The 903,333-nt window shown below is 65.9% G+C and carries 815 protein-coding genes, 20 tRNA genes, 3 pseudogenes and 5 riboswitches (2 of these 843 running past the window's edge); of the genes and pseudogenes, 373 read left to right on the top strand and 465 right to left on the bottom strand.

Annotation, left to right across the window (positions count from 1 at the left end; all coding sequences use genetic code 11):
* The 11 genes from hisS to AZSP09_RS01090 form a co-directional block, all read left to right on the top strand.
* On the top strand, positions 1 to 1,230 hold the 3' portion of the coding sequence (hisS, locus tag AZSP09_RS01040) for a histidine--tRNA ligase (RefSeq protein ID WP_014238153.1). It extends 69 nt beyond the left edge of the window; only the last 1,230 of its 1,299 coding nucleotides appear in the window; its start codon lies off the left edge, out of view; it ends in the stop codon at positions 1,228 to 1,230.
* Positions 1,230 to 1,904, top strand: a complete 675-nt coding sequence (locus AZSP09_RS01045; protein WP_172974669.1) for a YfgM family protein — start codon at positions 1,230 to 1,232, stop codon at positions 1,902 to 1,904. The genes hisS and AZSP09_RS01045 overlap by 1 nt, the downstream gene beginning before the upstream one ends.
* On the top strand, positions 1,901 to 3,049 hold the full coding sequence (gene bamB / locus AZSP09_RS01050) for an outer membrane protein assembly factor BamB (RefSeq protein WP_014238151.1): 1,149 nt from the start codon (positions 1,901 to 1,903) through the stop codon (positions 3,047 to 3,049). Before AZSP09_RS01045 ends, bamB begins: the two co-directional genes overlap by 4 nt.
* Before the next feature lie 21 nt (positions 3,050 to 3,070).
* Positions 3,071 to 4,456: a ribosome biogenesis GTPase Der gene (der, locus tag AZSP09_RS01055; RefSeq protein ID WP_014238150.1), complete on the top strand. Its 1,386-nt coding sequence runs from the start codon at positions 3,071 to 3,073 to the stop codon at positions 4,454 to 4,456.
* 83 nt (positions 4,457 to 4,539) lie between these two features.
* Complete coding sequence (hfq, locus tag AZSP09_RS01060; RefSeq protein WP_014238149.1) at positions 4,540 to 4,779, top strand: RNA chaperone Hfq; 240 nt, start codon at positions 4,540 to 4,542, stop codon at positions 4,777 to 4,779.
* 89 nt (positions 4,780 to 4,868) lie between these two features.
* On the top strand, positions 4,869 to 6,056 hold the full coding sequence (gene hflX / locus AZSP09_RS01065) for a GTPase HflX (RefSeq protein ID WP_130458810.1): 1,188 nt from the start codon (positions 4,869 to 4,871) through the stop codon (positions 6,054 to 6,056).
* Between the two features lie 71 nt (positions 6,057 to 6,127).
* On the top strand, positions 6,128 to 7,378 hold the full coding sequence (gene hflK / locus AZSP09_RS01070; protein WP_043798355.1) for an FtsH protease activity modulator HflK: 1,251 nt from the start codon (positions 6,128 to 6,130) through the stop codon (positions 7,376 to 7,378).
* Positions 7,379 to 7,390: 12 nt separating this feature from the next.
* A complete protein-coding gene (gene hflC, locus AZSP09_RS01075) occupies positions 7,391 to 8,269 on the top strand; it encodes a protease modulator HflC (protein WP_014238146.1) in 879 nt (292 codons plus the stop codon).
* A 20-nt stretch (positions 8,270 to 8,289) separates the two neighbouring features.
* A complete protein-coding gene (locus AZSP09_RS01080; RefSeq protein ID WP_014238145.1) occupies positions 8,290 to 8,475 on the top strand; it encodes a DUF2065 domain-containing protein in 186 nt (61 codons plus the stop codon).
* Positions 8,472 to 9,626 (top strand): ATP phosphoribosyltransferase regulatory subunit, encoded by a 1,155-nt coding sequence (locus AZSP09_RS01085; RefSeq protein ID WP_152088911.1) that lies wholly within the window; start codon positions 8,472 to 8,474, stop codon positions 9,624 to 9,626. Before AZSP09_RS01080 ends, AZSP09_RS01085 begins: the two co-directional genes overlap by 4 nt.
* A gap of 5 nt (positions 9,627 to 9,631) precedes the next feature.
* Complete coding sequence (locus tag AZSP09_RS01090) at positions 9,632 to 10,942, top strand: adenylosuccinate synthase (protein ID WP_152088912.1); 1,311 nt, start codon at positions 9,632 to 9,634, stop codon at positions 10,940 to 10,942.
* Positions 10,943 to 11,211: 269 nt separating this feature from the next.
* Here the strand turns inward: AZSP09_RS01090 and AZSP09_RS01095 are convergent.
* Together AZSP09_RS01095 and AZSP09_RS01100 are read right to left on the bottom strand one after the other, a co-directional pair.
* A tRNA-Leu gene (locus AZSP09_RS01095) sits at positions 11,212 to 11,298 on the bottom strand.
* 244 nt (positions 11,299 to 11,542) lie between these two features.
* Positions 11,543 to 11,629, bottom strand: a tRNA-Leu gene (locus AZSP09_RS01100).
* A 139-nt stretch (positions 11,630 to 11,768) separates the two neighbouring features.
* On the opposite strand from AZSP09_RS01100, the gene rnr reads away from it, so the two are divergent.
* A complete protein-coding gene (gene rnr, locus AZSP09_RS01105; RefSeq protein WP_442858679.1) occupies positions 11,769 to 14,156 on the top strand; it encodes a ribonuclease R in 2,388 nt (795 codons plus the stop codon).
* Positions 14,157 to 14,172: 16 nt separating this feature from the next.
* Here rnr and AZSP09_RS01110 read toward each other — a convergent pair whose 3' ends face one another.
* Entirely contained in the window at positions 14,173 to 14,919 is a 747-nt protein-coding gene (locus tag AZSP09_RS01110) for a tRNA pseudouridine(65) synthase TruC (protein ID WP_152088914.1), read from the bottom strand.
* Positions 14,920 to 15,131: 212 nt separating this feature from the next.
* Between AZSP09_RS01110 and nirJ the strand changes: the two genes are divergently transcribed.
* Complete coding sequence (gene nirJ, locus AZSP09_RS01115) at positions 15,132 to 16,295, top strand: heme d1 biosynthesis radical SAM protein NirJ (RefSeq protein WP_152088915.1); 1,164 nt, start codon at positions 15,132 to 15,134, stop codon at positions 16,293 to 16,295.
* Complete coding sequence (locus AZSP09_RS01120) at positions 16,292 to 17,890, top strand: cytochrome D1 domain-containing protein (protein WP_152088916.1); 1,599 nt, start codon at positions 16,292 to 16,294, stop codon at positions 17,888 to 17,890. The genes nirJ and AZSP09_RS01120 overlap by 4 nt, the downstream gene beginning before the upstream one ends.
* 177 nt (positions 17,891 to 18,067) lie before the next feature.
* Here the strand turns inward: AZSP09_RS01120 and AZSP09_RS01125 are convergent, their stop codons facing one another.
* Genes AZSP09_RS01125 through AZSP09_RS01135 form a run of 3 tightly spaced genes read right to left on the bottom strand, consistent with a single transcriptional unit; the run spans position 18,068 to position 20,246 of the window.
* Positions 18,068 to 18,436 (bottom strand): response regulator, encoded by a 369-nt coding sequence (locus AZSP09_RS01125; RefSeq protein WP_014238138.1) that lies wholly within the window; start codon positions 18,434 to 18,436, stop codon positions 18,068 to 18,070.
* Between the two features lie 18 nt (positions 18,437 to 18,454).
* Positions 18,455 to 19,750 (bottom strand): methyl-accepting chemotaxis protein, encoded by a 1,296-nt coding sequence (locus tag AZSP09_RS01130; protein WP_152088917.1) that lies wholly within the window; start codon positions 19,748 to 19,750, stop codon positions 18,455 to 18,457.
* The gene (locus tag AZSP09_RS01135; protein ID WP_152088918.1) at positions 19,725 to 20,246 is read right to left on the bottom strand and encodes a PAS domain-containing protein; all 522 of its coding nucleotides are present in this window, start codon (positions 20,244 to 20,246) and stop codon (positions 19,725 to 19,727) included. Before AZSP09_RS01135 ends, AZSP09_RS01130 begins: the two co-directional genes overlap by 26 nt.
* A 227-nt stretch (positions 20,247 to 20,473) precedes the next feature.
* Here AZSP09_RS01135 and AZSP09_RS01140 point away from each other — a divergent pair, with 227 nt between their 5' ends.
* The gene (locus AZSP09_RS01140) at positions 20,474 to 21,208 is read left to right on the top strand and encodes a S1 family peptidase (RefSeq protein ID WP_152088919.1); all 735 of its coding nucleotides are present in this window, start codon (positions 20,474 to 20,476) and stop codon (positions 21,206 to 21,208) included.
* Between the two features lie 12 nt (positions 21,209 to 21,220).
* Here AZSP09_RS01140 and AZSP09_RS01145 read toward each other — a convergent pair whose 3' ends face one another.
* The 13 genes from AZSP09_RS01145 to AZSP09_RS01205 all read right to left on the bottom strand — a co-directional run bounded on the left by AZSP09_RS01145 (position 21,221) and on the right by AZSP09_RS01205 (position 33,423).
* Positions 21,221 to 21,961, bottom strand: coding sequence for a Crp/Fnr family transcriptional regulator (locus AZSP09_RS01145; RefSeq protein WP_014238134.1), 741 nt, complete (start codon positions 21,959 to 21,961; stop codon positions 21,221 to 21,223).
* 32 nt (positions 21,962 to 21,993) lie between these two features.
* Complete coding sequence (locus AZSP09_RS01150) at positions 21,994 to 23,841, bottom strand: nitric oxide reductase activation protein NorD (RefSeq protein ID WP_152088920.1); 1,848 nt, start codon at positions 23,839 to 23,841, stop codon at positions 21,994 to 21,996.
* 92 nt (positions 23,842 to 23,933) lie between these two features.
* Positions 23,934 to 24,926 (bottom strand): 4Fe-4S binding protein, encoded by a 993-nt coding sequence (locus tag AZSP09_RS01155; protein ID WP_152088921.1) that lies wholly within the window; start codon positions 24,924 to 24,926, stop codon positions 23,934 to 23,936.
* Positions 24,927 to 24,948: 22 nt separating this feature from the next.
* Positions 24,949 to 25,353, bottom strand: coding sequence for a hypothetical protein (locus AZSP09_RS01160; RefSeq protein WP_014238131.1), 405 nt, complete (start codon positions 25,351 to 25,353; stop codon positions 24,949 to 24,951).
* Positions 25,354 to 25,362: 9 nt separating this feature from the next.
* Complete coding sequence (locus tag AZSP09_RS01165; RefSeq protein ID WP_130458797.1) at positions 25,363 to 26,154, bottom strand: CbbQ/NirQ/NorQ/GpvN family protein; 792 nt, start codon at positions 26,152 to 26,154, stop codon at positions 25,363 to 25,365.
* Complete coding sequence (locus AZSP09_RS01170) at positions 26,154 to 26,444, bottom strand: cytochrome C oxidase subunit IV family protein (RefSeq protein WP_043799579.1); 291 nt, start codon at positions 26,442 to 26,444, stop codon at positions 26,154 to 26,156. Before AZSP09_RS01170 ends, AZSP09_RS01165 begins: the two co-directional genes overlap by 1 nt.
* Before the next feature lie 10 nt (positions 26,445 to 26,454).
* Positions 26,455 to 27,057, bottom strand: coding sequence for a cytochrome c oxidase subunit 3 family protein (locus tag AZSP09_RS01175; protein ID WP_152088922.1), 603 nt, complete (start codon positions 27,055 to 27,057; stop codon positions 26,455 to 26,457).
* A 96-nt stretch (positions 27,058 to 27,153) separates the two neighbouring features.
* On the bottom strand, positions 27,154 to 29,535 hold the full coding sequence (locus AZSP09_RS01180; RefSeq protein WP_152088923.1) for a putative bifunctional diguanylate cyclase/phosphodiesterase: 2,382 nt from the start codon (positions 29,533 to 29,535) through the stop codon (positions 27,154 to 27,156).
* On the bottom strand, positions 29,532 to 29,978 hold the full coding sequence (locus AZSP09_RS01185; RefSeq protein ID WP_152088924.1) for a hypothetical protein: 447 nt from the start codon (positions 29,976 to 29,978) through the stop codon (positions 29,532 to 29,534). The genes AZSP09_RS01180 and AZSP09_RS01185 overlap by 4 nt, the downstream gene beginning before the upstream one ends.
* A gap of 10 nt (positions 29,979 to 29,988) precedes the next feature.
* Positions 29,989 to 30,597, bottom strand: a complete 609-nt coding sequence (locus AZSP09_RS01190) for a porin (protein ID WP_172974671.1) — start codon at positions 30,595 to 30,597, stop codon at positions 29,989 to 29,991.
* Positions 30,494 to 31,282 carry a hypothetical protein gene (locus AZSP09_RS01195; RefSeq protein WP_152088926.1) on the bottom strand — a complete coding sequence of 263 codons (789 nt, stop codon included), beginning with the start codon at positions 31,280 to 31,282 and terminating at the stop codon, positions 30,494 to 30,496. Before AZSP09_RS01195 ends, AZSP09_RS01190 begins: the two co-directional genes overlap by 104 nt.
* Positions 31,283 to 31,567: 285 nt before the next feature.
* Positions 31,568 to 32,944 carry a cbb3-type cytochrome c oxidase subunit I gene (locus AZSP09_RS01200; protein ID WP_014238124.1) on the bottom strand — a complete coding sequence of 459 codons (1,377 nt, stop codon included), beginning with the start codon at positions 32,942 to 32,944 and terminating at the stop codon, positions 31,568 to 31,570.
* Positions 32,945 to 32,997: 53 nt separating this feature from the next.
* On the bottom strand, positions 32,998 to 33,423 hold the full coding sequence (locus AZSP09_RS01205) for a c-type cytochrome (protein WP_014238123.1): 426 nt from the start codon (positions 33,421 to 33,423) through the stop codon (positions 32,998 to 33,000).
* Between the two features lie 198 nt (positions 33,424 to 33,621).
* Between AZSP09_RS01205 and AZSP09_RS01210 the strand changes: the two genes are divergently transcribed.
* The 4 genes from AZSP09_RS01210 (at position 33,622) to AZSP09_RS01225 (ending at position 39,598) form a co-directional block, all read left to right on the top strand.
* Positions 33,622 to 36,936 (top strand): EAL domain-containing protein, encoded by a 3,315-nt coding sequence (locus AZSP09_RS01210; protein ID WP_152088927.1) that lies wholly within the window; start codon positions 33,622 to 33,624, stop codon positions 36,934 to 36,936.
* A 38-nt stretch (positions 36,937 to 36,974) separates the two neighbouring features.
* The gene (locus AZSP09_RS01215) at positions 36,975 to 37,613 is read left to right on the top strand and encodes an MBL fold metallo-hydrolase (RefSeq protein WP_152088928.1); all 639 of its coding nucleotides are present in this window, start codon (positions 36,975 to 36,977) and stop codon (positions 37,611 to 37,613) included.
* Complete coding sequence (locus AZSP09_RS01220) at positions 37,606 to 37,986, top strand: GIY-YIG nuclease family protein (protein ID WP_014238120.1); 381 nt, start codon at positions 37,606 to 37,608, stop codon at positions 37,984 to 37,986. The genes AZSP09_RS01215 and AZSP09_RS01220 overlap by 8 nt, the downstream gene beginning before the upstream one ends.
* 295 nt (positions 37,987 to 38,281) lie before the next feature.
* Positions 38,282 to 39,598: a hemolysin family protein gene (locus AZSP09_RS01225; protein ID WP_152088929.1), complete on the top strand. Its 1,317-nt coding sequence runs from the start codon at positions 38,282 to 38,284 to the stop codon at positions 39,596 to 39,598.
* 54 nt (positions 39,599 to 39,652) lie between these two features.
* Here the strand turns inward: AZSP09_RS01225 and AZSP09_RS01230 are convergent, their stop codons facing one another.
* The 4 genes from AZSP09_RS01230 to AZSP09_RS01245 form a co-directional block, all read right to left on the bottom strand.
* On the bottom strand, positions 39,653 to 42,154 hold the full coding sequence (locus AZSP09_RS01230) for a putative bifunctional diguanylate cyclase/phosphodiesterase (protein ID WP_130458789.1): 2,502 nt from the start codon (positions 42,152 to 42,154) through the stop codon (positions 39,653 to 39,655).
* 16 nt (positions 42,155 to 42,170) lie between these two features.
* On the bottom strand, positions 42,171 to 43,370 hold the full coding sequence (locus AZSP09_RS01235) for an EAL and HDOD domain-containing protein (RefSeq protein WP_014238117.1): 1,200 nt from the start codon (positions 43,368 to 43,370) through the stop codon (positions 42,171 to 42,173).
* A gap of 165 nt (positions 43,371 to 43,535) precedes the next feature.
* Entirely contained in the window at positions 43,536 to 44,171 is a 636-nt protein-coding gene (gene mobA / locus AZSP09_RS01240; RefSeq protein WP_232058829.1) for a molybdenum cofactor guanylyltransferase MobA, read from the bottom strand.
* Between the two features lie 23 nt (positions 44,172 to 44,194).
* Positions 44,195 to 45,133 carry a LysR substrate-binding domain-containing protein gene (locus AZSP09_RS01245; RefSeq protein ID WP_232058830.1) on the bottom strand — a complete coding sequence of 313 codons (939 nt, stop codon included), beginning with the start codon at positions 45,131 to 45,133 and terminating at the stop codon, positions 44,195 to 44,197.
* 69 nt (positions 45,134 to 45,202) lie between these two features.
* Here AZSP09_RS01245 and AZSP09_RS01250 point away from each other — a divergent pair, with 69 nt between their 5' ends.
* Positions 45,203 to 46,132 carry an AEC family transporter gene (locus tag AZSP09_RS01250; protein ID WP_014238114.1) on the top strand — a complete coding sequence of 310 codons (930 nt, stop codon included), beginning with the start codon at positions 45,203 to 45,205 and terminating at the stop codon, positions 46,130 to 46,132.
* Between the two features lie 7 nt (positions 46,133 to 46,139).
* Here AZSP09_RS01250 and AZSP09_RS01255 read toward each other — a convergent pair whose 3' ends face one another.
* From AZSP09_RS01255 to ada, 3 genes are read right to left on the bottom strand one after another with little or no spacing between them, the layout of a single operon-like run.
* Complete coding sequence (locus AZSP09_RS01255; protein WP_152088930.1) at positions 46,140 to 47,120, bottom strand: DNA-3-methyladenine glycosylase 2; 981 nt, start codon at positions 47,118 to 47,120, stop codon at positions 46,140 to 46,142.
* Entirely contained in the window at positions 47,117 to 47,779 is a 663-nt protein-coding gene (gene alkB / locus AZSP09_RS01260) for a DNA oxidative demethylase AlkB (RefSeq protein ID WP_152088931.1), read from the bottom strand. Before alkB ends, AZSP09_RS01255 begins: the two co-directional genes overlap by 4 nt.
* Complete coding sequence (gene ada / locus AZSP09_RS01265) at positions 47,776 to 49,011, bottom strand: bifunctional DNA-binding transcriptional regulator/O6-methylguanine-DNA methyltransferase Ada (RefSeq protein ID WP_197739038.1); 1,236 nt, start codon at positions 49,009 to 49,011, stop codon at positions 47,776 to 47,778. The genes alkB and ada overlap by 4 nt, the downstream gene beginning before the upstream one ends.
* Positions 49,012 to 49,207: 196 nt before the next feature.
* Here ada and AZSP09_RS01270 point away from each other — a divergent pair, with 196 nt between their 5' ends.
* The 3 genes from AZSP09_RS01270 to AZSP09_RS01280 all read left to right on the top strand — a co-directional run bounded on the left by AZSP09_RS01270 (position 49,208) and on the right by AZSP09_RS01280 (position 52,077).
* On the top strand, positions 49,208 to 50,521 hold the full coding sequence (locus AZSP09_RS01270) for an FAD-dependent oxidoreductase (protein ID WP_152088932.1): 1,314 nt from the start codon (positions 49,208 to 49,210) through the stop codon (positions 50,519 to 50,521).
* Positions 50,522 to 50,727: 206 nt separating this feature from the next.
* Entirely contained in the window at positions 50,728 to 51,417 is a 690-nt protein-coding gene (locus AZSP09_RS01275) for a hypothetical protein (protein WP_152088933.1), read from the top strand.
* Between the two features lie 18 nt (positions 51,418 to 51,435).
* Complete coding sequence (locus AZSP09_RS01280; RefSeq protein ID WP_152088934.1) at positions 51,436 to 52,077, top strand: HD domain-containing protein; 642 nt, start codon at positions 51,436 to 51,438, stop codon at positions 52,075 to 52,077.
* Positions 52,078 to 52,197: 120 nt separating this feature from the next.
* On the opposite strand, the gene recQ is transcribed toward AZSP09_RS01280, so the two are convergent.
* The 8 genes from recQ to AZSP09_RS01320 form a co-directional block, all read right to left on the bottom strand.
* Positions 52,198 to 54,030: a DNA helicase RecQ gene (recQ, locus tag AZSP09_RS01285; RefSeq protein ID WP_152088935.1), complete on the bottom strand. Its 1,833-nt coding sequence runs from the start codon at positions 54,028 to 54,030 to the stop codon at positions 52,198 to 52,200.
* A 122-nt stretch (positions 54,031 to 54,152) separates the two neighbouring features.
* Positions 54,153 to 55,118, bottom strand: a complete 966-nt coding sequence (locus tag AZSP09_RS01290) for a TerC family protein (protein ID WP_014238105.1) — start codon at positions 55,116 to 55,118, stop codon at positions 54,153 to 54,155.
* A 9-nt stretch (positions 55,119 to 55,127) separates the two neighbouring features.
* Entirely contained in the window at positions 55,128 to 55,406 is a 279-nt protein-coding gene (locus AZSP09_RS01295; RefSeq protein WP_152088936.1) for a hypothetical protein, read from the bottom strand.
* Between the two features lie 286 nt (positions 55,407 to 55,692).
* Positions 55,693 to 56,451, bottom strand: coding sequence for a UDP-2,3-diacylglucosamine diphosphatase (locus AZSP09_RS01300; protein ID WP_152088937.1), 759 nt, complete (start codon positions 56,449 to 56,451; stop codon positions 55,693 to 55,695).
* A gap of 48 nt (positions 56,452 to 56,499) precedes the next feature.
* The gene (locus tag AZSP09_RS01305; protein WP_014238102.1) at positions 56,500 to 56,991 is read right to left on the bottom strand and encodes a peptidylprolyl isomerase; all 492 of its coding nucleotides are present in this window, start codon (positions 56,989 to 56,991) and stop codon (positions 56,500 to 56,502) included.
* A gap of 110 nt (positions 56,992 to 57,101) precedes the next feature.
* On the bottom strand, positions 57,102 to 57,677 hold the full coding sequence (locus tag AZSP09_RS01310) for a peptidylprolyl isomerase (protein WP_152090809.1): 576 nt from the start codon (positions 57,675 to 57,677) through the stop codon (positions 57,102 to 57,104).
* A complete protein-coding gene (locus AZSP09_RS01315) occupies positions 57,677 to 58,978 on the bottom strand; it encodes a L,D-transpeptidase family protein (protein WP_130458777.1) in 1,302 nt (433 codons plus the stop codon). The genes AZSP09_RS01310 and AZSP09_RS01315 overlap by 1 nt, the downstream gene beginning before the upstream one ends.
* The gene (locus tag AZSP09_RS01320; RefSeq protein WP_014238099.1) at positions 58,978 to 60,141 is read right to left on the bottom strand and encodes a nuclear transport factor 2 family protein; all 1,164 of its coding nucleotides are present in this window, start codon (positions 60,139 to 60,141) and stop codon (positions 58,978 to 58,980) included. The genes AZSP09_RS01315 and AZSP09_RS01320 overlap by 1 nt, the downstream gene beginning before the upstream one ends.
* Before the next feature lie 274 nt (positions 60,142 to 60,415).
* On the opposite strand from AZSP09_RS01320, the gene cysS reads away from it, so the two are divergent.
* A complete protein-coding gene (gene cysS, locus AZSP09_RS01325; protein WP_152088938.1) occupies positions 60,416 to 61,792 on the top strand; it encodes a cysteine--tRNA ligase in 1,377 nt (458 codons plus the stop codon).
* Positions 61,793 to 61,890: 98 nt separating this feature from the next.
* Here the strand turns inward: cysS and AZSP09_RS01330 are convergent, their stop codons facing one another.
* From AZSP09_RS01330 to grpE, 4 genes are all read right to left on the bottom strand, one after another.
* A complete protein-coding gene (locus AZSP09_RS01330; RefSeq protein WP_152088939.1) occupies positions 61,891 to 63,036 on the bottom strand; it encodes an ABC transporter substrate-binding protein in 1,146 nt (381 codons plus the stop codon).
* A gap of 139 nt (positions 63,037 to 63,175) precedes the next feature.
* Entirely contained in the window at positions 63,176 to 64,315 is a 1,140-nt protein-coding gene (gene dnaJ, locus AZSP09_RS01335) for a molecular chaperone DnaJ (RefSeq protein ID WP_014238096.1), read from the bottom strand.
* A 98-nt stretch (positions 64,316 to 64,413) separates the two neighbouring features.
* Positions 64,414 to 66,345, bottom strand: coding sequence for a molecular chaperone DnaK (gene dnaK, locus AZSP09_RS01340; protein ID WP_152088940.1), 1,932 nt, complete (start codon positions 66,343 to 66,345; stop codon positions 64,414 to 64,416).
* A 141-nt stretch (positions 66,346 to 66,486) separates the two neighbouring features.
* Positions 66,487 to 67,044 (bottom strand): nucleotide exchange factor GrpE, encoded by a 558-nt coding sequence (grpE, locus tag AZSP09_RS01345; RefSeq protein ID WP_014238094.1) that lies wholly within the window; start codon positions 67,042 to 67,044, stop codon positions 66,487 to 66,489.
* A 145-nt stretch (positions 67,045 to 67,189) separates the two neighbouring features.
* Here grpE and AZSP09_RS01350 point away from each other — a divergent pair, with 145 nt between their 5' ends.
* Positions 67,190 to 68,587 (top strand): protein kinase domain-containing protein, encoded by a 1,398-nt coding sequence (locus AZSP09_RS01350; protein WP_152088941.1) that lies wholly within the window; start codon positions 67,190 to 67,192, stop codon positions 68,585 to 68,587.
* Between the two features lie 88 nt (positions 68,588 to 68,675).
* Here AZSP09_RS01350 and AZSP09_RS01355 read toward each other — a convergent pair whose 3' ends face one another.
* The 5 genes from AZSP09_RS01355 to hrcA form a co-directional block, all read right to left on the bottom strand.
* Complete coding sequence (locus AZSP09_RS01355; RefSeq protein WP_014238092.1) at positions 68,676 to 70,295, bottom strand: methyl-accepting chemotaxis protein; 1,620 nt, start codon at positions 70,293 to 70,295, stop codon at positions 68,676 to 68,678.
* Positions 70,296 to 70,336: 41 nt separating this feature from the next.
* Positions 70,337 to 71,404, bottom strand: a complete 1,068-nt coding sequence (locus AZSP09_RS01360) for an FG-GAP repeat domain-containing protein (RefSeq protein ID WP_130458773.1) — start codon at positions 71,402 to 71,404, stop codon at positions 70,337 to 70,339.
* A 65-nt stretch (positions 71,405 to 71,469) separates the two neighbouring features.
* On the bottom strand, positions 71,470 to 71,913 hold the full coding sequence (gene trxC / locus AZSP09_RS01365; RefSeq protein WP_130458772.1) for a thioredoxin TrxC: 444 nt from the start codon (positions 71,911 to 71,913) through the stop codon (positions 71,470 to 71,472).
* A gap of 61 nt (positions 71,914 to 71,974) precedes the next feature.
* On the bottom strand, positions 71,975 to 73,078 hold the full coding sequence (gene hemH / locus AZSP09_RS01370) for a ferrochelatase (protein ID WP_152088942.1): 1,104 nt from the start codon (positions 73,076 to 73,078) through the stop codon (positions 71,975 to 71,977).
* Entirely contained in the window at positions 73,078 to 74,106 is a 1,029-nt protein-coding gene (hrcA, locus tag AZSP09_RS01375) for a heat-inducible transcriptional repressor HrcA (RefSeq protein WP_152088943.1), read from the bottom strand. Before hrcA ends, hemH begins: the two co-directional genes overlap by 1 nt.
* A gap of 128 nt (positions 74,107 to 74,234) precedes the next feature.
* Between hrcA and AZSP09_RS01380 the strand changes: the two genes are divergently transcribed.
* The 3 genes from AZSP09_RS01380 (at position 74,235) to AZSP09_RS01390 (ending at position 77,658) form a co-directional block, all read left to right on the top strand.
* Complete coding sequence (locus tag AZSP09_RS01380) at positions 74,235 to 75,113, top strand: NAD kinase (protein ID WP_014238087.1); 879 nt, start codon at positions 74,235 to 74,237, stop codon at positions 75,111 to 75,113.
* A 3-nt stretch (positions 75,114 to 75,116) separates the two neighbouring features.
* On the top strand, positions 75,117 to 76,772 hold the full coding sequence (gene recN / locus AZSP09_RS01385; protein ID WP_152088944.1) for a DNA repair protein RecN: 1,656 nt from the start codon (positions 75,117 to 75,119) through the stop codon (positions 76,770 to 76,772).
* Positions 76,773 to 76,869: 97 nt separating this feature from the next.
* On the top strand, positions 76,870 to 77,658 hold the full coding sequence (locus AZSP09_RS01390) for a putative metalloprotease CJM1_0395 family protein (RefSeq protein ID WP_152088945.1): 789 nt from the start codon (positions 76,870 to 76,872) through the stop codon (positions 77,656 to 77,658).
* Here the strand turns inward: AZSP09_RS01390 and AZSP09_RS01395 are convergent.
* From AZSP09_RS01395 to fur, 3 genes are read right to left on the bottom strand one after another with little or no spacing between them, the layout of a single operon-like run.
* The gene (locus AZSP09_RS01395) at positions 77,589 to 78,440 is read right to left on the bottom strand and encodes a substrate-binding periplasmic protein (protein ID WP_152088946.1); all 852 of its coding nucleotides are present in this window, start codon (positions 78,438 to 78,440) and stop codon (positions 77,589 to 77,591) included. The genes AZSP09_RS01390 and AZSP09_RS01395 overlap by 70 nt on opposite strands.
* Positions 78,441 to 78,498: 58 nt before the next feature.
* Complete coding sequence (locus AZSP09_RS01400) at positions 78,499 to 79,065, bottom strand: TMEM165/GDT1 family protein (RefSeq protein ID WP_152088947.1); 567 nt, start codon at positions 79,063 to 79,065, stop codon at positions 78,499 to 78,501.
* Positions 79,066 to 79,117: 52 nt separating this feature from the next.
* On the bottom strand, positions 79,118 to 79,588 hold the full coding sequence (gene fur, locus AZSP09_RS01405; RefSeq protein ID WP_130458766.1) for a ferric iron uptake transcriptional regulator: 471 nt from the start codon (positions 79,586 to 79,588) through the stop codon (positions 79,118 to 79,120).
* Positions 79,589 to 79,682: 94 nt separating this feature from the next.
* Here fur and AZSP09_RS01410 point away from each other — a divergent pair, with 94 nt between their 5' ends.
* From AZSP09_RS01410 to AZSP09_RS01435, 6 genes are all read left to right on the top strand, one after another.
* Positions 79,683 to 80,213, top strand: coding sequence for an outer membrane protein assembly factor BamE (locus AZSP09_RS01410; protein WP_130459285.1), 531 nt, complete (start codon positions 79,683 to 79,685; stop codon positions 80,211 to 80,213).
* Positions 80,214 to 80,216: 3 nt separating this feature from the next.
* Complete coding sequence (gene dapB / locus AZSP09_RS01415; protein ID WP_130458765.1) at positions 80,217 to 81,023, top strand: 4-hydroxy-tetrahydrodipicolinate reductase; 807 nt, start codon at positions 80,217 to 80,219, stop codon at positions 81,021 to 81,023.
* Between the two features lie 247 nt (positions 81,024 to 81,270).
* Positions 81,271 to 82,419 carry a glutamine-hydrolyzing carbamoyl-phosphate synthase small subunit gene (gene carA, locus AZSP09_RS01420; protein ID WP_014238079.1) on the top strand — a complete coding sequence of 383 codons (1,149 nt, stop codon included), beginning with the start codon at positions 81,271 to 81,273 and terminating at the stop codon, positions 82,417 to 82,419.
* Between the two features lie 3 nt (positions 82,420 to 82,422).
* Entirely contained in the window at positions 82,423 to 85,629 is a 3,207-nt protein-coding gene (gene carB, locus AZSP09_RS01425; protein WP_014238078.1) for a carbamoyl-phosphate synthase large subunit, read from the top strand.
* A gap of 69 nt (positions 85,630 to 85,698) precedes the next feature.
* Positions 85,699 to 86,175: a transcription elongation factor GreA gene (gene greA, locus AZSP09_RS01430; protein ID WP_014238077.1), complete on the top strand. Its 477-nt coding sequence runs from the start codon at positions 85,699 to 85,701 to the stop codon at positions 86,173 to 86,175.
* A 96-nt stretch (positions 86,176 to 86,271) separates the two neighbouring features.
* Positions 86,272 to 86,763 carry a DUF4149 domain-containing protein gene (locus tag AZSP09_RS01435; RefSeq protein ID WP_014238076.1) on the top strand — a complete coding sequence of 164 codons (492 nt, stop codon included), beginning with the start codon at positions 86,272 to 86,274 and terminating at the stop codon, positions 86,761 to 86,763.
* 16 nt (positions 86,764 to 86,779) lie between these two features.
* Here the strand turns inward: AZSP09_RS01435 and yhbY are convergent, their stop codons facing one another.
* Positions 86,780 to 87,136 (bottom strand): ribosome assembly RNA-binding protein YhbY, encoded by a 357-nt coding sequence (gene yhbY, locus AZSP09_RS01440; protein WP_152088948.1) that lies wholly within the window; start codon positions 87,134 to 87,136, stop codon positions 86,780 to 86,782.
* 35 nt (positions 87,137 to 87,171) lie between these two features.
* Between yhbY and rlmE the strand changes: the two genes are divergently transcribed.
* The 26 genes from rlmE to AZSP09_RS01570 all read left to right on the top strand — a co-directional run bounded on the left by rlmE (position 87,172) and on the right by AZSP09_RS01570 (position 112,768).
* Positions 87,172 to 87,804: a 23S rRNA (uridine(2552)-2'-O)-methyltransferase RlmE gene (rlmE, locus tag AZSP09_RS01445; RefSeq protein ID WP_014238074.1), complete on the top strand. Its 633-nt coding sequence runs from the start codon at positions 87,172 to 87,174 to the stop codon at positions 87,802 to 87,804.
* 91 nt (positions 87,805 to 87,895) lie between these two features.
* The gene (ftsH, locus tag AZSP09_RS01450) at positions 87,896 to 89,779 is read left to right on the top strand and encodes an ATP-dependent zinc metalloprotease FtsH (RefSeq protein WP_014238073.1); all 1,884 of its coding nucleotides are present in this window, start codon (positions 87,896 to 87,898) and stop codon (positions 89,777 to 89,779) included.
* A 79-nt stretch (positions 89,780 to 89,858) separates the two neighbouring features.
* Positions 89,859 to 90,683 (top strand): dihydropteroate synthase, encoded by an 825-nt coding sequence (folP, locus tag AZSP09_RS01455; protein WP_152088949.1) that lies wholly within the window; start codon positions 89,859 to 89,861, stop codon positions 90,681 to 90,683.
* 24 nt (positions 90,684 to 90,707) lie between these two features.
* Positions 90,708 to 92,063: a phosphoglucosamine mutase gene (gene glmM / locus AZSP09_RS01460; RefSeq protein ID WP_152088950.1), complete on the top strand. Its 1,356-nt coding sequence runs from the start codon at positions 90,708 to 90,710 to the stop codon at positions 92,061 to 92,063.
* Positions 92,064 to 92,301: 238 nt separating this feature from the next.
* Positions 92,302 to 93,294 (top strand): PstS family phosphate ABC transporter substrate-binding protein, encoded by a 993-nt coding sequence (locus AZSP09_RS01465; protein ID WP_014238070.1) that lies wholly within the window; start codon positions 92,302 to 92,304, stop codon positions 93,292 to 93,294.
* A 123-nt stretch (positions 93,295 to 93,417) separates the two neighbouring features.
* Positions 93,418 to 94,341 (top strand): phosphate ABC transporter permease subunit PstC, encoded by a 924-nt coding sequence (gene pstC, locus AZSP09_RS01470; RefSeq protein WP_050804318.1) that lies wholly within the window; start codon positions 93,418 to 93,420, stop codon positions 94,339 to 94,341.
* Between the two features lie 2 nt (positions 94,342 to 94,343).
* Positions 94,344 to 95,282, top strand: a complete 939-nt coding sequence (gene pstA, locus AZSP09_RS01475; RefSeq protein ID WP_130458759.1) for a phosphate ABC transporter permease PstA — start codon at positions 94,344 to 94,346, stop codon at positions 95,280 to 95,282.
* Positions 95,283 to 95,351: 69 nt separating this feature from the next.
* Positions 95,352 to 96,128, top strand: coding sequence for a phosphate ABC transporter ATP-binding protein PstB (gene pstB / locus AZSP09_RS01480; RefSeq protein ID WP_014238067.1), 777 nt, complete (start codon positions 95,352 to 95,354; stop codon positions 96,126 to 96,128).
* Between the two features lie 195 nt (positions 96,129 to 96,323).
* Positions 96,324 to 97,082, top strand: coding sequence for a triose-phosphate isomerase (gene tpiA / locus AZSP09_RS01485; protein ID WP_152088951.1), 759 nt, complete (start codon positions 96,324 to 96,326; stop codon positions 97,080 to 97,082).
* A gap of 12 nt (positions 97,083 to 97,094) precedes the next feature.
* Complete coding sequence (secG, locus tag AZSP09_RS01490) at positions 97,095 to 97,484, top strand: preprotein translocase subunit SecG (protein ID WP_130458757.1); 390 nt, start codon at positions 97,095 to 97,097, stop codon at positions 97,482 to 97,484.
* A 65-nt stretch (positions 97,485 to 97,549) separates the two neighbouring features.
* A tRNA-Leu gene (locus tag AZSP09_RS01495) sits at positions 97,550 to 97,634 on the top strand.
* A gap of 70 nt (positions 97,635 to 97,704) precedes the next feature.
* The gene (locus AZSP09_RS01500; RefSeq protein ID WP_014238065.1) at positions 97,705 to 98,079 is read left to right on the top strand and encodes an NADH-quinone oxidoreductase subunit A; all 375 of its coding nucleotides are present in this window, start codon (positions 97,705 to 97,707) and stop codon (positions 98,077 to 98,079) included.
* A gap of 4 nt (positions 98,080 to 98,083) precedes the next feature.
* Entirely contained in the window at positions 98,084 to 98,560 is a 477-nt protein-coding gene (locus AZSP09_RS01505; protein ID WP_014238064.1) for a NuoB/complex I 20 kDa subunit family protein, read from the top strand.
* A 15-nt stretch (positions 98,561 to 98,575) separates the two neighbouring features.
* A complete protein-coding gene (locus AZSP09_RS01510) occupies positions 98,576 to 99,169 on the top strand; it encodes an NADH-quinone oxidoreductase subunit C (RefSeq protein ID WP_130458756.1) in 594 nt (197 codons plus the stop codon).
* A 1-nt stretch (position 99,170) separates the two neighbouring features.
* On the top strand, positions 99,171 to 100,424 hold the full coding sequence (locus AZSP09_RS01515; RefSeq protein WP_014238062.1) for an NADH-quinone oxidoreductase subunit D: 1,254 nt from the start codon (positions 99,171 to 99,173) through the stop codon (positions 100,422 to 100,424).
* Positions 100,424 to 100,897 (top strand): NADH-quinone oxidoreductase subunit NuoE, encoded by a 474-nt coding sequence (gene nuoE / locus AZSP09_RS01520; RefSeq protein ID WP_152088952.1) that lies wholly within the window; start codon positions 100,424 to 100,426, stop codon positions 100,895 to 100,897. The genes AZSP09_RS01515 and nuoE overlap by 1 nt, the downstream gene beginning before the upstream one ends.
* Entirely contained in the window at positions 100,897 to 102,225 is a 1,329-nt protein-coding gene (gene nuoF / locus AZSP09_RS01525; protein ID WP_014238060.1) for an NADH-quinone oxidoreductase subunit NuoF, read from the top strand. Before nuoE ends, nuoF begins: the two co-directional genes overlap by 1 nt.
* Positions 102,226 to 102,237: 12 nt before the next feature.
* Entirely contained in the window at positions 102,238 to 104,568 is a 2,331-nt protein-coding gene (nuoG, locus tag AZSP09_RS01530) for an NADH-quinone oxidoreductase subunit NuoG (RefSeq protein ID WP_152088953.1), read from the top strand.
* Positions 104,568 to 105,617 (top strand): NADH-quinone oxidoreductase subunit NuoH, encoded by a 1,050-nt coding sequence (nuoH, locus tag AZSP09_RS01535; RefSeq protein WP_043799532.1) that lies wholly within the window; start codon positions 104,568 to 104,570, stop codon positions 105,615 to 105,617. The genes nuoG and nuoH overlap by 1 nt, the downstream gene beginning before the upstream one ends.
* Positions 105,618 to 105,627: 10 nt before the next feature.
* Positions 105,628 to 106,116, top strand: a complete 489-nt coding sequence (gene nuoI, locus AZSP09_RS01540) for an NADH-quinone oxidoreductase subunit NuoI (RefSeq protein WP_014238057.1) — start codon at positions 105,628 to 105,630, stop codon at positions 106,114 to 106,116.
* A gap of 11 nt (positions 106,117 to 106,127) precedes the next feature.
* Entirely contained in the window at positions 106,128 to 106,730 is a 603-nt protein-coding gene (locus tag AZSP09_RS01545; protein WP_014238056.1) for an NADH-quinone oxidoreductase subunit J, read from the top strand.
* A 54-nt stretch (positions 106,731 to 106,784) separates the two neighbouring features.
* Positions 106,785 to 107,090, top strand: a complete 306-nt coding sequence (gene nuoK, locus AZSP09_RS01550) for an NADH-quinone oxidoreductase subunit NuoK (protein WP_014238055.1) — start codon at positions 106,785 to 106,787, stop codon at positions 107,088 to 107,090.
* Between the two features lie 6 nt (positions 107,091 to 107,096).
* Positions 107,097 to 109,121, top strand: coding sequence for an NADH-quinone oxidoreductase subunit L (gene nuoL / locus AZSP09_RS01555; protein ID WP_152088954.1), 2,025 nt, complete (start codon positions 107,097 to 107,099; stop codon positions 109,119 to 109,121).
* Between the two features lie 20 nt (positions 109,122 to 109,141).
* Entirely contained in the window at positions 109,142 to 110,623 is a 1,482-nt protein-coding gene (locus tag AZSP09_RS01560; RefSeq protein WP_014238053.1) for an NADH-quinone oxidoreductase subunit M, read from the top strand.
* Positions 110,624 to 110,634: 11 nt separating this feature from the next.
* The gene (gene nuoN / locus AZSP09_RS01565; RefSeq protein ID WP_014238052.1) at positions 110,635 to 112,113 is read left to right on the top strand and encodes an NADH-quinone oxidoreductase subunit NuoN; all 1,479 of its coding nucleotides are present in this window, start codon (positions 110,635 to 110,637) and stop codon (positions 112,111 to 112,113) included.
* 85 nt (positions 112,114 to 112,198) lie between these two features.
* Positions 112,199 to 112,768: an NUDIX domain-containing protein gene (locus tag AZSP09_RS01570; protein WP_152088955.1), complete on the top strand. Its 570-nt coding sequence runs from the start codon at positions 112,199 to 112,201 to the stop codon at positions 112,766 to 112,768.
* Between the two features lie 61 nt (positions 112,769 to 112,829).
* On the opposite strand, the gene AZSP09_RS01575 is transcribed toward AZSP09_RS01570, so the two are convergent.
* From AZSP09_RS01575 to fabI (AZSP09_RS01595), 5 genes are all read right to left on the bottom strand, one after another.
* Entirely contained in the window at positions 112,830 to 113,993 is a 1,164-nt protein-coding gene (locus AZSP09_RS01575) for a GGDEF domain-containing protein (protein WP_152088956.1), read from the bottom strand.
* Between the two features lie 116 nt (positions 113,994 to 114,109).
* Positions 114,110 to 117,019: an adenosylcobalamin-dependent ribonucleoside-diphosphate reductase gene (locus tag AZSP09_RS01580; protein WP_014238049.1), complete on the bottom strand. Its 2,910-nt coding sequence runs from the start codon at positions 117,017 to 117,019 to the stop codon at positions 114,110 to 114,112.
* Between the two features lie 372 nt (positions 117,020 to 117,391).
* The gene (locus AZSP09_RS01585; protein ID WP_014238048.1) at positions 117,392 to 118,585 is read right to left on the bottom strand and encodes an acetate/propionate family kinase; all 1,194 of its coding nucleotides are present in this window, start codon (positions 118,583 to 118,585) and stop codon (positions 117,392 to 117,394) included.
* Positions 118,582 to 119,994: a bifunctional enoyl-CoA hydratase/phosphate acetyltransferase gene (locus tag AZSP09_RS01590; protein WP_014238047.1), complete on the bottom strand. Its 1,413-nt coding sequence runs from the start codon at positions 119,992 to 119,994 to the stop codon at positions 118,582 to 118,584. Before AZSP09_RS01590 ends, AZSP09_RS01585 begins: the two co-directional genes overlap by 4 nt.
* A 33-nt stretch (positions 119,995 to 120,027) precedes the next feature.
* Complete coding sequence (gene fabI, locus AZSP09_RS01595; RefSeq protein ID WP_014238046.1) at positions 120,028 to 120,792, bottom strand: enoyl-ACP reductase FabI; 765 nt, start codon at positions 120,790 to 120,792, stop codon at positions 120,028 to 120,030.
* A 265-nt stretch (positions 120,793 to 121,057) separates the two neighbouring features.
* On the opposite strand from fabI (AZSP09_RS01595), the gene AZSP09_RS01600 reads away from it, so the two are divergent.
* The 10 genes from AZSP09_RS01600 to AZSP09_RS01640 all read left to right on the top strand — a co-directional run bounded on the left by AZSP09_RS01600 (position 121,058) and on the right by AZSP09_RS01640 (position 129,817).
* Positions 121,058 to 122,890, top strand: a complete 1,833-nt coding sequence (locus AZSP09_RS01600) for an NAD(P)H-dependent oxidoreductase subunit E (protein WP_232058831.1) — start codon at positions 121,058 to 121,060, stop codon at positions 122,888 to 122,890.
* Positions 122,887 to 123,600, top strand: a complete 714-nt coding sequence (locus tag AZSP09_RS01605) for a 2Fe-2S iron-sulfur cluster-binding protein (protein WP_014238044.1) — start codon at positions 122,887 to 122,889, stop codon at positions 123,598 to 123,600. Before AZSP09_RS01600 ends, AZSP09_RS01605 begins: the two co-directional genes overlap by 4 nt.
* A complete protein-coding gene (locus AZSP09_RS01610; protein ID WP_014238043.1) occupies positions 123,597 to 124,154 on the top strand; it encodes an NADP oxidoreductase in 558 nt (185 codons plus the stop codon). Before AZSP09_RS01605 ends, AZSP09_RS01610 begins: the two co-directional genes overlap by 4 nt.
* A 12-nt stretch (positions 124,155 to 124,166) precedes the next feature.
* On the top strand, positions 124,167 to 125,627 hold the full coding sequence (locus AZSP09_RS01615) for a Ni/Fe hydrogenase subunit alpha (RefSeq protein WP_152088957.1): 1,461 nt from the start codon (positions 124,167 to 124,169) through the stop codon (positions 125,625 to 125,627).
* Positions 125,624 to 126,121, top strand: a complete 498-nt coding sequence (locus AZSP09_RS01620; protein WP_014238041.1) for a hydrogenase maturation protease — start codon at positions 125,624 to 125,626, stop codon at positions 126,119 to 126,121. The genes AZSP09_RS01615 and AZSP09_RS01620 overlap by 4 nt, the downstream gene beginning before the upstream one ends.
* Before the next feature lie 111 nt (positions 126,122 to 126,232).
* Positions 126,233 to 126,979, top strand: coding sequence for a hypothetical protein (locus AZSP09_RS01625; RefSeq protein ID WP_152088958.1), 747 nt, complete (start codon positions 126,233 to 126,235; stop codon positions 126,977 to 126,979).
* Between the two features lie 67 nt (positions 126,980 to 127,046).
* Positions 127,047 to 127,685 carry a DUF47 domain-containing protein gene (locus AZSP09_RS01630; RefSeq protein ID WP_043798343.1) on the top strand — a complete coding sequence of 213 codons (639 nt, stop codon included), beginning with the start codon at positions 127,047 to 127,049 and terminating at the stop codon, positions 127,683 to 127,685.
* A 9-nt stretch (positions 127,686 to 127,694) separates the two neighbouring features.
* Positions 127,695 to 128,702, top strand: coding sequence for an inorganic phosphate transporter (locus AZSP09_RS01635; protein WP_130458749.1), 1,008 nt, complete (start codon positions 127,695 to 127,697; stop codon positions 128,700 to 128,702).
* A 66-nt stretch (positions 128,703 to 128,768) separates the two neighbouring features.
* Complete coding sequence (locus AZSP09_RS19870; protein WP_014238037.1) at positions 128,769 to 128,933, top strand: hypothetical protein; 165 nt, start codon at positions 128,769 to 128,771, stop codon at positions 128,931 to 128,933.
* The gene (locus AZSP09_RS01640) at positions 128,930 to 129,817 is read left to right on the top strand and encodes a DMT family transporter (RefSeq protein WP_152088959.1); all 888 of its coding nucleotides are present in this window, start codon (positions 128,930 to 128,932) and stop codon (positions 129,815 to 129,817) included. The genes AZSP09_RS19870 and AZSP09_RS01640 overlap by 4 nt, the downstream gene beginning before the upstream one ends.
* A 57-nt stretch (positions 129,818 to 129,874) precedes the next feature.
* Here the strand turns inward: AZSP09_RS01640 and AZSP09_RS01645 are convergent, their stop codons facing one another.
* The 4 genes from AZSP09_RS01645 to AZSP09_RS01660 are packed head-to-tail and all read right to left on the bottom strand — an operon-like array spanning position 129,875 to position 132,756.
* Positions 129,875 to 130,387 (bottom strand): DUF3124 domain-containing protein, encoded by a 513-nt coding sequence (locus AZSP09_RS01645; RefSeq protein ID WP_152088960.1) that lies wholly within the window; start codon positions 130,385 to 130,387, stop codon positions 129,875 to 129,877.
* A gap of 22 nt (positions 130,388 to 130,409) precedes the next feature.
* Positions 130,410 to 131,195, bottom strand: coding sequence for an alpha/beta fold hydrolase (locus tag AZSP09_RS01650; protein ID WP_152088961.1), 786 nt, complete (start codon positions 131,193 to 131,195; stop codon positions 130,410 to 130,412).
* A 10-nt stretch (positions 131,196 to 131,205) separates the two neighbouring features.
* Positions 131,206 to 132,507, bottom strand: coding sequence for an O-acetylhomoserine aminocarboxypropyltransferase (locus AZSP09_RS01655; RefSeq protein WP_152088962.1), 1,302 nt, complete (start codon positions 132,505 to 132,507; stop codon positions 131,206 to 131,208).
* A 36-nt stretch (positions 132,508 to 132,543) separates the two neighbouring features.
* The gene (locus tag AZSP09_RS01660) at positions 132,544 to 132,756 is read right to left on the bottom strand and encodes a YdcH family protein (RefSeq protein ID WP_014238032.1); all 213 of its coding nucleotides are present in this window, start codon (positions 132,754 to 132,756) and stop codon (positions 132,544 to 132,546) included.
* 159 nt (positions 132,757 to 132,915) lie between these two features.
* Between AZSP09_RS01660 and AZSP09_RS01665 the strand changes: the two genes are divergently transcribed.
* Positions 132,916 to 133,236 (top strand): hypothetical protein, encoded by a 321-nt coding sequence (locus tag AZSP09_RS01665; RefSeq protein WP_130458744.1) that lies wholly within the window; start codon positions 132,916 to 132,918, stop codon positions 133,234 to 133,236.
* Positions 133,237 to 133,295: 59 nt separating this feature from the next.
* Here the strand turns inward: AZSP09_RS01665 and AZSP09_RS01670 are convergent, their stop codons facing one another.
* From AZSP09_RS01670 to AZSP09_RS01680, 3 genes are read right to left on the bottom strand one after another with little or no spacing between them, the layout of a single operon-like run.
* The gene (locus AZSP09_RS01670) at positions 133,296 to 133,823 is read right to left on the bottom strand and encodes a hypothetical protein (RefSeq protein ID WP_152088963.1); all 528 of its coding nucleotides are present in this window, start codon (positions 133,821 to 133,823) and stop codon (positions 133,296 to 133,298) included.
* The gene (locus AZSP09_RS01675; protein WP_152088964.1) at positions 133,820 to 134,539 is read right to left on the bottom strand and encodes an OmpA family protein; all 720 of its coding nucleotides are present in this window, start codon (positions 134,537 to 134,539) and stop codon (positions 133,820 to 133,822) included. Before AZSP09_RS01675 ends, AZSP09_RS01670 begins: the two co-directional genes overlap by 4 nt.
* A gap of 9 nt (positions 134,540 to 134,548) precedes the next feature.
* Entirely contained in the window at positions 134,549 to 136,390 is a 1,842-nt protein-coding gene (locus tag AZSP09_RS01680; RefSeq protein ID WP_152088965.1) for a hypothetical protein, read from the bottom strand.
* 500 nt (positions 136,391 to 136,890) lie between these two features.
* Between AZSP09_RS01680 and AZSP09_RS01685 the strand changes: the two genes are divergently transcribed.
* From AZSP09_RS01685 to AZSP09_RS01740, 12 genes are all read left to right on the top strand, one after another.
* Entirely contained in the window at positions 136,891 to 138,072 is a 1,182-nt protein-coding gene (locus AZSP09_RS01685) for a hydrogenase small subunit (RefSeq protein ID WP_014238027.1), read from the top strand.
* Between the two features lie 2 nt (positions 138,073 to 138,074).
* The gene (gene hybA / locus AZSP09_RS01690; RefSeq protein ID WP_014238026.1) at positions 138,075 to 139,049 is read left to right on the top strand and encodes a hydrogenase 2 operon protein HybA; all 975 of its coding nucleotides are present in this window, start codon (positions 138,075 to 138,077) and stop codon (positions 139,047 to 139,049) included.
* Between the two features lie 13 nt (positions 139,050 to 139,062).
* Positions 139,063 to 140,220: a Ni/Fe-hydrogenase cytochrome b subunit gene (gene hybB / locus AZSP09_RS01695; protein ID WP_130458740.1), complete on the top strand. Its 1,158-nt coding sequence runs from the start codon at positions 139,063 to 139,065 to the stop codon at positions 140,218 to 140,220.
* 21 nt (positions 140,221 to 140,241) lie between these two features.
* Positions 140,242 to 141,954 carry a nickel-dependent hydrogenase large subunit gene (locus AZSP09_RS01700; protein WP_014238024.1) on the top strand — a complete coding sequence of 571 codons (1,713 nt, stop codon included), beginning with the start codon at positions 140,242 to 140,244 and terminating at the stop codon, positions 141,952 to 141,954.
* A gap of 128 nt (positions 141,955 to 142,082) precedes the next feature.
* Positions 142,083 to 142,583 carry a HyaD/HybD family hydrogenase maturation endopeptidase gene (locus AZSP09_RS01705; RefSeq protein WP_130458739.1) on the top strand — a complete coding sequence of 167 codons (501 nt, stop codon included), beginning with the start codon at positions 142,083 to 142,085 and terminating at the stop codon, positions 142,581 to 142,583.
* Positions 142,583 to 142,870 carry a HypC/HybG/HupF family hydrogenase formation chaperone gene (gene hypC, locus AZSP09_RS01710; RefSeq protein WP_014238022.1) on the top strand — a complete coding sequence of 96 codons (288 nt, stop codon included), beginning with the start codon at positions 142,583 to 142,585 and terminating at the stop codon, positions 142,868 to 142,870. The genes AZSP09_RS01705 and hypC overlap by 1 nt, the downstream gene beginning before the upstream one ends.
* Before the next feature lie 4 nt (positions 142,871 to 142,874).
* Positions 142,875 to 143,492 (top strand): [NiFe]-hydrogenase assembly chaperone HybE, encoded by a 618-nt coding sequence (hybE, locus tag AZSP09_RS01715; protein ID WP_172974672.1) that lies wholly within the window; start codon positions 142,875 to 142,877, stop codon positions 143,490 to 143,492.
* Positions 143,493 to 143,628: 136 nt separating this feature from the next.
* Positions 143,629 to 144,186 (top strand): transcription elongation factor GreB, encoded by a 558-nt coding sequence (greB, locus tag AZSP09_RS01720; protein ID WP_014238020.1) that lies wholly within the window; start codon positions 143,629 to 143,631, stop codon positions 144,184 to 144,186.
* An 11-nt stretch (positions 144,187 to 144,197) separates the two neighbouring features.
* Positions 144,198 to 146,804: a diguanylate cyclase gene (locus AZSP09_RS01725; RefSeq protein WP_152088967.1), complete on the top strand. Its 2,607-nt coding sequence runs from the start codon at positions 144,198 to 144,200 to the stop codon at positions 146,802 to 146,804.
* Between the two features lie 103 nt (positions 146,805 to 146,907).
* Positions 146,908 to 148,824 carry a molecular chaperone HtpG gene (htpG, locus tag AZSP09_RS01730; protein ID WP_152088968.1) on the top strand — a complete coding sequence of 639 codons (1,917 nt, stop codon included), beginning with the start codon at positions 146,908 to 146,910 and terminating at the stop codon, positions 148,822 to 148,824.
* 139 nt (positions 148,825 to 148,963) lie between these two features.
* Positions 148,964 to 151,465 (top strand): PAS domain S-box protein, encoded by a 2,502-nt coding sequence (locus AZSP09_RS01735; protein WP_172974673.1) that lies wholly within the window; start codon positions 148,964 to 148,966, stop codon positions 151,463 to 151,465.
* The gene (locus AZSP09_RS01740; protein ID WP_130458734.1) at positions 151,462 to 152,493 is read left to right on the top strand and encodes a response regulator; all 1,032 of its coding nucleotides are present in this window, start codon (positions 151,462 to 151,464) and stop codon (positions 152,491 to 152,493) included. Before AZSP09_RS01735 ends, AZSP09_RS01740 begins: the two co-directional genes overlap by 4 nt.
* 66 nt (positions 152,494 to 152,559) lie before the next feature.
* Here the strand turns inward: AZSP09_RS01740 and AZSP09_RS01745 are convergent, their stop codons facing one another.
* From AZSP09_RS01745 to AZSP09_RS01760, 4 genes are all read right to left on the bottom strand, one after another.
* On the bottom strand, positions 152,560 to 153,591 hold the full coding sequence (locus AZSP09_RS01745; RefSeq protein WP_152088970.1) for an HD-GYP domain-containing protein: 1,032 nt from the start codon (positions 153,589 to 153,591) through the stop codon (positions 152,560 to 152,562).
* A 9-nt stretch (positions 153,592 to 153,600) separates the two neighbouring features.
* Positions 153,601 to 155,031: a sensor histidine kinase gene (locus AZSP09_RS01750; protein WP_014238014.1), complete on the bottom strand. Its 1,431-nt coding sequence runs from the start codon at positions 155,029 to 155,031 to the stop codon at positions 153,601 to 153,603.
* Between the two features lie 4 nt (positions 155,032 to 155,035).
* On the bottom strand, positions 155,036 to 155,902 hold the full coding sequence (locus AZSP09_RS01755) for a phosphate/phosphite/phosphonate ABC transporter substrate-binding protein (RefSeq protein ID WP_152088971.1): 867 nt from the start codon (positions 155,900 to 155,902) through the stop codon (positions 155,036 to 155,038).
* Between the two features lie 224 nt (positions 155,903 to 156,126).
* A complete protein-coding gene (locus AZSP09_RS01760; RefSeq protein WP_152088972.1) occupies positions 156,127 to 156,423 on the bottom strand; it encodes a hypothetical protein in 297 nt (98 codons plus the stop codon).
* Between the two features lie 100 nt (positions 156,424 to 156,523).
* Here AZSP09_RS01760 and AZSP09_RS01765 point away from each other — a divergent pair, with 100 nt between their 5' ends.
* Both AZSP09_RS01765 and AZSP09_RS01770 read left to right on the top strand, forming a co-directional pair.
* A complete protein-coding gene (locus AZSP09_RS01765) occupies positions 156,524 to 158,362 on the top strand; it encodes a GspE/PulE family protein (protein ID WP_232058832.1) in 1,839 nt (612 codons plus the stop codon).
* A 145-nt stretch (positions 158,363 to 158,507) separates the two neighbouring features.
* Entirely contained in the window at positions 158,508 to 159,098 is a 591-nt protein-coding gene (locus AZSP09_RS01770; protein WP_152088973.1) for a DUF1415 domain-containing protein, read from the top strand.
* 126 nt (positions 159,099 to 159,224) lie between these two features.
* Here the strand turns inward: AZSP09_RS01770 and AZSP09_RS01775 are convergent, their stop codons facing one another.
* The 6 genes and pseudogenes from AZSP09_RS01775 to AZSP09_RS01800 form a co-directional block, all read right to left on the bottom strand.
* A complete protein-coding gene (locus AZSP09_RS01775; RefSeq protein ID WP_152088974.1) occupies positions 159,225 to 159,926 on the bottom strand; it encodes a histidine phosphatase family protein in 702 nt (233 codons plus the stop codon).
* Between the two features lie 11 nt (positions 159,927 to 159,937).
* Positions 159,938 to 161,305 (bottom strand): esterase-like activity of phytase family protein, encoded by a 1,368-nt coding sequence (locus tag AZSP09_RS01780; protein ID WP_152088975.1) that lies wholly within the window; start codon positions 161,303 to 161,305, stop codon positions 159,938 to 159,940.
* Positions 161,306 to 161,399: 94 nt separating this feature from the next.
* The gene (locus AZSP09_RS01785) at positions 161,400 to 162,581 is read right to left on the bottom strand and encodes a vWA domain-containing protein (RefSeq protein ID WP_152088976.1); all 1,182 of its coding nucleotides are present in this window, start codon (positions 162,579 to 162,581) and stop codon (positions 161,400 to 161,402) included.
* A 3-nt stretch (positions 162,582 to 162,584) separates the two neighbouring features.
* The gene (locus AZSP09_RS01790; RefSeq protein ID WP_269473829.1) at positions 162,585 to 163,532 is read right to left on the bottom strand and encodes a sensor domain-containing diguanylate cyclase; all 948 of its coding nucleotides are present in this window, start codon (positions 163,530 to 163,532) and stop codon (positions 162,585 to 162,587) included.
* Positions 163,533 to 163,541: 9 nt separating this feature from the next.
* Positions 163,542 to 165,008 (bottom strand): annotated as a pseudogene (locus AZSP09_RS01795) (ABC transporter substrate-binding protein); the annotation flags it as partial.
* A 2-nt stretch (positions 165,009 to 165,010) separates the two neighbouring features.
* Complete coding sequence (locus tag AZSP09_RS01800) at positions 165,011 to 165,859, bottom strand: AAA family ATPase (protein WP_130458724.1); 849 nt, start codon at positions 165,857 to 165,859, stop codon at positions 165,011 to 165,013.
* Between the two features lie 226 nt (positions 165,860 to 166,085).
* Here AZSP09_RS01800 and AZSP09_RS01805 point away from each other — a divergent pair, with 226 nt between their 5' ends.
* On the top strand, positions 166,086 to 168,182 hold the full coding sequence (locus AZSP09_RS01805; RefSeq protein ID WP_152088979.1) for a methyl-accepting chemotaxis protein: 2,097 nt from the start codon (positions 166,086 to 166,088) through the stop codon (positions 168,180 to 168,182).
* Positions 168,183 to 168,256: 74 nt separating this feature from the next.
* On the opposite strand, the gene AZSP09_RS20515 is transcribed toward AZSP09_RS01805, so the two are convergent.
* The 13 genes and pseudogenes from AZSP09_RS20515 to AZSP09_RS01860 form a co-directional block, all read right to left on the bottom strand.
* The gene (locus AZSP09_RS20515; protein ID WP_332066817.1) at positions 168,257 to 169,354 is read right to left on the bottom strand and encodes a methyl-accepting chemotaxis protein; all 1,098 of its coding nucleotides are present in this window, start codon (positions 169,352 to 169,354) and stop codon (positions 168,257 to 168,259) included.
* Positions 169,328 to 169,681: pseudogene (locus AZSP09_RS20520) on the bottom strand (cache domain-containing protein); the annotation flags it as partial. The pseudogene AZSP09_RS20520 and the gene AZSP09_RS20515, both read right to left, overlap by 27 nt.
* Positions 169,682 to 169,693: 12 nt before the next feature.
* Positions 169,694 to 169,906, bottom strand: coding sequence for a hypothetical protein (locus AZSP09_RS20190; RefSeq protein WP_232058834.1), 213 nt, complete (start codon positions 169,904 to 169,906; stop codon positions 169,694 to 169,696).
* Positions 169,907 to 170,064: 158 nt separating this feature from the next.
* Positions 170,065 to 170,496, bottom strand: coding sequence for a DUF1841 family protein (locus AZSP09_RS01815; protein ID WP_152088980.1), 432 nt, complete (start codon positions 170,494 to 170,496; stop codon positions 170,065 to 170,067).
* A gap of 3 nt (positions 170,497 to 170,499) precedes the next feature.
* Positions 170,500 to 171,579 carry an FIST C-terminal domain-containing protein gene (locus tag AZSP09_RS01820; RefSeq protein WP_152088981.1) on the bottom strand — a complete coding sequence of 360 codons (1,080 nt, stop codon included), beginning with the start codon at positions 171,577 to 171,579 and terminating at the stop codon, positions 170,500 to 170,502.
* 19 nt (positions 171,580 to 171,598) lie between these two features.
* Entirely contained in the window at positions 171,599 to 172,249 is a 651-nt protein-coding gene (gene nth, locus AZSP09_RS01825; RefSeq protein ID WP_152088982.1) for an endonuclease III, read from the bottom strand.
* Between the two features lie 224 nt (positions 172,250 to 172,473).
* On the bottom strand, positions 172,474 to 173,163 hold the full coding sequence (gene rsxE / locus AZSP09_RS01830; RefSeq protein ID WP_014238000.1) for an electron transport complex subunit RsxE: 690 nt from the start codon (positions 173,161 to 173,163) through the stop codon (positions 172,474 to 172,476).
* A 12-nt stretch (positions 173,164 to 173,175) separates the two neighbouring features.
* Positions 173,176 to 173,853 (bottom strand): electron transport complex subunit RsxG, encoded by a 678-nt coding sequence (gene rsxG, locus AZSP09_RS01835; RefSeq protein WP_014237999.1) that lies wholly within the window; start codon positions 173,851 to 173,853, stop codon positions 173,176 to 173,178.
* Between the two features lies 1 nt (position 173,854).
* Positions 173,855 to 174,844, bottom strand: a complete 990-nt coding sequence (locus AZSP09_RS01840) for an RnfABCDGE type electron transport complex subunit D (protein WP_152088983.1) — start codon at positions 174,842 to 174,844, stop codon at positions 173,855 to 173,857.
* A 10-nt stretch (positions 174,845 to 174,854) separates the two neighbouring features.
* On the bottom strand, positions 174,855 to 176,636 hold the full coding sequence (rsxC, locus tag AZSP09_RS01845; protein WP_152088984.1) for an electron transport complex subunit RsxC: 1,782 nt from the start codon (positions 176,634 to 176,636) through the stop codon (positions 174,855 to 174,857).
* Between the two features lie 3 nt (positions 176,637 to 176,639).
* Positions 176,640 to 177,182 (bottom strand): electron transport complex subunit RsxB, encoded by a 543-nt coding sequence (gene rsxB, locus AZSP09_RS01850; RefSeq protein WP_014237996.1) that lies wholly within the window; start codon positions 177,180 to 177,182, stop codon positions 176,640 to 176,642.
* On the bottom strand, positions 177,182 to 177,766 hold the full coding sequence (gene rsxA / locus AZSP09_RS01855; protein ID WP_130459282.1) for an electron transport complex subunit RsxA: 585 nt from the start codon (positions 177,764 to 177,766) through the stop codon (positions 177,182 to 177,184). The genes rsxB and rsxA overlap by 1 nt, the downstream gene beginning before the upstream one ends.
* A 101-nt stretch (positions 177,767 to 177,867) precedes the next feature.
* Positions 177,868 to 178,902, bottom strand: coding sequence for a quinone-dependent dihydroorotate dehydrogenase (locus tag AZSP09_RS01860; RefSeq protein ID WP_152088985.1), 1,035 nt, complete (start codon positions 178,900 to 178,902; stop codon positions 177,868 to 177,870).
* A gap of 317 nt (positions 178,903 to 179,219) precedes the next feature.
* Between AZSP09_RS01860 and AZSP09_RS01865 the strand changes: the two genes are divergently transcribed.
* From AZSP09_RS01865 to AZSP09_RS01880, 4 genes are all read left to right on the top strand, one after another.
* The gene (locus AZSP09_RS01865) at positions 179,220 to 179,732 is read left to right on the top strand and encodes a sigma-70 family RNA polymerase sigma factor (RefSeq protein WP_152088986.1); all 513 of its coding nucleotides are present in this window, start codon (positions 179,220 to 179,222) and stop codon (positions 179,730 to 179,732) included.
* Positions 179,729 to 180,748 (top strand): FecR domain-containing protein, encoded by a 1,020-nt coding sequence (locus tag AZSP09_RS20525; protein ID WP_269473824.1) that lies wholly within the window; start codon positions 179,729 to 179,731, stop codon positions 180,746 to 180,748. The genes AZSP09_RS01865 and AZSP09_RS20525 overlap by 4 nt, the downstream gene beginning before the upstream one ends.
* Positions 180,749 to 180,915: 167 nt before the next feature.
* Positions 180,916 to 183,342, top strand: a complete 2,427-nt coding sequence (locus AZSP09_RS01875) for a TonB-dependent receptor (protein ID WP_152088988.1) — start codon at positions 180,916 to 180,918, stop codon at positions 183,340 to 183,342.
* Between the two features lie 9 nt (positions 183,343 to 183,351).
* Positions 183,352 to 184,623, top strand: a complete 1,272-nt coding sequence (locus AZSP09_RS01880) for a PepSY-associated TM helix domain-containing protein (protein WP_152088989.1) — start codon at positions 183,352 to 183,354, stop codon at positions 184,621 to 184,623.
* 4 nt (positions 184,624 to 184,627) lie between these two features.
* On the opposite strand, the gene AZSP09_RS01885 is transcribed toward AZSP09_RS01880, so the two are convergent.
* Both AZSP09_RS01885 and aat read right to left on the bottom strand, forming a co-directional pair.
* Entirely contained in the window at positions 184,628 to 185,401 is a 774-nt protein-coding gene (locus AZSP09_RS01885) for an arginyltransferase (protein ID WP_152088990.1), read from the bottom strand.
* Positions 185,402 to 185,406: 5 nt separating this feature from the next.
* Positions 185,407 to 186,123 carry a leucyl/phenylalanyl-tRNA--protein transferase gene (gene aat / locus AZSP09_RS01890; RefSeq protein WP_152088991.1) on the bottom strand — a complete coding sequence of 239 codons (717 nt, stop codon included), beginning with the start codon at positions 186,121 to 186,123 and terminating at the stop codon, positions 185,407 to 185,409.
* 106 nt (positions 186,124 to 186,229) lie between these two features.
* On the opposite strand from aat, the gene AZSP09_RS01895 reads away from it, so the two are divergent.
* Positions 186,230 to 187,123 carry a patatin-like phospholipase family protein gene (locus tag AZSP09_RS01895; protein ID WP_152088992.1) on the top strand — a complete coding sequence of 298 codons (894 nt, stop codon included), beginning with the start codon at positions 186,230 to 186,232 and terminating at the stop codon, positions 187,121 to 187,123.
* A complete protein-coding gene (locus AZSP09_RS01900) occupies positions 187,120 to 187,410 on the top strand; it encodes a YkgJ family cysteine cluster protein (protein ID WP_152088993.1) in 291 nt (96 codons plus the stop codon). The genes AZSP09_RS01895 and AZSP09_RS01900 overlap by 4 nt, the downstream gene beginning before the upstream one ends.
* A 13-nt stretch (positions 187,411 to 187,423) precedes the next feature.
* Here the strand turns inward: AZSP09_RS01900 and cobA are convergent, their stop codons facing one another.
* From cobA to AZSP09_RS01975, 15 genes are read right to left on the bottom strand one after another with little or no spacing between them, the layout of a single operon-like run.
* The gene (gene cobA, locus AZSP09_RS01905) at positions 187,424 to 188,191 is read right to left on the bottom strand and encodes a uroporphyrinogen-III C-methyltransferase (RefSeq protein ID WP_152088994.1); all 768 of its coding nucleotides are present in this window, start codon (positions 188,189 to 188,191) and stop codon (positions 187,424 to 187,426) included.
* A complete protein-coding gene (locus AZSP09_RS01910) occupies positions 188,188 to 188,526 on the bottom strand; it encodes a (2Fe-2S) ferredoxin domain-containing protein (protein ID WP_014237984.1) in 339 nt (112 codons plus the stop codon). Before AZSP09_RS01910 ends, cobA begins: the two co-directional genes overlap by 4 nt.
* Positions 188,523 to 189,518, bottom strand: coding sequence for a precorrin-3B C(17)-methyltransferase (gene cobJ, locus AZSP09_RS01915; protein ID WP_152088995.1), 996 nt, complete (start codon positions 189,516 to 189,518; stop codon positions 188,523 to 188,525). Before cobJ ends, AZSP09_RS01910 begins: the two co-directional genes overlap by 4 nt.
* Before the next feature lie 41 nt (positions 189,519 to 189,559).
* Positions 189,560 to 189,967 carry a cobalamin biosynthesis protein gene (locus AZSP09_RS01920; protein WP_152088996.1) on the bottom strand — a complete coding sequence of 136 codons (408 nt, stop codon included), beginning with the start codon at positions 189,965 to 189,967 and terminating at the stop codon, positions 189,560 to 189,562.
* A complete protein-coding gene (locus AZSP09_RS01925; protein WP_152088997.1) occupies positions 189,964 to 190,749 on the bottom strand; it encodes a cobalamin biosynthesis central domain-containing protein in 786 nt (261 codons plus the stop codon). The genes AZSP09_RS01920 and AZSP09_RS01925 overlap by 4 nt, the downstream gene beginning before the upstream one ends.
* A gap of 28 nt (positions 190,750 to 190,777) precedes the next feature.
* A complete protein-coding gene (cobI, locus tag AZSP09_RS01930; RefSeq protein ID WP_152088998.1) occupies positions 190,778 to 191,578 on the bottom strand; it encodes a precorrin-2 C(20)-methyltransferase in 801 nt (266 codons plus the stop codon).
* 3 nt (positions 191,579 to 191,581) lie between these two features.
* The gene (gene cbiE / locus AZSP09_RS01935) at positions 191,582 to 192,874 is read right to left on the bottom strand and encodes a precorrin-6y C5,15-methyltransferase (decarboxylating) subunit CbiE (protein WP_152088999.1); all 1,293 of its coding nucleotides are present in this window, start codon (positions 192,872 to 192,874) and stop codon (positions 191,582 to 191,584) included.
* The gene (locus AZSP09_RS01940) at positions 192,867 to 194,063 is read right to left on the bottom strand and encodes a cobalt-precorrin-5B (C(1))-methyltransferase (RefSeq protein ID WP_152089000.1); all 1,197 of its coding nucleotides are present in this window, start codon (positions 194,061 to 194,063) and stop codon (positions 192,867 to 192,869) included. Before AZSP09_RS01940 ends, cbiE begins: the two co-directional genes overlap by 8 nt.
* The gene (locus tag AZSP09_RS01945) at positions 194,053 to 194,733 is read right to left on the bottom strand and encodes a precorrin-8X methylmutase (RefSeq protein ID WP_152089001.1); all 681 of its coding nucleotides are present in this window, start codon (positions 194,731 to 194,733) and stop codon (positions 194,053 to 194,055) included. Before AZSP09_RS01945 ends, AZSP09_RS01940 begins: the two co-directional genes overlap by 11 nt.
* Before the next feature lie 3 nt (positions 194,734 to 194,736).
* Positions 194,737 to 195,723, bottom strand: a complete 987-nt coding sequence (locus tag AZSP09_RS01950) for a sirohydrochlorin chelatase (protein WP_152089002.1) — start codon at positions 195,721 to 195,723, stop codon at positions 194,737 to 194,739.
* A gap of 9 nt (positions 195,724 to 195,732) precedes the next feature.
* Positions 195,733 to 196,536: a precorrin-4 C(11)-methyltransferase gene (gene cobM / locus AZSP09_RS01955; RefSeq protein ID WP_014237975.1), complete on the bottom strand. Its 804-nt coding sequence runs from the start codon at positions 196,534 to 196,536 to the stop codon at positions 195,733 to 195,735.
* 13 nt (positions 196,537 to 196,549) lie between these two features.
* Complete coding sequence (locus tag AZSP09_RS01960) at positions 196,550 to 197,389, bottom strand: energy-coupling factor ABC transporter ATP-binding protein (protein WP_152089003.1); 840 nt, start codon at positions 197,387 to 197,389, stop codon at positions 196,550 to 196,552.
* Positions 197,386 to 198,117 (bottom strand): cobalt ECF transporter T component CbiQ, encoded by a 732-nt coding sequence (cbiQ, locus tag AZSP09_RS01965; RefSeq protein ID WP_152089004.1) that lies wholly within the window; start codon positions 198,115 to 198,117, stop codon positions 197,386 to 197,388. The genes AZSP09_RS01960 and cbiQ overlap by 4 nt, the downstream gene beginning before the upstream one ends.
* Complete coding sequence (locus AZSP09_RS01970) at positions 198,111 to 198,482, bottom strand: energy-coupling factor ABC transporter substrate-binding protein (RefSeq protein ID WP_152089005.1); 372 nt, start codon at positions 198,480 to 198,482, stop codon at positions 198,111 to 198,113. The genes cbiQ and AZSP09_RS01970 overlap by 7 nt, the downstream gene beginning before the upstream one ends.
* On the bottom strand, positions 198,479 to 199,156 hold the full coding sequence (locus AZSP09_RS01975; protein WP_014237971.1) for an energy-coupling factor ABC transporter permease: 678 nt from the start codon (positions 199,154 to 199,156) through the stop codon (positions 198,479 to 198,481). The genes AZSP09_RS01970 and AZSP09_RS01975 overlap by 4 nt, the downstream gene beginning before the upstream one ends.
* A 136-nt stretch (positions 199,157 to 199,292) precedes the next feature.
* Positions 199,293 to 199,506, bottom strand: a riboswitch (cobalamin riboswitch).
* A gap of 69 nt (positions 199,507 to 199,575) precedes the next feature.
* Positions 199,576 to 199,792, top strand: a riboswitch (cobalamin riboswitch).
* A 167-nt stretch (positions 199,793 to 199,959) separates the two neighbouring features.
* Here AZSP09_RS01975 and AZSP09_RS20205 point away from each other — a divergent pair.
* The 4 genes from AZSP09_RS20205 to AZSP09_RS01995 all read left to right on the top strand — a co-directional run bounded on the left by AZSP09_RS20205 (position 199,960) and on the right by AZSP09_RS01995 (position 204,387).
* Complete coding sequence (locus AZSP09_RS20205; protein ID WP_232058835.1) at positions 199,960 to 200,829, top strand: acyl-CoA thioesterase; 870 nt, start codon at positions 199,960 to 199,962, stop codon at positions 200,827 to 200,829.
* Between the two features lie 256 nt (positions 200,830 to 201,085).
* The gene (locus AZSP09_RS01985) at positions 201,086 to 202,480 is read left to right on the top strand and encodes a diguanylate cyclase (protein WP_152089006.1); all 1,395 of its coding nucleotides are present in this window, start codon (positions 201,086 to 201,088) and stop codon (positions 202,478 to 202,480) included.
* Entirely contained in the window at positions 202,471 to 203,811 is a 1,341-nt protein-coding gene (locus AZSP09_RS01990; RefSeq protein WP_152089007.1) for an OprD family outer membrane porin, read from the top strand. Before AZSP09_RS01985 ends, AZSP09_RS01990 begins: the two co-directional genes overlap by 10 nt.
* Before the next feature lie 18 nt (positions 203,812 to 203,829).
* The gene (locus AZSP09_RS01995) at positions 203,830 to 204,387 is read left to right on the top strand and encodes a YgjP-like metallopeptidase domain-containing protein (RefSeq protein WP_152089008.1); all 558 of its coding nucleotides are present in this window, start codon (positions 203,830 to 203,832) and stop codon (positions 204,385 to 204,387) included.
* On the opposite strand, the gene dbpA is transcribed toward AZSP09_RS01995, so the two are convergent.
* The 3 genes from dbpA to AZSP09_RS02010 all read right to left on the bottom strand — a co-directional run bounded on the left by dbpA (position 204,384) and on the right by AZSP09_RS02010 (position 207,560).
* Positions 204,384 to 205,805, bottom strand: coding sequence for an ATP-dependent RNA helicase DbpA (gene dbpA / locus AZSP09_RS02000; RefSeq protein ID WP_172974675.1), 1,422 nt, complete (start codon positions 205,803 to 205,805; stop codon positions 204,384 to 204,386). The genes AZSP09_RS01995 and dbpA overlap by 4 nt on opposite strands.
* Before the next feature lie 8 nt (positions 205,806 to 205,813).
* Positions 205,814 to 206,302, bottom strand: coding sequence for a hypothetical protein (locus tag AZSP09_RS02005; protein ID WP_152089010.1), 489 nt, complete (start codon positions 206,300 to 206,302; stop codon positions 205,814 to 205,816).
* 187 nt (positions 206,303 to 206,489) lie between these two features.
* The gene (locus AZSP09_RS02010) at positions 206,490 to 207,560 is read right to left on the bottom strand and encodes an ABC transporter ATP-binding protein (RefSeq protein ID WP_152089011.1); all 1,071 of its coding nucleotides are present in this window, start codon (positions 207,558 to 207,560) and stop codon (positions 206,490 to 206,492) included.
* 99 nt (positions 207,561 to 207,659) lie between these two features.
* Between AZSP09_RS02010 and AZSP09_RS02015 the strand changes: the two genes are divergently transcribed.
* The 6 genes from AZSP09_RS02015 (at position 207,660) to AZSP09_RS02035 (ending at position 211,958) form a co-directional block, all read left to right on the top strand.
* Entirely contained in the window at positions 207,660 to 209,312 is a 1,653-nt protein-coding gene (locus tag AZSP09_RS02015) for an ABC transporter permease (RefSeq protein WP_152089012.1), read from the top strand.
* Between the two features lie 81 nt (positions 209,313 to 209,393).
* Complete coding sequence (locus AZSP09_RS02020) at positions 209,394 to 209,870, top strand: hypothetical protein (protein ID WP_014237957.1); 477 nt, start codon at positions 209,394 to 209,396, stop codon at positions 209,868 to 209,870.
* Between the two features lie 71 nt (positions 209,871 to 209,941).
* A complete protein-coding gene (locus AZSP09_RS19875) occupies positions 209,942 to 210,094 on the top strand; it encodes a hypothetical protein (protein ID WP_172974676.1) in 153 nt (50 codons plus the stop codon).
* On the top strand, positions 210,073 to 210,528 hold the full coding sequence (locus AZSP09_RS02025) for a four-helix bundle copper-binding protein (protein WP_130458691.1): 456 nt from the start codon (positions 210,073 to 210,075) through the stop codon (positions 210,526 to 210,528). Before AZSP09_RS19875 ends, AZSP09_RS02025 begins: the two co-directional genes overlap by 22 nt.
* Before the next feature lie 462 nt (positions 210,529 to 210,990).
* Positions 210,991 to 211,368 carry a hypothetical protein gene (locus AZSP09_RS02030; RefSeq protein ID WP_152089013.1) on the top strand — a complete coding sequence of 126 codons (378 nt, stop codon included), beginning with the start codon at positions 210,991 to 210,993 and terminating at the stop codon, positions 211,366 to 211,368.
* A 92-nt stretch (positions 211,369 to 211,460) separates the two neighbouring features.
* A complete protein-coding gene (locus AZSP09_RS02035) occupies positions 211,461 to 211,958 on the top strand; it encodes a hypothetical protein (RefSeq protein ID WP_152089014.1) in 498 nt (165 codons plus the stop codon).
* Between the two features lie 155 nt (positions 211,959 to 212,113).
* Here the strand turns inward: AZSP09_RS02035 and AZSP09_RS02040 are convergent, their stop codons facing one another.
* The 3 genes from AZSP09_RS02040 to AZSP09_RS02050 are packed head-to-tail and all read right to left on the bottom strand — an operon-like array spanning position 212,114 to position 214,914.
* Positions 212,114 to 213,484, bottom strand: a complete 1,371-nt coding sequence (locus AZSP09_RS02040; RefSeq protein ID WP_152089015.1) for an NAD(P)(+) transhydrogenase (Re/Si-specific) subunit beta — start codon at positions 213,482 to 213,484, stop codon at positions 212,114 to 212,116.
* Positions 213,485 to 213,787, bottom strand: a complete 303-nt coding sequence (locus AZSP09_RS02045; RefSeq protein WP_014237952.1) for an NAD(P) transhydrogenase subunit alpha — start codon at positions 213,785 to 213,787, stop codon at positions 213,485 to 213,487.
* Positions 213,787 to 214,914 carry an NAD(P) transhydrogenase subunit alpha gene (locus AZSP09_RS02050; protein WP_152089016.1) on the bottom strand — a complete coding sequence of 376 codons (1,128 nt, stop codon included), beginning with the start codon at positions 214,912 to 214,914 and terminating at the stop codon, positions 213,787 to 213,789. Before AZSP09_RS02050 ends, AZSP09_RS02045 begins: the two co-directional genes overlap by 1 nt.
* Between AZSP09_RS02050 and AZSP09_RS02055 the strand changes: the two genes are divergently transcribed.
* The 4 genes from AZSP09_RS02055 (at position 214,913) to AZSP09_RS02070 (ending at position 218,598) form a co-directional block, all read left to right on the top strand.
* Positions 214,913 to 215,302: a hypothetical protein gene (locus tag AZSP09_RS02055; RefSeq protein WP_152089017.1), complete on the top strand. Its 390-nt coding sequence runs from the start codon at positions 214,913 to 214,915 to the stop codon at positions 215,300 to 215,302. The genes AZSP09_RS02050 and AZSP09_RS02055 overlap by 2 nt on opposite strands.
* Before the next feature lie 27 nt (positions 215,303 to 215,329).
* Entirely contained in the window at positions 215,330 to 216,736 is a 1,407-nt protein-coding gene (locus AZSP09_RS02060; protein ID WP_152089018.1) for a saccharopine dehydrogenase NADP-binding domain-containing protein, read from the top strand.
* 352 nt (positions 216,737 to 217,088) lie between these two features.
* Positions 217,089 to 218,207, top strand: a complete 1,119-nt coding sequence (locus AZSP09_RS02065) for a glutathionylspermidine synthase family protein (protein ID WP_152089019.1) — start codon at positions 217,089 to 217,091, stop codon at positions 218,205 to 218,207.
* A gap of 10 nt (positions 218,208 to 218,217) precedes the next feature.
* Positions 218,218 to 218,598 (top strand): DUF350 domain-containing protein, encoded by a 381-nt coding sequence (locus AZSP09_RS02070; protein ID WP_152089020.1) that lies wholly within the window; start codon positions 218,218 to 218,220, stop codon positions 218,596 to 218,598.
* A 125-nt stretch (positions 218,599 to 218,723) separates the two neighbouring features.
* On the opposite strand, the gene AZSP09_RS02075 is transcribed toward AZSP09_RS02070, so the two are convergent.
* From AZSP09_RS02075 to AZSP09_RS02110, 8 genes are all read right to left on the bottom strand, one after another.
* Positions 218,724 to 219,107 carry a hypothetical protein gene (locus tag AZSP09_RS02075; protein WP_152089021.1) on the bottom strand — a complete coding sequence of 128 codons (384 nt, stop codon included), beginning with the start codon at positions 219,105 to 219,107 and terminating at the stop codon, positions 218,724 to 218,726.
* 74 nt (positions 219,108 to 219,181) lie between these two features.
* Positions 219,182 to 222,295, bottom strand: coding sequence for an efflux RND transporter permease subunit (locus AZSP09_RS02080; RefSeq protein WP_152089022.1), 3,114 nt, complete (start codon positions 222,293 to 222,295; stop codon positions 219,182 to 219,184).
* A gap of 10 nt (positions 222,296 to 222,305) precedes the next feature.
* A complete protein-coding gene (locus AZSP09_RS02085; RefSeq protein WP_130458684.1) occupies positions 222,306 to 223,475 on the bottom strand; it encodes an efflux RND transporter periplasmic adaptor subunit in 1,170 nt (389 codons plus the stop codon).
* Positions 223,472 to 224,014 (bottom strand): hypothetical protein, encoded by a 543-nt coding sequence (locus AZSP09_RS02090; protein ID WP_152089023.1) that lies wholly within the window; start codon positions 224,012 to 224,014, stop codon positions 223,472 to 223,474. The genes AZSP09_RS02085 and AZSP09_RS02090 overlap by 4 nt, the downstream gene beginning before the upstream one ends.
* 4 nt (positions 224,015 to 224,018) lie before the next feature.
* Complete coding sequence (locus AZSP09_RS02095) at positions 224,019 to 225,395, bottom strand: TolC family protein (RefSeq protein WP_152089024.1); 1,377 nt, start codon at positions 225,393 to 225,395, stop codon at positions 224,019 to 224,021.
* Positions 225,396 to 225,497: 102 nt separating this feature from the next.
* Positions 225,498 to 225,926: a hypothetical protein gene (locus tag AZSP09_RS02100; protein ID WP_152089025.1), complete on the bottom strand. Its 429-nt coding sequence runs from the start codon at positions 225,924 to 225,926 to the stop codon at positions 225,498 to 225,500.
* A 108-nt stretch (positions 225,927 to 226,034) separates the two neighbouring features.
* Complete coding sequence (locus tag AZSP09_RS02105; protein WP_014237944.1) at positions 226,035 to 227,057, bottom strand: Fe(3+) ABC transporter substrate-binding protein; 1,023 nt, start codon at positions 227,055 to 227,057, stop codon at positions 226,035 to 226,037.
* A gap of 186 nt (positions 227,058 to 227,243) precedes the next feature.
* A complete protein-coding gene (locus AZSP09_RS02110; protein WP_152089026.1) occupies positions 227,244 to 227,765 on the bottom strand; it encodes a C40 family peptidase in 522 nt (173 codons plus the stop codon).
* Between the two features lie 243 nt (positions 227,766 to 228,008).
* Between AZSP09_RS02110 and AZSP09_RS02115 the strand changes: the two genes are divergently transcribed.
* The 3 genes from AZSP09_RS02115 (at position 228,009) to AZSP09_RS02125 (ending at position 232,175) form a co-directional block, all read left to right on the top strand.
* The gene (locus AZSP09_RS02115) at positions 228,009 to 229,175 is read left to right on the top strand and encodes a response regulator (protein ID WP_130458679.1); all 1,167 of its coding nucleotides are present in this window, start codon (positions 228,009 to 228,011) and stop codon (positions 229,173 to 229,175) included.
* Positions 229,176 to 229,216: 41 nt separating this feature from the next.
* Positions 229,217 to 231,166 carry a propionate--CoA ligase gene (locus AZSP09_RS02120; RefSeq protein WP_083833987.1) on the top strand — a complete coding sequence of 650 codons (1,950 nt, stop codon included), beginning with the start codon at positions 229,217 to 229,219 and terminating at the stop codon, positions 231,164 to 231,166.
* Positions 231,167 to 231,413: 247 nt separating this feature from the next.
* Entirely contained in the window at positions 231,414 to 232,175 is a 762-nt protein-coding gene (locus AZSP09_RS02125) for a YdcF family protein (RefSeq protein ID WP_152089027.1), read from the top strand.
* Between the two features lie 12 nt (positions 232,176 to 232,187).
* Here AZSP09_RS02125 and AZSP09_RS02130 read toward each other — a convergent pair whose 3' ends face one another.
* The 9 genes from AZSP09_RS02130 to menC form a co-directional block, all read right to left on the bottom strand.
* Positions 232,188 to 233,030 (bottom strand): alpha/beta hydrolase, encoded by an 843-nt coding sequence (locus AZSP09_RS02130; protein WP_197739040.1) that lies wholly within the window; start codon positions 233,028 to 233,030, stop codon positions 232,188 to 232,190.
* Positions 233,031 to 233,229: 199 nt separating this feature from the next.
* Positions 233,230 to 235,005, bottom strand: coding sequence for a 2-succinyl-5-enolpyruvyl-6-hydroxy-3-cyclohexene-1-carboxylic-acid synthase (menD, locus tag AZSP09_RS02135; RefSeq protein WP_152089028.1), 1,776 nt, complete (start codon positions 235,003 to 235,005; stop codon positions 233,230 to 233,232).
* Between the two features lie 18 nt (positions 235,006 to 235,023).
* Positions 235,024 to 236,463 (bottom strand): isochorismate synthase, encoded by a 1,440-nt coding sequence (locus AZSP09_RS02140; protein ID WP_152089029.1) that lies wholly within the window; start codon positions 236,461 to 236,463, stop codon positions 235,024 to 235,026.
* Positions 236,460 to 237,890, bottom strand: coding sequence for a class I adenylate-forming enzyme family protein (locus AZSP09_RS02145; RefSeq protein ID WP_152089030.1), 1,431 nt, complete (start codon positions 237,888 to 237,890; stop codon positions 236,460 to 236,462). Before AZSP09_RS02145 ends, AZSP09_RS02140 begins: the two co-directional genes overlap by 4 nt.
* 47 nt (positions 237,891 to 237,937) lie before the next feature.
* Entirely contained in the window at positions 237,938 to 238,252 is a 315-nt protein-coding gene (locus AZSP09_RS02150) for a HigA family addiction module antitoxin (RefSeq protein WP_152089031.1), read from the bottom strand.
* Positions 238,253 to 238,413: 161 nt separating this feature from the next.
* Positions 238,414 to 239,094 carry a tetratricopeptide repeat protein gene (locus tag AZSP09_RS02155; RefSeq protein ID WP_152089032.1) on the bottom strand — a complete coding sequence of 227 codons (681 nt, stop codon included), beginning with the start codon at positions 239,092 to 239,094 and terminating at the stop codon, positions 238,414 to 238,416.
* A 33-nt stretch (positions 239,095 to 239,127) separates the two neighbouring features.
* Complete coding sequence (locus AZSP09_RS02160) at positions 239,128 to 239,508, bottom strand: hypothetical protein (RefSeq protein WP_152089033.1); 381 nt, start codon at positions 239,506 to 239,508, stop codon at positions 239,128 to 239,130.
* 11 nt (positions 239,509 to 239,519) lie between these two features.
* Positions 239,520 to 239,897, bottom strand: a complete 378-nt coding sequence (locus AZSP09_RS02165) for a hypothetical protein (protein ID WP_152089034.1) — start codon at positions 239,895 to 239,897, stop codon at positions 239,520 to 239,522.
* Positions 239,898 to 240,068: 171 nt separating this feature from the next.
* Entirely contained in the window at positions 240,069 to 241,133 is a 1,065-nt protein-coding gene (gene menC, locus AZSP09_RS02170; protein WP_152089035.1) for an o-succinylbenzoate synthase, read from the bottom strand.
* 133 nt (positions 241,134 to 241,266) lie between these two features.
* On the opposite strand from menC, the gene AZSP09_RS02175 reads away from it, so the two are divergent.
* Positions 241,267 to 241,866: a cytochrome b/b6 domain-containing protein gene (locus tag AZSP09_RS02175; protein WP_152089036.1), complete on the top strand. Its 600-nt coding sequence runs from the start codon at positions 241,267 to 241,269 to the stop codon at positions 241,864 to 241,866.
* 45 nt (positions 241,867 to 241,911) lie between these two features.
* On the opposite strand, the gene menB is transcribed toward AZSP09_RS02175, so the two are convergent.
* The 4 genes from menB to AZSP09_RS02195 all read right to left on the bottom strand — a co-directional run bounded on the left by menB (position 241,912) and on the right by AZSP09_RS02195 (position 244,771).
* Positions 241,912 to 242,742, bottom strand: coding sequence for a 1,4-dihydroxy-2-naphthoyl-CoA synthase (menB, locus tag AZSP09_RS02180; protein WP_152089037.1), 831 nt, complete (start codon positions 242,740 to 242,742; stop codon positions 241,912 to 241,914).
* A gap of 92 nt (positions 242,743 to 242,834) precedes the next feature.
* A complete protein-coding gene (locus AZSP09_RS02185) occupies positions 242,835 to 243,743 on the bottom strand; it encodes a polysaccharide deacetylase family protein (protein WP_152089038.1) in 909 nt (302 codons plus the stop codon).
* A gap of 276 nt (positions 243,744 to 244,019) precedes the next feature.
* The gene (locus AZSP09_RS02190; RefSeq protein WP_152089039.1) at positions 244,020 to 244,394 is read right to left on the bottom strand and encodes an SMR family transporter; all 375 of its coding nucleotides are present in this window, start codon (positions 244,392 to 244,394) and stop codon (positions 244,020 to 244,022) included.
* A 5-nt stretch (positions 244,395 to 244,399) separates the two neighbouring features.
* A complete protein-coding gene (locus AZSP09_RS02195; protein ID WP_130458666.1) occupies positions 244,400 to 244,771 on the bottom strand; it encodes an Mth938-like domain-containing protein in 372 nt (123 codons plus the stop codon).
* A gap of 111 nt (positions 244,772 to 244,882) precedes the next feature.
* Here AZSP09_RS02195 and alaC point away from each other — a divergent pair, with 111 nt between their 5' ends.
* The 6 genes from alaC (at position 244,883) to AZSP09_RS02225 (ending at position 251,551) form a co-directional block, all read left to right on the top strand.
* The gene (alaC, locus tag AZSP09_RS02200) at positions 244,883 to 246,070 is read left to right on the top strand and encodes an alanine transaminase (RefSeq protein WP_014237925.1); all 1,188 of its coding nucleotides are present in this window, start codon (positions 244,883 to 244,885) and stop codon (positions 246,068 to 246,070) included.
* Between the two features lie 67 nt (positions 246,071 to 246,137).
* Entirely contained in the window at positions 246,138 to 247,364 is a 1,227-nt protein-coding gene (locus AZSP09_RS02205; RefSeq protein WP_152089040.1) for a pyridoxal phosphate-dependent aminotransferase, read from the top strand.
* Positions 247,365 to 247,419: 55 nt separating this feature from the next.
* A complete protein-coding gene (locus AZSP09_RS02210; protein ID WP_014237923.1) occupies positions 247,420 to 248,730 on the top strand; it encodes a homoserine dehydrogenase in 1,311 nt (436 codons plus the stop codon).
* 252 nt (positions 248,731 to 248,982) lie between these two features.
* Complete coding sequence (locus tag AZSP09_RS02215) at positions 248,983 to 249,240, top strand: DUF2249 domain-containing protein (RefSeq protein ID WP_014237922.1); 258 nt, start codon at positions 248,983 to 248,985, stop codon at positions 249,238 to 249,240.
* Between the two features lie 167 nt (positions 249,241 to 249,407).
* On the top strand, positions 249,408 to 250,847 hold the full coding sequence (gene thrC / locus AZSP09_RS02220) for a threonine synthase (protein WP_152089041.1): 1,440 nt from the start codon (positions 249,408 to 249,410) through the stop codon (positions 250,845 to 250,847).
* Positions 250,848 to 250,930: 83 nt separating this feature from the next.
* Positions 250,931 to 251,551: a class I SAM-dependent methyltransferase gene (locus AZSP09_RS02225; protein WP_152089042.1), complete on the top strand. Its 621-nt coding sequence runs from the start codon at positions 250,931 to 250,933 to the stop codon at positions 251,549 to 251,551.
* 31 nt (positions 251,552 to 251,582) lie between these two features.
* On the opposite strand, the gene AZSP09_RS19880 is transcribed toward AZSP09_RS02225, so the two are convergent.
* A complete protein-coding gene (locus AZSP09_RS19880) occupies positions 251,583 to 251,720 on the bottom strand; it encodes a hypothetical protein (protein ID WP_014237918.1) in 138 nt (45 codons plus the stop codon).
* A gap of 224 nt (positions 251,721 to 251,944) precedes the next feature.
* Complete coding sequence (gene nadC / locus AZSP09_RS02230; protein ID WP_197739041.1) at positions 251,945 to 252,829, bottom strand: carboxylating nicotinate-nucleotide diphosphorylase; 885 nt, start codon at positions 252,827 to 252,829, stop codon at positions 251,945 to 251,947.
* Between the two features lie 62 nt (positions 252,830 to 252,891).
* On the opposite strand from nadC, the gene AZSP09_RS02235 reads away from it, so the two are divergent.
* Positions 252,892 to 254,376, top strand: coding sequence for an FMN-binding glutamate synthase family protein (locus tag AZSP09_RS02235; RefSeq protein ID WP_152089043.1), 1,485 nt, complete (start codon positions 252,892 to 252,894; stop codon positions 254,374 to 254,376).
* Here AZSP09_RS02235 and AZSP09_RS02240 read toward each other — a convergent pair.
* From AZSP09_RS02240 to AZSP09_RS02250, 3 genes are read right to left on the bottom strand one after another with little or no spacing between them, the layout of a single operon-like run.
* On the bottom strand, positions 254,373 to 255,251 hold the full coding sequence (locus AZSP09_RS02240) for a DMT family transporter (protein ID WP_014237915.1): 879 nt from the start codon (positions 255,249 to 255,251) through the stop codon (positions 254,373 to 254,375). The two genes, AZSP09_RS02235 and AZSP09_RS02240, sit on opposite strands and share 4 nt — an antisense overlap.
* A 42-nt stretch (positions 255,252 to 255,293) precedes the next feature.
* Positions 255,294 to 256,802: an NAD(P)H-hydrate dehydratase gene (locus AZSP09_RS02245; protein WP_152089044.1), complete on the bottom strand. Its 1,509-nt coding sequence runs from the start codon at positions 256,800 to 256,802 to the stop codon at positions 255,294 to 255,296.
* Positions 256,803 to 256,811: 9 nt separating this feature from the next.
* Positions 256,812 to 257,714: a histone deacetylase family protein gene (locus AZSP09_RS02250; protein WP_152089045.1), complete on the bottom strand. Its 903-nt coding sequence runs from the start codon at positions 257,712 to 257,714 to the stop codon at positions 256,812 to 256,814.
* A 159-nt stretch (positions 257,715 to 257,873) separates the two neighbouring features.
* On the opposite strand from AZSP09_RS02250, the gene AZSP09_RS02255 reads away from it, so the two are divergent.
* The 7 genes from AZSP09_RS02255 to AZSP09_RS02285 all read left to right on the top strand — a co-directional run bounded on the left by AZSP09_RS02255 (position 257,874) and on the right by AZSP09_RS02285 (position 269,282).
* A complete protein-coding gene (locus AZSP09_RS02255; RefSeq protein WP_152089046.1) occupies positions 257,874 to 258,134 on the top strand; it encodes a hypothetical protein in 261 nt (86 codons plus the stop codon).
* Positions 258,135 to 258,176: 42 nt separating this feature from the next.
* Positions 258,177 to 259,970, top strand: a complete 1,794-nt coding sequence (locus AZSP09_RS02260; protein ID WP_152089047.1) for a TonB-dependent receptor plug domain-containing protein — start codon at positions 258,177 to 258,179, stop codon at positions 259,968 to 259,970.
* Between the two features lie 6 nt (positions 259,971 to 259,976).
* Positions 259,977 to 260,966 (top strand): ABC transporter substrate-binding protein, encoded by a 990-nt coding sequence (locus tag AZSP09_RS02265; RefSeq protein WP_014237911.1) that lies wholly within the window; start codon positions 259,977 to 259,979, stop codon positions 260,964 to 260,966.
* Positions 260,963 to 263,131, top strand: a complete 2,169-nt coding sequence (locus AZSP09_RS02270; protein WP_152089048.1) for an EAL domain-containing protein — start codon at positions 260,963 to 260,965, stop codon at positions 263,129 to 263,131. Before AZSP09_RS02265 ends, AZSP09_RS02270 begins: the two co-directional genes overlap by 4 nt.
* Positions 263,132 to 263,234: 103 nt before the next feature.
* Positions 263,235 to 264,743: a sensor domain-containing diguanylate cyclase gene (locus AZSP09_RS02275; RefSeq protein WP_165397447.1), complete on the top strand. Its 1,509-nt coding sequence runs from the start codon at positions 263,235 to 263,237 to the stop codon at positions 264,741 to 264,743.
* Between the two features lie 67 nt (positions 264,744 to 264,810).
* Positions 264,811 to 268,788 carry a phosphoribosylformylglycinamidine synthase gene (gene purL / locus AZSP09_RS02280; RefSeq protein WP_152089050.1) on the top strand — a complete coding sequence of 1,326 codons (3,978 nt, stop codon included), beginning with the start codon at positions 264,811 to 264,813 and terminating at the stop codon, positions 268,786 to 268,788.
* A gap of 86 nt (positions 268,789 to 268,874) precedes the next feature.
* Complete coding sequence (locus AZSP09_RS02285; RefSeq protein WP_130458653.1) at positions 268,875 to 269,282, top strand: bacteriohemerythrin; 408 nt, start codon at positions 268,875 to 268,877, stop codon at positions 269,280 to 269,282.
* A gap of 21 nt (positions 269,283 to 269,303) precedes the next feature.
* Here AZSP09_RS02285 and AZSP09_RS02290 read toward each other — a convergent pair whose 3' ends face one another.
* Genes AZSP09_RS02290 through AZSP09_RS02310 form a run of 5 tightly spaced genes read right to left on the bottom strand, consistent with a single transcriptional unit; the run spans position 269,304 to position 273,239 of the window.
* Positions 269,304 to 271,232: a GGDEF domain-containing protein gene (locus AZSP09_RS02290; RefSeq protein WP_014237906.1), complete on the bottom strand. Its 1,929-nt coding sequence runs from the start codon at positions 271,230 to 271,232 to the stop codon at positions 269,304 to 269,306.
* A gap of 53 nt (positions 271,233 to 271,285) precedes the next feature.
* Positions 271,286 to 272,086: a peptidylprolyl isomerase gene (locus AZSP09_RS02295; RefSeq protein ID WP_152089051.1), complete on the bottom strand. Its 801-nt coding sequence runs from the start codon at positions 272,084 to 272,086 to the stop codon at positions 271,286 to 271,288.
* A gap of 42 nt (positions 272,087 to 272,128) precedes the next feature.
* Positions 272,129 to 272,380 (bottom strand): BolA family protein, encoded by a 252-nt coding sequence (locus AZSP09_RS02300; protein WP_043799444.1) that lies wholly within the window; start codon positions 272,378 to 272,380, stop codon positions 272,129 to 272,131.
* Between the two features lie 17 nt (positions 272,381 to 272,397).
* The gene (locus AZSP09_RS02305) at positions 272,398 to 272,700 is read right to left on the bottom strand and encodes a YciI family protein (RefSeq protein ID WP_014237903.1); all 303 of its coding nucleotides are present in this window, start codon (positions 272,698 to 272,700) and stop codon (positions 272,398 to 272,400) included.
* The gene (locus AZSP09_RS02310) at positions 272,700 to 273,239 is read right to left on the bottom strand and encodes a septation protein A (protein WP_152089052.1); all 540 of its coding nucleotides are present in this window, start codon (positions 273,237 to 273,239) and stop codon (positions 272,700 to 272,702) included. Before AZSP09_RS02310 ends, AZSP09_RS02305 begins: the two co-directional genes overlap by 1 nt.
* Positions 273,240 to 273,465: 226 nt before the next feature.
* Between AZSP09_RS02310 and AZSP09_RS02315 the strand changes: the two genes are divergently transcribed.
* Complete coding sequence (locus tag AZSP09_RS02315; RefSeq protein ID WP_172974677.1) at positions 273,466 to 276,609, top strand: PAS domain-containing hybrid sensor histidine kinase/response regulator; 3,144 nt, start codon at positions 273,466 to 273,468, stop codon at positions 276,607 to 276,609.
* A gap of 189 nt (positions 276,610 to 276,798) precedes the next feature.
* Here AZSP09_RS02315 and bioD read toward each other — a convergent pair whose 3' ends face one another.
* The 5 genes from bioD to AZSP09_RS02340 form a co-directional block, all read right to left on the bottom strand.
* Positions 276,799 to 277,452 carry a dethiobiotin synthase gene (gene bioD, locus AZSP09_RS02320; RefSeq protein WP_152089054.1) on the bottom strand — a complete coding sequence of 218 codons (654 nt, stop codon included), beginning with the start codon at positions 277,450 to 277,452 and terminating at the stop codon, positions 276,799 to 276,801.
* A 163-nt stretch (positions 277,453 to 277,615) separates the two neighbouring features.
* Positions 277,616 to 278,389 (bottom strand): malonyl-ACP O-methyltransferase BioC, encoded by a 774-nt coding sequence (bioC, locus tag AZSP09_RS02325; RefSeq protein ID WP_152089055.1) that lies wholly within the window; start codon positions 278,387 to 278,389, stop codon positions 277,616 to 277,618.
* Positions 278,389 to 279,141 carry an alpha/beta fold hydrolase gene (locus AZSP09_RS02330; RefSeq protein WP_152089056.1) on the bottom strand — a complete coding sequence of 251 codons (753 nt, stop codon included), beginning with the start codon at positions 279,139 to 279,141 and terminating at the stop codon, positions 278,389 to 278,391. The genes bioC and AZSP09_RS02330 overlap by 1 nt, the downstream gene beginning before the upstream one ends.
* A 10-nt stretch (positions 279,142 to 279,151) precedes the next feature.
* Complete coding sequence (bioF, locus tag AZSP09_RS02335) at positions 279,152 to 280,327, bottom strand: 8-amino-7-oxononanoate synthase (RefSeq protein ID WP_014237897.1); 1,176 nt, start codon at positions 280,325 to 280,327, stop codon at positions 279,152 to 279,154.
* Positions 280,324 to 281,652, bottom strand: coding sequence for an adenosylmethionine--8-amino-7-oxononanoate transaminase (locus tag AZSP09_RS02340; RefSeq protein WP_152089057.1), 1,329 nt, complete (start codon positions 281,650 to 281,652; stop codon positions 280,324 to 280,326). Before AZSP09_RS02340 ends, bioF begins: the two co-directional genes overlap by 4 nt.
* Before the next feature lie 231 nt (positions 281,653 to 281,883).
* On the opposite strand from AZSP09_RS02340, the gene AZSP09_RS02345 reads away from it, so the two are divergent.
* Positions 281,884 to 283,380 (top strand): methyl-accepting chemotaxis protein, encoded by a 1,497-nt coding sequence (locus tag AZSP09_RS02345; protein ID WP_130458645.1) that lies wholly within the window; start codon positions 281,884 to 281,886, stop codon positions 283,378 to 283,380.
* A 240-nt stretch (positions 283,381 to 283,620) separates the two neighbouring features.
* Here the strand turns inward: AZSP09_RS02345 and AZSP09_RS02350 are convergent, their stop codons facing one another.
* The 5 genes from AZSP09_RS02350 to AZSP09_RS02370 all read right to left on the bottom strand — a co-directional run bounded on the left by AZSP09_RS02350 (position 283,621) and on the right by AZSP09_RS02370 (position 289,137).
* The gene (locus tag AZSP09_RS02350) at positions 283,621 to 284,841 is read right to left on the bottom strand and encodes an ABC transporter permease (protein WP_014237894.1); all 1,221 of its coding nucleotides are present in this window, start codon (positions 284,839 to 284,841) and stop codon (positions 283,621 to 283,623) included.
* Positions 284,835 to 285,581, bottom strand: coding sequence for an ABC transporter ATP-binding protein (locus tag AZSP09_RS02355; RefSeq protein WP_152089058.1), 747 nt, complete (start codon positions 285,579 to 285,581; stop codon positions 284,835 to 284,837). The genes AZSP09_RS02350 and AZSP09_RS02355 overlap by 7 nt, the downstream gene beginning before the upstream one ends.
* On the bottom strand, positions 285,581 to 286,825 hold the full coding sequence (locus AZSP09_RS02360; RefSeq protein WP_152089059.1) for an efflux RND transporter periplasmic adaptor subunit: 1,245 nt from the start codon (positions 286,823 to 286,825) through the stop codon (positions 285,581 to 285,583). The genes AZSP09_RS02355 and AZSP09_RS02360 overlap by 1 nt, the downstream gene beginning before the upstream one ends.
* 2 nt (positions 286,826 to 286,827) lie before the next feature.
* A complete protein-coding gene (locus AZSP09_RS02365; protein WP_232058836.1) occupies positions 286,828 to 288,318 on the bottom strand; it encodes a TolC family protein in 1,491 nt (496 codons plus the stop codon).
* Between the two features lie 135 nt (positions 288,319 to 288,453).
* Entirely contained in the window at positions 288,454 to 289,137 is a 684-nt protein-coding gene (locus AZSP09_RS02370) for an SIMPL domain-containing protein (protein WP_152089060.1), read from the bottom strand.
* A 222-nt stretch (positions 289,138 to 289,359) separates the two neighbouring features.
* Here AZSP09_RS02370 and AZSP09_RS02375 point away from each other — a divergent pair, with 222 nt between their 5' ends.
* From AZSP09_RS02375 to AZSP09_RS02385, 3 genes are all read left to right on the top strand, one after another.
* Positions 289,360 to 289,824: a peroxiredoxin gene (locus AZSP09_RS02375; RefSeq protein ID WP_014237889.1), complete on the top strand. Its 465-nt coding sequence runs from the start codon at positions 289,360 to 289,362 to the stop codon at positions 289,822 to 289,824.
* Between the two features lie 10 nt (positions 289,825 to 289,834).
* Positions 289,835 to 290,323 (top strand): FKBP-type peptidyl-prolyl cis-trans isomerase, encoded by a 489-nt coding sequence (locus tag AZSP09_RS02380; protein WP_014237888.1) that lies wholly within the window; start codon positions 289,835 to 289,837, stop codon positions 290,321 to 290,323.
* A 176-nt stretch (positions 290,324 to 290,499) separates the two neighbouring features.
* Positions 290,500 to 291,390, top strand: a complete 891-nt coding sequence (locus AZSP09_RS02385) for an FHA domain-containing protein (protein WP_152089061.1) — start codon at positions 290,500 to 290,502, stop codon at positions 291,388 to 291,390.
* Positions 291,391 to 291,461: 71 nt separating this feature from the next.
* Here the strand turns inward: AZSP09_RS02385 and AZSP09_RS02390 are convergent, their stop codons facing one another.
* A complete protein-coding gene (locus AZSP09_RS02390) occupies positions 291,462 to 292,388 on the bottom strand; it encodes a sodium-dependent bicarbonate transport family permease (protein WP_130458640.1) in 927 nt (308 codons plus the stop codon).
* A gap of 120 nt (positions 292,389 to 292,508) precedes the next feature.
* Here AZSP09_RS02390 and AZSP09_RS02395 point away from each other — a divergent pair, with 120 nt between their 5' ends.
* On the top strand, positions 292,509 to 293,459 hold the full coding sequence (locus AZSP09_RS02395; protein WP_152090816.1) for a LysR family transcriptional regulator: 951 nt from the start codon (positions 292,509 to 292,511) through the stop codon (positions 293,457 to 293,459).
* Here the strand turns inward: AZSP09_RS02395 and mnmC are convergent.
* Both mnmC and AZSP09_RS19885 read right to left on the bottom strand, forming a co-directional pair.
* Positions 293,443 to 295,410: a bifunctional tRNA (5-methylaminomethyl-2-thiouridine)(34)-methyltransferase MnmD/FAD-dependent 5-carboxymethylaminomethyl-2-thiouridine(34) oxidoreductase MnmC gene (gene mnmC, locus AZSP09_RS02400; protein WP_152089062.1), complete on the bottom strand. Its 1,968-nt coding sequence runs from the start codon at positions 295,408 to 295,410 to the stop codon at positions 293,443 to 293,445. The genes AZSP09_RS02395 and mnmC overlap by 17 nt on opposite strands.
* Before the next feature lie 46 nt (positions 295,411 to 295,456).
* Positions 295,457 to 296,155: a glycine zipper 2TM domain-containing protein gene (locus AZSP09_RS19885; RefSeq protein ID WP_172974678.1), complete on the bottom strand. Its 699-nt coding sequence runs from the start codon at positions 296,153 to 296,155 to the stop codon at positions 295,457 to 295,459.
* A gap of 271 nt (positions 296,156 to 296,426) precedes the next feature.
* On the opposite strand from AZSP09_RS19885, the gene AZSP09_RS02410 reads away from it, so the two are divergent.
* Genes AZSP09_RS02410 through AZSP09_RS02420 form a run of 3 tightly spaced genes read left to right on the top strand, consistent with a single transcriptional unit; the run spans position 296,427 to position 301,703 of the window.
* Positions 296,427 to 298,379 (top strand): TonB-dependent receptor plug domain-containing protein, encoded by a 1,953-nt coding sequence (locus AZSP09_RS02410; protein ID WP_172974679.1) that lies wholly within the window; start codon positions 296,427 to 296,429, stop codon positions 298,377 to 298,379.
* 1 nt (position 298,380) lies between these two features.
* Positions 298,381 to 298,911, top strand: a complete 531-nt coding sequence (locus AZSP09_RS02415; protein WP_014237881.1) for a YfiR family protein — start codon at positions 298,381 to 298,383, stop codon at positions 298,909 to 298,911.
* Entirely contained in the window at positions 298,908 to 301,703 is a 2,796-nt protein-coding gene (locus AZSP09_RS02420) for a response regulator (protein WP_152089065.1), read from the top strand. Before AZSP09_RS02415 ends, AZSP09_RS02420 begins: the two co-directional genes overlap by 4 nt.
* 135 nt (positions 301,704 to 301,838) lie before the next feature.
* Here the strand turns inward: AZSP09_RS02420 and lysS are convergent, their stop codons facing one another.
* On the bottom strand, positions 301,839 to 303,341 hold the full coding sequence (gene lysS / locus AZSP09_RS02425) for a lysine--tRNA ligase (RefSeq protein WP_152089066.1): 1,503 nt from the start codon (positions 303,339 to 303,341) through the stop codon (positions 301,839 to 301,841).
* 26 nt (positions 303,342 to 303,367) lie between these two features.
* Positions 303,368 to 304,472, bottom strand: a protein-coding gene (gene prfB, locus AZSP09_RS02430) for a peptide chain release factor 2 (protein WP_014237878.1) whose coding sequence is annotated in 2 segments (ribosomal slippage) — positions 303,368 to 304,390 and positions 304,392 to 304,472 — 1,104 coding nt in all. Because the reading frame shifts where the segments join, the coding sequence is not laid out codon by codon here.
* A gap of 130 nt (positions 304,473 to 304,602) precedes the next feature.
* On the opposite strand from prfB, the gene AZSP09_RS02435 reads away from it, so the two are divergent.
* Positions 304,603 to 305,499, top strand: a complete 897-nt coding sequence (locus AZSP09_RS02435; protein ID WP_014237877.1) for a DMT family transporter — start codon at positions 304,603 to 304,605, stop codon at positions 305,497 to 305,499.
* A gap of 125 nt (positions 305,500 to 305,624) precedes the next feature.
* On the opposite strand, the gene recJ is transcribed toward AZSP09_RS02435, so the two are convergent.
* Positions 305,625 to 307,322, bottom strand: coding sequence for a single-stranded-DNA-specific exonuclease RecJ (recJ, locus tag AZSP09_RS02440; protein ID WP_152089068.1), 1,698 nt, complete (start codon positions 307,320 to 307,322; stop codon positions 305,625 to 305,627).
* 36 nt (positions 307,323 to 307,358) lie between these two features.
* Positions 307,359 to 308,444, bottom strand: a complete 1,086-nt coding sequence (locus tag AZSP09_RS02445) for a hypothetical protein (protein WP_152089069.1) — start codon at positions 308,442 to 308,444, stop codon at positions 307,359 to 307,361.
* Positions 308,445 to 308,678: 234 nt separating this feature from the next.
* Here AZSP09_RS02445 and AZSP09_RS02450 point away from each other — a divergent pair, with 234 nt between their 5' ends.
* The 4 genes from AZSP09_RS02450 (at position 308,679) to AZSP09_RS02465 (ending at position 312,784) form a co-directional block, all read left to right on the top strand.
* On the top strand, positions 308,679 to 309,920 hold the full coding sequence (locus AZSP09_RS02450; protein WP_197739076.1) for a lipoprotein-releasing ABC transporter permease subunit: 1,242 nt from the start codon (positions 308,679 to 308,681) through the stop codon (positions 309,918 to 309,920).
* A gap of 40 nt (positions 309,921 to 309,960) precedes the next feature.
* Positions 309,961 to 310,662, top strand: a complete 702-nt coding sequence (lolD, locus tag AZSP09_RS02455) for a lipoprotein-releasing ABC transporter ATP-binding protein LolD (RefSeq protein WP_232058838.1) — start codon at positions 309,961 to 309,963, stop codon at positions 310,660 to 310,662.
* A gap of 101 nt (positions 310,663 to 310,763) precedes the next feature.
* Positions 310,764 to 311,459, top strand: a complete 696-nt coding sequence (locus tag AZSP09_RS02460) for a nitrate- and nitrite sensing domain-containing protein (protein WP_152089072.1) — start codon at positions 310,764 to 310,766, stop codon at positions 311,457 to 311,459.
* On the top strand, positions 311,420 to 312,784 hold the full coding sequence (locus tag AZSP09_RS02465) for a methyl-accepting chemotaxis protein (RefSeq protein WP_152089073.1): 1,365 nt from the start codon (positions 311,420 to 311,422) through the stop codon (positions 312,782 to 312,784). The genes AZSP09_RS02460 and AZSP09_RS02465 overlap by 40 nt, the downstream gene beginning before the upstream one ends.
* 24 nt (positions 312,785 to 312,808) lie before the next feature.
* On the opposite strand, the gene AZSP09_RS02470 is transcribed toward AZSP09_RS02465, so the two are convergent.
* Entirely contained in the window at positions 312,809 to 315,364 is a 2,556-nt protein-coding gene (locus AZSP09_RS02470; RefSeq protein ID WP_232058839.1) for a DNA internalization-related competence protein ComEC/Rec2, read from the bottom strand.
* Between the two features lies 1 nt (position 315,365).
* On the opposite strand from AZSP09_RS02470, the gene AZSP09_RS02475 reads away from it, so the two are divergent.
* From AZSP09_RS02475 to AZSP09_RS02490, 4 genes are all read left to right on the top strand, one after another.
* Entirely contained in the window at positions 315,366 to 315,929 is a 564-nt protein-coding gene (locus AZSP09_RS02475; RefSeq protein ID WP_152090818.1) for a DUF2062 domain-containing protein, read from the top strand.
* A complete protein-coding gene (locus AZSP09_RS02480) occupies positions 315,926 to 316,963 on the top strand; it encodes a potassium channel family protein (RefSeq protein WP_152089074.1) in 1,038 nt (345 codons plus the stop codon). Before AZSP09_RS02475 ends, AZSP09_RS02480 begins: the two co-directional genes overlap by 4 nt.
* Before the next feature lie 67 nt (positions 316,964 to 317,030).
* On the top strand, positions 317,031 to 317,936 hold the full coding sequence (locus AZSP09_RS02485; RefSeq protein ID WP_152089075.1) for an alpha/beta fold hydrolase: 906 nt from the start codon (positions 317,031 to 317,033) through the stop codon (positions 317,934 to 317,936).
* 1 nt (position 317,937) lies between these two features.
* Complete coding sequence (locus AZSP09_RS02490; protein ID WP_152089076.1) at positions 317,938 to 318,711, top strand: alpha/beta fold hydrolase; 774 nt, start codon at positions 317,938 to 317,940, stop codon at positions 318,709 to 318,711.
* Here the strand turns inward: AZSP09_RS02490 and AZSP09_RS02495 are convergent.
* Positions 318,681 to 319,481, bottom strand: coding sequence for a zinc-dependent peptidase (locus AZSP09_RS02495; protein ID WP_152089077.1), 801 nt, complete (start codon positions 319,479 to 319,481; stop codon positions 318,681 to 318,683). The two genes, AZSP09_RS02490 and AZSP09_RS02495, sit on opposite strands and share 31 nt — an antisense overlap.
* A complete protein-coding gene (locus AZSP09_RS02500; RefSeq protein ID WP_152089078.1) occupies positions 319,481 to 320,407 on the bottom strand; it encodes a DMT family transporter in 927 nt (308 codons plus the stop codon). The genes AZSP09_RS02495 and AZSP09_RS02500 overlap by 1 nt, the downstream gene beginning before the upstream one ends.
* Before the next feature lie 184 nt (positions 320,408 to 320,591).
* On the opposite strand from AZSP09_RS02500, the gene AZSP09_RS02505 reads away from it, so the two are divergent.
* Entirely contained in the window at positions 320,592 to 322,814 is a 2,223-nt protein-coding gene (locus tag AZSP09_RS02505) for a RelA/SpoT family protein (protein WP_130458625.1), read from the top strand.
* An 89-nt stretch (positions 322,815 to 322,903) separates the two neighbouring features.
* Here the strand turns inward: AZSP09_RS02505 and AZSP09_RS02510 are convergent, their stop codons facing one another.
* Entirely contained in the window at positions 322,904 to 323,470 is a 567-nt protein-coding gene (locus tag AZSP09_RS02510) for an NADPH-dependent FMN reductase (RefSeq protein ID WP_152089079.1), read from the bottom strand.
* 234 nt (positions 323,471 to 323,704) lie between these two features.
* Complete coding sequence (gene ppk1 / locus AZSP09_RS02515) at positions 323,705 to 325,813, bottom strand: polyphosphate kinase 1 (protein WP_152089080.1); 2,109 nt, start codon at positions 325,811 to 325,813, stop codon at positions 323,705 to 323,707.
* A gap of 231 nt (positions 325,814 to 326,044) precedes the next feature.
* Between ppk1 and ppx the strand changes: the two genes are divergently transcribed.
* The 10 genes from ppx (at position 326,045) to AZSP09_RS02565 (ending at position 339,327) form a co-directional block, all read left to right on the top strand.
* Positions 326,045 to 327,580 (top strand): exopolyphosphatase, encoded by a 1,536-nt coding sequence (ppx, locus tag AZSP09_RS02520; protein WP_152089081.1) that lies wholly within the window; start codon positions 326,045 to 326,047, stop codon positions 327,578 to 327,580.
* A gap of 4 nt (positions 327,581 to 327,584) precedes the next feature.
* Positions 327,585 to 328,700: an MlaE family ABC transporter permease gene (locus AZSP09_RS02525; protein WP_014237832.1), complete on the top strand. Its 1,116-nt coding sequence runs from the start codon at positions 327,585 to 327,587 to the stop codon at positions 328,698 to 328,700.
* A complete protein-coding gene (locus tag AZSP09_RS02530) occupies positions 328,697 to 329,470 on the top strand; it encodes an ABC transporter ATP-binding protein (RefSeq protein WP_014237831.1) in 774 nt (257 codons plus the stop codon). Before AZSP09_RS02525 ends, AZSP09_RS02530 begins: the two co-directional genes overlap by 4 nt.
* A 19-nt stretch (positions 329,471 to 329,489) precedes the next feature.
* Entirely contained in the window at positions 329,490 to 330,413 is a 924-nt protein-coding gene (locus tag AZSP09_RS02535; RefSeq protein WP_014237830.1) for an MlaD family protein, read from the top strand.
* On the top strand, positions 330,410 to 330,997 hold the full coding sequence (locus tag AZSP09_RS02540; RefSeq protein ID WP_152089082.1) for an ABC-type transport auxiliary lipoprotein family protein: 588 nt from the start codon (positions 330,410 to 330,412) through the stop codon (positions 330,995 to 330,997). The genes AZSP09_RS02535 and AZSP09_RS02540 overlap by 4 nt, the downstream gene beginning before the upstream one ends.
* Positions 330,998 to 331,056: 59 nt before the next feature.
* Complete coding sequence (locus AZSP09_RS02545) at positions 331,057 to 332,715, top strand: acyl-CoA synthetase (protein WP_130458617.1); 1,659 nt, start codon at positions 331,057 to 331,059, stop codon at positions 332,713 to 332,715.
* A 71-nt stretch (positions 332,716 to 332,786) separates the two neighbouring features.
* Positions 332,787 to 333,575: an enoyl-CoA hydratase gene (locus AZSP09_RS02550; RefSeq protein ID WP_014237827.1), complete on the top strand. Its 789-nt coding sequence runs from the start codon at positions 332,787 to 332,789 to the stop codon at positions 333,573 to 333,575.
* A 130-nt stretch (positions 333,576 to 333,705) separates the two neighbouring features.
* Positions 333,706 to 336,747, top strand: coding sequence for a PAS domain S-box protein (locus AZSP09_RS02555; RefSeq protein ID WP_152089083.1), 3,042 nt, complete (start codon positions 333,706 to 333,708; stop codon positions 336,745 to 336,747).
* A 53-nt stretch (positions 336,748 to 336,800) separates the two neighbouring features.
* Positions 336,801 to 337,670, top strand: a complete 870-nt coding sequence (locus AZSP09_RS02560) for an EamA family transporter (RefSeq protein ID WP_152089084.1) — start codon at positions 336,801 to 336,803, stop codon at positions 337,668 to 337,670.
* Positions 337,671 to 337,722: 52 nt separating this feature from the next.
* Entirely contained in the window at positions 337,723 to 339,327 is a 1,605-nt protein-coding gene (locus AZSP09_RS02565) for a sensor domain-containing diguanylate cyclase (protein ID WP_232058840.1), read from the top strand.
* Between the two features lie 42 nt (positions 339,328 to 339,369).
* Here the strand turns inward: AZSP09_RS02565 and AZSP09_RS02570 are convergent, their stop codons facing one another.
* A complete protein-coding gene (locus tag AZSP09_RS02570; protein ID WP_014237823.1) occupies positions 339,370 to 339,855 on the bottom strand; it encodes a diguanylate cyclase in 486 nt (161 codons plus the stop codon).
* 82 nt (positions 339,856 to 339,937) lie between these two features.
* On the bottom strand, positions 339,938 to 341,206 hold the full coding sequence (locus AZSP09_RS02575; protein WP_152089086.1) for a TIGR03862 family flavoprotein: 1,269 nt from the start codon (positions 341,204 to 341,206) through the stop codon (positions 339,938 to 339,940).
* Positions 341,207 to 341,338: 132 nt separating this feature from the next.
* Between AZSP09_RS02575 and AZSP09_RS02580 the strand changes: the two genes are divergently transcribed.
* Genes AZSP09_RS02580 through AZSP09_RS02590 form a run of 3 tightly spaced genes read left to right on the top strand, consistent with a single transcriptional unit; the run spans position 341,339 to position 345,778 of the window.
* Positions 341,339 to 342,316 (top strand): ABC transporter permease, encoded by a 978-nt coding sequence (locus tag AZSP09_RS02580; RefSeq protein WP_152089087.1) that lies wholly within the window; start codon positions 341,339 to 341,341, stop codon positions 342,314 to 342,316.
* 1 nt (position 342,317) lies between these two features.
* Positions 342,318 to 343,766 (top strand): ABC transporter permease, encoded by a 1,449-nt coding sequence (locus AZSP09_RS02585; protein ID WP_152089088.1) that lies wholly within the window; start codon positions 342,318 to 342,320, stop codon positions 343,764 to 343,766.
* Positions 343,766 to 345,778, top strand: a complete 2,013-nt coding sequence (locus AZSP09_RS02590) for an ABC transporter ATP-binding protein (protein ID WP_152089089.1) — start codon at positions 343,766 to 343,768, stop codon at positions 345,776 to 345,778. Before AZSP09_RS02585 ends, AZSP09_RS02590 begins: the two co-directional genes overlap by 1 nt.
* 108 nt (positions 345,779 to 345,886) lie before the next feature.
* On the opposite strand, the gene AZSP09_RS02595 is transcribed toward AZSP09_RS02590, so the two are convergent.
* The 10 genes from AZSP09_RS02595 to gltX form a co-directional block, all read right to left on the bottom strand.
* Positions 345,887 to 347,107 carry an MFS transporter gene (locus AZSP09_RS02595; protein WP_172974680.1) on the bottom strand — a complete coding sequence of 407 codons (1,221 nt, stop codon included), beginning with the start codon at positions 347,105 to 347,107 and terminating at the stop codon, positions 345,887 to 345,889.
* A 292-nt stretch (positions 347,108 to 347,399) separates the two neighbouring features.
* Complete coding sequence (locus tag AZSP09_RS02600; protein WP_152089090.1) at positions 347,400 to 349,190, bottom strand: lytic transglycosylase; 1,791 nt, start codon at positions 349,188 to 349,190, stop codon at positions 347,400 to 347,402.
* 184 nt (positions 349,191 to 349,374) lie between these two features.
* The gene (locus AZSP09_RS02605) at positions 349,375 to 350,136 is read right to left on the bottom strand and encodes an SIR2 family NAD-dependent protein deacylase (RefSeq protein ID WP_152089091.1); all 762 of its coding nucleotides are present in this window, start codon (positions 350,134 to 350,136) and stop codon (positions 349,375 to 349,377) included.
* A gap of 77 nt (positions 350,137 to 350,213) precedes the next feature.
* Positions 350,214 to 350,290, bottom strand: a tRNA-Asp gene (locus tag AZSP09_RS02610).
* 55 nt (positions 350,291 to 350,345) lie between these two features.
* A tRNA-Glu gene (locus tag AZSP09_RS02615) sits at positions 350,346 to 350,421 on the bottom strand.
* A gap of 23 nt (positions 350,422 to 350,444) precedes the next feature.
* Positions 350,445 to 350,520 (bottom strand) — tRNA-Ala (locus AZSP09_RS02620).
* A gap of 232 nt (positions 350,521 to 350,752) precedes the next feature.
* Positions 350,753 to 350,829: transfer RNA gene (locus AZSP09_RS02625), tRNA-Asp, on the bottom strand.
* Between the two features lie 89 nt (positions 350,830 to 350,918).
* Positions 350,919 to 350,994, bottom strand: a tRNA-Glu gene (locus tag AZSP09_RS02630).
* A gap of 23 nt (positions 350,995 to 351,017) precedes the next feature.
* Positions 351,018 to 351,093, bottom strand: a tRNA-Ala gene (locus tag AZSP09_RS02635).
* Positions 351,094 to 351,159: 66 nt separating this feature from the next.
* On the bottom strand, positions 351,160 to 352,551 hold the full coding sequence (gene gltX / locus AZSP09_RS02640; protein ID WP_152089092.1) for a glutamate--tRNA ligase: 1,392 nt from the start codon (positions 352,549 to 352,551) through the stop codon (positions 351,160 to 351,162).
* A 156-nt stretch (positions 352,552 to 352,707) separates the two neighbouring features.
* Here gltX and AZSP09_RS02645 point away from each other — a divergent pair.
* A tRNA-Val gene (locus tag AZSP09_RS02645) sits at positions 352,708 to 352,782 on the top strand.
* 275 nt (positions 352,783 to 353,057) lie between these two features.
* Here the strand turns inward: AZSP09_RS02645 and AZSP09_RS02650 are convergent.
* A complete protein-coding gene (locus AZSP09_RS02650; protein WP_152089093.1) occupies positions 353,058 to 355,418 on the bottom strand; it encodes a penicillin-binding protein 1A in 2,361 nt (786 codons plus the stop codon).
* 347 nt (positions 355,419 to 355,765) lie between these two features.
* Between AZSP09_RS02650 and AZSP09_RS02655 the strand changes: the two genes are divergently transcribed.
* Together AZSP09_RS02655 and parC are read left to right on the top strand one after the other, a co-directional pair.
* Positions 355,766 to 357,739 carry a DNA topoisomerase IV subunit B gene (locus AZSP09_RS02655; RefSeq protein WP_152089094.1) on the top strand — a complete coding sequence of 658 codons (1,974 nt, stop codon included), beginning with the start codon at positions 355,766 to 355,768 and terminating at the stop codon, positions 357,737 to 357,739.
* Between the two features lie 2 nt (positions 357,740 to 357,741).
* Positions 357,742 to 360,276, top strand: coding sequence for a DNA topoisomerase IV subunit A (parC, locus tag AZSP09_RS02660; protein ID WP_152089095.1), 2,535 nt, complete (start codon positions 357,742 to 357,744; stop codon positions 360,274 to 360,276).
* Positions 360,277 to 360,434: 158 nt separating this feature from the next.
* Here the strand turns inward: parC and AZSP09_RS02665 are convergent, their stop codons facing one another.
* The 9 genes from AZSP09_RS02665 to AZSP09_RS02705 all read right to left on the bottom strand — a co-directional run bounded on the left by AZSP09_RS02665 (position 360,435) and on the right by AZSP09_RS02705 (position 373,631).
* A complete protein-coding gene (locus AZSP09_RS02665) occupies positions 360,435 to 361,265 on the bottom strand; it encodes a hypothetical protein (protein ID WP_152089096.1) in 831 nt (276 codons plus the stop codon).
* Positions 361,266 to 361,502: 237 nt separating this feature from the next.
* A complete protein-coding gene (locus AZSP09_RS02670; RefSeq protein ID WP_014237810.1) occupies positions 361,503 to 362,633 on the bottom strand; it encodes a response regulator in 1,131 nt (376 codons plus the stop codon).
* Positions 362,634 to 362,673: 40 nt separating this feature from the next.
* On the bottom strand, positions 362,674 to 363,798 hold the full coding sequence (locus AZSP09_RS02675; RefSeq protein WP_130458601.1) for an HD domain-containing phosphohydrolase: 1,125 nt from the start codon (positions 363,796 to 363,798) through the stop codon (positions 362,674 to 362,676).
* Positions 363,795 to 367,661 carry a PAS domain-containing protein gene (locus AZSP09_RS02680; protein ID WP_152089097.1) on the bottom strand — a complete coding sequence of 1,289 codons (3,867 nt, stop codon included), beginning with the start codon at positions 367,659 to 367,661 and terminating at the stop codon, positions 363,795 to 363,797. Before AZSP09_RS02680 ends, AZSP09_RS02675 begins: the two co-directional genes overlap by 4 nt.
* A 14-nt stretch (positions 367,662 to 367,675) precedes the next feature.
* The gene (locus AZSP09_RS02685; RefSeq protein ID WP_014237807.1) at positions 367,676 to 368,110 is read right to left on the bottom strand and encodes a response regulator; all 435 of its coding nucleotides are present in this window, start codon (positions 368,108 to 368,110) and stop codon (positions 367,676 to 367,678) included.
* Positions 368,111 to 368,123: 13 nt separating this feature from the next.
* A complete protein-coding gene (locus AZSP09_RS02690; protein ID WP_152089098.1) occupies positions 368,124 to 369,899 on the bottom strand; it encodes a PAS domain-containing protein in 1,776 nt (591 codons plus the stop codon).
* Between the two features lie 45 nt (positions 369,900 to 369,944).
* A complete protein-coding gene (locus AZSP09_RS02695) occupies positions 369,945 to 371,213 on the bottom strand; it encodes a CHASE domain-containing protein (RefSeq protein ID WP_152089099.1) in 1,269 nt (422 codons plus the stop codon).
* Between the two features lie 183 nt (positions 371,214 to 371,396).
* A complete protein-coding gene (locus AZSP09_RS02700) occupies positions 371,397 to 371,918 on the bottom strand; it encodes a gamma carbonic anhydrase family protein (RefSeq protein ID WP_152089100.1) in 522 nt (173 codons plus the stop codon).
* A 144-nt stretch (positions 371,919 to 372,062) separates the two neighbouring features.
* Entirely contained in the window at positions 372,063 to 373,631 is a 1,569-nt protein-coding gene (locus AZSP09_RS02705; protein WP_172974681.1) for an aminoacyl-histidine dipeptidase, read from the bottom strand.
* Between the two features lie 55 nt (positions 373,632 to 373,686).
* On the opposite strand from AZSP09_RS02705, the gene AZSP09_RS02710 reads away from it, so the two are divergent.
* Together AZSP09_RS02710 and AZSP09_RS02715 are read left to right on the top strand one after the other, a co-directional pair.
* Positions 373,687 to 374,091 (top strand): nucleotide pyrophosphohydrolase, encoded by a 405-nt coding sequence (locus tag AZSP09_RS02710; RefSeq protein ID WP_197739042.1) that lies wholly within the window; start codon positions 373,687 to 373,689, stop codon positions 374,089 to 374,091.
* Positions 374,092 to 374,128: 37 nt separating this feature from the next.
* A complete protein-coding gene (locus AZSP09_RS02715; RefSeq protein WP_152089101.1) occupies positions 374,129 to 374,776 on the top strand; it encodes an acyl carrier protein phosphodiesterase in 648 nt (215 codons plus the stop codon).
* A 139-nt stretch (positions 374,777 to 374,915) separates the two neighbouring features.
* Here the strand turns inward: AZSP09_RS02715 and AZSP09_RS02720 are convergent.
* Together AZSP09_RS02720 and AZSP09_RS02725 are read right to left on the bottom strand one after the other, a co-directional pair.
* Positions 374,916 to 375,728: pseudogene (locus tag AZSP09_RS02720) on the bottom strand (23S rRNA (adenine(2030)-N(6))-methyltransferase RlmJ); the annotation flags it as partial.
* Complete coding sequence (locus AZSP09_RS02725; RefSeq protein WP_152089102.1) at positions 375,728 to 376,045, bottom strand: antibiotic biosynthesis monooxygenase family protein; 318 nt, start codon at positions 376,043 to 376,045, stop codon at positions 375,728 to 375,730. The pseudogene AZSP09_RS02720 and the gene AZSP09_RS02725, both read right to left, overlap by 1 nt.
* A gap of 338 nt (positions 376,046 to 376,383) precedes the next feature.
* Between AZSP09_RS02725 and AZSP09_RS02730 the strand changes: the two genes are divergently transcribed.
* Positions 376,384 to 376,845, top strand: a complete 462-nt coding sequence (locus AZSP09_RS02730) for a DUF4442 domain-containing protein (protein ID WP_014237800.1) — start codon at positions 376,384 to 376,386, stop codon at positions 376,843 to 376,845.
* A 209-nt stretch (positions 376,846 to 377,054) separates the two neighbouring features.
* A complete protein-coding gene (locus AZSP09_RS02735; protein ID WP_014237799.1) occupies positions 377,055 to 377,600 on the top strand; it encodes a YaeQ family protein in 546 nt (181 codons plus the stop codon).
* A 92-nt stretch (positions 377,601 to 377,692) separates the two neighbouring features.
* Here the strand turns inward: AZSP09_RS02735 and pbpC are convergent, their stop codons facing one another.
* The 5 genes from pbpC to AZSP09_RS02760 all read right to left on the bottom strand — a co-directional run bounded on the left by pbpC (position 377,693) and on the right by AZSP09_RS02760 (position 388,629).
* Positions 377,693 to 379,963, bottom strand: a complete 2,271-nt coding sequence (gene pbpC, locus AZSP09_RS02740; protein ID WP_152089103.1) for a penicillin-binding protein 1C — start codon at positions 379,961 to 379,963, stop codon at positions 377,693 to 377,695.
* Between the two features lie 7 nt (positions 379,964 to 379,970).
* Positions 379,971 to 385,652: an alpha-2-macroglobulin family protein gene (locus AZSP09_RS02745; RefSeq protein ID WP_172974683.1), complete on the bottom strand. Its 5,682-nt coding sequence runs from the start codon at positions 385,650 to 385,652 to the stop codon at positions 379,971 to 379,973.
* A 289-nt stretch (positions 385,653 to 385,941) separates the two neighbouring features.
* Positions 385,942 to 387,051 carry a DUF748 domain-containing protein gene (locus AZSP09_RS02750; protein WP_152089105.1) on the bottom strand — a complete coding sequence of 370 codons (1,110 nt, stop codon included), beginning with the start codon at positions 387,049 to 387,051 and terminating at the stop codon, positions 385,942 to 385,944.
* A 116-nt stretch (positions 387,052 to 387,167) separates the two neighbouring features.
* The gene (locus AZSP09_RS02755) at positions 387,168 to 387,554 is read right to left on the bottom strand and encodes a glutaredoxin family protein (RefSeq protein ID WP_152089106.1); all 387 of its coding nucleotides are present in this window, start codon (positions 387,552 to 387,554) and stop codon (positions 387,168 to 387,170) included.
* Between the two features lie 67 nt (positions 387,555 to 387,621).
* Positions 387,622 to 388,629, bottom strand: coding sequence for a serine/threonine protein kinase (locus AZSP09_RS02760; RefSeq protein ID WP_152089107.1), 1,008 nt, complete (start codon positions 388,627 to 388,629; stop codon positions 387,622 to 387,624).
* Between the two features lie 79 nt (positions 388,630 to 388,708).
* On the opposite strand from AZSP09_RS02760, the gene AZSP09_RS02765 reads away from it, so the two are divergent.
* Complete coding sequence (locus AZSP09_RS02765; RefSeq protein WP_152089108.1) at positions 388,709 to 389,458, top strand: MgtC/SapB family protein; 750 nt, start codon at positions 388,709 to 388,711, stop codon at positions 389,456 to 389,458.
* A 4-nt stretch (positions 389,459 to 389,462) separates the two neighbouring features.
* Here the strand turns inward: AZSP09_RS02765 and AZSP09_RS02770 are convergent, their stop codons facing one another.
* Positions 389,463 to 389,714, bottom strand: a complete 252-nt coding sequence (locus AZSP09_RS02770; RefSeq protein WP_152089109.1) for a hypothetical protein — start codon at positions 389,712 to 389,714, stop codon at positions 389,463 to 389,465.
* 142 nt (positions 389,715 to 389,856) lie between these two features.
* Between AZSP09_RS02770 and ylqF the strand changes: the two genes are divergently transcribed.
* Positions 389,857 to 390,771 carry a ribosome biogenesis GTPase YlqF gene (gene ylqF, locus AZSP09_RS02775; RefSeq protein WP_130458592.1) on the top strand — a complete coding sequence of 305 codons (915 nt, stop codon included), beginning with the start codon at positions 389,857 to 389,859 and terminating at the stop codon, positions 390,769 to 390,771.
* A gap of 65 nt (positions 390,772 to 390,836) precedes the next feature.
* Here ylqF and AZSP09_RS02780 read toward each other — a convergent pair whose 3' ends face one another.
* The 7 genes from AZSP09_RS02780 to AZSP09_RS02810 all read right to left on the bottom strand — a co-directional run bounded on the left by AZSP09_RS02780 (position 390,837) and on the right by AZSP09_RS02810 (position 396,953).
* Positions 390,837 to 391,382: a DUF3617 domain-containing protein gene (locus tag AZSP09_RS02780; RefSeq protein WP_152089110.1), complete on the bottom strand. Its 546-nt coding sequence runs from the start codon at positions 391,380 to 391,382 to the stop codon at positions 390,837 to 390,839.
* Positions 391,383 to 391,544: 162 nt separating this feature from the next.
* Positions 391,545 to 391,727 (bottom strand): hypothetical protein, encoded by a 183-nt coding sequence (locus tag AZSP09_RS02785; RefSeq protein WP_043798298.1) that lies wholly within the window; start codon positions 391,725 to 391,727, stop codon positions 391,545 to 391,547.
* A 79-nt stretch (positions 391,728 to 391,806) separates the two neighbouring features.
* The gene (gene infA / locus AZSP09_RS02790; RefSeq protein WP_014237788.1) at positions 391,807 to 392,067 is read right to left on the bottom strand and encodes a translation initiation factor IF-1; all 261 of its coding nucleotides are present in this window, start codon (positions 392,065 to 392,067) and stop codon (positions 391,807 to 391,809) included.
* Between the two features lie 350 nt (positions 392,068 to 392,417).
* A complete protein-coding gene (locus AZSP09_RS20210) occupies positions 392,418 to 394,016 on the bottom strand; it encodes a pseudouridine synthase (protein WP_152089111.1) in 1,599 nt (532 codons plus the stop codon).
* Positions 394,017 to 394,300: 284 nt separating this feature from the next.
* Positions 394,301 to 395,317, bottom strand: a complete 1,017-nt coding sequence (locus AZSP09_RS02800; protein ID WP_130458589.1) for a class I SAM-dependent rRNA methyltransferase — start codon at positions 395,315 to 395,317, stop codon at positions 394,301 to 394,303.
* A gap of 211 nt (positions 395,318 to 395,528) precedes the next feature.
* Entirely contained in the window at positions 395,529 to 396,335 is an 807-nt protein-coding gene (locus AZSP09_RS02805) for a fused MFS/spermidine synthase (RefSeq protein ID WP_152089112.1), read from the bottom strand.
* 3 nt (positions 396,336 to 396,338) lie between these two features.
* Positions 396,339 to 396,953, bottom strand: a complete 615-nt coding sequence (locus AZSP09_RS02810) for a YitT family protein (protein ID WP_014237784.1) — start codon at positions 396,951 to 396,953, stop codon at positions 396,339 to 396,341.
* Between the two features lie 89 nt (positions 396,954 to 397,042).
* Here AZSP09_RS02810 and AZSP09_RS02815 point away from each other — a divergent pair, with 89 nt between their 5' ends.
* Positions 397,043 to 397,243: a SlyX family protein gene (locus AZSP09_RS02815; RefSeq protein WP_014237783.1), complete on the top strand. Its 201-nt coding sequence runs from the start codon at positions 397,043 to 397,045 to the stop codon at positions 397,241 to 397,243.
* Positions 397,244 to 397,353: 110 nt separating this feature from the next.
* Here AZSP09_RS02815 and AZSP09_RS02820 read toward each other — a convergent pair whose 3' ends face one another.
* The 3 genes from AZSP09_RS02820 to AZSP09_RS02830 all read right to left on the bottom strand — a co-directional run bounded on the left by AZSP09_RS02820 (position 397,354) and on the right by AZSP09_RS02830 (position 402,303).
* Positions 397,354 to 399,240, bottom strand: coding sequence for a peptidase U32 family protein (locus AZSP09_RS02820; protein WP_152089113.1), 1,887 nt, complete (start codon positions 399,238 to 399,240; stop codon positions 397,354 to 397,356).
* 271 nt (positions 399,241 to 399,511) lie between these two features.
* A complete protein-coding gene (locus tag AZSP09_RS02825) occupies positions 399,512 to 399,982 on the bottom strand; it encodes a cyanophycin metabolism-associated DUF1854 family protein (protein WP_014237781.1) in 471 nt (156 codons plus the stop codon).
* A gap of 5 nt (positions 399,983 to 399,987) precedes the next feature.
* Entirely contained in the window at positions 399,988 to 402,303 is a 2,316-nt protein-coding gene (locus AZSP09_RS02830; protein ID WP_442858684.1) for a cyanophycin metabolism-associated ABC transporter, read from the bottom strand.
* A 192-nt stretch (positions 402,304 to 402,495) separates the two neighbouring features.
* On the opposite strand from AZSP09_RS02830, the gene AZSP09_RS02835 reads away from it, so the two are divergent.
* The 4 genes from AZSP09_RS02835 (at position 402,496) to AZSP09_RS02850 (ending at position 408,977) form a co-directional block, all read left to right on the top strand.
* Positions 402,496 to 404,664 (top strand): cyanophycin synthetase, encoded by a 2,169-nt coding sequence (locus AZSP09_RS02835; RefSeq protein WP_152089114.1) that lies wholly within the window; start codon positions 402,496 to 402,498, stop codon positions 404,662 to 404,664.
* 76 nt (positions 404,665 to 404,740) lie between these two features.
* Positions 404,741 to 407,326: a cyanophycin synthetase gene (gene cphA, locus AZSP09_RS02840; protein WP_014237778.1), complete on the top strand. Its 2,586-nt coding sequence runs from the start codon at positions 404,741 to 404,743 to the stop codon at positions 407,324 to 407,326.
* A 136-nt stretch (positions 407,327 to 407,462) separates the two neighbouring features.
* Positions 407,463 to 408,581, top strand: a complete 1,119-nt coding sequence (locus AZSP09_RS02845; protein WP_152089115.1) for an acyltransferase family protein — start codon at positions 407,463 to 407,465, stop codon at positions 408,579 to 408,581.
* Positions 408,582 to 408,692: 111 nt separating this feature from the next.
* On the top strand, positions 408,693 to 408,977 hold the full coding sequence (locus tag AZSP09_RS02850) for a hypothetical protein (RefSeq protein WP_014237776.1): 285 nt from the start codon (positions 408,693 to 408,695) through the stop codon (positions 408,975 to 408,977).
* A gap of 92 nt (positions 408,978 to 409,069) precedes the next feature.
* On the opposite strand, the gene AZSP09_RS02855 is transcribed toward AZSP09_RS02850, so the two are convergent.
* Positions 409,070 to 409,927, bottom strand: coding sequence for a DUF817 domain-containing protein (locus tag AZSP09_RS02855; RefSeq protein WP_197739043.1), 858 nt, complete (start codon positions 409,925 to 409,927; stop codon positions 409,070 to 409,072).
* A 103-nt stretch (positions 409,928 to 410,030) separates the two neighbouring features.
* Positions 410,031 to 411,695 (bottom strand): energy-dependent translational throttle protein EttA, encoded by a 1,665-nt coding sequence (gene ettA / locus AZSP09_RS02860; RefSeq protein WP_014237774.1) that lies wholly within the window; start codon positions 411,693 to 411,695, stop codon positions 410,031 to 410,033.
* Positions 411,696 to 411,904: 209 nt separating this feature from the next.
* Here ettA and AZSP09_RS02865 point away from each other — a divergent pair, with 209 nt between their 5' ends.
* Positions 411,905 to 413,533: a methyl-accepting chemotaxis protein gene (locus tag AZSP09_RS02865; protein ID WP_152089116.1), complete on the top strand. Its 1,629-nt coding sequence runs from the start codon at positions 411,905 to 411,907 to the stop codon at positions 413,531 to 413,533.
* Between the two features lie 97 nt (positions 413,534 to 413,630).
* On the opposite strand, the gene AZSP09_RS02870 is transcribed toward AZSP09_RS02865, so the two are convergent.
* Both AZSP09_RS02870 and AZSP09_RS02875 read right to left on the bottom strand, forming a co-directional pair.
* Positions 413,631 to 414,176 carry a hypothetical protein gene (locus tag AZSP09_RS02870; protein ID WP_014237772.1) on the bottom strand — a complete coding sequence of 182 codons (546 nt, stop codon included), beginning with the start codon at positions 414,174 to 414,176 and terminating at the stop codon, positions 413,631 to 413,633.
* 135 nt (positions 414,177 to 414,311) lie between these two features.
* The gene (locus tag AZSP09_RS02875) at positions 414,312 to 414,911 is read right to left on the bottom strand and encodes a bactofilin family protein (RefSeq protein ID WP_152089117.1); all 600 of its coding nucleotides are present in this window, start codon (positions 414,909 to 414,911) and stop codon (positions 414,312 to 414,314) included.
* Between the two features lie 443 nt (positions 414,912 to 415,354).
* On the opposite strand from AZSP09_RS02875, the gene AZSP09_RS02880 reads away from it, so the two are divergent.
* Positions 415,355 to 416,620 carry an Hsp70 family protein gene (locus tag AZSP09_RS02880; protein WP_152089118.1) on the top strand — a complete coding sequence of 422 codons (1,266 nt, stop codon included), beginning with the start codon at positions 415,355 to 415,357 and terminating at the stop codon, positions 416,618 to 416,620.
* Between the two features lie 29 nt (positions 416,621 to 416,649).
* Here AZSP09_RS02880 and AZSP09_RS02885 read toward each other — a convergent pair whose 3' ends face one another.
* From AZSP09_RS02885 to gcvT, 7 genes are all read right to left on the bottom strand, one after another.
* A complete protein-coding gene (locus AZSP09_RS02885) occupies positions 416,650 to 417,234 on the bottom strand; it encodes a PAS domain-containing protein (protein WP_232058841.1) in 585 nt (194 codons plus the stop codon).
* Between the two features lie 11 nt (positions 417,235 to 417,245).
* Complete coding sequence (locus AZSP09_RS02890; RefSeq protein WP_172974684.1) at positions 417,246 to 417,983, bottom strand: DUF2189 domain-containing protein; 738 nt, start codon at positions 417,981 to 417,983, stop codon at positions 417,246 to 417,248.
* A 24-nt stretch (positions 417,984 to 418,007) separates the two neighbouring features.
* Positions 418,008 to 418,253: a biotin/lipoyl-containing protein gene (locus AZSP09_RS02895; protein ID WP_232058842.1), complete on the bottom strand. Its 246-nt coding sequence runs from the start codon at positions 418,251 to 418,253 to the stop codon at positions 418,008 to 418,010.
* A gap of 153 nt (positions 418,254 to 418,406) precedes the next feature.
* Positions 418,407 to 418,934, bottom strand: a complete 528-nt coding sequence (locus AZSP09_RS02900; RefSeq protein WP_152089121.1) for a glycine cleavage system protein R — start codon at positions 418,932 to 418,934, stop codon at positions 418,407 to 418,409.
* Positions 418,927 to 421,827: an aminomethyl-transferring glycine dehydrogenase gene (gene gcvP / locus AZSP09_RS02905; protein WP_152089122.1), complete on the bottom strand. Its 2,901-nt coding sequence runs from the start codon at positions 421,825 to 421,827 to the stop codon at positions 418,927 to 418,929. The genes AZSP09_RS02900 and gcvP overlap by 8 nt, the downstream gene beginning before the upstream one ends.
* 63 nt (positions 421,828 to 421,890) lie before the next feature.
* The gene (gene gcvH / locus AZSP09_RS02910) at positions 421,891 to 422,277 is read right to left on the bottom strand and encodes a glycine cleavage system protein GcvH (RefSeq protein WP_130458573.1); all 387 of its coding nucleotides are present in this window, start codon (positions 422,275 to 422,277) and stop codon (positions 421,891 to 421,893) included.
* 51 nt (positions 422,278 to 422,328) lie between these two features.
* The gene (gene gcvT / locus AZSP09_RS02915) at positions 422,329 to 423,420 is read right to left on the bottom strand and encodes a glycine cleavage system aminomethyltransferase GcvT (protein WP_152089123.1); all 1,092 of its coding nucleotides are present in this window, start codon (positions 423,418 to 423,420) and stop codon (positions 422,329 to 422,331) included.
* A gap of 215 nt (positions 423,421 to 423,635) precedes the next feature.
* A riboswitch (glycine riboswitch) is annotated at positions 423,636 to 423,745 on the bottom strand.
* A 250-nt stretch (positions 423,746 to 423,995) separates the two neighbouring features.
* On the opposite strand from gcvT, the gene AZSP09_RS02920 reads away from it, so the two are divergent.
* The 17 genes from AZSP09_RS02920 (at position 423,996) to pnp (ending at position 440,877) form a co-directional block, all read left to right on the top strand.
* Positions 423,996 to 424,202 carry a (2Fe-2S)-binding protein gene (locus tag AZSP09_RS02920; protein ID WP_014237762.1) on the top strand — a complete coding sequence of 69 codons (207 nt, stop codon included), beginning with the start codon at positions 423,996 to 423,998 and terminating at the stop codon, positions 424,200 to 424,202.
* A gap of 137 nt (positions 424,203 to 424,339) precedes the next feature.
* Complete coding sequence (gene bfr, locus AZSP09_RS02925; RefSeq protein ID WP_014237761.1) at positions 424,340 to 424,813, top strand: bacterioferritin; 474 nt, start codon at positions 424,340 to 424,342, stop codon at positions 424,811 to 424,813.
* Positions 424,814 to 424,869: 56 nt separating this feature from the next.
* On the top strand, positions 424,870 to 425,736 hold the full coding sequence (locus AZSP09_RS02930) for an alpha/beta fold hydrolase (protein WP_152089124.1): 867 nt from the start codon (positions 424,870 to 424,872) through the stop codon (positions 425,734 to 425,736).
* 79 nt (positions 425,737 to 425,815) lie between these two features.
* Positions 425,816 to 426,655 (top strand): 3',5'-nucleoside bisphosphate phosphatase, encoded by an 840-nt coding sequence (locus AZSP09_RS02935; protein ID WP_152089125.1) that lies wholly within the window; start codon positions 425,816 to 425,818, stop codon positions 426,653 to 426,655.
* An 11-nt stretch (positions 426,656 to 426,666) separates the two neighbouring features.
* Entirely contained in the window at positions 426,667 to 427,290 is a 624-nt protein-coding gene (locus AZSP09_RS02940) for an L-threonylcarbamoyladenylate synthase (protein WP_014237758.1), read from the top strand.
* A gap of 68 nt (positions 427,291 to 427,358) precedes the next feature.
* The gene (locus AZSP09_RS02945) at positions 427,359 to 428,012 is read left to right on the top strand and encodes a site-2 protease family protein (protein ID WP_152089126.1); all 654 of its coding nucleotides are present in this window, start codon (positions 427,359 to 427,361) and stop codon (positions 428,010 to 428,012) included.
* A 13-nt stretch (positions 428,013 to 428,025) separates the two neighbouring features.
* Complete coding sequence (locus tag AZSP09_RS02950; RefSeq protein WP_152089127.1) at positions 428,026 to 429,228, top strand: tryptophan--tRNA ligase; 1,203 nt, start codon at positions 428,026 to 428,028, stop codon at positions 429,226 to 429,228.
* Between the two features lies 1 nt (position 429,229).
* Positions 429,230 to 430,153, top strand: coding sequence for a segregation and condensation protein A (locus tag AZSP09_RS02955; RefSeq protein WP_014237755.1), 924 nt, complete (start codon positions 429,230 to 429,232; stop codon positions 430,151 to 430,153).
* The gene (scpB, locus tag AZSP09_RS02960) at positions 430,134 to 430,691 is read left to right on the top strand and encodes an SMC-Scp complex subunit ScpB (protein WP_014237754.1); all 558 of its coding nucleotides are present in this window, start codon (positions 430,134 to 430,136) and stop codon (positions 430,689 to 430,691) included. Before AZSP09_RS02955 ends, scpB begins: the two co-directional genes overlap by 20 nt.
* A gap of 268 nt (positions 430,692 to 430,959) precedes the next feature.
* The gene (rluB, locus tag AZSP09_RS02965) at positions 430,960 to 431,826 is read left to right on the top strand and encodes a 23S rRNA pseudouridine(2605) synthase RluB (protein WP_442858680.1); all 867 of its coding nucleotides are present in this window, start codon (positions 430,960 to 430,962) and stop codon (positions 431,824 to 431,826) included.
* 191 nt (positions 431,827 to 432,017) lie between these two features.
* Complete coding sequence (gene rimP, locus AZSP09_RS02970) at positions 432,018 to 432,479, top strand: ribosome maturation factor RimP (RefSeq protein ID WP_014237752.1); 462 nt, start codon at positions 432,018 to 432,020, stop codon at positions 432,477 to 432,479.
* 36 nt (positions 432,480 to 432,515) lie between these two features.
* Complete coding sequence (nusA, locus tag AZSP09_RS02975; RefSeq protein WP_014237751.1) at positions 432,516 to 433,988, top strand: transcription termination factor NusA; 1,473 nt, start codon at positions 432,516 to 432,518, stop codon at positions 433,986 to 433,988.
* A 22-nt stretch (positions 433,989 to 434,010) separates the two neighbouring features.
* Positions 434,011 to 436,803: a translation initiation factor IF-2 gene (gene infB / locus AZSP09_RS02980; protein ID WP_152089129.1), complete on the top strand. Its 2,793-nt coding sequence runs from the start codon at positions 434,011 to 434,013 to the stop codon at positions 436,801 to 436,803.
* Between the two features lie 6 nt (positions 436,804 to 436,809).
* Entirely contained in the window at positions 436,810 to 437,223 is a 414-nt protein-coding gene (gene rbfA / locus AZSP09_RS02985) for a 30S ribosome-binding factor RbfA (RefSeq protein ID WP_130458568.1), read from the top strand.
* A 7-nt stretch (positions 437,224 to 437,230) separates the two neighbouring features.
* Positions 437,231 to 438,133: a tRNA pseudouridine(55) synthase TruB gene (gene truB / locus AZSP09_RS02990; protein ID WP_152089130.1), complete on the top strand. Its 903-nt coding sequence runs from the start codon at positions 437,231 to 437,233 to the stop codon at positions 438,131 to 438,133.
* Positions 438,134 to 438,297: 164 nt separating this feature from the next.
* Positions 438,298 to 438,567 carry a 30S ribosomal protein S15 gene (rpsO, locus tag AZSP09_RS02995; protein WP_014237747.1) on the top strand — a complete coding sequence of 90 codons (270 nt, stop codon included), beginning with the start codon at positions 438,298 to 438,300 and terminating at the stop codon, positions 438,565 to 438,567.
* A gap of 186 nt (positions 438,568 to 438,753) precedes the next feature.
* Positions 438,754 to 440,877, top strand: coding sequence for a polyribonucleotide nucleotidyltransferase (gene pnp, locus AZSP09_RS03000; RefSeq protein ID WP_152089131.1), 2,124 nt, complete (start codon positions 438,754 to 438,756; stop codon positions 440,875 to 440,877).
* A gap of 114 nt (positions 440,878 to 440,991) precedes the next feature.
* Here the strand turns inward: pnp and dksA are convergent, their stop codons facing one another.
* Complete coding sequence (dksA, locus tag AZSP09_RS03005) at positions 440,992 to 441,417, bottom strand: RNA polymerase-binding protein DksA (protein WP_014237745.1); 426 nt, start codon at positions 441,415 to 441,417, stop codon at positions 440,992 to 440,994.
* Positions 441,418 to 441,560: 143 nt separating this feature from the next.
* On the opposite strand from dksA, the gene AZSP09_RS03010 reads away from it, so the two are divergent.
* The 3 genes from AZSP09_RS03010 to AZSP09_RS03020 all read left to right on the top strand — a co-directional run bounded on the left by AZSP09_RS03010 (position 441,561) and on the right by AZSP09_RS03020 (position 441,840).
* A tRNA-Pro gene (locus tag AZSP09_RS03010) sits at positions 441,561 to 441,637 on the top strand.
* Positions 441,638 to 441,673: 36 nt separating this feature from the next.
* Positions 441,674 to 441,750 (top strand) — tRNA-Arg (locus AZSP09_RS03015).
* Positions 441,751 to 441,764: 14 nt separating this feature from the next.
* Positions 441,765 to 441,840 (top strand) — tRNA-His (locus AZSP09_RS03020).
* A gap of 60 nt (positions 441,841 to 441,900) precedes the next feature.
* On the opposite strand, the gene AZSP09_RS03025 is transcribed toward AZSP09_RS03020, so the two are convergent.
* The 6 genes from AZSP09_RS03025 to dapC form a co-directional block, all read right to left on the bottom strand.
* On the bottom strand, positions 441,901 to 442,794 hold the full coding sequence (locus tag AZSP09_RS03025) for an SPFH domain-containing protein (RefSeq protein ID WP_152089132.1): 894 nt from the start codon (positions 442,792 to 442,794) through the stop codon (positions 441,901 to 441,903).
* Positions 442,795 to 443,054: 260 nt separating this feature from the next.
* Entirely contained in the window at positions 443,055 to 443,951 is an 897-nt protein-coding gene (gene prmB, locus AZSP09_RS03030; protein ID WP_152089133.1) for a 50S ribosomal protein L3 N(5)-glutamine methyltransferase, read from the bottom strand.
* 2 nt (positions 443,952 to 443,953) lie between these two features.
* Entirely contained in the window at positions 443,954 to 445,105 is a 1,152-nt protein-coding gene (gene dapE / locus AZSP09_RS03035; RefSeq protein ID WP_152089134.1) for a succinyl-diaminopimelate desuccinylase, read from the bottom strand.
* Between the two features lie 22 nt (positions 445,106 to 445,127).
* The gene (locus tag AZSP09_RS03040) at positions 445,128 to 446,309 is read right to left on the bottom strand and encodes a PilT/PilU family type 4a pilus ATPase (protein ID WP_152089135.1); all 1,182 of its coding nucleotides are present in this window, start codon (positions 446,307 to 446,309) and stop codon (positions 445,128 to 445,130) included.
* Positions 446,310 to 446,368: 59 nt separating this feature from the next.
* Positions 446,369 to 447,187: a 2,3,4,5-tetrahydropyridine-2,6-dicarboxylate N-succinyltransferase gene (gene dapD, locus AZSP09_RS03045; protein WP_014237740.1), complete on the bottom strand. Its 819-nt coding sequence runs from the start codon at positions 447,185 to 447,187 to the stop codon at positions 446,369 to 446,371.
* A 22-nt stretch (positions 447,188 to 447,209) separates the two neighbouring features.
* Positions 447,210 to 448,415, bottom strand: a complete 1,206-nt coding sequence (gene dapC, locus AZSP09_RS03050) for a succinyldiaminopimelate transaminase (RefSeq protein WP_152089136.1) — start codon at positions 448,413 to 448,415, stop codon at positions 447,210 to 447,212.
* A 56-nt stretch (positions 448,416 to 448,471) separates the two neighbouring features.
* Here dapC and AZSP09_RS03055 point away from each other — a divergent pair, with 56 nt between their 5' ends.
* Positions 448,472 to 449,377, top strand: a complete 906-nt coding sequence (locus AZSP09_RS03055) for a DMT family transporter (protein ID WP_152089137.1) — start codon at positions 448,472 to 448,474, stop codon at positions 449,375 to 449,377.
* Positions 449,378 to 449,398: 21 nt separating this feature from the next.
* On the opposite strand, the gene AZSP09_RS03060 is transcribed toward AZSP09_RS03055, so the two are convergent.
* From AZSP09_RS03060 to AZSP09_RS03070, 3 genes are all read right to left on the bottom strand, one after another.
* Entirely contained in the window at positions 449,399 to 449,926 is a 528-nt protein-coding gene (locus AZSP09_RS03060; RefSeq protein ID WP_152089138.1) for an adenine phosphoribosyltransferase, read from the bottom strand.
* 7 nt (positions 449,927 to 449,933) lie between these two features.
* The gene (locus AZSP09_RS03065; protein ID WP_014237736.1) at positions 449,934 to 451,223 is read right to left on the bottom strand and encodes an NCS2 family permease; all 1,290 of its coding nucleotides are present in this window, start codon (positions 451,221 to 451,223) and stop codon (positions 449,934 to 449,936) included.
* 106 nt (positions 451,224 to 451,329) lie between these two features.
* The gene (locus AZSP09_RS03070; protein ID WP_014237735.1) at positions 451,330 to 452,028 is read right to left on the bottom strand and encodes a YecA/YgfB family protein; all 699 of its coding nucleotides are present in this window, start codon (positions 452,026 to 452,028) and stop codon (positions 451,330 to 451,332) included.
* A gap of 449 nt (positions 452,029 to 452,477) precedes the next feature.
* On the opposite strand from AZSP09_RS03070, the gene smc reads away from it, so the two are divergent.
* The 7 genes from smc to def are packed head-to-tail and all read left to right on the top strand — an operon-like array spanning position 452,478 to position 462,600.
* Positions 452,478 to 455,987: a chromosome segregation protein SMC gene (smc, locus tag AZSP09_RS03075; RefSeq protein ID WP_152089139.1), complete on the top strand. Its 3,510-nt coding sequence runs from the start codon at positions 452,478 to 452,480 to the stop codon at positions 455,985 to 455,987.
* Positions 455,988 to 456,009: 22 nt separating this feature from the next.
* Entirely contained in the window at positions 456,010 to 457,443 is a 1,434-nt protein-coding gene (locus AZSP09_RS03080) for a cell division protein ZipA C-terminal FtsZ-binding domain-containing protein (protein WP_152089140.1), read from the top strand.
* Entirely contained in the window at positions 457,443 to 459,833 is a 2,391-nt protein-coding gene (ligA, locus tag AZSP09_RS03085; protein ID WP_152089141.1) for an NAD-dependent DNA ligase LigA, read from the top strand. The genes AZSP09_RS03080 and ligA overlap by 1 nt, the downstream gene beginning before the upstream one ends.
* On the top strand, positions 459,817 to 460,683 hold the full coding sequence (gene galU, locus AZSP09_RS03090; protein ID WP_014237731.1) for a UTP--glucose-1-phosphate uridylyltransferase GalU: 867 nt from the start codon (positions 459,817 to 459,819) through the stop codon (positions 460,681 to 460,683). Before ligA ends, galU begins: the two co-directional genes overlap by 17 nt.
* 13 nt (positions 460,684 to 460,696) lie before the next feature.
* Positions 460,697 to 461,245: a hypoxanthine-guanine phosphoribosyltransferase gene (locus AZSP09_RS03095; protein WP_014237730.1), complete on the top strand. Its 549-nt coding sequence runs from the start codon at positions 460,697 to 460,699 to the stop codon at positions 461,243 to 461,245.
* Between the two features lie 51 nt (positions 461,246 to 461,296).
* Positions 461,297 to 462,049: an S-methyl-5'-thioinosine phosphorylase gene (locus tag AZSP09_RS03100; RefSeq protein ID WP_014237729.1), complete on the top strand. Its 753-nt coding sequence runs from the start codon at positions 461,297 to 461,299 to the stop codon at positions 462,047 to 462,049.
* A 2-nt stretch (positions 462,050 to 462,051) separates the two neighbouring features.
* Complete coding sequence (gene def, locus AZSP09_RS03105) at positions 462,052 to 462,600, top strand: peptide deformylase (protein ID WP_152089142.1); 549 nt, start codon at positions 462,052 to 462,054, stop codon at positions 462,598 to 462,600.
* A gap of 57 nt (positions 462,601 to 462,657) precedes the next feature.
* On the opposite strand, the gene AZSP09_RS03110 is transcribed toward def, so the two are convergent.
* A complete protein-coding gene (locus AZSP09_RS03110) occupies positions 462,658 to 465,249 on the bottom strand; it encodes a [protein-PII] uridylyltransferase (RefSeq protein WP_152089143.1) in 2,592 nt (863 codons plus the stop codon).
* Positions 465,250 to 465,254: 5 nt separating this feature from the next.
* On the bottom strand, positions 465,255 to 466,052 hold the full coding sequence (map, locus tag AZSP09_RS03115; RefSeq protein WP_014237726.1) for a type I methionyl aminopeptidase: 798 nt from the start codon (positions 466,050 to 466,052) through the stop codon (positions 465,255 to 465,257).
* Positions 466,053 to 466,378: 326 nt separating this feature from the next.
* On the opposite strand from map, the gene rpsB reads away from it, so the two are divergent.
* The 16 genes from rpsB (at position 466,379) to AZSP09_RS03195 (ending at position 481,301) form a co-directional block, all read left to right on the top strand.
* Entirely contained in the window at positions 466,379 to 467,128 is a 750-nt protein-coding gene (rpsB, locus tag AZSP09_RS03120) for a 30S ribosomal protein S2 (RefSeq protein WP_014237725.1), read from the top strand.
* A 104-nt stretch (positions 467,129 to 467,232) separates the two neighbouring features.
* Positions 467,233 to 468,129 (top strand): translation elongation factor Ts, encoded by an 897-nt coding sequence (gene tsf, locus AZSP09_RS03125; protein WP_152089144.1) that lies wholly within the window; start codon positions 467,233 to 467,235, stop codon positions 468,127 to 468,129.
* Between the two features lie 21 nt (positions 468,130 to 468,150).
* A complete protein-coding gene (gene pyrH, locus AZSP09_RS03130) occupies positions 468,151 to 468,879 on the top strand; it encodes a UMP kinase (RefSeq protein WP_130458553.1) in 729 nt (242 codons plus the stop codon).
* A 12-nt stretch (positions 468,880 to 468,891) separates the two neighbouring features.
* On the top strand, positions 468,892 to 469,449 hold the full coding sequence (gene frr / locus AZSP09_RS03135; RefSeq protein ID WP_152089145.1) for a ribosome recycling factor: 558 nt from the start codon (positions 468,892 to 468,894) through the stop codon (positions 469,447 to 469,449).
* A 33-nt stretch (positions 469,450 to 469,482) separates the two neighbouring features.
* Positions 469,483 to 470,256, top strand: coding sequence for a polyprenyl diphosphate synthase (uppS, locus tag AZSP09_RS03140; RefSeq protein WP_152089146.1), 774 nt, complete (start codon positions 469,483 to 469,485; stop codon positions 470,254 to 470,256).
* Positions 470,249 to 471,082: a phosphatidate cytidylyltransferase gene (locus AZSP09_RS03145; protein WP_152089147.1), complete on the top strand. Its 834-nt coding sequence runs from the start codon at positions 470,249 to 470,251 to the stop codon at positions 471,080 to 471,082. Before uppS ends, AZSP09_RS03145 begins: the two co-directional genes overlap by 8 nt.
* A gap of 28 nt (positions 471,083 to 471,110) precedes the next feature.
* Positions 471,111 to 472,295, top strand: a complete 1,185-nt coding sequence (gene ispC, locus AZSP09_RS03150; RefSeq protein ID WP_152089148.1) for a 1-deoxy-D-xylulose-5-phosphate reductoisomerase — start codon at positions 471,111 to 471,113, stop codon at positions 472,293 to 472,295.
* Positions 472,292 to 473,692: an RIP metalloprotease RseP gene (gene rseP, locus AZSP09_RS03155; RefSeq protein ID WP_152089149.1), complete on the top strand. Its 1,401-nt coding sequence runs from the start codon at positions 472,292 to 472,294 to the stop codon at positions 473,690 to 473,692. The genes ispC and rseP overlap by 4 nt, the downstream gene beginning before the upstream one ends.
* Before the next feature lie 2 nt (positions 473,693 to 473,694).
* Entirely contained in the window at positions 473,695 to 475,989 is a 2,295-nt protein-coding gene (gene bamA, locus AZSP09_RS03160; RefSeq protein ID WP_152089150.1) for an outer membrane protein assembly factor BamA, read from the top strand.
* Positions 475,990 to 476,004: 15 nt separating this feature from the next.
* Positions 476,005 to 476,526: an OmpH family outer membrane protein gene (locus AZSP09_RS03165; RefSeq protein WP_014237716.1), complete on the top strand. Its 522-nt coding sequence runs from the start codon at positions 476,005 to 476,007 to the stop codon at positions 476,524 to 476,526.
* A 21-nt stretch (positions 476,527 to 476,547) separates the two neighbouring features.
* Positions 476,548 to 477,534: a UDP-3-O-(3-hydroxymyristoyl)glucosamine N-acyltransferase gene (gene lpxD / locus AZSP09_RS03170; RefSeq protein WP_152089151.1), complete on the top strand. Its 987-nt coding sequence runs from the start codon at positions 476,548 to 476,550 to the stop codon at positions 477,532 to 477,534.
* 5 nt (positions 477,535 to 477,539) lie between these two features.
* Positions 477,540 to 477,977: a 3-hydroxyacyl-ACP dehydratase FabZ gene (gene fabZ, locus AZSP09_RS03175; protein WP_014237714.1), complete on the top strand. Its 438-nt coding sequence runs from the start codon at positions 477,540 to 477,542 to the stop codon at positions 477,975 to 477,977.
* A gap of 4 nt (positions 477,978 to 477,981) precedes the next feature.
* Positions 477,982 to 478,752 (top strand): acyl-ACP--UDP-N-acetylglucosamine O-acyltransferase, encoded by a 771-nt coding sequence (lpxA, locus tag AZSP09_RS03180; RefSeq protein ID WP_152089152.1) that lies wholly within the window; start codon positions 477,982 to 477,984, stop codon positions 478,750 to 478,752.
* 4 nt (positions 478,753 to 478,756) lie between these two features.
* A complete protein-coding gene (gene lpxB / locus AZSP09_RS03185; RefSeq protein ID WP_152089153.1) occupies positions 478,757 to 479,944 on the top strand; it encodes a lipid-A-disaccharide synthase in 1,188 nt (395 codons plus the stop codon).
* A complete protein-coding gene (rnhB, locus tag AZSP09_RS03190) occupies positions 479,925 to 480,521 on the top strand; it encodes a ribonuclease HII (protein ID WP_152089154.1) in 597 nt (198 codons plus the stop codon). Before lpxB ends, rnhB begins: the two co-directional genes overlap by 20 nt.
* A gap of 3 nt (positions 480,522 to 480,524) precedes the next feature.
* The gene (locus AZSP09_RS03195; RefSeq protein ID WP_152089155.1) at positions 480,525 to 481,301 is read left to right on the top strand and encodes a TrmH family RNA methyltransferase; all 777 of its coding nucleotides are present in this window, start codon (positions 480,525 to 480,527) and stop codon (positions 481,299 to 481,301) included.
* A gap of 117 nt (positions 481,302 to 481,418) precedes the next feature.
* Here AZSP09_RS03195 and ppsR read toward each other — a convergent pair whose 3' ends face one another.
* Positions 481,419 to 482,261: a posphoenolpyruvate synthetase regulatory kinase/phosphorylase PpsR gene (gene ppsR / locus AZSP09_RS03200; protein WP_152089156.1), complete on the bottom strand. Its 843-nt coding sequence runs from the start codon at positions 482,259 to 482,261 to the stop codon at positions 481,419 to 481,421.
* 85 nt (positions 482,262 to 482,346) lie between these two features.
* Here ppsR and ppsA point away from each other — a divergent pair, with 85 nt between their 5' ends.
* Positions 482,347 to 484,722 (top strand): phosphoenolpyruvate synthase, encoded by a 2,376-nt coding sequence (gene ppsA / locus AZSP09_RS03205; RefSeq protein WP_130458545.1) that lies wholly within the window; start codon positions 482,347 to 482,349, stop codon positions 484,720 to 484,722.
* 197 nt (positions 484,723 to 484,919) lie between these two features.
* Here ppsA and AZSP09_RS03210 read toward each other — a convergent pair whose 3' ends face one another.
* Both AZSP09_RS03210 and smpB read right to left on the bottom strand, forming a co-directional pair.
* Positions 484,920 to 485,540, bottom strand: coding sequence for a trimeric intracellular cation channel family protein (locus AZSP09_RS03210; RefSeq protein ID WP_152089157.1), 621 nt, complete (start codon positions 485,538 to 485,540; stop codon positions 484,920 to 484,922).
* Positions 485,540 to 485,986 (bottom strand): SsrA-binding protein SmpB, encoded by a 447-nt coding sequence (gene smpB / locus AZSP09_RS03215; RefSeq protein ID WP_014237706.1) that lies wholly within the window; start codon positions 485,984 to 485,986, stop codon positions 485,540 to 485,542. The genes AZSP09_RS03210 and smpB overlap by 1 nt, the downstream gene beginning before the upstream one ends.
* 60 nt (positions 485,987 to 486,046) lie before the next feature.
* Between smpB and AZSP09_RS03220 the strand changes: the two genes are divergently transcribed.
* Positions 486,047 to 486,478: a type II toxin-antitoxin system RatA family toxin gene (locus tag AZSP09_RS03220; protein WP_130458543.1), complete on the top strand. Its 432-nt coding sequence runs from the start codon at positions 486,047 to 486,049 to the stop codon at positions 486,476 to 486,478.
* On the top strand, positions 486,471 to 486,794 hold the full coding sequence (locus AZSP09_RS03225; RefSeq protein ID WP_014237704.1) for an RnfH family protein: 324 nt from the start codon (positions 486,471 to 486,473) through the stop codon (positions 486,792 to 486,794). The genes AZSP09_RS03220 and AZSP09_RS03225 overlap by 8 nt, the downstream gene beginning before the upstream one ends.
* A gap of 51 nt (positions 486,795 to 486,845) precedes the next feature.
* Here the strand turns inward: AZSP09_RS03225 and AZSP09_RS03230 are convergent, their stop codons facing one another.
* Positions 486,846 to 487,409 (bottom strand): DUF4124 domain-containing protein, encoded by a 564-nt coding sequence (locus AZSP09_RS03230; protein ID WP_172974685.1) that lies wholly within the window; start codon positions 487,407 to 487,409, stop codon positions 486,846 to 486,848.
* Between AZSP09_RS03230 and guaB the strand changes: the two genes are divergently transcribed.
* Positions 487,408 to 488,868 (top strand): IMP dehydrogenase, encoded by a 1,461-nt coding sequence (gene guaB, locus AZSP09_RS03235; protein ID WP_014237702.1) that lies wholly within the window; start codon positions 487,408 to 487,410, stop codon positions 488,866 to 488,868. The two genes, AZSP09_RS03230 and guaB, sit on opposite strands and share 2 nt — an antisense overlap.
* 97 nt (positions 488,869 to 488,965) lie before the next feature.
* Positions 488,966 to 490,600 carry a glutamine-hydrolyzing GMP synthase gene (gene guaA / locus AZSP09_RS03240; protein WP_014237701.1) on the top strand — a complete coding sequence of 545 codons (1,635 nt, stop codon included), beginning with the start codon at positions 488,966 to 488,968 and terminating at the stop codon, positions 490,598 to 490,600.
* Positions 490,601 to 490,690: 90 nt separating this feature from the next.
* On the opposite strand, the gene AZSP09_RS03245 is transcribed toward guaA, so the two are convergent.
* Positions 490,691 to 491,395 (bottom strand): ankyrin repeat domain-containing protein, encoded by a 705-nt coding sequence (locus AZSP09_RS03245; RefSeq protein WP_172974686.1) that lies wholly within the window; start codon positions 491,393 to 491,395, stop codon positions 490,691 to 490,693.
* 157 nt (positions 491,396 to 491,552) lie between these two features.
* Between AZSP09_RS03245 and AZSP09_RS03250 the strand changes: the two genes are divergently transcribed.
* The gene (locus tag AZSP09_RS03250; protein ID WP_152089160.1) at positions 491,553 to 493,499 is read left to right on the top strand and encodes a PhoX family protein; all 1,947 of its coding nucleotides are present in this window, start codon (positions 491,553 to 491,555) and stop codon (positions 493,497 to 493,499) included.
* Here AZSP09_RS03250 and AZSP09_RS03255 read toward each other — a convergent pair.
* Positions 493,496 to 494,029, bottom strand: coding sequence for a GNAT family N-acetyltransferase (locus tag AZSP09_RS03255; RefSeq protein ID WP_152089161.1), 534 nt, complete (start codon positions 494,027 to 494,029; stop codon positions 493,496 to 493,498). The two genes, AZSP09_RS03250 and AZSP09_RS03255, sit on opposite strands and share 4 nt — an antisense overlap.
* A 12-nt stretch (positions 494,030 to 494,041) precedes the next feature.
* Positions 494,042 to 494,485 (bottom strand): winged helix-turn-helix transcriptional regulator, encoded by a 444-nt coding sequence (locus AZSP09_RS03260; protein WP_130458538.1) that lies wholly within the window; start codon positions 494,483 to 494,485, stop codon positions 494,042 to 494,044.
* 144 nt (positions 494,486 to 494,629) lie between these two features.
* Between AZSP09_RS03260 and AZSP09_RS03265 the strand changes: the two genes are divergently transcribed.
* Together AZSP09_RS03265 and AZSP09_RS03270 are read left to right on the top strand one after the other, a co-directional pair.
* On the top strand, positions 494,630 to 495,484 hold the full coding sequence (locus AZSP09_RS03265; protein ID WP_152089162.1) for an SDR family oxidoreductase: 855 nt from the start codon (positions 494,630 to 494,632) through the stop codon (positions 495,482 to 495,484).
* Positions 495,485 to 495,589: 105 nt separating this feature from the next.
* A complete protein-coding gene (locus AZSP09_RS03270; RefSeq protein ID WP_152089163.1) occupies positions 495,590 to 495,910 on the top strand; it encodes a hypothetical protein in 321 nt (106 codons plus the stop codon).
* 7 nt (positions 495,911 to 495,917) lie between these two features.
* Here AZSP09_RS03270 and AZSP09_RS03275 read toward each other — a convergent pair whose 3' ends face one another.
* Both AZSP09_RS03275 and AZSP09_RS03280 read right to left on the bottom strand, forming a co-directional pair.
* On the bottom strand, positions 495,918 to 496,103 hold the full coding sequence (locus AZSP09_RS03275) for a hypothetical protein (RefSeq protein WP_014237694.1): 186 nt from the start codon (positions 496,101 to 496,103) through the stop codon (positions 495,918 to 495,920).
* A 21-nt stretch (positions 496,104 to 496,124) separates the two neighbouring features.
* On the bottom strand, positions 496,125 to 497,024 hold the full coding sequence (locus tag AZSP09_RS03280) for a class I SAM-dependent methyltransferase (protein ID WP_152089164.1): 900 nt from the start codon (positions 497,022 to 497,024) through the stop codon (positions 496,125 to 496,127).
* A 139-nt stretch (positions 497,025 to 497,163) separates the two neighbouring features.
* On the opposite strand from AZSP09_RS03280, the gene tadA reads away from it, so the two are divergent.
* Positions 497,164 to 497,625, top strand: a complete 462-nt coding sequence (gene tadA / locus AZSP09_RS03285; RefSeq protein WP_014237692.1) for a tRNA adenosine(34) deaminase TadA — start codon at positions 497,164 to 497,166, stop codon at positions 497,623 to 497,625.
* Positions 497,622 to 498,104: a L,D-transpeptidase gene (locus tag AZSP09_RS03290; protein ID WP_152089165.1), complete on the top strand. Its 483-nt coding sequence runs from the start codon at positions 497,622 to 497,624 to the stop codon at positions 498,102 to 498,104. Before tadA ends, AZSP09_RS03290 begins: the two co-directional genes overlap by 4 nt.
* Positions 498,105 to 498,218: 114 nt before the next feature.
* Here the strand turns inward: AZSP09_RS03290 and AZSP09_RS03295 are convergent, their stop codons facing one another.
* The 3 genes from AZSP09_RS03295 to ygfZ all read right to left on the bottom strand — a co-directional run bounded on the left by AZSP09_RS03295 (position 498,219) and on the right by ygfZ (position 500,657).
* Positions 498,219 to 498,422, bottom strand: coding sequence for a cold-shock protein (locus AZSP09_RS03295; protein ID WP_014237690.1), 204 nt, complete (start codon positions 498,420 to 498,422; stop codon positions 498,219 to 498,221).
* 329 nt (positions 498,423 to 498,751) lie between these two features.
* Positions 498,752 to 499,501: an NRDE family protein gene (locus AZSP09_RS03300; protein ID WP_152089166.1), complete on the bottom strand. Its 750-nt coding sequence runs from the start codon at positions 499,499 to 499,501 to the stop codon at positions 498,752 to 498,754.
* Between the two features lie 136 nt (positions 499,502 to 499,637).
* Positions 499,638 to 500,657, bottom strand: coding sequence for a CAF17-like 4Fe-4S cluster assembly/insertion protein YgfZ (gene ygfZ, locus AZSP09_RS03305; protein ID WP_152089167.1), 1,020 nt, complete (start codon positions 500,655 to 500,657; stop codon positions 499,638 to 499,640).
* Positions 500,658 to 500,891: 234 nt separating this feature from the next.
* Between ygfZ and mltG the strand changes: the two genes are divergently transcribed.
* The 9 genes from mltG (at position 500,892) to AZSP09_RS03350 (ending at position 507,806) form a co-directional block, all read left to right on the top strand.
* Positions 500,892 to 501,887, top strand: a complete 996-nt coding sequence (gene mltG, locus AZSP09_RS03310) for an endolytic transglycosylase MltG (protein ID WP_152089168.1) — start codon at positions 500,892 to 500,894, stop codon at positions 501,885 to 501,887.
* Between the two features lie 13 nt (positions 501,888 to 501,900).
* Positions 501,901 to 502,512, top strand: a complete 612-nt coding sequence (gene tmk / locus AZSP09_RS03315) for a dTMP kinase (RefSeq protein ID WP_152089169.1) — start codon at positions 501,901 to 501,903, stop codon at positions 502,510 to 502,512.
* Positions 502,509 to 503,534 (top strand): DNA polymerase III subunit delta', encoded by a 1,026-nt coding sequence (gene holB, locus AZSP09_RS03320; protein ID WP_014237685.1) that lies wholly within the window; start codon positions 502,509 to 502,511, stop codon positions 503,532 to 503,534. The genes tmk and holB overlap by 4 nt, the downstream gene beginning before the upstream one ends.
* A gap of 16 nt (positions 503,535 to 503,550) precedes the next feature.
* Entirely contained in the window at positions 503,551 to 503,937 is a 387-nt protein-coding gene (locus tag AZSP09_RS03325) for a PilZ domain-containing protein (protein WP_014237684.1), read from the top strand.
* Between the two features lie 29 nt (positions 503,938 to 503,966).
* Positions 503,967 to 504,749: a TatD family hydrolase gene (locus AZSP09_RS03330; RefSeq protein ID WP_130458527.1), complete on the top strand. Its 783-nt coding sequence runs from the start codon at positions 503,967 to 503,969 to the stop codon at positions 504,747 to 504,749.
* Between the two features lie 16 nt (positions 504,750 to 504,765).
* Positions 504,766 to 505,410 (top strand): ankyrin repeat domain-containing protein, encoded by a 645-nt coding sequence (locus AZSP09_RS03335; protein ID WP_152089170.1) that lies wholly within the window; start codon positions 504,766 to 504,768, stop codon positions 505,408 to 505,410.
* 68 nt (positions 505,411 to 505,478) lie between these two features.
* Entirely contained in the window at positions 505,479 to 506,564 is a 1,086-nt protein-coding gene (locus AZSP09_RS03340; RefSeq protein ID WP_152089171.1) for a TRAP transporter substrate-binding protein, read from the top strand.
* 8 nt (positions 506,565 to 506,572) lie between these two features.
* On the top strand, positions 506,573 to 507,355 hold the full coding sequence (locus AZSP09_RS03345) for a hypothetical protein (RefSeq protein WP_130458524.1): 783 nt from the start codon (positions 506,573 to 506,575) through the stop codon (positions 507,353 to 507,355).
* A 1-nt stretch (position 507,356) separates the two neighbouring features.
* Complete coding sequence (locus AZSP09_RS03350; RefSeq protein WP_197739044.1) at positions 507,357 to 507,806, top strand: ribonuclease HI family protein; 450 nt, start codon at positions 507,357 to 507,359, stop codon at positions 507,804 to 507,806.
* 128 nt (positions 507,807 to 507,934) lie between these two features.
* Here the strand turns inward: AZSP09_RS03350 and AZSP09_RS03355 are convergent, their stop codons facing one another.
* From AZSP09_RS03355 to AZSP09_RS03375, 5 genes are all read right to left on the bottom strand, one after another.
* Entirely contained in the window at positions 507,935 to 508,267 is a 333-nt protein-coding gene (locus tag AZSP09_RS03355; RefSeq protein WP_152089173.1) for a hypothetical protein, read from the bottom strand.
* A 75-nt stretch (positions 508,268 to 508,342) separates the two neighbouring features.
* Positions 508,343 to 511,345: a Tn3 family transposase gene (locus tag AZSP09_RS03360; RefSeq protein ID WP_109041812.1), complete on the bottom strand. Its 3,003-nt coding sequence runs from the start codon at positions 511,343 to 511,345 to the stop codon at positions 508,343 to 508,345.
* 6 nt (positions 511,346 to 511,351) lie between these two features.
* Entirely contained in the window at positions 511,352 to 512,635 is a 1,284-nt protein-coding gene (locus AZSP09_RS03365) for a site-specific integrase (RefSeq protein WP_152089174.1), read from the bottom strand.
* Between the two features lie 4 nt (positions 512,636 to 512,639).
* The gene (cadR, locus tag AZSP09_RS03370; protein ID WP_109041810.1) at positions 512,640 to 513,104 is read right to left on the bottom strand and encodes a Cd(II)/Pb(II)-responsive transcriptional regulator; all 465 of its coding nucleotides are present in this window, start codon (positions 513,102 to 513,104) and stop codon (positions 512,640 to 512,642) included.
* Positions 513,105 to 513,126: 22 nt separating this feature from the next.
* Entirely contained in the window at positions 513,127 to 513,462 is a 336-nt protein-coding gene (locus tag AZSP09_RS03375; RefSeq protein WP_109041809.1) for a YnfA family protein, read from the bottom strand.
* 88 nt (positions 513,463 to 513,550) lie between these two features.
* Between AZSP09_RS03375 and AZSP09_RS03380 the strand changes: the two genes are divergently transcribed.
* On the top strand, positions 513,551 to 515,791 hold the full coding sequence (locus AZSP09_RS03380) for a heavy metal translocating P-type ATPase (RefSeq protein ID WP_172974687.1): 2,241 nt from the start codon (positions 513,551 to 513,553) through the stop codon (positions 515,789 to 515,791).
* 31 nt (positions 515,792 to 515,822) lie between these two features.
* Here the strand turns inward: AZSP09_RS03380 and AZSP09_RS03385 are convergent, their stop codons facing one another.
* Together AZSP09_RS03385 and AZSP09_RS03390 are read right to left on the bottom strand one after the other, a co-directional pair.
* Positions 515,823 to 517,139, bottom strand: coding sequence for a heavy metal sensor histidine kinase (locus tag AZSP09_RS03385; protein WP_152089175.1), 1,317 nt, complete (start codon positions 517,137 to 517,139; stop codon positions 515,823 to 515,825).
* A 10-nt stretch (positions 517,140 to 517,149) separates the two neighbouring features.
* The gene (locus AZSP09_RS03390; RefSeq protein ID WP_152089176.1) at positions 517,150 to 517,833 is read right to left on the bottom strand and encodes a heavy metal response regulator transcription factor; all 684 of its coding nucleotides are present in this window, start codon (positions 517,831 to 517,833) and stop codon (positions 517,150 to 517,152) included.
* A gap of 145 nt (positions 517,834 to 517,978) precedes the next feature.
* On the opposite strand from AZSP09_RS03390, the gene AZSP09_RS03395 reads away from it, so the two are divergent.
* From AZSP09_RS03395 to AZSP09_RS03415, 5 genes are all read left to right on the top strand, one after another.
* Positions 517,979 to 518,353, top strand: a complete 375-nt coding sequence (locus AZSP09_RS03395; RefSeq protein ID WP_152089177.1) for a hypothetical protein — start codon at positions 517,979 to 517,981, stop codon at positions 518,351 to 518,353.
* Between the two features lie 150 nt (positions 518,354 to 518,503).
* On the top strand, positions 518,504 to 518,851 hold the full coding sequence (gene czcI / locus AZSP09_RS03400; RefSeq protein WP_152089178.1) for a cation efflux protein, CzcI family: 348 nt from the start codon (positions 518,504 to 518,506) through the stop codon (positions 518,849 to 518,851).
* Between the two features lie 123 nt (positions 518,852 to 518,974).
* Positions 518,975 to 520,297, top strand: coding sequence for a TolC family protein (locus AZSP09_RS03405; RefSeq protein ID WP_197739045.1), 1,323 nt, complete (start codon positions 518,975 to 518,977; stop codon positions 520,295 to 520,297).
* A 9-nt stretch (positions 520,298 to 520,306) separates the two neighbouring features.
* Entirely contained in the window at positions 520,307 to 521,911 is a 1,605-nt protein-coding gene (locus AZSP09_RS03410; protein WP_152089179.1) for an efflux RND transporter periplasmic adaptor subunit, read from the top strand.
* Between the two features lie 16 nt (positions 521,912 to 521,927).
* On the top strand, positions 521,928 to 525,110 hold the full coding sequence (locus tag AZSP09_RS03415; RefSeq protein WP_152089180.1) for a CusA/CzcA family heavy metal efflux RND transporter: 3,183 nt from the start codon (positions 521,928 to 521,930) through the stop codon (positions 525,108 to 525,110).
* Positions 525,111 to 525,772: 662 nt separating this feature from the next.
* On the opposite strand, the gene AZSP09_RS03420 is transcribed toward AZSP09_RS03415, so the two are convergent.
* The gene (locus AZSP09_RS03420; RefSeq protein WP_152090826.1) at positions 525,773 to 526,750 is read right to left on the bottom strand and encodes an IS5 family transposase; all 978 of its coding nucleotides are present in this window, start codon (positions 526,748 to 526,750) and stop codon (positions 525,773 to 525,775) included.
* A gap of 102 nt (positions 526,751 to 526,852) precedes the next feature.
* On the opposite strand from AZSP09_RS03420, the gene flgB reads away from it, so the two are divergent.
* Positions 526,853 to 527,293: a flagellar basal body rod protein FlgB gene (flgB, locus tag AZSP09_RS03425; protein ID WP_232058843.1), complete on the top strand. Its 441-nt coding sequence runs from the start codon at positions 526,853 to 526,855 to the stop codon at positions 527,291 to 527,293.
* A 373-nt stretch (positions 527,294 to 527,666) separates the two neighbouring features.
* Entirely contained in the window at positions 527,667 to 528,716 is a 1,050-nt protein-coding gene (locus AZSP09_RS03430) for a DMT family transporter (RefSeq protein ID WP_152089181.1), read from the top strand.
* A 305-nt stretch (positions 528,717 to 529,021) separates the two neighbouring features.
* Here AZSP09_RS03430 and AZSP09_RS03435 read toward each other — a convergent pair whose 3' ends face one another.
* The gene (locus tag AZSP09_RS03435) at positions 529,022 to 529,597 is read right to left on the bottom strand and encodes a TMEM165/GDT1 family protein (RefSeq protein WP_152089182.1); all 576 of its coding nucleotides are present in this window, start codon (positions 529,595 to 529,597) and stop codon (positions 529,022 to 529,024) included.
* 3 nt (positions 529,598 to 529,600) lie between these two features.
* Positions 529,601 to 529,773, bottom strand: a riboswitch (yybP-ykoY riboswitch).
* Between the two features lie 392 nt (positions 529,774 to 530,165).
* On the opposite strand from AZSP09_RS03435, the gene AZSP09_RS03440 reads away from it, so the two are divergent.
* Both AZSP09_RS03440 and AZSP09_RS03445 read left to right on the top strand, forming a co-directional pair.
* On the top strand, positions 530,166 to 531,242 hold the full coding sequence (locus tag AZSP09_RS03440; RefSeq protein WP_152089183.1) for a DNA-binding protein: 1,077 nt from the start codon (positions 530,166 to 530,168) through the stop codon (positions 531,240 to 531,242).
* A gap of 93 nt (positions 531,243 to 531,335) precedes the next feature.
* Positions 531,336 to 532,106 carry a hypothetical protein gene (locus AZSP09_RS03445; RefSeq protein ID WP_152089184.1) on the top strand — a complete coding sequence of 257 codons (771 nt, stop codon included), beginning with the start codon at positions 531,336 to 531,338 and terminating at the stop codon, positions 532,104 to 532,106.
* 133 nt (positions 532,107 to 532,239) lie between these two features.
* On the opposite strand, the gene ccoG is transcribed toward AZSP09_RS03445, so the two are convergent.
* Positions 532,240 to 533,646: a cytochrome c oxidase accessory protein CcoG gene (ccoG, locus tag AZSP09_RS03450; protein WP_130458522.1), complete on the bottom strand. Its 1,407-nt coding sequence runs from the start codon at positions 533,644 to 533,646 to the stop codon at positions 532,240 to 532,242.
* A 136-nt stretch (positions 533,647 to 533,782) separates the two neighbouring features.
* Between ccoG and AZSP09_RS03455 the strand changes: the two genes are divergently transcribed.
* On the top strand, positions 533,783 to 534,229 hold the full coding sequence (locus tag AZSP09_RS03455) for an RrF2 family transcriptional regulator (RefSeq protein ID WP_152089185.1): 447 nt from the start codon (positions 533,783 to 533,785) through the stop codon (positions 534,227 to 534,229).
* 176 nt (positions 534,230 to 534,405) lie between these two features.
* On the opposite strand, the gene fliW is transcribed toward AZSP09_RS03455, so the two are convergent.
* A complete protein-coding gene (fliW, locus tag AZSP09_RS03460; protein ID WP_152089186.1) occupies positions 534,406 to 534,852 on the bottom strand; it encodes a flagellar assembly protein FliW in 447 nt (148 codons plus the stop codon).
* Positions 534,853 to 534,908: 56 nt separating this feature from the next.
* A complete protein-coding gene (locus AZSP09_RS03465) occupies positions 534,909 to 537,578 on the bottom strand; it encodes a bifunctional diguanylate cyclase/phosphodiesterase (RefSeq protein WP_152089187.1) in 2,670 nt (889 codons plus the stop codon).
* Positions 537,579 to 537,828: 250 nt separating this feature from the next.
* On the opposite strand from AZSP09_RS03465, the gene AZSP09_RS03470 reads away from it, so the two are divergent.
* The 4 genes from AZSP09_RS03470 (at position 537,829) to AZSP09_RS03485 (ending at position 541,748) form a co-directional block, all read left to right on the top strand.
* On the top strand, positions 537,829 to 540,144 hold the full coding sequence (locus tag AZSP09_RS03470; protein WP_152089188.1) for a Tex family protein: 2,316 nt from the start codon (positions 537,829 to 537,831) through the stop codon (positions 540,142 to 540,144).
* Positions 540,145 to 540,171: 27 nt separating this feature from the next.
* Positions 540,172 to 540,519 (top strand): arsenate reductase, encoded by a 348-nt coding sequence (locus AZSP09_RS03475; protein WP_014237579.1) that lies wholly within the window; start codon positions 540,172 to 540,174, stop codon positions 540,517 to 540,519.
* Positions 540,520 to 540,533: 14 nt separating this feature from the next.
* Positions 540,534 to 541,391 carry an Hsp33 family molecular chaperone HslO gene (hslO, locus tag AZSP09_RS03480; RefSeq protein ID WP_152089189.1) on the top strand — a complete coding sequence of 286 codons (858 nt, stop codon included), beginning with the start codon at positions 540,534 to 540,536 and terminating at the stop codon, positions 541,389 to 541,391.
* A gap of 153 nt (positions 541,392 to 541,544) precedes the next feature.
* Entirely contained in the window at positions 541,545 to 541,748 is a 204-nt protein-coding gene (locus tag AZSP09_RS03485; protein ID WP_152089190.1) for a hypothetical protein, read from the top strand.
* A gap of 1 nt (position 541,749) precedes the next feature.
* Here the strand turns inward: AZSP09_RS03485 and AZSP09_RS03490 are convergent, their stop codons facing one another.
* The 6 genes from AZSP09_RS03490 to phaC all read right to left on the bottom strand — a co-directional run bounded on the left by AZSP09_RS03490 (position 541,750) and on the right by phaC (position 548,692).
* Entirely contained in the window at positions 541,750 to 543,156 is a 1,407-nt protein-coding gene (locus tag AZSP09_RS03490; RefSeq protein WP_152089191.1) for an FAD-binding oxidoreductase, read from the bottom strand.
* Positions 543,153 to 544,022, bottom strand: coding sequence for a patatin-like phospholipase RssA (gene rssA / locus AZSP09_RS03495; protein ID WP_130458513.1), 870 nt, complete (start codon positions 544,020 to 544,022; stop codon positions 543,153 to 543,155). Before rssA ends, AZSP09_RS03490 begins: the two co-directional genes overlap by 4 nt.
* A complete protein-coding gene (rimO, locus tag AZSP09_RS03500; protein WP_172974688.1) occupies positions 544,019 to 545,362 on the bottom strand; it encodes a 30S ribosomal protein S12 methylthiotransferase RimO in 1,344 nt (447 codons plus the stop codon). Before rimO ends, rssA begins: the two co-directional genes overlap by 4 nt.
* Positions 545,363 to 545,386: 24 nt before the next feature.
* Positions 545,387 to 545,950 carry a polyhydroxyalkanoate synthesis repressor PhaR gene (phaR, locus tag AZSP09_RS03505; RefSeq protein ID WP_014237573.1) on the bottom strand — a complete coding sequence of 188 codons (564 nt, stop codon included), beginning with the start codon at positions 545,948 to 545,950 and terminating at the stop codon, positions 545,387 to 545,389.
* Positions 545,951 to 546,103: 153 nt separating this feature from the next.
* On the bottom strand, positions 546,104 to 546,844 hold the full coding sequence (locus AZSP09_RS03510) for a beta-ketoacyl-ACP reductase (protein ID WP_014237572.1): 741 nt from the start codon (positions 546,842 to 546,844) through the stop codon (positions 546,104 to 546,106).
* A gap of 108 nt (positions 546,845 to 546,952) precedes the next feature.
* On the bottom strand, positions 546,953 to 548,692 hold the full coding sequence (gene phaC / locus AZSP09_RS03515) for a class I poly(R)-hydroxyalkanoic acid synthase (RefSeq protein ID WP_130458512.1): 1,740 nt from the start codon (positions 548,690 to 548,692) through the stop codon (positions 546,953 to 546,955).
* A 232-nt stretch (positions 548,693 to 548,924) separates the two neighbouring features.
* On the opposite strand from phaC, the gene AZSP09_RS20110 reads away from it, so the two are divergent.
* Positions 548,925 to 549,209 (top strand): hypothetical protein, encoded by a 285-nt coding sequence (locus tag AZSP09_RS20110; RefSeq protein ID WP_197739101.1) that lies wholly within the window; start codon positions 548,925 to 548,927, stop codon positions 549,207 to 549,209.
* On the opposite strand, the gene AZSP09_RS03525 is transcribed toward AZSP09_RS20110, so the two are convergent.
* The 6 genes from AZSP09_RS03525 to rluD all read right to left on the bottom strand — a co-directional run bounded on the left by AZSP09_RS03525 (position 549,144) and on the right by rluD (position 554,781).
* Positions 549,144 to 549,917, bottom strand: a complete 774-nt coding sequence (locus tag AZSP09_RS03525; protein WP_014237569.1) for a ZIP family metal transporter — start codon at positions 549,915 to 549,917, stop codon at positions 549,144 to 549,146. The two genes, AZSP09_RS20110 and AZSP09_RS03525, sit on opposite strands and share 66 nt — an antisense overlap.
* A 75-nt stretch (positions 549,918 to 549,992) precedes the next feature.
* Positions 549,993 to 551,282 carry a TRAP transporter large permease gene (locus AZSP09_RS03530; protein WP_152089192.1) on the bottom strand — a complete coding sequence of 430 codons (1,290 nt, stop codon included), beginning with the start codon at positions 551,280 to 551,282 and terminating at the stop codon, positions 549,993 to 549,995.
* A complete protein-coding gene (locus AZSP09_RS03535) occupies positions 551,279 to 551,764 on the bottom strand; it encodes a TRAP transporter small permease (RefSeq protein ID WP_130458510.1) in 486 nt (161 codons plus the stop codon). Before AZSP09_RS03535 ends, AZSP09_RS03530 begins: the two co-directional genes overlap by 4 nt.
* Positions 551,765 to 551,834: 70 nt before the next feature.
* Positions 551,835 to 552,860 carry a DctP family TRAP transporter solute-binding subunit gene (locus AZSP09_RS03540; protein ID WP_014237566.1) on the bottom strand — a complete coding sequence of 342 codons (1,026 nt, stop codon included), beginning with the start codon at positions 552,858 to 552,860 and terminating at the stop codon, positions 551,835 to 551,837.
* 93 nt (positions 552,861 to 552,953) lie between these two features.
* Positions 552,954 to 553,703: a peptidoglycan editing factor PgeF gene (gene pgeF, locus AZSP09_RS03545; protein WP_152089193.1), complete on the bottom strand. Its 750-nt coding sequence runs from the start codon at positions 553,701 to 553,703 to the stop codon at positions 552,954 to 552,956.
* On the bottom strand, positions 553,684 to 554,781 hold the full coding sequence (gene rluD / locus AZSP09_RS03550) for a 23S rRNA pseudouridine(1911/1915/1917) synthase RluD (RefSeq protein ID WP_172974689.1): 1,098 nt from the start codon (positions 554,779 to 554,781) through the stop codon (positions 553,684 to 553,686). The genes pgeF and rluD overlap by 20 nt, the downstream gene beginning before the upstream one ends.
* An 85-nt stretch (positions 554,782 to 554,866) precedes the next feature.
* Between rluD and AZSP09_RS03555 the strand changes: the two genes are divergently transcribed.
* Positions 554,867 to 555,664 carry an outer membrane protein assembly factor BamD gene (locus AZSP09_RS03555; protein WP_014237563.1) on the top strand — a complete coding sequence of 266 codons (798 nt, stop codon included), beginning with the start codon at positions 554,867 to 554,869 and terminating at the stop codon, positions 555,662 to 555,664.
* Between the two features lie 67 nt (positions 555,665 to 555,731).
* Here the strand turns inward: AZSP09_RS03555 and AZSP09_RS03560 are convergent, their stop codons facing one another.
* Positions 555,732 to 558,122 (bottom strand): serine/threonine protein kinase, encoded by a 2,391-nt coding sequence (locus AZSP09_RS03560; protein ID WP_152089195.1) that lies wholly within the window; start codon positions 558,120 to 558,122, stop codon positions 555,732 to 555,734.
* Positions 558,123 to 558,290: 168 nt separating this feature from the next.
* Between AZSP09_RS03560 and AZSP09_RS03565 the strand changes: the two genes are divergently transcribed.
* Complete coding sequence (locus AZSP09_RS03565; RefSeq protein WP_152089196.1) at positions 558,291 to 559,511, top strand: polyhydroxyalkanoate depolymerase; 1,221 nt, start codon at positions 558,291 to 558,293, stop codon at positions 559,509 to 559,511.
* Positions 559,512 to 559,517: 6 nt separating this feature from the next.
* Here AZSP09_RS03565 and AZSP09_RS03570 read toward each other — a convergent pair whose 3' ends face one another.
* Both AZSP09_RS03570 and rmuC read right to left on the bottom strand, forming a co-directional pair.
* A complete protein-coding gene (locus tag AZSP09_RS03570) occupies positions 559,518 to 560,000 on the bottom strand; it encodes a DUF3293 domain-containing protein (protein ID WP_152089197.1) in 483 nt (160 codons plus the stop codon).
* A gap of 7 nt (positions 560,001 to 560,007) precedes the next feature.
* Entirely contained in the window at positions 560,008 to 561,516 is a 1,509-nt protein-coding gene (rmuC, locus tag AZSP09_RS03575) for a DNA recombination protein RmuC (RefSeq protein ID WP_130458504.1), read from the bottom strand.
* 159 nt (positions 561,517 to 561,675) lie between these two features.
* Here rmuC and AZSP09_RS03580 point away from each other — a divergent pair, with 159 nt between their 5' ends.
* Together AZSP09_RS03580 and AZSP09_RS03585 are read left to right on the top strand one after the other, a co-directional pair.
* A complete protein-coding gene (locus AZSP09_RS03580; protein ID WP_014237533.1) occupies positions 561,676 to 562,638 on the top strand; it encodes a diguanylate cyclase domain-containing protein in 963 nt (320 codons plus the stop codon).
* The gene (locus AZSP09_RS03585) at positions 562,635 to 563,000 is read left to right on the top strand and encodes a response regulator transcription factor (protein WP_014237532.1); all 366 of its coding nucleotides are present in this window, start codon (positions 562,635 to 562,637) and stop codon (positions 562,998 to 563,000) included. Before AZSP09_RS03580 ends, AZSP09_RS03585 begins: the two co-directional genes overlap by 4 nt.
* Positions 563,001 to 563,033: 33 nt before the next feature.
* Here AZSP09_RS03585 and gloB read toward each other — a convergent pair whose 3' ends face one another.
* Positions 563,034 to 563,837: a hydroxyacylglutathione hydrolase gene (gene gloB / locus AZSP09_RS03590; protein ID WP_152089198.1), complete on the bottom strand. Its 804-nt coding sequence runs from the start codon at positions 563,835 to 563,837 to the stop codon at positions 563,034 to 563,036.
* A 28-nt stretch (positions 563,838 to 563,865) separates the two neighbouring features.
* Between gloB and AZSP09_RS03595 the strand changes: the two genes are divergently transcribed.
* From AZSP09_RS03595 to nosD, 4 genes are all read left to right on the top strand, one after another.
* Positions 563,866 to 564,594 carry a class I SAM-dependent methyltransferase gene (locus AZSP09_RS03595; protein ID WP_152089199.1) on the top strand — a complete coding sequence of 243 codons (729 nt, stop codon included), beginning with the start codon at positions 563,866 to 563,868 and terminating at the stop codon, positions 564,592 to 564,594.
* Positions 564,584 to 565,036, top strand: coding sequence for a ribonuclease HI (rnhA, locus tag AZSP09_RS03600; RefSeq protein ID WP_152089200.1), 453 nt, complete (start codon positions 564,584 to 564,586; stop codon positions 565,034 to 565,036). Before AZSP09_RS03595 ends, rnhA begins: the two co-directional genes overlap by 11 nt.
* A gap of 71 nt (positions 565,037 to 565,107) precedes the next feature.
* Positions 565,108 to 565,827 carry a DNA polymerase III subunit epsilon gene (gene dnaQ, locus AZSP09_RS03605; protein ID WP_130458502.1) on the top strand — a complete coding sequence of 240 codons (720 nt, stop codon included), beginning with the start codon at positions 565,108 to 565,110 and terminating at the stop codon, positions 565,825 to 565,827.
* Positions 565,824 to 567,059, top strand: a complete 1,236-nt coding sequence (nosD, locus tag AZSP09_RS03610) for a nitrous oxide reductase family maturation protein NosD (RefSeq protein ID WP_130458501.1) — start codon at positions 565,824 to 565,826, stop codon at positions 567,057 to 567,059. The genes dnaQ and nosD overlap by 4 nt, the downstream gene beginning before the upstream one ends.
* Before the next feature lie 6 nt (positions 567,060 to 567,065).
* On the opposite strand, the gene AZSP09_RS03615 is transcribed toward nosD, so the two are convergent.
* The 11 genes from AZSP09_RS03615 to AZSP09_RS03665 form a co-directional block, all read right to left on the bottom strand.
* Positions 567,066 to 567,341: a DUF2795 domain-containing protein gene (locus AZSP09_RS03615; protein ID WP_014237526.1), complete on the bottom strand. Its 276-nt coding sequence runs from the start codon at positions 567,339 to 567,341 to the stop codon at positions 567,066 to 567,068.
* Positions 567,338 to 567,778: a DUF1178 family protein gene (locus AZSP09_RS03620; RefSeq protein ID WP_152089201.1), complete on the bottom strand. Its 441-nt coding sequence runs from the start codon at positions 567,776 to 567,778 to the stop codon at positions 567,338 to 567,340. Before AZSP09_RS03620 ends, AZSP09_RS03615 begins: the two co-directional genes overlap by 4 nt.
* 17 nt (positions 567,779 to 567,795) lie before the next feature.
* Positions 567,796 to 567,880, bottom strand: a tRNA-Leu gene (locus AZSP09_RS03625).
* Positions 567,881 to 567,950: 70 nt separating this feature from the next.
* Positions 567,951 to 568,154: a hypothetical protein gene (locus AZSP09_RS03630; RefSeq protein WP_014237524.1), complete on the bottom strand. Its 204-nt coding sequence runs from the start codon at positions 568,152 to 568,154 to the stop codon at positions 567,951 to 567,953.
* A 138-nt stretch (positions 568,155 to 568,292) separates the two neighbouring features.
* A tRNA-Gly gene (locus AZSP09_RS03635) sits at positions 568,293 to 568,368 on the bottom strand.
* A 48-nt stretch (positions 568,369 to 568,416) separates the two neighbouring features.
* Positions 568,417 to 568,492: transfer RNA gene (locus tag AZSP09_RS03640), tRNA-Gly, on the bottom strand.
* Between the two features lie 16 nt (positions 568,493 to 568,508).
* Positions 568,509 to 568,582 (bottom strand) — tRNA-Cys (locus tag AZSP09_RS03645).
* Positions 568,583 to 568,634: 52 nt separating this feature from the next.
* A tRNA-Gly gene (locus tag AZSP09_RS03650) sits at positions 568,635 to 568,710 on the bottom strand.
* An 81-nt stretch (positions 568,711 to 568,791) separates the two neighbouring features.
* Complete coding sequence (gene pgsA, locus AZSP09_RS03655; RefSeq protein ID WP_014237523.1) at positions 568,792 to 569,367, bottom strand: CDP-diacylglycerol--glycerol-3-phosphate 3-phosphatidyltransferase; 576 nt, start codon at positions 569,365 to 569,367, stop codon at positions 568,792 to 568,794.
* Positions 569,368 to 571,218, bottom strand: coding sequence for an excinuclease ABC subunit UvrC (uvrC, locus tag AZSP09_RS03660; protein WP_152089202.1), 1,851 nt, complete (start codon positions 571,216 to 571,218; stop codon positions 569,368 to 569,370).
* 7 nt (positions 571,219 to 571,225) lie between these two features.
* A complete protein-coding gene (locus AZSP09_RS03665; RefSeq protein WP_152089203.1) occupies positions 571,226 to 571,888 on the bottom strand; it encodes a uracil-DNA glycosylase in 663 nt (220 codons plus the stop codon).
* A gap of 57 nt (positions 571,889 to 571,945) precedes the next feature.
* Here AZSP09_RS03665 and earP point away from each other — a divergent pair, with 57 nt between their 5' ends.
* Complete coding sequence (earP, locus tag AZSP09_RS03670; RefSeq protein ID WP_197739047.1) at positions 571,946 to 573,127, top strand: elongation factor P maturation arginine rhamnosyltransferase EarP; 1,182 nt, start codon at positions 571,946 to 571,948, stop codon at positions 573,125 to 573,127.
* Between the two features lie 104 nt (positions 573,128 to 573,231).
* Entirely contained in the window at positions 573,232 to 573,789 is a 558-nt protein-coding gene (efp, locus tag AZSP09_RS03675) for an elongation factor P (RefSeq protein ID WP_014237519.1), read from the top strand.
* A 164-nt stretch (positions 573,790 to 573,953) separates the two neighbouring features.
* On the opposite strand, the gene AZSP09_RS03680 is transcribed toward efp, so the two are convergent.
* The 14 genes from AZSP09_RS03680 to rpoE all read right to left on the bottom strand — a co-directional run bounded on the left by AZSP09_RS03680 (position 573,954) and on the right by rpoE (position 585,477).
* Positions 573,954 to 574,799 (bottom strand): DNA ligase, encoded by an 846-nt coding sequence (locus AZSP09_RS03680; RefSeq protein ID WP_152089205.1) that lies wholly within the window; start codon positions 574,797 to 574,799, stop codon positions 573,954 to 573,956.
* A gap of 29 nt (positions 574,800 to 574,828) precedes the next feature.
* Positions 574,829 to 575,854 (bottom strand): beta-N-acetylhexosaminidase, encoded by a 1,026-nt coding sequence (gene nagZ, locus AZSP09_RS03685; protein WP_152089206.1) that lies wholly within the window; start codon positions 575,852 to 575,854, stop codon positions 574,829 to 574,831.
* Positions 575,851 to 576,240, bottom strand: coding sequence for a holo-ACP synthase (acpS, locus tag AZSP09_RS03690; RefSeq protein ID WP_152089207.1), 390 nt, complete (start codon positions 576,238 to 576,240; stop codon positions 575,851 to 575,853). Before acpS ends, nagZ begins: the two co-directional genes overlap by 4 nt.
* Before the next feature lie 181 nt (positions 576,241 to 576,421).
* Positions 576,422 to 577,174, bottom strand: a complete 753-nt coding sequence (locus AZSP09_RS03695) for a pyridoxine 5'-phosphate synthase (RefSeq protein ID WP_152089208.1) — start codon at positions 577,172 to 577,174, stop codon at positions 576,422 to 576,424.
* Positions 577,175 to 577,241: 67 nt separating this feature from the next.
* Entirely contained in the window at positions 577,242 to 577,955 is a 714-nt protein-coding gene (gene recO / locus AZSP09_RS03700) for a DNA repair protein RecO (protein WP_130458491.1), read from the bottom strand.
* Between the two features lie 30 nt (positions 577,956 to 577,985).
* Positions 577,986 to 578,879 (bottom strand): GTPase Era, encoded by an 894-nt coding sequence (gene era, locus AZSP09_RS03705; protein WP_014237513.1) that lies wholly within the window; start codon positions 578,877 to 578,879, stop codon positions 577,986 to 577,988.
* Positions 578,876 to 579,568, bottom strand: coding sequence for a ribonuclease III (rnc, locus tag AZSP09_RS03710; RefSeq protein ID WP_152089209.1), 693 nt, complete (start codon positions 579,566 to 579,568; stop codon positions 578,876 to 578,878). Before rnc ends, era begins: the two co-directional genes overlap by 4 nt.
* A complete protein-coding gene (locus AZSP09_RS03715) occupies positions 579,561 to 579,932 on the bottom strand; it encodes a DUF4845 domain-containing protein (protein WP_014237511.1) in 372 nt (123 codons plus the stop codon). Before AZSP09_RS03715 ends, rnc begins: the two co-directional genes overlap by 8 nt.
* 16 nt (positions 579,933 to 579,948) lie before the next feature.
* On the bottom strand, positions 579,949 to 580,737 hold the full coding sequence (gene lepB / locus AZSP09_RS03720) for a signal peptidase I (protein ID WP_014237510.1): 789 nt from the start codon (positions 580,735 to 580,737) through the stop codon (positions 579,949 to 579,951).
* A gap of 11 nt (positions 580,738 to 580,748) precedes the next feature.
* The gene (gene lepA / locus AZSP09_RS03725; protein ID WP_014237509.1) at positions 580,749 to 582,542 is read right to left on the bottom strand and encodes a translation elongation factor 4; all 1,794 of its coding nucleotides are present in this window, start codon (positions 582,540 to 582,542) and stop codon (positions 580,749 to 580,751) included.
* A gap of 56 nt (positions 582,543 to 582,598) precedes the next feature.
* Positions 582,599 to 582,871, bottom strand: coding sequence for a glutaredoxin family protein (locus tag AZSP09_RS03730; protein ID WP_152089210.1), 273 nt, complete (start codon positions 582,869 to 582,871; stop codon positions 582,599 to 582,601).
* Positions 582,858 to 584,303 carry a DegQ family serine endoprotease gene (locus tag AZSP09_RS03735; protein ID WP_152089211.1) on the bottom strand — a complete coding sequence of 482 codons (1,446 nt, stop codon included), beginning with the start codon at positions 584,301 to 584,303 and terminating at the stop codon, positions 582,858 to 582,860. The genes AZSP09_RS03730 and AZSP09_RS03735 overlap by 14 nt, the downstream gene beginning before the upstream one ends.
* A gap of 30 nt (positions 584,304 to 584,333) precedes the next feature.
* Positions 584,334 to 584,765 (bottom strand): SoxR reducing system RseC family protein, encoded by a 432-nt coding sequence (locus AZSP09_RS03740; protein ID WP_152089212.1) that lies wholly within the window; start codon positions 584,763 to 584,765, stop codon positions 584,334 to 584,336.
* Positions 584,766 to 584,877: 112 nt separating this feature from the next.
* The gene (gene rpoE / locus AZSP09_RS03745) at positions 584,878 to 585,477 is read right to left on the bottom strand and encodes an RNA polymerase sigma factor RpoE (protein WP_014237505.1); all 600 of its coding nucleotides are present in this window, start codon (positions 585,475 to 585,477) and stop codon (positions 584,878 to 584,880) included.
* Positions 585,478 to 585,759: 282 nt separating this feature from the next.
* On the opposite strand from rpoE, the gene nadB reads away from it, so the two are divergent.
* On the top strand, positions 585,760 to 587,337 hold the full coding sequence (nadB, locus tag AZSP09_RS03750; protein WP_152089213.1) for an L-aspartate oxidase: 1,578 nt from the start codon (positions 585,760 to 585,762) through the stop codon (positions 587,335 to 587,337).
* Here the strand turns inward: nadB and AZSP09_RS03755 are convergent.
* From AZSP09_RS03755 to AZSP09_RS03795, 9 genes are all read right to left on the bottom strand, one after another.
* Entirely contained in the window at positions 587,315 to 587,764 is a 450-nt protein-coding gene (locus tag AZSP09_RS03755) for a protein YgfX (protein WP_152089214.1), read from the bottom strand. The genes nadB and AZSP09_RS03755 overlap by 23 nt on opposite strands.
* 14 nt (positions 587,765 to 587,778) lie before the next feature.
* The gene (gene fabF / locus AZSP09_RS03760) at positions 587,779 to 589,011 is read right to left on the bottom strand and encodes a beta-ketoacyl-ACP synthase II (protein WP_014237502.1); all 1,233 of its coding nucleotides are present in this window, start codon (positions 589,009 to 589,011) and stop codon (positions 587,779 to 587,781) included.
* Positions 589,012 to 589,137: 126 nt separating this feature from the next.
* A complete protein-coding gene (acpP, locus tag AZSP09_RS03765) occupies positions 589,138 to 589,374 on the bottom strand; it encodes an acyl carrier protein (protein ID WP_014237501.1) in 237 nt (78 codons plus the stop codon).
* Between the two features lie 101 nt (positions 589,375 to 589,475).
* Positions 589,476 to 590,216: a 3-oxoacyl-ACP reductase FabG gene (gene fabG, locus AZSP09_RS03770; RefSeq protein WP_152089215.1), complete on the bottom strand. Its 741-nt coding sequence runs from the start codon at positions 590,214 to 590,216 to the stop codon at positions 589,476 to 589,478.
* A 4-nt stretch (positions 590,217 to 590,220) separates the two neighbouring features.
* On the bottom strand, positions 590,221 to 591,147 hold the full coding sequence (gene fabD, locus AZSP09_RS03775; RefSeq protein WP_152089216.1) for an ACP S-malonyltransferase: 927 nt from the start codon (positions 591,145 to 591,147) through the stop codon (positions 590,221 to 590,223).
* Positions 591,148 to 591,177: 30 nt separating this feature from the next.
* Positions 591,178 to 592,137, bottom strand: coding sequence for a beta-ketoacyl-ACP synthase III (locus AZSP09_RS03780; RefSeq protein WP_152089217.1), 960 nt, complete (start codon positions 592,135 to 592,137; stop codon positions 591,178 to 591,180).
* 1 nt (position 592,138) lies between these two features.
* The gene (gene plsX, locus AZSP09_RS03785) at positions 592,139 to 593,179 is read right to left on the bottom strand and encodes a phosphate acyltransferase PlsX (RefSeq protein WP_152089218.1); all 1,041 of its coding nucleotides are present in this window, start codon (positions 593,177 to 593,179) and stop codon (positions 592,139 to 592,141) included.
* A gap of 77 nt (positions 593,180 to 593,256) precedes the next feature.
* Positions 593,257 to 593,436 carry a 50S ribosomal protein L32 gene (rpmF, locus tag AZSP09_RS03790; protein WP_014237496.1) on the bottom strand — a complete coding sequence of 60 codons (180 nt, stop codon included), beginning with the start codon at positions 593,434 to 593,436 and terminating at the stop codon, positions 593,257 to 593,259.
* 20 nt (positions 593,437 to 593,456) lie between these two features.
* A complete protein-coding gene (locus AZSP09_RS03795; RefSeq protein ID WP_197739048.1) occupies positions 593,457 to 593,933 on the bottom strand; it encodes a YceD family protein in 477 nt (158 codons plus the stop codon).
* Positions 593,934 to 594,113: 180 nt separating this feature from the next.
* Here AZSP09_RS03795 and AZSP09_RS03800 point away from each other — a divergent pair, with 180 nt between their 5' ends.
* Complete coding sequence (locus tag AZSP09_RS03800) at positions 594,114 to 594,707, top strand: Maf family nucleotide pyrophosphatase (protein WP_152089219.1); 594 nt, start codon at positions 594,114 to 594,116, stop codon at positions 594,705 to 594,707.
* Between the two features lie 12 nt (positions 594,708 to 594,719).
* On the top strand, positions 594,720 to 595,448 hold the full coding sequence (locus tag AZSP09_RS03805; protein WP_152089220.1) for an SAM-dependent methyltransferase: 729 nt from the start codon (positions 594,720 to 594,722) through the stop codon (positions 595,446 to 595,448).
* Positions 595,449 to 595,457: 9 nt separating this feature from the next.
* Here the strand turns inward: AZSP09_RS03805 and AZSP09_RS03810 are convergent, their stop codons facing one another.
* From AZSP09_RS03810 to AZSP09_RS03825, 4 genes are read right to left on the bottom strand one after another with little or no spacing between them, the layout of a single operon-like run.
* Positions 595,458 to 596,444: a S49 family peptidase gene (locus AZSP09_RS03810; RefSeq protein WP_172974690.1), complete on the bottom strand. Its 987-nt coding sequence runs from the start codon at positions 596,442 to 596,444 to the stop codon at positions 595,458 to 595,460.
* Positions 596,445 to 596,450: 6 nt separating this feature from the next.
* Complete coding sequence (locus AZSP09_RS03815) at positions 596,451 to 596,801, bottom strand: Rieske (2Fe-2S) protein (protein WP_152089221.1); 351 nt, start codon at positions 596,799 to 596,801, stop codon at positions 596,451 to 596,453.
* Positions 596,780 to 597,436, bottom strand: a complete 657-nt coding sequence (locus AZSP09_RS03820; protein ID WP_152089222.1) for an HAD-IA family hydrolase — start codon at positions 597,434 to 597,436, stop codon at positions 596,780 to 596,782. The genes AZSP09_RS03815 and AZSP09_RS03820 overlap by 22 nt, the downstream gene beginning before the upstream one ends.
* Positions 597,420 to 598,415, bottom strand: coding sequence for an RluA family pseudouridine synthase (locus AZSP09_RS03825; RefSeq protein WP_152089223.1), 996 nt, complete (start codon positions 598,413 to 598,415; stop codon positions 597,420 to 597,422). Before AZSP09_RS03825 ends, AZSP09_RS03820 begins: the two co-directional genes overlap by 17 nt.
* Positions 598,416 to 598,859: 444 nt before the next feature.
* Here AZSP09_RS03825 and AZSP09_RS03830 point away from each other — a divergent pair, with 444 nt between their 5' ends.
* On the top strand, positions 598,860 to 601,640 hold the full coding sequence (locus tag AZSP09_RS03830) for an Rne/Rng family ribonuclease (protein ID WP_152089224.1): 2,781 nt from the start codon (positions 598,860 to 598,862) through the stop codon (positions 601,638 to 601,640).
* Between the two features lie 88 nt (positions 601,641 to 601,728).
* Here AZSP09_RS03830 and AZSP09_RS03835 read toward each other — a convergent pair whose 3' ends face one another.
* Positions 601,729 to 602,256 (bottom strand): low molecular weight protein-tyrosine-phosphatase, encoded by a 528-nt coding sequence (locus AZSP09_RS03835; protein WP_130458474.1) that lies wholly within the window; start codon positions 602,254 to 602,256, stop codon positions 601,729 to 601,731.
* A complete protein-coding gene (gene uvrB, locus AZSP09_RS03840; RefSeq protein WP_152089225.1) occupies positions 602,253 to 604,325 on the bottom strand; it encodes an excinuclease ABC subunit UvrB in 2,073 nt (690 codons plus the stop codon). Before uvrB ends, AZSP09_RS03835 begins: the two co-directional genes overlap by 4 nt.
* Positions 604,326 to 604,468: 143 nt before the next feature.
* Here uvrB and AZSP09_RS03845 point away from each other — a divergent pair, with 143 nt between their 5' ends.
* The gene (locus tag AZSP09_RS03845) at positions 604,469 to 605,677 is read left to right on the top strand and encodes an amino acid aminotransferase (protein WP_014237485.1); all 1,209 of its coding nucleotides are present in this window, start codon (positions 604,469 to 604,471) and stop codon (positions 605,675 to 605,677) included.
* Positions 605,678 to 605,747: 70 nt separating this feature from the next.
* On the opposite strand, the gene AZSP09_RS03850 is transcribed toward AZSP09_RS03845, so the two are convergent.
* Entirely contained in the window at positions 605,748 to 607,496 is a 1,749-nt protein-coding gene (locus AZSP09_RS03850) for a hypothetical protein (RefSeq protein WP_152089226.1), read from the bottom strand.
* Between the two features lie 62 nt (positions 607,497 to 607,558).
* Here AZSP09_RS03850 and AZSP09_RS03855 point away from each other — a divergent pair.
* Both AZSP09_RS03855 and AZSP09_RS03860 read left to right on the top strand, forming a co-directional pair.
* Positions 607,559 to 607,634, top strand: a tRNA-Asn gene (locus AZSP09_RS03855).
* 54 nt (positions 607,635 to 607,688) lie between these two features.
* Positions 607,689 to 607,764: transfer RNA gene (locus AZSP09_RS03860), tRNA-Asn, on the top strand.
* Positions 607,765 to 607,891: 127 nt separating this feature from the next.
* Here the strand turns inward: AZSP09_RS03860 and AZSP09_RS03865 are convergent.
* Complete coding sequence (locus tag AZSP09_RS03865; RefSeq protein WP_130458472.1) at positions 607,892 to 609,031, bottom strand: AI-2E family transporter; 1,140 nt, start codon at positions 609,029 to 609,031, stop codon at positions 607,892 to 607,894.
* Positions 609,028 to 609,504, bottom strand: a complete 477-nt coding sequence (locus AZSP09_RS03870) for a cyclic nucleotide-binding domain-containing protein (RefSeq protein ID WP_130458471.1) — start codon at positions 609,502 to 609,504, stop codon at positions 609,028 to 609,030. The genes AZSP09_RS03865 and AZSP09_RS03870 overlap by 4 nt, the downstream gene beginning before the upstream one ends.
* Positions 609,505 to 609,689: 185 nt before the next feature.
* Between AZSP09_RS03870 and moaA the strand changes: the two genes are divergently transcribed.
* The gene (moaA, locus tag AZSP09_RS03875; protein ID WP_197739049.1) at positions 609,690 to 610,763 is read left to right on the top strand and encodes a GTP 3',8-cyclase MoaA; all 1,074 of its coding nucleotides are present in this window, start codon (positions 609,690 to 609,692) and stop codon (positions 610,761 to 610,763) included.
* Between the two features lie 15 nt (positions 610,764 to 610,778).
* On the opposite strand, the gene AZSP09_RS03880 is transcribed toward moaA, so the two are convergent.
* Positions 610,779 to 611,561: a CZB domain-containing protein gene (locus AZSP09_RS03880; RefSeq protein ID WP_152089227.1), complete on the bottom strand. Its 783-nt coding sequence runs from the start codon at positions 611,559 to 611,561 to the stop codon at positions 610,779 to 610,781.
* 184 nt (positions 611,562 to 611,745) lie between these two features.
* On the opposite strand from AZSP09_RS03880, the gene AZSP09_RS03885 reads away from it, so the two are divergent.
* Positions 611,746 to 613,665 carry a putative bifunctional diguanylate cyclase/phosphodiesterase gene (locus AZSP09_RS03885; protein WP_130458469.1) on the top strand — a complete coding sequence of 640 codons (1,920 nt, stop codon included), beginning with the start codon at positions 611,746 to 611,748 and terminating at the stop codon, positions 613,663 to 613,665.
* Between the two features lie 41 nt (positions 613,666 to 613,706).
* Here the strand turns inward: AZSP09_RS03885 and AZSP09_RS19890 are convergent, their stop codons facing one another.
* The 3 genes from AZSP09_RS19890 to AZSP09_RS03895 form a co-directional block, all read right to left on the bottom strand.
* Entirely contained in the window at positions 613,707 to 613,865 is a 159-nt protein-coding gene (locus tag AZSP09_RS19890) for a hypothetical protein (protein WP_014237478.1), read from the bottom strand.
* A gap of 5 nt (positions 613,866 to 613,870) precedes the next feature.
* On the bottom strand, positions 613,871 to 615,685 hold the full coding sequence (typA, locus tag AZSP09_RS03890) for a translational GTPase TypA (protein ID WP_014237477.1): 1,815 nt from the start codon (positions 615,683 to 615,685) through the stop codon (positions 613,871 to 613,873).
* 269 nt (positions 615,686 to 615,954) lie between these two features.
* Entirely contained in the window at positions 615,955 to 616,341 is a 387-nt protein-coding gene (locus tag AZSP09_RS03895) for a group II truncated hemoglobin (protein WP_014237476.1), read from the bottom strand.
* Positions 616,342 to 616,388: 47 nt separating this feature from the next.
* Here AZSP09_RS03895 and AZSP09_RS03900 point away from each other — a divergent pair, with 47 nt between their 5' ends.
* Positions 616,389 to 617,690, top strand: a complete 1,302-nt coding sequence (locus AZSP09_RS03900) for a sensor domain-containing phosphodiesterase (protein WP_014237475.1) — start codon at positions 616,389 to 616,391, stop codon at positions 617,688 to 617,690.
* Here the strand turns inward: AZSP09_RS03900 and AZSP09_RS03905 are convergent.
* The 6 genes from AZSP09_RS03905 to AZSP09_RS03930 form a co-directional block, all read right to left on the bottom strand.
* Positions 617,656 to 619,899 (bottom strand): YgiQ family radical SAM protein, encoded by a 2,244-nt coding sequence (locus tag AZSP09_RS03905; protein WP_232058876.1) that lies wholly within the window; start codon positions 619,897 to 619,899, stop codon positions 617,656 to 617,658. The two genes, AZSP09_RS03900 and AZSP09_RS03905, sit on opposite strands and share 35 nt — an antisense overlap.
* 174 nt (positions 619,900 to 620,073) lie before the next feature.
* Complete coding sequence (locus tag AZSP09_RS03910) at positions 620,074 to 623,073, bottom strand: bifunctional diguanylate cyclase/phosphodiesterase (RefSeq protein ID WP_152089229.1); 3,000 nt, start codon at positions 623,071 to 623,073, stop codon at positions 620,074 to 620,076.
* Positions 623,074 to 623,202: 129 nt separating this feature from the next.
* The gene (locus tag AZSP09_RS03915; protein WP_152089230.1) at positions 623,203 to 624,804 is read right to left on the bottom strand and encodes a peptide chain release factor 3; all 1,602 of its coding nucleotides are present in this window, start codon (positions 624,802 to 624,804) and stop codon (positions 623,203 to 623,205) included.
* A gap of 240 nt (positions 624,805 to 625,044) precedes the next feature.
* Positions 625,045 to 625,425, bottom strand: a complete 381-nt coding sequence (locus AZSP09_RS03920) for a TFIIB-type zinc ribbon-containing protein (RefSeq protein WP_172974691.1) — start codon at positions 625,423 to 625,425, stop codon at positions 625,045 to 625,047.
* 381 nt (positions 625,426 to 625,806) lie between these two features.
* Positions 625,807 to 626,820: an IS110 family transposase gene (locus AZSP09_RS03925; protein WP_152089232.1), complete on the bottom strand. Its 1,014-nt coding sequence runs from the start codon at positions 626,818 to 626,820 to the stop codon at positions 625,807 to 625,809.
* A 273-nt stretch (positions 626,821 to 627,093) separates the two neighbouring features.
* A complete protein-coding gene (locus tag AZSP09_RS03930; RefSeq protein ID WP_152089233.1) occupies positions 627,094 to 629,595 on the bottom strand; it encodes an ABC transporter permease in 2,502 nt (833 codons plus the stop codon).
* Between the two features lie 168 nt (positions 629,596 to 629,763).
* Here AZSP09_RS03930 and AZSP09_RS03935 point away from each other — a divergent pair, with 168 nt between their 5' ends.
* The gene (locus tag AZSP09_RS03935; RefSeq protein WP_152089234.1) at positions 629,764 to 630,369 is read left to right on the top strand and encodes a DUF5610 domain-containing protein; all 606 of its coding nucleotides are present in this window, start codon (positions 629,764 to 629,766) and stop codon (positions 630,367 to 630,369) included.
* Positions 630,370 to 630,471: 102 nt separating this feature from the next.
* On the opposite strand, the gene radA is transcribed toward AZSP09_RS03935, so the two are convergent.
* The 4 genes from radA to AZSP09_RS03955 all read right to left on the bottom strand — a co-directional run bounded on the left by radA (position 630,472) and on the right by AZSP09_RS03955 (position 636,860).
* Complete coding sequence (gene radA, locus AZSP09_RS03940) at positions 630,472 to 631,845, bottom strand: DNA repair protein RadA (protein ID WP_130458463.1); 1,374 nt, start codon at positions 631,843 to 631,845, stop codon at positions 630,472 to 630,474.
* 33 nt (positions 631,846 to 631,878) lie between these two features.
* Complete coding sequence (locus AZSP09_RS03945; protein ID WP_152089235.1) at positions 631,879 to 634,503, bottom strand: PAS domain S-box protein; 2,625 nt, start codon at positions 634,501 to 634,503, stop codon at positions 631,879 to 631,881.
* A gap of 239 nt (positions 634,504 to 634,742) precedes the next feature.
* Complete coding sequence (gene alr / locus AZSP09_RS03950; RefSeq protein ID WP_152089236.1) at positions 634,743 to 635,834, bottom strand: alanine racemase; 1,092 nt, start codon at positions 635,832 to 635,834, stop codon at positions 634,743 to 634,745.
* 123 nt (positions 635,835 to 635,957) lie between these two features.
* Positions 635,958 to 636,860 (bottom strand): LysR family transcriptional regulator, encoded by a 903-nt coding sequence (locus AZSP09_RS03955; RefSeq protein WP_130458460.1) that lies wholly within the window; start codon positions 636,858 to 636,860, stop codon positions 635,958 to 635,960.
* A gap of 198 nt (positions 636,861 to 637,058) precedes the next feature.
* On the opposite strand from AZSP09_RS03955, the gene lplT reads away from it, so the two are divergent.
* Positions 637,059 to 638,324 (top strand): lysophospholipid transporter LplT, encoded by a 1,266-nt coding sequence (lplT, locus tag AZSP09_RS03960; protein WP_130458459.1) that lies wholly within the window; start codon positions 637,059 to 637,061, stop codon positions 638,322 to 638,324.
* Positions 638,325 to 638,339: 15 nt separating this feature from the next.
* Here the strand turns inward: lplT and AZSP09_RS03965 are convergent, their stop codons facing one another.
* From AZSP09_RS03965 to AZSP09_RS03995, 7 genes are all read right to left on the bottom strand, one after another.
* A complete protein-coding gene (locus AZSP09_RS03965; protein WP_152089237.1) occupies positions 638,340 to 638,846 on the bottom strand; it encodes a TPM domain-containing protein in 507 nt (168 codons plus the stop codon).
* Entirely contained in the window at positions 638,846 to 639,676 is an 831-nt protein-coding gene (locus tag AZSP09_RS03970; protein WP_172974692.1) for a TPM domain-containing protein, read from the bottom strand. The genes AZSP09_RS03965 and AZSP09_RS03970 overlap by 1 nt, the downstream gene beginning before the upstream one ends.
* A 12-nt stretch (positions 639,677 to 639,688) precedes the next feature.
* Positions 639,689 to 640,291: a LemA family protein gene (locus AZSP09_RS03975; RefSeq protein ID WP_152089238.1), complete on the bottom strand. Its 603-nt coding sequence runs from the start codon at positions 640,289 to 640,291 to the stop codon at positions 639,689 to 639,691.
* Positions 640,292 to 640,491: 200 nt separating this feature from the next.
* Complete coding sequence (locus AZSP09_RS03980) at positions 640,492 to 641,349, bottom strand: uracil-DNA glycosylase (RefSeq protein ID WP_152089239.1); 858 nt, start codon at positions 641,347 to 641,349, stop codon at positions 640,492 to 640,494.
* The gene (gene rimI / locus AZSP09_RS03985) at positions 641,346 to 641,837 is read right to left on the bottom strand and encodes a ribosomal protein S18-alanine N-acetyltransferase (RefSeq protein ID WP_152089240.1); all 492 of its coding nucleotides are present in this window, start codon (positions 641,835 to 641,837) and stop codon (positions 641,346 to 641,348) included. The genes AZSP09_RS03980 and rimI overlap by 4 nt, the downstream gene beginning before the upstream one ends.
* A 3-nt stretch (positions 641,838 to 641,840) precedes the next feature.
* Positions 641,841 to 642,524, bottom strand: a complete 684-nt coding sequence (gene tsaB, locus AZSP09_RS03990) for a tRNA (adenosine(37)-N6)-threonylcarbamoyltransferase complex dimerization subunit type 1 TsaB (protein ID WP_152089241.1) — start codon at positions 642,522 to 642,524, stop codon at positions 641,841 to 641,843.
* A 380-nt stretch (positions 642,525 to 642,904) separates the two neighbouring features.
* Positions 642,905 to 643,282 (bottom strand): hypothetical protein, encoded by a 378-nt coding sequence (locus AZSP09_RS03995; RefSeq protein WP_043798145.1) that lies wholly within the window; start codon positions 643,280 to 643,282, stop codon positions 642,905 to 642,907.
* Between the two features lie 308 nt (positions 643,283 to 643,590).
* On the opposite strand from AZSP09_RS03995, the gene ompR reads away from it, so the two are divergent.
* The 4 genes from ompR to AZSP09_RS04015 all read left to right on the top strand — a co-directional run bounded on the left by ompR (position 643,591) and on the right by AZSP09_RS04015 (position 647,380).
* A complete protein-coding gene (gene ompR / locus AZSP09_RS04000; protein ID WP_152089242.1) occupies positions 643,591 to 644,325 on the top strand; it encodes an osmolarity response regulator transcription factor OmpR in 735 nt (244 codons plus the stop codon).
* 13 nt (positions 644,326 to 644,338) lie between these two features.
* The gene (locus AZSP09_RS04005) at positions 644,339 to 645,667 is read left to right on the top strand and encodes an ATP-binding protein (RefSeq protein WP_152089243.1); all 1,329 of its coding nucleotides are present in this window, start codon (positions 644,339 to 644,341) and stop codon (positions 645,665 to 645,667) included.
* Between the two features lie 4 nt (positions 645,668 to 645,671).
* Entirely contained in the window at positions 645,672 to 646,322 is a 651-nt protein-coding gene (locus AZSP09_RS04010) for a phosphatase PAP2 family protein (RefSeq protein WP_152089244.1), read from the top strand.
* A gap of 62 nt (positions 646,323 to 646,384) precedes the next feature.
* Entirely contained in the window at positions 646,385 to 647,380 is a 996-nt protein-coding gene (locus AZSP09_RS04015; protein ID WP_152089245.1) for a hypothetical protein, read from the top strand.
* A gap of 25 nt (positions 647,381 to 647,405) precedes the next feature.
* Here AZSP09_RS04015 and AZSP09_RS04020 read toward each other — a convergent pair whose 3' ends face one another.
* The 8 genes from AZSP09_RS04020 to ispD form a co-directional block, all read right to left on the bottom strand.
* Positions 647,406 to 648,122: a Crp/Fnr family transcriptional regulator gene (locus tag AZSP09_RS04020; protein WP_152089246.1), complete on the bottom strand. Its 717-nt coding sequence runs from the start codon at positions 648,120 to 648,122 to the stop codon at positions 647,406 to 647,408.
* Positions 648,123 to 648,234: 112 nt separating this feature from the next.
* Positions 648,235 to 649,077: an HDOD domain-containing protein gene (locus tag AZSP09_RS04025; RefSeq protein WP_130458448.1), complete on the bottom strand. Its 843-nt coding sequence runs from the start codon at positions 649,075 to 649,077 to the stop codon at positions 648,235 to 648,237.
* Positions 649,074 to 649,391: a hypothetical protein gene (locus tag AZSP09_RS04030; RefSeq protein WP_152089247.1), complete on the bottom strand. Its 318-nt coding sequence runs from the start codon at positions 649,389 to 649,391 to the stop codon at positions 649,074 to 649,076. The genes AZSP09_RS04025 and AZSP09_RS04030 overlap by 4 nt, the downstream gene beginning before the upstream one ends.
* Positions 649,392 to 649,410: 19 nt before the next feature.
* Positions 649,411 to 652,371, bottom strand: coding sequence for an EAL domain-containing protein (locus AZSP09_RS04035; protein WP_152089248.1), 2,961 nt, complete (start codon positions 652,369 to 652,371; stop codon positions 649,411 to 649,413).
* A 3-nt stretch (positions 652,372 to 652,374) separates the two neighbouring features.
* Entirely contained in the window at positions 652,375 to 653,598 is a 1,224-nt protein-coding gene (locus AZSP09_RS04040) for an HD-GYP domain-containing protein (protein ID WP_014237447.1), read from the bottom strand.
* The gene (thpR, locus tag AZSP09_RS04045) at positions 653,595 to 654,134 is read right to left on the bottom strand and encodes an RNA 2',3'-cyclic phosphodiesterase (protein WP_232058846.1); all 540 of its coding nucleotides are present in this window, start codon (positions 654,132 to 654,134) and stop codon (positions 653,595 to 653,597) included. Before thpR ends, AZSP09_RS04040 begins: the two co-directional genes overlap by 4 nt.
* Before the next feature lie 38 nt (positions 654,135 to 654,172).
* A complete protein-coding gene (gene ispF / locus AZSP09_RS04050; RefSeq protein WP_152089250.1) occupies positions 654,173 to 654,661 on the bottom strand; it encodes a 2-C-methyl-D-erythritol 2,4-cyclodiphosphate synthase in 489 nt (162 codons plus the stop codon).
* A complete protein-coding gene (ispD, locus tag AZSP09_RS04055; protein WP_152089251.1) occupies positions 654,658 to 655,374 on the bottom strand; it encodes a 2-C-methyl-D-erythritol 4-phosphate cytidylyltransferase in 717 nt (238 codons plus the stop codon). Before ispD ends, ispF begins: the two co-directional genes overlap by 4 nt.
* Positions 655,375 to 655,475: 101 nt before the next feature.
* On the opposite strand from ispD, the gene AZSP09_RS04060 reads away from it, so the two are divergent.
* From AZSP09_RS04060 to AZSP09_RS04085, 6 genes are all read left to right on the top strand, one after another.
* Positions 655,476 to 656,747 (top strand): MgtC/SapB family protein, encoded by a 1,272-nt coding sequence (locus AZSP09_RS04060; RefSeq protein ID WP_014237443.1) that lies wholly within the window; start codon positions 655,476 to 655,478, stop codon positions 656,745 to 656,747.
* Positions 656,748 to 656,770: 23 nt separating this feature from the next.
* Positions 656,771 to 657,577 carry an AmmeMemoRadiSam system protein B gene (gene amrB, locus AZSP09_RS04065; RefSeq protein ID WP_152089252.1) on the top strand — a complete coding sequence of 269 codons (807 nt, stop codon included), beginning with the start codon at positions 656,771 to 656,773 and terminating at the stop codon, positions 657,575 to 657,577.
* A complete protein-coding gene (amrA, locus tag AZSP09_RS04070) occupies positions 657,564 to 658,169 on the top strand; it encodes an AmmeMemoRadiSam system protein A (RefSeq protein ID WP_152089253.1) in 606 nt (201 codons plus the stop codon). Before amrB ends, amrA begins: the two co-directional genes overlap by 14 nt.
* Positions 658,166 to 659,266 (top strand): AmmeMemoRadiSam system radical SAM enzyme, encoded by a 1,101-nt coding sequence (gene amrS / locus AZSP09_RS04075; RefSeq protein ID WP_152089254.1) that lies wholly within the window; start codon positions 658,166 to 658,168, stop codon positions 659,264 to 659,266. The genes amrA and amrS overlap by 4 nt, the downstream gene beginning before the upstream one ends.
* Positions 659,267 to 659,503: 237 nt before the next feature.
* Positions 659,504 to 662,974: a transcription-repair coupling factor gene (mfd, locus tag AZSP09_RS04080; protein WP_442858681.1), complete on the top strand. Its 3,471-nt coding sequence runs from the start codon at positions 659,504 to 659,506 to the stop codon at positions 662,972 to 662,974.
* Between the two features lie 49 nt (positions 662,975 to 663,023).
* A complete protein-coding gene (locus AZSP09_RS04085) occupies positions 663,024 to 664,112 on the top strand; it encodes a patatin-like phospholipase family protein (protein ID WP_014237438.1) in 1,089 nt (362 codons plus the stop codon).
* Here the strand turns inward: AZSP09_RS04085 and AZSP09_RS04090 are convergent.
* Positions 664,069 to 665,259 carry an ABC transporter substrate-binding protein gene (locus tag AZSP09_RS04090; RefSeq protein ID WP_043798137.1) on the bottom strand — a complete coding sequence of 397 codons (1,191 nt, stop codon included), beginning with the start codon at positions 665,257 to 665,259 and terminating at the stop codon, positions 664,069 to 664,071. The two genes, AZSP09_RS04085 and AZSP09_RS04090, sit on opposite strands and share 44 nt — an antisense overlap.
* Positions 665,260 to 665,430: 171 nt before the next feature.
* Here AZSP09_RS04090 and AZSP09_RS04095 point away from each other — a divergent pair, with 171 nt between their 5' ends.
* The 4 genes from AZSP09_RS04095 to serB all read left to right on the top strand — a co-directional run bounded on the left by AZSP09_RS04095 (position 665,431) and on the right by serB (position 670,653).
* Positions 665,431 to 668,007, top strand: a complete 2,577-nt coding sequence (locus AZSP09_RS04095; RefSeq protein WP_152089256.1) for a PAS domain-containing hybrid sensor histidine kinase/response regulator — start codon at positions 665,431 to 665,433, stop codon at positions 668,005 to 668,007.
* 137 nt (positions 668,008 to 668,144) lie between these two features.
* On the top strand, positions 668,145 to 669,221 hold the full coding sequence (locus AZSP09_RS04100) for a 3-deoxy-7-phosphoheptulonate synthase (RefSeq protein ID WP_152089257.1): 1,077 nt from the start codon (positions 668,145 to 668,147) through the stop codon (positions 669,219 to 669,221).
* Between the two features lie 19 nt (positions 669,222 to 669,240).
* Positions 669,241 to 669,783 carry a gamma carbonic anhydrase family protein gene (locus tag AZSP09_RS04105; RefSeq protein ID WP_014237434.1) on the top strand — a complete coding sequence of 181 codons (543 nt, stop codon included), beginning with the start codon at positions 669,241 to 669,243 and terminating at the stop codon, positions 669,781 to 669,783.
* A gap of 27 nt (positions 669,784 to 669,810) precedes the next feature.
* Positions 669,811 to 670,653, top strand: coding sequence for a phosphoserine phosphatase SerB (serB, locus tag AZSP09_RS04110; protein WP_152089258.1), 843 nt, complete (start codon positions 669,811 to 669,813; stop codon positions 670,651 to 670,653).
* A gap of 77 nt (positions 670,654 to 670,730) precedes the next feature.
* On the opposite strand, the gene AZSP09_RS04115 is transcribed toward serB, so the two are convergent.
* From AZSP09_RS04115 to AZSP09_RS04170, 12 genes are all read right to left on the bottom strand, one after another.
* A complete protein-coding gene (locus AZSP09_RS04115; protein ID WP_014237432.1) occupies positions 670,731 to 671,048 on the bottom strand; it encodes a hypothetical protein in 318 nt (105 codons plus the stop codon).
* Positions 671,049 to 671,124: 76 nt separating this feature from the next.
* Complete coding sequence (gene iscX, locus AZSP09_RS04120) at positions 671,125 to 671,319, bottom strand: Fe-S cluster assembly protein IscX (protein ID WP_152089259.1); 195 nt, start codon at positions 671,317 to 671,319, stop codon at positions 671,125 to 671,127.
* A gap of 10 nt (positions 671,320 to 671,329) precedes the next feature.
* Complete coding sequence (gene fdx, locus AZSP09_RS04125; protein WP_014237430.1) at positions 671,330 to 671,671, bottom strand: ISC system 2Fe-2S type ferredoxin; 342 nt, start codon at positions 671,669 to 671,671, stop codon at positions 671,330 to 671,332.
* A complete protein-coding gene (gene hscA / locus AZSP09_RS04130; RefSeq protein WP_014237429.1) occupies positions 671,668 to 673,548 on the bottom strand; it encodes a Fe-S protein assembly chaperone HscA in 1,881 nt (626 codons plus the stop codon). Before hscA ends, fdx begins: the two co-directional genes overlap by 4 nt.
* A complete protein-coding gene (gene hscB, locus AZSP09_RS04135; RefSeq protein WP_014237428.1) occupies positions 673,548 to 674,078 on the bottom strand; it encodes a Fe-S protein assembly co-chaperone HscB in 531 nt (176 codons plus the stop codon). The genes hscA and hscB overlap by 1 nt, the downstream gene beginning before the upstream one ends.
* 160 nt (positions 674,079 to 674,238) lie before the next feature.
* Complete coding sequence (iscA, locus tag AZSP09_RS04140) at positions 674,239 to 674,562, bottom strand: iron-sulfur cluster assembly protein IscA (protein ID WP_014237427.1); 324 nt, start codon at positions 674,560 to 674,562, stop codon at positions 674,239 to 674,241.
* A 34-nt stretch (positions 674,563 to 674,596) separates the two neighbouring features.
* Positions 674,597 to 674,986, bottom strand: a complete 390-nt coding sequence (gene iscU / locus AZSP09_RS04145) for a Fe-S cluster assembly scaffold IscU (protein ID WP_014237426.1) — start codon at positions 674,984 to 674,986, stop codon at positions 674,597 to 674,599.
* Between the two features lie 23 nt (positions 674,987 to 675,009).
* Positions 675,010 to 676,218, bottom strand: coding sequence for an IscS subfamily cysteine desulfurase (locus AZSP09_RS04150; RefSeq protein WP_130458434.1), 1,209 nt, complete (start codon positions 676,216 to 676,218; stop codon positions 675,010 to 675,012).
* 43 nt (positions 676,219 to 676,261) lie between these two features.
* Positions 676,262 to 677,419 carry a cysteine desulfurase family protein gene (locus AZSP09_RS04155; RefSeq protein ID WP_152089260.1) on the bottom strand — a complete coding sequence of 386 codons (1,158 nt, stop codon included), beginning with the start codon at positions 677,417 to 677,419 and terminating at the stop codon, positions 676,262 to 676,264.
* A gap of 16 nt (positions 677,420 to 677,435) precedes the next feature.
* Positions 677,436 to 677,912, bottom strand: coding sequence for a Fe-S cluster assembly transcriptional regulator IscR (gene iscR / locus AZSP09_RS04160; protein ID WP_014237423.1), 477 nt, complete (start codon positions 677,910 to 677,912; stop codon positions 677,436 to 677,438).
* Positions 677,913 to 677,972: 60 nt separating this feature from the next.
* Positions 677,973 to 678,728 (bottom strand): serine O-acetyltransferase, encoded by a 756-nt coding sequence (cysE, locus tag AZSP09_RS04165; RefSeq protein ID WP_130458432.1) that lies wholly within the window; start codon positions 678,726 to 678,728, stop codon positions 677,973 to 677,975.
* Positions 678,729 to 678,782: 54 nt separating this feature from the next.
* Positions 678,783 to 679,562 (bottom strand): RNA methyltransferase, encoded by a 780-nt coding sequence (locus AZSP09_RS04170; protein ID WP_130458431.1) that lies wholly within the window; start codon positions 679,560 to 679,562, stop codon positions 678,783 to 678,785.
* 101 nt (positions 679,563 to 679,663) lie between these two features.
* Here AZSP09_RS04170 and AZSP09_RS04175 point away from each other — a divergent pair, with 101 nt between their 5' ends.
* Positions 679,664 to 680,467, top strand: coding sequence for an inositol monophosphatase family protein (locus AZSP09_RS04175; protein ID WP_152089261.1), 804 nt, complete (start codon positions 679,664 to 679,666; stop codon positions 680,465 to 680,467).
* Positions 680,468 to 680,551: 84 nt separating this feature from the next.
* Here the strand turns inward: AZSP09_RS04175 and AZSP09_RS04180 are convergent, their stop codons facing one another.
* The 5 genes from AZSP09_RS04180 to AZSP09_RS04200 form a co-directional block, all read right to left on the bottom strand.
* Positions 680,552 to 683,476 carry a putative bifunctional diguanylate cyclase/phosphodiesterase gene (locus AZSP09_RS04180; RefSeq protein WP_152089262.1) on the bottom strand — a complete coding sequence of 975 codons (2,925 nt, stop codon included), beginning with the start codon at positions 683,474 to 683,476 and terminating at the stop codon, positions 680,552 to 680,554.
* Entirely contained in the window at positions 683,477 to 684,418 is a 942-nt protein-coding gene (locus tag AZSP09_RS04185; RefSeq protein WP_152089263.1) for a substrate-binding domain-containing protein, read from the bottom strand.
* Between the two features lie 184 nt (positions 684,419 to 684,602).
* The gene (locus AZSP09_RS04190; RefSeq protein WP_130458429.1) at positions 684,603 to 684,824 is read right to left on the bottom strand and encodes a glycine zipper 2TM domain-containing protein; all 222 of its coding nucleotides are present in this window, start codon (positions 684,822 to 684,824) and stop codon (positions 684,603 to 684,605) included.
* Between the two features lie 27 nt (positions 684,825 to 684,851).
* Positions 684,852 to 685,436 (bottom strand): glycine zipper 2TM domain-containing protein, encoded by a 585-nt coding sequence (locus tag AZSP09_RS04195; RefSeq protein WP_152089264.1) that lies wholly within the window; start codon positions 685,434 to 685,436, stop codon positions 684,852 to 684,854.
* Positions 685,437 to 685,463: 27 nt separating this feature from the next.
* Positions 685,464 to 685,778 (bottom strand): hypothetical protein, encoded by a 315-nt coding sequence (locus AZSP09_RS04200; protein ID WP_050804300.1) that lies wholly within the window; start codon positions 685,776 to 685,778, stop codon positions 685,464 to 685,466.
* Between AZSP09_RS04200 and AZSP09_RS04205 the strand changes: the two genes are divergently transcribed.
* A complete protein-coding gene (locus AZSP09_RS04205) occupies positions 685,777 to 685,989 on the top strand; it encodes a hypothetical protein (RefSeq protein WP_152089265.1) in 213 nt (70 codons plus the stop codon). The genes AZSP09_RS04200 and AZSP09_RS04205 overlap by 2 nt on opposite strands.
* A 35-nt stretch (positions 685,990 to 686,024) precedes the next feature.
* Here the strand turns inward: AZSP09_RS04205 and AZSP09_RS04210 are convergent, their stop codons facing one another.
* The 7 genes from AZSP09_RS04210 to AZSP09_RS04240 form a co-directional block, all read right to left on the bottom strand.
* Positions 686,025 to 687,386, bottom strand: a complete 1,362-nt coding sequence (locus tag AZSP09_RS04210; protein ID WP_014237414.1) for a sigma 54-interacting transcriptional regulator — start codon at positions 687,384 to 687,386, stop codon at positions 686,025 to 686,027.
* A gap of 2 nt (positions 687,387 to 687,388) precedes the next feature.
* Positions 687,389 to 687,841 carry a hypothetical protein gene (locus AZSP09_RS04215; RefSeq protein ID WP_152089266.1) on the bottom strand — a complete coding sequence of 151 codons (453 nt, stop codon included), beginning with the start codon at positions 687,839 to 687,841 and terminating at the stop codon, positions 687,389 to 687,391.
* 39 nt (positions 687,842 to 687,880) lie between these two features.
* Positions 687,881 to 689,317 (bottom strand): HAMP domain-containing sensor histidine kinase, encoded by a 1,437-nt coding sequence (locus tag AZSP09_RS04220; RefSeq protein WP_130458427.1) that lies wholly within the window; start codon positions 689,315 to 689,317, stop codon positions 687,881 to 687,883.
* Between the two features lie 98 nt (positions 689,318 to 689,415).
* On the bottom strand, positions 689,416 to 689,982 hold the full coding sequence (locus AZSP09_RS04225; RefSeq protein ID WP_130458426.1) for a YceI family protein: 567 nt from the start codon (positions 689,980 to 689,982) through the stop codon (positions 689,416 to 689,418).
* A 75-nt stretch (positions 689,983 to 690,057) separates the two neighbouring features.
* The gene (locus AZSP09_RS04230) at positions 690,058 to 690,624 is read right to left on the bottom strand and encodes a YceI family protein (RefSeq protein ID WP_152089267.1); all 567 of its coding nucleotides are present in this window, start codon (positions 690,622 to 690,624) and stop codon (positions 690,058 to 690,060) included.
* A gap of 50 nt (positions 690,625 to 690,674) precedes the next feature.
* Positions 690,675 to 691,214 carry a cytochrome b gene (locus tag AZSP09_RS04235; protein WP_152089268.1) on the bottom strand — a complete coding sequence of 180 codons (540 nt, stop codon included), beginning with the start codon at positions 691,212 to 691,214 and terminating at the stop codon, positions 690,675 to 690,677.
* A 14-nt stretch (positions 691,215 to 691,228) separates the two neighbouring features.
* Positions 691,229 to 692,074 (bottom strand): DODA-type extradiol aromatic ring-opening family dioxygenase, encoded by an 846-nt coding sequence (locus tag AZSP09_RS04240; RefSeq protein WP_152089269.1) that lies wholly within the window; start codon positions 692,072 to 692,074, stop codon positions 691,229 to 691,231.
* Between the two features lie 121 nt (positions 692,075 to 692,195).
* Here AZSP09_RS04240 and AZSP09_RS04245 point away from each other — a divergent pair, with 121 nt between their 5' ends.
* Positions 692,196 to 693,095, top strand: coding sequence for a LysR family transcriptional regulator (locus AZSP09_RS04245; RefSeq protein ID WP_152089270.1), 900 nt, complete (start codon positions 692,196 to 692,198; stop codon positions 693,093 to 693,095).
* A 6-nt stretch (positions 693,096 to 693,101) separates the two neighbouring features.
* On the opposite strand, the gene AZSP09_RS04250 is transcribed toward AZSP09_RS04245, so the two are convergent.
* From AZSP09_RS04250 to AZSP09_RS04260, 3 genes are all read right to left on the bottom strand, one after another.
* Positions 693,102 to 693,794, bottom strand: coding sequence for a hypothetical protein (locus AZSP09_RS04250; protein WP_152089271.1), 693 nt, complete (start codon positions 693,792 to 693,794; stop codon positions 693,102 to 693,104).
* A gap of 121 nt (positions 693,795 to 693,915) precedes the next feature.
* Entirely contained in the window at positions 693,916 to 694,308 is a 393-nt protein-coding gene (locus AZSP09_RS04255; protein ID WP_232058847.1) for a carboxymuconolactone decarboxylase family protein, read from the bottom strand.
* Positions 694,241 to 694,705, bottom strand: coding sequence for a MerR family transcriptional regulator (locus tag AZSP09_RS04260; RefSeq protein ID WP_152089272.1), 465 nt, complete (start codon positions 694,703 to 694,705; stop codon positions 694,241 to 694,243). Before AZSP09_RS04260 ends, AZSP09_RS04255 begins: the two co-directional genes overlap by 68 nt.
* 141 nt (positions 694,706 to 694,846) lie before the next feature.
* On the opposite strand from AZSP09_RS04260, the gene AZSP09_RS04265 reads away from it, so the two are divergent.
* From AZSP09_RS04265 to AZSP09_RS04280, 4 genes are all read left to right on the top strand, one after another.
* Positions 694,847 to 695,815 (top strand): MBL fold metallo-hydrolase, encoded by a 969-nt coding sequence (locus AZSP09_RS04265; protein ID WP_152089273.1) that lies wholly within the window; start codon positions 694,847 to 694,849, stop codon positions 695,813 to 695,815.
* Between the two features lie 294 nt (positions 695,816 to 696,109).
* The gene (locus AZSP09_RS04270; protein ID WP_014237402.1) at positions 696,110 to 696,478 is read left to right on the top strand and encodes a hypothetical protein; all 369 of its coding nucleotides are present in this window, start codon (positions 696,110 to 696,112) and stop codon (positions 696,476 to 696,478) included.
* A 216-nt stretch (positions 696,479 to 696,694) separates the two neighbouring features.
* Complete coding sequence (gene acnA, locus AZSP09_RS04275) at positions 696,695 to 699,391, top strand: aconitate hydratase AcnA (RefSeq protein WP_152089274.1); 2,697 nt, start codon at positions 696,695 to 696,697, stop codon at positions 699,389 to 699,391.
* A 396-nt stretch (positions 699,392 to 699,787) separates the two neighbouring features.
* Entirely contained in the window at positions 699,788 to 701,155 is a 1,368-nt protein-coding gene (locus tag AZSP09_RS04280) for an EAL and HDOD domain-containing protein (protein WP_152089275.1), read from the top strand.
* Between the two features lie 145 nt (positions 701,156 to 701,300).
* Here AZSP09_RS04280 and AZSP09_RS04285 read toward each other — a convergent pair whose 3' ends face one another.
* On the bottom strand, positions 701,301 to 701,522 hold the full coding sequence (locus tag AZSP09_RS04285; RefSeq protein WP_014237398.1) for an RNA-binding S4 domain-containing protein: 222 nt from the start codon (positions 701,520 to 701,522) through the stop codon (positions 701,301 to 701,303).
* Between the two features lie 157 nt (positions 701,523 to 701,679).
* On the opposite strand from AZSP09_RS04285, the gene AZSP09_RS04290 reads away from it, so the two are divergent.
* Genes AZSP09_RS04290 through AZSP09_RS04305 form a run of 4 tightly spaced genes read left to right on the top strand, consistent with a single transcriptional unit; the run spans position 701,680 to position 705,298 of the window.
* Entirely contained in the window at positions 701,680 to 702,228 is a 549-nt protein-coding gene (locus tag AZSP09_RS04290) for a TetR/AcrR family transcriptional regulator (RefSeq protein ID WP_130458415.1), read from the top strand.
* Positions 702,225 to 703,190, top strand: a complete 966-nt coding sequence (locus tag AZSP09_RS04295) for an HlyD family secretion protein (RefSeq protein ID WP_152089276.1) — start codon at positions 702,225 to 702,227, stop codon at positions 703,188 to 703,190. Before AZSP09_RS04290 ends, AZSP09_RS04295 begins: the two co-directional genes overlap by 4 nt.
* A 13-nt stretch (positions 703,191 to 703,203) precedes the next feature.
* Positions 703,204 to 704,136: an ABC transporter ATP-binding protein gene (locus tag AZSP09_RS04300; RefSeq protein WP_232058848.1), complete on the top strand. Its 933-nt coding sequence runs from the start codon at positions 703,204 to 703,206 to the stop codon at positions 704,134 to 704,136.
* A 4-nt stretch (positions 704,137 to 704,140) separates the two neighbouring features.
* Positions 704,141 to 705,298: an ABC transporter permease gene (locus AZSP09_RS04305; RefSeq protein WP_152089278.1), complete on the top strand. Its 1,158-nt coding sequence runs from the start codon at positions 704,141 to 704,143 to the stop codon at positions 705,296 to 705,298.
* A 4-nt stretch (positions 705,299 to 705,302) separates the two neighbouring features.
* On the opposite strand, the gene AZSP09_RS04310 is transcribed toward AZSP09_RS04305, so the two are convergent.
* Together AZSP09_RS04310 and AZSP09_RS04315 are read right to left on the bottom strand one after the other, a co-directional pair.
* The gene (locus tag AZSP09_RS04310) at positions 705,303 to 706,214 is read right to left on the bottom strand and encodes an HDOD domain-containing protein (protein WP_014237393.1); all 912 of its coding nucleotides are present in this window, start codon (positions 706,212 to 706,214) and stop codon (positions 705,303 to 705,305) included.
* Between the two features lie 89 nt (positions 706,215 to 706,303).
* Positions 706,304 to 706,399, bottom strand: a riboswitch (cyclic di-GMP riboswitch).
* A gap of 70 nt (positions 706,400 to 706,469) precedes the next feature.
* The gene (locus tag AZSP09_RS04315) at positions 706,470 to 706,811 is read right to left on the bottom strand and encodes a YkgJ family cysteine cluster protein (protein ID WP_152089279.1); all 342 of its coding nucleotides are present in this window, start codon (positions 706,809 to 706,811) and stop codon (positions 706,470 to 706,472) included.
* A gap of 383 nt (positions 706,812 to 707,194) precedes the next feature.
* Here AZSP09_RS04315 and AZSP09_RS04320 point away from each other — a divergent pair, with 383 nt between their 5' ends.
* A complete protein-coding gene (locus AZSP09_RS04320) occupies positions 707,195 to 707,788 on the top strand; it encodes a DUF6776 family protein (protein WP_152089280.1) in 594 nt (197 codons plus the stop codon).
* The gene (locus tag AZSP09_RS04325) at positions 707,785 to 708,234 is read left to right on the top strand and encodes a bactofilin family protein (protein WP_130458409.1); all 450 of its coding nucleotides are present in this window, start codon (positions 707,785 to 707,787) and stop codon (positions 708,232 to 708,234) included. Before AZSP09_RS04320 ends, AZSP09_RS04325 begins: the two co-directional genes overlap by 4 nt.
* Before the next feature lie 29 nt (positions 708,235 to 708,263).
* Here AZSP09_RS04325 and AZSP09_RS04330 read toward each other — a convergent pair whose 3' ends face one another.
* On the bottom strand, positions 708,264 to 709,226 hold the full coding sequence (locus tag AZSP09_RS04330; RefSeq protein ID WP_152089281.1) for a tRNA dihydrouridine synthase: 963 nt from the start codon (positions 709,224 to 709,226) through the stop codon (positions 708,264 to 708,266).
* A gap of 151 nt (positions 709,227 to 709,377) precedes the next feature.
* Here AZSP09_RS04330 and upp point away from each other — a divergent pair, with 151 nt between their 5' ends.
* From upp to AZSP09_RS04345, 3 genes are read left to right on the top strand one after another with little or no spacing between them, the layout of a single operon-like run.
* Positions 709,378 to 710,004, top strand: a complete 627-nt coding sequence (gene upp, locus AZSP09_RS04335; RefSeq protein WP_152089282.1) for a uracil phosphoribosyltransferase — start codon at positions 709,378 to 709,380, stop codon at positions 710,002 to 710,004.
* Positions 710,005 to 710,014: 10 nt separating this feature from the next.
* The gene (locus AZSP09_RS04340) at positions 710,015 to 711,256 is read left to right on the top strand and encodes a uracil-xanthine permease family protein (RefSeq protein WP_130458407.1); all 1,242 of its coding nucleotides are present in this window, start codon (positions 710,015 to 710,017) and stop codon (positions 711,254 to 711,256) included.
* Between the two features lie 38 nt (positions 711,257 to 711,294).
* The gene (locus AZSP09_RS04345) at positions 711,295 to 712,446 is read left to right on the top strand and encodes an META domain-containing protein (RefSeq protein WP_152089283.1); all 1,152 of its coding nucleotides are present in this window, start codon (positions 711,295 to 711,297) and stop codon (positions 712,444 to 712,446) included.
* A gap of 97 nt (positions 712,447 to 712,543) precedes the next feature.
* On the opposite strand, the gene AZSP09_RS04350 is transcribed toward AZSP09_RS04345, so the two are convergent.
* Positions 712,544 to 713,392: a 3-hydroxybutyryl-CoA dehydrogenase gene (locus AZSP09_RS04350; protein ID WP_152089284.1), complete on the bottom strand. Its 849-nt coding sequence runs from the start codon at positions 713,390 to 713,392 to the stop codon at positions 712,544 to 712,546.
* A 131-nt stretch (positions 713,393 to 713,523) separates the two neighbouring features.
* Here AZSP09_RS04350 and AZSP09_RS04355 point away from each other — a divergent pair, with 131 nt between their 5' ends.
* Positions 713,524 to 714,651 carry an NAD(P)/FAD-dependent oxidoreductase gene (locus AZSP09_RS04355; RefSeq protein WP_152089285.1) on the top strand — a complete coding sequence of 376 codons (1,128 nt, stop codon included), beginning with the start codon at positions 713,524 to 713,526 and terminating at the stop codon, positions 714,649 to 714,651.
* Between the two features lie 57 nt (positions 714,652 to 714,708).
* Complete coding sequence (locus AZSP09_RS04360) at positions 714,709 to 715,545, top strand: UDP-2,3-diacylglucosamine diphosphatase (RefSeq protein WP_152089286.1); 837 nt, start codon at positions 714,709 to 714,711, stop codon at positions 715,543 to 715,545.
* A 26-nt stretch (positions 715,546 to 715,571) separates the two neighbouring features.
* Here AZSP09_RS04360 and AZSP09_RS04365 read toward each other — a convergent pair whose 3' ends face one another.
* The 7 genes from AZSP09_RS04365 to AZSP09_RS04395 all read right to left on the bottom strand — a co-directional run bounded on the left by AZSP09_RS04365 (position 715,572) and on the right by AZSP09_RS04395 (position 727,964).
* Positions 715,572 to 716,162 (bottom strand): hypothetical protein, encoded by a 591-nt coding sequence (locus tag AZSP09_RS04365; protein ID WP_152089287.1) that lies wholly within the window; start codon positions 716,160 to 716,162, stop codon positions 715,572 to 715,574.
* Positions 716,153 to 716,413, bottom strand: a complete 261-nt coding sequence (locus tag AZSP09_RS04370; RefSeq protein WP_152089288.1) for a hypothetical protein — start codon at positions 716,411 to 716,413, stop codon at positions 716,153 to 716,155. The genes AZSP09_RS04365 and AZSP09_RS04370 overlap by 10 nt, the downstream gene beginning before the upstream one ends.
* 193 nt (positions 716,414 to 716,606) lie before the next feature.
* On the bottom strand, positions 716,607 to 717,434 hold the full coding sequence (locus AZSP09_RS04375; RefSeq protein ID WP_152089289.1) for a hypothetical protein: 828 nt from the start codon (positions 717,432 to 717,434) through the stop codon (positions 716,607 to 716,609).
* Positions 717,435 to 717,450: 16 nt separating this feature from the next.
* A complete protein-coding gene (locus AZSP09_RS04380; protein WP_152089290.1) occupies positions 717,451 to 718,296 on the bottom strand; it encodes a hypothetical protein in 846 nt (281 codons plus the stop codon).
* 27 nt (positions 718,297 to 718,323) lie between these two features.
* Positions 718,324 to 719,142, bottom strand: coding sequence for a hypothetical protein (locus AZSP09_RS04385; protein ID WP_152089291.1), 819 nt, complete (start codon positions 719,140 to 719,142; stop codon positions 718,324 to 718,326).
* Positions 719,143 to 719,163: 21 nt separating this feature from the next.
* Positions 719,164 to 726,219, bottom strand: coding sequence for a two-partner secretion domain-containing protein (locus tag AZSP09_RS04390; RefSeq protein ID WP_152089292.1), 7,056 nt, complete (start codon positions 726,217 to 726,219; stop codon positions 719,164 to 719,166).
* 26 nt (positions 726,220 to 726,245) lie between these two features.
* Positions 726,246 to 727,964 (bottom strand): ShlB/FhaC/HecB family hemolysin secretion/activation protein, encoded by a 1,719-nt coding sequence (locus AZSP09_RS04395; RefSeq protein ID WP_197739050.1) that lies wholly within the window; start codon positions 727,962 to 727,964, stop codon positions 726,246 to 726,248.
* Positions 727,965 to 728,147: 183 nt separating this feature from the next.
* Here AZSP09_RS04395 and AZSP09_RS04400 point away from each other — a divergent pair, with 183 nt between their 5' ends.
* The 3 genes from AZSP09_RS04400 (at position 728,148) to AZSP09_RS04410 (ending at position 729,492) form a co-directional block, all read left to right on the top strand.
* Complete coding sequence (locus AZSP09_RS04400; protein ID WP_152089293.1) at positions 728,148 to 728,606, top strand: putative toxin-antitoxin system toxin component, PIN family; 459 nt, start codon at positions 728,148 to 728,150, stop codon at positions 728,604 to 728,606.
* Positions 728,607 to 728,696: 90 nt separating this feature from the next.
* Positions 728,697 to 728,936, top strand: a complete 240-nt coding sequence (locus AZSP09_RS04405) for a hypothetical protein (protein WP_014237381.1) — start codon at positions 728,697 to 728,699, stop codon at positions 728,934 to 728,936.
* Between the two features lie 151 nt (positions 728,937 to 729,087).
* Entirely contained in the window at positions 729,088 to 729,492 is a 405-nt protein-coding gene (locus tag AZSP09_RS04410; RefSeq protein WP_152089294.1) for a YchJ family protein, read from the top strand.
* A 70-nt stretch (positions 729,493 to 729,562) separates the two neighbouring features.
* On the opposite strand, the gene AZSP09_RS04415 is transcribed toward AZSP09_RS04410, so the two are convergent.
* The 3 genes from AZSP09_RS04415 to yaaA are packed head-to-tail and all read right to left on the bottom strand — an operon-like array spanning position 729,563 to position 731,239.
* On the bottom strand, positions 729,563 to 729,931 hold the full coding sequence (locus AZSP09_RS04415) for a hypothetical protein (RefSeq protein WP_014237379.1): 369 nt from the start codon (positions 729,929 to 729,931) through the stop codon (positions 729,563 to 729,565).
* A gap of 54 nt (positions 729,932 to 729,985) precedes the next feature.
* Positions 729,986 to 730,459: an AtaL-like protein gene (locus AZSP09_RS04420; RefSeq protein WP_152089295.1), complete on the bottom strand. Its 474-nt coding sequence runs from the start codon at positions 730,457 to 730,459 to the stop codon at positions 729,986 to 729,988.
* Between the two features lie 3 nt (positions 730,460 to 730,462).
* On the bottom strand, positions 730,463 to 731,239 hold the full coding sequence (gene yaaA / locus AZSP09_RS04425; protein WP_152089296.1) for a peroxide stress protein YaaA: 777 nt from the start codon (positions 731,237 to 731,239) through the stop codon (positions 730,463 to 730,465).
* A gap of 45 nt (positions 731,240 to 731,284) precedes the next feature.
* On the opposite strand from yaaA, the gene AZSP09_RS04430 reads away from it, so the two are divergent.
* Both AZSP09_RS04430 and AZSP09_RS04435 read left to right on the top strand, forming a co-directional pair.
* Positions 731,285 to 733,360 (top strand): site-specific recombinase, encoded by a 2,076-nt coding sequence (locus tag AZSP09_RS04430; RefSeq protein WP_152089297.1) that lies wholly within the window; start codon positions 731,285 to 731,287, stop codon positions 733,358 to 733,360.
* Positions 733,361 to 733,412: 52 nt separating this feature from the next.
* Positions 733,413 to 734,591, top strand: a complete 1,179-nt coding sequence (locus AZSP09_RS04435; RefSeq protein ID WP_152089298.1) for a DUF2863 family protein — start codon at positions 733,413 to 733,415, stop codon at positions 734,589 to 734,591.
* Positions 734,592 to 734,732: 141 nt separating this feature from the next.
* Here AZSP09_RS04435 and AZSP09_RS04440 read toward each other — a convergent pair whose 3' ends face one another.
* The 10 genes from AZSP09_RS04440 to mnmH form a co-directional block, all read right to left on the bottom strand.
* On the bottom strand, positions 734,733 to 735,692 hold the full coding sequence (locus tag AZSP09_RS04440; RefSeq protein ID WP_152089299.1) for a bifunctional helix-turn-helix transcriptional regulator/GNAT family N-acetyltransferase: 960 nt from the start codon (positions 735,690 to 735,692) through the stop codon (positions 734,733 to 734,735).
* Between the two features lie 174 nt (positions 735,693 to 735,866).
* A complete protein-coding gene (gene ftsB, locus AZSP09_RS04445) occupies positions 735,867 to 736,205 on the bottom strand; it encodes a cell division protein FtsB (RefSeq protein WP_014237373.1) in 339 nt (112 codons plus the stop codon).
* Between the two features lie 79 nt (positions 736,206 to 736,284).
* A complete protein-coding gene (gene eno, locus AZSP09_RS04450) occupies positions 736,285 to 737,568 on the bottom strand; it encodes a phosphopyruvate hydratase (RefSeq protein ID WP_014237372.1) in 1,284 nt (427 codons plus the stop codon).
* Between the two features lie 39 nt (positions 737,569 to 737,607).
* The gene (locus AZSP09_RS04455; protein ID WP_014237371.1) at positions 737,608 to 737,898 is read right to left on the bottom strand and encodes a DUF1330 domain-containing protein; all 291 of its coding nucleotides are present in this window, start codon (positions 737,896 to 737,898) and stop codon (positions 737,608 to 737,610) included.
* 10 nt (positions 737,899 to 737,908) lie between these two features.
* The gene (locus tag AZSP09_RS04460; RefSeq protein WP_014237370.1) at positions 737,909 to 738,202 is read right to left on the bottom strand and encodes a Dabb family protein; all 294 of its coding nucleotides are present in this window, start codon (positions 738,200 to 738,202) and stop codon (positions 737,909 to 737,911) included.
* Positions 738,202 to 739,041: a 3-deoxy-8-phosphooctulonate synthase gene (gene kdsA / locus AZSP09_RS04465; protein ID WP_152089300.1), complete on the bottom strand. Its 840-nt coding sequence runs from the start codon at positions 739,039 to 739,041 to the stop codon at positions 738,202 to 738,204. The genes AZSP09_RS04460 and kdsA overlap by 1 nt, the downstream gene beginning before the upstream one ends.
* Positions 739,038 to 740,678 (bottom strand): CTP synthase, encoded by a 1,641-nt coding sequence (locus AZSP09_RS04470; protein ID WP_014237368.1) that lies wholly within the window; start codon positions 740,676 to 740,678, stop codon positions 739,038 to 739,040. Before AZSP09_RS04470 ends, kdsA begins: the two co-directional genes overlap by 4 nt.
* Positions 740,679 to 740,822: 144 nt before the next feature.
* The gene (locus AZSP09_RS04475) at positions 740,823 to 741,605 is read right to left on the bottom strand and encodes a 3-hydroxybutyrate dehydrogenase (protein ID WP_152089301.1); all 783 of its coding nucleotides are present in this window, start codon (positions 741,603 to 741,605) and stop codon (positions 740,823 to 740,825) included.
* Positions 741,606 to 741,812: 207 nt separating this feature from the next.
* A complete protein-coding gene (locus tag AZSP09_RS04480) occupies positions 741,813 to 742,355 on the bottom strand; it encodes a hydrolase (protein WP_152089302.1) in 543 nt (180 codons plus the stop codon).
* Positions 742,356 to 742,395: 40 nt separating this feature from the next.
* Positions 742,396 to 743,451, bottom strand: a complete 1,056-nt coding sequence (gene mnmH / locus AZSP09_RS04485) for a tRNA 2-selenouridine(34) synthase MnmH (protein WP_232058849.1) — start codon at positions 743,449 to 743,451, stop codon at positions 742,396 to 742,398.
* 70 nt (positions 743,452 to 743,521) lie between these two features.
* Between mnmH and selD the strand changes: the two genes are divergently transcribed.
* A complete protein-coding gene (gene selD, locus AZSP09_RS04490) occupies positions 743,522 to 744,568 on the top strand; it encodes a selenide, water dikinase SelD (RefSeq protein WP_152089304.1) in 1,047 nt (348 codons plus the stop codon).
* Here selD and AZSP09_RS04495 read toward each other — a convergent pair.
* Positions 744,555 to 745,178 carry an arylesterase gene (locus tag AZSP09_RS04495; RefSeq protein ID WP_152089305.1) on the bottom strand — a complete coding sequence of 208 codons (624 nt, stop codon included), beginning with the start codon at positions 745,176 to 745,178 and terminating at the stop codon, positions 744,555 to 744,557. The two genes, selD and AZSP09_RS04495, sit on opposite strands and share 14 nt — an antisense overlap.
* On the opposite strand from AZSP09_RS04495, the gene AZSP09_RS04500 reads away from it, so the two are divergent.
* Entirely contained in the window at positions 745,177 to 745,854 is a 678-nt protein-coding gene (locus tag AZSP09_RS04500) for an ABC transporter ATP-binding protein (RefSeq protein ID WP_152089306.1), read from the top strand. The two genes, AZSP09_RS04495 and AZSP09_RS04500, sit on opposite strands and share 2 nt — an antisense overlap.
* Positions 745,855 to 745,885: 31 nt before the next feature.
* Here the strand turns inward: AZSP09_RS04500 and AZSP09_RS04505 are convergent, their stop codons facing one another.
* Entirely contained in the window at positions 745,886 to 746,470 is a 585-nt protein-coding gene (locus AZSP09_RS04505; RefSeq protein WP_014237361.1) for a TetR/AcrR family transcriptional regulator, read from the bottom strand.
* 200 nt (positions 746,471 to 746,670) lie between these two features.
* Between AZSP09_RS04505 and AZSP09_RS04510 the strand changes: the two genes are divergently transcribed.
* From AZSP09_RS04510 to AZSP09_RS04525, 4 genes are read left to right on the top strand one after another with little or no spacing between them, the layout of a single operon-like run.
* The gene (locus AZSP09_RS04510) at positions 746,671 to 747,420 is read left to right on the top strand and encodes an electron transfer flavoprotein subunit beta/FixA family protein (RefSeq protein WP_014237360.1); all 750 of its coding nucleotides are present in this window, start codon (positions 746,671 to 746,673) and stop codon (positions 747,418 to 747,420) included.
* The gene (locus AZSP09_RS04515) at positions 747,420 to 748,349 is read left to right on the top strand and encodes an electron transfer flavoprotein subunit alpha/FixB family protein (protein WP_152089307.1); all 930 of its coding nucleotides are present in this window, start codon (positions 747,420 to 747,422) and stop codon (positions 748,347 to 748,349) included. Before AZSP09_RS04510 ends, AZSP09_RS04515 begins: the two co-directional genes overlap by 1 nt.
* A 29-nt stretch (positions 748,350 to 748,378) precedes the next feature.
* Positions 748,379 to 749,044: an energy-coupling factor ABC transporter permease gene (locus AZSP09_RS04520; RefSeq protein WP_152089308.1), complete on the top strand. Its 666-nt coding sequence runs from the start codon at positions 748,379 to 748,381 to the stop codon at positions 749,042 to 749,044.
* 39 nt (positions 749,045 to 749,083) lie between these two features.
* Positions 749,084 to 750,877, top strand: a complete 1,794-nt coding sequence (locus AZSP09_RS04525; protein WP_152089309.1) for an acyl-CoA dehydrogenase — start codon at positions 749,084 to 749,086, stop codon at positions 750,875 to 750,877.
* A gap of 73 nt (positions 750,878 to 750,950) precedes the next feature.
* Here AZSP09_RS04525 and AZSP09_RS04530 read toward each other — a convergent pair whose 3' ends face one another.
* From AZSP09_RS04530 to AZSP09_RS04540, 3 genes are all read right to left on the bottom strand, one after another.
* Positions 750,951 to 753,365 carry an EAL domain-containing protein gene (locus AZSP09_RS04530; RefSeq protein WP_152089310.1) on the bottom strand — a complete coding sequence of 805 codons (2,415 nt, stop codon included), beginning with the start codon at positions 753,363 to 753,365 and terminating at the stop codon, positions 750,951 to 750,953.
* 180 nt (positions 753,366 to 753,545) lie between these two features.
* Complete coding sequence (locus AZSP09_RS04535; RefSeq protein ID WP_152089311.1) at positions 753,546 to 754,238, bottom strand: hypothetical protein; 693 nt, start codon at positions 754,236 to 754,238, stop codon at positions 753,546 to 753,548.
* Between the two features lie 57 nt (positions 754,239 to 754,295).
* On the bottom strand, positions 754,296 to 755,942 hold the full coding sequence (locus tag AZSP09_RS04540) for an electron transfer flavoprotein-ubiquinone oxidoreductase (RefSeq protein ID WP_130458383.1): 1,647 nt from the start codon (positions 755,940 to 755,942) through the stop codon (positions 754,296 to 754,298).
* A gap of 114 nt (positions 755,943 to 756,056) precedes the next feature.
* Here AZSP09_RS04540 and AZSP09_RS04545 point away from each other — a divergent pair, with 114 nt between their 5' ends.
* Positions 756,057 to 756,467, top strand: coding sequence for an acyl-CoA thioesterase (locus AZSP09_RS04545; RefSeq protein WP_130458382.1), 411 nt, complete (start codon positions 756,057 to 756,059; stop codon positions 756,465 to 756,467).
* A gap of 65 nt (positions 756,468 to 756,532) precedes the next feature.
* Positions 756,533 to 758,503, top strand: a complete 1,971-nt coding sequence (locus AZSP09_RS04550) for an acetoacetate--CoA ligase (RefSeq protein ID WP_152089312.1) — start codon at positions 756,533 to 756,535, stop codon at positions 758,501 to 758,503.
* 159 nt (positions 758,504 to 758,662) lie between these two features.
* Here the strand turns inward: AZSP09_RS04550 and AZSP09_RS04555 are convergent, their stop codons facing one another.
* Positions 758,663 to 759,262: a chemotaxis protein CheD gene (locus tag AZSP09_RS04555; RefSeq protein WP_232058850.1), complete on the bottom strand. Its 600-nt coding sequence runs from the start codon at positions 759,260 to 759,262 to the stop codon at positions 758,663 to 758,665.
* Between the two features lie 304 nt (positions 759,263 to 759,566).
* Complete coding sequence (locus AZSP09_RS04560) at positions 759,567 to 760,154, bottom strand: TetR/AcrR family transcriptional regulator (RefSeq protein ID WP_172974693.1); 588 nt, start codon at positions 760,152 to 760,154, stop codon at positions 759,567 to 759,569.
* A 223-nt stretch (positions 760,155 to 760,377) separates the two neighbouring features.
* On the opposite strand from AZSP09_RS04560, the gene AZSP09_RS19895 reads away from it, so the two are divergent.
* The 7 genes from AZSP09_RS19895 to AZSP09_RS04595 all read left to right on the top strand — a co-directional run bounded on the left by AZSP09_RS19895 (position 760,378) and on the right by AZSP09_RS04595 (position 766,695).
* A complete protein-coding gene (locus AZSP09_RS19895) occupies positions 760,378 to 760,875 on the top strand; it encodes a phasin family protein (RefSeq protein WP_172974694.1) in 498 nt (165 codons plus the stop codon).
* Positions 760,876 to 760,926: 51 nt separating this feature from the next.
* Positions 760,927 to 762,711 (top strand): PHA/PHB synthase family protein, encoded by a 1,785-nt coding sequence (locus AZSP09_RS04570; RefSeq protein WP_197739051.1) that lies wholly within the window; start codon positions 760,927 to 760,929, stop codon positions 762,709 to 762,711.
* Between the two features lie 156 nt (positions 762,712 to 762,867).
* Positions 762,868 to 763,107: an RNA recognition motif domain-containing protein gene (locus AZSP09_RS04575; protein WP_014237347.1), complete on the top strand. Its 240-nt coding sequence runs from the start codon at positions 762,868 to 762,870 to the stop codon at positions 763,105 to 763,107.
* Positions 763,108 to 763,117: 10 nt separating this feature from the next.
* Positions 763,118 to 763,780, top strand: a complete 663-nt coding sequence (locus AZSP09_RS04580; RefSeq protein WP_197739052.1) for a paraquat-inducible protein A — start codon at positions 763,118 to 763,120, stop codon at positions 763,778 to 763,780.
* Positions 763,777 to 764,442, top strand: coding sequence for a paraquat-inducible protein A (locus AZSP09_RS04585; protein WP_152089315.1), 666 nt, complete (start codon positions 763,777 to 763,779; stop codon positions 764,440 to 764,442). The genes AZSP09_RS04580 and AZSP09_RS04585 overlap by 4 nt, the downstream gene beginning before the upstream one ends.
* On the top strand, positions 764,435 to 766,006 hold the full coding sequence (locus AZSP09_RS04590) for a PqiB family protein (protein ID WP_152089316.1): 1,572 nt from the start codon (positions 764,435 to 764,437) through the stop codon (positions 766,004 to 766,006). Before AZSP09_RS04585 ends, AZSP09_RS04590 begins: the two co-directional genes overlap by 8 nt.
* A 14-nt stretch (positions 766,007 to 766,020) precedes the next feature.
* Complete coding sequence (locus AZSP09_RS04595; RefSeq protein ID WP_152089317.1) at positions 766,021 to 766,695, top strand: PqiC family protein; 675 nt, start codon at positions 766,021 to 766,023, stop codon at positions 766,693 to 766,695.
* Between the two features lie 112 nt (positions 766,696 to 766,807).
* On the opposite strand, the gene pepN is transcribed toward AZSP09_RS04595, so the two are convergent.
* Entirely contained in the window at positions 766,808 to 769,417 is a 2,610-nt protein-coding gene (gene pepN / locus AZSP09_RS04600; protein WP_152089318.1) for an aminopeptidase N, read from the bottom strand.
* Between the two features lie 156 nt (positions 769,418 to 769,573).
* On the opposite strand from pepN, the gene AZSP09_RS04605 reads away from it, so the two are divergent.
* Entirely contained in the window at positions 769,574 to 770,368 is a 795-nt protein-coding gene (locus tag AZSP09_RS04605) for an alpha/beta fold hydrolase (protein ID WP_152089319.1), read from the top strand.
* Between the two features lie 26 nt (positions 770,369 to 770,394).
* On the opposite strand, the gene AZSP09_RS04610 is transcribed toward AZSP09_RS04605, so the two are convergent.
* The 6 genes from AZSP09_RS04610 to AZSP09_RS04635 all read right to left on the bottom strand — a co-directional run bounded on the left by AZSP09_RS04610 (position 770,395) and on the right by AZSP09_RS04635 (position 778,616).
* Positions 770,395 to 771,282, bottom strand: a complete 888-nt coding sequence (locus AZSP09_RS04610) for a DUF4123 domain-containing protein (protein ID WP_172974695.1) — start codon at positions 771,280 to 771,282, stop codon at positions 770,395 to 770,397.
* Positions 771,283 to 771,552: 270 nt separating this feature from the next.
* On the bottom strand, positions 771,553 to 772,632 hold the full coding sequence (locus tag AZSP09_RS04615; RefSeq protein WP_152089321.1) for a T6SS immunity protein Tli4 family protein: 1,080 nt from the start codon (positions 772,630 to 772,632) through the stop codon (positions 771,553 to 771,555).
* Positions 772,629 to 772,970 carry a hypothetical protein gene (locus tag AZSP09_RS04620; protein ID WP_152089322.1) on the bottom strand — a complete coding sequence of 114 codons (342 nt, stop codon included), beginning with the start codon at positions 772,968 to 772,970 and terminating at the stop codon, positions 772,629 to 772,631. Before AZSP09_RS04620 ends, AZSP09_RS04615 begins: the two co-directional genes overlap by 4 nt.
* A 76-nt stretch (positions 772,971 to 773,046) precedes the next feature.
* Entirely contained in the window at positions 773,047 to 774,081 is a 1,035-nt protein-coding gene (locus AZSP09_RS04625; RefSeq protein WP_232058851.1) for a T6SS immunity protein Tli4 family protein, read from the bottom strand.
* Positions 774,082 to 774,146: 65 nt separating this feature from the next.
* The gene (locus AZSP09_RS04630; protein ID WP_152089323.1) at positions 774,147 to 775,790 is read right to left on the bottom strand and encodes an esterase/lipase family protein; all 1,644 of its coding nucleotides are present in this window, start codon (positions 775,788 to 775,790) and stop codon (positions 774,147 to 774,149) included.
* 3 nt (positions 775,791 to 775,793) lie between these two features.
* On the bottom strand, positions 775,794 to 778,616 hold the full coding sequence (locus tag AZSP09_RS04635) for a type VI secretion system Vgr family protein (protein ID WP_152089324.1): 2,823 nt from the start codon (positions 778,614 to 778,616) through the stop codon (positions 775,794 to 775,796).
* A 210-nt stretch (positions 778,617 to 778,826) separates the two neighbouring features.
* On the opposite strand from AZSP09_RS04635, the gene AZSP09_RS04640 reads away from it, so the two are divergent.
* The 6 genes from AZSP09_RS04640 to AZSP09_RS04665 all read left to right on the top strand — a co-directional run bounded on the left by AZSP09_RS04640 (position 778,827) and on the right by AZSP09_RS04665 (position 785,070).
* Positions 778,827 to 779,378, top strand: coding sequence for a DUF2975 domain-containing protein (locus AZSP09_RS04640; protein ID WP_152089325.1), 552 nt, complete (start codon positions 778,827 to 778,829; stop codon positions 779,376 to 779,378).
* Positions 779,379 to 779,384: 6 nt separating this feature from the next.
* Entirely contained in the window at positions 779,385 to 779,612 is a 228-nt protein-coding gene (locus AZSP09_RS04645) for a helix-turn-helix domain-containing protein (RefSeq protein WP_014237332.1), read from the top strand.
* Positions 779,596 to 779,925 (top strand): hypothetical protein, encoded by a 330-nt coding sequence (locus tag AZSP09_RS04650; RefSeq protein WP_014237331.1) that lies wholly within the window; start codon positions 779,596 to 779,598, stop codon positions 779,923 to 779,925. The genes AZSP09_RS04645 and AZSP09_RS04650 overlap by 17 nt, the downstream gene beginning before the upstream one ends.
* Positions 779,926 to 780,126: 201 nt before the next feature.
* Positions 780,127 to 782,331 (top strand): TonB-dependent receptor, encoded by a 2,205-nt coding sequence (locus AZSP09_RS04655; RefSeq protein ID WP_152089326.1) that lies wholly within the window; start codon positions 780,127 to 780,129, stop codon positions 782,329 to 782,331.
* A 55-nt stretch (positions 782,332 to 782,386) separates the two neighbouring features.
* On the top strand, positions 782,387 to 783,871 hold the full coding sequence (locus AZSP09_RS04660) for a PepSY-associated TM helix domain-containing protein (protein WP_152089327.1): 1,485 nt from the start codon (positions 782,387 to 782,389) through the stop codon (positions 783,869 to 783,871).
* Positions 783,872 to 784,086: 215 nt separating this feature from the next.
* A complete protein-coding gene (locus tag AZSP09_RS04665) occupies positions 784,087 to 785,070 on the top strand; it encodes a hypothetical protein (protein WP_130458369.1) in 984 nt (327 codons plus the stop codon).
* Between the two features lie 74 nt (positions 785,071 to 785,144).
* On the opposite strand, the gene AZSP09_RS04670 is transcribed toward AZSP09_RS04665, so the two are convergent.
* The gene (locus tag AZSP09_RS04670) at positions 785,145 to 785,348 is read right to left on the bottom strand and encodes a hypothetical protein (RefSeq protein ID WP_014237327.1); all 204 of its coding nucleotides are present in this window, start codon (positions 785,346 to 785,348) and stop codon (positions 785,145 to 785,147) included.
* A gap of 280 nt (positions 785,349 to 785,628) precedes the next feature.
* On the opposite strand from AZSP09_RS04670, the gene lexA reads away from it, so the two are divergent.
* From lexA to AZSP09_RS04695, 5 genes are all read left to right on the top strand, one after another.
* Entirely contained in the window at positions 785,629 to 786,240 is a 612-nt protein-coding gene (lexA, locus tag AZSP09_RS04675; protein WP_014237326.1) for a transcriptional repressor LexA, read from the top strand.
* Positions 786,241 to 786,285: 45 nt separating this feature from the next.
* On the top strand, positions 786,286 to 786,723 hold the full coding sequence (locus tag AZSP09_RS04680) for a VOC family protein (protein WP_152089328.1): 438 nt from the start codon (positions 786,286 to 786,288) through the stop codon (positions 786,721 to 786,723).
* 481 nt (positions 786,724 to 787,204) lie between these two features.
* Positions 787,205 to 787,939: a translesion DNA synthesis-associated protein ImuA gene (gene imuA / locus AZSP09_RS04685; RefSeq protein ID WP_152089329.1), complete on the top strand. Its 735-nt coding sequence runs from the start codon at positions 787,205 to 787,207 to the stop codon at positions 787,937 to 787,939.
* Entirely contained in the window at positions 787,860 to 789,458 is a 1,599-nt protein-coding gene (locus AZSP09_RS04690) for a Y-family DNA polymerase (RefSeq protein WP_152089330.1), read from the top strand. The genes imuA and AZSP09_RS04690 overlap by 80 nt, the downstream gene beginning before the upstream one ends.
* Positions 789,459 to 789,706: 248 nt before the next feature.
* Positions 789,707 to 793,045 (top strand): error-prone DNA polymerase, encoded by a 3,339-nt coding sequence (locus AZSP09_RS04695; RefSeq protein ID WP_152089331.1) that lies wholly within the window; start codon positions 789,707 to 789,709, stop codon positions 793,043 to 793,045.
* A 13-nt stretch (positions 793,046 to 793,058) separates the two neighbouring features.
* Here AZSP09_RS04695 and yjjJ read toward each other — a convergent pair whose 3' ends face one another.
* On the bottom strand, positions 793,059 to 794,372 hold the full coding sequence (gene yjjJ / locus AZSP09_RS04700; RefSeq protein ID WP_152089332.1) for a type II toxin-antitoxin system HipA family toxin YjjJ: 1,314 nt from the start codon (positions 794,370 to 794,372) through the stop codon (positions 793,059 to 793,061).
* 28 nt (positions 794,373 to 794,400) lie between these two features.
* On the opposite strand from yjjJ, the gene AZSP09_RS04705 reads away from it, so the two are divergent.
* From AZSP09_RS04705 to AZSP09_RS04720, 4 genes are all read left to right on the top strand, one after another.
* Positions 794,401 to 794,826, top strand: a complete 426-nt coding sequence (locus AZSP09_RS04705) for a hypothetical protein (protein ID WP_197739053.1) — start codon at positions 794,401 to 794,403, stop codon at positions 794,824 to 794,826.
* 313 nt (positions 794,827 to 795,139) lie between these two features.
* Complete coding sequence (locus AZSP09_RS04710) at positions 795,140 to 795,946, top strand: response regulator (protein ID WP_152089333.1); 807 nt, start codon at positions 795,140 to 795,142, stop codon at positions 795,944 to 795,946.
* Positions 795,947 to 796,675, top strand: a complete 729-nt coding sequence (locus AZSP09_RS04715) for a sensor histidine kinase (RefSeq protein WP_152089334.1) — start codon at positions 795,947 to 795,949, stop codon at positions 796,673 to 796,675.
* A gap of 92 nt (positions 796,676 to 796,767) precedes the next feature.
* The gene (locus tag AZSP09_RS04720) at positions 796,768 to 797,373 is read left to right on the top strand and encodes an HD domain-containing protein (RefSeq protein WP_152089335.1); all 606 of its coding nucleotides are present in this window, start codon (positions 796,768 to 796,770) and stop codon (positions 797,371 to 797,373) included.
* A gap of 69 nt (positions 797,374 to 797,442) precedes the next feature.
* Here AZSP09_RS04720 and AZSP09_RS04725 read toward each other — a convergent pair whose 3' ends face one another.
* Complete coding sequence (locus AZSP09_RS04725) at positions 797,443 to 798,156, bottom strand: pyridoxamine 5'-phosphate oxidase family protein (RefSeq protein ID WP_152089336.1); 714 nt, start codon at positions 798,154 to 798,156, stop codon at positions 797,443 to 797,445.
* Between the two features lie 93 nt (positions 798,157 to 798,249).
* Here AZSP09_RS04725 and pdxR (AZSP09_RS04730) point away from each other — a divergent pair, with 93 nt between their 5' ends.
* The 3 genes from pdxR (AZSP09_RS04730) to AZSP09_RS04740 all read left to right on the top strand — a co-directional run bounded on the left by pdxR (AZSP09_RS04730) (position 798,250) and on the right by AZSP09_RS04740 (position 800,665).
* On the top strand, positions 798,250 to 799,716 hold the full coding sequence (gene pdxR / locus AZSP09_RS04730; RefSeq protein WP_152089337.1) for a MocR-like pyridoxine biosynthesis transcription factor PdxR: 1,467 nt from the start codon (positions 798,250 to 798,252) through the stop codon (positions 799,714 to 799,716).
* Positions 799,717 to 800,052: 336 nt separating this feature from the next.
* Positions 800,053 to 800,244 (top strand): hypothetical protein, encoded by a 192-nt coding sequence (locus AZSP09_RS04735; protein WP_014237316.1) that lies wholly within the window; start codon positions 800,053 to 800,055, stop codon positions 800,242 to 800,244.
* Positions 800,245 to 800,329: 85 nt separating this feature from the next.
* Positions 800,330 to 800,665, top strand: a complete 336-nt coding sequence (locus AZSP09_RS04740) for a cupin domain-containing protein (protein WP_014237315.1) — start codon at positions 800,330 to 800,332, stop codon at positions 800,663 to 800,665.
* Positions 800,666 to 800,800: 135 nt separating this feature from the next.
* On the opposite strand, the gene AZSP09_RS04745 is transcribed toward AZSP09_RS04740, so the two are convergent.
* Positions 800,801 to 801,757, bottom strand: coding sequence for a LysR family transcriptional regulator (locus tag AZSP09_RS04745; protein WP_152089338.1), 957 nt, complete (start codon positions 801,755 to 801,757; stop codon positions 800,801 to 800,803).
* A 134-nt stretch (positions 801,758 to 801,891) separates the two neighbouring features.
* On the opposite strand from AZSP09_RS04745, the gene AZSP09_RS04750 reads away from it, so the two are divergent.
* Both AZSP09_RS04750 and AZSP09_RS04755 read left to right on the top strand, forming a co-directional pair.
* The gene (locus tag AZSP09_RS04750; protein ID WP_014237313.1) at positions 801,892 to 802,668 is read left to right on the top strand and encodes a ferredoxin--NADP reductase; all 777 of its coding nucleotides are present in this window, start codon (positions 801,892 to 801,894) and stop codon (positions 802,666 to 802,668) included.
* A 279-nt stretch (positions 802,669 to 802,947) separates the two neighbouring features.
* On the top strand, positions 802,948 to 803,664 hold the full coding sequence (locus AZSP09_RS04755) for a Crp/Fnr family transcriptional regulator (RefSeq protein ID WP_152089339.1): 717 nt from the start codon (positions 802,948 to 802,950) through the stop codon (positions 803,662 to 803,664).
* A 53-nt stretch (positions 803,665 to 803,717) separates the two neighbouring features.
* On the opposite strand, the gene glyA is transcribed toward AZSP09_RS04755, so the two are convergent.
* Positions 803,718 to 805,019 (bottom strand): serine hydroxymethyltransferase, encoded by a 1,302-nt coding sequence (gene glyA, locus AZSP09_RS04760; RefSeq protein ID WP_152089340.1) that lies wholly within the window; start codon positions 805,017 to 805,019, stop codon positions 803,718 to 803,720.
* 82 nt (positions 805,020 to 805,101) lie between these two features.
* Positions 805,102 to 806,328: a benzoate/H(+) symporter BenE family transporter gene (locus AZSP09_RS04765; RefSeq protein ID WP_152089341.1), complete on the bottom strand. Its 1,227-nt coding sequence runs from the start codon at positions 806,326 to 806,328 to the stop codon at positions 805,102 to 805,104.
* Positions 806,329 to 806,562: 234 nt separating this feature from the next.
* On the opposite strand from AZSP09_RS04765, the gene pdxR (AZSP09_RS04770) reads away from it, so the two are divergent.
* Positions 806,563 to 808,104 (top strand): MocR-like pyridoxine biosynthesis transcription factor PdxR, encoded by a 1,542-nt coding sequence (pdxR, locus tag AZSP09_RS04770; protein ID WP_152089342.1) that lies wholly within the window; start codon positions 806,563 to 806,565, stop codon positions 808,102 to 808,104.
* A gap of 18 nt (positions 808,105 to 808,122) precedes the next feature.
* Here the strand turns inward: pdxR (AZSP09_RS04770) and AZSP09_RS04775 are convergent, their stop codons facing one another.
* The 7 genes from AZSP09_RS04775 to AZSP09_RS04805 form a co-directional block, all read right to left on the bottom strand.
* A complete protein-coding gene (locus AZSP09_RS04775; RefSeq protein ID WP_152089343.1) occupies positions 808,123 to 809,601 on the bottom strand; it encodes a hybrid sensor histidine kinase/response regulator in 1,479 nt (492 codons plus the stop codon).
* A gap of 86 nt (positions 809,602 to 809,687) precedes the next feature.
* On the bottom strand, positions 809,688 to 810,950 hold the full coding sequence (locus tag AZSP09_RS04780) for an HD-GYP domain-containing protein (protein ID WP_014237307.1): 1,263 nt from the start codon (positions 810,948 to 810,950) through the stop codon (positions 809,688 to 809,690).
* 60 nt (positions 810,951 to 811,010) lie between these two features.
* Positions 811,011 to 812,378 carry an ATP-binding protein gene (locus AZSP09_RS20530; RefSeq protein ID WP_152089344.1) on the bottom strand — a complete coding sequence of 456 codons (1,368 nt, stop codon included), beginning with the start codon at positions 812,376 to 812,378 and terminating at the stop codon, positions 811,011 to 811,013.
* Positions 812,375 to 813,052 (bottom strand): response regulator transcription factor, encoded by a 678-nt coding sequence (locus AZSP09_RS04790; RefSeq protein WP_152089345.1) that lies wholly within the window; start codon positions 813,050 to 813,052, stop codon positions 812,375 to 812,377. Before AZSP09_RS04790 ends, AZSP09_RS20530 begins: the two co-directional genes overlap by 4 nt.
* A gap of 40 nt (positions 813,053 to 813,092) precedes the next feature.
* On the bottom strand, positions 813,093 to 813,752 hold the full coding sequence (locus AZSP09_RS04795) for a cytochrome b/b6 domain-containing protein (protein WP_152089346.1): 660 nt from the start codon (positions 813,750 to 813,752) through the stop codon (positions 813,093 to 813,095).
* Between the two features lie 9 nt (positions 813,753 to 813,761).
* Entirely contained in the window at positions 813,762 to 814,241 is a 480-nt protein-coding gene (locus AZSP09_RS04800) for a Diheme cytochrome c (RefSeq protein WP_014237303.1), read from the bottom strand.
* On the bottom strand, positions 814,238 to 814,675 hold the full coding sequence (locus AZSP09_RS04805; RefSeq protein WP_152089348.1) for a DUF1924 domain-containing protein: 438 nt from the start codon (positions 814,673 to 814,675) through the stop codon (positions 814,238 to 814,240). The genes AZSP09_RS04800 and AZSP09_RS04805 overlap by 4 nt, the downstream gene beginning before the upstream one ends.
* 187 nt (positions 814,676 to 814,862) lie before the next feature.
* On the opposite strand from AZSP09_RS04805, the gene mutS reads away from it, so the two are divergent.
* Positions 814,863 to 817,466 (top strand): DNA mismatch repair protein MutS, encoded by a 2,604-nt coding sequence (gene mutS, locus AZSP09_RS04810; RefSeq protein WP_152089349.1) that lies wholly within the window; start codon positions 814,863 to 814,865, stop codon positions 817,464 to 817,466.
* Positions 817,467 to 817,475: 9 nt separating this feature from the next.
* The gene (locus tag AZSP09_RS04815) at positions 817,476 to 817,754 is read left to right on the top strand and encodes a hypothetical protein (protein WP_043798088.1); all 279 of its coding nucleotides are present in this window, start codon (positions 817,476 to 817,478) and stop codon (positions 817,752 to 817,754) included.
* On the opposite strand, the gene AZSP09_RS04820 is transcribed toward AZSP09_RS04815, so the two are convergent.
* The gene (locus AZSP09_RS04820) at positions 817,724 to 818,218 is read right to left on the bottom strand and encodes a CZB domain-containing protein (protein ID WP_014237299.1); all 495 of its coding nucleotides are present in this window, start codon (positions 818,216 to 818,218) and stop codon (positions 817,724 to 817,726) included. The two genes, AZSP09_RS04815 and AZSP09_RS04820, sit on opposite strands and share 31 nt — an antisense overlap.
* Before the next feature lie 250 nt (positions 818,219 to 818,468).
* On the opposite strand from AZSP09_RS04820, the gene AZSP09_RS04825 reads away from it, so the two are divergent.
* The 14 genes from AZSP09_RS04825 to AZSP09_RS04890 all read left to right on the top strand — a co-directional run bounded on the left by AZSP09_RS04825 (position 818,469) and on the right by AZSP09_RS04890 (position 838,413).
* Positions 818,469 to 819,743 carry an O-acetylhomoserine aminocarboxypropyltransferase/cysteine synthase family protein gene (locus tag AZSP09_RS04825; protein ID WP_014237298.1) on the top strand — a complete coding sequence of 425 codons (1,275 nt, stop codon included), beginning with the start codon at positions 818,469 to 818,471 and terminating at the stop codon, positions 819,741 to 819,743.
* Between the two features lie 260 nt (positions 819,744 to 820,003).
* Positions 820,004 to 823,822, top strand: a complete 3,819-nt coding sequence (locus AZSP09_RS04830; protein ID WP_152089350.1) for a response regulator — start codon at positions 820,004 to 820,006, stop codon at positions 823,820 to 823,822.
* A gap of 172 nt (positions 823,823 to 823,994) precedes the next feature.
* A complete protein-coding gene (gene trmA, locus AZSP09_RS04835) occupies positions 823,995 to 825,083 on the top strand; it encodes a tRNA (uridine(54)-C5)-methyltransferase TrmA (RefSeq protein ID WP_152089351.1) in 1,089 nt (362 codons plus the stop codon).
* A gap of 250 nt (positions 825,084 to 825,333) precedes the next feature.
* A complete protein-coding gene (locus AZSP09_RS04840; protein ID WP_152089352.1) occupies positions 825,334 to 826,896 on the top strand; it encodes an ABC transporter substrate-binding protein in 1,563 nt (520 codons plus the stop codon).
* Between the two features lie 47 nt (positions 826,897 to 826,943).
* Entirely contained in the window at positions 826,944 to 827,912 is a 969-nt protein-coding gene (locus AZSP09_RS04845; protein ID WP_152089353.1) for an ABC transporter permease, read from the top strand.
* Positions 827,909 to 828,853, top strand: a complete 945-nt coding sequence (locus AZSP09_RS04850; RefSeq protein ID WP_232058853.1) for an ABC transporter permease — start codon at positions 827,909 to 827,911, stop codon at positions 828,851 to 828,853. Before AZSP09_RS04845 ends, AZSP09_RS04850 begins: the two co-directional genes overlap by 4 nt.
* A gap of 56 nt (positions 828,854 to 828,909) precedes the next feature.
* Entirely contained in the window at positions 828,910 to 829,794 is an 885-nt protein-coding gene (locus tag AZSP09_RS04855) for a hypothetical protein (RefSeq protein ID WP_152089354.1), read from the top strand.
* A gap of 96 nt (positions 829,795 to 829,890) precedes the next feature.
* Positions 829,891 to 830,274, top strand: coding sequence for a hypothetical protein (locus AZSP09_RS04860; RefSeq protein ID WP_014237291.1), 384 nt, complete (start codon positions 829,891 to 829,893; stop codon positions 830,272 to 830,274).
* A 261-nt stretch (positions 830,275 to 830,535) separates the two neighbouring features.
* Positions 830,536 to 832,716, top strand: coding sequence for a catalase/peroxidase HPI (gene katG, locus AZSP09_RS04865; protein ID WP_152089355.1), 2,181 nt, complete (start codon positions 830,536 to 830,538; stop codon positions 832,714 to 832,716).
* A 384-nt stretch (positions 832,717 to 833,100) separates the two neighbouring features.
* A complete protein-coding gene (locus AZSP09_RS04870) occupies positions 833,101 to 834,114 on the top strand; it encodes an IS110 family transposase (RefSeq protein ID WP_152089232.1) in 1,014 nt (337 codons plus the stop codon).
* Between the two features lie 290 nt (positions 834,115 to 834,404).
* Positions 834,405 to 834,923 carry a hypothetical protein gene (locus AZSP09_RS04875; protein ID WP_130458340.1) on the top strand — a complete coding sequence of 173 codons (519 nt, stop codon included), beginning with the start codon at positions 834,405 to 834,407 and terminating at the stop codon, positions 834,921 to 834,923.
* 142 nt (positions 834,924 to 835,065) lie between these two features.
* A complete protein-coding gene (locus AZSP09_RS04880) occupies positions 835,066 to 835,545 on the top strand; it encodes a hypothetical protein (protein ID WP_130458339.1) in 480 nt (159 codons plus the stop codon).
* Positions 835,546 to 835,811: 266 nt separating this feature from the next.
* Positions 835,812 to 836,825, top strand: coding sequence for an IS110 family transposase (locus tag AZSP09_RS04885; protein WP_152089232.1), 1,014 nt, complete (start codon positions 835,812 to 835,814; stop codon positions 836,823 to 836,825).
* Between the two features lie 313 nt (positions 836,826 to 837,138).
* Positions 837,139 to 838,413 carry an MFS transporter gene (locus tag AZSP09_RS04890; protein WP_152089356.1) on the top strand — a complete coding sequence of 425 codons (1,275 nt, stop codon included), beginning with the start codon at positions 837,139 to 837,141 and terminating at the stop codon, positions 838,411 to 838,413.
* Here AZSP09_RS04890 and AZSP09_RS04895 read toward each other — a convergent pair.
* Complete coding sequence (locus AZSP09_RS04895; protein WP_152089357.1) at positions 838,333 to 839,367, bottom strand: YeiH family protein; 1,035 nt, start codon at positions 839,365 to 839,367, stop codon at positions 838,333 to 838,335. The genes AZSP09_RS04890 and AZSP09_RS04895 overlap by 81 nt on opposite strands.
* 95 nt (positions 839,368 to 839,462) lie before the next feature.
* On the opposite strand from AZSP09_RS04895, the gene AZSP09_RS04900 reads away from it, so the two are divergent.
* Together AZSP09_RS04900 and adhP are read left to right on the top strand one after the other, a co-directional pair.
* Positions 839,463 to 840,338 (top strand): LysR substrate-binding domain-containing protein, encoded by an 876-nt coding sequence (locus tag AZSP09_RS04900; RefSeq protein ID WP_152089358.1) that lies wholly within the window; start codon positions 839,463 to 839,465, stop codon positions 840,336 to 840,338.
* 70 nt (positions 840,339 to 840,408) lie between these two features.
* Complete coding sequence (gene adhP, locus AZSP09_RS04905) at positions 840,409 to 841,431, top strand: alcohol dehydrogenase AdhP (protein ID WP_152089359.1); 1,023 nt, start codon at positions 840,409 to 840,411, stop codon at positions 841,429 to 841,431.
* Positions 841,432 to 841,506: 75 nt separating this feature from the next.
* Here adhP and AZSP09_RS04910 read toward each other — a convergent pair whose 3' ends face one another.
* The 7 genes from AZSP09_RS04910 to zapE form a co-directional block, all read right to left on the bottom strand.
* A complete protein-coding gene (locus AZSP09_RS04910) occupies positions 841,507 to 842,010 on the bottom strand; it encodes a NuoB/complex I 20 kDa subunit family protein (RefSeq protein ID WP_232058880.1) in 504 nt (167 codons plus the stop codon).
* 51 nt (positions 842,011 to 842,061) lie between these two features.
* The gene (locus tag AZSP09_RS04915; protein WP_152089361.1) at positions 842,062 to 842,946 is read right to left on the bottom strand and encodes a helix-turn-helix domain-containing protein; all 885 of its coding nucleotides are present in this window, start codon (positions 842,944 to 842,946) and stop codon (positions 842,062 to 842,064) included.
* 228 nt (positions 842,947 to 843,174) lie between these two features.
* The gene (locus AZSP09_RS19900; protein WP_172974696.1) at positions 843,175 to 843,324 is read right to left on the bottom strand and encodes a hypothetical protein; all 150 of its coding nucleotides are present in this window, start codon (positions 843,322 to 843,324) and stop codon (positions 843,175 to 843,177) included.
* A gap of 180 nt (positions 843,325 to 843,504) precedes the next feature.
* The gene (locus AZSP09_RS04920) at positions 843,505 to 843,981 is read right to left on the bottom strand and encodes a YbaN family protein (protein WP_014237281.1); all 477 of its coding nucleotides are present in this window, start codon (positions 843,979 to 843,981) and stop codon (positions 843,505 to 843,507) included.
* A gap of 4 nt (positions 843,982 to 843,985) precedes the next feature.
* Entirely contained in the window at positions 843,986 to 846,511 is a 2,526-nt protein-coding gene (locus AZSP09_RS04925; protein WP_152089362.1) for a Lon protease family protein, read from the bottom strand.
* Between the two features lie 57 nt (positions 846,512 to 846,568).
* On the bottom strand, positions 846,569 to 847,471 hold the full coding sequence (locus AZSP09_RS04930; protein WP_152089363.1) for a secretin N-terminal domain-containing protein: 903 nt from the start codon (positions 847,469 to 847,471) through the stop codon (positions 846,569 to 846,571).
* A gap of 68 nt (positions 847,472 to 847,539) precedes the next feature.
* A complete protein-coding gene (gene zapE, locus AZSP09_RS04935; RefSeq protein WP_014237278.1) occupies positions 847,540 to 848,655 on the bottom strand; it encodes a cell division protein ZapE in 1,116 nt (371 codons plus the stop codon).
* Between the two features lie 326 nt (positions 848,656 to 848,981).
* On the opposite strand from zapE, the gene AZSP09_RS04940 reads away from it, so the two are divergent.
* The gene (locus AZSP09_RS04940; RefSeq protein WP_172974697.1) at positions 848,982 to 849,803 is read left to right on the top strand and encodes an RES domain-containing protein; all 822 of its coding nucleotides are present in this window, start codon (positions 848,982 to 848,984) and stop codon (positions 849,801 to 849,803) included.
* A gap of 195 nt (positions 849,804 to 849,998) precedes the next feature.
* Here AZSP09_RS04940 and lpdA read toward each other — a convergent pair whose 3' ends face one another.
* From lpdA to AZSP09_RS04990, 10 genes are all read right to left on the bottom strand, one after another.
* On the bottom strand, positions 849,999 to 851,423 hold the full coding sequence (gene lpdA, locus AZSP09_RS04945; RefSeq protein ID WP_152089365.1) for a dihydrolipoyl dehydrogenase: 1,425 nt from the start codon (positions 851,421 to 851,423) through the stop codon (positions 849,999 to 850,001).
* A 92-nt stretch (positions 851,424 to 851,515) separates the two neighbouring features.
* Entirely contained in the window at positions 851,516 to 852,724 is a 1,209-nt protein-coding gene (odhB, locus tag AZSP09_RS04950) for a 2-oxoglutarate dehydrogenase complex dihydrolipoyllysine-residue succinyltransferase (RefSeq protein WP_014237275.1), read from the bottom strand.
* Positions 852,725 to 852,751: 27 nt separating this feature from the next.
* The gene (locus AZSP09_RS04955) at positions 852,752 to 855,574 is read right to left on the bottom strand and encodes a 2-oxoglutarate dehydrogenase E1 component (protein ID WP_014237274.1); all 2,823 of its coding nucleotides are present in this window, start codon (positions 855,572 to 855,574) and stop codon (positions 852,752 to 852,754) included.
* Between the two features lie 113 nt (positions 855,575 to 855,687).
* Positions 855,688 to 856,983: a citrate synthase gene (gene gltA, locus AZSP09_RS04960; protein ID WP_014237273.1), complete on the bottom strand. Its 1,296-nt coding sequence runs from the start codon at positions 856,981 to 856,983 to the stop codon at positions 855,688 to 855,690.
* 80 nt (positions 856,984 to 857,063) lie between these two features.
* Complete coding sequence (locus AZSP09_RS04965; protein WP_014237272.1) at positions 857,064 to 857,306, bottom strand: FAD assembly factor SdhE; 243 nt, start codon at positions 857,304 to 857,306, stop codon at positions 857,064 to 857,066.
* Positions 857,306 to 858,025, bottom strand: coding sequence for a succinate dehydrogenase iron-sulfur subunit (locus tag AZSP09_RS04970; protein ID WP_014237271.1), 720 nt, complete (start codon positions 858,023 to 858,025; stop codon positions 857,306 to 857,308). Before AZSP09_RS04970 ends, AZSP09_RS04965 begins: the two co-directional genes overlap by 1 nt.
* Positions 858,026 to 858,046: 21 nt before the next feature.
* Positions 858,047 to 859,840, bottom strand: coding sequence for a succinate dehydrogenase flavoprotein subunit (sdhA, locus tag AZSP09_RS04975; protein ID WP_014237270.1), 1,794 nt, complete (start codon positions 859,838 to 859,840; stop codon positions 858,047 to 858,049).
* A gap of 3 nt (positions 859,841 to 859,843) precedes the next feature.
* A complete protein-coding gene (gene sdhD / locus AZSP09_RS04980; RefSeq protein WP_014237269.1) occupies positions 859,844 to 860,191 on the bottom strand; it encodes a succinate dehydrogenase, hydrophobic membrane anchor protein in 348 nt (115 codons plus the stop codon).
* Positions 860,185 to 860,577: a succinate dehydrogenase, cytochrome b556 subunit gene (sdhC, locus tag AZSP09_RS04985; RefSeq protein ID WP_014237268.1), complete on the bottom strand. Its 393-nt coding sequence runs from the start codon at positions 860,575 to 860,577 to the stop codon at positions 860,185 to 860,187. Before sdhC ends, sdhD begins: the two co-directional genes overlap by 7 nt.
* A 130-nt stretch (positions 860,578 to 860,707) precedes the next feature.
* Positions 860,708 to 861,448, bottom strand: coding sequence for a GntR family transcriptional regulator (locus tag AZSP09_RS04990; protein ID WP_014237267.1), 741 nt, complete (start codon positions 861,446 to 861,448; stop codon positions 860,708 to 860,710).
* Positions 861,449 to 861,636: 188 nt separating this feature from the next.
* Between AZSP09_RS04990 and AZSP09_RS04995 the strand changes: the two genes are divergently transcribed.
* The 3 genes from AZSP09_RS04995 (at position 861,637) to AZSP09_RS05005 (ending at position 864,962) form a co-directional block, all read left to right on the top strand.
* On the top strand, positions 861,637 to 862,623 hold the full coding sequence (locus AZSP09_RS04995) for a malate dehydrogenase (protein WP_130458329.1): 987 nt from the start codon (positions 861,637 to 861,639) through the stop codon (positions 862,621 to 862,623).
* Between the two features lie 69 nt (positions 862,624 to 862,692).
* Positions 862,693 to 863,700: an HpcH/HpaI aldolase/citrate lyase family protein gene (locus AZSP09_RS05000; RefSeq protein WP_152089366.1), complete on the top strand. Its 1,008-nt coding sequence runs from the start codon at positions 862,693 to 862,695 to the stop codon at positions 863,698 to 863,700.
* Between the two features lie 101 nt (positions 863,701 to 863,801).
* Complete coding sequence (locus tag AZSP09_RS05005) at positions 863,802 to 864,962, top strand: NnrS family protein (RefSeq protein ID WP_152089367.1); 1,161 nt, start codon at positions 863,802 to 863,804, stop codon at positions 864,960 to 864,962.
* Between the two features lie 43 nt (positions 864,963 to 865,005).
* Here the strand turns inward: AZSP09_RS05005 and AZSP09_RS05010 are convergent, their stop codons facing one another.
* From AZSP09_RS05010 to AZSP09_RS05020, 3 genes are all read right to left on the bottom strand, one after another.
* Positions 865,006 to 865,491, bottom strand: a complete 486-nt coding sequence (locus AZSP09_RS05010) for an RNA methyltransferase (RefSeq protein ID WP_050804298.1) — start codon at positions 865,489 to 865,491, stop codon at positions 865,006 to 865,008.
* A 230-nt stretch (positions 865,492 to 865,721) separates the two neighbouring features.
* On the bottom strand, positions 865,722 to 868,319 hold the full coding sequence (gene acnB, locus AZSP09_RS05015) for a bifunctional aconitate hydratase 2/2-methylisocitrate dehydratase (protein ID WP_130458326.1): 2,598 nt from the start codon (positions 868,317 to 868,319) through the stop codon (positions 865,722 to 865,724).
* A 190-nt stretch (positions 868,320 to 868,509) separates the two neighbouring features.
* The gene (locus AZSP09_RS05020; RefSeq protein WP_152089368.1) at positions 868,510 to 870,681 is read right to left on the bottom strand and encodes an ABC transporter substrate-binding protein; all 2,172 of its coding nucleotides are present in this window, start codon (positions 870,679 to 870,681) and stop codon (positions 868,510 to 868,512) included.
* Between the two features lie 132 nt (positions 870,682 to 870,813).
* On the opposite strand from AZSP09_RS05020, the gene fabI (AZSP09_RS05025) reads away from it, so the two are divergent.
* The gene (gene fabI / locus AZSP09_RS05025) at positions 870,814 to 871,611 is read left to right on the top strand and encodes an enoyl-ACP reductase FabI (RefSeq protein ID WP_014237260.1); all 798 of its coding nucleotides are present in this window, start codon (positions 870,814 to 870,816) and stop codon (positions 871,609 to 871,611) included.
* 638 nt (positions 871,612 to 872,249) lie between these two features.
* Here the strand turns inward: fabI (AZSP09_RS05025) and AZSP09_RS05035 are convergent.
* The 29 genes from AZSP09_RS05035 to AZSP09_RS05185 all read right to left on the bottom strand — a co-directional run bounded on the left by AZSP09_RS05035 (position 872,250) and on the right by AZSP09_RS05185 (position 897,550).
* Positions 872,250 to 872,501 (bottom strand): DUF2274 domain-containing protein, encoded by a 252-nt coding sequence (locus AZSP09_RS05035; protein ID WP_148580962.1) that lies wholly within the window; start codon positions 872,499 to 872,501, stop codon positions 872,250 to 872,252.
* On the bottom strand, positions 872,498 to 873,787 hold the full coding sequence (locus AZSP09_RS05040; protein WP_148580963.1) for a TrbI/VirB10 family protein: 1,290 nt from the start codon (positions 873,785 to 873,787) through the stop codon (positions 872,498 to 872,500). Before AZSP09_RS05040 ends, AZSP09_RS05035 begins: the two co-directional genes overlap by 4 nt.
* Positions 873,788 to 873,789: 2 nt before the next feature.
* Positions 873,790 to 874,806 carry a P-type conjugative transfer protein TrbG gene (trbG, locus tag AZSP09_RS05045; protein WP_148580964.1) on the bottom strand — a complete coding sequence of 339 codons (1,017 nt, stop codon included), beginning with the start codon at positions 874,804 to 874,806 and terminating at the stop codon, positions 873,790 to 873,792.
* A complete protein-coding gene (gene trbF, locus AZSP09_RS05050; protein WP_148580965.1) occupies positions 874,803 to 875,507 on the bottom strand; it encodes a conjugal transfer protein TrbF in 705 nt (234 codons plus the stop codon). Before trbF ends, trbG begins: the two co-directional genes overlap by 4 nt.
* A gap of 24 nt (positions 875,508 to 875,531) precedes the next feature.
* Positions 875,532 to 876,908, bottom strand: a complete 1,377-nt coding sequence (trbL, locus tag AZSP09_RS05055) for a P-type conjugative transfer protein TrbL (protein ID WP_152089369.1) — start codon at positions 876,906 to 876,908, stop codon at positions 875,532 to 875,534.
* A gap of 11 nt (positions 876,909 to 876,919) precedes the next feature.
* Complete coding sequence (gene trbJ, locus AZSP09_RS05060; RefSeq protein WP_148580966.1) at positions 876,920 to 877,648, bottom strand: P-type conjugative transfer protein TrbJ; 729 nt, start codon at positions 877,646 to 877,648, stop codon at positions 876,920 to 876,922.
* Positions 877,645 to 880,095: a conjugal transfer protein TrbE gene (gene trbE / locus AZSP09_RS05065; RefSeq protein ID WP_152089370.1), complete on the bottom strand. Its 2,451-nt coding sequence runs from the start codon at positions 880,093 to 880,095 to the stop codon at positions 877,645 to 877,647. The genes trbJ and trbE overlap by 4 nt, the downstream gene beginning before the upstream one ends.
* Positions 880,096 to 880,105: 10 nt before the next feature.
* Complete coding sequence (locus AZSP09_RS05070; protein ID WP_148580968.1) at positions 880,106 to 880,375, bottom strand: VirB3 family type IV secretion system protein; 270 nt, start codon at positions 880,373 to 880,375, stop codon at positions 880,106 to 880,108.
* Positions 880,372 to 880,749 (bottom strand): TrbC/VirB2 family protein, encoded by a 378-nt coding sequence (locus tag AZSP09_RS05075; protein WP_148580969.1) that lies wholly within the window; start codon positions 880,747 to 880,749, stop codon positions 880,372 to 880,374. Before AZSP09_RS05075 ends, AZSP09_RS05070 begins: the two co-directional genes overlap by 4 nt.
* Complete coding sequence (gene trbB / locus AZSP09_RS05080) at positions 880,746 to 881,798, bottom strand: P-type conjugative transfer ATPase TrbB (RefSeq protein WP_148580970.1); 1,053 nt, start codon at positions 881,796 to 881,798, stop codon at positions 880,746 to 880,748. Before trbB ends, AZSP09_RS05075 begins: the two co-directional genes overlap by 4 nt.
* On the bottom strand, positions 881,795 to 882,259 hold the full coding sequence (locus AZSP09_RS05085; RefSeq protein WP_148580971.1) for a ribbon-helix-helix protein, CopG family: 465 nt from the start codon (positions 882,257 to 882,259) through the stop codon (positions 881,795 to 881,797). Before AZSP09_RS05085 ends, trbB begins: the two co-directional genes overlap by 4 nt.
* Entirely contained in the window at positions 882,256 to 884,268 is a 2,013-nt protein-coding gene (locus AZSP09_RS05090; RefSeq protein WP_148580972.1) for a conjugal transfer protein TraG, read from the bottom strand. Before AZSP09_RS05090 ends, AZSP09_RS05085 begins: the two co-directional genes overlap by 4 nt.
* Positions 884,269 to 884,493: 225 nt before the next feature.
* Positions 884,494 to 884,757: an entry exclusion lipoprotein TrbK gene (locus AZSP09_RS05095; protein WP_104729099.1), complete on the bottom strand. Its 264-nt coding sequence runs from the start codon at positions 884,755 to 884,757 to the stop codon at positions 884,494 to 884,496.
* A complete protein-coding gene (locus AZSP09_RS05100; protein WP_148580973.1) occupies positions 884,754 to 885,698 on the bottom strand; it encodes a LysR family transcriptional regulator in 945 nt (314 codons plus the stop codon). Before AZSP09_RS05100 ends, AZSP09_RS05095 begins: the two co-directional genes overlap by 4 nt.
* A 188-nt stretch (positions 885,699 to 885,886) precedes the next feature.
* Positions 885,887 to 886,408 (bottom strand): MarR family winged helix-turn-helix transcriptional regulator, encoded by a 522-nt coding sequence (locus tag AZSP09_RS05105; protein WP_148580974.1) that lies wholly within the window; start codon positions 886,406 to 886,408, stop codon positions 885,887 to 885,889.
* A gap of 411 nt (positions 886,409 to 886,819) precedes the next feature.
* Positions 886,820 to 887,632, bottom strand: a complete 813-nt coding sequence (locus AZSP09_RS05110; protein WP_172974698.1) for an AraC family transcriptional regulator — start codon at positions 887,630 to 887,632, stop codon at positions 886,820 to 886,822.
* A gap of 70 nt (positions 887,633 to 887,702) precedes the next feature.
* Entirely contained in the window at positions 887,703 to 887,990 is a 288-nt protein-coding gene (locus tag AZSP09_RS05115) for a hypothetical protein (RefSeq protein WP_152089371.1), read from the bottom strand.
* A 313-nt stretch (positions 887,991 to 888,303) separates the two neighbouring features.
* Positions 888,304 to 888,561, bottom strand: a complete 258-nt coding sequence (locus tag AZSP09_RS05120) for a hypothetical protein (protein ID WP_152089372.1) — start codon at positions 888,559 to 888,561, stop codon at positions 888,304 to 888,306.
* Between the two features lie 229 nt (positions 888,562 to 888,790).
* A complete protein-coding gene (locus AZSP09_RS05125) occupies positions 888,791 to 889,414 on the bottom strand; it encodes a hypothetical protein (protein ID WP_197739054.1) in 624 nt (207 codons plus the stop codon).
* 154 nt (positions 889,415 to 889,568) lie between these two features.
* A complete protein-coding gene (locus AZSP09_RS05130) occupies positions 889,569 to 889,994 on the bottom strand; it encodes an organic hydroperoxide resistance protein (protein WP_104727266.1) in 426 nt (141 codons plus the stop codon).
* A gap of 95 nt (positions 889,995 to 890,089) precedes the next feature.
* Positions 890,090 to 892,045, bottom strand: coding sequence for a relaxase/mobilization nuclease and DUF3363 domain-containing protein (locus AZSP09_RS05135; RefSeq protein WP_152089373.1), 1,956 nt, complete (start codon positions 892,043 to 892,045; stop codon positions 890,090 to 890,092).
* A gap of 448 nt (positions 892,046 to 892,493) precedes the next feature.
* A complete protein-coding gene (locus tag AZSP09_RS05145) occupies positions 892,494 to 893,081 on the bottom strand; it encodes a S26 family signal peptidase (protein ID WP_152089375.1) in 588 nt (195 codons plus the stop codon).
* Positions 893,078 to 893,608: a DUF2840 domain-containing protein gene (locus AZSP09_RS05150; protein WP_148580981.1), complete on the bottom strand. Its 531-nt coding sequence runs from the start codon at positions 893,606 to 893,608 to the stop codon at positions 893,078 to 893,080. The genes AZSP09_RS05145 and AZSP09_RS05150 overlap by 4 nt, the downstream gene beginning before the upstream one ends.
* Positions 893,605 to 893,856 (bottom strand): chromosome partitioning protein ParB, encoded by a 252-nt coding sequence (locus AZSP09_RS05155; protein WP_148580982.1) that lies wholly within the window; start codon positions 893,854 to 893,856, stop codon positions 893,605 to 893,607. The genes AZSP09_RS05150 and AZSP09_RS05155 overlap by 4 nt, the downstream gene beginning before the upstream one ends.
* Positions 893,853 to 894,491 (bottom strand): ParA family partition ATPase, encoded by a 639-nt coding sequence (gene parA / locus AZSP09_RS05160; RefSeq protein WP_148580983.1) that lies wholly within the window; start codon positions 894,489 to 894,491, stop codon positions 893,853 to 893,855. The genes AZSP09_RS05155 and parA overlap by 4 nt, the downstream gene beginning before the upstream one ends.
* A gap of 265 nt (positions 894,492 to 894,756) precedes the next feature.
* Positions 894,757 to 895,623 (bottom strand): replication initiator protein A, encoded by an 867-nt coding sequence (locus AZSP09_RS05170; RefSeq protein ID WP_148580985.1) that lies wholly within the window; start codon positions 895,621 to 895,623, stop codon positions 894,757 to 894,759.
* A gap of 26 nt (positions 895,624 to 895,649) precedes the next feature.
* Entirely contained in the window at positions 895,650 to 895,946 is a 297-nt protein-coding gene (locus tag AZSP09_RS05175) for a helix-turn-helix domain-containing protein (RefSeq protein WP_148580986.1), read from the bottom strand.
* 125 nt (positions 895,947 to 896,071) lie between these two features.
* The gene (locus AZSP09_RS05180; protein WP_152089376.1) at positions 896,072 to 896,827 is read right to left on the bottom strand and encodes a DUF2285 domain-containing protein; all 756 of its coding nucleotides are present in this window, start codon (positions 896,825 to 896,827) and stop codon (positions 896,072 to 896,074) included.
* A gap of 372 nt (positions 896,828 to 897,199) precedes the next feature.
* The gene (locus AZSP09_RS05185; protein WP_148580988.1) at positions 897,200 to 897,550 is read right to left on the bottom strand and encodes a DUF2958 domain-containing protein; all 351 of its coding nucleotides are present in this window, start codon (positions 897,548 to 897,550) and stop codon (positions 897,200 to 897,202) included.
* A gap of 316 nt (positions 897,551 to 897,866) precedes the next feature.
* Here AZSP09_RS05185 and AZSP09_RS05195 point away from each other — a divergent pair, with 316 nt between their 5' ends.
* Together AZSP09_RS05195 and AZSP09_RS05200 are read left to right on the top strand one after the other, a co-directional pair.
* The gene (locus AZSP09_RS05195) at positions 897,867 to 898,157 is read left to right on the top strand and encodes a helix-turn-helix domain-containing protein (RefSeq protein ID WP_148580990.1); all 291 of its coding nucleotides are present in this window, start codon (positions 897,867 to 897,869) and stop codon (positions 898,155 to 898,157) included.
* Positions 898,154 to 899,935 carry an SIR2 family protein gene (locus AZSP09_RS05200; protein WP_148580991.1) on the top strand — a complete coding sequence of 594 codons (1,782 nt, stop codon included), beginning with the start codon at positions 898,154 to 898,156 and terminating at the stop codon, positions 899,933 to 899,935. The genes AZSP09_RS05195 and AZSP09_RS05200 overlap by 4 nt, the downstream gene beginning before the upstream one ends.
* 37 nt (positions 899,936 to 899,972) lie before the next feature.
* Here the strand turns inward: AZSP09_RS05200 and AZSP09_RS05205 are convergent, their stop codons facing one another.
* Entirely contained in the window at positions 899,973 to 900,287 is a 315-nt protein-coding gene (locus AZSP09_RS05205; RefSeq protein ID WP_148580992.1) for a DUF736 domain-containing protein, read from the bottom strand.
* 697 nt (positions 900,288 to 900,984) lie between these two features.
* On the opposite strand from AZSP09_RS05205, the gene AZSP09_RS05220 reads away from it, so the two are divergent.
* Positions 900,985 to 903,333: the 5' portion of a DEAD/DEAH box helicase gene (locus AZSP09_RS05220; RefSeq protein WP_197739055.1), read on the top strand. Its footprint extends 1,197 nt past the window's final position; 2,349 of the gene's 3,546 nt are visible here — the first part of the coding sequence; it begins with the start codon at positions 900,985 to 900,987; its stop codon lies off the right edge, out of view.

The raw sequence follows: 903,333 nt of genomic DNA on the forward strand, positions 1-903,333 counted from the left end.
GAGCGCTTCGAGGAGGTCGTCCGTTCCTGGCTGCACAGCTACGGCTACCGCCCCATCCGCATGCCCGTCGTGGAGCCCACCGGCCTCTTCAAGCGGGCCATCGGCGAGGTCACGGACATCGTCGAGAAGGAAATGTATTCCTTCGAGGATGCCCTCAACGGTGAAAACCTCACCCTGCGCCCCGAAGGTACCGCCGGTTGCGTCCGTGCCGTGATCCAGCACAGCCTGGCGGCCCAGCATCCGCGCCGCCTCTACTACATGGGCCAGATGTTCCGCCACGAGCGGCCCCAGCGCGGCCGCTACCGCCAGTTCCACCAGGTGGGTGTGGAGTCCTTCGGCTTCGCCGGTCCCGATGTGGACGCGGAGCAGATTCTCATGGGCGCCCGCCTGTGGGACGACCTGGGTCTGGAAGGCATCACCCTGCAGATCAACAGCCTGGGCCAGCCCGAAGAGCGGGCCCGGCACCGGGCCGAACTGATCGCCTATTTCCAGGCCAATGCCGACCGGCTGGACGAGGATTCCCAGCGCCGCCTGCACACCAATCCCCTGCGCATCCTGGATACCAAGAATCCGGACATGCAGGAGCTGTGCGCCAACGCCCCCAAGCTGATCGACTTCCTCGGCGCCGAATCCCTGGCCCACTTTGAAGGCGTGCAGCAGGTGCTGCGGGATGCCGGCCAGCCCTATACGGTGAATCCGCGCCTGGTGCGGGGGCTGGACTACTACAACCTGACCGTGTTCGAATGGGTCACCGACCGCCTTGGCGCCCAGGGTACGGTCTGCGCCGGCGGCCGCTACGACGGCCTGGTGGAGCAGCTGGGCGGCAAGCCCACGCCCGCCTGCGGCTTCGCCATGGGGGTGGAACGCCTCATCGCCCTGATCCAGGACCAGGATCTGGCGGGCAATCCGGAGCCGGTGGATGTGTACGTGGTGCACCAGGGCGAGGCCGCCAGCCGGCTCGCCTTCCGCGTCGCCGAAGGGCTGCGGGACAACGGCCTGGCCGTGCTCCTCAATTGCGGCGGCGGCAGTTTCAAGAGCCAGATGAAAAAGGCCGACGGCAGCGGTGCTGCCTTCGCCGTGATCATCGGTGACGACGAGGCGGCGGCAGGGGAGGTGAGCCTCAAGTCCCTGCGCAGCGCCGACGGCGAGAAGGGCGAACAACAGCGGGTGAAGGTGGATGATCTGCCTGCCACCCTGATGGATTCAATCATTGATTGGGAAGAGGAATAATGGCCGTCTACGACTTGCAGGAGCAGGAACAGCTCGACGAAATCAAGACCTGGTGGAAGCAGCACGGCAACCTGGTGACCAGCATCCTGCTCGCCGCCGCCATCGGTGTTGCCGGCTGGCAGGGCTGGAACTGGTACCAGGGCCGCCAGTCGGCCCAGGCCGCCGTGGTTTTCGGTGTGCTGCAGAAGGCCGCCCTGGAGGGTGATGCCCAGCGCCTCAAGGTGGCTGCCGGCGAACTGCTGGAAAACTACAAGGGCTCCACCTATGCCTCCCTCGGCGCCCTGACCGCGGCCAAGGTGGCCTTCGACGGCGGCGACCTGAAGACCGCCAAGGTGCAGCTGGCCTGGGTGGCCGAGAACGGCAAGGACGAGCTGCGCGACCTGGGGCGTCTGCGCCTGGCCGCCGTGCTGCTCGACGAGAAGTCCTACGACGAGGCCCTGAAGCAGCTGGAAGCCAAGCCGGCACCCGCCTTCGCGGCCCGCTATGCCGAAGTGCGTGGCGATATTTTCCTGGCCCAGGACAAGAAGGACGAAGCCCGCAAGGCCTTCGCCGACGCCCTGGCCGCCATCGATGCCGCCGCCAAGGCTGGCAGCGGCGCCCAGGATGCCCAGGCGGCCGCCGCCTACCGTCAGGTGCTGCAACAGAAGGCCGACGCCCTGGGAGAGGCCAAGTGAAATTCCGTCCCGCCCTCCTGAGCCTGCTGCTGGCAGCCGCCCTGGGCGGCTGTTCTTCCCTGGACAAGATCAATCCCTTCGCCAGTTCCTCCAAGGTCAAGATGGCCGAGCTGGACACCATCAAGCCCAGCGTCAATGTGGTGAGCCTGTGGCAGGGCCGGGCCGGCAAGGCCGAGGACTACGTCTTCACCCCGGCGGTGGTGGATTCCAGCGTCTATGTGGCCGCCAACAACGGCAGCGTCACCCGTTTCGACGACGGCAAGCAGGCCTGGCAGGTTTCCGCCGGCCAGCCCCTCTCCGGCGGTGTCGGCAGCGACGGCCGTCTGGTGGTGGTGGGCACGCCCAAGGGCGAAATCATTGCCTTCGACGCCAAGGACGGCAAGCAGCTGTGGAAGGCCCGGGCCAGTTCCGACATCCTGGCGGCGGCAGCCGTGAGCGCCGACATCGTCGTCGTGCGCACCGGCGACAACCGCCTCTACGGCTTCGATCCGGCCGACGGCAAGCGCAAGTGGGTCTATCAGCGCAACAACCCGGCCCTCTCCCTGCGCAATGCGGCGCCGCCGGTGATTTCCGAACGCTACGTCTTTGCCGGGTTCCCCGGCGGCAAGCTGGTGGCGGTGTCCCTGCAGAACGGCGCCGCCGTCTGGGAAGGCACCGTGGCCCTGCCCAAGGGCACCACCGAGCTGGACCGGGTGGCCGACATCACCAGCCCCCCCGTGTTCGACGGTCCCCAGGTGTGCGCCGTGGCCTACCAGGGCCGCGTCGCCTGCTTCGACCTGACCAACGGCAACCTGATCTGGGCCCGGGACATGTCCTCCGCCTCCGGTCTGGCCATGGACAGCCGCAATATCTACGTCGCCGACGACAAGGGCGCCGTGCATGCCCTGGACCGTTTCCGCGGCACCTCCCTGTGGAAGCAGGACAAGCTCTTCCTGCGCCAGCTCTCCATGCCCCGGGTGGCCCACGGCCTGGTGGCGGTGGGTGACGTCAAGGGCGTGATCCACTTCCTCAACCGGGACGACGGCTCCTTCAGCGCCCGCTTCACCACCGACGGCACTGCCGTGGTGGCGGCGCCCCAGAGCTACGGCAGCGGCTGGCTGTTCCAGACCCAGGGCGGCGGCGTGTTCGCCCTCGACGTTCAATAATCCAAGCAGAAAGCATTACTCGTGAAACCCACCCTGGTACTGGTCGGCCGGCCCAATGTAGGCAAGTCCACCCTGTTCAATCGCCTGACCAAGACCCGTGACGCCATCGTCGCCGACCTGCCCGGGCTGACCCGGGACCGCCACTACGGCCACGGCAAGGTGGGCAGCAAGCCCTATCTGGTGGTGGACACCGGCGGCTTCGAGCCCCTGGCCAAGGACGGCATTTTCCACGAGATGGCACGCCAGACCGAGCAGGCCATCGCCGAGGCGGACGCCGTGGTCTTCGTGGTGGACGGCCGCGTCGGCATCACCGCCCAGGACAAGGAAATCGCCAACAAGCTGCGCAAGCTGGAGCGCCCGGTGCTGGTGGCGGTGAACAAGGCCGAGGGCATGAAGCACACGGTGGTGGCGGCCGACTTCTACGAACTGGGCCTGGGCGAGCCGTTTCCCGTTTCCGCCACCCACGGCGACGGCGTGCGGGATCTGGTGGAAATGGCCCTGGCCGATTTTCCCGAGCCGGACGAGGATGACGCCAAGGACGAAACGCCCCGGGTGGCCATTGTCGGCCGTCCCAACGTGGGCAAGAGCACCCTCATCAACGCCCTCATGGGCGAAGAGCGGGTCATCGCCTTCGACATGCCCGGCACCACCCGGGATGCCATTTTCGTGGACTTCGAGCGCAACGGCCGCAAGTACACCCTGATCGACACCGCCGGCCTGCGCCGCCGCGGCAAGGTCTTCGAAGCCGTGGAGAAGTTCTCCGTGGTGAAGACCCTGCAGTCCATCGAGGACGCCAACGTGGTGGTGCTGGTGCTGGATGCGGACCAGGACATCTCGGACCAGGACGCCCACATCGCCGGTTTCGTTGTCGAATCCGGCCGCTCCCTGGTGGTGGCGGTGAACAAGTGGGACAGCCTGGACGCCTACCGGCGCGAGCGCATCAAGGTGGATCTGGAACACAAGCTGAAATTCCTCAGCTTCGCCACCTTCCACTACATTTCCGCCCTCAAGGGCCTGGGCCTGGAAAAGCTGTTCACCTCCGTGGACCGGGCCTACGCCGCCGCCATGGCCAAGCTGCCCACGCCCAAGCTGACCCGGGTGCTGCTGGACGCCGTGGCCCGCCAGGCGCCGCCCCGTCACGGCGGCATCTTCCGCCCCAAGCTGCGCTATGCCCACCAGGGCGGCTCCAACCCGCCCCTGATCGTCATCCACGGCAACGCCCTGGATTCCCTGCCGGAAAGCTATCGCCGCTACCTGGAACATACCTTCCGCGAAGTGTTCAAACTGCAGGGCACGCCCCTGCGGGTCCAGTTCAACACCAGCCACAATCCTTTCGCCACCAAGGAAGTGCGCAAGATCGGCAATCCGCGGGACACCTTTTACAAAAACCGCGAGAAAAAGTCCTGAATCTACGGGTTTGCCCGGTGGCTTTCCCCCGGAAAATCCATTAAAGTGCTTTTTCCATAACAACGAACCATGGAGTTTCAGCCATGAGCAATAAAGGGCAACTTTTACAAGACCCGTTTCTCAACACGCTCCGCCGCGAACATGTGCCGGTTTCCATTTACCTGGTGAACGGCATCAAGCTCCAGGGCCAGATCGAGTCCTTCGACCAGTACGTCGTGCTGCTCAAGAATACGGTGACCCAGATGGTCTACAAGCATGCCATTTCCACCGTGGTGCCGGCCCGCCCCGTCAATATCCAGCAGGATAACGGCGCCGAGTCGTGATCATTCCCCGTATACGCATTTCCGGCCCGCTGGCGTCACCGGCGGGCCGCGTCGTTTTCGGCCGGTTGCGGCCAGTCTGCTCCTAATCCATGTTTGATCGTCCCTCCGCCGGTGACCCCAGGGTCCCCGGTTCCGAGCGCGCCCTCCTGATCCAGGTGGATTTCGGCCAGCCCGACATCGAGGATTCCCAGGAAGAACTGCGCCTGCTGGCCAGCTCGGCTGGCGCCGAAGTGGTGGATGTGCTGGTGGCCAAGCGGGGCGCGCCCGATGCGGCCACCTATGTGGGCAAGGGCAAGGTGCAGGAAATCGGCGCCGTCGCCGCCGCCCACGATGCCACCCTGGTGATTTTCAACCACGAGCTGTCGCCGGCCCAGGAACGCAACCTGGAGCGGGCCCTGCAATGCCGGGTGATCGACCGCACCAGCCTGATCCTGGACATCTTCGCCCTGCGCGCCAGCAGTTCCGAAGGCAAGCTGCAGGTGGAACTGGCCCAGCTGGAGCATCTGGCCACCCGCCTGGTGCGGGGCTGGACCCACCTGGAGCGGCAGCGGGGCGGCATCGGTATGCGCGGTCCCGGCGAAAAGCAGCTGGAAACGGACCGCCGTCTGCTTGGCGTCCGGGTTAAGAGCCTCAAGGAGCGCCTGGCCAAGCTGTCGCGCCAGCGCAATGTGCAGCGGCGGGCCCGTTCCCGGCGCGATGTGCTCAACGTGTCCCTGGTCGGCTATACCAACGCCGGCAAGTCCACCCTGTTCAACGCCATGACCAAGGCCGGCGTCTATGCGGCGGACCAGCTTTTCGCCACCCTGGACACCACCTCCCGCAAGCTGTGGCTGCCGGAAGTGGGCTCCGTGGTGATGTCGGACACGGTGGGTTTCATCCGCGACCTGCCCCACGCCCTGGTAGAGGCCTTCAAGGCCACCCTGGAAGCCACGGCCCAGGCCGATCTGCTGCTGCATGTGGTGGATTCCGCCTCCCATGCCCGGGAGGAGCAGATTGCCGAAGTCAACAAGGTGCTGCACGAGATTGGTGCCGACCAGGTGCCCCAGATTCTGGTGTGGAACAAGGCCGACCTTACGGGCTTGCCCGCCGCTGTGGAGCGGGACGAGTATGGTAAACTTCACCGCGTCCGATTGAGTGCCAGGACCGGCGAAGGCCTGGATTTGTTGCGCCAGGCACTGACGGAGTTTGCCCGGGATAATTCACTCAGCATGACGACAGCGGCCTCTGCGGACGATGCCGCGGCAGCCAGTGCGAATGACGCAGTGCAAGACGTTTAGACCGGATCACCGGCCCCTCATACCGCCCTCAATAAGAGTTCCCCGACATGATCTCTAGCATTGGACTTCTGATGTCGCTCAACGACCCCCAGTGGGGCAATCGTGGCAATGGCGACGGCCGCCGTCCCAACCAGGGACCTCCCGATCTGGAAGACCTGTGGCGCGATTTCAACCGCCGCCTGTCCGGCATGTTCGGCAAGAAGGGCGACGGCAAATTTGGCGGCGGCGATTCCGGCGGCCCCTCCGATTTCAATCCCAAGCTCTTCGGCGGCGGCATCGGCCTCCTGGCGGCCCTGGTGGCCGTGGTCTGGCTGGCCTCCGGCTTCTACATTGTCGATGCCTCCCAGCGCGGCGTGGTGCTGCAGTTCGGCAAGTTCAAGGAAACCACGGAACCGGGCCTGCGCTGGCGCCTGCCGTTCCCCATCGAATCCCACGAACTGGTGAATCTCACCGGCGTGCGCACCATCGAGGTGGGCTACCGGGGCAGCGAGAAGAACAAGGTGCTGAAAGAGGCGCTGATGCTGACCGATGATGAAAACATCATCAACATCCAGTTCGCCGTGCAGTACTACCTGAAGGACCCGGTCGAATACCTGTTCAACAACCGTCACGCCGACGAGGCCGTGATGCAGGCTTCGGAAACGGCCATCCGGGAAATCGTCGGCAAGAGCAAGATGGACTTCGTCCTCTACGAAGGCCGGGAGCAGGTGGCGGCCCAGGCGGCCAAGCTGATGCAGGACATCCTGGATCGCTACAACACCGGCATCCTCATTTCCAAGGTCACCATGCAGAATGCCCAGCCGCCGGAGCAGGTCCAGGCAGCCTTCGATGATGCGGTGAAGGCGGGCCAGGACCGGGAGCGGCAGAAGAACGAAGGCCAGGCCTACGCCAACGACGTCATCCCCCGGGCCAAGGGCACCTCTGCCCGCCTGTTGCAGGAAGCCGACGGCTACAAGCAGCGCATGATCGCCACCGCCGAGGGCGATGCCAGCCGCTTCAAGCAAATCCTCGTGGAATACGCCAAGGCACCCGAGGTGACGCGCCAGCGCCTCTATCTGGAAACCATGCAGCAGATCTACGCCAACACCTCCAAGATCATGGTGGATGCCAAGGGTGGCAACAACCTGCTCTACCTGCCCCTGGACAAGCTGATGGAAACCGTGGCGGCGCCCGGCCATGCCGGCGTCCCGGCCGCCCAGGCCGTTGAAAGCACCGTGAACCGGGGTGTGTCGATTTCCAATGACGTTCCGCCCCAGCTGGAAAAGAACGATGTACGTTCCCGTGACGCTTCCCTGCGTTCCCGGGATCGGGACGGCCGTTAAGGAGCCCCAGAGATGAAACAGAGCTTCGGTCTTATCGGCGGCCTGGTGGCCGCCATCGTGGTGGTGCTGGCCCTCAGCCTGTTCACCGTGGATCAGCGCCAGTACGCCGTGGTGCAGCAGCTGGGCGAGGTAAAGTCGGTCATCACCGAACCCGGCCTCAACTTCAAGTGGCCCCTGATCCAGAACGTCCGCTTCTTCGATCGCCGCATCCTGACCATGGATTCCCCGGAACCCGAGCGTTTCATCACCTCGGAAAAGAAGAACGTGCTGGTGGATTCCTACGTCAAGTGGCGCATCGTCGATCCCAAGCTGTACTACATCTCCGTCGGCGGCGACGAATCCCGGGCCCGTACCCGTCTCTCCCAGACCGTCAATGCGGGCCTGCGGGAAGAGTTCGGCAAGCGCACGGTGCATGACGTGGTCTCCGGCGAGCGGGACAAGATCATGGACGACATGCGGGAAAAGGCCGACCAGGATGCCCGCAAGATCGGTGTGCAGATCGTGGACGTGCGTCTGAAGCGCGTCGAGCTGCCCCAGGAAGTGAGCGAGTCCGTCTATCGCCGCATGGAGGCCGAGCGCAAGCGGGTGGCCAACGAACTGCGTTCCCAGGGCGCTGCCGAGGCCGAAAAGATCCGCGCCGACGCCGACCGCCAGCGCGAAGTGCTGGTGGCCGAAGCCTACCGGGATGCCCAGAAGATCAAGGGTGAGGGCGATGCCAAGGCTGCCGCCATCTACGGCCAGGCCTTCGGCCAGAATCCCGAGTTCTTCGCCTTCTACCGCAGCATGGAAGCCTATCGCTCCACCTTCAAGAGCAAGAGCGATGTCATGGTGCTGGAACCCAATTCCGATTTCTTCAAGTACATGAAGAACGTCGGCCGCAGCGGCAAGTAAAGTCGGCCGTCGTTCTGCCTATGGGCGATAATCTCCTCCTCGCCTTCGCGCTCATGCTGGTGCTCGAAGGCGTCGTTCCCTTTCTCGCGCCCCAGGCCTGGCGCGAGACGTTTCGCCGCCTCATCGCCATGAGCGACGGCCAGATCCGCTTCATCGGCCTCACCGCCATGATCGCGGGCCTCATACTGTTGATGATTTTCAAATGAACTGGTTGCTACCCGAATACCTGGCCGATGCCCTGCCGGCAGAGGCCGCCAAGATCGAGCGCCTGCGGCGCCAGACCCTGGACCTGTTCCGCTGCCATGGCTACGAACTGGTCATGCCGCCCCTGCTCGAGTACCTGGAATCCCTGCTCACCGGGTCCGGCCAGGACCTGCGCCTGAAGACCTTCAAGCTGGTGGACCAGCTGTCCGGCCGCACCATGGGCGTGCGTGCCGACATCACGCCCCAGGTGGCCCGCATCGACGCCCACCTGCTCAACCGCCAGGGCGTGGTCCGTCTCTGCTATTGCGACAGCGTGCTGCATACCCTGCCGGCGGCCACCGCCGGCACCCGGGAGCCGATCCAGATCGGCGCCGAGATTTACGGCCATGCCGGCGTCGAGGCCGACCTGGAGATCATCCGCCTGATGGCTGCCGCCCTGGAAGGGGCCGGCCTCTCCGCCGCCCGCCTCGATCTGAGCCATGTCGGCATCTTCCGCGCCATCGCCCAGGCCGCCGGCCTGCCGGCTGCGGCTGACGAGGAAGTGTTCGCCCTGCTGCAGGTCAAGGACATCCCCGGCCTGCAGGCCGCCTGTGCCGGCCTGCCCGAGCCCTACCGTTCCGCCCTGCTGCGCCTGCCCGACCTCTATGGCGACGCCGCCGTGCTGGCCAAGGCCCGGCAGCAGCTGCCCGACCTGCCGGCGGTGCACGCCGGCCTGGACCTGCTCTCGGCCCTGGCCGCCAAGGCCGGCGACCTGCCCATCGGTTTCGATCTGTCGGACCTGCGCGGCTATCATTACCACAACGGCGTCGTCTTCGCCGCCTACAGCCCCGGCTACGCCACCGCCCTGGCCCTGGGCGGCCGCTACGACGGCGCCGGCGAAGCCTTCGGCCGGGCCCGTCCCGCCACGGGGTTCTCCATGGATTTGCGCGAGGTGGCCCGCCTGGCCCCCGCCACCCAGGTTTCAAAAGCCATCCTGGCGCCCTACGGCGGCGAGGATGCCCAGCTGGCTGCCGCCATCGCCCGTCTGCGGGCCGAAGGCGAGGCCGTGGTGGAACTCCTGCCCGGCCAGGCCGGCAGCGAAGGTCTGCCCTGCGACCGCCGGCTGGTGCAGCAGGACGGCAAATGGATTATTGCAGCAATCAATAAGGACTAAGCAGTATGGCTAAGAACGTCGTGGTCGTCGGCACCCAGTGGGGCGACGAGGGGAAGGGAAAGATCGTCGATTGGCTGACGGACAACGCCCAGGGCGTGGTGCGTTTCCAGGGCGGGCACAATGCCGGCCACACCCTGGTGGTGGGCGAGCGCGAATACAAGCTGAACCTGGTGCCCTCCGGCATCGTGCGTGACGGCGTGCAGTGCTACATCGGCAACGGCGTGGTGCTGGACATCCAGCATCTGCTGGCCGAAATCAAGATTCTGGAAGAGGGCGGCCTGGACGTGCGTTCCCGCCTCAAGGTCAGCCCCGGCTGTCCCCTGATCCTGCCCTACCACTCCGCCATCGACAAGGCGCGGGAAGCCGCCAAGTGCGCCGACCAGAAGATCGGCACCACCGGCAAGGGCATCGGTCCGGCCTATGAAGACAAGGTGGCTCGCCGCGGCCTGCGGGTGTACGACCTGTTCAACCCGGAGCGCTTCGCTGCCAAGCTGAAGGAAGTGATGGAGTACCACAACTTCATCCTGACCAAGATGCTGGGTGCCGAGCCCGTTTCCTACGAAGCCGTGCTGGAACAGGCCCTGGCCAATGCGGAACAGATCAAGCCCCTGGTGGCCGACGTCTCCGCTGCCATCTACGAATCCAACAAGGCCGGCCAGAACCTGCTGTTCGAAGGAGCCCAGGGTACCCTGCTGGACATCGACCACGGCACCTATCCCTTCGTCACCTCCAGCAACTGCGTTGCCGGTCAGGCGGCAGCGGGCGCCGGCGTCGGCCCCGGCATGCTGCATTACGTGCTGGGCATCACCAAGGCCTACTGCACCCGCGTCGGCGGCGGTCCATTCCCCTCCGAGCTGGATATCGACACCGCCGGCTGTCCCGGCCATCAGATGTCTACCAAGGGCAAGGAATTCGGCACCGTCACCGGTCGCAAGCGCCGCTGTGGCTGGTTCGATGCCGCCGCCCTGCGCCGCTCCGCCCGCATCAACGGCGTCACCGGCCTGTGCATCACCAAGCTGGACGTGCTCGATGGCCTGGAAGAGCTGCACATCTGCACCGGCTACAAGCTGGACGGCAAGGTGCTGGACCTGCTGCCCATCGGTGCCGACGAAGTGGCCCGCTGCGAGCCCATCTACGAAACCATGCCCGGCTGGAAGGAAACCACCTTCGGCGCCAAGCGCTGGGAAGACCTGCCGGCCACGGCCCAGGCCTACCTGGACCGCATCCAGACCCTGTGCGAGATTCCCATCGACATCGTCTCCACCGGTCCGGAGCGGGACGAAACCATCCTCAAGCGGCATCCCTTTGCCGCCTGATCAAAAAAGCCGGCGTCAGAGCGCCGGCTTTTTTCTTTAACCTGAGTGTCGTCCTGATTGTCATCAACCCCCCTTAAGTTTGCCTGTAGCCAGTATCGACAGGATCATCCGTGCCTTGTCGCTGCAGGATGTGTGGCGTCCGGTATTGTCGGAAATGGGGAAGGTGGAGCGGGTGGGGAGCAGCGCTGGACCGGGAGCCGTTGCGGAAGCGGGGCCGGAAAAGCAAAAAGCCGAAAATCCTTGAAGAATTTTCGGCTTTGCCTGAACCTTGGTGCCCAGGAGAGGACTCGAACCTCCACAGTGTTGCCACCGCCAGGACCTGAACCTGGTGCGTCTACCAATTCCGCCACCTGGGCAGGTGTCGAAAAGAGCCCGCATTATAATGAAGCCTGCGGTACTACCGCAAGAGGAAAAATGATTAATTTTTTACCGTCGCTGCAGAACCCGATTTTTGCCATGGCTGTCGCCCCCATGCCGTCCTTGCGGATGGCAGGGCAGGGTGCGTCCCGGCTGGCGGGAATTGCGGTGGCTGGGGAAACCCGTGCAAACGGGAAGCAGAAAAACAAAAAGCCGGCAAAAGCCGGCTTGATGTCTGAAACCTGGTGCCCAGGAGAGGACTCGAACCTCCACAGTGTTGCCACCGCCAGGACCTGAACCTGGTGCGTCTACCAATTCCGCCACCTGGGCAGGTGTCGAAGAAGGCGCGATTATAAGGTAAATAAAGACCATGTCAACTAGAAAACTATCCAAAACCAGAAAAAACGATCCCTTCTTTGAAAGGGAGTGCCAAAAGTACGAGATTCCCCTGCCGTCCCGGGAATACACCATGCAGCTGCTGCAGGACCAGGGACGCCCCGTTTCCTTCGACCAGCTGGTGGCCCTGCTGGACATCAGCCGGGATGAGGAGGACCTCTTCCAGCGCCGTCTCAACGCCATGGAGCGGGACGGCCAGCTGCTGCGCAACCGCAAGAACTCCTACATCCTGCCGGAGAAGGCGGACCTGATTCCGGGCAAGGTGGAAGGCCATCCGGACGGCTTCGGCTTCGTCAAGCCGGACGACGGCAGCGACGACCTGTTCCTCGAGCCCAAGCAGATGGACAAGGTGCTGCACGGCGACCGGGTGCTGGTGCGCTGCATCGGCCTGGACCGCCGCGGCCGCCGCGAGGCCACCATCGTCGAGGTGCTGGAACGGGCCAACACCCGCCTGGTGGGCCGGCTCATGGAAGAGCACGGCATCCAGTTCGTGGTGGCCGAGAACAAGCGCATCAGCCAGGACATCCTGATTCCCCCCACCGCCATGACCGACAAGCGGGCCAAGCTCAAGGCCCGGCCCGGCAATGTGGTGATGGTGGAAATCCTGGAGCAGCCCTCCCGCTATTCCCAGCCCATCGGCCGCATTGTCGAGATTCTCGGCAACTATGCCGACCCGGGCATGGAAATCGAAATCGCCCTGCGCAAGCACGACCTGCCCTTCGAGTTTTCCAAGGAGGCCCAGGCCGAAAACAAGGCGGTGCCGGACAAGGTCAAGAAGAGCGACTTCAAGGGCCGCGAAGACCTGCGTCAGCTGCCCCTGGTGACCATCGACGGCGAGACCGCCCGGGACTTCGACGATGCGGTCTTCTGCGAGAAGGTGGGCCGGGGCTGGCGCCTGGTGGTGGCCATCGCCGACGTCTCCCATTACGTGCGTCCGGGCATGGCCCTGGACCAGGAGGCCTACGACCGGGGCAACTCGGTGTATTTCCCGCGGCGCGTCATTCCCATGCTGCCGGAGAAACTCTCCAACGGCATCTGCTCCCTCAACCCGGACGTGGAACGGCTGGCCATGGTGTGCGACATGAACATCAGCGCCACCGGCAGCATCGGCAAGTACCGCTTCTACCCGGCCGTGTTCCGCTCCCATGCCCGCCTCACCTACAACCAGGTGTGGGGCTGGCTGTCCGGCGAAAGCCAGCCGGAGAACGAGGTGCATCAGGCCCTGCAGCCCCACCTGCAGAACCTCTACAAGCTCTTCCAGGTGCTGCTCAAGGCGCGCAAGAAGCGGGGTGCCATCGACTTCGAGACGGTGGAAACCCAGATGCTGTTCAACGCCCAGGGCAAGATCGAGAACATCGTGCCGGTGGTGCGCAACGACGCCCACCGCCTGATCGAGGAATGCATGCTGGCGGCCAACGTCTGCGCCTCCGGCTTCCTGCATGAGCACAAGCAGGCCTGCCTGTACCGGGTGCACCAGGGTCCGACGCCGGAAAAGCTGGAGAACCTGCGGGCCTTCCTCGGCGAATTCGGCTTCTCCCTGGCCGGCGGCGACGAGCCCAAGGCCAAGGATTACGCCGAGCTGCTGGAGAAGATCCAGGGCCGTCCCGACACCCAGCTGCTGCAGACGGTGATGCTGCGCTCCCTGCGCCAGGCCCAGTACGCCCCGGAAAACCTGGGCCACTTCGGCCTGGCCTACGAGGCCTACACCCACTTCACCTCGCCCATCCGCCGCTATCCCGACCTGCTGGTGCATCGTGCCATCAAGGCCGTGCTGGCCGGCGAGACCTACAACCCGGGCAAGTGGGAAGACATCGGCCTGCATTGCTCCGGCACCGAGCGCCGGGCCGACGAGGCCACCCGGGACGTGGACAACTGGCTGAAGTGCTTCTACATGAAGGAGCGCATCGGTGAGGAATTCGAGGGCACCATCGCCGGCGTCGCCGCCTTCGGCATCTTCGTCGCCCTGGACGAGGTCTTCGTCGAAGGCATGGTGCACGTTTCCGAACTGGGCGAGGACTACTTCCACTTCGAGCCGGCCAAGCACCAGATGCTGGGCGAACGCAGCGGCAAGCGCTTCCGCCTCGGCGACCGCCTGCGGGTGAAGCTGGTGCGGGCCGACCTGGAGTCCGGCCGCATCGACTTCATCCTGGCCCAGGAAAAGAAGGATGGTCCGACCGGCGACGACGAGGTGGTGACCTGGCGCAAGAACACCACGGGCAAGCCAGCCCTGGGGGCTGCTGCTCCGCAAGGCAAGCCCCGTGCGGGTTCTGGCGGCGGCAAGCCCGGCAAGTCCGTCCCTGGCGGCAAAGCGGGCGGTCCGGGTCAGGGCGGTCATCGCGGCAAGAGTCCGGCCGCTGCCAAGACGGGCGCTCCCAAGCGGAGCGGCAAGGGCGGGGCGAAGGGCGGCAGCAAGTCCGCCAGCAGGGGCGGCGCCAACAACGGCGGCCGCAAGGGGCGCTAGGCCCCGTTGCCGTGTCTCAGGTCTGGCCGGCGAGTCCCGCCGGCAGGGCCTGGGCCCAGCCCAGCTCGGCCACCAGCCGGGCGAAATCGCCCTCCAGGGGCGCTTCCAGCAGCAGGGGGGCGCCGCTGGCCGGGTGTCTCACTTCCAGACGCAGGCAGGCCAGCAGCAGGCGCGGGCAGGCGAAGTGCTGGGCGAAGAAGCGGTTGTGCTTGCCCTTGCCGTAGGTGGCGTCGCCGATGATGGGATGGGCGATGTGCTTGAGATGGCGCCGCAGCTGGTGCTGCCGGCCGGTGGCCGGCTCCAGTTCAAGCAGGGCGTAGCGGCTGCTGGGATAGCGGTCCACCGCCAGCGGCAGTTCCACCGTGGCCAGGCGCCGGTAGCGGGTGAGGGCGGCCTGGGGCTCCCGGTTCATGCGCTCCCCCTGCCATTCCCCGTCGTCGAACTGGCGGCTGAGGGCATGGTCGATGACGCCGGCTTCCTCCGGATGGCCGCGCACCACCGCCACATAGGTCTTGTGCACCGTCTGGGCCTCGAACTGGCGCCCCAGTTCCCGGGCCATGTCGCTGCTGAGGGCGAACAGCAGCACGCCGGAAGTGCCCCGGTCCAGGCGATGGGCCGGGTAGACCCACTGGCCGATCTGGTCCCGCAGCAGCTGCACGGCGAAGCGGGTCTCGTGCCGGTCCACCAGGGAGCGGTGCACCAGCAGGCCCGGAGGCTTGTGGATGGCGATCAGGTGCTCGTCGCGGTAGATAATCGGCAGCATCCGCTCGGTTTTCCTCGGTAACGGTGGTGGCAAAGGGGAGGGGCATCCTAGCAGGAATTGCTGCCCGAGGGCTTCCCGCCGGCCTCCCGCCGGCCTCCCCGCATCCGCCGAAGGCCGCCCTGGCGCCCATCCCGCAGCTGTCTTGATGCGTATCAACGACGCCCCATTTCTTCCCGCGTTCAATGGCAGCCACGATCTCCAGGGAAGAAAAAATGTTCCGCATCTCCCAATTCATGGACGAGCTGGTGACCCCCAGCACCGTCGGCCCCCGCCGCAATCCTCCCGGGCCGGTGGTGATCTGGAACCTGGTGCGCCGCTGCAACCTCACCTGCAAGCACTGCTACTCCATCTCCGCCGACAAGGATTTTCCCGGCGAACTGAACACCGAGCAGGTGTTCTCCGTGATGGACGACCTCAAGTCCTTCCGCGTGCCGGTGCTGATCCTTTCCGGCGGCGAGCCTCTGCTGCGGCCGGACATCTTCGGCATCGCCCGCCGCGCCAAGGACATGGGCTTCTACGTCGGCCTTTCCTCCAACGGCACCCTCATCAGCGAAGCCAATATCGACGCCATCGCCGACATCGGCTTCGACTACGTGGGCGTCAGCCTGGACGGCATCAAGGAGACCCACGACAGGTTCCGCCGCCTGGAAGGGGCCTTCGACGCCTCCCTGGCCGGCATCCGCCTGTGCAAGGAGCGGGGCATCAAGGTGGGCGTGCGCTACACCATGACCCAGGACAACGCCCACGACCTGCCCGGCCTGCTCAAGCTGATCGAGGCCGAGGGCATCGACAAGTTCTACTTCTCCCACCTCAACTACGCCGGCCGGGGCAACAAGAACCGGGCCACCGACACCCATCACCTGGCCACCCGCCAGGCCATGGACCTGCTTCTGGACACCTGCTGGGACTACCGGCAGAAGGGTCTGCACAAGGAATTCGTCACCGGCAACAACGATGCCGACGGCGTGTACCTGCTGCGCTGGGTGGCCCGCCGCTTCCCGGACAAGGTTTCCCACATCCGCGCCAAGCTGGAGCAGTGGGGCGGCAACGCCAGCGGCGTCAATGTGGCCAACATCGACAACTTGGGCAATGTGCATCCGGACACCATGTGGTGGCACCACACCCTGGGCAACGTCAAGGAGCGGCCCTTCTCCACCTTGTGGAACGACCTCTCCGACCCCCTCATGGCCGGCCTCAAGCAGCACCCGCGGCCCGTGGAGGGGCGCTGCGGCGCCTGCGCCTACCTCAACATCTGCAACGGCAACACCCGGGTGCGGGCCCAGCAGCTGACCGGCAATCCCTGGGCCGAAGATCCGGCCTGCTATCTCAGCGACGAAGAAATCGGCGTCAAAAAGGTAACCGAGGTATCCCTATGAAAACCCGCGTCCAGGCCGCCAGGCGGCCGTCCTCCCTGGCCTTCTGGCTGCTTTCCGTACCTCTCGGTCTGGGGGCGTTGTGGCTGGCCAGCCGGCCGGCCCACGCCGCCGATGCCAACGCCCCGGCCCTGTTCCAGCAGCACTGCGCCGCCTGCCACGGTGCCGACCGCCTGGGAGGCATGGGCCCGGCCCTGCTGCCGGAAAACCTGGAACGGCTGAGAAAGACCGAAGCCCTCAAGACCATCAGGGAAGGGCGGGCCGCCACCCAGATGCCGGCCTTCAAGGACCAGCTGAGCGAGGCCGACATCGCCGCCCTGGCCGACTACGCCTACGCCCCGGTGAACCCCAAGCCCACCTGGACGGAGAAGGACATCCGGGCCTCCCGCATCCAGCACGTGGACGAGAAGACCCTCTCGCCCAAGCCCGTCTTCAAGGCCGACCCCATGAACCTCTTCGTGGTGGTGGAAGGGGGCGACCATCACGTCTCCATCCTCGACGGCGACAAGCTGGAGCCCATCCACCGCTTCCAGTCCCGCTACGCCCTCCACGGCGGGCCCAAGTTCTCCCCCGACGGCCGCTTCGTGTATTTCGCCTCCCGGGACGGCTGGCTGACCAAGTTCGACCTGTGGAACCTGAAGGTGGTGGCCGAGGTGCGGGCCGGCATCAACACCCGCAACGCCGCCGTTTCCGGCGACGGCAAGTACGTCATGGCCGCCAACTACCTGCCCCAGGATCTGGTGCTGTTCGACGCCGACCTCAACCTGATCAAGGTGATGGAGGCGAAGAGCGCCGACGGCAAGGAAAGCTCCCGGGTTTCCGCGGTGTACGACGCCGCCCCGCGCAAGAGCTTCGTCGCCGCCATGAAGGACATGCCCGAGGTCTGGGAAATCAGCTACGACCCGGAAGCCCATCCCATCTACGACGGCCTGGTGCACGACTACCAGTACAAGGAAGGGGTCTCGGTGCCCGGCTTCCTCAACCCCCGCCGCACCCGCCTCACCGATCCCCTGGACGATTTCTTCTTCGACCAGAGCTATTCCGAGGTGATGGGCACCAGCCGGGAAGGCAAGGGCCAGGTGGTGAACCTGGATGCCCGGCGCAAGGTCTCCGAACTGCAGCTCTCCGGCATGCCCCACCTGGGCTCCGGCATCACCTGGAACTGGCAGGGGCGCACCGTGATGGCCTCCACCAACCTCAAGGAAGGCAAGGTGACGGTGATCGACATGAAGGACTGGAAACCGGTGAAGGACATCGTCACCCGGGGAGCCGGCTTCTTCCTGCGCAGCCACGAGAACAGCCGCTACGCCTTCGTCGATTCCATGATGAGCCCGGCCAAGGACACCCTGCAGGTGATCGACAAGGACAAGCTGGAGATCGTCAAGGAACTCAAGCCCGTCCCCGGCAAGACCCTGGCCCACATCGAGTTCACCAAGGACGGCCGTTACGCCCTGGCCAGCCTGTGGGAAATGGACGGCGCCCTGATCATCTACGACGCCAGGACCCTGGAAGAGGTGAAGCGCCTGCCCATGAAGAAGCCGGTGGGCAAGTACAACGTGTGGAACAAGATCACCCGTTCCGAAGGCACCAGCCACTAGGCTGGGCTCGGTAGCCCGGGCCCCGTCGCTCGGGGTCCCGGCGGGCTTTCCTGCTGCCGCGATGGCGGTGGGGGTGGCCTGGGTAAGGAGTGATGGGAAGGGAACTGCCCGGCCGGGCAGCAGCGCCCTGGATGTGACCAGGGGAGGCAGGGGCCCGGTAACCCGGGCGCTGTTCCGTCAGAGCCGCTGCAACAGCTTTTCCAGGGCCCGGTGCACCGTTTCCGCCTTGAAGGGCTTGACGATGTAGCCCTGGATGCCGGTCTGGATCAGTTCCCGCACCCGGTTCTGGTCCGCTTCCACGGTGACCATGATCACCGGCATCTGGTGGCCCGCCGCCCGCAGGGCGCGGACGAACTGGCCGCCATCCATGACCGGCATGTTCCAGTCGCTGACGATGGCATCGATGCCGCCGGCCTGCACCATCTCCAGACCAGCCTGGCCGTGGGAGGCCTGCTTGACGGCAAAGCCCACCTCCTGGGCGATGGCGGTGAGGATGCCGCGCATGGACTCCACGTCGTCCACCACCAGGAGGGTCTTGGCTGCCATGGCCGGAGCAGACGCCGCCTAGAGGGCGGCGTTCTGGCTTTCGATGTAGGCGAACAGCTCGTCGTACATTTCCACCAGGGCATCCCGCTCGGCGCTGCCTTCGGTCCACTTGCGGGTGGCGGCCAGTTCCAGGGCCGCCCGTTCGGTGGCGGAGCGGCTGGCGATTTCCACCTGTTCGCCGTTGATGATGGCATTGACGTCGGCCCGGGCCTTCTGGGCCAGGGACACCATGCGCATGGAGGTTTCCATCCTGCCGGCACCCTGGCCGATGGTGCCCGCCAGTTCCTCCACCACGGAGGCGGAGCTGGCGGAGCCGGCCAGTTCCTGGCTGAAGGTGTCGGCGGTGCCGCGGGCGTCGGAGACGGCGCCTCCCAGTTCTTCCATGCGCCGGGAGACGTCTTCCATGGCGCCGGAAACGTCGCCGATGGCCTGGGTGATCTCCACCGCGGCCTTCTGGGACTGGTCGGCCAGCTTGCGCACCTCGTCGGCCACCACGGCAAAGCCGCGGCCCGTCTCGCCGGCCCGGGCCGCCTCGATGGCGGCGTTGAGGGCCAGCAGGTTGGTCTGCTTGGCGATGGCGTCGATGTGGCCGGTCAGCTGGCGGATGGCGTTGGTCTTGCCGTCCAGCTCGTGCAGGGCTTCGGCGCTGTGCTGGGCCGAGGTCTGGGCCTGACCGAGGGCGGCGGACATGGATTCGGCGGCGCCGGACATGGCGCCGGCGGATTCGGCGAAGGCCCGGGCCAGGGATTCGGCCTGGGCCGATTCCTGGGCCACGGTTTCCAGGGCCTCGCTGACCCGGCCGATGGCGGTGGACAGGCCCCGTTCCGAACGCAGGAATATCTTCGACAGCAGGGCCTCCCGGGCCACGGATTCCCGGGCCTCGTCGAGGCGGTCGAGCATGCCCTGCATCTGCTCCAGCACGTCGCGGAAGGTGCCGTGCAGGCCCGCGGTATGCAGGCGGCGCCAGGGGCGGCCCTGGGTCGAGGCAGCCATGGCGCCGAGCATCTCGCGGAAGGCGGTTTCGGTCTGGTCCAGGGCCGAGTTGATGCTGATGCGGATGGCGTCGAGCTGGGGATCGTCGATGCTGCGGGGCATGCGCTCCACCAGCAGGCCGTTCTGCACCTTGTCCATCAGGGCGTTCAGCTCTTTCAGGCGCTCCTGGCGGGAGGCGGCGGGCAGGACCAGCAGCAGGGCCGCCAGCAGCAGGGCCGGCAGGGCGTAGAGCGGGTCGAGGAAGGCCAGGCTGGCACCGGCCAGCACCAGGATCAGGAGCGGCCAGCGCCGCTTGTCAAAGTGAGAGAACCAGCTGTTCATAGCTCATTCCGGAAGATTGCAGGAGGTCGGTCAGCACCTTGGTGCCGGCGGCGATGGCGTCTTTGCTGCCGGCGGCCTTTTCGGCCGCCAGCATCTGCTGGTACACCGGCACGATCTTGTCGATGGCGCTGCGCCTGGGGCAGCGCCGCACCGAGTAGTAGCCGACGATGTCGCCCTTGGGGCCGAAGTCCGGGGTGATGTGGGCGAAGACCCAGTAGAAGCTGCCGTCCTTGGACATGTTCTTCACATAGGCGAAGATTTCCCGGCCCGACTTGAGGGTGTCCCACACCAGGTTGAAGGCAGCCCGGGGCATGTCCGGGTGGCGGATGATGTTGTGCTGGGTGCCCAGCAGCTCGGCTTCGCTGTAGCCGGAAAACTCGATGAAAATCTCGTTGCCGTAGGTGATGCGGCCGCTCAGGTCGGTCTTGCTGACGATGAAATCGTTGTCTCGCATGACCCGTTCCCGATTGGTGGGAACGATGGATTTATCCTTCATTTTTGTCTCGCTCCTCGTCTGGAAGAAGCTATACCTCCCGGGGCCGTAATCTACCTTGTGGCACGGGGATTGGAAAGCTTGCGGGGCCGATATTTGCCTTTTGCCGGGGCCCTGTCGGCAAATGTCCGGGGCAGGCTCTCCGGTTTGCCCCACAATGGCTTTCCAGGCGGTGCCCGCCCCCTTCGGCGGGAGCCTTTTTTGGCCTGGGGACGAAAGGTGCCAGGATCATGATCGAATCCATTTTGTTGACGGCAGTACGGGTATGCACTTTCGGCGCCGGCCGGGCCCTGACTAATGCCAGCGGCTTTTTCTTCGCCCCGGACGAGAGCCGCCTGTTTCTCGTCACCAGCCGCCATGTGCTGTGCGATGCCGCCAGCGGCCACCATCCGGAGCGCATCGAGATCGAGCTGCATACCGATCCGGCCAACCTGGCCGCCGCCACCGGCTTTTCCATTCCCCTCTACCGGGACGGCCGCAGCCTGTGGCGCCAGGGCGAGGACGGGGCCGGGGAGATCGACGTGGCGGCGATCGAGATCGAGCGGGCGGCCTTGCCGCCGACCACGCTCCATGCCGCCTTTACGCCGGCCCACCTGGCCGGCCGCCGGGACCGGGTGGAGGTGGGCAGTTCCCTGCTCATCGTCGGCTTCCCCCTGGGCTTCCACGACCAGCTGCACCACATGCCGGTGGCGCGCCAGGCGGTGGTGGCTTCGTCCTTCGGCCTGCGCTTCCAGGGCCAGGGCTATTTCCTCACCGACGCCCGCACCCACCGCGGCACCAGCGGCGCGCCGGTGGTGATGCGCCTGCCCGGCGACGACGGGAGCCGGGGCGAACTGCCCTGGCTGCTGCTGGGCGTGCATTCGGCCCGCCTCGATGCGGGCGGACGGGATGCGGAGGTGGACGAGGCCCTGGGCCTCAACTGCGCCTGGTATGCGGACATCCTCCTGACCCTGACCCGGGACTGAGTCGGGCGCGGCCTAGGGCGAAGCCAGACGCAGGGCTTCCACGTCGGGAATGTGGATGGTGCGGCCGTCCACCACCACCAGGCCGCGGCCTGCCAGGTCGTGCAGGATGCGGGAAAAGTGTTCCTGGGTCAGGTTGAGGCGGGAGGCGATGTTGCCCTTGCTGCTGGGCAGGCGCACCACGGCCTGGCGCGGACAGTTGCCGCTGCCGGCCTCCGGCGCCTCGGCGCCGCGCAGCAGGAAGCCGACGATGCGCTCCCAGCCGGACTGCAGGGAATAGGCTTCCACATCCACCACCCGGTGGTGCAGGCGGCGGGAGAGGCTGCTGATCATCTTGCGGCATAGCAGGGGGTCCTGGTCCATCTCGTGGAACAGCACCAGCTTGGAAATGTGCAGCAGGCGGGAGCGGGTCAGGGCCTGGGCGAAGAGGGCGTAGGGCTTTTCCATGAACATCACCGCCTCGCCGAAGGTCTGGCCCGGGTGGATCAGTTCCACCACCTTTTCGTTGCCCTGGTTGGAATTGAAGGCCAGCTTCACCTGTCCCGCCAGCAGCAGGTGGAAGCCGCGGCAGGGGTCGCCCTTGTGGAAAAGGATGTCGCCGCGGCCGGCCTCGACCTCGCGCACGCCCCGGGCCAGGCGCTCCAGGTCGGGCTCCTCCAGTTCGGCGAAGAGGCTGGTTTCCCGCAGCAGGGCGATGATGCGGGGATCGGGCGGGGTGCCCGAATCCGGGGGCAGGAGGCAGGTGCTGTTGTTCATGGGCTTACCTTCGTTTCCTGGGAGGCGGTGGGTCAGCGCGTCAGTTGGGCGTAAAGCAGGGGCAGGCGGCGGGGCAGTTCCTCCGGCTTGCGGATCACCGCGTAGCCGGCGGGGCCGAACAGGTGGGGCAGGTAGGAGGCCCCTTCCCGGTCGATGGTGACGCAGAAGGGCTGCAGGCCCAGCTTGCGCGCCTCGATGATGGCCATGCGGGTGTCCTCGATGCCGTAGCGGCCGTCATAGATATCCAGGTCGTTGGGCTTGCCGTCGGAGAGGATCAGCAGCACCCGGCGGCTGGCCGGCTGCCGCGCCAGCTGGCTGGAGGCATGGCGGATGGCGGCGCCGAGGCGGGTGTAGTAGCCGGGTTTGAGGGCCAGGATGCGGCCCCGGGCGGCGGCGTCGAACTTCTGGCCGAAATCCTTGAGGCGGGAGAAGCGCACCTGGCTGCGCTTCAAGGAGGAGAAGCCGCACAGGGCGAAGGCGTCGCCGGTGGCGCCCATGGCGGTGCCGAACAGCAGCAGGGCGTCCTTGACCACGTCGATGACCCGGGCCTCGTCGCTGACCCAGGTGTCGGTGGACAGGGAGAGGTCGGCCAGCACCAGGCAGGCCAGGTCCCGCTCCCGCTTTTCCAGGGAGAGGTAGAGGTTATCCGTGGGGTGGCCGCCGGTGGCCCGGTCGGCGTGGGCGCGCACTGCCGCATCCACGTCCAGTTCCTGGCCGTCGGGCTGGCCCTTGAGCCAGCGCCGGGCCGGCAGCAGGGCGGCGAACTGCTGGTGCAGGCGGCGGGCGGTGCGGGCGAGGCGCAAGGGCAGGGCGCTGTCGCTGGCGGCCTGGGGCGTCACTTCCAGCAGGCGCACATGCTCTTCCAGCAGCTGGCCCTTGCGGTAGTCCCATTCGGGCAGGGGAATGCCGTCGCCCAGGATCACGTCGTCCTCGGCGGCGGAGGGCAGGTCCAGGTCGAAGCGCACCTTGGAGGCCACCTTCTCGCTGTCGTCGGCCAGGGCCAGCTGGTCCAGGTCGTTGGCGGCGGCCACCGCGTCCTCGTTGGGGTCGTCGTCGGTGGGGCGGTTCACCTTCACGTATTCGCCCCAGCTGAAAATGCTCTCGGCCCGGAACATCATCAGCATGCCGTTCTTCTCCGTCGGCATTTCCACCCGCTCGGTCTGGTGGGCGCGCCGCTCCTCCTCTTCCTTCAGCTGCTGGCTGCCGGCCTGGTCCTCGGTGGGCGCCTCGCGGCTGGGCTGGGTGGCGCCGTGCGGCTCGGTGCCGAAGTCGCCCAGCCACAGCATCACCGGGCGGGAGGGCACGGGGGAGCGGGGCAGGGCATCGACGCTGCCCGGCTCCAGCAGGGCGCGGCGGATGGCCTCTTCCCGCGGCCGTTCGGCGGCGGGCAGGCTGTCGGGGTTGAGGCGCTGGGCCAGGTGGGCCTGCACCAGGCGCCGGTAGCGGGGCGCCAGGCCGGGCCAGCAGGCCAGGGCGCGTTGGGTGGCGGCCTGGTTGCGCCGGCAGGGATCGGCCTCGGCGGCGGCCCCGGGCTGCTGGCCGGCGGCGGCCAGGGCGGCCAGCCACAGGTAGAGGTCCCGGTTGAGGGCGGCGTCGGGGAAGGCGGCGATTTCCGGCGGCAGGCGCAGGGTGGCCAGATCCAGGGTGGCGGGAGTGGCCTTTTCGTCGCTGCCGGCAACCCGGGACAGCCAGCGGCGGCGGGCGCCGTGGCGCACTTCGACGGCGGCGGCGACGCGCAGGCCGGGGTCGCCGCCGAAGGCGCGGAAGAGGATGCCGGCGGTGCGTTCCACTTCCTTCAGCTTGACCGCCGCCTTGGGGTAGTGGTCGCCCGCGGCCTGGGTGATCCAGCGGTGCCAGAGTTTGCCGACGAATTCTTCCATGGCCGTTCCTTAATGGGCCGCCAGGGGCGCCGCGAGGGCCTGAGCGCCGGCCTGGGGCCCTTTATCCATGCGGTTCTTGGGGCGGTGCCTGGTCATGGCCGGTCCACCGCGGAAAATCCGGCCTCGTTCTGCCGCGCCGCCTCCGCCTCCACCCACTGCAGCAGGGGCGGCTGGCCCTGGCGGCCCTGGCTCTGGGCGCAGGCGTCCAGGCACTGGCCGCACTGGGTGCAGGCGAACATCATGCGTTTCAGGGTGCGGGGCTTGAGGCGCATGGGGCAGACGGCGTCGCAGGCCGATTGCCGGTCCGGCAGGCAGTCGGCGCATTCGGCCGTGCGCTGCCGGTTGAAGCCCACCACCAGGGCGTCCTTGTTGCCCATCCAGGCCAGGCTCTGGAACAGGCCGACGGCGCAGGCATAGCGGCAGAAGAGGTGGCGGGCGAAGAGGAATTCCAGGGAAATGACCGTGGTGGCGGCCGCGATGAAAATGAGCTGGTTGCGCGTCAGTTCCCCGTTGAAGATGTTGGCGTAAACCTCCATGGGCGGCAGCAGGTAGGTGAGGAAGACCACCGCCCAGACGAAGGCGAAGGCCACCGCCAGGGGCAGCACCGCCAGCCACCAGATCGGGCCCCGGGGCGCCGGGGTGCCGTCGGGGCGCCAGGGGGAGATGGGCTTCTTGTCCCACAGGCTGTGCTTGCCCGAGGCCCGGATCATCACCCGGTTGATGGTCTCCACCACGGAGAAGTGGGGGCACAGCCAGCCGCAGTAGAGGCGGCCCCATTTCCAGGCGGCCCAGAGGAAGACGGCGGCGCCGGCGAGAATGGGCAGGAACAGCCGGGTGAGGACGTTGAAGGCCGCTTCGCCGGCACCGATGCGGCCGGCCAGGAACTGGTCCAGGCCCAGGCGCCATTCGAAGGTGAGGAAGAGGGCGTGGCCGCGGGCCAGGTCGTAGCGGAACAGGTCGAACACCGGCGCCAGGGCAAAGAGGACGAAGAAGCCCATCTGGGCCGCCAGCCGTTGCCGCTGCACGCGCTGGTTGCCGGCCACGGCCTGGGCCGCCGGAATGATGGGAATGACGCGCTGGTTCATGGAAATGGGAAAGGCAGGGCCGTCAGGCCCGGGGCAGGCGCGGGCCGATCAGGGGGAAGCGCCAGGGCTGCCCGGCCATGGCGCTGGCCAGGCCGACGATGCCGCCCACCACCAGGGCCGAATGGACGCAGGTGAAATAGAGGATGACGGCGACCCAGGTCCATTCCCAGTTGAGGCCGCCCAGGGCGATGAAGCCGGCGGACAGGGTGACGATGAGCAGGCCGCCCCAGGCGCTGACCCAGAAGGTCTGCTGCAGGTGCTGGCGGGCCAGCAGGGGCGCCGTGCCGCCGTGGCGCCACCACAGCCAGGCCAGGGCGGCGAAGGCCAGGCCCGGCAGGGCCAGGAGATTGACCAGGAACAGGGCCTCGGCGGCGATGGCCAGGCCGGTGCCTTCCGGGTTGTCTGCAGGGGCGCTGGGGCTGGCCATGGCGGTAGGTCAGCGGCCGAAGGTGGCGTTGACGATTTCCATCAGGGCGCCGGCGGTTTCCACGTCGTCGGTGAGGCTTTCCACCATGGCGGCGCGGCAGGCGGTGACCGGGTCCATGCCGGCCTTCACCAGGGTGGCGGCGTAGACCAGCAGGCGGGTGCTGGCGGCTTCCTCCAGGTCCTGGTCCTTGAGGGTGCGCAGGGCCTGGGCGATGGCCACCAGGCGCTTGGCCAGGTCCTCGTCGCAGCCGGTTTCGCCGCGCAGGATGGCGATCTCCCGGGCGCTGCCGGGGAAGTCGAAGCGCAGGGAGACGAAGCGCTGCCGGGTGGAAGGCTTCATGCCCTTCATCAGGTTCTGGTAGCCCGGGTTGTAGGACACCACCAGCATGAAGGAATCCGGCGCCTCCAGCACCTCGCCGGTACGGTCGATGGGCAGGATGCGGCGGTCGTCGGCCAGGGGGTGCAGCACCACGGTGGTGTCCTTGCGCGCTTCCACCACCTCGTCCAGGTAGCAGATGCCGCCTTCGCGCACGGCCCGGGTGAGGGGGCCGTCGCACCACAGGGTCTTGCCTTCGCCGATGAGGTGGCGGCCCACCAGGTCGGCGGCGGTGAGGTCGTCGTGGCAGGCCACGGTGAACAGGGGCAGGCCCAGCTTGGCCGCCATGTGGGCGACGAAGCGGGTCTTGCCGCAGCCCGTGGGGCCCTTGATCAGGAGGGGCAGCCGGTTCTTCCAGGCGTGCTCGAAAATTTCCACTTCATCGGCGGCAGCGTCGTAGAAGGGCAGGGTGGCGGCCATGTCCATCAGGGCATTCCTTTCCAGTAGGCGATAGCAATGAGGCCGCAGACCAGGACCACCCAGCCGAGGGTGATGCCCTTCCACAGCAGGGGGGCGTGGCGCAGGCCCATGAAGTCGAGGATCACCGCCCGGCTCTTCAAGGCGGCGATGAGCAGCAGGCTGGCGACGGCGGCGGGGCCGCTGATGCCTTCCTCGCCGACGGTCCAGGTGGCCAGGGTGGCGGCGATCAGCAGCAGCCAGACGATGGTGCTGCGGCGGGTGCTGTAGGGGGCGGCGACGTGGGTCAGGTTGTCCATGGTTCCGTTCTCAGCGCAGTACATAGACCAGGGGGAAGAGGATGATCCACACCAGGTCCACCATGTGCCAGTAGGAGGCGCCGCTATGCAGGTTGTTCATGGCGGTGCCGTTGTCCGGGCCGTAGTTGCCGCGGCGGGCCTGGAACCAGAGGACGGCGAGGATCACCAGCCCCAGCAGCACGTGCATGAAGTGGAAGAAGGTGAGGGAGAGGTAGAACATGTAGAAGGGGCTGGTGGACAGGGTGATGCCGGCCCCCAGCTTGTCGGCGTACTCCACCAGCTTGACGGCGACGAAGCCGCTGCCGCAGAGGAAGCCGGCGGCCAGCCAGGGCGCCACCTTGTCCCTGAGGCCCGCTTCGGCGGCCTGCACGGCGCGCACCACGAAGTAGCTGGCGGTGAGCAGGAGGATGGTGTTGAGGGCGCCGGCGTTGCGGTCCAGGGCCAGCTGTTCGGCGTTGAACAGTTCCACGTGCTTGGCCCGGGTGAAGGCGTAGGCGGCGAAGAAGACGCAGAAGGCCAGCAGTTCGGCGCAGATGAAGAACCAGATGGCCAGGTCGCCTGGCAGGCGGCGCTCGCTGGCGGGGGACGGAATGGCAAGGGCTTGGGTATCCATGGGCCCCAGTATAGGAAGGGGGTCCGGGGGCGACTTTGATACCTGCTAAGAACGTCGGCAAAAGGTGGCCGGGGCCGCCGCGGGCCGCGGCAGGCCCTAGCCGGGGGCGCCCGGGGTGGCCTGCAGCAGGGTTTCGAGACGCTCGGCGACGGCGGAAAAGTCGCCGGCGGGTACCGGGCGGGAGAAGTGGTAGCCCTGGCCGTAGCGGGTGCCCATGCCGCGCAGCAGGGCCAGCTGGGCCTCGTTCTCGACCCCTTCGGCCACCACCTCCAGGCCCAGGCTGCGGGTCATGGCGACGATGGCCTCCACCAGGGCCCGGTCGCTGCTGTCCTGGCCCATGTCGCGGACGAAGGACTTGTCCACCTTGACCGTGGTCACCGGGAAACGCTTCAGGTAGGAGAGGGAGGAATAGCCGGTGCCGAAATCGTCCAGGTAGATGCGGATGCCCACCTGGCGCAGGGCCTGCAGCCACTCCAGGGCCTGCTTCATGTCGGACATGAGCACGCCCTCGGTGATTTCTAGGACCAGGGCGCCGGGGGGCAGGCTGCGCCGGCTGAGGGCCTCCATCACCGCCGAGGGCGGCAGGCCGTGGGGAATCTGGCTGCCGGAGACGTTGATGGAGAGGTACAGGTCCTCCCGGCCTTCCCGGCGCCACTGCTGCAGCTGGTCGCAGGCCGTTTCCAGCACCCACAGGCCGATCTCCTGGATCAGGCCGGTTTCCTCCGCCACCGGGATGAAGTCGTCCGGCGGCACCATGCCCTGCTGGGGATGGACCCAGCGGATCAGGGCTTCGGCGCCGGCCAGGCGGTTCTGCTGGATGTCCACGATGGGCTGGTAGAACAGGCGCAGCTCCTGGCGCTCCGCCGCCAGACGCAGTTCGTTCTCCAGGCGGCGCCGATTCTCGGCGGCGGCGGCCATGGAGGGGTGGAAGAACTGGTAGTCCCGGCCGCCGCTGCGCTTGACCCGGTCCAGAGCCAGTTCGGCGTTGCGCAGCAGGGTCAGCAGTTCCCGCCCGTCCTCCGGGTAGAGGGCGATGCCGACGCTGCTGCCGACGAAGGCCGGAATCTCTCCCAGCTCGTAGGCCAGGCCCAGGGTCTCGACGATGCGGTGGGCCACCTTGGACGGCACCTCCTGGCCTTCCACATTGGGCAGCAGCAGGGCGAATTCGTCGCCGCTGGTGCGGCCCAGCCAGTCGCTGCCCTTGATGCAGTTGCGCAGCCGGTTGGCGGCCATCAGCAGCAGCTCGTTGCCCACGTCGAAGCCCTGGCCGTCGTTGATGCGCTTGAAGCCGTCCAGGTTGATGAGCAGCAGGGCGAAGGGCTGCTTGGGATTGAGGATGATCATTTCCCGGATCTGCTGCTCCAGGCCCATGCGGTTGCCCAGGCTGGTCAGCAGGTCGGTGACGGTCATGCGCTGGGCGAAGGTCTCCACCAGCTTGCGCTGGGTGATGTCACTGGCGATGCCCTGGACCAGGGCGTCGCCGATGGGGGTCAGGCTCAGGTGCAGCCAGCGCGGATTGTCCGGCAGGGCCAGTTCCAGGTCGTCCTCCTGGGCACTGTTGCTTTCCAGGCAGCTGCGCAGCAGGGCCGCCGTCTGCTCCGGCTGGCCCCAGGGCAGGGCCAGCAGGTTGGGCGGCATGCCGCCTGGCCGCTCTTCCTGGCCGCTGAGGCGGGCCAGGGAACGGTTGTGGGAGAGCAGGGTGCCCTGGCCGTCGGCCACGAAAATGCCCGATTCCGCATTTTCGAAAATGTCCCGGTACTTGCGCTCGTCCATGGCCTGGCGCAGGCGCAGGCTGTGCTCCTCCTCCAGGGCGGCCACCAGGTCCTCGGTGAGACCGTTGATGTCGTCCACCAGGCGGCCGATTTCGTTGCCGCCGTGGCCGGGGGGCGCCGGCAGCCGCTCGCCCAGGGTCGGCTTGAGCAGGTGCAGGCGGTCGGAGATGGCCTTGATGGGGGCGACGATGAGGCGCAGGACGATGAAGATCACCGCCAGGGTCAGCAGGGCCAGCTGGGCGGCCAGTACCAGGCCGACGAACAGGCTCTCGCGGAAGGTGCGTTGTTCCAGGGCTTCCCGGTTGGGTTGCAGCTCGATTTCACCGACCCGGCGGGTGGGGTCGAAGGGGGAGTAGATGTCCCGCCGCAGGGCGGCGGCGCTGTTCTGGGACAACTGGCCGCTGCGCTCCTCCCGCCCCAGCTCCTGGTTCAGGCTGCGGATGCTGACGGCGGCCACCTCGCTGTTGCGGATCAGGCCCCGGGCCACTTCCGTCGCCAGCTGGGCGTCTTCGATGAAACAGGCGATGCGCACCGTCTCCTCGATGGTGTCGAGCAGTTCCCCCAGGCGGTTGTTGGCTTCCTGCTGGGCCAGGTGGTTGGTGACGACCCAGGTGATGCCGATCACCAGGGTGCCCACCAGCAGGGTGACCCCGGCCATGGCCCAGACGGCCCGGCTGAGGATGTTGCGTTTGGGCGGGCATCTCATGGGGTCCGGTTCTCCAGTTCCAGCACCACCTTGACCCGGCCATCCACCCGGCTGCGGTCCAGGTAGCCGATGGCGCCCCGGTTGCTGGCCACGGTGTTGAGCAGCATGTCCGGCGACTGCTGCTGCAGGGGCGGCGAGGTGCGCCCGGAGAAGATCACCCGGGCCCAGTAGGCATTGATCTCCGCCGGGCTCTTGCCCACCAGGCGCCAGTAGAACTGGGTCCGCTCCAGGGATTCCTGGGGCAGTTCCAGGGGCACGGCGGTGAGGCCGGAGGGGAACTGGCGGTAGCGGCCGAGGAAAATGTTGGTGACGTCTTCCCGGCTCAGTTTTTCCACACCGCTGCGGGGATTGACCACCACCACCAGGTCGCCGGCGGCCTGCCCGGCTGCGGGGAGCAGCAGGGCCAGGGCGAGGCGGAGGCTGGGCAGGAGGCGGGGTTTCACGGGCGTCGTCTCAGAAAATGAAGTCGGTGACGATGCTGATGACGTCGGTGCGGCCGTTCCAGCCCGGCGTGTCGCGGCGGGTGGGGAAGATGGAATCGCTGCTGCCGCGCACGGCGTCGTACTGCAGCTTCAGGTCCATGTTGGTGCGGAAGTCCCAGCGTAGGCCCAGGGTCACGGTGTGCTGGTGGCTGCGGGAATCGGCCAGGATGCTGCTGACGGCCGCATTCAGCAGGCCGGCGGGCAGTCCCGTGGCCAGGCTCTTGGGCGTGGATTTCTGCCAGGAATAGCCGGCGTAGGGCGTGAACTGGCCGATGCGGTAGCCCGCCAGCAGGGTGCCGGCCCGGGAGTCCTGGAAGGCGGCGCTCTGCTGGCGGATGCGGTTGAGCATCAGCTGGGCCTGCAGGGGGCCGGATTCGTAGAGGGCACCGAGGGAGTAGAACTCGCTGTCCTTGTCCTGGGTGTCGAGGGCGTCGGCCGCGGCGGCGGCGCTGGGCACGCCGCTGGCCCGCAGGCCGTTAACCACCGGGTCGATGGGCAGGTTCTGGCCGAAGCGCAGGTGGGCGTAGCCGGCCCGCAGGGTCCACGGGCCCAGCAGGTAGTCCAGGTGGCCGCCGTGCATGCTGGAGCCGCCCATCTGCCATTGCTGCTCGCCCAGGGCCAGGCATGCCGTGCATGCGGCCGCTGAAGGCCTGCACCTTGCCCAGGCCCGGCCCCAGGGGGAAGGTGAAACTGCCGTCCACCCCGTCCACGTGGGAGAAGGGCAGGGAGGTGAAGTAATCCACCGAAGGCCGTACCGCCAGGTAGGAATAGCCCACCAGGCGGGAATCGGCGAGCATGAAGAAATTGGTGCCGAGGCGGCCGGCCCGCAGGCTGAGGGAGGGGGTGGGGTCGTACTTGAGGTAGGCCCAGGTCAGTTCGGGCTGGTAGGTCTGGTCGTAACGGTAGCGGGTGACCCCCTGGACCACCGCCTCGAGCTGGTCGGTGGCCTGCCAGTTGGCCTGCAGGCCGAGCACGCTGTCCACCCGGGACGACCAGTTGCCGCCGGAGGTGCCCCGGGGCTGGGAAAGGTCCCGCACGAAGTCGGCGCCGTCGGCGGAGGAGCGGGTCAGGCCCAGGGTGCCGAAGCCCCGCAGATGCAGGCGCGCGGGCTCGTTCTCCAGGCTGTCGGCAGCGTCCGCGGCGGCCGGGAGCGGCAGGCAGAGCAGGGCGCCGAGCAGGGCTGCGAGGCAGGCTGCAGACGGCCCCGGCGCCAGCATCGGGCCGGGGTCGGGACGGTTCTGGGCAAGACTGTTTTCTTTATGCATTGGTCAATTCCACCCCCCCTGGTGCGGCTCGAGGGAATTGCGTCTGTTGGCTGTCAGTCTGTTCTTGACGCAGCTTAACCAATTGCTGCACTGCGTAAAAGCAATTAATACACGCCGGCGGGCCCGCCGGCTGCGGTCCCGGCCGTTCGGCGGGGCAAAAAAAATCCGGCGGACCCTTGCGAGTGCGCCGGTTTGTCAACGGAGGTTGGGAGGTGACAAAAAAGGTGTTGCTGGTTCCGCTCCCGCCGCGGTTGGGGCGGCGGGGGCGGAGGTGTTGCCGGGACCTCAGGCGGCTGCCTTGTCCTCGCCCTTCACGAAGAAGCTGGCGATGTACAGGATCAGGCCGATGAGGAAGACCACGCCGGTCCACTCACGCATCCAGTAGAACAGGGAGATCTTGTCCTGGGTTGCCATGAAGGACAGGGGAGTCTCGGAGACGCGCTGCAGCCAGACTTGCAGGATGCCGGCGGCGGTGAGGAACAGGGTGATGAAGACGATGGAGATCGTCATCAGCCAGAAGCTCCACATTTCCAGGACCTGGGACTTGTTGCTGTTGGCAGCACGGCCGCGCAGGATGGGCATGGCGTAGGAGATCATGGTCAGGTTCACCATCACGTAGGCACCGTAGAAGGCCATGTGGCCGTGGGCTGCCGTGATCTGGGTACCGTGGGTGTAGTAGTTCACCGGAGCCAGGGTGTGCAGGAAGCCCCACACGCCGGCGCCCAGGAAAGCCATCACACCGGTCCCCAGGGCCCACAGGGTGGCGGCCTTGTTGGGGTGTTCGCGACGACGGCGGTTCACCATGTTGAAGGCGAACACGGTCATGGCGAAGAAGGGGATGGGCTCCAGGGCGGAGAACACGGAACCCCACCACTGCCAGTATTCGGGCGTGCCGATCCAGAAGTAGTGGTGACCGGTACCGATGATGCCGGTAACCAGGGTCAGGGTGATGATGACGTAGAGCCACTTTTCGATGACTTCACGGTCCACGCCCGTCACCTTGATCAGCACGAAGGCCAGCATGGCGCCGAGGATCAGTTCCCACACGCCTTCCACCCAGAGGTGCACCGTCCACCACCAGAAGAACTTGTCCAGGACCAGGTTGGTGGGGTTGTAGAAGGAGAACAGGAAGAACACGGCCAGACCCCACAGACCCAGCAGCATCACCAGGGAGATGGAGGTCTTGCGCCCCTTCAGCACGGTCATGCTGATGTTGAAGAGGAAGGCCAGGGCGACGATGACGATACCCACCTTGGTGATCAGCGGCTGTTCCAGGAACTCGCGGCCCATGGTTTCGAGCAGGTCGTTACCGGTCAGCTCGGCCAGGGTGGCGTAGGGAACCGCCAGGTAGCCGACGATGGTCAGGGCCCCTGCCACCAGGAAGATCCAGAACATGGCGAGCGCCAGCTTGGGGCTGAACAGCTCGGTTTCCGATTCTTCCGGGATCATGTAGTAGGCCGCACCCATGAAGCCGAACAGCAGCCACACGATGAGCAGGTTGGTGTGGACCATGCGGGCCACGTTGAAGGGGATCATCGGGAACAGGAAGTCCCCGATCACATACTGCAGGCCCATGATCAGCCCGAATATGATCTGCCCGACGAAAAGACCGATTGCCGCGATGAAATACGGCGTGGCAACGGCCTGGGATTTATATTGCATAGCGATGACTCCTTAAGCGTAAGCTCTGTTTTTCTGGGGTCCGCGTCGAGGCATCAGCCCTCGATGTTGGGCGGCCAGTTGGCGGTATTGATCTCAGAGGTGTACTTGAGGAAAGCCACCAGATCGTCCAGTTGCTGCTCAGTCAGGTTGAACTGAGGCATCTGGCGACGGCCGGGGGCACCGCTGGGTTGGCCCTTGATCCAGGCTTTGATGAAGTCACCACCGCGGCGGGGATACACATTGCCCAGCTCGGGCGCAAAGTAAGCGCCTTCGCCCAGCAGCGTGTGGCAGCCGATGCAGTTACGGGTTTCCCAGATTTTTTTACCGTTGGCGACGGCCGGGGTCAGATTGGCCCGGTTATCGCGCTTCGGCAGTGTTGCGGTTGAGTCGAACGACAATGCCAAGAACAGCAGAAAGAAAAAGACCGTTCCGCCGAAAAAGATATTGCGCGCCATCGACTTAGTGAAAGCGCCGCTCATGCTGCCCTCCTTTCATGAGAGGAAAAAATAAAGATGGAACACGGCAGTGCGGAGAGTAGCGACGGGGCTCCTTATGCAGCCATGATGTGAATCAAAAAGGCCGGAAGGGCCTCCGTCGCTCTCCGGACAAGGCCGGCTTTGGGATTCCGCCCTCCAGCCCTTAGAATTGAGGCTTCACCCCTAGTCCGGCCTCACGCCATGCCCGAACGCACCCTCGCAGACCTGATGACCTGGAATATCGTCGAGGTGGAGCGTCGGACCACCCTGCTGGCGGCGGCGGAAGTCATGGAAACGGCCCGCATCAGCTCCCTGCTGGTGCGCGAGGGCGCCCTGATGGTGGGCATCGTCACCGAACGGGACATCCTGCGGGCCCTCTCCGCCAACGTGGACGGCCTGCTGGCGGTGGATCAGGTGATGAGCTCCCCGGTGTATACCGCCGATTCCCGCATGTCCGTGCATCACGCCTACCACCTGCTGGCGGAAAAGGGCATCCGCCACCTGCTGGTGACCGGCGAGGCGGGCCAGCCCGTGGGGGTGGTCAGCGAGAGCGATTTCCGCTTCCACCTGGGGGCCGCCTTCTTCCGCCGCCTGCGGGACGTCAATGCGGTGATGCAGAGCGGCGTCCAACTGCTGCAGCCAACCGATACGGTGCGCCAGGCCCTGGCCCTGATGTCCGCCAGCAGCCTGCGCTGCGTTGTCGTCGCCGAGGCCGGCCGGCCCCTGGGCATCCTCACCGAGCGGGACGCCCTGCGCTTCTTCCGCCGCGGTGCCGAGAGTCTGGAGCAGCCCCTGGGCACGGTGATGAGCGCGCCGGTGGCCAGCATCCCGGATGGCTACCCCCTCAGCCAGGCAGTGGACCGCATGCAGGCCGAGCATGTGCGCCATCTGGTGGTGGTGGGGGCGGGCGGGGAGATGGTGGGGGTGGTGTCGGAGCACGACATCGTCAGCCAGCTGGAAGGCGAGTACCTGGACTACGTGCTGCAGGAAGGGCAGTCCATCCGGGCCCAGCTCAAGGAAAGCCGCCTGCGCCTGAGCGCCGTCTTCAACCAGACCAGCGAGTTCATCGGCATCCTGGACCTCAAGGGGCGCCTGCTGGAGGCCAACCAGTCGGCCCTGGACCTGATCGGCCGCCAGCCCGCCGAGGTGCTGGGCCAGCTGTTCTGGGAAACGCCCTGGTGGGTGCATGAGCCCCTGGTGCAGCAGCGCCTGCGCCAGGCCGTCGAGCGGGTGGCGGCGGGCGGCGAGGCCCAGCGTTTCGAGGTCACCCACATGCGCCGGGACGGCCGCCTGCGCTACGTGGATTTCATCCTCAAGTCGGTGGAGGACGAGCCGGGCCAGCCCCTGCAGCTGCTGGCCGAGGGGCGGGACATCACCGACCGCAAGGAAGGGGAGGAGCAGCACCGGCTGGCCCTGAGCGTATTCGAGAACAGCCACGACGGCATCCTCATCACCAACCCGGAGGGCCTGATCATCGAGGTGAACCGGGCCTTCTGCGAACTCACCGGCTACGCCCGGGAGGAGGCCATCGGCCAGCCGGCCCGCATGCTCAATTCCGGCCACCACGACCGTACCTATTTCCGCCAGCTGTTCCAGGTGGTCTCCGAGCGGGGCTTCTGGAAGGGCGAGATGTGGAACCGCACCAAGTCCGGGGCGGTGACGGCGGTACTGATGACGGTCAGCGCCGTGCATGACGATGGCGGGCGCATCAGCCACTTCGTCGGCGTCTTTTCCGACATCACCCAGCAGAAGGAAAACCAGCGCCGCCTGGAGCGCCTGGCCCATTACGACGCCCTCACCGGCCTGCCCAACCGCACCCTGATGAGCGACCGCCTGCACCTGGCCATGGCCCAGGCCCAGCGCCGCAACAAGCTGCTGGCGGTGTGCTACCTGGACCTGGACGGCTTCAAGGCCATCAACGACAGCCACGGCCACCAGGCCGGCGACCGCCTGCTGATGGACGTGGCCGAGCGCCTGCGCCGTTCCCTGCGCGGTGGCGACACGGCGGCCCGCCTGGGGGGCGACGAATTCGTCCTGCTTCTCAACGACCTCACCGCCCTCTCCGAACTGGAGCAGATCCTGGAGCGACTGCTGCTCTCCCTGGCCGCGCCCTTTGCCCTGCAGGGACAGACGGCCAGCGTTTCCGGCAGCATCGGCGTCACCATCTATCCGACGGATGATGCCGATGCCGACACCCTGGTGCGCCACGCCGACCAGGCCATGTACGCCGCCAAGCAGTCCGGCCGCAACCGCTACCAGCTCTTCGACACCGAGCAGGACAGCCGGGCCCGCAGCCTGCGGGAAGCCATCGTCAATGCCCGCGCCGCCCTGGAGCAGGAGCAGTTCCGCCTCTACTACCAGCCCAAGGTGAATCTCTGTTCCGGCCTCATCGTCGGCTTCGAGGCCCTCATCCGCTGGCAGCATCCGGAGCAGGGCATCCTGGCGCCGGCGGCCTTCCTGGTGGACCTGGAGGAGACCGATCTCATCGTCGATATCGGCGACTGGGTCATGGAAACCGCCCTGGCCCAGCTGGAAGCCTGGCAGGCCCTGGGCTGGGACTATCCGGTGAGCATCAACATCGCCGCACGCCACCTGCAGCAGCCCGACTTCCTGCCCCGCCTGCAGCGGGCCCTGGAGCGCCATCCGGCGGTGCCGCCGCGGCTGCTGGAACTGGAAATCCTGGAAACCGCGGCCCTGGAAGACGTGGGCCAGGTGAGCCTGGTCATCGCCGCCTGCCAGCGCCTGGGGGTGGGCTTCGCCCTGGACGACTTCGGCACCGGCTATTCCTCCCTCTCCTATTTCAAGAGCCTGCCGGCCCGCACCCTGAAGATCGACCAGTCCTTCGTGCGCGACATGCTGCACGACCCGGAAGCCCTGGCCATCGTCGAGGGCGTGGTGGGGCTGACCTCCGCCTTCCAGCGCAGCGTGGTCGCCGAAGGCATGGAAACCGTCGAGCACGGGGTCATGCTGCTGCGCCTGGGCTGCATCCATGCCCAGGGCTATGCCATCGCCCGCCCCATGCCGGCGGCGGAGGTGCCCGCCTGGGCCGCCTCCTTCGAGCCCGATCCGCGCTGGGTCGAGGTGGCGTCCCAGCAGTGGCTGCGGGAGGATTTTCCCCTGGTGGCGGCCCAGGTCGAGCACCGGCGCTGGATCGACACCGTCATCCAGGCCCTGGAGGAGGGCGACGCGGAGTGCTTGCCCGCCGACCTGGCCGATCCCACCCGCTGCCGTTTCGGCATCTGGTACCTGGGCAGCGGCCAGCAGAACTACGGCGACCTGGCCGCCTATGGGGCGCTGGACGCTCCCCACCGGGAGGTCCATGCCCTGGCCAGGGCCGCCGCGGCCCAGCTGCAGGCCGGCGACGCCCGGGCCGCCAAGGCCGTCATCCCCCAGCTGCGCCGCCATGGGCGGGCCCTGCTGGCGGCCCTGGAACAGTTGCAGGCCGCCATCATCGCCCAGCGGGAACCCCGCTGCGTCGCCGCCCCCTGTGCCGACGACCTGCCCGTCGCCCCTTGATGTCCCCTGACGCCCCTTCAATGAACCAGGCTTGCGCCATGAACTACGCCATCGTCCCCGTCACTCCCTTCGAACAGAATTGCACCCTGCTGTGGTGCCCCGAGACCATGCGGGGAGCCGCGGTGGACCCGGGGGGCGACCTGCCCCGCATCCTGGCCGCGGCTGAGAAGCACGGCGTCACCCTGGAAAAGATCCTGGTGACCCACGGCCACATCGACCATGCCGGCGGCGTCGCCGAACTGGCGGCCCAGCTGGCCATTCCGGTGGAAGGGCCCCACGTGGACGACCAGTTCTGGATCGACGGCATGCCCCAGCAATCCAAAATGTTCGGCTTCCCCGACGTGCGCAGCTTCACCCCGGACCGCTGGCTCCAGGGCGGCGACAGCGTGCAGGTGGGGCGCCAGACCCTGGAGGTGCTGCACTGCCCGGGCCACACCCCGGGCCACGTGGTCTTCTTCGACCGCCCGGGCAAGCTGGCCCTGGTGGGCGACGTGCTCTTCGCCGGCTCCATCGGCCGCACCGATTTCCCCAAGGGCGACTACGACACCCTGATCCGCTCCATCCGGGAAGTGCTGTTCCCCCTGGGAGACGAGGTGGAGTTCATTCCCGGCCACGGCCCCATGTCCACCTTCGGCCAGGAACGGCGCTTCAACCCCTTCGTCGGCGCCCATGGCTGAAATGGTCGAGACCGTCGATCAGGCGGAGCCCCCTACCTACCAGCTGCTGATCCAGGTGGCGCAGCCCGTCACCGTGACGGTGGGACGCCTCGGTCCCTGTTCCTTCCCGGCCGGCCGCTACGTCTACACGGGCTCGGCCCGGCGCAACATGGCGGCCCGCCTGGCCCGCCATCTCTCGCCCCACAAGCTGCTGCACTGGCACATCGACTACCTGCTCACCGCCCCCGGCGTGCAGGTGGTGGGCACCCGCCTCTTCGACGAGCCCGAATGCCAGATCAACCGCAACATGCCGGGAGAAGTGCTGATCCCGGGCTTCGGCAGCACCGATTGCCAGGCAGGCTGCGGCAGCCATCTCAAGTATCTGGGGGTTTGAGGCGGGAAGGGCTTGGCCACAGAGGGCACAGAGGGCACAGAGGGCACAGAGAAAGGTGGTAACCCGGGTTGTTGTCGAGGGGAGTCGGAGGCCTGACCGGGCGCCGGCAACGAAGAAGGAAACCCTCTGTGCCCTCTGTGTCCTCTGTGGCAAAGCTGTCGCTCCCCCGGAACCCCTTTATCCACGGGCTTCGGCGTCGATCGGGTGGGCAAGATAGCGGGAAAGGCGGGAAAAATGCTATCTTCACGCCTTCTTCACCCCCGAGCCGCTCCGGAAACGGTGGTCGCGGCCCTGTATGGATCTAGGCATCATCCTGTTGTTGATTGTTTTGAACGGCATTTTCGCCATGTCCGAAATTGCCGTGGTGTCCTCGCGCAAGGCCCGTCTGCAGCGGCTGGCGGAGGACGGCAGCCAGGGCGCCGCCGCGGCGCTGAAACTGCATAGCGAACCTTCCCGTTTCCTCTCCACCATCCAGGTCGGCATCACCTCCATCGGCATCCTCAGCGGCGCCGTCGGCGAGGCGGCCCTGGCCGATCCCCTGACCCAATGGCTGTCCCAGTTTCCCCTGCTGGGCGAATCGGCCCGGGTCATCGCTCTCTCCCTGACCGTGGTCCTGCTCACCTACATGTCGGTGGTGGTGGGCGAACTGGTGCCCAAGCAACTGGCCCTGCTCGGCCCCGAGGGCATCGCCTCCCTGGTGGCCCGGCCCATGGGCTGGCTGTCGCGCCTGACGGCGCCCCTGGTGTGGCTTTTCTCCGCTTCCAGCGGCGCCATCCTGCGCCTCTTCGGCGCCCGCCGCAGCGACGAGCCGCCGGTGACCGACGACGAGATCAAGGTGCTCATGGGCCAGGGTGCCGAGGCCGGCGTCTTCCATGAGAGCGAACAGGAGATCGTCTCCAACGTGCTGCGCCTGGACGAGCAGCGGGTGGCGGCCATCATGACGCCGCGCAAGGACATGTACCTGGTGGACCTGGCCGAATCCGAGGCCGAGGTGCGGCGCCAGGTGGCCGAGTGCCCCTACGCCCGGGTGGTGGTCTGCCAGGACGGCCTGGACCGGGTGCTGGGCATCCTGCAGCGGGGCGACCTGCTCAAGCCGGTGCTGGAGAACGCCCCCTTCAACGTGCGCAAGGCCCTGCGGCCGCCGGTCTATGTGCCGGAGAGCGTCACCACCACCCACCTGCTGGAATCCCTGCGCCGCAACCGGGCCCAGTTCGCCCTGGTCATCGACGAATACGGCGAGGTGCAGGGCCTGGTCACTCTCAACGACGTGCTGGCCGCCATCGTCGGCGACATGCCGAGCCAGGACGACGACGGCGAGCAGGACGTGGTGGAGCGGGAGGACGGTTCCTACCTGATGGACGGCGGCCTTTCCATCGAGCGCCTGAAGTCGGTGCTGGAGGTCAAGGAAGAGCTGCCGGGGGAAGAGGAAAACGCCTTCCACACCCTGGGTGGCCTGGTCATGCACCAGCTGGGCCGGGTGCCGGTGGAAGCCGACCATTTCCACCTGGCCGGCTGGCGCTTCGAGGTGGTGGACATGGACAAGAACCGGGTGGACAAGGTGCTGCTGTCCCTGGGCGACCCGGAGACGGACGACCAGGCCGACGCCGCCTGAGGCAACAGTCTCAGCCGCAAAGAAAAACGCCGGGCAGTGCCCGGCGTTTTTGCGTCAACCGTTGTTGCGTTCCAGCAGCAGCTGGAAATCCTCCACCGGCACCGGCGGGCTGAACAGGTAGCCCTGGATTTCGTCGCAGCCGGCGGCCCGCAGGAAGTCGAGCTGCTCCTCCGTCTCCACCCCTTCGGCGATGACCAGCAGGCGCAGGTTCTTGGCCATGCTGATGATGGCCTTGGCGATGGCCGAGTCGTCGCCGTCGTGGGGAATGCCGCTGACGAAGGACCGGTCGATCTTCAGGTTGTCGATGGGGAATTTCTTCAGGTAGGCCAGGCTGGAATAACCGGTGCCGAAGTCGTCCAGGGCCAGGCGTACGCCGGCCTGATGGAAGTCCTCCAGCATCTGGATCACCGCCTCCGAGTTGTGCATCAGCATGCCCTCGGTGATTTCCAGCTCCAGGTTCTCGCCGGGGAAGGCGTGCCGTTCCAGGGTTTCGTTCACCAGCTGGGAAAGGCCGGGGCGGAACTGGCGCGGCGACAGGTTCACGGCGATGGTCAGGTCCTCGTAGCCGGCCTCGCGCCACAGGCGGCCCTGGCGGCAGGCCGCATCCAGGACCCAGGCGCCGATGCTGACGATGAGGCCCGTCTCCTCCGCCAGGGGAATGAAGGCGGTGGGCGGGATCATGCCCTGTTCCGGATGGTGCCAGCGGATCAGGGCCTCGGCGCCGACGATGCGGCCCGTGGCCAGCTCCACCTGGGGCTGGTAGTAGAGGCGGAATTCCTGGCGCTCCACCGCCTTGCGCAGGGCCCCTTCCAGCTTCAGGCGTTCCAGGGAGCGCAGGTTCATTTCCTGGGAATAGAAGAGGGGGCCGCCGCTGGTCTGCTTGACCCGATACATGGCGGTGTCGGCGTTGCGCAGCAGGGTTTCCGCGTCGCGGCCATCGTCGGGGAAGACGGCGATGCCGATGCTGGCGGTGAGCAGCACCTCGTGGTGTTCGATCTGGAAGGGCTCGGCCAGGGCGTCGAGGATCTTCTGCCCCACCAGGGCGGCGTGTTCCCGCTTGGTGATGTCGAACAGGGCGACGATGAACTCGTCGCCGCCCAGGCGCGCCACCACGTCCTCGGCCCGCAGGGTCTCCTGCAGGCGCCGCGCCACTTCCTTGAGCAGGGCGTCGGCGGGGGCGTGGCCGAAGGAATCGTTGATGGTCTTGAAGCGGTCCAGGTCCACGAACAGCACGGCGCCGTGGGTCTGGTTGCGCTGGGCTTCGATGAGGGCCTGTTCCAGCAGGGAAAACAGCAGGGAGCGGTTGGGCAGGCCGGTGAGGGCGTCGTAGTAGGCCAGGCGGTAGATCTGCCGTTCCGCCTCCTTGCGCTCGGAAATGTCGGAGAAGACCAGGAAGTAGTGGCTGAGGATGCCCCGGGTGTTTTTCACCGAGCTGATGGAAACCCATACCGGATAGGTGTCGCCGTTCTTGCGTCGGTCCCACAGCTCGCCCTGCCAGGCGCCGGAGGAGGCCAGGGCCACCTGGATTTCCGCCGCCAGGTTGGGGTCGTCCCGGGTCGGCTGCAGCAGGGCCGGCAGGCTCATGCGCACCTCGGCCTCGCTGAAGCCGGTGATGTCGCAGAAGGCCTTGTTCACCGACAGCACCCGCTGCATGGCGTCGGTGACGATCACCGCCTCGCTGTTGTGCTCGAAAATCTTGGCGTGCAGGCGCAGCTTTTCTTCTCGCTCCAGCTGGTTGGTGATGTCCACCAGGTAGCCGATGAGGCCCGCCGGTTCGCCGGCCTCGTTGCGCGACAGGGAAAGGGAGACGCTGGCCCAGAACACCTCGCCCGACTTCTTGCGCCGGCGCACCTCGAATTCCCGGCGGCCGTGGTCGAGGAAGGCGTTGTAGAAGAGGTCGTCCTCCTCTTCCAGGGTCTCGCTGCCGTCGTCGGCATAGAGGAAGAGGATGTGCCGGCCCACGGCCTCGGCGGCGGTGTAGCCGAACAGGCGCTCGGCCCCCTTGTTCCAGCCCATGATGTAGCCGGACAGGTCCATGGTGATGACCGAGTCGTGGATGTGGTCGAGGATCTGGCTCTGCTCCTCCACCTTGGCTTCCATGCGGGCCAGGTCTTCCTGGCGCAGATTGAAGGCCTGGCGGGCATGCAGGGCACCGGCCAGGAGGGCGGCCAGGTCGCCGAAACGGCGGTGTTCCAGGGCGCTGTAGCCCTCGGCCTTGCCGCCCACGGCGAGGAGCCCCAGCAGCATGTCGCGGAAGGTGAGGGGACAGGCCAGGGCGTCGGGCCGGGTGGCTACGGTGCCCGAGCGGCGCGCTTCTTCAAGCAGGGCCTGCCAGGGGCCGGCACTGGCGGGCAGTTCCAGGGTGCCATCCCCGTTGGCCAGGTACAGCGTGCCTTCCGGGCTGGCCATGGCGCTGCGGCACATCGCCTCCAGCTGGGCCACGGGAATCTCGCCTTCCCGCAGCAGCAGGGCGTAGCACAGCTGGCCGGCCAGCTCGAAATCGGTAGCGCCGCCACCCAGATGGGGAAGGAAGGAGTTGCCCTGGTCGGGAGCCATGGTTCTGCCGCCTGCCTCAGGCCACGTCGATGTGGCTGACCCAGGCCAGGGCGTCCACCTGCAGCTGACCCAGGGCATCGCCGCGCAGGCGCAGCTTTTCCAGCAGGGCCGTATCCGGCGCCGGCAGGCCCCGTTCCAGGCTTTCCACCAGGGACAGGGCGTCGCCCAGGGGGCCCTGGTGGCGGCCCACGGCCTCGGCCACCTCGTCGGCCAGGGGCAGGGCCGCCAGCACGCTGTCCATGGGCAGGTGCAGCAGCACGTCGAGCAGGGAGAAGGCTCCGGCCATGTAGGCGCAGTCGTGGAAGTCCGTGTCCTCCGCCGCCTCCGGATGGGCGGCCAGGGCGATCAGTTCCACCAGGCGGCCGCGCAGGGCGGCCTGGGGCATCAGGGGATTGGGCTGGCTGCCGGCGTTGAACTGGTTGGCGTAGATCAGCAGTTGCAGCCAGCGCTGCAGCTGGCGCCTGCCGAGCAGGGTGATGGCCTGGGCGAAGCTGGTGATCTTGGTGGTGGCGCCGACGGAAACGGAATTGACCAGGCGCAGCAGGTTGTAGGAGAGCTTGGGCTCCTGCTTGATCATTTCCTCGATCTCCCGGGTGTCCGCGTCCTGGACGATGAGGGAGAGCAGCTTGAGCAGGCGCAGCTTGGTCGGGTCCGCCGGGGAGGTGGGGCATTCCTCCGGCTGGGGCACGAATTCGCCGCTCATCAGGGTAAAGCCCCGGGCGCCGCACCAGACGAAGAGGTCGTGGCTGCTGACGCCGTCGGCCACCAGGGTCAGGCCCTTTTCCTTGAGCCGGTTGAGCAGCACCGGGGAGACCTGCTCCCGGGCCGTGGCCGCATCCAGGCGCAGCAGCTGGGCGCCGGCCTCGGCGCATTGTTCCAGGGCCGGGGCCGAATCCACGTCGGCCCCCAGGCGGTAACCCTGCTTGGCCAGTTCCTGGCAGCGGGCGGCGCCGGCCGCATCGAGCCAGACCTCCGCCGGCAGCAGCAGGGAGACCTGTTGCGGCGGCAGCTGGCGGGTCAGGCCGCTGTGGTTGAGGTCCGTACCGCTCAAGGGCACCAGCCAGGGCAGGGGCGAGGGCTGGGGCTGGTTCTGGCCGTGGGCGAAAAGCTGGCTGCTGGCGGCCAGGCCGATGCCCCGGGGCCCCAGTTCCAGGGCCGACCAGGCTTGATTGACGTCCAGCAGGGGGCGCAGGCAGGAGAGGGTGGCCGAGGTCATTAGGGATTTACTCAAAACGAAGCGGTGTTCTTGGGTCGATTCTTGTTTTTTCGGGCCCGAGGGCCGTTTTTCCGACCTCGTGGGGGCATCCCCCGACGGGGGGCGCTGCAACGGGATGGTAACGGGAGACCAGGAAAATTCAACCCTTTTTGTCAATAAAGCGTCTTAACCCAATAAATCTTCTCGGATATTGCAATTGCGGAAATCCTCGGGATGGGGAAAGTCCACCAGCACCAGGCGGCGGCTGTCCTGCCATTCCCCCACCTTGTGGCGGCCTTGGGCCACCCAGGCCGCCAGGTCCGCCGCCAGCTCCCGGCGGCAGAGGCAGAAGACGGAGTGGCGCCGCTCCCCGGCCCGGGCCACGGCCACCTCGGCGTCGGCCTCGAGCAGGGCGTGGCGGAGGCGCGCCACCAGGTCTGCAGGGAAGTCCGGGGAATCGCAGGGCACCAGCATCACCAGGGGCTGGGGACTGGCGCTGAGGGCGGCGTGGAAGCCGCCCAGGGGGCCGGGGTAGTCCGGCAGCAGGTCGGGCAGCAGGGGGTGGCCGAAGGCGGCGTAGGCCTCGGCATTGCGGTTGGCGTTGATGGCCACGGCCGCCACCTGGGGCGCCAGGCGGGCGGCGATGCCCTGGGCCAGGGGCCGGCCGCGCCAGGGCAGCAGGCCCTTGTCGGCCCCGCCCATGCGGCGGCCCAGGCCCCCGGCCAGGACGACGCCGAATACCGGGGGCGGGGAGGCGGGGGAAGGGGTGGAAGGGGAGGGCATGGCGGCAGCGGCAGGCGGGGAGTGGGCAGGGGCGGCCATTGTACTCCGCCGGTGACGGCGCCTCAGTCGAGGCCGGCCTGGCGGCGCACCTGGCGGGCGCAGGCGAGGAAGTGGGGCAGGCAGGGGTTGGGATTGGCGGCGGCCCAGATGATGCCCTGTTCCACCAGGGGTGGCGCGGCGATGGGGCGGAAGGCGGCGCCCTGCAGTTGCATCTTGCCCATGGAGCGGGGCACCAGGGAGACCCCCAGTCCTTCGGCCACCAGATTGACGATGGTCTGCTGCAGGTGGGTTTCCAGGCAGACCTTGGGTTCGAAGCCGTGCTCCCGGCAGCAGCCGGCCACCAGGGCGTGCAGGGCCGGGGCGGTGGCGGCGGGAAAGGTGATGAAGGGCTCCCCCGCCAGGTCCGCCACGGCCACGGTCTCCTCCTGCGCCAGGGGATGGTCCGCCGGCAGCACGGCGCAGAGGGGCTCCCGGTGCACGCACAGGTATTCCAGGCCCGCCGGACGCTGCCAGGGAAAGGCCAGGCCCACGTCGCAACGGCCGGCCAGGAGGGAATCGTCCAGCTCCCGGGGCAGCAGTTCCCCCAGCTGCACCTCCACCTGGGGGAAGTCCCGGCGGTAGGCCTTGATCAGGGGCGGCAGGGCGCTCCAGGCGGCAGCCATGGTGAAGTCCAGGCGCAGGCTGCCCTGTTCGCCCCGGTGCACCGCCCGGGTGCCCTGCACCGCCTGCTCCAGGTCGGCCAGCAGGCGCCGGGCCTGGGCGAGGAAATGCCGCCCGGCCACGGTCAGTTCCACCTGGCGGGAGCTGCGCTGGAACAGCATCACCCCCAGGGATTCCTCCAGGGCGGCGATCTGCCGGCTCAGGGGCGGCTGGGAGATGTGCAGCAGGGCGGCGGCCCGGCCGAAGTGCAGGGTCTCGCCCAGGGTGACGAAGTAACGCAGTTGGCGCAGGTCCGGCAGCATCGTTGCGTCCAGGGTATTGATGTGCGACTTATATAGCATTGGACGGTATGAATGGGGAAGTCCTAAGCTGGTGCCTCCGTTCCCGCTCCCCGGTTCCCCGGCTCCGCCATGATCGCCATCCTGCAAGTCGTCCTGCCCATTTTCGGCCTCATCCTGGCCGGCTACGTGGGCCGCCGCAGCCATTGCCTGGGGGAGGCGGCCTCCTTCGAGCTGAACCGCTTCGTCGTCTGGCTGGCCCTGCCCTCCCTGCTCTTCAAGGCCACCGCCACGGCCACCTGGGCCGAGCTGTGGCAGCCGGGCTTTGTCATTTCCGTCTGCGTCGGCTGCGTCGCGGTATTTGCCGTGACGGTGCTGCTGCGCCTGCGCCAGCTGCGCCACCTGGCCGACGCCAGCATCGACGGCCTGTCCGCCGCCTACGCCAACACCGGCTTCCTCGGCATTCCCCTGTGCGCCCTGGTGCTGGGGGACGAGGGCCTGGTGCCGGCCATCATCGCCACCCTGATTGTGGCCTGCGCCCTTTTCGCGGTGGGCATCGTGCTGGTGGAAATCAGCCTGCAGCAGGCTCCCTCGCCCTGGCGCATCGCCGCCCGGGTCGGCCTGGCCCTGGCCCGCAATCCCCTGGTAGTGGCGCCCCTGCTCGGCGCCGCCTGGGCCGGGGCCGGCCTGGCGCTGCCCCTGGCCCTGGACCGCTTCCTCACCCTGCTCGGCGGCGCCGCCACGCCCTGCGCCCTGGTTTCCCTCGGCGCCTTCCTGGCCCAGCCCCAGGCGGGGCAGCGTTCGGGCACCGCCGGCCTGGTCCTGGCCAAGCTGGTGCTGCAGCCCGCCATCACCGGGCTCCTGGCCTACCGGGTGTTCCAGCTGCCGCCCCTGTGGGCCCACGCCGCCCTGCTCCTCAGCGCCCTGCCCACGGGCACCGGCCCCTTCATGCTGGCCAGCTTCTATGGGCGGGAAGGGGGCATGGTGGCCCGGGTCATCCTGCTCACCACGGTGGGTTCCCTCGCCACCATTTCACTCTGCCTCTACCTGATCGCCCGTTAGGGCCGTCTCAGGCCTGCAGGCGCAGGCTGGCCCACAGGTGGGCCGCGGCCAGGGCCCGCCAGGGGCGGAAGGATTCGAGCCAGGCTTCCGTTTCCCGGGCCTCCACCGTCCGGCCCAGCAGCAGGCCCAGGGCCCGGCGCACGGCCACGTCGCCGTGGAGGGAGCCGTCGAGCCAGGCGAAGCCCCGCAGCAGGGTGTAATTGACGGTCCACGGACCGATGCCGCGGCGGGCCAGGAGGGCGGCCTGCAGGCCCGGCAGGTCCGCCGCCGGGCAGCTCAGGTCCAGTTCTCCCGCCGCCACGGCCCGGGCCAGGTCCAGCAGGGTCGCCGCCTTGCTGCGGGAGAAGCCGGCCTGGCGCAGGTCCGTTTCGTCGAGCCGGGCCAGGGCTGCCGCATCGGGGTAGCAGTAGAGGCCGGAGGAGTGGCGCAGGTCCGCCGCCAGGATCAGCTGGCGACGCAGGGAAACGGCGGCGGCGACGCTGATCTGCTGGCCGGTGACGGCCCAGGTGAGGGCCTCGAAAGGAGTCGCCGTCTGGGGCACCCGCAGGCCGGGCAGTTGGGCGATGACCGGCCCCAGCTGGGGATGGCGCCCATGGGCGGTGGCGAACTCGGCCACCGGCTGGGCCAGGCCCAGCAGATGGCTGACCAGGGCCTGCACGGCGGCAGCGGCGGGGCGGGGGCCGCCGTCCACCGCCAGGGTTGCCGTTACCCGGGCGCCGGGGCCTGCGGTTTCCGCTGCGGCTTTGCCTGCCCCTTCGCTTGTGGCGGCTGCCTTGGGTTGTCTCTTGCCGGTCATGCCAAGTGCCGCTTCCCCTGGGCTTTGCAGCACCAGGCTGAGGTAGGCGGGACGGCCCTGCCACAGCAGGCCCTTGTCGATGCACTGCGCCGTCACCCGCTCGGCCAGGGCCTGGCTGTCGCGGCGGTGGAAGGCCAGCAGGTCGTCGCCGCGGAAATCCGGCGGCAGTGCCAGGGTCAGGCTGGTCTTCATCGGCGGGCCCGGCGCAGGGTCAGGTTGAGGCGGCAGGGGCCAGTGAGGGCGTGGTTGCCGTCCTGCACCGGCTGCACGCCGTGGAAGCGCAGCCGGTCCGGCCCGCCCCACACCAGCACGTCGCCGTGCAGCAGGGGAATCTTCACCGTCTTGTCGTTGCGGCTGGCACCGCCGAGGAGGAATACCGCCGGCAGGCCCAGGGAAAGGGAGACGATGGGCTGGGAGAAGTCCTCCTCGTCCCGGTCCTGGTGCAGGGAGAGGCGGGTGCCGGGGGCGTAGCGGTTGATCAGGCAGGCATCGGGGACGAATCCGGGAAAGCCGGCGGCCGTGGCGGCCTCGTCGGCCAGTTGCAGCAGCAGGGGCGGCAGGGGCGGCCAGGGCTGGCCGCGCAAGGGGTCGAGGGGGACGTAACGGTAACCCCTGCGGTCCGAGATCCAGCCCAGGGGGCCGCAGTTGCTCATGCTCACGGCCATGGTCTGGCCGCCGGGGGTGACCATCTGGCGCCAGGGGGAGGCGGCGATGATGCCTTCCACCGCCGCGATCAGTGCCGGCGCCTGCTCCAGGGCGTAGCCGTGCAGCAGCACCGTGCCCGGTCCCAGCCGTTCGGCGTGGGGCGGCGGGGGCGGCAGGTCGGCAAAGAGGTCCAAAGTGTCGCTCATGGTGCTGCCTTGGTACCGGGTCTGGGCCGGGGTGGAGCCGCGCTGGCGGCGGGATTTTCCGCCTGCTGCCGCTCCCGCTGCTGCAGGGCGGCCTTGCGTTCCAGGCCCCAGCGGTAGCCGGCCAGGCTGCCGTCGCTGCGCACCACCCGGTGGCAGGGCACGGCCACGGCCAGGGGATTGGCGGCACAGGCGGCGGCCACGGCGCGCACGGCCTTGGGCAGGCCCAGGTCCCGGGCGATTTCGGTGTAGCTGCGGGTCTCCCCGGGGGGGATGGCCTGCAAGGCTTGCCAGACGCGGCGCTGAAAGGCGGTGCCCTGGAGATCGAGGGGCAGGGCCAGTCCCAGCCGGGGGGCCTCCACCAGGCCCACCACCTGGGCGACCCAGGCGGCGAAGTCAGCGCTGCCCGCTGCACCTGCCGTTTGCCCTTCCTCTTCCGGCCCGCTGCCGATCAGCCGGGCCTTGGGAAAACGGGCTTGCAGGTCCGCCACCAGGGCCAGGGGATCGTCCCCCAGCAGGATGGCGCACAGGCCCCGGGCGCTGCGGGCCGCCAGCAGGGCGCCGAGGGAGGTCTGGGCCACGGCGAAGCGGATTTCCTCGGCAGCGCCGCCCTGGCGGAAGCGCCCCGGCGTCATGCCCAGCACCCGTCTGGCCTCGCTGTAGAGGCGGCTGCTGGCGTTGTAGCCGGCGCCGTAGGCGGCCTCGGTCACTCCCTGGCCGGCGGCCAGGTTCTGGCGCAGGCGCTCGGCCCGCCGGGCCTTGGCATAGGCGCCGGGAGTGAGGCCGGTATGGGCCTGGAACAGGCGGTGCAGATGGTGGGGGCTGAGGCCGGCCCGGGCCGCCAGTTGGGCCAGGGTAGGGGGCGTCTCGGCGGCCTCGATGAAGCGGCACAGATCAGCCACCACGGCGGCCTGGCGCTGGGCCAGGGGCGCCTCCTCCGGCCGGCAGCGGCGGCAGGGACGGAAGCCGGCGGCGGCCGCGGCCTCCCCGTCGGCGAAGAACTGCACGTTCTCCGGCTTGGGGCGGCGGGAGGGGCAGCCGGGGCGACAGTAGATGCCGGTGCTGCGCACGGCGTAGACGAACCGGCCTTCCGCCGCCGGGTCCCGGGCGCAGAGGGCCGCCCAGCGCGGGTCGGCGGTTATTGCCGCGGCGCTGGCGACGGCGTCGGTGGCTGCATCGCCGGCCTGGGCGGCGGGCTGGCTGGGGGCGGATTGGGCGTGGGTAGCGTTTTTCATGGGGATGCTCCGGCAAGGCGACGGGGCCAGCTTAGGCGGCGGCCGGCCCGGGCGCACTCCGGTGCTTGCTTTCAAATTCCATGGTCCGGTTTTACCGCCGCCGTCGCCCGGGAGCAAGGGCCGTGAATTGATGCGCGTCAGGTCGCCCGGCGGCGTCCTTGGCTAGACTGGCGCTTTCCCGTTGCGATCACGAGCCATGAAGCCGAGCCGCCGTCACTTCCTCACTGCCACCGCCGCCCTGGGCGCCCTCGGCGCCATGCCCCTGGCGCGGGCCGCCGCCCCCGCAACCGTCCCGGGCAAGGGTGGCCGGGTGCTCATCGTCGGCGGCGGCTGGGGCGGCCTCGCCGCCGCCCGCCATCTGCGCCAGGAGGCGCCCCAGCTGGAAGTGGAACTGCTGGAACGGCTGCCCGCCTTCTGGTCCTGCCCCCGCAGCAACCACTGGCTGGTGGGTCAGGCGGATGGCGCCGCCCTGAGCTTCGACTACCGCCAGGTGGCCGGCCGCCTCGGCTACACCTTCCTCCAGGCCGAAGTCAGCGGCGTGGACCGGGACCGGCGCCAGGTGCTCACCAACCAGGGGCACCTGGAGTACGACTGGCTGATCCTCTCCCCCGGCATCCGCCACGACTATAGCGCCTGGTTCGGCGACGATGCCGCCGGCCGGGAGGCCGCGGCCCTGGCCCGCAGCCGCCATGCCCCGGCCTACACCGCCGGGCCCGAATTCGCCGCCCTCAAGACCCGGCTGGCCGCCTTCAAGGGCGGCGACCTGCTGATGACCGTGCCGCCCTATCCCTACCGCTGCCCGCCGGCCCCCTTCGAGCGGGCCGTGCTGCTGGCCCGGCTCTTCCAGCGGAACCAGATTCCCGCCCGCATCACCCTGCTCGATGCCAACCCGCCCAACCCGGGCTACGCCAAGGTCTTCAACGAATACTTCAAGGACCACATCCACTACGTGCCCCACGCCCTGGTGCGCCGGGTGGACCTGGGCGCCCGCCGCATCGTCACCGCCGCCGGCGAATTCGGCTGGGACGAGGCCATCCTCATGCCGCCCCAGCAGGCCGGCGACATCGCCTGGCAGGCCGGGCTGGTGGGACCGGACGACGACGGCAAGAGTGGTGACAAAACCAACGGCTGGGCCCAGGTGCGCGGCCCCAGCCTGCAGAGCCGGGCCGACGAGCGCATCTTCGTCATCGGCGACGCCGTGGGCGCCGTCTCGCCCCTCTTCGGCCACTACCCCAAGAGCGGCCACGTGGCCAACCGCATGGGCCGCATCGTCGCCAAAGAGATCGCCGCCCGGGCCGCCGGCAAAACGGCAGAACCGACCCTGCCGGACAACCTCTGCTACGTCACGGTGAACCCGGATCCCCTGGATGTGCTGCTAATGGACACCCAGTACAAGTTCCGCAGCGACGGTGTCATCGTCCAGACCCTGCGCCAGTACCGGGACCCGGACCTGGCGGCGGACGAACTGGCCTGGCATGGGGCGCTGATGGGGGAGATGCAGGGGGAATAACTTAAGGTTTCTAAAGCCCAATTTACCTTCTATGCTACTTGTGTATATTATGACAATGATCTGTAGGTGTTCGATAAGGTGAATTTTTCTACGAACCTTTTTAAGGTATTTAACTTTATTTCTTATTGTCGTGAGTGTTTTCTATGGTAAAAATTGGAGTTTTCATAGTAATAATTGGTGTGTTACTCGGTATCTATGGGTATGGAATGGAAACGACTGTAACCACGGATGAGTCGGTTATTGGAGTCGGCCCAGACGCAATTAGAATTCCAAGTAAAAAAATTCATAATATTGGCTTGTTAGAGAAGCGTAAAGAGTGTTTGATGTTCTCTGGTGGGCTAGTTTTGATAGGAATAATTCTTTATGTGGCAGGGGTTTCTCAGCAATCTAAGTTAGAAGAGAACCGGTCACGGCGAGCCTGCCCAAAATGTGGTGAGTTGATTAAAAACGAGGCCGTTAAATGCCGCTTCTGTAGCTATGATATAGAGCCAGTTGATGTTGTATTGAAACAAGAAAAAGAAGCTGTTTTTGTGGAAAAAAAAGGTGGTTATCTAAATCAATTAATTTTACCGATGGTTGTAATTGGTATTGTGGGGATTGCTATTTTCTATAATATTTACTCAAAGAAAAAAGATGAGGATGAATCTAAAGCTCGGTTTCAGGCTTCTTTAGCTTCATTGGATGCAACTGCCGCTGTTCGTCGTGCTGAAATTCTGATGGGAAGGTCTCAGCCAGTTAAAGACTGTTCAGATTTTCTAAATCTTCCAGAAATTTCAAATCCTGATGGTATTCGAATTATTTCTCAGCCAGTTTCTAAAGCTGGAGAGACTAAATGTTTAGTAATCGGTATCAATGGTGAGCGTGGGTTCTTTACGGCACGAGAGTACGGTTTGTAAACATTATCTGTATATAAAATGCTCCCGCTAGAATTATTAAGTGGATTTATTAGCGATCAAGATGATTCAGACGGCGCCCACGACCTCAACCACCTGCACCGGGTCTGGCAGACCGCCCAGACCCTGTTGCGGGATCATCCCGACGCCGATGCCTTGGTGGTGATGGCGGCCTGCTACCTGCACGATCTGGTGAATCTGCCGAAGAATCACCCGGACCGGGCCCGGGCTTCGACCCTGGCGGCGGAGTTGGCGGTGGCAAAACTTAGGGAGGCGGATTTTCCGGATGAGAAGCTAGCGGCCGTGGCTCACGCCATCGAGGCCCACAGTTTTTCGGCAGGCATTGCGCCGACCACTATCGAAGCGAAGATCGTCCAGGATGCGGACCGGCTGGATGCCCTGGGGGCGGTGGGGCTGGCCCGGCTGTTCTATACGGCGGGGCGCCTGGGGTCGGCCCTGGCCCATGCGGGCGACCCGCTGGGTACGGCGCGGGCACTGGATGACAGGGCCTACGCCCTGGACCATATCGAGGTGAAGCTGGCGACCCTGCCGGCCACCATGCAGACGGCGGCGGGGCACCGTCTGGGGGAGGAACGGTTGCAATGGCTGCGGCAGTTCCAGGCGACTTTCGTCGCCGAGTGGGGTGCTGGTTCAGATTCCTGAAAGCAGCATGGCCTGGGAGGCAGGAAGGGCGCCATTCCCAGGCATGGTCATGGCGGAAAGTGGCGTCCTGCCTGCCTGAGCTGGCAGGGGCCTAAATACCGTTACTGCAACCCGAGGGGCTTAGACCGCCCGGATGATCCCCAGCAAATCGTCGCCGTAGCGTTCCAGCTTGGCTGTGCCCATGCCGGAGATGTTCATCAGCTGGTCCCGGGTGGTGGGCCGTTCTTCCGCCAGTTCCTTGAGGGTCTTGTCGTGCAGGATGACGTAGGCCGGCACGCCCTGTTCCTTGGCGGCGGCGGCGCGCCACTGGCGCAGGTCCTCGAAGAGGGACTGGTCTTCCAGGGTCATGTCGTCCAGCTTGGTCGGCGCCCGCTCGCTGCGGCTCTTGCCGCCGCCACTGCTCTTGCGTGCGACATGACGGCGCATCTGCAGGGTCTGTTCGCCCTTCAAGACCGGGCGGGCTTCGTCGGTGAGCTTCATGGCGCCGTGTTCGGCCAGGTCTGCGGTGAGCATGCCGCCGGCCACCAGCTGGCGGAAGACGGCGCGCCAGGCCCCGTCGTCCAGGTCGCTGCCGACGCCGAAGGTGGGCAGGGCATCGTGGCCCCATTGCCTGACCTTGTCGCTGACCTTGCCCCGCAGCACGTCGATGAGGTGCACCACGCCGAAGCGCTGGCCGGTGCGATAGACCACGGAGAGGGCCTTCTGGGCGGCCACGGTGCCGTCCCACAGTTCCGGCGGGGTGATGCAGACGTCGCAGTTGTTGCAGGGCTGGCTTGCCTCGCCGAAGTAATCGAGCAGCACCACCCGGCGGCAGCGGGGGGATTCGGCGTAGGCCAGCAGGGCGTTGAGCTTCTGGGCCTCCAGGCGCTTCTGTTCTTCCGGGGCGGTGGAGTCGTCGATGCGGGATCGCTGCAGCACCACGTCCTGCAGGCCGTAGGCCATCCAGGCTTCGGCGGGTTCGCCGTCCCGGCCGGCCCGGCCCGTTTCCTGGTAGTAGGCTTCCAGGCTCTTGGGCAAATCCAGGTGGGCGACGAACCGCACGTCGGGCTTGTCGATACCCATGCCGAAGGCGATGGTGGCCACCATGGTGATGCCTTCTTCCCGCAGGAAGGTGCGCTGGTTGTCGGCCCGCACCTCGGCCGGCAGGCCGGCGTGGTAGGGCAGGGCGGGGATGCCCTGGCTGGTGAGCCAGGCGGCGGTCTCTTCCACCTTCTTGCGCGACAGGCAGTAGACGATGCCGGCCTCGCCCTTGTGGCCGGCGAGGAAGCCGAGCAGCTGCTTCCTGGGATTGTCCTTCTCGACGATGAGGTAGCGGATGTTGGGGCGGTCGAAGCTGGCGACGAACACTCTGGCTTCGGTCAGCCCCAGGCGTACCCGCATTTCCTCCCGGGTGGCGGTGTCGGCCGTGGCGGTGAGGGCGATGCGGGGCACGTCCGGGTAGCGGTTGTGCAGGGCCGAGAGCTGCAGGTATTCGGGGCGGAAGTCGTGGCCCCATTGGGAGACGCAGTGGGCCTCGTCGATGGCGAAGAGGGCCAGGCGCTGGTCCTCCTCCAGCTTGTCCAGCAGGGACAGGCAGCGGTCGGTGAGCAGGCGTTCCGGGGCGACGTAGAGCAGGTCCAGGTCGCCGCTGAGGACGCGCCGTTCGACTTCCTGCACCTGTTGCCAGTCCAGGGTGGAATTGAGGTAGGCGGCCTTGACGCCCAACTGGGTGAGGGCGTCCACCTGGTCCTGCATCAGGGCGATCAGCGGCGAGATGACCAGGCCGCAGCCGTGGCGCAGCAGGGCGGGAATCTGGTAGCAGAGGGACTTGCCGCCGCCGGTGGGCATCAGCACCAGGGCGTCGCCGCCGTCGGCCACGTGGCCGACGATGTCGCCCTGGCTGCCGCGGAAGGCGGTGTAGCCGAACACCCGGTGCAGGATTTCCAGGGCGGCGGTTTGGGTGTTGGTTTCCATGGGCCGCGATTATCTCACGGCCCATGGGGGGAACCGGCATCAGCAGGTGCCTGGCGTCGTTGTGTCGCCTTGCCGTACTCCGTGTACTGCCTGCGGCGGCACGCCTAGCCAGGCCCCTCCTGCTACCGGTTCCCGGCCGTGGCTTGCTCCGGCCGCAGCAGGGAGGCGACGATGGAGACCGCCAGGATGCCGGCCACGGCGCCCAGGGAGACGAACACCGGGATGTGGAACCACTTGACGATCAGCATCTTCACGCCGATGAAGCAGAGCACCGCGGCCAGACCGTACTTGAGCAGGTGGAAGCGGGAGGCCATGTCCGCCAGCAGGAAGTACAGGGCCCGCAGGCCGAGGATGGCGAAGATGTTGGAGGTCATGACGATGAAGGGGTCCGTGGTCACGGCGAAGATGGCCGGAATGGAATCCACGGCGAAGATCACGTCGGTGACCCCGATCAGCACCACCACCACGAACAGGGGCGTGAACCAGCGCACCCCGTCCTTCCACACCGACAGCCGGTCGCCATCGTACTGGGGCAGGATCTTCAGGTGGCCGCGCATCCACTTGAGCACCGGATTCTGTTCGATGTCCGGCTCATGCTCGCCGGGCAGGGCCATCTTGATGCCGGTGACGAGCAGGAAGGCGCCGAAGACGTAGAGGATCCAGCTGAACTGGGAAATCAGCCAGGCGCCGATGAGGATCATGACGGCCCGCAGCACCACGGCCAGGATGACGCCGACGATGAGGGCCTTCTTCTGCTGCTCCGCCGGTACCACGAAGGCGGTGAAGATCATCAGGAAGACGAAGATGTTGTCCACCGACAGGGATTTCTCGATCAGGTAGCCGGTGAGGAACTCGGTGGCCTTCAGGTTGGCCACTTCCCGGCCCACGCTGTGGTCCAGCCAGCCCCACAGGATGGCGCAGAAAATGAGGGCCAGGCTTACCCACAGGGCCGACCAGGCCAGGGCCTGGCGGGCGGTAACGGCCCGGCCTCCCTTCTTTTCCAGGGCCACCAGGTCCACCACGATGGCGACGACGACGAAGACGGCAAAGCCGACCCACCACCACAGGTTGCCGATGCTTTCAGCCATGGCGCCTCCTTACCAGTTCTGCCGGCGGTCGCCGGCCGGGTCGATGCGGCGCCATTCCCCGTTCAGGGTGACGGGCTGGCGGGGAGCGCTGGAGGCCCGGGCGTAGGCCGGCGCGAAGGCCGGTTCCGCTTCTGCCTGGGCGCGGCGCACGGCGTCGGCCTGGCGCGCCAGGCGGCGGACAATGGCTGAGAAGAGGGCCTTGAAAATGGGGAGGATGACGAAGCGGCCGATGCCGGCCAGGAGAGCCAGACGGAGCTTGAAGAAGAGGAGCGAGAGCAGCTTTTTCATGACGGTTCCTTTTGCATAAGATCGAGATTAACCGATCCTCGCCGCCCGTAAACGCAAAAAACCTTTGCCGTTGGCGGCAAAGGTCTCGCTTGGGTTGCGTCGGCGCTCTGGATGTTGCGCCTCTGGAACCACCCACCGGGCCGGGGAACTTTCATTCCCGTACTGACGACTTCCGGCGGTTCAGCTACTCCCCTTCGTGGGATCGCGGAGTTGAATTTACGGGGGATGGGCGCTTTGGTCAACCCCGAGGGGCTTGTGGTTATTACGCAGGCCGCCCCGTGGCGGATCAGGCCAGGGGACGTTGCAGGCTTTCCCGCTGCAGGGTCTCGCCGTCCCACACCAGGCAGTCGCCCCAGGCCCGGCTGGCGTCCTGGCGCCAGTCGGCGAGGACCCAGCGCTCGCAATGGATGCCGTCCACGATGTGGTCGTGGCGGTCCGGGCGGTGGGTGTGGCCGTGGATCAGGGTGGCGTAGCCGTTGTCGCGCAGGAAGTCTTCCACCGTGGCGGCGTTGACGTCCATCAGGTAGTCGGCGCCGTCCCGCTTTTCCGCCTTGATGGCTTCGGAGCGCTGGCGCAGGGCGGCGGCGATGGCCTTGCGTTCCGCCAGGGGCTTGGCCAGGAATTCGCCCTGCCAGGCCGCGCCGCGCACCTGGGCGCGGAAGTCCTGGTAGTCCCTGTCGTCGGTGCACAGGATGTCGCCGTGGCTGAGGACGAACTGCCAGGTGACCACGGACAGCACATAGGGGTCGGGCAGCAGGCGCAGGCCGGCGGCGGTGGCGAAGTCCTGACCCAGGAGGAAGTCCCGGTTGCCGTGCAGCAGATTGAGTTCGATGCCCTGGTCGGCGGCCTGGCGCAGGGCGGCGATGATGCGGGCGTTGTAGGGATCGGTGCAGTCGTCGTCGCCGACCCAGTGGTCGAAGAAGTCGCCGAGGATGTAGAGGCTGCTGGCCTGGCGGCCGGGCAGGGAGGCCAGGAAGTCGAGGAAGAGGGCGGTGATGCCCGGGACTGCCGGCGAGAGGTGAAGGTCGGAGATGAAGTAGAGCATGGGGCGCGAGGGTGTGATGATGGCTCGCGCCCCGGTATGGCGGGCTGCTTAGACGACTTCAGCGCGTTCGATGATCACGTCTTCCACCGGCACGTCCTGGTGGAAGCCGCTGCGGCCGGTCTTGACGCCCTTGATCTGATCCACAACCTCGGTGCCTTCGACCACCTTGCCGAAGACGCAGTAGCCCCAGCCGCTGGCGGAGGGGGAGGTGTGGTTGAGGAAGTCGTTGTTCTTGACGTTGATGAAGAACTGGGCCGTGGCGGAATGGGGATCGTTGGTGCGGGCCATGGCGATGGTGTAGACGTCGTTCTTCAGGCCGTTGTCGGCCTCATTCTTGATCGGGGCCTGGGTGTCCTTCTGCTTCATGCCGGGCTCGAAGCCGCCGCCCTGGATCATGAAGCCGTTGATGACCCGGTGGAAGATGGTGTTGTCGTAGTGGCCGGCTTCCACGTAGGAAATGAAGTTCTTCACGGTTTCCGGGGCCTTTTCGGCATCCAGTTCCAGGCCGATGACGCCGAAGTTGGTGTGCAGTTTGATCATGAGCTTGCCTTTCGATGCTGGGTGGGCGCCGCCGCTGGCGACGCCCGAATTGCCCCTCGCCCTCGCAACGAGGGGCCGGGGGTGAGGGCGGCGGGACGGGCCCGCCGGGTTTATTTCTTTTCCGGGAGCAGCTTGACGGACTGGATCACCACCGGGGAGGCGGGGACGTTCTGGTGTCCGCCCTGGTTGCCGGTGCGCACCTGGCCGATTTTCTTCACCACGTCGATGCCTTCGCGCACCTTGCCGAAGACGGTGTAGCCCCAGCCGTCGAAGGAGGGGTAGTCCAGGTTGCGGTTGTCCACCAGGTTGATGAAGAACTGGGCCGTGGCGGAGTGGGGATTGTTGGTGCGGGCCATGGCGATGGTGCCGATGTCGTTCTTCAGGCCGTTCTTGGCCTCGTTCTCGATGGGCGGCCGGGTGGCCTTCTGGGTCATGTCCGGGGTGAAGCCGCCACCCTGGATCATGAAGCCGTCGATGACCCGGTGGAAGATGGTGCCGTCGTAGAAGCCGTCCTTGGTGTATTGCAGGAAGTTGTCCACGGTCTTGGGCGCCTTGTCCGCATACAGCTCGAGGACGATGCGCCCCTGGTTGGTCTGGATTTCCACCTGGGGATTGGCGGCCAGGGCCAGGGGGGCGACCAGGGCCAGCAGCAGGCCGGCGGCGGCGCGGTGCAAGGATTTGAACATCATGCGGCTCCTTCGTAGATGATTTTCCAGGTGCCGTTTTCCCGCACCCAGTATTGGCGTTTCTTCATCTGGTTGTTGAGGTTGTTGCTGCGGTAGTCCTGTTCGAAGGTGACCACCACGTAGTCTTCCTTGTCCGGGGCGCGGAACATGGACATGCCGGTCAGCTTGACCTTGATCCATTCCTTGCTGGCGTTGACCTGGCGCTTCTGCTGGGCGAAATCCGCCAGGTTCTGCTGGCCGTTCTTGAAGCTGGCGGAGTAGTGGGAGAGGAACTTGTCCACATCCTTGCTCTCCCAGTCGGTCCGCCAGGCGTCGATCTTCTTGTTCAGTTCGTTCCGTTCCTTGTTCCAGTCGTCCAGGGACAGCCATTCCACGGAATTGCTGATGATCACCGGGGTCAGGCCCACCTGCAGGTTCTTGGCCAGGGCATCCAGGTCCGGATTGGCCAGCACGACGCAGCCGTCGGAGGCCCGGGGCGGGCGGGAGAAGGTGTCCGAGGGGGTGCCGTGCAGCCAGATGCCGTGGCCGTTGCGGCCCTGCTGCTTGTCCCACTCGTTGGGGTAGTTGATGGGGAAGGCGCCGCTGCCGTAGAGGTCGGCCAGCTTCTCCCGGGGCAGGCTGGAGGTGACGTGGTAGACGCCGATGGGGGTCTTCTTGTCGCCTTCGCGGAATTTCTCGGCGCCCAGCTTGCCCTGGGTGATGTAGTAGTCGGCGACGAAGCGGGGGCGGCCGGCCTTCAGGTCGTTCTCGTAGAGGTAGAGCCGGGACTTCTGGGTGTCCACCACCACCGCGTATTTCTGCTCCGGCACCATCTGCATCAGGTAGCGGGGCACCGCGTCGGCCTGGGGCTTGTCCTTGTAGCCGCGCAGACGCACCATGGCCTCGGCCCGCAGGTCCGCCAGCTTGTCCTGGGGGGCGCCGGGGGCGTTGCCGAAGGTTTCCAGGGGCCGGGTACGGGCCAGCAGCAGGTCGCCCTTGATCAGGTGGCCCAGGCGGAACTTGGGAAAGCGCTCCAGCAGGGTGTCGGTGAGGACCAGGGCCTTGTCCAGCCGGTTGCGTTCGATCTCGTCGAAAATGCGCGCCAGCATGGGCTCCGGGCCTTGCAGGCCGGCGCCGGAATCGGAATAGGTGGCGCCGTCGGCCGGCAGGGAAAGGTCGGCCTCGCTGCTGCCGTTGCCGTGCTTGTAGCGCCACAGGGCATTGGCCTTCCAGGCGGCGCCGGCGGCAACCAAAACGATCAGGGCAACTACGGTGCGGCGGAAGCGCCGGCCGGAGTTGCCCCGGGTGTACATCAAGGACATCAGCTACCTACTTTTTCCTGCTGGATCAGCCATTTGCCACCGCTACGCTGCAGCACGAGGGTCTTGGCGGCGGAGGATTTGAGCGTGGCGGAGGTGTAATTCTGCTTGAAGCGCACCGTGGCCTTGTCGCCGTTCTGGCTGACCTTGATGTCCTCGACCGATACCTGCAGCTTGCCGGGCTTGTCGATACGGCTGGCCCGTTCCTTCTCCCAGGCCTTGCGGTTGCCGCCGGGGGCCTGGAAATCGGGGGCGTAGAAGGAGAGATAGCCCTTCACGTCCTTGCGCGACCAAGCAGCTGCCCAGTTCTGCACGGCCTTGGTAACGGCGCCTTCGTCGGCGGCTTCGGCCTTGGCGGCTGCAGGAGCGGGCTTTTCGGCCTTGGCCGGTTCGGCGGCGGGCTTTTCCTTCTCCGGCTTGTCCAGCACGGTGACCTTGGCCGGCGTGCCCTTGGCCGCTTCCGGTGCCTTGGCCGCAGCAGCGGCCGGGACGGGGGCGGGAGCCGGGGTCGGCGCCGGGGCGGCAGCAGGCGCCGGGGCAGGGGCTGGCGTCGGAGCGGCAGCAGGCGCGGCGGCAGCGGGTACCTTGCCGCCGGGAGCCCGGGAAGAGCCGATCATTTCGCGGATCAGGGACAGCTTGGACTGGGCGTGGGCATTGGAGGAGTCCAGTTGCAGCGCCTTGTCGTAGGCCTGGCTGGCCAGCTTGGCATAGACGTCGCCCAGGTTCTCGTGGGCCACGGCGTAGGAAGGATGGGTGCGGATGGCCATTTCCAGGGCGGTGCGGGCCTTGTCGTACTGCTTCTGCTGGGCGTAGAGCACGGCCAGGTTGTTGTAGGGCTCCGGCAGTTCCGGGAAATCCTCGGTGAGCTTGGTGAAGACCGCGATGGCCTCATTGTTGCGATTCAGCTCGGTGAGGATGATGCCGCGCAGGAAGCGTCCCTGGGCGTCCTTGGGACGGGTGGCGATGTAGGCATCCACTTTTTCCAGGGCCTGGGCGTTCTGTCCCTGTCTGACCATCTTCTGGATATCGGTGATGGCAACGTCGGCCGCCAGGGAAATGTTGGCGGAACCGAGCCCGATCAGGGCGCCGATCAGCAGGGCCGGAAGCAGCCGGGAACGGCTGGAATGGCGCGGCAGGCGGGCAGCTGGCGAAAAGTGGGAACCCATCGTTGTGTTATACTCTCTCGGACGATTTGACGGTGTTTTGCATATGCCGAAGCGAACGCCGAACGGCTTTTTTCAGGCTTTTCGCAAAACTGCCCGATTCTAACAAAGAAGGGCGCCGGAGCGAAGTTGCCGGGCCATCGACCTGGTGAATTTCGGCGCCGTCCGCCCCCCGGGTTCCACGGCAGTTGCCGCTTGTATCCAGGCCTGCCGTCGGGCGGGTAAGCTCCCGCCCTTTCTTTTGCCCATCCGATAATCCCCATTTTTCTTTCTGCCCATGCTGAAAATCTATAACACCATCGCCCGGGAAAAGCAGGAATTCGTCCCCATTGAAGCCGGCAAGGTGAAAATGTATGTCTGCGGCATGACGGTTTACGATTTCTGCCACCTGGGCCACGCCCGGGTGCTGGTGGTATTCGATGCCGTCTATCGCTGGCTGCGGGCCAGCGGTCTGGACGTGACCTACGTCCGCAACATCACCGACATCGACGACAAGATCATCCGCCGGGCCGTGGAAAACGGCGAGACCATCGGCCAGCTGACCGACCGTTTCATCGCGGCCATGGATGAGGATGCCGCCGCCCTGGGCGTGCAGAAGCCCACCCACGAACCCCGGGCCACCGAGTACGTGCCCCAGATGCTGGGTCTCATCGGCCAGCTGGAAGCCAACGGCCTGGCCTACAAGGCCGCCGACGGCGACGTGAATTTCTCGGTGCGCAAGTTCCCCGGTTACGGCCGCCTCTCCGGCAAGTCCCTGGACGACCTGCGGGCCGGCGAACGGGTCGAGGTGGATTCGGCCAAGCAGGACCCCCTGGACTTCGTGTTGTGGAAGCACGCCAAGGCAGGCGAGCCCGCCTGGGAATCCCCCTGGGGTGCCGGCCGTCCCGGCTGGCACATCGAGTGCTCGGCCATGAGCTCCGATTTGCTGGGCAAGCATTTCGACATCCACGGCGGCGGCCAGGACCTGCAGTTCCCCCATCACGAGAACGAGATTGCCCAGTCCGAAGGGGCCCACGGTTGCACCTTCGTCAATTACTGGATGCACAACGGCTTCGTGCGAGTGGACGACGAGAAGATGTCCAAGTCCCTGGGCAACTTCTTCACCATCCGCGACGTGCTGAAGAAGTACGACGCCGAAGTGGTGCGCTTCTTCATCCTGCGCGCCCACTACCGCAGCCCCCTCAACTATTCCGACGCCCATCTGGACGACGCCCGGCAGGCCCTGACCCGGTTGTACACCGCCCTCAAGGCGGCGCCGGCGGAAGCGGTGGCGGTGGACTGGAACGAGGCCCATGCCCAGCGCTTCCAGGCGGCCATGGACGACGACTTCAACACGCCGGAAGCCCTGGCGGTGCTGTTCGACCTGGCTAACGAGGCCAATCGCAGCAAGGACTCAGCCGTGGCGGCCCAGCTGAAGGCCCTGGCCGGGGTGCTGGGGCTGCTGCAGCGCGATCCCCAGGCCTTCCTGCAGGGCGCCACGCCGGATGCGGCCGATGGCCTCAGCCCGGCGGAGATCGAGGCCCGCATCCAGGCCCGCATCGATGCCAAGAAGGCGAAGAACTTTGCCGAGGCCGACCGTCTGCGGGCCGAACTGCTGGCTGCCGGCATCGTGCTCGAGGACTCCGCCCAGGGCACCACCTGGCGCCGGGCCTGAAGCCGGGCCGTCTTCCGCTCTTTCGTATCCGCCTCCCGTCGGGAACGGGGGAAACAAAAAAGCCCGCCATCGGCGGGCTTTTTCTATGCTTGGTCGGTCTAGCGCAGGACCTTGCCGCCGTTGCCGATCACCGTCAGGTCCACGAAGCGGGAACCGTTGTGGTCGCTGGTGGAGTAGCTGACCCGGTAGCCGCCCAGGTCATAGCTGCCCATGCTTTCCAGGGCCGTGGTCAGCTTGTCCCGGGTGAGGTCCTTGCCGGCTCGCTTGATGCCTTCCACCATGACCTTGGCCATGGCATAGCCCTCGACGCCGTAGTAGGGAGACTGGCTCTGCTTGCCCATGGTGGTCATCAGCTTGCGGTATTCCCGCACCAGGGGGTTGGAGTCGTTCCAGGGATAGGGCATGACCTGGGAGATGCCGATGCCCCGGGCGTCGTTGCCCAGTTCCTTCACCAGCAGGTCGGCGCCCACCGGGGAGAGGGTCATGAACTGGGGGGTCTGGCCGTGCTTGCGCATCTGGCGCACGAACTCGGCGGTGGGCTTGTACAGGGTGACCATGATCACGGCCTGGGGCGTGACCTTGGAAATGGCTTCCACCGCCTTGGCCACGTCCAGGGAATTGCGTTCCACGGTGCCGACGGCGGAGGGGGCCAGGCCGTGCTTCTTCAGGGCGGCGGTGACGCCGTCCAGGCCGGACTTGCCGAAGCCGTCGTTCTGGTAGAAGACGGCGATGTTCTTCAGGCCGAGGGAGGCCAGCTGGCTGACGATGGCATCGGTTTCGTTGGCATAGCTGGCGCGCACGTTGAACATGTAGCGGTTCACCGGGTTGCGCAGGGTTTCGGCGCCGGAGATGGTGCCCACCAGGGGTACCTTGGCGCCGGAGAACACTTCCATGGCGGCAGTGGTGGGGGAGGAGCCGTAGAAGGCCAGCAGGGCGAAGGCCTTTTCGTCGTGGATCAGCTTCTTGGTATTGGCCACGGCCCGGTCGGTCTCGTAGCCGTCGTCCAGGGAAACCAGTTCCAGCTTGCGGCCGTTGATGCCGCCGCCCTTGTTGATCTGCTCGAAGTAGGCGGTGATGCTTTCCCGCATTTCCGTGCCGTAGATGCCGTTGGGGCCGGAGAAGGGGGCGGACATGCCGAGGGTGATGGTGCTGTCGGTGACCCCGTTCTCTGCCATGGCGGCGCCGGACAGCAGGGCGCAGGAGGCCATTAACAGGGATGCCAGACGGTGACGAAAGCGCTTCATTTTTCCCTCCTTGAGCGTCATTTTGTGGTGTGTTGTGGGGGAGGACTATGGCATTGGTCGGGCCGGATTGCAAGACGCCGCCTGGCTTTGCGGCCCGAAAAAAAGGCGGCCCGGAGGCCGCCCTGGTTTGTCTCCGGGACTACTGCCCGAAGAAATCCTTCACCTTGTCCATCCAGCTCTGGGCTTTCGGATTGTGGTTGGCGGAATCGCCCTGGCTGATCTCCTCCAGTTCCCGCAGCAGTTCCTTCTGGCGCTCGGTGAGATTGACCGGGGTTTCCACCACCACGTGGCACAGCAGGTCGCCGTGCACATGGCTGCGCACGCCCTTGATGCCCTTGCCGCGCAGGCGGAAGACCTTGCCCGACTGGGTTTCCGCCGGGATCTTGATCTTGGCGGCACCGTCCAGGGTGGGGATTTCGATTTCCCCGCCCAGGGCGGCGGTGGTGAAGCTGATGGGCATCTCGCAATGCAGGTCGTTGTGGTCCCGCTGGAAGACGGAGTGGGCCTTGAGGTGGATCTGCACGTAAAGGTCGCCCGGGGGGCCGCCATTGACGCCGTGTTCCCCTTCGCCGGCAAGCCGGATGCGATCGCCTTCGTCCACCCCGGCCGGAATCTTCACCGACAGGGTCTTGTGCTGCTTGACCCGGCCGGCGCCGTGGCAGGTGCCGCAGGGGTCGGGAATGATGCGGCCGGTGCCGTGGCACTTGGGACAGGTCTGCTGGATGGAGAAGAAGCCCTGCTGCAGCCGTACCTGGCCGCTGCCCTGGCAGGTGGGGCAGGTCTTGGGCTGGGTGCCGCTCTTGGCGCCGGAGCCGCTGCAGGTGTCGCAGACTTCCATGGTGGGGATGCGGATCTTGGTTTCCGTCCCCTTGGCCGCCTGCTCCAGGCTGATTTCCAGGTTGTAGCGCAGATCGGCGCCGCGGTAGATGTTGGAACGGCCGCCGCCGCCACCGCCGGCACGGCCGCCGAAGATGTCGCCGAAGATGTCGGCGAAGGCATCGCCGAAACCGCCGCCGCCAAAGCCACCGCCCCCGCCGAAGCCGCCGGCCTGGGGATCAACCCCGGCGTGGCCGTACTGGTCGTAGGCGGCCCGCTTCTGGCCGTCGGAGAGGATCTCGTAGGCTTCCTTGGCTTCCTTGAACTGCTCTTCGGCCTTGGGGTTATCCGGATTGCGGTCCGGATGGAATTTCATGGCCAGCTTGCGGTAGGCCTTCTTGATCTCGTCGTCGCTGGCATCCCGATTGACGCCGAGGACTTCGTAAAAATCTTTTTTTGCCATTTCAGCTCTCTAAAAGGCATGGCCGCAAAGCGTGCAAAGGGGCCTTCCGGCCTGGCTTTGCACGTCCTTGCGACCCATGGTCGGACCGGAAGAGGAGATTACTTCTTGTCCTTCACCTCGGTGAACTCGGCATCCACCACGTCGCCTTCCACGGTCTTCTCGCCGCCGGAAGCTGCACCGGCTTCGGCACCGGGGGCGCCGCCGGCAGCCTGCTGCTGGGCGTACATCTTCTCGCCCAGCTTCTGGGCGGCGGCGGCCAGGGCCTGGGTCTTGGCTTCGATCTCGGCCTTGTCGGTGCCGCGCACGGCGTCTTCCACTTCCTTGATGGCGGCTTCGATGGCGGCCTTTTCCTCGTCGGACAGCTCCTTGCCGTACTCGGTCAGGGACTTCTTGGTCATGTGCACCATGCCGTCGGCCTGGTTGCGGGCATCGGCCAGCTCATGGACCTTCTTGTCCTCTTCGGCGTGCAGCTCGGCATCGCGCACCATGCGTTGCACTTCTTCCTCGGAGAGGCCGGAGGAGGCCTGGATCTTGATCTTGTTTTCCTTGCCGGTGGCCTTGTCCTTGGCGGAGACGTGCAGGATGCCGTTGGCGTCGATGTCGAAGGTGACTTCGATCTGGGGCATGCCGCGGGGGGCCGGCGGGATGTCGGACAGGTTGAACTGGCCCAGGCTCTTGTTGCCGGAAGCCACTTCCCGCTCACCCTGCAGCACGTGGATGGTCACGGCGTTCTGGTTGTCGTCGGCGGTGGAGAAGACCTGGCTGGCCTTGGTCGGGATGGTGGTGTTCTTCTGGATCAGCTTGGTCATGATGCCGCCCAGGGTTTCGATACCCAGGGACAGGGGAGTCACGTCCAGCAGCAGCACGTCCTTCACTTCACCCTGCAGCACGCCGCCCTGGATGGCAGCGCCGACGGCCACGGCTTCGTCCGGGTTCACGTCCTTGCGGGGATCCTTGCCGAAGAACTCCTTCACCTTGTCCTGCACCTTGGGCATGCGGGACTGGCCGCCCACCAGGATCACGTCGTCGATGTCGCTGACCTTGATGCCGGCATCCTTCAGCGCGGTGGCGCAGGGAGCGATGGTGCGTTCCACCAGGTCGTCCACCAGGGATTCGAACTTGGCCCGGGTGATCTTCTGGGTCAGGTGCTTGGGACCGGAAGCGTCAGCGGTGATGTAGGGCAGGTTGATTTCGGTCTGCTGGGAGGAGGACAGCTCGATCTTGGCCTTTTCGGCGGCTTCCTTCAGGCGCTGCAGGGCCAGCACGTCCTTGGACAGGTCGGCGCCCTGTTCCTTCTTGAATTCGGTGACGATGTAGTCGATCAGGCGCTGGTCGAAGTCTTCGCCGCCGAGGAAGGTGTCGCCGTTGGTGGACAGCACTTCGAACTGGTGCTCGCCGTCGATTTCGGCGATTTCGATGATGGAGATGTCGAAAGTGCCGCCACCCAGGTCATACACGGCGATTTTCTTGTCGCCCTGCTTCTTGTCCATGCCGAAGGCCAGGGCCGCGGCAGTGGGTTCGTTGATGATGCGCTTCACTTCCAGACCGGCGATGCGGCCGGCGTCCTTGGTGGCCTGGCGCTGGCTGTCGTTGAAGTAGGCGGGCACGGTGATGACGGCCTCGGTCACTTCCTCGCCCAGGTAGTCCTCGGCGGTCTTCTTCATCTTGCGCAGCACTTCGGCGGAAACCTGGGGCGGGGCGATCTTCTTGTCGCGCACCTCCACCCAGGCATCACCGTTGTCGGCCTTGACGATCTTGTAGGGCATCAGGGCGATGTCCTTCTGCACTTCCTTCTCTTCGAAGCGGCGACCGATCAGGCGCTTCACCGCGAACAGGGTGTTGCGCGGGTTGGTCACGGCCTGGCGCTTGGCGGGGGCGCCGCACAGCACTTCACCGTCTTCGGCATAGGCGACGATGGAGGGGGTGGTGCGGGTGCCTTCGGAGTTTTCGATGACCTTGGGCTGGCCGCCTTCCATGATGGCGACGCAGGAGTTGGTGGTGCCCAGGTCGATACCGATGATCTTGCCCATGTTTCGTGTCCTTTCAGAGTGGCGGCGGTGGGGGCCTTCGGCCCGGCGCACCCGCCGGAATCAATACGAATTGCTTTCTGCACCCCAAATGGGGGTGGGGTCGGCTATTTCAAGGCTGTTTCCAGCCTTTTTTGCCGAAAATCAGGCGTCCTTGCCCTTGGCGACCATGACCATGGCCGGGCGCAGCACCCGGTCGGCGATGAGGTAGCCCTTTTGCAGCACATTCACCACGGTGTTGGGTTCCTGCTCGGACTCCACCATGCCGATGGCCTGGTGCTTGTTGGGGTCGAACTTCTGGCCCACCGGGTTCTCTTCCTTGACGCCGGATTTCTCGAAGGCGGAGAGGAGGTTCTTCAGGGTCATGTCCACGCCGACCCGCAGGGAGTCGGGGTTGGTGTCGGCCAGGGCCATTTCCAGGGTGTCCTTCACCGGCAGCAGGCTCTCGGCGAATTTCTCGATGGCGAACTTGGAGGCCTTGGCAATGTCTTCCTGGGCCCGGCGACGCATGTTCTCGGTCTCGGCCTTGGCCCGCAGCCAGGCGTCGTGGTGTTCCTGGGCGTTCAGTTCGGCCTGGCGCAGCAGCTCTTCCAGGCTCGGGGTGGTGTCGGTCTGGCCTGCAGCGGGCTGGGCCACGGATTCGGGGGCATTGGCATCGCCGCCCAGTTCCAGGGGTTCCTGAGGCTTGTTTTGATCTTGCATGGGGATTCTCCGGAAAAACTTTTCTCCACGTGGGGGCGCTCTCGGGGATTTCAAGCCCCGGGGCGTGATTAATTTCCGCCGGCCTCCGTCGGGGCTTTGCTAGCATCTGCCGATGCAGACCAAAACGCCTTGCGGGGACTGAACCATGCCGGAACGCATCGGCCGCTATGAAGTCGTCCGGGAACTGGGACGGGGAGCCACCTCCATCGTCTATCTGGCCCGGGACCCGCAGGCCGTGGACGAGTCGCGCCGTCAGGTGGCGCTCAAGCTGATGCGCCTGGGGGGGGAGAATGCGGCCCTCTCGCGGCGCCTGCTGAAGCTGTTCCAGACTGAGGGCAGCATTGCCCGGCGCCTGGACCATCCCCACATCACCCGGGTTTTCGACGCGGTGATGGAAGAGGTCAATGGGGAGCAGCGCACCTACATGGTCATGGAGTACGTGAATGGCACGCCCCTGGACCAGTTCTGCGCCATCGACCGCCTGTTGCCCATGCACCGGGTGGTGGGCATCATCTTCAAGTGCTGCCTGGCCCTGGACTACGCCTTCCGCCAGGGGGTGGTGCACCGGGACATCAAGCCGGCCAACATCCTCATCGATGCCGACGACGATCCCAAGATCACCGATTTCGGCCTGGCCCTGAATCTGCAGAAGGACGTGGGCAAGGATTCCACCTTCGTCATGGGAGTGGGTTCGCCGGCCTACATGTCGCCGGAGCAGGTCAAGGGTTATCCCCTCAACCACAAGACCGACCTCTATTCCCTCGGGGTGGTGCTGTTCCAGTTGCTTACCGGCCGCACGCCTTTCCGGGCCCCCACGTCGGCAGCCCTCATGTACAAGATCGTGAACATGGATACGCCCTCGGTCTGCGCCCTCAATCCGGCCATTCCGGAGGCCATGGACGGCATCATCCGCCGGGCCCTGGAGAAGGACCTTTACAGCCGCTACCGCAACGGGGCCGACTTCGCCAAGGACCTGTCCACCGTCCGCTACCAGATTCTGGACGAGGACGACACGGCCCGGGACATGGTCCGCTTCGACCGGCTGCGGCAGCTGCCCTTCTTCGCCAGCTTCGAGGATGTGGAACTGTGGGAGGTGCTGCGCATCAGCATCTGGCGCGAGATTGCGCCCAAGGTGAAGTTGATGCGGGAAGGGGACGAGGACCGGCGCTTCGGCATCATCGTCAGCGGCTATGCCGAAGTCTCCCGGGACGGACGCGCCATCTGTCGCCTGGGGGCCGGCGAGGTGCTGGGGGAAATGGCCTACCTGCATCCGGAAAGCCCGGAGCGCAGTGCCAGCGTGGTCACCCTGGAGTCCACCGTCTTCCTCGAGGTCAGCGGCCCGGCCCTGGAACTGGCCTCGGAAGAGCTGATCGAGCGCATGCGCCGTGCCCTCATGGCCCGGGTGGTGGAGCGGCTGCGGGAGGCGGACAAGATCCTGGCCCGCTTCGGCGACAAGGCGGTGGAGGGGGGCGGTGCCCGCAGCGGCGGCGTTGATTACGCCGAGCTCGACTGCGACCTGGAATTGCTGCCGCCCATCGAATAGCGGATTGACCGCCGCCGGCAGCGCCGCAACAAAAGAAAACGCCCGGAGGCTTGGTGCCTGCCGGGCGTTTTTTGTGGGCGGTCCGGGATCAGACCTTGAAGCGACCCACCGTGTTCTGCAGGGAATCGGCCAGGGCTTCCAAGGACTGGGCGGCGGCAGCCGTCTGCTCCACGGATTCGTTGTTTTCCCGGGCCATGGCGGCGATGGCCTCGATGCTGTCCGCCACTTCGCCGCTGACCCGACGCTGCTCGTCGGTGGCGCCGGCGATGGCATCCAGGCCGTGGCCCACTTCGGTGACGGAGCCGTTGGCGGCCTGCAGGATGTCGGCCACGTTGGTGACCGAAGCCTGGCTGGAGGACAGGTGGCCCAGGCCCTCTTCGATGGCCCGCCGCACATTGACCGACTGGGCCGAGAGGGTTTCGGTGATGGCATCGATCTCGCTGGCGGAGCGGGAGGACTTCTCGGCCAGTTTGCGCACCTCGTCGGCCACCACGGCGAAGCCCCGGCCCTGCTCGCCGGCCCGGGCCGCCTCGATGGCAGCATTGAGGGCCAGCAGGTTGGTCTGCTCGGCGATGTCCTTCACTTCCTGGGTCATCTTGTTGATGGCGTCGGTGTTGCGCACGAACTCATTCACCGACTCGGCCATTTCCTTGACCGTCTGTTCCACGTTGTTCATTTCCTCGAGCAGGTGGCCCAGGCTCTTGTTGCCTTCCTCGGAGCGCTTCAGGCTTTCCTGGGACTGCTGTTGCACGTGCTCGGCGCTCTGGGAAATGGCGGCGATGGACGACACCATCTGTTCCACGGCGGAGGCGGCAGTGACGGATTTCTCGTTCTGCTGGTGGGAGCCGTCGGCCACCTGGGAGGCGCTCTGGGCCAGGGCATGGGCCTTGGCGGAAACCTCGGTGGCGGACTGGCTGACCTGGCGCACCAGGGTGGAGAAGTTCTCCATCACCTGATTGAAGACGGTGGCGGCCAGGCCCACTTCATCCCGGCCCTTCACTTCCAGGCGGCGGGTGAGATCCCCTTCGCCGGTGGCGATGTCCTGCAGGCCGTGGGTCAGATGCTCGATGGGAATGGTGACGAAGTGACGGATGAACAGGTAGATCACCGCCAGCAGCAGCAGGCTGGCACCGAAGGCGGCGGCAGCGATCTTCAGGCGGAAGGCGTTGACCTCGGCGTCCACCTTGTCGAGGGAAACCTTCATGCTGACCAGTCCGAGGACGGACCCTTCCGGCACCTGGTGGCACATGATGCAGTTCTTGCCCAGGTAGTTGGTGGAAGCCAGGGTGGGGGTGACCACCCGCAGATAGGTGGCGCCGTTTTCTTCATGCACGGCGGTATAGGCCTTGCCGCTCTGCATCGCCTGTTGCTCGATGCTGTCCATGGGACGTTTGTCCTTGGTGTCGGGGCCGAAAATCTTGCTCACGGCTTCGCCGCGGACCACGTGCAGGTCCTTGATGACGGAGAGCTGTTTGATCTGGTCGAGGAAGACTTCGCGCTGGCCGACGGTGCCGGTGATCATCATGCCGGTGAGGCCGGCCATGGTCATTTCGTGGATGCTGCCGGCAAAATCCTTGGCTTGGCCGATGGCTGTTTCCCGATTGACTTCGGATTCCCAGACGATCATGCCTGTCCATACGGCAATGAGCATGAACCAGATGGCTGCGGTGAGGCGCACCCAGATTTTCAAATCGGCGATACGAGCCATAATCTCCCTTGGTCCTCGGCTTTAATTTGTCGGTCCTGCCGCTATACAGTCAAGTCCAGTTGTTGGATCGAGCCAACGCCTCCATTCTGCTGTAAAAACACGCCGGAAGCCAGCACTGAAGCCTGTAGCCGGTTCTGCGCCGTCTTCACCTCGAAGGGGGTGGCCAGATGTTGCAGGCCGATGGCGCCCACGCCCTTGTCTGCCAGGGAAAGTAGCTGGTCCCGGCCAGCCCCGTCTTTGATCCAGATTCTTAACTGTTCGAAAATGGGGTCGTTCTCGTCGATCCAGCCGTTGCGGTCGGCGTCGTAGGCGGCCAGTTCGGCAAAGCCGTCGCCGCTGCGGGTGCCGAACAGCTCGCCGCCGTCCGTGGCGCTGCCGTTGCCGTCCTTGTCGAAAACCAGGAAACCGCTGCCGCCGCTGGTGAAGTTGATCATGTCGTCCTTGCCGTCGCTGTCGATGTCGAAGGCGAAGCGCTGGTCGGTCAGCTGGGCGGCGGTGCCGGCGAAATTGAGCACCAGGGGGTCCTTCTTCACCGCATCGCCGGCGCGGAGGCTGACGCTGCTTTCCTCGTGGTAGAGCCGGCTCATGGCCAGGTTGAGGTCGAAGCTGATTTCCTTGCCGTCGCTGGTGCGCACCACCCCCTGGGCGGAGAAGGTGGTCTGCTCCATTTCCGTGTAGGACTCGTGGTGGTCGTATTCCACCCCGTAGCCGGCCTTGGCCGGTGCTGCGTCGGCCGGTACGCCGCCCGCTGCCTGGCCGGCCGCAAGCGTGCCCGTTTCGGCGCTGAGATCGGTCTGGCTGAGGAGCTCGATCTTGCGGCCGGTGAAGTACTCGATCAGGGTCTTGAGCAGGGCCAGCTTGGGGTCCAGCGTCTCTTCGGCCTTGGCGCCGGCAGCCTCCACCCCGTCCTGGGCCTGGGCCGCCAGGGCTTCCGGGGACAGGCTGACGCTGGTGGCCGGCGATGTCGGGGAGGCTGTCGCCAAGTCGCCGTTGCCTTCGAAGTCGGGTCGCCGGTCGCCGACCCAGACGCGCAGGCTTTCGCTGACTTCATGGTGTTGCAGGCTGGCGTGGCTGGCGGCCATCTGGACGTCGGCAGAGGCGATTTTCATGGGAGGCTCCGGGTGGCGGGTGGCTACCTCGTCTACGGCCTCCCGAAGCAAAGGTTGAGGCGTTTCTACACATCCACGCTGCGCAGCCAGCGGATCAGGTTGGCTGCATCCATGGCGCCGGCCTGGCGGGCCACTTCCCGGCCGCCGCGGAAGAGGGCCAGGGTGGGAATGCTGCGGATGCCGAAGCGGGCGGCCATGGCCGGTTCGGCTTCCGTATCCAGCTTGAGCAGGCGGTAATGGGGTTCCAGTTGCCGGGCCGCCTGGGCGAAGGCGGGAGCCATCATGCGGCAGGGGCCGCACCAGGGGGCCCAGAAATCCACCAGCAGGGGCAGGTCGGAGCGGCCCAGGTGGGCCTCCAGGGCGGCGCTGGTCACTGCCAGGGGCTCGCCGGTGAACAGCGCTGCCTTGCAGCGGCCGCAGGTGGGCTGTTCGGTCAGGCGCTGGGTGGGCAGGCGATTGACGGCCTGGCAGTGGGGGCAGACCAGGTGCAGGGATTCGGGGGCGGCCATGGCGAGCTCCTTGATTAGACTTGTCTAATATGGAGACGCGGCCCCGGTCTTCAAGAGGGGGTCAGCGGGAGGCGCCCCGGGCCTGGGCCCGCAGGGCGCTTTGCTCCAGGGCCGCCTGGTCCGGGGCTTCCCGGGTGGGCCAGCCTGAAAGGTGCGTCGTGACGATGTCGGCGAGGGCCTCGATCCAGTCCGGCCGCTCGTTGAGGCAGGGGATGTAGCCGTAGGTCTTGCCGCCGGCAGCGAGGAAATCGGCCTTGCCTTCCATGGCGATCTCCTCCAGGGTTTCCAGGCAGTCGGAGGTGAAGCCGGGGCAGATGACGTCCACCCGTTCCACCCCTTCCTTGGCCAGCCGGTGCAGGGTGGGGGCGGTGTAGGGCTGCAGCCATTCGGCCTTGCCGAAGCGGGACTGGAAGCAGATTTCCACCTGCTCCTTGGGCAGGCCCAGGGCTTCGCTGAGCAGGCGGCCGGTCTTCAGGCATTCGCAGTGGTAGGGGTCCCCCAGTTCCAGGGTGCGTTTGGGGACGCCGTGGAAGCTCAGCATGAGACGGTAGGAAGGGCCGGGCTGGCCGTTCTCCGCCCAGTACTGGCGCACGCTGGCGGCCAAGGCGGCGATGTAGCCGGGATGGTCGTGGAAATTGCGCACGGCGCGGATTTCCGGCTGGTTGCGGCTCTGCTGCAGCCAGGCGTAGGCCGCATCCAGGGCGGTGGCCGAGGTGCTGCCGGCGTACTGGGGATAGAGGGGCAGCAGCAGGATGCGGGTGCAGTTCTGCTGCTTCAGCCGCTCCAGGGCATCGGCCACGGAAGGCTGGCCGTAGCGCATGGCGTAATCCACCACCAGACGGTGGTCGGCCTGGCCCAGGACGCCCTTGAGCAGCTTGGCCTGGCGTTCCGTGTGCACCCGCAGGGGCGAGCCTTCAGGCAGCCAGACCGAGGCGTACTTGGCGGCCGACTTGGCGGGGCGGGTGTTGAGGATGATGCCGTTGAGGATGGGCCACCAGATGAGGCGGGGAATCTCCACCACCCGGGGGTCGGAGAGGAATTCTTTGAGATAACGGCGCAGGGCCGGCGCCGTGGGGGCGTCGGGGGTGCCCAGGTTGATCAGCAGAACCCCGGTCTGGGGGGCTGTGCCGTGCTTGAATTCGGGTTCCGGACGGAAAAAGGGCATCAGGTATTGGCCTGGTAGGTAAGGGCGGAGGAGAGCAGCTTGGCGGTGATGTCCACGATGGGGATGACCCGCTCGTAGGCCATGCGGGTGGGGCCGATGACGCCGACGGAGCCCACCACCTGGCCATTCACCTCGTAGGGGGCGGTGACGACGCTGCATTCGTCCAGGGGCGCCAGGCCCGATTCGCCGCCGATGTAGATCTGCACACCGTCGGCGTTGTTGGAGATGTCGAGCAGGCGCACCAGGCCGGTCTTCTGTTCGAAGAGGTCGAACAGTTCCCGCAGCCGCTTCATGTTGGAGGACAGTTCCTCCACTTCCAGCAGGTTCTTCTCGCCGGAGATGATGTACTGGCTGGCGCTGTCGTTCAAGGCCTGGTTGCCGGCCTCCAGGGCCGAGGCCATGAGGATCTTCAGGTCGTCCTGCAACTGCTGGATTTCGCCGGTGAGGCGCTGGCGGATCTGGTCGAAGTCCAGGCCGGCGTAATTGTGGTTCAGGTAATTGGCCGCCGTCGTCAGCTCCGACGGCGAGTAGGGCCGTTCGGTGAGCAGGATGCGGTTCTGTACGTCGCCGTCGGTGGTGACGATGATGAGCAGGATGCGTTTTTCCGAGAGGCCGAGGAATTCGATCTGGCGGATGGTCGGCGTCTTGCGCCGCGGCGTCACGACGATGCCGGCAAACTGGGTCAGTTCCGAGAGCAGGTGGGAGGCGTTGCCGATCAGCTGCTGGGGCTGGGTCTGGATCAGCTGCCCTTCCATCTCGTGGATCTGGTTTTCCTGCAGGGGCTGCACCGCCAGCAGGCTGTCCACGAACAGGCGGTAGCCCCGGGGCGTGGGAATGCGGCCGGCGGAGGTGTGGGGGCTGGCGATGAAACCCTGCTCCTCCAGATCCGCCATGACGTTGCGGATGGTGGCCGGCGACAGGTCCAGCCCGGAGAAGCGGGAGAGGGCGCGGGAGCCCACCGGTTGGCCTTCGGCGATGTACCGTTCGACCAGGGTCTTGAGCAGGATGCGGGCGCGGTTGTCGAGCATGAATCGATTTTACCGAAAATCGCCGGGGCCGCCAGGAGTTGCATCCGTGCCGTGCCGCCGGGGGCGGGGGGTTTTGTGGTTTAATGCGGGCCATGAAAGGCTCCGGTCACCATTCCCCTTCGCGTCCCATGGCACTTCCCCGCACCATTGCCCTGATTGGCAAATACCACAGCCCGGAAATTGCCGAATCCCTGCGTTCCCTCGGCCAGTATCTGAGCGAGCGGGGCGTCTCGGTGCTGGTGGAGGCCGATACGGCCGCCAATGTGGGGGAAAGCCGCTGGATGACCGGCGATTTCCAGTTCATCGGCGCCCATGCCGACCTGGCCATCGTCCTCGGCGGCGACGGCACCATGCTCAACGCCGCCCGCCACCTGGCCCGCTACAAGGTGCCCCTGGTGGGCGTGAACCAGGGTCGCCTGGGCTTCATGACCGACATTGCCCGCTGCGACATGCTGTCCTGCATGGAAGACCTGCTGGACGGCCGCTTCGTGCCGGAGGAGCGCCTGATCCTGGACGCCGAGGTGATCCGGGACGGCAAGGAAGTCTGCGCCAACCAGGCCCTCAACGACGTGGTGATGGACAAGGGCGCCATCGGCCGCATGATCGAATTCGAGCTGTTCATCGACGGCGAGTTCATCTACAACCTGCGGGCCGACGGCCTCATCATCTCCACTCCCACCGGCTCCACCGCCTACGCCCTCTCGGCCAACGGCCCCATCCTGCACCCGACCCTGGGCGGCATCGCCCTGGTGCCCCTCTGTCCCCATTCCCTGACCAACCGGCCGATCACGGTGTCGGACCGCTGCGAGATCGAGTTGCGGGTGATCCAGTCCGCCGATGCCCGGGTGCACTTCGACGGCCAGGTGGCCTTCGACATCCGTCCCGACGACTGCGTGCGCATGCGCCGCTCCGCCTACAACGTCTGTTTCCTGCACCCGCCCGGCTACAGCTACTTCGCCATGCTGCGTCAGAAGCTCCACTGGAGCAAACGTCCCAAGGGGCCCTGAACCATGCTGCAACGTCTGAACATTCGTGATTTCGTCCTGGTGGACCGGCTGGAGCTGGATTTCCAGGGCGGCTTCGGCGCCCTCACCGGCGAGACCGGCGCCGGCAAGTCCATCCTGGTGGACGCCCTGGCCTTCGTCCTCGGCGAGCGCGCCGACAGCGGCCTGCTGCGGGCCGGGGCCGAGAAGACCGAAGTGGGGGCCGAGTTCGACATCCGTGCCCTGGCCGAACTGAAGTCCTGGCTGGCGGAGAACGACTTCGCCGCTGACGATGACCTGCTGCTGCGTCGCATCCTGGATGCGGGCGGCCGTTCCCGGGCCTACATCAACGGCTCTGCCGCCACCCTGCAGCAACTGCGGCAGGCCGCCGAATGGCTGGTGGACATCCACGGCCAGCACGCCCACCAGTCCCTGCTGCGGGGCGAGGCCCAGCGCCAGCTGCTGGACGCCCATGCCGGCCATGCTGACCTGGCCCGCAGTGTCGGCGAAGCCTGGCGCACCTGGCGCGACGCCCGGGATTCCCTGGACGCGGCGGCCGAAGGCGGCGAAGCCCTGGCCCGGGAGCGGGAACAGCTGGAATGGCAGGTGCGGGAACTGGAGACCCTGGCCTTCTCCGCCGACGAGTGGGAAAGCCTCAACCAGGAACACAAGCGCCTGGCCCATGCCGCCTCCCTGCTGGAAGGGGCCCAGTTTTCCCTGGGCCTGCTGGCCGAAGGCGAGGGGGCCTGCGAAGCCCAGGTGCGTGCCGTGGCCTCCCGTCTCGACGGCCTGGCCGAATACGATCCGGCCCTGAGCGAAGTGGCCCAGCTGGTGCAGTCGGCCGAAGCCGAACTGGCCGAAGCCGTCAGCGCCCTGCGCCGCTACGCCGACCGGGTGGATCTGGACCCGGCCCGCCTGGCTGAGGTGGAACGTCGCCTGGAGGCCGTCATGGGTTGTGCGCGCAAGTTCCGCGCCCTGCCGGAGGAACTGCCGGAACTGTTGTCCCGCTGGCAGCAGCGTCTCGCCGAACTGGGCGAGGCGGGCGACCTGGCAGCCCTGCAGGCCAGGGTGGATGCGGCTCGCCAGCAATACGACAAGGATGCGGCCAAGCTCTCCAAGGCCCGGGCCAAGGCGGCCAAGGCCCTGGGCGACGAGGTCAGCCAGGGCATGCAGGAACTGGCCCTGGGCGGCGGCCGTTTCGAAATCGCTCTGGTGCCCGTGGCCGGTGGCAATGCCCACGGCTTGGAAAACATCGAATTCCGCATCGGGGGCCTGGCCGGCAGCGAGGCCCGCTCCCTGGCCAAGGTGGCCTCCGGCGGCGAACTGTCCCGCATCAGCCTGGCCATCCAGGTGGTCACCAGCCGCCAGGCCAGCGTCCCCACCCTGATTTTCGACGAGGTGGACGTGGGCATCGGCGGCGGCGTCGCCGAGGTGGTGGGGCGCCTGCTGCACCGCCTGGGCCGGGAGCGCCAGGTGCTGTGCGTCACCCACCTGCCCCAGGTGGCGGCCCGGGCCGACTGGCAGTGGCAGGTGGCCAAGTCCAAGGAGGGCGCCGCCATCAAGAGCCGGGTTACGCCTCTGGACGCAGCGGGTCGGGTGGAGGAAATCGCCCGCATGCTGGGCGGCGTGGAAATCACCGCCACCACCCGGCAGCACGCCAAGGAACTGCTCGGTCAGGGCTGAGCCCGACTTGGCCCCGGCCCTGGGCCTGGGCTATGGTGAGGTAATCTACTTTCCCGCAAACAGGGCTGTCGCCCCGCTGCAGCCTTGAGTGTCTGCCATGATCGGCTCCCTCTCAGCTTCCGGCATTGCCAGTGTCTATCCTGTCGCCACGGGAGGCGTTGCTGCACCCGTGCAGCGGCCGGCGGCCGGCGGCGCCAAGGCGGCCGAGAGCGGCAGCGGAGCATCTTCGTCGGGCAGTGGTAGTGCGGCGGCTTCAGGTGCCGAGTGGAACGGGGGCTACGGCCAGTCCCTGGGCAAGAACCCCTTCGCCGCTGCTGCCGGGAAGAGCGAGCTGTCGGAGGACGAGCAGCGGCAGGTGGAAAAGCTGAAGGAGACGGACCGCAAGGTGCGCGCCCACGAGCAGGCCCACATCGCTGCCGGCGGCGCCCTGGTCCAGGGCGGTGCCAGCTATACCTACGACAAGGGGCCGGACGGCCGCATGTATGCGGTGGCGGGAGAGGTTTCCATCGATGTGTCGCCGGGCCGCACGCCGGAGGAAAGTCTGGCCAAGGCCCAGCAGATCCGTGCCGCCGCCATGGCGCCGGCCGATCCTTCGCCCCAGGACCGGCGCGTGGCGGCAGGTGCCGCCAGGCTGGAGAGCAGCGCCCGGGCCGAGCAGGCGAAGCAAGAGTCAAGCGAGGCGACTGCGGCCCAGGAGGGAAGCGGTTCCACCGGAGGTGTGTCTGGAGAGCAAGCGTCGACGCCGGTTGCGGCCGAGGCTGCCGCGGCAGTTCCGTCTGGTGCGGCTTCTGGCGGTGGGGCCAGGGGAGAGGCGGCCTATCGGCTGGAGAGCGTGGGCGTCAGGGAAACGGCTATTTTCCGCTCCCGCGTCGATCTCTTCGCCTGAGGCGCGGATTCCGCCGCGGGGCGGTAGCGCTGCACGGCATTCTCGAAGAAGCCTTCGCTGCGCAGTTTTTCCACCGCGCTGCGGATGCGGGGCAGGTGGCCGAGCTGGGGGGATTTCTTCGACATCTGGGCCCACACCTCGGTCTTCTGCAGCATCAGGCGCGGCCAGGGCTGGCTCGGGTAGCCCCGCTTCTGCAGCAGGTGGTGCAGGGAGATGCTGTTGCCGGCGATGGCGTCCAGGCGGCCGCTGAGGAACATGTCCACCAGGGTTTCGTAGTCCCGCACTTCCACCTTGTTCAAACCGGCGTCGCCGTCGAAACGGGGGTTGAGGCGGATGTCCTTGACCAGGCCGATGCGCAGGCCCTGCAGGTCGTCATAGCTGCGCAGGGTGCTGCCGGGGCGGGCCAGCACCAGGGTGTGGAAGCTGAAGAGATAGCCCGCGTACTCGACGTAGGCATCCCGGTCGTCGGAGCGGATCAGATAGGTCAGGTCGCAGTCGCCGCTCTGCAGCTCCTTGCCGACCCGGCCATAGGGCAGGGTGTTCAGTTCCAGGCTGAGGCCGGTTTCCCTGGCCAGTTCCCGGCTGATGTCCACGAACACGCCGCTGAGCTGGCTCTTGCGTTCGCCGCCGCCGTCCCGGCTGTAGTAGGCCCAGGGTTCGCTGTGCATGAGGCCCACCCGCAGGCCGGCCGTGGCCGTGTCGCCGCTATGGGCGAGAGCCGACAGGCCCAGGCAGAACAGGGCCAGCGCATGGCGGGACAGGGATCGACGGGAAAACCCCATGGAGGCGCATAGGCGTAACGATGTAGAACAAAAGTTATACCCCGCCCCTCCCAGGGGGTCAAGCGCCGGTGCTCAGCAGGGTGGCGCCGCCGGTCAGGACGAAGACCAGGGCGGCGAGGCGGCGGATCCAGTCCAGAGGCAGGCGATGGGCCAGCTTTTCGCCGATCAGCACGGCCGGCACGTTGGCGATCATCATGCCCAGGGTGGTGCCCAGGACCACGGCGGCCAGGGAATCGAAGCGGGCGGCCAGGGCCACCGTGGCGAACTGGGTCTTGTCCCCCATCTCCGCCAGGAAGAAGGCGATCAGGGCCGTGATGAAGGCGCCGCGGGCCAGGGTCTTGGGGGTCTCGTCGTCGTCCAGGGTGTCCGGCTTCAGGGTCCACAGGCCGAAGGCGATGAACAGGATGCCCACCGACCAGCGCAGGATTTCCGGGCTCAGCAGGGAGGCGGCCCAGGCTCCGACGGAACCGGCCAGGGCATGGTTGGCCACGGTGGCGACGAAGATCCCGGCGATGATAGCCCAGGGCCGGCGCAGGCGTGCCGCCAGGACGAAGGAGAGAAGTTGGGTCTTGTCGCCGATTTCAGCCAGGGCGACCAGCAGGGTGGAGGTGAGGAGGGCGTCCATACAAAATAAAAGCCGGGGCAAGCCCCGGCGTCATGGCAAAGGAATGGGAGGGTCAGGCGTCGTGGGGCAGGTGGTGCTTGTCCACGTGGGCGTCCGGGGAGTTGCGGTGGGGACAGTTTTCCTTGAGGCACTCGGCGTAGAGGTAGAGGGCGTGCTCCTGGATGGCGAAGCCCCGTTCCTTGGCGATCTTGTTCTGGCGCCGCTCGATCTCGGGGTCGTAGAACTCTTCCACCCGGCCGCAATTGACGCAGACCAGGTGGTCGTGATGCTTGCCCTCGTTCATTTCGAAGACGGCACGGCCGGATTCGAAAAAGTGGCGTTCCAGGATGCCGGCCTGCTCGAACTGGGTCAGGACCCGGTAAACCGTGGCCAGGCCGATGTCCATGCCTTCGGCGATGAGGAGCTTATAGACGTCTTCGGCGGAGAGGTGGCGGACGTTGCTCTTTTCGAACAGGTCCAGAATCTTGAGTCGGGGAAAGGTGGCCTTGAGACCGATGCTCTTCAGGCTCTGGGAATTGCTCATGTCGCACCCTATTTGATAGGTTGGTCTGATTTTTTGGGCTATGATATACCGATTCACTTTGCTTGGACACCGCTGGAATCCAGCGTTTTGCCGCATGAGTCGCTTCCATATCCCTGCCTTTGATGGCCATTTCCGCCATAGTTCCCGGATTTTCCTTTCGGCCCTGGTCGTTTCCTCGACCTTGCTCGCCGGATGCTCCGTTCCCCGTATCGTCACCGAATACAAAATCGATGTGCAGCAGGGCAATGTCCTGACCCAGGATATGGTGGCCCAACTGCGCCCCGGGCTGAGCAAGGACCAGGTGCGCTACATCCTGGGGACGCCCATGTTGATGGACATTTTCCACGGTGAACGCTGGGATTACGTCTATCGGCTGGAAAAGGGCAAGACAGGGGAAACCGAGACCCGCAAGTTCTCCGTTTTCTTTGCTGACGGCAAGTTGGCCCGCGTCGGCGGCGACGTGGTGGCGGCCCAGGCCGGCGAGGCCGGCGGTGACGTGGTGCCGCCGACCCGGCAGCAGGTGATCGACCTTGGGTCCATTCCCGAGGACGGAAGTGTGCAGGCGCCGCCGCCCGACAGCGAGCGGGGCTTCTTTGGACGAATGCTGGATAAGGTTGGACTGTAATTCATGAGCAAGTTGCGTATTGCCGTGGCCGGGGCTTCCGGCCGTATGGGCCGGATGTTGATCGAAGCTACCCTGAAGGATGGCGAAGTGGTGCTGGGCGCCGCCTTTGACCGCCCGGGCAGCCCCGCTGTGGGCAAGGACGCGGGCGACCTGGTGGGCCAGCCCTGTGGCGTCCAGGTGCTGGATAGCGCCGAGACCGCCCTGAAACAGGCCGACTGCCTGATCGACTTCACCCGCCCCGAAGGCACCCTGGAGCACTTGGCCCTGTGCCGCAAGCTGGGCGTGGCCATGATCATCGGCACCACCGGCTTCGACGAGGCCGGCAAGGCCGCCATCCGCGACGCCGCCCAGGATATCCCGGTCGTCTTCGCCCCCAACATGGCGGTGGGCGTGAATCTGGTGTTCAAGCTGCTGGATGTGGCGGCCCGTATCCTCAATCAGGGCTACGACATCGAGATCGTCGAGGCCCACCACAAGCACAAGATCGACGCCCCTTCCGGCACCGCCCTGCGCATGGGCGAAGTGGTGGCCCATGCCCTGGGCCGGGACCTGAAGGAATGCGCCATCTACGGCCGCGAAGGCGTCACCGGCGAACGGGACCCCTCCACCATCGGCTTTGCCACCGTGCGCGGCGGCGACATCGTCGGCGACCACAACGTGATGTTCTGCGGCACCGGCGAACGGGTGGAGATCGCCCACAAGGCCGGCAGCCGCATGCCTTACGCCCTGGGCAGCCTGCGGGCGGCCCGCTTCCTGGCGGGCAAGAAGAACGGCCTGTTCGACATGCAGGACGTGCTGGGCCTGCGCTGAGCCTCCTCCGGGGGTGGCCGCGAAGCCGCTCCGGGCCGTGACGTGCTGCGCCGCGATTGCCCCAAAAGGGGGCAGTCGGCTATAATAGTGCGGTTAAAAAATCAATTCGTGAAAGCGGGAGGGCGCTGAGCCCATCCCGCTTTGCGTATGTACCCCGGTGAAACCGGTCCTGCCTGTGTGGCGGCAGGGCTGTCCGGGGTCCGACAGCGCGTCACGAGTACCACGAATTCGCCGCCCGGAGTCTTTTGTGTCCCTGCTTCCTGCCTTTTCGCCCGCCCTGCTTGCCCTGGCCGACGGCACCGTGTTCCGCGGTTACGCCATCGGTGCCGAGGGCACCACCAGCGGTGAAGTGGTGTTCAACACGGCCATGACCGGTTACCAGGAAATCCTGACCGACCCGTCCTACTGCCGTCAGATTGTCACCCTCACCTATCCCCACATCGGCAACACCGGCTGCAATGCGGAGGACTTCGAGTCCCGCGCCAACTTCGCCGCCGGCCTGGTCATCCGCGACCTGCCGATCCGCGCTTCCAACTGGCGTATCGAGCAGACCCTGCCCGACTATCTGAAGCAGCATGGCGTCGTTGCCATCGCCGGCATCGACACCCGCAAGCTGACCCGCATCCTGCGCGAAAAGGGCGCCCAGGCCGGCTGCATCATCGCCGGCGTGGCCGACGAAGCCAAGGCCTTGGCCGAAGCCCGCGCTTTCCCGGGTCTGGCCGGCATGGACTTGGCCAAGGTGGTCAGCGTCGATTCCCCCTACCAGTTCAGCGAAGGCGAGTGGACCCTGAAGGGTTACGCCGCCGCCCCCGCCGCCAAGTTCAAGGTGGTGGCATACGATTACGGCGTCAAGACCAACATCCTGCGCATGCTGGCTGCCCGCGGCTGCGACGTCACCGTGGTGCCGGCCCAGACTCCTGCGGCCGAGGTGCTGAAGTACAAGCCGGATGGCGTCTTCCTCTCCAACGGCCCCGGCGATCCCGAGCCCTGTGACTACGCCATCACCGCCATCCGTGAAATCCTGGCGGCCGGCGTGCCCACCTACGGCATCTGCCTGGGCCACCAGCTGCTGGCCCTGGCTTCCGGCGCCAAGACCCTGAAGATGAAGTTCGGCCACCACGGTGCCAACCATCCGGTCAAGGATCTGGACACCAACCAGGTGCTGATCACCAGCCAGAACCACGGCTTTGCCGTGGATGCGGACACCCTGCCGGCCAATGTGCGGGCGACCCACGTGTCCCTGTTCGACGGCTCCCTGCAAGGCATCGCCCGCACCGACGTGCCGGCCTTCTCCTTCCAGGGCCACCCCGAGGCGAGCCCGGGCCCCCACGATGTGGCCTATCTGTTCGACCGTTTCATCAAGCTGATGCAAGACAAAAAGGCCGAGGGAAAGTAACTCATGCCCAAGCGCACAGACATTAAGAGCATTCTCATCATCGGCGCCGGCCCGATCATCATCGGTCAGGCCTGCGAGTTCGACTATTCCGGCGCCCAGGCCTGCAAGGCCCTGAAGGCCGAGGGTTACCGGGTCATCCTGGTGAACTCCAACCCCGCCACCATCATGACCGACCCGGAAACGGCCGATGTGACCTACATCGAGCCCATCTCCTGGAAGGTGGTGGAAAAGATCATCGAAAAGGAGCGTCCCGACGCCCTGCTGCCCACCATGGGCGGCCAGACTGCGCTGAACTGCGCTCTGGATCTGGCCAAGCACGGCGTGCTGGAGAAGTTCGGCGTCGAGCTGATCGGCGCTTCCGAGGAAGCCATCGACAAGGCCGAGGACCGGGAAAAGTTCAAGGCCGCCATGACCAAGATCGGTCTGGGCTCCGCCCGTTCCGCCGTGGCCCACTCCATGGAAGAGGCCCTGCAGGTGCAGGCCATGATCGGCTTCCCGGCCATCATCCGTCCCTCCTTCACCCTGGGCGGTTCCGGCGGCGGCATCGCCTACAACAAGGAAGAGTTCGTCACCATCTGCGAACGGGGCCTGGAAGCCTCGCCGACCAAGGAACTGCTCATCGAAGAGTCCCTCATCGGCTGGAAAGAGTATGAGATGGAAGTGGTCCGCGACAGCAAGGACAACTGCATCATCATCTGTTCCATCGAGAACCTGGACCCCATGGGTGTGCATACCGGTGACTCCATCACCGTGGCCCCGGCCCAGACCCTGACGGACAAGGAATACCAGATCATGCGCAACGCCTCCATCGCGGTGCTGCGCGAGATCGGCGTTGATACGGGCGGCTCCAACGTGCAGTTCGCCATCAGCCCGAAGGACGGTCGCATGATCGTCATCGAGATGAACCCCCGGGTGTCCCGCTCCTCCGCCCTGGCCTCCAAGGCCACCGGCTTCCCCATCGCCAAGGTGGCGGCCAAACTGGCTGTCGGCTACACCCTGGACGAGCTGGCCAACGAGATCACCGGCGGCAAGACCCCGGCCTCCTTCGAGCCCTCCATCGACTACGTGGTCACCAAGGTGCCCCGTTTCGCCTTCGAGAAGTTCCCCACCGCCGATTTCCACCTGACCACCCAGATGAAGTCCGTGGGCGAGGTCATGGCCATCGGCCGCACCCTGCAGGAATCCCTGCAGAAGGCCCTGCGCGGCCTGGAAGTGGGTGTGGACGGCTTCGACGAGAAGACCACCGACCGGGAAGTGATCGAGACCGAACTGGCCGAACCCGGCCCCGAGCGCATCTGGTACGTAGGCGATGCCTTCCGCATCGGCATGACCCTGGACGAGATCCACCGCCTGACCCACATCGACCCCTGGTTCCTGGCCCAGATCGAGGACCTGCACCTGAAGGCCAAGTCCCTGGCCGGCCGCAGCGTCGATTCCCTGTCCCGGGAAGAACTGCTGGTGCTGAAGAAGTGCGGCTTCTCCGACAAGCGCCTGGCCAAGCTGCTGGCCACCACCCAGACCGCCGTGCGGGAGCGTCGCCACGCCCTCAACGTGCGTCCGGTGTTCAAGCGCGTCGATACCTGCGCCGCCGAATTCGCCACCAACACGGCCTACATGTACTCCACCTACGAGGACGAGTGCGAGGCCCAGCCCAGCGACAAGAAAAAGATCATGGTCCTGGGCGGCGGTCCGAACCGCATCGGCCAGGGCATCGAGTTCGACTACTGCTGCGTGCATGCCGCCATGGCCATGCGCGAAGACGGCTACGAGACCATCATGGTCAACTGCAACCCGGAGACCGTGTCCACCGACTACGACACCTCCGACCGTCTGTACTTCGAGCCCCTGACCCTGGAAGACGTGCTGGAAGTGGTCAATGTGGAGAAGCCCGTCGGCGTCATCGTCCAGTACGGCGGCCAGACCCCGCTGAAGCTGGCGCGGGACCTGGAGGCCAACGGCGTGCCCATCATCGGCACCAGCCCCGACATGATCGACGCGGCCGAAGACCGGGAACGCTTCCAGAAGCTGCTGCACGAGCTGGGCCTGAAGCAGCCGCCCAACCGCACCGCCCGCAACGAAGCCGACGCCCTGGCCCTGGCCCAGGAAATCGGTTATCCCCTGGTGGTCCGCCCCTCCTACGTGCTGGGCGGCCGGGCCATGGAAATCGTGCATCAGCAGTCCGACCTGGAGCGCTACATGCGCGAGGCGGTGAAGGTCTCCAACGACTCTCCGGTGCTGCTGGACCGCTTCTTGAACGACGCCTGCGAAGTGGACGTGGATGCCCTGTCCGACGGTGACGAAGTCATCATCGGCGGCGTCATGGAACATATCGAACAGGCCGGCGTGCACTCCGGCGACTCCGCCTGTTCCCTGCCGCCTTACTCCCTGACCAAGGAAGTGACCGACGAGCTGCGTCGCCAGACCAAGCTGATGGCCAAGGCCCTCAACGTCTGCGGCCTGATGAACGTGCAGTTCGCCATCCAGAACGACACCGTGTATGTGCTGGAAGTGAATCCCCGCGCCTCCCGCACCGTGCCCTTCGTTTCCAAGGCCACGGGCCTGCAGCTGGCCAAGATCGCCGCCCGCTGCATGGCCGGCCAGAGCCTGAAGAGCCAGGGCATCACCAAGGAAGTGATTCCGCCTTACTTCTCCGTCAAGGAAGCGGTGTTCCCCTTCGTCAAGTTCCCCGGCGTCGATACCATTCTGGGACCGGAAATGAAGTCCACCGGCGAAGTCATGGGCGTGGGCACCACCTTCGCCGAAGCCTTCGTCAAGAGCCAGCTGGCGGCCGGCGTGAAGCTGCCCACCGGCGGCAAGGTGTTCCTCTCCGTCAAGGATTCGGACAAGACCAAGGCCGTGGATGTGGCCCGTGACCTGCACGCTGCCGGCTTCACCATCCTGGCGACCCGGGGTACCGGTGCCGCCATGGAAGCGGCCGGCATTCCGGTGACCGTGGTGAACAAGGTGACCGAAGGCCGTCCCCACATCGTGGACATGATCAAGAACAACGAGATTGCCCTGATCATCAACACGGTGGACGAGAAGCGCCAGGCCATCAACGATTCCCGCTCCATCCGGACTTCCGGACTGGCCGCCCGGGTCACCATGTACACCACCATCTGGGGTGCCGAGGCTGCTGCCGCCGGTATCCGCCAGGGTGGCGAACTGGTGGTTTATCCCATCCAGGCGCTGCACGCCCAGATTTCCTGATCAATCCTAACCCTCGCCGCCGGGAACGCCCCATCGGGGCGCCGGCGGTTTTGCTTTGATAGACGCGCTATGAGCAAGATTCCTCTGACCGTTAAGGGCGCCGAGAAACTTCGCGCCGAACTGCACCGCCTGAAGACGGTGGATCGGCCCAATGTCATTGCCGCCATTGCCGAAGCCCGTTCCCACGGCGACCTCTCGGAAAATGCCGAGTACGATGCCGCCAAGGAGCGCCAGGGCTTCATCGAGGGCCGGATCCAGGAAGTGGAAGGCAAGCTTTCCCATTCCCAGATCATCGATCCCCAGGCCCTGGATGCGGACGGACGCTGCGTTTTCGGCGCCACCGTCGATCTGGAGGACCAGGATTCCGGTGCCCAGGTGACCTACCAGATCGTGGGCGAGGATGAGGCGGACATCAAGGAAAGCAAGATTTCCTTCAACTCCCCCCTGGCCCGCGCCCTGATCGGCAAGTATGCCGGCGATATCGCCCAGGTGCAGGCTCCGGGCGGCCTGCGGGAGTATGAAATCCTCGACGTGCGTTACGAATAAGTCCGGCGTAACCCATCATGTCCCGGGCCCTGTTCAACCGATCTGCCGCTGTCCTGGCAGGGGTGGCAGGGCCTTGGTTTTTGTCTTGAACCAAAGATGACCAAGCCTGCCGTCCTGTCCCGCCTGGCCACGGCGCTCTGCCGCGGACTGCTGGTCCTCTGGGTCGGTGCCCTGTGGGCGGTGGGTTACCTGGCCGCGCCGGCGCTGTTTGCCAGCCTGCCCAGGCTGGTGGCCGGGGAAGTGGCGGGCAAGCTGTTCTTCATCGTCGGCTGGATCGGCATGGTGGCCGGCATCCTGCTCCTGGCTTATGTGCGTCGCACCCAGGTGGCCGGCCGCGAGCGGCGGCTGCGTCTGCTGTTGCTGTCGGTGTTGTGGCTGCTGGCGGCGGCCCAGCTGTTCTGGCTGCAACCGGTGATTGCCGGCATCAAGGCCCAATTGCCTCCTTTGCCGCCGGACGTGGCGTCCCTGGGGCCGGAGTTCGCCTTCTGGCATGCCTTGTCCAGCGCCCTCTACCTGCTGCAGAGCCTAGCGGGGCTGATTCTGGTGATGCTGGGGGGGGTGGAGAGCCGGCGGCCTGCTGTGGCCTGACCACCGGCGTGCCTGTTCAGGCCTGGAAGCTGCGCTTGGTGCGGCGGGGGGCGGAGCGGGGACGGCGCTGGGGGGTGGCCTTGACCGGCTTGCCGGCGGCGTCCAGAGTGGGGCGCCACAGTACCAGCAGTTTGCCGATGTGCTGCACCGGGGCAGCGTCGAGTTGCTGGCAGATTTCCTGGAGGAACTGTTCCCGTTCTTCCCGGTTGTCGTTGTACACCCGGACCTTGATGAGCTCATGGCTCTTCAGGGAGGCGTCGATCTCCTTCATCACCCCTTCAGAGAGGCCGTTCTGGCTGATGCTGACGACGGGGTCGAGGGAATGGGCACGAGCTCGCAGAGCGCGGCGCTGGTCGGCATTGAGGGAAAGCATAGGAAGCACCTGATTCAAAACGCGGATTCTACTGGATGGCACGTTCCAAGACCAGCAAGGCGTGGCTGCAAGAACACGTCAATGATCATTTTGTCCATCGGGCCAAGGCCGAGGGCTGGCGTTCCCGCGCCTCCTTCAAGCTGCTCGAGATCGACGACAAGGACAAACTCCTCAAGCCCGGCGAGGTGGTGGTGGACCTGGGGGCGGCCCCCGGCGGCTGGTGCCAGGTGGCCGTGCAGCGGGTGGGGGAGGGCGGCAAGGTGTTCGCTATCGACCTTCTGGAAATGCAGGGTATCGCCGGGGTGGACTTCATGCAGGGGGATTTCCGCGAGGAATCGGTGCTGCGGGAGTTCGAGTCGCGCCTGGCGGGGCGCCAGGTGGGGCTTGTACTTTCGGATATGGCCCCCAATATATCGGGAGTGAACGTTTCCGATCAGGCGCGCTCCATCTATCTGTGCGAACTGGCCCTGGAATTCGCCCGGGAGCACCTCAAGCCGGATGGCGCATTCCTCGTCAAGGTCTTCCAGGGCAGCGGTTTCAACGAGTTCCTGGCGGCCATGCGGGAGACCTTCGAGGTGGTGGCGACACGCAAGCCCAAGTCGTCCCGGGATCGCAGTCCGGAACTCTATCTGCTCGGCCGGCGTCTCAAACATGGTGGGTCCGTATAGCCCCGCCTGCTGTCAGACCGGCTTTCGGTTTAGAATGGACCATTCGTGGCATTCGAGGTTTAGCCGCCGTTGAGCGGCGAGAGGAGCACACTTGAACAACATGTTTAAAAACCTGGCCATCTGGCTGGTGATTGGCCTGGTCCTGATGACGGTGTTCAATCAGTTCAACAACCGTCAGGTTGCCCAGAACTCCATGGAATACTCCCAGTTCATCGACGAGGTGAAAGCTGGTCGTATCAACAAGGTGGTGATGGAAGGCCGCACCCTCAAGGCCACCACGACGGAAGGCAAGCGCGTCACTTCCTATTCGCCGGGCGACATCTGGCTGGTTTCCGACCTGCTCAAGTACGGCGTCAAGATCGAGGCCAAGCCGGATGAAGAACCCTCCATGCTGATGAGCATCTTCGTCAGCTGGTTCCCCATGCTGCTCCTCATCGGCGTCTGGGTCTTCTTCATGCGCCAGATGCAGGGCGGCGGCAAGGGCGGTGCCTTTTCCTTCGGCAAGTCCAAGGCCCGCATGCTGGACGAATCCAACAACACCGTCACCTTTGCCGACGTGGCTGGCTGCGACGAGGCCAAGGAAGAAGTGTCCGAGCTGGTGGATTTCCTGCGGGACCCCTCCAAGTTCCAGAAGCTGGGCGGCCGCATTCCCAAGGGCGTGCTGATGGTGGGCAACCCGGGGACGGGTAAGACCCTGCTGGCCAAGGCCATCGCCGGCGAGGCCAAGGTGCCGTTCTTCTCCATCTCCGGCTCTGATTTCGTGGAAATGTTCGTCGGCGTGGGCGCGGCCCGGGTCCGCGACATGTTCGAGAACGCCAAGAAGCACGCCCCCTGCATCATCTTCATCGACGAAATCGACGCCGTCGGCCGCCAGCGCGGCGCCGGCCTGGGCGGTGGCAACGACGAGCGGGAACAGACCCTGAACCAGCTGCTGGTGGAAATGGACGGTTTCGAGGGCCATACCGGCATCATCGTCATCGCCGCCACCAACCGTCCCGACGTGCTCGACCCCGCCCTGCTGCGTCCGGGCCGTTTCGACCGCCAGGTGGTGGTGCCCCTGCCCGACATCCGCGGCCGGGAGGAAATCCTCAAGGTGCACATGCGCAAGGTGCCGGTGGCCGGTGACGTGCGTGCCGACATCGTGGCCCGCGGCACCCCTGGTTTCTCCGGTGCCGACCTGGCCAACCTGGTGAACGAAGCCGCCCTCTTTGCCGCCCGCAGCAACAAGCGCCTGGTGGACATGGAGGACTTCGAGAAGGCCAAGGACAAGATCATGATGGGCGCCGAGCGCCGCAGCATGGTCATGAGCGAGGAAGAAAAGCGCAACACGGCCTACCACGAGTCCGGCCATGCCGTTGTCGCCAAGCTGCTGCCCAAGGCCGACCCGGTGCACAAGGTCACCATCATTCCCCGGGGCCGGGCCCTCGGTGTCACCATGCAGCTGCCGGTGGAAGACCGTTACGCCTACGACCGGGAATATCTGATGAACCGCATCGCCATTCTCTTCGGCGGCCGCATCGCCGAAGAGGTGTTCATGAACCAGATGACCACCGGCGCTTCCAACGACTTCGAGCGGGCCACCCAGATGGCCCGGGACATGGTCACCCGCTACGGCATGACCGACGCCCTGGGCCCCATGGTCTATGGCGAGAATGAAGGCGAAGTGTTCCTCGGCCGTTCCGTCACCACCCACAAGAACGTTTCCGAAGCCACCATGCAGCTGGTGGACAAGGAAATCCGCCGCATCATCGACCAGCAGTACGGCCTTGCCCGCAAGCTGCTGGAAGACAACCGGGACAAGGTGGAGGCCATGACCGCCGCCCTGCTGGAGTGGGAAACCATCGACGCGGACCAGATCAACGACATCATGGAAGGCAAGGAACCGCGCCCGCCCAAGGCGCCCCAGACGCCGCCCAAGTCGTCCGCCGACAGCAATTCCCCGGGCGCTGCGCCCAGCGCTGCCGCCACGGCCTGATCACGGCCTGGTTGCCAGGCGTTACAATACGGGGCCGGGAGGATCATCCTTCCGGCCTTTTCTTTTGTCTGCTGTTCACATGTCCCTTTTGCGCTGCGGGAAATTCACCCTTTCCCTGGAACGGCCCCTGATCATGGGGATCGTCAATCTCACCCCCGACTCCTTTTCCGGCGACGGCCTGGCCACCGATGCAGAACGGGCCGTGGCCCACGCCCGGGCCCAGATTGCGGCCGGTGCCGACATGCTGGACCTGGGGGCCGAATCGACCCGTCCCGGCGCCATCCCGGCCACCGCGGAGGAAGAACTGGAGCGGCTGCTGCCGGTGCTGGCGGCCCTCAAGGATTGCGGCGTGCCCCTCTCGGTGGATACCTACAAGCCGGAAGTGATGCGGGCCGTGCTGGCGGCCGGCGCCGACATGATCAACGACATCGCCGCCCTGAGCTATCCCGGTGCCCTGGAGGCCGTGGCCGACAGCGATTGCGGCCTCTGCCTCATGCACATGCAGGGCGAACCCCGCACCATGCAGCAGCAGCCCAGCTACGGCGATGTGGTGGCGGAGGTGCGGGATTTCCTGGCCCGGCGGGTTGTCGCTGCCCGGGCCGCCGGCATCGCCGACGAGCGCCTGGTGCTGGACCCGGGCTTCGGCTTTGGCAAGACCCTGGAACACAACCTGGCCCTGTTGCGCCACCTGCCGGAAACCACGGTGGACGGCCTGCCCGTCCTCGCCGGCATGTCGCGCAAGACCATGCTGGGCGCCCTCACCGGCAAGCCCGTGGCAGACCGGGTGGCGGCCAGCGTGACGGCCCATCTCCTGGCTGCCCAGCGCGGTGCCCGCATCCTGCGGGTGCATGACGTGGCCGCCACCCGGGACGCCCTGACCGTCTGGCAGGCCGTGGCCGCCTGAACACTGAAAGTTACGAGGACAACCATGAGCAGAAAATATTTCGGTACCGATGGTGTGCGGGGCCGCGTCGGCGAAGCGCCGATCACGCCGGATTTCGCCATGCGCCTGGGTTACAGCGCCGGCCAGGTGCTGGTGGCCCAGGACGGGCTGCCCGCCGGCGAGCGTCCGGCGGTGCTGATCGGCAAGGACACCAGGATTTCCGGCTACATGCTGGAAGCAGCCCTGGAGGCCGGTTTTTCCGCCGCCGGCGTCGATGTCTGCCTGGTGGGGCCCATGCCGACCCCGGCGGTGGCCTACCTGACCCGGGCCCTGCGGCTGCAGGCCGGCATCGTCATCTCCGCCTCCCACAACCCCTTCTACGATAACGGCATCAAGTTCTTCTCGGCCCAGGGCACCAAGCTGCCGGATGCGGTAGAACATGCCATCGAGGCCGGCGTGGAAGCGCCCATGGGCTGCGTGTCCTCGGACCGCCTGGGCAAGGCCCGGCGCATCGACGACGCCCGGGGCCGCTACATCGAATTCTGCAAGAGCACCTTCCCCAACGATCTGGACCTGCGCGGCCTGAAGATCGTGGTGGACTGCGCCCATGGTGCCGCCTACCACATCGCGCCGGACGTCTTCCACGAGCTGGGGGCGGACGTGGTGGCCATCGGCAACCGTCCGGACGGCCTCAACATCAACGCCGCCGTCGGCGCCACGGCGCCCAAGGCCCTCAAGGAAGCGGTGCTGGGCCAACGGGCCGATCTGGGCATCGCCCTGGACGGCGACGGCGACCGGCTGGTGATGGTGGACGGGGGGGGCAACGTCTACGACGGCGACCAGCTGCTCTACGCCATCGTCCGCGGCCGCCAGGCCCTGGGCCCGGTGGCCGGCGTCGCCGGCACCCTGATGACCAACCTGGCCCTGGAAGATGCCCTCAAGGCCCTGGACATTCCCTTCGCCCGGGCTGCCGTGGGCGACCGCTACGTGCTGGAAAAGCTGGTGCAGAACGGCTGGCTCTACGGCGGCGAGAATTCCGGCCACATCCTCTGCCTCGACCGGCACACCACCGGCGACGGCATCATCGCGGCGCTGCAGGTGCTGGCGGCCCTGCGCCAGCAGGGCGGTAGCCTCAAGGCCCTGCTCGGCGACCTGGTGCTGTATCCGCAGAAACTGATCAACGTGCCCATGCCCAAGGGCTTCCCCTGGCAGGACAGCCCGGCCATTGCCGCGGCCCAGCGGGCGGTGGAGGCGGAGCTGGACGGGCGGGGCAGGGTGCTGCTGCGCGCTTCCGGCACCGAACCCCTGTTGCGGGTGATGGTGGAGGGCCGGGACGGCGAGCTGATCGCCCGTCTGGCGGAGAACCTGGCCGGTGCCGTGCGCCAGGCCGTCGGCGAATAAGGCAGGGCGGTATTCTTCCCGGGGCTATCCCGGGGAGGCAGGAAGGGCGGGCATCCTGGCAATGGCATGGCGAAGATGCCCGTCTTTACTTGATCTTGGCTGGCCTTTCCGGTGGAAGAGGGGGCCGGTCCGGATTTATTACAGCGATGTAACGGAAGTGTAATAGTGGCTAGGTAGACTCCGCAGGGTAGTGAAATGCACCGTCTTATGCGTGTAACCCCTCCAAGGAGAAAACCTGATGAAATTTGCCAAAATCGCCGCTGCCCTGGGTCTTGCCGGCCTGGCCGTTTCCGGTATCGCCCACGCCCAGTCCGCACTGGTGAAGGTGGATGGCTCTTCCACCGTGTATCCCATTACCGAGGCGGTGGCCGAGGATTTCCAGAAGGAAAAGAAGAACGCCATCAAGGTGACCGTGGGTATTTCCGGCACCGGCGGCGGTTTCAAGAAGTTCTGCCGCGGCGAGACCGACGTTTCCAATGCCTCCCGTCCCATCCTGAAGAAGGAAATGGACGCCTGCAAGGAACTGGGCATTGCCTACTACGAACTGCCCATTGCCTATGACGCCCTGACCGTCATCGTCAATCCCCAGAACAACTTCATCAAGAACATGACCGTGGCCGAACTGAAGGCCATCTGGGAACCCGCCGCCCAGGGCAAGATCACCAACTGGAACCAGGTGAACCCGGCCTATCCGGACGTGCCCCTGAAGCTCTACGGTCCCGGCGCCGATTCCGGTACCTTCGACTACTTCACCGAAGCCGTGGTCGGCAAGGCCAAGTCTTCCCGCGGCGACTACACTGCCTCCGAAGACGACAACGTGCTGGTGCAGGGCGTTTCCCGCGACAAGGGCGGCCTGGGCTACTTCGGCTACGCCTACTACATCGAAAACCAGAAGAAGCTGAAGGCCGTGTCCATCGACAACGGCAAGGGCGGCGTCCTGCCTTCCCCCGAGACCGTGGAGAACGGTTCCTACGCTCCCCTGTCCCGTCCCATCTTCATCTACGTGAACGCCAAGTCCCTGGAAAAACCCGAGGTCAAGGAGTTCGTCGAGTTCTACCTGAAGAACGCCCCCAAGCTGGTCAAGGAAGTGAAGTACGTGGCCCTGCCCGGCAAGGTGTATGAAGCCAACCGGGAACGCCTGGCCAAGAAGAAGGCCGGCACCGTCTTCGGTGGCACTGAAGCTGTCGGCATGAAGATCGAAGAACTGATCAAGCGCGAAGCTCAACTCTAAGCTGTTGCAGCAGGGCGGCCCGTTGTGGCGGGCCGCCTTTTTTGAGCCCCGGCCCTGCCGGACTCCATTAGAATGAGCCCCGAAAATCCCGTTATGTCTTCCACCCTTGTATCGGATGCGCCTGTGGCCGTACCCCTTGACCATGTGAGCGAGCGTTTCGTGCGGCGGCGTACCCGCCACCTGCGCGAAACCATCATTGAATTCATCCTGCTGGCGGCAGCCCTGGTTTCCGTGGCGACCACGGCCGGGATCGTCTTTATCCTGGTGAAGGAGTCCCTGGTCTTCTTCGACCACGTGCCCCTCATCGACTTCCTCACCGATACCCAGTGGACGCCTCTGTTTGACGATGCCCATTTCGGCATCCTGCCCCTGGTTTCCGGCACCCTGGTGAGCTCCGGTGTGGCCCTGTTGGTGGCCATTCCCCTGGGGACCATCATCGCTATCTACCTTTCCGAATTCGCCCCCTTCAAGGTGCGCGAAATCGCCAAGCCCTTCCTTGAATTGCTGGGCGGCGTGCCGACCATCGTCTACGGCTACTTCGCCCTGATGTTCATCACCCCGCTGCTGCAGCAGATTTACCCGGATCTGCCCGGCTTCAACCTGCTGTCCGCCGGCATCGTCATGGGCATCATGATCGTGCCCTACGTCAGCTCGGTGGCCGAGGACGCCATGCGCGCCGTGCCCATGAGCCTGCGTGAGGGCTCCTACGCCATGGGCGCCACCCGCTTCCAGACGGCGGTCAAGGTGGTAGCGCCCGCCGCCACTTCCGGCCTGGCCGCCGCTTACATCCTGGGCATCTCCCGGGCGGTGGGCGAGACCATGATCCTGGCCGTGTCCGCCGGCATGCAGCCCAACCTGACCTGGAATCCCCTGGAGCCGGCGGCCACCATCACCGCCTACATCGTCCAGGTGGCCCTGGGCGACCTGCCCCACGGTTCCGTGGGCTACCAGACCATTTTCGCCGCGGGTCTGACCCTGATGCTGATTACCCTGTTCTTCAACGTCATCGGTCACATCATGCGCAAGAAGTTCCGCGAGGCTTACTGATCATGAGCGATACCGCTGTCGTTGCTGCCCGTCTGCAGGAAATCCGCCGCATCATCGCGCGCCACAAGCGCTGGGATCTCCTGTTCGCCCTGCTCGGCTTGTGCGCCCTGATGCTGGGCGTGCTGACCTTCGTTTCCCTCTTCGCCCAGATGGTGGTGGAAGGCGGTCCCCGCCTGTCGGTGGATTTCTTCACCAACTTCCCCTCCCGTCGTCCGGAGCAGGCGGGCATCCTCTCCGCCTGGGTGGGCTCCACCCTGGTGATGATCGTCACCGCCCTGGCCGCCGTGCCCCTGGGCGTGGCCGCCGGGGTCTACCTGGAGGAATACGCGCCGAAGAACCTGATGACCGACATCATCGAGATCAACGTCACCAACCTGGCCGGCGTGCCCTCCATCGTCTATGGCCTGCTGGCCCTGGGCATCTTCGTCTATCAGTTCGGCTTCGGCCAGAGCATCCTCTCCGCCGGCCTGACCCTGGCCCTCTTGATCCTGCCGGTGGTCATTGTCGCCACCCGGGAGGCCATCCGCGCCATTCCCATCTATGTGCGGGAAGGTGCCTACGGTTGCGGTGCCACCCAGTGGCAGGTGGTGCGGGATCACATCCTGCCCTATTCCTCCGCCGGCATCCTCACCGGGGTCATCATCGGCATGGCCCGGGCCATCGGCGAGACGGCGCCCATCATCACCATCGGCGCCCTGACCTTCATTGCCTTCCTGCCGCCGGCACCCTTCACCGGCGAGCCCATGGCCGGTCCCTTCGACTGGGTCTTCGCCCCCTTCACGGTGATGCCGATCCAGATGTTCAACTGGACCTCCCGTCCCGAAGAGGCCTTCCACCAGAATGCGGCCGCTGCCGGCTTCGTCCTGGTGCTGATGACCCTGACCATGAATGCCCTGGCGATCTGGATCCGCTATCGCCTGCGCAAGAACATCAAGTGGTAAGGCCGGACCTCGCCCTCTATCGAATTGATCGTGCCTGCCTTTAACAGGCGCTCCAACAGGAATTAATCCATGACCACTGCAACCCCGATCGTCAAGGCCGAAGCGAAGGACCTGAATTTCTTCTACGGCGGTTTCCATGCCCTCAAGGGTCTCAACATGCCGGTCTACGAGAAGAAGGTGACGGCCCTGATCGGTCCTTCCGGCTGCGGCAAATCCACCTTCCTGCGCTGCTTCAACCGCATGCACGATCTCTACCCGGGTAACCGCTATCAGGGCGCCATCAACTTCTTTCCCGACCAGACCAACCTGCTGGCCGAGAAGGTGGATCCCATCGAAGTGCGCATGCGCATCAGCATGGTGTTCCAGAAACCCAATCCTTTCCCCAAGTCCATCTACGAGAACGTTGCCTATGGCCTGCGCGTGCGCGGCGAGAAAAAGCGCACCGTGCTCGACGAGAAGGTGGAGGAGGCCCTGCGCGGCGCGGCCCTGTGGGACGAGGTGAAGGACCGCCTGGACGATCTGGCCTTCAATCTTTCCGGCGGCCAGCAGCAGCGCCTGTGCATCGCCCGGGCCCTGGCTACCGATCCCGAACTGCTGCTCTTCGACGAGCCCACTTCCGCCCTGGACCCCATCGCCACCGCCAGCATCGAAGAGCTGGTGTCCGAGCTGAAGGAAAAGGTCACCATCCTCATCGTTACCCACAACATGCAGCAGGCGGCACGGGTTTCCGACTTCACGGCCTACATGTACCTGGGGGAACTGATCGAGTTCGGCATCACCGACCAGATTTTCATCAAGCCCCAGAAGAAGCAGACCGAGGACTACATCACCGGCCGCTTCGGTTGATTGTCCTTTTTTGCGAGTGGCGGAATTTGCCATAAATCATAGAAACGGCCGGCCTTCCCGGCCGTTTTTCTTGGTTTGCGGCGCATGCGGTATCTCCGGTTTTGCATTGACCCGGGAGTCTTCTAAAAGATATAATTAAAAAGTTTTATGCACTCCCGTTTTGGGGGCGCTTCACCTGATCCGAGTCTTTAAGTCATGCGCCAAAAACTGGTTGTTGGAAACTGGAAGATGCATGGCGGCTTGGCAGCCAACCGTTCCCTGCTTCAGGGTGTGGTTGCCGGGGTGAAGGGGCTTGCCGCTGCGGTCGAGTGTGCCGTTTGTGTTCCCTATCCGTACCTGGCTCAGGCCCAGCAGGAGCTGGCTAAGACTGAAGTGAGTTGGGGGGCGCAAAACCTGAGCGAGCAAGTCTCGGGGGCATTTACCGGTGAGGTAAGTGCGGCAATGCTCAAGGATTTTGGCTGTCGCTATGTCATCGTCGGCCACTCGGAGCGCCGGGCGCTCTATGCCGAGGATGACGGGCTGGTGGCAAAGAAGTTCAAGCAGGCTCTGGCGGGTGGGTTGGTGCCGATTCTGTGTGTCGGTGAAACCCTGGTTCAGCGGGAGTCCGGTCAGACGGCTGAGGTGGTTGCTGCCCAGTTGGATGCAGTCCTGGATGCGGCGGGTGTTGAGGTTTTCGCCGGAGCAGTGGTTGCCTATGAGCCCGTGTGGGCCATCGGTACCGGCCTCACGGCTTCTCCCGTCCAGGCTCAGGCGGTGCATGAAGGGATTCGTGCCCGACTGGCGGTAAGAAATGCAGAAGTGGCTGCCGGAGTGCGTGTGCTCTACGGTGGCAGCGTCAAGGCGGGGAATGCGGCGGAGTTGTTTGCCAAGCCCGATATCGACGGGGCTTTGGTCGGCGGCGCATCCCTGGTGGCGGAAGAATTCGTGGCCATTTGTCGTGCGGCTGCCTTTTGAGAAAAGAGTGACATGAATTACCTGTTTTCTGTGGTGTTGGTGGTGCATATCCTGGCGGCCCTGGGGATCATTGGTTTGGTCCTGATCCAGCATGGCAAGGGTGCCGATATGGGGGCTGCGTTTGGTAGCGGTGCGTCCGGCAGTTTGTTCGGCGCTACTGGTTCTGCCAACTTCCTGTCCCGTACCACCGCCATCCTCGCGATCGTTTTCTTTTCGACCAGCCTGGCGCTCGCCTATCTTGCTTCGGCCAAGCCGAAAAATAGTGGCAGTGTGATGCAGGAAGCTGTACAATCCGCGCCTGCTTCTGCGCCGAATGGCGCGCCGGCTGTGGTTGGCGGCGATGCCGCCGCTGCAGCGGCAGATGCTGGAGTTGGTTCGAAAGCGAAAGACATTCCCAAGTAATTTTTGGGTTTGGTTCTCTGGTACGGAAAGCAGAAGTCCTCGAATTGCCGTGCCAGAGTGGCAGTGCCGACGTGGTGAAATTGGTAGACACGCTATCTTGAGGGGGTAGTGACGTAAGTCGTGCGAGTTCGAGTCTCGCCGTCGGCACCAATTGCAACGAAGTCCAGTGGTTCCGCCAGGGGTCGTTGGGCTTCAGAACGAAGCGATAGCGCGGCGGATCATGCTGGAAAACTACTTCCCGATCTTATTATTCATTCTGGTCGGCATCGCCATCGGTGTTCTGCCGATTGTCCTTGGTTGGCTGATTGCTCCCAACCGTCCCGACGCTGAAAAGCTCTCCCCCTACGAATGCGGCTTCGAAGCCTTCGAAGACGCCCGTATGAAGTTCGATGTGCGGTATTACCTGATCGCCATCCTCTTCATCCTGTTCGACCTGGAAATTGCCTTCCTCTTCCCCTGGGCCACGATTTTCAAGGAAATCGTCAATACCGAGGCCGTGAAGTGGTTTGGTTTCGCCGAAATGATGGTTTTTATCGCCATTCTGGTGGTCGGATACATCTACGCCTGGGTCAAGGGCGCGCTGGAGTGGGAGTAAGCGTATGGCTATCGAAGGTATTCTGCAGGAAGGTTTTGTCACGACTACCGCTGACAAGCTGATCAACTACATGCGTACGGGCTCCCTGTGGCCCATGACGTTCGGTCTGGCCTGCTGCGCCGTGGAAATGATCCACGCCGGCTGTTCCCGCTACGACCTGGACCGCTTCGGTATCGTTTTCCGTCCCAGCCCCCGTCAGTCCGACGTGATGATCGTGGCCGGCACCCTGACCAATAAGATGGCTCCCGCCCTGCGCAAGGTCTACGACCAGATGCCGGAGCCCCGCTGGGTCATCTCCATGGGTTCCTGTGCCAACGGCGGTGGCTACTACCATTATTCCTATTCCGTGGTGCGCGGTTGTGACCGCATTGTGCCGGTGGATATCTACGTTCCGGGCTGCCCCCCGACCGCTGAAGCCCTGCTTTACGGTCTGGTGCAGCTGCAGAACAAGATCCGCCGTACCAATACCATCGCCCGCTGATCCTGGAGAGTTCCCATGTCCAAACTGGAAACCCTTGGCCAGAGCCTGCAGGCGCAGTTCGGTGAGCGCCTCAAGAGTCTCAAGCTGGCCCTCGGTGAAGCGACCATCGAAGTCGATGCCGCCGATTATCTGCAGGTGATGCAGGAGTTGCGCGATTCCGAAGCCCTGTGTTTCGACGAGTTGATCGACCTGTGCGGCGTCGATTACTCCACCTACGGCAACGACGGCTGGAGCGGCAAGCGCTACGCGGTGGTGGTCCACCTGTTGTCGGTGGCCAAGAACTGGCGTCTGCGGGTGCGTGTCTTCGCGCCGGATGATGCCTTCCCCGCGGTGGATTCCGTCGTCAATGTCTGGAGTTCCGCCAACTGGTTCGAGCGCGAAGCCTTCGACCTGTTCGGCATCGTTTTCCCGGGTCACGAAGATCTGCGCCGCATCCTGACGGATTACGGCTTCATCGGCCATCCTTTCCGCAAGGACTTCCCCATTTCCGGTTATGTCGAAATGCGCTACGACCCGGACCAGGGTCGGGTGATCTACCAGCCGGTGACCATCGAACCGCGCGAAAACACGCCGCGCATCGTGCGCGAAGAGAATTACGGGGACGTCTGATATGGCCGAAATTCGTAACTACACCATGAACTTCGGGCCCCAGCACCCTGCGGCCCACGGTGTGCTGCGCCTGGTGCTGGAGCTCGACGGCGAAGTCGTGCAGCGCGCCGATCCGCACATCGGCTTGCTGCACCGGGCTACCGAGAAGCTGGCGGAAACCCGCACCTGGATTCAGTCCGTGCCCTATATGGACCGTCTGGACTATGTGTCCATGATGTCCAACGAGCATGCCTACTGCCTGGCCGTTGAAAAGCTGCTGGGCATCGAGGTGCCGGTCCGTGCCCAGTACATCCGCGTGATGTTCGACGAGATCACCCGTCTGCTCAACCACCTGCTGTGGATCGGCTGTCACGGCCTGGACGTGGGTGCCATGGCCATGGTGCTGTACACCTTCCGCGAGCGGGAAGACCTGGTCGATGCCTACGAGGCCGTTTCCGGTGCCCGCATGCACGCAGCCTACTACCGTCCGGGCGGCGTCTATCGCGACCTACCGGACCGCATGCCCCAATACACCGAGAACCGCTTCAAAAGCGCGTCCACGGTCAAAACCCTGAACGAGAACCGCACCGGTTCCCTGCTGGATTTCCTGGAAGACTTCACCAATCGCTTCCCGACCTATCTGGACGAGTACCACACCCTCCTGACCGACAACCGGATCTGGAAGCAGCGTCTGGTGAACGTCGGCGTGGTCAGCCCCGAGCGCGCCCTGCAGCTCGGCTTCACCGGCGCCATGCTGCGCGGCTCCGGCATTGCCTGGGACCTGCGCAAGAAGCAGCCGTACGAAGTCTATGCTGATCTGGATTTCGACATTCCCGTCGGCGTGAACGGCGACTCCTACGACCGCTATCTGGTGCGTATGGAAGAAATGCGCCAGTCCAACCGCATCATCAAGCAGTGCATCGACTGGCTGCGCAAGAACCCGGGTCCGGTCATCACCGACAACCACAAGGTTGCACCGCCGGCCCGCGAAGGCATGAAGTCCAACATGGAAGAGCTGATCCACCACTTCAAGCTCTTCACTGAAGGCATCCACGTGCCCGAAGGCGAGGCCTATGCCGCCGTCGAGCATCCCAAGGGCGAGTTCGGCATCTATTTCGTCTCCGACGGTGCCAACAAGCCGTATCGCATGAAAATCCGTGCTCCTGGCTACGCCCACCTGGCGGCCATGGACGAGATGGCACGGGGCCACATGATCGCCGACGTGGTGACGATCATCGGCTCCCAGGACATCGTTTTTGGCGAGATTGACCGCTGATGCTGACTCCCGAATCCCTCAAGAAGATCGACCGCGAGGTCGCCAAGTATCCGGCTGATCAAAAGCAGTCGGCGGTGATGGCATCTCTGGCGATCGCCCAGGAAGAAAAAGGCTGGCTGGCCGACGAAACCATCGAGTTCGTCGCCAACTATCTCGGCATGCCGCCCATGGCGGCCCTGGAAGTGGCCTCCTTCTACAACATGTACGATCGCAAGCCGGTGGGCAAGTACAAGCTCACCGTCTGCACCAATCTGCCCTGCGCCCTGACCGGCGGCGAACACGCCGGTGAGTATCTGCAGCAGAAGCTGGGCATCCGCTACGGCGAGACCACTCCCGATGGCAAGTTCACCCTGGTCATGGGTGAGTGCATGGGAGCCTGCGGCGACGCCCCGGTGATGATCGTCAATAACCGGTCCATGTGCAGCCACATGAATCCGGAACAGATCGACCAACTGCTGGCGGAGTTGAAATAATGGCCATTCTGGGAGCGATCAACCCCACCCTGACCGCCGGCTGGAACGGTGACGCGGGCTGGAGCCTGAAGGATTACGTGGCCCGCGGCGGCTACGAGGCCCTGAAGAAAATCCTGGCGGAAAAGATTCCCCAGGAACAGGTCATTGCCGAAGTGAAGACCTCCGTCCTGCGCGGACGGGGCGGCGCCGGTTTCCCCACCGGTCTGAAGTGGAGCTTCATGCCCCGCTCCTTCCCCGGCGACAAGTACGTGGTCTGCAACTCCGACGAGGGCGAGCCTGGCACCTTCAAGGACCGGGACATCCTGCGCTACAACCCCCATTCCGTGATCGAAGGCATGGCCATTGCCGCCTACGCCATGGGGGCCACCCGCGGCTACAACTACATCCACGGCGAAATCTGGGAAGTGTACAAGCGCTTCGAGGATGCCCTGGACGAAGCCCGTGCCGCCGGTTTCATCGGCCAGAACATCCTGGGCTCCGGCTTCAACTTCGAACTGTTCGCCCACCACGGCTACGGCGCCTACATCTGCGGTGAAGAAACCGCCCTGCTGGAGTCCATCGAAGGCAAGAAGGGCCAGCCCCGCTTTAAGCCGCCGTTCCCCGCCTCCTTCGGCCTTTACGGCAAGCCCACCACCATCAACAACACCGAGACCTTCGGCTCCATCCCCTTCATCATCCGGGACGGTGGCGAGAAGTTCCTCAACCTGGGCAAGCCCAACAACGGCGGTACCAAGCTGTTCTCCATTTCCGGCCACGTCAATCGTCCCGGCAACTACGAGATTCCGCTGGGCACCCCCTTCAGCACCCTGCTGGAGATGGCCGGCGGCGTGCGCGGCGGTCGCAAGCTCAAGGCGGTGATTCCCGGTGGCTCTTCCGCTCCGGTGCTGCCCGGCGACGTGATGATGGAATGCACCATGGACTATGACTCCATCAGCAAGGCCGGCTCCATGCTGGGCTCCGGTGCGGTCATCGTCATGGACGAGACCACCTGCATGGTCAAGGCCCTGGAGCGCCTCTCCTTCTTCTATCACGAAGAGTCCTGCGGCCAATGCACTCCCTGCCGTGAAGGCACCCCCTGGCTGTACAAGGTGGTGAGCCGCATCGAGCACGGCCTGGGCCGTCCCGACGACCTGGATCTGCTGGATTCCGTCTGCGAAGGCATCATGGGCCGCACCATCTGCGCCCTGGGCGACGCCGCCGCCTTCCCCGTGAAGAGCTTCATCAAGCACTTCCGCGACGAATTCGTGCACCACATCGAACACAAGACCTGTCTCGTGCCCAAGGATGTCCAGCGGGCGGGTAGCGGGTTCTTCAAGGCTCAGAACTGAGGCTTAAGCGACATGCTTGAAATCGAAATCGACGGCAAGAAGGCCGAGGTACCCGACGGCAGCACGGTGATGGATGCCGCGCAGCAGGTGGGTGTCTACATTCCGCACTTCTGCTACCACAAGAAGCTTTCCATCGCCGCCAACTGCCGCATGTGTCTGGTGCAAGTGGAGAAGGCGCCCAAGCCGCTGCCGGCCTGTGCCACTCCCGTGACCAACGGCATGAAGGTGTTCACCCACTCCGAGCTGGCCGTCAAGGCCCAGAAGGGTGTGATGGAATTCCTCCTCATCAACCACCCCCTGGACTGCCCCATCTGCGACCAGGGCGGCGAATGCCAGCTGCAGGATCTTTCCGTGGGCTACGGCGGCGTCAAGAGCCGCTACCAGGAAGAGAAGCGGGTGGTGTTCCACAAGGACATCGGCCCCCTCATCTCCATGGAGGAGATGAGCCGTTGCATCCACTGTACCCGTTGCGTGCGCTTCGGCCAGGAGATTGCCGGCATCATGGAACTGGGCATGGCGAACCGGAATTTCCATTCCGAGATCACCACTTTCATGGCCCGCACCGTGGATTCCGAGCTGTCCGGCAATGCCATCGACCTGTGCCCGGTGGGTGCCCTGACCTCCAAGCCTTTCCGCTACAGCGCCCGCACTTGGGAACTGCAGCGTCGCAAGTCCGTCAGCCCCCACGATTCCCTCGGCGCCAACCTGGTGGTCCAGGTCAAGGGCAACAAGGTCATGCGCGTTCTGCCCCGTGAAAACGAGGAAGTGAACGAGTGCTGGATTTCCGACAAGGACCGTTTCTCCTACGAAGCCCTGAACAGCGAAGAGCGCCTGACCAAGCCCATGGTCAAGCAGGGCGGCGAATGGAAGGAAGTGGAGTGGAACGTGGCCCTGGATTACGTGGCCCACGGTCTGAAGGACGTCTCCCGTGAATTCGGCGGCGATGCCCTGGGCTTCCTGCTGTCTCCCCACGCCACCCTGGAAGAACTGGCTCTGGCCAAGAAACTGGCGGCCGGCCTGGGTTGCGACAACGTGGACTTCCGCCTGCGTCAGCGCGACTTCTCCGCCGACGGCAAGCGTGCCGGCACTCCCTGGCTGGGCCTGAAGCTGGCCGAGATCAAGGATCTGGACGGTGCCCTGGTGGTCGGTTCCTTCCTGCGCAAGGATGCCGCCCTCTTTGCCCAGCGCCTGCGCCAGGCCGCCAAGAAGTTCACCAAGGTGAGCTTCATCGATGTGGCCGGCGACGATCAGCTGATCAACACCCATGCCCGTCTGACCCTGGCCCCGGCCGACCTGATCCGCGGTCTCGGTGCCGTGGTCAAGGCCGCTGCCCAGATCAAGGGCGTGGCAGTGCCCGCCGGTCTGGACAGCCTCAATCCCTGTGAAACCGCCCAGAAGATCGCCCAGTCCCTGGTGGATGGCGAGAAGAAGGCCGTGTTCCTCGGCAGCGTGGCCCAGCAGTCCGGCGACGCCGCCCAGCTGCAGGTGCTGGCCAACGAACTGGGCAAGATCACCGGCGCCACCGTCGGCTTCATCGGCGAGGCTGCCAACAGCGTCGGCGGTTATGTGGCCGGCGCTCTGCCGGGCAAGCTCAATGCCCGCACCATGCTGGAACAGCCCCGCCAGGGCTATCTGCTGCTGAATGCCGAGCCCGAGTTCGACTTTGCCAATGCCCAGCAGACCCTGGCCGCCCTCAAGCAGGCCAAGCTGGTGGTGTTCATGTCCGCCTTCAAGCACGCGCCGGCCCTGGAGTACGCCGATGTGATGCTGCCCGTTGCCCCCTTCACCGAAACTGCCGGTACCTTCGTCAATGCCGAAGGCCGCGTGCAGAGCTTCAACGGTGTGGTGCGGCCCCTGGGCGAAGCCCGTCCGGCCTGGAAGATCTTCCGCGTCCTGGGTAATGTGCTCAACCTTTCCGGCTTCGATTACGAAAGCGCCGAAGCAGTGCGCGACGAGTTGCTGGGGCAGGGCACCGAATTCGCCGCCGGTCTCGACAACGGCATCAGCGGTGTGAATGTGGCACTGGCCCCGGCCCCTGCCGGTCTGCAGCGGGTGGGCGATGTGCCCATCCACTTCGCCGACACCCTGGTGCGTCGCGCGCCTTCCCTGTTGCGCACCCGTGACGGGCAGGCCCCCGTGGCCCGCATCGACGGCGCCACGGCAGCCCAGTTGGGTCTGGAAGAGGGCGCCCAGGTTCGTGTGCGCCAGGGCGACGGTGCTGCCACCCTGACCCTGAAGCTGGACGAAGGGACTCCTGCCGGTTGCGTGCGGGTTCCCGCCGCCCATGCCGCCACTGCGGCCTTGGGTGACCTGTTCGGCACCATCACCGTGGAGCGTGCATGATGGATATGCTGCAGCAATTCATTCAGGGCGTTTTCGGCCCCGCCTGGCCGGTGGTCTGGAACCTGCTCAAGATCGTCGCCGTGGTTGCCCCCCTGTTGCTGGGTGTGGCCTACCTGACCTACTTCGAGCGCAAGGTCATCGCCTACATGCACGTGCGGATCGGTCCCAACCGGGTCGGTCCCCTGGGCCTGATCCAGCCGATCGCCGACGGCCTCAAGCTGTTGCTGAAGGAAATCATCGTTCCGTCCGGTGCCGACAAGTGGGTCTATCTGATTGCTCCCGGCTTGGCCATCGCTCCGGCGCTGGCTGCCTGGGCGGTGGTGCCCTTTGCCGACGGCCTGGGTGTGGCCAATATCGATGCCAGCCTGCTCTACATCATGGCCATCGCCTCCATGGGCGTGTACGGCATCATCCTGGCCGGTTGGGCTTCCAACTCCAAGTACGCCTTCCTCGGTGCCATGCGTTCCGCGGCCCAGATGGTGTCCTACGAAATCTCCATGGGCTTTGCCCTGGTGACCGTACTGATGGTGTCCAACAGCCTGAACCTCACCGAAATCGTGCGGGCCCAGGATCACGGCATCTTCGCCGGCATGGGCCTGACCTTCCTTTCCTGGAACTGGCTGCCCCTGCTGCCCATGTTCATTGTCTATCTGGTCTCCGGCGTGGCTGAAACCAACCGGGCCCCGTTCGACGTGGTGGAAGGTGAATCCGAAATCGTGGCCGGCCACATGGTGGAATACTCCGGCATGGCGTTCGCCCTGTTCTTCCTGGCCGAATACGCCAACATGATCCTGATTGCAGCCCTGACCTCCCTTTTGTTCCTGGGCGGCTGGCTGTCTCCGGTGGGATTCCTGCCCGACGGCTTCTTCTGGCTGGCCGCGAAGATGTCCTTCGTGCTGTTCCTGTTCCTCTGGTTCCGTGCCACCTTCCCGCGCTACCGTTTCGACCAGATCATGCGTCTGGGCTGGAAGGTGTTCATTCCGGTTAGCCTGGTGTGGTTCACCGTGGTCGGCGTCTGGATGATGTCGCCCCTGAACATCTGGAAGTGAGGATTACACCATGGGTGCCATGAAAGATATTGTTAAGAGCCTGTTCCTCAAGGAACTGTTCCAGGGTATGAGCGTTACCGGGCGCTATTTCTTCGCCCGCAAGATCACCGTTCAGTATCCGGAAGAAAAAACTCCGCAAAGTGCGCGCTTCCGTGGCCTGCATGCCCTGCGTCGCTACCCCAACGGGGAAGAGCGCTGCATCGCCTGCAAGCTGTGTGAAGCGGTCTGTCCGGCGATGGCCATCACCATTGAAGCGGCTCAGCGGGATGACGGTTCCCGTCGCACCACGCGCTACGACATCGACCTGACCAAGTGCATCTTCTGCGGTTTCTGCGAAGAAGCCTGCCCGGTCGATGCCATCGTCGAAACCCGCATTTTCGAGTATCACGGCGAAAAGCGCGGCGATCTCTACTACACCAAGCAGATGCTCCTGGCCAACGGCGACCGCTACGAAGCGCAGATCGCCGCTGACCGTGAAGCCGATGCCAAATTCCGCTGACGGGACCTGAAATGGAATTCAAGACTGTCGTTTTCTACTTCCTGTCGGCGATTCTGGTTTACGCCGCCCTGCGGGTGATCACTGCCCGTAACCCGGTCCATGCCGCCCTGCATCTGGTGCTGTCCTTCTTCAGCGCCGGTGGCGTATGGGCGCTGCTGCAGGCCGAGTTCCTCGCCATCTCCATCGTTCTGGTCTATGTCGGCGCGGTGATGGTGCTGTTCCTCTTCGTCGTCATGATGCTGGACATCAACATCGACCGCATTCGCGAGGGCTTCTGGAACTACCTGCCCCTGGGGGCCGTGGTCGGCCTGCTGATGGTCGTGGAAATGGGCGCCATCCTGGGTAGCCAGTACCTCGGCGCTGCCGAAGCCCAGGTGCCCCAGACTGCCGCCGGTGTTTCCAACGTCAAGGAACTGGGGCGTCTGCTCTTCACCGAGTACGTCTATCCCTTCGAACTGGCGTCGGTGATTCTGCTGGTGGCCCTGATCGCCGCCATCGTCCTGACCCATCGGGGCGCCAAGAAGACCAAGTACACCGATCCTGCCAAGCAGGTGTTCGTGAAGGCAGCCGACCGCATCCGCGTTTTGCAGATGCCGGCCGAAAAACAGGACTAAACAACGTGGCTGCGGCCTGGCCGCAGTCTGCTGAAGAAGGATAAGGGAGGCCCCTTGCTTACTCTGTCGCATTTCCTCGTGCTTGGCGCGATTCTCTTCGCCATCAGCGTGCTCGGTATCTTCCTTAACCGGAAGAACCTGATCGTGCTGCTCATGGCGATCGAACTGATGCTGCTGGCGGTGAACATGAATTTCATCGCGTTCTCCCACTACATGCAGGATCTGGCCGGGCAACTTGCCGTTTTCTTCATCCTCGTCGTCGCCGCGGCCGAATCTGCAATCGGCCTCGCCATTTTGGTGGTGCTGTTCCGCAATCTGCGCACCATCCATGTGGATGATCTGGACAGCCTGAAGGGTTAAGCATCTATGGATATGAAGAGCCTCTATCTGCTGGTTCCCCTGGCCCCCCTGGCGGGTGCCATCGTCGCCGGCCTGTTCTGCCGCGTCATTCCCCGCTGGCTGGCCCATACGGCCACCATCCTGGGGGTGGCCGTGGCGTTCATCACCTCCATCGTCATCTTCCAGGATGTGCTGGCGGGTGGCCGTTTCGACGGCACCGTCTATCAGTGGCTGGCCAGTGGCAAATACAAGTTCGAAGTCGGTTTCCTGATCGACAAGCTGACCGTGACCATGATGCTGGTGGTGACTTCCGTCTCCCTGATGGTGCACCTCTACACCATCGGTTACATGAAGGAAGACCCCGGCTACAACCGCTTCTTCAGCTACATCTCGTTGTTCACCTTCTCCATGCTGATGCTGGTGATGAGCAACAACTTCATGCAGCTCTTCTTCGGCTGGGAAGCCGTGGGCCTGGTTTCCTACCTGCTGATCGGCTTCTGGTACACCCGTCCCACCGCCATCTTCGCCAACATGAAGGCCTTCCTGGTGAACCGGGTCGGTGACTTCGGCTTCATCCTCGGCATCGGCTTGGTGCTGGCCCATTTCGGCAGCCTGCAGTACAAGGAAGTCTTTGAAATGGCGCCCCAGTTGGCTGGCAAGACCATCAACATCTGGGGTTCTGCCGATTGGTCCCTCATGACCGTGACTTGCATCTGCCTGTTCATCGGCGCCATGGGCAAGTCCGCCCAGGTGCCGCTGCACGTGTGGCTGCCCGATTCCATGGAAGGCCCGACCCCCATCTCCGCCCTGATCCACGCGGCGACCATGGTGACTGCCGGCATCTTCATGGTGGCGCGCATGTCCCCGCTGTTTGAGCTGTCCGACACGGCCCTGTCCTTCGTCCTGGTGATCGGTGCCACCACCGCCCTGTTCATGGGCTTCCTCGGCATCATCCAGAACGACATCAAGCGCGTGGTGGCCTATTCCACCCTGTCCCAGCTGGGTTACATGACCGTGGCCCTGGGCGCTTCCGCCTATTCCGTGGCCATCTTCCACCTGATGACCCACGCCTTCTTCAAGGCCCTGCTGTTCCTCGGTGCCGGTTCCGTCATCATCGGCATGCACCACGATCAGGACATGCGCAACATGGGCGGCCTGCGCAAGTACATGCCCATCACCTGGATCACGTCCCTGATCGGTTCCCTGGCCCTCATCGGCACGCCGTTCTTCGCCGGTTTCTACTCCAAGGACTCCATCATCGAAGCGGTGGCCCTGTCCAACATCGCCGGCGCCAAGTATGCCTACTTTGCGGTCATGGCCGGTGTCTTCATCACCGCCTTCTATTCCTTCCGCATGTATTTCCTGGTCTTCCATGGCGAGGAACGCTTCGGCAAGGCTCACCACGATCATCATGGCGACCATGAGGACGAAGAACCGGCCGACGACCACCACCATGGCCTGGCTCCCGGTCAGAAGCCCCACGAGTCTCCCTGGGTGGTGACCGTGCCCCTGATCGCCCTGGCCATTCCGTCCGTGATCATCGGTTACATCGCCATCGAGCCCATGCTCTTCGGCGACTACTTCAAGGGCGTCATCCACGTCAATGAAGAGGCCCACCCGGTGATGGAAGCCCTGCATCACCACTTCCACGGTGCCGTCGCCATGGCGCTGCACGCCGTGACCACCCCGGTGTTCTGGCTGGCCTTCTCCGGCGTTGCCTTGTCCTGGTTCTTCTACATGAAGCGCCCCGACATCCCGGCTGCCATCAAGGCCCGTTTCTCCGGTATCTACACCCTGCTGGACAACAAGTACTACTTCGACAAGTTCAACGAAGTGGTCTTTGCCGGCGGTGCCCGCCTCCTGGGCCGCGGCCTGTGGAAGGGCGGTGACGTGGCGCTGATCGACGGTCTGCTGGTGAATGGTTCCGCCCGTCTGGTGGGAGCGATCGCTTCCGTGGTCCGCTTCTTCCAGTCCGGCTACATCTACCACTATGCCTTCACCATGATCATCGGCGTGTTCGTGCTGCTGACCCTCTGGTTTAACCGCGCCTAAGCTAGAAGACTGGGATCAATATGTCTGGTTACTTGCTCTCTCTCGCCATCTGGACCCCGATTGTGGCCGGTCTGGTGGTGTTGTTCACCGGCTCCGACCGCAACGCGCCCCTGGCCCGCGGCCTGGCCCTGCTCGGAGCCGTCCTGGGTCTGCTGGTGACCCTGCCGCTCTATACCGGTTTCGACAAGGCCACCAGTGCCATGCAGTTCGTCGAACAGGCCTCCTGGATCGCCCCCTTCAACATCAACTACCACCTGGGGGTGGACGGCATTTCCATGCCCTTCGTCATCCTCAACGCCTTCATCACCATTCTGGTGGTGCTGGCCGGCTGGAAGGTGATCGAGCAGCGGGTGGCTCAGTACAACGCCGCGTTCCTGATCATGTCCGGTCTGCTCAACGGCATCTTCTGTGCTCTGGACGGCGTGCTGTTCTACGTCTTCTTCGAGGCCAGCCTGATTCCCCTGTACCTGATCATCGGCATGTGGGGCGGCCCCAACCGGGTTTACGCCGCCATCAAGTTCTTCCTCTACACCCTGATGGGCTCCCTGCTGTTCCTGATCGCCCTGATCTATCTCTTCTTCCAGTCCGGCGGTTCCTTCTCCATCCAGGACTGGCATCAGCTGCCCCTGGATCTGACCACCCAGATCTGGCTGTTCCTGGCTTTCCTGGTGGCCTTCGCCGTCAAGGTGCCGATGTGGCCGGTGCACACCTGGCTGCCCGATGCCCACGTGGAAGCGCCCACCGGCGGTTCCGTGGTGCTGGCCGCCATCGCCTTGAAGCTCGGTGCCTACGGTTTCCTGCGCTTCTCCCTGCCCATCGCCCCCGATGCATCCCATGAGCTGTCCGGCCTGATGATCGGCCTGTCTCTCATTGCCGTCATCTACATCGGTTTCGTTGCCCTGGTGCAGGCCGACATGAAGAAGCTGGTGGCCTACTCCTCCATCGCCCACATGGGCTTCGTCACCCTGGGCTTCTTCATGCTCAACCCCCTGGGCGTCGAGGGTGCGCTGGTGCAGATGATTTCCCACGGCTTCGTTTCCGGCGCCATGTTCCTTTGCATCGGCGTGCTGTATGACCGCATGCACAGCCGCCAGATCGCCGATTACGGCGGCGTGGTGAACACCATGCCCAAGTTTGCCGCCTTCTTCATGCTCTTCTCCATGGCCAATGCCGGCCTGCCTGCCACCTCCGGCTTCGTCGGCGAGTTCATGGTGATCCTGGGGGCCGTCGAGTACAACTTCTGGGTTGCTTTCGCTGCCGCCACCACCATGATCGTCGGTGCTGCCTACACCCTCTGGATGTACAAGCGGGTGGTTTTCGGCGCCGTCGCCAACAGCCACGTGGCCGAACTGGAAGACATCAATGCACGGGAATTCTTCTTCCTCGCCATCCTGGCCCTGTGCGTCCTGGGCATGGGTCTGTATCCCCTGCCTTTCACCGAAGTGATGCATGCGTCGGTCAATGACCTGCTGCAGCACGTGGCCCAGAGCAAACTCCAATAATGGAAGCCGCCATGCTGACGAATTTCGTTATTCCCGACCTGCTGCCGGCAGCGCCGGAACTCTTCATCCTGGCCATGGCCTGCGTGATCCTCATTGTGGACCTGTTCGTCAAGAGCAAGGCCCGCACCCTGACCTTCGCGCTGACCCAGCTGACCCTGGTCGGTTGCGCCGCCATCACCTACATGACCAGCACGGGGGAGATCACCTATACCTTCTCCAACATGTTCGTCGATGACCTGATGGCGGACCTGCTGAAGCTGTTCCTCGATCTCACGGTCATCGTGGTGCTCTTCTATGCCCGCGGCTACATCGCCGAGCGGGTCTCCATGGCCAAGGGCGAGTTCTACGTCCTGGTGCTGCTGGCGACTCTGGGCATGATGGTGATGATTTCCGCCAACCATCTGCTGACCCTGTACCTGGGCCTGGAAATGATGTCCCTGTCGGTCTACGCCATGGTCGCCCTGAACCGGGATTCGACCCAGGCCACCGAAGCCGCCATGAAGTACTTCGTGCTCGGCGCCCTGGCCTCCGGCCTGCTGCTATACGGCATCTCCATGGTCTACGGCGCCACCGGCACCCTGGAAATCACCCAGGTGGCCCAGGCCCTGGCCCAGGGCGCGGTCAACAAGACCATCCTGGTCTTCGGCCTGGTGTTCCTGGTGGCCGGCATCGCCTTCAAGCTGGGCGTGGTTCCCTTCCACATGTGGATTCCGGACGTCTATCACGGCGCTCCCACCCCGGTGACCCTGTTCATTGCCTCCGCTCCCAAGCTGGCCGCCTTCGCCATGGTCATCCGGCTGCTGGTCAACGGCCTGTTCTTCCTGGCGCCCGATTGGCAGCAGATGCTGATGATCCTGGCCGTGCTGTCCATGGCCATCGGTAACCTGGCTGCCATCGCCCAGACCAACATCAAGCGCATGCTGGCCTATTCCGCCATCTCCCACATGGGCTTCATGCTGCTCGGCATGGTTTCCGGCGTGGTCGGCGGCGATGCCCGTTTCGCCCTGAATGCCTACAGCTCCTCCATGTTCTACATGGTGGCCTACGTCATCACCAGCGTGGCCGGCTTCGGCATGATCCTGCTGCTGGCCCGGGCCGGTTTCGAGGCCGACTCCCTGGACGATTTCAAGGGCCTGAACAAGCGCAGCCCCTGGTTCGCCAGCATGATGATGGTGGTGATGCTGTCCATGGCCGGCATCCCGTTCTTCGTTGGCTTCTTCGCCAAGTTCGCCGTGCTGCAGGCGGTCGTTGCCGCCGGCTACATGTGGCTGGCCATCGCCGCCGTGCTGTTCTCCCTGATCGGCGCCTTCTACTACCTGCGGGTGGTGAAGCTGATGTACTTCGATGCTCCCCTGGACGAAACCCCCATCGCCGCCGGCTTCGACACCAAGCTGCTGCTGTCCGCCAACGGCCTGGCCGTGGCCCTGCTGGGTCTGTTCCCCCAGACCCTGATGTACCTCTGCGCCGTGGCCCTGGTGCGCTCTCTCTGAGGCGCCCTCCAGCCCCGCTCAGCAACGCCCCGGCAGCCCCGGGGCGTTTTCTTTTTCCTTGTTGCAAGCCTTGCCGGAGCCATGCGTGGAAAGTCAAACCAAGCCCGATGCCCATCTCGTCGAAGAAACCCTGAGTACCGAGCAGGTCTGGCGGGGCCGCCTGCTCGATGTTCGCCGTGACCAGGTGCGTCTGCCGGACGCCCATGAGGGGGTGCGGGAGTACATTGTCCATCCCGGTGCCGTGGTGATCATTGCCGTGCTCGATAATGGCAAGCTGCTTTTCGAACGCCAGTACCGCCACCCGGTGGGGCAGGTGTTCCTCGAACTGCCTGCCGGCAAGATCGATCCGGGGGAGGAAATACTGAAGACCGCCATCCGCGAACTGCGTGAGGAAACCGGCCATGCCGCGGGTCAATGGCGCTATCTGGGGGTCATGCATCCCTGCATCGGCTACTCCAACGAGCGCATCGAAATATTCCTGGCCCGGGAACTGATCCGGGAGTCGGCTCCCCAGTTGGATCACGGCGAGCACCTGGAGGTGATCGAAATGTCCCTGGAGGAGGCTGCCGCCGCCATCCGCGACGGGCGCCTGACCGATGCCAAGACCATCACCGCCCTCTATTGGGCGGAAAAGGTGCTGCAGGAAGGCTGGTGATCCAGGTCACCAAAGCAAAAGGCCCGCAATAGCGGGCCTTTTGCTTGATATCAGCCGTTGCTCAGACGGTGTCGTCGCAGACCACCCGGTCGCGGCCGCTCTGCTTGGCGCGGTACATGCGCTGGTCAGCCTTTTCCACCAGGGTTTTCCAGTCCAGGGTCTGGTCTTCCAGGCGCTCGGCGATGCCGATGCTGGCGGTCACCGGCGAGCCGTCCGGACGCAGGCCGAAGCCGGCCTGGCGCATCCGCCGCATGGCCTGCTGGGCCTGTTCCAGGTCCGTGTTGGGCATGCTCAGGATGAATTCCTCGCCGCCCCAGCGGGCCAGCATGTCGCCCCGGCGCAGATTGTTCGAAATGGAGTCGGTGGCGCCCACCAGGACGCTGTCGCCGGCTTCGTGGCCATAGCGGTCATTGACGGCCTTGAAGTTGTCCAGGTCGAGGAAGGCGATGGCCAGGGGAGCGTTGCTGCGGGTGGAGATGATGAACTGGAGTTCCAGCACTTCCTCGCCGCTACGGCGGGAGAAAATACCGGTGAGGGGATCCCGCACGGCCTGGCGCACCAGGGCGATCATGAAGGCGAGCTGGGATAGTCCGGCCAGGGTGGACACACCGGTGATCAGGGTCAGCAGCCAGAAGGCGCGGGCAAAGGATGGCCAGTCCAGTGTGGCCCAGCTGATGATGCCGGAGACGGCCTGGGCCAGCAGCATGGGCAGGGCGAAGAGGATGTTCTCCAGCAGGGTCAGGGGGAAGATGGAGAGTCCCGCCAGCAGGACGAAGGGCAGGAAGGCGTAGCCGGCACCGATGGCGGCCTGCATGCCGGTCAGCTGGTAATTGACCAGCAACTGGTGGGTGGCGACGTAGAAGACGGTGGGGATGGCAAACAATATGGCCATGGCCCGGTAGGCGTCCGTGAGGCTGCCGGAGGGGCGGTAGTAGAGCACCAGCAGGGCAAAGGCGACACTGGCCAGGATGCGCATGGAGGCCAGGGCGAACCACAATGGGAAGGGGAAGACCAGGTAGTCGATGATGCTCCACAGGGGCGTCAGGACGGCGAAGAGGAAGGCGAACAGGCGCACCCGGTTCACGATCATGGTCGCACGCCGCCGGGAGAGCAGAGTGAGGTGGAAATGGGGTGACACCAGCCAGGCCAGTTCGGCCTGGTTCAGCTCGCCGGGCATGAGGCCGGTGAGGCGGTGCCAGACGATATGTGCAAGTCGACTGGTCATGAAAAAGGGTCTTTTGTCTCGATGTAGCCTGTCGTGTTGTTGGTTGTACGGTGCCCCAAAAACAAGGGCAGCCCGCAGGCTGCCCGAGAGGATAGCATCAAATTGTTGCGCTGCGCTTAGCCGCAGGAGCCCACGGCGCCGCAGGCGGTGCAGAATTCGCAGCCATCCTTTTTGATGACCGTGGTATTGCCGCATTCGCTGCACAGCTTGCCCTGGGTGGGGCGGACGCTGTTGGAGGCTTCTTCCGGCGCTTCCAGGATGCCCATCTGCTGCAGGGGCACGCCCTGCTCATCGAGGATGCCGAGCATGGCGTAGCGGTGGATGATGAGCTGGGCCAGGTAAGCCACCGTGGAGGGGTAGTTGGTCTGGCGGCGGGTGCCGGGCACGAAGGCCATGAAGTCGCCCAGGGGTTCCGGGTAGTCCAGCAGCTTGCGCAGCTTCATGCCGATCCAGGCCGGGTCCACCACCCGCATGTCGAGGGACAGCAGCTTGCACAGGCCGTCCAGGGCGCGCGGATAGTTGCCGGAGAGCCACATGGAGTAGGGGCGGGTGACGCCGTCGGGCAGGGTGATTTCCTTCAGGCCCAGGACGAAGTCTTCGCCGGTGGTCGGGTTGAAGACATCCACCGTCCAGGACAGGGTGCCGTCGGTGCCGGTCTTCGGTTCCTTGGCGCTGAACATGGCGTCCACCACCGGAGTCGGGCCTTCGTGCTTCATGGCACCCAGCTGCTCCACACGCCAGTGGATCACCTGGGCCATGGCGGAAACGATGGAGGGCATGCGCTTGTGCTCGCCGTGGGGCGGGAAGGGCAGGTCGAAGGCGTCGCCCGGGGTCTTGGCCAGGGCATCCAGCTTCATCTCCAGCAGGCCCCGGTCATTGGCCCGCATGTCCATGGACAGGGTCTTGGCCACGGCACCCAGGCCGCGGGGTACGTCGGGACCGTTCACCCAGATCTCGAAGGGCCAGGAGCGGCGCGGGGCGCCTTCCTCTTCCTGCTCCACATGGCCGACGAAGAGGGCGAACTTGCCCTGGGGGTAATCGAGCATGTAGGTCCAGGCCATGTTGCCTTCCGGCAGGGTGGGGCGGCCGGGCCAGCGCAGGGAGGCCAGCACGGGGGCCGGCAGGTTCTTGATGGAGAGGCGGCGGTTGGCGTCGGAGACGAAATCCTGGGGGTGATTCTTTTCCTCTTCAGCCTGGGCCTGGGCCTTGGTCGGCTCGACGGAGAGCACGGAGCCCAGGATGCTGTTGGGCCGGTAGGTGGCCAGGCCCTTGAGGCCGGACTTCCAGGCTTCCACGTAGAGGTCCTGGAAATCCTCGTAGGGGTAGTCGCCGGGCACGTTCACCGTCTTGGAGATAGCGGTATCGATGTAGGGGGCGACGGCTGCCACCATGTCCTTGTGGGCGGCGGCGGAAATTTCCAGGGCGGTGACGAAGTAGTCGGGCAGCTTTTCCACATTGCCGCCCTGGTGCTTGTAAAGGCGCCAGGCGTAGTCTTCCACCGCGTATTCCTTCAGGGTGCCGTCGGGCATGCGCTTCTTCCGGTTGTAGGTCCAGGAGAAGGGCGGCTCGATGCCGTTGGAGGCATTGTCGGCGAAGGCCAGGGAAATGGTGCCGGTGGGGGCGATGGACAGCAGGTGGGAATTGCGCAGGCCGTGCTTGCGGATTTCGGCCTTGACCTCGTTGGGCAGGCGGGAGGCAAAGTTGCCGCCGGAAAGGTACAGCTCGGCGTTGAAGAGGGGGAAGGCGCCCCGTTCCTTGGCCATTTCCACGGAGGTCAGGTAGGCGGTGTCGCGCATGAATTCGGAAATGCGGGAGGCCATGGCCCGGGCTTCGGCCCGGTCGTAGCGCAGGCGCAGCATGGCCAGGGCATCGCCCAGGCCGGTGAAGCCGAGGCCGATGCGGCGCTTGTTGGCGGCTTCTTCCTTCTGCCGTTCCAGGGGCCAGTGGGTGGCGTCCAGCACGTTGTCCAGCATGCGGGTGGACACCTTGATCACTTCGCCGAAAGCGTCGAAGTCGAACTCGGCCTGTTCGGAGAAGGCGTTCTTGACGAACAGGGTCAGGTTGATGGAACCCAGGCAGCAGCAGCCGTAGGGCGGCAGGGGCTGTTCGGCGCAGGGGTTGGTGGCCTCGATCTGCTCGCAGTAATTAAGGTTGTTGTCCTTGTTGATGCGGTCCAGGAAGAGGATGCCGGGTTCGGCGTGGTCGTAGGTGGACTTCATCACCTGGTCCCACAGGTCCCGGGCCCGTACCTTGCGATAGACCCACATGCCGTCCTCGCGCTGGAAGGCTCCTTGGGACTTCATGTCGGCGTTGGGCTCGGCCTTGTGCACCAGTTCCACCTCGCCGTCGGCTTCCACCGCCTGCATGAAGGCATCGGTGACGCCCAGGGAGATGTTGAAGTTGGTCAGGTCGCCCTTGTCCTTGGCGTGGATGAAGTCCTCGATGTCCGGATGGTCGCAGCGCAGCACGCCCATCTGGGCGCCGCGGCGGGCGCCGGCGGATTCCACGGTCTCGCAGGAGCGGTCGAAGACGCGCATGTAGGAGACGGGGCCGGAGGCACGGGACTGGGTGCCCTTGACCTGGGCGCCTACGGGGCGGATGGAGGAGAAGTCGTAGCCGACGCCGCCACCGCGACGCATGGTCTCGGCGGCCTGGGCCAGGGCGGTGTAGATGCCGGGACGGCCGTCCACCACTTCAACGATGGAGTCGCCGACCGGCTGCACGAAGCAGTTGATCAGGGTGGCGGCGAGATCGGTGCCGGCGGCGGAGTTGATGCGGCCGGCGGGGACGAAACCGTTTTCCTGGGCCCAGAGGAATTTTTCTTCCCACTTGGCCCGGTCCTTCTCGTGTTCGACGGCGGCCAGGGCGCGGGCAACGCGGCGGCGCACGTCATGCACGTTCATTTCCTTGCCCTTGGCGTACTTTTCCACCAGCACTTCGGTGGAGATTTCCTGCTCGGGCAGCGGGGCAAATTCGGGTGCTTCGGGAATGGCGGACAGGGAGAGCTGTTCGGCGACCTGATTCATGGGTTTCCTCTCCAAAAATGTGGGTATGCGGTTGGTAATATGCCCCGGTAGTCCGGAGTCGAATGGGAGGTAAAGCTACTACATGTAGTGGTGCTAGGCAAATGCTTGACTAGATGTAGTTGTTGCGCTGTTCCCGGGGTGGTTCGCGGAAAGGCTGGAAAAATCAGGATTGGCACATTTTTTGACAATAAAACTGTGGTTCCGTTTGCAGCCGGTGGAACAAAAAATACCTAGGGGGCGGGCGGGGGAGGAGGGGGTGGTCCGGGGTAGTCCGGTCGCAAAATCCGGTGGGGAGATTGGCCGATGGCCGGGGCCGTCCAAGGGCGGCGGTGGCGGTCCGGGAGTCCGGACCGCCGAGGGGTGTTGCGGCTATTACAGGTTGAGCAGGGTGGCGGTGTGGCGGGCGATCATCCATTCCTCGTTGGTGGGGATGACCAGCACGTCCACGGTGCTGCGGGGTTCGCTGATGCGGTTGGCGTGCAGAGCGTTGGCCGATTCGTCGATGCTGATGCCCAGCCAGGAGGCCTGCAGACAGACGCGACGGCGCACTTCGGCTGCGTGCTCGCCGATGCCGCCGGTGAACACCAGGGCGTCGATGCCGCCGATGGCGGCCGCCAGGGAACCCAGCTCCCGCACCACGCGGTAGCAGAAGAGATCCACCGCCTCCTTGGCTTCCGGCTTGTCGCTGGCCAGCAGGGTGCGCATGTCCGGGGAAATGCCGGAAACGCCGAGCAGGCCCGACTCCTTGTACAGCAGCTTGGTCAGGGCCTTCACGTCCATGCCCTTGTTTTCCATCAGGTACAGCATCACGCCCGGGTCCAGGGCGCCGGTACGGGTGCCCATCATCAGGCCCTCGACCGCGGTGAAGCCCATGGTGGACACTTGGCTCTTGCGATCCACCATGCCGCACATGGAGGCGCCGTTGCCCAGGTGGGCCACCACCACCCGGCCATTGGCCCGGGGCGAGTAGTCCGGCAGCACCCGGGCGATGTACTCGTAGGAGAGGCCGTGGAAGCCGTAGCGTTTGACCCCTTCGCCGGTGATCCAGCGGGGCAGGGCAAAGGCCTGGGCCACGGGGGCCTGGGTACGGTGGAAGGCGGTGTCGAAACAGGCCACCTGGGGCACTTCCGGCATCATGGTGCGCAGGGCATCGACGCCGTCCAGGTTGTGGGGCTGGTGCAGGGGCGCCAGGGGAATGAGCCGGGTCAGGTGCTCGATGATGTTGTCGTCGAGCTTCATGGGGCGCGAATAGCGCTCGCCGCCATGGACCACCCGGTGGCCCACGGCCACGATCTTCCAGCCCTTTTCATGGTCGTGCAGCCAGGAGATGAGGAACTCCAGGGCCTCGTGGTGCTGGCTTTCCGCATCGCCCTGGAGCGGGATGTCCACGTCGTCCAGCTTCTTGCCCTTGTCGTCCTTGGCCTTGATGTGGGCCTTGACGCCGATGCCGTCGATCTGGCCGGAGAGCACGGGTTCCGCAGCGATGCCGCCGCCGTTCTCCAGCTCGTAGAGGGAGAACTTGATGGAGGAGGAGCCGGCGTTGAGGGTGAGGACGGCGCGGGTCATTGGTTCTGCTTCCGGTAGGCGTGGGCCATCAGGGCGGCAATGGCGCAGGACGCGGTGCGGGTCTCGGCGGTGTCGGCGCGGGAGGTCAGCACGATGGGGCACTTGGCGCCCAGCACGACGCCGGCGGAAAGGGCGTTGGCCAGGTATTCCAGCTGCTTGGCCACCATATTGCCGGACTCCAGGTCAGGCACCACCAGGATGTCGGCCTGACCGGCGACGGCGGACTTGATGCCCTTGGTCTTGGCAGCCACCAGGGAAACGGCGTTGTCGAAGGCCAGGGGGCCGTCCAGCAGGCCGCCCTTGATCTGGCCCCGGTCGGCCATCTTGCACAGGGCGGCGGCATCCAGGGTGGACTGGATCTTGGGATTGACCGTTTCCACGGCGGAAAGGATGGCCACCTTGGGTTCCGGGTTGCCCAGGATGTGGAAGAGATCGATGGCATTCTGGATGATGTCCACCTTGTCTTCCAGGGTCGGCGCGATGTTGATGGCCGCATCGGTGATCATGATGGGCTTGGGATAGGTGGGTACGTCCATGTAGAAGACGTGGGAGATGCGGCGGGAGGTGCGCAGGCCGTTGGCCCGGGACACCACCTCGCCCATCAGTTCGTCGGTATGCAGGCTACCCTTCATCAGGGCTTCGCAGTCGCCGTTGCGCACCAGGGTCACGGCCATGGCGGCGGATTCGTGGCTGTGGCGGGTGTTGACGATGCGGATGCCGGTCAGGTCCAGGCCGTTCTCTTCGGCGACGGAGCGGATCTTGGCCTCCGGGCCCACCAGGAAGGGTTCGATGAGGCCGGCCCGGGCGGCGAAGATGGGGCCCTTCAGGGATTCGGCATCGCAGGGATGGGCCACGGCCACGGGAATGGGTTCCAGGCCAGCGGCGGTGGCCAGCAGGGCCTGGTAGCGGGCTTCCTTGTCGCTGATGGTGAATTCGGGCAGATGCACCCGCTCGCGGCGGATCTTCTCCGTCGGCGCCAGCACCTCGGCGGTACCGCTGACCACCTGCAGGCCTTCCTGGTTGGTGCATTGGCAGTCGAAGAGAATGTGCTTGTTGTGGTCGAACTTCTGCTTGGCGGTGATGGTGATGGTCACCGTGTCGCCGATGGTGACCGGTCGGGAGAAATGCAGGGACTGGTCGATGTAGATGGTGCCCGGCCCCGGGAACTGGGTGCCGAGCACGGTGGAAATGAGGGCGCCGCTCCACATGCCGTGGGCCACCACCTCCCGGAAAATGCCGCTCTGGGCGAATTCCGGGTCCACCACGGAGGGATTCACATCCCCCGACATGATGGCGAACAGCTTGATGTCTTCCGGACGCAGGGTCCGGATCAGGGTGGAAGAATCTCCCACCTGGATTTCGTCGAAAGTCTTGTTTTCGATGTACTGCTCGGTGTGCTCAGCGTGCATGGCGCCTCCCGTTTTTTCGATTGTGTGGAGCTCTTAGCCGACGATGTTGTAGCCGCCGTCGATGTAGATGGTACCGCCGGTCAGGGTCTTCGCCACATCGCTGCACAGGTAGGCGGCCAGGGCGCCGACGTCGTCGATGGAGACCAGGCGGTGCAGGGGGGCCCGTTCCACGGCGTCCTTCATCAGATCGTCGAAGTGGGCGATGCCGGAGGCGGCGCGGGTGGCCAGGGGGCCCGGGGAGATGGCGTGCACCCGGATGCCCTTGGGGCCCAGCTCGGTGGCCAGATAGCGGGTGGAAGCCTGCAGGGCGGCCTTCACCGGGCCCATCATGCCGTAGTTGTCCACCACTTCATCGGCACCCAGGTAGCTCATGGTCAGCAGGGAGCCGCCGTCCTTCATCAGGGGCTCGGCCAGCTTGGCCATGCGGATGAAGGAGTGGCAGGAAATGTCGATGGCCCGCAGGAAGCCCTGGCGGGAGCAGTCCACCACCCGGCCGTGCAGGTCTTCCTTGGGGGCGAAGGCGATGGAGTGCAGGAGGAAGTCCAGCTTGCCCCACTTCTGTTCGATGGCGGCGAAAACAGCTGCCAGCTGATCGTCCTGTTCCACGTCCAGGGGCAGCACCAGGGGGGCGGCCAGCAGCTCGGCCAGGGGGCGCACGTGGGGTTCGGCCTTTTCATTCAGGTAGGTGACCGCCAGTTCGGCGCCGCAGATGTTGAAAGCCTTGGCGCAGCCGTAGGCAATGCTCTTGTTGTTGGCGATACCGACGACCAGGCCTTTTTTGCCGTTGAGGTTGAACATTTGCAGAACTCCAGGTTAGTTGAATGAAGGTGAACCATCCGGCGTCCAGTCTGGACCGGGGCCGTTATTGCAATCCTGTATTCGTTATCATGCCGCATTTTGTGTTGCGGTGCAGCATATCGATTTTGACCTAGATCAAGGCCTAGTGGCAGTAGGACCTTAGCGGACGAGGGATAAGCCGGTATTTCGTTCCGATGACGTCCCCGTTACAGCGGCTTGCGCTGTGTCAACGTTTTTGCATTGACCATACCTATAATCCTCCGGCATGACCTTACAAGGGGGAGGGATTTTGGAACCGATTGCCAATTCTCTGGATGCAGTCCTCGAGGCGGTTTTGAGCAAACGCCGCCGGGACCCCACCCAACTGCTGCAAATTCTCCGGGAAGTGCAGGAACAGGTGGGCTACATCCCCCCTCCCGCCCTCACCGCCATCGCCGCCGCCCTGAAGCTGCCCCGGGCCCGGGTCGAGGGCGTGGCCGGCTTCTACTCCTTTCTCCATTTGCAGCCGGTGGGCAAATACCGGGTGCTCTTCTCCGACAACGCCACCGACCGCCTCCTGGGCAACCTGGACCTGCTCGGCACCATGTGCCAGAAGCTGTGGGTCGAACAGGGCAAGGTGTCGGAAGACGGCCTGGTCTCGGTGGATGTCACCTCCTGTACCGGCATGTGCGACCAGGGCCCGGCCCTGCTGGTCAATGGCCGCCCCATCACCCGTCTCACCCACCAGCGCGTCAATGAAATCTGCGAGCTGATCCGTTCCCGCCGGCCCCTGTCCCTGTGGCCCCAGGAATACTTCCGGGTGGAGGACAACATCCGCCGCAAGGACGATCTGCTCAATACCGTGCTGGAGCCAGGGGCTGCCCTGGCGGCGGCCATGGCCCTGGGGCCCGAGGCCTGGCTGGGCGAGGTGCAGAAGTCCAGCCTGCGCGGCCGTGGCGGCGCCGGCTTCACCACCGGGGTCAAGTGGGAGGCCTGCCGCAACGCACCCGGCGAGGAGCGGGTCATCGTCTGCAACGCGGACGAAGGCGAGCCCGGCACCTTCAAGGACCGGGTGCTGCTGACCTCCTACCCGGACCACGTGTTCGAGGGCATGACCCTGGCGGCCTACGCCACCGGCGCCCGCCAGGGCTTCCTCTATCTCCGGGGCGAGTACCGCTACCTGCTGGAGCCCCTGGAGGCAGCCCTGCAGCGCCGTCGCGAGGCCGGGCTGCTGGGGCAGGGTATTCGGGGCCAGGCCGGTTTCGATTTCGACATTGAGATCCATCTGGGGGCCGGCGCCTATGTCTGCGGCGAGGAAACAGCCCTGATCGAGTCCCTCGAGGGCAAGCGGGGCACGCCCCGCATCCGTCCGCCCTTCCCGGTGATCAAGGGCTATCTGGGGCGGCCCACGGTGGTCAATAACGTGGAAACCCTGGCCAAGACGGTGCTGATCGCCCTGGAAGGAGCCGAGCGCTTCGCCGCCGTCGGCACCGCCCAGTCCACCGGCACCAAGCTCCTCTCCATATCCGGCGACTGCGCTTTTCCCGGCATCTACGAGTATCCCTTCGGCGTTTCCATCGAGCAGATCCTGGAGGATTGCGGCGCCACCGACGTGCAGGCGGTCCAGGTGGGCGGCGCTTCGGGCACCTGCCTGGCGTCCTACGAGTTCCACCGGGGCATTGCCTACGAGGACGTGCCGACGGCCGGTTCCTTCATGATCTTCGATACCAGCCGGGACCTCTTCGAGGTGGCGCGCAATTTCGTCCACTTCTTCGCCCACGAGAGCTGCGGCTTCTGCACCCCCTGTCGGGTCGGCACCTCCCTGCTGCAGAACTTCATGGACAAGCTGGCCACCGGCCACGGCGCCAAGTACGACCTGGCCGACATCGAGTGGATCAACCGCCTGCTCAAGGCCGCCAGCCACTGCGGCCTGGGCCTGGCCGCCGCCAACCCGGTGGTGGAGACCCTGATCAAGTTCCGCCCCGCCTACGAGCGCCGGCTCCAGTCCCTGGATTTCGCCCCCGCCTTCGACCTGGACCAGTCCCTGGCCGAGGCCCGGCGCATGACCGGGCGCGACGATGCCGACGCCCACCTGAGTTCCGTGGAGGCCCACCGATGAGCGATACCAAGAAATTCCTGCTGGACGGCAAACCGGTGGTCTTCCAGGACGGCCAGACCATCCTGGAGGCCGCCCGCCAGGCCGGCCACTACATTCCCCACCTGTGCTGGCATCCGGATTTTCCGGCCCACGGTTCCTGCAAGCTGTGCATCGTCAAGGTGGGCGGACGCCACGTCTCCTCCTGCGCCATGCCGGCCAAGGAAGGCATGGAGGTGGAGAGCAACACCCCGGAGATGAACGGCGAGCGGCGGGCCCTGCTGCAAATGCTGTTCGTCGAGGGCAACCATTTCTGTCCCTCGTGCGAGAAGAGCGGCAACTGCCAGTTGCAGGCCCTGGCCTACGACCTGGAAATGCTCTCCGCCCATTTCAACCATTTCTATCCCAACCGGCCGGTGGATGCCTCCCATCCGGACGTCCTGCTGGACTTCAACCGCTGCATCTTCTGCGAGCTGTGCGTGCGGGCCAGCCGGGACATCGACGGCAAGAACATCTTCGCCCTCACCGACCGGGGCATCCACAAGCACCTGGTGGTCAATGCGGAAAGCGGCCGCCTGGCCGACACGGATTTTGCCGCCAGCGACCGGGCGGCCAACATCTGTCCCGTGGGCGTCATCCTGCACAAGCGCCAGGGCTTTGCCAGGCCCATCGGCGAGCGGGACTACGACGCCAAGCCGATCAGCGTGGTGGCCATGGAAGAGGTGGAAAAATGATCGTATCCGGACGCAAGCTGCGGGTCGCCACCACCTCCCTGGCCGGGTGCTTCGGCTGCCACATGTCCTTCCTCGACATCGACGAGCACCTGCTGGAACTGGTGGAACTGGTGGAATTCGACCGTTCGCCCCTGACCGACATCAAGCACTGCGGCCCCTGCGACATCGGCATCATCGAAGGCGGCGTCTGCAATGCGGAGAATGTCCATGTGCTGCGGGAATTCCGCAAGCACTGCAAGATCCTCATCGCCCTCGGCGCCTGCGCCGTCACCGGCGGCCTGCCGGCCCAGCGCAACCACCTGGACGTGGGCCAGTGCCTGCAGGAGGTCTACCACACCTGCATCGGCGTCGAATCCCTGCCCGGCGGCCAGGTACCCAACGACCCGGAACTGCCCCTGCTGCTGGACAAGGTCCATCCCATCCACGAAGTGGTGCGGGTGGATTACTTCATTCCCGGCTGCCCGCCCTCGGGGGAGGCCATCTGGAAGTTCCTGACGGACCTCATCGCCGGCCATACGCCCCGGCTTTCCCATCCCATCCTGCGTTTCGACTGAGGCTTGCCCACCATGTTCGAACTTGAAACCGCGTCCCAGACCGACAACCTGCGCCGCGTTGCCATCGATCCTGTTTCCCGGGTCGAAGGCCACGGCAAGGTGACCCTGCTGCTGGACGATCACAACCAGGTGCAGCAGGTGCGCCTGCACATCGTCGAATTCCGGGGCTTCGAGAAATTCATCCAGGGCCGCCCCTACTGGGAAGTGCCGGTGATGGTGCAGCGCCTCTGCGGCATCTGCCCCGTCTCCCACCATCTGGCGGCCTCCAAGGCCCTGGACCTGGTGGTGGGCGCCGCCAGCATCACGCCGACGGCGGAAAAGATGCGCCGCCTCATGCACTACGGCCAGATGCTGCAGTCCCACGCCCTGCATTTCTTCCACCTGTCCTCGCCCGACCTGCTGTTCGGCTTCGATTCCGACGTGGGGCAGCGCAACATCGTCGGCGTCGCCGCCGCCCATCCGGAGGTGGCCAAGCAGGGCATCCTGCTGCGCAAGTTCGGCCAGGAGGTGATCCGCGTCACCTCCGGCAAGCGCATCCACGGCACCGGCGCCGTTCCCGGCGGGGTGAACAAGGCCCTGGACCCGGCCGACCGGGCCATGCTGCTGCAGGACGTGGAGCAGATGATCGCCTGGAGCCGGGATGCGGTACATCTGACCAAGCGCCTGCATACCAGCAACCCGGCCCTCTACGACCAGTTCGGGCTGTTCCGCTCCAACCTCTTCAGCCTGGTGCGGGCCGATGGTGCCCTGGATTTCTACCACGGCCACCTGCGCCTGCGGGACGGGGACGGCAAGGTGCTGCTGGACGGCGTGGACTACCAGAACTACCACCACCTGCTGACCGAGGAGGTGAAGTCCTGGAGCTACATGAAATTCCCCTATGTGACCGCCATGGGTCGGGAACAGGGCTGGTACAAGGTGGGCCCCCTGGCCCGGGTGCAGAACTGCGACTTCATTCCCAGCCCCCTGGCCGAGATCGAGCGGCGCGAATTCATGGACCACGGCCAGGGCGGCCTGGTGCATGCGCCCCTGGCCTACCACTGGGCCCGCATGATCGAAATGCTGCACGCCGCCGAAGTCATCAAGGAACTGCTGGCCGACGACGACCTGCTGGGGGATGACCTGATGTCCTGCGGCGACCGCCGCCGCGAAGGCGTGGGCGTGATTGAGGCGCCCCGGGGCACCCTGATCCACCATTACCAGGTGGATGAGGACGACCTCGTCACCATGGCCAACCTGATCGTCTCCACCACCCACAACAACCAGGCCATGAACGAGGCGGTGCGCCAGGTGGCGCGCCAGTACCTGAACGGCCGGGAAATCACGGAAGGGCTGCTCAACCATATCGAGGTGGCCATCCGCGCCTTCGATCCCTGCCTTTCCTGCGCCACCCACGCCCTGGGCCAGATGCCCCTGACCGTGGAACTGCTGGACGGCAGCGGCCGCCTGCTGGACCGCCGGGTCAAGGGATGACGCGCCGGCTGGTGGTCTTCGGCATCGGTAACCCCAGCCGCGGCGACGATGCCCTGGGGCCCCTGCTGCTGCAGCGCCTGGAGCAGGCCCGTCTGCCCGGGGTGGTGACGGTGGAGGATTTCCAGCTGCAGATCGAGCACGCCATCGACCTCCAGGGTCGGGACCTGGCCCTCTTCATCGATGCCGGGGAGGGCACGCCGGCGCCTTTCAGCTTCGCCCCGGTGACGCCCCTCTTCAATCCGGCCCACAGCACCCATTCCCTGGCTCCCGGCGCCGTGCTTGCCGTCTATGGCCAGGCCCTGGAACAGGCGCCGCCGCCGGCCTACGTCCTCTGCGTGCGGGGCCAGCGCTTCGAGTTGGGGGAGGGGCTCAGTCCCGCCGGGCGCCAGCACCTGGAGGCGGCCTGGGACTTTCTCCGCCAGCTGTGCACCGAGCCGGACCCGGAACGCTGGAGCCAGCTCCGGCCCCTGCCCGGATTGCCGCCCCTGCTCTAGGATTCCGGGCCGCCGGTGAATTGACCTGCATCATGGTTTGTTCCCGGCCGGCCGACAGATCATGGCGCATGCTGCCCCGGGGGAGGGTGGCTCCTTTTTGGCAGAACGACCATGACCCATCCGACGTCCATCCAGCCCGGCCTGCTCCTGCGCGGCTTCCTACTGTTGTTCCTTGCCGGTTCACTCCAGGCGGCGCCCTGGCCCAGCCCGGTGGCCTCCTACCAGGCCGTGGCGGCCGGGGAAGGGCGGGGCGAGGACATCCTCCTGGCGGCGGCCCCCGATTCGGGGCTGGAAGTCTCCTACGATGCGGCCAGCCGGCGCCTGCACCTGCACTACCCCATGGCCTTCAACCAGCTGACCGAAGGCTGGAGCTGGCGGCCCCTGGCCGATCCGGCCAGCGAGGATTACTACCGCTTCAAGTATCTGCCCCTGGGCAGCGTGAACGAGGAGCGGGACAGCTATGTGGGGGAGGACAAGATCGGCGAGCCGGAAACCATGCGGGTGCTCTGGCGTTACGACTATTTCCTGGCCTTCGACAATCTCTACGACTTCATGCCCCGGGGTACCGACGACGAAGCCGGCTTCGACGCCGAGCTGACCCTGGAGCCGGAGCAGGCGGCGCCCCTGCTGGAACCGGGGGCGGTGAGCCTGATCGCCCGGGTGCACCTGCAGGAGCCCTACGTTTCCGAGAGCACCACCTTCTGGAAGGCCATCCATGCCCGGCCCACGGATTTCACCCTGAAGAAGCGCTACCTCATCGGCGAGGTGGAGGAAATCCGCTTCGTCACCGGGCAGAATCGAGTGCTGGCGCAGCTTCCGCGGCATCCGCAACAAAAACAGCAGAGCGGCAAGCCGTAAGGGCACAGCTTGCCGGGGGCTGCCGTGCTAAAATCTCGTTCTGTCACAAAACCTAAACTCAAAATTCATGTTCGGACGTCTGATGCCCCAAGAGGGCAAGTTTTTCGACCTGTTCAACGCTCACGCAGAACAGATCGTGCAGGGTGGTCAAGCCTTGGCCACCTTCATCAACCATCTGGGACGTAACCCCGAAGAGGCCACCCAGGCCGCCGACGCAGTGGATACCGCCGAAAGCCGGGCCGACAAGATCACCCACGAGACGGTCGCCCTGCTGCACAAGACCTTCATCACCCCCCTGGATCGGGACGAGATCCACTCCCTCATCACCGGCATGGACGACATCCTGGACCTGATCCAGGACGTGACCCAGACCGTCTCCCTCTACGACATCCGCAAGGGCACCCCGGAAGCCATCCAGCTGGCCGAGATCTGCGTCTCCTGCTGCGACCGGGTGCGCTGGGCCGTGTCCCTGCTGCCCAACGCCGACCAGGGTCCGGCCATCCTCAAGACCTGCGAGGAAATCGACCGCCTGGAGTCCGACGCCGACCGCGTCATGCGTTCCGCCATGTCCCGCCTGTTCCGCGACGAGCCGGACGTGCGCCAGCTGATCAAGCTCAAGGCCATCTACGAACTGCTGGAAACCGTGACCGACCGCTGTGAGGATGTGGCCAACATCCTCGAAGGCATCGTCCTCGAAAACTCCTAAGCGATAACCATGACTGGTCTCGAAATCAGCCTGGGAGTCGTGGTGCTCCTGGTGGTGCTGGCGTTGGCGTTCGATTTCATGAACGGCTTTCACGATGCCGCCAACTCCATCGCCACCGTGGTTTCCACCGGGGTCCTGAAGCCCCACCAGGCGGTGGCTTTCGCCGCCTTCTTCAACATCGTCGCCATCTTCATCTTCCAGTTGAAGGTGGCCACCACCATTGGCAAGGGCACCATCGATCCGGCCATCGTGGACCACATCGTCATCTTCGGCGCCCTCATGGGGGCCGTGGTGTGGAACCTGGTGACCTGGTTCTACGGTATCCCGTCCTCCTCCTCCCACGCCCTCATCGGTGGCCTGGTGGGGGCGGCCCTGGCCAAGTCCGGTCCCGATGCCCTGATCGCCGCCGGCATCCTGAAGACCGTGGCCTTCATCTTCGTCTCCCCCCTGCTCGGCTTCATCCTCGGCACCCTGCTCATGGTGGCGGTGTCCTGGCTGTTCTTCCGCACCACGCCGCGCAAGGTGGACAAGTGGTTCCGCCGCCTGCAGCTGGTTTCCGCCGGTCTCTACAGCCTGGGCCACGGCGGCAACGACGCCCAGAAGACCATCGGTATCATCTGGATGCTGCTCATCGCCGCCGGCCTGTCCCAGTCCAGCGACCCCATCCCCGTCTGGGTGGTGGTCTGCTGCTACGTGGCCATCGGCCTGGGCACCATGTTCGGCGGCTGGCGCATCGTCAAGACCATGGGCCAGAAGATCACCAAGTTGAAACCCGTGGGCGGCTTCTGCGCCGAGACGGGCGGGGCCATCACCCTGTTCCTGGCCACGGCCCTGGGCATTCCCGTGTCCACCACCCACACCATCACCGGCGCCATCGTCGGCGTCGGCTCTGCGCGCAAGTTCAACGCCGTGCGCTGGGGCATCGCCGGCGGCATCGTCTGGGCCTGGATCCTCACCATCCCCTGCAGTGCCCTCATTGCAGCCGGTGCCTGGTATCTGGGCAGCTTCCTGCTTTGATTCCCCGCCGCCCGCCCCGTCCGGGGCGGGCATAATGGAGCCTGACTCCATTTCCGCTCCACACCCATGGTCTGGCTCAAGCTCCTGGCGGTGATCGCCGCCTCCGTCCTGCTCGTCTGGTCTTTCCCCTTCCTTTGGGAAATCGGCATTGCCGCCATTTTCGGCGCCTGTTTCTGGCTCTTCGCCCGGCCGCCGCAAAACCGTCCCCCCGCCGACGACGGCCAGCCATGAGGGCATTGCCCCAGCGTCTCCGCGGAGGGCTGTGGATTGCCGCTTCCGCCGCCGGTTTCGGCGCCATGGCCATTTTCGCCAAGCTGGCCTATGCCGAGGGCGTCGGCCTGGAAACCCTGCTCTTCCTGCGCTTTGCCCTGGGCGGCGCCTGCCTCGCCCTGATCCTGCGCTGGCGGCGCCAGGCCTGGCCGGCCCCGGCCCTCTGGCCCGGGCTGGCGGCCATGGGCGGGATCGGCTACGTGGGCCAGTCCTACTGCTACTTTGCCGCCCTGCGCCATGCCTCGGCCGGACTCACGGCGGTGCTGCTCTATCTCTATCCGGTGCTGGTGACCTTGCTCGCGGCCCTGCTGGGGCACCAGCGGCTCAGCGGGCGCAAGCTGCTGGCGGTGGGGGCCGCCTTCGTCGGCACCCTGCTGACCATCGGCGGCAGCCTGGCGGGCACGCCCCTGGGCATCGGCCTGGGCCTGGCGGCAGCCCTCATCTACTCGGTCTATATCCTGGCCGGAGAGCGCCTGACGGCCCGGGCCGGGGCCCTGGCCTCGGCTGCCGTGATCATGCTGGCGGCGGCGGTGGTGTTCGGCGTGCTGGCTTTCCATGCCGCCTCGCCGTGGCCGGCTTCCCTGGCGGGATGGGCGGCGGTGCTGGGGATCGTGGTGTTTTCCACCATCGTCGGCATGGTGGGGTTCTTCGCCGGCATGGCCAAGCTGGGGGCGGCGGATGCGGCCACCCTGTCCACCCTGGAGCCGGTGGTGACCCTGGTGCTGGCGGTCCTGTTTCTCGGGGAGGCGGTGGGGGGCTGGCAGTTGGCCGGCGGCGCCCTCATCCTGGGCGCGGTGGTGGTCCTGGTGCGCAGCCCGGTTATGCCGGAGAGGCGCGCCGGATAAGGCGCTCCGGCCATGCCCCGGTGTTGTGCCCGGGGCATGGGCCTGGTGGCAGCGGGCTTACTCGGCGATGGGCCGGGCGGAGGTGATGAAGGAGAGGGCCTTGGTGCTGTAGAGGTCCACATGCACCGCTTCCACCTGGGGCGTGTTCACGGTGGCCTCGGCCTGCCAGCGGATGAGGAAGTTGGCGCCGGAACCTCCTTCGTCCTCCCGCCGCTCGATGAACAGCTCCAGGGTGCCCAGGGGCGGAATGGTGCGCACCTTGGGCACGAAATCCTTGAGCAGCTTGCCGTCCGTGTCGTAGTAGCGGGCCGAGAGCACCTTGATGGGGTTCTTCGTATCCGTGTTGCGCACGCTGACCAGGGCCGACAGGTAGGACTTGTCCGGATTGCCGCCCTTGTCCAGGTTGCCGTGCCAGAGGTGGGAATAGATGGGCAGGTAGAGGGTCTGGCTCTTGGCCTGGTAGATCTCCTGGGCCTGGACCGGGGCCGCCAGCAATGCCCCGGCCAGCATCAGGCCGGCGAGGGTCTGCAGCGGGCGGAGCAGGCGATGGGGCAGGGCGTTGGCGTTCATGGCAGTGGTCCCTTGGCAATGGTCAGAGGAGGAAGGCCCGCAGGGCATCGAGCACCCGGTCCGGCTGTTCCGCCATCATGGCATGGCCGGCGCCGTCGATCTCGGCCTTGCGCACGTCCTTGAGGGCTTTCGCCAGGTCGCCGGCGGCTCGGGGCGGGGTCATCAGGTCCCGCTTGGCGATGACCAGCAGGGCAGGGCAGGCCACCTTGGCGGCGGCTTCCAGACCGGTCTGGTAGTCGTTGCAGTTGGACAGGTCGACGAACAGGGAGCCGGCCCGGGCGCGGCGCATCAGGGCCAGGCTGGCCCCGGGCTGCCAGGCGCCGGGCACGGTGTTGCCGCCCAGGCCCTGGGCGTTGGACCATTGGTTGATCATGCGGTAGGCCTTTTCCGGCTTGTCCTTGGCGGCAGCCAGAAGCTGCTCGGAGACGGCCATGGGCACGGCACTGCCGAGCAGGGCGATCTTGCCGATGCGGCCGGGGTGGCGGGCGGCGGCTTCCAGGGCAGTCAGGGAGCCCATGGAGTGGCCGGCCAGCAAGGCTTTTTCCACGCCGGCGGCGTCCAGCAGATCGGCCACCCAGTCGGCCAGGGCGCCGATGGAAGCCAGGGGCTCGCCGCCGGAGCGGCCGTGGCCGGGCAGGTCCACCGCCAGCACGCTGTAGCCGTGGTTGGCGAAATAGCGGCTCTGCAGGCCCCACACCGTGTGGTCGTTGGCGGCGCCGTGGAGGAAGACCAGGGCGGGCTTCTTCGGGTCGAAGGTCTTGCCGCCGGTGTAGGCGTAAATCTTGGTGTCGCGGACGATCAGTTCCATGGCCCCCTCCTTACGCCGCAGCCTTGGCCGCAGCGGCCAGGCCCCGGGACAGGTCTTCGATGAGGTCGTCCGCATCTTCCAGGCCCACCGAGAGGCGGATGGTGCCGGCGCCGATGCCGGCCGCCAGCAGGGCCTCGTCGGACATGCGGAAGTGGGTGGTGGAGGCCGGGTGGATCACCAGGGACTTGGCATCGCCCACGTTGGCCAGGTGGGAGAAGAGCTTCAGGGTCTCGATGAATTTCTTGCCCGCCGGGCGGCCGCCCTTGACGCTGAAACTGAAGACGGAGCCACAGCCGCGGGGCAGCAGCTTCTGGGCCAGGGCATGGTCCGGATGGCTTTCCAGGCCCGGGTAGGCGACGCTTTCCACCGCCTCGTGGGCAACGAGGAAATCCACCAGCTTGCGGGCGTTTTCCACATGGCGCTGCATGCGCAGGGGCAGGGTTTCCACGCCCTGCAGGATCTGGAAGGCGTTCATGGGGCTCATGCAGGCGCCGAAGTCCCGCAGGCCTTCGCGTCGGGCCCGCAGCAGGAAGGCGGCGACGGTGGATTCCTCGGCGAAGTCCATGCCGTGGAAACCGTCGTAGGGCTCGGTCAGGGTGGGGAATTTACCGGAGGCTTCCCAATCGAAATTGCCCGAATCCACCAGCACGCCGCCGACGGCGGTGCCGTGGCCGCAGAGGAACTTGGTGGCGGAGTGGAAGACCAGATCGGCGCCGTGCTCGAAGGGCTTCAACAGGTAGGGGCTGGTGAAGGTGGAGTCGACAAGAAGCGGCAGGCCGTGTTCGTGGGCCAGGGCGGAAATGCGGGGAATGTCCAGCACGTCCAGGCCCGGGTTGCCCAGGGTTTCGCCGAAGAGCAGGCGGGTGTTGGGGCGGATGGCGGCGCGCCAGGCGTCCACGTCCCGGGTGGGAACGAAGGTGGTCTCGATGCCGAAGCGGCGCAGGGTGTAGTCCAGCAGGTTGTGGCTGCCGCCGTAGAGGGCGCCGGAGGCAACGATATGGCTGCCGGCCCCCATCAGGGTGGCCACGGCCAGGTGCATGGCGGCCTGGCCGCTGGCGGTGGCGATGGCGCCGACGCCGCCTTCCAGGGCGGCAACGCGCTCCTCCAGCACCGATACGGTGGGGTTGGAGATGCGGGAATAGACGTGGCCGGCCCGTTCCATGTTGAAGAGGGCGGCGGCCTGGTCGGAATCCTTGAAGACGAAGGAGGTGGATAGGTAGATCGGGGTGGCACGGGCGCCGTATTGCGGGTCGGGCACCTGGCCGGCGTGCAGGGCCAGGGTGTCGAGGGTGTAGCCGTCCTTACCGGCCATGGGCGTTCTCCTGAGGGTCTCGTTGTTCTTGGGCTGTCAGGCCGGCATGTCCGGCAGCAGCATGTCTTCCAGCAACCTGATGCGGTCCTTGAGCTGCAGCTTGCGCTTTTTCAGGCGCCGCACCAGGAGCTGGTCCGGCGGCGGGTTGGCGGTGAGGTGTTCGATCACCAGGTCCAGGTCCCGGTGTTCCACTTCCAGCTCGTGCAGCCGGCCGCGGATGATGCCGGCCTCGTCGTCGCTCAGGGTCATGGGCTGTTTACATTCGTAAAATGATCTTTGCCGGCGGCTTTCTTCCCGCGAGGGAAGCGGCCGCCAAGGCAGGATCGAGGACGCATTGTGGACCATTCCACAGCGTACGGAAAAGGGCATAGAATAGACCGTACAATTCTAACCTTATGGAGGAGATCCATGTCCCACACCGTCATTGTCGTTTTCGGCAAAGGCAAGGAGTACGAATTCAAGTTCACCCAGGCAGACCTCGGCGGCCAGACCGCGGAAGAGGCCCGTCGCTGGTTCGACAAGGAATTCGTCACCCTGGAATGCGAACCCTCCAATCCGGTGGGCAAGGTCCTGATCATCGACAAGGTGCTCAACGTCGCCAAGTACGGCGGCGAAGCCCGCTTCGCCGAGGCCGGCGGCTGGGCCAAGGACTTCACCCGTAACGCCGCCCTGGCCCTGGGCCGCGATACGGTGCGGGTGGATGTGGCCGATTTCATCATCGGTTACTGAAACCGCAGCGGCGGGAAAAAAGAACGGCGCACCTCGGTGCGCCGTTCTGCTTTTGTGCCTCAGTCTTTGCCATCGGCCAGGGCCGGATGCCGGGCCAACTCCCGGGTCCATTCCAGGGGCGGCTGGGATGCGGCGACGTACTGCCGGTACCGCCGCAGATAATCGCCCAGCAGGGTCCGGCCGGGGCCGGCCGCCGCTCCGCTGTAGGCCTGCAGCAGGCCCCGGTAGCACTGGCGGAAGCGGCGGGGCTCGCCTTGCCAGGCGTCCACCTGCTGCAGCAGCCGTTGCAGGAGCTGGGCGTCCTGCAGCAGGCGCCGGCCGTCCCAGGGATTGGGCCGGTCCACGGCGTGGCACAGGTATTTGAGATCGATGAAGCGCAGTCTGTCGCCGCTGCGGAAGGCCAGCAGGGCCCGGGCGGAGCGGGGCGAGGCGGCCAGGGCGCCGCTGTCGCCGAAGGCCAGGCGGATGCGCTGCAGGGCCCGGGTCATGGGCGCCGGATTGGCGGGGTCGGCTGCCGGGTCCAGCCTGGGGCAGGGCTCCCCCAGGGCCAGGGCGAGGGCCTGCAGGTCGCTGCCGGCCTGGCTCACGGGGTGTCCAGGGGGCAGCGGCTGTCCCCTTCCTGGAGCCGCGGCCGCAGGGCCGGAGCCCGTTCGCCGAGATCGCGGAATTCCAGGCGCAGTTCGATGCGGCGGCTTTCCTCGGCGCTGGCCTTCTGGAAATTGAAGGAGGAGCCGCCCACCAGGAACAGTTCCCGCACCGTCTGCTGGTCCGTCTCCGAGAGGGCGTCGGCGCTGCCGGCCGGGCTGGCGAGGAGGGCGCAGAGGACCCGCTCCGAGCGCTGCAGGCTGAGATTGAGGTTGTACAGGTAGCTGCCCCGGGCGTCGGCGAAGCCCTCGACCACGATCTGCTTCAGCCATTTGCCGGCCACCGGGTCCCGGGCCAGGGCCAGTATCTTCGGCACCAGTTGCCGCAGCAGGCGGGCCTGCTCGGCGGAGAGCTTGTGGCTGTTGGTGTCGAAGCGGGCCCGTTCGCCGAAGTCCACGGACTGGCCGCGCAGGGTGACGCCGGGGAAGTCCCGGGTCATGTCCCGCACCCGCTGCAGCACCTCCCGGATGTCTTCCTCGCGCCGGGTCTTTTCCCGCTCGCTTTCGGAAATCTCGTGGGTGACCGCCAGCAGGGCCACGGTCATGGCCACCAGGAACAGCACCATGAGGCCTGACATGAGGTCGGAAAAGGAAATCCAGAAGGGCTTTTCCCCTTCCTCGCGGCGGGCGCGGCGCTTGCCGGGCAGGAGTCCGATCATGGCGGCGGTTTAGCCCTTGCCGTCGGCGAGGACGTCGCCCAGGTGTTCGATGGCGTCCTTCAGGTAGCCCACGGCCTCGGCCAGCTCCCGCTGGAACTGGGCGTTGCCGGCCTTGAGTGAACGCTCCACGTTGTCGGCGAAGGCGCCGTGGGCCTTGGCCAGGACCTCGCTGACGCCCTGCAGATAGACGTCGGCACGCTGCTCGGCCCGGGCGAGGGACTGGGCGGCGCTTTCCAGGCGGCCCACCACCTCGCTGTTGAGGGCGGCCTCCCGCTGGGCCAGGGCCACCGTGCCCTGCACTTCCTGCAGCAGTTCCCGCAGGCTGGCGCCGACCTTGTGCTGCTGTTCCAGCAGCTCACCGTTGCCGGCGCTGGCGGCGGCCAGGCTGCCGGCGGCGCTCTGGATGGCACGCCCGGCCTCGGCCACGGTCTGGGCGGTGTGGTCGAAGCTGCGCCCGGCGGCGGCGAAATCGCCGCAGGCCAGTTGCACGGCTTCGGCGCCGGCGCTGAGCTGGCCCATGGCCTGGCTGCCGGCCCGGTTGAAGCTGGCGACGCAGCCTTCCAGGGTGGCGGCGGCATTTTTCAGTTCCGTGGTGACGCCCTGCAGATGGCCTGCCACCTTGCCCATGAGCTTGTCGGTCTGCTCCGTCAGGCGCTCCTGCTGGGCCTGCTGGCCGCCGCCGATGGCCTCGGAGACGCCGGCCACCTGCTGGGCGAGCTGGCCGGCCAGCTGGGCCATGGATTCCTGGATGGCTTTTTCCAGACGCTGGCTGCTGGCCTCGAAACGCTGGCCGGTGGCTTCCAGGCTTTGCAGCAGGCGCTCCTGGCGCTGCTCCGCCTCCCGCTCCTGGCGTCCCAGCTGTTCGCCGATCTGCTGACCCACATTGCCCAGCAGGCCGTCCAGGGCCTGGCTGATGCCGCCGGCCACCGCCTTGCCCTGCTGGGCCTCCATCCGTTCCAGGGTCTGGGTCAGGCGCTCCAGGGGCGCGCGGATGCTGTCGCCGACGGCGCCGGCCAGGCCCGCCGTCATGTTCTCCAGCTGGCGCTGGCCGGCCTGTTGCTGCTGCTCCAGCAGGCTGGCCATGGCCTGGCGCATTTCCGCCACCAGGGCCTGGCGCAGCTGGGCGGCCTGTTGTGCCGCCTGCTGGGCGGCGCCCTCGCTGGCGCCCACCAGGCGGGCCAGGTATTCCTCGCCGATGCCGGTGTCGAAGAGACTGTCGATGAGCTGGTTGAGGCGTTCCACCTGGCGGTAGCGGGCCACCACCAGGGATTTTTCGACCCAGGTGAGGAGCATGGCCAGGCCGATGGCGATGGCGGAAATCTTGAAGGCGTGGCCGACGCCCTGGATCAGCTCCCTGAGGCTGCCCCGCACCACGTCGGCGCTGGCGGAAACCTCGAAGTGGGTGAGGCCGACGATGAGGCCGGAAAAGGTGCCGAGGATGCCGATGCCGGTGAGGATGCCCGGCAGGTGCTTGTAGAACTCGGCCCGCAGGGGCGTATCCACCAGGGCCTGTTCGGTGAGGAAGCTTTCCGCCAGGGCCGTGGCGCGCCAGCGGGGGCCGGCCTCGGTGCGGGTCGGGTGCAGGGTCTGGGCGTATTCGCGCCACAGGTGGGCCAGGGGCGGGGCGCCCATGATGTCGCGGCCGATCTGCTGGGGATCTGGGTTGCCGCCGCTCTCCCGCAGCTGCTCCAGCTGCCCGATGGTGCGGCGGAAGAGGCGGCCCAGGCCCAGGGCGGGCAGGACGAAGCGGAAGATGAAACCGGTGCAGATGGCCGCCAGGAGCAGGGCGATGACCAGCATGTGGCCCGGAATGTCGGTGGCGGCGAGGAGGGAAGTGAGGGAGGAAGGCATCGGGCCCGGCGGGTCAGGGTGGTCGGCAAAGGCGGCAACGAGCCCGGATTCTAGCACCCCGGCCCGGCGCTGCTGCCGGTGGCCTCCGCTGCCGCAGCGGGGGAGTGGTGCGGGTCCGGGATTGGTGCGGGTTTGGGGTGGCTGGAGGCCGGCGCCGTTCCTGGCCTCCAGCCATGGCATGGCCGGGAGGCGCTTGCCGCCTGCCCCGGCGGCAGGGGGTGTCCGAGGTGGTCGTCGCCAGGGCCTGGGTGGGAACTATTTGCATCTGTCATCTTTGCAGAGTGGAAAGAAAGTTTCCAGGTGTCGGCTTTGTGACGTCGCAAGGTTTACAACTTTATGAAACGCCATTTCACGCGAGTTCCGTAGCTGCTTGATTGTTATGGTTTTGCCCTGTCTGGCACGGTTCTTGTAATCGTCCCACCCCAATAAGGGCGCGGCGATCCCCGCGCAACCATGCAAATAGCCCCGTGGGAACGGGGCAACAGACCGAGGGTGAGGCCATGCAAGAGCAAAAACTCCAGTCCCTGGAAATCCACGAGCACGTCATCGAGGCGGCCAAGCGCCTGGAAATGGGCCGCCGGGAATTCCTCCAGTTCTGTACGGCCATGGCCGCCACCCTGGGCCTGCCGGCCGGGGCCGAGGCCGCGGTGGCCGAGGCGGTGGCGGTGAAGAAGCGCCCCTCCGTCATCTGGCTGCACTTCCAGGAATGCACCGGCTGTACCGAATCCATGCTGCGGGCCGAGCATCCCACCATCGAGAAGCTGATTCTCGACGTCATCTCCCTCGACTACCACGAGACCCTCTTCGCCGCCGCCGGCCACCAGATCGAGGCCGCCAAGCAGGCCGCCATGAAGGCCAACAAGGGCCAGTACCTGCTGGTGGTGGAAGGTGCCATCCCGACCAAGGATGGCGGCATCTACTGCAAGGTGGGCGGCAAGACCGCCATCGACATCGTCAAGGAATGCGCCACCGACGCCGCCGCCATCATCGCCATCGGCTCCTGTGCCTCCTGGGGCGGCATGCCTTCCACCGACCCCAACCCCACCGGGGCCGTGGGGGTGAACAAGATCATCGACAAGCCGGTGGTGACCATTCCCGGCTGTCCGCCCAACCCCTACAACTTCCTTTCCACCGTGGTGCACTTCCTCACCTTCGGCCAGCTGCCGCCGGTGGATGAGCTGGGCCGTCCCAAGTTCGCCTATTCCCGCCTGGTGCACGAGAACTGCGAGCGCCGCGCCCACTTCGACGCCGGCCGCTTCGCCATGGAGTTCGGCGACGAGGGCCACCGCAAGGGCTACTGCCTGTACAAGCTGGGCTGCAAGGGTCCCGAGACCTACGCCAACTGTCCCACCATCCTCTTCGGCGACGCCGGCGCCGGCACCTGGCCCGTGGCCTGCGGCCACCCCTGCATCGGCTGTACGGAGCAGGGCGTGGGCTTCCAGAAACCCATCCACCAGACCGCCAAGGTCATGACCTACGCCCCGCCCGCCTCCTTCCCGCGCATCGTCGAGGAACAGGGCAAGGGCGCCTCCCTCGGGGCCGCCGCCGTGCTGGCTGCCGTGGCCGGGGCCGCCGCCGGGGCCGGGGCCATGGTGGCGAAGAACCTGGGTCTCTCCCACGCCGCCGAGGAGGCCGAGAAGGCCAAGCAGTCTTCCGAACAGAAACCCGCCGAGAAGGTGTGACCATGACTTCCCGTCGCAATTTCCTGAAAGGGACGCTGGCGGGGGGCGCAGCCGCGGCTGCGGTCTCCGTTTCGGTGAGTGGCCCGGCCTGCGCCCGGGACAACAATCCCCAGCCCGAGGGCGCCCTGGGCCTGCTCTACGACGCCACCCTGTGCGTCGGCTGCAAGGCCTGCGTCGCCGCCTGCAAGGAGGTCAATGGCAACCCGGCGGAGTTCTCCACGCCTGAACAGCTGTGGGATACGCCCCTGGATACCACTGCCAAGACCTTCAACGTCATCAAGATGTTCCGCAGCGGCACCATGGAGACGAAGGACGATCCGGACAACGGCTACGCCTTCATGAAGACCTCCTGCCTGCACTGCAACGATCCCTCCTGCGTCTCGGCCTGCCCGGTGTCGGCCATGACCAAGGACCCGGTCACCGGCATCGTCGGCTACGACGCCGACGCCTGCATCGGCTGCCGCTACTGCGTTGCCGCCTGTCCCTTCGGCATTCCCAAGTACGACTACTCCTCCGCCACCGGCAAGATCGGCAAGTGCGAGCTGTGCCGCCACCGCCTGCCGGAAGGCAAGTACGCCGCCTGTGCCGAGGTCTGCCCCACCGGCGCCACCCTCTACGGCAAGGTGTCGGACCTCAAGGCCGAGGCCGAACGCCGCCTCTCCCTCAAACCCGGCACCAAGACCGTGTTCCAGCGCGGCCAGCTGGGGGGCAAGGACCAGAGCTACGAAAACGTGGTGGGCCATTACGTGCAGCACGTCTATGGCGAGAAGGAAGTGGGCGGCACCCAGGTGATCAAGCTGTCCGCCGTGCCCTTCGAGAAGGTGGGCCACAAGCCCCTGCCCGAGCGTTCCGCCTCCTCCAAGTCGGAAACCCTGCAACACACGCTCTACGGCGGGCTGGTGATGCCCCTGGCGGTGCTCGGCGTGATGACCTATTTCGCCAAGCGCAACGTCAAGCCTGACGACGACGAGCTGTAAGGGAGAGATCGCAATGTCTGCACAACAACACGCTGCACCCACCCCCGTCGGCGGCAAGCTGCTGACCCCGGTGACCCTCACCGCGGCGACCCTGATCGTGGTGGCCCTGGCCATCATCCTGGTCCGTTTCGTCTTCGGCCTGGGAGCCGTCACCAACCTCAACGACGGCTACCCCTGGGGCCTGTGGGTGGTGGGCGACGTGGTCATCGGTTCCGCCTTCGCCTGTGGCGGCTTCTCCGTGGCCATGCTGGTCTACATCTTCAACAGGGGCGAATACCATCCCCTGGTGCGCCCGGCCCTGCTGGCCTCCCTCTTCGGCTACACCCTGGCCGGTGTCGGCGTCATCTTCGACCTGGGCCGCTGGTGGAACTTCTGGCACATCCTGACCCCGGGCTACGCCTCGGCCAACTCGGTGATGTTCGAAGTGGCCCTGTGCATCTCCCTCTACATCGTGGTGATGTGGATCGAGTTCTCCCCCACCTTCATGGAAAAGTGGGGCATGCACGAGAAGCGCAAGAAGCTGAACAAGGTGATGTTCTTCTTCATCGCCCTGGGCACCGTGCTGCCCATGATGCACCAGTCCTCCCTCGGCTCCCTGCTGGTGGTGATGGGCACCCAGGTGCATCCCCTGTGGCAGTCCATGGCCCTGCCGCTGATCTACCTGCTTTCCGCCATCACCATCGGCTACGCCGTGATTCTCTTTGAATCCTGCATGGCCGCCGCCGGCTTCCGCCGCCAGATGGAGACCCACATCCTGACGCCTCTGTCCAAGGTCATGCTGGGCATGCTGGCGGTGTTCCTGGTGGTGCGGGTGGGCGACCTGGTAGTCCGCGGCGCCTTGCCCCGGGCCTTCGAGGGCAGCCTGCAGGCCCTCATGTTCTGGCTCGAGATGGCCTGCTTCATCGCCCCCCTGGCGCTGCTGGGCAAGGAGACTTCCCGCCGCAACCCGGCCCGCCTCTTCGTCGGCGCCGTGCTGTTGATGCTGGGCGGCGTCCTGCTGCGCATCAATTCCTACCTGGTGGGTTACGAGACCGGCGACGGCTGGCACTACTTCCCCTCCGTCCCCGAAATGCTGGTCACCTTCGGCATGTTTGCCATCGAGGTCTTCGGCTACATCGTCATCACCCGCCGCTTCCCGGTCTTGGCCGCGGAAGACGCTGCTGCACACTAAGAATTCAAGGAGAAACCCAAAATGACCAAGCGCGTAACGATCGATCCGGTGACCCGCATCGAAGGCCACCTGCGGGTGGACGTGGAAGTGAATGGCGGCAAGGTGACCAAGGCCTGGTCTTCCGGCCAGATGTGGCGCGGTGTGGAGAACATCCTCATCGGCCGCGACCCCCGCGACGCCTGGGCCATCACCCAGCGCATCTGCGGCGTGTGCACCACCGTCCACGCCATCTGTTCGGTGCGGGCCGTGGAGGATGCGCTGAAGCTGGAAATTCCGGTGAATGCCCAGTACATCCGCAACATGATCATCACCGCCCACAACCTGCACGACTCCATCGTGCATTTCTATCATCTCTCCGCCCTCGACTGGGTGGACGTGGTCTCCGCCCTGCAGGCCGACCCGGACAAGGCTTCCGCCCTGGCCGAGAGCCTCTCGCCGTGGAACCGCAACGGTAAGCACGAGTTCCGCAAGGTCAAGGAAAAGATCGCCGGCTTCGTCAAGACCGGACAGCTGGGCATTTTCACCAACGGCTACTGGGGCCACCCTGCCATGAAACTGCCGCCGGAAGTGAACCTGATCGCCGTGGCCCACTACCTGCAGGCCCTGGAAATCCAGCGCTTTGCCTCCAAGATCGTTTCCGTCCTCGGTTCCAAGTCCCCCCACATCCAGAACGTGGCCGTGGGCGGCGTGGCCAACCCCCTGGCGGTGGATTCCCAGTCCGTGCTGACGGTGGAACGCCTGCTGGCGGTGAAGGAATGGATCGAAAAGCTGGACGAGTTCGTCAAGCAGGTGTACCTGCCCGACGTGGCCGTGGTCGGCGCCCATTACCCCGAGTGGACCAAGATCGGCCGCGGCATCGTGGACTACCTGTCCGTGCCCGACCTGCCCCTGGACGGCAAGGGCACCCAGTTCGCCCTGCCCGGCGGCTACATCCAGAACGCCGACCTCGGCACCTTCAAGCCCATCACCCAGTTCGGCGACAAGTACTTCGAAGCCGGCGTTTCCGAAGCCGTCAAGCACGCCTGGTACTCCTACAAGGACGGCGACAACGCCACCCTGCACCCCTACAAGGGCGAGACCACGCCGAACTACACGGACTTCCAGGACGAGGGCAAGTATTCCTGGCTGAAGTCCCCCACCTTCTACGGCAAGCCCGCCCAGGTCGGCCCCCTGTCCCGCATGCTGGCCATGCTGGCCGCCGGCCACGAGCCCACCAAGAAGTACGCCACCCTGGCCCTGGACACGGTCTCTTCCCTGGCCAAGACCAAGATCGGCCTGGATGCCATGCACTCCACCATCGGCCGCCATGCCTCCCGGGCCGTGGTGGCCTGCGTCCAGGTGGACGAACTGGCCCACCAGTGGGACCTGCTCCTGGCCAACATGGGCAAGGGTGACCTCAAGACCTACAACAAGCCCACCTTCCCCAAGGGCGAGATCGCCGGCGTCGGCTTCCACGAAGCGCCCCGCGGCGTGCTCTCCCACTGGGTGGTGATCGACGACGGCAAGATCAAGAACTACCAGTGTGTCGTGCCCACCACCTGGAACGCCGGCCCGCGTAACGAAAAGGGCGTTTCCGGCGCCTACGAGGCCTGCCTGCTGGACAACCCGGTGGCCGATCCCGAGAAGCCCCTGGAAGTGCTGCGCACCGTGCACTCCTTCGACCCCTGCCTGGCCTGCGCCGTGCATGTGGTGGACAAGGAAAACGACCAGGTGGTGAAGGTCAAGGCGGCCTGAGCTGCCGGCTTGAAGGGAAACGGCGGCGCCGGTGGTGCCGCCGTTTTATTTGGTGCCCCGGCTCTTCCCGCAGCATTTCTTGCGTTGCCTCAAACCGGCCCGGGGCCGGATTGTTTAAAGTGCCGCCCATGACTACTACCCCCACCATCGCCGTCCTTGGCGTCGGCAACATCCTCCTCACCGACGAGGGCATCGGTGTGCGCATCGTCGACGAGCTGCAGCGCCGCTACTCCCTGCCCGAGCACGTGCTGGCGCTGGACGGCGGCACCGCCGGCATGGAACTGCTGGAGCCCCTGGAAGGCCTGGACAAGCTCATCATCGCCGACGCCGTGCGGGTCGGCCAGCCGCCCGGTTCCGTCGTGCTGCTGCAGGGCGACGAGGTGCCCAAGTTCTTCCGCACCAAGATCTCGCCCCATCAGATCGGTCTCTCCGACCTGCTGGCGGCCCTGGAACTGACCGAGAAGGCGCCCAAGGCGGTGGCCCTCATCGGCCTGCAGCCCGTCTCCCTGGATACGGGCATGGCCCTGACGCCGGAGGCGGAAGCCAAGGTGCCGGAAATGCTGGAACTGGTGCTGGCCGAGCTGGCCAAGGCCGGCGTCGTGCCCCAAGCCATTGAAGGGATCGCCTGATGTGCCTCTCCATTCCCATGCAGATCGTCGAGCTGGAAGGCGAGGAGGGCGAGTTCGCCTGGGTCGAGCGGGGCGAGGGCGAGCACTTCCGCCGGGAGCGGGTGAACATGATGCTGCTCGGGCCCCAACCCGTCGGCACCTGGATCCTGGCCTCCCTCGGCCTGGGCAAGGAAGTGGTGGAGGAAGAGGAGCGCCTGCTGATCGAGGATGCCCTGGCGGCCCTGGCCGAATCCCTGGAAGGGGACTACGACCCGGCCCGCCACTTCGCCGACCTCAACCGGCAGTAGGGGCATGAGTTCCTTCCGCCCCCGCGTACCGGCCTGGACGCCGCCCCCTGCCCGGGAAGGCAAGCCCTGGGCCGATGACCCGGCACCCCGGCTGGAGGAGCACTTCCGGCGCGTGCGCCAGGGCACCATGGCCGGCATGCCTTTCCTCAACGAGGCCCTGGCGGTGGCGGCGCTGCCCTTCGCCCGCGTTCAGGGCGACTGGGTCGGCATCGTGCTGACGCCCTGGTTCCTCCACGTCTATCTGCTGCCCGGCGGCGGCGAACTGTGGCAGGACCTGGCCCAGGGCCTGCGCCGCCAGGTGCAGCTGCCGGCCGGGACCATGGATTTCATCGGCGACGAGGACGAGGCCCTGGGCCCGCTGCAGTATTGCGTGCTGCTGGCGCCGGTGCCCCAGTTCGCTACCCAGGACGAAGCCCTGGCGGCGGCCCGGGAAGCCCTGGGCGCCCTGCTGACGCCGCCTCCGGCTGAGGCCGCCTCCACCCCCGCTGCCACCGTCGGCAACGAGGCAGGTGCGCCGGCCGCCACCGCTGCCGGCACTGCCGCTGCGGCCGCCACGGCCGAGAGCGCGGCCGTCAATGACGGGCGGCGGGGCTTCCTGCGGGGCATCCTGGGGCGCCCCTGAAATCCCTTCCCGGCGCCGGCCGGGACTGCCGCAAATGCCACGTCAGGCCTGACGCTGAGGGACGGCGGCAGGCTTTTGCACTATCATGTGCGTGAATTATTTCGCATCCTGCAGCACTCACCGAGCATTTCCCTTCATGAGCAAGGCTTTCACCAAAGAGTCGGACGACGCGGACGAGGACGAACTCGAGCCCGCCCAGCGCCTGCCGATCGGCACCAAGAACTACATGACGCCGGTCGGCCACGCCCGTCTCAAGGCCGAACTGGAGCATCTGCTCAAGGTGGAACGGCCGAAGGTGGTGGAGGTGGTGCACTGGGCCGCCTCCAACGGCGACCGCTCGGAAAACGGCGACTACATCTACGGCAAGAAGCGCCTGCGGGAGATCGACCGCCGCATCCGCTTTCTCACCAAGCGCCTGGACAACTCCCTGGTGGTGGATCCCCTGTTGCGGGAAGCCACGGACCAGGTGTTCTTCGGCGCCACCGTCACCATCGCCGACGAACAGGGCCAGGAACAGACCTACACCATCGTCGGGGTGGATGAAACCGATATCTCCCGGGGCCACATCAGCTGGATCTCGCCCCTGGCCCGGGCCCTGATCAAGGCCAGGGAAGGGGATACGGTGCGCTTCCAGAGCCCCATGGGCCAGCGGGAGATCGAGATCGTCGAAGTCCGCTACCTGGCCATCGAGTAAAGACAGAAATCATGCATTACGACCTGCCCATCTCCCAGATCCTGCGGCACGAGCTGCTGGAATGCGCTCCCCAGACCACGGTGGCGGAGGCGGCAGGGCGCATGCACCAGGCCCGTTGCGGCTCCATCCTGGTGGTGGAGCTGGGGGAGGTGCGGGGCATCTGGACCGAGCGGGACGCCCTGGCCCTGAATTTCTCCGACCCCGAGTCCATCCATCTGCCGGTGTCCCGGGTCATGAGCACGCCGGTGAAGACCGTGCGGGAAACGGACACCGTGGCCGACGCCGCCATCCGCTTCAAGCAGGAGCGCCTGCGCCACCTGCTGGTGGTGGACCGGGACGGGCGGCGCCTGGGCATCGTTTCCCAGACCGACATCGTGAACCACCAGGGGGTGGAGTTCTACGTGCACATGCGCGACGTGGGCTCGGTGCTGAAGAGCGCCCCCCTGCAGGTGCCCGGCAGCATGCCGGTGGCCGAGGCGGTGCAGTGCCTGCGGGAGGCCCGCAGCGACGCCGCCATCGTGGAGCACAACGGCCATCTGGGCATCCTCACCGGCCGCGACGTGCTGCGCCTGATCGGCCAGGAATCCCTCAACTGCAGCGCCGGCGAGGTGGCCACCTTCCCCCTCATCACCGTGCCGCGCAGTTCCACCCTGTACCACACGCGCAAGATATTCAACGACCGGCGCATCCGCCACCTGGGGGTGATGGACGAGCACGGCCGCATCACCGGCCTGCTCTCCTACGCCGACATCCTGGACAGCGTCGAGCAGGAATACGTGGCCGAGCTGCGGGCCGCCCTGCAGGAGCAGAGCCAGCGGCTGCAGCAGTCCCGCCACGCCCTGCTGCTGGCCTCCAAGGTGGCCGAGTCGAGCCAGCAGGCGATCATGATCGTCAATGCGGAACGGATCATCCAGTCCATCAACCCGGCCTTTTCCGCCATCACCGGCTATTCCGCCGAGGAGGCGGTGGGCCACGATACCCGCCTGCTCAAGTCCGGCCTCCACGACGCCGACTTCTACCGTCAGCTCTACGCCGACCTGGCGGCCTTCGGCGTGTGGAGCGGGGAAATCTGGAACCGGCGCAAGAACGGCGAGCTGTACCCGGAGAACCTCACCATCACCTCGGTCAAGGGGGAGGGCGGCCAGGTCATCAACTATGTCTGCGTGTTCACCGACATGACCGAGCAGAAGCGGGCCCGGGACGACCTCAAGGAAAGCCACCAGCGCCTAGAGCAGCAGTCCAGCCTGACCGAGATGATCCTGGACACCCTGCCGGTGATGGTCTTCGTCAAGGACGAGGACGGCCGCTACCTGGTCATGAACGAGGCCGCCGCCGCCTTCGTCGGCCACGACAAGCACGAGGTGGTGGGGCGCAGCGATTTCGAGCTGTACCCGGCCGACGTGGCTTCCCGCCTGCGCCAGGACGACATCAAGGCCCTGGCGGCGAAGAAGGTCACGGGCCGGGAAGAGAAGCACCTGACGCCCAAGGGCGAGCGCTACCTGCTCTCCTACAAGCGGGGCGTGGACCTGGGCGGGCGGCGCCTGCTCATCGGCAGCTCCACCGACATTTCCGAGCGCAAGCAGGCCGAGCAGCTGCTGGCCGCCGAGCGCCAGGTGCTGGAGCTGATCGCCAGCGACGCCTCCCTGCAGGTGGTGCTGGACGCCCTGTGCAACCGGGTCGAGTCCCTCATTTCCGACTGCTTCGCCGCCGTCCTCCTGCTGCAGCCGGACAACGGCCACCTGGTGCTGGGCTCCGCCCCCAGCCTGCGCCGCACCTGCCGCGACGTGGGCCAGAACTGCCCGGAAAACCCTGCGGTGTGCGCCTGCGCCGCCGCCATCCGCACCGGCAAGCAGATCATCGCCGAGCACATCGACGATTCGGAACAGTGGCAGGACTGCCGCGACTTTGCCTCGGCCCTGGGGCTGAAGACCGCCTGGTCCACCCCCATCGTCTCCCCGGGCAAGGAAGTGCTGGGCACCCTGTCCCTCTATTTCCGCCAGGGCCGGCGTCCCAACCGCTTCGACAAGGACGTCATCGAGCACGCCTGCCGCCAGGCCGCCATCGCCATCGACCGCAACCGGGCCATGGATTCCCTGCACCGGCTGGCCACCGTGGACACCCTGACCGGTCTCAACAACCGCTCCCGCTTCCTCGACCAGGGGGAGGCGGAGATCACCCGCGCCCGCCGCCTCGGACGCAGCGTGGCCGTGCTGATGCTGGACGTGGACCACTTCAAGCGCATCAACGACACCCACGGCCACGGAGCCGGGGACGTGGCCCTCAAGATCGTCGCCGCCATTATCGCCCGGGAGCTGCGGGCCATCGACATCTGCGGCCGTCTGGGGGGCGAGGAATTCGCCGTCATGCTGCCGGAAACCGACGGCCAGGGCGCCATGCAGGCCGCCGAGCGGCTGCGCCAGGCCGTGGCCCAGGAAAAGGTGCGGGTGGCCGAAGGCGTCGAGCTGGGCATCACCGTGAGCATCGGCGCCACCATCCTGGCGCCCCAGGATACCAACATCGACCATCTGCTGGCCCGGGCCGACGGCGCCCTCTACGAAGCCAAGCGCAGCGGCCGCAACCTGGCGCTCTACGCCGCCCCCGGCAACATCCCCTCTTGAAATCCTGATTGCCGTCCCCATTTTCCGGGGCAACGACCGCGCCGGCCCCCGGGCCGGCACGGCGGCAACCGTTCGTTCCCACTTTTTACCCACGGAGTCTTGCATGGGCGCACCCAAGGAAACCCTCGGCTTTCAGGCAGAGGTCAAGCAGCTGCTGCAGCTGATGATCCATTCCCTCTACAGCAACAAGGAAATCTTCCTCCGCGAACTCGTCTCCAACGCTTCCGACGCCTGCGACAAGCTGCGCTTCGAGGCCCTCAACAACAACGGCCTCTACGGCGACGATTCCGAGCTGAAAATCCGCCTCTCCTTCGACAAGGCGGCCCGCACCCTGACCATTTCCGACAACGGCATCGGCCTCTCCCGGGAGGAAGCCGTGGCCCACCTGGGCACCATCGCCAAGTCCGGCACCAAGGAATTCTTCGCCTCCCTCTCCGGCGACGCCCAGAAGGATGCCCACCTCATCGGCCAGTTCGGCGTCGGCTTCTACTCCGCCTTCATCGTCGCCGACAAGGTCACCGTCATTTCCCGTCGCGCCGGCCTGGAGCACAACCAGGCGGTGAAATGGGAATCCGAAGGCGCCGGTGACTACTCCGTGGAAATGGTGGAGAAGGCCGGCCGCGGCACCGACGTGATCCTGCACCTGAAGGACGGCGAGGACGACTTCCTTAACGCCTGGAAGCTGAAGTCCATCATCCGCAAGTACTCCGACCACATCACCCTGCCCATCGTCATGAAGGCGGAGAAGTGGGACGAGGAGAAGAAGGAACAGGTCGCCACCGACGAAGACGAGACGGTGAACCAGGCCAACGCCCTGTGGGCCCGCCCCAAGAGCGAGATCACGGAAGAGCAGTACCAGGAGTTCTACAAGCACGTCGCCCACGACTTCGAAAATCCCCTGGGCTGGATCCACGCCAAGGTGGAAGGCAAGCAGGAATACACCCAGCTGCTCTACATCCCTGCCCGGGCCCCCTTCGACCTGTGGGACCGCAACGCCCGTCACGGCGTCAAGCTCTACGTAAAGCGCGTCTTCATCATGGACGATGCCGAGCAGCTGATGCCGCTCTACATGCGCTTCGTGCGCGGGGTGGTGGATTCCGCCGACCTGCCGCTCAACGTCTCCCGGGAAATCCTGCAGCAGAGCAAGGACATCGAGACCATTCGCGGCGGCTGCGTGAAGAAGGTGCTGTCCCTGCTGGAAGGCATGGCCGACAGCGACGACGCCGCGGAGAAGGAAAAGTACGCCGGCTTCTGGAAGGAATTCGGCAATGTGCTGAAGGAAGGCGTGGGCGAGGACTTCGCCAACAAGGAACGCATCGCCAAGCTGCTGCGCTTCGCTTCCACCCACCACGACACCACCGAGCAGAACGTCTCCCTGGCCGACTACGTCTCCCGCATGAAGGAAGGCCAGGAGAAGATCTACTACGTCACCGCCGAGACCTTCCTCGCCGCCAAGAACAGCCCCCACCTGGAAATCTTCCGCAAGAAGGGCATCGAGGTGCTGCTGCTCTCCGACCGCGTCGATGAATGGGTGGTGGGCCACCTCACCGAATTCGACGGCAAGCCGCTGCAGTCCGTGGCCAAGGGCGGCCTGGATCTGGGCAAGCTGGAGGACGAGGCCGAGAAGAAGGAGCAGGAAAAGGAAGCCGGCGAGTACAAGGAACTCACCGACAAGGTGAAGCAGGCCCTGGAGGCCCGGGTCAAGGATGTGCGCATCACCCACCGCCTGACCGATTCCCCCTCCTGCCTGGTCTCCGACGAGCATGACCTTTCCGGCAACCTGGCGCGCATGCTCAAGGCCGCCGGCCAGAAGGCACCGGAGGTCAAACCCATCCTGGAGATCAACCCCCACCATCCCGCGGTGCAGCGCCTGAAGTATGAGGAAGCCCGCTTCGACGACTGGGCCAACCTGCTCTTCGAACAGGCCCAGCTGGCCGAAGGCGGTCAGCTGGAAGACCCGGCCGGCTTCGTCAAGCGCATCAACGACCTGATGCTGGCCCTGTCCCTGGGCGGCAAGTAAGTCCGCAGCCAGGGCAGGCGAGGGCGGGGAGGCGGCATGGCCGCTTTCCCGCCCTTCGTATTTCTGGCGTTTCCGCCGGCGAGGGCTTAGCATGGCGGAAAGAAACCACGCGCCGTACGTGGATATAACAAAGACCGCCATGAAATTCCGCCATTCCCGCCTCCCCCTGATGGCCGGCCTGTCCGGTCTCCTGGGTTTTTTCATCCTGGTCGGCGTCAGCCTGAAGAGCGACTACGACGGTCTGGAGGAGCGGGCCCGGGTCGAGGTGGGCAACCTGGGCCACCTCATGGAGCTGCACACCGCAGCCCGCATCCGCAACATCGACCAGATCCTGCAGGACGTGCAGGGCCACGTCACCCCCGAGGACATGGCCCGTTCCCAGACCCAGCGTGGCGCCCGGGGCGAGGAGCTGGAGCGGCTGCTGCGGACCAAGCGGGAGATCGTGCCCGAGGTCCATGGCCTGCACCTGGTCAATGTGAAGGGGGATTTCCTCTACAGCTCCCTCAGTCCCCTGCCGCCCTACAACATGGCGGACCGCAGCCATTTCACCGCCCACGTGCAGAACCCGGAGGCGGGCCTGGTGATCGCCGAGCCGGTGCTGGGCCGCACCACGGGCAAGTGGACCCTGGCGGTAAGCCGCCGCCTCAACAATGCGGACGGCAGTTTCGCCGGGGTGGTGGTGGCCACCTTCCTGCCTGAATCCTTTGCCCCCTTCTACCAGAGCCTGGATCTGGGGCCCCACGGCAATGTCTCCATCCGCGACACCCGTGCCCGCATGCTGATGCGCTTCCCGGCCCGGGACGACCGTATCGGCCAGCCGGTGGAATCCCATCCGGCCCAGCCCTACATGGCCCGGGGCGACCGGGAAATCCTGATGAAGATCCGCAGCGGCACGGACCAGGTGGAACGGCTGGTGAGCATCCGCAAGGTGGGCGAGTATCCGCTCTACGTCTTTGCCGGCATGGCGCCGGAGGACTACCTCAGCAACTGGCGCAGCAAGCTCTACTACTACAGTGCCGGCAGCCTGCTATTGGCGGCGGTGGTGCTGGGCCTGCTGGTGATCAACCGGCGTGGCGAACGGCAGGAGGAGTCGGCCCTGCGGGCCCTGGCCGAGACGGAGGGACGTTACCGCCTGCTGCTGGAAAACCTGCCGGTGGGCGTCATCCACTTCGATTCCCGTCTCTGTCTGACCTTCTGCAACGAGCGTTTTGCCACCATGGTGGGCAGCACGGTGCAGGCCTTGCAGGGCCTGGATCTGCAGCGCCTGCGGGACCAGTCGGTGCTGCCGGCCATGCGCCAGGCCCTGGCCGGGGAGGGCGGCACCTACGACGGCAGCTACCGCACCACCCTCAGCCATATCGACGTGTGGATATCCTTCCGCGCCAATCCCCTGCGCGATGCCAGCGGCACCATCATCGGCGGCATCGGCATCGTCGAGGACGTGGGCGAGAAGCGGCGGGCGGAAGACAGCCTGCGGCAAAGCGAGCGGAACTTCCGCACCATGGCCGACTTCACCTACGACTGGGAATACTGGCAGGGGGCCGACGGCCGCATCGTCTATATGACCCCCTCGGTGGAACGCATCACCGGTTACGGGGTCCAGGCCTTTGCCGACGATCCTTCCCTGCTGCAGCAGATCGTCCACCCCGACGACCGGCAGGAGTTCCAGGAACACCTCAACCAGGCAGTCTTCCATCACGAGCACATGGTGGACTTCCGCATCGTGCGCCGGGACGGGCAGGTGCGCTGGATCGCCCACGGCTGCCAGGCGGTGGTGGGAGAGGAGGGCGAGGCCCTGGGGCGGCGGGTGAGCAACCGGGACGTGACCGAGCGCAAGACCCTGGAAGCGGAACTGCAGGCCCTCAACAGCCGCCTGGAGGCCCGGGTGCAGGAGGAGCTGGCGAGCAACCGGGAAAAGGACCAGCTGCTGATCCAGCAGTCCCGCCTGGCGGCCATGGGCGAGATGGTGCACAACATCGCCCACCAGTGGCGCCAGCCCCTCAACGCCCTGGGCCTGGTGATCGCCAACATCCGCGACGACTTTGCGTTTGGCCAGCTGGATGCGGCGGCCCTGGACGAAAGCGTGGGCCGGGCCCTGAAGCTGCTGCAGCGCATGTCCACCACCATCGACGATTTCCGCAATTTCTTCCGTCCCGACCGGGACCCGGCGGACTTCGACCTGGGGGCGGCAGTGGAGGATGCGGCCTTCATCATGGAGGCCTCCCTGAAGAACAACGATATCGCCCTGGAACGGGCCATCGAGCCGGACCTGCGGGCCTGGGGCTTCCACGGCCAGTTCTCCCAGGCCGTGCTCAACGTCCTGGCCAACGCCAAGGAGGTGCTGCAGGAGCGCCATGTGCGCCCGGCCCGCATCCGCCTGCAGGTCAGCCGTTGCGACGGCCAGGTGGAAGTGACGGTGGAGGACAACGCCGGCGGTATCCCCGGCAACGTCCTGGGGCACATTTTCGAGCCCTATTTCACCACCAAGGAGCAGGGCAGCGGCATCGGCCTGTATATGACCAAAATGATACTGGAGCGCAGCATGCACGGTAAAATAAGGGCTGAAAACACCGCCGAAGGCGCCCGCTTCGTCCTCACCGTGCCTTTGTACACCCTTCCGCCCACGGCCCCAATGCAATGAACGCCCTCGAAAAAGACCAAGACGCGGAATTCCTGCGCACCCTCAGCCTGCTTTACGTCGAAGACGAGGAAGAGGTGCGCCGGGAACTGACCCGCTTCCTCTCCCGCCGTTTTGCCAAGGTGGACGTGGCGGCCAACGGCCAGGAAGGGCTGGAACTGTTCCGCCAGCACGGCGGCTACGACATCGTGGTCACCGACGTGCGCATGCCGGTCATGGACGGCCTCTCCATGGCCGCCGCCATCAAGGACATCCAGCGGGAAGTGCCGGTGATCGTCATCACCGCCTACAACGAGATGGACTATTTCGTGCGGGCCATCGAGATCGGCATCGACCGCTACATCACCAAGCCGGTGGACCCTTTCCTGCTCATGGAGGCGGTCAGCCGCAGCGCCAAGATGCATTTCCACCAGCGGGAAATCGAGCGGGCCCGGGAGGAAACCACCGAGGCCCTGAACCAGGTGGTGGCGGTGCTGGCGCGGGCCATCGAAGTGCGGGACCCGTATACCGACGGCCACCAGAAGCGGGTCTCCCAGCTGGCCGGGGCCATCGCCGAACGCATGGGCCTGCCGGCCGCCCAGGTGGCGGGCATCCGGGTGGGGGCGTCGATCCACGACATCGGCAAGATCCAGGTGCCGGCCGAGTTCCTCAGCATGCCGCGGCGACCCTCGCCGGACGAGTTTGCCCTGATCAAGGCCCATGTGGAAGCGGGCTACGAGATCCTTGGCGACGCCACCTTCCCCTGGCCCATCGCCCAGATGGTGCGCCAGCACCACGAGCGCCTGGACGGCTCCGGCTATCCCCAGGGCCTGAAAGGGGACGAGATTTCCCTGGAGGCCCGCATCATCGCCGTGGCTGACGTGGTGGAAGCCATGAGTTCGGACCGTCCCTACCGGGCGGCCCTGGGTCTGGAAGCTGCGAAGGAGGAAATCCGCCAGCACCGGGGCACCCTCTACGACGGGGCCGCGGTGGATGCCTGTCTGGCGGTGCTGGAGAGCAATCCGGAACGCTACGTGGGGACGGCCGCCTGAGAGCGGCCGCATAACACCGGCAACAATGGGAAAGGACGGGGAGGGCTCGGCCCCCGGCAGGCTGGCTTACAGCCCCTGCTCCGGCAGCAGATCGGGCCGCCGCCGCATGAGGCGCACGCAGGCGTTCACCACTTCGGCATCGTAAAGCTGGCCGGCGCCGCTTTCCAGTTCGGCCAGGGCCTGCTCCAGCCCCAGGGCGGGGCGGTAGGGACGGTCCGAACTCATGGCTTCCACCACGTCGGCCACGGCCAGGATGCGGGCTTCCAGCAGGATGGCCTCACCCTTGAGGCCCTGGGGATAGCCGGAGCCGTTCAGGCGCTCGTGGTGCTGGCGCACCATCTCGGCGATGGGCCAGGGGAAGTCCACATCCTTGAGCAGCTCGTAGCCGGCCTGGGAGTGGTTCTTGATGATCTCGAATTCGATGGGCTTGAGTTTGCCCGGCTTGCACAGGATTTCGCTGGGGATGCGGATGGAGCCGATGTCGTGGATCAGGGCGCCGAAACGCACCCCTTCCACCACCTCCCGCGCCAGCCCCATTTCCTTGGCGATGGCTGCCGCCAGGGCCGAAACCCGCTTCTGGTGGCCGTCGGTGTAGGGGTCCCGCATCTCGATGGCACGGGCCAGGGCCATCACTGTCTGCTGCAGGATGTCGGCAATGCGGGTTTCCGCCGCCAGCAGGGCCTTCTGCTGGGTACGCACCATGACTGCGTCGTGGATGGCGGTGAGCAGGGCATCCGGGTCGATGGGCTTGGTGACGTAGCGGTCCACCCCCAGGTCGATGGAGCGCAGCAGGTAATCCCGGTCGCTGTAGGCGGTGACCACGATGATGGGCACCGCATGGCCCGTGGCGCGAATCCTGGAGGCCATTTCCAGGCCGTCCATTTCCGGCATCTTGATGTCGGTCACCACCACGTCGTACTCGCCCTTGAGGAAGGCTTCCAGGCCTTCCCTGCCATTGACGGCCACCTCCAGGGTGCCGACGCGGCGGCCGAGGAAGCGGGAGAGCAGTTCCCGCACCTCGTCTTCATCTTCCACGTAGAGCAGGCGCAGGCCTTGCAGGAAGTTCAGATCGAGTCCGGGCGGGGTATGGGAGTCCATGAGCGTATTCTAATTCTTTTTCGGCTGGCGCACCGGCACGGTCAGGGTGAAACAGGCGCCGTCACCCAGGTTGGCGGCGCTGATGCTGCCGTTCATATTGTGTTCGATGATGGTCTTGGCCATGTACAGACCGATGCCGCTGCCCTTGTCCTTGGTGGTGAAGTAGGGGTCGAATATCTTCGGCAGGATCTCCGGGGCGATGCCGCCGGCGTTGTCGCTGACCCGCAGGAGGATGGTTTCGCCCTGGCGCTGCAGTTCGATCTCGATGCGGCCGGCGGCGACCTTGCGCGCCAGGATTTCTTCCTTGGCATTGGCCAGGATGTTGAGCACCGCCTGGGCGAACTGGGAGGGGAAGCCTTCGGCTTCGACGCCGGGGTCCAGTTTTTCCACCAGTTCGATGCCGTGACTCTTCAGGGTGCCCTGCATGATGAACACCGCCTCTTCCACGGCATGGCTGACGTCGAACTGGGTCATCTCCTTTTCCGGACGGAAGAAGTCGCGGAAATCGTCGATGGTGGTGGACATGCGCCCCAGCAGGCGCTGGGCGTCGGCTACCGAGCGGTCCATGACTTCCGGGGTGAGGGCCTGGAAGTCGTAGTCGTCCTTGATGTTGCGCACCAGCAGGGAGAGGGCGTTGAGGGGCTGGCGCCACTGGTGGGCAATGTTGTGCACCATCTCGCCCATGGCCGCCAGGCGGGATTGCTGGATCAGCATGTGGTCCTTCTCCCGGTTCTTCGCCAGTTCCTCCTGCACCCGCTGTTCCAGGTGCTCGTTGAGCTGGCGCAGGCTCTGCTGGGTGGCCTGGACCTGGTCGCGCATGGCGGCGAAGGTATTGACCAGGGTGCCGATCTCGTCCTTGCCGCCGGGGGGCAGGTGGGCGTCGAAGCGGCCTTCGGCCAGTTCCCGGGCGGCAGTCATGAGGCGGTTGACCGGGCGCCGCACCGTGGCGTCGAGCACCACGCCCAGGGCCAGGAAGGCCCCCAGCAGCACCGAGGCGAGCAGGGCGAAGAGGGTCTTCTGGGACTGGGCCACGCTTTCCAGCAGGGCCCGGTGGCTGATCCGGATGCGCAGGCTGCCGACGCTGTCGTTGGCCAGGTTCAGCTGCTGGGTGTGCAGTTGCTCGTCGGGGCCGGCCGGCGGGACGGGAGTGCCGGCCAGGGGGTAGAGCTGGCGCCCTTCGTGGTCCTGCAGCACCACCTCGACCCATTCCGGATTTTCCTGGCGCAGGGAATCCAGGGTGTCGTGGATGTCCCCCAGCTGTCGGGCCACCACCAGGGGCAGCAGGCTTTCCGTCAGGTTGTGCATTTCCCGCTCCTGCTGCCGCTCGAAGACGGCGATCTGGTAGCGCACCGAGTCGGGCAGCCAGATGCCGTAGAGATAGGCGATGAAGGCGGTCCACACCAGGGCCAGGGGCAGCAGCAGCTTGAGGCGCAGGGTCATGGGTTCAGCGTTCCGGGACGAAGAAGTCTTCCAGGCCCAGGTCCTTCAGGGGCTGGTAGTCCTTCATGGCGGTGGGCACCATGCGGGCCAGGGGAATTTCCTGCAGCAGGGCCTTGCCCGCCGGGGTGGCGGCGAAGTCCAGGAGGGCGCTGCGCACCTGCTCGCGCACGGCCCCATCGACCCGGGGATGGGCGGCGATGGGGTGAGCGGCGAAGGCGGCGGTGCGGTACAGCACCCGCAGGCGTTCCTGCACTTCCGGCTTCTGTTCGTTGAGGGTCTTCTGCACGCCGCCGCCGGCGCTGGCCAGGCCCTGGGTCACCGAGAGATAGACGGCGGTGTGGGAATTGACGTAGCGGGGCGTGAAATTGACCTTGTACTTGCGCACCAGCTCGGCCCGGATGAGCAGGCTGGCGCCGATGGCGTTGGGGGCGGGGAAAGCGATTTCCTTGCCTTCCAGGTCGGCCGGGGTGCGGAAGGGACTGTCCCTGGCCACCACCAGGATGCCGGTGACCGGCGTCTCGTCCCGCACCAGGGGAATGTAGCCGGCCGGGTTGGCCACCATCAGGTAGGGATTCATGTAGGCGAAATCGAAGGCGCCGGCGTTGTACTGGCGCTCGAAGCTGGGGATGTCGGGCATGATGGCCAGGTCGAAGCGCAGCCCGGTGCGCTTTTCCAGCTCGATGAGGATGGGCTTCCAGATGGCGAAGAGCTGGCGCCGCTCGAACTGGGGCGTCACCCCCAGGGTGTAGACCCGCTCCGCCGGCTTGCCGGCGGTGGTCTTTGCGGTGGCGGGGGCGGCAGGGGCCGCGAGGGGGAGCATCAGCAGGCCTGCCCACAGCAGGCCGGACAGGCGCCGGAGCAGCGGTCCCATGGTGGTTCCTCCTCGGGTGATGAGTGCCGGACGTCCCGTTGTCCGCTGCGCATGCCCTACCCGGAAGCTGCGGGGGCGGAGTGGCGCTGCCGTCCCCGGGGGCGGCGGAGGGGCAAACGGGGGAGCGCCAGTATCCCCTATTAAGAGTAGGGTTTCAATGGCGAAGGGCGGCGGGCCAGGCTGGAGAAGGGCTCCGGGCCGTGGCCCGGGGCCGGCTGGCAGCCTTATTTGGCGGGCTGTTTGGCGGCCTTCTTGGCGCCGGGGTGGCTGTTGGGATGACTGCTGGTATGGCGGTTGATGCAGTCCCGCAGCTCGGGGCCGAACTTGTCCTGGCAGGCCGCCTGGGCCTTCTGCATGGCTTCGCAGCGCTGGGGCTGGCGGCTCTTGCTGCAGTCGGCCTGGAGCGGGGCAGGGGCTGCCGCCGGGGTCTTGCCGGCCGGACTCCGCTCGGCCGGGGCCGACACGGCTGCCTGGGCGCAGAGGAGGGTCAGCAGGAGCAGGGCAGTGGCCGGGGCTTTCATGGTCGGTCCAATGTAAAAATGCGTATGGCCTGAGTATAGCGCCCTTGCCGCGCCCCCGGGCGGCGCGGGATTCGTTTATAGTGCGGATCAGTTCCGCCCCATGTTTCCGACATTTTCCGCCGCCATGCCAGCCTCCACTTCCGCCAGCGCCACTTCCGCCAAAGCCACCGTCGCCGAGCATCGCCTGACCCTGGGGGAACTGGTCAAGCTGCTGGTGGAGGACGGCATGGTGGATGCGGTGGTGGCCGACGGCCTGGTCAAGGAGCGGCGCTATCACCGGGGCGACGTCCATCCCCTGGTGGTGATCGCCGACCAGAACTGGAAGTCCCTGGTCCCGCCCCACAAGCCCCTGATCCTGGAAACCCTGACCGAGTGGCTGGCGGCCAAGGTGGGCCTCGACTACCTGCACATCGACCCCCTCAAGATCGACTTCTCCGCCGTCACCGAGGTGGTCTCCAACACCTATGCCGGCCGCTTCAAGATCCTGCCCATCCAGGTGACCACGCGGGAGGTGATCATCGCCACCGCCGAGCCCTTCCTGCGGGAGTGGGAGAAGGAGCTCAAGCCCATCCTGCGCAAGGACATCCGCCGGGTGGTGGCCAATCCCCAGGACATCGCCCGCTATCTGGTCGAGTTCTACAACCTGGCCCGCTCGGTGAAGAAGGCGGCGGCCGGGGGCGGCGAGGTCAGCGGCCTCTCCTCCTTCGAACAGCTGGTGGAGCTGGGCAAGACCAACCGCCAGTTCGACGCCAACGACCAGCACATCGTCCATATCGTGGACTGGCTGTGGCAGTACGCCTTCGAGCAGCGGGCCTCTGACATCCACATCGAGCCCCGGCGCGAGCTGGGCATCGTGCGCTTCCGCATCGACGGGGTGCTGCACCAGGTGTACCAGATCCCGATGGCAGTGATGGCCGCCATGACCAGCCGCATCAAGCTCCTCGGCCGCATGGACGTGATCGAGAAGCGGCGCCCCCAGGACGGCCGCATCAAGACCCGCACCGCCGGCGGCCAGGAGGTGGAGCTGCGCCTGTCCACCCTGCCCACCGCCTTCGGCGAGAAGCTGGTGATGCGCATCTTCGACCCGGAGGTGCTGGTGCGGGACTTCGCCGAACTGGGCTTCGGCGAGGAGGACAAGGTCCGCTGGCAGTCCATGACCAGCCAGCCCAACGGCATCATCCTGGTGACCGGCCCCACCGGCTCGGGCAAGACCACCACCCTGTATTCCACCCTGAAGCAGCTGGCGACGCCGGAAGTGAACGTGTGCACCATCGAGGACCCCATCGAAATGGTGGAGCAGTCCTTCAACCAGATGCAGGTCTCCCAGAACATCGACCTGGGCTTTGCCGACGGGGTGCGCGCCCTCATGCGCCAGGACCCGGACATCATCATGATCGGCGAAATCCGCGACGGGGAAACCGCCGACATGGCCATCCAGGCCGCCCTCACCGGCCACCTGGTGCTGTCTACCCTGCACACCAACGACGCGCCTTCCGCCATTTCCCGCCTGCTGGACCTGGGCATGGCGCCCTATCTGATCAACGCCACCATGCTCGGGGTCATGGCCCAGCGCCTGGTGCGCACCCTCTGCCCCCACTGCAAGAAGCCGGTGGACCTGCGGCGGGAGGACGAGGAAATCTGGGACAGCCTGGTGGCGCCGTGGAAATCCAAGCGTCCGGCCCAGATCTATCAGCCCGTGGGTTGCCTGGAGTGCCGCATGACCGGCTACATGGGCCGCATGGGCCTGTACGAGCTGCTGCTGATGTCCCCCGAAGTGAAAAAGCTGGTGACCACCACCACCGACGTGGCCAAGGTGCGGGAGCAGGCCTACCGGGAAGGCATGAAGCCCCTGCGCATTTCCGGCGCCATGAAGGTGGCCGCCGGCCTCACCACCCTGGAAGAGGTGATCAAGGTGGCGCCCCCGGCCAGCCAGGGCTGAGGCTCCGCGCGGTTCTCCGGCCCAGCTGCGGTCGGCGGCATCCATTCATCTCCGTGGCCGGGGCGTCCAGCTTCCGCCGCCTGCCCCATCCCGTCCCATTCCCGTGCCATTTCCGGCGCCCCCCCCTTTTCCGCGAAAGACGCCCATGCTGCCTGAGGTTCTCCACCCCTATCCCGACGCCGAGGCGGCCGGGAAAATTCTCGCCGACACCCGGCGCTGGCTGGAGCGGGCCGTCATCGGCCTCAACCTGTGCCCCTTCGCCAAGTCGGTGCATGTGAAAAAGCAGATCCGCTACGCCCTCAGCGCCGCCGCCACGCCGGACGAGCTGCTGGCAGAACTGGAGCGGGAGTTCACCCTGCTGAGCGAGACCGACCCGGCCCTGCTCGACACCACCCTGCTGATCCATCCGGACGTGCTCACCGACTTCCTCGACTACCACTTCTTCCTGCAGGAGGTGGAGGCCCTCATCCGCAACCTGGGCTACGAGGGCGTGTACCAGGTGGCCAGCCTGCATCCGGATTACGAGTTCGCCGGCAGCGAGGCGGACGACATCGACAACGTCACCAACCGTTCCCCCTATCCGACCCTGCACCTGCTGCGGGAGGCCAGCATCGACCGGGCCGTGGCCGCTTTCCCCGATCCGGAGAGCATCTACGAACGCAACATCGCCACCGTGCGCCGTCTCGGTCACGAGGGCTGGCGCAAGCTGTTGCAGGAGGAGCCGGGCCAGGAGTAAGCAAGGGCGGCCATGCTGGCCGTGCCATGGCCGAACGCCGCGCCCCCTGGGCGTGAGCGGCATGGCCCCATGAAAAAAGGCCCGGGAGCTGCCTCCCGGGCCTTTGTCTTTGCCGGTGCCGGCCGCCTACAGCTGCTCCAGGCTGTCCCGGCCCAGCAGCTTCCACAGGGAGGGGGCCTGGCCGGGGCGCAGGCGCACCAGATAGACCTCGTCGTTGCCCTGGCGGATGCGGGCCACCGCCTCGGCCACCGGCAGCTGCAGCAGGTGGGCCAGGATCAGGGGCGTGACGCCGCCGTGGCTGACCACCAGCACCTGGCCCCGGGGCTGCTCGCGGCGGATGCGTTCCACCGCCTGGGCCACGCGCCGGGCCTGGCTGGCGAGGGATTCGCCGCCGTCCAGGCTGTCCTCCAGCTTGCCGCTGCGGGCCTTGAACTCGGCCAGCAGGGCGGCTTCCTGCCCTTCCCGGCCGTCCTCGGCCATGCCCTCGAACTTGCCGAAGCTGCGTTCGGCCAGCTCCGGCAGGGCCTGCACGGTCATTCCGGGACGGGCCAGGGCGGCGCTTTCCCGGGCCCGGGCCAGGCTGCTGCTATAGACCGCGGCGAAGTTTTCGCCGGCCAGTTTTTCCCCCAGCTGCCGGGCCTGGCTGCGGCCCGTGTCGTTGAGGGGATTGTCGGTGCTGCCCTGCAGGCGCTTCTCCAGGTTCCAGGCGGTCTGGCCGTGGCGGGCCAGGTACAGATCCAGCACCGCCTCCTCGGCCCGGGCCGGCAGGCTGGCGGCCAGGCCCAGGCAGAGGGCGAAGAGGGCGGCGAAGCGTTGGCGTTTGCCCATGGCGTCTCTCCTTAGCGGGCCTGCAGCAGTTCGGGCACCCGCAGCAGGATGAACTCGTTGTCGTCCTGCAGGTTGGGCTGGCGGGCGGCGGAATAGGGCAGGTTGTTGTCGTTGGCGACAACGATGTGCTCCCCGTCCACCACGTCCACATCCTCGATGGTGACAAAGGGGAAGGTGAATTTGCCGTCCTTGCCGCCGCGCCGGGCCAGGTGCTTCGGATCGTCGATGTCCAGCAGGTCGATGTGGCCGATCTTGCGCACGAAGCCGTCGCCGTCGGCGTCCTTCAGGCTGATCTTGTAGATGCGCTTGAATCTGGCCGGCACGTTCTGGCAGTCCGGGCGGGCCGGGCCGTTGCAGGCGTGCTCCGGCAGGCCCTCGCCGTTGTCCCGCTCGATGATGAGGCCGGTGTCGGCGTCGATCATGTTGAAGTCGCCGATGTTGTTGCCGTTCTGCTCCAGGCGGTACTTCCAGGAGCGGCCCGTCCATTCGCCCCGGGCCACGCTGAACTCCAGGATGCGCAGGTATTCCCGGCCGTCCTGCTGTTCCCATTTTTTCTCTTCGGCATTCCACAGGGGCCCTTCCAGCAGGGGGTAGAGGAACTGGCCGTCCCTGGAGGCGGCCATGCCCTCGTAGCCCCGGGAGCGGCGGGCCACGGTGGTGAAGCTGCCGCTGGTGGCCGGGGTGGTGACGCTGAAATGGTCCGGGGACTTGAGCACCTTGCCGTCCACCTTGGTCTCGAACACGGCCAGCACCTTGCCCTGGCGGTCGGTCTTGAGCAGGTAGGGGCCCAGCTCGTCGCCGAACCACACTGCATCGCCCAGGGGCTGGATGGATTCGATGTCGAAGTCGGCCCCGGTCAGGTAGCGTTGGCGGGTGCCTTCGTTGACGATGAGGAAGGGCACCTTCTGGTCCGGGTCGTGCAGGGCGGCGCTCTTCACCAGTTTGACGCCGCCCTGGTCCCAGTCCGGCTGCAGCAGGTGGAACATCAGGAGGGCGTCGGCGCTGTTGTTGCGGGCGCCGTAGCCGTTGTCCTGCAGCACCCAGTAGCGGCCCTGGTCGGCGTGCTTGATGCCGGAGAAGCCCTGCACCGGCTGGCCCTTGAAGGGCAGGGAGACGCCGGTGGGACGGGGCGCGTTCTTGTCCGAGAGATAGGAGGTGCCGGGCAGGGATGCGGGCGTGTCCACGCGCCGGGATTCGGGCCCGGTGTACTTGCCGGAGACGGCCAGGCTGGCCGGGGCATCCTTGGGCGGGGCGATGAAGGTGCGGGCCGGCAGCACGGCATGGCCCGCCAGGGTGGAGGGGAAAGCCTGGTCGGCCAGGGCGGGAACCTGGGCCAGGGCGGCGGCAAAGGCCAGGGCGAGGGGCGTCTTGGGGCTCATGCTTCTTCCATGGGTGGGGATGAAGCAGCCAAGCCTAGGAGAAGCCTGTTGCAGGATGGTGACAGAAGCCGGCGTCCCGGCCGGGGCGATGCTCTCAGCCGCTGCGGGAGAGCTGCTTCATGGCCTCGCCCAGGCCGGCCAGGGTCAGGGGATACATGCGCCGGCCCAGCAGGTCCTGCAGCAGCTGGATGGACTGGGTGTGCTCCCAGCGCCGCTGGGGTTCCGGGTTGAGCCAGACGGCGTGGGGAAAGGCCTCGGTGAGGCGGCGGATCCAGGCGGCCCCCGGCTCCGGGTTGGAGTGCTCGACGCTGCCCTGGGGGTAGAGGATTTCGTAGGGGCTCATGGTGGCGTCGCCGACGAAGATCAGCTTGTAGTCGCTGCCGTACTTGTGCAGCACGTCGCTGGTGGCGATGCGCTGGTCGAAGCGGCGCCGGTTGTCCTGCCACAGGTTTTCATAGACGCAGTTGTGGAAGTAGAAGTGCTCCAGGTGCTTGAACTCGCTGCGGCAGGCGGAGAACAGCTCCTCGCAGACCTGGATGTGGTCGTCCATGGAGCCGCCCACGTCGAGGAAGAGCAGCACCTTGACCGCGTTGTGCCGCTCCGGGCGCAGCTGCAGGTCCAGGGTGCCGGCGTTGCGGGCGGTGCCGGCGATGGTGCCTTCCAGGTCCAGTTCCTCGGCGGCGCCGCTGCGGGCGAAGCGGCGCAGACGCTTCAGGGCCACCTTGATGTTGCGGGTGCCCAGTTCCACCGAGTCGTCCAGGTTGCGGAATTCCCGCTTCTCCCACACCTTCACTGCGGTGCGGTTGCCGCCGCTCTCGCCGCCGATGCGGATGCCTTCCGGATGGTAGCCGCCGTGGCCGAAGGGGGAACTGCCGCCGGTGCCGATCCACTTGCTGCCGCCGGCGTGGCGCTCCTTCTGCTCCGCCAGCCGTTCCCGGAACTGCTGCATCAGCCGCTCCCAGCCCAGGGCCTCCAGCTTCTGCCGGTCGGCTGCGCTGAGGTGGCGCCGGGCGGCCAGTTGCAGCCATTCCTCGGGCACGGCGCCGGCGTCGAAGCCGGGCAGGCTTTCCACTTCCCGGAAGTAGGTGGCGAAGGCCTGGTCGAAGCGGTCGTAGAGGCTTTCGTCCTTGATCAGGCAGGCCCGGGCCAGGATGTAGAAGTCGTCCAGGCTGGGGCCCACCACCCGGGCCTGCAGGGCCCCCAGGAGGGTGAGGAATTCGGTGGTGGAGACGGGCAGGCGGGCGTCCCGCAGGTGCAGGAGGAATCCGGCGAGCATGGCCTATTCCTCCACCGCGCCGGCCACTTCGACCCGGTTGCGGCCGCCGGCCTTGGCCCGGTAGAGGGCGGCATCGGCCGCATCCACCAGGGCGTCGGCGTTCTTGCCGTGGCCCGGGTAGCAGGCGACGCCGACGGAGAGGGTGGCCTGCAGGGCCAGACTGCCGAAGTTCACCGTCAGCCCGGCGAAGCCGGCACGCCATTCCTCGGCACGCTGGCGGGCCGTCTCCAGGTCCACCCCGGGCAGCACCAGCAGGAACTCCTCGCCGCCGTAGCGGCAGGGTACGTCGCCGCTGCGGGCCCGGGCCTGGAGGAAGTGGCCGAGCTGGCGCAGCATCTCGTCGCCGGCCCGATGGCCGTAGGTGTCGTTGAGCTGCTTGAAGTGGTCGATGTCGAGCAGGGCCACGGCCAGGGGATAGCCTTCCCGCTGGGCCCGGGCCACTTCCCGCTCCAGGGTCTCATCCAAATAGCGGCGGTTGTAGAGGCCGGTGAGGGCGTCCCGGGTGGCCTGCTCCTGCAGCCGTGCCTGCAGCAGGTTGATTTCCTGGAGGCGGTAGGCCAGCTCGCCGTTGAGGGCCTGCAGGGCCTCTTCCGCCGCCTTGCGTTCGTTGATGTTGTTGAAGGAGACGAAGGCCAGGGGTTCCTGTTCCTCCAGCAGGATGCGGGCCGAGAGGAGGGCCCAGAAGGGCTGGCCGGCCGCATCCCGCAGGCGCACTTCCATGTCGGTCACCACCTGCTTCTGCCGCAGTTCCTCGATCAGCCGCTGGCGCTGGCCCATATCCACCCAGTAGTCCGGGGCATGGCGCCCCACGGCATCCTCCTGGGGTACCTGGAAGCAGGTGGCGGCCCGCTGGTTGATGTAGGTCACCAGGCTGTCCCGGAGGCGGGTGATGACCACCGGGAAAGGGGCAGTTTCCAGCAGGGTGCGGTAGCGCTGCTCGCTGTCCTGCAGGGCGGCGCGGACCCGCTCCCGCTCGGTGACGTCGGCGGCCAGGGCGATGACGCTGGGCGGCCCGCCGGCCTCGTCGCGGAGGATGGCGTTGCTCCATTCGCAGAGGATGGCGCGGCCGTCCCGGGTCAGGTTGCGGTTGAGGGAATACTGGATTTCCGGCCCGCGGAAAATGCTGTCCACGATGCCCTGCACCTGCTACCGGGCCTCTTCGGGCACCATGTGCTCGAAGAAGCTGCGGCCCAGCATTTCCTCCCGGCGCCAGCCGAAGATTTCCTCGGCCCGGTGGTTCCATTCCAGGACCCTCGCTTCCTGGTCGTAGACGATGGCCGCCAGGGGCGCCGTCTCGAAGATGCGGGCCAGGTGTTCCCGGCTCGCCCGCAGGTTGCGTTCGCTGCTGTCCCGCTGGTGCATCTGTCCCTGCAGACGCCCGTAGAGCCGATGGATGTAGAGGGCGATGAGCAGGGCCAGGGCGGCTAGCGCCAGGACAACCCAGACCCACGGCGGCAGGGGCTGGGGGCCGGCCGGGCGGTACAGCAGGGTTTCCACCGCATAGTCCCGGGGCATCATGCCCAGTTCCGCATAGGTGTCGCCGATGCGGCGCCAGCGGGCCGGGCTCATGTGACCCAGTTCCACCAGGGCCGGCTCGATCAGGGGGCGCATGCGTTCCGCCTCGAAGAGGAGGTGTTCCAGGCTGTGGCGGGTGGAGTAGTGCTGCAGAATCTCCCGGGCGGCGGCGTCCGGATCGGCCAGGGCGGCGGCCCAGCCCTGCAGGCTGGCGCGGCGGAAGGCCTCCACCTGCTGCGGATGGGCGACGGCATGGGCTTCGGCGGTGAACAGGGTGTCGCCGTAGAAGTCGATGTTGGCGGCCCGGGGCGAGAAGGAAAGGTAGGGGAAACCGGCCTTTTCCAGTTCGTAGGTTTCGTCCGTGAGATAGCCGGAAACGGCATCCACCTTGCCCGCCATGAGGTCGGCGGCGGAGAAGGAGTGGGGGACGCGCTGCAGGCGTTCCTCCTTGACCTGTTCCCGGCGCAGGAAGGCGAACAGCTCGGCCTCCGTCGGCAGCAGCATGAGGCGCCGCGCTTCCAGGTCGGCCGGGCGGTGGATGGGGCCGCCGGCCCGGGCCAGCAGCACCAGGGGCGAGTGCTGGAAGATGGCGGCCAGTGCCACCACCGGCTTGCCCCGGCTGCGTTCCAGCAGCAGTTCGGAGGCGCCGATGCCGTACTGGGCCCGGCCGGCCAGCACTTCGGCCACCGGGTCGGTGTCGGCCCGGCCTTCGACGATGCGCACCTCCAGGCCCGCCTCCCGGTAATAGCCCCTGGCCTGGGCCATGTAATAGCCGGCGAACTGGAACTGGTGCTGCCATTTGAGCTGCAGGGTGACGCTTTCCAGGGCGCCGGCCGCACCTGCCGCCAGCAGCAGGCACAGGGCCGGCAGCAGATGGCGCAGCAGGCGGCGGTGGGCGGCTCCGGGGGGCATGGTCAGCGTCCCTGTCGGGCGAGGAAAACGAGCTTTTCGAAGAGATGCACGTCCTGCTCGTTCTTCAGCAGGGCGCCGTGCAGGGGCGGAATGCTGGTGCGGGCATCCTTGCTGCGCAGGGCCTCGGCCGGAATGTCCTCGGCCAGCAGCAGCTTGAGCCAGTCCAGCAGTTCCGAGGTGGAGGGCTTCTTCTTCAGCCCGGCCATCTCGCGCAGGCCGAAGAACACTTCCAGGGCCTCCTGCAGCAGTTCCCGCTTCAGTTCCGGGTAGTGCACGGCAACGATCTTCTCCATGGTCTCCCGGTCGGGGAAGCGGATGTAGTGGAAGAAGCAGCGGCGCAGGAAGGCGTCGGGCAGTTCCTTCTCGTTGTTGGAGGTGATGAAAATGAGGGGCCGGTGCCGGGCCCGCACGGTCTGCCGCGTCTCATAGACGTGGAACTCCATGCGGTCCAGCTCCCGCAGCAGGTCGTTGGGGAATTCAATGTCGGCCTTGTCGATCTCGTCGATCAGCACCACCGCCGGGGTCTCGCTCTCGAAGGCCTGCCACAGCACGCCCTTGACGATGTAGTTGGCGATGTCGGAAACCTTGGGGTCCCCCAGCTGGCCGTCCCGCAGGCGGGACACCGCATCGTATTCGTAGAGGCCCTGCTGGGCCTTGGTGGTGGATTTGATGTGCCACTGGAACAGGGGCAGGCCCAGGGCCCGGGCCACTTCCTCCGCCAGCAGGGTCTTGCCGGTACCCGGTTCGCCCTTGATCAGGAGGGGGCGTTGCAGGGTCACGGCGGCGTTCACCGCCAGGGTCAGTTCCCGGGGGGCGACGTAACGCTCGGAACCGTCGAAACGTGGGGTCATGGGGATGCTCCGGTGGGGTTGGGGGCGTGACGTCGGCAAGGCGGCGTCCTGCTATTTTTTTCATCATTGTAACGACAGCGCTAAATGACCTTTTGTTGATTTGTACCGCTTGCCATTTCTGCCGTTTTGCTATGATCAAAAATGATTATTACCAAAGTCATGCCATTCCCGGGAATGGCGTCTTTCCTTAGTCTCCTGGCATAGCCCCTTTTTCGCGACAGCAACGATGAAAATCAATCTTCCGGTTACAAATCAAGAGATTCCCTTTCCCCCGAATCAGTATCTGGTCTCCAAAACCGATCTCAAGGGCATCATCACCCATGCCAACGACGCCTTTGTCGAGATCAGCGGTTTCTCCCGCGACGAGCTGATCGGGGCCAGCCACAATCTGGTGCGCCATCCGGACATGCCGCCCCAGGCCTTTGCCGACCTGTGGCGCACGGTGAAGTCGGGCAATCCCTGGCGCGGCCTGGTGAAGAATCGCAGCAAGGACGGCGGCTTCTACTGGGTCGAGGCCTTCGTCGTGCCGGTGGTGAAAAACGGCCATACCGAAGGCTACATGTCGGTGCGTACGCCGCCGGCCCGGGACAAGGTGCAGGCGGCCGAGGCCCTCTACCAGCGCCTGCGGGAGAACAAGAACGCCTCCCTGCCCCAGTCCGCTGCCGGCTTCTGGTCCCGCCTCTCGGTGAAGGGGCGCCTTGGGGCCATGATGGCGGCCTTCGTCGCCATCACTGCGGTGGTGACCGGCATCGGCCTCTCCGGCCTGCAGGAAGGCAACGCCAGCCTGCAGGAGCAGTACCAGCGCAAGCTGGAGCCGACTACGGTGGTGAACGAGGTGCTGGCCCTGCTGGGGGAAAACCGCTCCCAGATCATGCTGGCCCTGCAGCACGATCCCAAGAGCGAACTGGCAAAGCTGCACGACCACGGCCTGGAAGTGCATCTGGAAAAGACCCTGGCCAACCGGCAGCAGATCAACGCCCAGCTCGAAGCCCTGCAGAAGCTGCCCCTGTCGGAGAAGGAGCGGCAGCTGGTGGAGCAGCTGGGGGAGGCACGCAAGCAGTTTTCTGCCGAAGGCGTCAATGCGGCCCGGGATGCCCTCAAGGCCGGGGATTTCCATCAGGCCTCGGTGCTGCTGCTGACCAAGATCAACCCCATCTACGGCCAGGTGCAGCAGGCCGGCAAGGCCCTGGTGGATGAGCTGAAGGCCTCGGCCCGGGCCGATTTCGAGCGGGCCCAGGCACGTTACGAGAACATCCTGTGGGCCATGGCCCTGGCCACCCTGGCGGCCCTGGCCCTGGCGGTGGTGGGTGGCTGGCTGCTGGTGCGGGCCATCGTCAATCCCATGCGCCAGGCCATCGACACCTTCAAGCTCATCGCCGAGGGCGACCTCACCAGCGATATCGACATCAGCCGGCGCGACGAGGCCGGCCAGCTGCTGTGCCAGCTGGCCACCATGCAGGCCACCCTGAAGGCCATGCTGGACCAGATCCAGGAAGCCTCCCGCCAGATGGACCAGCGCTGTAGCCAGCTGGAATCCGAGGTGGCCCTGGTGGCGGCCAAGTCCCAGCAGCAGCTGGACGACGTGCAGAGCGTTGCCGCCGCCACGGAGGAATTCTCCCAGTCGGTGCAGGAAGTGGCCGGCCACGCCGGGGAGACTGCCAGCGCGGCCCAGAACTCGGAACGGCTGGTGGAGGAAAGCAACACCCAGATCGGCCGCAGCATGGCCGTCACCAACCGGGTGGTGGAAGCGGTGACCGGTTCTTCGGCCACCCTGCACGAGCTGAACACGGCCATCGACCAGATCGGCCAGATCACCCAGGTGATCAAGGAGATCGCCGACCAGACCAACCTGCTGGCCCTCAACGCCGCCATCGAGGCGGCCCGGGCCGGCGAGGCGGGTCGGGGCTTTGCCGTGGTGGCCGACGAGGTGCGCAAGCTGGCCGAGCGCACCACCACCAGCACCGCCGACATCACCGGCAACATCGGCGCCATCCAGGGCGCCACCCACGAGGCGGTGAGCCGCATGGAGCAGGCGGTGCGGGAGGTGGAGGAGGGCATCGGCATGATGCGCGAGAGCGTGGCCGGGCTGGAGGGCATTACCGCCGCTTCCCAGCAGGTCAGCGCCATGGCCCGGCAGATTTCCGAAGCCTCCCAGCAGCAGAGCATCGCCAGCCAGGAGGTGAACGGCAGCATGGAGCACATTTCCGTGCTCATCGAGCAGAACACCGCTACCGCCCAGGAGGCCCAGCGGGCCACCGAGGCCCTGGTGTCCACGGCCGAGGGCCTGCGCGCCATCCTGGCCGCCTTCCGCCTGTATCGCTGATCCGGCCTGGCGCCGGCAGCGGCAAACAAAAGGGGCGCCCGCGGGCGCCCCTTGTCATTGGTGCCGGGCCGGTATCAGGTGGTGAAGCGGCCCACCATGGTGTTCAGCTCCCGGGCGATGTTGTCCAGGGCCTCGGCGGTCTCGGCCGTGTTGCGCATGGCGGCGGAGGTCTCTTCCACCATCTGGGCGATCTGCTCCACCCGCTGGGCGATGCTGGTGCTGGCGGTGCTCTGCTCCCGGGTGGCTTCGGCCACTTCCTGGATGCGGTGCAGGGTGGTCTCCGAACCTTCGCGGATCTGCCGCAGGGCGTCGGCGGCGGATTCGGCCAGGGTGACGCCTTCTTCCACCTGGGGCAGGGCCGCATCCATGACCTGCACCGTCTCGTCGGTTTCGGTCTGGATGCTGACGATCATGTCCTCGATTTCCACCGTGGCGGAGGCGGTGCGTTCGGCCAGCTTGCGCACCTCGTCGGCCACCACGGCGAAGCCCCGGCCTTGCTCGCCGGCCCGGGCCGCCTCGATGGCAGCGTTGAGGGCCAGCAGGTTGGTCTGGGCGGCGATCTCCTTGATGACGCCGGCGATGCCGGAGATTTCCTTGATGCGGCCTTCCAGGTGGCGGATCTTCTCCGAGGCGCCGGTGACCGAGCCGGCCAGGTTCTTGATGGCGCTGGAGGCGGTGGTGACCCGGGTTTCGCCGTCGGCCGCCAGACTGGCGGAATTGTGGGAGTCGGCCTCCGTATCCCGGGAACTGTCGGAAATGTGGTTGATGCTCACCGTCAGTTCCTCGATGGCGGCGGCCATGGATGAGGTGGCGTCGGCCTGGTGCTGGGAGGCGGTGGACACTTCCTGGGAGGCGGTGTTGATGCGCTCGGCGTTGTTGGAGAGGGCGGTGGCGCTGTTGCCGATTTCCCGGATCACCTGGCGCAGTTCGCTCACCATCTGGCCGAAGGAGGCGAGCATGGAGCCCTTGGGCGCATTGCCCACCTCCACCGCCAGGTTGCCGGCGGCGGCCTGGCTCATCAGTTTGATGACGTCGGCGGGTTCGCCCCCCACCTGCTGGCGGATGCTGCCGCCCACCAGGAAGGTGGCCACCGCCACGGCGATGAGGATGATGGCGGCGATGAAGGTGTCGGAAAGGGCCCGCTCCCGCACTTCCGTGGCCACATCGTCCATGTAGATGCCGCTGCCGATGACCCATTCCCAGGGGGCGAACAGCTTCAGGTACTGTAGCTTCTCCACCGCCTTGTCCGCCGGCTGGCCCGGGCGCGGGAACAGGGTTTCGACGAAGGCGCCCTCGGGCGCGGCCTTGGAGGCGGCCAGGATGTTTTTCAGGGTATAGCGGCCGAGCACGTCCTTCACCTCTTCCACCTTGCTGATGCCTTCCCATTCCGGCTTGGTGGTGTGCATGACGGTGACGCCGTCGCTCCTGTAGACGTAGAAGTATTCGGACTTGCCGTCGGCGCCGCCGTAGCGGCCGTGGCGCATGGCTTCCCGGGCCGCCTTCTGGGCCTCTTACCGGCTCATCTTGCCGGCGGCTTCGAGAGCCTGGTAGTTGGCGGCGATGCTGTAGGCCGATTCGACAGCGGCCTTGACCACCGCCTTGCGGCCGTCGGTCAGGTCCCGTTTCACCCCCCAGGCGCTGAGGCCGGTGAGCAGGACCATGCCGATGACGGACATGACCAGCAGCAAGACGAGCTTGGTCTTGAGCGAGAGTTTCGCAAACATGGATTTCCCCCAGGGTGTAGGTTTTTTGTCTATTACTTTTGGCTAATGTGGCTAAATACTGCACCTGTCCGTAGGGGAATGACAAGTGCCCGCCAAAGTCCGCGACAGGCGCGGAATTCCAGGGGGTGGGGGTGGCTGCTGTCAGCCAGGTGTCAGATTCAGCCGCGGCCGGCGCGCTTGACGGCTTCCAGATAGGCTTCCGGGTCCAGCTGGTTGCCCGCCTGCTGGGCATGCCAGACGGCTTCGCCCAGGCATTCGAGCAGCCGGTGCTTGGCGGCGTGGGGATCGTCCAGGCGCCGGGCCAGGGCGTGGAAGGCTTCCCGGATGCCCCGGGGATGGTCGATGGAAATCTGCTCCTCCACCGCCAGATGCAGGGAGAGGTGCAGGAAGGGATTCATCTGCCCTTCCTCCGGCGTCCATTCCTGGCTCAGGGCCCGCTCCACGTCGGCCAGCAGGGCGTGGTATTCGGGATGCAGGCGGATCAGGTCCACGGCGATGGTTTCGGCGCCCACCAGGGGCAGGCCTTGCCGGTCTTTTTGCCAGGCGTCGCAGAAGAAGCGGCGCACCTGGTCGCGGCTGGGATTGAACATGGCTTAAATCTCGGAAAAGAGGGCGGTGACGACGCTGTTGTGCAGCAGCCGTCCGCCGTTGCTGGGGGCGATCTGGCCGCTGCCGTAGAGGCCCAGCAGGGGCACGCCGGGGAAGCGTTCGGTGAAGACCAGCAGGTCCCGGTCCTCGCCGCCGTAGAAATAGGGGCCGCGGCCGATGCAGGAGAACATCAGGCCCAGGCTGGGCCGGGGCAGCTCATCGCCCAGGGCCACCAGGGTGTCGCGCATTTCCTGTTCCGCCGCCAGGGGCTGGCGCACCGCCCAGGCCAGGGACTGGCCCGGCACCAGCTTGTCGGCCAGGGTGACGACACCTTCCGGGCCGGTGTCGATCACCGGCAGCAGGCGGCAGTAAGTGCCCTCGGGACGGTCCAGGGCATGGCCCGGTTCCGCCACCACGGCGGTGACGTGGTGCAGCAGGCGCCGCTCCCGTTGTTCCAGGGGCAGGGCCCGCAGCAGGGAATCCAGGGCGGTCTGCTGGCCCAGGGTATGCAGGTCGTGTCCCCGCACCTCCACCACCGGCGCCGGTTCGGTGAGCAGGCGCAGGCCGCAGGAGAGGGCGACGCTGGCCTGGCTGCCGGCGATGGCCAGGGACAGGCGGTGGTCGGCGCAGGGGCGGCCCTGCTGCCACAGCGGCCCGGGTTCGCTGGCCAGGGCGTCCAGGTGCAGGGCGCCGAAGCGCTGGCTGCCCGGGGTCGCCCATTCCGGCGGCAGGCTGGAGGCGGAGGCGAGGGAGAGCAGGGGCGCGGCGCCGGGACGGCCCGGCACCAGGGACAGGGGGCCGGCGAAAACCATGGCCGCAGCGGCGGGCCGGTCCAGCACCCAGCCTTCCTCGGTGAACAGGCCGGCGGCCACGCTGCCGGCCACCTGGGTGCAGGCGGCGGCACGGCTGGCGGCGAGCAGGGCCGGTTGCACCTGGCGGGAGAAGTCCTGGGTCAGGTAGAGCAGCACGCTGTTGGCGTGGCTGGCGCCGGCGGCAAGGAGTTTGTCCAGGGCCTGGCGCACCGCGTCCTCCGCCAGGCGGGGCAGGGGATCGTTGCCGGAAACCAGGGCGGTGGCGACAGTCATGGCAGTGCCTCGGGAGGGGCTACAGGTGGGCGGGTTCGGAACAGGTCTTGCCCGGATATTCGCACAGATCGGCGATGACGCAGCGTTCGCATTCGGGCTTGCGCGCCTTGCACACGTAGCGGCCGTGCAGGATCAGCCAGTGGTGGGCATCCAGCCGGTATTCCGGCGGCGTGGTCTTGAGCAGCTTTTCCTCCACCGCCAGCACCGTCTTGCCCGGGGCCAGGCGGGTGCGGTTGCAGATGCGGAAGATGTGGGTGTCCACGGCGATGGTGGGTTCGCCGAAGGCGGTGTTGAGCACCACGTTGGCGGTCTTGCGGCCGACGCCGGGCAGGGCCTCCAGGGCCTCCCGGTCCCGCGGCACCTGGCCGCCGTGCTGTTCCAGCAGGATGCGGCAGGTGGCGATGGTGTTCTTGGCCTTGGTGCGGAAGAGGCCGATGGTCTTGATGTAGTCCATCAGCCCTTCCTCCCCCAGGGCCAGCATGGCGGCCGGCGTCGGGGCGGCGGGGAAGAGCTTGCGGGTGGCCTTGTTCACGCCCACGTCGGTGGCCTGGGCCGAGAGCAGCACGGCGATCAGCAGCTGGAACGGGGTCTCGTATTCCAGCTCGGTGCGGGGCGCCGGGTTGGCGGCTTGGAGCCGGGCGAAAATCTGGGCCCGCTTGGCGGCATTCATGGTCTTGGGCTTGGCTGGAGGTTTGTTTTAGCCACAGAGATCACAGAGAGTGACTTGCCTCGTGATTGAGGCCGGTGGCTGGATTCAATTTTTATCTGACCGGAAAAGCAAGCCGGACGCCATTTTCAGCCGCACCTGGGTGGAGAGTGGCGTCCCTATTGCCTCCCAGGCCAAGCGTCCACATCTTTCTCGGTGTCCTCTGTGCCCTCTGTGGCAAGGGGTTTTCAATGGCAGCCGGCTTCCGCCACCGGCGCCGGCGGAGCCTTCTGCTGGCGGGCGGCGGCCCGGGCTTCGATCCAGTTCTTCCAGGCGATCAGGCAGCCCAGCAGGATGAAGGCGCCGGGGGGCAGGATGGCCAGCAGCAGGCCCGGGTAGTCCTTGGGCAGCAGCTGCAGGGGCTGCAGGCCGGGGAAGACCATGTCGATGCCGGAGAACAGGGTGCCGGCGCCGATCAGCTCCCGCAGGCCGCCGAGGAGGCCCAGGGTCCACAGCATGCCGACGCCCATGAAGACGCCGTCGGCGGTGGCCTGCAGGGGCGGGTTCTTGGCGGCGTAGGCTTCCACCCGGGCCAGCACGATGCAGTTGGTGACGATGAGGGGAATGAAAATGCCCAGTACCAGGTACAGCTCGTGCAGGTTGGCGTTGAAGAGCAGGTCCACCACTGTCACCAGGGCGGCGACGACCAGGATGAAGACCGGGATGCGGATTTCGTGGGGGATGAAATTGCGCAGGCTGGCGATGGCCACGCCGGAGAGGGCCATGACGATGATGGTGGCCAGGGACAGCATGACGCCGTTCACCAGGTTGGTGGTCACGGCCAGCAGGGGGCACAGGCCCAGGATCTGCACCAGGCTGGTGTTCTGCTTCCAGATGCCGTTGCCGGCGATCTGCTTGAATTCCTCGCGGGTGATCATGGTCGGCCTCGCTTATTTCCGGTCCGCTGCGTTCTTGTCGGCCGCGGCGAACAGTTCGTCCCGGTGGGCGTCCACGTAGGCGACGGCTTTCTTCACCGCCTTGACCACGGCCCGGGGCGTTACGGTGGCGCCGGCGTTGGAATCGAAATGGCCGCCGTCCTTCTTCACCTTCCACTCCTTCTCCGCCAGGGTGGCGAGGGAGAGGCCGTTGAACTGGGTGATCCAGGGCCGTTCCTTGTTCCTGTCCTTCTTCGGCTCCACGTAGTCGCCCAGGCCCGGGGTTTCCTTGTGCTGGGTGACGCGCACGCCGGCCACCCGGCCGTCGGCCTGCACCGCCAGGATCAGGCGGATCTTGCCGGCATAGCCGTCCGGCGCCACGGCTTCCAGCACCAGGGCCGCCGGAGCGCCGCCCATGCGGGCGCGGAAGACGGTGGAAGGTTCTTCCAGCCCCAGTTCCGGGGTGGGGGCCAGGGCCAGGGTGTCGTGCAGCAGGTCGTTGTCGTAGCTGGCGGTGGGCAGCACTTCGTTCACCAGCTTCATCTTCTCTTCCGTGGCCGAGGCCTGGATGGCCGGCAGGGTCCACTGGTAGGCGCCCGCCAGGAGGCCGGTGAAGACGATGACGAAGACGAACAGGATGACGGCGGTGCGCGCCGCCATGGTGCCGGCCGTGGGTTCCTTTACCGTCACCATGTCATTGGTCCTTCATGCCGAAGACCTTCGGCTGGGTGTACATGTCGATCAGGGGCACGCAGATGTTCATGATCAGCACGGCGAAGGCGATGCCGTCCGGATAGCCGCCGAAGACGCGGATGATGTAGGCCAGCAGGCCGACGCCGGCGGCGAAGATGAGCTTGCCCCGGGGCGTGGTGGCGCCGGATACCGGGTCGGTGGCGATGAAGAAGGCCCCCAGCATGGCGCCGCCCCCCAGCAGGTGGAAGACAGGATTGGCGAAGCCGGCGGGCTGCCACAGCCACAGCAGGCCGGCGAGGAGGCCCATGGCGCCGAGGAAGGCGGTGGGGATGTGCCAGGTGATGACCTTGCGCCAGATGAGGAAGAGGCCGCCGGCCAGATAGCAGAGGGCGATCACCGCCTGGGCGTTGCCTGCCAGGAAGGGCAGGGGCCCGCTGTGGCCTTCGTCGGCGCGCAGGGCGGTCTTCAACGCATCCAGCGGGGTGGCGCTGGTCATGCCGTCCAGGCGCGGTGCCAGGCCGAAGATCCAGTCCAGCTGCTGGGCCGGCGCCAGGTGGGAGCCGGGGCCGGGCCACTGGGACATGAGGGCCGGGAAGGAGACGATGCACACGGCGAAGGCGATCATGGCCGGGTTGAAGGGGTTCTGCCCGAGGCCGCCGTAGAGGTGCTTGGCGACGACGATGGCGAACAGCACGCCGACCACGGTGAGCCACCAGGGCGCCACCGGCGGGAAGGTGAGGGCCACCAGCCAGGCCGTGACCACGGCCGAGCCGTCGCCGAGGAAGAGGGCCAGGGGCTTGTCCCGCAGGCGCAGCATGGCGGCCTCGGCGGCCAGGGCGGTGAGGGTGGCGATGGCGATCTGGGCCAGGATGCCCGCGCCGATGAGCAGGGCGTAGGCGACAATGCCCGGCACCAGGGCCAGCAGCACCTGGGTCATGACCCGGCGCACCGAGGTGTCCTTGAGCAGGTAGGGGGAGGTGGAGAATTCCATGACCGGGGCGTCAGTTCTTGGGGGTTTGGCCGTCGTCCGCCGGAGCGGCCGGGGCGGCCTCGGCGGGATGGGCTTCGGGGTGGGCCAGTTCGGTCTTGGCGATGTCCCGCAGGCGGGCGCGGCGGGCCTCGATGTCGGCCACTTCCTGCTGCTGGGCGGGGGCCAGGTCGTCCGTATTCTGGGGCTGGGCCTGGGCGCGCTGGGCCTTGGCCCGCTCCATGGCGGCGGCGATGGCAGCTTTCTTGGCAGCTGCGGCGGCCTCTTCCGGACTCTGGGCGGCCGGCGTTGCAGTGGCTTCGGCCGGGGTGCCGCCTTCGGCAGCAGCGGCAGCGGCGGCTTCGGCGGCCTTCTTGGCGGCCTGGGCAGCGGCGGCCTTGGCCAGCTTCTCGGCCTTTTCCTGCTTTTCCCGCTCGTCCCGGAGCTGCTTGAATTCGAAACGGGTCTTGGCGCCGTCGGCCGCCTTCTTGTCCCGTTCCCGGGCCCAGATCTCGCTCTTGGCGAAACGGAAGTACTGCACCAGGGGAATGCGGGAAGGGCAGACGAAGGAGCAGCAGCCGCACTCGATGCAGTCGAAGATGTTGTATTCCTGGGTCTTGCCGAAATTCTTGGCGCGGGCGAACCAGTACATCTCGAAGGGCTGCAGTTCGTGGGGGCAGACCTGGGCGCAGGAGCCGCAGCGGATGCAGGGCATCTCCGGCGCCTTGGGCGGGAACAGGGCCGGCGAATGGGCGATCAGGCAGTTGGTGGCCTTGACCACCGGCGCCTTGGCCTCGGGCACCAGGAAGCCCATCATGGGGCCGCCCATGATGATGCCGTCGGTGTCCGCCTTGGGGCCGGCGATGGCCAGCAGTTCGTCCATGGGGGTGCCGATCAGCACCTCGTAGTTGCGCGGCTCGGCCACGTTGCCGGTGAGGGTCACCAGGCGGGAGATGACCGGCTCGCCGTGGCCCAGGGCGCGCCAGGCGGTGTAGGCGGTGGCCACGTTGAAGCACTGCACGCCCATGTCGGTGGAGCGCTTGTTGGCGGGCACTTCCTTGCCGGTGAGGACGCGGATCAGCTGCTTGGCGCCGCCGGCCGGGTACAGGGTGGGCACGCTGACGACCTGGAAGTCCTCGCCCGCGGCCTGCACGGCCTGGGCCATGGCGGCGGCGGCTTCCGGCTTGTTGTCCTCGATGCCGATGAGGACCCTCTTCGGCTGCAGCAGGTCGCGGAAGATGGCGATGCCCTTGACCACCTCGGTCGCCCGTTCCCGCATCAGCAGGTCGTCGCAGGTGATGTAGGGCTCGCATTCGGCGCCGTTGATCACCAGCTCTTCCATGGGCACGCTGCGGGACGCCTGGGTTTTGGCGTGGGAGGGGAACACGGCCCCGCCCAGACCCACCACGCCCATGTCACGCAGCAGTTCGCGCACCTGTTCCGGGGTCAGGGTTTTGTAGTCGACGCTCTGCCGCTCGATCCAGCGGTCCTCGCCGTCCGGCTCGATGACGACGCAGTCGGTGAGCAGGCCGGAGGGGTGGGCGGCGGCGTACATGCCCACTTCCCGCACGGTGCCGGAGGTGGGGGCGTGCACGGCGGCGGAGATCCAGCCGTCGGCCTCGCCGATCATCTGGCCCTTCAGCACCCTGTCGCCCACCTGCACCAGGGGCCGGGGCGTGCCGCCGATGCTCTGGTGCAGGGGCACGGCCACCACGGAGGGCAGGGGCGCCTTGGCGATGGGCAGGGTGACGGACTGGGCCTTGTTGGTGGCCGGCTTGACGCCTCCCTTGAACTTGAACAGCTGCATCAGGCCCATGGCTTAGGCGACCCTCTTCAATTCGACGACCGGGTATTTCCACTTCCACGTATCCACCGTTTCCTGGATCGGCTCCATGGTGATGCATTCCACCGGGCAGGGCGGCAGGCACAGCTCGCAGCCGGTGCACAGGGATTCGACGATGGTGTGCATCTGCTTGGCGGCGCCGACGATGGCATCCACCGGGCAGGCCTGGATGCACAGGGTGCAGCCGATGCAGGTGTTCTCGTCGATGAGGGCCACCTGGGGCGGCTTCTCCACCCCGTCCAGGGGCTTGGCTTCCCGGCCCAGCAGGTCGGCCAGCTTGCCCACCCCCTCGGCACCGCCGGGGGGGCACAGGTTGATGTCGGCCTCGCCCTTGGCGATGGCTTCGGCGTAGGGCTTGCAGCCCGGGTAGCCGCACTGGCCGCACTGGGTCTGGGGCAGGATGGCCTCGATCTTGTCCACCAGGGGATCGCCGTCCACCTTGAACTTGACCGAGGCAAAGCCCAGGGCGGCGCCCAGGACGACGGCCCCCAGGGCCATGATGGCGATGGCGATGAGCATTATTGGTACTTGTCCAGGCCGGAGAAGCCCATGAAGGCCAGGCTCATGAGGCCGGCGGTGACCATGGCGATGGCGACGCCGCGGAAGTGAACCGGCACGTCAGCCCCCTCGATGCGCTCCCGGATGCCGGCGAAGAGCACCAGCACCAGGGAGAAGCCGACGGCGGAGCCCATGCCGAAGAGCAGGGACTCGACGAAATCGTAGTGGTTGGCCACGTTGAGCAGGGGCACGCCGAGCACGGCGCAGTTGGTGGTGATCAGGGGCAGGTAGATGCCCAGCACCTGGTGCAGCACCGGGCTGGTCTTCTGGATCACCATTTCGGTCAGCTGCACGATGGCGGCGATGGTGACGATGAAGGAGAGGGTGCGCAGATACTCCAGGCCGAAAGGCATCAGGAGGTAATGGTCGATGATGTAGCTGGCCCCGGTGGCCACGGTCAGCACGAAAGTGGTGGCGGCCCCCATGCCGAAGGCGGTTTCCAGTTTCTTGGAAACGCCCATGAAGGGGCAGAGGCCGAGGATTTTCACCAGCACCACGTTGTTCACCAACACGGCGCCGATGACGATGAAGAGATAGTGGCTGATCATGGTCGGATTTTCAGGGGCGGTGCATTATCCCGCCGAACAACGTAAGGGGCAACCTTGGCGGCCCTGGGGGCATTGCCCGCCGGGCCGCCCCGGAGGGCTCAGCGGCCCATCCGGCAGAGGGTTTCCGCTGCCTCCCGGACCAGGTCCGGCCCCCGGTAGATGAAGCCGGAATAGATCTGCACCAGCTTGGCGCCGGCCTCGATCTTTTCCGCCGCATCGGCACCGGAGAGGATGCCGCCGACGCCGATGATGGGCACCTCGCCCTGCAGGGCGCTGGCCAGCTTGCGGATCACCTGGGTGGACAGGTCCCTCACCGGGGCACCGGAGAGGCCGCCAGCCTCGTTGCCGTAGCGGCAGCCTTCGACGCCGTTGCGGGAAAGGGTTGTGTTGGTGGCGATGACCCCGTCCATGCGGTGCTGGCGCAGCAGGTCGGCGATGGCCTGGATCTGGGCGTCGTCCAGATCCGGGGCGATCTTCAGGGCCAGGGGGGTGTGCTTGCCGTGCTTTTCCGCCAGGCGGGCCTGGGCCGCCTTCAGCTGGCGCAGCAGGTCGTCCAGGGCGTCATCCCGCTGCAGGTCGCGCAGGTTCTTGGTGTTGGGGCTGGAGATATTGACCGTGACGTAGCTGGCGGCGGCATACACCTTCTCCAGGCAGATCAGGTAGTCGTCGGCGGCTTTTTCGATGGGGGTGTCGAAGTTCTTGCCGATGTTGATGCCGAGGATGCCGCCGCACTTGGGGAACTGGGCCAGGGCCACGTTCTGCAGCAGGTGGTCCACCCCCTCGTTGTTGAAGCCCATGCGGTTGATGATGGCCTGCTTCTCCTCGATACGGAACAGGCGGGGCTTGGGGTTGCCCGGCTGGGGCCGGGGCGTGACGGTGCCCACTTCGAGGAAGCCGAAACCCATGGCGGCCATGCCGTCGATGCATTCGCCGTTCTTGTCCAGGCCGGCGGCCAGGCCCACCGGGTTGGGGAAACGGAGGCCCATGACCTCCACTGGGCATTCCGGCGCCTTCTTGCCCATGAGGCAGGACAGACCGGCAGCGTGGAGGGCGGCCAGGCCATTGAGGCCGATGCCGTGGGCCTTCTCCGCATCCAGGGAGAAGAAGATTTTGCGGGCGAGTGAATAGAGCATGGGCGCGATTTTACCGCAATGCACCATGGACCGGTCTTGCGGCATATGACTAAAGGTAAGGGCGCAGTTTTACCACACCCCGAGAAGCATTCCTATCTGCGAGATTGAATTGCGTATCGTAAAACGCTATCCGTACGGCATTGAGGGGGCTGCGTCAGCCCAATTGGCGCGGTGTTCAGGGCGAAAGGGCGGAGACGGCGTCCATGCTGCCTGAATAAAGCGCCTGCGGCTCGGCTGGGATGGGGTGGATACGGCTTTTCGTGCAGGTTTTTCCGTTCTACAATAAGAATAATTCTTATTCGTTTCTTTCCTTTGCCATGAGCGCCGTCATTTCCCAATCCGATCTGGCCGTGGCCGCCCTCTACCGGGAGCACGGCGGGTGGCTGCGTTCCTGGCTGCGGCACAAGCTGGGTTGCGCCGAGAGCGCCGCCGATCTGGCCCAGGACACCTTCTGCCGCATCCTGCGGCGGGAAAACCTGGAGGGGCTGCGGGAACCCCGGGCCTACCTGACCACGGTGGCCCACGGTCTGGTGGTGGACCACTGGCGGCGCCTGGAGATCGAACGGGCCTACCTGGAAGCCCTGGCCTGGCAGCCCGAGGCCCTGGCTCCGTCGCCGGAGGAGCGGGCCCTGGTGCTGGAGGCCCTGCTGGAAATCGAGGCCCTGCTCGCGGCCCTGCCGGAAAAGGTGCGCCAGGCCTTCCTCCTGGCCCAGCTCGATGGCATGGGCTACCGGGAGATCGGCGAGCGCCTGGGCGTTTCCGAGCGCATGGTGAAGAAGTACATGGCCCGGGCCATGCTCCACTGCCTGTTGGCCGGATGCGCCGCTTGAGCGCCCGGGCCGGCATCCAGGCCACCGACTACCAGGTGCTGCAGGCGGCGGCTGAATGGTTTGCCGTGCTCCACGACCCGGGCGTCAGCGCCGCCGAACGGCAGCGCTGGCAGGCCTGGCTCGAAGCCCGGGAGGATCATCGCCGGGCCTGGCAGCAGGTGGAGGCGGTAAGCCGCAGTTTTGCCAGCCTGCCCCGTGCCGGCCAGTCCGGCGAAGCGGCCCGGCTGGCGGTGGAGGCGGGCAGCCGCCAGCGCCGCATGCAGCGGCGCCAGGCTATGAAGGCCCTTGTGCTGTTCGCCGCCGTCGGCGGCATGGCCTGGGGCGGTCGCCGCCTGGGGCTGTGGCCCGGCGAAACGGCAGATTTCGAGACGGCCCGGGGCGAAACCCGGGAAGTGCAATTGGCCGACGGTACCCGGGTCTGGCTCAACACCGACAGCGCCATCAGCGTGCGCTTCCAGGCTGGCGAGCGCCGCCTGGGCCTGCTGCGCGGCGAAGTGCTGGTGGAAACGGGAAAGGGCGAGCCGGGCGTGGACGACGGAGCGGCGCTCCGGCCCCTGCGTCTGGCTACGCCGGAAGGCCTGTTGCGGCCCCTGGGTACCCGCTTTTTGGTGCGCCGGGACGAAGGCGCCGGGTCCGGCGAATCCCTGGCGGTGTTCGCCGGGGCGGTGGAAATCACGCCCCATGACCAGCCCGGGGCCCGGCAGGTAATCGCCGCCGGCCAGGAAGTGCGCTACGACCGGAATGGCGTCGCCACCCCGGTACCGGCCCAGGCGGCGCGCCAGGCCTGGAGCCGGGGCATGCTGGTGGCCGATGACACGCGCCTGGGCGACTTCCTCGCCGAACTGTCCCGCTACCGCAGCGGCCACCTGGGCTGGGACCCGGCGGTGGCCGAGCTGCGCCTGGTGGGCGCCTTCCCCCTGGGAGATACGGACCGCATCCTGGCCAGCCTGGAGGAAAGCCTGCCCCTGCGGGTGCGCCGCACCCTGCCCTGGTGGGTCAGCGTGGAGCCCCGCTGAGGTTCCTCCGGCGCCGTTCACTCCGGCCTCCTGGCGCAGATAAGGAGCAGTTTTGGGCAGGCGCCTGAAATTTTTTTCCTCCCCGGTTCCCTTTTTCGTTTCCCCCTCGGCAATGCAGATGAGCCCCCTGCGGCGCACATCTTTCACGCATTGATAGAGGTTTCCCCATGTCCTTCGCCCTGCCTTCCCGCCGGCCCCTGGTGCTGGCCCTGCAACTGGCCTTCGTCGCCGCCCCCCTGCTGACGCCCGCCCTGATGCCGGCGGCCCAGGCCCAGGCGGCGGCGCGCAGCTACAGCATCCCGGCCGGCACCCTGAGCCGGGTCCTCAGCCAGTTCGCCGCCGAGGCCGGGGTGCTTCTATCCGTTGATGCCGCCCTCACCGAAGGCAAGCAGAGCAGCGGTCTTCAGGGCAGCTACGGTGTCGCCCAGGGGCTGGAGCGCATCCTGGCCGGCAGCGGCCTGGAAGCGGTGCCCCAGAACAGCGGCGGCTATACCCTGCGCCGCCTGCCCGCCGGCAGCGGCAAGGAGGCGGCCCTGGCCACGGTGGCCGTCACCGCCAACAGCGCCGGCCAGCCCGGCCAGCAGCCCAAACCTTATGCCGGCGGCCAGATGGCCCGGGGCAGCCGGGTCGGCCTGCTGGGGGATCTGGACATGATGGACACCCCCTTCGCCACCGCCGCCTACACCTCCCAGCTGATGCAGGACCAGGCCGCCAAGAGCGTGGCCGACGTGGTGGCCAACGATCCTGCGGTGCGGGTCTATCGCGGCTACGGCAACTATGCCGAGGCCTATACCGTGCGCGGCCTGCCCCTCTACGCCGACGACCTGGGCTTCAATGGCCTCTACGGCCTGCTGCCGCGGCAGTACGTGGCGGTGGAAATGCTGGAACGGGTGGAGGTGTTCCGCGGCGCCAACGCCTTCCTCAATGGCATGGCCTCCGGCAACTCCGGCATGGGTGGCAGCATCAACCTGGTGCCCAAGCGGGCCGGCGAGCTGCCGGTGACCCAGGTGACCGGCACCCTGCACGGCGATTCCCTCTTCGGCGGCCATGTGGATATCGGCCGCCGCTTCGGTCCGGACCAGTCCGTGGGCGTGCGGGTCAATGCCCTGAGCCGGGACGGCGAGGGCTCCATCGACCGGGAAAAGCGCAGCCTGGACATGCTGGCCGTGGGCCTGGATTTTCGCGGCGACAAGCTGCGCCTCTCCGCCGATTTCGGCTACCAGAAGAGCAAGATCCGCCAGGGCCGGCCCAATGTGCAGGTAGCTGCCGGTGTGGCCGTGCCCACGGCCCCGGATGCCAGCCGCAACTTCGCGCCGTCCTGGAGCTATTCCGACACCGAGGACACCTTCGCCGCCGTGCGCGGTGAGTACGACCTGAACCAGGACTGGACCGCCTACGCCGCCTACGGCGTGCGCTACAACAAGGAACTGGGTATCTACGCCACGCCGACGGTGAACAGCAGCAACGGCAACGCCACCATTTCCCGCTTCGAAGTGCCCCACGAGGAAGACGTGTCCACCGGGGAGGCCGGCCTGCGCGGCAAGTTCTCCACCGGCGGCGTCAGCCACCGGGTCAGCCTTTCCGCCAGCCGCACCAACCTGGTGGGGCGCAATGCCTGGGCCATGTCCTGGCCGGCCCAGAACACCAACATCTACAACCCGGTGGACCTGGCCAAGCCCGGCCTGGCCTTCTTCGGTGGCGATCTCAACAACCCCCAGCGCACCGCCGACACCCGCCTCTCCAGCATCGCCGTGGCCGACACCCTGGGCTTCCTGCAGGACAAGGTGCTGCTGACCCTGGGCGCCCGCCAGCAGAAGGCCCTGGTGGGCAACTATGCCTACGGCAGCGGGGTGCAGAGTTCGGTGTACGACGTTTCCGTCACCACCCCCTCCGCCGGCCTGGTGGTGAAGGCGGCCGACAATCTCTCCCTCTACGCCAACTACATCGAAGGCCTGCTGCAGGGTGGCGTCGCTCCCACCGGCACCGCCAACCAGGGCCAGGCCCTGGCGCCTTTCCGCTCGAAGCAGAAGGAAGTGGGGGCCAAGGCCGACTTCGGCCGCATCGCCGCCAGCGCCGCCCTGTTCGAGGTGAACCAGCTGAGCGCCGCCACCAATCCGGGCACCAACGTCTATGAAGTCAGCGGCGAGCAGGTGAACCGGGGCCTGGAACTGAGCCTCTTCGGCGAAGCCAGCCGCAACCTGCGCCTCATCGGCGGCATCACGGTCATGGATGCCAAGCTGGAACAGGCCGCCAGCGCCGCCAACGTGGGCAAGCAGGCCATCGGGGTGGCCAGATTCCTGGCCAACCTGAGCGGCGAGTACGACGTGCCCGGCGTGCCCGGCCTGGCGGTGGTGGGGCGCATGGTGCATACCGGCAAGCAGTACCTGGATACGGCCAACACCCAGGAAGTGCCGGCCTGGACCCGCTTCGACGCCGGTGTGCGCTACGGCTTCCAGGCCGGCAGCCAGGCCGTGGTGCTGCGGGCCAACATCGAGAACCTGGCGGACAAGAACTACTGGGCTTCCGCCACCGGCGGCTACCTGACCCTGGGCGCCCCCCGCACCCTGACCCTCTCCGCCACGGTGGATTTCTAAGGGCTTTCCATGCGGCGTTTCTGTTCCCTGCTGCACCGCTGGGTCGGCCTGGCCATGGCCCTGTTCCTGGTCGTGGCCGGCCTCACCGGGGCCGTCATCTCCTGGGACCACGAACTGGATGAATGGCTCAACGACCACCTGTTCGAGGCCGTCACCCCGGGGCAGCCCCTGCCGCCCCTGGAAGTGGTGCGGCGGGTGGAGGCGGCGGACCCGCGCATCCAGGTCACCTTCCTGCCTCTGCAGTTGGAGCCGGGGCACAACCTGCAACTGGGCGTGCGGCCCCGGCTCGATCCGGCCACCGGCAAGCTTTTCGCGCCGGGCTACAACCAGGTCTTTGCCGACCCGGTGAGCGGCGAAATCCGGGGGCGGCGGGAGTGGGGCGGCCTTTCCCTGTCCCGGGAAAACCTGCTGCCCTTTCTCTACAAGCTGCACTACAGCCTGCACATCCCCGACTTCGGCGGCAAAAACCGCTGGGGCTACTGGTTCATGGGAGGCGTCGCCCTGCTCTGGCTGCTGGACTGTTTCGTCGCCGTGGTGCTGACCCTGCCGGCAGGTCGCCGCAAAGGCAGGCTGGATGCGCCTGTCGGGGCAGGACAGGCCGAACGCCGCTCCTGGTGGGCACGCTGGAGCACCTCCTGGAAAATCCGCCGCGGCGCCGGCGCCTACAAGTTCAACTTCGACCTGCACCGGGCCGGCAGCCTGTGGACCTGGAGCCTGCTGTTCCTCCTGGCCCTGTCCTCCGTCTCCCTCAACCTCTACCAGGAAGTGTTCCGCCCGGTGCTGGCCGCCGTCTCCACCCTGACGCCGGACCCCTTCACCCAGCGTCCCATGCGTCCCCTGGAGCAGCCCATCGCCCCCCGCCTCAGCTACACCGAAGCGATCGCCGCGGCCGAGACGGCGGCCCGGGCCCGGGGCTGGACGGAGCCTGCCGGCAGCCTCTTCTACACCCTGCAATACGGCATCTACGGCGTCCAGTTCAACGCACCCGGGGACGACTTCGGCAACATGAAGGTCAAATCTCTCTACCTGGACGGCCAGGACGGCCGCATCCTGGGCGAGCGGGTGCCCTGGCAGGGCACGGCGGCGGATGTCTTCGTGCAACTCCAGTTCCCCGTCCACTCAGGCCGCATCCTGGGCCTGCCCGGGCGCATCCTCATTTCCCTGATGGGCCTGGCGGTGGCCGCGCTGTCGGCGACTGGGGTCTATGTGTGGTGGAGAAAGCGGCAGGGCCGGCGGCGCCGGGAATTGCAGCAGGAGGTGCCAGTGCTGGGGTCTGCCTGAAGGATCAGGGCTGGGGGCCTGGCTCCGTCTGGGCGGCGGCGAGCGCCTCCAGCTCCTGCCATTCCCCGTCCACCAGCCCTTCCAGGGGCTTGAAGCGGATCTTGTAGGCCATCTTGCGGCTGGCGCCGATCCAGTAGCCCAGGTACAGATGGGGCAGGCCCAGTTCCCGGCACTGCTGGATCTGCCACAGGATGTTGTAGGTGCCGTAGCTGGCGCCGGGCACGTCCGGGTCGTAGAAGGTGTAGACGGAGGAGAGGCCGTCGGTGAGCACGTCGATGACGCTGACCATGCGCACGGCGCCGCTGCCGGGTTCGAGGAACTCCACCAGCCGGGTGTCCACCCGGCTTTGCAGCAGGAAGTGGGCGTACTGCTCGTGGCTGTCCTGGTCCATGCCGCCGCCGGCGTGGCGGTTGGCCTGGTAGCGCTGGTACAGCTCGTAGTGGCTGGCGGCAAATTCCAGGGGCACTTCCCGGGCCACCAGGTTTTCGTGCTGGCGGGCCACCCGCCGCTGGGTCCGGTCCGGGGCGAAGCGCTGCACCGGGATGCGCGCCGGCACGCAGGCACGGCAGGCATCGCACCAGGGACGGTAGGTGAACACGCCGCTGCGGCGGAAGCCGGCCCGCACCAGCTCGCTGTAGATTTCCGTGTTGATCAGGTGGGTGGGCGTGGCCACCTGGGAGCGGGCCTGCTGCTCCGGCAGGTAGCTGCAGCCGTAGGGCGAGGTGGCGTAGAACTGCAGCAGGGAAAAGGGCAGGGACGAGTCGTTGAGTTGGGACATGTCGGTCAGGCTGCGCTATGCCACAGGTGGCTTGCATCTGCCGCCGGCCAGGGGCCGGGGGCGGGCCCCGCGGCCACCAGGGCGTCGAGGCGGGCGATGAAATCGTCCCGGGGGATTTCCCGGGCGCCGAGGGAGGCCAGGTGGGCGGTGTGCATCTGGCAATCTACCATGCCGAATCCGAGCCTTTCCAGGTAACGGGCGAGATGGGCGACGGCGATCTTGGAGGCGTCGCTGCGCCAGGAGAACATGGATTCGCCGTAGAACATGCGTCCCAGGGCGATGCCGTAGAGGCCGCCGACCAGTTCGCCATCCACCCAGGTTTCGACCGAATGGGCCAGCCCGAGTTCATGCAGGCGGCGGTAGGCGGCCTGCATCTCCGGCACGATCCAGGTGCCGTGCTGGCCCCGCCGCGGCGTCTGGGCGCAGGCGGCGATGACCCGGGCGAAGGCCGTGTCCAGGCGCACCTCGTAGCCGCCCCGGCGCAGGGTCCGGCCGAGGGAACGGGAAACCTTGAATTCGGCGGGGAACAGCACCATGCGCGGGTCCGGGCTCCACCACAGGATCGGCTCCCCGGGCGAATACCAGGGGAAGATGCCGCGCCGGTAGGCCGCCAGCAGGCGTTCCGGCGCCAGGTCGCCGCCCACGGCCAGCAGGCCGTTGGGCTCGCTGAGGGCGGTGGCGAGGGGCGGGAACTCGTGGGCGGCGGTGAGCCAGGGCAGCATGGGTGCTTTCAGCCGGAGGCAAGGTGGAAGGGCGGGCCGGGGTGGGGCTCATTATAATGTGGCCCTTGCCCCGGGCCAGCGCCCGGGAAAATTCTGCGAGACCTCCATGTATTCTGCCCGTCGTACCTGCCTTGGCGCCCTCCTGGGGGCCGCTTCCCTGCTGCTTTGCGGCTGCGTCACCCTGGACCGGACGGAGGCGCCGGCAGCGGCTGCGACGGCGGTGGGCCATCCGCCGCCCAAGGTGGTGCTGGCCCTGGGGGGCGGCGCCGCCCGGGGCTTTGCCCATGTGGGGGTGATCAAGACCCTGGAATCCCACGGCATCGTGCCGGACATGGTGATCGGCACCAGCGCCGGCTCCGTCGTCGGCGCCCTCTATGCCGCCGGCTATTCCGGCTACGAATTGCAGAAGCTGGCCATGAAGCTGGACGAATCGGCCATCACCGACTGGTCCCTGGCGGATCGGGGTGTGCTCAAGGGCGAGGCCCTGCAGAAGTTCATCAACGAGGCGGTGAAGCAGCAGCCCATGGAAAAGCTGAAGAAGCCCTTCGCCGCCGTCGCCACCGATCTCAAGAGCGGCGAGGCGGTGACCTTCCGCAGCGGCAACACGGGCATGGCGGTGCGGGCCTCCAGCAGCGTGCCCGGCGTTTTCCAGCCGGTCACCATCAACGGCCGCGAGTACGTGGACGGCGGCCTGGTCAGCCCGGTGCCGGTGCGGGCCGCCCGGGCCATGGGCGGCGAGGTGGTGATCGCCGTGGATATTTCCAGCAAGCCGAAGAACGGCAAGGTTTCCGGCCTCATGGAGGTGCTGCTGCAGACCTTCGCCATCATGGGCAGCCACCTGGGCCAGGCGGAGATGAAGGAGGCCGACGTCGTCATCCGCCCCGATATTCCGGGTATCGGCTCCACCGACTTCAAGTCCCGCAACGACGCCATCCTGGAAGGGGAACGGGCGGCCCAGGCGGCCCTGCCCCTGATCCGCGCCAAGCTGGGCATCCGGTGAGCACCGTGGCCGCCGAGGAGAACGTCACCTGCGCCACCTGCCGGGCCTGCTGCTGCAAGCTGGAGGTGATGCTGCTGGGGGGCGACGACGAGGTGCCCGAAGCCCTGACCCGGCAGGACCCCTGGGGCGGCTGGATCATGCACCGCCTGGAGGACGGCTGGTGCGCTGCCCTGGATCGCCGCACCATGCTGTGCACCATCTACGAGCAGCGTCCCTTCATCTGCCGCGACTACCAGGCGGGGGATTACGACTGCCTGGAGCAGCGGGCCGCCGGCCTGCCGGCCTGATCCAAGGCCGGCCTCAGACCAGGGCGGAGGGCCGTTCCGGGGCGGCCAGGGCCACCACGCTGCCGATGACCAGCAGGGTCGGCGGCTTGATGCCGTGGCGCTGGGCCGTCGCCGCCAGGGTGGCCAGGGTGCAGGTGTGGAGCCGCTGTTCCGGCCAGGTGGCGCGATAGACCAGGGCCGCCGGCATTTCCGGGGCCAGGCCGGCGCCCTGCAGGCCGGCGGCGATGCGTTCCAGGCCGTGGATGCCCATGTAGATCACCAGGGTCTGGTTGGGCTGGGCCAGGGCCTGCCAGTTCAGTTCCAGGGCCTGGTCCTTGAGGTGGCCGGTGACGAAGACGCAGCTCTGGGCATGGTCCCGGTGGGTCAGGGGAAAGCCGAAACTGGCGCCGGCCCCCAGGGCGGCGGTGATGCCGGGCACGATTTCCACCGGCACCGCCTGTTGCAGTAGCACGTCCATCTCCTCGCCGCCGCGGCCGAAAACGAAGGGATCGCCGCCCTTGAGGCGCACCACCCGCTTGCCGGCCCGGGCCTTCTCCAGCAGCAGCTGGCAGATGTTCTCCTGGGGCAGGGTGTGGTTGCCGGCGGATTTGCCGACGTAGATGCGCTCCGCCGTCGCCGGGGCGAAATCGACGATGCCCGGGCCCACCAGATTGTCGTAGACCAGCACTTCCGCCGTCTGCAGGCGCCGCCAGGCGCGCAGGGTCAGCAGTTCCGCATCGCCAGGGCCGGCCCCCACCAGGGAGACGCTGCCCGGCGCCTGTTCCGACCAGACCCGGCTCACAGGCCGGGCCCCTGGTGGAAAACCAGATCGTCCACGGGGCGGCCATGCTTCAGGTGCTCCTCGACGATGCGCTCCAGGTTGTCGGCGGTGACGTTGTAGTACCAGGTGCCGTCGGGCTGCACGCACATCACCGGGCCGCCCTTGCAGGCGGCGAAGCAATTGACGCGGGAACGCTTGACCCGCAGCTCGCCCTCGGTGAGGCCGGCCGCCTTGAGCTTGTCGCCCAGGGAGTCGAAGAGGGCCTGGCCCTCGCCGTTCTGGGTGCAGCGGGGACCGGTGCACACCAGCAGGTGGCGGCGGTAGTCGCCGATGCGGGGCTTGCTGACTTCGCTCATGCTTCCGCCTCGGCTTCGGTTTCGTCCGCCGCTTCCGGGCCTGCGGCCAGGGCGGCGGCGATGTAGTCCTCCGGCAGGCGGTATTCCACGGCCAGTTCGGCGGCGCTCTTGCCGCTGTCGCGGATGGCTTCCAGCCAGCCGTTGAGGCCGGTGGAAAGGGAGCGGCCAGCCTGTTCGCCGCCCTTGGTGGAGCGTTCACCCTCGGCCACGTCGTACTTGTTGGCATAGCCCCGGGGGGTGACCATCAGGCCATCCCGGATGAAGGTGTTGGAGTTGCCGATGAGCACGGTGGACAGCATGCCGATGTCGGCCTCGGCCATTTTCTCCAGGGTGGTGAATTCCAGCCGCTGCTTGGGGCGGAAGGCGCTCTTGACGATGGCCACCGGGGTCTCGGGATCGCGGTGGCGCAGGAAAATGCGCTGGGCTTCCTGGATCTGGCGGGTGCGGCGGCCGCTCTTGGGGTTGTACAGGGCCACCACGAAATCGGCGTAGGCCACCGCATCCAGGCGGCGGGCGATGGTGGGCCAGGGCGTGAGCAGGTCGGAGAGGGAGATGGCGCAGAAGTCGTGGGTCAGGGGCGCGCCCACCAGGGCGGCGCAGGTGTTGAGGGCGGAAGCGCCCGGCACGATTTCCACCTCGATCTCGGAATCGGGTGTCCAGCCGGCCTGGAACAGCACCTCGAAAGTCGGGCCGGCCATGCCGTACACGCCGGCGTCGCCGGAGGAAATCAACGCCACCTTCTTGCCCTGTTTGGCCCGGTCCAGGGCTTCGATGGCCCGGTCCAGCTCTTCGGTCATGGACTTCTTGATCACTTCCTTGCCGTCGATCAGGTCGGCCACCAGGCGCACATAGGTGACGTAGCCGATGATGGTGTCGGCTTCGGCGATGGCGGCCCGGGCGCGGCCGGTCATGTGTTCCACGGCGCCGGGGCCCAGGCCCACCAGCATGATCTTGCCGGTCTTGGCCGGGGCGTTGGTTTGAATGTCGGTCATGAAATCGTTCCTCGGAAATTCAGTGAATGCAGTTGTCGGGCTCAGGGCAGCAGGGCGATGGAAACGGTGGCATTGCGCCCGTCCGGACCCCGCAGCTTGTGTTTTTCGATCAGCAGCCGGCTCATGTCGGTGCCGGCGGCCAGCAGGGCGGCGGCTTCCGACACCGACGGGGTGCCGGTGTACTTGCGCACCGTCTCCGACGGGTTGGGCACGGGCACGGTGGCCAGCACTTCCGGCGGGTAGAAGGTGAGGGTGAGGCCAAAGCGTTCGGCAAAGCCCAGCAGGCCCACCTCGTCCGCCTTCAGGGTGATGCTGGCACCGGCCGCCACCTGTTCCGGGGCGAGGCCGGCGGCGGCCAGGGCTTCCTGCACGGCTTGCGCAATGGTCGCCTCCGGGGTGCCCCGGTCGCAGCCCAGGCCCAGCGCCACTCTGCGGCTGGCCAGGCTCAAGCGCCTTGCTCCACGGGCGGCCGGTAGGTGACCAGTCGGCCTGCCAGGCGGGGCGCCAGTTCTGGCGGTAGTGGGCGGTGGCTGATCCACAGCACGGCGGCGACGCTGTCCAGGTCCACCTCCTCCAGGCGGCTGAACTGCTTGATGTTGGCGGGCACCGGGCCGCTGCGGCCGTTGGCGTGGCGCGGCCACCAGTCGGGGCTGCCGGCTTCCTGCACCAGGGCCACCGGCTCGTCGTTCACCACGGCGGCGCTGGCCTTGACCACCTCGTCGTGGGTTGCCTCGAAGGTCCAGCCCAGCTCCCGGCCCAGCAGGTCCACGCCCAGGGTCTGGCGGGAGTCGGAGGCGGTGGTGAGCACCGGGGTGGCGCCCAGGCTGGCCGCCAGGATGCCGGCCAGGGCGTTGGCGCCGCCCAGGTGGCCTGAGAGCATGGGAATGGCAAAGCGCCCGGCCTCGTCCACCACCACCACCCCCGGGTCCTGTTCCTTGTCCTTGAGGTGGGGGGCGATGAGGCGCACCAGGGCACCGAGGGAGACGATGGCGACGATGCCGTCGAAGTTGGCGAAGAGGGCGGGAATCTGGTCGCCGGTTTTGCCGCTGTAGGTGGTTGCCGCGCCAGGAGTGTTGGCAACTGCAGCTTCCGCCTCGGCCCGGAATTTCTCCGGGGCGAACAGGCGGGCGCCGGGCAGGGCCGCCACCACCTTGCCCGCCAGGGCGATGCCGTGGCGGGTGATGGAGATGACGGCGATTCTCTCGTTGGGGAAGGGGAGGTGTTGGATCATTTTATATTTTAGGTTGGGGTAATGCTTTTCAGGCCGCGACGGTATCGGTCGTACCTTCGCTGGCTACCTTGCGCTTGCGGCAGCCCCGGCGCAGTTCGCCGCGCTGGCGCTTGGGGTTCTGCACCAGCATGAGGGAGAGGTAGTTCACCTTCTCGCCCTTGAGGGAGGCCACGTCGCGCACGATGCGCTCGTCGGGGGAGCCCACCTTCTCGATGAAGCAGCTGGTGGACAGCAGCTCGCGCCGTTCCAGCAGCTCCAGCACCTCATCCACCAGGGGCTTCACCTTGAGCAGCACCAGGGTGTCGAACTCGTCCAGCAGGTGGTCGATGACTTCCACGCCGTAGGCGGCGGGAATCACCGCCAGGGTTTCGTCTTCCTCGGCCAGGGTGGTGCCGGTGGTGGCGGCCGCGGCGGCAAAGGAGGAGACGCCGGGGATGGTCTCCACCTCAACTTCCGGCACCAGTTCCCGCACCACCCGGGCCAGGTGGCCGAAGGTGGCGAAGGTGGAGGCGTCGCCTTCCACCAGGAACACCAGGTCCCGCCCCTCGCCCAGCAGTTCCACGGTACGGGCGGCAGCCCGGGCCCAGGCCTTGGTCAGGATCTCGGCGTCCCGGGTCATGGGGAACACCAGTTCCTCGGCGTCGGCGGGTACTTCCAGGCCGCCCCGGGTGACGATGGAGAGGGCGTAGGAGCTTTCCTCCGCCTTCTTCACCGGATAGAGCCAGCGGGCGTCGCCGTTGAGCACGGCCCAGGCGCGGCGGGTGATGAGGTCGGGGTCGCCGGGACCCAGGGAGGCGCCGATGAGGCGCCCGTATTTCTTGTCGGTCATGGTTTAGCTCTTCTTTGCTGACACTATCCAGATGGGGTTTTGTGCGGCCATGCGGTGCATGTCCAGGATGGGCTGGCTGCGGCTGGCCTGGAGCTGGGTCACGTCCCAGTTCGCTCCGAATTTCTCCACCGCAGCGGCCAGAGCGGTGGTGGCGGTGGCCAGGTTTTCCAGGGTGACGAAGTTCATCACCAGGCGGCCGTTGGGCTTCAAGCGGGTGAGGATCAGCTCGATGAGGGCCGCCAGTTCGCCGCCGGAACCGCCGACAAACACTGCATCCGGGTCGGGCCAGGTCTCCAGCCCTTCCGGGGCCTTGCCGTGGCGCAGGGTGTAGTTGGTGGCCTGGAAACGCCGGGCGTTTTCCCGGGCGTTGGCGGCGTCGCCCTCGTTTTTCTCGATGGCATAGACGTGGCCGTGGCGGCACAGGCGGCTGGCCTCCAGGCCGACGGAGCCGGAACCGGCGCCGATGTCCCACACCACGCTGTCGGGCTTGAGACCCAGCTTGGCCAGGGATAAAGCCCGGGCTTCCAGCTTGGTGATGAGACCCTTCTCGGGCTGGCGCTGCACGAAGTCCAGGTCGTCGAAGCCGAAGATGGCGCGCGGGTCGGCCACCTGGCGCTCCACCAGCACCACATTGGGGTCGGGGAAGCTCATGGCCGCAGCCTGTTCCAGGGACAGGTCGGGGAACAGCTGTTCCTCCGGCAGGGCCAGCTTGGCCGCCACCGACAGGCGCACTTCATCGCCATAGCCCGCGGCCAGCAGGGCCCGGGCCAGGCGGGCCGGGTTGTTGTCCGGGCCGGTGAAGGCGGCCACCTTGGGGTATTCGGCGATGGCCCGGATCAGCCTGTAGAGGCCGTTGTCCGGGGTGGTGCCGAACTGCCACTCGCCCGCATCGGCGGTGTGGCAGGTGGAAATGCGGTAGTCCTGCCAGGGCCGCTGGAAGCGGGCGAAGGCCAGTTGCAGGGTGGAGGGGGCGGGCAGGACGGTGACCGATTCGGCCCCCAGCTTGCCCACCAGATAGCTGGCCATGCCGTGGCAGAGGGGATCGCCGGTGGCCAGCACGACGGTGTGCAGGCCGTCAGCGGCAGCTTGTTGAATCCAGCCGGGCACCTGGCCCAGCTTGCCGTCCATGTCCTTCAGGCTCACACCGGCGGCCAGATGGGGCTGCACCAGGGCCAGGGTGCGGCCGGCGCCGACGATGAGGCCGGCGGATTGCAGGCAGTGGCGGGAGGAATCCGGCAGGCCGGCCCAGCCGTCGTCCAGGATGCCGAGGACGGTGCAGTAGGGTTGTTTAGACACTTTCGCCCTCTTCGACGCGACAGATGAACTGGCCTTCGAAATCGCAGACCAGCACGGTGAGTTGGTAGGGTCCCGGGTGGCAGGCCCGCAGGCTCTGCATGGCGTGGATGGCCAGGGCCCGGTGGAAGGGCACGGTGAGGCCCAGCAGGGCCAGGCGCTCGGCGGCGAAGCGGGCCGTCTCGGCGTTGCGGATTTCCTCCACCAGGTCGGCGGGGGCGCCCACTTCGGTGGCGCAGGCGGCCAGCAGGTCCCGGTCGATCTCCTGCTTCCAGGCGTGGGTCACGGCCAGGCCCTGGCCCATCTTGGTCAGCTTGCCCACCATGGCGCCGATGTAGACGTGCTGCATCTTGCGCTTGATGGCGCTCTGGAAGGCGGCCTTGACGAAGTCCCCCATCTGCACGAAGCAGGCTTCCTGCAGTTGCGGCAACTGCTTCATGGCGAATTTTTCGGTGCGGCCGCCGGTGGTGAACACCACGCTGGTCTGGCCCTGGCGCGCCGCCACGTCCACTGCCTGGACCACGCTGGCGCGGAAGGCGGCGGTGGAATAGGGGCGCACGATGCCGGTGGTGCCGAGGATGGAAATGCCGCCCAGGATGCCGAGGCGGGCATTGAGGGTCTTCTTCGCCATCTCCTCGCCGCCGGGCACGGAAATGGTCACCTCCAGGCTGTCGCCGGCGGCCAGGATGGACGCGCCGGCCCGGGCCACGTTGTCGCTGATGTTGCGCCGGGGCACCGGGTTGATGGCCGGGCCGCCCACTTCCAGGCCCAGGCCTTCCTTGGTGACGACGCCGACGCCCGGGCCGCCCTTGAGGATGACCTGGCCGCCGCCACCGGGAATGCGCACCACGTCGGCGGTCATGTGGGCGCCGTGGGTGGCGTCCGGATCGTCGCCCGCATCCTTGATGCTGACGGCGTGGGCCCGCAGGGGCATGCCTTCGCCCTCGACGCGGCCGTCGGTGATCTGGAAGGGCACTTCCTGGCCGTTGGGCAGGCGGCAGAAAATCTGGCCCGGCACCTGGCCCTGGACCAGGCCCTGGGTGGCGGCCACGGCCGCCGCCGCCGAGTTGGCGCCGGTGGTGAAACCGGTGCGATTGCCCCGTTCCCGCTTGGCCGTGCCCTTGCGGACCTTCTCGGCCGGCGGCGGCGCTTCGCTGTTCACGGGAGCGCTGTTGGCGGCTTCAGGCGGCATTGCGCTGGCGGGCTTCGGCGACGCCGAGGAGGGCGTGGATGGCCGCCACCACCAGGGTGGAGCCGCCCTTGCGGCCGCGGATGACGATCCAGGGCACGTCCTGCACCTCGGCCATCAGGTCCTTGGATTCGGCGGCGGAGACGAAGCCCACGGGCATGCCGATGACCAGGGCCGGACGGGCCCCTTCTTCCTTGATCAGGCGCACCACTTCGATGAGGGCCGTGGGGGCGTTGCCGATGCCGACGATGGCCCCGTCCAGCAGGCCCTGGCGATGGGCCTTGCGCATGGCCTGCACGGCCCGGGTGGTGTCCTCGGTCTGGGCCTGGGCGATGACGTCGGCGTCGGAAATGAAGTGGTGGGTGGTGACGCCGAAGTGCTTGAGGCGGCTGGCGGAGAGGCCGACGCAGATCATTTCCACGTCCGCCACGATGGGGGTGCCGCCCTTGAGGATGGCGGCCAGGCCCGCTTCCACCGCTGCCGGATGGAAGTCGGTGAGGCCGTTGAATTCGAAGTCGGCGTTGGCGTGGATCATGCGCCGCACCACCGGCCACTGGTCGGCGCTGTAGGCGTGGGGGCCGGCTTCGGCGTCGATGATGGCGAAGGAATCGTGCTCGATGGCGCGGCCGGCGGCGGTGAGCTGTTCGGTGACGACGTTGGCGTTGTGGTTCATGGCTTACCCGTGGGAGTGATGATCGTGGGAGTGATTGTGCCCATGGCAATGGCCGTGACCATGATCGTGATCATGTTTGCCCCCATGTTGGTGGCCGCAGCCGCCGTGGGCGTGGCCATGCTCATGTCCGTGGTCGTGGGTGGCGGTGTGGCTGTGGTCGTGCAGGTGCTCGTCCTCGGCGGCCAGGCGGTACTTGCAGCCGTCGCATTCGAGCAGGCTGCCTTCGGGCAGTTCATCGCCGCCCACCTTGGCGTCCAGCAGGTCGAAGATGCCCTTGTCGAAGCCGAAGTGGGTGCCCAGGGCGAAGGCCACCTGGGGATACTGGCGCTGCAGGCGCTCGGCCTGAGCCTTGATGCGCTCCATGAGTACGCCGGTGAAGAGATAGACCGGAACGATGGCCACCTGGGTCATGCCCAGCTTGACCTGGCGCTGCACCGCCGTTTCCAGCCGGGGCCAGGTGACGCCGGTGAAGGCGATGTCCACCAGCTCGTGGTCGTTGTCCTCGAAGATCCAGCGGGCCATCTTGGCCAGCTCGCCGTTGGCGCCGGCGTCCGACGAACCGCGACCCAGCAGGATGACGCCGGTGGTGCAGGGGTCGGGCATGTCCAGCTGCTTCATCAGCCGGTCCAGCTGGCCCTGCAGCACCTCGAAAATCTCCCGGCCCATGCCCAGGTGGCGCACCACCTGGAAGTCCACGCCCGGGTGGCGGGCTCGTGCCTCTTCCACGGCGTGGGGCAGCTCCATTTTCACGTGGCCGGCGGCGTTGAGGATGAAGGGGATCACCACCACCTTCTTCGCATTGCCGGCGGCCCGGTTCAGGCCCTCATCCAGCAACACCTCGGCGTGCTCGATGAAGCACACCTCGATGCGCCAGCCGGGGTGGCGTTCCCGCCACTGGGCGGCGAAATGGAGGATTTCCTTGTTGCCGTCCCGGTTGCGGGAACCGTGGCCGACCAGGAGCAGGGTGGTGTCTTGGGCACTGAAGGTCATGGGCATTTCTCAGGAGGCCTCGCCCACGCTGGCCTTGCGGAAGCGGTGGGTGAAGCTGGGGTCGTAGAGCTTGGAGCGGGCGATGTCCTCCCAGTCCCGGGCGCCGAGGGCCGGGCTGGCGATGATCATGGCCTGGGCGGCGATCTTTTCCGCCTGGCACTTTTTCTTGATGTCCGCGATGGTGCCGCGCACGATCTTCTCCTCCCCGGGCCAGGAGGCCTTCTGCACCACCAGGATGGGTGCATCCTCGGGCCAGCCGGCGGCCAGCAGGGCGCGCTGCACCTCGTGCAGCAGGGTGATGGAAAGGAAGATGCAGAGGGTGGAACGGTGGGCCGCCAGGGCCTCCAGTTCCTCCCCCGGGGGCATGGGGGTGCGGCCGGCGACCCGGGTGAGGATCACCGTCTGGGTCACTTCCGGCAGGGTCAGGGTCTCGCCCGCCGCGGCGGCTGAGGCCAGGGCCGAGGAGACGCCTGGCACCACGGCCCAGGGCACGCCCACCTCGTCCAGGGGCCGGGTCATTTCCACCAGGGCGCCGTAGAGGCCCGGGTCGCCGGTCTGCAGTCGCACCACGGTCTGGTGGCGGCGGCTGGCCTGGAGCAGCCAGTAGGTCATTTCCTCCAGGGTCATGTCCTTGGAGTCCCGGATCTCGCAGCCCGGCGGGGCGTAGAGGGTGGCAGCCTGGTCCACCAGGGAGCCGGCGAAGAGGATGGCGCCGGCCTGTTCCAGCAGGCGGCGGCCTTTGACGGTGATGAGGTCCGGGTCGCCGGGGCCGGCGCCGACGAACCAGATCTTGCCGAGGGTGGCTGGGGTCATGGCATGTTCCTTCTCAGCAGTCTTCTTGTTGCAGCTGGGCCAGGAGGGCGCTGCAGCTGTGGATGGGGGTGTCGCCGCGGAGCAGGCCGCGCTGCCGCAGCTGCCGTTCCAGGCCGATCACCGAGGGCAGGCGCAGGCCGATGGCGGCCAGCTCGGCCTCGTGCCCGGCCAGGGCCGGGGCGTCGAAGCTGGCGCAGCAGCGGCCGGCGGCCATGAGGTGGATGCGGTCGGCCCAGCGGTAGGCGAAGTGGATGTCGTGGGTGGCCAGGAGGATGGTCATGCCCCGGCGGTGCAGGCCGTCCAGCACCGCCAGCAGTTCCTCCTGCATGGCCTGGTCGAGGCCGGCCATGGGTTCGTCCAGCACCAGGAGCTCCGGCTCCATGGCCAGGACGCCGGCGATGCAGACCCGCTTCTTCTGGCCGAAGCTCAGGTTCTGCACCGGCTTGTGGGCCAGGTCGTCCATGCCCACGGCCTGCAGGGCGGCTTCCACCCGGGCGGCGACGGTGGCATCACTCAGGCCCAGGTTGAGGGGGCCGAAGGAGACGTCCTCCCGCACGCTGGCGGAGAAAAGCTGCCGGTCCGGATTCTGGAAGACCAGGCCCACCTTGCTGCGCAGGGCGCGCAGGCCGGTCCGGCCGTAGTCCACCGGCGCGCCGGCGTAGTGCACCCGGCCGGCGGCGGGGCGCAGCAGGCCGTTGCAGTGCTGGAAGAGGGTGGTCTTGCCCGAGCCGTTGGCGCCGATGAGGGCGTTGCGGCTGCCCCGGGAAACGCCCAGGGAACAGCCGGCCAGGCCCGCGCTGCCGTCCGGGTAGCGGTAGTGCACGTCCTCCAGCTGCAGCAGGGGCACGCTCACCGGCCGCTCCAGGCGAGCAGCACCAGGGCCAGGGCGGCCACGCCGGCCAGGCCGGCATCGCGCCGGGCGTGGGGGTGGCGGCTGCCGAGGAAGCGCAGGGGACCGTCGTTGTTGCGGGCCAGGGCCGCCAGGTGCAGGGCGTGGGAACGCTGCCACACCTGCAGGGTGAGGTGGGCGGCCATCTGCCCCAGGCTGCGCAGCAGGCGGCTGCGGTCCAGGTGGCCGAGGCGGGCGGCCTGGGCGGCGCGCATGTCCTGCAGGGCGGCGGCGAAGACGAACAGGGTGCGGTAGCACAGCACCATGATGTCCAGCAGCACCTCGGGGGTGCGCAGGCGGCACAGCAGGGCGATGAGGTCGCTCAGGGGCGTGGTCAGCACCAGGAACAGCAGGGCCGCCAGGGCGCCCAGGGAGCGGGTCGCCACCACGGCGGCCTGGTGGGTGCCGGCGGCGGTGGCCTGCAGGCCGCCCCCATCCACGGAGATGGCCAGGGAGAGGGCGCTGATGGCGAGGAAGAAGAGGGCCGGGGCCGCCACCCGCAGATAGAGCAGGGGCGATACCCGGGCGCCGCCGATGGTCACGGCCGCCAGCAGGGCGGCCACGCCGAGCCCGGCGGCCGGGGTGGCGGCGGCGACGAAGGCGGCCGTCACCCCGCCCAGGGCGAAGAGGCCCTTGGCCTGGGGCGCCACGCCGCGCCAGCGGTTGGCGTAGGCCGACTGCTCGATCAGCACGCCGGCCCTTCCTGGTCCTTGTCTTCGCACCGGGCTGCCGCTTCACCGCGTCGTTGTTCCCGGCGCAGCTTTTCCCGGGTGCGGGCGCAGCCCAGGTAATAGCCGATGAAGCCGGCGCCGAGGGCCGCCTGCAGGGCGAAGAGAAGGGAGGCGATCTCGCCGCTGGCCGGCTCCAGCAGGGGCTGGAACCAGGGCTGGTAGTCCGGGGCGATGCGGGTGATGAGGGCCTGGGCCTCGCCGTCGGCGCCGCCGAAGATTTCCGCCGGCTGGCCGTCCGGCCCCAGGGGCCGTTCCACCAGCCACAGGGGCAGGGCCGCCAGCAGCACCACGGCGATGAGCAGCAGCAGGTTCTGGTGGCGCTTCATGCCCGCACCTCCGGCGCCGGGGCCACGCCCAGGTCCTGCAGTTCCTGCGGGTTGAAGCGGGCCAGGGCGTTGCAGATGACCACGGTGAGCAGGCCCTCGCTGATGGCCAGGGGAATCTGGGTGAGGGCGAAGATGCCGGCGAACTTGAGGAAGGAGGCGCCAAAGCCGCCCACCGGATCGGGGAAGGCCCAGGCCAGTTGCACCGAGGTGGTGACGTAGGTGAGCAGGTCCGCCAGGCTGGCGGCGAGGAACACGCTCACCGCCAGGGATGCCTTGAGGCGGCGGGCCAGGGCGAAGATGCCGTAGGCGGCGAAGGGTCCCACCACGGCCATGGAGAAGATGTTTGCGCCCAGGGTGGTGAGGCCGCCGTGGGCCAGCAGCAGGGCCTGGAACAGCAGCACCACGGCGCCGATGGGGGCCATGGCGGCAGGACCGAAGAGCACGGCGCCCAGGCCGGTGCCGGTGGGGTGGGAACAGCTGCCGGTGACCGAGGGCAGCTTCAGGGCCGAGAGGACGAAGGTGAAGGCGGCGGCCACTCCCAGCAGCATGCGCTGCTCGGGATTTTCGCGGATGCGGCGGTTCACGGAACGGATGCCCCAGGCGACGAAGGGGGCGGCGGCGACGCTCCAGCCCACGGCGTGTTCGATGGGCAGGAAGCCTTCCATGATGTGCATGAGTCTCTCCCTCGGCGAGCATGACGGTGGCGCACCAGGCGGGGGAGTTGTGGCAGGTCGGATAAAGGGCCGCGGCGGATGGAACAGCGAGGAGGCGGCAAATCACCAGAACCGTTCCCGTCACCCCGGGGAATGGTGCAACTTGTGATGTCAGGCCGGTCTTCTGGCTTGCCTTCATCCTTCCCTGCCGGCCTTCCCGTGATGAACCACAGTGGCGTGAGGCAGCGTCGTCTGGCTTACAGCAGCGGGGGCTGCGCCGGACTGTCCTGGGTGGTCCCTGGAGTCACCGGCTTCCCGTTTCACCGTCCCCGCAGAGCGCGAGGCACGGCACCTGAATCGGGGCGGATGATAGCCCACTCCCCCCGGGCTGGGCAATCCGCCGCGCCAGGCGCGGCGTTTGGCGAATCGGTCGGGGCGGGTTAGACTGGCCCCGCTTCGGTTCCCCCCTCCAGGGGATGAAAAGGGAATCCGGTGCGAGACAGGGCGGCGACGCCCCGACTCCAGTCCGGAACTGCCCCCGCAACTGTAGGCGGCGAGCGTTGCGCTCCACTCTTTGCCACTGGCGATACTGCCGGGAAGGCTGGCGCAACGTGACGACCCGCAAGTCAGGAGACCTGCCGCGGCATTACTTCATATCAATCCTAGTTGGGGCGGGGTGTCCCCTGAGGAAGGTAAATGCGCGCATTCCCTGACTGTCATCGTTGTCCGCTCTCGGCTGCCTGCCGCTCCGAGCCGCTTTGCCGCGGCCCGGGGTGTTCGCCCTTCTCCGATGCTCCCGCTCCGCTTCATCCAAGGAGTTGCGCATGCGCATGGAAGCAATGGAAATCGGCGCCGTCGTGGGGACGGCCGCCCAGCCCGTAGAAGCCAATCCCGCCCCCACTTCGTCCACTTCGCCGCGGCAGCAGCAGGCCACCCTCATGGTGGACGTGGTCTTCCCCGAACAGGTGAACCATCACGGCACCCTCTTCGGCGGTTCCGCCATGGCCATGATGGACAAGCTGGCCTTCCTGGTGGCCACCCGGGAGACCCGCCGGCCCATGGTCACCGCCAGCAGCGGCCGCATCGACTTCCGCAAGCCCATTCCCCAGGGGCGCCTGGTGGAACTGTCCGGCCGGGTGGTGCAGCGGGGCCGGCGCTCGGTGCAGGTGGAGGTGGCCCTGGCGGCGGAGGACCTGGCCACCGGGCTGCGGGAGACCAGCGCCACCGCCCACTTCACCCTGGTGGCGGTGGACGGTCCAGGGGCGCCGCTGCAGGAGGACGACGAGAGCTTCGCCCAGCTGCCCGGCATCGGCCCGGTGACGGCCATGGTGGAGATGGTCTTTCCCGGCCACACCAACCACCACGGCAGCCTCTTCGGCGGCCAGGCCCTGGCCTGGCTGGGTAAGGCGGCCATGGTGGCGGCCAGCCGCCAGGCCCGCATGCCTGTGGTGATGGCCGCTTCCGAGCGCATCGACTTCCACGCGCCGGTGCTGGAAGGGGAGATCGCCGACCTGGCGGCCCGGGTGGTGGCCATCGGCAACAGTTCCATGACGGTGGAAGTGCTGCTGCACGCAGAGGCCCTGCTCACCGGCCAGCGCCGCCTGTGCACCCGGGGCCGCTTCATCATGGTGGCGGTGGGCTACGACGGCCGCCCGGTGCCCGTGCCCCAGCCCCTGGGGCGGCGTCTGGCTTAGGCTCCGGCCTTCGCCCGCCCCGGCCGGGGCGGGCGTTCCCGGTTTCCGGCGCGGAACGGCAGGCGGCAGGCTGCCCGGCCGGGCAGCGGCCCCCACCGCGGTGTGACATAGTCGAGCCAATTCAGCGGTGGCGGGCCGTTATACTGCCGACAGAAAAAGATGGGCCGGAGCCCGTGCCGTGATCGGCATGGCGCCTTCCGCAACCCAGGCTGCCCGGGCATCGGCAGCGACGATCCCTCCAACCTGCCTAGTCCCCATGTCCCTCAAGACAGCCTTGGCCCTGTGCGCCGCCTGCCTTTCCCTGAGTCCGCTGCCCGGCGTCGCCTCCGAGCCGGCGCCCATTGTCTTCACCGCTGCCGAGCAGGCCTACCTGGACAGGGTGCGGTCGGTGAAGATGTGCGTCGATCCGGACTGGGAGCCCTTCGAGCGCATCAACGAGCAGGGGCGGCACGAGGGCATCGGCGCCGACCTGGTGCAGCTGGTGGCCCAGCGGGTAGGTCTGCGCATCGAGCTGCTGCCGGTGCGGACCTGGGACGAAAGCCTGGCCGCCGCCAAGGCCGGGCGCTGCCAGCTCATGAGCTTCCTCAACCAGAGTCCGGAACGGGACCGCTGGCTGAATTTCACCTCACCCATCTTCACCGACCCCAACATCATCGTCACCCGGGAGGAGCACGCCTTCGTCGGCGACCTCCTCGGCCTCAGCGGCGAGAGCGTGGCCCTGCCCCGGGGCACCATGGTGGAGGAGCGCATCCGCAAGGACTTCCCCAACCTGCGGGTGATCCTCACCGGCAGCGAGCCGGAGGCCGTCTCCCTGGTTTCCGAGCGCAAGGCCGACCTGACGGTGCGCTCCCTCATCGTCGCCGCCTACGCCATCCGCAAGGAAGGCCTGTTCAACCTCAAGATCGCCGGCCAGATTCCCGCCTACACCAACCAGCTGCGCATCGGCGTGGTCAAGGACGAACCCCTGCTGCGGGACATCCTGGACAAGGGCGTGCGTACCGTGACGCCCCAGGAGCGGGAGGCCATCGCCAACCGGCACGTGGCCATCAAGGTGGAGCAGCACACCGACTACAGCCTGCTGTGGAAGAGCCTGGCCGTGGCCGCCTTTGTCCTGGCCGTGGTCATCTACTCCAACCGCAAGCTGAGCGCCCTCAACCGGGAGCTGGAGCGACTTTCCGTCACCGACAAGCTGACCGGCCTGTTCAACCGCATGAAGCTGGACGAGGTGCTGGAAAGCGAAATCCAGCGCTCCCAGCGTTTCGGCCAGCCCTTCAGCCTGATCCTGCTGGACCTGGACCACTTCAAGCTGGTGAACGACTGCCACGGCCACCAGGCGGGGGACCAGGTGCTGCTGGAAGTGGCCCGGCTGCTGCAGCGCCACACCCGGGAGACGGATCTGGCAGGCCGCTGGGGCGGCGAGGAATTCATGGTGGTCTGCCCCCACACGGACGAGGCGGGGGCCCGGGTGCTGGCCGAGGACCTGCGCCGGGTGTTCGAGCTCAACGAGTTTCCGGTGGTGCGGCAGAAGACCGCCAGCTTCGGGGTCGCCACCTACCGCCCCGACGACCAGGCCAAGGACATCGTGGCCCGGGCCGATGCCGCCCTTTACCGGGCCAAGGACCTGGGCCGCAACCGGGTGGAATGGCAATAGGCGCGGGCGTCGGGCGCTGCCTTCGCCTGCTGGGCCTGGCCTGCCTCCTGGGCACCTCGGTCCAGAGCCGGGCCGGGGACGATGGGGCGGAGGCCCTGGCGGGCACCACCTTCTTCGGCTACGGCAAGGCCATGTACGTCTTCGACGACAAGAAGGGCGGCCGGCCGAACCAGAACACCGCCGGCTTCGGCGGCAAGCTGGGCCTGGAGAGCGGCGACTACCGGGGCTGGCGCCTGCGGGCCGCCTGGTACACCACCCAGGACCTGGGTCTGGCCCGGGACAATCCGCGCCAGACCGACGCCTACATGTTCGGCCTGGACAAGCGCCCCTATTCCCTGTGGGGCGAGGCCCAGCTCATCTACAGCCGGGGCCGCAGCCGCCTGACCCTGGGGCGCCAGGAAATCCAGTCGCCCCTCATCAACAGCTACGAATACCGCATCATCCCCAACCTGTTCGACGCCTACGTGCTGAGCAGCCGGGAGCTGCCCGGCACCACCCTGACCCTGGGCTACGTCGGCCAGATGTCGGGTCTGGACGGCCTGGTGAGCTTTTCCGATTTCCGCAGCATGTCCCAGCAGACCTACACCTCCCTGCTGGTGGACGGCCAGGGCCGGCCGGATGCGCGCAACGGCGAGACCCTGGACCCCTCCACCGTGGTCGGCCACCGGGGCGTGTGGATGACGGGGGTGGCCTACGAGGCGGAGCACAAGCTGCAGCTGTGGCACTACTACGGCCGCGACACCCTGCAGACCGTCTATGCCGACGGCCGCTTCAAGCAGCCCCTGGGCCGGAGCTTTACCGCCCTCATCGACGGCCAGGCCTACCGGGTGTCGGAGGTGGGGGCCTTCCGCGACTATCTGGCCCGTCACGGCCTCAACGCCAGCTACGGCCTGGCGGGCCTCAAGGGCACCCTGGCCCATGCCCCCAGCGGCCTCAGCCTGGCCCTGATGGCCAACCGCTTCGGCGGCGACCAGCGCACCGTGACGGCCTACGGCAACTGGGGCGGCTATCCGGAATTCGTGCTGATGCCCTATCTCTACGCCGAGAACGACGCCATGTCGGCCATCGCCCGCAGCCGCCTGCGCAAGGCCACCCTGCTGCTGGACCTGGGCCCCTACGGCCTGCCGGAGCACAGCCTGCTGCTGGGCCACGCCCGCATGGACATCGACGAGGCCATCCTGCCCGGCGCCGACATCATCGCCAACAGCCTCATCTACCGGGCCCGGCTGACGCCCCGGGTCTCGGCCCGGCTGCACCTGGAAGCGCGCAGCTCGGCCCATTCCCGCTACGACAACCACTTCCTCACCCTGGGCTTGCGCTACGACTTCTAGCGGCCCTCAATTTTCACCATGACCAACAAGCGACCCTTGGATTACCTGGCCGGCTATCCGGCCGAGCTGACGGCCCGGGTGCAGCACCTGATCGGCCAGGGCCGGCTGGCGCCCTGGCTGCTGGAACGCTATCCCCGGGCCCATGAGGTGCGCACCGACCGGGCGTTGTACGACTACGTGCTGGATTTGAAGGGGCGCCATCTGCGCAATGCGGACACGCCGAGCAAGGTGGCCTTCGACAGCAAGCTGCACGACCTGCGCAACGCCCTCGGCACCCACACCACGGTGGCCCGGGTCCAGGGCGGCAAGTTGAAGACCAAGCGGGAGATCCGGGTCTCGGCCCTGTTCCGGGAGATGCCGGAGGCCTTCCTGCGCATGATCGTGGTCCACGAACTGGCCCACCTCAAGGAGCGGCAGCACGACAAGGCCTTCTACCAGCTGTGCCGGCACATGGAAGCGGACTACCACCAGCTGGAATTCGACCTGCGCACCTACCTCTGCTACCTGGAGCAGGGCGGTGCGCCCCTGTGGGCCGCCGCCTCGCCTTCCTCGCCGGGGGAAGCCCCGCCGGCCTAGTCTTCCAGCAGGCGGGTCTTGACGCTCTTGCCCTTGACCTTGGCCAGCTTGCGCACCGCCTCCCGGGCGATGTTGCGGGCCACGGCCACATAGGTGACCTGCTCGGTGACGGTGATCTTGCCCACCTGTTCCTTGGCGAAGCCGGCCTCGCCGGTGAGGGCGCCGAGGACGTCGCCGGGACGCAGCTTGTCCTTGCGCCCGCCGAGCAGCAGCAGGGTGGCCATGGGCGGCACCAGGGGCGCCTCGTTGCCGCTCTGCAGGCTGCCCAGGGTGTGCCATTCCGGCTCCATGCCCATCATCTGGGCGATGGTCTCCACCCGGCGCCGGTCCCGCGGGCTGCACAGGCTCAGGGCCCAGCCGTCCTCGTCACCGCGGCCGGTGCGGCCGATGCGGTGGATGTAGATTTCCGGGTCCGGCGTCACGTCCACGTTGATCACCGCTTCCAGCTGGGCGATGTCCAGGCCCCGAGCGGCCACGTCGGTGGCCACCAGCACGGAACAGCTGCGGTTGGCGAACTGGATCAGCACCTGGTCCCGCTGCCGCTGCTCCAGGTCCCCGTTCAGGGTCAGGGCGGAAAAGCCCTGGCTGTGCAGCACTTGCACCAGGTCCCGGCACTGCTGCTTGGTGTTGCAGAAGGCCAGGGTGCTGGCCGGGCGGTAGTGCTTGAGCAGGGTGCACACGGCCTGTAGCCGTTCCTCGTGCTTCACCTCGTAGAAGCGCTGGCGGATCTTGCTGCCTTCGTGCTGTTCCGCCAGCTTCACTTCCTTCGGCTGGCGCAGGAAGCGCTGGGCCAGTTCGGCGATGCCGGGCGGGTAGGTGGCGGAGAAGAGCAGGGTCTGGCGTTCCGCCGGGCAGCGCCGGGCGACCCAGGCGATGGCGTCGTGGAAGCCCATGTCCAGCATGCGGTCGGCCTCGTCCAGCACCAGGGTGTTGAGGGCGGCCAGGGTGAGGCTGCCCCGTTCCAGGTGGTCCATGAGGCGGCCCGGAGTGCCGACCACGATGTGGGCGCCGTTCTCCAGGCTGGTGATCTGGGGCTTCATGGGGCTGCCGCCGCAGAGGGTGAGGATGCGCACGTTCTCCTCGCCCCGGGCCAGGCGGCGCAGTTCCTGGGTCACCTGCTCCGACAGTTCCCGCGTGGGGCACAGCACCAGGGCCTGGATTTCCAGGCGGCGCGGGTCGAGGCGGCTGAGCAGGGTGAGGCCGAAGGCGGCGGTCTTGCCGCTGCCGGTCTTGCCCTGGGCGATGAGGTCGTGGCCGGCCAGGGCCAGGGGCAGGCTGGCGGCCTGGATGGCCGTCATGCTGCGGTATTCCAGCTGTTCCAGGGTGGCCAGCAGGCCGGCGGAAAGGGGCAGGCTGGCGAAGGACAGGTCGGCCGGGGCGTTCAGCTCGGCATCAGGGGAAGTGGGGGCGTCGCTCATGGGGTGCATCAGCTCCGGCGCCGGGCCTTGGGGGCCGGCTTGCGCTGGCGCTGGCCGGGGCGGGGCTTGTCTTCCACGGGCTTGGGCTTGGGCATCAGCAGGTTCTTGGCGCCGCCCTTGCCGGCCTCGCGGTGGGCCTGGATGGCGGCCTTGATGTCGTCGGCGGCCACGGTCACCACGGCGTGTTCGCCTTCGGGCTTGAAGGTGGACAGGTTGTCCTTGACGCGGAAGAGGCGCTCTTCGGCTTCGCCCTTCTTCGGCAGGTTGCTGACCATCTCCTCGGCCGCCGGGCTCAGGCGGAAACCGCCGTCTTCGGCCAGGACCAGGCCCAGGCCGGAAAGGCGGGCGAAGGCCTCGCTCAGCTTGGCCTCGCTGGGAATGTTGCCCTGCAGGAAATCGATGGCGGCCATGATCTCCAGCAGTTCGGCCGGGCGGCGTTTGGAGGAGAGGCCGGTGGCCAGGATCAGGAGGGCGTCGACATCGTGGATTTTGTACATCGGGAAACCTTTGCGTAGCAGCGGGGAGACGCCGGCCGGGGCCGGGAATGATCCGGAACGGCGGCAGAAAAAAGCGGAAAGGCGCCGTCGCGGCGCCTCGTCAAGGTGAGAGTGTAAAGGCTGGCGGGGTCAAAGCACGAATTTGCCTGGGGCCACCCCGCCAGGGTACGCCTGGCGCGGACCTGTTTCAGGCCGCCGGAGTCCGCTTGAAGGCCACCACGTGGTCCACGTCGAGGCGGATGCCGATTTTTTCGCCGAGGGCGTGGTTGTGGTGGGAGGGCACCAGGGACAGCACCCGGGCGCCGCTTTCCAGGCGCAGGGTGTACAGGATGTCGGCGCCGCGGAAGGCCTTGTGTTCCACCGCGGCCTGCAGGGGGCTCTTGTCGTCGTGCACCACGTCGTCGGGGCGCAGCAGGATGTCCACGCCGCAGCCCTTGCCGCAGATGCCGCAGCCGGCGCTGCATTCGACGGGCACGCCGGATTCCAGGATGCCCAGTTCCATCTGCACCCGGTTGCCGGCCAGCACCGTGCCGGGGACGAACACGCCCTGGCCGACGAAGTCGGCGACGAAGCGGTTGGCCGGCTGGTGGTACAGGTTGTAGGGCGTATCCCATTGCTGGATGCGGCCCTCGTGCATGACGCCGATTTCGTCGGCCATGGCGAAGGCTTCGTGCTGGTCGTGGGTGACCAGGATGGCGGTGGTGCCGGCCTTCTTCAGGATATCCCGCACCTCCAGGGAGAGGCGCTCCCGCAGGTCCACGTCCAGGTTGGAGAAAGGCTCGTCCAGCAGCACCAGGCGGGGTGCCGGGGCCAGGGCCCGGGCCAGGGCCACGCGCTGCTGCTGGCCGCCGGAAAGCTCGTGGGGATACTTCTCGCCCTGGCCGGAGAGGCCCACCAGATCGAGCATGGCTGCCACCCGCTGCTGCCGTTCGCCGCCCTTGGTCTTCAAGCCGAAGGCGATATTGTCGGCCACCGTGAGGTGGGGAAAGAGGGCGTAGTCCTGGAAGACCATGCCGATGCGCCGCTGCTCCGGCGCCAGCTTGAAGCCGGGGCGGCTCACCAGTTCGCCGTCGAGGGCGATGCTGCCGGCGGCGATGTCCTCGAAACCGGCGATGCAGCGCAGCAGGGTGGTCTTGCCGCAGCCCGAGGGGCCCAGCAGGCAGGCGATGACGCCGGCCTCGATGTGGAAACCGATGCCGTCCACCACCGTGTGGGCGCCGTAGCGCTGCTGTACCTCGCTCAGTTCCAGATGGGCCATCGTTGCCGTCGCTTTGTCGTCGATTGGAAGGAGATTTGGAAAGAGCGCAATTATAATGGCCGCGCCGGGCCTTGGCCCCCGCCCCGACGCCTTTCCCCCATGAAAATGATCCGCTCCCCCCTGCTGCCCGTCGCCGTTGCCATCGCCGCCCTGGTGGGCCTGCCCGTGGCCAGCGTGCTGACCCACCTCTTCGCCGGCGGCACCGGGGAAACCTGGCAGCACCTGGCAGCCACGGTGCTGCCCGAATACGTGGGCAACACCCTCTGGCTGTGCCTGGGGGTCGGCCTGGGCACGGCCCTGGTGGGGGTGGGCACGGCCTGGCTGACGGCCATGCACCGCTTTCCCGGCCAGGCCGTGTTCGAGTGGGCCCTGGTGCTGCCCCTGGCGGTGCCGGCCTATGTGCTGGCCTACGTCTATACGGACCTGCTGCAGTTCGTCGGCCCGGTGCAGACCTGGCTGCGGGAGACCTTCGGCTGGAGCAAGGCCGACTACTGGTTCCCCGAGGTGCGCAGCCTCCCCGGCGCCGTCGCCATGTTCGTGTGCACCCTCTACGCCTACGTCTATCTGCTGGCCCGGGCGGCTTTCCTGGAGCGGGCCTCGGGCATGCTGGAAGCGGCGCGGATGCTCGGTGTGGGGCCCTGGGCCAGCTTCTTCCGCGTCTCCCTGCCCCTGGCCCGGCCGGCCATCGTGGTCGGCGTTTCCCTGGCCCTGATGGAAACCCTGGCCGACTACGGCACCGTCGCCTACTTCGCCGTGCAGACCTTCACCACCGGCATCTACCGGGCCTGGTTCTCCTTGGGCGACCGCATCGCCGCCGCCCAGCTGGCCGCCAGCCTGCTCGGCTGCGTCATCCTGCTGGTGCTGCTGGAAAAGCTCTCCCGGGGCCGCGCCCGCTTCCACAACACTACCGGCCGCAGCCGGCCCCTGGCGGGCCACACCCTCACCGGCTGGAAAGGCGCCCTGGCCACCCTGGCCTGCCTGCTGCCCCTCACCGCCGGCTTTCTCCTGCCCGCCGCCCTGCTGCTGAAAATGGCCCTGGCCGAGGGCGACGCCCAGTTTGGCCAACGCTTCCTCATCCTGGCCCGCAACAGCTTCACCGTGGCCGGCGTCACCGCCGCCGTGGCCGTGCTGCTGGCCCTGGTGTTGGCCTACAGCGTGCGCCTGGCCCGCCGCAGCCAGCCCGGCTGGCCCAGCCTGCTGGCCCGGGGCCTGAACCGGCTGGTGGGCCTGGGCTACGCCGTGCCGGGCTCGGTCATTGCCGTCGGCGTGCTCATTCCCGTGGCCCGGCTCGACAACTGGCTGGCCGCCCAGTGGCAGGTCTGGTTCGGCGCCAATCCGGGGCTGCTGCTCACCGGCGGCATCGCCGCCCTGGTCTATGCCTACCTGGTGCGCTTTCTCGCCGTGGCCCTGCAGACGGTGGATGCCAGCCTGGGCAAGATCACCCCTTCCATGGACGACGCCGCCCGCAGCCTGGGCCTCTCCCAGGGCCAGACCCTGGCTCGGGTGCATGCGCCATTGCTGAAAGGCAGCCTGCTCACCGCCGGCCTGCTGGTGTTTGTGGACGTGATGAAGGAACTGCCGGCAACCCTGGTGATGCGCCCCTTCAACTTCGACACCCTGGCCACCCAGACCTACACCCTGGCCGCCGACGAACGTCTGGCTGAAGCCTCCACCGCCGCCCTGGCCATCGTCGCCGTTGGCATCCTGCCCCTCATCGCCATCTCCCGCCAGATCGCCCGTTCCCGGCGCTGAGGCGCCGTCTTCGCCGCTGCGCGACGCCCCGGGGCGGCGGGTGCTACCATCGACGCTGCCGTATTCACTCAGGATGACGTCATGGCCCCCGCCAAACTGCTTGCCTTCGCCGCCGGCCTCGCCGCGCTGGCCGCCTCCACCGCCCCGGCCCAGGCCGGCATCTACAGCGACGACATGGCCAAGTGCCTGGTCCGCTCCACCACGCCGGCCGACCGGGCCTCCCTGGTCAAATGGATGTTCAGCGCCATGGCCCTGCACCCCGACGTCAAGTCCATGGCCCGGGTGGAACCGGCCCAGCGGGAAGGGCTGGACCGCAACACCGCCAACCTCATCGTCCGCCTCATGACCGAAACCTGCCGCAGCGAAACCCAGCAGGCCTTGACCCTGGAAGGCCCCCAGACCGTGCAGCAGAGCTTCCAGGTGCTGGGCCAGGTGGCCGCCCGGGAACTCTTCTCCAACCCGGAAGTGATGGCCGGCGTCGGCAACCTGGGCAAGTACGTGGACCCGGCCCGCTTCAAGGGCATGGCCATGCCCGCCGCACCCCAGAACCCCCGCTAGGCCCAGCCAGGGGCGATGGCACAGGCCCCAGGCAGGACGGACCTGTCCGGGCAGGCATGCCGGAGATGCCCATGGCTATTGGCTTGCAGGCCATCCAGGTTATGCTGGCCGCCTCACCGCTTTTTGGGCGCAACCGCACCCGTTCAAACAGCGGGGCAAACCCGCCGAACCGCCTCACCGACCCCACGCAAAGGAGCGATCAATGCAACGACGTGAAGTACTGAAAACCGTCGCCGGCGCCGTAGCCGCCGCCATGGCCACCTCCGCGGCCGCCGCCGCCCAGGACCACCAGCATCACCACCACGACCACGGCGCCATGGGCGGCAAAAGCTACGCCGCCCTGATCGACAGCAGCAGCGACTGCCAGAAGACCGGCGAAGCCTGCCTCGCCCACTGTCTGGTGCTGCTGGGCCAGGGCGACAAGGAAATGGCCGCCTGCGCCCAATCCGTCAGCGAACTGCTGGCCACCTGCAACGCCCTGATGAAGCTGGCCCTGCAAGGCTCCAAGTTCACCCCGGCCATGGCCAAGGTCGCCGCCGACGTCTGCGCCGCCTGCGAAAAGGAATGCCGCAAGCACGAAAAGAAACACGCCGAGTGCAAAGCCTGTGCCGACTCCTGCGCCGCCTGCCTCAAGGAATGCAAGGCAGTGGCTGCCTGAGTCGTCTGTGATCGTAAAAACCCCGGACCGCGTTGCGGCGGTCCGGGGTTTTTTTATGGGCGGGAGGGAGTAGGGGGTTTCGGATTGAATGGAGGGCGGCTATCGGCCAGGAGCGGTCATTGAGGATTTGTCCCGATAGCGGACATCCGAGCAGCCTTCTTGGCATCCGTATTATTGGAGTTGTTATACGGACCCATCGGAGGCCAATTCCTTGCCTCACATGCAATTCCGAAAGCATAATTGCTGCATGTGCATCAATTCATATACGGACCCAGCTGGTCCGTTTAATAACTGTTAAGCGGCTTGATGTCCTCTCCCGTCGACTCCATCAGAGACAAGCTAATCGACGCTCTCAAGGTAAGCGATGAGCGTCATAGAGAACAACGAGCAGACCGGATAATCTGGATGTCCACTTACCGGTCCCGGCCCGGGGTCATCGTGGGCAGGCCCGAAACGCTAGCCATGCTTGACGAAGCCGAGGACGCATTTCGCGAAGGCCACTTCATCAGTGTCCAACTGCTCGCCTTGGCATTCGTAGAACACACCATAGTTGAAGAGTTGGTCGGGCGCTCCTTGTCCAAAGAGCGCGTCAATTTTGAGCGAGCTATTGAGCTGGCCCAGAGTAATCAAGTCCTCGACACCAAACTCCTCAGCCGGATAGACCGGCTGCGCGAAATTCGAAACCCATTTGCGCACCGAAGGCCGCACGATGATCCAGATACTTACGGTAACCGGTACATTTCCCGTCAGATCCATCCACGCGCGATGCTGGAGCAAGATGCGCGCGAGGCATTCCAGGTGATGTACCTGGTTTTCTCCGCTCTCCTGAAAGCCGCCTAACATGGCGCTCAACCCCGTTCGCTTCGCTCACTGGACGCTGCGCGATAAAGCCACGCAGCGCCGATTAACTCTACGTTAGCCCCCTTATCGCCATGAACAAATTTCTCAAGATCCTCGGTGGAGTATTCCTTGTTCTTATTATCGTTATCGCTGTCCTTGCAGCGATCTTCGTTCCAAAAGGGTTGGCTCTCGATAAAGATGCCGTCGCCTACATCGAAACGAACGTCCCGATAGTGGTCGAAAGATGGAACGCCGAGGACCTAAAAAGCCGAGCGGCGCCAGAGTTACTCGCGCTTCCCAACATGGATCAACTTCCTCAACTGTTCTCTTGGCTTTCCGCGTTGGGGAAGTTGAAGAAGCTTGAAAAGCCAATTGGACAAGTTGGTACCGGCATATATCCGGGTACTCAATTCAACGGAACTTGGGGCAGCTATGTGGCCAATGGAGAGTTTGAAGCAGGGGCAGCTCAAATCAAGATACTTCTTCGTAGAACTGGGGAAACTTGGCAAATCATGGGGTTCCATATCAACTCACCAGCCTTGCTTCCCAGGGGGGCTAACCCTACGGTCAACACGGATGCTACGCGGTAAAGCCGCGCAGCGCCGGTCACCTCCACGTTTCTGAGCGTCCGCTTTCCCAACGGGTCTATGTCCGCATTGGGTCGATATCGCACCACCAAAATTTCCATCTCCCAACAAAAACGCCGGCCCCAAGGCCGGCGTTTTCTTTTGCTGCGTCCCCCAACTCACATGCTCTTCAAATGCTGGATGATCTCCCCGGCCATGGGCTGGGCGTCGCCGTAGAGCATGCGGCAGTTGTCGGTGTAGAAGAGGGCGTTTTCCACTCCGGAGTAGCCGGTGCCCTTGCCGCGCTTGATGACGATGACGTTCTGGGCCTGGTCGGCGTTGAGGATGGGCATGCCGTAGATGGGGCTCGATTTGTCGGTGCGGGCCGTGGGATTGACCACGTCGTTGGCGCCGATGATCAGGGCCACGTCGGCCTGGCCGAATTCGGCGTTGATTTCCTCCAGGTCGAAGATCTTGTCGTAGGGCACCCCGGCCTCTGCCAGCAGCACGTTCATGTGGCCCGGCATGCGGCCCGCCACCGGGTGGATGGCGAACTTCACTTCCACCCCGGCTTCTTCCAGCAACTCGGTCATTTCCCACACCTTGTGCTGGGCGTGGGCCACGGCCATGCCGTAGCCGGGCACGATGATGACCTTCTGGGCGTAGCGCATCATGGCGGCGGCGTCGATGGCGCCCAGTTCCTTCATGCTGCCGGCGATGGCCTCGCCACCCTGGGCGGCGCCACTGATGGGCGTGAACAGGATGTTGCTGATGGGCCGGTTCATGGCCTTGGCCATGAGCTGGGTGAGCAGGGTGCCGGCGGCGCCGACGACGATGCCGGCGATGATGAGGGCCGGGCTGCCCAGGACGTAACCCTCGAACCCCACGGCCAGGCCGGTGAAGGCGTTGAAGAGGGAGATCACCACCGGCATGTCGGCGCCGCCGATGGGCAGGGTCACCACCAGGCCCAGCAGCAGGGCCAGGGCGAAGAAGGCCAGGATCAGCCCGGGGCCTGCATTTTCGGCCAGCACCAGGGCGGCGCCCAGACCCACCACCAGCAAGGCCAGCAGCACGTTGACGACGTTCTGGGCGGGCAGCCGGTAGGCTTTTTTCAGCAGGCCCTGGAGCTTGGCGAAGGCGACGCAGGAGCCGGTGAAGGAGACGGCGCCGATGAGGGCGCCGATCACCGCCAGGGTCACGGTCACCAGGCCGTGGGCCTCGCCCCGGGCCAGTTCCACGGCGGCGATGGCGGCCGCGGCGCCGCCGCCCATGCCGTTGTAGATGGCCACCATCTGGGGCATGTCGGTCATCTTCACCTTCTTCGCCGACAGCCAGGCGCCGACGGTACCGAGGGCCAGGGCCAGGGCCATCAGGCCCAGGTTGTGCAGGTCCGGCACGAGGAAGGTGGCGGCCACCGCCACCACCATGCCGACGCCGGCCCGCAGGATGCCCTGGCGGGCGCTGGCCGGGGAACTCATGCCCTTGAGGCCGACGATGAAGAGCAGGGCGCCGAGGAACCAGGGCAGCTGGACGTAGAGGGGCAGGTTCATTTACGCACCCTCCTTGCCGCCGGCCCGCTTGCCGGGCTGGAACATGGCCAGCATGCGCTCGGTGACGACGTAGCCGCCGGCGGCGTTGGCCGCCCCCAGGGCCACGGCGAAGAAGCCGATGGCCTGCTCCAGGGGCGTTTCGGCCCGGCCCAGGGCCAGCATGGCGCCCACCACGACGACGCCGTGGATGAAGTTGGAGCCCGACATGAGGGGGGTGTGCAGGATCACCGGCACCCGGGCAATGATCTCGTAGCCGGTGAAGGCGGCGAGCATGAAGATGTAGATCGCGATAAAGCCGTCCATTACGCCTCTCCCATGGCTTGTCTGACGCCGTTGTGCGTCGTCTTTCCGTCGCGGCACAGCAGGGTGCCGGCCACCACCTTGTCTTCCCAGTCAAAGGCCAGGCGGCCTTCCTTGATCCAGGGCGAGAGGAAGTTGTAGAGGTTCTTGGCGTACAGCTCCGAAGCGTGGGTCGGCATGCGGGAAGCCAGGTTGAGGGGGCCGTGGATGTTCACGTCGTTGGCCACCACGTGTTCCCCCGGCTGGGTCAGGGCGCAGTTGCCGCCGGATTCGGCGGCCATGTCCACGATCACGGCGCCGTACTTCATGCCCTTGATCATGTCGGTGGTGACGATCACCGGCGCCTTCTTGCCGGGGATGGCGGCGGTGGTGATGACCACGTCGGCCTGGGCCACAGCCTTGGCCAGACGCTCGGCCTGGCGTGCCTTCTCTTCGGCCGACAGCTCCCGGGCGTAGCCGCCGGCGCCGTCGGCGGAGACGCCGGTGTCCACGAACTTGGCGCCCAGGGATTCGATCTGCTCCTTGGCGGCGGCGCGCACGTCGTAGGCTTCCACCATGGCGCCAAGGCGCTTGCAGGTGGCGATGGCCTGGAGGCCGGCGACGCCGGCACCGATGACCAGCACCCGGGCCGGGCGGATGGTGCCGGCGGCGGTGGTCAGCATGGGGAAGAACTTGGTGCAGCGGGCGGCGGCGATGAGACCGCACTGGTAACCGGCACAGGAGGCCTGGGAGGACAGGGCGTCCATGCTCTGGGCCCGGGAAATGCGGGGCAGCAGCTCCAGGGCGAAGGCGGTGATGCGGCGTGCGTTGAGGGCCGCCAGGCGGGCCGGGTCCTCGAAGGGCTTGAGCAGGCCGATGAGGGTCGATCCTTCCGGCATAGCGGCGATTTCCTCGGCGCTGGGGGGCGTTACCCGCAGCACCAGGTCGGCGCCGCCGTAGGCCTCGGCGATGCCGGGCACGGCCTGGACTTCCGGATAGTCGCTGTCGAGAAAGTGGCTTTCGCTGCCCGCACTCTGCTCCATGCGGATGGCGGCCCCGAGGGCCATGAATTTCCTGGCGGTTTCAGGCACCAGCGCCACCCGGCGTTCGCCGGACGCTCGTTCCCGAACCACCGCGATGTTCAGCGGCATGGTGATGTTCTCCCAAAGACAAAGTGATGAAACTGTTTTATTTGCCCGGGATTATGGTGTTCGGGTAGCGGGTGCTGTATTAGGGGATACCCTACGCCGGAGTATGGGAAATGGCTTGAACGATGCAGGCTCGATTCGATATCTGGAGAAAAGTTGCGACCACAAGAATCTTGGTCAGATAGGTGTGCCAAAAATTCATGTGATCGCGCAGTGCCCTTGTGATCATGACCGATTACGAAAATACACCTGCGGCTCTATGGTGATAAATGCTGTATGGGTACAATGCGATGGCCGCGGCGCATTCTGTGGTTCTGCCTGTTTTTCCGCATGCCGACCCGCATCTCCTGGCGGTAGCCTGCTTTTTGATAGTTTTGACCGAAGCATTTGAAAATGGCCGCAAGAGGCCTGATTTTTCATGGATATGAAACCCGACGACGCGTCTTTCAGAACCAATCCCCGCACCGTTGTCGTCCTGGGATACGGTGCCATTGGGCAGGCCCTGGTTCCCCTTCTGTTTCGCTACTTCGCGGCCTCGCGGCCCAGGCTCGTGGTGGTGGCACCGGATATACCGGATTCCCTGGGAGACCGGCCTGAAGAGGTCGAATTTATCCGTCTGAGCCTTACTCAGGACAATCTGGCCGCTTCCCTGGGCATGGTGCTGGGATCGGGAGATGTCCTGATCAATGTCTCCGTTGAAGTGGCTTCCCATGATTTAGTGGTCTGGTGCCGTGCTCATCGGGTGTTTTATCTGGATACCTGTGTTGAACCCTGGGCCGGCGGTTATGGCGCAATGGGGGTTTCTTCGGCACAGACAAACTATTTTTTACGCCATCAAGTTTTGAGTCTCCATGAACCGGGGGCGACAACTGCCGTGATTGCTCATGGCGCCAATCCTGGACTGGTGACTCATTTCACCAAAGCCGCCTTGTTGGAACTGGCGGCAATCAAGGGAGTTTCCCAATGGGCCTCCTGGGCAGAGCTTGCCTCTCTCCTGGAGGTGCGGGTCGTCCAGATTGCGGAGCGGGACACCCAGTGTTGCCGGATACCTGTCCGGCCCCAGGATTTTTTCAATACATGGTCCGTGGACGGCCTCATGGCCGAAGCTTGGCAGTATGGCGAACTGGGGTGGGGGAGCCATGAGCGGGTTTTCCCCAGTTCCGGAGTTCGCCATGCATACGGCGATGGTGCCGCTATTTACCTGAAAGAGAACAGCGCCAGCATTCGCGTGCGCTCCTGGGTGCCGTCGGTAGGTCCCCAGTGGGGCTATCTGATCACTCACCATGAGGCGATCTCCATTGCCAGTTTGCTGACGCTGCCTGGGGAGACAGCCTCTCGCCCCAGGTACCGGCCGACGGTCTATTACGCCTACCACCCTACGGAAATGACCTGCCATTCCCTGGATCACTGGGTGGAATCTGGATTTGGGGCTCCCCGGGTCAAACGGGTTTTGAAAGATGAACTGACCTCTGGCTTCGATCAATTGGGAGTGCTGTTGATCTTTCCTGGAGGAGCTTATTGGTATGGTTCCACGCTTGAACTGCCCCAGGCCCGATCCTTGGCCCTCCATAACAATGCAACCACCCTGCAGGTTGTAGCCGGAATCCTGGGGGGGGTGGAGTGGATGATCCGACATCCACAAGCCGGGGTGGTTGAAGCCGAGTCAATGGATTTTAGGGAAGTGCTGGAGGTGGCCCGGCCTTATCTGGGCCATGTTTCCGGGATTTTCACCGAATGGCAGCCGAGCGTTTCCGGTGGTTTGCAGTTTTCTGATTTTCGGCTGTCTTGTACCCCATTATCGATGCATAGGGAGAAGGTTGCATGAAGCGATCAAAGCGTGTCCCGTTGGTTGTTCTCGGATCATTGCTCAGCGTTGCTGGGTGCGGGGATGGCCAGGACCTGACGCAGCAGCGATATGCCGCCAAGGAAAACTGCGTCAAGGATTGGGGGGAGGAGTATCGCTGTACGTCCTCGGGCGGTGGTTACTATGGCCCACGATATTATTGGGATAGGGATTCCGGGCGTCCCATGATTGTTCATGGCGACGGTTCAATATCCCCTGCTACCAACGCAAGAATCGGTTCGGCCGGGAGTTCGTTCGGCTCCAACTTGCAGGCCGGGACAATTGCGCGGGGGGGCTTTGGCGGCTTTTCCCGGGGTTTCTCGGCGGGTGGTTGATGGAACGTTTAGCTAGCCGTCCGCGCGAGGACTATAAGTCGCGACTGGAAAGCCAGGGCCTTTCATTCCATAGCTGGGACAACTATTGGAAAGAGGACGTTTGCTATCGCTTCTCCCTGCGGCAGATCGAAGAAATCGAAGCCGCGACGGAAGAGTTGCATCAGATGTGCCTGCAAGCCCTGAAGATAGTCATTAATTCTGAGCGGCTCGGAATGCTCGGGATTCCTGAGCTGTTTTGGCCTGCCATTGCCCAATCCTTCGCAAGCGATGATTTTTCGTTGTATGGTCGTTTTGATTTCGCCTACGACGGCAAATCGCCGCCGAAAATGCTTGAATACAATGCCGATACGCCGACATCACTGCTTGAATCGGCGGTATGTCAGTGGTATTGGCTGGAAGACTGTTTCCCGGATTTCGACCAGTTCAATTCCCTTCACGAGCGGCTGGTAAGGCGCTGGAAAGCCTTGCCTCAGAGGGGGACTGTGCACTTTGCCTCCCTTGCCGGGAATGAGGAGGACTGGGTTTGCCTCACCTACCTGATGGATACCTTGACGCAGTCCGGTCGTACAGCGGCCCGTATCGATATTGAGCAGATCGGTTGGCATTCCGGCAAGAGGGTTTTTGTCGATCAGGACGGCTGCCCGATAACGCAATTGTTCAAACTCTACCCGTGGGAATGGATGATGCGGGAAGCGTTTGGCAAAGAGATTCTGCAGGGAGACACACAGTTCATTGAGCCCCTCTGGAAGTCCGTTCTTTCCTGCAAGGGGCTGCTTCCCATCCTGTGGGAAATCTATCCCGGCCACCCCAATTTGCTGGAGGCCTATTTTGAGCCCGGACGTTTGCAGAGTTATGCCCGGAAACCCTTGTATTCCCGCGAGGGAGCCAATGTCGAGTTGGTTCTCGACGGAGTTGCAATCGCCAGCGATGCAGGTCCCTATGGTGGTGAGGGATGCATCTATCAGCAGTTGAATCCTTTACCCCAGTTCGGCGGGAAGTATCCGGTGATCGGTTCCTGGGTTGTCGGCGGAGAGGCTGCGGGCATGTGCGTGCGTGAAGATTGTTCACCGATCACGACCAATATGAGCAATTTCATACCGCACTACTTTTTCCAGTAAGGAGATATCTATGATTGATGGAATTCTGGCATTTCTGAGCTATTTGGGAACCGCGGTTGCGCTGCTGTTTGCCTTTGTCCTGATCTACATTCGGGTTACCCCTTATCGTGAATTCGAGCTCATCGCCCATAACAACAAGGCGGTTGCAGTTACCCTGGCGGGTGCAGTCCTGGGCTTTACCTTCCCGCTGATGTCATCGATCTTTTATACCCAATCCTTGGTCGAGATGGTCGTCTGGGCAGGTATTACCTGTCTTGTGCAACTGGCGGTATTTTGGGTGCTGCGCCGGTACGCGAAACGTATTGAAAATGGGGACTTGTCCTCGGCGCTGATGGTGGCCACCTTTTCGGTTGCGGTCGGCTTGCTGAACGCTGTGAGCATCAGCCACTGAATTCAGACCGGGCTTTCCCCTCATCCAGGCCTGGGTAACTAATCAGGGTCCGGATCGGCGGCGTCGCCGTCGGCAGAACAAAAGCCCCGCCGGATCGCTCCGGCGGGGCTTTTTGCTTTGCTCCCTTACTTCACTTCAAAGCGGGCCTGCAGGGGCTTGCGGCCGGGCAGTTCCACCGCGGCCACCACCTTGGCGCCGGGCGTGAGGCTGGCGGCGGCTTCCAGGCGGTTTTCTGCCGCCGGGGCCAGTTGCAGTTCGCGCTTGGCGCCGCCTTCCAGCACCGTCAGGCGGGCCTTGCCGCCCTGTACCGGCACCGGGGCGCCGTGCTGGGTGACGTAGAGGGCCACCTTGCCGGCCTGGTTCACCAGTTCCAGCTGGGCTTCGCCCGCTTCGGCGAAGATGCCGCCGTATTGGGGCTGGCCGTGTTCGGCATGGGCCATCACGGCGGCGGGGGCGGCCAGGGCGGCGGCCAGCAGCAGGGAGGAAGCGAGGGTGTGCAGTTTTTTCATGACAGTGCTCCTTGGCAAATGGGAAATGATGGGTATGGGATGGAGGTTGGAAAATGGGCGCAGCATGGGCCGGCTCACAGGGCTTCGCCGCCGGCTTCCGCCAGCAGCCGTTCCGCCGCCGGCCGGGCATGGCGCCAGAACAGCAGGGGGGTGAGGAAGGTGTCGAGCAGGGTGGAGCTGATGAGGCCGGAGAAGATCACCACCGCCACCGGGTGCAGGATTTCCGTGCCCGGCTCGCCGGCTTCGAAGAGCAGGGGCGCCAGGGCGAAGGCTGCCACCAGGGCGGTCATCAGCACCGGCGTCAGGCGTTCCAGGGAGCCGCGGATGATCATCTCCTTGGTGAAGCCCTCGCCCTCGAAGCGCATCAGGTTGAGAAAGTGGCTGACCTTGAGGATGCCGTTGCGGGTGGCGATGCCGGCCAGGGTGATGAAGCCGATGAGGGCAGCGATGGAGAGGGGCTGGCCCGAGAGCCACAGGCCGATGACGCTGCCCACCAGGGCCAGGGGCACGTTGGCCATGATCAGCCCGGCCAGCAGGCCGGAGCGGTAGCGGCTGTAGAGCACCAGGAAGATCATCAGGGCCGAGACCAGGGAGAGCAGGCCGATGCGCCGGGCCGCCTCCTCCTGGGCCTGGAACTGGCCGCCCAGGGTGACGAAATAACCCTGGGGCAGGGGATGGGCCGCCACCACGGCGCGGATGTCCGCCACCACGTCGGAGAGGGCCCGGCCCTGGGCGTTGGCGGAAATCACCAGGCGGCGCCGGCCGTCGTCCCTAGAAATCTGGTTGGGGCCGTCCGACTCCTCGATCTGGGCCACCTTGGCCAGGGGCACCCGGCCCGCCGGGGTCTCGATCAGCAGCTGCTCCAGCCCGGTGGTGCCCCGGGCGCTTTCGGGCAGGCGCAGCACCAGGGCGAAGCGGCGGTTGCCTTCCACCACCTGGGTGATGCGCTCCCCGTCCACCAGGGACTGCAGGCTGGCCAGCAGCTGGGCCGTGGACAGCCCGTACTGGGCCGCCGCCCCCGCGTCGATGCGCACCTGGATCTGGGGCGAGAGCACCTGCTTTTCGATCTCCAGGTCGGCCAGGCCGGGGATGGCCTTGAGCCGTTCCTGCAGGGGGCCGGCCTGGGCCCGCAGCACGTCGAGGTCGTCGCCGAAGATCTTGATGGCGATCTGGGCCCGCACCCCGGAGAGCATGTGGTCGATGCGGTGGGAGATGGGCTGGCCCAGGTTGAGGGAGGCCGGCAGCACCGAGAGGCGCTGGCGCAGGTCGGCGAAGACTTCCTCCTTGCTGCGTTTGGAGGGCGTCAGGCGGATGTCCAGCTCGGTCACATGGACCCCTTCGGCATGCTCGTCCAGCTCGGCCCGGCCGGAGCGGCGGCCCACGTGTTCCACCTCGGGCACCTGGCGCACCAGCTTTTCCGCCTGGCTGGCCATGCGCACCGACTCGGCCAGGGTGGCGCCGGGGTTGAGGCGCAGGGAGAGGATCAGGGCGCCCTCGTTGAAAGGCGGCAGGAAGGTGGTGGGAAAGAAGGGAATGGCCGCCAGGGCCAGCAGCACCGCCGCCGCCGTGCCCGCCAGCACCGGCCGGGGCCTGGCCAGGACCCGCTCTAGCAGGGTCCGGTAGCGTTCCTTGAGCCAGCGCACCAGGCGGGTGTCGCCGTCGTGCAGGTGCTTCATCTTCGGCAGTAGGTACCAGGCCAGCACCGGGGTCAGGGTCACCGCCACCGCCAGGGAGGCGAGGATGGAGACGATGTAGGCGGTGCCCAGGGGGGCGAAGAGGCGGCCCTCGATGCCCGGCAGGGCAAACAGGGGCACGAACACCAGGGCGATGATGACCGTGGCGATGACCACCGCCGAGCGCACCTCGACGCTGGCGTCCCGCACCAGGGTCAGCAGGCGGGCCGGGCTCAGGGCTTCGTGGCGGGCCCGGGCCAGCTTGAGGCGGCGCAGGATGTTCTCCACGTCCACCACCGCGTCGTCCACCAGTTCGCCGATGGCGATGGCGATGCCGCCCAGGGTCATGGTGTTGATGGAGAGGCCGAAGTACTTGAAGACCAGGGCCGTGGTCAGCACCGAGACGGGGATGGCGGTGAGGGAGATGAAGGTGGTGCGGAAGTTGCCGAGGAAGAGGAACAGCACCGCGGCGACGAAGACCGAGGCGGCCAGCAGCTTCACCTCCAGGTTGTTGATGGAGGCCTCGATGAAGTTGGCCTGGCGGAAGGTCACCCGGGGCGCCGCCAGGCCCGGCGGCAAGGCCTTCTCCATGTCGGCCAGGGCCGCTTCCACGGTGCGTGTCAGGGCCACGGTGTCCGCCGCCGGCTGCTTCTGCACCGACAGGATCACCGCCGGACCGCCGTCGTAGCCCGCGTCGCCGCGCTTGATGGCCGGGGCGAAGGTGACGTTGGCGATCTGCCGCAGCAGGATGGGCTGGCCGTTTCTGGCGGTGACGGCTAGGTTCTGCAGGTCCTCCAGACGGGAGGTGCGGCCCAGGTGGCGGATCAGATATTCCCGGCCGTTGAGTTCCAGGAAACCGCCGGAGGTGTTGGCGGCGTAGCCCTGCAGGGCCGCCTTCAGCTGCTCCAGGGAAATGTCCAGGCTGCCCATGAGACGGGTGTCCGGCTGCACCTGGAACTGGCGTACCTCGCCGCCGATGGGGATCACCTGGGCCACCCCGGGGATGGACAGCAGCCGGGGCCGCAGCACCCAGTCGGCGTATTCCCGCACCGCCATGGGCGTGGTCTTGGCCGGGTCAATGGGAATGGCGATGAGCAGGATCTCGCCCATGATGGAGGAGACCGGCGCCATGCGCGGCGTCACCGCCGGCGGCAGGGCTCCCTCCAGGGTGGTGAGGCGCTCGGCCACCATCTGCCGGGCCCGGTAGATGTCCGTCTCCCAGTCGAAGCTGAGGTAGAGGATGGACAGGCCGGCGGAAGAGACGGAGCGGATGCCCGCCACCCCGGGCAGGCCGTTCATGGCCGTTTCCAGGGGGAAGGTGACCAGCTGCTCCACCTCCTCCGGGGCCATGCCGCCGGCCTCGCTCATGAGGGTGACGGTGGGGCGGTTGAGGTCGGGAAAGACGTCCACCGGCGTGCGCGACAATTGCAGGCCGCCGAAGACCATCAGGGCGAAGGCCGCGGCCAGCACCAGGAGGCGGTTGGCCAGGCTGTTTTCCAGGAGCCACTTGAACATGCCGGTTCTCCTAGCGCACCTGGTTGAGCAGGGGGGCGCCCTGCACCACCACCCGGTCGCCCGGGGCCAGGCCCTGGGTCACCGCCACCCGGGCCCCGTCCAGGGGCTGGTAGCGGATGGCCCGGGGCTCGAACAGCTCGGGGCTGCGTTTGACCCAGAGGATGGTCTCGTTGCTGGGATTCTTCACCAGGGCCGTGGCCGGCACGGCGGCCGCCTCCAGGGTGCCCTTGAGGCGCACCTGGACCTTCACCGGCTGGCCCAGGGCCAGCCACTGGCCGACGCCGGCGCTGTGGTTGTCGAAGATCACCGGCAGGGCCTGCTCCTTGAGGCGCCGCCCGGCGCCTAGGAACTCCAGGGGAATGACCCGGGGCGCGGCCGGCCCGGCCCCGGCGCCGCCTTCGCTGACGGCGACGCTGGCCGCCTCGATGGCTTCGGCGGCCAGGGGCGTGTAGGCCATGGCCTCGATGTGCAGGCTGTCCGGGTCCACCACCTCGAAGATGATGTCCCGGGCCTCCACGATCTGGCCCGCCATGCCGTTGGCGGCGGCGATGACTCCGGTCACCGGCGCCACCAGGGTGTCCCGGTTCGAGAGGCCGCCGCCCACCGCCGCGATGCGGCCCTTGAGGCTCTTCACCTCGCTCTCGGCCGCCTCGATGTCCTTGCGCGGCACCGTGTCGGCCAGCTCCTGCAGCCGGGCCAGGCGCTTTTCCGCCAGGCTGCGGGCGGCCTGCAGCTCGGCCAGCAGGGCGCTCTGGTTGGAGCGCTCGATCTGGCCGGCGCTGGGCACCACGTAGGCCAGTACCTGGCCTTTCTGCACCTTCTGGCCGACGCTGGGCAGGCCCGCCGGACCCGGCTCCAGGCGCCCGGCCAGCATGGACTGGACGCGGCCGCCCTTGTGGGGGTCCATGATCACCGTGGCGTTCAGCTCCAGGGTGCGGGGCAGGGGGCCGGGAGTGACCGGCAGGGTGCGGATTTCGATCTGGCGCTGGCTGGCCTTGGGCAGGAAGACGCTGCCGTCGGCCTGGCGCCGGGGTGCATCGCCGGAGACCGGGGCGGCGGCTTCGTCGCCGTGGCCTTCGTGGGCCTGCAGGGGCATGGCCGGCAGGGCCAGGGCGGCGCCCAGGCAGGCGGCGAGGGATGCCCGCAGCAGCAGGCGGGACGGGATTCTACGGGCGCTCATACGGCACCTCCTTGTCGTTGCTGGCGGCGGTGCCAGGCCAGGCCAAGGCCCAGCAGCAGGGCGGCTGCCAGGGCAAGGCCGGCCAGCAGGGCCGTGAATATTGGGCCGGAAGCCAGGGCGTGATCCTCATGCACGTCCAGGTCCCCCAGCAGCAGGTCGCTTTCTTCCGCCTGTCCCTCGGTGGCGGGCAGGCTCAGGGTGAAGGTCAGGCTGTGCTCGCCGGCCTGTTGCAGGGCGGTTAGCAGGGCGGCGTCGCCGAGCAGGTAGTCGCCGTGCTCGGGGCGGAAGGCGGCGACGGCGCTTTGGCCACCGCTTTCCACTTCCAGCCGGGCGTTGAGCACCGGGGCGTTGTCGGCGCTGCGGTCCAGCCACAGCACCAGCCCTTCGGGACGCAGCCGGCCCACCAGTTCGAACTGGTCGGAGACGGCCTCCACCCGGGGGCTGGGGGCGGGGCTGCCGGCAGGGGCGGCGGGGCCGTCGGCCCGGGCCGGGGCGGCCAGGGCGAGGCAGAGAAGCAGGGGGGATATCAGTCGCAACATGGCTTTACTCCGGCAGCAGGCCCAGGGCCTGGCGCAGTTGGGAAAGGGCGGCGGCCGCCTGGATGCGGGAGCGCACCGCCTGGCGCTCGGCCTCGAAGGCTTCCAGCTCGATGCGCAGGCGGGTGGGTAGGTCGGCTTCGCCGAGGCGGAAGGCCTTGTCGTAGAAGCCCCGGTTTTCCGCCGCCAGCCGGGCCCGGGTTTCTGCCGCCGCCAGTTGCAGGCGGGCCGCATCGAGCTGGGCCCGGGCGGTTTCGCCTTCCTGGGCCAGGCGCTGCCGTTCCAGGCGCAGCTGGGTTTCGGCCTCGATCAGGTCGGCGTTGGCTTCGGCGATGCGGGCCTGGTTGCGCGGGGTCGAAGAGAAGGGCAGGCGCAGGGCCAGGGCCCAGGTCTGGTCCGTCATCTCGCCGGCGGCGCTGCGGTCGCGGCGGGTGGAAATGGCGATTTCCGGATTGGCCCGGGTCTGGCGGGAGGCCAGTTCCAGGGCCCGCCGGGAAACGGCGCTGCGCTGGGCCAGATCCTGCAGCAAGGGGTGGCCGATAGCTGTAGCGGCGCCTTCGACGTCGGCGCCATCCTCATCCGCGAGGGCCGCGGGCTGGGCGTTGGCGGCCGGTTCCGGTTCGGTCTGGGGTGGGCCGTCGGCCGGCTTGGGGGGCTGGCCGGTGAGGCTTTGCAGGCGGCGGGCGGCGGCCAGGGCGGCCACCCGGCTCTCGGCCAGGGCCGCCTGGGCCGCCGCCTGGGCACCCTGGGCCTGGTTGAGGTCGGCCCGGGAAAGGTCGCCGGCCTTCATCCGCCGTTCCACATCAGAAGCGAGACGGGCGGCGTTGTCGGCCCGGGCCTGGGCCACCTGCTGGTCCTGGCCGGCCTGCTGCCAGGCCCACCAGGCGCTGCGCAGTTCGGCAGCCAGCTGCAGGCGGGCGGCCAGGGTGCGGGCGTCCAGGGCTTCCTTGCGGGCATCGGCCAGGGCCCGGGTGCCGTCCTTCTCGCCGGGCAGCCAGAGGGGCAGGGCAATGCCCGTTTCCACTTCCCGGGCGCCCCGGTCCCGGTTGTAGCGGTCGGTGCGGGTGGACAGGTCCAGGCTCGGCGGCTGGGCCAAAAGGGAGTCGGCGGCTTCCTGCTGGGCCCGGGCGGCGTCCTGCCGTTGGGGCAGGGCGGCAGCCAGAGGCTGGCGTTCCCAGGCGGCGGCAAAGGCCCGGGCCAGGGGCGAGGCGGACAGGGGGGGCGTGGCCGGGGCGGCGGCAGGCTCCGCGGCCCGGGCAGGGGACAGGAATCCCACGCCGAGGCCCAGGCTCAGGGCGAGCAGGGTCGGCAGCAGGCGGGCGCGATGGTGAACGCGAAGGCGGACGGGGTGCCCCGGATGGGGGGCGGTTGCGGTCTTCCGCATGGTTTTCTCCGGTGAGACAGGGAAAAACCGGCGGTACTCCGCGGTGAGGTCACGGGCACAGGCGGCGCGGCGCCTTTCAGGGCGTCGGCAGCACGGGCTGGCTCAACGGGAATTTCCGCCGGACTTCAGGCGGAGAAGGGGCGGGGGGGACGTTCCAGGCCCAGGGGAATGGGCGAGAGATAGCGGGCGGCGCACGTCCTTGCCGGCAGCGGCCGGTAGGGTGGCGTCGGCGGTGAGGCCGATGAGGTGGCCGAAAACGTGGCCGGCGCAGCAGTGGTGATGGCCCGGCTGGCCCTGGCCGTCGTCGCCGGCGGTGTGGTGCTGGGGGGCGCAGTCCTGGTCGTGCTGGGTGTGCTGCAGACTGTCGTGGGCGCCCTGGTCGCCGTGGTGGTGCTCGGCCACGGCGGCATGGTCGTGGGGTGCGGCCGCACTCACCATTTCCCAGCCGAAGGTCGGCGTCAGGAAACCGGCCAGCATCACGGCCAGGAGGCCGCGGGCGATGGCAGTGGTGAGGAGGGCGGTGAGTCGCATGGGTCGCATTCTAGGCGCCGGAAGCGGTTTTGACCATGGAGATGGATCAAAAACGGGATCAAAAACGGCGGATGTCCCCCGGGGGCATCCGCCTGGCGCCGCTTCGGATCAGCGGTAGTTGGCCCGGTCGAAGAGGATCTGGGCCTTGGCCCGGTACATGGCCAGGGAACCCACGGGCAGGGCGTCGGCCTTGAACTTGCCGAGACTTTCCAGAGCCGGGTTGCCGACCTTGACGCTGGCCACCACCGGCCATTCGTTGTTGCCGTCGGCGAAGTAGCGCTGGGCTTCGTCGGAGGCCAGGTACTCGAGGAACTTCACGGCGGCGGCCTTGTGCGGTGCGTTCTTCAGCATGCCGGCGCCGGAGACGTTGATGTGGGTGCCGCTGGTCTTCTGGTTGGGCCAGACGACGCCGACCTTTTCCATGACCTTCTTGTCCTCGGCCTTGTCGGAGCGCAGCAGGCGGGCCACGTAGTAGGTGTTGGAGACGGTGACGCCGCATTCGCCGGCGGCCACGGCCTTGATCTGGTCGGTGTCGCCGCCCTTGGGGGCGCGGGCGAAGTTGGCCACCACGCCCTTGGCCCAGGCTTCGGCCTTGGCCTCGCCCTGGTTGGCGATGATGGAGGCCATCAGGGACAGGTTGTAGGGGTGGGAGCCGGAGCGGGTGCAAACCTGGCCCTTGAGCTTGGGGTTGGCCAGGTCGTCGTAGTTCTGCACGTCCTCGGCCTTCACGGCGCTCTTGTTATAGACGATGACCCGGGCCCGGGTAGAGAAGGAGAACCAGTCGTCGGTGCGCAGATTGGCCGGGATGCGGGATTCCAGGACCTTGGACTTGACCGGGGCGAACAGGCCCAGTTCGTGGGCCAGGGCCAGGCGGGAGGCGTCCACCGTCAGCAGCACGTCGGCGGGGCTGTTGGCGCCTTCGTTCTTGATGCGCTCCAGCAGTTCCTCTTCCTTGCCTTCGATGCGGTTGATCTTGATGCCGGTCTGCTTGCTGAAATTCTCGTAGAGCTTTTCGTCGGTCTGGTAATGGCGGGCGGAATAGAGGTTCAGCACGTTTTCCTCGGCGGCCTGCAGATTGAGGGACAGGGCTGCGGCCAGGGCGCCGGCGAGAAGGGGGAGACGCAGGGTCATGGAGAACTCCAGCACGGGTTGGTCAGGTAAGTGTCAGATTCTAGTCAGGCTTGAGTCTTGTGTAAATGAGAATGTTTCTTGTGCCGTGGCCGGTGGTCGCGATGCCGGCGGCCGGGGAGCAGGCAAAACGCGGGCAACAAAAAAGCCGGCATCGGCCGGCTTTGTCGGGGGTGTGGTGGTGCTGCGTTACTGCTGTTCAGTGACGCGGCGGGCGCCGTTGTAGCGGGCCACCCAGTAGCTCTGGCGCATGTCCTCGACCCGCACTTCGCCGCCGGGGCGGGGGGAATGGACGAACTGGTTGTTGCCGAGGTAGATGCCGACGTGGGAGAAGGCGCGGCGCATGGTGTTGAAGAACACCAGGTCGCCCGGCTTGAGGTCGTTGCTGGCGACCTGCTCGCCCACCTGGCTCATTTCCTTGGCGGTGCGGGGCAGGTTGAGGCCCAGGGAGTCCTGGAAGACGTAACGCACGAAGCCGCTGCAGTCCAGGCCGGAATCCGGCGTGTTGCCGCCGCGAACGTAACGCACGCCAACGAACTCCAGGCCCTTGATGATCAGGTCCTGGACGCCGCTGGTGTAGCGTTTGAAAAAGGTCGGTTCCTCCCCGCGGGGCTCCATCCTGAATTCATCCGCCGTGGCGGTGCCGATGTTGGCCAGAACCCCGATGAACAGGGCCAGGAGGGAAGCTGCGAGCTGTTTTTTATTCAGCATGGGGCCGGACTTTATTGGAAAATCAGCCAGTTGTAAACCTAAGGTCATATACGTACAAAGCTTCTGTCACATTCGGTGGCCGGGGGTAAAGCCGCTTTTATACCGGGCCCGCCGCCGGGGCGCAGCGCCGTGGTTATAATCCCGGGACCCCGGTGGGCTGCGCAGGCCTTGCCTGGCGGTGCCGCCCCTGCGCCCGCGCCGTCCCCTGCTTGCCCCGGACCCCAAGAGCCAACAGGAAAGACCATGACCGAAGCACCCCATCCCAGAATCTTGATCGTGGACGATTCCCGCATGGTGCGGGCTTCCATCATCAAGCACCTGAAAGGGCACTACGAGATCCGGGAAGAGGGCGACGGAGAGGCCGCCTGGCAGACCCTGGTGCTGGACCACGACATCCAGGCCGTCATTTCCGACCTGTCCATGCCGGTGATGGACGGCTTCGACCTGCTGGCCCGCATCCGGGATTCCAAGGTCAGCCGCCTGCGCCAGCTGCCGGTGATCATGATCTCCGGCGAGGAGGACGAGGAGTCCCGGGACAAGGCCCTGGCCCTGGGGGCCAACGATTTCATCACCAAGGGCATCGGCACCGCCGAGCTGCTGGCCCGGGTCGATTCCCTGGTGCGCCTGGGCCAGGCCGAGCAGGCCCTGCACAGCCACCAGGACCAGCAGCTGCGCCATCCCCACAGCGGCCTGTTCACCCGGGCCTATCTGGAAGCCCAGGCCGAACAGGCCCTCTCCCTGGCCGGGCGGCAGCAGGCCCCCGCCAGCGTGCTGGTGCTGGGCTTCGATTCCCTGGAACGCTATACCGCCCAGTACGGCGGCGCCCTGGTGGACAAGCTGCAGGAACGCTTCGCCAAGCTCCTGGCCGGCAACATCCGCAAGGAAGACAGCCTGGGCCACTATTCCGACACCACCTTCGCCATCGTCTCCCCCGGCACCCCGGGGGCGGCCAGCGAGGCCTTCGCCAACCGCCTGCGCCATGCGGTGGAAACTTCCAATATCGCCGTGCACGGCCAGCGCCTGCCCCTCACCATCAGCATCGGCATCGCCAGCTTCCCCCTGGACGGGGCGCCCAGCGCCACCAGCCTGCTGGCCATGGCCGAGGCGCGGCGGGCGGCGGCGGCCGCCGCCGGCGGCAACCGGGCCGTGGCGCCGGCGCCTGCCGTTGAGCCGGCGGCGGTGCGCGGCGGCGCCGCGGTCAGCGTCGACCAGGCCCTGGCCATGCTGGCCGCCGGGCAGGACGAGGAATTGCGGCCCCAGGCGGCGGCTTTGGCCAAGGCCTTGATGCCCCTCCTTAGCTTTCTTAATTATGAATTACAATACGGGCCTTCCGCAGACGTACCGGAGTCCAAATTCCAGGCGTCGGGGGAACCCCAGGGCAACCGCAATCCGGGTGGGGATGCGCCCTAGGTGAAAATAGAACAGGACGAGATCAGCCTCGAATCCACCCCATAAAAAATAATCAGCAAACCAAAGTAGTGCAGGACGCAAACGCTAGAGGGAGTTTTATGACCAGCTACAAAGAGTTTCATCGTCGTTCCATCGAACAACCGGATGCCTTCTGGAGCGAGCAGGCCCAACTGATCGACTGGCACAAGCCTTTCGACCAGGTCTGCGATTACTCCCGTCCTCCGTTTGCCAAGTGGTTCGTCGGCGGCCAGACCAACCTGTGCTACAACGCCGTTGATCGCCACGCCAAGACCCGCCCCAACGACAACGCCCTGATTTTCATCTCCACCGAAACCGACGTGGAGAAGGTCTACTCCTTCGCCGAGCTGCAGCGCGAAGTCGAGCGCATGGCCGCCATCTACCAGAGCCTGGGCGTCAAGAAGGGCGACCGCGTCCTGATCTACATGCCCATGATTGCCGAAGCCTGCTTCGCCATCCTGGCCTGTGCCCGTATCGGCGCCATCCACTCCGTGGTCTTCGGCGGCTTCGCCTCCGGCTCCCTGGCTACCCGCATCGACGATGCCAAGCCGGTGCTGATCGTCTCCTCCGACGCGGGCATGCGCGGCGGCAAGGCCGTGCCCTACAAGCACCTGCTGGACGACGCCATCAACCAGGCCGAGCACAAGCCCGGCAAGGTGCTGATGGTGGACCGGGGCCTGGACAAGGCCTTCAACAAGGTCGAAGGCCGGGACGTGGATTACGCCGCCCTGCGCGCCCAGTTCATGGACGCCCAGGTGCCCGTGACCTGGGTGGAGTCTTCCGACCCCTCCTACATCCTGTACACCTCCGGCACCACCGGCAAGCCCAAGGGCGTGCAGCGTGACACCGGCGGCTACGCCGTGGCCCTGGCTTCCTCCATCAAGCACATCTACTGCGGCAAGCCCGGCGAGACCTTTTTCTCCACCTCCGACATCGGCTGGGTGGTGGGTCACTCCTACATCATCTACGGCCCCCTGATCGGCGGCATGGCCACCATCATGTACGAAGGCACCCCGATCCGTCCGGACGCCGGCATCTGGTGGCAGATCGTCGAGAAGTACAAGGTCAATGTGATGTTCTCCGCCCCCACCGCTGCCCGGGTGCTGAAGAAGCACGACCCCGCCTTCCTGCACAAGTACGACCTCTCCAGCCTGAAGCACCTGTTCCTGGCCGGCGAGCCCCTGGACCAGCCGACCCACGAATGGATCATGGGCGAGCTTAAGCTGCCGGTGATCGACAACTACTGGCAGACCGAAACCGGCTGGCCCATGCTGTCCACCGTGCGCGGCGTCGAAGACACCAAGATCAAGTACGGCACCCCGTCCTTCCCGGTCTATGGCTACGACGTGCGCATCTTCCGCGAAGACGGTTCCGAGTGCGACGCCAACGAGAAGGGCATCCTGGGCGTGGTGCCGCCCCTGCCGCCCGGCTGCCTGACCACCGTGTGGGGCGACGACGAGCGTTTCGTGAACACCTACTTCAGCCTGTTCAAGGAACCGCTGGTTTACTCCTCCTACGACTGGGCCATCAAGGATGACGAGGGTTACCACTTCATCCTGGGCCGTACCGACGACGTCATCAACGTCGCCGGCCACCGCCTCGGCACCCGGGAAATCGAGGAAGCCGTGCAGGGTCACCCCGCCGTGGCCGAAGTGGCCGTGGTCGGTGTGAACGACGCCCTCAAGGGCCAGCTGCCGGTGGCCTTCGCCGTGGTCAAGGACGCCTCCAAGATCGCCACCCCCGAACTGGTGGCGGCCCTGGAGAAGGAAGTGATGAAGCGGGTGGACGAGACCCTGGGCGCCATCGCCCGTCCCGGCCGCGTGTACTTCATCTCCGGCCTGCCCAAGACCCGTTCCGGCAAGCTGCTGCGCCGTTCCATCCAGGCCCTGGCCGAAGGCCGGGATCCGGGCGACCTCACCACCATCGAGGACCCCACCGCCCTGGAGCAGATCAAGGCCGCCCTCAGCGCCTGATCCCGCCAGGCTCCGGCAAAAAGCCCGCTGCATCGCTGCAGCGGGCTTTTTTTTTGGACATTCGCCGCCGGCATCAGGCCGGCATCAGGCAGGAAGGGCCCAGATGGCCGCGCTCCGCAGCGGCCTGCCGGCCGGTTGCGGCAGGGGCTCCCCCTCGGGACGGCAAACGGCTACACTGTCTGCCAAACGTCATAGGCGGCAGGCCGGCGCGGTGCCGGCGGCCCCTTCCTGGGGAGGAAAACAAGCGATGTCCACGTCCTGGCTCGCCACCAATCTGGTGGCTACCTTTCTGTTGCCGCCGGGCAACGGTCTGGGGCTCCTGCTGCTGGCCTTCCTCTTCCGACAGCGACGCCCCCAGCTGGCCATGAGCCTGGGACTGACGGGGGGATTGCTGCTGCTGGTGCTGTCCCTGCCGGTGGTGGGCCGTGCTCTGGTGCAGCGCCTGGAGGCGCCGCCGGTGGTGCCGGAGCAGGTGCTGGAAAAGGCCAAGGGGGCCGGCGCCATCGTCGTCCTCGGCGGCGGCCGCTACCGGGAAGCGCCGGAATACGGCAGCGACACGGTGGGCAACGAGACCCTGGTCCGCCTGCGCTACGCCGGGCAGCTGCAGCGCCAGACCGGCCTGCCGCTGCTGGTCACCGGCGGCACGCCGGACGGCGGCGAGGTGAGCGAGGCCGAGGCCATGGCCCGGGTGCTGCGGGACGAATTCAAGGTGCCGGTGCGCTGGGTCGAAGGCGAGTCGGACAACACCCGGGAGAATGCCCTGAAGACGGCGGCCCTGCTCAAGGAGGCCGGCGTGTCCCGGGTCCTGCTGGTCAGCCACGCCTGGCACCTGCCCCGGGCGGCCCTGGCCTTCAGCCGGGCGGGCCTGGAAGTGGTGCCCATGCCGACCCTGTTCCAGCGCGGCGTGCCCACGGCCCTGGACTACCTGCCCCAGGCCGACGGCCTGCGCGCCTCGCGCACCGCCCTGCACGAATGGCTGGGGCGTTTCTGGTACTGGCTGCGGGGCTGAGCCGGCCGCTTTTCAGGCGGCCCGGGGCAGCCGGGCCGCAGCCGGCGCGCCCAGCACCTGGGCGAGAAAATCCAGCGCTTCGCCGCTGACCCGGTGCCGCTCGTTGTCCAGGGTGATGATGTGGTAGCTGTCGTCCAGCACCACCTTGCGCCGACGCTCGGCGCTGATGCGGCGGTATACCTGCTCCGGGCTGCGCAGGCTGGCCACGTCGTCTTCCCGGGAGTGGATCACCAGGGTGGGGCTGACCACCTGGGGCAACTCCTTCTTGATGCTGCCGATCAGGCGCTGGGCCTGGTAGATGCCGTTGAGGGGCAGTTCCGAGGCGCCGGCGGCAGAGACTTCCCTTTCCCGCATGTCCCGTTCCACCCGGGCCCGCACCCGGGGATTCTTCAGGCCGAAGGGGGCCCGTTCCCGGTAGGTGTAGATGTGGCGCAGGGGCGTGTAGTAGCCCAGGGGCAGGAGGAAGCTGTACCAGGGGATGCCCCAGCCGTCGTAGTAGAGGGTGGTGGCCAGGGCCAGCACCGCCGCCACCTGCAGGCCCCGCTGGGCCGCCAGGTGCAGGGCCAGGTCGGCGCCGATGCACAGGCCGCCGACGACGACGCGACGATGCTGCTGCCGCAATTCGTCGAAGACCGTTTCCACCTGGGCGTACCAGTCCTCCCAGGGGCTGCGGGCGAAGCGGCGGTCCAGCACGTCTTCGGCGCACACCGTATAGCCCTGCAAATGGGGAATGGCGACGCGGTAGCCGGCTTTTTCCAGCTCCTTGCCGAGGGGTGACATTTCGTTGGGGTTGCTGTAGAGGCCGTGCAGCAGCAGGACGGCGGTGTCGTCGCCGGGGGGAAGCGGGTGGGGCAAGTCACTCTCCTAGCCGTTGATCGGCTTATGGCGCGCCATGCTAGCCCTCGGGACTGACCCACCTCTGACCCTCCGCTGACCGGGGGCTGACCCTGCCGCCGGCGCCATCCCCGGCGTCAGCCGCGTTGCCGCTACGGCGCCTTGCGGCGCCGATCCCTGGCGCTGCGACCGTCACGCGCCCACCGGCCCGTCCCTCGCTTCAGCTTTCGCTGCCGCTCACCGCCTGCCAGTAGGCCCGGTGCCGGGCGACGCTCTCCGACCGTTCGACCACCGCCTCGACCAGCCAGGGGCCGCCCGTGGCAACGGCCTCGGCGATGGCTGCCTGGAACTCGGCGCGGGATGCGGCTCGGCGGTAAGGCACCCCGTAGGCCGCCGCCCCATGGGCCAGGACGAGGGGCACCGGGGTCAGCCAGCCCGTCTCGTATTCGGGCAGGGCCCGGGCCGGCAGATACTCGAAAATGCCGCCGCCGCCGTTGTTCACCACCACCAGCAGGCAATCCAGCTCCCGGGCCGCGGCCAGGGCATTGAGGTCGTGGTGGGCGGCCAGGTCGCCGAGGAGGGCGGCGCTGTAGCGGCCTTCGGCGCTGCCCGCCGCCGCCAGGCCCAGGGCCGTGGACAGCTGGCCGTCGATGCCGCTGCAGCCCCGGTTGCCATGCTCCTCCAGGGGCTTGGCCGAGAGGCCGGAAAAGGAATCGCCGTCCCGCACCGCCATGGAATTGCCCCAGAAGAGGCGGCTCTCCGCCGGCAGGGCCGCCAGCAGGTCGGCCACCACGGCCCCTTCCCACAGGTCGTCGCCGACCGCATCGAGGGCGGCCCGGGCCAGCTCCCCGGCCCGCTGCTCGGCGGCGCGCCAGGCCTGCATCCAGGCCGGCGGCGCCTTGGCCGCCACGGCTTCGGCCAGGGCCGCCAGGGTGGCGGCGGTGTCGCCCCGCAACAGCAGGGTGGTGCCCCGTTCCGGGTCGGGCCAGCGGCCTTCGCCCTCCAGCAACAGCAGTTCGGTGCCCTGGTCCAGGCACTGGCTGAGCCAGGTCTGCAGGGAGCGGCTCACCTGGGCGTCGCCGCAGCGCAGGATCCAGGCCGGGGCCTGGGCGGCGACAAAGGCGGCATCCCGCACCAGGGCTTCGCCGTGGGCGAGGAAAAGATGGCTGTCGGGGCGGCTGTCGGCCTCAAGCTCGGCGGCGCCGTGGCGCAGGCCGGAAAGGGGCTCGGCCAGCACCGGGCAATCCAGGGCCCGGGCCAGGGCGGCCACGGCCCGTGCGTAGTCGGGGCCGGCGCTGCCCGGCGGCAGGGCGCCAGCCAGGATCAGCCCGGGGCGCCCGGAGAGATGGGCCGCGGCCTGGGCCACGGCGTGGGGCGCCGGCAGCACCAGGGGCGGCGGCGCCTCCGGCGGATGGACCGGGCCCAGGTCCGGGCTGGCCGCCAGCTTGGCGGCGGGCGGCAGCAGAGGCTCGCGGAAGGGCAGATTGACATGCACCGGCCCCGGGCAGGGCCAGCGGCATTCGGCCAGGAGCCGGGCCGCCAGGGTGTGCACCTGGCGCGGCAGGAAACCTTCTTCCGGCGTCGCCAGGGCGTGGGCGGCGCGCACGAAGCCGGTGAACAGGCCGGCCTGTGCCACCGTCTGGTTGGCGCCCCAGCCGTGCAGTTCCGCCGGCCGGTCGGTGGAGAGCAGCAGCAGCGGCACCCGGCCGGCGTCGGCCTCGATCACGGCGGGCAGCCAGTGGGCCGGGGCGGAGCCGGAGGTGCACACCAGGGCCACCGGCAGTTCCGTGGCCTTGGCCAGGCCCAGGGCGAAGAAGGCGGCGGAGCGCTCGTCCACCAGCACGTGGCAGCGCACGCCCGCCTGCCGCAGGAAGGCCAGGGTCAGGGGCGTGGAGCGGGCGCCCGGGGAAATGACGACATGGGCCAGCCCGGCGCCGGCCAGGGCGGCGGCGAAGTGGCGGGACCAGAGATAGTTGGTGGTGCCGGTGGCGTTCATGGGCGAAGGACCGTGAGGTTAGGCGCCGCGGCGGCAGGCGGCGGCAGGGGCTGGGGCCGAGGGTGCCAGGGCCTCCAGCATGGTGGCGAGCTTGGCCTCGGTTTCGGCCAGTTCCTGTTCCGCGGCGGAGCCGGCGACGATGCCGGCGCCGGCCTGGAGTTCGGCCCGGCTGCCGCGCAGGTCAGCGCAGCGTAGGGGCACGGCCAGGGTGCCGTTGCCGGCGGCGTCGATCCAGCCCAGGCCGCCGCTGTACCACAGGGGCCGTTCCTCGCCGTGGGCCTGCAGCCATTCCCGGGCCGGGGCCGCCGGCCAGCCGCCGACGGCGGGGGTGGGATGGAGCCTGGCGGCCAGGTCGAAAAGGCCGACTCCGAGCGCCGGACGGCCGTGGAAGGGGGTGCGCAGATGGCTGAGGCCGGCGTGGCGTCTGCCGCCGGGCAGCTGCAGCACTTCCGCCGGGGCGGCCTGCAGTTCGGCGCAGAGGGGGGCCAGGGTGTGGCGGATGGCCTCGGCCACCCAGCCGTGTTCCCGCTGGTTCTTGTCCGAGGTCAGGGGGGCGTCGGCCCGGCCCCAGCCGGTGCCGGCCAGGGCTTCGGTGTGCAGCTGGCCGTCCTGTAGGCTGAGGAGCCGTTCCGGCGTGGCGCCGAGGAAGGTGCCGGCCCGGTGGCCGACGGCGAAGACGCTGCTGTCGGCCTGCTGGGTTGCCAGGGCGGCGAAGACGGCGGCCGCTTCCAGGGCGCTGTCGGCCTCGAAGGTGACGCGGCGGGAGAGCACCACCTTGTCCAGCTCGCCCCGGGCGATGGCGGCCAGGGCGGCCCGGGTGCGGGCGACGAAGGCCTGCTCGGGCAGGGGCGCCGGCGGCCGTTGCAGGTGGAGCGCGGCCAGCGGCGCGGGTTGGGACAGCAGGGTCCGTTCCAGCGTTTGCCACAGGGCCTCCCAGCCGGCCATGGCCTGGGCGGCGCCATGGGCGGGGCAGGTGAGGACCAGGGTCTGGCGACCGGCCCGGCGCCTCAGCAGAAGGGCGGGCACCCGCAGGCGGGCGTTCGGCAGGGGGCTGTCGCCGCTGGCGTCGTAAAAGGCAAAGCCCAGGTGGGCCAGGGGCGCCTGGAGGTCGCCGCTGCCATCACTGTCCTGCGACATGGCGGCAATCTGCCAGCGGGCCGCCAGGCCCTGCCAGGCGCCGTTGAGGGCGGTGAAGCGGCCCGGCCCGGCGCTTTCCACGGTGCAGGCGGCGCCCAGGGCCAGCCAAGCGTCGTCCGGCCGCTGCCAGGCCAGGCTGTCGGGGGCGGCGAGGTAGGGCAGGGGGCCGGCCATGGGCAACGGGGGCGCCGGCAGGCACAGGCTGAGGAGGTCCGTGGGGCGGGCCCGGGCGGCCAGGGCCGCCAGTGCCCCGGCCAGGCCGGGATAGCGCTGGCTGAGACTGACGGTGCCGGCGGCGGGGCGGGCCTGGGGGCGGCTCATGGCGCTTCCCCTGGGGCCAGCAGCCCGTCCTGGGCCAGTTGTTGGGCCAGCTGCCGCAGGGCCGGACGTTGCAGCTTGCCCATGGGATTGCGCGGCAGGGTGGCGACCCGCTGGATCAGCCGGGGCCGGCGCGGCGAGGGCAGGCGTTCGGCGCACCAGCGGTGCAGGCCGGCGTCGTCCATGGCGGCGGAGTCGCCCACCACCAGGGCCAGCAGCCGGTCGCCCCACACCGGGTCGGGTAGGGCCGTCACCGCCGCGTCGCGCACGCCGGGGCAGGCCAGCAACACCGCTTCCACCTCGGCCGGATGCACATTGACGCCGCCGCTGACCAGCATGTCGTCGGCCCGGCCCAGCAGGGTCAGGCTGCCGTCCGCCTCCAGGCGGGCCAGGTCGCCGCTGAGCAGGGCGCCATCCGTCAGGCCCCGGCCCGGCTCCAGGTCCGGATTGAGATAGCCCCACATCACCTGGGGCCCGGCCAGGCGCAGCCGTCCTTGCGGATCCAGCTCGACGCGGCAGCCGGCCAGGGGGGCGCCGACCCGGCCCTCCTGCCATTCGTCCAGGGGTGGCCGCACCCAGGTGGCGACCTGGGCAGAGCATTCGGAAAGACCGTAGCTGACGCAGAGGGGCCAGCCGGCAGCCATGGCGCGGCGGAAGAGGGGGGCGGACAGGGCGGCACCGCCCACCAGCACGTAGCGCAGCGGGCCCGGCGGGACGCCGGCCTCCAGCAGCCGGTCGAGCATGGCCGGCACCAGGGACAGGTGGGTGATGCCGCCTGCGGCCAGGGCCGCGGCCACCGCCTCCACCGTGAAGTGGTCCAGCACCCGGGCCGTGGCGCCACTGCGGGCGCAGCGGGCGAGGATGGAGACGCCGCCGATGTGATGCAGGGGCAGGCAGGCCAGCCAGGTGTCGCCCGGGCCCAGGGGCAGGCGCTCGGCCGAGGCATCCGCCGCCGCCGCCAGGTTGGCGTGGGTCAGCACCACGCCCTTGGGTTCGCCCTCGCTGCCGCTGGTGGCGATGACCAGGGCCGGCTGGGCTGCCGTGGGCAGCGGTGGCAAGGGATCGGCAGCCGCCGCAATCGCTGCGGCCGACGGCAATGCCTCCAGCAGACGGCCCCGGGGGCCGGCCAGGGCCAGCAGGGCGGCCCGGCGTTCCGGCGAAGTGGCCGGGTCCAGGGGAAAGAGGGCGATGCGGGCCCGGGCGCAGGCGAAAAACAGCCGGGCCAGGTCCGGGGCGGGCAGGGGGGCGAGGAGGATGGTGCCGGGAGCAGCGCCCCAGGCAAGGAGCGCAGCGGCCAATGCCCCGCCATCCGCCACCAGCGCCCCACGCCGCCAGGCACCGTCGGAGGTGACCAGCTGGAGCGGATCTTCGGACAGGGGACCGAGCCAGTCCAGGGGCTCGTGGGGATCAATGAAAGGCGCGGGGTTCATCAGCGCCTGATTATACGCAGGGCCGGCGGGGGGCTACACGATGTGGGTCAAATCTGGGAACGGGCCAGGCGCTTCCTGTATTCCTGCTGCAAGTTCAGCCACATAGCAGGGGAGGTTGAAAAATAGCCAGCCAGCTTGGCGGCACTGTTGCTGGTAATGGAGCTGTTGCCACTGACGATTTTGCTGACGAGGGATGCCGAGAGCCCTGTTCTTCTTGCCAATTCAGCGCGTGAAAGACCTGAGGGCTTCATGAACTCTTCGAGGAGTATTTCGCCCGGAGAGATTTCGTCAAGCAAATGCCCATTGCCTGCAGGCCGGGATGGTGCTTGATTGCGTTGCGTAGGTTGTCCTGATTTTTCCATTGGCTGTTCACTCCCCAATAGCCGGTATTCGTTCAGGGGGGAATTTATCAGTCTGTACTGCAGGATGCACAGTTCAGAATGGACAAAGAGAACGTCGGAAGCAACTGAGGTGGATAGGGGGAGCCGCAATCGGTGGAGCGCGGGGGCGGTAGTGATTGGGCCTAGCGGCTCCTGACCTCGATGCGGCCGTTGCGGATGGCGTCGATGAACCGGTCCGCATTGGCGTCGCCCGGGCGGCGGCGCTTGTAGTCTTCCAGGTACTTGAGGGCGCCGTCCTGGTCCTTGAGGCTGAGATGAGCCATGCCCAGGGTGAAGGCGGCATCCGCGATGCCGGCGGCCAGGGCCTTTTCCAGGTAGGGGAGGGCTTCCCGGGGTTTGCCGGCGCCGGCCAGGAAAGTCCCGTACAGGTAGTTGCCCCGGGGATGGGCCGGCTCCAGCTGCAGCAGGCGCTGGAACAGGGTGTTGGCCTTGTCGGCGGCGCCGGGAATCTCCAGGTTGTGGCCCATGCCGTTCAGGTGGGCAGCGCGGAGCAGCAGGTCGGGATTGGGGTTGGGCACATTGACCAGGGTGTCGAGCATGCCGGAAATGACCTTGACGTCCTGGGTGGCCCGTTGCCGGTCCTGGGGCGTGTCGAACTGGGGCGGGTAGTTTTTGGCGTGGGCGGCCAGGTCGTTCAGCATCTGGTCCAGATAGGCGCCGTCGAAGCCGTATTGCTTGCCCGAGGGGGTTTCCGTCACCGTCAGCAGGCGTTTGGGATCGTGGGTTCCGTATTCCCGGGCATGGGCGCCGGTGCCCAGGAGCAGGACGAGGGCGACAAGGGCGATCAGGTGCAGATGGCGCATGGATGGTGGTTCCTGGGGGGGGCGGGAGGTTTACTAGGGGGCTTCTGGAACGGCTGCTGCGGCGCCTTCCCGCAGCTTGTGCACGATGAAATCCTTCAGTTCCGGCGGCAGTTCCGCCGCCAGGGCGAGGAAGGTGTCGATGATGGCGCCGTGGTCCGCGGGGCCGTTGGCGTAGAGCAGGGGCGTGCGGTTGGCTCTCGCCAGGGGTTCGCCGTCATCCACCAGGTAGTGACGGAATCCACCCTGCCGCTGCCAGCTCAGGGAGCGTTCGCGGCGGGGCTTGTCGTAGGCCAGCTGGAATGCGCAGATACCCTGCTCGTCCTCGAACAGCACCAGATCGATTTCGTGGCAGAAGAACCAGCGGCGCCGGGGTTCTCCGGCGATCTGCCTGACGTTGGCGAGTTCACGCAACATGGGGGCGGCCGTCATTGGGCGAACCGGAAACGGACCAGGGCCAGGGCCAAGGCGAAGAGGAAGCCGTAGGCGAAGCGGTCGATGCGCAGCAGGGTCTGGCCCCGTCCGGCGCGCCAGGCGCCCAGCAGGGACATGAGCAGGCCGGCGGCCAGTGGCGTGACCAGCAGGTTGGCCCAGCGCCAGCCGGCCTCTACCAGATGGTGCGGCAGCAACAGCAGGCTCAGGCCGCCGGCCAGGAGGCCGAAGATGGCGTAGCCCCAGGCTGCCACGTAGGGATTGGGCGGCTTGCTGAAGGGTTCCGCCACGGTGCGCAGGCCCAGTTCGCCGAGCACTTCGAGGATGGCTTGCAGGAGAAATTCGCCGACGATCTGGATGATGATTTCAAGCATGGGGCGGAAGGTGGGTTTTGTTGGCTGCCGTTCGTGGCGCCATTGGCCGCTATTTCTCCGGACGGCTGCGGGTCGATCCCGGGGGGCGACAGGAATGCAGCATATTTGCCATTGGCATGAATGTCGAGGCCGGGACACAACTGCCGGCGCTCGCCGCGGCGGGCGGGCGCCTCAGGCCGGCGTGGCGAAGGGCTGGAAACCGAGGCCGGGGCCGGCGGGCAGGGTGAGGTAGCCGGCGGCGACGGGGGGCGGGGCGCCCAGGTCCGTCGCCAGCCATTCGGCGGTGGCCAGGCCGTGGGCCAGATCGCCGCCGAGGGCGGCGGCCAGGTGGGCGGCGGCGAGGAGGCCGCAGGCGGATTCCAGGCTGCTGGTGACAACGCAGTCGCCGCCGGCGGCGGCGAAGCGCTGGGCCAGGGCCACGGCGGGGAGGAAGCCGCCGAGACGGGGCAGCTTGAGGATGAGGCGGCGCACGGTGCCGTCGAAGAGGGCGGCCTGGGGCAGGTCGGCCAGGGATTCGTCCAGGGCCAGGGGGAAGGCGGCCCGGACTTGCAGGGCGGCCCAGGCCGGGGCGCTGGGCTGGGCCAGGGGTTCTTCCAGGGCGTCGATGGGCAGGCCGGCCAGGGCGTCGAGCCAGGATCGGGCATCGCCTTCCTGCCAGGCCCGGTTGGCGTCCAGGCGCAGGGTGCTGCCGGCGGGCAGGTGCTGGCACAGGGCCTGGACCAGGGGTATCTCCTGGGAGGCAGGCGCCAGGCCGGTCTTCAGCTTGAGTACCTGGAAACCGGCTTCCAGCGCGGATTCCAGGGTATCTGCCGTATGCGGGCCGAGGCTGCCCAGGCTGGCGTTGACCCGCACCCGCTGGCGGCAGTCGCAGCCCCGGATGCTGGCGTTGAGGGAGCGGCCGTTGCGCCGGGCCAGCAGGTCGAGCAGGGCGCTTTCGACCCCGGCCCGGGCGGCGGGGGTGTCGAAGCTGGCGGGGTCGTTGAGGGCTTCCAGGGCGGTGGCTGCCTCCAGCCCCGTGAAGCGTTGCTGCCATTGGGCCAGGGCGGCGGCTGCGGCGGCGGGGGTTTCCGTACCGATGCCGGGCAGGGGGGCGCAGTCGCCGTAGCCATAGCCGCCGTCTTCGTCTTCCAGGCGCACCAGCCAGCCTTCCCGCTGGTCGAGGCCGCCGGCGGCGCTGCGCCATTGCTGGCGGAAGGGCAGGCGGTAGGGCTCGAAGGTGAAGGCGCGCAGGGTCATGAGCGGAGTGTAGCGGGTTGCTCCGGCTGCCGGGAGGGGCTGGCGGGGCGAATAAGCGCGGATGCAGTGCGCTTAAGGCGGGCTTAAGGATCGGGCCTTAGGCTGCAGGCATCATCCTGTTTTGGAGTGTTCCATGGAAACCGTGACCTACCGCCGCCAGCGGGTGTTCGACCCCCTGCTGCGCCTCTTGCACTGGTTCAACGCCCTGGCCATCGTGCTGCTGTTCGCCACCGAACTGGGGGCCGAGGCCCTGGAGAAGGGGCCGGTGCGGGAAGCGGCGTGGCACGGCCACGTGCTGCTCGGCTACGGCCTCATCGCCGGCCTGGGGCTGCGTCTGCTGTGGGGCCTGGTGGGGCCGCAACGGGCCCGCTGGAGCGACTTTTTCCACGTCTCCGTGTGGTTGCGCCGCCAGAAGGCCGATGCCGGCGCCTTCGGCCATGACGCCTGGGCCAGTCTGGCCTACCTGGGGCTTTACGCGGTATTGATCGGCATGGGGGCCACCGGGCTGGTGGCTGCTGCCGGCTCCTTCCAGCTGGGGCCCCTGGCCGATGGCGGTATCACCAGGGAACTGGCCCACAGTTTCAAGGAGGTGCATGAGCTGGGCGCCAATCTGGTGTGGGCCTTCATCGCCGTGCATATCGGCGCCCTGATCTGGCACGAGCGTCGCGGCGCGCCCATGGCCCAGTCCATGGTCAGCGGCTACCAGTACCGGGTGGCGGACGAGTCGCAGTAGGCGCAATCCGCGGCATGAAAAAAGGGACCCGCCGGGTCCCTTTTTTTACGGCCGCTTGCGGTATTTGCCGAAGTCCGGCGGGCGGCGTTCGAGCCAGGCGTCGCGCCCTTCCTGGCCTTCTTCGGTCATGTAGAAGAGGCCGGTGGCGTTGCCCGCCAGTTCCTGGATGCCGGCCAGGCCGTCGGTGTCGGCGTTGAAACCGGCTTTCAGCATGCGCAGGGCCATGGGCGAGAGGCGCAGCATTTCCTGGCACCAAGCCACGGTTTCCTCCTCCAGCTTTTCCACCGGCACCACCGTGTTCACCAGGCCCCAGTCCAGGGCCTGGGCGGCGTCGTACTGGCGACAGAGGAACCAGATTTCCTTGGCCCGCTTCATGCCGATGGTGCGGGCCATGAGGCCGGCGCCGAGACCCGCGTCGAAGCTGCCGACCCGGGGGCCGGTCTGGCCGAAGCGGGCATTCTCGGCGGCGATGGAAAGATCGCACACCAGGTGCAGCACGTGGCCGCCGCCGATGGCATAGCCGGCCACCATGGCCACCACGGGCTTGGGCAGGCGGCGGATCTGCATCTGCAGGTCGAGCACGTTGAGGTGGGGGGTGCCGCTTTCGTCGTGGTAGCCGCCGTCGTCGCCCCGCACCTTCTGGTCGCCGCCGGCGCAGAAGGCGTCGGGGCCTTCGCCGGTGAGGATGATGGCGCCCACGGCGTTGTCCCGGTGGGCCCGGTGGAAGGCGTCGATGAGCTGCATCACCGTTTCCGGGCGGAAGGCGTTGCGCCGCTCGGGCCGGTTGATGGTGATCTTGGCGATGCCGTCACAGGTTTCGTAACGGATGTCGGAGTAGTCGGCCTGGGCAACCCAGGGCAGGGCGGGTCGGATCATGGCGTCTGGCGCGGGGATGGGGAAAGAAGGCGCCAGTATAACGGCCCGGGCGGCGCAGCGATTTGATCTGGCATCGCCCGGGTGGCAGGCCTTCAGTCCATGAGGAATTCCGGCCCCTGCTGCATGAGCTGGCCGGCCCGGCCCGGCACTTCGCCCCGGGTCACCTGGCAACGGGGCAGCATGTCCAGGTCCAGGGCGTCCACCATCTGGCGGCAGGCCACCAGTTCGTAGCCCTGTTCCTTCCAGCCGGCCAGGAGGCGCTCGAACTCGGGCAGCAGCTTCATGCCTTCCAGTTCGGCGTGCAGGGTGAATACGTGGCCGTTGTCGGGCGCATCGTGGGTCAGGGCCAGCAGGCGGTCGGCATAGGTTTCGGCGGTGATGCCGTCCCGGCCCACCATTTCTTCCGCCGCCGGCAGGGTGGTGGGCAGCTGGGGGCAATTGACCAGCTCGCCCTCGATCACCGGCAGGTAGGGGCCGGTGCCCCGGGTGTCGCTGGCGTAGGCCAGGCCCAGGCGCTGGGTCAGGCGCAGGGCGTGGCGGGTGGTCTGCCAGCCGCTGGCGGCGCCGGCGGCGGGGCGCTGGCCGAGAATGTCCTCGTAGCGCTTGGCAGCCTTGGCCATTTCCACTTCCACCCATTCGTTGTCGGCCTGGGCCAGCTTCTTCTGCCACATCACCCGATCCCAACTCTGGATGCCGGTCTCGAAGCCGGCCTCATGTACGGCCCGCAGGATATGGGGGATGCGGCGGCCGATCTCGGGGGCGGGAATCCAGGCGCCGTAGAGCAGGCTGGTGAAGCCGTAGCGCTCCAGGCGGGAGAAGGTCTTCTGCCCGGCCGGCGTGGTGCGGGGCGGCACGTAGCCCGTGTTGTCCTTGCCCAGGGAGAAGAAGAAGGTGGCCTGGGCGCCGTGCTTCTGCAGGGCTTCCACCAGGCGGGGCACGCCGACGCGGGCGCCGCGCAGGGTGTCGACATTGATCTTGAGGGCGAGTTTGGGCTGGGACATGGGGCGATTTCGGGTCTGACTGGAGAGGCCGTCGCGGCCGGAATGGGATCGGCGCCGTCTTGCGCAGCGGCCGGGGGGAGATTGTAGTTTCATTCCGGCCGTTTGCGGTGGCCGTGTAGATGGAAAAGCGCAGGAAAACCTTGGGCAATGGCATCCGCCAATGAAAAAACGCGCTCCGGCGTTGGGTCCGGAGCGCGTTGAAAGTACTGCTGTCCGTCTTGGAGGAGAGGACAGCCTCAATTGTAAGGGTATCTACTGACGCCTTTCTGACGGGCTTCAGGCGGAGCGGGTGATGACGTACACGCCAAGGACGATGCAGCCGATGCCGAGGAGTTTCTGGGCGCCGAGTGGTTCGCCGAACCAGTGCCAGGCGATGAAGGCGTTGATGACGTAGCCGATGGAGAGCATGGGGTAGGCGATGGAGACCGGCACCCGGGAGAGGGCCATGATCCACACCACCAGGCTGACGCCGTAGGCCACCATGCCGGAGAGGATGAAGGGGTTGAAGGCCAGCTTGAGGCCGATGGGCAGGACGTTGTCCAGGTGGAAATCGAAGTGGCCGACGGCGTTGGTGCCGGCCTTGAGCAGCAGCTGCCCGGCGGCGTTGAGGATGACGCCGGCCAGGATCAGGGAAAAGCTGATGGCGTTCATGCCCCTCAGCCCTGCAGCAGGGCGCAACCGACGCTGCGGCCTTCCGCCACCAGGATGTTGTAGGTGCGGCAGGCGGCCTGGGTGTTCATCACCTCCAAGCCGACGCCGGCCCGCATCAGGCCCTGCAGCAACTGGGGATGGGGGAAGCGTTGCTTGGCGCCGGTGCCGAGGATCATGATTTCCATCTTCAGCTCGGCGAGGAAGTCGAAATCGGCCTGGGTCAGGCTGTCGAAAGTGGCGTCGGTCCAGTCCTGGATCAGGCGCCGGGGCAGCAGCACCAGATTGCCCTGGTGGTTCTTACCGTTGATGGCCACGTAGTCGTCACCGTAGCCGGTGAAGGAATAATGGCCGTCTGTACTGTCTCTGTGGAGCTTCATGGTCGGCTGCGGTGCACAAACGGGGTAAGAAAGGGTAGGATTATAGCCTTTTTACGCGCCCGTCCGGACCGTCCGGCCGCTGGTGCCGACTGCCGGAATTCCCCTGCGCCCATGAAAGACTTTCCCCGCATCAAGCGTCTGCCGCCCTATGTGTTCAACATCACCGGCGAGCTGAAGATGGCTGCCCGCCGTCGGGGCGAGGACATCATCGACATGTCCATGGGCAACCCGGACGGCGCCACGCCGAAACACATCGTGGACAAGATGGTGGACGCCACCCAGCGCGGCGACACCCACGGCTATTCCGTCTCCAAGGGCATTCCCCGGCTGCGCAAGGCCATCTGCGACTGGTATCTGCGCCGCTACAACGTGGAATTCGACCCGGACAGCGAGGCGGTGGTCACCATCGGCTCCAAGGAAGGCCTGGCCCACCTCATGCTGGCCACCCTGGACCGGGGCGACACGGTGCTGGTGCCCAATCCCAGCTACCCCATCCACATCTACGGCGCCATCATCGCCGGGGCCAACACCCGCTCCGTGCGCATGACCGACGATGTGGATTTCTTCGAAGAACTGCAGCGGGCCATCCGGGAATGCACGCCCAAGCCCAAGATGATGATCCTGGGCTTCCCCAGCAATCCCACGGCGCGCTGCGTCGAGCTCGACTTCTTCGAGCGGGTGGTGGCCCTGGCCAAGGAGCACGACATCCTGGTGGTGCATGACCTGGCCTACGCCGACATCGTCTTCGACGGCTACCGGGCCCCCTCCATCATGGAAGTGCCCGGCGCCCGGGACGTGGCGGTGGAATTCTTCACCATGTCCAAGAGCTACAACATGGCCGGCTGGCGCGTCGGCTACATGGTGGGCAACAAGGAGCTGTGCGCCGCCCTGGCCCGCATCAAGAGCTACCACGACTACGGCACCTTCACGCCGATCCAGGTGGCCTCGGTGATCGCCCTGGACGGCCCCCAGGACTGCGTGGAAGAAGTGCGCCAGACCTACGAACTGCGCCGCAACGTGCTGGCCAAGGGGCTGCACGAGGCGGGCTGGATGGTGGAGGTGCCCAAGGCCTCCATGTACATCTGGGCCAAAATCCCCGAGCCCTATGCCCACCTGGGCTCCCTGGAATTCGCCAAGAAGCTGCTGGCGGAGGCCAAGGTGGCGGTCTCCCCGGGCATCGGCTTCGGCGATTACGGCGACGACCACGTGCGTTTCGCCCTGATCGAGAACGAGGCCCGTACCCGCCAGGCGATCCGCGGCATCAAGGACATGTTCCGCAAGGACGGCCTGCTCAAGTAAGCCGGCCGCCAGACAAAACCGAATTGATCTTCGTCCGGCCCCGCCGGCAACCCCGCAGGAAAACAAAGTGCGACCCATCAAGAAATCCGCCAAGCTCGACAACGTCTGCTACGACATCCGCGGCCCCGTGCTGGAAAAGGCCAAGCAGATGGAAGAGGACGGCCACAAGATCATCAAGCTCAACATCGGCAACCTGGCCTCCTTCGGTTTCGATGCGCCGGAAGAGATTCAGCAGGACATGATCCGCAACCTGCCCAATTCGGCGGGCTATTCCGACTCCAAGGGCATCTTCGCGGCGCGCAAGGCTATCATGCACTACGCCCAGCAGAAGAAGGTCAAGGGGGTGGGCCTGGAAGACATCTACGTGGGCAACGGCGTTTCCGAACTGATCGTCATGTCCATGAACGCCCTGCTCAACCCGGGCGACGAAGTGCTGGTGCCTGCCCCCGACTATCCCCTGTGGACCGCTGCCGTCAGCCTTTCCAGCGGCACGCCGCGGCACTACATCTGCGACGAGGGCGCCGGCTGGCTGCCCGACCTGGACGACATCCGGGCCAAGATCACCGAGAACACCCGGGCCATCGTCATCATCAACCCCAACAACCCCACCGGCGCCCTCTATCCCGATGACCTGCTCAAGGAAATCGTCGAGATCGCCCGCCGGCACCACCTGATCATCTACGCCGACGAGGTGTACGACAAGGTGCTCTACGACGGCGTCGAACACACCGCCATCGGCTCCCTTTCGGAAGACGTGCTGACCATCAGCTTCAACGGCCTTTCCAAGAACTACCGTTCCTGCGGCTACCGGGCCGGCTGGATGATGGTCTCCGGCGACAAGCGTCCCGCCGCCGACTACATCGAAGGCCTCAACATGCTGGCCTCCATGCGCCTGTGCGCCAACGTGCCCGGCCAGTGGGCCATCCAGACCGCCCTGGGCGGCTACCAGAGTATCAACGACCTGGTGGCCGAGGGCGGCCGCATGCGCCGCCAGCGGGACGTGGCCCACGAGCTGATCACCGCCATTCCCGGGGTCACCTGCGTCAAGCCCAAGGCCACCCTGTACATGTTCCCCCGCCTGGACCCCAAGGTCTATCCGATCCAGGACGACCAGCAGTTCATCGCCGAACTGCTGCAGGAAGAAAAAGTGCTGCTGGTCCAGGGCACCGGTTTCAACTGGCCCGAGCCGGACCACTTCCGCCTGGTCTTCCTGCCCCATGTGGACGACCTCAAGGAAGCCGTCGGCCGCATCGACCGCTTCCTGGCCGGCTACCGCAAACGTCACGGCACCTGACCGCACCTGATTTTTCCAACCACGATAATTAACTCAGCAACTAGGGATCTTGCATATGAAAGCGATCAACGTCGGCCTGCTCGGCATCGGTACCGTCGGTGGCGGCACCTTCACCGTCCTCAAACGTAATGCGGAAGAAATTACCCGCCGGGCCGGCCGTCCCATCGAGATTTCCATCGTGGCCGATCGCAATCTGGACCTGGCCCGCCAGGTTACCGGCGGCGCCTGCAAGGTCACCGACGATGCCTTCGCCGTGGTCAGCGACCCCAATGTGGACATCGTCGTCGAGCTGATCGGCGGCTACGGCGTGGCCAAGGATCTGGTCATGAAGGCCATCGAAAACGGCAAGCACGTGGTCACCGCCAACAAGGCCCTGCTGGCCACCCACGGCAACGAAATCTTCGCCGCCGCCCAGAAGAAGGGCGTCATCGTCGCCTTCGAAGCCGCCGTGGCCGGTGGCATCCCCATCATCAAGGCCCTGCGCGAAGGTCTCTCCGCCAACCGCATCGAGTGGGTGGCCGGCATCATCAACGGCACCACCAACTTCATCCTCTCCGAAATGCGCGACAAGGGCCTGTCCTTTGCCGACGTGCTGAAGGAAGCCCAGCGCCTGGGCTACGCCGAAGCCGACCCCACCTTCGACGTTGAAGGCGTGGACGCGGCCCACAAGCTGACCATCATGTCCGCCATCGCCTTCGGCATCCCCATGAGCTTCGACAAGGCCCACGTGGAAGGCATCACTAAGCTGGACGCCATCGACATCAAGTACGCCGAGCAGCTGGGCTATCGCATCAAGCTGCTGGGCGTGACCAAGCGCACCCCGGAAGGAGTGGAACTGCGCGTGCATCCCACCCTGATCCCGGAAAAGCGCCTCATCGCCAATGTGGAAGGCGCCATGAACGCCGTCCTGGTGAAGGGCGACGCCGTCGGCGCCACCCTCTACTATGGCAAGGGCGCTGGTGCCGAGCCCACCGCTTCCGCCGTCATCGCCGACCTGGTGGATGTCACCCGCCTGCATACCTCCGATCCGGAACACCGGGTGCCCCACCTGGCCTTCCAGCCCGACGCCGTGGTGGACCTGCCGATTCTGCCCCTGGCCGAAGTGCAGACCGCCTACTACCTGCGCCTGCGGGTGGAAGACAAGCCCGGCGTGCTGGCCGACATCACCCGCATCCTGGCCGACCAGTCCATCTCCATCGATGCCATGATCCAGAAGGAGCCGGGCGAGGGCGAAGTGCAGACCGACATCATCCTGCTCACCCACCAGACCCGGGAAAAGAACGTGGACGCGGCCATCGCCAAGATCGAAGCCCTGGCCGCCGTGCAGGGCCAGGTCACCCGCCTGCGCCTGGAAGAACTGCAGTAAGCCGCACCGCGTAGCCCTGACGGGCTGCGATGCAGCTAGGACGGGCATCTTCAGCCTGCCATCCCGGAAATGTCCGCCCTGTGCGGGTCTCCAGGATGGTGCGGTGAAGGTGCCCGTCCTTTTTCTTTGGCAGGATGGGGCAAAAGGCCTTGGCCGCCTCAGGGGTTTTGCCGGTCTGGATCAAAGACGGAGCGGTGCCACCTGGACACAATGGGCGCTCCTGTTTTTACTCCGATCCCTGCGAGGACATCCATGCACGCCTGCGACCAACCCACTCCCCTGGCCCTCTATCCCTTCGACGCCCGGGGCGTTGCCAAGCGCTTCCGCCACGCCGCCATCTTCGGCGCCTTCGACGCCCTGTTCCCCGGCGAGACCATGCGCTTCTGCAACGACCACGACCCCCTGCCGCTGCTGGACCAGCTGCTCACCCGCTACGGCGACGGCATTTCCATTGCCTACGTGCAGCGCGAGCCGGGCGCCATCGTCATCGACTTCACCAAGCAGGGCTGAGGCAGCGCGCCGGCCAGCCCGGTGCCGCCCGATCCCACCAGGCCGGCCTTGCGCCGGCCTTTTTCTTGGTTACAAGTTCAGGATGATCAAGGCTCCGCCTTCGGCAAGGGGAGCGGCCGTGGTATCCTTCGGCCCTTCCTTAAGTCCTTGAACGTCCCGGATTTTCCATGCGCTATCTGTCTACCCGCGGTGATGCAGCCTCCTCCCCGACCCAGTCCTTCTGCGACATCCTCCTCGGCGGCCTGGCCCCCGATGGCGGCCTCTACCTGCCGGAAACCTATCCCCAGGTGAGCCGGGCCGAGCTGGATGCCTGGCGCCAGCTGTCCTACGCCGAGCTGGCCTTTGCCGTGCTGTCCAAGTTCATCGACGACATTCCCCCGGCCGACCTCAAGGCCATCTGCGACAAGACCTATACCGCCCAGGTCTATTGCCATGCCCGTCCCGGCGACAACGCCGCCGACGTGACCCCCATCCACTGGCTGGAGCTGGGCAAGCTGGCCCTGCAGGAACTGTCCAACGGCCCCACCCTGGCCTTCAAGGACATGGCCATGCAGCTCCTGGGCAACCTTTTCGAGTACGTGCTGGCCAAGCGCGGCGAAGAGATCAACATTCTCGGCGCCACCTCCGGCGACACCGGTTCCGCCGCCGAGTACGCCATGCGCGGCAAGAAGGGCGTGCGCGTCTTCATGCTCTCCCCGGACGGCAAGATGAGCGCCTTCCAGCGGGCCCAGATGTATTCCCTGCAGGATGAGAACATCCACAACATCGCCGTGCGCGGCATGTTCGACGACGCCCAGGACATCGTGAAGGCCGTCTCCAACGACGCCGCCTTCAAGGCCAAGTACAAGATCGGCGCCGTCAATTCCATCAACTGGGCCCGGGTGGCCGCCCAGATCGTCTATTACTTCAAGGGCTACTTCGGCGCCACCGAGAATAACGACCAGCAGGTGGCCTTCTGCGTGCCTTCCGGCAACTTCGGCAACATCTGCGCCGGCCACATCGCCCGCATGATGGGCCTGCCCATCGGCAAGCTGATCCTGGCCACCAACGAAAACAATGTGCTGGACGAGTTCTTCAAGACCGGCGTCTATCGGCCGCGCAAGACCGCCGAGACCTTCGTCACCTCCAGCCCCTCCATGGACATTTCCAAGGCCTCCAACTTCGAGCGTTTCGTTTTCGATCTGGTGGGCCGGGACCCGGCCAAGGTGCGGGAATTGTGGGCCCAGGTGGACGCCGGCCAGGCCTTCGACCTGCGCGGCACCCCCTACATGGACAAGCTGGCCGGCTTCGCCTTCGTCTCCGGCGCCAGCAGCCACGCCGACCGCCTGGCCACCATCCGTTCCTGCTGGGAAACCTACGGCGTCATGATCGACACCCACACCGCCGACGGCCTCAAGGTGGCCAAGGAAAACCCCATCGCCGGCATGCCCACGGTGGTGCTGGAAACGGCCCTGCCGGCCAAGTTCGCCGAGACCATCCGCGAGGCCCTGGGCCGGGAACCGGAAGTGCCCGCCGATCTCCAGGGTCTGGAAAAGCTGGCCCAGCGCGTCGAGGTCATGGACCCGGATGTGAATGCGGTGAAGGCCTTCATCCAGGCCCGGGTCTGACAGGTCTGGCGGGCCAGGAAACGGCCGGCCATTGCCGAACGGGGCACCTGCGGGTGCCCTTTTTCTTTGATGGAGCGATCAAGATGAGCCAACACGAAAAATTCTGGAGCGAGCGCTTCAGCGCCGCCGGTGAGGATTACCTTTTCGGCACCGCTCCCACCCGTTTTCTCGCCCTCCACGAATTCCTCCTGGGGGCGGGCAGCACCGCCCTGTCCGTGGCCGACGGCGAGGGACGCAACAGCGTCTGGCTGGCGGAGCAGGGCCTGCAGGTGACGGCGGTGGAAGTGTCGCCGGTGGCGGTGGACAAGGCGCGCCGTCTGGCCGCCGGCCGGGGTGTCCTGGTGGATTTCCAGGTAGCGGACCTGCTGGCCTGGGCGTGGCCCGAGGCCGCCTACGATCTGGTGCTGGCCGTGTTCATCCAGTTCGCCAATCCGGCGGAACAGGAACGGATTTTTGCCGGGATGGCCCAGGCCCTGAAGCCGGGTGGTCGCCTGCTGCTGCACGGCTATACCCCGAAGCAGCTGGAATACCGCACCGGCGGCCCCAGTGCGGTAGAGAACCTGTACACGCCGGAACTGCTGCGCCAGGCCTTCGCCGGCCTGGAGATCGAGGAACTGCGGGAGTATGAGGCGGAACTGCATGAAGGCCTGGCCCATCGGGGCCGTTCGGCCCTGATTGACCTGGTGGCGAGAAAGCCGGGCTGAGGTTCAGCCCGGCGGGAATGGCGAGGCGCGGCTAGAGGTAGATGACGGCCGGGAACACGGCGGCAGCCAGGACCAGGACCAGCCATTCCAGATTGTGACGGGCGAGGAAGCCGGTGAAGTGCAGCACCAGCACGGCGATGGCGATGACGTAGAAAAGCGCGAACAGCATGTCGTTCCCCCGGTGACGACCCCGGCGGATGGCCCGCCGTGGCGGCGGAACCGGGGTTCTTCGGCCGATTATAGCCACCTGCTCCGGCGCTGCCGTGACATATTTGGCTCCCGGCCGGCCCGGGAACAAAGAGATGCAGGCCTGCCGGAGGGCAGGCCCCAGGCGGATGGGTAAGGCGCTGGGGAAGCCGGGGAGAGGCGGTGGGAAGCCGCTGCGGCGGCCCCTCAGCCCGCCTTGAAGCGCATGGAGAGATCCAGTGCCTGCACGTCCTTGGTCAGGCCGCCGATGGAGATGCGGTCCACCCCGGTTTCGGCGATGGCCCGCACCGTTTCCAGGCTGACGCCGCCGGAGGCTTCCAGCACGGCCTGGCCGGCGGCCAGGCGGGAGGCTTCCGCCATGTCGGCCAGGCTCATGTTGTCCAGCAGGACCATGGTGGCGCCGGCGGCCAGGGCCTGGCGCAGCTCCTCCAGGTTTTCCACCTCCACCTGGATGAACTTGCAGGGCACGGTTGCCGCGGCGGCCACGGCCTTGGCCGCCGCCACGGCCTGGGCGATGCCGCCGGCGGCCATGATGTGGTTTTCCTTGATTAGGATGGCGTCGTAGAGGCCGATGCGGTGGTTGTCGCCGCCACCGCAGGTGACCGCGTATTTCTGGGCCAGGCGCAGGCCAGGCAGGGTCTTGCGGGTGTCCACGATGCGGGCCCTGGTGCCGGCCACCGTATCGACGAAGCGGCGGGTGCGGGTGGCGACGCCGGAGAGCAGCTGCAGGAAATTGAGGCCGGTGCGCTCGGCAGTGAGCAGGGCCCGGGCCGGGCCGGCGATGTCGCACAGCAGCTGGTTGGGCTGGACCCGGTCGCCGTCCTGGGCGTGCCAGGTGATGCGGCAGGCCGGATCCACCTTGCGGAAGGCGGCTTCGAACCAGGCGGTGCCGCACAGGGTGGCCGCTTCACGGGAAATCACCGTGGCCGTGCCGGGCTGGCCGGCCGGGATCAGCTGGGCCGTCAGGTCGCCGCCGGCCACGTCCTCGGCCAGGGCGCCATCCACATTGCGCTCGATTTCGGCGGCGGGGGGCAGTTGCAGGGTGAGTTGGGAATCCACGGGCTTGGGCACGGCAGGCTTTCGTTCATGTTAGATTGACCGGACGCAATTCTAACATCCGCAAAGGAGGCGCCATGGGCAGCGAAGCAATGGGTATCCTGCATGTCAGTCTGGGCGTCCTGCTCGCCCTGGGCCTGGCGGCGTGGCTGGTGTACTGGTATGTGCAGGACATCACCCAGAAGCGCCACACGGTGCTGCGCAACTATCCCATCGTCGGCCACCTGCGCTATTTCTTCGAGAAGCTGGGGGAGTACTTCCGCCAGTACTTCTTCCTCAACGACCGGGAGGAGCGCCCCTTCGACCGGGCCACCCGGGGCTGGATCTACCGCTTGGCCAAGAACGAGGGCGGCATCCTGGGCTTCGGCTCCACCTACGACCTGCACCAGACCGGCGCCATCCTCTTCGTCAATGCGCCATTCCCCGTGCTCGACGAGGAACGCCTGCCGACGCCGCCCCTGGTCATCGGTGAGGGCTGGTGCGACAAGCCTTTCACCGGCCGTTCCCTGATCAACATCAGCGGCATGAGCTTCGGCGCCATTTCCAAGCCCGCCGTCCAGGCCCTGGCCCGGGGCGCCCAGATGGCCGGCTGCTGGATGGATACGGGGGAGGGCGGCCTTTCGCCCTACCATCTGGAAGGGGGCTGCGACGTCATTTTCCAGATCGGCACCGCCAAGTACGGCTGCCGCGACGAGCTGGGGCGCCTGTCGGAGCAGAAACTGCGGGAGCTGGCGGCCCACGACAACGTGCGGGCCTTCGAGATCAAGCTGTCCCAGGGAGCCAAGCCGGGCAAGGGCGGGGTGCTGCTGGCGGCCAAGGTGACACCGGAGATCGCCGCCATCCGCGGCATTCCCCTGGGCCAGGATTCCCTCTCGCCCAACCGGCACCGGGACATCGCCGACATGGAGCAGCTGCTGGACATGGTGCAGCGGGTGCGGGACGTCACCGGCAAGCCGGTGGGCATCAAGACCGCCATCGGCGGCTGGCAGTTTATGCACCTGCTCAACGAGGCGGTGCTGCGCCGGGGGCTGCACTGCGCTCCCGATTTCCTCGCCATCGACGGCGGCGAGGGCGGTTCCGGGGCGGCGCCCCAGGCCCTGGCGGACCATATGGCCCTGTCCATCATGGAGGCCCTGCCCCGGGTGGTGGATTCCCTGCTGGAGGCCGATCTCAAGGGTCGGGTGCGGGTCATCGCCGCCGGCAAGCTGGTGACCCCGGCCAAGGCCGCCTGGGCCCTGGCCTGCGGCGCCGATTTCGTCAATTCGGCGCGGGGCTTCATGTTCTCCCTGGGCTGCATCCAGGCCCTGCGCTGCCAGAGCAACACCTGTCCCACCGGCATCACCACCCACAACCCGCGTCTGCAGCGGGGCCTGGACGTGGAGGACAAGGCCGAGCGGGTGGCCGCCTACTGCCGCAACATGGGCAAGGAGATGGACATGATTGCCCACTCCTGCGGCCTGCGCCACGCCCGGGAATTCCAGCGGGAGCACGTGCGCATGGTGCAGCCCAACGGTGAGAGCGTGGCCCTCAACATGCTCTATCCCTATCCCCGCCCAGCCTAGCCGCGGCGGCTTTCCCGCCGCTGGGCCAGGGCCAGCCACAGGCCGCTGCCGGCGATGACGGCCATGCCGGCGGTGGTGAGGCCGTCCGGCAGGTGGCCGAAGACGATCCAGCCGAGCAGGGTGGCCCACAGCAGCTGCACGTAGAGGAAGGGCGACAGGGTGGAAGCCGGGGCGTGGCGGAAGGCGGCGATGAGCAGGAAATGGCCGCTGCCGCCGAACAGCCCCATGGCGCACAGCAGGGCCCAGTCCCAGCCCTGGATGGCCGGGACGGCGCCGAACCAGGGTGCCGCCAGGGTCATGGTGAGGGTGCCCACCAGGGCGGTGTAGAAAAGCATGGTCAGGGTGTTCTCGGTGGGCGAGAGCTGGCGCGTCAGCAGTTGATAAACGGTGTAGCAGCCGGCGCAGGCCAGGGCCCAGGCAATGCCTTCCAGGTTGAGGTCGCCGCCGGGGCGGGCGATGAAGAGCACGCCGATGAAGCCGATGCCCACCGCCAGCCAGCGGTTGAGGCCGATCTTCTCGCCCAGCCAGGGGCCGGCCAGGATGGCCACCAGCAGGGGCGTGATGAAGACCACGGCAGTGGTCTCGGCCAGGGGCATGTTGCGCAGGGCCGCCATCATGCAGGCGGTGACGCCCACCAGCAGCAGGGCCCGCAGGATCTGCAGCCCGGGCCGCCGGGTGCTGACCAGGCCCCGGCCCAGGCGGGGACCGAGAAAGACCAGCATCAGCAGGCAATGCACCAGGTAGCGGGCCCAGGCCAGAAAGGGAATGGGATAGGTGGCGGCCAGGGTCTTGGAGGTGGCATCCAGCAGGGCGAAGAAGAAGACGGCGGCGAGCATGAGCAGCACGCCCCGCAGGGGATGGCTGGGATGGGACATCGTTTTTCTTTTGCTGGGCGGAGCGGCGCTCCGCGATAAGGGTCAGACGGCCGGCCGGCACCAGGCGTTGAACAGGGCCCTGGCCGCCACTGCCGTCTCCGAGGCAGTCAGACCGATGGGGCCGACGCCGGTTCCCGGCAAAGTGTCGGCGGCGGCGCCGTGCAGATGCACCGCCCCCAGCAGGGCTGCACCCGGCTCCCAGCCCTGGGCCAGGAGCGCCACCGTCATGCCGGTGAGCACGTCGCCCTGGCCGGCGGCGGCCTGGCCCGGGTTGCCGCTGGTATTGATCCACCAGCGCCCGTCCGGTGCGGCGACCACGGTGCCGGCGCCCTTGAGGGCGACCCAGGCGCCAAACTGCTCGGCCAGTTGCGTGGCGGCGCCGATGCGGTCAGCCTGCACTGGGGCCACTTCCGTGCCCAGCAGGCGCGCCGCTTCCGCCGGGTGGGGCGTGAGCAGCCGCGGCGCCTGGCGGGTGGCCAGGGCCTGGGCCAGGGTGGGGTCGGCCGCCAGCAGGTTGAGGGCATCCGCATCCAGGACCAGGGGCAGTGGGCCGGTAATGGCCCGGGACAGGAACTCCCTGACCTCCGGCGCCTGGCCCAGACCCGGGCCCACGGCCAGGGCGGTGAGGGGGGCGGCTTCCAGGGCCGCGGCCGGACGCAGCATCAGTTCCGCCTGCTGGGGATCGAAGGCGGGGCCGTGGCGGTCCGCCAGGCCGACGAAGACCCGGCCGCAGCCCAGGAGCAGGGCGGCGCGGCCGGCGAGGAGGGCGGCACCGACCATGCCGGCGGCGCCGCCGAGAATGCCGGCGCTGCCGTAGCTGCCCTTGTGGCTGTTGCGGCGGCGGGGCTGCAAGTGGGCGGCGAAGTGTTCCCGGCCGATGCTCCAGCCGTCCGCCGGCACCAGGGCGGGGGCGTCCAGCTCCAGGGCGGCCAGATGCAGGGCGCCGCAGTGGTCCGGCCCGTCCAGGGTGAGCAGGCCCGGCTTGTGGGCGATGAAGGTGAGGGTGTGGCTGGCGCGGATGGCCGGCCCCAGGGCGCGGCCGCTGTCCGCATCGAGTCCGGAGGGGCAGTCCAGGGCCAGCAGGGGGCAGTGGTCCCGCTCTGCCAGGTGGTTGGCGGCGGCCACGGCATCGGCGTAGGCGCCGCTCAGGGGGCGTTGCAGGCCGATGCCGAAGAGGCCGTCCAGTACCAGGCCCCAGCGGGGGCAGGGGGGGATGGCGTCGAGGATGGCGCCGCCGGCCTCGAGGAAGGCTTGGCGGGCGGCCCGGGCGTCGGCCGGGGCCCGCTGGCCGTCGTCCCAGGCCACCACCTGTACGGCGAAGAAGCGGGCCTGCAGGTGGCGGGCGGCCACGTAGGCGTCGCCGCCGTTGTTGCCGGGGCCGGCCAGCACCAGCAGCGGGCCGGGGCGGCACAGGCTGGCGGCCAGGTCGGCGGCGGCCAGGCCGGCCCGTTCCATCAGGGGCTGCTTGCCGGTGGCGGCTTCGAGGGCGCGCAGGCCCTGGCTGCGGTAGAGGGGCTGGGCGGGGGGCGGGGGCGTCAGGGTGGCGGTCATGGCTGGATTCTAGCGCTGCTCGAAGTGCCGGCGGGCACAACGTATCGTGTTGGCATGGATGGCTACGGTGTCGCCGATGTCCCGGGCGTAGCCGCCGGCCATGGCGATGGCCACGGGGATGCCCCGCTCCCGGCAGGCCGCCAGGACCCGCTCGTCGCGGGCCTCCAGGCCGGCCATGGTCAGGGAAAGGCGCCCCAGGCGGTCCCCGGCGTAGGGGTCGGCGCCGGCCAGGTAGATCGCCAGCTGGGGCCGGCAGCGGTTGAAGAGGTCCGCCAGCCCTTGTTCCAGGGCCGCCAGATAGGCGGCATCGTCGCAGCCGTCGGGCAGTTCGATGTCCAGGTCGCTGCGGGCCTTGGCGAAGGGATAGTTGCGGGCGCCGTGGATGGAGAAGGTGAACACGCTGGCATCCCCTTCCAGGATGCGGGCGGTGCCGTCGCCCTGGTGCACATCGCAGTCGATCACCGCCACCTGGCCCACCCCGTCCTGCGCCTGCAGGGCCCGGGCGGCCACGGCGGCATCGTTGAAAACGCAGAAGCCGGCACCGGCGGCATGGGCGGCGTGGTGGGTGCCGCCCGCCAGATTGACGCCCCAGCCCTGTGCCAGGGCTGCCCGGCAGGCGCCCAGGGTGGCGCCGGCGGAGCGGCGGGAGCGCTCCACCATGGCGGCCGACCAGGGAAAGCCGATCTGGCGCATTTCCTCCGGCGTCAGCTGGCCGCTGCAGACCCGTTCCACGTAGGCCGGATCGTGGGCCCGGCAGAGGTCCTCGCGGCTGGCGGCCTCGGGCAGGATGAAGTCCGCCGGCGGGTAGCCTTCGTCGAGCAGGGTCTGGCGCAGGCGGGCGTACTTTTCCATGGGAAAACGGTGGCCCGGGGGCAGGGGCAGGACGAAGGTGTCGGAGTAGAAGAGCTGCATGCCTAGTAGTGATTTCTGCGCTTGTTCGATACGGGGATTCCCGTTAAGGTGGCAACTACAAAAATTTACAATATGCTGCTGTCAGTTTTTGCCGCCAATCAGCTGTACCGGAAGCGGGTCTGGCAACCGGCATTGGTCACCTGTCACCGCGCCCCAATAATGATGAAATACCTGTCCCGGGCCAGCATTCTGCCCATGCTCCTGATGATTTCTGCTCTGCCCGGCCAGGGGGCTGAGTCGGTTGCCGACCTTTCCGAACAGGATTTCCTCGCCGACGTGCCGGTGGTGCTGACCGCTTCCCGCCTGCGCCAGAATGTAGCAGATGCGCCGGCGGCGGTGACGGTGATCGACCGCCAGATGATCCGGGATTCCGGCGCCTGGAGCATTCCCGACCTGTTCCGCCTGGTGCCCGGCATGTAAGTGGGGGAGGGAGCGGACAAGGGAGCATTGGTGCCAAACACCATGGTCAGCTACCATGGTCTCTCCGATTCCTTTTCGCGCCGCATGCAGGTGCTGGTGGACGGCCGTTCCATTTATACCCCCCTCTTCGGCGGCGCCGTCTGGAGCACCTTGCCTCTGGCGCTGGAGGACATCGAGCGCATCGAGGTGATCCGTGGCCCCAACTCGGCCACCTACGGCGCCAATGCCTTCCTCGGCATCATCAACATCATCAGCCGCCAGGCTGCCGATGTTTCCGGCACTATGGTCTCCCTGACCCAGAGTAGTCGTGGCAACGATTCCACCTTTCGCTATGGTGGTCAGTCCGGGAGCCTGGACTACCGGATTACTGGCAGCCTCCGCGCAGACCAAGGCATCGAATTGCAGGCGCCCACGGCGCCAGGTCATTCCTTTTCCGCCCGGCGCCATGATGACAAGCGTCTGGCCAACCTCAGTTTCCGTGGCGATCTGCAACTGGGAAACCGGGATTCTCTGGAAATCCAAGCCGGTCTTTCCTCCGGAGATCACCAGTCTGGCCGCCGGGAATCACCCGGGGCCTATGAGGGCTCCCCACCCCACACCAGGCAGTTGAACAGCTACTACGGCTCTCTGCGCTGGCAGCGTACTCTCAGTGCTGACGAGCAGCTTTCCCTTAAAGCCTACGCCAGCCGGGACGAGCAGAACCTGGACCTGTCCGCCCTACTCAGGGACCCCAAGGTCACCATTGCCGGTTTGCCGTTCTACCTCGAGGTTCCCTATCCCCTGAACAGTCCCCAGCGTTTGGTGGCGGAGCGCTACGACGTGGAACTGCAGCACGCCTTCGCCCCTACTTCCTCGACACGTCTGGTATGGGGTGGTGGCGCCCGCCTGGACCGCTTTTCCAGTACCTACTATCTCAACTCAACGGAGCCGGTGGAGTTCCGCCAGCAGAACCTGTTTGCGAATCTGGAATGGCGGCCGACTGCCAAGTGGGTGCTCAACGCGGGAGGGATGCTGGAACGCAACAGCTTCACGGGTACCTACTGGTCGCCCCGGGTGGCGGCCAACTATCACTGGCAGCCCGGCCATACTTTGCGCCTGATTGCCAGTCGTGCCACCCATACCCCGACCATTTTCGAGGCGAAATCGGACATCCGCCTCAGTACTTCCTGGACACCTGCCTCCTGCGCCACGCTGAAGGCGTTTGGCCTAATTACTTCCTGCGCCTTTCCCTCCGTGCGCAGTGCCTATCACCAGGATGACCTGCGCTCTGAAACCATCGACTCCCGGGAACTAGGCTACTTGTGGGAGTTGCCGGGTGGCCATCTGGATTTCAAGTATTCCTACGACCGACTTGGAGATTTGCTGGAGACTTATCGGCCTGCCGGAAAGAGTTGGCAGGAGTACCGGAACGAAGGTAATGCCCAGATCCGGGCGGTGGAAATGCAGTGGCAACAGAGAGTGGCTAGCAATACCCGTATTCATCTGGCCTTGGCGGCCTCCCGTATTTCCGGCTTCAATTCGGAGCGCTCAGGTGCCTATGCAGAATCGGCGGCCTCCCACAGCCGTAGCATGTTGCTGGCCCACGATTTCGACCACCGCTGGACCGGCAGTCTGGCTTACTACGCAGTGGGGCGGCTGACGGTACAAGGCGATGGCGATCTGCAGACGCCCTACGAGCGGGTCGATGCCCGTCTGGCCTACCGCTTCCGCGACGGCGCTTACCAGGGCGAGGTCGCCTTCATCGTGCAGAACCTGTTCGACAAGCCCTATCAGGAGGTTTATTACGAAAACCTCATCGGCCGTCGTTCCTACGTCAATCTGCGGCTGGAATTCTGATTTCCCATGTCGCGCCTGTTCCCTTCCCCGGCCCTGCCTCGCCTGCGAATGCTTTGTCATATCGCATTGGCATTGCTGTGGCTGGGGCTGACGGCAGGTGCTGCACCGGCCGCGGCGGCGGATACGGTCGCCGTGGTCCTGAGCGAGCGGGGCGGTGTCTACGCCGAATTCCTTGACGCCCTGAATGCCGGCATGGCCCAGTCCCCGGGCCGGCGGGTGGTGCGGCTGACCGGGGTGGCGGCAGCCGGGGAAAAGATCGACGAGGCGGAACTGGGCGATGCCTCCCTGGTCCTGGCCGTAGGGGCCGGCGCCGCCCGGGCCCTGGCGCGGATGGAAGGGACGCCGCCGGTGTTGAGCGTCCTGGTGCCCCGCCTGACCTTCGAGCGGATCGCTGCCGAATCCGGGCGCCGTGCCCGGCCCGGCAGCTTTTCCGCCCTCTACCTGGACCAGCCCCTGTCGCGCCAGCTCAACCTGTTGCGCTTCGCCCTGCCCGGACGCAAGCGGGTGGCGGCGCTGCTGGGGCCCGAATCCGCCGCTCTGGCGCCGCGCCTGCGCAGTGCCGTGTCCCGGGCCGGCTTTGAGCTGCAGATGGAGCAGGTGGCCGAGGAGGGGGACATCGTGCCCGCCCTCAACCGCCTGCTGCCGGCCACCGACGTGCTGCTGGCCCTGCCCGACGGCCTGGTGTTCAACCGCAACACGGCCCGGCCGGTGCTGCTCACCACCTATCGTCACCAGCGTCCGGTGGTGGGCTTTTCCCAGGCCTACGTGACCGCCGGAGCCCTGGCGGCGGTGTTCTCCACCCCGGCCCAGATGGGGCGCCAGACGGCCGAGTTCCTGCGCGGCCTGCCGGCGGGACGGGTGACCCTGGGGGCGCCCCTGTACCCGAGCTACTTCAGCGTCGCCGTCAATCGCAACGTGGCCCGTTCCCTGGGACTGGACCTGCCGGACGAGGGTGTGCTGCGGGAAGCCCTGGAAAAGGCGGGGGAGGGCGAATGATGCAGCACCTCTATCTGCGCCTGGTCGGCAGCATCCGCCAGCGGGCCCTGTGGCTGGCCCTGTTGCCGGCCGTGCTGGTGGCCACGGCCCTGGCCTCCTATTTCTCCATCACCGGCATGGGCGAACTGGACGAGGAACTGCGCCGGCGTGGCCACACCATCGTCCAGTACCTGGCGCCGGCCAGCGAGTACGGCCTCATCTCGGGCAACCGGCCCAGTCTGCAGGCCCTGGTCCAGGCCGCCATGCAGCAGCCCGACGTGCGCGCCGCCGTGGTGACGGACTTCCAGGGCCGGGTCCTGGCCATCAGCGGCCGCACCCAGCTGCCGGTGCGCCTGGCGGAGCAGGCCGGCGACCTGGTGGGGCTGCTGGCCAGCAGTCACGACACCCTGGGCTTCGTCGCCCCGGTGCGCCGCAGCCAGCTGGATATCGACGATTTCCTCAGCCTCGAGCCGATGCCGCCCCAGCCCCCCGGCAGCGACCGCCTGGGCTGGGTCTATGTGGAACTGTCCAGCGAAGACCTGCAGGCGCGCAAGTCGGCCCTGCTGCTGCATACCCTGCTGATCCTGACGGCCGGCCTGGGGGCCGGCGCCTACGTGGCCCTGCGCATGGCCCGTTCCCTCTCCCGTCCCGTGGGGCGCCTGTTGAAGGCCGTCGGACGCATGGCTGCCGGCGAGCTGGAGGCCCGGGTGGAGCAGGCCTCCGCCGGCGAACTGGGGGCCCTGGAACGGGGCTTCAACCACATGGCCAGCCGTCTCCAGGACATGCACGAATCCATGCAGGAGCGCATTGCCACCGCCACTGCCCAGCTGGCCCACCAGGCCAGCCACGATCCCCTCACCGGCCTGGCCAACCGGCGCGAATTCGAACTGCATCTGCAGGCCACCCTGGACGGGCGCGGTGGCGAAGAACTGCACCACGTGCTGTGCTACATCGACCTGGACCGCTTCAAGGTCGTCAACGACACCTGCGGCCACGCCGCCGGCGACGAACTGCTGCGCCAGATCACCCAGCTGCTGCGGCAGCGGGTGCGGGGGCAGGATCTGCTGGCCCGCCTGGGCGGCGACGAGTTCGGCCTGCTGCTGGAACGCTGCAGCCTGGAAGACGGCCTGCGGGTGGTGGAATCCCTGCGCCAGCTGGTGGAAGACTTCCGCTTCGTCTGGAACAACCGGGCCTTCGGCATTGGCGCCAGCATCGGCCTGGTGGAACTGGATTCCCGCATCCAGACCCTGGAGGAGGCCCTGGCCGCCGCCGACCAGGCCTGCTTCGCCGCCAAGGATCTGGGCCGCAACCGCATCCACGTCTACCAGGCCGACGATCGGGAGGTGGTGCGGCACCAGGGGGAAATGGACTGGGCCTCCCGCCTGACCCAGGCGGTGGAGGAAAACCGCCTGCTGCTCTACGCCCAGCCGGTGGTGCCCCTGGTTTCCGGCATTTCCTCCTGCCTGCGCTTCGAGGTCTTCCTGCGCCTGCTCAACGAACGGGGCGAGGTGGTGCTGCCGGAGGTGTTCCTGCCGGCGGCGGAGCGTTTCAACCTGATGCCCCGGCTGGATCGCTGGGCCATCGATGCGGCCTGCTCCGGCCTGCGCCGGCTGCTGGATCAGGAAAGCCACCCCAGCCTGCAGTGCGGCATCAACCTCTCGGTGCAGACAGTGGGCCGGCCCGAGACCCTGGAATACATCGGCGAGCGCCTGCAGCACTACGACATTGCCCCGGCCTATCTCTGCTTCGAAGTGGCCGAGGCCGCCGCCAGCCGCCAGTTTGCCGAGGTGCAGATCTTCGCCCAGGGCCTGCGCCAGCTGGGCTGCGGCTTTGCCTTCGACGCTTTCGGCAGCGGCCTCTCCTCCTTCGCCTACCTGCGGGCCCTGCCACCGGACTATGTGAAGATCGACGGCGACCTGATCCACCGCATGACCGACGACCGGGTCAGCCAGACCCTGGTGCGGGCCATTCACGACATCAGCCGCCAGCTGGGCGTGGCCGCCGTGGCCGAGATGGTGGACGATGCTGCGGTTTTCGCCATGGTGCGGGAGATCGGCATCGAGCTGGGGCAGGGCACCTGGTTCGATCCGCCCCAGCTGTTCGAGGACTGGCTGGCGGTGTGCGAGGCCCGTCACGTCAATGGCGAGGCCGGCGTCTATTCGATCCTGCCGTCGCCGGCGGCCTGAGGCCGGCGAACTTTTCGCGTTTTTTGCGTTCTCTCCAGCAGAAGAGCCCGGGGTCGTGGATACAATGCGGTATCCAGGGCGCAGACGGGCAGGGACGGGGAGCATGGGGAAGGATACGGAGCGTATCTCGATCAGGCTGGTGGTGGGACTCACCGCCGTCTTCCTGCTTTGCCTGTGGGCCTTCGTCGCCTACTGGAGCCTGCGCAGCCGCGATCTGGAAATCGACAGCACCCGGGTCACCCTGGTGCGCCTGTCCACCGCCGCGGAAGAGCAGGTGCGGCGCATGTTCAAGCTGGTGGAAGTCTTTCTCGACACCTCCGACCTGTGGCTGGCCAACCATCCCCAGGCCGATCCCCTCACCGATCCCCAGTTCTCCGCCCTGGTGCAAGGCTTCTACCGGGCTTCCGGCAATGCCATCCAGCTGCGCCTGGTGAAGCGCGACGGCGCCCTCTACCGCATTCCCGCCGAAGGCCCCAAGCCCAACGCCCGGGTCGGCGACCGGGACTATTTCCTCGCCCAGGGCGACGCCGGACGGCGCGGCTTCTACATCGGCACCCCGGTGCAGAGCCGGGAGAACGGCCACTGGCTGATCCCCATCTCCGTGCCCCTGCAGCGGAGCAGCCACGACGTGACGGTGCTGCTCGCCTCCATCCGGGTGGACTATTTCGCCGGCGTCTTCGAGCAGGAGCGCATCCGCCCCAACGGCGCCATCACCCTGCTCCGCCGGGACGGCACCCTGCTGGCCCGGGCTCCCCACCTGCCCCAGTTGCTGGGCAAGTCGGCGGCCCAGACCGACGTCTTTGCCGACTTCCTGCCCCGGGCGCCCCGGGGGGTGGAGTTCTCTTCCTCCAGCGCCACCGACGGCGTCAGCAAGCTCACCTCCTATGCCGCCATGGACGATTTTCCCCTGGTGGTGGTGGTGGCTGCCGCCACCGACGACATCCTGGCCCGCTGGGAGCTGGACGCCACGGTCATCACCCTGGTGGGGCTGATCCTCACCGTCTTCGCCCTGGCCGCTTCCGGCCGCCTCATCTGGCTGCTGCGGGACCAGGAACGGGCCCGCTGCGAACTGTTCCGCATGGCCAGCACCGACGACCTGACGGGCTGCCTCAACCGGCGTCATTTCATGGCCTCCCTGACCCGGGAGTTTTCCCGCAGCCAGCGCCACGGCGACGACCTCAGCCTGATGGTGCTGGACCTGGATTTCTTCAAGCGCATCAACGACGGCTACGGCCATGCCGTCGGCGACAAGGCCCTCGGCGCCTTTGTTGCCGCCGCCCAGTCCTGCCTGCGCCAGTCCGACCAGTTTGCCCGCCTGGGGGGCGAGGAATTCGGCATCCTGCTGCCGGTGACCACGGTGGAACAGGCCCAGCCCGTGGCCGAGCGCCTGCGCCAGAAGGTGGCCGAGATCCGCATCCCGACGCCCCAGGGCGTGGTGCAGTTCACCGTCAGCATCGGCATTGCCGCTTACAGCAGCGATCTGGCCTCGGCGGAAGAACTGCTGCTGCAGGCCGACCGGGCGCTCTACGCCGCCAAGGGGGCCGGGCGCAACCGGGTGGTGGCGGCGCCGCCTGCCGGGCTCCCCGCAGACACCGTCGTTACCCCGGGCTAGGGGGGCGCCAAGCGGGTATAATCCCGCCTTTCGCCTTACCCCTTCAGCCACTCCCTCTCGAAATCCCATGGCCGACATCATCTTCCTGCGTGGCGCTCCCGCCTTTTCCGCTTTCCGTCTGCAACGTCTCCAGGCTCGATTGAGCGCCGCCGTGCCCGCCGTGGCCGGGGTGGAAGCGGACTACTGGCACTTCGTGCAGCTCGACCAGCCCCTGGCCGACGATGCCCGCGGCCAGCTGGCCAGACTGCTCGAAGAGCGTCACGGCGAGGAACGCGGCGACGACCTGGAACTGTTCCTGGTGACGCCCCGCATCGGCACCATTTCCCCCTGGTCCTCCAAGGCCACCGACATTGCCATCAATGCGGGCCTTGCCGCCGTCGAACGCATCGAGCGGGGCATCGCCTACTGGGTGCGCACCCCGGGCGGCCGCAGCCTTTCCGCCGAGGAACGGGCTGCCGTGGCGGCCCAGCTGCACGACCGCATGACCGAATCCGTCATGGCCGACTTCGACGAGACCGCCGGCCTGTTCCGCCATTTCGAAGCCCAGCGCCTGTCCCGCGTGGACCTGCTGGCCGGCGGCCGGCCCGCCCTGGTGGCGGCCAACACCGACCTGGGCCTGGCCCTGTCGGAGGACGAAATTGACTACCTGCTGGACATCTACCAGAAGGCGGGGCGCAACCCCACCGACGTAGAACTGATGATGTTCGCCCAGGCCAATTCCGAACACTGCCGCCACAAAATCTTCAACGCCGCCTGGGTGGTGGATGGGGAAGCCCGTGACGAGACCCTGTTCGGCATGATCAAGGCCACCCACAAAGCCAATCCCCAGGGCACGGTGATGGCCTATGCGGACAACGCCTCCATCATCGAGGGTGCCAAGGTGCCCCGTTTCTACCCCCAGGCCGACGGCTCCTACGCCTACAGGGAAGAGCTGACCCACATCCTGACCAAGGTGGAAACCCACAACCACCCCACCGCCATCTCTCCCTTCCCCGGCGCCTCCACCGGTTCCGGCGGCGAGATCCGCGACGAGGGCGCCACCGGCCGCGGCTCCAAGCCCAAGGCCGGCCTCTGCGGCTTTTCCGTTTCCAACCTGTTCGTGCCTGGCGCCGAGCGGCCCTGGGAAACCAGCATCGGCAAGCCTTCCCGCATCGCCTCGGCCCTCTCCATCATGCTGGAAGGCCCCATCGGCGCCGCCGCCTTCAACAACGAATTCGGCCGCCCCAACCTGACCGGCTACTTCCGCACCTATGAAGAGAACGTGGGTCCGGAAGTGCGCGGTTACCACAAGCCCATCATGATCGCCGGCGGCCTCGGCAACATCGAGGACGGCCAGTCCTTCAAGGCTGAAGTCTTCCCCGCCGGCACCCTGCTGGTGCAGCTGGGCGGCCCCGGCATGCTCATTGGCCTGGGTGGCGGTGCCGCTTCCTCCATGGCCACCGGCGCCAACAACGAGGACCTGGACTTCGCCTCCGTGCAGCGGGGTAATCCGGAAATCCAGCGCCGTGCCCAGGAAGTGATCGACCGCTGCTGGCAGATGGGTGTGCCCAAGAACGACATCGCCGCTCCCGGCGACGGCAACCCCATCCTCTCCATCCACGACGTGGGTGCCGGCGGCCTGTCCAATGCCTTCCCCGAGCTGGCCCACTCCGGCCAGTGCGGCGCCACCTTCGACCTGCGCGCCGTGCCCATCGAGGAACCGGGCATGAGCCCGGCGGAAATCTGGAGCAACGAATCCCAGGAACGCTACGTCCTGGCCCTGCCGCCTTCCCGCCTGGAGGAATTCAAGGCCCTGTGCGAGCGGGAGCGCTGTCCCTTCGCCGTGGTCGGCGTCACCACCGCCGATGGCCGCCTCAAGGTGACCGACGCCAAGCTGGGCGAGGACCCGGTGGACATGGACATGGAAGCCCTGCTCGGCAAGCCGCCGCGCATGACCCGGGAGGCCGTGCACCAGGCGCCCGCCGCCGTGCCCTTCGCCGCCGACAGCATCAATCTCAAGGATGCGGGCTACCGGGTGCTGCAGCTGCCCTCCGTGGCCGACAAGACCTTCCTCATCACCATCGGCGACCGTTCCGTCGGCGGCATGACCGCCCGGGACCAGATGGTCGGCCCCTGGCAGGTGCCCGTGGCCGATGTGGCCGTGACCCTGATGGGCTACCAGGGCTACCAGGGCGAAGCCTTCGCCATGGGCGAGCGCACCCCCCTGGCCGTGCTCGACGCCCCCGCTTCCGGCCGCATGGCCGTGGGCGAGGCGGTGACCAACCTGGCCGCTGCCCCCATCAACAAGCTCTCCGACGTCAAGCTCTCCGCCAACTGGATGGCCGCTGCCGGCTACCCGGGCGAGGACGCCCGCCTCTTCGATACGGTCAAGGCCACCTCCGAGGTGTGCCAGGCCTTGGGGCTTTCCATCCCCGTGGGCAAGGATTCCCTCTCCATGCGCACCGCCTGGGAAGAGGGCGGTGAAAAGAAGCAGGTGGTCTCCCCCCTGTCCCTCATCGTCACCGGCTTTGCCCACAGCCCGGATGTGCGCCGCACCCTGACCCCGGTGCTGCAACTGGACCAGGGCGAAACCGAACTGCTGCTGCTGGACCTCTCCGCCGGCAAGAACCGCCTGGGCGGCTCCGCCCTGGCCCAGGTCTACAACGCCACCGGCGAACAGGTGCCCGATCTGGATGAGCCCAAGCTGCTGGCAGCCTTCTTCGCCGTGGTGCAGCAGCTCAACCAGGACGGCCTGCTGCTGGCCTACCACGACCGTTCCGACGGCGGCCTCTTCGCCGCTGCCTGCGAGATGGCCTTTGCCTCCCGTTGCGGTATCACCATCAACGCCGACATCCTGGCCTACGACCCCCTGCAGAACGATGTGGATGGCGCCGAGAAGCGCCCCGACCTGCTCGAGGGCCGCTCCATGGAGCTGCTGGTGAAGGCCCTGTTCAACGAGGAACTGGGCGCCCTGGTGCAGATCCGCCGGGCCGACCGGGAGAAGATCACCGCCATCCTGCGCGAGGCCGGCCTGGGCCAGTGCTACGCCCTGGTGGGTTACCCCAACGACCGGGACCAGGTGCGCGTCTTCCGCAACGCCAAGCCCCTCTTCTCCGAGAGCCGGGTGGACCTGCAACGGGCCTGGTCCGAGACCTCCTACAAGCTGCAGTCCCTGCGCGACAACCCGGACTGCGCCCAGCAGGAATTCGACCGCATCCTGGACACCCAGGACCCGGGCCTCTCCGCCAGCCTCACCTTTGACATCGCCGAAGACGTGGCCGCCCCCTTCATCAACAGCGGCGCCAAGCCGAAGATGGCCATCCTGCGCGAGCAGGGCGTGAACAGCCATTACGAGATGGCCGCCGCCTTCGACCGGGCCGGCTTCCATTCCGTCGATGTGCACATGAGCGACATCCTGGCCGGCCGGGTCTCCCTGCAGGACTTCAAGGGTGCCGTGGCCTGCGGCGGCTTCTCCTACGGCGACGTGCTCGGCGCCGGCCAGGGCTGGGCCAAGACCATCCTGTTCAATGGCAAGGCCCGGGACGAGTTCTCCGCCTTCTTCCAGCGCCCCGACACCTTCGCCCTGGGCGTCTGCAACGGCTGCCAGATGATGAGCGCCCTCAAGGAACTGGTGCCCGGTGCCGAGCACTGGCCCGCCCTGCAGCGCAACATCGTGGAGCAGTTCGAAGCCCGCTTCGTCATGGCTGAAGTGACCGAGTCGCCTTCCCTGTTCTTCGCCGGCATGGCCGGTTCCCGCATGCCCATCGTCGTCTCCCACGGCGAGGGCCGGGCCGAGTTCGCCAACGCCCAGGACCAGGCCAAGGCCCTGGTGGCCCTGCGCTATGTGGACAACAAGGGTGCGCCCACCGAGGTCTATCCCTACAACCCCAACGGCTCACCTGCCGGCGTCACCGGCTTCACCACCGCCGACGGTCGCTTCACCATCATGATGCCGCATCCGGAACGGGTCTTCCGCTCCGTGCAAATGTCATGGCATCCTAGCGCCTGGGGCGAAGACAGCCCCTGGATGCGCATGTTCCGCAACGCCCGCCGCTGGGTGGGCTAGGAACACCCAGGGCCGGGAGCGGCAGCCGGACAGAAGATCCGGCGCCGCGCCACAGGAACGGCCCTCAACTTTCAGGGAGGTATGCGATGGCATTCATGCCATGGACCAAGGAGCTGGAACTGGGGCTGGCCGAGATTGACCGGCAGCACCACTGGCTCGTGGATCAGACCAACGCGCTGCACGACGAGCTGTCCGCCCCGGCCCCCAGCCGGGACAAGGTGGGACAGATTCTGGAGGGGCTGGTGGATTACACCCACAACCACTTCATCGTCGAGGAGGTGTTGTTCCAGCAGTTCGGTTACCCGGAAACCCCGGCCCACAAGGCCGAACACGACGGTTTCACGGGCAAGGCCATGGATCTGCTGATGCGTTTCGAGGATGGGGAAGAGGTGACCATGGAAGCCCTCGATTTCCTCAAGGAATGGCTGGTGCACCACATCTGCCAGGTGGACCGGGCCTACGTGCCTTTCCTCAAGTCCAAGGGCGCCCTCTAGCCGCCCCCAACGATACGGTAATCAGATGGCGGCTGCGGCCGTCAGGCCAGGCCGGCGGCGCTCGATGAAAAGGGTGCTCCCGGCCTGTCTTTTTGCCTGCTTCTTGGCCATGCTGGCTGCCGCCGCCACCTCGTGGTGGGAGCTGAAGAGGCCCGGCTCCACCCGCAGGGCGCCGATGGAAAGGGAGGGCAGGGGATTGAAAACGGTGCGGCCCTTGCGGTCCTCGCCGACGAAGCCGCCCCGGGCCAGGTCTTCCGGCGCCACCAGGGCCGGCATGCGCTGGTCGAACAGGCGCAGGGCGCGGGCGCAGCGCTCCTCCCAGTCCGGGCTCTGGAACAGGATGATGAAATCGTCGCCGCCGATGTGGCCGATGAAGTCCAGGCGCGGGTCCGCCACTTCCGCCATGAGCAGCCCCAGCATCTGGATCACGTCGTCGCCCTTGCGGTAGCCGTAGGCGTCGTTGAAGGGCTTGAAGTTGTCGATGTCGTAGTAGCAGGCGGCAAAGGCCGTCTGGCTCTCCAGCAGGCGCTCGGCATGCTCGTTGATGGGCACGTTGCCCGGCAGCTGGGTCAGGGGATTGGCGTAGCGGGCGGCGGAAATCTGCATTTCCGTGATCATGGCCATCAGGTCCTGGCCGCTGCCGACCCCGACGTAGGAACCCTGGTCGGTGATGACGAAGCCGTCGTAGAGATAGTGCTTGGCGGCCCGGGCGATCATCAGCCCCACCTCCTGTACCGACAGGTTCTGGTCCACCACCAGGGGCGCCGGGTCCATGAACAGGGTGCACGGCTTCTTGCCGTACAGCTCCCGGCGGAAGGGGCGGGCGAAGCGGTCGATCAGGTTGTGGCGGTTGATCAGGCCCAGGGGCTGGCCCTGGTGCACCACCGGCAGCACGTGCAGTTCCGGGTTGTCCTCGAAGCGCTGGTACACCATGTCGTTGCAGGCGTCCGGGGCGATGGGCTCGATGAAGTGGCTGAGGGCCCGGGCGGTGCTGCCGCCGGCGCCGCCGGCATTGGGGAAGATGGCGATCTGGCGATTTTTCAGGGCGGCCAGGGTGTCGCTTTCCGGCAGGGTTCGCGGCGTTGGCGCCGGGCGGGCGATGAAGAAGCCCTGGCCGCAGGCGATGCCCAGGTCGCGCACGGTGGTGAAGTCGGCCTCGGTCTCGATGCCCTCGGCGATGATGTAGGCGCCGCAGGTTTCGGCGATCTCGTGCATGGAACTGACCAGCTTGAACTTGAGGGCGTCGTCGGCGATGCCCTGGATGAAGTGCCGGTCAATCTTCACGTATTCGGGGCGCAACTCCGACCACAGGCGCAGGTTGGAGAAACCCTCCCCCAGGTCGTCGATGGCGATGCGGTAGCCCTGGCCCCGGTAGTGCATGAGGGCGTCGTGGAGGTCGGCGAAGTCCTCGATCTGCTGGTTTTCCGTCAGTTCGATGATGATGCGGCTGGGGGACAGGCCCAGTTCCCGCAGCAGGCCCTGGGTTTCCCCGTTGCGGAATTCCGGGTCCTTGAGGCAGCCGGGGCTGACATTGACGAAGAGGTTGCCGGGCAGGTTCAGCTGGGCGAAGGCGCGGAAGATGGCGATGCGGCAGGCCCGCTCCAGCTCCATGGTCAGGTCCAGGCGGCGGGCCAGTTCGAAGAGGGCGGCCGGGGTGTGCAGGGGGGAGTCGATGGGGCCCCGGATGAGGCCCTCGAAGCCCATGTAGGACTGGCCCCGGTAGTCCAGGATGGGCTGGAAGACGGGAGTGAGCCGGCCTTCCCGGATCAGTTCGAGCAGGATGTCGGCTTCTTCGGCGCCGGGCAGGGAGTGGGCGCGGAAATTGAGGGCAAGGCGTTCGAGCAGGGAGGCGGCGGTCATCGTCTTCTCCACCAGGGAGGCAGGATCGCCACTGTAGGCGGGGGAGGTTACATGGCGATGACGCAGGACGAAAAAAAGGGGGAGGGCCATGGGCCGCTCCCCCTTGATCGGCGGGCCTCTCCGGGGAGAGGCCGCCAGCAGGCTTATTCCACCTTGGCTTTGGCGCGCAGGTCCTTGACCATGTTTTCCACGATCTGCTGCTGGGCGCGCTGCTGCAACTGGCCCTTGACCTGGTCGAAGGGAGGCGGGTTCAGGGGACGGGTGTCTTCCAGCTGAATGATGTGCCAGCCGAAGTCGGACTTCACCGGGGCATCGGTCAGCTTGCCCTTTTCCAGGCGCACCAGGGCGTCGGCGAAAGGCTTGACGTAGTTGCTGGGGTTGGCCCAGCCCAGGTCGCCGCCGTTGTCCTTGGAGCCGGGGTCCTTGGACTGCTTGGCCAGCTCCTCGAACTTCTCGCCCTTCTTCAGCTTGTCCAGGATCACCTTGGCTTCGGTTTCGTTGTCCACCAGGATGTGGCGGGCCTTGTATTCCTTGCCGCCGAGCTTGGACTTGATCTCTTCGTAGTCCTTCTTCAGCTGGGCATCGGTGACCGGGTGCTTGGCCAGGTAGTCCTGGATGAAGGCGCGGATCAGCACGGCCTGGGAGGCCAGACCCATCTGGGCGGCGACGTCGGCCTTCTTGTCCAGGCCCTTCTTCTTGGCTTCCTGGCTGAGGATTTCGCGGCGGACCAGTTCCTCGCGCACGGCGGCGCGCAGTTCCGGACCTTCGGGGGCGCCCTGGGCCTTCTGTTCGGCGATGAAGGCATCAGCCAGGCTCTGGGGCACGGCGGTGCCGTTCACCACCACGGCGGCGGGAGCCTTTTGGGCCATGGCATTGGCCGAGAGAAGGGCGCCGCAAACCAGGGCGGCGGCCAGCTTGGAAGCGGACTTGGAAATAGTCTGCATGAACTTGTCCTTGTGCTGTGTGATGGGTGGGGTAAAACGCGATTATACGGAGTCTTGGTCCGGCGTCAGGGCATTTATGGCGAGGGCATGGATGGGCCCCCGCATCATGTCGCCCAGGGCGTCGTAGACCAGGCGGTGGCGGGCCACCGTGTTCTTGCCGGCAAAGGCGGCGCTGACCAGGGTCAGGCGGTAATGGCCGCCGCCGCCGGCAGCGCCGGCATGGCCCCGGTGGGCCGCCGACTCGTCGTCGATGTGCAGGCGCAGGGGGGCCAGCACGGCCAGCCGCCGCTGCATTTCGGCCAGGGTGTCGCTCACGCCGGCAGTACCTTCTTGAAGGGCTTGACCGTGACCTGGGCGTAGACGCCGGCGGCCACATAGGGGTCCGCATCGGCCCAGGCACGGGCGGCTTCCAGGGAGGCGAACTCGGCGACGATGAGGCTGCCGGAGAAGCCGGCCGGGCCAGGATCGGGGGAGTCGATGGCGGGGCAGGGGCCGGCCAGGATCAGGCGGGCTTCCTGCTGCAGCTGGGTGAGCCGCTCCAGGTGGGCGGGACGGGCGGCCAGACGGGCCTCCAGGCTGCCGGGGCGGTCTTCGCCGATGATGATGTAGAGCATCAGTTTTTCTCCTCGTCGCTCACGTACTTGGACAGCATGGCCCCCTGGATGAGGACGAACACCAGCATCAGGCCCATGCCGCCGAACAGTTTGAAATTGACCCAGGTTTCCGTGGGGTAGTGGAAGGCCACATAGAGGTTGAGGGCCCCCATGAGGCTGAAAAAGGCGATCCAGGACAGGTTCATGCGCTGCCAGGCGGCATCGGGCAGTTCCATCTTTTCCTGCATCAGGCTGCGGATCAGGTTGCGGCGGAAGAACAGGGTGGCGCCGCCCAGGATCAGGGCGAACATCCAGTACAGCACCGTCGGCTTCCACTTGATGAAGGTCTCGTCGTGCAGCACCAGGGTGGCGCCGCCGAAAATGACGATGATGGCCAGGCTGACCCAGAGCATGGTGTCCACCGGCTGGCGGCGCAGCTTGAGCCAGCCGATCTGGCCGAAGGTGGCGGCGATGGCCACGGCGGTGGCGACGTAGATGCCGGCGAACTTGAAGGCGATGAAAAAGAGGAGGACGGGGAACAGGTCGAAGAGAAACTTCATGGGTATCCGGAAAGGGGCATGCAGCCGTGCTGGGGTCGCTGGATTATGGCGGCTTTCCCCCGGGCTGTCCATGGCGCCTCTGCTATACTTTGCGGTTACAAATCGTCACGAAAAACACCGTGGGGCGGGGCTTTGCAGCCCGCCGCCGGCAGGCGCTTCCCCGGCCCCGCCGGACCCTTTCGTGGCGGCCCTTTTGGCGCCCTTTCCGTTCTTCCGGCCCTTGCCCATGAACCAGACTCCTGACGTCCGCCGCCGCTTCAGCCTGCTGCCCTACCGCATCAGTTCCCAGGTGGCGCTGCTGGTGTCCCTGCTGTTCATGCTCACCGTGTTCGCCTTCACCGCCTACACGGTGCAGGAACAGGCCGACCTGTCCCAGGAAACCATCACCCGCCACAGCCAGGCCCTGGCCGAGAACATCGCCCTCACCGCGGCGCCCCAGATGGTGCTGGGGGACGAGAGCGCCCTCGAGTATTTCCTGCTGCGCTCCGCCGAGTATCCGGACATCCAGGCCCTGACCCTGATCGACGCCAGGGGCAAGGTCCTGGCTTCGGTGCGCAAGGATGCCCAGGGCGGCTCCAGCGCCGAGTACGGCGTTTCCCGCCTGTTGCCGCCCCATGGCGAGGAGCCCCGCTCCAACCTGCTGGAAACCCCGGCCGGGCGCCGCCTGCTGCTGTGGCAGCCGGTGGTCAGCGGCCAGGTGCTGGGCTGGCTGCGCCTGGAGATCGGCCTCGACCTGCTGGCCGATGCCCAGCGCCACATCTGGCAGGACAGCATCGTCACCGCCCTGGCCGCCATCATCGGCAGCACCACCCTGTTGCTGCTGTTCCTCCTGCGGCCCCTGCGGGCCCTGCGCCAGGCCACGGATTTCGCCTCCCGTCTCGACGTGCTGCGGGGTCAGAGCCTGCCGGCCTACCACGGCAGCCTGGAGATCGGCGAGCTGGTGCAGGCCCTCAACCGGGCCTCGCGCCGCCTCAAGCAGCAGGAAGAGACCATCGAGGAAAACAGCCGCTTCCTGCAGAGCCTGACCGACGCCCTGGGGGAAGGGGTCATCGCCACCGATGCCGAGGGGCGTTGCACCTTCATCAACGCCGAGGGCGAGCGCATGCTCGGCTGGCGCCGCCAGGAGCTGCTGGGCAAGGATGTGCACCACACCATCCACTTCCAGACCGCCACCGGCTTCCACGTCAGCCAGGACGAATGCCCCCTGCACTCGCCGGCGGTGGCCAGCCGGCCCTTCCGTTCCGAGCTGGATGCCTTCACCCGCAGCGACGGCAGCGTCTTCCCCATCTCCGTCGTTTCCGTGCCCCTCTTCGAGGGCGAGCGTTTCACCGGCACCGTGGCCGCCTTCCAGGACATCACCGAGCGCAAGCGGGACGAGGACTTCCTCATGGCCACCACCTCCCGCCTCTCGGCCCTGATCGAGAGCATGCAGGCGGGCATCCTGGTGGAGGACGAGAACCGCCAGATCGTGCTGGCCAACCAGGCCCTGGGCCAGCTGTTCGAACTGGATGTGGACCCCCAGGAGCTGGTGGGGGTGGATTGCCGCCTGGTGCTGCAGCACCTGCAGGGCCTGTGCGCCGACGGGGCCCGGTTCGTGCCCCGGGTGGAGGCGGTGGTGGAGGACCGGCGCGCCGTCCTCGGCGAGGAAATCCGCCTGGCCGACGGGCGCGTCCTGGAGCGGGACTACATTCCCATCTACCTCTTCCCCCAGGTGGCCCAGCCGGAGGACTACCGGGGTCACCTGTGGCTGTTCCGCGACATCACCGAGCGCAAGCATGCGGAGCTGGAGCTGCAGCAGGCCAAGGAGGCGGCGGAATCGGCGAACCGGGCCAAGGGCGAATTCCTGGCCAACATGAGCCACGAAATCCGCACCCCCATGAACGGCATTCTGGGCATGACCGACCTGGCCCTGGATTCGGCCCTGACGCCGGAGCAGCGGGACTACCTGGAGATGGTCAAGTCCTCCGCCGACGCCCTGCTGGTGATCATCAACGACATCCTGGACTTCTCCAAGATCGAGGCCGGCAAGCTGGAGCTGGAGCACATCCACTTCCACCTGCGCCAGCTGCTGCGGGAAACCCTCAAGCCCCTGGAACTGCGCGCCCGCCAGCGCAGCCTGACGCTGCGCTGCGAGGTGCCGGAGGAGGTGGCCGACGGCTATCTGGGGGATCCGGGGCGGCTGCGCCAGGTGCTCATCAACCTGGTGGGCAACGCCATCAAATTCACCGAGGAAGGCCAGGTGGCGGTGCGCATCGAAGCCCGGGACGGGCTCCTGCACTTCGCCGTCAGCGATACCGGCATCGGCATTCCGGCGGACAAGCAGCAGCTCATCTTCGAGGCCTTCTCCCAGGCCGACAGCTCGGTCACCCGCCGCTTCGGCGGCACCGGCCTGGGCCTCACCATCTGTACCCGGCTGGTGCGCCTGATGGGCGGCCACATGTGGGTGGAGAGCGACCCGGGCCAGGGCAGCACCTTCCATTTCACTGCCCGCCTGGAGGCCGTGGCCGGTCCGGCCGAGAGTGGCGAGGCCGACGCCGGCCGGGGTGAGGTGGTGCTGCCGCCCCTGCGCCTGCTGGTGGCCGAGGACAACCCGGTGAACCAGAAGCTGGTGCTGACCCTGCTGCAGAAGCGGGGCCACCGCGTGACCCTGGCGGACAACGGCCAGCAGGCCCTGGCGGCCCTGGCGACGGACCATTTCGACCTGGTGCTGATGGACATGCAGATGCCGGTCATGGGCGGCCTCGAAGCCACCCGCCGCATCCGGGCGGCGGAAGCGGCCCGGGGCGACGGCCAGCACCTGCCCATCGTCGCCATGACCGCCAACGCCATGGCCGGGGACCGGGAACTGTGCCTGGAGGCGGGCATGGACGGCTACGTTTCCAAGCCCCTGCGCCGGGACGAATTCTTCTCTGCCATGGCCGATGTGCTGCCGTCCGAGCTGTTGCGCCAGGCCGGCGCCGCTGCGGCGATACCCGCAGACGGCCAGGCGGCGGCTGCCGCGGCCCCTTTCGAGTCGGCGCCGGCGGCGCTGCGCCGCTGCGACCGGGCCGAAGCCGTGGCCCGCCTGGAAGGGGACGAGGAACTGTTCGCCATGCTGGTGAAAATGTTCAGCGACGACCTGCCCAACTACCTGCAGCGCCTCAACGCCGCCCTGGCGGGGCAGGACATGGAGGCCCTGTCGCGGGAGGCCCACACCCTGAAAGGGCTGCTGGCCACCTTCAGCGCCGGCCGCGGCACGGCCCTGGCCCTGGAACTGGAAACCCGGGCCAAGGGCGGCCACGTGGAAACCCTGGGCGTGCTGGTGCGGCAACTGCAGGAAGAACTGGAACTGGTGCGCCAGGAACTCTTGGCGGGCGCGCCCGCCGCCTGAAACGGCAGGCCGGGAGCCTGCCGTGGGGGAGCTGGGTCCGGACGGCCCGCTGCGGATCGGAAGTCGTGGGTTGCGTGCGGCGGCAGGCCGGAGACGCCCGTTCGGCGCCGCTTTCCGTCATGCCATGCCGGACATCGGCCAGGGATGCGCCTCCTGGCCGGGTGCCCGCAGGGATTTGTTGCCGGGTGCCTAGGGCAGGCGCAGCAGGTCGCCGGCCGCGGCAGCGTCCACGCCGTGGGGAATGACGCCCAGCAGGGGCGCCGGCAGGGCCCGCTCCAGGCAGGCCAGGTTTTCCTCGAAGCGGCTCATGGCCGGATCGATGCGGTTGGCCACCCAGCCCGCCAGGGGCAGGCCCTGGGCGGCGATGGATTCGGCCGTGAGCAGGGCGTGGCTGATGCAGCCCAGGCGCATGCCCACCACCAGGATCACCGGCAGGCCCAGTTCCCGGGCCAGGTCGGCGGCGTCGAAATCGTCCCCCAGGGGCACGCGCCAGCCGCCCACTCCTTCCACGATCAGCACCTCGGCCAGGGGCTTGAGCTCCTGAAAGGCATGGCGGATCACCGCTGCCTTGATGGGGCGGCCGGCTTCGGCGGCGGCGATGTGGGGAGCGATGGGCGGGGCGAACAGATAGGGATTGACCAGGTCCCGGGGCGCCGCCACGGAGGCGGCGGCCATCAGGCGGCGCACGTCGTCGTTTTCCCCGTCGGCCTCGGTGCCGGCCGCCACCGGCTTCATGGCCAGGGCCGACAGCCCCTGGCGCCGGGCGGCGTGCAGCAGGGCGCAGGCGGAGAAGGTCTTGCCGATTTCCGTATCGGTGCCGGCGATGAAATAACCCTGTTTCATGGTGCGGTCCTCACTGAAAGGCGTTGGCCACAGAGGGCACAGAGATCACAGAGAAAGGCATGAAACATTGAGGGGATGGAATGCCGCCACCAACCGTGGCATCCGGACGGTTTTTCCCCTCCGCGTTCTCTGTGCCCTCTGTGGCAAAGGTTTTTGTACCCGCTCACTTCACCGCCGTGCACAGCACCACATCGTAGGTGGCGGGCAGGCCGGCGGCGCTGCGGTGGCGTTCGTAGCGCGCTTCCACGGTTTTCCAGGCGGCCTTGCCGAGGAAGCCGGTGCGGCGGGCGCCGCCCACCTGGTTGGCGCCGATGTCCTTGATGGCCCGCAGCAGGCTGCGCAGGTCCGGGTAGAAGATCTGCAGCTTGCGCCGCTCCACCCGCAGTTCCTGGAAACCGGCGCCGAGCATGGCTTCGCCGCAGGTGGCCGGAGGCGCGAAGGGCAGCACGTGGCGATGGCTGTCGATGCCGGCGAAAGCCTCCCCCAGTTCGGCGAAGGTGCCGGGCCCCAGGGTGCTGAAGGCGAGGACGCCGCCGGGCGCCAGCACCCGGGCCGCTTCCTTGAGACTGTGGCCCAGGTCGCACCACTGCACGGCCAGGCTGGACCAGTAGAGGGCGGCGCTGCCGGCGGCCAGGGGCAGATGTTCCAGGTCGGCGCACAGCGGCAGGCCGCCGTTGTCCCCTTCCCGGGCCCGGGCCAGCATGGCCGGGGCGAAGTCGGCCAGGAGCAGGGGGTGGCCCGGATAGCGGTGGGCCAGCAGGCCGGCGCCGTAGCCGGTGCCGCAGCCGGCGTCGAGGAGAAAGCCGGCGGGCAGCTGGCCGTCCCCGGGCGGCAGGGAGGATTCCAGGGCGTCGCACACCTGGCGTTGCAGGGCCGCGGCCTGGTCGTAGGAGTCGGCGGCCCGGTCGAAGGCGCGGCGGATGTGGCGTTTTTCCATCAGGCGGGCAGTCCTTCCGCCCAGGCCTGCAGATGGCCGGCGAAGGCGGCCGGATCGTGCAGGAAGGGGGTGTGGGCGGCCTCCGCCATGAGCTGCAGTTGGCCGTGGGGCAGCTGGGCGGCCAGCCAGCGGGCGGCCTCCACCGGCATCAGGGGATCGGCCTCGCCGTGGATGACCAGGGCCGGATGGGGCAGCTTGGGCGCCAGGGGGCGCAGGTCCAGGTCCCGCAGCCAGTCCAGGCCCCGCAGCAGGGCGGCCTTTTCCGCCAGGGGGGCCTTGGTCAGGGGCGCCAGCTGGCGGTTGATGTCCTTGGCCAGGCTGTCGCCCTGGTTCATCAGGGTGGCGAAGCGCGGCAGCACCGGGCCCGGGGCCAGGCCCACGGCGGCGGAGAAACCGCCGAGCAGGCTGGCCGGCTGGCCGGCGTTCCAGCCGTTGCCGGCGAGGAAGCGGGGCGAGGTGGCCACCAGCACCAGGCCGGCGATGCGCTTGGGGGCCCGGGCCACCATCAGCTGGGCCAGCTGGCCGCCGAGGGACCAGCCGAGCAGCAGGGCGCCCTCGGGCACGTCGGCCAGCAGGGCGTCCACGGTGGCGGCCACCGAGTCGGCGCCGTCGGGTCGGCCCGGATAACCGGGCAACTGCAGCCGGGTGACGGAGAAATGGGGCGTCAGGTGGGGCAGCAGGGCCTCCCACACCCGGGAATCCAGGCCCCAGCCGTGGAGCAGGGCCAGGGGGCGCTTGGTGGGGGAATTCATGGCGTCGGACTCAATTTTTCAGCGGCCCGCATTCGGCCAGGGCCGCCACCAGGGCGTCCACCTGGCCCACGGTGTGGGCGGCGGAAAGGGTGATGCGCAGCCGGGCCTGGCCCTTGGCCACGGTGGGCGGGCGGATGGCGGGCACCCAGATGCCCCGCTCCAGCAGGGCCCGGCTCAGGGCCAGGGTGGGTTCGTTGTCGCCGATGACCAGGGGCTGGATGGGAGTGGGGGAATCCAGCAGCTGCCAGCCCCGCTCGGCGCAGAGGGGTTCCAGGCCCAGGCGCAGGCGGGCGATGAGGGTCACCAGATGGGCCCGGCGCTCGCTGCCGGCGGCGATCAGTTCCAGGCTCTTCTGCAGGGCGCAGGCCACGGCCGGGCTGGCGGCGGTGGTGAAAATGTAGGTGCGGGCCTTCTGCAGCAGCCATTCCAGGACCTTAGCGCTGCCGGCGACGAAGGCGCCGGAGACGCCGGCGGCCTTGCCCAGGGTGCCCATGTAGAGGACCCGGGGCGAGGGAATGAGCTTCACCGCGGCGGCGCTGCCCCGGCCCTGGCCCACCACGCCGAAGCCGTGGGCGTCGTCGATGACCAGCCAGGTGTCGTATTTCTCGGCCAGTTCGTAGAGTTCTTCCAGGGGGGCGATGTCGCCGTCCATGCTGAAGATGGCGTCGGTGACGATCATCTTGCGCGGCGCCTGGCTGGCGGCCAGCTGGCTTTCCAGATGGGCCAGGTCCAGGTGCCGGTAGCGGTGGCTGTCGGCCCGGGAGAGCTGCACCGCATCGATGAGGGAGGCGTGGTTGAGCTTGTCGGCGAAGACCGCGTCGCCCCGGCCCACCAGGGCCGGAATCATGGCCAGGTTGGCCATGTAGCCGGTGGAGAAGTACAGGGCCCGCTGGCGCATGACGAAGGCGGCCAGGGCTTCTTCCAGCTGGTGGTGGGGGCGCAGGTGGCCGCTCACCAGATGGGAGGCGCCGGAGCCGGCGCCCCACTGCCGGGCGCCCTCGGCCATGGCCTCGGCGATTTCCGGGTGGTTGGCCAGGCCCAGGTAGTCGTTGCTGCAGAAGGCCAGCACCGGCTTGCCGTCCGCCACCATTTCCGGCCCGCAGGGGGAATCGACGATGCGGCGGCGGCGGGTCAGGCCTTCGGCTTCGATGGCTTTGAGTTCGGCGTCCAGGCTTTCCCAGATCATGCGAGTGTGGCCTCCAGGGTGGCCAGGGTGCCCTGGCAGAGATGGCGGGCCTCGTCCTCGGAGAGCACGTAGGGCGGCATCAGATAGACCGTGTTGCCGATGGGGCGCAGCATCAGTTCCCGCTCCAGGCCGGCCTTGTAGAAGCGGCGGGAGAAGGAGGCGTCGGCCCCTTCCACGTCGAACGCCAGGATCATGCCGCGGCGCCGGTAGTGGCGCACCCGGGGATGCTGGCGCAGGGGTTCCAGCAGCTGGTGCAGGCGCTCCGAGAGCAGCCGGTTGGCGGCGATCACGTCGTCCTGCTCGAAGATGTCCAGGGTGGCCAGGGCGGCCCGGCAGGCCAGGGCGTTGCCGGTGTAGGAATGGGAGTGGAGGAAGCCCCGGGTCACGGCATCGTCGAGGAAGGCTTCATACACGGTGTCGGTGGTCAGCACCACGGAGAGGGGCAGGTAGCCGCCGGTGATGCCCTTGGAGAGGCAGAGGAAGTCCGGCCGGATGTTGGCCTGCTCATGGGCGAAGAAGGTGCCGCTGCGGCCAAAGCCCACGGCGATCTCGTCGCAGATGAGGTGCACGCCGTAGCGGTCGCAGGCCTGCCGCGCCAGACTCAGGTAGAGCGGATCGTGCATGGCCATGCCGGTGGCGCACTGGATCAGGGGCTCCACGATGAGGGCGGCGATGTGGCCGTGGTGGGCTTGCAGATGGGCTTCCAGGGCCGCGGCGGCGCGCCGGGCCACGTCGGCGGCGGTCTCGCCGTCCCGCGCCAGGCGGGCGTCGGGGGAGGGCAGGACGGCGGCGGGGCGGATCAGGGGAGCGTAGGCATCCTTGAACAGGGCTACGTCGGTGACCGCCAGGGCGCCCACGGTCTCGCCGTGGTAGCTGCCTTCCAGGCAAAGGAAATCGGTCTTCTCCGGCTGGCCCGTGTTGCGCCAGTAGTGGTGCGACATCTTCAGGGCGATCTCGGTGGCCGAGGCGCCGTCGGAGGCGTAGAAGGCGTGGCCCAGGGCGCCGCCGGTGAGAGCGGAGAGGCGTTCGGAGAGCTGCACCACCGGCTCGTGGGTGAAGCCGGCCAGGATCACGTGCTCCAGGGTTTCCAGCTGGTCCCTGAGGGCAGCGTTGATGCGCGGGTTGCGGTGGCCGAAGAGATTGACCCACCAGGAGCTGACCCCGTCCAGGTAACGGCGGCCGTCGAAGTCTGTCAGCCATACCCCTGCGCCGCTCTGGATGGGGATCAGGGGCAGTCCGTCGGCCGCCAGGTGGTGCTGCATCTGGGTGCACGGATGCCAGACAGCGGCAAGGCTGCGGTCCAGGAGGCGGCGGTTTGCGGACATGGGGCGTGGGCGGGATGGTGGGCAGGGATGGTGGACAGGTCGCGGCGCCGGGGCCACCACCTCAAGCCCGCCATTTTACCCGCCCCGGCAGGCCAGTGCCAAAAGCGATGCGCAAAGACGGCGACAAAATGGCTAGAATAGCCTGCGGCAGCCCCGCCGACCGAGGCGGGGAGGGGCCGACCAAAACAATATCGCTGGCACAACTAAGGGTTGAGAGGCGGGAGACAATCGATGAAAAACATGAAGCTGGGTTGGAAGCTTTTCCTGCTGGTGGCCCTGGCGGTCGCCGGCTTCCTCGTCAATTCCGGCCAGGGGCTGTTCCTGCTCAAGGAAAACCTGCTGGAAGACCGCAAGCTGAAGACCAAGAACGTGGTGGAAACGGCCCACGGCATCCTGGCCTACTACTACCGGGAGCAGCAGGCCGGCCGCCTCTCCGAGGAGGACGCGCGGCAGACCGCCGCCGCCGCCATCAAGGGCCTGCGCTACGAGGGCGAGGAATATTTCTTCCTCATGGACTTCAACGCCAACATCGTCATGCATCCCATCAAGCCGGAGATGGATGGCAAGAATTTCGCCGAGACCAAGGACCCCAAGGGCAACCGCCTGTTCTCGGAAATGTCCCGCATCGGCCGGGACGTGGGCCAGGGCTACTACGCCTATTTCTGGCCCAAGCCGGGCAAGAGCGAGCCGGTGGAGAAGATCTCCTACGTCAAGGCCTTCAAGGAATGGGGCTGGCTGGTGGGCTCGGGCATCTACATCGACGACGTGGATGCGGTCTTCTTCAAGGCTGCCACCACCCAGGGCAGCCTGGCCATCGGCGGCCTGATCCTGCTCATCGGTTTCTCCGTCTATCTGATGAAGACCATCGTCGGGCCGGTGCAGCGCATGCAGAAGGTGATGGAGGCCCTGGCCGAGGGCGACATGACGGTCCATGCCTCCTCCGACGCCAAGGATGAAATCGGCCTCATGCTGCAGGCGGCCGAACGCATGATCGACCGCACCCGCAAGGTCATCCAGGAGGTGCGGGTCAGCGCCGATGCCCTGGTCAATGCCTCGGACCAGGTCAGCGTCACCTCCCACAGCCTCTCCCAGTCCGCCTCCGAGCAGGCCGCCAGCGTCGAGGAGACCTCCGCCTCCATCGAGCAGATGTCGGCCAATATCGAGCACAACAAGGACAATGCCCACCTGACCCAGGACATGTCGGCCCGGGCCGCCAGCGATGCCCAGGTCGGCGGCAAGACCGTGGGCGCCACGGTGGAGGCCATGAAGCAGATCGCCGACAAGATCGGCATCGTGGACGAGATCGCCTACCAGACCAATCTGCTGGCCCTCAACGCCGCCATTGAGGCGGCCCGGGCCGGCGAGCACGGCAAGGGCTTCGCCGTGGTGGCCGGCGAGGTGCGCAAGCTGGCCGAGCGTTCCCAGGCCGCCGCCCACGAGATCGGTGAACTGGCCGGCAAGAGCGTGGAGCAGGCGGAAAACGCCGGGCGCCTGTTCCAGGACATGATGCCCAACATCGAAAAGACCGCCCAGCTGGTCAAGGAAATCGCCGCCTCCTCCGAGGAACAGGCCATCGGCGCCGGCCAGATCAGCCAGGCCATCAGCCAGGTGAACCAGACCACCCAGCACAACGCCAGTGCCTCCGAGGAACTGGCGGCCACGGCCCAGGAACTCCATTCCCAGGCCGAGCGGCTGAAGCAGAACATCGCTTTCTTCCGCATCGACTGAGGCGGGAAAGCTTAGCCACAGAGGGCACAGAGAACACAGAGATTAAAAACGGCGGCCACGGGCCGCCGTTTTTTTTCGCCCCCAGCTTTGCCACGGCGACGCTTCAACTCTGTGTTCTCTGTGCCCTCTGTGGCCCGCTTTTATTGCCTGTCCTGAAACGTATAAGGGACGCCATTCTCCACGGTGATGCGGTGAAGAGTGGCGTCCCTTCTGCCTGGTGGGGCAGGGCTTTGCGAAGTCCTACTGGTAGCGCAGGGCCTCGATGGGGTCCAGGCGGGCGGCCTTGCGGGCCGGGTAGTAGCCGAAGAAGATGCCGACCCCGGCGGCGACGCTGAAGGCGACGATGACCGAACTGCCGGAGATGATCACCGCGGTGCCGGTGAGCAGGTTGGTCAGCACGGCGCCGCCGATGCCCAGCAGCAGGCCGATGAGGCAGCCGGCGATGGAGATGACGATGGCCTCCAGCAGGAACTGGGTCAGGATGTCCTTCTCCCGGGCGCCGATGGCCATGCGGATGCCGATCTCCCGGGTCCGTTCGGTGACCGAGACCAGCATGATGTTCATGATGCCGATGCCGCCCACCAGCAGGGAGACGGAGGCGATGGCGCCCAGCAGCAGGGACATGATGCGGGTGGTCTCCGCCGCCGAGTCGGCCACGGCGGTGAGGTTGCGCACGTTGAAGTCGTCGTCCTGGCCGGGGCGGATGCGGTGCCGTTGGCGCAGCAGGGCGTTCATGGAATTTTCCACCGCCGGCATCACCTCGGGCGCCGCGGCCTTGACCATGATGGCCCGCACCGAGCCCTGGAAGGGCGTGCCGAAGAGCTTGCGCTGGGCCGTGGTGAGGGGAACGATGAGTACGTCGTCCTGGTCCCGCCCGTCCAGGCTCTGGCCCTTGGGTGCCAGCACGCCGAGGATGAGGAAGGGGGCCTGGCCGATGCGCAGGGTCTTGCCCGTCGGGTTCTCGGCACCGAACAGGTTCTGGGCCGCGGTCTTGCCGATCAGGGCCACCCGGGTCGAGGCCCGCAGGTCCGAATCGGTGAAGGGCGAGCCGTCCACCAGGGCCCAGGAGCGCACGTCCAGATAGGCCGGCGTGGTACCGATGACGTAGGAGTTCCAGTTGCTCGAGCCATACACCAGCTGGGCCGAACCCTGGTGCACCGGCGCCGCCGTTTCCACCCCGTCCAGCTCGGTGATGGCTTCCGCATCGGTGACGGTCAGGGTGGGGGCGTTGCCGCTGCCGCTGCGCACGCCGCCGGCGTTGGTGAAGCCGGAGAGGACGATGAACAGGTTGCTGCCCATGGAGTTGATGGACTGGGCCACGGCGTACTGGGCGCCCTGGCCGATGGCCAGCATCAGCACCACGGCGCCGACGCCGATGACCATGCCGAGCATGGTGAGGAAGGTGCGCAGCCGGTTGGCGCCCATGGCGCGCCAGGCTTCGCCGAGCATGGCGGTCAGCATGGCTGGGTCTCCCCGGCGGGCAGGTCGTGGTGGGTCGGCGCATCGTGCACGATGCGGCCGTCGAGGAAGCGCACCTGGCGCTTGGCGTGCTGGGCGATATCCGGCTCGTGGGTGACCAGGACGATGGTGATGCCCTCCCGGTTCAGTTCCTCGAACAGGGCCATGATCTCCTCGCTGGTGTGGCTGTCCAGGTTGCCCGTGGGCTCGTCGGCCAGGATCAGGCGGGGCCGGTTCACCAGAGCCCGGGCGATGGCCACCCGCTGCTGCTGGCCGCCGGAGATGCGGTTGGGCAGGGATTTGGCGTACTGGCCCAGGCCCACCTTGGCCAGCAGTTCCCGGGCCCGCTGGCGCCGCTCTTCCTTGTCCACGCCGCAATAGACCAGGGGCAGGGCCACGTTGTCCTCCAGGCTCATGCGCGGCAGCAGGTTGAAGCCCTGGAAGACGAAGCCGATGGTGCGGTTGCGCAGCAGGGCGGTCTGGTCCTTGTCCAGGGCCGAGACGTGCTTGCCGTCGAGGATGTAGTCGCCGCCGCTGGGCCGGTCCAGGCAGCCCAGGATGTTCATGAAGGTGGACTTGCCGGAGCCGGAGGGGCCCATGATGGCGACGAACTCGCCGGCATGGATGGCAAGGCTGACGCCCTTGAGCACCGGGAAGGGGCCCATGGGCGTGTCGTAGGCCTTGTCCAGGCCGGCCACCTCGATCACCGCCGCCGCGTCGGCGGAGGCCGTCGCAGCGCTCATCAGAACATCCTCATGCGCATGGTGCCGCCGCTGCTGCCGCCCGCATTGGCGCCGTCCGGCAGGTTCTCGCCGACGATCACCTGGTCCCCCGCATTGAGTTCGCCGCCGACGATTTCCGTGTTGCGGTTGTCGGTGATGCCCAGGCTGACGCTGACCGGCACCACTTCGCCGCCGCGCAGCACATGGACGGTGCCGCTGGCGCTGTCCCGCTTGCGCTGGCGCTCGCCGGCACCCTTGCCGTTGCCGGGGCCGGCTGCTCCCGGCGGGCCGCCGGCCGGGGCGCCATTGCTGGCGGCATTCGGGGCCGGCTTCTGGCCGCCGTTGGGCTTGTAGCGCAGGGCGGCGTTGGGCACCAGCAGTACCTCGTTGCGTTTGGCCACGGCGATGTTCACATAGGCGGTCATGCCCGGCAGGAGGATCTGCTCCGGGTTGTCCACCACCACCACCACGTTGTAGGTGACCACGTTCTGCTGGGTGGTGGGGTTGAGCCGCACCTGCTTCACCTCGCCCTTGAACTGGCGGTTGGGAAAGGCATCCACATTGAACTTCACCGGCTGGCCCACCTTGATGTTGCCGATGTCGGCCTCGGCGAAGCTGGTGTAGATCTGCATGGCCGTCAGATCCTGGGCGATCTTGAACAGGGTGGGGGTCTGGAAGCTGGCGGCCACGGTCTGGCCCACGTCGATCTGCCGGTCCACCACCACGCCGGAAACCGGGGAGCGGATCACCGAGTAGCCCAGGTTGGCCCGGTCCTTGTCGTTGGCCGCCTTGTACTGGTTGAGCTGGGCCTGGGCGCTGCGGCGGGCCTGCACCGCCTGGTCCAGCTCCTGGCGGCTGACGTATTCCTGGGCGAAGAGGGACTTCATGCGTTCCTCGCTGGCGATGGCCAGGTCCAGGGAGGCCCTGGCGCTGGCGATGTTGGCATCGCTCTGGTGCACCTGGGCGGAATAGAGGGAGTCGTCCAGCTCGGCCAGGATCTGGCCCTGCTTCACCTGGTCGTTGAAATCCACGTAGAGCTTTTTCACCGTGCCGGAAACCTGGGTACCCACATTGACCAGGGTCACCGGGTTGAGGGTGCCGTTGGCCGAGACGCTCTGGGTCAGTTCCCCCTTTTCCAGGGTCTGCAGCTTGTAGCGCTGCTCCAGGCCCGGGGCGGTGAGCTTCTGGTAGGCGACGTAGCCGCCGCCGGCGAGGAGCAGGGCGGCCAGAATCAGGACGACGGTTTTCTTCTGGGGGCGTTTCATGATCAGTTGGAGCCTTGGATGGGGCCGCTGGCGGCGGACTGGCCGGCATTGGCGGTGGCTGCGTCGGGGAGGCTTTGCAGCAGGGAAATGTCCAGGTTGCCCATGGACTGGGCCAGGGTGGCGCGGGAGACGTTCCACTCAAAGGTGGCCTGGACCCGCTGCTGGCGGGCCGCCGCCAGGGCGCTCTGGGCGTTGAGGACGTCCAGGATGCTGCCCAGGCCGGCCTTGTAGCGGCCCAGGGCGACCTTTTCCGCCGCCTCGGCGGAGACCAGGAGGTCGGCGGTGGTCTGCAGGGACTGGCCGGCGGTGATGAGGCCCTGATAGGCCTTCCACACGTCCAGGGCCACCTGCTGGCGGATGCGCTCCCGCTGGGCTTCCCGGGCTTCCTTCAGTGATTCGGCGTTGCGCACCTTGTAGGTGGTGGAAAAACCGGTGAACAGGGGCACGTTGAGGGTGACGCCGATGCTCGAGGTATTGCTGACGTTGCCGCCCAGATCCTGGTAGGCCGGGCCGGCGGTGAGGGACAGGGTGGGCAGGCCGGCGGCGCGCACCGCTTCCACATTGGCCTGGGCCGCCTGGTACTGGGCTTCCGCCGCCACCAGGTCGGGCCGGCGGCGCCGGGCTTCCGCCACCAGGGCGTCCACATCCGCCGTGAATTCCCGGGTCGGGGCGACCACCGGCGTGGCCGGCACCAGGGCCGGCGGACGGTGGGCCTCGCCGCCGATGACGTTGGCCAGGGTGCCCTGGGCATTCTTGAAATCCCGGTCGGCCTGGATGCGCTTGAGGGAGGCCTGGGAGTAGGCGGTCTGGGCCTGCAGCCGGTCCGCCGGGGTGGCGGTGCCCACCTTGTAGCGGGCATCGGCGGCGTTGAAGCTTTCCAGGCTGGCCCGTTCCGATTCCCGGGCGGCCACCAGGGCCGCCTCGGTGGCCTGGACCTGGTAGTAGGCCTGCAGGGCGGCGAGGAACACGGCCTGCACCGTGCTGTCCTGGGTGGCGGCCGCGGCGGCCAGCAACTGCCGCGCATTCTCCAGGGTGGCGGCCCGGGCGCCGAAGTCGAACAGCAGGTAGGAAAGTGTCAGGCCGGCATTTTTCTGGGTGTAGCTCTCCGGCTTGCGGCTGTCGTTGCGGTTGCGGCTCTGGCCGGCGCTGAGGCTGAGGCCGGGCAGGTAGGCCGCCTGGGCCACGCCCACCAGGGCCGCCTGGGCCCGGGCGTTGGCCCACACTTCCCGGGTCTGGGGATTGTGGCAGAGGGCCCGCTCCACCACCTCGGTGAGGGACAGGGGGCCGCTCACCGGCTGCTCGGGGCAGGGATTGGCGCCCTGGCCCTCGCTGCCGCCGAGGGTCGGCCGGGGTGGCGCCAGGGCATCGCTGCCCAGGGGGTCCAGGGCCAGGGCCGGGGCGGCGGCCAGGACCGCGGCGAACGCCAGGGTCAGGGGAAGGGGGGCGAAAGCGGAGCGGGCAGGTGCCGTCACGGGCATGGTTGCGGGTTTCATCGGGGCGCGGCCGGAGCCTTAGGAATTTTGAGCCGAAGTATAGCGGGCCCCTGGGCCGTACCGGGACGGCAAGTTGTTACCGGATGTTGCATCGGCCCCCGTCCGGCCATCCTGCCGGGCGGGGGCGTGGCGGTCTCAATCGGCCAGTTCGATCTGGCCGGAAATGTTCACCGTGACGGCCGAGTCGCCGCCTTCCAGGGGCATGGGAACGGCCTCGGCGGCCATCATGGCGCTCTTCATGCGCGGATAGACGGGGGGGCGGCCGCCGCTGCTGCCGACGCTGAGCTGCTTGATGCGCCAGGACTTGCCCAGGGTGTCGCCCACCAGCTTGGCCCGGGCCTTGAAGGCGGCGATAGCCTCCACGGTGGCTTCATCCTCGGCCTTCTTCTGGGTTTCCGGGGTCGGCATGAACTGCACGCCGCCCACGCCCATGGTGGCCTGCAGCTTGCCCAGCAGCTCGGAGAGGGCGCCTGCGTCCCGGGCTTCCAGGGCGATGTCGGAGCGCATGCGCCAGGACTCGATGCGCCCGCTCTTGCCGTAGACCGGATAGGTGTGGGTGCCGCCGCTGCGCACCTTGACGTCCTTGTAGGCCTTGGCGGTACGCAGGCCTTCGGCGATCTGGGTGTTCACCTTCTGCGCCAGGTCGGCGGTGGTGGGGCCGCTGGCTTCGGCGAAGACGCTGGCCAGGACCAGGTCGTTGGGGGCGCTGCGGCTGGCGCTGGCGGAAAGGTCCACCGTGGTGCCGGCCTGGGCGGCAGCGGCGAGGCCGAGGGCGAGCAGGGCGAATCTGAGGCGGGAGGTCGGGCGGGAGGGATGCATGGCTTTCCTTTCGACGGCAAAGAGAGGCTGACCCGGGCAGGCGAATGAAGGTTCCGTCAATGCCGGATGAATAGTGACGCCGCCGGCCCGGTGCAATTGGTCATTCTAACGCCGCCGCCGGCCCTCCCGGACATTTGTTCGGTCGCTGGCACGGCCCTTCAAGCTCGGCTAGAATCGGCTCACCTCGGGCAAGGTCCTTGAGGCGTCTTTGAGGAGACAGCAATGCTGAAACCTGGTCAGGCTGCGCCGGAGTTCGCGCTTCCGGATGCAGACATGGAGCTGGTGGAGCTTGCGGCATACAAGGGCAAGCGCCACATCATTCTCTTCTTCTACCCCAGAGACGACACCCCGGGCTGCACCCTGGAGGCCACGGACTTTTCCGATCACGAGGACGAGTTCGAGCGCCGGGACTGCACCCTGCTCGGCATCAGCCGGGACGACTGTCTGCGTCACGCCGCGTTCCGCGACAAGCACGGTATTTCCGTGCGCTTGTTGTCGGACGAGGAGGGCCAGGTCTGCCGTCGTTACGGGGTGTGGCAGGCGAAGGAAGTGGACGGCGTGAAGAAGCACGGCATCCTCCGCTCCACCTTCGTCATCGACAAACAGGGCCTTGTTCGCCACGCCTTCTACGGCGTCAACGCCAAGGGCCATGCGCTGGAAATGCTGCGCCTGGCCAAGGAACTTTAGGAAATTCCCCATGCAAGTAGCTAAGAATACCGTCGTCACCCTGGACTACAACGTCACCGATCCGGACGGCGTCCTGGTGGATGCGGGCAAGGATCCGCTGGTCTACATCCACGGCGGTTACGACGATATCTTCCCCAAGATCGAAGAGGCCCTGCAGGGCAAGAGCGTGGGCGAAACTGTCAAGGTCAAGCTGCAGCCGGACGACGCTTTCGGCGAATACGATTCCGAACTGGTGCAGATGGAGCCCCGGGAGAATTTTCCCGAGACCCTGGAAGTGGGCATGCAGTTCGAAGGTGCCCCGGAAGGCAGCGACGACGATGACTTCATCCTCTACCGCGTCACCGACATCGCCGACGGCAAGGTGGTCCTGGACGGCAACCATCCCCTGGCCGGTACCGCCCTGGTGTTCACCTGCACCGTCACCGCCGTGCGCCCCGCCAGCGCCACCGAGCTGGAACACGGTCACGTGCACGACGACGGCGAGTGCGACGACGAGTAATCCCGTCCCGCTTCCGTGCCGTGAAAGGGCCCTGCTGCTGCAGGGCCTTTTTTCATGGGGCGCCGGTCATGCCGTTTGCTTAGCTCCGGGGGCTGGTCTATAGTCCCGAGCCAGTTGCCGCGTTGCACTCAAATCATTGACAGGCCCGGGCCACGGGCCGTTTCAGGGAGAACTCCATGCATGATTCCGCAGCCAATGCCATGGTGGGATTGGGCTTCATCGTTGTCGGTCTGGTCCTGCTGTTCGCCATCGGCGTCATCGTCGCCATGGTCTTCTATCTGCTCAACCTGCAGCGCTGCCTGGATGCCACCCGTCCCGAATTCCGCCCGGCCATTCCCTCGGCCCTGGTGTGGCTGACCCTGATTCCTGCCATCGGCTTCATCGTCTGGCTGGCTGCGGTGGTGATCCTCTCCAGCGCCCTCAAGCGGGAGGGCGAGGCGCGCCAGACCGAGGCCTTCGGCGACGGCGGCCTGACCGTGGGCCTCATCAGCTGCATCTTCGGCCTGCTCTCGCCCATTCCCTTCCTTGGCCTGCTGTTCGGCCTGGTCAGTCTGGTGTGCTGGATCATCCACTGGAACAAGGTGTCCACCTACCGCCGCCTGCTGGCCGGCGAGGCGCCTCTGCCGGCAGCCGGCCGTGTCGAGCCCGTAGCGCCGTCGCCGGTGGCGACCCTGCCGCCAGTGGCACCGGCACCTGCTGCTCCTGCTGCCGTTGCCGAGGCAATGCCGGGCAGCGATGCCACCCTGGTTTCCCGGCCGGAGCCGGTGGCCTGCCTGCGCTGCATTGCCGGCCCCCTGCAGGGCCAGGAATTTCCCGTGGGCCAGGGCCTCATGCTGGGACGCTCGGTGGAGGCCAGCGTGGTCATCGGCGATCCCCACGTTTCCAACCGCCACGCCTGGGTCGGCCCCATCGGCGGCAAGCTGCTGCTGCGGGACAACCAGTCCACCAACGGCACCTTCCACAACGGCAACATGGCCCAGCGCGTGGGCGAGGTGACCCTGCAGGACGGGGATGTGGTGATCCTGGGCGACCAGGGCAAGGTGCGCTTCCAGGTCTTCTACCGCTGATCCCGGCTTCATGAAAAAAAAAACGGCAGCCCCAGGGCTGCCGTTTTTTTTTTCGGGCGGAAGGCCGGATTTCAGGCCAGCTGCTGGGCCACCCACAGGTAAAGGGGAATGCCGAAGAGCACGTTGAAGGGGAAGGTGAGGGCCAGGGCCGCCGCGATACCCAGGGCCGGGTTGGCTTCCGGCACCGCCAGGCGCATGGCCGTCGGTGCGGCGATGTAGGAGGCGGAGGCCGCCAGGGTCATGAGCAGCACGGTCCCGCCCACGGACAGCCCCATCCAGCTGGCGGCCAGCCAGCCCAGGGCGGCGTTGCCCAGGGGCAGGGCGATGCCGCAGGCCACCAGGAAGAACCCGGCCTTGCGCAGGTCCCCCAGGCGGGAAGCCGCCACCAGCCCCATTTCCAGGAGGAACAGGCACAGGGCGCCCTTGAAGAGGTCGGTGAAGAGGGGCTTCAGGGGCTCGGTGCCGTGGGGGCCGGCCGCCCAGCCGATGAGGATGCCGCCCAGGAGCAGCAGCACGCTCTTGTTGGCAAAGACTTCATGGATCAGCTTGCGCCAGTCCGGGCGCTCTTCGCCGCCAAGCCGGGCCAGCACGGTGGCCACCAGGATGGCGGGCGCCTCCATGAGGGCGGCCAGCAGGGCCAGATGGCCTTCGTAGGCCACCCCGCGGCTGGCCAGTACGGTGGTGCCGACGGCAAAGGTGACGACGCTGATGGAGCCGTAATGGGCGGCCAGGGAGGCCGCATCGAAGCGGTTGAAGCGCAGGCGGAAGAGGGGGAAGGCGAAGAGGGGGATGAGGGCTCCCAGGCCGATGGCCAGGGCAGCATGGGTCAGCAGGGCCGGGTCGCTGCTATGGGCGATTTCGCTGCCGCCCTTGAGGCCGATGGCCAGCAGCAGGTAGATGGAGAGGGCCTCGAAAACCGCAGTCGGCAGCTTCAGCTCGCTGCGGGCCAGGCTGGCGACAGCGCCGAGGGCGAAGAAAAAGGGGACGGCATCAAGCACGAACAGACTCCGTTTGTTTTGGTGTGGCGCATTCTGAGTCTTTTCATGTATTTGTAAAAATCATATATTTCTAAATATTGCATAGATAAATATCAATATATGTATCGGCTTGGCGGCTCCCTGCACCTGACCCTCCATCAACTGCGCCTGCTGCTGGCCACTGCCCAGGAAGGGAGCGTTTCCCGGGCGGCGGAGCGCCTGCACCTGACCCAGCCCACCCTTTCGGCCCAGCTCAAGCAGCTGGCCGAGCAGGTCGGCCTGCCCCTGCACGAGCGGGTGGGACGCCGCCTGCACCTGACGGAAGCGGGGCGCCTGGTGGCGGCCGCCGCCGCCCGGGTGGCGGAGGAGCTGGGGCAGCTGGAAAACGAGCTGGCCGTGCTGCGGGGCGACCAGGGGGGGCGGCTGCGGCTGGCAGTGGTCAGTACCGCCGAAGCCTTCATTCCCCGCCTGCTGGGGGAGTTCCGCAAGGTCCGGCCGGCGGTGGAAGTGTCCCTGGTGGTCCTGAACCGGCAGGCGGTGGTCGGCCGGCTGCTGGAGAACCAGGACGACCTGTACATCATGACCAAGCCGCCGGCGGAGACGCCGGTGAGCGCCGTTCCCTTCCTGACCAATCCGCTGGTGGTGGTGGCGGCGGCCGACCATCCCCTGGCCAAGCGCAAGCAGGTGGCGGCAGGGGCCCTGGTCGATGCGGAGTTCGTGCTGCGGGAACCGGGCAGCGGTACCCGGCTGGCGGCTGAGGAGTTCTTTGCCGCCCGGGGCGTGCAACTGCGGCCCCGGCTGGAGCTGGGCAGCAACGAGGCGGTGCGTCAGGCGGTGGCGGGGGGGCTGGGCCTGTCCGTGCTGTCGGCCCACGCCCTGGGGCCCCATCCGGAAGAACTGGGGATCGCCGTGCTGCCGGTGCGGGGCACGCCCATTCCGGCCCGCTGGCAGGTGGTGGCGCCGGCAGGCAAGCGCCTGACGCCCCTGGCCCAGGCCTTCCTGGACTATCTGCAGGAACGGGCTCCCCGGCTCGAGGCCGAGGCGGGCCAGCGTCTGGCCCTGGCGGTGGCAGGGGCTATTCCCGGTCGTTGAAGCGTGCGGCCTTCACCGGCTTGAGCAGGAAGCGGGCCGGGTCCAGGGCGTCCGCCAGATCCCCTTCCAGGGGCAGGGGATCGCCAGCCATCTGGCTGGCCAGGAATTCGCCGGCCCAGGCGGACCAGACGAAGCCCCGGGCGCCGAAGCCGCTGGCCAGCCACAGGCCGGGGCGGCGCGGCAGGGTCTGCAGGCGGGCGCCGGTTGCCGGAGCGGTGTTTTCCGGCAGGGGGCCCAGCATGGGCAGGCGGTCCGGGGAAATGGGGCGGAAGCCCACCCGGCTGCCCAGGTCTGCCGCTGCCAGGTCCTTGGCGAAGCCGGGCAGGATGAAATTGAGCTTGGCCAGGTTGTCCTGCTGCTCTTCCAGGCGCGGCTGGGGGTCTTCATCCCCGGCCAGGAAGGAGGCGCCGCAGACCCGCAGGCCGTCCAGGGCCGGCGTCACGTAGCCAAGGCGGCACACCACCATGTCGAGGGGCGGCGTGGCCGTCTCCGGCACCAGGGTGGCCTGGCCCCGGGCGCTGCGCAGGGGCAGCCAGTCGCAGCCCCCCAGGCGCCTGGCGTCGGCGGCATTGGCCAGCACCACCTGGTCGGCCTCAGCCAGCAAGGTGCCGTCGGCGGCGTAGGCGGCCCAGCCGTCGGCGCCGGCCTGCAGTTTTTCCACCCGCTGGCCGTAGCGTTGCTCGATGGCCGGATGGGCCTGCAGGTTGGCCTGGCACAGGCTGGGGGGCATGCCCCAGCCACCGCCGGGGAAATGCCAGCCGCCCACCGATACCGGCCAGCCGATGAGGCGGGAGGCCTCGGCCGCGTCCACGTAACGGAACAGCTCGGGGGCGGCGAAGGTTTCGGCCACCTGGCGCTGGGTGGCTTCGTGGGTCTTGTCCCGGGCCAGGTGCAGGACGCCGCTGGCGCCCCAGCGCACCGGCAGGCCGGCGGCGGAGAGGGCCAGCAGGTGGCGGCGGGTGTACAGGAAGGCGCTGCGGGTAAGGCGGGAGAGGCGGTTGTCGTCCAGGCTGGGCAGGGGGCGCAGGACCCCGACCCGGTTGCCGGAGGCGCCGCAGCCGGGGCCCTCGGCCTGATCCAGCAGGGTCACCTGGTAGCCCCGCTCCGCCAGGCGGTGGGCCGTGGAGGTGCCGGCGAAACCGGCGCCGATGACCAGGATGCGCTTGCCCGGCATCACCGTCCGGCGCACGCCTGGGCCCCGGTACTGGCCCTGCAGCATGTCCCGCTTGCCGCCGAAACCGGGGGCCTTGTCGCTGACGAAACCGACGGCCTGCAAGCCTTCGCGCACTCCGGCGGCCACCGACCAGGTGGCCAGGGTGGCGCCGGCGGCGGCGCAGCGGGCCAGGCCGCGGAAGACGAAGGGGGACCACAGGTCCGGATTCTTGGCCGGGGCGAAACCGTCCAGGTAGAAGGCGTCGGCGGCCAGCCGCAACTGGGGCAGCAGGCTCTGGGCGTCGCCGAAGAAAAGGGTCAGGCTGACCCGGCCGCCGGCAAAATGCAGGCGGTGCACGCCGGGGGTGAGCAGGGGCCACTGGGCCCGCAGCTCGGCCGCCAGGTCTGCCAGCTCGGGATGGGCGGCGTGCAGTTCGCCCAGGTCGGCGGCGCTGAAGGGATGCTTTTCCAGGGAGACGAAATGCAGGCGCCGGCAGGCGGCCGGATCGTCCCGCCAGGCGGCCCAGGTGGCGAGGAAATTGAGACCGATGCCGAAGCCGGTCTCGACGATGGTGAAGCTTTCCCGCTGCTGCCAGCGCCGGGGCAGGCCGTTGCCGGCGAGGAAGACGTGGCGGGCCTGGCCCAGGGCCCCGGCGGCGGTGTGGTAGATGTCGTCGTAGTCCGGCGAGTAGGGCACGCCGGCGTCGTTGCGGCAGAGGCGGGCGGGAACGAGGGGCCGGTAGGCGTCGGGATTGGCGTCGGCGACTAAATGGGGGGCAGGGGAGGCGGGCGTGCTCATGGGGGCGGATTGTCGCACGCCCCCATGGGGCCGTTAAGCCCGGGCTTCAGTCGGCGCTGCGCAGGATGCCGTCGCTGACCTTGACCCGGTCGCCCTGGCGCCAGGCCGGGGGATTGGCCTCGGTGAAGCGCTGGGTGGTACCGTCGTCGAAGCGCACCGTGATCTGGTATTCCATGTTGCTGCGGGCGTTCTTTTCCACCTGGTGCCCGGCGTAGGCGCCACCGGCGGCACCGAGGACGGCCATGGCGGTGCGGCCCTTGCCGCCTCCCACCTGGTTGCCCAGGAGACCGCCGAGGACGCCGCCGGCGACGGCGCCCAGGCCCGTGCCTTCACCGGGCTTCTTCACTTCCATGATGCTTTCGATGACGCCGCAGTCCTTGCATACCGGTGCCGCAGCCTTGGCCGGCACGGCTTCGCCTTGGGCCACGGTGGCAGCTGCCGGCTGTTCCTTGGTCACGGGCTTGGCCCGCTTGACGCTTTCCTTGGGCTTGCTGGCGGCCACCGGCGTCGCCGTCCTGGCGGCGGCCGGGGGGGCGGCTTCAGCCGGGGGCGTGGTGGCGGCCGGGGCTGCGATCGTTGCCGGGGCAGGTTCTGCGGCGGCCATGGTGGCACTGGGCGTTTCCGCCGGCTTGTTTTGGCCTGGGGCCGGCAGGATGCCGGTGAGGACGCCGACACCGGCCAGGCTGAGGGCGGTGACGGAAACGGCGGCGATCTTGATCAGGGGATGGAGGGCTTTGACTTCCATGGCGTTGCTCCGGGGGCGAATGAGGGATTCCATGGCTATTAGAACGCCTTGCCCGGCCTTTGGCCGACCGGGGAAACAGATTGTTACCTTTGTTAATGCTTCTTGCCGCAAGGGGGGGCGATGTGCCCCAAGGCCGGTTTTTCGGCGTAGATACAATCGATTCGCTTTCCCTGGGGGCTTCAAGCCGATAAAATCCACCCTTCATAAAAAGGGGCCGGGGGCTCCTTGCCATAGAGCATCGAACAACAAGAAACGTTCAGGGGTGGTGTGCATGCCTTTCAAGGCGCGTCTTTCTGCGCTGCTGGCGCTGGCTTCGTGCAGCGCCGCCTGTTTGCTCCAGGAACCGGCCCGTGCGGCCGGGGATGAGCCCGTGGCGGCCGAGCTGGCCAGCCTGTCCACCCTTTCCATCGAAGAGCTGCTGCGCACGGAAGTCAGTTCCGTGCTCAAGCACCCTTCCGAACTGGCCCAGGCGCCGGCTGCCACCACCGTGCTGCGGCGGGAGGACATCCAGCGCCTCGGCGCCACCACCCTGCCGGACCTGCTGCGCACCGTGCCAGGCCTGCACGTGGCCCAGATCGACGGCAACAAGTGGGGCGTCTCCGCCCGGGGCTTCAACGGCTTTTTCGGCGGCAAGCTGCTGGTGCTGATCGACGGCCGCAGCATCTACAACTCCATCTATTCCGGCGTTTTCTGGGACGCCTACGACATCGCCCTCGACGACATCGCCCGCATCGAGGTGGTGCGGGGGCCGGGGGCCGCCCTGTGGGGCGCCAACGCGGTCAATGGGGTGATCAACATCGTCACCCGCTCCGCCCACGAGACCCAGGGCGGCCAGGCGACCCTGGCGGTGGGTAACGTGGAAAAGGGCATGGCCAACGTGCGCTGGGGCAGCACCACGGAGGAGGGCGGTGCCTGGCGCCTCTACGCCCGCAGCCGCAGCCGGGACGACCACCAGTCCCTCACCGGCAGCGGTGCCGGCGACACCTGGCGCGCCGACCGCATCGGCTTCCGCGCCGACAGCGCCGCCGGCAGCGACACCTGGATGGTCAACGGCGAGGCCTACCAGGGACATAGCGGCGGTGCTCCCTATCCCCTGTCCACGGCCAACGACATTTCCGGCCAGCACCTGCTGGGCCGTCTCAGCCGCCGCCTGGGCGATGGCTCCCAGTTGCAGGTGCAGTCCTATGTGGACCACTCCTGGCGCCGGGAGCCCTCTTCCGGCGCGGTGCTGGAAGAGACCGTGGCGGACGTGGATCTGCAGCACACGGTCAACCTGAACCCGGCCCACCGGCTGGTGTGGGGCGGCGGCTGGCGCCAGTACCGTTTCGACTCGGTGAGTTCGGCCAAGCTCTCCTTCAGCCCGGTCAGTTCCCAGCGCACCGTCACCAACCTGTTTGTCCAGGACGAGTGGAGCGTCATCCCGGAAACCCTGCAGATCATCGCCGGGGCCAAGCTGGAGCGGGTTCCCGACCACGGCAGCGAATGGCAGCCCAACCTGCGGGTGGTGTGGAACGCCGCCGCCGGCCACACCCTGTGGGCCGGCACGGCCCGGGCGGTGCGTTCCCCCAACCAGGTGGATACGGCCATCCGCTTCAACGGCCCCGGAGTCGGGCCTTTGCCGGCCGTCGGCAATCCGGCCTTCCGCCCGGAGCGGCTGCGCAGCCTGGAGGCCGGCTGGCGGGTTCAGCTGACGCCGAACCTGAGCAGCGATGTGTCGGTCTATCAGAACCATTACAAGGACCTGCAGACCATCGAGTTCGATGGCGCCAGTTCCATGATGTACTTCAACAACGCCCAGGGCCGCACCCGGGGCCTGGAATGGGCGCTGGACTGGCAGGCGGCGGCCCACTGGCAGCTGCGCGGCGGCTTCACCCTGTACCGGGAGGCCCTGGACTACAGCAGCCGGCCCGCCGGCCCGGCCCTGATCTCCTTCCAGGGCGGCTTTCCCCGGGAGCAGCTGTTCATCCGCTCCCTCTGGGACCTGTCCCGCAACCAGCGCCTGGACCTGACCTGGCGCGGCGTCGGCCCCATGGACCAGCGCGGCGTCGCCGGCTACGGCACCTTCGACCTGCGCTGGACCCGGCGCCTGGACCGGCGCAGCGAAATCTCCCTGATCGGACGCAATCTCCTGGGGCCCAAGCACCGGGAATTCGGCGACCAGCCTTTCTTCCAGGAAACCGTGTTGCGCCGGGAACTCAGCGTCGTGCTGAGCTGGGGCTTCTGACGTGAGGCGTTGCCTGCTGCTGCTCTGCTGCTGGCCCCTGTGGGCGCTGGCCAACCCGCCCTCGGAGGCGGCGGTGAAGGCGGCCCTGGTGGCCAATCTGGCCAACTACGCGGAGTGGGGCGAGGGCAACTGGTCGGTCAGGCACACCCTGATCTGCGTCGCCGGCCGAGGGCCGGTGGTCGATTCCCTGCTCGCCCTGGACAGCCAGACCCTGCTCGGGCGGCGCATCGGCGTCTCTCCCCGCAGCCGCCCGGCCGAGGCCCGGGACTGCCAGGTGCTGTTCCTCGGCGACGCCCCCGGGCGCAGCCAGGGGGACTGGGACCTGGAGTGGACCCAGGCCCTGGCGACGGCGCCGGTGCTGACGGTGTGCGAAGGCGAGGACCTGGTCAGCCAGGGCTGCATGGTGGGCCTGGCCCGGGAAGGCACCCAGGTTGCCTTCGACGTCAATCTTGCGGCCCTGCGCCGCGCCAACATCCGGCTCAGCGCCCATCTCCTGCGCCTGGCCCGCACCATTTACGGAAGGCCACGATGATGCGCCGTAGATTCCGCTCCCTGCCCATCGGCGAAAAGCTGCGCCTGGTCCTCATGCTGGTGGCCGCCTCGGCCCTGCTGGTCTATGCCAGCCTGACCCTGATCCACGGCCTGCGCGAGGTGGAGCAGTTCAACCGGGAAAACCTGCAGGCCCTGCTCGACGTCACCGCCCGCAACCTGGAGGCGCCCCTGGTCTTCAACGACGGCAAGGCGGCCCAGGATACCCTGCGGGCCCTCTCCGCCGACCCGGCGGTAATCGAGGTGCTGGTCAGCGATGCCCAGGGCCAGCTCTTCGCCCGCTACCTGCGCGGCAACCCCCTGCAGCAGGAGCGCCTGGCCTGGCTGCCGGCCTCCTGGAACCGCATCCGGGAGAGCCGGGAAATCGTCTTCCGCAGCGGCGTGGTCGGCCACATCGAGCTGCTGGCCAGCCGCGACGGCTATTGGGATGCGGTGGGCCGGGGCGCCCTCATCTGGCTGCTGGTGACGGTGCTTTCCATGCTCGCTGCGGTGCTGGCGGCACGCCGCCTGCAGCACATCATCGCCGCCCCGGTGGTGCGCCTGGAGCAGGCCACCCGGGATATCACCCGGCACAAGCGCTTTTCCCTGCGGGTGGAGCGGGAGGAGAGCGGCAGCGAGGACGAGGTGGGCCGCCTCATCGACAGTTTCAATGCCATGCTGGCGGAGATCGAGCAGCGGGACGAACGCCTGGCCCGCTACCGGGAATCCCTGGAGGAAATGGTGGCCTCCCGCACCGAGGAACTGACCCATTCCCGGGATGCGGCGGAGGAGGCGAGCCGGGTCAAGAGCCGCTTCCTCGCCACCATGAGCCACGAGATCCGCACCCCCCTCAACGGCGTGCTGGGCATGATCCGCCTGTTGCAGACCACGGCCCTCTCCGGCGACCAGCGGCGCATGACCGAGGCCGCCCTGCGTTCCGGCGAAACCTTGCTCAACGTGCTCAACGACGTGCTCGATTTTTCCAAGATCGAGGCCGGCAAGCTGACCGTGGATGCGGTGCCCTTCGACCTGGCCGACACCGTGGAGAGCGCCGCCCTGCTGCTGGCGCCCAATGCCCGGGAAAAGGGCCTGGAGCTGGCGGTGCATCTCAAGGGCGAACTGCCCGTGACCCTGGCGGGGGACCCTAACCGGCTCAAGCAGGTGCTCTTCAACCTGCTCGGCAATGCGGTCAAATTCACCGAGCAGGGCGAAGTCTGCCTGCGGGTGGAGCGCAGTCCGGGGGCCGCCGGCGACAGCCGGGAGCGGGGCGATGTGATCCTGCTGCGCTTCACCGTGCGCGACACCGGGCCCGGCATTCCCGAATCGGAGCAGGGCAAGCTGTTCCAGGCCTACTCCCAGACCAGCGCCGCCTCCCAGACGCCGGCCGAGATCGAGGAAGCCGCCAGCCGGCGGGCCGAAGGCACGGGCCTGGGCCTGGCCATCAGCCGGGAGCTGGTGCGTCTGATGGGGGCCAGGGACCTGACCGTCTCCAGTCGTCCCGGCGAGGGCTGCGAATTCAGTTTCGAACTGCCTTTCCATGTGGTGCGGGACAACCCCACCGGCATCCACTATCCGGGCTTCCGCCTGGTGCTGCTGGAACCCCAGCCCACCCTGGCCCTGATCCTGCAGGACTACGCCCAGAGCCTGGGCCTGGACTGCCGCCTGGCCCGCAATGCCGCCGAGGCGGAGCGGCTCCTGGGCGAGGGCGCGGCCCAGGCGGTGCTGGCCGACCTGTGCTACCTGCAACTGCCCGAGGCCACCTGGCAGGACTGGCACCGCCGCTGCGGCGGCGTGTGGATCGCCCTCTCCGACTTCGGCGCCAGCACCCTGGAAGGGGAACTGGCCCAGGTCTTTGCCCAGCGCCTGTCGAAGCCGGTGTCGCGCAAGGAATTCGTGCGCAGCATCGGCCAGGCCTTCATGGTGGCGCCCCGGGGTGCCGAGCTGCCGCCGGCTGCCGGCTGGCAGGGGGCCGCCTGGCGCCCGGCCGCCGCTGCGGTGCCGAACCGGCCCCGCTTCCACGGCAAGGTGCTGCTGGTGGAGGACAACCTGACCAACCAGGAGGTGACCCGGGGCCTGCTGCAGGTCTTCGGCTGCCAGGTGGAGGTGGCCAACCACGGCCGGGAGGCCCTGGAAAAATGGGCCGAGCGGGATTTCGACCTGATCCTCATGGATTGCCAGATGCCGGTCATGGACGGCCTCACCGCCTCGCGGGAGCTGCGTCAGCGGGAGATCCAGGCGGGCCGGCTGCCCACCGCCATCATCGCCCTCACCGCCAATTCCTTCGCCGAGGACCGGCAGCGCTGCCTGGCCGCCGGCATGAACGGCTTCCTGCCCAAACCCTTCGACGAGCTGGCCCTGGTGGCCCTGCTCACCGACTGGCTGGGACCGCCGGAAGGCGGCGCCCAGGTGCGGGTCCAGGCCCGGCCGGAGCGGGAGGCGGGAGCCCTGCTGGACGCGGCGGTGCTGGACGCCATTGCCGCGCGCCAGGAAGAGGCGGGGGAGGTGCGCAGCATCTTCCTGGCCCGCTTCGTTTCCACCTTCCTTGCCCAGGCCAGCCAGGCCCTGCAGAACATGGCCCAGGACGACCTGGCGGCGGCCCGGGAGGCGGCCCACAGCCTCAAGTCCGCTGCTGCCAGCATCGGTGCCCGGCCCCTGTCCGAACTGGCGGCCCGGGTCGAGGCGGCCGCCCGGGAAGGGCAGGCGGCCGAAGTGCGGCGCCTGGGCGAGAGCCTGCCCCAACTCCTGGCCGATACCCGCAGCGCCCTGGAACGCTACATGGAGCAGGGCGGCCACTAGGGCGGCCACTAGGGCGGCGGAGCGCCTGCCGGGCCGGAGTCCGGGCCGCGGCCGCAGGCAAGAAAAAAGGCGCGGGGCCTTGCGGCCACCGCGCCTTTTTTATCGACTCCGGGCGGAGTCGATAGGGTTCGGCGTTCAGTCTTCCTTGCGCATCTGGGGGAAGAGGATGACGTCCCGGATGTTGGCGGTGTCGGTGAGCAGCATGACCAGGCGGTCGATGCCGATGCCGCAGCCGCCGGTGGGGGGCAGGCCGAATTCCAGGGCTTTGATGTAGTCGGCGTCGTAGAACATGGCTTCCTCGTCGCCGGCATCCTTGGCCTTGGCCTGCTCCAGGAAGCGGGCGGCCTGGTCCTCCGGATCGTTCAGCTCGGAGAAGCCGTTGGCGATTTCCCGGCCGACGATGAACAGCTCGAAGCGCTCGGTGATTTCCGGATTGCTGTCGGAGGCCCGGGCCAGGGGGGAGACTTCCACCGGGTAGTCGATGATGAAGGTGGGGTCCCACAACTGGCTTTCCGCCACTTCCTCGAACATCAGCAGCTGCAGGGCGCCCAGGCCCATGCCGGGCTTCACCGCGACCTTCATCTCGCCCAGCTTCTTCTTCAGCCACTCGGCGTCGTTCAGCTCGGCCTCGGAGTAGCCGGGGCACTGGGCACGTACGGCCTGGACCATGGTCAGGCGGGCGAAGGGCTTGGACAGGTCCAGCTCCCGGCCCTGGTACTGGAACACCTCGGTGCCCAGGGCGTCGCGGGCGGCGTGGCGCAGCAGGCCTTCGGTGAAGTCCATGAGGAGCTTGTAGTCGGCATAGGCCTCGTAGAACTCCATCATGGTGAATTCGGGGTTGTGGCGGGTGGAGAGGCCTTCGTTGCGGAAGTTGCGGTTAACTTCAAAGACCTTCTCGAAGCCGCCCACCACCAGGCGCTTCAGGTACAGCTCCGGCGCGATGCGCAGGAACAGTTCCATGTCCAGGGCGTTGTGGTGGGTGATGAAGGGCTTGGCCGAGGCACCGCCGGGGATGGGGTGCATCATGGGCGTTTCCACTTCCAGGAAGTGGTGGCTGATCATGTAGTTGCGGATGGACTGGATCATCCGGCTGCGGGCCACGAAGGTGAACCGGGAGGACTCGTTCATGATCAGGTCGAGATAGCGCTGGCGGTGGCGCTGTTCCATGTCGGTCAGACCGTGGAACTTCTCCGGCAGGGGGCGCAGGGCCTTGGACAGCAGGCGGATCTCGGAGACCTGGATGGTCAGTTCGCCGGTGCGGGTCTTGAACAGGGTGCCTTCGGCACCGACGATGTCGCCGATGTCCCAGTGCTTGAAGTCGTCATAGGCTTCGGCGCCCACCAGGTCCACCTTGACGTAGAGCTGGATGCGGCCGGAAACGTCCTGGATGGTGGCGAAGCTGGCCTTGCCCATGAGGCGGCGCAGCATGATGCGGCCGGCGACCTTGACGCTGATGGGGGCCGCTTCCAGTTCCTCGGCGGTTTTCTCGCTGTACAGCTCGTCGAGGCGGCCGGCGGTGTTCTCGCGGCGGAAGTCGTTGGGGTAGGCCTTGCCGCTCTCGCGCCACTTGGCCAGCTTGGCCCGGCGCTCGGCGATGAGCTGATTCTCGTCCTGGGGTTGTGCGGTCTGTTCGGTCATGGTCGTCTGCCTGATGTTTTATTCGCTTACACGCCTTGCTTGAGGCTGGCCTGGATGAAGTCGTCGAGGTCGCCGTCGAGTACGGCCTGGGTGTTACCCGTTTCGAAGTTGGTGCGCAGGTCCTTGATGCGGGACTGGTCCAGCACGTAGGAGCGGATCTGGTGGCCCCAGCCGATGTCGGACTTGGCGTCTTCCAGCTTCTGCTGCTCGGCCTGCTGCTTGCGCAGTTCGAATTCGTAGAGGCGGGCCCGCAGCATCTGCCAGGCTTCGTCCCGGTTGCGATGCTGGGAACGGTCGTTCTGGCACTGCACCACGATGCCGGTGGGCACGTGGGTCAGACGCACGGCGGAGTCGGTCTTGTTGATGTGCTGACCGCCGGCGCCGGAGGCGCGGTAGGTATCGGTGCGCACGTCCGCCGGGTTGATGTCGATCTCGATGGAGTCGTCCACTTCCGGATAGACGAACACGGAAGTGAAGGAGGTGTGGCGGCGGGCGTTGGAGTCGAAGGGGCTCTTGCGCACCAGGCGGTGGATGCCGGTCTCGGTGCGCAGCATGCCGTAGGCGTAGTCGCCGGCGATGCGCAGGGTGGCGCTCTTGATGCCGGCCACGTCGCCTTCGGATTCTTCCAGCACCTGCACGTCGAAACCCTTGCGCTCGGTGTAGCGCAGGTACATGCGCAGCAGCATGGAAGCCCAGTCCTGGGCCTCGGTACCGCCGGCGCCGGCCTGGATTTCCAGGAAGCAGGGATTCGGGTCCTGGGGATTGTTGAACATGCGGCGGAATTCCAGGGCCGCCACCTTGGCCTCGATGGCCTCGTTGTCGGCCGCCACGGCGGCCACGGTGTCGAAGTCGCCTTCTTCACGGGCGATCTCGAACAGCTCCTTGCCGTCGGCCAGACCCTGGGCCACTTCCTGCAGGGTCACCACCACGCCTTCCAGGGCCTTCTTTTCCCGGCCCAGGTCCTGGGCGCGCTTGGCGTCGTCCCAGACGTCGGGACTTTCCAGTTCCCGGGAGACTTCGACTAGACGGACTTCCTTGGTGTCGTAGTCAAAGATACCTCCGAAGTTCCGCCGACCGGGATTCCAGGTCGGCAAGCTTGTTGGCGATGGCGTTGAGCTGTTCCGCTTCCATGTTCTTGGCTGTTCTGCTGGGAAAACCGGCAATTATACACTTTGCACCGGGCTCCCGGTGGCCGCGACGATGCAAGGAAGGCGGGCAAAGGAGTAAACTCCGTAGCCCCTTTTCTTCCGGGTTGCCGCCGGTGTCCCTCCCCACCTCCAGTTTCGAACGTCTGCCCCGCCAGGGGCTCCTGCTGCTGGCCGCCCTGGCCCTGGGCTGGGGCTTCAACTGGCCGGTGATGAAAGTGGTGCTGTCCGAAGTGCCGCCCCTCTATTTCCGCGGCAGCTGCCTGCTGCTGGGCGGCCTCGGCATCCTGGCCATCGCCCGGGCCGGCGGCGGCAGCATCCGGGTACCCCGCAGCCGCTGGGGCCGCCTGGCCCTGGTGACCCTGACCAACATCGTCGGCTGGAATGTCCTCGCCATCTACGGCGTCGGCCTGCTGCCCTCGGGACGGGCTGCCCTCTTGGGCTACACCATGCCCCTGTGGAGCGTGCTGCTGTCGGTGTGGCTTCTCGGCGAGCGGCTGACGGCGGGCCGCATCGTGGCCCTGCTGCTGGGCCTGGCCGGGGTCGGGGTGCTCATGGGCGACAGCCTGGAAGGCATGCTGCGGGCGCCGGTGGGGGTGGCCTGCATGGTCGGCGCGGCGTGGAGCTGGGCCCTCGGGGTGGTGCTGCTGAAGCGTCTGCCGGTGGGGCTGTCCACCACCGCCCTGACGGGCTGGATGATGGTCCTGGGCGGCCTGCCCATGCTGGCGGTGGCGCTTCCCCTGGAAACCTCGCGCCTGGCCTGGCCCTCGTTCTGGCCGGCCTTCGGCGTCTCCTACAACGTCTTCGTCGCCTTCATGTTCTGCTACTGGGCCTGGAACCGCATCGTGCTGATGGTGCCGGTGGCGGTGTCCTCCCTGTCCTCCCTGGTGACGCCCCTCATCGGCGTCCTCGGCGGAGCCCTGATCCTGGGGGAGCAGCCCGGCTGGCGGGAAGGGGTGGCGGCCCTGCTGATCCTGGCGGCGGTGGGCGCGGTGTCCGTGAAGCGCAGCTAGACCGCGTTTGGCGCCCGGGCGGGCGTCGCGGCCCGGGGCGAAGGCTGGAAATCACCTGCCCTGGGAGCCAGCATTCACGCGACTTTCCCGGCAGGTTGCCTGGGAAGGCCCGTCCCTTCTGCTCCTCAGGCCGGGGCGCAGTGCTCCACCACCAGCTGGGGCGTCTGCACCCCGTTGTAGTCGTTGATGGTCAGGCGGTAGGCCAGGCGGGCCCGGGGGCCGGGATTTTCCGTGGCGTTGAACTGGATCGCCTCCAGCACCGACCGCTCCTTCTTCAGGCGCAGCTTGAGGTGCTTGTCCTTCAGCACCCGTTGGCTTTCCACCTCGAACACATCCTCGAACAACGGTGCCGGGAAGCCCTGGCCCCACACTTCGCCGGCCAGCATTTCCGCCACCTGCAGGGAGATGTAGCCGGCCTCCAGGGCGCCGTCCGTCTCCAGGGTGCGGGTCAGGTCCGCCGGGTTGAGCAGTTCGTCGGCCACCTGGGCGAAGAGGCTTTTGAATTCCTCAAAGCGTTCCTCCATCAGGGTGGCGCCGGCGGCCATGGCGTGGCCGCCGAAGCGCAGCAGGATGCCGGGGGCCCGCTTGGAGACGAGATCCAGGGCATCCCGCAGGTGCAGGCCGGGGATGGAGCGGCCGGAACCCTTGATCTGGCCGTCGTCGCCCCGGGCGAAGGCGAACACCGGGCGGTGTAGCTTTTCCTTGATGCGGGAGGCCAGGATGCCGACCACGCCCTGGTGCCAGTCCGGGTCGAAAAGGGCGACGCCGGCGCCGCTGGCCTCCAGGTCGAAGTTTTCCAGGTGGATGAGGGCCTGTTCCTGCATGCCGGCCTCGATCTCGCGCCGCTCCCGGTTGAGCTGGTCCAGCTGCTGGGCGATGTTGGCGGCCCGGGCCTCGTCGTCGGTGATGAGGCATTCGATGCCTAAGCTCATGTCCGAGAGGCGGCCGGCGGCGTTGAGGCGGGGGCCGACGGTGAAGCCCAGGTCGAAGGCGGAGGCGGTCTGCAGATTGCGTCCGGCGGCACGGAAGAGGGCGCGGATGCCCGGCGTCAGCTTGCCTTCGCGCATGCGCTTCAGACCCTGGGCCACCAGGATGCGGTTGTTGTGGTCCAGCTTGACCACGTCGGCCACCGTGCCCAGGGCCACCAGGTCCAGCAGGCAGGAGAAGTTGGGCTCGGGGCGCTCCGGGCCGAAGGCGCCGCGGCGGCGCATCTCGGCGCGCAGGGCCAGGGCCACGTAGAACATGACGCCGACTCCCGCCAGGGCCTTGCTGGGGAAGGTGCAGCCGGGCTGGTTGGGATTGACGATGCAGTCGGCCTCCGGCAGGGTCTCGGCCGGCAGGTGGTGGTCGGTGATGAGAGTGGCGATGCCCAGCTGGCGCGCCGCTTCCACCCCTTCGATACTGGCGATGCCGTTGTCCACGGTGACCAGCAGGTCCGGCTGGCGCTCTGCCGCCAGTTCGACGATCTGGGGCGAGAGGCCGTAGCCGTGAATGAAGCGGTCGGGTACCAGGTAGTCCACCGTGCCGCCCAGGAGGCGCAGGGCGCGCACGGCCACGGCGGTGGCGGTGGCGCCGTCGCAGTCGTAGTCGCCGACGACGAGGATGCGGGCCTCGGCCTCGATGGCATCGGCCAGGAGGATGGCGGCCTCTTCGGTGCCGGTGAGCTGGCTCGGGGGAATCAGGCTTTTCAGGTCGTAATCCAGCTCGGCCTTGTGCTTGATGCCCCGGGCGGCGTAGATGCGGGCCAGGAGCGGGTGCAGGCCTTCCTGCTCCAGTTGCCACTGGGGGCGGGGCGGGACGGGGCGGGCGATGAGCTGGGTCATGACGGTGACTTTGGGGAAATTGGGGGCGGTCGGGGCCTAGGCGGCGGCCAGGCGGCGGGCCAGCTGCTGCAGGGCTTCGGGCTTGCCGGCGAGGAAGGAGAAAAAGGAGGAAAAGAGGCCGCCCTTGATCTGGCGCGGGCTCGCCTGCCAGGTCAGGTCACCGTAGCTGGTGCCAGCCACCACTTCCAGCTGGCTGAGGCGCCCCTTGGCCAGGGCCGTCTTGAGGGGGGCGAACCAGCGGCTTTCCAGGTCCGCCAGGGCGTCGCGCCAGGCCTGGGCATCCTGGTCCTGGGCCGCCTGCAGCAGGTCGTCGAGGCACACCAGATGGCGTTCTGCAGCCGGCCCGGCCTGCAACAGGGCGTGGGCTGAGGCGGGCAGGGGATGGTGCTGCAGACCGGCGGCCCGGGCCAGTCCCCGGGGCAGGGGCTGGTTGCTCCAGATGGCGCCTGCCTGCGGGGCCGCTGCCGCTGCTGCCAGACTGCCGGCGCCCCACAGCCAGAGGCCGTTCACGGCAGGCAGGCCCCGCTCGCCCCGGGCTTCGTTCACCGGGTGGCTGTGCAGCAGCATCTGTATTTCGTTCATCAGGGCCAGCAGGCGGCGCGACGGCAGGTCCGCCGGGGTCGGCAGGTTGAGGCGGCGGCCGGCGGCGGCGGAAAGGGGCGGCAGGGCGTCCCCGGGCAGTTCGGCCGCCCAGGGCGTCTCCAGGCTCACATACCAGCGGCTGGCCGTCACCGGGTGGAAGCTGGCCTCGCCCGCATAGTGGGCGTTGAGGCTGGCGGCCAAGGTTTCGACTTCGGCGGCTTGCAGGTCCAGTTCCCGGCTGTCGGCGACGATGATCTCTTCCTGGTGCAGGCGCAGGTGGATGGGGTCGGCACAGAGCCAGATGCCGGTGTCCGGCGCCAGGGCGGCACCGTCCTCTCCCAGCAGGCGCAGGGCGCCCAGGGGTTGCGGCGTCGGGCCCAGCCAGCGGGCCGCCTGGGCCTCGGCGGCCAGGGCCGGGCGGCGTTGCAGTTCGCTCCGTTGCAGCAGGGTGGCCAGGGCCGGGCAATCCAGGGCCTGCCAGGCCAGGTCGTCTTCCGGTTCGGGCCACAGCAGTTCGGGAACGAGGAGGGTGAGGCGCATGGGCAAAGCCTGGCTGGAAAAGAAGAATATGGGGGAAAACAAGGAGAATGCGGCGGGGCCGATCGAGGCGACATTTGGTGCTGGTCCGGGAGCTGCGGCCAGCCTTTGAGCCGGGTCCGGGGCCGCCGGCACCTGCCCGCTGCGTATTGCCGCAAGTGGCCAAAAGCGGGCAAAAGTGTAGCATAGCGCCTTTGCTTTTCAGCCCGTTCCCGCGGGCCTCCCCTCGGCATGAAACTGCCCTACGAACTCCTGGTCGGCCTGCGTTATACCCGGGCCAAGCGCCGCAACCATTTCATCTCCTTCATTTCCCTCATTTCCATGGCCGGCATCGCCCTCGGCGTCGCGGCCCTGATCGTGGTGCTGTCGGTGATGAACGGCTTCCAGAAGGAGCTGCGTACCCGCATCCTGGGGGTGGCTTCCCACATCCAGGTCACCGCCATCAACGGCGAGCTGCACAACTGGCTGGAGGTGGGGCGGCAGACCCTGCAGCATCCGGAAGTGAAGGCGGCGGCGCCCTTCGTCCAGGCCCAGGCCATGCTCTCCCGGGACGAAACGGTGCGCGGCACCCTGGTGCGGGGCATCATCCCCGAGCTGGAGGACAAGGTGGCGGACTTTGGCCGCTTCATGAAGGCGGGCAAGCTGGAGAACCTGCAGCCCGGCAGTTTCGGCATCGTCCTCGGCAGCGACCTGGCCAATGCCATGGGCGTCACCCTGGAGGACAAGGTGACCCTGATCGCGCCCCAGGGCACCGTGACCCCGGCCGGGGTGGTGCCCCGGCTGCGCTCCTTCACCGTGGTCGGCATCTTCGAGGCCGGCATGTATGAATACGATTCGGGCCTGGCCCTCATCGACATGAGCGATGCCCAGCTGCTGTACCGCCTGGGCGACGGCGTCTCCGGCGTGCGCCTGAAGCTGGACGACCTGTTCCGCGCCCCCCGGGTGGCCCGGGAACTGGTGCCCCTGATCCAGGAGGATGCCTACATCTCCGACTGGACCCGCAGCCACGCCAACTTCTTCCGCGCCGTGCAAATCGAGAAAAACATGATGTTCATCATTCTTTCCCTGATTGTGGCCGTGGCAGCATTCAACATCGTTTCCACCCTGGTCATGGCGGTCACCGACAAGCAGGCGGACATCGCCATCCTGCGCACCCTGGGGGCCAGCCCGGGCAGCATCATGGCGGTCTTCGTGGTCCAGGGCGCCCTCATCGGCGTCATCGGCCTGGGCCTGGGGGTGGTCGGCGGCGTCGCCCTGGCCCTCAACATCGACGTGGTGGTGCCCTTCATCGAGCGGGTGCTGGGCACCCAGTTCCTGGCCAAGGACGTGTATTACATCTCCCAGCTGCCATCGGAACTGCAGTGGGGCGACGTCACCGGTATCACCGCCATCGCCTTCGTGCTGGCCCTGGCGGCAACCCTCTACCCGAGCTGGCGCGCTTCCCGCGTCAATCCGGCGGAGGCCCTGCGTTATGAATGAGGCAGCGATGGCAAGTGCGGCAGCAGTAGCGGAAAGTGCGATGGAGAATAGGGCCAGCGATACGGCCGTGCTGGCCTGCCAGGGCCTGTCCAAGGTCTATCGCCAGGGCGACCTGGAAGTGCCGGTGCTGACCCGCATCGACCTTTCCCTGCAGCCCGGTGAGCGCCTGGCGGTGGTGGGTTCCTCCGGCTCGGGCAAGAGCACCCTGCTGCACCTCCTGGGCGGGCTGGACCGGCCCACCGCCGGCACGGTGCGGCTCAAGGGCGCCGATCCCTTCAGCCTGTCCGAGGCGGCCCGGGGCGAGTGGCGCAACCGCTACCTGGGCTTCGTGTACCAGTTCCACCACCTGCTGGCGGAATTCACGGCCCTGGAGAACGTGGCCATGCCCCTGCTCATCCGCCGCCTGCCCCGGGCCGAGGCGGAAAGCCAGGCCGAGGCCATGCTGCAGAAAGTCGGGCTGGGCCATCGCCTGCACCACCTGCCGTCGGAACTGTCCGGCGGCGAGCGGCAGCGGGCGGCCATCGCCCGGGCCCTGGTGACCCGCCCGGCCTGCGTGCTGGCCGATGAACCGACGGGCAACCTGGACCGTCATACGGCGGAGCAGGTGTTCGACCTGATGCTGGAAGTGAGCCGGGAGCAGGGCACCGCCTTCGTCATCGTCACCCACGATCCGGCCCTGGCGGCCCGGGCCGACCGCACGGTGCACCTGGCCGACGGCATGTTCCTGGAGGAGCCCCGGTAAGCGACCTGTTTTGGCATTGCCCGTAGCAAATACTAAAAAAAGACCCGAGGGAGAAAGGCGGCGCAGACCGCAAGACGCTGTTCAACCTGGAGCCTAAAAAAATGATGCAAATCCTGTTTGCACCGGCCATTGCCTTGATGCATCGGCTGACCTATCCGAAGAAATTCGCCCTCATCGGCCTGGTGGCCCTGATCGCCATCGCCGTGCTCTTCGTCAATCTGTCGCGCCAGTTGCAGAGTCAGATCCACCTGGCCAACGACGAACTGGCGGCCCTGGAGGTGATCGTGCCTATGGACCGCCTGGTGCAGGCGGCCCAGCAACATCGCGGCCTCTCCTCCGGCGTCATCAATGGTGACGCCAGCCTGCTGCCCAAGAGGGAGGCCAAGACCGGCGAAGTGAAGACCGCCCTGCAGGGCCTGGGTCCGATCCTGCCGGCCTCAGTTGCCGCCTCCGAAGAGTGGAAGAAGATCAACGAGGAGTGGAACCTGATTGCCGCCGACGGCCTTTCCTGGACCGCCACGGAGAGCTTTGCGGCCCACACCCGGCTGATCGCCGCCATCCTGCAGCTGAAGGTGGACGTGGCCGACGAGAGCGGCCTCACCATCGACCCCAACATGGATTCCTACTATCTGCTGGAAACCGCCGTGGTCAAGCTGCCCTCCATGCTGGAGCGTCTCGGCCAGACCCGGGCCAAGGGCACCGGCATCCTGGCCAAGAAGAGCATCAACGACCACCAGCGGTCGATATCGGCATCCTCATGGCCCAGGTTTCCGACACCCTGGCTGCCCTCAATGTGAACCTGCAGAAGACGGCCCGCCACAACCCGGCCATCCGCGACACCCTGGGCACTTCCTCCAAGGATCTCAACGAGGCGGTGAGCGGACTGGTGAATATCGTGAACCAGGACATCATCGCCGGCATGTTCGTCACCGATTCCGGCGACTTCTTCAAGCAGTCCACCGCCGTCATCGACAAGGGCTACGCCCAGCTCTACGACACCCTGCTGCCCACCGCCAAGCAGCTCATCGGCGAGCGCAAGGCCAAGGCCGAACGGGGCCTGCTGCTCAACCTGGGCCTGTCCCTGGTGATGGTGCTGGTCTTCATCTACCTTTCCGCCGGCGCTTACCTGGCCATCGTTTCCTGCATCACCGGCTTTTCCGCCAGCGCCCACCGCATTGCCCAGGGCGACCTGACGGCCCGCATCCAGCTCCAGTCCAAGGATGAACTGCAGCAGGTGGCCGGCAGCTTCAACGAGGTGGCCGGCGCTTTCGCCAGCCTCACCACCAGCGTGCAGCAGAGCGTGAACCAGCTCTCCGCCTCGGCCCGCAGCATGGCCGACGCCAGCGAGCAGATCACCCTGTCCACCCAGCAGCAGAGCGAGGCTGCCTCCTCCATGGCCGCCGCCATCGAGCAGATGACCGTGGGCGTGGATCACATCAGCAAGAACGCCCAGGACGCCCACGCCCTTTCGTCCCAGTCCGGCGACCTGTCGGCCCGGGGTGCCCAGATCGTCGGCAACGTGGTGCAGGAGATCGAGCAGATCGCCAGCGCCGTGAACCAGTCCGCCGGCATCGTCGAGGACCTGGGCCAGCATTCGGAGAAGATTTCCACCATCGTCGGCGTCATCAAGGAGATCGCCGACCAGACCAACCTGCTGGCCCTCAACGCCGCCATCGAGGCGGCCCGGGCCGGCGAGGCTGGGCGGGGCTTCGCCGTGGTGGCCGACGAGGTGCGCAAGCTGGCCGAACGCACCGCCCATTCCACCCAGGAGATCACCGACATGGTGGCCGCCATCCAGGGCGGCACCCAGGAGGCCGTGGTCAGCATGAAGCACGGTGTCGAGCGGGTTTCCCAGGGCGTCGAACTGGCCCGGGAGGCCGGCGACGCCATGGGCCAGATCCAGGCCGGGGCCCAGCAGGTGGTGGACATGGTGAGCGACATTTCCTCCTCCCTGCGGGAACAGAGCGCCGCCAGCACCGAGATCGCCAAGAACGTGGAGCGTATCGCCCAGATGGCGGAGGAGAACAGCGCCGCAGTCAGCGAAAACGCCAACACCGCCGGCCAGCTGGAGCAACTGGCCGAGGCCCTGCAGACCGAGGCGGCCCGCTTCCAGGCCGGCTGAGCCCGCTCTGCCGGCCCGCCTTCTTCAACGGCCCTGCGGGGCCGTTGTCGTTGGTGCCGGGGCCTTGCCGTCGTTGCCGTTCTCTTCTTCGTCCGGCCCACCCTGGCCGCTCTCCTTCCAGGCGTAACGGTCGTACCAGTAGCGGGGCCGGCGCTGCCGTTCGGCCCAGAGTTCCGGCTTGCCGCTGGCCGTGGCTGCGCCCAGGACCAGGCCGATGGCTCCGTCCCGGTCCGTGCGCCAGGCCCGGGCGCCACTGGCAGCATAGCGTTGCACGACCTCCGGCCGGGGATGGCCGAAGCGGTTGCGGTAGCCCACCGGGTACAGCACATCCCGGGCGCCGACGGCGGCGACGAAGGGTGCCGTGGATGAACTGCGGCTGCCGTGGTGGGGCACCAGCAGCACCTGGCTGGCCAGCTCCGTCCGGTGACGGGCCAGCAGCCAGGCTTCGTCGGCGGCCTCGATGTCGGCAGTGAGCAGCAGCCGTTGCCCCGCCGCTTGCACCAGCAGGACGCAGCTCTGGTGGTTGCTCCTGCCCTGGGGCGCATCCACCCTGCCTGCCGGCGGATGCAGCATGGAGAAGCGCACCCCGTCCCATTCCCAGCCTTGCCCCTCGGCGCAGGCCCGCCGTTCCTGGGCCAGGGGCTGCAGGTCCCGGGCCTCGGGGGATGCCGGGGGCAGGGAATCGAGCAGCAGCGCCACCGGCAGGCTTTCCAGCACCGAGCGGGCGCCGCCCGAGTGGTCCCAGTCCCGGTGGGTCACCACCAGGGTGTCGAGGCGATCCACGCCGACGGACCGCAGCCAGGGCAGCACCAGCCGCTCCCCCGCATCCGATTCCGGGCTGTAGTAAGGCCCGGCATCGTAAAGAAGGGTGTGCTTTTGCGTGCGTACCGCCACTGCCAGCCCCTGGCCCACGTCGAGCAGGGTCACCCAGGCCTGGCCCGGCGGCGGCCGGGGCTGGGGCGTGGCCAGCAGGGGCAGCAGCATCAGCAGCCCCAGCCAGCGGCCGGGAAAGCCCCGGGGCAGGAGCACACAGACGCAGCCGAGGGCGGCCAGGAACAGGGCCGGCAGGGTGGGCGCCGGCGGCGTCCACAGGGCCCCGGGCAGGGCCGCCAGCCACTGCAGGCAGAGCATCAGTCCGTGCAGCAGGGCGTGGGCAGCGGCAGCCAGCCCGGGCAGGGGCAGCAGGGCCGCCGCCAGGGCCAGGGGCGTCACCGCCAGGCTGACCAGGGGAATGGCGAGGGCGTTGGCCAGGGGCGAGACCAGGGAGAACTGCTGGAAGAAGAGCAGCAGCAGGGGCAGGGTGCCCAGGGTGGCGACCCACTGGGTCAGGCTCCAGTGTTCCAGGTGCCGCCCCAGGCGGCGGCGCCAGGACTGGCGTGGCGGCTCCTCCGCCAGGGGGCGGGCGGCCAGCAGCAGGGCACCGACGGCGACGAAGGACAGCCAGAAGCCCGGCGCCAGGACGGCCCAGGGGTCCGGCAGCAGCACCGCCAGCAGGGCGAAGGCGAGGACGTTGCCGGGCGCCACCCGGCGGCCGCTGGCCAGGGCCAGGGCGGCGGCGCCGAGCATGGCCAGGGTGCGCAGGGCCGGCACCCCGGCACCGGCCAGCAGCGTGTAACCGGCCGCCGCCAGCCAGCCGGCCAGGAGCGCTGCCCGCTGGGCCGGCCAGCGCGCCATGAGGGCTGGCGAGCGGCGCCACAGGCCGCCGGCCAGGGCGGCGGCAAGGGCCGCCATCATGGTCACGTGGAGCCCGGAAATGCTCATCAGGTGGGTGGTGCCGGTGCCGGCGAAGACCTTCCACTGGTCGCCGGGAATGGCCTTCTGGTCCCCCACCGCCAGGGCGGTGAGGATGCCGGCGTAGGGATAGTCGGCCTCCGGCAGGCGGGCCTGGAAGTCCTCCCGCACCGCTTGGCGCAGCCGTTCGATGCGGCTGAAGAAGCCGTCGCTGCGGCCCAGCAGGCGGTTGTCCCCAGCTTCGCGCACATAGCCGGTGGCGCCGATGCCCCGTTCCAGGAGCCAGGCCTCGTAGTCGAAACCGGCGCCGTTGGCGTGGCCGTGGGGGCGCTTCAGGCGCACCGTCAGCTGCCATTTCTGGCCCGGCTCCAGGCGCGGTCGGGGCGTTTCCGGCCGGTCGTACCAGGAGAGCAGGAGGGTCGGCGGCAGGCTCACTCCGGCCCCGGGCGCCACGGCGAACTCGAAGCGCTGGCCCCGGCCAAAGTCCTGGGGCAGGGCGGCGATGCGGCCCTGCAGCTGCAGATCCTGCCCTTCCAGGGCCGGCGCCAGCCGTTCGGCAAGGCGGATCTCGGCCCGCCAGCCGGCCCACAGGAAACCCAGGGCCGCGGCCAGCAGGATTGTTCCCAGGCGGGGCAGGGCGCCCGGCCGCCGCCCCAGTGCCAGCAGCCCGAGGACCGCCGCCGCCCCCAGGGGCAGCCAGGGCCAGGGCGGCAGGGCCGGCTGCTGTTGCAGCAGGAGGATGCCCAGGGCGAAGGAGTAGAGGGGCCAGTTCATGGCGATAGCATAGCTACTTTCGCCCCCGGGCTGGCTCTGGGCCGCCCGGGGGCCGGCGCAGTAGAATGAATCCATGGTGCGCAAACATCTGAAGCGTTTTCTGCCCGACCACCAGGCCCTGATCGGCAACCGCTGGCTGGCGCCCTTTGCCGACACCCTGCTGCATCCCCGCCTGTGGCACCTGAACCGCCATTCCGCCGCTGGCGGGGTGGCCGTGGGCCTCTTCTGCGGCCTCATTCCCGGCCCCTTCCAGATGCTGGGGGCGGCCATCCTGGCCACCCTGTTCCGGGTCAATCTGCCCCTGGCCTTGGTGACCACCCTGTACACCAATCCCCTGACCATCGTGCCGCTCTACTTCGTCGCCTACCATCTGGGCCGGCTGGTGCTGCTGCAGGAGGGAGGCGCCTTCGTGGCGCCGCCGGAGCCGGGGGATGCCGGCATGCTGGCCTGGGTCGGCGCCCTGGGCGACTGGCTGCTGGCCCTGGGCGAACCCCTGGCCCTGGGCCTGGTGTGCCTGGGCCTGCTGCTGGCCCTGGCGGGATATGGTATTGTCCGTACGGCATGGCGCGTATACCTGCTCTACGCATGGCGCCGCCGCCGCTCTCGCCAACCACCGCCGCCCCCGAATCCATCCCCATGAGTGCCAGCACCAGCAATCAGCCGCTCCAGGTCCAGCGTTACCTCTATGGAGCCCTGATCATGCTGGTGGCCGTGCATGTCATCGGCACCTTCGGTTACCACCTGCTGACCGGGGGGCGCTACACCTGGTTCGACTGCTTCTACATGACCTTCATCACCGTGGCCACCATCGGCTACGGCGAAATCATCGAGATGACCCAGAATCCGGCGGCCCGGATGTTCACGGTGTTCATCGGCATTCTCGGGGCAGGCACCCTGTCCTTTCTCTTCTCCACGGTCACGGTGACCCTGGTGGAATCGGATCTCAACGGCACGCTGCGGAGACGGCGCATGGAAAAGATGATCAAGAAGCTCACCGGCCATTACATCGTCTGCGGTTTCGGGCGGGTGGGCCGCAACGTGGCGCGGGAGCTGGAAGCCACCAACCGCCACTTCGTCGCCATCGACGAAAACCTGGAAGGTCTGGAGGCCCAGCGGGAAAAGAGCCCGGGCCTGCTCTACCTCCACGGCGACGCCTCCGACGACGACGTGCTGCTGGGCGCCGGGCTGGAATCGGCCCGGGGCGTCTTCGCCGTCACCGGCGACGATTCGCGCAACCTGATGATCACCATCACGGTGAAGCAGCTCAATCCGGCCATCCGGGTGGTGGCCCGCTGCCAGGAGTCGCGCAACGTGGAGAAGATGAAGAAGGCCGGCGCCGACGCCATCTTCTCCCCGGACCTGACCGGCGGCATGCGCCTGGCCTCCCTCATGGTGCGGCCCCACGTGGTGTCCTTCCTCGACGAAATGCTGAAGTCGGAAAAGCGCCTGCGGGTGGAAGAGGTGGCGGTGCCCGGCCATTTCCCGCCGACGCCCCTGGGCAACCTGAAGCTGCGCAGCAATGAGTACGTGCTGCTGGCGGTGCGGGAAAAGCTGGACTGGGTCTTCAACCCGCCCAAGGACTACGAGCTGAAGCCCGGCTACGTCATCGTCGCCATGGCCTCGGCCCTGGGGCGCCAGGAGCTGGAAGCCTCCCTGCTGGAAATGATCGGCTAGGCGGCGGGGCGCTCCCCCGCGGGAGTGCTAGACTTTGGGCCATACCCTCTGCCAGGAGACGAGGCCCATGAATATCTGCAACAGTCTGCGCCGCCTGTTTTCCCCCGCGCCGGCCATGGTCGAGAAGCGGGTGCTCTGCGCCGCCCTGGACGGTTCCGGCCTGCACCGCATGGCCTATACCCAGTGGGGCGATCCCGCCAATCCCCGGGTTCTGGTGTGCGTGCACGGCCTCACCCGCAATGGCCGCGACTTCGATTTCCTCGCCCGCCAGCTGAGCCGGCACTACCGGGTGGTGTGTCCGGACGTGGTTGGCCGGGGCCGTAGCGACTGGCTGAAAAAGGCGTCCGGCTACGGTTTTCCCCAGTACGTGGCGGACATGGTGAGCCTCATCGCCCGCCTCGACGTGGCCGAAGTGCACTGGCTCGGCACCTCCATGGGCGGCCTCATCGGCATGTGCATCGCCGCCATGGAGCGCAGTCCCATCACCCGCCTCATCCTCAACGACGTGGGGCCGGTGATCACCAACGAATCCCTGCGCCGCATCGGCGAATACGTGGGCAAGGCGCCCCGCTTCCCCAGCCTGGAGGCGGCGGAGCAGTTCATCCGCCAGGTCTCGGCGCCCTTCGGCTCGCTGACGGACGCCCAATGGCGCCACTTCACCGAGACCAGCGTGCGCCAGGCCGACGACGGCCAGTGGGAGATGCGTTACGACCCGGCCATCGCCGAGGCCTTCCAGCTCGGCTTCGTCATGCACCAGGACGTCATCCTGTGGCCCTACTACGACGCCATCCGCTGTCCGACCCTGGTCATCCGCGGCGCCGAGTCGGACCTGCTGCCCCGGGAGGCCCTGGCCGAGATGGCCCGGCGCGGCCCCCAGGCGTGGACCCGGGAAATCCCTGGCGTCGGCCACGCCCCCATGTTCCAGGACCAGGCCCAGGTGGCGGTGGTCCGGGAATTTCTGCTGGGAGCCTGACGTGGCCAAAGTGAATGTGCTCGGGCGCGAACTGGAATACGAGCTGATCAGCGCCCACCAGATCTATCGCCCAACCCTGGTGTTCCTGCACGAGGGCCTGGGCTGCGTCGGCTTCTGGCGCGATTTTCCGCACAAGGTGGCCCAGGCTACGGGCTGCCGCACCCTGGTCTTTTCCCGCCAGGGCTATGGCGACTCGGACCCGGCGCCGACACCGCGCACGGCCCGTTACCTGCACGACGAGGCCCTGGAGATGCTGCCCGCCACCCTGGCCGCCCTGGACATCGAACGGCCCGTGCTGGTGGGCCATTCCGACGGCGGTTCCATCGCCCTGATCCACGCCGGCACCTATCCCGAGGCCGTCTCCGGCCTGGCGGTGCTGGCGCCCCACGCCTGGGTGGAGGAGGAGGCCTTGGCCGGCATCCGCCAGGCCGGCGAGGCCTGGCGCCAGACCGACTGGCCCTCCCGCCTGGGCCGCTATCACCGGGATGCTTTCCGGGTCTTCCACGACTGGCACGATACCTGGCTCTCGCCCCAGTTCCGCGACTGGAACATCGAGTCCTACCTGTCGGGCATCCGGGTGCCGGTGCTCGCCATCCAGGGCAAGGACGACGAGTACGCCACCCTGCGCCAGATCGAGGTCATTGCCGAACAGGTGCCGACGGAAGTGGAACTGCTGGAACTGGCGGACTGCCGCCACTCGCCCCACCGGGACCAGCCGGAGGCGGTGCTGGAGGCCCTGATGCGCTACCTGGAGCGGCTGGAACCGGCGGCCTGAGCCCGGGCCAGGGGGTCCTGGCGGTAGAAGAGGGCCAGCTGGGCGTAGAGGGTCGGATACTCGGCGGCCACCACCTGGGGCTGCTCGAAAAAGCTCTCCGAAACCACGGCGAAAAATTCCCCCGGATGCTCGGCGCCGTAGGGGTCGATGGGCAACTGCTCGAGGGCCTCGTCGCCCCTGGCTTCAGCCCGTTCCACCCGGGCCAGGAAATCGTCGTAGGCCCCGTCCAGGGCGGCCACCCAGGCCTCCCTGTCCATGCCCGAATGCAGGGGCGGCAGGCCGTCAGGGGCGCCGTTGATCATGTCCAGCTTGTGGGCGAATTCGTGGATCACCACGTTGTAGCCGTCCCCCGCCATCTGGCTGTCCTGCCAGGAGAGGATCAGGGGGCCGCCGTCCCAGGCCTGGCCCGCCGCCACCTCGTCGTATTCGTGCACCACCCCGTCCGGGTCCATCTCCTGGCGCGGTACCACGAACTCGTCCGGATAGACGATGATCTCGACCCAGTCGTCGTACCACTCCAGGCCCAGGTTGAGGATGGGCAGGCAGCCCTGGGCGGCGATGTGCACGCCCATGGCGTCGTCCACCTCCAGGCCGGCGGCGCCGGAAAACTGCTTGGCCGCCAGGAAGGCTTCGCTGAGGCTTTGCAGGCGCGCCAGGTCCGCCGCCGGAAGCCATTGCAGGAAGGGCAGGCGGGCCACGGTCTGCTGCCACAGGGTAGTTGGAATGGGGCGGGGCCGGCGGCGTCCCAGCAGTCGGTCGAGCCAGCCCATCAGGCGCCCTTGAGACGGGGCAGGCGGGCCATGGTCAGGTAGATGCCGCTGAAGATGAGGCCGATGCCGACGAAGTGGTAGAGGTGGGGCAGTTCGCCCAGGAAGAGGGCGGAGAGCAGGGTGCCGAAGACCGGCATGAGGTGGATGAAGAGGCTGGCCTTGTTGGCCCCCACCTCGGCCACACCCCGATTGTAGAAGATGTAGCCGACGAAGCTGGGCAGGACGCCGACGTAGGCGATGCCGGCCAGGGAGCCCCAGTGCAGGTTGATGTGCCGGGCCGGGCCGCCGAAGGCTCCCAGCTCATGGGCGTAGATGGGGGCCAGGGTCAACACCCCCACCAGGGTCAGGGCGCCCAGCATTAGCATGGGATGGACCCCGGCCGGGCGCCATTGCAGACCCACGGTGTAGATGGCCCAGGTCAGCACCGCCCCCAGCATCCACACGTCCCCCAGGTTGAGGGAAAGGCCCAGCAGCACCGCCAGGTCGCCCCGGGCGATGATGGTGGTGGCGCCGAGGAAGGAAATGGCCACGCCCACCGCTTCGATGGGTTTGAGGCGCTTGCCCAGGAACAGCCAGGAGAGGGCGATGGTGACGATGGGAATGAAGGAGTTGAGCAGCACCGCATTGGTGGCGGCGGTGTACTGCAGGGCCACGTAGGCGAAGGTGTTGTAGCAGCCGACGCCGAGGATGCCCAGCAGCAGCACCGGCTTCCAGCCCTTTTTCAGCAGGGGCCACTGTTCCTTCAGGTGGGGCAGGGCCAGGGGCGCGATCAGGGCCAGGGCGATGACCCAGCGCCAGAAGGCCAGGGCGATGGGCGGCACGTCGGCGCGGATGCCGCGACCCAGGACCATGTTGCCGGACCAGAAGAGGGCGGTCAGGGTCAGCAGCAGGTAGGGATGCCGGTAAAGGGGCGTGTTGGGGTTCATGTCTCTCTGTCCGGCCGCTACCTGGGGGCGCGGCCTTTGTCGTTGGCTGGAGCGTGGATTATGCCCCAACGGCGGGCCAGTGCCCGGGGCCGCGGCGGACCTGCCTTGGCGGCACTGCCGGCCCCGGGAGGCGGCCCGGCGCGGGTCCCGGCGTATTTGCCGCCAGGGGCGTATAATCCGCGCCATGGTTTCCGTCGTCCATTCCGTCGCCGCCCAGAGCGACTTCGAACAGTCCCTCCTGACCCTCACCGATGGCCTCTCCGAAAACGAGACGGCCTTTATCCGGGAGGCGGCCCTCTTCGCCCGTGACGCCTATGGCGACAACACCCTGGGCAGCGGCGAGGGCATTCTCTCCCACGCCCTGGGGATGGCCCTCATCATTGCCGGCCTGAAGCTGGACGCGGACTCCCGCGCTGCGGCCCTGCTCTTCGCCGTGGCCACCTACGACGAGAAGGGCCTGGAAACCCTCAACGAACGCTTCGGCGGCGGCGTCGCCCACCTGGTGGGAGGCATCTCCCGCCTCAACCGGCTGCGCCCCATCTCCCGCGGCTTCGTCGCCGACACCACCCAGAATCCCCAGGAAATGAAGGCCCAGGTGGAAGTCCTGCGCAAGATGTTCCTGGCCATGGTGGAAGACATCCGGGTGGTGCTGCTGCGCCTCGCCTCCCGCACCCAGACCCTGCGCTACTACGCCGCCGAGCCGGACGACCTGCGGGTGCACGTGGCCCGGGAAACCCTGGAATTGTATTCGCCCCTGGCCAACCGCCTGGGGGTGTGGGAACTGAAGTGGGAGCTGGAGGACCTCTCCTTCCGCTTCATCCACCCGGACACCTACAAGAAAATCGCCAAGATGCTCGACGAGAAGCGTCTGGAGCGGGAGCAGTTCATCATCGACGCGGTGGACCGGGTCAAGTCCGAACTGGCGGCGGTGGGCATCCACAAGGCGGAAATCTACGGCCGGCCCAAGCACATCTATTCCATCTGGAACAAGATGCGCAAGAAGGGAGTGGATTTCTCCGAGGTGTACGACATCCGGGCCCTGCGCGTCATCGTGGACGAGGTCAAGGACTGCTACACGGTGCTGGGCATCGTGCACAACATCTGGACGCCGATCCCCAAGGAATTCGACGACTACATCTCCAATCCCAAGGGCAACAACTACCGCTCCCTGCACACCGCCGTGCGCTGCCCCGACGGGCGCAGCCTGGAAGTGCAGATCCGCACCTGGGAAATGCACCGCCACGCCGAGCTGGGCGTGGCCGCCCACTGGCGCTACAAGGAAGGCACCAAGCACAGCTCCGAGGACAACTACGACGACAAGATCGCCTGGCTGCGCCAGCTGCTGACCTGGAAGGACGAAGTCTCCGACTCCTCCGACTGGGTGAACCACTACAAGCAGGCCGCCCTGGACGAGACCATCTACGTCATGACGCCCCAGGGCAAGGTGGTGGACCTGCCCCAAGGCGCCACCCCGGTGGACTTCGCCTACCGCCTGCACACCGACCTGGGCCACCGCTGCCGCGGCGCCAAGGTGGACGGGGCCCTGGTGCCCCTGGATACGGCCCTGAAGACCGGCCAGCGGGTGGAGATCGTCGCCGCCAAGCAGGGCGGCCCCTCCCGGGACTGGCTCAATCCCTCCCTCGGCTACATCGCCACCAAGACGGCCCGCACCAAGGCCCGGGCCTGGTTCTCCAACCTGGCCCTGGAAGAATCCCTGGCCGAAGGCCGGGGCATCGTGGCCAAGGAAATCCAGCGGGTCGGCGGCGGCGGCACCAACCTGGAAGAACTGGCGGGCAAGCTGGGCTACGCCAAGGCGGACGATCTCTACATCGCCGCCGCCCGCAACGAACTCAATCTGCGCCTGTTCCAGGCCGCCGTGCGCGGCACCGAGCCGCCGGTGGACGAGCGGGGTGCCGAGCCCATGCCGGTGCGCCGGCCCAAGCCGGCCGAAGGGGAGGGTGCCGGCGACCGGGGCATTCTCATCGTCGGCGTGGACAAGCTTTTGACCCAGCTCGCCCGCTGCTGCAAGCCGGCGCCGCCGGACCCCATCCAGGGCTTTGTCACCCGGGGCAAGGGCGTCTCCATCCACCGGGCCGACTGCCCGGACTTCGCCAACCTCCAGGCCCTGCACCCGGAGCGGGTGATCGAGACCGAGTGGGGCGGCCATCCCCACGGCATCTTCCCGGTGGACATCACGGTGGACGCCCACGACCGCCAGGGCCTGTTGCGGGACATCTCCGACGTCTTCGCCCGGGAGAAGATCAACGTCATCGGCGTGCAGACCCTCTCCAAGCAGGGCCAGGCCCACATGGGCTTCACCGTGGAAATCCTCAACCTGCCCCAGCTGACCCGCACCCTGAAGCTGATCCACGAGGTGCAGGGCGTGGTGGGGGCGCGGCGCGGCTGACGTCCGCCAATCCCCCGGCCGCTCGTCCCGGCGGCAAGAAAAAACGCCCTCCTCGGAGGGCGTTTTCGTTGGTGCCGCCGACTGCCTGCTCAGGCGCCGGCGCGGATGAAGTCGGTGAACTTGGCCAGCTGGCCGGCGATATGGTCCCGGGTGCTGGCGTCGTTGAGCTTGCCGCTGGCGGCGTCCACCTTGTTCTGCACGCCGCCCACCATCACCTCGGGCACGTTGAAGACCCGCGGGTTGAGATAGATCAGCACCTGGCGCAGGTGGTACTGGGCCCGGGCGCCGCCGAAGGGGCCCATGGAGGCGGACTGCAGCAGCACGGGCTTGCCGGCGAAGGGCTGGTTGGGCACCCGGGAGAGCCAGTCGATGGCGTTCTTCAGCATCCCGGGCACGGAGTAGTTGTATTCGGGGGTGACGATGATGAGGCCGTCGGCGGCCCGGATGGCTTCGGCCAGGGCGGTTACGGCCGGGGGAATGCCCTTGGCCTCCACGTCGCCGTCGTAGAGGGGAATGTCATGCAGGGCGGGCAGGGTGCTGATGCCGACGCCAGCCGGGGCCAGTTCCGGCAGGGTGTTGGCGACCATGCGGTTATAGGAAGCCTGGCGCAGGCTGCCGACCAGGGTGACGAGGCGCAGCGGGGTGGCGGTGCTCATTTGCTCTTCTCCTTGAATTCGGTGCAACGGTGGATGGGACGTTTGCTGAGGGTGAGGCAAGGAAAGTCACAGCTTCGTTCCCCCGGCGCGGAAGTGCAAGGCCGGGTGGGCCGATCATGCGGCGCGGCATCGCCACAAGGGATGGCCTGGAAGGTAGAAGGGACGCCGCTTCCAGCCGGTCGTGACTGGAGAGTGGCGTCCCTTCTGCCTCCTGGCAGGGGTGATTGCAGCGGCTCAGACCCCGCTGGAGAGTCCGTGCAGCAGTTCGCTCTGGGCGCAGCGGGGCTTGGCCCGGGCGTTCTTCTTGCGCGTGTAGGTGCCGCTGGAACCGTCCATCTCCCAGGCCTGCTGGTTGTCCACCAGATAGGGGCGCAGGCCTTCGCTGATGACCCGCTTTTTCAGCTTCGGGTCCAGCACCGGGAAGCACAGCTCGATGCGGCGGAAGAAGTTGCGCTCCATCCAGTCGGCGGAGGAGAGATAGACATTCTCGGCGCCGCCGGCGTGGAAGTAGAAGATGCGGTGGTGCTCCAGGAAGCGGCCGATGATGGAGCGCACCCGGATGTTCTCCGACAGCCCCGGCACCCCGGGGCGCAGGGCGCAGACGCCGCGCACCACGAGGTCGATCTTGACCCCGGCCTGGGAGGCTTCGTAGAGGGCCATGATGGTTTCCGGCTCCAGCAGGGAGTTCATCTTGGCGATGATGGCGGCGGGCAGGCCGGCCTTGGCGTTCTCCGTCTCCTGGCGGATGGCGGCGATGATGTTGGAGTGCAGGGTGAAGGGCGCCTGCCACAGGTGGTGCAGGGCCTGGGCCCGGCCCAGGCCGGTGAGCTGCTTGAAGACCTCGTTCACGTCGGCGCCCATTTCCTCGTCGGCGGTGAGCAGGCCGAAGTCGGTGTACAGGCGGGCGGTGCGCGGATGGTAGTTGCCGGTGCCCAGGTGCACGTAGCGGCGCAGGCGGCTCTGGCCGGACTTATCCTCCTCCCGGCGCACGATCATGATCATCTTGGCGTGGGTCTTGTGGCCGACCACGCCGTACACCACGTGGGCCCCCACCTCTTCCAGCTTGGTGGCCCAGTTGATGTTGGCCTCCTCGTCGAAGCGGGCCATCAGTTCCACCACGGCAGTCACTTCCTTGCCGTTCTCGGCGGCCCGGATGAGGGATTCCATCAGCACCGAGTCGGTGCCGGTGCGGTACACCGTCATCTTGATGGCCACCACCGCCGGGTCCGTGGCCGCCTGGTTGAGCAGGTCGATCACCGGGGTGAAGCTCTGGTAGGGGTGGTGCAGCAGGATGTCGTTCTTGCGGATGCTGGCGAAGATGCTGGTGCGCTTTTCCAGGGTCTTGGGCATGCCCGGGGGGAAGGGGGCGAACTTCAGGTCGGGCCGGTCCACCTGGTCGGGAATCTGCATCAGGCGCACCAGGTTCACCGGGCCGTTGACCCGGTACAGGTCGCTTTCCGAGAGGTTGAACTGGCCGAGGAGGAATTCGCTCATGGTGGGCGAGCAGTTGTCCGCCACCTCCAGGCGCACCGCGTCGCCGAAGTGGCGTTGCGGCAGTTCGCCCTGGATCTTGGTGCGCAGGTTCTTCACCTCCTCCTCATCGACGAAGAGGTCGGAATTGCGGGTGACGCGGAACTGGTAGCAGCCGAGCACGTTCATGCCGGCGAACAGCTCGCCGACGAAGGCATGGAGGATGGAGGAGAGGAAGACGAAGCTGTATTCGCCCTCGCTCAGTTCCTGGGGCAGGCGGATGACCCGGGGCAGCACCCGGGGCGCCTGGACGATGGCGGCACCGGAGTTGCGGCCGAAGGCGTCGCGCCCCTCCAGTTCCACGGCGAAGTTGAGGCTCTTGTTGAGCACCCGGGGGAAGGGGTGGGAAGGGTCCAGGCCGATGGGGGTCAGCACCGGCATCACTTCGCGGAAGAAGTAGTCCCGCACCCATTCGCGCTGGGCGTCGGTCCAGCGGGTGCGGCGCAGGAACTGGATACCCTCCTTTTCCAGGGCCGGCAGCACGTCGGCGTTGAGCAGCTCGTACTGCTCGTGCATCAGGCGGTGGGCTTCGGCGGATACCTGGCGGTACACCTCCTGGGGCGTCTTGCCGTCGGTGGTGCGGGTATTGGAGCCGAGCTTGAGCTGCTCCTTGAGGCCGGCGACCCGGATCTCGAAGAACTCGTCCAGGTTGGAGGAGACGATGCACAGGTAGCGCAGGCGCTCCAGCAGCGGCATGGAGACGTCCTGGGCCTGGGCGAAGACGCGGCGGTTGAAGGCCAGCAGGCCCAGTTCCCGGTTGATGAAATTTTCCGGGGGGAAGCGGCGGTAGATGTGGGATCGGTTCAGGTTCATGGCGGCGGTGGCGCGGGGCAGGGGAGTGGCGTGATTGCCGGATTACGGACAAACGCCATTTTGTTACGTTAATGTTAAGGGAATATGACCGCAAACGACCAGTATGCGCCCTTTCCCACGGTTGGTGCCGTGCGGGGCGCTCCGGGTCGCTGTCACGAGACGCCCACATTGCGGGTGCTAGAATGACGGCTCTCCGACAGAACAAGAGCCACTGAAAAGGCTGCCCGCTGCATGCGCTATGAATTGATTGCCGCCGTCGATCTGGGCTCCAACAGCTTCCGCCTGCAGGTCGGGCGGGTGGTGGACGACCAGATCTATCCCCTGGATTCCCTCAAGGAGCCGGTCCGGCTCGCTTCCGGCCTGTCCCCCGACAAATACCTCAACGAAGCCGCCCAGGAACGGGCCATCGCCGCCCTGCGCCTGTTCGGCGAGCGCCTGCGGGGTTTCGCCCCCGACGCCGTGCGGGTGGTGGCCACCAACACCCTGCGGGTGGCGAAGAACGCTCCCGAACTGCTGCCCCGGTTGGAGGAGGCCCTGGGCTTCCCCATCGAAATCATCGCCGGCCGCGAAGAGGCGCGCCTGATCTACATCGGTGCCGCCCATTCCCTGCCGCCGGCGGAGCACAAACGCCTGGTCTTTGACATCGGCGGCGGCTCCACCGAATTCATCATCGGCCGCGGCGCCGAGCCCCTGCTGCTGGAATCCCTGTACATGGGCTGCGTCAGCTACACGGTGCGCTTCTTCCCCGACGGCAAGGTGGACAAGAAGCGCCTGCGGGAAGCCGAGGTGGCGGCGGGTAAGGAAATCCAGACCATCGCCCACGACTACCAGCGCCTGGGCTGGAACGAGGCCGTCGGCTCCTCCGGCACGGCCCGGGCCATCGCCGACGTGCTGGAGCTGAACAACCTCAATCCGGGCGGCGTTGCCGGCATCACCCGGGAGGGCCTGCAGAAGCTGCGCGCCATCCTGCTCAAGGCCGGCTCCGCCGAGGCCATGCCCCTGGAAGGCCTGCGCAACGACCGCACGCCGGTGCTTTCCGGCGGCATCGCCATCATGGGTGCCATCTTCGAGACCCTGCAGCTGGAGCACATGACCTACGGCGACGGCGCCCTGCGCCTGGGGGTGCTCTACGACCTGCTGGGCCGTTTCCACCACCACGACATGCGCGATGCCACCGTGGCCAGCTTCATGCGCCGCTACCAGGTGGATCTGTGGCAGGCCCAGCGGGTGGAGCAGACCGCCGGGGAAATCTTCAGCCACCTGGATGCGGGCGGCTGCGGCGGCGACAGCACGGACCGGGACAATGCGGAGCATTTCCTGCGCTGGGCCGCCAAGCTGCACGAGATCGGCATTTCCATCGCCCACAACGGCTACCACAAGCACGGCGCCTACATCCTCACCTTCGCCGACATGCCCGGTTTCTCCAAGAAGGACCAGGCCCGCCTGGCCATGCTGGTGCTGGGCCACCGGGGCAAGCTGGACAAGGTGGCGGTGCTGCCCAAGGGCGACGTGAACTGGCTGCTGATCCTCTCCCTGCGCTTGGCCGTGCTTTTCCACCGCTCCCGCAGCGACCAGGGGCGGCCGCCCTACAGCATCGCCATGGGCGACAAGGGCGCCACCCTGGAACTGCCGGCGGACTGGCTGGCCGCCAATCCCCTGACGGCGGCAGCCTTCGCCGAAGAAATTCAGGCCTGGCAGCGGGCCGGCCTGGAATTCCGCCTGAAGCGCCTCAACGCCGCCAAGGGTGGCGGCAGGCAGGCGGCCTGAAGCCATGAACGCGGGCGGCCTGGAAACGGTACAGGGCGACGCGGGCCCCATCGCCCGCATCAGCGGGGACTGGACCCTGGCCTCCCTGCCCCGTTCCCTGGCCGAGCTCGAAGATCGCCTGGCCGCCCTGGCCGCCGCCGGTGCCGGCTGGGACCTGACCACCCTGGGGCGTCTCGACAGCCTGGGGGCGCTCCTCCTGTGGCGCGCCTGGGGCCGCCAGTGGCCGCCCGGCGTGGCCCTGGCAGCCGATCACCGGCGCGCCCTGGAACGGGTGGCGGCCCTGCCGCCGGCGGCTGCGGCCCTGCCACCGGCCCGCCCCTTCGAAGCAGTGGAAGCCCTCGGCGTCTTCGTCCTCAAGTTCAGCCACAACCTGCTCGGCCTGGTGGCCCTGCTGGGCCAGCTGGTGCTGGACCTGGCCTACCTGCTGCGCCATCCCCGGGAACTGCCCTGGGTCGAGTACTCGGCCACCCTCTACAAGAGCGGCGCCAAGGCCCTGCCGGTGACGGCCCTGGTGGGCTTTCTCATCGGCGTGGTGATGAGCTACCTGTCGGCCCTGCAACTGAAAATGTTCGGCGCCGACATCTTCATCGTGAACATCCTGGGCATCAGCATCATCCGGGAACTGGGGCCGGTGCTGGTGGCGGTGCTGGTGGCCGGCCGTTCCGGCTCGGCCATGACGGCCCAGATCGGCGTCATGCGGGTCACCGAGGAAATCGACGCCCTGGCCACCATGGGCATTTCCCGCACCCAGCGCCTGGTGCTGCCGAAAATCGCCGCCCTCACCACCGCCTTGCCCCTGCTGGTGCTGTGGACCTCCGCCGCCGGCATCCTGGGCGGCATGGTCTCGGCCAACCTGCAGCTGGGGTTGTCCTACGGCTTCTTCCTCGACCAGCTGCCCAAGGCCGTGCCCCTGGCCAACCTGTGGATCGGCCTGGCCAAGGGCTGGGTCTTCGGCCTGCTCATTTCCCTGGTGGCCTGCCACTTCGGCCTCCACGTCAAACCCAACACCGAGAGCCTCTCGGCCCGCACCACCGCCGCCGTGGTCACCGCCATCACCATCGTCATCCTGGTGGATGCCCTGTTCGCCATCGCCACCCGCGAGATCGGGCTGCCCAAATGAGCCGGCCGGTCATCGAAGTCCATGGCCTGTGGAGCCGCTACGGCGACACGGTGATCCATCGGGAGCTGGACCTGGTGGTGGAACAGGGCCAGATGGTGGGCCTGGTGGGCGGCTCCGGCAGCGGCAAGACCACCCTGCTGCGGGAGGTGGTGGGGCTGCTGCGGCCGTGGAAGGGGCGGGTCCATCTCTTTGACTGCCCCCTCTATTCGGGGGACCCGGGCGTGGACCGGGCCCTGCGCCAGCGCTTCGGCATGCTGTTCCAGCAGGGCGCCCTGTATTCGGCCCTCTCCGTCTTCGACAACGTGGCCTTCCCGTTGCGGGAATTCGGCCTGGAGGACGAGAGCCTGATCCGGGACCTGGTGCACCTGAAGCTGGCCATGGTGGAACTGGACCCGCGCCACGGCCTGCTCAAACCGGCGGAACTCTCCGGCGGCATGGTCAAGCGGGTGGCCCTGGCCCGGGCCCTGGCCCTGGAGCCGGAACTGCTGATCCTGGACGAGCCCACCGCCGGCCTGGACCCGGACCGCAGCGAAGGCTTCGTGCGCCTGATCCGGGAACTGCAGGCCGAGCTGGGCTTCACCGTGATCATGGTGACCCACGACCTGGCCACCCTGACCGGCCTGTCCACCCATATCGCCGTACTGGCCGACCAGCGCATCGTCGCCTTCGGCACGCCGGAGGAGGTGCGCCGGGTGGAGCATCCCTTCATTTCGAGTTTTTTCGGCGGCGCCGCCGCGGCCCCAGGCCCGGCCGCCCCCGCGCCCCTCTAGGCGTCAGCAGGAGTCGTTTATGGAAAACCGCGCCCATGCCCTCGTTGCCGGACTGTTCACCCTGCTCCTGGCAGCGGCCGTCCTGTTCTCCGTGTGGTGGTTCGGCGGCAAGCACGACGTCACCCGGGACTACCTGGTGGTGACCCAGGGCAACGTCACCGGCCTCAACCTGCAGGCCCAGGTGCGCTACCGGGGCATCCGCGTCGGCCGGGTGGAGGATATCCGCCTGGACAAGAACCAGCCCGACGACATCCTCATCCGCATCAGCATCCTCGACGAGGTGCCGGTGACCCGCAGCACCGTGGCCCTGCTCAACTATCAGGGCGTCACCGGCCTGGCCCAGGTGCAGCTGGAGGAGCGGGGCGACGACGACCGTCCCCTGGCGGCCGGCGACGGCCTGCCGCGCATTCCCATGCAGCCTTCCCTGATCCAGGAGCTTTCCGACGCCGGCGCCGAGACCCTGCGCCAGGCGCGGGAACTGCTGACTTCCGCCAACCAGCTGGTGGGGGAGGAGAACCAGCGCCGGGTCGGCAACACCCTGGCCAACCTGGAAAGCATCTCCGCCGGCTTGAAACCCGCCGCCCAGGAGCTGGGGCCGACCCTGGTGCAGCTGCGCAAGGCCCTGGCCGACGACAACCTGAAACACCTCAGCAGCGCCCTCGAAGGCAGCGCCGGTACCGCCAGGGAAGCCAAGGAACTGGTGGCCGGCCTGCGCCGCCTGTCGGAGCGGCTGGAACAGTCCGGCGGCGGCGAATCCGGCGCCGGGCTGCTGTCGCCGCGCTGGGGCGACCTGGCCGGCGACATCGCCGCCAGCACGCGCCAGCTCAACCGGGTCCTGAACCAGGTGGAACGGGACCCCCAAAGCCTCATCTTCGGCGCCCCGGCCCCCGTGCCCGGCCCCGGGGAGCCCGGCTTCCTGCCCCATCCCGGGAGAAATCCATGACCTTCGCCACCACCGGGCGCCTCGCCGCCTGTTCCCTGCTGCTGACCCTGGCCGCCTGCGCCGGCGGCCGCGGCGCCCCGCCGGCCGCCACCTACGATTTCGGGCCGCGCCTGGCCGAGGCCAGCGCCGCGGCCAGGCCCGTCAGCCTGGAGCTGCGCCTGGCCCCCTGGCTCGATACGCCGGCAGTGAATTACCGTCTGGCCTACGACGACGCCAGCCGCCTCATGGCCTACAGCCAGAGCCGCTGGGCGGCGCCGGCGGGGCAGTTGCTCAACCTGCGCCTGCGCCAGCAGCTGGGCGGCGGCAACGGCGGTTGCGCCCTGCGCCTGGAGGTGGATGAATTCACCCAGGTCTTCGACAGCCCGACCCAGAGCCGCGGCGTGTTGCAGGGCCGCATGACATTGTTCGACAAACAGCGCAAACTCATATTCGAGCGTCCGTTCAGCGTGGAGAAGCCCGCTCCTAGCCCCGATGCGCGGGGTGGGGTGGTTGCGCTGAGCCTGGCTGCCGATGCCTTCGGCCAGGAAATCGGACGTCGGCTGGCCGACCTGGAGCGGGAGGCCAGACTGGCTCCCTGCCGTTAGCAGTCCGGGGGCAGGGAGTTCATGAAAAATACCAACGCAAACACATAAGAGGGATATTCATGGCAGGTCATAACGACAACAGCAGCAACATCTACAAGCAGGGTCTGGAAAAGAATGCGGCCAACTATGTGCCGCTGTCGCCGCTAACCTTCATTGCCCGTTCCGCCTACATCTACCCGGACCGGGTGTCCGTGATCCACGGCCAGCGCCGCTATACTTGGCTGGAAACCTTCAACCGCGCCAGGCGCCTGGCCTCCGCCCTGGAAGCCCGGGGCATCAAGGAAGGCGATACCGTCGCCGTGATGCTCAACAACACGCCGGAAATGTACGAATGCCACTTCGGCGTGCCCGTCACCGGCGCCGTGCTCAACACCCTCAACACCCGTCTCGATCCCGAAGCCGTGGCCTTCATGCTGAACCACGGCGAGGCCAAGATCCTCATCACCGACAAGGAGTATTCCCACATCGTCGGACCGGCCCTGGAAAAACTGGGCCGCAGCATCGTCGTCATCGACGTGAACGACAGCGAATACACCGGCCCCGGCGACCTGCTGGGGGAGAAGGACTACGAGGCTCTGCTGGCCGAAGGCACCCCGGACTACGAGTGGAAAGGCCCCCAGGACGAATGGGACGCCATCTCCCTCAACTACACCTCCGGCACCACCGGCAACCCCAAGGGCGTGGTCTATCACCACCGGGGCGCCTACCTCAACGCCATGTCCAACATCGTCTCCTGGGGCATGCCGCCCCACTCGGTGTACCTGTGGACCCTGCCCATGTTCCACTGCAACGGCTGGTGCTTCCCCTGGACCATGGCGGCCAATGCCGGCACCAACGTCTGTCTGCGTCGGGTCGATCCCAAGCTGATCCTGCAGTCCATCCGGGAAAACAAGGTCACCCACTACTGCGGCGCGCCCATCGTCCATTCCATGCTGGCCAATGCGCCGGCCGAATGGCGTGAAGGCATCAACCACGGCGTGTCCGGCCTCATCGCCGCCGCACCGCCCCCCGCCGCCGTCATCGAAGGCATGGCCAAGATCGGCTTCAAGATCACCCACGTCTATGGCCTGACCGAGACCTACGGTCCCGCTTCCGTCTGCGCCCAGCAGCCCGAGTGGTTCGACCTGCCGGTGGGCGAGCAGGTGAACTTGAACGGCCGCCAGGGCGTGCGCTACCACGCCCAGGAAGCCATCACCGTGCTCGATCCGGCTACCATGGAGGCGGTGCCCTGGGACAACGAGACCATGGGCGAGATCATGTTCCGCGGCAACCTGGTGATGAAGGGCTACCTGAAGAACCCCAAGGCCACGGAAGAGTCCTTCGCCGGCGGTTACTACCACACCGGTGACTTGGCGGTGATGCAGGCCGACGGCTATGTGAAGATCAAGGACCGTTCCAAGGACGTGATCATCTCCGGCGGCGAGAACATCTCCTCCATCGAGGTGGAAGACACCCTCTACCGCCACCCGGCGGTGATGGCCGCGGCCGTGGTGGCCACCCCCGATCCCAAGTGGGGCGAGGTGCCGGCCGCCTTCATCGAACTGAAGGATGGCGTCAGCATCACCGAGGTGGAAATCATCGAGTTCTGCCGCGAGCACATGGCTCGCTTCAAGGTGCCGAAGAAGGTCATCTTCGGACCCCTGCCCAAGACTTCCACGGGCAAGATCCAGAAGTACGTGCTGCGGGAAATGGCCAAGTCCACCGCCGCCATCGAGTAATCCAGCCGCATCCATAACCAAGCCGGGGGCAGACAGCACAGCCTCCGGCTTTTTTCTGTAGGAGACAAAAAATGACAAACCAGGAACCCATCCTGCTGCGCGAAGACCGCCCCGACGGCCGTACCACCCTGGTGCTGAACCGTCCGGCCCAGTTCAATTCCCTCTCCAACGCCATGCTGGAAACCCTGCTGGCGGAACTGCAGAGCATCGCCGCCGACAAGACGGTCCGCGTCGTGGTGCTGCAGGGCGCCGGCAAGGCCTTCTGTGCCGGCCATGACCTCAAGGAAATGCGCAGCAACCACGACAAGGCCTTCATGCAGGCCCTGTTCAAGCTGTGCGCCAAGGTCATGCTGACCATCCAGGAAATGCCCCAGCCGGTCATTGCCCGCATCCACGGCATCGCCACCGCTGCCGGCTGCCAGCTGGTGTCCATGTGCGACCTGGCGGTGGCCGCCGACGTGGCCAAGTTCGCCGTTTCCGGCATCAACGTGGGCCTCTTCTGCTCCACCCCCGCCGTCGGCCTGGCGCGCAACATGGGGCGCAAGGAAGCCCTGGAAATGCTGCTCACCGGCGAGTTCATCGATGCCGGGGAAGCCCAGCGCCGGGGCCTGGTGAACCGGGTGGTGGCCCTGGGCGATCTGGACGAGGCGGTGGAGCACCTGGTGCAGTCCATCCTAGCCAAGAGCCCGGTGGCCGTGGCCACGGGCAAGCAGATGTTCTACAAGCAGCTGGAAATGGGCATCGAAGCCGCCTACCAGTATGCCGGCGAGGTCATGGCCTGCAACATGATGGCCGGCGATGCCGCCGAGGGCATCGACGCCTTCATCGAAAAGCGCAAGCCGGTCTGGCAGGCCGCCTGAACGGGCCCGACAGGGCCGGAAATGTCCTGCAGCCGGGACTTTCCCGGCCCTGCCGCGGTAGGATGCCCCATGGCCGGAGATCCGCCGGCCGGGGCCTGGCGCCGCACAGGCCGGGGAGAGAGTGAACGCCATGTCCGCAGGTGATAGGGTTGAGACGGCCTTCGTGCCGACCGCAAGGCACTGGCTGGTGGCCATCATCGGCTTCGTCCTGCTCCTGGCGGGCGGGCTCTACCGCAGCCACCAGGTGCTGTTCGGCGCCGCCCGGGAGACGGCGGAACAGCAGCTGCAGGCGGTGGCGGCCCTCAAGTCCCAGGAAATCCAGCGCTGGATCGAGGATCGCCTGATCTTTCTCAGCCAGCCGCCGGGCAGCGTCATGTCCCAGCATTTCGCCCGCCTCCTGCAGCAACCGGGCGACGCCCGGGCCGCGGCCGGGCTGCGTCAGCGTTTCCGCTACCTGCAGCAGACCATTCCCGAAATCTCCGCCATCGGCCTGCATGACCTGGCCGGCCGCAGCTATCTGGCCGACCCGGCGGACGATCATCTGCGGGACGACACCCTGCACCAGGAAGCGGTGCAGGCCATGCTGGAGAGCCGCAGGCCGCGCCTGGTGGACTTCCATCGCAAGGCCGGACGCGAGGGCGAGGTGGTCCTCGACCTGCTGGTGCCCCTCTTCGCCGAGGGGGAGACGGGGCGCCTCATCGGCTACGCCCTGTTCGAGATCGACCCGGCCAGGGTGCTCTATCCCATGGTCAGCCAGTGGCCCGTCCCCAGCGCCACCGGGGAAAGCCTGCTGGTGCGGCGGGACGGGGACGAGGTGCTGTTTCTTTCTCCCCTGGGGCGGCAGGCCGGGGCTCCCCTCAAGCTGCGCCTGCCCCTGGACACGCCGGGGCTGATCTCGGGCATGGCCCTGCATGGCGTCGGCGAGGTGCTGGCGGGGCGGGATTACCGGGGCCTGGCGGTGCTGGGCGTGGTGCTGCCGGTGGGTCAGACCGACTGGCTGCTGGTGGCGAAGATGGACGACAGCGAAATCTATCGCGAGGCCCGGCGCAACTTCGCCTGGCTGACGGCGGCGGGCGTCGTGCTGATGGCCGTGCTGCTGCTGCTGGGGCGGGTCTTCAGCGCTGCCCTGCAGGCCCGGGAGCAGGAAGCCCGTTTCCGCCTGCTGGCCGAGAGCGGCAGCGACGTGGTGTGGCTGTACGAACTGGCTTCCCGCCGCTTCGCCTATGTCAGCCCCTCGGTGCAGGCCATGCGCGGCATCACCGTGGCCGAGGCCCTGCAGCAGACCATGGCGGATCTGCTGACACCGGAGTGCCACCAGCACCTGGACAGGGAGCTGGAGCGCTGGATCGCCGCCGTGGATACGGGCCAGGAGGCTGCCGCCTCACGCCACTACGAACTGGTGCAGCCACGCAAGGACGGTTCCCTGATCCAGACCGAGGCGGTGATGACCCTGATCACCGATGCCCAGGGACGGGTCACCCACATCCAGGGCATTTCCCGGGACATCACGGAACGCAAGCGGGCCGAGGCCGAGCTGCGCAAGTTCCTGCTGTCGGCGGAGCAGAGCCCGGTGAGCATCGTCATCACCAACCTGGCGGCAGAAATCGAATACGTGAACGAGGCCTTCGTGCGCACCGCCGGCTACAGCCGGGAGGAGGTGCTGGGGCAGAATCCGCGCATCCTGCAGTCCGGGCGCACGCCCCGCTCCAGCTACGAGGAGATGTGGCGCTGCCTGTCCCGGGGTGAGGGCTGGCGCGGCGAACTGTTCAATCGGCGCAAGGATGGCAGCGAATACCTGGAAGACGCCAGCATCAACCCCATCCGCCAGCCCGACGGCAGCATCACCCATTACTTGGCGGTGAAGGAGGACATCACCGAGCGCCGGGCCACCGAGGCGGCCCTGGCCGAGAGCGAGGACAAGTTCCGCACCATCTACGACACCATCGGCGATGCCATTTTCGTGCACGACGTCGCCAGCGGCAGCATCCTGGACGTCAATGGCGGCGCCTGCCGCATGTACGGCTACAGCCGGGAGGAGCTGCTGTCCCTGGATGTGCAGGGCATCACCGCCGACGACCCGGCTTTCCCGCCCCAGGCGGCCCGGGACTACATGCGGCGGGTGCAGGAGGAGGGGCCCCAGTCCTTCGAGTGGATGGCCCGGGGCAGTTCGGGGCGGCAGTTCTGGGTCCTGGTGAACCTGCAGATATTCCGTCTTTCCGGCGGCCAGCGGGTACTGGCCGTGGTGCGTGACATCGACGGGCGCAAGCGGGCGGAGCAGGAACTGCAGCATGCCCTGGCCGAGGCCAAGGCCCTCAACCAGCGGCTGGCCGAGGCCCAGAGCCAGCTGCTGCAGTCGGAGAAGATGGCCTCCATCGGCCAGCTGGCGGCCGGGGTGGCCCACGAGATGAACAACCCCATCGGCTTCGTCTATTCCAACCTGGGCACCCTGGACCACTACCTGCGGGAAATCTTCGCCATCATCGCCGCCTATGAGGCGGCGGACAGCGGTCCCTGCCGCGATTGCCGGCAGCTGGAAAGCGCCCGCCAGCTGAAGCTGGAGAAGGACTTCGATTTCCTCCGCAGCGACATCGTCCAGCTTCTGGCCGAGTCCCGGGACGGGCTGGAGCGGGTGGCCAAGATCGCCCGGGATCTGAAGGACTTCTCCCGGGCCGGCGAGGCCGAGAGCCAGTGGGCCGACCTGCACCAGGGCCTGGATTCCACCCTCAACATCGTCTGGAACGAGCTCAAGTACAAGTGCACCGTGCACAAGGAATACGGCGAACTGCCCCTGGTGTGGTGCGAGCCGTCCCAGATCAACCAGGTCTTCATGAACCTGCTGGTCAATGCGGCCCAGGCCATTCCCAAGAAGGGCGACATCTGGCTGCGCACCGGCCGCCGCGGCGACGAGGTGTTCGTCGCCGTGAGCGACAGCGGCTGCGGCATTGCCCCGGAGTACCTGCACCGCCTGTTCGAGCCCTTTTTCACCACCAAGCCCGTGGGCAAGGGTACCGGCCTGGGCCTCTCCCTGGCCTACAGCATCGTGCAGAAGCATCAGGGCCGCCTGGAGGTGGAGAGCGAGCCGGGCCGGGGCAGCACCTTCACCGTCTGGCTGCCCATCGAGGCCAGGCCCAGGCCGGAGGAGGGGGCCGAGGCTGCCAGCGCGCCCCGGTGATGGCATACTCCCGCCTCCATTAGCCGGATGGCCCCGGGCCGTCGTTTTCTCTCATGCCTTACCTGATCACCGTCAACCTGCTCTGGGCCTTTTCCTTCAGCCTTATCGGCGAATACCTGGCGGGGCGGGTGGACAGCGATTTCGCCGTGCTGGTGCGGGTGGCCATTGCCGCCCTGGTGTTCATTCCCTTCACCCGCTGGCGCGGCCTGCCCGGGCGCCTGGTGGCCGGGCTGTGGCTGGCCGGGGCCCTGCAGTTCGGCGTCACCTACCTCTGCCTCTACCGCAGCTTCACCGTGCTGACGGTGCCCGAGGTGCTGCTGTTCACCGTGCTCACCCCCATCTACGTCACCATGCTCGACGACGCCCTGGCCCGGCGCTTCAATCCCTGGGCCCTGGTGGCCGCCCTGGTGGCGGTGGGGGGCGGGGTGGTGATCCGCTTCCAGCCGGTGGCGGGCGAATACCTGGCGGGCTTCCTGCTGCTGCAGCTGGCCAACGCCACCTTTGCCGCCGGGCAGGTGCTGTGCCGCCACCTGCTGGCCCGCTATCCGCTGCAGTTCCCCCTGTCCCGCTGTTTCGGCCATTTCTTCCTCGGCGCCCTGGTGCTGGCCCTGCCGTCCTTCCTCATCTTCGGCAATCCGGCCCGGCTGCCCGCGACCGCCGTACAGTGGGGCGTGCTGCTGTGGATGGGCCTGTTCGCCACGGCCCTGGGCATGTTCTGGTGGGTCAAGGGCAGCACCCGGGTGGACGGCGGCACCCTGGCGGTGATGAACGAGCTGCACGTGCCCCTGGGGCTGGTGGTCAATCTGCTGATCTGGAACCGGGATGCGGACCTGCAACGCATCGCTCTGGGCGGCAGCGTCATCCTCGTCTCCCTCTGGCTGAACCGCTGGGGACGCCGCCGTTTTGTGGCGGCGGCAGCCTGATGGGGACTTCAAGTCAGATTGCGGTCCGCCGCCTTCCGCTATGATGGACACCATGAGACTGCGCCAGCTTTCCCACAGCATCATCCTGCGCATCCTGCTCCTGGGGCTGGGGATCGTGGTCGTCGGCACGACGGCCCGCTATTTCATCCTCAGCCAGTTCCTGCGCGAGGATCTGGACAAGGTGGTGGCGTCCCAGCAGCAGGCCCTGGCCAGCTATGTGGCCCGGGACGTGGACAGCAAGCTGGTTGAGCGGCGCGACCTGCTGCAGCGCCTGGCGGCCAGCCTGCCCCGGCAGTTGCTGGGCCAGCCCCGGCAGTTGCGGGCCTGGCTGCAGGAGCGGCATGAACTGCATCCCCTGTTCAACCAGGGGCTGCTGCTGGTGGATTCCCGGGGTGCCATCCTGGCCGATTTCCCCGAGCGGCCCTTGCAGGCCAGGATCAACCTGGCGGATCGGGAATATGTGCAGGCCGCCCTGGCCGGCGAAGCCAGCCTGGGCCGGCCGGCGCCGGACTGGCTGGACCGGGAGCCGGTGCTGCCCATGGCGGCTCCGGTGCGGGACGAGCAGGGCCGGGTGCAGGCCGCCCTGGTGGGCCTGACGCCCCTGGCCACCCCGGGCTTCCTCAACCTGCTGCTGCAGAGCCGGATCGGCCGCAGCGGCGGCTTCCTCCTCATTTCTCCGCGGGACCGGGTCTTCGTCGCCGCCACCGAGCCGGAACTGGTGCTCAAGCCGACGCCGCCGGCCGGCGTCAATCCCCTGCACGACCGGGCCATGGCCGGTTACCGGGGCACCGGCATCACCGTCAACGCCAAGGGCGTGGAAGAGGCGGTGGCCATCGTCTCCGTGCCCAGCGCCGAGTGGTTCGTGGTGGCCCGCCTGCCCACCGCGGAAGCCTTCGAGCCGGTGACCCGGGTGCAGCAGTACATCCTGCGCAACAGCGTGGTGGTGTCCCTGGTCTTCCTGGTGCTGGCTTCCCTGGGCCTGGCCCACGTCTTCCGCCCCCTGCGGCGCACGGCGGAGCACGCCGACCGCATGACCCGCGGCGAGTGCCCCCTGGAACCCCTGCCGGTGCTGCGCAACGACGAGGTGGGCCATCTCACCGCCGCCTTCAACCGGCTCCTGCGCAAGCTCAGCGAGAGCCAGGCGGCCCTGGCCCAGGCGGCGCACCACGACGCCCTCACCGGCCTGCCCAACCGCATGCTGCTGGCCGACCGCCTGAGCCAGGCCCGGGTCCTGGCCCAGCGCAAGGGCAGCCGCATCGCCCTGCTGTTCCTCGACCTGGACGGCTTCAAGCCGATCAACGACAGCCTGGGTCACGAGGCCGGGGACGAGGTGCTGCGCCTGGTGGCCGGCCGCCTCAGCGGCTGCGTGCGGGCCAGCGACACCCTGGCCCGGGTCGGCGGTGACGAATTCGTCATCCTCATGGGCGATCTGGATAGCCAGGCGGAGCAGGCCGCGGCCCGGGTCGCCGCCAAGTGCATCGAAGCTCTGGCGGAGCCGTTCCCGGTCCAGGATCAGAGCTGCCGTCTCGGGGTTTCCATCGGTATCGCCCTGGGTGACGGCGAGAGCGCCGCCAATACCCTGTTGCTGCAGGCGGACCAGGCCATGTACCGGGCCAAGGAAAGCGGCCGCGGCCGCTACGTGATCGCCGCCACCTGAAGCGGTGGGGCGGAAGGAAAAGGGCGCCGGCGGCGCCCTTTTTCAGTTCTGGGCCGGCAATTCCAGCTCGTGCAGGGCCAGGCGGCTGTGGTTGTGCTTGAGGTAGGCGAGAAAATCCATGCCGGAACAGTTGAGGCCCAGTTCCGGATGGCCCTGCTTCAGGGAGAAGAAGGAAATGTCCCGGCCCACGATCTCCAGGCCGCACTGGGAGGCGACCTCGATGATCTCCCGCAGGCGGGTGGAGAGGGGGTCGATGCTGGGGTCGCTGGGCATGATGATCCAGAAATCGACGCCGTGCCGGGCCACCAGGTCGGTCTTGCGCAGGGTCTGGCCGAGGGCGTCCTGGACTTCGTGCAGCTTGAGGCTGGCCGCCTGGGCGCCGTAGGTCTCGCCCAGGATGTGGGGGGAGCCGAAGTCGACATGCACCAGGTGGAAGTGGATATTGCTGTCGTAGCGGGCGGAGACTTCCAGCAGCCATTCCAGGGTGAACAGGAAATTCCCGAACTGTTCGACATCTTCGTGCAGCATAAGTCCCTCCTTGATGGCGACGGGAGGCTCCCGGAAATGGCGCAGGGGCGGCCGGGAGCGGCGTCTGGCGTTGGGGCGGCCCTTATGTTGTTGTGCTGGCCGCCCGTTGCCTCAACTTTAACCATTGCCCGGCTCCCATGCCAGCTTTTCGGCCGGTGCAGAAGCAGGCGGTGAGCAGATAGCCGCCGGTGGGTGCCTCCCAGTCCAGCATTTCGCCGGCGCAGAAGAGGCCGGGCCGCTGCCGCAGCATGAGCTGCTCGTCCAGCTCCTCCAGGCGCACGCCGCCGGCGCTGCTGATGGCTTCGTCCAGGGGACGGGGCGCCAGCAGCCGCAGGGGCAGGGCCTTGATGGCGGCGGCCAGGGCGGCCTCGTCCTGGAAGCGCTCCTTGTCCAGGCATTCCCGCAGCAGGCCCATCTTCACCCCCTTCAGGCCCAGGCGGCTTTGCAGGTGGCTGGAGAGGGAGCGGGAGCCCCGGGGGCGGCGCACCTCGGCCAGCACCCGCTCGGCGCTGTGGCCGGGCAGCAGGTCCAGGCTCAGGGTGGCGCTGCCGTCCCGCTCGATGAGGTCCCGCAGGGGGGCGGAGAGGGCGTAGATGAGGCCGCCCTCGACACCGTCGGCACTGACCACGAATTCCCCCTGGCGGCGCCAGGCCCGGCCGTCGGGACCGCTGCAGGCGGCCACCACCGGTTTCACCGGCTGGCCGGCGAAGTGCTCCCGGAAATGGGGGCTCCAGGCGGCGTCGAAGCCGCAGTTGGCCGGCCGCAGGGGCGCCACGGCAATGCCGGCCCGGGTCAGGGTGGGCACCCAGGCGCCGTCCGAGCCCAGCTTGGCCCAGCTGCCGCCGCCCAGGGCCAGCACCGTGGCGGCGGGCTTTACTTCAATTTCCCCTGCCGGCGTGGCAAAGCGCAGGGCGCCGTCGGCGCTCCAGCCGAGCCAGCGGTGCCGCACCTGGAAGGCGACGCCGTCCTGGCGCAGCCGGTGCAGCCAGGCCCGCAGCAGGGGTGCCGCCTTCATCTCGGTGGGGAAGACCCGGCCCGAGGTACCGACGAAGGTGTCGATGCCCAGGCCGTGGATCCAGGCCCGCAGGGCCTCCGGGCCGAATTCCTGCAGCAGGGGCGCCAGCCGTTCCCGGGCGCTGCCGTAGCGTTCCTGGAAGGTGGCGAAGTCCTCGCTGTGGGTGATGTTCATGCCGCCCTTGCCGGCCATGAGGAACTTGCGTCCCACCGAGGGCATGGCCTCGTAGACGGTGACCTGGGCGCCGTCCCGGGCCAGCACTTCCGCCGCCATGAGCCCGGCCGGGCCGCCGCCGATGACGGCGACGTGGGGAGGAGGGGAGGGCATGGGGGTCATGGGCTGGACTCGGGCAGGACTCGGGCAGGAGCAAAAGAAGGCAAACCGGCCGCCATTCTAGGGCCGGCGCCGGGTCCGGGCAAAGCCCTTTGGTGGTCAGGGGCGGGGCGGCCTTGGTATAGTCGCGGGGTCATGCTTGCCTACCTCCTGCGTCGCCTCCTCTACGCCATCCCCATTCTCATCGGGGTGAACCTGCTCACCTTCGCCCTCTTCTTCGTCGTCAATACGCCGGACGACATGGCACGCATGCAGCTGGGCGTGAAACGGGTGACCCCTGAAGCCATCGCCAAGTGGAAGGCGGAACGGGGCTACGATGCGCCCCTGTTCTGGAACGGCGAGGCCGCCGGCCTGGAAAAGGCGACCCGCACCATTTTCTTCACCAAGTCGGCCCGGCTCTTCGTCGGCGACTTCGGCGCGGCGGAGGACGGCCGCGACATCGCCACCGAAATCCGCACCCGCATGGGGCCCTCCCTGGCCATCGCCATCCCCACCTTCATCCTGGGCCTGCTGGTGACCGTTTCCCTGGCCCTGCTGCTGGCCTTTTTCCGCGCCACGGCCCTGGATTTCTGGGGCGTCGTCGCCTGCGTCGCCATGATGTCCATCTCCGGCCTGTTCTACATCATCGGCGGCCAGTGGCTCATCTCCAAGGTGTGGCGGCTGGTGCCCATCTCCGGTTACGTGGAGGGCCTGGACACCTGGAAATTCCTGCTCCTGCCGGTGGCCATCGGCGTCGTCGCCGGCATCGGCAGCAGCGCCCGCTGGTACCGCACCATCTTCCTCGAGGAAATGGGCAAGGACTACGTGCGCACTGCCCGGGCCAAGGGCCTCTCGGAGAGTGCCGTGATGTTCCGCCACGTGCTGCGCAACGCCATGATCCCCATCCTCACCGGGGTGGTGGTGGTGATTCCCCTGCTCTTCATGGGCTCCCTGCTCACCGAATCCTTCTTCGGCATTCCCGGTCTGGGCAGCTACACCATCGACGCCATCAACGCCCAGGACTTCGCCGTGGTCCGCTCCATGGTCTTCATCGGCTCCGTGCTGTACATCGCCGGCCTGATCCTGACTGACATTTCCTACACCCTGGTGGACCCGCGGATTCGCTTCGACTGACATGGCCTTCCTTCCCGTCTTCCTCTGGTCCGACCTGGTCATCTGGCTGCTGGTGGCGGCCCTGGGCCTGCTGGCCTGGGGCGTGGCCCGCACGCCGCCCCTGGGCGCCGCCTGGGGCCGGGTGCTGCACAGCCGTACCGGCATGGCCTCTCTGGCAGTACTGGCGCTGTTCGTGGCGGTGGGTCTGCTGGACTCCGCCCATTACCGGCCCCGCCTGGCCGATGCCCCGCAGAACGGCCAGGGTGGCGGCGCCGGGGCGGCACCGGCCTACGGGGTCGAAGTCCTCTCGCTCCTGGACGCCCTCCTGACGCCCCTGCGCACCCAGGTGGAAAAGACCTATTCGGCGCCCCTGGCCACCCGGGCCTACGCCAAGGAAATGCAGGAAGTCCGCCAGCCCGACGGCAGCCTGGTGCAGCAGCGGGACTTTCCCCGCCTCAAGTTCGGCGGCGCCCACCTGGGGTCGGAGGAATCCGCCTGGGCCGGCGACGTGGCCCGGCGCCTGCTGCAGGGGTACGGCCTGGCGGCCCTGCTGTGGGCGGCCCTGGCGATTTTTCTCGCCGGCCGTCTGGCCCGACGCCGGCAGTGTTCCTTCCGCCAGTCCTGGCGGGAACTGTGGCGGCGGCCGCCCACCAGCACGGCGCCGGCCTGGGATGCCCTGCTGCTGACCCTGGCCGGCCTCTTCCTGCTGCTCACGCCCCTGCTGGCCCTGGCGCCGGAATACCATGTGCTGGGCACCGACAAGGTGGGCCAGGACGTGCTCTACCAGATACTCAAGAGCATCCGCACCGCCCTGGTCATCGGCCTCGTCACCACCCTGGTGACCCTGCCGGTGGGGGTGCTGCTGGGCATCGCCGCCGGCTATTTCCGCGGCTGGGTGGACGACCTGATCCAGTATCTCTACACCACCTTGAGTTCCATTCCCGGGGTGCTGCTCATCGCCGCCGCCGTGCTGATGATGCAGGTGGTGATCGACACCCATCCGGAGTGGTTCGCCACCGCCGCCGAGCGGGCCGACCTGCGCCTGCTGGCCCTCTGCTTCATCCTCGGCATGACCAGCTGGACCGGCCTGGCCCGCCTGCTGCGGGGCGAGACCCTGAAGCTGTCCCAGCTCGAATACATCCAGGCGGCCCAGGCCTTCGGCGTTTCCTCCTGGCGCATCCTGCTGCGTCACATCCTGCCCAACGTCATACACATCGTGCTGATCGCCCTGGTCATGGATTTCTCCGGACTGGTGCTGGCCGAGGCCGTGCTCTCCTACGTCGGCATCGGCGTGGACCCAACCATGATCAGCTTCGGCACCATGATCAACAACGCCCGCATGGAACTGGCCCGGGAGCCCATGGTGTGGTGGTCCCTGGCCGCCGCCTTCGTTTTCATGTTCATCCTGGTCCTGGCCGCCAACCTCTTCGCCGACGTGGTGCGGGACGCTTTCGATCCGAGGGCCGCCTGATGTCCGACCTGCTTTCCGTCCGCAACCTCAAGGCCGGCTTCCTCGCCGGCGGCCGGGTGCTCACCGCCGTGGACGGCGTCTCCTTCGCCGTGGCCCCCGGCGAGACCTTCGCCCTGCTCGGCGAATCCGGTTGCGGCAAGTCCGCCACCGCCCTGGCCCTGTTGCGCCTGCTGCCCAACGCCGGGCGCATCCAGGGCGGCGAGGTGTGGCTGGAAGGGGAGGAGATTCTCGCCCTGCCCGAAGCGGCCATGCGCGACCGCCGCGGCAGCGCCGCCGCCATGATCTTCCAGGAGCCGGCCACCAGCCTCAATCCGGTGCTGACCATCGGCCGCCAGATCGGCGAATCCCTGGAACGGCACCGGGGCATGAAGGGCGAGGCGGCCCGCCGGGAAGCCCTGGCCCTGCTCACCGCCGTCGGCATCGCCGACCCGGAGCGGCGGCTGCAGGAATATCCCTTCCAGCTCTCCGGCGGCATGAAGCAGCGGGCCATGATCGCCATCGCCCTGGCCGGGGAGCCGCGCCTGCTCATTGCCGACGAGCCGACCACGGCCCTGGACGTGACCATCCAGGCCCAGATTCTCGACCTGTTGGCCAGGCTGCAGGCGGAACGGGCCATGGGCATGCTGCTCATCACCCACGACCTGGGCGTGGTGGCCCGCAGCGCCCACCGGGTCGGCGTCATGTACGCCGGCGAAATCGTCGAGACGGCCCCCCGCCAGGAGTTTTTCGCCAGCCCGCGCCACCCCTATACGCAAAAGCTCTTCGCTGCCCTGCCGGACCTGGGCCAGCGGGGCGCCCAACTGGCCACCATTCCCGGCCAGGTGCCGGGACTGGCCGCCATGCCCGCCGGCTGCCGCTTCGCCCCCCGCTGCCCGGTGGCCATGGACCGCTGTCGCCTGGAAAGCCCGGGCTGGACCGAGCTGGAGGCGGGGCACCAAGTGCGCTGCCATTGGGTGGCCCAACAGCTGCCGGGCGGCGAGCAGCGCCTGCCGGACCTGCCCGCCGCGCCACCGACTGCTGCCGCTGCCGCCGACGCCGCCCGGGAAAACCTGCTGGCCGTGGGCGAACTGAAGGTCCATTTCCCCATCCGCAAGGGCCTCTTCAAGCGCACCGTGGGCCACGTCAAGGCGGTGGACGGGGTGTCCCTGGAATTGCAGCGGGGCCGTACCCTGGCCCTGGTGGGTGAGTCGGGCTGCGGCAAGACCACCGCCGGCAAGGCCGTGCTGCGCCTGCTGCCGGCCAGCGGCTCGGTGCGGCTCGATGGCCGGGAGCTGCTGGGCCTGCCGGAGCGGGAACTGAAGCCCCTGCGGCGGCGCATGCAGATGGTGTTCCAGGACCCCTTCGCCTCCCTCAACCCCCGCCTTACCGTGGGGGAGATCATCGAGGAAGGCATGACCGCCCTGCGGGTGGCCGCCAGCCGGGACGAACGGCGGGCGGCCCTGGCCGCCCTGCTGGAATCGGTGGGCCTGCCGGCGGAGGCTCTGGGCCGCTATCCCCACGAATTTTCCGGCGGCCAGCGCCAGCGCATCGCCATCGCCCGGGCCCTGGCGGTACAGCCGGAGCTTCTGGTGTGCGACGAGCCCACCTCGGCCCTGGACGTTTCCGTGCAGGCCCAGATTCTCAACCTGCTGCGCCGCCTGCAGGAGGAATTGGGGCTGGCCTATCTTTTCATCACCCACAACTTCGCCGTGGTGGAATATCTCGCCCACGACGTGGCGGTGATGTACCTGGGCCGCATCGTCGAGCAGGGGCCGGTGCAGCAGGTGCTGGCGGCTCCCTGCCATCCCTATACCCGGGCCCTGCTCTCGGCCGTGCCCGAGCCCCGCCTGGCGGGTCAGCGGGAAATGGTGCGCCTGCCCGGCGAGACGCCGTCCCCGGCCCGGCCGCCCCAGGGCTGCCATTTCCATCCCCGCTGCGCCCAGGCCAGCGAGCGCTGCCGCCAGGAATACCCGGCCCCCAGCACCCAGGCCGGCGGCGTGGTGGTGCGCTGCCATCTCTATCCGGCGGACTAGCCGCAAAACAAGCACCCCTGCAAGGCAGAAGGGACGCCATTCTCCACCGTGCCATGGTGGAAAGTGGCGTCCCTTCTGCCTTTGCGGCCAGGCTGTTTTCCGGGTTCCTCAGCCGTCTCCCAGGCGCCGCAGGGAGAGGGCGATGCCCAGCACCACCGCCACGCAGGCCAGCAGGGTGGCCACCACTCCCGGCCAGCCGCCGTGGATCCAGGGCCAGCCCGTGGCGCTGCCGATGACGCTGCCGCCCAGGTAATAGCTGGACAGGTACAGGGCGGAGACCAGCCCCCGCCGTGGCCCGGCCCGGCGTCCCACCCAGCCGCTGGCCACCGCATGCACGGCGAAATAGCCGAAGGTGAACACGGCCAGGCCGAGGATGATCAGGGGCAGGGCCGCGGCCAGGGTGAGGCCGATGCCGGCGGCCATGGTCAGGCTCATCAGCAGCACGATGCGGCTGCGTCCGATGCGGTCCGCCAGGTGGCCGGCCAGGGCCGAGGAGGCGCTGCCCACGGCGTAGAGCAGGAAGATGGCGCCGATGGCCGCCGGGCCCAGGCCGTAGGGCGGCAGGCTGAGGCGGAAGCCCAGGTAGTTGTAGATGCCGACGAAGCTGCCCATGATGAGGAAGGCGGTGACGAACAGCCAGGGCAGGCCCGGGTCGGCGTAGATGCGGCCCACGTCCGCCAGCAGCAGGCGGGGCTCCAGGGAGCGGGGCCTGAAGTGTTGGGCCGGCGGCAGCAGGCGCCAGAAGGTGAAGGCCGCCAGCAGCCCCAGCAGGCCCAGGGCTCCCAGGCCGTGGCGCCAGTCCCACCAGCCCGTCACCAGGGCCGAGAGAAAGCGCCCGGACATGCCGCCCAGGGCGTTGGCGGCGATGTAGAGGCCCATGGCCCGGCCCCGGGCGTTGGGGGCGATCTCTTCCCCCAGGTAGGCCATGGCGGCGGCGGGCACCCCGGCAATGCAGGCGCCCAGCAGGGCCCGGCACAGCACCAGCAGGTGGAAGTCCGGCATGAAGGCGGAGGCGCAGGCGAACAAGGCGGCCCCCAGCAGCCCCAGGCGCATCAGCCGTTCCCGGCCATAGCGGTCGGCGATGAGGCTCAAGGGAATGAGCAGCAGGGCCATGGAAAGGGTGCCGGCGGCGACGCTGAAACTGGCGCTGGCCGGGGAGATGCCAAACTCGTGGGTGAGCTGGGGCAGCACCGGCTGGGTGCCGTAAAGCAGGGCGAAGCAGGTGAAGCCGCCGGTGGCCAGGGCCAGGTTGGCGCGACGGAAGGCGGGGGTGCCGGCTTGCAGCCCTCCGCTATCGGCGGCTGCAGCGGTGGAATACGTGGGGGTCATGGTCAGCGAGTGGAAGCCGGGTTCCGGGGCGGCCAGGCGCGGCCCGGCGCCGGCAGGGACGGCGGCGAAGGCTTGAATTCTACGCCCCGCCGCAATCCTGCCGGAGCGGGGATATCCGTACTTGAAGCGCTGGAGATGACGGTGTAGGGCTGCACCTGCAGGTGGCGGCAGCTTAGGCGCGCCACAACGGAGCCGTCGGGGGGCGGAAGGCGGAAGGCGGAAAATCCTTGCCGCGCCCCGCCGGCCAAAAGAAAAGGCGCCCGCAGGCGCCTTTATCCGTCGTCCTTCGGCCTCAGTCGTTCTGGGCCAGCTGGATGGTGATGGTCTGGCCCGGTTTCAGGTTGCCCGGAGCCACCTTGTTCCAGCGCTTGATGTCGTCCGCTTCCACCTTGAACTTCTTGGCGATGCCGGCCAGGGTGTCGCCCTTGCGGATGGTGTAGCGGGCCACCTTGGCCTTGGCGGCAGCGGCCTTGGCATTGGCCGGGGCCTTGTCGTTCTTGCTCAGCTTGAGGTTCTTGCCTTCCAGGGTGGCGCTGACGCGGCCGTTGGCCGGGGCGCTGGCCACCGTGGTCTTGGCGGCAGCGGCGGGAGCGGCGACGGCGGGGGCCACGGTGAGCTTGGTGCCGGCGGCCATGTTGCGGCCCAGCTTGTTCCAGCGCTTCAGCTCGTCCACGGAAACGTCGTAGCGGCGGGCGATGGAGAAGAGGGTGTCGCCTTTCTTGACCACGTGGAACTTGGCCGGCTGGGCCCGGGAATCAGTGCGGGCGTCGCTGCGGGCGGGTGCGGTTTCGGCTGCCGGCGGGGTGAAGGAGGCGACGGCGAGGTCGCCTTCGATGCCGTCCCGGGCCGGGACCAGCAGGGTGGTGCCGGCGCCTACCTTGGCCTTGGGCGGCAGGCCGTTCACCGTCTTCAGGTGAGCCACGGAGACACCCAGGCGGGCCGCCACCTTGTCCAGCTTTTCCCCGGCCTTGAGGGTGTAGGAGGTCCAGGAGGAGAGGGGGGCTTCGTTGTTTTCCAGGTTGGCGCGGAAGCGCTCCACCTTTTCCGCCGGCAGCACCAGGGGACGGTCGGCCTTGATCACCGGGCGGTTATGGGCCGGGTTGAGGGCGACGAATTCATCCACCGGCATTTCCGCCAGCTTGGCCGCCACCTTCACGTCCATGTCGGCCGGCTTGGCCACGGCGGCGAAGTAGGGCTGGTTGGGAATCTGGGGCAGGTCCAACTGGGCCAGCAGGCGGGGGTTGGAGAGGATGTTCTTGAGGGCCTGCAGCTTGGGCACGTAGTTGCGGGTTTCCGCCGGCATGGTCAGGTTTTCGTAATCCGTCGGCAGACCCTTGGCCCGGTTCTTGGCGATGGCCCGGCCGACGGCGCCTTCGCCCCAGTTGTAGGAAGCCAGGGCCAGCTGCCAGTCGCCGTGCATCTCGTAGATGGTCTGCAGATAGTCCAGGGCGGCGGAGGTGGAGGCGATGATGTCGCGCCGGTCGTCCACCCACCAGTTCTGTTCCAGCTTGAAGTTCTTGCCGGTGGAGGGAATGAACTGCCACAGGCCGGAAGCGTGGCTGCGGGAATAGGCCATGGGGTTGTAGGCGCTTTCCACCATGGGCAGCAGGGCCAGTTCCATGGGCATGCCGCGCTTCTCGATGGCCTCGACGATGTGGAACATGTAGCGGCGGCTGCGTTCGACCATGCGTCGCACGTAATCGGGCCGGTTCATGTACCACTGCTGGTGGGTCAGCACCAGGTCGTTGTTCAGGTTCGGCATGCCGAAGCCGTTGCGGATGCGTTCCCACAGGTTGTCGGGGGAGGTGGTGAGGTCGATGGTGCGGGGTAACTGGGGGATCGGCGCGATCTCCTCCACCGGCAGGCTGCCATCGTTCTGGACCGGGCTGGCTTCGGGAGCGGACAGTTCGGTGCGGGACGGCACCATGGACTGCAGGCTGGGGGCGAAGGAAAGCGTCAGGGGCTGGTCGTTGGCCTGGGCGGGAGTGGCGGCGAAGAGGGCGCCGCAGGCCAGGGCCGGGAGGGAACGATGGAGTTGCCGGATGAAGCGGAGGGTGCAGCCTAGCGTGTCGTCGAGCGTCATAGATTCTCTTTGTCTGCTGTTCCCCGCCAGGCGGGGGGATTCCCGAGGGCCGGCACGGCAGGCGGGCCGGGCGTCGGGCACGACGTTTCAGGATGACCTAATCGCGGAATTATACCCTATGAAAAGAAGGGGATATCCGCTGCCAAAGGTAAAAAATTCAGGCCGTTGAAATGACGTACGGTCTTTACCGGAGGCGTTGCCACAGGGCCTCCAGGGTGGCGGCAGCCCCCTGGGTGATGCGGTGGTCGGCGAAGGGGCTGACGGGCGTGGTGCCCGGATTGATCTCCACCGTGGTGATGCCCTGCTCGCTGGCCCACAGCACCGGTTCGGCCACATAGGGAAAGAGGCTGGAAGTGCCGATGGAAAAGACCATGTCGGGGCCGGCATCCAGGGTGCGGAGCAGCTGTTCCATTTCCATCTGCGGCAGGGATTCGCCGAAAAGCACCACCCGGGGCCGTACCAGGGCGTTACAGCGGGGGCAGGCCGGCGGCAGTTCCAGGTCGGAGAAGCTGTCCACTTCCGTCTCGTAACTGCAGCGGGTGCAGTGCAGATGATGCAGGCGACCGTGGATCTCGATGACATCGGAAGAGCCGGCCTGGCGGTGCAGGCCGTCGATGTTCTGGGTGAAGACGGTGACCGCGGTGCCGCGCCGTTCCAGATCGGCGATGACCTGGTGGGCCCGGTTGGGGCGGGCGTCACGGCAGGTGCGCTCGATCTGGGCCAGGTATTTCCAGGTGATCTGGGGATGCTGGCGCAGCATGGGGCCGGACAGCGCCTCTTCGATGGAAAAGCCTTCCGCCGTCAGGTCCTCCTCGTAGAGTCCGCCGACGCCCCGGTAGGTGGGCAGTCCCGAGTCGGCGGAGATGCCGGCGCCGGTGATGAAAAGGACGCGGCGGGCCTCTGCCAGTTCTTCGGCAACGGCATCCAGGGTGGCGGCTGTGTCCATGGCGGACTCCCGGAGATGTGAGGAAATGGAGGCTGAAAACGAAAAAACCGGCACAGGGCCGGTTTTCTCTATTTTGTTGGCGGAGTGGACGGGACTCGAACCCGCGACCCCCGGCGTGACAGGCCGGTATTCTAACCAACTGAACTACCACTCCAAACTGCTTTAACTCTGTACTGCGCTACCGATGCTGCCGGTACCACTTGAATCTGTGGCGTCCCCACGGGGATTCGAACCCCGGTTATCGCCGTGAAAGGGCGGTGTCCTAGGCCTCTAGACGATGGGGACCCTAGGTATCTTTCGCATTTGTATGGTGGAGGTACGCGGGATCGAACCGCGGACCTCTTGCATGCCATGCAAGCGCTCTCCCAGCTGAGCTATACCCCCGCCGCGAAAGAAGACCGAATTATAGGGAGCGTTTTTGGGGTTGTAAAGCCCTTTTGTGATTTTTTTTAAGAAAATCGCCATTCACCTGGATAAGTCCCTGTTTTGTCTCTTGCTGGGTACTCTTTGACGGGCTGTGGGCCTGATGGGGAAAGGCTCGTAGGGCAGTCGGGGGTGACAGGGGGAGGGCTGAAAAGCAAAAAGCCAGCATTTCTGCTGGCTTTTTGCTTTTAGCTGGCGGAGTGGACGGGACTCGAACCCGCGACCCCCGGCGTGACAGGCCGGTATTCTAACCAACTGAACTACCACTCCGAACTTCTGAAGCTTGCAACGGTAAAACTGGTGCCGCTTACAAAACTTAGGGCTTGCTGATTTTGTCGATCAGCAAGCCCTGCTGTAGGTGGCGTCCCCACGGGGATTCGAACCCCGGTTATCGCCGTGAAAGGGCGGTGTCCTAGGCCTCTAGACGATGGGGACCCTAGGTATCTTTCGCATTTGTATGGTGGAGGTACGCGGGATCGAACCGCGGACCTCTTGCATGCCATGCAAGCGCTCTCCCAGCTGAGCTATACCCCCGCCGCGAAAGAAGGCCGAATTATAGGGAGCGTTTTTTAGCTTGTAAACCCTCTTCGCCAACTTTTTTTAAATTTTTGCTGCGGCCAGTCGTGCCAGCACCTTTTCCCGGGGGAACAGGGCCACCACCGCATCCACGGACGGGGTCTGGGCCTGACCGGTGAGCAGCACCCGTAGGGGCATGGCCAGCTTGGGCATCTTCAGGCCGTGCTTGGCCACGGTCTCCTTGATCAGGGCGCCGATGGCCGGCGCTTCCCAATTGACGCCCTGGACGCCGGCAATGAAGTCGGCCAGGGCCGGCTTGGCTTCCTCGCTGAGGTGCTGGGCCAGCAGTTCGGCGTTGGGGTGGATGTCGATGTAGAAGACCTCGGCCGCATCCGCCAGCTCATTCAGGGTATGCACCCGTTCCTTGTAGAGGGCGATGATGGATTCCAGGGCCGGCACCGGCGCCGGCGTGATGCCCCGGGCCGCCAGGCGCGGGCGCACCAGGTCGGCCAGGCGGCCGTTGTCGGCCTGCTTGATGTAGTGGGCGTTGAGCCAGTTCAGCTTTTCCGTATTGAACTGGGCGGCCGACGGGGTGATGTGGTCCAGGTCGAACCACTGGCAGAACTGTTCCATGGAGAACACTTCGTCGTCGCCATGGGACCAGCCCAGGCGGCCCAGGTAGTTGAGCACTGCTTCCGGCAGATAGCCGTCCTCGTCGTATTGCATGACGGAAACGGCGCCATGGCGCTTGGATAGCTTCTGGCCGTCGTCGCCCAGGATCATGGAAAGGTGGGCGTACTGGGGCACGCTGGCGCCCAGGGCCTGCAGCACATTGATCTGGCGCGGGGTGTTGTTCACGTGGTCGTCGCCGCGGATGACCTGGGTGATGCCCATGTCCCAGTCGTCCACCACCACGCAGAAGTTATAGGTGGGGGTGCCGTCGGCCCGGGCGATGATGAAGTCGTCCAGCTCACTGTTGCTGATCTCGATGCGGCCCTTGACCAGGTCGTCCCAGGCCACCACGCCGTCCACCGGGTTCTTGAAGCGCACCACCGGCTGGATGCCGGAAGGCGGGGTGGGCAGGGTCTTGCCCGGCTCCGGGCGCCAGCGGCCGTCGTAGCGGGGCTTTTCGCCCTTGGCCCGCTGGGCTTCGCGGATATGTTCCAGTTCTTCGGGGGAGGTGTAGCAGTGGTAGGCGGTGCCGGCTTCCAGCATCTGCTGGATCACTTCCTTGTACCGGTAGATGCGCTGCATCTGGTAGAAGGGGCCTTCGTCGTGCTCCAGGCCGAGCCAGTTCATGCCGTCGATGATGGCCTGCACGGCTTCCGGGGTGGAACGGGCCACGTCCGTATCCTCGATGCGCAGCACGAACTTGCCCCCGTGGCGGCGGGCGTAGGCCCAGGAGAAGAGGGCGGTGCGGGCGCCGCCGATGTGCAGGTAACCGGTGGGGCTGGGGGCGAAACGGGTACGGATCATGGTGGGTGTCTGGCGTTGAACAAAAGAAGGCATTGTAATGGATGCCATGGACGCCGGTCCCGGCAGCGGGTGCTCCGGGGGAGAAAAGATGTTTTTTTCAAAAACGTTTGACCACCCGAAATTGTTGTGGTCTAATGCGCACCTCTTCGACGCACCGGGTGGTTAGCTCAGCGGTAGAGCACTGCCTTCACACGGCAGGGGTCACAGGTTCAATCCCTGTACCACCCACCAGAAACCTCTGGAAAACGACGGTGTGACGAATAACGAAAAGCTGCCTTTTGGCGGCTTTTTTGCTTTTTGCCTTCCGCTCGGGCAAAAAGCCCCATCTCCGCTAGTCCTGTCAATTCCGTTTGCGGCCTCAGACTCGTCCCCCGGTTTTCCCCTTTCGTCATCATCCCCCTGCCTGCTCCGTGCCGGCTGTCGGTGTTTCCTACTACTGTTCCTGCGATCGGCCCCCGCCCCTGTTTCTCGCGAGCACGGGCAACAGAGGGGCAGATGGACTGCGGCTACTGGCCTTCCACCGGAGTGCTGGGTGTCGGGGCACTGGGCGGCGGCGGGGCCAGGGGATTGAAGCCCGGTTCGCCGTAGCGGTTGGCCTCTTCCGGCGGGGGGGCCGGGGGCGGTTCGACGGGCAGGGGCTCGGGTTGCGGCGGCGGGCTGGTCGGGGCGGGGGCGCGGCGGGAGCTGTGGGGCGGGGGCGCTTCCGGCGCGGGGGCCAGCAGTTGGGTTAACCAGTCCCGGCCCCAGGCCAGGACGCGGGTGAACAGGCTGCTGTCCTCGGGTTCGGCGAAGCGGGCCTTGGCGTCGATCTGGCGCGAGCGCAGGGCCTGCTGGAAGAAATCGCCCACCATGGGCAGGGCGCTGTGGGCGCCCTGGCCCCAGTAGTCGCTGCGCAGGGTGATGCGGGCATCGTTGAAACCGACCCAGGCGCCGGCCACCAGTTGGGGGTGCATGAGGATGAACCAGCCGTCCGTGTTGTCCTGGGTGGTGCCGGTCTTGCCGGCCACGTCGGCGCGGATGCCGAAGCGGCTGCGGATGGCGCTGCCGGTGCCCCGGTCGATGACGCCGCGCATGGTGTCCACCAGGGTGTAGGCCACCTTGGGCGGCAGGGCCGGTTCCGGGTCTGCCGGGGCGAATTCGGCCAGGATCTTGCCCTTGCCGTTTTCGATGCGGCTCACCAGCACCGGCTCCAGGTAGCCGCCGCCGTTGGCGATGGTGCCGTAGGCGGCGACCATCTCCCTGAGGCTCACCGGGCTGGTGCCCAGGGCCAGGGAAGGCACCGTTTCCAGCCGGCTCTGGCGGATGCCCATGGCCTGGGCCAGGCGGGCGACCCGCACCGCGCCCACTTCCTGCATCAGCTGGGCGGTGACGGTGTTTTTCGACAGGGCCAGGGCGGTGGCCAGAGTAATGGGCTGGTTGCTGGGGGGATCGTGGTCCGCGGGGCGCCAGATTTCGCCGCCGGCCAGGGGGATTTCCACGGCCTGGTCCATGCGGCTGTCGCCGGGCTGGGCGCCCCGCAGGAAGGCGGCGCCATAGACGAAGGGCTTGAAGGTGGAGCCGGGCTGGCGCTTGGCCTGCTGCACGTGGTCGAAGGCGTCCTGGCTGAAGTCCCGGCTGCCGACCCAGGCCCGGACCTGGCCGTTGCGCGGGTCCAGGGCGAGGAAACCGGCCTGGATGCGGGTCTTCTGCTGGCGCAGGGCGGCCATGAAGGCCTTGTCGGCTAGGAGCTTCTTCAGTGCCTCCTCCTGGCCCAGGCCGGCGGCGACGGCGCTGCGGTATTCCGGCGTTTCGCCCACCAGGGTGCGCACCAGGGGATTGGCGGCGTTCCAGCCGCCGCGGCGGTTCCAGGCCGCGTCGGCCTGGTTCTGCAGCACGTAGCCCTGGCGCGCCACGGCCTGGTTGGCCCAGGCCTGCAGGCGGGAATCCAGGGTGGTGTACACCACCAGGCCGTCGGCGTAGGCGTTGTAGCCGTGGTCGTCGGCCCAGGCGATGAGCCATTTGCGCAGCTGTTGGGCGAAGTGGGGGGCCGGGCCTTCCGGCTCGCTCTGGCGCTCGAAGTCCAGGCGCAGGGGCTTTTTCTTCAGGCTGTCGAACTGGGGCGGGGAGAGCCGCTCCCGCTTCACCATCTGGGCCAGGACGATATTGCGCCGCTGCACCGCCCGTTCCGGATTGAGCACCGGGTTGTAATAGCTGTTGCCCTTGAGCATGCCCACCAGGGTGGCGCTCTGCAGCACGTCCAGGTTGCCGGCGGAGGTGTCGAAATAGGTACGGGCCGCCATTTCGATGCCGTAGGCGTTGTAGAGGAAGGGCACCGTGTTGAGGTAGGTCTCGAGGATTTCCTCCTTGGTATACAGGGCCTCGATCTTGAGGGCGGTGATGGCCTCTTTCAGCTTGCGCGTCAGGGTGGGGGCCCGGCCGATCTCGTCCGGGTAGAGATTGCGGGCCAGCTGCTGGGTCAGGGTGGAGCCGCCCTGGCGGTCGCCGGAAAAGGTGTTGAGGGCGGCGCCGGCGGTGCGGCGCCAGTCGATGCCGTGGTGCTGGTAGAAGCGGTGGTCCTCGGTGGCGATGAGGGCCTCCACCACCCGGGGCGACACCTGGGCCAGCTTCACCCATTCCCGGTTGGCCCGCTTGAACACGGCCAGTTCCTTGCCGTCGGCGCTGAGGATGCGGGCCGGCTGCTCCTGCTTGGCCTTGCGCAGGTCGCTGATGCCCGGGGTGAAGGGGATCAGCAGCAGGGCGTAGGCCAGCAGCAGGGCCGGCGGCAGGGCCAGGAGCAGCAGCACGCCGCGCCAGCCGAGGCGGCGCAGGCGTTGCCAGTAGTCGAGGAGAAGGGTCTGGAGGCGAACGGGGAAGGTGTGGGGATTCAAGGGCTGGATCGCTTTCCGCTGTCTGGCCGCTGCCCTTGCCGCAGGCGGGGCGGGACCGGACTTCTTGGCTGGCGCTGGAACGGCTGCCTGGCGCCAATTTTATCGCTGCACCGCAATAGTCGGGGAATTATCGGACGCAAGCTCCCGTTTTCGGCAATGGCCCTTGTTTTTCAACGATTAAATGTGATCCGGCAAGGCCGGGACGCCGCGCCGGGGCCGGTGGACGGCCCGCCTGTCATACAAGCAGGATGGGCGTTGCCGGCCCGAATTTGGTAATCTGACGCCCGTTTTGTTTAGCCTGTCGCGGCGTTTTTGCCGCTTTGCCCGAAACGGGGAAAAAAAGCACCATGAGCAATCCTTCCGATTACAACGCTTCGTCGATCACGGTCCTCAAGGGCCTGGAACCGGTGAAGCAGCGTCCGGGCATGTACACCCGGACCGAAAATCCCCTGCACATCATCCAGGAAGTCATCGACAACGCGGCGGACGAAGCCATTGCCGGTTTCGCCAAGAGCATCCTGGTCACTGTCCATGTGGATGGCTCCATTTCCGTGGCCGACAACGGCCGCGGCATTCCGGTGGAATTGCACCCGGTGGAAAATGCGCCGACGGTGGAAGTGGTGTTCACCCGCCTGCACGCGGGCGGCAAGTTCAACAAGGGCGCCGGTGGCGCCTACAGCTTCTCCGGCGGCCTGCACGGGGTCGGCGTTTCCGTCACCAACGCCCTGTCCACCCGCCTCGAGGTGGAAGTGGCCCGGGAAGGCGGCATGCACCGCCTGGTCTTCGCCGCCGGCGACGTGGTGGAACCCCTGGCCCGCATCGGCGATGCGCCGAAGAAGGCCAGCGGCACCCGGGTGCGCGCCTGGCCCGACGCCAAGTATTTCGATTCCCCCACCATCCCCATGGGCGAGCTGGAGCACATCCTGCGCTCCAAGGCCGTGCTGCTGCCCGGCGTTGCTGTCACCCTGCACATCGAGCGCAGCGGCGAGACCAAAGAATGGGCCTACAAGGACGGCATGCGCGGCTACCTGGCCGAGCTGCTGGACGGCACCGACCTGGTGATTCCCATGATCGTCGGCGAGAAATACGCCGGCAAGCCGACCAACGGCGACGGTTTCGCCGAGGGCGAGGGCGCCGCCTGGGCCATCGCCTGGACGGAAGAGGGCGCCCTGGCCCGGGAATCCTATGTGAACCTGATTCCCACCCCCGGCGGCGGCACCCACGAATCGGGCCTGCGGGACGGCATCTTCCAGGCCGTGAAGAGCTTCGTGGACATGCACAGCCTGCTGCCCAAGGGCGTCAAGCTGCTGCCGGAAGACGTTTTCGGCCGCGCCAGCTTCCTCCTTTCCGCCCGCATCCTGGACCCCAGCTTCCAGGGCCAGACCAAGGACCGCCTCAATTCCCGGGACGCGGTGAAGCTGGTCAGCGCCATGTTCCGCGACACCTTCGAGCTGTGGCTCAACGAGCACGTGGAATACGGCAAGAAGCTGGCCGAGCTTTCCATCAAGCAGGCCCAGAGCCGCCAGCGTTCCGCCCAGAAGGTGGAAAAGAAAAAGGGCAGCGGCGTCGCCGTGCTGCCGGGCAAGCTCACCGACTGCGAATCCGACGATATCGAGCGCAACGAACTGTTCCTGGTGGAAGGCGATTCCGCCGGCGGTTCCGCCAAGCAGGGCCGGGACAAGGAATTCCAGGCCCTCCTGCCCCTGCGCGGCAAGGTGCAGAACAGCTGGGAAGTGGAGCCGGACCGGCTCTACGCCAACGTGGAAATCCACAACATCGCCGTGGCCATCGGCGTGGACCACCACACCCTGGAGAGCGACACCAGCATCGACGGCCTGCGCTACGGCAAGGTCATCATCATGTCCGACGCGGACGTGGACGGCAGCCACATCCAGTGCCTGCTCCTGACCCTGTTCTTCCGCCATTTCCCCAAGCTCATCGCCAACGGCAACATCTACGTGGCCAAGCCGCCCCTGTTCCGGGTGGACGTGCCGGGCCAGGGCAAGAACCGGCCGCCGCGCAAGATCTACGCCCTGGACGAGAACGAGCTGGAAGCGGTGAAGGACAAGCTGGTCAAGGAAGGCATCAAGCTCGAAGCCCTCTCCATCTCCCGCTTCAAGGGCCTGGGCGAAATGTCCAGCGAACAGCTGTGGGACACCACCCTCAACCCGGACACCCGCCGTCTGGTGCGGGTGGAATTCGGCGACTACCCCATGGAAGAGACCATCACCAAGATGAACATGCTCATGGGCAAGGGCGAAGCCAGCTCCCGCCGCGAATGGCTGGAAGTGCACGGTAACGAAGTCGAGGCGGATATCTGACCATGACCCACAAGAACGACGACACCCTGAGCGGCGATCTCTTCGCCGCCGACGACAACAAGGCGACTGCCGCCGAAGTGGCCCAGGCCGAAGCCGTGGCCGAACACCTGATCGAACAGGCAGCGCAAATGGACGGTGCCCTGGAAGCCGCATCCGGCGGCGATGCTGGCGATGCCGAGGCGGAGATGCCCGTGGCTGCTGCCTCCGGGGGCAGCGGTGGCGGCAACAACCTGGCCCCCCTGCCGCCCCTGCCGACGGACGCCGATTCCGCCCCCCTGGCCCTCTTTGCCGAGCGGGCCTATCTGGAATACGCCGTCAGCGTGGTCAAGGGCCGGGCCCTGCCCGATGTCTGCGACGGCCAGAAGCCGGTGCAGCGCCGCATCCTCTACGCCATGAACGAGCTGGGCCTGACCAGCGGCGCCAAGCCGGTGAAGTCCGCCCGGGTGGTGGGCGACGTCATCGGTAAGTACCACCCCCATGGCGATTCCTCCGTCTATGAAGCCATCGTCCGCGTCGCCCAGGATTTCTCCCTGCGCTATCCCCTGGTGGACGGCATCGGCAACTTCGGTTCCCGGGACGGCGATACCGCCGCCGCCATGCGTTACACGGAATGCCGCCTCACCCCCATCGCCCAGCTGCTGCTGGGCGAGCTGGACATGGGCACCGTGGATTTCCAGCCCAACTACGACGGCGCCTTCCAGGAACCGGCCCTGCTGCCGGCCCGCCTGCCCATGCTGCTGCTCAACGGCGCCTCCGGCATCGCCGTCGGCATGGCCACGGAAATGCCCAGCCACAACCTGCGGGAAGTCTCCGAAGCGGCCATCGCCCTGATCAGGAAGCCCGAGCTGTCGGTGGCCGACCTCATGGAGTACATCCCGGCGCCGGACTTCCCCGGCGGCGGCCAGATCATTTCCACCCCCGCCGACATCCGCAATGCCTACGAGACCGGCCGCGGCTCCCTCAAGGTGCGCGCCCGCTGGAAGGTGGAAGAACTGGCCCGGGGCCAGTGGCAGCTGGTGGTCTATGAACTGCCGCCCTCCGCCTCCAACCAGAAGATCCTGGAAGAGATCGAGGACCTGACCAATCCCAAGGTCAAGACCGGCAAGAAGACCCTGACCCAGGAACAGACCCAGACCAAGCAGCTGATTCTCTCGGTGCTGGAAAAGGCCCGGGACGAATCCGACAAGCAGCACCCGGTGCGCCTGGTGTTCGAACCCCGTTCCAGCCGCCAGGATGCGAACGAGTTCATGAACATCCTGCTGGCCCACACCTCCATGGAATCCTCGGCCCCCATCAACATGGTGGCCATCGGCCTGGACGGCCGGCCGCGGCAGAAGACCCTGAAGGACCTGCTGGCCGAGTGGATCGCCTTCCGCTTCGACACCGTGCGCCGCCGCACCGAGCACCGCCTGGGCAAGGTGAACGACCGCATCCACATCCTGGAAGGCCGGCACATCGTCTTCCTCAACATCGACGAAGTGATCCACCTCATCCGCGAGTCGGACGAGCCCAAGGCCGCCCTGATCGCCCGTTTCAACCTCTCCGACCGCCAGGCCGAAGACATCCTGGAAATCCGCCTGCGCCAGCTGGCCCGCCTCGAAGGCATCAAGATCGAGCAGGAACTGGCCGAGCTGCGGGAAGAGAAGGCCGGCCTGGAAAACCTCCTGGCCGACGACAAGGCCATGAAGAGCCTGATCATCAGCGAGATCAAAGCCGACACCAAGAAATACGGCGACGAGCGCCGCACCGTGGTGGAAGCCGCCGAGCGGGCCGCCGTGGCCCAGGTGGTGGTCAACGAACCCGTCACCGTGCTGCTCTCCGAAAAGGGCTGGATGCGCACCCGCCAGGGCCACGGCCTCGACCTTTCCACCGTCGGCTTCAAGGAAGGGGACCGCCTCTTCGCCGCCCAGGAATGCCGCACCGTGGACAACGTGGTGGTGCTGCTCACCGACGGCCGGGCCTGCACCGTGCCCGTCTCCAGCCTGCCCGGCGGGCGCGGCGACGGCGTGCCGGTGGCCACCCTCATCACCATCCCCAGCGGCGCCAAGGTGGCCCAGATGGTCTGCGGCAACGCCGAACAGCGGGTGCTGCTGGCCGTTTCCAGCGGCTACGGCTTCACCTGCCGCATCGGCGACATGCTCGGCCGCAACAAGGCCGGCAAGCAGTTCATCAGCGTCGAGCCGGGCGACACCATCCTCTCGCCATGGACCTTCGACAGCCACGAAACCCTGCTCGCCATCAGCAGCGGCGGCCGCCTGCTGGTGTTCCCCATCGCCGATGTGAACGAGCTGCCCCGGGGCGGCCGTGGCGTCATCCTGATGAAACTCAACGAAGGCGACACCCTGGCCGCCGTGGCCGTCGCCGCCTCCGACGAGACCCTGCAGATCCGCTGCATCTCCAAGACCGGCAAGGAAACCCAGATGTCCGTGACGCCCAAGGACGTGCAAATCTTCCTCAGCGCCCGGGCCCGCAAGGGCGAAGCCTTCATCGGCAGAACCCAGCCGGTGGGCTTTGTACGGGAGACGCCGCTGAAGTAGGGCGGTTGATGGGAAAAGAAAAAGGGGCGCTTAGGCGCCCCTTTTTTGACTGCTTCCGACCCATTACTGCCGGTCAGCCCCTGAGAAAGCGGACGCTCAGCCTTTGACACGATTAGATCGCGTTGGTGAATTTGCTCGATAAAAAAGGGCGCATCGAGTCAATATTTAAATATCGACGTTGTTATTGTCGGTATTTTTCTCTGAACGTACTTCAATCCCCCATGGAGGTAGCCGTCTCCAGATACAAACTCATCGACATATGGAAGTACGGCAACCGACATCGTGAGATCCTTTGAGTCAGATGACCGAGTCCTCCTTGTAGGGTCACTTGCACGATAGTCAGAAAGATGCCGTTCTGTGTTCATTGAGGGGCATGACTCATACATTACCTCCCAGTTGTTCAAGCAGTGCTCGACAACATCCTTGAAAGAGAATCCTATCCGTTCGGCCTGAAGCATAACCTCCTGCGGGATACGGGAACGAATCAAAGAAAACAAAGCTTGCTCGTTCCTATCTGAAGTAAAGAGCCCTTGTTTTGTCGCTATTTGTAGCTTATTAAGGATGTTGGCGTGCTCTCTGTGGCTAGCTGCCATTCCGTCTCGATGCCTTTGTGCCATACAAGCCCGTAAGAAATCTATAGGCTGGACGTTTGGATGACTATCTGGAAGCAGATGATATCTCTCAGCGAAAGGCTTAATCGGTTGCACCTCCAGATTCAGCAAGGATGAGCGCACGTAGTTGCCAACTTCTTTCCGCTGTATTTGCTCGAAAGACTCTATCCAAACGCATTTATTCTGCAGTGCGGAGTTGAGCAAATGCTCTGCGATCTCTGCATTATCTGTTTGTGCGAACTCATCCAGTAGTTCTTCGGAGAGAACCAGTTCTACGTCTGATTGCAAGAGAATTTCGGAGACCCTAGAACATGTCGGCTCCCTCTTCTTTTCAAACGCGTTGATGTAGGTGTTGTTGTCTAGAAATACTCTCTTCATAGCATGCAGCTAAAAAATAAGTGAGCAAGTGTGCATCCACAATGAACAATGCTCAAGGGCTATTCAGAGAACCAATGTCGGCAATTTGGCGCGAGAGATGATTGGCCGCTTATGGCCGAAAGTGAATATAGCTAGGTAGTGATTCGGCTCAAAGCACTAAAGGCCGGTCCATCATTGCATCGTCAATTTTGGCGAAGAGCCGTCACCATTGTTCGGCCGACAAACACTCATTCCCCATCACTGCCTCACCGCCTTCCCCTGAATCGCCCGATTCAGGGCTCGCACCACTTCCCTCAACCTGATTTCCAATGTCTCCTGGCCGGCCTGGGAGGCGCTTTGGTCTTCCATGGCGGCGCGGGCCATGCGGATCAGGGAGTGTTCCTGTTCGCTGCTGAGGCCCAGGCGGACGAAGGCGTCTTCCATTTCGTGCAGGTGGGCGATCAGGGCGGCCTGGGCTTGCAGGCGCTGTTCCTGCTGCCGCTTTTCGATTTCTTCCAGGGTGACGCTGAGCTGGGTGACGGCCTGGACGATGGCTTCGGCCTGGGCCAGGCGCAGGTTTTCCGTGCCCAGGGCTTGCAGCCGGGCTTCGGCGGCTTCGGCGACGATGGCCAGGTGGTCCCGCAGGCGGCCGACCCGGTCCGGGTCGTCCTGGGGCAGTTGGGGAATGAGCAGGGTCACCAGGGGGTAGTTGATGACCATGCGTTCTGCGGACTGGACGATGCGCGGCAGGTTGCGGGCGTATTCGAGGATGGCGCTTTCCAGGGGGGCTACCGAGCCCTGGCTGCTGAAGTGCAGGGGGGCGTGGTCGGGGCTGCGGATTTCCACGGCGCCCTGAAGGCCGTAGCCGCCCAGGGTGTTGAAGATTTCCTGGGCCAGTTCCCGGGGGCTGAGGGCAAGGAAGGACTTGCGCATGAATTCGAGCACGGCGCCCATCTCGCCCATGGAGGACATGGCGGAGAAGGCCACGGTCTGGGCCATGTCGGCCCGGGAGGCGAGGGAGTCGCGCAGTTCCAGCTGGCCGATGGCCTGGCGGATCTTGCGCGTCAGCTCGTCGGGCATGAAGGGCTTGACCAGGAAGTCGTTGCCGCCCGCGTCGTAGGCCGCCAGCCGGGTTTCCATGTCGTCGTGGCTGGAGATGAAGAGCACGTGGGGCCGCTCGTGGCCGTCCTGGCGCAGGGCGCGGCAGGTGGCGATACCGTCGAGGCCGTCCATTTCCACGTCGAGGATGATGATGTCGGGCTGCTCCTCCACCCGGCCCAGGCAGGCCTGGCCATCCTCCAGCTCGATCATGGTGAAGCCCTGTTCTTCCAGGCTGTTGGTGGTGACCAGCCGGGCCAGGGGGTCGTCGTCGACGATGAAAATCTTCATGGTTCCTCCCGCAGATTACTGATTGCTGATGTGAATTGGTTCAGTCGCTAAATTCGGTGGCGGTGCGCACGAAGGCCCGCTCCTGGGCCTGCATGGCGGCCACCACGGTGGGGTCGAAATGCCTGCCGGCCTGGCCGACGATGTAGGCCAGGGCTTCGTCGTGGGGCATGGGCGGCTTGTAGACGCGCCGGGAAATGAGGGCGTCGTAGACGTCGGCCACGGCCATCAGGCGGGCCGAGACGGGAATGTCCTCGCCCTTGATGGCCTGGGGGTAGCCGCCGCCGTCCCAGTGCTCGTGGTGGCCGTAGGCGATCTCCATGCCGTAGCGCAGGAAGTCGTTGTCTTCCCCCACTTCCTTGGCCACCTGGGAAATGGCATCGCGGCCGATGCGGCAGTGCTCGCGCATGATTTCCCACTCGGCGGCGTCCAGCTTGCCCGGCTTGAGCAGGATGCGGTCGGGGATGCCCACCTTGCCGATGTCGTGCAGGGGGGCGGACTTGTAGAGCAGGGTCACCACCTGGTCGTCCAGGTGGCGGCGGAAGTCCGGGTGGTCCTGCAGTTCCAGGCCCAGGATGCGCACGTAGTTCTGGGTGCGGCGGATGTGGTTGCCGGTCTCGTTGTCCCGGGCCTCGGCCAGGGAGCAGAAGGCGCGGATGGTGGCCTCCTGGCCGGAAATGACCTGCTGCTTGCGCTGCAGCAGCTCCCGGGTCTGCTCCATGTATTCCCGGGTGCGCTGGGCCACCAGGGCTTCCAGGTTTTCGTTCTGCTCCCGCAGCTGGCGGCTGGTGGCGGCCAGCTGCAGGTGGGTGCGCAGGCGGGCCTTGATGCCGGGCATGGAGAAGGGCTTGTGGATGAAGTCCACCGCGCCCAGGGCCAGGCCCCGGGCTTCTACGTCCGGGCTGTCGAGGGCGGTGATGAAGATCACCGGCAGTTCCCGGGTGGTCGCATTGGCCTTGATCTGGCGGCAGAGGGAAAAACCGTCCAGGTGGGGCATGACGATGTCGAGCAGGAAAATGTCGGCCCGGCCGCCCTGCTTCAGGTAGAGCTGCACGTCGGTGCCGTCGGGGAAGGTGCGCACCTCGTAGTCTTCCTGGAGCATGGCCTCCAGCAGCAGGAGGTTTTCCGCCTGGTCGTCGGCGATGACGAGGATGGGCCGGGAGGTCATGGCGCGTTCTCCTGCAACTGGTCCAGATACTGGTGGATGGTGGCGAACAGCCGCTCCAACTGGTCCGCCAGTTCGCCGGCCAGGACCGCGCTTTCCGGCTCGCCGGCGGCGGCGGCGTATTCCAGGCGGCGGGCCAGGGTGGCGGTGGGTACGGCGGCCAGGTTGGCGGCGGAGCCGTAGAGAGCATGGCCGAGGCGGCGCAGCCGCTCCAGGTCCGGGTTGCAGGCCAGGTCCCGCAGTTCGTCGGGCAGGCGGCCGTTGCTTTCCAGGAACAGGCGCAGGAAGCGCTCCATCAGCCCGGGCTTGACCCCCAGGCGGCTGCGCAGCTGGGGCCAATCTATCGCGTCGGAATCGAGGTCGCTAGCAGGGGGAGGCGGTGGGGTTGTCGGGGTCGGCAGCGGGTTGGGCGGGGCCTGCCACAGGGGCGAGGGCCGGGCGTCGCTGCGCACCACCCGCAGGATGGCCTCCACCAGGGCATCGAGCTGGTAGGGCTTGCCCACGTGGTCCACCATGCCAGCGTTGAGGCAGTTCTGCCGGTCTTCCAGGGTGACGTTGGCGGTGACGCCGATGATGGGCAGTTCCGGGTACTGGCGGCTCACTTCCCGGGCCGCGGTGTAGCCGTCCATGACCGGCATCTGGACGTCGGTGAGGAACAGCTGGAAGTCCTGGGGGCCGCGTCGTTGCAGGGTTTCCACCGCCTCCAGGCCGTTCTCGACGCAGACGATGCTGGCCCCTTCCGATTCCAGCAGTTCCCGCAGCACCAGCCGGTTGGCCTGGTTGTCCTCGGCGATGAGGATGGAGATGCCGCCCAGGCGGCGCTGGGGGTCCGCCGCCGTGGTGCCGGTGGCGCACTGGCCCAGGGCCAGGGATTCCACATGGCAGGCGCGCAGGGGCCGCTCCAGGTATTGCAGCTCCGGCGCCAGGGGGCTGGGCGGGGGCAGGCAGCCGGGCTGGTGCAGCACGGCCACCCGTTCGCCCCGTTGCAGCAGACGGCCGAGGAGGGCGGGTTCCACCTTGACGTCGGCGACGACCAGGGCCAGGCCTCTGGGGGTGGTGGCCGCGTCGCCGCCGATGATGGCGGTGGAAATGCCGTAGGCCGCCAGGGTGGCGGCCAGCTGGCGCCGGTCCTCCTGCTCGAAGCCGAGCAGGCCGACCTGCAGGGGCGGGGAGGGCTGGGCCTCGACCACGTTGTGCATGGGGATGCGGATGGAGAAGCAGGTGCCCTGGCCCGGGGTGGATTCCACCTCGATGCTGCCGCCCATCATCTCCACCAGGCGCTTGGTGATGGTGAGCCCCAGGCCGGTGCCGCCGAAGCGCCGGGAGGCGCCGCCGTGGCCCTGCTCGAAGGCGTGGAAGAGGCGCCCCAGCTGCTCCCGGTTCATGCCGATGCCGGTGTCGCGGATGCTGTAGATGAGGTCCTGGCCGTCCCGCTCCTCGCGCAGGGTGATGCTGCCCTGATCTGTAAACTTGAGGGCATTGCCCAGCAGGTTGAGCAGCACCTGGGCCAGGCGCAGGGAGTCGCCGTCGAAGGCGGCGGGCAGGTTGTCGCTTTCCTCCACCCGCAGTTCCAGGCCCTTCTGGAAGACCGAGGCGGCCATCAGCTTGACCACGTGGTCCACCACCTCGCAGGGATTGGTGGGCTGCATCTCCAGCTTCATCTTGCCGGCTTCGATCTTGGAGAAGTCCAGGATGTCGTTGATGATGCCCAGAAGGTGCTGACCGGCGTCATGGATGCGCTGGAAGCCAATCCTGGCGCGGGATTCCGGCGTCTCCCGCTGGCCCAGTTGGGCGAAGCCGAGGATGGCATTGAGCGGGGTGCGGATCTCGTGGCTCATGTTGGCGAGGAACTCGCTCTTGATGCGGGCCAGCTGCTCCGCCGCCTCCCGCGCCGCTTCCCGGGTGGCGTCGGCCTGGCGTCGCTCGGTGATGTCCTGCAGGGTGCCCACCACCTGCAGGCGGCCCTGGCGGCGCTGCACGTCGAAGGTGTCCGCCACCCAGCGGCAGGTGCCCTGCTGCAGCACCCGGTATTCGAAGAGATGGCGCCCTTCGGTGTGGAGGGCCTGGCCCATGGCCTGGGCCATGGCTTCCCGGTCCTCCGGGTGGATGGCCTGGAGGAATTCGGCGAAGCTGCCTTGGTGCAGGTCGAACAGGGTGTTGCCGCTGAGGGCCGGCAGGTGGCATTCCAGTTCCGGGTCGTATTCCCAGGCCCCCAGGCCGGCGGCGGCGATGGCCAGGCGCAGGCGGGCCTCGCTGGCCCGCAGTTCGGCGGAGCGGGATTCCACCAGCTGTTCCAGCTTGTCCCGGTGCTGCTCCAGTTCCACCTGGGTCTGGCGCAGGGCCTGCTCGGCCTGCTTCAGCTCGCTGACGTCGGTGAGGCTGGCGACGATGCCGTCGATCTGGCCGTTCTGCATCAGGGGCTGGTAGCGCAGGCTGATGTGGTAGGTGCCCCGGCCGGGCCTGTCCACCGACAGCTGGAAGCGCACCGACTGGCCTTGCAGCGCCGCCTGCAGGTGGGGCAGGGCTTTTTCGAAGCGGTCCGCCGGCAGCAGCTCCTGCAGGGCCAGGCCGCGGATGCTCTCCGGCGTGTGGCCGAGGAATTCGGCGAATTCCCGGTTGCACAGGCACACCCGCAGGTCCCGGTCGTAGATGGCCAGGCCGTCGCCGGCGTTGAGCACCAGCTGCTCGTAGCGCTGCTGGTTGAGTTCGGCCAGCTTCTTGTCGTGGATGTCGATGTTCATCCCCACCCAGGCGCCGATGCGGCCGTTGGCCAGGCGCAGGGGCACGGCGCGGCAGTGGGTCCAGCGCCACTGGCCGGAATGGTGGCGCAGGCGGTGGTCCATCTCCAGGATGGAGTTCTGGCTCAGGGCCTGGCGCCAGCGCCGGGCCAGTTCCTCCTTGTCTTCCGGGTGGATGGAGGCCAGGCGCAGATCGCCGTCGGCCATGCTGCTGCCGGTGTAGGCCTGCCAGGAGGGCGAGTCCTCGAAGATTTCGCCCCGGGCGTTGCAGCTCCACACGATCTGGGCCGAGGCTTCCACCAGGGCCTTGTAGCGGGCTTCCGTCTGCAGGGACTGGTGCTGGGCCTGGCTGATGGCGGTGACGTCGGTGTTGGTGCCGATGATGCGGCGTACCTGGCCGTCGTTGCGGATGGCCATGGCGCGGCAGAGCACGTCGTGCCAGGTGCCGTCCTTGCTGCGCATGCGCAGGACCTGCTCGATGCGTTCCCGGCCGGTGGCGCCGGTGGCGTCGCTGAGGATGGCCATGGCCCGGGTCAGGTCGTCCGGGTGGATGAACTGGCGCCAGGTCTCCAGGCTGCAGGGATATTCGTTTTCGCCGTAGCCGAGCATGGTGAACCAGCGGGGCGAGAGGTAGAGGGCGTTGCTGCTCAGGTCCCAGTCCCAGAGGCCGTCGTTGGTGGCGGTGAGGGCCAGGTCGAGCCGTTCCCAGACGATCTCCAGCTCCCGCTCGATGCGCTGGCGCCGCTGCTTTTCCTCGCTTTCCTCGATGCTGCGGCAGATGGCGGGCATGAGTCGGGCCAGCCGGTCCTTGAGGACGAAGTCGGAGGCGCCCAGCCTGAGCAGGTCCACCGCGTCCTCGTCCATGAGGGAGCCGGAGACGACGATCACCGGCACCTCCGGCTGGCGCCGGCGGATCAGATGGAAGGCGTCCTCGAAGGAGAGGCCGGGAATGGAGTAGTCGCACAGCACCACATCCCAGTGGCGATCCTCCAGGGCCTCGTTGAGCTCGTCCACGTTGCCGACGTGCCGGGTTTCCACCGGGATATCCCCGTGGCTGAGGCTGCGGGCCAGGAGCAGGTAATCGCTGGCCATGTCCTCGATGACCAGGATGTGCAGCGGCGAGAGCATGGGGCGGCCTCCTCTCAGTTCTTCGGCGGTATGTTGGTGGCTAGCCAGTACACCCCCATGCGGGCCACGGTTTCGGCGAATTCGCCGAAATCCAGGGGCTTGCGCACGAAGCTGTTGGCGCCGTCCTCGTAGGAGGCGAGGCGGTCCTGCTCCTCGTCGGAGGAGGTCAGCATCACCACCGGCAGCAGGTGGGTGCGGGAATCGGCGCGCAGGCGCTTGAGCACGTCCAGGCCGCTGATGCGGGGCAGGTTGATGTCCAGCAGCACCACGGTGGGCAGGGGCTGGCCGGCCCGTCCGGAAAACTCGCCTTCGGCGAAGAGGTAGTCCAGGGCCTGCTGGCCGTCCCGGGCCACGTCCACCTGGTTGGCCAGGTTCACCTTGCGCAGGGCCCGCAGGATCAGCTTTTCGTCCTGGTCGTTGTCTTCCACCAGCAGAATGTTCTTGTCCATGGTTCGGGTCCTTTCAAGTGGGCAGGGTGATGCGGAAGACGGCGCCCTGGTTCACCGCCGAGGAGGCCGTGATGTCGCCGCCGTGGCGGTGGATGATGCGTTGCACCGTGGCCAGGCCGATGCCGGTGCCGGCAAATTCGCTCTGCCGGTGCAGGCGCTGGAAGGGCTTGAACAGCTTGTTGGCGTAGTTCATGTCGAAGCCGGCGCCGTTGTCGGCGACGCACCAGGCGACGGTGTCTGCGGTGATGCTGTCGGCGTAGACGCGGATGTGGGGCGCCTTCTGGTGGGCCGAATACTTCCAGGCGTTTTCCATGAGGTTGCGCATCACTACTTCCAGCATGGCGGGATCGCCCTGGACCTGGATGCCGGGTTCAACCTCCAGGGTGAAATGGGCGCCCCGCTGGTGGCTGCGGATTTCCCGGGCCATGGCCTCGGCCAGGGCGGAGATGTCCACCGGCTCCCGGCGCAGTTCGCCCCGGGTGCAGCGGGAGAGGGTGAGCAGGCCGTCGATCAGTTCTCCCAGGTGGCGGCCGCCGCGGATGATCTCGTCGAGGAATTCCCTGGCCTCGCCTTCCAGCTTGTCGCCGTAGTCCTCCAGCAGGGCCTGGCTGAAGCCGGTGATGGCCCGCAGGGGCGCCCGCAGGTCGTGGGAAACGGCGTAGGCGAAGCCTTCCAGCTCGTGGTTGGCCGCCGCCAGCTCGGCGGTGCGCTCCTTCACCCGCCGTTCCAGGCTGTCGTTGAACTGGCGGATCTGCTCTTCCGCCGCCACTTCCCGGGTGATGTCCCGGGCCACGCCGGCGGCGCGCTCGGCCTTGCCCTCCGGGGTGCGTTCGAATTCCGCCGTGAGATGGACCCAGCGCAGTTCGCCCCGGTGCCGGATGCGGCACTTGATGTCGAAGGGGGCCGTACCGGCCTCGGCCTCGCGCCAGGCCTGCTGCAGGTTCGCCACGTCTTCGGCGTGGGCCAGCTGCAGCAGCTGGGCGCAGTTGTACTCGCCCGGCGGCCAGTCCACGATGGGGGTGAAGTCGGGGATGAACCAGCGGCCCTGCTTGAGGTCCGCCGCCCAGCTGGCGAAGTGGCCCAGGCGCTGGCCCTGGGAAATGATGCGGCGGGCTTCGCTGAGGGCCGCCATCATTTCCCGCTCCACCTGCACGTCCGTGTTGCTGCCGATCCAGCGGATGAGCTTGCCTTCCCGGTCCTTGAGGGCCGAGGCCCGGGTGTCGAACCAGCGGTACTGGCCGTCGTGGCGGCGGATGCGCAGGTCGATGCGCAGGTTCTCGCCCCGGGCGATGCAGCTTTCCCAGGCGGCGTTGAGGCGGCCCTGGTCCTCCGGGTGGATCTGGGCCATCCAGGCCCGGCCCAGCTGCTCGCTTGCCGGCCTGCCGGTGTATTCCTCCCACTGGCGGCTGAGAAAGTCGCAACGGGTGTCCGGCGTCGCCGTCCAGATCAGCTGCTGCAGGGAATTGCACAGCTGGCGCAGCTGGTTCTCGCTTTCCTGCAGGGCCTGCTGGTCCTTGAGGGCGTCGATCAGCTGGGAGCAGCTGTCCACCACCGGCTGCAGGTAGTCGGCCAGGGCCTGGTCGTAGCCGCCGGGCCGGTTGGCCAGGCCGACGCTGCCGACGATGCGGCCGTCGCGGAAGATGGGCAGGCCGAGGAAGGCCTGCATGGGCGGATGTCCGGCCGGGATGCGGTCGTTGTGCCGGGGATGGTGTGCCGGATCGTTGGCGATGACCGCCGCGCCGCTGTCGATGGCGGCGGCGTAGAGACCGTTGAGGCCGACGAACTGCATGCGCCCCGCCGCCGCCCCGGCGTATTGCTGGCGGCTGGCCTCGTCTCAGGCAATGTCGGAGAGGGCGAGGAAGCGCTGCACCGGCTCGCCGTCGGGGCGGTAGCTCAGTTCGGTGATGTAGCCGAACTGGCTGTTGGAGAGATCGAGGATTTCCGTCAGCACCAGGGTAAAGATGGTGTGGCCGTCGTGGCCCCGGATGTAGGCATCGCGCAGGCGGGCGATGCTGGCCAGGCGCCGGTGCTCCTGGGCCAGGGCGGCCTGGTTGCCCTGCTGTTGCCGCACTTCCCGGGCCAGGCTGCGCAGCAGCTGCAGCAGCAGCAGGCTGATGGTGCAGCCGGTGGCCAGGATGATGAGAGGGTAGGGCTGCTCCAGTTCCGCCTCGAAGGCCGGGGTGCTCTGGAAGCGCAGGGTCCACTCGCGCATGGGCAGGGCCAGGGTCACCTGGGTGCGGCGGATGCCGCTGCTGTCGGTGATGCCGCTACGGGTGGCGTAGAGGCGGTTGGCTTCGCTGAAGGGGGCGCCGTCGTAGATCTCGAAGTCCAGTTCCCGGCCCCAGTGGCCCAGGATGTCGGTCATCAGGTCGCCCATGCGGAAAGGGCTGTAGACGAAGCCGAGCAGGGCCTGGCGGCGCTGGGCGGTGGTTTCCAGGGGCTGGCCGGGGCGATACACCGGCATGTAGAGCACGGTGCCGGCCTGGATGTCGTGGCCGTCCTCCTGCACCAGGGTGACCCGGCTGGTGAGGGCGGCACTGTTGCGGTCCCGGGCCAGTTCCATGGCGGCGCGGCGGGTCGGGTCGGAATACATGTCGTAGCCGAAGGCCCGCTGGTTGCGCTCGGAGAAGGGCTCGATCAGGTGGATGCTGCTGTAGACGGGACGGTCGCCCCGGGGGCTGATGGCAAAGTCGGGAAAGCCTTCCTGGCGCACCTGTTTTTCGTAGGCCGCCCGCTCTTCCGCCTTGAGCATGACGGTATAGCCCAGGGCCAGGATGCCCGGGTAGTGTTCCTTCAGGTTGAGGGCCTGGAAGAAGTCCCGCCATTCCTGCCGGGTGACGTCGTCCGAGGACAGGATCAGGCCGACGGCGCCGCGCAGAATCTGCTCGTGCTCCTGCATGCGCAGGGTGATGCGCTGGCTGGCCTCGGCCACGTAGCGCTGGAAGCGTTCCTCAGTGATGCGGTCGTTGGTGGCGACGGACGTGCGCCAGAACCACAGGCTCAGGGCCAGGGCAATGGTCAGGACCGCCCAGGGGCTGGCCGGGTGCAACAGCAGGGCTTGCCCCCGGGAGAGCCGGGGCGGCGGCTGGGGATGTGCCGTCATGGTCTTGTCTCCAGGCTGTGGCAGCCTTGGTTCTGGTTATTTTCCAGGCCATTATGGGGAAAAGACTATGGTGGCGACATACGAAAAAAGTTGTAGGAATAAAGACTTAAGTAGTTCTACGGACATAAAAAAGGCCGGGGTCGCTCCCGGCCTTCTGCCGCTGCCTGGCGCAGCCCGCCAGGCCTACAGCTCCACCAGCCGGCTGGCGTAGCGGCGGGCGTTGTCCACGTAATGGTCGGCGCTCTTTTGCAGCCGGGCCTTTTCCTCCTCGCTCAGCTCCCGCACCACCTTGCCCGGGGAGCCGACGATCAGCACCCCGTCGGGGAAGACCTTGCCTTCCGGGATCAGGGTATTGGCGCCGACGATGCTGTGCTTGCCGATCACCGCCCGGTTGAGGATGACGCTGCCGATGCCGATCAGGGAATTGTCGCCCAAGGTGCAGCCGTGCAGCATGACCATGTGGCCCACGGTGACGTTGGCGCCGATGTGCATGGGCACGCCTTCGTCCGTATGCAGCACGGAGCCGTCCTGGATGTTGCTGTTGGCGCCGATGTGGATGGGGTCGTTGTCGCCCCGCAGCACGGCGTTCCACCAGATGGAGACGTTGTCACCCAGGCGGGCGTCGCCGATCACCGTGGCGTTGGGGGCGACCCAGGCGCTCGCGGCGATCTGGGGCGTCTTCTGGTCGATCTTGTAGATGGGCATGGGGGGCTCCTGGGGTTTGTTTTTTTGCCACAGAGGGCACAGAGAACACAGAGAGGGGCAGTCGTAGCTGCCCGCCTTCCGGCTGAGACGGTTTGGCTTTTGCCTGCCTCTGTGTTCTCTGTGCCCTCTGTGGCAAAGGGTTTGTCAGACCCGGGGCAGGGCGGCCAGCAGGGCCACCAGGAACTGCCAGCTCCTGGCCACCGTTTCCACCTCGACCCGCTCGCCGGGAGCGTGGGCGCCGTGGATGGTGGGGCCAAAGGAGAGCATGTCCAGGCCCGGGTACTTGGCACCGATGATGCCGCACTCCAGGCCGGCGTGGATCACCTCCACCTGGGCGCTGCCGCCGAACTGTGCGGCATAGACCTGCTGGGCCAGGGCCAGCAGGGGCGAATCCGGGTTGGGCTTCCAGCCGGAGTAGCCGTCGGTGAGCTGGCAGTCGGCGCCGATCAGGCCGAAGAGGTCGGCGATGCGCCGGGCGTGGGCCTGGGCGGCGGAATCCACCAGGGAGCGCACCATGAAGTTGGCCCGGGCCTGGCCGTTGGCGACGCTGAGCACGCCCAGGTTGTTGGAGGTTTCGACGATGCCGGGCACGCTCATGCTCATGCGGGCGACGCCGTGGGGCGCCGCGTTGAGGGCGGCCAGCAGCTGGCGCTGGGCGGCGGGGGCCATGGCCGGACCGGCCAGGGAGGGCAGCTCGGAGAGGCGCACGGATAGGCCGTTTTCAACCCCCTTCAGCTCCCGGGCAAGGGCCTGGGCGCCCGTAGCCAGGGTCGCCTCGATCTCGGCCAGGCAGGCCGGGTCCAGGATCACGGTGGCGAAGGCCTCCCGCGGCAGGGCGTTGCGGGCGGTGCCCCCTTCCAGCTGCAGCAGGCGCCAGGCCTCGGCGCCGAGTTGCTGGCCCAGTTCCCCCAGCAGGCGCACCAGCAGCTTGATGGCGTTGCCCCGCTCCTTGTGGATGTCGATGCCCGAGTGGCCGCCGCTGAGGCCGGTGAGGGAGATCTTGGCCACCGTCCAGCCCGCCGGCGCCGGTTCGCTGCTGTAGGGATAGGTCACATTGACGTCCATGCCGCCGGCGCAGCCCAGGTACAGGTGGCCCCATTCCTCGGTGTCGATGTTGATCAGGTAGCGGCCCCGCAGCAGGCCCGGGGCCAGGCCCAGGGCGCCGCCCATGCCCGCTTCCTCGTCCACCGTGAGCAGCACTTCCAGGGGCGGATGGGAAAGGCCGTCGGCTTCCAGGGCGGCCAGGGCCAGGGCCACGCCGATGCCGTTGTCGGCGCCCAGGGTGGTGTTCTCCGCCAGCAGCCAGCCGTCCTTCAGTACGGGGCGGATGGGGTCCTGCTGGAAATCGTGGCCGGTGCCGCTGTTCTGCTGGCAGACCATGTCCAGGTGGCCCTGCAGGATGACGCCGGCCTCGTGTTCCCGGCCCGGGCTGCCGGGCTTGCGGATCACCAGGTTGCCGACGCCGTCCTGTTCGCTGGCCAGGCCCCGGCCCTCAGCCCAGGCTGCCAGGTGGTCGCGCAGGGCGGCTTCGTGCTTGGACTGGCGCGGAATGGCGCAGAGGGCGGCGAAATGGCGCCACACGGCCACGGGCTGCAGGTCGGCGAAGGGGAAGTCGGGCGTGGGCTGGTAGGCGGCGACGCGGGGGGAGAGGGCGGGTGCGGCAGAGACAGAGGAGGCGGCAGTGGGGGCAGAAGAGGAGGCAGAGTCGGTCATGGTCCGGTGCGTCGGGGCATAATCACTGTCCGCCCCGTCCAACATTGAAAAGCCCATGACCTTAGCAGAAATGCCCGTCCCTGCCGACCCTGAAGCCCGCTCCCCGTCCGATCTGCAGCGGCTGACCGAGGCCATCCTGGCCTTCCGCGACGAGCGGGACTGGAAGCAGTTCCACAGCCTGCGCCACCTCATCGTCTCCCTCAACCTGGAGGCGGCCGAACTGCTGGAGCTGACCCAGTGGAAGAGCGACGCCGACATGGTCGCCTTGGTGGCGGACCCGGCGGGGCGGGAGGCCCTGGCCGACGAATGCGCCGACGTGCTGCTGTATCTGCTGCTGCTGACGGCGGAGGCGGGCATCGACCTGCCGGCGGCGGCCCTGGCCAAGATCGGCAAGAACGCGGCCAAGTATCCGGTGGAGAAGGCCCGGGGCTCTTCGCGCAAATACACGGAGCTGGAGTGAGCCGGGCGGGCGTCCGGGGGCGGCGACAGGAGCGGCCATGAACTTCCTGGCCCACGCCTATCTGGGCGGCGAGGTGGCGGAGCACCGCCTGGGCGGCTTCCTCGGCGACTTCGTCAAGGGGCCTCTGGACAATGCTCCGGGCGGCCTGCCGGCGGAGGTGCTGGCCGGGGTGGAACTGCACCGGCGCCTGGACAGCTTTGCCGAAACCCATCCCGCCTTCTGTCGCAGCCGGGAGCGCATCAGCCCGGCACGGCGCCGGGTGGCGGGGATCATGGTGGATCTGTTCTACGACCACTTCCTGGCCCGGGACTGGGCCGAGTGGTCAGCCCTGGCGGCGGGCGATCTGCCCCGGGGGCTGGCGCAGTTTTCCGCCGGCCTTTACGCCCAGGCAGAAGAGCTGGGGCCGGCCCTGCCGCAGCGGCTGGCGGCCATCCTGCCGCGCATGCGGGGCGACGACTGGCTGGCTTCCTACCGGGAGCCGGAGATCATCGCCCTGGCCCTGGACCGCATGGCCCAGCGCTTTACGCGCCCGAGCGCCCGGACGGCCCTTTACGGGGCGGGCGCGGAGTTGCTGCAGGATTACGCGGGCTTTGCGGCGGATTGCCGGGCTTTCCTGCCGGACGCCCAGGCTTTTGCCCGGCGCTGGCGGCAGGCGCGCGGGGTGCCTTCCGGCCCGCCGTATTAGAGGGAAAACCGGCGCTGCCCCGGGGATTGAACACCGTCGGCCGGGCCCGCTCCGGGCGTAGCGGCGTATCGCCCAGGGTGCCGCCGGCGCCGCTCTCCAGGACGAAGTGGGCGCCCTTGCCGGCATCCCCTTCTTCCGCCAGCAGTTCCACCAGCCGGGGCAGCACTTCCTTCAGGGTGGCGGCCAGGGTCCATGGCGGGTTGAGGATGAACATGCCGCTGCCGGCCATGCCGAAGCCGTCCGCGTCCGGCGAACGCACGTGCAGGGAGACGTGGAGCCAGTCCTTGGCCGGCAGGCGCTTCAGGCGGTCGGGGAACTGGCGGGATTCGGGGCGGTTGAGACAGGGATACCAGACGGCGTAGGTGCCGGTGGCGAAGCGCTGCAGGGCGTCCTGCAGGGACTTGTAGATGGTGGCGTAGTCGGTCTTGACCTCGTAGGAGGGGTCGATCAGCACCAGGGCCCGGCGCGACGGAGGCGGCAGCAGGGCCTTCATGCCGGCCAGGCCGTCGCCGGAGGTGACCTGGACCTGGCGGCCGGCATCCTTGAAGTTGGCGGCCAGCAGGCGGGCGTCGGTGCTGTGCAGCTCGTACAGGCGCAGCCGGTCGATGTCCCGCAGGCCCTGCTGGGCCAGCCAGGGGGAGCCGGGGTAGAGGCGCAGGGGGCCGTTGGCCTCGTTGCCGTTGAACTGGCGGATGCGGGCCACGTAGTCGGCCAGGGCCGGCGGCAGGTCGGCAGGGGGCACTTCCCACAGGCGGCCGATGCCGCCCTGGAATTCGGCCAGCTTCTTGGCGTAGTCCGACTTCAGGTCGTAGGCGCCGGCGCCGGCGTGGGTGTCGATGACGTAGAGGGCCTTGTCCTTCTGGGTCAGGTAGTCGAGCAGCTGGAGCAGAACCAGATGCTTGAGGACGTCGGCGTGGTTGCCGGCGTGGAAGGCGTGGCGGTAGCTGAGCATTAGATTACAGCCTTGAAAAGTTCGAGTTGGGGCGGGCCGACGTAGAGTTCCCGGGGGGTCAGGGCCGCGTTGGCGTGGGCCTTGCGGAAGGCCTCCGACTGGGTCCAGTCCTCGAAAGCCTGTTGCGAAGCCCACATGGTGTGGGAGGCGAAGAGGATGAATTCGCCCGGGGCGTCGCCCAGGGGTTCCAGTTGCAGCAGGTGGAAGCCGAGAAAGCCCGGGACTTCGGCCAGATAGCTTTCCCGCTTCTGCCAGTGTTCGATGAAGGCGGCTTCGCTGCCCGGCTTGATGCGAAAGCGGTTCATGGCGAGGAACATGGGCGGGCTCCGGGAAATGGCGGTCGAGGGGGCGGATATTAGCGGACTTTCGCCCGCCCCGGCAGTCGCCAGGCGGGGCGCGGCTCCCGGCCCGGCGCAAGAATGGGTCGGGGGCAAAAAAGGGCTTGCCGGGGCAGGCAACTCTTGGGGAAAATAGCAGTCAAACGATCGTTTGAATTAACGCAATGGCCGGCGATGGCCGACCGTGAGCGGTGCCGGAGGCTCCGGCTGCGGCCCATCGCTCCGTGGTCACGGGTTAGAGCTGACCGCCGCGGATGCCGCCAGGCGCGCCGTGGCCCGGTCGGCCATTGCCCATCCCCTTTCCCGACGAGAGATTCATGAAAGCCAGCACCTTCCGCCGCCTCATCAACCTGTGGCCGCCCTTCCTGTTCACCGGCATCCGCAGCCCCCGCATCGCCCCCGACTACCGGGAGGCGGAAGTGGAACTGCGCCTGCGCTGGTACAACCGCAATTACGTCGGCACCCATTTCGGCGGCAGCCTTTTCGCCATGACCGATCCCTGGTACATGCTGCTGCTCATGCAGCGCCTGGGCAAGGACTACCTGGTGTGGGACCAGCGGGCCGTGATCGACTTCGTGGCTCCGGGCAAGGGCGTGGTCAAGGCCCTGTTCAAGGTGGACGACGCCACCCTGGAGGAGATCGTGGCCCGCACCGCCGGCGGCGACAAATACCTGCCCGAGTTCCACATCGACGTGGTGGACGAGGCCGGGCAGGTGGTGGCCCGGGTGCACAAGACCGTCTACGTGCGGCGCAAGCGGCGGGCCCGGGGCGAGGGCTGAAAGGCGGCTGAACGGTAGCCGGCCCGGGAGGCAGGAAGGACGCCATTCTCCGGGTAGGCATGCCGCTCATGCCCGTCCCTGTTGCCTTCCGGGGCAGTGCCCTGCAAGGCAGCAGGCCCCGGCATTACCCGGCCGCCGCGGCCCTGAGGCGCCATGAGCGGCGCCACGGCCCCCGCCGTTGTCCCAAGTGCGGGTAAAATGCCCGCCCTATGGCTCTCAAATCCACCGTATTCAAGGCCGACCTCAGCGTCGCCGACATGGACCGGCACCACTACGCCGATTATTCCCTGACCCTGGCCCGGCACCCGTCGGAAACCGACGAGCGCATGATGGTGCGCCTGCTGGCCTTCGCCCTCAACGCCGACGAGCGTCTGGCCTTCTGCAAGGGCCTCTCCGACGACGACGAGCCGGACCTGTGGCGCAAGGACTACACCGAAGCCATCGAGCAGTGGATCGAAGTGGGCCTGCCGGACGAAAAGCGCATCAAGAAGGGCCTCTCCCGTTCTGCCCAGGTGCTGGTCATGGCCTACGGCGGTCGGGCGGCGGAAATCTGGTGGTCCCAGCTGGCCAGCAAGGTGGAGCGCCAGGAAAAGCTCACCGTGCTGTTCATCCCCGAAGCCCAGAGCCGCGCCCTGGCCGAACTGGCCGACCGCACCATGCGCCTCTCCTGCACCATCCAGGACGGCCATGTCCTGGTCGGCTGCGACAAGGGCACGGTGAATATCGAGCCGGTGAAGTGGCTGTACAAGGAATGAACGGGATTTGCAGGAAATGAAAAAAGGCCGGGACCACCGGCCTTTTTTTCGCCCCTTTTCATGGGGGCCAGGGCTTCCTCTGCCCGGCAGCGTCAGCGCCGGCTTTTCCCTTTCAGGGCCCGGACTTCGAAAGCGGCCTCGTCGATCACCCGCTGCCGGGCATCCACCAGCTGCAGGCGGTGGCGGCCAGGCTGGGGCAGCCAGCGGGGCGCCGGCTGGGCCGCAGCCAGCCGCTTGCCGTCGAGTTGCCAGTGCCAGCCCGGGGCGGCGGGGCCGCTCAGGCGCAGTTCGATGCGTTGCCGGCTGGGCGGAATGTCCGGGTCCAGGGCCAGGATGGTGCCGTCGGCCGGGTAGGCGATGCGGCCCAGGGCCTGGCCGCCGGCCTGGCGGATGAGCGTCTGTTCCGTGCCGGCGAGGAACCACTCCTGGCGGGCCGGTTCCCGGGCCGGCTCGAAGCGGATGCTCTGGCGCACCACGCCGGCGGGGGCCGGCGGCGGCCGGCTGGATTGGGGTGGCCGGGCCCGGGCCGGATCGCCCCGGTGCAGCCAGTCCATGACCTCCCGCCACACCGGCGCCGCGCCGCTGATGCCGGAAACGTCGTGCATGGGGCTGCCGCCGGCATTGCCCACCCACACCGCCACGGTGTAGCGGCGGGAATAACCGGCGCACCAGTTGTCCCGCATGTCCTTGCTGGTGCCGGTCTTGACCGCGCTCCAGTAGGGCGTGGCGAGCCAGGATTCCAGGCCGAAGGTGGAGGCCCGGGCATTGCGGTCGGCCAGGATGTCTCCCACCAGGAAGGCCGCTGCCGCGGTGAAGGCCGGGCGGGGCACGTCGCTGAAAACCCCGGCACAGCCTTCGCGGCGGCAGGGAATGGGCTGGGCCTTGCCATTGCTGCCGACAGCGGTGGCAGGCACGGCCCGCAGGGGGCTCCAGCGGCCGCCGTTGGCCAGGCTGCGGTAGCCGTTGGCCAGCATCAGCAGGGAAATATCCGCCGAGCCCAGGGCCAGGCTGTAGCCGTACCAGTCGCCATCCTGGTTGAGGCTGGCCAGGCCGGCCTGCAACAGCTTGCGGCGGAAGGGCTCGGGCCCCAGGCGCACCAGGGTGCGCACCGCCGGCACGTTGAGGGAGCCGGCCAGGGCGCGCCGCACCGAGACCCAGCCCTGGTAATGGGGCTCGTAGTTCTGGGGAGCGTAGAGGCCGTTGCCCGTATCCAGGGCCAAAGGCGCATCTTCGATGAGGGAGGCGGGCGTCAGGGCCCGCTGTTCGAAGGCCAGGGCGTAGAGAAAGGGCTTGAGGGTGGAGCCGGCCTGGCGCAGGGCGGTGACCCCATCCACTTCCGCCGCCTCCGAGAGGTCGCCGCTGGAGCCGACCCAAGCCAGGATTTCGCCGCTGGCGTTGTCCAGCACCAGCACCGCGCCGTCTTCCACGTTCTGCTGCCGCAGGGCATGGAGGTGGCGCCGCAGGGCGTGGCTGGCGAACTGCTGCAGGTCAGCATCCAGGCTGGAACGCAGGGCCTGGCCGGGGTGCTCCAGCAGCTTGCGGGCCAGGTGGGGCGCCAGTTGGGGGGCGGGGGCCTGGCGCGTGCGCTGGGCGCCGCTGAGGGCGTAGTCCACATAGGCGGCGAAGGCCTGGGCGTCGCTGCATTCCTGTTCCTGGCCCATTTCCGCCAGCAGACGGCAGGCCCGGCGGGCCACCACGGCGGGGGAGGCATTGGGGGAGCGCAGCAGGGCTGCAGCCAGGGCGGATTCCCGCTCGTCCAGGCCGTGGGGCCACTTGCCGAACAGCTCCTGGCTCATGGCGCCGACGCCCTGCAGTTCGCCCCGGAAGGGCACCAGGTTGAGATAGGCCTCGATGATCTGGCGCTTGTTCCAGGTGCGCTCCAGGCGTCCCGCCGCCATGGACTGGCCGAGCTTGTCGAGGAAGGAGCGGCGGCCCCGGCGCTGCCCGTCCTCCTCCAGCAGGCCGGCCAGCTGCATGGTCAGGGTGCTGGCGCCCCGGGTGCGGCTGCCCCAGAAGTTGCTCCAGGCGGCCTTGCCGGCGGCGCGCCAGTCTACGCCGTCATGCTCCATGAAGCGCCGGTCTTCGGAGACGATGACGGCCCGCACCAGGGCCGGGGAGATTTCCGCCAGGGGTGTCCAGGCCCGGCGCCGGACGTTGCGGTCCAGGCGCAGGCTCTGCAGCACCTGTCCGTCCCGGGCCAGCAGGGTGGCGTCGGAGGCCCGGTATTCCCGGCGCACCTGGGCGTAGTCCGGCAGGGCCTGGGCGGCAGGCGCGGCCAGCCCCAGAAGCAGGGCCAGGGTGGGGAGCAGCGCCCGTCGCCGCAGCGGCGGGCGGGGCTCCCCAAAGCCTGAAGAGCGCGGCACGGCCGGTCTAGTCGCCAACCTTGATCCGGCTGTTGGGCACTTCGCCGAACACGTCGGGGGCGTAGAGGGCTTCCACCCGGGTCGGCGGCAGGGCGAAGTCGCCGCTGTTGTTGAGGCGCAGGGTGTATTCCAGGACGAAGCGGCCCTTGGGCAGCCACTGGTAATAGGCCCGGAAGGCGCTGAAGCTGCGCTCCACGTAGCTGGGCCGCAGGCCGTGCGAGTCCCGGTTCTCATCCAGGGTGCCGATGGCGCTGTCCCGTCCGTCGCCGTCGCCAAGGATGCGGGCACCGGCGGGAATGGGGTCGCTCAGGGCCACCCAGGTCATGTCCTGTTCCGCATCCACCGTCAGGGTCACGCGCCACAGGTCGCCGCGGCTGACCTTGCCCGGGGTCTTCTCCTGTAGCGGCGCCACCTTGCGGCTGATGCGGTAGCCCATGGCCCGGGCCGGGCCGTCGGCCACGGCCGCCAGCACCTGTACGGTGGCCCAGGGCTTGCCGCTGCCCTGGTGGCTCAGTTGCAGCTTGTCCTCCTTGCCTGCCGGATTGGGCCAGGGCAGGGCCAGGGGGGCGGGCTGGGCGGCACCGGCCTGGCGCCAGTCCACCTCGGCGCCGGCCTTGGCCAGGGTGGCCACGGTCTTGCCGGCCACCGGCTCCCGCTCGAACTTGCGGGCGAAGCGGTCCAGGGTGACCCGGGCCCAGGCATTGGCCGTGGTGGTCAGCCAGCGGCCCCGCACCTGGCGCTCCATGGCGCCCTGCACCAGGCGCGGCAGGTCCTCCTGCCAGGCCGGGTTGTCGAGCATGGCCTCGATGAGGCGGAAGGCGTTGGCGTCGGCGTTGAGCATCATCCACCACCAGTAGTCTTCCCGTTCCGTGGTGAAGGTCAGGCGGCCGCCGGTGTAGGAGAGGCGGTTGCGCAGTTCCTGCTGGGCCTCGGCCAGGCGCTTGCTGCGCTGGGGCAGGTCGGCGGTGCGCTGCAGCACCAGATACCAGTCGATGAGGGCCGCCGTGGGCAGGCGCAGGGGATCCACCTCCAGGGCCGCCACCGTGCGCGGCAGTTGCACGCCTTGCCGGCCCAGGGCCTGCAGGGCGTTGAGGCGGCGCAGCAGCAGCGGGTCGCCGTAGCTGGCAGGTGCCCATTCTCCGGTGCGCAGGCGGCCTTCGGCGTAGGCGGTGAGGCCCTGCACCATGCGCCGCTTGCTCTCCTCTGGCACGGCGAAGCCGGCCAGGGTGGTGAGGTCGAGCAGATAGGCCGTCAGGGTGGCGCTGCCCGGGGTGCCGGGGAAATAGCCGGCCAGGCCGTTGCTGTCCAGCATGCCGGGCAGGCTGTCGGCCACGGCCTGCCAGCGCCGGGCGTCGTTGAGGCCGACGGCGATGGAGGTCTTCTGTTCTAGGCAGGAGAAGGGGTACTCCTCGAAGAAGCGGCGCAGGCCCGGCGGCGGCACCGCCAGCTTGGGCGACAGGCTGATCTCCAGCCCGCCCTTGCCGGGCAGGGCGCCGGCCGGCGGACTGACGCCGACCTCGTACTTGCCGTCGACCCGGGTGAAGGTGGCCTGCTGCACCGTCACCGGCACGGCGGGGGCGACCTGCTGGGTAATCTTCAGGGCGTCCTGGGCCTTGCCGCCTTCTTCTTTGGCGGTGAATTCCCAGTCCTGGTGGCTGGCACCATCGGGGGCGTCCGTCTCCCAGCTGAGTTCGGCGGCCCCTTCGGCGGCCAGGACGACCTGGCGTTCGGGCAGGTTCTGGCTGCCATGGCGGGCCTGGAGGCGCACCGTCATCTGGCGGGCGGTGCCGTTGCGCAGGGTGACCAGGGCCTTGAAATGGTCGCCTTCCCGCACCAGAGGCGGCAGGCCGGAGATGATCTGTAGGTCCTGCCGGGTGCGCACGCTGCTGCTGCCGCTGCCGAACAGGCCGGCCCCGGCCGTGGCCACACCCACCAGGCGGAATTCGCTGAGGGAATCGTTCATCGCCACCTTGAGGGTGGCGCTGCCGTTGGCGTCCAGATTGACCCGGGGCTGCCAGCTGAGCAGGGTGTCGAACAGTTCCCGGGCCGGGGCGCGGCCGCCGCCGCCGCCGGGGGGCAGGGCCTTCTTGCCGAAATGGCGCTTGCCGATGACCTGGGATTGGGCGGTGGCGGTTTCCACCTGATAGGCCCGCTTTTGCAGGAAGGCCTGCAGCAGGTCCCAGCTGTCGTTGGGGCGCAGTTCCAGCAGGGCCTGGTCCACCGCGGCAAAAGCCACCTCGCTGCCGGCGGGGGCCGGCTTGCCGTCCGGCGTGGTGACGCGGATTTTCACCGTGGCCTCTTCCCGGGGCCGGTAGTCGCTCTTGTCGCTGCTCACCTCCACCTTGAGGCGGAAGCCGTCGTTGTCCACGGCGATTTCCCCCAGGCCCAGGCGGTAGGCCGGCTTGGCCAGGTCCACCATGGCGGTGGGCTGCTCCGGGTGCCACCATTCCTTGAACCAGGCCAGGGGCTCGCGCCAGCCCCACTGGAAGAAGCTGGTCCATTTCAGGGGCTCCACCCGGCCCCGCACGGCGAGCACGGAGACATAGACATTCGGCCCCCATTCGGGTTTGACCGGGATTTCCACGGTGGGCTTGAAGCGGGAAAGGGGCTGCACGAAGGTGTCGATGATGCCGCCCGCCTCCACGGAAACCAGGGCGGTGGCTTCCCGGAAGGGCGTACGCACCTGGAAGCGGGCCGTCTCCCCGGGCTGGTAGCTGCGCTTTTCGGGAATGACGTCGATGCGGTCCTGGTTGCCGGCGGTGAACCACAGGTCGCCGCCGCCGCTGACCCAGTAGCTGGTGCTGGCCCGGGCCACGTTGCCCTGGCTGTCCCGGGTTTCGGCCAGCAGGTGGATGGCCCCCGGCTCGCCGGCCTTGGGCTCGCACAGCAGCAGGCCCCGGCTGTCCGTGGTACCGGCGCAGACTTCGCCCATGTCCTGGTATTCCTGCTGGTTCTCGTAGGCGTAGAAACCGCCGACGATGCGCCGGCGGTGGCTGTAATCCACCCGCCGCTTGGCCTTGACGCTCACCGCCTGGCCCGCCACGGGCTTGCCCTGGATATCCAGCACCGCCACTTCGATGCGGTTCTTGCCGTTGCCGGAGGCCCAGTCCGCCACCTTGATGCCCACCGCCACATTGGCCGGCCACAGTTCCACCTGGCCCCGCAGGGTCTGGATTTCCCCGTTGGGGTCGGCGAAGGTCATTTCCGCATAGACCTCGCTGGGGCCCTTGGGCTTGGCAGGCAGCACCACCTCCAGCTTGCCGGCGCCGGCCTGGTCCAGGGTCACGGCCTGGCGATCGAGAATGAGGGTTTCCTGTTCCCGGTTGGCCTCCACCTTGAAGGCGGCCAGGGCAGCGGCATCGAAATCGATGTGGAAGTTGTAGGCCTCGAAGTTCTTGTACACCGGCCAGCGCGGGCGCAGGGTGGCCGAGACCTGGACTTCCGCCCGCTTGGCTGCGCCGCCGTTGAGGAAGGACAGGCCGAGGGCCAGGGGCACCTTGCCCGGCGCCACCTGGCGGGCCGGCACGCCCTGCACGCTGCCGGTGAACACCGGCAGGCGGAAGTCGGCGACCCGGAATTCCCCGGTGTACTGCTCGCCCCGCTTGCCGCCGGAGAGCACGATTTCGTAGTTGCCCAGCTTGGCCGAGTCCGGCACCTTCCAGCTGCTGGTGGCGGCGCCCTGGGCATCCCAGCTCAGGGGCTGGGGATACTCGGTGCCGCTCTCGCCGTGGCGGATGACCAGGCGGGTGGGCAGCTCCTCCGCTGCCGGAATGGCAAAGCCCCGGCTGTTGCGGCTGCGGGCCAGGTGCTTCATGGAGAGGGTCTGGCCGGGGCGGAAGAGGGTGCGGTCGAGCACGGAGTGGATCTTGAAGTCGCCCCTCTCGCCCCAGGTTTCCACGCCGAAGCGCCAGGGTTCGATGCCTTCGTTCCAGTCGGAGCGGACGAAGCTGTAGTCGCCGTTGAGGCGGGCGCTGGCAAAGAGGAACTGGGTATCCCGGCAGTAGGGCGCTTGCAGGGCCTGATCCACCCGGGCCCGACCCTGGGCATCGGTGCTGCCTTGCCAGAGAGACCGGCCGTTGCAGCCGGAAATGCGCACCTCGGCGCCGGCCACCGGCTTGCCGCTGTCCAGGGCGGTGACCCAGACCAGGCCGTTGTCCCGTCCCGTCTTCAGATGCACCGCCAGGTTGGTGACCAGGGCCGCGGCCCGCACGTACATGGGCTTGGGCGTTGCCAGCAGGGCCTGGCCCAGCAGCTGGCTTTCGATTTCGACGATGTGGTAGCCGGGTTTCTGCAGGGGTACGCCGATCACCTCGAACTCGCTGCTGCCGCCGGGCTTGGGCAACTCCTGGCGGGCGACGCCGGCCCGGCCCTGGAGGAAGGAAAGCTCCCGGGCGTAGTAGGGGTCGATCAGTTCCCGCCATTCCCCATCCACCTTCAGGCGGACCTTGCGGCTCTGCTGCTCGAACTTCTCCAGGGCCAGCATGGCGGCAATCACGTCCGCATCTTCCGTCAGGCGCTGCTGGCTGAAGCGGTGCCGGCCCGGCAGGGTCAGCCCGGCGGTCTTCAGGCTGGCCTCCACGTTGCGCAGGGTGACCGGGAGCAGCCCGCCTTCCTGCAGCTCGACGATGCCGAAGGCGCCGGGAAACTTGGCCAGGGGCGGCAGCCCGCCGGTACGCAGTTTGAGGGGGAAGCTGGCGGCGTTGGCCAGGGGGCGGCCCGCGTCATCTTTCAGCCCGGCGGGGATTTCCAGGGTCAGCTCGGCATTCTGGGGCAGGGGGCCGGGGAAGCTGAGGGGTTGCAGGGTGTCGCTCTTGCTGCTGCTGTTCTGGTTGGGGTCCTGGGGCTTGCGCTTGCCCTCCGGGGTGACCAGGGCGAACTGGCCGATCTGCTTGGCATCGAAAGGGGCATTGAACTGGAGGCTGAGGCCCGAGAGGGGGGAGCAGGGTGCGCCGGCCTTTTCCCGCTCGCAGGAGAAGGTGGCCTTGAAGGGCTCCCGCACCTTGTAGACGAAGCTTTCCTCCTTTTCCGTCGGCGTGCCGTTGGCGGCACGGATGCCGGCCCCCCAGACCAGGCGGGCCCGGCTGCCGGCGGGCAGGCGTTCGCTGCAGGTCACCACCAGGGGCGCGGCGCCCGTATTGCCCACCCGTTGCAGCACCTCCTGGCGCACCTTGGCCGCCACCGGCCGGGCCGGCAGGCGCTGGCCGACACCGTCGGCTTCGCACCAAAGATTGTTTTCCAGGGAGCGGGCATCCAGCTCGCCGCCGCCGTTGATGACGAAAGCCTGTTCCTCGTCGATGGCGCTGCCGGGGGAAGGGACGATGCGCCAGGGCCGGGGAGGGGCGCCGAACAGCTCGAAACGGGTTTTGCCGCCGATGCTCTCCCCGCTCAGGGCAATCTGTTGGGATTTGACCGTGAAGACGCAGCGTTCGCCGGGTTGCAGGGCGCGTGCCAGTTGCCAGGCCCAGGTGCGGGCATCCACCCAGCGGCCTTCGCCGGAGATGCGGGCGCAATCCACTTCGAAGGGCGCGGCCGCCGTGGCCTCTCCCAGCTTCACCATGTCGGCGCTGAAGCGGGCCGTGATGCGGGTCTGGTCTGCGACCTTGCCCTGGGGCTGGAACTGCTGCACGGTGGCGGCGGAGACCAGACCGGTCAGGGACAGGCTACAGACAAGCAGGGCCAGTTTTTTCATGGGCGAGCCTTTGGGGCAGGTGGCTGGGGAATGTCGCATTTTATGACGATCGCTTCGATCGTGAGTCGCGAATTGGCATGCCAAGCGAGGCAGAGGGAAAGTATCGGTCTCTGTCGTGGGCGTAGCCGGGTCGAGAGCAGCGGCGACCCGCCGGGCGTCGTCGCCCCCAGGTCGGTTGTGGCAAAGCGGAGGAAAGGGCGGCGTGAGGGCGCTCCATTCCATGCCGGATCCTGCCGGCGCCACCGGCGCTGCGGTCGCCGTCTGTTCGCAGAGCGCCTGTTCCCCGCTGCTACTTGCCGAACAGCCCCTTGATGGCTTTGCCGACGCCTTCGGCGGCTTCCACGGTTTTCTGGCCCACGGTACCGACGCCCTTGGCCAGGCCTTCGAAGCTGATGCCGAAGGTGTCGGCGATGGAGGCGCCGACCTTGGTGGCGAAGCTTTCGTTGAGATGGAACTGGGGGTCCTTCAGGTTGCCCTCGAGGACGAACTTGATGTCGATGCGGCCGTTCTTGTCCTTCAATAGGCCGAGCACCGCCTGGCGCGGCATGCCCATGAAGGTGCTGCCGTTGCTATCCAGTTCCAGCTGGTTCAGCACCAGATTGCCCGGGGCCCTGAGGCGCTGCTCCTTGACCACGGAGTGCAGGTCCAGGTCCAGGCTGCCCTTCTTGACGCCGGTTTCGGCAGCCTTCACCAGATAGGGCTGGAGGGCCACCAGGTCCACCTGGCGGAAGGTGCTGGTGATGTCCGAATCCCGGGTGGCCAGGTCCATCCAGCCCTTGATGCTGATGCGGCCGTCCTGGCGCACGCCCTTCAGCACGCCGTCCAGGGCCAGCCGGGTGCGGCCGGCAAGGTCGGGCAGCTGGATGTCCTGCACCGTGGCGTCGAGCTGTTCCAGGCGGATTTTCAGGGCAGGCTTGCGCACCGTGGCGTCGAAAAATTCCAGCACGGCGCCGGTCAGTTCGATGCGGCCCAGGTGCACCCGGGGCGGCGGCGTCTTCTCGGCCTGCTCCGCCGGCGCCGGATGTTCCAGCAGGTTAGGCACCACCCGCATCTTGCCGTCGGCGCTGCGCAGGGCCGAGACATAGGCGCCTTCGATGCGGATGGAGGACACCCGGATGGGCTGGCCCAGCAGGCTGCGCAGGTCGGGACTGACGACGATGCGCTCGGCCCGCAGGGTGTCGGCTGCCGGCCAGCCTGCGGGGGCCTTGAGGCGCAGCTTGAGGATTTCCACCTCGCTCCAGCCGAGGCGGATTTCCCCCACTTCGCTGTCGGGCCCCAGGGCCTGCTGCACCTGGTCCTTGAGCAGCCGGGTGCCAACCTGGAGGCCGGCGACGGCGAGCACGATCAGGGTGACGGCGAGGATGAGGAGGGCGGAGAGCCAGCGCTTGAGTCGGGTCATGGCAGCAGTCGGTACGAGGAGGGCGAGGGAGATGGTAGATGGTCGATGGCGAGGATAGCACCGCCACCCTGGCGGCATAAAGCCGGGATGGGGCGGCCTGGTGCGGGGTCGCGGCTTCAGCGCCTGAGGGCGGCGATGAATTCGTCGCTGTCGAAGCCGTCCTTCATGTGGTGGCCGCGCACGATCAGGTAGGGCACGCCGTTGCCGCCATAGCTCTGCATTTCCTGCTCGCAGTGGCGGTCGATGCTCATGTTGCAGTCGGTGTAGGCAAATCCGTACTGGCTCAGCCAGGAGCGGGCCTGGGCGCTGTAGGGGCATTCGCTGGTGGTGTACATCACCACTTCGCCGGGGCCGACGCTGCGGGCCAGGGCCTGCAGTTCGTCGAGACTGGGTGAGGTGCCGGACGCAACTGTGGCGGCCCCCGCGACATCGGTGCCGGCATAGTGACGCCAGCCCAGGTGGACGGCGCCGGCCAGGATCAGGATGAGGAACAGCTTGGGCATGGGGAAGGCTTTGGGTGACGAGGCTGTCAGTCTAACGTCATGGCGGCGGTGGGTGTGCGCAAGCCCCTTAGCCGAACAGTTCCAGGGGCCCCTCGTCCATCAGGGCGATCTGTTCTTTCAGTTCCAGGATGCGTTCTTCCCAGTAGCGCTGGCTGCCGAACCAGGGGAAGGCGGCGGGAAAGGCCGGGTCGTTCCAGCGGCGGGCCAGCCAGGCGCTGTAATGGACCAGGCGCAGGGTGCGCAGGGCCTCCACCAGATGCAGTTCCCGGGGATCGAAGTCCATGAAGTCCCGGTAGCCGGCCAGCACGTCATCCAGCTGCCGCTGCTGTTCCCGGCGGTCGCCGGAGAGAAGCATCCACAGGTCCTGGATGGCCGGGCCCGTGCGGCTGTCGTCGAAGTCCACGAAATGGGGGCCGGCATCGGTCCACAGCACGTTGCCCATGTGGCAGTCGCCGTGCAGGCGCAGGCTGGCGACGTCGCCGGCCCGTTCGAAGCAGCGGCGGGCGCCGTCCAGGGCCACGTTCACCGTGCCTTCCCAGGCGTTTTTCAGTTCCGGCGGAACGAAGCCGCCGGCCAGGAGGAAGTCCCGGGGCTCCTCGCCGAAGCTGTGCAAGGTCAGGGCCGGCCGCTCCCGGTAGGGGGCGAGGGCGCCGACGGCGTGGATGCGGGCGATGAAGCGGCCCAGCCATTCCAGGGTGTCCGGGTCCGACAATTCCGGTGCCCGGCCGCCGCGGCGGGGGAACAGGGCCAGCCGGTGTTCGCCGCAGTGGTGCAGGGTGCGGCCGCCGATCTCCAGGGGGGCGACCACGGGAATTTCCCGCTCCGCCAGTTCCCGGGTGAAGGCGTGTTCTTCCAGGATGGCGCCATCACTCCAGCGGCCCGGGCGGTAGAACTTGGCGACGACAATGTTGTGGCCGGCCAGGGGCTCGTCCAGCCACAGCTGGTACACCCGGTTTTCGTAGCTGTTGAGGGCCAGCTGGCGGCCGTCCGGCAGCAGGCCCAGGCTTTCCAGGGCGTCGAGCACCGCGTCCGGGGTCAGGCTGGCGTAGGGCGGCGGGGCTTGGGTTTCGGGCATGGTGGGGTCCGGCTTTGCGCGTAGAATGGGCCCATTGTAACCGGCCGCCCCGAGAGCCGCGCCCCATAAGGAGTCCGCCATGTCTCCCCTGAGTCCCGATGCGCTGAAAATCTACTGGTCCGCCGACGAGGTGGCCACCAACCTGCTGGTCTTCGTCAACCTGTTGGGGGCTTTGCTGCTGGGTTTCATCGTCGGCTACGAGCGCTCCTACCACGGTCGGGCCGCCGGCATGCGCACCTACGGCCTGGTCTGCATGGCCTCGGCGGCCCTGGTGGTGATCATCGGCTATCCCGGCTACTGGTATGGCGGCCAGGGATTGCAGCCCGCGGCCACCGATCCCACCCGGGTGATCCAGGGCATCGTCACCGGCATCGGCTTTCTCGGTGCCGGGGTCATCATGCGCGAGGGCTTCACCATCAGCGGCCTGACCACGGCGGCCTCCATCTGGGCCTCGTCGGCCATCGGCATCCTGGTGGGAGTTGGGTTCTACGCGGCGGCCATCCTGCTGGCCCTGTTGTCGGCCACCTGCATGATGCTGGTGTCCCGGCTGGAGGGCTGGCTGCCGTCGCGGCAGGCGGTGGCCATCACCATGCGTTTCCGGGCCGGCTTCACGCCGCGCCAGGATGTGCTGGCCCGGGCCGCCCTGACGCGGGGTTACGAACTGGCGCCGGGCAGTTTTGCCATCGGCTACGATGCCGGCCAGGCCGAATGGCGCTTCGTCGCCGTATCCCTGGGCAAGGCCAACGGCACGCCCATCACCCAGCTGGCGGAGGAACTGGCCAGCTTCGAGGGCGTGGACAGCTTCAAGCTCTCCCACGCCCGCAACTGAGTCCCTACTTGCCGGTGTCGCTCCCGGCCTTTTCCGCCTTGCCCTGTTCCACCAGCTTGCCCAGCTTCTGGGTGAAATAGCCGGCGTAGGCCAGGGCCGCCAGGGTGAGGCCGGCCAGCAGCAGCTGGGTGCCGCTCATCTGGCCCGGGGTCAGGTTGTTCATGGTGGAGTAGCCCAGCACCAGGGCGGCGATGAAGCCGCCGATGACCTGCATCAGGGCGAAGACTTTTTGCGCTTTGAGGGGGGGAGTGGCCATGGCGGAACGGATATTTGGCTGAAAGTGGGCGATTGTAACGGATGGGGCGCCCAACTCCTGCGATAATGGCGGCCTTTCGCGGGATTTTCCCGGCGTCCGACGCCCCTTCCCGTCGCATCCTATTTGAGATTTCAGGCAAGACATGACAATACAGTGGTTCCCCGGCCATATGACCTCGGCCCGCAAGAAGGCCGCCGAAACCATGGAGTTCGCCGACGTGGTGATCGAAGTGCTCGACGCCCGTCTGCCCGAAGCCAGCCGCAACCCCATGATCGAGGAACTGCGCAAGCACCGCCAGCGGCCCTGCCTCAAGCTGTTGAACAAGTCCGACCTGGCCGACCCGGCCGTGACCCAGGCCTGGCTCGACTACTACAAGCAGCAGCCCGACGTGAAGGCCGTGGCCATCTCCTGCAAGAAGCCCGGCGAGGTGGCCCGCATCCCGGCCCTGGCCCAGACCCTGGCGCCCCACCGCAACAGCAACGTCAAGCCCCTGCGGCTGATGATCATGGGCATCCCCAACGTGGGCAAGTCCACCCTGCTCAACGCCCTGGTCAAGCGCAAGGTGGCGGCGGTCGGCGACCAGCCGGCGGTGACCAAGCAGCAGCAGCGCATGGATCTGGGCCCGCGCCTGTCCATCGTCGATACCCCGGGCCTGATGTGGCCCAAGATCGAGCTGGCCAGCGACGGTCTGATGCTGGCCGCCAGTCATGCCGTCGGCCCCAATGCCTACATTGACGAGGAGGTGGGGGTGTATCTGGCGGAACTGCTGTTGCAGCGCTATCCCCAATGCCTGGAGGCCCGCTACGGCCTCAAGGCGGCCGAGACCGATGCGGTGGGCGTGGTGGAAACCGTGGCCCGCAAGCGGGGCTGCATCATCAAGGGCCGGGCCGGCGAGCTGGACCTGGAGAAGGCCTCCCTGATCCTGCTCAACGACTACCGCAACGGCACCCTGGGCCGCATCAGCCTGGAGACGCCGGAGAGCCGGGCCGCCCTGCTGCAGGCTGCTGCCGCGGGCCAACTGGCGCCGCCGGAAGAGGCGCCGGGCGCGGACGAATAACAGCCGCCACCAGAAAAAAAGGCCTGTCAGCGACAGGCCTTTTTTTTTGCGCCCGCTTCGCCGGGCTAGTGCTGATGCTGCTGCATCATTTCCTTGAAGCGGGGATCCTTCATCATCTCCGCCGGGTTGAAGGTGCCCATGTTGGGCATGATGATGTCGCCCGGTTTCTGGCCCTTGGCGCAGGGGCCCAGCCAACGGGTCTCCTGGGTCATCCTGGTTTCCTTCATGCCCTGCAGCGGCGGGCTGTAACGCATGGTCATGTCGCTCTTGTAGCCGCTGGAGAAATCCCCGGTGAGGACGCCATCGGTGGTCACCGTGGTCTTGTCCATGCGGCAGACGGTATGGATGGTGACCTTGTTGCCGCTCTGCTTGACGTCCATGGCGCTACAGTCCGGCTTCTGGCCGGGCTGCTCCTGCATCAGGTTGTCCGTGTTGGCGTCCACGCACATCTTCATGGGGCCGGGGCTGGGGGCGCCGACGATCTGGGTGTGGATTTCCCACAGACCCGACTTGCGCTTGGGCAGCTCGGCGGACCAGGCGGAAAGGGACAGGCTGCCGGCGAGGACGGAGCAGACGGCCAGGACCAGGGGATGACGGAAGGGAGAGGGCATGGCGGCTCCTTTGCCTGAAAGGGGACTCTGCAACGCCGGAACGGTTATCCGGTGGCGTCGAGTGTAGCAAAACTGCCCGTTGCTACGGGGCAGGTTTTCAGGCAGGTATTACAGGAAAGGAGCGCCGCAGCGGGTGGCGCTGGGAGGACGGCGGCGCCGGCCTCAGCGGAAGGCGGAGATGTAGGCGTTGCCGTTGTAGTGGGCAGAGGCCTCGCCCCGGTGGGAGCGGAAGGTGACTTCAAAACGGTGGCCCAGGGGGCGTACTGCGATGACTTCGTAATGCTCGTCGTCTCCCTTGCAGAAGTCGACAATCCGGTCGCCCGGCATGAGTTCTTTTACTTTCACTAAGCTTTGTTTCCTTGAGTTGATCAGCACCCTGCGAAGTTCCGCGTCGGCGGGGATGGCGCAGGGTGCCGTGGCGCGCCTAGCGGCGGCGGCGTGCGGGGGCGGGGCCCCGGGCACCTTCGCCGAGGTGGCGGAAGGTGATGCGACCCTTGGTCAGGTCGTAGGGGGACATTTCCACGGTGACCTTGTCACCCATGAGCACCTTGATGCGGTGCATTTTCATTTTGCCTGAACCGTAGGCGAGGATTTCCACGCCGTTGGCCAGGGTGACGCGATAGCGGGATTCGGGCAGCACTTCCATGACGGTGCCTTCAAATTCGAGGGCTTCTTCCTTGGACATTCAGTTCTCCGTTTGGTCTGCCCCATTCCTGTCGGACAGGCGGAACAGCGCGAGGTGGATCAGAGCCGGGCGCACAAACACATGGCGCAAGCCGGCCGGGGGCTGATGCGATCTCTTCTGGACGTAGTTCCGGGGCAGCGCCTGGGGCGTGGCCGGCAACAAGCACGAATGCATCTGGGGATGACTCGGGGCGCAGGGCGCCGAGGGTACCGCAAGGGCGGAGGGCTTGAGGGCAGAGGGGGCATCACGTTGGCCGAGGTGATGCTATTCGGCCAAGGTGCAGCAGTGTACTGCATTTCCCCCGGGGACGTCGGAATATCTTTACATCCCCGGGGAAAAGGGGGAGGGGGCTAGAACTTCTCGTCGCTGCGCAGGTAGCGCCACTGGCCCGGCGGCAGCTTGCCGAGGACCACGCTGCCGATGCGGATGCGCTTCAGGCCCACCACCTTCAGACCCACCAGCTCGCACATGCGGCGGATCTGGCGCTTGCGGCCCTCGCGCAGGACGAAGCGCAGCTGCTCCTCGTTCTGCCAGGAGACGTGGGCCGGCTTGAGCTTGACGCCATCCAGGCTGAGGCCGTGGTTGAGCAGGGCCAGGCCGTTTTCGATCAGTTCGCCCTCGACCCGCACCAGGTATTCCTTTTCCACGGTGGAGTCTTCGCCGATCAGGCGCTTGGCCACGCGGCCGTCCTGGGTCAGCACCAGCATGCCGGTGGAGTCGATGTCGAGCCGGCCGGCAGGGGCCAGGCGGCGCAGGTGGGCGCTCTTGAAGCGGGTGCCGCCCTTGTCCTCTTCCCAGCGGTTTTCCGGCTGGACCAGGACCACGGCGGGCTCGTAGCCGTCCTCGGCCTGGCCGGAGACGTAGCCGATGGGCTTGTGCAGGATGATGGTGACGCTTTCCGCCTGGTGCTTGCGGGCTTCCGGATCGACCTCGATGCGGGCCGTGGGCACGATGCGGGAACCCAGTTCGCTCACCACCTTGCCGTCCACCTTGACCCAGCCGGCCTCGATCCATTCGTCCGCTTCGCGGCGGGAACACAGGCCCTGCTCCGACATCACCTTGGACAGGCGCGGCAGTTCGCTGGGATTGCCGCGGTCGCCCCGGGGCGGCCGGGTAGCGGCGGAGCGCTCGCCCGTGGCGGCATCGTCGCGCCGCGGCGCGGGACGGCGGGGGGCGTCGTCGAAACGGCGGGCCGGTTTGGCGAAATCGCCCGCCGGCTTGCCGCGGAAGGGCCGTTCCCGGTCGCCGTAGGTCCGTTCGCCGCCTTCGCGGCGGGGGCGCTCCGCCCGTTCACCGTCCCGGGCGTAGGCCGGACGGGCGGGGGCGTCGCCACGCCGGGGCGGGCGACCGTCCTCACTGCGGGGCTTGCCGAAAGGGGCGGCGGGCTTGCGTTCGCCGTAGCTGCGCTCGCCGTCCTCGCGGCGGGGGGTGCGGGGCCCACGGGGGGCATCCCCATCCCGGCCGTCGCGGGCGTAGGCGGGCTTGGCGGGCCCATCGCTGCGCCGGGGTGGGCGGCCATCGGCCTGGCGCGGCGGCCGCTCATCGCGGCCGGCGGGCTTGCCCCGGGCCGGGCGGTCCCGGTCGCCATAGGGGCGTTCGCCGTCTTCCCGGCGGGGGCGGCGCGGTGCTTCACCATTCCGGTCATTGCGGCTATCACGACCATCGCGGCCGTAGGCCGGCTTGCCGGGGGCGTCGCTGCGCCGCGGCGGACGGGCATGGTCGCTGCCTTCCCGGCGCGGCTGTTCGCCTTCGCTGCGGCGGCGGGGTGACTCTTCACTGCGCGGTGCGGAGCGGCGGGGGGCCTCGTCCCGGGCCGGGGTTTCCGCCCGGGGCTGGTTGCGGGTGGCGCGGTTGCCGCCGCGGATGGGCTTGCGTGCCGGATCGCGGGAGGGTTCGCTGCTGGCGTCGCCGGCTTTTTTACTCGGCAGTTTGAGGGTGGAGCGGGTCATGGTGGGGCCGTGGAAATCTTCAGGCCTCGCAGTGTACGCCAAGTGGGGCATCCCAAGCGGGAAAACGTCGCCGCCTGCCGCCGTGCGGCGCGGGGGGAGTCGTGGCAGCGGCAATGCCGGTGGTGCGTCGCCAAGTGGGGCGGCCAGCGTGGCCGCAGGTTTTGCCGCATGGTGCCCTGGCGCCGTTGGACGAGTGCCGGCAGCGCCGTGTCGGCCCCATCCATATAAAAAGCGGCACTCCCGGAGGAGCGCCGCTTTTTTCCGGCTTGGCCGGCGGACGGAGGTCAGACCCGCAGCAGCACCGTCTTCAGGGGCGGCTGGCCGTCCGGGCTGGGGAAGTCGGCCTCGGGGAGAATCCATTCGGCCGCCCGCACTTCCCGGCCGGCCTTGCGGGCGCTGCGCTGCAGCTGGTCGAGCCAGGCGTCGCGCTGCACTTCGGCCACGTTGTTGCAGCAGACCAGGGTGCCGCCTTCGGCGGTGGCCAGCAGGGCCGGCTTGAACAGGGCCGGGTAGTCGTTCACCAGGTCCACCACGCCAAAGGGGCTCTTGGCGTAGCGGGGGGGGTCGAGGAACACCAGGTCGAACTGGCGGGGCTCCAGTTCGATGAAGGGGGGCATGCGCTTGCCTCGCACCATCTTGGGCTGGCCGATGCCGGCCAGCTGGCGGATGGCGGGGAAGACGTCGCTCTTGATGAAGCGGGGCCGGTGATTGAGTTCGTTGAGGGCGGCGTTGCTCTTGCCCACGGCCAGGCTGCTTTCGGCGAAATCCACATTGACGACGAAGGCGGCACCGGCCTTGGCGGCGGCGATGCCGACGCCGCAGGTGTAGGCGAAGAGATTGAGCACGGACTTGCCGACGGCTTCCTGCATGATGCGGCGGCGGCCGGCCCGCAGGTCCAGGAACAGCCAGGGGTCCTGGCCGGCGTGGCGGGCCTGGATCAGGTAATTGACGCCCAGTTCGCTGAACTGCCGCGGGCGGTGGGCCGGTTCCACCTTTTCCGGCGGCAGATCGTTGGCGATGCGGGAATTGGCGCGGCTGCGGTCGTTGTAGATGCAGTCCAGGCCGGGCAGGACGCCGGCGTAGAAGGCTTCCAGTTCGGCCAGTTCGCCGGCTTCCAGGGGCGTGTGGAAGCTCTGCACCAGCAGCAGGTCGCCGTAGCGGTCCACGGTGAGGCCGGAGCGGCCTTCGACGCTGCCGTGGAAGAGGCGGTAGGCATTGGTGCCTTCGGCGTGCAGCTGGGGCAGCAGTTCGCTGCGGGCGGAATAGGCGGCGGCCAGGCGGTCGCTGAGCAGGTCTGACATGGGGACTCCGGTGCTGCTGAGGGGGAGGCCGGCGCCCGGGCGGCGGTCGGCAGGGGTGCGGCGGAGCGGCGGCGGGCTGGTGCCCGGCGGCCGGCCCCGACGACGGGCAGGCCGGCATTGTAGCGGAAGGCCTGCCGCGGTGCTGGCCTATCGCTGCAAACAGTGCCGTGGAAACAGCAGCTTGGCCACCGCTGCGGCCTCTTGCCGAGGTTCAGGCGGGGCGGCCGCGGCCCCGCTGCTTGCGCCGGCCTTCCAGGGCCCGGCGCAGGCGGGCGGCGGTGTCCGGCAGGTCGATGGGGTGGGCGGGGGCCAGCTCGTTGCTGCGACTGCGCAGCTGCTCCAGGGACGGGGGAAAGTCCTCCTGCTTGCAGGCGAAGGCGATCTGGTTGCCTTCCTCCTGGGCGTCGATCAGCAGCACCCGGCCGTCGAAGCACTGGCGCAGGCGGCCCAGGTAGAGCTGCAGCAGGTCGTCGCCGGCCCACAGGTTCACCACCATGACGCCGCCGGGCTTGAGGCGGGCGTAGCAGTAGTCGTAGAAGGCGGTGGTGCAGAGCTGGCGCGGCAGACCGTCGAGGCAGAAGCCGTCGATGAGCAGCACGTCCACGCTGTCCTCCATGGCCCGGATGTAGTCGGCCCCGTCGGCGCAGACGACGCGAAAATTGTCGCCGTCCGGCGGCAGGCGGAACTCGTCACGCAGGGCGATCACCGCCGGGTCGATTTCCACCGCAGTGAAGTCCACCCCGGGCAGGCGCTGCAGGCAGTACTTGGCCAGGGAGCCGCCCCCCAGGCCGATCATGGCGATGCGGGCCGGCTCCGGATGGAGCAGGAGGAAGCCCATCATGGAGCGGGTGTAGCCCAGGGTGAGGGCCGTGGGGTCGGCCTTGGACATGGTGCTCTGCACCGTGCGGAAGTCGAAGTGGAGGGCCAGTTCGTCCGCCTCGTCCTTGAGGTAGGGGCGGCCGCTGAGGCGCTCGGGCGGCACGCTCTGGCGCAGTTCGTAGTCGTCGTCCCGGGCCATGGGTCAGGTGCCGGCGTAGCGGCCGGGGCGGTGATTGACGGCGATGACGAAGTTGAGGGCGACGGCGCCGAGGATGGAGAGCAGCACGTGGTAGGGGTCCCGCACCAGCAGGGCAGCCGAAAGGATGGCCACGTCGGCGGCCATCTGCACGTGGCCGGCGCGCCAGCCGCGCCGCTCCTGCAGATACACGGCCATGACGCCGAGGCCGCCGAGGCTGGCCCGGTGGCGCACCAGCATGAGCAGGCCGATGCCGGTGAGAAAGCCCCCCATGAGGGCGGCAAAGACCGGCTCCAGGCTGGCGAAGGCGACGTGGGCCGGCAGCAGCTCCGTATAGAGGGAGAGCAGGGCCACGGCGATGAAGGTCTTGAGGGTGAAGTTCCAGCCCAGGGCCCGCACCGAGAAGAAGTAGAAGGGCAGGTTGATGAGGAAGAAGGCGGGGCCGAACGGCAGATCGAGGCCGTAATGGGCGAGGAAGGCGAGGCCGGTGGTGCCGCCGGTGAGGAGACCGGCATGGCGGAACAGCAGCACGGCGAAAGCGACCACCAGGGGCGCCACCAGGAGGGCCTGGAGGTCTTCGAAGAGGCTGTGGCGGGGCGGGGCGGGGGGCTGGGTAGTCAAGGCAGGGTGGGAGCAGGCGTGAGGGGCGTAGTGTAAGCCATGGGGCGGCAGGCGTAGAATCCGCCCTCACTCAACGACCGGGAACCGCCATGGAAGAGCGTCTGAACGAACTGGAAATCAAGCTCAGCTTTGCCGACGATGCCATCGACGAACTGAACCGCACCGTCTTCCGCCAGCAGCAGCTGATCGAACAACTGCAGCACGACCTGCGGGCCCTGCGGCAGCAGATGCTGGCCAGCCTGCCGGAAGAAAAGCGCACCCTGCAGGACGAGATTCCGCCTCATTATTGAGCTACTTTTTTGCCACAGAGGGCACAGGGAACACAGAGAAGAGTAATGCCAAGTCGTTGGTTTACCTCTGTGTTCTCTGTGCCCTCTGTGGCTAAAGGTTTTTCCCCCACTCAGTGGGGCATGAGCTGGATGCTGCGGTTCTTGCGCATCTTGCCCACCACGTGCATTTCGCACTTCACGCAGTCGAACTTCAGGGTCAGGCGCTCGCCGTTGTTCACCAGGGTCAGGGGATCGGGCTTTAAGCCCTTCACTTCCTTGGGGCACAGGTTGAAGCTGTGGCGCAGGCAGTGCTTGGTGATCATCAGGGAAACGGCGCCCTTTTCCTCGTCCGCCTCGTAGGCCGCGGCGATCAGTTCCACCCCGTGCTTGAGGTAGAACTCCCGGGCCTTGCGGTTGTACACATTGCCCAGGTAGGTCAGTTCCACTTCCGGGTAGAGGGCCGGCGGTTCCACCGGTTTGGCCCGGGGCGGGCGCTGGTAGGCGGCGGCCCGGGCCGCATCCAGAGCGGCCACCGCTTCCCGGCGCAGGGCGTTGATGGCGCCGGCGGGCAGGAACCAGGGCTGGGACAGCTGCAGCTCCACCCCGTCGGCCACGTACAGGGTGTTGCCCAGCTTGGCCAGGTTTTCCCGGAGGCCGGCCAGGGCCCGTTCGCCGTTCTGGGCGGCTTCCCGGGCGTGGGCCAGGGGCACGCTGACGGCTACGCCGGTTTCGTCGGTCAGGGTCAGGGCGAAGCCGTCGCCGCTTTCGGCGAAGACCATGCTGATGCCCACCCGGCGTTCCGCCGACTTCTTTTCCAGGATGCGTTCGAATTCCTGGTCCCGGTTGCGGTGGATGGCGGTGCCCACGGCCAGGTCCGCCGGCACTTCGTTGGGCGTGCAGCGCCAGGCCGCGCCCACCTTATCCGCCGTATTGAGGCGCAGGCCCACCAGTTCGCCGTGACCGTCGAAATAGGAGAGGCCGTCGCCGTTGTGCAGGGCTTCCGCCGTCTCGACCTCGAACCAGCCCTTGCCCAGGCGGCTCACCTTGCCGATGGCCGGGCCGGAGAAGGCGGGGGTGTCGAAGGCGCCCACTTCGCTGTGGCCCCGGCCGTGCACAAAGTAGTCGGTGGCGCCCCGGTTGAAGGTCTTTTCCGGCTGGGGGGTGAAGAAGAAGGTGCTGCGGCCGGCGGAGGAACGGGTGAATTGGGGATGCTGCGCCAGGATGCCGTCCAGCAGGGTGCGGTAGTGGGCGGTGATGTTCTTGACGTAGGAGAGGTCCTTCAGCCGGCCTTCGATCTTGAAGGAGCTGATGCCGGCCTGGGCCAGGGCCAGCAGGTTGGCGCTCTGGTCGTTGTCCTTCATGGAGAGCAGGTGCTTGTCGCTGGCGATGATCTGGCCCTGCTCGTTTTCCAGGTCGTAGGGCAGGCGGCAGGCCTGGGAGCATTCGCCCCGGTTGGCGCTGCGGCCGGTGTGGGCGTGGCTGATGTTGCACAGGCCGCTGTAGCTGACGCAGAGGGCGCCGTGCACGAAAAACTCCAGGGCGATGTCGGTCTGGGCGGCAATCTGGCGGACCTGTTCCAGGTCCAGCTCCCGGGCCAGGACGATCTGGGAGAAGCCCACGTCCTGCAGGAAGCGGGCCTTGTCCACGGAACGGATGTCGGTCTGGGTGCTGGCGTGGAGCTGGATCGGCGGCAGGTCGAGCTGCAGCAGGCCCATGTCCTGGATGATGAGGGCGTCGGCGCCGGCGTCGTGGCATTCCCAGGCGATGCGGCGGGCCGTCTCCAGTTCCTCGTCCTTGAGGATGGTGTTGAGGGCTACCAGTACCCGGGCGTTGTAGCGGTGGGCGAATTCGCTGAGGCGGGCGATGTCGGCCACGCTGTTGCCCGCATTGGCCCGGGCGCCGAAGGCCGGGCCGCCGATATAGACGGCGTCGGCGCCGTGGACGATGGCTTCCATGCCGAAGTCGGCATTCTTGGCGGGGGCGAGGAGTTCAAGCGGGTGGGCGAGGGGATGGGGCATGGGGGAATCTTTTTTGCCACAGAGGGCACAGAGAACACAGAGTAAAAGCGGGAAAGCCGTAACGCCATGGGTACGGGCAGGCGTTACTTGGTGCGCCGCAGGCGACAGGAGTTCAGATTATTTCAGCTGGCCGCTGGAAATGACACTGCCAGAAGAGGCAGGAGGGACGCCATTCTTCGCGGTGCAGTGGTGAAGAATGGCGCCAATATTACCTCTCCAGCCAGCAGGTTTTCGCTCTCTGTGTTCTCTGTGCCCTCTGTGGCAAAGGTTCTTACAGGAAACGTTCGAGAAACTTGCGGCTGGGCTTGTCCAGGGCCTGGCGGTTGCGGATCAGGTACTGCACGCCGTGGCTGTCGGAAATGAGCAGGGCCTGCTGGTTGAGGCGGCGGATGTCGTCCTCGCCCTTGAGCACCAGGCGGGCGTTGCCCCGGTCCGTTTCCACGTCCCAGGTGCTGGGGGTGGCGAAGCTGGAGACGTGCACGATGCGGGAGATGACCGGCATGAACTCCCGGTTGGCCAGTTCTTCGACCACCAGTTGCCGCGGGCCTTCCGGCAGGTCGGCCAGGCGCTCGATCCACAGCAGTTCCTTGCCGTGGGCGTTGACCAGGGCCAGGCCCTCGTCCGGGGCGGTGATGCCGAAGGCGCGCACCGGCACCACGCCTTCGTGGACGTCGCCCTCGGCACCGGTGAACACCAGCTGGCCGAAGGGATTGCGAATCAGGGTGAAATTGCAGGGCGTCATGGCGTTCATTCCTCGCTCTCACGCTCGGCCAGCTGCTCGTCGAGCTGCTTGGTCTGGGCGGTGTACAGGCGGTAGTAGGCGCCTTCCTTGGCGATCAGTTCGTCGTGCTGGCCTTCTTCCACCACCACGCCGCGATCCATGACCACCAGCCGGTCGGCCTTGCGCAGGGTGGACAGGCGGTGGGCGATGGCGATGGTGGTGCGGCCCTTGATCAGGTTGTCCAGGGCGCCCTGGATTTCCAGTTCGGTTTCCGTATCCACGGCGGAAGTGGCTTCGTCCAGGATCAGGATCTTGGGGTCGATGAGCAGGGCCCGGGCGATGGAGATGCGCTGGCGCTCGCCGCCGGAGAGGGCCTGGCCCCGTTCACCCACCAGGGAGTCGTAGCCGTGGGGCAGGCGCAGGATGAACTCGTGGGCATGGGCGGCCCGGGCGGCGGCGACGATTTCCTCCCGGCTGGCGTCCGGCTTGCCGTAGGCGATGTTCTCGGCAATGGTGCCGAAGAAGAGGAAGGGCTCCTGCAGCACCAGGCCGATGTGCTTGCGGTATTCGGACACGGGAATGTTGCGCACGTCCACGCCGTCGATGCAGATGGCCCCTTCGCCCACATCGTAGAAGCGGCAGATGAGGTTCACCAGGGTGCTCTTGCCGGAGCCGGAGTGGCCCACCAGGCCGATCATCTCGCCCGGGTTGATCTTCAGGTCCACGCCCCGCAGCACGGTGCGGTTGCCGTAGCGGAAGCCCACCCGCTCCACGGTGATGCCGCCTTCCACCTTGGTCAGGTGCTGGGGCTTGACCGGTTCCGGCACGCTGGAAACGTGGTCCAGGATGTCGAAGATGCGCTTGGCGCCGGAAGCTGCCTTCTGGGTGTGGGAGACGATGCGGCTCATGGAATCGAGGCGGGTGTAGAAGCGCCCGATGTAGGCCAGGAAGGCAGCCAGGGTGCCCACGGTCACCTGGTTCTTGGTCACCAGCCAGATACCCAGGCCCCAGACGATGAGCAGGCCCACTTCCGTGAGCAGGGTGATGGTGGGGGAGAAGAGGGACCACAGCCGGTTCACCCGGTCATTGGCCTCCAGGTTGCGCTGGTTGGCGTCCTTGAAACGGCTGGTTTCCCGCTTTTCCTGGGCGAAGGCCTTGACCACCCGGATGCCCGGGATGGTGTCGGCCAGCACGCTGGTGACGCCGGACCAGACCCGGTCGATCTGCTCGAAGCCGTGGCGCAGCTTGTCCCGCACCACATGGATGAGCCAGACGATGAAGGGCAGGGGAATGAGGGTCACCGCCGCCAGCCAGGGATTGATGGAGACCAGGATCACCGCCGTCATGGTGATCATCAGCACGTCGGTGAAGAAGTCCAGCAGGTACAGGGAGAGGAAGACGCAGATGCGGTCCGACTCACTGCCGATGCGGGCCATCAGGTCGCCGGTGCGCTTGCCGCCGAAGTATTCCAGGGACAGCTTGAGCAGGTGCTCGTAGGTCTGGCTGCGCAGGTCAGCGCCGAGGCGCTCCGACACCAGGGCCAGGATGTAGGTCTTGGCCCAGCCCAGGCCCCAGGCCAGCAGGGCCGAACCCAGCAGGCCGCCCAGATAGAAGTAGACCTTGCCGGTGTCCAGGGGCTGGCCGTTCTGATAGGGGATCAGCACCTCGTCCATGAGGGGCATGGTCATGTAGGGCGCCACCAGGGTGGCGGCGGTGGAGATCAGGGTCAGGATGAAGCCGGCCAGCAGCTGGCCCCGGTAGGGCCGGGCAAAGCGCCACAGGCGGAACAGGGTCCAGGTGGAGGGTGGGGTGTACAGCTCCTTGGCGCAGCTCGGGCAGTCGTCCTGGCCCGGCACCAGGGGGGCGCCGCAGCGGGCGCAGATGGCGGCGGGCGGGGCTTCCACGGGCTGGCCGCTGACGGCGGCATCCCGCTGCTGCTCGAAGTGGTCCAGCACCTGGCGGGCGTTGGTGTCCTTGCCCAGGGTGTGGCGCCAGCGGGCCAGCTGTCGCTGCTCGTCCACCAACTCCAGGCTGGCCACGCCGGCATGATCCCGACGCTGCAGGTGGAGGCCGGCCCGGTAGGGAAAGGCCTGCCAGGCAGGCTCTTCGCCGCTGCGGGCGATGAGCTGGCGGTCGGTGACCAGGACCAGGCCCCGGGCAAAGCGCAGGGTCTTGTCCAGGTCCAGTTCCAGGTGGGCCAGGATGGTTTCGTCCGGCCCCAGGAGGGCGGACAACTCCGTCAGCCAGGCACCGGGAAGCTCTTCCAGAGTGGTGGTGAGGGATGCGGATTGGGAGGACAGCTTGGAAATTTCCCGTAAGGGTTCTACGTTTTGTGAAATAATTTTTGCACCCGCCGGTGAACCAAAAGAAAAGTTGCGCGTTGATTTTACCTTACAAAGGAGAGTCCCCCGGAAAAACGGGCCAGGTTGATCCCTTCTTGGGCTACATCGGAAATTGCGCGGAAGCTAAGCTAAACGCAGTTTTCCCCAAGGAGTTGACCTGAGCCTGCAGGTTCCCCGGTTCCGGCACAAGGTATGAGCCACAAGACAATCAAATTTCTGAGCATTACCCATCTCAAGGGTCCCAACGTCTGGACCTACACCCCCGTCCTCGAAGCCCTGATCGACATCGGCGATCTGGAGGACTGTCCGTCCAACACCATCCCCGGTTTCTACGAGCGCCTCTCATCCTGGCTGCCCGGCCTGGTGGAACACCGCTGCAGCTATGACGAGCGCGGCGGCTTCCTGCGCCGGGTGGAAGAGGGGACCTGGCCCGGCCACATCATGGAGCACGTCTCCCTGGAGCTGCAGGCCCTGGCCGGCATGCCCGGCGGCTTCGGCCGCGCCCGGGAGGTGCCGATCCGCGGTGTCTACAAGGTGGTGGTGACGGCCTGGCACGAGATGGTCACCCGCTACGCCCTGGAAGCGGCCCGGGACCTGGTCATGGCCGGGATCGAGGACAAGCCCTTCGATGTGGCGGCGGCGGTGAGCCACCTGCGGGAGCTGGTGGACGACTACTGTCTCGGCCCCTCCACCGGCTGCATCGTGGAAGCCGCCGAGAGCCGGCATCTGCCCTTCATCCGCCTGTCCACCGGCAACCTGGTGCAGCTGGGCTACGGTTCCCGCCAGCGCCGCATCTGGACGGCCGAGACGGACCGCACCAGCGCCATTGCCGAAAGCATCTCCCGGGACAAGGACCTGACCAAGAGCCTGCTGGCCTCCTGTGGCGTGCCGGTCCCCGAGGGCGTCACCGTCAAGTCGCCGGAAGATGCCTGGGAAGCGGCCGAGGACATCGGCCTGCCGGTGGTGGTCAAGCCCAGCGACGGCAACCATGGCCGCGGCGTGTTCACCAACCTGACCACCCGGGAAGAGATCGAGACCGCCTTCAGCGTGGCCCAGGACGAAGGCAGCGAAGTCATCGTCGAACGTTTCATTCCCGGCAACGAACATCGCCTGCTGGTGGTGGGCGGCCGCATGGTGGCCGCCTCCCGGGGCGAGACCGCCCAGGTGGTGGGGGACGGCAAATCCACCGTGCTGGAACTGATCGAACTGCAACTGAATTCCGATCCTCGCCGCGGCAACAGCGAAGATCATCCGCTCAACCGGGTCCGCCTGGATTCCGCCGCCCGCCTGGAGGTCCGGCGCCAGGGCTTCGAGCCCGACGGCGTGCCGCCGGAAGGCAAGGTGGTGGTGATCCAGCGCAACGGCAACGTCTCCATCGACTGTACCGCCGAAGTGCATCCGGATACGGCCGAGACCGTGGCCCTGGCGGCCCGCATCGTCGGTCTGGACATCGCCGGGGTGGACCTGGTGGTGGAGGACGTGTCCAAACCCCTGGCCGACCAGGGCGGCGCCATCGTCGAGGTCAATGCCGGTCCCGGCCTGCTGATGCACATCAAGCCCGCTGCCGGCGAGCCCCAGCCTGTGGGCAAGGCCATCGTCGAACACCTGTTCCCCAACGGCGACAGCGGTCGCATCCCCGTGGTGGGCATCAGCGGCGGCAAGGGCAAGACCACCGTGGCCCGCGTCGTCACCCGCCTGCTCGAATTGTCCGGCCACTACACCGGCTTGGCCTGCAGCACCGGTCTGTACCTGGATCGCCGCCTGGTGGAAGCCGGGGACCGGGCCCAGTGGGATACGGCCCGCCGCGTCCTGATGAACCGTTCGGTGCAGGCTGCCGTGATCGAGAACAGCGCCACTTCCATCGTCACCGAAGGCCTGGCCTACGACCGTTGCCAGGTGGGGGTGCTGACCAATTTCGAGCCCATCGAGGACCTCAGCAAGTACTACATGGACTCCCCGGAGAAGCGCTTCACCACCCTGCGTACCCAGGTGGACGTGGTGCTGCCCACCGGCGTCGCCGTGCTCAATGCCCGGGAACCCCAGCTGGTGGAGATGGCCGAGCTGTGCGATGGCGAGGTGATCTATTTTGCCGCCGATCCGGGCCTGCCGGTGCTGGCCGAGCACCGCTCCAAGGGCGGTCGTGCCGTGTTGCTGCGGGAAGGTGGCGTGGTCCTGGCCAAGGGCTGGGAGGAAACCAAGCTGCTGGACCTGGCCCAGGTGCCCATGGCTGCCGGCGGCGAAGCCTTCCAGGCCGAGAACGTGCTGGCCGCCGTGGCCACGGCCCGGGCCCTGGACATTGCCCCCGAGGTGATCCGCGCTGGCCTGGAAACCTTCGTGCTGGACGCCGCACCCGCCATTTGATGATTGCCGACTGACGAGACGCCTGTCCCGGGCTTTCCCGGGCAGGCCCGACTAAACGGTCACAACAGGATTTTTTATGGAAGTCTCCCGCATCCGAGCCCTGCGCGGCCCCAACCTGTGGAGCCGCCACACCTCCATCGAAGCCATCGTTACCTGTAGCGAGGCCGAGCGCTTTTCCCCCGCCTCTTCCGCCCTGCTGGAAAGTTTCCTCGACCGGCTGCTGGAGCGCTTCCCGGAAATCGGCCTGGTCATGCCGGCCGGTGCCGCCGCCCTGCCGTCCGTGGCCCACGCCCTGCAATTTGCGGCCCTGGGCCTGCAGGCTTCCGCCGGCTGCCCGGTGACCTTCAGCCGCACTTCCGAAACCCTGGACCCCGGGGTTTACCAGGTGGTGGTGGAATACACCGAGGAGCCCGTCGGGCGCCTGGCCTTCGACCTGGCCGTGTCCCTGTGCCAGGCGGCCCTGGAGAACACGCCCTTCGACCTGGACAATGTGCTGGCCCGCCTGCGGGAACTGGACGAGGACGTGCGCCTCGGTCCTTCCACCGGTTCCATCGTCGATGCGGCCATTGCCCGCAACATCCCCTTCCGCCGTCTGACCGAGGGCAGCCTGGTGCAGTTCGGCTGGGGCAGCAAGCAGCGCCGCATCCAGGCGGCCGAAATGGATTGCACCAGCGCCATTGCCGAATCCATCGCCCAGGACAAGGAGCTGACCAAGGAACTGCTGCGCGCCGCCGGCGTGCCGGTGCCCTGGGGCCGGACCGTGGCCGATGCCGACGATGCCTGGGCGGCCGCCCAGGAAATCGGTCTGCCGGTGGTGGTCAAGCCCCGGGACGGCAACCAGGGCAAGGGCGTGGCGGTCAACCTGAAGAGCGAGGCCGAAGTGCGCCAGGCCTTCGATGTGGCTTCCGAATTCCGCGATGATGTGATGGTGGAGCGCTATCTGCCCGGCCAGGACTTCCGCGTCCTGGTGGTGGGCAAGCAGCTGGTGGCGGCCGCCCGCCGCGATCCGCCCCAGGTCATCGGCGACGGCGTGCATACCATCCGCCAGCTGGTGGACCAGGTGAATGCGGACCCGCGCCGGGGTGAGGGCCATGCCACCTCCCTGACCAAGATCCGCTTCGATGAAATCGCCCTGGCCACCCTGGCCCGGCAGAACTACAACGCCGACTCGGTGCCGCCCCGGGGCGCCCGGGTGCCCCTGCGCAACAACGCCAACCTTTCCACCGGCGGCTCGGCCACCGACGTCACCGACGACGTCCATCCCGAACTGGCGGCCAAGGCCGTGGCCGCGGCCCAGATGGTGGGCCTGGACATCTGCGGCGTGGACGTGGTGTGCGAGACCGTGCAGCGTCCCCTGGAAGAGCAGGGCGGCGGCATCGTTGAGGTCAATGCGGCCCCCGGCCTGCGCATGCACCTGCAGCCTTCCTTCGGCAAGGGCCGGGCGGTGGGCGAGGCGGTCATCTCCACCATGTATCCGGACGGCGACGACGGCCGCATCCCGGTGGTGGCCGTGGCCGGCACCAACGGCAAGACCACCACGGTGCGCCTGATTTCCCACCTGTTCACCTGCAATGGCCAGCGCACCGGCATGACCGGCACCGACGGCGTCTATATCCAGGGCAAGCGCATCGACACCGGCGACTGCTCCGGTCCGAAGAGCGCCCGCAACGTCCTGCTGCACCCGGACGTGGATGCAGCCGTGCTGGAAACCGCCCGGGGCGGCGTGTTGCGCGAGGGCCTGGGGTTCGACCGCTGCAACGTGGCCGTGGTCACCAACATCGGCATGGGCGACCACCTGGGCCTGGCCTACATCAACACCGTGGAAGACTTGGCGGTGGTGAAGCGGGTCATCGTCGAGAACGTGGCCAACAACGGCACCGCCGTGCTCAATGCCACCGACCCCATCGTCGCCCGCATGGCCGAGTCCTGCCCGGGCAGCGTCACCTTCTTCGCCGCCGATCCGCACCATCCGGTGATGGCCACCCAGTTCGCCCAGGGCCGTCGCGGCCTCTATGTGGAAGGCGGCGACATCGTGGCCGCCGAAGGTTCCACCGTGGTCCATCGCATCCCCCTCTCCGGCGTGCCCCTGACCCGCAACGGCAGCATCGGCTTCCAGGTGGAAAACGTCATGGCGGCCACCGGTGCCGCCTGGGCCATCGGCATCTCCTGGGAGGTGATCCGCCAGGGCCTGGCCACCTTCGTCAGCGACGCCTCCACCGCTCCCGGCCGTTTCAACCTGTTCGACTACAAGGGCGCCACCCTGATCGCCGACTACGGCCACAATCCGGATGCCATCCAGGCCCTGACCAACGCCATCGCCACCATGACGGCCAAGCGCCGTTCCGTGGTCATCAGCGGTGCCGGCGACCGCCGCGACGAGGATATCCGCCAGCAGACCCGCATCCTCGGCGGTGCCTTCGACGAGGTCATCCTGTACCAGGATGCCTGCCAACGCGGCCGCGCCGACGGTGAAGTGCTGGGCCTGTTGCGGGAAGGCCTGCAGGGCGCCAGCCGCACCCGGAACGTGGAGGAGGTGCGGGGCGAGTTCCTGGCCATCGACACGGCCCTGGCCCGGCTGAGCCCGGGCGACCTGTGCCTGATCCTGGTGGATCAGGTGGATGAAGCCCTGGAGCATATTGCCAAGCGCGTCAAAGAGGCTTGATTTTGCTACAATTCCGGGGTTTGCCTGACGGCGGGCCCCGGACGTTGTCCCCGGGCCGTTCTCTCAACCGCAATTTACAACCTGGAATCCGTGCCACCATCGCCCGCGGCGATGGCGACCCCCTGCTCAAGCTGCCATGTCCTCCGGACCATCCCGCCTGGTATTCATCGACGTCCTCAAGGCGTTTGCTTCCCAACTGATCGTTCTGCACCACCTGGCTTTCTACGGCCCCATGTCCGATGCCGCCCAGGAGCTGGTTCCCGGCCTCATCGGCTGGCTCAGCGAATATGCCCGCATCGCCGTCCAGGTGTTCCTGGTGGTGGGCGGCTTTCTCGCCATTCGCGCCCTGGCGCCCCAGGGCCAACTGCTGACGCGGCAGCCGGTCAATATGCTGGTGCGGCGTTACCTGCGCCTGGTGCCGCCGTTCCTGGCCGCCATGGCCATCGCCGTGGTCTGCGCCCATGTGGCCCGCCTGTGGATGGATCACGACTCCATCCCGGACAAGCCCGTGGCCCTGCAGGTGCTGGCCCACGCCTTCCTGCTGCACAACATCCTGGATTTCGATGCTCTCTCCGCCGGGGTCTGGTATATCGCCATCGACTTCCAGCTCTTCGCCCTGCTGGTCGGCCTGCTCTGGCTGGGGCGCTGGGGCCGGGAACGCATTCCCGCCATGGCCGGCGGTCGCAGCCGCGGCGTGCACAGCCTGGGCATGATTCTGGTGTTTTCCCTGGTGCTGGCTTCCCTGTTCCATTTTAACCGGGACGCCAGCTGGGATATCTGGGCCGTCTATTTCTTCGGCGCCTACGGCATGGGTGTGATGGCCTACTGGGCTTCCGAGCGGGGGCAGTCCCCCGTCTGGCTGGCCATCATCGCCTCGGTGGCCCTGGTGGCCCTGTTTCTGGATTTCCGCCTGCGCATCGCCGTGGCCCTGTGCGCTGCCCTGGCCCTGGGCCTGGCCCGGCGCAGCGGCTGGATGGAACGCTGGCCCCTGGGTTTGCCGGGCCAGACTGCCATCACCTTCCTCTCCCGGGTTTCCTATTCCGTTTTCCTGGTGCATTTCCCGGTCTGCCTGCTGGTCAATGGCGCTTTTGACCGCTTCGTCCCGGCGGAGCCTGCCCTGCAGCTGACGGGCATGGTCCTGGCCTGGCTGGGCAGCATCGTGGCGGGCACGGCCTTCCATTTCTATGTGGAAAGCCGCCAATGGAACCTCTCCGGAATGCTGCAAACCCTGTGGCGGCGCACTGCCAAGGCCTGATTCCGGGCCTGGCAATTAAAGTGAAACTTTAAGTCAACCGATTAAATCTCTCCTGCGTTATTGGCCTCATGGGGCAAGAAATTGTCCCGGTCATTCAAAGGAGAGTATCAAATGGGCAGTCTGAGCAACGAATCCTTCGAAGAATTCCTGGATTCCCTGAAACGGGCCGGAATCACCATCACCCGCGAAGATGAACTGCGCGAGCGCCTGGCCGAAGCCCAAAGCTGGCGTTACGCTTTCATGACCCTGGCCAACAATGGCCGTTCCATCGGTATCCGCTTTGAAGATCAGGGCGCCAGCCAGAATCTGGATGTGGTGCGCAACGCCTTCAGCGCCTACCAGTTTCCCGAGCAGTACGAAGCCGCCTTCGAAGCCAGCCTGCGCCCCCGCCACTAAGCGGGCCGCCCAGGTAAAGGGCCATCAAAGATTCCCAAAAATACCCGTCCTTGAGGCGGGTATTTTTTTGCTGGCCATCCCGACAGGGATGGCTAGGGCGAAATCTGAATTCGGGCTTTGACCTGCTTGAGGCCGCTGATCAGGGAAAAACTCATCAGGGCCAGCATGGTCCAGGATGACCATTTGCCCAGATGCACGGTGGCCCAGGCACCCAACTGGTTGGGATAGCGCCAGACGCCGAGAAAGGTGCCCATGTTCTCTGCCAGCCAGATGAAAAAGCCCACCAGGATGAAGCCGAGCAGGAAGGGCATGGAACGTTCCCGGTCCAGGGGGGTGAAAACGATGCTGCTGCGGGCGTAAAGCCCCAGGGCGAGGGCGGCCAGATACCAGCGGTAGTCGCCGATGAAGTGGTGGGTAAACAGGTTGAGATAGAGCAGCAGGGCCAGGCCGCCGCTCATCCAGTAAGGCGGGTGGCGTTCGATTCGCAGATGGAGGATGCGCCACGCCTGCATGACATAGCTGCCGACAGCTGCGTACATGAAGCCGGAGAACAGTGGTACGCCCAACACCTTGGTCAAGGCGGGGTCCGGGTAGCTCCAGGAGGCGATGGGAGCGGATACCTTGAAGACCTCTAGGGCGAATCCTGCCAGGTGGAAGAGCAGGATGGTCCGGGCTTCATCCCAGGTTTCAATGCGCCGCCACAGCAGCCATGCCTGCAAGGCCAGGGCGATCAGCAGGAGCAGGTCGTAGCGGGCGATGCCCAGCCAGCCCCCCCGCGGCACGACGAAGAGGGCGAGAAAGAACAGTCCGGCGAAGATGCAGGCCCGGGCTTCCTTGATGCCGAACCACCAGAATTCCGCCACGAAGCGCCGCCAGCCGCTCAGGGCTGGGCGTTCCTGCCGGTTTTCCAGATACAGGTCGAGGCGGCGCAAGGTGGCGTAAAGGGGCATGACGGCGGTCACTGGATGGAAAAAGCCCGCCAGGAGGCGGGCTTCGGGTTGTGGGGGCGGGCAGCCATGCCGGACGCTAGCGTTGGGAGGGCTGCCTGAGCCCTCAACGGCTGATGGGCTTGTAGCGGATGCGCTTGGGCTTGGCGCCTTCTTCGCCCAGGCGTTTCTTCTTGTCGGCTTCGTATTCCTGGTAGTTGCCGTCGAAGAAGGTCCATTGGGAATCGCCTTCGGCCGCCAGGATGTGGGTACAGATCCGGTCCAGGAACCAGCGGTCGTGGGAGATGATGAGGGCCGAGCCGGGGAATTCCAGCAGGGCGTCTTCCAGGGCCCGCAGGGTTTCCACGTCCAGGTCGTTGGAGGGTTCGTCCAGCAGCAGGACGTTGCCGCCCTCCAGCAGGGTCTTGGCCAGGTGCAGGCGGCCACGCTCGCCGCCGGAGAGGGTGCCGACCTGCTTCTGCTGGTCGCCGCCCTTGAAGTTGAAGCGGCCGATGTAGGCCCGGCTGGGCATTTCGAACTTGCCCACGGTGAGGATGTCGGCGCCGTTGGCGATTTCCTCGAAGACGGTCTTGTTGGCGGAAAGGTTTTCCCGACTCTGGTCCACGAAGGCCATCTTCACCGTGCTGCCGATCTTCACTTCGCCGCTGTCCGGGGCTTCCTTGCCGGTGATCATGCGGAACAGGGTGGATTTACCGGCACCGTTGGGACCGATGATGCCGACGATGGCACCGGCGGGGATCTTGAAGGACAGGTTGTCGATCAGCAGCCGGTCGCCGAAGGCCTTGGAGACGCCGTTGAACTCGATGACCTCGTTGCCCAGGCGCTCACCCACGGGGATGAAGATTTCCTGGGTTTCGTTGCGCTTCTGGTATTCGTAGCTGGAGAGTTCCTCGAAGCGGGCGATACGGGCCTTGGACTTGGCCTGGCGGCCCTTGGGGTTCTGCCGCACCCATTCCAGTTCCTGCTTCATGGCCTTCATGCGGGCGGCTTCCTGGCGGCCTTCCTGCTCCAGTCGTTCTTCCTTCTGTTCCAGCCAGGAGGAGTAGTTGCCCTTCCAGGGAATGCCCTGGCCCCGGTCCAGTTCCAGAATCCATTCAGCGGCGTTGTCGAGGAAGTAGCGGTCGTGGGTGACGGCCACCACGGTGCCGGGGAAGCGGCAGAGGAACTGTTCCAGCCATTCCACGGACTCGGCATCCAGGTGGTTGGTGGGTTCGTCCAGCAGCAGCATGTCGGGCTTGGAGAGCAGCAGCTTGCACAGGGCGACGCGGCGCTTCTCACCGCCGGACAGGTTCTTGATCAGCGCATCCCAGGCCGGCAGGCGCAGGGCGTCGGCGGCGATCTCCATCTGGGCTTCGGTGTCGCTGCCGGCGGCGGCCAGGATGGCCTCGCAGCGGGCCTGTTCCTCGGCCAGCTTGTCGAAGTCCGCATCGGGTTCGGCGTAGGCGGCGTACACCTCCTCCAGGCGCTGCTTGGCGCCCATGATCTCGCCCAGGGCCGATTCCACTTCCTGGCGCACGGTCTTTTCCGGATCCAACTGGGGTTCCTGGGGCAAGTAGCCGATGTTCAGGTTCGGTTGCCACTGCACCTCGCCGTCGTATTCCTTGTCGGCGCCGGCCATGATCTTCAGCACGGTGGACTTGCCGGAGCCGTTCAGGCCCAGCAGGCCGATCTTGGCGCCGGGGAAGAAGGAGAGGGAAATATCCTTGATGATCTGCCGCTTGGGCGGGACGATCTTGCTCACGCGGAGCATCGACATTACGTATTGGGCCATGGAGCACTCTTGATGGGTGGAATTCGGCTGAGCCGCGGGCGGGGCCGGCGGCAAAGGCGCTATTGTACCGAGCCTTGCCGCGGGCGCCACCAGGCTTTGTCGACGGAGGCTTTTAGGCAATGATGGCGGTATAGTTTTGGACTATAGTGGTGGAACGTACGAGCAAGCGCCATAAGGCGTACCAATAACAGTCCCTGGGGGTAGCGAAGATGACCTGGTTTGACAACCTGAGCCTGCGGGCCAAGCTGTACTTCAATTTCGCCATTACCGGCGGGGTCCTGATCCTGGCCCTGCTGTTCTGTCTCTATCAATTGCAGAAAGTCGGCGGGGAAACCCGGGACATCATCGGCAACTGGCTGCCTTCCCTGCAGATGGTGGGCAAGATCAGTCAGGAGCGCCTGCGTTACCGGGTGCGCAGCCTGGAGTACATGCTGCCCGGCAGCGCCGAGGACAAGGCCAAAATCGAAAAAAGCCTGGCCAAGCTGGATGAAGACGTGCGTACCGTGCTCAAGGAATACGCGCCTCTGGTAACCGGCCCGGAAGAGCAGAAAATCCTCGACGAGGTGGGCAAGGCGGTCAATGCCTACAAGGCCGTGGTCGAGGAGGCGATTGTGCTGGAAAAGGCCGGCAAGGAAGAGGAGGCCCAGCAGCTGCGACGCAAGGGCTGGGTAGAAAAGGCCAACCAGCTGCGCGACTCCACTGATGCCCTGGCCAAGTTCAATCGGGAAGGGGCCGACCGTTCCGCCGCCCAGGCCATGAGCGATGTTTCCAGCGCCATCAGCAGCGGCCTGACGGCCCTGGTGCTGGGGCTGCTGGTGGCCCTGGTGGCCTCCTTCCTGCTGGCCCGGCGGATTTCACGGCGTCTGGATGAAGCCCTGGCCGGGGCCCGGCGCATCGCCGCCGGCGATCTCACCGGCGACCTGCCGGCACCGACGGCGGATGAAGTGGGCCGCCTGGTGGGCGCCATGGGCGACATGCAGACAGCCCTGCGCAGCACCATCGGCCAGACCAAGACGGGGGCTGAGGAAATCTCCAGCGCCGCCCAGCAGCTGAACCAGACGGTGAAGCAGATGGAGCAGAGCGTCACCGTGCAGAGTTCCGCCTCTTCGGCCATCGCTGCCAACATTGAGGAACTGACCGTTTCCATCAACCACGTTTCCGACAGTACCGGCGATGCCGCCCGGCTGGCCGGTGAATCCGACGAGCAGGCCCGGGAAGGGCGGGAGACGGTGGAACGGCTGGTGGGGGAAATCGACCAGGTGTCCCATGTGGTGAAGGCGGCGGCCGAGCAGATCGGTGAGCTGGAAGTGGAATCGGCGAAGATTTCCAGCATCGTCAGCGTCATCAAGGACATCGCCGACCAGACCAACCTGCTGGCCCTCAACGCCGCCATCGAGGCGGCCCGGGCCGGCGAGCACGGCCGCGGCTTTGCCGTGGTGGCCGACGAAGTGCGCAAGCTGTCCGAGCGGACGGCCCATTCCACCGGGGAGATCACCCAGATGGTGGATTCCATCCAGGAATCCACCCGTCAGGTGGTGGCCGGCATCAGCGGCGGCGTCGGGGCGGTGGAGAGCAGCGTCAGCCACGCCCAGCAGGCCGGCGAGACCATCGCCAAGCTGCAGGAGATGGCGCGCCGGGTGGCTGAGATCATCGGCGACGTGGATATCGCCCTGCGGGAGCAGTCTACCGCCTCCACGGAAGTGGCGCGCAAGGTGGAGGAAATCGCCACCCACGCGGAGGAAACCAATGCGGCGGCCAACGAGACTTCCCGGGCTTCCGATACCCTGGACCGGGTGGCCGGCGAAATGCAGCGGGCGGTCAGCGGCTTCCGGGTTTGATCCTGGGGGGCCCATGCTCCGCAGCCAGCAAAAACGGCACCCCGCGGGGTGCCGTTGTCGTTGATGGCGTCCTGCCTGGGCGCCAGGGCAGGGGGGCTCAAAGTCCGCCCAGGTCCTCGATGGCGTCCACCACCATGCTGGTGCCCACGGCAATGAGCAGGATGTCGGAGGCAACCCGCACGTAACGGTAGCCGGCCGGCGGCGTGCCGAGGCGGATGGAAAGGTCCCGCGGCAGGTCGTAGATGACCACGCCGCTGGGCAGGCGGGCGCCCCGCTGCCACTGCTTGGCCTGTCCCGGCGGCAGGCAGCCGTTGTGTTTCTTCGCCAGCCCGGGCGGGCAGCCCTTGCTGCGGATGCTGTTGCCGTAGTAATCCCGGATCAGGTCCCGGTCACCGCCGCCGAAGCGGATTTCCACCGAGGCGCCGTCACGGCGCCCGTCCCGGCCATCCCGGCGGCCATCATCGCCCCGGCCCCGGTCATCCCGGTCGTTACGGCCCTTGCCCGGACGTTCGTCCTGGCCATGTTTGTCGTTGCCGCCGCCGGCCCAGGAAGGTTTGTCGGCGAAGGCCGGGGCGGTGCCGAGCATCAGGCCTAGGCCGATGGCGGTCCACAGGGGGGCATGTTTGTGTTTTGGCTGGGACATGGATCAGTCTCCTGGCTGGTGTTGTGGTGGCCCGCAGGAAGCGGGCGGATCGAGCTTAACCCTCCGCCCGCAGGCGTTCAAGGCCCGGCGGCGGATGGGCCGCAAAGCCCGCCCGCCGCCGGGCCTGCCGGTGGCCTAGAGCAGTGCGTTTTCCTTCTTGCCCTCCTTCAGGGTGACGTTGCCGTGCAGGGTCGGAATGCCGGGTTCGGCCGGGCTGGCCTTGGCCGAGCCTGCCTGGTGTTCATCCCCCAGGGAGCGCACGTCGCCGGAAACCTGGCCGCCTTCGTCGATGAGGATGCTGCCGTAGCGGATGGTGCCGCTGACCCGGCCGCTGGCGTGGATGAACAGCTGCTTGCGGGCCACCAGTTCGCCTTCGAAGGTGCCCCGGATTTCCGCCACGTCGATGCTGACCTTGCCGGAAAAGGCGCCCTGTTCGGCAATCTGGATCAGGCGGCTGTCCAGGGTGGCCTCCACCCGTCCTTCCACCACCAGGGTGTCGCAATCCTGGATTTCCGCCCCCTTCAGCTTGACGTCGGGGCCGACGATGAGACGGCTGCCGGAGGGCTGTTCCTTGTCGGCAGCCACCGGCGCCGGCGGCGGCGCACTGGCCGTGCTGGATTTCGGTGCGCTGCTGACGTTGCTGCTGTTGGTCTGGGGCGCGCTGCCGGGCCAGGGATTGCGGGGCAGGACGGTTTCCTCGCGCTTGGCGGAAAACAGGGATTGCTTGTTCAGCATGGAAGCTCCTTTTCGCAGGTTGGAGCCTTTACTTCGCAAGGCCCGTGCCTGGGGCCGGGAAAGGATGCCGCTGCCAGCCAGGGCTAGCTGGAATCCCGCGCCAGTTGGCGACTTTGGGGTGGGTGCGACGATTCCGGCAATGCTCCCGGCCTGCTTCCGGCGACCCGGATTTGTCGTGGGCTCCCGACGGCTTGGGCGGCCAATGTCCCTAAGTGCCTGTTTTTTAGGCGATGGCTGCCTGTTGGGGGCGGGCGACGTCGGGGCCGGCCCGGGTCGGGGGCGCCGGCCATGGGGCCGGGCGCCCCTTTTCCCCGTTGCCTCAATGGCTTGGCCGACCGCCCGGGTAGACATCCGCCGGAGCCTGGCGTAGCATCCGCCGCCCCCTGCCGACCTCGCCGCGTTGGCCGGAAACCTTCGTCTTCGCCACCAACCGCCGTCATTCCATGCCTGCCACCGCTCCCCGCCGCGCCTGCGGCCTCGACTTCGGCACCTCCAACTCCACCGTGGGCTGCCTGCGCCCCGGCCAGCCCACGCTGCTGGCCCTGGAGGAGGGCAAGGTGACCCTGCCGTCCGTGGTCTTCTTCAATGCGGAAGACAACAGCACCAGCTTCGGCCGGGCCGGCCTGGGCGAGTATCTGGCCGGCTACGAGGGCCGCCTGATGCGTTCCCTGAAGAGCCTCCTGGGCAGCAGCCTGCTGGACGGCAAGACCGAAGTGCAAGGCCGGGCCCTGCATTTCCGCGACCTGCTGGCCCAGTTCATCGGCGAACTGAAGCGGCGGGCCGACCGCCAGGCCGGCGGGGAATTCGAGCAGGCGGTGCTGGGCCGGCCGGTGTTCTTCGTGGACGACGACAGCGACGCCGACCGCCTGGCCGAGAACACCCTGGGCGACATCGCCCGGGCCGTGGGCTTCAAGGAGGTCAGCTTCCAGTACGAGCCCATCGCCGCCGCCTACCACTACGAGACCACTCTGGCGCGGGAGGAATTGGTGCTGGTGGCCGACATCGGCGGCGGCACCTCGGACTTTTCCCTGATCCGCCTTTCCCCCGAGCGGGCGCGCCAGGCGGAGCGCCGGGACGACCTGCTGGCCAATGGCGGCGTGCATATCGGCGGCACCGATTTCGACCGCCTGCTGAGCCTGGCCGGGGTCATGCCTCTGCTGGGCTACCGCAGCCTGCTGCGCAGCGGCCGGGAAATGCCGGCCAGCATCTTCTTCAACCTGGCCACCTGGCACACCATCAACTTCGCCTACACCCGCCAGGTGCTGGCCGAACAGCAGCGCCTGGCCATGGATGCGGCGGCGCCGGAAAAGATGCAGCGCCTGCTGGGGCTGATCGGGGAGCGGGCCGGTCACTGGCTGGCCAACGAGGTGGAGCAGGCCAAGATCGCCCTCTCGGATGCGGACACCTGCGTCCTGTCCCTGGAACGCCTGGAAGCCGGCCTCAGCCATGAGCTGAGTCGCAGCGAGTTCGATCAGGCCACGACAAGCCTGGTGGAACGGGTCGAAGGCACCGTCGGCGACTTGCTGCGGCAGGCGGGTGTCGGCGCCGGGCGGATCGACACGGTGTTCTTCACCGGCGGTTCCAGCGGCATTCCCCGTCTGCGCCAGCGCATCGCCGCCGTCCTGCCCCAGGCCCGGGCGGTGGAAGGGGATCTCTTCGGCAGCATCGGCGCCGGCCTGGCAGTGGAAGCGGCGCGGCGCTACGGCTGAAGCGGTAGTTGGTGGGGCGCTGAACCGGCTCAGGCCCCTGCCGGCTTGTCGGCAGCCCAGGCCAGGGCCAGGGAGCCGATGGTCTGGCCCGCATCGTCCCGGATCACGGAAAAACTCATGCTGACGTAGCGCTTCTGCCCGTCCCCTTGCAGGGCCCGGGTCAGGCGGGGCTTGCCCGGATGCTGCACGGCGCCCCGGGCCATGGCCTGGTGGAAGCCGCGCCAGTGGGCGGCGCGCAGGTGCTCCGGAATGATCAGGTCCAGACTGGCGCCGATGGCGGTGGCGGCAGGAAAGCCGAAGAGGGCGGTGGCCGCCGCATTCCACAGGCGGATCACTCCTTCCTTGTCGGCCAGGATCAGGGCCGCATCCATCTGCTCGGCCAGGAGCCGGTGGATCGACGCCGGCAGGTCGTCCGGGGCCGGGCCGAGCGGCTCGGCAGGGCCCAGCACCTGCCAGGCATACATGAGGGAAGCCTCGCTGAATTCCTGGCCGCTCTCCTCATCCCGCCACCACCGGTTGCCCTGGGCATCCTCGCCCCGGTAGCGCCAGCAGCGCTGCTCGCCGCTGCACAGTTCGATGCGGTAGAGGCTGTGCGGCAGCAGGGGCGCAGACATGGGAACTCCCTTTATTCCAGGGGAAAGACCTGTTGGTAGAGGGCGTGGCTGGCATAGGCCAGCAGGGGGAAAACCAGGGGGAAGGGAAACAGCAGCAGGATGCTGCCGATGACGCCGGCGGCCAGCAGGACGCCCCACAGCAGCGCCAGGAGAAAGTTGCCGAAGACGGCGCGGACGCTGAGAACCACGGCCTGGATCAGGTTGGCCCGGCCATAATGCAGCAGGGGCACGGCGAAGGCGGTGACGGCGTAGATCATGAAGGCCAGCACCGCCCCCATGAGGGAGCTCCAGCGCAGGAAGGCCTGCACGTCGGTGCCGGGGCTGAGCAGGGTGGCCAGGCCCCGGGGTTCGCCGCCCACCATGAAGCCGTAGAGGGTGGCCGCGTCGGTGATCCAGATCAGGTAGAAAAAGGTGCACACGGCACCGATGGCCCACAGGCCGGTGGGGGCGTGCCGGTAGGCGGTGAGGGCCAGGGCCGCAGGGGCCGCTTCACCGCGGGCGCTGCGGTCCGCCAGTTCGAAATAGCCCACCAGCAGCAGGGGGGCGACCAGCATGAAGCCGCCGCTGGCGGCCAGGGCCAGGGGGGCGACGGCGGCCTGGCCCAGGATCAGCCAGATCAGTACGCCGACGACGGCCAGGGGCAGGGCCAGGAGCGCGCTGGGGCCCGGGTTGCGGGCGAAGGTGCGCCCGCCGCTGGCCAGGGCGGCCCCCAGATGGGCAAGTCGCAGACGTCGGGGCTGGATGGCCATGGGGGCTCCCATAGGATCAGGCGGTTAGGACGGGTCCAGGGTCAGCAGCAGGGCGCCTTCGGCCAGGACGTCGCCTTCGCAGACGAAGACTTCCCGCACCGTGCCGGCGTAAGGGCTGGGAATGTCCAGGGCCACCTTGCCGGTTTCCAGGGTCAGGATGTCGTCGTCCCGTGCCAATGTGTCACCGGCTTGGACCAGGAGTTCCAGCACGAAGACGTCGCCCTGGGCGCAGTTGCCGCAGCTCTCCCAGCATTCGGGGTATTTTGGCATGCGCACTTCGATGGGACCGGACATGGGGGAAGGGTAAGGGGATGGAGGTGGAATTGTGCCCCGGCCCGGGGCATCGGCCTTTGACCGAAATGAAATGTGGGGAAAAAAGCGGGGAGTGGCCCCGCCCCGGGAACGGGACGGGGGGCGGGAAGCTCAGGCGCTGAGCTTTTCGTCCAGGGAAATATCGACCATGAGATCGTTGGAGAGCCGTTCCAGCTCGCCGGTGAGGCCGCGCACATCCAGTTCCGGCCCGGCCAGCAGGCTGACCTGGGCGTGGAAGAGGATTTCGGCGGACATGGGGGCACTGGAGGTGTGGGTGGCCAGCTCCTCCACATTGACGCCGTGGCGGGCCAGCACCTGGGAGACCTCGCGCACGATGCCGATGCGGTCGTGGCCCACCAGGGAAAGGCGCAGGCGGCGGCCCTTGGGCGCTTCCTGGCTTTCGGGGGAGCTTTCCACCGTCACCTTGAGCAGGGAGAGGCCGGCCAGTGCCTGCTGCAGGGCCGCGGCCTGCTCGGCCGGTACGCTGACCTTGAGGATGCCGGCGAACTTGCCCGCCAGGCGGGACATGGAGGATTCCAGCCAGTTGCCCTGATGGGCGGAGATGGCGGTGGATAGCTGCTCCACCAGGCCGGGGCGGTCGTCACCGATGACGGTGAGCACCAGGATCTGATCAGCCATGTTGGTAGTCCTCCACAGGGGCGCAGGCGCAGAAGAGGTTGCGGTCGCCGTACACGTCGTCGATGCGGTTCACGCTGGGCCAGAACTTGTTCTCGGCCACCCAGGGCAGGGGATAGCAGGCTTCCTGACGGCTGTAGGGGCGGCTCCAGACCTCGTCGGCCAGATCCTTCTGGGTGTGGGGGGCGTGCTTCAGCGGGTTGTTGTCCGCCGGCCACTGGCCCGCTTCCACCTTGCGGATTTCGTTGCGGATGGCGATCAGGGCGTCGATGAAGCGGTCCAGCTCGGCCTTGGATTCGGATTCGGTGGGCTCCACCATGATGGTGCCGGCCACCGGGAAGCTCACCGTGGGGGCGTGGAAGCCGTAATCCATGAGGCGCTTGGCGATGTCGATCTCGGCAATGCCGGTGGCCGCCTTGATGGGGCGGATGTCCAGGATGCACTCGTGGGCGACGCGGCCGTTCTTGCCCCGGTACAGCACCGGGTAGTGTTCCTGCAGGCGGGCGGCGACGTAGTTGGCGTTGAGGATGGCCACCTGGGTGGCGGTCTTGACGCCCTTGCCGCCCAGCATGGCGATGTACATCCAGGAAATGGGCAGGATGGAAGCGGAGCCGAAGGGAGCGGCGGAGACGGCGCCCTGGCCCTTGTGCTTGCGCTCGGCCGGGCCGGTGGCCTGCACCGCATGGTCGGCCATGAAGGGCGCCAGATGGGCCTTGAGGCCGATGGGGCCCATGCCCGGACCGCCGCCGCCGTGGGGGATGGCGAAGGTCTTGTGCAGGTTCATGTGGGACACGTCGGCACCGATGAAGCCGGGGGCGGTAAGGCCCACCTGGGCGTTGAGGTTGGCACCGTCCATATACACCTGGCCGCCGTTGGCGTGCACGATGTCGCAGATGTCCTTCACCGCTTCCTCGAACACCCCGTGGGTGGAAGGGTAGGTGAGCATCAGGCAGGAGAGTTTGGCGGCGTGTTGCTCGGCCTTGGCCTTGAGGTCGGCCACGTCCACGTTGCCGTTGTCGTCGCAATCCACCACCACCACCTGCAGGCCGGCCATCTGGGCGGTGGCCGGGTTGGTGCCGTGGGCGGACTTGGGAATCAGGCAGATGTCGCGCTGGCCCTGGCCGTTGGCTTCCTGGTAGCGGCGGATGGCCACCAGGCCGGCGTATTCGCCTTGGGCGCCGGAGTTGGGCTGCATGCAGACGGCGTCGAAACCGGTGACGGTCTTCAGCCACTCGGCCAGCTGCTCGATCATCTCCAGGTAGCCCTGGGCCTGGTCCAGGGGGGCGAAGGGGTGGATGTCGCCGAACTCGGGCCAGGTGACGGGAATCATCTCGCTGGTGGCGTTGAGCTTCATGGTGCAGGAACCCAGGGAGATCATGGAGTGATCCAGGGCCAGGTCCTTGTTCTGCAGCTTCTTCAGGTAGCGCAGCATCTCGTGTTCGGTGTGGTGGGTGTTGAACACGGGATGGCTGAGGATGGCGTCGGTGCGCAGCAGCTCGGCCGGCAGGGCCGGGTCGGCGGCGGCCACCTGGGCGTCCAGGGCCTCGATGTCGACTTTCACGCCGGCGATGAGCTGCAGCAGGGTGGCCACGTCTTCCCGGGTGGTCTTTTCATTGAGGGCGATGCCGAGGCGGCCGCCCTCTATCAGACGCAGGTTGTAGCCGGCATTCTGGGCGGCCTGGTACACGGTGAGGGCCTTGGCCCCCAGGTCCAGCTGCAGGGTGTCGAAGTAGCAGGCGTTGAGCTGCTTGATGCCGGCCTTGGCCAGGCCCGTGGCCAGGATGGCGGCCAGGCGGTGGATGCGGCGGGCGATGGTCTTGAGACCCTCGGGGCCGTGATAGACGGCATACATGCCGGCCATGTTGGCCAGCAGCACCTGGGAAGTACAGATATTGGAGTTGGCCTTCTCCCGGCGGATGTGCTGTTCCCGGGTCTGCAGGGCCATGCGCAGGGCCTTGTTGCCCCGGGCATCGACGGAGACGCCGATGATGCGGCCGGCCACGGAGCGCTTGTGTTCATCCTTGCAGGCGAAGAAGGCGGCGTGGGGGCCGCCGAAGCCCATGGGAATGCCGAAGCGCTGGGAAGAACCCAGGGCCATGTCGGCCCCCATGGCGCCGGGGGATTTCAGCAGCACCAGGGCCATGAGGTCGCAGGCCACGGCGGTGACGGCGCCCTTGGCCTTGAGGGCGGCAATGGTGGCGGTGAGGTCGGTGACTTCGCCCTTGTCGTTGGGGTACTGCAGCAGGGCGCCGAAGACGTCCACCGTGGCGGCTTCTTCCACCGGCCCGAAGATCAGCTCGAAGCCGAAGTAGGCGGCCCGGGTCTTGACCACGTCGATGGTCTGGGGGAAACAGGCTGCGTCCACGAAGAAGCGGTTGGAGCCGGACTTGGAGACGCGGCGGGCCATGGTCATGGCCTCGGCGGCGGCGGTGGCCTCGTCCAGCAGGGAGGCGTTGGCCAGTTCCAGGCCGGTGAGGTCGATGATCACCTGCTGGTAGTTGAGCAGGGCTTCCAGGCGGCCCTGGGCGATCTCGGCCTGGTAGGGGGTGTAGGCGGTGTACCAGCCCGGGTTTTCCAGCACGTTGCGCAGGATCACCTTGGGCGTCAGGGTCTCGTGATAGCCCTGTCCGATGAGGGACTTCTTCACCACATTGCGGCCGGCCAGGGCCTTCAGGTCGGCCAGGGCCTCATGCTCGCGCCGGGGGGCGGGCAGGGGCAGGTCGGCGGGGAAGCGGATGGCGGCGGGCACGGTCTGGTCCACCAGCTGATCCAGGCTGGCGGCGCCGATGGCGGCCAGCATCTGGCTCATTTCGCTGGCGCAGGGGCCGATGTGGCGGGCGATGAACTCGTCCTTCTGTTCCAGGGCGGAAAGGGACTGGGGCAGGGTATCGGACATGGGCAATCTCGGGAGGCGGAAAGAAAAAAGGGAAGGGGCTTTGCCCTTCCCTTGTCTGTTGGCTTATTCGCTGTCGGCCACGGCGCCGTAGGCGGCGGCGTCGAGCAGGGCGCCCAGGTCGCCGGCGTTGGCCGGCTGCAGCTTGAACAGCCAGGCAGCGTAGGCGTCCTGGTTGAGGGTCTCGGGGGCATCCACCACGGCCTCGTTGACGGCGGTGACGCTGCCGGCGATGGGCGCGTACACGTCGGCGGCGGCCTTCACGGATTCCACCACGGCGGCTTCCTGGCCGGCGGCCAGGGTCTTGCCCACTTCCGGCAGCTCGATGAAGACCAGGTCACCCAGGGCCTCCTGGGCGTGGTCGGTGATGCCCACGGTGACGCTGCCGTCGCCTTCGAGGCGGACCCATTCGTGGCTCTTGGTGTACTTCAGATCGGCGGGAACGTTGGACATGGAACTCTCCTTAAGTTGAATGTGAATTCTGATTGCTGAAATCGGGATGAATCAGGCCACGGCCTTGCCGTGACGGGCGAAAACGGGTTTGACTACCTGGGCGTTGAGCAGCTTGCCGCGGATGTCCACCTGCACGGTGTCGCCGAGGGAGACGCCCAGGGGCAGGCGGGCCAGGGCGATGGATTGTTCCAGGGTGGGGGAGAAGGTGCCGCTGGTGATTTCACCCTCGCCCTGGGCGGTGACTACCTTCTGGTGGGCCCGCAGCACGCCCTTGTCCAGCAGCTTGAGGCCGAGGAACTGGGCCTTCTGGCCGTTGGCGAGGAGGGCGGCCTTGCCGACGAAGTCCCGCTCGGACTTGAGGTCCACGGTCCAGGCCAGGCCGGCGTCCAGGGGGGAGACGGTTTCATCCATATCCTGGCCGTAGAGGTTCATGCCGGCCTCCAGGCGCAGGGTGTCCCGGGCGCCCAGGCCGCAGGGGCGCACGCCGGCGGCGATCAGGGCATTCCAGAAGTCCTCGGCCTTGGCAGCGGGGAGGGCGATCTCGAAGCCGTCCTCGCCGGTGTAGCCGGTGGTGGCAATGAAGAACTGGCCGATCTGAGTACCGAAGAAGGGGGCCAGGTTTTCCGTGGCGGCCTTCACCTCGGGCAGCACCTGCCATACCTTGGCCTTGGCCTGGGGACCTTGCACGGCGATCATGGCCACGGCCTTGGGACCTTCGCGCAGGGGAATGACGGAGACGTCCAGCTGCCACTGACCCAGGAGCTGATCCATCCAGGCCAGGTCCTTGTCGGCGGTGCCGGCGTTGATGACCACCCGGTAGTGGGTGTCGGTGAGGTAATAGACGATGAGATCGTCCACCACGCCGCCAGTCTCGTTGAGCATGGCGCTGTAGAGGGCCTTGCCCGGGACTTTCAGCTTGTCCACGTTGTTGGCGATGAGGCGCAGGAGGAAGGTCTTGGCATCGGCGCCGGTGACATCCACGGCGCACATGTGGGAGACGTCGAACATGCCGCAGTCGTTGCGCACGGCATGGTGCTCCTCGATCTGGGAGCCGTAGTTCACCGGCATGTCCCAGCCGCCGAAATCCACCATGCGGGCATTGAGGGCACGGTGAGCCTTGTTGAGGACGGTTTGCTTCGTCATTTCAGTTCCTTGGGCGGGGCTGTGAAAGCCGATTCTGAAAACGAAAAAGGGGCGAGCCGGAAAATGCCAGACAGTTCTGGTTTCCGGCTCGCCCCCTCTGTCCTGCAACCTGAGAGTGTTGCGGCCCCCGTTCGTTCCACCCAAGGATGGAGAAACAGCGGCCGTTGCCCCCTTCGGTGGGCCGCCCGGACCGGGGGCCGCTCTCCAGAGATGTTCTGCCGCAAACGGTCCTTTTTGCCTGAGCGATTTCGGGGCTAGCGAATGGTGGATTGCGCCTTCGGCGGCAGCCCGTGGAAGCCGGGCCGCGCTCTCCCGTTTGCGCGGCGGACTATACCCAAAGGCAGGGGGCATGACAACAAGCCTGGGCGGCGCTGCCAGCGGCGTTTTGCCAGACCGCGCCAATGCTCGATTTCAGGCCGTCGCCCGGGTGTCTGGCAAGGGCCTCCGGGAGGGGCGGGAGTTGGCTTGCCACGTAGGTTGATAAATATTTGTTGAGAAGCACTTGCATTTGGATGGGTTCGTGATAATAATTCTCATTAGTTTGTTAGCCATCCATTTGTTCAGGAGCACCCGCCATGTATGTCTGTGTCTGCCACGCCGTTACTGATCGCCAGATCTCTGCGTCCGTAGCCATGGGCGCCTCCACGCTTGCCGACCTGCGCGACGAGCTGGGGGTGGGCACCTGCTGCGGCAAATGCGCCCGGGAAGTGCGCCAGCAGTTGCGCGACGAACTGGGCCAGTGCCGGGGCTGCGGCAAATGCGCTAACGCCAAGCATTGTTGAACCTCGGGTTGCGGTTCGGTCGGGCAGTCCGTTCCGCTTTTTCCCCTTGCCCTCGCGTCACATCGGCGCGGGGGCTTCTTTTTTGTGCCTTGTGCTAATCTACCGGCATCCATTCCCCAACGAATCAGGAGCCAGCCATGAAGGGCGATAAAAAAGTCATTCAGTACCTCAACAAGATTCTGGCCAACGAGCTGACCGCCATCAACCAGTACTTCCTGCATGCCCGCATGTACAAGAACTGGGGCCTGAAGAAGCTCAACGAACACGAGTACCACGAGTCCATCGACGAGATGAAGCATGCCGACAAGGTGATCGAGCGCATTCTCTTCCTCGAAGGCCTGCCCAATCTGCAGCAGCTGAACAAGCTGTTCATCGGCGAGAACACCAAGGAAATGCTGGAGTGCGACCTGAAGCTGGAACTGGCCGCCATTCCCCTGCTGCGCGAAGCCATTGCCTACTGTGAAGGCGTGGCCGACTATGTCACCCGGGATCTGCTGGAAGACATCCTGGAAAGCGAGGAAGAGCATGTGGACTGGCTGGAAACCCAGCTGGAGCTGATCGCCAAGGTGACCCTGCCCAATTACCTGCAGTCCCAGATGCACGACGACTGAGTCCTGCGCCACCACACCCGGGGCCGGCCTGTGCCGGCCCTTTTCATTTGCCTGCCATGAAACCGAGCCGAGTCGAATATTTCTCCCTGCGCGGCCGTCGCCAGGCCCTGCGCCGCTGGGGGCCTGCCGAGGCGCCGCCCCTGGTGTTGCTGCACGGCTGGATGGACGTTGCCGCCTCCTTCCAGTTCGTGGTGGATGCCCTGAGTCGGGAGTGGTCCGTGCTGGCACCGGACTGGAGGGGCTTCGGCGACAGCCAGGAAAATCGGGGGCCCTACTGGTTCGCCGATTACCTGGGTGATCTGGATGCCCTGCTGGACAGCCTGTTCCCCCGGCAGGCCGTGCCGCTGGTGGGGCACAGCATGGGCGGCAACGTGGCCTGCCTGTACGCCGGATTGCGGCCCCAGCGGATCAGTCACCTGGTCTCCCTGGAAGGCTTCGGCATCAATGACATGGTCCCGGCCCAGGCGCCGGAACGCTTGTCGGCCTGGTTGGATCAACTGGCTGCGCCGCCCTCACTCCATGCCTACTCCGACCGGACCGCCCTGGCATCCCGCCTGCGCCGGGACAACCCGCGCCTGACACCGGCTCGGGCCGAGTTCCTGGCCACCCATCTGGGGCGTATCGACGATGACGGGAGTGTGAAGTGGGCCGGCGATCCCTGGCACAAGGCCGCCAGTCCGCTGCTCTACCGGCTTGAGGAAGCCAGGGCCTGCTGGCGCCGGGTCCAGGCGCCCACCCTGTGGGTGCGGGGAGCGGAAACCTCTTTCCTCAAACGCTTTCATATAGACGAGGGCGACTATCGGGAACGCCTGGGCTGTTTTGCCTCGGCCCGGGAAGCCGTGGTGGCCGATGCCGGCCACATGCTGCATCACGATGCGCCCGAGGCGGTGGCAGCGCTGCTGGAGTCCTTCATCACGGCCTGAGGCCAAGGGGCGGCGCGGCCCCTGTGCTATGATTCCGCGCTTTCCTGCTGTCTTGGGGCGCCTTGGTCGCGACCTGCCGATGTCTGATCTGAACTGGGATTTCCACTGCCACTCCACCGCTTCCGACGGCCTGCTGCCGGCGGCCGAAGTGGCGCGCCGCGCCGCTGGCAACGGGGTGCAATTGCTGGCCCTGACCGACCATGACGATCTGGCCGGCCTGCCCGCCGCCCGGGCTGCGGCGGAGGAAATGGGCATGGGCCTGGTCAATGGCGTGGAAGTTTCCATCGAATGGGAAGGCCTCTCCATCCACGTGGTGGGCCTGGGCTTCGATGCCGCCAATCCGGTTCTGAACGAAGGGCTGGCCGGCATCCGCAGCGGCCGGGTGGAACGGGCCAGACGCATGGCCGAGGCCCTGGACGCCATTGCCATCCGCGGCGCCTTCGAGGGCGCCATGGCCTATGCGGAAAACCCCAACCTGATTTCCCGCGCCCATTTCGCCCGCTATCTGGTGCAGATCGGCCTATGCAAGGACGTGCACAACGTCTTCGACAACTACCTCACCCCGGGCAAGCCCGGCTACGTGGAGCATCGCTGGGCTTCCCTGGAGGACGCTGTCAGCTGGATTCGCACTGCAGGTGGTACGGCCGTGGTGGCCCATCCGGGGCGCTACAAGATTTCCAATGCGGCCTTGCGCCGTTTTCTGGGCCAGTTCAAGGATGCGGGCGGGGAGGGCATCGAGGTGGTGACCGGCAGCCACAGCCCCGACCAGATCCATCATTTCGCCCGCCTGGCCCGCCATTACGGCTTTCTCGCCTCCCGCGGTTCCGACTTCCACGGGCCGGAGGAGAGCTATACCGACGTGGGGCGCCTCTCGCCCCTGCCGGACGGCCTCACGCCCATCTGCTCCCGTTTCGTCTGATCATTCACGCCATGGCCGAATATCTTTCCCTCCATCCCGACAATCCCCAGCCCCGCATGCTGGCCAAGGCCGCCCAGGTCCTGCGGGAGGGGGGGCTGATCGCCTTTCCCACTGACTCCTGCTATTCCCTGGCCTGCCATTTGGGCGACAAGGAGGCCCTGGATCGGCTGCGGGCCATCCGCGGCGTCGATGACCGGCACCACATGACCCTGATGTGCCGCGACCTGTCCCAGATCGCCCACTTTGCCCGGGTGGACAATGCCCAGTACCGCCTGCTCAAAACGGTCACGCCGGGCAGTTACGTGTTCATCCTGGAAGGCACCAAGGAACTGCCGCGACGGGTGATGCACCCCAAGCGCAAGACCATCGGTCTGCGGGTGCCCGACCATCTGGGCGCCCTGGCCCTGCTGGAGGAGTTCGGCGAGCCCCTGCTTACCGCCACCCTGCAGCTGCCCGGGGATGAAGCGCCTCTCACCGAAGGCTGGGAGATCCAGGACCGTCTCGACGACCAGCTGGAGCTGATCCTGGATGGCGGCCATTGCGGCACCGAGCCCACCACCGTCATCGACCTCACCAGCGGGGCACCGGAACTGGTGCGGGCCGGCCGCGGAGCGCTGGCCCCCTTCGGTCTCTGACCGGCACGGCCGACCGGAGCCGGGTCGGTCCCTTTGGTAGAATCCCCCCTTTATTACGCTGACGCGCCATGGACCAACTGATCCAGACCCTTGCCATTGCAGCCCTGCCGGTGATCTTCGCCATCACCCTGCACGAGGCCGCCCATGGCTATGTGGCGCGCCACTTCGGCGACCTGACGGCCTACGCGGCGGGGCGCATCAGCCTCAATCCCCTGCGCCACATCGATCCGGTAGGCACCATCCTGATTCCGGTGCTGATCCTGCTCTTTTCCGGCGGCAGCCTGCTGTTCGGCTATGCCAAGCCGGTGCCCGTGGATTTCGGCCGCCTGCTCCGTCCCAAGCAGGACATGCTGTGGGTGGCCGCCGCCGGCCCCCTGGCCAACCTGGCCATGGCCATCGGCTGGGGTTGCATGCTCAAGCTGGCTCAGCTGCTGCCGGTGAATGCCTATACCCTGCCCCTGGAGCGCATGGCCGACCTGGGCATGGACGTGAATATCGGCCTGATGCTGCTCAACCTGCTGCCCATTCCGCCTCTGGATGGCGGCCGCATCGCCGTCAGCCTTTTGCCCTACCGCCAGGCCGTCGCCTTTTCCCGGGTGGAGCCCTGGGGCTTCCCGATCCTGATCCTGCTGCTCTTTTCCGGCGTGCTGGCCAGCATCCTTTATCCGCTGATGGGTATCATGCGTTACCTGTTGGCCCTGATTTTCAATTTCCAAGCCTGAGACAAACATCACCATGTACGCGGAACGAGTCCTTTCCGGCATGCGCCCCACGGGCAGCCTGCACCTTGGCCACTACCACGGGGTCCTGAAGAACTGGGTCAAGCTCCAGAACGACTACCCCTGCCTGTTCTTCGTGGCCGACTGGCATGCCCTGACCACCAGCTACGACCAGCCGGACATCATCGAAAAGGCCGCCTGGGACATGGTGATCGACTGGCTGGCCGCCGGCGTGGACCCCAATCAGGCCACCATCTTCATCCAGTCCCGGGTGCCCGAGCACGCCGAACTGCACCTGCTGATGTCCATGATGACGCCCCTGGGCTGGCTGGAGCGGGTGCCGACCTACAAGGACCAGATCGAAAAGCTCTCCCACAAGGACCTCACCACCTACGGTTTCCTTGGCTATCCCCTGCTGATGTCCGCCGACATCCTGGTGTATCGCGCCAACCGGGTGCCCGTGGGCGAGGACCAGATTCCCCACCTGGAGTTTTCCCGGGAAATCGCCCGCCGCTTCAACCATCTCTACGGCCGGGAGCCCGGCTTCGAGGAGAAGGCCCTGGAAGCGGTGAAGAAGCTGGGTGGCAAGGTGGGCAAGCGTTTCAACGAGCTGCGCACCCGCTTCCAGCAGGACGGCGATGCTGCCGCGGTGGAGGAGGGCAAGCGCCTGGTGAACGAGGCCCAGAGCCTGTCCTTGGTGGATCGGGAGCGCCTGCTGGGTCATCTGGAAGGCACCGGCAAGATGATCCTGGTGGAGCCGGACGCTCTGCTCACCGAGGCTTCGCGCATGCCCGGCCTGGACGGGCAGAAGATGTCCAAGTCCTACGGCAACACCATCACCCTGCGGGAGGATGAAGCCTCCGTCACCCAGAAGGTCAAGCGCATGCCCACCGATCCGGCCCGGGTGCGCCGCACCGACGCCGGCAATCCGGACAAGTGCCCGGTGTGGCAGCTGCACCAGGTCTATTCCGACGGGGCCACCAAGGAGTGGGTGCGCCAGGGCTGCACTTCCGCCGGCATCGGCTGCATCGAATGCAAGCAGCCGGTGATCGACGGTATCCTCAAGGAACAGGCGCCCATGCGGGAGCGGGCCCAGGTCTATCTGGACAATCCGGCCCTGGTGCGGGAGATCGTCAACGACGGTTGCGCCAAGGCCCGCCGCCTGGCCCAGGAAACCATGACCGATGTGCGCGCCGCCATGGGCCTGAACTACGCCTGACATGAGCGATACTCCGGTCCTCGACGACATTCCGGCCCCCCAGGCGGCGCCGGCCCAGGAGGCCCTGGCCCGCATCTACGGCCAGCCCCTGGAGCAGCTGCCCCTGGACCTGTACATCCCGCCCGACGCCATGGCGGTGATGCTGGATGCCTTCGAAGGCCCCCTGGACTTGCTGCTCTACCTGATCCGCAAGGCCAACGTGAATGTGCTCGACATTCCCATGGCGCCCCTGACGCTCCAGTACCTGGAGTACGTGGAAGCCATGCGCTCCCAGAACATGGAGCTGGCGGCTGACTATCTGGTGATGGCCGCCATGCTCATCGAGATCAAGTCCCGCATGCTGCTGCCCCGGGCCAAGCAGGCGGAAGAGGACGAGGTGGAGGATCCCCGGGCCGAACTGGTGCGCCGCCTCATCGAATACGAGCAGATGAAGCTGGCGGCGGTGCGCCTGAACGAGCATCCCCAGGCCGAGCGGGACTTCGTCTGGGTCGAGACCTGGGTGGAAAAATCCCAGATGCAGCGTTTCCCCGACGTGTCGGTGGCGGACCTGCAGCAGGCCTGGCAGTCCATCCTGCGCCAGGCCCAGCTGCATACCTCCCACAAGGTGCAGCGGGAAGAGCTGTCGGTGCGCGAGCACATGGGCCTGATCCTGCGCCAGCTGAAGGAAGCGGACGGCTTCGTCGAGTTCATCCACATGTTCGACGTGGAGCTGGGCGCCCCTTCCGTGGTGGTGCATTTCCTGGCCATGCTGGAGCTGGCCCGGGAGCGGCTGATCCGCATCACCCAGGCCGAGGCCTTCATGCCCATCTACGTGCGCTTGGCCATTGCCGACGACGCGGAAACGCCCCTGACCGAGGAAGAGGCGGGGCAGATAGTCGAAATCCCTGCGGAAGAAGGAGAGGGCGATGCCCCAGTTACCGTCTAACCCCGCCGAGATCAAGCGCATCCTGGAAGCGGCCCTGCTGGCCGCCCAGCAGCCCCTCTCGGTGTCCGAACTGCGCCAGATGTTCGATGGCGAGCTGGCGCCGGAAGTGGTGCGCAAGCTGCTCGACGAGCTGCGGGAGGAGTGGAGCGAGCGCACCGTGGAGCTGGTCCAGCTGGCCACCGGCTGGCGCTTCCGCACCCGCACCGAGTACATGCCCTATCTGGAAGCCCTCAATCCGGAAAAGCCGCCTAAGTATTCCCGGGCAGTCCTGGAGACCCTCTCCATCATTGCCTACCGCCAGCCCGTGACCCGGGGCGACATCGAGGACATCCGCGGCGTCACCGTCGCCACCCAGGTCATCAAGGCCCTGGAAGAGCGGGGCTGGGTCGATGTGGTGGGCTACCGGGACACCCCGGGCCGTCCCGCCCTGTTTGCCACCACCAAGAAATTTCTCGACGATCTGGGGCTGCGCAGCCTGACCGAGCTGCCGCCCCTGGAACAACTCAATCAAACACTGGAATTAAGCGATGCCTCCTAAGCCTTCCCGTAAGCCTGCCGCACCCAAGACGGGCCAGGCACCCCGCCGCAGCCCTGCCGGCGGCCGTCCGCGCCGGGACGACGGCGCCGAGTGGGTGGAGGGTTCCGACCCCGCTCCCCATGGTCGTCGCTCAGGCAGCACTGGCACGGCTTCTGGCCGGCCTGGCCCGAAACCCGCGCGGGATGCGGCGAAGCGGACACCGTTCCGTGCGCCCACCCGTCCCCGCCCCGAGCCTGTCGCCGCCGTGGAGGAAGCGGAGGAGCTGGAAGTGCCCCGTCCCCGTCGCGGTGCCGGCCGCAATGCCCCTGCGCCCCGCGCCGTCGGCCGTAGCGGCCGCAATGCACCGGTGGAGGCCAAGCCCGAGCGCCTGCACAAGATCCTGGCCCAGAGCGGCGTCGGTTCCCGGCGCGACATGGAGGAGTGGATTGCCGCCGGCCGCGTCACGGTCAATGGCAAGCCGGCCGAAGTGGGCCAGCTGGTGGGGCCGGAAGACAAGGTCAAGGTCAGCGGCCGCCTGGTGCATCTGCGTTTCGGCTCCCTGCGCCTGCCCCGGGTGGTGCTCTACCACAAGCCCGAAGGCCAGATCGTCTCCCGCGACGACCCGGAAGGCCGTGACAGCGTCTTCGACTTCCTGCCACGCATGCGCGGCAGCCGCTGGGTGGCGGTGGGGCGGCTGGACTACAACACCAGCGGCCTGCTGCTGTTCACCAACTCCGGCGACCTGGCCAACCGGCTGATGCACCCCCGCTACAACCTGGAGCGGGAGTACGCGGTCCGGGTGCTGGGCGACCTGGACGACGCCACCCTCAAGCAGCTGGCCGCCGGCATCGAACTGGAAGACGGTCCGGCCCGCTTCACTACTCTGCTGGACGCGGGCGGCGAGGGGGCCAACCACTGGTACCGGGTGACCTTGTCCGAAGGCCGCAACCGGGAAGTGCGGCGTATGTTCGAAGCCGTAGGGGCCACGGTGAGCCGCCTGATCCGCGTGCGTTACGGCCCCTTCGTCCTGCCGGCCCGCCTCAAGCGGGGCAGCACCATGGAACTGACGGACATGGATGTGGCCAAGCTGATGCGGGAATTTGGCCTGCCGGCACCGGAAGTGATCCAGAAGCGGGACAAGCGTACCCGGAAGTGATTTCGGGCCGCAGCGGCCCGATCCGCGGCTACCCCCAGGGTCGTTTGGAGCCCGGGTAGCGGCTTTCCGGCAGGAAAGCCGTTGTCCGGGCTGTTGTTTTCCGATATAATTCAAAAGTTTTCATCGTCCTGCCCAGCTTTGGGCGGGTAACTTTTTGGATGGGCGTTTCGCCCATTTTTTATTTGTAGCGCATGGATCTGCACTCATTAGTTGAAAATACGGTCACCGGCCTGGGTTACGAGCTGGTGGACCTGGAACTGACGCCCCGGGCCCGGGTTATCCGCGTCTTTATCGACCAGCCTGAAAAGGAGGGCGGTATCGGCGTGGAGGATTGCGTTGCCGTGAGCAACCAGCTTTCCCGCGTGCTGATGGTGGAAAACATCGATTACGACCGGCTGGAGGTTTCCTCCCCTGGTCTCGACCGGCCTTTGAAGAAGCTGGCCGATTTCGATCGCTTTGCCGGTCAGGAAGTGCATATCCGCTTGCGCGTGGCGCTGAACAACCGGCGCAACTACAACGGCATTCTCATGGGCGTGCGCGACGGCAAGGTCTGCGTGCGCCTGATTGACAAGAACAGCGGCAAGGAAGAGGGCGAAGTGGCCCTCGAGCCGGGCAATATCGACAAGGCCCGGCTGGAGCCGAAGTTTGATTGATGGCGGGTTGAAGGCAGATACGAGGAGAGAAAAGCAATGAGCCGCGAGATTTTGTTGCTGGTGGATGCACTGGCGCGCGAAAAAAACGTTGCCAAGGATGTGGTGTTCGGCGCTCTGGAGTCGGCCCTGGCATCCGCTACCAAGAAGCGTATTAACGACGAAGCCGACGTGCGCGTCGTGATCGACCGCAATACCGGCGAGTACGAGTCCTTCCGCCGCTGGCAGGTGGTGGCTGACGAAACCTACGTCAACGAGTTCCTGGAAATGCCCCTGTCCGAAGCCCAGAAGCAGGACGAAGGCGTGGAAGTCGGCGACGTGATCGAGGAATCCCTGGAGCCCATCGACTTCGGCCGTATCGGTGCCCAGGCCGCCAAGCAGGTTATCCTGCAGCGCATCCGCGACGCCGAGCGGGAGCAGATCCTGGCCGACTTCCTGGAACGCAAGGAACACATTGTTTCCGGCACCATCAAGCGCATGGAGCGCGGCAACGCCATTATCGAAGCAGGCAAGATCGAGGCCCTGCTGCCCCGGGACCAGATGATCCCCAAGGAAAACCTGCGCGTCGGCGACCGGGTCAAGGCCTTCCTGCTGCGTATCGATCGCAATGCCCGCGGTCCCCAGATCATCCTCTCCCGCACCGCGCCGGAATTCATCATCAAGCTGTTCGATCTGGAAGTGCCCGAGATCGAAGACGGTCTCATGGAAATCAAGGCTGCTGCCCGGGATCCCGGCATGCGCGCCAAGATCGCCGTGAAGTCCAACGATCCCCGCGTGGATCCGATCGGTACCTGCGTCGGCATGCGCGGCACCCGCGTCACCGCCGTCACCAACGAACTGGCCGGCGAGCGCGTGGACATCGTGCACTGGTCCCAGGACCCGGCCCAGTTCGTCATCGGCGCCCTGGCTCCGGCCGAAGTCAGCTCCATCGTGGTTGACGAGGAAAAGCACAGCATGGACGTGGTGGTGGACGAGGCCAACCTGGCCATCGCCATCGGCCGCGGCGGCCAGAACGTGCGCCTGGCCTCCGAGCTGACCGGCTGGAACATCAACCTGATGACCCAGGAAGAGTCGGAAAAGAAGGTGGAAGCAGAAACCGCTGCCACCCGTGTGCTGTTTATGGAAAAACTGGATGTGGACGAGGAAGTCGCCAACATCCTGATCGACGAAGGCTTCTCCACCCTGGAAGAAGTTGCCTATGTGCCCCTGGCGGAAATGCTGGAAATCGAGGCCTTCGACGAAGATACGGTGAACGAGTTGCGTAACCGCGCCCGTAATGTGCTTCTGACCGAAGCCATCGTCACCGAAGAGCAACTCGAAGGTGTGGAAGATTCCCTTTTGGCCCTGGACGGTATGGACAAGTCCCTGGCTGCCAAGCTGGCTTCCGGCGGTGTGAAAACCCTGGACGACCTGGCCGACCTGGCTGTGGATGAACTCACCGAAATTACCGGCATTGACGCAGACCGCGCCAAGCAACTGATTACCAACGCCCGCTCGCACTGGTTCGAGTGAGAGGGAAGGGAGAGAAGTAAATATGGCGCAAACCACCGTATCCCAATTTGCCGCCGAGCTGAAAATGCCGGCCGCTGTTCTTCTGGAACAGCTACAGAAAGCCGGCGTCAGCAAGCAAGCCGCTGAAGATCAGCTCTCCGAGCAGGACAAGACCCGTCTGCTCGACTACCTGCGCAGCAGCCACGGCGAAGCCCAGGGCAAGAACAAGATTACCCTGACCCGCAAGCAGACCAGCGAGATCAAGGCCCAGGATTCCACCGGCAAGACTCGTACCGTCCAGGTCGAAGTGCGCAAGAAGCGCGTCCTGGTCAAGCGTGAAGCCGGCGAAGGCGTGGTCGAGGCAGCAGTCGAAGAAGCCCAGCAAGCTGCCGTTCAGGCTGAGCCGGTTGTCGAGCCCGTGGCTGCACCCGTGGTCGAGGCTGCGCCTGAGCCTGTGCCCGAGCCCGTGGTGGAAGTTGCTCCCGAACCCGCACCCAAGCCTGTGCCCGAACCCGTGGTGGAAGCCGCTCCCGAGCCCGTTGCTGCTCCGGCTGAGGAGCCCGTGGCTGCCGCCGAGCCTGCTCCGGCTGCCGCGCCGACCCGCACCAAGGTGGTCAAGCGCAGCATGGTTTCCGTCATCGGCGAAGCCGAGATGAAAGCCCGGGAAGAAGAGGCCCGTCGCCACCAGGCCCTGCTGGAACACCAGCAGCGGGAATACCAGGAAAAGCAGGCCCGCGCCGCCGAACTGGTGCGCCTGCGGCGTGAAGCCGAGGAAAAGGCCGTGGCCCTGAAGGCTGCTGAAGCTGCCAAGAAGGCGGCGACCGCCCACCAGGTGGCCCAGCCGGCAGACGACAAGCCCGCCGACCGCACCCTGCACAAGCCCGCTGGCAAGCCCGGCGACGCCAAACCCGGTGCAAAGAAAGAAGGCGGCTGGAACGACGGCAACAAGAAGCGTCCCGGTCTCAAGACCCGTGGCGGCGATGCCAACAGCGGCTGGCGCAGTGGCGGCGGCAAGCATGGCAAGCGCCATGGCGGCGGCAACGACGAAGCCCATGCCTTCCAGGCACCGACCGAACCCATCGTGCGTGAAGTACACGTGCCCGAAACCATTTCCGTGGCCGATCTGGCCCACAAGATGGCAGTCAAGGCCACCGAGGTGATCAAGACCCTGATGAAGATGGGTTCCATGGTCACCATCAACCAGGTGCTGGACCAGGAAACCGCCATGATCGTGGTGGAAGAAATGGGCCACAAGGCACTGGCGGCCAAGCTGGATGATCCGGATGCCTTCCTCGACGACGCCGTCGAGCATGTGGATGTGAAGCAGGAGCCCCGCGCCCCGGTGGTGACCGTGATGGGTCACGTGGACCACGGCAAGACCTCCCTGCTCGACTATATCCGCCGCACCCGCGTGGCTTCCGGCGAAGCCGGCGGCATTACCCAGCACATCGGCGCCTACCACGTGGAAACTCCCCGCGGCATGGTGACCTTCCTCGACACCCCGGGTCACGAGGCCTTCACGGCCATGCGGGCCCGCGGTGCCAAGGCCACCGACCTGGTGATCCTGGTGGTGGCGGCCGACGACGGCGTCATGCCCCAGACCAAGGAAGCCATCCACCACGCCAAGGCGGCCAATGTGCCCCTGGTGGTGGCGGTGAACAAGATCGACAAGCCCGAAGCCAATCCGGACCGCGTCAAGCAGGAACTGATTGCCGAAGGCGTGGTGCCGGAAGAGTACGGCGGCGATTCCCCCTTCGTGCCGGTGTCTGCCAAGAAGGGTACCGGTATCGACGACCTGCTGGAGCATGTGCTGCTGCAGGCCGAAGTGCTGGAACTGACCGCGCCCAAGGATGCTCCGGCCAAGGGCATCATCATCGAAGCCCGTCTGGACAAGGGCAAGGGCCCCGTGGCCACCATCCTGGTGCAGTCCGGCACCCTGAAGCGGGGCGACATCGTCCTGGTCGGTCAGGTGTTCGGCAAGGTGCGCGCCATGCTCGACGAGAACGGCAAGCCCATCGACCAGGCCGGTCCTTCCATCCCGGTGGAAATCCAGGGCCTGTCCGACGTGCCGGCTGCCGGCGAGGAAGCCATGGTGCTGGCCGATGAGCGCAAGGCCCGTGAAATCGCCCTGTTCCGTCAGGGCAAGTTCCGCGAAGTGAAGCTGGCCAAGCAGCAGGCCGCCAAGCTCGAGTCCATGTTCGACAACATGGGCGAGGGCGCCGCCAAGTTCCTGCCGCTGATCGTCAAGTCCGACGTGCAAGGTTCCCAGGAAGCCTTGGTGCAGTCCCTGAACAAGCTGTCCACCGACGAAGTGCGGGTGAACGTGATCCACGCGGCGGTCGGTGCCATTACCGAAACCGACGTGAACCTGGCATCCGCCTCCAAGGCCGTCATCATCGGCTTCAATACCCGTGCCGATGCCGGCGCCCGCAAGGCGGCCGATACTTTCGGCGTGGATATCCGCTACTACAACATCATCTACGACGCCGTGGATGAGGTGAAGGCAGCCCTGTCCGGCATGCTGTCCCCGGAAAAGCGGGAACAGATCACCGGTCTGGTGGAGATTCGTCAGGTCTTCCGCATTTCCAAGGTCGGTTCCATCGCCGGTTGTCTGGTGCTGGAAGGCGTGGTCAAGCGCAATTCCCGCGTCCGTCTGCTGCGCAACAACGTGGTGCAGTGGGATGGCGAGCTGGACTCCCTGAAGCGTTACAAGGATGACGTGAAGGAAGTGAAGGGCGGCTTCGAGTGCGGTCTGTCCCTGAAGAACTTCAATGAAATCGAGGAAGGCGATCAACTGGAAGTGTACGAAATCCAGGAAATCGCCCGGAGCCTGTAAGGCACGATGGCTAACAAGAGTTTTTCACGCAAGGACCGGGTGAATGAGCAGATCCGCCGCGAACTGGCGGAGCTCATTCGCACCGAGCTGAAGGACCCTCGCGTCGGTATGGTCAGCCTGACCGACGTCGAGGTGACTCCTGATTACGCCCATGCCAAGGTTTTCTTCACCACCCTGGCGGCCGCGGAGCAGCTGGCGGAAATCAAGAAGGGCCTGGACAAGGCTTCCGGTTTCCTGCGGCGGGAGCTGGGGCGCCGGGTGCGCATCCACACCACGCCCCAGCTGCATTTCGTGTACGACAATTCCATCGAGCACGGCACCAGCCTTTCCCGTCTGATCGACGAAGCGGCGGCCACCAGCCGCCAGACTTCGCCCGACGAGGATGGGGAAGCCCCGCCGGATACCGCTGCCGAAAGCTGATCAGGTCATGTCCAAACCCAGACGCACCTGGAAACAGGTGGATGGGGTGCTGTTGCTGGACAAGCCCCTTCACCTCTCCTCCAACGACGCGCTGCAAAAGGCGCGTCGTTTCTTTTCGGCCGCCAAGGCCGGCCATACCGGTACTCTCGATCCCCTGGCCACCGGCCTGCTGCCCATCTGCTTCGGCGAAGCCACCAAGTTTTCCGCCGACCTGCTGGATGCCGACAAGGCCTATGTTGCCGACGTCCGCCTTGGTCAGACCACGGCCACCGGCGATGCGGAGGGTGAAGTCCTGCAGACCAGGCCGGTACAGGTTTCCGCCGAGCAGCTGGCTGCCGTGCTGCCCCGCTTCACCGGGGTGATTGCCCAGGTGCCGCCCATGTATTCGGCCCTCAAGCGCGATGGCAAGCCGCTCTACGAGCTGGCCCGCCAGGGGCTGGAGGTGGAGCGGGAAGCCCGGGAAGTAACCATTCTCAGCCTGGCCGCCAGCGATTTCGACGGCATCAACTTCCGTCTGCATGTGGATTGCAGCAAGGGTACCTACATCCGCACCCTGGCCGAGGACATTGGCGAGGCCCTCGGCTGCGGTGCCCATCTGACGGGCCTGCGGCGTACCCGGGTCGGTCCGCTGGAACTGGATCGTGCGGTGTCCCTGGCAGAGCTGGAAAATACGGAGGAGGCGGACCGGGGGCGCTATCTGCTGCCGGTGGATGCCTTGCTGCGCAGCCTGCCCGAGGTATTGCTGGAGGCCGAATCCCTGCAGCGCTTTGCCCACGGCAATCCGGTGGCAACCGAACTCCAGTCCGGCAAGGCCCGGGTCTATGGCGAGGGCGTCCTGCAGGGGGTGGGAGAGGTCAGGGAAGGCAAGCTGTGGCCCTACCGCCTGCTGCGCCAGAAGGACAACGGCTAGGGGCGTGCAAAATAGCGGGGAATGGCCGGAATTATCTTGCTACTCCTCTGCTCCCTGCGTATAATCCGCCGCTTCGCTCCCCGTGGAGCGAAGTTTTTTTAACCGTCGGGCGCCTGGCTCTATCAAACTGGGGCAGCGTCGTAACACTCAAGAGAGTTTGACATATGGCTATCAACACCACTCAAAAGGCCCAGATCGTTGGCGATTTCCAACGCGCTCAGGGCGATACCGGTTCCTCCGAAGTGCAGATCGCGCTGCTGACCGCACGCATCAACGACCTGACCGGTCACTTCAAGGAACACATGAAGGATCACCACTCCCGTCGCGGTCTGCTGCGCATGGTGTCCCGCCGCCGCAAGCTGCTGGACTACCTGAAGCGCACCGATGTGGACAAGTACCGCAGCGTTATCGAGCGTCTGGGCCTGCGCAAGTAATCTTGCCCACGCCTGATACCGTCCGCCCATGCGGTCGGGACGCATCAAGTAGCGTTTGAAAGAGCGGGCGGCCTTTGGCCGCGCCGCTCTTTTGCTTTCCGGGAGCATGGTTTTCCCCGGGTAAGCAGGTAGAATCGGCGGTTGCAAGAATTTAAGCGAAGACAAGAGAAAGAGAGAAAGGAAGATATGTTCAATATTGCAAAGAAAACCTTCACCTACGGTGCCCATCAGGTCACTCTGGAAACCGGCGAGATTGCTCGCCAGGCCTCCGGCGCCGTACTGGTCACCGTTGACGACACCGTGGTCCTGGTGACCGTGGTCGGCGCCAAGCAAGCCAAGCCGGGTCAGGATTTCTTCCCCCTGACCGTCGACTATGTCGAGAAGACCTACGCTGCCGGCAAGATCCCCGGTGGCTTCTTCAAGCGCGAAGGCCGTCCTTCCGAAAAGGAAACCCTGACCTCCCGCCTGATCGACCGTCCCATCCGCCCCCTGTTCCCTGAAGGCTTCTACAACGAAGTCCAGGTGGTGGCGACCGTCATGTCCCTGAATCCCGAAGTGGATTCCGACATTCCCGCCCTGATCGGTGCCTCCGCTGCCCTGGCCATTTCCGGCATTCCCTTCTCCGGCCCCATCGGTGCAGCCCGCGTCGGCTACATCGACGGCCAGTACGTGCTGAATCCCTCCGCCACCCAGCTCAAGGACAGCAAGCTGGACCTGGTGGTTGCCGGCACCCAGTCCGCCGTGCTGATGGTGGAATCCGAAGCCAAGGAACTCTCCGAAGAAGTCATGCTGGGCGCCGTGGTCTACGGCCACGAGCAGATGCAGGCCGTCATCAACGCCATCAATGAACTGGTGGAAGAAGCCGGCAAGCCCGAATGGGAATGGCAAGCTCCGGCCCAGGACCAGGTCCTGCTGGGCAAGCTGGAAGCTCTGGTCAAGGCTAAGCTGGAAGAGGCTTACAGCATCACCAGCAAGCAGACCCGCAGCCAGCGCGTCAAGGAAATCCGCAGCGAAGCCGTTGCCGCCCTGTGCCAGGGTGAAGATGCTCCCGACGAAAACACCGTGGCCGACCTGTTCTTCGCCATGGAAGCCGCCATCGTCCGCGGCCGCATCCTGGCCGGCGAGCCCCGCATCGACGGTCGCGACACCCGCACCGTGCGTCCCATCACCGTGCGTACCGGCGTGCTGCCCCGTACCCACGGTTCCGCCCTGTTCACCCGTGGTGAGACCCAGGGCCTGGTGGTGGCCACCCTCGGTACCAGCCGCGACGAGCAGATCATCGATGCCCTGGCCGGCGAGTACAAAGACCGCTTCATGCTGCACTACAACATGCCTCCCTACGCCACTGGCGAAACCGGCCGCGTCGGTTCCCCCAAGCGTCGCGAGATCGGTCACGGTCGTCTGGCCAAGCGTGCCCTGCTAGCCGTGCTGCCGCCCGCCGACGAGTTCTCCTACTCCATGCGCGTGGTGTCCGAGATCACCGAATCCAATGGCTCCTCCTCCATGGCTTCCGTCTGTGGCGGCTCCCTGGCGCTGATGGATGCTGGCGTGCCCCTCAAGTCCCACGTGGCCGGTATCGCCATGGGCCTGATCAAGGAAGGCAACCGCTTCGCCGTGCTGACCGACATCCTGGGTGACGAAGACCACCTGGGCGACATGGACTTCAAGGTGGCCGGTACCGATTCCGGTATCACCGCCCTGCAGATGGACATCAAGATCCAGGGCATCACCAAGGAAATCATGGCGGTGGCGCTGGATCAGGCCAAGGCCGGTCGCCTGCACATCCTGAACATCATGCAGGATGCCCAGGATGCTCCGCGTACGGAAATGTCCGCTTACGCTCCCCGTCTGTACACCATGAAGATCAATCCGGAAAAAATCCGTGACGTGATCGGCAAGGGTGGCGCGGTGATCCGTGCCCTGACCGAGGAAACCGGTACTTCCATCGACATCCAGGACGACGGCACCATCACCATTGCCTCCACCGACGGTGAAGCCGCCGAGATGGCCCGCAAGCGCATCGAGGCCATCACCGCTGAAGTGGAAGTGGGCAAGGTCTACGAAGGTCCTGTGCTGAAGATTCTGGACTTCGGTGCCATCGTCAGTGTCCTGCCGGGCAAGGATGGTCTGCTGCACATCTCCCAGATCGCCAACGAGCGCGTCAATGCCGTGGCCGACTACCTCAAGGAAGGTCAGGTCGTCCGCGTCAAGGTTCTGGAAACCGACGAGAAGGGTCGCATCCGCCTGTCCATGAAGGCTGTGGCTGCCGAAGAGGCTGCTCCCGCCGTGGCTGCAGAACCGCAACAGTAAGTTTTTCACCGTTGCAAAGAAAAAGGGCGCTTCGGCGCCCTTTTTCATAGTTTGACCCGCCGACAATAAAAAAGCGCAGCCTTGGCTGCGCTTTTTTGCGGCGGAGTGCTCCGCTTACTTGGCGACCTGCTTTTCCCGCAGTTCCTCCAGGGTCTTGCAGTCGATGCACAGGGTTGCCGTGGGGCGGGCTTCCAGGCGCTTGATGCCGATTTCCACGCCGCACTTGTCGCAGAAGCCGTAGTCGCCGGAATCGATGCGACCCAGGGTCTCGTCGATCTTCTTGATCAGCTTGCGCTCCCGGTCCCGGTTGCGCAGTTCCAGGGCGATATCCGTTTCCTGGCTGGCCCGGTCGTTGGGGTCGGCAAAGACAGTGGCTTCATCCTGCATGGTATGCACCGTGCGCTCGATGTCAGCCATCAACTCCTGCTTCAGCGTGCCAAGAATGGCGCGGAAGTGAGCCAGTTGCTTGCTGTTCATGTATTCCTCGCCCTTCTTGGGGACGTAGGGCGTGAAATGTTTGTGGAGCAAATCTTCAGCCATGTTCGAAGACCATCCGTGTTTGTGCAAAAAGGCGATTAAATATCAGAAAAGCATCTTACCTGCAACAATCATTGATTGCACGAAAAAAAACTACTTTTGGCGCTTGACCACCCCGGGGGGCATGTGTAGAATTCGCGTCTCTTCGGGGCGTAGCGCAGCCTGGTAGCGCATCTGCTTTGGGAGCAGAGGGTCGTGAGTTCGAATCCCACCGCCCCGACCAGCAGATACAGGTTGCACCCAAGGCGAGCGAGAATTAGCGCCCGTAGCTCAACAGGATAGAGCAACGGCCTTCTAAGCCGTAGGTTGTGAGTTCGAGCCTCGCCGGGCGCGCCAAACAGGTTTCAGTGGCGGTATTAGCTCAGTTGGTAGAGCACTGGATTGTGATTCCAGGTGTCACCGGTTCGATCCCGGTATATCGCCCCAAAATAAAGAAAAACCCGGCCTGGTGCCGGGTTTTTCTTTTTCTGCTTCAAAAATTCAACTTTAATCTTCCTCCACCGCGCTGTTGCCCGCAGTTTTGCCCAGCTTTGCTGCTAGCCCCAGCAGGGGGGCATTGCCGGGGTCCCTGGCCACATCCAGTAGTACCAGATTGCCGTGCTTGCCGATGTCGCGCATGGCATCGATGCGGTTGGTTTCCAGCAAGACGGTCAGGGCTTCGGCTGAATTGACGTGGAATTTCTCGAAGTCGGCGAGGGATTCCCGCAGACCTTCGGCCAGCAGCTTGCGCGAGTCGGCCAGGCCTTTGGCCCGGGCCCGCTGGGCGTCGGCCTCCGCTTCGGCCTGGCGCACGGTCTTGATGCGCATGGCTTCCGCTTCCTGTTCCGCAGCCTCCCGTTCCCGCTTGGCGGCCACCACCCGGTTGAAGGAGGCTTGGACATCGCCGGAGACTGTGGGCTGGTCCACCAGCACCGCTTCCAGGACGTATCCGAATTCCTCCAGCTTGGCCGAGAGGGCCTTTTCCACCTGGGTCACCAGATGGTCCCGGTCCTTGAACAGGTCCTCCAGGGTCATGGAAGCGGCGATGGCGCGGATGGTGTTGAGGACCCAGGTGGAGATCTGGGCCGACGGGTTTTGCAGCTTGTACCAGGCGTGGCTGGCACGCTCCGGTGTGACACGGATCATCAGGCTGACGGGGAGGGAGACGAACATGTTGTCCGAGGTCTTCACCTCCACCGTGCTCTGCACTTCGTCGATACGCAGGGAGAGCATGCCGGTGACGCGCTGGAAGGGGAAGAAGATCCAGTTGAGGCCGGGCTCCAGGACCCGGGAATAGCGGCCCAGGGTTTCAACGACGGCGGCGGTCTGCTGATTGATGATGCGGATGCCGAGAACAGCGATGGCCACGGCCAGGATCAGCAAGAGTGACATCAGTTCCATGAAGAAAATCTCCGGATTGAGGTGGTGCTAGTGTAATCCGGTTGTCATCGTCGGCGGGTAGGATTCAGCCGTCACAGGGAGCAAACCGCTTGAGCAAGGATGATGAACATGATGGAACTGGAACAGGTGCTGGCCCGCATTCTGCGCGATACCCGCGGTCAGTGGGGATTGAGCTGAAATCTGTGGGATGCCCATAAAAAAAGCCCAGGTGTTTGCCTGGGCTTTTTTTATGTCGGGCCGTTTGGCCTGCCGTTCCACCTTCAGCTGGGCAATTCCTCGCGCCGCAGCAGGAAGACGAACTGGTCGCCGCCCGAGGTGTCGAGCCAGGTGAAGGGGGTCTGGGGGTAGGCTTCTTCCAGGACATCCCGGTTGTGGCCGATTTCCACCACCAGCAGGCCGCCGGGGTTGAGGTGGTCCTTGGCTTCCCGCAGCAGGGTGCGCACCAGGTCCAGCCCGTCGTCGCCCCCGGCCAGGGCCAGTTCCGGCTCGGCCCGGTATTCCGGTGGCAGGGTTTCCATGGATTCCGCATTGACGTAGGGCGGGTTGGAAATGATGAGGTCGTAGCGCTGGCTCGCCAATCCGGCGAAGAGGTTGGATTGCACCAGGCGCAGCCGGTCTTCCAGGCCGTAGTCGGCCACGTTGCGCTTGGCCACTTCGAGGGCGTCGGCAGAGATGTCCACGCCGTCCACGTCGGCTTCGGGGAAGGCCAGGGCCGCCAGGATGGCGAGACAGCCGGAGCCGGTGCAGATGTCGGCTACCCGGGTGATGGCCCAGGGATCGTCGATCCAGGGGGCGAACTGCTCTTCCAGCAGTTCAGCGATGAAGGAGCGGGGCACGATGACCCGTTCGTCGACGTAGAAGCTATGCTCGCCGAGCCAAGCTTCATGAGTCAGGTAGGCCGCCGGAACGCGGCTTTTGACGCGGCGTTCGATGATGTGCAGGACGGTGTTGCGCTCGGCTTCGGTGAGGCGGGCGTCGAGGAAGGGTTCCAGCCGGTCCAGGGGCAGATGCAGGGTGTGCAGCAGCAGATAGACGGCTTCGTCCCAGGCATTGTCGGAGCCGTGGCCGAAGAACAACTCGGCTTCGTTGAAACGGCTGACGGCGTAGCGCAGCAGGTCGCGCAGGGTGAAGAGTTCGGTGCGGGCGTTTTCGGACATGGTCAGGTCAGCAGTTTTTCCAGGATGCGGCAATAGGTGGCGGAGAGGCGGGGCAGGGCGGCGGCCTCCACGCACTCGTCGATTTTGTGGATGGTGGCATTCACCGGCCCCAGTTCGATCACCTGGGGGCAGATTTCGGCAATGAAGCGGCCGTCGGAAGTGCCGCCGGTGGTGGAAAGTTCGGTCTCGATCTCCAGCTCTTCGCGGATGGCCGCCATGGCTGCATCCACCAGGGGGCCGCGCCCCGTGAGGAAGGGCTTGGCGCCCAGGGTCCAGGCCAGGTCGTAGTCGATGCCGTGCTTGGTGAGGACGGCTTCGAGACGGCTTTTCAGGCCTTCCGGGGTGCTGGCGGTGGAGAAGCGGAAGTTGAAGAGGATGTCCACCGTGCCGGGAATGACGTTGGTGGCACCGGTGCCGCCCCTGATGTTGGAGACCTGCCAGGTGGTGGGCGGGAAGTACTCGTTGCCCTGGTCCCACTCGGTGGCAGCCAGTTCGGCGATGGCCGGCGCTGCCAGATGGATCGGATTCTTTGCCAGGTGCGGGTAGGCGATGTGGCCCTGGATGCCCTTCACCGTCAGGCGGCCGGAGAGGGAGCCGCGGCGGCCGTTCTTCACCATGTCGCCCAGGCGATTGACGCAGGTGGGCTCGCCGACGATGCAGCAGTCGATGCCTTCACCGCGTGCCTGCAGGGCTTCCACCACGGCCACGGTGCCGTCGGTGGCATCGCCTTCCTCATCGGAGGTGAGCAGGAAGGCGATGGAACCCTGGTGCTGCGGATGGCGGGCGACGAAGGTTTCCACGGCGGTGACGAAGGCGGCCAGGGAACCCTTCATGTCGGCGGCGCCGCGGCCATAGAGCATGCCGTCGCGCAGGGTCGGAGTGAAGGGGTCGGAGGTCCATTGCTCCACGGGGCCGGTGGGGACCACGTCGGTATGGCCGGCCAGGCAGACCAGGGGAGCGGCGCTGCCGCGGCGGGCCCAGAGGTTCACCGTGTTGCCCCGGTTGATGGCTTCCAGGGTGAAGCCCAGGGGCTTCAGGCGGGCGCTGATGAGGTCCATGCAGCCGCCGTCTTCCGGGGTGACGGAGCGGCGGGAAATGAGCTGTGCGGCCAGGTCCAGGGTCGGGTCGCTGGTGCAGGAGTTGGGCTGGGACATGAATGGTGGTGAGGTGATGGTCTTATTCGTCGCTCATGCTGAGCGTGAATTCCTTGAAGGAGGCGCCCCCCGTTGGATTGGTGACATGGGGGTCGATGGAGGGTTCGGCCGGCGCTTCCTCGATGGTGGCGGTACCGCTGTTGCCGAACTCCGAGTTGTTGATCAGCCAGGAGAGGTTGGTCGGCGAATCGGAGGTGCCCAGGGCCTCTTCCAGAGTGATGACATTGGTCTTGTAGAGGCGGAACAGGTCCTGCTCGAAGGTCTGGGAACCGGGGGCCAGGCTTTGTTCCATGGCCTCCTTGATGGCATTGATCTCACCACGTTCGATCAGTTCCTGGATGTGGCGGGTGTTGAGCAGGATTTCCGCCGTGGGAATGCGCTTGCCGTCCGGCTTCTTCAGCAGCCGCTGGGAAATGATGGCCTTGAGGCTGACCGACAGGTCCAGGTTGAGGGCAGAGCGGTTTTCCAGGGGGAAGAAATTGATGATGCGGTTGAGGGCGTGGTAGCTGTTGTTGGCGTGTAGGGTGGCCAGGCACAGGTGGCCGGTCTGGGCGTAGGCCAGGGCAGCGGACATGGTCTGCTTGTCCCGGATTTCGCCGATGAGGATGCAGTCCGGGGCCTGGCGCATGGCGTTCTTCAGGGCATTGTCCCAATCGGCAGTATCCATGCCGATTTCCCGCTGGTTCACGATCGACTTCTTGTGCTTGAAGAGGAATTCGATCGGGTCCTCCACCGTCAGGATGTGGCCGGAACGGTTGGCGTTGCGGTGATCCAGCATGGAGGCGATGGTGGTGGACTTGCCCGAGCCGGTGGAGCCGACGATGAGGATCAGGCCCCGCTTTTCCATGATCAGTTCGCTCAGCACCGGAGGCAGCCCCAGGCTGTCCAGGGCAGGGATGTTGCCCAGGATGTAGCGGATGACGATGGAGGTGGAACCGCGCTGGCGGAAGAGATTCACCCGGAAATTGCCGACCCCGGACATGCCGAAGGACAGGTTCATTTCCATGGTCTGGGCAAAGGTCGCCAGTTGCTCGGCGTTCAGCAGTTCCTCGGCGATCTTGTCGATCATGGCCGGGTCCATCATCTGCTGGTTCACCGGGATGGTGTTGCCCTGGATCTTGATGTGGATGGGGGCGCCGGCGGAGATGAAAATGTCCGAGGCCTGCTTTTCCGCCATCAGCTGGAACAGCTTGTCGAGAATCACGCTTCCTCCCTCCCGCCGAAAAGATTGGGGCGCCTCGTGGCGCCCCTGTTGTTATTGGCTTAGTCGCGCAGCAGTTCGTTGATGCTGGTCTTGGCCCGGGTCTGGGCGTCCACCTTCTTCACGATCACGGCGCAGTACAGGCTGTGGCTGCCGTCCTTGGCCGGCAGGTTGCCGGAGACGACCACGGAGCCGGGGGGAATGCGGCCGTAGCTGATCTCGCCGGTTTCCCGGTCGTAGATCTTGGTGGACTGGCTGATGTACACGCCCATGGAGATGACGGAGCCTTCGCCGACGATGACGCCTTCCACCACTTCGGAGCGGGCGCCGATGAAGCAGTTGTCCTCGATGATGGTGGGGTTGGCCTGCAGGGGTTCCAGCACGCCGCCGATGCCAACGCCGCCCGAGAGGTGCACGTTCTTGCCGATCTGGGCGCAGGAGCCGACGGTGACCCAGGTGTCCACCATGGTGTTTTCATCGACGTAGGCGCCGATGTTCACGTAGGAGGGCATCAGCACGGCGCCCTTGGCGATGTAGGAGCCGCGACGGGCCACGGCCGGCGGCACGACGCGGAAGCCGCCCTGGCGGAAGGCGTGCTCGTCGTAGTTGGCGAACTTGGTCTGCACCTTGTCGAAGAAGCGCAGGTCACCGGACTGCTGCAGCACGTTGTCCTGCAGGCGGAAGGAGAGCAGCACGGCCTTCTTGATCCACTGGTGGGTGACCCAGTCGCCGTTGATTTTTTCGGCGACGCGCAGGGTGCCCTTGTCCAGCTGTTCCAGCACGTGGTCCACGGCTTCGCCGATCTTGGCGGGAGCGGTACCGGGCTGCAGGGAGGTGCGGTTTTCCCAGGCGTCTTCGATGATCTGTTGCAGTTCTTGCATGTTGTCGTTTCCGTTTTGGGGGTTAGGGTTGCTGTTCGAGTTGCTGCACAAAGAGGCGGATGCGTTCGGCGGCTTCCAGGCAGTCGGCCAGGGGGGCCACCAGGGCGATCCGGACAAAATTCTCGCCGGGGTTTACGCCCCGCGCCTCGCGCGCCAGGTAGCTGCCCGGCAGGACCACGACATTATAGTCGGCGAGCAGACGGCGGGCGAACTCGGTATCGGCGATGGGCGTGCGGGCCCACAGGTAGAAGCTGGCATCCGGCAGGCCGGTCTGCAGCACGGAGGCGACGATGGGCGTCACCGCATCGAACTTTTCCTTGTACTGGCGCCGGTTTTCCCGCACATGGGCTTCCTCGTTCCAGGCGATGGCGGAGGCCGCCTGCACCGCCGGGTTCATGGCGCCGCCGTGGTAGGTGCGGTAGAGCAGGAATTTCTTCAGCACTGCCGCATCGCCGGCGACGAAGCCGGAGCGCAGGCCCGGCACGTTGGAGCGCTTGGAGAGGGAGGAGAACATGACCAGGCGCTCGAAACCCCGGCCCAGCTGTTTTGCAGCCTGCAGGCCGCCCAGGGGCGGCTTGGCTTCGTCGAAGTAGATTTCCGAGTAGCACTCGTCGGAGGCGATGACGAAGCCGTATTTGTCGGAGAGGGCGAAGAGCTTCTTCCAGTCCTCCAGGTCCAGCACCTTGCCGGTGGGGTTGCCGGGGGAGCAGACATAGAGCAGTTGCACCCGGGCCCAGTCGGCCTCGGAGAGGGCGTCCAGTTCCAGGGAGAAGTTGTTCTCCGGCAGGGTGTTGAGGAAGTAGGGCTCGGCCCCGGCCAGGTAGGCCGCGCCTTCGTAGATCTGGTAGAAGGGATTGGGGCTGACCACCAGGGGCACGTAGCCGCGGCTGGGGTCGATGACGGTCTGGGCGAAGGCGAAGAGGGCTTCGCGGGAACCGTTCACCGGCAGGATCTCGGTGTCCGGATTGACGCCGGCCAGGCCGTAGCGGCGCTCCATCCAGGCGGCGATGGCCTGGCGCAGGGCGGGCGTTCCCTGGCTTGTGGGATAATTGGCGAGACCGCCCAGATTGGCCGTCAGGGCTTCCTTGATGAAGGCCGGGGTGGCGTGCTGGGGCTCGCCGATGGACAGCTTGATTTCCCGGTAGTCCGGATTGGGCGTGACGCCCTGGAACAGCTGGCGCAGTTTTTCGAAGGGGTAGGGCTGCAGCTTGGCGAGAAATGGATTCACGGCGGGGTTCCCGGTGTGGGGCTGGGCTGAAAACAACGGATTATAAAGGGCGGAGCGTGAGGGAAGAAGCGGCACGGAGAGGAAATGGCAGGCGCACCCACCTGGCCGTCGGCGCCCTGCTCACCGGCGCCCTGGTCTGGGGTGTGCTGTGGTATCCCTACCGGGTGCTGGCCGGCCTGGGCATCAGCGGCATCGCCGCCTCGGCCCTGACCTACGCGGTGGCCCTGGCGCTGGCCCTGGTCTTCTGGCGCCGGGCTCTGGCCGCCCTGCGGCCCTCCTGGCTGCTGGCGGCCATCGGCCTGGCCGGCGCCGCCTGCAACATGGGTTATGTCCTGGCCACCCTGCACGGGGAAGTGATGCGGGTGTTGCTGCTGTTCTACCTGGCGCCCCTGTGGACCATCCTGCTGGCCCGCTGGTGGCTGGGGGAGCAGCTGGGGGTGTGGGGGCTGGCGGTGGTGGGCCTGTCCCTGGGCGGTGCCGCCACCATGCTCTGGCATCCGGCCATGGGCCTGCCCTGGCCCCGCAACGGGGCCGAATGGCTGGGCCTGGCGTCCGGCTTCTTCTTTGCCTGTTCCAACGTGCTGTCGCGGCGGGCCCAGGCCCTTTCCATCGAGGTCAAATCCGTCGCCATGTTCGTCGGCGCCCTGGTCATCAGCGGCGCCCTGCTGCTCACCGGCTGGGGCTCCATGCAGTGGCCCCACAGCGGTGCCGGCGTCCTGTGGCTGCTGGGTATCGGCGTGATCCTGATGCTGGTGAACAGGGTGGTGCAGTTCGGCCTGCACCACACCGCGGCCAACCGGGCCATCGTCATCCTGCTCTCGGAGCTGGTTTTTGCCGCCATCTCCGCCTGGCTTCTGGCAGGGGAGACCATGGGGGCGCGGGAGTGGCTGGGCGGGGCCATGATCGCCGCCGCCAGCCTGTTGTCCACCCGCCTGGAAGCACGGGTGGAAGCGGCTGCCTGAGCCGTTCTGCAGCCTATCGCCTCAGTAGCGGAGGAGGGTGAAGGCCGGCAGGCCGGCCTCGGCCAGACGGGCCGATCCGCCCAATTCCGGCAGGTCCACCACCGCCGCCGCTTCAATGATGCGGGCCCCCAGCCGGGTCATGAGATTGACCGCCGCCAGCAGGGTGCCGCCGGTGGCGATGAGGTCGTCGATGATGAGCACGTGTTCCCCCGGCAGGGCCGCATCCGTATGCACCTCGATGCTGGCCTCGCCGTATTCCAGGGCATAGGACTCCTGCATCGTGGTGAAGGGCAGCTTGCCCGCCTTGCGGACCGGGATGAAGCCGCAGCCGAGCCGGTAGGCCAGGGCGGCGCCGATGATGAAGCCCCGGGCGTCGATGCCGACCACGGCGTCGATGTGGCTGTCGGCATAGCGCTCGGCGAAGGCGTCGATGAGGCGGCGGAAGGCGGCGCCGTCCCGCAGCAGGGGCGTGATGTCGCGGAACTGCACGCCGGGCTGTGGCCAGTCGGCAATGGTGCGGATGTGGGAGGCGAAAAAGGCGTCGTTCATGGGCGGCTCAGAGCAGTGCGAATTTGAGAACGAAGGCCAGGGCGATGACCACCACCATGGGCTTGAGGTCGCCCTGCCGGCCCGACAGCAGCTTGAGGGCGGCATAGGTGATGAAGCCGAAGGCGATGCCGTGGGCGATGGAGAAGGTGAAGGGCATGGTGATGGCCGTCACCACCGCCGGAGCCGACTCGGTGAGATCGTCCCAGTCGATCTCGGCCAGGCCGCGCACCATCAGCACCGCCACATAGCACAGGGCCGGAGCGGTGGCATAGGCCGGCACCACCCCGGCCAGGGGCGCGAGGAAGAGGGCGGCCAGGAACAGCAGGGCCACCACCACGGCGGTGAGGCCGGTGCGGCCGCCGACGGAGGTGCCGGCGGCGGACTCGATGTAGGCGGTAGTGGAGGAGGTGCCCAGGGCAGCGCCGGCCAGGATGGCGCCAGAGTCGGCCAGCAGGGCCTTCTTCAGACGCGGCAGGCGGCCCTCGGCGTCGAGCAGGCCGGCCCGGTGGCAGACGCCGATGAGGGTGCCGGAGGCGTCGAACAGTTCCACCAGGAAGAAGGTCATGACCACGGTCAGCAGGCCGGCGTGGAAGGCGCCTTCCAGGTCCATCTGCAGGAAGGTGGGGGCGATGCTGGGCGGCATGGCGACGATGCCGTTGAAGGGCGTCAGACCCAGCAGCATGGAGGTGGCGGTGACCGCCAGGATGCTGATGATGATGGCGCCGGGAACGCGGCGCTGCTCCAGGGCCAGGATCAGGATGAAGCCGCCGATGGCCAGCAGGGCGCCCGGCTGGTGCAGGTCTCCCAGGGTCAGCAGGGTGGCCGGATGGGCGGTGATGAGACCGGCGTTCTTGAGGCCGATGATGGCCAGGAAAAGGCCGATGCCGGCGGAGATGGCGTACTTGAGGGAGCGGGGAATGGCATTGACGATGGCCTCCCGCAGGCGGAACAGGCTAATCAGCACGAACAGGCAGCCGGAGATGAAAACGGCGCCCAGGGCCGTCTGCCAGGGGAAGTGCATGCCGCCGACGACGGTGAAGGCGAAATAGGCGTTGAGGCCCATGGCCGGGGCCAGGGCGATGGGGTAGTTGGCGTAGAGCCCCATGATGGCCGAGCCGAGGGCGGCGGCCAGGCAGGTGGAGACGAACACCGCCTCCCGGGGCATGCCGGCGGCCGAGAGAATGTCCGGGTTCACGAAAATGATGTAGGCCATGGTGAGGAAGGTGGTGATCCCCGCCATGAGCTCGGTGCGAGCGGTGGTGCCGTGGGCAGACAGTTGGAAGTAGCGTTCCAGCATCGGAAGAATCCTGGAAGATCGACGGCAGGAGGCCGTCGCCGGTGGAAGGAAGGGGTGGGTGGGCCCCGGCGGCGCGGGGCCGCCGGGGCAGGGCTTCAGCTGAGGCTCATTCCTTGCCGCAGCACTGCTTGTACTTCTTGCCGCTGCCGCAGGGGCAGGGATCGTTGCGGCCTACCTTGTCGCCGTCGCGGCGCTGGGTGGCCGGGTTGCGCTTGGCCAGCCAGAAGCGGTGGATTTCGGCCACGGCCAGGGGCAGGTCGTCCTGGCACTGCTTTTCCATGTCGGCCTTTTCCTTGCCGTCGGGCCATTCCTCGCCGTGCTCCTTGGCGGCGGCCTCGGCTTCGCCGGTCAGCACCATGAAGGGGAACAGGCGCTCATCCAGCCATTCCAGTTCCTCTTCGTCGGCGATGGCGTCGAACCAGTCTTCCGGCGCCGCATCCACGCCCAGCAGGTAGGCGGAACACCAGGGGGCGAAATCGCTGGGGGCGTCGTCCCCTTCCTCCTGGCCGTAGAGCAGCAGCACGGGAGGCTCGCCGGAGTTGAGCAGCTCGGCCTGGCCGGCGGCAAAGCGGCGCAGCAGGCCGGTCAGTTCCTGGCCGGCGGGGCTGGCGGCGGCTTCGTCGCTGCCCAGGACCTCGGCCAGCCATTCTTCTTCGGGCACCGGCACCGGGCCGCCCAGGGTGGCGCAGAGGTAGCCCTGGATTTCGTCCAGGCGCAGGGTGTCTTCCAGGGCCGGGTCGTCCAGCAGGACTTCCAGACGGTCCAGGTCGGCATCGTTGAGCGGGGTGGGGGGAGTGGTGGTCATGGTGAGGTCTCAGGGTTTGATTTCAGTGGAATCCGGGTGCAACAAATCGGTCGTGTGGGGCCTTGGCCGGGGCTGGTCTGCCGGCGGCGGTGTCGTGCGGCAGGGCGGAAAACCGGACATGTCGCCTGCCACGCCGAGGCGCTTCAGGCGGGGCGCCGCACTGCCGTTGCCTGAATGAAACTGTCGGCGGACGGCCAGTTTTTGCTGCTGCCCGGCCCGGTCCCGGTTTCTGCCGGTGAAAAAGGACCGGGGCATGATGGCGGGGTAGTTCGTCCGCCACAGGCAAAATGCTATTATACGCGCCCATGTATGTGGATTCCGGGGCGCCCGCAGTCTTTTCTGGCGCCCTTTTCGTTTCATTTGGATTAACGAGAAACGCGATCCGGGCTTTTCGGGGGAAAAACCAAGTTTTCTCCTCCGGCCGACCCGCCGATGCGCCTGACCCGCCGATGCGCCTGACCAAGCTCAAACTTGCCGGCTTCAAATCCTTTGTCGATCCCACCATGGTGGCCCTGCCGGGGCAGCTGGTGGGCGTCGTCGGCCCCAACGGCTGCGGCAAGTCCAACATCATGGACGCGGTGCGCTGGGTGCTGGGGGAGTCCAAGGCCTCGGAGCTGCGCGGCGAGTCCATGCAGGACGTCATCTTCAACGGCTCCTCCAACCGCAAGCCGGTGTCCCGGGCCTCCGTCGAGCTGATCTTCGACAATTCCCTGGGCCGGGCCATGGGCCAGTGGAGCCAGTACGCCGAACTGTCGGTGAAGCGGGTGCTGACCCGTTCCGGCCAGTCCGACTACCTGATCAACAACATCAAGGTCCGCCGCAAGGACATCACCGACCTGTTCCTGGGCACCGGCCTGGGCCCCCGGGCCTACGCCATCATCGGCCAGGGCATGATCTCCCGCATCATCGAGGCCAAGCCCGACGAGTTGCGGGTGTTCCTGGAAGAGGCCGCCGGCGTCACCCGCTACAAGGAACGGCGCAAGGAAACCGAAGGTCGCCTGGCCGACACCCGGGAAAACCTGCTGCGGGTGGAGGACATCCGTCTCGAGCTGGCCGGCCAGATGGAGCGCCTGGAAGCCCAGGCCGCCGTGGCCCGCCAGTACCACCAGCTGAACGACGAACTGACCCTGAAGCAGCAGGTGCTGTGGGTGCTGCGGCGCAACGAGGCCAAGGCCGAGCAGCAGCGCTTCGCCATGGAAATCGAGCGGGCCGGCACCGACCTGGAAGGCCAGACCGCCGCCCTGCGCGACATCGAGGCCCAGCTGGAAGCCTCCCGGGAAGCCCATTTCGCCGCCAGCGACGGCGTGCACCAGGCCCAGAGCGACCTCTTCGCAGTCAATGCGGACGTGGCCCGGCTGGAAACGGAAATCCGCCACCAGCGCGAATCCGGCGTGCAGCTGGAATCCCGTCTGGCCCAGCTGGAAGGCGAGCAGCAGCACTGGCAGGAACAGGCCGAGCGCCTGGACATGGACGAGGAACGCTGGCGCGAACTGCAACTGGTGGCCGAAGGCCGCCAGGAACAGGCCCAGATGAAGCTGGAGGCCCGCCAGGAACGCCTGCCCATGGCCGAGGAGGCCCAGGCGGCGGCCCAGGAGGCCCTCAACCAGCAGCGGGCCGAGATGGCCAAGGTGGAGCAGGCACTGCAGGTGGAACAGACCCACCGCAGCCATGCCGAGCGCACCCTGCAAAGCATCGCCCAGCGCCGCGACCGCATGGAGCAGGAGCGGGAAAGCCTGGCCGATCCGGATACCAGCGAGCTGGACCTGAAGACCGAGGAACTGGCCGAACAGCAGGAGCGCCTGATCGCCCTGCAGGACAAACTGGGCGCCGCCCAGGGGGAACTGCCCCAGCTCGAGGCCCGTCGCCGCGAGTTGCTGGAGGAAGTGCAGGCAGCCGTGAAGGACGTGGCCGACGTGCGCGCCCGCCGCGCCGCCCTGGAACAGTTGCAGGACCGGGTCCAGTCCGGCGGCAAGGTGGGTGAATGGCTGTGCCGTCACGGTCTGGAAAGCCGCACCCCCCTGTGGAAGCGCCTGGAAGTGGACGCGGGCTGGGAAGACGCGGTGGAAGCCGTGCTGCGCGAACGCCTCAACGCCGTTTCCCTGGAAGACCCGGCGGCCCTGGCCGCCCTGGTGGACGACAAGCCGGCGGGCAAGCTGACCCTGCTCCTCTCCGGCGCCGCCGAAGCCCCGGCCGGCGGCCTGCTGGGCCGCATCCGCTGCCATGAGCCGGCCCTGGCCGGCGTCCTGGCCGACTGGCTGCACGGCATCGACGGCGTGGACAGCATGGAGGCGGCCCTGCAGCGGCGCGCCAGCCTGGCCCCCGGCCAGCTGCTGGTGACCCGGGAAGGCCATCTGCTGAGCCGCCACAGCCTGACCCTGTTCGCCCCCGATTCGGCCGAACACGGCCTGCTGGAACGCCAGCGGGAAATCGAGGCCCTCGCCGCCGCTCTGGACGACAAGCAACTGGCGGTGGAAACCGCCCAGGCCCGCCTGGCCGAAGTGGAAGAACGCATCGCCGCCGGCCAGAGCGACAGCCAGAACCTGCGCCGCCGCACCCAGGAACAGCAGGACCGCATCCACACCCTGCAGATGGAAGTGATGCGGCAGAACCAGATTCTCGAGCGCATCCGGGAGCGCCACGCCCAGATCGAACAGGCCGCGGCCGAACTGGCGGCGGAAGAGGAGGTGGAGCAGGAGCGCCTCTTCATCGCCGACGAGGCCATCGCCCAGCAGCGGGAAAACCTGGACGCCCTCCATGCCCGCTTCGCCGGCGTGCGGGCCCGCCTGGAAGAGGCGGACCGGGCCCTGCGCGAGGAACGGGAAGCCCTGGCCAACGTGGAGCGGGAACACCGGGAAGCCCAGTTCTCCCTGCGCGAGGCCGAAGGCAAGCTGGCCGAAGTGGCCAACAACCGGGTCATGTCCCAGCGCCAGCTGCAGCGCATCGCCGACGACCTGGCCCAGTGCCGCCAGACCCGGGAAAACCTCCAGGTCGAGATTCTCGAACCCAAGCTGCAGGAAGCCCTGGAGCAGCGCGTGCTGCGCGAGCAGGCCCTGGCGGCCCAGCGGGAGGCCATGGAAAACGCCACCCAGGCCCTGCGCCAGCTGGAAGAGCAGCGTCTGAAGATCGAGCAGGGCCTCAACCCCATGCGCGACCGGGTCGGCGAACTGCGCCTCAAGGAACAGGCGGCGGCCCTCAATGTGGAACAGCTCACCGCCCAGCTGCTGGAAGCCGGCGCCAACGAGGAAGTCCTGGCGGAACAGGCCCAGGCCTTCGCCGGCACCAAGGCCAGCAGCCTGCAAAGCTCCATCGGCAGCCTGCAGAAGGCCATCCTGGAACTGGGGGCGGTGAACCTGGCGGCCCTGGAGGAACTGGAATCGGCGACCCAGCGCAAGCAGTTCCTCGACGACCAGGCGGAAGACCTGAACACCGCCATGGAAACCCTGGAAAACGCCATCCGCCGCATCGACAAGGAAACCCGGGACCTGCTGCAGGCCACCTACGACACGGTGAACCGGCACTTCGGCGAACTGTTCCCGACCCTCTTCGGCGGCGGCGAGGCCCGGCTGGTGATGACCGGCGACGAGATCCTCGATGCCGGCGTGCAGATCACCGCCCAGCCCCCGGGCAAGAAGAACGCCACCATCCATCTGCTCTCCGGCGGCGAGAAGGCCCTCACCGCCATCGCCCTGGTGTTCGCCATGTTCCAGCTCAACCCGGCGCCCTTCTGTCTGCTCGACGAAGTGGATGCGCCCCTGGACGATTCCAATACCGAGCGCTTTGCCGAGATGGTCAAGCGCATGTCTGCCAATACCCAGTTTTTGTTCATCAGCCACAACAAGATCGCCATGGAAATGGCCCAGCAACTGGTGGGCGTGACCATGCAGGAATCCGGGGTGTCCCGGATCGTCGAGGTGGATATCGCCGAGGCCCTGCGCATGCGCGAACAGGTGGCCGCATGACCCCGATGGAAAAGGAAAAGCCATGACCGAATTGCATATTGGCCTGTTGGCTTTCGGCGGCGTCGCCGTGGTTGGCGTGCTGGCCTACAACAAGTGGCAGGAGCGCAAGCACCGCCAGGTGGCCGAGCAGATGCTGCGCCCCAGCGACGAGGACGTGCTGCTCGACGGCGAGGAGGATGCCGTGGAGGAAGAGGGCGAGGAGGAATACGCCGTCCTCATCCAGCGTGACGAAAACGGCGAGATCATCCGCGCGCCCCAGCTGGCCCAGCGCAAGGAGCCGGTGTTCGAGGCAGAGGCGGATCCGGCTCCGGCCGCGCGCCAGGAACCGGTGTTCAACTTCGACGACGAACCGGCCCCGGCGGCCGAACCCGTTTATGCCGCCGAAGCACCCCGGACCGCCGCCAAGGCCACGCCCCAATCCGCCCTGGACTTCGATGCCGAGCCTGCCCTGGCGGTGAAGCCCGCTGCGCCTGCCTTCGCCGCGACACAGGCCCAGGGTGCCCTGTCCATCGACCCGATCGCCATGCCCCTGCGGGAAGCCGCGCCGGCCGTGGCTGCGCGGGCACCCGCCAGCGAGATGCCGGCCCCGGGCGAAGCCGAGGCCCCCCGCACCCTGATGGCGCCGGCCCTGCCCACCTTCCTGCTCTCTCCGGCCGCCGACTACATCGTGGCCCTGGAAACCGTGGATTTCATTCCCGCCGGCCAGTTCATGCAGTCCCAGCGGGAAGCCCTGCTGCGCATCGGCAAGCGGGTCACCTGGGTCGGCCTCAACGAAGGCAGCGGCGAGTGGGAAGTGATGGACGAGAACAGTCCCCAGGAGTACCGCCGCCTGCGCATCGGCGTGCAGCTGGCGGACCGCCGCGGCGCCATTTCCGACGCCGAGCTGTCCATCTTCCACACCGCCATGCGCCAGCTGGCCGAGGAATTCATGGCCGTGGCCGACCTGCCGACCCGCAAGTCGGCCCTGGAAGACGCCTACGAACTGGACCGCTTCTGCGCCGACGTGGATATCCAGATCGGCATCAACGTGGTGGCCGTGGGCCAGCTCTTCCCCGGCACCAAGATCCGCGCCCTGGCCGAAGCCGCCGGCATGGTGCTGGAAGCCGACGGTGCCTTCGTCCGCCGTGACGACGACGGCCGGGTGCTGTACACCCTCAGCCACCAGAGCCAGCAGCCCTTCACCGCCGAGGCCATGAAGACCCCCTCCTGCCACGGCCTGACCTTCCTCCTGGATGTGCCCCGGGTGCCCAACGGCGACCGGGTCTTCAACCAGATGGGCGACCTGGCCCGCCGCTTCGCCGATTCCCTGCACGGAGTGGTGGTGGACGACAACCGTCAGCCTCTGACCGAGGCCCTGCTGGAGCCCATCCGCAAGCAGGTGGCCCAGTACCAGGGCGCCATGGCCCAGCGCGGCCTGGTGGCCGGCGGTTCCCTCTCCCTGCGCCTGTTCGCCTGATGCCGGTGGGGGAAGTCGCCCGGGCCCGGGCCGAGGCCCTGCGGGCCGAGCTGGAAAGCCACAACCACGCCTATTACGTGCTCGATGCGCCGACGGTCCCGGACGCGGAATACGACCGCCTGTTCCGGGAACTGCAGGCCCTCGAAGCCGAGTATCCCGAGCTCCTCAGCGCCGATTCGCCGACCCAGCGGGTGGGCGGCAAGCCCCTGGACAGCTTCCCCAGCGTCAGCCATGCGGTGCCCATGCTCTCCATCCAGACCGAGACGGATACGGAGCCCAGCGGCGCCTTCAATTTCGACGCCAGGGTGCGCAAGGAGCTGGAGCTGGAGGAGGGCGCGGCGCCGGTGGAATACGCCGCCGAGCTGAAGTTCGATGGCCTGGCGGTGAGCCTGCGCTACGAGCACGGCGTGCTCGTCCAGGGGGCCACCCGGGGCGACGGCGCCAGCGGCGAGGACGTCACCCAGAACCTGCGCACCGTGCGCTCCATCCCCCTGCGCCTGCAGGGCCCGGCGGCAAGCCTGCCACCCCTGCTGGAAGTGCGGGGCGAGGTGTACATGCGCCGGGACGACCTGGCCCGCTACAACGAAAAGGCCCTGGCCCGGGGCGACAAGACCCTGGTCAATCCGCGCAACGGCGCGGCCGGCAGCATCCGCCAGCTGGACCCGGCCATCGCCGCCAGCCGCCCCCTCAATTTCTTCGCCTACGGCATCGGCGCCGTCTCCGGATGGACGCTGCCCGCCACCCATGCCGGCCTGCTCGACGCCCTGGCCGCCTTCGGCCTGCCCGTGTGCCAGCACCGGGACGTGGTGCGGGGCGCCGCCGGCCTGGCCGATTTCCACCGGCGCATGGGCGCCCTGCGGGACAGCCTGCCCTTCGACATCGACGGCGTGGTGTACAAGGTCAATTCCCTGGAACTGCAGGCCCGCCTCGGCTTCCGCTCCCGGGAGCCGCGCTGGGCCGTGGCCCACAAGTATCCGGCCCAGGAGGCCCTGACCGTGGTCGAGGCCATCGACATCCAGGTCGGCCGCACCGGCGCCCTGACTCCCGTGGCCCGGCTGCAGCCGGTCTTCGTCGGCGGCGTCACGGTGACCAACGCCACCCTGCACAACGAGGACGAAATGGCCCGCAAGGGCGGCCTCTGCATCGGCGACACGGTCATCGTGCGCCGGGCCGGCGACGTCATCCCCGAAGTGGTGGGGGTGGTGGCCGAGCGCCGTCCCACCGGCGCCACGCCCTTCCAGATGCCCCGCAGCTGCCCGGTGTGCGGCTCCCATGTGGTGAAGGAGGAGGGCGAGGCGGTGGCCCGCTGTTCCGGCGGCTTCGCCTGCCGGGCCCAGCGCATCCAGGCCATCCTGCACTTCGCCGGGCGCCGCATGATGGACATCGAGGGCCTGGGGGAGCGCTATGTGGAGCGGCTGGTGGAGTTCGACCTGATCCACGGCGTTGCCGACCTCTACCGCCTGACCCTGGCCGACCTGCTGGAAATGAAGCGCCTTGCCGACGAGCGGGATGGCGTCACGCCGGAGACGGTGAAGCAGGGCCAGATCGCCACCCGCTGGGCGGAGAACCTGCTGGCCGGCATCGCTGCCAGCAAGACGCCGCCCCTGGCCCGGCTGCTGTTCGCCCTGGGCATTCGCCACGTCGGCGAATCCACGGCCAAGACCCTGGCCGACTGGCTCGGCTCCCTGGCCGTGGTGCGCCGGGCTCCGGCGCCCCTGCTGGCGGCCCTGCCGGATATCGGCGCCACCGTGGCTACGGCCATTGCCGACTTCTTCGCCGAACCCCACAATGCCGCCGCCGTGGATGCCCTGCTGGCGGCCGGTGTGGCGCCGGCCGACGAACATGCCCCCAGCCCCGAGCTGGGCGGCCGCCTGGGCTGGACCGAACTCTACGCAGCCCTCGGCATTCCCCGCCTGACGCCGGTGCGGGCGCGCCAGCTCGCCGACCTGGTGCCTGAAGGCGAGGGACTGGCGGCCCTGGCACCCGGCTGCCTGGAACTGGCGGCCCTGCCCGCCGAGGTGGCGACCGCGGTGCTGGCCTGGCTGGAGGAGGAGGGCAACCGCGCCCGCCTGACGGCCCTGGCGATCCTGCGGCGGGAACTGCTGGCGGCCCTGCCGGCCCAGGCCCTGGGGCCCCGGCCCCTGGCGGGCATGACCTTCGTCCTCACCGGCACCCTGCCGACCCTGAAGCGGGACGAGGCCAAGGCCCGCATCGAGGCCCAGGGCGGCAAAGTCAGCGGCTCGGTGTCGAAGAAGACCGATTATGTGGTGGCCGGCGAGGAAGCCGGCTCCAAGCTGGAAAATGCCTTGAAACTGGGGGTGCCCGTGCTCGACGAGACGGCCCTCCTGAATCTGCTGAATGAGGAAAAATCCAATGAAAAAAGTGCGTAAGGCCGTCTTCCCCGTGGCCGGCCTGGGAACCCGCTTCCTGCCGGCGACCAAGGCCAGTCCCAAGGAAATGCTGCCCATCGTGGACAAGCCCCTGATCCAGTACGCGGTGGAAGAGGCCTGTGCCGCCGGCATCACCGACATGATCTTCGTCACCGGCCGCAGCAAGCGGGCTATCGAGGACCATTTCGACAAGGCCTACGAACTGGAGAAGGAACTGGCCGAGCGGGGCAAGACCGAAATGCTCAAGTTCGTGCAGGACATGCTGCCCAAGTCCATGAACTGCATCTACATCCGCCAGCCCGAGGCCCTGGGCCTGGGCCATGCCGTGCTGTGCGCGGCGCCGGTGGTGCAGGACGAGCCCTTCGCCGTGATCCTGGCCGACGACCTGCTGGACGGCGAGACGCCGGTGATGAAGCAGATGGTGGACACCTACGACTACTACCATTGCTCCGTGCTGGGGGTGCAGGACGTGCCCCGGGCCGACACCAAGAGCTACGGCATCGTGGACGCCAAGCCGGTGGCCGAGCGCCTGGAGCAGATCGCCGCCATCGTCGAGAAGCCCAAGCCCGAGGAGGCCCCTTCCACCCTGGCGGTGGTCGGGCGCTACATCCTGACGCCGCGCATCTTCCACCACCTGGAGCGCATCGGCAAAGGCTCCGGCGGCGAAATCCAGCTCACCGACGGCATCGCCTCCCTGCTCTCGGAAGAGCAGGTGCTGGCCTACCGCTATGCCGGCACCCGCTACGACTGCGGCTCCAAGCTGGGCTATCTGCAGGCCACGGTGGACCTGGGCCGGCGCCATCCCGAAGTGGGGGCCGCCTTCGGCGCCTATCTCGATTCCCTGAAATAAGAAGGAGCAGCCCATGGCTACCCGCGAAGAAGCCCTGGCCCTGCTGGCCCGGGGAGAACTGGTCCATTCCGCCGAAACCGTGTCCGCCGCCGTGGACCGGGTGGCGGCGGAAATCACCGCCCGCCTGGGGGAGAGCAATCCCCTGATCCTCTGCGTCATGACCGGCGGCGTGGTCTTTGCCGGCCAGTTGATGGCCCGCCTGCCGTTCCCGGCGGACTTCGACTACCTGCATGCCACCCGCTACGGCCAGGATACGGCCGGCGGCGCCCTGTCCTGGCGCGCCGCGCCCTGGACCAGCGTCAAGGACCGCACCGTGCTGGTGGTGGACGACATCCTGGACGAAGGCGTGACCCTGGCGGCCATCAAGGACCGCCTGCTGCACCAGGGGGCCAAGGCCGTCTATCTGGCGGTGGCGACGGACAAGGAAAACGGCAAGAATAAGCCCGTGACTGCCGATTTCGCGGCCCTCAAGGTGCCCGACCGCTTCGTCTTCGGCTACGGCATGGATGCCTACGGCGCCTGGCGCAACCTGCCGGCCATCTACGCCCTCAAGGACGAGTAATCCCGGCGGCGGCCTTCGCCGTCACCGGCCAATCTTCGGAGTTTTCCCGCAATGCTTGCAATCATCGGCGGCAGTGGCCTGACCCAGCTGGCCAACCTGGACATTTCCCACCGGGAAATCGTCCGCACCCCCTACGGCGAGCCCTCCGGGCCCGTCACCTTCGGCAATATCTGCGGCCAGCCCGCCATGTTCGTCGCCCGCCACGGCTACGGCCACACCATTCCGCCCCACGAGGTGAATTACCGCGCCAACCTGTGGGCCCTGTGGTCGAAGAAGGCCACGGCCATCGTCTCCGTGGCTTCCGTCGGCGGCATCCGCGGCGACCTGGCCCCCGGCGACATCGTCGTGCCGCACCAGATCATCGACTACACCTGGGGCCGCCGTTCCACCTTCCACGAAGGCGACGGCTGTACCGTGACCCACGTGGATTTCACCCATCCCTACGACGAACTGCTGCGCAACCAGATTCTCACCGCCGCCTCCATGATCGGCGAGGAGGTGCGCATGGGCGGCGTCTATGCCGCCACCCAGGGGCCGCGCCTGGAGACGGCCGCCGAAATCAACCGCATGGAGCGGGACGGTGCCGACCTGGTGGGCATGACCGGCATGCCCGAAGCGGTGCTGGCCCGGGAACTGGACCTGCCCTATGCCGCCATCAACGTGGTGGCCAACTACGCCGCCGGCCGCGGCGAGAGCCGGGACGGCATCCACTTCGAGTCCATCGAGGACGTGCTGCAGAACGCCATGGGGCGGGTGCGGGGCATCATCGAGCAGCTGGTCGCCAACCACGGCGCCCGGGACTGACCATGGCCGCCGGCGTCGCCCGTCCCGTCCTGCGCATGGGCCATCCGGTGCTGCGGCAGCGGGCCCGGGAAATCACCGAGTTCGGCACTCCGGCCCTGGCCGCCCTGATTGCGGACATGGAAGCGACCATGGTGGCGGAGGGCGGCGTCGGCCTGGCGGCGCCCCAGATCGGCGTGGACCTGCGCCTGGTGGTGTTCGGCTTCGACAGCAGCGAACGCTATCCGGAGGCCCCGGCCATTCCCTTCACGGTGCTGCTCAATCCGCAGCTGGAGCCCCTCGGCAGCGAGGAGGAAGAGGGCTGGGAAGGCTGCCTTTCCCTGCCCGGCATGCGCGGCTGGGTGCCCCGCTGGAAGCGCCTGCGCTATAGCGGCTTCACCCCCGGGGGAGAGCCCCTGGAGCGGGTGGTGGAAGGTTTCCACGCCCGGGTGGTGCAGCACGAGTGCGACCATCTGGACGGCCTGCTCTATCCGGCCCGCATCCGGGACTTTTCCCGCTTCGGCTTCATCGAGGAGTTGTTTCCCGAGGGCCCCGGCACGGGGGCGGAGGATTAAAAAAAGGAGGCCGCGGCCTCCTTTTTTCTTGGCGCAGTCCGCCGCCTGTACTCTGGCCTAGACCTGCAGCATTTCCAGCAATTCCGTTTCCAGACGGATGCGCTTGCTGCTCTGGTCCAGGTCGCCGCCGGAAACGAGGAAGGTATCCTCGGCCCGTTCGCCCAGGGTGGCGATTTTCGCCGTCTGCAGCCCGGCGCCGTGCCGGGCCAGGGTCTGGGCAACGGAGAAGAGCAGGCCAGGACGGTCGGCGGCGACGATGGAGAGGACGCAGTGGCCCCGGTCGTCGGGCAGCAGGCTGACCTGGGGCGCGATGGGGAAGTGCCGCACCTGGCGGGACAGGCGGCCGGTGGGCGGTGCCTCCGGCGGCCCCGGGTGGAGCAGGGCCTCGGTCAGCTCGTGTTCCACATAGCTGGCCATTTCCCGCGGAATCTCCCGGTTGGAGACATCGAGCAGGATGAAGCTGTCCAGGGCGTAGCCGTGGCGGGTGGTGTGGATCTTGGCATCGACGATGTTGAAGCCGGCGCGGCCGAAGAAGCCGCAGAGGCGGGCGAAGAGGTCCGGCTGATCCCGGGTGTAGACCATCACCTGCAGGGTCTCGGTGGCCTCGCTGCAGTCCTGGATCTGGCGCAGGCGGGCCTTCACCAGGGGCTCGTCGTGGTGGATGCGGTAGTGCAGGCAGCGGGTGTGCCAGGCGATTTCCTCGGCCGAGTGGCGCAGGAAATAGACCGTGTCCAGCTGCTTCCACAGACCCTGGTGCACCGTGTCGGAGAGGGCGAAGTAGCGCAGCAGGCGCAGGGCCTCCTCCTGGCGCTCCTCGATGACGCCGTGGGGTTCGGGCGTGACGCCCTTTTCCAGCAGGCGCAGGGTCATGCCGTAAAGGTCCTCCAGCAGCTTGCCCTTCCAGGCGTTCCACACCTTGGGGCTGGTGCCCCGGATGTCGGCCACGGTGAGCAGGTAGAGGGCGGTGAGATGGCGTTCATCCCTGACCCGGGCGGCAAAGGCAGCCACCACTTCGGGATCGGTGATGTCCTCCTTCTGGGCCACCTGGGACATGACCAGGTGCTGGCCCACCAGCCATTCCACCAGCTCCGTGTCTTCCGGCGCCAGGCCGTGGTTTTCGCAGAAGGCGCGGGCGTCGGCCATGCCCAGGCTGGAGTGGTCGCCGCCCCGGCCCTTGGCAATGTCGTGGAACAGGGTGGCGATGTAGAGCAGCCAGGGGCGGTCGAAGCCGGCCACCAGGCGGGAGCAGAGGGGGTATTCGTGGGCGAACTCCTCCATGGTGAAGCGGCGCATGTTGCGCATCACCTGGAGGATGTGCTGGTCCACCGTGTAGGCATGGAACAGGTCGTGCTGCATCTGGCCCACCACGGCGCCGAAGGCCGGGATGTAGCGGCCCAGGATGCCGTACTGGTTCATGCGGCGGAATTCGTGGACGATGCCCTGCTTCTGCTGGAAAAGCTTGAGGAAGCAGGCCCGGTTGGCCGGATCGGCGCGGAATTCGTCGTTGATGAGCAGGCGGGCCCGCCACAGGGCGCGCAGGGTGCGGGCGGTCATGCCCTTCAGGTCCGGGTTCTGCTGCAGCAGGAGAAAGGCTTCCAGCAGGGCGCCGGGACGGCGCTGGAAGACTTCTTCGTCGCTGACGTCGAGCAGGCCGTTGGCCTTCTGGAAATTGGCGTCGATGGCTTCGGGGGCCCGTTCCTGGGCCGGGAAGATGGCGGCCCCAATGTTCTGCATGAGGATGATGTTGAGCTGGGTCACCAGCTTGGCGTTGCGGTAGTAACGCTGCATCAGCTGTTCGCTGGAGCGGCGGGTGGGCGTGGCTTCGATTCCCATGTCCGCCGCCATGGGCGTCTGCACGTCGAACAGCAGCCGGTCCTCGCGCCGGCCGGTGAGCAGGTGCAGCCTGACCCGCAGGGTCTCCAGCAGGCCCTGGGCCTCGATCAGGGCCTGGGTTTCCTCGGCGGTGATGAAACCGCCCCGTTCCAGATCCTGCCAGGTTCGGCCCAGGCCGGCCGCCTGGGCCACCCACAGCACCACCTGGAGGTCCCGCAGGCCGCCCGGGCTTTCCTTGAGGTTGGGCTCCAGGGCGTAGGGGGTTTCATGGAAACGGATGTAGCGCTCGTCCTGCTCCAGCTTCTTGGCCTTGAAGAAGGTCTGGGGGTCCAGGGTGGCCGCCAGTCCCTGCTGGAAGCGGCTGAAGAGGGCCTGGTCGCCGCTCAGCAGGCGGGCTTCGATGAGGGCCGTCTGCACCGTGATGTCGCCGGCAGCCTCCTGCAGGCATTCTTCCAGGGTGCGGACACTGTGGCCGATTTCCAGACCGATGTCCCAGAACAGGCCCACCAGCTGTTCCAGCTTGCCCTTCAGGGCCTCGTCGGGCTCCTCCGGCAATAGCAGCAGCAGGTCGATGTCGGAGGCCGGATACAGCTCGCCGCGGCCGTAGCCGCCCACGGCGACCAGGGCCAGGGAGGAGGGGAACTGCTGGTCCTGCCAGATTTGCACCAGCAGTTTGTCGATGTTGCTGCAGCGTTGCCGCAGCAGGGAAGCGGCGTCGCCTTGGGACTGGTAGTCCGACTTCAGCGCCTGCTGCCCTTCCTGCAGCATGGCTTTGTAATGGGCCAGGGGATGGGGAGCGGGGGCGCTGCTGGGCATGGGCTTCAGATCCAGTCGGGTTTGGGGCGGCTGCCGGCGGAGACGGTCAGGGCTTCGTAGCCGGTTTCGGTGACCAGGATGGTGTGTTCCCACTGGGCGGAAAGGCTGCGGTCCTTGGTGACGATGGTCCAGCCGTCGCCCATTTCCTTGATGGCGGCCTTGCCGGCGTTGATCATGGGTTCCACGGTGAAGATCATGCCGGGCTTCAGTTCGATGCCGGTGCCGGCCTTGCCGTAGTGCAGAACCTGGGGGTCTTCGTGGAACTTGCGGCCGATGCCGTGGCCGCAGAATTCCCGGACCACGGAAAAACCGGCATTTTCCGCATATTTCTGGATGGCGGCGCCGATGTCGCCCAGGTGGGCGCCGGGCTTGATCTGGTTGATGCCGATCCACATGCAGTCGTGGGTGATCTCGCACAGGCGCTTGGCCAGGATGGAGCCTTCGCCGACCACGAACATGCGGCTGGTGTCGCCGTGGAAGCCGTCCTTGATGACGGTGATGTCCAGGTTGACGATGTCGCCATTCTTCAGCGGCTTTTCCCCCGGGATGCCATGGCACACCTGGTGGTTGATGGAGGTGCAGATGGACTTGGGGTAGGGCGTGTAGCCCGGCGGGGCGTAGTTGAGGGGGGCGGGGATGCAGCCCTGCACATTGACCATGTAGTCGTGGCAGATGCGGTCCAGTTCGCCGGTGGTGACGCCAGGCTTCACATAGGGGGTGACGTGGTCGAGCACTTCCGCCGCCAGGCGGCAGGCGATACGCATTTTTTCGATTTCGTCGGCGGTTTTGATGATGACGCTCATTGCGGCTCTTTGTCTGATGCGGGTTGAAGGGCGAAGGATATAGAAGGCGCCACCCTTAGGCAATTTTGGCGGCCGGTGGTTCGCCTTGAGTAAAAAGCGATGAAATGCTAAAATCCTGCGGCTTTTCGGCTTCGGTCCATCGAAACCGGGAAGACGGGGCTGGCAAAACTGTTTTGCCAGGCCTGCATGTCATGGAACCGGGTGGTCCGGTTCCGGGCAAATTACTCACATCCGCCTCTATCTAGGGTGCCCGCTTTGCGGGTGGCAGTAGTGGCTTTTAAAGCTGTAATGCGGCGGATGGCGGTTCAACCCTTGAGGAGTTTTATATGTCCGCAACTATGCGTCAGATGCTGGAAGCCGGTGTTCACTTCGGCCACCAAACCCGTTTCTGGAACCCGAAGATGGCTCAGTACATCTTCGGTGCCCGCAACAAGATTCACATCGTCAACCTGGAAAAGACCCTGGCCAAGTACAACGAAGCCATGGCCTTCGTGAAGAAGCTGGCCGCCAACAAGGGCACCATCATGTTCGTCGGCACCAAGCGCCAGGCTCGCGAGATCATCGCCGAAGAAGCTCAGCGCGCCGGCACCCCCTATGTTGACCAGCGCTGGCTGGGCGGCATGCTGACCAACTTCAAGACCGTCAAGCAGTCCATCAAGCGTCTGCAGGATATGGAACAGTCCGTCGAGGACGGCTCCATCGAGCGTCTGGGCAAGAAGGAAGCCCTGATGCAGAAGCGCGAACTGGAAAAGCTGCAGAAGTCCATCGGCGGCATCAAGAACATGGCCGGCCTGCCCGACGCCCTGTTCGTGGTGGACGTGGGCTACCACAAGATCGCCATCACCGAAGCCAACAAGCTGGGCATCCCCGTGATCGCCGTGGTTGATACCAACCACTCCCCCGAAGGCGTGGATTACGTGATCCCCGGCAACGACGACTCCTCCCGCGCCATCCGCCTGTACGCCCGTGGCGTGGCCGATGCCATCCTGGAAGGCCGCAGCATGTCCCTGCAGGAAATCGTGGCTGCCACCGGCGGCGACGACGAGTTCGTTGAAGTGGAAGAAGCTGCCGAGTAATCGGTCCCTTCCGACGCCGCTTCCGAGCGGCGTTTCTGATTCGTTTATGTCAATCCGGAAGGGCGCCTGCGTGGCGCCCTTCCAGTAGCAACCGGAGAAAAAATATGGCGGCAATTACCGCAAGCATGGTGGCTGAACTGCGCGCAAAGACCGATGCGCCGATGATGGAATGCAAGAAGGCCCTGACCGAAGCCGACGGCGACATGGGCAAGGCCGAGGAAATCCTGCGCGTCAAGCTGGGCAACAAGGCTACCAAGGCCGCTGCCCGCGTGACCGCCGAAGGCGTGGTCGGCATCTACATTTCCGCTGACGCCAAGCTGGGCGCCATCGTCGAAGTGAACTGCGAAACCGACTTCGTGGCCAAGAACGACGACTTCCTGGAACTGGTGAAGAACGCCGCCGAACTGGTGGCCACCAAGAACCCGGCCGACGTGGAAGCCCTCTCCGCCCTGGAAGTGGGTGGTCAGAGCCTGGAATCCATCCGTGCCGCCCTGGTCGGCAAGATCGGTGAAAACATGTCCTTCCGCCGCTTCGTGCGCGTGGAAGCCCAGGGCACGCTGGCTTCCTACATCCACGGCGGCGCCAAGATCGGCGTGCTGCTGGACTTGGTGGGCGGCGACGAACAGCTGGCCAAGGACATCGCCATGCACATCGCCGCTTCCAAGCCCAAGGCTCTGGATGCTTCCGGCGTTTCCCAGGAACTGATCGACACCGAGCGTCGCGTCGCCATCGAAAAGGCCCGTGCCGACAACAAGCCCGAAGCCATGCTGGAAAAGATCGCCGACGGCACCGTGCAGAAGTTCCTGAAAGAAGTGACCCTGCTGGCCCAGGTCTTCGTCAAGGCTGAAGACGGCAAGCAGACCATCGAACAGCTGCTGAAGGCCAAGGGTGCCTCCGTGGCCGCTTTCACCCTGTTCATCGTGGGCGAAGGCATCGAGAAGAAGGTCACCGACTTCGCTGCTGAAGTGGCTGCCCAGGCTGCCGCTGCTGCCCAGAAGTAATCTAGCAATCTAAGGATGCCCATGCCCGATACCACTCCCCAGCCGGCCTACAAGCGTATTCTCCTCAAACTCAGCGGCGAGGCCCTGATGGGCTCCGATGCCTACGGCATCAATCGCCAGACGATCTCCGAGATTGTCGCCGAGATCAAGGAAGTGGCTGAACTGGGGGTGGAAATCGGCGTGGTCATCGGCGGCGGCAACATCTTCCGCGGTGTTGCGCCTGCCGCCACCGGCATGGACCGGGCTACCGCCGACTACATGGGCATGCTGGCCACCGTTATGAACGGTCTGGCCCTGCAGGACGCCATGCGCATGGCCGGCCTCAACAGCCGGGTCCAGTCCGCCCTGGATATCGAGCAGGTGGTGGAGCCCTACATCCGGGGCAAGGCCATCCGCTATCTGGAACAGGGCCGCATCGTCATTTTCGCTGCCGGCACCGGCAACCCCTTCTTCACCACCGATACCGCCGCCGCCCTGCGCGGTGCCGAAATCGGCGCCCAGATCGTGCTCAAGGCGACCAAGGTGGACGGCATCTACACTGCCGATCCGAAGAAGGATCCGTCCGCCACCCGTTACGACAAGATCAGTTTCGACGAAGCCATCGCCCGCAATCTGGCGGTCATGGATGCCACTGCATTCGCGCTGTGCCGCGACCAGAAACTGCCGATCAACGTGTTTTCCATCTTCAAGAGCGGCGCCCTGAAGCGGGTGGTGCTGGGTGAAGCGGAAGGCACGCTGGTCTACTGCTGAGGGGAACAGACCATGATTTCCGAAGTCAAGAAGAACACCGAAGCCAAGATGCAGAAGTCCATCGAGGCCTTGAAGAACGACCTCGCCAAGGTCCGCACCGGCCGTGCCCATACCGGCCTGCTGGATCACGTGCAGGTGGATTACTACGGCAGCATGGTGCCGGTTAACCAGGTGGCCAACATCACCCTGGTGGACGCCCGCACCATCGGCGTGCAGCCCTGGGAAAAAGGCATGGGCGCCAAGATCGAAAAGGCCATCCGCGATTCCGATCTGGGCCTCAATCCGGCCGCCCAGGGCGACCTGATCCGCGTGCCGATGCCTCCCCTGACCGAAGAGCGCCGCCGCGACCTGACCAAGGTGGTCAAGGGTGAAGGCGAGAATGCCAAGGTGGCCGTGCGCAACCTGCGCCGGGATGCCAACAACAGCCTGAAGGAGGGCGTCAAGTCCAAGGAGATTTCCGAGGATGACGAGCGTCGCACCCAGGACGACATCCAGAAGCTCACCGACAAATACATTGCCGAAGTGGACAAGCTCGTCGCCCAGAAGGAAGCCGAGCTGATGGCGGTCTGACCGCCATCTTCCCCTTCCGGGAGATTTCACCGGATGTCCATTTTCAAAAGCTCCACCCGGGATATCCCCCGGGCGGCAGCGGTGCCCCGGCACATTGCCATCATCATGGATGGCAATGGCCGGTGGGCCAAAAAGCGTTTCCTTCCCCGTTTTGCCGGTCACACCAAAGGCGTCGAGTCCGTCCGCGACATGGTGCGGGCTTGCCTGGAAAATGGGGTGGAATACCTGACCCTGTTCGCCTTCAGTTCCGAGAACTGGCGCCGTCCCCAGGATGAAGTCAGCCTGCTCATGCAGTTGTTCGTCAAGGCGCTGCAGCAGGAGGTGGAACGGCTGCACAGCAACGGTGTACGCCTGCGCATCGTGGGCGACCTGTCCCGTTTCGATCCCGCCTTGCAGCAACTCATCCGCCAGGGCGAGGAACGCACTGCCGGCAACGAGCGCCTGACCCTGACCATTGCCGCCAACTACGGCGGTCGTTGGGACATCCTGCAGGCGGCCAACCGTCTGGCCCAGGCCTGTCCCGACAAGCTCGGACAGTGGCAGGAAGAGGACCTGGCGCCTTTCCTGGCCATGGCCTATGCCCCGGAGCCGGATCTGTTCATCCGCACCGGGGGCGAGCAGCGCATCAGCAATTTCCTGCTCTGGCAGCTGGCCTACTCGGAATTCTATTTCACCGATACCCTCTGGCCCGAATTCGATACGGCCGCCCTGGAGGCCGCCATTGCTTCCTACCAGCAGCGGGAGCGCCGCTTCGGCCGTACCAGCGAGCAGCTCGCCACCGACACCAAGGGGAACTCCCATGCTTAAGGCCCGGGTCATCACCGCCATTTTCCTGCTGATCGGTTTCCTGGCCGCCCTGTTCCTGCTTTCGCCCCTGGGCTGGACCCTGCTGGCCACCGTTGTCGCCATGCTGGCGGCCTGGGAGTGGGGCGGCCTGATGCGTCTGGTCGGCATCCAGCGGATCGCGGTGGCCTTGCTCCTCGGTGTCCCTTGTACCACCTTGATGCTTGCCCAGCCGGAGGCGCTCGGTCTCTCCGGTAGCCTCGACAAGGGCGCCGCCCTGTCCCTGGCCTGGTGGTTCCTGCTGCCGGCCCTGGGTTTCTGGACCCTGCTGGTGCCCTTGTGGCTGGTGCGGCGCTTTCCCTTGTCGGGGACTGCGTTCGGCCTGCTGACCGGCGCCGTGGTGCTCTTGCCCACCTGGCTGGCCCTGGTCCTGCTGCGTCACCTGGGTCCTTGGGCCCTGCTCGGCATCATGGCCCTGGTCTGGATCGCCGATATTGCCGCCTACTTCACCGGCCGGGCCTTCGGCCGCCGCAAGCTGGCGCCCCAGATCAGCCCGGGGAAGACCTGGGAGGGGGCCTACGGCGCTGTGGCCGGTGTCCTGATCTACGGTCTGGCGGTCTATTTCCTTGCCGGTTCCGCGGTGATCTTGCCTGTGCTGCTCCTGATTCCCACCCTGCTGGTGCTGACCGCGGTCAGCATCATCGGCGACCTGTTCGAGTCCCTGCTCAAGCGCCAGGCCGGCATCAAGGACAGCAGCCAGCTGTTGCCCGGCCATGGCGGCATTCTGGATCGCATCGACAGTCTCACTTCGACCCTGCCTTTGGTGACCCTGCTCTGGCTCGTTCTCTGATCCTTCCGTTTTTTTTGCCGGACTCCCCATGCAGCCCCAGCGTCTCACCATCCTAGGTTCCACCGGCTCCATCGGCGTCAGCACTCTGGACGTCGTCCGCCGCCATCCCCAGCGCTACCGGGTGGTGGCTCTGTGTGCCCACCGGCAGGTGGACAAGCTGGCGGAACAGTGTCGGGAATTCCTGCCATCTTATGCCGTAGTCGGTACCGAGGCTCTGGCCCACGATTTGAGGGGCCGGCTGGCGGGGCTCTCCATCGAGGTGCTGCACGGTCCCCAGGCCTTGTGCCAGATGGCGGAGCTGGCGGAGGTGGATGCGGTCATGGCCGCCATCGTCGGCGCAGCCGGTCTGGCGCCCACCCTGGCCGCGGTCCGTTGCGGCAAGAAAGTGCTGCTGGCCAACAAGGAAGCCCTGGTCATGGCCGGGCCGGTATTCATGGCTGCAGTGGCCCGGCATGGCGCCACGTTGCTGCCTATCGATAGTGAACATAACGCTATTTTTCAATCACTTCCGATTAATTTCTCAAGTGATTTGTCAAAAAATGGGGTGCGTCGGATTCTGCTCACCGCCTCCGGCGGGCCGTTCCGCAACGCCACGGCAGAGAGTCTCGAATCGGTCACGCCGGATCAGGCTTGCGCCCATCCCAACTGGGTCATGGGGCGGAAGATTTCAGTGGATTCGGCTTCCATGATGAACAAGGGCCTGGAGGTGATCGAGGCCCACTATCTGTTCAACGTGGCCGCCGACAAGATCCAGGTGGTGATCCATCCCCAGAGCGTCATCCATTCCCTGGTGGAGTATGTGGATGGCTCGGTGCTGGCCGAACTGGGCAACCCGGACATGCGCACTCCGATCGCCCACGCACTGGCCTTTCCCGAGCGTATCGAGTCCGGGGTCGGCCCTCTCGACCTGTTCCAGGTTGGCCGGCTGGATTTCCAGGAGCCCGACAACCGGCGTTTCCCCTGCCTCTCCCTGGCCTATCGGGCTCTGGCGGAGGAGGGCAGTGCCCCGGCCCTGCTCAACGCTGCCAACGAAGTGGCAGTGGAGGCATTCTTGGCCGGCGCCATCGGTTTTACCGCCATTCCCCGCGTCATTGAGGCGACCCTCGATGCCATTCCCACGGTCGCCGTGGGCAGTCTTGACGACGTGATGGGCGCCGATGCGCAGGCCCGAGCCAAGGCCAGGGAACTGTTGGCCCGGGAATCGCTGCGGTGAGCAACTTCCTTTTCTACCTGGCGGCATTCGCCGTCGTCCTCGGTGTCCTGATCGTGGTGCACGAACTGGGACATTATTGGGTCGCCCGGCTCTGCGGCGTGAAAGTCCTGCGCTTTTCCATCGGTTTTGGACGGCCAATTTTTTCGCTGTTCTCCGGGGCGGACCGTACCGAATGGGCCGTCGGTGCCTTCCCGCTGGGCGGCTACGTCAAGATGCTCGACGAGCGGGAGGCTCCCGTGGCGGCCCAGGAACTGCACCGGGCCTTCAACGTGCAGCCGGTGGGCAAGCGCATGGCCATTGTGGCGGCGGGCCCCCTGGCCAACCTGCTGCTGGCGGTCCTGATTTACTGGGGGCTTTTCTATAGCGGCACCGAAGAACTGCGCCCCATCCTGGGGGTACCACCGGCCGCCTCTGCGGCTGCCGAGGCGGGTATTCAAAACGGCGAAGTGGTGGTCCGGGTGGATGGCCGGCCGGTGCAGACCTGGCAGGATTTCCGCTGGGAACTGCTGCAGTCCAGCGTCAATAAGTCCGCCGGGGCCGAAGGTGTAGAGTCCGATCCCGGCTATGTGAGCATCGAGGTCCAGGACGCCCGTCAGCAAATCGTATTCCGGCGCCTCAACCTGGCACCCTTGAGGGAGCAGGGTTACGAGGGGGATCCGCTGGGGCTCCTGGGGGTGAATTTTTTCCGGCCCCAGCTGGCGCCGGTGTTCGGCAAGGTGACGCCCGGCAGTCCGGCGGAGGCCGCGGGGCTCCTGAGTGGTGATAGGGTGCTGGCGGTGGATGGCGTGGCCATCGAATTCTGGTCGGATGTGGTGCAGAAAATCCGCAATGCGCCGGACCAGCCTCTGCGCCTGAGCATTCTTCGCGACGATGCCCGGCTGGAAATCAGTGTCGTGCCGGAAGGCTATGGGGATCGCGGCGCCAGGATCGGGCGCATCGGCGTCGGCGTGCGCGATGCGGGTCCCAGCCGCGACGAGTTGACGGTCACGGTGCGCTACGATGTGCTGACCGCCTTGTCCAAGGCGGTGGAGGAAACCTGGGAAAAATCCTCCTTCAGCCTGGTGATGATGGGCAAGATGCTGACGGGAGAGGTGTCCTGGCGCAATCTCAGCGGTCCGGTCACCATCGCCGATTACGCGGGTCAATCGGCTCGCATGGGGATCGACTACTACCTCAAGTTTTTGGCCCTGGTCAGCATCAGTCTGGGCATCCTCAATCTGCTCCCCGTGCCGGTGCTGGATGGCGGGCATTTGATGTATCATATGATTGAGATTATCAAGCGAGGGCCAGTCTCGGAGCGGTTCATGGAGATTGGTCAACAAATCGGGCTGGCGCTGCTTTTGTTGCTCATGGCGTTTGCCTTCTACAACGACATCAACCGATTGATTTCCGGCTGAATATGAACAAAAACCTGTTGGCAGGGGTTGTTGCGGCGCTTTTCGCTTCTGCGGCCCAAGCCTTCGACCCGTTTGTGGTCAAAGATATCCGTGTTGAAGGTATTCAGCGTACCGAAGCCGGTACCGTATTCAGCTACCTGCCGCTCCGCGTCGGCGACACCCTGAATGACGAGCGTGCTGCCCAGGCCATCAAGGCCCTGTTCGCCACCGGCTTTTTCAAGGATGTTCGCATCGAGGTTGATGGCGATGTCATGGTCCTGGTGCTGGAAGAGCGCCCTGCCATCTCCCAGATCGATTTTGTCGGCCTCAAGGAGTTCGACAAGGACCAATTGAAGAAGGGCCTGAAGGACGTCGGTCTGGCCGAGTCCCGCATCTTCGACCGGGCCCTGCTGGACAAGGCGGAGCAGGAGTTGAAGCGCCAGTATCTCTCCCGCGGCAAATACGCGGTGGAAATCAAGACCACCGTGACGCCCCTGGAGCGGAACCGGGTTGCCATCAACTTCACCATCGACGAAGGCGACGCGGCCAAGATCAAGCAGATCAACATCGTCGGCAACCAGGCCTTCAAGGAAAAGGAACTGCTGGAACTCTTCCAGTTGCAGACGCCTGGCTGGCTGACCTGGTATACCAAGAACGATCAGTATTCCAAACAGAAGCTTTCCGCCGACCTGGAAAACCTCAAGTCCTATTACCAGAACCGGGGCTATCTGGAATTCAATGTGGAGTCCACCCAGGTTTCCATCAGTCCGGACAAGAAGGACATCTACATCACCATCAGCGTCAATGAGGGGGAACGGTTCATCGTTTCTTCGGTGAAGCTGGCGGGTGACCTGATTGCGCCTGAAGCCGAATTGCGCAAGCTGGTGACCATCAAGCCAGGCGAGATTTTCTCCCGGGAAAAACTGAATGAAACCCAGAAGGCCCTTTCCGACCGTCTGGGACGCGAAGGCTATGCCTTTGCCAACGTGAACTCCGCACCCGAAGTGGACAAGGAAAAGCGCCAGGTTGCCTTCACCATCTTCGTGGATCCGGGTAAGCGGGTCTATGTGCGCCGTATCAACATCGGTGGCAACACGCGGACCCGGGATGAGGTCATCCGCCAGGAAATGCGCCAGATGGAAGGCGGCTGGTATGACGCCGAGAAGATCCAGCTCTCCAAGCAGCGCGTGGACAAGCTCGGCTACTTCTCCGACGTGACCGTAGAAACGCCGCCGGTGGCCGGTACCAGCGACCAGGTGGATGTCTCCATGAACGTCACTGAGAAGCCCACCGGTAACCTGATGCTGGGTGCCGGTTTCTCGAGTTCCGATGGCGTCATCCTTTCCGGCTCCATTGCCCAGCAGAATGTCTTTGGCAGTGGCAAGTCGGTTTCTGTGGGGGTAAATACGGCAAAATCTCGGCAAACCTATGCATTTTCATACACTAATCCGTATTTCACGGTGGATGGAATTAGTCAGGGATTCGATATCTACAAGAAGACTTATGATCCCACTAACACAACCTACTCTAAAAGTTATAAGACCTCATCAATTGGCGGGGGGCTTCGATGGGGAGTTCCCATTGCAGAAAAGGAAACGATTAGTTTTGGTGTTGCAGTAGATAAGACAGAGATCGATACATTTGATGATAGCCGTCAAATTTATAAAGATTTTGTTAAAGATTTTGGCAAGTCAAATACTTCGGCAAGCGTCAATCTTGGCTGGTCGCGGGATGGTCGGGATAGCTTGATCTATCCTACTAAAGGGGCTTTAACCAGGGTCAGCACTGAGGTGGCTCCGGCCGGTACGTTGAAATTCTATAAAATGAATCTTCAGCATCAGCGCTTTATCCCATTCACCAAAGATTTGGTGCTGATGTTGAATGGTGAGATCGGTATTGGTAATGGATTGGGTGGAGGCAAATCGCTACCTTTTTATCGCAGTTATTACGCCGGCGGCGTTACTTCGGTGCGGGGTTACGATGTGGCAAGCCTCGGCCCCCGTCAGAATGATGAAGCCATCGGCGGTACCAAGCGGGTGGTGATGAATGCCGAACTGCTGTTCCCAATGCCCGGCAGCGGTCTGGACAAGTCTTTGCGCCTGGGCTGGTTCGTGGATGCCGGCCAGGTCTTTGGTCCCAAGGACGACAACGGGGACTACTCCAAGTTTGCCTTGGGCGACCTACGTTATTCCACGGGTCTGGCCGTGGCGTGGTCTTCGCCCATGGGGCCGCTCAAGTTCAGCGTAGCTCAGCCGCTGAACGACAAGGAAGGCGACAAGACCCAGCGCTTCCAGTTCACCATGGGTACTACTTTTTAATCAGGAGAGACTGGTTTGAAATACAAAATGCTTAATGTCGGTGCCGCCGCTGTCCTGTCTGCATTTCTGGCTGTGCCTGCTTTTGCCAATGAAGCGAACAAGATCGGTTACGTGAATACCCAGCGGGTGTTCCGCGATGCCCCTGCTGCCGTCAAGGCTCAGAAGAAGCTCGATGCCGAGTTTTCCCGCCGGGACCAGGACCTTCAAGTCGTTGCCAAGAAACTGCAGACCCTGCAGGAAAGTCTGGAAAAGAACGGCGTCACCATGTCCGAGAGCGAGCGCCGCAACAAGGAGCGCGAGCTTAACGACTTGAATCGCGACTTCCAGCGCCGTCAGCGTGAGTTCCGCGAAGACCTGAACCTGCGCCAGAACGAGGAAATGGCCGCCGTGCTGGAAAAGGCCAACAAGGCCATCAAGCAGATCGCCGAGAATGAGAAGTTCGACCTGATCCTGCAGGATGTGGTCTGGGTCAGCCCCAAGCTGGACATCACCGACAAGGTGATCAAGGCCCTGTCCGACGACAAGGCCGGCAAGTAAGCCGATTTGCCAGGGGGCCGCGTGACGGGGGAGGGGATTCGTCTCGACGAAATCGTCGCCCGTCTGGGAGGCTCCCTGCTGGGTGACGGTGCCGTCCGGATTAGCGGGGTGGGCACCCTGGCCGGGGCCGGCGAGGGGCAGATCAGCTTCCTCTCCAACCCCAAGTATCGCAGCCAGCTGGCGAGCACCCGGGCGGCCGCAGTCATCGTGCCGCCGGCCATGCAGGACGGCACGGACCGGCCCCGCATCGTTGCCGCCAATTCCTACACTTATTACGCCAGGGTAGCCCAGCTGCTCTATCCGGCTCGTCAGCCAAAAACGCCGGTGCATCCGAGCGTGGTGCTGGGGCAGGATGTGCAATTGGGCGAGGGTGTGGTGATCCATGCCGGCTGCGTCATCGGCGACGGCGCCAGTATCGGCGACGGTTCGGTGCTGCATCCCAATGTCACCGTGTATGCCGGTTGCCGCATCGGCAAGCGGGCCCTGATCCATGCCGGTGCCGTGATCGGTGCCGACGGCTTCGGTTTCGCCAAGGATGGCGAGGCCTGGCTGAAGATTCCCCAGGTGGGGCGCGTCATCATCGGCGACGATGTGGAAATCGGCGCCAACACCACCATCGACCGGGGAGCTATCGAGGACACCGTGATCGGCGACGGCGTCAAGCTCGACAACCAGATCCAGGTCGGCCACAACGTGGTGATCGGCGACCACGCAGCCATGGCCGGCTGCGTCGGCATCGCCGGCAGTGCCCGCATTGGCAAACGCTGTACCGTCGGTGGCGGTGCCATCATCCTGGGCCACCTGGAGCTGGGGGACGATGTGCATGTCTCTTCGGGCACCCTGGTGGCCAAGAGCCTGAAACAACCCGGGCAATACACCGGGGCCTTCCCCGTGGAGCGCCACGAGGGCTGGCTGAAGAATGCGGCCCATCTGCGCCATCTGTCGAAGCTGGCGGACCGGGTCCATGAACTTGAAAAAAAACTTAGTGAGCTGGAGAAAAAATCTTGACCAATATGGATATTCACCAAATTCTCGAATACCTGCCCCACCGTTATCCCATCCTGCTGGTGGATCGGGTGCTCGAGTGCGAGCCCGGCAAGAGTATCCATGCCATCAAGAACGTGACCATCAACGAGCCCTTCTTCAACGGCCACTTCCCGCACCATCCGGTCATGCCCGGCGTCCTGATCCTGGAAGCCTTGGCCCAGGCCGCTGCCATCCTGTCCTTCAAGACCATGGGCTCCAAGCCCGACGACAAGTCCGTCTATTACTTTGCCGGCATCGACGGCGCCCGCTTCAAGAAGCCGGTGAGTCCGGGCGACCAGCTCAACCTGCATGTGGAGATCATCGCCAGCAAGCGCGGCATCTGGAAGTTCAAGGCCGAAGCTCGGGTCGATGGCCAACTGGCCACCGAAGCCGAACTGATGTGCACCGTTCGCTCCATCGAGTAAGCCCATGATCCATCAGACGGCCATCGTCCATCCCGGTGCCAAGCTCGGAGCGAATGTCTCCGTCGGCGCCTATTCCATCATCGGCGAGCATGTGCAGATCGGTGACAACACCGAGATCGGTCCCCATGTGGTGATCGAAGGCCATACCACGATTGGTCGGGATAACCGGATTTTCCAGTTCTCCTCCATCGGTGCCGAACCCCAGGACAAGAAGTACGCAGGAGAACCGACCCGTCTGGAAATCGGCGACCGCAACGTCATCCGGGAATTCTGTACCTTCAACCTGGGCACCATTCAGGATGGCGGCGTCACCCGCCTGGGTAACGACAACTGGATCATGGCCTATGTGCACCTGGCCCACGACTGCCAGGTGGGCAACCACACCATCTTCGCCAACAACGCCCAGTTGGCCGGCCACTGCCATGTGGGCGACCACGCCATCCTCGGCGGCTTCACCGTGGTGCACCAGTTCGTGCACATTGGCGCCCATTCCATGACCGGCATGGGCACCATCCTGTTCCAGGATTTGCCGCCCTACGTCACCGCTGCCGGCAATACGGCTTCGCCCTACGGCATCAACAGCGAGGGTCTGAAGCGCCGCGGTTTCTCCTCCGAGGCGGTGATGGCCCTGAAGCGGGCCTACCGGGCCATCTACAAGTCCGGCCTGACCCTGGAAGAAGCCAAGGCCAAGCTGGAGGCCGATGTGGCCAAGCATCCGGAATACCAGCTGCTGCTCGATTTCCTCGCCGTGTCCAAGCGCGGCATCGTGCGGTGAGGCCATGGCAGGCAACGGAATCCGTATTGCCATGGTGGCGGGGGAAGCCTCGGGCGACCTCCTGGCCAGCCATCTGATCAAGGCCCTCAAGCAGCACCTGCCGGATGCCACCTTCTACGGCATTGGTGGCCCCAAGATGTCGGCCCAGGGCTTCGACGCCTGGTGGCCCCTGGAAAAGCTGGCGGTGCGCGGCTATGTGGAAGTGCTCAAGCACTACCGGGAAATCACCGGCATCCGCCGCCAGCTGAAAAAGCGCCTGCTGGAGGAAAAGCCCGACGTCTTTATCGGCGTGGACGCGCCGGATTTCAACCTGGATCTGGAGCGTGGCCTGAAGAACAAGGGCATTCCTGCTATCCACTACGTCAGCCCCTCCATCTGGGCCTGGCGCGGCAAGCGCATCCACAAGATTGCCCGTTCCGTTTCCCGCATGCTCTGCCTGTTCCCCTTCGAGCCGGCCCTGTACGAGGCCAAGGGCGTGGCGGTGGACTATGTGGGCCATCCGGTGGCGGACATGGTTCCCCTGGAGATCAACTGTCAGTCGGCCCGGGAAAAGCTGAACCTGCCCCTGGATGCACCGATCTTTGCCTTCCTTCCCGGCAGCCGCCAGTCCGAGCTGGAGTACATGGCGGACACCTTCATCGAGACGGCCAAGCGCATTTACGCCCGCATGCCCAAGGCCCTGTTCCTGGTGCCCCTGGCCACCCGGGAAACCCGCCTGCTGTTCGAGACCGCCATCTACCGCCATCAGGCCCTGGATGTGCCGTTCACCCTGCTCTTCGGCCATTCCCACGATGCCATGGCGGCCGCCGACACGGTGCTGGTGGCCAGTGGCACCGCCACCCTGGAAGCGGCGCTGCTCAAGCGTCCCATGGCCATCGCCTACCGCATGGCGCCTTTCTCCTGGCGCCTCATGAAGCGGATGAAGTACCAGCCCTGGGTGGGCCTGCCCAACATCCTGGCCGGCCAGTTCGTGGTGCCCGAATTCCTGCAGGACGATGCGACGCCGGACAATCTGGCCCAGGCCCTGCTCAACCTGCAGACCGACAAGCTGCTGCGCAGCCGCATCGAGGACGAATTCACCCGCATCCACCTGCAGCTGCGCCAGAACACGGCGGAGAAGGCGGCGGCGGCCATCCTTTCCGTGCTCGGGCGCCGTCCCGTGCGGGCCAACGATGTCCCTGCAGCTGTTTGACGACCTGGTCTGCGGCATCGACGAAGCCGGCCGCGGTCCCCTGGCGGGCAGCGTGGTGGCGGCGGCGGTGATCCTGGACCCGGCCCGACCCATCGCCGGCCTCAACGACTCGAAAAAGCTGAGTGCGGCGAAGCGCGAGGCTCTGGCCCCAGAAATCCGGGAAAAGGCCCTGGCCTGGTGCGTGGCCGAAGCCTCCGTGGCCGAGATTGACCGTCTCAACATCCTCCACGCCACCATGTTGGCCATGCAGCGGGCCGTTGCCGGCCTTGCCGTGGCGCCCCTGCGGGCCCTGGTGGACGGCAACCGCTGCCCCAAGCTGATGGTGCCGGCGGAGGCCGTGGTCAAGGGCGACGGCAAGGTGGCCTGCATCGCTGCAGCCTCCATTCTGGCCAAGACGGCCCGGGACGAGGCCATGCTCGACCTGCACCGGCAATACCCCCAATACGGCTTCGACCGCCACATGGGCTACCCCACGGCGGACCATCTGGAGCGCCTGCGGCAGCACGGGCCGAGCCCCATCCACCGGCGCTCCTTCGGCCCGGTGAAGCTGCTGCTGGCCCAGGCCGAGCTGTTCTGAACCATGCGCTTCGTCGAATCCCCCGACAATCCCGCCTACCGCCAGTTGCGGCGCCTCTGCCAGTCCGGCCGGGAGCGGCGCAAGACCGGCTTTTCCGTACTCGACGGCATGCATCTGCTGACGGCCTACGAGGAACGCTTCCAGAAGGTGCGGGAGCTGTTCGTCAGCGAGGCGGCCCGGGACAAGCCTGAAATCGCTGCCTACCTGGCCGCCGCCGCCGGCATCAAGCAGACGGTGCTGAGCGAGCGTCTGTTCGAAGACCTGGGGCTGGTGGATACGCCCACCGGCATCGTCGGCCTCATCAATACCCCGGTGCCCGCCGCCGGCCCAGACGCCCAGGGCGATGCGGTGCTGCTGGACGGCGTGCAGGACCCGGGCAACCTGGGCTCCATCCTGCGCAGCGCCGCCGCCGCCGGTTTCCGCCAGGTGCTGTTGAGCGCGGATTGCGCCCAGGCTTGGGCACCCAAGACCCTGCGGGCGGGGCAGGGCGCCCATTTCCAGACGGTCATCCATGAGAACCAGGACCTCTGCGCCTTCCTGGCCGGCTATGGCGGCAAGGCCGCTGTTACCTGCCTGGGGGCCCAGGGCGACCTCTTCGATGCGGACCTGCGTGGCCCGGTGGCCTGGGTCTTCGGTTCCGAAGGGCAGGGCGTGCGGCCCGCCGTGCTGGCCCTGACCAATGCGCCCCTGGCCATTCCCATGCCGGGGGGCAGCGAATCCCTCAACGTGGCCGCTGCCGCCGCCATCTGCCTGTTCGAGACGGTGCGCCAGCGGCGCTGAGCCGCAGCAGCGAGTGCAGTACCTCAAAGCGGCCCGGCCTGAAATGCAGCAGGGGCGCCATTCTTCCCGGCCTATGGCTGGAGAATGGCGCCCCTGCTGCCTTGTAGGGCGAGGGGTTTAGAAGCTCAGTCGCTCCAGCTTCACTTCCTGCATGATGGTGGTGGAGATTTCCTCGATGGACTTGGTGGAGGAATCGAGCCAGCGGATGTCGTGCTGGCGCATCATTTTCTCCGCCTCCTTGACCTCGTAGCGGCAGTTTTCCAGGGAGGCGTACTTGCTGTTGGGACGCCGCTCGCTGCGGATCTGGTTGAGACGCTCGGGCTGGATGGTGAGGCCGAACAGCTTGTCCCGGTGCTTGACCAGGCTGTCGGGCATTTTCATGCGCTCAAAGTCTTCCGGAATGAGGGGGAAGTTGGCCGCCTTGACCCCGAACTGCATGGCCAGGTAGAGGCTGGTGGGCGTCTTGCCGCAGCGGGAGACGCCGACGAGAATGACGTCGGCCTGTTCCAGGCCCTGGTTGGTGACGCCGTCGTCGTGGGACAGGGTGTAGTTGATGGCCTCGATGCGCTGCTTGTAGTCGTTGGTGTCGATGGAGCCGTGGGTGCGGCCGATGGTGTGGGTGGACTTGACGCCCAGCTCCGCCTCCAGGGGCACGATGAAGGTGTCGAAGAAGTTGAGGCAGAGGACGTTGGCCTCGCTCAGGATGCGGTTCAGGTCCCGGTCGATGAGGGTGGAGAAGACGATGGGCCGGGCGCCGTCCAGGATGGTCGCCTCCTTCAGGCGTTCCAGGCATTCCCGGGCCTTGTCCGTGGAATTGACGAAGGGAATCCGCACCATCTTCAGGCGCACACCCTCGAATTGGGTGAGCAGGCTGTGTCCCAGGGTTTCAGCGGTGATGCCCGTGCCATCGGAGATGAAGAAGATGGTGCGGGTGGGGAGATGGGACGGCGCTTGAGTCATGGATTTCCCTAATCGGCGGGTCAAGTGTTGTGGAAGGCGCTAAAATAGCGGTTTCCCGATTTTGAAACAATCTTCAGAGGACTTCATGAGCGATTATGTAATCGGTTTCGACCAGCTGCGCATGACAGATGTGGACCGTGTCGGCGGCAAGAACGCCTCTCTCGGCGAAATGATCAGCCAGCTGGCCAATACCGGTGTGCGGGTTCCCGGCGGTTTCGCCACCACGGCCCATGCCTATCGGGAGTTCCTGGCCCATGAAGGCCTGGCCGCCCGCATCGAGGCTGAACTCTCCAACCTGGACGTGGACAACGTCAATGCCCTGCTGGCTGCCGGTGCCAAGATCCGCCAGTGGATCATCGACACCCCGTTCCCGGCCCAGCTGCAGAACGAGATCAAGGCCCACTACGACGCCCTGATCGCCGATTCCACCGCCGACGCCTCCTTCGCCGTGCGCTCCTCCGCCACCGCCGAGGACCTGCCCGACGCTTCCTTCGCCGGCCAGCAGGAAACCTTCCTCAACATCCACGGCTTCGACAACATCCTTCACGCCATGAAGGAAGTGTTCGCCTCCCTCTACAACGACCGCGCCATTTCCTACCGCGTGCACAAGGGCTTCACCCACGCCGAGGTGGCCCTGTCCGCCGGCGTGCAGCGCATGGTGCGTTCCGACAAGGGCGCCGCCGGCGTGATGTTCACCCTGGATACCGAATCCGGCTTCCGCGACGCCGTCTTCGTCACCGCCTCCTATGGCCTGGGCGAGACCGTGGTGCAGGGCGCCGTGAACCCGGACGAGTTCTACGTGCACAAGCCCATGCTGGCCGCCGGCAAGAAGGCCGTGATCCGCCGCAACCTGGGGTCCAAGCTGATCAAGATGACCTTCTCCGCCGAGAAGGTGGCCGGCAAGTCCACCATCACCGAGGACGTGGCCGAGGCCGAGCGTCACCGTTTCGCCATCAACGATGCCGAAGTGGAAGAGCTGGCCCGCTACGCCATGATCATCGAGAAGCACTACCAGCGTCCCATGGACATCGAGTGGGGCAAGGACGGCGTGGACGGCAAGCTGTACATCCTGCAGGCCCGCCCCGAGACCGTGAAGTCCCAGGAAGGCCACGGCCGCGTCGAGAAGTTCAAGCTCAAGTCCTTCTCCAAGGTGCTGGCCTCCGGCCGCGCCATCGGCCAGAAGATCGGCGTCGGCCCGGTGCGCGTGGTGCACGATCCTTCCGAGATGGACCAGGTCAAGCCCGGCGACGTGCTGGTGGCCGACATGACCGATCCCAACTGGGAGCCGGTGATGAAGCGGGCTTCCGCCATCGTCACCAACCGTGGCGGCCGTACCTGCCACGCCGCCATCATCGCCCGGGAACTGGGCATCCCCGCCATCGTCGGTTGCGGTGACGCCACCGAGACCCTGGCCGAAGGCGAAGTGGTCACCGTCTCCTGCACCGAAGGCGACACTGGCCACGTCTATCGTGGCAAGCTGGACTTCGAGGTCACCTCCCGCGACCTGGGCGCCATGCCCGAGATCAAGACCAAGATCATGATGAACGTGGGCAACCCGGAGCTGGCCTTCGAGTTCTCCCAGCTGCCCAACGCCGGCGTCGGTCTGGCCCGGGTCGAGTTCGTCATCAACAACGTCATCGGCATCCACCCCAAGGCCATCCTGGAAATCGACCGTCTGCCCGCCTCCAAGCGGGAAGAGATTCTGCGTCGCGCCCGGGGTTACGCCAATCCGGTGGAATTCTTCGTCGAGAAGCTGGCCGAGGGTGTCTCCACCATCGCCGCCGCCTTCTGGCCCAAGCCCGTCATCGTGCGTCTCTCCGACTTCAAGTCCAACGAGTACCGCAAGCTGCTGGGCGGCGACCTCTACGAGCCCGAGGAAGAAAACCCCATGCTGGGCTTCCGCGGCGCCTCCCGCTACATCGCCAGCACCTTCCGCGACTGTTTCGAGATGGAATGCCGGGCCATGAAGAAGGTCCGCGAAGAAATGGGCCTGACCAACGTGGAACTGATGGTGCCCTTCGTGCGCACCGTCGATGAAGGCAAGGGCGTGGTCAGCCTGCTGGCCGAACATGGCCTCAAGCAGGGCGAGAACAATCTCAAGCTGATCATGATGTGCGAGATTCCCTCCAACGCCCTGCTGGCCGACCAGTTCCTGGAAGTGTTCGACGGCTTCTCCATCGGCTCCAACGACCTGACCCAGCTGACCCTGGGCCTGGATCGTGACTCCGGTCTGGTGGCTTCCCTCTTCGACGAGCGGGACCCGGCGGTCAAGACCCTGCTGGCCATGGCCATCGCCTCCGCCAACAAGAAGGGCAAGTACGTCGGTATTTGCGGCCAGGGCCCCTCCGACCATCCGGATCTGGCCGAGTGGCTGATGGACCAGGGCATCTCCTCCATCTCCCTCAATCCGGATACGGTGGTGGACACCTGGACCCGCCTGGGCGCCCACAAGGCCAGCTAAAGGCAAAGGGAGCCCCGTCTCCCTGACGACTCCGGAAAAGGCGCCGAGTGCACAACTCGGCGCCTTTTTTCATGGCATGCCATGGAGGGCAGGAGGAGCGCGGTGTTCGGGATAGGGAGCCCGGAAAGGCTTATCTGTTCTTGCTCGCAGCGGAGGTGCTGTCGCGGCTGGAAATGGCGTGCCGCCGCGGCCGGCGGCTAGGTCCGGGCCTTGAAGGTGGGCAGGGAAATCTTGAAGACGATGGCGGCCCAGCGCAGGCCGAAGATCAGCGCCGCCGCCAGCCAGGCGGCCCAGACCGGGGAAACACCGAGGGCCTGCAGGCCGATCAGCAACAGGCAGCCGGCCAGGGCGGCCGAGGCGTAGAGTTCGCCGGGGAGGAAGATCAGGGGCACCTGGTTGCAGAAGATGTCCCGCAGCACGCCGCCGAACACCCCGGTGATGACGCCCATGAGGCTGGCCACCAGCCAGGGTGCATGCCAGTGCAGGGCGGCCTGGGTGCCGAGGACGGCAAACAGGGCCAGGGCCAGGGCATCCGGATAGAGGAAAAGGCGAGGGGAGATGGGGCGCCGGCGGACGACGAAAAAGGTGAGAATGCCGGTGGCGAAGGCGGTGATCAGGTAGGTCTGGTCCACCACCCAGAAGACATTGCGGTCCAGCAGCAGGTCCCGCACCGTGCCGCCACCCAGGCCCGTGGCCACCGCCACCATGACCGTGCCGACCAGGTCCATGCCCTTGCGTTCGGCTTCAAAGACGCCGGTGGCGGCACCAACCGCCACGGCCACCAGGCCGACCCAGTAGAGCAGATCGGCCAGCAGCATCAGACCTTGACCCGCATCAGGCGCTGCTTTTCCCGGTCCCAGTCGCGCTGCTTCTCGGTTTCCCGCTTGTCGTGCATTTTCTTGCCCTTGGCCAGGCCCACTTCCACCTTCACCCGGCCCCGGGTGTAGTGCAGGTCCAGGGGGACGAGGGTGAAGCCGGCCCGTTCCACCTTGCCGATGAGCTTGTCGATCTGCTCCCGATGCAAGAGCAGCTTGCGGGTGCGGGTAGCTTCGGGATGGACGTGGGTGGAGGCGGTGTAGAGGGGCGTCAAATGCATGCCCAGCAGCCAGATTTCGCCGTTCTTGATGACGACGTAGGATTCCTTGAGATTCACCCGTCCGGCACGAATGGCCTTCACTTCCCACCCTTCGAGGGCGAGACCGGCTTCGATCTTCTCCTCGACGAAGTAGTCGTGAAAGGCTTTCTTGTTGGTGGTGATGCTCATTGGGCCGGGCTTTCCGCTAAAATTGGCAATTCTACAAGGATTCGGGAAAAAAGGCCGGTTATGGCCCTGGTGGAAAAATCAGTATTGATCGAGTTTTCGGCCCAGCAGATGTTCGATCTGGTGGACCGGGTGGAGGACTATCCCCAGTTCCTGCCCTGGTGCAGCTCCACGGAACTGAAGTTCCGCGACGGGCAGAAGACGGCGGCGACCCTGCATATCAACTATCACAGCGTCAAAAGCCACTTCACCACCGAGAATGACAAGGAAATTCCCCTGTGGATGAACATCCGCCTGGTGGATGGTCCGTTCCGCCGCCTCGAGGGGCGCTGGGTATTCAAGCCTCTGGCGGAAAAGGCCTGCAAGATCGAATTCACCCTGAGCTACGAGTTTTCCAGCAAGCTCTTTGAAAAGGTGATCGGTCCCGTCTTCAATCACATTGCCAATACGTTCGTCGAAGCCTTCGTCAAACGTGCGGCCCAGATCTATGGCTGAAAAAATCAACGTCGAAGTCGTCTACGCCCAGCAGCGCAAGCAGGACCTGGTGTCCGTCAAGCTGGAGGAGGGCGCCACCGTGCGCCAGGCCATCGAGGCCTCGGGCCTGCTGGAGAAATATCCGGAAATCGACCTGGCCAAGAACAAGCTGGGCATCTTCGCCAAGCTGGCCAAGGCCGATGGGGTGCTGCGGGACAAGGACCGGGTGGAAATCTACCGCCCCCTCATCGCCGACCCGAAGGAGGTGCGCAAGCAGCGGGCCGCCGAAGGCAAGGTGATGAAGAAGGGAGCTGGGGACGAAGGCTCTGGCGAATGAAAAAGGCGGCTTGAAGCCGCCTTTTTTTATCGAATCAGATCTGCTGCAGCGCTATTTGCACCATTCATTGACCGCTTGCTGTGCCTTGGCTGCTTCCGCAGCCCGCTGGCTGTCGTCGAGAATTTCTCGTTCGCCGGCGTCGTTGCGGCGGGCGATACGCTCTCCGGACTGATAAAGCGCCAGATTGCGGCGGGCTGCATCGCAGTTGTCCTTGCGCTTTTTCTGCTGGGCAGCCTCCTCCTCAGCCTCTTTCGCCTTGTCCTGCCGGATTTTCTGCTGCTGGCGGAACTCCATTTCCTTTTCCGCCAGGGTCTTCGGCGGGGGCGTCTGGACACTGCCGGCAGGAGGCGTATCAATCACCCGTTTCTGCTGCACCTTGCCCACGGGAGGCTTGTCGGACATGACGGTGCGGCCGTTTTCGTCCTTCCAGGTATAAATTTGTGCCAGTGCCGAAGTGGCTGCGAAAAGCAGGGATATGGCAGCGATTCGGGCAATATGGGGACGGTTGCCGGAGGATGTCGCAGGCCGGAATGGGAAGATGGGCATGCCTAGGCTCTTTTCCGAGGGTAATCCAGTCCCGTATAATACGTTTTTGAGACTCCGGATCAAAGCCATGCGTGTAATCCAGAAGGCCTTGACGTTCGACGACGTCCTGCTTGTCCCCGCCCATTCCAACATCCTGCCTCGCGACGTCAGCCTGGCCACCCGCCTGACCCGCAACATCTCCCTGAATCTGCCCCTGGTGTCCGCCGCCATGGACACCGTGACCGAAGCCCGCCTGGCCATCGCCATCGCCCAGGAAGGCGGCATCGGCATTGTGCACAAGAACCTCTCGGCCAAGGCCCAGGCCGCCGAAGTTTCCAAGGTCAAGCGCCACGAAGCCGGCATCCTCAAGGATCCCATCACCATCACCCCCAGCATGACCATCGGTGAAGTGGTGGCTCTGACCCGCCAGCACAAGATTTCCGGCCTGCCGGTCTTGGAAGGCAAGAAGGTGGTGGGTATCGTCACCAACCGGGACCTGCGGTTTGAAGGCAAGCTGGATCAGCCGGTGACCAAGATCATGACCCCCAAGGAGCGCCTGGTCACGGTCAAGGAAGGTGCCAGCATCGAAGAGGCCAAGGAACTGATCCGCGAGCATCGCATCGAGCGTGTGCTGGTGGTCAATGACGACTTCGAACTGAAGGGTCTGATCACCGTCAAGGACATCCTCAAGACCTCCGAGCACCCCCTGGCCAACAAGGACGAAGCCGGTCGCCTGCGCGTTGGCGCCGCCATCGGCGTCGGTGCCGGCACCGAGGAGCGGGCAGAACTGCTGGCCGCCGCCGGTGTGGACGTGCTGATCGTGGACACCGCCCACGGTCATTCCCAGGGTGTGCTGGACCGGGTCAAGTGGGTCAAGCAGAACTTCCCCCATGTGGAAGTGATCGGCGGCAACATCGCCACCGCCGCCGCCGCCCGCGCCCTGGTCGATCACGGCGCTGACGGCGTCAAGGTCGGCATCGGCCCCGGCTCCATCTGCACCACCCGTATCGTGGCCGGTGTCGGCGTGCCCCAGATCACCGCCATCACCAATGTGGCTGAAGCCCTCAAGGGCACCGGCGTGCCCATGATCGCCGACGGCGGCATCCGCTTCTCCGGCGACATTTCCAAGGCCATCGCCGCCGGCGCCAACTGCGTCATGCTGGGCGGCCTGTTTGCCGGTACCGAAGAGGCCCCGGGCGAAGTGGAACTGTTCCAGGGCCGTTCCTACAAGTCCTACCGTGGCATGGGCTCCCTGGGTGCCATGCAGGCCGGTTCTTCCGACCGCTACTTCCAGGACAACACCGCCAACGTGGACAAGCTGGTGCCGGAAGGTGTCGAAGGCCGGGTGCCCTACAAGGGTTCCGTGCTGGCCGTGATCCACCAGCTGATGGGCGGCCTGCGCGCCTCCATGGGCTATGTGGGCTGTGCCACCATCGACCAGATGCGGGAGACCGCCGAGTTTGTCGAGATCACCGCTGCCGGCGTCCGGGAATCTCACGTCCACGACGTGCAGATCACCAAGGAAGCGCCCAACTACCACCAGGACTGATCCTCCGGGACCAAGCAAGGGCGGCCAGTTCCAACTAGGCCGCCCTTTTTCATAGCATCGGCTTCACCGCCCCCATTGCCCACATAGCAGACCCATCATGGCCCACCAGAAAATCCTCATTCTCGACTTCGGTTCCCAGGTCACCCAGCTCATCGCCCGCCGGGTGCGGGAGGCCAAGGTTTTCTGCGAAATCCACCCCTACGACGTGTCGGAAGAGTTCATCCGCAACTACGGCGCCAAGGGCATCATCCTCTCCGGCGGCCCCAGTTCCGTAACCGAGGGCGACACTCCCCGGGCCCCCAAGGTGGTGTTCGAACTGGGCATCCCCGTGCTGGGCATCTGCTACGGCATGCAGACCATGGCCCAGCAGCTGGGCGGCACCGTGATGACCGCCGAAGCCGCCGGCAAGGCCCGGGAATTCGGCTATTCCGAAGTCCGCGCCCACGGCCATACCGCCCTGCTGAAAGACATCGCCGACTTCACCACCCCCGAAGGCCACGGCATGCTCAAGGTGTGGATGAGCCACGGCGATTCCGTCATGGAACTGCCCCCGGGCTTCAAGCTGATGGCCTCCACCCCTTCTTGTCCCATCGCCGGCATGGCCGACGAGGAGCGCAAGTTCTACGCTGTCCAGTTCCACCCGGAAGTGACCCATACCGTGAAGGGCCGGGCCATCCTGGAAAGCTTTGTGCACGGCATCTGCGGCTGCGGCACCGACTGGGTCATGGGCGACTATATCGCCGAGGCCGTCGCTGCCATCCGCGCCCAGGTGGGCAGTGAAGAAGTCATCCTGGGCCTCTCCGGCGGCGTCGATTCCAGCGTGGCCGCCGCCCTCATCCACAAGGCTATCGGCGACCAGCTCACCTGCGTCTTCGTGGACCACGGTCTGCTGCGCCTCAACGAAGGCGACATGGTGATGGACATGTTTGCCCGCAACCTGGGCGTCAAGGTCATCCGCGTCGATGCGGTGGACGACTTCATGGGCAAGCTGGCCGGCGTCTCCGACCCGGAGCAGAAGCGCAAGATCATCGGCAAGGAATTCGTGGAGGTCTTCCAGGCCGAGTCCAAGAAACTCTCCGCCGCCAAGTGGCTGGCCCAGGGCACCATCTACCCGGACGTGATCGAATCCGCCGGCAAGGGCAAGAAGGGCGCCCACACCATCAAGAGCCACCACAACGTGGGCGGCCTGCCGGAAGACATGCACCTCAAGCTGCTGGAGCCCCTGCGCGAGCTGTTCAAGGACGAGGTGCGGGAACTGGGCGTGGCCCTGGGGCTGCCCCGGGAGATGGTCTACCGCCATCCCTTCCCCGGTCCCGGCCTGGGCGTGCGCATCCTGGGCGAGGTGAAGCAGGAGTACGCCAAGCTGCTGCAGCGGGCCGACGCCATTTTCATCGACGAGCTGCGCGCCACCCTGGCCACCGAGCGGGACGTGGCCGCCGGCGCCTGTACCGAGGCCGATATCGGCAAGAGCTGGTACGACCTGACCAGCCAGGCCTTCGCCGTCTTCCTGCCGGTGAAGAGCGTGGGCGTCATGGGCGACGGCCGCACCTACGAAAACGTGGTGGCCCTGCGCGCCGTGGTCACCAGCGACTTCATGACCGCCCACTGGGCCCATCTGCCCTACGAGCTGCTGGGCAAGGTCTCCAACCGCATCATCAACGAAGTCCGCGGCCTCAACCGGGTGGTGTACGACGTTTCCGGCAAACCGCCCGCCACCATCGAGTGGGAGTGAGTGTGCCGTTCTGCCGGTAGATATCAGGCAGCCTGGCCCAATAAAAAAACCGGACGCGAAGTCCGGTTTTTTTATTCCGAGTCCTGGGGATCAGGTCCGGATGAAGCTCGAATCCGGGTTGAGGCGCGGCATTTCGTCGTCCTGCCGATCCTTCAAGGTCTCCCGCAGGGCACTCACAACTTCGGCATGGCCGTGCTGCTGCGCCAGCATCAGGGCGGTCTGGCCGTCACCGGCCGCCTGGGTCGGATTGGCGCCGGCCTGGAGCAGGGCCTGTACCAGGGGCAGGTGGCCGTTCATGGCGGCCATCGCCAGGGGCAGACGACCCTGTTCGTCCATCTGGTTGGGATCGATCTCCATGGCCAGGACGCGGCGGGCCAGGGACAGGTTGTTCCGTTCTACCGCGCCGCACAGGGCTCGGGTGCCTTCGCTGCTTTTCACCTTGGGCTTGGGCTCCAGGCCGCTCGGCACCAGGCGGGTGACCTGATTCACCAGGGAACCGGCCACCATGAAGCCGAGGGCGATGAGCAGGGGCATGCGCGATACGCCCAGGCCATCGGCCCACTGGTCCGGCAGGTTGGCGCCGACCACCAGCAGGGCGTAGAGCAGGAAAAAGGTGAAGCGGACGTAAAGGAAGAGGGCCAGCAGCACCATCAGGCCGAGGACGGCCACTAGGTAGTTGGTGTTGAGATGCAGGGCCTGGCTCAGGTCGTGGGGCAGGTTGGCCAGCACGGCCAGCAGCAGGACCAGGCCGATGAGCATCCATTCGCGGCGACGGCGGGCTTCAAATTGATCCATGGCGATCACTTGTGTGAAATATTTCACAAAATTGTCCGGCATTATCCTTCCCCCTGCAAGTCTTGCCTGAGCCGTTGGCACCCCCAACCTCTTTCCACCGGTCATGGTTCTGTCACATGGGGCGCGAACAATGGCCATTTTTCGCCACGAGCCTCCCATGAAAGACTTCGACGACGCCTGCTGCAGCAATGCCAGTCCCAATCCCCATCTTCTCGACCTGACCAGTCCCGCTCGCCGCCAGATGCTGGCCGGCGGCCTGGGAGCCGCTGCCCTGGCCGGCCTGCCCCTGCCGGCAGCAGCCGTCAGCGCGGCTTCCGGTGCTGGGCGGGCGGCCAAGGTGCCCATCGGTTTCGATCCCATTTCGGTTTCCCAGCTGGATCAGGTACGGGTGCCGGCCGGTTACCGGGCCGAACTGCTCTATGCCTGGGGCGACCCGGTGTCCGACGGCCCGGCCTATCGCGCCGACGGGGGCAACAGTGCCGCCGAGCAGCGCCTGCAGTCCGGCAGCCACCACGACGGCATGCATTTCTTCCCCTTCGTCGAGGGCAGGAAGCTCTCTTCCACCCACGGCCTGATGTGTATCAACCACGAATACACGGATGACGGCCTGCTCCACACCGGCGGCATGGCCGACTGGTCTGCCGAGAAGGTGGCCAAGTCCCAAGCGGCCCACGGGGTTTCGGTCATCGAAGTGAAGGAGGAGGGTGGCCGCTGGCAGGTGGTGCGGCCTTCCGCCTACGCCCGCCGCATCACGGCCCAGAGCGCCATCACCGTCTCCGGCCCGGCCGCCGGCAGTGCCGGCCTGAAAACCGCCCAGGACCCCCACGGCCGGCTCATTTTCGGCACCTTCAACAACTGCGCCATGGGCCATACGCCCTGGGGTACCTACCTGACCTGCGAAGAGAATTTCAACGGCTACTTCAAGGCCGGCAAGAGCGCCACGCCGGACGAGAAACGCTACGGCATCAACGACAAGACCGCCGGCTATCGCTGGCACGAATTTGACGAGCGCTTCGACGCCGCCAAGCACCCCAATGAGCCCCACCGTTTCGGCTGGGTGGTGGAAATCGATCCGTGGAACCCCATGCAGCCGCCGGTCAAGCGCACCGCCCTGGGCCGCATCAAGCACGAGGGCGCCACCGTGACTCTGGCGGCGGATGGCCGGGTGGTGGTCTACATGGGCGACGACGAGCGCTTCGAGTACATCTACAAGTACGTCTCCAAGGGCATCTACCAGCCCGGCGACCGGGCTGCCAACGCTAGCCTGCTGGACGAAGGCACCCTGTACGTGGCCAAGTTCGGCGAGGAGGGTAAGGGGCGCTGGGTGGCCCTTGAGCACGGCAAGAACGGCCTCACGGCGGAAAACGGCTTTGCCGACCAGGCCCAGGTGCTGATCCGCACCCGCCAGGCCGCCGACCAGGTGGGCGCCACCAAAATGGACCGGCCCGAGTGGATCGCCGTCCATCCCAAGAGCGGCGAGGTCTATGTTTCCCTCACCAACAACGTCAAGCGCGGTACCAGTGAAGTGCCCGGGCTCAATGCCGCCAATCCCCGGGCCGACAACGTCTTCGGCCACATCGTGCGCTGGCGCGAGGCTCCGGCCAAGGGCCGGCACGATGCCGGCAGCCTGGATTTCGAGTGGGACATTTTCCTCCTGGCCGGCGATCCCCAGCATCCGGAGGCTTCCCGCCGCGGCAACATCAAGGGCGATGCCTTCGGCAGCCCGGATGGCCTGTGGTTCGACGCCGCCGGCCGCCTGTGGATCCAGACCGACGTTTCCACCAGCGTCCTCAATCAGGGTGACTACGCCCGCCTGGGCAACAACCAGATGCTGGTGGCCGACGTGGCGACGGGCCAGGTCAAGCGCTTCCTCACCGGGCCCAAGGGCTGCGAGATCACCGGCATCACCAGCACGCCGGACGGGCGGACCCTGTTCGTCAATATCCAGCACCCGGGGGAGCCGGCCAGCGAACGTTCCGAGCCGGCCAAGGCCACCGCCATTTCCCACTGGCCCCACAGCCAGTTCCCGGAAACGCCGGCCGGCCGGCCCCGTTCCGGCACCGTGGTGATCCGGCGCGAAGACGGCGGCGTGGTGGGCGGCTAGAGCAGCAGCTGGGGAGCCAGGGGGCGGACCAGGTAGGCCGCTCCCGGCCCGTAGGAGGAAAGATCGGGCGCTACCTGCCCGGGAACGAAGCCGTGGCGGGCCCAGTAGGGCACGGAGCCCTGGACGGCGATCAGGCTGGCCCACCGCAGGCGGCCATGCTGTAACTCGGCTTTCTGTGCGGCATCCAGGGCATGGGCCGTCATGCGGGCCGCCAGTCCTGCCCCCCGGGCCAGGGGACTGACGGCCATGTCATGCAGGTGCAGGGTGTCGGCGCCATCCCCTTGACTACCGCCGCCGTCGCCCAGACAGGGCGGGCGGCCCAGGCGGGCGGGCTGGGTGAAGAGGTAGGCGGCCAGTTCGCCGTCTGCCATCTGCGCCACCCAGCACCAGTCCGGAAAGGCCGCCAGCTTGCCGCGGAAGACGGCTTCGTCCTCATGGAAGAAGGGCACGTAGGCCCGGGCCTGGAGCGCCAGCACGGCGGGCAGGTCGGCCCCTTGCATGGGGCGCAGGCGGAAGTTGCTGGAGGTCATGGTCGCAAGCCCCTATTTGGGCCGGTTGGCGGACTTGTCCCGCTGCACCGTCTCCCGGGCAGCCAGGATGTCCGCCAGGTTGCCCTCGATCCAGTCCGCCAGGGCCTGGACCCGCTCCCCGGCCTCCCGGCCCAGGCCCGTCAGGCTGTATTCCACATGGGGCGGCACCACCGGGAAGGCCTGGCGCCGCACCAGACCGTCGGCCTCCAGCCATTGCAGGGTCTGGGCCAGCATGCGTTCGCTGACGCCGGCCACCTTGCGCCGCAGGTCGCTGAAGCGGTGGGTGCCTTCCAGCAGGGCCACCAGCACCAGCACGCCCCAGCGGCTGGTGACGTGCTGCAGCACTTCCCGGGAGGGGCAGCGGTCGGAAAAGACGTCGCCCCGGCGCATCAGTTCGGCCAGGGTCGGAGTCTCGGCGGGAGTGGGGGCCGGAACGGCGGGTGGGGAGGAGGGCATGGGTACTTACCTTTGTGTGCGTACTTATTTTTAGTTCGTATGATTGCTATTCTCCCATTTCCCTTGGCAAAACCCAAGCCCGGGGCGGGAGGCGGCCAGTGGCCAATGCTTTCCGCCTCCAACCAGAGAAGAAGGAGCAATTCCATGATCGTCGTTACCGGCGCCACCGGCCAACTGGGCCGCCTGGTCATCCAGTCCCTGCTGCAACGGCAGGTTCCCGCCAGCCGCATCGTCGCCGCCGTGCGCAACCCGGCCAAGGCCGCCGACCTGACGGCCCAGGGCATCGTCGTGCGCCAGGCCGACTACAGCCAACCGGAAAGCCTGCGTACCGCTTTCGCCGGTGCCGAGAAGGTGCTGCTCATTTCCTCCAGCGAAGTGGGCCAGCGCCTGCCCCAGCACCGCAATGCCATCGAGGCCGCCCAGGCAGCCGGCGTGGGCCTGCTGGCCTACACCAGCCTGCTGCATGCCGATACCTCGCCCCTCGGGCTGGCGGAAGAGCATCGTCAGAGCGAAGCCCTGCTGCGCCAGTCCGGTCTGCCCCACGTGATCCTGCGCAACGGCTGGTACACCGAGAACTACCTGGCCAGCGTCGCTCCGGCCCTGCAGCACGGCGCCTACATCGGCGCCGCCGGCGAGGGGCGCATTTCCTCGGCGGCCCGGGCCGACTATGCCGAGGCGGCCGCTGCCGTCCTCACCCAGCCCGATCAGGCCGGCAAGGTCCATGAACTGGCCGGGGATACGGCCTACACCCTGGCCGATCTGGCCGCCGCCATCACCCGCCTGAGCGGCAAGGCCGTGCCCTATGTGAACCTGAGTCAGGCCGATTTCGAGGCCGCCCTGCTCAAGGCCGGCCTGCCGGCGCCCCTGGCAGCCCTGCTGGCCGACTCCGATGCCGCTGCAGCCCGGGGTGCCTTGTTTGATGACCAGCACCAGCTGAGCCGCCTCATCGGCCGTCCCACCACGCCGCTGGAGGCCCTGCTGCCGGCCGTGCTGGGCTGACGACGTCTGCGCCCGTCTCTCCCAGGCCGTCCCGGGTTACGCCCCGGGGTGGCTTTTTTACGCCCATCGCCTATAATTCAGATAACGTTATCAAAATTAACTGCCATGGACGACGCCAATCCGGAAACACGCCCCAGCCGGGGCCGGCCCCGCAGCCGCTATGCGGAACGCAGCGAGCAGGTGAAGCAGAACATGCGCCTCTACCGGGCCCGCCTGGCGGCAGAACAGGCGGCCCTGGGGCGGGCGCTGGAAGGCTTGCTGCAAGCGGTTTCCAGCGGCGACCTGCAGGGTAGCTTCGCCGCCGGCGCCGCCGTGGCCGGCATCTGGCAGGAAAGCCTGATGCGCTCCCGCGTCCTGGGGGAGGGCAAAAACAAATCGCCGAAGCGCCGGAAGAATCCGGACGGTTCGGCGACTGGGGAGGCGTGAAGCCAGATCAGGCGGCGGGCACGGCAGGCGGGGCGTCGTCGTTGGCGGCGCCTTCGCTGCCCTCAGCCGGCTCCTGATTTTCCGGAGTGTCGTCCGGCAGGCCTTCCTGCTTGCGGCGCAGCTTTTCCTCCTTTTTCCTTTTCTTGGCCAATTCCCTCTGGCGTTTTTCAAACTGAAAATTGGTTTTGGCCAACTGGATTCCTTCGCGGGTCTGCTACGTTGATGATTCGGAATGCGCCGTCCGGTCGGGCGCAGCGGTGAAGAAGCGGGACTGCATCTCTTCCAGTCCCAGGCTTTGCAGCAGTTCGTTGAGGCGCTCGGCGGGCTTGCGCCGGGGCAGGTTCTTGTAGGTGGCGATGATCAGCTCGTTTTTCATGGAATGCTCCCAGCCCACCAGTTCGGTCACCCGGACCTGGTAGCCGTGGGCCTCCAACTGCAGGCAGCGCAGCACGTTGGTCAGCTGGCTGCCGAATTCCCGGGTGTGGATGGGGTGACGCCAGATTTCCGTCAGCACCGTCTGGCCGAGGGACTTGCCCTTGTTCTTGTTCAGCACCGCCGCCACTTCTGCCTGGCAGCAGGGCACCAGGACGATGAAACGGGCCTGTTTTTCAAGGGCAAAGCGGATGGCGTCGTCCGTGGCCGTGTTGCAGGCATGCAGGGCCGTGACCATGTCCACCCGGGGCGGCAGCAGGGGCGAGGTGATGGAGTCGGCCACCGACAGGTTGTGGAATTCCATGCCGGGAAAGCCCAGCCGTTGGGCCAGTTCCCGGGATTTGCCCACCAGTTCGTCCCGGGTCTCGATGCCGACGATGCGGGCCAGGGAGGCGCCAGACTTGAAGAACAGGTCGTACAGAATGAAGCCCAGGTAGCTCTTGCCGGCGCCGTGGTCCACCAGGGTGAATTCCGGCTTGTCCTGCAGCAGCTCGAGCAGCAGGGGCTCGATGAACTGGTACAGGTGGTAGACCTGTTTCAGCTTGCGCCGGCTGTCCTGGTTCATCTTGCCGTCCCGGGTCAGGATGTGCAGTTCCTTGAGCAGCTCGAGGGACTGGCCGGGGCGGATTTCCGGCATGGAGGCGGCGGCAGGGGTGGGCGTGGCTTTGGCTTTTGCAGGCATGGCGAAACGGGAGGCAGCGTGAGGCGAAGGGGCGATTATAGGCGCTGGGCCCGCAGGCCATGAGGTAAACTATGGGCCTGCTCCGATTGTCTGCCGCCTTTTTCCCTTATTTCGCCTCTTTGCCGTCCTTTTTCCGCCCATGACCGACGAATTTTTCATGCGTGAAGCCCTGTCCCAGGCCGTGGCTGCCGGCTGCCTGGGGGAGGTGCCGGTGGGCGCCGTCGTCGTGCGGGAAGGCGTCATCGTCGGCCGAGGTTTCAATTCGCCCATCGGCGACAGCGATCCCACGGCCCACGCCGAAGTGGCGGCCCTGCGGGATGCGGCCCGCAACTTGGGCAATTACCGGCTGCCCGGCTGCGAGCTGTTCGTCACCCTGGAGCCCTGCGCCATGTGTGCCGGCGCCATCATGCATTCCCGCATCGCCCGGGTGGTCTATGGCGCCCGGGACCCCAAGACCGGCGTGCACGCCAGCGTGCTCGACCTGTTCGCGGTGGACCAGCTCAACCACCACACGGAAATCGTCGGCGGCGTCCTGGCCGACGAATGCGGCCAGCTGCTCTCCCGCTTCTTTGCCGAACGGCGCAAGGCGGCCAAGGCATGAAACTGCGCGTCTCCCTCGGGCGCCAGGTCCTGGAACTGCTGGACGACCAGGGCCAGGTGCTGCGCGCCTATCCCGTCTCCACCTCGGCCAGGGGCGCGGGGGAGGAGAGCGGCAGCTTCTGTACTCCCCGGGGCCGCCATTACGTGCGGGCCAAGATCGGCGAGGGCCTGCCGATCCATGCCGTATTCCGCGGCCGCCGCTTCACCGGCGAAATCTGCACACCGGAACTGGCTGCCGCCACGCTGGAGCGGGACTGGATTCTCTCCCGCATTCTCTGGCTCTGTGGCCGGGAGCCAGGCTTCAACCGGCTCGGCCCGGTGGATACCATGGCCCGCTACATCTACATCCACGGCACGGCGGATGAGGCCGCCCTGGGCACGCCGGCGTCCCACGGCTGCATCCGCATGGGCAATGCGGACATCGTGGACCTTTTCGAGCGGGTTCCGGCGTTTACGGAAGTGGATATCGTCGAGGATTGAGCTTTGGGGACTGGGGCCGTGCAGATGGAAATTCCAAAAGCGGTGCCACGGCCGGCACCATGAAAAAAGCCCCGCAGTGCGGGGCTTTTTTTACAACCGTTCAGCGAACCTGGATTACAGGGGCTGAATGTTGGTTGCCTGGGGGCCCTTTTGGCCTTGGCCGGCGACGAAGTTCACCTTCTGGCCTTCGCTCAGGGACTTGAAGCCGTCAGCCTTGATTTCGGAGAAGTGGGCGAACAGATCGGGGCCGCCATTGTCCGGGGTGATGAAGCCGAAGCCCTTAGCGTCGTTGAACCACTTAACGGTACCAGTTTCCATTTTGTATTCCTTAAAAACAGCTTAAAAAATGAGCAGATGCTCGAGGCGCGCAATAATCAAGGGAGACTACATGGAACAATGGAGTACCACTATGCAGAGGGACAACGATGAACTTGAATCTGGAACTTGAAGATTTAGCCCGATCCGTTATACGCACCCCCCAGGAGGCTGTCAAACGATTCTTGGAAAAATGCCGATTTATTTGATGTTGAGGCACCTCTGCATCGGCAATAGCCATCGTGACTGCCGATGGCCCGGTGGATGACGCCGCGCCACCAAAGGCCTTCAGCCGGCAGCGGCGGCCCCCTTAACAGGGCGCCCGGGTCATCCTAGTCAGCCTGGAAGCGCCGCTGCACTTCGCCGCTGGGGCCGGCGGCATTGAAACTGCGCTCCGTCAGGCAGACCTCTCCCTGCCGATCCACCGTCAGGACGGTGGAGGCCCGGGTGCCGTATGCCGGCGACTGGACGAAGATGGCGGAGAGCATTCTTTCCCATTCCAGGGAGACGCCGGTATCCGGCAGGTGCTCGTCGGGCCAGCGGGTGGGATCGGCCAGCAGACGGAACAGGGATTCTGTCTCCGGCAGGGCCTGCAGGGCTTCGCTGAAACGGGCCTTGGCCGCCACCAGCTTGGGCCAGGGGGTTTCCAGGAGATGGTTGGAAAGGCCGTAGATGCCGGGCGGAAGTTTCTGGATGCGGCCCTGCCGGTTGGAGTAGTAACAGAGGCTGTCCCGGTCGGCGAGAAACAGGTTGAAGCCGCCGTAGGCTCCGCCGTCCAGTCCGGAGAGGAAGTCCCGGGGCGAGAGGTCGCCGGCCAGATAGTCCCGGGTCAGGTCGCCCCGGGAACGCTGGCCTTCGGGAGCCTTGGGGTCCCGGTAGTTGGTGACGGCGGCAAAGCGCTGGCGCCGGTCAATGCCGAGCCAGGTGCCGCCGGCCTGCAGGTCCCTTCCGGCCAGGATGCCGGGCTGGTCGCTCCAGAAATCGGCGGCCAGGGTGGGGCGCGCATGGAATTCATCCCGGTTGGCACAAACCGCCAGGGGGTAATCCGGATGGGTCTGCCAGGCGAGGAGGATGAGGCACATGGGAAACCTATAGCCACAGAGGGCACAGAGATCTCAGAGAAAAGACAGGAAGGCCGTAGGCGCCCGTAGTACGGCTACGACGGTGAAACCGTGACAGTTTCCCCTGCTGGTCTCTGTGTCCGCTGTGGCATTAGTTTTAGTAAGGCAGGGGCAGCAGTTCCAGCACCGGGCCGTCCGGGCTGCCGGCATGCACCGGGCCGCCGCTGGCGCAGTTTTCCGGAATCACCGCCAGCAACTCCCAGCTGCCGTCGGCTGCCGGTGCCCCATTGACCACGGTGCCGCCATGGTTCTCGTCGGCCAGGGTGGAGAAGAGGGCGTCGCCGGCCTTTACCGTAGCGGCCACCCTGGCGCGGAAGAGGGAGCGCTTGACCTTGCCCAGGTACTGGGTGCGGGCGACGATTTCCTGGCCCGGGTAGCAGCCCTTGTGGAAGCTGACGCCGCCGATGCGTTCGAAATTGGCCATCTGGGGCACGAAGGCTTCCTGGGTGGGGCCGCTGATGTGGGGAATGCCGGCCTGGATCTGCAGCCATTGCCATACCGGCGTGCCCACGGGGCGGGCACCGGCGGCCAGGGCTGCCCACAGGCTGGGCGCGGCGGCCACGGCCACGGCGATTTCGAAGCGCTCGTTGCCTTCCAGGCGGATCACCTTGCCCGCCGGCGCCTCCTGGGCTTCCAGGGGCTGGGCCGGCACCGGCAAACCTGCCTGGGCCAGCAGGGCGGCGCTGCCCGGTCCGGCCAGGCCGATCAGGGCCACTTCGTCGCTGCGACTGGTGATCTGCACCTTGGCCCGCAGCACAAACATCTGCAGGCGCTTCTGGATGGCGGGCTGCAGTTCGGCAGCCAGCTGCACCTGGTAGGCGTCGCCTTCCTTCCACAGCAGGAAGCTGGCCAGCATGCGGCCCTTGGCGGTGCACCAGGCGGAATGCTGGGCCGCATCCGTTTTCAGGTGGTTCACATCGCTGGTCACCTGGTTGTGCAGAAAGGACTTGGCATCCTCGCCGCTGACGGCGATCAGGCCCAGGTGAGAGAGGGGAGCCAGCACCGGGCCGTTCAGGGCGGCCTGGCGTTCGCCGGCGGCATCGCCGAAATCGGTGACCAGATCGGCGTCGAACTTGGCGCCAGCCGTTTCCAGGGTGGTTTTCCAGAGAGCGTTCATGGGGATTTCCGTGGCAATTGGGGGAAAGTTAAGGGTTTTCGTGAGTCGCTTGTCGGAAACGGTCGGCCATCGGGGGCCGGCTCGTACAGCAGGTCCGCGTCGTCATTGGACGGCGCGGGCGTCAATAGCTGGGGAGAATACAGGGCTTGGGCTATTATATCGCCTCCTTTTATCCCGAATTCTCGGCAACGGCCAGGCCGGTGGCGGCAGCCGTTCCCCTAGACCCGCTTTCCTATGCGCTTGTTCCGCAGACTGTTGTCCCTGCTGATCCTCGCGGCCCTGCTGGGCGGCGGTGGCCTGGCCTGGTTGGCCCTGAGCCCGGTCCGCCTCAATGCCTCGCCTCTGGACTTCCAGGTGCAGCCCGGCAGCAGTGCCCGCGCAGCCGCCCGGCAGATGGTGGAGGCGGGCATCGATCTCAATCCCTGGGCCTTCGAGGCCCTGGCCCGGGCCAGCCGCAGCGCGGCGGCCCTCAAGGCGGGCAGCTACGAGGTGGAGCAGGGCATCACCCTGTGGGCCCTGCTGCAGAAGCTGACCCGGGGCGACGTCAGCCAGAGCGAACTGGCCATCATCGAGGGCTGGAATTTCCGCCAGCTGCGGGACAAGCTCAACGCCCATCCCGATCTGCGCCATGACGGCGCCGGTTTGTCGGACCGGGAACTGCTGCAGCGCATCGGCGCCGCCGAAAGCCATCCGGAAGGACTGTTCTTTCCCGACACCTATCTCTTCAGCAAGCAGTCCAGCGACGTGGACCTGCTGGCCCGGGCCTACCGGGCCATGCAGAAGCGCCTCCAGACCGAGTGGGCGGCCCGGGACCCGGGCCTGCCCCTGCAGCATCCCTACCAGGCCCTGATCCTCGCTTCCATCGTGGAAAAGGAAACGGGTCGGGCCGCGGACCGGCCCCACATCGCCGCAGTCTTCGTCAATCGCCTGCGCCAGGGCATGCTGCTGCAGACCGACCCCACGGTCATCTACGGCATGGGCGAGCGCTTCGACGGCAACCTGCGGCGCCAGGACCTGCTCACCGATACGCCCTACAATACCTACACCCGGGGCGGCCTGCCGCCCACGCCCATCGCCATGCCCGGCCAGGCGGCCCTGCAGGCGGCGCTCCATCCCGCTGCCAGCCCGGCCCTTTATTTCGTCGCCCGGGGCGACGGCAGCAGCCATTTTTCCTCCTCCCTGGACGAGCACAACCGGGCGGTAAACAAATACCAGCGGGGCGGACGTTGATTACAGGATGACCATGCGCGGAAAATTCATCACCTTCGAAGGTATCGACGGGGCCGGCAAGAGCACCCACATCCAGTGGCTGGCGGACCAGCTCACGGCCCGGGGCAAGAGCGTGGTCACCACCCGGGAGCCCGGCGGCACGCCCCTGGGGGAAAAGCTGCGGGCCCTGCTGCTGGCCGAGCCCATGCACCTGGAAACCGAGGCCCTGCTGATGTTCGCCGCCCGCCGGGAGCACCTGGCCGAGGTCATCGAGCCGGCCCTGGCGGCCGGCACCTGGGTCATCTCGGACCGTTTCACCGATGCCACTGTGGCCTACCAGGGCGGCGGCCGGGGGCTCTCCCTGGACAAGCTGAAAGTCCTGGAGGACTGGGTCCACGGCCACCTGCAGCCGGACCTGACCCTGCTTTTCGATCTGCCCCTGGCGGTAGCCCAGGCCCGCATCGGCAAGGAGCGCATCCTCGACCGCTTCGAGCAGGAAGAGGCCGACTTCCACGAGCGGGTGCGCCAGTGCTATCTGCAGCGGGCCGGCCAGTCCAACGGCCGCATCCGGGTGGTGCAGGCTGACCGGACCGTGGATGAAATCAAGAAATCAATTGAAGAATTGATTTCAAATATTTGTTTATGAATATATTTCAATTACAGGAATCGGCCTGGCAACGGCTCCAGGGGCGGCGTGCCCAGCTTCCCCACGCCCTCCTGCTGATCGGCCAGCGCGGCGTCGGCAAGTTCGAACTGGCCCGGGCCTTTGCCGCCGGCCTGCTCTGCGAGGCGCCGGGCATGGACGGCCATGCCTGCGGCCAGTGTTCCGCCTGCAACTGGCTGGGGCAGGGCAACCACCCGGATTTCCGGCTGGTGCAACCGGCGGCCATGAGCGACGAAGAGGCCGAGGCCGACGAGGAAACGGGCAAGAAGAAGCCCAGCCAGCAGATCACCATCGACCAGGTGCGGGGGCTGGACGACTTCCTCCACGTCGGCACCCACCGCCAGGGGGTGCGCATCGTGCTGCTGCACCCGGCGGAGGCCATGAACCGCAACACCGCCAACGCGCTGTTGAAGAGCCTGGAAGAACCCCGGCCCGACACCCTGTTCCTGCTGGTGTCCAGCGAGGCCGACCGGCTCCTGCCGACCATCCGCAGCCGCTGCCAGACCGTGGAAGTGCCCCTGCCGTCGCCCCAGGCGGCCACCGCCTGGCTGGCGGCGCAGAAGGTCAGCGACGGCGGGCGCTGGCTGGCCCTGGCCGGCGGGGCGCCGCGCCTGGCGGCGGAACTGGCCGGCAGCGGCCAGCGCAGTCTGCTCGATGCCCTGCTCGGACAGTTGCAGAAGGGACGCCAGCTGGACCCCATTGCCGCGGCCGCTCTGATCGAGAAAACCCTCAAGGCGGACAAATCCGGCGCCCTCACCATGAAGCGGACGGTGGAATGGCTGCAGAAATGGAGCGCCGACCTGGCTCTGGTGGCGGAGGGGCTGCCGCCGCGCTACTTCCAGGACGATGGCGCTACAATAGGGCAGCTGGCGGCTTCATCAAGCACTATTAAAATAATAAATTTCAATAGATTGCTGATTAAATTTAAAGCTCAATCTGAGCATCCGTTGAACCTGCGCCTGGTACTGGAAGAACTCTTCTTCGCCTACCGGGCCCTGTACTGAAAGACGCGAGGACCCCATGTCGGACACCAATGCCGCAAGTTCTGCCGCTCCAGCCGCCGCCGGAGCCCGCCCCAGCGTTCTCTCCCTCAACATCAATTCCAAGTCGGCCCTTTACGCCGCCTACATGCCCCACCTGAAAAACGGCGGCATCTTCATCCCCACCAACCGTCGCTACACCCTGGGGGACGAAGTTTTCATGCTGCTCTCCCTGATGGAGGACCCGACCAAGCTGCCCATCGCCGGCACCGTGGTCTGGGTGACCCCGGCCGGGGCCCAGAACAGCAAGGCCCAGGGCATCGGCATCCATTTCAACAACGACGAGAGCGGCATCGAGGCCCGGCGCAAGATCGAAGGCCTGCTCGGCGGCCTGCTCCAGTCCAGCCGCGCCACCCATACCATCTGAGGGCCCTGGCGGCCCCGCGTAGAGAAACCATGCTTGTCGATTCCCACTGCCACCTGGACTTTCCCGACCTGGCCGCCAGGCTGCCGGAAATCCTGGCCAAGATGGCAGCCAACCAGGTCCAGGCCGCCGTCTGCATCGGCGTCAATCTGGAGGACTTCCCCCGGGTCCTGGCCCTGGCCGAGGCCCATCCCCAGTTGCTGGCCAGCGTCGGTGTCCATCCCGAACACACGGAAGGGGCCGAGCCCACGGTGGAGCAGCTGGTGGCCCTGGCCGCCCATCCCCGGGTCGTCGCCATCGGCGAAACCGGGCTGGATTACTACTGGCACAAGGACAAGCCGGAGTGGCAGCGGCAGCGCTTCCGCACCCACATCGCCGCCGCCAAGGCCTGCGGCAAGCCCCTGGTGATCCATACCCGGGACTCGGCCGCCGACACCATCCGCCTCATGGCGGAGGAGGGGGCCGGAGCGGTGGGCGGCGTCATGCACTGCTTCACCGAGGACTGGGAAGTGGCCAAACAGGCCCTGGACCTGGGTTTCTACATTTCCTTCTCCGGCATCGTCACCTTCAAGAACGCCAAGGTGGTCAAGGAAGTGGCCGCCAAGGTGCCCCTGGAGCGCATCCTGGTGGAAACCGACTCGCCTTACCTGGCGCCCACGCCCTTCCGGGGCAAGACCAACGAACCGGCCTACGTGCGCCACGTGGCCGAGGAAATCGCCACCCTGCGCGGTCTCACCCTGCAGGAGGTGGCCGCCGCCACCACCGCCAATTTCTTCCGCTGTTTCCCTGCCGCCGGCACCGCCCTGGCCGCCTGACCCTCGAGGAACCACCATGCGCAAGCTCCTGGCAGCCCTGCTGCTCTCCCTGGCTTTCCCCCTTGCCCAGCCGGCCCTGGCCGGCATCTACGACGACACCCTCAAGGCCGTGCTGGAAAACCACACGGAGGAGGCGGTGGCCCTGCTGGAGCGTGGCATTGATCCCAATACCGCCGATGCCGAAGGCAGCACCCTGCTCATGCTGGCGGCCCGCAACGGCAATGCGGAGCTGGTGGACCAGCTGATCCTGCGCCGGGCCAAGGTCACCGCCCGCAACCGTTTCGGCGACGACGCCCTGCTGCTGGCCAGCTTCCGCGGCCATCTGCCGGTGGTGAAGCTGCTCCTGGCCGGCGGTGCGCCGGTGAACCGCAGCGAAGGCTGGCCGCCCCTGGCCTATGCGGCCTTCAACAACCAGCTGGAGGTGATGGAATACCTGCTGGCCCACGGCGCCGACATCAACGGCACCAGCGACAACGGCACCACCGCCCTCATGGTGGCAGCCCGCAATGCCCATATTGAAGCGGTGCGCCTGCTGCTCAAGCACAAGCCGGATGTGGACAAGATCAACGAGGCCGGCGGCACCGCCCTGAAGTGGGCAGTGGCCGCCAACAATACGGAAATCGCCGACCTGCTGCGCCAGGCCGGCGCCGTGCTGGAGTAAGCGGGGACACCGGCTCCGGCCGCTCCCGATTTTTCCTGCAGCAACCTGGTTTCGGGAGGAACTCTGCCATGCAACGACGTGACTTCCTGCTCGGCGCCGGCGCTTCGGCGGCCCTGGGCGCGGCTACGGTCCGGGCGGCGGACGGCCAGCCGGTGGTGCGCTGGCGCCTGGCCTCCAGCTATCCGAAGAGCCTGGATACCCTCTACGGCGCCAGCGAAGTGCTGGCCAACCGGGTGGCGGCCCTGACCGAGGGACGCTTCCAGATCCGCCCCTTCGCCGCGGGCGAAATCGTCCCCGGTCTGCAGGCCCTGGATGCGGTGCAGCAAGGCACCGTGGAGTGCGGCCACACCCTGGGCTCCTTCTATGTCGGCAAGAACCGGGCATTCGCCTTCGACAGCGTCCTGCCCTTCGGCCTTACCACCCGCCAGCAGACGGCCTGGATGCATTTCGGCAACGGCCTGACCCTGCTGCGGGAGCTGTACCGGGATTACGGCGTCATCAACTTCCCCGGCGGCAACACCGGCGCCCAGATGGGGGGCTGGTTCCGCAAGGAACTGCAGGGCCTGGCCGACCTCAAGGGCCTGAAGATGCGCATTCCAGGCCTGGGCGGGGAAATCATGGCGCGCCTGGGGGCGGTGCCCCAGACCATTCCCGGGGCCGACGTCTATCCGGCCCTGGAAAAGGGCGCCATCGACGCCGCCGAATGGTCCGGCCCCTACGATGACGAGAAGCTGGGCTTCTTCAAGGTGGCCCGCTACTACTACCATCCGGGCTGGTGGGAGCCCAGTGCCCAGCTGAGTTTCCTGGTCAATGCCCGGGAATGGGAAAAGCTGCCCAAGGCCTACCAGCAGGCCTTCGAGGTGGCGGCGGCAGAAGCCCACCTGCTCACCACCGCCGAATACGACGCCAAGAATCCGCCGGCCCTGACGCGCCTGCTGGCCCAGGGCGTCAAGCTGCGCCGTTTCCCGGATGACGTGATGAAGGCCGCCTACAAGGCCGCCTTTGCCTTCTACGACGAGGAAGCCGAGCGCAATCCGGTGTTCCGCAAGATCTATAACGACTGGCAGCGTTTCCGCAGCCAGCAACAGGCCTGGTTCCGCATCGGCGAAACCGGCATCGAAAACTTCATGTATTCGCAGAACCTGCAGAAATAAGAGTCCCCATGGAAGAACAGACCCTGAACGATCCCGTCGCCGACCTGGCGCCCCACGCCCTGCAACGGGAAGCCGCCCGCCTGGCCCAGGAGGCCTTTGCCCTGGCTTTCCGCCAGACCCTGGAGGGCAAGGGGGAAGAGCGGCCCCAGATCATCGCCCAGATCGTCCAGCGCCTCATGGGCTGGGCCAACGACAAGCGGGAAGGGGAGGCGGGCGACCACCATGCCGGCCGCCACCTGCGCCAGGCCATGCTGCTCAGCGGCCTGGATCAGTGGGGCCTGGCCTATGCCCAGGTCTACGGTCCCAGCGCCATGACCGGCCTCTCGGCCATGGTGGCCGGCCTGCGCGCCGGCCTGGACGGGGCCGGGGAGAGCGAAGGCTACCAGGCCTTCTTCGAGCGCCTGGTGAACGAGGAAACGGCGGCCTTCAGCTTCAAGTCCGACCTGCGCCAGGCCATCCACATGGCCCTCTGGCACACCATGATCGCCACGGAAAACCGGGGTGAGGCCCTGCAATTGCTGCAGCAGCTGGGCGGCATGATGCTGGCCTTGCCCCAGGCCATGCCGCAGCACGGCTGGATGATCCTGGCCAACACCCTGGCCGACATCCAGATCCGCTGCCTGGCCCACGCCCTGGCGGCGGAAGGCCTGGGCCAGGAAATGACCCAGGAGCTGTTCGGCGCCCTGGCCAAGCAGTTGCCGGGGGAACTGCGTTCCCAGGTGATGGGCAATGCGGCCCGCACGGTGCTGGAATGGCAGCAGACCAACCGGGCCCAGGGCACGGTGCATTAAGGTGGAAGCAGGGGAGGGCTGGCAGGCCTGGTTCGACGGCGCTGCGGCCCCCAATCCGGGCCGCATCGGCCTGGGCGGGCTGCTGCTGTCGCCCGGCGGCGCCCGGCAGGAGCTTTCCCTGCGTCCGGGGCAGCTGGGCTGTAATAACGAGGCGGAACTGCTGGCCCTGGCCGAGGTGCTGGACCTGGCCTGGGCCGCGGGGGCGCGGCGCCTGACGGTGCGTGGTGACAGCGATTTTGCGGTACGCCACCTGCAGGGGCAGGCCCATACCGCGGTGCCCCATCTGGCAGAACTGTTGCAGACCGTGCTGGCCAAGGCGGCCCGTTTCGAGGCGGTGCAGTTTCTCTGGGTGCCACGGCACCGCAACGGCGAGGCCGATCGTCTATCCCGTCAGGCCCTGGGGCTGACGACGGAACCGGTGCAACGCCCCATCAGCAAACGCCGCCGTTAGAGGGTTGGCCGGGAATCGTGCGAAATCCTCAAAAAAACAACTTAACTTATTGTTCGTGAAGGGAAAATAACTTGGTTTAGGGTAAGGCCAGTTTTCACTGGCCTTACCCTCTTCTCATCAATTGAGGCTTAGGTTCCGCAGGTCAGCGCCTTATTTGCGCTGACGAAAACGCTGTCGGGCTTGGATCTGAACTCTGTGTCTGGCTGGCCGTTGTGCGACTTGCACATCGGTGCAATGTAGTTGAGTTTTCGAAGTGCTTCATTATCAAGCTTCGGCAGTATCACGTGCGCCCCTACCTCCGCCAGTGAATTGCACCCCGCTACATGACATGTTGGCGTTGAGGAAACCTTGGTGAAGACCTTCCAGTGGTCCAACCAAGATCCGCACTTACAGTCCTTGTCCGAGGTCCCATTAAGATTCTTCATCGTAACGGAACCATTGGTGGTCAGTGTCTTGCTCATGAGCATCTCCCAAAAGTAACCACGCACGTGCATGGCAATTCATGATATTGGGATTTTTCCTGAAGAAATCAATAGTCATTGACCTTGGTTTGCTGATTCAGCCTCCAAAATCCGGAACCCGTCATCTAGTACCGCGGCCTTACGTCGGAAGTCCAGCACATAGTCACCAAAACGATTGATGTGCTCCAGCCGGTATGGCGCCAGGCCAGCCAATACTTCCTGGTTGATCAGAGAACCTTCGGCTCGTAGTTGCTTTAGGACCCGACTCATCCCCACCACATTGTGCAAAATGACCATGTTGGCGATCAGATGGTTGTATTTAATGACCTTGCGCTGTTCGTGGCGCAGGTTTTCGGCGATCTCCCCTTCTCCACCGAAGAAGAGTTTTTTCGCAAAGCCATTGAATTGCTCCGACTTGTTGGTTTCTGCGTGGATGAGCCGGCGCAGTTCAACGTCACCAACATATTTCAGCAGGAACATGGTTCGGACTACCTTGCCGAGTTCCTTAAAGGCGAAATACAGCTTGTTCTTTCGGCTGTAAGTACCGAGGCGGCGCAGGATAGCCGATGCTGAAATCTTTCCAAGCTTGATCGAGACAGCCACGCGCAGCATGTCTGGCAAATGGGTTTCGATCATCTGCCAGTTGATGTCGTCGCTGAAAAGACGATCGATATGGACGAACCTCTTGTTACTCTCGGGCCGATGAAACACCAGATCCTTGATGCCACGGATGCGCGGCATCAGCTTAATGCCTAAGAGATGGGAAAGCGCAAACACCGTGTAGCTCTGGGCCTGGGTGTCGCCATGGATGGTATCCGGCCGGACATCCGAGGTGTTGGTCATCAACCCATCGAGGATGTGCGTACCCTCGTAGGTGCCGCAGGAAATGAAGTGACTGAACAGCGCGATGAACTTGTCGGAGACATGGTAGTAGCCGATGCCGCCATAGCCGCCGTAGCGGATGTGGTGCTCGGAAATCAGGTTCTGCTCGTAGAGGTTCCATTTCGTGCCGTCGGCCGAGGCATGCTTGCCTGAACCCCAGTAGCTGGGCAATTCGAACTTGTTATAGGCGTTGATAACCTTGACGATGGCCTTTTCCAGTACCTCTTCCGTGATGTACTTGATGTTGAGCCAGGCAATCTGCTTGCGGCTCATCCCTCGAATTGAACGTGCCGTCTGAGTGGGCCCAAGGTTACAGCCATAACAGAACAAGGTACTGATTACTCTTGGACGCAATTCCTCGATCCGACTCTCTGTTCCCATCAAGGGACGGAATAGCTTGTGCAGTTGCAGCCAGCGCTCCGTGTCGATCAGTACGTCAACAATGCTGATGTTCTCCAGATGCTCAGTGATCAGCAGGTCGATTGTCCTGATGCCAGGCGGTAGTTCGCTGGCTGGTGGCTTCTTCAGGATTAGCCGGCCATCGACGATTTCGGCATAGGCGTTGTCCGGAAACTCTGCATCGACGGCTTCGGCGGTCTCCAACAAAGCCGCCTTCAAGGTCTCCGTAAAGGCTCTGGGGTCGGTTTCGACACCGGTCACTTCGCCGTACTGGGCCAACTCAGAATTCAGAGTATCGTCGTCAACCAGCTGCTCCCGGTAGTCGTCGTAGCGCTCGCCATGCTGGATGAACAGATCACCCGATTTCAATTCATCACGGATCGCATACAGGACCGCCAGCTCAAAGTAACGGCGGTTGAGGGCAACGATCTGTCCATCGGCACGTTCAGAGACGACCAGTTTTCGCCAAGCCGTAGGTAGCCATAGGAAATCTTCCTCAGCATTCAGCCCAACTAAGGACAGTGGGACGATTTCATGGCGGGTGCCACGCAGCGCCTGCAACGCTGCCATCATCCGGATCAAGGTGTCATCCTCGCTGCTGCTCTGGGGATTGACGATCTCGATGCAGTTTAGCAACTGGGCACGAACAACCTTATAGGGTTGGACGAGGAACGGCAGATGATTACGCCCCGCATAAGCCATGTGCTCATCACAGATGGCTACCAGGTCATCGACATTGGCTATCAGGCTGCCACCGATGGCCTCCACGCGTTGATGATCCGTACCGTCGATCCGATAGGCCAGCAACATCTCTTTCAATTGCCCGATCAGGCGGTCGGTCCGCTGCTGGTGTTCCTGCTGGTATTCGCCTAGCTTGTTGCGTGCCTGGTTATCCAGGTTCTGAAGCATACGGACGAATAGGTCGGCAGCATCGTCGAGCGTCTGGGCAAATTGCGAACGGATATAGATGACGGCCAGTGCGTAGCGTTTCTGTGGCCTCAGTTCCGCCATTTCCGTCGCATCCAACGAGCGGGCGATATAGCGATACTGCTTGAGCTTTGGGACGGGGATATCCGGTTTTGGCAGTTGGTCGACCAGTAGCTGGAGCCGACGGATATGCTGAAGGTAGGAGCGGGTTTCCTTATTGGTCGGTTTCTTCGGTTCTCGCTTGAGTAGATTCCAGGTGCTGCTGGTATCGCCCGACTTGACCTTGAACAGGCTGTCGATCAAGGCTTTTACCTTGGCATCAAGTTGATCGGTAATACTCGCAAAATGGACATCGTGGATTTTCTCCCGGGCCTGGATGGCTAGCCGATCAAGCGTGGAGAAACCAGGTAATTCGTAGCGATGATGAACCAGTTCTTCAAGCATTACGTTGACGATGTCTGCTACAACATGCCGGCTGTCTGCTGCTGTTTCAGCGATATGCCGCAACCAGGCACGCCCTTGGTCGTCCAGAGGACGAACATTCAGGTAGCGTCGAAGTGCTGCGATCAATGCCGTGCGCGTTGTCGTACGGTCGAACTGTCGGAGTTCGTCAAACCTTGCTGGTCGGTGCCCCGTTTGGGCCACAATATGCTGGCGAATCGCCGCCGGCACATCCTTGATATGGACAAAGTACCCAAGGCGCTGAAACAGTTTCAGGTAGATGAAGACTGCTGCGCGGGCAACGGGCCGCTTTACGGTCTTGTCGATGAAAGCGATTTCATCGGGCGTCAGGGTATAAATCTCGGCGAGATCCTGTGCCGATGGATCAGCTTTCAAGCGGGGATATGCGGTCTCGTGAAGCTGGGTCATGTAGCATCAATCCCAGTGCCTGCCAGTGGCCGGATCGCGGCAGACTACCTCCAGAAAGCACTCACGGGTGTCGGCAATACGATGGAGTTCATCGAGCAATGCGTAGAGATGATCGTCCAGGACATCTGTCGATGGGGTCGGGACGGAGATTTGATATCGACGACCATCCTGGTCCAGCGGTTGCGCCTGAAATCGGGCAAGGCAGGTACTCGCCATGTCCCGTAAGGCATTGGCGACACCGCGTCGACCGCCGTTGAAGGCGGACAGATCGATGGAAACCTCGATCGTTGTGAGGGCGACCTTGGGCAGGCTTGGCAGTTGCGGGGGCAAAACAGGCTGCTTTTCTGGGAGCACCCGATCCAAGCCCTGCTCGAAACGCACCTTCTGATCGGTGCTGACCCCATCCAGATAGCGCATGGCAGCCTTCACATCACGCCAGCCCACGTAATTCATCAGCTCCCGGAGGTCCCAGCCGCTCATGCCCGCCCACTGGGCGAAGCCACGGCGCAGCGAGTGGCTGCTGAAGGCGTCGGCATCGGCCACACCTGCCTGGCTCAATAACCTTCGAAGTATAGGAATGATGCTGCTCGGGGTCAGTTCGGCCTCGGATAGGTGCCCCCAGCGATCAATCTTGCGGAATAGCGGCCCTGCTGTCAGTTGGGACAAGGCCAGCCAGTCTTCGACCGCCTCGACTGGACACAGCCGGGACAAGGCTGGGCAAGAGTAGCTCCGGCCTTCCAGGTTGCGATCCCCCTTGCTGCGGGGCAAAAAGCAGGTCAGCCCCTCACCGGGTTTGATTTCGATGAATTCAATGCGAAGGTTGGCCAGTTCATCGGAGCGGAAGCCGCGCCAGAACCCGAGGAGAACCAGGGCCCGATCCCGCTTAAGTCGCAGGGTGCCGGCAGTATCTCCTTGGCGGACAGCTGCAGCCGTGGCCGTCGTCAGCCAGTCGGTAACACCGTGGAGGATTTCCAGTTCCAGCGGCTTGGCCCGCTTTTCCTGGGCCGGATGCAGGGTCCGAATGCCCTTCAAGAGTTGCCGAATCTTCGGAGCCTTGGTCGGGTCTGGAAAGCCATGATCCTGGTGCCAGCGGGACAGCGCCGCAAGGCGGTGCTTCAGTGTGTTCAGTGACAGTGATTCGGCATACGCAGCCAGGTAGCGGGCAATCGAGTCGATAGTTGCCGGTAACAAGCCTCCCCACTCAATCTCGAAGTGCTGGATGGCTGATGCATAGCTGCGCCGGGTATTGGCCCGTTCGGCCGCGCCAAGGTAGAGATCGACCTGACTCATCCCTCTATACCTTGGGGGACTTTAATGCGGTGCCGTGTACGCCGGAAATGTGATTTCCCGTCGGCTCCACGCCGATTCCTGATTGAGACAGTCCTTCAAGAATCCCGCAAGTTGAGGGGCGACGGTCGTCGGGACAACGGCTGCGTAGCTCAAGAAGCTGCTTTTCCAGCACTTGGAGTTCACCAATTCGACGGACGACATGCCCGATATGCTCATCCAGTAAGCGGTTTACCTCACCACAGTTTTCTTCTGGCGATTCCTTGAAGTGCAGCAGTGTTCGAATCTCATCAAGTGTCATGTCCAAGCCACGACAATGCCGAATGAACGTCAGTCGCTCCAGGTGCATTGACCCATAGATACGGTAATTCCCCTCGCTCCGCCCAGGCTCCGGCAACAATCCTTCGCGCTCATAGTAGCGGATTGTGTCCACATTACTTCTCGCCAAACGCGCCAGTTCGCCAATTTTCATTGCAGCCTCCCTAGTTCGCCTATCAAGCCCTGCTCGGCTGTAGCGCGATGATAGCCATGCCGCCGAGGCATATGGCACTGCCCAGCAGGTCCCAACGTGTCAGGGGGATTCCATCAACCCGCCATAGCCACAGCAAGGCGATCGCAACATAGACGCCGCCATAAGCAGCGTAGATGCGACCAGCGGCGCCTGGATGCAATGTAAGGAGCCAAGCAAATAAAGCCAGTGACACGGCAGCCGGGATCAGAAGCCAACGCTGTCGCCCCTGCGTCAGCACCAACCAGGGCAAGTAGCAACCGACGATTTCAGCCAGCGCGGTGACGATGAAAAGACTCAATATCTTCAGGAACTCCAACATGCCCTTCTCCTTGGCCCTTTCTATTGTAGCCGCTTGACCTTGAAGTGACTCAAGGGTTTTTAATGGCATCAACAACCAGGAGATTGTCATGCTCACCCATGCTGAAAAACACCGATCCAATGAATCTGAACGTTGCACATGTTCAGGTAACTGTGCGGCCGGCACAACCTCCATTCAGGATATGTCGGATGTCGCCATATCCACCTCCTTGGGGAATACGCGAGCTTTTCGGATTCCCGCCATGGACTGCCCGAACGAAGAAAACGATATCCGTAAGGTATTAGCAGGAATCGAGGGGATTCGGTCACTACGCTTCGAACTGGCGGCCCGGACCCTGACCATCGACGGAGAGCAGCCTCCCCTGGAAAGCGCCCTACAGGCCATTCGCCAGCTTGGTTTTGAAGTGCAGCCCATCGGAATGGAACAGAAGGCTGAAACACCAACGGGTCTCGGCGAGATCAGCAAGGCGCTGATCGCCTTGGCATTGGCCATCGGAGCCGAGGCGTTGGATTTCTTCGCACCCGATACCCTGCCGTTCAAGGGGCTGGGTATGGCGTTGGCCGCGGCTGCCATCACTTTCTCCGGATTTTCCACCTATCGCAAAGGACTGGCCGCATTACGTCGGGGCCAGTTGAACATGAACGCCCTGATGGGCGTCGCTGTGACCGGTGCTTTCCTGATCGGCCAATGGCCGGAGGCTGCCATGGTCATGGCGCTCTACGCCATCGCCGAATTGATCGAGGCCCGTTCCGTTGATCGGGCACGCAACGCCATCAAAGGGCTGCTCGCCTTGACTCCGGAAACCGCTGAGATTCGCCAGAGCGACGGCTCCTGGCTGGAAGCTCCGGCCGACAAGGTTGTCATCGGAGCGCTGGCACGGGTAAAGCCTGGTGCCCGCATCCCGCTGGATGGACGGGTAACAGGAGGCAGTAGCGCAGTCAATCAGGCACCGGTTACCGGCGAGAGCATTCCGGTGGACAAGTCCACCGGCGATCCTGTTTTTGCCGGCACCATCAACGAGACCGGCACGCTGGAATTTGAGGTGACGGCTGCCGCCAATAACACAACATTGGCACGCATCATCCATGCCGTGGAGGCAGCTCAGGGCACGCGGGCCCCCACCCAGAGATTTGTTGATCGCTTTGCCGCCATCTATACGCCGACAATCTTTGTGATAGCCGTAGCAGTGGCCACCGGAGGTCCCTGGCTGCTCGACTGGACGTGGACACAGGCGCTCTACAAAGCGCTGGTTCTCCTGGTGATTGCCTGTCCCTGTGCGCTGGTCATCGCTACGCCGGTTACAGTTGTCGGCGGACTAGCCGCAGCCGCTCAGCGCGGTATCCTGATCAAAGGTGGCGTCTATCTGGAAGAGGCCCGCAAACTGCGTGCAATCGCTCTCGACAAGACAGGCACTATCACTGAAGGCAAGCCTCGGCTAGTGGCTAAGGAGGTGCTGACCTCCTCTGAACCGGAGATGAAGGTTCTTTCCTGGGCCGCCAGCTTGGCTGGTCATTCGGATCATCCTGTGTCAAAGGCTATCGCTGCCGGCCTAAAGCTGCCCGAAAATGGCCTTACTGACTTCACAGCTCTTCCCGGGCGCGGCATAGAAGCCCGCCTGGATGGATATACCTTGATACTGGGCAACCACCGTCTTATCGAGGATCGCGGGTTGTGCAGCCCGGAGATTGAGGCGCGTCTAGCCGTTCATGAAAACCAAGGGCGAACGGCTACCCTGCTGGCTACCGAGGATCGGGTCCTGGCCATCTTTGCGGTAGCCGACACCATCAAGGAGAGTTCTCGGGAAGCGATCACTGATCTGCATCGCCTTGGTGTCACATCGGTCATGCTCACCGGCGACAACGTGGCGACTGCGGCCAGTATTGCCCGCCAGGCTGGCATCGATGATGCACGAGGAAATCTGCTTCCGGAAGACAAGCTGGCCGCGATTGAGGAACTGCAGGTCCGCCTTGGGCCGACTGCGATGACCGGCGACGGTATCAACGATGCGCCCGCCTTGGCTCGAGCCGATATCGGTGTTGCCATGGGGGCCGCCGGAACGGATACGGCCATGGAAGCTGCCGACGTGGTGATCATGAATGACGATTTGCGGCGGATTCCGGAAACGATTCGGTTGTCGCGACGTACGCATGCCGTACTCTGGCAGAACATCTCCTTGGCGTTAGGAATCAAGGTTGTATTTCTGGGATTGGCACTCTTTGGAAGTGCAACCATGTGGATGGCTGTGTTTGCCGACATGGGAGCCAGCCTACTGGTCGTTGCGAACGGTTTACGTATGTTACGAACCTCAGTGCCGCAAACCAAAGACTAAAGCCCCTTTGGTGGTCGACAGCGGGATCCCATTAGCAGGCCAGCCGTACGCCTATTTCAGTCTTGCCGTGGGAGGATTCTGCAAAAGCCTTCCCATCATGCATCCGGGCAATTGCGCTAACGATGGAGAGGCCCAGTCCATGATTCTGATGGCCTTGGCTACGCGATGCATCTACGCGGAAAAAACGATCAAAGATATGAGCCAGGCTCATAGCTGGAATTGGCTCACCTCGGTTGATCACCGAGAGCTTGACCTGTCCGTTATTTTCCATAGCAATACGAATCACGATTGAACTTCCGTGATCGGCATGCCGGGCCGCATTATTCAGAAGATTGGATACAACTCGCCGCAGCAGTGCCGTGTCGTACTGTCCTGATGCATCACCTTCGATAGACCATTTGAGGTCGGAATCGAGCAGTACGGCTTCGTAGTAGTCAGCTACTTCGGTGCAGAGTTGGGCAAGGCTTGGAACAGGAACCCGCCGGGCTTTGGCACCCCGGTCGGCATGTGACAGGAATAGCATGTCATTTACGATGCCCGACAGCCTGTGCATTTCTTCGAGATTCGAACCGATGCAATCGCGCAGGTGCTCGTCCTTGTCGTTGCCACGCAAGGCCAACTCGCTACTGGCGATGATGTTCGCCAATGGGGTTCTCAATTCGTGCGCCACATCGGCATTGAACCCTTCAAGCTGTTGATAAGCTTTTTCCAATCGGTTCAGCAAATCGTTGAATTGATCGACGAGGATTTGTAGCTCGGCAGGAATCCCTTCTGTCTCTAGCCGCTTGTCGAGGGAAAGGACCGCGAGGCTGTGCGTTTGCTCAGCCAGCGTCCGAATGGGGGCCAGTCCCAAATAAACGATCAGGTAGCCACCTAGTGTGATTGCGGTACTTCCGATTAATGCAGCACCCCAGAGGATGGCTGCGAGGCGATCCAGAATCGCCTCATCGGGTGCGATATCGAGCGCCAACTCGGCAACAGAGAAATTTGTCCTCTGGGCTTTGTCGGGGAGCGCAAGCGAATAAAAACGAGCTTTTGATGGCCATGCACTCGGCATCGAAATGAAGCGGGCCCCACCCTGCCGATCGATTAACTTGAGATGGGAGTCCCGATTGATTTTCAGAAGGTCTTCTAGGCCGTGCTCAAGCGCCCCTGGTTGCCGGTGTGCCGGTGTTTCTTCAAACAGGTGATGAATCGCCGTACTTAGCTTTTCAAGACGCAGATCCTGTTGTGCTTCAAGGTTGGCTTTGACCGAGAAATAAACGCCGAGGCACAAACATCCCAGGACCCCCAAACTCAGCGAAGCGAGCCAGCGTATGAGGCGACCACTCAGCGTTGGGTTGCTCATCCTTTTAGTCTCATTCGCGTAGTTCGAGGATGTAACCCATGCCGCGTACGGTGTGCAGCAACGGCGTCTCGAAAGGTGTATCCATTTTGGCGCGAAGTCGCTTGATTGAAACTTCGACTACGTTGGTGTTGCTGTCAAAATTCATATCCCAAACCTGCTCGGCAATCTCGGTTCGCGACAGCACCTCGCCTTGTTTCCTGAGAAATAGAGAAAGCAGCAGAAACTCCTTGGCGCTCAGGTCGATACGCTGACCGTTCCTGAGAACCTTACGACGAACCAGGTCCATTTCAAGATCGTGCAATATCAGACGGTTCGACTGGGCGTCCGGCTGCTGCGGCGCAGACCGGCGTAGCAGCCCCTGGATTCGGGCAATCAGCTCAGAAAAGGCAAATGGCTTAACCAGATAATCATCGGCACCGGCCTGCAAACCGGTAACCCGGTCTTCCACTTTACCCAGCGCGGTCAGCATCAAGACCGGTGTTTGTTTCTTGGTGCGTAAAGCGGCCAATATTGAAAGCCCATCCATGCCGGGTAGCATGGAGTCGAGGATGATGGCCGCGTAATCGAACTCTAGACTCATGTGAAGCCCAGTAATGCCATCGTGAGCAAGGTCCACGACGAAGCCGGCGGTACTCAATCCCTTCTGCAGATACTGGGCAAGCTTTTTCTCATCTTCGATAACCAGTAGTTTCATTTCTTCACGAATCGAATGATGTCAATTTTGTAAACTTCCTGTTGGGCTTCTGTCAGAGGTCATTTCATATAGTTGAGCCATGCCAGCTAACTGACTGGCATGGCAAAAATCTATTGAAACGACATTTGGTAAAAGGAGACCTGACATGAAAACCAAACAAGTACTTTCCATCACCATTCTTTGCGCCGGCTTTGGCGCATCGGGAATGGCATCTGCGGAGTCCGTGATCCACAGTGGTGCTGGTGGTTCTACTGCGTTCTACCCGTCGCACAGTGCTGGTGGCCAAGCGACTCAACAAGTCCAGAAGGAACTGGATGAGTTCAAACGCAATCCTGTCAGTGCTGATGGTCAATATCGCTATGTGGGTGGTGAACTGGGGTGGGTGCTTATTCAGCACGAATATGCCTATCGTGATGGTAAATGGCAAGATGTTGATAAATTCGACCACAAGACGCCGAAACCCTCTCTGGAGATGAGCCCGGAAGAGCGGAAGCAGCGTGACGAATTGTATCGCTCTTAAGATTCAGGGCTGTGCTCAAGTGATGGCCAAGAGGCAATCTTATCTTGGCCATCAACTTTTTTAATAGCGCCCTCTGCGCTCGGGCTGGCCATCAAACTCTCTTCGATACTTCGCTTCTGGGGTACTCCCGGTTCTGTTAAGATTTCTTCCATGCGCCGCTGGTTCTCCATCTTTCTCCTGGTGTTCCTACCGCTCCAATTCAGTTGGACGATGGCGGCTTCCTATTGTCTGCATGAAACCGATCAGACCGCTCAGCATTTTGGTCACCATGAGCACAAGCATCAGGCCAATGATGTTGCCAAAGATGCCAAGGGATCGCTTGTCAACGCCGACAATGATTGTGCGGTGTGCCATGCAGGTTGTCTTGCGGCTATGACAAGTACGACCACGGTCGTACCGATAGCTGAGATTGTGACAGAACACCTGCAGCACCTTCATTACCAGGTGTCGCTATACGGCGACCAACCTGAACGTCCCAACTGGTTCTTCCCCGCCTAATCGGCGGGGCTGGGTTGTTGTTGCCCACCTGTCTGTAGCAGCATCAGCTGCTACTTTCGCCATGCCGCTTACCGGATGGCGCCCCGCCGATTCCCTATGTGTCTTTCGTCACTGGAGAATCGGATGTACCCAAGAGTCACAATTACCGCATTACTGGTCCGAGGCCTGTTCGGAGTTATGGTGCTTACTAGCACCCATCTCTGGGCGCAGACGGAGAAATCACCGTCATTGAGTGCCGCCGCGCCAACTCCTCTCAAGGAACCAACAGGTACCTTGAATCTCGCTGCTGCAATTAATCTTGCCCTGGCATTCAATCCCGAATTATCTGCCGCGGCCAACGAATTGCGTGCCGTAGAAGGGACTGTGGTTCAAGCCGGCATACTGCCAAACCCAGATATTTCAACCTTAGTTGAAGATACCCAAAACAAGACAACCCGTACCACTACTGTTCAGATCAATCAATTGATTGAATTAGGTGGCAAGCGTGCAGCTCGAATTGCCTCTGCTGAACGGGGAAGGGATGTGGCGACAGCTGACTTAGCTGCCAAGCGCTTGGATGTCAGAGCGACCGTGGTTGGATCATTCTTTGACGTTTTGGTCGCACAAGAGCGAGTCCGACAAGTTGAGGATTTGCTCAATCTCGCTCAGCGAGCTACTCAGGCTGCCTCACGGCGGGTTATCGCTGGGAAAATCTCTCCGGTAGAAGAAACCAAGGCCCGTGTTGCAGAGGCAGCCGCTCGGGTTGAGATGAATCAAGCCAAAGGTGACCTGATCACTGCGCGCAACCGCTTAGCAGCAACATGGGGAAGCACAGCACCGCGCTTTGAGCAGGCTGAAGGGAAAACTGACATCTTGCCGGAAGTATTTCCAGCCGAAGAGATCGGGCAGCGTCTGAATAATTCTCCCGTACTTGTCAGAGCCCGCCATGAGGCTGATCGCTTCGCGGCACTTGCCGACGTTGAGCGATCCCGCCAGATACCCAATGTCACTATTAGCGTGGGCTCAAAGCGAGCTGAAGATCTTGGGCGTGATCAGACTATTGTTGGCGTTTCAATCCCATTCCCGATATTTGATCGCAATCAGGGCAACCTGCTCGAAGCGCTTCGACGAGCCGACAAGGCACGAGACGACCTCAGTGCTACAGAAATCCGCTTAAGCACCGCGATTGCGCAAAACCAGGAGCGTCTAAAGGCACTCGTCGTCGAAGCGCAAACCCTGCAAAGCGAAATCCTACCTGGTGCTCGCAGTGCTTATGAGGCTGCCAGCAAGGGTTTCGAGCTTGGGAAATTTAGCTTTCTGGAAGTCCTGGATGCTCAACGGACCTTTTTCCAGGCGAGAGCTCAGTACCTGAGAAGCTTATCCGAGGCCCACCGGACTGCCGCAGAGCTGGAGCGTGTCCTTGGTTCCACCAATTCAATATCGCCCGTCGTACCTAGCCGTCCGTAGGAGCCAGTTGTGAAGATCAATTTTAAAAAGAACGCGTTGAATATCCCTAAAAAGCAGGGTGTCACCATTGCTGTGATTGTGGCCCTGGGCTTGATTACCGGTGGATGGATCCTGGTATCCGGTCCGTCCAAGCCGGCCGGAAAACAGCATGAGCATAACAACCATGAGGAATCCAAGGGGCATGCCGATGCCGAGCACCATGGTGAAAAGGCTGGCGATAGCCATGACCACGCCAAGGAGCACGGCGATGCAGAACATCATGAAGGCAGCCCAAAAACTGGAGTCCATGGGGGTAAGTTGTTTACCGAGGATGGATTCGGTTTGGAATTGCTATTGGCTGAAGAGGGGGGAGAGCCGCATTTCCGGGTTTGGCTGTTCAAACAAGACAAGCCGTTGGTACCAACTGCCACTAACGTTTCAGTGACTCTGACACGGCCAGATGGGGAAAAGCAGGAGATCACTTTCCAGTCAGAAAAGGACTACCTGAAAAGCACAAGCCCGATCGCAGAACCTCATGTATTTGAGGCAGCAATTGTTGCTAGGCTAGGAAATGCTCCGTTCCGGTTTATGTATACACAGGAAGAAGGAAAAATCGAACTGACGGAAGAGCAGGTTAGATCTGCCGGTATTTCTATTCAGAAGGCAGCCCCTGCAAAAATTAGAACCTCTGCGAAATTGCCGGGAGAGATTCGCTTCAATGAAGATAGGACTGCGCACGTCGTACCGCGGTTAGCCGGTGTTGTAGAGAGCGTTCCTGCCAATCTTGGGCAACCAGTCAAGCGTGGACAAGTGCTAGCCGTAATCGCGAGCACGGGACTCTCCGAGCAACGTAGCGAGTTGTTAGCTGCTCAGAAACGCCTAACTCTGGCTAAGTCCACCTATGAGCGGGAAAAGAAGCTCTGGGAGGAAAAGATTTCGGCGGAGCAAGACTACCTTCAAGCACAGCAAGTACTGCGGGAAGCTGAAATTTCCGTAGCGAACAGCCAGCAGAAGCTGGTTGCCCTGGGAGCCGGCTCAAGCGTATCGGGGAGCCTCAATCGCTATGAAATCCGGGCTCCTTTTGATGGCATGGTCGTCGAGAAGCACATCGCACTCGGCGAGGCCGTCAAGGAAGATGCCAGTATTTTTACGGTCTCTGACCTATCTTCCGTCTGGGCAGAAATCGTGGTTCCGGCCAAGGATCTGAACATAGTTCGTGTTGGTGAAAAGGTCATAGTCAAGGCCACTGCCTTCGACTCAAAAGCCGAAGGCAGCATCTCCTATGTGGGAGCTCTACTTGGGCAGGATACCCGTACAGCCAAGGCGCGTGTGACCCTGTCCAATCCAAATATGGCGTGGCGCCCAGGCCTATTTGTCAATGTGGAAGTCGTTTCAGGTGAGGCGGATGTTCCGGTGAGTGTTCTGGCTGATGCAGTTCAGATGATCGGAGACAAATCCATCATCTTCACCAGAGTTGCGGATGGCTTTATTGCACAACCTGTCACCTTGGGACGCTCTGACGGCAAGTTGGTGGAGGTGCTTAGTGGCCTAAAGGCGGGGACCCCATATGCAGGATCCGGTAGCTTTGTATTGAAGTCTGAACTCGGCAAGGGCAGTGCCGAACATAGCCACTGAGCCGGGAGAAGACAACATGTTTGAACGCATCATTCGACTTGCCATTGAGAACCGGTGGCTGGTCCTCTTAGCCGTGCTTGGGATAGCTGGACTTGGAATCTACAACTATCAGCGTCTCCCAATCGATGCGGTACCGGACATCACCAACGTCCAGGTTCAGATCAACACTTCTGCTCCCGGCTATTCGCCGCTAGAGGTGGAACAACGGGTGACCTACCCGGTCGAGACCGTCATGGCCGGGTTGCCTCATCTGGAGCAGACCCGTTCCATGTCACGTTATGGATTGTCTCAAGTAACCGTGATCTTTAAAGATGGGACGGATATCTATTTTGCCCGCCAACTGGTCAATCAGCGCATTCAAGAGGCCAAGGAGAAGTTGCCGGCTGGAATTGCTCCAGCCATGGGGCCCATCTCAACTGGCCTTGGGGAAATCTATCTTTGGACTGTTGAAGCCGAAGATGCTGCAAAGAAAGCAGATGGCACGCCTTATACGCCGACTGATTTGCGCGAAATCCAAGACTGGATCATCAAGCCGCAATTGCGCAATGTTCCAGGGGTTACCGAAATCAACTCGATTGGCGGTTTTGCCAAGGAATACCAGGTTGCCCCCAGCCCAGAGAAGCTGGCTTCCTATGGGCTGACGTTTCAAGACGTAGTTACAGCTCTTGACCGCAACAACGGCAACGTCGGGGCTGGCTATATAGAGAAGCGTGGTGAGCAATACTTGATTCGAGCACCAGGACAAGTACGAACCATTGAGGATATCCGGAACGTCATTCTCGGCAATGTTCAGGGAGTCCCGATCCGCATTCGTGATGTAGCGGAAGTCGGTATCGGCCGAGAGCTCCGTACAGGTGCTGCAACGGATAACGGCCGGGAAATTGTACTTGGCACCGTATTCATGCTGATTGGTGAGAACAGCCGGACGGTATCACGAGCTGTCGATCAGAAGATGGCTGAAATCAACCGCAGCTTGCCTGAAGGTGTCCATGCAGTAACCGTCTATGACCGGACTGTTCTGGTAGACAAAGCGATTAATACCGTCAAGAAGAACCTTCTGGAGGGAGCAATCCTGGTTATCGCCATCCTGTTCCTGTTCTTGGGGAACATTAGGGCGGCAGTGATCACAGCAATGGTGATTCCGCTCTCCATGCTGTTCACCTTTTCAGGCATGGTGTCCTACCACGTCAGTGCCAATCTGATGAGCCTAGGGGCTCTCGACTTCGGGATCATCATCGATGGCGCAGTTGTGATCGTGGAAAACTGCGTTCGTCGCCTAGCTCATGCACAGGAACGTCACGGGCGGCCGCTAACTCGGACGGAGCGCTTCCATGAGGTCTTTGCCGCATCTCAGGAAGCACGCCGAGCGCTGTTATTTGGCCAGCTCATCATCATGATCGTATATCTGCCGATATTTGCCCTCACCGGTGTCGAAGGAAAGATGTTCCATCCTATGGCGTTCACCGTAGTGACTGCTCTGGTTGGCGCCATGATCCTATCCGTCACATTCATTCCGGCAGCGGTTGCATTGTTCATCGGCACGAAGGTCGCGGAGAAGGAGAACATCCTGATGCGGATGGCCAAGCGTTGGTATGAGCCTGCTCTGGCCTATGTCATGGAAAACAAGCCGGTCGTTTTGGTCTTTACCACCGTAATGGTGATTCTCTCCAGTCTGCTTGCAACCCGCATGGGGAGTGAATTTGTTCCCAGCCTTAATGAAGGCGACTTCGCAATCCAGGCACTACGCATCCCGGGAACCAGCCTATCTCAATCAGTTGCAATGCAGCAGCAACTGGAAAAGCAGCTAAAGACAGACTTCCCGGAAATCGAGCGTGTATTTGCTCGATCCGGGACGGCTGAAATTGCCTCTGACCCAATGCCACCTAATATCTCAGATGGCTACATCATGTTAAAGCCTGAAGCTCAGTGGCCAGAACCTAAAAAAACCAGAGATGAACTGCTGGCCGCCATTCAAAAGAGCGTAGGCCAGTTACCAGGCAATACCTATGAGTTTTCTCAACCCATCCAGTTGCGTTTTAACGAATTAATCTCAGGGGTCCGCAGTGACGTTGCCATCAAGGTCTTTGGTGACGATATGGAGGTCATGAACGATACGGCAGGAAAAATTGCCGCCATCCTCGAAAAGCTTCCCGGTGCCTCCGAAGTCAAGGTTGAGCAGACCACGGGTTTGCCCATGCTGACGGTGAATATTGATCGGGACAAGACCGCTCGCTATGGACTCAACATCGGTGATGTCCAAGATGCGATTTCTACTGCCATAGGTGGTCGAGAAGCCGGAACGATGTTTGAAGGAGATCGTCGCTTCGACATTGTTGTTCGTTTGCCTGACACGCTGCGATCAGACCTCGAGTCGTTGAAACGTCTTCCAATTGCCCTACCGAGAGTGAGTGCCGGTGTAAGTGGAATGGAAGGGCGTACGACGTACATCCCCTTGGGGGAGGTGGCTAGCTTAGATTTAGCACCGGGCCCCAATCAGGTTAGTCGCGAGAATGGCAAGCGCCGTGTGGTCGTCAGCGCCAACGTTCGCGGGCGAGATATCGGCTCATTTGTTTCCGAGGCACAAAGCCGTTTGTCCGAGGTAAAAATACCGGCTGGCTATTGGACCGTTTGGGGTGGAACCTTCGAGCAACTGGAATCGGCCTCCCAACGCCTAAAAATTGTGGTCCCTGTCGCATTGCTGCTGGTTTTCACACTGTTGTTCGCCATGTTTGGCAATGTGAAGGATGGACTACTGGTGTTTACCGGCATTCCATTCGCGCTAACTGGCGGGGTTGTGGCGCTGTGGTTGAGGGATATCCCGCTTTCAATCTCTGCAGGAATCGGCTTCATTGCGCTGTCCGGTGTGGCGGTATTGAACGGCCTAGTGATGATTTCCTTTATTCGAAACCTGCGAGAGGAGGGGCGAACTCTAGATGAAGCAATTCATGAAGGCGCATTGACCCGCTTGCGTCCTGTGTTGATGACAGCCCTGGTTGCCTCTCTTGGCTTTGTTCCAATGGCAATTGCCACAGGAACTGGTGCAGAGGTCCAGCGTCCGCTTGCGACTGTAGTGATTGGTGGAATTCTATCGTCGACTGCTTTGACGCTTCTTGTGTTGCCTCTCCTCTATCGCCTTGTCCATGGAAAAGATGCCGAAGAAATTGACTTCGCATCTGTTCCTGACAGTTCGAAAAATTAACTACTCATTTTAGTGGAATCTGTGTCCAGTTCGTCATGTGGCTAGCTGGACACTATTCCATCTAATCAACCTTTATCTGCAAAGACGTAGTGCTAAAGCATGACTATAAAAAGCGTTTGGCATTTTTCTGAATAGGGCTAGGCTAGTCATAAGATGCTTCATAATTCCCATTCTGAATTATTCCACGACGGCCCTTTAATTTTTGTGGCGTTGGTGCTTTTATTTTTTGTCAGTCGTTTTTTAATAGAGAGGCATCTAGAGAAAAGAAACAAAAGAAAGTCATATGCAAAAAGCCTCCCTAACCGATTGAAAAGGCATCCAAGGAAGCATAGAAATCCTAACAGTAAAAATGAGGCATAACAAAGATGGCTTGTTATGAACATTCCACATTTAGGAGAAATAATTGCATATGGCGGATATTCCAAATTTAAATTCTATTGCACTCCCTCTTAGAGGTACAACTACCAAAGAGGGGAGTAATGAGAAATACAATACTCAACAAAGCTTTTCAAAAATATTAGAGCATTATCACTTAATAAATAATCCTAGGGATTCTCTGAACAACCCGCCATTTCAGCGTGGGCTGTCATAAAAAAATGAAAAATTGGCGATTTTCGACCGTTGACCGTGAAATTCCGGGGCTCTCACCCGCATTTCCCGTTTCACGGGCGCACCTCGCCCAACAAGGGCAGCAATCGCTTGCGTGCCAGCCACAGATTGGCCAGTGCAAACAGCGTCACAATCTGCCCGGTGTTCTTGGCCAGTCCGCGATAGCGAACTTTCACAAAACCAAACTGGCGCTTTACCACCCGGAACGGGTGTTCAACTATCGCTCGTACCGCCGACAGCATCCGGTTGAATCCCTTTTGTTCGTCGGTCAATTCGCCACCCTTGGGTTTCTTGGTCGGCGTCAGCACAGACAGACTACCTTCTTTCTCAAAGGTCTCAATCGTCCGGTTCGTCTTGTGATAGCCGCGATCACCCAAGGCAATTTTCTCTTCCCCGTGCAAGCACGCCTCCATCATCGTGATGTCCGCTACTTTGGTCGTTGTGCATTCCACGGTATGAATCAGACCGCTCTCGGCATCAACACCGATGTGCGCCTTCATCCCGAAGTACCACTGATTGCCTTTCTTGGTTTGCGTCATCTCGGGATCGCGTTTCTTGTCTTCGTTCTTGGTCGAACTCGGTGCCGCAATCAGCGTGGCATCGACCACCGTGCCGCGCTTCATCGACAAGCCTTTCTCAGACAGAACAGCACTGACTTCAGCAAACACCGCCACTGCCAAATCATGCTTCTCCAGCAGGTGACGGAAGCGAAGAATGGTGCTTTCGTCTGGCATCACGTCCTCGAACGCATCCAGCCCGGCAAACTGGCGAAGCAAAGGCACATCGTGCAAAGCCTCTTCCATTGCCGGATCAGAGTAGCCAAACCATTGCTGCATGAAGTGAATGCGCAACATCGTACCCAACGGCATCGGCGGGCGACCGTTTCCCTTCTTCGGGTAGAACGGCTCGATCAAGCTTTTGAGACGCGACCACGGAACAACCGCCTCCATCTCTGCCAGAAACACCGCCTTCCGGGTTTGCTTACCTGCTTTCGGCAGAAATCCCGTCTCGGCCAGGCTCAGTTGCTTCATCCGTTTCATCTTCTTCATCAGCACCATGACAATGGCGCTATTTTCTCAAATTGCGCTGCATGATGGTTACTTATGCAGAGTTTCCCTAGTGATACACAAAAATTGAAAAACAACACTCCTGATTCTACGCGCCTTTTAAGCAATAATAACGCACGTGGCGGAAAATCTGACTTTCAGGAGAATATGCTGAGTATACGAGCCTATCGGCAACAATTAATTGCTTCAAACATTGCTAATTCCGATACCCCTGGGTATAAGGCTCAAGATATTGAAATTAATGAGTCAATTGGTGTAATGAATCGCGATTCAATGGCGTTAGCAAAATCAAGCGCTAGCCACATGTCAGGAGTCACCTTAAGTAAGGTTAATACTTTTAATTTAAAATATCGCGTTCCATATCAAAGCAGTGCTGATGGCAATACTGTTGAAATGGATATTGAACGACAACACTTTGCTGAAAATGCTGTTATGTACCAATTCACTTTGGATCGTGTCGGAGGTGAGTTCAAGGATATGGCTGAGTTGCTTAGGAATCTGAAATAGTAATTTAGTGAGTTTATTTCTGGCGAAAGAGAGTAAATCGATTGCATCGAAGTATTTGTCACATGCTCAACCATATGCGGCAGGATGATGGTTTTTTGCTGATTGTCGTAGGGGTTCTAGCACTGCTCATATTTTTGTTGTTATTGATTTTTGCTACTTGGCGGGAAGAGCGATGGATTCGCATTGTCAAATTTTTTAACTCGCTATTTCGGTTATAAAAATTGAAATTAATAAATGCGTTTTTTAGTTTTAAAATCTATTTTAGAGTAGCGGGTGAACTTTTTTTGGGGGCGCAGTTAATGATGGCGGATATAGGCTACTCATCAGGGACCTGCACCTGCCATCTGAAGACCACTGATCGGGAGCAATCCTGATGAAGCAGGTCGACATGGGGGGTATCGCCACAGCTCTGATCGCGGCGCTCCTTTTCGGTGCCAGCCCCCCATTGGCCAAGCTGCTGTTGGTCCATACCAACCCCTGGCTACTCGCGGCCCTGCTGTACCTAGGCTCAGGTCTTGGTCTCCTTCTGCTTCGCCGCCTCTGGCGGGTGCCGGCGGTGTCCCTGCCAGGACTCGAGTGGGGCTGGCTAGCCGGAGCCATCCTGGCCGGCGGCGTGGTGGCCCCGGTCTTGCTGCTACTCGGCCTAGCGCGGATGCCGGCCTCCGGTGCTTCCCTGTTGCTCAATGCCGAGGGAGTATTCACCGCCTTCCTGGCCTGGTTTGTCTTCCATGAGAACTTTGACCGTCGGGTTGCCCTTGGTATGGTGACCATCGTTGCCGGCGCCCTGGTCCTGTCCTGGCCAGGGGAGGCCAGCTTCGCCGGCAGCCAGGCCGCCTTGCTGGTCTTGAGTGCCTGCCTGGCCTGGGCGGTGGACAACAACCTGACGCGCAAGGTGTCCCTAGCCGATGCTTCCTTTATCGCCATGACCAAGGGGCTGGCAGCAGGTGCCACCAACCTAGCGCTAGCCCTGGCGCTCCATGCTCCGTGGCCGGCTCCTGGCATTGTTACGGGAGCCCTGTTCCTGGGACTGGCCAGCTACGGCGCCAGCCTCATCTTGTTCGTGGTGGCCCTACGCCACCTGGGGACGGCACGTACTGGTGCCTACTTCTCGGTAGCCCCCTTTCTCGGCACGCTGCTGGCCATCGCCCTGCTGCAGGAGCCTGTCACTCCCCAACTCGCCCTGGCCGGTGCCCTGATGCTGCTGGGGGTATGGCTGCACCTGACCGAGCGCCATGAGCACCCCCATGTGCACAAGTCTGGCAGCCACGAGCACACCCACTACCATGGCGACGATCCCCATCACGACCATCCCCATGACCCGCCTGTGGCGGCCGGTACCCGCCATCGTCACAGCCATGTCCACAGGACACTGCAGCACAGCCACCCGCATTTTCCTGACATGCACCACGAACACCGTCACTGAGCCGGAGTACATGTGGAGCACCTCGCTCCACAAACTTGCGGTTCCTGTACTTATGATGGTTTTTTGTGTTCAGCCCCGAGGACTTATTGACCTCCTTAAGCAGTCGCAAGTGAGTATTCGCATAAATCTTGCCTCCTAGTGGCGCCAGAAGGCGCATCCCAACATTGCCATTGAATGGCGTATCAGACTGCCAGCGAGCTAGAGAATGAGCATTACAAACTAAGGATAGGTGCGACATATCCATCTCGAACATCGCGAAAAAGTCCGGACCATGAATCCAGGCCTTGCCCTAAACCATCTATGTACTAAATCCCAAATGCGTTTCCTGCACCCAACAACGTAGCCACTCCCAAGATGGCAAAAATGACTGCTGCAATGCCATGAACCAGGCGTACAGGGATTCGATGAGCTACACGGTCTCCCAGGAGTACTGCAGGCACATTCGCTATCATCATCCCAAGGGTCGTTCCAGCCACAACGAGAGCGAGACTCTGGAACTGGGCAGCCAAAGCGACCGTAGCGATCTGGGTTTTATCGCCCATTTCGGCTAAGAAGAAAGCGACAAGGGTAGTGCCAAAGACACTCATCTTGGCCAGTTGGGTTTCTTCCTCATCCAGCTTGTCCGGAATGAGGGTCCAGATTGCCATAGCGATAAACGAGACTCCCAGCACCCAGCGAAGTGCTTGGGGGGGCATCAAAGTGGTAATCCAGGTACCAACCGCGCCGGCAAACGCATGATTGGCGAGGGTTGCCGCCAGAATGCCCAGGACGATAGGGATTGGCCGCCGGAACTTGGCTGCCAGGAGAAATGCGAGAAGTTGGGTTTTGTCGCCGATTTCGGCCAGGGCTACGATGCCCGTTGAGACGAGGAATGCTTCCAAAATGACTCCCTGGCCGGACAAATACCAATGACCACACCGCTCCCGGCCATTCCGAGTCGATGTGGTCAAAGGTCTTGCCAAGTTCAGGAACCGCCCGCACCACGGCCAGAAGACCGAGTCTGTTGATACGGGCCCCTCCAATAGATGGAGGGAGGCTACTCCCCAATGACGGGGGCGATACTAGAATGAAAGACATCATCTGTCTATCTCGGGCATGTTACTTAGTGGTATTGGGGCCTGGAAAGTACTTGTTGGATAGGTGCCAAATATCTCTGGAAAGCACTGAGTAGGCAGGGTGGCTGCCTTGTTGCGTCACTGGGTGGTAGGTTTGGTGAGAATACTCACGCAGGCACAGCCTGAGCTAAGCCACTCGAGAGCGAGGGGGGCTGAATAGCAACTGTTTCCTCTGCTTCGTACGGTTTCCGAGTCATGGTTTCCTAAAAAACACGATCACACCAAATAACAAACCATTATCACTTCTTATATTTTGTCAATTTCTCACCTTGTGCTATCGCAATTCAGTATGTACTATCGTATTACGTAATACGGTACGAAATTCGAGGATGCCATGGCCAGAGCCGGAATCTACAAATCAGAAGTTGTCAGAGCGCGTAACAACCTGCTGGCGATGGGGCGCTATCCATCGATTGACGCCATCCGTGGCGAACTGGGCAACACGGGCTCCAAAGGTACGATTCACCGCTACCTCAAGGAGATCGAGGAAGAGGAAGGCGGGAATACCGGTACCCAGGTTGCGGTCAGTGATGCCATTCAAGACCTGTCAGCCAGGCTGGCCGAACGTCTGCATTTGGAAGCCGATCAGCGCATGGCGGCGCTGACCGATAAGCACAAGGCGGAAATTTCAGCGCTGAACGACACCATCATCGCGTTACGTAATGAAGTCGATTCCTTCCGCAGCCAGTCTGAGCGTCAGGTATTGGAGTTGTCGGCAGAGAAGACCACCCACAGCGAAACCCTGAGCACGCTTCAGGAAGAGAGAATCGTTCGGGCGCAAATGACGCAGCGTATCGAGGATATGGAGGGGCAACTGGCAAAGGAAGAAATGCACCGCATATCGCTGGAAGAAAAGCATCAGCATGCCCGGGAGGCGCTGGAGCATTTCCGCACAGCGGCGAAGGAGCAACGTGAGCAGGATCAGCGGCAGTTCGAACAGCAGATTCAGTTCTTGCAGGGGGAACTGCGTGGAGCCAAGGAAACGGTGAATGCGAAACAGCAGGAGCTCATCCGCAGCCACGAGGACAATGCCCGTCTTTCCAGCGAGCAGGCCCATCTTCGTAGCGAGTTGCATCGCCTGGAAACCGAAATTCGACCGCTACGTACCGCCCGGGAACAATTGGCGGTCTTCGAACTGAAGAATCAACAGCTGGAAGAGCGCCTGGCCCAGAGCACTACCCACCTTGATCAACTGAAAGCGGACAACCAAAGCTACACAGAGAAATTGCAGGATACACATCAAGCCGGACTCCGCCTGGAGGCTGAACTGACTGCAGCAAAAGCTGTGTTAGCCAGCCAAGAACAAATCCTGCAAAGGATCACTATCAGCCAGCCCCCCGCAACGAAAGGCAGCGGACAGCGCAAGGGAAGTGCAGAGAACCAAGAATCGCTCTTTGAACCGAAAAAGTAATAGGAGGATCAGTTGTCGCGCAGCAGTTTGGCACCTCGTCACATGCTTTCAACGATACTATGCTCATAAGCAAAGCGGACTACAGAGGGTGGCATGGATTCGAACGAGTGCATTCGACCGCCGGGAACCTACTACGACATCATCGCTCATCCGGTCGATCGGAAGCGTGCCATCGAGGTGGCGATCGTTCAGGACCATCGCTTCGCTTTCTTCTATTGGCTCAAATGGCGAAACAAACAAGCTGATCAGCCCAATCCGCCAGCCTTGATTTCTTTGGATTGGCATCAAGATCTTGTTCCGCCCTGTGACCTCGAATGCGAGTGGCTCAGCGCACTTGATGCAGATGATTATAAGGCTGTCGGTTACTTTTGCTGGGATAAGCTACATGTCTTAAACGATGGTCACATCCTGGCCGCGGCTTACCTCAACTTGATTGGTGACATTCACGTTGTGCAGAAGCAGCGTGATGAATGCCCGGAGGACTTCGTGGATGTCGACGGACGGAAGCACCTGGTCTGCTGCTATGACTCCGTGGAGCAATTAACAGAGGCGGTTTCAGGGCTGAAATATGATTCGGCTATCCTCGATATCGATCTGGATTACTTCACCGAAAGTCCGGACTCATGCGGAGGAGGCGACCAGCTTCAACTGGTCGGCCAAGATGAAATCCAGGCATGCCTTGATCCAACAAGTCCGTTCATGTCGTGGATTTTCCCGCGAATGACGGGAATGACTATTGCGACTGAGCCTGAATTCTGTGGTGGGTTAATGAACTCAAATCAATTGTTCAACGTAGTGTGCGGTACGTTATTTGATCCGCCGCTGTTGAGCCACAGGCCTGGCTGGCGCCACCAGTTGAAGTAGTTGACGCCAAAAATTTCTAAATCAAATCCGTCGGTTAAAAGCGATTTTCGAGGATTTCGTATGAATCCCGGCCGACCCTCCGTTAGGCCATCCTGGCCGGAGCAGGGCGGAGAAGCCCGCCCCTGGCCGATCTTCAGGGCATCCAGAATTTGGTTTTTTCCGTCACCCGGATGGTGGCGTCAGCCTCGTCCTGCACCGTCAGGGTGATGGGATGGGCGCCCTTGTCGGCGCTGCCCGCATCCACCCGGATTTGCAGCGTCAAAGTGCCGGTGGACGCCGCTGCCAGGGACACCTGGGCCGGCTGGCTGAGGCGGATGCCCTCGAGGCCGGCCACCTGCACGGTGTAGCGCCGGGGCTGCTCGCTGGCATTGACCAGCTGCAGCTGGTAGTTGTTTTCGATGCTGCCGTCGTCCGCCTCCCGGGCCAGGGTGCTGCGGTCCCGCAGCACGTCCACCTTGAGGGGCACCCGGGTGGCCAGGGACCAGGCCGTGGCCCCGGTCAGGAGGAAGAACACCGAGGCATAGACGATGGTGCGCGGACGCAGGGCGCGACGGATGATCTCGCTGCGGCCGAAGTGCTGCTTGACGGCGTTTTCCGTGGAATAGCGGATCAGGCCCCGGGGGTATTCCATCTTGTCCATCACCTGGTCGCAGGCATCGATGCAGGCGGCGCAGCCGATGCATTCGTTCTGCAGGCCGTCCCGGATGTCGATGCCGGTGGGGCACACCTGGACGCAGATGCCGCAATCGACGCAATCGCCCAGGCCCTTTTCCTTGGCATCGGCGCCTTTCTTGCGGGTGCCCCGGGGATCGCCCCGCTCGGCGTCGTAGGTGATGATCAGGGTGTCCGGATCGAACATGACGAACTGGAAGCGGGCGTAGGGGCAGATGTACTTGCACATCTGCTCCCGCAGGAAGCCGGCATTGCCGTAGGTGGCAAAGCCATAGAAGGCGACCCAGAAAGCCTCGTTGAGGGTCGGCCGCAGCTGCCACAGGTCCGCCACCAGTTCCCGGATGGGCACGAAGTAGCCGACGAAGGTAATGCCGGTCCAGAAGGAAAACGCTAGCCAGGCGCCATGCTTGGCCGTCTTGATGCCCACCTTGCGGGCATCCCAGGGCGCTGCGTCCAGCTTCATGCGCTTGGGCCGGTCACCCTCGATCACCTTTTCGATCCACAGGAAAATTTCCGTATAGACGGTCTGGGGACAGCTGTAGCCGCACCACAGGCGGCCGGCCAGGGTGGTAAAGAGGAACAGGGCGAGGGCGGAGAGGACCAGCAGGATGGCCAGGTAGATGGTGTCCTGGGGCCACAACACCAGGTCGAAAATGTAGAAACGGCGGGCGTCCAGATCGAACTGCACCGCCGGACGGCCGTTCCAGGGCAGCCAGCAGAGGCCGAAATAGACCGCCTGGGTCAGCCACACCAGGGCCCAGCGCCAGTTGGCGAACCAGCCCGAGATGGAGCGCGGATACACCTTCGCGTCGGACTGGAACATCGGTTGAATCGGGATGACTTTAGGCGCTTTGGGAGGCTGGGACATGGGGAAAACGCATGGACATGGGCGGTTGGAGAAAAGCGTCCGTCACCCAAAAGATTGAAATTTCGTATATCTTTAATGTAACAGGCGCATCAACCTAAATCAATACAACAAATATATCTTTACGGTGTGAACAGTCATGAAGCTCAGTACCTTCTCCGATTACAGCCTGCGGGTGCTCATCTACCTGGGCCTGCACCCCGAACGTCTGGCCACCGTGGCCGAAATCACGGCCGCCTTCGGCATCTCCCGCGGGCACCTGATGAAGGTGGTGCACCAACTGGGCAAGGCCGGCTATCTGGAAACGGTACGGGGCAAAGGCGGCGGCATGCGGCTGGGCCTGGCTCCCGAGCAGATCGTCCTGGGACGGGTGATCCGCCATACGGAAGGCGACATCAGCCTGGTGGAATGCTTCGGCAGCGACTCGGACTGCCGCATCCAGCCGGCCTGCCGCCTCAAGGCCGTGCTGGCCGAAGCCCTGGCAGGGATGTTCCTGGTCCTGGACAGCTACACCCTGGCCGATTTGCTGCAGCAACCCCAGGCTCTGGAAGCATTGATCGGCTGCGAAAGTCAGGTTGCAGTCTGAGGAGAGGCTGATGCTGCCGTTGGGGGCTGTGTCAGCAGATCGGTGGCGGTACCGGGAAGTTTTGGAACGCCGATTTCACTTCATTCCGCTTAACCTTTAAATCGCATAATTTGTATTATGTTAAATATGGTGCGCGCTTTGAAAAATGGGGGACGCACTCAAGTCCCCCCATGTTCTTACTTGCTGATGACAGAACTCAGATTGCTCATGGTGATGCGCGGCCGTGCGTTGCTGCCAATGGACTTCTGCAATCCCAGACGAGTTTTAACATTGATCAGCAACGGAGCTCGCACATTGGCGTTGATCTGGTTCTCGCCCTCTTGCTTAAACAGGAGCAGCATTACTGCCACATCTTCAGGCTTATCTGCCTGCAACGTGCGACACTCGTCATCGCTTAGTTCCAGTTCATACTGAAAACCGATGGCACTAGGATCAATGATTTGGAATGCAACAGCAGGATTATCTAACGATTGCAGAGTGAAACTGACTGGCTCCCCTTCGGTACTCTCATGAATTAGCTTGAATCTGGTATCCCCAGCAAAACCGGTCAGTCCTGCGGGGAAAGAAATAACGGTATTAGGGTCAACTTCAATAGTGCCGAACAGATGGGTTTTTACTTGCATGGCGAGCTCCTCTCAGAATCGTTTTGGTTGGCGGGATTAGCGATAGGCTTGGCCGATTATGCCATTGGCGCCGGGGCCCGGGTGGCCGAATTGAAGAAGCGGCAAACCTCGGCGGCCGGTACCGGCGGGCTGAACAGATAACCCTGGACTTCGCCGCACTGGTGCAGGGCCAGGTAGTCCAGCTGGGACTGGTTTTCCACCCCTTCGGCAATGACGCCCAGCTCCAGCTTGGCGGCAATGGCGATGATGGCCTGGATGATGGCGGCGTCGCCCGAATCCTTGATCATGTCGCGCACGAAGGACTGGTCGATCTTGATCTTGTCCAGGGGGAAGCGCTTCAGGTAGCTGAGGCTGGAATAGCCGGTGCCGAAATCATCCAGGGACAGGCGGATGCCCAGGGACTTCAGCTCGTGCAGCACCTCGACGGCCCGTTCGGTGTCGTCCATGAGCAGGCTTTCGGTGATTTCCAGCTCCAGCTGGGAGGCCGGCAGGCCCGTTTCGGCCAGCACCCGCTGCACCAGGGAGACCAGATTGCGCTGCCGGAACTGCACCGGGGAAAGATTCACTGCCACCGTGGTGGCCGGCTGCCCTGCCCTCTGCCAGGCCATCTGCTGCCGGCAGGCCTCGGCCAGGACCCATTCGCCGATGGGCAGGATCAGGTTGGTTTCCTCGGCGATGGGAATGAAGCGGGCCGGCGGCACCAGGCCCAGTTCGGGATGGCGCCAGCGCAAGAGGGCCTCGAAACCGATGGGATCGCCGCCGCCTACCCGGTATTGGGGCTGGTAGTAGAGCATCAGTTCCTGGCGCGGCAGGGCCTTGCGCAGGCTGTTTTCCAGGGACAGGCGTTCGAATACCCGGGCGTTCATTTCCGGCGTGAAGAACTGGTAGGTATTGCGACCGGCAGCCTTGGCCGAATACATGGCGGCATCGGCGTTCTTCAGCAGGGCGCCGAGATCGGTGCCATCGTGGGGATACATGCTGATGCCGACGGAGGCTGACAGCACCAGCTCGTGCCCGTCCACATTGAAGGGCTGGGCCATGGTTTCCAGCAGGCGCTGGGCGATGCGCCCGATCATGGGGGCGCCGCTGCATTCGGTGAGGAGGATGGCGAATTCGTCGCCGCCGGAACGGCTCAGGGTGTCCGCCGCGTCCAGGGTGTGGCGCAGGCGCTCCGCCGCCAGTTGGAGCAGCTTGTCGCCGACCTCATGGCCGAGGGAATCGTTGATGTTCTTGAAATGGTCCAGATCCAGGAGCAGCAGGGCCATGGGCGCCTGGCTGCCGACCGAGCGGTTGATGGCATCGGCCATGCGGGAACTGAGCAGGCTGCGGTTGGGCAGGTCGGTCAGGGCGTCGTGCTCCGCCAGATGGCGGATGCGGGCTTCGGCTTCCTTGCGCTCCGTGATGTCCCGGGCGATGCCGGCCATGCCGACGACCTCGCCCTCCTCGTTGTGCACCGGCACCCGGATGTAGTCCAGGGTCCGCGGCTGCCCTTCCCCATTGGTCACCAGGACTTCGAAGTGGCCCGGCTTGCCGCTGGCCAGCACGGCTTCGTCGTGATTCTGGAAGGTCCGCGCCAGGGCTTCGGGCCAGACCTGGAACACGGTCTTGCCGACGATTTCCTCAGCTGGCTTGCCGCACATGCGGGCGTAGGCCTCGTTGACGGCGTGGAAGCGGAAGGCGTTGTCCTTGATCCAGGCCAGGTCGGGAATGCTGTCCAGCAGGGCCCGGATGCGGGAGGAGCTTTCGTCGTAGGCATTGGTCATGGTGTGGGCCATGGACACCGCCCGCACGTAGCTGCGCTGCCACACCAGGATCAGGCCCAGCAGGGCCAGGGCCAGCACCACGGCAGTGGCGCCGTAATAGGTGAGCTTGCGATACCACTCGGACAGCACCTCGTCCCGGGAGAGGCCGACGAAAACCACGAAGGGCAGGTTTTCCAGGCGCCGGAAGCCGAACACGCGGCGAATGCCGTCCTGATGCGAGAGGGCCTCGAAGGCCCCCTTCTCCCGGCTGCGGATGTTGTCGCTGATTTCCGTGTTGAGGATGCTCTTGCCCAGCCGGTTGGGCAGGGGCGGGGTGCGGGCGATGAGGCGCAGTTCGGCGTCGTACAGGGCCACCACGCCACCCTCCCCCACGTTCAGGGTCTGGAAGTGCTGCTGCAGGCTGTCCGCATTGACGGCGGCCTGGACCAGGCCGAGGAAGCGCCCGTCCTTGTCCCGCAGGCTGCGGCTGAGGGTGATGACCCAGTTCTGGGTGATGCGGGCGAAAATCGGCTCGGAAAAGACCAGGCCCGCCTTGGGATCGTTCTTGTTGCGCTGGAAATAGGCCCGGTCGCCGATGCTCTGGCTGGAGATCTTGCCGCTGGCGTCGTAGCGGAAGGTGCCGGTGGCGTCGGCCACCCGCAGGCTCTGGGACTCGGGAATGCGGGAGAGTAGTCGGGCCAGTTCCGCATTGACGGCCTGGGGCGAAACGGGGCCCTTGGCCAGGCGCTGCTGCATGGAATACTGGACTTCCAGCAGCACCAGGTCGATCTTCTCCACAGCGCCCCGGGTGCGGCCTTCCAGGCTGTCCGCCAGGTTTTCCACATTGCGCCGGGCGAAGGCCATTTCCGTGTCGTAGGAATGGTTCAGTTCCAGACCCAGCAAGGCGCAAAAGCCCGCCAAGGCCAGCAAGGCGATGACGACATAGACGAACTGTCGCGAGGAAATGCCGTTTTGCTTGGTCAAAAAAGGTGTCTCGGCGTTGGTTTCCGGGGCATGGCAGCCGCCAAGTCCCGCCAGGCAAGGATGAATCGGGGCTGTCGCTGAAAAACCGCGCCAGCATTCATTCTCAGCCCGACAGAACGGGAAAGGTGTCATCTTACCTCAGTTGCGCCGGCACTTATATGCCATATCCCCAAGCGGGCCCCGCTGCCTTGTCTTATGCGGCGGCTTTGGTGCATAGTTCGCCCTCTTTTTCCCCTTTCCCCCGAGTCTCATGCTGCCTCCCATTGAACATCGCATCGCCGAGGAACTGGGCGCCCGCCCGCAACAGGTCATGGCCGCCGTGGCCCTGCTGGACGAAGGCGCCACCGTGCCCTTCATCGCCCGCTACCGGAAGGAAGTCACCGGCGGCCTGGACGACACCCAGCTGCGCAACCTGGAAGAGCGCCTGACCTATCTGCGGGAACTGGAAGACCGCCGCGCCGCCGTCCTCGCCAGCATCGACGAACAGGGCAAGCTGACCCCCGAGCTGAAGGCCGCCGTGGACATGGCGGACACCAAGCAGCGCCTGGAAGACCTCTACCTGCCCTACAAGCAGAAGCGCCGCACCAAAGCCCAGATCGCCCGGGAAGCCGGCCTGCAGCCCCTGGCCGACGCCCTGCTGGCCGATCCGACCCTGGTGCCGGAAAGCGAGGCGGAAAAATACTTCAATGCCGAAGCCGGCTTTGCCGACACCAAGGCCGTGCTGGACGGCGCCCGCCAGATCCTCATGGAGCAGTTCGCCGAGGACGCGGAGCTGCTGGGCAGCCTGCGCACCTACCTGGACGAACACGGCATCCTCAAGTCCACCCTGATCGCCGGCCAGGAAGAGGCCGGCGCCAAGTTCCGCGACTATTTCGAATATTCGGAAGCCATCAGCGACATTCCCTCCCACCGGGCCCTGGCCCTCTTCCGCGGCCGCAACGAGGGCGCCATTTCCCTGGCCTTGGTGCTCGATTCCGAACTGGACGAGGAGAACAAGCCCCTCGGCCCCAATCCCTGCGAACTGCGCATCGCCAAGCGTTTCGGCATCAAGGACCAGGGCCGTCCCGCCGACAAGTGGCTGGCCGACACGGTGCGCTGGGCCTGGCGGGTGAAGATGGCCCTGCACCTGGAAACCGAACTGATGACCGTGTTGCGGGAAAAGGCCGAGGAAGAAGCCATCCGCGTCTTCGGCCGCAACCTAAAGGACCTCCTGCTGGCGGCCCCGGCCGGCCAGAAAGCCACCATGGGCCTGGACCCGGGCCTGCGCACCGGGGTCAAGGTGGCCGTGGTGGACCAGACCGGCAAGCTGCTGGACACCGCCACCATCTATCCCCACGAGCCCCGACGCGACTGGGAAGGCTCCCTGCACACCCTGGCCGTGCTGGCCCAGAAACACAATGTGAACCTGATCGCCATCGGCAACGGCACCGCTTCCCGGGAAACGGACAAGCTGGCCGCCGACCTGATCCGCATCGCCTCGCCCCACATGGCCCTGGCCAAAGTGGTGGTGTCCGAAGCCGGCGCCTCGGTCTATTCCGCCTCCGAATTCGCAGCCCGGGAATTCCCGGAACTGGACGTCTCCCTGCGCGGCGCCGTCTCCATCGCCCGCCGCCTGCAGGACCCCCTGGCCGAACTGGTGAAAATCGAGCCCAAGTCCATCGGTGTCGGCCAGTACCAGCATGACGTCTCCCAGACCAAGCTGGCCCGGGCCCTGGACGGGGTGGTTGAAGACTGCGTGAACGCCGTCGGCGTCGATGTGAACACCGCCTCCATTCCCCTCCTCGCCCGCATTTCCGGCCTCAACCAGACCCTGGCGGCCAACATCGTCGCCTACCGGGACCAGCACGGCCCCTTCCCCAACCGTCTGGCCCTGAAGAACGTACCCCGCCTGGGCGACAAGACCTTCGAGCAGGCCGCCGGCTTTCTGCGGGTGCCCAGCAGCGACAACCCCCTGGACGCCTCCGCCGTGCACCCGGAAGCCTATCCGGTGGTGGAGCGCATCCTGGCCGACATCAAGAAGGGCATCAAGGAAGTGATCGGCGACGCCCGCCTGGTGAAGAGCCTGCAGCCCGTCAAATACACCGACGAGAAGTTCGGCCTGCCGACGGTGCAGGACATCCTCAAGGAACTGGAAAAGCCGGGCCGGGACCCCCGCCCCGAGTTCAAGACCGCCGTCTTCAAGGACGGCGTCGAGGAAATGCGCGACCTGCAGCCCGGCATGATCCTGGAAGGCGTGGTCACCAACGTGGCCGCCTTCGGCGCCTTCGTGGACATCGGCGTGCACCAGGACGGCCTGGTGCACGTTTCTGCCCTGTCCACCAAGTTCGTCAAGGACCCCCACGAGGTGGTGAAGGCCGGCGACATCGTCAAGGTCAAGGTGCTGGAAGTGGACATGGCCCGCAAGCGCATCGCCCTCACCATGCGGCTGGACGATGCCTTCGGCAAGGGCACCGGCGGCGGCAAGCCGGCCGGCGCCCCCATGACCGCCAAGGCCCGCCAGCGGGAAGATGCCCAGCCCGCCGGCCAGAACGCCATGGCCGCCGCCTTCGCCAAGCTGAAGCGGTAAAATGGCGTTTTGAATTAGGAAGTTGCCATGCTCAAGGTATACGGCATCAAGAACTGCGACACCATGAAGAAGGCCTTCGTCTGGCTGGAAGCCAACGGTGTTGCCTACGAATTCATCGACTACAAGAAGGCCGGCGTGGCGGCGGGCAAGCTGCCCGAGTGGTGCCGCAAGGCCGGCTGGCAGGTCCTGCTCAACACCCGGGGCCTGATGTGGAAGAAACTCAGCGAGGCGCAGCGGGCCGACGTGGATGAGACCAAGGCCATCGCCCTCATGGGTGAGTATCCGAGCCTGATCAAGCGCCCCCTCATCGAACACGGCGACCAGGTCAGCGTGGGTTTCGATGCGGAACGCTTCGCCCAAACCTTCAAGTCATAAGGCCTCCCCGTCCCATGCAAGATTCCGTACAACGCCTGCTTTTCGAAGACCTGGACATCCGCGGCGCCATCGTCCGCCTCGGTCCCTCCTGGCAGGCCATGCAGGCCAGCCGTGGCTATCCGGAGGCGGTGGCCCGCCTGCTGGGCGAGATGACCGCCGTCACCACCATCATTGCGGCCCAGCTGAAGCAGCCGGGCCGGCTGACCTTCCAGCTGCGGGGCGACGGCCCCCTTTCCCTGCTGGTGATCGACTGCAACGAAAACCTGGAATTCCGTGGCATGGCCCGGGCCGACGGCCTGGCCGACGGCGACCTGCCCCTGGAGCGCCTGTGGGGCCATGGCCAGCTAATGCTGACCCTGGACCTGCCCCAGGCCAAGGACCCGTACCAGAGCTTCGTGCCCCTGGAAGGCAATACCATCGCCGAGGTCTTCGAGCATTACCTGCAGCAGTCCGAACAGCAGCCCTCCCGCCTCTATCTGGCGGCTTCCGAGCAGGGCGTCACCGGCCTCTTCCTGCAAACCCTGCCGGGCGCCCACGACAAGGACGCTGACGGCTGGAACCGCCTGCAGCAGCTGGCCGCCACCCTGCGCCCGGAAGAACTGCTGGGCCTGGAAACGGAAGTGCTGCTGTCCCGGGTCTTTGCCGAGGAAACCCTGCGCCTCTATCCGCCCCGGAGCGTGACCTACTCCTGCCCCGAGGACTGGGAAAAGGTGCGCAGCATGCTGCGGGCCGTCGGACGGGAAGAGGCCGAATCCATCCTGCAGGAGCACGGCGAAATCCTCATCCGGGACGACATCTGCAACCGGGAATACCGCTTCGATGCGGCCGCCGTGGCCGAGCTGTTCTCCGCCAATCCGCCGACGCTGCACTGAGTCTTTGGCGGGGGACGCAATGTCCCCCGTCTTGCCCCGTGCCTCGGTCATATGATCTTGGGCATAGGCCGGGCGGATTTAGCACCTTTGGCCGATTCCAGTGGCTGGTGCGGTGCAGCATAATGGGATTCACCCAAGCCCGGGAGGACTCCCATGCAACCCCATCCCCTCTCTGCCGTTGTCGGCGACATCGACCGTCAATACCTGGCCAACATCCATCACCTGCGGCACAAGATTGCCCGGGTGCAGCACGACCAACGGGAAATAAGCCTATGCCTGGAGCGCATCCGCAGCAGGGTGCGGTTGCTTATCGTGGAAATGCAGCGGGTGCGGCCAGCGGCCGGTTACCGTAGCTGAATCAGAGTATTTTTCCCGGATTCATCAGGCCCCGGGGGTCCAGACTGGACTTGATGCAGCGCATCAAATCCAGCCCCACCGAGTCCTTGTAACGCACCAACTCCTCCCGCTTCAACTGGCCGATGCCGTGCTCCGCCGAGATGGAACCGCCCAGGTGGGCCACCAGGTCGTGCACGATGCGGTTGGCCTGGGGCGTGGCGGCGATGAAGGCGTCGTTGTCCTGGCGTTGCGCCTTGGACAGGTTGTAATGCAGGTTGCCGTCCCCGGCATGGCCGAAGGCCACCACCCGCACGCCGGGAAAGGCGGCGGCCAGCGCCGTGCCAGCCAGGTCGAGAAATTCCGGGATGCGGGAGACGGGCACCGAGATGTCGTGCTTGATGCTGAGGCCCTCGATTTTCTGGGCCTCGGAGATATTTTCCCGCAGGGCCCACAACTGCCGCGCCTGGGTTTCGTTCTGGGCCAGCACTCCGTCCTGGACCCGTCCATCCGCCATTTCCCCGCCGATGAAATCTTCCAGGTCGGCCTGCAGGTCCGCCCATGCGCCGCCGTCGGCAAGCTCCAGCAAGACCTGCCAGGGGGCCGGAGCCGCCAGGGGCTGGCGACTGCCGGGAATATGCTGCAGCACCAGATCGAGGGACTGCCGTGAAATCAGCTCGAAGGCCGTCAAACGGGCATCGAAGCGGGCCTGGGCCCGCTCCAGCAGGGCAATGGCGGCGGCCCCGTCGGCCACCGCCAGCCAGGCCGTGACCACGGCCCGGGGACGGGGAAAAAGCTTGAGCACGGCGGCGGTGATGATGCCCAGGGTGCCTTCGGCACCGATGAAAAGGTCCTTCAGGTCGTAACCCGTGTTGTCCTTGCGCAGGGCGGTGAGACCGTTCCACAGACGCCCGTCGGGCAGCACCACTTCCAGCCCCAGGGTCAGTTCCCGGGTGTTGCCGTAGCGCAGCACCTGGACCCCGCCCGCATTGGTGGAGAGATTGCCGCCGATCTGGCACGAGCCTTCCGAAGCCAGGGCCAGGGGAAAGAGGCGCCCGGCGGCGGCCGCCGCTTCCTGCACCTGGGACAGGAGGCAGCCGGCTTCCACCGTGATGGCGTTGTTGGCGGCATCGATCTGGCGGATGCGGTTGAGGCGGGAGAGATTGACCAGCACCGAGCGCCCGCCCTGGTCCGGCGTGGCGGCCCCGCACAGGCTGGTGTTGCCGCCCTGGGGCACCATGGGCACGCCGGCGGCGGCGCAGGCCCGCACCACGGCGGCGACCTCGTCCGTCGAGCCGGGCTTGACCAGGGCCAGGGCACGGCCCCGGTAGCGGCCGCGCCAGTCGGTCAGATAGGGCGCCAGCTCGGCCTCTCCGGTCAGCACGTGGGCCGGGCCGACGATGACGGCCAGTTGCTGCTGCAGGTCGTTCATGCCGGCATTTCTAGGACGCTGCGCAACATGGGCAGCATCAGTTCGGTGGCCACCCGGCCTTCGGCGATGGCCTCGTCGGCGCGGTGAAAATCCAGCAGGCCCAGATCGGCCACCCGCGGGGAAATCAGGGTGTCGGCGGGTTCGCCGGCAAGCCGGCTGCGGGCGATGCGCACCTGCATGATGTTGATGCTGCTGGCCATGACGTCGAGCATGGACGGGCTGTTGCCGCCCTCCTCCACCCCCAGCCAGCGCTTCAGGGTGCCGCGCCAGCCGTCCACGGAAGGCGGCGTCTCGCCCCGGTTGCGCAGGCGTCGGCCCAGCATGTCGGAGCCCAGGTCCACGGCGATGACAATGTCGGCCCCCATGGCCCGGCACAGGGACACCGGCACCGGATTGACCAGTCCTCCATCCACCAGAAAGCCGCCATCCCGGGGGATTGGGGCGAACAGGCCAGGCAGTGCGATGGAGGCCCGCACCGCATGGGCCACGCTGCCTTCCTTGAGCCAGATTTCCCGGCCGCTGCCCAGGTCGGTGGCGACGCAGGCGAAAGGCAGGGGCAGATCGTGGAAATCCCGGTCGGTGAAGTGCCGGGTGAAGAAATCGAGGAGCTTTTCGCCCTTGATCAGGCCGCCGTTGAGGCCCACGTCGAAGAAGCCCAGGACTTCCTTCCAGGACAGGCTGCGCACCCAGTGCTCCAGCTTGTCCAGGTCGCCACAGGCAGTGGCGGCGCCGACGAAGGCGCCGATGGAGGAACCGCAGATGATGTCGGGCTCGATGCCGGCATCCCGCAGGGCGCGGATGACGCCGATGTGGGCCCAGCCCCGGGCGGAGCCGCTGCCGAGAGCGAGCCCGATCCTAGGTTTCACACCCGCTCGGCGTAAAGGTCGTGGGCGTCGCTGTCCACCACCCGGACCTTGACGAAGTCGCCCGGCTCCACGTCGAAGACGCCGTCCAGGTAGACGACGCCGTCGATTTCCGGCGCATCGGCGCTGGAGCGGGCGATGGCGCCCTCTTCGTCCACCGCGTCCACCAGGACCGTGATTTCCTTGTCGATCTTGGCGGCCAGGAGGTCGGCGGAAATGTCTTCCTGCAGCTCCATGACGTAGCGGCGGCGTTCCTCCCGCACCTCGTCCGGCAGGGCGCCGGGCAGGTCGTTGGCAGTGGCACCGTCCACCGGGGAATAGGCGAAGCAGCCGACCCGGTCCAGACGGGCCTCTTCCAGGAACTGCAGCAGCTCCTCGAATTCGGCTTCGGTCTCGCCGGGGAAGCCGGCGATGAAGGTGGAACGGATGGTGATGTCCGGGCAGATGGAACGCCAGGCGCGGATGCGCTCCAAGTTGTTCTCGGCGCTGGCGGGACGCTTCATGGCCTTGAGGATGCGCGGGCTGGCGTGCTGAAAGGGCACGTCCAGATAAGGCAGGATCTTGCCCTCGGCCATCAGGGGGATCAGGTCGTCCACGCTGGGATAGGGATAGACGTAGTGCAGGCGTACCCAGATGCCGAACTCGGCCAGGGCCTCGCACAGCTCCTTGAGCCGGGTCTTGACTGGGCGGCCGCCGACGAAGCCGGTGCGGTATTTCAGATCCACGCCGTAGGCGCTGGTGTCCTGGGAAATGACCAGCAGTTCCTTCACCCCGGCCTCGGCCAGGGCCTTGGCTTCCTGCAGCACGTCGCCGATGGGGCGGGAAACCAGGGGGCCGCGCAGGCTGGGGATGATGCAGAAGGTGCAACTGTGGTTGCAGCCCTCGGAAATCTTCAGGTAGGCGAAGTGCTGGGGCGTCAGGCGGATGCCGGCCTCGGGCACCAGGTCCATGAAAGGATCGTGGGGCTTGGGCAGGTGGGCGTGGACGTGGCCCATGACCTCGGTCGCCGCGTGGGGGCCGGTGACGGCCAGCACGGACGGGTGGGTGCTCTGGACGATGTCGCCCTTGGCACCCAGGCAGCCGGTGACGATGACCTTGCCGTTTTCGGTAAGGGCCTCGCCGATGGCGTCCAGGGATTCCTCCACCGCGGCGTCGATGAAGCCGCAGGTATTGACGATGACCAGGTCGGCGCCGTCGTAGGAGGAGGAGATTTCATAGCCTTCTGCCCGCAGCTGGGTCAGGATGCGCTCCGCATCGGAAGAGGCTTTGGGGCAACCCAGACTGACGAAGCCGACAGTCGGGGTTTGCAGGAGGCTACGGGTGGGAGTATTGCCGGATGACACTTAAGCTTGCTTTCCTTGATCGATTCACTCGCCCTTCCGGTCGTCCGGCTGGGCGCCGGGGAACTGGAAGCCGGTGAACATGTTGCGGGTCTGGCTCTGCAGTTGGTCCTGCATCTGCTGGAACATCTTTTTGCTCTGGTCCACATAGGCGGACATCATGCTTTGCATGGCCGGCCCCTGGAAATTCAGGAACTGGGCCCACAGGTCCGTCTGGGCCTGAACTTGGTTGGCTTCGCCGTAGAGGGAGCGGGACTGCTCCTGCAGCTTGGCCTGCACGTCGGCGAAGGCCTTGATGTTGGTTTCCAGGTACTTGCCCAGCATGCCCTGCATGGCATTGCCGTAGTAACGAATGATCTGGGCCAGCAGTTCGGAGGAGAACAGGGGCATGCCGCCGGATTCCTCTTCCAGGATGATCTGCAGCAGGATGCTGCGGGTCAGGTCCTCGCCGCTCTTGGCATCCACCACCTTGAAGTCTTCGAAGCGCAGCACCAGTTCCTTCACATCCGCCAGGGTGATGTAGGCACTGGTTTTGGTGTCGTAGAGTCGGCGGTTGGGATACTTCTTGATGAGGCGGGCTGGTTCCGTCATGGGGCGGGCTCCGGTGCGTTGAGTGCCAAAAAGAGGTCTGGCCGATATTTTTATATTCAACCCGGGCGTCCCGGATCGGCTATCTGGCGGATTATACAGAAAAAACAAGCCCCGCCGGGGCGGGGCTCCAGGTGCAGCCTTGCGGCCAGCCGATTACTGGTAGTACAGGCCGCCGTTGATGTTGAGGGTGGCACCGGTGACGAAGCCGGCCAGTTCGGAGGTCAGGTACACCACGGCGGCGCCGATTTCCTCGGGCTTGGCCAGGCGCTTCATGGGCACGGAGTCGATGATGCCCTTGAGGATGTCCTCGCGGATGGCGGTCACCATCTTGGTGGCCACGTAGCCCGGGGCGATGGCGTTCACGGTGACGCCCTTGGCGGCGAATTCCTGGGCCAGGGCCTTGGTGAAGCCGATGACGCCGGCCTTGGCGGCGGAATAGTTGGTCTGGCCAGCCTGACCCTTGACGCCGTTCACCGAGGAAATGTTCACGATGCGGCCCCAGCCCCGCTCGCCCATCTTGGCGGCGACGTGGTGGGTGACGTTGAACAGGCTGTTCAGGTTGGTGTTGATGACCGCATCCCACTGACCCTTGTCCATCTTGACGAAGAACTTGTCGCGGGTGATGCCGGCGTTGTTCACCAGGATGTCGATGGGGCCGGCCTTGGCTTCGGCTTCGGCGATCATGGCCTTGGCGGACTCATAATCGGAAACGTCGCCCGGCACCAGGACGAAGTCCTTGAAACCGGCTGCTTCCTGCTCGGCCAGCCACTCTTCCTTTTTGTCGAATTCGGGGTGGTAGGCGGCAACGACCTTGTAGCCTTCCTTGGCCAGGGCCTGGCTGATGGCGGTACCCAGGCCGCCCAGGGCGCCGGTGACGAGTGCAACTTTGCTCATAGCTCATCCTTCCTTGTAGTCATGGGGTAAAAGTTGTCAGGACGGGAGCCCCCTCCCCCGCCCCGCTGCATTTCCTGCGGTTGTATCAGATGTAGGTGTCAGGCCGCCTCAGACGGCCTTTTCCTTGACGTAACGGCCGGGGGCCGCTTCCAGCGGCTTGTAGCGGGCATTGCCCAGCTTGCTGCGGGCCGCCACCTCGCCGCCGGCGAACTGCTGCAGCCAGGCGCTCCAGTCGGACCACCAGCTGCCCTTGTGTTCGGTGGCGGCGGCCAGCCAGGAATCCGCATCCAGCTTCTGGTCGCTGCCGCTCCAGAAACTGCGCTTGTTCTTGGCGGCCGGATTGACGACGCCGGCGATATGGCCGGAGGCCCCGAGAACGAAGCGGGACGGGCCGCCCAGCAGGCGGGTGGATTGGTAGGCGGTCTGCCAGGGCACGATGTGGTCTTCCCGGGCTGCCAGGATGTAGCTGGGCATGGCCACCCGGCCCAGGTCCACGCGCACGCCGCACATTTCCAGCTTGCCCGGGATGCGCAGGCTGTTGTTCTGGTACAGGTTGCGCATGTACCAGCAGGCGAAGGGGCCCGGCAGATTGGTGCTGTCGCAGTTCCAGTACAGCAGGTCGAAGGCGTCCGGCTTCTTGCCCTTCAGGTAGTTGTTGGCGACGTAGTTCCACACCAGGTCGTTGGCGCGCAGGGCGGAGAAGGTGGAGGACAGCTCCTTGGCCGACAGCAGGCCGCCCTGGCCGATCTGGCTTTCCTTCAGGGCGAGGAAGTTGTCGTCGATGAGCAGGCCGATCTCGCCCGTGTCGGAAAAATCCAGCAGGGTGGTGAGCAGGGTCAGGCTGGCCACCGGGTCCTCGCCGCGGGCGGCCAGCACCGCCAGGGCGCTGGAGAGGATGGTGCCGCCGACGCAGAAGCCCAGGGCGTTGATCTGATCCACCTTGCAGACGCTGCGCACGACCTCGATGGCGGTGATGGCGGCCTTCTCCAGGTAGTCCTCCCAGGTGTATTTCTCCAGGTCGGCCTTGGGGTTGCGCCAGGAAACGAGGAACACCGTATTGCCCTGCTCCACCGCATAGCGGACCAGGGAATTTTCCGGCTGCAGGTCGAGGATGTAGAACTTGTTGATGCAGGGCGGCACGATCAGCAGGGGCCGCTTGGCCACCTTGGGCGTCAGGGGCTCGTACTGGATCAGCTGCATCAGCTCGTTTTCAAAGATCACCTGGCCGGCGCTGGTGGCAATGTTCTTGCCGACTTCGAAGACGCTTTCGTCGGTCATGGAGATACGGCCCTTCTCCATGTCGGCGATCAGGTTCTGGATGCCGGCGGTGATGCTCTGGCCCTTGCTTTCCACGGCCTGCTTGATGAATTCCGGATTGGTGGCGGCGAAATTGGCGGGAGAGAGGGCGTCGATGTACTGGCGGGCCATGAAGCGCAGGCGGTTCTTGGCCTTGTCGTCCTCCTCCGGCACCGCTTCGACCACCTGGCGCAGGAAGCTGGAATTGAGCAGATAGGCCTGGCGGATGTAATCGAACATCGGCGTTTCCGACCACTCGGGGGCATTGAAGCGGCGGTCGCCCGGCTCCGGCTGGACGGCGAAGCCGGGTTCCTGGCCCTGGCGTTTGGCCAGCATGGCGGCCCACAGGGCGGCATGCTGCTTCAGGTATTCCTGGTGCAGGGCCTGCATTTCCTCGGGGCTGGGCAGCTTGAGGGGCGGCAGGGTGCCGGCGGGCGGCGGCGTCATGCCGGGTTGTTTCGCCAGGAAGGCGAAGAAATTCTGGGCCAGGGTCTGTCCGGCAGAAACGAAATTTTGCATCGCAGGAAGGAGGTTTTCCGGCTGGCTGACCATCTTGTATGAAACTCCTGAGGGGCGCGGAATGGCTCGGCGCGCGGAGGACGGGGAAGGAGCGTTTGATTCTGCTTGGCTGCCTGATCCCTGTCAATGACCAGGGGATAGCGAGGATCGCGGGAGGGCTTCCGGGAGAAGTTAAGCCCCCGCGCTGACAGGCGACTTACAGACAGATGAAGGATTGGTTGCAGCGGGCCGGGAAGCGATGGCCGGGCCCGCTATAATGGCGCCCATGTACATCATCGCCATTGGCTGGCTCTACGTCATTTTCATGATGGCCCTCACCGAGGCCAGCATCGTGGCGGGAGTCGCAACCTTCTTTTTCTACGGGCTGCTGCCCACCGCCCTCATCCTCTATCTGGGCGGCTCCAAGGTCAGGCGGCAGCGCCGGGCCTGGCAGGAGTTGCAGGAGGCAAGGCGCCAGGAGGCCCTGGCCGGGCAGCCGTCCGCCTCAGGCGTGGCCGGCGATCAGCTCCCGGGCCAGCCAGATGGAAAGGATACCCAGGCCGATCAGTGACACCTGCTGCAGGGTGGCCTTGAGTTCGGGCCGCTTGTGCAGGCCGGGAATGAGGTCGGCCACGGCCACATAGAGCATGCTGGCGGCAGCCAGGCCGAGCAGGGACGGCACCCACTCCTGCAGGGACGACAGGGCGAAGTAGGCCAGCAGGGCCCCCACCAGGGTGGCCAGACTGGACAGCAGGTTGAAGGCCAGGGCCTTGGCCCGGGAATAGCCGGAATGCAGCAGCACCAGGAAATCACCCAGCTCCTGGGGAATTTCGTGGGCGATGATGGCCAGGGCGGTGACGATGCCCAGTTGGGTGTCTTCCAGGAAGGCGGCGGCGATGAGGATGCCGTCCACGAAATTGTGGAAGGTGTCGCCGATCAGGATCAGCAGGCCGGAACGGCCGTGGTCGTGGGCCGGCGGATGGGCGTCGTGGGCTTCGCAGTGATGGTCGTGGCAGTGGCGCCACAGCACCAGTTTTTCCAGGACGAAGAAAATCAGGATGCCGCCCAGGATGGTGGCCGCCATGGTGTGGGGATCGCCATGTTCCAGGGCATGGGGCAGGATTTCCAGGAACACCGCCCCCAGCAGGGCGCCGATGGCGTAGGAAATCAGGTGGGAGACGCTGCCTGCCCCCAGGGTGAAGGTCACCAGACCGGCGGCAATGACGCTGAGGGCGCCGCCGAGGAAGCTGGCGGTGATGATCCAGCCAAGGGTACTCATGGTTTTCCAGGCAAGGGAAGAAGGTGGGGAAAATTCGGGGAGGGGCGGATTATACGCCCTCCCCTCCGCCGAATCTTATTGATACCCCAGATATCGGGGAATGCCGGTGGCCAGTTCGGGAACAAAGGTCACCAGCAGCAGGGCCGAGAGCATGGCGCCCACCATCCACAGCACCCAGGGCACCGTATCCTCGATGCGGATGCCGGCAATGCGGCTGGTGACCATCAGGTTGATGGCCATGGGCGGCGTGAACTGGCCGATGGCCACGTTCATGGTGAGGATGACGCCGAACCACACCGGATCCCAGCCAAAGTGCAGGATCACCGGCAGCAGGAAGGGCACGAAAATGAAGAGGATGGAAACGGCGTCGAGGAACATGCCTGCGATCAGCAACAACAGGGTCACCGCCAGCAGGATGGCCGTCTCGTTGCCGGAAAGCCCCACCAGCCAGCCGCCCAGGGCCTCGAAGGTGCCCAGGGTGCTGCCGGCCCAGGCGAAGACGCTGGCCAGGGCGATGATGAGCATGACCACGGCAGAAACCTCCGCCGACTCCACCAGCACTTCGTAGATGTTCTTCCAGTTGAGGGTGCGGTAGATCACCAGGCCGACGAACAGGCCGTAGAACACCGCCACCACCGCCGCTTCCGTCGGCGTGAAGGCGCCGGAACGCATGCCGCCGAGAATGATCACCGGGGCCAGCAGGCCCCAGCTGGCCTCCTTCAGGGCCGACCAGAAGGACTGGCGCTCCTCTCCGTCCTGCAGGCCGGCGACGCCGAAGCCGTGGCGCACCGACAGCCACCAGGCCGGCAGCATCAGGGCCAGGCCGGCCAGGAGGCCCGGGATCAGGCCGGCGGCGAAGAGGGCCGGCACCGAGGCCTGGGGCACCAGGACGCTGTAGAGGATGAAGACGATGGAAGGCGGGATGAGAATGGCCGTGGAGCCGGCCGCAGCAATGACGCTGGCGGAAAAGGCGGCCGGATAGCCGGCCCGGGCCATGCTGGGAATCATCACCGTGGCCACCGCCGCCGCATCCGCCGGGCCTGAGCCGGAAATGCCGCCCAGCACCATGCACACCAGGATGGCGGCCAGGGCCAGGCCGCCGCGCCGCTGGCCCACCAGGGCCACGGCAAAACGCACCAGGCGCAGGGCCACGCCGGAGCGCTCGAAAATCATCCCGGCCAGCACGAAGACGGGAATGGCCAGCAGGGGATATTTGGCGATGCCGGTATAGACGCTGGTGGGCAGGGACATCAGGCCCAGGTCGCCGAAGAACACCACCGCCAGACCCGCCAGGCCCATGGCCGTGCCCAGGGGCACGCCCAGGAGCATCAGGGCGAAGAAGGAAAGAAAGAGCAGCCAGCTCATGCCCGCCCTCCCCGCCGGCGCCACAGCAAGAGGAACAGGCGCAGCACGATCAGGGCCGACAGCAGGGGCAGCCAGGCGCTGTACCACCACTGGGGCAGGCCCAGGCCGGGAGAGGTGACCTCGAATTCGAAATCGTCGTAGGCCATGCCGTAACCCAGCCAGGCCAGGAGGCCGAACATGGCCACATTGGCCAGCCACTCCAGGGCCGAACAAAGCCGGCGGCCGTTGGCGGAAAGCCTGTCCACCAGCAGGGTGATGCGGATATGGCGGCCGTCGGCAAAGGCGCCGGCCGAACCGAGCAGGGTCAGGGCCAGCAGCAGGAATACGGAAAACTCCTCGGTGAAGGCGAAGGAGGCGTTGGTCAGGTAGCGCACCAGCACATTGGCGAAGGTGATCAGGCACAGCAGGGCCATGCAGCCCGCCGCCAGGGCCCGTTCAATGCGGGCAGTGGGGCGGGAGGGGGGATTCTGTTGGTCATCCATCCTGTTGTTCTCGTCAAAAACAAGATCGCCGGCCCGGGCCGGCGATCTTGCAGTCGCAGGGGAAAAGGGCCTACTTGCCGGCAGCGATGGCGGCCTCGGCCTTTTTCACCAGATCCTTGCCCACGGTTTCGGCCCACTTGTCGTACACCGGACGGGTCAGGTCCTTGAAGGCCTTGCGCTGCTCGGCCGTCAGCCGGGTGATGGTGACGCCGTTCTTCTCGATGTCCTTGAGCAGGGCATCGTCGCCGGGGCTGACGCCCTTGCGCGCTGCCACCAGGTTCTCCGCCGCCGCCTGTTCCGCCGCCTCGCGCACCGCCTTGCGGTCCGCTTCGCTCCAGTTGTTCCAGACGTTGCGGTTCACCACGAAAATCAGGGGGTCCGTCATGTAGCCCCACAGGGTCAGGTGCTGCTGGCCCAGGGTGTGCAGCTTGGCCGCATTGAACACGGAGAGGGGATTTTCCTGGCCGTCCACGGCCTTGGTGGCCAGGGCCGGCTGGGCATCGGCCCAGCTCATCTGGGTGGGATTGGCGCCGAGGGCGGAGAAGGCATCGATGAAAATGGGGGAACCGACGACGCGGATCTTCATGCCCTTCAGGTCCGCCGGGGTGCGGATGGGATGCCGGGAATTGGAAAGCTCGCGGAAGCCGTTCTCGCCGTAGGCCAGGGGCACCACGCCCTGCTTTTCCAGCACGGCGAAGAGGTCCTTGCCCACCGGCCCCTTGATCAGGGCATCCAGGCTCTTTTCATCGGGCGTGAGGAACGGCAGGGAGAACAGGTTGAGCTGCTTCACCTGGGGCGACCAGTTGATGGAGGAGCCGATGGCCAGGTCGATGACCCCCTGGCGGATGGCGGAAAACTCCCGGGTCTGGTCGCCGCCCACCAGGCTGGTGCCCGGGTAGAGCTTGATGTTGATGCGGCCTTCGGTCTTCTGCTTGACCAGTTCGGCCCAGCGTTCGCCGGCCTTGCCCCAGGGAAAGGCGGGGCCGAGGACGGTGGACAGGCGGTATTCGGACTTGTAATCGGCGGCGTGGGCGACGCTGTGCCCCAGGGGCAGCAGGGCCAGGGCCAGGGATGCGGCGGCGACGAGTTTTTTCATTGTTCCTCCGGTAGTTTTTATGATGATGCAGCGGAGGCAGTGTAGGGAGCGTTGTTCGCCACGGTCAAGGTGCAACGCACCAAGGCCCCCGGCTCAGGGCTCCAGCCAGATGAGGGAGGCCATGCGGCCGCAGACCCGGTCGCGACGGTAGGAAAAATAGCTGGCGGTGTCGCCCACCGTGCACAGGCCGCCGCCGTGGATCTCACGGACGCCGGCTGCCTGCAGGCGCAGGCGGGCCAGGGTGTAGATGTCGGCCAGATACTTGCCGGCGGAGGCGCCGGGGACGAAGGCCTGGGACGCCCGTGGATCGGCCTTCTCGAAGGCGTCCCTCACCTCAGGCCCGACTTCAAAGGCTTGGGGCCCGATGGCCGGCCCGAGCCAGGCCAGGAGCCGCTCCGGGGCCACCCCCATGGCAGCCACCGTGTTTTCCAGGACACCGGCCGCCAGGCCGCGCCAGCCGGCATGGGCGGCGCCCACCACGGTGCCGTCCCGGTCGCAGAGCAATACCGGCAGGCAGTCGGCAGTCATGATGGCGCAGACGCTGCCGGGACGCCGGGCCACCACCCCGTCGGCCTCCCGCCCGGTGGTGGCGCTATCGGCGTCGGCCACCCGGTTGCCGTGCACCTGCTGCAGCCACAGGGGCTCGCCCGGCAGGCCGGCCCGCAGCCGGGCCCGGTTGGCCGCCACATGGGCCGGCGCATCGCCCACGTGATCCCCCAGGTTGAGGCTGGCATAGGGGGCCGGACTGACGCCGCCGCTGCGGGTGGTCTGCAGGCTGCGCACCCGGGACGGGGCGGGCCAGTCGGGAACGAAGCCGGGCAGGCTATTCGTCGGCTTCGTCATCGAAGTCTTCGTCTTCCAGGAGTTCGGCGCCCTCTGCTTCCAGCACCTCGACCTCCTCCTCGTCCTCCCAGTCGTCACCCCACTCCTCCGCCCAGGCTTCTTCCTGGCGCTGGCGGCGCAGGGTCTTGATCTCGTCCCATTCGCTGCGCAGCGTCTTGAGCAGGGCTGCCATGTCGTCGGGCACCGGGGCGTCCCACTGCATGGGTTCCCGGGTCAGGGGGTGGATCAGGCCGAGGCGGTAGGCATGGAGCGCCTGGCGGGGGAAACGGACCCCGGCGGTCTTGCCCTTGTTGTAAACCGCATCGCCCACCAGGGGGAAACCCAGGGCCGCCATGTGCACCCGGATCTGGTGGGTGCGGCCCGTCTCCAGGCGGCACTGCACCAGGGTGCAACGCTCGAAATGCTCCAGCACCGTGTAATGGGTGCGGGCCTCCCGGCCATTGTGCTGGACCACGGCCATCTTGGTGCGCTGGGTGGGATGGCGGCCGATGGGCGCATCCACCGTGCCGTTGCGGTTGAGATAGCCGACCAGCAGGGCCCGGTATTCCCGCTTCACGGTGCGGGCCTGGAGCTGGCGCACCAGATCGGTCTGGGCCTCCAGGGTCTTGGCCACCACCATGAGGCCGGAGGTGTCCTTGTCCAGGCGGTGCACGATGCCGGCCCGGGGCACCTGGGCCAGCTGCGGCGTGTGGTGCAGCAAGGCGTTGAGCAGGGTACCGCTCCAGTTGCCGCTGCCCGGATGCACCACCAGGCCGGCCGGCTTGTTGATGATGAGGATGGCTTCATCCTCGTACACCACAGGAAAAGGAATGTCTTCCGGCGTCTCGGCCGCCAGCTTCTCGTCCTGGACTTCCTCCAGGTTGAGGAACTCGCCGCCCAGCAGTTTGTGCTTGGGCTCCTGCACCGGCCGCCCGTTGAGGGAGACCCGGCCTTCCCGGATCCAGGTTTGCAGGCGATTGCGCGAATACTGGGGCAGCAGCTCGGCCAGCACCTGATCCAGGCGGCGGCCGCCGGCATCGAGGGGCACGAATATGGGCGACCCGGCGCCGCAAGCGGGGGATGGAGACGGAGATGACATGGGCTTTGCGCTATAATCGGCCGCACTCATTTCGGCGGGCGCCTCACTTCGGCGCGCCTTGGCTTTCGTTTTTGGACTGTTCATCATGCGTAGTTTACCGGCTTTAGCTCTGATTTTCGCCGCTTTGCTCTCCCTTTCCGGTTGCGGCCTGCTGCCGGAACAAAAGGACGAGACCGCCGGCTGGTCCGCCAACAAGCTCTACACCCAGGCCAAGGAGGCCATGAGCGAGGGGTCGTGGGACAAGGCCGTGAAGTATTTCGAGAAGCTGGAATCCCGCTATCCCTACGGCCGCTACGCCCAGCAGGCCCAGATCGAAGTGGCCTACGCCTACTTCAAGTCCGGCGAAACGGCCTCCGCCATCGCCGCCTGCGACCGCTTCGTCAAGCTGCATCCGGACCACCCCAATGTGGATTACATCTACTACCTGAAAGGCCTGGTCACCTTCAACGAGGACCTGGGCATGATGGGCCACGTCAGCATGCAGGACCAGACGGAGCGCGACCCCAAGGGCATGCGCGAGTCCTTCGACGCCTTCAAGACCCTCTCCAGCCGCTTCCCCGACAGCAAATACACCCCCGATGCGGTGCAGCGCATGAAGTACCTGGTCAGCGCCATGGCCGCCAACGAGGTGCATGTGGCCCGCTACTACATGAAGCGCAAGGCCTATGTGGCCGCGGCCAACCGGGCCCAGAGCGCCATCAAGAACTACCCGGACGCCCCGGCCATCGAGGAAGCCCTTTTCATCATGGTCAAGGCTTACGACGAAATGGGCATGATCGACCTGCGCGACGATGCGGAGCGGGTGATGCGCAAGAACTACCCCAACAGCGTCTATTACACCCGGGGCCTGAACCGGGTCGAACCCTGGTGGAAGCTCTGGTAAGCCATCGCTGAAAACGAAAAGGCCGGGAATTCCCGGCCTTTTTTATTGCCATCCGGGGGGCGCCCCCTTAAATGGACTGCTTGATCGCCAGCAGGGCCTGGTTGCGCAGGGTGCGCAGCAGGGACAGCTCCTTTTCCGGGATGACGATGTCCCCGGCGCCGTCCTTGTCGGCATAGATCATGGCCACCGGATTGCCCTTGATGGTCAGGGGGAAGAGGACAAAGGTTTCCGAGGTCAGCACCTTGCGGAACCAGTCCGGGATGCGGGGCTTGATCTTGGGGTCGTTGGTGTCGCTGATGAGGATGTCCACACCCTTGGAAATGGCGGCGTGGAAGATGTCCGGCGAAAAGCTCAGGGGAAAGCGGAACTGCCGGGCGATCTCCGTGGCGTCCGGACCGAAGCCGAAACGGCCCTGCATGGTATTGTGGCGGGCATCCTTGATGCACAGGATGACCCGCTTGAAGCCCATGGCCCGGTACATGGTCTCCAGGATGATGCGCAGGATGTCGTTGAGCTTGTATTCCTCCACCAGGGTGTTGGAAATGTCCTGGATACCGGCGGTGAGGATGGCCTGGGCCGTCGCCGAATCCGGCGCCTGCCCCTCGCCCACCACCGCGGCGGGCAGCAGCTCGCCACCCAGCTGTTCGCTGAGGATGGTGCCGGCCATGCTGGAATCGTCCTCGCCGGCGGCCGAGGCGGCCGGCCTCTCCCCCATCCATTCCCGCAATTGCCGGCCGAAGGCGGTCTGCTGCAGGTTGAGGCGGATGATGCTGGCGAATTCCTTGACCTGTTCGATGGACTTCTCGATGGTGCTGCGCAGGTCCCGCTCTTCCACCTTGACGCTGTCGCCGAAGCGGGCCGCCAGCTTCTTCAGTTCCCGGGCCCGCTCATCGGGGCCGGCCTGGGCGATGATCAGGCACAGCTCGTTGGCATAGGCCGCCAGCACCCGCAGCTTGTCCTCCGGGGTGCTGGGCAGGCGCACATTGCCGCCGGGCAGCTTGCGCATGCTGTTGACGATCAGGGGCGGGAAGCCCCAGGTACGGGCGACGCCGATGCCCAGTTCCTCGTAGGACATGCCCAGCACCTGCAGGGAGGCGGCCTCCTCGCCGATCTCCTTCTGCCCCATGAGCTTCTTCACTTCCTCGCTTTCCTCGGGGAAGTAGTACTGGCACAGCAGGCGGCCCAGGTTGTGGAACATGGCGCAGATGAAGGCCTGCTCCACATCCCGGGTGCTGGTCAGGGTGCCGATGTCCTTGGCCAGGATGCCGGCCAGATTGGCCCGCAGGAACTCGTCCTTGAGCTGGGCCGCATTGGACTTGTTCTGCAGGTGCTCGAAGAGGAGCACGGTGATGGCAATATTGCGCACCGCATCGAAGCCGAGCACGATCACCGCCCGGGACACGGTGCTGATGTTGCCGCCGCCGGCCTGCCGGTAATAGGCCGAATTGACCAGGCGCAGGATCTTGTTGGTGAGGGCGAAGTCCTTGAGGATGGTCATGGACAGCCGGGCGATGCTCTCCGTCTCGGAAGTGGCGATCTTGTTGATGGCGCTGACCGATTCGGAGAGGGCGGGGAAATCGCTCTTGTGCCGCATGCGCCGCAGCAGGAAATCCAGGGTGCTCTGCTTGCCGCCAGTGGCGGCGCCCTCCTCCTCCACCGGGTCCAGGTAGCTATCCAGGGCCTGCAGGAACTGGGCGACGGATTCGTAGCGGTTGAGGGGATTGCGCGCCGTGGCCTTGTACAGCACGTCCACGATGCGCTCATCCAGGCTGACCTCGCTTGGCAGGCGCAGATCCTCCTGGGTGATGCGCCGCATCACCTGGAAGGGATCGCTGCCCTGGATGGCGCGGCGGCCGGTCAGCAGCTCGTAGAGCACCAGGCCGGCGGCGAAGATGTCGCCCCGCACTCCCACCGTACGCGATTCGATGTACTCGGGCGCCATGTAGGCCGGGGTGCCGGTGAAGTCGCCCTGCTTGCTGTCCAGGTCCTCGATGCGGGCGGCAATGCCGAAGTCCATGACCTGGGGAATGCCGTCCTCGTCCAGGAGGATGTTGGAAGGCTTCAGGTCCCGGTGGATGATGCCCTGTTCGTGGGCACAGGCCACCGCCTCCAGGATGGAGCGCATCAGGGTGACGGCCTTGACCGGAGAGAGGGCCCCCGCATCCTTCAGGTACTGGGCCAGGTTCTTGCCGGGTACATACTGGAAAACCAGGTAAAGATCGCCGTCTTCTTCGCCCGCCTCGAAGATCGGTACGATATTGGCATGTCGCAGCTGGCTGACGGTACGCGCCTCCGCCAGCAGGGCGGCATTCTGGGCCGCGTCGGGGCGGGAAAAGTGCAAGGTTTTGATGGCGATCTCGCGCTCCAGCTGCGGGTCATACGCCAGGTAAACCACACTTTGGGCTCCCCTACCCAGTTCGCGCCGGATTTCGAAACGTCCGATCTTTTGCAGTGCCATGTCGGCCCCCTTGATATTTGTCGGCCATTCTAGCCGCTCCGTTGCCTCCCGGACATGGACTAATTCACTGCGGCGCCCAGCCCGGTCATCCAACTGACGGATTTTTCATTAGAATCCGGCCATGTCCGGGAATTCCCGGTACGACAATAATCATAGGTTACGCCCCCCATGCTCTACGACCTGCACGAATTCCAGCACTCCCTGCTGACCCCCCTGCGCCTGTGGGCCGAAACCACCCAGCAGCTCTTCGCCAACCCCTTCTCCGCCCTCTCCTACCTGCCGGAAAGCTCCCGCATCGCCGCCGGTTCCGAGCTGATGGCGCGCCTCATCCGTCGCTACGACAAACCCGCCTTCGGCCTCGACCGCACCACGGTGGAGGGCCGGGAGGTGGCCGTCAGCGAAGCGGTGGCCGTGCACAAGCCCTTCTGCAATCTGCTCCATTTCGTCCGCCAGAGCGGCCAGGCGGCGCCCAAGGTGCTGCTCTGCGCGCCCCTCTCCGGCCATTACGCCACCCTGCTGCGGGACACGGTGCGGGCCCTGCTGCCGGACCACGACGTCTATGTCACCGACTGGATCGACGCCCGCCAGGTCTCCCTGGCCCACGGCCCCTTCCGCTTCGACGACTACGTCAGCTATATCCAGGACTTCATCCGCCACCTGGGGCCGGAGGTCCATGTCATCTCCGTCTGCCAGCCCACCGTGCCGGTGCTGGCCGCCATTTCCCTGCTGGCGGCCGACGACGATCCCTGCCAGCCCCGCTCCATGACCATGATGGGCGGCCCCATCGACACCAGCATCAATCCCACGGCGGTGAACGACTACGCCAAGAAGCACACCCGGCTGTGGTTCGAGACCAAGGTCATCACCCGGGTGCCGACCAAGTACCCGGGCGCCCTGCGCCGGGTCTATCCGGGCTTCCTGCAGCACGCCGGCTTCGTTTCCATGAACCAGGACCGGCACGTGGACGCCCACCTGGACTTCTACAACCACCTGATCGAGGGCGACGGCGATTCGGCCGAGGCCCACCGCAAGTTCTACGACGAATACAACGCGGTGATGGACCTGCCGGCCGAGTACTACCTGGAAACCCTGGAACGGGTCTTCCTCAACCACTACCTGCCGGAAGGCCGCCTGGTGGTGCACGGCCGGACGGTGGACCCGGCGGCCATCCGCCGTACCGCCCTGATGACCGTGGAGGGGGAACTGGACGACATTTCCGCCCCCGGCCAGACCCATGCCGCCCACGACCTGTGCGCTTCCCTGGAGGCGGCCCAGCGGGCCCACTTCCTCTGCCCCGGCGTCGGCCACTACGGCATTTTCAGCGGCCGCCGCTGGCGCGAAGTGATCTATCCCCAGGTGCGCGACTTCATCCGCCGCCACCAGGGCTGAGCCAGCCTAGCCCGCCGCTCCGGGCGGGGCCACCTCCCGGCACCACAGCAGTTCCGGCGTGGTGTCCGGGGTGCCGGCATCGCCTTGGGCAACGCCGAACAGGACAGCGTTCTGACCCATGTGGCGCCCCAGGGCCAGGGCCAGTTCCCGGTCCAAGACCGGCGCCGTGACGAAAAAGCCGGCTTCCGCCGGCCATTGGCCATCGTCGGCCAGGTTTTCCGCCGCCAGGGCCGGCAGGCCCAGGCTGTGCAGCAGCCCGGCCAGGGCCCGCTGCCGGGCCAGATTGGCAGCCTCGCCGAGAGGCTCGGAGGCCGGATTGCTGGCAGTCACCACCATCCAGGCCCGTCCGCCCCGGGCCGCCACATAGGCCGCCAGGGCGGGGCACGCCTCGCCCACCCGCAGATCCACGGCCCCCTCGGGCAGCCAAACCCGGTAGGTGGTGGCCCGATAGGCGGCCTGCAAGGCAGCAGGGACGGGGCTTTCGGCCATGCCTGCCCTACTCCTGGCTATCCTCGGGCACTTCCAGGCTCTCCAGCCCGGAAAGCAGGCCGGACGCTTCTCCCGAAGGCAGGGCCTCCACGCTCTTCAATTTGCGCTCGATCTGGCGGGTACGCACTTCGGCGGCGCCGATGCTGTTGGTGGCCTGCTCCAGCTTTTTCTTGGTGGCCGCCAGGGCCTCGCCGAACTTGCCGAACTCGGTCTTCACCGCCCCCAGCACCGACCACACCTCGGAGGAGCGCTTTTCGATGGCCAGGGTGCGGAAGCCCATCTGCAGGCTGTTGAGCATGGCCGTCAGGGTGGTGGGGCCGGAGAGGGAAACCCGGTATTCCCGCTGCAGCATCTCCGCCAGGCCCGGCCGGCGCAGGGCCTCGGCGTAGAGGCCTTCGATAGGCAGGTAGAGCAGAGCGAAATCCGTGGTGTGGGGCGGCTCCACGTATTTCTCGCGGATGCTCTTGGCCTCCAGCTTGAGGCGGTTTTCCAGGGCCTTGGCGGCCTCCTCCACCCCGGCCGCGTCGGCCCGCTCCTGGGCGTCCTGCAGCTTCTGGTAATCCTCGATGGGGAACTTGGCGTCGATGGGCAGCCACACCGGCGCATCGGCCAGACCGTCGCCCTTGCCCGGCAGGCGGATGGCGAACTCCACCCGGTCGTTGCTGCGGGGCCGGGTGATGACGTTGGTGGCGTACTGCTCCGGCGTCAGGATCTGCTCCAGCAGGTTGGACAGCTGCACTTCGCCCCAGGAGCCCCGGGTCTTGACGTTGGTCAGCACCTTTTTCAGGTCGCCGACGCCGGCGGCCAGGGTCTGCATTTCCCCCAGGCCCCGATGCACCTGCTCCAGCCGGTCCGAAACCAGCTTGAAGGATTCGCCCAGGCGCTGTTCCAGGGTGGCGTGGAGCTTTTCGTCCACGGTCTTGCGCATCTCCTCCAGCTTGCCGGCGTTGTCCGCCTGCAGGGCCACCAGCCGCGCTTCCACCACCTGGCGCAGTTGCTCGAAGCGCTGGTCCAGGGCCTGGGAAACCTGGGCCAGCTGCTGGGCGAAGGCTTCTAGGTGCTGGCCCTGGGTCTGGCCGAACTGGCCCACCTGGGCGTTGAGGGATTCGGCCAGGCGGGCCAGGCCCTGGGCCTGGGCCTCCCGCCCCTGGTGGGATTCGGCGGCGGCCTCCTGGCGGCTGCGGGCCAGCTGCTGGGCGAACACTTCCAGCTGCTGGGCCTGCAACTGGCCCAGCTGGCCGACCTGGCTGCCCAGGGCCTGGGTCAGGCGCACCAGGGCCTCGCTCTGTTCCTCCCGGCCACGCCGGGCTTCCAGGGCAGATTCCTGGCGGATGGCCGCCAGTTCCTCGCGCAGGGCCCGCTCCTGCCGGGCCAGGGCGCCGTCCACGGCGGCGAACTGGGGCGCCAGGGCCAGGGCGGCATCCTGCCGCTCGCGGCTGCGCAGGAGAAGAAGCACCAGGCCGCCGAGAATCAGCAGGGCGAGGACGGTAAGAATCAGCAACAGGGTGTCGGTCATGAAGGTTCCGAAAAAATGCAGACAGGCGAGAACCGCCATTTTACTCGGCCCGGGACCAGGTTCGGGACGAACGTGACGGAATGCGCCCCCCGGAAGCAGGCCAAAGGGATAAAATGCACCACTGATTCCACTCACCCGCCCGGGCCGTACAAAAACAATATGAAAACCCTTGTCGTCGAGGACGCCAAAACCTCACTGGCTGTGGTTTGCCACCATCTGGAAAGACTCGGCAACATTCCGGTTCCGGCGTCCTGCGGCGCCCAGGCCATCGAACTGTTCCAGTCCGAGCGCCCCGACCTGGTGCTGCTCGACGTGGTCCTGCCGGACATGGACGGCTACACCGTGGCCCGGCGCATCCGGGACCTGGAAAAGCCGGGCGAATGGACCCCCATCATCTTCCTCACCGCCATGAGCGGCGACGCCGACCTGGAAAAGGGCATCGCCGCCGGCGGTGACGACTACCTGCAGAAGCCGGTCAGCGACGTGGTGCTGCGGGCCAAGATCCGCGCCATGCAGCGCATCGTGCAGATGCGCCACTCCCTGCTGGTGCTGACGCGCAAGCTGGATGCGGCCAACCAGGAGCTGAAGCGCCTCTCCGCCGTGGACGGCCTCACCGGTGTGGCCAACCGCCGCATGTTCGACGAGGCCCTGGAACGGGAATGGCGCCGCTCCATGCGCCAGGGCACGGAGCTGGCCATCGTCATGTGCGACGTGGATTTCTTCAAGAAATTCAACGACACCTACGGCCACCAGGCCGGTGACGAATGCCTGAAGAAGGTGGCTTCGGCCATGGCCAAGGCCATGGAGCGGGGCGGCGACCTCCTGGCCCGTTACGGCGGCGAGGAATTTTCCATCATCCTGCCGGACACCAAACTGGGCGGCGCCGCCTTCGTCGCCGAGCGCATGCGCCACAGCGTGGCCCAGCTGAAGATGCCCCATGCCGGTTCCCATCACGGCCAGGTGACCATCAGCTGCGGCGTCTCGGCCTTCGTCGCCAGCCCCGAAACCAGCCCGGAAGCCCTGCTCCTGGCTGCCGACCAGGCCCTCTACCAAGCCAAGCAGGCCGGCCGCAACCAGGTCTGCCGCATGTCCACCGCCCCTGCTCCCTGCCCAGCTCCATGAGTCAGCGTCACCCGAAAATTCTCATCGTTGATGACAACGATGTCATGCGCGCCCTGCTGCGCGGCATCCTGCGCAACGAGGACTACCAGGTGGTGGGCGAGGCCCGCAACGGCATCCAGGCCCTGGAAATGGTGGAGCGCATGACGCCCGACGTGGTCTGCCTCGACGTCATCATGCCGGAAATGAATGGCCTGGAAACCCTGAAGACAATCAAGCGGGACTTCCCCCAGGTGTCGGTGATCATGATCACCGGCAACGCCAGCAAGGAAAACGTCCAGGAAGCCCTGGAACTGGGCGCCAACGGCTTCGTGGTCAAGCCCTTCAACGCCGCCAAGGTGCTCGAGGCCCTCAGCCGGGCCTGACCTCCCCCTGTCCTGCCGCCGCCCGGCGCCGGGTCAGAAGTGGTTCTTCCACTCCCGCAGGGCGGCAAACACCGCCACTTCATCCGTCAGCGCTTGGCCCGCCTGCCTTTCGGCGCTGGCCCGCACTTCCGCCTCGCCGCAGCGCAGGAAGGGATTGGTCGCCAGCTCCTCCGCCAGACAGAGGGGCACGGTGGCCTGCCCGGCCTGGCGCATGGCGGCCACCTTCCGCACCCGCTCGGCCAGGGCCCGGTTGCCCGGTTCCACCGCCAGGGCGAAGTCCAGGTTGGCCGCTGTGTATTCATGGGCGCAGTAGACCGCGGTCTGGGGCGGCAACGCCGCCAGGAGGCCCAGTGAATGGGCCATCTGGGCCGGGGTGCCCTCGAACAGCCGCCCGCAGCCGGCGCCGAAGAGGGTGTCGCCACAAAAGAGTGCTGGCGCCCCTTCCCACTGGCCGTAATAGGCCAGGTGACCCCGGGTATGACCCGGCACGGCGAGCACCTGCAACTGCAGGCCCAGGTCGGCGAACTCCAGGCGCTCCCCACCCCGCAGCGGCTCGCCGACGCCTGTGATAGACTCCGCCGCCGATCCCAGTACCCGCACCCCGTCGCCCGCCAGGGCGGCAACGCCGCCGCTGTGGTCGGCATGGTGGTGGGTGAGCAGGATGGCCTCCAGCCGGAGTCCTTCCCGGGCCAGGATTGCCTGCACCGGTGCGGCATCGCCCGGGTCCACCACCAGGGCCCGGTCGCCGCGCTGCAGCAGCCAGATGTAGTTGTCCTTGAAGGCCGGAATGGCCGAGATGCCCCGCAGGGGCGCGCAAGCAGGTAGACTAGTTTCCATACACGCACTATTGGCGGACCGCGTTCCCATGTCAATTCCCGGACTCGATGCCTGGCTGCAATCCCCCCAGGGGAGCTACGTACTCGAATGGGAGCAGGCCAAGATCGACGCCCTGGTGGCGGACATCTTCGGCTTCCACGCCCTGCAGCTGGGCCTGCCCCAGGTGGACTACCTGCGGGACAACCGCATTCCCCTGCGCCTGAAGGCTGGCGAGTCCGGCCTGGTGGATGTGCGCTGCGACCTGCGCCAGCTGCCCTTCGCCAGCGCCTCCCTCGATCTGGTGGTTTTGCCCCATGTCCTGGAATTCCTGCCGGACCCGCACCAGATGCTGCGGGAGGTGGAGCGGGTGCTGATTCCCGAAGGCCAGGTGGTCATCGCCGGTTTCAACCCCCTTTCCCTGTGGGGCCTGCGCCGCTACCTGCCGGGCCAGCGGGAGGGACTCTTCCCCTGGAACGGCAACTATCTCTCGGTGCTGCGCCTGAAGGACTGGCTGGCCCTGCTGGGCTTCGAGGTGGACCGGGGCAATTTCGGCTGCTACGCCCCGCCCTTCGAACAAAGCAAATGGCTGCAGCGCTGCCACTTCATGGAGCCGGCCGGCGACCGCTGGTGGGGCTTTGCTGGCGGCACCTACCTGCTGCGGGCGGTGAAGCGGGTGCCGGGCATGCGCCTGGTGCTGCCGGCCTGGAAAGAACGCAAGGCGCGGGCCAAGGCCCTGGCGCCCATCACTCAGAAGGAAGCGAACGACAATGGCCAATGAGGCAACTGTGGAAATCTATGCCGACGGCGCCTGCAAGGGCAATCCGGGGCCGGGCGGCTGGGGCGTCTTCATGCGCGCCGGCGCCCACGAGAAGGAGCTGTGGGGCGGCGAACAGGACACCACCAACAACCGCATGGAGCTGACTGCCGTCATCCGCGCCCTGGAAGCCCTGAAGCGGCCGGTGCCGGTGAAGCTGTACACCGACTCCAAGTACGTGCAGCAGGGCATCAGCGCCTGGATCCACAACTGGAAGCGCAACGGCTGGCGCACCGCCGACAAAAAGCCGGTGAAGAACGCGGACCTGTGGCAGGAGCTGGACGTGCTGGCCAGACAGTTCCAGGTGGAGTGGACCTGGGTCAAGGGCCATGCCGGCAATCCGGGCAACGAACGGGCCGACGAGCTGGCCAACCGGGGCATCGAGGACCTGCGCCAGAGCGCCTGAAGCCCCATATTCAACGGATTTGATCTAGGCGGCAGATAAAAGAGCCGCCCTTGCCTAACATCGGAAACGTCATGCGTCAGATATTTCTAGATACGGAAACCACGGGCCTGGAGCACAAGCAGGGGCACCGCATCATCGAAGTGGCCGGTGTGGAGATGGTCAACCGCCGTCTCACCAACCGCCATTTCCACAAGTACATCAACCCGGAAAGGGCCATTGACGAAGGCGCCCAGGCGGTGCACGGCATCAGCCTGGAATTCCTGGCGGACAAGCCCAAGTTCGCCGCCATCGCCGCCGAGTTCCTCGACTTCATCCGCGGCGCCGAACTGGTGATCCACAACGCGGCCTTCGACGTGGGCTTCCTCAATGCCGAGCTGGCCCGCCTCAAGCTGCCGCCCGTCGGAGAGGTCTGCTCCGGGGTGGTGGACACCCTGAAGATGGCCAAGGAGATGCACCCGGGCAAGAAGAACAACCTCAACGCCCTGTGCGACCGCTACGAGGTGGACAACTCCCACCGCACCCTGCACGGCGCCTTGCTCGATGCGGAGATTCTGGCCGAAGTGTATGTGGCCATGACCCGGGGTCAGGAAAGCCTGATGATCGACCTGGGCCAGGCACCGGCCGCCGCCGCGGAAATCGCCATGAGCACGGGCCAGCGCCGCCCCACCCGGGTCCTGCGGGCCAGCATCGAAGAGCTGGCCGCCCACGAGCAGGTGCTGGCCGGCATCAACAAGGAAAGCAAGGGCAAGTGCCTGTGGGCGCCGCCCCCGGCCGAGCCTCCCGCCGCATGAGATTTCTCCGCCGTTGCCCCTGCCTGTGGCTGGCCGCGCTGCTGCTGGCCGCCACGACCGCGACGGCGGCTCCGCTCCCTCCCCTGCAACCCTGGATCGACGCCACTCCCGCCGGTGGCGTCCTGGTGCCGCCACCGGGCGTCTATGCCGGGCCGGTACGCATCGACAAGCCCCTGCATGTGGACGGTAAGGGCAAGGTGACCATCGACAACGGTGGCCACGGCACCATCCTCAGTCTCAGGGCCAGCGGCGCCAGCCTCAAGGGGCTGCGCCTGGTGGGCAGCGGCGATTCCCACGACCAGCTGGATGCAGCCATCAGCATCGAAGGCCACGGCAACCTGATCGAAGGCAACGTGATCGAGGCCAGCCTCTTCGGCATTTCCCTCAAGCAGTCGGACCACAACATCCTGCGCCGCAACCGCATCCGCTCCTTCAACGTGGATTCGGCCGACCGGGGCGATGCCCTGCGCCTGTGGTACAGCGCCGGCAACCTGATCGAGGATAACGACATTGCCCAGACCCGGGACCTGACCATCACCAACGCCCCGCGCAACCACTTCCGCCGCAACACCATACGGGACAGCCGGCGCGGCATGAACTTCCTCTTTGCCAACCGCAGCCGCATCGAGGACAACGTGCTGGAGCGCAACTCCACCGGCATCGTCATCATGAATTCGGAAGGCGCCATCCTGCGCCGCAACCGGGTCCTGCACGCCATGGACGCCTCCGGCGCCGGCATCGCCCTGAAGGAGACGGCGGCCATCCTGGTGGAAGACAACGACATCATCCATTGCGCCGTCGGCATCATGGCCGACTCCCCTTCCCATCCCCTCAACCGCATCGTCCTGCACCGCAACCGCCTGGCCCACAACGTCACCGGGGTCAATTTCTACGGCGAACGGGGCGGCCATATCGCCATCGCCAACCGCTTCGAGAACAATCTGTGGCAGGTCATGGCCAGCAATGCGGGGGACCAGCAGAACGACTTCTGGCTGGGCAACTACTGGGACGACTACCAGGGTTTCGACCGCAACGGCGACGGCTGGGGCGACACGCCCCACGAGATTTACGCCTACGCCGACCGTATCTGGATGGACACGCCGGCGGCCCGCTTCTTCCGCAATTCGCCGGTACTGGAGATGCTGGACTTCCTGGAAAGGCTGGCGCCCTTCTCCCACCCCACCCTGATCCTGCAGGACCCGAAACCGCGCATCCTGCGCGGCAAGAGCTGAGGCTCCCTAGAACAGACTCGCCACCACGTCCTGGTCCCGCTTGGCCAGGCGCTCCAGGCCGTTCAGGACTTCCTTCGAGGCGCCATGGTCCCGGGCGTGGGCGAGAAAGCTCTGCACCGCCTTTTCCAGGGGGTAATCGGAAGTCTGCCAGTCATGGTTGAACTGGCTGGCCAGGAGCCGCTGGGCCGTCAGCTTGCCGCTGCGCATGGGCACCAGGGTCACCTGCTGGCCGTCGTGGCGAATCACCACGGCCATGGTCAGGGCCTGATTGGTGACGATCAATTGAGGTCTTCCTTTTTCGGCAGGGGCAGGCGGAAGACGCCGATCCCCTCCTCCTCCAGTTCGGCGAATTCCTCGTCCGAAGCCTGGCCCCGGATGGAGCGCCGGGGCACTTCCTCGTTGTGCATCTTGCGGGCCTCCTCGGCGAAGGCCGAGCCCACGTCGTCGCTGACGCTCATGAGGAAATCCACCACCTGGCGATAGGCAGTCAGAGGCGAAAGGGAGGTCTCCACGGTCGCAGGCGGAGCATCAGCCGCCGGCGCCGCCCCTTCACCGCCCTGGGCCAGGTGGATGCCGGCCGGGATCTTGCGGATCTGGTGGGAATTGCAGTGGGGACAGGTGACCAGGCCCCGTTCCTGCTGGGACTGATAGTCCTCGGCGGATCGGAACCAGCCTTCAAAGCGGTGCTCCTGCTCGCAGGAGAGTTCAAAGATGATCAATTGGGTGCCAGGCGTCGTGGTGCCCGGGACGGGACTTGAACCCGTAAGCCTTGCGGCGGCGGATTTTAAGTCCGCTGTGTATACCAATTTCACCACCCGGGCGGATGCGAAAGGCAGGATTATAGCGGCTTCCCGCCGGGCAGGGCAGCCAGAACGCCAAACGGCGAGGCTTTCAGGCCTGGGTATCGATGATCCTGCCGGTCACCTGCCCTTGCCCATTGACGACGGGGGACGGCGCTTGGGCCGGGTTCTGACTGCCGCCCTTGTCGCCGGCGACCGGTGCCGCGGGCTGGGACTGCAATCCCAATCTGGCGGCCAGATTGGTGCGCGCCACGATGGCGAACATATTGCCGTTGCTGATCGGTTTGATGCCCATGGGAGACTCCCGCCGACGCGTCTACCTAACTGTAGATGATGCAACGGGAAAGTGCGGGAAGAGAATCGGCACGGGGAGAAGCTGCGGCGGAAGCCTGAATGCAAAAAGGGCAGTGCTTGCGCACTGCCCTTTTCAATTTGGAGCGGGAAAAGAGTCTCGAACTCTCGACCTCAACCTTGGCAAGGTTGCGCTCTACCAACTGAGCTATTCCCGCATGAAGCTTTTTACTGCCGGCCGGACATCGATCCGGCCTTGGTGAAACTGGAGCGGGAGAAGAGTCTCGAACTCTCGACCTCAACCTTGGCAAGGTTGCGCTCTACCAACTGAGCTACTCCCGCGTATTACTTTTCAACCTGGAGGCGCGAGCCGGAGTCGAACCGACCTACACGGATTTGCAATCCGGTGCATAACCGCTTTGCTATCGCGCCAGAAACATTCTTACTGCTGCTGAAGAAAGCGGTCAGCTCTCTCCTGGAATTCTGGAGCGGGAAAAGAGTCTCGAACTCTCGACCTCAACCTTGGCAAGGTTGCGCTCTACCAACTGAGCTATTCCCGCGTCGTGTTGATCAGTGCTGCAATCAACGAGGTCCGCATTATAAGGCCTTTCGCGGGCCTGTCAACAGTTCTGCGACGGCAATTATTTTTCTGCGTGCTGGACGATTTGCGGCCAGGCCATGCGCATGTAGTAGCCCATGGACCACAGGGTCAGCACGGCGGCGATATAAATCAACCACGTACCGGCGGCCATGACGTCAATGCCGGCCACCGGCTCCTGCAGCAACAGCAGGGGAATGGCGGCCATCTGGGCGGTGGTCTTGATCTTGCCGATCATGGACACGGCCACGCTTTTCGAGGCGCCGATCTGGGCCATCCACTCGCGCAGGGCGGAAATGGTGATTTCCCGGCCGATGATGACGGCGGCGATGACCGCGTTGGTGCGATCCAGCTGCACCAGCATGATGAGGGCCGTGGCCACCATCAGCTTGTCCGCCACCGGATCGAGGAAGGCGCCGAAAGCCGAAGTCTGGTTGAGGGCCCGGGCCAGATAGCCGTCGAACCAGTCGGTGAGGCCGGCCACGACGAAGACCAGGGTGGCGATCAGGTTGCGCTCCTGCAGGCTGGCCCAGGATTCGGGCACGTAGTAGATGCCGATCAGCAGGGGGATCAGGACGATGCGCAGCCAGGTGAGAAGGATAGGTATGTTGAAGGGCATTCAGTGCAACGCCGAATAGATTCGTTCCGCCAGATCCCGACTGATGCCAGGCACTTCGGCCAGCCGGTCCACGCTTGCGCCGGCGATGCCCTGGAGTCCGCCGAAATGGGCGATCAGGGCCTTGCGCCGGGTCGGGCCGACCCCGGGGATTTCCTCCAGGGTCGAAGTCCTGCGGGCCTTGCCGCGCTGGGCGCGGTGTCCGGAAACGGCGAAACGGTGGGACTCGTCGCGGATTTCCTGGATCAGGTGCAAGGCCGGGTGTGTCGAGGGCAATTGTAACGGCTTTCGCCCGTCGGGAAAGATCAGTTGTTCCAGCCCGACCTTGCGCTCCACGCCTTTGGCGACGCCGATCATGGGCACATGGGCCAGCCCCAGTTCCTCCAGGGCGCTGTAGGCGACGCCGACCTGACCCTTGCCGCCGTCGATGAGGATCAGGTCCGGACAGACGCCCTCCCCCACCGCCGCCTTGTCGTAGCGCCGGGAGACGGCCTGGCGCATGGCGGCGTAGTCGTCACCCTTCTGGATGTCGCGGATGTTGTAGCGGCGGTATTCGGACTTGCGCATGCCGTTGCCCTGGTACACCACGCAGGAGGCCACGGTGGCTTCGCCCTGGGTGTGGCTGATGTCGAAGCACTCGATGCGCTGCGGCAGCTCCGCCAGGCCCAGGGCCTCCTGCAGGGCTTCCAGGCGCTGTCCCTGCATGGACAGGGTGGCCCGGCGCGAGGCGATGGCGATGCGGGCATTCTGCACCGCCATTTCCACCCACATGCGGTGGGCCGTCTGGCGCGGCTCCTGGATCGGCACCGGCCGCTCGGCCAGGGCCGCCAGACTCTCGGCCGCCTCTTCGTCCGCCGGCGGCACATTGACCAGGATGCGGGCGGGAATGGGATGTTCCCGGTAATGCTGGTCGAGGAAGGCGGCGATGGCCTCGGCCGGCTCGCAATCCGCCGCATTCTTGGGAAACAGGGGCTTGTCGCCCAGGTGCTGGCCGCCGCGGATCATGGCCAGGTTGAGGCAGAGCATGCCCGACTCCTGCACCGCCACCACCACGTCCGCATCCTCGTCGCGGCCGCTGTCCACGTACTGTTTTTCCTGGATGCGGCGCAGGCCCTGGATGCGGTCCCGCAGCACGGCGGCCTGTTCGAAGGCCAGGGCCATGGAGGCCTGTTCCATGGCTTCGGTCAGGCGCTGGATCACCTCGTGCTGCTTGCCCTTGAGGAACATGGCGGCCAGCTGCACGTCCTTGGCGTAATCCTCGGCGGAGATAAGGCCGACGCAGGGACCGCTGCAGCGGTGGATCTGGTACAGCAGACAGGGCCGGGAGCGGTTGGCGAAGACCGAATCCTCGCAGGTGCGCAGGTGGAAGGTCTTCTGCAGCAGGTGGATGGAGTCCCGCACCACCGAGGCCGCCGGAAAGGGGCCGTAGTAGTCGGCCTTGCGGTCCGGGGCGCCGCGGAAGAAGGCCAGGCGCGGGAATTGATCCCGGGTCAGCTGCACATAGGGGTAGGACTTGTCGTCCCGGAAGAGGATGTTGAAGGGCGGGTCCAGGCTCTTGATGAGGTTGTTTTCCAGCAGCAGGGCCTCGGCCTCGGAGCGGGTCACGGTGGTGTCGATGCCGCAGATGCGGCTCACCATGAGGGCGATGCGGGGGCTGGAAACGGTGCGCTGGAAATAGGACGAAACGCGCTTCTTCAGGTTCTTCGCCTTGCCGACATAGAGCACCTTGCCCTCGGCGTCGAGCATGCGATAGACCCCCGGCAGGTCCGTCAGGGTCGCCAGGAAGGTCTTGGCGTCGAAGGCCGGCGCTGCCGGCCCGGCCGCCGGGGCCGTTGCTTCCGGAGACTCGCTCATGGCGTCCTCAGCCGAGCCGGTCCAGCTTGTCGCGGATGGCGCCCACCACGGCCTCGAAGCCCTCGGTGGTGAGGCGCCCGGTGCGGGTGTTGTAGCCGCTGCAGTGGTAGCTGGTGAACGTCTCCACGCCGCCGGGCAGCACATGGCGCACGGCATGGCCGAAGGGGTAGTCCTTCACCTTCAGGCCGAAGGTGCGCAGCACCGCCTGGTGGGCCACGGCGCCCAGGATGAGGATGGCCTTGAGGTTCGGCATGCTGGCGATTTCCTGGCCCAGGTAGTCGTTGCACTGGCGGATTTCCACCGGCAGGGGCTTGTTCTGGGGCGGCAGGCAGCGCACCGCGTTGGTGATGCGGCAGTCCTTCAGCTCCAGGCCCGCATTGGCCCAGCCGTCCGCATTGAGGGGCCAGGCCTCGGTGGCGAAGCCGAACTTGTGCAGGGAGGGATAGAGCAGCTCCCCGGCGATGTCGCCGGTAAACGGCCGGCCGGTGCGGTTGGCACCCCGCTCCCCGGGGCCCAGGCCCACCACCAGCAGGCGGGATTCCAGGCTGCCGAAGGACGGCACCGGGCGGGCATGCCAGTCCGGGTCCCGCTGGCGGATGGCGGCCAGATGGGCGGCCAGGCGGGGACAATCGGTACAGTCGGTGGAAAAGGTCTGGGTCGGGGCAAGCATGGGGAAAAAGGTCCGTGACAACGAGGCGGAAAGGCTGAAATGGTACCATGCGGCCCCATGGAAGCCCCCGCCCCGGCGCCCCTGGCGCCCGCCCGTCCCAGCCTGTCCTGGGATATTTTCTGCACCGTCGTGGACAACTACGGCGACATCGGCGTCTGCTGGCGCCTGGCCCGGCAACTGGCGGCGGAGCACGGCTTTGCCGTGCGCCTGTGGGTGGACGACCTGGCCAGTTTCGCCCGCCTCTGCCCCGAGTTGCAGGTGGAACGGGATTGCCAGACGGTGGCCGGCGTCACCGTGCAGCGCTGGGCCGGCGATTTCGCCCAGGTGGAGGCAGCCCAGGTGGTGGTGGAAGCCTTCGCCTGCGAACTGCCGGAAAACTACCTGGCTGCCATGGCCCGGGCGCCCCGGCCGCCGGTGTGGATCAACCTGGAATACCTGACGGCGGAGGACTGGGCCAGCCACTGCCACGGCCTGGCCTCGCCCCACCCGCGCCTGCCCCTGCTCAAGTACTTCTTCTTCCCCGGTTTCGACGTCCGTACCGGCGGCCTGCTGCGGGAACGGGCGCTGATCGGCCAGCGGCAGGACTTCCAGGCCGATCCCCTGGCCCGAAAGGCGCTCTGGCAGCGCCTCGGCGCCACCCCCACGGCGGCGGAACGGGTGGTGTCCCTCTTCTGCTACGGCCACCTCCCCGTGGCAAGCCTGCTGGACGCCTGGGCCCAGGCCCCCTCCCCGACCCTGTGCTTCATGCCCCTGGGGCCGGCCCTGCCGGAAGTGACCGCCTGGAGCGGCGGCCGGCTGACCCGGGCCGGAGACCGGCTGCAGGTCGGCACCCTGCGCCTGGTGCTGATGGACTTCCTGCCCCAGGCCGACTACGACCGGCTGCTGTGGGCCTGCGACCTCAACTTCGTCCGCGGCGAGGATTCCTTCGTCCGCGCCCAATGGGCCGCCCGGCCCCTGGTATGGCAGATCTATCCCCAGGAGGAAAACGCCCACGAGCCCAAGCTGGAGGCCTTCCTCGAAGCCTACAGCGAGGGCCTGGAGACGGCCGCAGCCCAGGCCTTGCGCACCTTCTGGCGCGCCTGGAACGGTCTCGACCCGGTCCTCCCCGGGGCCTGCTGGCCCGCATTCGAGCGGCAGCTGCCGGCCTTGCTGGCCCACGGCCGCCAATGGAGCGATTTGCAGGAAAATCGCCCGGACCTGGCGGAATCCTTGGCGCGTTTTTGCCGAAACAAGCTATAATCACGCGCTTTATTTTTGGCTTGGGCTTTCGGGTCGCGTTTTAACTTATTGCGCCCCCTCGCTTCCTTGGCCAGACCCTCAAATTATTTTCCGCAGGATTGACGATGAAGACCGCCCAAGAACTCCGCTCCGGCAACGTGATCATGGTGGGCCCCGAAGCCCTGGTGATCCAGAAGACCGAATACAACAAGTCCGGCCGCAACGCTGCCGTGGTCAAGATGAAGATGAAGAACCTGCTGACCGGCGCCGCCAGCGAAGCAGTGTACAAGGCCGACGAAAAGTTCGAAGTGGTCCAACTGGATCGCAAGGAAGTGACCTACTCCTACTTCGCCGATCCCATGTACGTCTTCATGGATGCCGACTACAACCAGTTCGACATCGAAGCCGACAACATGACCGACGCCCTGAAGTACCTGGAAGACGGCCTGGCCTGTGAAGTGGTGTTCTACAACGAGAAGGCCATCTCCGTCGAACTGCCCAACTCCGTGGTGCGCGAAGTGACCTACACCGAACCCGCCGTCAAGGGCGACACCTCCGGCAAGGTGCTGAAGCCCGCCAAGATCGGCACCGGCTTCGAGCTGATGGTTCCCGCCTTTGTGGAAATCGGCGACAAGATCGAAATCGACACCCGCACCGACGAGTACAAGAACCGCGTGAAGTAATCCTTCCCCGGGTTCCAGCAAAAAGGGCTGCCGCGGCAGCCCTTTTTCTTTGCCCTCTGGTTGCGGCCATTTCCTGATGCAGGCCTGGGGCGCTTATTCCAAGCCATTCTCCGGCATGGCATCGCCGCAGCCCCCGCCCCACCTGCCTGTCAGCCCCCCGGCCTTCAGAAGTCCTGCCGCAGGCGCCAGTAGCTGGCAAAACGGGGCAGGCCGGTGGCCGTCAGCTCCCGGTAGCGGTAGGTGACCAGGGCCCCCACGGGCGGCGGCTGACGCCGCTCTGCGGCGGAAAAGCCGGTGCCCAGGCTGAACCGGCGGCCATCGGGCATCTCCACCCGCAGCGCCCCCAGCATGCCGGCGTAGCGGCCCTTGCCCGGCAGATGGGCCACCACCCGGGCCTCCGCATCGAGCCAGGGTTTCACCTTGAGCAGCACCTCGCTGCGGCCGGTAACATAGGGCGCATCGGCCCGATGCAGCATCAGGCCTTCGCCGCCGCCCCGCCGCACTTCCTCCAGCCGAGCCAGCAACTGGGCCCTGTTCGCCAGGCGGAACTGCTCCACCGCTTGCAGCCAGGGCACCCGGGCGCCGGCCACCAGCGCTTGCAGGCGCTGCAGCCGCTCGCTGAAAGCGCCCTCCCCACCCGGCAGTTCGAACACCATGTAACGCACCTGCCGCCATTCGGCGTCGTCCGGCAGCTCCCGCCGCACCGTGGCCGAGAGCCGCTCGAAATGGCCGCGCCCGGCCCACAATTCCCCATCCAGGGGCGTGGCCGGCAGCGCCGCGACAAACCAGGCCGGCGCCGCCACCGGGCGGCCGCTGCGAAAGCGCAGCATCTGGCCGTCCCAGACCGCCCTTACCCCGTCCAGCTTTTCACTAACCCAGTAGGCGGCCACGTCCTCCTGGCCCGTGTAGGTTTCGGCCAGGAGCAGGGGCGGCAGCGGAACGGTGGATGACTGGGCCCACAGAGGGCTCCAGCCAAGGGAGAGAAGCAGGAGCAGCAGGCGGCGGATCATGGTGAATGCTCCCGCCTGGCTGCCCGGTTTCAGGCGAGGCGCCCGGCGGCGGCTACGCCGCGCTGGTAGACCGGATCGGCCTGGAGGTCGGCCCAATCCGAAGCAGGCTTTTGAGGCAGCAGGCGCTGCACCCGGGCGGCCCGAACCGGGTCCAGGGCCGGCTGCCAGCGCTCCAGCAACTGGCCCACCGCTTCCGGCGCATTGCACACCAGCAGCATGTCGCAGCCGGCGCTCCAGGCGGCCTGGGCCCGGGCCACCACATCACCGGCGACGGAGGCCCCTTCCATGGACAGGTCGTCGCTGAAAACGACACCATCAAACTTCAAGTTATTTCTCAGATAATTAATCCAGTAATTTGAAAATCCAGCAGATTTTTTATCAACTACCGGGTAAATCACGTGGGCCGGCATGACCGCATCCAGGGCCAGGCGACGGAAGGGCTCCATGTCGGCCAGGAGCTTGTCCCAGTCCCGCTCATCCACCGGAATGGCCACGTGGGAGTCGGCCTGGACCCAGCCGTGGCCGGGAAAGTGCTTGCCGCAGCAGCCCATGCCGGCCTGCCTGAGGCCCTGGATCAGGGCGCCGGCCAGTTGCACCACGGCTTCGGGCTGGCGGTGGAAGGAACGGCTGCCGATCACCGTGCTGCGGCCGTAATCCAGGTCCAGCACCGGGGTGAAGGAGAAATCCACGCCCCGGGCCCGCAGCTCGGCGGCCAGCACATAGCCCAGGTCCTGGGCCGCAGCGATGGCATCGCCAGGCGCCGCATCCCACAAGGCGCCCAGCTTGCCCATGGCGGGAATGGCCGTGAATCCTGGCCGACAGCGCTGCACCCGGCCGCCTTCGTGGTCGATGGCAATCAACAACTGGGGACTGCGCAGGGCCTTGACCTCGGCGCAGAGGGCACTGAGCTGCTCCGGGCTTTCGTAATTGCGGCTGAACAGGATGAGGCCGCCCACCAGGGGGTGGGTCAGGCGTTCCCGGTCCAGATCGGTCAGGGCCAGGCCCTGGATGTCGATCATCACCGGGCCCGGGGGCAGTTGTCGGGGAGCGTTCATGGCTGGGTCTGTTCCAGAATGACGAAGGCGACGGCGTAGTCCTGCTCGTCGCTGAGGGAAAGATGGGCCACCAGCCGGCGCTCGGCCAGCAGGGCGGCAACGGCCGGGGCCAGTTCCAGGACCGGCTTGCCCAGGGCATCGTGGCCGACGCCGATGGCCGGCAGCAGCACCGGGGCCCGGATGCCGGTACCCAGGGCCTTGCCGAAGGCTTCCTTGGCGGCGAAACGCTTGGCCAGGAAACGGGTCTGGCCGGCCTCGGGCAGACGGGCGAATTCCTCCCGCTCCGCCGGAGTCAGCAGCTTGTCCAGGCTGCGCTCCCCGTGGCGGGTGTAGAACTCGCCGAGACGGGAGACGGCGACGATGTCGGTGCCGATGCCGTGGATCATGTTTTCTTAGCCACTGAGGAGTGCATTTTAGCCACAGAGGACACAGAGATCACCGAGAAAAAACGAAAGCACATAGTTTATTGACCTGAATGCTGAGACCTGAGCGATGAGTTGTCCTTCCGGGATTTCGCCGGGGACGTTTCACCCTCTGTGTTCTCTGTGCCCTCTGTGGCCAGGCTTTTTATCGTCCTGCCGCACCGAGCAGCAGCTGCTTCATCTCCCGCACCGCTTCCCGCAGGCCGACGAAGACGGCGCGGCTGACGATGGCGTGGCCGATGTGCAGTTCCTTGATGCCCGGCAGGGCGGCGATGGGCTGGACGTTGTAGTAGTTGAGGGCATGGCCGGCGTTGAAGCGCATGCCGAGGCCCCGGATGGCTTCGCCGGCATCCCGCACCTTGGCCAGCTCGGCCAGCACGGCCGGGCTTTCCTCATCCCGCCCCTGGTTGTAGAAGGCGTGGGCGTAGGGGCCGGTGTGGATTTCGCAGACCTTGGCGCCGATGCGGGCGGCCGCTTCCACCTGGGGCAGTTCGGCATCGATGAAGACGCTGGTGACGATGCCGGCATCGGCCAGGCGGGCCACCACGTCTTTCAGGCGGGCTTCCTGGCCGGCCACATCGAGACCGCCCTCGGTGGTCACCTCGTGGCGGCCTTCGGGCACCAGCATGGCCATTTCGGGCTTGAGGCGGCAGGCGATGCCCACCATTTCGTCGGTGGCCGCCATTTCCAGGTTGAGCTTGATCTGGGTGGTGAGCTTGAGGCGCTCCACGTCCTGGTCGCAGATGTGGCGGCGATCTTCCCGCAGGTGCACGGTGATGCCGTCGGCCCCGCCCAGCTGGGCCTCCACGGCGGCCCACACCGGGTCCGGTTCGTAGGTGCGGCGGGCCTGGCGGATGGTGGCCACGTGGTCGATATTGACGCCGAGTTCGATGCTCATGGTGTTAAACCTCAATGTTCCTGCTGCAAAGTGTCGACTTCAGGGGAGCCGCCGAGAAGCGTCTGCCTCAGAGTTCCTGCAACTCCCGGAAAATCTTCCGGGTCTCCAACTGCTTGCCGTCCAGGTAATGGGCCATCAAAGCCCGCATCAGCTGCTTGGCCTCGGCCAGGGAACGGGTATCAGAAAAATCCTCGTGAGCCAGGTCGAGCAGGGTCTTGCCCGACACCGAGAGGGCCGAATCTCCGGGCCGGGACAACCGTACCGGCCCCCGCTCGATCTGGTAAGCATAGTGGCCGGCGCTTTCCACCGCCCTGCCCTCCGCGTCCGTGGCCAGGGTCAGGCCATAGCCCAGTTCCTGCAACAGGGATTTTTCGAAGCGGCGCAGGTCCGCCTCCTGCACGCCGTCGGCAAAGCAGCGCAGGGTTTCGGCATAGGCGGCGTAGAGGGCTTCGTGGGCGTCTTCCCGGGGCAGCAGGTGCAGCAGCAGCTCGTTCAGATAATAGCCGCAAAAAAGGGCGTGGCCGGCCAGCAGCGGCTGGCCGCCCTGCCATTCGGCCTTCATCAGGGTCAGCACTTCGCCCTTGCCTGCCCAGGAGACCTCCAGGGGCTGGAAACCCAGCAGCAGGCCGCGGATGGCGGAACGAGGCCGTCGGGCGCCCCGGGCCAGCAGGGCCACCCGGCCGAAATCCCGGGTGAAGGCCTCGACGATGAGACTGGTTTCCCGAAAGGGATAGGTGTGGAGGACGTAGGCGGGCTGGCCGTCTACCTTTTGCCGTTGCATGGCGAAAGCCCGGAGGGGAGGAAAAGACGCTTACTCGTAGCCCAGGCTGCGCAGCAGGCGCTCGTCGTCGTTCCAGCCGGACTTCACCTTGACCCACACTTCGAGGTAGACCTTGCCGTCGAACAGCTTTTCCATGTCCTGGCGGGCCTCGGTGGCGATGCGCTTGATGGTCTCGCCGCCTTTGCCGATGACGATGGCCTTGTGGCCGTCCCGGTCCACCACGATGGCGGCGTAGATGCGGCGCAGGTTGCCCTCCACCTCGAACTTCTCGATTTCCACCGTGGTGGAATACGGCAGTTCGTCGCCCAGCAGGCGGAACAGCTTTTCCCGGATGTATTCGGAAGCCAGGAACCGCTCGCTGCGGTCGGTCAGTTCGTCCTCGGCAAACAGCAGTTCTTCATGGGGCAGATACTGGCGGGCTTCGGCCAGCAGTTGCTCCAGCTGCTTGCCCTTGGTGGCGGAAACCGGCACCACGGCGGTGAAACTGCGCTCGGCGGTGACTGCGGCCAGGAAAGGCAGCAGCTTTTCCTTCTCGGCGATCTTGTCCACCTTGTTCACCACCAGGATCACCGGCCGGTCTTCCGGCAGCAGCTTGAGCACGGCCTTGTCCTTGGCGTCGAAACGGCCGGCCTCGACCACGAACAGCACCACGTCCACATCCGCCAGGGTCTGGGTCACGCCCCGGTTCATGGCCCGGTTGAGGGCGTTGGTGTGTTCGGTCTGGAAGCCCGGGGTGTCGACGAAGACGAACTGGGCATCGTCGTTGGTGAGGATGCCGGTGATGCGGTGGCGGGTGGTCTGGGCCTTGCGGGAGACGATGGAAATCTTCTCCCCCACCAGGCGGTTGAGCAGGGTGGACTTGCCCACGTTGGGGCGGCCGACAATGGCCACGTAGCCGGAACGGATTTGCTTTTCGGTATTCATGCTTTGAGTTTCTCCAGAGCCCGCGAGGCGGCCTCCTGTTCGGCAGCGCGGCGACTGCTGCCCTGACCTTCGGTTTGCAGGGCGGCAGAGGCAACCTCGCACAGCACCCTGAACTGCTGCAGGTGGGCCTGGCCGTCGGTGGCCGCCAGGGTATAGACCGGCAAGGGCTGGCGCCGCGCTTGCAGGTATTCCTGCAGGCGGGTCTTGGGGTCCTTGATCGGCTGATCGGGAGCGATGGCGTCCAGCTTGGCCGTAAACAGGTTGCCCACCACGACCTTGGCACGGTCGAAGCCCGCATCCAGGTAAACGGCGCCAAACAGGGCTTCCAGGGCATCGGCCAGGATTGACGGGCGGGTATGGCCGCCGCTCTTCAACTCCCCTTCTCCGAGCCGCAACTGTTCCCCCAGCTCCAGCCCCAGGGCCAGTTCGTGGAGGGTATCCTTCTTCACCAGATTGGCCCGCAGCCGGGACAGATTGCCCTCGGGCAGCTGGGGGAAACGCTCGAACAGGAGGTGGGCGACGACGCAGTTGAGGATGCTGTCGCCGAGGAATTCCAGGCGCTCGTTATGGGGCGAACTGTGGCTGCGGTGGGTCAGCGCCGTGCGCAGCAGGGAGGGATCGGCAAATTCATGGCCCAGGCGACGGGAAAACGCGGCCTGGGGAGCCGTCAAACGGATTTTTTCAGCCACCCTTGCCCTTGCTGCTGCCCTGAAAATCGATATACAAGCTCACCGGACCTGCCAGGGGGATTTTTTTGGCATAGGCGAAGGAAATGACGAGATCGCTGCCGTCCTTGCTGATGTCGAGATCGGAACCTTTGATGACGTCGATGTAGCCGACCTCGGCCCGCTTGTCGAAAGCCTTGCGGATATCGCTCACCGTGGCGCCGGCCAGCTGGCTGTCGGCGGTCATCGCCTTGATGTTCTTGACGATCGACACATACTCGATCACCGGCGGCACCACCTTCATGCCGGTGATCAGGACGAGAACGATGATCACACTCCACATCAGCAACCCGGAAAGACTCACCCCCCGTTGATGCTTACTCAGCATTGCGCTCTCCCGTAACTCAGTTGAAACGGCCGATGCGGCTCAGGTCGTTGAAATTGAACCAGATGAAAAAAGCCTTGCCGACGATGTTCTCGTCGGGGACGAAACCCCAGGCCCGGCTATCCCGGCTGTTGTCCCGGTTGTCGCCCATGACGAAGTAGTGTCCCGGCGGCACCGTACAGATGACGCCCGCGTTATTGTAAATACAATTCTCCCGGCCCGGAAACTGGGAGGCGTCGCGAATGAAGGCCGGCGCATCGTCGTCGTTGAGGAAGCGGTGGTCCACCGCCCCCAGGACTTCGCTGTACTGCTTGGAGTAGTACAGCCGCTCCGAATGCAGGAAATCGTCCTGGGGCTGGATGTCCAGGGGCTTGCCGTTGATGGACAGGCGCTTGTTCTGATAAGCCACCTTGTCGCCCGGCACCCCGACCACCCGCTTGATGTAATCCAGGGACGGATCCTCAGGGAAACGGAACACCATGACTTCGCCGCGCTGGGGCTGGCTCACCTCGATGATCTTCTTGTTGATCACCGGCAGGCGGATGCCGTAGGTGTATTTGTTCACCAGGATGAAATCGCCCACCAGCAGGGTCGGAATCATGGAGCCCGAGGGAATCTTGAAGGGCTCGACCACGAAGGAGCGCAGGCCGAACACCACCAGGATCACCGGGAAAAAGCCGGCACCGTATTCCACCCACCAGGGGTCCTTGGCTCCGGCCGGGCGCCGCTTGGCCAGCCACAGGGAATCCACGGCCCAGATGGCGCCGCTGGCCAGCAGCAGCAGGAAGAGGATCAGAGCGAAATTCAAGACGATGTCCTTTACTTGCTATCGACGCGCAGCACGGCGAGGAAGGCTTCCTGGGGAATCTCCACGCTGCCCACCTGCTTCATGCGCTTCTTGCCGGCCTTCTGCTTCTCCAGCAGCTTCTTCTTCCGGGTGATGTCGCCGCCGTAACACTTGGCCAGCACGTCCTTGCGCATGGCCTTGACGTTTTCCCGGGCAATGATGTTGGAGCCGATGGCGGCCTGGATGGCCACTTCGTACATCTGGCGCGGAATCAGCTCGCGCATCTTGGCCGCCAGTTCCCGGCCCCGGTAGGGGGCGTTGGCCCGGTGCACGATGATGGACAGGGCATCCACCTTTTCGCTGTTGATGAGGATGTCCACCTTGACCACGTCGGCAGCCCGGTATTCCTTGAACTCGTAGTCCAGGGAGGCATAACCCCGGGAGACGGACTTCAGCTTGTCGAAGAAATCCATCACCACTTCGGCCATGGGCATCTCATAGACCAGCTTCACCTGGCGGCCGTGGTAGTGCATGTCCACCTGGTTGCCGCGCTTGGCGTTGCACAGGGTGATGACGCTGCCCAGATAGTCCTGGGGCACAAAAATGGTGGCCGTGATGATGGGTTCGCGGATTTCATCGAACTTGCCAACTTCCGGCAGCTTGGAGGGGTTCTCCACCTGGACCACGGAACCGTCCCGCATCACCACTTCATAAACCACGGTGGGCGCGGTGGTGATCAGGTCCTGGTCGAATTCCCGCTCCAGGCGCTCCTGCACGATTTCCATGTGCAGCAGGCCGAGGAAGCCGCAGCGGAAGCCGAAGCCCAGGGCCTGGGAGACTTCCGGCTCGAACTGCAGGGAAGCATCGTTGAGGCGCAGCTTCTCCAGGGAGTCGCGCAACTGGTCGTACTGGTTGGATTCCACCGGGTAGAGGCCGGCAAACACCTGGGGTTTGATTTCCTTGAAGCCGGGCAGCGCCTCGGCGGCGGGACGCTCCACCAGGGTGACGGTGTCGCCCACCTTGGCGGCATGCAGTTCCTTGATGCCGGAAATGATGAAACCCACCTGCCCGGCCCGCAGTTCGTTGCGCGCCAGGGACTTGGGGGTGAACACGCCGACCTGTTCGCACAGATGCACGGCGCCGGTAGACATCAGGCGAATCTTGTCCTTGGGCTTGAGCACCCCGTCCACGACACGGACCAGCATCACCACGCCGACGTAGTTGTCGAACCAGGAGTCGATCAGCAGGGCCTTCAGCGGTGCCTCGGGATCGCCGACGGGAGGCGGGATCTTGGCGATCACCGCTTCCAGGATGTCCTCCACCCCCAGGCCGGTCTTGGCCGAAGCCAGGACGGCGTCCGTGGCGTCGATGCCGATGACGTCCTCGATTTCCTGGCGGGCACCATCCGGGTTGGCCGACGGCAGGTCGATCTTGTTCAGCACCGGCACCACCTCCACCCCCAGGTCCAGGGCCGTATAGCAGTTGGCCACGGTCTGGGCTTCTACGCCCTGGGAGGCATCCACCACCAGCAGGGCGCCTTCGCAGGCGGAGAGGGAGCGGGAGACTTCATAGGAGAAGTCCACGTGCCCCGGGGTGTCGATCAGGTTCAGGTTATAGACCTGGCCGTCCCGGGCCTTGTAGCTGAGGGCGGCCGTCTGGGCCTTGATGGTGATGCCGCGCTCCCGCTCCAAGTCCATGGAGTCGAGCACCTGGGCTTCCATTTCCCGGTCGGAAAGACCGCCACAGAGGTGGATGATGCGGTCGGCCAGGGTGGATTTGCCGTGGTCGATGTGGGCGATGATGGAAAAATTGCGGATGTGTTGCATATGGTAAAAAGGGTGCTGTGCAGCACCCTTTTGAATTTGGCCGGAAAGCGCGGATTCTAGCGGATTTTGGCCAAAACTTCACGGACTGCTGCCTCGTCCAGGAAGTAGTGGCAAATCTCTTCGCCGCCATGCAGCAACACGGGCACCAGTTCGCCCCAGCGCTGCTCCAGGGACTCGTCCTCGTCCACATCAATCACCTCGACGGCGGCGCCGTATTCATCGGCAATCGGTGTCAGGGCCGCCTCCATGTCATGGCACAGATGGCAATAGACCCGCCCCAGGAGCTGCAGGACAGGCCTGGTCTGCAGCATCGGCTCAGTTGCCACCATTGAGCCCCTTGACCGTGACGAAGGTCTGCATGTCGCCCCGGCGGATGAGCAAGGTCACGTTGGCCCCCTTGTCGAACTGGGCCAACAGCCGGTTGAACTGCTCCGTCGAACGCAGTTCGCTGGTAACGCCCTTGCTGATGAGGGCCAGGATGACGTCCCCGGGCCGCAGCTCGGAGCGGGCCGCAGCACCCCGCACGTCCTCGACCAGCAGGCCGCCGGCCACCTTCAGCTCACGCCGCTGCTCGGCCGATAGCTCGGACACCACCAGGCCCAGGCGATTCACCTGGGGCTCGACAGCCTTGCCTTTCTTGGCCGCCTTGCCATCGGCTTTGTCGTCCGCCGGCATTTCGGCCACGGTGAGGGTCAGGTCCCGGGCTGCGCCCTTGCGCCAGACCTGCAGGGACACCCGGGAACCGGGTCGGGTGGCGCCCACCAATCGCGGCAGGTCGCTGGAAGCGCCCACAGCCTTGCCGTCGAAACGGAGGATCACATCGCCCGCCTCGACCCCGGCCTTTTCTGCCGGACCACCCGGCTCCACCGCATTGACGATGGCGCCGGCGGGCTTGGCCAGGCCGAAGGAATCGGCCAGTTCCTTGGTCACTTCCTGGATCACCACACCGATACGCCCCCGGCTGACCTTGCCCGAAGCCCGCAGCTGGCCCTGGATGTCCATGGCCACATCGATGGGAATGGCGAAGGCGATCCCCTGGTAACCGCCGGAGCGGCTGTAGATCTGGGAATTGATGCCCACCACCTCGCCCTTCATGTTGAACAGGGGGCCGCCCGAATTGCCGGGATTGATGGCCACGTCGGTCTGGATAAAGGGAACGTAGTTCTCCTGGGGCAGGGAGCGCCCCTTGGCGCTGACGATGCCGGCCGTCACCGAATTGTCAAAGCCGAAAGGGGAACCGATGGCCACCACCCACTCCCCTACCCTCAGCCCGGCCGGGTCGCCGAAGCGGACCGCGGGCAGGTTGCTGGCCTCGATCTTGATCAGAGCCACGTCGGTACGCTTGTCGGCGCCGATCACCTTGGCCCGGAATTCCCGCTTGTCGGTCAGGCGCACGGTGATTTCGTCGGCCTGGTCCACCACGTGGGCATTGGTCAGCACGTAGCCGTCACTGCTGATGATGAAGCCGGACCCCAGGGACTTGCTCTCGAACTCCCGGGGCACGGCGCCGCCGGGCTGCCCCTGGCCGAAGGGACCGGAAGGCCCGAAGCGGCGGAAGAAATCGAACAGGGGGTCATCCTCGTCGAAGGGGAATGGCATAACTCCCCGCTTCTGCCGCATCACCTGGGTGGTGCTGATGTTGACCACCGTATTGCCGTATTTATCCACCAGGTCGGCAAAGTCGGGCAGGCCCCGGCTATCGGCGGCCTGGGCAACTGCTGCGAGGCAGCAGAGATACAGGAGGACGACAAGACGTTTCATGGCAGAGCGACTCCTAGACATGGGGATACCTCAGAGACGTTGGCGGATGACGGGCTGAAAGCGGGGTGACTGGGCGTCCCGGGCCTGCAGGCGACGCGCCAGGAACCAGGCCAGGAGCCCGCCCAACAGGGCGCCGGCCGCAGCGGCCGCATCCCGGGCCCCGGGCATGAGGGCAGCACCGGCCACGGCACCGAGCACCAGCAAGGCCAGGGGCAGCAGGTAGAGCACCAGGACGCTGTGGGATACGGCGCCGTCCGGGACCCCCACCACGACCTTCTCGCCCACCTTCACACCCAGCGGATTGAGTACGCGAAAGTGGCGCGGCCCGTGACAGAAAAGCTGGGAGGCATTGTTGCCGCCGCAACCACCCTGCTCATGGCAGCGCCCGCAACCGCCCTGACTGGCCTCCACCAGGGCATAGTCGCCTTCCAGCGCCGTCACGGTTGCTTGGGTTTCAATCATGGGGAAAGCTCAAACATGTGGGAAAAGGAATTTTGCCCGCCTTTGCACCAGGCCATCACGGCTGACGGAGCCCCGGACCGGAGAAGGAATCCGGCGGCGAAAGCGCTACAGCCTACCAGCGCCGGTCGGGAGTGGTGTCGAGCAGGGGACGCAGCTTGGTCGCCACCGCCTCCCGGGCCCGGAAGATGCGGGAACGGATGGTGCCGATGGGACAATCCATGATCTTGGCGATTTCTTCGTAGCTCAGGCCTTCAAGCTCCCGCAGCATGATGGCGGTACGCAATTCTTCCGGCAGGGCATCCATGGCCGCATTCACCGTCTCGCCGATCTGCTTGGAGAGCAGCAGATTCTCCGGCGTGTTGATGTCCCGCAGCTGCTCGCCGTCATCGAAGGTTTCCGCCTCTTCGGAGTCGAACTCGGTGGAAGTGGGCGCCCGGCGGCCCTGGGCCACCAGATAGTTCTTGGCCGTATTGATGCCGATACGGTACAGCCAGGTGTAGAACGCGCTGTCGCCGCGGAAGGAAGGCAATGCCCGGTAAGCCTTGATGAAGGCTTCCTGGGCCACGTCTTCCACCTCGGCCGGGTCACGGATGAATCGGGACAGGAGGCGGCCCAGCTTGCGCTGGTACTTGGCCACCAGCAGCTCGAAGGCCTTTTTGTCGCCGGATTGCGCCCGCTCGACCAGCTTTTGGTCAATCTCGCGTTCGCTCATGCTGTATGAATACCTTTGTAAGGATTAGGGGTGATGGCGGAAAAGCGCCTCATCGCGCTCCATCGCACACCACAGGCAGCCGAAGTATAACGCAAGCCACGCCGGGCCACGACCCACCCGCCCCGTGGGGAAATCCCGTAAGCCGCCGCGAGCCACCAGCCCGGATGCGGCAACGGCCAGCCTACAAGCCCCGGCGCCCCTCTCGTGCTATAGTTGTCAGCCCTACGGTCCCCGCGGTCCAGTTCGGTCGCGGATGCAAGCCGCACACCAAGAAAGCGCATCGTGGTCCAGCATTTTGACGTACTCATCATCGGCAGCGGTCTGGCAGGACAGTCCGCCGCCCTTCGCCTGGCGGACACCCACAAGGTCGGCCTCATCAGCAAGCGCAGCCTGGAAGACAGTGCCAGCGCCTGGGCCCAGGGCGGCATTGCCGCCGTGCTGGACAGCCAGGATTCCATCGAAGCCCACATCCGCGACACCTTCGAAGCCGGCGGCCACCTCAACGGCGCCAAGGCCACCCGCTACGTCGTCGAAAACGGGCGGCGGGCCATCGACTGGCTGATCGAGCAGGGCGTCCCCTTCACCAAGGACGATAAGGGCTACCACCTGACCCGGGAAGGCGGCCACAGCACCCGCCGGGTCATCCACGTGGCCGATGCCACCGGCCTGGCGGTACAGGACACCCTGACGCGCAAGGTGCGCCAGCATCCCAACATCACGGTGCTGGAACAGCACATCGCCATCGACCTCATCACCGGCGCCAAGCTGGGCCTGCCTGAGCAGCGCTGCTACGGCGCCTATGCCCTGGACACCCGCAGCGGCGAAGTCAGCACCATCGGCGCCCAGGCCACCATGATTGCCACCGGCGGTGCCGGCAAGGTCTATCTCTACACCACCAATCCGGACACCTCCACCGGTGACGGCATTGCCATGGCCTGGCGGGCCGGATGCCGGGTGGCCAACATGGAATTCATCCAGTTCCATCCCACCTGCCTTTACCACCCCCAGGCCAAATCCTTCCTCATTTCCGAGGCAGTGCGGGGCGAAGGCGGCATTCTGCGCCTGCCGGACGGCACCCGCTTCATGCCTGACCATGACCCGCGGGCGGAACTGGCGCCGCGGGACGTGGTGGCCCGGGCCATCGACTTCGAGATGAAAAAGCGGGGCCTGGATTGCGTCTTCCTGGACATTTCCCACAAGCCCAAGGAATTCCTGCTGGAGCACTTCCCCAACATCCACGCCCGTTGCCTGGAACTGGGCATCGACATCAGCAAGGACCCGATCCCGGTGGTGCCGGCCGCCCACTACACCTGCGGCGGCATCATCACCGACCTCAAGGCCCGCACCGACATCGCCGGCCTCTACGCTGCCGGTGAAGCCTCCTGCTCCGGCCTGCACGGCGCCAACCGTCTCGCCTCCAACTCCCTGCTGGAATGCGTGGTCTTCTCCGAAGCGGCCGTGGCCGACATCAAGGCCCAGCCCAAGGTCGCCATCCCTGCCCTGCCCCAGTGGGATGAAAGCCGGGTTTCCGACCCGGACGAGGAAATCGTCATTTCCCACAACTGGGACGAACTGCGCCGCTTCATGTGGGACTACGTCGGCATCGTGCGCACCACCAAACGCCTGCAGCGGGCCCAGCACCGCATCCGCCTGCTGATGCGGGAAATCAACGAGTTCTACACCCACTTCCGGGTCAGCCACGACCTCATTGAACTGCGCAATCTGGTGGTGACGGCCGACCTGATCGTCCGCTGCGCCCTCAAACGCAAGGAAAGCCGCGGCCTGCACTTCAGCCGCGACTACCCCGGCCTGCTGCCCAAGCCGCGCAACACCATCCTCAGAAAATCCCGTCGTCCCTGAATTTGGCCCGCCAGCCCAGCCACACCCGCAGCTGGCGGAACGACGCCTCATCGGCCAGGCTGTCCGCCAGCAGGCACACGGCATGGGGACGGGACCAGGTCCCGTCCTCCTGCTCCAGGCGATAGCGCAGCACCACCAGATGACGCCAGCAAGTCCCCGGCAGCAACCGCAGCCGGGGACTTTCCTTCCCCCCCTGGCCCCAGGCCAGCTCCCCCTTCTGCCCCAGGCGTACCCAGGCCGGATGCCGCCCATAGTGGCGCCGCAGGGTGAAGGCCAGGGAAACGAGCAGCAAGGCCAGCAGGCCAAGCGTCGCCCAGATATTCCAGCCCAAAATGAAAACGCCGCCAGAAGCGGCGGCGTGCAAGGCAACGAACAGCATTGCCAGGCGGCGGGAGGGGTGCAGTTGCAGAAGCAGCGGCAACCTCATCCCGTTGGTCTCGGTCAGATGCGCTTGAACACCAGGGAACCGTTGGTGCCGCCGAAGCCGAAGTTGTTCTTCAGGGCCACGTCGATCTTCATTTCCCGAGCCGTGTTGGCACAGTAGTCCAGATCACATTCCGGATCCTGCTCGAAAATGTTGATGGTGGGCGGGGAAACCTGGTGATGGACCGCCAGGACGCTGAAGATGGACTCGATGCCGCCGGCGCCGCCCAGCAGGTGGCCGGTCATGGACTTGGTGGAATTCACCACCAGGCCCTTGGCGGCATCGCCGAAGGCCAGCTTGATGGCATCGGTTTCGTTCTTGTCGCCCAGGGGCGTGGAAGTACCATGGGCATTCAGGTACTGCACCTGGTCAGGGTTCACGCCGGCATTGCGCAGGGCATTGAGCATGGAACGCTTCGGACCATCAGTGCTGGGAGCGGTCATGTGGTAAGCATCGCCGCTCATGCCGTAGCCTGCCAGCTCCGCATAAATGCGGGCGCCCCGGGCCTTGGCGTGCTCATACTCTTCCAGCACCATGGCGCCGCCACCCTCGCCCAGCACGAAGCCGTCACGATCCTTGTCCCAGGGCCGGCTGGCGGTGGTGGGATCGTCATTGCGGGTGGACAGGGCCCGGGCAGCGCAGAAGCCGCCCATGCCCAGGGGGGTCACGGTGGACTCGGCACCGCCGGCAATCATCACGTCGGCATCGCCGTACTCGATGAGGCGGGCAGCTTCGCCGATGTTGTGGGTGCCGGTGGTGCAGGCGGTCACCACGGCGATATTGGGACCCTTGTAGCCATACAGGATGGACAGGTTGCCGGAGATCATGTTGATGATCGAACCGGGAACGAAGAAGGGGGAAATCTTGCGCACACCGCCGGCGATGTAATCGTCCTTGGTGTTCTCGATCAGGGGCAGGCCACCGATGCCGGAACCGATCGCCACGCCGATGCGCTCCGCATCGACCGGATTGGCTTCAAGCCCGGCATCCTTGATGGCCTGGATGCCGGCCGCCATGCCGTAATGGATGAAGGTATCCATGCGGCGGGCGTCCTTGGCGGAAATGTAGGTGCCGATATCGAAGTTCTTCACTTCCCCGGCAATGCGGGTGGGGAAAGTGGATGCATCGAACTTGGTGATGGCAGTAATACCGGAGCGACCGGCCAGGAGGTTTTGCCAAGCTTCTTCAACGCTGTTACCGACCGGGGAAACAAGCCCCAGCCCGGTGATGACGACGCGACGACGTGCCAACTTTAGCTCCGGAAAGAATGAGGGGAGAGGTGATACAGAATACTGCAGAAGGGCGGGCTCCCTGCATCAATGCTGGACCGGCGCCACGAAGGCGCCGGTTGGCAGGGAAGTCCCGTACCCGGGTGATTACTTCTTGTGGGACAGAACGTAATCGATGGCTTGTTGCACGGTGGTGATCTTCTCGGCGTCTTCGTCGGGGATCTCGGTCTCGAATTCTTCTTCGAGGGCCATCACCAGCTCGACGGTATCCAGAGAGTCGGCACCCAGGTCATCCACAAAGGAGGACTCGGTCTTGATGTCGGCTTCGTTGACGCCCAGTTGCTCGGCAACGATCTTCTTAACGCGCTGTTCCAGGTTTTCCATTCAGGACTCCTTCCCTGTTATCGGGTATCAGACAAACTTGCTTATTTTACCAAAACGCCCCGCGCTTACAAAACGCGGGATCCTCAGGCGGAAAACCGCCATTAATCCATATACATACCGCCGTTGACATGGATGGTGCTGCCGGTCACGTAGCCTGCGGCCGGGGAGGCCAGGAAGGCTACGGCGGCGGCGATGTCCTCCGGGCTGCCGAGGCGGCCCAGGGGAATGTTACCCAGCAAACCTTCTTTCTGCTTGTCGTCCAGAGCCTTGGTCATGTCGGTATCGATGAAGCCAGGGGCGACGCAGTTGACCGTGATGTTGCGGCTGCCCAGCTCCCGGGCCAGGGAACGGGTCATGCCGGAAACGCCGGCCTTGGCCGCGCAGTAATTGGCCTGCCCCGGATTGCCGGCATGGCCGACCACGGAAGTGATATTAATGATGCGGCCGGTACGGGCCTTCATCATGCCGCGCATGACGGCCTTGGAAAGGCGGAAGACGGCCTTCAGGTTGGTGTCGATGACCGCATCCCACTCATCGTCCTTCATGCGCATGGCCAGGTTGTCCCGGGTGATGCCGGCATTGTTGACGAGAATGGAGACTGCGCCGAACTCCTTTTCCAGAGCGGCGATCAGGGCATCCACCTGGGCTTGGTCACGCACTTCGAGGAGCGCACCGCGCCCCTTGGCGCCGGCCTCGGCGAGGTAGGCGGAAATCTTGCCGGCACCGTCTTCGCTGGTGGCGGTGCCAACCACGGTGGCGCCCAGGCGGGCCAGTTCCAGAGCCACTGCCTTGCCGATACCCCGGGAAGCGCCGGTAACGAGGGCAATTTGTCCTTGCAGCATGGTATTACTCCAGGTTGATATTGGCTTCGATGGCAGCCAGGTCGGCCAGGGCCACGCCATTGACGCCATCGGCACAGCGCTTGGTCAGGCCGGCCAGCACCTTGCCGGGACCGCATTCTGCCACCACGGTGACGCCCATGGCAGCCATTTTCTGGATCGTCTCGACCCAGCGCACCGGATTATAGGCCTGACGCACCAGGGCATCGCGAATGCGGGCAGGATCGTTTTCCACGGCCACATCCACGTTATTGACCACGGGAATACGGGGCACCTGCAATTCCAGTTCCGCCAGGCGCGCAGCCAGCTTGTCGGCGGCCGGGCGGATCAGGGAGGAATGGAACGGGGCGGACACCGGCAGGGCCACGGCGCGCTTGGCGCCCTTGGTCTTGCACACTTCCATGGCCCGTTCCACGGCGGCCTTGTGGCCGGCGATGACGGTCTGGCCGGCGGCATTGAAATTCACCGGCTCCACCACCTCGCCCTGGGCCGCTTCGGCACAGGCGGCGCGGATGCCGTCGTCGTCCAGGCCGAGAATGGCGGCCATGGCGCCAGTGCCAAGAGGCACGGCCTCCTGCATGGCGGCGGCCCGCAGCCGCACCAGGGGCACGGCGTCCTTGAACTGCAGGACGCCGGCGGCCACCAGGGCGGAATACTCACCCAGACTGTGGCCGGCGACAACGGCCGGCACCTTGCCACCCTTGTCCAGCCACAGGCGCCAGGCGGCGATGCCGGCGGTCAGCATGACAGGCTGGGTATTCACCGTCTGGGACAGCACTTCGGCCGGACCTTCGGCCACCATCTGCCACAGGTCTTCGCCCAAGGCGGCGGATGCTTCATCGAACGTGGCACGGACCACGGCGGAGTCGCCGTAGGCCGCCATCATGCCGACTGCCTGGGAACCTTGACCGGGAAATACGAACGCAAAAGCCATGGGAATTAACCTCTGAGAGCTTGAATGCAGTTAGAACTGGAACAGCACGGCGCCCCAGGTGAAGCCGCCGCCGACGCCTTCCAGCAGCACCTTCTGTCTGCGCTGGATGCGTCCGTCGCGCACAGCCGTATCCAGCGCCAGGGGCACGGACGCGGCGGAGGTATTGCCGTGGCGGTCCACGGTCACCACCACCTTGTCGCTGGGGATGCCCAGCTTCTTGCCGGTGGAATCGATGATGCGCAGATTGGCCTGGTGCGGCACCAGCCAATCCACATCGGAAGTTGCCACCCCGGCGGCCGCACAGGTCTCGGCCGCCACGTCGGCAAGGACGCGCACGGCGAACTTGAACACCGCCTGGCCGTCCATACGCAGGAAGGGATCGCCGATCACCGCACCGCCGGCCACATTGCCGGGTACCGAAAGAATGCCATGATGGCTGCCGTCCGCATGCAGGGCGGTGGCAAGGATGCCGGGCGCATCGGAGGCTTCCAGCACCACGGCACCGGCGCCGTCGCCGAAGAGCACGCAGGTACCCCGGTCGCTCCAGTCCAGGATGCGGGAGAAAACTTCGGCGCCAACCACCAGTGCCTTCTTGTGGGAGCCGGAGCGGACGAACTTCTCCGCAATACTCAGCGCATAGACAAAGCCGGCGCAGACGGCCTGCACGTCGAAGCAGGTTGCCCCCTTGTTGCCCAGTTTGCTCTGCAGCAGACAGGCGGTGCTGGGGAAGATGAAATCGGGAGTGGAGGTGGCGACGATGATCAGGTCCAGTTCGGCCGCATCCACGCCGGCCATCTCCAGAGCCCGGCGAGCCGCTTCGAAACCGAGATCGCTGGAGGTCTGGCCGGGTTCCGCCAGGTGCCGATTACGAATACCGGTACGGGTGGCAATCCATTCGTCGCTGGTATCGACCCCGCGGGCCACCAGATCGTCGTTGCTCACGGCCTGGGCCGGCAGATAGCTGCCGACCCCGGTAATCTTGGCATACATATTAGGCAGACTCCTGGGCCGCTACGGCAGCCGCTTGAGAGGAACTGGAAACGTGACGGGCAACCTGGTCGGCAATGCGGCTCAACACCTGCCCCCTTGCTTCCTCGGCAGCCCGTTCGATGGCGTGGCGGAAACCGTAGGCATCGGCCGAGCCATGGCTCTTGACGACGATGCCCTTGAGCCCGAGCAGGCTGGCACCGTTGTAGCGACGATGATCAACGCGGCGCTTGAAGCCCTTGAGCACCGGTAGCGCCAGAAGGGCAACCAGCTTGGTAAAGAGGTTGCGTCCAAACTCCTGACGCAGGAAGGTGGACAACATCTGGGCCAGGCCTTCGGACGTCTTGAGGGCCACGTTGCCGACAAAGCCGTCACAAACCACGACTTCGGCCTCACCCTTGTACACGCCGTCACCTTCGACGTTACCGATGAAGTTGAGACCCGAATTGCGCAGCAACTCGGCGGCCTGCTTGACCACCTCATTGCCCTTGATGTCTTCTTCCCCGATGTTGAGAATGCCCACCGTCGGCTGCTCGCGGTGATCCACGGCGGCCACCAGCATGGCCCCCATGATCCCGAACTGCAGCAGGTGCTCCGGCGAGCAGTCCACGTTGGCCCCCATGTCCAACACATGGACATGGCCCTTGACCGTGGGCAGCACGGCGCAGATGGCCGGCCGGTCGATACCGGGCAACATTTTCAGGACGAAACGGGAAATGGCCATCAGGGCCCCCGTATTGCCGGCGGAAATACAGGCGTCCGCCTCCCCCTCCTTGACCAGGTTGATGGCAACCCGCATGGAAGAGTCTTTTTTATTGCGCAGGGCCAGGGCTGGCGGCTCGTCCATGGCCACCACTTCGGATGCATGGCGGATGGCGACCCGTTCCGACACGGGAGCAGGCAGGATCGCCCGGAGCTTTTCCTCCAGGCCGACCAAAATGACACGGGCGTCCGCGTTGCGGCTCAAGAAGTCGAGCGCAGCCGGCACGGTGACGTTGGGACCGTGGTCCCCGCCCATGCAATCGATAGCAATGGTGATTCCCATCCGAGGACTCGAATTGGGTAAAAGAAAAGGCAGGCAGTCCTCCCCTCGCGGGGAACTGCCTGCCTCGTCTAAGGGGATTACTCGCCCTTAGCCTTGGTGACCTTCTTGCCGCGGTAGAAACCGTTGGGGCTGATGTGGTGACGCAGGTGCACTTCGCCGGTGGTGGGTTCAACGGCGGTAGCGGGGGTGGTCAGGAAGTCGTGGGAACGATGCATGCCACGCTTGGACGGGGACTTTTTGTTCTGTTGAACGGCCATAACTAGCTCCTAAAAAATCATTAAGCCTTACCCTTGAGGCCGGCAAGCACGGCAAAGGGAGATTCCTTCACCGATTTCTCGCCGCCTCCGGGGAGGCTGCAACTATCGTGACGCGGCACCACCGGCAGGGCGAGAATGACCTCGTCCTCGATCAGCGCCAGTACATCGAGTTTCTTTTCCGCCGGGAGAAAGTCCCTGGAATCATCTTCCAGATCCTCCTGGGTCAGATCGGCCTCACTTTCCACCAACTCGAGTACGGACTCGACGTGAAGCGGAAAATCCAGGCGCTCCATGCAGCGCTGACAACGCAGCGGCACGAAGCCATCCAACTGCAGCAGCAACTGGGACTTGCCCAGCGCGCCGATCCGGCCGGTAAGCCGGTAGTGCACACTACCGCTGACTTCCGTCAGCAGATCATGCACCCGGGGCATGTCGGCCATGGCGAGATCACCTTCCAAACGACGGGCGTCACGCGCAAAAGCCAGACTATCGATCACAACCTGTTGCGACATAAGGCGCGGATGATATTATTTTCGGCTTTGCATGTCAAAGAAAAACGCGGGCCGAAATTAGGGTTTCAACAACAAAGGCAAAGACTTATCCGCGTTTTTTACCGCACCGCCTCATTCCTCCTCATGGGCAGCGCTTTTCTGCCCGAATTCACCTCTCCATTTCTAATGCCCACACTGCCCCAGCCCGCCCTGATTCTGGCTTCCACCTCCCCTTTTCGCCGGGAACTCCTGGCCCGCCTGCGCCTGCCCTTTGCCACGGAAAACCCAGCAGTAGACGAAACCCCGCTCGCAGGCGAGAGCCCGGAGCAGACCGCACTGCGCCTTTCCGAAGCCAAGGCCAGGGCCGTGGCTGCCCAACACCCCGCTGCACTGATCATCGGCAGCGACCAGGTGGCCTGCCTGGATGGGCAGGTTTTCGGAAAACCGGGCAACCATGAGCGCGCCGTGGCACAACTGCAGCAGATGCGGGGGCGCACGGTTAACTTCTATACCGGCCTGTGCCTCTACAACAGCAGTACCGGTCGCACCCAGATCCGAGGCATCCCGACCCTGGTCACCTTCCGCCAGCTGGGCGACGGCGAGATCGAGCGCTACCTGCGCGCCGAGACTCCCTACAACTGCGCCGGCAGCGCCAAGGCCGAAGGGCTGGGCATCAGCCTCATCGCCAAAATGGAGGGGGACGATCCCAACGCCCTTATCGGACTACCCCTGATCGCCCTCTGCGACATGCTGAGAGCTGAAGCCTTCCCCATTCTTTAAGGACGCATCGCCATGAGCGCCCCCCAGCCCCTCCCTCGCGGCACCCTCTTCCTGATTCCGGTTCCTCTGGGCCCCACCCCTCCCGCTGCGGTTCTGCCCGTCCCCGTCTGCGAACAGGCCAGGCAGTTGCGGCATTTCATTGCCGAGAACGCCAAAAGTGCCCGGGCATTTCTCAAAAGCCTGGAGATTTCGGTCCCCCTGCAGGAAATCCAGATTCAGGAATTGAACGAGCACACCCGGGCCAATGCCCTGGAAGGGCTGCTGCAACCATTACGCCAGGGATTTGACGTGGGCCTGGTATCGGAAGCAGGGTGCCCGGGCGTTGCCGACCCGGGCGCCGACCTGATTCGCCTGGCCCAGCAGGAAGGCATCACCGTCGTGCCGCTGATCGGCCCCTCTTCCCTGCTGTTGGCCCTGATGGGGTCCGGCCTGTGCGGCCAGCGCTTCGCCTTTCACGGCTACCTGCCGGCCAAGGAAGATGAGCGCGGCAAGCGCCTCAAGGCGCTGGAGCAGGAATCACGGCGCCAGAATCAGACCCAGATGTTTATCGAGACGCCCTATCGCAACACCCAGATGCTCAACAGCCTGCTGCAACACCTGGCGCCCTCCACCCTGCTCTGCCTGGCCAGCAGCCTGACCCTGCCCCAACAGCGCCTACGCACCCTGAGCGTGGCCCAGTGGCGCAAGGAGGAGGACCCTGTCGCCAAGGAGCCGACGGTTTTCCTCTTCCTTTCCGCCTAGGATCGGGACTTAACGGGCCTGGGGCTGGCTGGCCTGCCCCAGGGCCTTGACCGCCCCTTGCACCATGTCGGCACCAAAACGTTTGGCAAAGCGCTCGGCGATGTTTTCCTTCTGGGTGTAGTCCATCACCTTTTCGGCCTTGATTACATCCCTGGCCACACTGCTCACCGTGCCGAAGTCATCGGCCAAACCCAGCTCGATGCTGCGGGCACCGGTCCACACCAGGCCGGAGAACATGTCCGGGGTTTCCTTGAGGCGCTGGCCGCGCCCCTTCTTGACCACATCGATGAACTGCTTGTGGATTTCGCCGAGCATGGTCTGGGCCATCAGCTTCTGCTTCGGATCCTGGGGCGAGAAGGGATCGAGAAAGCCCTTGTTTTCGCCGGCAGTCAGCAGGCGCCGCTCCACGCCAAGCTTGTCCATGGTCCCGGTAAAACCGAAACCGTCCATCAACACACCGATGGAACCCACAAGACTGGCCTTGTCCACGAAAATCTTGTCGGCCGCGGCAGCCACGTAATAGCCGCCGGAAGCACAAACATCCTCAACCACGACGTACAGGGGAATATCAGGGTACTTGCCGCGCAGGCGGCGGATTTCATCGTTGATGATGCCGGACTGGACCGGACTGCCGCCGGGGCTGTTGATGCGCAGGATGACGCCGGCCGTACCCTTGTCCTCGAAAGCAGAACGCAAGGCGGAATTGATCTTGTCCGCGCTGGCCTCGCCACTGGAATCAATGACCCCCTTCAGTTGCACCAGAGCGGTATGGCGGCCATCAGCCAGTTTTTCCGTGTCACCCCAGTCAAACGCCAGCGCCAGGACGACCGTCAGATAAGCAAAACCCAGCAGCTTGAAGAAGATGCCCCAGCGACGCCGGGTCTTCTGCTCGGCCAGGGAGGCAAACGCCAGCTTTTCCAGGGTCTTCCGCTCCCAGGCTGCATCATTGCCGCGCTTGGGGCCAAAATCGGGAGGGGGCAAGGTCGGGGTATCCACGTTGGGTCAATCCGATTCAAGAAAATAAACAAGGCCATCCTGCTCAGTCACGGCCACCGGCGTCAGCCCCCGGCCATTGCATCGGCCGCCAAGGCAGGCGCCGGATTCCGGCGCGTAAAGAGCGCCATGGGTGGCGCAAACCAAGTATAGCTTCGAGTGATCGAAAAATTCGCCCGGCTGCCAATCCAGCTCGATGGGCACATGGGCGCAGCGGTTGAGATAGGCCCGCACCACACCGTCAAAGCGCACCGCAAATGCAGGAACATCACCGCCCGCGTGCGGCACGCTGAAACGCACGCCGGCGCCACCTTCGAGCAGGTCGCCGGAGGCGCAAATCAGGCGTGGTGACGCAGCCATGCCGCCAGGTCTTCCAGCCGGGAGAAGGTTTCCAGAGGGCCATGGGCCAGCAGCACTGCGGGCTCATGGGCACCATAGCTGACCGCCAGGGCATCCACTCCCGCATTGCGCGCCATCTGCAAGTCATGGGTGGTGTCGCCGATCATGACCGTGCGCTCCGGGGCGACGGCCAGTTCCGCCATCAATTCTTCCAGCATCTGGGGATGGGGCTTGGAGAAGCACTCGTCGGCACAACGGCTGGAGTGAAAATGGGGACCCAGGCCACTGACCCTGAGGGCACGATCCAGCCCCAGCCGGCTCTTGCCGGTCGCCACGGCCAGCAGATGCCCGGCCGCCTCCAGTTCCCGCACCAGTTCCACGGCACCGGCAAACAGGGCCAGTTCGTGGTCCCGGGACAGATAATGATGGCGGTAGCGCTCCACCATCAGCGGATACTGGGCCGGTTCCAGGTCCGGCACGGCGCTGCGCAAGGCGTCCGACAGGCCCAGGCCGATCACATGGCGCGCCTGGGCATCGCTGGGCACCGGCAGCCCCAGATCGACACAGGCCGCCTGGATGGCGCTGACGATGGCTGCGGCGGAGTCGAGCAGGGTGCCATCCCAGTCGAAGACAACTAGATCAAAACGCTTCGCCATAATCCTGAACTTCACTTTCGGACAGATGATGCAGGAAACTGGCCAGGGCCGGCGGCAAGGGCGCCTCCAGGCTCATGGCTTCCTTGGTCAGGGGATGGGGAAAGCGCATTCTCCAGGCGTGAAGGAACATGCGTTTCAACCCTTCCCGCTGCAATTCCCGGTTCAGGGCGAAATCCCCATATTTGTCATCACCCAGGATGGGATATCCCAGGTGCGCCAGATGCACCCGTATCTGATGGGTGCGACCGCTCTTCAGTTCCGCTTCCAGCAGACTGAAACGCTGCCATCGGGCCACCAGGCGGAAAACCGTATGGGACGGCTTGCCCTCCGGATCGACCCGCACCCGGCGCTCGCCGTTGTCCAACAGATATTTGTGAAGCGCCTGCCGGCAATGGCGCAACGGGTCCATCCAGCGCCCCTGCACCGCCACCAGATAGCGCTTGTCGGCGCCCCGCCCTGCCCCGCCTTCACGGAACATGTCGTGCAGGGCCGTCAGGGCCGAGCGCTTCTTCGCCACCAGGAGTATCCCGGAGGTTTCCCGGTCGAGACGGTGGGCCAGCTCCAGCAACTTGGCCAGGGGCCGCTGATGGCGCAGGGCCTCGATGACGCCGAAGGACACACCGCTCCCCCCATGGACCGCGATGCCGGCCGGCTTGTTTACAGCCAACAGGGCATCATCCTCATACAAAAGGGGCAAATCGGCCTTCACCGCCTGGCCGGCCACTTCGGCGGCCGCCACCTCATCCGGCCGGGCAGCAACCCGGATCGGCGGAATGCGCAGGATGTCGCCAGCCTGGATGCGATAGGCCGCATCGGCACGCTTGCTGTTAACGCGGACCTCGCCACTGCGGAGAATGCGGTAGATGTGGCTCTTGGGAACCCCCTTGCATACCCGCAGGAGGTAGTTGTCCAGGCGCTGGCCCTGCTCGTCTTCGCCGATGGTGGCCCGTGTTACGGAATTTTTGCTAACGTCGGGCATTTTGAATATACTGAAACGGATTTTCGTCTCGGCCTGAAAGAGGCGCTGCGCCGTGAGACCAGAAGGTTTTTCCCAGCCGCAACATGATTGCGCGGCATGCAAAATGGGAAACCATGAAATCCGGCAGGCCTTAAGCGGCCTCAACCCGTACCAACCTGTATGGGATCAAGCCAACGCAAATCGGAACTGGTTAAGTTCGCTCACCAAAAGTAGCGATACTACTTGATTTGCGCGCCCTAAGCACGCATCGGTACCCCCGAGCAGATTTCCCGGCCCCGGTTATTTCCGGGCCCGCCGAAAGATTTTTCAGCGAATTCAGGAACACATTTTCCTTTCACCATTAGTTGCACGCCCACAATGCGGACTCAAAAAGTACAACCCAACTAATCGTGTCGCTGCCTGCGCCGGGACTCCGTTCGTGCGAAAAGTGCGGGAGCCCAATAAATGAAACGCATGCTTTTCAATGCGACACAGGCTGAAGAACTCCGTGTCGCCATTGTCGATGGCCAGAAACTGATTGACCTCGACATTGAGTCAGCCGCCAAGGAACAACGCAAGAGCAACATCTACAAGGGTGTCATCACCCGCATCGAACCCAGCCTCGAGGCCTGTTTCGTCAATTACGGCGAAGAGCGTCACGGCTTTCTCCCGTTCAAGGAAGTTTCCCGCTCCTATTTCCAGCCCGGCGTAGACAATCGCGCCAGCATCAAGGAAGCCCTCAAGGAAGGCCAGGAAGTCATCGTCCAGGTCGAGAAGGACGAGCGCGGTAACAAGGGCGCCGCCCTTACCACCTTCGTGTCCCTGGCCGGCCGCTACCTGGTCCTGATGCCCAACAATCCCCGCGGCGGCGGCGTCTCCCGCCGTGTCGAAGGTGACGAACGGGCCGAACTGCGCGACGTTATGGACCAGTTGCAGGTCCCCGGCGGCATGAGCCTCATCGCCCGTACCGCCGCCATCGGCCGCAACGCCGAAGAACTGCAGTGGGACCTCAACTACCTGCTGAAGCTGTGGGAAGCCATCGAAGGCGCCGCCACCAGCCAGTCCGGCCCCTTCCTGATCTACCTGGAAGGCAGCCTGGTCATCCGCGCCATCCGCGACTATTTCCAGCCCGACATCGGTGAAATCCTCATCGATACGGACGAGATTTTCGAGCAGGCCCGTTCCTTCATGGGCACGGTCATGCCGGCCAACGAGAACCGGGTCAAGCTGTACCGGGACGACGTCCCCCTCTTCTCCCGCTTCCAGATCGAACACCAGATCGAATCGGCCTACTCCCGTCAGGTGAACCTGCCGTCCGGCGGCGCCATCGTCATCGACCACACGGAAGCCCTGGTGTCGGTGGACGTGAACTCCGGCCGCTCCACCCGCGGCCAGGACATCGAGGAAACCGCGCTCAAGACCAACCAGGAAGCGGCCGACGAAATCGCCCGCCAACTGCGCCTGCGCGACCTGGGCGGCCTCATTGTCATCGACTTCATCGACATGGAGAGCCAGAAAAACCAGCGCGAGGTGGAAAACCGCCTGCGCGACGCCCTCCGCCATGACCGGGCCCGGGTGCAGATGGGCAAGATCAGCCGCTTCGGCCTGATGGAACTGTCCCGCCAGCGCCTGCGCCCCGCCCTGGCCGAGACCAGCTACATCCCCTGCCCCCGATGTACCGGCACCGGCCACATCCGCTCCACCGAATCGGCCGCCCTGCACATCCTGCGCATCCTCGAAGAGGAAGCGATGAAGGACAACACCGCCGCCGTGCATACCCAGGTGCCGGTGGACGTAGCCACCTTCCTGCTCAACGAGAAGCGCCCCGACATCCAGGCCATCGAGTTGCGCCACAAGGTCACCATCCTGCTGATCCCCAATGTGCACCTGGAAACTCCGGCCCACACCATTCAGCGCCTGCGCCACGACGACCTCAACAACGAGGACGTGCAACAGCCGTCCTACCGCATGATGGAAATGCCGGCGGAAGAAGTGAAGCAACTGGCCAATGCCCAGAGCGAAGCCCGCCAGCCGCGCCAGGAAGCCGCCATCAAGCACATCACGCCGGAGCAGCCCGCTCCCGTGGTGGCCGAGAAGCCGGCTGCCGCCCCTGCCGCCAAGAGCGAAGGCATCATCGGCAAGATTTTCTCCTGGTTCCGCGGCAACAAGACCGTCGAGCCCACTCCCGAACCGGCAGCCACCCCGCGCAAGGGCCGTGGCCAGCGCAGTGAAGGCCAGGGCCGCGGCGAGCAGCGCGGTCGTGGTCGTGGCGAGCAGCGTGGCCGTGGCCGCGGTGAAGGCGCCGAAGGCCGCAACGGCGGCGAGCGGAGCGAACGCCCCGCCCGCGGCGAAACCCAGGGTGACAATGCCCGCGAGCAGCAGCCTCGCGAAGGCCGTCGCCAACGGGGCGAACGGGGTGACCGCAACGGCGAGCGCAGCAATGCCGTCCAGGCCGACAACGAGCGCGGCGAACAGCAGAACGAGCAGCGCAAGGAACGGCGCGAACGCCAACCCCGCCGCGAACGCAACAGCGAGGACAAGGCTCAGCAGGCAGTAGCCGCCCAGGCCGATGCACTCAACACCCAGGCTGCCGGCACTGCTCCAGAGCAAGCTGCGCCCCAGGGCGATGAAGAGGGCGGTCGGGGCCGTCGCGGTCGTCGCAACAACCGTCGCGACCGGGGCGAGCGCCGCCAGGAAAATGGCGCTGAAGGCGAAGTGCAGCAAAATGCTGCCACCGAGGTAAGCCAAGAACAGGCGCCGGTCATTGCCGCCGCCGTTGTGGAAGTGGCAAACCCGGTCGAGCCCGTGGCAGCCGCCGCAGTGGAAACTGTGGCGCCGACCGTTGCCGTGGTTGAGTCTGGAGCGGAAGTCGCGCCGGCAGTAGAGGAAGCCCCGGCAGCTGCAGTTGAAGCAGCCCCGCAGGTTGAAGCAGCAATCCCCGAAGCCGCCCCGGTCGTGGTCGTCGAAGAGGTCGTTGTACCGGTGGAGGAACAGGTTATTCCGACCCCGCCCCGCGCCGTCGAACCCATTGCCGTGCCCCCGGCCGAAATCAAGCCCGTGGTCGCCAACATCGACCAGGCCCTGGAAGCCAGCGGCCTGGTGATGGTGGAAACCAGCGCGGACAAGGCCCGTCAGGTCCAGGCTGCAGTGGTGGAGAACGAAGCTCCCCGCCCCCGGCGTACCCGGCCGGCACCGGTGGTGATCAGCGACGAGCCTCTGGTGCTGGTGGAAACCCGCAACAAGTAAGGTAAGGCGTCAGCGCCAGGAAAAAGCCAGCTCCGTGGAGCTGGCTTTTTTTCGCCCTGAATTCGGGCAGGCACGATCCCAGGGGAAGTCAGGCCCGCTCAACGCTCCGGATACCGCCCCTGCCGGTGCCAAGCGGTTCTTCGCAGCCCAGTTCACGCTTGAGGGATTCGATAAGGCCGAGGGAGGCATCCTCCACCATGTCCAGCACCACATCGAAACCGTAGCCGAGTCCATAGTAGGGATCCGGCACCTCGTCCTCGTCGAAATTGCGGGCGTAGTGCATGAACAGCTTGAGACGGTGCTGACGCTCCGGCGGGCAGATAGCCCGCAGGCCTTCCAGATTGCGCCGGTCCATGGCCAGGATCAGGTCGAAATATTCCATGTCGTCGGGCGCCACTTTGCGCGCCCGCAGTTCGGACAGGTCGTAACCCCGCTCGGCAGCTGCCCGCTGGGTACGGGGATCCGGCGATTCGCCGACGTGGTAGCCGTGGGTGCCGGCCGAATCCACCTGGACCCGGGACTCCAGATTGTGCAGCTGCAGGTGCTTGCGGAAAACGCCTTCTGCCGTGGGGGAGCGGCAGATATTGCCCATGCAGACGAAAAGAACCTTGATCATGTCTCATCCCTGTCATGCACTGCCGCCCCGAAGGCCTGCTGCTTGAGGCGGAACAATTCATCCCGGGCCGCCGCTGCCTTTTCGAACTCCAGGTTCTTGGCTGACTCGAGCATCTGTTTTTCCAGCCGCTTGATTTCCTTGGCCAGATTCTTTTCGGACATTGTTTCATAAACCGCCTGTTGCTGGGCAGCCTTGAGTTCCTTCTGCGCCGCCTCGGGGTCGTAGACGCCGTCGATGATGTCCTTGATGCGCTTGGAGACCCCCTTGGGCGTGATGCCGTGGGCCTCGTTATGGGCCATCTGCTTGGCCCGGCGCCGCTCGGTCTCGTCCATGGCACGCCGCATGGAGTCCGTCACCCGGTCGGCATAGAGAATGGCTGTCCCGTTGAGGTGGCGGGCGGCCCGGCCGATGGTCTGGATCAGGGAACGCTCCGAACGCAGGAAGCCCTCCTTGTCCGCATCGAGAATGGCCACCAGGGATACCTCGGGGATGTCCAAACCTTCCCGCAGCAGGTTGATGCCCACCAGCACGTCGAATTCCCCCAGGCGCAGGTCGCGGATGATCTCCACCCGCTCCACGGTGTCGATATCCGAGTGCACATAGCGCACCTTGATTCCGTTTTCCCTTAAGTAATCGGTCAGGTCCTCGGCCATGCGCTTGGTCAGGGTGGTTACCAGCACCCGCTCGGAAACGGCGATGCGTTTGCGGATCTCGGAGAGCAGATCGTCCACCTGGGTCATGGCCGGACGCACCAGCACCACCGGGTCGATCAGGCCAGTGGGGCGCACCACCTGCTCCACCACCTGGCCCTGGTGCTGCTTTTCATAATCGGAAGGCGTGGCCGAAACGAAGATGGTCTGGCGCATCAGGCGCTCGAATTCCTCGAACTTGAGGGGGCGGTTGTCCAGGGCCGACGGCAGGCGGAAACCGTAATCCACCAGGTTTTCCTTACGCGAACGGTCACCCTTGTACATGGCGCCCACCTGGCCGATGGCCACGTGGGATTCGTCGATGAACATCAGGGCATCGGGCGGCAGGTAATCCAGCAGGGTTGGCGGTGCTTCACCCGGCTTGCGTCCGGACAGGTGGCGCGAGTAGTTTTCGATGCCTTTGCAAAAGCCCAGTTCGTTGAGCATCTCCAGATCGAAGCGGGTGCGCTGCTCAATGCGCTGGGCTTCCACCAGCCGCTGCTCCTTGTGGAAGAACTCCAGCCGCTTGCGCAACTCCTCCTTGATGCCCTCCACGGCCCGCAGCACCGTGGCCCGGGGTGTGACGTAATGACTGGAGGGATAGATGGTGAAACGGGGCAGCTTGTGCAGCAGGTGGCCGGTCAGGGGATCGAACAGTTGCAGGGTCTCGATCTCGTCGTCGAAAAGGCAGACCCGGATGGCGTGTTCCGCGTGCTCCGCGGGGAAGATATCGATGACGTCGCCGCGGACGCGGAAGGTGCCGCGCTGGAAATCCACCTCGTTGCGCTCGTACTGCATTTCCGAGAGGCGCTTGATGATGTCCCGCTGGCCGGCTTTGTCGCCCTGGCGCAGATGCAGGATCATGTTGTGGTAGTCGTCCTTGTCGCCGATGCCGTAGATGCAGGAGACGGTGGCCACGATCACCACATCGCGCCGCTCCAGCAGGCTCTTGGTGGCGGACAGCCGCATCTGCTCGATGTGGTCGTTGATGGACGAATCCTTCTCGATGAACAGGTCCCGGGAGGGCACGTAGGCTTCTGGCTGGTAGTAATCGTAGTAGGAGACGAAATACTCCACCGCGTTCTCCGGCAGGAATTCCCGGAACTCGGCGTAGAGTTGGGCCGCCAGGGTCTTGTTGGGCGCCAGGATGAGGGCCGGCCGGCCGGTGCGGGCAATGACGTTGGCCATGGTGTACGTCTTGCCGGACCCGGTCACGCCGAGCAGGGTCTGATAGGACAGACCGTCTTCCAGGCCCTCCACCAGCAGGCGGATGGCCTCCGGCTGATCCCCCGCGGGAGGGAACGGCTGGTGCAGGCGATAGGGGCTGCTGGGAAAGGTGACGACTTCCGCGGTTTGCGGGCTGCTGGGGGATGTGCTCATGTTAGAATTATCCGTTGCGCCTGTTGCTTCTGCTTTCGCTGCAGTGAATCATCGGCAGAACAACTTGTAAGCGCACATTATTCACCAACTCGCGGCATGGCGCATGGCGCAGCGCCGCATGACTGGCACAACAGGAGCAACGCATGAGTTCGTCGATCTTTGCTTCCGTGGAGATGGCTCCGCGGGACCCGATTCTTGGTCTGACCGAGGCGTTCAACGCCGACACCCGCGCTACCAAGGTTAACCTGGGCGTTGGCGTCTATTACGACGACAACGGCAAGATTCCCCTCCTCGCTGCCGTCAAGGCCGCCGAGAAGGCCCGCCTGGAAACCATGCCGCCCCGCGGCTACCAGCCCATCGAGGGCCTCAACGCCTACAACCAGGCTGTGCAGAACCTGCTCTTCGGTGCCGGTTCCGAGCTGCTGGCCGCCGGCCGCGTCATCACCGCCGAAGCCCTGGGTGGCACCGGCGCCCTGAAGATCGGCGCCGATTTCCTCAAGCGCATCTCCCCCAACGCCAAGGTTTACATCAGCGATCCCTCCTGGGAAAACCACCGGGCCCTGTTCGAGTCCGCCGGTTTCGTGGTGGAAAACTATCCCTACTACGACGCCGCCACCCGCGGTGTGAACTTCGCCGGCATGAAGTCCTTCCTGGAAGGCCTGGCTGCCGGTTCCATCATCATCCTGCACGCCTGTTGCCACAACCCCACCGGTGCCGACCTCTCCGACGCCCAGTGGCAGGAAGTGGTGGACGTGTGCAAGGCCAAGGGTCTGGTGCCCTTCCTGGACATGGCCTACCAGGGCTTCGCCGACGGCATCGACGCCGATGCCGTGGCCGTGCGCGCCTTCTCCGCCTCCGGCCTGCAGTTCTTCGTTTCCAGCTCCTTCTCCAAGAGCTTCTCCCTCTATGGCGAGCGCGTCGGCGCCCTGTCCGTCGTCACCGCCAGCAAGGAAGAGTCCGCCCGCGTCCTGTCCCAGGTGAAGCGCGTCATCCGCACCAACTACTCCAACCCGCCCACCCATGGCGGCGCCGTGGTGGCCGCAGTGCTGTCCACTCCCGAACTGCGCCAGATGTGGGAAGACGAACTGGCCGGCATGCGCGACCGCATCCGCGCCATGCGCGTGGCCCTGGTGGACAAGCTGAAGGCCAAGGGCGTGGCCCAGGATTTCTCCTTCGTGGTGAAGCAGCGCGGCATGTTCTCCTACACCGGCCTCACCTCCGCCCAGGTGGATGTACTGCGCAACGAGTTCGGCATCTACGCCGTGGGTACCGGCCGCATCTGTCTGGCCGCCCTCAATAGCAAGAACATCGACGCCGTGGTCGATGCCATTGCCGCCGTGCTGAAGGCCTGACAGCCAGCTGCAACTGCATGAAAAAGGGCGAGGTTTCCACCTCGCCCTTTTTTTCGCCCTATCTCTCGATTCAGCGGCGCCCGCCGCGCAACACCGGAGCCTCCAGAGTACCGCCCAGGGTCAGGGGCATGCGCAGCACGTTACCCTTGCCACCCACCTGGACATCTAGGCTGCCTCCCAGGCTGCCATCGACATTCACCGCAGCGACACCGGAAGCACGCAACAGGCCGGCAGTCAGCTGCAGGTCGTAGAAGCGCTTGCCCAGCAGGTCCACCCGGACCTTGCCGCCCAGTTGTTCAAAGCGGGTCTCACCGCCGCGCAGCGGCTCGCTCGATGCCCGCCGCACGGCCTCTGCCAGATCCACCGGCAGCAGCCCCCGGTTCACCACAAAACTGCCCTCTCCCTGGGCCAGGCTCAGGGGACGCGACCATTCGGCCGCCCGGCCGCTCAGGCGCAGGGAGGCATCGACCTGCCCCTCGCCCTTCGCCCCTCCCAGCAGCAGTTGATTAAGCCGGGCCAGGGAAAGATGCTTGAGCACCAGATCCGTTTCCAGGCGCACTCCGCCGTTCCAGTTGAGGGAAAGGGAGCCGCTCACCTGCCCCTCCAGGGTTCGGCTATCGATACTGGACAGGCGCAGCCCGTCCCGGGTCAGAAGCCCCTGGGCATTGAGGGAATCAAAACGGAGATGACTGTCCTTCACCGGCTCCCAGCCCAGTCCTTCCAGGCTCAACTGCATCCCCCCCGGGGCCTGGGTCAGGTCCAGGGACAAGGTGCGGGCCTCGTCATGCAAGGACAGGCGCAGGGGCATGGCAGCCCCTTCCGGCACCAGGGTACCAGCGAGGGGACCAAGGGACTGGCCGCCCAACTGGAGCGTGATCTCCCCCAGTTCGATGGCGGGGAAAACCACCGCCGCCGCCCGCGCCCCCTGGACCCATTCAGAGACGCTGGCCAGGACCGGCAGAGGAAGGCTCACGCCACGCACCTCCACCTGCTTCAGGGTCCGCCACTGTCCCAATTGGGGCAGGAAACGCACGCTGCCGATGGCAATCCCCTCGCCCTGGCCCACGTGCACGCCTTCCAGCACCAGCCCGGGATGGGGCAGGAAGGTGGCGTGCAGCCGGGCCGCCTTCACCGGCTGCTGCAGCATGCGGGTCAGTACCGCCTCCACCTCCGGCCGATGGTTGTCATAGGGATACAGCAGCAGCGCCGCAAGAGCCAGCCCCAGGGCTGCGCACACACCCCACAGCGCCTTGCCCAACGGCCCCAGGGGAGCACGTCCCCCGCGACGGATGGGACGGATGCCCGTCTCTTCGCCTGCCGGCACCTTCTTCGGCCGCGACGCCTTGCCGCCCTCGGCCGACGCTTCCGTCTGGGTGGACCAGCCGGCCAGCCAGGCGACCGTGGGCGGCTTGTCAGCAGGCGCCGAGCCAGCCTGTGGCGCCGTCTCGGCCGGGGACGCCACCGGTGCCACAGCCTCCTGCGCTGCCGGTACGACCTGGACCTCTTCCTGGCGGGAATTGCCGCCGAAGGCGGAAAGCTGGCCCAGGGCCACTTCCTTGACCTTCTGCACCACCGCCGTGCCCTTGTCCCAGACCGACGGCTGCTCCAGCACGGGGGCGATAAAGCCGTCCTTTTCCAGTTCGCTGAGGGCGCTCTCCACCAGCTGCTCGTTGCCCACCCTTTCCCCCAGGTCGGCAACGCTGGTTCGTCCGTCCACCAGGATCAACACCATGCGCAAATGACGCTGCACGAGGCGGGTGCGTTGACGCATTGCCTCCTCACCCGCGGCGGTCTTTTCGTAGATCAGATTCGTATCCATATTTTTTTAATGATCCGATTGACGACGTTAATTTTGAAAACTATAATTCGCGCCTCTTCTGTTCCCCGATAGCTCAGTTGGTAGAGCGCCGGACTGTTAATCCGTAGGTCCCTGGTTCGAGCCCAGGTCGGGGAGCCAAGAATTCAGAAGGCAGCCGCAGGGCTGTTTTGCAGCAAGGTTAGTTGTAGTAGTTCCTCGATAGCTCAGTCGGTAGAGCGCCGGACTGTTAATCCGTAGGTCCCTGGTTCGAGCCCAGGTCGGGGAGCCAAATTCAAGCGGCCCGCATTCGTGCGGGCCGTTTCCGTTTACCGCAGCGACACCGCCTTCCCGGCTGGCCCGGACAGGCCGCACCCCCACTCTACGCGCAAGCGACGGCGCCCGCCAAGGGGCCAATATCACAGCAGGTCCCCGGTCACCGCCGCGTGCCGCAGGCGGCGGGCATGGGCATGGCGGGCCTGCAGGCGGGGATCGTTCACCACCTGCCCCACGGTTTCCCCCAGAACCATCACCACGCCGAGCAGGGGCAACACCAGCATGAGGCCGGAGATGCCCGCCACGGCACCGCCGACGAAAATCATGATCACCGTCAGCAGCGGATGCAGGTGCAGACTGCGCCCCACCGTCATGGGCATGAAGAAGAAATCGTCGAGCAGGCGCACCAGGATGAAGAGGCCGATGGCACCGTAGGCCATACCCGGATTGCCGGGAAAATCCGTGGCTGCCACCAGCACCACCACCGCGCAGCCGAGGATGGAGCCCACATAGGGAACCCAGGCCAGGACGGCGGTCACCAGCCCCAGCAGGAAGGGGGCCGAAATCCCCAGGGCCCACAGCCCCAGGGCCAGGGTCAGGGTGTCGAGCAGGGTCAGCTTGAGCAGGCCGGTGAAGTACATGCGGGCGGTGCGATCCACTTCGTCCAGCAGGTACAGGGTGCGCTCGAGAAAGGCATTGGGCACGGCATGGATGATGAATTTCTTGAAACGCCGCCCGTCCCGCAGGAAAAAGAAGGCCAGGAAAGGCGCCAGCAGCAGGGAGGGCAGCCAGGCCGCCGCCAGCATCACCGCGCCGGCCAGGTTGCGGGAGACGAAATTGGCGGAAAAATCGGAGATGCCCTTGCGCACGCTATCCGTGAGATGGGCCTGGGCCAGGAACTCAAAACTGTTTTCCAGGGAGGACAGACTCCCCAGGACGAAGCCCACGCCGCCGGCAAGATAGCGCCCGCCCCACTCGTTCCAGCTCACCGCATGGGCGGCAATCCAGGGCGCCGCCAGGCCCAGGGCGCCGCCCAGGAGAAGGAAGGCACCAAAGCAAACCAACGAGGCACCGGCAGTGACGGAATAGCCCGCCAGCACCAGTCGCAAGACAGCGGGCAGGAGGGCGTAATAGATGATCAGGGCCAGAATGAAGGGCACCACCAGCCACAGGATTTTCTGGAAGAGGAACAGCAGCAGGCAGGTCGTGCCGAGGATGCAGGCCCACACCAGGGGGCCCGCCGCACGGGGCTGGCGGGGGAAGGGGCGGACCACAGGGCTCACGCCACCACCTCCTGGGGCTGAGGCTGGGGCAGGCTGATGCTGCGCAACCGCTGCCCCAGATGGCGGGCCAGCTGCAGGGAAATCTTGGAGGCGATGAGGGCATGGGTCTGCAACAGGCCGACGAACTCGCCGCGGAACATCACCGCCAGGGTGCTGTCGTCCAGGGCCCGGGCCTGGGCCATGCGGGGGCTGTCGTCGAGCAGGGCCAGTTCGCCGAAAAAGCTGCCACCCCCCAATTCGGCCAGGGGCGTATTGCTGTGACCCGGATGGAAGATGCCGATGCGGCCGTCCAGGGTGAAATAGATGCCCTGCCCGTCCTCCCCCGCATCGAAGACCACCTCGCCGGCCAGATAGCGGCGTTCATGCAGCAACAGGTCCACAATCACCAGCTCCCGGACGCTGAGGTCCTGGAACAGGGAAATGGAGCGAAGGCGCTTGAGCCGGGGCGATTCCTTGGTGGCGAAGCGGAACATGGCAGACGGACCGGGCTGTGGAGATAGGGCATCATAAGCCATGTATGACGTATGGCACACCCCGGAGGTAAAACCACCGACGGCCTTGGCGACGAAAAACGGATTTGACCCATATCATGGGCGCCCCGGATAAAACCAATGAAGCTCGATCTGGTCCAACCGCCATCCCCGACAGCCAAGTAATCATGCAGAACGACAGCCTGCCGCCCCGCTCCGGCCTCCTCGCCTTCCCCCCGGACAATGCCGCAGCCATTGCCCTGCCGCCGGGCGCCGGCCCGCTGCAGGACGGCCACGGGCGCCGCATCAGCTATCTGCGCCTGTCCCTCACCGACCGCTGCGACTTCCGCTGTACCTACTGCATGGCCGAGGACATGACCTTCCTGCCCCGGCACCAGGTGATGAGCCTGGAAGAGTCCCTGCGCCTGTCCCGCCTTTTCGTCGGCCTGGGCGTCAGCAAGCTGCGCATCACCGGCGGCGAACCCCTGGTCCGGCGGGACGCCCTGTGGCTGCTGGAGCGGCTGGCCGCCCTGGAGGGCCTGAAGGAACTGGTGCTGACCACCAACGGCTCTCAGCTGGAACGCTTTGCCGCGCCCCTGGCCCGGGCCGGCGTGCAACGCCTCAACATCAGCCTGGACAGCCTGCGCCCCGAGCGTTTCCGCGCCATCACCCGCATCGGCGACCTGCACCAGGTGCTGCGGGGCATCGCCGCCGCCCAGGCTGCCGGCTTCCGACGCATCAAGCTGAACACGGTGATGATGCGCGGTACCAACGACGATGAACTGGCGGACCTGGTGGCCTACTGCATGGCCGAAGGGCTGGACATCGCCTTCATCGAGGAAATGCCTCTGGGAGACCTGGGCCACGGTCGCAGCGGCACCTACTTTTCCTCCGACGAAGCCCTGTTGCGCCTGCAGGAACGCTTTCCCCTGCAGGCCAGCGACGAGAGCAGCGGCGGCCCGGCCCGCTACTGGCGCATTGCCGGCAGCGAGACCCGGGTCGGCTTCATCTCGCCCCACTCCCACAATTTCTGCGACACCTGCAACCGGGTACGGGTCACCGCCACCGGCGAGCTTTATCCCTGCCTCGGGCAGAACGACGCCACCCCCCTGTTGCCCCTGCTGCGCCGCCACCCGGAAGACGACGAACCGGCGCGTCAGGCCATTCTGCGCACCCTGGGCATGAAGGCCCTGGGCCACGATTTCACCCGCCAGCTGGATGCGCCCCAGGTGGTGCGCTTCATGTCCGCCACCGGCGGCTAGGCAGCGCCGTCCGCTTCAGCCCAGGCTGGCCAGCTGGGAAGCCGCCAGAAGGGGAATGAGGGCGCCGCCGGAAGCGCTGTCGCCGATGAAGGCCTGGGGCACCAGGCTGCCCAGACGGCCCCGGGCCGGATGCACCTCGGCCGCGGTGACGGAGCGGATGTCCAGCACCCGGTCCACGCCCAGGGCGGTGCGCTGGCCCGAGTCATTGAGGATCAGGGCCAGGGGCCGCTTCAAAGTAGGCACCAGGGCGATGACCGTATCGAACAGCGCCAGCAGTTCCGCCAGCACGCCCTGCCGGGCCGCCTCCAGGGCTGCCAGGGCCTCCTCCCGCCGACCGGCCGCCACCTGGCCGAGCAGCACTTCGGCCAGGCCATGGACCAGGGCGTGGGGATGCTCGAACTGGGACAGCAGCAGGGCCAGCCGCCGGTCCTCGGTGCGGAAGGCGTAGAACCACTGGCCGAAGGCGCACTCCCGGGGACTGTGGGCCTTGGTGAAAGGAATGTCGTGGCGCAGCGACTGCTCCAAGGCGGCCATCCAGTCCAGATGGTCCTGCCGCCGCCGGGGCAGGGTCTGGGCCAGCTCGTCGAATTCGCGGAACACGCTGGGTTCCCCCAGGGGGTCCCACAGCGGCCGCCAGGGAATGGCCTGGCCCTGGAACAGGATCATGCTGCCCTCGGCGGAAATGCCCTGCCGTCCCTCCTCGCCGCCGAGGGAAAGGATGTGTTCCACCTCCTGCAATGGCAGGGCCAGGGTTTTCCTGCCGACCTGGAATATGACCAGCGACTGCTCATCGGCCATGGGGTTGCTCCTTTAACTTGCCTTGTCCGGATGCAGAATAAGCCAAAAGTAGTAGATAGGGATGGCAAGATGGCGCCAGACGCTCTAACCTTGACGATACTGCGGCCGTCCGCCGCCGGAAAACCGTTCCGGCCGGCGGGGCGCTCCGCCCAACCCGGCCCAGACCGTAGACCAGACTGAGTCCATGCCCCAGATCCTGCCCCTCATCCTCGGCACCGCCGACAGCACCCCGCCCCAGGGCGTCGGGCTGCACCGCAGCTGGCACTCCTGGCCGCCCCTGCTGTTGCTGGCCGCCTGCATCAGCGCCGGCCTGGCGGCGGTGTATGTGGAGCAGCCCTGGCTGTCCTGGCTCACCTTCCTCGCCTGCGGCGTTGCCGCCGTCTGCAGCGTGCGGGAAATCGTCATCCTGCGCCGTGCCGCCCGGGCCTACGAACTGGCCATGGAAGGGGCCCACGACGGCATGTGGACCTGGAACCCCCTGAGCAAGGAGCTGACGGCCGGCCAGCGCCTCCACGCCATTCTCGGCTACGGCGAAAACTTCCTGATGGATACCCACGCCTGGCTGACCCTGGTGCATCCGGAAGACACGGCCCGCTACAACCGGGCAGTGTCCGAGCACCTCAAGGGGCTGACCCCCCACTTCTATTGCGAGTACCGGGTGCGGGCCAAGAGCGGCGAGTACCGCTGGATCGCCTCCCGCGGCATCGCCGTGCGGGACGCCCGGGGCGTTGCCACCCTGATGGCCGGCTCCGTCACCGACATCACCGAGCGCAAGCTGCACGAGGAGCGCATGCGCTACCTGGCCCACCACGACCAGCTGACGGGCCTGCCCAACCGGCTGCTGCTGGCGGACCGCCTGCCCCAGGCCCTGACCCGGGCCAAGCGCCAGCAGAGCCGGGCCGCCGTGCTGTTCGTGGACCTGGACCGTTTCAAGAACATCAACGACTCCCTCGGCCACAACCAGGGCGACCGGCTGCTACAGAGCGTGGCCCGCCGCCTGCAGGAATGCCTGCGCCAGTCCGACACCATCGTGCGCCAGGGCGGCGACGAATTCATCGTCATCCTGGAAGACCTGCAGCTGCCGGAACAGGCCGGCCAGATCGGCGCCAAGCTGCTGGAAACCCTGGCCAGCCCCTACCGGGAGGATGGCTACGACTTCTTCCTTACCGCCAGCATCGGCATCGCCCTCTATCCCGACGACGGCGACGACGCCGACACCCTGCTGCGCAATGCCGACACCGCCATGTACGAGGGCAAGTCCAGCGGCGGCAACACCGTGCGCTTCTACACCGGCCGCATGAACGAGCGCCTGCAGTCCCGGGTCAGCCTGGAGAACGGCCTGCGCCGGGCCCTGGAGCGCGACGAGCTGCAGCTCCACTACCAGCCCCAGATCGACCTGGCCAGCGGTCGCCTGCTGGGGGCCGAAGCCCTGCTGCGCTGGAACGACGGCGGCCGCCTGATCCCGCCGGACCAGTTCATCCCGGTGGCCGAGGAAACCGGCCTCATCGTCCCCATCGGCCTCTGGGTGCTGGACACGGCCATCGCCCGGGCCGCCGCCTGGCGCCGCCACTGGCAACTGCGGCAAGGCATGGGGGCCACGCCGCCGCGCATCGCCATCAACCTCTCGGCGCGCCAGTTCTGGGGCGGCGGCATCGCCGAGCACGTGCTGCTGCGCCTGGAACGGGAGGGCCTGCCGCCCTCCACCATCGAACTGGAAGTGACTGAATCCGTGCTGCTGCGGCAGGAGGCCGACTGCCTGGAGGAACTGCGGCGCCTGCGGGAGGCCGGCGTCGGCCTGGCCCTGGACGACTTCGGCACCGGCTATTCCTCCCTCTCCTACCTGCGCCTGCTGCCCATCGACACCCTGAAGATCGACAAGTCCTTCATCTTCCCCCTGGACGAGGATCAGGACGGGGAGGCGGCCGCCATCGTGCGCGCCATCCTGGCCATGGCCCACACCCTGGGGCACAAGGTGGTGGCCGAAGGCGTGGAGCGGCAGACCCAGCTGGAATTGCTGCGGACCATGGGCTGCGACAGTTTCCAGGGCTACCTGGAAAGCCGCCCCCTGCCGCCGGAGGCCTTTCTCCAGCGCTATTGCCCCTGAGGGGCCGGTGCGGGCGAATTGATCAGACTTCCGGACGGAAGTCAGTAATAGACGCGGCAGAAGCCGCTGGCGGTGACAGGCTTGGCGACGGTGCCGAGCCAGAAGAAGAAAAGACAAAGGGCGGCCACGAAGACCGCCCAGCGCACCGCCCGCCGGTGCCGGGCAAGGAATGCGCGACAGGGCAGGCAGCGGTTCAGCATGAGGCTCAGGCGTCGGAACGGGCCGCGCGCTTGCGGTCGTTCTCGGAGAGGTGACGCTTGCGGATGCGGATGGACTTGGGCGTGATTTCCACCAGTTCGTCGTCGTCGATGAATTCGACGGCGGATTCCAGGGTCAGCTTGATCGGGGTGGTCAGACGCACGGCCTCGTCGGTGCCGGAGGCACGCACGTTGGTCAGCTTCTTGCCCTTGATGGGGTTCACCACCAGATCGTTTTCCCGGCTGTGGATGCCGATGATCATGCCTTCGTACAGCTTGTCGCCGGGGCTGACGAACATGCGGCCCCGATCTTCCAGGTTCCACAGGGCGTAGGCCACGGCCTCGCCGTTTTCCTGGGAGATCAGCACGCCGTTGTGGCGGCCGGGCAGGTCCGGCTTGACGGGCTTGTAGTCGTCGAAGATGTGGCTCATCAGACCGGTGCCGCGGGTCATGGTCATGAAGTCGGACTGGAAGCCGATCAGACCCCGGGCGGGAATGTGGTATTCCAGGCGGGTGCGGCCCTGGCCGTCGGATTCCATATTGGTCAGCTCGCCGCGGCGACGGCCCAGTTCTTCCATGACGGCGCCCTGGTGGGAATCTTCCAGGTCGATGGTCAGGTTTTCGTAGGGTTCGCACTTCTCGCCGTCGATGTCCTTGAAGACGACGCGGGGCTTGGCCACGGCGATTTCAAAACCTTCGCGGCGCATGTTTTCCAGCAGGATGGTCAGGTGCAGCTCGCCCCGGCCGGAGACGCGGAAGACGTCGGAGTCGGCGGTGTCTTCGACACGCAGGGCCACGTTGGTCAGCAGTTCCTTGGTCAGGCGGTCGCGGATCTGGCGGCTGGTGACGAACTTGCCTTCGGTGCCGGCCAGGGGGGAGGAGTTCACCATGAAGTCCATGGTCAGGGTGGGCTCATCCACGGTCAGCATGGGCAGACCGACGGGGTTGTCCTTGTCGGCGATGGTCAGGCCGATACCGATTTCCTCGATGCCGGAGATGATGACGATGTCGCCGGCCTCGGCCAGTTCCACCGGCACCCGGTCCAGGCCCTGGAAGCCCAGCACCTGGTTGATGCGGCCGGAAGCCACCTGGTCGCCGTGGTTCATCACGGCCACGGCCTGGCCGGGCTTGATGCGGCCGTTGAGCACGCGACCGACGCCGAGACGGCCGGTATAGGTGGAGTAGTCAAGGGCGGCAATCTGCAGCTGCAGAGGAGCCTCGGGATCGCCGGCGGGGGTGGGCACGTGGGACAGCACGGTCTCGAACAGGGGGCGCATGTCGCTGGACTCTTCTTCCAGGGACAGCTTGGCGAAGCCGTTGAGGCCGGAGGCGTAGATGATGGGGAAGTCCAGCTGCTCGTCGGTGGCGCCCAGCTTGTCGAACAGGTCGAAGGTCTGGTCCACCACCCAGTCAGGACGGGCACCGGGACGGTCCACCTTGTTGATCACGACGATGGGACGCAGACCCAGGCCCAGGGCCTTCTTGGTGACGAAGCGGGTTTGCGGCATGGGGCCTTCGACGGCATCCACCAGCAGCACCACGCCATCCACCATGCCCAGCACCCGTTCCACTTCGCCGCCGAAGTCGGCGTGCCCCGGGGTGTCCACGATGTTGATGTGGGTGCCTTCGTATTCGATGGCGGTGTTCTTGGCCAGAATGGTGATGCCCCGTTCCTTTTCCAGGTCGTTGGAGTCCATCACCCGCTCGTCCACCTGCTGGTTTTCGCGGAAGGTGCCGGATTGGCGGAGGAGCTGGTCCACGAGGGTGGTCTTGCCGTGGTCCACGTGGGCAATGATGGCGATGTTACGGATCGGACGAGACATGAAGATTCGCTAAAAAAAGAATTCGGTGGGGAAGATGGGGCGTTGGCGGTCGACAGCGGCCAACCCTTTTTTGGAAGGCCGTGATGATAGCACAATCAGCCCCTTGTTTTTGCAGCGCAATATGGTTTTTTACGGGCCATCACGGACAGGGGCGCCAGTACTGCCCCTCCGCCCAGGCCATGCCGGAAGGCCCGTCCCGCCTGCCCCGGCGGGCAGACACCGGGCGCCGGGAGGCCCCGACACCCCGGCGGCGCTGCCGGCGGGGACCCCTAGCCTTCCCGGTTGCGCATGAAATCGGCGGTGTTGTAGAAATTGACGCCCAGCTTGAGGCGCAGGGCTTCCTCCACCCCCACCTCCTCCATGGCCCGCACCATGCACTTGACCCACTGGTCCCGGGACTCGGTGCCGATGGAAAAGGGCATGTGCCGGGCCCGCAGCCGCGGATGGCCGAACTGCTGCACGAACAGGTCGGGGCCGCCGAGCCAGCCGGAGAGGAACATGAACAGCTTGTCCCGGGAGCCGTCCAGGGTGGGCGGATGCATGGCCCGCAGTTCGGCGAACTCGGGCTCCAGGTCCATCAGGTCATAAAACCGGTCCACCAGTTCCCGCAGGGATTGGGGGCCGCCCAGCATTTCATAGGGGGTACGCTCTTGCATATGACTTTTGGTCTAGAATATTGAGAACTTTGTCCAGGAACTTCATTTTGAACAGTTATTGCATCCCGACCATCATTGGCGAGTCGGGATATGCCGAAATAATCGCCGCCCTGGAGCCGGCGCAAAACGGGGAGCCTGCCGGCAGCCGCATCGGCCGTTTCGGCGATGTGGCCATTTCCAGCCATTTTCAGCCCATTTTCAGCCTTTCCCACCGGCGCATCGTCGGCCACGAGGCCCTGATGCGGGGCCACGGCCCGGGGCAGACGCCCATCTCCCCCCTGGACCTGCTGGGGCGGGCGAACCGGGATTATCCCACGTTGTTGCACCTGGACCGTCTGGCCCGGGCCACCCACCTGCACAATTTCGCGGCCCAGCCGGAAGCCGACGGCTGGCTGTTCATCAACATGTCGCCGGAGGTCTTCCTCAACGGCCCCAACCTCAAGGCCGACGAACTGGTCAGCGCCCTGCTGCGGGACACGGGCCTGGCGCCCCAGCGCCTGGTGATCGAGGTGCTGGAGGAGGCGGTGCAGGACAACAGCCGCTTCCAGGCCGCCGTGGAATTCTTCCGCAGCCTGGGCTTCCTCATCGCCCTGGACGACTTCGGCGCCGGCCATTCCAACTTCGACCGGGTATGGAGCATCCGCCCCGAAATCGTCAAGCTGGACCGTTCCATCATCGTCCAGGCCGCCGCCGACCCCAAGATCCGCCGCACCCTGCCCCAGATCGTCTCCCTCTTGCACGAAGCCGGGGCCATGGTGCTGATGGAGGGGGTGGAAACCGCCGACGAGGCCTACATCGCCCTGGAGTCCGACGTGGATTTCGTCCAGGGCTACTATTTCGGCCGCCCTGCCCCCCGGGTCAGCACCGACGCCAGCGCCGGCCTTGCGGTGAACGACCTGTGGCAGACCTTCGACGCCCGCTGGCTGCGGGACAAGCGCAGCTACCACGAGAACATCGCGCCCTATTTCAACGCCCTGGGCTACGCCTCGGTGCTGCTCTCCGCCGGCCGCTCCCTGGAGGAGGCCTGCGCCTCCTTCCTGGAACTGGAAAATGCCGCCTTCTGCTACCTGCTCGACGCCCAGGGCCAGCAGATCGGCACCAACCTGTGGAGCAGCGACGCCTCGCCCAACCAGGACGCCCGCTTCGCCCCCCTGGCCAAGACCAAGGGCGCCCGCTGGGCCCGCCGACCCTACTTCCGCCGGGCCGTGGAGAATTTCGGCAAGGTCCAGGTGACCCGGCCCTACCTCTCCATCTCCAGCGCCAGCCTGTGCGTCACCCTCTCCTGCAGCTTCAAGGTGAACGGGGAACTGCAGGTTATTTGCGGCGACGTCCGCTGGGAGCAGCGCTAGGCTTGGCTCCCGGACGGGGCGTGCCGCGAGGGCCCGCCCCTTCTGCCTGACGCCGTGCCTGGCATGAAGAGCCGCGTCCTGTCTGGCCCCCAGCCTTGCCTGCTGCCGGCTTCCGATTGCCGCCCTGAGGCCGGCCCGCGGCGCCGTCCCGCGCCTCCCGGGCGTCCCGCCGCACCATGGCCTCGGCCTTCATGCCGGTGCCCGGGGGCTGGAAGATGGGAATCAGGTGCCGCTTGCCGTTGCCGATGAGGTCGGAGCGACCCATCTCCTTCAGGGCCTCCCGCAGCAGGGGCCAGTTCTCCGGGTCGTGGTAGCGCAGAAAAGCCTTGTGCAGCTTGCGCTGGCGTCCGGCCCGGGCCGTCTCCACCACTTCCGAGCCGCGCCCCACCTTCTTCAGCGGATTCCTGCGGCTGTGCCACATGGTCGTCGCCAGGGCCATGGGCGTGGGCAGGAAGGTCTGCACCTGGTCCAGGCGGAAGTTGTTGTGCTTCAGCCACAGGGCCAGGTTGAGCATGTCCTCGTCGGTGGTGCCCGGGTGGGCGGCGATGAAGTAGGGAATCAGGTACTGCTCCTTGCCCGCCTCCTTCGAGAACTTCTCGAACATCTGCTTGAAGCGTTCGTAGGTGCCGATGCCCGGCTTCATCATCTTGTTGAGGGGCCCCTCCTCCGTGTGCTCCGGCGCGATCTTCAGGTAGCCGCCGACGTGGTGGGTCACCAGTTCCTTGACGTACTCCGGCGACTGCACCGCCAGGTCGTAGCGCAGGCCGGAACCGATGAGCACCCTTTTGACCCCGGGAATGGCCCGGGCCTTGCGGTACAGGCTGATCAGGTGGGAATGGTCGGTGCCCAGGTTCTCGCAGATGCCGGGGAAGACGCAGGAGAGGCGGCGGCAGGAGGACTCGATCTTCTTGTCCTTGCAGGCCAGGCGGTACATGTTGGCGGTGGGGCCGCCCAGGTCCGAGATGGTGCCGGTGAAGCCCGGGGTCTTGTCCCGGATTTCCTCGATTTCGTGCAGGATGGAATCTTCCGAACGGCTCTGGATGATGCGCCCCTCGTGCTCGGTGATGGAGCAGAAGGTGCAGCCGCCGAAGCAGCCGCGCATGATGTTGATGGAGAAGCGGATCATCTCCCAGGCCGGGATTTTCGCATCGCCGTAGGACGGGTGCGGCGCCCGGGCGTAGGGCAGGCCGTAGACGTGGTCCATCTCCGGCGTGCTCAGGGGAATGGGCGGCGGGTTGAGCCACACATCCCGCTCGCCGTGGGCCTGGACCAGGGCCCGGGCGTTGCCGGGGTTGGATTCCAGGTGGAAGGTGCGGGAGGCGTGGGCGTACAGCACCGGGTCCTCCACCACCTGCTCGTAGGAAGGCAGGCGCACCACGGTCTTGGCCCGCTGCTCCTTGCGCGCCGCCACCCGTTCGGCGGCAGGGACGAACTTGAGGGGCAGCACCGCCACCTCGCCGCCCTGCTCCGCCGCCTGGGCCTGGGCGGCAAAGGGCGGGGCGCTGCGGGGGCCGCTGTCACCCATTGAATAAGGATCGGGATGGGCATCCACCTTGCCGGGAATGTCCACGCTGGTGGAATCCACCGCGCCCCAATCCTCGCCGGGCAGCCAGCCCTTGGGCACCATGAAGGCGGTGCCGCGCAGGTCGCGGATGTCGCCGATTTTCTCGCCCCGGGCCAGGCGGTGGGTCAGTTCCACCAGGGCCCGTTCCGCATTGCCGAAAATCAGCAGGTCGGCCTTGGAGTCGGGCAGCACGGAACGCCGCACCTTGTCGCTCCAGTAGTCGTAATGGGCGATGCGGCGCAGGGAGGCCTCGATGGAGCCGAGCACCACCGGCGTCCCCGGATAGGCTTCCTTGGCCCGCTGGGCATAGACGGTGACGGCCCGGTCGGGGCGCTTGTTGGGCTCGGCATTGGGGGTGTAGGCGTCGTCGGAGCGGATTTTCCGGTCCGAGGTGTAGCGGTTCACCATGGAATCCATGTTGCCGGCGGTGATGCCGAAGAACAGGTTGGGTTTGCCCAGGCGCTTGAAGTCTTGCGCCGAATGCCAGTCCGGCTGGCTGATGATGCCGACGCGGAAGCCCTGGGCCTCCAGCAGGCGGCCGACCAGGGCCATGCCGAAGCTGGGGTGGTCGATATAGGCATCGCCGGTGACCAGGATCACGTCGCAGGAATCCCAGCCCAGCTTGTCCATCTCCTCCCGGCTCATGGGCAGGAAGGGGGCGGTGCCGAAGCGCTGGGCCCAGTATTTGCGGTAGGAGGTAAGAGGCTTAGGCGATTCCATGGTGGCGACGAGAGGGGCTAATGAGGGCCAAGGCCCGCCGCCGCCCGCGGGCAACGGCAAATGAAAGGGGCCGGGGCGCCGCCAGGGCTCCCCGGAACATCAGATTGCTTCGGCTCCGGCAGCCAGCAACTCGGGCACCTGGAGCGCCGGCACCGGCCGGCTGCAGAGGAAGCCCTGGAATTCGTGACACTGGTGCAGCCGCAGGAAGTCGAGCTGCTCGTTGGTTTCCACGCCTTCGGCAATGACCTTGCGTTCAAGTTCCCCGGCCATGGCGATGACCATGCGCACGATGGCCGCGTCGCCCTGGCTGCTCACCACATCGCGGATGAAGGAGCGGTCGATCTTGATCTTGTCGATGGGGAAACGCTTGAGATAGGACAGGCTGGAATAGCCGGTGCCGAAGTCGTCGATGGAAAGCCGCACGCCCAGGCACTTCAGCTCTTCCAGGATGCCCACCATGCGTTCCAGCTCCTGCATGATGACGCTTTCGGTGATTTCCAGCTCCAGCCAGCGGGGTGCCAGGCCGGAGGTCATGAGGGCGGCGGAAACCATGGCCACCAGGTCGTTTTCCTGGAACTGCAGGGCGGAAAGGTTGACCGCCACCACCATGGGCGGCAGGCCCTGGTCCTGCCACTGGCGGTTCTGCCGGCAGGCCTCCTTCAGGACCCAGGCGCCGATGGGCAGGATCAGCCGGGTTTCCTCCGCCAGGGGAATGAAGTCCGCCGGCGAGACCATGCCCAGTTCCGGATGATTCCAGCGCAGCAGGGCCTCGAAGCCGTTGATCTGGCCGCTGCCGATCTCCACCTGGGGCTGGTAGTGCAGTTCCAGCTGGTCCAGCTGCAGGGCCAGGCGCAGTTCGCTTTCCAGGCGCAGGCGCTCCACCACCCGCTGGTTCATTTCCGGCGCGAAGAAGTGGTAGGAATTGAGGTTGCTGTTCTTGGCGTGGTGCATGGCCGTATCCACGTTGCGCAGCAGCAGGGCCACATCGTTGCCGTCCTGGGGGAACAGGGTGATGCCGGCGCAGGCGGTGGTCACCACGTCGCTGCCCTGCATCTGGATCGGATGGGCCAGGATGTCCAGCAGATGGCGCACCACGGTGGCCACGGAACGGCTGTCGTCGCGGCCGTCGATGAGGATGCCGAACTGGTCGCCCCCCAGGCGCCCCAGGATGTCGTGGGGCCGCAGGCCCTTGCGCAGCCGCTCGCCCACCCGGCGCAGCAGCTCGTCGCCGGCGGCGTGGCCGAAGGCGTCGTTCACCCGGCTCAGCTGGTCCAGGTCCAACAGCACCAGGGCGCCCTGGCAGCCCTCCTGCAGCCACTCGCCGAGAATGCGGGAGAACCACTGGCGGTTGGGCAGGGTGGTCAGCTGGTCTACGTTGGAGAGGGTTTCGATCTGGGCCTGGGCCGCCTTCTTTTCCGACAGGTCGGTGACGAAGGCCACCTTGTTCACGATGGCGCCCTGCTCATTGACGATGGCGCCGATGTTGCACCACACCGGGCAGTCGCTGCCGTCCTTGCGCCGGGCGATGGCCTCGCCCAGCCAGTTCTCGCCCCGGTCCAGGGTGGCGCGGATCTGGGCGCGGAAGTCGGGTTCGTTGCAGGGCGAGGCGAGGAAATCCGGCTGCTGGCCGGCGCTCTCCTCCACCGTATAGCCGGACAGCTCGGCAAAGGCGTTGTTGAAGGTGACGATATGGCCCGTGGCATCCAGGATCAGGATGGCCTCGATGCTGTGGTCGAAAACGTGGGTGATGAGGCGGCGCCGCTCCTCCGCCTCGTAGCGGGAGGAAATGTCCCAGGCGACACCCGCCAGGGCCCGCACCTGGCCGGCGGCGTCGAACACCGGCGCCCGCAGGAACTCGAAGGGCACCCGGCCCCGGGGCAGGTCCAGCCACACCTCTTCCCGCAGGGGGCTGCGGGCTTCGATCACCCGCAGGCGGCCTTCCGTCATGCGGCGGGTTTCCTCCTCCGAGAACAGGTCTTCCACCCTGTGGCCGATGACCTCTTCCATGGGGCGGCCGGCATAGCGGCAGAAGGCCTCGTTCACCGACAGATAGGTGCCTTGCGTATCCAGCAGCCAGGCCGGATCGGGAATGGCGTCGAGCAGGGCCAGGCTTTCCCGGTTCTTCTCCTCCGCCGCCCGGCTCATGCGCTGGGCCAGGGCCGTGGCCGCCGAGAAGCGGCGGTGCCAGACCAGCACGGTGAAGGCCAGGGCCACGGTCAGCACCAGGCCGAGGCAGGCATAGATCAGGGCCCGATGCCGCCAGGAAGCGAGGACGTCGTCGATGGCATAGCCGACGGTGACGAGGAAATCGTGCTCCGGCAGGGCGCGGAAGACGAACAGGCGGTCCATGCCGTCCAGCTCGCCGGTGCGGATGAAGGAGCCGCTGGTCTCACCCCGTTGCAGGAAGTCCTGGGTCGGGCTGTTCGCCACCGGCTGCCCCATGCGCGCTTCCAGGTGGGGCCAGCGGGCCATCAGGCGCATGTCCCGGGTCCACAGGGCAATGGTGTCCCGGGGGCCCAGGTTGAGGGTGCCGAACAGGGATTCGAAATACTTCACCTGCAGGGAGGCCAGCACCACGCCCTGGAAGGTGCCCCCTTCATCCTGCAGGCGGCGGGCCGCCACCAGCACCCAGTCGCCGGTGACCCGGGACTGCATCGGCCCCGACACCACCAGGCCGGCACCGGGCTGGTCCTGGAGCAGGCGGAAATAATCCCGGTCGGCGATATTGACGTTGCTGGCCAGGACGCCGGAAGCATCGTAAATGTAGCGCCCCTGGGTGTCGGCGACGCGGAAACTGAGGGCCTCGGGGAACATGCCGAGGGAGCGGTTCAGTTCCGGCTCCAGTTCCTCCCGGGGGCGTCCTGCCGCCACCGCATATTGATGGCGGCGGACGAACTCCTGCAGGCGCAGGTCCACCTTCTGGATGGAGCCCTGCAGGCTGCTCTCCAGCACCCGGGCGAGGGCCTCGCCCTGGCGCCGGGCCGCATCCATGGCCATCTCCCGGGATTGCAGCACGTCCATGGAAATCCATACGACCAGCCCCAACCAGAGCAGCCCGACCAGCGTCGCCAGCAGATAGGTGGAGCGCCGCAAGGGCATCCGGAGTTCCTTGAAAAATAGGGAGTTTGAAGCGGGGATTGTACGCCGCAGGCCGCGGCGAACCAAGCAGGACGGGGCTTCGGGCCGACCCGAAGCCCCCGCGGGGATTGGCGTTCCGCCCGCCCCCGTTTAGCCCCGGTTGCCCAGGGTCACCGTGTGTTCCCGGGTGGCGTGGAACTGCACGCTGGGGTAGCGCTCCTGGGTCAGGTCCAGATTGACCCGGGTCGGCGCCAGATAGGCCAGGCTGCCGGAGGCATCCGTGGCCAGGTTGCCCATGTTCTCCCGCTCGAAGCGGTTGAAGTCCTCGGCCTTGTCGCAGGTCACCCAGCGGGCGCCGAAGAGGGATTTGTTCTCCAGCAGGATTTCCACCCCGTACTCGGCGGCCAGGCGGTGGGCCACCACCTCGAACTGCAGCACGCCCACGGCCCCCAGCACCACTTCGTAGCCGGAAAGGGGCTTGAACACCTGGATGGCGCCCTCCTCCCCCAACTGCTCCAGGCCCTTCTGGAACTGCTTGATCTTGGAAGGGTTCTTGGGCCGGGCGGCGCGGAACATTTCCGGCGCAAAGTACGGAATGCCGGTGAAGTGCAGGTTCTCGCCCTCGGTGAAGGAATCGCCGATTTCGATGCTGCCGTGGTTGAACATGCCGATGATGTCGCCCGGATAGGCATCGTCAATGGTGGCGCGGCGCTGGGAGAGGAACGCAACGACTTGAGTCGCCCGGATTTCCTTGCCGGTACGCACCTGCCACAGCTTCATGCCCCGCTCGAAACGGCCCGAGCAAACGCGCAGGAAGGCCACCCGGTCCCGGTGAGCCGGGTCCATATTGGCCTGGATCTTGAAGATGAAGCCGGAGAACTTGCCCTCTTCCGGCGCCACGGCCCGCTCGGCCGATTCCCGGGCCTTGGGCGGCGGCGCGTTGGCCACCAGGGCGTCGAGGATTTCCCGCACGCCGAAGTTGTTGATGGCGGAGCCGAAGAACACCGGCGTCAGCTTGCCGGAGAGGAAAGGCTCGGCCTCGAACTGGTGGGCGGCAGCCAGCAGCTCCAGGTCTTCCTTGAGCTTGGCGATTTCCATGGAGAAGCCGGCCAGGGACGGATGATCCAGGCCCTTCACCACTTCCGCATCCTTGCCTTCGCCGGGAGTGAACAGGGCCACGGAATCGCTGGCCAGGTGATACACACCACGGAAGGTCTTGCCCATGCCGATGGGCCAGGTCACCGGCGCGCACTGGATCTTCAGCACCGATTCCACCTCGTCCAGCAGCTCGAAGGGGTCGCGCACTTCCCGGTCCAGCTTGTTGATGAAGGTGAGAATGGGCGTGTCGCGCATGCGGCACACGTCCAGCAGCTTGATGGTCTGGGGCTCCACGCCCTTGGCCCCGTCGATCACCATGAGGGCCGAGTCCACGGCGGAAAGCACGCGATACGTATCTTCCGAAAAGTCCTGGTGGCCCGGGGTATCAAGCAGGTTGATGACACAGTCCCGATAGTCGAACTGCATCACCGAGCTGGCCACGGAAATGCCCCGCTGCTTCTCGATCTCCATCCAGTCCGAGGTGGCATGGCGGCCGCTCTTGCGGGCCTTCACCGTACCGGCCGCCTGAATGGCGCCGCCGAACAGCAGCAGCTTTTCGGTCAGGGTCGTCTTACCCGCATCCGGGTGCGAAATGATGGCAAAGGTCCGCCGCCGCTGGGCTTCCGCGGCAATGGCCTGGAGTTCTGCGCTCATGGAAAAACTTTCAGGGGAATCAAGGTAACGGCGAAGGTAGCTGCGCAAGGCCGGCGGCAAGCGAAAACGCCCCCGACCGGCTGGTCAAGGGGCGGGATTGTACCACTGAGGGGGTGGGAGACTGGAGAAAGGGCCTAACGTTCAAGGTAAGGGGCGCTGCGCGGCGCTTTATCGCGCAGCGTCCAGCGACCAAAGGGAGCGGCCTTGACCGCAGTGTTAGGCATCGCAGGTGGTAAGTCACTAGACATCTGGAATTAAACTACAAATATCGGCAACCAAATTAACGATATCACCGAGGCCTGAAATGTCTGAGATTTGCGCGGTGTTCGATGCAGATAGCGTGCCCAAGTGCGCACTTGTCTTTAACAGGTCTGGTTTCTGAGGGAGACCAAGATACGCGATAAGCTTCTCATACTCACCGCGATCAAGCCAAACACCAAAGCACTTGGAGCAAACATCGATCTCAATGCCTTTGAACAGAAACGACATCATTGGGCTTTCATCGTTCGGGCAAGCGACTTTGCTCTGTTGTTCTGCGGACGCCTTGGAGTCTTTGGATTTTGCGTTGTGTATTTCGAGAGCGGCTTTGGCGCGGATTTCACGGAAGAAATCGCCGGGCACAAAATTACCAGAGCACGTTTCACATCGGTGAACAACGTGCGTGCCAATGGGTATTGGATTTAGCTTCGATTGGTCAAGCGCGCAATGCATTCGTGATGCCTAACTAGTATCTATGGACTCCCCCGATTTGCAAGTAAGAAACAAGTGGTTGGTTCTTTGGTAACAGCCTGCAGGAATCTATCCGGCCTACTTTGATACCCGTCGGTATCGGCCCTGATGACATTCGCTCCGTGGAAGCCTCATTAGTAGAGCGGCCTGGATGCGGCCAAACACGTTATCAGGCTGGTTCCACGTCGGTCTGCACCGTTGTCCCATCAACTCATTTCGCTCGCAATCTTCAGGCGGGAATCGTTCTGATCAATCGGTGGATCAAAGCAAGCCTTAGCTTGCCACCTGGTATTCAGTACCACGGGATAGCATTGCCCAAATGATACGTGCATTTTTGGCAGCCAGTGCAACCGCGGCCACGTTCGTACAACTGCGCTCTTTGAGGGCTTCTGCCCAGACGCTCTTTCGATCCGTTCTGCCTGTCGTCAGTCGCAATACCGAGCGGGTACCGTGTATCAGCAAGGTGCGCAGGGTGACATCGCCCCGTTTGCTGATGGAACCGAGTTTCGTCTTGCCGCCGCTGGAATTTTGCCGGGGCGTCAGCCCCAGCCAGGCGGCAAACTGTCGGCCACTCTTGAAGGTGCTGGCATTGCCGACGCTGGCGACCAGCGCGGTCGCAGTCACCGGGCCCACGCCCTCAATGGCCATCAGCCGACGCGCCGGTTCGCAAGCCTTGGCCAAGGCCGATATCTTGCGATCGTAAGCCAGAATTCTTTCGTCGAGTGTGCGTAGGCGGTCGTGCAGGTCGCCAATGGTTTCCCGGGCCAGGGGTGGCAGTTGACGACCACCGGCGCCAATCTCGCCCAGCAGTCGCCGTGCCTGGGCGATACCTTGTCCGATCACAATCCCGAATTCACCCAATAGCCCACGCACTTGATTGACCAGCGCGGTTCGCTCAGAGACAGTCAGGGCTCGAACCCGATGGACGGCGAGCACCGCTTGGGCCTCTTCCGACTTGACCGGTACAAAGCGCATGTTCGGCCGACCTACGGCTTCACAGATTGCTTCGGCATCGTTGGCGTCGTTCTTGCCACTCTTGCGGTAGGGAGATACGAACTGGGCGGCCATCAGACGGGCATCGTGGCCCTGTTTGATCAATTCACGCGCCCAGTAATGGGCCCCCGCACAGGCCTCGATGCCAATCAGGCTGGCCGGCGTATTGGCAAAAAAGGCGAGAACTTCTCCGCGGGAAAGCGTCTTCTTGAGCACTGTCTTGCCCTGCATATCCACGCCATGGACCTGGAAAACTGTCTTGGCGATATCCAGACCAACGCGAGCAACCTTCATGGCACACCTCCTTCACGAGCTCACAGCACTTTGGCTGCAATGCCTTCAGTGTCCCGCTGGGCGGGTGGGGGAGTCCATTTCATTAGTAGAGGACAAAAACGTCCAATAAAACGGGGACGTGTCCAATAAGCTGGAATACCGGACAGGCCACAAGCCAGCAACCATGCGGCATTCCACTTCCTTATTACTTATTTGCATAATTCTCCCCGCCTACAAACCGGACATTCCTGACAAACAATCATACGTCATACCCGGCGCACTCCCCAAACCACCTCACCCCCCCGCCCGCAACGCCTCCATCGGCGGCGCCCGCAGCAGGCGGGAGGCGGCCAGCCAGCCGGCCAGGGTCACGGCCAAAGCAGCGCCGACGATGGCCGCCGGGAAGACCCACGGCGCAAACTGATACTCCAGATTGAAGACCTTGGCGGCCAGGAGCCAGCCGACGCCCTGGCTGCCAGCGGCGGCGATCAGGCCCGACAGAGCGCCGACGGCGGCGAATTCGGCCAGGAGGGCGCCCCGCAGTTGCTGGCGGCCGGCGCCCAGGGCGCGCAGCACCGAGAGTTCGTAGCGCCGCTCGTCGTGGGAGGCGGCCAGGGCGCCGTAGAGGACGATGATCCCGGCGGCCAGGGTGAACAGGAAGACGAACTGCACGGCCCGGGAGACCTGATCCAGCACCGATTGCAGCTGACGCACGATGGCGGCCACGTCCACCACCGTCAGGTTGGGGAAGCGCTTGACCAGCTCACCCACCCGGTTGGCGGCATCGTCAGGCAGGTGGAAGCTGGTGATGTAGCTGGCCGGATACGGTTCCAGCACGCCGGGCGGAGCCAGGACGAAGAAATTGACCCGCATGGAATCCCAGTTGAGCTTGCGCAGGCTGGTGACGGTGAGTTGCACCGGCTCGCCGGCCACGGTGAAGGTCAGCTCGTCCCCCACCTTCACGCCCAGGGTTTCGGCCAGGCCCTTTTCCACCGAGGCGCTGCCTTTGCCATCCTTCCCCTGCTCACCGGGGGCGAACCAGCGGCCTTGGGTCACCGTGTTGCCGGGAGGCAGGTCGGCGGCCCAGGAAAGGTTGAATTCCCGCTCCACCAGGCGTTTGGCCCGGTCGTCCTCATAGTCCGCCGGGGTCACGGGGCGGCCGTCGATGCCGGTGAGGCGGCCCCGCACCATGGGCAGGAGTTCGGCGCGGATGCCCATGCGGTCCAGGGCTTCCCCCACTTCCTGGCGCTGCTCGGGCTGGATGTTGATGACGAAGCGGTTGGGCGCGTCCGGCGGCGAAGCCTGGCGCCAGGCCTGCATCAGGTCGCCCCGGGTAACGGTGAGCAGCAGCAGGGCCATCAGGCCCAGGGACAGGGCGACGATCTGGGCCACGCTGGACAGGGAACGCCGCTCCAGGCCGGCCAGGCCGTAGCGCCAGCCGAAGCCCACCGCCGGCCCGACCCGGCGCAGGGGCTTGAGCAGGGCCAGGGCCAGACGGGCGATCAGGGCGGTGAGGCCCAGGGCGGCGGTGAAGCCGCCGGCGGCGTAGGCCCCCAGCTTGGGCTCGCCGGCGGCCCAGAAAAGCAGGCCGGCCAGGGCCGCCAGGCCAATGCCGTAGGTGGCGAGGATGGAGGCGTCCGGCTCCCCCAGTTCCCGCCGCAGCACCCGCAGGGTGGGCACCTTACGCAGTTGCAGGAGGGGCGGCAGGGCGAAGCCGAAGAGCAGCACCAGCCCGGCCACCAGCCCCTGCAGGGCGGGCCACAGGCTGGGTGCCGGCAGGGGCGCGGCCAGCAGGTTGGCCAGCCAGGCGTGGAGAACGAAATGGGCGCCGAAGCCGATGGCCAGCCCCACTGCCGAAGCGGCCAGGCCGAGAATGAGGAACTGGCCCAGGTAGAGCCCCAGCACCTGGCCCTGGGGTGCCCCCAGGCAGCGCATGACGGCGCAGGGATCGAGATGGCGCTGCAGGTAGCGGCGGATGGCCAGGGCCACCCCGGCGGCGGCCAGCACCACGGCCAGCAGGGCGGAAAGGCCGAGAAACTGCTGGGCCCGGTCCACTGCGGTGCGGATTTCCGGGCGGGCATTGCTGGCGTCCTCCACCCGCTCGCCCCGGGTCAGGCGGGGCTCGGCCCAGCGGCGGTAGTCGGCCACCGCCCGGTCCGGGCCGGCCAGCAGCAGGCGGTAGGCGACCCGGCTGCCAGGCTGGATCAGCCGGGTGGCGGGCAGATCCGCCAGGTTCATCATCAGGCGGGGGGCGACGCTGAAGAAATTGACGCCCCGGTCCGGCTCCAGGGTCAGCACCCCGGCCACGGTGAAGCGGGCCTGGCCCAGGTTGAGGCTCTGCTCCGGCCCGCTGCCGAACTGGGTGGCCAGACGCTCGTCCAGCCATACCGTGCCGGCCTGGGGCCCGCCCTGGATCTCGCTGTCGGGCGCCCCCAGGCCAGGAGCCAGGCGCAGCTTGCCCCGCAGGGGATAGTCGCTGGAGACGGCCTTGATATCTGCCAGCTGGGCCCCCTCCTCCCCCGTCACCATGCTCGGGAAAACCTGGGTCTGGGCCATCTGCAGGCCCCGCCGCGCCGCCTCGGCGGCAAATTCCGGGGCCAGGGGATGGTCGGAGGTCAGCAGCAGGTCCGCCCCCAGCAACTGGCGGGACTCCCGCTCCAGGGCCTGGCGCACCCGGTCGGTGAAAAATCCGACGGAACTGATACTGGCCACCGCCACCACCAGAGCCAGGGCCAGCAGGCGCAATTCACCGGCCGAGAAATCCCTGCGCAGGAGGCGGAATGCGAGTGAAAACATGGACAACTCCGGCGAAACGAGCCGCAACGGCACCGGACAACCCCACGGAGAGCCGCGCCAGGCTTGAATCTACAAAAAAAGGTAAAGAAACGTTCAAGTCATTGAAAAAAATGACGTAATGGCAGATAGAGCGAGAAATGCGACCGCCAATATATTTCGGAGACTATCATGCCCAACGACATCGCCGCCCCCCAGGGGCCCAGCCAGCAGACTGCCAGCGCCAACAGCGGCAATTCCCGTGTTTATCCCCAGGAAGAGCATCGGGCGTTGAAGGTCGATACGGCCACCAAGCAGTTCAAGGTCGGCATTCTGGAATCCGCCCTGCAGGTTTCGATCCAGGCCGGCAACGACTCCCAGGCCCTGCTCTTCCGCACCGCCATCGACCGCATCAACGAGGTGCTGGGCATTTCCGAGGGCCCCGACGCGCTGCAGAAGGCCGCCAGCCAGGACAACTCGCCGGAAGCCACCGCCGCCCGCATCCTCTCCTTCACCACCGGTCTTTACGCCGCCTATGCCGCCAAGCGGCCCGACGACGATCCGGAACAGGTGGCATCCGACTTCGTGGACGTGATCCGCAGCGGCTTTGAGAAGGGTTTCAACGAGGCCAAGGACATCCTCAAGGGCCTCAACGTTCTCAACGGCGAGGTGGAAGCCGGTATCAACAAGACCTACCAGCTGGTGCAGAAGGGCATGGACGACTTCCTCGCCCAGTTGCGCAAGCCGAAGGAAGAAACCCCGGCAGCGACGGCAACCACGCCCAGCGCCACAGCCTGAACCCGGCGGCCACGCCGCCCTCCCCACGCAAAACGGCGGCCCCTGGCCGCCGTTTTCTTTGTAGCGTCAGCGGGCGCAGTACCGCAGCACCCTGGGCCCGCCCTACTCCCAGTCCCGCAGCCGCTCCACCGCCTGTTCGATGCGGCTCACCGCCACCACTTCCAGCCCGGGAATGGGCTGGCGCGGCTTGTTGGCCTCGGGAACCAGAGCCCGGGTGAAGCCCAGCTTGGCCGCTTCCTTGAGCCGTTCCTGGCCCCGGGGCGCCGGGCGGATCTCGCCGGCCAGGCCCACTTCGCCGAAGACCACCAGTTTTTCCGGCAGGGGCCGGTTCTTCAGGGAGGAAATGATGGCCAGCAGCACCGGCAGATCCGCCGCCGGTTCGCTGATCTTGACCCCGCCCACCGCATTGACGAAGACGTCCTGGTCGAAACAGCCGATGCCGGCGTGGCGGTGCAGCACCGCCAGCAGCATGGCCAGCCGGTTCTGCTCCAGGCCGACGGAAAGGCGCCGCGGGCTGCCGCCCATGGTGGTATCCACCAGGGCCTGGATTTCCACCAGTAGGGGCCGGGTGCCTTCCTGGGTCACCAGGACGCAGGAGCCGGCCACCTCCTGCCCGTGCTGGGAAAGGAACAGGGCCGAAGGGTTGGAGACGCCCTTGAGCCCCTTGTCGGTCATGCCGAAGACGCCCAGTTCATTGACCGCGCCGTAGCGGTTCTTCACCGCCCGGATGAGGCGGAAGGAGGAATGGGTGTCGCCCTCGAAGTACAGCACCGTGTCCACGATGTGTTCCAGCACCCGGGGCCCGGCCAGGGCCCCTTCCTTGGTCACGTGGCCCACCAGGATCACGGTGACGCCGGTCTGCTTGGCCAGCCGGGTCAGCTGGGCGGCGCATTCGCGCACCTGGGCCACGGAGCCGGGAGCCGAGGTGAGCTGGTCGGACCACAGGGTCTGGATGGAGTCGATCACCGCCACCTGGGGCTTTTCCGTCTGCACCACGCCGAGGATGCGTTCCAGGTTGATTTCCGCCAGCAAGGGCAGGCGCTCCACGTCCAACTGCAGGCGCCGGGCCCGCAGGGCCACCTGCTGCCCCGACTCTTCGCCGCTGACGTAGAGCACCTTGTGCTGGGGCGCCAGGGCGGCCAGGGCCTGCAGCAGCAGGGTGCTCTTGCCGATACCCGGGTCGCCGCCGATGAGCACCACGCCACCGGCCACCAGGCCGCCGCCCAGGGCCCGGTCGAATTCGGACAGGCCCGTGGGCAGGCGCGCCGCCTCCCGGGTCTCGATCTCGGAGAGGGCCTGCAGCTTGGGCGTGCCGGGGGCCAGGGATTCGAAACGGTGGCCGCTGCCCTTGCCGCCGGCCTCGGCCACGGTTTCCACCAGGGTATTCCAGGCATTGCAGGCGGAACACTGGCCCTGCCATTTGGGGGACTGGGCACCGCATTCGGTGCAGGTATAGATGCTTTTCGTCTTCGCCATGATGGGCGGGAGGATACACCAGGGCGGCGGCGATCAGGATTCCGGGGCCGGCTGGGGCGGCCGGGCCAGCACCCAGCGGTTCTTGCCGGCCCGCTTGGCCTCGTACATGGCGCCGTCGGCGGCCTGCACCAGCATGTCGGGGCTGGCGTAGGCCTGGTGGAACAGGGCCACGCCGATGCTGGCGCTGACCTGGCAGCGCTGGCCCAGGATATCGAAGGGCTGCACCAGGGCCTCCAGCACCTTGTTGGCGGCAGTCACCGCATCCTCGTCCTGGCGCACCCCGTGCAGCAGCACGGTGAATTCGTCGCCGCCCATGCGCGCCGCCGTGTCGGACTGGCGCAGGGTCTGTTTAAGGCGGTAGGCGAAGGCCGCCAGCAGCAGGTCGCCGGCCTGGTGGCCCTGGCTGTCGTTCACCGCCTTGAAGCCGTCCAGGTCCAGCACCAGCACCGCCAGGCCTTCCTGGTAGCGCTGGGCGCGGAAGAAGGCCTGCTGCAGGCGGTCGAAGAACAGGGTGCGGTTGGGCAGGTCGGTGAGCAGGTCGAAGTGGGCCAGGTGTTCCAGGCGCTGCTCGATGCGCTTGCGTTCGGAAATGTCGTGCTTGATGGCGACGTAGCGCACCACGGCGCCCTGCTCGTTCTTCACCGGGGCGATGGTGAGCAGCTCGTGGTAGAGCATGCCGTCCTTGCGCCGGTTCACCACCTCGCCGCGCCAGGGGTTGCCGGAGGTGATGGTGCCCCACAGCTGGCGGTAGAAATCCGCATCATGCACCCCGCTCTTGAAGCGGGAAGTGCGCTGGCCGAGGACCTCCTCCAGGCTGTAGCCGGTCATGTCGCAGAAGGCCGGGTTGGCGTATTCCACCACGCCGTTGGCGTCGGTGATGATGACCCCCTCCGCCGCCGCATCCACGGCCACGCTGCGGGACTGCAGTTCCTGGCGCAGTTTGCGCTCGGCGGTGATGTCCCGGGTGATGCCGAGCAGGCCGGTGAGGTGCCCCTCGTCGTCCCGCAGCACATTGACGATGGCGTCGGTCCACACGGTGGAGCCGTCCTTGCAGGGCTGTTCCAACTCCCAGTGGTGCTTCAGCACCTGGCCGGTGCGCAGCAGGTAAGCGAAGCCCTCCGCCGCCTGGGACATGGAATCCGGCGTCAGGGCCTCGGCCATGGACTGTTGCAGCACCTCCTCCGGGGTGTAGCCCCGCAGCCGTTCCACCGACGGGCTGATGTAGGTGAAGCGGCCGTTGAGGTCCATGGTCCAGATGACGTCGTAAGCTGACTCGGCCAGTGTGCGGAAACGCTGCTCGCTCTGGCCCAGGGCCATCTCCGTGCGCTTGCGCTGGGTGATGTCGTGGAAGGAGAGGACGATGGCCTCCCGCCCCTCGAAGTCGATGCAGGCAGCCGACATCAGCACCCACACCGGCTTGCCCTCCAGTCCCTGCAGTTGCACCTCGAAGCCCAGCCAGCGGCCGCCGCGGCGGTGCAGCTCGTCCACCATCTGCTGGCGCTGTTCCGGGTTGCGCCAGAAGCCCTGGGCCGGCCGGCCGACGACGTCGTGACGGGAGACGCCGTAGTACTCCTCGGCGCAGCGGTTGATGTAGAGCAGTTCGCCGTCGGCTTCGGGACGGGTCACCGCCACCGGGAAAGGCGCCTCCTCCATCAGTCCCAGGCAGTTCCTGGCGCTGCGGCGCAGGCGGCGCATGTAGCGGCGCACCAGCACCACCACCAGGGCGACGGCGACCAGGGCCCCCATGCCGGCGGCGAACCACAGGCTGGACTGGCTACCGCTGCCAGCGTTGCCACCCTCGCCCGCGTAGAGCAGGTCATCCAGGGACAGGTCCCGGGGCAGCAATCCCAGGTCGGCGTAGGTGTCGGCCATGTGGCGCCAGCGGCCAACATGGAAATAGCCCGGCTCCACCAGCTGGGCCTGGACCAAAGGCACCATCTGCTCCGCCTCGAAGGCCAGGTGGTCCCGGCTGTGGCGCCGGCCGTAATGCTTGAGGATGTAGTCGATGACCTCCTGGGGATGGGCCATGGCATAGCTCCAGCCCTTGAGGCTGGCGGCGCGGAAGGCCTTGAGCCGCTCCGGATGCTGGCGCAGTTCAGCCTGGGTGGAGAACAGGTTGTCGCCGTAGAAATCCAGGCCGCTCGATTCTGGCGTGAACACCACCACCCGCTCGCCCTGCTTGCGCAGTTCGTAGAGTTCGTCGGTGCGGTAGATGGAAAGGGCGTCCACCCGGCCGTCCAGCAGGTCCTGCACGGTCTGGCTGTGGGGCTCCAGGGCCAGGCTGTCCGTATCCACCCGCTCCCGGCCCAGGTAGCCGAGCAGTTCGTTGGCCCCCGGCTCGATCATCACCTTCTTGCCGTTGAGGTCGTGGATGTTGCGGATGCCGGCGGCCCGGCGGGCGGCGATGGCCAGGGGCGAATGCTGGAAGATCACCGCCAGCACCAGCACCGGGGCGCCCCGGTGGTAATGCACCAGCAGGTCGCTGGTGCCGACGCCGTACTGGGCCTTGCCCTCCAGCACCGCCTGCACCGCATCCTGGCCCGGCTCCGCTTCCCGGATATCCACCGCTAGGCCCGCCTCCCGGTAGTAACCCTGCATCTGGGCGGCGTAGTAGCCGGCGAACTGGAACTGGTGGCGCCAGCGCAGTTGCAGCGTCACATTTTCTAGGGCCTGGGCCGGCGCGGCCGGCAGGATGAGGAGCAGAAACGCCAGACAGGCGGAAAGATGCCGGCATAGCGGCAAGAGCGGACGGCTGGACGGCGAATGGCGCAAGACGGCTCCCCAGGGGCGGGCCGGAAAAAATGGCCCGGATCAACCCCAAATTCTAGGCTGGGAGCGGAAAAATGAGCGTGACACAGGTCGCACCGGGGCAAAAAAGCCGCCGGCGCTTGCCTGGCCTAGTTGCCGATCCAGCGCACCGGCACCCGGGGCGCCAGGGCGCAGAAAAGCTCGTAGCTGATGGTGCCGGCGGCGGCGGCCACCGCATCGGCCGGCAGGCCCTTGCCCCACAGGGTGACGGGGGAGCCGACACCGGCCTGGGGCAGATCGGTGAGATCGCAGAACAGCATGTCCATGGAAACGCGCCCTGCCGTCACCGTGGGCCGGCCATCCACCAGGATCGGCGTGCCGGGCGGCGCATGGCGCGGGTAGCCGTCGGCATAGCCGCAGGCGACGATGCCGATGCGGCTGGGCCGGGTCGCCTCGAAGATGCCGCCGTAGCCCACCCGCTCCCCGGGGGCCACCTCCTGCACCGCCAGGATTTCGCTTTCCAGGGTCATCACCGGCTTCAGGCCCAGTTCCTCGGCGCTGACCTCGGCAAAGGGACTGCCGCCGTAGAGCAGGATGCCGGGGCGGGCCCAGCCCTGCACCGCCTCCTTGTGCCGCAGCAGGGCCGCCGAATTGGCCAGGGACACCTCGCCCTGCCAGCCGGCGGTCCAGGCGCGGAAGCGCTCCAGCTGCCAATCCACGCCCCGGGCCCCGTCGGCCTCGGCGAAGTGGGTCATGTAGGTCACCGGGCCGATGGCCCGGCTGCGGGCGAGAAAGGCCTGGGCAGCCGGCCAGGTCTGCGCGGTGAAGCCGAGGCGGTGCATGCCGGTATTGAACTTGATGAACACCGGCAGCTTCACCGGCAGGCCGGCGGCCTCGAAGGCTTCCAGCTGTTCCAGGCGGTGCACTGCGGGAATGATGCCCAGCTCGGCCACCGCCTCCAGGTCTTCCGGCTGGAAGAAGCCTTCCAGCAGCAGGATCGGCTCCCGAATGCCGGCTTCCCGCAATTTCGCCGCCTCGCTCAGGTCCAGCAGGGCAAAGCCGTCGGTGAGACCGGCCAGGGCCTGGGCCACCGGCAGCATGCCATGGCCGTAGGCATTGGCCTTGATCACGGCGAACAGGCGGGCGGGACCGGCAACACCCTGATCGGCATGTTGGCGGGCCACGGCGAGATTGTGCTTGAGCGCCCCCAGATCGATGGTGGCGCGGATGGGACGGGGCATGGGCGGGAACGGTGATGGATGAAGAAGATGGCGCGCCGCGGGCGGGCGCAGGCGGCCATATTACGCCAAGGCGGCGCCGGAGGGAAAAGACGCCACCAGGCGCCCCCCCCTGCCGGCACCGCCTCAGGCGGCGTATTCCTGCAGCTTGCGGCGGGCGAAATCGACGAAGGAAGTGACCAGCTTGGAGCGGAACTTCTCCTTCGGCGTCACCAGGGACAGGGGCCGGGTCAGCCGGGGCGAGAGGGGAATGGCCACCAGATGCTGCAGCTGCAGTTCCTTGTGGAAACTGGCCCGGGAGACGATGGCCACGCCCAGGCCGGTGCTGACCACGCCCTTGAGGGCCTCGGGGCTGCCCAGTTCCATCAGCACCTTGAGGCTGGCCGGGTCCACCCCGGCCTGGCGGAAGTAGTTGTCGGTCACCTCCCGGGTGCCCGAACCCGGTTCCCGGGCGATGAAGGCGTGGTCCCGGAGCATGGCCGGGGTGATGGCCGACTCCCGGGCCAGGGGATGGCTGGGGGAGCAGATCACCTGCAACTCGTCGTCGCAACAGGTTTCGGCCTGCAGTTGGGGCAGGTGCTCGATGGCCTCGGTGATGCCCAGGTCCAGGGAATGCTCGGCCACCCGGTTCTCGATGGTTTCCGAATTGCCCACCACCAGCCGGGCCCGTACGTTGGGATAGAGGGCATTGAACTCCCCCAGCACCCGGGGCAACATGAATTCGGCGATGGTGATGCTGGCCCCCACCAGCAGTGGGCCCCGCATCTGGCCGGTCATTTCCGCCAGGCGGGCCTCCAGGTCGGCGTATTCGCCGAGGATGCGGTCGGCGTACTCCAGGGCCAGCTCACCGGCTGGGGTGAGGGAAATGCGGCCGTGGCCCCGGTCGAAGAGGCGGGTGTTGAAGTGCTCTTCCAGCTGCTTGATCTGGAAGGTGACCGCGGGCTGGGTCATGTAAAGGGTCTCCGCCGCCTTGGTAAAGCTCAGTTGCTTGGCAACGGCATGGAACACCTGCAGGCGGCGATCGGCCATAAGTGGGGAACCTCCCTGAATTTATGGGGGTTATTCAAACATAAAGCCCGTTCCGGCGGAAGCCGCCAAAGGCCCGTCCCACGGGCATTCACCCCACTTTCATCACAAAGTTAAGCCTTTCGTGGTATAAACCTTCGCCCAACAAGACCTATTCGACGCGAGACACTCCATCGCCCGCTGCCCGGGGCGACCTACCTGATGCAGATCGGCTTTTACATCATCATGGCGGCGCAGTTTTTCTCTGCGCTGGCCGACAATGCCCTGCTCATCGCCGCCATCTACGCCCTGCGCGAGATGCAGGCGCCTGATGCCTATGCACCGCTGCTGAAGCTCTTCTTCACCGTCTCCTACGTCCTCCTGGCGGCCTTCGTCGGCGCCTTCGCCGACTCCATGCCCAAGTGGCGGGTGATGTTCATCAGCAACGGCATCAAGATCTTCGGCTGCGCCCTCATGTTCTTCCACGTCCATCCCCTGGCGGCCTACGCCGTGGTGGGCCTGGGCGCCGCCGCCTACTCGCCGGCCAAGTACGGCATCCTCACCGAGTACCTGCCCCACCGCCTGCTGGTCCTGGCCAACGGCTGGATCGAAGGCCTCACCGTGGGCGCCATCATCCTCGGCACGGTCCTCGGCGGCGCCCTGATCCAGCCCAAGATATCGGCCATGCTGCTCGGCTTCGACCTGCCCTTCGTCGATACCCCCATCGACACGGTGGTGGAAATGGCCCTCTGCGTGGTGGGCCTGCTCTACCTGATCGCCGCCGTCTTCAATCTCTACATCCCGGACACCGGGGTCGATCACAAGCCCCTGAAAAAGAATCCCTGGTACCTGCTGCACGAGTTCGGCCACTGTCTGGCCCTCTTGTGGCGGGACCGCCTGGGGCAGATTTCCCTGGCCGTCACCACCCTCTTCTGGGGCGCCGGCGCCACCCTGCAATTCATCGTCATCAAGTGGGCCGAGGCGGCCCTGCACCTGGACCTGTCCAAGTCCTCCATGCTGCAGGGCGTGGTGGCCCTGGGCGTCGCCGTGGGCGCCGCCGTGGCCGCCAAGTTCATCACCCTGCGCAAGTCGATCCGGGTCATTCCCCTGGGCATCGCCATGGGCATCATCGTCATCGGCATGAATTTCGTGCGGGACTTCTGGGTCGCCGTGCCTCTGCTGATCCTCATCGGCGCCCTCTCCGGCTTCTTCGTGGTGCCCATGAACGCCCTGCTGCAGCACCGGGGCCACATCCTCATGGGGGCCGGCCATTCCATCGCCGTGCAGAACTTCAACGAGAACCTCTCCATCCTCATCATGACCGGCCTCTACGCCGCCATGATCAAGGCCGACTTCTCCATCTACACCGTCATCACCCTGTTCGGCCTCTTCGTCGCCGCCGCCATGTGGCTGGTGCGCCGGCGCCACCAGGCCAACCAGCGGGAACGGGACGACGTCATCCACCTGGACGACTGCAACGCCCACTGAGCCCGGGCGCGGGCCTCAGAGCATCAGGGGCGCGTCGGGCAGTTCGTTGGGATTGGCCTGCAGGGCCGGGAAGTGCCGTTGCAGCACCGCCGTGATGTCGTCGATGGCCGCCAGACAGCCGGCCTCGAATTCTCCCCGGGCGAAAGCCGCCTCCATCCTGTGGCACACCTCCTCCCAGAAATGGGCCTCCACCCGGGCGTTAATGCCCCGGTCGGCGACGATTTCCACCTGCCGGTCGAGCAGGTCCAGATAGATCAGCACGCCGCTGTTATGCACCGTGTCCCACACCCGCAGGTCGGAAAAGAGGGCCAGGGCGCGGGCCCGGCAGCCCTCGGGCCGCAGGGCATAGCCCAGGGGCAGGCAGCCTTCCAGGACGAAGCGCAGCTCACCTTCGTGGCGCTGTTCGGAGGCAGCAATGGCGGCCTCGATACGGGTCAGGGACTCCCGCGGGAAAGGACGCCGGGCCAGCCATTCGGGCACCAGCAGATAGCGCAGGAAGCGCCCCAGATCGGATGCTTGCATCACCATCTCCCGGAGGCGCCGCCGCCTCCAAAACCGCCGCCACCGCCGGAGAATCCCCCGCCGCCGCTCCAGCCCCCACCTCCGCCGCCGCCGACAAAGCCGCTGCCGCCGACGAGGATGAAGAGGAACACCACGATGCCGATGCCGGCCACGCCGAACAGGCTGGCGCCCATGAAGCCGGCCACCACGGCCGCCACGCCGCCGCAGGCGCCGGCCGCCAGCAGACGCCCGAAGAGGGCCCGCAGCACATTGCCGGCCACCACGGCGACCATGAAAATAGGGAAGAGCAGGTCCACGTTGAGGTCGCCGCCGCCATGGTCGGCCGCCGGCGCCGGCAGGGGCTCGCCGCCGATCACCGCCAGCAGCCGCTCCACCCCGGCCCCGATGCCGCCGGCCATGTCGCCGGCCCGGAAGCGGGGCACGATGCTCTCTTCGATGATGCGCTTGGCCACCACGTCCGGCACCGCACCTTCCAGGCCGTAACCCACCTCGATGCGCACTTCCCGATCGTTCTTGGCCACCAGCAGGATGAGGCCGTCGTCCACACCCTTGCGCCCCAGTTTCCAGGCTTCGGCGACGCGGATGCCGTACTGCTCGATGCTCTCCGGCCGCACCGTGGGCACCAGCAAGACGCCGACCTGGGCGCCCTTTTCCCGCTCGAAGGCGGCCAGACGGCTTTCCAGGGACTGGCGCTGGGCTTCGCTAAGGGTGCCGGTGAGGTCCGTCACCCGGGCCTTCAGGGCCGGCACCGGCACCTGGGCCCAGGCCGCCGTCAGGCCGCCCAGGCAAAAGAGCAGCAGCAACCGGCAGAAGCAGCGCAGGAAGGCCATGACCGACGCGGCTTACTTGGCCGGAGTGGCGCCGAAATCCACCTTGGGCGCGGTGGAGATGGCCTGTTCGTTTTCCACCGAGAAATTGGCCTTGGGCTGGTAACCGAAGGCCATGGCGGTGAGGTTGTTGGGGAAGCTGCGCACCGCCACGTTGTATTCCTGGATGGCCTTGATGTAGCGGTTGCGGGCCACGGCGATGCGGTTCTCGGTGCCTTCCAGCTGGGCCTGGAGGTCGCGGAAGCCGGCGTCGGCCTTCAGCTGGGGATAGTTCTCGCTGACCACCAGCAGGCGCGACAGGGCCGAGGACAGTTCCCCCTGGGCCTGCTGGAAGCGGGCCAGGGCCTGGGGATCGTTGGCCAGCTCCGGCGTCGCCTGGATGCTGCCCACCTTGGCCCGGGCGGCGGTGACTTCGGTCAGCACCTTTTCCTCGTGGGCGGCGTAGCCCTTCACCGTATTCACCAGATTGGGCACCAGGTCGGCGCGGCGCTGGTACTGGTTGAGCACTTCGGACCAGGCGGCCTTGGACTGCTCGTCCAGGGACTGGAAGGTGTTGTAGCCGCAACCGCTGAGCAGGGCGGCGACCAGGGAAATGAGGGCTAGCAGGCGCAGGGACATGGGGACTCTCCTCGATTTGGCGGGATCAGCGCATGAAGATGGGGCATGGTAACGCAAAGAACAAGGGCATGGCCGCCGCAGCCGACGTAACGGCGAGGCGCAACGGGCATGCCCTGGAAGGCAGAAGGGACGCACATCTCCAGCATGCCATGGCGGAGAATGGCGCCCCTATTGGCTTCCAGGCCGCCAGATGGGCGGGATCAGCCCCCGGCCTGGCGCCGGGCGTCGGCCAGCAGGCGCCGGGCGAAGCACAGGTCTTCCCAGGCCCGGGCCTTGTCCGTGAGATTGCGCAGCAGATAGGCCGGATGGTAGGTCACCACCACCGGGATCGGCCGGCCGTTGAGCAGGTATTCGTGGGGCCGGCCCCGCAGGGAGGCCAGGGGCCGCTCCTGGGCCAGCACGCTGTGCACCGCGGCGCGGCCGAGGAGGACGATCAGCTTGGGTTGCAGCAGCTCGATCTGGCGCTGCAGATAGGGGCGGCAGGTATCCATCTCCGCCGCCTCCGGTGTGCGGTTGCCCGGCGGCCGGCATTTCACCGCATTGCCGATGTAGACGCCCCGGCCCCGCTGCAGGTCGATGGCGGCCAGCATGGCATCGAGCAGCTTGCCGGCCTGGCCGACGAAGGGCTCGCCCTGCTCATCCTCGTCCGCACCGGGGCCTTCGCCGATGAACATCCAGTCCGGCTGCTGCCGATCACCGACGCCGAGCACCGCCTGCTTGCGCTGCTGGCACAGGGCGCAGGCCTGACAGGCGGCGACCGCGTCCTGCAACTCGTCCCAGCCCATATTGCCCAGGCTGCCGGCCGGCAGGGGCGTCCGGGGCGCCGGCGCCGCACCGGAGAAGGCCGCGGCAGCGGCCGGCGGCAAAATCAGGGACGGCCGCGGCGAACGGGGAGCTTCGGCCACAGGTGCTGCGGCCGCGGCGGACTCGGGCGGGGCGACGGCATCCATCGCCTCGGCCCCCTCCTCCGCCTGGCCGCGCAGGACCCACAGGGGGGTCAGCCCCATTTCATGCAGGATTTCCAGATTGCCCATGGGCCCCTCGCCGTTATGGTTCATGCCGCGATCTCCCCCAGCTCCCGGCGCAGCACCAGGGCATCCTCCCGCCCCTCGACGGCCGGGTAATAACCCTTGCGCCGGCCGATCACCTGGAAACCGTAATTTTCATAGAGGGCCAGGGCCTTGGCGTTGGAGGGACGCACCTCCAGCAGCATGGTGACGGCGCCGCCGTGGCGCGACACCTCCATGGCGAAGCGCAGCAGCCGAGCGCCGTAGCCCCGGCCCTGGCGCTCGGAGGCGACGCTGATGTTGAGCAGGTGGGTCTCGTCCAGGGAGGGCATGAGCACCATGTAGCCCACCAGGGCGCCGCCCTCCCGGGCCACCCAGCAGCTGTAGCCGGCCTTCATGGAGTCGGCGAAATTGCCCTGGGTCCAGGGATGGGAATAGACCCGGTTTTCGATTTCCATGACATGGGCCAGGTCCTTGCCGTTCATGGGCAGGAACTCCAGGGGAGCCAGTTCGGCGGCCAGGGCGGAAAGGGAGCGCATGGGTCAGGCCTTGCCACCCTGGGCCAGGCGCTCGGCCACGGTCAGGGCGACCTTGTCGCGGATGTAGAGGGGAGCCGCCAGGGCCGGGTCCAGGCCTTCGCCCCGGGCCAGCCGGGGCGCCGCCAGCCGGGCCACCGCCGCTGCCGTCGGCACCCGTTGCCCGCCCAGGGGCCAGGCAGCCAGGCGTTGGCTCAGGGCCGGGTAGGCCGGTACGCCGTTGCCGCATACCGCCCAGTCTCCGGCAGCAGGCAGGGGCGCCTCTGCCGGCAGGCAGACGGTGATGGCGCCCTGCAGTTCCAAAACCTCACCCACCCGGCGGTAGGCGCCGCAATAGACTTCGTTCATGCGGGCATCCAGATAGACCGCTACCTGGGGGCTGCCGTCGGCATAGGCCATGGCCTCCAGGGTCACCACCGGCAGCACCGGCCGGTCGATGGCCACCGCCAGGCCCTGGGCCACGCCGCAGGCCACCCGCAGGCCGGTGAAGGCGCCCGGGCCGGCGCCGAAGGCGATGCCGTCCAGGTCCGCCATGGCCAGGCCAGCTTCGGCCATCATGGCGCGCACCAGGGGCAAGAGGGTCAGGGAGCTTTGCTCACCGGCGGGACATTCCCGGGAGAGGAGGACGCCGTCGCGCCAGAGGGCGACGGACCCCTGGTCGGTGGCGGTTTCGAGGGCCAGCAGATTCATGGGGAGCGATTTTAACCCAGGCCCGGCCCTTCCCCGCCCCGGCATTGGGGTCGGCAAAAAAAAGGCGAAAAAAAGCGTGTCAAGACTTGACTTATGCACAAACAGCCCGCCCCTTGGCCCGGGGAGCCGCTTTCCGGCCACGATGACAGGCGGGAGCCAGTACCGACGTTGTATCTATTTGTTTTTATTGAAATTACCGGCAAAGCCGTTTTTTTGGGCAGAGTAAGAAAAATCCTTATCCCCGGGCTACTTAGGCCATCTGTCCGGCAATAACCCACAAAGTTATCCACAGCTTGTGTGAACAAGTCCGCAAGTACCGGGTGGATCAGGATTTTTTATCGACGACGGGCTCACAACCCGTCCCGTGGCCGGATGGCCGCTCAGGGATGACGGGGAGAGCGGGGTGCCGGCGGCAGCCCTTCCGGGTACAGGGGACGGCGCTCTTCCCGGGGGTAGAACTCCCGTCCGGCCTCGTGCACGTCCCGCCGCAGGCGCTGCCGCTCTTCCGGCGACAGGCGCCGCCGCTCCTCACCCGGCGCAAAACCGGGAGGCCCCTCCTCCCGCTCGGCCTGGCGGGAATTGAGCCACTGGCGCCGGGCTTCCCGCCGCTCTTCCTTGCTCAGGCGGGCGTGGGGGTCCTCCGCCCGCTCCATGCGCAGGCCGCCTTCGGCCTGGGCCAGCAGGCGCGGCTCCTCCGGCCGGGCCCAGAGGGAGGCGGCAGAGAGCAGCAGGAGAGCGGAGAGGAACAGTCGTTTCATATGCACCATGGAATCACTACAACCGGCAACGTCGCCGTCACGGCGGGAAAGCCCGCGCAACCCCGGAGCCCGGGCCGGCGACGGCGCACAGTGTGCCCAAATTGCCGGGCCGCTTCCAGAGCGGCAGCCACGACGCCATCCTAACGCCTGGATGCAAGCCCGGCCCCGTCTGGATGTAAGGCCGGCCCACGGCTTTGTAAATAATTGTTTCCCCAGCCCCGGTCAGCAACGCGGCGTAACGACTTGGCCCCCGTCGGGCCCGGCGGAGCTCTGTTGCCGGGGCACGGAACCGGTTAGCATTGCCAGCCATGAGCGAAAACAAACAACGCATTCTCGTCGTGGACGACGACCAGCGCCTGCGGGACCTGCTGCTGCGCTACCTGGGCGAACAGGGCTTCGTCGTCAAGACGGCGGAAAACGCCCCGGCCATGGACAAGCTGCTGGCCCGGGAGACCTTCGACCTGCTGGTGCTGGACCTGATGCTGCCCGGCGAGGACGGCCTCTCCATCTGCCGCCGCCTGCGGGCCGCCGACCCGCACCAGGCGGTGCTCATGCTCACCGCCAAGGGCGACGAGATCGACCGCATCGTCGGTCTGGAAATGGGCGCCGACGACTACCTGCCCAAGCCCTTCAACCCCCGCGAGCTGGTGGCCCGCATCCATGCGGTGCTGCGCCGCCGCGCCCTGCCGCCGCCGGGCTCCCCGGTGGAGGCCGAAGGCACGGTGCAGGTGGGCGAGATCAGCATCGACCTGGCCACCCGCCGCCTCACCCGGGGCGCCGAGGGCGAGGCGGTGATGCTCACCACCGGGGAATTCGCCGTGCTCAAGGTGCTGCTGCAGCACCCGCGCCAGCCCCTTTCCCGGGACCGCCTGATGAGCCTGGCCCGGGGCCGGGAACAGGGCCCCTTCGACCGGGCCATCGACGTGCAGATTTCCCGCCTGCGCAAGCTGATCGAGCCGGATCCCCAGACCCCGCGCTACATCCAGACCGTCTGGGGCTTCGGCTACGTGTTCGTGCCGGACGGCCAGGGCACCGCTGCCTGAGCCCCCGCCGGCCATGAAACTGCCGCGCCCCCTGCAGCGCCTGCTGCCCCGCACCCTGCTGGTGCGGGCCTTCATCCTGGTGGCGGTGCTGCTGCTGGTCTCCGTCTCGGTCTGGGTCGCCCTGTTCCGGGCCGCCGAGCGGGAACCCCGGGCCCGCCAGCTGGCCCAGCTCACCGCCAGCGTCGCCAACATCACCCGGGCCGCCCTGCTCAGCGCCGACCCGGTGCTGCGCCGCGACCTGCTGCGGGAACTGTCGGAACGGGAAGGCCTGCGCCTCTACCCGGCGGAAGAGCAGGACCGGGTCACGCCCCTGCCCGACCGGGAGTTCTTCACCATTTTCCAGCGCGAAGCCTTCCAGCTGATGGGCCCCCAGGCCAGCTTCGCCATCGCCGTAAACGACCAGCCCGGCTTCTGGATCCGCTTTTCCATGGAGGAAGGGGACGATTACTGGCTGGTGCTGCCGCGGGAGCGCACCGAGCGCAATCCGACCTGGCAGTGGCTGGGCTGGGGCGCCGTCTCTCTGGTGCTGTCTCTGGTGGTGGCCTGGCTCATCGTCGCCCGCATCGCCCGCCCCCTGAAGATCATGGCCCGGGCCGCCCGGGCCGTGGGCCGCGGCGAACGGCCGGCAGCCCTGGCCGAAGAAGGGGCCGAGGAAGTGCGCCTGCTGGCCCGGGCCATGAACCAGATGTCCGCCGACCTGGCCCGCCTGGAAAGCGAACGGGCCCTGGTGCTGGCCGGCATCTCCCACGATCTGCGCACCCCCCTGGCGCGCATGCGCCTGGCGGCGGAAATGGGGGTGGAGGACGAAAGCCTGCGGGCCGGCATGAACGACGACATCACCCAGATGGACGGCATCATCGGCCAGTTCCTCGACTACGCCCGGGGCGAGGAGCAGGAGCCGGAAGAAAGCGCCGATCCCAACCAGTTGCTGGCCACCCTGGCCCGCCGCTGCCAGGAGCGGCAGGAACCGGTGCAACTGCAGACATCGCCCCTGCCGCCCCTGCGGCTACGCCCCCGGGCCCTGGAACGGGCCCTGACCAATCTCATCGGCAACGCCCGCAAATACGGCGGCGGCGACATCACCCTGACCTCCGGCATCGCCGACGGCCAGGCCTTCCTCGCCGTGCTGGACCGGGGACCGGGCATTCCCCCCGCCGAAGTGGAACGGCTGAAGCGCCCCTTCACCCGCCTCGAGGCCGCCCGCAGCGACACCACCGGCACCGGCCTGGGCCTGGCCATCGTCGAACGCATCGCCCGCCTGCACGGCGGCCGCCTGGAGTTGTCGCCCCGGGAGGGCGGCGGCCTGGCCGCCCGCCTGCTGCTGCCCCTGCCCCCCGCCTGAGTCCATGGGACGCCTTTCTCCACGCCCCCTGGCCGGGCGCGCCCTGGGCACGGCCCTCTTCGGCATGGCCTGCCTGACAGCCTTGTGGTTGCTGGCTCCCCAGGGCATCCCGGCCTGGGACCGGGCCCTGCTCGACCTTTTCGCCCAGATCCGCAGCCCCCTGCTGGACCGGGCCATGGGCAGCCTCACCTGGCTCGGTTCCCTCTGGCTGCTGCTGCCGGCCAGCCTGTTGCTGGGCCTCCTGGCGCACCGCCGTCGGCCCCGGGCCTGGCTGCCGGCCGCCGCCCTGGGCCTTGCCATCGGCATCGGCTACCTGGCCAAGAGCTTCATCCAGCGCCCCCGACCCGACCTCTACCCGGCCCTGGACGGCCTCGCCACCCACGCCTCCTTCCCCAGCCTGCACAGCGCCCAGGCCCTGGCCTTCGGCATCGCCCTCGGCCTCCTGCTGCAACGCTCCTGGGTCCTGGCGGCGGCAGCCGTGCTGGGGCTGGCAGTGGGCGTCTCCCGCCTCTACCTGCAGGTGCATTTCCCCAGCGACGTGCTGGCCGGCGCCCTCCTCGGCGGCCTCACCGCCCTGGTCCTGGACCGGCTGTGGCATCCGGCGGCGGCGCAGACGACCCGCACCGGACAAGACGACGGCATACAAATCCGGTAGCCTGCAGGCCTGCGGGAACGCCCGTTCCCTCACCGATCAAGTTTTTGCAGGAGCTTGCCCCGATGTACAACGACGAGGATCTGGCGGCCGCCGTGCGCGACGGCGTGCTCAGCCAGGAGGCGGTGGATGCCTTCCAGGCCTATATGGTGCAGGGCCGGCCCCTGCCGGTGGTGGATGAGGAGCACTTCCGCCTGGTCAGCGGCTTCAACGACATTTTCGTGGTCATCGCCTGCCTGCTGCTCCTGGCCGCCCTCGGCTGGCTCGGCAGCCGCGTCCATGACGGCGCCGGCCCCCTGCTGGTGGCCGCCACGGCCTGGGGCCTGGCCGAGTTCTTCACCCGCCAGCGGCGCCTGGCCCTGCCCTCCATCGTGCTTCTGCTGGCTTTCGTCGGCGGCCTGGTGGGCATGACCGTGGCCGTGCTGCGGCCCCTGGACAGCGTTTCCCTGCCCCTGGCGGGGCTCCTCGGCGGCCTCGGCGCCTGGCTGCACTGGCGGCGTTTCCGCGTGCCCATCACCGTCGCCGCCGGCGCCGCCGCGGTGGCCGGCACCCTGCTGGCCATGCTCTTCCTCAAATCAACGCTGGCCCGGGAATGGTATGCCCCCATCACCTTCGTCGCCGGCACGGCGGTGTTCGCCCTGGCCATGGCCTGGGACACGGCCGATCCGCAGCGCAAGACCCGCCGCGCCGACGTGGCCTTCTGGCTGCACCTGCTGGCGGCGCCCCTGCTGGTTCATCCCATTTTCACGTCGCTGCAGATGTTCTCCCGGGAGGCCACCCTGGTTCAGGCCGCCGCGGCGCTTCTCATCTACGCCCTGCTGGGACTGCTGTCCCTGGCCATCGACCGGCGCGCCCTGATGGTGTCGGCCCTGGCCTATCTGCTCTACGCCTTCACCGCCCTGCTGAAGAACCTGGGCATGGTCAGCCTCAGCTTCGCCTTCACCGCCCTCTGCATCGGCGCCGCCCTGCTCCTGCTCTCGGCCTTCTGGCATACCTGCCGCAGCCGCGTCGTCAGCGTCCTGCCAGCCCCCTGGCAAGAGCGTCTGCCGCCGCTGCACTGAGGGCGGCCTGAGTGGCGGCTGCGGCCTACAGATCGCAGCCGTGGGGGCAGACGTAGCCCGCCAGCTGCTCCACGTCCTTCACCTGCAGGCGGTTGCCCTCCTGGGTGATGAGGCCCCGTTCGGTCAGGTCCCGCAGGGCCCGGGAGAGATGGGTCTGGCTTATGCTGAGGCGGGAGGCCAGATTCTTTTTCGGCACCGGGATGGCCAGGCTGAGGGAATCCTTGAGGGTCAGGCGGGAGGTCTCGAAGCCGCAGATCAGGTAGCAGGCCAGGCGCTGCACGGCGGTCTTGGAATAGAAGGTGACCACGTCGGCGTAGAGCAGGCAGATGCGCTCGGACACCAGTTCCAGGAAGCGCTGGGCGAAAGGCCAGGATTCGTCCATCCAGGCCAGCACCTCGGCCGGGGGAATGCGCAGCATCACCGTCGGCGTCAGGCTGCGGGCCCAGTAGTTGATGGCTTTCTGGTCGCTGACGGTCTCTTCCGCCAGGGTTTCCCCCGACTTGATGAAGTGCAGCACCTTCTCTTCCCCTTCGGCGTTGCAGAAGAAGATTTCGACGGAGCCGTGCACCAGGATGTAGAGCCCCGGGGAGCGGGTGCCCCGCTCCAGGAAGCAGCAGTCCTCCGGCACCTGCAGCCGGTTCTCGGGACGGTTCAGGATATCGTTGAAGCGCTCGCTCTCCTCCAGTCCGGCAAAGAGGCGGGAGGACTTGAGCAGGGCGATTTCATGGGGAGTGAAGGACACAGGGGAGTCCAGACCGACGGTGGGTGACTCCCCTAAGCTACGCCGCCCCCGGCGGCGAATCCTTGATTTTGGCTAAACCCGGGGGCATAAGCGCCCCGGGTGCGGCAGCCCTTCAGATGTTGAGGGCGGTGCACACATCCTCGAACTGGTCTTCCACCGTCGCCAGCATCTGCTTGAAACGGCCCCAGTCGATGCCGAGCCGGTTCCAGGCCACGGCGGAGAGGGGCGGCACCAGTTCATCCTCCCGGGGGCACAGGTCCAGGGCATGGGCCATGACGTCGGCCACATGGACGACACCGGCGAGGGAATCGGCGGTGGCCTCCTCCGGAGCGTGGTGATGGGCCACCGCCGCCTGGATGGAAGGGGCGAAGTGCCAGCGTTCGGCCAGGGCCTGGCCCACCTGGGCATGGTCCAGGCCCAGCACGTCCCGTTCGGCGGTGAGGAGGAAGCAGTCGTGCTTCTTCTGGTAGGCCAGGGCCTCCCGGTACTCGTCGGGGAAACAGGTGACCAGCACCAGGCGGCCGATATCGTGCAGCAGGCCGGCGGTGAAGGCACCGTCCTCGGAGACGCCGGCCTCCGCCGCCAGGGTGCGGGCGCACAGGGCCACACCGACGCAGTGCTGCCAGAACAGGCGCTGGTCGAACCAGCTGTGGCGGGACTGGGCAAAGGCGCCGGTGACGGCGGCGGCGGCCACCAGGGAGCGGATCTGGCGCAGGCCCAGGATCACGGTGGCGTCCTGGATGCTGGCCACCTTGCTCTGCAGGCCGTAGAAGGGGGAATTGGCCACCTTCAGGGCCTTGGCCGCCAGGGCCTGGTCCAGGGCGATCTTGTTGGCCAGCTCGTCCGCATTGACGTCGTCCTTGTCGGCCGACTGCAGCAGTTCGATCACCACCGCCGGCAGGGACGGCAGCTGACGCACCGCCTCCACCACCTGTTGCGCTTGCAGGGTCTTCATTGGGGGCGCTCCTGGCGGTATTCCAGCATCAGGCGCAGCAACTCCTGGGAGGCCGGGTCGCCGGCCTGGCGGAACAGGTGCTGCAGGCGCAGCCGGGAAGCCTCCCGGCGGGCCATGAGGGCGCCCTCGTCCACCGGTGCCTCGATGCGGATGGTCAGGGTTTCGATGCCGCGCCGGGCCAGGGAGCGCAGGCTGGACTCGGCCAGTTCGGAGCCCCTGGGCAGCAGGACCTGACCGGCGGCATCCCGCAGGTCGTCCCCCAGCAGCATGCCCGGCAGGGCTTCCTCCAGGGGTATTTGTTTGATGGTGCTCATTGTTTCTTTTCCATGGGTGCTACAGGGGCAACAGCAACAGCAGGTGTCCCCGGGTCTTGGCATCGTTGCCGAAAGGCTGGCACAGGGCGCGGCAACGGCCGCCCAGGTTCAAGGTGATTTCCCGGCTGCCGCCACCCGCCTGCAGCAGCGCCAGCAGCTCCGGCGGCAGCAGGTCGGCGCTCTCGTTGCCGATCAGACCGCAGGCCGGCCATAACCGTTCCGCCGCCGCATTGGCGTAGGCCACCATGCCGCTGGCGTCCACCCCCAGCACCGCCGCCGGCAGCTCCTGGAGCACCTCGTGGGCGATACCGGTGGCCTGCTGGGGCCGTATTTCCTGACGGGCGTGGCTGGCCAGGAGGGACTCCAGCTCCTGGCCGAGGCGGGACAGCTCCAGGCCGGCGCTGTGGACCTCCTGGGTCAGGCGCTGGTTCTCCAGCAGCAGACTGTGCTGACGCAGGGCTTCGAGGACGCCGGCGACCAGCACTTCCGTGCCCACGTCCCGGGACAAGAGATGGCCCGCCAGATGGGGCGGCAGTTCGGCGGCGGCCGCCGCCATGTTGTCGGCGGAGGACAGCAGCAGGAAGCCGGCCTCCGGCTGCAACTGGCCCGCCCGTTCGAGGAAGGCCTGGCCGGCACTGTCGGTGAGCCCGGCATCGGCGACGATGGCGTCCACCCGCTGGCAGGCCAGGGCCGCCAGCCCCTCTTCGCCGCCGCCGGCCAGCAGCACCCGCAGGTTGGCCTCCTCCAGGGCCCGGCCGAGGGTCAGGCGCAGGGCCGGCGCCGTCAGCACCAGCAGGACCGTCGGCACCTGCGCCCCCCGGGCCCGCAGGCGGCCCGGCAGCACCCGCCCCTTGTCGAGCAGGGCCAGGGCCTCCGGCGCCGGCACCGGACGGCTGAAGTAGTAGCCCTGCATCTCGTCGCAGTGGTTGACCACCAGCAGGGCGATCTGGCCCTCGGTCTCCACCCCTTCGGCCACCACCTTGAGGCGCAGGTTGTGGGCCATGGTGATGACGGCCCGGGTGATGGAGGCATCCCCCGGATCGGCGGTGATGTCCTGGACGAAGGCCCGGTCCACCTTGACCGTGTCCAGGGGCAGGCGCTTCAGATAGGCCAGGCTGGAATAGCCGGTGCCGAAATCGTCCACCGACAGCTGCACACCCATGGCCTTGAGCCGGTTGAGCAACGCAATGTTGTCCTCGACGTGGCTCATCAGCAGGCTTTCGGTCAGTTCCAGCTCCAGGGCCTGGGGCGGCAGGCCGGAATCCTCCAGGGCCTGGCGCACGTCCTGCACCAGGGCCTCGGACTGCAGCTGGCGGGCCGACAGGTTCACCGCCACCGTCAGCTGCCCGTGACCGGCCAGGTGCCATGCCGCCGCCTGCTGACAGGCCTGCTGCAGCACCCAGGTGCCGACGGGCACGATGAGCCCGGTTTCTTCCAGCAGGGGAATGAATTCCATGGGCGAGACCAGGCCCCGCACCGGATGCTGCCAGCGCAGCAGGGCCTCGAAGCCGGTGATGCCGCCGTGGCTGCAACTGACCTTGGGCTGGAAATTGAGGATGAATTCCTGGCGCTGCACCGCCCGCCGCAGGTCCGTCTCCAGTTGCAGCTGTTCCTTGACCCGGGCGTTCATGGCGGCGGTGAAGAACTGGAAGTTGTTGCGGCCCAGCTCCTTGGCCCGGTACATGGCCGTGTCGGCGTTGCGGATGAGCTTTTCCAGATCGTCGCAATCGTCCGGGTAGAGGGTGATGCCGATGGAGGCGGAGACGAACAGCTCCTGCCCTTCCAGGGTGATGGGCTGGGCCAGGGTGTCCACCAGGCGGCGGGCCACCACGGTGACGTCGTACTCCCGCTCCGGGTCCGGCACCAGCACGGCGAATTCGTCGCCGCCCAGGCGCCCCACCGTGTCGCTGGCCCGCAGGCAGCCACCGATGCGGGCGGCCACCTGCTGCAACAGGGCGTCGCCGGCCAGGTGGCCCAGGGTGTCGTTGACCACCTTGAAACGGTCCAGGTCGATGAACATCACCGCCAGCCGGCCGCCCTGGCGCTGCACCATGGCCAGGGCCGCCTTCAGGCGCTCGCGGAAGAGCAGGCGGTTGGGCAGGCCGGTGAGGCTGTCGAAGTGGGCCAGATGGGTCAGGCGCTGCTGGGCTTCCACCGTCTCGGTGACGTTGAGGTGCATCACCACCGCGCCCCGGTTGCCCCGGGCTTCCAGGGGCGTCACCAGAACGCGGAACCAGCGCTTCTCGGTGGGCGAATGACAGGCATAGACCAGGGAAAATTCGTGCTGCAGACCGTCGATCACGGCACGGATGCCGACGGCGATGTCCTGGGCCTCTTCCGCCGATTCGCCCCAGGACCTCTCGCAGACCCGGATGTAGTTGCAGCCCACGCCGGCGCTGCTCGGATCATGGCTGTTCTCGGCGGCAAAGCGGCTCCAGGGCTCGTTCACCGCGACGATGACGCCCTCGGCGTCGAGGATCGCGATATGGGCCGGCAGGGCGTCCAGCACGCCCTTCTGCACCGCCTCGCTGGCCCGCAGGGCTTCCCGCTGCAGCACCAGGTCGGTGATGTCGGTGCCGACGCCGCCGACGCTGTGGGCATTGCCCTGCTCGTCCTTCATGTCGAAGCTGCGGATGTGCAGCCAGCGCTCGCCGCCGTTGGGATGGACGATGCGCACCACCTCGTTGACCCCGCCCCGGGGATTGCGCCGCACCGCCTCGCGCATGCGGTCCAGGTCGTCCGGGTGGATGAAGCGCAGCCAGTCGAAGCGGTTGCGGTAGAGGTCCTCCACCGAGCCGCCCCAGTGGGTGGCGTAGGCCGGATTGGCATAGACCACGCGGCGGGCGGCGATGTCGATCAGCCAGAAGCTTTCCGGGATGTTGTCCGCCAGCTGGACGAAGCGGTTCTCGCCCTGCCGCAGGCGGGTCAGCACATTCTCGATGCCGCGGGTTTCGCGGGGAGCGGGCGGTGGCTTGGGCATGCTTCAGGAAAGGAAACGATTGACGTCGATGCCCCACTTCAGGGGGGATTCATGGGTGACGATGCGGTCGCCGCCGCCATGGCCAAAGGGCCGGGAGAGGTCCACATCCTGGGGCGGCAGGTAGTACTGGCGCTTGGCGTCGTAGATGACCCGCACCAGGGGCTGCAGCAGGTTCTTTTCCCGCTGTTCCACCACCACGCCAAGGCGCTCGCTCTCCAGGCGCACCAGGGTGCCCACCGGGTAGATGCCGATGCTCTTGACGAAGATCTGGAACAGGGCCGGATCAAAGTGGTACTTGCTCCAGTCGAAAAGCTTGCGCATGGCTTCCCCCGGATTGACGCCCCGATGATAAACCCGGTCGGTGGTGATGGCGTCATACACATCGACGATGGCCGCCATGCGTCCCACCTGGGAAATCTCCTCGCCCTTGAGGCCCCGGGGATAGCCGCTGCCGTCGAAACGCTCGTGGTGGTGCTCCATGATGTCGAAGGCCAGCTGGGGAATGCCCGCCGTCTGGTGCAGGATGTCGGAACCCTGGACCACGTGGGATTTCACGTGCAGGTATTCCTCGTCGGTCAGCTTGCCCGGCTTGGCCAGAATCTCGGCATGGATGCGCACATAGCCGATGTCGTGCAGCAGGCCGCCCAGAGCCACCTGGTGGATGGTCGCCAGGTCCATGTCCATGGCCTTGGCGAAGGCCGCCAGCATGGCGCAGACGCCCACCGAGTGCTGGTAGGTGTAGTCGTCCCGCTGCTGCAGGCGGCGCAGGGTGAACATGGCGTTGCTGTTGCGGATGACGGAGTTGGTGATCTTCTCCACCGCCAGCTTCACCGATTCCATCTCGATCTGGCGCCCCAGGCGGGCGTTGTCCATGACGCTGCGCACCAGGCGGGCCCCCTCGTTGAAGGCCCCCTTGGCCTTGGCCAGCTCCTCCGCCAGGCTGGTGCGGGGCGGCGGCGCCTTGTTTTCCGGCGCCTCGGCCATCCTTTCCAGATCCTGCTGGCTGCTCCGGGCCGCCTCCTGGGCCGTGGGCACGTCGTCCACATCCAGCCCCTTGGCGGTGTCGATGAACACCTCCCGGATGCCGGCACGGCGGATCTTCAGCACCTGCTCCTGGTCTTCCAGCAGCAGGCTGTTGCGCAGGAAGGGATGATCCATCCAGCCCGCATTGACGTCGCTGACATACATGCCGACCCGGATCTGGGCCACGGGAATCTTCTTGATCATGCCGAGCCCTCCACCGGCCAGCGGGCCAGGGTCTCGTAGGCGGCACCGCCGGCATGGCGGCGGGAGCGCAGCAGGGCGAAATCCGTGGCGCGCCAGTACAGGGGCAAGGCCTCCTCCCGGCAGGGCGGCGCCACGGGGGCACGGCGCACCAGGGTCACGTGGGGCACGAAGGGACGGGATTCCAGGGCAAAGCCCCGCTCGCCCACGGCCGCCGCCAGGGCGCCAGCGAGGCCGTGCAGGGCAGCGACAGGAGTGCGGCAGCCGATCCAGGCGAGGTGGTTGTGCTGCCAGTAGCCAAAATGATCCAGGGAAAACTCCAGGGGGAATACGTGGTGCATGACTTGTTGCCGGGCCACCAGGCGGCCGGCTTCCTGCAGGGCCGGCAGGGTTTCGAGGGGAACGTCACCGAGAAAGGCCAGGGTCAGGTGCAGGGTCTCCCGGGCCATGGCGCGGCCGCCCACGGCCGCCGCCTGGGCTTCGGCCAGGGCCGCCAGGCGCTCAGCCAGGGCCGCCTCGGGCCAGAGGGCGAAAAACACCCGGGCCCGTTCTGGGGACGCTGTCTGACCGGACAAAGTCACTCCCGTTCAATGAGGACGGCGGCCTGGGCTTCCATGCCCTCCTCCCGGCCGGCAAAACCGAGCCGTTCGCAGGTCTTGGCCTTGACGTTGACCCGCTCGGCGGCCAGGCCGAGATCGGCGGCGATATTGGCCACCATGGCCGGAATGTGGGCCGCCAGCTTGGGCCGCTGGGCCACCACCGTGGTGTCCACATTGACCACGCGCCAGCCCGCCTGCTGCAGCAGGCTGAGGGTGTGGCGCAGCAGCACCCGGCTGTCGGCCCCCTTCCAGCGCGGATCGGAATCGGGGAAATGGCGGCCGATGTCGCCCAGGGCCGCCGCGCCGAGCAGGGCGTCGGTAATGGCGTGCAGCAGGGCGTCGGCATCGGAATGGCCGAGCAGCCCCAGTTCGTGGGGAATGGTGACGCCGCCCAGGATCAGGGCCCGTCCCGGCACCAGGGCGTGCACATCCCAGCCCTGGCCGACGCGAATTTCCTTGTGACTCATGCCAATGCTCCGAGGGCGGCCCGGGGGCCGAGGCGGCTGCGCAGGATGGCCTCCGCCAGGGACAGGTCCGCCGGATAGGTAACCTTGAGATTGCTGGCGTCGCCCTTCACCAGCCGGGGCTTGAGGCCCAGGGCCTCGATGGCGCCGGCCTCGTCGGTGACGTCCGGGTTGGCCGCCAGGGCCCGGCACAGGGTGCCGTAGCGGAACATCTGGGGCGTCTGGGCCTGCCACAGGCCGTCCCGGGGCACGGTGGCCGCGGCCCGCTGCTGCACATCGGCCCGCTTCAGGGTGTCGGCCACGGGCACCGCCAGGATGCCGCCCACCGGATCGTCCGCCAGTTCTGCCACCAGGGCATCGATCATGGCGGCGGCCAGGCAGGGCCGGGCCGCATCGTGCACCAGCACCCAGTCGTCCTCGGCGGCCGCCATCTGGGCTGCCCTGAGGCCGCTGGCCACGCTCTGGGCCCGGGTGGCGCCGCCGTGGAAGACGGTTTCCAGCTTGGGCCCAAGGGCGCTCCAGTCGTATTCCCGCCACCACTCGTCCCCCGGCGACAGCACCACCCATACCCGGTCGATGGCCGGATGGCGGCACAGGGCCGCCAGGGTGTGGTGGATGAGGGGTTGTCCCGCCAGGGGAAGATACTGTTTGGGAGTGTTGCTGCCGAAGCGGGAACCGCTGCCGGCAGCGGGAACGATTGCGTAGTGTCGGGCCATGCATTAATTTTAACAGGAGGGGCCTCGTCATAACCGGCCGGCCGGGGGACTTTTCCGCCATTTTTGCCCCCCATCAAAAACCAGGCGAAATAAGAAAAACTATGGAAAACAACTTCCTCACCGAAACCGGGCTGGAATTCGCCCAAGCCTTTCTCCTCAGTCTGGGGGTGGGCCTGCTCATGGGCCTGGAGCGGGAACGGCATTCCTCCTCCCGGGCCGGCCTGCGCACCTTCGCCCTGACCGCCCTGCTCGGCACCATCGCCGGCCTGTTGGGGGAAAAGAGCGGTTCCGAGTGGGTGCTGGCCGCCGGCCTCCTGATGGTGGGCCTGATGATGGTGGCCGCCTACCATTCCCGCCCCGACGCCCAGGACCCGGGCACCACCTCGGTGGTGGCCCTGCTCCTGGCCTACACCTTCGGCGCCATGATCTGGTACCAGGAACAGACCCTGGCGGTGATGCTGGCCATCCTCACCACCGTGCTGCTCTACTTCAAGACCGAGCTGCACCTGCTGAGCGAGAAGCTGACGCGCAAGGACCTCATCTCCATGCTGCAGTTCGGCGTCCTCTCCCTGGTCATCCTGCCCATCCTGCCGGACCAGGGCTTCGGCCCCTACCTGGCCCTCAACCCCTACCAGGTGTGGTGGATGGTGGTGCTCATCTCCGGCATGAGCCTGGCCGGCTATGCCGCCCTGCGCCTCTTCGGCCAGCAGCACGGCGCCCCCCTGATCGGCCTCATGGGCGGCCTCGCCTCCTCCACCGCCATCACCCTGGTGTATTCCCGCCACGTCAAGGCCACGCCCAACCTGCTGCGCCTGTCCATGGTGGTGATCCTCACCGCCAACGTGGTGGTGCTGGTGCGTCTCTCCCTCCTGGCCGCCATGCTGCAACCCGAGCTGCTGCCGCAACTGCTGCCGGCCCTGGGTGGCGGCCTGCTGCTGGGCCTGGTGGTGATCGGCTGGCTGTGGCGCATCCTCGGCGACCAGAGCGGCCAGCCGGAAACACCCCTCAACCTGCACAACCCGGCAGAAATCCGCACCGCCCTCACCTTCGGCTGCATCTACGCCGTGGTGCTGCTGCTGGCCGCCTGGCTCTCCGACGTGGCCGGTTCCGAGGGCCTCTACGCCATTTCCCTGATTTCCGGCTTCACCGACGTGGATGCCATAGCCCTGTCCTCCCTGCGCCTGTTCGGCATGGGCAAGCTGCCCATGCATGAGGCGGTGAACTCCATCGTCATCGCCTTCCTCGCCAACCTGGTGTTCAAGCTGGGCATCGTCTTCTCCGTCGCCGGCCCCAGCCTGGGACGCCGCATCGGCCTGGGCTTCCTGGCCCTGGCCGCGGGCACCATCGGCGGCTGGATATTCATGCACCTGTAGCGTCACCTTCCGGGGAGCGAGCCATGCCCAGCCTTCGTCCCGCCGCCGTCGCCGGCCTCTTCTACCCGGCCGATCCCGCCCAGTTGGGCGCCGACATCGACGCCTACCTGGCCCAGGCCCGGCCGCCCGCTGCCGCAGGGCCGATCAAGGCCCTCATCGTGCCCCACGCCGGCTACGTCTATTCCGCCCCCATCGCGGCGACCGCCTATGCCGCCCTGGCGCCCCAGGCCGGGCGCATCCGCCGCGTCATCCTGCTCGGTCCCACCCACCGGGTGGCGGTCCGGGGACTGGCCGTGCCCACCGTGGACAGTTTCGCCACGCCCCTGGGCCCGCTGCCCATCGACGCCGAGGCCCGGCAGCGCATCGCCGACCTGCCCCAGGTGGAGGCCGACGACGGGGCCCACGCCCTGGAGCATTCCCTGGAAGTGCAACTGCCTTTCCTGCAACGCCTGCTGGGGCCCTTCACCCTGCTGCCCCTGGCCGTGGGCGCCGCCTCCGGCGAGGCCGTGGCCCAGGTGCTGGAGCGCCTGTGGGGCGGCGAGGAAACCCTGATCCTGGTCAGTTCCGACCTTTCCCACTACCAGCCCTACGCCGAGGCCGAACGCCTGGACCAGGCCACCTGCGCCCGCATCGCCGCCGCCCGGGCCGACCTGGCGCCCCGGGAAGCCTGCGGCGCCATTCCCATCAACGGCCTGCTGCTGGCGGCAGCCCGCCACGGCCTGCGGCCCCGCCTCCTGGACCGGCGCAATTCCGGCGATACCGCCGGCGACCGGGAGCGGGTGGTGGGCTACGCCGCCTTCGCCCTGGAGCCGGACCATGGTCCCCACTGAGCCCATCGCCAGCGCGCCGCCCGACGCCGCCCTGGGCCGCCTGCTGCTGGCCCTGGCCCGCCACGCCATCGCCCGGGAACTGGGCCTGGCCGACCCCCCGCCCAATCTGGGGACGCCGCCGCCCCGAGCCCTGGAAAAGCCCGCCGCCACCTTCGTCACCCTGACCCGGGACGGCCGCCTGCGGGGCTGCATCGGCACCCTGGAAGCCCGCCGCCCCCTGGGTGAGGACGTGGCCGCCAATGCCCGGGCCGCCGCCTTCCGCGATCCCCGCTTCGCCCCGGTGAGCGTCGAGGAATGGCCCCTGCTGGACCTGGAAGTGTCCCTGCTGCAGACGCCCCGGCCCCTGGCCGCCGCCAGCGAGGCGGACGCCCTGGCGGCCCTGGTGCCCGGCAAGGACGGCCTGATCCTGCGCCACGGCGCCCACTGCGCCACCTTCCTGCCCCAGGTCTGGGAAGCCCTGCCCGAGCCGTCACGCTTTCTCGCCGAGCTCAAGGCCAAGGCCGGCCTGCCCCGGGATTTCTGGTCGCCCCAGGTGGAACTGGCCACCTACCGGGTGCACAAGTGGCACCAGAACAGAGGAGAACGGCCATGAATCCCGACCACACCCCCGCCGTGGCCGAGAGCGCCCACCCGGGCCGCTGGTGGCATGCCCTGGAAGACGGCCGCCTGCAGTGCGACCTCTGTCCCCGGGACTGTCGCCTGCACGAAGGCCAGCGCGGCGCCTGCTTCGTGCGCCAGGCCCGGGACGGGGCCATGATCCTCACCACCTACGGCCGCTCCTCCGGCTTCTGCCTGGACCCGGTGGAAAAGAAGCCCCTCAACCACTTCCACCCGGGCACCCCCATCCTTTCCTTCGGCACCGCCGGCTGCAATCTGGCCTGCAAGTTCTGCCAGAACTGGGACATCTCCAAGTCCCGGGACATGGACCGGCTGATGGACGCCGCCAGCCCGGCCACCATCGCCGCCGCTGCCCGCCGCCTGGAGGCCCCGGCCGTGGCCTTTACCTACAACGACCCGGTGATCTTCGCCGAGTACGCCATGGACACGGCCCTGGCCTGCCGCGAGGCCGGCATCCGCAGCGTCGCCGTCACCGCCGGCTACATCCACGCCGAACCGCGGAAGGAGTTCTTCGCCCTGATGGACGCCGCCAACGTGGACCTCAAGGCCTTCACCGAGGACTTCTACGTCAAGCTGTGCGGCGGCCACCTACAGCCGGTGCTCGACACCCTGGCCCACATCCACCACCTCACCGACTGCTGGCTGGAAATCACCACCCTGCTCATTCCCGGCCACAACGACAGCGACCGGGAAATCGCCCAGCTGGCCGGCTGGATCGAACGGGAACTGGGGCCCGAAGTGCCCCTTCACTTCAGCGCCTACCACCCGGACTGGAAATTCCTCGAGGCGCCGGAGACGCCGCCGGCCATCCTCAGCCGGGCCCGCCGCATCGCCCGGGACGCCGGCCTGCACTTCGTCTACACCGGCAACGTGCACGACACCGAGGGCGGCACCACCGACTGCCCCCGCTGCCACGCGCCCCTGATCGTGCGCGACTGGTACACCCTCAAGCAATATCGCCTCACCGCCAGCGGCGCCTGCCCCGACTGCGGCCACCAGCTGGCCGGCCGCTTCGGCCCGGGGCCCGGCGACTTCGGCGCCCGCCGCCAGCCGGTGCGGCTCGGCAGCTGACGAGCGGGAACATCGAAAAGCGGCATGGCCTGCAGGCCAGGAGGGACGGGCATCTTCGGCATGGCCCGGCCACAAGCCGCACCCCGCAAGGCGCTGCGGCCATGCACCTGAGGCAATCCTCCCCGGCGGCGCTGCGGCGCCAGCCCGGCCCCGGCGTCGGCAAACGGCAGCGCCCCGGCCGGGCCATCGCCCCTGGGCTATAATCCTGCCTCCCCCGCCTGCCTGATTTACCTCCTCGTGTCCACCTCCACCTCGCCCGCCCTGCCCGAACTGCCTCCCGAAATTTCCCGCGCCCTGGCCCAGCTGCCGCGCAGCGGCGAACGCCTGCACCTGCCGCCCCTGGCCGGTTCCGCCGACGCCCTGGCCCTGGCCCGGCTGGGCAGCCAGGCCCGCAGCCAGAAGCGCCTGCTGGCCGTGCTCACCGCCAGCCCGGCGGACGCCCAGCGCCTGCTGGAGGAAATCCCCTGGTTCGCGCCGGACCTGAAGGTGCGCCTGCTGCCGGACTGGGAAACCCTGCCCTACGACAATTTCTCGCCCCACCACGACCTGGTCTCCGAACGCCTGGCCACCCTCTACGCCGTCAGCCGGGGCGAGTGCGAAGTGCTGCTGGTGCCGGCCACCACCGCCGTCTACCGCCTGACCCCGCCCAGCTACCTGGCGGCCTACACCTTCTTCCTGAAAAAGGGCGAGAAGCTGGACGCCGAGCAGTTCCGCAGCCAGCTCACCCTGGCCGGCTACACCCACGTCACCCAGGTGGTGTCGCCGGGGGAATACTCCATCCGCGGCGGCCTGGTGGACCTGTTCCCCATGGGCTCGGCCCTGCCCTACCGCATTGACCTCTTCGACGAAGAGATCGAGACCCTGCGCACCTTCGACGCCGACACCCAGCGCAGCCTCTACCCGGTACCGGAAATCCGCCTGCTGCCGGCCCGGGAATTCCCCCTGGACGACGGCGGCCGCACCCGCTTCCGCCAGCGCTTCCGCGAAGTCTTCGAAGGCGATCCGGCCAAGTCCGGCATCTACAAGGACATCTCCAACGGCGTCCCTTCCGCCGGCATCGAATACTGGCTGCCCCTCTTCTTCGAGGAAACCGCCACCCTCTTCGACTACCTGCCCAAGGACGCCGTGCTCTGCCAGCACCGGGACGTGGCGCTTGCCCTGCAGGACTTCTGGCGCGACACCCAGTCCCGCTACAACATGCTGGCCGGCGACAAGGCCCGGCCCCTGCTGCCCCCGGCCGAGCTGTTCCTCTCCGAGGAGCAGTTCTTCGTTGCCGCCAAGGACTACGCCAAGCTGATCCTGGGCACCCCGGCGGAAGGCACGCCGCCCCTGGCCACCGCCGTCCCCGCCGTGGCGGTGGAACGGCGGGCCGAGGACCCGCTGACCGCCCTCAAGCAGTTCATCGCCGGCCGCCAGGGCCGCCGCACCCTGCTCCTGGCCGAATCCGCCGGCCGCCGCGAAACCCTGCAGCAACTGCTGCTGGAACACGGCCTCAAGCCCGCCGCCAGCGCCGACTTTGCCGCCTTCCTCGGCGGCGACGCGCCCCTGGCCCTGGGCGTGGCCCCCCTGCAAAGCGGCTTCTGCCTCGACGGCCTGGCCATCATCACCGAGACCGAGCTGTACGCCGGCAGCCCCAACCGCCGCAGCCGCCAGAACGCCCAGCGCCGGGCCTCCATGGACAACTGGCTGCGGGACCTGACCGAGCTCAAGGTGGGCGACCCGGTGGTGCACGAATCCCACGGCATCGGCCGCTACATGGGCCTGCTGCACCTGGACCTGGGCGAAGGCGACACCGAATTCCTGGAGCTGCACTACGCCAACGAGGCCAAGCTGTACGTGCCCGTCTCCCAGCTCCACGTCATCTCCCGCTACTCCGGCAACGAGCCCGATGCGGCGCCCCTGCACAGCCTGGGCTCGGGCCAGTGGGAAAAGGCCAAGAAGAAGGCCGCCGAACAGGCCCGGGACACCGCCGCCGAACTGCTGGCCCTCTACGCGGCCCGGGCGGCGCGCCAGGGCCATGCCTTCGCCTTCACCGAAAACGACTACGAGGCCTTCGCCGACGGCTTCGGCTTCGAGGAGACGGATGACCAGGCCACCGCCATCGCCGCGGTGATCGAGGACATGAAGTCGGGCAAGCCCATGGACCGCCTGGTGTGCGGCGACGTGGGCTTCGGCAAGACCGAGGTGGCCCTGCGCGCCGCCTTCGTCGCCGTAGCCGGCGGCAAGCAGGTGGCGGTGCTGTGCCCCACCACCCTGCTCTGCGAACAGCACTACCAGACCTTCAAGGACCGCTTCGCCGACTGGCCGGTGCAGATCGCCGAACTGTCCCGCTTCAAGACCGCCAAGGAAACCGCCCAGGCCATGAAGGACCTGGAGGCGGGCAAGATCGACATCGTCATCGGCACCCACAAGCTGCTCTCCAAGGAGATGAAGTTCGACCGCCTGGGCCTGGTCATGATCGACGAGGAACACCGCTTCGGCGTGCGCCAGAAGGAGGCCCTGAAGGCCCTGCGGGCCGAGGTGGACGTGCTGACCCTGACCGCCACCCCCATCCCCCGCACCCTGGCCATGAGCCTGGAAGGCCTGCGGGACTTCTCGGTGATCGCCACGGCGCCCCAGAAGCGGCTGGCCATCAAGACCTTCGTCGCCAAGTTCTCCGACGGCATCATTCGCGAGGCGGTGCTGCGGGAACTGAAGCGTGGCGGCCAGGTGTACTTCCTGCACAACGAGGTGGACACCATCGACAACATGCGGGAGAAGCTCCAGTCCCTGGTACCCGAGGCCCGCATCGTGGTCGGCCACGGCCAGATGAACGAGCGGGAGCTGGAACGGGTGATGCGGGACTTCACCCAGCAGCGGGCCAACCTGCTGCTATGCACCACCATCATCGAGACCGGCATCGACAATCCCCACGCCAACACCATCCTCATCAACCGGGCCGAAAAATTCGGCCTGGCCCAGCTGCACCAGCTGCGGGGACGGGTCGGCCGCTCCCACCACCAGGCCTACTCCTACCTCCTGGTGCAGGATGAAAAGGCCCTGACCAAGCAGGCCAAGCAGCGCCTGGAGGCCATCCAGCACATGGAAGAGCTAGGGGCCGGCTTCTACCTGGCCATGCACGACCTGGAAATCCGCGGCGCCGGCGAGGTACTGGGGGAAAACCAGTCCGGCGAAATGCAGGAGGTGGGCTTCAATCTGTACACCGAGATGCTCAACCGGGCGGTGGCCGCCCTCAAGCAGGGCCGGGAGCCGGACCTGACCCAGCCCCTGGGCGTCACCACGGAAATCAATCTGCACGCCCCGGCCCTGTTGCCCGACGCCTACGCCCCCGACGTGCACGAGCGCCTGACCCTCTACAAGCGCCTCTCCAACTGCGAAACGGAGGAGGACATCAACGCCCTGCAGGAAGAGCTGATCGACCGCTTCGGCGAACTGCCGCCCCAGGGCCAGTGCCTGCTGGCCACCCACCGCCTGCGCCTGCTGGCCAGGCCTCTGGGCATCGTCAAGCTGGACGCCACTGCCAGCCAGCTGACCGTGCAGTTCTGCCCCAATCCGCCCATCGAGCCCATCCGCATCATCGAACTGATTCAGAAAAACCGTCACTTCAAGCTGGCCGGGCAGGATAAACTGGCAGTCGTTCGTCATATGCCGACCCTCAAGGAACGGGTCGATGCAGTGAAGGATCTGTTCCGGCAACTGGGCGCCTGACCACCCCGGGCCTGCGTTGCCGGAAAACCCAATTCCGGAGGACAACGCAATGGCAAAGACTGCACTGATCATCGGGGGCGGCGCCCCCAACGCCACCCTCATGGCCGGGGCCCTGGTGGCCTTCGAGGAGGCCGGCGTCGAATTCGACGTGGTTTCCACCGCCGGGGCCGGCGCCCTCATCGGCCTGCTCTACCTGGCGCCCCAGGGCGGCGATTCCCTGAAGGCCCTGCGCAGCACCGTGGACATGGGCATCGCCGACGCCCTCTACCAGCGCTATCCGGTCAATTTCAAGGTATTCCAGAAATCCGGCTCCATCGCCGAGGCCTACCGGGCCCTGCTGCAGGCCAATCCCCTGGTCCAGGCCATGGAGCAGCAGCTGGGCGGCCATGAGGCGACGCGGCTGCAGGCCGACCTGATCAAGCTGATGTTCGCCGTGGCCTGCCCCACCGACCTCAATGCCGACAGCCTGGGTCTCTGCGCGCCGGTGCCCTTCCTCGAGCAGGTGGTGGATTTTTCCGCCCTGCAGCAGCGCCACGAGCGTTTCTACGTGAACGCCTACAACATCAACGACCGGCGCATGCAGAATTTCAGCAGCGCCAAGGGCCAGATCAGCGGCGATGCCCTGCGCGCCGCCCTGGCCTTCCCCTTCCTCTACCCACCGCACCAGATGGTGGATCCGGAGGACGGCCAGCCCAAGTACTACTACGAAGGCGCCGCCCACGACTGCCTCAACTACGAGGCCCTGGTCAGCCACGAACCGGAGGTGAAGGACATCGTGGTCTTCGACGTGCTGGGTGCCGAGAAGCTGATGCGCACGCCGCGGGACCTCTACGACGCCTGGCTGCTCTCCATCATCGTGCCCCTGGTGGAAATCGCCCGGGACGACACCAAGATCTTCGAAGCCAAGTACAACCGGGACGGCAAGTGGAACCTGCTCAAGGTGCCCTTCGACATCCCGGCGGACAAATGGGAAACCTCCCTGGACTGGTCCCGTTCCAACCTGGAGACCCTGTTCCAGGTGGGCTACGACTCCGGTCGCCAGTTCCTCGCCGGGGCCGGCAGCCACCTGCCCCGCCGCGGCCAGGCCGCCAAGCCTAGCGCGCCAGCAAAGGGCAAGCGCTCGCCGAAAGGGGGCTGAAGGCCTGCTCCCCGGGGATGGTGCGCAACACCCGCAGGTAGTCCCAGGGTTCCCGGATATCCCCGGGCTTCTTCACTTCCAGCAGGTAGATGTCGTGCACCATGCGCCCGTCTTCCCGCAGGCGGGCGTTGCGCACGATGGGGTCGCGGATGGGGATTTCCCGCATCCTGGCCACCACGGTAGTGCCCTTGTCGCTGTCGCTGGCGGCCACCGCCTTGAAGTAGTGGATGAGGGAGGAATAGACGCCGGCCTGCAGGTCGCTGGGCATGGCGCCGGTGCGCTCGAAGAAGCGCTGGGACCAGGCCCGGGCCTCCGGGTCCTGGTTCCAGTAGAAGGAATGGGAAAGCTTGAGGCCCTGGGCCAGCTGGGGCTTCATCACATGGACGTCGTTGAGGGCGGTGGCCACCGCCGCCAGCACCGTCTTGCCCTTGCTCACCCGCAGCAGGTCGAAACTCTGCCGCACCGCCCGGATCATGTCCTGGCCCGCATCCACTAGGGCGATCACCTGGGCGCCGGACTCGGCCGCCTGGCGCAGCTTGACGAACAGCTGCCGCTCCCCCAGGCCATGGTAGGTGCGCCCCAGCACCTGGCCGCCGTTGGCCTCGATCACCGCCGCCAGCTCCTTTTCCGTATTGCGGCCGAAGGCATTGTCCAGGGTGATGAAATACCAGGTCCTGGCGCCACTCCGGGTCAGTTCCCGGCCCAGGGCGGTGGTGTAGGCCTGGCTGTCGTACATCCAGTGCACCCCGGTGGCGGCACAGCGGCTGCCGGTGATTTCCGTGCTCATGACGCCGTTGTAGAAGACCACAGCCCCCTTTGGCCGGTTGATTTCCTGCACCGCCAGGGCGATGGGGGAACTGGCCACGTCGGCGATGACGTCCACCCCCTCCTCGAACAGCCAGCGCTTGGCCACTGCCGAGCCCTGGGCGACGCTGTTGCCGTGGTCGGCGAAGAAGAGGCGGATGGGTTTGCCGTTGATCTTGCCGCCCACGTCCTCGATGGCCATGCGCGCCGCCGCCACGGAACCGCTGCCGGTGATGTGGGCATAGGTCGATTGCATATCCACGAGCAGGCCGACGCGGATTTCCCCGTCGGAAAAATCGGCCCGGGCGGCCAGGCTGAAAATCGCCAGAGACAAGGCCAGCATTGACTTTCCGGCCCACGACCGGAGACCGGCGGAGCGGTCGGCGGCAATCTGCAAAGACCGGGGAGCGGGGAACAGCTTGTCCATTGGCGGCTTCTCAGTGGAAAATGCCAAACATCATAAAAGCGACAAGCGGCGGTCACAACCGCTGATTTCCATTCGGGGACCCAATCCGTGCCGCCACGACCCAGAGCCTCCCAGCGACTCCCCTTCGTCATCTACGGCTTTGCCATCCTGGCGGGACTCATCCTGGTGCTCGGCTTCGCCCGTTTCAACACCCTGCACGAAGTCTTCCTCGACGCCAATTTCGACAGCGTCCACGGCGCCCGCACCCTGCTCAAGGCACGCTACTTCATCGGCCAGAGCCAGGAGTTGCTGGAGCGGGCCGCCGATTCCCCCGACGCGCGGCGCAAGCACGTGGCCGCCGCCTGGGAAGCCCTGGCCCTGGCCGAGAACTACAGCGCCGAAGGCCGGGACAGCAATCCGGAAATGCGCGCCCGGCTCTCCGAGCGCATCCGCAACCTGAAGCTGAAGACCAACCAGTACCTGGAAGGCAGCGGCACGCCCGCCGCCGACCTGCCCCATCTGGTGCAGGAGTCCCGCCTCCTGGCCGACGACCTGGAAGCGGCGGAACTGGACCGCTGGGGCATGCTCTCTTCCATGAACGCGGCCCTGGCCGAGCGCATGGAGCAGATGCGCCTGTTCATCGCCGCCATCGTGGTCGGTTTCATCGCCCTCATGTCCATGCTGGGCTGGGCCCTGACCCGGGCCAGCCGGGCCGAGAGCGCCCTGTTGCGGGCCAAGGAGGAAGTGGAGGCGATCCAGCAGACCACCCTGGACGCCTCGGCCATCGGCATCGCCTACCTGGACACCAGCAACCACGAAGACCGGCACGTGGTCCTGGCCAACCGGCAGATGGCTGCCATGTTCGGCTACGGCTCCCAGGAGGTGATCGGCCTGCGGGCCGAGGAGCTGTACCCGAGCCGGGAAAGCTTCGTCAGCGCCACCCAGGACATCATGCCCATACTGGAACAGGGCCAGGTGATGCGCCAGGAGCTGATCATGCGGCGGCGCAACGGCGAGTGCTTCTGGTGCGCCGTGTCGGGCAAGGCCATCAATCCGGACGACCTCAGCCGCGGCGTGGTATGGACCTTCGAGGACGTCACCGAACGCAAGGCGGCGGAAAGCGAACTGCGCCACGCCCGGGAAAAGGCGGAGGCGGCGAACCGGGCCAAGAGCGAATTCCTGGCCAACATGAGCCACGAAATCCGCACCCCCTTCACCGGCATCCTGGGGGTGCTGGACCTGCTCCTGCACACGCCCCTCAATGAAAAGCAGGAGCGCTACATCCGCCTGGCCTACGGCAGCACCAAGCAGCTGCTCGCCATCCTCAACGACATCCTGGATATTTCCAAGATCGAGGCCGGCAAGCTGGTGATCCATCCGGAGGAGGTGGACCTGGTGCTGCTGCTGGGCGAACTGACCGAGGTCCAGGCCGCCGCCGCGGCCCAGAAGGGGCTGGAGTTCCGCTACCACATCAAGGGCATCATCCCGCCCAAGATCCATGGCGATCCGGTGCGCCTGCGCCAGATCATGGCCAACCTGCTCAACAACGCCATCAAGTTCACCAACAGCGGCTGGGTCGAACTGGACATCGAATGCACCCGCATCGCCCCCGGCCGCCAGCACCTGCGGGTCGAGGTGCGGGACTCGGGCATCGGCGTGCCGCCGGAACTGCAGGAAACCATCTTCGACAAGTTCACCCAGGCCGATTCCTCCACCACCCGCCTCTTCGGCGGCACCGGCCTGGGCCTGACCATCTGCAAGCAGCTGGTGGAACTGATGCACGGCAGCATCGGCGTCAGCAGCAACAGCGGCGAAGGCAGCTGCTTCTGGTTCGACATCGAACTGCCGGAAAGCGACCCCACGGTGAGCCCGGTGCCCGTGCTGCCGGCGGGCAGCCCCATCACCGCCCTGCCCCGGGACACCCGCATCCTGCTGGTGGACGACACCGAGGCCAACCGGGAAGTGCTGGCCGAATACCTGGCCCAGGCCCACTGCCAGGTGCGCCAGGCGGCCAACGGCCTGGAGGCGGTGACCCTGGCGGAAAGCTGGCAGCCGGACGCCATCCTCATGGACTGCCAGATGGCCGGCATGGACGGCTACGAGGCCACCCGCCAGATCCGCATCCAGGAAGGCCAGCGGCGGCGCACGCCGATCATCGCCCTGACCGCCTTCGTCATGCGCGGTGACCGGGGAAAATGCCTGGCCGCCGGCATGGACGACTACCTGCCCAAGCCGGTGGACGCCCAGACCCTCATCGCCACCATCGGCAAATGGCTGGAAGGCCGCGAGACCAATCCGGCCCGGACGCCCCGCTTCAGCGGCCGCATCCTGCTGGTGGACGACAACCCGGAAATCCGGGAGGCCAGCACCTGCCTGCTGGAAGCCCTGGGCTGCCAGGTACAGAGCGCGTCTTCCGGCGAAGAGGCCCTGCAACTGGGCCCCGAGGCCGACTTCGACCTGGTGCTGATGGACTGCCGCATGCCCGGGCTCGACGGCTGCGCCACCACCCGGGCCTGGCGGGCCCGGGAACGGGGCACGCCGACGGCCATCATCGCCCTCACCGCCGGCGACCCGGACGAGAGCCGGGCCCAGTGCCGGGAGGCGGGCATGAACGACTTCCTCGCCAAGCCCTTCTCGGAGCAGGAACTGGTCACCCTGCTGCGCCGCTGGCTGGCTCCGCAATAAGTACCGGCTATCGCGGCATTAGGGTGCGCAAGGGACGGCGGAAGGGTTAAACTCCCATCCTCGGCTTGGCGGCGTCCGTTCCGGTGGGCGCCGGCTCCTCCCGATTGCAACCGGAACCAGTGCTGCCCATAACGACCATGACCACCCCCGACATCGACAACATCAATATCGCCGCCTTCGACCCCATGCCGACCCCGGCGGCAATGCTGGCCAGCCAGCCCCTCTCCGAGAAGGCCGCCGCCGTGGTGCGCCAGGGCCGGCAGGACCTGAAGAACATCCTGGACCGCAAGGACCACCGCCTCTTCGTGGTGGTGGGCCCCTGCTCCATCCACGACCCCGTCGCCGGCCTGGACTACGCCCGCCGCCTCAAGGCCCTGGCCGACGAGGTCTCCGACACCCTGCTGCTGGTGATGCGCGTCTACTTCGAGAAGCCCCGCACCACCGTGGGCTGGAAGGGCTACATCAACGACCCCTTCATGGACGACTCCTTCCGCGTGGACGTGGGCATGGCCAAGGCCCGGGAGTTCCTCCTGCAGATCAATGAAATCGGCCTGCCCGCCGGCACCGAGGCCCTGGACCCGAATTCTCCCCAGTACTACGGCGACCTCATTTCCTGGACCGCCATCGGCGCCCGCACCACCGAATCCCAGACCCACCGGGAAATGTCTTCCGGCCTGTCCACCCCGGTGGGCTTCAAGAACGGCACCGACGGCAACACCGAAATCGCCATCAACGCCATTCTCTCCGCCTCCAAGCCCCACAGCTTCCTCGGTCTCAACGACCAGGGCCAGGTGGCCATCGTGCGCACCACCGGCAACGCCTACGGCCACATCGTGCTGCGCGGCGGCGGCGGCCGGCCCAACTACGACACGGTCTCCGTCTCCGTGGCCGAGCAGGCCATGGTCAAGGCCAAGCTGATCCCCAACGTGGTGGTGGACTGTTCCCACGCCAACAGCCTGAAGAAGCCCGAACTGCAGCCCCTGGTGATGTCCGACGTGGTGAACCAGATCCGTCTGGGCAACAAGTCCATGGTGGGGGTGATGATCGAATCCAACATCGAGGCCGGCAACCAGTCCATCCCCGCCGACCTGTCCCAGCTCAAGTACGGCTGCTCCGTCACCGACGGCTGCGTGGACTGGGCCACCACGGAAAAGATGATCCGCGACGCCGCCACCCTGCTGCGCGACGTGCTGCCGGAACGGCAGGCCGGTTAAGCCTTTCCCGGCCCTGCCTATGCTCCTCAGTCCCTACCTGGACACTTATCCGTCCGTCGGCGAGTCCTGCTACCTTCACCCCTCGGCCCAGCTCATCGGCGACGTGCGGCTGGGGCGGGATTCGTCGGTGTGGTGCAACGCCGTCCTGCGGGGCGACGTGAACCGCATCGAGATCGGCGCCTGCAGCAACATCCAGGATTTTTCCATGGGCCACGTCTCCCACAAGAATGCCGCCAAGCCGGAGGGCTCGCCCCTGCTGATCGGCGACTACGTCACCGTGGGCCATGGCGCCATCCTGCACGGCTGCCGCATCGGCGACGAATGCCTGATCGGCATGGGTTCCATGGTCATGGACGATGCGGTGATCCAGCCCCGGGTCATGCTCGGCGCCGGCAGCCTGGTGTCCCCGGGCAAGACCCTGGAGAGCGGCTACCTCTACGTGGGCCGCCCCGCCGTCCGGGTGCGCCCCCTCACGCCTGACGAAATCGCCTACCTGCGCTATTCCGCCGAACACTACGTGCGGGTGAAAAACAATTACCTGTCGTCGCCCCAGACGACCTGAGTTCCACCCCGATCACCGCTCACCACCATGAACCTCATCATACAGAACGGCGCCCTGCCGACCTTTCTCCTCGACCGCATTGCCGCCGCCACCCAGGCCGCTGCCGTGGAACCCCGGCCGCCCCGGGTGGTGTGCTTCCGCAACGCCAGCCGCACGGCCGAATTCGACGCCCTGCTGCCCCTGATCGAAGCCGAAAAGCTGGACTGGGCCTTCGTCCCCGCCGGCCGCAAGCTGGCCGACTACGGCCTCATCTGCTTCGACATGGACTCGACCCTCATCACCATCGAGTGCATCGACGAACTGGCCGACTTCGCCGGCAAGAAGGCGGAAGTCTCCGCCGTCACCGAATCGGCCATGCGCGGCGAAATCGACTACCGGGAAAGCCTGCGCCGCCGCCTGGCCTTGCTGGCCGGGCTGGACGCCCGGGTCCTGGCCCGGGTCTATGGCGAACGCCTGCTGCTCTCGGAGGGCGCCCGGGAACTGCTGGAAGCGGCCCAGACGGCCGGCCTGCGCACCGCCATCCTCTCCGGAGGCTTCACCTATTTCACCGAACGTCTGCGCATCGAACTGGGCTTCGACTTCGCCACCTCCAACGAACTGGAAATCTCCGGCGGCAAGCTCACCGGCAAGGTGGTGGGCGACATCGTGGACGCCCAGGCCAAGGCCCACCACCTCAACCGGCTGCGGGACGAACTGGGCCTGGAACGGGAGCAGGTGATCGCCGTCGGCGACGGCGCCAACGACCTCTTGATGATGGCCGAAGCCGGCCTTTCCGTGGCCTTCCACGCCAAGCCGGCAACCCGGGCCAAGGCCTCGGTGGCCATCAGCCACGGCGGCCTGGACAGCCTGCTCAACCTGTTCGAAGCCTGAAGCGCCCCGGCTCCGACAGCAAAACAAAAGCCCCGCAGTGCGGGGCTTTTGTTTGGGCGGCAAATGCTTTCCCGGGGCTACAAGCCGGCCAGGGATTCCTCCCGCTTACGGCGCAGGCCTTCGGGCATGCGCAGGGTCTGGCGGTCCCAGCCCTCCAGGTCGAGCACCCGGTCCAGGCACTCTTCCAGTTCCGCATGGGCGGTGTTGGTGGAGGCGGCGATGAGCTGATGCACCGGCCGCTCGCTGCTCGGCGCCTCCAGACAGTCCTGCTGGTAGCGATAGAGCCCGCGCAGGTCGCGGATGGCCGCCGCCACCTGGGCCGGACAGGCACACATGTAGATGGTTGCCTCGTCGATGATCCGTTCCAGTTGCTGGTCGCTGAAGCGCTGTTCCATGGTCGTGCCTTCCCTGTCCTGATTGCTTCGTTCCACCTCGGCGGCGGGCGGGGTCAATTCGCCCGCATCACCCGAATTACTCGGCCTCTTCGATCCAGGCGCCCTGGATGGCTTCCAGGATTTTCTCGCCGCAGTGCTTGGGATCGTCGTTGAATCCGGGCAGGGCCATGACCCAGTTCATCAGGTCCACGAAATTGATCTTGGTGGGGTCCACGTCCGGATGGGCGTCGGCGAGTTCGATGACAATATCGTTGATGTCGGTCCATTTCATGGCGCTCTCCTCAGTGCTTGCCTTCCTTGGCCATGTTGATGGTGTACTTGGGGATTTCCACCACCAGGGGCGTGGCCTTGACGATGGCCTGGCAGGACAGGCGGGAATTGGGCTCCAGGCCCCAGGCCTTGTCCAGCATGTCCTCTTCCAGATCCTCGGCAGGTTCCAGGGAATTGAAGCCTTCCCGGATCACCACGTGGCAGGTGGTGCAGGCACAGGACTTCTCGCAGGCATGCTCGATTTCGATATCGTGCTGCAACAGGGCATCGCAGACGCTGGTGCCCGGTTCGGCCTCGATCACGGCGCCCTCGGGGCACAGCTCCTCATGGGGCAGGACGATGATCTGGGTCATTCTTCTTCTCCGATTTTCACGTCGTCCACCCGCTTCCCGGCCAGGGCTCGCTTGATGCTCTGGTCCATGCGGCGGGCGGCAAATTCATTGGTTTCCAGGGCCAGCAGGTCCATGCCGTGGTTGATGGCATGGCGGTCCTCGCCCTGAATGACGGTGCGCAGCTTTTCCAGGGCCACATCGACCCGGGCCCGCTCGCCCGCATCCAGCAGGTGGGGGTCTTCCTTGAGAGCCGCTTCGGTGGCTTCGAGCAGGCGGTCGGCCTCGACCCGGGCTTCCTGCAGGGCGCGGCGGAAGGCGTCGTCCTTGGCGTGCTCCAGGGAGGATTGCAGCATGCCGGTGATTTCGTCGTCGGTGAGGCCGTAGGACGGCTTCACCGCCACGGAGGCCTCCACGCCGGAGGTCTGTTCCCGGGCGGTGACGGAGAGCAGGCCATCCGCATCCACCTGGAAGGTGACGCGGATGCGCGGCGCCCCGGCCACCATGGGGGGAATGCCCCGCAGTTCGAAGCGGGCCAGGGAACGGCAGTCGGACACCAGCTCCCGCTCGCCCTGAACCACGTGGATGGCCATGGCGGTCTGGCCGTCCTTGAAGGTGGTGAATTCCTGGGCCCGGGCCACGGGGATGGTGGAATTGCGGGGGATGACCTTCTCGGTCAGGCCGCCCATGGTCTCCAGGCCGAGGGACAGGGGAATCACGTCCAGCAGCAGCCAGTCGTCGCCGGGATTGCGGTTGCCGGCCAGCAGGTTGGCCTGGGTGGCGGCGCCGATGGCCACCACCTTGTCCGGGTCCAGGTTGGTCAGGGGCTCCTGGCGGAAGAACTCGCCCACGGCCTTCTGGATGGCGGGAATGCGGGTGGCGCCACCCACCATGACCACGCCCTTGACGTCGGTGGGACGCAGGCCCGCATCCCGCAGGGCCTTCTTGCAGGGCTGCAGGGTCTTGGCCACCAGGGTCTGGGTGATGTCGTTGAAGACTTCGGCGGAAAGCTTGAGGTTCACCAGTTCGCCGCTGGTGAGCTTGGCGGTGATCGGCGCCTCGTTGTGTCCGGTCAGGTATTCCTTGGCTTCCCGGGCCTTGGTCAGCAGCAGGCGGGCGTCCATGGCGGCCAGGGGCGCCAGCTTGGCGGTCTCGCTGATCCAGCAGAGGATGCGCTGGTCGAAATCGTCGCCGCCCAGGGCGGAGTCGCCGCCGGTGGACATGACTTCGAAAACGCCCTTGGAGAGGCGCAGGATGGAAATGTCGAAGGTGCCGCCGCCCAGGTCGTAGACGGCGTAGATGCCCTCGGAGCCGTTGTCCAGGCCGTAGGCGATGGCGGCGGCGGTGGGTTCGTTGAGCAGGCGCAGGACGTTGAGGCCGGCCAGGCGGGCCGCATCCTTGGTGGCCTGGCGCTGGGCGTCGTCGAAGTAGGCGGGCACGGTGATGACGGCGCCCACCAGTTCGCCGCCCAGGGCGGCTTCGGCCCGGGTGCGCAGCACCTTGAGGATGTCGGCGGAGACCTCCACCGGGCTCTTCACCCCGGCCCGGGTCTTCAGCCGCACCATGCCCGGCGCCACCTGGAAATCGTAGGGGGCGGATTCCACGTGGCCGATGTCTTCCAGGCCCCGGCCCATGAAACGCTTGACGGAGACGATGGTGTTCTTCGGGTCCCGGGCCTGCTCGGCCTGGGCCTCGATGCCCACCACCACCTCCCCTTCCGGGGTGTAGCGCACCACGGAAGGCAGCAGGGCGCGTCCGTCCTCGTCGTTGAGGACCACGGCCATGCCGCTGCGCACGGTGGCGACCAGGGAATTGGTGGTACCCAGGTCGATGCCCACCGCCAGCTTGTGTTCGTGGGGCAGTTCGGACTGGCCGGGTTCGGCGATTTGCAGTAGGGCCATTATTGGTCTTCCAGGGCCACCAGGGCCTCGTCAATATCGTGTTGCAGCTTTTCCAGGAACATCAGGCGGCGGGTCAGGTCGGCCGCCGCCGGGTAGTCGGCCTGCTGGTCGAACAGGGCGCCCAGTTCCGCATAGCGTTCGGCGATCTGGTCCCGCAGGCGGAAATGCAGGTCTTCCAGTTCATCCACCTGGCCGGCCTGCCGCGCCTCTTGCACGGCTTCGCGCCATTCCATCTGCTCCATGAGGAAATCCACGGGCATGGCGGTGTTGTTTTCGGCGCCCACGTCCTGGCCCGCCAGATGCAGCAGGTACTGGGCCCGCGGCAGGGGTTTCTTCAGGGCCTGGTAGGCCTCGTTGACCCGGGTCGCCCATTGCATGGACAGGCGCCGGTCCGCTTCGGAAGCGTCGGCGAACTTGTCCGGATGCACCTGGGCCTGGGCCTCGCGGAAGCGGGCATCAAGCACGCCCAGGTCCACATTGAAGACCCGGGGCAGCCCGAAAAGGGTGAAATGATCAGCGTTGAAATCCATGGCGGCCCCGATTGTATTGTTTTTTGGGCGGATCAGGCTCCACCCGCGGGCAAAGCGCAGCCAGGGCTAGGCGCGCCCCAAGAAGATGTCCCCAGGGAATCCCTGCGGGACAGTGCAAGCAGCACGGCAAGCCCGGGCAATGACGCCAAGGCAAGCCGCCTCAGACCTTGAAGCTTTCGCCGCAGCCGCACTGATCCTTGACATTGGGGTTGTTGAACTTGAACCCCTCGTTCAGGCCTTCACGGGCATAGTCCAGCTCGGTGCCGTCCAGGTAGGGCAGGCTCTTCGGATCCACCAGCACCTTGACGCCGTGGCACTCGAAAATCTGATCGTCTTCGGCCAGTTCGTCAGCGAACTCGAGCTTGTAGGCCATGCCGGAGCAGCCGCTGGTGCGGACACCCAGGCGCAGGCCGATGCCCTTGCCGCGTTTGGTGATGTAGTTGGCCACGTGCTTGGCCGCCTGCTCGGTCAGTGTAACCGCCATGATGTGTTCCCCTTGGAAAACTGGACAATAAAGCTCAGTTGTCTCCGTGCTTCTTCTTATAGTCGGCCACCGCCGCCTTGATGGCATCTTCCGCCAGGATGGAGCAGTGAATCTTCACCGGCGGCAGGGCCAGTTCTTCGGCGATGTCCGTGTTCTTGATCTCCAGGGCCTGGTCCAGGCTCTTGCCCTTGACCCACTCGGTCACCAGGCTGGAGGAGGCAATGGCGGAACCGCAGCCGTAGGTCTTGAACTTGGCGTCCTCGATGACGCCTTCCTTGTTGACCTTGATCTGCAGCTTCATGACGTCGCCGCAGGCGGGGGCGCCCACCATGCCGGTGCCGACGCCGCCCTCTTCCTCCTTGGTGAAGGAACCGACGTTGCGGGGATTTTCGTAATGGTCCAGGACCTTGACGCTGTATGCCATGATGATTGCTCCTTAATTCAGGTTCAGTGGGCAGCCCACTGGACGGTATTCAGATCGATGCCTTCCTTGAACATGTCCCACAGGGGGGACAGTTCGCGCAGCTTGCCCACCTTGCTGTGCAGCAGCTTGACCACGAAATCCACCTCTTCCTCGGTGGTGAAGCGGCCGATGGAGAAGCGGATGGAACTGTGGGCCAGTTCGTCTTCCCGCCCTAAGGCACGCAGAACGTAGGAAGGTTCCAGGCTGGCGGAGGTGCAGGCGGAACCGGAGGAAACAGCCACGTCCTTGATCGCCATCAGCAGGGACTCGCCTTCCACGTAGGCAAAGCTCATGTTCAGGTTGTGGGCGACGCGGTGCTCCAGGTCCCCGTTCACGTAGACCGCTTCCATGTCGGAAAGTCCCTTCAGCAGCTTGTCGCGCAGGGCGGCGATGCGCTTATTTTCCTCGACCATCTCTTCCTTGGCCAGACGGAAGGCTTCGCCCATGCCGACGATCTGGTGGGTGGCCAGGGTGCCGGAGCGGAAACCGCGCTCGTGGCCGCCGCCGTGCATCTGGGCTTCCAGGCGAACGCGGGGCTTGCGGCGGATGTAGAGGGCGCCGATGCCCTTGGGGCCGTAGGTCTTGTGGGCGGAGAAGCTCATCAGGTCCACCTTGAGCTTGTCCAGGTCGATATCCACCTTGCCGGTGGCCTGGGCCGCATCGACGTGGAAGATGATGCCCTTCTCGCGACAGATCTCGCCGATCTCGGCGATGGGCTGAACCACGCCGATTTCGTTATTCACGAACATCACGGATACCAGCACGGTGTCGGGACGGATGGCGGCCTTCAGCACTTCCAGATCGATCAGGCCGTTCTCCTGCACGTCCAGGTAGGTGGCGGAGAAGCCCTGGCGCTCCATTTCGCGCACGGTGTCGAGCACGGCCTTGTGCTCGGTCTTGACGGTGATGATGTGCTTGCCCTTGCCGGCGTAGAAATTGGCGGCGCCCTTGATGGCCAGGTTGTTGGATTCGGTGGCGCCGGAGGTCCACACGATTTCCTTGGGGTCCGCATTCACCAGGGCGGCGACCTGCTCCCGGGCCTCTTCCACGGCGGCCTCGGCTTCCCAGCCGTAGCTGTGGGAGCGGGAGGCGGGGTTGCCGAACTTCTCCACCAGGAAGGGGATCATCTTTTCCGCCACGCGCGGATCCACGGGCGTGGTGGCCGAGTAGTCGAGGTAGATGGGCAGTTTCATGTTCTCGTCGCTCCAAAAAGGTTTTGCACGTTCTTGTTGTCCGTTACGACGCCATGGCCGTGAGGCTGGTCAGGCGTTCCAGGGTGCCCTTCAGCACCCCGAGAAATTCTTCAATCTGGGCCGCCGTACTGGTGGCCCCCAGGCTCACCCGCACTGCGCCCCGGGCCAGTTCCGGCGCCACGCCCATGGCCATGAGGACCCGAGAAGGCTCCGGATTGGCCGAGGAACAGGCCGCACCGCTGGCCACCGCAAAACCGGCCCGGTCCAGGTAGCCCACCAGGGTTTCGCCATCCACACCGGGAAAGGCGAAGTAGCTGGTGTTGGGCAGGCGCTCGGCGCCGGCACCGAAAATCCTGGCACCCTGGTGATGCAGACCGGCTTCCAGTTGCTGTCGCAAATCCGCCAGCCGGCGTCGGTTTTCCTTCACGTTACGGGCCGCCAGGGCACAGGCTGCACCGAACCCGACAATGGCGGGGACGTTTTCCGTACCGGAACGCAAGTTCCGTTCCTGTCCGCCGCCGGCGATCAGGGGCTGCAGCTCGACCCGCTTGTCCAGGACCAGGGCCGCGGCACCCTTGGGGCCGCCGATCTTGTGGCTGGAAACGCTGAGGGCGTGGACGCCGGCCCCGTTGAGGGCGCGAAAATCCAGCTCCAGCTTGCCCAGCACCTGCACCGCATCGCTGTGGAACCAGGCGCCGGTGGGCCGGGCCGCCTGGGCCAGGGCGGCCACATCCTGCAGCACGCCGGTTTCGTTGTTGGCCAGCATCACCGACACCAGGGCCGGACGCCGGGCCAGAAGTTCAGCATAGGCGCCCTGCTCCACCCTGCCCTCGCCATCAACGGCCAGGGTAGCCACTTCCCAGCCCTGGCGGGCCAGCTGCTCCGCCGGACGGGCGATGCAGGGATGCTCCACGGCGGAGACCGCCAGCAGGCCGGGCCGCAGGCTGGCCGCCGCGCCCTTGAGGAACAGGTTGTTGCTTTCGGAACCGCCGCTGGTGAACACCACCTCGGTGGCATGGGCGCCGGTGGCCGCCGCCACCTGCTGCCGGGCCTCGTCCACCGCCCGCCGCGCCGCCCGGCCGTACTCGTGGCGGCTCGAGGCATTGCCGTACTGCTCGCGCAGATAGGGCAGCATGGCCTCCAGCACCTCGGGATGCAGCGGGGTGGTGGCGTTATGGTCCAGATAGACCGGGGCGAACATGGCGGCGATCCAGCTTTCAGGCGCGGACCAGGACTTCCTTGACCCGGGGCCGGGGACCAAGGCGCTGCCCCGTGAGCAGGGCCACCTTGTCCTGCTGCTTGCTCACCAGGTCGTGCAGGCTCACCGAGGCCAGGTATTCATACATCTTGGCATTGAGGGTGGACCACAGGTCGTGGGTCATGCAGCGGTGTTCTTCGTGGCAGTTTTCCTTGCCGCCGCACTGGGTGGCGTCCAGGGGCTCATCCACGGCGCGGATGATGTCGGCCACCGTCACCTGCTCCAGGGGCCGGGCGATACAGTAGCCGCCGCCGGGGCCGCGCACGCTTTCCACCAGGTTGTGGCGGCGCAGCTTGCCGAACAGCTGTTCCAGGTAAGACAGGGAAATCTTCTGCCGTTCGCTGATGCCGGCCAGGGTCACCGGACCCTCACCGCCACGGATGGCGAGGTCGATCATGGCGGTAACGGCGAAACGTCCTTTGGTGGTCAAGCGCATTTTTAGGCCCTCCAGGAAATACCTGAGAATTTAAGTCAACTATACTGATACCCGGATTTATTAGTCAACTATTTTGCTCAGGTATTTGGGATCGAAACGGTCGGCCACCGCCAGTTCGTCCTCCACCCGCACGCCGGCCTGTTCCAGCTTGTGCAGCAGGGTTTCGATGCGCCGGTCGGTTTCCACCGCGTGGTCGAGCAGGCCGTGGATGGCCTTGGCCAGGGGGTCGTCCTGGTTCTGCTGGGCCACGGCGTAGGCGGAAAAGCCCATTTTCACGGCCTTCTCCTCCCGCTTCTGCTCCTGCTCGCCCTGGATGATGCGGGCCGGATTGCCGACGGCGGTGGCGCCGCCGGGTACATCCCGCACCACCACGGCGTTGGAACCCACCTTGGCCCCAGCACCCATGGTGATGGGCCCCAGCACCTTGGCCCCGGCGCCAATGACAACGCCGTTCTCCAGGGTGGGATGGCGCTTGCCCTTGTTCCAGGAAGTGCCGCCCAGGGTGACACCGTGATAGAGGGTGACGTCGTCGCCGATGACGGCCGTCTCGCCGATCACCACGCCCATGCCGTGGTCGATGAAGAAACGGCGGCCGATGGTGGCCCCAGGATGAATCTCGATGCCGGTCAGGAAGCGGGAGATGTGGGCGACGAAACGGGCCAGCCAGCGCAGGCGATGCCCCCACAGCCAGTGGGCCAGCCGGTGCAGGGTGATGGCATGGATGCCCGGATAACAGGTGAGCACCTCCAGCACGGACCGGGCCGCGGGATCGCGGTCGAAAACCGAGTGGATGTCTTCACGCAGGCGGGCAAACATGGATCAATACTCCTTGGATTTGTGGGGTTATCTTAAAATATCCCACTATTTTCATCAACTATTGTCCCGATTAATCTTGGCCCCGGGCAAGGGCTTCTCCGCCGCTGCCAGGATGCCGCGCAGGATGTTGATCTCGTCCTTCTCCAGGGCCGCCCGTCCGAACAGGCGGCGCAGCTTGGGCATGAGGCGGCGCGGACTGTTGGGATTGAGGAAGCCGGTGGCCGTCATCAGGCGCTCCAGGTGGGCGTAGAAACCTTCCACCTCCTCATGGCTGGCCGGCGGCGTGGCAAAGGGCGTGGCCAGGGAACTGACCGGGGGCGCCCCGTCGAAGGCCGCCTGGCGCACCTCGTAGCACAGCACCTGGACGGCGGCCCCCAGGTTGAGGGAGCCGTAATCCGGGTTCACCGGCACCGTCACCAGCCGCTGGCACTGTTCCACCTCCGCATTGGTGAGGCCGGAAGTCTCGCCGCCGAAGACCAGGGCAATGTCGCCCTGGGCCGTCCACTGCAGCAGCTCGGGCACGGCCTGGCGCGCCGGCCGGGGAATGGGCCCCAGGTCCCGCTGCCGGGCCGACAGGGCCGCTGCCAGGACGGTGCCCTGCAAGGCCTCTTCCAGACTGGTGCAGATGCGGGCGTGCTCCAGCACGTCGGCAGCACCGGAGGCCCGGGCGGTAGCTTCGTCATCGGGAAACTGTTTCGGATTGACCAGGGTCAGGCGGGACAGGCCCATGGTTTTCATGGCCCGGGCGGCGGCGCCGATGTTGCCGGGATGGCTGGTGTTGCATAGCACGACGCGGATGCGTCCGAGCATCTCAATGGGGCTAATGGGGTTCATGGTGTAAAATGCCGGTTTATCCAAATGCTTAGGGCAGTCGCCGGCCGGGTCTACAAGACCGGAAGCCCGGAAACTGCCCCTTCGAGTTCTTTACAAAAGCCATGCATCCAACCCTGAACATCGCCGTCAAGGCCGCCCGTCGCGCCGGCCAGATCATCAACCGCGCCTCCAACGACATCGACCTGCTCAAGGTCGTTGCCAAGCAGCAGAGCGACTTTGTCACCGAAGTGGATCGGGCTGCCGAAGCCGCCATTATCGAAACCCTGCGCGAGGCTTACCCGAATCACGGGATTCTAGCAGAGGAGAGCGGCGCCTCCGTCGGACGGGATGAGGAATACCAGTGGATCATCGATCCCCTGGACGGCACCACCAACTTCATCCATGGCTTTCCCCAGTACGCCATTTCCATCGCCCTGGCCCACCGCGGCCAGGTGACCCAGGCCGTGGTCTACGACCCCATCCGCAACGAGATGTTCACCGCCACCAAAGGTGCCGGCGCCTTCCTCGACGATCGCCGCATCCGCGTCGGCAAGCGGGCCAAGCTGCAGGACGCCCTGATCGGCACCGGTTTCCCCTACCGCAGCTTCGACCACGTGGATGCCTACCTCAACATCTTCAAGGAACTGACCCAGACCTGCGCCGGCATCCGCCGCCCGGGTGCTGCCGCCCTGGACCTGGCCTGGGTGGCCTGCGGCCGTCTGGACGGTTTCTGGGAATTCGGCCTTTCCCCCTGGGACATGGCCGCCGGTTCCCTGCTCATCAGCGAAGCTGGTGGTTTGGTCACCGACCTGGCCGGCGAACCCGAGTATCTGGAGAGCGGCAACGTGGTGGCGGGCAGCCCGAAAATCTTCGCCCAGCTGCTGCAGACCGTGCAGTCCAACCGGGGCAGCAATCTGCCGCGCTGAAGCGCCAAGGCACGCCTCGCCCGCTACGGGTATAAAAAAACGGCGCCTGCGGGCGCCGTTCTTCTTTTCCGCGATCGTTTTGCCTCAGCTTTCCGGCATGGGGACGCCACCCCGTAGCGGCACCGGCACATAGGCGGCAACCCAGGCCTGGAATTCCTCCGCCGGCACCGGCCGGCAGAAATGGTAACCCTGGGCGATGTCGCAGCCCATGGCGTTGAGGATCAGCAGTTCGGCCTCGTGCTCCACCCCTTCGGCCACCACCTTCAGCCCCAGGCTGTGGCCCAGGGAGACGACGGCGTGCACGATGGCCAGGTCGGCCGAATCGTTGACGATGTCCCGGACGAAGGAGGCATCGATCTTCAGCTTGTCCAGGGGGAAGCGCTTCAGGTAGGACAGGCTGGAATAGCCGGTGCCGAAATCATCGATGGAAAGGCGCAGGCCGGCCTGCTTCAGTTCGGCCAGGACGGCGCCCACCTGCTCCGGCTCCTCCATGACGATGCTTTCCGTCAGTTCCAGTTCGATGCGCCCGGCGGGCAGAGGATAGTCGCCGACGATGTCGAGCAGGTTTTCCTTGAAGTGCTTCTGGCGGAACTGCAGGGACGACAGATTCACCGCCACCGGCACCGGTTTCAGGCCCATGGCCGGCCACTGCTGGTCCCACTGCACCTGCTGGCGGCAGGCTTCGGCCAGGACCCAGTCGCCGATTTCCAGGATGGTGCCGGTCTCCTCGGCCAGGGGAATGAAGTCGGCCGGTGAAACGAAGCCCGAGTCGCCCCGCCGCCAGCGGATCAGGGCCTCGGCCCCCACCAGGCGGCCGCTGCGGATCTCCACCTGGGGCTGGTAGAAAAGCACGAATTCCTTGCGCTGCACCGCCCCCCGCAGGGAGTTCTCCAGGGCCAGGCGCTCCCCGGCCCGGGCGTTCATTTCCGGGCGGAAGAACTGGTAGTTGTTGCGCCCCCGTTCCTTGGCATGGAACATGGCCGTGTCCGCATTCTTGATCAGTCCCTCCTCGTCCTCGCCGTCGGCAGGGAAGACGCTGATGCCGATGGAGGCCGTCACCCGCAGCTCCTTGCCGGCGATGTTGAAGGGCGCCGTCAGCTGGGCCAGGACGGCGTCGGCCACATGGGCCGCGTCCTCGGAGCGGCGGATGCGGTGCAGGACGACGATGAATTCGTCGCCCCCCAGGCGGGACACCGTATCCGATTCCCGCACCGCATCCTGCAGACGCTTGGTGACGCCCTTGATCAGCTCGTCGCCGACGGAATGGCCGAGGGAATCGTTGATGGTCTTGAAGCGGTCCAGGTCGATGAACAGCACCCCCACCTCATGCCCCTCCCGGGCGGCGGCTGCAATAGCCACGGTGAGCCGGTCCTGCAGCAGCATGCGGTTGGGCAGGCCGGTGAGAGGATCGTGCTGGGCCAGGAACTGGATGCGGTCCTGGGCCGCCTTGTGCTCCGTAAGGTCGGAGTAGATGGCGATGTAGTTGCTGACCGTCCCGGCGGCATCGGCCACGGCGCTGATGGCGGCCCACTGGGGATGGATGCGGCCATCCTTGGCCCGGTCCCAGATTTCCCCCTGCCAGTGGCCAGTCTCTTTCAGGCTGCGCCACAAGTTCGCGTAGAACGCCTGGTCGTGGCGACCGGACTGGAGGAAACGGGGCGTCCGCCCCCGCGCCTCTTCCAGGGTGTAGCCGGTGACGGCGACGAAGGCCCGGTTCACCAGCAGGATGCGATTTTCCGCATCGGTGACGAAGACCGCTTCCCGGCTCTGTTCCAGCACGCTGGCCCACAGGCGCAGCTGGTCCTCCCGGCTGCGGATGGTATGGGCCATGTCCTGCAGGGAATCGAAAAGGCTGGCGAACTCGACGCTGCCCGGCGCCTGCCCGGCGATACCGTCGTACTGGCCGGCCTTGACCCGTTCCACGCTGGCCAGCAGGTTCAGCACCGGCCGGGAGATGCCCCGGTTGGCCAGGGCCTGGCTGAGGGGCACCACCAGGGCCCCGGCCAGCAGCAGCACCAGCAGCAACACCCCCAGGGTTTCCCGCACCTGCTTGTTTACGCCCTCCTTTTCCAGGACCAGGAGCGGATAGGCCTGTTCGTTGCCCAGCAGGGGCAGGGAAAACAGCATGAGGAAGTGCCGGGGCGTCTCCTGCCAGCCGCTCAGGGGATTGCCGGCATTTTTCAGGAGCGGCGCCGCCCGGCTCAGATCGACCTCGGAAGCCAGGGCCTGGATGTCCCCCACCACCTGCCCCTGGGCGAAGAGCAGGCCAAAGTGCAGCGGCGTGTAGCGGGTCACCTGTTCCAGAAAGCCCTGGCCCAGGGTCTGGGCCACCACCACCCGCCCGACCGTGAGGGGCTCGCCCCGGGGAAAGTGGCGGATCACCGGGGCGCTGGCCAGCAGCATCAGCCCGTCGGGCGAGCGGACCATGGCCTGGGTCGGCGGCGCATTGCGGGCCAGGCCGGCGAGGAACTCCACCTCCACCGGCGTGCGTCCGACGTGCCACTGGTTGGGCGAGAGGGAGTCCTGTTGCCAGGCCAGGGGAGCACCCACATTGTCGAAGGCCAGGAAGCCCGCCTCCTGGCCGTTTTTCTCCACCCGGCCGAAAGCCACCCACTGGCCCCGGCTGTCCACCACCACCAGGGACAGGTGGTCGGTGGCGCTGGAAAGACGGGCCAGGTCCCCGGCCAGGCGCTTCTTCTCCCCGTCGAACACCAGGGGATCGTAGTGCAGGGGATCGGAATAGCGGGACACCAGGTTGAGGCTGGCCACCAGGGCCTCGTCCGCCGCCAGGCGCCCGGCCATCTGCAGCAGAAAGGTCTGGCGGGCCCGGATTTCGGCACTGAGGGCCCGCTGGGCGGTAGCAAAGACCTCCCGGGTTTCCTCCCGGTGGAAGCGCTCCACCCCGACGGAAAGCAGGGTGCCCACCACCGTCAGCACCAGAAAGATGCTGAGCAGGAGCAGGGCCAGCAGCTTGGCCTTGATGCTGGGGAGCCAGTTGGGGGGGGGCATCTAGAAAACCGGCTCCTGGCGGGCACTGCCCTGCCGCGTCACCAGCTGGCTGGGCACCACCACCCGCCGCGGCACCGGGCGTCCGGCGAGGATGTCCCGCACCACCCGGGCTGTCGCTTCGGTACTCAGGGGATAGGTGAAAGAGGCCCGCTGCTCGCCGTCAGCGATGGCCTGGCGCGCCTCCCGGATGTAGTCGATGCCGACGATGACCAGCCGGCCCGGATCGATGCCGTGCTTGCGCAAGGCCAGACGGGCGCCGCTGGCCATGCTGTCGGACTGGGCGTAGATGGCATCGAAGGGGCGCCCTTCCTCCAGCGCTTCCTCCACGGCCTTGACCGCGTCGGCCCGCAGGTAATTGGCCGGGCGGATGCTGTGCAGGCGCAGGCCGGGGTGGCGGCGCAAGGCTTCGACAAAGGCGGCGGTGCGCATCTGGGAGGTGCTGGCGCCGGGAATGCCCTGCAGCACCAGCACCGTGCCCCGGCCCTGCAATTCGGCGGCGATGAAGGCGGCGGCAGCGGCACCGATCTGCCCGTCGTCGGGCCCCACCCAGGTGGTATAGGCGTCCCCCTCCACCCGGCGCATCAGCAGCACCACCGGGATACCCTGGCGGTAAGCCTTGGCCAGCACGGGCGCCAGGGCCCGGGAATCCCGGGGACTGACGATCAGCACATCGACGCCGCGGGCGACGAAGTCCTCCACGTCGGCCACCTGCCGGGCCGTCTCGCCCTGGGCATCGGAAAAGACGAAATTGACGCCGGGCTGGCGATTGAATGCCTCCACCAGGGCCCGTACCTGGGCCAGGCGGTAGTCGTTGGCCAGGGTGTCCTGGGCGAAGGCCACCAGGCGGGGGCGCTCGCCCCCCTGGGCTCCCCCTGCGGCAGCCAGGCACCAAAGCAGCAGGGCCGGGAACAACCAGGCCCTTATTTTGTGATTCGGAAACATCCCACTCGCTCCCTGCCGACGGGCATTGCCGATGGTATTTTTTCTATGACAAAAATACTAGCATGACCCGGGGCCGGCTGCGGCGGTGCACCAAAAAAAGAGCCGATGGTAGGCGCCCCCGCCTACCATCGGCTTACACAAGCACCCGGAAACCGGGCGCGGCTCAAAGGGATTCGGCTCGGCGTCAGCGACGCTTGGACAGCTCGTTGCCCACTAGGCCACCGGCAGCGGCGCCGGCCACGGTACCCGCCGTGCTGCCGCCAGTCAGGGCGGAGCCGACCACACCGCCGACGACGGCGCCGGTGGCCACCCCGACCTGCTGCCGGGTGGGATTACCGCTACAGGCGGACAGGGTCATGGCCAGGACGGCAGCGGCGACGAGGGCGAAGGATTTTGCGGTTTTCATGTTGTTCTCCACGGGGTTGGGATGGGTTCAGGGAATGGCGCTGACGTTGCCGTTCACCACCTTCACCTTGTCGCCGGCGGCCACGGCGGGCACGTGGGACTGGGAAATGGTGCGGTAGGCGCCGTCATCCATGCGCACGGTGATGCGGTAGGCGGTCTGGCGGTTCATGTTCTTTTCGATGCTGTTGCCGGCATAGGCCCCGCCGGCAGCGCCGATCAGGGTCATGGCCGTATTACCGCCGCCCCGGCCGAACTGGTTGCCCACCAGGGCGCCGGTGACGCCGCCGGCCACGGCCCCCAGGCCGCTGGCATTGCCTTCCAGCTGCACCATGCGCACCGTTTCCACCACGCCGCAGTTGGCGCAAGTGGACTTGGCGCTGGCGGCACCCTTGGCGGCGGGCTTGCCGCCCTCCTCTGCCTTGGCGGCGGCCTTATCGGCCCCCTGCTCCTGCAATTGGGAAGACGCGGTGGGAATAAGGCCGGTGATGGCGCCGATACCCAGCAGACTGAAGACGGTGAGAGAGACGGCGGCGGCCGTCAGCAGGGGATGCAGGCGACGGGCCCGCACCGGGGCCGGGGTCGGGGAATGGCCGATTTCGAAAGTGGAATCCATGGTCGCTCCTTGGCAGGGGGAACTGGCTTACCAGTCGTGGCGGTCGTGGTGGTGACGGTGACGATGCTTGTAGTGGCCGCGGTGGTAACCCCGGTCGTGGCGGTCGTCGTAATAGCCGCGGCGGCGGCCATCGTCGTAACGGGAACGGGTATTCAGGGAAACGCCGGCAGCCGCGCCGAGGGCGCCGCCGACCATGGCCATGTCGCGGCCGCCGATGGCCGAACCGACGGCGGCGCCGGCCGCACCGCCAAGGGCGCCGCCAACCACGGCATCGCCGTCGATGCCACCGTGGGCATGGGCCGCATTGAACAGACCGGTGCTACCGATCAGCAGGGCCAGCATGACAACTTTCCTGAACTTCATTTTTATTCTCCTGGGCAAAAAGCGCCGCCTTGGGAGTGCGGCTTGCAACCGTTATTGCAACGGCCGTGCCAGGAAAAAAACTTCCTTGAAGATCAGTTGGTTAGGAGAAAACAAAAAGAACGGGCCGGCCCCGGAATTTCGGGGCGGCCCGACAGGGGCTGCCAGCCTTGATCGCAGCCAATTGATTTAAAACGAATTTATTTTGTCGGGCCAGCCCGACGCCCCTCAGGCGCTGTCACCGGCCCCGGGCTTGAATTGCTTGGCATCCAGCTGATGCCGTTCCAGCAGCTTGTAGAACTCGGTGCGGTTGCGCTGGGCCAGGCGGGCCGCCTGGGTGACGCTGCCTTCGGTGAGGCGCAGCAGGCGCACCAGGTAATCCCGCTCGAACACCTTCTTCGCCTCGTCCAGGGAAGTGAAGGCGCTATCACCGGAGCGCAGCGCCCCCTGGATCAGGGCCGCCGGCACCAGGCCGCCGCTCACCGGGGAGAGGGCCACCGCCTGCTCCACCACATTCTGCAACTGCCGCACATTGCCCGGCCAGGGCGCCGTCACCAGGGCTTCCATGGCATCCGGGGCGAAGGCGGTGACGGGTTTGCCATAGCGGCTGGCCGTGCGCTGCAGGAAATGGTTGGCCAGCAGGGGAATGTCCTCCCGCCGCTCCGCCAATAGGGGCAGAGCCAGGGAGACCACGTTGAGGCGGTAGTAGAGGTCTTCGCGGAACTGGCCGCTTTTCAGGAGTTCGTCCAGGTCCCGGTGGGTGGCCGAAACCACCCGCACATCAACCGGCACCGCCTGGGTGGCGCCCACGGGGCGCACCTGGCGCTCCTGCAGCACCCGCAGCAGCTTGGCCTGGAGGGACAGGGGCATGTCGCCGATCTCGTCGAGGAAGACCGTGCCGCCGTCCGCCTCCAGGAACAGGCCCTTGTGGTTGTAGGTGGCGCCGGTGAAGGCACCCTTGCGGTGGCCGAAGAGTTCGGACTCCAGCAGGTTTTCCGGAATGGCGGCGCAGTTGATGGCGACGAAAGGCTTATCCGCCCGGGGGCTGGCCAGGTGGATGGCCCGGGCCAGCAGTTCCTTGCCGGTGCCGCTGGCGCCGGCGATGAAGACGCTGGCATCGGAGGCCGCCACCAGGCGGGCCCGCTCCAGCAATTCCTGCATGGCCGGGCTGCCGCCCACCAGATCGGCGCGCCAGGGCTCGTTCTCGCCGCCGCCCTGGCCGGCGGGGGACGCCAGGCGCAGGGCCTGCTCCACCTGCTCCAGCAGGGCCTTGCCGTCGAAGGGTTTGGTGAGGAAGCCGAAGACGCCGCGGCGGGTGGCATCCACCGCCTCGGGAATGGTGCCGTGGGCGGTGAGCACGATCACCGGCAGGGTCGGGGCCCGGCGCTGGATCTCGTCGAACAGGGCGAGGCCGTCCATGCCGCCCATCTTCAGGTCGGTGATGACCAGTTGGGGCCGCTGGGCCTGGAACATGACCAGGGCCTGCTCGCCGCTGTCGGCGGTGCGCACCCGGTGGCCGGCGGTGGCCAGGCGCAGGGCCAGCAGTTTGAGGATGTCGGCGTCGTCATCCACCAGCAGCAGTTCGGCCATGGCTATTGCCTCCCCTTGCGGCTGCGCTCGATAAGCTGGCGCTCGATGGACTTGAGTTCGTCCAGCTGTTCCTTCAGCTGCTGGGCCCGGCGCCCTTCCTTCAGGCGCTCGTTGAGCTGGCCCTGGACCAGGGTCGCCAACTGGCCGGCGGGACCGGCATGGCCGGCCAGGGGTTCGAGCAGGGCCAGGGCCCGGGACTTGTCCTCCAGGGCCGGCTGAGGCAAGGCCAGCAGTACCCCCAGGCGCAGGCGGCTGCCCAGGCTGCGTTCCCGGTTGTAGGCCTGCTGGGCGGACGCCAGCTCCCGCTTCTGTTCCTCGGCGTTGGCGGCGGCAGTCTTCTGGGCCAGGGCCAGGGTATCGAGCACCAGGCGGTTTTCGTCCACCGGCGCCGGCGGCACATGGCTGCAGGCCCCCAGGATGAGGCAGAGGCTCAGCAACAGGGATGGGAATTTCATGGGTATGCGGTAAGACAAGGCAGTTCGGCAAGGGAGGGTTCAGCGCCCGGCGGCAGCGAGGGGCAGGCTGAGACGGAAACAGGCCCCGGGAGGGCCTTCGGGCAGCATTTCGAGCCGGCCCCGGTGGGCCTGGGCCAGTTCCCGGGCGATGGCGAGGCCGAGGCCGCTGCCGGGGACGCTGGCGGCGGCGGGGCGGCTGCCGCCCAGGTAGAACCAGTCGAAAATGCGTTCCCGGTCGTTGGGGGCGACGCCGGGGCCCTGGTCACGCACGTCCAGGCAGGCAAGGCCGTCTTCGGACTTCAGGGCGACGGCGATCATACCACCCTCGGGAGAGTACTTGACCGCGTTGGAGAGCAGGTTGTCGAGGACCGTGGCCAGCTTGTCCCGGTCGCCCCACACCGTCAGGGGCTCGCATTCGGCCTGGAAACGCAGGCCCCGGGCCTGGGCTGCCAGACGGTGGTCGTCCAGCCCCCGGCCCACCAGCCGGGCCAGGTCCACCGGCACGAATTCGAGGCGCCCCAGTTCATCCAGGGCCCGCTGGGCATTGAGCAGGCGCTCGATCATGGTCTGCAGCTGACGGCTCTTGCCCTGGAGGATGGCGACGATCTCCCGCTGGCCTTCGGAGAGGGAACCGGCGGCGCCGTCGGCCAGCAGCTCCGCCCCTTCGCGCAGGGCGGTCAGGGGCGTCTTCAGTTCATGGGAGACATGGCGCAGGAAGCGCACCTTCTGGGCCTCCAGCTCGTTCAGCTGCTGGCGCAGCCATTCCAGGCGCTGGCCCAGGCGCTCCAGGTCGGCCGGGCCGTGCACCGCCACCGGCGCCTGCAGGTCGCCGCCGCCGAGGCGGGAGACGGCGGCCTCCAGTTCCCGCACCGGCCGGGCGATGAGGGCGGCGGCCAAGGCCGAGACCACCAGGCCCAGCACCAGCATGGCCAGCAGCTGCTTCCACAGGCGCTGTTCCGCCTCCCCGGCCAGTTCGCCGAGGCGGCTCATTTCCCGGTCGGTGAGGGCGTCGCTGATGCGCTGCACGCCCCGGGCCAGGTCGGAAAGGGCGGCATAGTCTTCGGCCAGGCGGGCCTTGCCGCCCTGGATCTTCTCCAGGCGCTCGCGCAGGGCGGCCTCGGTGTCGATGGTACGGTTCAGCTCCAGCAGCTGGGCTTCATCCAGGGGCAGCAGGGACAGCTCGCTGAAGGTGGTGCGAAAGCCCGCCCGCAGGGTGTCGTAGTCCGCCAGCAGGGACGGCTCTCCCAGCACCAGGTACTGGCGGGCGGAGCGTTCCAGGGCCACGGTCTGTTCCAGCAGCTGGCGGCTGGCCCGGGCCGCCTGGGCGGTCTGGCCCACGGCCTGGCGGCTCTGCTGCACCAGCAGGTTCACCTCCATGGCCGTCTGCACCAGGGCCACCACCAGAGGCAGGGCCGCGGCGAGAAAGGCCAGGGAGAGCAGCTTGAGAAAGGACTTGGGATAGAAGCGGGGAGACACGACGGGCCGGCGCGATATCTGGGGAGGCCCATTCTAAAGGCAAAAAGGCCCGCCGATGCGCCTTGCATCGGCGGGCCCGGAGGCAGCCTCGGGGAGGCTTATTCCTTGATGGCTTCGACGGCGATGGTCAGGGTGACGTCGTCGCCCACATAGGGAGCGTACTTGCCGGCGTTGAATTCGCTGCGCTTGATGACGGCGGTGGCGTTGGCGCCGCAGGCGTCCTTCTTCAGCATGGGATGGGGCATGCACTGGAAGGAGGTGACGCTGAGGGTGACCGGCTTGGTGATGCCCTTGATGGTCAGGTTGCCGTCCACTGACACCACCTTGTCGCCGTCAAAGTTCACCTTGGTGGACTTGTAGGTGGCGGTGGGGAACTTGGCGGTGTCGAGGAAATCCTCGCCCTGGATGTGGCCGTTGAACAGGGCGGAGCCGGTATTGACGGACTTCATGTCGATGGTCACGTCCACGCTGCCGCTCTTGGCGGCCTTGTCGATGACGATCTTGCCGCTGGTCTTGTCGAAATGGGAGAGCTGGGTGGAATAGCCGAAGTGGCTGTAGGAGAAGCGGGGGAAGGTGTGGCTGCCGTCCATCACATAGGTTTCGGGAGCGGCCACGGCGGCGAAGGAGGAAGCGGCGATGGCGACGGCGACGAGTTGCTTGATCATGGTGAATCTCCTGTAAGGGGTTTTCTAAGATTTCTCTGAGTACGGCTTGGGGTTGGGGCGATACAGCAGAACGGCTTACTTCTTGGCCGCAGCGGCAGCCGCCGCCACGACGTGGAACTTGATCTGGATTTCGTTGGCCACGGTGCCGAAATCGGCCCACATGCCTTCGCCGATGGCGTAGTCGGCCCGCTTCAGCACGAAGGCGCCGTCGAAGACGCCGTTGGCACCCTCCTGCTTGAAGGTGAAGGGCGCGGTGGCGTCCAGGGTCTTGCCCTTCATACTCAGCTTGCCGGTGACCTCGAAGCGGTTGTTGCCGAGGGCCTTGACACTGCTGGAGACGAAGGTGGCCTTGGGGAAGGCCTTGGTGTTGAACCACAGCTTGCTTGCCACTTCGTCATTGGCCTCCTGGGAGCCGGCATCGATGCTGGCCAGGTCGATCTCCAGGCTGGCCCTGGCGGCCTGGGGCTTGGCCGGATCGAAGGCGATGCTGGCGGCGCTCTTCCTGAACTTGCCATCCACGGGCACGTTCATCTGCTTGTAGGTGAAGGCGATCTGGGTCTTGTCGGCCTGCACGGCGTTGAACTCGACGGCCTGGGCCGGCAGGGCGAGGACGGCGGCGGCGCCGAGGATTTGTTTGATCATGGTGTTATCTCCGTGACGTTGGGGTTGGCGTGCGTTTTTCTTGGTGCGACTCAGGAGCGGCCCGGCAGCATGCGGCGCAGGGTGGCGTCCCGGTCCAGGAAGTGGTGCTTCAGGGCGGCGCCGGCATGGGCGGCCACCAGGGCCAGCAGCAGGAAGTTGAGGCTCACATGCACGGTCTTCAGCAGGTTGCCCAGGTCCGGGTCCTTGCCGATCAGGTCGGGGATGGGCAGCACGCCGAAATAGACGGTCTGGAAGCCCTTCGCCGAACTCATCAGCCAGCCCGTGAGGGGGATGGCGAACATCAGCAGGTACAGCAGGTGATGCACGCCCTCGGCGGCGAGGCGCTGCCAGGTCGGCATGGGCACGGGGGCCGGCGGCCGGTGGCCGAGGCGCCAGGCAAAACGCAGCAGCACCAGCAGGAACAGGCTGACGCCGGCCCACTTGTGCCAGGAGTAGATCTGCAGCTTCTGCGGCGACAGGGGCAGACCGGTCATGTAGAAGCCGACACCCAGGGCGCCGAAGAGGCCCAGGGCCATCAGCCAGTGCAGGGCCTTGGCGGTGCTGCTGTAACGGTCGGTGCTGTGGTTCATGGTGATTCCTCGCTTCAGTGGGCAGCTACCGCGGCGGACACCGGGGTAGACGCGGAATGGTCGATTTGGTTTGCGTCCCTGGCGGTGACGCCGAAGGCATAGCTGTCCATGCCGATCACGCCATAGACCAGGCCCCCTTCCAGGCGGCGGGCGGCGACCCAGTCCTCGCCGGCGGCACCGATGGCCACCAGCAGGGGCTGCAGGTGTTCGTCGGTGGGATGGGCGCGCACCGCGTGGGGTGCCCGGCGGCGCAGGTCCAGCAGGGCGTCCAGGTCGCCAGCGGCGATGGTGTCAGCCATCCACTCCATGAACTCCCGGGCGTAGGCCGCTTCGCCGCCGCCCAGGCGGAAGTCCATCAGGTTGTGGGTGATGCTGCCGGAGGCCAGCAGCAGCACGCCCTGCTGCCGCAGGGGCGCCAGGGCCCGACCCAGGGCCAGCAGCACCTGGGGCGAACCGGTCATGGGCAGGGACAGCTGCACCACCGGCACGTCGGCTTGCGGGTAGAGGTGCATGAGAGGCACCCAGGCGCCGTGGTCCAGGCCCCGGTGGGGATTGCTGCGGCCGGGGAAGCCGGCCCGGGCCAAGGCCTCCAGGACCTCGGCCGCCACCTCGGGGGCGCCAGCGGCCGGGTAGCGCAACTGGTACAGGGCCTCCGGGAAGCCGCCGAAGTCGTGGATGGTCTCGGGCCGGGCGCTGGTGGCCACTTCCAGGCCGGCGGTGATCCAGTGGGGGGACACCACCACCACCGCCCGGGGCTTGGGCAGTTGCCGCCCCAGGGCCGTCAGCCGGGGGCCGATGATGCCGGGCTCCAGGGCGAAGGTCGGCGCGCCGTGGGAAATGAACAGGGTGGGCAGGGTCATGGTGCGGTCCCTCGAAAGTGGGCGGCAACAGGTGTGGCCGCGATGGAACGTACTTTATTGAACCGACGATTGAAGATAAATATACAATCCAGTGACTAACTGTTTTGATATTCGGAACAAAATGGACAGATTCCGGGAAATGGAAGCCTTCGTTGCCGTGGTGGACAGCGGCAGCTTCGTCAAGGCGGCGGACCAGCTGCGCAGCTCCAAGGCCGCCGTATCGCGCCTGGTGCAGGACCTGGAAAGCCGCCTGGGCGCCCGCCTCCTGCATCGCACCACCCGCCGCCTGTCCCTCACCGAGGCCGGCCGCCTCTACCTGGAACGCAGCAAGCAGATCCTGGAAGAACTGGAGGACGCGGACAGCGCCGTGGGCCTCACCACCAACCGGGCCGTGGGCCAGCTCAAGGTCAACGCCCCCCTCTCCTTCGGCGTGCTGCACCTGGCGCCACTGTGGGGCGCCTTTCTCGCCACCCATCCGGAAGTGAGCCTGGACGTGAGCCTCAACGACCGGGTGGTGGATCTGGTAGAGGAAGGCTACGACCTGGCGGTGCGCATCACCCGCCTGCCCGACTCCTCCCTGGTTTCCCGGCGCCTGGCCAGCACCCGCATCCTGCTCTGCGCCTCGCCCCAGTACCTGGCGGCCCACGGCACACCCCAGACCCTGGCCGACCTGGCCCGGCACCAGTTCATCGGCTACAGCTATTCCCCCAGCGGCGACACCCTGGAACTGGAAGGCCCCCACGGCATGGAAAGCGTCAATCTCCGCCCCCGCTTCCACGCCAACAACGGCGACACCTGCCGCGCCGCCGCCCTGGACCACCAGGGCATCGTTTTCCAGCCCACCTTCCTCTGCCACCAGGACCTGGCCAGCGGCCGCCTGGTGCCCATCCTGCCCCAGTACAAGCAGCGGGAACTGGGCATCTACGCCGTCTATCCCTCACGCAAGCACCTCTCGGGCAAGGTGCGGGCCCTGGTCAATTTCCTGGCGACGGCCTTCGAGCAGGCGCCCTGGGAGAACTAGCCCCCGTCAGCTGCGGGAAAGCAGCCCCAGGAAAGGCACCATGAGGATCAGGAACTGCAGCAGCGGTACGGCAATGACCAGTACCAGCAGCACCCGCGCCACCTTGCCCCAAACCGGCCGGGCGGTATTGTCGCTGCAACGCCAGACCAGGACCGTCACGCTCAAAAGCAGCGTCCACACTAAACCGACGGTCAATGGAAACACGAACATGGACAGCAGCACCTGGGTCTTTCCGTCCAGGTTCCCGATGAGGACATTGACGACAAGGCTGGCGAGGAAGGGCTCCGGAACATAGACAAGCCAGAAGGCCTTCCACAACGGCAGGCGCCCCTGCAGCAGGTCGGCCACGAAGCCGCTTCCTGTATCCGTCGGCTCCGGTTCCCTGGGCTGCGCTGGACGGCGCATTTCCCGGAACAGCAGCAGCAAGGACAGGCCGCTCGAGAGCATAAGCAGGGACAGGCCCCATACCGCCAGGGTGATTCCGCTTTGACGGAAATCGACCGCCGCATGCAGCAAACTGAGGGCCAGTTGCCGCAGGATGCCGACATCGTTCAATTGGCCGATATCGGCCGCCAGGCCCTCGGTAATCGCCCCGGTGCCAGCCATGGAAAGAAACCAGTAGAGATAAAAGGCTGCCAGGCCGGTGAAGAAGGACCAGGTATTGAGCAACAACAAGGCGAGGCGGGCGGAAGGATACATGGGGTGGCGCGACATTTTCCGGACCATGACATGTGCAAGACCAGGACCATAACCTGCCGCCCCTTACAACGACAAGGGGCATCCGGGACGCCCGCCCCGGGGAACATCGCCGCCGTCCCGTTCACCCGGCTTCGGCAAACACCTCCTGCGCCGCAAACAGGCCGTTGAGGGCCGCCGGAAAACCGGCATAGACGGCCATCTGCATGATGGTCTCCACCACCTCTTGACGGCTCACACCCACGTTGAGGGCGCCCTGGATGTGCACCTTGAGCTGGGGCGCCGCATTGCCCAGGGCCGTCAGGGCCGCCACCACGGCGATTTCCCGGGCGCGCAGGTCCAGGCCCGGGCGGCTGTAGATGTCGCCGAAGGGAAATTCGATCAGGTAGCGGGCAAAATCCGGGGCAATGCCGGCCAGGCTGGCCACCACCTTTTCCCCGGCCTGGCCGTCAATCTCCTGCAGCTTTGCCAGGCCTCTGACGTAACGCTCGTTTTGCATCGCTTCGGACTTTTCCATGGGAGGCTCCTTTTGCCTTGGGTTGGATGGATGAAGCCTCCAGCTGCCGGTAATGCTCGACCTTGCCGGCCAGTACCGCCGCCGTTTCCTCCAGCTGGCGGATGTTCCGCCGCACGCCCTCCAGGTGCCGCTCCAGCATTTCCCGGCGCGCCCCGGCGGTGGCTTCGCCTTGCCGACGCAGCTCGGCGAATTGCTGCATCTGCCGCACCGGCATGCCGGTACTGCGCAGGCGCAACAGGAAGGCCAGCCAGGCCATGTCGTCAGGCACGTAGCGGCGCTGTCCTCCCGGCCCCCGGGGCACCGTGCCGATGAGGCCGATGCGCTCGTAGTAGCGCAGGGTGTCGGGACTCAGGCCGGTGCTGGCGGCCGCTTCCTGGATGGAGAGATAGGGCTTCATGGCAGGCATCCTAAAAGCTGGAGCGCACTCCAGGTCAAGGGACAAAAAGGCGGGGAAACAGTCCTTGCGGCGAGCCCCGCGTCATAGGCTACACTCCCCTCCTTCTCCCATCATCCCAAACCCATAACAGGAGATTTCCCCATGCAACTGCGCCGCTCACTGCTCGCCCTTTCCGCCGCCCTCCTTTTCCTCGCGCCCCTGGCCCGGGCCGAAGCGCCCCAGGTGCAGACCCAGGTGCCCGGCTACTACCGCACCCAGCTGGGCGACTTCGAGGTGACCGCCCTCTACGACGGCGCCATCGAGCTGGAGACCAAGCTGCTGAAGAACGCCCGGCCCCAGGACCTGAACTCCCTGCTGGCCCGCATGTTCGTCGGCAACCCGAAGATGCAGACGGCGGTGAACGCCTACCTGATCAACACCGGCAAGAACCTGGTGCTGGTGGATACGGGCGCCGCCAAGCTGTTCGGCCCCTCCCTCGGCAACATCGCCGCCAACCTGAAGGCGGCCGGCTACAGCCTGGAGCAGGTGGACACGGTGGTGCTGACCCACCTCCACGCCGACCACATGGGCGGCCTCAACGACGCCGGCGGCCAGCCCATATTCCCCAAGGCCCGCATCCTGGCGGCCCAGGAAGACAATGATTTCTGGCTCTCGGAAAAGGTGGCCGCCGCCGCGCCGGAAGGCATGCAGCCCTTCTTCAAGCTGTCCCGGGACAGCGCCGCGCCCTACCTGGCCAAGGGCCAGTGGGCCACCTTCGCCGCCGGCAGCGAGCTGGTGCCGGGCATCCGGGCGGTCAAGGCCAACGGCCACACCCCCGGCCACACCGCCTTCGCCGTGGAGTCCAAAGGCCAGAAGCTGCTCATCTGGGGCGATCTGGTCCATGCCCACGCCGTGCAGTTCGCCAAGCCCGGCGTCTCCATCGAGTTCGACGTGGACCAGAAGCAGGCCATCGCCACGCGCAAGGCCATCATGAAGGAAGCCGCCGCCAGCAAGGTCCTGGTGGGCGGCATGCACCTGCCCTTCCCCGGCCTCGGCCACGTCCGCGCCGAAGGCAAGGGCAGCTACGCCTGGGTGCCGGTGGAGTTCGCGCCCCTGCCGGCCCGCCCCTAACTTCCGGCCCGCCCCCACGACAACGGGAATGGAGCGATCCATTCCCGTTTTTCATGGCACCTGCCCCGGCAGCGGCGCCGGTCCTCGATTTCCAGCATGCCATCGCCAGGGTCGGCCAGGGGCGCGGCTTGCAGCCGAGGTGCCGGGCACTGTGTTAAAGCGCTTCGGCATTTCCGGCATTGCAGCATAGAATCAGCACGGCCCGTAACGCCGGCAAAGGCGAAAAGGCCGCGTCTCCGTCCCCGGCCGGGGACGGCGCCACAACAAACCATAAACATCAAAGGAGAACGCAACATGCAGCAAACCCTTACCCGCATCGCCATCGTCACGGCCCGCCTAGCCGGCACCGCCGCCCTCATTCTCGGCATCCTGCTCTGGCTCGGCCAGGGCGGCGCCCTGCTCCACGCCCACATGGGCACCGGCGCCCTGCTGGTGTTGTCCCTGTGGCTGCTGTCCCTGCTCGGCCTCAAGGCCGCCCCGGCCCTGGCCATCCTCGGCGCCACCTGGGGCGTCGTGGTGCTGGCCCTGGGCGTATTCCAGACCGCCCTGCTGCCCGGCGACTACCATTGGCTGGTCCAGGCCGCCCACCTGCTGATCGGCATCAGCGCCATGGTGCAGACCGAGCGCCTCGCCGCCGCCATCGGCCGCGCCAACGCCGGCTGAGAACGAACGCCCCACACCCCAGGGCGGCCCGCGGGCCGCCCTTTTTCTTGCCCGGCGTTTTGCTCCGGCGGCGGCCCGCCCGCCCCGAGGCTGGGCAACGGCCGACAGACACGCCACGCCCGCCCGGGGGGGCCGTGACATGGGTGGCCACATTTCCGGAACGTTCGGCCGGCGGCGGACTCAGTACCCATGTCCCTCCCCTTTTCCGGAGCCGTCATGACCACTGATTCCTTTTCCACCCTGCAGCCCCTGGCCACCGCCCGGGGGCCCATCGGCCTCTTCCACTCCCTGCCTGCCCTGGAGGCCACCGGCATCGGCCCCGTGTCCCGCCTGCCGGTGTCCCTGCGCATCGTCCTCGAAGCCCTGCTGCGCCACTGCGACGGCCGCCGGGTGACGCCCCGGCACGTGCACCAGCTGGCCAACTGGCAGCCCCGGGCGGAACGCACCGAGGAAATTCCCTTCGTCGTCGCCCGGGTGGTGCTGCAGGACTTCACCGGCGTGCCCCTGCTCTGCGATCTGGCCGCCATGCGCGATGCGGCGGCGGCCCAGGGCACGGACCCCAAGCGCATCGAGCCCTTGGTGCCGGTGGACCTGGTGGTGGACCACTCGGTACAGGTGGACGAGTACGGCACCCCCACGGCCCTGCGCCGCAACATGGAGCTGGAGTTCCAGCGCAACGCCGAGCGCTACCAGTTCATGAAATGGGGCATGCAGGCCTTCGACACCTTCAAGGTGGTGCCGCCGGGCATCGGCATCGTGCACCAGGTGAACCTGGAATACCTGTTCCGCGGCGTGCGCCGCCAGGGCGAACTGCTGTTCCCGGACACCCTGGTGGGCACCGACTCCCACACCACCATGATCAACGGCGTCGGCGTCGTCGGCTGGGGCGTCGGCGGCATCGAGGCGGAGGCGGCCATGCTCGGCCAGCCGGTGTATTTCCTCACTCCCGACGTGGTCGGCGTGGAACTGCGCGGCCGCCTCAACGAGGGCGTCACCGCCACCGACCTGGTGCTCACCGTCACCGAACTGCTGCGCCGGGAAAAGGTGGTGGGCAAGTTCGTCGAATTCTTCGGCCCCGGCACCACCAGCCTGTCCCTCACCGACCGGGCCACCATCGCCAACATGGCGCCCGAGTACGGCGCCACCATGGGCTTTTTCCCGGTGGACGAGAAGACCGTGGACTACCTGCGCCAGACCGGCCGCAACGAGGCCGAGGTGGAAGCCTTCGAGGCCTACTTCCGCGCCCAGGGCCTGTTCGGCGCCCCCCGGGCCGGCGACATCGACTACAGCACCCAGCTAAGCCTGGACCTGGCCACCATCGTGCCCTCCCTGGCCGGCCCCAAGCGGCCCCAGGACCGCATCAATCTGTCCGACATGGGCCGCAGTTTCGACACCCTGTTCAGCCAGCCCACCAGCGCCAACGGCTTCGGCAAGCCGGCCGAACAACTGCCGCAGCGCCAGCCCACGGCCCGGGCGGGCGTGGACCTGGGCCACGGCGACGTGCTCATCGCCGCCATCACCTCCTGCACCAACACCTCCAATCCGGCGGTGCTGATCGCCGCCGGCCTGCTGGCGAAAAAGGCGGTGGACAAAGGTCTCTCGGTGCAGCCCCACATCAAGACCTCCCTCGCCCCCGGTTCCCGGGTGGTCACCGACTATCTGGAAAAGGCCGGCCTGCTGGCGCCCCTGGCCCAACTGGGCTTCGCCCTAGCAGGCTACGGCTGCACCACCTGCATCGGCAATGCGGGGGACCTGGCGCCCGAATTCAACCAGGCCATCGCCGAGCGGGACCTGGTGGTGGCCGCCGTGCTCTCCGGCAACCGCAATTTCGAGGCCCGCATCCATCCCGCCATCCGCGCCAACTACCTGGCCTCGCCGCCCCTGGTGGTGGCCTTCGCCATCGCCGGCCGGGTCAATGTGGATCTCACCACCACGCCCCTGGGCACGGGCCGCGACGGCCAGCCGGTGTACCTGCGGGAGATCTGGCCCAGCTCGGAAGAAATCGCCGCCGTGCTGCCCTTCGCCCAGGACCCGGCCACCTACCGCCGCCTCTACGCCGACTTCACCCGCGACCATGACCTGTGGAACGCGGTGCCGGCGCCGGAGGGACAAATCTACGACTGGCCGCCCTCCACCTACATCGCCCGGCCGCCCTTCTTCGACGGTTTCACTGTCGAGCCGCCGCCCCTGGCGCCCATCAACGGTGCCCGGGCCCTGCTGGTGCTGGGAGACTCGGTCACCACCGACCACATTTCTCCCGCCGGTTCCTTCAAGGCGGCCACCCCGGCGGGCCAGTGGCTCACCGCCCAGGGCGTGAAGTCCCTGGACTTCAATTCCTACGGCTCCCGCCGCGGCCACCACGAGGTCATGGTGCGCGGCACCTTCGCCAACGTGCGGGTGAAGAACCTGATGCTGCCGCCCAAGGCAGACGGCAGCCCGGTGGAAGGCGGCTACACCCTGCTCGACGGGCAGCAGGTGACGGTGTTCGAGGCCGCCAGCGCCTACCAGCAGCGGGGCATCCCCACCCTGGTCTTCGCCGGCGAGGAATACGGCACCGGCTCCTCCCGGGACTGGGCCGCCAAAGGCACCCGGCTCCTCGGCGTGCGGGCCGTGGTGGCCCGCAGCTTCGAGCGCATCCACCGGGCCAACCTGGTGGGCATGGGGGTGCTGCCCCTGCAATTCAAGGCCGGCACCAGCGCCGCCAGCCTGGGCCTGGACGGCAGCGAGCGCTTCGACCTGCCCGGCGCCGACGGTCCCCTGCAAGCCCAGCAGGACCTGATGCTGCGCATCACCCGCAGCGACGGACGGGTGGAGCAAGTGCCCCTGCTGTGCCGCATCGACACCCCCATCGAGGTGGAATACTTCCGCCACGGCGGCATCCTGCCCTACGTACTGCGCCAGTTGCTGAGCTAGGCGGCAAGCAGGATAACAAGGCCTCCGCCTGTTTTTTAGGCGGAGGCCAAAAACCCTGGCGGGTGACGCACTTAGGTGATTTGCCCACTGCTTTTCCACAGGCTTGTTCCCCTAAAAGGTGGATAAAGGCGTTTTATCCACCGGCGGAACCCCGCGCCAATGCTCGATCTGCGGCCTATCCCCCAGTTTTGCCCCGATTGCCGTTTTTTTAGGCGAAGAGCAAAAACAGCGATGAATCAGGGGGCTGGCGCGCTTATCCCCGGCCTATCCACAGACTTGCTCCGGTGAATCGGGGATAAGATTTAGCGCCCCGACTGCCAACTTTTGACAGCTTTCCACCCCGGCGAGGGACGTAAAATAACGGGTTACAACAACCCACAATAAAATCCCCGACCCATGGTTTTTGGCAAACTCATCGGCCGTCTCACCGGCCAGGACGACACCCCGCTCCAGCCCCTGCCCCTTTCCGCCCTGGTGACGACGCCCGTCGTCGATCCGGCCGTGGCGGCCCAACAACGGCAACGGGCCGCCGCCGAAGCCATGCTGCGGCGTGAAGAAATCATCGACAGCCGCAACCGTCTCTGCGGCTACCGCTTTTCCACCGCCGGCAGCGCCGCCGGACAAACGTCACCCCAGGCCGACGCGCCGGCGGAAAGCGCTTTCCTCGCCGCCCTGGCAGAGATCGACCTGCCCGCCTTCGCCGCCCGCCGCCTGGCCCTGGTGCCGATCTCCCGCGCCGCCCTGGCCGCTGGCGGCCACCTGCCCCTGCGGGCCGCCCGCAGCACCTTGCTGCTGGATGTGGAAGGTTCGGACGTGGAAGCCTGGCTGCCCCTGTTGCAGCAGGCCAAGGCGGATGGCTGCCGCCTCGCCCTGCGCGGCCTCACCCTGCTGCCGGAACACGCGCCCCTGCTGGCCCTGGCGGACCTGGCCCTGCTCCGCCTGGACGACTACGACCTCACCGATTTCCAGCGCCTGGCCCGGGGCCTGAAGGCGGCTGCGCCCCAGCTGGAGCTGGCCGCCGACGGCGTGCCCGGCTGGCCGGAACGCCGCATGTGCGCGGCCTGGGGCTTCGACTACTGCCTCGGCCCGTTCACCGTGCTGGCCGATTGCGAGGAACCCGAAGGCAAGCTGGACAACTCCCGGGTCGTGCTCATGGAAATGCTCAACCTGATCCGGGCCGAGGCCGACCTGGCGGACCTGGGGGCCGTGGCCAAGAAGGACCCGGGCATCGCCCTCAAGGTGCTGGCCCTGGCCAACTCCCCGGCAGCCGGCCTGTCGGCGCCGGTGGCCAGCCTGGAACAGGCCATCATGGTCCTGGGCCGGCAGCGCCTGTACCGCTGGCTCACCGTCGCCATGTTCCGCGTCGGCACGCCCCGGGACCGGGACGAAGCCCTGCTGGAAGTGGCCATGACCCGGGCCCGCTTCCTTGAAACCGTGGCCGACGGCGTGCTGGCCAAGAAGGATTGCGACGAGCTGTTCCTGGTGGGCCTGCTCTCCCTCTTCGACGTGCTGCTGGCCATGCCCCTGACCAAGGTGCTGCAGCTGATCAATCTGGCGGACGAGGTGACGGACGTACTGTTGCGCAGCGAGGGGCCCTACGCCCGCTTCCTGCAGCTGGCCCTGGCCGTGGAGCACGGCCGCAGCGCCCAGGCGGCGGACATCGCCGGCGAACTGGGCATCGATCCGGCGGGCCTCGGCAACACCAGCCAGCTGGCCCTGGCCTGGGCCGAAGAAGCCCTGGGCATCAGCGCCCCCGACCTCTAGCCCGGGCGACGGATCAACTGCCAATCCGGCAGGCCGCAAGACAAAGCAAAGGGCCGGCAACTTGCGTTGCCGGCCCTTTGTCTTGTGTGTCGCCGCACTCAGCCAACGCGGGAGCGGTCCCGCCCGGCCACTGCCTCCTGGGCGCTTAGGCCTCCTCGGCCACCAGCTGGATGGTCTCGCCGCCGAACTGCACCTTCTGCCCGGGGCGCAGCTTGGCCCGCTTGCGCGTTTCCACCTTGCCGTCCACCTTCACCTGGCCCTCGTCCACCATGATGTGGGCCTCGCCGCCGGAAGACACCAGGCTGGCCGCCTTGAGCAGTTGATCGAGCTGGATGTATTCGCCGCGCACGGGAAAAACGATGGCCATGAAAAATCCTTCAGAAAATAACGGCCGCTAAAGCCAAGGGCCGCATTGTCCCAGACTCAACCGGCAGCCACCACCGGCCCGGGCGAAATATTTTTGGTAAGCCCACCAAATCTTGGTAGAGTTACCAAACAGCATTCACCCACGGCATCCACCGACCATGAGCGTCAAGCAACGGCTCCTCGCCGCCGGCGTCACCCTGCTCCACGAACAGGGCCTGGCGGCCCTCACCCAGCCCCGCATCGCCAAGGCGGCCGGGGTCAGCCAGAGCCATCTCACCTATTACTTCCCCACCCGCAACGAACTGCTGCTGGCCATCGCCGAACAGTCGGTGAATGACGCCCTGACACGCCAGCTGGGCAGCCCGGAGGCCGACCCGGCCCAGGCCCTGGCCGCCGCCATGCGCTTCCTGCCTCGGGTGCGCATGCTGCTGGGCCTGGTGGCCGCCGCCGATCAGGAACCGTCCCTGCGGGAAGCGGTGAGCCGCCTGGTGGACCATGTGCGCCAATCCATCGCCCAATTGCTGAGCCACCTGGGCTACGCGCCGGAGGCGCCCCAGGTACTGGTCTTCCACGCCGCCATCGTCGGCCTGGCGGTGATGAACCTGGGCCGCCAGAGCCCCCAATCCGAAGCGGAGCTGGCCGTGGGCCTGCGCCAGCTTCTGGCCCTCCTGCCCCATCCCACCGCCCCGGGGAGTCCCGCACCATGAAAACCGCCACCCTGCCCCTGCTGCTCGCCGCCGCCCTGCCCCTGCTGGCTGCCTGCGGCCGCGATGCCGCCCCCGTCTACCCGGGTTACGTGGAAGGCGAATATCTCTACCTGGCAGCGCCCCAGGCCGGCTACCTGAAGTCCCTGGACACGCCCCGGGGCAGCCGGGTGAGCGAGGGCCAGGCCCTTTTCGCCGTGGCGGCGGACCCGGATGCCCAGGCCCTGGCCGAGGCCGAGGCCCGTATCGCCGCCGCCCGGGAAAAGGCGGAAAACCTCAAGGAGCCGCGCCGGGCGCCGGAGATCGCCGGGCTGGAAGCCAATCTGCGGGCGGCCGAAGCCGGCCGCCGCCTGGCCCGCACCCGCCTCGACCAGCAGCAGGCCCTGGCGCGGCAGAACTTCGTCGCCCAGGCCAAGCTGGACGAAGCCCAGAGCGCCTTCGACCAGGCCCTGGCCCAGGAGGAGGCGGCCCGCCAGCAGCTGGCCACCTACCGCAGCACCCTGGGCCGCCAGGCCGAGGTCAAAGGCGCCGAGGCCGACCTGCAGGCCGCCGCCGCCCTGGCGGCCCAGAAGCGCTGGGTGGTGGAGCGGAAGGCCGTCAGCGCGCCTGCCGCCGGCGAGGTGACGGAGACCTACTACCGTCCCGGCGAATGGGTGCCCGCCGGCGCCGCCGTGGCCAGCCTGCTGCCGGACAACCGCCGCAAGCTGCGCTTCTACGTGCCGGAAACGGCCCTGGCCGGGCTCAAGCCAGGACAGGCGGTGGAAGCGGCCTGCGACGGCTGCGCCCAGCCCATCCGCGCCAGCATCGACTTCATCGCGCCCCAGGCCGAATACACGCCGCCGGTGATCTACAGCCGGGGCAGCCGGGAAAAACTGGTGTTCCGCATCGAGGCGGCACCGGCCCCGGAGCAGGCCGCCAGCCTGCGTCCCGGCCTGCCGGTGGATGTGCGCCTGCTGGAGCGCTGAAATGGAAGCCGGGATGAACGACTCCCCGCTGGTCATCGACGTCACCGGCATCAACAAGCACTTCGGCGACAAGCACGTGGTGAAGGACCTGGCGCTGCAGGTGCGGCAGGGGGAAATCTTCGGCTTCCTCGGCCCCAACGGCAGCGGCAAGACCACCTCCATCCGCATGCTGTGCGGCCTGCTGACGCCGGACAGCGGCCAGGGCACCTGCCTGGGTCTGGACGTGTTGCGGGAGAGCGCCGCCATCAAGCGCCAGGTGGGCTACATGACCCAGAAGTTCTCCCTGTGGGACGACCTCACCATCGGCGAGAACCTGGATTTCGTCGCCCGCATGTTCGGCATGGAGCGGCGCCGGGAGGCGGTGGACCGGGCCCTGGAGGAACTGGGCCTGGCCGGCCGCCGCAGCCAGCTGGCCGGCACCCTTTCCGGCGGCTGGAAGCAGCGCCTGGCCCTGGCCTCCTGCCTGCTGCACCGGCCCCGGCTCTTGCTCCTGGACGAGCCCACCGCCGGGGTGGACCCCAAGGCCCGGCGCGACTTCTGGGAGGAAATCCACCGCCTCTCCGCCGCCGGCATCACGGTGCTCGTATCCACCCATTACATGGACGAGGCCGAGCGCTGCCACCGTCTCGCCTACATCGCCTACGGCACCCTGCTGGCCTCGGGCACGGCGGAGCAGGTGGTGGCGGCCCAGGGCCTGCACACCCGGGAAATCAGCGGCGCCAGCCTGCACGGCCTGGGGGAGGCACTGCGCGGCCTGCCCGGGGTGGATCTGGTGGCCAGCTTCGGCAACGTGCTCCACGTCAGCGGCCGCGACGAGGCCAGGCTGCAAGCCAGTCTGGAAGCCTTCCTCCAGGGCAAGCCCCTGGAGATGGCCGTCGTTCCTGCCTCTCTGGAGGATGCCTTCATCCACCTCATGCAGGGCAGTCCGGATCCGTTCCAGGGGTGATGCCATGAAACAGCGTCTGCAGAATTTCTCCCAAGCCTTCTCCTTCACCTTCTCCTTTTCCCGCTGGTTCGGCATCCTGCTCAAGGAGTTCATCCAGCTGAAGCGGGACCGGCTCACCTTCGGCATGATCGTCGGCATTCCCATCATCCAGCTGCTGCTGTTCGGCTTCGCCATCAACTCCGACCCCAAGCACCTGCCCACCGCCATCGTCATGGCCGACCCGGGCCCTTTCGCCCGTTCCTATGTGGCAGCGATGCAGAACAGCGACTACTTCAAGATCGTCGGCAGCGTGGACGAAAAAGAGGCCAACGCCCTGCTGGACCGCAGCCAGGTGCAGTTCGTCGTCACCTTCCCACCCGGCTTCCACCGGGACCTGGTACGGGGCAAGGCGCCGACCCTGCTGGTGGAGGCGGACGCCACCGATCCCATGGCCGCCGGCGGCGCCATTTCGGTGCTCAACAGACTGGGACTGGAGGTTTTCGCCCCCGACCTGCCGGGGCTGGAAAAGACCGCGACGCCGCCCCTGGACCTGCGGGTGCACCGCCGCTACAACCCGGAAGGGCTCACCTCCTACAACGTGGTGCCGGGCCTCCTGGGGGTGATCCTGACCATGACCATGGTGCTGATGACCGGCCTGGCCATGACCCGGGAACGGGAGCGGGGCACCTTCGAGAACCTGCTGGCGACGCCGGCCACCCCGGTGGAGGTGATGACCGGCAAGATCGTGCCCTACATCCTCATCGGCCTGATCCAGGTGACCCTGATCCTGCTCGCCGCCCGCTTCATTTTCGACGTGCCCATGCACGGCAACCTGCTGCTGCTCTACGCCGTGGTACTGCTCTTCATCTGCGCCAACCTGACCCTGGGCATCACCTTCAGCTCCATCGCCCGCAACCAGCTGCAGGCCATGCAGATGACCTTCTTTTTCTTCCTGCCCTCCATGCTGCTCTCGGGCTTCATGTTCCCCTTCCGCGGCATGCCGGAGTGGGCCCAGGTGGTGGGCAATGTCCTGCCCCTCACCCATTTCCTGGTGCTGGTGCGGGGCATCCTGCTCAAGGGCAACGGCATCGACATGGTGTGGAGCAGCGTCTGGCCGATCCTGGCCTTCATCGCCGTGGTGCTGGGTATCGGCCTGCGCACCTTCCGCCGCACCCTGGACTGAGAACCTAGCCCCGGGCGGCGATGACGTCGCCCAGTTCCTCCAGCAGTTCCGGGTACAGTTCCTCCAGTTCGCCGTCATCGAAACCCAGGTAGGCAAAAGCCTGCTCGCCCCACAGCTGCCACTCGGACTCCTCCGCCACGCCCAGGTAGCGGGCGGCCAGGTGCTCGGCCAGCAGGGACAGGGCGATCAGGGTGCGCACCTCGGCCGGCTCCCGCTCGTCCTCCAGCAGGGTCAGGTCGTGGTGGCCGCGGATGGCACGAACGATCTTCTCCGGCAGCTGCCAATTGTGGGCCAGCATGGCGCCCACCATGACATGGCTGGTGGCATGGCGCTCGAACTCCACCTCGGGTACCGGCAGGCTGGAATGGTTGGCGGCCATGAGGGTTTCCTTGTAGTCGGGGAAACGCTGCATGAGGATGGGAATGCCGCAGTCGTGGAAGAGGCCGAAGGTGTAGGCATCCTCCACCGAGGTGCCGGGCAGGCGCCGGGCCAGGCAGCCGCAGATGGCGGCGTGCAGGTTGGAGCGTTCCCAGAAGCGCTCCATGCTGACCCCGCCGCCCTTGCCCAGGCTGCGCTGCAGCTCCAGGCCGGTGACCACCTTGAGGATGTTCTTCAGGCCCAGCACGGCCACCGCCTGCTGCACCGACTGCACCTTGGAGCGCAGGGCGAAGAAGGGGGAATTGGCGGTCTTCATCATGGACGCCGCCAGGCTGACGTCGCCGCTGATGAGACGGTTGATGCGCTGGAAATCCACGTCGTCCTGGCGCGCCTCTTCCATCAAGGAAAGGACCACGCTGGGGCACGGCGGAATGGTGACGGTACTGAGGATGCCGTTGACAGTCTCCAGCTCGATGCTGGCCGCCATGGCAAGGGGAGCGGACGCCCCCGGGGAAAGCTCCGGAACTTCAGCAAACATGACCAACCTCCCAAACTCAATGGTTAGAGGGAAAACCACGTGGCTTGCGCCGAAGTCTCCTCGCAACCGGCCTGGGATGGCACGTTGCTTATGGCAGTCCCGCTGTCATGGAGCGCCGTTGCCGACGCCCGGTAGACCGGTGACTTTGCGCCCCCGCCTTTCGTACGGGTTTGCCTTTATCAATGGCGCCAACATTAGCACCGGGGCCGGCGGGGGGTCAATCGGGAGCGGCCCGCCAGCAACGCTGGAAGGGCCTCAGGCCGGCTCCGCCAGGGGCGGCAAACCGTGCTTCTGCCGGGCCCGGGCGCAGGCCTCGTCGGTGATACCCAGTTCCGCCAGGGGATTGAATTCGCGGCAGGGCGAGGGCCGTTGGGCATAACGGCTGCAGGAGACGGACACCCCTACTTCACCGCTGAGGGCAACGCAGCGGGGCGGGCTGGCATCGGTACCGGCCATGCGCACCAGATGGGACGTCACGGGCACCGTCAGGGCCAGGGGAATGCCGCCCTCCCAGGCGAAATTCCCACCCTCCAGCTCGGCCGGATGGAAATCGACGCGGTAGGCGGCGCAGCAGGCGCCGCAGGACTGACAGACCATGACATGACTCGGATCAGAAGGGCCGCAACCGGGCCCGGGGAACGCGCCGCAAGGGCTTGCGGGCGCCCATCATACCCAAGCCCGGGCCGCTTGAAAGCAGGAGTATTGGGGCAAAAAACACCGCCGGCAGCGGTCGTCCTCTCCCCCTAGGAATCACCCTAGGTAGTTTTTTTTGAAAAAAACATTTAATTTCATGGCTATGCTGCCGATATCTTGAGAAACAGCTTGAAGCATGGGGTCAATTGGGAAACAATCCGCCCCCCAAAGTCTTCTCAGCCAAGCCGAAATTCGTGCCCAGCCAGGAAGCCGCACCCTGCTGAACCGCCAAGCCATCCGGGCCGCGGTTAACTGACTGATAGAACTTTTACGACCGTTCGCGACCGATGCTGCCGACCCCCACCGTCCGGATCGAAGTCCCCAAACCCCTGTGGCACCGCGTGCTGCAGAAGCTGGCCATGGCTGGCGGCGTACTGCTGGCCCTGGCCCTCGCCTTCCGCGCCGGCCAGCATTTCCCCCTGCCTCCGGCAGTGGAGCCGGTTCCGGTGGCCATGGCCGTGCCGGTACCGCCGGAGCCCGCCGTGGCGGCAGCTCCCGCACCCCTGCCCCCGGCAACTCCGGATGCCGCCCCGGCCGAGCAGGACGGACTGGAACTGAAGGCCTTTAGCGTGGCCCAGGACCCGACACTGCCGGGCCAGCTGCGTTACCGCCTGACCCTGGCCAATAGCGGCCGCAAATTCAACGGCACCCTGCAATTCGCAGTGGCCGGAGAACAAGAGGGCAAACCGGCCACCTGGCGCTATCCCGCCGCCGGCGATGCCCCGGACCCGAAGTTGAAAGTGGAAGTCAGCCGTTTCCTCAGAACTGCAGGTGTCATCCCCCTACCGGACGGCTTCACGCCGCGCAACGTTACGGTAGATCTTCTCGAACCCAGCGGGGTTCGCTTGAGCCAACAGACAAGGATGGGACGTACATCATGAAAAATTCCAAACCCCTGCGCTTCGGCGCCAACGGTCTGCCCGACGTCGCCATGAAGGGCGTCATCCCCACCGGTACCACGGTCCACGGCGAAGTCGATTTCTGCGGCGGCCTGTGGGTGGACGGCAACGTGCGCGGCGACCTGCGCGGCAAGGAAGGCGAAACCCCGGTCATCGTGGTGAACCAGCAGGCCTTCGTCAAAGGCCACCTGCTGGCCGACCACGTGGTGGTCTATGGCACCGTCAGCGGCAATATCGAGGCCCGGGAAACCCTCTTCCTCGGCCCCACCGCCAAGGTCAAGGGCGGCCACGTGCGCTACGGCGAGCTGACCATCAGCGAGGGCGCCACCCTCACCGGCCACCTGGTATGCAACAAGGTGGCCGAGGTCCAGGTCGAGCAGGACGAAGCGGCTCCCCGCCGCGTCACCAAGGTGCGCTCCACGGGCTGAGCGCCCATGGCTGGCGCCGGACCTCGGCCTCAGGCCACCGGCGCGGGCAGGATTCCGGCGGCAGCCAGGCCGGCCTCCACCGCGGCGCAGTCCCGGGCGGGGCGGATGCGCTGATACAGGGCTTCGGCTTCGGGCCAGGTCCGCCGCAGCAATCCCAGCCACAGTTTGATGCGCCCCGGGCAATGCCGGGGTTCCAGTTTGGCGGTGACCCGCCGCCAGAAGTCGGCCAGGGCCGGCTCCACCACCGCCCAGGCCTCGGCCCCGGCAATCGCCTCCCCCTTGATGCGCCGCGCCAGCAGCGGATCGGCCACCGCGCCGCGACCGAGCATGACGTCGGCACAGCCCGAAACCTCCCGGATTCCCTCCCAGTCGGCCACGTTCCACACCTCGCCATTGGCCACCACCGGCACCGCCACCGCTTCGGCGATGCGGGCGATCCAGTGCCAATGGGCCGGCGGCGTGTAGCCCTCCTCCTTGGTCCGGGCATGCACCACCAGTTCGGCGGCGCCGCCCGTGGCCAGGGCCCGGGCGCAGTCCAGGGTGCGGGCCGTGTCCTTCACCCCCAGGCGCATCTTCGCCGTCAGCGGCACTTGCGGCGGCATGGCCCGGCGCACCGTGGCGACGATGGTATGCAGCAGTTCCGGATCGTTGAGCAGGATGGCGCCGCCGCCGTGGCGATTAACCATGGGCGCCGGGCAGCCGAAGTTGAGGTCTACCGCCAGGGGGCCGAACTCTGCCGCCCGGGCGGCGTTCTCGGCCAGGCAGACGGGATCGGAACCGAGCAGCTGGATCGCCACCGGCGTGCCGGCGCCGGTGCGGCCGGCGTTGTCCAGTTCCGGCGCCATGCGGCGGAAGGCGCGGGCGGGCAGGAGCGCGTCGGTGACGCGGATGAACTCGGTGACGCACCAGTCGTAACCGCCGATGGCCGTCAGCACCTCCCGCATCACGTCGTCTGCCAGGCCCTGCATGGGGGCCAGCGCCAGTCTTGCCATGTCGCTGATTTACCGGAAAAAAGAGGGCGTATTCTACCCAAGGCGCAGCCGCCCGGCGCAGGAAATGTCCGGAATCTCCGCGGCGCCACGCGCCAGGGACACGCCAATGGATTATCCTTGCGCGGTTTGCCCCCGTTTTTACGAGATCACCATGGCCGTCATCGAAGTCCAGCATCCCCTGGTCCAGCACAAAATCGGTCTCATGCGCGCCGCCGACATGAGCACCAAGAAATTCCGCGAACTCACCGCCGAACTGGCCCGCCTCCTCACCTACGAAACCTGTCGCGACTTCGAAGTGGAAAGCGTCACCATCGACGGCTGGGCCGGACCGGTGGAAGTGCAGCGCCTGAAGGGCAAGAAGGTCACCGTGGTGCCCATCCTGCGGGCCGGCCTGGGCATGCTGGACGGGGTCCTGGACCTCATTCCCAGCGCCAAGGTGAGCGTGGTGGGCATCGCCCGCAATGAGGAAACCCTCATGCCGGAACCTTATTTCGAGCGCTTCGTCGGCTCCCTGGACGAACGCCTGGCCCTCATCATCGACCCCATGCTGGCCACCGGCGGCTCCCTCATCGCCACCATCGACATGTTGAAGCGCAAGGGCTGCGGCCACGTCCGCGCCATCTGCCTGGTGGCGGCGCCGGAAGGCATCGCCAAGCTGCAGGCCGCCCACCCCGATGTGGACGTCTATGTGGCGGCCATCGACAGCCACCTCAACGAGCACGGCTACATCATCCCGGGCCTGGGGGATGCGGGCGACAAGATTTTCGGCACCAAGTAAGGCGGCGACCATGACCCAGAAACCCGATCCGACCTGGCGCACCGCCCTTTCCGGCGCCCAGATCCTCTTCGTCGCCTTCGGCGCCACGGTGCTGGTGCCCCTGCTCACCGGCCTCAACCCCAGCCTGGCCCTGCTCGGCGCCGGCGTCGGCACCCTCATCTTCCAGATCTGCACCAGGCGCCAGGTGCCCATCTACCTGGGCTCCTCCTTCGCCTTCATCGCCCCGGTGATCTATTCGGTGCAGACCTGGGGCATGCCCGCCACCCTGGGTGCCCTGGCCTCCGCCTCCTTCTTCTACTACGTCGCCGCGGCCCTGGTGAAGTGGCGCGGCGTCGGCCTCATCCACCGCCTGCTGCCGCCGGTGGTGATCGGTCCCGTGGTCATGGTGATCGGCCTGGGCCTGGCCCAAGTGGCGGTGAACATGGCTACCGGCAAGGCCGGCGAGCAGCAGGTGGTGCCCTACGACACGGCCCTGGCGGTAGCCGCCATCGCCCTGGTGGCCACCATGCTCACCGCCATCCGCGCCAGGGGCCTGCTCAAGCTGGTGCCCATCCTGGTGGGCGTGGCCGTGGGCTATGTGGCCGCCTTCTTCTTCGGCATCGTCGATTTCACCAAGGTGCATGAGGCCGCCTGGCTGGCCGTGCCCCAGTTCGGCAGCCCCGAGTTCAACCTGGCCGCCATCCTCTTCATGATTCCCGTGGCCATCGCCCCCATCGTCGAGCACGTGGGCGGCATCCTGGCGGTGGGCTCGGTGGTGGGCAAGGACTACACCCAATCCCCCGGCCTGCATCGCACCCTGCTGGGGGACGGCCTGGCGGTCAATGTGGTGGGCCTCTTCGGCGGCCCTCCGGTGACCACCTACGGCGAGGTCACGGGCGCCGTCATGCTGACCCGCAACTACAACCCGGTGATCATGACCTGGGCCGCCGGCTTCGCCATCCTCATGGCCTTCGTCGGCAAGTTCGGCGCCCTGCTGCAGACCATTCCCATGCCGGTCATGGGCGGCATCATGGTGCTGCTGTTCGGCTCCATCGCCGGCATCGGCCTGAAGACCCTGATGGATGCCCGCACCGACCTGATGAATCCGCGCAACCTGTGCATCGTCTCCGTCACCCTGGTCACCGGCATCGGCGGCCTGAGCGTCACCATCGGCAGTTTCAGCCTGCAGGGCATCAGCCTGTGCGGCGTGCTGGCGGTGCTGCTCAACCTGATCCTGCCCCAGGCGCCGGAAGGCACCGATCCGGCCATCTGAACCCTTACAACCGTCCTGCCATCCGCACAAGGAAAGCCATGGGTCATCCGTCAAAACCTGCCGTCCCGACCTCCTGCCACCCCTTTCAGCCTCTCCGCCTCGTCCTCCTGGGGCTGGGCCTGGGTTGGGGCCTCGCCGCCCAGGCGGCGCCGCCGGCCCTGCCCGCCACCTACATCGGGGAAATGCCCTGCGCCAATTGTGTCGGCGTGGATTGGCAGCTGGACCTGGAGGCGGACCACAGCTTCCAGCTGAGCCAGGCCTACCGGGGCAAGGGCGTCACCGCCGCGGTGCGCCGCAACGGCCGCTGGAGCCTGGATGCCAAGGGCGACGTCCTGACCCTGGAAGCCCCCGGTAGCGACAGCACCCGCCTTTCCATGCAAAACCCGGAACGTCTGCGTCTGCTTGACGGCGAGAGCCGCTCCATCGCCAGCCGTCACAACTACGAACTGGTGCGTCTGCCCCAGGCCCTGCCGGCCCGGGTCTCGGGCACCCTCACCGGCCTCTACAGCCGCCAGGGCAAGGAGGGCAGCATCCGCCTCTGCGCTCCGGGCTCGCCCCAGTTCCCCGTCGCCGCCGAAGCGGCCTACGGGGTCCTGGAGTCGGCGGCCGGCAAGCTCGGCCGGGAGGTGGGAGAAGCCCAGCTGGTGCGCTTCGCCGGCCACCTGGCAAGCCGTCGCGACGGCCAGGTCAAGGTGGTGGTGGACCGTTTCTACGGCGTCTGGCCCCAGGCCGGCTGCCCCGGCAGCGACGCCGTGGCAGCAGCCCGGCCGGCCGCCTCCCCGGCGACGGTCAAGGCAGGTGCCGGCGGCACCGTCAGCCCGGCGGCAGCGTCGGCGCCCCTACCCCTGGTCGGCACCACCTGGCGCCTGGTACAGCTGGACGGCAAGCCCCTCAGCCGCCACCGGGGCAACCTGGCGCCCCACCTGCTGCTCCAGGCCGACGGCCGGGTCAGCGGCGCCGGCGGCTGCAACAGGATTCTCGGCAGCTATGAACTGAAGGGCCAGCGCATCGGCTTTTCCCAGATGGGCGGTTCCCTGATGGCCTGCATGCACCACATGGACGAGGAGCAGGCCTTCCTCAACGCCCTGGGCTGGGCGCAAAGCTGGCAGATCAGCGACCGCCACCTGCTGCTGCGGGACGGCGACGGCAAGGCCATTGCCGTGTTCCAGGCCGGCAGCGTCGGCAAGTAAAAGCGGCAGGCAAAAGAAAAGGCGGCGGGGAGTCAGACTCCCCGCCGCCTTTTTTACGACCGCAGCCCGGCTGCGCTCAGGCCATGGCGACCGCGGCTCAGTAGGTGTAGAAGCCCTTGCCGGTCTTGCGCCCCAGGTAACCGGCTTCCACCATTTCCACCAACAGGGGGGCGGGGCGGTACTTGGGATCCTTAGTGCCTTCGAACAGCACCTGCATCACGGCCAGCTCCACATCCAGACCGATCATGTCGCACAGGGCCAGGGGGCCGATGGGGTGGTTGCAGCCCAGCTTCATGGCGTCGTCGATGGCGGCCGCATCGGCCAGGCCTTCGCCCAGGGCGAAGATGGCTTCGTTGATCATGGGGCAGAGCAGGCGGTTCACCACGAAGCCCGGGCTGTTCTTCACTTCCACCGGAGTCTTGCCGACGGCCTTGGACAGGGTTTCCACGGCGGCGTAGGTGGCATCGGAGGTCTGCAGGCCGCGGATCACTTCCACCAGGGCCATCATCGGCACCGGGTTGAAGAAGTGCATGCCGATGACCTGGGCGGGACGCTTGGTGGTGGCGGCCAGCTTGGTGATGGAGATGGAGGAGGTGTTGGAGGCGATGATGGCCTCGGGCTTGGCCAGCTCGTCCAGCTGCTTGAAGATCTTGGTCTTCAGCTCGAAGTTCTCGGTGGCGGCCTCGATGATCAGGTCCACACCCTTCAGGGCGGCCACGTCGGTGGCGGTCTGGATCTTGGCCAGGGCGGCGGCCTTCTGCCCGGCCGTCATCTTTTCCTTCTTGATCAGGCGGTCCAGGCTGCCGGAAATGGTGGCCACGCCCTTCTGCACGGCGGCCTCGGAAATGTCGGTCAGGATGACGTCAAAGCCGGAGACGGCGAAAGCCTGGGCGATGCCGTTGCCCATGGTGCCGGCGCCAACGATACCGATAGTCTTCAGTTCCATGTATGTCCCTCTGCAAGCGTTGTGGGTAATTTCCATACCGTGACGTATGGCGAACCGCTACTCTACCGCAGTGCACCGCAGCAATCCAGCCCTCGGCTAGAATCCGCCCATCCAATGACAGAAAGCGGGCAATGACGGAACGGACGGGAGCGGTGGTGATCGGCGCCGGGGTGGTGGGCCTGGCCTGCGCCCGGGAACTGGCGCGGCGCGGCATCGACACGGTGATGGTGGAAAAGAACGCCGCTTTCGGCCAGGAGACCAGCGCCCGCAACAGCGAAGTCATCCACGCCGGCCTCTACTACCCGAGCGGCTCCCATAAGGCGGCCCTGTGCCTGCGAGGGCGGGAACTGCTCTACGCTTTCTGCCGCACCCACCAGGTGGCCCACCGGGCCTGCGGCAAGCTCATCGTCGCCACCTCGACGGCCCAGGAAGCCGGCCTCGACGCCCTGCAGCGCCAGGGCGAGGCCAACGGCGTAACGGACCTGCGCCGTCTCGACGCCGCCCAGGCCCGGGCCCTGGAACCGGCCCTGAGCTGCAGCGCCGCCCTGCTCTCCCCTGCCACCGGCATCGTGGACAGCCACGGCTTCATGCTGGCCCTGCTGGGCGAAGCCGAAAGCGCCGGCGCCGCCCTGGCCCTGCGCAGCCCCTTTCGGGGAGCCCGGCGCCACGGCGGCCTCTGGCGGATCAGCATCGGCGGCGAAGCGCCCCTGGAACTGGACGCGGCCATCCTGATCAACGCCGCCGGCCTGCACGCCACCCAGGTGGCGGCCGGCATCGAAGGGCTGGCCCCGACGGCCATCCCCCCGGCCCATTACGCCAAGGGCAACTACTACTCCCTGGCCGGCCGCGCCCCCTTTTCCCGCCTGGTCTATCCCCTGCCCGAGCCCGGCGGCCTGGGCGTGCACCTGACCCTGGACCTGGGCGGCCAGGCCCGCTTCGGCCCGGATGTGGAATGGCTGGCGACCCGGGACCCGCAAGCCCTGGACTACCGGGTCGATCCCCGCCGTGCCGATGCCTTCTACGCCGAAGTACGGCGCTACTGGCCGCAGCTGGCCGACAACGCCCTGCAGCCGGCCTACAGCGGCGTGCGCCCGAAAATCAGCGGCCCCGGTGCGGCGGCGGCGGACTTCTGCCTGCAGGGGCCGGAGCAGCACGGGCTGGCCGGCCTGATCAACCTGTTCGGCATCGAATCCCCGGGCCTCACCGCCTCCCTGGCCATCGCCGAAGCCGTCGCCGCCGAACTGCCCGGACTTCACTGAAACGCCGTCGAAACGTCACAAGACCGTCATTTTCGGCCGGCACACTTGCGTCCAACCATGCCGCAAGTACGAGCCATCTTCATCTCCGACATCCACCTGGGCACCCGGGCGTGCCAGGCGGACCGCCTCCTCGATTTCCTGCGCGAACACCCCTCCGAATACCTGTACATGGTGGGCGACATCATCGACTTCTGGTCCATGAGCCGCGGCGTGTACTGGACCACGGCCCAGAACACGGTGGTGCAGAAGGTGCTGCGCCGGGCCCGCCACGGCGACAAGGTGGTGCTGATCCCCGGCAACCACGACGAGGCCCTGCGGGAACACGACGGCACCGACTTCGGCGGCATCCAGGTACGCAACGAGCACATCCACACCACCGCCGCCGGCCAGCGCTTCCTGCTCATCCACGGCGACGAGTTCGACCAGGTGACCCGCTACCACCGCTGGGTCGCCGTCCTCGGCGACATGGCCTACAACACCCTGGTGCGCATCAACACCAGCCTCTCCTGGATCCGGCGCCGGCTCGGCATGAGCGGCTACTGGTCCCTCGCCGGCTACGCCAAGCGCAAGGTCAAGACCGCCATCAACTTCATCTTCGACTTCGAGGACTCGGTGATCCGGGCAGTGCGGGAGCGGGGCCTGGACGGCGTCATCTGCGGCCACATCCACTGGGCCGCCCTGCGCCCCATGGATGGTGTCACCTACATCAACTGCGGCGACTGGGTGGATTCCTGCACCGCCATCGTCGAACACCTGGACGGCACCATGGAGCTGGTGGAATGGGGCCAGCCCCGTAGCGTGCCGACACAGCAAGCACTGGCCATCCCCTTGCCCGAGGAAAGCTGGACGGCGGAGCCGATACCCCTGGCGAAAATCGCGTCACCCCAAGACTGAGGCCATGCCGACGTATCGACGGCAACTCACTTCTTGGCAGCGCACTCCCCCGCCGTGCGGCTGGTAATGGCCGCCACCGCCACCTTGCCCGAAGCCGTCTCGACCAATTCACGGATACGAATGTTGCACAGTTTCCGGTCTTTGAAGACCTCGTATTTCTTACCGGGCTCCGGCACGAAATAGACGCCGGAAAGATGGCAACTCACCCGATCCTGCCAATGGTACGAACGATCCCCCATCTCGAAGGTAATCACCTCCCCGGCCCTGACCTCATACTCGTCAAAACCCCACGGAGTATCCTCCGCCACAGGCATACCGAGACGGCGATTGGGTAACAATCCCCCGAGAACATCCTTGCCCTTGACCCGCTGCGGGTTACGCGAGTCATAGCAGGAGAGACCCGGATGCATCGCAATCGGCTCCCCGGCCCATACCCGTATCCAGGCTGAAGGCGCTTCCCCATCCCCCCGCAGCGAAACCGGGCCGGCACACCCTCCGACAAGCCCGGCTGTGCCCCATAGCAGCATCCAACGCCCCAGCGTACGCCCGCGCTGCAGCCATTGCCCCGCTTCATATTTTTTCAACGGGAACCTTCCAATGCTGATGCTCAATTGCATCGATAGGGGCTCTCACCCGCCACTTCCTTGCCGCCTTCCCGCTCCCGGATCGTCACCACCGCTTTGGGCTGGGCTGCACAAATGGCATTTCGTACAGAGTAGATTCCGCTGCCCTGGGCATGGGAAACGACATTCAGCGGCGAGCCTTGGCCATCGACCGCCGTCACCACATAATTCCCGCTCATTGTCAGACACCCGGCCAAAAGCACGACCGCCCACACCAACAAAACACGACAATGCCAACGCACCATTATTCCACCTCCACAGGGTTTAAATTTCCTCAACACGATTTCAAATGCCGCAAAAAAACCAATGACTAAATAACCGCCCTAACTGCTTGATACCAGAACGACGCCCCACCATTGCAGTAAATGACGAAAATAAAATTATTCCGCAAAAAATAATCAATGAAACATCGGAAAAAGAAAATACGAAAAACCCCGCTCAGGCTCCGGGATTAAGCGGCTCGACACGCACCGACTCAAGCAGATGGCGTAATGCCGCCTGGAACTTGGTATTGATTTCCGGCCTATTTTCCGACCGCTCTCCGTGAGCCCAGATAATAATCAATATGTAGTCGCTACTCCCCACCCTTGTTACCCAATATTCACTCCCTAGGGCCTTGCTCACCGGGTTGTATGGCGTACGTCTAGACCACCATTCATTCTGACCAATTTTCTCTTTCGAAATCACCCCGGGTCTGGCTTCAAACTCCTTTAGCTTTTCTTCTAGCGGCTGCTTGAATAACTCCAACATAAAGACTTGATCTAGACCTGCCCATACGTTATTACAAACAGAATTTCTACCAATTTCTTTTTCTTTCGCCCCAATCACTTTATCGGTTTTATACCGATTTCCGGCCCGATCTGTCTCTACTGCATACTCAGGGTACATTCGCTTAATGCTGCGAACTGCATAATCAAAATCATCTGGCGGCTGTTTAGCCAATCCTCCCTGCCACGTTTTTCCACCATCCTCATAGATTTCTAAAACATTGTAAAACTCTCCGCTATTACCATCCTTCACCCCCAACGTTGGAAGTTTGCTATAAGCAGTACAATGATCGGAGTCTCGCGGCCACTGATGTGTTACCCGATAGGTCCGTAAAAAATTGAACTGATAAGTATCATAAACCCTCGGCAACCCCGCATCCAATGCGCCACGATACATATAGCGTTCATCGTTATTCTGTATCAGATTGCCAATACAGCCCGCAAGAAAAAATGGCAGCAGAATTACGATACTGCTTCGCCATCCAGTAAGTTGATCCATTAGGCTGTACCTGTCTTTATTGCACTGATTTCAACGGCTCAATGCGCACTGATTCAAGCAAATGCTGGGCCGCTTCTTTAAATTTTGCATGCGCATGAGGAAATTGAAGCGATTCCATCGTAGCACCCAGTTTAATGCCAATACTATAGTCAGAATTTCCGACAGGTGTTATCCACAACTGATAAGGTCCGGAATATATATTCCCGGAGGCCCGGGGACGTAGTGGTAACGTATATAAAAACCAATTCCGACCCTGTATTTGGACGGAAGACCAAGTACCACCAGGCAGAGACTGATTTATATATTCTCGCCATTCATTTACCGTACGCTTGAGCAAGCTAAAGGATAATGAATGGAATGTACCAGCCCATGTGTTATAGCAAACTGGAACCATTCCATCCTCCCTTTCTCTCATCGCCACTATCTTATTAGTCGTATAGCGGTTTCCAGTCCGATCTGTCTCTACTGCATACTCAGGGTACATTCGCTTGATACTGCGAACTACATAATCAAAATCTGCAGGAGGCTTACCAACCGAGCTTCCTTGCCATGTCTTTCCTCCTTCTTCATAAATTTCTGAAACATTGAAAAACTCCCCACTCTTTCCATCCTGAACACCCAACGTAGGATGCTTTCTATAAGCACCGCAAAAATCTGCCTCTCTTGGCCATTGATGCGTCACACGATAGGTTCGCAAAAAGTTGAACTGATATGTGTTGTAAATCTCTGGCAAACCTGAATCCAATGCGCCACGATACATATAGCGCTCGTCGTTATTCTGTATCAGATTGCCAATACAGCCCGCAAGAAACAACGACAACAGCACTACGATACTATTTCGCCATCCAAAGATTCGATTCATTGGACCACTACCCTATCTTTATTGCGCTCATTTCAACGACTCAATGCGCACTGATTCGAGCAGATGGCGTAATGCAGCCTGGAACTTGGCATTGATTTCCGGCCTGTTTTCTGAACGCTCCCCATGCGCCCAGGTGATAATTAAAATATAATCGCTATTCCCCAACTTCGTAACCCAAAGCTCACTCCCTAACGCCTTAGTCGCAGGATTGTATGGGGTACGCTTTGACCACCATTCATTTTGGCCAACTTTCTCTTTCACAACAATTCCTGGCCTAGTTTCAAAGCTCCTAATATAATCTTCCTGTGATTGCTTAAATATCTCCAACATCAAGGCTTGATCCAATCCGGACCATACGTAGTTACATATTGAACCTCGCCCGACCTCTTTCTCTTTCATCCCAATGACCTTATCGGTCTTATAACGATTTCCGGCCCGATCTGTCTCTACTGCGTACTCAGGGTACATTCGCTTGATGCTGCGAACTGCATAATCAAAATCTGCCGGAGGTTTTCCAATCGAACTTCCTTGCCATGTTTTTCCACCATCTTCATAAATTTCTGAAACATTGAAAAACTCCCCACTCTTTCCATCCTGAACACCCAACGTAGGATGCTTTCTGTAAGCACCGCAGAAATCCGCCTCTCTTGGCCATTGATGCGTCACACGGTAGGTTCGCAAAAAATTGAACTGATATGTGTTGTAAATCTCTGGCAAACCTGAATCCAATGCACCACGATACATATAGCGTTCATCGTTATTCCATATCAAATCACCAACACAGCCGGAAACCAGTGCCGAAATACATAATACAAAAATAAAATTACACCTATAATCATTATTCATCACCAACACCTTTCGCCAATCCTATTTTCTCAATTTCCCGCCAACATACTCAATAAGCAGCTTATTTTTTTCCGGCGTTCCGGGATTAACACCGGGAAACTCAACCTGCTGACAGCCTGTGGCTCCGGTTCCATAACAACTGTGAGCACTGTTATCCGTTGTCATCAACCGGAGTATCTCCGGAACACTCAATGTGCCTGGATTTCCTCCGATAAGCACCGAGACCAGATCATTAGCAAAATAGCTGAATTGAATATTGTCATTATTAGCAGAATTACCGATAACCGCTGCTGCCGACTTTGTATAGTCATCTTTCGACAAAGCCCCCCCTACACCTCGATACTCGATATTTTGGTTGGAATATCCCCGACCTGACAGAATATCGTTGGCATTGGTCTGCACCAGGGTGCCACGGCTGTGTCCCAGGCTGGTGAAGAAGCCCTTGTCGGCACCGCCCACCGCATCCGCGTAAGCCCGGTCTGCATTGGTATAGCCGAGGGTAGAGGCCAAGTTCTTTTCATAGCCGGCCACCAGCAACTCGCCTACCGTAGTGCTGGCCGGCAGGTAGTGCATCAGATAAATGGCTTCCGGCTTCGTTGTTACAGTCGTCCCGGTCTCATTTTTGGATTGGGTGATAGCGTTCTGATAAGCCAGTTCGGCGGCCCGCTCCAGGTCGTTCTGGATGCCGTTCACCGCCAGCACTGGTCTGTTCCCTAAAGTACCCGCAGCCAGGGCGGCCTTCACTTCCTGGGGATCCACTTCCTTCGTCTGGCATTGTTTTTCGCTGGTGCATTCCACCTTGTAGAACTTGGGGGGCTCCCGGAACATCACCCGGTAGGCGTCGTCGGTGAGGCGGGTAACCAGTTGCACATCCTGGGCCCGCTGGGCTGCATCCTTGGCCACGCGCTTTTCCATGGCCTCTGCGTCGATGCGGGCGACGCTCTGATTGGCGCCTTCGGTATCCCGGCTCAGCGCCGCAACGGCCTGATCGCTGGCGGCCTTGGTTGCGCCGTCCTGGGTATTTATCTGAATCGTGGCGGGAGCAACGGCGGAACTGGTGGTGCCGCTGGCATTGGCGTTTTCATCCGTTCCCAGATGATGGCTGGTCAGCAGGGTACGAGCGGCGCCGTAGCCGCTCAACAAATCCTGGTTCAGATTCATACCCTTGCTGGTGCTGCTGGCTGAGCTGCTGTTCTGAATATCGCTGCTGCTGAGGGAGCCGGTGCTGAGGCGGTTCTTATCTGCATCCGCGGCACTGGCAATCACCCCGCCTTTGAGGTCGGTATTGCCCTCGACATCGATACGGAAGCCTCCTTCACCCGCCTTGAAACCGCTCTGTTCCACAACGCTACGATAGTCGCCGTCGGTGGTTTGCTTGTTGGAGTTAAGACTGCCATTGGTCAGCCCGCTTCCAGAAACCAGTTTGGGGTCAATGGCCGTGCCGGAGACGGGAACGCTGATGCTGAACCCCGTATTGCTTTGCTGGCTGTGATAGCTGCTGCTGTCTTGAAGGCTTTCGACGCGAAGATCGCCGGCAACACTGGCCACAATGGTCTTGGCTTCGGCAATGGCGCCTTGCAGGGTGGTGTTGCCGCCGGACTTCAGGTTGAGTTGGTCGCCAGCCTTGACGACGGTTTCCGTCCAATTGGTTTCATTGCCGTTGCTGTTGCCTTTGCCTTTGCTTGCGCTGGCATTGACGGTCAAGCCTGCAAAACCGTAGCTGGCTCCGATACTGGCTGAGCTGCTTTTATTGGTGCTGCTCTGGCTACTCGAGTTCGCAGCAGCCCGAAGTTCAATATCGCCGCTGGACTCCAGAGTGGCATTGCCCCCGGCCTGAATCGAGCTTCCCTGTATTAGCAATTTCTCGTTTTCGCCTGTCGCACGGATTGAAACATCGCCGCCGGCGACGACCTGGGAACCCCTGGCTGTATCCGATGTGCTCTGCATTTTGCTTTCACTCTTGCTGCTGCCGAGACTGACGGTAACCTGGACACCGGTCTTCTTGGCGGCGCCGAGCAATCCCTCCTTGTCATACCCCTTCATCACGCCTGTTACTGCGTTCTTTGCCGATGTTGCATCGTCCAGAGCCATCACTAAATTTGTGACACGCCGAATACCACCGCTCTCTCGAGCAGTCTTGAATTCCCGAGCCGCAGTTTCCTTGGCGGAGGCAAAGGCTCCGCCAGAAACTCCGATAGTGAGACCGCTTTGTTTGAAGGTCTCGGTCTGGGTGTGACGGCTGGTTTCCCGGGCTTCTTCGATATCCACCCGCTTGGCGCTGATGTCGATGTTGCCCTTGGGGGTAATGATGTCGCTGCCGATCTGCCGATAGGCATTTCCTGCCGTCAGGGTGACATCGCCGTCGGTGGCGCCGATGAGGCTGCCCAGGGCGCTGCTGCCGTCGCCCTGGCTATCCACGGTGTGCTGCTTCTTGCCCAGGGTGATGCTGCCGCCGCCGACGAATAGGCCCTTGTTTTTTTCGTCCCGGAAATGGCTCTCGGTGGTGGTTTCTGTCGCCGCCTTGATGGTCAGATCGTTCCCTGCCGCCAGGGTCGTGCCCTGGGTGGAGGTGATATTGCTGCCTTGGACGACCAGGTCTTTGCCCGCCACCATAGCGACCCGCTCGCCGCTGAATGAGCTGGAGATGGCGCGATCGCTGTCGCTGCGGTCCCGTGTCGTCACTTCTTTCTTGGAGCCCCAGCTGCCTTTGCTCTTGGTGTAGGTGTCGGAGGCCATGGAGGCGGTGGCCCGCCCTTCGCTGATGTTGATGCTGCCCTGGGCCTGAACGCCGATGGTGCCGGCATCGCTGAGAACCTGGGCGGCCCGGGCGTTGAAATTGCTGCCAGCCAAAAGGGCAATGTCGCCCTGGACCTGGATGCTGGTACCGACTTCGGCACTCTTGCTTTCCTTGTAGGTATTGCGGTTGTCGAAAACGGCGCTGCGATTGTAGGTTTCCTGGACTGTGCCCAGGTTCAGGTTGCCGCCGGCTTCGATGACGGTGGTACCGCTGACGCCATCGTTGCGGATGTCCGCGGCCGCCAGGGTGATGTCGTTCTTGGCGCTGGCCAGGAGCAGGCCCTTGGGGTTGCTGACGTAGAGGCCCGCCACCCGGTCGATGTTGGTGCGACTGGAGTTGCCGGTGCTTTCGCTGTGGGTGGTGGAGGCAACAGTGAGATTGCGGCCAGCATCCAGGGCCAGGCGGTCCTGGGCGGCGATGACCCCGCCCAGGTTGTTGATGTCGGCCACGGCTTTGAGGCTGACATCCCGGCCAATGATGCTGCCGCCCAGATTGGCAAGGTTCTGTCCCTGAAGACTGACCACGTTGCGGCCTGCAATGGTGCCGCTATTGGCGAGGTTTTGGGAGAGATTGATATCGACATTGCGTCCCGCCAGCAGGGCGCCGCTACCATCCAGATCGCCAGGCTGCAGACGAACGTAAACCTGGGGCACCAGAGCCTGAACCTTGCTGCCATCCGGCAGCGTCACGGTCTTTTCCACCAGCCAGACAATATCGCTGGTCAGTTGTGCCATCTGGGCATCTGTCAGCGCCACTCCGGGGACGAGCTGGTGGGCCTTGGCAAAAACGGCCCCTTGCTCAAGCAAGGAACGGTATTGGGCTTCATCGTCGGCATAGCCATCCAGGAAACGCCGCCCCGTCAGCTGGGCAACCTGCTCCCGAATCAGTTTCTGCTCGTAAAAGCCGTCTCCCAAGCGCTTCTGGGTCGTGGCGGGGTCGATGCTCAGCTGCTGCAGCATGTAGTCGGAACTTAGCCAGGCCCGATAGTTGGCGAACTGGGGATCGCTTTCCATCACATAGGTAGCGCCAGGGGTAGTGCTGGGGCGAAAGAGACTCCCTGAATTAATGGTGGAGGAAAAGTCGCCACTGTTGGCCAGACTAACCACTTTGGAACCACCATTCTGGGCGGATTGGGTAACGCTATTAACCGCCAGAGAACCTATCTGGGTACCTGTCCCCACATTGGCTTTATTCCCACCATAATCTGTGGGGCTGAGGCGAATCTCGGTAACCGTAGGAGCGGGAGAGTAAGTGGAAGCTCTGACCTCGGTCCAGTCGTTATGTTTGCCGCTGGGTTGATGGCCGAGCAGGGCAAAAAACGTCCCGTAATCACGGACAGTACGACTACCTGTAAGCTCCGTATTCACCAAATCCAGGGCTGCAACCTGTAAATTGCCACCGGCAATGATTCGGCTCTTGTCGTTGAGGATGGAGTCGGCCTCAATGATCAAATTCCCGCCGGCCAGAATCTGGCCGGGGATGGAAGTGGCTACCTGGGTTTCGCTGGTAGTACGGGTATATTGGTAGCGATAGGAGTTGTCCCAGCCCCCATCCGGAGTACGAAGCCGATAAAAGCTGTCCCGTACATGCTCGTAGTAGGCACCGCTGCTATAGATGTTAGACGACCCGGCCCCCTGGTATTGGACAAATGACTCCGTGGACAGCACCACATCCTTGGTGGAGAAGTGGGTGTTACGATTGCTGAGGCTATTGGTAGCAATCGCCATGTCGCCCAGAGATTCAATGGTGGCGCTGATGTTATCTACCGCCTGGGCGCGACCTACGGCTTTGCGCTCCTCGGTCAAGGAACCGCCAATGGCGATGTTTCCGGCACTGTAGATATTTGAAAGCTCGGCGTTGACCAGCTTGCTGACACCGATATCCAAGCGGTTACGCGCCATGATGGAGGCGGACTTTCCTGACTCCGAATCGTTACGCAGGGTCTCGGCCGCCAGCGCCACATCGTTGCCGTAAATCCGGCCAGTGCCGAGATTGTCGATCAGTTTGGCATTGACATACGTAGTGGCACCATCGATCAATCCTCGATTGGTGACGGCATTTCCGGCGATAACGGCGGTCTCTCGGCCACTCATCACCTCACCGCCAGAAGTATTGTCAAATACTTCCGCTTCGACCTGGAGGGAATCGGCGCCCTGAATTTTGCTCTGATTATTCAGCGTTCCCTGCACAGAAACGCTCAAGGAGCCATTGGCTTGAATAGTTCCGGTGTTGCTGTAGTCCCCAGCAATACGGGCTGTTAGCGTGCCCAAGCTGAGTATCTGGCCAGCTCCTTCGAGCCCTTTCAGACTCAGGCTCAGTTGCTCCCCGGCAATCAGACGGCCATCGGTATTTTTGCCCTGCAGGGCATTGGCCCAGGCGCTTGGCGAGAAGGCGACTGCATTGTCCTGAACCAACAAGGACTTCCCGGCCGAAACCAGACCTCCCGTATTGTCAAATTTCTGGCCGACGATCAGAGAAGCACTGTCGTCTGCACGAATCGACCCTTTGCTGTTGTTTAAGCTGGAGACGAGAAAAACAAGGGACTGGCCGTCAATCCCCTGATCATTAAGGCCCTGGCCGCTCCCTTTGGTTTCCGTGTTGGAAAAACTGCTCGCTTTGATCGTCACTGCGCCGCCCGAGCGGATCAGGCTGGAAGCATTCTTGCCATCGTTGAGGATCTCGCCATTGCTGGCGTCAAGCTCGACATCTCCCTGGGAGCGAATTTGCCCTCCTTGGTTGTCCAACTTCTGGGATACCGCCATTGCGATACGCCCTTCACTGACGAACAGACCATCTTCATTGAGTACGTTGTTGCCTTCCAGAGAAAGCAGCCCTTTGGCCCCGACAAGGCCTGTTTTGTTGGATAGGGAATCTGCGGTCATCGCCAGATTGCCCTGGGCAACCAGAAATCCCTTTTCGTTATTGAGTTCTTTAGAGCTATCCAACCGTAGATTGCCGCCGATAATGGCTCCGCTCTGGTTATTGATCCCAGCTCCTTGGATGCTGACATCCTGCTTGGCTTCAATCCGGCCTTCCGTGTTCTGAACTTCTCCTGCAGTTGCGTTGAGATTCACACTGCCATTGACCGATCCAATGACATGCTTAGCGTTGTCAATCTGGGAAGCGCGAATACTCAATTCGTCCGCCGCCGCAACAACTCCGCGATTCAGAAACTTAGCTTGGCTGCTGGCCAGCATGTTTCCCTGGGAAGAAATGGAACCGTTGTTCTCGATGACATCGGCAGCATTCAGGTTGATGCCGGCACTGGCATAAATTGTTGCCCCTTGCGCATTTTCCAAGCGCCCGTTGGCACTGACCGTAACAGCTCCGGCACTCCCCCCAATATGGCCGGCATTGCGTACCCCCACACCGGCTTCCGTTCCAATCAGAGCAATTTTCCCGGCATACATCCCGCCCAGATGGGAAACATCAATGGCAAAAGAGGGAGCAGATGTACCGGCGGTGACCGGGGCCACCATGGCGTTGCTGTTATCGAACTGGCCGTTGCCGGTAGCAACGGTCAACCCCTGGGCCCAAATACCGGCATTGATTTGTACCGATCGGGCAATGATTTCAGTGTAGTCAGAACGGGTTCCATCCAGCCCATTTCCTTCGATTACCACACTTCCACTTTGAACCCTGTAGCCCTCCAAGCCACCACTGCCAAGGATGGCGGTTCCTGTCGTCAGGGTGGCACGTGTGGCATTGACGAAACCGCAACCATCACAGGTAACGCCTGCCGGATTGGCGATCACCACCTGGGCTCGATCCCCAGCTACTTCTACATAGCCTCGCAGCTGACTGGGATTGGAGGAATTCACTTCATTCAAGATCACCCGGGCGGTACCAGCAGCCAGCCATGGGTTTCCCTGAACCCATCCCCCCAGCTCGGTTTTGGCATTGTTATGGGCATTGTTGAGAATGACCCCTTGGGCATTGACGTCAAACTGGCTATAGGTGTTACGGGAGACGCCTCCGGCACTAGGGGTCCGAATATTGACCAGCGGCACTCCGTTACCAGCACTCAAGACGTTTGGTTGCTGGCCCCGCGGTGCATTGGGGTCAGCAATCACCTGAGCCTGGGCCGGGGCCAGCCAGATACCCGTGCCAAAGGCTGCCATCAAGGAGAACGACAGGGGGCGCAGTTTCGCCCAATAACGGTGCGTCCCGCTACACGCACTCTTGCTGCCGGAACCACCCCGGATAGAGACGGTTTCAGCCACCACCATGAATACCCCACGGACTTCATTGAAAATGATGCGGAAAATATTCTTGTTCATGAAAGAGTGCTCCCTGTTTCTGCAAACTAAAGCTGGAAATAAATGGAAAACCCGGTAACCGAATGGTCTGCCTTGAAATCGCTCGGATGCTTCACCGGCTGACCGACGAAAACGTCGTAACTGACGGCTCCCCAGCCACCTCTAAAACCGAGGACGGCACCCGCCAGGTAATGCCCGACAAGAAAAGCCGATGACGGGCCACCGACTTCTCCATAATCCAAACCGAGATATAGTTCCTGGCCGCTTCCGCCCAGTGGAGTAGATAGATCGTTGCGAATCAGCCACCCTCGATCGGCTGACAGTACGGATTCACCGCTGTAGCCTCGCACGGTGTAACGCCCACCAATGGAGAACCTATCCTGGGGAACCAGGGGAGTTTCATTCCACTGCCCACGCCATTGCCCGCTGTAACGAAGGTTTTGCCCCAGCACCCGAAAAGGGACATTCAGGAGAGCGTCTGCTGTCACCAGTCCCAGACGGGAAGTCCCTTCGCCGAAGTTTTCCTCGGGGGCATGCAGGGAGCGGAGGGCGCCAGTTCCACGACGATAGGCCAAGCTCAAATCGAGGACCGTTTCGGCAAGATATTCTCGATGGGAAATGCCAAGTTCCCACCCGGCAGTCCGACGCCTCTGCACTTCCACTTCGGTATCGTCGATATAGTTGTTGGACTCCTTAAGCCACCCTTTGACCCAACCTGTGGTCTTGCGCGTACCGTCGCGATAGAGATTCCGCGACAATTTCACCTCTGCGTTATGGCTGGTACCGCTGTAGACATAGGACTGGTTGATGCCACTAACGCGCTGAAAATAGCGGTTCTTGCTTCCGGTAACCCCAAGCAGCCAATACCCCAGGGGCAAGGAATAGTGCGCTGTATACCCACTAGTGCCACGATTCCCCGAGTCCCCTTTGTCCAGATTTTCATTGACACTTAAATAAAAAAGATCATTCAGCGTTAGCCAATTGTCGTAGGAAAAAGTGGTACTACCCTGCAACTTTCCTGTTGCCTTGGATCCCCCGTCATCCACGGACATGCTCAACCGAAAGGGGAAGTTCTGCCGATAGCTCACCAGTAAGTCGCTGTCGCCCGGCCCGGCTCCCTCAGCGGAAGAAGGCGAAATCTGGATATCTGCATCAGCCGTAGGCACCCGCTTCAAATTCTCCAGGGCCTGTTCAATGTCTCGTAGATTAAGCAACCCTTCTGGGTTTTCGGGTAATGCATTGATGAGGGTTCCCCGGCCATCCCTGTTCTCGCTGAAACGGATATCCCGTATTTTTCCGGGAACGATGGTCAGCTCCAGGCGGCCGCTCTGCAAATCCTGGGGAGCAGCCAGAACGCGGGTCGTCACATACCCTTTGGCAACGATTGCGTTCTGAATGCGCTTCATCACTAGGTTGATGCCCTGGGTTCCCAGACATCGTCCAACATTGGGATCGCCAGGAACACTCGCATCATTCAAGGCCCAGCGGAAACGTTCTACCCCCTCTCCGATCAACACAATGTCGCGAATCGGAAAGCATGGCTGCTCATCCAGCGGTATCCGCTCCCCAAGAGCGGACTGCCGTTCCAACATTACATCAGGGGCTTTTTCCTGCTGCTGGCGCAACAAGCGTTCCCGCTCTTGCTGCCGTATGGTTTCCTGGGAATTAATATCCGCCACGGAAGGAGGAAGCTGTCCCCAGGACTGGGTTGATGCAAGGAAAAACAAAGGAAAAACGACGCGAAACCACTTGTATTGGCTGCTCAAAACTGCTCCCTAACCAGCGACTGAATCGCTGCAAGTAACATTTATTTGTAATATTTCTGGGGAACTTATTCCTTACAATAAATTTATTCAATAGCCATTAATGCCTAATGAATATGACTTAAGACTTACTTCACATTGGAAGCAGTGGGATAATTCCTCCCCGTTTTTCACCTAGGTCCTCAATTGCCTACCTCCCACCAACACATCTGGGTGCTAGACACCAACGTGGTCCTCGACCTCTACATGTTCGAGGAGCCCTCGGTGCAGGCTCTGGCCCGGGAACTGGCCGCCGGCCGGGCCGTGGCCCTGGCCAACGGCGCCACCCTGGACGAACTGGCCCGGGTGCTGGCCTATCCCCAGTTCAAGGTGGAGCCGGCACGGCAGGCCGCCATCTACGCCGCCTACTCCGCCCTGGCACAGCGCCAGCCGGACGACGTGACAGCGCCGCCCCTGCCCAAATGCCGGGACCGGGACGACCAGAAGTTCATCGAACTGGCGGTCACCGCCGGCGCCCACTGGTTGCTCTCCAAGGACAAGCTGGTGCTCAAGCTGGCCCGCCGCCGCAGCGCCCTGGGCCAGTTGCAGATACTCACCCCCCAGGCCGCCCTGGCGCGCCTGGCGGCCCCGCCGGAAGCCGCCTAGGGACTGGCCTGCCGCCCGCCGGCGAAAATTCTCCTGGCCGCCGTCGCAAATAGGCCTATGATTTAAGTGTTATCTCGCAGGAGTCATCCCATGGTTCAGGCAGTCAGCAGTCAAAGCAGCTCCCTCCAGACCCAGCAGTTGCAGCAGACCCAGCAAACGGCCGAGACCCGCCAGGTCGAGCGCAAGGAGCAGGAAAGCAAGGCCGAGGATCGCCGGGAGCCGGTGGAAGAATCCACCAAGGTTAGCCTGGGGCAGCAAGGCCCGTCCGGCAGCGTCGCTCCCAGCCGGTCGCCGACCCAGATGTACGCCTCCGTCGCCGGCATGATGTAAGGCTTTACGCCGCCGCCAGCGCTGCCGCCCATGGGCGGCAGTGTTGTTTCTGCCTTTTGCAGTTGGCACCATCAACCTTGCGCCTGACGCGGCAGCACTTGCCCTGCCGCTTTTTCATTCCGCCCACTCCGCCTTTCCCCGCCTGCTCCCCATGTCCAAGCCCGCTCCCGTTCGCACCTGTCCCTGCGGCTCCGGCCAGCCCTACGCCCGCTGTTGCGGCGTCTATCACGGCGGCCAGCCGGCAGGGACGCCGGAAGCCCTGATGCGCTCCCGCTACAGCGCCTACGTCCTGGGCCTGAGCGATTACCTGGTGGCAACCTGGGCGGCGGAAACCTGCCCGCCGGACCTGGACGCCCACACCCCGCCCCAGCCCAAGTGGCTGGAGCTGACGGTGCATGAGGCCAGCCAGGAAGGGGACCAGGACGGCTGCTGGGGCCGGGTCCGCTTCACCGCCCGGGGCAAGGACAACGGCCGTGCCTTCCGCATGGGCGAAACGAGCCGCTTCCAGCGCCGGGAGGGCCGCTGGTTCTACGTGGATGGGGAAGTGACGCTCTAGGGCGGAACAAAAAGGCCCGGGAAACTTCCCCGGGCCTGGTGCGATTTCGTTGCCGCGGGAGGCTGCCGCCTCAGTAGCAGACCACCAGCTTGCCGTTGGGGCTGCGACAGTAGGTGACGCCGTCGGGACCGATGACGGAAGTGCCCTTGCCGTCCTTGTGGGGCTGGTAGTAGCGGTAGCTGGGGCTGCGCGGCGCCGTGCGGGCGCCGGGAACCGTGGGCAACGGCTGTACCCCGGTGGTGGGAATGCCGGGCGTGGCGTTGCCCTGCTCGATCACCGTGCCCATCGGCGGCGCCTTCTTGTAGGGGTAAAGGGTCTGGCCGTCCCCCAGTTCGATGGATTGCTCCTTGGGCATCTGGTAGATCTGGGTGCTGTTCTGGGCCTGGGCGGCCGTGGCCAGCAGCCCCAGGACCAGGGCGGTGCAGATGCGTGTGTTCATGGCGCGCCTCCGTCGAAATAGGCTTGCGGGATGGATGAAGTTCATGCCTTCAGTCTAGTGGGTGGCACGGGCCATGGCCAGTTCCCGGATCACCGCCAGGGTGTCCAGGTCTGCCGCATGGTAGGCCGCCCGGATGTAATCCACGTAGGCGACGGCCTCCGGGTCATCCCCCGGCTCGGCGAAGGAAGTCTCGTAGGTGAAGCGCAGGAAGAGGCGCCCCGCCTCCGGCTCCTCGATGCGGATGGAGAGGCTGCCGCCGGCATGCTGGGCCGTGCGCCGGGTCTCGAAGCAGACCCACTCGGCCTCCACATAGCTGGCCCGGTCCCGCACCTCGGCGGCACCGAAGACCAGCAGCCGCTCCACCGCCCCCGCTTCCCGGGAGAGGATGCGGCACTCCACCATGCCGGGCAGGAAGGGCACCGAATCCTCCACCCGGGCCATGAGGCCGGCCCACAGGTGCTCCCGTTCCAGGGTGAAGGCCAGGGGATTGTCCGGATCGTTCACTTCCACCAGATGTTCGAAACGCATGCCTTAAGCCTCCACCCGACGCCGGAAAATATAGGTGTCCGCGTCGGAAATCTCGGGGACGAAGGCGTAGCCGTCCACATTGAAACCCTGCAGCCCTTCCGGCTGGGTCAGGCCGTGGCTGGCGGCATAGCGCACCATGAGGCCCCGCGCCCGCTTGGCGTAGAAGCTGATGATCTTGTAGCGGCCGCCCTTCCAGTCCTCGAAGACGCAATTGACGATGCGGGCCTTGAGGGCCTTGGGCCTGACCGCCTTGAAGTATTCCTCGGAAGCCAGGTTCACCAGCACCGCCGGCCCCGACTGGGGCATGGCGGCATTGAGGGCCTGCGTGATGTCCTCGCCCCAGAAGGCATAGAGGTCCTTGCCCGCGATGTTGCTCAGCTTGGTGCCCATTTCCAGGCGGTAGGGCTGGATCAGGTCCAGGGGCCGCAGCAGGCCGTAGAGGCCGGAGAGAATGCGCAGATGCTGCTGACACCAGGCCAGGCCAGCGGGCGGCAGGGAGGCGGCATCCAGGCCCTCATACACGTCGCCGTTGAAGGCCAGCAGGGCCTGCTTGGCATTGGTCGGGGTGAAGGGCGGCGCCCATTCGGCGTAGCGGGTGACATTGAGCACGGCCAGGGCGTCGGAGATGTCCATCAGCCGGGACAGCTCCGCCGGCGACAGTTCCCGCAGGCGCTGCACGAGGACGGCGGAACGCTCCAGGAAGTCGGGCTGGGTATATTCCGCCGTCACCGGCGGAGTGTCGAAATCCAGGCTCTTGGCCGGGGAGATGACGAAAATCATGGCAAAATCTTCTACCGGAAAGTCAAAAGGACGAATTAGAACATTATGACACGCTCCCTTTCCCCCCAGCCCCTGGAAACCCTGCTGCAGCGCCTCTGCGACCTGGCCGCCAACCCCGACGGCGACCTCCTGCCCCCCCTCATCGAACTGGTGGACGCCCTGCGTCCCGCCGACAGCGACGACACGGCGGCCGCCACCCAGGCCCTGCACGCCCTCTGCTACCTGCTGCAGACCCGCCCCGAGCTGCGGGACGGCCTGCGCCTGGCCCTGCTGCGCCTCTTCGCCGAGAAAAAACAGGTCTCCCTCTATGTGGATGCCGGCGTCTTTCCCAACACCGGCTTCTTTTCCGAGACCGCCCGCCGCCTCTCTCGCACCCTGCTGCCCGACGTGGTGGCGCCCGAATACCTGAAGGACGTGCTCGGCCTGCTGTTCCCCGAGCCGGACGACGAGGTGTGGGTGGACGGCATCGCCGACGCCGAATGGCTGGCCCTGTTCACCCTGCTCGACCTGGGCCGCAGCAGCGTTCGCGGCGCCCCCATGGCGCCGGCCCTGGCCCAGCTGCTGGAAGGCCTGCTGGTCATTTCCTACCGCATCAGCGCCATCGGCCTGGAGCCGGAACTGCTGCGGGTGGAACCGAGCATCGAGAACTTCGAGTCCCCCTTCCTGGCCCAGAACGCCGAGATGCTGCGCTTCCTCAAGCAGTTCGAGCAGTGGTGGCGGGAGCCGGAATTTGCGGCGGAGGACGACCGCCAGCTGCTGGTGCTGTTCGACCAGTGCCGGGGCATCGGCGACCGCATCCGCAACCGGGCCGCCCGGGAAGGCACCAGCCTCTCCCTCACCTTCCACCTGCAGCGGCTGCGCCAGCATCTGGAGCGGGCCGAGGCCCTCCTCGCCGTCCTGCGCCAGTTGCGTCAGGAACGCTGCCTGCAGGATGCCCTGCCGGCCCTGGTGACCCTGTTCAAGCAGCTGGTGCGGGCCGAGTGCCGCAAGAACGACCTGGGCACCTACTGGCGCCAGAACATGGAACTGCTGGCCCGCCGCGTCACCGAGAATGCGGGCCGCACCGGCGAGCACTACATCACCGAGAGCCGCAGCGAATACTTCGCCCTCTTGCGCTCGGCCCTGCTCGGCGGCTTCGTCATCGCCTTCATGGCCCTCATCAAGCTGGAACTGGCCAAGCTGCACCTGCCGCCCCTGACCGAGGCCCTGGCCTTCTGCCTCAACTACGGCCTGGGCTTCGTCCTCATCCACATCCTCCATGGCACCGTCGCCACCAAGCAGCCGGCCATGACCGCCAACGCCATCGCCGCCAGCATCGACGAGGCCACCGGCCCCGGCGGCAACGCCACACCGCGGAACCTGGACAACCTGGCCGGCCTGGTGGCCCGCACCTGCCGCAGCCAGATCGCCGCCATCATCGGCAACGTGGGCCTGGCCATTCCCATGGCCATGCTCATCGCCTTCGTCCTCGGCAGCATGGGCGGCACGCCCTTCATCGGACCGGAAAAGGCCCACCACCTGCTGGCCGACGTGCATCCCTGGCACAGCGGTGCCATCCTCTACGCCGGCGTGGCCGGGGTCTGCCTGTTCCTCGCCGGCCTCATCGCCGGCTATTACGACAACCTGGCCGCCTACAACCGCATCCCCCAGCGCCTGCTGCAGCTGGAATGGCCCCAGCGCCTGTTCGGCGAAGCCCGCATGCGACGGGTCGCCGCCTACGTGGAAAACAACCTGGGCGCCCTGGCCGGCAATTTCTTCTTCGGCTTCCTCCTCGGCGGCATGACCGCCATCGGCGTGCTCTTCGGCCTGCCGGTGGACATCCGCCACATCGCCTTCTCCTCCGCCTACCTGGGCTACGCCGCCGTCGCCCTGGACTTCGCCGCCCCCTGGCAGGAACTGGCCCTGGCAGGCCTGGGAGTGGCCCTGGTGGGCATGGCCAATCTCGGCGTCAGCTTTGCCCTGGCGCTGTATGTGGCCCTCAAGGCGCGCCAGGTCTCCTTTGCCCAGGGACGTCGCCTGATCGCCAGTCTGTTCGCCCGTTTCCGGCAGGCCCCCCGGGAATTCCTCATGCCGCCTCGTCCCCAGGACACAGAAGAATCCCGGGACCAGGCCGCAGGTTGATAGAATTACGGCTTCGCCCGCTTTGTTCCGGCACCTCGAGCAGTTCATCACCATGAAACGACCCCGCTTCGGCTCCCGCTCCCGCGTCTCCCGCGATGTCTCCCAACTCTCCTGGCTGGCCACCGGCCTCGCCGAATCCGGCGGCAAACTGGAGGATGCCTTCTGGGAAGCACGCCTGGGGGCCCTGGTGGAGCAGCTGCTGGCCGACGGCAACGAGGAGGAACTGACGGCGGCCCTGGACCGCCTCTACGAAACCAACGCCCAGGCCCACGACGAGCTGGCGGACATGGTGGAATCCCGGGCCGAGTCGTGCCTCATCAGCCACCAGGGCCAGGACTACGACGTGCTGCTGGTGGCGGCGCCGGTGCTGGCCTGGTCCCGCTTCGGCATTCCCACCGCCAACATCCCCGCCGGTACCCTGGCCGCCCTCAAGGCCCAGCTGTGCGGCCACGTCCTGGCAGCCGAGGCCCGCGTCGCCGTGGTGGATTTCCTCTTCAGCCCGGACCAGCTGCCCCGCAGCTACAGCGACACCTACCGCCTCACCAACGAGCTGGGCCGCTGCGCCCTGGCCGGCCAGGACATGGCCCTGGACACCCGGGAAATGCCGGAGACCAACCGTTTCCTCTCCGACACCCGCTACCTCCTGGCCGCCATCGCCGTGCCCCGCCACAGCCCCCTCTTCTACTGGCACGAGGTGGAAGGCAACCGGGAAGTGGCACGCCAGCAGTGGCGCCAGCAGGGCGGCGCCGCTCTGGAGCCCCTGCTCACCGGCTGCGCCTACGAGGCCCTGCTGCCCGACGCCTACCATGCCGCCTGCCGCCAAGCGGACAAGGATTCCCGGCCCTATTCCCTGCGCGCCTCCGTCGCCTTCCTGCAGACCGTCATGGGGGTCGAGCCGGCCTCCCTGCGGGTGGCCATCGGCCCCTTCCACGACCAGCGCCTGGAGGAATACCGCCTCGGCTTCTCCCTCCACTCCCAGGCGGACAAGGTCATCCACGGCGTCGTCTGGGCCCTCATCGGCACCGAGGACGAAAACAGCGAATCCGTGGCGGAAATGGAAGCCGTGCTGCGGGAATGCGGCGTCACCGACATCGTGGTGCACGACCACCGTTTCCCCTTCGAATTCTGCGACGACTGCGGCGCGCCCCTCTATCCCAACGGCGAGGGCGAACTGATGCACACGGAAATGCCGGAAGAACAGGCGGAACAGCCGCCGCGCCTGCTGCACTGAGCCCCCCCGGCTAGACCTCCGGATAGCTGAACGGCTGCCCCCTTCCAAAAGGGGGCAGAGGCGCTCCTCAGCCCCGCTCCTCAGCCCGCTTCTCAACCCCGCTTCTCAACCCATTTCGCCAGCCGATGGCGCTCCTGGGACTTACCCCGCGACGCCCGGGCGGACGAACAGCTGCTCCGTCACCGTCTCGCCCCACTGCCGGCCCTGGCGCTCCTCCCCCAGCACGAAGCCCCTGGCTTCGTAGAGATGGCGGGCCGCCTCGAGACCGGCAAAGGTCCACAGCCGGGTCTCGGCAAAGCCGTAGCCGTCGCAATGGGCCAGCGCCGCCTGCAGCAGACGCTGGCCGACACCGCCGCCGCGCACCGCCCCGTCGACGATGAACCAGCGCAGATGGGCGAGGCCGGGACCCAGATCCTCGCCGTCGATGGCCACCGAGCCGACGATACGCTCCCCCTGCAAGGCGACCCACAGGCCGTTGCCCGGGCGCTGCAGCCGCCCGCAGAACTCCGCCAGGCCGGTCGCCACCTGGCTTTCGAAATACTGGCCGAAGCCCGCGTGGCGGGCGTAGAAGAGCCCGTGCATCTCGGTCACCCTGCCGATCACCCCAACCCGATAGCCCGGACAGATCCGCACCGGGGAAATGACCGCTCCGGCGGCGCCGCTGCGCGCCTGGGCGAGGGCCCGGGCATAGGCTTCGAGCCCGGCGTGAACCAGTCCGCGGGACTCCGGCGCCATGTGCTGCAGCGCCTCCTCCACCTGCCGCCGGCCATAGGCCTCCACCGCCGCCAGGGTGCGGCGGCCCCGGGCCGTCAAAGACAGATTCTTGATGCGGCCATCGTGATCGCTCACCGTCTCCGTCAGTTCGCCGGCATCCACCAGCTTGCGCAGCATGCGGCTGACGCTGGACTTGTCCAGGCCGAGACAGGCGGCGATGGCCGCGGCGCTCATGCTGCCGTGCTTGCCCAGCTCGATGAGGGCATGCACGGCGGAGGCCGGGTAGTCGGTGGCAGCCAGGGTCGCCTGTATGAATCCCAGTTCCCGCACCATCTGGCGCGAGGCGGCGCGGATGCCATCCACCAGGGCCTGTTCCGGATCTGCCATGTCGCCTCCCGACGGGCTGAAATATGGTTGCGCTATACAACCATTGCGGCGCCAAGCCCATTGCTGCCGGAGAGGACGGCAATGGCCAGGCCGCCGCCGGCTGACTGCAACAGCAGCGCCGAGCAAAGAAAAAAGGCAGCCAGATGTCTGCCTTTCCCTTGTGCTGCACCGCGACTAGCGGGAGGCCCGGGCCTTCTTCGCCGGCGGCACTTCCGGTGCCGGCTCGGCGGGGCGTTCCGGCGCCTTCTCCGGCAACTGCACGAAGACCTCGTCGCCCTTGATCATGCCCAGCTCGAAACGGGCCCGTTCCTCGATGGCGTCGTAACCCTGCTTCAAATCCCGCACTTCCGCATCGAGGCCGCCATTGCGCACTTCCAGCTTGCGGTTGGCGTCCTTCTGCTGCTGCAGTTGCCGGTCCACGTCCCAGACTTTCAGCCAGCCGCCCTTGCCCAGCCACAGGGGATACTGGAGCAGGGTGATGAGGGCGATGAGTCCGATGGTGAGCCAGCGCATGGAATGGGGTGATTGGTGAGGTCGGGCGATAGTTGGATGCGAAAAGGGCCGGGATTGGAACTTCCCGGCCCTGTCGGCCTTACTTCAGGTTATAGAAGGTTTCGCGGCCGGGGTAGGAGGCGGTATCGCCCAGGTCCTCTTCGATGCGCAGCAGCTGGTTGTACTTGGCGATGCGGTCGGAGCGGGACAGGGAGCCGGTCTTGATCTGGCCGGCGTTGAGGCCCACGGCGATGTCGGCGATGGTGCTGTCTTCGGTCTCACCGGAGCGGTGGGAGATGACGGCGGTGTAGCCGGCGCGCTTGGCCATTTCCACGGCGGCGAAGGTTTCGGACAGGGTGCCGATCTGGTTGATCTTGATCAGGATGGAATTGGCGATGCCCTTGTCGATGCCTTCCTTGAGGATCTTGGTGTTGGTGACGAAGAGGTCGTCGCCGACGATCTGCACCTTCTGGCCCAGACGCTCGGTCAGCAGCTTCCAGCCGTCCCAGTCGCCTTCGGCCATGCCGTCCTCGATGGAAACGATGGGGAACTGGTCGGCCAGGTTGGCCAGGTAGTCCACGAACTGGGCGGAGGTCAGCTGCAGACCTTCACCGGCCAGGTGGTACTTGCCGTCCTTGTAGAACTCGGAAGCGGCGCAGTCCAGGGCGATCAGCACATCCTGGCCCGGGGTGTAGCCGGCGTTCTCGATGGCCTGCATGCACAGCTGGATGGCTTCGGCGTGGCTGCCCAGGTTGGGAGCGAAACCGCCTTCGTCGCCCACGGCGGTGGAGAAGCCCTTCTTGTCCAGCAGCTTCTTCAGGGCGTGGAAGATTTCGGCGCCGCAGCGCAGGGCTTCGCGGAAGGTGGAAGCGCCCACGGGCATGACCATGAATTCCTGGATGTCCAGGCTGTTGTTGGCGTGGGCACCGCCGTTGATGATGTTCATCATCGGCACCGGCATCTGCATCGGGCCCATGCCGCCGAAGTAGCGGTACAGGGGCAGGCCGGCTTCTTCAGCAGCAGCCTTGGCCACGGCCATGGAGACGGCCAGCATGGCGTTGGCGCCAAGGCGGGACTTGTTTTCGGTGCCGTCCAGGTCGATCAGGGTCTTGTCGATGAAGGCCTGTTCCTGGGCGTCCAGGCCGATGATGGCCTCGGAGATTTCGGTGTTCACGTTCTCGACGGCCTTGAGCACGCCCTTGCCCAGATAGCGGCCGGCTTCGCCGTCGCGCAGTTCGATGGCTTCCCGGGAACCGGTGGAGGCGCCGGACGGCACGGCGGCACGGCCCATGACGCCGGATTCCAGCAGCACATCGACTTCAACGGTGGGATTGCCGCGGGAATCCAGGATTTCGCGGGCGACGACATCAACGACAGAGCTCATGTTTCTCCCTTTGCTCTTAAAAGTTGCAAACTAAAAACTTCAAACACCCTGGACGACGAGCATGTTCATGTCCGCCGCCTCTTTTCTTGCTGCACGAGCCGCCCGGTATTCCGGGGAATCGTAGAATTTCTTGGCCTGCTCCACGCTCTCGAACTCCACCACCACCAGCCGCGGCGGCTTGCTCCAGCCCCCTTCCAGCACCTCGCTGGCGCCGCCCCGCACCAGGTAGCGGCCGCCGTACTGGGCGATGGCGGTCTGGGCCAGCTGCTTGTAGGTCTCGTAGGCCACCGGATCGGTGACGCTGGCTTCGGCGAGGAGGTAAGCGGCCATGGCGGAAATCTCAGAGCTTCACGTCGGAGAAGAGCAGCATGCCGATCTCGTCCCAGCGCCGCACGATGTCGGCGTGAACCTCGTTGTCGTAGTAGCGCTGCAGCGCCCCTTCCGTCTCGAACTCGGCATAGACGGCGTAATCCCAGGCCTGGGGGTCCAGGGTCACGTTGGGGCCGTGCTTCCAGGTGACGATGCCCGGCACCGCCTTGGGCAACTGGTCCAGCTCGCCCAGCAGGGCCACCACCCGGGGATCGTTGGTGGCGATGCCGGGCTTGGTCTTGAACAGGACGACGTGGGCGATCATCAGAGGCCCAGCTCTTCCAGGGGGCCGGACTTGACCAGACGGTCGATGCCCACCAGCACCCGGAGCAGGGATTCCATGCGGTCCAGGGGCCAGGCGTTGGGGCCGTCGGACATAGCGCAGGCCGGGTTTGGATGGGTTTCCATGAACAGGCCGGCCACGCCGCTGGCCACGGCGGCCCGGGCCAGCACCGGCACGAACTCGCGCTGGCCGCCGGAAGCGGTGCCCTGCCCGCCGGGCAGCTGCACGCTATGGGTGGCGTCGAACACCACCGGGCAGGCGGTGTCGCGCATGATGGCCAGGGAGCGCATGTCCGAGACCAGGTTGTTGTAGCCGAAGGAGGCGCCGCGCTCGCAGACCATGATGGTGTCGGCGCCGCCGTTGGCTTCCCGGGCCTTGTCCACCACGTTCTTCATGTCGCCGGGGGCCAGGAACTGGCCCTTCTTGATATTCACCGGCTTGCCGGAAGCGGCCACGGCGTGGATGAAATCGGTCTGGCGGCAGAGGAAGGCCGGGGTCTGTAGCACGTCCACCACGGCGGCCACGGCGGGCACCTCGGCTTCGGTGTGCACATCGGTGAGCACCGGCACGCCGATCTGGCGGCGCACGTTCTCCAGGATCTTCAGGCCGGCATCCATGCCCAGGCCGCGGAAGCTCTTGCCGGAGCTGCGGTTGGCCTTGTCGTAGGACGCCTTGAAGATGTAGGGGATGCCCAGGCGGCCACAGATTTCCTTCATCTGGCCGGCCACGTCCACGCACAGCTGCTCGGACTCGGCGACGCAGGGGCCGGCGATGAGGAAAATCGGCTGGTCGAGGCCAACCTCGAAGTCGCACAGTTTCATTTGGCGGTCGCCTGTTGCTGCTTCAGGGCAGCCTGGACGAAGGAGGTGAACAGGGGGTGGCCGTTGCGCGGGGTGGAAGTGAATTCCGGATGGAACTGGCAACCGACGAACCAGGGATGCACGTCGGCGGGCAGTTCCACCATTTCGCACAGGTCGGTGCCGGGGGCGCGGCCGGCGACGACCAGGCCCTTGGCTTCCAGCTGGGCCAGCAGGGTGTTGTTCACTTCGTAGCGGTGGCGGTGGCGTTCGACGATCTCGGGGGCGCCGTAGATCTGGCGGGCCCGGGTGCCGTCGGCCAGCTGGCACAGCTGGCCGCCCAGGCGCATGGTGCCGCCCAGGTCGGAATTTTCGTCGCGCTTTTCCACCTTGCCGGAGGCGTCCTGCCATTCGGTGATCAGACCGATCACCGGGAAGGGGCTGTTCTGCTCGAATTCGGTGGAGTGGGCACCGGCCATGCCGGCCACGTCCCGGGCGAACTCCACCACGGCCAGCTGCATGCCCAGGCAGATGCCCAGGTAGGGCACCTTGTTTTCACGGGCGTAGCGGATGGCGGCGATCTTGCCTTCGGTGCCGCGCTTGCCGAAGCCGCCGGGCACCAGGATGGCATCCATGCCCTTCAGGGCGCCGCAGCCGTTCTTCTCGATGTCCTCGGAATCCAGGTAGTGGATGTTGACCTTGGAACGGGTGTGGATGCCGGCGTGCTTCAGGGCCTCGATGAGGGACTTGTAGGACTCGGTAAGGTCCACGTACTTGCCGACAAAGGCGATTTCCACGCTGTGCTGGGGGTGCTCCAGGGCGTCCACCAGGCCGTTCCACACGGAGAGGTCGGCGGCCTTGGCCAGGATGTCCAGCTTGTGGCAGACGATCTCGTCCAGCATCTGGTCGTGCAGCATGGCCGGGATCTTGTAGATGGAATCGGCGTCCAGCACCTCGATCACGGCTTCGCGCTGGACGTTGCAGAACAGGGCGATCTTGCCCTTTTCGTCTTCCGGGATTTCCCGGTCGGCGCGGCACAGCAGCACGTCGGGCTGGATGCCGATTTCCCGCAGTTCCTTGACGGAATGCTGGGTCGGCTTGGTCTTCAGCTCGCCGGCGGTGGGAATGTAGGGCAGCAGGGTCAGGTGCAGGAAACAGGTGTTGTTGCGGCCTTCCTCGAAGCCCATCTGGCGGATGGCTTCCAGGAACGGCAGGGACTCGATGTCACCCACGGTGCCGCCCACCTCGACGATGGCCACGTCGGCCCCTTCGGCGCCACGCTTGATGTGGGCCTTGATCTCGTCGGTGATGTGGGGGATGACCTGCACGGTCTTGCCCAGGTACTCGCCGCGGCGCTCTTTCTTGAGCACCGTGTCGTAGATCTGGCCGGTGGTGAAGTTGTTGCGCTTGCCCATCTTGGCGCTGGTGAAGCGCTCGTAGTGGCCCAGGTCCAGGTCGGTCTCGGCGCCGTCTTCGGTGACGAACACCTCGCCGTGCTGGAAGGGGCTCATGGTGCCCGGGTCGACGTTGATGTAGGGATCAAGCTTGAGGTGGGTGACGGTGATTCCGCGGGATTCGAGAATCGCACCCAGAGAGGCAGCGGCAATTCCCTTACCCAGGGAAGAAACCACGCCGCCAGTGACGAAGACGTATTTGGTCATGACGATATAGCTGCGGGAAAGCCGAATTGTAGCCGATAACCCGGCCGCCTTCCAAACCTGCCGGCAACGGGCGGCCAACACCGGCGAACGCACCGCCAACGCCGGAAAATCGGGACCGGGCGCCCTGCCCTGCCCCGGCGTGCCTCAGCGGGCGGTCCAGGCCCCGTCCATGGGCAGGGCGGCGCCGGTCATGCCGGCGCCGGCGGGGGAACAGAGGAACAGCACGAACTCGGCCAGGTCGTCGGCCTCGAGGAAGCGCTTGTTGGGCTGGGCCGCCAGGATCACGTCGCGGATCACCTGATCCTCCGGCAGGTTGTGCACCTTGGCCTGGGCCGCCACCTGCTTTTCCACCAGGGGCGTGCGCACGTAGCCGGGGCACACCGCGTTGCAGGTGATGCCGGTCTCCGCCACCTCCAGGGCCACCGCCTTGGAAAAGCCCACCACCGCGTGCTTGCTGGCGGTATAGGGCGCCTTGAAGGGCGAGGCCACCAGGCCGTGGGCCGAGGCGATATTGACGATGCGGCCCCAGTTGCGCGCCTTCATGCCCGGCAGCACGGCCTTGGTGGCATGGAAGACGGAGGACAGGTTGATGGCGATGAGCTGGTCCCACTTCTCTTCGGGGAATTCATCCACCGCCGCCACGTGCTGGATGCCGGCGTTGTTCACCAGGATGTCCACGGCTCCCAGCTGTTTCTCGGCAGCCGCCGCCAGGGCCCGCACCGAGGCAGCATCGGCCAGGTCGGCCGAGGTGTAGGCCACCTTGACACCGAACTCGGCGGCCATGGCCACCCGCAGACCTTCCGCCTCGGCCGCCGGACGGGAACCGTTGAGCATCACCGCGGCGCCGTTGCGGGCCAGGGCCCGGGCCACGGCCAGGCCGATGCCGGAGGTGGAACCGGTGACGAGAGCGACTTTTCCGCTGAGCATGGACATCTCCTGTGGGGATGGAATCGGAATGAAGGATAAGGGATGAAAACCGGAGCCGGCACACCCAGGCCACCACCGGGCCAGGAAGCGCACCGGATAACGATCTTGAAGGCACCTACCTGGAACATGGCGCCCTTGCTTAATTTCCGGTAAGACATCCCGGAGAACGCCACCGGAAGCGCCTTCCGGCCCTGCCCTTGGCGGAGGCTAGCGGATGAATTCCCGGCTCACCGCGCGGAACAGGTCGGTACCGGCCCGGTGCAGCCATTCGAAGGCCACCATCTCCCGGGAGACGATGACGCAGCCGGCCTGGCGCAGGCGCTCCAGGGCCAGGGCCTTGTCCTCGGGCCGTCGGGAGCCGACCGCCTCGGCCACCACGAACACTTCCTTGCCCCGACCCAGCAGGTCCAGGGCCGTCTGCAGCACGCAGACATGGGTTTCGGTGCCGGTGATGACCACCTGGCGGCGGGCCAGGGCGGGCAGCTCGTCGAGGCAGCCGTCGGCCACGGCGGAAAAATGGATTTTCTCCACCACCTCCTCCGGCGCCAGCATTTCCGCCAGAGCCGGCACCGTGGCGCCCAGGCCCCGGGGATACTGGACCGTGGCCAGCACCGGCACCGCCAGGCGGCGGGCCACCTGGGTCAGCCACAGATTGTGGGCGATGACGGCCTCGCCCTCGTGGATCGCCGGGGCAAGGCGCTCCTGGATGTCGATGATCAGCAACAGGGACTGGTCGGCCTTGATCAGCATGGCACCTCCGGAAAGTCCAGGGGACGGGCCTGCCAGACTATCACGCGCCGGCGGCGGCGAGCATGCTGGCGGCCAGGGCCTCGATGCCGGCGTCGCTCAGGTCGTCGCTGACGAAAGGATCGTGACGCCGGCGACCCTGGTAGTTCTGGCCCTGGGAGCGGCGATAGTGGGGGTCGTAATGCAGGTCGAGCAGTTCCTGCACCAGCTGGGACCAGCCGCCCTCCCGGGCCAGGGCCTGCCAGCGGGCCACGGTTTCCTTGCCCTGCAGCTCCTTCAGGTTGTCCAGGCGGCGCACCAGCCATTCCGGGTCTTGCAGGAAGTAGTCGTAATCCCGCAGCAGGAATTCCACCCGGGCCGGCAGGCTGGCCGCCACCTCCAGACACTCGCCGCCCCGCACCGCCTCGAGCAGGGCGTCGGGCAGATGCAGGCGGCCGATCTTGCGGCTCTCGGCCTCGACGAACACCGGCCGGGAGCTGTCGAAGCCGGCCAGGGCCTGCCACAGGGCGGTCTCGAAGCCCTTCTGGGCCGGCTGGGGCTCGCCCGGCAGCACCCCCAGCACCGAGCCCTTGTGGGCCGCCAGGGTTTCCAGATCGAGCACCTGGGCGCCCTGCCGGGCCAGGGCCTGGAGGATGCGGGTCTTGCCGCTGCCGGTGGCGCCGCAAACCACCCGGTAGGCAAAGCGCGGCGCCAGGGCGTCGATCTGCTCCATGACGTGCTGGCGGAAGGCCTTGTAGCCGCCGTCCAGCTTGTCCGCCCGCCAGCCGATCTGGCGGAAGATGATCTGCATCGCCCCACTGCGCTGGCCGCCGCGCCAGCAATAGATGAGGGGCCGCCACTCCTTGGGCATGTCGCGGAAGCGCTCCTGCAGGTGGCGGGCGATGTTTATGGAGATCAGGGCCGCCCCCACCTTCTTCGCCTCAAAGGGCGACACCTGCTTGTACAGGGTGCCCACGGTGACGCGCTCCTCGTTGGACAGCACCGGACAGTTGATGGCCCCGGGCACGTGGTCCTCGGCGAATTCGGCCGGCGTGCGGACGTCGATTATGGCATCGTAGTCACCCAGTTGGGCGACGCTGGCGAGGGCGGGATGTTTCATGTCGGGGTGGCGTTTTTCCGGAAGAGGCGCCATTCTAACGCCCCTCCCCGACCTTCCCACGGCAAACCCCATGGACGACATCAAGCTCACCTCCTTTTCCCATGGCGGCGGCTGCGGCTGCAAGATTGCCCCGGCCGTGCTCTCCCAGATCCTCGCCGCCACCCCGGCGGCCCTCATTCCGCCCCAGCTGCTGGTGGGCACCGAGTCCTCCGACGATGCGGCGGTCTACAAGCTCAACGACAGCCAGGCCCTGGTGGCCACCACCGATTTCTTCACCCCGATCGTGGACGATCCCCACGACTTCGGCCGCATCGCCGCCACCAACGCCATTTCCGACATCTACGCCATGGGCGGCACGCCGATCCTGGCCCTGGCCCTGGTGGGCATGCCCCTGGACAAGCTGCCCCTGCCGGTGATCGAGCGCATCCTCTCCGGCGGCGCCTCGGTCTGTGCCGAGGCGGGCATCCCCATCGCCGGCGGCCATTCCATCGACGTGCTGGAACCCATCTACGGCCTGGTGGCCCTGGGCCTGGTGCATCCGGACAAGGTGAAGAAGAACAGCGGCGCCAAGGCGGGCGACGTGCTGATCCTGGGCAAGCCCCTGGGCGTGGGCATCCTCTCCGCCGCCCTGAAGAAGGGCAAGCTTTCCGCCGAGGGCTATGGCCGCATGATCGCCTACACCACCCAGCTCAACCGGGTCGGCACCCGGCTGGCCGAACTGCCGGCGGTGCACGCCATGACCGACGTCACCGGCTTCGGCCTGGCCGGCCATCTGCTGGAAATCTGCCGCGGCTCCGGGCTGGCGGCCCATGTGCGCTTCGCCGCCCTGCCCCTCATCGCCGAGGCGGTGGAACACGTGCAGGCCGGCATCGCCACCGGCGCCTCCAACCGCAACTGGGCCGGCTACGGCCATGAAGTGGCCCTGGAGGCGGGGCTGGAGGAATGGCAGCAGAAGCTCATCACCGACCCCCAGACCTCCGGCGGCCTCCTGGTGAGTTGCGCCCCGGAAGCGGCGGCGGAAGTGCTGGCAGCCTTCCGCGACGCCGGTTTCGGCGAAGCGGCCGTAATCGGCGAGCTATCCCCGGGCACCCCGGGGCTTGCAGTCAGCGCCCGCTGAGCAGGGGCGCCAGCCCCGTCCACACATTGTCGAGCAGGCGCGGCTGGGCCTCGGCCAGGGGATGCAGGTTGTCCGCCTGGAACAGCTGGGGTTTGTCCGCCACGCCGTCCAGCAGGAAATCCACGTAGGCCAGCTTCTCCTGCCGGGCCAGTTCGGCGAAGCTGCGGTGGAAGTCGTCGGCATAGGCGCCGAAATTGGGCGGCAGGCGCATGCCCACCAGCAGCACCTTGATCTGTTGCCGGCGGGCCGCCTTGATCATGGCCGCCAGGTTGTCCCGCATCACCGCCAGGGGCAGGCCCCGCAGGCCGTCGTTGGCCCCCAGGGCCAGCACCAGCACCGAAGGCCGGTGCTTGCTCAAGGCGGCCTCCAGGCGGGAACGGCCGCCGGCAGTGGTTTCGCCGGAGATGCTGGCATTGACGACGCTATAATCGAAACGCCTTTCCTGCAGCCGGTTCTGCAGCAGGGCCGGCCAGGCCGCCTCCTGGCGGATGCCGTAGCCGGCGGAAAGGGAATCGCCGAAGACCAGGATGGTCCTGGCCATGACTTCAGGCGCCGCCAGCAGCATCAGCCAGGGCAGCAACTTCAAAACGACAAGGATTTTTTCCCGCATGTCCGAACATTCATTGGTGGAAGTGGTGGGTCTGGGCAAGACCGTCAGCAACGGCGATACGCCCCTGACCATTTTGCACGATATCGAATTCAGCGTGAGTGCGGGGGAAACCGTGGCCATCGTCGGCGCCTCCGGCTCCGGCAAATCCACCCTGCTCGGCCTCCTGGCCGGCCTGGATTCGCCCAGCAGCGGCTCCGTCCGCCTCGACGGCGAGAATCTCAACGACCTCGACGAAGATGCCCGGGCCCGCCTGCGGGGCCGCATGCTGGGCTTCGTCTTCCAGTCCTTCCAGCTGCTGCCCTCCCTCACTGCGGAGGAGAACGTCATGCTGCCCATGGAACTGGCCGGCATCAGGGAGGCCGCGGCCAAGGCCCGGCAATGGCTGGAACGGGTGGGCCTCAGCCAGCGCCTGCGCCACTACCCGAAGCACCTTTCCGGCGGCGAGCAGCAGCGGGTCGCCCTGGCCCGGGCCTTCGCCCTGGAGCCCAAGCTGGTGCTGGCCGATGAGCCGACCGGCAACCTGGACGGCCATACCGGCCACCAGATCGTGGACCTGATGTTCAAGCTCAATGCGGACCAGGGCACCACTCTGGTGTTGGTCACCCACGACGAGGAAATTGCCGCCCGCTGCGGCCGGCGCCTGCGCATGCAGGAAGGGAAACTGATGCGGGAGTGAAAGGACCGCCAGGAAGGCGGTCCGGCAAAGCTCAGGGAGTCGGCAGGACGATGCGGTCGGCGATCCAGTCGCGCAGGGCGCCCAGGTTGTCGTCGAAATGGTCGTAGATCATCAGGCTCTGGCCGAAGACGTAGGCGTAGAGCATGAGACTGCGGCTCTTCGCCTCCTTCTCGGAGAGACCGCAGGCGACGAACAGCTTGCGCGTGCACTCCAGCCGCGACGTATCCACCTCCTCGACGATGGCCGCCGCCTGGGGATCGCGCCGGGCCCAGTCGCGCACCGCCAGCTCGATGGGGATGCCCTTGCGGTTGCGCGCCAGGCTGTACACCTGGATCACGTGGTAGATCTGTTCCCGTTCCTTGCCGGGCTGGGCCGTGGTCTGCTTGATGATGTCCTTGATGCGGCCTTCCTTCCAGGTTTCCAGGACGGCCATGAGCAGGTCCTGACGGTCCTTGAAGTGCCAGTAGAAACTGCCCTTGGTCACCCCGAAATTCTTGGCCAGGACCTCCACCCGCAGGCCGTCGGTTCCCTCGTCGGCGAGGACGTTGATGGCCGCTTCGATCCAGTCGCTGCGGTCAAGCTGGGTGCGGACTTTTGTTGTTTTTTCCTGTTTCATCTCAAGCCGTTGACAAGGGTTTTTCCGTACGCTACCGTATGCTGATCCATACCAGCGAGTATGGGCCTATTCTGCGGTTCGGGCCGGGGGCTGTCAAACTCCCCGGAGCAGGCCGGGAGACGCCCCACAAAGGTGGCCGACGGAGTAGGATACTCAGATAGATTCATCAGACAAATTCGCGTAGTCCCAAGGAGGATACATTGAAAGTCCTGGTACCAGTAAAGCGGGTGGTGGATTACAACGTCAAGGTGCGCGTCAAGAGCGACGGTACCGGCGTTGATATTGCCAACGTCAAAATGTCCATGAACCCCTTCGACGAAATCGCCGTCGAAGAGGCCGTTCGCCTCAAGGAAGCCGGCATCGCCAGCGAAGTGATCGTGGTCTCCGCCGGTGTCGCCGGTTGCCAGGAAACCCTGCGCACCGCCATGGCCATCGGTGCGGACCGCGGCATCCTGATCGAATCCGACGCCGACCTGCAGCCCCTGGCCGTGGCCAAGCTGATCAAGGCCGTGGCCGACAAGGAACAGCCCCAGGTGGTGATCTTCGGCAAGCAGGCCATCGACGACGACTCCAACCAGACCGGCCAGATGTTCGCCGCCCTGCAAGGCTGGCCCCAGGCCACCTTTGCCTCCAAGGTGGTGATCGCCGACGGCAAGGCCACCGTGACCCGTGAAGTGGACGGCGGCCTGGAAACCCTGGAAATGGCCCTGCCGGCCGTGGTGACGACCGACCTGCGCCTCAACGAGCCGCGCTACGCCACCCTGCCCAACATCATGAAGGCCAAGAAGAAGCCCCTGGAAACCATCAAGCCGGAAGACCTGGGCGTGGACGTGGCCCCCCGTCTGAAGACCCTGAAGGTGGCCGAGCCCGCCAAGCGCCAGGCCGGCGTCAAGGTGGCCGACGTGGCCGATCTGGTGAGCAAGCTGAAGAACGAAGCGAAGGTGATCTAATGGCTATCCTCGTCATTGCCGAACACGACAACCAATCCCTGAAGGCGGCGACCAAGAACGCCGTCACCGCAGCCGCCAAGATCGGTGGTGAAATCCATGTGCTGGTGGCCGGTTCCGGCTGTGCCAACGCCGCTGCCGAAGCCGCCAAGCTGGCCGGTGTGGCCAAGGTGAAGGTGGCCGATGCCGCCCACTACGCCGACCAGACCGCCGAAAACGTTGCTGCCCTGGTGGTGGCCAACGCGGCCGGCTACAGCCACATCGTTGCCCCCGCCACCACCAACGGCAAGAACTTCGCGCCCCGCGTCGCCGCCCTGCTGGACGTGGCCCAGATCTCCGACATCGTCGGGGTCGAGTCCGCCGACACCTTCGTGCGGCCCATCTACGCCGGCAATGCCCTGGCCACGGTGCAGTCCGCCGATGCCGTGAAGGTCATCACCGTGCGTACCACCGGCTTTGAAGCCGTGGCCGAAGGCGGTTCCGCCGCAGTCGAGGCCATCGCCGCCGGCCCCGACCTGGGCAAGTCCAAGCTGGTCTCCCGGGAACTGACCAAGAGCGAGCGCCCCGAGCTGACCGCCGCCAAGATCATCGTTTCCGGTGGTCGCGGCCTGGGTAACGGGGAGAACTACAAGACCCTGCTGGAGCCCCTGGCCGACAAGCTGGGTGCCGCCCTGGGCGCTTCCCGCGCCGCCGTGGATGCCGGCTTCGTGCCCAACGACTACCAGGTGGGCCAGACCGGCAAGATCGTCGCGCCCCAGCTGTATATCGCCATCGGCATCTCCGGCGCCATCCAGCACCTGGCCGGCATGAAGGACTCCAAGGTCATCGTCGCCATCAACAAGGACCCGGAAGCCCCCATCTTCCAGGTGGCCGATTACGGTCTGGTGGCCGACCTGTTCGAGGTCGTGCCCCAACTGGCCGCCGCCGTCTAAGGCAGTCGCAAGCACCGCAGGCGCCGGGCATGAACCTGCCGGACAACCTCCTCGCCCCGGCCCTGCACTGGCTGGGCTGGGGGCTGTTCGCCACAGTCTTCCTGCTGGCCCTGCGCCGCGCCCCCTGGGGCCGGCTCGGCGACAGTGCCCAGTCCAATGTCTGGCTGGGCACCATCGTCATCCTCACCCTGCTGTGGAGCATCAAGGCCGGCGTCCTGCCCGGGCTCGACCTGCACCTCCTCGGCGCCATGACCTTCACCCTGGAGTTCGGCCCCTGGCTGGCCTTCGTCGGCCTTTCCTTGGTATTGGCCGGGATCACGGTCAACGGTGCTGCCGGTTGGGAGAGTTTCGGCCTCAACGCCCTGGTCATGGCCGGCCTACCGGTGCTGCTGGCTTACGGCATCTACCGCTTCAACCAGCGCCGGCTGAGCAAGAACCCCTTCGTCTTCATCTTCGCCAACGGCTTCTTCGGTTCGGCCCTGACCATCCTGGCCACCGGCGTCGCCGCCAGCGCCCTGCTCTACCTGGGCGGAGCCTACCCGCTGGAGAAGCTGCTCGACGACTACCTGCCCTATTTCCTGCTGCTGGGCTTTTCCGAAGCCTGGCTGACGGGAATGGTCGTCACCATCCTGGTGGTGTACCGCCCCCAGTGGATCAGCACCTTCGACGATTCCATCTATCTCGCCAAGAAGTAACCCAAAAGCAACAACCATTAATCAAAGGAGAAAGCGCGAATGAGTCAATACAATGCCCCCCTGCGTGACATGCACTTCGTCATGAAAGAGCTGGCCGGCCTGGAACAGGTCGTGCAACTGCCGGGCTACGAGGAAGTGGACACGGACCTGTCCGACGCCATTCTGGAGGAAGCCTCCAAGTTTGCCGGCAACGTCCTCTCCCCCATCAATTTCAGCGGCGACCAGGAAGGCTCCAAGTGGCACGACAAGGCCGTCACCGTGCCCGCCGGCTTCAAGGAAGCCTATACCCAGTTCGCCGAGAACGGCTGGACCGCGCTGGCCTGTTCCCCCGAGTTCGGCGGCCAGGGCCTGCCCAAGCTGATCTCCACCGCCGTCAATGAAATGTGGAAGTCGGCCAACATGGCCTTCTCCCTGTGCCCCATGCTCACCACCGGTGCCATCGAGGCCCTGATGACCGCCGGCTCCGACGCCCTGAAGCAGAAGTTCCTGCCGAAGATGGTCAGCGGCGAGTGGACCGGCACCATGAACCTGACCGAGCCCAGCGCCGGTTCCGACCTGGCCGCCGTGCGCACCCGCGCCGAACCCCAGGGTGATGGCAGCTACAAGATCTTCGGCCAGAAGATTTTCATCACCTACGGCGACCACAACATGACCGAGAACATCGTGCATCTGGTGCTGGCCCGCCTGCCCAATGCACCGGAAGGCGTGAAGGGTATCTCCCTCTTCGTCGTGCCCAAGTTCATGGTCAAGGACGACGGCTCCCTGGGCGAACGCAACGACGCCTACTGCGTCTCCATCGAACACAAGCTGGGCATCCACGCCAGCCCCACCGCCGTCATGGCCTTCGGTGACCACGGCGGTGCCGTCGGCTACCTGGTGGGCGAGGAAAACCGCGGCCTGGAATACATGTTCATCATGATGAACGCTGCCCGCTTCGCCGTCGGCATGGAAGGCGTGGCCCTGGCCGAGCGTGCCTACCAGCAGGCCGTGTGGTACGCCAAGGACCGCATCCAGGGTACCGAACTGGGCGTGCGCGGCGGCCCCAAGGTCTCCATCCTCAAGCACCCGGACGTGCGCCGCCTGCTCATGAGCATGCGTTCCCAGACTGAAGCCGCCCGGGCCCTGGCCTACGTGGTGGCCGCCGCCATGGACGCCGCCAAGCACCATCCGGACGAAGCCGTCCGCGCTGCCAACCAGGCCTTCGCCGACCTGATGATCCCCGTGGTCAAGGGCCACAGCACCGAGATGTCCATCGAGGTGGCCTCCGAAGGCGTGCAGGTGCACGGCGGCATGGGCTTCATCGAGGAAACCGGCGCCGCCCAGCACCTGCGCGATGCCCGCATCACCGCCATCTACGAAGGCACCACCGCCATCCAGGCCAACGACCTGATCGGCCGCAAGATGGCCCGCGAAGGCGGCGCCACCATCAAGGCCGTGATCGCCGAGATGCGCAAGCTGGACGCCAAGCTGGCAGCCCAGAACGGCGCCGACTTCGTCGCCATCCGCAAGCGCTTCGCCGCTGCCGTGGATGCCCTGGAACAGGCCGCCAACTGGATCGTCGCCATCTTCAAGGACGACATCAAGGCAGCCCACGCCGGTTCCGTGCCCTTCCTGCGTCTGCTGGGCATCGTTGCCGGCGGCTGGCAGATGGCCCGGGCCGCCCTGGTGGCCCAGGAGAAGATCGCCGGCGGCGACAGCGACCCGTTCTACGCTGCCAAGATCGTCACCGCCCGCTTCTTCGCCGATCACCAGCTGACCAAGGCCCAGGGCCTGACCGACTCCATCGTCGATGGCGCCACCGGCACCCTGGCCCTGGCGGAAGAGCTGTTCTGATCCCCTAGCGGCAGTCGCTGCACCTCACAACGGGCCCTGCGGGGCCCGTTGTCTTTTCTGCCACCGGAACCAATCAGGCGGCCTGGGCCTCGTGGTCCAGATGGAAGCGCCGGGTCAGGCTGGCCATGGAACTGATGTTGATGTCCGCCACCAGCACCCCGTCGATGACACTGCCTTCCCGCAGGGGCACGGCCAGGGTGATACAGAAATCCTCGGTGGCCGAAGAGAGGTAGATTTCCGACACGTAGGGCTGGCCCCCTTCGGCCACGTGGGCGAAATAGGGCTGTTCGCTGCGGTCCACGCCGACACCGCCGGCCTTGATGCGGCCGTACATGTCCGGGTTGATCCAGTTGGGGTAGCGCTGCACCCCGGCACCGTCCAGTTCGAACACCATCTCGAAGAAGGGATAGCTGCGGAACCAGGCATCCAGGGCGTGGGGGTCCCGGCTGCGGGGCGCGCCGATGAAGTCGGCCAGGGCGGCAATGGCGTTTTCTTTCCACAGGCCCAGGCCGTGGTTGTGCTGCTGCTTGATCATGGCCGGCGGCACGCCTTCCACCACGATGACGCTGCCCTGCTCCACCTTGCCCACCTTCTTCAGGGCCGCCGCCCGTTCCGCCGCCGCCACCGCATTGGCCAGACGGCCGGTGCTGGCATTGACCACGGCCACCGAAATGCTGGCGATGGGATGGGCCAAGCCGTCGTCAGTAAGGAAATGACCCCGGGCGATGTCCTCGTGGTCGTAGAGGTGGGAGGCCAGGGCCTGGAACTGTTCCATGATGGAAAGCAGCTCGTCGGTGAGCCCCGGCCCCATGCTTTCCATGACCAGGATGAAGTCGTCGCCACCGATGTGGCCGAGCAGACATTCGGGACGGCCGACGAAGGTATGGCGCAGCAGTTCGGCCAGGGTGCGGATCATGGCATCGCCGCGGATGAAGCCGTAGCGGTCGTTGTAGGCCTTGAAGTGGTCCAGGTCGATATACACCAGGCACACGGTCTGGTTCTCCGCCAAGCGGGATTCCAGGGTATGGCGCAGGCTGGGGCCGGTGGGCAGGTGGGAGAGCGGATGCAGGTTGCTGCCGTTTTCCCGCCGCGCCAGCATCTGGGCGATCAGGGTCATGGGATGGATCACCCCCAGATACTGCCCCTCGTTGGAGGTGACCACCCAGGGATCCGAATCCTTGCGGTCGTGGTAGAGGATGCGGGCCAGGGCCGGCGTCGTCAGGCGGTGCGGCAGATTGCGCGCCACCGGTTCGCACAGTTTGCCCAGGGTGCGGGCCGCCGCCGACAGCACCTTGCCCCGCCGCACCAGGCCGATGGGCTGGCCCTGGTCGGTGACGATGGCCAGGGGCAGGGACGGGGCTTCCTGGAAGATCTGCCGCGCCTCCGGCACCGAGGCGCGCAGGTCGATGGACTGCCAGGGGTCCATCAGGTCCGTCAGCTGGAAACGGTCCCGGGGCCGGGAGCGGCAGGAATCGTCCTGGCGCGGCAGGGGCGCCACCTCCGGCTCGGTGAGCAGCTGGGGCTGGGCGAAATAGAAGCCCTGGGCATAGCTGATGCCCATGTCGCGCACGAAATTGACGTCCTCCGGCCGTTCCAGGCCTTCGGCAATGACCGTGGCGCCGAGGCGCTGGGCCATGGAGACGATGGCCTCCAGCAGCACCGAGCGCACCCGGCTGCCCTGGGCACCGTGCACGATGCTGCGGTCCACCTTGATGAAGTCGGCCCGTACCGCCGCCAGGGTGGACAGGCCGTTGAAGCCGGCCCCCATGTCGTCCAGGGCGATGCGAAAGCCCAGGGTGCGCAGGGCTTCGCAGCTGTCGGCGAGGACATTGGGATCCACCCGCTCCGACTCCACCACTTCGATCACCACCTCGCGCCGGTCGATGCCGAGGCGGTTGAGGTGCTCCACCATGCGCTGGGTCCACTGGCTGTGCAGCATGTTCTGGGGCAGCACGTTGAGGAACAGGGGCGTACCCGCCGGAATGCGGTTGGCCTTGGCCTCCAGGGCCATGAACTGGCACTCCAGGTCCAGGTCCGCCTCCCGCCCCAGCTGCCCGGCCAGATGGAAGGCCTCGGCGCCGCTGAGCAGGCGTCCCTGGGGATGCTCCAGACGGCACAGGGCTTCCAGGGCGAACACCTGGCCGTCCTGGGTCATGTCCACCAGGGGCTGGAAGTGCATGCGCACATGGGGCCGCAGGTCCCCCAGCATCCAGGCGTGGAGCCGGCGGGCGTAGAGGGTGTTGAAAGGCAGGGCCAGTTGCAGGGTGGGCACCAGACCCAGGCTGGCCTCGCTCTGGTCGCAGTGGACGGCCAGGGTTTCCTTCAGGGTTTCCCGGTTGGTTTCCGCCGCCAGGTTTTCCATGAGCTGGTCCAGGGCGGCGTTGTCCGCCGCATCGAAGCGCCACACGTGGCGATCGACCTGGCGGCCGCCGAGGATCGGCCAGAGGGAGGGAACGTAGGGTCCGTCGTACTTGAGAAAGAGACACATGGGGATGCAGGGCCAGGAGAGATGACACCTTTGCTTAGCAACCCCCGGGCCACCCCCGGCTTTTGACCGGATTACGGGCTGTGCCGGACATCCACCCCGCACCGCAACCGCCATCAATGCACCAGGATGGAGCAGTCCTTCGCCGACTTCCCCGGCGGGCACCGGGATGGTGCGTTTGACTCAGAAGAAGCGATCCGGCGTCAGCCGCAGGCCCACGGAAAACCACTGGCTGTCCCGGCCCCCGTCCACCTGGCGGCCCACCGTGGCATCCACCTGGACCCGCTCGGGCACCACGAAAAAGCGTAGGCCGGTCTGCCAGTAGGGCTTGACCCGGTTGTCGCCGAAGGACTCGGCGATGAGGCTGGCCCGCTCATGCACCCACCATTCGCCCCCCAGGCCCCAGGTCAGGTTGTGACGCTGGCTGGCCCGATCCTTGAGCCAGCCCACATTGCTGTGCAGCACCACCCGGTCGTCGAGGAAGGAGAAGGAAGCCGGCAGGTAGGCGTAGGTATTGCCCAGCAGGTTGGGCCCCGCATTGACGCCCGGATGGGCGATCTTTCCCACCGCCAGACCCCAGCCCCAGCCGTTGCTTTCCAGGGGCTTGAAGAGGGTCTTGGCCTGCAGCACATAGTCGTCGCTGCGGGGAGCGTGGTCGTTGTGGGCCATGCCGGCCCCGGCGGTGATCTCGAAATTGCCGCCCGGATTGCAGGCCGGCAGCATCCACAGTTCCCGGCTCTGGGGATAGATGCGGGCCCAGCTTTCCAGCTGGCAGCTGCCGGCCGTGGTCAGCCGGGCATCGTCGGTGACGAAGGGTCGGGCGGCAAAGGCCAGGGAAGGCAACAGCAGGAACAGGGCAAGGCAACGGATGAACATAAAAAAAAGCGCCGTCTCGGGGACGGCGCATTTTAGGACAAGAAGGTGACCTTACGGTTACATATTGGGGTAGTTCGGCCCTTCGCCGCCCTGGGGCACCACCCAGGTGATGTTCTGGGTCGGGTCCTTGATGTCGCAGGTCTTGCAGTGCACGCAGTTCTGGGCGTTGATCTGCAGGCGGGGATTGGAGCCGTCGGCCTCCCGCAGGATTTCGTACACCCCGGCCGGACAGTAGCGTTGCTCGGGCGCGTCGTACTGGGCCAGGTTGACCTGGATCGGCACGGCAGCGTCCTTCAGCTGCAGGTGACAGGGCTCGTCTTCCTCGTGATTGGTGTTGGAGAGGAAGACGGAGGACAGCCGGTCGAAGGTGAGCACGCCGTCGGGCTTGGGATAGGCGATGGGGGTACAGTCCTTGGCCTTCTTCAGCTTGAGGTGGTCCGGACCGCTGTGGTGCAGGGTCCACGGCGCCTTGCCGCCGAAGAGCTTCTGATCCACGCCGAACATGAAGCCGCCCCAGTGCAGGCCCTTGCTCATCCAGGGCTTGAAGTTGCGGGCCTTGTACAGTTCCTCGTAGAGCCAGGAGGCCTTGAACTTCTCCGGATAGGCGGTCAGTTCATCAAAGCTGCGCTCGGCGGCCAGGGCCTCGAAACAGGCTTCGGCGGCCAGGGAACCGCTCTTGATGGCGCAGTGGGAACCCTTGATGCGGGAGGCGTTGAGGAAGCCGGCATCGTCGCCGATCAGCACGCCGCCGGGGAAGGTCAGCTTGGGCAGGGACTGCAGGCCGCCGGCGGTGATGGCCCGGGCGCCGTAGGAGACGCGCTTGCCGCCTTCGAGGAATTCGCGGATCTTCGGATGGGTCTTGAAGCGCTGCATCTCCTCGTAGGGAGACAGGTGGGGATTGTCGTAACCCAGGCCGACGACGAAGCCGACGGAAACCAGATTGTCTTCCATATGGTAGAGGAAGCCGCCGCCGTAGGTGTCGTTGTCCATGGGCCAGCCGCCGGTGTGCACCACCAGGCCGGTCTGGTGCTTCTCGGGCTTGATCTCCCACAGTTCCTTGATGCCGATGCCGTACACCTGGGGATCGGCGTCGGAAGCCAGGTTGAACTTGGCCTGGACCTGCTTGCCCAGGTGGCCGCGACAGCCTTCGGCGAAAAGGGTGTACTTGGCATGCAGCTCCATGCCCAGCTGGAAGGCGGGGCCTTCGCTGCCGTCCTTCAGGCGGCCCATGTCGCCGGTGGCCACACCCTTGACGGAGCCGTCCTCGTTATAGAGCACTTCGGCGCCGGCAAAGCCCGGGTAGATTTCCACGCCCAGGTTTTCGGCCTGCTGGCCCAGCCAGCGACAGACGTTGCCGAGGGAGATGACGTAGTTGCCTTCGTTGTGGAAACAGCCGGGCAGGAGGCCGTTGGGCACCTGCCAGCCGCCGTCCTCGGAGAGGATGAAGAAGCGGTCTTCGGAGACCGGGGCATTGAGGGGAGCGCCCTGCTCCTTCCAGTCGGGGATCAGCTCGGTCAGGGCCTTGGGGTCCATCACCGCGCCGGACAGAATGTGGGCCCCGATTTCGGAGCCCTTTTCGATCAGGCAGACACCGCATTCCTGCCCGTTGGCGGCCGCCAGCTGCTTCAGGCGGATCGCCGCCGCCAGACCGGCCGGGCCGCCGCCGACGATCAGCACATCGTATTCCATGGATTCGCGTTGCATGTCCTCGCTCCGTTCAGATTGTTGTTATGGGATTGTTACAAGCCAAAATTTGCGAATACTATACGCTAACGTATGGTAGCGTTTCAATCACCCCAAACCACACAAGAAAATACCATGGAGACAAAACGTAAACTCATCCTCACCAGCCATATCCCCATCCGCTGGGGCGACATGGATGCCTACGGGCATGTGAACAACACGGTGTACTTCCGCTACATGGAACAAGCCCGCTGCGAATGGCTGGAACAGTTGGGCTATACCGTCGGCCCGGTGGGCGAAGGCCCGGTCATTGTCAATGCCTCCTGTACCTTCCTGCTGCCCCTGACCTACCCGGGCACGGTGGAGGTCAAGCTCTTCGCCGGCCATCCCGGGCGCTCCTCCATTCCCACCCATTACGAACTGCGCCTGGTGGGGGACGACACCCTCTACGCCACCGGCGAATCCAAGGTGGTGTGGATCGACACCGGCAGCGGCAAGTCGGCCCCCATTCCGGAAAGCCTGCGGGCCAGCCTGCAAGACCTCTAGATCCCGGCAGCACCCGGAGACGGGGGCAACGTACCTCCGTCTCCCATAAAAACGATGGAGACAAGATGAACACCGCCCACGATCTGCTGTGGCGGCCCGGCCCCGAACGGGTAGCCGCCGCCAACCTCACCCGCTTCATGGGCGCCGCCAGCCAGGCGGCCGCCGCTCCCCTCAACGATTACGACGCCCTCTGGCAATGGTCCGTGGACCAGCCCGCCGCCTTCTGGTCCCTGCTGTGGGACTTCTGCGGCGTGGTGGGTGACAAGGGCGGCACCGTCCTCGAAGACGGCGACAAAATGCCCGGCGCCCGCTGGTTCCCGCAAGGCCGTCTCAACTACGCGGAAAACCTGCTGCGTTTCAGCGGCCCGGAAGACGCCCTGGTCTTCTGGGGCGAGGACAAGGTCAAGCGCCACCTCTCCCGGGATGAACTGCGAGCCCAGGTCTCCCGCTTCCAGCAGTTCCTTGAGGACGCCGGCGTGCAGCCCGGGGACCGGGTGTCGGGCTACCTGCCCAACCTGCCGGAGACCCTGATCGCCATGCTGGCCGCCGCCTCGCTCGGCGCCATCTGGTCCTCCGCCTCGCCGGACTTCGGCGTTCAGGGCGTGCTGGACCGCTTCGGCCAGATCGGCCCCAAGGTCCTGGTCTGCGTGGACGGCTACTGGTACAACGGCAAGGCCGTGGATTGCCTGGCCAAGAACGCCGAGGCCGCCGCCCAGCTGCCGACCCTGGAGAAGGTGGTGGTGGTGCCCTACCTGGCCGCCACACCCGATATCGGCGCCATCCCCAAGGCCGTGACCTGGGATCAGGCCCTGGCGCCCTTCTCCGCCACGGCGCCGGCCTTTGCCCGCCTGCCTTTCAGCCATCCCCTCTTCATCATGTATTCCTCGGGCACCACCGGCGTGCCCAAGTGCATCGTCCATTGCCACGGCGGCGCCGTGCTGCAGCATTTGAAGGAACATCAGCTGCAGGGCGACGTGAAGCCCGGCGACCGGGTCTTCTACTTCACCACCTGCGGCTGGATGATGTGGAACTGGCTGGTCTCGGGCCTGGCTTCCGGCGCCACCCTACTGCTCTACGACGGCAGCCCCTTTGCTGATCAGGGCAAGGCTCTCTTTGACTACGCCGACGCCGAAGCCATGACCCACTTCGGCACCTCGGCGAAGTTCATTGATGCTGCCGCCAAGATGGGCCTCAAGCCCCGGGAGACTCACCAGCTGCAAGCCCTGCGCGCCCTCTTCTCCACCGGCAGCCCCCTGAGCCCGGAAGGCTTCGACTACGTGTACCGGGACATCAAGCCGGAACTGCAGCTGGCCTCCATTTCCGGCGGCACCGACATCATTTCCTGCTTCGTCTTAGGCGCCCCCACCCTGCCCGTCTACCGTGGCGAAATCCAGTGCCGGGGACTGGGCATGGCGGTGGAGGTGTTCGACGACGACGGCAACCCGGTGCGCCGGCAAAAGGGCGAACTGGTATGCACCAAGCCCTTCCCGGTGATGCCCGTGGGCTTCTGGAACGACCCCGACGGGGCCAAGTACCACGCCGCCTACTTCGAGCGCTTCCCCAACGTCTGGTGCCACGGCGACTTCGCCGAGCTGACCGAGCACAACGGCATGGTCATCTACGGCCGCTCCGATGCCACCCTCAACCCGGGAGGCGTACGCATCGGCACGGCGGAAATCTACCGGCAGGTGGAACAGCTGGAGGAAGTGGTGGAATCCCTGGTCATCGGCCAGGACTGGCCCCCGGGCAAGTACGACGACGTGCGGGTGGTGCTCTTCGTGAAATTGCGCGACGGCCTCACCCTGGACGACGCCCTGAGCGTGCGCATCAAGGAGCAGATCCGCCGCAACACCACGCCGCGCCACGTGCCGGCCAAGGTGGTGCAGGTGCGGGACATTCCCCGCACCAAGAGCGGCAAGATCGTGGAACTGGCGGTGCGCAACGTGGTGCACCAGCGGTCGGTGAAGAACGTCGAGGCCCTGGCCAATCCGGAAGCCCTGGAAGAGTTCCGGGAACGGCCGGAACTGGCCAGCTGAGAGAAAGCCACCCGGGGGCAGCGGCAACGCGGCGCCAGCCCCCGGACCGGCCCCGGAGGGCTCCCCTCATGGCACCTGGTCTGGAAAGCAGCAGGGACGCGGCAAACGGAGGATGATGCCGCAAGATGGCCGTCCCCCGGGCCTCCCAGGGCATGGGCTTCAGAACAGCTCGATTTTCCTGCCTGCCGGCGGTGCCGGCTTGGAGAGGCTGTTCGCGTAGGCCTCTTCCTCCCGGCTGACCTGGGCGACGATGCTCTGGGTCACCGGCATGCGCATGCAGAAGGCGTCGCCCGTGCCCGGCACGAACACCACCTTGCGCGACCAGGGGCCCAGCACGTCGGAAGCCAGCACCGGAATGTTTTCCCGCTGCAGCCACTCGGTGGCGAATTCCACATTGCGTTCGCCGATGGAGGTGAGGATGGCGGAAACGATGTTGCCGCCGCCGAACATCTTGGCCACCAGCCGCCGCTTCTGGCCGCCCTGGGCCAGCAGGGCATTGACCAGCACTTCCATGGAATAGTCGCCGGAGAGGATGGTGTCCGGGTCCAACTCCCGGTCCTTGCCCCGGCTGGGCAGGAGGAAGTGGTTCATGCCGCCGATCTTCAGCTGGGGATCGAACAGGCACACCGCCACACAGGACCCCAGCAGGGTGGAAATGGGCCGCCCCCCGGCCACGGACCAGCCGCCGGGACGGATCACATGGGCAATGCGATCCAGTTCCTTGCCGGTCATCTTGGAATAGTCGGGGGTGGGAGTCACGGGGCCTGCACGCTGAAAAAAGAAAACAGGGCCAGAAGGTATATCAGATATGACCGCCAGCATAGGCAGAAATTCCGCATGGGGCGGCCTTCCACCACCGTCGGCCCGTCTGCCGCCCCGTATGCCACCCGGGAAAAAGGAATCGTCGCCGGCCTAAAAAAGCATCGACAAATATTCCAATGCCATCTATTAATAGAAATGGGCGCTGCAGTACCGACTCCCCCGGGCGCTCCGAACAGAGCCTGCACGTAGGCTCCCCCTTGACCGGACGGATTCCATCGTCCGGTATTTTTTTGCCCGTGCCTCAGGCCGGGTCGGCCAGCAGGCCGCGGTAGAGATGGGCCTTGATCTCCGCCAGGTCCATCTCCGCCGAACCCAGCCGGGGCAGGACGTCGCGGAAGGCCAGGATCATCGCCATGGCCCCGAAAATGCCGACGTGGAACAGCACCGGGTCGGAAGGACGCAGCACCCCTGCCTCCATGGCCTCCAGCCAGAAGGGCAGCAAACCATCGCAGGAAGGACGTAGCAGGCGGGCCACCAGGAAGTCGCGGCGCTCTCCCGGCAGCGGCATCTCGCGCATGATCAGCATGGTCACGGCAGGCCGCTCGATGAGCTTTTGCACGAACACGTCCAGCACCCGGGTGACCCGCTCGGCGATGGGCCAATCCCCTTCCATCAGCGGCACCAGCTCATGGCTCAGGGACTGCTGGAAATCGGCCGCCATGGATTCCACCACCGCCTGCCACAGCCCCTCCTTGGAGCCGAAGTGGTGGAAGATCATGGCCACGTCGAAGCCCGCCGAGACGGCAATGGCCCGCAGGCTGGCGCCGGCGAAACCGAGTTCGGAGAAAGCCAGCAAGGCGGCGGCCAGCAGCTTTTCGCGGCTGTCCACATCGGTGCTGCGGGGGCGCCCGGGACGGCGCGGGGATGAAGGTGGCGGGCTCATATTCGGAGCGCAAAGATATCACGTTCGGCCAGGCACAGACGGTTACAAAGAGCCCCTTGTCATTATTAAACGATCGCTGAATAATGGATGGACCCGGGGCCGGCCTGCAAATGGCCGACCATCAGGCTCCGGGACGGTTTTCCATCCAATCAAAGAACAGGAGTCACCCATGTCAGAAAAGCTGAACTTCGCCTCCTTGGCCTCGCTTTCCCAGGCCAACAACGCCTTGGCCACCTCCTTCCTGGGGGCCACCCAGGTCTATTTCGACACCATCCAGAACCTGGCCGAACTCAATTTCGGCGCCGTGCGGCAAATGCTGGAAGACGAGGCGGCGGGCTACAAGCAACTGCTCGGCAGCACCAGCGTCCAACAGGCGGTGGATATCCAGACCGGCCTGGCCCATACCCTGCTGAAAAACGGCACCGCCTATGCCCAGGCCGCCTACGAGCTGACCACGACCGCCGCCGGAGAACTGGCCCCCGTCATGCAAAGTCAATATGTAGAATGGCAGGCAGCCGTGGAGGATGGCGCCCGCCAGACCGCCGCCACCCTGCCCTTCGGCAAGGACCTGGCCCTGGCCGCCATCAAGCAGGGTGGCGCCCTGACCCAATCGCTGCAGCAGTTCGCCGCCGCCATGCCGAAAGCGGCCGCAAAAAGCAAAAAATGATGTTCTTCCCGGGGGCCGCCAGCGGCCCCCGCCCGATAGAAAGGAGACCCCATGCCCCCCGCCGTCGCCACCTCTTCCCTCCTGCCCCTGATCTCCCCGGCCGCCCAGGTGCTGACGCCCCTGCAGGCCGACAGCGCCACCCAGCGCCTGGATCAGCACGTGCACGCCACCATCGCCCAGCTCACCAACTCCCTCTCGCCCCTCACCCTGGCCATGGCCATGATCGACTGGGCCGGGCATCTGGCCGTCTCCCCCGGCAAACAGCTGGAACTGCTCAAGCTGGCGGCGACGGAAGCTGCCGCCCTGCAGGCGGCCCAGCTTTCCATGCTCAACGAGGGGCCGGACTTCGTCGCCCCCTGGAGTACCGACCGCCGCTTCAAGGAAGATGCCTGGCACCGCTGGCCCTTCAATGTCATGCAGCAGTCCTTCCTCCTCACCGAGCGCTGGTGGAAGGCGGCGACCCACGGCATCTGGGGGGTCTCCGCCCACCACGAACGCATCGTCTCCTTCGCCGCCCGGCAGATTCTTGACCTGCTCTCCCCCGGCAACAGCCCCCTCACCAATCCGGTGGTGCTCGAACACACCATCCGCGAAGGCGGCCAGAACCTGTGGCGCGGCATGGCCCATCTGCAGGAGGACCTGCAACGGGCCATGAACAACGAGCCCCCCGCCGGCAGCGAGGATTACGTGGTAGGCCGGGACGTGGCGATCACCCCGGGCAAGGTGGTGGCCCGCACCCGGCTGATGGAACTGATCCAGTACTCCCCCACCACCGCCAAGGTCCATCCCGAGCCCATCCTCATCGTGCCGGCCTGGATCATGAAGTACTACATCCTGGACCTCTCGCCCCACAACTCCCTGATCAAGTTCCTGGTGGACCAGGGCCATACCGTCTTCTGCATTTCCTGGCGCAATCCGGACGAGGAAGACCGGGACCAGGGCATGGACGATTACCTGGAAAACGGCTTCTTCGCCGCCCTGCAGGCCATCAACGACATCGTACCCAAGCGCCGGGTGCACGCCACCGGCTACTGCCTGGGGGGCACCCTGCTGGCGATTGCCGCCGCCGCCATGGCCCGGGACGGGGACGAGCGCCTGGCCTCCATCACGCTCCTGGCCGCCCAGACCGACTTCACCGAGCCGGGGGAGCTGGCCCTCTTCATCGACGACAGCCAGATCAGCCTGCTCGAGGCCCAGATGGCGGAAAAGGGCTACCTCTCCGCCGGCCAGATGGCGGGCGCCTTCCAGCTGCTGCGCTCCTACGACCTGCTGTGGTCGCGCATGGTGAGCCAGTACCTGCTGGGCGAACGGAGCGCCATGAACGACCTCATGGCCTGGAATGCGGACACCACCCGCATGCCGGCCCGCATGCACAGCCAGTACCTGCGCCAGCTGTTCCTCAACGACGACCTCAGCGAAGGCCGCTACCAGGTCGGCGGCCGGCCCGTGTCCCTGGGCGACATCACCATCCCCATCTTTGCCGTAGGCACGGAAAGCGACCACGTGGCACCCTGGCGCTCGGTGCACAAGATCCACTACCTGAGCCCGGCCGAAGTCACCTTCGTCCTCACCAGCGGCGGCCACAACGCCGGCATCGTCAGCGAACCCGGCCACCCGCGCCGCCACTACCGCCTCCACACCCGGCCCGCCGGCGAGGTGTACGTGGCCCCCGAGCAATGGCTGGCGGAAACGCCCACCCGGGAAGGCTCCTGGTGGACCGCCTGGCAGGAATGGCTGGCGGCCCGTTCCGCCGCCCCCGCAGCGCCGGCCAAGACCGGCTCCAAGCGCTATCCGCCCCTGGAAGACGCGCCCGGCAGCTACGTCCTGCTGAAGTAGGCAGCCGGCTCCGGGGCTGCGCTCCCGCCGCCCCCGCCGCGCTGCGGGTAATATGCCATCAGGCCCCCGGACGACCGCCCGGCCTGGCGGCCCGCCCCGGAGCGCCGCCGGGCGCCCCTGACAAGCGCCACCCTTCCACCAGCCCCTGGACTTCCGATGAAAAAGATCATGTTCTCCGGCCTCCCCGCCGACGTCAGCGAAAGCGGACTGCGTCAGGCCCTGGCGCGCTTCGGCCCCGTCGGCGAGATCGCCATCGTCCGCGACGGCGACCCGCAACAGCCCATCGCCATCGTCGAGATGCGCATCACCGACCAGGCCGCCTTCGACCTCACCACCCGCATCACCGACATCTGGCACGACGGCCGGCGCATCAACGCCTGGGTGTTGCTGCACTGAAACGCGCCCCATGCCTGCACCGCCGAGCGAGGCCGCCATGCCCGCCGCCCCCCTCACCGCCTGCCACGAGTGCGACATGCTGCTGCAGCCGGTGGCCCTGACGCTGCCCCGCAGCCGGGCCCACTGCCCCCGCTGCGGCGCCCGCCTCTACAGCTTCCACCGGGACCGGCTGGAGAAAATCCTGGCCCTGACCCTGGCGGCCCTGGTGCTGCTGCTCACTGCCAACCTGTACCCCATCGTCGGCCTCAACATCCAGGGCAACTACACCGAAACCACCGTCATCGGTGCCGTCCGGCACCTCTGGCAGGATGGCCGGGAGGCCCTGGGCGGCCTGGTGCTGCTGACCACGGTGCTGATGCCGGCCATCGAGCTGGGCGCGGTGCTGTGGCTGGTGCTGCCCCTGTGGCAGGGCCGCCGCTCGCCGGCCTTCGCCCCGGTCTTTCGCGCCTTCCGCCTGGCCCATCCCTGGGCCATGGTGGAAGTGTTCATCCTCGGCGTCCTGGTTTCCCTGGTGAAGCTGGCCCATCTGGCCGACGTGCTGCCGGGGCCTGCCATCTGGTGCTTCGGCGGCCTCATGCTGCTGCTGGCCGCCCTGGCCGGCCTGCTCGACGGCCATACCCTGTGGCAGGCCTGGGACGAGGCGCATCCGGACGACGGGGCCAAGCCGGCATGAGCCGCCGCCATACCGCCGCCAGCCAAGGGCTCGCCGTCTGCGAGGTATGCGGCCAGCTGGCTTCCCTGGAACAGCACGAACACTGCCCCCGCTGCCAGGCGCCCCTGCACCTGCGCAAGCCGGACAGCCTGGCCCGCACCTGGGCCCTAATGCTGGCCGCCTACGTGCTCTACCTGCCGGCCAACCTGCTGCCCATCATGGAGACCCGCTCCCCCTTCGGCACCCAGCACGACACCATCATGAGCGGGGTGGTGGTGCTGTGGGATACGGGCTCCTGGGAACTGGCCCTGGTGGTCTTCTGTGCCAGCATCGTGCTGCCCATGCTCAAGCTCTTTTCCCTCACTTACCTGCTGCTCAGCGTGCATCGCGGCTCCCACCGCAACACCCGGCAGCGGGCCCGGCTCTACCGGCTGCTGGAACTGATCGGCCGCTGGTCCATGCTGGACGTCTACGTGGTCACCCTGCTGGTGGCCCTGGTCCAGGTCCAGTCCCTCGCCATCATTTCCCCCGGCCCCGGGGTGGTGGCCTTCGGCGCCGTGGTGGTGCTGAGCATGCTCGCCACCATGGCCTTCGACCCGCGCCTCATCTGGGACCGGGCCGTTCCCCAGACCGTACCCCCTGACACTTCTGCCGCCTCCGCCGAGGAACACCGCCATGCCTGACGACACGCCCCTGCCCGCCGCCGAGACGGTCCGCGTCACCCCGCCCCGCCGCCGCCCCACCCTGGTGTGGATCATCCCCCTGCTGGCGGTGGCCCTCAGCCTGGGCCTGGGCATCAAGGCCCTGCTCGAGCGGGGGCCCCAGATCACCCTGCAGTTCGCCCGGGCCGAAGGTCTGGAGGCCAACAAGACCCGCCTCAAGTACAAGGACGTGGATATCGGCACGGTGACGGACATCACCCTGAGCCCGGACCGCAGCTCGGTCCAGGTCAAGGTCCAGGTGAATAACAGCGCCAAGGGCCTGCTGGTGGAGGACAGCCGCTTCTGGGTGGTGCGGCCCCGGGTCACCGTGGGCGGCGTTTCCGGCCTCGCCACCCTGCTCTCCGGGGTACATATCGCCATCGACCCGGGCCAATCCGGCAGCGACGCCCGGGAATTCGTCGGCCTGGAGGAGCCGCCGGCCATCACCAGCGACACCCGGGGCAGCCAGTTCAAGCTCAGCAGCGACACCCTGGGTTCCCTCGACATCGGCGCCCCGGTCTATTACCGACGCATGCCGGTGGGCCGGGTCATCGGCTACGCCATGCAGCCCGATGGCCGCGGCGTCGATGTGCAGATTTTCGTGGATGCCCCCTACGACCGCTTCGTCAGCCCCAATTCCCGCTTCTGGCACGCCAGCGGCGTCGATGTGGCCATGGACGCGGACGGGGTCAAGCTCAACATGCAGTCCGTGCTCAGCCTGATGCTGGGCGGCGTCGCCTTCTCCAGCCCGGAAGGGGAGCCCGGCGAGACGCCGGCAGCGGCCCCCGCCGCCAGCACCTTCGTCCTCCATCCGGACCAGGCCACGGCCCAGCGCATTCCCGACAGCAGCTACCAGAAGTACGTGCTCATCTTCCGCGAATCGGTGCGGGGCCTGACGGTGGGCGCCCCGGTGGATTTCCGCGGCATCACCGCCGGCGAGGTGTCCCGCATCGACCTGGATTTCGACCAGACCACCAAGAACTTTTCCATGGCGGTGGAGATCAAGCTCTACCCGGAACGCCTCAGTCGCCGCAGCCGCGGCATGGGCAACGCGGAACCCAGCCGCAAGGACATCCGGGAAGTGCTCAACGCCATGGTGGCCCGGGGCTTCCGCGCCCAGCTGCGCACCGGCAACATCGTCAGCGGCCAGCGCTACGTGGCCCTGGACTACTTCCCCAACGCCAAGCCCGCCGCCATGCGCTGGGGCAAGGGCATTGCCGAACTGCCGACCCAGCCCGGCAGCCTGGACTCCCTGCAGGACCAGCTGGAAACCATCGCCACGACTCTGCAGCACACCCTGCAGCACACGGACAAGCTGATCACCCGCCTGGACCGGGAAGTGGTGCCGGAACTGGCCGACACCCTGCGCGATGCCCGCAAGGCCCTGGACCAGGCCAACAAGGTCCTGGCCAGCGACGCCCCGATGCAGCAGGAACTGCGCGACACCCTGCGGGAAGTGGGCCGGGCCGCCAGCGCCGTGCGCAACCTGGCGGAGCTGCTGGAACGCCAGCCCGAAGCCCTGCTCAAGGGCAAGAAGGACGATTGAGAGGATTGAGAGAAATGCCGACCATGCCCACGCGCCGCCCCATCGCCGCCCCTTCTACCCTTTCCGCCTTCGCCGCCGCCCGGCGCGGCGCCCTCGCCATCCTGGGCACCGCCCTGCTCCTGGCGGCCTGCGGCACCACGCCCAAGGCCAGCCTCTACACCCTGGACGACGGCCGCCCCGGCGGCCAGGGCAACGGCCCCAGCGTGCTGCTGCTCAGCGCCAGCCTGCCCGAATTGCTGGACCGGCCCCAGCTGGTGCTGCGGGGCCCGAACCAGCGCATCTCGCTCAGCGAACAGCAGCGCTGGGCCGAGCCCCTGCGCAGCGGCATCGCCCGCAGCATCGCCGCCGACCTGGGACGCCTGCTGGCCTCCTCCCGGGTGGCGGCCCTGCCCAACGGCGCCCCCCATTTCGACGCCGACTTCCGCCTCACCCTGCACGTGCAGCGCCTGGAGGCCCAGGTGGGCCGGGGCGTCGATCTGGATCTGCTGTGGACCCTGCAGCCGCGGCAAGGCAAGGAGCTGCTCGGCCGCAGCCAGGTGCATGAGCCGCTGGCGGCGGGGAACGAAACCATGACGGGCGACGGTGGCGCCGCCGCCCTGGTAGCGGCCCAGCGCCGGGCTCTCAGTCAGGCCGCCGCCGAGATAGCCGCGGCCATCCGGAGCCAGCCCCTGCCGGCTGCAGCCCAATAGGGACGGCCACCTTCAGGCACGGCAGGCCGGGAACAAGGCGCCATGCGCCTTCCCGGCCACCCTCTTTTTCAAGCCGCCACCTTGCTGGGCGGCGGCCCCGACTATCCCCGCCTTAACCCAGGGCCCGGGTGACGATCTCGAACACGTCCCGGGACAGACCGGGATGGTCCCGCAGACTTTCCAGGGCCGCCCGGCTGTGGGCCTGGCGGCCGGCGTCGAACTTCTTCCAGCGATCGAAGCAGCGAGCCAGGCGGGAAGCCACCTGGGGATTGCGGGCGTCCAGGGCCTTGATCTGCTCGGCGAAGAAACGATAGCCGGCGCCGTCGGCGGCGTGGAAGCGCACCAGGTTGGCGCCGAAGGTGCGCAGCAGGGCATAAACCTTGTTGGGATTGCCCAAGTCGAAGGCCGCGTGGCCGGTGAGACGCTGCACCGTAGCCAGGGTGTCGGGCTGGCGGCTGGAGGACTGCACCGCCAGCCATTTATCGACCACCAGGGCCTCAGACTGCCAGCGCTGGTAGAAGGCGGCCAGGGCCGTCTCCCGCTCGGGACAGTCGCCCAGCACGTTGGCCAGGGCGGCCAGGGCGGCAAACTGGTCGGTCATGTTGTCCGCGTCCTCGAACTGGCGCACGGCCAGCTGGCGCATGCCGGCGGTGTTGAATTCCAGCAGGTAGGAGAGGCACAGGTTGCGCAGGGCGCGGCGGCCCGCATCCTCGGCACTGGGCTGGTAGGGGCCGCTGGGGGCTAGTTCCGCATAGACAGCAGCCAGCTCGGCCCGCAGGCCCTCGGCCAGGGAGAGGCGCAGATGGTTGCGGGCGGCGTGCAGGGCATCCGGATTCACCTCCTCCAGCATCTCGGCCAGGGTGGCCTCGCCGGGCAGGGTCAGGGCTTCGGCGACGAAGGCGGCGCCGGCCTCTTCATGGCTACTGAGCAGGCGGCGGGCGGCGGCGATGAAGCCTTCCGGCACCACCGGCGCCTTACCGGCGGCGATGGCCGCGGTGGCTTCCAGGATCAGGCGGGAGGCCAGGCGCTGGCCCGCTTCCCAGGCGTTGAAGGGGTCGCTGTCGTGGGCCAGCAGCAGGGTCAGGTCGGCATCGCTGTAGGCGAAATCCAGCACCACCGGGGCGGAGAAGTCCCGCAGCAGGGAAGGCACCGGAGCCTCCGCCACTTCCTCGAAATCGAAGCGCTGGGTGCTCTCGGTGAGCAGCAGGGTGCGGCTGTGGCCGGCCAGTTCCTGGCCCTGGCGATCAAACAGGGCGACGCGGATGGGGATCAGGTAGGGTGCATTGTCCGAAGCCTTGGGATTGCTCTGGGTGAAGCTCAGACTGTAGCGCTTGGCCGCGGCATCGTAGGCAGCCTCGGCCTTGACCTGGGGCGTGCCGGGCTGGCTGTACCAGCGCATGAACTGGGTGAAGTCGAAGCCCGAGGCTGCCGCCATGGCGGCGACGAAATCGTCGCAGGTGACGGCCTGACCGTCGTGGCGGCGGAAGTATTCGTCCATGCCGGCGCGGAAGGCTTCGCGGCCGATCAGGGTCTGGATCATGCGCACCACCTCGGCACCCTTTTCATAGACCGTGGCGGTGTAGAAGTTGTTGATCTCCATGTAGGAGGCGGGGCGCACCGGGTGGGCCATGGGGCCGGCGTCCTCGGGGAACTGGGCGGCGCGCAGGCCGCGCACCTCGCGGATGCGGGCGGTGGTGGGGTTGTGCAGATCGGCGCCGAATTCCTGGTCGCGGAAAACGGTGAGGCCTTCCTTCAGGGAGAGCTGGAACCAGTCCCGGCAGGTGACCCGGTTGCCGGTCCAGTTGTGGAAGTACTCGTGGGCCACGACCCGGTCGATGTTCTCGAAATCCACGTCGGTGGCCACGTCGGCCCTGGCCAGCACGTATTTGGTGTTGAAGATGTTGAGGCCCTTGTTCTCCATGGCCCCCATGTTGAAGTCGCCCACGGCGACGATCATGTAGTGGTCCAGGTCGCATTCCAGGCCGAAGCGCTGCTCGTCCCAGACCATGGACTTCTTCAGGGCCAGCATGGCGTGGGGGCACTGGTCCAGCTTGCCCGGCTCCACGTAGATGGCCAGCTGCACCGTGCGGCCGCTGGCGGTGGTGAAGGTGTCGCGCAGCACGTCCAGCTTGCCGGCGACGACGGCGAAGAGGTAGCAGGGTTTCTTGAAGGGGTCCTGCCAGCGGGCCCAGTGACGCCCATCGGCCTCGTCGCCGCTGGCGACGGGATTGCCGTTGGCCAGCAGCACCGGCAGGGCCGACTTGTCGGTGTGCAGGGTGACGGTGAAGGTGGCCATGACGTCGGGCCGGTCCGGGAACCAGGTGATGCGGCGGAAGCCCTGGGCTTCGCACTGGGTGAAGTAGCCGTCGGCGGAGCGGTAGAGGCCGGAGAGCTGGGTGTTCTTTTCCGGCACGATGCGCACCACGGTCTGCAGGGTGAACTGCTCGGGCACCGTAGGGATGGTCAGGGTTTCGGCTGCCACCGTGTATTCGCCGGCTGCCAGCGTCCGGCCGTCGATGGCGACCGATACGGTTTCCAGCTCTTCGCCATCCAGCACCAGGGCCTGGGCCCCGGCGCCCGCCGGATTGCGGCGACAGGCCAGGGTGGCGGTGACGGTGGTGCTGCCGGGGCGGATGTCCACATCCAGGCCCACCGTGTCCACCAGATAGGCGGGCGGGGTGTAGTCCTTCAGGTAAATGGTCTGGGGCGTTTCGGTTTTCATGGTCGGCGGGGGCCGCGAGCGCAGCCGCGAAAATGGGGAACAGGCGGCAATGATACGCCAGCCCTCCGCCGCCCCCGGAGCGTCACACAGATTAAAAACAAAGGTGTTATCGTTCCGGCATAAACCATTTCCCACTCGCCGTCCCGGCTCCTCACCATGAAACCCCGCCAGATCCACACCCTGCACCGTCCGGCCGCCAAACCCAACGGCCAGCCCCCCTGCCTCTTCGTCCACGGCGGCTACATGGACAGCCGCTGCTGGGACGTCAATTTCCTGCCCCGCTTCAACGCCGCCGGCTACGACTGCGTCGCCCTCGATCTTTCCGGCCACGGCCAGAGCGAAGGCCGGGAACGGCTCGACCGCTTCGGCCTGGATGACTACGCTGACGACGTGCTGCAGGTGATGGCCAAGCTGCCCCGACCTCCCATCCTCATCGGCCATTCCATGGGCTGCGCCGTCATCGAGCGGGTGCTCGAATGCCAGGGTGCCCCGGTCGCCGTGCTGCTGGCCCCGGTACCCACTTCCGGCACCCAGGGTTCCATCATGAGCCTGGCCCTCAAACATCCGGATTTCTTCGCCAAGATTCCCGCCATCAGCCAGGGCGAGATGGACGAAGCCAGCCTGCTCCTGATGCGGGACATCTACTTTTCCCCCGACATGCCGCCCGAAGGCCTGCTGCAGTTTGCCCACCTGATCCAGCCCGAATCCGCCGAAGCCGCCGCCGACATGGCCGGCCTCGGCTACCGCAGCTACCGCTCCCGGCCCGAACTGCCGGTACTGGTCATGGGCGGCCAGTTCGACGCCGTCTTCCCGCCCTCCAGCATCGGCTTCACCGCCCTGCGCTGGAACGGCGACTTCAAGATCATCCCCCACTGCGGCCACATGCTCATGCTCGACCATCCCTGGCCCAAGGCCGCGGCGGAAATTTTGCAGTGGCTGGAGACGCGCTAAGGTCGCCCTCCTCCACCGTCAAAATCTCAGCACTGGGGCGCCAACGAGGGCAGCAGGTCGGCCAGGGGCTGGCCCCAGTCCCTGGCGGCCTCCAGGGCCTGCTTGTAAGGGGCCGTGGATTCGAAGCCTTCCGGCTGCTGCAAGCTGAGAATGCAGTAGAGGGCGATGTCCTTTCTCCGTACCAGGCCCCAGGCCCTGGCCTGGGCAATACGCTGCCGTATCAGGGAAAAAGCCGCGCAGGGCGTAAAGCCGGCCAACAGATCGGGATCGGCAGCATGGGACTGGACCATGACCACGCCCGGGAAAAGACTCTCCTCAAGCACCGCCATCTGTACGCCGTTCAAGCGCAGGGCCCAGGCCGTCACCCGCTTGGGAGCGGCAACCAGGCTGTGCAGGACACTGCAGGCATCGACGACAGCCCATTTCTCCACCGGCCCCATGAACGCCGACCGCTGCATGGGCTCCAACGACGGCATCAGAGCCGCCACCGCCTGCACTTTTTCGTAGGGAAAGACTACCGCAGCACCTTCCGTCAGAGCCAGGTTCCGTAGGAACCTGAGATGCCGAACCACCTCATCCGCCCCGGCAAAACTCAATAGAAAATGCAGGCCACCCCGGGTCAGCGCCCGCTCGGCCAGTTGCGACAAAACGGACGCCCCGTTCTCCACTTCGGCAAACAAAGGTCCCGCCGCATCCGCGCCACCACCGTCATCGCGGCTCAAGCGGATAACTGGCGCTTCATGCTGCACCAGGCCCTGCAACCAGGCCAGGCTCTGCGGATCGGCTGGGTCATCGTCCAGCAGTACATACAGCCGCGGCATTTCCAGTTGAGCCGAAATCATCTGCCCCTCAGCCGACAGCCAGGCCCGCAGGTGAGCAGCATCGTTCAGCGGAATTGAAATCGACTTACCCATGATGCAACCATCCATCCAACGTTTGACTTCGGGGACAGCCCCTATCCACGCAAGAGGCCTGCATCGCTGGTGAGGAAAAAATCATGGCCCAATCCTGACCCGGAGCATAAAGACGAATGACCAAGGAGAACTTAACTAATCCCCAGACGATGAAGACGATCACGCCGACCCGGAAGACCCGCCGCAGCAGAAGGCTGAGTACTTTCAAATCCGCTTCGCTATGAAATCTAGTCAAGCTTTATGGCCGCTCAAAATAATGGAGCACTCCACCTAAAAAGCTCCGGGACGGGGACGCAGGGTTTTGAGAATGCCGTCCCACAGAGCAAGGAATTCCTCCTTACCAACCTCGCCTTCTGCCTTGGCGGGAGGAAGTTCGCCGAAGGTGGGAGGGGGCGTTTCGGTGTCCACATCGAATTCCATGCGTACATGGATACCAAGCTCCCCTGGCAGAGGAGCCTGGATCGTTTCCTTCACGTAGTACCAATGGGCATCCATTGACGAGTTATATCGATTTTCAAATTTACTTTCGGTTGAGGTTGTAATCCATTCCTCCCCCCCCATGCTACCAATGGAAAGTTTTGCGTCTCGGACCATGCTGGCCTTGAAATCATTGGAATTGAAAAGAGCTAAATTCTGTTTAGGAGGGCGCCCGGATGGCATGTTAATGCGAAGTTCTATGGGTGGATTTGTCGGTAAGCGGAAGGCGAAATTAACCGACTCCCTTTCTTGAGGCGGTCCGGGGAAAAAGCTTCGCCCCCCACAGAATCCCTGGCGCGAAGGTAATTCGTCGTCTTGGCGTAGAATCATGTGCTGCATGGCCGTCTCTGTTTCATTTCTTACGATTCCCCCATAGAAGCGGTAGAGCACACTGCTACGCCATAGGTAACCTTCTGTGTCATAAAAATGCTGTAGCCCCTTGTCTCCCCCGGGCCATTCATCCTCATAATCGGAGCGATGGCGAAAAGTAAAAATCACTCCATCCTGTAAAAACTCGATGCGTTCAGAGGGTTTCTCAAACACTTCGTTGCCATCTTTTTTCAACTCTTTGAGCTCTTCCCAACGAATACGGATTTTTTCCAGAAATTGGGAGTAAGTGACAGGAGTGTCAGAAAAGAAATTGACGGCAGCCTTTCCGCCTGCCGAACTTTCCGCCCGGAACAGCACGCTGCCTTTGGGCAGGTCAATGAGATAACGGCCCACACAAAAGGTCTGCATTTCTTGCAAGGGGGGAATCATGGCGTGGTCTCGAATCGGGAAATGAATGCGAAAAAGGGCATAGGACTTGAAAATGGCCCAGGCGATGAAGAGGAACAGGCCTGCCCAGGCTACACGGCGCAAAGAGGGGGTCATGCAGGCTTCTCCGCTTTGCAGGCCAGGGAGATCAGGGAATAGAGGGTCACCGCCTGCACAGGCCCATCCTTGTAGCTTCCTTGATGCTCGAACCCCCGCATCTGGGCAAAGAAAGGCACATGGGTGCGGGGCGCCAGGCCAGAATGGGCGGGCACCGTGGCATCCCCGGCATCATCCTTGTCGCTCAACCAGGCACGGTAAAAGCTGCCCTGGGATTGGGCCGTCACGCCCACACCTCCCCGATTGACCCAGACACTGCCGGCACTCTGGGGATCGCGAATTTCGCAGCCACCTCGCATCAGGTCCGTGGAGATGACTGCATTGCGCTTGGCACACATACAGGCCATAAGCCCGTAAATTCCACGCTGACTTTGGGAAAAATCTTAGAATGGTCATCATGGCGCTTGCTGCTGCTCAAAACGCCCCGGGGCGGGGGCGCAGGGTAGGCGCCACCGTGTCCCAGAGAGTGATGGATTCCGCCTCGTTGAATGGTTTGCTGGATAGCGGTTTGCGGACGGCCACCTCTTCCAGAGTCAGCGCGGGCCCAGGAGCCTCTACTCCCGAGACAAAATCAAGGACCAACACGGGGGTTTGAGCAGAACCAGCTTTGGCGTTCGCTTCCAGGGTGAAATCCAAAAGCATCAGATCGGATTCTTCCGATTTACGTGTCAGCAACCATTCCTGGGCAGAGGGAATGGGGCCGGTGACCTTGCCCTTTCGCAGCGTTCGGCCTGAGGCTTGTTTCAGCGCCTTTTCAATGGCGGGGCCTCTGTCCAAGAGTTCAGTTTCTTGCACGAGGTCACTCAATGAATGGAATGAGAAGTAAGCATCCTTGGACTGGCTCAGGTGGTAATGCAGATCGATTTGTTCATGATCCGTCGCAGGGCCACGCAGGAAGCCATTGGGGAAACAAACGCCCGGACCGCTGGGAACTTCCGTATCTTTGCGGCCTTGAAGGCGGTTGTAGACGTCCAGCAGATGAGCAAGTTTTTGGGGGACATCATTAGGTGAGCTTTTAGCCCAAGGCTCATTTTCATAAGCAGTCCCGGTACTATCTTTCGCCCGGATTGTGGCTGACAGTAAGTAACCATCTTTCCAAGCCATTAGTTCCAGCACCCGCGCAACATCAGCGGCACCTGATTGATATGCACGATTAAAAATTTTCCCAATGTCCCCCGGTGGAAGCATTTCGTATTTTTTCAGGAAGGGATTGGACGGCTCACCATCCATATGTGTGGCTTTCAACTCATGATCCCGCCGCTCCAGAAGAAGCTGAAAATCCACTTTATGCATCGGCTTGATCTTGAGTATCTCCACGTCTTCCAGCTTCGTCGTAGAAATTTCATTGAGCACAAACGTCTCTGGCAAATCGATCAGGTAACGTCCGATGCAGCGTGTCGTCATCGTTGCGGTCAGTTGGTTCATGCGTTGGGTTTCTTCGAGCGTCATGGGGGTCATCTCGGGAGCGCAGGCGGTCGTTACGCCGAGCAGGAGCAAGAGGGGTAGAAAGGGTTTCATTGGTCGTAACGCAGGCTGGTCTGTTGTACCGCTTGGGAAATTTTGACGATGGCCCGCAGGGTGAAGCGACAGGCCCGTAGGTTGTCGGCGCCTTCCCCGTGCCGGTAGGCCGGTTCATGTTCCACGTTGACCTGGAGCAGGCTTGTGCAATGGGCGCGCGGAGCAATGCCCGAACGGTGTGGCACCGTACCGTCCCCAACCTCGTCGGGCTTGCTGATCGTGTAGGTCTGATGCTCGGCCTTTAGCCACCCCTGATCCTTGAGGGGAGCTGCCACGGTGCGGGACTCATTGATTTCGCGTTCATCCAGTGCTCGGGCGTTCGGCACATCGGCCTCCCGCTCCCCGCGCAGCCAACTCCCCCCATCCCCTTTCCATGTCACCGTGCCATAGGCTCGGTGGGCCTCGCTACTGCCAAAGAAAGCATGGGTATTAGGGTGGTATTTGCCTTGAATTTTTTTGTGGAACGGTGCGACCTCATAATTGATGAGATTAGTAAAAGTTGTCCAATCCTTATCGATCTGCACCTGCCGCTTCTTCAGTTCTCTTTCCGTATTGAGCGGGTTAATTAAGTGCTCTTCGCACATGCTCCACCACTTGCCCCGCACGGTATAAATCTCGCCGTAGGGATTGCCTTGCTGCGGCAGGTTGTACTCCTTCGCGCCATCCTTGATCTTGAGCCAGCCGTTGCCGTATTCCGCTGTCGGCAGCAATTGCATGGGGCCGGGAGCGCTGGACAGGACCGCCGTCATTTCGGCAGCGTCATTACCCAGTACCGATGCTGCCACGGCCCCGGCGGCGTTGTACCAGGCCGTCGAATCCTCGGTACCTGCCTTGAAGCGCCGATAGACGGCTGCGGCGCCGATGGCGGGCATGACCCCGTGAACGATGCCGAAGATATCCTTGTTGCGACCGAGCACTTCGGAGCAATGCCGTGCCACCAGCCCACCCATGGAATGGGTGACGACGATGACCTTTTCGCATTTCTTGCCTTCGGCCCGGTAGCGCTTGACGATTTCATCGATCCTCCCGGACAGCCGCTTGGCGCTGTTGGCATTACTGTCCAGCCAGTTATAGCCGCAGGCGTAAACGGGGAAGCGGTAGCGGTAGCTGAGGCCGATTTCATCCTTACTCGGTTTGGCCTCGCCGACCATGGCCCCCAAGTCTAGGTTCAGCAGCCGCAGGCGCTCGCCGTCCTCGTGGTTATCGAAGTCGTTGAGGGCAGTTTCCAGCCAGACCAGGAAAGTGCTGTAGCTCATGGCACCGACTTCTCCCCAGCCGCGCCGCCGCAATTCCTCAGCAGGCAGGGGCAGATCGGCGGGAACCTCTCCGTCGTTATCGACGTCCATCACGGCTGGATTCAGGTAACGCTTACGAAAGGCAGCATCCCGCGTCGGGGATGCCCAAGGAAGGGCAGATTTGGCGCTATCCATACGCCATTTCACGGCTTTATCCTTCTTACCCCCTTTCTCGATCAGATTACTGCCCATCACGCCAGGCACAAAAATCACCGGAATGATCCGGTCCGGCACCATGAGGCAAACCCCGATGGAATCATCGGGACGGGTCAGGATAGACTTCCAGTTTGGATTACCACGATTGTCGTAATAAACGGGAATACGACGCGCAGTTACTGCCCCCATTGCTCAGTCCTCAGGAAGTAGTTTGAGATTGATGCCTTCAATAAAAAGACTCTTTTGTAAGCCGGCTTTTCCTTCGCCATCGGTCTTTCCACGAATTTTTGAGCCATCGTCACGCAGAATCTCAAAGCGACGGTTCTTGACGGGTTGGTTATCGAAGGGCCAACGCAGAACCAACTCCTCATCAAAATTCCCCTGTGGCCAAGTATTCATGGCTCGGGACAGGCTCGTCGGCCCCTCGATCTTGTAATCCCCCGCTTTGAAACTGGCCGTGGCCGGGCAGTGGATGTCGATGTTGCCGCCGGCGATCTTGATGTAGGCGCCGCCGCAGGCGAAGGTGATGTGTTCCTTGGCGTTGGCGAAGATGCGGTCGTCGCTGGAGATGACCGTCAGGCTGTCGTCGCCGGTGATCTCGATGCTGTCGCTCTGGGCCTGCATCTCCACCTTCCCCCTGGCGGCATAGAGCTTGATGGCGGTCTTGTCCTTGACGCCCTGGACGAAGAGGGAGATGGACTGGCCGACGTTGTGGATCCAGCGTCGGGCTGTGCTCTGGTTGGTGTCCCGGGCGGAGACCTGGTCGAAGTTCTGCCCCGTGGCAAAGGTGGCGGACTGGGGCGTGGTGATGCCGATCCCGGCCACGGCGCTGGCGACGAGGATGGGCTGTTGCCCGGCTTCGTCCGGCTGTTCCTTGGCGCCGCCCTTGTGCTCCGGATCGGTGTTGCTGCCCTTCTCCCAGGCCGCCAGGGCCTGCTTCAGGTGCCATTGGGTGCCCTTGGCCTTGGCCTTGCCTTCGGCATCCTGGCGCTCTTTTCCGGTCTCGGTCTTGTCGGCGTTCTGCTGGGCGGCGCTGTCGGCCAGGCTCTGGGCCAGGGCGAAGGCGGCATCGAGCTGGCCCTGGGCCCCTTCCCGGTCCAGCTGTTTGCCGCTGGCCCCGGCCTTGGCTTCGGTACTGAGGAGCAGCCCCTGGGCGGCCCGGATGGCCCCGGCCTTGTCGGTGCGCTGTTCGAAGCCTTCGCCCCGGGGCTGGCCTTTGCCTTCGCTCCGGGGGTGGATCAGGTAGCCCTGGTTGTGCTGGGTCTTGCCGTGTTCGCTGGAGAGCTTGGCTCTCAGTTCGCCGGTGCTGTCGTCAAAGAGCAGTTCGTTGTAGCCGTTGCCCTTGTATTCCTTGCTCTTGATCCCGGCCAGCGTCCGGTTGGCGGGCAGGCTGCCGGCCCCGGAGTAGGTGGGGGGGCGGTGGCTACCGTTGTAGAGCCCGGCCATGACCACGGGCCGGTCGATGTCGCCTTCGAGGAATTCCACCAGGACTTCCTGGCCGATCCGGGGCAGGTACTGGTGGCCCCAGTTGGCGCCGCCCCAGGGCACGGCGACCCGGATCCAGCAGGAGGAGCGGTCGTCCAGGGCGGCACCGCCGTCGGGGTGGTCCTGTTCCCGGGCCCAGTGGAACTGGATCTTGATGCGCCCCAGGTCGTCGGTATGGATCTCTTCGCCCTGGGGGCCGACCACGGTGGCGGTCTGGGGTCCTTTGGCGGTGGGCTTCTGATAGGGGGCGTAGTCGGGGGCGATGGGGGTGTCCCGGCGGACGGCGGTGAAGGTGTTGCGGTAGGGCTGCTCACCGGTGGCGCCGGCGGCATCGCTGGCTGTGCCGCGCTGGCCGGCGGCGCTGGCCAGGAGGCCGGGCAGGCCGTCCGTCAGGTCGCCGGGCAGGTTGTTCCTGGCGTGCCAGTTCAGGTGGCGGACGAGGAAGCGGCGGCTGTCGTCGTCTTCGCCTTCGTGGCGGGGGTGGTCTTCGAGCTGGAACCATTGCCCGGCGGTGAGGCCCCGGACGCTGCTCTGGCCCTGGTAGTCCTTGGCGGCCCGGTCCCGGCTGTCCTGCCGCAGCTGGGTGTAGCGGGAGAGGTCGTCGTTGTCGGCGCCGTAGTAGTGGGCCTGGGGATCGTAGGCTTCGAGCCGGCTTTCGACCTGGCCCCCTTGTTCGCCCTGGTCGGTGGTGCCGGGGGCGTCGGCCTGCAGGGGGGTGACGGGTTTGTAGTCCCAGGCGAGGAGCTGGCTCTTGCCTGAGCGCAGGCGCCGGGCGGTGTCCCAGGCGGTGAGGCTGTCGGCCTCTTCGCTGGCGTCGGCCCGGTGGAAGCGGATCTTCTCCTGCTGGACCGGGGTGGGCTCGTAGGGGTCGTCGAAGAGGACCAGGGTGTGCAGGGGGGTGGCGTCGTCGTGGTGCTGGCCGCTGCTGTCCTCTTCCTGGAATTCGTAGCGGGTGGCGATGCCTTCTTCGGCCAGGAGGCGGCGGATGAAGTCGCGGTCGGATTCCCGGTATTGCAGGCAGTAGGAGCGCTGGGGGTAGTCCTTGGCCAGGCGGTTCTGCCAGCGGCAGGCGGCAGCCCAGGGGCCGCCGGCGTCCCGGTGTTCGGACAGGAGGGTGTGCACGATCTCGGGAACGCTCTTGTCCTGGAAGACCCGGCTGTTGGTGCGGTGGGTGAGCAGGGCAAGGCCGGGGACGATGACCAGGGCGAAGCGGGAGAAGCCGCCGTCGGCGCCTTCATGGCGGGCTTCGGCGATGAGGCCGGAGATGGTCTTGTGGCCGCCGTCGGCCAGCAGCAGGTTGAGTTCGGCGATGCGGCCGATCAGTTGCTTGAGTTCCAGATGGGTGTCGGGGGAGAGGCACCCCACTTCCACCCGGTAGTCGCCGGAGACGGATTCTTCTCCCCTCGCTTCCACCGGCAGCAGCTCCTCCGAACCAACTCCCAGTACCCGGAGCTCCAGCAGCCTCGACTCTTGTACAAAGGCGCTGGCGTAGCTGGAAAGAAGGTCGGAGAGATTGTCCCGGGCGCTCATGGCGCAGCCCTCACTTGGAAAAGTGGGGGATGTTACGCCGCGATCAATGACAAAGAAATATTACAAAGGGCTATAAAAAGCCGATCCACCCCCAAGGTCATAGGTACAAGGGAATATGCTCCACTCGTCTTGCACGTTCGCTGATTTTCTACTAAAGTCGAAATTACTTAATATAAAACATTAATTTTTTACTGCATAACAGGATAGCTCATGGACACTCCACAACATCGCATTCGCCGCGCCTCCCGTCTGCTGCGGGTGGTTTCCCTGGCTGCCGCCCTGCTTCTGCCGGTGCTGGTGGCCTATCTCTGGGCCCATGTGGAACGCTGGGCCGACTGGGGCGTGACCTGGTCCGACGCCTTCCGCATCGCCGGGGTGGCGGCTGCCGATCTCAGCATGTCGCAGCGGTTGCTGGGCTATCTCACCGATCTGCCGGCCCTGGCGGCGGGCAGCTACGTCTTTTTCACCCTGGCCGGTATCTGCCGGCGCTACGGCAACGGCGAGCTGTTTTCCACCGCCGTGGCCCGCGCCTATCGTCGCTTCGCCCTGGGCATGCTGGCCTGGGCCGGCCTCAAGGTGCTGTCCCAGACCCTGCTGGTGCTGGCCCTGACCCTGGACCATCCGCCCGGCCAGCGCCTGCTTGCCATCGGCATCGGCAGCGACAGCCTGGCCATGGTCCTGGTGGGGCTGGCGGTGCATCTCCTGGGGCAGGTGATGGAGGAAGGTCGCCGCCTGCAGGAAGACAACGCCCTGATCCTGTGAGCAGCCATGGCGATCATTCTCAATCTGGACGTGATGTTGGCCCGGCGCAAGATGCGCTCCCGGGAGCTGGCCGAGGCCATCGGCATGACCGAGCAGAACCTGTCCCTGCTCAAGAGCGGCAAGGTCAAGGGGGTGCGCTTTTCCACCCTGGAGGCCATCTGCCGCCACCTGGCGTGCCAGCCGGGTGACCTGCTGGAATACCGGGCGGACGAGGGTGATGAGAGCCTCGGCTGAGTCCTGCCGCCGCCTCGGGGCCGGCCTCTGCCTGGGCCTGCTGCTGGGCGCCCTGTGGCCGGGCTCCAGCCGGGCCGGGGACGGGCCGCCGCGCCAGGTGCTGCTGGAGGATGGGGAGCCGGTGCGCATCGAGGCCCGTCCCCGCCAGACGGAAACCACCTACGGCCATCCCGGCGGCGAATCCCGGGTCGAGGTGCGCAGTGCCGGCGGCCGCTACTGCCTCACCAGCTACCGGGATAATCCCATCCTGGCCAATGTTTACGCCACTCCCGGGGGCGGCCAGCTGGCCGTGCCCACCAATTGCCCGCCTTGAGGCATGCCCTCTGGCAATGGCCGCCCCGCCTGCCTCGGCGGGAAGGGGGAAAGCACCTGTGACACTGTGTCACATTCCTTTAGTGATAGTCCTCCCCTAGCATCCGCCTCCGCTGACTGACCCATCAACGCCGCTCCGCGCCCCGGGGAAACGGCGTCCGGCCATCCCGGCCCGATGGGCACTTTCCCGGATAGGTGTTCCATGCTCCCTGCCCCCGTCGCCTGCTGCGGCCGTCCCTTGCCCCACCGCCTCGCGCCCGTTTCCCTCGCCGTGCTGATGATCTTTTCACCCCTGGCCCGGGCCCAGAGCGCCGACACTCCCCGGGTACTGGACGAGGTGGTGGTGCGGGACCAGGGCCTGCAGGACGACCTGGCCTTCGACAAGAAGGTGGTCACCGGCAGCCGCCTCGGCCTCAGCGTCAAGGAAACGCCGGCCGCCGTCACCGTCATCGACCGGGAAGCGATCGAGCGCCGCGGCGCCGACAACACCCAGGAAATCCTCAAGGGCGTGGCCGGCATGACCGCCTCCTCGGCCCCCGGCTCCCCCGGCGCCGTGTTCTATCGGGGCTTTTCCGGCGGCAGCGTGACCCAGCTGTTCAACGGCATCACGGTGCAGTACGACGCCATCGCCGCCCGCCCGGTGGATAGCTGGATCTATGACCGGGTGGAAGCCATCGGCGGCCCCTCCAGCTTCCTCTACGGTGCCGGCGCCATCGGCGGCTCCATCAATTACGTCACCAAGCTGGCCAACCGGGACGGCGACTTCACCGAGGCCAAGGCCCGCTACGGCAGCTACGACGCCACCCAGGTGGCCATCGGCACCAACCGCCGCCTCAACGACCACAACGTCATCCGCCTGGACGTGAACCGGGATTCGGCCCGGGGCTGGAGCACGGGCACCAAGCGGGAAGCCTGGCAGATGGCCGCCTCCCTGCTCACCGACCTGACCTCCAACCTGAGCCACACCCTGGCCGTGGAATACCAGAAGGAAACGGTGGACCGGCCCTACTGGGGCACGCCCCTGACGAAACCTTTTGACGGCAAGGTCCACATCGACGATGGCACCCGCTTCAAGAACTACAACGTCAGTGACGGCCTCTATGAGCAGACCGTCAAATGGTTCCGCTCCATCCTCGACTACAAGGTCAATGACCAGCTCAAGCTGCGCAACACCCTCTACCACTACGACGCCCTGCGGGACTACCGCAACGTGGAGACCTACGCCTTCAACGCCAGCAACACCCGGGTCAACCGCAGCGGCGGCCTGCTGCAGCGCCACGACCAGGATGTGAACGGCAACCGCTTCGAGTTCAACTGGGACAGCACCCTGGGCAGCCTGCCCACGGCCTGGGCCGGCGGCCTGGACTACAGCCTCAACAAGCAGACCCGCTACCCGGCCTCCACCGGCAACGCCGCCCTGGGCAACGTCGATCCCCTCACCTACGATCCGGGCACCTTCAACGGCGTCACCGGCCTGGCCAGCGACGTCTACCGGCCGGACCGCTCCAACCGGGTCACCACCCTGGCCCTGTTCCTGGAAAACCGCACCTTCCTGAGCAAGGACCTGTCCCTGCTGACTGGCCTGCGCCAGGACCACATCGACCTGGAAGTGACCAACTACCGCACCGTCACCGCCACCGACCCGGCCTATTTCAAGCGCACCTACACGCCCCTCACCGGCCGCGCCGCCCTCACCTACGACCTGACGCCCAACGCCAACGTCTATGTGCAGTACAGCACCGCCGCCGATCCCCCCGCCGGCATCCTGGCCACGGCCAGCTTCGCCCAGGTGCGCAACTTCGACCTGACCACCGGCAAGCAGCACGAGATCGGCAGCAAGTTCGCCTTCGCCGAAGGCCGGGGCCACGGCAGCGTCGCCTACTACGAGATCACCCGCAGGAACATCGCCGTGGCCGACCCCAACAACCCGGGCACCACCATCCCCGTGGGCCAGCAGTCCTCCCGGGGCATCGAGGTCAACGCCGCCTACCAGCTCACGCCCCGGCTCCAGGCCTCCGGCAATTTCTCGGTGGTGGATGCCCAGTACGATGACTTCACCGAAAAGGTGGGCAGCGTCGCCGTCTCCCGCCAGGGCAACCGGCCCAGCGGCATCCCGGCCCGGGTCACCAATCTCTGGCTGAGCTACAGCCCCAGCGCCGACTGGCGCGTCGGCGGCGACCTGCGCTACGTCTCGGACCGCTACGCCGACGCCGCCAACACCCTGAAGGCCGAGAGCTACGGCCTGCTGGGGGCCTTCGTACAGTACAAGCTGGACCGCAAGACCACCCTGACGGCCCGCATCAAGAACCTCACCGACAAGGTCTACGCCGAAAACATCTCCGGCACCAACATGGTCTATCTGGGCGCCCCGCGCACCCTGGACCTGTCGGTCCAGACCAGCTTCTGAGGCCCCACCGGCCCCCGCCCGGGGGCCGGCCCTTCCACCCAGCCGCCTGCCCTCCATGAAACGTCTGCTCTTCCTCGGCCACCGCTGGCTCGGCATCGTCCTCTGCCTGTTCATGGCCCTGTGGTTCCTCTCCGGCGTGGTCATGATGTACGTCGGCTACCCCAAACTGGGCACCGCCGAACGCCTGCAGACCCTGCCGCCCCTGGCCTCCGCCGGCTGCTGCGTCAATCTGGAGCAGGCCCTGGCCGCCCTCCCCGCCGGGGCCCGGCCCCGCAGCCTGCGCCTGACCAGCATCGGCGGCCGCCCCGTGTTCATCGCCGGGCTGGAGAAAAACCGCTTTGCCGCCATCGCCGGCCATGACGGCAAGGCGGTCGGCAACATCGGCGCCGAGGCCGCCCTGGCGGCGGCCCGGGCTTTCCTGCCCGGCCAGCCGGCCCGCTACCTGGAAGCCCTGCAGGAAGATGCCTGGACCCACTCCCGGGCCCTGGACGGCCACCGCCCCCTGCACGTGGTGGAAATGGACGGCAGCGACGACGGCCGGGGCCGCACCCTGCTCTACGTCTCCGCCAGCACCGGCGAGGTGGTGCGTGACGCCAGCGCCACCGAGCGCACCTGGAACTGGCTCGGCGCCTGGCTGCACTGGCTCTATCCCCTGCGCGGCGGCGCGCTGGACGGCTGGTGGACCGAGATCATCATCTACACCTCCCTCGCCGCCACCCTGCTGGCCCTGAGCGGCCTCGTGGTGGGCCTCCTGCGCTGGCGGCGGCGGCCCTACGCCAACGGCAGCCGCAGCCCCTACCGCAAGGCCATGCTGCGCTGGCACCACTGGCTGGGCCTCATCTTCGGCCTGCTCACCTTCACCTGGATCCTCAGCGGCCTGCTCTCGGTCAATCCGTGGAAGGTCTTCGACGCCGGCACCCCCAAGCCGGCCCCGGCCCGCCTGGAACTGGCCGCCGGCACGGACGCTCCCGGCATCGGCGAGGTGCTGCAACGCTTCCGCGCCGACGGGCTGGAGGCCCGGGAGCTGGAATGGCTGACCTTCGCCGGCACCACCTACGTCCAGGCCCGGGACGGCCAGGGCCACAGCCGGCTACTGCCCTGGCAGCGGCAGGGCGTGGTGCAGGCCGCCCTGGAGCCGGGCGTCCTCGAGGCAGGCGGGCGCCAGCTGCTGCCCCAGGCCGGGCTGGCGGCGACCCACCTGCAGACGGAATACGACTGGCACTACTACCAGCGCACCTACCACTCCATGACCGGCCATATGGAAAAGGCCCTGCCGGTACTGCGCCTGGAATTCGACGACCCGGCCCATACCTGGCTCTACCTGGACCCGCGCAACGGCGCCCTGGTGCAGCGCCTGGACGACCGCCTGCGCCTCAAGCGCTGGCTTTTCGCCCTCTTCCACAGCTGGGACTGGCTGCCCCTGCTGCAGCACCGGCCCCTGTGGGACATCCTGCTCATCGTCGCCAGCCTGGGAGGCTTCCTGGTCAGCCTCAGCGGCCTGGTGATCGGCCTGCGTCGCCTGGCCCGGCCCCGGGGCTGAGCCGCCGGCATCCTCTCCCCGGGCCGGGAATGCCCCAGAAATGGGCGTCTCCGGCCCGGTGTTGTATTCCTGCACCGGAAATGTGCCCGGCCCCGCCGGGGCGCCCCTCCTTTTCCGGGAAAAATTCCCATAAATCAGCGACAATCCGCTCCCCCGGATGGAAAGCACGGCTCTTGCTTCCATCCCCATCATCGCCCCCTAGGGAGTCTGGGACCATGACCACCGTCCGTCATCTGGAAATCGCCGCAGCCGCCGAGCCGCCGGCTGAAGGCACGCGCCGCCTCATCGACGGCCAGGAGCGGGTGTACTACGACGGCTACTGGATCAAGACCTACCCGGTCCCCGCCGACTCCCTGGACGCCAAGAAGCGCCTGATCGAGGCCCTCACCCGGCGCCTCTTCAACCACACCGAATACGGCCTCAACATTCCCGGCCACCGCCTGGCCGAAGCCCGGGCCGCCTACGCCGCCGAGCAGGACCCGGGCAAGAGCCGGGTCAAGGCCGCCATGCTGGCCGGCGCCCTCTTCAACCGGGCCACGGACATTTTCCGCAAGCTGGTGGAGCTGCAGGCCGAGGGCATCGAGGTGGGCTGCGACGACGCCCTGATGCGGGAATGCGGCCAGTACCTGATGGAAGCCATGGAGCTGGGCCGCTTCGTCCTGCACCGCAGCGGCGAGGAAGGCATCGACGAGCTGTGGGGCGAGCCCTTCCGCGCCTTCTCCATTCCCGTGGAAGACTTCTACGAAGGCCGCTACATCAAGATCGGCCAGACCCTGCGCGACATCGACCGCATCGCCGCGGCCATGATCGACACCATCGGCCAGGTGCCCCTCTTCGCCGGTGTCGCCGGCCCCATCCGGGACCTGGCCGCCGCCGCCAAGGTGAAGACCGAGACCCTGCGCACCGATCCGGAAATCTTCGACATCTGGTCCTCCCTGGTCACCGCCGGCGAGCGCCTGGCCAACTTCACCCCGGGGCCGCCCACCGGCACCCCCAGCCGCTGTCCGCCCCCTGCCGGCTCCCCGGTGCACAGCGTCTCCGACGGCCTGCACCTGCTGCGGGCTGGGCGGGACCTGGTGTTCTACATCACCCGGGCCCGCACCCCCATGCCCAAAAGCACCCGGGAATACATCGAGCGCTGCCAGACCTACCTGGCCATCGGCAGCGTGCCCTTCGCCCCGGTGCCGCTACCCGCCTGATCCCGCCTGATCCCGCCTGATCCGGGCAGGCGCCGCCGGCCTAGCGGCCCGCCGCCCCGGGGCCGGGTCCGCCCTCAGGGCTCGCCGTCCCCGTCGGAACCGGGGCCCTCTTCGGCCTCGCGCATGATCTGCTCCCAGGCCACGGCCATCAGCAGCACCAGCAGCATCACCAGCTCGGTGACGGCAAAACTCACCATCGAATCCGTGCCCAGGCCCAGCAGGGGCGGCATGACCAGGGCCCCGGTCCCAAAGAAATTGCTCCAGCGTGAGGTGTCCATGGTGCTACTCCCGACAAATGTCACTCCCTGATTGCTGCAGAGCACAAAACAGGCCACAACCCCGCCCTGCCACCCCGAGACGCCCTATCCACGGGCATCACCGGGCAGGCACCGCCGTCCGGCCCGGTCCCTGGACCTTCCCGGCCACCCCGTTTTCCCCCGCCCTTCGCCCCACATCGGTGCCATCCCTCCCCGCCCCGGCGGACCGTTGCAAATGAAACCTTGCCATTTGCCCGGTTACTGTATAAAAATACAGTCAACCGATTAGGAGACCGCCACCATGGTCAAGCTCACCCCGCGCCAGCAGGAAATCCTCGACTTCATCCGCAACCATGTGGAAACCCTGGGCGCCCCGCCGACCCGGGCCGAAATCGCCCGGGCCTTCGACTTCGCCTCCGCCAACGCCGCCGAAGACCACCTCAAGGCCCTGGCCAAGAAGGGCTCCATCGTCCTGGAACCGGGCTCGGCCCGGGGCATCCGCCTGGTGGAGCAGCTGGGCCTGCCCCTGGTAGGCAGCGTCGCCGCCGGCTCCCCCATCCTGGCCGTGGAAAACGTCCAGGGCCGCTACTCCGTGGCGCCGGACATGTTCAATCCCCGGGCCGACTTCCTGCTCAAGGTGCGGGGCCTCTCCATGCTCGGCGCCGGCATTCTCGACGGCGACCTGCTGGCGGTGCACCGGACCACCCAGGTGCGGGACGGCCAGATCGTGGTCGCCCGCATCGCCGACGAAGTCACGGTCAAGCGCTTCAAGCGCAACCTGGGGCGCATCGAACTGCTGGCGGAAAACCCGGATTACGGCCCAATTCTGGTGGACCCGAACCGGGACGATTTCGCCATCGAAGGCGTGGCCGTGGGCCTCATCCGCGGCGGTTTTTCCGGCAGTCTCAGTTGACCCCGACTGATCCCCGCTGACCAGCCACTTGCGAAGGAGCCGTCCATGACCATTCCCCGCCTCACCACCCTGACCCTGGGCGTGGACGACCTCTCCCGGGCCACCGCCTTCTACCGCCACGTCTTCGGCCTGCTGCCCCGGGACGACTACGAAGGCATCGCCTTCTTCCAGCTGCCCGGCACCTGGCTCATCGTCTATCCCAAGGACAAGCTGGCCGAAGACATCGGTCCCGACACGGCCCTGGCCGGCCCTGGCTTCAACGGCATCACCCTGGGCTACAACGCCCGCAGCCGGGACGAAGTGGATACCGTATTCGCCCAGGCCAAGGTCGCCGGCGCCCGCATCGCCAAGATGCCCCAGGAAACCTTCTGGGGCGGCTACAGCGGCTATTTTCAGGACCCGGACGGCTACTACTGGGAAGTGGTGTGGGGCCCCATGTTCGACCACGCCCCCGACGGCAGCCTGCTGTTCCGGGAGGGTTGAGCCGGGCAATCCGCCACTGCGGAAGCGCAGCCGAGTCTGCCGGCAGATCCGCGGCGCTCCCGCCCGGTCTTCCCCCGCCTGCCGCTGCGCCGCCCGCGATGCCATCCGCTCCACCCTGACGCCCTAACCCGCCTTTTTTCCAGGCAAGCACAGGCCGCCCTGCCGGGCACGGCCCCGCCCCGGCTGTCGCCGTTTTTTGCCGACAAGCCGGCCGCCGCCAGAGACGAAGGCCCGTCACAAACCCTTTTGCCGCCCTGACCCGCAGCACCGACAAAGCCGTTACCCCCGATCCGGCAAACGCCCCAGCCACCCGACCAAGCCGCCCGACAACAGCAGACACCAGCCAACGACAACCTCGCCGCACCCCAGCCGCCGATCGCTCAAGCCCGCCACCACGCCCACGACTACACCCGCAACCAACCCGCAACCAACCCGCAACCAACCCCTACCAACCCCTACCAATCCACCTCCTGCGCCGACCATGTCCGCCCTGCCTTCTTCCCCCGCCCCCGTCACCCTGGCCGATCTCCTGGCCCGGCCCGACGTCTGGCGCGGTGACGCCCTGGCCCGGGTGAAGGCCCCCGGTCTGGCCACGGGCTACCCGGAGCTGGACCGGGAACTGCCCGGCGGCGGCTGGCCGCGCCAGGCCCTGAGCGAATTCCTGGCGCCGCCGGAGGCCGGCGTCGCCGGCCTGCTGGCCCCGTCCCTGGCCGCTCTCGCCGGACCCCTGCTGCTGGTGGCGCCGCCCTGGCCCCTGCACGCCGCCGGCTGGGCCGCCGCCGGCCTGCCCGGCCAGCGCCTGCTGGTGGTGGAGGCCCGGGGCCAGGATGCCGCCTGGGCCTGCGAAACGGCCCTGGAAGAAGGCGGCTTTGCCGCCGTCCTGGCCTGGCTGCCGGACATCGACGCCCGGGGCCTGCGCCGCCTGCAGCTGGCCGCCGAAAGCTTCAGCGGCCCCGCCTGCCTGGTGCGTCCCCCGGCCCGGCTGCGGGAATCCTCCCCCGCCCCCCTGCGCCTGACCGTGGAATGCCGGCCCCAGGGCCTGCTGGTGCAGATCGTCAAACGCCGGGGCGGCGGCCTGCCCCCGCCCCTCACCCTGGTGCCGCGCCTGGCCGTGGCCCGCCTTCAGGAACGCGACCGTGCTCTGGCTCGCCCTGCGCTTTCCCCTGCTGCCCCTGGACGCCCTGGCGCCCCCGCCCGACGCCCCGTCCACGCCTAGGGCCGCCGCCAGCCAGGGACGGGTGGTAGCCGCCAACGGTGCCGCCCGGCAACTGGGGGTGGCGCCGGGCATGGGCCTGGCCTCGGCCTGGGGCCTGGCGCCCGAGCTCAAGGTGACGGAGCGGGACGGCGCCGCCGAAACCCGGGCCCTGGCCGGTCTGGCCTGCTGGGGCGGCAACTTCACCCCCCAGGTCAGCCTGGACCAGCCCGCCGGCCTGCTGCTGGAAATCGGCGGCTGCCTGCGCCTCTTCGGCGGCCTCCCGGCCCTGCTGCAACAGGCCGTGGACGGCGCCCTGGCCCAGGGTTACAGCCTCGCCGCCGCCTGCGCTCCGACGCCCCTGGCCGCCCGCTGGCTGGCCAACGGCGCCCCCTGGCTGGAGCCCGCCGCCGACGGCCCCCGGCCGGCAACCGCACCCCTCCTGGCCGAAAACGGCGGCCCCCTGCCGGTGTGCACCGACCCGGCCCGCCTGGGGGCCGCCCTGGCGCCCCTGTCCCTGGACTGCCTGGAACTGCCCCGACAGCAGCGGCAGCGCCTGGAAAACTTCGGCGCCCGCCGCCTCGGCGACCTGCTGGCCCTGCCCCGGGCCGGCCTCAACCGGCGCCTGGGCCTGCAACTGGCCGCCGACCTGGCCCGGGCCCTGGGCGAAGTGCCCGACCCCCGGCCCCGCTTTCCCTTTCCCGACACCTTCCGCCAGGGCCTGGAACTGCCGGCCCGGGTGGACGACGCCCCCGCCCTCAACTTCGCCGCCCGCCGCCTGCTGCAACAGTTGCAGGGCTGGCTCGCCAGCCGGGGCGCCGGCGTCGGCCGCTGCACCCTGGAACTGCAGCACGAGAAATACGCCGGCAGCACCCGCCGCGGCCTGCCGCCGACCCGGCTGGTGCTGGGCTTCGCCGGCCTCACCCGGGACGGGGAGCGGCTGCAGCGGGTCCTGAGCGAACGCCTGGGCCGCCTCGCCCTGGCGGCGCCGGTGGACGCCCTTACCCTGATCGCCGACCAGGTGGAGGAACTGCCGGGCAGCGACCGCCAGCTCCCCGGCCAGGCACCGCCGGAAGAAGAAGGCAGCGACCCGGCCCGCACCGCCGTGGCCCTGGAACGCATCAAGGCCCGCCTGGGGGAGGACAAGGTCTACAGCCTGGCCGCCGTGCCGGACCACCGCCCCGAGCAAGCCACCCGGCGCTGCGCCCCGAACCTCGATCTCCAGGGCATCATGGCCAGGGCCCAGGACCCGAGCCACTCTCAGGCCATGGCAGGCCAGGGGCCGCGCCCCCTCTGGCTCCTGGCCCACCCCCAGGCCCTGGGCGAGACCCAGGGCCGCCCCCGGCACGGCGGCCCCCTGCAACTCCTGGCCGGGCCGGAACGCATCGAAAGCGGCTGGTGGGATGAAGGGGAAAGTGCCGACGGCCTTCCCGCCCCCGGCGACCTGCGCCGCGACTACTTCGTCGCCCGCAACCCGGCCGGCGAATGGCTGTGGGTGTTCCGGGACGAAAGCGGCTGGTTCCTCCACGGCAGGTTCGCATGAGCCGGCACCATCACGGGCGGCTCCCGGCCCAGGACGACGCAAGCCGTACCGCCGGCGGCCTTCCAGCCAGCCTCCCGGCCAGCCTGTCTCCGGCAACCGCCCGAGGGAACGACAGCCCCCGGCGCCCCGGCCGCCTGCCGCCTTCCAGCTGGCCTCTTTCCAACCGGGCACTTCCTCGCCCGGCCTGCCTTGCCGCACGCCGGTCAAGGCATTGCACCACCGCTCCCGCCAGCAGAAGCCGCTGAACCATGCCGCTCCCGGAAACCACCCCGCCGCCGGCCCTGCCCGACTACGCCGAGCTGCACTGCCTCTCCAACTTCTCCTTCCTGCGGGGCGCCTCCCACCCGGAGGAATTGGTACAGCGGGCCGTGGAACTGGGCTACGGCGCCCTGGCCGTCACCGACGAATGCTCCTTCGCCGGTTCGGTGCGGGCCCATGTGGCGGCCAAGGCGGTGGGCCTCAAGCTCATCCACGGCACCGAGATCGTCCTCGCCGACGGCCTCAAGCTGGTGCTGCTGGCGCAGAACCGGGAGGGCTACGGCAACCTCTCGGCCCTTATCACCCTGGCCCGGCGCCGGGCCGAGAAGGGCGCCTACCGCCTCACCCGGGGCGACCTGGAAGGCTTCGGCCCCAGCGGCGCCCTGCCCGACTGCCTGGCCCTGTGGGTTCCAGGGCCGCAGTTCGACTCGCCACCCGACCCCGCCGACGGCCGCTGGCTGGCCCAGCGCTTTCCAGGCCGAGCCTGGCTGGCGGTGGAACTCCACGCCGGGCCGGACGACCGGGGCCGCCTGGAACAACTGCAGCAACTGGCCGCCGACTGCGGCCTGCCGCTGCTTGCGGCGGGCGACGTGCACATGCACAGCCGCGCCCGCCGCCCCCTGCAGGACGTGCTCACCGCCCTGCGCCTCAACACCACGGTGTTCGCCGCCGGCCACGCCCTCCACCCCAACGGCGAACGCCACCTGCGCCCCCGCCTGCGCCTGGCCCGGCTCTACCCGCCCGAACTGCTGGCCGAAACCCTGGCCGTGGCGGCCCGATGCACCTTCTCCCTGGACGAGCTGCGCTATGAATACCCGGAAGAAGTGGTGCCCCACGGCCTCACCCCCGCCGCCTACCTGCGCCAGGAGGTGGAAGCGGGCCTCACGGTGCGCTACCCGCAAGGCGTGCCGGAGAAGGCCCGGGCCCAGGTGGAATACGAGCTGGGCCTCATCGCCCGGCTGCAATACGAGGCCTACTTCCTCACCGTGTACGACATCGTGCGCTTTGCCCGCAGCCGGGAAATCCTCTGCCAGGGCCGGGGTTCCGCCGCCAACTCGGCGGTGTGCTACGCCCTGGGCATCACCGAGGTGGACCCGGCCAAATCCGAACTGCTTTTCGAGCGCTTCATCTCCGCCGAACGGGGCGAGCCGCCGGATATCGACGTGGATTTCGAGCACCAGCGGCGGGAGGAAGTAATCCAGTACCTCTACACCAAATATGGCCGGGAGCGGGCCGCCCTCACCGGCGCCCTCATCACCTACCGCACCCGGGGGGCGCTACGGGACGCAGGCCGGGCCTTGGGCTTCGGCCGGGAGCAGATCGACGCCCTGGCCAACACCCTGGCCTGGTGGGACAAGCAGGACGAACTGCCCGAGCGTCTGCGGGCCGTGGGCCTGGACCCGGAAAGCCCCCGGGTGGCCAAGTGGCTGGCGGTGAGCCGCGCCCTGCGGGGTTTTCCCCGGCACCTGTCGCAGCACGTAGGCGGCTTCGTCATCTCCCGCGGGCCCCTGTCGCGCCTGGTGCCCATTGAGAACGCCGCCATGGCCGAGCGCAGCGTCATCCAGTGGGACAAGGACGACATCGACGCCCTGGGTCTGATGAAGGTGGATGTGCTGGCCTTGGGCATGCTCTCCGCCATCCGCCGCGCCCTCGACATGCTCGGCGCCCGGGACGGCAAGCCGGTGCGCCTGCAAGACATCCCCCGGGAATCGAAAGCGGTGTACGACATGCTCTGCCGGGGCGACAGCCTGGGCATCTTCCAGGTCGAATCCCGGGCCCAGATGGCCATGCTGCCGCGCCTCAAGCCGCGCCAGTTCTACGACCTGGTGGTGCAGGTGGCCATCGTGCGGCCCGGCCCCATCCAGGGCGACATGGTCCATCCCTACCTGAAGCGGCGCCACGGCGAAGAGAAAATCGAGAAAATCTCCCCGGCGGTGGACAAGGTGCTGGAGCGCACCTACGGCGTGCCCATCTTCCAGGAACAGGTGATGCAGCTGGCCGTGGTGGCCGCCGGCTTCACCCCCGGCGAGGCGGACCAGCTGCGCCGGGCCATGGCCGCCTGGAAGCGCAAGGGCGGCCTGGAACCCTTCGAGCAGAAGCTCATCCGCGGCATGCAGGAGCGGGGCCTGCCCGAATCCTTCGCCCGGCGCATCTTCGAGCAGATCAAGGGCTTCGGCGACTACGGCTTCCCCGAATCCCACGCCGCCAGCTTCGCCATCCTGGTCTATTTCTCCGCCTGGCTGAAACGCTTCGAGCCCGCAGCCTTCCTCTGCGGCCTGCTCAACGCCCACCCCATGGGCTTCTACGCCCCCGCCCAACTGGTGCAGGACGCCCAGCGCCACGGCGTCACCGTGCTGCCCCCGGACGTCACCCACAGCGCCTGGGAATCCCTGCTGGTGGAACTGCTGCCCGGCCATCCCCCCGCCCGCCCCCGCACCGTGCGCCTGGGCCTGCGGGAAATCGCCGGTTTCAACCAGGCCGCCGCCGAGCGTATCGTCGCCGCCCGGCAGGAAGGACCCTTCCAATCCGTGGCCGACCTGGCCGCCCGGGCCGGACTGCAGCGTCCGGAGCTGGAACGCCTCGCCTCCGCCAACGCCCTGCAAGCCCTGGCCGGCCACCGCCGCGCCGCCGCCTGGGAAAGTGCCGCCGTGGAAAACACCGGCCAGCCCCGCCACCATGGCAGCCGCAGCGGCCATGGCCAGGAGGCGGAACAGAGAAAGGAAAAAGGAAGAGGAAACGCCAAAGCCCCGGGCAGACACAGCAGCGCCAGCGACGCCGCCAACGCAACAGGCCGCAGCAAAAACGGGATGGACGAAAGAGACGAGAGGGGCCACGCCCTCCCCATCCAGGGCGACCTCTTCGCCGCCCTGCCCCCGCCCACAGAAGCGCCGCCGCCCCTGCCGACTCCCACGGAAGGGGAAGACCTGGTGGCCGACTACGCCACCCTGGGCCTCACCCTGGGCCGCCACCCCCTGGCCTTGCTGCGGGAGCGCCTCACGGCGGGCCGCTTCATCACCGCCGCCGAACTGCGGGCCGCGCCGGACAAGAAACTGGCCCGGGCCGCCGGCATCGTCACCCACCGTCAGCGCCCCGGCACCGCCAGCGGCATCGTCTTCGTCACCATGGAAGACGAAACCGGCCCCATCAACGTCATCCTCCGCCCCGAACTGGTGGAAAAACAGCGCCGCGAAACCCTGGCCGCCCGCCTCCTGGGTGTCTACGGTCAACTCGAATCCCGCCACGGCGTCACCCATCTGGTGGCCAAGCGGCTGGTGGATCTGACGCCCCTACTGGGCCGGCTGGCGACGCGGAGTCGGGATTTCCACTAGGGCATCAACGTCATCAGCCCAACCGGGCAATACGGGAGGCGGCTTCATCCATCCGCTGGCTGATCGCCTCGATGCAGGGAGCAAAGCGGCCGGAGAAGCCATCGCAATCCCGCAGCCGGGCCAGGAAGGTTTCAGCCAATGCCAAAGCCTCGCGCCAAATGGCGCCATCAACCGAAGCCGACAGCGAGAGCGGAGAAAGCGGCGGCAGCGTATCCACCACCACGCCGCTACTTCTCGGCGCAAACCCCATGGGCAACATGTCGTAGGCCGGTGCCAGCCGATACGGGCGGCCTTCGCCACTGAGAAACGACAAGTTCCCCCCGTGCATGTCCGTATTGCCGATCAAGGTACCAAAGGCCCACAGCCGCGCCGAACCGGCGACGGCGTCGGGGTGAACATGGCCATCCGCCACCAGGCGGCGCACCAGGGCGGGCCAAGGCGCCGCCGCATCGCCCACGAACTCCGCCTCCAGGGCGCGCAGGGAGAAGACGCCCACGCGGCCCAGCTTGCCGACGCGGTCAAAGCGCGGCACCTCCAAAAAGCGCTGGCCGCCGAAATCAAACACCTCGGTTTCCACCCCCAGCACCGCCAGGGCCAGATGCTCGGCCAGCAGGAGATCACGCCACCGCTCACTGACCGGGTTGTCGTCCGCTGCCGAAAACTTCACCAGCACATGACCACGGGCAGAATAGGCACAGAACTTCGGCTGCTCCCCACCGGCAGAAGAGCCGGGAACCTCCCCGGCGCCAACGGCCCGGGCCAGGGCAGGGTATTCGGCCTCCCGATCAACCGGGGACGGTTCCGCCATGCCAATGAAACGGTCGCGGGACAAATCCCCGATCAGCAGGTTGCCAATGGCGTCATGCCCATGAGCCAGGAGCGCCCGGATTACCTCCCCATCGCCCCAATGCTCCGGGTTGCCCGGCAACCCCAGGGCTCCCGCATAGGCGGAGGCATAGGCCCGACCGAGATAGCCCTGGGGCCGCATATCCAACAACCACCACGGCAATCCATCGCTATGCAGCGTCATCCCGTCGGCCTGCACCATGACAAACCCCGCCGGGCGAACCGGCACGAGCTGGCCTAACTCCCGAATCTGCCCCGCCTCGCTGACACGATAGATCGGCGCCGCCGTAAAGCCGCGCGCAGCATCCCGCAGGGCATAACGAATAGCGGCGCCGGCGCCGATACGAATCACCTCATCCCCCAGCGCCGCCAGCGCACGGGACATGGTCGGCTGGCTAATCCCCGTCTTTTCAACAAGTTGGCGAGACGACAGCGGCCCCTGCCCAAGCAGAAGACGAAGGGAATCGGAATGGCGAGTCATGGCGATGAATGGCTAAATGAATAGATATATGAATAACTATTCTAGCCGCCCGACAAGCTCCCGTCACAGCAATTTCCACCGGCGCACGGCGGCAGAGGAAAAGAGCCCTCAAGTCCTGCGGTGGCATCGCTCGACAGCGGACCGCTTCATCACCGCCGCCGAACTGCGGGCCGCGCCGGACAAGAAACTGGCCCGAGCCGCCGGCATCGTCACCCACCGCCAGCGCCCCGGCACCGCCAGCGGCATCGTCTTCGTCACCATGGAAGACGCCCATCAACACCAGCGCCCCGAACTGGTGGAAAAACAGCGCCGCGAAACCCTGGCCGCCCGCCTCCTGGGCGTCTACGGCCAACTCGAATCCCGCCACGGGGTAATCCATCTGGTGGCCAAAGGGCTGGTGAATCTGACGCCGCTACTGGGCCGGCTGGCGACGAGGAGTCAGGATTTTCATTAAGGAGCGACTGTCTGCCCATTCCTGTCGTTCATATGGTTGGGACTTCAACCTTCTGACCGTCCGTAACCATCCAGCCTGCTACCGTTCGAACATCTCAAACAGGGGGGACTCGTATGATCACCCCTCACATGTGGCCCCTAATCACCGATCATCATGCCCCTGACCTTGAGACAACAATACAAAGACCGTATTATTATGCACATCGGATATATATTAGTAATTTAGTTCGAGCTGCCAAGATTTTTTTGCAAGTCTTGCTTTTAAACACCCAGACTCAACAACAAAAAACAATTAATTTAAGGAAATTTCAACGATGTCACTAGACTTAGATTATTTAAAATTAAAAATTGAACTATTTTTACTACGGAAAAAAGCAAAAAAAACATTTCCTGAAGACCTTTCGAATTTAACCCTCTGGTCTCAATCCACTGGATTAAAGGTAGCAGTCATAGATAACGACGGATTCAATTTAAAGACAAATCTTGAATCCATCGGCGTTTCAGTAACAGTATTTTACGATTACTTCAAACCAGTAAGCCAACGGCAAGAAAAAAGAAAACCATACCCTTTCAGCCAGTACGATATTATACTCTGCGATATAAATGACGTCGCATCCGGAAATGATGGCTTTGGCGAGTTACAAGGCGTGGGTGCAATTGAGGCACTTAGATATAATTTTCCATTTAAAATGATAATTGCTTACACCGGAAATCCAGCAGCATTATCCAGAAGAATTAAAAAAGAAAAAAGTTCAAATTTGGTAGACAAAATATATGACAAACAGTGGGCACCAGAAGATTTTATGGAGACTTTTAAAGAGAGTTCCAAATCATTCTCCAATCCTGAAGCTCGCTGGCAATTTATTAGAAATAGACTGACATACCTAGATGCAAAAGAGAAGGAAATTGATAAAATCCGGGAAGCATTTGTATACTCATGTCTTCTCAAAGGCAACCCAAAATTTCTCTTAAGAGCAGATGCAGAGCTCGAAAATTTGACGCAATCAACATTAAAATTCCTTCAACAAGGCTCCATGTCTGATGCTTTGCGCAGCGGGCTCTCTGGCCTTGGTTTAATTAGTGATGTATTTGGCATTGTTGCTGCAATCAAAGGAACATAAATGGATAATGAACAATTTTTTGAGAGATTTCGAAATTTATCACGAGACATTCAATTTAATACTCAAAAATTAAAGTCCAAGATCGATGAAAAAGCCCCACACGATCAACTCACTGAACTACTCTCCATACTGGAGGAAAGCTGGCAGGATTTCTCTTCATGGGTAACACTATCGACACTTGATAGCGATGAAGATTTATTAGAAAACTGCGCCCCGGGATTTTTATCACTTCAATCAAAAATAAATCGTTTGATAAAAAAGAATTTTCGAGCCTGCAACCCAAAAAAAATGTCTATCCGTGACAATCACAATTACAAATCATATGGTGATTTAAAAATTCAAACCTATATACAATATTTTGAGCAGATTCTTGACCTTGTGGTCAATAATGCAATCAAATACTCTCCCCCATCATATGGAATCGATATCGACTGGGAGAGAATAACCGGATCAAACCGACTAAAAATTAGCATCATTTCAACAGGCCCATTTATTGAATTGGAGGAAAGAGCACGACTAGGCGAAAAAGGGTTTCGCGCCAAGAGCGCATTAAATACAAAAGTTACCGGATCAGGATATGGCCTTTACAATGTTAAACGCTTGGCAAATCTGCTAAAAGGAAGTGTTGCATTTAGAGTTGGGCAACACGTGTATGATTTTAATCAGGTACCTTATGGAAAATTTCAGATTGATATTGTGCTACCCATCGATATTGAAATGACTACCTAACATCATCAATGCTCGTTACCGATAAGGCACCAGAATTTCGAGTCAACATTCAATTCACTCCCTCCGTCCGAACCATATTTCCTACTTGCCCCATGCCCCCCACCCTCCCCCAACAACTCACCTTCCTCCGCGAAATTGACCGGCTGAAAAGCGTCGTCCGGCTGACGCCCCTGATCGACCGCTCGCGGCGGGAGAACAGTGCGGAGCATTCCTGGCATCTGGCCCTCTATGCCCTGGTACTGGCGGAACATGCGGCGGGGGAGGTGGATGTGCTGCGGGTGGTGAAGATGCTGCTGATCCACGACATCGTGGAGATCGACGCGGGGGACGTGCCCTTCCACGTGCCGGAGACCCATGCGGGGCAGGCGGAGCGGGAGCGGCTGGCGGCGGAGCGCCTCTTCGGCCTGCTGCCGGAAGCCCAGGCGGTGGAGTTCCGGGAGCTGTGGTTCGAGTTCGAGGCGGCCGAGAGCGACGACGCCAAGTTCGCCAAGGCCCTGGACCGCTTCCAGCCCATGCTGCACAACGCCGCCACCGAGGGCGGCACCTGGGTGGAATGCGCCGTCACCCTGGAGCAGGTGAAGCAGCGCTGCCGCCCGCCCATCGAGAAGGGCTCCCCCGCCCTGTGGGCCGTGGCCGAGCAGATGGCCGAGGCCCACCTGGGCCCGGCCGGTAGCGAGACGCCGGACCAGGCCGCCTGAGGCCCGGTTCCGGGCCTCGGTAAATCCTCCTTCTGCCCGCAGGGCCCCGCCCGGGGGCGGGCTTGCCGCCTAATCCACACCCGCCACGCTCGCCCCATCCTGCCCCGGCCTGCCGAAGCGGGTCGGGGGCGCTTCCGCCAGGGGGCTGTCGGCCTCCATCTCCGGCTCGCCCTGGCGGCGTTGCAGGGGAATGACGCCGGCCCAGGCGGGCCAGGCCAGATCCTCCGCATCGTCCTTGGGGCCGCCCTGGCGCACCTTGGCCGAGGCTTCGGCCAGGGACAGGCGCAGCACGGCGGTGGCGTTCACCTCCTTGGCCGTCATCGGCCGCAGCTCCTCCCAGCGCCCCGGGTAGAGGCCTTCGATGAAGGCCCGCAGGGCCCGGTGCTTTTCCTCCGGCTCGGTCACCGCCTCGAAGCGGCCGTAGATCACCACGGAGCGGTAGTTGAGGGAGTGGTGCATGGCGGAGCGGGCCAGCACCAGGCCGTCGGCCAGGGCGATGCTGACGCAGACCTCCCCGGCCAGCAGGGCCTGGCCCAGGCGCGAGGCCTTGGCGGCGTGCAGGTAGAGGTGGTCGCCCTCGCGCCAGTGCAGGGTGGGAATGGCGTGTACGCTGCCCTCCCACTGAAAGGCCACGGTGCACAGCAGGCCCGCATCCACGATGGCGGCGACGCTGGCCAGGTCGTAGGCGGCCCGCTGGGGCCGGCGCAGGACCCGGGTGCGGGCGGAAGGGCTAGAAGAGGCGGAAGGGCCGGAAGGGTTTGGGGAAGGCTGGGATTCGCTCATGGCGGCAAGCTCCGGTGAATGGAAACAGAGCCAGCCTAAGGCTTGCGTGGTACCTTCTGTAGCGCCACCAAACACCTCATTCATGGAGCCACGATGGAACTGGACTGGCTGCTGGCCCCGCCCCTGCCCGAGGCCATGCCCCGGCAGCGCCTGCTCTACCACCGCCTGCGGGATGCCATTCTCTGCGGCCGCCTAGCCCCGGCCACGCGCCTGCCGGCCAGCCGCGCCCTGGCCGATTCCCTGGGTATCGCCCGCAACACGGTGCTCTTCGCCTACGAGCAGCTGACGGCCGAAGGCTGCCTGGTGGCGGACCGCCAGGGCACCCGGGTGGCGCCCCTGGCCGCCCTGGGCGCCGCCGCCGATGCCCATGCCCAACGCGGCCCGGCCCCGCCTTCGCCGGGGCTGTCGGCCCGGGCCGAGATCGCCCGCCAGCCCGCCGTCGTGCCCCATGCGCCGCCCCTGCCCTTCAGCCCGGGCATTCCGGATTACGGCCCCTTTCCCTTCCGCGCCTGGCGGGGCTGCCTGGAGCGGGCCTGGCAGGAGGTGAGCTGGCGGGAACTGGGCTACACCGCCCACGGCGGCGACCCGGCCCTACGCCGGGAGCTGGCGGGCCACCTGACCACGGTGCGAGGCCTGCCGGTGGCGGCGGAACAGATCGTCATCACCAGCGGCACCCAGAGCGGCCTGGACCTGTGCGCCCGCTTCCTGGCCGACGCCGGCCACACCGCCTGGCTGGAAAACCCGGGCTACCAGGCGGCCCGCATCGCCTGGAGCCTGGCCGGCCTGGCCCTGCACGACGTGGCGGTGGACGAGGGCGGCATGGCGCCGACGGCGGCGGACTGGGCGGAACGGCCGCCCCGGCTGATCCTCCTCACCCCCTCCCACCAGTACCCCACGGGCCGGGTCATGCCCCTGGGGCGCCGGCTGGACCTCATCGAGCAGGCCCGGCAGGCCGGCGCCTGGATCGTCGAGGACGACTACGAAAGCGAATTCCGCCGCGCCGGCCCGGCGCCCCCGGCCCTCTTCGGCCTGCAGGAGGAGGCGCCGGTGGTCTATGTGGGCACCTTCAGCAAGACCCTCTACCCGGGCCTGCGCCTGGGCTATCTGGTGCTGCCCCGGGGCATCGCCGCCGACTTCGCCCTGGCCGCGGCCCAGACCACCCGGGCCGGCCAGGGCATCGAGCAGCGGGCCCTGGCGGACTTCATCCGGCGCGGCCACTACACCGCCCACCTGCGCCGCATGCGCGCCCGCTACGCGGCCCGCCAGACGGCCCTGCGCCAGGCCCTCAGCGCCGCCCTGGGGCCGGGCCTGCGACTCGGCGGCGGCGAGGCCGGCCTGCATCTGGTGCTGGAACTGCCGCCCCAGCAGGACGACCGGGCCGTGGCCGCCCGCGCCGCCGCCCTGGGCCTGGGCCCGCGCCCCCTCAGCCACTACGCCCGGCCCCCGGTGCGCTGCAACGGCCTGGTGCTGGGCTACGGCAATCTGGAAACGGGCATGGTGGGCGATGCGGTGCAACGGCTGAAACTGGCCCTGGCCCTCGGGGAACCGCTGCCGGGCTGAGACAGGGGCGGGCACGGGGAAGCGGGGCACGGCCGCTTTTTCGCGAACGCCCGGAACAGGTCCGGGCGGGCAGGACCGACCCCAGCCGGGAACGGGCCCGGCGCCGCCCACCGCTCATCCCGTCGGCATGAAGCCAGAACCTGCCGCAGCCAAGGCCTGCCGCCCGGGCCGGGGCGGAAAATCGTCCTTAAACGACGCTGCCGCCTCGCCTAGAATGAAGACGGCGACGGCGGTCCGGCAGCGGCAAAGATGGCGCCGTTGTGAGAGAATCCGGGCCCAGAAACCAATCGGGGCGCCCGCCGGCGCTTTCCCCACCTGCAAATCCATAGGCACACCATGAGCACCCAAGGCACGCAGCGCCGCAGCACCTTCGACAAGATCGAGATCGGCCAGAAGTTTTTCGACCCCATCAGCGCCGAATACTTCGTCAAGCTGACCGACACCACCGCCGCCATGGTCACCGGCATCGGCGACGGCACCATCCCCGACGAATTCGAACCGGAAGACGTGGTCCGCATCGACGGCTAAGGGGCTTCCCAGCCCCTCCGCCCCGACCCGCCCCGGCCGGCCACTCCAGGCCGGGGGCAGCCAAGGGGCAGAAAGCACAGGCGCCATGGACGCACCCGCCCCCTGGGGCAATCTGCTGGCCGTTCCCGACGGCCCCCTCGACGGAGAGCGCTTCGACGCGCTGCTGGCGGGTGGCGCCTTTCGCCTCGAGCGCATCGTTTCCACCGGCCAGTCCAGCCCGCCCGGTTTCTGGTACGACCAGGAGGACGGCGAATGGGTGGCCCTGCTCAGCGGCGCCGCCGAACTGCAGTTCGAGGACGAGGCCGAGCCGCGCCGCCTGGCCCCCGGCGACTGGCTGCACATCGCCCCCCACCGCCGCCACCGGGTGCACTGGACCGCCCAGGACCAGACCACCGTCTGGCTGGCCATCCACTACCGTTAGCCGCTCCTGCCGGCTGCCCGCCGGGCGGCCCGCATGCCCGCAGCGGCGACTGCCGGCGCCCTTCCCAGCCTTGCTTCACACCCCGTCTTGCGCCAAGCCCCGCCGCTGCTGCGCCCGGGACCGTGCCGCCCTGCCCTAGCGGTAGTCGATGACCGAGCCGTCGGCCCGGCGCAGCACGATCTGATCGCTGCGCTGGATGCCGTCCACGGCCCGGCGGCAGAGGTCGAGGAAATGCTGGATGCCCCGGGTGCGGAATTTCTGGCGGTGGATGATGAAGTGGAACTGGCGCCGCAGGTTGAGCCCGGGGGCCGGCAGCTCCGCCAGGCTGCCGCGGCGGAAGGCTTCCTTCAGGGCCAGGCGGGAAATGCAGCCGATGCCCAGGCCCGCCTCCACTGCCCGCTTGATGGCCTCCGTGTGTTCCAGTTCCAGCGCCACTTTCAGCCGGGGCAGCCGTGAACCCAGCGCCCCTTCAAGAGTCTGGCGGGTACCCGAGCCGGGCTCCCGCAGAATCCAGGGCTCGGCCAGGAGGTCTTCGAGCGTGGCGTCCTGCCTGCCCGCCAGGGCATGGTCCGGGGCGGCGAAGACCGCCAGTTCGTCCTCGATCCAGGGCGACACTTCCAGATCCGGGTGCTGGCAGACGCCCTCGATGAGGCCGAAATCCAGCTCGAAATTGGCCACCTGGCGGATCACCGTGGCGGTGTTGTGCACCTCCAGATGGACCCGGCCCCGGGATTCCTCCGGCCGCCCGCCCATGAACTCCCCCAGCAGCAGGGGCGCCAGGTAGTTGCCGATGGTCAGGGTCGCCCCCAGGCGCAGGGGGCCGCCCTCACCCTCGCCCTGCAGCAGGGCCTCCACGTCCCACCCCTGGTCCAGCAGGGCCTGCACCCGGGGCAGCAGCTGGCGCCCCAGTTCGTTGAGCTGCAGGCGCTTGCCGTGGCGGTCGAAGAGGCGGGTGTCGAACTGCTTTTCCAGCTCGTTGAGGCTCATGCTCACCGCCGACTGGGACAGGGACAGGCTCTCCGCCGCCCGGGAGACGCTCTCCTGGCGGGCCACGGCGACGAAGGATTCCAACTGGCGCAGGGTGAATTTCATGGCGAGGGGCCTTGCTTATCAATTTATCTGACGGATTATATAAATTTAATTCGGTTCATCTATATGAACCCGGCCCCTAGAATCCGTTCCAACTTCCCGTCACCTTTGTCCCCACGATCCGCGAAAGTCCTGCCATGTCCTCGTTCATCCACGAAGAAGTCACCAGCGTGCATCACTGGAACGACAGCCTGTTCAGCTTCAAGACCACCCGGGACCCGGGCCTGCGCTTTCGCACCGGCCAGTTCGTCATGATCGGCCTGGAAGTGGAGGGCCGCCCCCTGATGCGCGCCTACAGCATCGCCAGCGCCCACTACGAGGACCATCTGGAATTCTTCAGCATCAAGGTGCCGGACGGCCCCCTCACCTCCCGCCTGCAGCACCTCAACCCGGGCGACAAGATGCTGGTCAGCCGCAAGCCCACCGGCACCCTGGTGCTGGACGACCTGAAGCCCGGCAAGCACCTCTACCTGCTGGGCACCGGCACCGGCCTGGCCCCCTTCATGAGCGTGATCCGGGACCCGGAGGCCTACGAGCAGTTCGACAAGATCGTGCTGATCCACGGCGTGCGCACGGTGAGCGAACTGGCCTACTCCGACTTCATCGAGAACGAGCTGCCCAACAATGAGTTCTTCGGCGAGCTGGTGCGGGAAAAGCTGATCTACTACCCCACCGTGACCCGGGAACCCTTCCGCAACCAGGGCCGCCTCACCGACCTGCTGGAAAGCGGCAAGCTGTGCGCCCAGATCGGCCTGCCCCAGCTCAACCCGGAAACCGACCGGGCCATGCTCTGCGGCAGCCCGGCCATGCTGGCCGACACCAGCGCCATGCTGGACCGCCTCGGCTTCCAGGTTTCCCCCCACATCGGCACCCCCGGCGACTACGTCATCGAGCGGGCCTTCGTGGAAAAATAAGGCGCTTCGCGCGCTGCCAAAAACCGGGCCCGGCGTCCGGTTTTTTTTCGCCGGCGGCAATCTCAGTCCGCCATGCCGGCAGTCGGCTCTCGACACCGCGGCGGCATCCTGCCGGCATGAATTTGTGAAACTTGATTCACATCAAGTTTTCGACTTTCCAAGGTACTGGATTGCAAGGAGAAAATCCGCCCCCCACACCACCCCCGCGCCATCGCTTGCCAGACGCCATCTTTCGCCCGTTGCACAAAAAAACCAAGACGACATCAACGGGGGTTGGACATGGAAATCACGACAGGTGAGAGCATCGCCTCGCCAACGCTCATGGAAGTCCTGCAGGAAGTGCTGCAGGACTCCAAGATCGCCCACCGGGTCAGCTGGGAACGCTGGGCCCCGGGCACCCTGTGGCAGTCCTGCCACAACCGCAGGCAAAGTCTGTTCGTGGTCCGCCACGGCCGCCTGGAACTGGCGGTGACGGATGCGGAAGGCCGGGAACGCTCCCTGCGCCTGCTGGCCGAATCGGAGCTGTTCGGCACCGAGGCCCTGGCCGCCGGCCCCGCCGCCGAGGGCGAAGCAGCCCGGCAGGATTACGGCATCCGCGCCATTACCTATTCCGAAGTGCTGCAGCTTCCCCTGGACATCGTGGACCAGCTGATCGCCCAGCTGCCCCTCTTCCGCAAGGCCCTCACCAGCAGCATCGCCAACCACATCTGGGCCCTGGAACGGGAGCGGGAACACGGCCGCTCCATGCCCACCAACAACCGTCTGCTGTGCTATCTGCGCTGCGGCGAAAACGGCATCCGGAGCGGGCAGAAGCCTAGCGGCAAAGCCACCCTGCCCATGCACCTGCTGGCCCGGCGCATCGGTTGCAGCGCCGGCCACCTCTCCCGCTCGGTCAGCACCATGGTGCGCCAGGGCATGCTGCTGCGCCAGGACGGGCGCCTGCAATTGCAGGGCGACGGCGAACGGCCCTACGCCTTCTGCGAAGGCTGCGCCTAGGCGCCAGGCCAGCTCACCGTCACGGCAGGAAGGCCCGGGTACGTGAGTCAGACTCAGTAAGGCAAGGGGAAGCGGCGGCACAGTTCCGCCACCTGGGCCCGGACCGCAGCGGCGACTGCCGGGTCCGGCGCTTCCGGATTGGCGGCCAGGGCTTCGAGCAGATGCACGATGAGACCGCCGATCAGGCGGAACTCGGCGGTGCGAAAGCCCCGGCTGGTGCCGGCCGGGCTGCCGACGCGGATGCCGGAAGTGACCATGGGCTTTCGCGGATCGTGGGGAATGGCGTTCTTGTTGAGGGTGATGCCGACCCGCTCCAGGGCCTTCTCCGCCACATTGCCGGTCAGATTCAGGGGCCGCAGGTCGGCCACCGCCAGATGGGTGTCGGTGCCGCCGGAGACGATGCGCAGGCCGCCGGCCGCCAGGGTCTGGGCCAGGGCCTGGGCGTTTTCCACCACCCGGGCCGCATAGCTGCGGAACTCCGGTTGCAGGGCCTCGCCGAAGGCCACCGCCTTGGCGCCGATCACGTGCATCAGGGGCCCGCCCTGCAGGCCGGGGAAAACGGCGGAATCGATGGCCTTGCCGAGGGCCGCGTCGTTACTCAGGATGAGGCCGCCCCGGGGCCCGCGCAGGGTCTTGTGGGTGGTGGAGGTCACCACGTCGGCGTAAGGCAGGGGCGACGGATGGGCGCCGCCGGCGACGAGGCCGGCAAAATGGGCCATGTCCACCAGCAGCCGCGCCCCGACCCGGTCGGCGATGCGGCGGAACTCGGCGAAATCGAGAATGCGGGAATAGGCGGAACCGCCGGCGATGATCAGCTTGGGCCGGTGTTCATAGGCCAGGTGTTCCACTTCCGCCATGTCGATGCGGTGGTCGTCCGCCCGCACGCCGTAGGCGACGCCGCGGAACCACTTGCCCGACTGGTTCATCGGCGCCCCGTGGGTCAGGTGGCCGCCGGCGGCCAGGCCCAGGCCGAGGATGGTGTCCCCCGGTTGCAGCAGGGCCAGATAAACGGCCTGGTTGGCCTGGCTGCCGGAATGGGGCTGCACGTTGGCGTAGGCGCAGCCGAAGAGGCTCCGGGCCCGGGCGATGGCCAGGGCTTCCACCCCATCCACCGGGCCGCAGCCGCCGTAATAGCGCCGGCCCGGGTAGCCTTCCGCGTACTTGTTGGTGAGCACCGAGCCCTGCATTTGCAGGACGGCGCGGCTGACGATGTTCTCCGAGGCGATCAGCTCGATCGAATCCCGCTGCCGCGCATATTCGGCGGCCACGTGGCGGGCCGCTTCGGGGTCGATGCGGCCCAGCGCTCCGGCGACCTGATCGCATGGCGGCCGGGGCAGATCATTTGGGTTGTTCATCTCGCGTTGCCTTTCTCTGTTGCTGATGGACGAGGCGCCGGCAGCCCCGGCGCCCATTGCTGGTTCCCGCCCGGGCCCGTGCCTAGCGCCCTTCCCCGGCCGCGGACTGGCCCAGGCGGGGCATGCCGCGCAGGAGGCGCAGGTCGCCGTGGATCAGGGCGTGGGCCGCCAGACCGGCGAGCAGGCCCCAGAAGGCGCCCCCCAGGCCGAACAGGGTGACGTTGGCGGCGGTGGCGAGAAAGGTGATCAGGGCTGTTTCCCGGCCCCGCAGATCCACCAGGGCAGTGGCCAGGCTGCCGCCGATGGCGCCGAGCAGGGCCAGGCCGGCCAGGGTGGTGATGAAGGTGGGCGGCAGCACCACGAAGAGGGCCGCCAGGGTGGTGCCGAAAATGCCCACCAGGGTGTAGAACACGCCGCAGGCCAGGCCGGCGATGTAGCGTTTGCCCGGCTCCTCGTGAGATTCCCTGCCGGTGCAGATGGCGGCGGTGATGGCGGCGACGTTGAAGGCATGGGAGCCGAAGGGCGCCATCAGCAGGGAGCCCAGCCCGGTCACCGCCAGGATGGGGCTGGCGCTGGTCTTGAAGCCGTCGTTGCGCAGCACCAGCATGCCCGGCATGTACTGGCCGGTGAGGGTGATGACGAAGAGCGGCAGGGCCACGCTGAGCAGGGCATTCACCGAGAAGGCGGGCGTGGTGAACACCGGCAGGGCCAGCTTCAGCGAGACCCCGGCGAAGCTGGCCTGGCCGAGCCCGAGCAGCAGCAGGATGCCGGCCACCAGCACGCCGACGATGGCGTAGCGGGCGGTGAAGCGGCGCAGCAGGGCATAGGTCAGCACCAGCACCCCCACCAGCAGCGGGTCCATGCCGGCGCCGCCGAAGGCGCCGATGCCGAAGCGCAGCAGGATGCCGGCCAGCAGCCCGGCGGCGATGCCGGGGGGAATCATCTTCACCACCCGCTCGAAATAGCCGGAGACGCCCAGCACCATGAAGCCGACGGCGGAGAGCATGTAGGCGCCGATCATTTCCGCATAGGGCGTGGTCGGCAGCACGGCGATGAGAAAGGCGGCGCCGGGGGTGGACCAGGCGGTGATGATGGGCTCCCGGTAGCGGTAGCTCAGCCAGGCGCCGGTCAGGCCGACGCCCACGGAAATGGACCAGATCCAGGAGGCGGTCTGCTCCGGGCTCAGGCCGGCCGCCTTGGCGCCCTGGAAAACCAGGATGAAGGTGCCGCCGTAATTGACGATGACCGAGATCAGGGCCGCCACGGTGGGATGCAGCAGGTCGGCAGGCTTGAGGGATTGAGTGTTCACGGGCGGTCTCCTGGGGCGTCGGTTGGCCTTGTCAGCCCCGCCAGTGTGGCGGCAAAATGGCCTTGTATAAATTGCCACTTTTGATAATTAATAAGACCACTTTGCCATTGAGCGTCCAGGTTCCGGCGGCGCCGAAAACATCTGGTGATGCCGTTCCGACCTCGATTGGCACCATTTCCGCCGGTTCGCTTGACCGAGCCACCCCTTCCCTCAACCCGATCCGTAAAGCCGCCCATGAGAACCCGCGCCACCGCCTACCCGATCTGGAACCGCTTCGCCCCGGAAGCGGGCAGCCGGCTGTCCATGCGCGAGCAGCTGGTTCGCTTTTTCCGCCAGGGGGTGGCGGACGGCACCCTGCAGGCCGGCATCCGCCTGCCCGCCTCCCGGGTGCTGGCGGCGGAACTGAAGCTGTCCCGGATCACCGTCTCCGGCGCCTACGAGCAGCTGATCGCCGAAGGCTTTCTCGAGGCGCGCCAGGGATCGGGGACCTATGTGGCCGCCCACGCCACCGGCCCGGTCCGGGCACCGGCTCCTGGGGGCAGCGCTTCGATCGCGTCTGCCGCTTCCGCCAGGAACACTGTCCCACGGCGGCCGGCGGCAGCCCCCGCAAGCACGCCGGGTTCCCAGCGCGCCCGCTGTCTGCGCGGCCCCGACTCCATGTCCATGGCCCAGGCCGCCTGGCCCCTGACGCCGGGCCTGCCGGCCCTGGATGCCTTTCCCTACGCCCTCTGGGGCCGCCTCGACGGCCGCTTCTGGCGCCGCCATCCGGCCCCCGACCTGTCCTACGGCGAGCCCCAGGGGCTGCTGGCCCTGCGGGTGGCCCTGGCCGAATACCTGGGCGCCGCCCGGGGCGTGGTCTGCCGCCCGCACAACATCATCATCGCCCCCGGCGCCCAGGCAGCCATCGCCATCGCCGCCCTGGCCCTGACCGATGCGGGGGATTCGGTGTGGGTGGAAAACCCCGGCTACGACGCCGCCTACCGCAGCCTGGTCCTCTCCGGCGTCACCGCGGTGGGCATCCGGGTGGATGATGCGGGCCTGGACGTGGAGGACGGCCGCCGGCGGGCGCCGGAGGCGCGGCTGGCCCTGGTCTCGCCCTCCCACCAGTATCCCCTGGGCGTCACCATGAGCCTGGAGCGCCGTCTGGCCCTGCTGCAATGGGCCGAGGAGGCCAACGCCTTCATCCTGGAAGACGATTACGACAGCGAGTTCCGCCACGAAGGGGCGCCGACCCCGGCGCTGAAGGCCCTGGATGCGCGCAACGGCCGGGTCATCTACATCGGCACCCTGAGCAAGCTGCTCGCCCCGGGCCTGCGGCTGGGCTATCTGGTGGTGCCCGACGAACTGGTGGAGGTGCTGCAGACGGTGCGCAACGGCACCGACCACCGGGTACCCGCCTCGATCCAGGCCACGGCGGCCGAATTCATCGGCAACGGCCATCTGGGCGCCCACATCCGCCGCACCCGGGCCCTTTACGGAGAGCGGCGGGCCGCCCTGCTCGATGCCCTCAGGGAAGCCGGAGAAGCGCGGTTTTCCGTCACCCATGCGGCCACCGGGCTGCACCTGCTGGCCCATCTGCCCGGGCGGGTGGACGACCTGGCCCTGGCCGCCGCCGCCCGCGCCCACCGCATCGGCGTCACGCCCCTGTCGGCCTACCGGGTCGGGCCCGGGGCCGGCGCCTCACGGGGATTGCTGATGGGCTTCGGCAACACCCGGTCGGAAGCGATCCGGGCCGCCGTACGCACCCTGCGCGGGCTCTATCCGGACGCCGGCTGAAACGGTGGCGGTGCAGGCCTAGGCCTCGCCCCGGGCCAGCACCACGGTGAACCAGAAGGTGGCGCCCTGGCCGGCCTGGCTGTTGATGCCGATGCAGCCGCCCATCATTTCCACCAGGTGCTTGCTGATGGAAAGCCCCAGGCCGGTGCCGCCGAACTTGCGGGCGATGGAACCGTCCACCTGGGTGAAGGGGGCGAACAGCTGGGGAATCTTTTCCGCCGGGATGCCGATGCCCGTGTCGCTGACGGCGAAGCGCAGGATGACGTTGCCGCCGCTCTCCCCTTCCCGCCACACCGAGAGGGTGATCTCGCCCCGGGCGGTGAACTTGAGCGCATTGGCCGCCAGATTGACCAGGATCTGGCGCAACCGCCCCGGATCGCCGCGCAGCTTGAGGGGCACGTCCGGCTCCACATGCAGGTGCATCTCCAGGCGCTTGCTCCGCACCTGGGGCGCGAACAGTTCCATCACCTGGGCCAGCTGCTGCCCCAGGTCGAAGTCCCGGCTCTCCAGGTCGAGCCGGCCGGCTTCGATCTTCGACAGGTCCAGGATGTCGTTGATGATGGCCAGCAGGGATTCGCCGCTGCTGTTGATGACCTCCACGTATTCCCGTTGCTCCTCGTCCAGGGGCGTTTCCCGCAGCACCTGGGCCATGCCGAGGACGCCGTTCATGGGGGTGCGCAGCTCGTGGCTCATGTTGGCGACGAACTCGGATTTGGCCCGGCTCGCCTGCTCCGCCGACGCCAGGGCATCCTGCAGCCGCTGCAGGCTCTCCAGCTGGAATATCTTCAGCAGGCCCATCACCGCCAGGGCCACCAGCACGGCGCAGGCCGCCCGCAGCAGTTGCACCGGGACGTGGAACAGTTCGAGGAAGGTCTGCTGGTTGATGAGGGACGGCGGGAACCAGTCGGCCCGGGGCACCACGATGCCCCCCAGCACGGCATGGAGGATGAAGGCCCCGGCCGCCACATTGCTGGCCAGGCGGATGGAGCGCTGCTCCGCTGCCGGCATGGTCTCCAGCAGGACCTGCCGGCAGTAGAGGTAGAAGCCGATGCCGGTCAGCAGGCTGGCGGGAAAGCCGCCCAGGTAGCGGGACCAGATGGTCATGCCCAGGAGCGGCGCGGCGCTGAGGCCGGCGCCGAGAGCGACGCCCAGGAGCATGGGGAAATACAGCCAGGGTCCCAGGAGCCAGCGTACGCGGGCCTGCCAGGGCGATGGGGCGAGGGAGGCCAGTACCAGGTTGCGGCCGAACTCGAACAGGAAAAGGTAGGAAAGCAGCAGCAGGAAGGGGCGCGTCGCGGCCAGCCAGGGCACGTCGCCCCGCACTTCGCGCCACAGGTCGGTCCATTCGAGGAAGCCGTGAACGAAAGCGAAGGCCGCCAGCATCCACAGGATGCGGGACAGCTGCAGATGGCTGCGGTGGTCGTAGCGGACGACGATGACCACGCCCATGAGGAGGAAGGCCAGGCCGTAGACCAGATAGACCACATCCATCGTCATTCACCTTTTCTAACGACGCCGCAATGGCGCCATGGTCGCATTCCCGGCCCCTTCGGGCCAAGCACCGGAGCCGCTCTCCGACGGCATCAGGCGGCGGCAGGCCGGGCCGCCCGCATGGCGGCCGCCATGTCCCGGGCCGCCACCGCCACCACCTCGGCATCGATGCGACCCTGGTGCGCCAGTTCCTGGAGGAACTGCAGCACGGCATCGGCCGAGAGTCCGGCCCGGTAGGGACGGTCCTGGGCCATGGCCTGGAAAATGTCCGCCACCCGCAGGATGCGGGCCTCCCGGGACATGGCGTCCACGGTCAGGTGGAAGGGGTAGCCGCTGCCGTCCGGCTCCTCGTGGTGATAGGAGGCCCAGGCGGCGATTTCCTCGAAGCCCCGGATGCGGTGCAGGATCTGATAGGTCTCGAAGCTGTGGGCGTTGATCATCTTGCGTTCCCGCTCGTCGAGCTGGCCCGGCTTGTCCAGCACCTCGTCGGGCACCCGCAGCTTGCCCAGGTCGTGCAGCAGGCCGGCGATTTCCAGGCGCTCGCAGTTGGCCTGGGGCACCCCCATGGCCTCGGCCAGATGCCGGGCCAGACGGGCGACGCCGAGGGAATGTTCGGCAGTGAAGGGGCTCTTGGCATCGACGATGCGGGAGAAGATGCCGGCCAGCTGCTTCAGCTGGGCCAGGGAGGCGCGGCAGGGCTGGCCCTGGGCCAGCATGTCCTCCAGGGCGGACTGGATGCCCCGGGGCTCCAGGCGCAGCCAGAAGGCCTCGGCGGCAGAGGCCTGGAGAAAGGCTTCCACCAGTTCGGGGGCGAAGAAGGTGCCAGCGCTGTCGCGGATTTTCTGGCGGATGGCCGGCGCCTGCATGAGCACGTTGCCGCTGCTGTAGTAGGGCGCGGTCAGGGCATCCACCCGGTCCACCAGGAAGATCAGGTTGGCCTGTTCGGCCACCTGGCGGGAGACGTCGGCCCGCCCCTGCAGGTCCTGCCAGTGGGTGTGGTGGTAATGCACCGGCTCGGCCATGGCGGCCAGGGGCCCGAAGTCCCGCAGCAGCTCGCAGCCCACGTTGCAGTGTTCCTGGGACATCTGCCAGTCGAATTCGCTGACCAGATGGTTGTGGGTGCGGGTGGAGGAAACGCCGATGTCGTGCAGCAGCCCCAGGTCGAAGAGAAAGGTGGTGTCGCCCCGGTCCAGCCCCATGACCCGGGCGCAGGCCGCCGCCATGATGCCCACCCGCTTGCCGTGGGCCACGTCGTCGATGCCCACCAGGTCGAGGGCGTCGGAAAGGGCGTAGATGACCTGGCGCAGGTCCACATCGATGTAGGAGGCAGCAATGGGCGAGGTATTCACAGTCATCCTTGCGGGAATGGGATGGGACCACTCAGTGTGCACGACGCACTGCTTCAAGTCAGCTAGTCAATCACCCAGGGGAGGAGACGGCTGCCGGGCACGGCCCGGGAAAGCAATCGCCACGTCCAGTCCCCCCAGATCGGCGGCAGCTCCCAGGCTGAGGCGGGCGCCATGCAGTTCGGCGATCCGCGTGACAATGGAGAGGCCCAGGCCGTGGCCGTCACCGGCGCCCGGATCAAGCCGGCGGAAGCGGGCCAGGGCCTCCTGGCGCTGCTCCGCGGGAATGCCCGGGCCGCTGTCGCGCACATGCAGGACGGCATCAGCGCCGCCGTCTCCCTGGGCCTGGCAGCAGACCAGCACCCGGCCACCGGCGGGCGTATGGCGGATGGCGTTGTCCAGCAGGTTGCGCAGCAGCACCTGCAGCAGCAGGGGCGAACCGGTGACGCTGATTTCCGGCCCCTCTTCCACCTCCAGCTCCACCCCCTTGTCGAAGCCGGCCGGGGCCAGGGAGGCCACGGTTTCCACCGCCAGGCGGCGCAGGGGGCAGGCTTCCTGGTCCGGCAATTCGGCCTGGGCGTCCAGCCGCGCCAGGGTCAGCAGCTGATCCACCAGCCGCGCCGCCCGGCGACTGCCGCTGACCAGATGGGCCAGGGCCCGCTGCCGGGTTGCGTCGTCGCCGGCGGCCTGGGCCACTTCCGCATGGGTCTGCAAAACGGCCAGGGGCGTGCGCAATTCGTGGGCCGCATCGGCGGTGAAACGGCGCTCATCGTCCTGGGCACGCCGGACCTGTTCGAACAAACGGTTGAGACGTTCCAGAATCGGCACCACTTCCCGCGGGGCCTCGGCCAGGGATATGGGCTGGAGGCGCTGGGGCGCCTGGGCGCCGATGGAATCGGCGAGACGGGACAGGGGGCGGAATGCCAGCAGGACGAAAATGCCGAGCACCAGGCCCAGCACCGGCAGGCCGACGCCCATGGTCTGTAGCAGATGGCTGGCCACCTCGTTGCTGATCTCCGCCCGGCTTTCGGCCGCGTCGGCGACCTGGATCAGGTAGTGGCGGCGGGCATCGCGCACGCTGAAGACGCGCCACGCCTTGCCGTCGATATGCACATCGGAAAAGCCCTCCTCCCGCGGCGACAGACGGCTGTCGGGCGCCCTGGAGGAGCGGGTCAGCAGACGCTCGCCATCCCACACCTGGAAGGCCACCTTCTTGTCGTAGCGATGCCGGGGCAGGCGCTCGCCGATGTCGTCGGCCTCGTCGCCGAGAAAGGCGAACAGCAGGGTGGCCGATTGGGCCAGGTGGGCATCGAGCAGTTCTTCGGCCTCGTGCCGGGCCTCCCGGTAGGCGATGATGCCGACCACGCTCCACACCAGGGCGACGGCGGCCAGGATGCCGAAGAGAATGCGCAGGCGCAGGGAATAGGTGCGCATCATGGCGCCGGGCTCCGGCCTGCTTCGGGGATCAGGTAGCCGACGCCGCGCACGGTGCGGATCAGGTCGGCCCCCAGCTTGCGCCGCAGGTGATGGATGTGCACCTCGATGGCATTGGATTCCAGCTCGCTGCCCCAGGCATAGAGATGGGATTCGATCTGGGCCTTGGTCAGCACCCGGCCGGCCTGGGCCAGCAGTTCGTGCAGCAGGTCGAATTCCCGGGCCGACAGTTCCACCTCCTGTCCCGCCAGGGTCACCCGCCGCCCGGCCGGGTCCAGGCGCAGATTGCCATGGACGATTTCCGGCACGGCGCGGCCGCCGCGGCGGCGGGTCAGGGCCCGCAGGCGGGCGCCCAGTTCCTGCAGGTTGAAGGGCTTGATCATGTAGTCGTCGGCCCCGGCATCGAGGCCGGCCACCACGTCATCCGGCGCATCCCGGGCGGTGAGGATCAGCACCGGCATGGCATCGCCCCGGGCCCGCAGCTGGCGCAGCACCTCCAGGCCGGACACTTTGGGCAGCCCCAGGTCGAGCACCAGGGCGGCAAAGGGCTCGCTGGCCAGGGCGTGGCCGGCAGCCTCGCCATCCTGTACCCAGTCGGCCTGCCAGCCGCCCTGGCGCAGGCCCATCTGGATGCCTTCCCCCAGGGCCTGGTCGTCTTCCACGATGAGAATTCGCATGATTGCTGCCGGACCTCTTTATGGTGTGCGCCCTATCCAATCACGCCAGCGCCAGGGCAATGGCGCCGCCGATCAGGGCCAGCAGCCCCACGGCCACCGGCAGGTGACGGCGGGCAATGCCGTCTTCCGGCCGGCCCTGCTTGTAACCGTGCCACATGGCGGCCACCAGGTTTTCCCGGTGCAGCAGACTGCTCCACAGCACGGCTGCCACATGAACGAAGACCAGCCCCAGCATGGCGGAGGCCACGCCTTCATGGATATCTTCCAGCCAGTCCCCGGCCACCTCGTTGAAAGTCATCCAGCCGGTGGCGGCCGTCAGCAGGCCCAGACCCAGGAGCGCCAGCACGGCCAGGGCGCCGGCGGGATTGTGGCCGGTGTAGTGCGGCGGGCGCAAGCGCAGCATGCCGAGCAAATACTCGCGGATCGCCGCCTGGCCCCGGACGAACTGGCTGAAGCGGGCGTAACGGCTGCCCACCAGCCCCCACAGAAGGCGGAAGACAATCAGGGCCGCCACCACGTAGCCGCTGGCGATGTGAATCAGCTGCCAGCGTTCCGACTCGCTGGTGATGAAGGCCGTGGTGAAGGCCAGGGCCAGGCTCCAGTGGAACAGGCGCACCGGCATATCCCACACCAGGATTTTTCGGGGGGAGGAATCCGACGCGTTGGCAGCGATAAAGCGTTGTTGCTCATGGGAAGTCATGGCGGTTCCTCATCGACGGCCATCGGCCGGCTGCAGGGAGCCTTCGCCGAAATCGCCCTGTTCGGCCCGGCGATGGCATTGCTGGCACTGGGCCATGGGCGTGGCCCTGGCGCCGGCCGGCACCTTGGGCAGCGGGTAGCCGCGCAGCTCCTCGGGCCGATGCTTGCGCTGGAACCAGGCGGTGGTGGTCAGGCGCGGCGCCGCCCCCTTGCCCTCATGGGCGCTGCGGGTGCTGGCCTGGGCTTGCAGCAGGCTGGCGATCTCCCGCTGGGCCTGGGGCTCCAGGCTGGCGTCGCTGCCGAAATGGCGCTCCAGCTGCTGCAGGGTCACCTTCCAGCCGGCAGCGTCCATCAATGCCGGCGGATAGGCGACGTGGCAACTGCCGCACTCCGCCGCGTAGGTAGGGGACAGGGCATAACGATGGTCGCCGGCCCAGGCGCCGCCGGCCAGCAACAGCGTTGCCAGGGACAGGCTCTGTAGTGTTTTCATGGCATGGCTCCCCAGGGCTTCACGGTCAGCAGATAGGCCAGCAGGTCGCCCTTCTCTTCGGGCGTGCAGGCCCGGCCCAGTACATCCTTGCAGTTGCGGCCGAACCATTTGTCCACCTTGGCGGCATCGCTGAAACGACGGGGATTGGCGGCCGGGGCCAGGGGCTCGATCAGCTTGCGGGTCACCGCATGGGCGCCGCCCTGGCCCGGGTTGTTGGTATGGCAGGAAGCGCAACTCCAGTCGCTGCCATGGGTAGTGCTGAAGAAGCTGCGGCCCCGCTCGGCGGAAAAGGCGCGCAAGGCGGGATTGGACTGCCGGGCCTCCGCCAGCCAGGCGGCCTGCAGTTCGGCAGGAGAGGTGGGCGATGCGGCCAGGGTGCTGCCGGCCAGGAGCGCCAGGGCGACGCCCATGGCCAGGGGTCTGGGGAAATACATTTGGGTCTCCCAAAGTGAATACGGGAGCCAGTATTGGCAGCCAGGATTAAGCCAACCTTAAGTCCCCCTCACGCCCCGAGGGAAATTCGGCCAGACTTCTCCCCCCGACCTTCCCCCCCGCCGCCAGACACGGGATAATCCGCCCCTTCGGCGGCCCCTGCCGCGCCCATCCATTTTTTCGAAGCCCATGGCAACCAAGAAGAACAGCGATCCCTCCGGCCACACCCCGATGATGGTGCAGTACTTAGCACTTAAGCAGCAGCATCCGGGCACCCTGCTCTTCTACCGCATGGGGGACTTCTACGAGCTGTTCTTCGAGGATGCGGAAAAGGCCGCCCGCCTGCTGGACATCACCCTCACCACCCGGGGCCAGTCCGCCGGCCTGCCCATCAAGATGGCCGGGGTGCCCTACCACGCCGTGGAGCAGTACCTGGCCAAGCTGGTGAAGATGGGCGAATCCGTGGTCATCTGCGAACAGGTGGGGGACCCGGCCACCAGCAAGGGCCCGGTGGAGCGGGCCGTCTCCCGCATCGTCACCCCCGGCACCCTGACCGACGCCGCCCTGCTGGACGAGAAGCGGGACACCCTGCTCATGGCCCTGACCGGCGGCCGCGGCGTCTGGGGCCTGGCCTGGCTCAACCTGGCCAGCGGCGAATTCCGCGTCAGCGAAGTGGCCACGGAAAAGCTGGCCGCCACCCTGGAACGCATCCGCCCGGCCGAAGTGCTGCTGCCCGACTCCCTGGTGCCGGAAGTGAACATCAGCGCCGCCACCACCCGCCGCCCCGACTGGCATTTCGACGCCGAAGCGGCCAAGCGCCTGCTGCTGGAGCACTTCAAGGTGCAGAGCCTCACCGCCTTCGCCGCCGAAGACCTGCGCCCGGCCCTGGGGGCCGCCGGGGCCCTGCTGCAGTACGCCCAGGCCACCCAGACCCAGGCCCTGCCCCACGTCCAGGGCCTTATGGTGGAGCGGGAGTCCGCCTACCTGGGGCTGGATGCCGCCACCCGCCGCAATCTGGAGCTGACCGAGACCCTGCGGGGCGAAGCCTCCCCCACCCTCTTCTCCCTGCTGGATTCCTGCATCACCGCCATGGGCGCCCGTTACCTGCGCCACGCCCTGCACCACCCCCGGCGCGACCGGGCGGTGCCGGCGGCCCGCATCGATGCCATCGGCGCCCTCATGGCAGACCATCTGGCCCTGGCCGGCTATCTGCGTTCTGGCCTGAAGGGCTTTGCCGACGTGGAACGCATCGCCGGCCGCATCGCCCTGCGCAACGCCCGCCCCCGGGACCTCTCCAGCCTGCGCGACTCCCTCGCCTGCCTGGAGGAACTGCGCCGCCCCCTGGCAGGCCATCCCTCGCCCTTGCTGGGTGAGCTGTGGGGCCAGCTGGAAGCACCGGTGGAGGCCATCGACCTGCTCATGCGCGCCATCGCCCAGGAACCGGCGGCCATGGTTCGGGACGGCGGCGTCATGGCCACCGGCTTCGATGCCGAGCTGGACGAGCTGCGGGCCCTCAACGACAACTGCGGCGCCTTCCTGGTGGACCTGGAAGCCCGGGAGAAGGAACGCACCGGCATCGCCACCCTCAAGGTGGAATACAACCGGGTGCACGGCTTCTACATCGAAGTCACCCACGCCAACGCCGACAAGGTGCCGGACGACTACCGCCGGCGCCAGACCCTGAAGAACGCCGAACGCTACATCACCCCGGAACTGAAGGCCTTCGAGGACAAGGCCCTCTCCGCCCAGGACCGGGCCCTGGCGCGGGAGAAGTGGCTCTACGAGCAGGTGCTGGATCAGTTGCAGCCGGTGGTGCCGCAGCTGCAGGCGGTAGCCCGGGCCCTGGCCCAGCTGGACATGCTGGCCTCCTTCGCCGACACCGCCGTGGCCCGCAACTGGTGCCGCCCCGAATTCACCGACCGGCCCGGCCTGTGGCTGGAAGCGGGCCGCCACCCGGTGGTGGAAAACGAACTGCAGGCCCAGGGCGACACCTTCATCCCCAACGACCTGGACCTGGGAGAAAGCGAAGAAGCTGAACGCCGCCTGCTGCTCATCACCGGCCCCAACATGGGCGGTAAATCCACCTACATGCGGCAGACGGCGCTGATCGCCCTGCTCGCCCACGTCGGCTGCTACGTGCCGGCCAAGGCGGCCCGGCTGGGCCCCATGGACCAGATCTTCACCCGCATCGGCGCCTCCGACGATCTGGCTTCGGGCCGCTCCACCTTCATGGTGGAAATGACCGAGTCCGCCGCCATCCTGCACAACGCCACGGAACAAAGTCTTGTCTTGATGGACGAGGTGGGCCGGGGCACCTCCACCTTCGACGGCATGGCCCTGGCCATGGCCATCCTGCGCCACCTGCTGGAGAAGAACCGCAGCCTGACCCTCTTCGCCACCCACTATTTCGAGCTGACCCGCCTGGCCCACGAATACCCGGCCCTGGTCAATGTGCATCTGGACGCGGTGGAGCACGGCGACCGCATCGTCTTCCTCCACGCCGTGGAGGAAGGCCCGGCCAACCAGAGCTACGGGATTCAGGTGGCGGCCCTGGCCGGCATTCCCAGTGCGGTGGTGCGGGCCGCCAAGAAGGAACTGCGGCAGCTGGAAACCCGGGCCGCGGTGGACCCGCTGCAGCCGGATCTCTTCGCCGCCGTCCCGGCGCCCGACGAGGGGCCGGAAGCTCCGGCCCACCCGGCCCTGGAGCGGCTGGGGGAGATCGATCCGGACAGCCTCTCGCCGCGAGAGGCCCTGGACCTGCTGTACGAACTGAAGACCTTGCAGCGGAGCTAGGCGCGGGTGTTGCAGAGCCTCATCCCCTGGGTGGACCATCCCTGGCTGCTGCTGGCCTGCCTGGCCCTGTCGGTGCCGCCCCTGCGGGACATCTGGCGCATGATGTTCGGCGACGCTGCCGACTTTGCCGAAGACCTGAGGCTGGCCGCCCTCCCCGACTGGTGGGCCTGGTTCCAGGGTCGCTATTGGGACGGCCAGTGGGCCGAACTGAAACTGACCGTCTTCGCCCTGCTCTGCGTCGGCCTGCCCGCCGCCCTCTACCGCATCATCGCCGGCTGGGTGAACTGAAACTCTTCCTCCATGCCCTGGGCGCAGCCGGCGTCGAACAGGTCGGCCAGATGCACCAGCCAGCTGCGCAACTCCCGGTAGTGGGGCTCGAAGTCGTGGTGGAAGCTGCGACTGGCCTCCTGCTCGTCACCCTGGGCCTGGGCCCGGGCGATGGTCCGCACGTCCTCGCACACCTGGCGGTGGATGCGGGCGAAATCGGAGAAGGAACCCAGATCGCCGAAGTTGCGCCGGGCGCCGCTGGCGATCCAGCGGCCCAGGGGCCGTTCTTCCAGCCGGGGCAGGCGCTCGCACCACATGGGCCCGGGCGTACGCCCGTCCACCACCCAGGCGGTGACTTCGCGGCGCACCGCCGTCCATTCGGCCGCCACGCGGCAGAAGTTGATCTGGCTGCGCACTTCCTCCCGTTCCCGCCGGGAGAAGGGACTACCGCTGAAGAAGGCTCGGATAAGGTCGAGGGGACGCATGGCACACCTCTTTTCTTATAGTGGTTGGCTTGATTTAATTTTATGCCTTTGCGCATAAAACGAAAGTAATATTCGGCGCCCCCAGGGTTCGTCCTAGGTACTTCCCGGGAAAGTCCCTAGGAACCAACTCGTAGTTTGCATATACCCAATCGATCTAGAAAACCGCTTTTTTAGTGCTAGACTCTCATCCACTGTCATGGCGGCCACCGAGGGGCCGCCCCACCGATCATCCAAACAAGGGAGACTCCTGATGCCGAAGCTCGAAACCCTGGCCGTACATGCCGGTTATTCCCCCGATCCCACCACCAAGGCGGCGGCGGTACCGATCTACCAGACCACCTCCTACGCCTTCGACAACACCCAGCACGGGGCTGACCTGTTCGACCTGAAGGTGGCGGGCAACATCTACACCCGCATCATGAACCCCACCCAGGACGTCCTGGAAAAGCGCGTCGCCGCCCTGGAAGGCGGCATCGCCGGCCTGGCCCTGGCTTCCGGCCAGGCTGCCATCACCTACGCCATCCAGACCATCGCCGAAGCCGGCGACAACATCGTCTCCACCGCCACCCTCTACGGCGGCACCTACAACCTGTTCGCCCACACCTTCCCCCAGCTGGGCATCCAGGTGCGCTTCGCCGACTACCGGGACCCGGCCTCCTTCGAAAAGCTGATCGACGGCAAGACCAAGGCCATTTACGCCGAAACCATCGGCAACCCCCTGGGCAACATCACCGACATCGAGAAGCTGGCCGAGATCGCCCACCGCAACGGCATTCCGCTGATCGTGGACAACACCGTGGCCAGCCCCTTCCTGCTGCGCCCCATCGAGTTCGGCGCCGATATCGTGGTGCATTCCCTGACCAAGTACCTGGGCGGTCACGGCAACTCCATCGGCGGCATCATCGTCGATAGCGGCAAATTCCCCTGGGCCGAGCACAAGACCCGCTTCAAGCGCCTCAACGAGCCCGACGTTTCCTACCACGGCGTGGTGTACACCGAAGCCCTGGGCCCCGCCGCCTACATCGGCCGCGCCCGGGTCGTGCCCCTGCGCAACACCGGCGCCGCCATCAGCCCCTTCAACGCCTTCCTCATCCTGCAGGGCATCGAAACCGCCGCCCTGCGCATGGAGCGCATCACCGACAACACCATCGCCGTGGCCAAGTACCTGCAGAGCCACAAGAAGGTGAAGTGGGTGAACTACGCCGGCCTGGAAAACCACCCGGACCACGCCCTGGCCAAGAAGTATCTGGGCGGCAAGCCCTCCGGCATCCTCACCTTCGGCGTCGAGGGCGGCATCGAGGGCGGCACCCGCTTCCAGGACGCGCTGCAACTGTTCACCCGCCTGGTGAACATCGGCGACGCCAAGTCCCTCGCCTGCCACCCGGCCTCCACCACCCACCGCCAGCTCAACCCGGAAGAACTGGCCAAGGCCGGCGTCACGGTGGATACGGTGCGCCTGTCCATCGGCATCGAGCACATCGACGACCTCATCGCCGACCTGGAACAGGCCCTGGCCGCCGTCTGAGCCAAACCTGCCGCAACCACGAAACGGGGCCCCAGGCCCCTTTTTTTTTTTGCTCCCGGCGCCCCCCGGGACAACCGCCGCCTCGCATTCGGCATATGCCGATTGACAAGACGCCCCCGAATTTTTGACACTGGAACCATGGGCGGCAAGCCCGCCCGGCCATGCCGGGTGAATCAAACCCCTCCGCCGCTGTCCCAGCAGAGGAGGGACGCGGGGATCGAGCCTGAGCGGGAGTGCGGATGGGCAATTTAGCAACGCGGATGCGCCGAAAAATCGAAAGCCTGCCCCTGAAGATAAAGGCAGCCCTCTTCTGCGCCCTCATTTTCGCCCTGGGCATGGGTTCCCTCGCCTACTACGTGGCCGACGCCCTGCGCCGGGATTCGGTGGTCCTCATCGGCCAGGAGCAGAAGACCGGCGCCGACTTCCTCGCCCGCACCCTGGAAGCGGAGCTGCGGCTGCGCCTGGACGTCATCGACGGCCTAGCCCGCCACCTGGTTGCCCAGTCCCTCAACTCGCCCCGGCAGATCCAAACCTTCCTCAATGAGCAGACGGTGGCCAGCCGCATCTTTTCCCGGGACATCTACTTCATCGCGGCCAACGGCATCCGCACCGCCGAGTATCCGCAACGGGGCCACGTCGGCACGCCCTACAACGACAGCAGCTATTTCATCAGCATCCGGGACACCCGCAAGCCGGCCATCCGGGTCTGGTTCGGCCGCTTCGCCAAGAAGCCGGTGCTGCTGGTGGCGGTACCCGTCATCGCCGCCGACGGCACCTTCCTCGGCGCCCTCTGCGGTGCCGACGTGATCGCCCCGGGCAGCCCCCTGCACCTCACCGACGAAGTGCATAACGGCCAGAGCGGCGGCTTCCACGTATACGCCCTGGACCAGGGCATCTTCGCCGCCAGCACCGACCCCACCCGGGTCTTGGAAAAGCTGCCGGCTCCCGGCATTAATCCCCTGCTGGATCGCCGCCTCAAGGGCTATACCGGCCCGGGCCAGACCGTGGATTCCAAGGGCTTGGAAATCATCAGCGCCGCCGCCATGGTGCCCACCGCCAACTGGATGGTGGTGTCCTACCTGCCCACCCGGGAAGCCTTCGCCCCCCTGGAACGGGCCACTAAGCGCATCTACAGCGGCGCCGCCCTCATCACCCTGCTGGTGGCCCTGCTGGTGTGGCTGGGAGTGCGCCGCTCCCTGGCCCCCCTGGAACGGGCCGCCCGCCAGATCGGCGAAACCGGGGCCGGCCACATTCCCCTGGAGCCGGTGGAGGTCCAGGGCAGCGGCGAGATCCGCATGCTGCTGCAGAACTTCAACCTGCTGCAGCAGCACATCGCCGCCCAGAACGAGACCATCCGCCGGGAGCGGGACCACCTGGAGGTGCTGGTGGAGGAGCGCACCGCCGAGCTGGTGGAGCTGGCCAAATCCCTGCGGGACGCCAACCAGGAGCAGCAGGCGGTCTTCGACGGCACTCGCATCGGTATCGTGCTCACCCGGGACCGCATCATCCGCCGCTGCAACCGCACCATCGAGGAAATCCTCGGCTACGAGCCGGGGGAAATCCTGGAGCAGAGCACCCGCATCTGGTACCCGGACGAGGCCACCTTCCTCGCCGTGGGCGAGCGGGTGCGGGAGGGCCTGGCCCGCCACGGCTACTTCCGCGAGGAACTGGAGCTGGTACGCAAGGACGGCAGCCGCTTCTGGGGCCGCATCATGGCCCAGGTGATCGACCGCAACGCCCCGGAAAAGGGCATGGCCGGCACCGTGGAAGACATCGGCGAGGAGCGCCGCATCCTGGCCGAAATGGCCCAGGCCAAAGCCCTGGCCGAAGCGGCGGCCCAGGCCAAGGCCGACTTCCTGGCCAACATGAGCCACGAAATCCGCACCCCCATGAATGCCGTCATCGGCATGACCCACCTGGCCCTGAAGACCGACCTGGACGAACGCCAGCGCGAATACCTGCGCAAGATCCAGCATTCCAGCCAGCACCTGCTGGGCATCATCAACGACATCCTGGACTTCTCCAAGAGCGAGGCCGGCAAGCTGCACATCGAGCAGATCGACTTCGACCTGGAGAAAGTGCTGGAGGACGTCTCCAGCCTGATGTCGGAGCGGGCCACCAGCAAGGGCCTGGAGTTCGTCATCGAAATGGCCGACGAGGTGCCGCGCCACCTGGTGGGCGACCCCCTGCGCATCGGCCAGGTGCTGATCAACTACGCCAGCAATGCGGTGAAATTCACCGAACGGGGCGAGGTGGCCATCCACGTCGGCCTGGAGGAAGACCAGGGCCAGGAGGTGCTGCTGCGCTTTGCCGTGCACGACACGGGCATCGGCATCAAGGCCGGGGAACTGCCCACCCTCTTCAACAGTTTCCAGCAGGCCGACAGTTCCACCACCCGCAAGTACGGCGGCACCGGCCTCGGCCTGGTCATCGCCAAGCGCCTGGCCGAACTGATGGGCGGCCAGGTGGGGGCCGAGAGCGAGCCGGGCCGGGGCTCCACCTTCTGGTTCACCGCCCGCCTGGGCCGGAGCAGCACCGCCCGCCACCGGGCCCAGCCCCGGCCCGACCTGCGGACCCGCCGCCTGCTGGTGGTGGACGACCACGACCATGCCCGGGACGTGGTCTGCGACATGCTGCGCAGCATGAGCTTCCAGGTCAGGGACACCGATTCGGGCAACCGCTGCCTGGCCGAACTGCAGCGGGCCAGCGCCGCCGGGGAGCCCTACGACATCGTCTTCCTCGACTGGCAGATGCCGGAAATGGACGGCCTCGCCACGGCCCGGGAAATCCGCCGCCTGGAGCTGCCCCAGCCGCCCCTGGTGCTGATGATCACCGCCTACGGCCGCGATGAGCTGGCCCGCAGCGCCGGCGAGAGCGGCCTCCAGGGCATCGAGGAAATCCTCATCAAGCCGGTCAGTCCTTCCCAGCTGTTCAACACCGTGATGCGCATCCTCGACCATGAGGACGGCCCCCACAGCGCGGCCGACCCGGAGGCCCTGCCCGACCTGGCGCCCCTGGCCGGCCTGCGGGTGCTGCTGGTGGAGGACAACCAGCTGAACCAGGAAGTGGCCAGCGAATTCCTGGCCGGCGCCAACATGGTGGTGGATGTGGCTGACGACGGCGCCAGCGCCCTGGAAAAGGTGCGCCAGCAGCGTTACGACGTGATCCTGATGGACATGCAGATGCCGGTCATGGACGGCATCGCCGCCACCCGGGAAATCCGCAAGCAGTTCCCCGCCGCCGTCCTGCCCATCCTGGCCATGACCGCCAACGCCATGGAGCAGGACCGGGAACGCTGCCTGGCGGCGGGCATGAACGACCACATCGCCAAGCCGGTGGACCCGAGGGACCTGCTGGGCAAGCTGCTCAAGTGGCTGGCCCCCGGCGCGCCCCTCGTGGCCCCGCAGGCCGCCGCGCCGCTGCCCGGCACCGTCACGCCGGCGCCGCCGGTCGCGGCCCCAGCCAAGGCCGACCGCCAGCCCTTCGCCGGCATCCCCGGGCTGGATGCGACCCTGGGCCTGCACCAGGCCCTGGACCGGGAAGGCCTCTACCTGCGCCTCATGGACAAGTTCGTCAGCGGCCAGCGCGACGCCCCGCAACGGCTGGCCCGGGCCATCGATGCCGGGGACTGGGTCGGGGCCGAACGGGAGGCCCACACCCTCAAGGGCGTCAGCGCCCAGATCGGCGCCATGCCCCTGCGCGACCTGGCCGAAGGGCTGGAGCACGCCATCCGCCAGCGGGACCCCCCGGACCTGCTGCAGGACCTGCTGGGCAAGATCGCCGACAGCCTGCCCCCGCTGGTGGACGCCATCGCCGCCGTCCTGGCCACCCAGGAAGTGCCGGCGGCCAAGGCCACGGTGAACTGGATGCAGGTGGAGGAAGTCTGCGCCCGCCTGGCCCAGCAGCTGGCAAACGACGATTTCGCCTGCGAAAAGCTCCTGGACGAACACGAGGCCCTGCTCCACGCAGCCCTGGGCGAGGACTTCCCGCCCCTGGCCCGGGCCGTGCGCGACTTCGACTTCACCCAGGCCCAGGCCCGGCTGCAGGCCCTGGCGACAAGCCACCGACTGAAGCTCTAGGGCGACGCCAAGCCCGCTCCCGGGGCCGCTTCCGCCGCCCCGGCACAAAATCCTGAAAGGGCCCGGCGAGTTGTGTATATTGCGGCTGCGCCGGCCCGCCCGACCCGAACCTCCACCCGTCACGCCCCCTGTCATGCCGCCGGCCCGCCGTGACTGCCGCCCTGCCAAGACCATGCCGCTACGCAAAATCAACCCCGCCGCCTACGACGCCCTGCTGGCCGAAAAGGTCGCCCGCTACCGGGCCGACTTCGCCCCCTTCGACCTGCCCGAACCCCACATCGCCCGCTCCGCCCCCCTGCACTACCGGCTGCGGGCCGAGTTCCAGATCGTCCGCCGCGAGGGCCAGGTGGCCTACGCCATGTTCAACCCGGACAATCCCCGGGAAGCGGTGCCCCTGGAAACCTTCCCCGTGGCCTCCGCCACCATCTGCGAGATGATGCCGCGGCTGCGGGAGGAACTGCAGGCCAGCGAACTGCTCAAGGACTACCTGTTCCGCGTGGACTTCCTCTCCACCCTGAGCGGCGAGCTGCTGGTGACCCTGGTGTACAAGCGGCCCCTGCGCCCCCTGTGGGAAGCGGCCGCCCGGGACCTGGCGCAACGGCTCGACATCCAGCTCATCGGCCGCAGCCGGGGACAGAAGCTGGTCCTGGGGCGGGACTGGGTCGAGGAAAGCTTCGAGCTGGAAGGCCGCCAGCTGCGCTACCAGCAGATCGAGGGCGCCTTCTCCCAGCCCAACGGCGAGGTGAACCGGCAGATGCTGGCCTGGGCCTGTGCCCGGGCCGCCACCCTGGGCGGCGACCTGCTGGAGCTGTATTGCGGCAACGGCAATTTCACCATCGCCCTGGCGCCCCACTACGAGCGGGTGCTGGCCACGGAAATGAGCAAGACCTCGGTCCATGCCGCCCAGTACAACCTGGAAGCCAACCGGGTGGACAACGTCAAGGTGGTGCGCATTTCCGCCGAGGAATTCAGCGAAGCCTACAGCGGCACCAAGGAATTCACCCGCCTGGCCGGCATCGACCTGAAGGGCTACCGCTTCTCCACCGTCTTCGTGGACCCGCCCCGGGCCGGCCTGGACGACGGCACCCTGGCACTGGTGCGGGGCTTCGAGCACATCCTCTACATCTCCTGCAACCCGGAGACCCTGCGCGCCAACGTGGCGGCCCTGCACGACACCCACCGCATCGCCGCCGCTGCCGCCTTCGACCAGTTCCCCTACACCGACCACCTGGAGTGCGGCCTGCTGCTGAGCCGCCGCTGATACCCGGGCCCTGGCGCCGGTAGCATCGGTAGCCCGGGAGGCAGGCAGGACGCCATTCTCCAGGCACGGCAGGCCAGGAGGTCCGTCCTGCCTGGGCCCCAGGGCGACGGCCTGGGGCAATCCGCCCCCGGGTTGGGCGCCGGCGAGTGCCGTGCGCGTCTTCCGCCACGCCAGCCTCCCGCCGGCCGCCATCCTTTCCCCCGGCCGCCGGCCTCGGTAGACTGGCGCCTCCACTCCGCGAAGAAACCCCATGGCCCGTCGTCTGCTGCTGTCCCTCCTGCTTCCCCTGCTGCTTCTCGCCAGCCCGGCCCTGCGGGCGGCCGGACTCAGCGTGGGCCTGGCCGCCGACGTTTCCTCCCTGGACCCCCACTATCTCAACGCCGCCCCCAACATCGCCGTGGCCAGCCACTTCTTCGAGACCTTGGTGGCGGTGGACAAGGACGGCCAGCTGGTGCCCGGCCTGGCCCAGTCCTGGCAGGCCATCAATCCCACCACCTGGGAATTCAAGCTGCGCCCCGGGGTGAAATTCCACGACGGCAGCCCCCTCACGGCGGAGGACGTGGTCTTCTCCCTGGACCGCCCCGCCAGCCTCACCCAGAGCCCGGGCCCCTTCACCGGCTTCACCAGGGCCATCAGCGGCAAGAAGGTGGTGGACGCCCACACCCTGCGCCTGACCACGGCCCAGCCCTACGGCCCGCTGCCCCTGGACCTGGCCTCCATTTTCATCGTCTCAAAAAAAGCCGCGGCCAAGGCAACGACGGAAGACTTCAACAGCGGCAAGGCCCTGGTGGGCACCGGCCCCTTCCGCCTGGTCAAGTTCCGCCGCGGCGAGGCGGTGGAGCTGGCCCGCTTCGACGGCTACTGGGGCGAGAAGCCCGCGTGGGATACGCTCACCCTGCGCATCCTGCCGGCGGATGCCGCCCGCCTCGCCGCCCTGCTGGCGGGCCAGGTGGACATGATCGAAGGCGTGCCCGGCGCCGACGTGGCCAGGCTGAAAAAGGACGCACGCTTCCGTCTCGAACAGCGCGTCTCCTGGCGCACCCTGTTCCTGCAACTGGATCTCTTCCGCGATGCCTCGCCTTTCGTCACCGACCTGGCCGGCAAGCCCCTGGCAAAGAATCCCCTGAAAGACCTCAAGGTGCGCCAGGCCCTCTCCCGGGCCATCAACCGGGAGGCCCTCGCCGCCCGCACCCTGGACGGCCTCGGCGTGCCCGCCAGCCGCCTGGTGGCGCCGGGCATTCCCGGCCACGGCCAGCAGCCGGCGGCGGAGCCCTACGATCCCGAAGGGGCCAAACGCCTGCTGGCCGAAGCGGGCTACCCCCAGGGCTTTGCCCTGACCCTGCACGGCCCCAACAACCGCTACCTCAACGACGAGCAGATCCTGCAGACCCTGGCCCAGTTCTTCGGCCGCATCGGGGTCAAGACCAAGGTGGAAACCCTGCCCCTGGCCGCCTATTTCGGCCGTCTGCGCCATGCCGATTTCAGCGCCGCCCTGCTTGGCTGGGGCTCCCTCTCCGGCGACTTCGCCCTGCGCACCCTGCTCGGCACCCCGGACGAGAAGAGCGGCTGGGGCGCCTGGAACTGGGGCCGCTTCAGCGACGCCAGGATGGATGCGGACATCCGCAGCGCCCTGGCCAGCACCGACCCGGCCCGCCGCAGCCGTGCCGCCGAGACGGCCATGGATCAGGCCATGCAGCAATTGCCGGTGATCCCCCTGCACCATCAGGTCGCCACCTGGGCCCTGCGCGCCGGCCTCACCTACCCGGCCCGCATCGACGAATTCACCTTCGCCGCCCAGGTGCGGCCCCGCTAGGCCGGCAGGCACACCGAGCTGCCCCAACCCCGGACGAGACCCGCACCGTGACCTTCATCCTCCGCCGTCTGCTGCACGGGGCCTGGGTCCTGCTGGCGGTCTCCGCCCTGGTCTTCGCCGCCCTCTACGTGGTGGGCAACCCGGTGGAACTGCTGGTGGATCCCCAGGCCGACCCGGCGGACACGGCCCGCACCATCGCCGCCCTGGGCCTGGACCAGCCCCTCTGGCGCCAGTACCTGACCTTCCTCGGCAACGCCGCCCGGGGCGACCTGGGCACCTCCTTCATCCACGGCGTGCCGGCCCTCTCCCTGATTCTGGAACGCCTGCCGGCCACCCTGGAACTGGCCCTCAGCGCCCTCTTCCTGGCCCTGCTGCTCGGCATACCCCTGGGCCTGTGGGCCGGCCTCCGGCCGACCTCCCTCGCCGGCCGCCTCATCGGTGCCGCCTCCACTCTGGGCTTCGCCCTGCCCGCCTTCTGGGTCGGGCTGATGCTGATCCTGGTCTTCGCCGTGCAACTGCAATGGCTGCCGCCGGGGGGCCGGGGCGAAACCCGGGAAGTGCTGGGCCTGTCCCTGTCGATTTTCACCCTGGACGGCTGGCAGCACCTGCTGCTGCCAGCCCTCAACCTGGCCCTCTACAAAGCCGCCCTGGTGGTGCGCCTAGTGCGGGCCGGCAGCAAGGAAGCCCTGGCCCAGGACTACGTGCGCTTCGCCCGGGCCAAGGGCCTGACGGAAAGCCGGGTGGTGACGGGCCATGTGCTGCCCAACACCCTCATTCCCGTGGTCACCGTGCTGGGCATGGAACTGGGGGCCCTGATCGCCTTCGCCGTGGTCACCGAGACGGTGTTCGGCTGGCCCGGCATGGGCAAGCTGCTGATGGACGCCATCAACGCCCTGGACCGCCCCGTGGTGGTGGCCTACCTGCTCTTCGCCGCCGCCCTTTTCGTGATCCTCAACCTGCTGGTGGAACTGCTCTACGGCTGGCTCGACCCCCGGGTGCGGGAGGGGCGGCAATGAGCGAGTCCCGTCCTGCTTGCACTTCCGCTGGCGGCGGCATTGCGGCCCGCATTCTGGCCCGCCTCGCGGGGTGCCGCTCAAGCACTTTCATCGCCCGCTTCGCCGCCAACCCCGCCGGCAAGCTGGCCCTGCTCCTGCTCGCCCTGACCCTGCTGGCTGCCTTCGCCGGCCCCTTCCTGGCGCCCCAGGACCCCTACGACCCGGCGGCCCTGGACATCCTGGACGCCCGCCTGCCCCCGGGCAGCGCCGCCGCAGCCGGCGGCACCTATCTCCTGGGCAGCGACGAACAGGGTCGGGATCTGCTCTCAGCCATGGTCTACGGCCTGCGCCTGAGCCTCCTGGTGGCGGGCGCCGGCACCGGCCTGGCCTGCCTCCTGGGGGCCGCCCTGGGCCTCACTGCCGGCTACTTCGGCGGCCGCTGGGAGCGGCTGGTGCTGGCCCTGGCCGACCTGCAGCTGTCCTTCCCCGCCCTGCTCATCGCCCTGGCCCTGCTGGCCCTCTCCGGCCCGGGCCTGGCCAAGGTGGCCCTGGCCCTGGCCGCCTCCCAGTGGGCCTATTTCGCCCGCAGCGCCCGGGCCGCCGCCCTGGTGGAATCGGGCAAGGACTACATGGCCGCCGCCCGCCTGCAGGGCCTCTCCCACGCCCGCCTGCTGTGGCGCCATCTGCTGCCCAACTGCCTGCCGCCCCTCTTGGTGATCCTGCCCCTGCAGCTGGCCGCCGCCATTTCCCTGGAAGCCACCCTCTCCTTCCTCGGCCTCGGCGCCCCGGCCACCGAGCCCTCCCTCGGCCGCCTCATCGCCAACGGCTTTGCCTACCTGCTCTCGGGCCAGTACTGGATCAGCCTCTATCCGGGGCTGCTACTGACCCTGGCGGTCACCGCCATCACCCTGGCCGCCGACCGGCTGGCTGCGGTGCTGGACCCGCGCCGGCAGGAGGGCTGACAATCGCCCCCTGCCCCAGGCCCCGCACACCAACCGCCTTCCAACCGATATCCGCCATGCGACTGATCGACCAACTGCAACGCCTCTACTGCCTGCCCCAACAGCGCGGCCACGTCCTGCCTCCGGGCGCGGCCGTCACCGCCCCGGCCCGCCGCCTTAACGCCGCCGACCTGGAACGGGGCCCGGCCGGCGAGGCCGCCATCGCCCTGCACCTGACCAGCCCGGAAGGCTACGCCCGGGCCCTGGTCATCGAATTTGCCCGCAGCACCCACTGGCCCCAGGCCGCCGCCCTCTACCAGGCCCTCACCGAGGAACTGGAACTACCGGCCCCGGCCGTGGCCGTCGGCGGCCCGGCGGGCTACCAGCTGTGGCTGTCCCTGGCCGAGCCCCAGCCCGTCGCCGCGCTGCAAGCCTTCCTCCAGGCCCTGGTACACAAGTATCTGGCCGACGTGCCCACCGCCGCCCGGCGCTGCTACCCGGGCGACGGTGGCGAGGGCAACGACTGCCCCCACCTGCCTCCGGCCCGGCTGGCCAACGAGGGCTGGAGCGCCTTCATCGACCCCACCATGGGCGCCATGTTCGCCGACGAGACCTGGCTGCCCATGGCCCCCAACGCCGACAAGCAGGCGGACATGCTGGCCGCCCTGAAAAGCATCAGCACCACGGATTTCCAGCGGGCCCTGGCGCAACTGCAGGCGGAGTCCGCCGCGGCCGTGGCTAACGAGCCGCTGGCCGAACCGCCCGCACAGCCAATAGCCAAGCCATTCTCCACGGCACCTGCCGCGACAGCCGCATCCCTGGCCGCTCCCAGCCTGGGCAGCCAGTTCAGCGATCCCCGGGACTTTCTCCTGGCGGTGATGAACGACGCCGGCGCCAGCACCGAGCAGCGCATCGAGGCGGCCAAGGCCCTGCTCCCCTATTTCCACGGACCCAAGCGCTGAACGGAGCCGCCGCGCCGGACGGCGCTCGCTTCTACCACCACTCTCCCACTACTCCCCCAACCACTTTCCATACCCTCCACTCCGCCGGAGCCAGCCATGAGCACCTTCACCAAAGTCACCCTGTATACCGATCACGACGGCTACGCCCGCTTCCGCGAGGAAGAAGTGCCCCTCAGCGAAGGCACGCCCCAGGCCATGCTCTCCGCCCTCACCCCGGCCAAGGCATGCCAGTTCCGCCAGAGCCCGGTGGGTTTCCGCAGCCAGTTCCACTGCACCACCGAAGAACAATGGCTGTTCGTGCTCGGCGGCGAAATGAAGATCGGCCTGCAGGACGGCAGCAGCCGCAACTTCAAGGCCGGCCAGCACTTCTACTCCGCCGACACCCTGCCCGCCGGCGCCACCTTCGATCCCAAGGTGCACGGCCACTGGAGCTGCCAGGTGGGCGACGAGCCCCTGGTGACCCTGTTCGTCAAGGTGTAAGGCCGACTCCCGGCAATCCCGTGGCGGCCGTGATGCCGCCGGTTGCAGACGCCAAAACGGCCGCAGCGATGCGGCCGTTTTCTTTTTGGGCGGCGGACTATACTGCCCGGACAGGTCGGCCCGGGCAGTCGCTTTTTTCCGCCCTCCTTCACCATAGCCATTGGCTATTTCGAATATTCGATTAATCAATTTTAATAATTACAGCCGATTCACTAGACTGCCTCATATCCGATCATCAACGGTTCACCCAAGGAGGAAAAAATGGCAAACGACACGAATCAAACCAAGCCCGCCGGCCAATGCCCGGTCATGCACGGTGCCCAGACCACCGCCGGCAGCCAGACCATGCAATGGTGGCCCAAGGCCCTGAACCTGGACATCCTGCACCAGCACGATGCCAAGACCAATCCCATGGGTGCCGGCTTCAACTACCGTGAAGAACTGAAAAAACTGGACGTGGCCGCCCTGAAGAACGACCTCAAGGCCCTCATGACCGACAGCCAGCCCTGGTGGCCGGCCGACTGGGGCCACTACGGCGGCCTCATGATCCGCATGGCCTGGCACTCCGCCGGCACCTACCGCATCGCCGACGGCCGGGGCGGCGCCGGCACCGGCAACCAGCGCTTCGCCCCCCTCAATTCCTGGCCCGACAACGCCAACCTGGACAAGGCCCGGCGCCTGCTGTGGCCGATCAAGAAAAAGTACGGCAACAAGATCAGCTGGGCCGACCTGATGATCCTGGCCGGCAACATGGCCTATGAATCCATGGGTCTCAAGACCTTCGGTTTCGCCTTCGGCCGGGAAGACATCTGGCATCCGGAAAAGGACATCTACTGGGGTTCCGAGAAGGAATGGCTGGCCCCCACCGGCGCCGAAGGCAGCCGCTATTCCGGCGAGCGGGACCTGGAAAACCCCCTGGCCGCCGTGATGATGGGCCTCATCTATGTGAATCCCGAAGGCGTGGACGGCAAGCCCGATCCCTTGAAGACCGCCCGGGACATGCGCACCACCTTTGCCCGCATGGCCATGAACGATGAAGAAACCGTGGCCCTCACCGCCGGCGGCCACACCGTCGGCAAGGCCCACGGCAACGGCAGCGCCGCCAACCTGGGCCCCGCCCCGGAAGGCGCCGAGCTGGAAGAACAGGGCCTGGGCTGGAACAACCACACCAGCCGCGGCATTGGCCGCGACACCGTGACCAGCGGCATCGAAGGCGCCTGGACCACCAACCCCACCCAGTGGGACAACGGCTACTTCAAGCTGCTGCTCGGCTACGACTGGTGGCTGCAGAAGTCCCCCGCCGGCGCCCACCAGTGGGAGCCCATCAACATCAAGGAAGAGGACATGCCGGTGGATGTGGAAGATCCCAGCATCCGCTGCAAGCCGATGATGACCGACGCCGACATGGCCCTCAAGTTCGACCCGGAATACCGCAAGATCGCCGAGCGCTTCCGCGACGACCAGGCCTATTTCTCCGAGACCTTCGCCCGGGCCTGGTTCAAGCTGACCCACCGGGACATGGGCCCCAAGGCCCGCTACTTCGGCCCCGACGTGCCCCAGGAAGACCTGATCTGGCAGGACCCCATCCCCGCCGGCCGCCGGGACTACGACGTGGCCGCGGTGAAGGCCAAGATCGCCGCCGCCGGCCTCTCCATCGGCGAAATGGTGGCCACCGCCTGGGACAGCGCCCGCACCTACCGGGGCTCCGACAAGCGGGGCGGCGCCAACGGCGCCCGCATCCGCCTGGCGCCGCAGAAGGACTGGGAAGGCAACGAACCGGCCCGCCTGGCCAAGGTGCTGGCGGTCTATGAAAAGATCGCCACTGAGACCGGCGCCAGCGTCGCCGACGTCATCGTCCTGGCCGGCAATGTGGGTGTGGAGCAGGCCGCCAAGGCCGCCGGCTTCCCGGTCGAAGTGCCCTTCGCCCCGGGCCGTGGCGACGCCACCCAGGGCATGACCGACGTGGAATCCTTCGAAGTGCTCGAACCCCTGGCCGACGGCTTCCGCAACTGGCAGAAGACCCACTACGTGGTGACGCCGGAAGAAATGATGCTCGACAAGGCTCAGCTGCTGCGCCTCACCGCCAGCGAGATGACCGTGTTGGTGGGCGGCCTGCGCGTCCTCGGCGCCAACCACGGTGGCAGCCGGCACGGCGTGTTCACCGAGCGGGTCGGCGTGCTCTCCAACGACTTCTTCGTCAATCTGACCGACATGGCCTACACCTGGAAACCCACGGGCCGCAACAGCTACGCCATCGTCGATCGCCACAGCGGTGCCACCAAGTTCACCGCCACCCGGGCCGACCTGGTCTTCGGCTCCAACTCGGTCCTGCGCGCCTACGCCGAGGTCTACGCCCAGGACGACAACCAGGAAAAGTTCGTGCGCGACTTCATCGCCGCCTGGACCAAGGTGATGAACGCCGACCGCTTCGATCTGAACTAAGGCACCAACCCCGCCGCCGCCCGCCTGGGTGGCCGGTGGGTCATCTACCCCAAGGCCCGGCGGCATCGCCCCGGGCCTTTTTCATGTGCAAGCGGTTGCAAGAATTGCCCGCATGACATTTAGCTGAACGACTGGCAAAATCAACGCGACATTGAATCAGTGTTGCGTATGGCCGCCATCTATCCCCTCGAATATTGCCGACGAGTTAACGGAAGCCTCCATCGGTCAGCATCCCAGGTTGCCGTGTTTTTCGGCTTATACGGCGTTCCACCGGCTTATATGGCAGTTTTGCCGTCCACTAATGAAATGGACTCCCCCACCCGCCCAGCGGGACACTGAAGGCATTGCAGCCAAAGTGCTGTGAGCTCGTGAAGGAGGTGTGCCATGAAGGTTGCTCGCGTTGGTCTGGATATCGCCAAGACAGTTTTCCAGGTCCATGGCGTGGATATGCAGGGCAAGACAGTGCTCAAGAAGACGCTTTCCCGCGGAGAAGTTCTCGCCTTTTTTGCCAATACGCCGGCCAGCCTGATTGGCATCGAGGCCTGTGCGGGGGCCCATTACTGGGCGCGTGAATTGATCAAACAGGGCCACGATGCCCGTCTGATGGCCGCCCAGTTCGTATCTCCCTACCGCAAGAGTGGCAAGAACGACGCCAACGATGCCGAAGCAATCTGTGAAGCCGTAGGTCGGCCGAACATGCGCTTTGTACCGGTCAAGTCGGAAGAGGCCCAAGCGGTGCTCGCCGTCCATCGGGTTCGAGCCCTGACTGTCTCTGAGCGAACCGCGCTGGTCAATCAAGTGCGTGGGCTATTGGGTGAATTCGGGATTGTGATCGGACAAGGTATCGCCCAGGCACGGCGACTGCTGGGCGAGATTGGCGCCGGTGGTCGTCAACTGCCACCCCTGGCCCGGGAAACCATTGGCGACCTGCACGACCGCCTACGCACACTCGACGAAAGAATTCTGGCTTACGATCGCAAGATATCGGCCTTGGCCAAGGCTTGCGAACCGGCGCGTCGGCTGATGGCCATTGAGGGCGTGGGCCCGGTGACTGCGACCGCGCTGGTCGCCAGCGTCGGCAATGCCAGCACCTTCAAGAGTGGCCGACAGTTTGCCGCCTGGCTGGGGCTGACGCCCCGGCAAAATTCCAGCGGCGGCAAGACGAAACTCGGTTCCATCAGCAAACGGGGCGATGTCACCCTGCGCACCTTGCTGATACACGGTACCCGCTCGGTATTGCGACTGACGACAGGCAGAACGGATCGAAAGAGCGTCTGGGCAGAAGCCCTCAAAGAGCGCAGTTGTACGAACGTGGCCGCGGTTGCACTGGCTGCCAAAAATGCACGTATCATTTGGGCAATGCTATCCCGTGGTACTGAATACCAGGTGGCAAGCTAAGGCTTGCTTTGATCCACCGATTGATCAGAACGATTCCCGCCTGAAGATTGCGAGCGAAATGAGTTGATGGGACAACGGTGCAGACCGACGTGGAACCAGCCTGATAACGTGTTTGGCCGCATCCAGGCCGCTCTACTAATGAGGCTTCCACGGAGCGAATGTCATCAGGGCCGATACCGACGGGTATCAAAGTAGGCCGGATAGATTCCTGCAGGCTGTTACCAAAGAACCAACCACTTGTTTCTTACTTGCAAATCGGGGGAGTCCATAGATTCACGTTGGGCCTCGCAATGACCACAACCGCCTCCCTGCCTGATTGGCTGATGCTTATGCGTCAGTGGCTGGAACAACGAATGGGAAACACCGGCATTACCTTGCCCTTTCTAGCTGGAGCCTTGGCGCTTAAGCGGGGTGAAAAGACTGTGTCCGCCGGTGAGCTTCGGTCATTGCTCGATCGAATGACATCGAACCCCATTCCGGGCCATTTCGTTGGTGTTCGAAGATGCGGAAGCATTCACGCGCCGGTGCTATCGTCTTTGCCGCTCAACGATCCGCTCATTCGGCAATGCGAGCTTTCTGCACCGGCCGGACAAGTTTCCTTTGCGTTCAGCCCAGACGCCATGTCTCCTTTTGGTGGCCTAGATTGCAACTGTGCCGCCGACTGCATTGAGAAGCTCGTTCAGTACAGCGCACCCTACACTGAGGCCGGCAATTTCTCGCGCGTCTACGACGAGCACACTAAAGGCTTCATCTATTCAACATTCCGCTTGAAGGAAGTTGAGTTCATCAGGAGCGTCTTGGGTGATTGACGCGCGCGGCCCAACCCATCACTCCACCGGACCTGCGCGAAAAGCCGCGCAGTCCGGTGAATTCAAACGTTAGGCGTCACAAAATACTCTCTACGCGATGCACCCCGACCTTCTTGCTTCCATTGAGCGTTTCCGAACAGAGATGGAGACCGTCGACGAGATGGCCCATGTCCTGCTCAAAGGCCACCTGCTTATCGAGGAGGGTCTGTCGGCTGTACTGGATCAGTACGTCTTCCATCGAGAGCATCTCGAGGAGGCACGCCTCACCTTCGCTCAAAAGGCCCACATCGCTCGGGCACTTTGCCTTCGTAAGAACACTCTTGGGGAGTGGGAGCTGGTTTTTGCAATCAACGCCCTCCGCAACAACCTGGCGCACAAATTGAATTCGCCTGAGCGCAGCAAGAGGCTAGCAAAGGTCAAAGATGTCTACTTCCGCGAGGCGGCGGGCTTTGAAAGAGTTGAAGAGGTCAAGAAGGAGTCTGATACGGTGGTGCTGTTCAACGCGTGTGCGCACTCCGCAGGTTTCTTGTCCACGTTTCTAGCTGACTCACGGGGTTTTCGCCAAATGGTGCATGCCATGGATCGGCAGCTCAACCCCAATTTGCCGCCGTTCGAGCTGTGAACAAGGCGACGCCTAACCCTTCCATCGAGGGGACGTCCAACATCAGGCTTTGCCTGCTGTCGGCCGCCCCTCATGTCAAACGTTAGCTCTACATTTCAAGCTCCCCGCCGATCCAAACTTACCAGTTCTGCCTAAGGCAGTTAGCCCCCGCTTTACCATTCGTCACAACCTCCATCTCCCCTAATGAAATGGACTCCCCCACCCGCCCAGCGGGACACTGAAGGCATTGCAGCCAAAGTGCTGTGAGCTCGTGAAGGAGGTGTGCCATGAAGGTTGCTCGCGTTGGTCTGGATATCGCCAAGACAGTTTTCCAGGTCCATGGCGTGGATATGCAGGGCAAGACAGTGCTCAAGAAGACGCTTTCCCGCGGAGAAGTTCTCGCCTTTTTTGCCAATACGCCGGCCAGCCTGATTGGCATCGAGGCCTGTGCGGGGGCCCATTACTGGGCGCGTGAATTGATCAAACAGGGCCACGATGCCCGTCTGATGGCCGCCCAGTTCGTATCTCCCTACCGCAAGAGTGGCAAGAACGACGCCAACGATGCCGAAGCAATCTGTGAAGCCGTAGGTCGGCCGAACATGCGCTTTGTACCGGTCAAGTCGGAAGAGGCCCAAGCGGTGCTCGCCGTCCATCGGGTTCGAGCCCTGACTGTCTCTGAGCGAACCGCGCTGGTCAATCAAGTGCGTGGGCTATTGGGTGAATTCGGGATTGTGATCGGACAAGGTATCGCCCAGGCACGGCGACTGCTGGGCGAGATTGGCGCCGGTGGTCGTCAACTGCCACCCCTGGCCCGGGAAACCATTGGCGACCTGCACGACCGCCTACGCACACTCGACGAAAGAATTCTGGCTTACGATCGCAAGATATCGGCCTTGGCCAAGGCTTGCGAACCGGCGCGTCGGCTGATGGCCATTGAGGGCGTGGGCCCGGTGACTGCGACCGCGCTGGTCGCCAGCGTCGGCAATGCCAGCACCTTCAAGAGTGGCCGACAGTTTGCCGCCTGGCTGGGGCTGACGCCCCGGCAAAATTCCAGCGGCGGCAAGACGAAACTCGGTTCCATCAGCAAACGGGGCGATGTCACCCTGCGCACCTTGCTGATACACGGTACCCGCTCGGTATTGCGACTGACGACAGGCAGAACGGATCGAAAGAGCGTCTGGGCAGAAGCCCTCAAAGAGCGCAGTTGTACGAACGTGGCCGCGGTTGCACTGGCTGCCAAAAATGCACGTATCATTTGGGCAATGCTATCCCGTGGTACTGAATACCAGGTGGCAAGCTAAGGCTTGCTTTGATCCACCGATTGATCAGAACGATTCCCGCCTGAAGATTGCGAGCGAAATGAGTTGATGGGACAACGGTGCAGACCGACGTGGAACCAGCCTGATAACGTGTTTGGCCGCATCCAGGCCGCTCTACTAATGAGGCTTCCACGGAGCGAATGTCATCAGGGCCGATACCGACGGGTATCAAAGTAGGCCGGATAGATTCCTGCAGGCTGTTACCAAAGAACCAACCACTTGTTTCTTACTTGCAAATCGGGGGAGTCCATAGATTTTCGTTAGCATGTCGGGCACGCTCTCCTGACGCCCCGCCATGCCTGCCTTTCTCCGCGCCCTCAATTCCCGCAATTACCGGCTCTATTTCGTCGGCCAGCTGATCTCCCTGGCGGGAACCTGGATGCAGCAGATCGCCATGGCCTGGCTGGCCTACCGGCTTTCCAATTCGGCTTTCGTGCTGGGCAGCGTGGGCTTTGCCAGCCAGATTCCCATCCTCTTTTTCTCCGCCTTCGCCGGGGTGTGGAGCGACCGGGTGGACCGGCGGCGCCTGCTTCTGCTGAGCCAGAGCCTTTCCATGGTGCAGGCCCTGGTGCTGGCGGTGCTGGCCTGGATGGAGTGGATCACGCCGGGGCTGCTGATTTTCATGGCCCTCTGCCTGGGCTGCATCAATGCCCTGGACGTGCCGGCGCGGCAGGCCATCGCGGTGCAGCTGGTGGACGACAAGGAGGATCTGCCCAACGCCATCGCCCTCAATTCCTTCCTCATGAACGCAGCCCGCTTCGTCGGCCCGGCCCTGGCGGGGTATCTGGTGGTGCTGATGGGGGAGGCGGTGTGCTTCCTGCTCAATGCCCTTTCCTACCTGGCGGTGCTGCTGGCTCTCTCGGCCATCCGCCTGCCGGCCCAGGGCCCCAGTCGGCCGGCGCCGGCCCTGGATGCGCTGAAGGAAGGCATCCGCTATGTGCGCGGGCATGGCCCGATCCGGCGCTCCCTGCTGCTGGTCTCCTGCATCAGCTTCCTGGCCACGCCCTATGCGGTGATGATGCCCCTCTTCGCCAGGGAGATTTTCGGCGGCGATGCGGGCACCTTCGGCCTGCTCATGGGCTGCGCCGGCGCCGGTTCCCTGGTGGCCAGCTTCTTCCTCGCCAGCCGCCGCGATACGGGCGGCCTGGAGGGCAAGGTGGCCCTGGCCGCCCCGGCAGTGGGAGCCGCCCTCACCTGCTTCGCTCTCAGCCCCTCCCAGCAGGTGGCCTACCCCATCATCATGAGCATCGGCTTTTGCGTCATCATCACCATCGCCGGCAGCAACACCCTGATCCAGACCCGGGTGAACAACGCCTACCGGGGCCGGGTCATGGCCATCTTCTCCATGGCCTTCCTCGGCATCGCGCCCCTGGGCAGCTTCATCGTCGGCAGCGTCGCCCATCAGGTGGGCATCCGCCCCACCCTGGCGGCCTGCGGCCTGCTGACCCTGGCGGCGGGGCTGGTATACCGCCGCCTGACCCGGGCCGCCTCAGCCCAGGAGCCAGTTGAGCAGGCCGCCGCCGAGCACCAGATGGACAAAGAGGGCGGCGCCCAGCAGCAGCGGCCGTAGGCCGGCCCGGCCCATGCGGGCCAGGGTGGTCTCCAGGCCCAGGGCAGCCATGGCAGCCGTCAGCAGCACCATGCCGCACTGGCGCAGGGCCGCCACCCCCCCTTCGGGCAGCAGTTGCAGGGAATTGACCCCGGCCAGCAGAATGAAGGCCACGGCAAACCAGGGCACCGCCACCGGGCTGCGACAGGAAGCACCCTCCGCCTCGGCCCCGCCCCGCCGCGCCAGATAGGCGCCGAGCAGGAGCAGGAAGGGCACCAGCAACAGCACCCGGATCATCTTCACCACCACCGCGCCACGGGCCACCTCCGGCCCCAGGGCATCGCCGATGGCCACCACTTGGGCCACTTCATGCACGGTGGAGCCGACGTAGCGGCCGAAGTCCAGATGCTGGGGGCCGATCCAGGCATACAGCAGGGGATAGAGGCCCATGGCCAGGGTGCCGAAGAGCACCACCGTGCCCACCGCCACCGCCGTCTTTTCCGCCGTGCGGGCTTCGTCCAGGCGCAGCACGGGCACCGTCGCCACCACCGCCGCGGCGCCGCAGATGGCGCTGCCGGCGGCGGTGAGCAGGGCCGTCTCCCGGTCCAGGCCGAGCAGGCGGATGCCGATGAAACAGCCCAGGGCCAGAGTGGAAGCCACCAGCAACACGTCCGCCAGCAGGCCGGCACTGCCCACGGCGACGATCTGCTGCCAGGAAAGGTTGAAGCCGTAGAGGGCCACCCCGGCCCGCAGCAGGTTGCGCTGGGCCAGCCCCAGGCCGGCGCGGCGGGCACCCTGGGCCAGGGCCGGCCAGCCGTTGCCAAGCACGGCACCGATGAGGATGGCCAGGGTCAGGGAACTGGCGCCGTAGCGCACCAGGCCGGCGCCCTGGGCCAGTCCCAGGGCCGCCACGCTGATGGCGGCCGCCAGGGCCAGGCCGGGAATCCACTGTCTCCACTGCCGCAGGTTTGCCATGGGTTTCTTTCACGAAAACGAACCTGGCGAACATTAGCCTCCGCTCATACAATAGGTAAAACCGATAATTCTTATTCAACACATCAGCCAAGCCGATGAAAATCACCCTGCGCCAACTGGAAGTCTTCGCCGCCGTGGCCAGCCACGGTCACGTCACCCGGGCCGCCGAGGCGGTGGCCCTGACCCAGTCCGCCGCCAGCATGGCCCTGGCGGACCTGGAGCGGCAGCTCTCGGTGCAGCTCTTCGACCGGGTGGGACGCCAGCTGCTGCTCAACGAGGCGGGCCGGCAGCTGCTGCCCCGGGCCCAGCAGGTGCTGGATCAGGTGCGGGAGATCGAGGCCGGTGCCGCCGGGTCCGCCGCCTTCGACCTGCACCTGGGGGCCAGCCTGACCATCGGCAACCACCTGCTGCCGCCCCTGGTGGCGGAACTGCAGCGGCGCCATCCCCAGGGCCGGGTGCGCCTCTCCCTGCACAACACGGAACAGGTACGGGCCGACCTGCTGGCCTTCCGCATCGACCTGGGCTTCGTCGAAGGGCCGGTGCAGGAGCCCCGCCTGCGGCGCTTTTCCTGGCGCCCGGACCGGCTCCAGGTCTTTGCCCCGGCGGGCCATCCCCTGGCCGGCGGCACCGCCACGCCGGCGGACCTGGCCGGGGCCGGCTGGGTGCTGCGGGAGCGGGGCTCGGGCACCCGGGAGGTGTTCGACCGGGCCCTGGCCAACGCCACCCTGACGCCCCGGGTGGCCCTGGAACTGGAACAGCCGGAGGCCATCCGCCAGTGCGTGCGGGCCGGCCTGGGCCTGGGCTGCCTTTCCCGCCTGGAGCTGGAGGATGCCTTCCAGGCCGGCTGGCTGGCCCCGGTGGCGGCCCCTTTCCTCAACCTGGAGCGGGACCTGCAGGTGCTGGTCCATGCCGAGCGGCACCTGAGTCCCGGGCTCCTGGCGGTGCTGGCCCTGTGCGGCATCGAGATTTGACCCGCATCAGAAAACCGGCGGCGCCAAGGCCTATGATGGAGACATCGTCCATCCATTGAGGAGAAGCGTCATGGCCCAGATGATGAAAGCCGCCGTCGTCCACGAATTCGGCAAGCCCCTGGTAATCGAGGAAGTGCCCGTGCCCGAGGTGCCGCCCGGGCAGGTGCTGGTCAAGGTGGTGGCCTCCGGGGTCTGCCACACCGACCTCCACGCCGCCGACGGCGACTGGCCGGTGAAGCCTTCCCTGCCCTTCATTCCCGGCCATGAGGGCGTCGGCTACGTGGCCGCCGTCGGCACCGGCGTCACCCACGTCAAGGAAGGGGACCGGGTCGGCGTCCCCTGGCTGCACACTGCCTGCGGCCATTGCGAACACTGCATCACCGGCTGGGAAACCCTCTGCGATTCCCAGCAGATGACCGGCTACACGGTGAACGGCGGCTATGCCGAATACGTGCTGGCCGATCCGGGCTATGTCGGCAAGCTGCCCGACACCCTGGAATTCGCCCCCGCCGCCCCGGTGCTGTGCGCCGGCGTCACGGTGTACAAGGGGCTCAAGGTGCTCGAATGCAAGCCCGGCGATTGGGTCGCCATCTCCGGCATCGGCGGCCTCGGCCACATGGCGGTGCAGTACGCCAAGGCCATGGGCTTCCACGTCATCGCCGTCGATGTGGCGGACGAAAAGCTGGCCCTGGCCAAGACCCTGGGCGCCGACGTCACCCTCAACGCCGCCCAGGTGGACCCGGTGGCGGAAATCCAGAAGCAGATCAAGGGCGCCCACGGCATCCTGGTCACCGCCGTCTCCCGCAGTGCCTTCAGCCAGGCCCTGGGCATGCTGCACAAGCGCGGCACAATGTCCCTGGTGGGCCTGCCCCCCGGCGACTTCGGCCTGCCCATTTTCGACGTGGTGCTCAACGCCAAGACCGTGCGCGGCTCCATCGTCGGCACCCGCAAGGACCTGGAAGAAGCCCTGGCCTTTGCCGGCGAGGGCAAGGTGAAGACCCACTACAGCACCGACCGGATCGAGAACATCAACGACATCTTCGGCCGCATGAAGGCCGGCCACATCGACGGCCGCATCGTGCTCAACATCTAGCCGCGCCAGTACCAGGGCAACGGCTGCCAGGCCGGCTCCCCGGAGCCGGCCTTTTTCATGACCGCCCGGGCCGCCCTAGGCGCCTTTCGTTGCCTCCGCCGCCCGCGCCTCCTCGGCCCGGTGGATGAGGCGCTTGCGCCGCTGCACCAGGTTCTGCAGCTGGGTCAGGCCGTAGAGCAGGGCCTCGGCGGTGGGCGGGCAGCCGGGGATGTAGATGTCCACCGGGATGATGCGGTCGCAGCCCCGCACCACGGAGTAGGAGTAGTGGTAGAAGCCGCCGCCGTTGGCGCAGGAGCCCATGGAGATGACGTAGCGGGGCTCGGCCATCTGGTCATAGAGCTTGCGCAGAGCCGGGGCCATCTTGTTGGTGACGGTGCCGGCGACGATCATCAGGTCCGCCTGGCGCGGGCTGGCCCGGGGCATCATGCCGAAGCGGTCCATGTCGTAGCGGGAGGTGGCGGCGTGGATCATTTCCACGGCGCAGCAGGCCAGGCCGAAACTGAGATACCAGAGGCTGTTGCTGCGCACCGCTTCGGTCAGGGTGTCGACCTGGGTCAGCAGATAGCCGTCGCCGTACAGGGTGGGAGCGTGTTGCACCGTCTTCTCCAGACAAGGGAAACGGTGGCCAGTCTAGGCGGGAGAAAAGAGTCCGGCTTGTACGGAGTCGACATCGTCGGGCAGGAAGAGGTCGCGGAAGTCCCGCTGCCCGAGGCGATACCACCAGTATCCGGGAGCCCCATCGGCGACGGCGCGCAGCAGCTCCCCGGGGGAGGCGCCGACCATGTCCCGGTAATCCCGGTCCATATGGGCCTGGTCGTAGTAGCCGAAGTCCTGGGCGATGCGGGTCAATTCGCCCCGCCGTGGCGGCTGGGCCTGGAGACGGGCCAGAGAGAAGCCGAAGCGGGCCACCCGCCGCAGCTCCCGCAGATTGGCGCCGTAACCGTGGGCCACTCGCCGTTCCAGCTGGCGCAGGCCGATGCCCAGATTGGCGGCGATCTGGCCGGCGGGGGAAAACAGGTGGGTGGAGGCGCCCAGCAGGTCGGCCAGCCGCGCCGGGTCGCGCCGCGGACGCAGGCAGCGGCGCAGCAGGCCCTGCACCGCCGCGACCCAGTCGGCCGGGGAGTCGCTGGCATCCACCGTTTCCAGCATCTGTCGCACCAGCAGGGGCGGCAGCACTTCATCCAGGGGCACGATGCGGTCCCGCAGCTCGCCGACGCCGGGCCCCAGGGCTTCGGCCATGACGCCGGGGCGGAACATGACGGAAAGGAAGACGCTGCCCGGCGCCGCCCGGGACTCCCGGGGGCCCAGATAGGGCCCCGTCAGGCTGGCACGGGGCACGGCCCGGCAGCTGCCGTCGGCCAGGGGCTGCGCCGCACCGCCCCGGGCGAACAGCAGCAGGCCGGGGCTGAGGGCCGAGGGCAGACGGGAGAGACAGCCGTCCAGGGGCATCACCAGGATGTGGTAGATCCAGGGAGCCAGTTCCGGATGGGGCGCCACCACCAGGGGCATAACCATGGGCCGAACCTTCATGCAAAGAGAATTGCCCGCCAGTCTAGCGCAGCCGCCGGCCGATGAAAAAAGTGGCACCGGGAATAGCCGGCCGGGACCGGCCCCGGCCGTGCCTGTCAGCGGCACCGCCTCCAGGCATGGCCACCTTGCCGGCCACCCCACGGCACCACCTGGAGAGGCTTATCTGGCGCGGCTTCTGGCGGTGCAATGGGCCGTAGGGCCGCGGGGACGGCCTCAGGGGGCCGGCTGGGGGTGGGGCATGGGCCGCACGGCGTGGCGCGGTCTGGCGGGGCGGAACGAGAGGGCGGCCGGCCGGTTCCCCCACACCGCATCGGCCCACAGCCGGGTGAAGATGCAACGGGCTTCTTCGATCATCCGGGTCATGGCTGGCTCCTTCACGGTGGTGGCATCAAACGTGAATCCACCTTAGCAAGGGGCGGCGGCGCAAGCCAATTGAATCGGGAAATAGTCCTTATAGCCGGCCTGCATCGCCGGCCTGTGGGCCTGCCCACGCCCCCTGAAGGAGGGAAAGCACGATCCACCGGCCCTGGCGGCCCACGGCGCTCAGGCCCCCGGCCGGTCCCGGGAGGGAAGGCGCCACAGCCACAGGCACATGAAAAGGCCGAACGCGGCCAGGCCGGCCTGGGCCCAGGGATTTTTCACCACCAGCAGGATGGAGGTGGAAAAGGTCAGGGCCATCAGCAGCACTCCGGCCCGCTTGGCCCGGTAGGGAATGGCCCGGTGCCGCCGCCATTCCAGGATGGGCGGGCCGAACAGGCGATGGCCGGTGAGCCAGCGGTAGAAACGCAGGGACGCCCGGGCGTAGCAGGCGGCGGCCAGCAGCATGAAGGGCGTGGTCGGCAGCAGGGGCAGGAACAGGCCCACCACCCCCAGCACGACGCACAGGCTGCCGGCGGCGATGAGCAGGCCCCGCACCAGGGGCGAGGCATGTTCCACCACCTCGGCGGCGGCCTGCAGTTCCGCCGGGGTAACCGCACCCTCTGCCGCCAGGGGCTCCATCCCCTGCCCCGGATCGCCCATGGGCTCAGGCCTCCCCTGCCCCGCGCTCCCCGTGGCCGGCCACGTCTTCCACCGGTTCCTTGCCCGGCTTGGGCTTGGCCGGGCTTTCCTTGGCCTTGCTCCTGCGCGGGGCCTTGGGCTTTTCCGGCGGCCCGTGGCGCTGCTGGGCCAGTTCCATGAGCTGGGTGGCCACCTTGCCGCTGACGCTGCCCGGGGCCACCTCACCCTTGGCATCGGGAGTTCCCGCCGGCAGGCCGGTGAGCAGGGCCATGGCCTCATCCACATGGCGCACGGCGAAGACGTGGAAGTCGCCGCGGCGCACCGCCGCCACCACGTCGGCCCGCAGCATGAGGTGGGAGACGTTGGCGGCGGGAATGATCACCCCCTGCTTGCCGGTCAGGCCCCGGGCCTGGCAGATGTCGAAGAAGCCTTCGATCTTTTCATTGACGGCGCCGATGGGCTGGACCTGGCCCAGCTGGTTGAGGGAGCCGGTCATGGCCAGGGACTGGTGCAGGGGCAGCATGCCGATGGCCGACAGCAGGGCGCACAGCTCGGCCAGGGAGGCGCTGTCCCCGTCCACCTCGCCGTAGGACTGCTCGAAGACCAGGCTGGCATTGACCGAGAGGGGCACCAGGCGGCCGAAGCGGTTGGAGAGGAAGCCGGAGAGGATGAGCATGCCCTTGCTGTGCAGGGGGCCGCCCAGTTCCGTCTCCCGTTCAATGTCCATGACGTCGCCGTCGCCCATGCGCACCGCGGCAGTGACCCGCATGGGGTGGGCAAAGGTCAGCTCGCCCATGTCGATGGCGGCAAGGCCGTTGATCTGCCCGATTTCCATACCCTCGGTGGCGATCATGAATTCGCCGTTGAGGATGGCCTCCTGCTGCCGCTCCCGTACCCGGTCGGCGCGCCGCACCTGGGCCGCCAGGGCCCGCTCCAGATGCTGGCGGTCGATGTCGGGGGCGCCGTCCTTCTCCGCCATCCAGTCCGCCTCCCGCAGCAGGTCGGCCAGCACCCGGGTGCGGGTGGTGAGCTTGCGCGAATCCTCGGCCAGGCGGGCCGCCCGTTCGATGGTCCAGGCCGTGGCAGCCCGGGTCAGGGCCCGCAACTGGTCGCGGCGGGCCAGGGTGGCCAGCAGGCGGGCGTAGAGCAGCGCATTCTCCGGACCCCGCACCACGTCGTTTTCCAGGTCCGCCGCCACCTTGAACAGGGCGCCAAATTCCGGGTCCATTTCCGAGAGCAGGTAGTAGGTGTTGCGATCGCCCACCAGCACCACCTTCACGTCCAGGGGCATGGGCTCCGGCTCGAGCTGCTGGGTGCTCTGCAGGCCGAAGAGGTCCTCCGGCGATTCCAGGCGCAGGCGCTCGGCCTGCAGGGCCCGCTTGAGTCCTTCCCAGGCGTAGGGCTGGGTCAGCAGCTTGCCCGCATCCAGCACCAGGGCGCCGCCATTGGCCCGGTGCAGGGCGCCGGCCCGGATCAGGGTGAAGTTGGAAACCCACATGCCCATGTGGGCGGTGTGTTCCACCCGGCCCAGCAGGTTCTGGAAGGTGGGCAGGCTCTCGCACACCACCGGCCGGCCGCTGGTGCCGCTGTTGTCCACCAGCAGATTGACCAGGTAGCGCTGCAGGGAAATGCTGCCGGAGAAGAGCAGGGTTTCCATCTCCCCCTCGCCCTTCTGGGATTCCCGCAGGTTGTCGCCGGTTTCCACCACGTCGTGCAGCACCGCGTCGAGGAAGGCGCTCACCTCCGCGAGGTCGGCATAGGCGGGCTTGAGTTCTTCGATCTCGTGGCCCACAGCCAGGCGCAGGGCCTCCCGGGAGATGTCCTTGACCTTGGCCTGCAGCTCCCGCTGCCAGCGGGGGAACTGGCTGACCAGGTCCTGCAGGCGCGGCTCGTAGGATTCGATGATGGCGTCCAGCTCCTCCTGGCGCTCCTTGGGCAGGGCGTCGTACTCCTCCTCGCTCATGGTCTCGTCCTCGCTCTTGGCGGGAACGAAAGTGAAGCCTTCCTCGGTGGACAGCAGGGCCACGCCCTTGCTCATGGCCTCCCGGCCAAGAGTACGCAGGGCCGTGTCCTCCCGCTTCTTGGCCTCGCTTTCCAGGGCATTGAGGCGGCGCCGGTAGTCGTCGCTCTCGAAGGCTGCGGTGAGGGCCGGGGCCAGGCCCGAGACGAAGTTCTGCATGTCCTCCCGCAGCTTGCTGCCGCGGCCAGCGGGCAGCCTCAGCAGGCGCGGCCGGGTCGGCTCCTGGAAGTTGTGCACATAGCACCAGTCCCAGGCGGCATCGCCGTTGCCGCGATGGCGGAACTGGGTGTCCAGCACCCGATGCACCAGGGCGTGGCGGCCGCTGCCCGGCTCGCCGAGGACGAACAGGTTGTAGCCGTGGCGGGGAATGTCGAGACCGAAGCTCAAGGCCTCCACCGCCCGGGGGTGGGCGAATTCCTCGGCCAGATCGTCCAGTTCGGCGGTGGTGGCGAATTCCAGCAGGCTCTCGGGACAGGGCGTGAACAGGCGCTCCGGAGGCAGGCGGCAGGGATGTTGGCGAAAATCGGTCATGTTCTTCTTGGTTGTTGTGTTCCGCCGCCGGGGCTGCGGAAAAAAGGAAAACCGGGACTACTTGATCTCTTCCACCAGCAGCCAGACGGTCCGGTTGTCGCGCACGTCCTGGGTGGACAGGGTGCTGTTGGCCCGATCGCGTCCGCTCGATTCCTGGCCCATGCCGCCGAGGGCGATCCACTCGCCCAGGCGGCCGGAGACGGTGGTGCTGAGGCGCTGGATATTGGCGCTGCCGGGGCCGTAGCTGCCCGGGGTGTCGTTCTGGGGGCTGATTTCCAGGGTCACCCGATCCCCCGCCAGGTGGGGCTCGGCATAGAATCCCTGGCCCAGGTCCCGGTACACCGTGCTCTCGGTCACCACCACGCCGTTGGGACCGAGCACGGCCTGGCGCAGGGGCACGGGCACGGACTGGCCCATCTGGATGAAGGCCCGGCCCCCTTCCATCACCTGCACCATCTGCCCGGCGGAACTGCTGCGGGTGCTGCGGGTGTCCACGATCTCCGTGGTCACGCTAGAGCCGCCCCGCTGGATCTGCACGCTGCCGCCGCTACGGCCGAGGCTGCCGCTGCCGTTGAGGGTGCCGGCGGCACCGGGGGACTGGATGATGCGTACATTGCCGCCCAGGCCCACGTTGCCGGAGACGCCCACGTCCCGACCCCGGCTATCCAGGTCCCGGTTCTGGGTGACCCGGATGCGCAGCATGCGCGGCGGCGTGTCGATGGAGGCCAGCACCTGCTTCAGCTGCTCCCGGTTGCGCCGGCTGCCCTTGATGATGAGCTGGTTGTTCATGCCCGACACCGCGCCGCCCGGTTCCACCAGGGGCTGCAGTACCGGCAGCACCTGGTCCACGGTGCGGCTCTTGAGGGGCACGATCTCCACTTCCTGCTGGGCCCAGGCCATGGAAAACATCCCCAGGAACAGGCCCAGGGCGAGCAACGGAACCAGCAGCAGACGCTTCACGGCAGACCTCCAATGATCGGCACGGCAGGAAAGGGGCGGCACCAGTGTCGCCCCGCCCTTCCGAAAACTCAAGCCAGATGGGGCAAGGCCAGGTAGTCCCGGGAACGCATTTCCACTAGGCGGCTGACGGTGCGGAAAAACTCGCCGGCGTGGGTGCCCTCGGTGTACAGCCCTTCCGGCTCGCACTCGGCGGTGGCAATGAATTTGACCTTGGCGTCGTAGAAGATATCCACCAGCCAGGTGAAGCGCCGGGCCATGTCGCGCTGGGTGGAATTCATGCGGGGCAGACGGGAGACCAGCACCGTGTGATAGGCCCGGGCCAGCTCCAGGTAATCGTTCTGGGAACGGGGACCGTCGCACAGGGCCTGGAAGTCGAACCACACCACCCCGGCGGAACGGCGCAGCACCGGAATCTCCCGGCCCAGCACCTCGATGCTGCCGCCGGCCTGCCCTTCCCCGCCGGCCAGCTCCCGGAAGTAGTCGGCCATCTTGGCTTCCGCCGCGTCGTCGGCCGGATAGTGGTAGATCTCCACCTGCTCCAGGGTACGCAGGCGGTAGTCGATGCCCGCCTCCACCTGCACCACGTCCAACTGCTGCTTGAGCAAGGCGATGGTGGGCAGGAAGTTCTGCCGCTGCAGGCCGTTGGGGTAGAGGTTCTCCGGCGGGTAGTTGGAGGTCATCACCAGCACCACCCCCTTGGCAAAGAGCTTCTCCAGCAGCCGCCCCAGGATCATGGCATCGGCGATGTCGGAAACGTGGAACTCGTCGAAGCACAGCACCCGGGTCTCGGCAGCAATGCGCCCGGCCAGGATGGCCAGGGGATCGGTCTCACCCTTGAGGCTTTCCAGGTCCTTGTGCACCTGCTGCATGAAGCCGTGGAAGTGAATGCGCTTCTTGCGCTTGTAGGGCACGGAATCGTAGAAGCAGTCCATGAGGAAGCTCTTGCCCCGCCCCACCCCACCCCAGAAATAGACGCCCCGGGGCACTTCCAGGCGGGAATTGAACATCTTGTAGAGCTTGTTGCGCCGCGCCGCCTTGAAGGCCACCAGCTCGTAATAGAGCTTCTGCAGCCGCTCGGCTGCCGCCTTCTGGGCCGCATCGGCAGTGAATCCACGGGAGGCCAGCAGGGCCTCATAGGCATCGAGCATGCCGCGCTCGGGAACATTGAGAGTACGGTGGGGCATGGGGAATCCGTCGGGAGCACCTCGGGGGGTGCGATGTTGTTGTGGCGCCTGGCAGCCTGAAAGGAGCGGCGCAGAAAGGAGGCTATTTTAAAACATCAGCCGGGGACGGCCCAGCGTTGGCGAGAAAGATCATCTAACCGTCAGAAGCAGCCGTTGATTTGGGAGCAGAAGCGCGCATTTCGCGCCGAAGCGGACGCCCAGTGTTCTCGAACTGCTCGGTCGGTTTATGCTCCAGAATGAGAGTTCTAAATCGTCCAGAAATTAGAGTGTATTCAATGCAACCAATACCTTTAACAAAAAGGTTCCCCCCAGTACCTCTCGCAGAATTGCTTGAAGGCATCGCCAACTTCAAAACAGCGAGCCTCCATGCAAAGCAAAGCTTCATTGATCGTGTCGTTGCAGCGCATCCAATGCTATCTGTTGATTGGGGGCCGGGGTGGCATTTTCGGCGAGCCAGAAAACTTGAGGACGGAGATACCCTTCCAGAATCAGTGGACGACTTGATCTGGCGAAAAAACAAAACTCCGGTAATGCAGCGAGCCAATCCAGAGGGATTTCAGGTTCTCTATGTGGCTGACAAACAAGAAACCGCCTTTAAAGAAGTGCATGTGGAAGACTCGGATGTTGTACTGACCGAGTTTTCGATCAGGGATGGACTCAAAGCACGAATCGCCCCAATTGGAGAAATATTCCATGTCCAACGATGTGGTCGCGGGAACCTCCTAAAGGGCGATTGCGCTAAAAAAATCAGTCAAATTCTGAATAACGAGGGTGATGCAAATGCTAAGTCCATTGTTATCGCAGACGCATTCCTGCATCACTGCCTGACAGATGGGGCTGATGATTACTACGTTTCGTCCTACGCAGCAAAGGCAATTTTTACAAAGCTTCCGGAAGTTTCGGTTGTTGGATTTCCCAGCAGTCAGCAGTCAGGTGCAGTTAATTTTGCAATTCGCGGTGATCACCTATGGGAGCAGTGGGGCATCGTTTCCGTTAAGGTGGGACGTGCGAAGCACTTGGCATTCGGACTCTACAACTACACCAATCAAAGCCATGTAACTGGGATTTTTGCATCTGGGAAGCTGCAGTGGGGAGACAGGCATGAAGGGATCACGATATTGTTAAGCCCACCATGGACTAAAACCTAATCAATTAATGGAGAGCAGCAGTTGACCATGATTAACACCACTTGCTAACGGTCCGCTTCAGCTGAAAAGCTGCCTTACAGCAGCTGCCGAATAAACCATCCCTTCAGATCGTTAGCAGTCCCCAGAAAAAGAAAAAGGCGAGGAGTAATCCTCGCCTTTTTGTCTGCACCGGGCCGCAGCCCGAATGCTTTCCGCTTAGAAGTGCAGCGGGCGCTTGTCGCAGGCCAGGGCGGCTTCGTGCACTGCTTCCGACAGGGTCGGGTGGGCGTGGCAGATGCGGGCCAGGTCTTCGGAGGCGCCGCCAAACTCCATGGTCACCACGGCTTCGGCGATCAATTCGGAGGCATTGGGGCCGATGATGTGCACGCCCAGGATGCGGTCGGTCTTGGCGCAGGCCAGCATCTTGACGAAGCCGGTGGGGTCGCCCATGCCCAGGGCCCGGCCGTTGGCCAGGAAGGGGATCTTGCCGACCTTGTAGGCCACGCCGTCAGTCTTGAGCTGCTGTTCGGTCTTGCCGACCCAGGCGATCTCGGGGCTGGTGTAGATGACCCAGGGGATGGTGTCGAAGTTGCAGTGACCGGCCTGGCCGGCCATCAGTTCGGCAACCATGACGGCCTCTTCCATGGCCTTGTGGGCCAGCATGGGGCCGGACACCACGTCGCCCACAGCCCAGACGCCGGGCAGGTTGGTGCGGCAGTGGCCGTCCACTTCGATCTGGCCGCGCTCGTTGAGCTTGAGGCCGATCTTTTCGGCGTTGAGGCCGTCGGTGTTGGGCACGCGGCCGACGGAGACGATCAGGCGCTCCGCATCCAGCTTCTGTTCCTTGCCGTCCTTGTCGGTGTAGGCGATGGAAACGCCCTTCTTGCTGACCTTGGTCTCGCCCAGCTTGACGCCCATCTGGATGTTGAGGCCCTGCTTGGTGAACAGCTTGAGGGCTTCCTTGGCCACGTCCTGGTCGGCGGCGGCGAGGAAATCGGGAGAGGCTTCCAGGATGGTCACTTCGGAACCCAGACGACGCCACACGGAGCCCATTTCCAGGCCGATGACGCCGGCGCCGATGATGGCCAGCTTCTTGGGCACGGACTGTTGTTCCAGGGCGCCTTCGTTATCCAGCACGATTTTCTGGTCCACGGCGATGCCGGGCAGATGACGGGCCTTGGAACCGGTGGCGACGATGACCTGCTTGGCCTCGACGACTTCGTCGCCGACCTTGACCTGCCAACCGGCGCCGCCCTGACCGACGAAGGAACCGTGGCCGTTGAGCTGGGTGACCTTGTTCTTCTTGAACAGGCCCTTGATGCCGGAGGTGAGCTGGGTCACCACGGCGGTCTTGCGGCCGATCATGGTGGGCACGTCGATCTTGGGCGCGCTCACCTGGATGCCCTGGGCGGCGAAGGCGTGGCCGGCTTCCTCGAACAGGTGGGAGGTGTGCAGCAGGGCCTTGGAGGGAATGCAACCCACGTTCAGGCAGGTGCCGCCAAGGCGGGGTTCGCCCTTGGGATCGGCGTAGGGATTGGATTCGCAGCAGGCGACGGAGAAGCCCAGCTGGGCGGCGCGGATGGCAGCCACATAGCCGCCGGGGCCGCCGCCGATGACGAGAACGTCGAATTGTTTGGACATGGTCAGAACCTTTCGTTCATGAAAAGAACGCAGAGGGCGAAGGCTGGTGGCCCCGCGGCTCTGCGTTCCTTGGATCAGTCAGTCAATGCGCATTAAACGCCGAGCAGCAGGCGGGCGGGATCTTCCAGGGCTTCCTTCATGGTCACCAGACCCAGCACGGCTTCGCGGCCGTCGATGATGCGGTGGTCGTAGGACATGGCCAGGTAGTTGATGGGGCGCACCACCACTTGACCGTTCTCGACCACGGCGCGGTCCTTGGTGGCATGGATGCCGAGGATCGCGGACTGGGGCGGGTTGATGATGGGGGTGGAGAGCATGGAGCCGAACACGCCGCCGTTGGAGATGGAGAAGGTGCCACCGGTCAGTTCTTCGATGGAGATCTTGCCGTCCTTGGCCTTCTGGCCGTATTCGGCAATCTTCTTCTCGATGTCGGCGATGGACATCTGGTCGGCATCACGCAGGATGGGCACCACCAGACCGCGGGGGGAGCCCACGGCGATACCGATGTCGATGTAACCGTGATAGACGATGTCGTTGCCATCGACGGAGGCGTTCAGGATCGGGTACTTCTTCAGGGCAGCCACGGCGGCCTTGACGAAGAAGCCCATGAAGCCCAGGCGTACGCCATGTTCCTTCTCGAACTTGTCGCCGTACTGCTTGCGCAGGGCCATAACCGGGGCCATGTTCACTTCGTTGAAGGTGGTGAGGATGGCGTTTTCGTTCTTGGACTGCAGCAGGCGCTCGGCGATGCGGGCGCGCAGGCGGGTCATGGGAACGCGCTGTTCCGGACGGTCACCCAGGGGGATGGACACGGCAGGGGCAGCCACGGCGGGCGCGGCGGCCTTGGCCTGGGCGCCCACGGCATCTTCCTTGGTGACACGGCCACCACGGCCGGTGCCGGAGACGTCGGCGGCAGCGATGCCCTTCTCGTCCAGGATCTTGCGGGCGGCGGGGCTGGCGGTGCCGGCAGCAGCAGCCGGAGCAGCGGCAGCAGCCACCGGGGCCGGAGCGGCAGCGGCGGGAGCAGCGGCGGCAGCCGGAGCGGCGCCAGCGGCAGCCTTGGCTTCGGTGTCGATCTGGGCGATGACTTCGCCGGAAACCACGGTGTCGCCGTCGCCCTTGATGATCTTGACGATCACGCCGGCATCGGGAGCGGGCAGTTCCAGGACCACCTTGTCGGTTTCGATATCGATGAGGTTCTCATCGCGGCTGACAGCTTCGCCTGCCTTCTTGTGCCAGGACACCAGGGTGGCTTCGGCAACGGATTCGGACAGTTGCGGGACTTTGACGTCGATAATCATGATCTACGTTTCCTTTGTCTCTCGGTTTTAGTTCAGTTTGCCCAGTGCTTCTTCCAGCAGGGCTTTTTGTTGCTCCACGTGCTTGGCCAGGTAACCCACGGCCGGCGCAGCAGCAGCGGGACGGGCTACCACGTGCAGGGTCTGACCCTTCTTCAGGGCGACTTGCAGGCGGTGAGCCTTGGCGTACCAGGCACCCTGGTTCAGGGGCTCTTCCTGGCACCACACCAGTTCCTTGGCGTTGGGGAACTTGGACAGTTCCTCATCGAAGCGCTTGTCGTCGAACGGATACAGCTGCTCGACGCGCAGGATGGCGATGTTCTCCAGCTTGCGTTCCTTGCGGGCGGCCACCAGGTCGTAATAGACCTTGCCGGCGCAGGCGATGACACGGGTGACCTTTTTCGCTTCTAGCTTCTCGGTTTCGCCGATGATGGTCTGGAAGGTGCCGTTGGCCAACTCGTCCAGGGAGCAGGAAGCGCTGGGGTTGCGCAGCAGGGACTTGGGCGTCATCACCACCAGGGGCTTGCGCTGCTTGCGCACCATCTGGCGACGCAGCAGGTGGAAGATCTGGGCAGCGTTGGAGGGGTAGCAGACTTCCCAGTTGAACTCGGCGGAGAGCTGCATGTAGCGTTCCAGGCGGGCGGAGGAGTGCTCCGGACCCTGGCCTTCGTAGCCGTGGGGCAGCAGCAGGGTCAGACCGCAGGCACGACCCCACTTGGCCTCGCCGGAGCAGAGGAACTGGTCGATCACCACCTGGGCGCCGTTGGCGAAGTCGCCGAACTGGCCTTCCCACACCACCAGCTCATTGGGCTCGGCGGTGGCGTAGCCGTATTCGAAGGCCAGCACGGCCTCTTCGGACAGCACGGAGTCGAAGCTCTGGAAATTGCCCTGGTCTTCCTGCAGGTTGGCCAGGGGGATGTAGGAACCGGCGTCCCACTTTTCCCGGTTCTGGTCGTGCAGCACGCCGTGACGGTGGAAGAAGGTGCCGCGACCCACGTCCTCGCCGGAGATGCGCACGCCATAGCCCTGGGCCAGCAGAGTGGCGTAGGCCAGGTTCTCGGCCATGCCCCAGTCCACCGGCAGCTTGCCCTCACCCATCTGGGCCCGGTCTTCGATGATCTTCTTGACGCGGGAGTGCATGGTGAAGTTTTCGGGAATGGCGGTCAGGCGCTTGGCCAGACGCTGCAGTTCCTTCTTCGGCACCTTGGTGTTGCCGAGCTCGGTGTACTTCTTGTTGGTGTAGGGCGCCCAGTCGTTGGCGTGCTGACGCTTGTAGTTGGACAGCACGGGGTCGGACAGCAGCTTGCCCTGGTCCAGGGCGGCGCGGAAGTCCTTGATGATCTGGTCGGGACCGTCGGCAGAGAGCACGCCCTGGGCCACCAGCTTGTCCGCGTACAGCTTGCGGGTGCCGGGGTGGGCCTGGATCTTCTTGTACATCAGGGGCTGGGTCACCATCGGCTCGTCCTGCTCGTTGTGGCCGAGCTTGCGGAAACAGATGATGTCGATGACCACGTCCTTCTTGAAGGTCTGACGGAATTCCAGGGCCAGCTGGGTGACCAGGGCCACGGCTTCCGGATCATCGCCATTGACGTGGAAGATCGGGGCTTCGACCATCTTGAAGATGTCGGAGCAGTACAGGGAGGAACGGTAGTCCCGGGGATCGGAGGTGGTGAAGCCGATCTGGTTGTTCACCACGACGTGCACCGTACCGCCGGTGCCATAGCCGCGGGTCTGGGAAAAGTTCAGCATTTCCTGGTTCACGCCCTGGCCGGCAACGGCGGCATCGCCGTGGATCAGGACGGGCAGGATCTGGGCCTTGGCCGCATCGTCACCGCCGCGACGACGCTGGCGGGCATAGACGGAACCTTCCACCACCGGGTTCACGATTTCCAGGTGGGAGGGGTTGAAGGCCAGGGTCAGGTGCACCGGACCATGGTCGGTGGACACGTCGGAGGAGAAGCCCATGTGGTACTTCACGTCGCCGGAGGACAGATCCTGGGCCTTCTTGCCTTCGAACTCGTCGAACAGCATCTTGGGCGCCTTGCCCAGGGTGTTCACCAGCACGTTGAGGCGGCCGCGGTGGGCCATGCCGATGACGATTTCCTGGACGCCGGTGGCGGCGCCGGTGCGGATCACTTCGTCCATGGCGACGATGAGGGACTCGCCGCCTTCCAGGGAGAAGCGCTTCTGACCCACGTAGCGGGTGTGCAGGTAGCGTTCCAGGGTCTCGGCCACGGTCAGGCGGTCGAGCAGGCGCTTCTTGCGCTCGGGCGTGTAGTTGCCATTGCCGCGGCTGGGTTCCAGGCGTTCCTGCAGCCAGCGCTTCTGGGCAATGTCGCTCATGTACATGTATTCGACGCCGATGGAACCGCAGTAGGTTTCCTTCAGCGCCTCGATGATCTGGCCCAGGGGAGCGCGATCGGCGCCGAACTGGAAGGAGCCGGTATTGAAGGGCTCGTTCAGGTCGGCGGGCGTGAAGCCGTAGAAGGACGGCTCCAGTTCCTGGATTTCGGGGCGTTCCTGGCGCTTGAGCGGGTCCAGATTGGCCCAGCGGTTGCCCAGGAAGCGGTAGGCATTGATCAGCTGCAGGACGGCAACCTGCTTCTTGTCGTCACCGGCGGCCACCACGGTACGCACCGGACCCCGCTTGCCCTGTTCGGCAAAGGCGGCGATCACGGGGAAGTGGGGAACATCGCGGGCAGCGGCACCCGGCTGCTGGGCCAGCTTGTCGAAGTATTCGCGCCATTCGTCGGGAACGGACGCGGGATTGTCGAGGTAGTTCTCGTACAGCTCCTCCACGAACGGGGCATTGCCGCCGAAGAGGTAGGAGGTGCCGAAGTTTTGCATCATCATGGCAATCACCTGTGGTGTGGTTTTATTGTTGGAACGTCTGTCTCTCACTGCAATCGGCGAATTTTCCGCCGACCATTGAAAAAAAGGGCGGCCACGCCGCCCCTTTTCTCGTCTTACTTACGGCTGGCCAGCGGCGCGACGTCGCGCTTGGCGGCGCCGATGTACAGCTGACGCGGACGACCGATCTTGTATTCCGGATCGGTGATCATCTCTTCCCACTGGGTCATCCAGCCCACGGTACGAGCCAGGGCGAAGATGCAGGTGAACATGGAGGTGGGGATGCCCAGGGCCTTCTGCACGATGCCGGAGTAGAAGTCCACGTTCGGGTAGAGCTTCTTCTCGACGAAGTACGGATCTTCCAGGGCGATCTTTTCCAGTTCCATGGCCAGCTTGAACAGGCGATCGTTTTCCAGGCCCAGTTCCTTCAGAACGTCGTTGCACACCTGGCGCATCAGCTTGGCGCGGGGGTCGAAGTTCTTGTAGACGCGGTGACCGAAGCCCATCAGCTTGAAGGAGTCGTTCTTGTCCTTGGCGCGGGCGATGTATTCGCCGACGCGGGAGACGTCGCCGATCTCTTCCAGCATCTGCAGGCAGGCTTCATTGGCGCCGCCGTGGGCAGGGCCCCACAGGCAGGCGATACCGGCGGAGATGCAGGCGAAGGGGTTGGCACCGGAGGAGCCGGCCAGACGCACGGTGGAGGTGGAGGCGTTCTGCTCGTGGTCGGCGTGCAGGGTGAAGATGATGTCCAGGGCGCGGACCAGCACGGGGTTCGGCTTGTAGGTCTCGCAGGGGGTGCCGAACATCATGTGCATGAAGTTGGCGGTGTAGTCCAGGTCGTTGCGCGGGTACATGAACGGCTGACCGGTCGTGTACTTGTAGGCCATGGCAACGATGGTGGGCATCTTGGCGATGATGCGGTTGAAGCTGATGCTGCGATGCTCGGCATCGGAGAAGTCCATGGCTTCATGGTAGAAGGCGGACAGAGCACCGACCACACCGACCATCACGGCCATGGGGTGGGCGTCGCGGCGGAAGCCGCTGAAGAACTTGGCCAGCTGTTCGTGCACCATGGTGTGGTTCTTGATGGTGTCTTCGAAAGCGGTCTTCTGGGAAGCGTTCGGCAGTTCGCCGTTCTTCAGCAGGTAGGCGACTTCCAGGAAGTTGCAGTTTTCGGCCAGTTGCTCGATGGGATAGCCGCGGTACAGCAGCTCGCCCTTGTCGCCATCGATGAAGGTAATCTTGGATTTGCAGCTGGCAGTGGACAGGAAGCCGGAATCGTAGGTGAAGAGACCGGTTTTGCCGCCCAGGGTACGAATGTCGATACAGTCGTTGCCGTGGGTGGGAGACATGATCGGGAAATCGACCGGCCCTTGGCCTTCGATATTGAGAGTAGCCTTGCGTTCGCTCATTTTGCAGCCCCTGTGGTGGTGGTTGTCATCACTACTTTTTTAGCGAAGGACGAGGCGCCATGGTGGCGCCCCTTCCTTACTCAGCACTTACGCAATTTGGCCAGTACGGCAGCCTCATGCGGGTCGGAAAGTTCCTTGCCCCCAACAATCAGGCCAAGGAAATCCCAATCTTCTAATTCCGCCAGCTTTTTGAAGGCTTCGACCTCCGGTTCCGTCAGCTTGTCGAATTCCTGGTCGAGGAATTTGGTCAGCGTCAGGTCCAGCTCCAGGAGGCCGCGGCGGATGCAGCGCCAGCGAAGGCGCTCGTATTCAGCACGATCCATTAAACAGCACGCCGAACCATCATTTCCTTGATCTTGCCGATGGCCTTGGTGGGGTTCAGGCCCTTCGGACAGACATCAACGCAATTCATGATGGTGTGGCAACGGAACAGGCGATACGGATCTTCCAGGTTGTCCAGACGTTCGTTGGTGGCCTGGTCGCGGGTATCGGCGATGAAGCGGTAAGCAGCCAGCAGGCCGGCCGGACCGACGAACTTGTCGGGGTTCCACCAGAAGGACGGGCAGGAGGTGGAGCAGCAGGCGCAGAGGATGCACTCGTACAGGCCGTTCAGCTCTTCACGCTCTTCCGGAGACTGGAGACGCTCGCGCTCGGGAGGAGGATCGTTGTTGATCAGGTACGGCTTGATGGAGTGGTACTGCTTGAAGAACTGGGTCATGTCCACGATCAGGTCGCGCACCACGGGCAGACCGGGCAGGGGCCGCAGCACGATGGGCTGGGGCAGCTCGTCCACGTCGGTGAGGCAGGCCAGACGGTTCTTGCCATTGACGTTCATGGCGTCGGAACCGCACACGCCTTCGCGGCAGGAGCGGCGGAAAGCCAGGGAATCGTCCTTGACCTTCAGGCGCACCAGGGCATCCAGCAACTTCTTGTCGGACTGTTCCAGTTCGACGGTGATGTCCTGCATGTAAGGTGCGTTGTCCTTATCCGGATCGTAGCGATAGATCTTGAATTGAACGGTACGTTTGGTATTGGCGCTCATTTGCGTAATTCCTTCCTGGCCTTAGTAGGTCCGCTTGGCGAGAGCGATGGACTCGACGTCGGCAGACATCGGCTGCAGGTTCACCGGCTTGTAGTCGAGGCGGTTGCCTTCGGAGTACCACAGGGTGTGCTTGAGCCAGTTCTTGTCGTCGCGGCCGGCCGGGGTCTCGGCGGTATCCAGGGCATCGTCGCGCACGTGGGCGCCGCGGGATTCCTTGCGGGCTTCGGCGGAGATCATGGTGGCCTTCGCCACTTCGATCAGGTTGTCCAGTTCAAGGGCTTCGGTACGGGCGGTGTTCCAGACCTTGGACTTGTCCTTGATCTCGGTGGTCTTGGCCCGTTCGGCGACCTTCTTGATTTCCTCGACGCCAGCCTTGAGCAGGTCGTTGAAGCGGAACACGCCGGCATGCTTTTGCATGGTGCGCTGCATGGCCAGACGGACTTCATGCACGCTCTCGCCGTTCTTCTGGTTGTCCAGACGGGCGATACGGGCCAGGGAAACGTCGGCGGCGTTGGCCGGCAGGGGCTTGTGGGCGCGGGGATTGCCCTTCAGGTCTTCCACCACGGACTCGCCGGAGGACTTGCCGAAGACCAGCAGGTCCAGCAGGGAGTTGGTGCCCAGGCGGTTGGCGCCATGCACGGAAGCGCAGGCACATTCGCCGGCGGCGTAGAAACCGCCCACGGGAACGGACTTCTCGTCGCCCTTCGGCACAATGACCTGGCCCTTGTAGTTGGTCGGAATACCGCCCATCTGGTAGTGGCAGGTCGGCACCACGGGGATCGGGGCCTTGATGGGATCCACACCGGCAAACTGGATGGAGATTTCACGAATGCCGGGCAGGCGCTTCATGATGGTCTCGGGGGACAGGTGGGTAATGTCCAGCAGCACGTGATCCTTGTCGGGACCGCAGCCGCGGCCTTCGTTGATCTCGGTCACCATGGAACGGGACACCACGTCGCGGGAGGCCAGATCCTTCAGGTTGGGGGCATAGCGTTCCATGAAGCGCTCGCCGGAAGCGTTGCGCAGAATGCCGCCTTCGCCGCGCACGCCTTCGGTGATCAGCACACCGGCACCGGCCACGCCGGTGGGGTGGAACTGCCAGAATTCCATGTCTTCCAGGGGGATGCCGGCACGGGCAGCCATACCGACGCCGTCACCGGTGTTGATGAAGGCATTGGTGGAAGAGTAGTAGATACGACCGGCACCGCCGGTGGCGAAAATGGTGGCCTTGGCGTGGAAGATGTGAACCTCGCCAGTTTCCATTTCCATGGCGGTCACGCCCAGCACGTCGCCGTCTTCGTCACGGATCAGGTCCAGGGCCATCCATTCCACGAAGAACTGGGTGTTGGCCTTGACGTTGCGCTGGTACATGGCGTGCAGCATGGCATGACCGGTACGGTCGGCAGCGGCACAGGAGCGGTTCACCGGCTTCTCGCCATAGTTCTGGGAGTGGCCGCCGAAGGGGCGCTGGTAGATCTTGCCGCTGTCCAGACGGTCGAAGGGCATGCCGAAGTGTTCCAGTTCCACGACCACTTCGTTGGCCTTCTTCACCATGAACTCGATGGCGTCCTGGTCACCGAGCCAGTCGGAACCCTTGACGGTGTCGTACATGTGCCAGTGCCAGTTGTCCTCGGTCACATTGCCGAGGGAGGCGGCCACGCCGCCCTGGGCGGCAACCGTATGGGAACGGGTGGGGAACACCTTGGACAGCACGGCGGTCTTGAGACCGGCTTCGGAAACTTGCAGTGCGGCGCGCAGACCGGCACCGCCGGCACCCACGATCACCACATCATACTTATGCACGGGGATAGTCATTACTTACAGTCTCCACAGAATCTGAGTGGCCCAGCCGGCGTAGCCGAGCAGGGCGAAAATGGTCAGGACATGCAGCACCAGGCGGATGCCGGTGGGCTTGACGTAGTCCATCCAGATGTCACGCACGCCGATCCAGGCGTGGTAGAACAGGGAGAGGAAAAACAGGAAGGTAATGAACTTCATGAAGCCGTTGGCGAACAGGCCGCGCCAGGCTTCGTAGGTGTTGGGGCCGATAGCACCGACGGCGGCCAACAGGATGACGGAATAGACGGCCATGATGACGGCCGTGGCGCGCTGGGCAATCCAGTCCTTCAGGCCGTAATGGGCGCCAACAACAATGCGATTTACCATAGCAGGGCAACTCCCAGGATGACGGTCAGCGCGATGCTGACGGCGAAGACGATCTTGCTGGTCAGACGGGCGGATTCGAGATCAACGCCCATGTGCACATCCAGGAACAGGTAGCGGATACCGGCACAGAAGTGGTGACAGAAGGCCCACAGCAGGCCCAGCAGGATGATCTTGACCAGGGGATGGGCTGCGACGGCTTTGAAGGTAGCAAACGACTCGGGCGTCGCCAGGCTGCTTTGGAACAGCCACAGCAGCAGGGGCAGACACAGGAACAGGCCGGCGCCGCTGACGCGGTGGAGAATGGAAAGAATACCCGGTAGGGGCAGGCGGATCGTTGTCAGGTCCAGATTTTTCGGACGCTTCTTTTTGATACTGAGTTCTGCCATGAACGTCATCCCTCTTGCTTGTTGCGAAACGGCGACTGAACTGCCACCGCACCCTTATGAAAGTTATAAATTATAGTGTTTTTCGACTTCCCTTTGTTTCCGAATTTCCGTTGCCGCCGACCTCCTTGCCTCAGCCTAGTTCATTCAGATAATGGTGTTTCTGGGTCGAGTAAAAGCCGCGGCGCCACTCGACCGGCTTGTTGCCGTAGGTAAATGCCACCCGCTCCACCAGCAGCAGGGGACTACCTTCCGGCACCCGCAGCAAATCCGCATTGCTCTTGTCCGCAGCCACGGCACGAATGCGCTCTTCGGCGCGGATCATGCGCACGCCGTAACGGGACTCGTACATGCTGTAGAGGGATTGATCGCTGCCCTTGAGGATTTCCAGGGAGAGATCGGGAAAGAGATCGCTGGGCACATAGATTTCGTCCAGCACCACCGGCTCGGCATCAAAGCTCAACAACCGGCGCACGATGGTGATGGGCTTGCCGACTTCGAGACCGAGAACCCGCGCCACATCCTGACCGGCCTTGGCACGCCAGCATTCGATGGGTTCGCTGTGGGATTGCTGCAGACCGCCTTCGTTGGGAACGAGGCGCAAAAAACGGAAGAAGGAACGGGGGTCGTTGTGGGTGGCTACGAAAGTGCCCTTGCCCTGACGGCGCACCAGGAGATTTTCGGCAGCCATCTCGTCGATGGCCTTGCGCACCGTTCCCTGACTCACACCAAAGCGCAACGCCAGCTCGGATTCGCTGGGAATGGCATCGCCGGGACCCCATTCCCCCGCTTCCAGGCTACTCATCATCAACTCCTTGATCTGACGATACAAAGGGCTGAAGGTGGGCGACAGTGACGTAACTTGGCGGGTCATAATCTGGTTATTTCAGCACAAAAAACGTCAATAGTCTATTCTAATACTTACATCTTATATAAGACATAAGTTGCAACATTGACACCCCGGAAACGAGGGCATACTATTTCAAAGCTTGGCGCGGAAAGCCTGCGCCGGTGACGAATTCACGAATTTTGTTCAACGACTGTACTCACAGGAGTCGCACCATGTCCAAAGCCCCCATGCGCGTAGCCGTTACCGGCGCCGCCGGCCAGATCGGCTACAGCCTGCTCTTCCGCATCGCCTCCGGCGAAATGCTCGGCAAAGACCAGCCCGTCATTCTGCAGCTGCTCGATCTGCCGCAAGCCCAGCAGGCCGTCAAGGGCGTGATGATGGAACTGGAAGACTGTGCTTTCCCGCTGCTGGCCGGCATGGTTGCCACCGACGACCCCAACGTCGCCTTCAAGGATGCCGACGTCTGTCTGCTGGTAGGCGCCCGTCCCCGCAGCAAAGGCATGGAGCGTGCCGACCTGCTGACCGCCAACGGTGCCATCTTCACCGTTCAGGGCAAGGCCATCGCTGAAAACGCCAAGGAAGACGTGAAGGTCCTGGTGGTGGGCAACCCCTGCAACACCAACGCCTACATCGCCGCTTCCGCCGCCAAGAAGGTTGGCCGCACCAACCCCCGCAACTACCACGGCATGCTGCGCCTGGACCACAACCGCGCCCTGTCCCAACTGGCTGCCAAGACCGGCCGCGCCGTTTCCTCCTTCAAGCAGATGGTCGTCTGGGGCAACCACTCCCCCACCATGTACGCCGACTACCGTTTCGCCACCTCCAACGGCGACAACGTCAAGGGCCTGGTGAACGATGCCGTGTGGAACAACGACGTCTTCCTGCCCACCGTGGGCAAGCGCGGCGCCGCCATCATCGAAGCCCGGGGCCTCTCCTCCGCCGCTTCCGCTGCCAATGCCGCCATCGACCACGTGCGTGACTGGGTTCTGGGCTCGTCCGAATGGGTCACCATGGGCGTGCCCTCCGACGGTTCCTACGGCATCCCCGAAGGCGTCGTGTACGGCTTCCCCTGCGAGTGCAAGAACGGCGACTACAAGATCATCCAGGGCCTGGAGATCGACGAGTACAGCCGCGGCAAGATGAACGCCACCCTGGCCGAGCTCGAAGAAGAGCGCGCTGCCGTGGCTTCCATGCTGTAAGCAACAGCAAGCCACTTGCTGCAAAGGCCGCGGTAAAATGCCGCGGCCTTTTTCTTTGGAGCTTTGCCCATGACCCTGCGTCATCCCAACGACGTTCTCTTCGCCGGTGAAAAGCCCTTCCCCGTCCTGCCCGTGGTGGACCACTACGCCGGATCGGAAAAGCTCATGAAGAAGGCCCTGCAGCTGCAGCAGGAACTGGCCCATAACAACCAGCCCGTTTTCGACATCACCTGCGACTGCGAAGACGGTGCCCACGCCGGTGCCGAAGCCGAACATGCGGAAATGGCCGCCGGCCTCATCAGCGGCAGCGACAACCGCTTCGGCCGGGTCGGTGCGCGCATCCACGACATCACCCACCCCCACTGGCGCCAGGATCTGGAAATCCTGGTCTACCACGCCGGCCAGCGCCTCGCTTTCCTGACCATTCCCAAGGTTCGCTCCGTCGACGATGCGCGGACCCAGATCGATGCCCTGCGCAGCATCGAGGCCCAGTGCCGGATCAGCCGCCCCATTCCGGTCCACGTGCTGATCGAAACCCACGGCGCCCTCAAGGACGCCTGGAAAATTGCCGCCCTGCCCGGCGTCGAAAGCCTGGACTTCGGCCTCATGGACTTCGTCTCCGGCCACCACGGCGCCATTCCCGGCAGCGCCATGAAGAGCCCCGGCCAGTTCGACCACCCCCTGGTGGCCCGGGCCAAGGCCGACATCGCCGCCGCCGCCCTGGCCAACGGCGTGGTGCCTTCCCACAATGTCACCACCGAAATCAAGGACACGACCGTGGCGGCCGACGACGCCCGCCGTGCCCGCCGGGAGTTCGGCTATCTGCGCATGTGGAGCATTCACCCCAACCAGATCATGCCCATCGTCGAAGCCATGCGCCCCGACTTTTCCGAAGTGCAGGAAGCCACGGAAATCCTGGAAGCTGCCCAGGACAAGGACTGGGGCCCCATCCAGCACGCCGGCCGACTGCACGACCGGGCTTCCTACCGCTACTACTGGGAACTGCTGCAGCGGGCCCAGGCCACGGGCATGGACATCCCCGCCGGTACCGTCCGGCGGTTTTTCAGCCAAAGCTGACAGGCATCAAAGCGCATCGACCATCGGGGCTCCTATTCTGGAGCCCCTTTTCATGTCGGGCCGGCCAATTGCCGCCGCCCGGCCCAAGCGGACACACCATCGTGAAATTTGCCGAACACCCGCTGTGGCTGGTGGGCTTTCGCCCCTTCTTCGCCCTCGCCTGCCTGGCTGGCCTGAGCCTGCCCTTGCTGTGGGCCGCCGTCTTTTCCGGCGCCCTCGCCCTGCCTGCCGCCTCCATTACCCCGCTGCAATGGCACGCCCACGAAATGTTCTTCGGCTTCGGCTGGGCCGTCCTTGGCGGCTTCCTGCTCACGGCCACGAAAAACTGGGTCTCGGTGCGAGGCCATCACGGCGCTTCCCTGGCCTACCTGGCTGCCGCCTGGCTGCTGGAACGGGTGGTCATGGCCACCGCCGGGTCATGGCCCGGCTGGCTGTTCCACCTGGGCAGCAACCTCTTCATCGGCAGCATCATCGTCATGCTGCTGCATACGCTGATCCGCTACCGGGCCCAGGACAGCTACCGGGACAACTACTATTTCCTGCTGGTGCTGCCGGCCTTTCTCGTGGCCAAGCAATTGCTGCTGCAGCCGGAGACCTTCGCCATCGGCGTCGGCATCACCCTGGGCCTGTTCCGCATGGCCTTCCTGGTGATGTTCGAACGGACCCTGACCCAGTTCATGAAAGGCGTGTTCCAGGTCGCCATCCTCCGCCATTCGCGCCTGGATGGCGCCATCAAGGGGCTAGGTCTGCTGCTGGTGCTGCAACCCCTGCTGCCGGCGCCGGCCGGCGCCGTCCTGGCCCTGCTGCTGGCCGCCCTGCTCCTGCTGCGCCTGGCATTCTGGAAGCCCCTGCTGGGTCTCAGCCGCATCGACATCGGCGTCATGTACCTGGGCTATCTGGCCATCACCGCCCAACTGCTGCTGGAGAGCCTGCATTACTTCAGCCCGGTGCCCTGGATCGGCTCCCTGTCGCTCCACGTATTCACCTTCGGCGCCATGGGCCTGGTGATTCCGGCCATGCTGATCCGCATCGCCAAGGGACATACCGGCCGCAAGGTGGTCTTCGAGACCCTGGACAAGCTGGCCCTGGGGCTGATGCTGCTGGGTTTTGTCCTGCGCATCGTCATGCCCCAGTTTTTCCCGGCAGCCTATGTGCATTGGATCTATCTGGCTGCCGCCTGCTGGCTGGGCTGTTTCGGCCTGCTCGGCTGGCGCCTGATCCCCTTCCTGCTCGCTCCCCGGGTGGACGGCAAGGTGCATTAGCCTGGAAGGGCGCCATGGCGCCCTTCCAGGCCGCGGCGGCCCACTAGCCGCGGTAGCCGCCGGCCTTCAGCATCCGGTCGTACAGCACCACATTGACCGTCGCTGCCAGGTTCATGCAGCCGTGGGTCGGGATGTAGACGATATCCTGGCACCAGGAGGTGACGTTCTTCCTCAGGCTGCCATCCTCCGGGCCAAAGATGTAGAAGGCCCGCTCCGGGTGGCGGTACTCGGTCAGGGGCTTGGCCTCCGGCACCAGTTCGATGGCCACCGGCACACAGCCCAGGGGGATCACCTGCTGCAGATCGTCCACGCCGATCAGGGGCAGCTGCTGATGCACCTGCTTGGTGTCGGTGCAGAATTCCTTGGCCGTGTCATAGCGCTTGCCGGTGTAGAAAACCGTATTGACCCCATAGCAGCCGGCAGCCCGCATGATGGAGCCCACGTTGCCCGGGCTTTTGGGGTTGTACAGGCCGATGCAGGAATAGCCGCTGCAGGTTTTGATGGCCTGCTTTTTGGTGATGATTTCCATTGTTTCCCTTAACACGGCAAAGCCGGCGACTGGTCATGGCGCCGTTGCCCGGAGCCGGAGCATAACCGATCCCGGCCGGCATTCCATAGCAGTCAGCCGTGCCACCGGGGCTGCCAACAGCGGGATCGGCACGCCAAAGGAAAGGTGTCGCTGCAAAAAAAACGGCCCCACCGAAGCGGGGCCGCATCTCCTCGTGTTGCTTCCTTTGGTTTTGTCTTGCGCCGTACCGCTCAGACGGTAACGGTTTCCGCCACTTCCACGAACTCGGGGATCTGGTCGAAGTTCATGTAGCGGTAGATGTCGGCAGCCTTGGCGTTAACCACCTGGATGTATTCCATGTACTCGGCCACAGTCGGGATCTTGCCCAGCAGGGAGCACATGGCGGCCAGTTCGGCGGAGCCCAGGTATACCCGGGTGTCGATGCCCAGACGGTTGGGGAAGTTCCGGGTGGAAGTGGACATGGCGGTGGAACCCTTGCGGATCTGGGCCTGGTTGCCCATGCACAGGGAGCAGCCCGGCATTTCCATGCGGGCACCGGCCTTGCCGAGAACGCTGTAATAGCCTTCTTCGGTCAGGATCAGGGCGTCCATCTTGGTGGGCGGAGCGATCCACAGGCGGGTCGGAATGTCGGACTTGCCATCCAGCACCTTGCCGGCAGCGCGGAAGTGACCGATGTTGGTCATGCAGGAGCCGATGAACACTTCGTCGATCTTGTCGCCGGCGACTTCGGAGAGGACCTTCACGTCATCCGGGTCGTTGGGGCAGGCGACGATGGGTTCCTTGACGTCGGCCAGATCGATCTCGATCACGGCGGCGTACTGGGCATCGGCGTCGGCCTTGAGCAGGGTGCCGTTGGCGATCCACTCTTCCATGGCCTTGATGCGGCGCTTCAGGGTACGGGCGTCCTGGTAGCCTTCGGCGATCATCCACTTCATCAGGGTGATGTTGGAGCGCAGGTACTCGACGATCGGCTCCTTGTTCAGGGCGATGGCGCAAGCGGCGGCGGAACGCTCGGCAGCGGCGTCGGAGAGCTCAAAGGCTTGTTCCACCTTCAGATCGGGCAGGCCTTCGATTTCCAGGATGCGGCCGGAGAAGACGTTCTTCTTGCCCTTCTTCTCCACGGTCAGCAGGCCCTGCTTGATGGCGTACAGGGGGATGGCGTTGACCAGATCGCGTAGGGTGATGCCGGGCTGCATCTTGCCCTTGAAGCGCACCAGCACGGATTCGGGCATGTCCAGGGGCATCACGCCGGTGGCGGCAGCGAAGGCCACCAGACCGGAACCGGCCGGGAAGGAAATGCCGATGGGGAAACGGGTGTGGGAGTCACCGCCGGTACCCACGGTATCGGGCAGCAGCAGACGGTTCAGCCAGGAGTGGATGACGCCGTCACCAGGACGCAGGGCAACGCCGCCACGGGTGCTGATGAAGGAAGGCAGCTCGCGGTGCATGCGCACGTCCACCAGCTTGGGATAAGCGGCGGTGTGGCAGAAGGACTGCATCACCAGGTCGGCGGAGAAGCCCAGGCAAGCCAAGTCCTTCAGCTCGTCGCGGGTCATGGGGCCGGTGGTGTCCTGGGAGCCCACGGTGGTCATCTTCGGTTCGCAGTAGGTGCCGGGCAGGATGCCCTTGCCTTCCGGCAGACCGCAGGCACGACCCACCATCTTCTGGGCCAGGGAGTAGCCCTTGCCCGGATCGTTGGGCTGCTGGGGCAGGCGGAACAGGGTGGAAGGAGCCAGCCCCAGAGCTTCGCGGGCCTTGGTGGTCAGGCCGCGGCCGATGATCAGGGGAATGCGGCCGCCGGCGCGCACTTCGTCCAGGATCACGGGGGTCTTCAGCTGGGCTTCAGCGATGACGGCACCGTTCTTCAGGGCGGTGACCTTGGCGGTGGCCTGGTCGATCTTCAGCTCGATCTCGTCGCCCATGTCCATCTGGCCAACGTCCAGCTCGATGGGCAGAGCGCCGGCATCTTCCATGGTGTTGAAGAAGATGGGAGCAATCTTGGAGCCCAGGCAGACGCCGCCGAAGCGCTTGTTCGGCACGAAGGGGATGTCTTCGCCGGTGAACCACAGCACGGAGTTGGTGGCGGACTTGCGGGAAGAACCGGTACCCACCACGTCGCCCACGTAGGCGATCAGGTTGCCCTTCTTGGCCAGGGCTTCCAGTTGCTTGACGGGGCCGCGCTCGCCAGCCTTGTCGGCTTCGATACCCGGACGGGGGTTCTTCAGCATGGCCAGGGCATGCAGGGGGATGTCGGGACGGGACCAGGCATCCGGAGCGGGAGACAGGTCGTCGGTGTTGGTTTCGCCGGTGACCTTGAACACGGTCAGCTTCTGGGAAGCGGGGACTTCGGGACGGGAGGTGAACCACTCCGCATCGGCCCAGGACTGCATCACGGCCTTGGCGTTGGCGTTGCCGCCCTTGGCCAGCTCGGCCACGTCGTGGAAGAAGTCGAACACCAGCAGGGTCTTCTTCAGACCTTCGGCGGCCACGGCGCCGACTTCGGCGTCGCCCAGCAGGTCGATCATGGGCTTGACGTTGTAGCCGCCGAGCATGGTGCCCAGCAGCTCGGTGGCCTTGGCGCGGGAAATCAGGACACAGGAAAGCTCGCCCTTGGCCACCTTGGCCAGGAACTCGGCCTTGACCTTGGCGGCATCATCAACACCGGCGGGAACACGGTAGGTAATCAGCTCCACCAGGGCCTGCTCCTCGCCCTTGGGCGGGTTTTGCAGCAGGGCGACCAGGTCCTTGGTCTGGGCGGCGGACAGAGGCAGGGGGGGGATACCGAGTGCGGCACGCTCGGCGACGTGTTGGCGGTAGGCTTCAAGCACGGCTGGTTCCTCTCGACAGGTGGAATTCAGTGATCTGGGGACAGGGGAGCTGCCCGAAATACGCAACTGCATTCGCAGCCGCCGGAAGCTCCTTAAGTCTTATATATGATATCAGACATCACAGCGGATTTGTGCGACGCCAGAACGCAAAAAAATAGCGCAATACGGGACAAAGGAACAGGGGCGCCGATCAGCGGGCGGACTGCCGCTCCCGGCGACGATGGGCCCGCACCGCCGGCACCAGCAGGCCTGCCAGCGCCAGGAGCAGGAGGGCCAGGGGCCAGCGCACGGGCTGGTTCCATTCCCGCTGCCGGGCCGCCCGGTCGGCGCCATCGACGCGCTGGTACTTGAGGGTGTTGTTGCCCACATCCGTGGGCTTGCGGTTGTAGAGCCAGCGGTGGCCGAGGGTGTAGTTCTTGGGGTGGAAGCCGAAGACCCAGGGGGCATCCTGCTGCACCAGATGCACCATCTGGCGGATGATCTGTTGCCGCTCAGGCCCGTTCTCCATGTTCTTCATGCGCTCGAAGAGGCGGTCGAACTCCGGGTTCATGTAATTGGCGGAGTTCTCCCCCCCGTGCTTGACCCGGGTTTCGCTGCCGTGCAGCAGGAAGAAAAAGTTCTCCGGATCCGGATAGTCCGCATTCCAGCCCAGATAGAACATCTGCACCGCGCCCTTGCGCAGCTTCTCCTGAAAACGGTTCCAGTCGGTGGAACGGACCACCAGCTGGATATCCAGCTTGGCGAACTGGCGGGTCAGCCAGTCCAGCCGCGACTTGTCGCCCATGCCGCCGCCGGTGGTGTCCAGATTCAGCACCAGGGGCTCACCAGTGCGGGCGTTGCGCCCGTTGGGCCAGCCGGCCTCGGCCATGAGGCGGCGGGCGCTCTCGATAGACTTGCGCCTGGGAGCGCCGTCCCGCCAGTCGTAGACCACCGGATTGATACCCCCCTGCCCTTCCTCGAAGCCGAAGATGCCGGGCGCCAGGGGGCTCATGGCGGGAATGCCGCGGCCATTCATGAAAATGGAAATGAACTCTTCCTGGTCAATGCCGATGGAAATGGCCTGGCGCAGCTTGCGCCCCCCATCGCCCAGGCCGCCGACCAGGCTGTCCTGCATGTTGAAGCCCATGTAGAAAATGGAAGCCCGGACGCTGGTGAGGAGGCGGATGCCCTTTTCCTGCATTTCCTCGGTGAGTTGCACATCGCCCCCCACATTGAGGCGCACCGCCTGGTCGAAACTGTCGGAGGAAATCCCCGAAGCGTCGTAATAGCCCTGGAGGAACTTGTTCCAGTAGGGAATGCTTTCCTTTTCCCGGGTGAACACCACCTTGTCGATGAAAGGCAGCGCCTTGCCGCAATCCGCCAGCAAGCCCTTCTCCCGGTCACCCGGATCGCCTTCACAAGGATAGGTTTCCCCGTGGAAATTAGGATTGCGCTCCAGCACCATGCGGCTGTTGGGATTGTTCTCCGTCAGCATGTAGGGGCCGGTGCCGACCGGATACCAGTCCAGGCTCAGGTTCTTTTCCGCCATACCGGGCTGGCTGTAAAAGCGGTCCGCCTCCCGCGGCACCGGGGCGAAGAAGGGCATGGCCAGCCAGTAGAGGAACTGGGGATACTTGCCCTTGAGGCGAACCCGCCAGGTATAGCGATCCACCTTCTCCACCCCGGCAAGGGGATAGCGATCCAGGTCCAGCCAGCCGCCTGCCGGCGCCTTGGCCGCTTCGGCCTGCAGGATCTTGCCCAGCGCGGCCAAGCCTTCGATGCGTTCGGCCATCATGCCGAAGATGGGGGAATGGAGACGGGGATGGGCCAGGCGCTTAATCTGGTAGATGTAATCGTCGGCCGTCAGCTCGCGGCTGCCGGTCTCGGCAAAGTCGGCCAGGCGCCGCACATCCTGCAGCTTGAGGGGATCGAGATCGCCATAAACGGGGGTGCCGTCGGCCTTCAGGGCAAAGGCCGGATGGGGCTGGTAGCGGATGCCGGGTTTGATGCGGATTTCGTACACGCTGCTGGCGATCAGGCTCTCGTCGGCAGTGGCCGGCAATTGACGGCCGGCGGCATCGTAATAGCGGGGCACCGGCACGCTCTCGGCCGTGGCGGGAATGAGGGTGTAGGGACGCTTCAGATAGTGGTACTGGAGCGGTGGCTCGTAAATCTGGCCGGTAAAGACGCTTTCGTCCTCGGCGTAGGACTGGACCGGGTCCAGGTGTTTGGGGCGCTCGGTAAAGGCCGAATAGAGCACGTTGCGACCGGCTTCCGCCACAGGATAGGGGTCGTTCCAGGGACCTTCACCGCATCCGGCCAGAAGCAGGGGGAGCAGGGAAACAACGAGGGAGACGATCCCGGAAAGAGAGCCTTTGCGCATGGCCCGGAGTTTAGCGGAAGCGCCTGCGAGCGTCATTAAGGCACCCCCGGCCCTTAACCTCCCGTGACGCACTGCGGTAAAATGCGCCCCGTTTCCGCTATAATCCCGCGGACTTTCAACTTAGGGGCATGTATGGGCTTTCTTGCCGAAAAACGCATCCTGATCACCGGGCTGCTCTCCAAGCATTCCATCGCCTATGGCATCGCCAAGGCTTGCCATCGTGAAGGCGCCCAGCTGGCTTTCACCTACCAGAACGAACGCTTCCAGGAGCGGGTCGCCAAATTTGCCGCCGAGTTCGACAGCACCCTGGTGCTGCCCTGCGACGTCGCCAGCGACGAGGAAATCACCAACCTGTTCGTCGAACTTGGCAAGCACTGGGACAGCCTCGACGGCCTGGTCCACTCCGTTGCCTACGCGCCGTCCGAATCCCTGGAAGGCGACTTTCTCGATGCCATTTCCCGCGATGCCTTCCGCATCGCCCATGACATTTCCTCCTACAGCTTCCCGGCCCTGACCAAGGCCGCCCGCCCCATGCTGAAGAAGGCCAACGGCTCCGTGCTGGCCCTCTCCTACCTGGGCGCCGAACGCACCATGCCCAACTACAACGTGATGGGCCTGGCCAAGGCCAGCCTGGAAGCGGCCGTGCGCTACATGGCCACCAGCCTGGGCCCCGAAGGCATGCGCGCCAACATCATCTCTGCCGGCCCGATCAAGACCCTGGCCGCCTCCGGCATCGGCAGCTTCGGCAAGCTGCTCTCCTACAACTCCCACCACGCCCCCCTGCGCCGCAACGTGACCATCGAGGAAGTGGGTAACGCCGCCGCTTTCCTGCTGTCCGACCTGGCCAGCGGCATCACCGGCGAAGTGCTGTACGTGGACGGCGGTTTCAACACCACCGCCCTGGGCAACGCCGAACCGATGGGCGCCTGACGAGAAAATCCTTCTCCGGCGGTCCGTCAGCCGCCGCAATAAAAAATGTCCGCTGTCAAGCATTTCTTGATGGCGGACATAGTGTTAAAAGTCTGTATACAGCAACAGTTTAGGGGATTTTCCGGTGACTTCGGCCCACTACTGATTTGCGGGCTGGGAGCCACATAGGAGCATCGCGGTAGCAAACCCAGGAGCGCCACAGCGAATAGATTGTGCACGGCAAGACTTCGCTCGCCGATCACCATCTATGCAAAGTTCCCACCCCAAACAAGAACGTGCAGCTCGTGGGCTGCGCGTTCTTGGCCGGGCGAAATGCCTTGTACGCGGCCTTGGCCCCTTGGCATCAACTCGAAGAAGCATTGGATCGAGCACAGATGTACTGTGCACCTCCAGCGCCAACGAAGACCGACAGTGCCACAGCCCAACTTGCCACGAAATTAAGTTTGAAGGTTGTTTTCTTCATAGTTACCTCCTTGGTTTGTTGTGCGTTGGTTAGGGTACGGTGCTTGTTGTTAGTGGGAATCTCACCCAGCAATCGGACGGTTCGCTCTGTCTTCTGAATCTGTTGATACGTCAGGCTGATTGAACTATCGGTCTTCTCGCTCCAATGCTTCCTCTTTGTGACTGGTATGCACAGTTTACCGTGAGGCTGCACCAGTTGCTTGACTACTTGCACGCCCCCCTTTCCTGAAGCCCCGATCCCCTGCCATGAAGGCATCCAGCATGTACGGGATTAGTGCCATCGGATCAACAGCTTCCCCGTAGGCCTGCGCATGCAACGCGGCGTAGCGGTCAAGGTCTGCCTTGAGGCTGGTCGGGCACGTGAAGGTCAGCTTGATGCTCTCGGTCTTGGGCAGCGGCCCCAGCCGCAGCTTGCGCGTAGTGCTCATCGTGAAGTCCCCCGGTTGAAAAACAGCGGCTGATAGGGCCGAAGCACCAGATCCCGATTGACGATGATGCGGACCGGCAGGCCAGGCCGCTCCGTCAATGTGGGCTGGATGTTGAGGTTGCGTCGGGTCATCTCTTGGCCGACCTGGTTCACGCTGTCTTGCAAGCTGTTGCGCCCGGCATTGATGACGCGGTCGCCGTTCTGGCGGTTCTCCGGTGCAGCCAGCTCTGCACCGACACCAAGCAGCGTCGTCAGCGCAGCACCCGCGAAGATGCGATCCCAATGCCAATCGACACCATCCTCCAGACCAGAGTTGCCAGCCGGGTCGGCACCCGCCAGGTTGTCCAGCATCAGCGAAGACGTGTCGGGCAGGATGATCCGGTTCCATACCACCTGTACCCGGCTCTGCCCATAGCTCACCTGGCTGTTGTAGCGGCCGAGGATGCGCGAACCCTGCGGAATCAGTACAAACTTGCCGGTGGCCGTGTCATAGACCGGCTCTGTCACGGTGGCGATCACGTCGCCGGGCAGATCGGATTTGATGCCCGTAACCAGCGCGCCCGCGATTACCGTGCCGGCCATGACCTGGTACGGCGAAGCTGGCATTTTCAGATTCCCGGAATTACGGGTTTCCGTGGAACCGGCTTTCAGGAACGCCTCTTTCTGGTCCTGCCGGTTCTGCACGGCGGTCGGATCGGCCGGCTGCGCTGCTGTTGAAGTTGGCCCGACAGCCATGGGATCGAAGCCCGCAAGGCCGGGCGCCGGACTGGCTGTGGCCACCTGCGTCGGCGCGGCAGCGGCGCGCTGGTTGCTCGAACGGAAGAACACCGATGCGCCCGCTGCGGCCTCCGCTTCCTTGCGCTGTGCGTCGTGCTCGGCATTTGCTGGAACGTGGCCGGGCGGCGTGTAGGTGGGTGCTACAGGCTGCTGCGACTTCACGATGGCTGGCCCCAAGTCGCCCGGCAACGGCGGCCCCAGCGCGGGTACTTGGGGAGGCAAGACCCGCGGCAGCTTGGAGTAATCGGTCGGAAGCTGGTCCAGACCTTCCGAGCGCGACACGCGATCCACGTTGTAAAGCTCAGCCTGTTCGCTTGCACTGCGCTTGCGCGGTTGCAGCGACCACATGGTTGCGCCCAACACCGCGACGGCGAGGCCGCCGGCCAAGACCGCCAACGTGCGCCTATTCAAGCGCGTCACCGGGCGCGGCTGGGCGCGTAGCGCCACCGCCTCAGGGGCTACCTTGCCCGCCTGTGGCGTGGCAAGGTCGGGAGTGTCGTCCTGGCTCATGTTCAGTTCCCCCGCGCCACGCCATCCGTGCGCTCGATGCGCACCACTTCGCCCCCCTCGCTTCCCTTTCCACCGCCCAGGCGCAGCTCGGCCGCGCCGAACAGCCGATCAACGATGTAGTACGGTGTGCGGAAACGGTAGTTCACCAGTTGCCCGTCGCCCTGCGCGCCGATCACGAACAGCGGCGGCAGCTCGCCTTGGGCGATGCCCGGTGGGAACTGGATATACACCTTCTCACCGTCATCGAAGGCGCGTAGCGGTTTCCACGGCGGCGTGCTGCCGCTGATGGCATAGCGGAAGCGAATCTTCTCCAACGACAGGCCGGTATCAACTGGGGCGGTCGCCTGCGCGGCCTGTGCCTGGCGTTGCAGGGCCAGCATCCGATCCCTCGGGTATTCCCACGACACCGATGCCATCCAGGCGCGTTCGGTCGAGGTCAGCTCTATCAGGTAGGTGCGCCGACTGGTGGTGACGACCAGATTGGTCTTGAGACCCGAGCGGATCGGCTTGACCAGCACGCTGACGTGCAGCGCATCACCGGCGCCGCTGGAGGTGTCGCCAACGATCCAGCGCACCGTGTCGCCGGCGGCAACCGTGACCAGCTCCTCGCCGGGTTGGAGAGAGATCACCGTCACCCGTCCCGGTGCCGCATAGACCTGGTACAGCGCGCCATCGGTGAAGGGCCAGACCTGAATGGCGTTGACGTAGCCCTCGCGCGTGGGCGCAATGCGCGCCTCGGCGTTGGCACGCGAGACCCGCAGCTTTTCATCAGCGGGTTCAGGTGCCGTCTTGGTCTCGATGCTCTCGGGCAGAGGTTTCATCTGCGCCGGCATCGGCAGCACCTTCGGCATCTCGACCACTTCCACCGGCTTGGGCAGTTCGGGTAGCGGCTGGGTCTGCACTGGCTCATCGAGCGAGATGATTGGCGGCGGCGTGCCTCTCGTGGCGCAGCCCTGCAGCGACAGCACTGACGCTGCAAGCGTCAACACAAATGCGTAAAAGCGGAAAGACGGGTTCATGGCTTGGCTCCTTCGGCGGCATCGAGTTCGCGGCTCCACGACAGTCCGTTGACGTAGATGCCCAATGGGTTTTTGCGCAGCCGCTGCTCGGTGCGCGGGGTTTGCAGGATGGTGGAAATCACGGCGTTCCAGCGCTCGGTGCCAGCCGGCGCACCATTGACGAAGCGCTGCTCGGTCCAACGCACGTTGAAAGACGCATCGCTGGCGCGCACGACGCTGGTGATCTGCACCGTGACCGACTCCTTGCCGACGCGGGCGAACGGGTCATGGGTGCGCGCATACTCGTTGAGCACGCCCGCGCCGCGATCGGTGGTGTAGTCGTAGGCATCGAGCCAGTTCTGCCGCACGACGATGGGATCGATGGACAATGAACGAACCAGCACGACGAAGTGCGCGAGGTGATAGGCGATCTGAGCATCGTTCGGCCGGTACGGCGTGGCGGCCTCGCCGATGGCCCGAACCTGGCCAGCCTGATCCACCTCCACCACGTAGGGCGTAACGATGGACTGCGCCGAGCGCCAGACCAGGCCGCCGGCCATCAACAGCGCAAGCACCAGGCAGCCGAAAGCCATCAGCCGCCAGTTCTTTGCCTGCACGCGGGCCGAGCCGATGCGCTCGTCCCACACCTGAGCGGCGGATTGGTAGGGCGTGGCAGGCTGCGGCGTATCGGCATAGCGCACCTGCGGTCGTTTGAATCGCATGGTTTGTTCTCCTTATGAATCGCTTCAATCGTCGGAACTGTGCAAACTCGGGCCGCTGCTCGAACCGCCGCCGTCGCCCCCGCGCAGCGTGTGGGCAGCGGTCGTGGCGGCATGGCCGATCTGCTGGCGGCGATGCAGGCGCTTGGCCCAGGCAGGCTGCGCCTGTTGCTGGTCGGCCGTGCCGGAATTGGCTTCGTTGGCGGTGGATTGGCTGGTTGCGGAAGCGCCACCGGATGCAGATGCCGCTTCGTCGGAACGGAAAGCAGATGCCGCACGCTCCTTGAGCGAGCGCATCCCGGCGGCGGCCTTTTGACCGACAGCCTGCGCACCGGTCTTGGCGACGTTGCCCACACCGGCAGCGGCCCCCTTGAAACCACCACCGGCTGCTGCGGAACCCGCTTGATAGGCCGACCGGGCACTGCCTGCGGTCGAGGCCGCAGCACGCCCGCCGCTGGCGGCCATCTTTGCTGCGGCGGGTGCCATGCGCGCGCCGGCCGCCACCGCGCTGCCCACGCCGGTCGCGGCAGCACCGACAGCGACGGCCGTACCGGCTGCGCCCATCGCTGCACCGGCCATCGCACCCGCGCCAAGCTGCGGCGCGCCGGACACCAGGCCGGTGGCGATGCCTGGGCCGAAGATGCCGAGTGCGAGCATGGCGAGCGAGGCCAGCATCACCACCAGTGCATGATCAATGGATGGCTCACTGGGCGTGACCTGGAACTCGGCGAACAGCCCCGTACCAATGCCCACGATCACGGCCAGCACCAGCACCTTGATGCCCGAGGACACCACGTTGCCGAGCACCTTTTCGGCAAGGAACGCGGTCTTGTTCCAGAGCGCGAACGGTACCAGCACGAAGCCGGCGAGCGTGGTCAGCTTGAATTCGATCAGCGTGACGAAGAGCTGCACAGCCAGCACGAAGAAGCTGATGATGACGATCAGCCAGGCGAGGAACATCACCACGATCGGCGCGATGTTGATGAACACCTCTGGGAAGCCGGCCATCTCACTGATCTGTTGCAGGATGGGCGCAGCCGCGTCGATGCCGGTTTTGGCGAGGCGCCCCGGCTGCAGGAAGGTCGCCATGGTCATGGTCGAACCGGAAGCCGTCAGGCCGAGACCCGCGAAGGACCGGAACACGATGCTCGCCAGCCAGTTGAAATTGCCGATGATGTAGGCGAAGGCACCGACGTAGAGCACCTTGCGCAGGAGCTTGGCCATCACGTCCTCGCCCTGGCCGGTGGCATGGCCCAGCGCCCAATAGAGGCCGGCCAGGGTCATGTCGATCGCCACCAGCGTCGCGGTCAAGAACGCGACTTCACCGTGCAGCAGGCCGAACCCCGAATCGATGTACGTGGAGAAGACATTGAGGAAACGGTCGATGACGGAGACGTCGTTCATGGCCGCATCCGTCAGTTGCCGTAGAAGTTCACGGACTGCGGCGTGTACGCCGTGCCGCTACCGAGGAAGCGGCGCGTCACCTCGCGTCCACGCTCGACGGCAGCGGCTTGACGCGCCAGTTCCAGCGAAGCTGCACGCCCCTGCGTGAGCTGGAGCTGCTGGGTCTGGATGGACTGCTTGGCTTGCAGGGCCAGGAGCTGATTAGTGGCCTGCATGGCCTGCAAGGCGCCAGTGGCCGACTGGCTCTGGTCAACTAGATCGGCCAACACGCCCTCATCCTGGTTCAGGTTCTGCGACACCTGCGCTTGCATGCGCATGGCGGTGCGCAAGCCCTGGAGCGTGTTTTGCCAGCGCTGGTGTGCGTCCTGGAACATCCGATTGCCGCTCACGGTGGCGGCGTACTGCTCCGGGTACAGTTGCCCGACCTGCTGGTCCATGTTCTGGATGTCGAAGGCCAGCCCGCGCGCTTGGCCGATCAGTTGCCGCGTCGTGTCCAGGTTGCTCCGCAGGCGATTGACCACGTTGAACGGCAGGCTTGCGAGGTTGCGGGCCTCGTTCATCAAGGATTGCGCTTCGTTCTGAAGCTGCTTGATCTGGTTGTTGATCTGCTCCAGCGTGTGCGCGGCAGTCAGGATGTTCTGGGCCAGATTCGTGGGGTCGATGACGACCCATTGCGCTTGAGCGACCGGCACGGCGCCGATCAGGGCAGCGACAGCGACGGCAAGAAGACGTTTTTTCATGGTGAAACCTCCAGAGGTTGGGAAGCAAGGAAGGACGCGGCCGAGGGAGCGGACGGCAACAGGTCGGCCGCCCAATCAAGGCCGCGATGGCGCAGCCACGCACCTGCGAAGCCGGGTGTTCCGGCATCGCGCAGTACGTTGTCGATAGCGCGTTGGTCCTGGGGCGTCGAAGCGCCCGCAAAGGCGAGCGTGACCGGCCCAAGGTCCAGATCGAACAGGCGATTGCCCAGACGCGACTGGTAGTAGTAGTCGCGCTTGGGCTGGGCGGTGGCGACGATCTCGATTTGCCTGCTGTTCAGCCCAAAGCCCTCGTAGATCGTGCGGATCTGCGGCTCGGTGGCCTGCGGGTTGGGCAGGAAGATGCGGCTCGCGCAGCTCTCGATGATCGCGGGCGCGATGGTCGAATCCTTGATGTCGGCTAGCGACTGCGTGGCGAAGATGACGCTGACGTTCTTCTTGCGCAGCGTCTTGAGCCACTGGCGAATGCGCGCCGCGAACACCGGGTCGTCAAGGAACAGCCACGCTTCATCGAGGATCAGCAGCGTCGGCGCGCCGTCGAAACGCTCATCGAAGCGCGCGAACAGATAGCCCAGCACGGCCAATACCGCGGCCTTGCTGTGCATCAGCTCCTCCATCTCGAAGCCCTGAACGTCGCCCACGCCCAGCCGGTCGCTGTCGGCATCGAGCAGCTTGCCGTGAGCGCCGCCGAGCACGTAGGGAGCGAGTGCCTGCCGCAGCACGTTGGATTGCAGCAGCACCGACAAGCCGGTGAGCGTGCGCTGCTCTACAGGCGCACCCGCAAGACTGACGAGCGCCGACCAGATGGCCGCCTTCTCGTTCGGACCAACCGTAATGCCTTCTTGCCGCAGGCGACCTTCGACCCATTCGGCCGCCCAGGTGCGATAGCCTTCCCGGTCGATGCGTGCGAGCGGCTGAAATGCGATCGCGCCGTCGGCGCCGAGGTAGTAGTGCTCACCGCCCAGGCCGAGAATGGTGGCGCGCATCGAACGCCCCATGTCGAAAGCGAAGATGCGTGAGCCGGGATAGCGGCGGAACTGCATCGCCAGCATGGCGAGCAGAACCGACTTGCCCATGCCGGTCGGGCCGGCCACCAGCGTATGCCCCACGTCGCCAATGTGCGTCACCAGTCGGAACGGCGTCGCGCCCTCGGTGCGGGTAACGATCAGCGGCGGGCCGTCGAGGTGGTCGTTTTTCTCCGGGCCGGCCCACACCGCCGATACCGGCATCAGGTGCGCGAGGTTCAGAGTCGAGACGATGGGCTGGCGGACATTGGCGTGAGCATTACCCGGCACCGACGACAGCCAGGCCTCCACGGCATTCAGCGTCTCCGGCATCGTCACGAAGCCACGGCCCTGGATGACGCGCTCCACCCTACGCAGCTTCTCGTCGGCCGCGTTGGCGTCGGCATCCAGCACGGTGACGGTCGCAGTGACGTAGCCGAAGGCGACCTGATCGCTGCCCAGCTCCTGCAAAGCTGCGTCCGCGTCGGCAGACTTGTTGCTGGCGTCGGTATCGACCAGCGGCGACTCCTGCTGGAAGATCGTCTCACGCAGTAGCGCGAGGACGTTCTTGCGCTTGGCGAACCACTGCCGGCGCAGGCGGCCCAACTCCTTCTCAGCCTCGGCCTTGTCCATGCACAGGAAGCGCGTGCTCCAGCGGTAGGCGAAGCCCAGGCGGTTGAGGTCATCCAGAATCCCCGGCCAGGTCGAGGTCGGAAAGCCGCGTATCGTCACGACGCGCAGGTGCTGGTCGCCCAGCATGGGCGCGAGGCCGCCGACCAGCGGTGCATCGGCCAGTAGTGCATCGAGATGGAACGGCACTTCCGGCACGCCGATGCGATAGCGATGCGTCGAAACGGTCGCATGCAGGTAAGTCAGCGTCTGGCTGTCGTCGAGCCAGTCGATCTCCGGCATCACGCCGTCCAGCAGGTCATAGATACGGTCGGTTTCGGCGACAAAGGCCAACAGGCGTTCGCGCCAGTCCACGCCTTGCGTGGGCGTGTTCTCGTAGAGCATCTTGGCCGCGCGTGCGCGGGACTCCTCGGGCGGCAGGTATTGCAGCGTGAGGTGATAGCCGCTCTCGAAATGGTGGCCAGACTCTTCGAAGGTCGCGCGCCGTTCCTCGTCCACCAGCCAGGACAGCGGCTCCGGAAAATCCGAGTGCGGATAGTCCGCTGCAGGCAGGCGTTCAGCTTCGATGAACAGCGCCCAACCGGAGCCGAGCCGGCGCAGCGCGTTGTTCAGCCGCGCCGTGGTGGCGATCAGCTCGCCCTGCGTCGCGCTGTCCAGGTCCGGCCCGCGAAAGCGCGCCGTGCGCTGGAAACTGCCGTCCTTGTTGAGCACGACACCCGGTGCGACCAGACCGGCCCAGGGCAACCAGTCGGCAAGCAAAGCCGGGCGCTGGCGGTATTCGGCGAGGTTCAGCATGGCATGGTCCTCACACGTCCAGCAGCGGTTTGTGTTTCAGGTGCGTGGCAAACACCTGCATGAATTGCGGATCGACTCGTGCCCCCCACATCGCCAGGGAGTGGCCGACGATCCAGAGCACCAGGCCCGGAATCCACAGTTGCAGGCCCAGCCCAACAGCGGCGGCCAGCGTGCCATTGGCAATTGCCACGGTGCGCGGCGCGCCACCCAGCAGGATCGGCTCGGTCAGCGAGCGATGCAGCGGAATCTCGAAGCCCGGCAGGTCGTGAGTCGCGCTCATACGACCGCCCCGCCGGAGAAGCTGAAGAACGACAGGAAGAACGAGGACGCGGCGAAGGCGATGGACAGACCAAACACGATCTGGATCAGCTTGCGAAAGCCTCCTGACGTATCGCCGAAGGCCAGCGCCAGGCCCGTCGAAATGATGATGATGACCGCGATGATCCGAGCCACCGGCCCCTGGATCGAGTCGAGGATGGATTGCAGCGGCCCTTCCCAGGGCATCGAGGAACCGGCTGCCTTCGCGGTGCCCGCCGTCAGCAGCATCGCGGCGGCCAACAATAGACCGTGATGGGCAGGCTCAGACAGACGGCGCAAGCGTGCAAGGATCGAAGCCGGATTTACGGAAATACGGAAAGCATGGGCGTGCGTCATGGCAGTTCTCCAGAGTGGTTGAGGGAAAGAGAAGGAAGGGACGAAGGAACGATGGAAGACAGCGGCAGCAACTCTGGAAATGGCGTTTCCAAGGCTTCCGTCAGGCGATAACCCACGCCATCGAAGCCGGCGACACGGGCGATGGTTTCGATGCGGCGCTTGCGGCCACGGCCGACGATGAACACGACCACGTTCACCGCCTCGGCGATCAATGCGCGCGGCGGATTCACGGCGACTTCGAGAACCAACTGCTCCAGACGCAGCAACGCGCCCAGTGCGGAGCCGGCATGAATGGTGGCGATGCCGCCGGGATGGCCGGTTCCCCATACCTTGATGAGATCCAGGGCCTCGCCGCCGCGCACCTCGCCGACCACCACGCGGTCTGGGCGCAACCGCATCGTGGCGCGCACCAGTTCGGTCATCGACACGACGCCCACACGCGTACGCAGCGGCACGTGGTCGCGCGCGGCGCATTGCAGCTCGATGGTGTCTTCGAGCACCAATACGCGGTCGCCGGTGACGGTGATCTCGGCGAGCAAGGCGTTCGCCAGCGTCGTCTTGCCAGTGCTGGTGCCGCCAGCGATCAGGATGTTCTGCCGCTCGCGCACCGCGTGGCGCAGGAATTCGGCCTGTGGGGCGGACAGAATGCCGTCGGCGACGTAGCGCTCCAGGCCGATGATGTTCACGGCCCGCTTGCGCAGCGCGAAGGCTGGCCCCGGCGCGGCGGGCGGCATAATGCCCTCGAAGCGTTCGCCCGTCTCGGGTAGCTCGGCGGTCAGCAGCGGCTGGCCGCGATGGACCTCCGCGCCGACGTGTGCGGCGACCAGCCGAATGATGCGTTCGCCGTCTTCTTCAGACAGTTCCACGCCCAGCGGTGCGCGGCCGGAGGACAGACGATCGACCCACAGTGACCGATCGGGGTTGAGCATGATTTCCACCACGTCCGGGTCTTCCAGCGCGGCGGCGATCACCGGCCCCATGGCCGTGCGCAGCATGCGAATGCGCCGGTCGAGCGACGTGGCGGTGAACGACTCGGGCTGCGCGCTCATGATGCACGCTCCTGGGCTTCGGCCAACGCCGCCGCTTCGTCCAGCCGTGCAGAGTCGGGGTGAAGTTCTTCCATCACGTCGCGTACCAGGCTGCGCCCACGCAACAGGTGACGGCCAAGCTGTTCGACGAACTGCTCGAAGCGCGCCTTGCCCTGGGCACGGGCCGCTTCCTGGTGTGCTTCGGGCACTGGCGTGCTGACGGTCAGGAAGTAGCGAACGAATAGCGCCAGCGTCTCGATCTCGATGTTCTGGTCGCGCTCCAGCCGCTCGAACTGGCGTGACAGCCGATCAAGCCGCTTGGCAATGGCCGCCTCGCGCTGATCGCCCGCGTCCGGCGACAACCAAGATGCCAGTGCCGCCGCGACGATGGACGACTTGGACACGCCTTTCTTGGCGGCCAGCTCGTCCAGGCGCTTCGCGTGCTCGGGCGGAATGAACAGGTTGAGGCGGTATTGGCTCATAGCTGGATTCCGTCGTCAGGGTCGAGTGATGCCAGCCGGGCCGTGCGTTGCATGGCCGGGTCGAGCTGGCGGGGGAATGAGGCAAAGGCAGGCAGCGGCAAGTCGTCGTCATCGAGCAGCGCAAGGTCGTTGCTGGCAGGCTCCTGCTCGGGGTGGTACTCGGCGACTTCGGACAGCTCCGGCTGACGGCGTGGCCCGCCGTCATCGGCGGTGCTGGCTTCGCTGTCGGCCAAGGCTGCTGCGTGTGCGGTTGGTACGGTGGGGATTGCCAGACCACTCCAGTCGTCAGGCTGCCGAGGCGGCGCGTCGGCGTAGCGACTGGCTGCAAGCGCGGGCGGCGGTAGTACGCGCCGCTTGAAGTTCACGTCGGCGTAGTAGCGCAGTTTCTTGGCCTTGATCGGTGCCACGCTGGACACCATCACCACGGCCTCGTCGGGCGGAAGCTGCATCACTTCGCCGGGCGTCAGCAGCGGCCGCGCCGTTTCCTGCCGCGACACCATCAGGTGCCCTAGCCACGGTGCAAGCCGATGACCGGCATAGTTGCGCTGCGCGCGCAGCTCGGTGGCCGTGCCCAGCGTCTCCGAAATGCGCTTGGCAGTGCGTTCGTCGTTGGTGGCGAACGTCACCCGGACATGGCAGTTGTCGAGGATGGAATGGTTCTGGCCGTAGGCTTTGTCGATCTGGTTGAGCGACTGCGCGATCAGGAAGCTGCGAATGCCGTAACCGGCCATGAACGCCAGCGCCGTCTCAAAGAAGTCGAGTCGGCCCAGCGCCGGGAACTCGTCGAGCATCAATAGCAGCTTGTGGCGGCGCGCGATGCCGTCGCTGCCGTCAAGCGATTCGGTCAGGCGCCGGCCGATCTGGTTGAGAATCAGGCGCACCAGCGGTTTGGTGCGGCTGATGTCGGACGGCGGCACAACCAGGTATAGCGATACCGGATGCTCTGCCGAAATCAGGTCGGCGATGCGCCAGTCGCAGCGCGAGGTGACTTCGGCCACCGTGGGGTCGCGGTACAAGCCGAGGAACGACATGGCCGTGGACAGCACGCCAGAACGCTCGTTGTCCGACTTATTCAACACTTCACGCGCAGCCGAAGCGACGACGGGATGCGGTGCATCGCCGAGGTGCCGTGTCGTCATCATCCGATGCAGCGTCAGCTCGAACGGGCATGCCGGGTCGGACAGGAAGTTGGCGACGCCGCGCAGCGTCTTGTCTTCACCGGCATAGAGCACATGCAGGATGGCGCCGACCAATAAGGCGTGCGAGGTCTTTTCCCAATGGTTGCGCCGCTCCAGCGCGCCTTCCGGGTCCACCAGAATGTCGGCGATGTTCTGCACGTCGCGCACTTCATGCGCACCGCGCCGAACCTCCAGCAGCGGGTTGTAGGCGGCAGATTTGGCATCGGTGGGGTTGAACAGCAGACAGTGGGAGAAGCGCGAACGCCAGCCGGCGGTGATCTGCCAGTTCTCACCCTTGATGTCGTGGATGACGGCGGACGCGGGCCAGGAAAGAAGCGTTGGCACCACCAGGCCCACGCCCTTGCCCGAGCGAGTCGGCGCGAAGGTCAGGACGTGTTCCGGTCCTTCGTGCCGCAGGTATTGGCCGTCATGCAGGCCGAGAAAAACACCAGCAGGCTGGTTCAGGCCAGCTTTGCTGATGTCGGCGGCATCGGCCCAACGAGCGGAACCATAGGTCGTGACAAGCTTCGATTGCCGCGAACGCCATACCGACATGCCGATGGCAACCAGTACGGCAGCTAGGCCGCTGCCGCCCGCGATCGCGCCGCCGATGTCGAAGACATGTGGCGCATAGGCATCGAAGAAGAACCACCACTCGAACAGCCGCCAAGGGTGATAGACCGGTGTGCCGAAAAAATCGAACCAGGGCGAGCCGAGGCGTAGCTGGTAGCCCAGGGCGGCGGCTGCCCATTGTGTGGCACCCCACACACCGGCGATCACAATGCCGAAAACAACGGCGATCTGTCCGAACAGCACACCCTGACCTTGCATCCTGCCCTCCCAATTTCTCCTGCGCGACAAGTGGCACAAAAACATGCCGCATGTGCGAGATTCGGGGCTGGATCAAGGTCGGTCAAAGACTGTTATCAGGACAAAAATTCCTAAAACAGCATCAATCCATAAAGGAGCGAGTCCGGTAAAAAAGCCGCAAGCCAGGGCGCGTTGCGACGTGTCGAGCAAATAGATGAATTTCGTGGGAGGACAAAGACGAATGAATCAAAACTTGGCTTGTTCCTTCGGTGGGGTGTAGGGCGTCTTGCCGTCGCCGAGAAAGCGTAGGTTCGTCGCTCCGGCTACTCGGTTGCAAAGTTCATTGCCGAGTTTTGGACGATCCGTCTTGCACTGCTGACGCAGCTCCTTTAGTCGCGCAGGATCGGCGGCCAGTTCTTCCACGGTTGGTACGTTGACCTCGGTGGATGTTCCCGATGGACCGCACGCGACCAATGCTGCGACCAGCAAGAACGGTACGATATTCCTCATTGCTTGATGTCCTGTGGGTTGTAGGATTGTGAGGATGGCGCGTGCCTTAAACCTTCAGGTGACTCGATGGCCTGCACCCGTTCGATGAAGCGGGCCAAGACTTCCGAAATTTCTCCTTCTCTGCGCAGCAGATAGGTCGTCAGAATCGGTGAGCGGCCCGCCAGCGGACGCGCCACCACGCCTGCCTCTCGGCTGGAAGCGATTTGCGCTGCGCCAGTCAAACCCAGGGCAAAACCAGCCGACACCAGCGCCATCATCAAATCACTGGAGGTCACGCGCTCGGCGATCACGGGTTCTTGTTCTGCTCGTCGCAGTACACGATCGATCTGGCGTGCGTGGCCTTCGCATACCTGTGGATCGCACAACACCAGCGGATAACGCAGCACTTCATTGAGTGGGATGCGCTTGTGCGTCAACAGTGGATGCCGCGCTGGCACTGCGACCATCAGTGGATCGGTCCAAGCCGCTTCGGCAACTAGACCATCGCCAACCTCATCGGCTTGGCCAAACCCTACGTCGTACAGATCGCTATGCAGTCCCTTGATCTGCTGAGACAGCGGTACCTCGAACAACCGAATCTCGACATCCGGCTCCTCCTGTCGGCACAACGCCAGCAAAGCTGGCAGACGCGCGGGCGCAATGCCGTCGGACAGCGCAATGCGCAATTGGCTGTGGAAGCCTTTGGCAGCGGCCTTCACACTGTCGCGCGCCTGCTGCAAGGCGGTGAAGACACGCGGTACGTGCTCCAGGAACAACTTGCCTGCCGGTGTCAGACGTGTGCTGCGGCTGGTCCGGACGAACAATTGCTCTCCTAGGTCTTCTTCAAGTTCCTTGATGGTGCGCGACAGCGGCGATTGCTCAATGTGCAGTCGCTCGGCTGCGCGGGCGAAGTGGAGTTCTTCGGCGACTGCCAGGAAGCAGCGGAGGTGCCGAAACTCCATAGGTCATCCCTTTTTGATAGCAAGGTGAGGTGTGCTCAGCAGATTGACCATCGCTTCAATCTCCCTATGGCCAGTCCGCAATAGGGCTACCTCGGCACCGCCGGTGGTTAAGCGGCCAACGACTTCATGGTCCGGAAGGTAGGGGCAGGGTGCGTGTTTGAGAGCAAGGGACATATGGATTTGCTCTCCTATGCCTTTGCCAAAGGCGGGCTCGATCTAGGTGGGCGACTGGGCGCCTCAGATGATGTCGGATACTTGTGATCGGCTAGGATGCACACCAGAGACCTTACTGAGTTGCGCAGCTCCGCGACGGATGCCTCATCGAGCCCCAATTGACGAGAGAGTGTTTCCGGGACGGTCTTCGCGACATCGCGCAAATCATGTCCATGGGGCGTCAGTGTGACGAGCACCCGCCGCTCGTCCTCGGTATCGCGACGACGACTGATGAATCCGCCTTGTTCCATGCGCTTAAGCAATGGCGTCAAGGTGCCATTTTCCAGATATAGGCATTCACCAAGGTCGCCAACGCTGACCGGCGACCGTTCCCACAGCACCAACATGACCAGATACTGCGAATAGGTTAGGCCAAGCGGTTCCAGCACAGGTCGATAGACCCGGGTCAACAAGTTGGTTGCAGCATAGAGAGGGAAGCAAAGCTGGCGATCGAGTCGCAGGGGGTTGTCTTCTGGTGTACGCCGGACGGATTTCATGGTTGAGTGTGATACCTTGTCTAAAAGACAATCTAGCGATTGTATCGCTACCAACTTTAAGTGTAATGACAAAATTCCGTCCAGGGAAGACCTGCACGAGCCAGGAAAAGCGACGATTGGTAACAGCCTCACCCGATGTGGCGGCTGGAAGATGCTGAAAGGCCACAGTGTCGACCTCCGGATCAATTCGGCAAGAGGAAATCTAACGCACCAGCCTAAATCTTTATTTTCAAGGCGAATTGTGACGTTGCGCGCTCGCTGCTGATGATTCGCTGGGGAGAGCGAAAAATGCAGCGTGCACCATTTATAAATCCACATTGGCATTACTACGCGCGGTGAGTATTGCCGAAAAGCAAGGAGGCCCCAACTGAGCAAAGGCCCTTTCAAATTATGGAGATGCCGTGGTTCGCCCTAGGCCTGATCGAGGCTATCGGCGTTCAGGCGCTTTTTGCGAAAAGCTGTAGGAGTGAGGCCGAAATGTTCCTTGAATTTCCGATGAAACTGACTAACACTTGAAAACCCGCTGTCGATGGCTGCACCGGTGACTGTCTCCGTCAGATTCGAGAGCCGAGATGCCGCTTTTTGCAACCGCAAAGTATTTCTGAAGTCGACGATGCTTTTGCCAGTATGCTGGCGAAACTCCCGGGTTAGCAGACTGCGGGACATGCCAAAAAGTCTGGCCGCCTGATCCAGAGTTATTTCCTCATGCAGGTTGTCCTCGATCCAGGAAACCACTTCCTGCATTCTGCCGCGATAGCGATGGATGAGATTATCTGCGCTACTGGTTCGGCCTTTGACGTGCAGCGATAGCAGCAGACCCACGGCACTCCAACTCACCTGTTCAGCCAGCAAATTTTCGTTGCTGAAGCCGTCAGAAATCATATTAATAGTGGCTTCCAACCAGGACAAATGATCTGGAAAATCGGAAACCGTGATCCCCTCCTTACTCACGTCGCTGACCAAAGCCACCTGTTTGGGTGATAAGAAACGAGGTAAGTCGCTTGGGGGGCAGCAGGCGATCTTCAGACGGGCCACATCCCCCATGTGGATGACGATTCTGTAAGCAGTGTTGGGCGGGATCAGGACCAAGCGTCCCGGCAAAAATGCGATTTCGCGGGCATCCCCCGTATCGGCGATAAGACGCCCGCCCTCCTGACAACACACGATGAATTCAACCGCATCCTGCTGCAGGAGTTCGGATGTTTCCCGGACTTCGGTAGTCAAGCTCCAGAGCATCGGATTAACAGCAACTTAGTATGTCAACATGGTCACTACGGCTACGGCCTTATGGTGCTCAAGCGTGGTTGAAAAGAGTGAAGTAGGCCAGAAGAAGGTAGCACGTAACGGCAAGCCCCCCGTGCACGATCACCACTCCCTTCGGATGTTCGCCTTTGGATCGTTTTGCAAAAAGCAAGGCCCCCAGGCCGATGATAACCAAGGCAATGACAATGTTGATCCAAACCCGAGTATCCCCGGAGAATGCCGCCACGATCGCTGCCAGCGCACCGATTAGCACAAAAACAACGTGGAGCACTTTGAAAATGGGGGATGTAGGCTTCTTGCGAAATACGTCACTGGCCATGATCAATCCGATCAGTGCTACGACAGTAAAGGCCCCCAGAGATAGCAATAGCATAATTCTTCCTTAAAAAACTTTGATTTTGAAAGAATGTTCCTAACGGAAAATCCACGAATCACCCTTCGGAAACACTATAGCCAGCCGCCACCTCTGAGTCTTGTCTTATCAGGTATGATATGTGTGCGATCGGCCATGAATACTCCATAAGACCTCCCGTTCTCGTAGCACTCGGAAGAATGCCGAGCATAACTGCTGCGTGTGCCCCTGCGGGGGAGGCACGCAGCACCTGTATATGCGCAAGATGGCATGGCAGTGATCAGATGGTTTTGATGACCATCACATAGGCGGAAAGCGCGAGGGCTGAAATCTGGATCAATAGTGCGACTCTTCGCTTCCTAGCCTCATGTGCGACGTCGAAAGTTTTCTTCGAAATGTTGGCAGCGATTCCGTGAACCGCAAATGCCGCAAGTCCAATATATGGAAATAGCATGGCTTGCCACGGCCCCACGACTGTCACCACCAAACCGGTCAGTCCTGCCAGTCCGGAAACTATTCGGTGAGCGATGTACATCATCTTCGCGTGGCCGCCCAAGCCGCCAGAGGTACTACGACTCCCATTCCAGGCCAGAACTGTCCAGACACCTGTCAGGAATATCGACAAGGTAGCGGTCAATAGATGACTATGCTTTATGGCTATATACATATGGGTTCCCTTTCGTCAGCGGCATCCTTCTTGGATAAGACAAATCGATTCGGCAGCGCGTGTGTAGTGCTTACCGAATCTGACTGTTTTCAATAAACACTTATTTAGGGCCTTCGACTCCGCTGGTCGATATCTTTTTAAATACTTCGCTGACTTCTTGCAGTGCCTTTTTGTCGGCTTCACTCAGTTTATTTGCTGGAGAACACCGAGGGTCGCTGAGCTGGAGTGCTTTAATCATTGCATCTGTCAATGGGATGGGTTGGCAGCCGTGGTTCTTTTCGCAAACGAGATCCCACTGCGGTTTGGCTTGAACATGGCACGCAAAACAATTTCCACCAAAGCGGTTGACCACATCGGTATAGCCACGTTTTCGGATCTTGGTGCCCTTGGCATCTACGTCTAGTTCAAAAAATTCCCAGTCATGTGTCTGTGGGTTTGTACCCTTAGGCTGTTTGACCATGACTTCGCCAGGAATTAACTGAACCACCGAACCCGGTGGATATGCGCCACCTTTATTGGATTTGGCGACAGCAACGGTTTCGTTCAGTTTTCCGGTCAGGCTGGCGACGTAGAATCCGCGCACCGGTGTCATTTTTGTGATGCACTGGAAAGAGCTATCGCTTACAGGAATGGATTCATTCTTGGACTTGTCGGCAAATGCTGGGACAACAAGCACGGTCGAAAGGGCAAGACCCAACAAAAGCTTTGTGTGGTTGACCATCATGGTTTCCTTTGCATAGATGGGTAAGCAGTGGCGCCATTCACGTCGTTCTTGGCGAACAGCATCCGAAGGTCGCAGGGGCGATGCACACGCGTCGACGCCACCGATGACCCAGCACCAGAAGTTCATCAGGCCTGTGGCACTACTGATTTGTTAATCAGCGTGTATGCACTGACAGCACAACATCGATGTTTCCCTTCGTGGCGTTCGAGTACGGGCAGATCTTGTGCGCCTCGGCGACGATTTCCTCTGCCTTGGCCTGGTCGACGCCAGCGATGGTTACATCCAGCGCAACCGTCAGGCCGAAGCCGCCACTACCATTCGGGGCAATGCCTGCTGTGGCGACAACTTCAATGTCGTTGTCCCGGACTTTCGTCTCTTTGTTGCGTGTGCCGTGGATGACGGCATTGCCGAAGCAGGCCGCGTAACCCGCCGCGAACAGTTGCTCGGGATTGGTTGCACCGCCTTTGCCCCCGAGCCCCGAAGGCAAGGCCAGTTGCAGGTTCAGCAGACCATCGTCGCTAAGCACAGTGCCGTTGCGGCCCCCGACGGCGGTGACCTTGGTCGAATACAGCGCACTCATGATGTTTTCTCCTAAGAGTGGATTAAGCCCATATGGACGGTAGCGATTATATCGCTAGCTAAACAAAATGCAATGGCAAATCTTGATCAAGCCATTCAGATCGAAATTCCTCTCCTACGGCCAACCTCCCATGACACCCCTCCGCCACGAACCGTCGCGGCTATCTGCTGCCCCAGTTGCTGTTCGACCACCGGCTTCCACGGCACCAGACTGAAACTCATACCGTCATCAAGCATCGCGTAGCGCCCGCTGGCGAGCATGACGCTGCGGCGATAGACGCCCGCCACGCGTAGGCCGTCGGAGACTGGCCGATATTCCAAGTCAGTCTCCGACGCTATGTCGTGCGCGGCCTTCGCCAGCTCGCGCCCACGCAGCGTCGCCAAGAGGTTGCGTGCCAGGACCACTCGCTGGCCGCGCCGCTCGGCAAGCCCCTGCTCAACGAGGAAGTCGGAACGCCGCTGCAGTTCGTCCTTGACCTCGCTGCCAAAGCCTATGTCGCCCAGCCCTTTGCTGCCGCCGATCAACTGCTGATCCAGCCAGGTCGCACCGATCACGCGGGTCTGCCGCGCGATGGACAGGTGTGATTTCAAATCTACTGCCACGCCACCGCCGAGGCGCTGCGCATCGTACTGGCGGCCGCGCTCGGCCAAGTCATCGGGCACACGCCAGACGCCTTCGGCCATACGCTCCACGATGCCGGCACGGCGCAGAGCTTCCAGCCGACGCACGTGCGCCGCCACCACTGCGCGTGGGTCACTGTCGGGCGTGGCCTGGCCTTGGGCGAGCGCAAGGTGATGGTCGGTGCGGTAGATGCCATTCACTGAAAGCGCGGTGATGTTCTGGTCGGCCGCGCGCACCTCAGTCGAGCCTTTCACCTCCACCACGGCGCCGGTCGGGTACTGCTCCAATTCCGATCGCGGTGGCAACACAACGTAGTGCGCCTTGCCGTCCGTGCCATCGACGATCAGATAGCCTTTGTCATGCAGCTCGTCGGTCAGTCCCTTGCCGATGACGCTACCGACGATTGCGCGGCCGTCCTCAACGGGCTGGAATACGGCCAGTTCACGCTGCCTGCCGCTCATGGCGCGCTGCATGGTGCGGATGATGTCGCCACGCTCGCCCATGGCCCGTAGCGTGAGTTCGGCCTCGGCATGAATGACCCATGTGCCAGGTTGCTGCTCGGTCGCCAGACCCATGCGCTGCAAGCGCTGCAGCCGGCCAATCAGCATCTGCCGCTGGCGTTGCAGCCGGGGCTCGGCCATCGTCTCCGGACTCACGAGACCGTCCACGGCCAAGCGTTGCAAGGTGCGGTCCAACCCCGTCCACCGCTCCTGGTCGACTTCGCGCTGCATGGCGCGCTGGATTTCCAACTCGGTGCGCGGCCCCAGCCATTCGGTTGCCAATTCGGTGGCCCGGTGGCGCATCCCCTCGGCGATGTAGTCGCGGGAGATGATGAGGTCTTTGCCGGTGTCGTCCTTGCCGCGCAGGATGACGTGCGTGTGCGGGTTGTCGGTGTTCCAGTGATCCACCGCCACCCAGTCCAGCCGCGTGCCCAGGTCGGCCTCCATGCGTGCCATCAGGTGCCGGGTATAGGTGCGCAGATCGTCGAGCTGGTCGGCGTCCTCCGGCGAGACGATGAAGCGGAACTGGTGCCGATCCTCGCGCCCGCATTCCTCGAAAGCGGCAGTGTCCGGCGAGTCGGTCATGGGGCCGTAGGCGTGGCCCGGCCCGCCCTGACGATCGACGCCTTCACGCTCGATGTAGCGCAGGTGCGCGGCAGTCGAACGCGGCCCGGCCTTGGCCAGATTGACCAGTCGCGTCTTGATCGTCACACGACGGGCGTTGGACATTAGCGCGGCTCCAGCGAAGCGAGCGGCGACGTGGCCACGCCCCAGCCGGGAACCGGGTAGATGGCCGACTTTACCGACCGTCTTACCGAGCTTGGTGCCGGCCTTGTTGGTCTGGCGCAGCACCTTGTTGATGAAGGCGTCGTCGCGCTGTTTCGGCGCGCCGGGACGTATCCTGAAACGCTCATCGTCATGCTTGCTCATGCTGCGCTTCCATCCAAGACCAGCGCAGCCGGGCGTGTGAAGCACGCGCCTTCTCCAATGCCGATGCGGCATTGCGCACTCTCGAGGCACGATGCCGCCTCTTGGCTCGTGCCGCGCCACCCCCACGTGCAGACAGGGTTTTCAAGCGGCTGAGTGCCGCGACCTTTTATCTTGCCTTCCGCCTTTGCCCCTCGCTGGCGCTCCGGACGTCGGCGGCCCGGCGACGCTGCGCTGCTTGCAGCCAGCGCGCCGGCGAACGCGGCGACGGCCCTCGGCCGGGCGCGTTCGAGGCAAGACGCCTGCACGTGGGAAAGCGGCGCCGGATGTTGCGCGACGTGCGGCGCCGAATACGCAAAGTCAACGCTCGCACGACACGCGCGACGACACGGCGACGGCCAGCGGAACGACACGCTGGATGGCACGGTGAAGCGCAGCGAATCGGCGGCCATCATCGGCGAGTCTCCAACCAGACCGGATGCGCGACGCCGAGCACAGCGGATGCGCGCACCGGGCCGAAGTAGCGGCTGTCGAACGAGGCCGGGTTGGTCACGCTCAACAGGAACAGCTCGTCCGGTTCGAGACGGCGGCATTGCTGCCAGGATGGCAGCGGGCGGCCGAAGCGGTCGGCGGGCAAGACGGCAGCCACCGGCACGCCGTCGATGCGCACACTGCGACCGATGATGCACACCTCCTGCGGCGCAATCGCACCGATCCGCTTGAGCAGCGGCACGCGCGTCGGCAGGTAGCCGCGCTGCGCGGCCAGTGCAACGGCCTCGGCCGGCAGCGGGACGAGCACGATGCTGTCCACGGACAACAGACGTGGCAGCGAGTCGGCTCGGTGGTCGAACGGCTCGATGCGATACCAGCCGACCGCCACACTGTCGGACGGGTTGTAGGTGAAGCGCGGCAGCGGCGACACGAACGAGGCCCAGGCCAGCGCAGCGAGGCCGCAGGCCGACAGGCTCGCCAGCACGATGCGAGCGCGCCCGAGCGAGCGAGAATGCGGCGCGGTGCCGGATGTGGAAAGCGTCGTCATGGCAGCGCCCTCCCGGCCAGCCAGGCGGCGTGCCGCTCGGCGGTGTACGCCGGCAGCGGCACGCGGGCCGCGAGCCGGTTGCCGAGCGTGCGCCAGTACGCGGGCGACACGTCGGCAGGCGCGATGCCCAGAGCCTCGATGGCGTCGAGCTGCGCCAGCACAGCGCGCACGGCGGGTTCGCCCTCGGCGTGCAGTAGCAGGCGCGCGCCGGGCAGCACGCCGGGGATGCGCTGCGCCGCGTCCTGCGGCGTACAAGCCTGCATCGTCATGAGCTGCCAGCGGATCGTGCCGTAGTCGTTGGCGTGCCAGCGGATGCGGCAGAACATCGCGCCGGGCAGGAACACCGCGACGCGCCGCCAGCGGTCGAGCCGGACGATGCGCGCCGGCTCGCCGAACCGCAGGTAAAGGTCGATGCGTTGCTCGATGTAGGCCAGCGAAACGCGAGTCAGCGATGCGGCGCCCGCTTGGTGGGCGAGCGCTGCAAACGTGGGCGGCGTAGCTGGAGCCGCCGAAGGTTGCGGGTTCATTGGGTGCTCTCTGGGAATTCGCGTTCCAGCAGTGCACGCAGCAGTTCGGCGACGGTCACGCCTTGCGTGAACGCAGAGACCTTGACGCGGGCGCGCATCGCGGGGGTGATGTCGAGGGTCAGGCGCGCGGTGTAGAGGTCGCCTTTCTGGATGCCATCGGCGTCCCCTTGGCGAACCCACGCCTCGGCGTGAGGGTTCGCCGGCGGACGCGCACCGATGGCGATGCGTTTGCCGCTGTGCTGGCTCATGTCGGCCACCGCAGCAGTTCATCCACCAGCGCCGTGATCTCGCGTGCGGCGGCGCTGTCGGGCGCCGTCTCGCGTGCGAGGCGGCCGGCGGCCACGCTGTCGGCGAACACGATGCGCTGATGCACCTCCGAGCGCAATGCTGGCAGCGGCTGGTCGGCCAATGCCTGGCGCGCTTCACGGCCGATGATGGTCGTACTGACGCGCCGATTGATGGCGAAGGCTGCGCGTAGCGCTGGCCGGAACACCTGCGCCTCGCGGATCAGCGCCACCATCTCGGTAGACGCCCACAAGTCGTAGGGACTGGGCTGCACCGGGATCAGCACGTGCTCGGCCGCCAGCAGCGCCGAGCGCGCCAGCGCGGCGATACGCGGCGGGCCGTCGATGACGACGTGATCGGCCTGGCGTGCTAGCTCCGGCGCTTCCTGGTGCAGCGTCTCGCGTGCGAGACCTACTGCACTGAACAAACGTGGCGAGCCCTGTTGGGCGCGCCGCTGCGTCCAGTCCAGCGCCGAGCCTTGCGGATCGGCGTCCAGCAGAACGACTTGCTGGCCGCGCATGGCCAGCTCGCCTGCGATATGCGTGGCGAGCGTGGTCTTGCCAACGCCGCCTTTCTGATTGAGCAAGGCGATGATCATGGCCCGGCCCTCCTGGCTGGAAAGCTGGGTTTTCTGTACCGCGCGAATCGCCGTGTGCCGTGCCGTTTGTCGTTTATCCACCGAAACGGCGCGCTGTTTTTATTAGTTAAAGAATTTAAGTTAGGGAAGTTAGAGAGACCGAAAACCCGCGCCGCTATTAGGATTTCGGCGGTTTCGCACGCCTGATAGCACGATAGGGACACGCCCGATAGCACGATACCCACCACGCCTGATAGCACGAGGCCATTCACAGGTTTTCCCCGAGTTATCCCCGTGCCGTCCGCAGCACGGGCCTGAAAGTCAGCAGTTCGGCCCCGTCGTCCGGCATCCGCTCGATGCCCAGGACGTATCCCGGCATCGACTGCCGCGCCACCAGCGCGCGCAGGTCGCAGGCGAAGTCGTAGGGCTTCGCCGTGCTGCCCGATTTGCGGTGCAGGTGTTTGAAGTCGAACTGCCAGCCGCCCGGCTGCTTGCCGCCGTGCTTGCGCACCAGGCGGTACAGCCAGCGCTCGATGCCACCCGTGAGCTTGAAATAGGCCGGGTCGATGGTTAGCACCAGCGCCGCGTCCAGCACGCCCGCGTAGAACCAGTCCGGCAGGATCAGCTCGATGCCCAGCGGTGTGCCGCGGGCGTCGGCCAACTCCTTCCATTCGTTGATCCACGAGAAGCGATGCAGGCGCCGCCCGGTCGTCTCGCGGATGGAAGTGGCCACCGTGGTCGATTGCAGGCGATCCAAGGCCGCTTTGAGGCGCTGGTAATCGCGCAGCGACGTACCGCGCCCGATGAAGCGCAGGATCTCGTAGGGCGTGGCGCGCATGAGCCGCGATGGGCGAATGCCCGCATCGCGCGCTTCCACGATCTGGCTGGCAGCCCAGATCAGGATGTCGGCATCCCAGATTGTGGCGATGCCATGCTCCTGCGTTCCCTCCACCCGGATCGTCACGCCGCCGGCGCGGAAGTCGATCGGCTGGACGCGCTTCGACTTCGCCAGCGAGAAGAACGGAAAGGCCATCAAATCCTGGCTGTCGCGCGGCGCCATGTCGCCCGGCAGCGCGCGGAACAGATCGAGCTGTTCCCGCTCCTGCATTGATCGCTGCCCCGATGATCGGGACGACAGCGACGGGTTGGACATGGAGATGGCCACCGGCGAAGCACCGTTCAGCGCGCACGGCTGTCGGCCGAGTGGTGCTCGGCGTATTCGGGATCGGACGTGGCCTCGAAGCTGCGCTGGTCGGCCCAAACGTCGAGGTCGGCCACCGCGTACATGACGCGGCGGCCAAACTTGCGGAAACGCGGGCCGCCGCCGATCACGCGCTGTTTCTCCAGCGTGCGCGGCGACAAGCGCAAATATTCGGCGGCCTCGTCGTTGGTCAGGTAGCGTTGAGGTTGTGTAGCAGCAGCGGGTTGCTGCTGCGTGGCGTGTGCGGCAGCAGGCCGCAAGGGAGCAGGTCGCATCGGGTAAGCCTCCATCGTTCAGGACAGTCCAGCCGCGACGCGCGGCCAGATGGAGGCAGTCTCAAGAAAGGGATGCGTCCCGTTGAGGGTCGTTTTGCTGGGGACGCAAAACGACCCTGTTCAATTCATTGGAGTTGCGCCAGGCGGCGATAGCCAGCGCGCATCAGACCCTGGCCGCGTCGCACCAAACGGCGCACGCGCGACCGCAGGCCGCCGTCGGCATACCAGCCTTTGACCACGGCATCGGTGCCGAACAGTCCCTCGGCGACTTCACGCAATGACGCGCCTGCCAAGGTGGCATCAAGCGCCTGCAAGGTGTGCAGCTCCTGCAGCGCTGTCGGCGCGGGCCGGGGCCGAGCCGCCGCCGTAGGCGTGCCTTCGGCGGCCACAGCCAGCTTGTCCAGTTCGGCCCGGAGCGTGCAATGGCGTGCGCAAGGCATGTCGCACGCGCGGATGGCGTAGACGTAGGCCATGCCATCCTCCAGGTCTGGCGCCAACGCCAGGCGCAAGCAGCAGCCGGGCCAGCGCGTGGCGAGCATCAGGCGTCGGCCATCGTGGATCAGGTGCTTGTGGCCGGGAATGCGCCACAGCTCGAACGCGACGGCATCCGGGGGCGGGTCGATGTCCGGGTGAAGTTGCGCCGTGCAAGGGTGGCCGGGAAGCCAGGCTGGATGCGCGTCGCGCGCATCCAGGGCCGGGTCTTCCAGCATACGCAGCCCCCAACCGTGAGCGGTTTCCGGCTGGCGATGGCGGTGTAGCCAGTCGCCTCGGCAATCGGGATGCCGGCGCAAATACTCCCAAGCCAGTGCCAAGTCGTCCAGGTGCAGCACGTAGAGATATGCGGCTGTGGGATACCAAGGTTCGACGCTTCGATCAGTCATGACGCAACCTCCTGTTGGGCAGGGATCGTCGCCACGTCGGCACGCTGGAGCTACGCCATCAAAACATCACCGTCCTACCACCAAAGTGATACTCTTGAACCGTAACGAGCGGTGTCAAGACTGATTGGCTCCGAAGTCTTACGTGGATTGTCCGAATGCGACGGCTGTGCAACCCGGAATTGAGGGCACGGCACCGGACACCCTGCCGCAAGCTGCGCAGTGCATCATGCCCCTTTGGATCAGGGCGGTACCGACTTGGCGCAAGAGTGGCGATTCAGATTGCCGGCGTCATAAACCAGACTGAAAAAGACACAATGCGCCGCAACGGCCTGTGTCTGGATGACCTTCCGCAGCGGGGGCCATGAGGCTCGATCAGTCTGGGATCGAGCCGTCGGCCTGCGCCAGCCGGATGTACTCCGATAACGGCCGCGACGCTCGGAAATACAGGTCGCGTTGGATGGGCCGCCGACGCGGCCCGACGATGACTGCCAAGTCGGATAGCTTGACCGTCCCCAACTCCGGCATGCCGATGCCGAGGTCGATGAGGCCCCAGGCCGTGTCGCCATCGGCGGGGTCGAGCGCAGCCAGCAACCAGGTCGCGTGCGCATCCGGCGTGAACAGCCGCACCACGGGTATTAGGTCAATGCTCTGTTCAGCCGCGCGTGCCGCTCCGTTGGCGAGCAGTTGCGCTCGCTCGTCTACGGTGGCGAGAGGCTGGGTCATGGTCAGGAATCCCACGAAACCGAGGATGCACGAATCCGCCTTTCCGCGAAAGCGTGGAACCACCGAACCGGATGTGCGCTTTCGTGCGCAAACACGGATGCGGAAGCCATCGAATCCGTACATGCACGGAAACGGAAAAGCGGAATTATGGAAGTCAGGAAAAGCACAGATACGGCTCTCAGATTCGGTCGGAATCCACAGATGCGGATTTCAGTAAAGGCGCAAAGCCGTAAGGCTCATCGCCAAATGAACACTATAGATTGTAGCCCTATAGAGCGCAATCGACTGTCATCTTGGTTTTTGAGGAAACCACCGGATGACAGCGAAAAATTCATTGGCGATGGCACTGAAGACAGTCAGGAAGGCGCGCGGCCTGAGCCAGGAAGCGTTCTCCGACGTCTCCAGCCGGACCTACCTGAGTTCGCTGGAGCGTGATCTGAAAAGCCCGACGCTCAACAAGCTGGCCGAGTTGTGCAAGGTGATGGAGATCCATCCGGTGACGCTTCTGGCATTGGCGTATTCGGGGAACAACCCCAAGAAGGCGGATCAACTACTCTCGCAGGTTCGGCATGAGCTTGAACTGCTGGCACAGACAGGCGACGAATGACACTTCTCCAGAACGACCCTATCACCCAACTTGGATTTTCCGTCTACGAGAACAAAGGGGTCTTCGCTGTTCTTCTGGGGTCGGGCCTGTCGCGCTCCGCAGAGATTCCGACCGGGTGGGAAATTACGTTGGACCTGGTGCGCCGTGTGGCGACCGCCCAAGGCGTCGAGGAGCAGTCCGATTGGGCAAAGTGGTACCGGGAAAAGACCGGGCAAGAGCCGAACTATTCCGCGCTGCTGGAGGAGATCGCCAGTTCACCCGATGAGCGTAGGGCGATATTGCATCGGTACATCGAGCCAGATGAGCAGGATCGCGAAGAAGGCCGGAAAATCCCGACCAAGGCGCATCACGCGATAGCGCAGTTGGTTCGTTCTGGTCACGTCCGGGTCATCGTCACGACCAACTTTGACCGGCTCATGGAAAACGCCCTTCGGGAGCAAGGAGTCGAGCCCACCGTGGTTTCCTCCGCAGACGTTTTGGCGGGTGCCGAGCCATTGACGCACAGTCGCTGTTACCTGCTCAAGCTGCATGGCGATTACAAGGATGCCCGCATCCTGAACACCGATCAGGAACTGAGCGCTTACCCGGAAAGCTACGACAAACTGCTGGACCGCATCTTTGATGAGCATGGTCTGATCATCTGCGGCTGGTCGGGTGAATGGGATCATGCCCTGCGGGCAGCCTTCCTCCGTGCACCGAACAGGCGCTATCCCGTGTATTGGGCGGCCCGGGGTGCGTTGGGCTCGGGAGCCAGCGAACTGGCCATCCATCGAAGCGCCAAGACGATACCGATCTCAGGCGCGGACGAGTTTTTCCAAACACTTCAACAGCGAGTCGAAACGCTTGAGCAGAGCCAGCGTCAGAATCCGCTGAGCGTCGAATTGTTGGTCAATAGTACGAAGCGCTACCTGGCGAAGCCGGAACATCGTATTCAACTGGACGAGTTGCTTTCGCAGGAGGCGGAGCGATTGATGGTGCAACTCGATGGGAGTCAATTCGCGCCCCATGGCCAGTGGAATCAGGAAGAGTTCCGATCGCGGGTACGACGATACGAGGCGCTGGCCGAACCCTTGACGCGCATGGCTGGCGTCCTCGGCAGATGGGGGGATGGTTCTGAATTGACCACGATCCTCGACATCATCAGAGGACTGTATATGCAGGCCGAGAAGGTTGGAAACGGCCTGTTGGTTTGGCTCGGTCTGCGATCTTATCCGGCCGTCTTGATATTTACTGCCTACGGAGTCGGCCTGACGCGCTCGCAGCGATGGAAGACACTTCACGAACTGCTGGTTGCGCCCTGGCCTCGGGAATATCGTGACCCGAAACGAGTGGTTTCCACGCTGTTCCTGGATGAGTGGAAAGGGGCGAAAAATGAAGTCTGGAAAGAATTGGAAGGCCTTGATCGTCGCAAGACCCCTCTCAGTGATCATCTGCTTGATGTGATGACGAACTGGCGGTCCAGCTTTGCAGGTGTATCGGCTGAATTTGAGCTGGTGTTTGAACGATTCGAACTGCTTGCTGCTCTTGTCTATCTGGAGGAAGACAGCGAAGCGAGTTTGGAACAAGCCTTTACCAATACACCTCACGGGCTGTTCGCCCGTATGCCCGTAGGGCGCGTTGGATGGCATGACTCGTCAGCCAATTCACTGATTCTGGAGCTTCAATCGGAAGCGACCATCACAGCTTTGCTGGACGCAGGCTTTGCGCGGAACAGCCGCCGCTTCTTGGAACTCTCCATTGAGAGTTTCAAGCGCTACGTGGGCAAGATGTCATGGTAGCAGTCGCCCCGCCGCGAAGGGCGGGGCGCTACGGCGGTCACGCCGCCGGGGGCTTGCTGCGCGACCAGATCAGGTCGTGCGTGCCGTCCTCGCCTTCGATCAGGCGGGCATAGACCGTAGCAGGAAACGAAGGATCGTCGAGGGTCACGGACAGGTATTCCCGCCCGGCCTCGCTGGTCTTCTTCCATGCCGCGCCGATATCGTGACTGGCCGCCTGCAGGCGGAAGTCGGGAGCGTTCTCGCTGCTGCCCTTGTCGTTGGGAACCAGCTTGACCTTGACGTTGAGCGTCAGGGTGCGCAGCGTGCCGGTGAAGCCATCTTTGTCTGCGGTGAAGGTGCCGATGTTGGCCATGATGTTTTTTCCTTTCGGTTGAACAAGGTTCGCGCCCATCGCGTCCTTGTTGTGATCCGGCCGGCGGGGGACGGGCGGGCTGCACCGCTTGCGGTCGCAACGCAGTGGAGAACCGGAAGGCGCAAAGAATTTGTCCCGCGAGGAAGCCGCGCAGCGGCGGGGAAATTGTTTGCGCCGGACGGTTGCAGCCTTGAAGCCCAGGGCGCAGCCATGCCCCCGCCAGGATTCACGACAAGCCAAGGACGCCTTGGGCCGAACCTCCCTCCGAAAGGAGACATGCACAGATCGGCATCTCCGCATGGAGGCTCCAGCGGTGCGCTTCCAGACGCGGGCCAGGTCAATCTCCCGGCGACAGGCGACAACGTCCCCGCTTCACTCAGCGGTGCCGGTGTTGAGGCGTGGTATGGAAGCTTCATTGCGATGCCGGGCGGTGTCCGTGAGCCATCCTTCCTGGACGTGATAGGCAAGAACCGCCAGCATTGAGGACGGCACGCATTCGCACAACCTGCCGCAGCAAGCCACAGCGTGTTCGCCAGCGCCCCCACCCATCGCGGCGGCGCATTGGCTGGCCGATCCGGCAAGACCGGTTCGGCGCTCTCACAGGGGCGCCAAGCTGCGCGCGGCGGGGATAGCCCGCTGGGTTTTCCCCTGGAGGCAAGCGAAGCGCGCAGCGCCACAGGCGCGAAGGCGTGAGGGATTGAAGCCGAATGGTCGTGACGGCAAAGATGGCACGGGGCGCAGCCCGAAAGCCCGGCGGCGCATCTCGCCGACACGCTGCACGGTTCCCGCTTTCCTCTTCGTCAGCACCCACGACGGCGAAGCACAGCGTTCGTGGGAGAGGCCTAGCGTGGCATCATGGAAAACTCAGCGCATCACCGAGGTGTCCCGCATGCGCACAGCATCCATGACAATTCAAGTCGATGGACAGCAAATACCACGCAGAGTGGACCGTGAAGCAAACCAAGAACAAGAAAGGGAAGGCATTTTGAAGGAGCCCGAGAACATCGTCCGGTACTGGCATGCAGTCGAGTTGCTGCAGCCGCAATCGGCCCCCAAGATCAAAAAACGCAGCAGCGCCTATGGTGCATTCCTTCACGACACGCCCTGCACGCGCCCTATCCCTCCTTGGGCACCCGAGAGCATTGTCAGCAAGCAGGCGCTTCCCGACAAGCGCGAATGGAGCCATACGCTCTATGCCCACCTGTACGACAGCCGGCTCGTCGCCGCCGCGCTCCAGGAACTGTACGGCGCCGACCAGGGCTACCGCGAGCCGCAGCACAGAGAATCAGCGCTGTTCGCCGCAAAATTCACCATGAATGGGCAACTGGTGGAGGACAGTTTCGTGCTCTCCAGCGAGGCCTGGTTCCTCGGGCGGGCGCTGGCGAGAAAGGACTGGACACGCGGATTCGAGGACGATCAACGGGCCGCCGCCGAGCAGGCAAAAACGCAACTTCAGAGCAAGGTGTCCGGCGATGCCCTGCGGGACTTCACCCTGTGGGTGCTGCAATTCCTCGACGTGGCGGACTTCTTTGCGACCGTAGAGCGCCCGCAGCTGCGATTCCGTTCCCAACCAGTCAAACCCGACAAGCCCGCATCGGAGGACGATCCGCTCAACAGCTTCCTGCTCGACGATCTGGCCACCGTTGCTGACAGCCTCAGCAAGGGCGTGGCGAGCGAAGCGTTGAACCAATACCTGCGCCGCCACGATCCGCAACCGCGGCTGCACATCGACAGCGACGACGCCTCCCCATCGCTGATCGAGCGGCTTATGCCGCAGGCCCATGCCGATAGCTGCTGGCCCTCCGAACGGCACCTGGGGCTTGTGCATTCCCAGCAACTGGCCGTGAACACAGTTCTGTCCAAGCTCGCTGACGGACAGGGACTTCTAGGAGTCAACGGCCCGCCGGGCACGGGAAAAACGACCCTGCTGCGCGATTTGATAGCCGCCATCATCACCAGCCGGGCGGACGTGCTTGCCACGCTGCGCCGCGCATCCGACGGTTTCGCCAGCAACGCGCGCGAAGCCAGCAACGATGGCGGCAAGGAGCAGGCCGCCTTCAAGCTCAATCCTTCGCTGTACGGCTTCGAGATCGTGGTCGCTTCGTCCAACAACGGTGCCGTGGAGAACGTCACCCTTGAACTGCCCCAGCGCGACAAGATCGACGAGAGTTGGCTGCCCGAAGCCGAGCACTTCGCCGACTTGGGAGAGCTGATCACCGGCAAGCCGGCCTGGGGATTGATCTCTGGTGCGCTGGGCAGCAAGGCGCGACGCAAGGCGTTCGTGGACCGCTACTTCTACGGGCAGAGTCCATCGGCCAGCCAAGACAAGGTGGACAACAACGAGGAAGCCAGCGACGAAATCGACGATGAGAATGTCGCCAAGACCCTGTTTGCCGGCCCGGCCACCGCTGCCGAGACCAATGACCAGCAAGCATCTCAGCAACCGCTGAAGAAAGCGCCGCAAGGCCTGATGGCATGGCTGGGCGAGCACAGCCAGCGCAACAAGGAGCGCAGGCCGGAAGAACGCCAAGCCCTGTGGCAGCAGGCGGTAGCCGAGTACGAGACGGCCAAGGCGCAGGTTCGCTTGGCATGCGCCGATGCCTCCCGCATCCGCGCTCTGATCCAGACGCTGGAAACGATCAGGAAGAAGATCACCGAAACGACCGCCACCGTGCAAGCGCTTGAAAAGCGCTTGGCGCACACGGCGGAACAACAGGCGCGCCTGGATGCCGAGGAAGGTCGTCCCGCCAATGCGGCGTTCAAACATGCACTGGAGGCGCTTGCACAGCACCAGGCCAGCAAACCAGGGTTCTGGGCGAACCTATGCAGTCTGTGGGGAGCGTCACGCACCTGGAACACTGCACTGAAACTGCTGCAAGACCGGCATGGCCTCGCCAAGGCCGAGTTCGACCGCATCACACGGCTCGCCAAGCAATTCGAGGACTCCAGGCTGCAACTGGATCGGCAGATCGCCAATGCGCAGCAGGCGTTGAAAAAAATGCGGGCGGAAGATCAATCCCTGACGCAACAGGCCAGCGATTTGGCC

The sequence above is a fragment of the Azospira sp. I09 genome (assembly GCF_009177135.1).
In the GTDB taxonomy this organism is placed as follows: domain Bacteria; phylum Pseudomonadota; class Gammaproteobacteria; order Burkholderiales; family Rhodocyclaceae; genus Azospira; species Azospira oryzae.

Coding starts and splice junctions, on each gene's coding strand:
- AZSP09_RS01045 (WP_172974669.1), top strand. CDS start 1,230: ATGGCCGTCTACGACTTGCAGGAGCAGGAACAGCTCGACGAAATCAAG.
- hfq (WP_014238149.1), top strand. CDS start 4,540: ATGAGCAATAAAGGGCAACTTTTACAAGACCCGTTTCTCAACACGCTC.
- hflX (WP_130458810.1), top strand. CDS start 4,869: ATGTTTGATCGTCCCTCCGCCGGTGACCCCAGGGTCCCCGGTTCCGAG.
- hflK (WP_043798355.1), top strand. CDS start 6,128: ATGTCGCTCAACGACCCCCAGTGGGGCAATCGTGGCAATGGCGACGGC.
- hflC (WP_014238146.1), top strand. CDS start 7,391: ATGAAACAGAGCTTCGGTCTTATCGGCGGCCTGGTGGCCGCCATCGTG.
- AZSP09_RS01080 (WP_014238145.1), top strand. CDS start 8,290: ATGGGCGATAATCTCCTCCTCGCCTTCGCGCTCATGCTGGTGCTCGAA.
- AZSP09_RS01085 (WP_152088911.1), top strand. CDS start 8,472: ATGAACTGGTTGCTACCCGAATACCTGGCCGATGCCCTGCCGGCAGAG.
- AZSP09_RS01090 (WP_152088912.1), top strand. CDS start 9,632: ATGGCTAAGAACGTCGTGGTCGTCGGCACCCAGTGGGGCGACGAGGGG.
- rnr (WP_442858679.1), top strand. CDS start 11,769: ATGCAGCTGCTGCAGGACCAGGGACGCCCCGTTTCCTTCGACCAGCTG.
- AZSP09_RS01110 (WP_152088914.1), bottom strand. CDS start 14,919: ATGCTGCCGATTATCTACCGCGACGAGCACCTGATCGCCATCCACAAG.
- nirJ (WP_152088915.1), top strand. CDS start 15,132: ATGTTCCGCATCTCCCAATTCATGGACGAGCTGGTGACCCCCAGCACC.
- AZSP09_RS01120 (WP_152088916.1), top strand. CDS start 16,292: ATGAAAACCCGCGTCCAGGCCGCCAGGCGGCCGTCCTCCCTGGCCTTC.
- AZSP09_RS01125 (WP_014238138.1), bottom strand. CDS start 18,436: ATGGCAGCCAAGACCCTCCTGGTGGTGGACGACGTGGAGTCCATGCGC.
- AZSP09_RS01130 (WP_152088917.1), bottom strand. CDS start 19,750: ATGAACAGCTGGTTCTCTCACTTTGACAAGCGGCGCTGGCCGCTCCTG.
- AZSP09_RS01135 (WP_152088918.1), bottom strand. CDS start 20,246: ATGAAGGATAAATCCATCGTTCCCACCAATCGGGAACGGGTCATGCGA.
- AZSP09_RS01140 (WP_152088919.1), top strand. CDS start 20,474: ATGATCGAATCCATTTTGTTGACGGCAGTACGGGTATGCACTTTCGGC.
- AZSP09_RS01145 (WP_014238134.1), bottom strand. CDS start 21,961: ATGAACAACAGCACCTGCCTCCTGCCCCCGGATTCGGGCACCCCGCCC.
- AZSP09_RS01150 (WP_152088920.1), bottom strand. CDS start 23,841: ATGGAAGAATTCGTCGGCAAACTCTGGCACCGCTGGATCACCCAGGCC.
- AZSP09_RS01155 (WP_152088921.1), bottom strand. CDS start 24,926: ATGAACCAGCGCGTCATTCCCATCATTCCGGCGGCCCAGGCCGTGGCC.
- AZSP09_RS01160 (WP_014238131.1), bottom strand. CDS start 25,353: ATGGCCAGCCCCAGCGCCCCTGCAGACAACCCGGAAGGCACCGGCCTG.
- AZSP09_RS01165 (WP_130458797.1), bottom strand. CDS start 26,154: ATGGACATGGCCGCCACCCTGCCCTTCTACGACGCTGCCGCCGATGAA.
- AZSP09_RS01170 (WP_043799579.1), bottom strand. CDS start 26,444: ATGGACAACCTGACCCACGTCGCCGCCCCCTACAGCACCCGCCGCAGC.
- AZSP09_RS01175 (WP_152088922.1), bottom strand. CDS start 27,057: ATGGATACCCAAGCCCTTGCCATTCCGTCCCCCGCCAGCGAGCGCCGC.
- AZSP09_RS01180 (WP_152088923.1), bottom strand. CDS start 29,535: ATGAGATGCCCGCCCAAACGCAACATCCTCAGCCGGGCCGTCTGGGCC.
- AZSP09_RS01190 (WP_172974671.1), bottom strand. CDS start 30,597: ATGCACGGCGGCCACCTGGACTACCTGCTGGGCCCGTGGACCCTGCGG.
- AZSP09_RS01195 (WP_152088926.1), bottom strand. CDS start 31,282: ATGCATAAAGAAAACAGTCTTGCCCAGAACCGTCCCGACCCCGGCCCG.
- AZSP09_RS01200 (WP_014238124.1), bottom strand. CDS start 32,944: ATGCAATATAAATCCCAGGCCGTTGCCACGCCGTATTTCATCGCGGCA.
- AZSP09_RS01205 (WP_014238123.1), bottom strand. CDS start 33,423: ATGAGCGGCGCTTTCACTAAGTCGATGGCGCGCAATATCTTTTTCGGC.
- AZSP09_RS01210 (WP_152088927.1), top strand. CDS start 33,622: ATGCCCGAACGCACCCTCGCAGACCTGATGACCTGGAATATCGTCGAG.
- AZSP09_RS01215 (WP_152088928.1), top strand. CDS start 36,975: ATGAACTACGCCATCGTCCCCGTCACTCCCTTCGAACAGAATTGCACC.
- AZSP09_RS01220 (WP_014238120.1), top strand. CDS start 37,606: ATGGCTGAAATGGTCGAGACCGTCGATCAGGCGGAGCCCCCTACCTAC.
- AZSP09_RS01225 (WP_152088929.1), top strand. CDS start 38,282: ATGGATCTAGGCATCATCCTGTTGTTGATTGTTTTGAACGGCATTTTC.
- AZSP09_RS01230 (WP_130458789.1), bottom strand. CDS start 42,154: ATGGCTCCCGACCAGGGCAACTCCTTCCTTCCCCATCTGGGTGGCGGC.
- AZSP09_RS01235 (WP_014238117.1), bottom strand. CDS start 43,370: ATGACCTCGGCCACCCTCTCCTGCCTGCGCCCCCTGCTGGACGTCAAT.
- mobA (WP_232058829.1), bottom strand. CDS start 44,171: ATGGCCGCCCCTGCCCACTCCCCGCCTGCCGCTGCCGCCATGCCCTCC.
- AZSP09_RS01245 (WP_232058830.1), bottom strand. CDS start 45,133: ATGCTATATAAGTCGCACATCAATACCCTGGACGCAACGATGCTGCCG.
- AZSP09_RS01250 (WP_014238114.1), top strand. CDS start 45,203: ATGATCGCCATCCTGCAAGTCGTCCTGCCCATTTTCGGCCTCATCCTG.
- AZSP09_RS01255 (WP_152088930.1), bottom strand. CDS start 47,120: ATGAAGACCAGCCTGACCCTGGCACTGCCGCCGGATTTCCGCGGCGAC.
- alkB (WP_152088931.1), bottom strand. CDS start 47,779: ATGAGCGACACTTTGGACCTCTTTGCCGACCTGCCGCCCCCGCCGCCC.
- ada (WP_197739038.1), bottom strand. CDS start 49,011: ATGAAAAACGCTACCCACGCCCAATCCGCCCCCAGCCAGCCCGCCGCC.
- AZSP09_RS01270 (WP_152088932.1), top strand. CDS start 49,208: ATGAAGCCGAGCCGCCGTCACTTCCTCACTGCCACCGCCGCCCTGGGC.
- AZSP09_RS01275 (WP_152088933.1), top strand. CDS start 50,728: ATGGAAACGACTGTAACCACGGATGAGTCGGTTATTGGAGTCGGCCCA.
- AZSP09_RS01280 (WP_152088934.1), top strand. CDS start 51,436: ATGCTCCCGCTAGAATTATTAAGTGGATTTATTAGCGATCAAGATGAT.
- recQ (WP_152088935.1), bottom strand. CDS start 54,030: ATGGAAACCAACACCCAAACCGCCGCCCTGGAAATCCTGCACCGGGTG.
- AZSP09_RS01290 (WP_014238105.1), bottom strand. CDS start 55,118: ATGGCTGAAAGCATCGGCAACCTGTGGTGGTGGGTCGGCTTTGCCGTC.
- AZSP09_RS01295 (WP_152088936.1), bottom strand. CDS start 55,406: ATGAAAAAGCTGCTCTCGCTCCTCTTCTTCAAGCTCCGTCTGGCTCTC.
- AZSP09_RS01300 (WP_152088937.1), bottom strand. CDS start 56,451: ATGCTCTACTTCATCTCCGACCTTCACCTCTCGCCGGCAGTCCCGGGC.
- AZSP09_RS01305 (WP_014238102.1), bottom strand. CDS start 56,991: ATGATCAAACTGCACACCAACTTCGGCGTCATCGGCCTGGAACTGGAT.
- AZSP09_RS01310 (WP_152090809.1), bottom strand. CDS start 57,677: ATGTTCAAATCCTTGCACCGCGCCGCCGCCGGCCTGCTGCTGGCCCTG.
- AZSP09_RS01315 (WP_130458777.1), bottom strand. CDS start 58,978: ATGTCCTTGATGTACACCCGGGGCAACTCCGGCCGGCGCTTCCGCCGC.
- AZSP09_RS01320 (WP_014238099.1), bottom strand. CDS start 60,141: ATGGGTTCCCACTTTTCGCCAGCTGCCCGCCTGCCGCGCCATTCCAGC.
- cysS (WP_152088938.1), top strand. CDS start 60,416: ATGCTGAAAATCTATAACACCATCGCCCGGGAAAAGCAGGAATTCGTC.
- AZSP09_RS01330 (WP_152088939.1), bottom strand. CDS start 63,036: ATGAAGCGCTTTCGTCACCGTCTGGCATCCCTGTTAATGGCCTCCTGC.
- dnaJ (WP_014238096.1), bottom strand. CDS start 64,315: ATGGCAAAAAAAGATTTTTACGAAGTCCTCGGCGTCAATCGGGATGCC.
- dnaK (WP_152088940.1), bottom strand. CDS start 66,345: ATGGGCAAGATCATCGGTATCGACCTGGGCACCACCAACTCCTGCGTC.
- grpE (WP_014238094.1), bottom strand. CDS start 67,044: ATGCAAGATCAAAACAAGCCTCAGGAACCCCTGGAACTGGGCGGCGAT.
- AZSP09_RS01350 (WP_152088941.1), top strand. CDS start 67,190: ATGCCGGAACGCATCGGCCGCTATGAAGTCGTCCGGGAACTGGGACGG.
- AZSP09_RS01355 (WP_014238092.1), bottom strand. CDS start 70,295: ATGGCTCGTATCGCCGATTTGAAAATCTGGGTGCGCCTCACCGCAGCC.
- AZSP09_RS01360 (WP_130458773.1), bottom strand. CDS start 71,404: ATGAAAATCGCCTCTGCCGACGTCCAGATGGCCGCCAGCCACGCCAGC.
- trxC (WP_130458772.1), bottom strand. CDS start 71,913: ATGGCCGCCCCCGAATCCCTGCACCTGGTCTGCCCCCACTGCCAGGCC.
- hemH (WP_152088942.1), bottom strand. CDS start 73,078: ATGCCCTTTTTCCGTCCGGAACCCGAATTCAAGCACGGCACAGCCCCC.
- hrcA (WP_152088943.1), bottom strand. CDS start 74,106: ATGCTCGACAACCGCGCCCGCATCCTGCTCAAGACCCTGGTCGAACGG.
- AZSP09_RS01380 (WP_014238087.1), top strand. CDS start 74,235: ATGGCACTTCCCCGCACCATTGCCCTGATTGGCAAATACCACAGCCCG.
- recN (WP_152088944.1), top strand. CDS start 75,117: ATGCTGCAACGTCTGAACATTCGTGATTTCGTCCTGGTGGACCGGCTG.
- AZSP09_RS01390 (WP_152088945.1), top strand. CDS start 76,870: ATGATCGGCTCCCTCTCAGCTTCCGGCATTGCCAGTGTCTATCCTGTC.
- AZSP09_RS01395 (WP_152088946.1), bottom strand. CDS start 78,440: ATGGGGTTTTCCCGTCGATCCCTGTCCCGCCATGCGCTGGCCCTGTTC.
- AZSP09_RS01400 (WP_152088947.1), bottom strand. CDS start 79,065: ATGGACGCCCTCCTCACCTCCACCCTGCTGGTCGCCCTGGCTGAAATC.
- fur (WP_130458766.1), bottom strand. CDS start 79,588: ATGAGCAATTCCCAGAGCCTGAAGAGCATCGGTCTCAAGGCCACCTTT.
- AZSP09_RS01410 (WP_130459285.1), top strand. CDS start 79,683: ATGAGTCGCTTCCATATCCCTGCCTTTGATGGCCATTTCCGCCATAGT.
- dapB (WP_130458765.1), top strand. CDS start 80,217: ATGAGCAAGTTGCGTATTGCCGTGGCCGGGGCTTCCGGCCGTATGGGC.
- carB (WP_014238078.1), top strand. CDS start 82,423: ATGCCCAAGCGCACAGACATTAAGAGCATTCTCATCATCGGCGCCGGC.
- greA (WP_014238077.1), top strand. CDS start 85,699: ATGAGCAAGATTCCTCTGACCGTTAAGGGCGCCGAGAAACTTCGCGCC.
- AZSP09_RS01435 (WP_014238076.1), top strand. CDS start 86,272: ATGACCAAGCCTGCCGTCCTGTCCCGCCTGGCCACGGCGCTCTGCCGC.
- yhbY (WP_152088948.1), bottom strand. CDS start 87,136: ATGCTTTCCCTCAATGCCGACCAGCGCCGCGCTCTGCGAGCTCGTGCC.
- rlmE (WP_014238074.1), top strand. CDS start 87,172: ATGGCACGTTCCAAGACCAGCAAGGCGTGGCTGCAAGAACACGTCAAT.
- folP (WP_152088949.1), top strand. CDS start 89,859: ATGTCCCTTTTGCGCTGCGGGAAATTCACCCTTTCCCTGGAACGGCCC.
- glmM (WP_152088950.1), top strand. CDS start 90,708: ATGAGCAGAAAATATTTCGGTACCGATGGTGTGCGGGGCCGCGTCGGC.
- AZSP09_RS01465 (WP_014238070.1), top strand. CDS start 92,302: ATGAAATTTGCCAAAATCGCCGCTGCCCTGGGTCTTGCCGGCCTGGCC.
- pstA (WP_130458759.1), top strand. CDS start 94,344: ATGAGCGATACCGCTGTCGTTGCTGCCCGTCTGCAGGAAATCCGCCGC.
- pstB (WP_014238067.1), top strand. CDS start 95,352: ATGACCACTGCAACCCCGATCGTCAAGGCCGAAGCGAAGGACCTGAAT.
- tpiA (WP_152088951.1), top strand. CDS start 96,324: ATGCGCCAAAAACTGGTTGTTGGAAACTGGAAGATGCATGGCGGCTTG.
- secG (WP_130458757.1), top strand. CDS start 97,095: ATGAATTACCTGTTTTCTGTGGTGTTGGTGGTGCATATCCTGGCGGCC.
- AZSP09_RS01500 (WP_014238065.1), top strand. CDS start 97,705: ATGCTGGAAAACTACTTCCCGATCTTATTATTCATTCTGGTCGGCATC.
- AZSP09_RS01505 (WP_014238064.1), top strand. CDS start 98,084: ATGGCTATCGAAGGTATTCTGCAGGAAGGTTTTGTCACGACTACCGCT.
- AZSP09_RS01510 (WP_130458756.1), top strand. CDS start 98,576: ATGTCCAAACTGGAAACCCTTGGCCAGAGCCTGCAGGCGCAGTTCGGT.
- AZSP09_RS01515 (WP_014238062.1), top strand. CDS start 99,171: ATGGCCGAAATTCGTAACTACACCATGAACTTCGGGCCCCAGCACCCT.
- nuoE (WP_152088952.1), top strand. CDS start 100,424: ATGCTGACTCCCGAATCCCTCAAGAAGATCGACCGCGAGGTCGCCAAG.
- nuoF (WP_014238060.1), top strand. CDS start 100,897: ATGGCCATTCTGGGAGCGATCAACCCCACCCTGACCGCCGGCTGGAAC.
- nuoG (WP_152088953.1), top strand. CDS start 102,238: ATGCTTGAAATCGAAATCGACGGCAAGAAGGCCGAGGTACCCGACGGC.
- nuoH (WP_043799532.1), top strand. CDS start 104,568: ATGGATATGCTGCAGCAATTCATTCAGGGCGTTTTCGGCCCCGCCTGG.
- nuoI (WP_014238057.1), top strand. CDS start 105,628: ATGGGTGCCATGAAAGATATTGTTAAGAGCCTGTTCCTCAAGGAACTG.
- AZSP09_RS01545 (WP_014238056.1), top strand. CDS start 106,128: ATGGAATTCAAGACTGTCGTTTTCTACTTCCTGTCGGCGATTCTGGTT.
- nuoL (WP_152088954.1), top strand. CDS start 107,097: ATGGATATGAAGAGCCTCTATCTGCTGGTTCCCCTGGCCCCCCTGGCG.
- AZSP09_RS01560 (WP_014238053.1), top strand. CDS start 109,142: ATGTCTGGTTACTTGCTCTCTCTCGCCATCTGGACCCCGATTGTGGCC.
- nuoN (WP_014238052.1), top strand. CDS start 110,635: ATGCTGACGAATTTCGTTATTCCCGACCTGCTGCCGGCAGCGCCGGAA.
- AZSP09_RS01575 (WP_152088956.1), bottom strand. CDS start 113,993: ATGACCAGTCGACTTGCACATATCGTCTGGCACCGCCTCACCGGCCTC.
- AZSP09_RS01580 (WP_014238049.1), bottom strand. CDS start 117,019: ATGAATCAGGTCGCCGAACAGCTCTCCCTGTCCGCCATTCCCGAAGCA.
- AZSP09_RS01585 (WP_014238048.1), bottom strand. CDS start 118,585: ATGACCCGCGCCGTCCTCACCCTCAACGCCGGCTCCTCCTCCATCAAG.
- AZSP09_RS01590 (WP_014238047.1), bottom strand. CDS start 119,994: ATGCACGCTGAGCACACCGAGCAGTACATCGAAAACAAGACTTTCGAC.
- fabI (WP_014238046.1), bottom strand. CDS start 120,792: ATGTTCAACCTCAACGGCAAAAAAGGCCTGGTCGTCGGTATCGCCAAC.
- AZSP09_RS01600 (WP_232058831.1), top strand. CDS start 121,058: ATGACCTTACAAGGGGGAGGGATTTTGGAACCGATTGCCAATTCTCTG.
- AZSP09_RS01605 (WP_014238044.1), top strand. CDS start 122,887: ATGAGCGATACCAAGAAATTCCTGCTGGACGGCAAACCGGTGGTCTTC.
- AZSP09_RS01610 (WP_014238043.1), top strand. CDS start 123,597: ATGATCGTATCCGGACGCAAGCTGCGGGTCGCCACCACCTCCCTGGCC.
- AZSP09_RS01615 (WP_152088957.1), top strand. CDS start 124,167: ATGTTCGAACTTGAAACCGCGTCCCAGACCGACAACCTGCGCCGCGTT.
- AZSP09_RS01620 (WP_014238041.1), top strand. CDS start 125,624: ATGACGCGCCGGCTGGTGGTCTTCGGCATCGGTAACCCCAGCCGCGGC.
- AZSP09_RS01625 (WP_152088958.1), top strand. CDS start 126,233: ATGACCCATCCGACGTCCATCCAGCCCGGCCTGCTCCTGCGCGGCTTC.
- AZSP09_RS01630 (WP_043798343.1), top strand. CDS start 127,047: ATGTTCGGACGTCTGATGCCCCAAGAGGGCAAGTTTTTCGACCTGTTC.
- AZSP09_RS01635 (WP_130458749.1), top strand. CDS start 127,695: ATGACTGGTCTCGAAATCAGCCTGGGAGTCGTGGTGCTCCTGGTGGTG.
- AZSP09_RS19870 (WP_014238037.1), top strand. CDS start 128,769: ATGGTCTGGCTCAAGCTCCTGGCGGTGATCGCCGCCTCCGTCCTGCTC.
- AZSP09_RS01640 (WP_152088959.1), top strand. CDS start 128,930: ATGAGGGCATTGCCCCAGCGTCTCCGCGGAGGGCTGTGGATTGCCGCT.
- AZSP09_RS01645 (WP_152088960.1), bottom strand. CDS start 130,387: ATGAACGCCAACGCCCTGCCCCATCGCCTGCTCCGCCCGCTGCAGACC.
- AZSP09_RS01650 (WP_152088961.1), bottom strand. CDS start 131,195: ATGGAACTGATCGTCCGCGACACCAAGATTTACGCCTACACCGGCGGC.
- AZSP09_RS01655 (WP_152088962.1), bottom strand. CDS start 132,507: ATGGCCGGTAAGGACGGCTACACCCTCGACACCCTGGCCCTGCACGCC.
- AZSP09_RS01660 (WP_014238032.1), bottom strand. CDS start 132,756: ATGACCCTGAGCGACGACGAGGCCGGCATCATCCGCGGCCGGCTGCAC.
- AZSP09_RS01665 (WP_130458744.1), top strand. CDS start 132,916: ATGTCCCACACCGTCATTGTCGTTTTCGGCAAAGGCAAGGAGTACGAA.
- AZSP09_RS01675 (WP_152088964.1), bottom strand. CDS start 134,539: ATGATCGGACTCCTGCCCGGCAAGCGCCGCGCCCGCCGCGAGGAAGGG.
- AZSP09_RS01680 (WP_152088965.1), bottom strand. CDS start 136,390: ATGCCTTCCTCCCTCACTTCCCTCCTCGCCGCCACCGACATTCCGGGC.
- AZSP09_RS01685 (WP_014238027.1), top strand. CDS start 136,891: ATGCAAGAGCAAAAACTCCAGTCCCTGGAAATCCACGAGCACGTCATC.
- hybA (WP_014238026.1), top strand. CDS start 138,075: ATGACTTCCCGTCGCAATTTCCTGAAAGGGACGCTGGCGGGGGGCGCA.
- hybB (WP_130458740.1), top strand. CDS start 139,063: ATGTCTGCACAACAACACGCTGCACCCACCCCCGTCGGCGGCAAGCTG.
- AZSP09_RS01700 (WP_014238024.1), top strand. CDS start 140,242: ATGACCAAGCGCGTAACGATCGATCCGGTGACCCGCATCGAAGGCCAC.
- AZSP09_RS01705 (WP_130458739.1), top strand. CDS start 142,083: ATGACTACTACCCCCACCATCGCCGTCCTTGGCGTCGGCAACATCCTC.
- hypC (WP_014238022.1), top strand. CDS start 142,583: ATGTGCCTCTCCATTCCCATGCAGATCGTCGAGCTGGAAGGCGAGGAG.
- hybE (WP_172974672.1), top strand. CDS start 142,875: ATGAGTTCCTTCCGCCCCCGCGTACCGGCCTGGACGCCGCCCCCTGCC.
- greB (WP_014238020.1), top strand. CDS start 143,629: ATGAGCAAGGCTTTCACCAAAGAGTCGGACGACGCGGACGAGGACGAA.
- AZSP09_RS01725 (WP_152088967.1), top strand. CDS start 144,198: ATGCATTACGACCTGCCCATCTCCCAGATCCTGCGGCACGAGCTGCTG.
- htpG (WP_152088968.1), top strand. CDS start 146,908: ATGGGCGCACCCAAGGAAACCCTCGGCTTTCAGGCAGAGGTCAAGCAG.
- AZSP09_RS01735 (WP_172974673.1), top strand. CDS start 148,964: ATGAAATTCCGCCATTCCCGCCTCCCCCTGATGGCCGGCCTGTCCGGT.
- AZSP09_RS01740 (WP_130458734.1), top strand. CDS start 151,462: ATGAACGCCCTCGAAAAAGACCAAGACGCGGAATTCCTGCGCACCCTC.
- AZSP09_RS01745 (WP_152088970.1), bottom strand. CDS start 153,591: ATGGACTCCCATACCCCGCCCGGACTCGATCTGAACTTCCTGCAAGGC.
- AZSP09_RS01750 (WP_014238014.1), bottom strand. CDS start 155,031: ATGACCCTGCGCCTCAAGCTGCTGCTGCCCCTGGCCCTGGTGTGGACC.
- AZSP09_RS01755 (WP_152088971.1), bottom strand. CDS start 155,902: ATGGGACCGCTGCTCCGGCGCCTGTCCGGCCTGCTGTGGGCAGGCCTG.
- AZSP09_RS01760 (WP_152088972.1), bottom strand. CDS start 156,423: ATGAAAGCCCCGGCCACTGCCCTGCTCCTGCTGACCCTCCTCTGCGCC.
- AZSP09_RS01765 (WP_232058832.1), top strand. CDS start 156,524: ATGTTTCCGACATTTTCCGCCGCCATGCCAGCCTCCACTTCCGCCAGC.
- AZSP09_RS01770 (WP_152088973.1), top strand. CDS start 158,508: ATGCTGCCTGAGGTTCTCCACCCCTATCCCGACGCCGAGGCGGCCGGG.
- AZSP09_RS01775 (WP_152088974.1), bottom strand. CDS start 159,926: ATGGGCAAACGCCAACGCTTCGCCGCCCTCTTCGCCCTCTGCCTGGGC.
- AZSP09_RS01780 (WP_152088975.1), bottom strand. CDS start 161,305: ATGAGCCCCAAGACGCCCCTCGCCCTGGCCTTTGCCGCCGCCCTGGCC.
- AZSP09_RS01785 (WP_152088976.1), bottom strand. CDS start 162,581: ATGCTCGCCGGATTCCTCCTGCACCTGCGGGACGCCCGCCTGCCCGTC.
- AZSP09_RS01800 (WP_130458724.1), bottom strand. CDS start 165,859: ATGACCCCACGTTTCGACGGTTCCGAGCGTTACGTCGCCCCCCGGGAA.
- AZSP09_RS01805 (WP_152088979.1), top strand. CDS start 166,086: ATGAAAATCAATCTTCCGGTTACAAATCAAGAGATTCCCTTTCCCCCG.
- AZSP09_RS20515 (WP_332066817.1), bottom strand. CDS start 169,354: ATGGACGATGTGGCCACGGAAGTGCGGGAGCGGGCCCTTTCCGACACC.
- AZSP09_RS20190 (WP_232058834.1), bottom strand. CDS start 169,906: ATGTTTGCGAAACTCTCGCTCAAGACCAAGCTCGTCTTGCTGCTGGTC.
- AZSP09_RS01815 (WP_152088980.1), bottom strand. CDS start 170,496: ATGTTCAATCCCAGCCGCGACCAGGTGCGCCGCTTCTTCTGCGACGCC.
- AZSP09_RS01820 (WP_152088981.1), bottom strand. CDS start 171,579: ATGACTGTCGCCACCGCCCTGGTTTCCGGCAACGATCCCCTGCCCCGC.
- nth (WP_152088982.1), bottom strand. CDS start 172,249: ATGAATGCCGCCAAGCGGGCCCAGATTTTCGCCCGGCTCCAAGCCGCC.
- rsxE (WP_014238000.1), bottom strand. CDS start 173,163: ATGATCACCCGCGAGGAATTCAAGCAGATCGCCGGCAACGGCATCTGG.
- rsxG (WP_014237999.1), bottom strand. CDS start 173,853: ATGGTGACGGTAAAGGAACCCACGGCCGGCACCATGGCGGCGCGCACC.
- AZSP09_RS01840 (WP_152088983.1), bottom strand. CDS start 174,844: ATGGAATTCTCCACCTCCCCCTACCTGCTCAAGGACACCTCGGTGCGC.
- rsxC (WP_152088984.1), bottom strand. CDS start 176,636: ATGGGCCTGATGCAGCTGTTCAAGTTCAAGGGAGGCGTCAAGCCGGCC.
- rsxB (WP_014237996.1), bottom strand. CDS start 177,182: ATGCTCATCGCCATCGCCATCATGGCCCTGGGGGCCGTCGTCCTGGGC.
- AZSP09_RS01860 (WP_152088985.1), bottom strand. CDS start 178,902: ATGCTCTATTCACTCGCCCGCAAAATCTTCTTCTCCCTGGATGCGGAG.
- AZSP09_RS01865 (WP_152088986.1), top strand. CDS start 179,220: ATGAGCGCCGTCATTTCCCAATCCGATCTGGCCGTGGCCGCCCTCTAC.
- AZSP09_RS01875 (WP_152088988.1), top strand. CDS start 180,916: ATGTCCTTCGCCCTGCCTTCCCGCCGGCCCCTGGTGCTGGCCCTGCAA.
- AZSP09_RS01880 (WP_152088989.1), top strand. CDS start 183,352: ATGCGGCGTTTCTGTTCCCTGCTGCACCGCTGGGTCGGCCTGGCCATG.
- AZSP09_RS01885 (WP_152088990.1), bottom strand. CDS start 185,401: ATGTCCCAACTCAACGACTCGTCCCTGCCCTTTTCCCTGCTGCAGTTC.
- aat (WP_152088991.1), bottom strand. CDS start 186,123: ATGCTGCCCTGGCTCACCGCCGCCCACGAGTTCCCGCCCCTCGCCACC.
- AZSP09_RS01895 (WP_152088992.1), top strand. CDS start 186,230: ATGTATTCTGCCCGTCGTACCTGCCTTGGCGCCCTCCTGGGGGCCGCT.
- AZSP09_RS01910 (WP_014237984.1), bottom strand. CDS start 188,526: ATGAGCGAAGTCAGCAAGCCCCGCATCGGCGACTACCGCCGCCACCTG.
- cobJ (WP_152088995.1), bottom strand. CDS start 189,518: ATGACCGACATTCAAACCAACGCCCCGGCCAAGACCGGCAAGATCATG.
- AZSP09_RS01925 (WP_152088997.1), bottom strand. CDS start 190,749: ATGATCCAACACCTCCCCTTCCCCAACGAGAGAATCGCCGTCATCTCC.
- cobI (WP_152088998.1), bottom strand. CDS start 191,578: ATGACCGACAAGAAATACGGGCGCCTCATCGGCGCCTCCCTGGGTCCC.
- AZSP09_RS01940 (WP_152089000.1), bottom strand. CDS start 194,063: ATGCCGCCTGAAGCCGCCAACAGCGCTCCCGTGAACAGCGAAGCGCCG.
- AZSP09_RS01945 (WP_152089001.1), bottom strand. CDS start 194,733: ATGAACCACAACGCCAACGTCGTCACCGAACAGCTCACCGCCGCCGGC.
- AZSP09_RS01950 (WP_152089002.1), bottom strand. CDS start 195,723: ATGACCTTCAGTGCCCAAGACACCACCCTGCTCCTGGTCGGCCACGGT.
- cobM (WP_014237975.1), bottom strand. CDS start 196,536: ATGACCCCAGCCACCCTCGGCAAGATCTGGTTCGTCGGCGCCGGCCCC.
- AZSP09_RS01970 (WP_152089005.1), bottom strand. CDS start 198,482: ATGAAGCGCCACCAGAACCTGCTGCTGCTCATCGCCGTGGTGCTGCTG.
- AZSP09_RS01975 (WP_014237971.1), bottom strand. CDS start 199,156: ATGCACATCATGGAAGGCTTCCTGCCCATCGAACACGCCGTGGGCTGG.
- AZSP09_RS20205 (WP_232058835.1), top strand. CDS start 199,960: ATGCGCATGGAAGCAATGGAAATCGGCGCCGTCGTGGGGACGGCCGCC.
- AZSP09_RS01985 (WP_152089006.1), top strand. CDS start 201,086: ATGTCCCTCAAGACAGCCTTGGCCCTGTGCGCCGCCTGCCTTTCCCTG.
- AZSP09_RS01990 (WP_152089007.1), top strand. CDS start 202,471: ATGGCAATAGGCGCGGGCGTCGGGCGCTGCCTTCGCCTGCTGGGCCTG.
- AZSP09_RS01995 (WP_152089008.1), top strand. CDS start 203,830: ATGACCAACAAGCGACCCTTGGATTACCTGGCCGGCTATCCGGCCGAG.
- dbpA (WP_172974675.1), bottom strand. CDS start 205,805: ATGAGCGACGCCCCCACTTCCCCTGATGCCGAGCTGAACGCCCCGGCC.
- AZSP09_RS02005 (WP_152089010.1), bottom strand. CDS start 206,302: ATGTACAAAATCCACGATGTCGACGCCCTCCTGATCCTGGCCACCGGC.
- AZSP09_RS02010 (WP_152089011.1), bottom strand. CDS start 207,560: ATGGCCCATCTGGAACTGAGCGAGGTACAGCAGCGCTACGGCGCCCAC.
- AZSP09_RS02015 (WP_152089012.1), top strand. CDS start 207,660: ATGAAAATGATCCGCTCCCCCCTGCTGCCCGTCGCCGTTGCCATCGCC.
- AZSP09_RS02020 (WP_014237957.1), top strand. CDS start 209,394: ATGGCCCCCGCCAAACTGCTTGCCTTCGCCGCCGGCCTCGCCGCGCTG.
- AZSP09_RS19875 (WP_172974676.1), top strand. CDS start 209,942: ATGGCTATTGGCTTGCAGGCCATCCAGGTTATGCTGGCCGCCTCACCG.
- AZSP09_RS02025 (WP_130458691.1), top strand. CDS start 210,073: ATGCAACGACGTGAAGTACTGAAAACCGTCGCCGGCGCCGTAGCCGCC.
- AZSP09_RS02030 (WP_152089013.1), top strand. CDS start 210,991: ATGCTTGACGAAGCCGAGGACGCATTTCGCGAAGGCCACTTCATCAGT.
- AZSP09_RS02035 (WP_152089014.1), top strand. CDS start 211,461: ATGAACAAATTTCTCAAGATCCTCGGTGGAGTATTCCTTGTTCTTATT.
- AZSP09_RS02040 (WP_152089015.1), bottom strand. CDS start 213,484: ATGAACCTGCCCCTCTACGTCCAGCTGCCCTGGTTCCTCGGCGCCCTG.
- AZSP09_RS02045 (WP_014237952.1), bottom strand. CDS start 213,787: ATGGACGGCTTTATCGCGATCTACATCTTCATGCTCGCCGCCTTCACC.
- AZSP09_RS02055 (WP_152089017.1), top strand. CDS start 214,913: ATGGTGATGTTCTCCCAAAGACAAAGTGATGAAACTGTTTTATTTGCC.
- AZSP09_RS02050 (WP_152089016.1), bottom strand. CDS start 214,914: ATGCCGCTGAACATCGCGGTGGTTCGGGAACGAGCGTCCGGCGAACGC.
- AZSP09_RS02060 (WP_152089018.1), top strand. CDS start 215,330: ATGGATATGAAACCCGACGACGCGTCTTTCAGAACCAATCCCCGCACC.
- AZSP09_RS02065 (WP_152089019.1), top strand. CDS start 217,089: ATGGAACGTTTAGCTAGCCGTCCGCGCGAGGACTATAAGTCGCGACTG.
- AZSP09_RS02070 (WP_152089020.1), top strand. CDS start 218,218: ATGATTGATGGAATTCTGGCATTTCTGAGCTATTTGGGAACCGCGGTT.
- AZSP09_RS02075 (WP_152089021.1), bottom strand. CDS start 219,107: ATGAAAAAACTGCACACCCTCGCTTCCTCCCTGCTGCTGGCCGCCGCC.
- AZSP09_RS02080 (WP_152089022.1), bottom strand. CDS start 222,295: ATGTTCAAGTGGCTCCTGGAAAACAGCCTGGCCAACCGCCTCCTGGTG.
- AZSP09_RS02085 (WP_130458684.1), bottom strand. CDS start 223,475: ATGAGCGCCCGTAGAATCCCGTCCCGCCTGCTGCTGCGGGCATCCCTC.
- AZSP09_RS02090 (WP_152089023.1), bottom strand. CDS start 224,014: ATGTTGCGACTGATATCCCCCCTGCTTCTCTGCCTCGCCCTGGCCGCC.
- AZSP09_RS02095 (WP_152089024.1), bottom strand. CDS start 225,395: ATGCGGAAGACCGCAACCGCCCCCCATCCGGGGCACCCCGTCCGCCTT.
- AZSP09_RS02100 (WP_152089025.1), bottom strand. CDS start 225,926: ATGCGACTCACCGCCCTCCTCACCACTGCCATCGCCCGCGGCCTCCTG.
- AZSP09_RS02105 (WP_014237944.1), bottom strand. CDS start 227,057: ATGACCCTGCGTCTCCCCCTTCTCGCCGGCGCCCTGGCCGCAGCCCTG.
- AZSP09_RS02110 (WP_152089026.1), bottom strand. CDS start 227,765: ATGCTGAATAAAAAACAGCTCGCAGCTTCCCTCCTGGCCCTGTTCATC.
- AZSP09_RS02115 (WP_130458679.1), top strand. CDS start 228,009: ATGACCGAAGCACCCCATCCCAGAATCTTGATCGTGGACGATTCCCGC.
- AZSP09_RS02125 (WP_152089027.1), top strand. CDS start 231,414: ATGTCCACGTCCTGGCTCGCCACCAATCTGGTGGCTACCTTTCTGTTG.
- menD (WP_152089028.1), bottom strand. CDS start 235,005: ATGAACGCCACCGGCACCACCAACTATCTCTGGTCCCGCCACTTCGCC.
- AZSP09_RS02140 (WP_152089029.1), bottom strand. CDS start 236,463: ATGAGCCGCCCCCAGGCCCGCCCCGCCGCCGGCACCGTCAGTCTCAGC.
- AZSP09_RS02145 (WP_152089030.1), bottom strand. CDS start 237,890: ATGAACCCCGCGCCTTTCATTGATCCCCACGAGCCCCTGGACTGGCTC.
- AZSP09_RS02150 (WP_152089031.1), bottom strand. CDS start 238,252: ATGGAAAAATCAGGACAACCTACGCAACGCAATCAAGCACCATCCCGG.
- AZSP09_RS02155 (WP_152089032.1), bottom strand. CDS start 239,094: ATGCGCCATCTGCACCTGATCGCCCTTGTCGCCCTCGTCCTGCTCCTG.
- AZSP09_RS02160 (WP_152089033.1), bottom strand. CDS start 239,508: ATGTTGCGTGAACTCGCCAACGTCAGGCAGATCGCCGGAGAACCCCGG.
- AZSP09_RS02165 (WP_152089034.1), bottom strand. CDS start 239,897: ATGCTTGAAATCATCATCCAGATCGTCGGCGAATTTCTCCTGCAAGCC.
- menC (WP_152089035.1), bottom strand. CDS start 241,133: ATGACCCTGCGCGCCTTCACCTTCGAGCCCTACCGCCTGCCCTTCCGC.
- AZSP09_RS02175 (WP_152089036.1), top strand. CDS start 241,267: ATGGAAACCGTGACCTACCGCCGCCAGCGGGTGTTCGACCCCCTGCTG.
- menB (WP_152089037.1), bottom strand. CDS start 242,742: ATGATCCGACCCGCCCTGCCCTGGGTTGCCCAGGCCGACTACTCCGAC.
- AZSP09_RS02185 (WP_152089038.1), bottom strand. CDS start 243,743: ATGTCCCAGCCCAAACTCGCCCTCAAGATCAATGTCGACACCCTGCGC.
- AZSP09_RS02190 (WP_152089039.1), bottom strand. CDS start 244,394: ATGAACGCCATCAGCTTTTCCCTGATCCTGGCCGGCGTCATCCTCAAC.
- AZSP09_RS02195 (WP_130458666.1), bottom strand. CDS start 244,771: ATGAAGCTCCACAGAGACAGTACAGACGGCCATTATTCCTTCACCGGC.
- alaC (WP_014237925.1), top strand. CDS start 244,883: ATGAAAGACTTTCCCCGCATCAAGCGTCTGCCGCCCTATGTGTTCAAC.
- AZSP09_RS02210 (WP_014237923.1), top strand. CDS start 247,420: ATGAAAGCGATCAACGTCGGCCTGCTCGGCATCGGTACCGTCGGTGGC.
- AZSP09_RS02215 (WP_014237922.1), top strand. CDS start 248,983: ATGCACGCCTGCGACCAACCCACTCCCCTGGCCCTCTATCCCTTCGAC.
- thrC (WP_152089041.1), top strand. CDS start 249,408: ATGCGCTATCTGTCTACCCGCGGTGATGCAGCCTCCTCCCCGACCCAG.
- AZSP09_RS02225 (WP_152089042.1), top strand. CDS start 250,931: ATGAGCCAACACGAAAAATTCTGGAGCGAGCGCTTCAGCGCCGCCGGT.
- AZSP09_RS19880 (WP_014237918.1), bottom strand. CDS start 251,720: ATGCTGTTCGCGCTTTTCTACGTCATCGCCATCGCCGTGCTGGTGCTG.
- AZSP09_RS02235 (WP_152089043.1), top strand. CDS start 252,892: ATGGGCAGCGAAGCAATGGGTATCCTGCATGTCAGTCTGGGCGTCCTG.
- AZSP09_RS02240 (WP_014237915.1), bottom strand. CDS start 255,251: ATGTCCCATCCCAGCCATCCCCTGCGGGGCGTGCTGCTCATGCTCGCC.
- AZSP09_RS02245 (WP_152089044.1), bottom strand. CDS start 256,802: ATGACCGCCACCCTGACGCCCCCGCCCCCCGCCCAGCCCCTCTACCGC.
- AZSP09_RS02250 (WP_152089045.1), bottom strand. CDS start 257,714: ATGCAGCTCTTCTACTCCGACACCTTCGTCCTGCCCCTGCCCCCGGGC.
- AZSP09_RS02255 (WP_152089046.1), top strand. CDS start 257,874: ATGATGAAATACCTGTCCCGGGCCAGCATTCTGCCCATGCTCCTGATG.
- AZSP09_RS02260 (WP_152089047.1), top strand. CDS start 258,177: ATGGTCAGCTACCATGGTCTCTCCGATTCCTTTTCGCGCCGCATGCAG.
- AZSP09_RS02265 (WP_014237911.1), top strand. CDS start 259,977: ATGTCGCGCCTGTTCCCTTCCCCGGCCCTGCCTCGCCTGCGAATGCTT.
- AZSP09_RS02270 (WP_152089048.1), top strand. CDS start 260,963: ATGATGCAGCACCTCTATCTGCGCCTGGTCGGCAGCATCCGCCAGCGG.
- AZSP09_RS02275 (WP_165397447.1), top strand. CDS start 263,235: ATGGGGAAGGATACGGAGCGTATCTCGATCAGGCTGGTGGTGGGACTC.
- purL (WP_152089050.1), top strand. CDS start 264,811: ATGGCCGACATCATCTTCCTGCGTGGCGCTCCCGCCTTTTCCGCTTTC.
- AZSP09_RS02285 (WP_130458653.1), top strand. CDS start 268,875: ATGGCATTCATGCCATGGACCAAGGAGCTGGAACTGGGGCTGGCCGAG.
- AZSP09_RS02290 (WP_014237906.1), bottom strand. CDS start 271,232: ATGGCCCTCCCCCTTTTTTTCGTCCTGCGTCATCGCCATGTAACCTCC.
- AZSP09_RS02295 (WP_152089051.1), bottom strand. CDS start 272,086: ATGCAGACTATTTCCAAGTCCGCTTCCAAGCTGGCCGCCGCCCTGGTT.
- AZSP09_RS02300 (WP_043799444.1), bottom strand. CDS start 272,380: ATGCAGCGGCGGCTGGCCGTGCTGGCCCCCCTGCGCCTGCACATCGAC.
- AZSP09_RS02305 (WP_014237903.1), bottom strand. CDS start 272,700: ATGCTCTACATCATCATCGGCGAAGACCGCCCCGGCAGCCTGGAGGCC.
- AZSP09_RS02310 (WP_152089052.1), bottom strand. CDS start 273,239: ATGAAGTTTCTCTTCGACCTGTTCCCCGTCCTCCTCTTTTTCATCGCC.
- AZSP09_RS02315 (WP_172974677.1), top strand. CDS start 273,466: ATGAACCAGACTCCTGACGTCCGCCGCCGCTTCAGCCTGCTGCCCTAC.
- bioD (WP_152089054.1), bottom strand. CDS start 277,452: ATGAAACAGGGTTATTTCATCGCCGGCACCGATACGGAAATCGGCAAG.
- bioC (WP_152089055.1), bottom strand. CDS start 278,389: ATGGAAAAACGCCACATCCGCCGCGCCTTCGACCGGGCCGCCGACTCC.
- AZSP09_RS02330 (WP_152089056.1), bottom strand. CDS start 279,141: ATGAATTCCCCCACCAAGCGCCCCCTGGCCCTGCTCCACGGCTGGGGC.
- bioF (WP_014237897.1), bottom strand. CDS start 280,327: ATGATCTGGGAAAGCCTGGACGCCGAACTCAAAGCCATCGAAGCCGAA.
- AZSP09_RS02340 (WP_152089057.1), bottom strand. CDS start 281,652: ATGTCCGCAAACCGCCGCCTCCTGGACCGCAGCCTTGCCGCTGTCTGG.
- AZSP09_RS02345 (WP_130458645.1), top strand. CDS start 281,884: ATGAAAAACATGAAGCTGGGTTGGAAGCTTTTCCTGCTGGTGGCCCTG.
- AZSP09_RS02350 (WP_014237894.1), bottom strand. CDS start 284,841: ATGCTGACCGCCATGCTCGGCGAAGCCTGGCGCGCCATGGGCGCCAAC.
- AZSP09_RS02355 (WP_152089058.1), bottom strand. CDS start 285,581: ATGAGCGCTGCGACGGCCTCCGCCGACGCGGCGGCGGTGATCGAGGTG.
- AZSP09_RS02360 (WP_152089059.1), bottom strand. CDS start 286,825: ATGAAACGCCCCCAGAAGAAAACCGTCGTCCTGATTCTGGCCGCCCTG.
- AZSP09_RS02365 (WP_232058836.1), bottom strand. CDS start 288,318: ATGAAACCCGCAACCATGCCCGTGACGGCACCTGCCCGCTCCGCTTTC.
- AZSP09_RS02370 (WP_152089060.1), bottom strand. CDS start 289,137: ATGCATCCCTCCCGCCCGACCTCCCGCCTCAGATTCGCCCTGCTCGCC.
- AZSP09_RS02375 (WP_014237889.1), top strand. CDS start 289,360: ATGCTGAAACCTGGTCAGGCTGCGCCGGAGTTCGCGCTTCCGGATGCA.
- AZSP09_RS02380 (WP_014237888.1), top strand. CDS start 289,835: ATGCAAGTAGCTAAGAATACCGTCGTCACCCTGGACTACAACGTCACC.
- AZSP09_RS02385 (WP_152089061.1), top strand. CDS start 290,500: ATGCATGATTCCGCAGCCAATGCCATGGTGGGATTGGGCTTCATCGTT.
- mnmC (WP_152089062.1), bottom strand. CDS start 295,410: ATGAGCACGCCCGCCTCCCCTGCCCCCCATTTAGTCGCCGACGCCAAT.
- AZSP09_RS19885 (WP_172974678.1), bottom strand. CDS start 296,155: ATGGAAGTCAAAGCCCTCCATCCCCTGATCAAGATCGCCGCCGTTTCC.
- AZSP09_RS02410 (WP_172974679.1), top strand. CDS start 296,427: ATGCCTTTCAAGGCGCGTCTTTCTGCGCTGCTGGCGCTGGCTTCGTGC.
- AZSP09_RS02420 (WP_152089065.1), top strand. CDS start 298,908: ATGATGCGCCGTAGATTCCGCTCCCTGCCCATCGGCGAAAAGCTGCGC.
- lysS (WP_152089066.1), bottom strand. CDS start 303,341: ATGACCGAACAGACCGCACAACCCCAGGACGAGAATCAGCTCATCGCC.
- recJ (WP_152089068.1), bottom strand. CDS start 307,322: ATGACCCAGCTCATCGCCCGCCCCGTCCCGCCCCGCCCCCAGTGGCAA.
- AZSP09_RS02445 (WP_152089069.1), bottom strand. CDS start 308,444: ATGCGCCTCACCCTCCTCGTTCCCGAACTGCTGTGGCCCGAACCGGAA.
- lolD (WP_232058838.1), top strand. CDS start 309,961: ATGGAGAATAGGGCCAGCGATACGGCCGTGCTGGCCTGCCAGGGCCTG.
- AZSP09_RS02460 (WP_152089072.1), top strand. CDS start 310,764: ATGATGCAAATCCTGTTTGCACCGGCCATTGCCTTGATGCATCGGCTG.
- AZSP09_RS02465 (WP_152089073.1), top strand. CDS start 311,420: ATGGCCCAGGTTTCCGACACCCTGGCTGCCCTCAATGTGAACCTGCAG.
- AZSP09_RS02470 (WP_232058839.1), bottom strand. CDS start 315,364: ATGGATTCATTCTACTGCGCCGGCCCCCGGGCGGCCCAGAGCCAGCCC.
- AZSP09_RS02480 (WP_152089074.1), top strand. CDS start 315,926: ATGAGTGCCAGCACCAGCAATCAGCCGCTCCAGGTCCAGCGTTACCTC.
- AZSP09_RS02485 (WP_152089075.1), top strand. CDS start 317,031: ATGAATATCTGCAACAGTCTGCGCCGCCTGTTTTCCCCCGCGCCGGCC.
- AZSP09_RS02495 (WP_152089077.1), bottom strand. CDS start 319,481: ATGGGCTGGCTCGACCGACTGCTGGGACGCCGCCGGCCCCGCCCCATT.
- AZSP09_RS02500 (WP_152089078.1), bottom strand. CDS start 320,407: ATGAACCCCAACACGCCCCTTTACCGGCATCCCTACCTGCTGCTGACC.
- AZSP09_RS02505 (WP_130458625.1), top strand. CDS start 320,592: ATGGTTTCCGTCGTCCATTCCGTCGCCGCCCAGAGCGACTTCGAACAG.
- AZSP09_RS02510 (WP_152089079.1), bottom strand. CDS start 323,470: ATGAGCACCGCCACCCCGCTGCGCCTCGTCACCCTGGTCGGCAGCCTG.
- ppk1 (WP_152089080.1), bottom strand. CDS start 325,813: ATGAACCTGAACCGATCCCACATCTACCGCCGCTTCCCCCCGGAAAAT.
- ppx (WP_152089081.1), top strand. CDS start 326,045: ATGCGCTATGAATTGATTGCCGCCGTCGATCTGGGCTCCAACAGCTTC.
- AZSP09_RS02525 (WP_014237832.1), top strand. CDS start 327,585: ATGAACGCGGGCGGCCTGGAAACGGTACAGGGCGACGCGGGCCCCATC.
- AZSP09_RS02530 (WP_014237831.1), top strand. CDS start 328,697: ATGAGCCGGCCGGTCATCGAAGTCCATGGCCTGTGGAGCCGCTACGGC.
- AZSP09_RS02535 (WP_014237830.1), top strand. CDS start 329,490: ATGGAAAACCGCGCCCATGCCCTCGTTGCCGGACTGTTCACCCTGCTC.
- AZSP09_RS02540 (WP_152089082.1), top strand. CDS start 330,410: ATGACCTTCGCCACCACCGGGCGCCTCGCCGCCTGTTCCCTGCTGCTG.
- AZSP09_RS02545 (WP_130458617.1), top strand. CDS start 331,057: ATGGCAGGTCATAACGACAACAGCAGCAACATCTACAAGCAGGGTCTG.
- AZSP09_RS02550 (WP_014237827.1), top strand. CDS start 332,787: ATGACAAACCAGGAACCCATCCTGCTGCGCGAAGACCGCCCCGACGGC.
- AZSP09_RS02555 (WP_152089083.1), top strand. CDS start 333,706: ATGTCCGCAGGTGATAGGGTTGAGACGGCCTTCGTGCCGACCGCAAGG.
- AZSP09_RS02560 (WP_152089084.1), top strand. CDS start 336,801: ATGCCTTACCTGATCACCGTCAACCTGCTCTGGGCCTTTTCCTTCAGC.
- AZSP09_RS02565 (WP_232058840.1), top strand. CDS start 337,723: ATGAGACTGCGCCAGCTTTCCCACAGCATCATCCTGCGCATCCTGCTC.
- AZSP09_RS02570 (WP_014237823.1), bottom strand. CDS start 339,855: ATGCTGCACGAAGATGTCGAACAGTTCGGGAATTTCCTGTTCACCCTG.
- AZSP09_RS02575 (WP_152089086.1), bottom strand. CDS start 341,206: ATGACCCCCATGCCCTCCCCTCCTCCCCACGTCGCCGTCATCGGCGGC.
- AZSP09_RS02580 (WP_152089087.1), top strand. CDS start 341,339: ATGCTTGCCTACCTCCTGCGTCGCCTCCTCTACGCCATCCCCATTCTC.
- AZSP09_RS02585 (WP_152089088.1), top strand. CDS start 342,318: ATGGCCTTCCTTCCCGTCTTCCTCTGGTCCGACCTGGTCATCTGGCTG.
- AZSP09_RS02590 (WP_152089089.1), top strand. CDS start 343,766: ATGTCCGACCTGCTTTCCGTCCGCAACCTCAAGGCCGGCTTCCTCGCC.
- AZSP09_RS02595 (WP_172974680.1), bottom strand. CDS start 347,107: ATGACCCCCACGTATTCCACCGCTGCAGCCGCCGATAGCGGAGGGCTG.
- AZSP09_RS02600 (WP_152089090.1), bottom strand. CDS start 349,190: ATGACGCTCGACGACACGCTAGGCTGCACCCTCCGCTTCATCCGGCAA.
- AZSP09_RS02605 (WP_152089091.1), bottom strand. CDS start 350,136: ATGGACACAGCCGCCACCCTGGATGCCGTTGCCGAAGAACTGGCAGAG.
- gltX (WP_152089092.1), bottom strand. CDS start 352,551: ATGATCCGTACCCGTTTCGCCCCCAGCCCCACCGGTTACCTGCACATC.
- AZSP09_RS02655 (WP_152089094.1), top strand. CDS start 355,766: ATGAGCAATCCTTCCGATTACAACGCTTCGTCGATCACGGTCCTCAAG.
- parC (WP_152089095.1), top strand. CDS start 357,742: ATGACCCACAAGAACGACGACACCCTGAGCGGCGATCTCTTCGCCGCC.
- AZSP09_RS02665 (WP_152089096.1), bottom strand. CDS start 361,265: ATGAAGAGAGTATTTCTAGACAACAACACCTACATCAACGCGTTTGAA.
- AZSP09_RS02670 (WP_014237810.1), bottom strand. CDS start 362,633: ATGAAGATTTTCATCGTCGACGACGACCCCCTGGCCCGGCTGGTCACC.
- AZSP09_RS02675 (WP_130458601.1), bottom strand. CDS start 363,798: ATGACCTCCCGGCCCATCCTCGTCATCGCCGACGACCAGGCGGAAAAC.
- AZSP09_RS02680 (WP_152089097.1), bottom strand. CDS start 367,661: ATGCTCTCGCCGCTGCACATCCTGGTCATCGAGGACATGGCCAGCGAT.
- AZSP09_RS02685 (WP_014237807.1), bottom strand. CDS start 368,110: ATGGACAAGAACATTCTGCTGGTGGAAGACAACGACCAGGACGAAAAG.
- AZSP09_RS02690 (WP_152089098.1), bottom strand. CDS start 369,899: ATGCAGTTCGTCGGCCTCAACGGTCTCTACGCCGCCGCCATCGACAGC.
- AZSP09_RS02695 (WP_152089099.1), bottom strand. CDS start 371,213: ATGACGGCACATCCCCAGCCGCCGCCCCGGCTCTCCCGGGGGCAAGCC.
- AZSP09_RS02700 (WP_152089100.1), bottom strand. CDS start 371,918: ATGCCCATCTACAAGATCGACCAGAAGACGCCCCAGATCGCCGCGAGC.
- AZSP09_RS02705 (WP_172974681.1), bottom strand. CDS start 373,631: ATGACCGACTCTGCCTCCTCTTCTGCCCCCACTGCCGCCTCCTCTGTC.
- AZSP09_RS02710 (WP_197739042.1), top strand. CDS start 373,687: ATGACCTTAGCAGAAATGCCCGTCCCTGCCGACCCTGAAGCCCGCTCC.
- AZSP09_RS02715 (WP_152089101.1), top strand. CDS start 374,129: ATGAACTTCCTGGCCCACGCCTATCTGGGCGGCGAGGTGGCGGAGCAC.
- AZSP09_RS02725 (WP_152089102.1), bottom strand. CDS start 376,045: ATGTTCCTCGCCATGAACCGCTTTCGCATCAAGCCGGGCAGCGAAGCC.
- AZSP09_RS02730 (WP_014237800.1), top strand. CDS start 376,384: ATGAAAGCCAGCACCTTCCGCCGCCTCATCAACCTGTGGCCGCCCTTC.
- AZSP09_RS02735 (WP_014237799.1), top strand. CDS start 377,055: ATGGCTCTCAAATCCACCGTATTCAAGGCCGACCTCAGCGTCGCCGAC.
- AZSP09_RS02745 (WP_172974683.1), bottom strand. CDS start 385,652: ATGAAAAAACTGGCCCTGCTTGTCTGTAGCCTGTCCCTGACCGGTCTG.
- AZSP09_RS02750 (WP_152089105.1), bottom strand. CDS start 387,051: ATGACCCGACTCAAGCGCTGGCTCTCCGCCCTCCTCATCCTCGCCGTC.
- AZSP09_RS02755 (WP_152089106.1), bottom strand. CDS start 387,554: ATGCCCAAGCTGTTCCTCATCCTGATCCTGGCCGGCGCCGTCCACCTG.
- AZSP09_RS02760 (WP_152089107.1), bottom strand. CDS start 388,629: ATGCCCGAAACCCAAGCCCCGCCGCCCTACGCCAGCCTGACCCCGGAC.
- AZSP09_RS02765 (WP_152089108.1), top strand. CDS start 388,709: ATGTCTCCCCTGAGTCCCGATGCGCTGAAAATCTACTGGTCCGCCGAC.
- AZSP09_RS02770 (WP_152089109.1), bottom strand. CDS start 389,714: ATGGCCACTCCCCCCCTCAAAGCGCAAAAAGTCTTCGCCCTGATGCAG.
- ylqF (WP_130458592.1), top strand. CDS start 389,857: ATGACAATACAGTGGTTCCCCGGCCATATGACCTCGGCCCGCAAGAAG.
- AZSP09_RS02780 (WP_152089110.1), bottom strand. CDS start 391,382: ATGCCCTCTCCCTTCCGTCATCCCCTGGTCCTGGCCGTCTGCTCCGTC.
- infA (WP_014237788.1), bottom strand. CDS start 392,067: ATGTCCAAGGAAGAAGCCCTCGAATTTGAAGGCACCGTCATGGAAGTG.
- AZSP09_RS20210 (WP_152089111.1), bottom strand. CDS start 394,016: ATGACCCGCTCCACCCTCAAACTGCCGAGTAAAAAAGCCGGCGACGCC.
- AZSP09_RS02800 (WP_130458589.1), bottom strand. CDS start 395,317: ATGTCAGACCTGCTCAGCGACCGCCTGGCCGCCGCCTATTCCGCCCGC.
- AZSP09_RS02805 (WP_152089112.1), bottom strand. CDS start 396,335: ATGGCCCGGGACGACGACTACGAACTGCGCCAGAGCGTGCCGCCCGAG.
- AZSP09_RS02815 (WP_014237783.1), top strand. CDS start 397,043: ATGGAAGAGCGTCTGAACGAACTGGAAATCAAGCTCAGCTTTGCCGAC.
- AZSP09_RS02820 (WP_152089113.1), bottom strand. CDS start 399,240: ATGCCCCATCCCCTCGCCCACCCGCTTGAACTCCTCGCCCCCGCCAAG.
- AZSP09_RS02825 (WP_014237781.1), bottom strand. CDS start 399,982: ATGACGCCCTGCAATTTCACCCTGATTCGCAATCCCTTCGGCCAGCTG.
- AZSP09_RS02835 (WP_152089114.1), top strand. CDS start 402,496: ATGAGCCACAAGACAATCAAATTTCTGAGCATTACCCATCTCAAGGGT.
- cphA (WP_014237778.1), top strand. CDS start 404,741: ATGGAAGTCTCCCGCATCCGAGCCCTGCGCGGCCCCAACCTGTGGAGC.
- AZSP09_RS02845 (WP_152089115.1), top strand. CDS start 407,463: ATGTCCTCCGGACCATCCCGCCTGGTATTCATCGACGTCCTCAAGGCG.
- AZSP09_RS02850 (WP_014237776.1), top strand. CDS start 408,693: ATGGGCAGTCTGAGCAACGAATCCTTCGAAGAATTCCTGGATTCCCTG.
- AZSP09_RS02855 (WP_197739043.1), bottom strand. CDS start 409,927: ATGCCCCTTTACGCCACCTTGCGCCGCCTCGACCTGTATCTGGAAAAC.
- ettA (WP_014237774.1), bottom strand. CDS start 411,695: ATGGCCCAATACGTAATGTCGATGCTCCGCGTGAGCAAGATCGTCCCG.
- AZSP09_RS02865 (WP_152089116.1), top strand. CDS start 411,905: ATGACCTGGTTTGACAACCTGAGCCTGCGGGCCAAGCTGTACTTCAAT.
- AZSP09_RS02870 (WP_014237772.1), bottom strand. CDS start 414,176: ATGTCCCAGCCAAAACACAAACATGCCCCCCTGTGGACCGCCATCGGC.
- AZSP09_RS02875 (WP_152089117.1), bottom strand. CDS start 414,911: ATGCTGAACAAGCAATCCCTGTTTTCCGCCAAGCGCGAGGAAACCGTC.
- AZSP09_RS02880 (WP_152089118.1), top strand. CDS start 415,355: ATGCCTGCCACCGCTCCCCGCCGCGCCTGCGGCCTCGACTTCGGCACC.
- AZSP09_RS02885 (WP_232058841.1), bottom strand. CDS start 417,234: ATGTCTGCGCCCCTGCTGCCGCACAGCCTCTACCGCATCGAACTGTGC.
- AZSP09_RS02890 (WP_172974684.1), bottom strand. CDS start 417,983: ATGGCCATCCAGCCCCGACGTCTGCGACTTGCCCATCTGGGGGCCGCC.
- AZSP09_RS02895 (WP_232058842.1), bottom strand. CDS start 418,253: ATGCCAAAATACCCCGAATGCTGGGAGAGCTGCGGCAACTGCGCCCAG.
- AZSP09_RS02900 (WP_152089121.1), bottom strand. CDS start 418,934: ATGGCTGATCAGATCCTGGTGCTCACCGTCATCGGTGACGACCGCCCC.
- gcvP (WP_152089122.1), bottom strand. CDS start 421,827: ATGTCCGATACCCTGCCCCAGTCCCTTTCCGCCCTGGAACAGAAGGAC.
- gcvH (WP_130458573.1), bottom strand. CDS start 422,277: ATGTCCAACGTTCCCGCCGATCTGAAGTACACCAAGAGCCACGAATGG.
- gcvT (WP_152089123.1), bottom strand. CDS start 423,420: ATGACGAAGCAAACCGTCCTCAACAAGGCTCACCGTGCCCTCAATGCC.
- AZSP09_RS02920 (WP_014237762.1), top strand. CDS start 423,996: ATGTATGTCTGTGTCTGCCACGCCGTTACTGATCGCCAGATCTCTGCG.
- bfr (WP_014237761.1), top strand. CDS start 424,340: ATGAAGGGCGATAAAAAAGTCATTCAGTACCTCAACAAGATTCTGGCC.
- AZSP09_RS02930 (WP_152089124.1), top strand. CDS start 424,870: ATGAAACCGAGCCGAGTCGAATATTTCTCCCTGCGCGGCCGTCGCCAG.
- AZSP09_RS02935 (WP_152089125.1), top strand. CDS start 425,816: ATGTCTGATCTGAACTGGGATTTCCACTGCCACTCCACCGCTTCCGAC.
- AZSP09_RS02940 (WP_014237758.1), top strand. CDS start 426,667: ATGGCCGAATATCTTTCCCTCCATCCCGACAATCCCCAGCCCCGCATG.
- AZSP09_RS02945 (WP_152089126.1), top strand. CDS start 427,359: ATGGACCAACTGATCCAGACCCTTGCCATTGCAGCCCTGCCGGTGATC.
- AZSP09_RS02950 (WP_152089127.1), top strand. CDS start 428,026: ATGTACGCGGAACGAGTCCTTTCCGGCATGCGCCCCACGGGCAGCCTG.
- AZSP09_RS02955 (WP_014237755.1), top strand. CDS start 429,230: ATGAGCGATACTCCGGTCCTCGACGACATTCCGGCCCCCCAGGCGGCG.
- scpB (WP_014237754.1), top strand. CDS start 430,134: ATGCCCCAGTTACCGTCTAACCCCGCCGAGATCAAGCGCATCCTGGAA.
- rimP (WP_014237752.1), top strand. CDS start 432,018: ATGGATCTGCACTCATTAGTTGAAAATACGGTCACCGGCCTGGGTTAC.
- nusA (WP_014237751.1), top strand. CDS start 432,516: ATGAGCCGCGAGATTTTGTTGCTGGTGGATGCACTGGCGCGCGAAAAA.
- infB (WP_152089129.1), top strand. CDS start 434,011: ATGGCGCAAACCACCGTATCCCAATTTGCCGCCGAGCTGAAAATGCCG.
- rbfA (WP_130458568.1), top strand. CDS start 436,810: ATGGCTAACAAGAGTTTTTCACGCAAGGACCGGGTGAATGAGCAGATC.
- truB (WP_152089130.1), top strand. CDS start 437,231: ATGTCCAAACCCAGACGCACCTGGAAACAGGTGGATGGGGTGCTGTTG.
- rpsO (WP_014237747.1), top strand. CDS start 438,298: ATGGCTATCAACACCACTCAAAAGGCCCAGATCGTTGGCGATTTCCAA.
- pnp (WP_152089131.1), top strand. CDS start 438,754: ATGTTCAATATTGCAAAGAAAACCTTCACCTACGGTGCCCATCAGGTC.
- dksA (WP_014237745.1), bottom strand. CDS start 441,417: ATGGCTGAAGATTTGCTCCACAAACATTTCACGCCCTACGTCCCCAAG.
- AZSP09_RS03025 (WP_152089132.1), bottom strand. CDS start 442,794: ATGGAACTGATGTCACTCTTGCTGATCCTGGCCGTGGCCATCGCTGTT.
- prmB (WP_152089133.1), bottom strand. CDS start 443,951: ATGTCCGAAAACGCCCGCACCGAACTCTTCACCCTGCGCGACCTGCTG.
- dapE (WP_152089134.1), bottom strand. CDS start 445,105: ATGTCCCAGCCCAACTCCTGCACCAGCGACCCGACCCTGGACCTGGCC.
- dapD (WP_014237740.1), bottom strand. CDS start 447,187: ATGCAAGAACTGCAACAGATCATCGAAGACGCCTGGGAAAACCGCACC.
- AZSP09_RS03060 (WP_152089138.1), bottom strand. CDS start 449,926: ATGAACGACGCCTTTTTCGCCTCCCACATCCGCACCATTGCCGACTGG.
- AZSP09_RS03065 (WP_014237736.1), bottom strand. CDS start 451,223: ATGCTGGAACGCTACTTCCAACTGTCTGCCCACGGCACCACCGCTCGC.
- AZSP09_RS03070 (WP_014237735.1), bottom strand. CDS start 452,028: ATGACCACCACTCCCCCCACCCCGCTCAACGATGCCGACCTGGACCGT.
- smc (WP_152089139.1), top strand. CDS start 452,478: ATGCGCCTGACCAAGCTCAAACTTGCCGGCTTCAAATCCTTTGTCGAT.
- AZSP09_RS03080 (WP_152089140.1), top strand. CDS start 456,010: ATGACCGAATTGCATATTGGCCTGTTGGCTTTCGGCGGCGTCGCCGTG.
- ligA (WP_152089141.1), top strand. CDS start 457,443: ATGCCGGTGGGGGAAGTCGCCCGGGCCCGGGCCGAGGCCCTGCGGGCC.
- galU (WP_014237731.1), top strand. CDS start 459,817: ATGAAAAAAGTGCGTAAGGCCGTCTTCCCCGTGGCCGGCCTGGGAACC.
- AZSP09_RS03095 (WP_014237730.1), top strand. CDS start 460,697: ATGGCTACCCGCGAAGAAGCCCTGGCCCTGCTGGCCCGGGGAGAACTG.
- AZSP09_RS03100 (WP_014237729.1), top strand. CDS start 461,297: ATGCTTGCAATCATCGGCGGCAGTGGCCTGACCCAGCTGGCCAACCTG.
- def (WP_152089142.1), top strand. CDS start 462,052: ATGGCCGCCGGCGTCGCCCGTCCCGTCCTGCGCATGGGCCATCCGGTG.
- AZSP09_RS03110 (WP_152089143.1), bottom strand. CDS start 465,249: ATGCCCAGCAGCGCCCCCGCTCCCCATCCCCTGGCCCATTACAAAGCC.
- map (WP_014237726.1), bottom strand. CDS start 466,052: ATGAGCGTCATCATCAAAACCGCCGACGAAATCGAAAAAATGCGTATC.
- rpsB (WP_014237725.1), top strand. CDS start 466,379: ATGTCCGCAACTATGCGTCAGATGCTGGAAGCCGGTGTTCACTTCGGC.
- tsf (WP_152089144.1), top strand. CDS start 467,233: ATGGCGGCAATTACCGCAAGCATGGTGGCTGAACTGCGCGCAAAGACC.
- pyrH (WP_130458553.1), top strand. CDS start 468,151: ATGCCCGATACCACTCCCCAGCCGGCCTACAAGCGTATTCTCCTCAAA.
- frr (WP_152089145.1), top strand. CDS start 468,892: ATGATTTCCGAAGTCAAGAAGAACACCGAAGCCAAGATGCAGAAGTCC.
- uppS (WP_152089146.1), top strand. CDS start 469,483: ATGTCCATTTTCAAAAGCTCCACCCGGGATATCCCCCGGGCGGCAGCG.
- AZSP09_RS03145 (WP_152089147.1), top strand. CDS start 470,249: ATGCTTAAGGCCCGGGTCATCACCGCCATTTTCCTGCTGATCGGTTTC.
- ispC (WP_152089148.1), top strand. CDS start 471,111: ATGCAGCCCCAGCGTCTCACCATCCTAGGTTCCACCGGCTCCATCGGC.
- bamA (WP_152089150.1), top strand. CDS start 473,695: ATGAACAAAAACCTGTTGGCAGGGGTTGTTGCGGCGCTTTTCGCTTCT.
- fabZ (WP_014237714.1), top strand. CDS start 477,540: ATGGATATTCACCAAATTCTCGAATACCTGCCCCACCGTTATCCCATC.
- lpxA (WP_152089152.1), top strand. CDS start 477,982: ATGATCCATCAGACGGCCATCGTCCATCCCGGTGCCAAGCTCGGAGCG.
- lpxB (WP_152089153.1), top strand. CDS start 478,757: ATGGCAGGCAACGGAATCCGTATTGCCATGGTGGCGGGGGAAGCCTCG.
- rnhB (WP_152089154.1), top strand. CDS start 479,925: ATGTCCCTGCAGCTGTTTGACGACCTGGTCTGCGGCATCGACGAAGCC.
- AZSP09_RS03195 (WP_152089155.1), top strand. CDS start 480,525: ATGCGCTTCGTCGAATCCCCCGACAATCCCGCCTACCGCCAGTTGCGG.
- ppsR (WP_152089156.1), bottom strand. CDS start 482,261: ATGACTCAAGCGCCGTCCCATCTCCCCACCCGCACCATCTTCTTCATC.
- ppsA (WP_130458545.1), top strand. CDS start 482,347: ATGAGCGATTATGTAATCGGTTTCGACCAGCTGCGCATGACAGATGTG.
- AZSP09_RS03210 (WP_152089157.1), bottom strand. CDS start 485,540: ATGCTGCTGGCCGATCTGCTCTACTGGGTCGGCCTGGTGGCCGTGGCG.
- smpB (WP_014237706.1), bottom strand. CDS start 485,986: ATGAGCATCACCACCAACAAGAAAGCCTTTCACGACTACTTCGTCGAG.
- AZSP09_RS03220 (WP_130458543.1), top strand. CDS start 486,047: ATGGCCCTGGTGGAAAAATCAGTATTGATCGAGTTTTCGGCCCAGCAG.
- AZSP09_RS03225 (WP_014237704.1), top strand. CDS start 486,471: ATGGCTGAAAAAATCAACGTCGAAGTCGTCTACGCCCAGCAGCGCAAG.
- guaB (WP_014237702.1), top strand. CDS start 487,408: ATGCGTGTAATCCAGAAGGCCTTGACGTTCGACGACGTCCTGCTTGTC.
- AZSP09_RS03230 (WP_172974685.1), bottom strand. CDS start 487,409: ATGGCTTTGATCCGGAGTCTCAAAAACGTATTATACGGGACTGGATTA.
- guaA (WP_014237701.1), top strand. CDS start 488,966: ATGGCCCACCAGAAAATCCTCATTCTCGACTTCGGTTCCCAGGTCACC.
- AZSP09_RS03245 (WP_172974686.1), bottom strand. CDS start 491,395: ATGGATCAATTTGAAGCCCGCCGTCGCCGCGAATGGATGCTCATCGGC.
- AZSP09_RS03250 (WP_152089160.1), top strand. CDS start 491,553: ATGAAAGACTTCGACGACGCCTGCTGCAGCAATGCCAGTCCCAATCCC.
- AZSP09_RS03255 (WP_152089161.1), bottom strand. CDS start 494,029: ATGACCTCCAGCAACTTCCGCCTGCGCCCCATGCAAGGGGCCGACCTG.
- AZSP09_RS03260 (WP_130458538.1), bottom strand. CDS start 494,485: ATGCCCTCCTCCCCACCCGCCGTTCCGGCCCCCACTCCCGCCGAGACT.
- AZSP09_RS03265 (WP_152089162.1), top strand. CDS start 494,630: ATGATCGTCGTTACCGGCGCCACCGGCCAACTGGGCCGCCTGGTCATC.
- AZSP09_RS03270 (WP_152089163.1), top strand. CDS start 495,590: ATGGACGACGCCAATCCGGAAACACGCCCCAGCCGGGGCCGGCCCCGC.
- AZSP09_RS03280 (WP_152089164.1), bottom strand. CDS start 497,024: ATGCCTGCAAAAGCCAAAGCCACGCCCACCCCTGCCGCCGCCTCCATG.
- tadA (WP_014237692.1), top strand. CDS start 497,164: ATGACCGACGAATTTTTCATGCGTGAAGCCCTGTCCCAGGCCGTGGCT.
- AZSP09_RS03290 (WP_152089165.1), top strand. CDS start 497,622: ATGAAACTGCGCGTCTCCCTCGGGCGCCAGGTCCTGGAACTGCTGGAC.
- AZSP09_RS03295 (WP_014237690.1), bottom strand. CDS start 498,422: ATGGAAACTGGTACCGTTAAGTGGTTCAACGACGCTAAGGGCTTCGGC.
- AZSP09_RS03300 (WP_152089166.1), bottom strand. CDS start 499,501: ATGTGCCTCATCCTCCTCGCCTGGCAGACCCATCCGGATTACCCCCTG.
- ygfZ (WP_152089167.1), bottom strand. CDS start 500,657: ATGAACGCTCTCTGGAAAACCACCCTGGAAACGGCTGGCGCCAAGTTC.
- mltG (WP_152089168.1), top strand. CDS start 500,892: ATGCGCTTGTTCCGCAGACTGTTGTCCCTGCTGATCCTCGCGGCCCTG.
- tmk (WP_152089169.1), top strand. CDS start 501,901: ATGCGCGGAAAATTCATCACCTTCGAAGGTATCGACGGGGCCGGCAAG.
- holB (WP_014237685.1), top strand. CDS start 502,509: ATGAATATATTTCAATTACAGGAATCGGCCTGGCAACGGCTCCAGGGG.
- AZSP09_RS03325 (WP_014237684.1), top strand. CDS start 503,551: ATGTCGGACACCAATGCCGCAAGTTCTGCCGCTCCAGCCGCCGCCGGA.
- AZSP09_RS03330 (WP_130458527.1), top strand. CDS start 503,967: ATGCTTGTCGATTCCCACTGCCACCTGGACTTTCCCGACCTGGCCGCC.
- AZSP09_RS03335 (WP_152089170.1), top strand. CDS start 504,766: ATGCGCAAGCTCCTGGCAGCCCTGCTGCTCTCCCTGGCTTTCCCCCTT.
- AZSP09_RS03340 (WP_152089171.1), top strand. CDS start 505,479: ATGCAACGACGTGACTTCCTGCTCGGCGCCGGCGCTTCGGCGGCCCTG.
- AZSP09_RS03345 (WP_130458524.1), top strand. CDS start 506,573: ATGGAAGAACAGACCCTGAACGATCCCGTCGCCGACCTGGCGCCCCAC.
- AZSP09_RS03355 (WP_152089173.1), bottom strand. CDS start 508,267: ATGAGCAAGACACTGACCACCAATGGTTCCGTTACGATGAAGAATCTT.
- AZSP09_RS03360 (WP_109041812.1), bottom strand. CDS start 511,345: ATGACCCAGCTTCACGAGACCGCATATCCCCGCTTGAAAGCTGATCCA.
- AZSP09_RS03365 (WP_152089174.1), bottom strand. CDS start 512,635: ATGAGTCAGGTCGATCTCTACCTTGGCGCGGCCGAACGGGCCAATACC.
- cadR (WP_109041810.1), bottom strand. CDS start 513,104: ATGAAAATTGGCGAACTGGCGCGTTTGGCGAGAAGTAATGTGGACACA.
- AZSP09_RS03375 (WP_109041809.1), bottom strand. CDS start 513,462: ATGTTGGAGTTCCTGAAGATATTGAGTCTTTTCATCGTCACCGCGCTG.
- AZSP09_RS03380 (WP_172974687.1), top strand. CDS start 513,551: ATGCTCACCCATGCTGAAAAACACCGATCCAATGAATCTGAACGTTGC.
- AZSP09_RS03385 (WP_152089175.1), bottom strand. CDS start 517,139: ATGAGCAACCCAACGCTGAGTGGTCGCCTCATACGCTGGCTCGCTTCG.
- AZSP09_RS03390 (WP_152089176.1), bottom strand. CDS start 517,833: ATGAAACTACTGGTTATCGAAGATGAGAAAAAGCTTGCCCAGTATCTG.
- AZSP09_RS03395 (WP_152089177.1), top strand. CDS start 517,979: ATGAAAACCAAACAAGTACTTTCCATCACCATTCTTTGCGCCGGCTTT.
- czcI (WP_152089178.1), top strand. CDS start 518,504: ATGCGCCGCTGGTTCTCCATCTTTCTCCTGGTGTTCCTACCGCTCCAA.
- AZSP09_RS03405 (WP_197739045.1), top strand. CDS start 518,975: ATGTACCCAAGAGTCACAATTACCGCATTACTGGTCCGAGGCCTGTTC.
- AZSP09_RS03415 (WP_152089180.1), top strand. CDS start 521,928: ATGTTTGAACGCATCATTCGACTTGCCATTGAGAACCGGTGGCTGGTC.
- AZSP09_RS03420 (WP_152090826.1), bottom strand. CDS start 526,750: ATGAAGCAACTGAGCCTGGCCGAGACGGGATTTCTGCCGAAAGCAGGT.
- AZSP09_RS03430 (WP_152089181.1), top strand. CDS start 527,667: ATGAAGCAGGTCGACATGGGGGGTATCGCCACAGCTCTGATCGCGGCG.
- AZSP09_RS03440 (WP_152089183.1), top strand. CDS start 530,166: ATGGCCAGAGCCGGAATCTACAAATCAGAAGTTGTCAGAGCGCGTAAC.
- AZSP09_RS03445 (WP_152089184.1), top strand. CDS start 531,336: ATGGATTCGAACGAGTGCATTCGACCGCCGGGAACCTACTACGACATC.
- ccoG (WP_130458522.1), bottom strand. CDS start 533,646: ATGTCCCAGCCTCCCAAAGCGCCTAAAGTCATCCCGATTCAACCGATG.
- AZSP09_RS03455 (WP_152089185.1), top strand. CDS start 533,783: ATGAAGCTCAGTACCTTCTCCGATTACAGCCTGCGGGTGCTCATCTAC.
- fliW (WP_152089186.1), bottom strand. CDS start 534,852: ATGCAAGTAAAAACCCATCTGTTCGGCACTATTGAAGTTGACCCTAAT.
- AZSP09_RS03470 (WP_152089188.1), top strand. CDS start 537,829: ATGCTGCCTCCCATTGAACATCGCATCGCCGAGGAACTGGGCGCCCGC.
- AZSP09_RS03475 (WP_014237579.1), top strand. CDS start 540,172: ATGCTCAAGGTATACGGCATCAAGAACTGCGACACCATGAAGAAGGCC.
- hslO (WP_152089189.1), top strand. CDS start 540,534: ATGCAAGATTCCGTACAACGCCTGCTTTTCGAAGACCTGGACATCCGC.
- AZSP09_RS03485 (WP_152089190.1), top strand. CDS start 541,545: ATGCAACCCCATCCCCTCTCTGCCGTTGTCGGCGACATCGACCGTCAA.
- AZSP09_RS03490 (WP_152089191.1), bottom strand. CDS start 543,156: ATGAACGACCTGCAGCAGCAACTGGCCGTCATCGTCGGCCCGGCCCAC.
- phaR (WP_014237573.1), bottom strand. CDS start 545,950: ATGACGGAACCAGCCCGCCTCATCAAGAAGTATCCCAACCGCCGACTC.
- AZSP09_RS03510 (WP_014237572.1), bottom strand. CDS start 546,844: ATGAGCAAAGTTGCACTCGTCACCGGCGCCCTGGGCGGCCTGGGTACC.
- phaC (WP_130458512.1), bottom strand. CDS start 548,692: ATGGTCAGCCAGCCGGAAAACCTCCTTCCTGCGATGCAAAATTTCGTT.
- AZSP09_RS20110 (WP_197739101.1), top strand. CDS start 548,925: ATGTACATCATCGCCATTGGCTGGCTCTACGTCATTTTCATGATGGCC.
- AZSP09_RS03525 (WP_014237569.1), bottom strand. CDS start 549,917: ATGAGTACCCTTGGCTGGATCATCACCGCCAGCTTCCTCGGCGGCGCC.
- AZSP09_RS03530 (WP_152089192.1), bottom strand. CDS start 551,282: ATGAGCTGGCTGCTCTTTCTTTCCTTCTTCGCCCTGATGCTCCTGGGC.
- AZSP09_RS03535 (WP_130458510.1), bottom strand. CDS start 551,764: ATGGATGACCAACAGAATCCCCCCTCCCGCCCCACTGCCCGCATTGAA.
- AZSP09_RS03540 (WP_014237566.1), bottom strand. CDS start 552,860: ATGAAAAAACTCGTCGCCGCCGCATCCCTGGCCCTGGCCCTGCTGCCC.
- pgeF (WP_152089193.1), bottom strand. CDS start 553,703: ATGACGAAGCCGACGAATAGCCTGCCCGGCTTCGTTCCCGACTGGCCC.
- rluD (WP_172974689.1), bottom strand. CDS start 554,781: ATGTCATCTCCGTCTCCATCCCCCGCTTGCGGCGCCGGGTCGCCCATA.
- AZSP09_RS03555 (WP_014237563.1), top strand. CDS start 554,867: ATGCGTAGTTTACCGGCTTTAGCTCTGATTTTCGCCGCTTTGCTCTCC.
- AZSP09_RS03560 (WP_152089195.1), bottom strand. CDS start 558,122: ATGGCACTGCAAAAGATCGGACGTTTCGAAATCCGGCGCGAACTGGGT.
- AZSP09_RS03565 (WP_152089196.1), top strand. CDS start 558,291: ATGCTCTACGACCTGCACGAATTCCAGCACTCCCTGCTGACCCCCCTG.
- AZSP09_RS03570 (WP_152089197.1), bottom strand. CDS start 560,000: ATGGCCGAAAGCCCCGTCCCTGCTGCCTTGCAGGCCGCCTATCGGGCC.
- rmuC (WP_130458504.1), bottom strand. CDS start 561,516: ATGACCGACACCCTGTTGCTGATTCTTACCGTCCTCGCCCTGCTGATT.
- AZSP09_RS03580 (WP_014237533.1), top strand. CDS start 561,676: ATGAAAACCCTTGTCGTCGAGGACGCCAAAACCTCACTGGCTGTGGTT.
- AZSP09_RS03585 (WP_014237532.1), top strand. CDS start 562,635: ATGAGTCAGCGTCACCCGAAAATTCTCATCGTTGATGACAACGATGTC.
- gloB (WP_152089198.1), bottom strand. CDS start 563,837: ATGGAAACTAGTCTACCTGCTTGCGCGCCCCTGCGGGGCATCTCGGCC.
- AZSP09_RS03595 (WP_152089199.1), top strand. CDS start 563,866: ATGTCAATTCCCGGACTCGATGCCTGGCTGCAATCCCCCCAGGGGAGC.
- rnhA (WP_152089200.1), top strand. CDS start 564,584: ATGGCCAATGAGGCAACTGTGGAAATCTATGCCGACGGCGCCTGCAAG.
- dnaQ (WP_130458502.1), top strand. CDS start 565,108: ATGCGTCAGATATTTCTAGATACGGAAACCACGGGCCTGGAGCACAAG.
- nosD (WP_130458501.1), top strand. CDS start 565,824: ATGAGATTTCTCCGCCGTTGCCCCTGCCTGTGGCTGGCCGCGCTGCTG.
- AZSP09_RS03630 (WP_014237524.1), bottom strand. CDS start 568,154: ATGGGCATCAAACCGATCAGCAACGGCAATATGTTCGCCATCGTGGCG.
- pgsA (WP_014237523.1), bottom strand. CDS start 569,367: ATGCCCTTCAACATACCTATCCTTCTCACCTGGCTGCGCATCGTCCTG.
- uvrC (WP_152089202.1), bottom strand. CDS start 571,218: ATGAGCGAGTCTCCGGAAGCAACGGCCCCGGCGGCCGGGCCGGCAGCG.
- AZSP09_RS03665 (WP_152089203.1), bottom strand. CDS start 571,888: ATGCTTGCCCCGACCCAGACCTTTTCCACCGACTGTACCGATTGTCCC.
- earP (WP_197739047.1), top strand. CDS start 571,946: ATGGAAGCCCCCGCCCCGGCGCCCCTGGCGCCCGCCCGTCCCAGCCTG.
- efp (WP_014237519.1), top strand. CDS start 573,232: ATGAAGACCGCCCAAGAACTCCGCTCCGGCAACGTGATCATGGTGGGC.
- AZSP09_RS03680 (WP_152089205.1), bottom strand. CDS start 574,799: ATGATCCGCCGCCTGCTGCTCCTGCTTCTCTCCCTTGGCTGGAGCCCT.
- nagZ (WP_152089206.1), bottom strand. CDS start 575,854: ATGAACGCTCCCCGACAACTGCCCCCGGGCCCGGTGATGATCGACATC.
- acpS (WP_152089207.1), bottom strand. CDS start 576,240: ATGATCCACGGCATCGGCACCGACATCGTCGCCGTCTCCCGTCTCGGC.
- AZSP09_RS03695 (WP_152089208.1), bottom strand. CDS start 577,174: ATGAGCATCGAACTCGGCGTCAATATCGACCACGTGGCCACCATCCGC.
- recO (WP_130458491.1), bottom strand. CDS start 577,955: ATGCAACGGCAAAAGGTAGACGGCCAGCCCGCCTACGTCCTCCACACC.
- era (WP_014237513.1), bottom strand. CDS start 578,879: ATGAATACCGAAAAGCAAATCCGTTCCGGCTACGTGGCCATTGTCGGC.
- AZSP09_RS03715 (WP_014237511.1), bottom strand. CDS start 579,932: ATGCTGAGTAAGCATCAACGGGGGGTGAGTCTTTCCGGGTTGCTGATG.
- lepA (WP_014237509.1), bottom strand. CDS start 582,542: ATGCAACACATCCGCAATTTTTCCATCATCGCCCACATCGACCACGGC.
- AZSP09_RS03730 (WP_152089210.1), bottom strand. CDS start 582,871: ATGGTGGCAACTGAGCCGATGCTGCAGACCAGGCCTGTCCTGCAGCTC.
- AZSP09_RS03735 (WP_152089211.1), bottom strand. CDS start 584,303: ATGAAACGTCTTGTCGTCCTCCTGTATCTCTGCTGCCTCGCAGCAGTT.
- AZSP09_RS03740 (WP_152089212.1), bottom strand. CDS start 584,765: ATGATTGAAACCCAAGCAACCGTGACGGCGCTGGAAGGCGACTATGCC.
- rpoE (WP_014237505.1), bottom strand. CDS start 585,477: ATGAGCGAACGCGAGATTGACCAAAAGCTGGTCGAGCGGGCGCAATCC.
- AZSP09_RS03755 (WP_152089214.1), bottom strand. CDS start 587,764: ATGAGGTTGCCGCTGCTTCTGCAACTGCACCCCTCCCGCCGCCTGGCA.
- acpP (WP_014237501.1), bottom strand. CDS start 589,374: ATGGAAAACCTGGAACAGCGCGTTAAGAAGATCGTTGCCGAGCAACTG.
- fabG (WP_152089215.1), bottom strand. CDS start 590,216: ATGCTGCAAGGACAAATTGCCCTCGTTACCGGCGCTTCCCGGGGTATC.
- fabD (WP_152089216.1), bottom strand. CDS start 591,147: ATGGCTTTTGCGTTCGTATTTCCCGGTCAAGGTTCCCAGGCAGTCGGC.
- AZSP09_RS03780 (WP_152089217.1), bottom strand. CDS start 592,137: ATGTATGCCAAGATTACCGGGGTCGGCAGCTATCTGCCGGCCCAGGCC.
- plsX (WP_152089218.1), bottom strand. CDS start 593,179: ATGGGAATCACCATTGCTATCGATTGCATGGGCGGGGACCACGGTCCC.
- rpmF (WP_014237496.1), bottom strand. CDS start 593,436: ATGGCCGTTCAACAGAACAAAAAGTCCCCGTCCAAGCGTGGCATGCAT.
- AZSP09_RS03800 (WP_152089219.1), top strand. CDS start 594,114: ATGCCCACACTGCCCCAGCCCGCCCTGATTCTGGCTTCCACCTCCCCT.
- AZSP09_RS03805 (WP_152089220.1), top strand. CDS start 594,720: ATGAGCGCCCCCCAGCCCCTCCCTCGCGGCACCCTCTTCCTGATTCCG.
- AZSP09_RS03815 (WP_152089221.1), bottom strand. CDS start 596,801: ATGGCTGCGTCACCACGCCTGATTTGCGCCTCCGGCGACCTGCTCGAA.
- AZSP09_RS03820 (WP_152089222.1), bottom strand. CDS start 597,436: ATGGCGAAGCGTTTTGATCTAGTTGTCTTCGACTGGGATGGCACCCTG.
- AZSP09_RS03825 (WP_152089223.1), bottom strand. CDS start 598,415: ATGCCCGACGTTAGCAAAAATTCCGTAACACGGGCCACCATCGGCGAA.
- AZSP09_RS03830 (WP_152089224.1), top strand. CDS start 598,860: ATGAAACGCATGCTTTTCAATGCGACACAGGCTGAAGAACTCCGTGTC.
- AZSP09_RS03835 (WP_130458474.1), bottom strand. CDS start 602,256: ATGATCAAGGTTCTTTTCGTCTGCATGGGCAATATCTGCCGCTCCCCC.
- uvrB (WP_152089225.1), bottom strand. CDS start 604,325: ATGAGCACATCCCCCAGCAGCCCGCAAACCGCGGAAGTCGTCACCTTT.
- AZSP09_RS03845 (WP_014237485.1), top strand. CDS start 604,469: ATGAGTTCGTCGATCTTTGCTTCCGTGGAGATGGCTCCGCGGGACCCG.
- AZSP09_RS03850 (WP_152089226.1), bottom strand. CDS start 607,496: ATGGATACGAATCTGATCTACGAAAAGACCGCCGCGGGTGAGGAGGCA.
- AZSP09_RS03870 (WP_130458471.1), bottom strand. CDS start 609,504: ATGTTCCGCTTCGCCACCAAGGAATCGCCCCGGCTCAAGCGCCTTCGC.
- moaA (WP_197739049.1), top strand. CDS start 609,690: ATGCAGAACGACAGCCTGCCGCCCCGCTCCGGCCTCCTCGCCTTCCCC.
- AZSP09_RS03880 (WP_152089227.1), bottom strand. CDS start 611,561: ATGGCCGATGAGCAGTCGCTGGTCATATTCCAGGTCGGCAGGAAAACC.
- AZSP09_RS03885 (WP_130458469.1), top strand. CDS start 611,746: ATGCCCCAGATCCTGCCCCTCATCCTCGGCACCGCCGACAGCACCCCG.
- AZSP09_RS19890 (WP_014237478.1), bottom strand. CDS start 613,865: ATGCTGAACCGCTGCCTGCCCTGTCGCGCATTCCTTGCCCGGCACCGG.
- typA (WP_014237477.1), bottom strand. CDS start 615,685: ATGTCTCGTCCGATCCGTAACATCGCCATCATTGCCCACGTGGACCAC.
- AZSP09_RS03895 (WP_014237476.1), bottom strand. CDS start 616,341: ATGCAAGAGCGTACCCCCTATGAAATGCTGGGCGGCCCCCAATCCCTG.
- AZSP09_RS03905 (WP_232058876.1), bottom strand. CDS start 619,899: ATGAGCCGGGAGGAGATGGACAAGCTGGGCTGGGATTCCTGCGACGTG.
- AZSP09_RS03910 (WP_152089229.1), bottom strand. CDS start 623,073: ATGCCCTTGCGGCGCTCCACCTATCTGCTGGCGACGCTGGTCGGGCTG.
- AZSP09_RS03915 (WP_152089230.1), bottom strand. CDS start 624,804: ATGAGCGCAGAACTCCAGGCCATTGCCGCGGAAGCCCAGCGGCGGCGG.
- AZSP09_RS03925 (WP_152089232.1), bottom strand. CDS start 626,820: ATGAAGGTTGCTCGCGTTGGTCTGGATATCGCCAAGACAGTTTTCCAG.
- AZSP09_RS03930 (WP_152089233.1), bottom strand. CDS start 629,595: ATGTTTTCACTCGCATTCCGCCTCCTGCGCAGGGATTTCTCGGCCGGT.
- AZSP09_RS03935 (WP_152089234.1), top strand. CDS start 629,764: ATGCCCAACGACATCGCCGCCCCCCAGGGGCCCAGCCAGCAGACTGCC.
- radA (WP_130458463.1), bottom strand. CDS start 631,845: ATGGCGAAGACGAAAAGCATCTATACCTGCACCGAATGCGGTGCCCAG.
- alr (WP_152089236.1), bottom strand. CDS start 635,834: ATGCCCCGTCCCATCCGCGCCACCATCGATCTGGGGGCGCTCAAGCAC.
- AZSP09_RS03955 (WP_130458460.1), bottom strand. CDS start 636,860: ATGGCCGATCGCCGCCTGCAGGTGTTCCATGCCGTTGCCAAGCAACTG.
- lplT (WP_130458459.1), top strand. CDS start 637,059: ATGCAGATCGGCTTTTACATCATCATGGCGGCGCAGTTTTTCTCTGCG.
- AZSP09_RS03965 (WP_152089237.1), bottom strand. CDS start 638,846: ATGCAAGCATCCGATCTGGGGCGCTTCCTGCGCTATCTGCTGGTGCCC.
- AZSP09_RS03970 (WP_172974692.1), bottom strand. CDS start 639,676: ATGGCCTTCCTGCGCTGCTTCTGCCGGTTGCTGCTGCTCTTTTGCCTG.
- AZSP09_RS03975 (WP_152089238.1), bottom strand. CDS start 640,291: ATGTCCCTGCGCCTGCTAGCCCTCATTTCCCTGGTCGCCGCCCTGCTC.
- AZSP09_RS03980 (WP_152089239.1), bottom strand. CDS start 641,349: ATGAACCATAACGGCGAGGGGCCCATGGGCAATCTGGAAATCCTGCAT.
- rimI (WP_152089240.1), bottom strand. CDS start 641,837: ATGCGCTCCCTTTCCGCCCTGGCCGCCGAACTGGCTCCCCTGGAGTTC.
- tsaB (WP_152089241.1), bottom strand. CDS start 642,524: ATGAATCTGCTGGCCCTCGAAACCGCCACCGACCAGGGGTCCGTCGCC.
- AZSP09_RS03995 (WP_043798145.1), bottom strand. CDS start 643,282: ATGAAACGACTGTTCCTCTCCGCTCTCCTGCTGCTCTCTGCCGCCTCC.
- ompR (WP_152089242.1), top strand. CDS start 643,591: ATGAGCGAAAACAAACAACGCATTCTCGTCGTGGACGACGACCAGCGC.
- AZSP09_RS04005 (WP_152089243.1), top strand. CDS start 644,339: ATGAAACTGCCGCGCCCCCTGCAGCGCCTGCTGCCCCGCACCCTGCTG.
- AZSP09_RS04010 (WP_152089244.1), top strand. CDS start 645,672: ATGGGACGCCTTTCTCCACGCCCCCTGGCCGGGCGCGCCCTGGGCACG.
- AZSP09_RS04015 (WP_152089245.1), top strand. CDS start 646,385: ATGTACAACGACGAGGATCTGGCGGCCGCCGTGCGCGACGGCGTGCTC.
- AZSP09_RS04025 (WP_130458448.1), bottom strand. CDS start 649,077: ATGAAGACCCTGCAAGCGCAACAGGTGGTGGAGGCGGTGCGTCAGCTG.
- AZSP09_RS04030 (WP_152089247.1), bottom strand. CDS start 649,391: ATGAGCACCATCAAACAAATACCCCTGGAGGAAGCCCTGCCGGGCATG.
- AZSP09_RS04035 (WP_152089248.1), bottom strand. CDS start 652,371: ATGCCCAAGCCACCGCCCGCTCCCCGCGAAACCCGCGGCATCGAGAAT.
- AZSP09_RS04040 (WP_014237447.1), bottom strand. CDS start 653,598: ATGATCAAGAAGATTCCCGTGGCCCAGATCCGGGTCGGCATGTATGTC.
- ispF (WP_152089250.1), bottom strand. CDS start 654,661: ATGAGTCACAAGGAAATTCGCGTCGGCCAGGGCTGGGATGTGCACGCC.
- ispD (WP_152089251.1), bottom strand. CDS start 655,374: ATGGCCCGACACTACGCAATCGTTCCCGCTGCCGGCAGCGGTTCCCGC.
- AZSP09_RS04060 (WP_014237443.1), top strand. CDS start 655,476: ATGGAAAACAACTTCCTCACCGAAACCGGGCTGGAATTCGCCCAAGCC.
- amrB (WP_152089252.1), top strand. CDS start 656,771: ATGCCCAGCCTTCGTCCCGCCGCCGTCGCCGGCCTCTTCTACCCGGCC.
- amrA (WP_152089253.1), top strand. CDS start 657,564: ATGGTCCCCACTGAGCCCATCGCCAGCGCGCCGCCCGACGCCGCCCTG.
- amrS (WP_152089254.1), top strand. CDS start 658,166: ATGAATCCCGACCACACCCCCGCCGTGGCCGAGAGCGCCCACCCGGGC.
- AZSP09_RS04085 (WP_014237438.1), top strand. CDS start 663,024: ATGGCAAAGACTGCACTGATCATCGGGGGCGGCGCCCCCAACGCCACC.
- AZSP09_RS04090 (WP_043798137.1), bottom strand. CDS start 665,259: ATGCTGGCCTTGTCTCTGGCGATTTTCAGCCTGGCCGCCCGGGCCGAT.
- AZSP09_RS04100 (WP_152089257.1), top strand. CDS start 668,145: ATGACCACCCCCGACATCGACAACATCAATATCGCCGCCTTCGACCCC.
- AZSP09_RS04105 (WP_014237434.1), top strand. CDS start 669,241: ATGCTCCTCAGTCCCTACCTGGACACTTATCCGTCCGTCGGCGAGTCC.
- serB (WP_152089258.1), top strand. CDS start 669,811: ATGAACCTCATCATACAGAACGGCGCCCTGCCGACCTTTCTCCTCGAC.
- AZSP09_RS04115 (WP_014237432.1), bottom strand. CDS start 671,048: ATGGAACAGCGCTTCAGCGACCAGCAACTGGAACGGATCATCGACGAG.
- iscX (WP_152089259.1), bottom strand. CDS start 671,319: ATGAAATGGACCGACATCAACGATATTGTCATCGAACTCGCCGACGCC.
- fdx (WP_014237430.1), bottom strand. CDS start 671,671: ATGACCCAGATCATCGTCCTGCCCCATGAGGAGCTGTGCCCCGAGGGC.
- hscA (WP_014237429.1), bottom strand. CDS start 673,548: ATGGCCCTACTGCAAATCGCCGAACCCGGCCAGTCCGAACTGCCCCAC.
- hscB (WP_014237428.1), bottom strand. CDS start 674,078: ATGGATTTCAACGCTGATCATTTCACCCTTTTCGGGCTGCCCCGGGTC.
- iscA (WP_014237427.1), bottom strand. CDS start 674,562: ATGGCGGTTACACTGACCGAGCAGGCGGCCAAGCACGTGGCCAACTAC.
- iscU (WP_014237426.1), bottom strand. CDS start 674,986: ATGGCATACAGCGTCAAGGTCCTGGACCATTACGAAAATCCCCGCAAC.
- AZSP09_RS04150 (WP_130458434.1), bottom strand. CDS start 676,218: ATGAAACTGCCCATCTACCTCGACTACTCGGCCACCACGCCCGTGGAT.
- AZSP09_RS04155 (WP_152089260.1), bottom strand. CDS start 677,419: ATGTTCGCCCCGGTCTATCTGGACCATAACGCCACCACCCCGCTGCAT.
- iscR (WP_014237423.1), bottom strand. CDS start 677,912: ATGCGCTTGACCACCAAAGGACGTTTCGCCGTTACCGCCATGATCGAC.
- cysE (WP_130458432.1), bottom strand. CDS start 678,728: ATGTTTGCCCGCCTGCGTGAAGACATCCACTCGGTTTTCGACCGCGAT.
- AZSP09_RS04170 (WP_130458431.1), bottom strand. CDS start 679,562: ATGAACCCCATTAGCCCCATTGAGATGCTCGGACGCATCCGCGTCGTG.
- AZSP09_RS04175 (WP_152089261.1), top strand. CDS start 679,664: ATGCATCCAACCCTGAACATCGCCGTCAAGGCCGCCCGTCGCGCCGGC.
- AZSP09_RS04180 (WP_152089262.1), bottom strand. CDS start 683,476: ATGCCCCCCCCCAACTGGCTCCCCAGCATCAAGGCCAAGCTGCTGGCC.
- AZSP09_RS04185 (WP_152089263.1), bottom strand. CDS start 684,418: ATGTTTCCGAATCACAAAATAAGGGCCTGGTTGTTCCCGGCCCTGCTG.
- AZSP09_RS04190 (WP_130458429.1), bottom strand. CDS start 684,824: ATGAAAACCGCAAAATCCTTCGCCCTCGTCGCCGCTGCCGTCCTGGCC.
- AZSP09_RS04195 (WP_152089264.1), bottom strand. CDS start 685,436: ATGGATTCCACTTTCGAAATCGGCCATTCCCCGACCCCGGCCCCGGTG.
- AZSP09_RS04205 (WP_152089265.1), top strand. CDS start 685,777: ATGACAACTTTCCTGAACTTCATTTTTATTCTCCTGGGCAAAAAGCGC.
- AZSP09_RS04200 (WP_050804300.1), bottom strand. CDS start 685,778: ATGCTGGCCCTGCTGATCGGTAGCACCGGTCTGTTCAATGCGGCCCAT.
- AZSP09_RS04210 (WP_014237414.1), bottom strand. CDS start 687,386: ATGGCCGAACTGCTGCTGGTGGATGACGACGCCGACATCCTCAAACTG.
- AZSP09_RS04215 (WP_152089266.1), bottom strand. CDS start 687,841: ATGAAATTCCCATCCCTGTTGCTGAGCCTCTGCCTCATCCTGGGGGCC.
- AZSP09_RS04225 (WP_130458426.1), bottom strand. CDS start 689,982: ATGATCAAGCAACTCGTCGCCGTCGCCATCGCCGCTTCCTCCTTCGCC.
- AZSP09_RS04230 (WP_152089267.1), bottom strand. CDS start 690,624: ATGATCAAACAAATCCTCGGCGCCGCCGCCGTCCTCGCCCTGCCGGCC.
- AZSP09_RS04235 (WP_152089268.1), bottom strand. CDS start 691,214: ATGAACCACAGCACCGACCGTTACAGCAGCACCGCCAAGGCCCTGCAC.
- AZSP09_RS04240 (WP_152089269.1), bottom strand. CDS start 692,074: ATGACCCTGCCCACCCTGTTCATTTCCCACGGCGCGCCGACCTTCGCC.
- AZSP09_RS04245 (WP_152089270.1), top strand. CDS start 692,196: ATGGACAGATTCCGGGAAATGGAAGCCTTCGTTGCCGTGGTGGACAGC.
- AZSP09_RS04250 (WP_152089271.1), bottom strand. CDS start 693,794: ATGTATCCTTCCGCCCGCCTCGCCTTGTTGTTGCTCAATACCTGGTCC.
- AZSP09_RS04255 (WP_232058847.1), bottom strand. CDS start 694,308: ATGGAAAAGTCCGAAGCGATGCAAAACGAGCGTTACGTCAGAGGCCTG.
- AZSP09_RS04260 (WP_152089272.1), bottom strand. CDS start 694,705: ATGAAGCCCTATCTCTCCATCCAGGAAGCGGCCGCCAGCACCGGCCTG.
- AZSP09_RS04265 (WP_152089273.1), top strand. CDS start 694,847: ATGCAACTGCGCCGCTCACTGCTCGCCCTTTCCGCCGCCCTCCTTTTC.
- AZSP09_RS04270 (WP_014237402.1), top strand. CDS start 696,110: ATGCAGCAAACCCTTACCCGCATCGCCATCGTCACGGCCCGCCTAGCC.
- acnA (WP_152089274.1), top strand. CDS start 696,695: ATGACCACTGATTCCTTTTCCACCCTGCAGCCCCTGGCCACCGCCCGG.
- AZSP09_RS04280 (WP_152089275.1), top strand. CDS start 699,788: ATGGTTTTTGGCAAACTCATCGGCCGTCTCACCGGCCAGGACGACACC.
- AZSP09_RS04285 (WP_014237398.1), bottom strand. CDS start 701,522: ATGGCCATCGTTTTTCCCGTGCGCGGCGAATACATCCAGCTCGATCAA.
- AZSP09_RS04290 (WP_130458415.1), top strand. CDS start 701,680: ATGAGCGTCAAGCAACGGCTCCTCGCCGCCGGCGTCACCCTGCTCCAC.
- AZSP09_RS04295 (WP_152089276.1), top strand. CDS start 702,225: ATGAAAACCGCCACCCTGCCCCTGCTGCTCGCCGCCGCCCTGCCCCTG.
- AZSP09_RS04300 (WP_232058848.1), top strand. CDS start 703,204: ATGAACGACTCCCCGCTGGTCATCGACGTCACCGGCATCAACAAGCAC.
- AZSP09_RS04305 (WP_152089278.1), top strand. CDS start 704,141: ATGAAACAGCGTCTGCAGAATTTCTCCCAAGCCTTCTCCTTCACCTTC.
- AZSP09_RS04310 (WP_014237393.1), bottom strand. CDS start 706,214: ATGTTTGCTGAAGTTCCGGAGCTTTCCCCGGGGGCGTCCGCTCCCCTT.
- AZSP09_RS04315 (WP_152089279.1), bottom strand. CDS start 706,811: ATGGTCTGTCAGTCCTGCGGCGCCTGCTGCGCCGCCTACCGCGTCGAT.
- AZSP09_RS04320 (WP_152089280.1), top strand. CDS start 707,195: ATGCTGCCGACCCCCACCGTCCGGATCGAAGTCCCCAAACCCCTGTGG.
- AZSP09_RS04325 (WP_130458409.1), top strand. CDS start 707,785: ATGAAAAATTCCAAACCCCTGCGCTTCGGCGCCAACGGTCTGCCCGAC.
- AZSP09_RS04330 (WP_152089281.1), bottom strand. CDS start 709,226: ATGGCAAGACTGGCGCTGGCCCCCATGCAGGGCCTGGCAGACGACGTG.
- upp (WP_152089282.1), top strand. CDS start 709,378: ATGGCCGTCATCGAAGTCCAGCATCCCCTGGTCCAGCACAAAATCGGT.
- AZSP09_RS04340 (WP_130458407.1), top strand. CDS start 710,015: ATGACCCAGAAACCCGATCCGACCTGGCGCACCGCCCTTTCCGGCGCC.
- AZSP09_RS04345 (WP_152089283.1), top strand. CDS start 711,295: ATGGGTCATCCGTCAAAACCTGCCGTCCCGACCTCCTGCCACCCCTTT.
- AZSP09_RS04350 (WP_152089284.1), bottom strand. CDS start 713,392: ATGGAACTGAAGACTATCGGTATCGTTGGCGCCGGCACCATGGGCAAC.
- AZSP09_RS04355 (WP_152089285.1), top strand. CDS start 713,524: ATGACGGAACGGACGGGAGCGGTGGTGATCGGCGCCGGGGTGGTGGGC.
- AZSP09_RS04360 (WP_152089286.1), top strand. CDS start 714,709: ATGCCGCAAGTACGAGCCATCTTCATCTCCGACATCCACCTGGGCACC.
- AZSP09_RS04365 (WP_152089287.1), bottom strand. CDS start 716,162: ATGCAATTGAGCATCAGCATTGGAAGGTTCCCGTTGAAAAAATATGAA.
- AZSP09_RS04370 (WP_152089288.1), bottom strand. CDS start 716,413: ATGGTGCGTTGGCATTGTCGTGTTTTGTTGGTGTGGGCGGTCGTGCTT.
- AZSP09_RS04375 (WP_152089289.1), bottom strand. CDS start 717,434: ATGGATCAACTTACTGGATGGCGAAGCAGTATCGTAATTCTGCTGCCA.
- AZSP09_RS04380 (WP_152089290.1), bottom strand. CDS start 718,296: ATGAATCGAATCTTTGGATGGCGAAATAGTATCGTAGTGCTGTTGTCG.
- AZSP09_RS04385 (WP_152089291.1), bottom strand. CDS start 719,142: ATGAATAATGATTATAGGTGTAATTTTATTTTTGTATTATGTATTTCG.
- AZSP09_RS04390 (WP_152089292.1), bottom strand. CDS start 726,219: ATGAACAAGAATATTTTCCGCATCATTTTCAATGAAGTCCGTGGGGTA.
- AZSP09_RS04405 (WP_014237381.1), top strand. CDS start 728,697: ATGGTTCAGGCAGTCAGCAGTCAAAGCAGCTCCCTCCAGACCCAGCAG.
- AZSP09_RS04410 (WP_152089294.1), top strand. CDS start 729,088: ATGTCCAAGCCCGCTCCCGTTCGCACCTGTCCCTGCGGCTCCGGCCAG.
- AZSP09_RS04415 (WP_014237379.1), bottom strand. CDS start 729,931: ATGAACACACGCATCTGCACCGCCCTGGTCCTGGGGCTGCTGGCCACG.
- AZSP09_RS04420 (WP_152089295.1), bottom strand. CDS start 730,459: ATGCGTTTCGAACATCTGGTGGAAGTGAACGATCCGGACAATCCCCTG.
- yaaA (WP_152089296.1), bottom strand. CDS start 731,239: ATGATTTTCGTCATCTCCCCGGCCAAGAGCCTGGATTTCGACACTCCG.
- AZSP09_RS04430 (WP_152089297.1), top strand. CDS start 731,285: ATGACACGCTCCCTTTCCCCCCAGCCCCTGGAAACCCTGCTGCAGCGC.
- AZSP09_RS04435 (WP_152089298.1), top strand. CDS start 733,413: ATGAAACGACCCCGCTTCGGCTCCCGCTCCCGCGTCTCCCGCGATGTC.
- AZSP09_RS04440 (WP_152089299.1), bottom strand. CDS start 735,692: ATGGCAGATCCGGAACAGGCCCTGGTGGATGGCATCCGCGCCGCCTCG.
- ftsB (WP_014237373.1), bottom strand. CDS start 736,205: ATGCGCTGGCTCACCATCGGACTCATCGCCCTCATCACCCTGCTCCAG.
- eno (WP_014237372.1), bottom strand. CDS start 737,568: ATGAGCTCTGTCGTTGATGTCGTCGCCCGCGAAATCCTGGATTCCCGC.
- AZSP09_RS04455 (WP_014237371.1), bottom strand. CDS start 737,898: ATGGCCGCTTACCTCCTCGCCGAAGCCAGCGTCACCGATCCGGTGGCC.
- AZSP09_RS04460 (WP_014237370.1), bottom strand. CDS start 738,202: ATGATCGCCCACGTCGTCCTGTTCAAGACCAAGCCCGGCATCGCCACC.
- kdsA (WP_152089300.1), bottom strand. CDS start 739,041: ATGAAACTGTGCGACTTCGAGGTTGGCCTCGACCAGCCGATTTTCCTC.
- AZSP09_RS04470 (WP_014237368.1), bottom strand. CDS start 740,678: ATGACCAAATACGTCTTCGTCACTGGCGGCGTGGTTTCTTCCCTGGGT.
- AZSP09_RS04475 (WP_152089301.1), bottom strand. CDS start 741,605: ATGCTCAGCGGAAAAGTCGCTCTCGTCACCGGTTCCACCTCCGGCATC.
- AZSP09_RS04480 (WP_152089302.1), bottom strand. CDS start 742,355: ATGCTGATCAAGGCCGACCAGTCCCTGTTGCTGATCATCGACATCCAG.
- mnmH (WP_232058849.1), bottom strand. CDS start 743,451: ATGAAACATCCCGCCCTCGCCAGCGTCGCCCAACTGGGTGACTACGAT.
- selD (WP_152089304.1), top strand. CDS start 743,522: ATGGACGACATCAAGCTCACCTCCTTTTCCCATGGCGGCGGCTGCGGC.
- AZSP09_RS04500 (WP_152089306.1), top strand. CDS start 745,177: ATGTCCGAACATTCATTGGTGGAAGTGGTGGGTCTGGGCAAGACCGTC.
- AZSP09_RS04495 (WP_152089305.1), bottom strand. CDS start 745,178: ATGCGGGAAAAAATCCTTGTCGTTTTGAAGTTGCTGCCCTGGCTGATG.
- AZSP09_RS04505 (WP_014237361.1), bottom strand. CDS start 746,470: ATGAAACAGGAAAAAACAACAAAAGTCCGCACCCAGCTTGACCGCAGC.
- AZSP09_RS04515 (WP_152089307.1), top strand. CDS start 747,420: ATGGCTATCCTCGTCATTGCCGAACACGACAACCAATCCCTGAAGGCG.
- AZSP09_RS04520 (WP_152089308.1), top strand. CDS start 748,379: ATGAACCTGCCGGACAACCTCCTCGCCCCGGCCCTGCACTGGCTGGGC.
- AZSP09_RS04525 (WP_152089309.1), top strand. CDS start 749,084: ATGAGTCAATACAATGCCCCCCTGCGTGACATGCACTTCGTCATGAAA.
- AZSP09_RS04530 (WP_152089310.1), bottom strand. CDS start 753,365: ATGTGTCTCTTTCTCAAGTACGACGGACCCTACGTTCCCTCCCTCTGG.
- AZSP09_RS04535 (WP_152089311.1), bottom strand. CDS start 754,238: ATGTTCATCCGTTGCCTTGCCCTGTTCCTGCTGTTGCCTTCCCTGGCC.
- AZSP09_RS04540 (WP_130458383.1), bottom strand. CDS start 755,942: ATGCAACGCGAATCCATGGAATACGATGTGCTGATCGTCGGCGGCGGC.
- AZSP09_RS04545 (WP_130458382.1), top strand. CDS start 756,057: ATGGAGACAAAACGTAAACTCATCCTCACCAGCCATATCCCCATCCGC.
- AZSP09_RS04550 (WP_152089312.1), top strand. CDS start 756,533: ATGAACACCGCCCACGATCTGCTGTGGCGGCCCGGCCCCGAACGGGTA.
- AZSP09_RS19895 (WP_172974694.1), top strand. CDS start 760,378: ATGTCAGAAAAGCTGAACTTCGCCTCCTTGGCCTCGCTTTCCCAGGCC.
- AZSP09_RS04570 (WP_197739051.1), top strand. CDS start 760,927: ATGCCCCCCGCCGTCGCCACCTCTTCCCTCCTGCCCCTGATCTCCCCG.
- AZSP09_RS04575 (WP_014237347.1), top strand. CDS start 762,868: ATGAAAAAGATCATGTTCTCCGGCCTCCCCGCCGACGTCAGCGAAAGC.
- AZSP09_RS04580 (WP_197739052.1), top strand. CDS start 763,118: ATGCCTGCACCGCCGAGCGAGGCCGCCATGCCCGCCGCCCCCCTCACC.
- AZSP09_RS04585 (WP_152089315.1), top strand. CDS start 763,777: ATGAGCCGCCGCCATACCGCCGCCAGCCAAGGGCTCGCCGTCTGCGAG.
- AZSP09_RS04590 (WP_152089316.1), top strand. CDS start 764,435: ATGCCTGACGACACGCCCCTGCCCGCCGCCGAGACGGTCCGCGTCACC.
- AZSP09_RS04595 (WP_152089317.1), top strand. CDS start 766,021: ATGCCGACCATGCCCACGCGCCGCCCCATCGCCGCCCCTTCTACCCTT.
- pepN (WP_152089318.1), bottom strand. CDS start 769,417: ATGAAAACCGAAACGCCCCAGACCATTTACCTGAAGGACTACACCCCG.
- AZSP09_RS04605 (WP_152089319.1), top strand. CDS start 769,574: ATGAAACCCCGCCAGATCCACACCCTGCACCGTCCGGCCGCCAAACCC.
- AZSP09_RS04610 (WP_172974695.1), bottom strand. CDS start 771,282: ATGGGTAAGTCGATTTCAATTCCGCTGAACGATGCTGCTCACCTGCGG.
- AZSP09_RS04615 (WP_152089321.1), bottom strand. CDS start 772,632: ATGACCCCCTCTTTGCGCCGTGTAGCCTGGGCAGGCCTGTTCCTCTTC.
- AZSP09_RS04620 (WP_152089322.1), bottom strand. CDS start 772,970: ATGTGTGCCAAGCGCAATGCAGTCATCTCCACGGACCTGATGCGAGGT.
- AZSP09_RS04625 (WP_232058851.1), bottom strand. CDS start 774,081: ATGACGCTCGAAGAAACCCAACGCATGAACCAACTGACCGCAACGATG.
- AZSP09_RS04630 (WP_152089323.1), bottom strand. CDS start 775,790: ATGGGGGCAGTAACTGCGCGTCGTATTCCCGTTTATTACGACAATCGT.
- AZSP09_RS04635 (WP_152089324.1), bottom strand. CDS start 778,616: ATGAGCGCCCGGGACAATCTCTCCGACCTTCTTTCCAGCTACGCCAGC.
- AZSP09_RS04640 (WP_152089325.1), top strand. CDS start 778,827: ATGGACACTCCACAACATCGCATTCGCCGCGCCTCCCGTCTGCTGCGG.
- AZSP09_RS04645 (WP_014237332.1), top strand. CDS start 779,385: ATGGCGATCATTCTCAATCTGGACGTGATGTTGGCCCGGCGCAAGATG.
- AZSP09_RS04650 (WP_014237331.1), top strand. CDS start 779,596: ATGAGAGCCTCGGCTGAGTCCTGCCGCCGCCTCGGGGCCGGCCTCTGC.
- AZSP09_RS04655 (WP_152089326.1), top strand. CDS start 780,127: ATGCTCCCTGCCCCCGTCGCCTGCTGCGGCCGTCCCTTGCCCCACCGC.
- AZSP09_RS04660 (WP_152089327.1), top strand. CDS start 782,387: ATGAAACGTCTGCTCTTCCTCGGCCACCGCTGGCTCGGCATCGTCCTC.
- AZSP09_RS04665 (WP_130458369.1), top strand. CDS start 784,087: ATGACCACCGTCCGTCATCTGGAAATCGCCGCAGCCGCCGAGCCGCCG.
- AZSP09_RS04670 (WP_014237327.1), bottom strand. CDS start 785,348: ATGGACACCTCACGCTGGAGCAATTTCTTTGGGACCGGGGCCCTGGTC.
- lexA (WP_014237326.1), top strand. CDS start 785,629: ATGGTCAAGCTCACCCCGCGCCAGCAGGAAATCCTCGACTTCATCCGC.
- AZSP09_RS04680 (WP_152089328.1), top strand. CDS start 786,286: ATGACCATTCCCCGCCTCACCACCCTGACCCTGGGCGTGGACGACCTC.
- imuA (WP_152089329.1), top strand. CDS start 787,205: ATGTCCGCCCTGCCTTCTTCCCCCGCCCCCGTCACCCTGGCCGATCTC.
- AZSP09_RS04695 (WP_152089331.1), top strand. CDS start 789,707: ATGCCGCTCCCGGAAACCACCCCGCCGCCGGCCCTGCCCGACTACGCC.
- yjjJ (WP_152089332.1), bottom strand. CDS start 794,372: ATGACTCGCCATTCCGATTCCCTTCGTCTTCTGCTTGGGCAGGGGCCG.
- AZSP09_RS04705 (WP_197739053.1), top strand. CDS start 794,401: ATGAATAACTATTCTAGCCGCCCGACAAGCTCCCGTCACAGCAATTTC.
- AZSP09_RS04710 (WP_152089333.1), top strand. CDS start 795,140: ATGTCACTAGACTTAGATTATTTAAAATTAAAAATTGAACTATTTTTA.
- AZSP09_RS04715 (WP_152089334.1), top strand. CDS start 795,947: ATGGATAATGAACAATTTTTTGAGAGATTTCGAAATTTATCACGAGAC.
- AZSP09_RS04720 (WP_152089335.1), top strand. CDS start 796,768: ATGCCCCCCACCCTCCCCCAACAACTCACCTTCCTCCGCGAAATTGAC.
- AZSP09_RS04725 (WP_152089336.1), bottom strand. CDS start 798,156: ATGAGCGAATCCCAGCCTTCCCCAAACCCTTCCGGCCCTTCCGCCTCT.
- pdxR (WP_152089337.1), top strand. CDS start 798,250: ATGGAACTGGACTGGCTGCTGGCCCCGCCCCTGCCCGAGGCCATGCCC.
- AZSP09_RS04735 (WP_014237316.1), top strand. CDS start 800,053: ATGAGCACCCAAGGCACGCAGCGCCGCAGCACCTTCGACAAGATCGAG.
- AZSP09_RS04740 (WP_014237315.1), top strand. CDS start 800,330: ATGGACGCACCCGCCCCCTGGGGCAATCTGCTGGCCGTTCCCGACGGC.
- AZSP09_RS04745 (WP_152089338.1), bottom strand. CDS start 801,757: ATGAAATTCACCCTGCGCCAGTTGGAATCCTTCGTCGCCGTGGCCCGC.
- AZSP09_RS04750 (WP_014237313.1), top strand. CDS start 801,892: ATGTCCTCGTTCATCCACGAAGAAGTCACCAGCGTGCATCACTGGAAC.
- AZSP09_RS04755 (WP_152089339.1), top strand. CDS start 802,948: ATGGAAATCACGACAGGTGAGAGCATCGCCTCGCCAACGCTCATGGAA.
- glyA (WP_152089340.1), bottom strand. CDS start 805,019: ATGAACAACCCAAATGATCTGCCCCGGCCGCCATGCGATCAGGTCGCC.
- pdxR (WP_152089342.1), top strand. CDS start 806,563: ATGAGAACCCGCGCCACCGCCTACCCGATCTGGAACCGCTTCGCCCCG.
- AZSP09_RS04775 (WP_152089343.1), bottom strand. CDS start 809,601: ATGACGATGGATGTGGTCTATCTGGTCTACGGCCTGGCCTTCCTCCTC.
- AZSP09_RS04780 (WP_014237307.1), bottom strand. CDS start 810,950: ATGACTGTGAATACCTCGCCCATTGCTGCCTCCTACATCGATGTGGAC.
- AZSP09_RS20530 (WP_152089344.1), bottom strand. CDS start 812,378: ATGATGCGCACCTATTCCCTGCGCCTGCGCATTCTCTTCGGCATCCTG.
- AZSP09_RS04790 (WP_152089345.1), bottom strand. CDS start 813,052: ATGCGAATTCTCATCGTGGAAGACGACCAGGCCCTGGGGGAAGGCATC.
- AZSP09_RS04795 (WP_152089346.1), bottom strand. CDS start 813,752: ATGACTTCCCATGAGCAACAACGCTTTATCGCTGCCAACGCGTCGGAT.
- AZSP09_RS04800 (WP_014237303.1), bottom strand. CDS start 814,241: ATGAAAACACTACAGAGCCTGTCCCTGGCAACGCTGTTGCTGGCCGGC.
- AZSP09_RS04805 (WP_152089348.1), bottom strand. CDS start 814,675: ATGTATTTCCCCAGACCCCTGGCCATGGGCGTCGCCCTGGCGCTCCTG.
- mutS (WP_152089349.1), top strand. CDS start 814,863: ATGGCAACCAAGAAGAACAGCGATCCCTCCGGCCACACCCCGATGATG.
- AZSP09_RS04820 (WP_014237299.1), bottom strand. CDS start 818,218: ATGCGTCCCCTCGACCTTATCCGAGCCTTCTTCAGCGGTAGTCCCTTC.
- AZSP09_RS04825 (WP_014237298.1), top strand. CDS start 818,469: ATGCCGAAGCTCGAAACCCTGGCCGTACATGCCGGTTATTCCCCCGAT.
- AZSP09_RS04830 (WP_152089350.1), top strand. CDS start 820,004: ATGCGCCGAAAAATCGAAAGCCTGCCCCTGAAGATAAAGGCAGCCCTC.
- trmA (WP_152089351.1), top strand. CDS start 823,995: ATGCCGCTACGCAAAATCAACCCCGCCGCCTACGACGCCCTGCTGGCC.
- AZSP09_RS04840 (WP_152089352.1), top strand. CDS start 825,334: ATGGCCCGTCGTCTGCTGCTGTCCCTCCTGCTTCCCCTGCTGCTTCTC.
- AZSP09_RS04850 (WP_232058853.1), top strand. CDS start 827,909: ATGAGCGAGTCCCGTCCTGCTTGCACTTCCGCTGGCGGCGGCATTGCG.
- AZSP09_RS04855 (WP_152089354.1), top strand. CDS start 828,910: ATGCGACTGATCGACCAACTGCAACGCCTCTACTGCCTGCCCCAACAG.
- AZSP09_RS04860 (WP_014237291.1), top strand. CDS start 829,891: ATGAGCACCTTCACCAAAGTCACCCTGTATACCGATCACGACGGCTAC.
- katG (WP_152089355.1), top strand. CDS start 830,536: ATGGCAAACGACACGAATCAAACCAAGCCCGCCGGCCAATGCCCGGTC.
- AZSP09_RS04870 (WP_152089232.1), top strand. CDS start 833,101: ATGAAGGTTGCTCGCGTTGGTCTGGATATCGCCAAGACAGTTTTCCAG.
- AZSP09_RS04875 (WP_130458340.1), top strand. CDS start 834,405: ATGACCACAACCGCCTCCCTGCCTGATTGGCTGATGCTTATGCGTCAG.
- AZSP09_RS04880 (WP_130458339.1), top strand. CDS start 835,066: ATGGAGACCGTCGACGAGATGGCCCATGTCCTGCTCAAAGGCCACCTG.
- AZSP09_RS04885 (WP_152089232.1), top strand. CDS start 835,812: ATGAAGGTTGCTCGCGTTGGTCTGGATATCGCCAAGACAGTTTTCCAG.
- AZSP09_RS04890 (WP_152089356.1), top strand. CDS start 837,139: ATGCCTGCCTTTCTCCGCGCCCTCAATTCCCGCAATTACCGGCTCTAT.
- AZSP09_RS04895 (WP_152089357.1), bottom strand. CDS start 839,367: ATGGCAAACCTGCGGCAGTGGAGACAGTGGATTCCCGGCCTGGCCCTG.
- AZSP09_RS04900 (WP_152089358.1), top strand. CDS start 839,463: ATGAAAATCACCCTGCGCCAACTGGAAGTCTTCGCCGCCGTGGCCAGC.
- adhP (WP_152089359.1), top strand. CDS start 840,409: ATGGCCCAGATGATGAAAGCCGCCGTCGTCCACGAATTCGGCAAGCCC.
- AZSP09_RS04915 (WP_152089361.1), bottom strand. CDS start 842,946: ATGGTTATGCCCCTGGTGGTGGCGCCCCATCCGGAACTGGCTCCCTGG.
- AZSP09_RS19900 (WP_172974696.1), bottom strand. CDS start 843,324: ATGACCCGGATGATCGAAGAAGCCCGTTGCATCTTCACCCGGCTGTGG.
- AZSP09_RS04920 (WP_014237281.1), bottom strand. CDS start 843,981: ATGGGCGATCCGGGGCAGGGGATGGAGCCCCTGGCGGCAGAGGGTGCG.
- AZSP09_RS04925 (WP_152089362.1), bottom strand. CDS start 846,511: ATGACCGATTTTCGCCAACATCCCTGCCGCCTGCCTCCGGAGCGCCTG.
- zapE (WP_014237278.1), bottom strand. CDS start 848,655: ATGCCCCACCGTACTCTCAATGTTCCCGAGCGCGGCATGCTCGATGCC.
- lpdA (WP_152089365.1), bottom strand. CDS start 851,423: ATGTCCAAACAATTCGACGTTCTCGTCATCGGCGGCGGCCCCGGCGGC.
- odhB (WP_014237275.1), bottom strand. CDS start 852,724: ATGATTATCGACGTCAAAGTCCCGCAACTGTCCGAATCCGTTGCCGAA.
- AZSP09_RS04955 (WP_014237274.1), bottom strand. CDS start 855,574: ATGATGATGCAAAACTTCGGCACCTCCTACCTCTTCGGCGGCAATGCC.
- gltA (WP_014237273.1), bottom strand. CDS start 856,983: ATGAGCGAACGCAAGGCTACTCTCAATATCGAAGGCCAAGGGCCGGTC.
- AZSP09_RS04965 (WP_014237272.1), bottom strand. CDS start 857,306: ATGGATCGTGCTGAATACGAGCGCCTTCGCTGGCGCTGCATCCGCCGC.
- AZSP09_RS04970 (WP_014237271.1), bottom strand. CDS start 858,025: ATGAGCGCCAATACCAAACGTACCGTTCAATTCAAGATCTATCGCTAC.
- sdhA (WP_014237270.1), bottom strand. CDS start 859,840: ATGACTATCCCCGTGCATAAGTATGATGTGGTGATCGTGGGTGCCGGC.
- sdhD (WP_014237269.1), bottom strand. CDS start 860,191: ATGGTAAATCGCATTGTTGTTGGCGCCCATTACGGCCTGAAGGACTGG.
- sdhC (WP_014237268.1), bottom strand. CDS start 860,577: ATGGCAGAACTCAGTATCAAAAAGAAGCGTCCGAAAAATCTGGACCTG.
- AZSP09_RS04990 (WP_014237267.1), bottom strand. CDS start 861,448: ATGACCCGCCAAGTTACGTCACTGTCGCCCACCTTCAGCCCTTTGTAT.
- AZSP09_RS04995 (WP_130458329.1), top strand. CDS start 861,637: ATGTCCAAAGCCCCCATGCGCGTAGCCGTTACCGGCGCCGCCGGCCAG.
- AZSP09_RS05000 (WP_152089366.1), top strand. CDS start 862,693: ATGACCCTGCGTCATCCCAACGACGTTCTCTTCGCCGGTGAAAAGCCC.
- AZSP09_RS05010 (WP_050804298.1), bottom strand. CDS start 865,491: ATGGAAATCATCACCAAAAAGCAGGCCATCAAAACCTGCAGCGGCTAT.
- AZSP09_RS05020 (WP_152089368.1), bottom strand. CDS start 870,681: ATGCGCAAAGGCTCTCTTTCCGGGATCGTCTCCCTCGTTGTTTCCCTG.
- fabI (WP_014237260.1), top strand. CDS start 870,814: ATGGGCTTTCTTGCCGAAAAACGCATCCTGATCACCGGGCTGCTCTCC.
- AZSP09_RS05035 (WP_148580962.1), bottom strand. CDS start 872,501: ATGAGCACTACGCGCAAGCTGCGGCTGGGGCCGCTGCCCAAGACCGAG.
- AZSP09_RS05040 (WP_148580963.1), bottom strand. CDS start 873,787: ATGAGCCAGGACGACACTCCCGACCTTGCCACGCCACAGGCGGGCAAG.
- trbG (WP_148580964.1), bottom strand. CDS start 874,806: ATGAACCCGTCTTTCCGCTTTTACGCATTTGTGTTGACGCTTGCAGCG.
- trbF (WP_148580965.1), bottom strand. CDS start 875,507: ATGCGATTCAAACGACCGCAGGTGCGCTATGCCGATACGCCGCAGCCT.
- trbL (WP_152089369.1), bottom strand. CDS start 876,908: ATGAACGACGTCTCCGTCATCGACCGTTTCCTCAATGTCTTCTCCACG.
- trbJ (WP_148580966.1), bottom strand. CDS start 877,648: ATGAAAAAACGTCTTCTTGCCGTCGCTGTCGCTGCCCTGATCGGCGCC.
- trbE (WP_152089370.1), bottom strand. CDS start 880,095: ATGCTGAACCTCGCCGAATACCGCCAGCGCCCGGCTTTGCTTGCCGAC.
- AZSP09_RS05070 (WP_148580968.1), bottom strand. CDS start 880,375: ATGAGCGCGACTCACGACCTGCCGGGCTTCGAGATTCCGCTGCATCGC.
- AZSP09_RS05075 (WP_148580969.1), bottom strand. CDS start 880,749: ATGACGCACGCCCATGCTTTCCGTATTTCCGTAAATCCGGCTTCGATC.
- trbB (WP_148580970.1), bottom strand. CDS start 881,798: ATGAGCGCGCAGCCCGAGTCGTTCACCGCCACGTCGCTCGACCGGCGC.
- AZSP09_RS05085 (WP_148580971.1), bottom strand. CDS start 882,259: ATGAGCCAATACCGCCTCAACCTGTTCATTCCGCCCGAGCACGCGAAG.
- AZSP09_RS05090 (WP_148580972.1), bottom strand. CDS start 884,268: ATGCAAGGTCAGGGTGTGCTGTTCGGACAGATCGCCGTTGTTTTCGGC.
- AZSP09_RS05095 (WP_104729099.1), bottom strand. CDS start 884,757: ATGAGGAATATCGTACCGTTCTTGCTGGTCGCAGCATTGGTCGCGTGC.
- AZSP09_RS05100 (WP_148580973.1), bottom strand. CDS start 885,698: ATGGAGTTTCGGCACCTCCGCTGCTTCCTGGCAGTCGCCGAAGAACTC.
- AZSP09_RS05105 (WP_148580974.1), bottom strand. CDS start 886,408: ATGAAATCCGTCCGGCGTACACCAGAAGACAACCCCCTGCGACTCGAT.
- AZSP09_RS05115 (WP_152089371.1), bottom strand. CDS start 887,990: ATGGCCAGTGACGTATTTCGCAAGAAGCCTACATCCCCCATTTTCAAA.
- AZSP09_RS05120 (WP_152089372.1), bottom strand. CDS start 888,561: ATGATGTACATCGCTCACCGAATAGTTTCCGGACTGGCAGGACTGACC.
- AZSP09_RS05125 (WP_197739054.1), bottom strand. CDS start 889,414: ATGATGGTCAACCACACAAAGCTTTTGTTGGGTCTTGCCCTTTCGACC.
- AZSP09_RS05130 (WP_104727266.1), bottom strand. CDS start 889,994: ATGAGTGCGCTGTATTCGACCAAGGTCACCGCCGTCGGGGGCCGCAAC.
- AZSP09_RS05135 (WP_152089373.1), bottom strand. CDS start 892,045: ATGAGCAAGCATGACGATGAGCGTTTCAGGATACGTCCCGGCGCGCCG.
- AZSP09_RS05145 (WP_152089375.1), bottom strand. CDS start 893,081: ATGACGACGCTTTCCACATCCGGCACCGCGCCGCATTCTCGCTCGCTC.
- AZSP09_RS05150 (WP_148580981.1), bottom strand. CDS start 893,608: ATGAACCCGCAACCTTCGGCGGCTCCAGCTACGCCGCCCACGTTTGCA.
- AZSP09_RS05155 (WP_148580982.1), bottom strand. CDS start 893,856: ATGAGCCAGCACAGCGGCAAACGCATCGCCATCGGTGCGCGTCCGCCG.
- parA (WP_148580983.1), bottom strand. CDS start 894,491: ATGATCATCGCCTTGCTCAATCAGAAAGGCGGCGTTGGCAAGACCACG.
- AZSP09_RS05170 (WP_148580985.1), bottom strand. CDS start 895,623: ATGTCCAACCCGTCGCTGTCGTCCCGATCATCGGGGCAGCGATCAATG.
- AZSP09_RS05175 (WP_148580986.1), bottom strand. CDS start 895,946: ATGCGACCTGCTCCCTTGCGGCCTGCTGCCGCACACGCCACGCAGCAG.
- AZSP09_RS05180 (WP_152089376.1), bottom strand. CDS start 896,827: ATGACTGATCGAAGCGTCGAACCTTGGTATCCCACAGCCGCATATCTC.
- AZSP09_RS05185 (WP_148580988.1), bottom strand. CDS start 897,550: ATGACCCAGCCTCTCGCCACCGTAGACGAGCGAGCGCAACTGCTCGCC.
- AZSP09_RS05195 (WP_148580990.1), top strand. CDS start 897,867: ATGACAGCGAAAAATTCATTGGCGATGGCACTGAAGACAGTCAGGAAG.
- AZSP09_RS05200 (WP_148580991.1), top strand. CDS start 898,154: ATGACACTTCTCCAGAACGACCCTATCACCCAACTTGGATTTTCCGTC.
- AZSP09_RS05205 (WP_148580992.1), bottom strand. CDS start 900,287: ATGGCCAACATCGGCACCTTCACCGCAGACAAAGATGGCTTCACCGGC.